This is a genomic window from Plantibacter sp. MDV22-iso1 (genome assembly GCF_058408345.1).
In genome coordinates, this window is sequence record NZ_JBZVDY010000001.1 from 677,092 (window position 1) to 1,572,546 (window position 895,455).

The window sequence follows — 895,455 nt, forward strand, 5'->3', positions numbered from 1 at the left end:
CGCCGGAGCGATGGCGACGGCGTCCACCAACACCCTCATCCTCGTCACGAACACGGTCTCGGCGCGGCAGTGGCGCGACGAGTTGTTGAAGCGCACCTCCCTCACCGCCGAGGAGATCGGCGAGTACTCAGGGCAGGTGAAGGAGGTCAAACCGGTCACGATCGCGACCTACCAGATCCTCACGGCCAAGCGGAAGGGTGAGTACGCGCACCTCGCGCTGCTCGACGCCATGGACTGGGGCCTCGTGGTGTACGACGAGGTGCACCTGCTCCCGGCCCCCGTCTTCAAGCTCACCGCCGAGCTGCAGGCGCGGCGTCGCCTCGGCCTGACGGCGACGCTCATCCGCGAGGACGGTCGCGAGGGCGACGTCTTCTCGCTCATCGGCCCGAAGCGGTTCGATGCCCCGTGGAAGGAGATCGAGGCGCAGGGCTTCATCTCCCCCGCCGCGTGCTTCGAGGTACGCGTCGACCTTCCCCAGGCCGACCGACTCACCTATGCCGCATCGGCCGACGACGAGCGGTACCGCCTCGCCGCGACCGCCCCGGCGAAGCTCGACGTCGTCCGACAGCTCGTCGAACGGCACCGCGGCGAGCAGATCCTCGTCATCGGACAGTACCTCGATCAGATCGAGGAGCTCGCCGAGACGCTGGGAGCCCCGCAGTTGACGGGGGCGACGCCGGTCGACGAGCGCGAACGGCTCTACCAGGCCTTCCGCGACGGCACCGAGCAGGTGCTCGTCGTCTCCAAGGTCGCGAACTTCTCGGTCGACCTGCCCGAAGCGACCGTCGCCATCCAGGTGTCGGGGTCGTTCGGTTCACGGCAGGAGGAGGCGCAGCGTCTCGGCCGCCTGCTGCGCCCGAAGTCCACGGGTCTCACCGCGAGCTTCTACACCCTGGTGTCGCGCGACACGGTCGATCAGGAGTTCGCGCAGAACCGGCAGCGGTTCCTCGCTGAGCAGGGCTACAGCTACACGATCCTCGACGCCCACGCCCTCCAGAACGCGTGAATCCGGCTCTCAGAAAAGTCTCAAGAAACGTGCAGATAATGGTGTCATGACCGGACCCCGCATCCTCATCGTCGACGACGAACCGAACATCCGCGACCTCCTCACCACGAGCCTGCGATTCGCCGGCTTCGCCGTCCGTGCCGTGGGCAACGGCGCAGCCGCCATCTCGGCGGTCCTCGAGGAGGAGCCAGACCTCATCATCCTCGACGTGATGCTGCCGGACATGAACGGCTTCGGCGTCACCAAGCGCCTCCGCAGCGCCGGTTACACGGCGCCCATCCTCTTCCTCACCGCGAAGGACGACACCGAGGACAAGATCACGGGCCTGACGGTCGGCGGCGACGACTACGTCACCAAGCCGTTCAGCCTCGACGAGATCGTGGCACGCATCAAGGCCATCCTCCGCCGGACGATGCAGGCCGACGAGGACGCGGTGATCCGCACCGGCGAGCTGACGATGGACCAGGACACCCACGAGGTCCTCGTCGGTGACACCCCCATCGACCTCAGCCCGACCGAGTTCAAGCTCCTCCGCTACCTCATGCTCAACCCGAACCGCGTCCTGTCGAAGGCCCAGATCCTCGACCACGTCTGGGAGTACGACTTCAACGGCGACGCCGGCATCGTCGAGAGCTACATCTCCTACCTGCGCCGGAAGCTCGACCAGTTCTCCAGCGAGCCGCTCATCCAGACCAAGCGCGGATTCGGCTACATGCTCAAGGCCGGAAAGGCGTAGCCCCCACCCGATGGCCGATTCCCTGTCCACCTGGTGGAGCAGCGTCTCACTCCGGACGAAGATCACCGGGGTGACGGTGCTCGTCCTCGCCTTCGGTCTGCTCGTCGCAGGCATGGGGACGACCCCGCTCCTCAAGGAGGTCCTCACCCAGCAGGCGAACGACAGTCTGGTCACTGCCGCCAAGGGCAAGATCGTCGGTGAGATCTCCGAGGACGGTCAGCTCCAGCTCGACGCCCCCTCGACGCTGTTCGTCGCCGTGTACGACACGAACGGCGAACTCCGGGCCTCCTCCGGCTGGGACGACAGCATCGCTCCCGAGCACCCGGCGCACCTCAGCGCGAACGACGTCGCCGCGAGCGGGACCCAGATCTACACGACCACCAACGCGAGCGGCACGATCGTGTACCACGCGGTGTCCGTCCCGGTCACCCTCGACGGCTTCCGCACGGGAGCGGCATGGGTCGCCATCTCGATGCAGGGCACCGACAACACCATCGCGACCTACCTCACGATCTTCTTCGTCCTCGGCGTGCTCATCATCGTGGTCGGGGCACTCCTCACCCGGTGGCTGGTGACCGGGACCTTCGAACCGCTTCGCCAGGTGGAACGGACGGCCGCCGCGTTCGCCGACGGCGACTTCAGCCAGCGACTCGCGGGCTCGACGCCGAACACCGAGGTGGGGCGACTCAGCCGATCGCTCAACACGATGCTCGCTCGCATCGACCGCGCCTACTCGGATCGTGGAAAGACCATCGAGCAGATGCGGAATTTCGTCGGCGACGCGAGCCACGAGCTGCGCACCCCGCTCGTCTCCGTCCGCGGCTACGCCGAGCTCTACCGGATGGGCGCCCTCCAGACGCCGCAGGACGTGGCGCAAGCCATGGAGCGCATCGAGAAGGAGGCCATCCGCATGGGTGCGCTCGTCGAGGACCTCCTCCAGCTCGCCCGCCTCGATGAGACGCGACCACTGAACGTCGCCCCCGTCGACCTGCTCCCGATCGCACGCGACGCCGCGCTCGACACCACCGCCCAGGCCCCCGGGCGCACGGTCCAGGTCGTCCGCGACGAACGCATGGTGCGAGCGGCCGACGACGACGCCGCCCAGGCGACGAGCGAGTCCCCGGCCGCTGCCGAGGCACCAGCCCAGACGGGCTCGACCGGGCCGATCTTCGGCGCGACGTTCAACCGCTTCCGGCGTCGGCCGAAGCCCTCCGGCGACGCCACCACGCCCGACACGAAGCCCATCGCCGAACCACTGACCCTGGCCGTGCCACCGATCGTCCTCGGCGAGGAGAACAAGATCCGGCAGGTCGTCACGAACCTCATCGGAAACGCCCTGCGCTTCACGCCCGCCGACAGTCCGATCGAGCTCGCGGTCGGCACGGACGCCCGCGCCGGGACCGCCAGCATCGCCATCGTCGACCACGGCGAGGGTATCCCGCCACAGATCCGCGAGAAGATCTTCCAGCGCTTCTGGCGTGCCGACAGTTCGCGGACCCGCGAGACGGGCGGCAGCGGCCTCGGACTGGCCATCGTCGCCTCCATCGTCGCGGCGCACGGTGGCACGGTCGACGTGACCGAGACCCCCGGCGGCGGCGCGACGTTCCGCGTCATCCTGCCGCTCGCACCGTCAGCGGCCACGAGCCCCATCGTCATCGCGGGCCCTCCGGCCTGACCCGCCGGCGGGCTGGCTCGACCCTCCTCCACAGGCTGCGGCCCGCTCCGGACTGCGCGCCCGAGGCCATTCTCGCCGGTTCCGGCCGGTGGCGAGCACCTACCGTCTCGGTAGCGGCGATGACAGGCATCGCCCGGACGAACGGAGTTCCCGATGGCCACTTTCCAGGTCGACAGCGACGCGGTCGAACGCGCTTCCACGGCGGCACGCGTCACGATCGAGCAGATCCAGAACGAAGTAGCCCGCCTGCACACGCAGCTGGCGGCACTCGACGGCCAATGGACCGGCGCGGCGGCGGCCGCATTCCACGGTGTCGTCGAGCGCTGGAGAGGCACCCAGCGTCAGGTCGAAGAGAACCTCGGCGAGATCAGTCGAGCACTCGCTGTCGCGGGTACACAGTACGCCGAGATCGAGCGGGCGAACGCCAGCATGTTCAGCGGGTGAGCGGCTGACCGCCGACGCGGTTCACGGACCTGCGTCGGCGGGCTCCCGCGACCTCCGGCGACGGTGCGGCTCAACGGCCGCTCAGGACCCCGGCCGCGGCAGCCTGAGCATAAGCCGTCGCTTGTGCGCCGAGCTCGGAGACCCCGTAAACCGGATCGGCCGAGCTCTCGTTACTGACATCGATGCGCAGCCAATGACCGTCGACCGTGAGGTGGACGCTGCACGACGAGAAGATCTCCGTCCGGCACTGCAGGAAGGCGTCGCGCGATCCCAAGCCGTCGAGCGCCAGGAAGCTGATGTCCGCACCGTCCTTCATCCGCGTCTCGACCAACTGCTCATAGGCCCACTGTCCACGGGGCAGGGCGGTGAGCAATCCGCGAGCCGAATCGCTGTCAGGGAGCCCGAAGATACAGTCCGGGACGCCCAAATCGTCGGCGGCCCCTCGACTGGCCGAACCGCCCTTCTTCGGCGCCGACGTGTACACCAGTTGCTGGCCGAGGAGGTCACTCATCGTCGCCTCGGGCACGAAGCCCTCGCACTCGGTCGGCAGGACAGCTGGCCCGGCCGTCGTGTCGCCCCAGTCGAAACGTGGCGCACTCGCCGTCGGCTCCAATGCGGTCCTGATCGATTCGACGAACGGCATGACCGCGTTCAGCGCCGCTTTGTCGGACTCGGCGACATTGTCGGCCGGGCCGTCGATGAGGACCTCCACCCAGCTGTCGCCGACGAGGAACTGCATACTGCACACATCGAGCACACGTCCGTCACCGGTGAAGCAGGAGAGCGGCGTGGAGTTCTCCCAGGGGCCGGGCTCGCCCGACGTCCAACCTTCGAAGAACGGCTGCCAGCGGGCCGACGCCTGAGGGAGCACCAGCACCTGCGCCCAGCGCTCGGTCCCGAGCGGAGAGCCTCCCTGCAGCCGACTGCGGGGCTCCCCGTTCCCCCAGCTGCACTGCAGTCCTCCGAGCGCCACGGGCGCCGTATTGATCGGTGTCGCGTTGACGTCATCCGTGAACGGGGCCTCGAGCACGACGGAGGGCGCGAGTGCCGAGCTGACGATGTCGGCTGGGACGAGGTCCTTGCATCCGAGTCCGTACGAGCTGACCGGGGTGGTGGGCCCAGGGGCGGTGGTCGGTGTCGCGGACGGCACCGGTGTGGACGTCTCCGTCGGCTTCGGTTCGGCCGGCGTGCACGCGCTCAGCCCCAGAATCACTACGGCGGCGATCGCCGCTCCCCCGATGCGTCTCATAGCTCGATCATAGGAAATGCCACACGCGTCGATATGCCGTTCCGATCACGTCTCTACAACGACTGACGGGCCCATGCGGGAACGGGCATACAGGTCGAGGGTCCTCCCCGATGCGGCATGGCGAAACGACGCAGGGCGCCTCCCGAAGGAGACGCCCTGCGCAGGTGTTGCTGTCGGACTTAGAAGTCCATGCCACCGGTCGGGTCGCCGGCCGGAGCCGGGTTCTTCTCCGGCTTGTCGGCGACGACGGCCTCGGTGGTGAGGAACAGGCCGGCGATCGACGCTGCGTTGAGCAGCGCGGAGCGCGTGACCTTCACCGGGTCGTTGATGCCGGCAGCGAGCATGTCGACGTACTCACCGGTCGCGGCGTTGAGGCCGTGTCCGACGGGCAGGTTGCGGACCTTGTCGGCGACGACGCCCGGCTCGAGGCCTGCGTTGAGCGCGATCTGCTTGAGCGGAGCGTCGATGGCGACCTTGACGATGTTCGCACCGGTCGCCTCGTCACCGACGAGCTCGAGCTTCTCGAACGCGGTCTTGCCGGCCTGGATCAGGGCGACGCCACCACCGGCGACGATGCCCTCTTCGACGGCGGCCTTCGCGTTGCGAACGGCGTCCTCGATGCGGTGCTTGCGCTCCTTGAGCTCGACCTCGGTCGCTGCACCGGCCTTGATGACCGCCACACCGCCCGCGAGCTTGGCGAGACGCTCCTGGAGCTTCTCGCGGTCGTAGTCGCTGTCGGTGTTGTCGATCTCCTTGCGGATCTGCGAGACACGACCGGCGATGGCGTCGGCGTCGCCGGCACCCTCGACGATGGTGGTCTCATCCTTGGTGATGACGACCTTGCGGGCACGGCCGAGCAGGTCGAGGGTGACGGTCTCGAGCTTGAGGCCGACCTCCTCGGAGATGACCTGGCCACCGGTGAGGATGGCGATGTCCTGCAGCTGAGCCTTGCGGCGGTCGCCGAAGCCCGGAGCCTTGACGGCGACGGACTTGAAGATGCCACGGATCTTGTTGACGACGAGCGTCGCGAGAGCTTCGCCGTCGACGTCCTCAGCGATGATGAGGAGCTGCTTGCCCGACTGGATGACCTGGTCGACGATCGGCAGGAGGTCCTTGATCGCGGAGATCTTCTGGTTGGCGATGAGGATGTAGGGGTCCTCGAACACCGCTTCCTGGCGGTCGGGGTCGGTCACGAAGTACTGCGACAGGTAGCCCTTGTCGAAGCGCATGCCCTCGGTGAGCTCGAGCTCGGTGCCGAAGGTGTTCGACTCCTCGACGGTGACGACGCCCTCCTTGCCGACCTTGTCGATCGCCTCGGCGATGATCTCGCCGATGGTGGTGTCGCCAGCGGAGATGGAAGCGGTCGCAGCGATCTCCTCCTTGGTCTCCACCTCCTTGGCGTTGGCGATGAGCTCGACCGTGACGGCCTCGACGGCCTTCTCGATGCCGCGCTTGAGGCTGATGGGGTCGGCGCCTGCGGCGACGTTGCGGAGGCCCTCGCGAACGAGCGCCTGTGCCAGCACGGTCGCCGTGGTGGTGCCGTCGCCGGCGACGTCGTCGGTCTTCTTGGCGACCTCCTTGACGAGCTCCGCGCCGATCTTCTCGTACGGGTCGTCGAGTTCGATCTCCTTGGCGATGGACACGCCGTCGTTGGTGATCGTGGGGGCGCCCCACTTCTTCTCGAGGACAACGTTGCGACCGCGCGGCCCAAGGGTGACCTTGACCGTGTCAGCAAGAATGTTCAGTCCACGCTCGAGGCCGCGACGGGCCTCCTCGTCGAAAGCAATGATCTTAGCCATGTGTGTTTTTCGTCCCTCCCGGACGTCATGAACGTTGTTAGCACTCAATGAGTACGAGTGCTAAGTCGATTCTGGCACTCAGGGGGTGGGAGTGCAAGTGAGCACCGGAGCCCTGAGCGAACTCCCGGGATCCGCCCCGGAACGACGAACGACGCCGCCCACCGGAGTGGACGGCGTCGCAGGAATCGCGTGCCTGATCAGCGGCTACGCCAGGCGCACACCTTCGGCCTGGGGCCCCTTTGCTCCCGTGCCGACCTCGAAGACGACCGCCTGGCCCTCTTCCAGGGACTTGTAGCCGCTCATGTCGATCGCCGAGTAGTGGACGAAGACATCCTGTCCGCCGCCGTCGACCGTGATGAAGCCGAAGCCCTTCTCAGCGTTGAACCACTTGACGGTTCCGTTCGCCATTTCATACTCCCATTGCTGCGTGCTCTCGGCGCCCGACTGTTGCCGGACCCGGACCTGCCATCCGGGATCGGGATCCCGGCGGCCACCCTGCGCCGAAGCGGACCCGGGGGCGAGTCGAGACGGGACGGGATGAGCGGCCAATTCCAGATACTAATCCGGGGCGCCGCGCGGATTCACCCCGAAATCGGCAAACGGGGCGGAGTGATACGACAACTCAACATGGAGGAAACACTCCGGAAACACGGCGAGCCGGCGACCTGACCGATCGACCTGCTCCAGCCGCGCTCAGGCTGCCGGCTGGTAGTCCGCGCCGACCACGACGACGATGCGGAGGACCGGCGCCTCGCCCTCCTCGACGGGGATCGCGTACGTGTCCGTGATCTGGATCGGAATACCGCCGAGTGCGTTCGCGATGGCGCGGGCGACGCCCTCCTGCGACGGATCCTGGTAGTAGACGCCGCTCGCCGTGACGTCCTCGGTGCTGGCGTCGCTCGTCGGGATCTGCTGCGTGAAGCCGGCGGCCGTGATCGCCGCCGCCGCCGATGCGGCGAGGCCGGCAGTGGGTGTGCCGTTCAGGACGAGGATGCTGGCCGCGGGGTCGACGACGGGGGCCGCCTCGGTCGGGGTGGGGGTCGGCGTGGGCGTGGCGCTCGGGCTCTGCGAGCCGCCGAAGAAGTCGATCCGGTCGTTCAGTCCGAACAGGGCGAAGGTGCCGATCCCCACAAGGACGAGCGTTGCGACGACGGCGACGAGGAAGGCGATCCAGCCGCGTCCCTTGGGCGCAGGGGCACGGTGTGCGCCGACGCGCTTGAGGTCGGGGACCTCGTCGAAGCGGTCGGGCGGGAAGGATTCAGCCATGGTGTGGTCTCCGGGAGCTGCTCAGCCGTCGGTGCGGGGAGCCGAGGCTCCTCGCGCCGAGAGTCGGGCGTCGCGGGTGCGCTGCAGCCGCTTGATCAGCATGGGGTCGTGGGCGAGGGCGGACGGCGAGTCGATGAGCGCGCCGAGCAGTTGATAGTACCGGGCCGGGGACAGGGCGAAGCGGTCGCGGATGGCGGCCTCCTTGGCCCCGACGTGCTGCACCCAGTGGGACTCGAACTCGAGGATCTCGAGCTCGCGCGGCTCGAGGCCGCCCGTCGGCGTCGACGCCTCGTCATCGGCAGGCGTGCGCGACGCTGACTGCATGCTCGTCTCCTGCCGATCGGTGCCGATGCGGCGACCTGGAGTCGTGCTCCGGTCCGCCGTGCTCCAAGTCTATTCAGCCGATGGCCGCCGGGCCGCATCCACCCCGGCGAGGGCCGACGTTCACCGGGAAGGATCAGGCTCGGTGCAGTGTTATGGAATACGTCGGGAGCCGCATGCACGAGGCGGCCCCGCACGTAGGATGACCGAGACGAATGGAGCAGCATGACGTACGACGTGTCGAAGACCGATGAGCAGTGGCGCGAGGAACTCACGCCGGAGCAGTATCAGGTCCTCCGCGGAGCGGCGACCGAACGGGCCTGGACCGGTGAGCTCCTCGACGAGTCACGCGCGGGCCTCTACACCTGTGCCGCCTGCAACGCCGAGCTCTTCAAGAGCGGTACCAAGTTCGATTCCGGCTGCGGATGGCCGAGCTTCTACGAGTCCGTGAACCCCGAGGCGGTGCAACTCATCGAGGACCGTTCCCTCGGGATGGTGCGCACCGAGGTCCGCTGCGCCAACTGCGGCTCGCACCTCGGTCACGTGTTCGACGACGGCTTCGGGACGCCCACCGGTGACCGCTACTGCATGAACTCGATCGCGCTCAACTTCGCCGCGGCCGACACCGCCGAGCCGACGGAGTGACCGAACCGATCGAGCGCCCGGTGCTGGCCGCCGTCGCCGGGCGCCGTTCGTGGTCGAAGGTCACCGACGTCGCTCCGAGTGACGCGGAACTCCTCGAGGTCCTCGGGGCGGCCGGTCGAGTGGCCGACCACAGCGCCCTGCGTCCGTGGCGGGTCATCACCCTCCGGGGCGACGACCGGGTGAAGCTCGGTCGGGCGCTCGCGAAGGCGGAGGGCGACTCGAAGCCCTCGACGAAGCCGCTCCGCGCGCCCCTGCTGCTCGCGGTCGTCGTGAGTGTGAAGAAGTCGAAGGTGCCCGCCTGGGAGCAGGAGGCGGTCGCGGCAGGAGTGGCCCACATGGTCAGCCTCCTGCTCGACGACGCCGGTTGGGGCGTGTTCTGGCGCACCGGCGGCGCGACCCGGGCCAAGGCGGTCCGGAAGGCGCACGGTCTGAAGAAGGGCGAGGAGCTCCTGGGTTGGCTGTACGTCGGAGGGAAGCCCGGCAATGCCCGCACGGGGCGTCGCAAGACGATCAACGCGAAGGCGCACCTCAGCTCCATGCCCTGAGGACGGAGTCGCTCACGACATCCGACCGATGACGGCTCGACTCAGTCGGCGGACGACGATGCCGCGGGACGACGCCTGAACCGCGCCGATGCGATCGCCACGGCGGCGAACGCGAGGAGCGTCCCGATGACGGTCGCGACATGCACGCCGCCGTCGTCGGTGGGCAGGAGTACGTCCAAAGCGAGCGCGCTCAGGGTCTGACCCGCCACCGTGCCGAGCCCGAGGATGAGCACGCCCGTGTGCTGGACGAGGAACGCGGCCACGGCGATGAACACGCATCCGATCGGGCCGCCGAGGTAGAGCCACCACTCCCCCGGGAGCGGACCGGGCGGCGCGACGATGATCGCGTGCAGCACTGCGGCGACGACCAGCACGACCGTCCCGACGATGAAGTTGATGAACGTCGCGGCGAGCGTGCTCTGCGCCCGCATCTTGACTCGACCGTTGACCGCCTGCTGCCAGCCGATCCCGATCCCGGCGAGCAGCGGCAGGATGAGGAGTCCGAGCGGGATGCTCCCCCCGAGCTCGCCCGAGACGGCGACGCCGACCGCGACGAGGGCGACGACCGCCCCGAGGACGCGCTGGACGCTCAACCCGACGACGCCTCCCGGGCCGAACCCGATCCGGTCGAGTACCAGCCCGCTCGCGGTCTGGCCGGCGACGACCGCGACCGTGAACAGGGCGACGCCGAGCGCGGCGGCGGTGAGCCCCTGCGACAGCACGAGGAAGGCGCCGGCGCAGCCGCCGAGCACCGTCCACCAGGGCATCTCCCGGCGTCGGACGGCACCGATCACCGTGGCGAGCCCGCGACGGCCGGTGCGGGAGACGGCGAGTCCGACCGTGAGGATGATCAAGCCGCCCCCGAAGGAGATCGCGGCGGCGGTGAACCCGTCACCGAGACGCGCACCGAGCTCGCCGTTCAACCGGGCCTGCACCGCGATGAAGGCGCCACTGACGACGGCGATGAGGAGCGCGAGCGGTGCTGGGAAACGGGTCACGGGAGGGTTCCTTCCAATGAGGAACCGCCCACTCAGCAGGCTGAGCGGGCGGTTCTCGGCTGGAGCCGACGACGGGACTTGAACCCGTAACCTACGCTTAGCAGGCGGGCTCTACGTCTAGCTCGTTGTAGTTCGTTCTTTCTCTACCTGACCAGCCAATTTCGCTTGCCTGATCGGTCTCCGATTTACGACAGTCTACGCGGGTTTCGGTGCCCTTCTGCGCCGAAAACCACGAGTAAGTCATGAGCTACGCGGCTGGTCGGCCCCTCATCCGGCCTGCCGCGATAGAGCCATGGTCACTCGAACGCGAGGCACTCGTGGGAGGGCCGTGCCCGCCGGGCGAGCCGCATCAAGGTGAAACCTGTCCATATCTACACGAAACCTGTCCATATGCGAACTTGACTTTGACCAGGAGTTTCAGTCCGCATAGTGTCTTTTCAAGTACGGGAGGCACGCATGCGAGCTAAGGGTGAAGGGTCCATTTTCCAGGACTCGCGCGGTTACTGGTGCGCGATGTTGGAACTCCCACCTCTCGACGGGAAGCGTCGTCGGAAGAAGATCAGGTCGAGAGATCGTGCTACCGCTGAACGGAAGATGGTGGAGTTCAAGACGGCGTTGCAGGCCCGTGGTGAGGTGGCGATGCCCGACCCGACTGTCGAGGAGTGGTTCCGCTACTGGATGACGACGACGGTGGTCCCGAACGTGCGACCGACCACGCGGCTCGGGTACGCGAACATCATCGAGAAGTTCATCGTGCCCGTACTTGGGAGGACGAAGCTCGACAGTGTCACAGCGGCACAGGTTCGCCGTGTGGGTGCTCGTATGGTCGACGAGCTCGGCCTGGCGCAGAGCTACAACCTCTACGCGTACCGGGTGATGTCAGCAGCGTTCGAAGACGCCGTTCGCGAGCGCTACATAACCTTCAATCCTGCGAAGATGATCCGTCCACCGCGGAAGCCGCATGTGGAGCTCGAAGCACTGGACGCCAACGAAGCTCGCGCCGTGTTGCAACGGCTGAAGCACGACGAGACGTGGGGTGCGCGCTGGGCGACGTCGATCTTGACGGGAGCGCGACGCGGCGAGGTCATCGGTCTCGAGTGGGATCGAGTCACGGACGTGCTCGACCTTTCCTGGCAGTTGCAGCGCTTCCCGCTCGACCACTCGACCACTCCCCCGAAGCTGATCGCGCCGGCCGACTTCGAGTACCGACAGCTGCGCGGCGGACTCTTCCTCACGAGGCCGAAGTCGCGAGCAGGATGGCGAATCATCCCTCTGGTCGAGCCACTGAGGTCGATCATCGAAGCACACCGAGAGGCCTCGCCACCGAACAAGTACGGACTCGTCTTCTCCGACGAAGGCCGTCCGATCGACCCCGATCGTGACTCGAAGCGCTGGCGAGAATCCCGAGCCGGCTACGGCATCACGAAGAACGTTCGCCTCCACGACCTTCGCCACACCGCAGTTGACCTGATGTACGAAGCTGGCGTCCCAGAGGACGTGATCGTTGAGATCATCGGGCACTCCGCGCGGTCGATGAGCCGCGCCTACAAGTCACTCGGGAACAGGCCGCGGCTCACTGACGCGATGGAACGATACTCCGAGCAGCTGCGAGACGAGGCGAGAGATGCGGCTCCGCGGTGCGACTCCTGCGGCGGACCGGTCATTGAAGCCGGAAGGGCTTGGCGATGCACTAGCTGTTCCTTGAGATATCTCCACGCGCCCACAGCATAGACAGCCGACTCCGAACATCTGAAACCGGCAGCTGCCAGATTGAACGTGGCTCAGTTCAGCGCGCGAATTCTCACGTGCGTGGAGTAGAGCGCCGCACCAACGGTAACTGCGGCTAGCGGTGGTATCACCCATCGGAGAACGTCCGCGGCGGGGCCGATACCAGCGCCCAACTGCACCCCCGCAACGAAAGCCGCACCGAAGGCCAGAATGCACAGGATCAGCACCGTTCCGATCGCGACCTTGGTGAATGTGTCGGTCCTCGAGCCTGTCGCACGCAGACGGTTGAAGATCATGCGGTCCTGGCCTGTCAACAACTTCGCAACTTCATTGTCTGCGATATCTCGCTTCCGAGCGAGGACTTTCATCTCAGCCCAGTTGAGCGACGCGATCAGGGCGAGAAGCCACACGACGAGAGCGACAATTACGGCGAGAACCGGCGCCTGAAGTGCCTCTAAGCCGGCGGCCAGAAGGCCTCCCGCGACTGCGGTGACGCCCAATGTCGCTGCATTCTGGACAAGATGCCCGGCCGCGCGGGCGCGGCCCTCCATCTCAGCACTCTGAGCCTGCCAGAACGCTACCCTCGCCTCATCGTCCATCAGGGCCTCCGGTCCTCGCGGTCGCTGGAGGCACAACGCCCACTCAGTCCAACGCTGACGAAACCATACAGCGGCACGACAATGCTCAGCTCATGCACCCTTCGCAGCGCTGAATCTGCCGTCTACCCGCGTCGCTGACGAGAACGGGTCCGTGCGATCCGTCTACCGGCCTCCGTGTACGGCTGCAGCGCCTCGCGGAGAGCAGCAGCGTTGTCGTCGCTGAGGTCGATCTCGTATTCGCGCCCATCAATGCTGAAGCGGACCGTCTCGCCGAGCCCGCGGGGAAGGTCGGTTCCGTCGAGATCGTCGACCAGGGTTGTGATCTTGCGCTGAGCCATGCAGTCATCTTGCCAGCAAGGCTCCTCTTCTACAGTGGGGTAGCGGCAGCCACCGCCGCGCCAGCCGAAGGAGGACCAATGATAGCCGGACACGATTTCCCCCAAACCGCGAAGGAATTTGCCGAGAACGCCGCGGGCCACGCCGACTCAGCCGTTCGAGTCATGAACGACGCCGAACTCCCCGAGTTCCGGGACCGCGCTTTCGAAGAAATGTGCTTCGCTATCAACCAGCTTGCGCTCGCCGTCGCCAGCCTCTCGGAGAGCAAGAAGTTCTGATTCGCGGATCGCTTTTCGTGATGACATGGGCGCTCGATTGAAAGACGAACATGCCCGGCGAGAGCTTCTCCGATGGGCCATTTCTTGCGAAGTTGCTGTGACGGAGATCGAGCCAGATTTGATGTAGTGGGGGCCATCCCTTGGGTGTCCGACCGAGTTGCCTCGGTAGAATGATGCGGTGCCCACAATCCCATCCAACGACGGATCCGACTCCGTGTGCACCCGACCGGCGTTTGCGCCCGTCTATTACCACTGGTACCGCATGGACCCCGCTCGTCCACTGCTCGCAGAGGTTCGGTTTCAGGCACTGGCGGCCGGAGTGCCGCCAGACGACGTCGACCGCTTGGTCGGAGAGTTCCGCGCCAGAGGTCGAGCGCTCGTCCAGGGAAAGCTCACGCCCATCAAGCACATCAAGGGACCGATGTCGACCGTGAAGGACATCGACATCTACGAGATCCGAGCAGGTGTTGAGTACGGGGAGGGGCTCGAGATTCACGCACGGGCCTATCACGTTGAGCCGAGGAGGTTGCGGCGCAAGCCTGGGAGTACAGTCGTCGGCCTGCATGTGCATGTCAAGGACCTCTCCGGCACATCTAGAACGATCACCCGCCGTCAGAACGCCGAACTCCAAGAGGCGCGGAAGCGGTTTCACGACGGACGATCCGACAAGTGGGGTGGGGCAGCCTTGGTGCCCCCTTCGCAGTGAGGTGGTATAGAGTGCCATCTATGTCCGACTTTTTCGAGCGGTCAGCTCACGAAGACACCCCTCCCACAGACTTTTACGACGAGTTTGGCCTAGACGACGAGACTCCCGCAGAGAAGCTCGCGCGCGAACTTGCTGAGGCTGATCTGGAGTTGATCGACACACTGCGACGAGTGCGCGAACACCGCAACCTGAGCCAGACCCAGCTCGGTGCGATGATGGGCGTCAGCCAGGCGACCGTCTCCAGTTTCGAGAGCTGCAGCGCGGAGCCCAAGCTTTCTACTGTGCGACGCTACGCGCACGCCTTGAACGTGCGGATAGTTCACCACGTTCTGCCTATCGACACGTCCTTGAACGAACTGTTCACATTCAGCGTCGAAGCGACATTCGTGCCGCGAACGCGATCCGCAGCTCAGCCCAAGAACTACGCGATCACAAACTCCAAGAGGACGGACTTTGCTCTTGGCGCATGACGACAGCGCTCGTGCGGTCACCGACGTCGTAGAACTCGTGAACCTTGTCAGCCTCGATGACGTTTACGTCCATGAAGAGCGTGGACGACGCATCGATGTCACCGCACCGGCAGATGAGGATCTGGGACCCGAGGATGATGGAAGTCCTCGGATTACCAACCTGCTGGGCGTCAGCGAGTTGAATGGCGACGACCGGTTTGGCATCGGGTTCCGATTTCGGATCGTTTTCGACGATCGGGCCGGGAACGAGTTCGTGTCAGACATCGAGGCCAGGTATGGACTCGAGGAGCGCTGCGCGATAAGCGAAGCCATCAAGGCCGAATTCGCGGAGCAGGTAGGTTTTTTCGCTGTGTACCCATACCTGCGGGCGTCTATCCAAATGACGGCCTCACGTATGGCCGCGCCCGCACCAGTGCTCGGAATTGTTCGACGCGGCGAGTTCGAACTCGGTGTTCGCATGACCGACGATCAGACTCGATCCCAGTTCAAGGACACCACGCCTGAAGTGTAGCGACGTCCACACTCGGGCCCCGGTCTTATGCTGAACTGCGTCGGACGTCGTAGCTAATCTGATCTGCATGCCCGCGTGGTCCCGCCCTAAACCGATCCGGTTCGATCAAGACACTTGGCTCGTGATGCGCAACGACCCCGAAACGCCGAAAGCGGTGCTCGAGCGTCGGCGTGACGGCCGCGGCGAGGACGTGTTCTTCGTCTCTAAGTGGGCGCTCGACCCGTCAGACCGCGTCCTAATGGGGACGACGCCGACGCTTGAGCGCGCGGACCTGATGGTGCGGTGGGACCTCCCGGTGAAGCGGGACGGTCGGGACGGACCACCGAACGGGATCGACGGCGACGGGGTGCAGCGGCGACGCCTGTAACGACGAGAAGCCCCGCCAGAGGCCACCGAAGTGATCCCTGACGGGGCTTGTGTCACAGTCGGGTGCTGAATGACCAGTCGTCGAGGCGAGCACTTGCAGCACCCGTTCCGGTGACGAACCAGCCGAAGCTCGTCGCGTCGGTGAACTCGGTCACGGTGCCGTTGTAGCGTTCGGTCCCGTTGATGCGCACGATGATGCTCGAGCCATCGAGGACGATCTCGAACACGTCGCCGGTAGCCGAGTCGACCGCGAACTCCGCGATCTGCGTCTGCGCGCCGGCGATGCGCTTCAGCAGTCGGTAATGGAAGTTCGTTCCCGATGTCCTGGACGCGATCGTGAGCTCGTTCGACGCATCCTTGTACCGGAGGACGATGCCGCCCTCATGGGTACCGCTGTACGCTGCGAGCTTTAGGCGGAACGTACCGTTCGCCACCCCGGGATTCACCAGCAGGCGCGTCAGCGACGTCGCGCCGGTGAGTGCCCCCTGGTTCGACACGATGACGCCGCTTGCAGCGCCCTGCACGGTGTACGGCAGGCCGCCGACCGCGGTTGACGTCAGTGGCCCGTCCGCGCGGTTGAAGTCGTCGGAGAACACCGTGTACTCCGTGGGCGTGGTCACGGCGTAGTTGTCGCCGATGTGTGCCTGGTCGTACGCTGCAAGGCTCGAGGATCCGGTGGGCTGATCGAGGAAGGTGTTGCGCTGGATCCGAGGTCCCACGAGCAGCGCCGAGAGAATTGACATGCCGATGGTCTGCAGGCCCGTCTTGAACTGGTCCGAGAACGTGTTTCCGCAAATGCTCGCAGCGATCGCCGACGCAGCGAGGTAGAGGCCGGCGCCGGTGTTGCCGTCGAACTCGTTGTCGTTGATCATGGGCGCTGTAAGCGGCAGGCCGGTTCCCTCGATGCGGACGCCGCCTCCCAGGTTCCGCAGGAACGCATTCCCACGGATGGTGAGCGCGCCCTTCGAGAACGTCGCTGAGAGCGCTCGGATGCCTGCGCCGCCGTTCTCGATGAACTGGTTCTCGAGCATGCGGTACCCGCCGCCCTGCGCGTTGCCGTAGAACTCGATCGCATCGCCGCTGTTCTGCCAGAACCGGCAGGCGACGACCTGTCCGTCGCGTCCGCCGACGACGGACGAGTTGCCGGCGCGGACGAGCCAGCCGGTGCCGTTGCGGCGGAAGTCGACACCGTTCGCGTTAATGCCGCCGGTGCCGCAATCGTTCAGGCCGATCGCGTTGTCCTGCGAGACGCCACCGATGATGGAGACATTCGGGGACGAGTAATGCGCGTCGCGGGTGTCGAGTCGCTCGAAGAAGTAACCGGATCCGAGAGAGCCCTCCACGACGCAATTGACGTACCGGTAGGACTCGTTCGCGAACCGGCCGGTACCGACCGCGAAGCCGGATCCAGTGCCGTGCGCGTTCGGTGGGATCCCGCGGCCGGAGTCGCGGGAGTAGCAGTCGATGTGCTCGGCCTCGACCATGAAGTCGTTGCCGAACTGCGACGCCCACGAGCCGACGCAGTTCACGCGGCGGAACTTCGGCCGGAGCAGGTTCTGCATGTAGAACGCCTTGATGGCGGCGTTGTAGGCGACGTCGGTCTGGTCGTAGCAGTTGACGGTGAAGTCCTCGAACACCTGGTCGACGAGCAGCGGCGCGGTCGGCACCGGTGTGCCCCCGAACCCGCCACGGAGGAAGCAGGCCTTGCCCTGCGGGTAGAACACCGTCTGCGCGACACCGACGCCCTTGAACCCCACGCCGGTGCGCGGGACGATGTCGGTGTCGAGGCGGTAGCGGCCGGTGGGGACGTAGATCTGCTGCGGCACACCGGTCGCGTCGAAGATGTTGCCGGCGTTCGTCATGGCGCGCTGCACGATCGTGGACATGTCTGCGCTCTTGTCCTTCACCAGGCGCTCGCCCGGGAGAAGCGCGGATTCGATGTTGTAGCCGCCGATCTGCGCGACGACACCGGCACCGATAGCTGCCGTCAACGCTGTCGCGGTCTGAGACGACGGGTTGGTGATCGCGTCCCGAATCGCCGTGTCCGTCGGCAGAACGTTCGACCCGTTCTGTCCTGGAGGGCCAGGCACCGTGGAAGCGGCGCCGGGAGCGCCATCCACTCCGTCCCTGCCTGGTTCGCCCTTGATGTTGCCGAGAGGAATGCGTCCCATGGTCAGGCTCCGATTCTGTAGAGGTTGCCCGTCGAGAGGACGAGGATCAGATCACCGGGCAGAGCTCCGGCAGGGTCGGGGTCGGTTTCGAGTTCGATGGTCCACACCTCGCCGAGATCCAGCCGCGTCGGCAAGAGGTCCATGTAGGCGATGGAAGCCTGATCCGGGACCATGACCTGCCGGACAGCAGCACGCCCCCGCAACGCTTCGACGATCACAACTGACGTGCCGGTCGGGTTCGGCGGCAGACTGAACGTGCCACCATCGGTGGCGAAAATCTCACCACCGCGAACCTCAGCGATCGCCAACGCCTGAGTCGCTGAACCAGACGTCGTGTTGAACGCGGTCACCTGCCGGAACTCGAGGCGCCCGTCTGCTGGTTGGCCGGCGGAATCCGGGACAGGCCCAGTGATGATCGTTGCCACAGTGGGCCTCCTAAGCGGTACCAGCAGCTGAAATGGACGGGGAACGGAACTGGGCGTTTGCGTTGTACGCGTAGCACTCGAACCGTGCGATGAGTGGCGTGTTGACCGGCAGCCCACCGATCACGTCGAAGCCCGAACCTCCGACAGCGCCGAGGACACCGTTCGTGAAGCCCTTCCACGCATCCCGGCGGCTCTCACGCGAAACGACGGGAGCGCCAAGGTTCGTGTAGATGCCGAACGTTGCGATTGCTGCGTCACCGGCGGAGAAGAGCATCGCTTGGACGTCGATGCGTGCGACACCGGTTGCGGTGACGAAGGTGACAGAGGGCTGGTCGGTAGTCGCCCAGCTATTCGCACCGACGGGTTGCAGGCCGTTGCCTCCGGAAGCGGACGTTGGACGCGTTGAGTTGAGGATCGCGAGCTGAGCCGCCTGCTGTGCCTGTACGCCCTCAACCTCAGCCAGGGCCTCCTGAGCGGCAGCTAGAGCCGCCTGCACCTCCTGCAGGGTCAGGTTCCGCTCCGTGCCCGTGGACCTCTGAGCGTCACGCAACTGCCGCTGCTGATCCTTATGCAGACCAGCCTGATACTGCTCCGGCGGAACATACCGAGGACCATCCATCAGAACTCCTCCGCCGTCACAACCTGCAACCACTCCGGATCAGACGTGCCACCAGACATCGACACCACCCGCAACCGCTTCTGACCGTTCTCAAGGAACACAGACCCCTTGATGTCGAGGGTCAACCAGTCGCCCTTACGCATGCCCACCGCGGCGGACTTGCGAACGTCGAACGAGTAGAACTTCCCGATCGTGCGCCCCTGAGCGACCCGTGCGCGGGCGTACGAGTCCAACGTGGACTGTTCCTTCACTGACGAATGCGACGAGTCCAGAACCTCCGAGAACGGGAAGCCGCGGTCGGTGAGGTACGAGTCATCAGCGCGGGCGACCAACATGCGGTCGTCCGTTTTCCCGCCCGTGAACCACGCCCGCGACGTCATGTACGTCGGCAACAGCTTGAACTTCAACTTCCGTGCCGTCGGGTTCTTCCCCCGAATGGAGAAGTCGAACTCCGACTGCGAGGTGATCAACCGGTCAGCGTCCGTCGCCGTCCGCAACAGGGTCTGCATCCTTCCCACCACGTCGGTCCGCCAACGCGACACGTAGTCGACCTCGACACCACCCTCGAGCTTCGTGATGTCGTCGATCAGCTCGAGCAGGTTCTTCATGTCGGCCGCTTCAGTGTTCTTCTCCCGCGACCCGACACGGTCAGGTTCGAACACCCACGGCAGACCGAACCCGGGCATCCCCATCGCCTGCTGCACCAACTTCTTGATGATGGTGCCGTACTCCCAACCCTTCAGGTTGGTGTCGTACGTGGTCACCGGTTTGCCGTCCGAGCCGATGATGTTGCCGACGTTGAACGGCAGCACCAGCCGATCTCCAAGAACCGACTCCACACCGTTGCCGGGGATCGACAGGATCTTCGTGTCCTCATCCCATTCAGGGATGCCCACCCGGCCGGCAGCAACGAAGTCAGCCCAACCGTCTTCCTGCACAGCCACCACGGTTTTCTTCGGGGTGACCAGGTTCGACAGCACCTGACCGCGCATCGCCTTCGTGTAGGCGGGCACGTCGAACTTCACACTGTCGGGCGACCCGATTGTCTGCGTCCACGTCGCATCGACGACATCGAGGTCAGCGAGGTCTTCGCCCGTGAGCAGATCGAACAGCAAACACTTCACGGGTCACCAACTCTCAGAGCTCAGAGGTGCGGGACTGTTCGCGGGCTGCAGCAGCCTCACGGTCAGCGTTCGCCTGACGGGCCAAGGAATCGACTTCGGACGCGGGCACGGAACCCGCGCCAATGTTCGTCAGCCAGTCGTTGACGCCCGGGAGCGCCATGATCTTCGCCAGCGCACCCTGGATCGCGACACCCAGTGCAAGGGATGCTGCCAGCCACTCGGTAGGCCACGTGTCGTTCAGGATTCCGACGATCGCGACGACCGTCGGGAGGGCGCCGATCACACCCTGAATCACAGTACGGATCACGCGCTGATTCGGGTACCAGACGGGCGGGGTAGCGGCGTGCTTGCTCATGGGATTGCCTCCTCAGGCGTAGGGATCTCAGGAAGAGTTGTGGTGTTCTGGCACATGTTCGGGACGACGATGATCGACATGTCCGAGAACGTGAACTGTCCGTTGCCGTCGTCGAGGCACTGGATGCTGATGACAGTTGGCGCATTCACGCCCGCGGGACCGGATGGCCCCTGAGGGCCGGCTGGGCCGGGGGCGCCGTCTGCCCCCGGCGCACCATCCGCACCGTCTGAACCTGACGCGCCCGCCTCGCCCGCGGGACCGACAGGCCCGGCAGGCCCGGTCTGGCCTGGGACGCCCATGTCGCCCTGCTCCCCCCGTTCACCCCGCGAACCTGCCTCACCAGCAGGCCCACGCTCGCCAGCGATGTCGCTCGCGTCGGGGATTAGCGCCGGCGGGACGGTGTCAGTGGTGCAGTCGGCGGCGTCGTAGCAGTCACGGGTCACCTGTGTGTACTCGGACAGCAGGTTGTCGTATGCGGCCTGCTGGTCCTGGATGACCGACTGCCGGTACTTCGCCAGCGCCGTCGCCTCGTCGCCGCGGATCTGCGCCTGAACGAACACGACACCCACGAGCGTCAGTGCCAGCGCGAGCAGACCCAGGAACAGCACTAACCACAGACGTGGGCGGGCAGGCTTCACGTGCGTCACAGGAACACCCCCACGATCGCGCCAATGACGGCGAGCAGAATCGATGCGCCGAACTGGTACTTCCGGGCCTCGAGGCGGTCCTCGACGAGCTGCAGCCGGTTCGCGACCGCCTGCACCGCCGCGGTACGCGCGGTGACCTCCTGGGCGAGCGCAACCTCGATGCGCCCGAGCAACGCATGCGTGTTCGAGTGGTCGTCCTTGGTCGCCATGGTCGACTTGATCTCGCTGACCGTCGACTGGACGTTGCTGATCCGCTCGACGATGACAGCGATGGAAGGCTCTTCGGCCATAGAATCCCCCTCCCGGGATGGAAGGTGGGCTACTTCTTCACGCTGACGAGCGCCTGCACGCCATTCACCGACACCGAACGGGCAAGGTCGAACTCACGCTCCGACGCGAACACGACCGGTGCACCCCACACGGCGAGAGCGAGCGGCAGCTCCTCGGGGGTGAGTGACTTGTAATAGCCGGCACCGACGACAGCGATGCCACGATTGGTCTGCTGGATGAGTCGCATTTCCTGTACTCCTTGGGTTGTCGGTGTGACGGTGCCCGCTTGGGCGCTGCCCGAGACGTACAGCCACGGGTTCTGTCGGTTCCCCTGCGGGTCGACGAGGTTGTAGTGCACGTGCGGTTGACCGGGGGCGCCGGACTCGCCGGAGTAGCCGATGAGCTGCCCCTTGCGCGCGAACCCGTTGACGAGGTCCACGTAGCCCGAGAGGTGCTTGTAGTCGAGGATCCAGCCGGGATCGCGCTCGAGGTGCAGCCGGGCGACGTTCCCGGCGGTGCCGTTGTTCGGCTGCCGGGTGACCGTGCCGTCCGCCCACGCGTACACGGGCGTCCCGACAGGGGCGACAACATCGACGCCGCCGCGGCCGGGACCAGCGTCACGGAGATGCCGAGCCCACGACTGACCGGCGTCACGGTTGTCCGCGAGGATCACCGTCGACGGTGAATGGATACTGAAATCGTGAAGCGCCATGCTCACCACCCCCAAGCTGACCAGTTGAGGCGGAATGCCCCAGCGAATGCAGCACCGGAAGGGGTACGCACACGAACACCGAACTGGGTCGCTGACACAGAACCCTGAATCACACCCACCGTGTACCCCTGTGTTGCGTCAGGATCACCGTTGTTCACACTGATCGACAGCACACCATTCGGCCAGGCGGCGGGGAATGCGAGGGTGAACCCACCCGATGCGGACGTTGTGAACGTCTGATTACCTGACTGCATGTACGGGGCATCAGTTGGCGCCGAGCCGAACAGAGTCCCGTTCGTACCGAGTAGTCGCACGCCAACGGGCTTCCACTCCGACCCGGACCGCACGTAGGGTCCGTTGTTCGCCGTCGACTGGTCACCGAAAACCGACGCCGGCTGTCCCGGTGTTGCTGTGGTCCACGCGTCAAGAGCTGCGCGAGTCCGGAACAGCACCGTGGAGTTGGCCGCAGCAGTGAACGGGTGCAACGGTGTGATGACCACACCAGACGAGTTCGTCGCCGTCGCCGTCGAAGGAACCGCCACCCGGGCGATCGGGATAGCCGCATCAGGCAGCGCCGGATCGGACGGTGTCGCAGACGGTGTGCCCGGGATCACCACGAACTCCGACGTTGATGCGACACCAGTGATCTGCTGATCGGTGCCCACGTACGCGACGATGTTGTATTGCGTGTTCGCAGACGGCGGGTTTGGGATCGCCACGTCGATCGTCTCCGTCAATGCCGCGAACCGTGCCCCCTCCTTCACATGCACAAGCTCCATCGGGAGGACGTTCACGCGCATGTCAGGGCGCGCCGTCACCAACGCGTTCGTGTGACGAGGCAACACCCCAGCGCGAGGAACACCCGAAGTGTTCTTCGCCACCAGGCCCGCGAGGATCGCCGCGTGCTCATCCGAAGCGAACTGCACCCCAGTCGTCGGCCAAAGATCGGTCTGCATCGGTACTCCTACCAGGAAGCCGCACGCATGCGGGTAATGAACTTCGGATCACCAGTGACCGTCCCCAACGGACGCACCGTGACAGTGGTTGAACCCTCAGGAGGCACCGAGAACCAATCCCGGGCCGTCACCAGACGAGAAGGGATCGGGGACGTGCCGTCGAGGAACACGCGCTGCTCGGCGGTGTCGAACACCAGAGACTGTGTGTCACCGATCGGACGCTCCACCCGCAACCGGCCACGACCGTTCACGATCAGTTCCACACCCTGCGACATGCCACCCGTCACCTCGAGCAACGGGTACCCGTCAGCTGACCCCGTGTTCGGGATCACCAACCGCCCAGAATCGGACGACATCGCATACGTGTACGGGTACGAGTACGGGTACGAATACCCGCCCGAGTTGTCCGGCATGCCCGTTGTGATCAGGAATTCAGGGCCGTACCGGATCGGATCATGCGCGAGGACGTCAATGGAGAACTCGACATCGTTGCCGCCGTAGTTGTCCTTCGGGGTAGCAGCGCGGATCGACACCATGCGCGTCCAGGACCCGTCCTGCGCGTGCACTGTCATCGGCTGTGGGGTGCGGAAAGCACCCCACGCCGTGATGCGCGCCTGAGCAGCCAGAGCATCGGCTGCATCCTCCCCCAGGAAGAACGCATCGAACGCGACCGCCAACGAGCTCCGCAGAATCTCGCCCGGGGTGAAATCGCCATCACCGAGCGGGTTCGAGTCGGAAGGGTTCTTGCTGTCAGGCAGGCGGCGCCAGTCCTTCAGCCCGCTGAAGCCCCAACCAGTGGGGACGTCAGTGGTGCCGTCGAACCAGATGCCGCCGAGCTCGATTCCGTACGCAACGTAGTCGTCCATCAGGCCCCCTGCATCGCGTCTTCAAGCAAACGGCCGGCCTGACGGAACAGGATCTGCGGATCCTCGGTGCGCTGCTCGAACACGTTGTTCTGAGTGACAGAACCCGAGCCGCCGCCGATCTGGCCGAGGATCTGCGGGCTCAACGGGATGACCGCTTCGTCGTAGCGACCCTCACCGATGACCGCCGGCATGCCGCCAGGACGGGCGGCGATGATGCCACCCTTCGCGAGCTTCGGAAGCTCACTGACCGTCAAGTCGATGGTTCCGCCGGACGCGTCCTTGATGCCCTGGGCGACGTTGTTGATTCCGCCGATGACCCCGTTGATGAGGTCGATGACCCCGTTCACGACGCCTTTGACGATGCCGACCATGCCGTTCCAGATGCCTGCGAAGATCGACACGATCCCGTCCCACGCCATCTTCCAGTTGCCCGTGAAGACACCAGTGATGAACGTGATCAGACCGCCGAGGGTGTCGGAGATCATCTGGATGACCGGCACGAGGATTCCGGAGATCGCGCTGACCACGGAGGTGATCATCGGGATCAGGAACCCAAGGGCGATTTGCAGACCCATGACTCCGGCGTTGATGAGGAACGACAGCAGCTCGATCAGCGGCGGAAGGATCACCCCGATCAGGTCGAGCAGCGGGGTGAGGAGCGCCAGGATCGGTGTCAGCAGGGGCGTGATTGCCCCAACCAGCTGCATGAACACTGGCGCCAGTGCTGCGACCAGGGTTGAGAGAAGCGGGAAGATCATCTCCACGATCGGCATCAGAGCCGAGATGAGGGTGGAGAAGATCGGGACCAGCATGCCGATCAGCGGTCCGATCAGGTTGAACGCCGGCAGAAGTGCGGTGATCAGCTGACCTACCAGCGGCAGGACCGCGGCAAGCAGCTGGCCGAACACCCCTGCAAGGGTGACGATCAGCGGCAGAATCTGCGGGAGCACCGCGGCGAGGACGCCAGCGAAGATGTTCGCGAGCAGGACGATCTGCGGCAGTAGGACGGTTACTGCGGAGCTGAATGCCCCTGCCAGGACGGAGCCGATCTGCGAGAACGCGTCGAGAAGAACCGGGAGCACCGGCGCGAGAAGCTTGAGTGCCAGTCCGAGCGGCGACACCAGCGACAGCAGTTCTGCGAATCCGCCGATGTCGAACCCGCCGTTGAGCATGTCCGTGATGCCCTGCAGCGCAGGCCCGACGACGGAACCGATCTTGTCGCCAACACCTGCCGCGAGATCCTCGATCGGACCAAGCGCGGACGTAACAGCGGAAATCAGCGGAGCGATGTACGGGTAGATGCCGCCCAGCAGGCCGGCACCGATACGCCCAAGCGAGGCGAGGAAGTTCGAGGTGGCGCCGGGGATGGTCTTACCCATCTCCTCAGCGACCGTGCCCGACGCGGACGTCATGGCCGCTTCGAACTCCGCGAACCCGATCTTCCCGGCCGAAGCCATGTTGAAGACTTCCTCAGTCGTCACACCAAGGTTCTGCGCGAGCGCCTGGTAGATCGGGATACCCCGGTCGGCGACCTGCTGCAGGACGTCGTTCTGAGCCTTCCCCAGCGAAGCAACCTTCGCGTAGATCGAACCCATGTCGCCGATGCCCACACCGGCAGCCGAAGCGCTGTTCGCAACAGACTTCAGGACACCCTGCAGCTGCTCACCAGGCTTGATGTTCGCAGCCACCAGCGACGCAGCAGCAGTAGCAGCGTCACCGAGGCCGAACGCGGTGCCCTTCACGGACGCTTTCGCGTTATCCATGATCTGGGTGATGTTCTCGGTCGTCTGACCCAGACCGGTGAGCTTCTTCTCAGCGGTGTCGATGGCCTCGAGGCGACTGAAACCCTTCGCGAGGGCGACGCCGAGACCTGCGGCCGCAGCAACACCGAGAGCGATCGCACCGCCCTTGACGATCTTCCCCAGACCAGCGGTGAACGAGCCACCTGACCGCTCGCCAGCCTCGCTGACAGCGCCCTGCACGTCCGACGCGCCAAGCGACCGTCCGATGTCACGGCTGACACCGGGCATGCGCGTGTACAGGGCGATATACGCGTCCGCGATCTCGGTTGCCAAGCAGACCACCTCCGGGGATGACGAACACCCCCGGAGGGGCTACTGGGTGGGCTGTTGACGACGCTGGCGAGCAGCGCGTTGACGTTGCGCGTGAGCGTCCTGAACCGCGACCTCGCCCGCGTACGGCGGAGTCTCAGGTGGCTTGGGAGCGTTCCGAGGCGGCTTCTTCTGCGCATCCTCGCTCTGCATCCACGCGAGACGCCGCATCTGGTACTCGACGAGACTGAGCATGTGCGTTTCCGCAGACCATGCGAGCGGCCCACCGATGGCACGCCACAGCGAACAACCGGGTGGGAGCTCAGCGACGAGGTCGCTCATTTCCATCAACGAGCGGTCTCGCAGGCGGAGTCCGTATGCGGATTGGATTGATGCCAGCAGAGGCCCACGATGTGAGATGTAGGCCTCTGCCAGCAGCATCAGTTTGGGTTGATGGCTCCGAACAGATCCTTGATGAACGTGCTGCCGTCAGCGATCGACACGCGCTTGGTCTTCGGGTCGCGCAGCACGTCCATGACGATGGCGTACTGGGTGTCCGAGATCAGCCGTCGCAGGATCGCGGGAAGCCTCGCCGCGTTCGAGTCGACGTCCAGCGAGCGGAGGTCGTCGAGGAGCTCGAAGTCGTTGATCGCGTCGTCGGAGACGAACACGGACAGCGGAATCTTCTTGCCGTTCTCGGTCAGCGTCAGCTTCGGGAAGGTGACCGATCGGCCACCTTCCACGTCTGTGGCCTTCGGCTTCTCCGACTCGGGTTCCTTGTGGTCCTGGGGCTTCTTTGGTGCAGCCATGGTGATGACTCCTTCGTAGTGTGGTGACAGCTCATGAGAGTGACCGGGTGGGGCGAGCCATCACCAAGGGATTCCCCACCCGGCCACATCGTTACGGCGTCGTCGAAGCCACAGCGTCCGGGTCGGTACCGCCGGTGAGGGCGGAACCATTCGCTGCGAGCGTCACCGCGGACGGGAACGTGATCACAGTCGGCGAAGTACCCGTCGCGGTGATCCCCGACAGCCCAGTCACACCCGCGAGAGCGTTCAGAGCCGCAGCGACCGCCGAAGCGGCAGCGTTGTAGACAAGAGGTGCCGTCGAGAAGTCATTCACCGACAGCGCGTACGTGCCACCAGTCGGCGTACCCGTGACGCTCACGTTCCACACCGTGTCCGTTGCCAGACCGGACGACTCGAACGTGATGTAGTCGCCGATGATCTCACCGAGGAACGGGAACCCCGCGATGTCCGAGTTCGTGAACACCCGGTCACCGTCAGGGACGATCTCGAACCGTTCGATGACGTAGCGCTCCTTCACCGTGATGTCATCAGCGTCGAACACGTCCACGACAGCAGCGCGCGCGGAGACCTTCTGACCGGCGCCACGGCGAGCCTTGCGGACACCGTTTGCGACAGTGACTTCCTTCTCGTCATATCGGAGGCTCTTCGTCTGAGCCTTCGACTCGAGCGCGTGGAACCCGATGGTGGTACCAGGCGTTTCGATGCGTGTACGCACCACACGTGCCCCCTGGTGGCCGCGGATCTCAGTCTTCGAGCCGGTGAAAGCTTCAGAGATACCATCCGAGTGCAGCCATCCGATGTCCTCGAACGCAGGGTCGAGCACGGAGTCGATACCTGTCGGAAGCGGAGTTCCGAACGGGGCCAGATGGATCGCGTCGGCATCAGAACCGAAGATCCGGGCAAGGGATGAGTTGACGGTCATATCGGTGTTGTCCTTTCAGAACGCCGGACATGACCGGCATGAGAAGACCCCCACCAGGACGGTGAGGGTCGAATGAGTGGTGATGGTCAGCGGGCGGCGCGAATGGTCAGCGACATTGTGAAGCGGTAGCGATCAGCGCCAGTGGCGGGATCAGGTGCGTAATACAACCCACCGGTCTCCGCAACGTTTCGAACGAGCGGCATGCGCATGTACCTGTTGAGGAACTCTCCACGACACCGGGACGCGAGGTCGAAGGCAGCTGTGGAGCTTTCCGCCTCGACCTCGACGGTGATCTGAGCTCGCTCGAGCACCCTGTTGATGGCGGACCCGCCGGTGCGATAGGCGCGCACGAATCGCTTTGGCCGAGGGTTGGGAACCTTCGTACCGACCCGTTCAGGCGCGGCAACAGGTTTCAGGAACGCGACTGCCATCGCTTCCGCGTCCTCGAACCTCATCGCACCGACCCCATGGCACGCTCGAGCACTGCGCTCTCAGCCTGACGTTTGGCGCCATCCCGGTTCGCGGTCTGTACGTACACGCGGCCGGTGAACTCTTGTGGTCGTTCGACCATCTCGAAACCGGCGCCGGCAGCGTCAGCGATCTGCTTCCCGATCTCAGCAACCGTAGGCTGCGCATCGCGAAGAACCTTCTGGATGCCGCGCATCTTGAGTCGCACTTGAACCTTGGCCATGTCAGCCCTCCACTCGTCGGATCGTGACGACGTTGCCGTAGTGCTCAGCGCCTTCTGGGTGCTCCCAGATGCGCGTTTCGCCCTCGACCTCGTACTGCCGGCCGTTCACGGTCACACGATCGCGTGCGCCGAAGATCGTCCCGGGATACAGGTACAAGGTGGGTTCGACGATGACTCGGTCATGGCCGGCCTCGCGCGGCTCCGAAGTGGAACCGGGATCGAACGCCATGATCTCGACGTCGGCTGGGTTCCCCCAGGACTCGCCCTCGTTGCCGTGTGAGTCTTCACCAGTGCCGGCGAACGTTTCGCGTTGCACGATCATGCGCGCATCACGATCGTGCCGGACGTGCGCGGTGCCCTGAAGCTGTTCGCGATCGCCACATCATCCGGCGACAGCAGCAGCTGCCCACCCACCGAGTAGGTGGAGAACGTCTCAGCCTCGGTGAATGGCCCGGTGGTCTTCGACCGCTGCGTGACGCCTGCAGCAGCTCGAGGGTCGATGCGGAGGACACGAGCAGCGATCTCCGCCACCGTCACTTTCACCAAGTCAGCGACTTCGTCAGAGCCGTGCGAGTACGAGACGCGCACGAACTGGTGAGACAGGCGGTGCAACGTCAGCACTTGGTCGAACCGAGTGAACGGTATCACCGCACCACAGTCGTCGACCACGCTCTCCACGCTGGTGACCGGTGACTGCGGGAGCCGCACGGTCCCGGCGTTCACCTTCAGCCGCACCGTCGAAGTGCCTGGGGTGAACAGCTGCCCCGACCGGAGCCGGAACAGTTCCGACGCTTTCGTCAGCATCGCATCGACCCGCGTGACCTCCTCGGAGGTGAGAGCACGCCCGAGCGCCTCGACGACGTCCTCTTGGGACGCCAGAGTTGGGTTGGACATGATCTCACCTCCTGGGTGGTTACGCGACCGCGATGGCCGGGCTGGTGCCGCCGGTGAACGCGCCGGTGGCGGTGACGGTGGCGCGCTCCTTGAGCGTGACCGTCTTCGCGTTCGCGGGGAACGCGCCACCGGTGACGGTGGCACCCGAGACGCCGGTCAGCTCGTTGATCTCCGAAGCGATCGTCGCGCTTGTGGCGTTGTAGGCGATCGGGTCGGTGGTCTGACCGTCGACCGTCAGGGTGAACGTTCCACCGGTGGGGGCACCGGTGATGGACACCGTGTAGGACGCCTTCTCGGCCCCGCCCGCACCGAACGTGACCTTGATGGCACGCTGGAACTTGAGGACGACAGCGTCGTTCTCGTCGCGGACGATGGAACCGTCCGCAGCCTGCTCCGGGTCGGTGACTGCGGTGGCTCCGGCGAACGCGTGCACGATGGAGCGATCCTTCATGTACGTGCTGTCGTAGTCCCACAGCTGCGTGACGGCGAGACCGTTGCCGGCCGCGACGCCGCCACCCTTCGCGACACCGTTCGGCACTGCCGGGGCGACGTTCGCGATGGCGACTGCGGTCTCGTGGACGAAGTACGACTCGTCCTCACCGAGCGCGTCGAGCTCGACGATGGTCCAGCCGGCGAGACGTCCGACGACACCTTCGCGGAGAGCCTCGGGGAGGCCAGCAGTGTCGACGTCGAGGAGCTTCTCGTAGGAGGCGACAGCCTCGGACACGTTCGCGCCGACGAGCCAGTACCGACCGGTGAGGGGCCAGTGCGCCTGCTGGGCGAGCTTCCGGGCGCGGATCGCGACCTTCCGGGGGTCCGACTCGACCGCGCTGCCCGATGCGGGGTTGAACGTGACGCCGAAGACGAACGACGCGGCACGGAGGGCACCGACGACGATGTTCTCGAAGAAGTCGAGGATCGCGTTGACCTGCGGGACCTGCACGTCGCGGACGTAGTCGATCTCGTCGAGGGTCTCTTCCTCGGGCGACAGGGCGACCGCGGAGTAGATGTGACGGTTCAGCGCCACCTGGATCTTCGAGTTCGCGAGACGGTCGACGACGATCGCGTCGTCACCACGCCACGGCTTCTCGCGTGCGACGAGGACGGCGGGGCGCTTGATGTTGACGACGTCGCCCTCAGCGCCTCGGAAGTCGGCGATGCCGAACTTGAAGGTGAACAGCGAGGGCGCCTTCACCTGACGACGGAGCAGGCCCAGCGCGGTCTGCGCGAGCTTCTGCCCCTTGACGAAAATGTTTGCCACGATGGCTTCCTTCCAGAGTTGATCGGCCATCACGGACGTGATGAACCGGGGTGCTACCTGGCGGTAGCGGCGGCGACGATGTCATCTGGTGACAGCTCGCCATCACCGATGGGCTTTCCGGTGTCGCCCTGACCCTCGGAACCAGGTGCTTCGGGTGGGGCGGGGAGAAGAGCGAGGATCTCGTCGGCGTGCGCCTCGAGTTCCTCACGAGTGGCACCACGGAGCGCGGTCGCGGGAATCTTCCGATCCTCGAAACCTTTCTCCTTCGCGATCTCCTCACGGAGCGTCGCAGCAGTGGTCTTCGCGTCGATCTCGGCGAGCTTCGCTTCCGCAGCCTCAGCGCGAGCGAGGAGTTTCTCCTGCTCGGTCTGGTTCGCGGCTTCGAGCTCGTCCAGCTGCCGTGCCTTGTCGGCGTTGGCCGTGGCACGCTCTTCGTTCTTGCGTGAGAGCGACTTCCACTTCTCGGCTTCCGCCTGAGCGGCAGCGAGCTGTTCCTCGATCGTCTTCGACGCGTTCGCGGCCGTTTCGGCGGCTTCAGCGGCGATCTCTTCTTCGGTTTTCGGCATCAGTGCATTCCCCGTTTCGGGTGTTTGGATAGCCACCGTTTCGGTGACTCAATCCCGCGGTTGCGGGAAATCAGTTGAGGGCGTCAGGCCCGGTGAAGTGCTGCTCACGCCATGTCAGCGTCGGCCCGTATTCGCCGTGCTCGTGGACGGTCACAAGGTCCAGGAGGTCGGAGCGGCTGTTGCCGCCGTCGAGGTAACGTGCGCCACGGTCGGTCCCGCCGAACTCGTTCTCGATCGCCGCGTGGATGGTCTCCAACCGTTCCGGCTCGAGCACCTGCCCCGGATCCGAACCGGCCTCGACCGTGTCGACACCACAGTCACAGCCCGGGTGGATCGGCATCAGGTTCTGCACCCGGTACCGCTGGGTGGAAGCAATCGCACACAGGGCGCAGTTCTCGCGACCCGTCAACGTGCGACGCATGTACGTGAACCCGCGACCCGTGAGCGACGACCGGGCCTGCGACGTCTTCGCAAGCTGATGGTCGGTGCCCACGAGCGACACGAGCCGGTTGACTCCCTGCTCGATCGCATCCTTGACCTGTGCGCCGTTCGACAGCGCCGTGTACATCGTCACCGCTGGCCGGCGGTACACGTCCTCAGCAGGCACACCACGCGCCGTCGTGACAACGTCACGCGACACCAGCGCAGGTGCGACCCGTTCGCCCGTCCTGACGGTCTCCAAAGACGCCAGATACGCGGCCGTGAGCTGCGCGGTGAGCACCTGCCCGGCCTGCACGCGCGGGACGATCAACCGCACCAGACGGTCAATGTCGTCGTCACGCCACGACCCGGCGCCGAGCCACGCCAGCCGGGCGAATGTCTCCACCCGCTGCCTGACGGCGTGAACGGCGTCGTTGTAGCCGACGATGACCTGCTCAGGCGTTGCCACTGCCAGCACCGATCAGAACAGCCGCCGACAGCTGCTCAGCAGCCCTCGCGGTCTCCTCCTCAGCGATCTCGTCCGGTGACATGCCCCAGATGTGCTGATCGATCCACCGCTGCGACTTGCCGGCGGTCTTCGCCTGCGCTGCAGCTGCGGACTTCTCCGACAACGACACATGCTCCGGCGGCTCCCACAGCACCTGAACCGTGGAACCGTCATCGAGACCGAGGATCCGCAGCGCCGAGAGGAGAGCACCCTCCATGGGCGCCGTCATCCGTGCGATACGGTCCTTGGCCTTCATGATCTCGCCCTTGTGGACGTTCGCCGCACCCGTCGCTGACTGATTCTGCCCGTCAGGGATGAACACGTCGATCGGTGACTGCGTGACAGCGGCGAAGTCCCGGAGGTCGGTCTTCTCGCCGTCCAGCAGCGGCCGGATGTCAGTGGACTGCGACTCCCACACGTCAATGCCCTCAGGAAGATCCCACAGGGCGCCAGGGGCCGGCTCGAAGAGCTTCGCCCAGTCGATGTCGTTGCCCTCTTCGTCCTTGTCGGGCAGGCCGCCCTTCATCGCGCGCTGCTTGTACGCCTGCATCGCGGTGACGACGAGACGCTGCAGCTTGCCGAGGTTGATGCGGTCGATGACGTCGATGTGCGGTTCGAACTCGGACATGCCGCCCTTGTTCGCAAGCTCGAACACAGGGATCGGGCCGGCGTACTCCTCGAGCTCGCCCAGCGGCTCCCAGTCGGGTCCTGTCGCAGACTCACGGATGGAACCGTTCGACGTCTTCGACGACCGCGTGTACAGCTGACGAGTGCCCGGCAACCACAGCAAGGCGTAGTCCCGACCAGCCTCGTCGTCACGCCAAGCCTTCAGTGCCGCCTGTGCCCGCCACGGCTGCACCGGGTCAGGAGCGATGATCATCTGTTCCGGCTGCTCCGACGTGATCACCGGGTCGCCAGTGCGAACACCAGTCACCAAGTAGCCGTACGACGTCGACAGGGCGTTCCAGATCGCATCCGCGAACACCACCGGTAGGCGGTTGTCGCGCCACACGCGCCGCAGGGCGTCAGCTGCCGGGTTGTTAGCCGTCTCGCCTACACGGACACCGTTCGGCACCATGCGACCGCTCAGAGACGAGCACAGCAGCCCGCCCATGTCGGTGCGGGCACGCTTCTGGAACGCCACCCACGACGCACGCGTGTTCTTGCCCATCTCGGGCATCGGCGCGTCACCGGTTGAATACTTCCGCATCAGAGCGATCCGCGGCTGACGGGTATCAAGCTTCAACGTGAGGCGCTTCAGCCATTCGTCGGGGGTGGTAGCCATCCGTTCCCCTCCCAGGTCAGTAGATGCGTCGGGCAGGGCCCTTGCGGTTGTTGGTGACGCCCTTACCGAGCGCCTCGAGTCCAGCTGCGAACGCGAACATGGCGCCCCAAGTGGCGTCGATCTTCGCGTAGTCCTGATCGTCGTCCGGCTTCTTCAACACGTACCCGGCGCGACGAGCGTCACGGCGTGCGTTGAGAAAGTGAGCTGTAAGCTCCTTGGAACCGTCGAACGTGATGTCACCGGACACGATCGCCGAGTGCATCTGCTCGAACGCCTCGCACGTGCGCGAGACATCCTTCTGACGCCACCGGATGGGTTCGTTCGCGGTCAGTTTCACCTTCAGGCGACGGTTGTAGTCCGCCTCCCACGTCTTCACCTGACCAGCCCAACCAGCAGACGGGTCAGCGAAGAAACCCACGACGTTGTACTTCCGGAACGCATCCTTGACCGCCTGCTCGATCTCGAGCTGCGGTGGACGCCATCCCTCGCCGGCAGGACCGTCCGGTTGCTCCCACACACCCACCTTGAAAAGGTGTTTCTGCGTGACCGAGTAGCCGATGAGGACCGTGGAGTCCGCGATGTGCGAATCCTTGCGCCCCTCAGAGCCATCGAACCCGAGCGTGATCGGCTCGGTCTTGCTGATGGTCTTCAGCGGATGATCGTCATCCCGCCCGTCAGCGATGATCGCGCGAAGTTCAGGCTGCGACACATACGAGTCGGACGCGTGGGTGATCTGGTTCAGGAAGTCGGCCCGCATCTTCTGCGGATCGTTCGACGTGTCGAAGAAGTCCAGCGCGGTGCGCTCGATCGGAGCCCAACCAGGCTCACACGGCGGATCGTGGAGGACACAACCGTCCGCGTGATCCGAACTGTCCCCGTACGACACCCGAAGACCAGCCACCAGCGACTCATACGACGACGTGTCAGTCTCAGCCGGCGCCTCACGGTGGTCATAGACCAGAGAACGCACCCGCTCGAGGTTCTTGTACTTCCCCGACCGGATCTGATCCCAGAACTTCGCCGAAGCCTCAGCCACAGACCGTTCACCCGGAGTGAAAGCGTTCGGAGACTCGATAGTCAACCCGCCGACCTTCGTCGCGTTGTTCCGCAACGTCTGAGCCAACGAAACGCCACCGTTGCCGGGAACCCACTCCTCCGTCTGGTCCATGATCGCTGCGACCTGACCCGGGATGCCCTTCGCAGACCGCGCTGACGACGTCCGACGCTCGATCTTGCCCTTCGGCAGGTTCACGAACGTGTCCAACACCTCAATGTCGAACTCATCCGCTGCTGGCCCCTCACGGAGCATCTCAAGCAACGGCTTCCAAGTGTTCCCGACCTGATCGTCAGAAACCGCGGTCACAACCACAGTCGGAGTGAGGATCTCACGCCACGGCTTCGCAACGGGCTGCCCTGAAGCATCCCAGCCATCGAAGACGACCTCGAACAGGCCCTCAGCGATACCGATCGCAGCGAGGAACGGAGACTTACCCCAACCTCGAGGACGCTGAATCACCGCACGGTGCTTCACGCGCCGGCCAGTCGAAGGATCGAGCTCGTACAAACGCACCAGGAACTCGAGCTGCTCCCTCGTCACCTCGAACGGCGAGTAGTCCATCTTCGCGGGCGCCGCGAGGTACTCGGACATCTGGTCAGCGACATGCCAGCCCAACGACGGGAACATTTCCCCGTCCAACGGACGCCACGGCATTACGCTTCCAGCTCGTCACGGACTCTCATGCCAGCGAAGCGTTCCCGCGAGCTCCGAACCTTCGAAGCCACCGAAACCTCAGCCTCAGTAGCCTGAGCGAACTGGATCCGAAGACGCGCCCGATCCTCAGGAGTGAACCCGTACTTTGCCTCACGCAGACGAAGCTCCGCAGCGAGGGACAGCTTGCCCATCCAGAACTCAGCGTGCAGACGAGCGGTCTCCATCAGGTACGACCAGTCGGTCTCGATGAACTCAGCCGCCAACGGGTGATGAGCGAGCATCGCCCACCAGTCCTGCGTCATCGCCGGCCACTCGAACTCCTGCGTCACCAACTGGTCATCGACCGTGACCATGATCGAGAACGACGGCAACTCGGGCTGCTCCACCGGCTGAACCTCAACCACCCGAAGCGGAATCACATCCTTGTTCGTGCGAGCACGCTTCGAAGGATCCTTCGGCGCTGGACCTCTACCTGCCATGGGGTGCCTCCCGTTTCGGGAAATCGGCCGATACCCCGTTTCGGGGAGATCAGCGGGACTGCGTGGTCAACGTCAAACGCTCACCAATGACCTCAGCGAGGTCGGGATATAGGAGGTGGAAGTAGGTCGGGTCGAGGTCTGACTTCAGGCCATTACAGAAGGCGTGAGCCGTTTGCCAGTTCCCCAAGGAATGCTCGCCGCCAAGCGACAGCGGAAGCGCATGGTCGATGACCGCGAAGTCCCAGTCGGGATACACCGCTTCTCGTCGCGTCGGATGTCCGCACAGCTGGCACACCCAGGCATCCCTTTCGAGAACCTCAAGCCGCCGTCCACGAGAGACCTTCGCGCCCTTCTCCAGCGCCCTCCGACGAGCGGTGTAGTCAGCAGCACGTCCATCAGCTTGACGGCGCGCGCCATAGGCCTTGTTCGAGCAGCTGCGCGAGCAGTAGAGCTTGTTCATCCGACCCTTGAACGGCGATGCGCAGACCACGCAGGCCAGATCATGCTCGACTGGGACGTAGACGGCACGGCTGCGTTCGGCGCTCTTGCGCTTTTGCTCCGCCGCAAGTTCCGGTTTCGAGCTGTAGTAGCTTCTAACGCGGCAGCTTTCAGAGCACCACTTCTTCGGATTCCTCTGTCGCGGGTGATGACTCAGCTTCGAGCCGCACCCGACGCACTTCGTGTAGGAAACAGCGGGAAGCATGATTTCTCCTGGTACGGGTCAAAAGTGCCCAGTCCCGTCGCCAGCCTTGATTACAGCAACTCTCCGCGCTCCTGTGCCCCGGGGGGAGGGGGTGGTCGGGGTGGTCGCCTGCCCTTTTGGGTCAGGTCAGGCCGGGATGTTGCTCTTTGGGGTGTCGTGAGCTGCCGCGTTTGCGTCGTGCTGCTGCTGCTTGGGCTTGTGTCTCTCTGTTGTGGTGCCAGTGGCAGAGTGTGCGGACGTCGTCGACGGTGATGCGTTCGCTTGGTTGCCATTGGTTGATGTGTGCTGCTTCGAGCTTCGTTGTCTCGGTGCACCTGGTGTTGTCTCGCATGATCGCGGTGCATCTGTGGTTGTCGCGGTTGAGGCAGGCGTCACGGATGCGTGGTGGTACGTGGGTGGGGCGGCTGTTCTCCCATGGCATGCGGTACCCCCGGGGTGTCTATGTGTGGAGGGGGTGGTCCTTGCTGGCCGGCGCCCATCCTTCGGTCATCCCAACCAGGTTGGTGACTGCAGTGTCCTGCGCGACCCCGGTGATCCCTGCGCTTTCGAGTCCTGCTCGTGCGTGTGCTTCTTGTTCAGCGTTCATCGCTGGTGTCCTCGGGTGGGAGTTGGTGGGCGTACAGGGGTTCACCGTTGATGGTCCAGGTGCTCGGCTCAACGTCAGCGAATGCGGCGCCTTGGATGGGCGCGTCTGCTGGTAGCTCGCTCATTGGTCATACCCGAGCTCGTGGATTCGAACCATGAGGCGCTCCAATAGGTCGCTGTGCAGATGCGCGAAGGTTTCGTTCCAGTGGGTGAGATGCTCGCTGGCTAGGTCGCCGTGTTTGACCATGTCCATCCGGTAGATCGCGGTCGCCGCGTGAAGAATTTCGTGAGCGATCATCGCGGTGCCGAGGTATTCGGCGCTGATCCGGATGAGTACCGCGAATGGGTTTCCGTGCTGGTCTTGTCGGGCTTGGCAGAGTCCGAGCGCATGCGGCACCGGTTCGCCGTTGTATGCCTCTCCTGCTGCGCGCATCTCTTCAAGCGTGTTGTACAGATGCACGCGGAGGATGCGACGCTTTCCTGTTGCCCTACTGGAGATACGAATGATCCGGGCAGCCATTCGCACCTGCTCTCGCAAACGCCGAAACCCTCTCCATTTGCAGGGAGAGGGTTTCGGTGGAAGTTCAACTGTGTTGCCTAGGCCGTTGAACTTCCGAAGAGAGGTCGCTCTTTGTTCGGGTTCTACGTTACCTGATAGGCCGCCATTTTGGGTGACGGTTCCACGTGTGTCGCGTTCCTGTCTTCGAGCGTGTTGGCTGTCACTTGCTGGCCTGTACCCTCGTCCGGGCTTGCCGAGACACTGTCTTCGGGCTGCCGGGGGTGTCACTGGCCGCTTCTCGCATGGTGGTGACGCTGAGACTGGAACGCGAGTCCGTTACACGCACGGGTGTCAGTTGCCGACAGGCCGGCCCGGTGGGATGCGTGGAGAGGTCGACCTAACCGATAGTCTCTGGCGGCGTGCGGCGAGCCATCATGTCAGCACGTCGCGCATCCGCGACGTAAACGTCGTCGAGCACGAAGCGCGCGATGATGAGGGCGTCATCCGCGTCTTCTTGCGTTGGAACCTCGCCAATGTCTCCGTGGGCCATGTCGTTGCCGAGAATCCGGAGAGCGTGGGCCATGTCCTTGGTCCCACGCCTGATGTGGCCTTCCTCATCGAGCTTGTTGATCTTCTGGACGAGCGACCCGGTCGTCACACCTTTATCTTTGGCTGTCGCCTCAATGACGCTGCGTACGAGTAGTAAGACAGCACGCCAGGCGCTGATGCTGAATGCATCGTGTGCTTCCTTGAAATAGCCTGCAACGCCGTCAGGAATGAATGCTGTATCGACAGGGCGCATAGGGGGCGGCGACCACGAGTCGATTGTCATCGCTTCACCTTCCGAAACTGCCTCGCTCGCAGAGAGAATCCGCCCTGCATCGAACGTGCGATTGGCGAAGCGCGTGCGGCCCTGCGCTGAGTTGAACCGTTGACATGCGTCACACGTCGCGGCGACTTCAACACCGTAGGCGTACTGGCGAAGATCGTCTCGCTGGGGGCCTGCCCCGTCCACTCTCCCGGTTCGGCCGGTGAAGTGCGTTTGGTTGCCGCAGAAAGCGCAGGTGCCTGAGAGCATGCGCTAATCGTACCGAGGAAACGAGCGGCGGAGCTCGAAGTGGTGCAACAACCGGGAAACGCGAATGGCCCCTCGCACCGGCGGGTGGGAAGGACCAAGTACGTCTAGTATACAGATTCGAGAACCGGGCGCACTGTCAAGTCATTCCGGCGTGTCTACGACACCGAGGCAGCTTGCATTCCTTTCGTAGAGAGGCGCAGTTATCCCGTTCACGCAGAATCCACTGCTCGCTCCAAGATTGCCGAGAATCCCATCGTGTCAGCAAAGTAGTTCGGGTACGCGGCACGGAGGTTTGCGACTGATCCAACGGAAACAAGGACGTAGTCAACACGCTTGTCTGCAATGGCTTCGACCTCGCCGTAGGCCGCTGTCGCCTCGTTGAGGTCCGCGAAGGACTGGACAGTCAGCTTGGCATTCTCGATCTCAAGCTTCATCAGGATGTACTTACCCGCGCCAAAATCGCCCAGCTCGACGAGTGTCAAGGCACCCGCGTAGGCGCGCAAGCGTGCAAGAACGCCCAGCTTGCCCTCGAGCTCGCGGATGCGTGCGCGGCGCCGTTCCCCCGACGGCGTCCCCGGGACGGTCGGCTGATCCTCCCGTTCTGCGATCTCGGCGCTCATTAGTGCGAAGAGTTCGAGCCACTCCTCACCCCCTTGGCTGGACTTAAGGGCCTGCTTGGTGAACAGCCCGACCGTCTCGACTGCCGTTGCCCACGCATGCTGGAGCAGGGTCCTGATCTGGACCTCAATGAGGTGCCCGTTCCACTCAGAGTTAGCCGAAGATGCGTACCGATAGATGAGATGGATCCCGCGGTAGCCCGATGCCTTAGGCGACTCGATGTAGTTGTTTTCACGCACCAGGACGTGTTTGTGCTTCGAATCGATGAACCGGCGCCTCACTTCCAGCACTCCGGCGACGTCGCTCATTACCGCCCGACACCCGCCGAGGTCCTGCATTGTCGAAAGCTGGACGGAATCGAAGCGCTCAAGTTTGTTCTCGATCGACGGCAATCGTTTGATTCGCTGAGCGACCAGCGCTTGAGCGTCCACGGCCTGAGCCTTGTTTCGAAGACTGACCTGCAGAGTGTTCAGAGGGAAAGCATGGGAGGAGCGCCAGTTGTTGACAACCTTGAGTGCCGCCTGTCGCTCTGTCTCACTGGCATGCGGGTTGACAATCACTTTGCCCGCAGCTTTGACCGCGCTCTTCGAGTACTGCAGTCTTGTCCAATTGCCCACGGCGCCACAGTATCCCAAGCCGGATGCGTCATAGCCATCACATTGCAGCATCAGTGACCCGCCGTTCGAGCAATCCCCATGACAGCGCTGACGCCTCCAAGCTCCTCGACCGTCTGCGCTGCGAGCAGCAGGTGCAGTGCGCACAGGCTCATCGGAATGTCCGGGACGACGGGGCGTAGGCACTCGTGGTTGCCTTTCCCTCCCCCGGTGTTGACGACGCTGCGATCGCGGGAACCGTTGTTCGTGGTCAGTGCACTGCACATCATGATGCGTGCCCCACGATCTGTCCGTACTTCGCGAGAAGACGCTTCCGCACGTTCGCTGCACTGTTCTGCTCCCGAGTGGCCCGGGCCGCCGCAGCTTGGCGTGCTCGCTTCCCCTCCTGCTGGTCCACCAGGTAGGCGTGGATGGCCTCTTCGTACTCGTCGAGTTCGAACTGGTAGCCGCACTTCTCGCACGCCGCGTAGACCTCTGTGCCCGGGAGCCCGGCCGGCCATACCTTGATCTGTCCGTTGCAGATCGACAGCTGCACGTGCGGCATCGGAGACGTTCGCGGACGCTCGACCATCGGCCACCGAGCAGCGATCGAACCGATCGGCGCCAGGGCTTCGATGAACTCGTTCACGGACGCCTGGTCGAAGGCGAAGATCTGCGGCAGGTGAATGAGCAACCAGTCCGACATGACACCGGCGGTCTGCCGAGCATCCGCGGGCGAGATGCTCGCTGGCAGGCCAAGGACGTATCCGTGCTCATCACGCCACGAGCGACGGGCCGGTGCTGGCGGGCTGACGGCCATCGCCTTCGCCCAGTGGGCCGAGTACACGGCGAGCGCCGAGTAGATCGCGTCAGCATCCACCCAAGCCTGCTCCGAGAAGGCGCCGAGCGAGCGTTCCGACGTGCCGCTCACTCGGACGTCGTCGGACACCTTCGTGATCGTCCCCGGGAAGTTGGAGACCACGTGTTCGACCAGGTCTGGGACTGCTCGGAGGGCTCGTTCGGCTTTCCCGAAGCACCGGAGGCAGAACATGCCCCGCTTGGCGACGAGCGGCTCCGGGTGGTCGGTGTCCTCGGTGCCCTTGCGGAGGCAGCCGTTGATGCAGGGCAGGGCGGGGGCGATGGTGGTGTCGGTCATGTGCTGTCCGTTCTGTGAAGTGTTCATGAGTTGGCGTATCCCGCCGGGCTGTAGTCGTCGATGCGGGCACGGTCTCCACGCCACCCGAGGGTGACGACCGCTTGCGCGCCCTGCCGGTACTTGGCGATGTCGAGGATGATCTCCTCGCCGAACTGCTGCTCCTCACGCGACAGGAGCACGACCATGTCCGCGTCCTGCTCGATCGACCCGGACTCGCGGAGCTCGGAGATCAGCGGGCGCTTGTCCATGCGCTTCTCGGAGTCGCGGTTCAGCTGCGACAGGGCGATCACGGGGACGTTGAGATCCTTCGCGAGTACCTTGAGCTGCCGGGAGAAGTCCGTCACCTTCGCCCGCCGGTCCGCGTTGCCGCGTACGTCCATGAGCTGCAGGTAGTCGACGATGATCGCGGACAGCTCGCCGCGCCTGGACACGGTGCGGGCGAACTGGCGGACGTGCGCCGGTCCGACCATGTGCGCCCGGTCGTCGATCGCGACGCGACTCTGGAACGTGCGCCGGCTGGCCGCGACCATCGCGACCTGATCCGGGTTCAGCGTGCGGCGTTCGATGGCTTCGATGTCGACGTCGGCGTGAGAGGCGATCGCCCTGCGGGTCAGCTCGTCGCGACCCATCTCGAGCGACGAGTAAGCGACGGTGCCGAAGTTGCCGAGCTTCATCGCGATGTTCAGCGCGACAACCGTCTTGCCGACACCAGGGCGGGCGCCGAAGATGTACAAGCCACCGCGGCGGAACCCTCCCGTCGCAGCATCGAACGCTGGCCACGGCGACGGCAGGAACGAACCCACCGTGCCCTCCACGTCCGGCTGTAGCGCCTCATCCCACAGCTCAGGCATGAACTCCACCGGGCGGGTCGCCTGAGCGCCCACAGCGGCGTCTACCTTGCCGCGTGCGTACTCGACGAGCTCGTCCGGCGTCATGGTCGTGTCGAGACCAGACAGCCCCGCCCCGACAGCCCGCAGACGACGCACGAGCGACTTGTGCGACAGGATCTCGGCGTAGTGATCCACCGACACCGACGCGGCGTAGGCCGAGTCGAGCGACCAGATGGTGTCAGTGTGCTTCGGGAGTCGCAGGCTCAGCGCCTCTTGTGACACCGTCCGCCCAGCTGCGCGCATCTCGAGCATCGCCGAGTAGATCGCCTCGTGCTCGACCAGGTCGAAGTCGTCGGCCGTCAGCGTCAGGTCGTCGAGCGCTCGTCCGCCAGAGCTGAGGACGGCGTGGAGGATGCGGGTAGCTGCGGTGCTCTGCGCGTCATCCATTGCGACCACCGAACCGTCGCTTGTTCGCCCATGGATCGGGCTCAGTCGTCTCCGGCTGCGGTTCGTCGTACTCGTCTGTCCACCGGCTCTTGTTGAGCCACGACGGCGGCAGGGCAATGAACTTCTTGTCCTCGCCTGCGACGGCCTTCGCGTACGCAATGCAGCCCGCCAGGATCGTGTCAGCGTCCGCACGCTCGAGCGCCTTCCGGTACGACTCCTCAGCGTCGATCTTCTTCTCGCGGCGCGGGTACACCTTCCAGAACTCGTCGAACGAGTTGGACACTGGGACGTCCAGTTGGACCTCTTTGGACACTGACGGTTCTTGATGAGTAGGTATAAGGAGCAGATTCCCCTCCTGACCCCGGTCATGCCCACTGGTGTCCCCGGGGTCAATTTGACCCCGGTCATTCTGACCCCGGTTCAGCATGGTCACCACATAGCGGTTACCGTGTCCTGCGCGACGCTCGACGGTGAGTTCACCGAGCTTCTCGAGCTCGACAATCTGCCGCCGAGTCGTCTTGGGGCTGAGCTTCGACTTGCCGGCGAGGTGATTGATGCCGGGGAACGCGAACCCCTCGTCGTCAGCGATGTCAGCGATGGCGAGCAAGACGAGCCTGCTGCTGCCCGTGGCCGCTGAGTGGCGCCACACCCAGCTCGTAACGTAGACACTCATCGGGACTCCTTCCAGTGGCCGTACAGCGCTTGCGCGACCGTGTGGGCGGCTTCGATGACGAACACAGACGCTTCGTCCTGGTGGTCCTGCTCGAGTGCGGTGGTGAGGGTGCCGTGCAACGCCTGGGCCATGTCGAAGGTGCCGATCCCCAGCCGGTCGATCATGGAGCGGTCATGCTCGGGTTCGAAGAGCGGCTCGATCGCGATGGTCAGGAGGGCGACACCCAACTCGATCTCCTTGATCTGTCGCGGGGTGATGCCGACTTCCTCGCTCATCGGGTCACCCCCGCGATGCGATGAGCGATGCGTCCGCCGATGATGCCGACGGACTGCACGATGATGCTCGGGTCGACGTCGCCGCGAACGGCGTGGGTCGCAGCGTGGAGCAGGTTGACCAGATCCCGGGCGACACGTTCGTCTGAGACGCCGACTGCGGCGAGCGCCTCAGCGTCGAACTCCCACTCTGCGAGGCCGGCCATGACCTCGACGTGCTGGCTGGCGTTCGTCGGTTCTGCGGCGGCGTTGAGCCGCTGCACGGCGGTGTCGATGTTGTCGATCGTTTCCGCCCCGGTCCAGTTTCCAGACGGCTCGGAACTGGGGTCGGGTCCGGGCGCGTCTCCAGGCAGTGATGTGACCGCGTGCAAGTGGCGCCCCTTCCCATCGTTGGAGAGCGCGAGCATGCGCTGGGCGTGCTCCTCCGGGGTGCCGTCCCGGCGCGGGTAGTAGTAGCTGACGAACCCGCCGTGATCCATGAGCTGCCAGATAGGCGTCCCGTCGTCGAACGTCTGCGCGGCCTGCCGTGCTGCATCGTTGTCGTACGAGCGCATCGCGACGTCCTGGTTCCAGCTGATGCCGGGGATGTGTTCGGCGAGCGCCTTCGTGAGCTCCATCGAGATGGAGCCGGCGATCGTGTACGCCTCGTCGTCATCGTCGACTCCGTACTTCCCGCCGAAGTCGTCGATGATGATGTCGAGCAGTTCCTCGACGAGCTTGGCGGTCTGCTTCAACGTGTCGAGCGGGGTCGACTGGACCGGTGCGGTCATGCTGCATCTCCTGAGGGTGTGGTGTTGGGCTGTTCAGGTGTCTCATTTGGTTCACCTGAACAGGTGGGGCATTGCCAGTTGGTGAGGTCGGCGTTCACGGAGCCGACCGAGCGGCGGATGTTGTGGCGGTCAGCGAGCGCGGCGACGACCTGCCGGTGGGTGAGTCCGGAGTGGGCGAGGACGTGCACGAGCTGGATGACGTACAGGCGCTCCGACCGTTTGTTGCGGGACGGGTAGACCTTGCCGTCGAGGCCCATCACGTAGCCCGCCTGCAGTGGCTCAGACGTCCTCGGCGGTGCGGAGGAGGCGACATCCTCGGGCGACTGGGGAAGTTCCCCATTCGGTTCCTCGCCGAGTGCGCGAGCGAACACGGAACGGATCTGGGCGATGAGAGCTTCACCCTCGTCGTCGCGCTCCCCCGGCTCGTGATCGAACCGGCGCTGCAGCTCGGCGCTGAGCTCGGTGAGGATCACGTCCACCTCGACGGCGAGTGCCTTCAAGACTTCCCGGCCGGCGCTCACGCGGCGACGACCTTCGCCTCGAGGAGCTTGCGGCGAGCGGCCTGGATCCAGGCGATGTCGTTCGCGAGCGCGGCCACTTCGGTCGCGGTGTCGAGTCGGTAGGTCGACAGCGACACCTCGGGCACCCAGCCGCCGTAGCGGAGCACCAGGCGAACCCGGTATCCCTCGGCGCGGATGTCCTCTGCTACGTGGTCGGCGCTGTGGTTCGGTCCGACGTGCCAGCTGCCGAAGGACAGGCAGCCGACAACCGTGCAGCGGGTTCCGTGCACGCGGTAGCCGACGGTGGTCTCGTGCACCGTCCCTTGTCCGGGAAGATCCCGCGGAGAGCAAGCGTCGAAGGACTGCGCGCTGTCGCGCATCGCGATCGCATGCGCCCACGCCTTCCGGCGGTCGTCCTCGTCGGTGCCGGGTGCGAAGTGGACCCAGACCTCTGACTGGATCGGTACGAACACGACGACGGCGATGTACTCCCACACGTCACCCTCGTCACCAGAGCTGAGCGGCACGACGTGCTTGCTCTTCACCCGCTCCGGCGGGTCGACCTCGCGCACTTTCCACTGCGCGTACGGACTGCCGTCGACTGGCGTCTTGCTACCGGCCTTCCACTGCCTACCCACGGGGCGCCTCCTTGAGGAGCACGCGCCGGCGTCCGTCGACCAGTTCCTCGCCGAACCACGTGAACATGCCGTAGTACACGAACCCGTACCCGTCCCGGCGCCAGGCGTAGCCCGGCGAGCGTTCCGACAGTGGCGTTGAGGATGTGTCGTCGTAGGTGACACGGAAGTGGTCGTCGTAGCCGGCCTCGACCATGCGGACGATCGGAGCGGGCTCCGTCCAGTCGTCCTCAGCCGAGAACCGGCCGTCGTCGGGAACTGACACGACTCGGCCGTCGGCGTTGAGGATGCAAGCTTGACGGGCTGCTGCAGCGATCGCGACGGCGTACGCCGTCGCTCTACCTGCGTCCGCGTGTTCGATGCCATTGTTGCACTCCACGATCCAAGGGCCGACGCAGCCGCTGTACGGGACGTCGTCGCTGACATGAACCATCTCGAAATCGGGATCAGGTGCTGGCAGTTCATGCCCGATGACCCGATCACTCGGGCCATCCATCTCGTCGAATACGTCGATTACCTGAGACCGCAGCTGTGCTGTGAGGTCGATCAGTTGGCTCGCGGAGGACTCCTCGATCAGCCTCTGGTTCGCAGCCTGTGCTTGTGACATAGTGGTGGTCATAGATCTGCTTCTTTCTTGCGAGGGTTGCGGTTTCTGCCTCGGGGCTGTTGGCGCAGCTTCCGAGGCATTTTCTTTGCGGGTCATTGCTGGTCGGAGCTCGCGGCTCCGACGCCTAGCCACTCATCGAGGTCGGCGACCAGGTATCGAACGAGCGATCCGACCTTGATTCCGGGTGGTCCCTTCTTCTTCCACCGCCAGTCGTAGAGAGTGCGTTCGCTCACCCTCAGGTAGGCGGCTGCTTCCGGCAGGGTCAACATGGGGCTCGGGCGTGCCATGGGGTTCCGTTCGGTCTGGCCCGATTGAATGTGGACGCTCAGGCAAGCAACGTCCTTGTGTCAAAACTGCACATTCAACTGGGCGTTAGTGCGGTTACTGCGCTTGTGCAGTCACCATACGTCCGGTCACGAGAAAGTGCAACACCGACGCACCGTATCGATGTAGAGTGCAGTTATGACACAAGATGAGGCTCCAAAGAAATCGGTTAGTCTCGTTGGCCGGCGCCTCGCCGCGGTTCGACGGTGGCGCGGCATGACGGCAGAGCAGCTGGCGGAAGCGATCCCTAGCTCGGACATCACGCGTGGTGTGATCGCCAACGTCGAGAGCGGTCGGAAACGAGACCTCACTGCCACCGAACTTGCCCTCGTTGCGAGCGGGCTTGACGTCTCCCCCATCGCCCTTCTCGTGGATATGTCCAGCCCCTTCGAGCCGGTCGCTCTGGAAGGTCTTGCTGACGGATACGCCGGCCTGACGAACGTCGAGTACCTGTTCGCGACTTCGATTTACGCGCCCGAGAACGCATGGCACGGGCTTCAGATCCCCAACGACGCGCGCGCGTTGATGACGTCTCTGCTCAGAGCCGAAGGCTCACTCAAGCAGGTGCAAGCGATCGAGGATGCCAGATCAGATAGAGGCGCATTTGCTGCCAAGGCGGCGGAAGATGCTCGGGGGTCCGTTCGGCACTCCGACGGCCCGCTTCACAGCTTTGGCGTCACTGCGGAGATGCTAAGCGACGACTTCTACCGCGCGTACGTGCAAGACCTCATCGACGACTACCGGGACCTCTTGCAGCGCGTGCCCGGCGGCATGTGGGATTGGAACGGCCTGAGAGTCCCCCCGAACGTCGAGGCACGGATCGAGGAAATACGCCGCCGCGTGGTCCTTGCGCTGGAAGACGACCCCACGCTCGACCGGTCATCCAGCCGTCGACCTGCCAGCGAAGACCCCAGGCGAGTCGCACACACAGTTGTGGGTCCGATTATCGATGAGTCAGGGGCTCCAGTCGGTTCGAACCATCGCTCAAAACTCGAGACTGGCGAAGACGGCAAGACGTACCGCCTGATCTATATGGAGGGCGACCCAGACGCGGGTGACGACGGCAGCGACGTCGAAGAGTACCGGGGCGAGTGATGGCTCGACCCCCATTAGTGCTCGAAACGTGGGGCCGGATCCGCCGCACAACTGTGGGAGGTAAGCCCACTGCCGTCGCTTACTACCGAGACAGCGACGGCGTAACTCGTCCGATGCAGCGCCAGGGCTCCACACCAGCCGCCGCGGAACGCGCTCTCGTGCAGGCACTCAAGGATCGACTAGCTCCGGCCGGCGATGACCTTACGGGCGAATCCCGCGTCGCACTCCTCGCGAAGCTTTGGCTCGCGGAGACCGCGGAGCGCGACCTCTCCCCCGGAACCATCGTCAAGTACCGCGAGATTGTCGCAAAGCACATCGTGCGCGGGCTCGGCGACGTGCGCCTGAACGAGGCAACAGTGCCGCGACTCGACCGGTTCCTGAAGGCGCTCGCAAAGTCCAGCGGGCCGAGCACGGCCAAGCTCACGCGCGTCGTTCTGTCCCAGATGTTCGCGCTTGCGACCCGTCATGGTGCAGTCAGATCAAACCCCGTCCGCGACGTGGGGACCATCGAGATGACCCGGAACCGCGTGGCAGCACCCACCAGCAGCGATGCTCAAGCCGTGCTCGCCCATCTCCAGGCGTGGGACGCCGGCGTCGATGGCCGCGGCGCGCGACGGACAACCGACCTGTTCGACGTCGCGCGCATGCTCGCTGCCACGGGCGCTCGAACTGGTGAGCTCTTCGCGCTCGAGTGGAGGCATCTGGACCTCGCCGCCGATCCCCCTACAGTCTCGATCGAACGAACGGTCGCGCTCGGGCTCGATGGTCGACTCGCGGTTCAGGAGTGGCCGAAGTCGGAAACCTCTCGCCGGGCGCTCAAGCTGCCGCCCTTCGCTGCGGAGATGCTGCTAGAGCGGCGCCTGAACTCGCACTCTGAGTTCGTCTTCCCGTCATCGACGGGCACCTTTCGGTCTCCGAACAACTTCCGCACCCAGTGGCGAGGATCCCTTCAGGCGACCGAGTGGGCGGATGTCACGCCTCGCGCGTTCCGCAAAGCCGTGGCTACCGTCCTCAGGGATCAGCTCGGCGTGGGTGCCGCCAAGGATCAGCTCGGTCACTCCTCGGAACAGGTGACCAACAGTCACTACGTCCAGCAACGCCACGAGGGGCCTGATGCCACTGAAATCCTGCAGTCCTTCGTGATGAAAACCACGAGTAAATAGCGAATGACCCCGCGATTCCCGAAGCTGATTGCTCAACTTCCGCGGAATCACGGGGCCAAATGGAGCCGACGACGGGACTTGAACCCGTAACCTACGCTTTACAAGAGCGTTGCGCTACCAATTGCGCCACGTCGGCCGACAGGGGCTGGCCCCGGTCTCGTCCATCCTACGATGGCGGCGGATCAGCCGTTGGTCACAGGCGACTCGCTGGCACCCGGGGTCGGCGTGCCGGTGGAGTAGCTCTCGCTCGAGACGGCGAGGACGAACGCCGCGAACTGCTCGGCGTCGGTGAGTGAACCCGTGTACTGCTTGCCGTTCACCAGGATGGTCGGCGTGCCCTCCACCTTCTTGACGTCCGTCCCGGGCAGCGGGCCGCTGCGCGCACGGTCGGTCGAGTCCTTCACCCAGGACTTGTAGGTGCCGTCGTCGATGCAGGCGTTGATCTTCTTCTCGCCGCCGGAGATGACGCCCTTGGCGATCGACTTCAGCTCGGCGTCGGTCAGGCCCTCGGTGTTCTCCTTGGGCTGGTTCTCGAACAGTGCGGTGTTGAAGGAGAAGAAGTCGTTCGGCGAGTACTCCGCGACGCAGGCCGCCGCGTTCGAGGCGCGCAGCGAGTACTGCGTCCCGAGCGAGAGGTTGCTCAGCGTTGCGAGGGGGTGCACCGTGTAGGTCGCGGCACCGGCCTCGAGCCAACCCTTGACCTGCTCGGCGTTCGTGGTCTCGAACTGACCGCAGTAGGGGCAGAGGAAGTCCTGGTAGACGGAGATCTCGACGCCGTCGGCGGCGGGGGTCTCGGTGGCTGCCGGCGTCTCGGCGGGGGCGGGCTCCGCGGGGGCGGCCGGATCGGTCGCGCTCGGCGTGGGCGTCGACGCACTGGCCGGGGCTCCGACCAGCTGCAAGCCGGCGGAGACGGTGAAGCCGTCGTTCTTCGCCGCGGTCGGGACCGGTCCGGCGGGCTTGATCGACGTCACGATGATGACCGCCACCACCGCCACGATCGCGAGCGCGCCGAGCACGATGCCGCCCTGGAGCAGCACCCGGTTGCGGCGGTCGCGGCGCTTCTGCTGCTCGCGCAGCACCCGCGCCTTCTCGCGTGCCGCGTCGCGTCGTTCGTTCTTGGTCGGTCGGTTCTGCGATCCAGCGCCAGACATTGATCCTCGTTTCGGGGGGCTCGCGCTGCGGAGACGAGGCAGCGCCAAACAGAGTAATCGTAGACCTGCCGCCTGGGAGAGGCCCAAACCAGGCCGGGAGCCGGCTGTGCGTCCACCGGGAGATCCGCTGGCTGCTGGACCTTCCATTCACAGGAGGTCGTGGCATACTGGGACGGCGAACCGGCCATCGATGACGGGTTCGCGTCCATTCACAACGGATCGTCCGGCACGTACCTGCCGGTGAAGGAGAACAACCATGGCGTCTGTGACGTTCGACAACGCAACCCGTTTCTACCCGGGTGGCACCCGCCCCGCGGTCGACAAGCTGAACCTCGAGGTCGCCGACGGCGAATTCCTCGTCCTCGTCGGCCCGTCCGGCTGCGGCAAGTCCACCTCCCTCCGCATGCTCGCCGGCCTCGAAGAGGTCAACGACGGCCACATCTTCATCGGCGACCGCGACGTCACCGACGTGCCGCCGAAGGACCGCGACATCGCGATGGTGTTCCAGAACTACGCGCTCTACCCGCACATGACCGTCGCCGAGAACATGGGCTTCGCGCTCAAGATCGCCGGTGTCGGCAAGGAAGAGCGTGCCACCCGCGTGCTCGAGGCCGCCAAGCTCCTCGACCTCGAGGACTACCTGACCCGCAAGCCGAAGGCGCTCTCCGGTGGTCAGCGTCAGCGCGTCGCGATGGGTCGAGCCATCGTCCGTCAGCCCCAGGTCTTCCTCATGGACGAGCCGCTGTCGAACCTCGACGCCAAGCTCCGCGTCCAGACCCGCACCCAGATCGCGTCGCTGCAGCGTCGTCTCGGCGTCACCACCGTCTACGTCACCCACGACCAGACCGAGGCGCTCACCATGGGCGACCGTATCGCGGTCCTCAAGGACGGCATCCTGCAGCAGGTCGGCACCCCGCGCGACCTGTACGAGAAGCCGAACAACGTCTTCGTCGCCGGCTTCATCGGCAGCCCGGCCATGAACCTGTTCGAGGGTGAGATCGCCGATGGCGGTATCAAGCTCGGCGGCTTCATCATCCCGGTCGAGCGCGAGATCACCGACGCCGCTCCGTCGAAGAACGTCACGGTCGGCGTGCGCCCCGAGGACATCACCGTGTCCAGCAACTCGGGCTCCGGCATCGAGGTGACCGTCGACCTCGTCGAGGAGCTCGGCGCGGACGGCTACCTCTACGGCCACACCGAGGTCTCCGGCAAGCGCACCGACATCGTCGCCCGCGTCGACGGTCGCAACCACGCACACATCGGCGACACGGTGTTCCTCGCGCCGACGCCGCACCACGTGCACGCGTTCGACTCGGCATCGGGTGAGCGTCTGGGCAACAAGCCGGTCGTGTCCTCCTCGATCTAGTTTCCCGCCGACGATGGTCGAGCGGTCGGTCTCCGATCGCTCGGCCATCGTCGTTTTCGCTTGTCCAGTCTCAGCACGACGATCCCCGAGGAGCGCTCCGCACCATGTCCGGCGCATTGAACATCACCGCTGCCACCGTCGACCCGGCGCTGCTCGACCTCCCCTGGGAGCTCCCCCTCGAGAACTGGCCGAATGAGGCCATCGCCTCGCTCCCGAAGGGCATCTCGCGCCACCTGGTCCGGTTCGCGAACCTGTCCGGCTACGTCATCGCCGTCAAGGAGACGACCGCGGAGATGGCGAAGGGTGAGTACGACATGCTGCGCACGCTGCAGCGCCTCGACATCCCCTGCGTCGACCCGCTCGCGGTCATCACGAACCGGAGCGACCGCAAGGGCCGTGAGCTGCCGAGTGTGCTCGTGACACGGCACCTGAAGTTCTCACTCCCCTACCGTGCGCTCTTCCAGGGCACCCTCCGGCCCGACACCGCGACCCGCCTCGTCGACGCGCTCGCCGTCCTCCTCGTCCGCCTGCACATCGTCGGCTTCTTCTGGGGCGACGTGTCGCTGTCGAACACGCTCTTCCGGCGCGACGCCGGCGCCTTCGCGGCCTACCTCGTCGACGCCGAGACGGGCAAGCTCTACGAGGGCGGCCTGTCGAACGGGCAGCGTGAGAACGACCTCGAGATCGCCCGGGTGAACATCGCCGGCGAGCTCCTCGATCTCGAGGCCGGCGGACGCGCCGACGCCGAGCTCGACCCCGTCACCGTGAGCAACGGCATCGTCGCCGCCTACCGGTCCCTCTGGAAGGAGCTCACGGGCTCCGAGTCCTTCGACGCGTCTGAGCGCTGGCGCATCACCGAGCGCGTCCACCGTCTGAACGAACTCGGCTTCGACATCGAGGAACTCGCGATCAAGACGACCGACGAGGGCTCGACCGTGCGGATCCAGCCGAAGGTCGTCGACGCCGGGCATCACCAGCGCCGCCTCCTGCGGCTCACCGGCCTCGACGCCGGTGAGAACCAGGCGAGGCGCCTGCTCAACGACCTCGACGCCTACTCGGCCTCGTTCGGGAAGGACGGGTTCGACGAGGAGATGGCGGCGCACGAGTGGCTCATCCGCGTGTTCGAACCGGTGGTGAAGGCGATCCCCCGCGAACTCCGCGGCAAGCTCGAGCCCGCCGAGATCTTCCACCAGCTCCTGGAGCACCGCTGGTTCCTCGCGCAGAACGAGGGTCGCGACATCCCTCTGGCGGAAGCCGTCGGTTCCTACGTGAACACCGTCCTGCGCCACCGCCGCGACGAGGCGACCATGATCGTGCCACCGACCGAGGCGATCAGCATCCCCGCCGCCATGACCGGACCGGTCGACTGGCGAGACCTCGTCTGATCGGGTCCGACACCTCGGCTGACGACAGACAGGCCCTCGGAACGGAGATCCGTTCCGAGGGCCTGTCCTCGTTCGCGCGGCGCGAGCGCCGGTCGCCTACTCGGCGTTCCGGCGACGCGCGATCTCGTACAGCGTCACGCTGGCCGCGATCCCGGCGTTGAGCGATTCGGTCGAGGCCGAGATCGGGATCGACACGACCGCGTCGCAGGTCTCGGTGACGAGGCGGGACAGACCCTTGCCCTCGCTGCCGACGACCACGAGGATCGGCTGGTCGGCGAGTTCGAGCCCGGGAAGGGAGACGTCGCCGTCGCCGTCGAGACCGATCACGAAGACGCCGCGCTCCTTGAACGCCTTGAGCGTCTGAGTGAGGTTGGCAGCCATCGCGACCGGCGTCCGAGCCGCCGCGCCGGCCGAGGTCTTCCACGCGGAGGCGGTGAGGCCCACGCTCCGGCGCTGCGGCAGGATCACGCCGTGACCACCGAAGGCTGCGGTCGATCGGATGATCGCACCCAGGTTCCGGGGGTCGGTGATGCCGTCGAGGGCGATGAACAGCGGGTTCTCGCCACGGGCGATGACCTGGTCGAGCAACTCCATGGGGTGCGCGTACTCGTAGGGCGGCACCTTGATGGCGAGGCCCTGGTGCACGCCGTCGAACCCGGCCATGCGGTCGAGCTCCGGACGCATGACCTCGAGCACCGGGATCCCGCGCCGGGTGGCGATGCTGAGCGCCTCCTTCACCCGGTCGTCCATCTCGATGCGGGTCGCGACGTACAGCGTGGTGGCGGGGATCTTCGCGCGGAGCGCTTCGAGGACGGAGTTGCGGCCGGTGACGACCTCGGACTCGTCGCTCGACTTCTGCTTGGTCCGGCCGTTCGTGGACGGGCGTCCGTTCTGGCCGGCCGCCTGCCTTGGCTTGCCGGTGCCGCCGGAAGCCGCGTAGCGCTCCTGCGCGGCCTTCCGCTTGCCGGCTGGGTGCCAGGCGCGGTCCTCGGCCTTGGGGGTCGGTCCACGACCCTCGAGCGCCTTGCGGCCGAGGCCACCGGTGCCCTTGGTGGGACCCTTCTTCGCTTTCTTCGGCCCGGTCGGGCGGGAAGGCTTACTTGCCACTGATACTCCAATGTGCTCCGGACGGGGTGTCTTCGATGGTGATCCCAGCCGCTGTGAGTTCGTCGCGGATCCGGTCGGCCGCTGCGAAGTCCTTGGCGACCCTGGCGTCCGCGCGATCGACGAGCAGACGCTCGACGAGTGCGGACAGGGATCGGTGAGTGACGGGGTCGGTGCCCGACGACCACGAGGGGTCGGTCGGGTCGATGCCGAGCACCCGGGTCATGTCGAGGACGGCGACCGCACGCTCGCGGGCTGTCGCCAGGTCGTCGCCGCCATCGAGGGCGGCGTTGCCGACGCGCACGGCGTCATGCAACACGGCGAGCGCGCGGGGGATGTTCAGGTCGTCGTCCATCGCCTCGACGAAGGCGGCCGGGAGCGTCGCTCGACTGGCGGCCGTGGTCGTCTCGGTGAGCAGGTCGGCGCGGGCGGCACGATCGAGGAAGCCCTCGACACGTCCGAGTGCGGCTTCGGCCTCGGCGAGTGCGCCCGGATGGAACTCGAGCGTCGATCGGTACTGCGCTGCACCGAGGTAGTAGCGGACGACGAGCGGCCGGGCTGCTGCCAGGAGGTCGGCGGCGTAGACGGAGTTGCCGAGGGACTTCGACATCTTCTGCCCGCCCGTGACGGCGACCAGCCCGTTGTGCAACCAGTACCGGGCGAAGGGGTCGCCGGCTGCGCTCGATTGGGCGAGCTCGTTCTCGTGGTGCGGGAAGCGGAGGTCGAGTCCGCCGCCGTGGATGTCGAACTCCTCGCCGAGGTACTTGGTCGACATCGCGGAGCACTCGATGTGCCAGCCGGGACGTCCCTCGCCCCAGGGCGACATCCAGCTCGCCGAGCGAGGCTCCCCAGGCTTGGTGCCCTTCCACAGCGCGAAGTCGCGAGGATCGCGTTTGCCGCGCGGGTCGGCGTCGGTCGCGGCCTCCATGTGCTCGGCGCTCTGCCGCGTGAGTTCGCCGTAGCGGCTCCATGAGGCGGTGTCGAAGTAGACGTCGCCGGAGTCGTCGGGAGCAGGGTACGCGTGCCCGGCGTCGATGAGCCGCTCGATGAGCTCTTGCATCTCCGGGATGCTCGCCGTCGCGCGTGGTTCGTAGCTCGGGGGCAGGATGCCCAGGGCACGGTAGGCGGCCGTGAACTCGAGTTCGTACCGGTAGGCGAGCGCCCACCACTCCTCACCGGGCTGGGCGAACCCGCCCTCGACGCCGGCGGCGGCGTTCGCGAGGATCTTGTCATCGATGTCGGTGACGTTGCGGACAAGTGTGACGCGGACTCCGGAGGCCGTCAGCCAGCGCCGCAGCTGGTCGTAGACGAGCGCGCTGCGCAGATGTCCGATGTGCGGAGAGGACTGCACGGTCGGTCCGCAGACGTACAACCCCGCCTCGGCTTCGCGGAGCGGCACGAAGTCCCGGAGGGACTGCGTTTTCGAATCGTAGAGTCGGAGGGCCACGAGACCAGACTAGCCGCCGTCGTCCGGGCATGATGGTCCCATGACCACGGGACACGGCGACCAGCAGGTTCTCCGCGCGCGACTCGCGGCCCAGCTCCTCGACGGAGCCGATCACCGCTCCCCCACGGCGGTCGTCTCGCGGCTGCTCGCGGTCCAGGCGCAGGACCTCGCTTCGTCGCTGTGGGCGGTCGGCGTCAGGTCGAGCGGCACCACGAAGGCCGAGGTGCTCACGGCGCTCGAGGACGGTTCGATCGTCCGGTCCTGGCCGATGCGCGGCACCCTGCATCTCGTCGCCGCCGAGGACCTCGGGTGGCTGCTCGGACTCGGTGTCCCGCGGGTCCGCTCGACGATCGCGGCCAGACACCGTCAGCTCGGGCTGGACGCCGAGACCTTCTCGCGCTCCCGTGCACTCACCGAGCGACTGCTCAGCGGGCATCGGCGCGTGACGAGGGATGCGCTGCTGACGGCCCACACCGACGCCGGGATCCCGATCGACGGACAACGCGGCTCACACCTCATCATGGAACTCGCGATGTCGGGCGTGGTCTGCTGGGGACCGCCCGCTGGAAGACAACAGGCACTCGTCCTGAGCGAGGAGTGGATCCGTGCCCCGCGGGTACTCGAGGCCGACGAGGCGCTCGGCGAGTTCGTCGTCCGGTATCTCACCGGCCACGGCCCGTCGACGATCGCCGACCTCACCTGGTGGTCGAAGCTCACCGTCGCCCAAGCGAAACGCGGCGTCGAGGTGGCCGCCGGACGGCTGGTCTCAGAGTCGCGCGACGGGGTCACCCGCTGGTCGACCGCCGAGGGCATCGGACCCTCAGCTGCTCCACGACCACCGCGGGTGCTCGCGCTGCCCGGATTCGACGAGCTGCTCCTCGGCTACCGCGACCGCGAGTTGACGCTCCCGGCGGCGTTCGCAGACCGCATCGTGCCCGGCGCGAACGGCATCTTCCTCCCGATGATCACCGTCGACGGGCGCGTCGTCGGCACCTGGCGCCGACGGACGAGTACGACCGGCGTCGTCGTCACCCCGACGCCGTTCCAACCGCTGTCACAGCGGGTGCAGGCGGGGTTCCGACGAGCCGCCGGCGAATACGGGCGGTTCCTCGGGCTCGGTGCGTCGGTCGACGAGGGCACGTCCGCCGACTGAGGACCGACCTGTCAGCGGCGCTCGATGAGGGCGGTGGCGATGGCCGTGACGCCCTCGCCGCGGCCGGTGAACCCGAGCGCATCCGTGGTCGTCGCCGCGACGCTGACCGGTCCGTGGACCAGCGCGCTCAGCACGCCCTCCGCCTCCGCCCGACGCGGCGCGAACCGCGGGCGGTTGCCGACGAGCTGCACCGCGACGTTGACGACGACGAAGCCCGCAGCGTGCAGCCGTTCGACAGCCGCCCGCAGGAAGACCTCGCCGCTCGCCCCGGCGAAGCGGGGGTCGTCGGTGCCGAACATGGAGCCGATGTCGCCGAGGCCGGCAGCGGACAGCAGGGCGTCGACGATGGCGTGGGCGACCGCATCCCCGTCGCTGTGTCCGGCCAGCGGCCGTTCCCCCGGCCAGCTGAGGCCGGCGAGGCTCAGCTCGCCGTCGTCGGCGAAGGCGTGGACGTCGATGCCGATGCCGGTCCTGATCGAGGTGGTCGTCCGTGCGCCCACCTCGTGCTCCCGGTCCCGCTCCCGGTCCGCCAGAAGTCGCTCCGCACGCTGGGCGTCCCACGGGGTCGTGATCTTGAACGCCGCCTCCGAGCCGCCCACGGTGAGCACGGGGTGTCCGGCGTCCGCGTAGAGCGCCGCATCGTCGGTGGCCGCTGCCAGGCGGTCTTCGGCGACGCGGAAGGCCGCGACGAGGGCATCACGCGGGAACGCCTGCGGTGTCTGGACGGCTCGGAGGGCGGTCCGATCCACGGTCTGCTCGACGAGGTCGCTCGCGTCGACCCGCTTGATCGTGTCGGTCACCGCGAGCCCCGGCACGATGCCCCACCCCGTCCGCTCCGCGGCCTCGATCACCCGTTCGAACTGGCCGGTCGGGGTGAGTGCCCGTGCGGCGTCGTGGACGAGCACCGTGCGGACTCCCGGCCACAGGGCGGCGAGTCCGGCGAGGACGGAGGACTGTCTCGTGTCGCCTCCGGCGACGACACGGAGGTGGTCGGCCGCCTTCCCCGCCGCGCGACGACCGATCGTCTCAGCCTGACCGACGCGATCCGCGGGGACCACGACGACGACCTGGACCGCGTCGCGCAGGCGGAAGACCGGGGCGAGCGCGTGTTCGAGCACGGTGCTGCCGGCGAGCGACACGAACGCCTTGGGGATCCCGGCACCGAGGCGCGTCCCACTGCCCGCCGCCACGACGATCACGCCGACGGCCGGGCCGTCCAGGGAGGGGTCGGCAACGGCACCCGGTTCGTCGATCGCAGTCATGCCACGAGCCTACTTCTCGGGCGCCCAGCCCGAACGGACGGTCGGCTCAGGAGGCGAGGACCTCGTCGAGGACGGACGACGCCTGCTCCTCGTCGGTCTGCTCCGCCAATGCCAGTTCAGAGACCAGGATCTGGCGGGCCTTCGCGAGCATCCGCTTCTCTCCTGCTGAGAGCCCTCGGTCCTGGTCGCGACGCCACAGGTCGCGGACCACCTCGGAGACTTTGATGACGTCGCCCGAGGCCAGCTTCTCGAGGTTCGCCTTGTAGCGGCGGGACCAGTTCGTCGGCTCCTCGGTGAACGGCGCACGGAGTACGTCGAACACGCGGTCGACCCCCTCGCGTCCGATGACGTCGCGCACCCCGACCAGGTCGACGTTCTCGGCCGGGACCTCGATCATGAGGTCGCCCTGGGTGACGCGGAGCTTCAGGTAGAGCTTCTCCTCGCCCTTGATGATCCGGGTCTTCACCTCGGTGATGGTCGCGGCGCCATGGTGCGGGTAGACGACGGTCTCGCCAACTTCGAAGATCATGGGTCTCGGTCCCTTCAGCGTCTCCCAGAATACCACGGGACCCCTGATCAGAGCCGGGTACCGGGCGCCCAGCGGACCGGGTGGTGAACCGATCGATCACGGGTCGGCGACCCGGCCACGCCCCTCCGCAGCCGTGGGCTAGACTCGAATCCGGATCCCGGGACACCTGTCACTCGTCTGCGCCCGGGGCCACCACATCTTGGAGGGTTCTGTGAAGGCGCGTCTCATCGCTTCCATCGTCGTCGCGGGTGCTGTCGCACTCGGCATGAGCGGTTGCAACCTCATCGCGCCGCAGGCGACCCTGAAGCAGTACGACGCCTCGGACGGCGTCGGTGTCACCGTCGGCTCGGTGGCCGTCCGCAACGCCATCGTCGTCTCCGACGACGGCGAGACCGGCAACCTCGTCTTCAGCGTCGCGAACCGCGACGACCGCGCCCACACGGTGCTCATCGAGATCGAGGGCAAGGACGAGCAGTTCCAGGTCCTCGCGGAGCCCGGCCTGACGACGTTCGACGGCTCGGGAGCCAACGACCCCCTGCGCATCGAGTCCCTCGGCGTCCAGCCCGGAGCGATCGTGGACGTCTTCTTCCAGTACGGCGACGAGACGGGCGCCACGGCGAGTGTGCCGGTCCTCACCGGTGAGCTGCTCGAGTACTCCACGCTCGTCCCGACGCCACTGCCGACGGATGAGCCCACCGAGACGCCGACGCCGCTCGCGACGCCCACCACGGAGCCGACCGAATAACGCTCCGTCGCCCCACACGACCGAACGCCCCGCACCTCTTCAGAGTTGCGGGGCGTTCGTCCGTCCTGGACCTGCGTCAGGCCTCGAAGCGGTAGCCGAGCCCACGCACGGTCACGAGCATCACCGGTTCCGAGGGGTTCGCCTCGATCCGGGAACGGATGCGCTTGATGTGGACGTCGAGCGTCTTGGTGTCGCCGTAGTAGTCGCTCCCCCACACCCGGTCGATCAGCTGACCACGGGTGAGAACCCGTCCGGCGTTCCGTAGGAGCAGCTCGAGCAGCTCGTACTCCTTGAGCGGCATCGGGATCGGCGCCCCGTTGACCTCGACGACATGACGCTCGGTGTCCATCCGGACCGTGCCGGCCTCGAGCAGCACCTCCTCCTGCGCCTGGTCCGCCTCGACACGGCGTCGCAGCACCGCCCTGATCCGCGCGAGCAGCTCGCGGGTCGAATAGGGCTTCGTGACGTAGTCGTCGGCGCCCAGCTCGAGCCCGACGACGATGTCGACCTCGGAGTCCTTCGCGGTCAGCATGATGATCGGCGTGCTCGAGACCGCGCGGATCTGACGGCAGACCTCCGTCCCGGGGATGCCGGGGAGCATGAGGTCGAGCAAGACGAGGTCCGCGCCGCGAGCCGTGAAGGCCTGGACCGCCGAGGGACCGTCCTCCGCCACCTCGACCTCGTACCCCTCCCGTTCGAGCAGGTAGCTCAGTGGTTCACTCAGAGACGCTTCGTCTTCGACGAGCAGGATGCGGGTCACGGGGTACTCCTTGCCGTGCCGGTGGACAGGTCCTCCGGCGGGGTCGTTGCTCTGGGAAGGCGGATGGTGAACGTCGAGCCACGGCCCAGCTGCGACCAGACCTTCACCTCGCCGCCGTGGTTCTGGACGGTGTGCTTGACGATGCTGAGGCCGAGGCCGGTGCCGCCCGTGTGGCGGGACCGCGCCTGGTCGACGCGGAAGAACCGTTCGAAGACCCGGTCGCGGTCCTCTTCGGCGATCCCGACGCCCTGATCGGTGACGGCGATCTCGACGACGTCGTCGACCGCGCGGACGCCGACACCCACGTGTGCGCCGGTGGGCGAGTAGTGGATGGCGTTCGAGATGAGGTTGTGCACGGCGACGACGAGCATGGCCTCGTCACCGTACACCTCGAGGTTCTTACCGCCTTTGAGGGAGAGCGCCACCCCGGTCGCCTCGGCCGGCACACGGTTCTGGTCCACGGCCGCGGCGATGACCCGATCGAGGCGGACGAGTTCCGGCTGATGGAGGGCGTCGGCCGCCTGCAACCGCGAGAGGTCGATGATCTCGGCCGTCATCCGGGTGAGTCGCTGTGATTCGGTCGAGAGCCGGCTGGCGAACCGCTTCACCCGTTCCGGGTCGTCGGCCGCCGTGTCGAGCGCTTCCGAGAGGAGCCCGATGGCGCCGATCGGCGTCTTCAACTCGTGGCTGATGTTCGCGATGAAGTCCCGGCGGACCTCGTCGAGTCGACGCGCCTCCGTGTGGTCCTCGGCCAGGAGGAGGATGAAGCGAGACCCGAGCGGCGCCGCCCGCACGCGCAGGTGGCGGGTGGCCTCACCGAAGCGCCCGAGCGCGAGTTCCAGATCGCTCGTGACGGCTTCGCCGGTGCGTCGGACCTCGAGCGCGAGGTCGATGAGCTCCTGGTTGTCGAGCACGCGGTCGCGCACCAGCCCGAGCGCGAACGCCCCCGGGGAGGCCTTCAGCACGTTGTTGGACGGGTCGACGACGATGCCCGCGCTGTCGAGGGCTTCGAGCACCTGGTCGACCCCGTCTGGGACGACCGGGTTGACGACCGTCGCGGCGCGCTCTCCGCGGTGGAAGGCGACGGTGATGAGGGCGACGAAACCGCCTCCGACGATGAGGCCGAGTGCCAGGGCGATCAGCACCAACCACATGGTGTCCATGGGTACTACGTTACTCAGTCCGTCGAACGGCGAACTCGCGAATACCCCGCCACTTCGACGACTGTTCACGCTTGGGCCCCCAACTGTTAACCTTGGTTCGGCATCATCGGCGGAGCGGGCGTCTGCCTGCCCACCGCCAGGTCACGGAAGGACGGCACCCAGAGCCATGCGCGAGGTATTCCAGCAGTCACTGCGAGAGGTCCAGGATCGCCTGGTCGAGATCGCCGAACTCGTCACGATCTCCATCGAGAAGGCGACGCAGTCCTTCGGCAACTCGGACGTCGCGGTCGCCGAAGAGGTCATCGCCAACGACAACCGCATCGACCAGCTCGCGATCGAACTCGACGAGCTCGCCATCGACATCCTCGCCCGTCAGCAGCCGGTCGCGCGCGACCTGCGCATCGTCGTGAGCGCGCTGCGGATCAGCGCGTCGCTCGAGCGCATGGGCGACATGGCCGAGCACATCGCCCAGCTGTCGCGGTACCGCTTCCCCGACAAGGCGGTGCCGAAGGGTCTGCGGACCACCTTCGCCGAGATGGGTCGACTCGACGTCTCGATCGCCCGCAAACTGACCGAACTGCTGCGCACCCAGGACCCGCGCATCGCCGACGAGATCCGCAACGACGACGACGACGTCGACGAGCTGCACGCCAGCGTCTTCGAGAAGGTCCTCGGCGACACCTGGAAGGGTGAGCCCGTCGCGACCGTCGACGCCACCCTGGCCTCGCGGTACCACGAGCGCTTCGCCGACCACGCCGTCTCGATCGCCAAGAAGGTCCAGTACCTCGCGACCGGCGACTGGATCCCCGAGGCGACCACGCCGGTGCACCACTGACCAGCTGATCCCGGACACCCCGACGAGCGGTGTCGACCCGAGACCGGGTCGGCACCGCTCGTCCGTTCGTGCGGGACTAGCTCATCCGACGACGGGTGATCGCGCCGCCTGCCAGGAGCAGGAGGCCGAGGACCGTGGCGAGGCCGGCGAGCGGCAGGAGCTGGCCTGCAGCGCTGCCGGTGTCGGCGAGCGTCGGCTCAGCTGAACGTGCGGCCGAGGCCGTGATGACCGAGCCGGTCGAGGACGCCGCCGTCGCGGTGGTGATCACCGTGGCGGGGACCGTAGGCACGACGGGGGTCACCGGGGTGGTGGGGTCCGTCGGGTCGGTCGGGTCCGTGGGGTCCGTGGGGTCGGTCGGGTCCACCGGAGTGGTGGGATCGGTCGTCCCGGGACCTGCGGTCTCGCTGTCCCCGATCACGGAGATCGCGTTGCCGCCGATCGTGATCGGCAGCTCCAGGCCGAGGTCGATCTGGTTCCCACCGCCGAGGCTGTCGTCACCATCCGTGGTCGACGAGCCTCCGCCGGACGATGCCGGAGCGGAAGCCGAGGTGCCGGTCGACTCGGAGTCGCCGATCACGCTGACGGCGTTGCCGACCACGGAGATCGGGAGACCGACGTCGCCGAGGACCTGGTTGCCACCGGCGACACTGTCGTCACCGGTGGTGGTCGACGGCGATGCCGGAACAGCCGCGCCACCCGACGTGGCAGGCTCACCCGCCTGCTCACTGCTCGAATCACCGAACAGCGAGATGGCGTTCCCACCGACCGTGACCGGAACGGTCACCACCGGAGACACCTGGTTCCCACCGGCGACACTGTCGTCACCGGTGGTGGTCGACGGCGATGCCGGAACAGCCGCGCCACCCGACGTGGCAGGCTCACCCGCCTGCTCACTGCTCGAATCACCGAACAGCGAGATGGCGTTCCCACCGACCGTGACCGGAACGGTCACCACCGGAGACACCTGGTTCCCACCGGCGACACTGTCGTCACCGGTGGTGGTCGACGGCGATGCCGGAACAGCCGCGCCACCCGACGTGGCAGGCTCACCCGCCTGCTCACTGCTCGAATCACCGAACAGCGAGATGGCGTTCCCACCGACCGTGACCGGAACGGTCACCACCGGAGACACCTGGTTCCCACCGGCGACACTGTCGTCACCGGACGTGGTGGCCTCGTCGGTGACCGGCGAGGCGGACTCCCCCGCCGCCGGTCCGGACGTCGAACCCGACTGCTCGGCATCGCCGATGATCGAGATCGCGTTGTCCTCGACCGTCACCGGGATGGAGACGGGCAGCTGGACCTGGTTCCCGCCCGCGACACTGTCGTCACCACTGGTGGTGGCGGCCGGGGCCGGCTCCGGTGCGGGCTCCGGTGCTGGTGCGGGCTCCGGTGCTGGTGCGGGCTCCGGTGCGGGTGCCGGCTCAGGCGCGGGTGCCGCCTCCGGTGCGGACGTCGCCGACGAATCGCCGACGACGCTCACCGCGGTGTCGACGATCTCGACGGGGGCCTCGAGGACCACGTCGACGAGGGTTCCGCCGAGGATGCTGTCGTCCCCGGACGTGTCGGCGTTGGCCGCCGTAGCGCCGAGGAACGTGAGTCCCGCGACGAACAGGCCACAGTAGAGGCCTTTCTTGACATACGAATTCATGATTCCTGCTCCTTGCAGAGTGACTGATGTGCTCCCGTGGTCGGGAGGCTTCGGACCGTTGAACCGCCCAGTGGGCGGGCCTGCGCCGCGAACGGCAGAGTGATCCGGGGTCAGTCAGGAGAGGTATCGGAGGGGAACGTGGGTGAAGCCGGGAGGTCTTCGTCTCGCGCGGGTCCGCGACGGTCGTCGCCGGGCGCAGGGAGGATGACGGAGATCGACTGTTCGGCCGCTGCGGGACCGCCGACGGCACCACCGGAGCCGGAGGATCCGGAGCCACTCGGCGTGAAGGCCCAGCGGCCGTCGGCGTCCGGCAGCAGCGGAAGGTTCGCAGGAGTGGCGGGGAGACTGGACGATCCGACGGCGGCGGCGGGCACGGCCGTGGTGAACGACGTGTCTTCGTGATCCTGGCCGCCCGACACGAGCGTCGAGTCGCGCTCCTGGACGGACGGCGGTCCGAGGACCGTCGTCGGGAGGACCGCGCCGACGGCGGTCGAGTCCGTGGCCGACACGTCCTCTGCCGGGCCCTGCGGAAGCGCTGGGACAACCGGATCGACGATCGGCGTACTGGGGACCGGGACCGCGGCGACGACGTCGGCGACGCCGGTCAACGTCTGGTCGACTGTTTGCACGACCGGATCGACGATCGCGGCGACGGGTGCTGTGCCGACGGTCTCCTCGACGACGTCGTTCACGACCGGTACCGCTGCGACGGTCTCGTCGACGACGTCGACCACCGGTTCGAGCACGGTGGTGTCGACGACGTCGACGACCTCGACGACAGCACTGACGGGGTGTTCGAGCGAGCCGACGACCTCGGTCACCGCGCCCAAGAGCGACGGATCGGTGGCACCGTCGTCGGCATGCGCGGAGGACGGCGACCCGAAGAGGGCTATCGCCGTGAACGCCGCGGCGGCGAAGCCACCGAGCGCCAGGGCGCGCCACAGGGGGAAACGGGTGCCGTCGGTCGACTGCTCCATGCGTATCCCCCCAATCGGGTTACAGTGCAGTCACTGTACGCCCAACCCCGAGGCGGTTCAACCCCTTTTTTGCGACATGGAAAACCCCGGTCAGGAGGACGTTCGGCGACGATGTCGCCAAGCCGTGCTCCCGACCGGGGTGGTGGTTTGGTGGGGTTTCCGCTACTTCTTCCCCTGCGCCGCGACGGCGGCGGCGCCTGCTGCCGCGGCCTCGGGATCGAGGTAGCGAGCCGGGGCGACCGGACGGAAGTCCGCGTCGAGCTCGTAGACGAGCGGGATACCGGTGGGGATGTTCAGCTCGGCGATCTCGTCGTCCGAGATGTCGTCGAGGTGCTTCACGAGGGCGCGGAGCGAGTTGCCGTGCGCCGTCACGAGGACGGTCCTGCCGGCAGCCAGGTCGACCGTGATGTCGGACTCCCAGTAGGGCAGCATCCGGTCGATGACGTCCTTCAGGCACTCGGTGCGGGGCAGTTCGCCGTCGATCCCGACATACCGGGGGTCGTCGGCCTGCGACCACTCGTCGTCATCGGCGATCGGCGGCGGCGGCACGTCGAAGGAACGACGCCAGGTCTGGAACTGCTCCGGACCGTACTCGGCGAGCGTCTGCGCCTTGTCCTTGCCCTGCAGCGCTCCGTAGTGACGCTCGTTGAGGCGCCAGCTGCGCTTGACCGGGATCCACATGCGGTCGGCGGTCTCGAGGGCGAGGTTCGCCGTCTGGATCGCGCGGGAGAGGACCGAGGTGTACAGCACGTCCGGGGTGATGCCGGAGTCGGCGAGCAGCTCGCCCGCACGCTTGGCCTCGGTGACGCCGAGTTCGCTGAGTCGGACGTCGACCCAACCGGTGAACAGGTTCTTCTGATTCCAGTCGCTGTTGCCGTGGCGCAGCAGGACGAGGGTGTAAGTCTCAGGCATGCCCCCAGCATACCGACGGCGCATGACCGCGAGGTGGACGATGACCCCGCTCCGTGAGGGAGAATGGGTCCATGCCCGTCGGATCGATCACCCGCGGGACGACGGGTACGAACCGGCTCCGGCGGGTGGACCGCTGGATCGCGATCCACCCCTCGCTCAGACGGACGACGAACCCGCTGGTGGTGGACCTCGGCTACGGCGCGAGCGGCGTCACGGCGTTCGAACTGCACGACCGACTGCTCGCCGTACGACCCGACGTACGGGTCATCGGATTCGAGATCGAGCCGGGGCGCGTCCGCACCGCCGACGCGCAGCTGCGGCAGGTGCGAGCGGGCACGACCCGGTTCATGCCGACGGCTGCGGTCTCCTTCGCGCGCGGCGGGTTCGAGGTGCCGACCGGCGACGACCGCCCCACGGTGATCCGGGCGTTCAACGTGCTCCGGCAGTACGACGAAGTCGAGGTCGCGGGGGCCTGGCGCCTCATGGCGTCGCGGCTGCAGCCCGGCGGTGTGCTCGTCGAAGGGACGTGCGACGAGATCGGACGGGTGTCCAGCTGGATCGCGCTCGACGACCAGGGGCGTGCTGAGTCGTTCTCCATCAGTCTGCGACTCGCCGAGCTCGAGCTGCCGTCCATCGTGGCCGAACGACTGCCGAAGGCGCTGATCCACCACAACGTGCCGGGCGAACGGGTCCATGCGCTCATGACGGACCTCGACCGCGCCTGGCGGATGCACGCACCCCTGGCGGTCTACAGCCCGGTCCAGCGCTGGTTGGCGACCGTCGGGACGCTCCGGGACAGCGGGTGGCCGGTGCTGGCCGGCCGCAGCCGCTGGCGCCTCGGCGAGCTGACACTGCCGTGGTCGGCTGTCGCCTCGAATCCCTCCCCGACGGACTGAGTGTCGGGGAACGCAGCCGTCAGAGCGAGGGCAGCGCCGCCTGCGCCTCCGGCGTCGGCAGCCCCGTCGCCGTGAGCAGGTCGACGAGGTACGGCCGGAGCACGAGCACGAGCGCCTGCTCGGAGACCGAGGCGTCGGGGAGGACGGCGACCGGCTCGAGGTGCTTCGCGATCTCCAGCAGGGACTGCCTCGCGACCGGCTGCTGGGCGATGTCACCGATCGACTGCGACAGGATGCCGAGCGCGACGGAGGTGCGCGCGAGCAGGTCCGCGAGCTCGGGACGGCTCGTGGCGTCGCGCGACACGTAGTCGATGCGCCGGGCGATCACCCGGAGGTTGCGGGTCGCGAGGTCCATGCCGTCGAGCATGGTCCGCTGCCGTTCCAGGTCGAACACCGCCTTGCGGAGGAACGGCGAGATGCGCGCGATGGCGAGTCCTGAGTCGAGGGTTCCGCGCCACGCGTCCAGGGCCGGCTGGGTGGCCCTCGCCCGTGCGAGCGCGCGGTCCGCCTCCTCGAGGTCGCCGAGACGGAGGGCGGCGACGAGCGAGGCGAGGGTCCGGACGTGTTCGTCGATGAGCCGCTGGCCGTCACGGCGAGCACTCCGGCGCGGGTCGCGCGGGATGAGCGCGGTCGCGAGCAGGGCGAAGACCCCGCCGATCAGACCGTCGAGGGTGCGCACGAACGGGCCCCCGTCGGGCACGGGCAGGAGCATGACGAGGACGGACTGCACCGCCGCCGCGATCGCGAACGACGCCGCCGGCGACAGGAACCGGGCGACGAGCAGCGTGAGCACGAGCGCGACCGCGAGTTGCCACGTCCCCTGACCGAAGCCGAGGAGCAGGATCTCGGCAAGCGCGATCCCGACGCTCATCCCCACGGCCGTCTCGAGCACCCGGATCGGGCGGGCGTCGCGAACGAAGCCGAGACTCGAGATCGTCACGGTCAAGGCGAGGAGTGGCACGGCGTGCCCGAGTACGTAGTGGGAGAACGCGTACGCGCCGATCGCCGTGGCGCTGACCTGCAGCACGGCCGGCACGGATCCGACCAGACGATGCCAGGCGTCGCCGAGCGCGATGCGGCGACGAACCGCGGCGGTCCATCGGTCGACCCGTACGCCCGGGTCCGAGGCGCCGTCGCTCCCCACCGGGGTCAGCGCCGGACGGCGCCGAGTCGCGGCAGCCGCGGCACGTTCGCCGTGGCCCCGGCATCCGCCGGCACGACGATCTCCTGCGACGCCGCGACGTCGATGCCGTCGGCCTCCACCGTCAGCACGGCCGCCGGATCCGCGGAGCGCTTGACGATCGCCAACGCCACCGGGCCCAACTCGTGGTGGATCGCGCTCGAGGTGATGCGTCCGACGGGTTTCCGGATCGCGTCGTCGCCGTCGCCGACGAGCACCACGTTCGAACCGGCCGGCGGCAGGACCGCGTCGGAGCCGTCGAGGAGGAGCATGACGAGACGCCGCGGCGGATGCCCGAGGTTGTGCACCTTGGCGACCGTCTCCTGACCGCGATAGCAGCCCTTGTTCAAGTGGACGGCAGAGCGCAGCCAGTCGAGCTCGTGCGGGATGCTCCGTTCGTCGACCTCGGACTGCAACCGCGGGCGCCACGCGGCGATGCGCAGGGCTTCTGCGGCCAACGAACCCGCGGCGGAGAACGCCCCCACGCGGATCTGCTGCACGAGCGACTCGAGCTGCTCGCGCGCGACGATCGTCTCGGTCCACGTCCACGCTGCACCCGGGTGCTCACCCGTCGCGTACTGATGCCCGCCGACCGCGACCTCGGACCACGGATCGTGCCAGACGAGCGGCATGCCGTTCGGCTCCGCGGCCTCGACCGTGAGACCCGCCGCCGCACCGATCACGGCGTACCGCTCGGTCACGATGGCCACCTCGACGCGCAGCATGAACCGCATCCGATCGAGCCAGGCGTGGAGGGGCGCAGCATCGTCGGCCTCGGTGACGAGCCACGTGGTCGTCCCGTCGTCGAGCAGCTTGACCGCGTGCTCGATCCGGCCGCTCTGGTCGAGGAAGAGGGTCTCCGTGGAGATGCCGGCGGACAGCGACCGCAGCTCCTGGCTCGTGATGGAGTTGAGCCAGCTCAGCCGATCAGGGCCGGTGACCGTCACGATGCCACGGTTCGACAGGTCGACGATCGCCTTCCCGCTGGCGATGAGGCGCTGCTCGATGTTCGGGCTGCCGTAATGGGAGGGGACGCCGTGGTCGACGGCGTCCGCCTGTTCGACGGCACCCGGCAGCGTGAGGAAGGGCGAGCCCGGAATCGCTTCCGGCGTGACCGCTCCGGTGGGATCGGTCACGTCAGTCGGCTTTGGCCAGGCGCGCCGAGGCGTGCGTCCGGAGATCCTGCCCCAGGGCGGCGATGTCCCAGGCCCAGAGCAGGTGGTTCTCCACGAGGCCGTACAGGCGGGTCGCGGCGGCGTACTCCTTGGCTCCAGCGGTCCGGACGACGGCGTCGGTCGCGAGGTCGATCCGCGGGCCGTCGATCTGACCGAGGTAGAGCTCGCTCACACCGTTCGGGTGGACGATCGAGACCTGTAGGGGGAAGGCGCCGGTCGACGTACGCAGCGTCTCGACCGATTGCGCCGTGCCGAACGGGCGGGGGCCCTGCCCTGGGAGCATCCCCGGCCCGGGATCGCCTTCGATCAACGGGCGCTCGAGGCGCCAGTAACCCGTCTCGGTGACGAGCGGCTCGGGCACACCGGACTCGTCGACCGGGTGCGCCTCGGGCGCGACGTCCGCAGCGGTGTCGTCCGACAGGGCGTCCTCGTCCGTGGACGAGGCCCCCTCGGCGTCACGAGGGGGCTGCTCGGGCAGGAGCCAGGTGTAGGAGTTGTAGTTCAGGTACGGCAGGCCGTCGTGGCTGAAGCTCACGCGCTGACCGAACTCGCGGGTCACGGTCTCGTCGCCGACCCGGTAGTCGATGACGCCGGTGCCCTCCCAGACGCCGATGAGCCATGACAGCGGGACCAGTTCGCTCGGCAGGCCGCTCGGGATCTCGATCATCGAGGGACCCGGACTAGCGCTGACCGCGGTACAGGTTCTTCAGCACGACCACCGCGGTGAACGCGATGGCGAGACTGGCGAGGACGAGCAAGCCGATGAAGAAGATTTCGAGAGCGAGCAGCATGGGGAAAGTCTACCCCGAGGCCAGGGCGATGAGGCCATACACGGCACCGCCGATGGCGAGGATGAGGACGGCGCCGGTGACGCTCGTCGACATCCGATCGACGAATCCCACCTTCTGACGCGTCAACAGCTGTGCCGAGAACGCGGCCAGCGTGCAGAGGCCGAGCGTGGCCGACAGCCCGAAGAAGGTCTCCCCCGGACTCCAGAGCAGGCCGGACACGACGACACCGACGAGCGCGAGCGCCCAGATGGAGACGACGCTGATCCAGCGCAGCCGGGGGGAGAGAGTGGTTTCGCTCACGGACCCATTGTCACAGAGCGGACGCCATCGGACCACCAGCGGGCGCCCGGTGCGACGTGGGGTGCGGTCGTTCGCCTAATATGGTTCCAAACTCAGTCGGGAGGATGCGCGTGGCGCAAATTTTGGTCTTGACCTCCATGGTCGGCACCGAGGTCCTCCCATCCCTCGGGCTCCTGAGCCACCGCACCCGGCAGATCCCCGCCGACCCCGCACAACTCGTGAACGCTCCGAGTTCGGATCTCGTCCTCGTCGACGCCCGCCAGGATCTCGCGAGCGCCAAGTCGCTCTGCAAGATCCTCGGTGCGTCCGGGCTGTCGGTCCCACTCCTCCTCATCCTGACCGAGGGCGGCCTCACGGCGGTCAGCGCCGACTGGGGTGTGAACGACGTCATCCTCGAATCCGCCGGGCCGGCCGAGGTCGACGCGCGGATCCGGCTCGCGATCGGCCGCGCCTCGCAGGAGCACTCGGCGAGCAAGATCCAGGCGTCCGGCGTCGTCATCGACGAGGCCAGCTACTCCGCGAAGGTCCACGGCAAGCCGCTCGACCTCACCTTCAAGGAATTCGAACTGCTCCGCTTCTTCGCGACCCACCCCTCCCGGGTGTTCACGCGCGAGCAGTTGCTGAGCGAGGTCTGGGGCTACGACTACTTCGGCGGTACGCGAACCGTCGACGTCCACGTCCGCCGGTTGCGCGCCAAGCTCGGCGACCTCGAGCAGCTCATCGGCACCGTGCGCAACGTCGGCTACCGCTTCAACGTCTACGAGGACGATCATGCCCCGGCTGACGCTGTCGGTTCGTAACGTCGACGACGCCCGCACCCGGGATGCGCTCGAGCGCGTCGTGCGCACGGCGTCGCTCGTCGACGGCCAGCCGCCGTTCAGCGATCAGTCGCTCATCGACGCCGCGTCCGGCGCCCGGACGCTGATCCTCGCCGTCGAACCACAGGACCCGCCGGTCGACCCCGACGACTTCGCCGTCGTGGGTGCGGCCATCCTCGGACATGGCGAGCTGGAGTTCGTCGTCGAGCCCGAGTGGCGGGGCCACGGCTACGGTCGCGCCGCACTGCGCGGCGTCCTCGCCAACTGTCCCCCGCAGGTGCGCATCTGGGCACATGGCGACCACCCCGCCTCCCGGGTGCTCGCGCAGGAGTTCGGCTTCTCGCCGATCAGGACGCTGCTGCAGCTCCGCCTGATCAAGACGCCCACGAGCCGTGCGCGACCGGCCACCGCCGGGCACGCTGATGTCACGGTCGGCACGTTCCGGCCGGGAGCCGACGAGGAGGAGTGGCTCGAGGTCAACGCGCTCGCCTTCGCCGACCACCCCGAGCAGGGACGCATGACCCTCGACGATCTCCGCGCCCGGGAGGCCGAGTCCTGGTTCGACGCCGACGACTTCCTGCTCGCACGAGGCTCCGACGGCGACCTCCTCGGGTTCATCTGGTTGAAGGTCGAGGACACGGTCGGCGAGGTCTACGCGGTCGGCGTGCACCCGGCGGCCAGTGGCCGAGGGCTCGGGCGGCTCCTGATGGAGGCCGGCCTGGCCCGCCTTCGGGATCGACGGGTGGAGGCGGTCACGCTGTACGTCGAAGCCGACAACCTCCCTGCGGTGTCGCTGTACCGATCGCTCGGATTCACCGACCACACCATCGACGTGCAGTACGCGAGAACCGACGCCTGATCCCCTCCACAGCGGTGTGGCGCTGCGGCATTTACACAGTGTTCACCGCAGTCGTCGCGACCACCCCCGCCACGGTGTCATGATGAAGGCATGCCAGCAGACCCAACCGTGCTCGATGTCGGCCTCGATGGAGACGAAGAGGACTTCGACCCCGCCTTCGAGCGGAACGATCCCGCGCTGCCCGAACACCGCTACCTCGACCGCGAACTCAGCTGGCTCGCCTTCAACCAGCGTGTGCTCGAGCTCGCCGAAGACCCCGCGCTGCCCGTCCTCGAACGCGCCAACTTCCTCGCGATCTTCGCCTCGAACCTCGACGAGTTCTTCATGGTGCGGGTCGCCGGCCTGAAGCGCCGCATCCTCACGGGCCTGGCGGTCCCGACGAACGTCGGCAACGCGCCGGCCGACGTCCTGTCCGAGATCTCGCAGCAGGCGCACGTCCTGCAGGAACGGCACGCCCGCGCCTGGCACGACCTCGTCCGCCCCGACCTCGCCGAACGCGGGGTCACGGTCGTCACCTGGGACTCACTCGACGCAGCCGACCGCGAATACCTCAGCGAATACTTCAGCAACCAGGTCTTCCCGGTGCTCATGCCGCTCGCGGTGGACCCGGCCCACCCGTTCCCCTACATCTCCGGCCTCTCGTTGAACCTCGCGGTCCGAGTGCGGAACACCCGGACCGGGCGCGAGGAGTTCGCCCGGCTCAAGGTCCCGCAGATGATGCCGCGCTTCGTCCGCGTCGGTCCGGCGGAGCGCCGTTCCGCGTCGCTGGACACCGCCCCCAGCGTGCGCTACATCGCCCTCGAGGAGGTCATCGCCAACCACCTCGGCCACCTCTTCCCCGGCATGGAGATCGTCGACCACCACGTCTTCCGCGTCACGCGCAACGAGGACATGGTGATCGAGGAGGACGAGACCGAGAACCTCATCCAGGCACTCGAGAAGGAGCTGCTGCGCCGCCGGTTCGGGCCGCCCATCCGGCTCGAGATCACCGACGACATGGACGACGTCACCCTCGGACTCCTCGTCCGCGAACTCGACATCACCGAGCAGGAGGTCTACCGCCTGCCATCGCCGCTCGACCTCGGCGGCCTCTTCAGCCTCGCCGGCATCGACCGTCCGGACCTCCAGTACCCGAAGCGGGTACCGACCACGGCGCTGCAGTTCCAGCCCGACGAACCGAACGGCAAGCCCGACCTCTTCCGGTCGATCGCCCGTGAGGACGTCCTGGTCCACCACCCGTACGAGTCCTTCGCCACGAGCGTGCAGGCGTTCATCGAGCAGGCCGCCGCCGACCCGCACGTGCTCGCGATCAAGCAGACCCTGTACCGGACCTCGGGCGACAGCCCCATCGTGGAAGCACTCATCGACGCGGCGGAGGCCGGCAAGCAGGTCCTCGCGCTGGTCGAGATCAAGGCCCGGTTCGACGAGCAGAACAACATCTCCTGGGCCAGGAAGCTCGAGAAGGCCGGCGTCCACGTCGTCTACGGCCTCGTCGGACTGAAGACGCACTGCAAGCTCGCGCTCGTCGTCCGACAGGAGCGCGGGGTCCTTCGCCACTACAGCCACATCGGTACGGGCAACTACAACCCGAAGACGAGCCGCATCTACGAGGACCTCGGTCTCTTCACGGCCGACGACCAGGTCGGCAAAGACCTCACCCGCCTCTTCAACGAGCTGTCCGGCTACGCGATCGAGAAGAAGTTCAAGCGCCTCCTCGTCGCGCCGCGCCACCTGCGCAAGGGCCTCCTCAAGCACATCGAGCAGGAGCGCACGAACGCCGAGGAGGGCAAGCCGTCCGGGATCCGCATCAAGGTCAACTCGATGGTGGACGAGGCGATCATCGACGCGCTCTACCGAGCCAGCCAAGCGGGGGTCCCGGTCGACCTGTGGGTCCGCGGGATCTGCGCGCTGAAGCCCGGCCAGCCGGGGATGAGCGAGACGATCCGCGTGCGCTCCATCCTGGGGCGCTACCTCGAACACTCTCGCATCTTCTCGTTCCACAACGACGGCGACCCGCACGTGTTCATCGGCAGTGCCGACATGATGCACCGCAATCTCGACCGCCGCGTCGAGGCGCTCGTCAGGCTCACCGACCCGAAGCACCTCGAAGCGACCGCCGCGATGTTCGAGCAGGCACTCGATGAGCAGACGTCGTCGTGGTGGCTCGACGCCGACGGCGTCTGGACGCGCCACGCGGTCGACGCTGACGGACGACCGCTCACGGATCTGCAAGACTCCCTCATGCTCGAGACCGCGGCCCGCCGCCGGCCGAGGAACCGTCGCTGACGACTCCGCAGCGCGACCCACCCGAGCACCACGACACGACGAGGCAGTGACTATGACGACGACGGCAATCTACGCAGCCGGTGCCGTGTGCTGGCGCCTCATCGACGGCAAGGTCCACCTCCTCGTCATCCACCGGACGGTGTACGGCGACGTCACGATCCCCAAGGGCAAGGTCGATCCCGGGGAGACGCTCGCGCAGACGGCCGTGCGGGAGATCAAAGAGGAGACCGGCCTGAGCGTCCACCTCGGTGTGCCGCTCGGCGTCTCCACGTACCCCCTGTCGAGCGGTCGCGAGAAGATCGTCCACTACTGGTCCGCGGAGGTCACCGACCAGGCCGTCCGCGAGAGCACGTTCATCCCGAACGGCGAGGTCGCAGCTCTGGAGTGGGTCACCGTCAAACGGGCACGGAGCTACCTCAGCTACGAGCGCGACGTGGAGATCCTCGACGCCTTCGCCGCGTTGGTCGACGAAGGCGTCACCGCGACCTTCGCCCTCATCGCGATGCGCCACGGGAAGGCCACGTCACCCTCGGAATGGTCCGGCGAGGACGCGACCAGGCCACTGGCGCCGCGCGGGGTCAAGCAGGCCGCGGGGAACGTCCCGACCCTGCTGGCCTTCGGCCCCCGCAAGATCGTGACGAGCACGGCCGTGCGCTGCGTCAGCACCGTCAGCCCGATCGCCGCGGCCGCGGGCATCGAGCCCAAACGCTCCGACCTCATCAGCCAGGACGCCTACGAGCGGGGCGAATCCGACGTCCGCCGGGTCGTCGGTCGCCGTGTCCGGGCGCTCAAGACGGCCATCCTCTGCAGCCACGGGCCGGTCCTCCCCGAGATCCTGCACGAGATCGCGCTCGCCACCGGGTCCACCCGAGGCTCCTACCTCGGGAGCGCCGCCGCACTCGAGACCGGGGCGTTCTCCATCGTGCACCTCTCCCGAACGAATCCGAGCTCCGGCATCATCGCGATCGAGACGCACGAACCCCGCGTCTGACCCATCCGATCGCCCCCCTGAACAGGGGCCGTTCGTGGTGCACTCGCGGCGTCGCCACGTCGGACGCCATGAATCCGTCGATATCCGTTCACCCGTTGTTTACCATCACGGGGGATGCTCGTCATGCCGCATGGTTAGCGTCACTGACGAGCCAGCACCGGCTCGCACCCACACCAATGAATGGACATCCCTGTGAAGTTCTCACGTTTCGGCCGCGTCGCGGTCGTAGCAGCAGTCGCAGCCGTCGCACTGACCTCCTGTGCGGCCAACGAAGGCGGCGCCACAGCCACGAGCGCAGCCGCCAGCGACCTCAAGGGCAGCCTGGCCGGTAGCGGCGCATCGTCGCAGGGCAGCGCCCAGGAAGCCTGGGTCGCCGCCTTCCAGACGGCCAACCCGGACGTCACCATCAACTACTCCCCCGACGGCTCCGGCGCCGGCCGCAAGGCGTTCATCGCCGGCGGTGTGCAGTTCGCCGGTTCCGACTCGGCGCTGTCCGACGAGGAGCTCACGAGCACCTTCGCCGCATGCGCAGCGGACACCAAGGCGATCGACCTCCCGGTCTACATCTCCCCCATCGCGGTCATCTTCAACATCGAGGGTGTCGACGAGCTCAACCTCGACGCCTCGACCATCGCGAAGATCTTCGCGGGTCAGATCACCAGCTGGGACGACCCGGCGATCGTCGCTCTGAACCCCGACGCGAAGCTCCCCTCCACGGCCATCACCGCCGTCCACCGTTCGGACGACTCGGGTACGACGAAGAACTTCGCCGACTACCTGGGCAAGAACGCGCCCGACGTCTGGACCGCTGAGCCGGCCGACACCTTCCCGTTCCAGTCGGGTGAGGGCGCCAAGGGCACCTCCGGTGTCGTCGACACCGTCAAGGGCGGCACCGGCACCATCGGCTACGCCGACGCGTCGAAGGCCGGCGACCTCGGTGTCGCGAAGATCAAGGTCGGCGAGGAGTTCGTCGAGTACAGCGCCGAGGGTGCTGCCGCCGTCGTCGAGGGCTCGCCGCTCGTCGAAGGCCGCGAGGCGAACGACATCGCCATCAAGCTCGACCGCGAGACCACGGACGCGACCCACTACCCGATCGTGCTCGTGAGCTACCTCATCGCCTGCCAGGAGTACGCCGACCCGAAGGTCGCCGACCTCGTCAAGGCGTACGCCGGCTACATCGCCAGCGACGCCGGCCAGGAAGAGGCTGCGAAGTCGGCCGGTGCTGCGCCGCTCTCCGCCGACCTCGCCAAGAAGGTCCAGGACGCGATCGCGTCCATCAAGTAGTCCAACGGTCGAGCGTGCCGGGCCCTGCCCGGCACGCTCGACCTGCGTCACCAGTACTCGCAACACCCGCAGTAGCCGCTCCCCGAGTCCGTCGAGGGGCACCACCATCGCATCGAGAGAACGGGAACCCATGGCTGTCGAGGCCCTAGCTGCGAGACCCAAAGCCAAGCAACGAGTCGGCGACCGCGTCTTCTCGACGCTCTCCCTCGTCTCCGGATCGCTCATCCTCGTCATCCTGGCGGCGGTCGCGATCTTCCTCATCGTCCAGGCGTTCCCGGCCCTCACGGCCGACTCCTCGTCGTTCACCGGTGCTCCGACGAGCTTCTGGGCCTACGTCGGCCCCTTCGTCTTCGGAACCATCTGGGCGGCCATCCTCGCCCTCGCGATCGCCGTGCCGCTCTCGCTCGGGATCGCGCTCTTCATCACCCACTACGCGCCGCGACGACTCGCGGTCGCCCTCGGCTACGTCATCGACCTCCTGGCCGCCGTGCCGTCGGTCGTCTACGGCCTCTGGGGCGCGCTCGTGCTCGCGCCGTTCGTCCAGCCCTTCTTCGCCTGGCTGTCCGAGAACCTCGGATGGATCCCGCTCTTCGGTGGCACGGTGTCCGGCACCGGTCGTACGATCCTCACCGTCGCCCTCGTGCTCGCGGTCATGATCATCCCGATCATCACGGCCATCTCCCGGGAGATCTTCCTCCAGACCCCGAAGCTCCACGAGGAGGCCGCACTCGCGCTCGGCGCGACGCGCTGGGAGATGATCCAGATGGCGGTCCTGCCGTTCGGCCGTCCCGGCATCGTGTCCGCCTCGATGCTGGGCCTCGGACGAGCGCTCGGCGAGACGATGGCTGTGGCCCTCGTGCTCTCCCCCGCCGCCGTCTACTCGTTCTTCCTGCTCACCTCGAGCAACCCGAACACCATCGCGGCGAACATCGCCCTGAACTTCCCCGAGTCCTTCGGCATCGACGTGAACAAGCTCATCGCCACCGGCCTGATCCTGTTCATCATCACCTTCGTGGTGAACTTCATCGCCAGACTCATCGTCAACCGTCGTAAAGAATTCTCGGGAGCGAACTGATGACCGCCACGACCGACCGCCGTCAGGCGTCCATCGCCACGCCGTTCTCCAACTCGCTCACCGCGGGCAAGCTGCCGAAGTTCGCTCCGCTCACCATCCTCGCGGGCAGCCTCATCGTCAGCGGAGTCATCTTCCTGCTGCTGCAGCAGTCGACCGCCGACAAGAGCTACAACGTCCCCGGGGCCGTCGTGCTCGGCGCCGCGCTCTACGCGGTCACCGTCTACGTCGCGTCACTCATGGTCGAAGGTCGCCGGAAAGCCAAGGACCGCCTGCTCACCACCCTGGTGACCGCGGCCTTCGTCGTCGCCCTCCTGCCGCTCGTCTCGGTCGCCATCACGGTGATCTCGGCCGGCGCCGCCCGGTTCGACCTCAACTACTTCTCGCTGTCGATGCGGAACGTCGTCGGTGAGGGCGGTGGCGCGCTGCACGCCATCACCGGCACGCTGCTCATCACGCTGGCCACGTCGATCATCTCCATCCCGATCGGCATCCTGACCGCCATCTACCTCGTCGAGTACGGCCGTGGACGGCTGGCACAGGGCATCACCTTCCTGGTCGACGTCATGACCGGCATCCCGTCGATCGTCGCCGGCCTGTTCGCGTTCGCCCTCCTCGCGATCTTCTTCGGCCCGGGCGTCCGGCTCGGCATCGGCGGCGCCATCGCGCTGTCGCTGCTCATGATCCCCGTCGTCGTGCGGTCGAGCGAGGAGATGCTCAAGCTCGTTCCGAACGAACTGCGCGAGGCCTCCTACGCGCTCGGTGTGCCGAAGTGGCTGACCATCCTCAAGATCGTCCTCCCGACCTCGATCGCCGGCATCATCACCGGCGTGACGCTCGCCGTCGCCCGCGTCATCGGTGAGACCGCGCCCCTCCTGATCATCGCCGGCTTCACCCAGAGCATGAACTACAACCTCTTCGACGGCCCGATGATGACCCTCCCGGTCTTCGTGTACACCCAGTACGCGAACCAGGGCACAGACGGGGCCTCCTACGTGGACCGCGCCTGGACCGGCGCGCTCGTCCTCATCCTCATCGTCATGGCGCTGAACCTCATCGCCCGACTCATCGCCAAGATCTTCGCCCCCAAGTTCGGCCGCTAGGCCGCGAGCAAAGGAACCCCGTGTCCAAGAGCATCGAAGTCAACGACCTCAACGTCTTCTACGGCAGCTTCATGGCCGTCGAGGGCGTCTCCCTCCAGATCCAGCCCCGCACGGTCACCGCGTTCATCGGCCCCTCCGGCTGTGGGAAGTCGACCTTCCTCCGCACCCTGAACCGCATGCACGAGGTGATCCCCGGCGCACGCGTCGAGGGTGAGGTCCTCATCGACGGCAACAACCTCTACGGCCCGGGCGTCGACCCGGTCCTCGTCCGTCGCCAGGTCGGCATGGTCTTCCAGCGCCCGAACCCGTTCCCGACGATGAGCATCAAGGAGAACGTGCTCGCGGGCGTCAAGCTCAACAACCGGAAGATGTCGAAGTCCGACCAGGACGCGCTCGTCGAGCGTTCGCTCCAGGGCGCCAACCTCTGGAACGAGGTGAAGGACCGCCTCGACAAGCCGGGCTCCGGCCTCTCCGGTGGTCAGCAGCAGCGTCTCTGCATCGCCCGCGCCATCGCCGTCTCCCCCGACGTCGTCCTGATGGACGAGCCCTGCTCGGCCCTCGACCCGATCTCCACGCTCGCCATCGAAGACCTCATCGAGGAGCTCAAGCAGGAGTACACGATCGTGATCGTGACGCACAACATGCAGCAGGCGAGCCGCGTCAGCGACAAGACCGCGTTCTTCAACATCGCGGGCACCGGCAAACCGGGCAAGCTCATCGAGTACGACGACACCACGACGATGTTCTCGAAGCCGTCCGTCCAGGCGACCGAGGACTACGTCTCGGGTCGCTTCGGTTGATCTGACGCCGGCATCACGACAGCCCCGCCCGGGATTCCCGGGCGGGGCTGTCGTCGTCTGCAGCACGTCCGCGAGTCTGTCGAGGTGAAGCCTGCCGACAGGCTCTCGCGGACCGGAGGGAACGGACTACGCCGTCTCGATGACCATGATCGGATCGGTGGTGGGCTGCTTGGAGCCACCCTGCGGCTCGACCGTCACGCCGACCTTGTCCCCCGCACTCATGGCGCCGTCGAGGACACGCCAGGTGGTGCCGTTCGCTGCCGAGAAGGTGCCGGCCGAGACCGGGCCTCCCTCGCCGATGTACCAGAGTTCGTAGACCTTGTCCGACGGCAGGGACCCGAGTCCGTCGACGAGCAGGGCGGACTTGCCGAGCTCACCCGACCAGACGAGGGTCGCCGTCGCATCGTCCATCGACACCTTCGCGCGCTGGACGTCGGACGCCGCGTTGATCTCCGCGAGCGCGACCGTCTGCGTGAGGGATCCACCACCGAAGGTGTTCGCGAGTCCGACACCGCCGAAGATGAGGCCGACCGCTGCTGCGGCGCCGACCACCATGCCGACGACGCTGCGACGCCACCGTGAGGCGGCCTTGCGTTCCGCCGCACCGACCACCGGGGTGGTCGCTGCTGCAGCGGGCGGCGTGGTCGTCGGTGTCGAGACCGGCGTCTCGTCGACCTCCGGGACCGCGGTCGGAAGCGCCTGCACCTCGGCGACAGGAGCATCGACGGGGGCGTCAGCGGACAGCTGCGGCAGGTTCTGGATCGCGGCCATGAGCGAGTTCTTGAGCGCTGCCGACGGCTGCACGGGAGGTGCTGCGAGGTCGAGCATGGCGACGGTCTCCTCGAATTCCGCCGCTTCCTCGCGGACGGACTCGTGTTCGGCTCGCAGGCGGTCGAACCGCTCCTGCTCGCGCGGGGTCAGGGTGTGCAGCGCGTTTCCGGCTGCCAGGTCTGTTGCATCGTCTCGCTCGGTCATGTACGCACCCCCAACTCGTCTCGAAGTCTGATCATTCCGTCTCGCAACCTGGTCTTCACCGTGCCGATCGGCACGCCGAGCAGGTTCGAGATCTCGCTGTGACTGTAGCCGCCGTAGTAGGCGAGCGAAACAGCCTCGCGTTGCAGCTCGCTCAACCGGACGAAGGCCCGCTTGACGCGTTCGTGCTCGATCCGGATCTCGACCGTCTCCTGCACGTTGTCGACACGCTCGTCGAAGTCGCGGATGCCGATCTTGAGATCGCGGTCGCGTCCGGCCTGTGAGGCGCGCACGCGGTCGATCGCACGACGGTGGGCCATGGTGAGCACCCAGGTCGTCGCCGTGCCCTTGCCCGCCTCGAACTTCTGGGCGTTCTGCCAGACCTCCAGGAACACCTCCTGGGTGACCTCTTCGGACTGCGCGTGGTCGACGAGCACCCGCTTGACGAGTCCGAGGACCCGCGGGGCGATGTGGTCGTACAGCTCGCTGAACGCGACCTGGTCGCCGCCGGCCACTCGGACGAGGAGCGCGTCGAGCACGTTCGCCAATGACACCTGCGGTGCAGCGTCGGCTTCCGGTCCCGTGGTCACAAGTCTTAGCTTCTCACGGACACCGGCCATTTGCGCGACGCCCACCCGAGGTCGGGTCTGCGTGTACAGTGCGGCGGTCATACACGGAGTTCGGTGCCGACCCGGGATCCGATTGGAGGAATCGACGCGATTCGACACCCCAGTTCCGGTGTCATCACGGAATGGGCGGCAGGAGGGCGAAGACCTCCGGAGAAAGCAAGTGCCAGGCCGCAGAAACGCCTCTCGGCGCAAGGCCGCTCGAAGCGGCGATTTTTGGAGCCCGGGGTTACTGCGGCCCGGCTGAATCAGTGTAGCAAGTGATCGGCGATGGATATTCCCAGGTACCGGGCCTTGACCGGACGGGTCGCGTCAGTCCAGGGAGTCGGTGCGCCACAGCCGCGCGCAGCCGGCGAGTTCCTCGGCGATGGTGCCGAACCGCGCGGCTTTCGTGGTGAGTCTAGCGGCGTCTGCGGGGTCGACGGCGTCCCGGTCGTCCGCGAGGGAGGTGCAGCCGACCGCGTTGATCCGGCAGAAGGAGGCCGCCCGCTCGAGGGCGATCGCGAAGTCACCGGTGTAGAGGCCACGGAGGATCTGGTCGGCGAGGACGATGATCTCCTCAGGCCCGGTCGGTTCGGCCGCGCCGGCGATCACGGGGTCGACGGTGGTGATGAGCTCGGTGCCCCGCTGGAAGCTGAAGCTCGTCCCCACCGGGTCCTGCCGGATGAGCAGGCGCAGTAGGTAGATCCGCCAGAGGGCTCCTGGGAGACTCCGCGGACTGGCGTGCGACCAGAGTTCCGCGATGGCGTCGATCCCGTGCTCGTCCGTGTACGTCACGAGGCGATCCACCACGGCAGGGTCCGGGTCCGCCCGCACCCGGGTGAGGAGTGCGACGGCCGTCTCGTGCGTGATCCTCGACACGGCCTCCGGGTCGAGACCACCCTGGATCGCTTCGAGCATCGACGGCGGCAGCTTCGTCGGACGATGGAATCCCTCGGTCATGCCTGCTCCTCCCTGCGACGCGCTTCGCGCACCCGACAACGGTACTCGTCCCGGCGGGCGATCCTCCCCCCGTCGCCCGGACCCGCGCGTCAACGGGTGCCGTCGAAATCTCGTAGAGTAGAGCGCGTATGGGCCTGTAGCTCAGTTGGCAGAGCATCGGACTTTTAATCCGCGGGTCGTGGGTTCGAGCCCCACCGGGCCCACCACGGACGCGGTTGTCGACCGTGTCACGTCGGGATGTCCGGTCGTCGCCCGTCCAGCGTGGATCGCTACATCGACGCGGCAGGTCGTGCCGGGTGCTCATCGCCCGCAGCGCCGAACGAGTCCTCCCGGATCTGCGTCGCCGCTGCCCGCCTCGTCTCGGGGACGATGGCGTCGATCGCGAGCCGCCACATGCGGTCGACCGACGCTGCGATGTCCGAGCGACCGACCGTCGCCTGAGCGGTGAGCTGGACACCGGTGAAGAATCCGATCAGCGTGCGGGCCAGGTCCGGTGCCGACATCGAGCTCACAAGGTCGCCGGCCTGCAGCGCCAGGTCGAGCTGAGCGGCCGTCCCCGAGATCCAGTCCTCGTAGAACGCGCCGGCCGGTTGGCTCAGCGAACCCTCATCGAGCGTGAGTCTGATCCCGGCGCGGACGACCGGGTCGTTCTCGAGTTGGTCGACCATGGCGCGAGAAATGCGGATGAGCCGCTCGAGGACTCCGTCGTACTGTTCCGACACCCGTGCCATGAGCGGCATCGACCGGTCGTGCTGCTCGTGGATGACCGCGAGGGCGATCTGCTCCTTCGACTTGAAGTGGAAGTACATGGACCCCTGCGAGATCCCGGACGCCTCCGCGATCATCGACAGACTCGCGTTCCCGTAACCGATGCGGTCGAAGACGGTCGCGGCACCCTCGACGATCGCGTCCTGCGTCACCTGCCCGCGCTCCTGCGTCGGCGTTCGTCGCGTCCCCGGCATCCTGACCTCCTCGGACAGCCTGTGTTCCGACTCCGATCCATCGGCGCCGTATCCGTCGACCGTGGCCGGTCGGGGCCTCAGCCTAGAGGCTCGGAGCTCACACAGCCGACGTCTTTCTCTAACTGGTACGAACGACTTATTCGTGTCACACTGATGGAGGTGATGCCGACGCAGTCCACGCGTCAGTGGGCTGTGTGCTCGCGACAGGGGTGCGCGACGCTCATCGCCTCGACCGGTGGGTCGCGCAGGGATCGGGGGATCCAGCGCTGCGTGATCCACCCGGTCTCACACTCGATGTGATCAGCGCGCGAGCAGCTCCGGGAGGCCGATCGCCGTCGCCTCGTCAGCGAGGCTCGCGTCGATCGACACGAACGACAAGACGGTGATCGCGACCCCGACACGTGCAGCTGCTTCCAACTTGTGGTGGCCGTCGAGGACGAAATGCACAAGACCGGTGTGGGCGTCGAAGCTGTCGAACGGCTGCGTCCGGTCCAGCACGGAGACCGCGAGCACGGTCGCCGCTCCCCCGGCTCGAAGCCGCTCCTCGTACGAGGCCACGCGCTCGCGGTCGTTCCGACCGGGCTGCACCATCGGCACCAGGAACTCGAAGAGGGTCTCGTGCTCGCCGGTCGTACGGGTCGAGCCGCGGTAATACGCGGTCGCCGGGTCCTCCGGCGCACCGAGCGTGGGGTCGATACCGCGATGCACGACCTGTTCCCGCGAGAAATAGTCGTGATCGTCACCCGGAGCGACCAGGACGGGCTCGATGGACAGCAGGAGCGGCAGGTAGGTCCCCTCGGGCAGGATCGTCGACACGAGGTCGCGTAACGAAGGATTGTCGATCGCGGGCACGCCCTCGTCCAGGTGATCGTGCAGTGCGTCTGCGGCGAGCGCCCGAGCAGCCTCGTCCAGACGACGGAACAGCAGCGCGCAGCTTCCGCACGGGAAGCTCAACTCGAACGCCTGCGCGCCATCGACGATGAGGTGGCGTCCACCGGGCTCGCGGAAACCAGTGAAGCGCAGTGGGGCGTCCGGTGTCCCGAGGTGGACCGGTGCCGCTCGATCGAGCAGCCCGGTTCGAGATCGGGCGGGTCCGTCGGTCATCGAGCTACTTCCGGACGGCCGGGATGATGACGCCGTCGATCACCGAGATGAGGAAGTCACGTGTCACCGGCTCCCGCAGCATGAGGACGCGATAGCTCACCATCGCCTGGCTGATCAGCGCAAGGGTCTCCACATCGGCGTCCGCGCGGATCTCACCGCGGTCGATCGCGCGCTGCAACAGGAAGCGGTTGACCGCCATGCGCGGCTCCACGATCGCCGCATGGATGGACTCGGTGAGCTCCGGGGCATCCGAGATCATCGACATCACGCCGGCGAACACACGCATCTTGCGCTCGCCCTCGGCGATGGACGGCGCCTTGATCATCGCGACGAGGTCGCCGCGGAGTGAGCCGGTGTCGGGCAGCTTCGAGAAGTCGGGATCGATCTGCTTCATGCAGGCGACCGCGTCGATCACGAGTTCGGACTTCGACGCCCATCGGCGGTAGAGCGTCGCCTTGCCGGCCTTCGCCCGCGCGGCGACCATATCGACCGTCATCCCGGCGTAGCCCGTGTCGGCGAGGACGTCGAGCGCCGCCTCCAGAATCTCCGCGTCGCGGGAGTGGTCACGCTTGCGTCCGAGCTTCGGGGCGTCGATCGGAGTCTCGAGCTGCGTCATCGCGGCCCACCTCCCTTTCGTCTCCCGGAACAGCATAGTTCAGGAACTTCATAGTTCTGGAACTGTTTGGTTTCGAAACTCCTCGGTTCCGTATATGCTCCTGGTCATGACTTCGAACAGTACTGCCGGAACCCCGGCCGTCTCCTCACGCCGCTGGTGGACGCTCGTCACCGTCGGCCTCGCCCAGCTCATGGTCGTGCTCGACGCCACCGTCGTGAACATTGCGATGCCCGCCGCCCAGGCAGACCTCGGATTCTCCGACGGCGACCGCCAGTGGATCGTCACTGCCTACTCGCTCGCCTTCGGCAGCCTGCTGCTCCTCGGCGGACGCCTGTCCGACCTCATGGGCCGGAAGCGGGCGTTCATCATCGGGCTCGTCGGGTTCGCGATCGCCTCGGCCCTCGGAGGCGCCGCCGATTCGTTCGGCACCCTCGTCGCCGCACGGGCGCTGCAGGGCGTCTTCGCCGCCCTCCTCGCACCGACCGCGCTCGCGATGCTCACGACCACCTTCACGATCCCGAAGGAGCGCGCCCGCGCGTTCGGCGTCTTCGGTGCGATCGCCGGCGCGGGTGGCGCGGTCGGACTCCTCCTCGGCGGATTCCTCACCGAGCAGTTCGACTGGCGTTGGAACCTGTACATCAACGTCGTGATCGCCGTGGTCGCCATCGTCGGGGCGGTCCTCTTCATCACCACCCCGAAGACGACCGGCCCCCGCCCCAAGCTCGACGTTCCGGGCACCGTCCTCGTCTCAGGTGCGTTGTTCAGCCTCGTCTACGGCTTCGCCAATGCCGAGACCGACGGCTGGGACTCGCCGCTCAGCTGGGCCTTCCTCGCTGCCGCAGCCGTCCTCCTCGTCGCGTTCGTCCTCTGGCAGCGCCGGGCCGCGCACCCGCTCCTCCCGTTGTCGATCGTCCTCGACCGCAACCGCGGCGCCGCGTTCATCTCGGTCATGATCGCCGGGGCCGGGATGTTCGGCATCTTCCTCTTCGTCACCTACTACCTACAGGCCTCGCTCGGGTACTCACCGCAGCAGACGGGCTTCGCCTTCCTCCCGATGATCGCGATGCTCGTGCTCGCCGCACAGCTGGGGACCAACCTCCTCGTCCCGCGGTTCGGGCCGAAGGTCATGGTGCCGTTCGGCATGACGCTCGGGGCGATCGGCATGCTCCTCCTCACCCGACTCGACCTCGACAGCTCCTATGTCGGCAACGTCATGCCCGCGCTCATGGTGCTCGGCTTCGCGATGGGATCGATCATGCCCGCCTCGATGCAGACCGCGACGCTCGGTGTCGACCGGGCGTTCGCCGGGGTCGCCTCGGCGACGGTGAACACGAGCCAGCAGGTCGGAGGGTCGATCGGTGTGGCGCTGCTCAACACCCTCGCGGCGAGCGCCGCCACGGCGTACGTGACCGACAACGCGCCGCCCACCCCCGAGGTGCTGGCGCAGGCCGCGATCCAGAGCTACCAGACCGCGTACTTCTGGGGTGCCGGGTTCTTCGCGGTCGGTGCGGTGACGGCGGCGCTGCTGTTCCGCCGACGCAACCAGGGACTCGCCCTGCACCACGCCCCGGAGGCGTCCGCGGAGCCGGTGCTCGCGCACTGATCCGACCGGGTTCCGAGCACCGGGCCGTCGCGCACTCGCGCGGCGGCCCGGTGCGTCATCGGAGGGTCTCGCGTTCGGCCGTCAGGCGGAGGTGCGGAGGATCGAGGTCATCTTCTTCCCCTTCGCGACCTCGTCCACGAGCTTGTCCAGCTGACGGACGCGCTGCATGAGGGGGTCCTCGATCTCCTCGACGCGGATGCCGCAGATGAGGCCCGTGATGAGCGACGCATCGGGGTGCATCGCCGGCGCGTCGGCGAAGAAGGTCTCGAAGTCCGTACCGTCGGCGAGCACCCGTTCGATCGCGGCGTCGTCATAGCCGGTGAGCCAGGTGATGACCTGATCCACCTCGGCCTTCGTACGGCCCTTCCGCTCCACCTTCGCGACGTAGAGCGGGTACACGCTGGCGAAGCTCGTCGTGAAGATGCGATGTCCGGCCATACCGGTCAGTCTCCCACCGTCGAGCGTTCGAGACCAGGTCTATCACTGGGTATCCGTCGCTCGTCGTCCATCGCTCGGGGGACGCGTGCTGCCGCGACGGCTGCCTACCCTGGCAGCATGACGAACCCTGGACAGGACCCGCAGACGCCTTCGCCATCACCCTCGACGACACCGGCCTCGACGTCGGCCTCGACGCCCGTCGATCCAGCAGTGCCTCAGCGGCAGCTCGCGACGTACGACCACGCCCTCCGCGCCGCACCAGCCTGGTGGCGTGGCGCACTCGCGCTCCTCCTGCTCGTCGTCGGGTTCCTGATCCTCTCGATCGCGCTCGGCGGCATCGCGCTCATCGTGGACGTGGCCACCGGGGCGTACACGCTCGACGACGTCGCGAATGGCCTCATGACGCTGACGCCGGTGACGATGCTCGCGAACAACCTGTCGCTCGCCGCGCTCATCCCGGTGTCGATGCTCATCCAGTGGGCGATCTTCGGTGTCCGTCCACGGTGGCTCTCCTCGGCGGAGGGGCGCTTCCGCTGGCACTGGCTCGGGCGTCTCGCGCTCATCATCGTCCCGGTGTGGATCGTGTACGTCGGCGCGTCCGTCCTGCTCTCCCCGCTCGAGCCCATCGTGGTCGACGGCACCATGATCGCGATGCTCGCCGTCGTGATCCTCACGACGCCGCTGCAGTCTGCCGGCGAGGAGTACGGGGCCCGCGGCCTCATCCAGCGCTCCGTCGGATCCTGGTTCAGTCGACCGATCACCGCGTTCCTCGTCGGCACCGTCGTCTCCGGCGCGGTCTTCGCCTCGGTGCACTTCGCGGGCGACCCCTGGCTCATCGCCTACTACTTCGTGTTCGGCGCCTCGATGTCCTTCGCCGCCCGAGGGACCGGCGGCCTCGAGGCTCCGGTGCTCATCCACGCGACGAACAACGTCCTCCTCCTCGTCCCCACAGCCCTCATGTCGCAGACCGACCAGGTCTTCGAACGGGGCGAGGGCGCCGGCGGACCGTTCATGCTCATCCCGATGGCGCTCTGTGTCGCGGCAGCCGTCGTGAGCACCTGGTGGGGGCGCAGGAACGGCGTGACCGCGACGGCTCCGCTGCCGCCGAGCCGGGTGACGAAGCAGCAGGGGACGCCGCCGAACGCCATGGCCGCTCCGGTGGCTACATCGACGCAGCTGCCGACGACCCCGCAGGATCCTTCGGCGGCTCCACCGCGATGATCTGCCCGCCGGTCACTCGCACGAGCTCCTCGAAGGTCGTCGGGAACACCGTGTGCGCATGGCCGGCTGCGGCCCAGACCTCCGGGTAGGCGGCGAGCGCCTCGTCCACGTAGGTGCGGATCGGTTCCGGGTGACCGACGGGCGCGACGCCGCCGATGACCTGTCCCGTCGCCGCCCTGACGACCTCGGCGTCAGCACGCTTCAGCCGTCCACCGAGCCGCTCGCCCACCCAGACGGTGTCGACACGATGGGCACCGCTCGTGAGGATCAGGGTCGGCTCGCCGTCGAGCGTGAACACGAGGGAGTTCGCGATCGCCCCGACCTCGATCCCCAGGGCCTCCGCTGCTTGCGCCGCGGTTCGAGCAGCATCGTCGAGCCAGGTGATCTCGCCCTGGGCCCCGCGATCACGCAGCGTCTGCTCGACGATGGACACGGCAGGATGCGCTCGATCACTCATGCGACCATGCTGCCGCACCGGGCCGTCGGCGCGCGAGTGCCGGGGCGCAGCGGCACGCGGCGCGAGGTCAGTCGCCGAGTGGGACCAGCGTCACCGCGAGTCCCGCTTCCCGGAGGAGTGCGATGGTTTCGGGCGCGGCCCCGTCGTCGGTGAGGAGGGCGTCAAAAGCCTCGAGGCCGGCGATCCGGCCGAGCTGCCGCACACCGAGCTTCGAGGCGTCGGCGACCACGACCACCCGCTCGGCGGCGCGAACCATCCTGGCCTTCACCTCGGCCTCGGGCAGGTTGACGTTGGTCACGCCATGGCCTGCGTCGACACCGTTGCACCCGATGAAGGCGAGATCGGCGTGGACCTGGCCGAGCAGCGAACCGGCGAGCGGATCGACGAGCGAATGCTGGAGCGGCCGAAGCGATCCACCAGTGACGATCACCGAGAACCTCGGGATCTCCGACTCGAGTTCGAGCGCGATGGTCAGGCCGTTCGTGATGACCACGACGTCGGCGAGGTCGCGGCGAGCCTTGAGCGCGCGGGCGAGGGCGAGGCCGGTGCTGCCGACGTCGACGATCACGCTCTGACCGGAGCGCACCATCGCGGCCGCCGCCTCTCCGATCCGCTGCTTCGCGTGGGCCGAGGTCGCGGTCGCGAGTTCGATCGGCGACTCGACGGCGCCGCGTCCCTGCACGGGCATCGCACCTCCGTGCACGCGGACGGCCTCGCCCTGGTCGACGAGGGTGTCGAGGTCCGTCCGGGCGGTCACCCGGGAGACGCCGAAGTCGTCGGAGATGTCGGCGACGCGCACGAAACCGCGCTCATCGAGGAGCTCGCGGATGCGGTCGCGTCGCAGTGGGGCGGGCAACTGCGTCGGCTCGTCGTCGGACATGCTTGAATCTTCGCTGACTTGCCTATACTTTTCAAGGCGAAACGTTGTACGTTTCCTTTCGACAACCCGTTCTGAGGATCCCCATGCCCCCACTCGACGACACCTTCGTCATCGACCCGGCGATCGCGAGCTCGACCCAGCGCCTCGCCGACGGTCGCGAACTCATCTACTTCGACGACGTCGACACGACGCTGCCCGCGGAGCGCCTGCCCGACGCTCGCGAACTCGCCCCACGTCCGCCGACCGCGTCCATGCGCCAGGACCCGCTGACGGGTGAGTGGATCTCGATCGCCGCCGCCCGCCAGAACCGGGTGATGCTGCCACCCGCGAACCTCGACCCGCTCGCGCCCGCGAGCCCCTCGAACCCCTCCGAGATCCCGGACCAGTACGACGTCGCGGTCTTCGAGAACAAGTCGCCGTCCTTCGGACCGCTGCTCGAAGACGAGAACGCACCGGTCGACCTCGCCGACCTCGAGACGATCGGGATCGGCCGGACCCGCACCTCGGTCGGGCGATGCGAGGTCGTGAGCTTCAGCCCGTCCAGCACCGGTTCCTTCGGCTCGCTGTCCCGCACCCGGGCGCGCACGGTGATCGAAGCGTGGGCCCGCCGGACGCACGCGCTGTCGCAGATCGACTCGATCCAGCAGGTGTTCCCCTTCGAGAACCGTGGCGAGCAGATCGGTGTCACCCTCCACCACCCGCACGGGCAGATCTACTCCTACCCCTACGTGACCCCGCGCACGCAGCGACTCATCGCCGCGAGCGAGGCCTACGGTCCCGGACTCTTCGCCGACGTCCTCGCCGCGGAGCAGGCCGACGAGCGCGTCGTCCTCGCCGGCGAGCACTGGACGGCGTTCGTCCCGTTCGCTGCGCGCTGGCCCGTCGAGGTGCACCTGCTCCCCCACCGGCACGTGCCCGACTTCGCCGCGACCTCGCTCGAAGAACGGGACGAGCTCGCCGGTCTCTACCTGCGGCTGCTGCGGGGAGTCGACGCCCTGTACGACACCCCGACCCCGTACATCGCCGCCTGGCATCAGGCCCCGACCCGTGTCCACCGCGACGAGCTCCGACTCCACCTGCAGCTCACCTCCCCACGTCGTGGAGCCGACCGCCTGAAGTACCTGGCCGGCTCCGAGGCCGCCATGGGCGCCTGGATCGGCGACGTCCCGCCCGAGACCACCGCCACCGCCCTGCGCGCCGCGATCGCCGCAGCCGATGAGGAGAACCCCGTATGACCGACCTGCAGCGCACCGCCACGAGCGGATTCGAGAACGCCTTCGGCAGCGAGCCGCATGGCCTCTGGACCGCGCCCGGCCGCGTGAACATCATCGGCGAGCACACCGACTACAACGACGGCTTCGTGTTCCCGATGGCGATCGACCGCCGCACCGTCGCAGCCGTCCGTCGTCGCGACGACGACCGCATCCGGGTCTCGAGCAGCTTCTCACCCGAGATCGTCGAGGTCTCGATGCGCGCGCTCGATCCCGACGCACTGCACGGCTGGTCCGCCTACCCGCTCGGCGTCGCGTGGGCGCTCGGCCAGTTCGGGGCACCCTTGCAGGAGCTGCCCGGTGTCGATGTCTACATCGACTCCGACGTCCCGGTCGGGGCCGGCCTCTCCTCCTCCGCGGCCATCGAGGCCTCGGTCGGCGTCGCACTGAACGAGATCTGGCACCTCGACCACGACCGCCGGACGCTCGCGAAGATCTGCCAGCTCGCCGAGAACCGAGCTGTCGGCGCACCGACCGGCATCATGGACCAGTCGGCGTCGCTCCTCGGCCGGCGTGACTGCGGCGTCTTCCTCGACTGCCGTTCGCTCGAGACCGACGTCATCCCCCTCGGCTTCGAGGAGCACGACCTCGAGCTGCTCGTCATCGACACGCGCGTCGAGCACGCCCATGTGTCGGGCGGGTACGCCGCACGTCGGGCGTCCTGCGAGGCGGGGGCCGCAACGCTCGGCGCCGACTCGCTCCGCGACGTCACGGTCGGCGACCTCGAGCGCGCTCGTGAGCTGCTCGACGACGAGACCTTCCGCCGCGTCCGTCACGTCGTGACGGAGAACCAGCGTGTCCTCGACACCGTCCGGACCCTGCGCGAGCACGGGCCGACGTCGATCGGCGAGCTGCTCGTGGCCTCTCACGCGTCGATGCGCGACGATTTCGAGATCTCCGTGCCGGAACTCGACCTGGCCGTCGAGACATCGATGGCGGCGGGTGCGATCGGGTCGCGCATGACCGGTGGTGGCTTCGGGGGTGCGGCGATCGCACTGGTCCCCGTCGCCCTGGCATCGGCCGTGGCCGAGGCGGTCACGGCGGCCTTCGCCGAGGCGTCCTTCGCCGCCCCGACCATCTTCCCCGTCCGCCCCGCCGCCGGAGCCACCCGAGAGTCCTGACCTTCCCCACCCCTGCCCGCGAACTGTCAATTCCGGCTAGTCCCGGCCGCTCGGACTAGCGTCGAGTGACAGTTCGCGGGCTGGGTGTGGAGAACTTCCGACGCTGAAACACCGCAGTCGGCACCGTGGTGGGATGGTCCGCCGACGTCCCCTCCCCCTCGAACTCAGCAAGCAGCCGTTCTCCATGGCCGAAGCCGACGAACTCGGCGTGCCTCGATCGCGGCTACGAGCGCGCGACCTCGCCACGCCGCACCGAGGCGTCCGGGCACCGCTCGACCAGCCCACGGACATCCCCGGACGCTGTCACGCCTATGCCCCGCTCCTCCACGATGGGCAGTTCTTCAGCCACGTGAGCGCGGCGGCCTTGCACGGCCTCCCCGTGCCCACCTGGGAACACGAGGCACCACTCGACGTCGCGTCCATCGCGCCGGCACGCGCGCCTCGAGGATCGGGCGTGCGTGGGCATCAACTCGACGGGGACCACTGGGAGGTCGTCGCCGTCGAAGGGCTGCCGGTACTGACCGCCGTCGACGCCTGGTGTCAGCTCGGAACCCGACTCCCCTTGGACGACCTGGTGATCGCCGGCGACGTGTTGCTCCGCCGCAAGCGACCACTGGCATCGGAGCAGCAGATCGTCCGCGGGCTGGCACGGATGAACGGCCGTCGCGGCGCGAAGCGGCTGCGGCTCGCGTTCTCGATGATGCGGCCTCGGACGGATTCGCCGATGGAGACCGCATTGCGCCTGCTGATCGTCCGCGCGGGCCTTCCGGAACCACTCGTCAACGAGGTCATCTCAGACGCCCCCGGACGGTTTCTGGCCTTGGGCGACCTGGTGTATCCCGAACAGCGGGTCCTCGTCGAATACGACGGCGGCACCCACTTCTCGGATGAACGGCAGATCTTCCACGACATCGATCGCCTCGACCGAGTCATGGCAGCGGGCTGGCGGGTCATCCGGGTGAATCGCTCGCACCTGACGGACCCGTCGCCCATCCTCACCGCCCTGGCTCGCGAACTGTCACTTCCGGCTAATCGCGGGGCGCCGGACTAGCGTCGAGTGACAGTTCGCGGGCTGGGTTAGGGGGTGGCCATGCGGACGACGTTGGCGAGGAGTCCGACTCTCGTCATGGGACCGACACCACCGGGGTTTGGGCTGATCCACGAGGCGACCTCGGCCACGTCAGGGGCGACGTCGCCGACGACCCGGGACTTGCCGGTCTCGGGGTCGGTCTCGCGGCTCACACCGACGTCGAGGACGATGACGCCGGGCTTCACGGCATCGCGCGTGACGATCCCGGGGACGCCCGCCGCGGCGACGATCACGTCGGCGGTGCGGAGGATGTCGTCGAGTCCGACCGTTCCGGTGTGCGTCAGCGTGACCGTCGCGTTGTATTCGCGACGGGTGAGCAGCGGGCCGATCGCGCGACCGACGGTGACCCCGCGGCCCACGACGACGACGTGCTTGCCCGCCCAGCTGATCCCGTGACGTTCCACCAGCTCGATGACGCCCTTCGGCGTGCACGGCAACGGCGTGTGGATCGGGCGGTTCACGTTGAGCACGAGACGACCGAGGTTGGTCGGGTGGAGCCCATCGGCGTCCTTCTCGGGATCGATGCGCTCGAGGATCGCGTCGGTGTCGATGTGCTTCGGCAACGGCAGCTGCACGATGTAGCCGGTGCAGCTCTCGTCGGCGTTGAGCTCGTCGAGGACGGCCTCGAGCTCCTCCTGCGAGACCGTCTCGGGCAGGTCGCGTCGGATCGACTCCATGCCGACCTCGGCACAGTCGCGGTGCTTGCCGGCGACGTACCACTGCGAACCGGGGTCGGAACCGACGAGGACGGTGCCCAGCCCGACCGAGATGCCGCGCTCCTTGAGCGCGGCCACCTCGATCGCGAGTTCGGACTTGATGGCGGCGGCAGTGGCCTTACCGTCGAGGATCTGTGCGGTCATGTGCCCGCCCCTACTGCTGGAGGCCGGGGTAGAGCGGGAAGCGCTCGGCGAGCGCCGTGACGCGCTCCCGGAGGGCTCCGGCCTCGGCACCGTTGCGCAGCGCGAGAGCGATGATGTCGGCGACCTCGGCGAACTCGGTGTCGCCGAAGCCACGCGTCGCGAGTGCCGGGGTCCCGATCCGCAGACCGGAGGTGACCATCGGCGGGCGCGGGTCGAACGGCACCGAGTTGCGGTTGACCGTGATGCCGACCTCGTGGAGGAGGTCTTCGGCCTGCTGGCCGTCGAGCTCGGAGGTGCGGAGGTCGGCGAGCACGAGGTGCACGTCGGTGCCGCCGGTGAGGACGTCGATACCGGCGGCCTTCGACGCCTCGGAGGTGAGCGCCTCGGCGAGGAGCTTGGCACCGCGGAGCGTCCGCTCCTGGCGGTCCTTGAACTCCGCCGTGGCGGCGAGCTTGAACGCGGTCGCCTTGGCGGCGATGACGTGCATGAGCGGCCCGCCCTGCTGGCCGGGGAACACGTTCGAGTTGAGCTTCTTGGCGAGCTCCATGTCGCGGCTCACGATGAAGCCGGAGCGCGGGCCGCCGATGGTCTTGTGCACGGTGGAGGAGACGACGTCGGCGAACGGCACGGGCGACGGGTGGACGCCTGCGGCGACGAGGCCGGCGAAGTGCGCCATGTCGACCCAGAGCTTCGCACCGACCTCGTCGGCGATCGCGCGGAACGCGGCGAAGTCGAGCTGGCGCGGGTAGGCGGACCAGCCGGCGATGATGACCTGGGGCTTGTGCTCGAGTGCTTTGTCGCGGACGACGTCCATGTCGACGAGGAAGGTCTCGGGGTCGACGCCGTAGGAGACGGCGTTGTAGAGCTTGCCGGAGAAGTTGAGCTTCATGCCGTGCGTGAGGTGGCCACCGTGGGCGAGCTCGAGACCGAGGATGGTGTCGCCGGGGGTGGCGATCGCCGAGAGGACCGCGGCGTTGGCCGTGGCGCCCGAGTGCGGCTGGACGTTCGCGTACGCGGCTCCGAAGAGGCTCTTCGCCCGCTCGATCGCGAGGGACTCGGCGATGTCGACGAACTCGCAGCCGCCGTAGTAGCGACGACCCGGGTAGCCCTCGGCGTACTTGTTGGTGAGGACGCTGCCCTGCGACTGCAGGACGGAGACGGGCACGAAGTTCTCACTCGCGATCATCTCGAGGGTGTTGCGCTGGCGACCGAGCTCCTGCTCGAGGACCGCAGCGATCTCGGGATCGACCTCGGAGAGTGGCGCGTTGAAGGTGTCGGACAAGACTGGCTCCCTTTTGTGACAGAACGGATGTCGGTGATGTGCCGTTTCGGCCCAGGCGTGCGGCCGAATCCGCCCTTGTCTTCAAGGTGCAGGGTCGCTCCCCGATGGTGAACCATCTGAGGCGGAGCGGAACTCCGTCTATACGCCAGTTGCGACTGCTAGCAGCATAGCAACGGGACGCCCGACGCGCACCGTCCTGTGGAGGGGGCGGGCAGCGGTGGGGGCCGGTGTGTCAGGATGGCCCGACGCTTGTTCACCCTCCGAACAAACCCCGTTCCGACCCCCACGATCCCGGGTCGCCGACGCTGAAGGAACCACGCATGAGCCTGCTGCCCCGCCCCATGTCGCAGACCACGGACGCCTCCGCTCCCCCGTTCCGGTTGTCGGCGGATTCGGTGATCCGTACCGACCCGTCGGCGGCGACCACGGCTCGGATCCTCGCCGAGGCCCTGCGCGCCTCGACGGGCTTCGACCTCCCGGTCGAGACCACCGGCACGGAGGAGGTGGCGGATTCGGCGGGTGCGGACATCGCATTCTCGGTCGACCCCCGCCTGTCGACGACGAGCGGGGCCTACCGATTGACCGCCGCGGCCTCCGGTGTCGAGATCGTCGGCGCGGACGCCGACGGGGTCCACCATGGCACGCAGACACTCAGGCAGCTCCTCCCGCCGAGCAACTGGGCGTCGACGGCCGGCGCACAGGACTGGATCATCGCAGCGACCGTCATCGACGACGCGCCGCGCTTCGCGTACCGCGGCGCGATGCTCGACGTCGCGAGGCACTTCTTCACGGTCGCGCAGGTGCAGCGGTTCATCGACCAGATCGCCGCACTCAAGCTCAACCACCTGCACCTGCACCTCACCGACGACCAGGGGTGGCGCCTCGAGATCGCCGGGTGGCCGGAGCTCACCGGGATCGGTGCGGCGACCGCGGTCGGTGGTGGTGCGGGCGGCTCGTACAGTGCCGACGACTACCGGGCGATCATCGAGTACGCCGCCGACCGCCGCGTCACGATCGTCCCCGAGATCGACGTCCCCGGACACACGAACGCGGTCCTCGCGGCGTATCCCGAACTCAACCCGGACGGCGTCGCCCGCGAGCCCTACACCGGCACGGAGGTCGGCTTCTCGAGCCTCGACATCCATGCCGAGTCCACCTACATGTTCCTCGACGACGTCTTCACCCAGCTCGCCGCGATGACTCCGGGTCCGTACCTCCACCTGGGTGGCGATGAAGCGCTCGCCACCACTGACGCGGACTTCCTCCACTTCGCCCGTCGGGTGTCCGAAGTGGTCGCCACGACCGGGAAGACCGCGATCGCCTGGCACGAGTTCGGCGCGTCTCGGGACCTCGCCCCCGGCACCATCGGCCAGTACTGGAACTACGTCTCCCCCGAGGACGGCCACGCCGACAAGCTGCGCTCGTTCGTGGATCAGGGCGGGCAGGTCCTCATGTCTCCGGCCGACGTCGCCTACCTCGACATGCAGTATCCCGGCGTCGCGACGGCCGGCCTCACCTGGGCGGACGGCCCCACGAGTGTCGAACGCTCCGCCGTCTGGGAGCCGACCGAGATCGTCGAAGGTGTCGGAGAGCAGGACATCCTCGGCGTCGAGGCCCCGCTCTGGACGGAGACCGTGGCCGATGTGCAGACGCTCGAGTTCCTCGTCTTCCCTCGGATCGCGTCCATCGCGGAGATCGGCTGGTCGGAGCGACGCACGCCGGACTGGAGCGACTTCCGAGACCGGCTGGCCGGCCTCGCTCAGGGCTGGTCGGCCGCGGGCATCGCCTTCCACCGCTCCCCCGAGGTCGGCTGGCTCGACTGATCCGGGCGACGGACGGGAAGGCGGCCGGGAGTGGCGCTCGCCCCCGAGCACCACTCCCGGCCTGTCGACGGGTACGCACGAAGGCGCCCCCTCCCGTCGAGATCTGCAACGTTTCGGGTCCGTTGCCCGATGCACGCCGGCCGTGGCGCGCATCGTGGCCGTCCGAGGACGACCCAGCCGGGTCCCCGTCGCCGGGAATCCTGCTGTTCATCCTGAGAGAGTGCATCCCGAACAGGTCATGACGCGGTTTCCCAGAACAATCGGAACGGATCTTCCTCGGCGCCAGCGGCTGTCCGCGAGACACCTCGTGCCAAGATGAGGGATCGGCGTCATGATCCCGCTCCACCCGACTCTCTTGGGCGGGCACGGTGCCCGGTAGTGCGCAGCTCGCAGACGGAGGCATCATGAGCCTGGACACATCCCCGGCTTCATCGCTCACCGAGCGATCGGATGCCGAGCTCATCGAGCACACCCGCACGGGCTCGCAGGACGCCTACGCGGAGCTGTGGCGACGACACTCGAACGCCGGACGGACCGTCGCCCGGTCCGTCACCTCGAGCCTCGATCCCGACGACCTCGTCTCGGAGTCCTTCGCCCGCATCTATCAGGCGGTCCGTCGCGGGAAGGGACCCACCGGCGCCTTCCGCCCCTACCTGTTCACCACCATCCGGAACACGGCGGCCGCGTGGGGCCGATCGCGTCGGGAGACCTCGCTCGACACCCTGGACTCCTTCGAGGACCCGGACACGAACGAGGCCTCCTCGATCGAGGCCCTCGATCGCAGCCTGAGTGCCCGAGCGTTCCGGAGCCTGCCGACCCGATGGCAGGAGGTGCTGTGGTACACGGAGATCGAGGCGATGACGCCTGCGGAGGTCGCGCCGCTCCTCGGGATGAAGGCCAACTCGGTGTCCGCGCTCGCCTACCGAGCACGCGAGGGGCTGCGCGAAGCGTGGATCCAGGCGCACCTGCAGGCCGTCGACGACGACTCGGAGCACGCCTTCACGATCAGCAGGCTCGGATCGTACGCGCGCGGGAACCTCTCCGCCCGGGACACGGCCAAGGTCGAGTCGCACCTGGACGCCTGCCAGCGGTGCACCATCGTGGCCGCTGAGGCGAAGGAGGTCGGCTCGCGCATGGCGCTCGTCCTCCTCCCCCTCGTCGCAGGCGCCGCCGGTGCGGCCGGCTACACCGCGTGGTTGCAGGCGAACGGCCCGTCGGCGACCGCGGTCGCCGCGATGCCTGCCGGTGTCACCGGTGGGGTCGCAGTGACGGCGCATCTGGGCACCTCGGTGGCGGCCTCCGGTGGGGTGGCGGCCTCCGGTGCAGCCGGTTCCGGTGGCGCCGCGTCGGGTGCCGGCGCCGCGTCGGGTGCCGGCGCCGCGGGTGCTGCGGCGGCGGGTCTCTCCGGCGGGATCATCGCCGCGATCGGTGTCGGCGTCGTCGCAGCGGTGACCGCCGCCGCGCTCGTCCTGGGTCCGGTGGTGTTCCCGCCGACCGCCGACACGCCGACCTCCGGCACGGCTGCTGGGCCCACCGATGCGCCCGCCGCCCCGTCCCCGGATGCGGCCCCGATCGCCGGCCCGACGCCGACACCCTCCTCCCCGGCGCCGGCGCCGGCACCGAGTCCGAGTCCGACTCCGACTCCGAGTCCGAGTCCGAGTCCGAGTCCGAGTCCGAACGAGGACGGGACGCCGGATCCCGTCGTGGTCTCCCCGCAGGTTCCGACGCCCGCTGCCCCACCGGTCGCTCCGCCCGTCACCCCGGTCGATCCCGTCGACCCGACCGAACCCACAGCGCTCCCGGTGCCGACCATGGTCGCCGACTCCGGCGGTGGCTACCTGTGGCCGACGTTCAGCGGCACGGGAGCGGCCGGAGCCACCATCGACGTCCTCGACGGCGACCTCGTCGTGGCTTCGACGGTCGTGCCGGGGTCCGCGCAGCGGTCATCGGTCGCAGCCGCCCCGGTGACCGGGACCTGGTCGACAGGACCGGTCGTCCTCAACCGGTCTGGGACGTTCACCCTCACGGTGCGCCAGACCCTCGGTGACCAGGTCACCGTGTCCGCGGAACCTGCCGGCATGACGATCTCCGGGCCCTCGATCTCCGGATTCGAGACGATCCTGTCGTTCCGGATCCTCGAGCCGGACGCACCGATCGTCATCAGCGGCGCTCCGAACGGCGCGATCGGGTACACCCTCGACGGTGGTGACGAGCAGCGCGTCGCGCTCGATGCCGACGGTCGGGCGACGCTCACCGGCGCCGCCGTGGCCGGCGGGTTCCACGAGCTCAGCGTCTGGAGCGTCGACCCCGCGGACCCATCGCGCGTGGGACCTGCGACCTCCGTCGAGTACCTCTCGCTGACCGGACTCCTGAGTACCGAGTCCGCCGTCGATCCGGCGACGGCCCCGCTCCCGGAAGCGGTTCTGGACACCGCACCGGAGGCGGTTCCCGCTCCGCTCCCTGTTCAGGCCGTCGTCGAACCGATCGCGGACCAGATCCCGGTGGAACCGGCTCCCGCGACGGAGCCGGACATGCCGAGTACGACCGAGCCTGATCCGGCGACGGAGACGGAGACGCCGGTGGAGACCGCGCCCGACATCACCGCGCCGCCCGATGGCGCAGACGCCTCACCGGCGCCGACGACGGACGAACCGGCGGTACCGTAAACGGTCACGCTGAGCGCGTCCGCAACGGCTCGTGCTCGATCAGACGGATTCGCGCCTGCGGGTGCGCAGCACGTCCGCGGCGAGGAGCGAGGTCGCGACCACGGCCAGGCACACGTACACCCACGGCAGCACGCCGAGACCGATCTCGGCGAGGAGCAACGCGCCGAGCGCCGAACCGCCACCGATACCCGTGTTGAACGCGGTCGTGTAGAACGCGTTCGCGGTGTCGCGGATGCGCGGGCTCGCCGCGTGCAGGAGGCGCGTCTGCATGAGCGGCGGCAGCATGCCGAAGGCCGTCCCCCAGAGGAAGAACGCGACGAGTGCGCCCGGAAGCCACCCTGCTGAGAGGGCGAGGACGCTCACCATGGCGGCAGACACGGTCAGGGCGACGAACAGGCCGGTGGTCGCACGCCTCGCGAAGACGCTGCCGGTGAGGATGAGGCCGATCGCGCCCGCGACGCCGTAGACGAGGAGGAGGATGCTGAGCTGGCCGGCCGGGACACCGACCTCGCCGATGAGGAACGGTGCGATGTAGGTGTAGAACGCGTAATGACCCGCCATGATGACGCCGACCGCGATGCAGACGATCGCGACCGGGATGACGCTCGGATCACGGCCCGTCGCACCCGAGGCTGCCGCGTGCGACTCCTCCCGACCGACGGGCGGCAGCTTCCACCACACGACGACGGCGCCGAGGAGCATGGCTGCGGCGAGCACGCCGAACGCGAGGCGCCAGCCGAGCGCGTGCCCGAGCGCGGTGCTGAGCGGGACGCCGAGGACGAAGGCGAGCGTGCCTCCGGCGATCGTCACGGACACGGCACGGGCGAGCTGTTCCTTCGGGACCAGGTGACCGGCGTACGCGCCGACGACCGCCCAGAAGACACCATGGGCGAGCCCGCCGAGCACCCGGGTGGCGACGAGGAGTTCGTAGTTCGGGGCGAGCGCGCCGAGACCGGTGCTCACGCCGAGGACGACGATGACGGCCACGAGCAACGCGTGTCGCGGCACACGCCTGGTGAGGTGGATGAGCGCGGTGCTGGACAGCACCACCGTGAACGCGAACACGCTGACGAGGAGCCCGATCTGCGACTCGGTGACGCCGAGCGAGGCGCTCATCTCCGGGAGGAGGCCGGTCGGGATCATCTCGCCGGTGACGGAGAGGAAGGTGCCCGCCGCGAGCGCGATCAGGCCGACCCAGGGGAACGGCGGTGACGACGGCTTGGTGGGCTCGGCGGCGCGCGCCGAGGAGGGCGAAGAGGAGGTCATCGGATTGCTCCAACGATGGCGTTCACTCGTCGGCGGACGTGGCGGACGAGTTCGTCTACGCGCTGATGTGCGCGCCCAGGGTCAACCGACATCCGGCGACCGCGGACGAGTCTACCCGAGGCCGGGAATGCGGAGGGCTCGATCCGACGTTGCAGCTGACGTGAAGGTGACAGAGAGGCCGCTCATGCGCATTGCAGAACTCGCTGAACGAACGGGTGTCCCGGCCACCCGGCTCCGCTCCTACGAGGAGGAGGGACTCCTGGCGCCCGTGCGCGCGTCGCACGCGCCCGACGAGTACGAACCGTCCGCGATCGACCACGTCGTCACGGTCGACAACCTGTTCGACGCGGGGCTCACGACCCGTCTCGTGCGCGTGGTCCTCGATCTCGACGACGCGCGCACCTCGCGTGCCGTGCCCGACTGCTCCCGCGCGACGGCCGAGTCGCTCCATGCGCAGATCGCCTCGATCGACGCCCGCATCGACTGCCTGCGGCAGAGCCGTGAGACGGTTCGGTCGTACCTGCGGCAGTCCTCCCACGCCGACCTCGTCGACGAGCGGTCCGTCCCTGCGGCGTGAGCGGTCGGGTCCCGGTAACCTGAGTCGGTGACGAACTCGACCGATCCCTCCGCTGTGCCATCGACCACGCACGAGCGCTCCGTCCACTGGGTGCTCTCGATCATCTGCGAGGACCGGCCCGGTATCGTGCATGCGATCAGCGGTGCGATCGTCGAGGCCGACGGCAACATCACCGAGAGCCAGCAGTTCTCGAGCGATGACACCGGGCGGTTCTTCATGCGGCTCCAGGTCGAGGCTGCGGTCTCGCGCGAGCGCTTCGAGGCGGCCATCGCACCGGTCGTCGAGCGGTACGGCCTCCAGTGGCGGCTCGACGTCGTCGGTCGCCCGCTCCGGACGCTCGTCCTGGCCTCGACGGCGGCACACTGCGTCAACGACCTGCTCTTCCGCCAGCGGGCCGGCCAGCTCCCGGTCGAGATCCCCCTCGTGCTCAGCAACCACGGTTCGCTCCGCGATCTCGCCTCCTTCTACGGCGTGCCCTTCGAGGCGCTGCCCGTGACGGACGCAGCCTCGAAGGCGGCGTTCGAGGCCAGGGTCGTCGAGGCCGTCGAGGAGCACGACATCGAGCTCGTCGTCCTCGCGAGGTACATGCAGATCCTGTCCCCCGAGCTCTGCGAGCGCCTCGCCGGTCGCGCCATCAACATCCACCACTCCTTCCTGCCCGGTTTCAAGGGCGCGAACCCGTACAAGCAGGCGCACGCGCGCGGCGTCAAGCTCATCGGTGCGACCGCGCACTTCGTGACGAGCGACCTCGACGAGGGACCGATCATCGAGCAGAACGTCGTCCGCGTGGACCACTCCCGCTCCCCCGCGGAGCTCGTCGCCATCGGTCAGGACGAGGAGAGCCGCACCCTCACCCAGGCGGTGAAGTGGTTCGCCGAGGACCGCGTCCTCCTCGACGGGGCGCGCACGATCATCTTCCGCTGACCCGGAGCGGGCTCTCGGCCACGCGCCGTAGAATCGTGTGGTGTCTGAACGAACTCCCGCCGACGTGAAGATCGGCCCCAACGAGATCCTGCGGTTCTTCCTCGAACTCTTCGCCTTCTTCTCGCTCGGCTTCTGGGGCGTCGCGATGTGGCCGTTCCCCCTGAACGTGGTCGTCGGGATCGCCGCGCCGGTCGTGGCGATCATCCTTTGGGCGCTGTTCCTCTCGCCGCGCGCCGTGATCCGCATCGACCTCTACGGCCAGGCGGTCGTCGAGCTCCTCATCTTCGCGGCGGCGGCGCTCGCCTGGTTGCACCTCGGGCAGCCGATCATCGCGACCGTCTTCGCCGTCGTCGCCGTCGCCAGTGGTGTCATCCGCGGCCGGAAGCAGCTCGCATGACCGAGCTCCTGATCCACTCCGCCACCAAGGTCGACGTCGACGGCCACCAGGACGCCTTCTGGCTGCACGCGGTCGACGGTGTCATCCGCTCCACCGGTACCGGCGACGACTGGCGGTCCCTCACCGTCGGCGACGACGCATCCGTCCTCGACGCACACGGCGGCCACCTCACGCCGGGGTTCATCGACCTCCACGTCCACGGCGGCGGCGGTTCGTCCTTCGACGACGGACGCGACGCCATCGGACGCGCGCTCGCGGTGCACCGGGCGCACGGGACCACGAGGACGCTCATCAGTCTCGTCTCGAACCCGGTCGACGCCCTCGTCGCGAGTCTCGAGGGGATCGCCGACCTCGTCGCCGAAGATCCGCTGGTCCTCGGAGCCCACCTCGAAGGTCCGTTCCTCTCACCGGCCAAGAAGGGCGCACACGACCCCGGGGCGCTCATCGACCCGAGCCCGGCCGTCGTCGAACGCCTCATCGACGCGAGCCGAGGCACGCTCCGGCAGATCACGATCGCCCCTGAGCTGCCGAACGCCCTCGAGGCGATCCAGGTCCTCGTCGAGGCCGGCGTCATCGTCGCCGTGGGTCACACCGACGCCGACGAGGCACTGACGAAGACGGCGTTCGATCTCGGTGCCCGACTCGTCACCCACGTGTTCAACGCGATGAACGGGATCCACCACCGTGCGCCCGGACCGATCATCGCCTCCTTCGCCGACGAGCGGGTCACGGTCGAGCTCATCCTCGACGGCGAACACGTGCACCCCGACGTCGCGAAGCTCGCCTTCGAGCAGGCCCCGGGCCGCGTCGCACTCATCACCGACGCGATGGCCGCAGCCGGTTCCTCCGACGGCCGTTACCTGCTGGGAGCGCTCGAGGTCCAGGTGACCGACGGTCTGGCGCGGCTCGTGGAAGGCGACTCGATCGCCGGCTCGACGCTGACGCTCGACCGGGCGCTCCGACTCGCCATCACCAGCGGTGTCGCGGCGGACGCGGCGGTCGGTGCGCTCACGAGCACCCCGGCCCGTGTCCTCGGCCTCGCCGACCGCTTCGGACGACTGGCCCCGGGATACGCCGCGGACGCCGTCCTCCTCGACCACCAGTGGAACGTCCAGGCGGTCTGGGCCGACGGATCAGCCCTGCCGCGATGACGACGCCGACCGTCCTCGACGCGCTCCGTGACGCCCTCGGCGACGCGGTCTCGACGACGGACGCCGTCCTCGCGGACGCACGGTCCGACAAGTCGGGTCACGTGTCCGACGCCCCACCCATCGCCGTGGTCTCCGCACGCTCCATCGAGGACGTCCAGACGGTCATGCGGATCGCCACCGCGACGGGGACGCCGGTCGTGACGCGCGGCGCCGGTACCGGACTGGCCGGCGGCGCACTCGGCGGCGCGGGCGAGATCGTCCTGTCGACGCTCGAGATGCAGCGCGTCCTGGAGATCAACGAACCCGACCTCCTCGCGGTGGTCGAACCGGGCATCATCAACGGCGCCTTCAACGACCTCCTGCTCGCCAGGGGGCTCTGGTTCGCGCCCGACCCGGCGAGCCGCGCGATCTCGACCGTCGGTGGGAACATCGCGACCGGTGCCGGTGGCCTGCTCTGTGCCAAGTACGGCGTGACGCGCGACGCTGTGCTCGCCCTCAAGGTCGTCCTGGCCGACGGACGGCTCATCAGCGTCGGGCACCGGAGCGTGAAGGGGGTCACCGGCCTCGACCTCACGAGTCTCATGGTCGGATCCGAGGGCGTCCTCGGCGTCATCGTCGAGGCGACCGTCCGCATCCGTCGCGTGACGCCGGGCACCGTCGCGACCATCGCCGGGTACTTCCCCAGTGTCGTCTCGGCCGCGGAGGCCACCGCCGCCGTCACCGCGTCCGGTATCCAACCGTCGATCATGGAACTCCTCGACCCCGTCGCGCTCGTCGCCGTGCACCGCTACCTGCAGTTGCCGATCCCGAACAGCGGAGAGGCGCACGTCGTGATCCAGACCGACGGCCCGAACGCCGAGGCGGAGGCCGCCGCGATCCTCGAGGTGCTCCACGCCGGCGGCGGGCGTGCTGAGATGTCCACCGACCACGCGACGGGTGAGCACCTGTTGGCCGTCCGCCGTGCCCTGCACCCCTCGCTCGAGCAGTTCGGCACCCCGCTCATCGAGGACGTGTCGGTCCCCCGCAGCCAGTTGGCGGCGATGTTCACGGCGATCGGCGAGATCGAGCGCCGCTACGGCATCTCCATCCCGACGGTCGCGCACGCGGGCGACGGCAACCTCCACCCGAACTTCGTCTTCGAGGGTGTCGAGGTACCCGACCTCATCTGGCAGGCCGCCGACGACCTCTTCACCACGGCGCTGCGGCTCGGCGGCACCCTCACCGGCGAGCACGGCATCGGCCTGCTCAAGAAGCGCTGGCTCGGCGACGAGCTCGGCGAGGATCAGCTCGCGCTCCAGCACGGGATCAAGCGGCTTTTCGACCCCGAGAACCTCCTCAACCCGGGCAAGATGTTCTGAGGCCCTTCGACAGGCTCAGGGACCGGAGGAGGTCGCGCTCAGGGACCAGGGCGAGGCGTGCTCAGGGGCAGGGAGACGGCGACAGGCCCAGGGCCCGGACGGATCCGGCCCCTGAGCCTGTCGAAGGGCACTACGCGAGCGAGGCCTGTCGGGCGACGACCTGCGCGAGCACCGCGGGAGCCAGCGGGTGCTCGGGAGCGAGGCCGGTGACCTCCTCGACGAAGGTGCCCGGCGCGAGCTCGTGGAGCTTCGCCTGCAGGTGGACACTCTGCTCGTCGTCGGCGACGTCGAACTCGAGCGCGGCACCGATGGCCGAGACGAGTGCGTCGTGGGCCATGCCGCGCTCCGCCAGTTCTGCGGCGGGCCCGATGAACCGCTCGGTCCGGCTCAGCTTGCGCAACGGCTGCCGACCGACGCGCTCCACGGTGTCGGGCAGGTGCACGTTCGCGAAGCGACGGAGGATCGTCTCGCGGTACTCGCGTTGCGCGTCGACGTCGAGCCCGTGCTTGGCGACGAGCAGCGCGGAGGTCTCCTCCAGCACCGCACCGACGGCCGCGGCGATCGACGGCTCGGCGAGCGCTTCGGCGATGGTCCCGATACCGGCGCGCGCACCGAAGTAGGCGACGGAGGCGTGGCCGGTGTTCACGGTGAAGAGCTTCCGCTCGATGTACGGCGCGAGCTCCTCGACGAAGTGGGCACCGGGGATCGACGGCAGGGAGCCGTTGAACGCCGGGGTCTCGATGGCCCACTCGTAGAAGGTCTCGACGGTCACGTCGATGCCCTGCCCGGCGGGCTGGCCCGGGACGATGCGGTCCACGGCCGTGTTCGCGAACACGGCTCGGGCCGACAGCGACGCCCAGGCCTCGTCGCCGACCGCCTGGCGCACCTCGGTGGCGAGGAGGTCGGTGGCGTTGATCGCGTTCTCGCAGGCCATGACGGCGAGCGGAGCGGCGTCGGCCGGACGCGCGGCGATCCCACGCGCGATGACCGGAGCGACGAAGCGCAGGATGGTCGGCCCGACGGCGGTGGTCACCACCTCGGCGGCGGCGATCTCCTGGACGAGGGCCTCCTCGTCGGTGGCGCTGTTGATCGCGCGGAACCCGGTGACGACCGTGTCCTTCGCGCCGTCGCCCACCTCGTGCACCGTGTAGCTGTCGGCCGCGGCGATCGCATCGATGAGCTCGGCGTTGACGTCCGCGAAGACGACCTCGTAGCCGCCCTCGTGGAGGAGCAGACCGACGAAGCCGCGCCCGATGTTGCCGGCGCCGAAGTGGACGGCTCGCATCACTCGTTGACCTCGCTCAGGAGCGCGTAGAGCTCCTCGGGCGTCTCGGCTGCGAGCAGCTTGGCGACCTCGTCGTCCTCGGAGAAGATGATGGCGATCTTGGAGAGGATCTCCATGTGCCCGCCGTCCTTGCCGGCGATGCCCACGACGAAGCGGACCTCGTCGCCGTCCCAGTCGATGGGCGTCTCGTAGCGGGTGAACGACAGGGCGGAATCACGGACCGCCTCCTTCGCGTCGTTCGTCCCGTGCGGGATCGCGAGGAGGTTGCCCATGTAGGTCGACACGGACTGCTCGCGGGCGAGCATGGCCTCGAAGTACTCGTCGGTCACGGCTCCGGCCGCTTCGAGGGCGTCGGCAGCGCGGCGGATGGCCTCCTCCTGCGTCACCGTCCCGGTGACGATGGTGATCCGGTCCTGGGTCAGTACCTGCGACATGTCTTCCTCTGCATTCGTCGTGCGGGGCTCCGCCGGTGCGGTCCGGAGCCGGGTGAAGGGCGGTGGATGGAGCCCCGGGGCGCACGCCCTTCGCGTGCGCCCCGGGATCGTTCCGTTGCTAGTGTGCTCCCTCTCCGCGGAGCAACTCCACCACTTCGTCGTACTTCGGAGAGTTCATGAAGTTGTCGACCGACATGTGCACGGCACTCGGGGTCTTCTCCTTCGCGCGCTCCGTCAGCTCGCGCTGGGTGATGACGAGGTCGACGTCGTCGGCGAGGTTCGCGATCGCCTTGTTGGTGACGGTGATCTCGTCGATGCCGGCCTTCTTGATCTTGTTGCGGAGCACCGAGGCACCCATCGCACTCGAACCCATACCGGCGTCGCAGGCGAAGACGATGTTGCGGATCGGGCCGCGCTCGAGCGTCGTGACGACGCCCTCGTCGACGACGTCCGCACCGGCTGCGGCGCTTCCGGCGGAGAGGTTGCCGAGCACGCTCGACTTCTTGCCCTTGGCGGCTTCGGTCGCGGCGACGGCGGCCGAGAGGTCGCCGGCGTTCTCGTTCTCGAGGTCGCGCTTCCGGCTGGCCCGCAGGATGATCGCGGAGATCGCGAACGAGACGGCGGCTGCGACGATGACCGACAGGATCACGCCGACGTAGCTGTCGGGAGCCGTCTGGATGAGCACGGCGATGATGCTGCCGGGCGAGGCCGGGGCGCGGAGACCCGTATTGAACGCGACGTTCGTCGCCACACCGGCCATACCGCCACCGATCGCGGCCAGGACCAGCATCGGCTTCATGAGCACGTACGGGAAGTAGATCTCGTGGATGCCACCGAAGAACTGGATGATGACCGCGCCGGGGGCCGACGCCTTCGCGAGACCGATGCCGAAGAAGCAGAACGCGAGCAGGATGCCGAGGCCCGGGCCGGGGTTCGCCTCGAGGAGGAACAGGATCGACTTGCCGGTCTCCTCGGACTGCTGGACACCGAGCGGGGTCAGCACACCGTGGTTGATGGCGTTGTTGAGGAAGAGGATCTTGCCGGGCTCGATGAAGATGCTCGCGATCGGCAGGAGCGAGTTGGCGACGAGCCAGTCGACGATGCCCTCGAGGAAGCTGCTGAGCGCGGTGACGATCGGTGCGATACCGAAGAAGCCGCCGATGGCAAGGAGGGCCCCGAGGATACCCGCGGAGAAGTTGTTGACCAGCATCTCGAAGCCGGCCTTGATCTTGCCGTCCCAGATCCGGTCCACCTGCTTCATGAGCCACGCGGCGAGCGGGCCCATGATCATCGCACCGATGAACATCGGGATCGCGCTGCCGACGATGACACCCATGGTCGCGATGGACGCGACGACGCCGCCGCGCTCACCGTAGATCATGCGGCCACCGGTGTTCGCGATGAGCAGCGGGAGCAGGTACGTGATCATCGGGCCGACGAGGCCGACGTACTGCGGGAAGGTCGTCCCGTCGTCGGCCTGCGCGAGCGCCGTCGCGGCACCCTGCCAGCCGATGAGGTCGGCGTTGCCGAAGCCGCCGAGGATCCCGTTCGGGAACCAGCCGGTCGCGATGAAGAACGCGGTGATGAGGCCCCAGGCGATGAAGGCCGCGATGTTCGGCATGACCATGCCGGAGAGGAAGGTGCCGAATCGCTGTACGCCGACTCGTGCACCTCCCGGCTTCTTGGGAGTAGACGTCGTTGTCATGATGATGTTGCCTCTTTCATTTCGGGAGTCGTTGCAGCGGTGGCCGCTGCCCTGGCTTCGGCCGCACCGTCGGCGGCCAGTGCTGCTGCCGCGATGCGCCGGGCATCGTCGAGCGTGTACTGCTGGAGGGAGTGACGGACGTCGGCGAGCGCCGACGGTGACATGGACAGGGTGGTGGCGCCGAGTCCGACGAGGACGACGGCGAGGAGCGGGTCGGCGGCTGCTTCGCCGCAGATGCCGACCGGCTTGCCGTGGTGCTGGCCGGCTTCGCCGACGAGCTGCACGAGGCGGAGGACCGCCGGGTGCCACGGGTCCTGGAACGCGCCGACGGAACCGAGCAGGCGGTCCGCGGCGAGCGTGTACTGCGTGAGGTCGTTGGTCCCGATCGACGCGAATCCGGCGTGGGCGAGGACGCGGTCGGCGAGGAGGGCGCTCGACGGCACCTCCACCATGACGCCGGGCGTCTTCAGACCGTACTCGGCGGCGATCGCCATGAAGTACTTCGTCTCCTCGACGGTCGACACCATCGGGGCCATGACCCAGAGGTCGGCGTCCGTCGCGGCGTCGGCCTGGGCGAGCGCCGTGAGCTGCTCGCGCAGGATGTCCTCGCTCGCCCGCAGCGCACGGAGGCCACGGAGTCCGAGCGCCGGGTTGTCCTCGTGCGCGTCGTTGAGGAATGCCAACGGCTTGTCGGCTCCGGCATCGAGGACGCGCACGACGACCTTCTGGCCGGGGAAGGCGTTCAGGAGCTTCTCGTAGTGTGCGCGCTGCTGCTCGACCGTGGGCGCGAGCGCCTGGTCGAGGAAGAGGAACTCGGTGCGGAAGAGGCCGACGCCCTCGGCGCCGAGCTCTGCGGCGGCGTCGGCGTGCTCGGCCGAGCCCAGGTTGGCGAGCAGCGGCACCGGTGTGCCGTCCGCCAGTGCACCGGGGACGACCGGTGCGTTGACGAGCGCGAGGCGGTCGGCGATGCGCTGCTCCGTGGCGGCGACGAGCTCGGGCGTCGGATCGACCGTGACCTCACCGGCTGCCGCGTCGACGACGAGCGTCGTGCCGTCGGTCAGCTCGGCTGCTCCGACGACGCCGACGATCGCGACGATCGACTTCTCGCGGGCGAGGATCGCCGTGTGCGAGGTCGGGCCGCCGTCGCTCGTGACGAGGCCGAGGACCAGGTCGAGGTCGAGTAGGGCGGTGTCGGCCGGCGCGAGGTCGCGGGCGACGAGGATGAACGGGTGGCCGGGTGAGGGGACGCCGGGTGCCGGCACGCCCATGAGGTCGGCGATGACCCGCTGTGACACGTCGTCGAGGTCCGCGGCGCGCTCCCCGAGGTAGCCGCCCATAGCGGCGAGCTGGTCGCGGAACGAGGCGAAGGCCGCGTGGACGGCCCACTCGGCGGTCTTGCCGTCCGCGAGCCGTGTGGCGATCTCCTCGGCGAGGGTCGGGTCCTCCGCCATCATCGCCTGGGCCTCGAGGACGTCACGGGCAGCACCACCGGCGGCGGCGCCCCGGGCTTCGAGCTCGCGGGCGACCGCGGCGAGGGAGGTGTTCGCGCGCTCGGTCTCGGTCGCGAGGTCGAGGGTGCTGGCGACGTCGGCGGGCGCGGGGAGCGGGTCGGCCATGCGGGCCACCGGGCCGACGGCGACGCCCTGACCGATACCGATGCCCTGGAACGCGGTCATCGGACTACTGCTCGTCATGGTCGGTCACCAGGAGCTCGGAGAGCGTGTCGAGGGTGCCCTCGGCTGCGGCGCCCTCGCCGTCGACGGACAGGGTCACGTAGTCGCCGTGCTCGACGGCGAGCGCGATCACGCCGAGGATGCTCGCCGCGTTGACGGGCTTGCCGCTGCCCTTCGCGATCGTCACCGGGACCCCGGCGTCCTTCGCAGCCTGCGTGAACAGCTTCGCGGGCCTGGCATGCAGGCCGTGCGACGAGCCGATGCGGACGGTTCGAGTTGCCATGGGGGTTACCTCCTGGTTGGTGATTGGATCGAGAGGACGAGTTCGAGGGCTCGCGCGCCACCCTCGACGCCGAAGACGTCGCCGGGCAGGACCGCGACCGCGGTGCCGGTGGGCTCGGCTGCAGCGCGCAGCGCGGCCTCGTGGTCGGCGAGGTGGGCGCCGACGAGCAGGACGTCGACACCGTCGAGGGCGATCGTGCCGCCGAGGACCTGCGATTCGGCACCGGCCGCGACGGAGACGTCGATCGATCGGTCGGCTGCCGCGCGACGCAGGCGTTGGGCCATGAACGTGCTCGACGCACCCGCGCCGCAAATCACCAGGATCTTCATCGAACCTTCTCCAGAACCGCCGATTGCCTACCAACCCATCATTCCGTCGCGCCCCTCGCGGCTCCACCAGAAGCTCTTCCGCCGGGGCGGAAAGGTCGTCGAACGCGCGGAAGCAGTCGGGAAGGTGGTTGACTCGGTGGAGCGGTTCGCCCGGACCGCGCGACGGCCGACCGACGGAGAGGGCATCGTGGCACGCGAGAAACACGACCGCATGCTCGGCTACCTCGCGGGACGGGACGGCTGGACGACGGCCACGGAGGTCGCGGAGGTGCTCGGCGTCACACCGCGGAGCGTGCGCAGCTACGTCACGGCGGTCAACACCCGCACGGCACCGCACGACGTCGTCGAGTCCGGGCCGAACGGGTATCGACTGAACGCCGACGGCTACGCGGTCTACCGGCGACGAGCCGCATCGGCGTTCGAATCAGAGACGCCCCGGGATCGGCTCTACGGGCTCGTCCGGTTGCTCATCAGCGCGCCCTCGGGAATCGACGTGCACGAGACCGCACAGCGGCTCCACGTCAGCGAGTCGACCGTCGAGGGCGACCTGGGCCGGGTCCGCGCCATGCTCGCCGACACCGCCCTCACGCTCGACCGTTCCGGATCGACGGTGACGATGGCGGGCGGTGAGACGGAGCGGAGACGGCTCCTCAGCCGCATGTTCCGCGACGAGACCGACCGCGGCATCGTCGAGCTCGAGGCGCTCCAGCGGGCGTTCGCGCCGAACGAGTTCAGCCCGTTCAAGGGCGAGCTGCTCGAGGCCTTGACCGCGCGCGGGTACTACGTGAACGAGTACGGCATCGCGAACGTGCTGCTCCACATCGCGATCGCCATCGACCGGGTCACGAAGGATCGTCTGGCGGAGCCCACAGACCATGCTCCGCGCACCCCGGAGGTCGAGGCGGTCGCGGAGGATCTGGCGCGGCTCGTCGACGCCCACTTCCACGTCGCGCTCGGCGAGGGCGACCTCGTGTACCTCAGCTACCTGCTCGTGACGCGGGTGGTGACGCCGGGCAGTGGGGCTCCCGCCGAAGTCCTCGTCGACGACTACGTCAACCAGGACGACCTCGCCGCCGTCCGTCAGGCCGTGGACCGCGCCGGCCGCGAGTACCTCGTCGACCTCTCCGACGAGGACTTCATCATCCGGCTCACCCTCCACGTCCAGAACCTCATCCGTCGTGCACAGGACCAGTCCTACTCACGCAATCCGCTGACCCGCTCGATCAAGACCTCGTACCCGATGATCTACGAGCTCGCGGTCTTCATCGCCAGCCAACTGCAGCGGCACGGCTCGATCATCATCAACGACGACGAGATCGCCTACATCGCGATGCACGTCGGCGCCCAGCTCGAGCAGAAGGCCCGCAAGGAGGCCCTCCTCGGCTCCACGATCGTCTCCGCCGGCTACTACGACATGCACGAGGTGCTGCGTCGACGCGTCGAATCGCAGCTGGGCGACGTCCTCGACGTCCGATCCGTCATCACCCGCACCGATGTCGACTGGGCCGCCATCGACACCGACCTCGTGCTCACGACGATCGAGCCACCGGCCCCTGCCGACGGCATCGTCGTCATCCAACCCTTCCTCACCGCGGCCGACGTGGAGCGCGTCCGGAGCGCGGTCAGCCGCGTGCGGAGGTCGTCCCGCTTGTCGGAGATCACCGACGAACTGCTGCAGTACTTCCACCCGGACCTCTTCCTCCGGAACGCGCACGCCGAGGACGAGGAGGGCATGATCCGCCTGCTCGGCGAGCGCATGATCGCCCAGGGGATCATCGACGAGAGCTACCTCACCGCCGCGATCGAGCGGGAGCGCATGTCGTCGACGGCGTTCACCGACACCTTGGCCGTGCCGCACGCCATGGCGATGACCGCGCACTCGACCGCCATCGCGATCGCGGTGAACGAGACGCCGATGGAGTGGGGCGGAGCGCGCGTGAGCGTCGTCGCACTCGTGGCGTTCAGCGAATCGGGTCGCGCCGCGTTCCAGACGGTCTTCGACCAGTTCGTCGAGGTGTTCTCGGAGCGCTCGAGCGTCGCCCGGATCATCCGCCGTTCCGAGGACTTCGCCGGCTTCATCGACGAGCTCGTGCACGTCATCGACGGCTGATCAGCCGTCGAGCCGCCCCGGTCGCCGAGTCGCCCTGGTCACCGAGCTGCCCTGGTCACCGAGCCTGTCGAGGTGCTCAGACGTGTTCGGTGACCACGACGGCGGTCGTGCCCGGCTCTAGTGCCTCGAAGACGTGCGGCACGTCCCCGGCGTGGGCGAGGTAGTCCCCCGGACCGAGTTCGACCTCCTCGCCGACGGGTCCGATGGACGCGCGACCGGTGCTGAGGATCCAGTGCTCGACGACGCCCGGCATGTGCGGCTCCGAGCGCCTCGGCTCCCCGGGTTCGACGACGATACGGTAGATGTCGCGTCGGGCGTTCGGCGGGCAGGCGGACAACACCGTCGCGACGTAGTCCGCCCCGGACGCGGCGAGGGTCGGCCCCTCACCGGCACGGATGACCTGGACCGGCCGTCGCGCCGGCTCGACCAGGCGGGCGAAGGGGACGTCGAGGGTGACGCTGAGCGCCCAGAGGGTCTCGAGACTCGGGTTCCCGAGCCCCGCCTCCAGCTGCGAGAGGGTCGACTTCGCGATCCCGGCTCGACGGGCCACCTCCGCGAGTGAGAGGCCGGTTCGCTGCCGCTCGCGGGTCAGCGCCGCCGCGACCGCGGCGTGCGGTGCTCCGTCGTCGGATGGTTCGACCTGCGTCATGCGTTCGCTCCAAGGTATTACGCGTTCGATTTGACGAACGCTTCGTACGCGTTCAATATAGTGTACGTGCGTTCGATATGGAGTCACCTCGGTCGGCCGACCACACGGGCCATCGCGCTGGTCTGCGTCGCCGACGGACTGGTCGGCATCTCCTACGGAGCCGTCGCCGTGCACTCGGGCATCCAGCCCTGGGTCATCCTGGCGCTCGCCCTGCTCGTCCTCGCCGGCGCATCGGAGATCCTGTTCGTCGGGATCGTCGCGGCCGGCGGGAGTCCGCTCACCGCAGCGCTGGCAGGGCTGCTGGTGAACGCCCGTCACCTGCCGTTCGGCCTCGCGATCCACGAGGTCGTCGGCACGGGCTGGCGCCGCGTGCTCGGTACACACCTCCTCAACGACGAGTCCGTCGTCTTCGCGCTCGATCAGGACACCCTGGAGCGGAAGCGCGCCGCGTTCTGGGCGTGCGGCCTCGGCATCCTCCTCTGCTGGCCGGCGGGCGCGGCACTCGGAGCCTTCGCCGGCACCGTGATCGAGGACACGGACGCCTTCGGACTCGACGTGATGTTCCCCGCCGTGCTGCTCGCCCTCATCTTCCCCGCCCTCCGCGAGCGCCGCACACGCCGAGCCGCACTCGTCGGCGCGGTCGTCGCCGTCGCCGCGACGCCGTTCCTCCCCTCGGGGATCCCCGTCCTGTTGTCGCTCGTCGGCCTCCTGTTCGGCTTCGGCCGGAAGCAGCCGAAGCCGGAGGTCACCGCGTGAACCAGTCGATGCTCGTGCTGGTCGGGGTCCTCATCCTCGCCGTGGGCACCTACACGTTCCGCCTGGCCGGGCCACTCCTGCGCACCCGCGCCGAGGTCTCGGACCGGGTCGAGACCCTGCTCGCGGACGCCGCCATCGTCCTGCTCATGGCGGTGCTCACGACCACGGCCCTGACCCAGGACCAGCACTTCGCGGGATTCGCACGACTCTCGGGCGTCCTGGTGGCCGGCGTCCTCGCCTGGAGGAAGTCGCCGTTCGTCGTCATCGTCCTCGCGGCGGCCCTCACCACGGCACTCCTCCGACTGGCGGGCGTCGCCTGAGCCGTCAGATACCTTGCCAGGCGGGCTTGTTGGCGTACGCGTAACGGTAGTAGTCGGCGTGCTGCAGCTCGGACGCCGCCGCTTCATCGAGAACCACCGTGGCGCGCGGGTGCAGCTGCACCGCCGAACCGGGGAGGTTCGCGGAGAGCGGTCCCTCGAGCGCAGCGGCGATCGCAGCGGCCTTGCCCGCACCGAAGGCGAGGAGGACGAGGTGCCTCGCACGGAGGATGGTGCCGAGCCCCTGGGTGATGCAGTGCATGGGGACGTCGTCGATCGAGTCGAAGAACCGTGCGTTGTCCCGGCGAGTCTGCTCCGTCAGGGTCTTCACGCGGGTGAGCGAGGCGAACGACGAGCCCGGCTCGTTGAACCCGATGTGGCCGTCTGTCCCGATGCCGAGGATCTGCAGGTCGACGCCACCGGCGGCCTGGATCGCCGCTTCGTAGTCGGCGCCCGCGTGCTGGATGGTCTCGGCCGCACCGTTCGGCACCTGGATGCGCTCGGGCACGAGGCCGAGCGGCTCGACGACCTCACGCGTGATGACGGAACGGTACGACTCGGGGTGCCCGGCCGGCAGGCCGACGTACTCGTCGAGGGCGAACCCTCGCACCTGCGAGAGGTCGAGGCCGCGGGACCGGGTCGCAAGGGCCTCGTAGACGGGGAGCGGGGTCGAACCCGTCGCCAGCCCGAGGACGGCGTCCGGACGTTCCTCGATCAGGGAGACGATCGCCTCCGCGACGAGGGCGCCTGCGGCACCACTGTCCCCCACGATCACGACTTCAGCCATGCGACGGTTCTCCTCTTCCCACGAGTGCTGCGCCGATCGCCGCGACGGGGGATCCCGTCGGCACGAGGCGCACGCGCTGTTCCAACTGCAATGATGCGACGAATCGAGACCCGGCCGCGGATTCGGCCAGAGCCTCGCGGATGACGGCGAGCAGGCGCTCGCCGAGAGCGGTGAGTCCTCCTCCGAGGACGATGTCGTCAGCGTCGACGGTGAGGGTCAGGATGCGGACGGCCGCGGCCGCACCGTGACCGAGGCGTGCGCGGAGGGCGACGGCCCGCGGGTCCCCGGCGTCGGCGTGGTCGAAGAGGTCGAGCACCGGCAGGGCCACGTCGGCTCCCCAGGCGGCGGAGACCGCACCGCCGGCGGCCATGGTCTCGACGCACCCCCGCTGTCCGCACCCGCAGCGATCACCGAGCGGATCGACGGACAGATGCCCGACCTCGCCGGCGACCCCGCTCGAGCCCTGCCAGAGCCGGCCGTCCGTGACGATGCCGGCGGCGACGCCCGTGCCCAGATTGAGGTAGGCCATCGTGCCGGAACCGTCGAGCAGCTGCCAGGCGCCGAGGGCGGCCGCCTTCACATCGTTCTCCACGGCGACCGGGACCCTGAGTCGCTGGGTGAGGATCGCACCGAGCTCGAGTTCCTCCACGTCGAGGTTGACGGCGTGGGTCACGCGGCCGGTGCCCGGGACGATGAGGCCGGGGATACCGACGCCGACCGACGTGAACGCGTCGATCGGACGCGCGACGGCGTCGGAGAGCCGACTGACTGCCTCGACGGCGGTTTCGACGACCGCGTCCGGGCCGCGTCCGGTGACCAGTCTGAGCCGATGCAGGAGCGCACCGTCATCCGTCACGACGACGGCATCGGTCTTCGTGCCGCCGATGTCGAGTCCCACCCTCACGCGGTTCGTCTCCGGAGGGCGTCGTGGCGCGTCTGCATGCTGTGGTTCCTTCGATCCGTGGAGCGACCCGCTCGCACCACCGGTTTGTTCGCCAAGCTTACAAATAAACGGGGCTCACGTCCATGTCGGCGACGACCACGCACCAGCGTCGGACGGCGTCCGCCTGCGGACTGCTGGCTCCACCGGGTAGCCTGGAGGCCGACCCGCAGCGCGCGGGCGGGCCCGCCACGGGCACCGAACACGGGGGAATCACACCACCATGAAGAAGAACGCAGCAGCATTCCTCGGCGCGATCGCCGTCTCGGGCCTGCTCCTCACCGGTTGTGCCGGCGGCGCCCAGAGCAAGGAGGATGCGTGCAAGCTCATCCAGTCCGAGGTGACGGGGTCGGCTTCGCAGCTGCAGTCGGGCCTGAGCTCGCTGTCCTCCGACCCCGAGGCGGCCGTCACCCAGCTCGACGACTTCTCCGGAACGTTCAAGGCGGCGGCCGACAAGGTCACGAACGATGAGGTGAAGACCGCGGCGAACGACTCGGTGAAGGCACTCAACGACTTCATCGACGTCGCGAAGACGGCTGTCGACGACCCGCAGAACGTCGACCAGACCGGGCTCACCGATTCGCTCACGAAGCTCCAGGACGAGTTCACCACGCTCGGCAACACCTGCAGCCTCTAGCTCGACACGACTGACGACGGGCCCCGGATCGACTGATCCCGGGGCCCGTCGCCGTCTCCGGACCGACGCCTACTTCACGGATCCCTCGGTGAGCCCGCCACGCCAGAAGCGTTGCAGCACGATCATCGCGATCGCCAAGGGGATGATCGACAACAGCGCGCCGCCGGTCGTCAGCTCGTAGAACTCCGGCAGGCGGTCGACCTGGCTCCGCCAGTTGTTCAGGCCCAGGGTGATCGGGTACAGCGTGCTGTCGGACAGCATGACGAGTGGCAGGAAGTAGTTGTTCCAGATCCCGACGAGCTGGAAGAGGAAGACGGTCACGAGCGCGGGCGTGAGGATCTTCAGCCCCACGGTGTGGAAGATCCGCAGCTCGCTCGCGCCGTCGATCCGTGCGGCCTCGATGAGCGAGTCGTCGATCGTCGCGTCGGCGTAGATCCGGCAGAGGAACAACCCGAACGGTGATACGAGCGACGGCAGGAGCACCGACCAGTACGTGTTCGCGAGTCCCAGCTGACTGAAGAGCAGGAACAGCGGGAGTGCTGTGGCCGTCCCCGGCACGAGGACCCCGCCGAGGATGGTGCCGAAGACGAGGTTACGCCCCCGGAACCGGTACTTCGCGAGCGCGTACCCGCCTGCCGCGGCGAGGTACGTCGCGATGAGGGCTCCCACGCCCGCATAGAGCACCGAGTTGCCGAACCAGCGGACGAAGATGCCGCCGTCGTAGGTGAGCACCTCGTGGAGGTTCGACCACAACGAGAACTCCGAGCCGAGGAGGAAGCCGTTGCTGCCGAACAGATCCTCGGTGCTCTTGGTCGCAGCGATCACCACCCAGTACACGGGCACCAGGAAGTAGACCGCGACGACGACGAGGATGCCCGTCACGAGCACCCGCATCCCCCTGGACCCACCCGGGCGCCCCTGCTGGTCGCTCAGCCGCTGGGCTCGCTTCGACGAGGTCGCGGTCGTGATGCTCCGGGTCTCGCTCATGATGCCCTCCTCGACGTCAGGCGCAGGAAGATGAACGACAGCGCGAACGCGACCAGGGCGATGAGCACCGCCTGCGCTGCGGCGACGTTGTAGTCGTTGTAGGCGAACGCGGTCGTGTAGGCGCTGAGGTTCGGCGTGTACTCGTTGTCGATCGCGGGCGACACGGTCTGCAGCACCTGGGGCTCGGCGAAGAGCTGAAGCGTGCCGATGATGGAGAACACGGTCGTGAGGATGAGCGCCGGCCGGATGAGCGGGAGCTGGATGCTCACCGCGACGCGGAACGGCCCGGCGCCGTCGACCTTCGCGGCTTCGTACACCTCGCCGGGGATGGCCTTCAACTGGGCGACGACGATCATCATGTTGTACCCGGTGTAGGTCCAGGTCACGATGTTGGCGATGGACCAGAGCACCGTGCCGGCGCCGAGGAAGTCGAGCTCGATCCCCATCGCCCCGGCGATGTCGATGATCGGGCTGAGTCCCGGGACGTAGAGGAACGACCAGAGGATCGTCGCGATCACGCCGGGGATGCCGTAGGGCAGGAAGTACACGGCCCGGAAGAACCCCGGCCACTTCGCGGAGGCGGACTCGAGGAGGAGCGCCAGCAGGGTGCACAGCGCGATCATGACCGTGACCTGCACGACGCCGAAGAGGAGCATCCGGCCGATCGAGGCGATGAAGTTGCCGTTCTCCAGGGCCTGGGCGTAGTTGGAGAACCACGCGAACTCGGTCGTGACGCCCTCCTCCCCGAAGACACCCTTCCGTGAGACACGGACGAAGCTGCTGCCGACCGCGACGATGATCGGCAGGATGAAGGTGAGGACGAAGAGCGCCAGGAACGGTCCGAGGAGCATCCATGGAGCCGCGACCGAGGTCCGGCGTCGGCGCTGCGATCCCGACCGGGACGGGTCGTCCGCCACACCCCGCGCCGGGCGTTCCGTGATGGCGCTCACGACGCCGCCTCGATCCGGAGGCCCTTGTTGCGGAACGCGGTGATGACGTCGCGCTGCCCCTGGACCACGGCGTCCACGAGGGTGCCGCCTGAGGCTTTGGCCCGGAACCCGTCGGCGAGGATGTTGAAGGTCTGCTGGGTGAGTGGCCACCACTGCCACTCGTTGTTCTGTTCCTTGGCCGCCGGCACGAAGACCTCCTCGTTGTAGTTCTGGCCACCGAAGAACTCGCTCGGCTGTTGTCGGCGGGCACCGATGTAGGCGTCGTTCGGCGACCACCCGATGCCGGAGTGCTCGATCATGGCGTCGATGCCGGCGTCGCTCGTGGTCATCCACACGGCGAACTCGAGCGCCTCCCTCGGGTGGGCGCTGTTCGCGAGGACGGCAGCCGTGGACCCGCCCTGGAAGGTCGAGCCGTACCCCTCGCTCCCCCACCGGGGCAACGGCGCGACCCGCCACTTGCCCTCGGCCCCCGAGACGCCCTGCAGGAGGGCGTCTCCCCAGCTGGCTCCGGCGAGCGACGCGATCGAGTCCTTCGCCGCAGCGGCGAACCAGGCCGGTGAGAACTGGCTGTAGGAGGTGGTCATGACGCCCTCGTCGATGGCCCGGTCGAAGAACCTGGCCGTCTCCAGGGTCGCGTCGTCCGTCATGTCCACGATCCACCGGTCGCCGTCGACACGGAACCAGGACGCGCCGGCCTGGGTCGCCATGGCCGCGAACCACGACGCGTCGTCGAGGGCGAAGCAATCCAGATACATGTCGGCGTCGCGCACCGCCCCCGCCACCTGGAACCACTCGTCCCAGGTGGCCGGGGCCTTCGCGCCCACCCGGTCGAGCAGGTCCGGGCGGTAGTAGAGCGCCATCGGACCGGAGTCCTGTGGGATCCCGTAGACCCCGTCGACGTAGGAGACCTGGTTCCAGAGGGTCTCGTTGTACCGCGACGCGACCTCGTCCGCGCCGTAGCGCCGGAGGTCGACCAACCCGTTCACGAGCAGGAACTCGGGGAGCGTCCGCATCTCGACCTGCGCGAGGTCCGGACCACCACCCGCGGCGAGCGCCGAGTAGAGCTTCTGATACCCGCCGTCGTTGCCTCCGGGGATCCACACGGCCTCGACCTGCACGTTCGGGTGGTCGGCGTTCCAGACGTCGGCGACCTTCTGGAGGTCCTTCAACCAGGCCCAGTACGTGAGCGTGATCCGTTCACCGGCGGCGGCCGGGGCGATCGTCGGACCGGTGTTCGGCGACACCGTCCCCGGGGTGGAACAGCCCGCCAGGAGTGCGGTCGCACCACCGGCTGCAGCCCAGGCCAGCAACTGTCTTCTCGTCATCGGTGACATCGATGGTCCTCACGTCGTCGTCGAGGTGGTCCATCGACGCTAACACGACCGTCCGGGCCGGCGTCGTGACCCGAACGACGGACGGGGCCCGGGAGCGTGTGCTCCCGGACCCCGTCCGTGTGGTGCCGGTGCCGGTCAGGCCGACGTCGTCAGGCCAGGCGCGCCTTGAGGTTCGCCGAGATGGTCTCGAGGAACTCCTCGGTCGTCTGGTAGGCCTGGTCGGGGCCGACGAGGAGCGCGAGGTCCTTCGTCATGGCACCGGACTCGACCGTCTTGATGACGACGTCCTCGAGGGTCGCCGCGAACTCGATGAGCTCCTGGTTGCCGTCGAGCACGCCTCGGTGCTGCAGGCCACGGGTCCACGCGAAGATCGAGGCGATCGGGTTCGTCGACGTGGGCTTGCCCTGCTGGTGCTGGCGGTAGTGGCGCGTGACGGTGCCGTGTGCGGCCTCGGCCTCCACGATCTTGCCGTCGGGCGTGGCCAGCACGCTCGTCATGAGGCCGAGCGAGCCGAAGCCCTGAGCCACGGTGTCGGACTGGACGTCGCCGTCGTAGTTCTTGCAGGCCCAGACGTAACCGCCCTCCCACTTCATGGCCGAGGCGACCATGTCGTCGATGAGTCGGTGCTCGTAGGTGATGCCGGCAGCCTCGAACCGCTCCTTGAACTCCGCGTCGAAGATCTCCTGGAAGATGTCCTTGAACCGGCCGTCGTAGGCCTTGAGGATGGTGTTCTTCGTGGAGAGGTACACCGGGTAGTTGCGGTTCAGGCCATAGTTGAGGCTGGCACGCGCGAAGTCGCGGATCGAGGCGTCGAGGTTGTACTGCACCTGTGCGATGCCGTCGCCGGGCGACTGGAAGACCTCGAACTTCTGCGGCTCCGAGCCGTCGTCGGGCGTGAACTCGACCGTGAGCTTGCCCTCGCCCTTGAATAGGAAGTCGGTCGCGCGGTACTGGTCGCCGAACGCGTGGCGGCCGATGATGATCGGCTTGTTCCACCCGGGCACGAGACGCGGGATGTTCGAGATGATGATGGGCTCGCGGAAGATGACGCCGCCGAGGATGTTGCGGATGGTGCCGTTCGGGCTCCGCCACATCTTCTTGAGACCGAACTCCTCGACACGTGCCTCGTCGGGGGTGATGGTCGCGCACTTGACGCCGACGCCGTGCTTCTGGATGGCGTGCGCGGCGTCGATCGTGATCTGGTCGTCCGTCTCATCACGCTTCTCGATGCCGAGGTCGTAGTACTCGAGGTTCACATCGAGGTAGGGGTGGATGAGCGAGTCCTTGATGAACTGCCAGATGATGCGAGTCATCTCATCGCCGTCGAGTTCGACGACGGTGCCTTCGACCTTGATCTTCGACACTGGTTGTCCTTTCTGATGCCGCCCTGAGCCGAGCGGCCTACGGAGGTGCGCACGCGGTGGAGTGCTCCGCATGGCATGGAGGAGACCGCATCCGAAAGGTGGACGGCACGGCCACGCCCTAGCTTACAAGACCTGCCAGGTCTCTTGACATCGAGACAGTTGGATCCGACGGCACCCGGACGCCCCGCTCCCCGCCTGTGGGTCGGCCGTGGATGTCGCCGCGAGGAGCGTGTCGGCGGTCCGACGGACTATCCGCGGTCCGCCGGACAGGTTAGCCTGGGCTCATGGCTGAGCTGCGTCTGGAAGAACTGTCCGCATCGACGATCGTGGCGGTCAACGCGCTCACCATGAAACCCGGGCAGGAGCAGTTCATCGCCCCGGTGTCCTACGCGGTCGCGGCCGCGGTCGTGAACCCCGCCACCTCCTGGCAGCGCGTCATCCTCGACGGCGACGAGGTCGTCGGATTCATCTCCGCCAACTTCGACCACGAGTCGGCGCAGGAGGAGTTCCGCTCCGCCCTGTGGCGCATCAACGTCGACGCCGACGACCAGGGCCGCGGCGTCGGCCGGTTCGCGGTGGCCTCGCTCATCGAGGAGGCCAAGCAGCGCGGCTTCGACCACGTCAACGTCATCTACGAGCCCGGCGACCTCGGTCCCGAGGCGTTCTTCCTCCGCGTCGGGTTCTCCCCTGTCGGCGAGACCCAGTACGGCGAGACCATCGGCAGCATCAGCCTCTGAGACGGTGAGCGGGTCGTCACCGACGGACTCGGCTGAGGCGTTCGCTGAGGCCGTGCTGGCCGTCGTCGCCGACATCCCCGAGGGCTGCGCCCTGAGTTACGGCCAGGTCGCGTCCATCATCGGGTCGAAGTCGGCGCGCGGCGTCGGTCGCGTGATGGCGCAGTACGGGCACGCCGTGCCCTGGTGGCGGGTCGTCCGGTCGGGCGGTCTCCCTCCGACGGGGCACGAGGATCGCGCCCTCGAACACTACGAGGCCGAGGGCACACCGATCGTCCCGATGAGCGGCGGGCGGTACCGCCTGGGTCGCGAGGCACTGCTGTACTGACCGGCTTCGCACCCGATCAGCCGGGCAGGTGGATCGAGACGACCGTCCCGGCACCGATCGGACTCTCGACGCGCATCGTCCCGCCGACGGCGTCGACCCGGTCCGCCAGACCGCGCAACCCGCTTCCCCGCGCGGGGTCGGCACCGCCCACCCCGTCGTCCGCGACCACGACCCGGAGCCCGCCGTCCGGATCGTCGGAGACGACCACCTCGCAGCTCGACGCCCCGGAGTACTTCGTGACGTTGGCCAGGCACTCCGAGACGACGTAGTAGACCGTCGACTCGATGAGCTGCCCGGGCCGCTCGCGGAGCTCGACGGCGACCTTGGTGACGACGGTGCACCGGCGCCCGAGTTCGGCGATCGCCGGCGCCAGTCCGCCCTCGGCCAGGAGCGCCGGGTGCAGACCTCGGGCGAGTTCGCGGAGCTCCTTGATGGCGCTCGCGAGCTGATCGATGGTGGTCTCGAGGCCGTCGGCCAGGGCGAGTTGGCCGTCGGCGCGTGCAGCGTCGCTCGCCATCCGGAGTCGCAGCGCGACGGAGAACAGCTGCTGCTGGGAGCCGTCGTGCAGGTCGCGCTCCGCCCGCCGTCGCGCTTCGTCGGCCGCCTGCACGATGCGCAACCGCGACCGGCTCACCTCGCGCAACGAGTGGCGGAGTTCAGCGGTGAGTCGTTCGTTGTCGATCATAATGCGCAGCGACGCCGACACCGACCGGAGCAACTGCGGATTGTCGAGCAGAGCCGCGTCGTGCTCGATGTACACGAGCGGCGCGTCCGCGTCGCCGACGCTCGACATCGCCCGACCGCGTGGGTCCCGGTCGGTGGTCCGCTGCGATCCCGGCCAGACGAGCCGGGCGGTGCGGTCCCCGAGGACGGTCTTCACCGCACCGTCCCAGCGGTCGTGACCGGTCTCGCTCAGCTGTCCGGTCTGCACGAGGTCGACGGCCCTGGCGCGGATCGTCCGCATCCGGATGAGACCCGTCGCGTACGCGGCAGGGACGAGCACCACCGAGAACGCGTTGAGGTCCTCGACGACGAGCCGGAGGTGCTCCGGCCATCCCCCGAGGCGGACGAGGGACCACGCGACCCCGATGACGAGCCACAACACGAACGCCACCGGCATGATGAAGGCGACCTGTCTGGCCGCTCCGCTGCTCCGCGCCCACCGCAGGAGCACGACACCCGCGACCACGACCGCGAAGGCCCCCATGACACCCGCGTGGACCCGACCGAGCGCGTCGGCCACGTCTCCGGTCGCGAGGACGGCGTACCGACTCCGCTCATGGCTCGCGTCGAGCACGTGGTTCGGGGTCACCAGGAGCGTCACGATCGCATAGGTGACGAGGTAGACCGAGGCGGTGATGACGAGCCGCCGATCGAAGCCGCGCCGCAGCCGGCCCGCCGGGAAGGCCAGGGCCAGCCACACCAGCGCGACCCCCGGGAGCACGGAGATCGACATGAGGAGCGGCCAGAGCCAGCCCGCGTCGACGCCGTACGCCCACATGTAGGCCGTCTCGGCCAGCGCGTACCCGACGATCACCCAGCCCGGAGCGGCCGTCGGAGCCAGCCACCAGATCAGCCCTGCCGCCACCAGTGCCGCGAGGTGGCCCACCAACCAGGGCAGACCGTTGCCGTCGGCGATACCCGGCTGGACGACGCCGAACACGACCGACAGGACGCACACGAGTGCGGCGGCGAGCAGGATGCCGAGTCGCAGCGGCCACGGCAGGCGCCCGCGGCCGGCCGGTGCCGGGATGGGCAGCGAGGTCGCCCGTCCGTGTGGGCGACCGTCAGCCATCCGTGTGTTCCAGCCATCGCACGACCGCGAGGACGCGGCGGTGGTCCGCCGGTGAGTCCTCGAGTCCGAGCTTGGCCAGGATGCGGCTGATGTGTGCTTCGACGGTCTTCAGACTGACGACCAGCGCCTTCGCGATGCCGGAGTTCGATCGCCCCTCGGCCATGAGGGTGAGGACTTCGCGTTCCCGCTCCGTGAGGTGGTCCAGGCCGTCGGACCGGGTCCGCTCCGCGACGAGGAGGGAGACGACCTCGGGATCCACGACGGACTCACCCGCCGCCACGCGCTCCACGGCGTCGACGAGCGTCCCGGAGTCGGCGACGCGGTCCTTCAGCAGGTAACCGGTGCCACCTCCGGAGCCGAGCGCGCGGACCGCGTAGGAGGGCACCGCGTACGTGCTCAGCAGGAGCACCCCGGCTGCGAAGCCCGACGCCCGCAACTGCTCGAGGGCGACGATGCCCTCGTCGGTGTGGGTGGGCGGCATCCGGATGTCGAGCACCACGGCGTCGAGCTGCAGCCCCGCGTCGATGCGGTCGACCAGGTCGACCGCCGACCCGAACGATCCGACCACGTCGTGACCACCCGCCTTGAGGATCTGCGCGACACCCTCACGGAGGAGCACCGCGTCGTCCGCGACGGCGACACGCAGCGAACGCGGTTCCTGACTGGTCATCCGCTCATTGTGGCAGGTCGACGAGACGAGGTGTAGTGCCCACGGGGTCACTCCGTCACCTGAGGACCCCGTGGACACGCCTGCGCGGCCCGGGTCAGCCGACCGAGGACCGCCAGGCGGCGTGCATCGCGGCGAACCGACCCGTGCCGCCGATGAGCTCCGCTGGCGCGCCGTCCTCGACCACCCGGCCGTGCTCCATCACGAGCACCCGGTCGGCGATCGCGACGGTCGACAACCGGTGCGCGATGATGATCGCGGTGCGGTCCGCGAGCAGGGTCTGCAGCGCGTCCTGGACGAGTCGCTCGCTCGGGATGTCGAGCGATGCGGTCGCCTCGTCGAGGATCAGCACGGCCGGATCCGCGAGGAACGCCCGCGCGAACGACAGGAGCTGCCGCTGTCCGGCCGAGACCCGACCACCGCGCTTGTTCACGTCGGTGTCGTAGCCGTTCGGCAACGCCTCGATGAAGGTGTGCGCGCCGACGGCCTTCGCGGCGGCGGTGATCTCCTCGATCGTCGCGTCGGGCTTGCCCAACGCGATGTTGTCGGCGACCGAGCCGGAGAACAGGTAGGCCTCCTGCGTCACCATGACGATCGCCCGACGGAGGTCCTTCGGGTGGAGGTCGCGCAGGTCGATGCCGTCGAGGCGCACCGCACCGTCGGTCGGGTCGTAGAACCGACTGATGAGCTTCGCGAGCGTCGACTTGCCCGCACCGGTCGTGCCGACGAGTGCGATGGTCTGCCCTGCCGGGATCTCGAGGTCGAATTCCGGGAGCACCACCCGGTCGGCGGCGTACGCGAACGTCACGTCGTCGAAGGTGATGCGTCCCTGCGACGTCCACAGGTCGACCGGCGCGACCGGGTCGGGCACCCCGGGACGCTCCTCGAGCACGCCGGAGATCTTCTCGAGCGCCGCAGCGGCCGACTGGTAGGAGTTGTAGAACATCGCCATCTCCTCCATCGGGTCGAAGAACCGCCGCGTGTAGAGGAGCGCCGCGAGCAGCGCTCCGATCGCGAGCTGTCCGTCCGCGACCCGGAACCCGCCGACCAGGAGCACCACGGCGACGGAGACGTTGCCGATGAACACCAGTCCGGGATCGAACACCCCGAACAGCTGGATGACCCGGGCGTTGGTGTCGCGGTACTGCTCCACGAGCTCGCCGAACGCGCGCTCGTTCCGCCGCTCCTTCCGGAACGCCTTCACAGCACGGATACCGGTCATCGCCTCCACGAAGAACACGATGAGCTTCGCCGACCGGACCCGCGACTCGCGGAACATCCGCTGCGAGCGGAGCTGGAACCAGCGCGTGAGCACGAACAGCGGGATGAGTGATCCGAGGAGGACCAGCCCGCTCACCCAGTCGACGAGGACGAGGGCCGCCGCGGTGAACCCCATGTACAGCACGCCGGACACGAGCTGATTGATCCCGGAGTCGAGCAGCTCGCGGATGGAGTCGAGGTCGCTCGTCTGCCGGGAGATGATGCGACCCGAGGTGTAGCTCTCATGGAAGTCGAGGCTGAGCCGCTGCGTCTGCAGGAACACGCGCTTCCGCAGGTCGATCAGGATCGCCTGGCTGATCCGAGCGGCGAGCACGGTGTACCAGGAGATCAGCGTCGCACCGGCGGCGCCGGTCAGCAGGTACGCGCCGACCACGAGGAAGGCCGGCATCCAGTCGGCGCGTTCCAGGACGGCCGGGAGGGCGCGGTCGATGCCGAGGGCGATCAACGCGGGCCCGGCGACCTGGGCGGCCGTCGACACCACGACGATGGTCATGGCGGCGATCACGCGCAGGCGCAGGGGCGCGAGCAGCGATCCGAGCAGGCGCAGCGAACGGCGCCGGATGTGCGCGGACTCGTCACGGGTGAGGTCGTCGCGCTCCTCACCCTCCACTCCGTGGACGGTCGTCGGCGGGGTCACAGGTTCACCTCCTGGCGGTTTGACTCTCGTTCGTCGTCTTCCAGACTCGAGATCACGTAGCGGTAATGGGCGTTGTGCTGCAACAGCTCACTGTGGCGACCCACGGCGGTGATGCGACCGTCCTCCAGGAGGGCGACGCGGTCCGCCAGGGTGACGGTGCTCGGCCGGTGGGCGACGATCAGGGCCGTGGTGGAGGCGAGCACGCGGCGGAGTGCCGCTTCGACGAGCGCCTCGGTGTCGACGTCGAGCGCCGACAACGGATCGTCCAGCACGAGCACCTCCGGCCGCGCGGCCACCGCACGCGCGAGTGCGAGCCGCTGACGCTGCCCACCGGACAGGCTGAGCCCCTCTTCACCGACCAGCGTCTCGACGCCGTTCGGCAATTCGTCGACGAACCCGGCCTGGGCGATGTCGAGCGCCTCGCGCAGGATCCGATCGGCCTCCGCGGAGTCGAGGTCGATGTCGTCCCGCCCGAGGAGGACGTTCTCCTTGACGCTCGCCGAGAAGAGGGTCGCATCCTCGAACGCCATCGCGATGTGCCGGCGCAGGTCTTCTCGGGTGAGCGCACGGATGTCGACCCCGTCGAGCAGGATCCGCCCACCCGTGACGTCGTACAGGCGGGTGGTCAGTGCCGTGATGGTCGACTTCCCGGAACCCGTCAGACCGACGAGTGCCATGGTCTCCCCAGGCTCGAGCCGGAGGTCGACGCCGTCCACCACGTCCGCATAGCGGTCGGGTGCGTCCTGGTAGCGGAAATGCACGTCCTCGAACACGAGCTCGCCGCGCGGTTCACGGATGCGTACGGGGTGCTCGGGGTCGGTGATCGTGTTGACCGAGTCGATGACCTCGAAATACCGGTCGGTCGCCGTCCGGGTGTCGAAGGTCATCGCGAGCAGGAAGCCGATCGACTCGATCGGGAACCGCAGGATCGTGGCCGTCGCGAAGAAGGCGAACAGCTGACCGACGGTGAGTTCACCGATCGACGCGAGCCAGACCCCCGCCAACAGGCAGAGCGCGAAGGCGACGTCCGGCAACAGGACGAGCCAGAACCAGATCCCCGCGATGGCCTTGGCCTTCTCGATCTCGGTCCCCCGCAGGTCCTCGGCGCGCGACGTGAAGCTCCGCAGGGCGTGCTTGCCGCGACCGAACGCCTTGAGCACCCGGATGCCGTGGACGGACTCCTCGACGGCGGTCGCCAGGTCACCCGCCTGGTCCTGGCTGCGCCGGGCGATGACCGAGTAGCGCCCCTCGAAGGTGAACCCGAACACCCACACGGGGATGGCGAGCGCGATGAAGATGAGTCCGAGCAGCCAGTTCCAGGTGAACAGGATGACGGCACCGATGACGATCGTGACGCCGTTGACGATCAGGAGCACGAAGCCGAACGAGATCCACCGGCGGATGAGTCCGAGGTCGCTGACGGCGCGGGAGAGCAGCTGTCCGCTCTGCCACCGGTCGTGGAAGGTCACGGGGAGGTCCTGCAACTTGGCGAACAGCGCATTGCGCATCCGCGCCTCGACGTGGGTCCCGGGGGTCAGTACGAACCAGCGGCGCAGCGCGATCATGACCGCCTCGAGGACACCGAGGGCGAGGACCACGAGCACAGCCGGCCAGATCTGCGCGGAGTCGCCGGTCGAGAGCGGACCGTCGACGAGCGCCTGCAGCACGAGCGGGATCGCGAGAGCCACCAGGCCGGCGACGAGCGCGGCGACCATGCCGAGCACGATCCGCGGCATGGCGGTCTTCGCGAAGGGGTAGATCCGCATCAGGGCACGGAACGTGCTCTGGCGCGGTTGGACAGGACGGCGTTCATCGCCGAGCGGAGTCATGACGGGGATTCCTTGCGAGAGCGTCGGTGACGTCGATCACCGACGGGATGATGGTCGTGGAACGGCCGGACGGCGAGGTCGCTGTGCGAGGTCGCAGCATCCGGTGACGGGCCCGGACGAGGCCGGACGGATGGTGAGGTGGACTGCCTGGCGCTCGTGCTAAGCGTCGGCGTCCGCTGCGGCGGCGCGTCCGGCTGGCGCCGGGACGGCCACGGGGCGGCGGCTCGAGGCGGAGCGGGCACGATCGACCGTCGGCGCGAGCGCGGTGTGGTTCGAGAGCGTCATGGCATCCTCCTCATCCTGTTTGGCGAGAGCCGCGGGCCGGGTGTACAGGTCGCACTCGAACGCGGGCGGCGACCGATCACGGTGAACGAGGTTCGGCGCAGCAGACCAGACTATGGGAATCGGCCATCAGCCTGCAAGGGATCCATGCGGTTGCACGCACCGGTCCGGGTGGTCCCGTCGTCAGGAGATCGGTTCGTCGACGATGCCGACGAAGGCTCCGATGCCGTCGACCTCCCGCCGACGGGCACCCTCGGGCACCGGCGGCAGCTCGTCGGCGCCGTGCCAGGAACAGGTCACCATCGAGAACTCCGGCCACCACTTCTTCGGGCGGAGCGTCTCGCTGGTGCCGCAGATCGAGCACCGCAACTCCACCCAGACCGGCCGTTTCCCGGTCCGGTTCGCGCGGGACTGCACGTACCAGGCGGGCGGGTCGGCCTGGAACGCCGCCAACTGGTCCGCCGACCAGAACGGCGGAATCCCGTGGTGTCTGGCCATCTCGAGCGGGATGTCCAATCGCTGCGCGACGGTCCTCCGGCTCAGATCCCGACCGCCGCGCGCTCCAGCCTGCTGCTCCACGATCGGCTCAGCTGACCCGCACGGACAGGCAGGTCACGCAGCCCTCGAGCTTCTCGAACTCGCTGATGTCCACCTGGACCACGGTGTAGCCGCGGTCCTCGAGCAGCGCAGCCGTCTTGGGAGCGGCTGCGGAGATGAGCACGGTGTCCTCCGCGAGTTCGACGACCGCGACGCCCTCGCGCTCGGGCACGACGAGGTGGCGACCGAAGAAGGACGGGTCCTCGACGAGGTCGGGGTGGACGAGCACGGTCCCGTCGGGAAGCGCGGTGACCGTCGACTTCAGGTGGAGGGCGGTCGTGACGGGGACCGCCACGACATCGAACCCGAGCGGCGCGAGGATGGCTCGGAGCTGCCGGACGCCTTCGGCGTTGGTGCGGCCGCTGCGACCGACGTAGACGGTCGTGCCGACCCGGAGGACGTCGCCGCCCTCGAGGGTGCCTTCGCCCTCGATCCGGTGGATCCGGAGGCCGAGCTCACGGGCGGTGGTCTCGGCTGCGACGACCTCGGGGCGACGGCTCTCTGCGCCAGGTCGGGTCACGACGGCGACGTCGCCGATCACGATGACGGCGTCCTCGATGAAGACGGAGTCCGCGAGCTGCTCGGCCCAGGAGACCTCGGTGGTGTCCCAGCCGGCGGCGTCGAACGCGGCGACGTAGGCGTCCCACTGCTTGTCGGCGAGCTCGGCATCGATCGGCGTGCGCTCCAGGTGCGTCACGAGGCCTTCGGCGAGGTTTGAGGCGGGCATGCGCACGAGCGCGATCCGGCGTCCGTCGTCGAGCACGGCGTCCTGCGTGCGGACGACCATCCAGTACACGGGGTATCCGATGAATGCCGCGGAGAGCGCGACGACGACCACGAAGACGAGGTTGAGGCTGATGAGCGTCGCGACGATGCTGCCGAGCACGGTGCTGTCGATGGGCTGCCCCGTCGTCGCCACCTGGACGATGAGGCCGAGGAGCGCTCCGATGACGGCGAGGGCGGCGCCGCCCAGCAGGGCGAGGAGTCGGTACCGGTAGAGGCCGACGACGCCCACGATCAGCAGCAGCACGAAGGTGATGATCGTGCTCTCGAAGAAGTACGGGCTCGCCTGGGCGAAGATCGTCCCGGCGAACTGGTAGCCGACGAACGTGACGAACATGACCCCCAGGAAGCCCACGACGATGGTCGCGACGGCGGCGGCGGCGGATGCGATGAGCTTGCGGCTCCAGGTGGCAGTCATCCGACAACCGTAGCCCAACGACACAGCGGCGTCGGGCCATGTGGGCCCGACGCCGCTGGGAGATCACCAAGAGCCAGCCCAGAACCCCCACAGGGGCGGGCGGCACGGCCTAGTGGAAGAAGTGACGCTCCCCCGTGAAGTACATGGTCACGCCGGCGGCTTCGGCCGCAGCGATGACCTCTTCGTCGCGGACGGAACCACCGGGCTGCACGACCGCGCGCACGCCGGCGTCGAGCAGGACCTGCAGGCCGTCCGCGAACGGGAAGAAGGCGTCCGAGGCCGCGACGGAGCCCGCCGCGCGGTCACCGGCTCGGCTCACGGCGAGGTGGCAGGAGTCGACGCGGTTGACCTGGCCCATCCCGACGCCCACGCTCGCGCTGCCCTTGGCGAGCAGGATGCCGTTGGACTTGACCGAGCGGCACGCCTTCCACGCGAAGATGAGGTCGAGCAGGGTGTCGTCGTCGGCCGGTTCGCCAGTGACGAGCGTCCAGCCCTTGGCGGTGTCCTGCGGGTCGTCGGCGAAGCGGTCCGCGTCCTGGTAGAGCAGGCCACCGGAGATCTGCCGGACCTCGCGGTCCTCACGCACGAAGTCCTCCGGCAGCTGCAGGAGCCGCAGGTTCTTCTTCGTCTTGAGCACCTCGAGCGCGGCGTCCTCGAAGCCCGGGGCGACGAGCACCTCGGTGAAGATCTCCTTGACCGTCTCGGCCATGCCGAGGGTCACGACGCGGTTGGCTGCGATGACGCCGCCGAAGGCGGAGACCGGGTCGCACTCGTGCGCCCGACGGTGGGCCGAGGCGATCGGGTCGGGTGCCTTCGGGTTCGCGAAGGCGATACCGCACGGGTTCGCGTGCTTGATGATCGCGACGGCGGGGTTGGCGAAGTCGTAGGCCGCGCGGACCGCCGCGTCGGCGTCGACGTAGTTGTTGTACGACATCTCCTTGCCGTGCAATTGCGTCGCCTGGGCGATCCCTGCACCACCCGGACGGACGTACAGCGCCGCGGCCTGGTGCGAGTTCTCGCCGTAGCGCAGCACCGCCTCGCGACGACCGGTGACGGTCAGCGTGCTGGGGAAGGCGTCCACCTCGGTCGTCTCCGTGCTCGCGAACCAAGCGGACACCGCCGCGTCGTACGAGGCGGTGTGGTCGAAGGCCTGCGCGGCGAGCGAGCGACGCTGAGCGAGCGTGGTGCCGCCGGCCGCGACGGCCTCGGTGATCAGCCCGTAGCGTTCGGGAGAGACGACGATCGCGACGTTGGCGTGGTTCTTCGCCGAGGCGCGCACCATCGCCGGCCCACCGATGTCGATCTGTTCGACGACGTCGTCACCGGCGGCGCCGCTCGCGACCGTCTCGACGAAGGGGTACAGGTTCACGACGACGAGCTGGAACGGCTCGATACCGAGCTCGGCGAGCTGGGCCTCGTGGGATTCGAGGCGCAGATCGGCGAGGAGTCCGGCGTGCACCGAGGGGTGCAGGGTCTTGACGCGACCGTCGAGCGACTCGGGGAATCCGGTGACCTCGGACACGTCGGTCACCGTGTGGCCCGCACCGCGGATGGTCGCCGCAGTGGAGCCGGTGGAGACGATCTCGACGCCCGCTGCCGCGAGTGCGCCGGCGAGCTCGAGCAGCCCGGTCTTGTCGCTGACCGAGATCAGCGCCCGGCGGACGGGGACGAGGTCGCGTTCGCGGTAGAGGCTGTGGTCGTGGCTGGGACCGCTCATGACTGGGGTGCTCCTTCTGCTGGCGGGCGGGACGCCGTGGAGAGCGCCTCGAGGTCGATGGTTCCGGTGGCGAGGTCGCGGACGGCCTGGACGAGCAGTCGACGCTCCACCGGCTTGATCCGCTCGTGGAGGCTGTGCTCCGTGTCGTCGGGCAGGACCGGGACACGCTCCTGCGAGATGATCGGACCCGCGTCGACACCGTTGTCGACGACGATGATCGATGCCCCGGTCTGCGAGGCGCCTGCCGCCAGTGCGTCCCGGACGCCGTGCGCGCCCGGGAACTCGGGGAGGTACGCGGGGTGCGTGTTGATGATGCGCGGCGAGAGGGCGTCGACGACGACGGGCGGCAGGAGGCGCATGAGGCCGCTGAGGACGAGGACGTCCGGGTTCCAGACCCGGATCTGTTCGAGGAGCGCCGCGCCCCACTCCGCCCGCGAGTCGAAGGACGAGTACGGGACGGTGAACGACGGGATGCCGAACTCCTCGGCGTGAGCAAGGCCGTCAGCCTCCCGATCGGCACCGACGGCGATGACGCGAGCGGGGAAATCCGCGTCGCGTGAGGCTTCGAGGAGGGCGCGGAGATTGGATCCGCCACCGGAGATCAGCACGACGAGTGACAGCACCAGAGCATCCTATCGGTCGCGGGCACCCCGGCCGCTCGGCTGGGCGTACAGCTCCGGGAGGCGGTCCTCATCGGCCAGATGCGTCGGACCGGCCGCCATGCCGACCACGGCCGCGATCCCGACCGTCAGCGTGGTCCACAGGCCCGTCGCCCAACCGTTCGGGCCGACCTCGATGAGGCGACCTGGGCCTGCCGCGCCCGCCGAGAGGGCGGCGAGGACACCGACGATGATGCCCGCGGTGACCCCGACGCCGAGACCGACGACCGCCAGCCGTGCGAGCCCGCCACGCCCGTCGAGGTCGGCGAGCAGACGACGGCGCAGCACCACGGCGGCGGCGAATCCGATGACGACCGGGACCACGAGGACCGCGAAACCGAGTGGGCTCTCCCCCGTCGGGATGGCGCCGAGGACCGGCACGGCCGGCATGGGCCCGACGAGCGTGCCGATCGGTGAGATCGCCGTGCCGCTCCCGATGGCGAAGCCCGCGCCGGTGATCCAGCTCATGGCCCAGATCACGAGGTTCGGGAGGTACAGGAGTTCGGCGCCGGTGACGATCGCACCACCCAGGACGCCGAACTGCGCGCTCTCGTGCAGGGAGATGATGGCACCGTAGCCGACGGCGATGAGGATGGCGGTCAGGACCGCGGAGACCGCCACCAGTCCCGTGGCTGCGAGCGCTCCACCACGCAGCGCCGCGACGATCATCGACCAGGTCCCGTCCGGCATCCGGTCCCGCATCGCGCGGAGTCCGTCGAGGATCGGATCGGCCGCGTCCTGCTCACGGAATCGGACCCACAGAGCGGCGACCACGACCCCGCCTGCGAAGCGCACGGTCGGCGCGAGGGTCCCCTGGACGATCGAGGGACGCACCGCCGGGTGGAGGGCGGTGAGGGCCACGAAGAACGAGAGCAGGGCGAACACGAACACCGACAGCACGACGGCACCCTGCCACCAGGTGCTGCGCGCCGCGCGGGCCCCGGTGCGCAGACCGAACAGGACCGTGCCGATCGTGAAGGCGAGGGGCGCCAGGGAGACGAGGAACGGCTCCATCCCAGCGGGCAGTCCGAGTTGGGTGATGAGGGCCGTGTCGAGGGTGATGCGCATGCTCGAGCCGTTGCCGAGCGCCCAGATGTCGACGGCCCCCCGCCAGAGCGCGGCCGGGTCGACGTCCAACTGGAAGTGCAGGGCCCACAGGGCGAGGAGTGGGACGAGTGCGACACCGATGCCGATGGCCACGGCGAGGGTGGCATCGAGGGCGGCGAGGAGGGCGACGGTCAGACGGTTCATGCGCCTTCGACCCTACCTGGAGCCGCGCCCGCGGATGGTCAGGCACACGGCGTGCGTGGGCCGAAACGCCACGACGCGACGCCCGAACCGGGCGCCGCGTCGTGGTCGCAGTCGAGCTGCGGGTGTTACAGCGAGGCGATGATCTCACGCATGAGGTCGGCGGTCTCGCTCGGCGTCTTGCCGACCTTGACGCCAGCGGCCTCGAGGGCCTCCTTCTTCGCCTGCGCGGTGCCTGCGGAACCCGAGACGATCGCGCCGGCGTGGCCCATCGTCTTGCCCTCGGGCGCGGTGAAGCCCGCGACGTAGCCGACGACCGGCTTGGTGACGTTCGCCTTGATGAAATCGGCCGCGCGCTCCTCGGCGTCGCCACCGATCTCACCGATCATGACGATGGCCTTGGTCTCGGGGTCGGCCTCGAACGCGGCGAGCGCGTCGATGTGCGTCGTGCCGATGATCGGGTCGCCGCCGATGCCGATCGCCGTCGAGAACCCGATCTCGCGCAGCTCGTACATCATCTGGTACGTGAGGGTGCCCGACTTCGACACGAGGCCGATCGGTCCCTTGCCGGCGATGTTCGCGGGCGTGATGCCGACGAGGGACTCACCAGGCGTGATGATGCCGGGGCAGTTGGGGCCGATGATGCGGGTCTTGGAGCCCTTCGACTGGGCGTAGGCCCAGAACTCGGCGGAGTCGCCGACCGGCACACCCTCGGTGATGATGACGAGCAGCGGGATCTCGGCGTCGATGGCCTCGATGACCGCGTCCTTGGTGAAGGCCGGGGGCACGAAGGCGATCGACACGTCTGCGCCGGTCTCCTTGATGGCCTCGGCGACCGTGCCGAACACTGGCAGCTCGACGCCACCGTCGTGGGTGACGGTCGTGCCGGCCTTGCGGGCGTTGACGCCGCCGACGACCTGGGTGCCGGCCTTCAGCATGAGCGCCGTGTGCTTGGTGCCCTCGCCTCCGGTGATGCCCTGGACGATGACCTTGGAGTCCTTGTTGAGGAAGATTGACATGCTTGTGCGATCCCTTACTTCGAAGCCAGCTCGGCGGCCTTGTCGGCGCCTTCGTCCATGGTTGCGGCGAGCGTGATGAGCGGGTGCGCGGCGGCGGCGAGGATCTCGCGGCCTTCCGCGACCTTGTTGCCGTCGAGACGGACCACGAGCGGCTTGGTCGCTGCGTCCCCGAGGATCTCGAGCGCCTTCACGATGCCGTTCGCGACCGCGTCGCAGGCGGTGATGCCACCGAAGACGTTGACGAACACGCTCTTCACCTGGGCGTCGCCGAGGATGACGTCGAGGCCGGCTGCCATGACCTCGGCCGAGGCGCCGCCGCCGATGTCGAGGAAGTTGGCCGGCTTCACGCCGCCGTGCTGCTCGCCCGCGTAGGCGACGACGTCGAGCGTGGACATGACGAGCCCAGCGCCGTTGCCGATGATGCCGACCTCGCCGTCGAGCTTGACGTAGTTGAGGTCGTTCTCCTTGGCCTTGAGCTCCAGGGGGTCCTCGGCTGCGGTGTCTTCGAGTTCGGCGTGGTTCGGGTGACGGAAGGCGGCGTTCTCGTCGAGCGAGACCTTGCCGTCGAGGGCGACGATGCGCCCCTCCTCCGTGAGGACGAGCGGGTTGACCTCGACGAGCGTCGCGTCCTCACCCTTGTAGACGTCGTAGAGCTTCACGAAGACGTCGGAGACCTGGTCGACGAGCTCCTCGGGGAAGTTCGCAGCCTTCGCGATCTCGACCGCGGCCGCCTTGTCGACACCGGTGAGCGGGTTCACCTCGATGCGCGCGAGTGCCTCGGGCTTCTCGACCGCGAGCTGCTCGATCTCCATGCCGCCCTCGACGCTCGTGAGCGACAGGTAGGACCGGTTGGCGCGGTCGAGCAGCACCGAGAAGTAGAACTCCTGGGCGATGCGTGCGCCGGCCGCGACCATCACGCGCTTGACGACGTGACCCTTGATGTCGAGTCCGAGGATGGACTTCGCCGCCTCGTAGGCCTCGTCGGGGGTCTTGGCGACCTTGACGCCGCCGGCCTTGCCGCGGCCTCCGACCTTCACCTGGGCCTTGACGACGACCACGCCGCCGAGACGCTCGGCCGCGGCCCGCACCTCGTCCGGGGTGTCGGCGATGATGCCGGCGAGGACCGGCACCTCGTACTGCTCGAACAGGTCTCGTGCCTGATACTCGTAAAGATCCACGTGTCATTCCCATCCGCGCTTCGCGCGTTCTGCTGTGATTGTCGTGGCGATTTTCGGCCGCGCGTTATCTCGGCGGCGAGAGAAAAAGGGCCAGTGACGACTCTACCCCCAGCGCTGCGCCGCAACCGGACGTTCGCAGTGAACGACTAAGGTCGGGTCCATGACCGGCATGGCGGACCTCGCTCGCGAGGGCATCCTCGTCGCCGGCGCCGGACGGGCCATCCTGCTCCAGATCGCAGACCCCTCGGTCGCAGCCGGGGTGGCGCGGCACAGCGACTTCGGCTCCCGCCCGCTCGACCGGCTGCACGCCACCCTCACCTTCGTCTACGCGCTCGCCCTCGGTACGCCGGACGAGCAGCGGAGCGCGGCCCGGCGGGTGAACCACGCCCACGCGCCCGTCCGCGCTCAGCCGGGCGAGGCCGCCCCGGGGTACTCGGCCTTCGACCACGACGCGCAACTCTGGGTCGCGGCCACGCTGTACGACACCGCCGTCCAGGTCTACGAGCTCGTGTTCGGCCCGCTCGACGAGGAGTCGCGGGAGCGCCTGCACCGTGAGTACGCGATCGTGGGGACGAGCCTGCAGCTCCCGCCCGACCGCTGGCCTCCGACCCGGGCCGCGTTCGACGAGTACTTCGCAGCCCGGGTCGCGGGACTCCACGTCACCGCGGAGGCACGCCGCGTCTCGGTCGAGCTCATGACCGCGCGTGCGGCGCCCCTCCCCGTCCGGTGTCTGCTCCCCCTCGTCCGGCTCGTGACGGCGGGACTGCTTCCCGACGGATTGCGGAGCGCCTACGGGTTCCGTTTCACACCCCGGCAGCAGCGTCGCTTCGCGCGGCGGGTCGCCGCAGCGCGGGCCGTCTGGCCGCGTCTTCCGCAGCGATTGCGCGCGGCACCCTCCGCCTGGTACCTCCGGGCGATGCGAGAGCGGGATCGCACGGACGCGGCCCGCCACCTCGGCTGACGACGTTCCAGGACCGCCCTCCACAGCCCACTGGCGGAGCAGTCCCGTCCACATTCGGATCCTCGCCCGGCTGACCGAGGTACCGCGGTTCGCACGATGGGGGCATGACAACACACCACCTCCCCCAGACCGGCCGCCTCCTCGGCGGCAGACCGCGGATCCTCCGGCTCCTGGCGGCCGTCCCGATCCTGTTGACGCTCGTCCTCGGCATCGTCCTCGGCGGCGCCACCGCGTCCTCCGCCCTGACCGCGACCGGCGCCGCCTACGGCCACCGCGACGCCTCGAACGGCCGCTGGCTCGGCTCGTGGGCCTTCGACGACGGGACGGTCGGGTTCTGCATCAACCTCGACCTCCCGATCCCGCCGGGTCACGCCTACGAGCACGTCGACGGATCATCGCTCGGCTGGTTCACCCCTGAGGACGCCGCCCGCCTGGCCTACCTCTCGCGACACTGGGGTGCCAGCCAGGACGCCGACGAGGCGGCCGCTGGACAGCTCGCCACCTGGATCATCACCGGCCTGAACGGGTGGACACCGGCGCAGATCGCCGCTCGGGCAGGAGCGAGCGCCGACCGCGTGCTGGCACGGGCCCATCAGATGCTCGCCGAGGCCGACGGGCCCGGCGGCGCGAGTCGGGGAGCGAGCGCCACCATGTCCATCGAACGCGGCGAGGACGGATTCGACCTCGTCCGAACGGAACTCGCCGTCGACTTCGTCTCCTCCGGCGTCACCACCCTGCCACCGGGTACCCACACCGGGACGGTCACCCTCGACGGCGCGACCTTCGAGGACGGCACCTCCGAGCGGGCCGTCGGGAACGGTGAGAGCCTGCGGATCCTGCCGAGCACCGATGCCGCCGTCGTGGCGTTCTCAGCGAACGCCACCTTCGATGAGCTGCCCTACGGTGCCGGGCTCACGATCGCTCGAAGCGCCGCCAACGTGCAGAGCGTCCTCATCGCCCGCCCGATCACGGTCGCCGCAGGGGCGAGCGCAGACCGCGAGCGCCCGACACCACTCCCCTTCCAGCCGGTCGTCGTCACCACCACCTCGCATGCGACGGCGACACCGGGAACCGAGATCACCGACCGGCTGTCGGTCGGGATCGCGACCGACTCGGGCCTCGCCGCGGAGTGGGGCCTCATCGGACCGGAGGGTGGACCGTACACGCCGATCCCGGTGACCGTCCGCAGCCAGCTGCTCGGTCCGTTCGCGGAGCGCCCGGTCGAGGCACCAGAGGTCCCGCTCGGAGCACCGGTGGTCTGCGAGGTCGAGACGCTCGTGGATGCAGGCCCCGGCGAGTACACGACACCGTCCTGCGTCCTTCCCGAGGACGGCTACTACGTCTGGGTCGAACGCATCGAGCCGAGCGACACCCTGCCGGAGAACGGCGGCGCGATGATCCGCCCCTGGCGATCCGCCTTCGGGGTCGCGTCGGAGATCACACTCGCCTCGACACCGACCGTGCCCGAAGCGCGCCTCGCCGAGACCGGCGCCGACGACCACTCCCTGCTCACGGCCGGCTCTGCGGCGATCGGGGCGCTTGCGCTCGGCGGTATCCTGCTCGCTCTCCGTCGGCGGATCACTCCGAGTGGAGCGGGTGCGACGCTCAGCGCACGTCGAGGAGGGGTGCGAGCTGGGCGCGGTCGACGTCCAGCCACGGCGCCGCAGGGTTCACGATGATCCCGGTGATGCCCTCGTCGCTCCGGAGCGCAGCCGCCAGTTCCGCGGCGGTCACGGGATACGCGTCGTCGCCGCGGCCGAGCGCCGCGATCTCGATGGGCGAGGTGAAGACCTCGAGCAGGCGGCGGTCCCCGAGCCGGGTCTCCGCGATGCCGACGGTCTTGCGGTTACCCTCCTCGTCCATCTCTGCTCGTCCCGCCACGAATCCGCCGTGTGCGGCGAGTGCCGCCACCAGCTGCTGGAGGGCATCGGCGTCGCGAGGCTGGGCGAGCGCCTGCTTGGCGAGGTCGTTGTTCCGGCCGTCGCCGAAGAGGCGGGCGATGAGTGTCTTCGGGACGACGGCACTCGCCTTCCCGTCGGCGGGGTTGAGCACGATGCCGGCGTAGCCTTCGCCGGCCGCCTGACGCAGCGCCCACACCGCGTCCACCGCGACCCCGGAGACGGGGCCCTCGGCCGTCCGCGTCTTCTCGAGCTCGCGAGGCGAGGTGAAGGCGAGGAGGTAGACGGCCCCCTCCGGGTCGCGGTGGACGCCGAGCGGGACGCGTCCCGCGGCCTTGTCCTCCTCCGAGACACCGTCGAGGCTCGTGGACAGCAGGAGCTTGCCCTGGATGCTCTGGCGCAGGACATGCATCATCGCACGCTCGTCACCGCCTTCGGCCAGGGCCGTGAGCGCCTGGGCGAGGTCGACGTTCGTGTCGGGCTCCCCGGCCGCGGGCGCCGGAGCGGCCGCCGGGGCAGCCGGCACCGATACGGGGGACTCAGGTGTCCGTGCGGCGGAACTGACCGTCGTGACCGAGATGGGAACGTGCGGAACCGGTTCGGTGACCGCGGGGGTCGTGTCCTCCTCGGTTTCCCGGGCGGAGGTCGCTGCCTCCGCCGCTGCGGATCGGGCATCGGACGCGTTGCGCTTGGAGAACAGAGCCATGATGCCTCAGCCTAGAGGCTTCGCCAGGACTGGGGAACCTGATGCCGCCGGGGACTGCCGACGGAACAGGGGGTCACTCCACCTTCTCGATCGGGGCGATCTTGATCAGCAGCTTCTTGGCTCCCGCCGACTCGAACTGCACGTGGGCGATGCGTTTCGCGCCCTCGCCGGTGACGGCGTTCACCCGCCCCACACCGAAGTCCGCGTGGGAGATGCGGTCGCCGGGGACGAGCTCGAGATCGCCGTTGTCGCGGACCTTCGCCGTGATGCGGTTGGCCCAGGCCGTCTCCGGCTTGCTCGAACCGCCGGAAAACCGGGTGTCGCCCGCGGAGGCTCCTTCCGGGAGCGAGCGGACCGACCAGCGGTCGCTCGAAGGGGCGCGGCGGGCGTTCAGGGCGCGAGACTGGGTTCCACCACGACCGTTGACGTTGCCGGGCGACTGACGCCACTCGATCAGTTCGGCCGGGATCTCCTGCAGATAGCGGCTGGGCATGGCGACGGCCGTCTCGCCGTACTGGGCACGAGTCATCGCCAGCGAGAGGTAGAGGCGCTTACGGGCGCGGGTGATGCCGACGTAGAACAGGCGCCGCTCCTCCGCCGGGCCGCCAGGCTCGTTCGCCGACATCCGGTGCGGGAGGAGGTCCTCCTCGATGCCCGTCAGGAAGACCGCATCGTACTCGAGGCCCTTCGCCGTGTGCAGGGTCATGAGCGACACGCTGCCCGTCGCGTCGTCGAGGTCGTCGGCCGCGGCGACGAGCGAGACCTCCGTCAGGAAGTCGACGATGCCGCCGTCGGGGTTGTTCTTGGCGAACTCCTTGGTGACGGCGATGAGCTCGTCGACGTTCTCGGCGCGTGCCTCATCCTGCGGGTCGCGACTGTTGCGCAGCGAGTCGAGGTAGCCGCTCTTCGTCATGAGGAGCGACAGGACGTCGCCGACCGCGGTCGCGGACGCCGTCGGGCGGTCGGCCGCAGCGGCGTCGTCGAGCGCGGCCTGCGCTTCGTCGAGGAGCGCCGACAGCTGCAGGATCGCGCTCGTGACCTTCGGCCCGAGCCCGAGGGCGTCGGCACGCCGCATGGCCTCGCGGAAGGTGACGCCGTTGTTCTCGGCGAAGCTCGCGAGTGCCGTCTCCGTCGCCGGTCCGATGCCACGCTTGGGCGTGTTCAGGATGCGCCGCAGCGCCATGATGTCGGCGGGGTTCGCGACCGACACGAGGTAGGCGAGGGCGTCCTTGATCTCGGCGCGTTCGTAGAACTTGGTGCCGCCCATGATCCGGTACGGGAGGGCCGCGCGGATGAAGATCTCCTCGAGCGCACGGGTCTGGGCGTTCGTGCGGTAGAACACCGCGATGTCGCTGTAGGCCGTGCCGGCGTTCCGGAGCTTCTCGATCTCGTCGGCGATGAACTGCGCCTCGTCGTGGCCGGAGTACCCCGTGAAGCCGACGATCTTCTCTCCGTCGCCGACTGCCGTCCAGAGCTTCTTGTCCTTGCGGTCGAAGTTGTTGGAGATGACCGCGTTCGCGGCCGAGAGGATGTTCTGCGTGGAGCGGTAGTTCTGCTCGAGCAGCACCACCTTGGCACCCGGGAAGTCGCGCTCGAACTCGGTGATGTTCCGGATGTCGGCCCCGCGGAACGCGTAGATCGACTGGTCCGAGTCGCCGACGACGGTGAGCGAGGCACCCTCGGTGCGGGTGATGGCGAGCTGATCCGTGCCGGCCTCGGGCGCACGCGTGAGCTCCCGGATGAGCGAGTACTGGGCGTGGTTGGTGTCCTGGTACTCGTCGACGAGGATGTGGCGGAACCGCTGCTGGTACTGCGCGGCGACGTGCGGGAACGCGCGGAAGAGGAACACCGTCTGGCTGATGAGGTCGTCGAAGTCGAAGGCGTTCGCGTCGGCCAGCGCGCGCGTGTACTTCCGGAAGACCTGCAGGAAGACGAGTTCCTGCGGGTCGTTCGTGTTGATCGTGCGGGAGTACGACTCGACGTCCGACAGCTCGTTCTTGAGCTTCGAGATCTTCGCGGAGGTGTTGGACGGCGTGAAGCCGTACGCATCGGCCTCGAGCTCCTTGATGATCCGCTTCAACAGGGCGCGTTGGTCGCCGCTGTCGTAGATCGTGAAGTTCTTGGTGAAGCCGAAGTGCTCGGCCTCGCGCCGGAGGATGCGGACGCAGGCGGAGTGGAAGGTGGAGATCCACATGCCCTGCGCGGTCTGGCCGACGAGCGCCTGCACCCGCTCACGCATCTCGGCGGCGGCCTTGTTGGTGAACGTGATCGCCAGGATCTGGCTCGGCCAGGCCTCCCGCTGCTCGAGCAGCAGCGCCACGCGGCGGGTGAGCACACTCGTCTTGCCCGATCCGGCACCGGCGACGATGAGCAGGGCCTGGCCCCGGTACTCCACCGCGATCCGTTGCTGTGGGTTGAGCCCCTCCAGCAGCCGACTCCCGCCGGCACGCTCGTCGGAGGACGACTCGGGGACGGTTGCCGTGGGCCAGCCGACGATCACCGGTTGCACGGCGTCGGCGTTCGAAGAAGGAGAGCTCGCCATATCGCCTGCAAGTCTAGGCGCTGCCTCCGACATCGCTCGGCCGAGCACCGCCGTCGCGGTGTTCCACCCGCTCGCCGGCCGCGGACCGGGCGGCGACACCGAGGTCGGCCTGGTCGACGAAGCAGCCGTCGACCCCCGAGGAGAGCACCAGGACGAACTCCTCGAGCCAGCGGCCGACCGCCGCCGGATCGGCCCCGTCCCGGAAGGGTGGCGCGAGGAACCGGTTCTCGGGGCGGAGGGTCCAGGTGTAGACGCGCAGGCCCACCGCGTGGGCGCGCTCCACGAGGTCCGTCGGGTGGGCGCCGTCGTCGTCGAGGTCGATGAGCATCGCCTTGTCCACACTGATGGCGTCGACCTCGAGGGCGAGCGCCGCGAGTCCGGCGTCGGTCATCGCGTCGGCGTAGGACGGGGCCGAATCCCCCAGCCGGGCGACGAGGTCGCTCGGCCTGCCGGACCGCTCGATGAGGTACACGAACTCCGCCTGCACCCGACGGGCCTGCAACGCCGTGAGGACCGACTGCTCGAACGACTCGATGATGAGCGGTTCGGCATCGGGATCGGTGCCGAACCCCAGAGCGGCGAGCTCCTCGGCCAGGAGTCGATCGAGTGGGAGTCCGATCGAAGCGAAGTAGTCGGCGTGCTTCACCTCGGCCACGACACCGACGGGTCGTCGGTGCGCTTCGGCCGCACTGCGTACGACCTCGACGAGGTCGGCGAACCGCAGGATGCCCTCGGTGCCGTCGAATCCCGCACTCACCGTCCGCACCTCGGGGATCCGCTCACGCGCGGTCAAGGTCGACAGCTCGGCCCAGGTGAAGTCCTCGGTGAACCATCCGGTCAGCTCGTGGCCGTCGACGCGCTTCGTCGTCCGCCGGTCGGCGAACTCCGCCCGGGCGGCGACGTCGGTCGTCCCGGAGATCTCGTTCTCGTGTCGGACCACGAGGACGCCGTCCTTCGACGCGACGAGATCGGGCTCGACGGCGTCCGCACCCAGCGCGACGGCCAAGCGGTAGGAGGACTCGGTGTGCTCGGGGCGGTAACCGGGAGCCCCGCGGTGTCCGATGACGAGCGGGTTGGGCAGGGAGTCGATGCGCACGCCATCAGCCTAGGACGACGCTCCGGCATGCGCGCAGGGTGCCGGCTGTCAGCCCGCCGCGAACATCGGCGCCCGTTCGGGGTTTTCCACGCGCGACCCGGCTGATTCAAAGGGAACTCGGATACTCTGGGTGTCAGCAGCGCCGCTTGGCGCGACACAGCCTCCACGACTGAGAGTAGGAATCAGCCATGGCCCTCGACAATCCCGCGTTCTCGAAGAACCCGGCATTCGCGAAGCAGGGAGGCGGGACGCTGCAGGCAGCTCAAGCAGCGAACCCCTCGCTGACCGCCGAACAGCTCCGCAAGATGTACGAGCAGCCCACCGCACCGGCGGGTGTCGGCACCGCCGACCGCATGACGATCGAGAACACGCTCGTCAAGACGCTCGGCTCGTTCGCCGTCCTCGTCGTGTTCGCCGTCATCTCCTGGATGTGGACGACCTCCCTCCTGCAGGCAGGCAGCGGCTACGCCCTCCCCATGATCATCGGCATGATCGGTGGTCTCGGTCTCGGGCTCGTCAACTCCTTCAAGAAGGAGCCGGTCCCGGCGCTCATCCTCGGATACGCCGTCTTCCAGGGACTCTTCGTCGGCGGCATCTCGCGCGTCTTCGAGGCGAACCCGGCCTGGTCGGGCGTCGTCGTCCAGGCGGTCCTCGCGACCCTCGCCGTCGTCGGCGTGACCCTCGCGCTCTTCGCGAGCGGCAAGGTCCGCGCCTCCAAGAAGCTGACGAAGGTCTTCCTCGTCGCCATCATCGGCTACGGCGTCTTCCAGCTCCTCAACCTCGTGCTCATGTTCACGGGCGTCCTGAACAACCCGTTCGGCCTCTACGGCGCGACGATCTTCGGCATCCCACTCGGGATCGTCATCGGCATCTTCGCGGTGCTGATGGGCGCGTACTCGCTGGTGCTCGACTTCGACTTCATCCAGCGCGGCGTGCAGAACCGCGCACCCGCCAAGTACGGCTGGACCGGCGCCTTCGGCATCATGGTCACGGTCATCTGGATCTACGTCGAGATCCTGCGTCTGCTGGCCATCTCCCGCAACTAGCACCGAACGCACTGCAAGGCCCGTCCCGTTCGCGGGGCGGGCCTTCGTCGTTCGAGGAACCGGCCGGTCGCGCTACTGCCCTTCGACAGGCTCAGGGACCGAACCCCTCGCACCGGGCACCATCCCCGGTCCCTGAGCCACCCACCCCGGTCCCTGAGCCTGTCGAAGGGCGCGGACGACGGAAGGCCGCCCCGCGAACGGGACGGCCTTCCGATGCTTCAGGGAGCGATCACTCCCACTCGATGGTCCCCGGCGGCTTCGACGTGACGTCGAGCACGACGCGGTTGACGTCCTTCACCTCGTTGGTGATGCGGTTACTGATGCGCGCGAGGACGTCGTACGGCAGGCGGGTCCAGTCGGCGGTCATGGCGTCTTCAGACGAGACCGGTCGCAGCACGATCGGGTGACCGTAGGTGCGGCCGTCGCCCTGCACGCCCACCGAACGGACGTCCGCCAGCAGGACCACGGGGCACTGCCAGATCTCCTGGTCGAGCCCGGCCGCGGTCAACTCCTCGCGGACGATCGCGTCGGCGTCGCGAAGGAGGTCGAGACGCTCGGCCGTGACCTCACCGACGATGCGGATACCGAGTCCGGGACCGGGGAACGGCTGACGGCCGACGATCTCCTCCGGGAGGCCCAGCTCGCGGCCGATCGCCCGGACCTCGTCCTTGAACAGGGTGCGCAGGGGCTCGACGAGTTCGAACTGGAGGTCTTCCGGCAGGCCGCCGACGTTGTGGTGGCTCTTGATGTTGGCCGTGCCGGATCCGCCTCCGGACTCGACGACGTCGGGGTACAGCGTGCCCTGGACGAGGAAGCGGATGGGCTCGCCTTCGCTCTGGGCCTCCTTGACGAGGTCGATCTCGGCCTGTTCGAAGGACCGGATGAACTCGCGGCCGATGATCTTGCGCTTCTGCTCCGGGTCGCTGACGCCGGCGAGCGCCGTCAGGAACTGCTCGCGCGCGTCGACCGTGACCAGCCGGACGCCGGTCGAGGCGACGAAGTCCTCCTCGACCTGGCGCCGCTCGTCCTTCCGGAGCAGGCCGTGGTCGACGAAGATGCAGACGAGCTGGTCGCCGACGGCCTTGTGCACGAGCGCCGCGGCGACGGCCGAGTCGACACCGCCGGAGAGCCCGCAGATGACCTTGGCGTCGCCCACCTGGGAGCGGATGCGGTCGACCTGTTCGGCGATGACGTTGCCGCTGTTCCAGTCGGCCGGGATGCCCGCCGCCCGGTGGAGGAAGTTCTCGAGCACCTGCTGGCCGTAAGCGGAGTGCTTGACCTCGGGGTGCCACTGGACGCCGTAGAGGCCGCGTTCCGCGTTCGCGAAGGCGGCGACCGGAGTCGAGGCGGTCGAGGCGAGGACCTCGAAGCCCTCGGGGGCCTTGGAGACGGAGTCGCCGTGGCTCATCCAGACGTTCTGCTCGGTCGGGACGCCGTGCAGGAGGGTGCCCGGGACGTCGACGACGCTGGTCGCGTCGGTGGCGCCGTACTCCCGGAGACCGGTGTGTGCGACCTCTCCGCCGAGCTGTTTGGCCATGACCTGGAAGCCGTAGCAGATGCCGAAGGTCGGGACGCCGAGCTCGAGGATGCCCTCGTCGAGCGACGGAGCGCCCGGCTCGTACACGCTGGACGGGCCGCCGGACAAGACGATCCCGACGGGGTTCTTGGCGGCGACCTCGGCGGCGGACACGGTGTGCGGCACGATCTCGGAGTACACGCCGGCTTCGCGGACGCGACGCGCGATCAGCTGCGCGTACTGCGCACCGAAGTCGACGACGAGGACCGGTCGGGCGGCGGTCTGCTCCGCTGCGGCGGCGGGGGCGGTTTCACTCACTGCATGGACTCCACGGGTTCGGCGGCCGCTGCTGCTTCGCGGCCGGAGAGGTAGCCCTTCACTTCCCGCGGGATGCGGCTCTCGAAGAAGAAGGACAGGAACGGGATGATGCCGCCGAGCGCGAGCCAGAGCAGACGCAGGACGTTCCACCGCATGAGGCTCCAGAGCCGGAACGCGGCGAACAGGTACACGACGTAGAACCAGCCGTGGATGATGAGGATGCCCGTGCTCAGGTTGACCGCGGTGGCGGTGCCGGAGGGCACGAAGGCGAGGAAGCCGTAAGCACCGCCGAGTTCGAGCTCGAGGCCGAACGCGTACTTCATGAGCATCTCGGCGCAGAGCGACAGGAGCAGCACACCGGTGATGGGGGCGGCCACCTGGTAGAACTTCAGCGCGCCTCGGATCGCGGGAAACGTCGACGGTTTCGGCTGGAGGGGCATGCCCCCATCCTACCCGCGGCCGCCAAGCGACCGGACATCACGGACGGAGCGCTGCGGCCTCCTCCTCGGCGTCCTCGAGCTCCTCGATCTCGCGCTCCCAGGCGTCCTTGGCGAGCTGGAACCACAGGAACACGGCGAAGCACGCGAAGACGACCCACTCGGCCGCGTAGAAGATGTTCAACCAGTTGAGCTGGATCTCCTGGCTGGGCGCGGGTGACGAGATGGGCTCGAGTCCGTCGACGGCCACGTCGTCCACGACGAACGCACTGAACACCCGCAGGCCGTCGGCGTCGTTCCAGCGGTTCAGCAGCGCGGCGACCGACATGTTGTCGAGGTCGGTCGGTGCGGCGTCCGCTGCCGGTTCCTCCGGGCCCTCCGGCGGGTTCAGACGCCCTTCGAGCTCCACGGCACCGGTGGGGGCGTCCGCGTTCAATGCCTCCGCGACACGGTCGGCGGTCTCGCGATCCTTCGTCCACCCGAGCGCGACGGCGAGACCGGCCTGATCCGGGCGGTCGGTCGCGAGGTGGCCCGTCACCCAGTACCCGAGCGTGCCGTCGTTCACCCGGTTGCCCACCACGAGGTAGTCCTCCGGCACCCAGGTGCCCGAGACGCTCACCCGTTGTCCGGCGTCCGCCTCTCGGATGCCGACGCCCGGTTCGAGGACGTCCGCGAGTGGCCGGACCGATTCGGTCTCGGTCGGCACCACCTGCCCGGATTCGATGGCGCGTGCGAGCTGCCACTGCCCGAGCGCGGCGAACGCGCCCGCGACGGCGAGGCAGAGGACGAGGACGCCGATCCACCGGGGACGCAGCATGACGGAGCGGAGCGTCGGACGGACCTGTCCGTGGTTGTCGGGGCCTGGTGCCGACGGGGCGGTGCTAGTAATCGGGCTCTCGCTTTCGTGCTGGTGGTTCCTGGTCGTTCATCGCCTGTTCGACGAGTCGGTCGATGGCCGCCTGATCGGTGTCGACGTCCGTCGTGCCCTGGTCGTCGCCCACACCCTCGACGAGCGCGATGGCCTCCTCCGCCGACGTGTCCACCTGCTCCACTCGGCGCGCCTTCCGGCGACGCGGACGCAGGATGACGGCGCCGATCTGCTCGGACCGGCCGGCGACGATCGGGCCCATCACAGCCATGATGAGCACGTAGAGCCCGGCGAACGGTTGGATGAGCGGGTTGAGCCCTGCGCTCAGCGAGAGCGTCGCGAGGATGAGGGCGAATTCGCCGCGATTCTGCAGGATGACCGCGGCGTTGATCCCCGCTTGCGGCCCGAGTCCGTTGAGCCAGGCGACGAACTGACCGGCCAGGACGTTGAGGACCACCGTCATGAGGACAGCGAGGAGGACCGGGACGAGGACGCTGCCGAACTTCGTCGCGTCGAGCGCGAGGCCGAAGTTCAAGAAGAAGAACGCACCGAACACGTCGCGGAGCGGGATCGCGATCTGCTCGATCTTGTTGCGGAACCGGGTGGCCCCGAGGACCAGCCCGATGAGGAAGGCGCCGATCGCGTCGGTGACCCCGAGGAGCTCGCCGATACCGCCGAACGCGACCGCGAGGCCGAAGAACAGGATCGTGAAGAGCTCGTCGTCCTTCGTGCGGAACAAGCGCGACACGAATCGGCCGCCGAAGCGCGCGATCGCGAACATCACGAGGATGAACGTGAAGGCGATCGCGAGCTTGCCGATGACCGGCCACACCTCGCTCTCGCCGCTCAGGACGACACCGACGATGGCCAGGTAGATGGCGATGAAGATGTCCTCCACCACGGTGACGCCCAGGATCATCGGCGTCTCGTCGTTCGTCAGCCGTTTGAGCTCGATGAGGAGCTTCGTGACGATCGCGCTCGAGCTCGTCGCCGTGATGCCGGCGATGATGAGCGCCTCTCGCGTGCCCCACCCGACCAGGAACCCGAACACCAGCCCAGCGGCCATGTTGACGAGGATGTAGGAGCCACCGGACACGATGAGCTTCCCGGCGTTGCCGAAGAACTCGTCCTGATCGAACTCCAGACCGAGGTTGAACAGCAGGAGCACGAGGCCGAAGACGGCGATGAGTTCGATCTGCGCGCTGGCGAAGTCGAGCGGGAACCAGCCCGTGTACGGACTCGCGAGCAGGCCGACGAGCATGTAGACGGGGATCGACGGGAGGCCGATCAGCTTGCCGAGACGGCCGAGGATGTAGGCGATGACGAACAGGACGCCGAGGATGAGCAGATCCTGGCCGAGGTGGGGGTTTTCGGTCGCGGCGTGCAGCATGCCTACCCTCCGGGCGGAGCGTCGACGGCGACCTTCTTGACGGCGCCCGAACGGAAGTAGGCGAAGGCCTTGGCGACCTTCTCGGGACTGCCCGCGACGACGAGGGTGTCTCCCGGGAAGACCCGGAAGTCCGCTGCCGGGGCCGGGTTGGCGGAGTCGCCACGCACGACGGCGACGACGGTCAGCCCGACCATGCCTTTCTCGGCGGGGTTCCCGAGCGGCTGCCCGGCGATGTGGTCTTCGTAGTCGACGGTGAACCAGTCGATGCTGAGGCCGGGGATCTGGTCGAGCGCGCTGAGCGACTCGGTGATCCGTGTGCCACCGAGGAGTTCGGCCAGCGTGTGCGCCTCGTCCTCGTTGAGCCGGAGCGACACCTTGCCGGCATCGGCACCGTCTTCGTGGTCGGCGAAGGTGATGAGGTCGCTGTGGCCGGACCGGTGGGCGATGACGCCGACCTTGCCGCCGTCGTCCGTGACGAAGGTGTGGAGCACACCGACCCCGGGAAGTTTGACCCGCCGAACATCCACCATGGCTGTACTCCTCAGGCTTGTTGTGGCAGTCCTCCTAGTCTATCCGCCACACCTGGCCCGCCCGCCCGAGGCGCCCGCAGCCGTTCCGCTGCGGGCGATCACCGCAGGTTCAGGCCCCCGGGACGATGTCCGGTGCCTCCAGGCGCACGCGGTCCGCCGCTTCGTCGTTCGGCTGCTCCTGCGACGCCCGCTCCGCGGCGACGCGCTTCAGGTAGTAGGAGACCTCCTTTTCGATGCGCTCCTCGTCCCACCCGAGGACCCCACCCATGAGCTTCGCCGCGACCGGGGCCGCCGAGACACCGCGGTCCCAGGCCTCGATGGAGATCCGCGTCCGACGGGCGAGGACGTCGTCGAGATGGAGGGCGCCCTCGTGGGAGGCCGCGTAGACGATCTCCGCCCCGATGTAGTCGTCCGCTCCCGGCAGTGCTTCGGCGAGCGTCGGGTCGTCCTTGATGAGGTCGAGCAGCTCATCCGTCAGGACGCCGTAGCGGTTCAGCAGGTGCTCGATACGCGCCGTGTGCACCCCGAAGGCCCGCGCGATCTTGCCCCGCTTGTTCCAGGCCGCCTGATACCCCTCGGCTCCGAGGAGGGCGATGTTCTCCGTCGCGCTCGCCGGGATCTTGCCGTCGAGGGCGTCCACCGCGGCGTCGATCGCGTCCTTCGCCATGACCCGGTACGTGGTCCACTTGCCACCGGCGATGACCACCAGTCCGGGGACGGAGTGCGCGACCAGGTGCTCGCGTGACAACTTCGACGTCTGCTCCGACTCGCCGGCCAGCAGCGGACGGAGGCCGGCGTAGACGCCCTCGACGTCCTCACGGGTGAGCGGGACGGCGAGGATCTTGTTGACGTGCTCGAGCAGGTAGTCGATGTCCGCCGCCGTCGCCGCCGGATGCGCCTTGTCGAGGTGCCAGTCCGTGTCGGTCGTGCCGATGAGCCAGTGTCGGCCCCACGGGATGACGAAGAGGACGCTCTTCTCCGTGCGCAGCAGGAGCCCCATGTTCGATTGGAATCGGTCGCGCGGCACGACGAGGTGGATACCCTTCGACGCGCGGACTTTGAACTGGCCCCGCTCCCCCACCATCGACTGCGTGTCGTCGGTCCACACGCCGGTCGCGTTGACGACCTGCTTGGCGCGGATCTCGAAGCGCTCGTCGGTCTGCAGGTCGTGCGCCTTGACGCCCACGACGCGCTGACCGACTTTGATGAAGCCCTCGACCCGCACGCGGCTCGCGACGTGCGCGCCGTAGGCCGACGCCGTCCGCGCGAGGGATGAGACGTACCGGGCGTCGTCGACCTGGGCGTCGTAGTAGGTGAGTCCGCCCACGAACGCGTCCGACTTGAGACTCGGGATCGAGGTCAGGACCTGACGCTTGGACAGGTGCCGGTGGTGCGGGACGCCGGGCGGACGGCCGCCGGTCCAGCTGAAGAGGTCGTAGAGCAGCATGCCGGCACCGATGTAGAGGCGCTCGAAGACCGGCTTGTTGAGCGGGTACAGGAACCGGACCGGCTTCACGAGGTGCGGCGCGATGCGCTGCAGCAGCAACCCGCGCTCGATGAGCGCTTCTCGGACGAGTCGGAAGTCGAGTTGTTCGAGATACCGGATACCGCCGTGCACGAGCTTCGAGGACCGGCTCGAGGTGCCGCTCGCCCAGTCGCGCGCCTCGAGCAGACCGGTGCTGAGACCGCGCGTGACGGCGTCGAGCGCTGCACCGGTGCCCACGATGCCACCACCGACGACGAGGATGTCGAGCTCTTTCGACCTCAACGCTTCGATCGCGGCGTCGCGCTCCTCCATCCCCAGCTTGGTGGAACGTGACACGTTGTTGTGGGTGGTGGCCATCGTCGAACTCCGCTCGCTGGAACCGCCCTCGCGATGATCCTGCCGGAGGCAGGTGCTCGTCCACGAGGCTCTGCCTCAGAGGCTAGTCGGCGCGATGCGACCCGACAACCGCTTGCGGAAGCGGCTCGCTTCCGGCAGGGCTAGGCGCCCTGGTACGGCGCGACGACGACCTCGACCCGCTGGAACTCCTTGAGGTCGGAGTAGCCGGTGGTGGCCATCGAGCGACGGAGCGCGCCGATGAGGTTGGCCGTGCCGTCAGACTTCGGCGACGGGCCGTAGAGGATCTCCTCGAGCGTCGCGACGGTCCCCACCTCGACACGGCGTCCGCGCGGCAGGTGCAGGTGGTGCGCCTCGGCACCCCAGTGCCAGCCACCGCCGGGTGCGTCCGTTGCGCGGGCGAGTGCGGTGCCGAGCATGACGGCGTCGGCCCCCATCGCGACGGCCTTGACGATGTCGCCCGAGGTCCCGAGACCGCCGTCGGCGATGACGTGCACGTAGCGGCCGCCGGACTCGTCGAGGTAGTCGCGACGCGCACCGGCGACGTCGGCCACGGCCGTCGCCATCGGGGCGTGGATGCCGAGCGAGGCCCGCGTGGTGGAGGCGGCGCCGCCACCGAAGCCGACGAGGACGCCGGCCGCACCGGTCCGCATGAGGTGCAGGGCTGCGGTGTAGGTGGCCGCGCCTCCGACGATCACGGGGACGTCGAGTTCGTAGATGAACTTCTTGAGGTTGAGCGGCTCCTGGTTCTTGGAGACGTGCTCCGCCGACACGGTGGTGCCGCGGATGACGAAGAGGTCGACACCTGCGGCGACGACGGTCTCGTAGAGCTCCTGCGTGCGCTGCGGCGAGAGGGCTGCGGCGACGGTGACTCCGGCCGCGCGGATCTCGGCGAGCCGAGCTGTGACGAGTTCGGGCTTGATGGGCTCCGAGTAGATCTCCTGCATGCGCGCGGTCGCGCGGCCGACCGGCAACGACCGGATTTCGGCGAGCAGCGGCTCGGGGTCTTCGTACCGCGTCCAGAGGCCCTCGAGGTCGAGGACGCCGACGCCGCCGAGCTGGCCCATCATGATCGCGGTCGTCGGCGAGACGACGGAGTCCATCGGTGCTGCGAGCACCGGGATCTCGAACTGGTAGGCGTCGATCGACCAGGACACCGAGACGTCCTGTGGGTCGCGGGTCCGCCGCGACGGGACGACGGCGATGTCGTCGAACGCGTAGGCGCGCCGTGCGCGCTTTGACCGGCCGATCTCAATATCCATGCTCACCGCACCAGCCTACCGGTCGCCTGGTGGACGAACACCGGATCCCGTTAAAACTCTGTACGTTTAATTCAGAAATATCTATATTAACGACCAGGTTCGCACCACGGCGCACCAATCAGAGAAGGGATACCAAGTCATGCTCACCACTTCACGGGCCTTCAGTCTCGGAACAATCCTGGCTGTCGTCATCGCTCTCGCTGCGCCGGTAACAGCCAACGCTGCTCCTCCACCTGTTACCGCGACGCCCCTGAGCACAGCAGCTCAGCCCGAGATCACTCCCGAACAGCTTCGACTGGCCGTCGAGGAGTTGAAGGCAGCACAAGTCCCGTTCACCACACAGCAGGTAGGTGAGGACACGATCGAGACATTCGTATTCGAGAACGGGTTCAGCTTCTCGGTGGGACAAGGCCCTTCCGACACGCGTCTCGGCGGAGGGCAGGACTCCGGCGGAATCTATGTCCTGTTCAATGCCTTCGACCAAGGCCTCATCATCGGTGGAGGCGCGATGGCCCTTCAAGGAGCGTTGTGCCTCCTCCCAGGGGTCGGTGCCGCGCTGTGCGTCGTCTTCGGAGCCATCCTCTTAGTCGCATCCACCGCTCTCGCGACGAACGGCATCTGCCAAGGAGGACGAGAGATGAAGATCTACATCGGCGGCAACCAAGGCCGCTGCGTCTACGTATGAGCCCTGAGACCCACAACGTTCCTCCTAAGCGACCTCTACGCGTCCGCCAATCAGTCCTCGCCAGCACCATTGTCGGGATCGTCATCTGTGGCACGACGGCGGTCCGTTTGGGATTCGGCCTCGATGGCTACCTGCTATACGCCCTGTGGATCGGAGGCTTCGCCCTGGTCATGTGGGCGACGCTAACCGCTCTGAACAAACGTCGGATGCGCTGACCACACCTACGCCGACGGTCCGGCAGGCGGAAGCCTGCCGGACCGTCGGCGTTCGTGCGGGTGCCTACTTGCGGTAGTTCGGCGCCTCGACGACGATCTGCACGTCGTGGGGGTGCGACTCCTTGAGGCCCGCGGAGGTGATGCGGACGAACTTGCCCTTGGCCTTCAGCTCGCCGATGTTGCGCGCGCCCACGTAGAACATGGACTGACGCAGCCCGCCGATGAGCTGGTACGCGACGGCCGACACCGGGCCACGGTAGGGCACCTGGCCCTCGATGCCCTCGGGGATCAGCTTGTCGTCGCTCGGGACGTCGGCCTGGAAGTAGCGGTCCTTCGAGTACGAGGTCTTCTCGCCACGCGTCTGCATGGCTCCGAGCGACCCCATGCCGCGGTAGTTCTTGAACTGCTTGCCACCCACGAACACGAGGTCGCCGGGGCTCTCGTCGGTGCCGGCGAGGAGCGAGCCGAGCATCACGGTGTCCGCACCAGCGACGAGTGCCTTCGCGATGTCGCCCGAGTACTGCAGACCGCCATCGGCGATGACCGGGACGTTCGCCTCGCGCGCCGCGAGCGACGCCTCGTAGACCGCGGTGACCTGCGGGACACCGACACCCGCGACGACGCGCGTGGTGCAGATGGAACCAGGACCGACGCCGACCTTGATCGCGTCCGCGCCGGCCTCGATGAGAGCCTGCGCGCCGGAGCGGGTCGCGACGTTGCCGCCGATGACGTCGACACCGGCGAACGCCGGGTCGGCCTTGAGCTTGCGGATGATGTCGAGCACACCGGCGCTCTCACCGTTGGCCGTGTCGACCACGATGACGTCGACACCGGCGTCGAGCAGCTGGCCCGCACGGGACCAGGCGTCGCCGAAGAAGCCGATGGCCGCACCGACCCGCAGACGACCGGTGTCGTCCTTCGTGGCCAGCGGGTACTTCTCGCTCTTGTCGAAGTCCTTGACGGTGATGAGGCCCTTGAGCTTGCCCGCCTCGTCGATGAGGGGCAGCTTCTCGATGCGGTGCTGTGCGAGGAGCGCCATCACCGCGTTGCGGTCGGTGCCGACGGGAGCGGTCACGAGACCGGTGCTCGTCATGACCTCGCTGACGCGGGTCGTGGCCTTCTCGAACGGCGACACGAAGCGCATGTCGCGGTTCGTGATGATGCCGACGAGCACACCCTTGTCGTCGACGACCGGGAGGCCCGAGATGCGGAACTGGCCGCACAGCTCGTCGACCTCGGCGACGGTGGCGTCGGCCGTGGTGGTGATCGGGTTCGTGATCATGCCCGACTCGCTCCGCTTCACGCGGTCGACCTGTTCGGCCTGGTCGGAGATCGACAGGTTGCGGTGGAGGATGCCGATGCCGCCCTCGCGAGCCATCGCGATCGCCATGCGGGCCTCGGTCACGGTGTCCATCGCGCTCGACAGCAGCGGCGTGTTCACGGTGATCCGCTTCGTCAGGCGGGACGAGGTCTCCGCCTCGCTCGGGATGACGTCGGTGTGCCCGGGAAGCAGCAGCACATCGTCATACGTGAGTCCTACGAATCCGAACGGATCAGGCTGGTCCATTTATCCCTCTCATAGCCACGAACACACCGGAGAAACGCAGACCTGCCGGTATCACCATCGTAACCGAGCAGGGCGTACCCCTATTCCACGATCCCGACAAATCGATGCGGAGAAATACGCATGGGCGAAACATGTAGGCAATAATCAGGTTCTATCGTCGAACAGCGTTGTCCGACGCAGGAGAACGGTCCACGGAAGTGGCCCGGCACTGGAGGTGCAGTGAAGTTCGCTGGAACGACCCGAAACCCGAGACTGGCACGGAGATTCGTGCTCCTCATCGCCCTGTTGTTCGGGGCCATCACCCTCACGTCCGTCATGAGCGCCGTCCCGGCTCATGCTGACGAGGTGGGCGAGGAGTACGACTTCTACTTCGCTGGGAACGTCAAGTACGACGACAAACCACTCGAAGGCGTGAACATCACGGTCGACGGCAACGGCTACAAGGCCGATGTCGACACCGACGCCGACGGCAAGTGGAAGATCGGCGTCCCCGAGAAAGGTACGTACAAGGTAACGCTCGACGAGGAGACCCTCCCGAAGGGCGTCATCGTCGCCGAGGGCGGCTCGACCATCGAGGCCGAGTTCGGTCTCACCCAATCGAAGTCCGTGAACTTCTTCCTCGGCGAGGGCGTCCGCGTCACCGTCAGCTTCTGGGACCAACTCGCCGAACGACTCGTCAACGGCCTGAACTTCGGCCTCATGCTGGCCCTCGCCGCCATCGGAGCCTCCCTCGTGTTCGGCACCACCGGACTCAGCAACTTCGCCCACGCGGAGATGGTGACCTTCGGCGCGATCATGGCGCTCGTGTTCGGGGTGTTCCTGCAATGGCCGATCTGGCTGGCCATCATCATCGCCCTCGCCCTGAGCGCCGCGTTCGGCTTCGCGCTCGACGCGGGCATCTGGAGACCCTTGAGACGCAAGGGCGTCGGCATCGTGCAGGTCATGATCGTCTCGATCGGCCTGTCGCTGGCGCTCCGCTACGTGTTCCTCTACTTCATCGGCGGCGGGACGTTCCAGCTGCCCGGTTCCGGAGAGGAGAACATCAAGCTGTTCGGCACGGTCTCACTCAGCGTCACCGACATGATCAGCATGGCGGTCAGCGTCGTGGTGCTCCTCGGCGTGGCCTGGTGGCTCATCAAGACGAAGACCGGCAAGGCGACACGAGCCATCTCGGACAACCCGAGCCTCGCCGCGGCCAGCGGCATCGACGTCGACCGAGTGGTCCGCATCGTCTGGATCCTCGCAGCGACCCTCGCCGGTCTCTCCGGCATCCTGTGGGCGTACTTCCGACCGGGCATCAAGTGGGACATGGGAGCGCAGCTGCTCCTGCTCATCTTCGCGGCCATCACCCTCGGCGGGCTCGGAACCGCCTTCGGCGCCATGGTCGGCGCCCTCATCATCGGCATCCTCGTCGAGGTCTCGACGCTCTGGATCCCGTCTGACATCAAGTACGTCGGCGCCCTCGTGGTGCTCATCGCGGTGCTCCTCGTGAGACCGCAGGGCATCCTCGGACGTCGCGAGAGAATCGGTTAGGGGCACGCGCATGGACTGGGGAAGCATTCTCTCGAACACGCTCGCTTGGGTCATCAGCCCGGAGACGATCGCGTACGCGCTCGCAGCACTCGGCTTGGCCGTGCACTTCGGCTACGGCGGTCTGTTGAACTTCGGTATGGCGGGGTTCATGGCGCTCGGCGCCTACGGCTACGCCATCTCGATCCTGAGCTTCAACCTCCCGTGGTGGGCGGGCATCATCGTCGGCTGTCTGGCCTCGGTGGTCTTCGCCTTCATCCTCGGCATCCCGACCCTGCGACTGCGGGCCGACTATCTGGCCATCGTCACCATCGCGGCGGCCGAGATCGTCCGACTCCTCTTCACCACGCAGGTCTTCGACGAGTTCACGAACTCGGCCGACGGACTCGGCAACTACCACGAGGGCTTCCGGGCCGCGAACCCGATCCCGCCGGGCACGTACGGCTTCGGGCCCTGGGAACTCAACGCGAACCAGTGGTGGGTCCGGATCTTCGGCATCCTGCTGCTCGCCGTCGCCGCACTCCTCGTGTTCCTCCTCATGCGCAGCCCCTGGGGCCGCGTGCTGAAGGGCATCCGCGAGGACGAGGACGCGGTGCGCGCCCTCGGCAAGAACGTGTTCGCCTACAAGATGCAGGCGCTCGTCGTCGGTGGCGTGTTCGGTGCGCTCGGCGGGGTGGTGCTGGCGCTCCCCTCCGCGGTCGTGCCCAGCGTGTACGTCACGAGTCTCACCTTCTTCATCTGGACGATCCTCCTGCTCGGTGGAGCCGCGACGGTCTTCGGGCCGTTGCTCGGCTCGGTGATCTTCTGGGTGATCATGGCGTTCCTCTCGAACGTCCTCCCGGCGCTCGTGAAGGCGGACGTCCTGCCGTTCATGAGCTCGACGCAGGCGTCGACGCTCCGCTACGTGCTGGTCGGTGTCGCGCTCATGCTGATCGTCATCTTCAGGCCGCAAGGCATCCTCGGAAACAAGAAGGAGCTGACCTTTGTCAAGTAACAGCTCACCCACCTCGCGACCGGTCAAGACCACCGGCCTCCACGTCGGCGAGATCGTCCCGGGCGTCAAGAAGGTCGACCCGATCCTCGTCGCCGACCAGGTCACCCGGACCTTCGGTGGTCTGCAAGCGGTGAACGTGGAGCACCTGGAGGTGCCCCGCAACGCGATCACCGCCCTCATCGGCCCGAACGGTGCCGGTAAGACCACGCTGTTCAACCTGCTGACCGGCTTCGACAAGCCGAACACCGGGACGTGGAACTTCGACGGCAAGAGCCTCGGCGGCGTCCCGGCGTTCAAGGTCGCCCGCATGGGTCAGGTCCGGACCTTCCAGTTGACGAAGGCGCTCGGCCTGCTCACGGTGCTCGAGAACATGAAGCTCGGCGCGACCGGCCAGACCGGCGAGGGCATCTTCTCGAGCCTCGTGAAGCCGCTCTGGCGGAAGCAGGAGGAGGACCTCGAGGTCAAGGCGATGGACCTCCTGCGTCGCTTCAAGCTCGACACGAAGCGCGACGACTACGCGGCCAGCCTGTCCGGTGGGCAGCGGAAGCTCCTCGAGATGGCGCGGGCGCTCATGAGCGATCCGAAGCTCGTCATGCTCGACGAGCCGATGGCCGGCGTCAACCCGGCGCTCACGCAGTCCCTGCTCGACCACATCCTGGCGTTGAAGGACGAGGGCATGACCGTGCTGTTCGTCGAGCACGACATGCAGATGGTCCGGCACATCGCCGACTGGGTGGTCGTCATGGCCGAAGGGCGTGTCGTCGCCGAGGGCCCGCCCGACACCGTCATGGAGGACCCCGCCGTCATCGACGCCTACCTCGGGAGCCACCAGGACGTCGACCTCGGGGTCGTGACCGGCAGGATCGCCGGAGAGGACAGCGCTGCGGCCGAGGAGCTGCTCGCCGAGATCGAGGACGAACGGCTCGCGGCTGGTGCCGAGCCCGAGGAGGAGCGGAAATGAGCGACGTGAAGGGTGCGCCGGTCGGCGGCACCGCGGTCAAGACCGCCGAGATGGTCGTGGAGGTCACGGATCTGACCGCCGGGTACCTCCCCGGCGTGAACATCCTGAACAGCGCCAACCTGACCGCCCGGAAGGGCGAGCTCATCGGCATCATCGGACCGAACGGTGCGGGGAAGTCGACGCTGTTGAAGGCGATCTTCGGACAGGTGAAGGTGCGCAGCGGGCAGGTGCTGCTGAACGGCGAAGATATCACGGGGCTCCGGGCGAACAAGCTCGTGGCGCGCGGCGTCGGGTTCGTCCCGCAGACGAACAACGTGTTCCCGAGCCTCACCATCGAGGACAACCTCAAGATGGGGCTGTTCCAGAAGCCGAAGCAGTACAACGAACGCCTCGAGTTCGTCACCGGGATCTTCAGCGAACTCGGGAAGCGGCTCAAGCAGCGTGCCGGTTCGCTGTCGGGTGGTGAGCGCCAGATGGTCGCGATGTCGCGGGCCCTCATGATGGATCCGCACGTGCTGCTCCTGGACGAGCCGTCCGCGGGGCTGTCGCCGGTCCGACAGGACGACGCGTTCATCCGCGTCTCGGACATCAACAAGGCCGGCGTGACGACGATCATGGTGGAGCAGAACGCACGTCGGTGTCTGCAGATCTGCGACCGCGGGTACGTGCTCGACCAGGGTCGTGACGCCTACACCGGGACGGGCCGCGAGCTCCTCTCGGATGACAAGGTGATCGGCCTCTACCTGGGCACCCTCGGCCAGGACGAGGACTGATCAGGGCGATCCCCACTCGCGGGTCGGCGGGTACTTCGGTACCCTCGAACATGCTTGTCCCGGCCGCGTGCCGAGCGACGAGCCAGAAGCCACCGGATCCCGACCGGTGAACGAACCACAACTCCTCCCTCCCCCGAGGGGCACCGTCGTACCAAGACGGCCTCCTGAGACGGGGACGGAGGAGTTGTGCATTCTCCCTCCCCCCTTTCGCCAGCGCGGTGCGCTGACGCGAGCGCGGTCCTGGCGCGTGAGCGCGGGTCTCCGGAGGCACGCGCTCACGCGCTGGACCCGCGCTCACGCCGAGTCCCAGCCCCCGCAGCACAGCGACCCGCGCTGAGGCCGACCACCCGCGCTGGCGTCAGCGCACCGCGCTGGGTGCCACTCCACCCTCGCTCCACCGGAGGCTGGATGGGAGCAGTTCTCCACATCGCTTCCACGACACGAGCTACCGGCGGCGTCGAACGGGCACGGTGAGGCGATGGAATCCTTCGATCTCAACCTGCTCCTCCGCCCGAACGGACTCCTGCTCGTTCGCGACGCGCGCCGGGTCGGTGCCGAGCGCCTGGTGAGCGCCGCCCACCGCGACGGCGACCTGGTGCGTCTGCGGAAGGGCATCTACGTCCCTGAACCGATATGGAGTTCCCTGTCCCCCGATGACCGCTACCGGGTCCGGATCGATGCGGCGGCCGTTGCGCTCCGCAAGGACGCATTGTTCAGCCACTACTCGGCGGCGCGGTTGTGGGGACTCCCGATCGTGGGTCCGTGGCCTCCCGAGGTGCACACGCTGACGAGCGGTGATCGCGGAGGGCGTTCGGCCCCCGGCATCATCCGTCACACCACGCAGGGCTCCGTCACCCGACGGATGCGGTACGGGCTCGCGGTCACGGACCCGGCTCGGACCGTCGTCGATCTCGCCCGGATCGCCCGCCTCGAGGACGCCGTCGCCGTCGCCGACGCTGCCCTCCGGCTCAAGCTCACCGACGAGACGGCGCTCCGCTCGCTCGCACGAGACCTGCCGGGCCGACGGGGAGGACGCCAGGTGCGCTTTGCGATCGAGTTCGCGGACCCGCTCGCCGCGAACGGTGGTGAATCGAAGATGCGGGTCGTGATCGCGCGGCTTGGTTTCGCCCTGCCGGTGCTGCAGCAGGCCTTCTCCGACGCAGACGGACCGGTCGGCGTGGTCGATGCGGTCTGGCCGGACGAGCGCATCATCCTCGAACTCGACGGCCGACAGAAGTATGTGCGGGAGGAGTTCACGCAGGGACGGGACGTGGCCGACATCGTCCTGGCGGAGAAGCATCGGGAGGACCGTCTGCGCGCGCTCGGCTACACCGTCGTCCGCGCCACCTGGGAGGACCTGGTCCATCCGAGTCGGCTCGCCGCGAAGCTCGAGCGCGCGGGGCTGCAACGCCCGTTCCGTTGACCCGGGCGTCCGACTGGTCGCTGTCAGCGCGGTGCGCCGGCGTGAGCGCGCCCCGCTGCGCCGCATGGGCTCGGAATCGGCGTGAGCGCGTCGCAGACGCGTGAGCGCGGGTCTCCGGAGACCCGCGCTCACGCGCTGGACACGCGCTCGCGTCAGCGCACCGCGCTGGCGCCACCACACACGGCACAGCACACGCGGGGGGGGGCATCTACAGCTGCCGGACACGACGGAGGCCCCGGATCGCTCCGGGGCCTCGTCAGTCGCGTGGGCGACTAGTTGGTGCGGGTGTACTTGTTGTCGTCACCGTACTGGTAGATACCGATGGTCGCCTCGGTCGGGTCGCCGTTCTCGTCGAACGTGATCGGACCGGAGTTGCCGTCGTAGTCGATCTTCTTGCCGTCGGCGATGGCCTTCGCACCCTCTTCGAAGGTGGTCACCTTCTCGCCCTTGTCCTTGCCACCGGACACGGACTGGAGCTCGGCCGCCATGTCGGCGCCCTCGGTCGAGCCGGCCTGCAGCGCCGCGAGGGCGAGCAGGATGACGGCGTCGTAGGATTCAGCCGCGTAGCTGTAGTCCTTCAGCGGCTCGCCACCCTCGTCCTTCACGAACGACTGGAGGCGGTCGGTGAAGTCACCGAGCTTCGCGGTGTCGAGACCGGGCAGCGTGCCCTTGGCGCCCGTCAGCGTGCCCGGAGCGAAGTCCGCGCTGTAGTCGGCGAGGTTGCCGTCGACGAAGTAGAGCTTGTCCGACGGGAAGCCGGCGAGACCGGGGACGATCGTCTTGGTCTCCTCGAACGCGATGATCGCGATCGCGTCGGGGTTCTCCGCCTTGACCGCGCTGATCTGCGCGTCGAACGAGGTGTCACCCGTGTTGTAGGACTGCTCGGCGACCACTTCACCGCCGGCGCTCTCGAACGCCTCCTTGGTGAACTTCGCGAGGCCGGTGCCGTACGAGTCGTTCAGGTAGATGATGCCGAGGGTGGCGTTGCCGTCCTCCGCGATCAGGTTCCCGAGGACCTCGCCCTGCAGCACGTCGGACGGCGCCGTCCGCCAGTAGAGACCGTTGTCGTCCCACGTGGTGAAGTCCGCGGAGGTGTTCGCCGGGGAGAACTGGATGACGCCTGCGCCGGTGACTTCGTCGATGAAGAGCTTCGACACACCCGAGGACGCTGCACCGATGATGGCGGTGACGCCCTCTGAGAGCAGACGGGGGACCTCGGTCGCGTACGCCTTGTTGTCGGAGTCACCCGAGTCGCCGAGCGTCAGGTCGATCTTGATGCCGAGGTCGGCGTCGTTGACCTCCTTGACCGCGAGACCGACACCGGCCTCCTCGGGCGGGCCGAGGAACGCGAGGTTACCGGTCTGCGGCAACGCCGTGCCGAGCTTCAGGGTCAGGTCGCCAGCAGGCTTGCTGCTGCTGCCGCTGTCGCCGCTACCACTCGAGGCGCAACCGCTCAGGACCAGCGCGCTGGCTCCGATCAGTGCGATACCACCGAGAACGATGGAACGTGGGCGGGAGCGAGCGGCCGTGGCCTTCGAAAAGACGCTCATGGTACTCCTTGCTTGTCAGAAGAGTGGCAGCTCCAGGGGCTGCCGTTGAGTCAAGTTATCCGCTGCACGTGCGCTGGACAATGTCGTTGACGTTACAAGCGTGTAACACGACCAAATCGTTACCTCAGGAGGGGCTGTTTCGCGCTTTTCCTGCAGTGGTCGCGCGATCAGCGCTGGAATCCGCTGTTCAGACCCTCGTCGAGCGGCGTCGTTCGGCCCCGACGACCCGACGACCCCGGGTGGAGGCGACGAGCATGTCGACGGTGAGGATCGCGAGCGCCAGCCACACGAGACCGAAGCCCAACCAGCGCTCCGGCGGCATCGCCTCGTGCAGGACCGCGACACCGACGACGAATTGGATGATCGGTGCGAAGTACTGGATGAAACCCATCCAGGTGAGCGGGAGGCGGCGGGCCGCCGCCGCGAACAGCAGGAGCGGGACGGCGGTGATGACGCCGGCGCCGACGAGGAGCAGGGCGTGCCCGACGCCCGCGGTGCCGATGGTCAGCCCACCGGTCACGCCGACCGCGATGAGCTGGGCGATCGCGACCGGCATCAGCCACACGGTCTCGAGCGTCAACCCGGACACCGCGTCGACCGAGCCGCCCACGAGCTTCTTGATGTAGCCGTAGAGGCCGAATGAGAAGGCCAGGATCAGGGCGATCCAGGGGACGCTGCCGTGTCCGATCGCGAGGACCAGGACCGCGATCACACTCACGACCACCGCGACCCACTGGGCTGGACGCAACCGCTCGCGGAGGAAGAAGACGCCGAGGAAGACGGTCACGATCGGGTTGATGAAGTAGCCGAGCGACGCCTCGACCACTTGGCCGTTGAGCGCGCCGTAGACGTAGGTCTGCCAGTTGACGTAGATGAGCGCTCCGGCGAGGCCCATCGTCAGGACGATGCGGCGCTGGCGGAGGATGCCGAACAGCCGGCGCCAGGAACGGGTCGCCAGGATGAGGACGGCGCAGAAGACGAGGGAGAAGAGGATCCGCCACGCCACGACCTCGAAGGCGCCGGCCGGTGCGAGGGCGATGAAGTAGAGCGGGAGCGCTCCCCAGAGGCAGTAGGCGGCGACCGCCGAGAGCAGTCCGGACCGGCTCCCCTGCTGGGGCACGGCCACACTCGCACGTCGATCCCCTCCCCCGTCAACGGTGACGGAGTGGATGTCGACGTCGGCTGGATCGCTGGGGTTCTGCACTGGTCCAGGCTAGACCCGCGACTCCCCGCGACACCCTCCGGAAACGGACACAGCCCGAATGGCGAATGCCATTCGGGCTGTTGAGCGGCCTGAGCCGCCGGATCCGTGCGCTGGTGACTAGCGGACGACGACTGCGAGGACGTCGCGCGCGGACAGGACCAGGTAGTCCTCACCGGCGTACTTGACCTCGGTGCCACCGTACTTGGAGTAGATCACCTTGTCGCCGACGGCGACGTCGAGCGGGACGCGGTTGCCGTTGTCGTCGATGCGACCGGGTCCGACCGCCACGACCTCGCCCTCCTGGGGCTTCTCCTTGGCGGTGTCGGGGATGACCAGACCGGAAGCGGTGGTCTGCTCTGCCTCGACCTGCTTGATGACGATGCGATCCTCGAGCGGCTTGATGGAGACCGACACGGTTGACCTCTTTCTTGAAACGAAGACGTGGTTAGCACTCACACTGCGAGAGTGCTGATTCCAGTGTAGGCATCTTCTGGCACTCATGCAATGCGAGTGCCAATCAGCGGCTGCTACCGTTGCCGGATGCATCCAGCTCCGCCCGAGGCCCACTGACCATGGACCGTTCGGAACTCGTCGAGCTCCTCACGGCCGACGGCCTCAGGCTCCTCGACTCCCTGCCGCCCTACCCGACGAAGGACGAGGCCGTCCGCCTGGTCGGGCGCCTGCGCAAGGAGGGCCACTCCCCCGAGCTGGTCGCGGCGGTCCTCACGCAGTCGCGGCTCAGGCAGAAGGCCGTCGGCAAGTTCGGTCCGTTCGCCGGCCGCATGCTGTTCACCGAGGCAGGCCTCGAACAGGCCACGCGCCTTCCCGTCGCCGCGCTGCACGCCGGACGTTTCGCCCGGGCCGGCCTCACGCGGGTCGCCGACCTCGGCAGCGGCATCGGCGCCGACTCGATGGCCATGGCCTCGCTCGACCTGGAGGTCACGGCGGTCGACATCGACGAGGTCACCGCGGCCATCGCCAGCTACAACCTCGCCCCGTTCCCCACGGCGACCGTGCGGAACGCCGCCGCCGAGGACGTCTCGCTCGACGACTTCGACGCGGTCTGGTTCGATCCCGCGCGGCGCACCGCAGGACACGCCGACACCGCGCGACTGTCGAGTGCCGCCGACTACACCCCGTCCCTCGACCTGGTCTTCGGTGCGGCGACCAGCCTCCCCACAGGCGTCAAGCTCGGGCCCGGATTCGACCGCTCACTCATCCCCGACGACGCCGAGGCGCAGTGGGTGTCGGTCGACGGACAGCTCGTCGAGATGGCGCTCTGGTTCGGCCCGCTGGCCCGTCCGGACGTCCGACGGTCCGCGCTACTCCTCGCGGACGGCGTCCACCACGAGTTGCACGCCGAGGCCGACGCCGACGACGTCCCCGTGCGGGAACTCGGCGACTACGTGCACGAACCCGACGGGTCGGTGATCCGGGCCCGACTCATCGGCGACCTCGCCGTCCGCTTGGAGGCCGGCATGCTCGGCCAGGGCATCGCCTACCTGACCTCCGACACGGCGACGACCTCGCCGTTCGCCACGACCTTCCGGGTGCTCGAGCGGCTACCGATGGACGAGAAGGTCCTCAAGCGCACGATGCGGGATCGCGGGATCGGCGTCCTCGAGATCAAGAAGCGCGGCGTCGACGTCGACCCTGCGGCGTTCCGGAAGCGCATGGCGCTCAAGGGAGACGGCTCGGCCACGATCATCCTCACGAGGATCGCGGGCAAACACAGTGCGCTGCTCGTCGAACGGGTGACACCGGCCGCTGACGCCTGACCCGACGGTGTCCGCCGGACCGCAGCGTCCCGAGGAGGATCAGGTCGAGACGTACCCGATGATCACGACGACGCTGTAGGCGAGCCAGCCGACGGAGCAGGCGAGACCGACGAACCCGGTCACGAGGCCGGTGAGGGCGCGGCCTCGGCCCTGCGGCTCGCGACGCCTGGCCCCGAATCCGAGGACGATGGCCGCGATCGACAGGGGGAAGCCCCAACCGACGAAGACCGACACGACGAGCCCGACGAGACCGGTGATGAGCGACCAGGTGCTCCGTGAGGTCCCGGTCGACGCGGCAGTGGTCTGCGTCTGCGACTGCTGGTACGCGGCGTAGCCGCCCTGGCTCGGTGCCTGGTAGACCGCCGTCGGCACCGTCTGGAGATAGGTCGCGTGATCGCCCTGCCAACCCGCCGGTGGAGGGGAGGCCTGGCCCTGGGGCTGGTACGGCTGCTGAGGTTGGTAGGGCTGCTGCTGGCCCTGGGGCTGGTACGGCTGCTGGGGCGCGTACGGCTGCTGCTGGCCCTGCGGCGCGACAGCCTGCTGGGAGGGCTGCGGCGGCTGGTACGGCGACCAGGGCTGCTGGGCCTGCGGCTGGTGAGGAGGCTGCTGCCCCCACTGCTGCTGCGGCTGCCCGATGGGCTGCTCGGCCTGCGGCGGGCGCGACTGCCCGTCCACTGCACCGTCCTGGTGCTGAGGTCGTCCGTCGGGGTGCTCGTGCTGATCCATCGCCGCTCCTTCGATCCGTGACCGGGTACCGGCCAATCCTATGCGCCGACGTCCGCGCACCCGGTCGACGGCCGGGAGACGGCTGGTCGAGCGGTCAGTACACGTGGATCTCGGTGACCGGCAGGGTCGAGTCGGCGCCGAAGTCGAGCGAGGACGGCTCGTGCCCGGCGGAGATGAGCTGCGCGGCGAGTGCGGCGATCATCGCACCGTTGTCGGTGCAGAGTTGCAACGGCGGGATGCGGAGTTCGATCCCGGCCGAGGTGGTGCGTTCGGCGGCCACCTCGCGGAGCCGCGCGTTCGCGATGACGCCGCCCCCCAGCAGCAGGCGGGGCACGCCGAGCTCGGTGCACGCTCTGACCGCCTTCGAGACGAGCACGTCGACGACGGCCTCGCGGAAACTGGCGGCGACGTCCGCGACGGGGACCGGCTCCCCCGCGTCCTGCTTCGCCTCGACCCAGCGTGCCACGGCCGTCTTCAGGCCGGAGAAGGAGAAGTCGTAGCGATGCCGCTCCATGTCCTTCGGCAGGCTGAGTCCGCGGGGGAAGCGGATCGCCTTCGGGTCGCCGCCGACGGCCGCACGGTCGATCTGCGGCCCGCCCGGGTAGGGCAGGCCCAGAATGCGCGCGACCTTGTCGAAGGCCTCGCCCGCCGCGTCGTCGATGGTCTCGCCGAGCAGTTCGACGTCCGACACGAGGTCCCGCACGAGGAGCAGCGAGGTGTGCCCGCCGGACACGAGCAGGGCGATCGTCGGGTACTCGATCGCCCCGTCTTCGGAGTCGAGGACGTCCGCGCCGACGTGACCGACGAGGTGGTTCACGGCGTACAGCGGTTTGCCGAGGGACACGGCGAGCGCCTTCGCTGCGCCGACGCCGACCATGAGTGCGCCGGACAGGCCGGGGCCACTCGTCACCGCGACCGCGTCGAGGTCGGCCAGGGCGATGCCGGCCTCGGCGAGCGCCGCCGTGAGCGTGGGCTCGAGGGCCTCGAGGTGGGCGCGAGCGGCGACCTCCGGGACGACGCCGCCGTACCGCGCGTGCTCGTCCATGCTCGAGGCGATGGTGTTCGCCAGCAGGTGGTGTCCGCGGACGATGCCGATCCCGGTCTCGTCGCAGCTCGTCTCGATGCCGAGGACGAGCGGTTCTGCTCGGTTCACGCGATGCTCCCGGGGTGCTGGTCGGTCTGGTCGAGCGGGGACTGGCCGTGGGCGGGCATGGGCGGCCTCGGCTGGACCGTGAGTCGCATGACGATGGCGTCGACGTCGTCCGGCTGGTAGTAGCCGGGGCGGATGCCGAGTTCCTCGAAGCCGAGACTCCGGTACAGCGTGATCGCAACGGGGTTGTCGGCCCTGACCTCGAGGAAGACCTGGGTGACGTCCTGCTGCCTGGCCTGCTCGATGAGCGCCTGCATGAGGAGTCGTCCGAGTCCGCGTCCTCTGGCGTGCCCGGCGACGGCGATGGTCTGGATGTCGGCGTCGTCGGACCGGGACGGTGCGAAGAGTCCGCCGTAGCCGGCGAGTGTCGCGCCGTCGGCGTCGACCTCCGTCGCGACGAGGTAGTACCCGTGCGGCGACGACAGTTCGGCGCGCATCATGTCCGCCGACCAGGCGTCGTTCACGAAGACGGTGTGCTCGAGCTCCATGATCGCGTCGAGGTCGGTGACACCCGCGCGGCGCAGCGACCAGCTCACGCCGTCACCCGCTTGGCGCCCGCGGACATCGTGACGTCGGGCGAGCGGAGGTACAACGGCTCCTCCCCCGCGAATCCGCCATCGGTGGCGAGGAGTGCGGCGGCGACCTGCCCCAACGCCCCGGCCGGGACGACGAGCGCGTCGAGGCGCACGGATTCGGTGGTCGGGAGGTCGTCGGGTTTCGCGAGGGCCGGCCCCTGGACGCGGACCGGGAGGGCGGCTGCGTCGAGTCCGGCGTAGCTCGTCCAGTAGCGTTCGCGACGGCGGGCGTCGGTGACCACGAGGAGCGTCGCATCGGGTGCGGCGTAACCGGAACGGTAGGCGTCGAGCGCGATCGCATCGTGGCTCACCACGGGGTGCACCGGGAGGCCTGCGCCGATCCCGAAGCTGCGGGCCGCGGCGATCCCGATCCGGAGTCCGGTGAACGGCCCAGGGCCCATGCCCGCGACCAGCCCGGTGAGCGCGGCGACCTCGATCCCGGCGTCGTCGAGGCATCCGGCGATGAGCGTCCCGATGACTTCGGCATGCCGCATCGGGTCGTCGGAGGACCGTTCGGCCAACACCTCGCCACCCAGGGTGACGACGGCGACGCTCGAACCCGCGGATGTATCGATCGCCAACAGCACGTCGTCCAGCCTACCCGGCGTCGATGGCGGGGTGCCGCGAGAGCGTGAGGGTCCGGCGCTCGATCGGCTCCTCGCCGGCATCGTCCGTCGCGGGTTCGTCGCCGGCTCCGGTCGGACGCTCGATGACGAGCTCGAACCAGGTGGGGACCACGCCGTCGAGCAATCCGGCCCCCCACTCGACGACGACGACGGATCGGGCGAAGTCGATGTCGAGGTCGTCGAGTTCGAGAGCCGAGCCGAGCCGGTAGGCGTCCACGTGGACGAGCGGCGGACCACCGACGAGGCTCGGGTGCGTCCTGGCGAGCACGAAGGTGGGGCTGGTGACGGGGCCGCGGACCCCGAGGCCCTCGCCGATGCCTCGCGTGAGCGTCGTCTTGCCCGCTCCGAGCGGCCCGGTCAGGACCAGGAGCTGCCCTGCACGCAGTTCCATGCCGAGGCGGACGCCGTACGCGTGCATCTCCTCGGGCGTCGCCACCTCGACGGCGCCCGGTGCGAGGACGTGATCGGTCATGACCGCTCCCTGGTCGTCCGGACCACGCGCGGTCCGATCCGGGTGACGAGTTCGTAGTTGATGGTGCCGGCGGCCTCCGCCCACTCCTCGACGCGGGGTGCGCCGGACGCCGGGTCGCCGAAGAGCACGGCGTCGTCGCCCACGGCGACCGCGTCGTCGCCGACGTCGACGACGAACTGGTCCATCGCGATCCGCCCGCACACCCGGTAGCGGCGTCCGTTGATGACGACCGGACCGGCGTTCGAGGCGCTCCGCGGCACACCGTCGGCGTATCCGAGCGGGATGAGGGCGAGCGTCGTCGCCGTGCTGGTCCGGTAGCTGTAGTCGTAGGACACCCCGGCGCCCGGTTCGACCCGACGCACGGCGGCGACCGTCGCCCGGAGGGTCATGACGGGCCTGAGGCCGAAGGCGTCGGCCGAGCGGTCGGCGTCCTCGGTGGGTTCGAAGGGCGAGAGGCCGTACACCGCGAGTCCGAGGCGGACGGCGTCGAAGCGGAGGGAGGGCTCGCCGAGCGCTGCCGCCGATGCGGCGAGGTGCAGACTCCGTGGCGCGAGACCGGCCTCCGTGGCGAGGGCGACACCGCGTTCGAACCGGACAGCGGCGGCCCGGTCGTCGGCGGTGGAGGTGTTGGAGACGTGCGAGAACAGCCCGTCGACCCGGACGAGCCCCGCAGCCTCAGCGGCTGAGGCGGCTCGGAAGAGCTCCGGCCAGTCGGCTTCGGCCGCACCGTTCCGGCTGAGTCCGGTCTCCAGTTTGAACTGGACGACCGGCACGACGGACGGCCGATCCCGAGCGGCCTCGATCACGCGCTCGAGCTGCGCCACCGACGACAGACCGAGGTCGATCCCGGCATCGAGTGCGGCGCCGAACGCAACCTGCGGGCCGTGCAGCCAGGCGAGGATCGGTGCCGTGATCCCGGCGGCACGCAGCGCGACGCCCTCCATGATGTCGGCGACTCCCAGGCGATCGGCCCCGGCCTCGATCGCCGCGCGGGCGATCGCCTCGGCACCGTGCCCGTAGGCGTCGGCCTTGACGACGACGATGAGTTCACCGACGCCCGTCAGCTCGCGCAGGCGACGGACGTTGTGGCGCAGGGCGTCGAGGTCGATGATCGCCTCGCGGGTCGGGCGCTCGTCGACCTCGGACACGGGCGTCATCCTTCCCGCTCCGCGACGACGAACGCGACGGCGACCCCGGCGTCGTGCGTCATGGTCAGGTGCATGCTCGTGATCCCCCGCTCGGCCACCACACCCGCCGTGACGCCGGACAGCGCGAAATCGGGCTTCCCCTCCGGGCCGTTCACGATCGCCATCTCCTGCCACCGGATACCGTCCGAGGAACCCAGTGCCTTGATGAGCGCCTCCTTGGCGGCGAACCGTCCGGCGAGGGACCGCAGCGGGAGGTCGCGTTCCGACGGGACGAAGAGCCTGGCCAGCAGGTTCGGGGTGCGCGTGATCGCCCGTTCGAACCGTGCGAGGTCGACCAGGTCCACCCCGATGCCGATGATCATCCCTCTACTCTACGGCCGTCGTGTGCGGCCTGGAGGCTCGCTCGACGGGCCACCTCGGACCCCGCGGACCGTCCCTACTCGACCGTGACGGACTTCGCGAGGTTGCGCGGCTGGTCGACGTCGAGGCCCTTCGCCGTCGCGAGCTCCATCGCGAAGATGTGCAGCGGGATGACGGCGAGCAGGGGCTCGAACAGCGGACCGGCGAGCGGGATCGGGATGACCTCGTCGGCCGAGGGCAGGACGGCGGCGTCGCCCTGCTCCGCGATCGCGATGACCCGGGCACCGCGTGCACGGATCTCCTCGATGGTCGAGATGACCTTCGGGTGCAGGATCGCCGAGCCACGTGGGCTCGGGACGACGACGAAGACGGGCTGGCCCGGCTCGATGAGGGCGATCGGGCCGTGCTTGAGCTCGCCACCGGCGAAGCCTTCAGCGTGGATGTACGCGAGCTCCTTGAGCTTCAGCGCGCCCTCGAGCGCGATCGGGTACCCCACATGGCGTCCGAGGAAGAGCACGGCCCGGGAGTCGGCCATCCAGTGCGCGAGCTGCGCGATCTTCTCGGAGGCCCCGAGGATGCTGGCGATCTTGTCGGGCACGCCCTGCAGCTCCTCGACCTGCGACGCCAGGAACGCCGGCGTCTGCGTGCCGCGCACCCGCGCGAGGTGCAGCCCGAACAGGTACAGCGCCGTGATCTGGGCGGTGAACGCCTTCGTGGACGCGACCGCGACCTCGGGCCCCGCGTGGGTGTACACCACGGCGTCCGACTCACGCGCGATCGTGGCGCCCTGCGTGTTGCAGATCGACAGCGTCTTCGCGCCGGACTCGCTCGCGAAACGCACCGCCATGAGCGTGTCCATGGTCTCGCCCGACTGGCTCACCGAGATGACGAGCGTGCGCGCGTCGATGACCGGGTCGCGGTAGCGGAACTCGTGGCTGAGCTCCACGGTGACCGGGATCCCGGCCCAGCGCTCGATCGCGTAGGTGCCGACCGTGCCGGCGTAGGCGGCGGTGCCACACGCGATGATCACGATGCGGTCGATGTCGAGGAAGAGCTCGTCGAGTCCGGCGAGTTCGGGGATGACGACCTGGCCGCCCTCGACCCGCCCGCGGATCGTGTTCGCGACCGCGTCGGGCTCCTCGCTGATCTCCTTCGCCATGAAGCTCGACCAGCCGCCCTTGTCGGCCGCCGAAGCGTCCCACTGGATCTCGAACGGCTCGGTCACCACGTGGTTGCCGGAGAAGTCGGTGACCGTCACGTCGTCGGGCGTGATGACGACCATCTGGTCCTGGCCGATCGCGACCGCGCGCTGGGTGTACTGCACGAACGCGGCGACGTCCGACCCGAGGAAGTTCTCGCCGTCGCCGAGCCCGATGACGAGCGGCGAGTTCCGACGCGCGCCGATGACGACGCCGGGCAGGTCCTGGTGCATGGCGAGCAGCGTGAAGGCGCCGTCCAGGCGAGCGACGACGCGGCGGAAGGCCTCGGTGAGGTCGCCGGTGGAACGGTACTCGCGGCCGATGAGCACGGCGGCGATCTCGGTGTCGGTGTCGCTCTCGAAGGTGAAGCCGTCCGCGAGGAGTTCCGCTCGCAGCTCGGCGAAGTTCTCGATGATGCCGTTGTGGATGAGCGCGAGGCGCCCTTCGTCGCCGAGGTGCGGGTGCGCGTTGCGGTCCGTCGGTCCACCGTGGGTCGCCCAACGGGTGTGACCGATACCGGTCGAGCCCGGCGCGATGGGGTTCGCGGCGAGGTCCTCGGTGAGGACGGCCAGCTTCCCGGCGCGCTTCCGGGTGTTCAGTGAGCCCGTCGCGTCGAGCACGGCGATCCCGGCGGAGTCGTACCCCCGGTACTCGAGCCGCTTGAGTCCGCCCATGAGGACGTCCACCGTCTTGTCGTTCCCGACGTACCCTACGATTCCACACATGTAGAGCAGCATAATCGCGCGATTTTGCGAGGATCCTGCACCAACCTCGAGGCGCCGACGCTCAGCGTGGGAGCAGGACGATGCTGCCGGGATCCAGCGGTTGCCGGGCCTTTCCCCTGCCGCTGCTCAGAGCTTGCGGAGCAGCACCGAGGACACCGTGTGATCGGAGTCCTTCCGCAGCACGAGCTTCGCGCGTGACCGGGTCGGGCGGATGTTGTCGATGAGGTTCGGTTCGTTGATGGAGCGCCAGAACCCGCGTGCCTGATCGGCCGCCTCCTCGTCGGAGAGCTCGGCGAACACGTTGAAGAAGGAGTTCGGGTTCGAGAACGCGCCCCGCTTGAGCGCCATGAAGCGGTCGACGTACCAGGACTCGATGTCGCGCGTCCGTGCGTCGACGTAGATGCTGAAGTCGAACAAGTCGCTGATCGCGAGTCCGCTGGCCGTCGCGGCCGGTTGCAGCACGTTCAAGCCCTCGACGATCAGGACGTCGGGGCGCCGGACGACGACCTGCGCCGTCGGGATGATGTCGTAGCGCAGATGCGAGTAGAACGGTGCCCGCACCTCGGCGGCGCCGCTCTTCACGGCGGTGATGAACCGCAGGAGCGCCCGGCGGTCGTACGACTCGGGGAAGCCCTTGCGATCCATGATGCCGCGCCGCTGGAGTTCCTCGTTCGGATAGAGGAAGCCGTCGGTCGTCACGAGCTCGACGTGCGGGGTGTCCGGCCAGCGCGACAGCAGTTCGCGCAGCAGCCGCGCGATCGTCGACTTGCCGACGGCGACGGAACCCGCCACGCCGATCACGAACGGCGTCCGGAGCGCCTGGTCGCCGAGGAACCGGCTCGTCGCGCGGCCGAGGTCCTGGGTGCCCTTCGCGTAGAGGCTCAACAGTCGGCTGAGCGGCACATAGACCTCTTCGACCTCACGCATGTCGAGACGGTCGCCGAGGCCACGGATCTGCACGACCTCGGTCTCGCTGAGCGGTGTGGCCGTCTCCGGAGCGAGTCGCGCCCATTCGGCACGGTCGATCTCCACGTAGGGCGTCGGCTGCCCGGAGGCACCACCCGTCGTCGTCGAAGTCATGCGATCACTCTTCCACAGCTGAGGTGCCGACCCGCCGCCGGACGACTCAGATGGCGAGTCGTTCGCGGACGACGTCGGCGAGGCGGTGCGCCAGGCGGTCAGCGGTCGGCTGGTCGGCCGCCTCGACCATGACGCGGACGAGCTGCTCGGTGCCGGACGGCCGCAACAGCACGCGTCCGTCGTCTCCGAGCTCTGCTTCGGCAGCCTGTACGGCAGCATCGACGACCTCGTCGCCGACGAGGCGCGTGCGGTCGACACCCGTGACGTTGACGAGGATCTGCGGATACACCTGCATCACCGCGGCGAGCTCCGCGAGCGTCTTCCCGGTGCGCGCCATCTCGGCCACGATGTGCAGGCCGGTGAGGATGCCGTCGCCGGTGGTCGCGTAGTCGGCCATGATGACGTGACCCGACTGCTCGCCGCCGAGCGAATAGGCGTTCGCGTTCATCGCCTCGAGGACGTAGCGGTCGCCGACCCCGGTCTGGACGACGTTGATGCCGTGCTCGCGCATCGCGACGTGCAGGCCGAGGTTGCTCATCACCGTGGCGACGAGCGTGTCGTCCTTGAGCCTGCCTCGCTCCTGCATCGAGACCGCGAGGATGGCCATGATCTGGTCGCCGTCGACGACCTTGCCCGCAGCGTCGACCGCGAGGCAGCGGTCGGCGTCGCCGTCGTGTGCGATGCCGAGGTCAGCACCGTGCTCGAGGACCGCCTTGGACAGGAGGTCGAGGTGCGTGGAGCCGACGCCGTCGTTGATGTTCATGCCGTCGGGGTCGTTGCCGATGATCGTGACCTTGGCCCCGGCGTCGCGGAAGGTCTCCGGCGACACTCCCGCCGCCGCGCCGTGCGCGCAGTCGAGGACGACATGGATGCCGTCCAGGCGGTTCGGGAGACTGCCGAGCAGGTGGAGGACGTAGCGGTCCTCGGCGTCGGCGAAGCGGATGATCCGGCCGACATCGGCGCCGGTCGGGCTGAGCTTGGGGCGGTCGAGGTACTCCTCGATCCGGCGTTCCACCGCGTCGGGCAGCTTCGTGCCGCCGCGGGCGAAGATCTTGATCCCGTTGTCGGGCGCAGGGTTGTGCGAGGCGGAGATCATCACGCCGAAGTCGGCGTCGATGTCGGCGATGAGGAACGCCGTCGCGGGCGTGGGCAGCACGCCGGCCTCGAGCACGTCGACGCCCGAGGACGCCAGGCCCGCCGCGACGGCGGCGGACAGGAACTCGCCGGAGATGCGCGGGTCGCGTGCGAGCACGGCGACCGGGCGCTTCCCGGCGGCACGGCGGGCCTCAGCACTACGGCCTTGCCCAAGCACCACTGCGGTGGCTTGGGCAAGGCCGAGAGCGAGGTCTGCCGTCAGGTCGGCGTTCGCGAGTCCGCGTACGCCGTCGGTACCAAACAGCTGAGGCATCGAGCTTCGCTTGTCCTGAGAGCGCTTAGCGCTTCGAGAACTGCGGAGCCTTACGGGCCTTCTTGAGTCCGGCCTTCTTGCGCTCCTTGACGCGAGCGTCACGGGAGAGGAAGCCGGCCTTCTTCAGGGTGGCGCGGTTGTTCTCCTCGTCGATCTGGTTCAGCGAGCGAGCGATGCCGAGGCGCAGCGCGCCGGCCTGGCCCGAGGGGCCACCACCGGAGATGCGTGCGATGACGTCGTAGCCGCCGGCCAGGTCGAGGACGGTGAACGGGTCGTTGATGAGCTGCTGGTGCAGCTTGTTCGGGAAGTAGTCCTCGAGCGTGCGGCCGTTGACCGTGATGGTGCCGCTGCCGGGGACGAGACGCACGCGGGCGATGGCCTGCTTGCGACGGCCGACGGCTGCGCCGGGGACGCTCAGCACGGCGCGAGGCGCGGTGACTGCTGCTTCAGGAGCCGACTCGGTGGAGTAGCTCTGCGGGGTCTCTTCGATGGAATCTGCGATGTTCGCCACTGTGTAATCCTTTTTTCTTGTCCGGTGCTTACTGGGCGACCTGGTCGAGCGTGAACGGCTTGGGCTGCTGAGCGGCGTGCGGGTGCTCGCTGCCCGTGTAGACCTTGAGCTTCTTCAGCTGGTCGCGGCCAAGCGTGTTCTTCGGCAGCATGCCGCGGATCGCCTTCTCGACGGCGCGGATCGGGTTCTTCTCGAGGAGCTCGGCGTAGGTGACGGCCGAGAGCCCGCCCGGGTAACCGGAGTGGCGGTAGGCCTTCTTCTGCAGGAGCTTGGCGCCGGTGAGGGCCACCTTGTCGGCGTTGATGATGATGACGAAGTCGCCACCGTCCATGTGGGGGGAGAAGGTCGCCTTGTGCTTGCCGCGCAGGAGCGCTGCAGCGTGGCTGGCCAGGCGGCCGAGGACCACGTCGGTGGCGTCGATGACGACCCAGTCGTGCGTGATCTCACTGGCCTTCGGGGAATACGTGCGCGTCACAATAGTGCTGCTTTCTGGTCGGAGTTGGTCGTTCGTGAATCCCGCTCCTGTTGGGTGTTCCGAACGGAACGCCCGAGGTGGAGGGCTCAACTTCGGGTACCGCACCGCAGAAGGCGCAGGCACCAACGGGAGAGTCTACGCGACGACGTCCCGGCGGTCAATTCCCGCCGGGAACCTCACTCGGCGCTCGTTTCCACGTGCTCGTGGCTCCGCCGCTGGCGGGTCTCGGCGGCCCGCGCGTGCAGCAGCCCGGGCTCGGGATACCCGACCTCGACGAGGGTGAGCCCGCGCGCCGGCATCACCCGGAAGTCGATCTCGCGCCGCCCACCGTCGCGGAGCCGGACGACCTCGTCGAGCGACATGCGCCCCTCACCCACGGCGACGCAGGCACCGACGAGCGCCCGCACCATGCTGTGGCAGAACGCGTCGGCGGTGAGGCTCGCTACGAGCACGCCGGCTTCGTCCCGCTCCCAGCTGAAGGACTGCAGGGTCCGGATGGTCGTCGCGCGCGGCCTCGGTTTGCAGTACGCCTGGAAGTCGTGGAGCCCCACGAGCGAGGTGGCTGCCCGGTGGAGCAGCTCGACGTCGAGCGACGTCGTCGTCCAGCTCGTCGTCCGCCGGAGGATCGGGTCCTTCCGGACGGCGGCGTCCGCGAGGCGGTAGCGGTAGTGACGCCAGACCGCAGAGAATCGCGCGTCGAAGCCCTCCGGCGCCGGTTCCGCCGTGTGGATCACGACGTCGCGGTCCATCCCGAGCACGCCGTTCAATCGACGTGCCAGGAGGGAGCTCGCGGTCTCGTTCCGCGGCGTACCGTCGTGGTACTCGGCGTGGCGCCCCTGCAATCGGGTGATCTTCGCGAGCTGTGGCTCGGTGAGGTCGAGGTGCGCCACCTGACCGGCCGCGTGCACTCCGGCGTCCGTCCGTCCGGCCACCACGAACCGTGGCATCGGCGGGACGGCCTTGCCGAGCACGCGGTAGAGCGCCTCCTCCAGGACCCCCTCGACCGTCCGGAGCCCCGGTTGCTTCGCCCATCCGGCGAAGTCCGTGCCGTCGTACGCGATGGCGAGCCGGAACCGCTGGGTCGGGAGGACGTCCGCTGGCGCGACCTGCTCAGCGCTCACGGACGTACGCCAGATCACGCGTCGTCGCGACGAAGCCCTGTCGTTCGTACAGCCCGAGTGCACCCGTGGGGCTGGCCGTGTCGACCTCCAGCGTCGCCCGCTCGAGGCCGGCTGCCTGGATCCGACGAAGCGCCGTGGCGAGCAGTGCCGGTGCGAGTCGTCGGCCACGCCAGTCGCGCACGGTCCCGACGAGGGCGATGTACGCGCTGGTGAACCCTTGCGCGGACCAGCTGTCCTCGTCCACCTCGACCAGCGTGAAGCCGACGACCCGTCCGACGTCGTCGATCGCCACCACCGAGAGGTCGGCTCGGAAGTGGGACCCGCCGACGAACTGCTCCCACATCGCCGGGACCGTCTCCAGGCTGCCCCAGTGATCCCGGAACGAGTCGTTCCGAGCCTCTCTCGTGCGTTCGGCCACGTCCGGGTGGTAGGCCTCGAGCCGGACACCGTCGGGCACGTCGATCTCGTCGACGGGCGCGGAGAGATCGCGTTCCATGATCGTGAAGTACCGCGCCACGGCGAAGCCGAACCGCTCCAACAGCCGAGCCGCCCCCGGGTTCCGTTCGTCGACGTAGGCACGGGACGAAGCCGGGGCGTCAGTCTCCACGGAAGCCAGCTGCTGCTCGGACCGTTCCATCGACCACGCGAGCACCGCTCGGCCGATCCCCCGCTCACGCCATGCGGGATGCACGCCGCCGAAGACGTACGAATACACGGACACGTCTCGTGACGGCGACAGGATCACCATCGCGTAGGCGACCAGCGTGCCGTCGGCTGCGATCGCCAGCAGGCTGTCCGCAGCCATGTCGATCCACGCGTGGTCGAACTGGTCCGCGATCTCGTCGCGGCTCGTCACCCGGTGGGGGTTGTCGAACGGATCCATGGCGCGGCACAGCGCCACGATGTCGTCGATGTCCGCGCGGACCGCCGGACGCCACTGGTCGACGTCGGGGTGCTGTGGCAGGGCCGGCTGGCCGGCCGGAACGGCGGGAGTGGTACTCATGTCTCCAGCCTAGGACACCGTCGCAGCGCCGCCAGGAACGACGGAACCCCGCTCTCCAGGTGGAGAGCGGGGTTCCGTTCGTGTGTCGCTGAACCTACTTGGCGTCCTTCGCGGGAGCCTCGTCGGTGGTCTCGCCGGCGTCGACGGACTCGCCGTCGGTCTCGGTCGCCTCGACGGCTTCCGTCGCCTCTGCGTCGGCCTCGACCTCGGCGGGGGTCTCCTCGGCCGGAGCCTCGTCGACCGGCGCTGCGGCGTGCTTCGCGGACTGCTTGGCCGGCTTCGCCTTCGGCGTGACGGGCTCGAGGACGAGCTCGATCACGGCCATCGGAGCGTTGTCGCCCTTGCGGTAACCGGTCTTGATGATGCGCGTGTAGCCACCCTGACGGTCGGCGACGAGGGGCGCGATCTCCGTGAAGAGCTCGTGGACGACGCTCTTGTCGGTGATGGTCGCGAGCACCCGACGGCGGGCGTGCAGGTCGCCGCGCTTCGCGAAGGTGATCAGGCGCTCAGCGAGCGGACGCAGGCGCTTCGCCTTGGTCTCGGTGGTCTGGATGCGCTTGTGGGTGAACAGCGCAGCAGCGAGGTTGGCGAGCAGGAGACGCTCGTGGGCAGGTCCGCCTCCGAGGCGGGGTCCCTTGGTGGGAGTAGGCATTCTTGTCTCTCTTCAGGTTGGAAAGTCGTCAGGTGGATCGCGTGCTAGGAGACGGTCTCGTCGTCGTAGCCGCTGTAGAAGTGGGCGCCGTCGAACCCGGGAACCGAGTCCTTCAGGGAGAGGCCCATTTCGGTGAGCTTGTCGCGAACTTCATCCACCGACTTCTGTCCGAAGTTGCGGATGTTCATGAGCTGCGTCTCCGACAGCGCGACGAGCTCGCTGACGTTGTTGATGCCCTCGCGCTTGAGGCAGTTGTACGAGCGCACGGAGAGGTCGAGGTCCTCGATCGGGATCGAGAGCTCGCCCGGCAGCACGGCGTCGACCGGCGCGGGGCCGATCTCGATGCCCTCTGCGGCGGTGTTGAGCTCGCGAGCCAGGCCGAACAGCTCGGTCAGCGTGCGACCGGCCGACGCGATGGCGTCGCGCGGCGTGATGGCCGGCTTCGACTCGACGTCGACGACCAGGCGGTCGAAGTCGGTGCGCTCACCGGCACGAGTCGCCTCGACGCGGTAGGTCACCTTGAGGACGGGCGAGTAGATCGAGTCGACGGGGATCTGACCGGCCTCGCTGAACTCGTTGCGGTTCTGCGTGGCCGACACGTAGCCACGGCCACGCTCGATCGTGAGTTCGAGCTCGAACTTCGCCTTGTCGTTGAGGGTCGCGATGACGAGGTCCGGGTTGTGGACCTCGACGCCGGCCGGAGCCGAGATGTCGGCTGCGGTGACCTGGCCTGCGCCGGTCTTGCGGAGGTACGCCGTGATCGGCTCGTCGTGCTCGCTGGAGACGACGAGGCCCTTGATGTTCAGGATGATCTCGGTGACGTCTTCCTTGACACCGGGGATCGTGCTGAACTCGTGCAGCACGCCGTCGATGCGGATGCTGGTGACGGCTGCACCCGGGATGGACGACAGCAGGGTGCGACGGAGCGAGTTCCCGAGGGTGTACCCGAAGCCTGGCTCGAGCGGCTCGATGATGAACCGGCTGCGGAACTCCGAGATGGATTCTTCGGTGAGCGTAGGGCGCTGTGCGATGAGCACTATGGATTCCTTTCGGCTAAGTGTCCGCTATATGACACTTGCGTTGGCGAGGTAGTGAATGGTGTTCGCTGGCCCTGGTCACCAGGACCATGCCGTGATCCGTCCGCGGCGATCGGACGATCGCTACGGACGGATCACGGCCGGTGAACCGAAGGAATTAGACGCGGCGACGCTTCGGGGGGCGGCAGCCGTTGTGTGCCTGAGGCGTGACGTCGTTGATCGAGCCGACCTCGAGGCCCGCGGCCTGGAGGGAACGGATCGCGGTCTCGCGGCCGGAGCCGGGTCCCTTGACGAAGACGTCGACCTTCTTCATGCCGTGCTCCTGCGCCTGACGCGCAGCCGACTCGGCGGCGAGCTGTGCGGCGAACGGGGTCGACTTACGCGAACCCTTGAAGCCGACGCCACCGGACGAAGCCCAGCTGATGACCGCGCCCGAGGGGTCGGTGATCGAGACGATCGTGTTGTTGAACGTCGACTTGATGTGGGCCTGGCCCACGGCGATGTTCTTCTTTTCCTTCTTACGCGGCTTCCGAACGGCCGACTTTGGTGCTGCCATGAATATCTCCTGAGTCCTATGACGAGGCGACTAGGCGGGGCCTAGCGAGCCTTCTTCTTGCCGGCGACGGTGCGCTTCGGGCCCTTGCGGGTGCGCGCGTTGGTCTTGGTGCGCTGGCCGCGGACCGGAAGTCCACGACGGTGACGGATGCCCTGGTAGGACCCGATCTCCACCTTGCGGCGGATGTCGGCGGCGACCTCACGGCGGAGGTCACCCTCGACCTTGAAGGTGCCCTCGATGTAATCGCGCAGGGCGATCAGCTGGTCATCGGTGAGATCCTTCACGCGGATGTCTCCGCTGATGCCGGTGTCGGCGAGGGTCTTGAGTGACCGCGTGCGGCCAACACCGTAGATGTACGTCAGTGCAACTTCCACGCGCTTGTCGCGTGGGATGTCTACGCCGGCGAGACGTGCCATGGTGGCTTCTCCTAGGAGTTGTGGAGGTGTGGAGCAGTTCCGGTGCTCGGGCCTCCGACCCGAGGTGTCACCCGCGGCGCACGATGTGCTGCGGGATCTGGAACTGCCGTTAGAGGGGTGGTGCTGTGTTGCTCAGGGCTGCGTGCTGCAGGTCCTCTGAGATCAACCCTGGCGCTGCTTGTGGCGCGGGTTCTCGCAGATGACCATGACGCGGCCGTTGCGACGGATGACCTTGCACTTGTCGCAGATTTTCTTGACGCTGGGCTTGACCTTCATAGTTCTCTCTTTTCGCTGTCATCGTGCCGGGCCCACCACCGGGTGGTGGAGGCGCGTCCGGCCGTTACTTACAGCGCGACCTACTTGTAGCGGTAGACGATCCGACCACGGGTCAGGTCGTAGGGGGTCAGTTCCACGATCACGCGGTCCTCTGGGAGGATGCGGATGTAGTGCTGACGCATTTTGCCCGAAATGTGGGCAAGTACCTTGTGTCCGTTGGTCAGCTCAACGCGGAACATCGCGTTGGGCAGAGCCTCGACCACTTGGCCCTCGATCTCGATGACGCCGTCTTTTTTGGCCATAGCCTCACTGTCGCTCAGGTTGAGTCGCACTGGTCGTGCGGATGGATTGCGGTGCGGATGTCGGCTCGCCGAAGGCATGCAGAAAGCACCAAAGATCGATTCTATGCTATGTTTCCGGGTTTCGCCAACTCAACGTCGGCCACGACCTCTCAGTCGGTGCGGGAGAGCAGCGCGTCGTTGATCTGCGTCGTGAGACCGGCGTCCACCGCCAGCGCACGTCCGTCCACCGCATGCACCGGTGCCGCCAATCGGACGCTGGAGAGCAGCCACGCCGCTTCCGCGTCGAGCACGTCCTCCGGCGTCAGCATCCGGTACTCGTGCGCGAGCCCCTGCTCCTCGAGATGGGCCCAGAGAGCGAGCTGCGTGGTGCCGGGGAGGATGCCGCTCGACGGCGGCGGCGTCACGAAGGTCCCGTCGATCCGCACGACCACGGTGGAGGTCGGACCCTCGAGGACGAAGCCGTCGCTGCTGACGAAGAGCACGTCGTCCGCTCCGCGACGGTGCGCCTCACGGAGCGCGGCCATGTTGACCGCGTACGACAGCGTCTTGGCACCGGCGAGCAGCCACGGCGAACGCTGCTGCACGTCGCTCGGGAGGCCTCGGTCGAGCAGGACGACCTCGATGCCGTTCTCGCGCTCCGGAAACCCGTCAGCCGGCGTCGCCGAGACCCACGCGGTCGGGCGTCCGCCACTCCCCCGCGTCACGACGAGTCGGACGGCGCTCTGATCGACGTCGGGGAGTTCCGCGACCGCACGGGCGATGGCGAGCCGCCACTGTGCGTGGTTCGGCGCCGGCAGATCGAGGATCGCCGCCGACTCGGTCAGTCGATCGAGGTGCGCCTCGACCGACTGCGGGTGCCGGCCGACGACACCGATCGTCTCGAAGATCCCGTCCCCCCGCGCGGGGCCCAGGTCGAAGACGCTCAAGACGCCGGACCCGTCGCCGGCCGGCGTGATCGTGGCCGCGAGGTCGGCGTCGTCGACGACGGTGTCTGCGGGGAGGACGTCGAGAAGGAACACGATCGGCACGCTCATGCCGAGCAACTCTACCGGGACGTGCGAGGTCCGGACGGCGATCGGGCGGGCGGTCAGGCTGGACGGACCGGGGTGACGCCGAATGCGGCGAGGGCCGCGGCCCCGCCATCGTGAGCGGTCAGGACCCAGATGCCGTCGCGGTGCACGGCGACGCTGTGCTCCCAGTGCGCCGCCGAGCCACCGTCGAGCGTGGCGACCGTCCATTCGTCGTCGCGGACGAAGGTGTCGGGGCTCCCGGCGACCACCATGGGTTCGACGGCGACCACGAGTCCGGGTTTCACTTCGGGGCCGCGCTGGCGGACGCGGTAGTTGAACACCGGCGGAGCCTCGTGCATCGTGCGTCCGATGCCGTGCCCGACGTAGTCCGTGAGGATCCCGTAGGGCTTCCCCACGGGTGAGTGGTCCTCGACGTACTCCTCGATCGCGGCACCGACCTGGTTGAGGTGTCGGGCGGTCACGAGTTCGGCGATCCCGGCCCACAGCGAGCCCTCCGTCACCGCCGAGAGACGCTCGCGCTCGGTGACGAGCTCCGGGCGCGTGGGATCGGGTAGCACGATGGTCATCGCGGAGTCGCCGTTCCAGCCGTCGATCTCGGCGCCGCTGTCGATCGACACGATGTCGCCCGCCTGCAGCACGCGGGGTCCGGGGATGCCGTGGACCACGTCCTCGTTGACCGAGGTGCAGACCGTGTGGCGATAGCCGGGGACGAGCTTGAAGTTGGAGTGCCCGCCGGCCGCGACGATGGCCGCCTCGGCAGCCGCGTCGAGTTGCAGCGTCGTCACCCCGGGGGCGACGAGCGCACGTACCGCATCGAGCGAGGCCGCAGTGGCCAGCCCCGGCGCGATCATGGCGCGGATCTGGTCAGGGGTCTTGTAGATCGACTTCCGGAACACCGTGGTGGATGCGTCGGTGCGTCAGACGGCCGGAACGATGATGCCGCGAGCGGCGAGGGCCGCGTCGATCCGCGCAGTGACGTCGTCGACCTCGCCGAGACCGTCGACTGCCACGACGAGCCCCCGGGCCGTGAAGACCTCGATCAGCGGCGCGGTCTCGTGTGCGTAGAGGTCGAGCCGGTGGCGGATGACCTCCTCCGTATCGTCGGTGCGACCCTGCTCGGCGGCACGCTTGAGGAGTCGTGAGACGACCTCTTCCGTGTCGGCCTGCAGCTGCACGACGGCGTCGAGGCTCGCGTCGTTCTCAGCGAGCAGAGCGTCGAGCGCGACGACCTGGTCGGTGGTCCGCGGGTACCCGTCGAGCAGGAAGCCCTCGACGGCGTCGGGCTGGTGGAGCCGGTCGCGGACGATCTCGTTCGTCAAGGAGTCGGGGACGTACCCGCCCTCGCTCACGATCGCCTGGACCTGCTTCCCGAGCGCCGTACCCTCCTTGATGTTCGCGCGGAAGATGTCGCCCGTCGAGATCGCGGGGATGTCGAAGCGCTCCGCGAGGAAGGCCGCCTGGGTGCCCTTGCCGGATCCCGGAGGACCGACGATGAGCAGACGGGGCTTGCCGGCCGCCGCGCTCAACGCAGGAGCCCTTCGTAGTGGCGCTGCTGGAGTTGCGAGTCGATCTGCTTGACCGTCTCGAGTCCGACACCCACGATGATGAGGATCGAGGCCCCACCGAACGGGAAGTTCGCGTTCGCACCGACCAGGGCCAGCGCGATGAGCGGCAGGAGGGCGATCAACCCCAGGTAGATCGATCCGGGCAGGGTCACGCGGGTCAGCACGTAGTCGAGGTACTCGGCCGTCGGGCGTCCGGCACGGATGCCGGGGATGAACCCGCCGTACTTCTTCATGTTGTCGGCGACCTCTTCAGGGTTGAAGGTGATCGCGACGTAGAAGTAGGTGAAGCCGACGATGAGCAGGAAGTACATGAGCATGTACAGCGGGTGGTCACCCTTGGTGAGGTACTGCTGGATCCACAGGACCCAGGGCGCCGGAGTGCCGGTCGTCGGCTGGTTGAACTGCGCGATGAGGGCCGGCAGGTACAGGATCGACGACGCGAAGATGACGGGCACCACACCGGCCATGTTGACCTTGATGGGGATGTAGGTGTTGTTGCCGCCGTACGTCCGGCGTCCGACCATGCGCTTCGCGTACTGCACGGGGATGCGACGTTGCGACTGCTCGACGAAGACGACGAGTCCGACGATCACGAGGCCGACGGCGAGCACGAGGAGGAAGACCTCCGGGCCCTTCGCGGTCCAGATGGCGGCCAGCGAGCCCGGGAACGTGGCTGCGATCGAGGTGAAGATGAGGAGCGACATGCCGTTGCCGACGCCGCGCTCGGTGACGAGCTCGGCCATCCACATGACGAGGCCGGTGCCCGCGGTCATGGTGACGACCATGAGGAGCATGCCATACCAGGTGCCGCCCTGGGCGGTGATGAGGTCGGCGCAGACGCCGCCCTGGTTGCCGAACAGTGCACCGCTCTTGGCGACCGTGATGAGCGTCGTCGACTGGAGGATGCCGAGGAAGATCGTGAGGTACCGCGTGTACTGCGTCAGCTTGCCCTGGCCGGCCTGGCCTTCTTTGTGCAGCGTCTCGAAGTGCGGGATGACCACGCGGAGGAGCTGGACGATGATCGACGCGGTGATGTAGGGCATGATGCCCAGCGCGAAGATGGAGAGTTGGAGGAGCGCGCCACCACTGAAGAGGTTGACGAGCTCGTAGAGGCCTGATGCGCCGGCGGCCTGCTGGTTCGCGAGGCACTGCTGCACGTTCGGGAAGTTCACGAACGGAGCGGGGATGAAGGACCCCAGCCGGTAGATGGCGATGATCCCGAGTGTGAACCCGATCTTGCGACGAAGATCCGGGGTCCGGAAGATCCGGCCGATGGCGCTGAACAAAAGGGGCCTCCTGTGAGATGTTGCGGGGTCGGCCCGGGTGACCGGCATGATGCCGGCCACCCGAGTGAGCTCCTGTGCGGAGCCGGCCGAGGGCTACTTGACGCTGCCCCCGGCTGCCACGATCTTCTGCTCAGCTGAGCCGGAGACCTTGTCAACCGCGACATTCAGCTTAACCGAGATGTCACCGTTTCCGAGAACCTTGACCTTCTCGTTCTTCCGGACGGCACCCTTGGCGACGAGGTCCACCGTGGTGACGTCGCCACCCTTCGGGTACAGCTCGGCGAGCTTCTCCAGGTTCACGACCTGGTACTCGACGCGGAAGGGGTTCTTGAAGCCACGGAGCTTCGGGGTGCGCATGTGCAGCGGCATCTGCCCACCCTCGAAGCCGACCTTGACGTTGTAACGCGCCTTCGTACCCTTGGTGCCGCGACCGGCGGTCTTACCCTTGGACGCCTCACCACGGCCGACGCGCATCCGGGACTTCTTGGCACCGGCGGCGGGACGGAGGTGGTGCACCTTCAGGACCTGCTCGCGCTTCTCAGAGGGCTCGTCCTTCGCGGGCTTCTTGGCTGCGGTGGCCTTGGGGGCCGCCTTCGCCTTGGGCTCGGCCTTCGCGGCAGCCGTCTTCGGAGCTGCCTTGGCAGCGGCCTTGGGGGCCTTCTCCTCAGTGGTTTCGTTCTTCTCAGCCATTAGTCGATCTCCTCAACCTGTACGAGGTGAGCAACAGTGTTCACGTAGCCGCGGTTCTGCGCGTTGTCCGGACGGACGACGACAGCACCGATGCGACGGAGACCCAGGCTGCGAAGCGTGTCGCGCTGGTTCTGCTTCTCACTAATTCTGCCCTTGATCTGGGTGATCCTCAGCTGGGCCATCAGGCACCTACCTTCGCAGCAGCGGCCGCCTGAACGGCCTCTGCCTCTGCACGGAGCAGGCGGGCCGGAGCGACCTGGTCGAACTCGAGACCACGACGGGCTGCGACGGCACGAGGTTCCTCGAGCTGCTTCAGCGCCGTGACGGTCGCGTGGACGATGTTGATCGTGTTGGACGAACCGAGCGACTTGCTCAGCACGTCGTGGATGCCGGCGCACTCGAGGACGGCGCGGACGGGACCACCGGCGATGACACCGGTACCAGCGGCGGCGGGGCGCAGGAGCACCACACCGGCTGCTGCCTCACCCTGGGTGGGGTGCGGGATGGTCGAGCCGACGCGCGGGACGCGGAAGAAGTTCTTCTTCGCCTCTTCGACGCCCTTCGCGATCGCGAGCGGGACTTCGCGGGCCTTGCCGTAGCCGACGCCGACCATGCCGTTGCCGTCACCGACGACCACGAGGGCGGTGAAGCTGAAGCGACGACCACCCTTCACGACCTTCGAGACACGGTTGATGGTCACGACGCGCTCCAGGAACTGGCTCTTGTCGCTGTCGCGGCTACCGCGGTCGCGGTTGGGGTTGCGCTCACGGCCTCCGCGGCGCGCCTCGCGCGGCTCGCGGTCGCCGGTGGGCGCCGTCGATGCCGCGGTCTCGACCGGGGCCTCGGCCACGGTCGCCACAGGCTCTTGCTGCTGCTTGTTGTCTTCGCTCACAGGTTCAATCCGCCCTCTCGAGCACCATCGGCAATTGCTGCCACGCGACCTGCGTAGCGGTTGCCTCCACGGTCAAATACGACATCGTCGATGCCGGCTGCCTTGGCACGCTCGGCGATGAGTTCGCCGACCTTGCGCGACTTGGCGGTCTTGTCGCCGTCGAACGTCCGGAGGGTGTCCTCCATGGTCGAGGCGGAGACGAGGGTGTGACCCTTCGTGTCATCGACAACCTGCACGAACACGTGACGGGCTGAACGGTTGACGACGAGGCGCGGACGGACCGCGGTGCCCTCGACCTTCTTGCGCAGACGCGTGTGGCGACGGCCACGTGCGGCAGTCTTCGTTGGACGAGCCATGGTTACTTACCAGCCTTTCCGGCCTTGCGACGCACGATCTCGCCGGCGTAGCGCACACCCTTGCCCTTGTACGGCTCGGGCTTGCGGATCTTACGGATGTTGGCGGCGACCTCGCCGACGGCCTGCTTGTCGATACCGGCGACCGTGAGCTTGTTGTTGCCCTCGACGGTCAGCGTGATGCCGACCGGCGGCTCGACGGTGACGGGGTGCGAGAAGCCGAGCGCGAACTCGACGGCGCTGCCCTTCTGAGCGACGCGGTAACCGGTACCGACGACCTCGAGGCCCTTGGTGTAGCCCTGGGTGACGCCGATGATCTGGTTCGCGATGAGCGTGCGGGTCAGGCCGTGGAGCGAGCGCGAGTTGCGCTCGTCGTCGGGACGCGTGACGAGCAGCTGTGCGTCTTCGAGCTTGACCTCGATGGGGCTCGCGACGGTGAGCTGGAGCTCACCCTTCGGGCCCTTGACGGTGACGTTCTGACCGGCGACGTCGATGGTGACGCCTGCCGGGATGTCGATGGGGAGTCTTCCAATACGAGACATGACTGGCTACCACACGTAGGCGAGGACTTCCCCACCCACGCCCTTCTTCTCGGCCTGGCGGTCCGTGAGGAGGCCGCTGGAGGTGGACAGGATGACGACGCCGAGGCCGCCGAGGACCTTGGGGATCTCGTTCGACTTCGCGTAGACGCGGAGGCCGGGCTTCGAGACGCGCTTGATGCCGGCGATGGAGCGCTCGCGGTTCGGGCCGAACTTGAGGCTCAGTGAGAGCGTCTGTCCGACGGCCGCGTCAGCGACCTCCCAGCCGGAGATGTAGCCCTCGGACTTGAGGATCTCGGCGATGTTCACCTTGAGCTTGGAGTGCGGCATCGACACGGTGTCGTGGTGCGCCGAGTTCGCATTGCGCAGTCTGGTCAGCATGTCTGCGACCGGATCTGTCATGGTCATATCGAGTGTTTCCTTTGTTCACCAGGTTTCGACATCCTGTGCAAGGGTGCCGACCTGTGGTGGTTGAACCGTTCTGGGCAGGAGTGCCCCGAACGGGCGGAAGCCCGGTCCTCGACATACACCGAGGACCGGGCAGAAGCTCAGCCTACTTGGACTCAGCCGCCTTGAACGGGAAGCCGAGCGCCTTGAGCAGCGCGCGACCCTCGTCGTCGTTCTTGGCCGTGGTCACGACGGTGATGTCGAAGCCGCGGACACGATCGATCTTGTCCTGGTCGATCTCGTGGAACATGGACTGCTCCTGGAGACCGAAGGTGTAGTTGCCGTTGCCGTCGAACTGCTTGTCCGAGAGACCGCGGAAGTCGCGGATACGCGGAAGAGCGAGGCTCAGCAGGCGGTCGAGGAACTCCCACGCGCGGTCGCCACGAAGCGTGACGTGAGCGCCGATGGGCTGACCCTCGCGCAGCTTGAACTGCGCGATGGACTTGCGTGCCTTGGTGACCTGCGGCTTCTGGCCGGTGATCTTGGTGAGGTCCGAAACAGCGCCGTCGATGACCTTGCTGTCGCGAGCGGCCTCGCCCACACCGGTGTTGACGACGACCTTCACGAGTCCGGGCACCTGGTGCACGTTCGTGAAGCCGAAGTCCTTCTGCAGCTGCGGAAGGATCTCAGCGCGGTACTTCTGCTTGAGACGGGGCTGGATTTTGCCAGTCGCCACTTCTGTGTCGGTCATTACAGGTCCTTACCTGACTTCTTGGCGTAACGAACGCGGACCGTCTTGGTGACGCCGTCTTTCGTGACTTCCTCGTTGCGGTGGCCGACCTTGGTCGGTCCCTTGGTCTCCGGGTCGACGAGCGCGACGTTGGAGATGTGGATCGAAGCCTCGACGGTCTCGATGCCGCCGGTCTTCGTTCCACGCTGGGTCTGGCCGACACGGGAGTGCTTCGTGACGTAGTTGACGCCCTCCACGATCACCCGGTTCTTGTCCGCCAGGACCTCGATGACGCGACCCTGCTTGCCGCGGTAACCACCGCGGTCCTGCTTCGGGCCGGAGACGACCTGAACCAGGTCGCCCTTCTTGATCTTTGCCATGACTTAGATAACCTCCGGCGCCAACGAGACGATCTTCATGAACTTCTTGTCACGAAGCTCGCGACCGACCGGTCCGAAGATGCGGGTACCACGGGGGTCCCCGTCAGCCTTCAGGATGACAGCGGCGTTCTCGTCGAACTTGATGTACGAACCGTCGGAACGACGGGTCTGCTTGCGGGTGCGGACGATGACCGCCTTGACGACGTCGCCCTTCTTGACGTTGCCACCGGGGATCGCGTCCTTGACGGTCGCGACGATGGTGTCACCGAGGCCCGCGTAGCGGCGGCCGGAGCCACCGAGCACGCGAATGGTCAGGAGCTCCTTGGCGCCGGTGTTGTCGGCGACCTTGACTCGTGATTCTTGCTGAAGCATTGTTCGCTTTCCTCTCAGTAAGCCGCGAGGCCTACTTGGCCTTCTCGAGAATCTCGACCAGACGCCAGCGCTTGGTGGCGCTGGTGGGGCGGGTCTCGCTGATCAGGACGAGGTCGCCGATGCCGGCGGAGTTCGCCTCGTCGTGAGCCTTGACCTTGGAGGTGCGGCGGATGACCTTGCCGTAGAGCGGGTGCTTCACGCGGTCCTCGACCTCGACGACGATGGTCTTCTCCATCTTGTCGCTGGTCACCAGACCACGGCGGGTCTTGCGGTAGCCACGAGCAGCGGCGTCCTTGACGTCGTGCTCGGCCGACTCGTGACCCTCGGGGGCCTTGTCAGTAGCGGTAGCCATGTCTAGGCCTCCTTCGTGGTCTCGGCGTCGGCTGCAGCGGTGTCCTCGGACTTCGGTGCGGCCTTGGCCTTCTTGGTCTTCTTCTCGGCCTTGGCCTCGACGACCTCGACGGTCGGCGTGGCCCGGATGCCGAGCTCGCGCTCACGGATGACCGTGTAGATGCGAGCGATGTCGCGCTTCACGGCGCGCAGGCGGCCGTGGTTCTCGAGCTGCCCCGTGGCCGACTGGAAGCGCAGGTTGAACAGCTCTTCCTTGGCCTTGCGGAGCTCCTCGATGAGGCGCTGGTCTTCAAAGGTGTCGAGCTCGACGGGGGTGAGCTCCTTGGATCCGATCGCCATTATGCGTCGCCCTCCTCGCGCTTGATGATGCGTGCCTTGAGGGGCAGCTTGTGGATTGCACGGGTCAGCGCCTCGCGGGCCAGGGTCTCATCGACTCCGGCGACCTCGAACAGCACACGACCCGGCTTGACGTTCGCGACCCACCACTCGGGCGAACCCTTACCGGAACCCATGCGGGTTTCGGCGGGCTTCTTGGTCAGCGGACGGTCGGGGTAGATGTTGATCCACACCTTTCCGCCACGCTTGATGTGACGCGTCATGGCGATACGAGCGGACTCGATCTGACGGTTGGTCACGTAAGCGGGCGTCAGGGCCTGGATACCGAACTCACCGAACGACACCTTGGTGCCACCGGTCGCCTGGCCGGAACGGCCGGGGTGGTGCTGCTTCCGGTGCTTGACTTTGCGTGGGATCAACATGGTTATGCCTCAACTCCTGCGGCGGCGGGCGCCTCGGCAGCTGCCTTGGGGGCGCTGCTCGGACCGGCGTTCCGACGGGGGCGGTCGCCACCGTCGCGACGTTCCGGACGCGTCGACTTCTGGTTGGCCTGCTCGCGAGCAAGCTCCTTGTTGGTGATGTCGCCCTTGTAGATCCAGACCTTCACGCCGATACGGCCGAACGTGGTCTTCGCCTCGTAGAAGCCGTAGTCGATGTTCGCGCGGAGGGTGTGCAGCGGCACACGGCCTTCGCGGTAGAACTCGGAACGGCTCATCTCGGCGCCGCCGAGGCGGCCGGACACCTGGATGCGGACACCCTTGACGGTGGACGTGCGCTGAGCGCCCTGCAGGCCCTTACGCATCGCGCGGCGGAATGCCACACGTGCGGAGAGCTGCTCGGCGATGCCCTGCGCGACGAGCTGAGCGTCGGCCTCGGGGTTCTTGACCTCGAGGATGTTCAGCTGGATCTGCTTCTTCGTGAGCTTCTCGAGGTCGGCGCGGATGCGCTCGGCCTCGGCGCCACGGCGACCGATCACGATGCCCGGACGGGCGGTGTGGATGTCGACGCGGACGCGGTCACGGGTGCGCTCGATCTCGATGCGGCTGACACCAGCGCGGTCGAGCGAGGTCGCCAGCAGACGGCGGATCTTGACGTCTTCCGCGACGAAGTCGCTGTAACGCTGACCCTTCTTCGTGCTGTCGGAGAACCAACGCGACACGTGGTCGGTCGTGATTCCCAGACGGAAGCCGTATGGATTGACTTTCTGACCCATTACTTGCTCACCTTCTTGGCCTTGGCAGCGCCGGCAGTCTCATCAGGCGTCGAGAGCTCGACGGTGATGTGGCTGGTGCGCTTGAGGATGCGGAACGCGCGGCCCTGTGCGCGGGGACGGAAACGCTTGAGGGTTGCACCCTCGTCGACGTACGCCTTCGCGATGTACAGGTCCTGCTCGTCAAGGAACACGTTGTCCTTGTCGGCCGTGACGCGAGCGTTCGCGATGGCCGAGGCAACGAGCTTGTAGATGGGCTCGCTGGCGCTCTGTGGTGCGAACTTCAGGATGGCCAAGGCCTCCTGAGCCTGCTTGCCACGGATGAGCGCGACGACACGACGGGCCTTCTGGGGGGTGACGCGGATGTGTCGCACGCGGGCGATCGACTCCACCATTTCTCTTCCTCCTTCACGTCACCGCGTTAGCGGCGACGGCCCTTCTTGTCGTCCTTCACGTGTCCACGGAAGGTGCGGGTGGGCGCGAACTCGCCGAGCTTGTGCCCGACCATCGTCTCGGTGACGAACACCGGGATGTGCTTGCGACCGTCGTGGACGGCGATGGTGTGACCCAGCATCGCCGGGATGATCATCGATCGACGCGACCAGGTCTTGATCACGTTCTTGTTGTTGGCCTCGTTCGCCGTGACGACCTTGCGGAGCAGGTGGTCGTCGACGAAGGGGCCCTTCTTGAGACTGCGTGGCATCTTCTCTTACTCCTACTTACGCTTCTTGCCGGCGGTACGACGACGAACGATGAGCTTGTCGCTTTCCTTGTTGGGGTGGCGCGTGCGGCCTTCCTTCTGGCCCCACGGGCTGACCGGGTGACGTCCACCGGAGGTCTTGCCCTCACCACCACCGTGCGGGTGGTCGATCGGGTTCATCGCGACACCACGGACGGTCGGGCGGACGCCCAGCCAGCGCTTACGGCCGGCCTTACCCCAGTTGATGTTCGACTGCTCGGCGTTGCCGACCTCACCGATGGTGGCGCGGCAGCGCAGGTCGACGTTGCGGATCTCACCGGACGGCAGACGGAGCTGCGCGTACGGGCCGTCCTTCGCGACGAGACGCACCGACGCACCCGCGGAGCGGGCCATCTTCGCGCCGCCGCCGGGACGGAGCTCGATCGCGTGGATGACCGTACCGGTGGGGATGTTCTTCAGCGGCAGGTTGTTGCCGGGCTTGATGTCCGCGCCGGCACCCGACTCGACCACGTCGCCCTGGCTGAGCTTGTTCGGAGCCAGGATGTAGCGCTTGGTGCCGTCCACGAAGTGGAGCAGCGCGATACGCGCGGTGCGGTTGGGGTCGTACTCGATGTGAGCGACCTTGGCGTTGACGCCGTCCTTGTCGTTGCGACGGAAGTCGATCAGACGGTACTGGCGCTTGTGGCCACCGCCGATGTGACGCGTCGTGATGCGGCCCTGGTTGTTGCGACCACCGGACTTCGACAACGGACGAAGCAGCGACTTCTCCGGCGTGGTGCGGGTGATCTCCGCGAAGTCCGCGACAGACGAACCGCGACGACCAGGAGTCGTGGGCTTGTACTTACGAATAGCCATTTCTTATTCCTCTTCGTTCCCGGCCGTCTTAGCCAACAGCCGTGAAGATGTCGATGGAACCCGACTTGAGCGACACGATGGCGCGCTTGGTGTCCTTGCGCTTGCCGGTGCCGAACTTGGTGCGACGGGTCTTGCCCTGACGGGTGAGGGTGTTGATCGAAGCGACCTCGACACCGAAGATCTTCTCGATGGCGAGCTTGATCTCGGTTTTGTTCGAGCGCGGGTCGACGAGGAAGGTGTACTTACCTTCGTCGATCAGGCTGTAGCTCTTCTCGGAGACGACCGGCGCGAAGATGACGTCGCGGGGGTCCTTGTTGATCGCGGTCATGCCGAGACCTCCTCGGTTGCGGCCGTGTTGCCGGTCTTGCTGGCGACGAATGCCTCGAAGGCGGCCTTGGTGAAGACGATGTCGTCGGAGACGAGCACGTCGTATGCGTTCAGCTGGTCGTACGACAGCACGTGCACGTTCTGCAGGTTGCGGACGCTGCGGAGGCTGAGCTCGTCGTCGCGCTGGAGGACGATCAGGACGTGCTTCGAGGAAGCGACGTTCGTCAGGTACTCGGACACGGCCTTCGTCGACGGCTTCTCACCGATCGAGAGGGAGTCGACGACGTGCAGGCGGCTGCCGCGTGCGCGGTCGGAGAGGGCGCCGAGGAGAGCCGCGGCGATCATCTTCTTGGGGGTGCGCTGTGCGTAGTTGCGGGGCACTGGACCGTGGACGATGCCACCGCCGGTCATCTGAGGTGCACGGATGGAGCCCTGACGAGCGTTACCCGTACCCTTCTGCTTGAACGGCTTGCGGCCGGCACCGGATACTTCGCCGCGGCGCTTGGTCTTGTGCGTCCCCTGGCGGGCGGCAGCGAGCTGCGCGACGACCACCTGGTGGATGAGCGGGATGTTGGTCTGAACGTCGAACACCTCGGCAGGAAGGTCGACGGTGCCGGCCTTCTTGAGCTTGGTGTCGAGCACGTCGAGAGTAGCGATAGCCATGGAACTACGCTCCCTTCACTGCGGTGCGGACGAATACGATACGGCCACGAGCGCCGGGAACGGCACCCTTGACGAGCAGCAGGCCCTTCTCGGCGTCGATGGCGTGAACCCGGAGGTTCAGCACGGTGACGCGCTCGCCACCCATACGACCGGCCATGCGCATGCCCTTGAAGACACGGCTCGGGGTCGAGGAGGCGCCGATGGAGCCCGGCTTGCGGTGGTTGCGGTGAGCACCGTGAGATGCGCCCATGCCCTTGAAGTTGTGACGCTTCATGACACCGGCGAAACCCTTACCCTTCGAAGTGCCGACGACGTCGACCTTCTGGCCGGCCTCGAAGACACCGTCGACGGTGAGCTCCTGGCCGAGCGAGTACTCGGATGCGTCGGCGGTGCGGACCTCGGTGAGGTGGCGACGCGGCGTCACGCCGGCCTTGTCGAAGTGACCCGCGTCAGGCTTGCTGACCTTGCGGGGATCGATCTGGCCGTACGCGATCTGCACGGCGTCGTAGCCGTCGACCTCGGGGGTGCGAACCTGCGTGACCACGTTGGGCGTGATCTCGATGACGGTGACGGGGACGAGCTTGTTGTTCTCGTCCCACACCTGGGTCATGCCGAGCTTGGTGCCGAGCAGACCCTTGCTGGTCTTCGTGTTAGACATGTCTTCCTTCCGTCTCTACCGAGCTCAGAGCTTGATCTCGATGTTGACGTCCGCCGGCAGGTCGAGACGCATGAGCGAGTCGACGGCCTTCGGGGTCGGGTCGATGATGTCGATCAGACGCTTGTGGGTGCGCATTTCGAAGTGCTCCCGGCTGTCCTTGTACTTGTGCGGCGAACGGATCACGCAGACCACGTTCTTCTCCGTCGGAAGCGGCACCGGGCCGACGACGGTTGCGCCTGCACGGGTGACCGTGTCGACGATCTTGCGCGCCGAAGTATCGATGACCTCATGGTCATACGACTTCAGTCGGATGCGGATCTTCTGTCCCGCCATGTGTGACTCACTCTCTGTCTCGCGTCATGCGGATCGCTCCGTATTGGACGCATATCGTGCGCTTTGCAACGTTCGGTTGCTCCACGCCATTGGCACTACTGGTGTCGCACCACTGTTCTGCTGTCAACGACCACTCGTGTCTTGCAACCCTCGTGGTCATCCACCGGGTTCCACCCCGACTCGTGGTCGGCGCTGGGCGTAGCACTGCTACGACCTGGATTGCGATGAAGTGATTGGTGTTCTGCTACCCGCGGCCTAGGCTCGATCCCTGTCGCGTTGCCGCGTCTGGGAGCTCCTATGCACTACCTGGCAGTGATCCGCCGGAGCGCGCACAGGCACGCTCGTCCGAAGTACTGAACTGGACTAGTTTGCCACGGATCCACCATGCGTGCAACCCGGGCGTGTCGCGGGCGGCGGATGGTCAGGATCCGCCCAGTCTCGGGCGTCGTGAGCACGAGGCGCCGCTGCTCAGCAGGGCTCGACGACGTTGTCGACCTCGACCGGACGCACCCCCGGAGTGCCCAGGAACCGCACGGCGTCGACCGTCGCGCCGGACACGTCCGCATCGACGTCGAGCGTCACCGTCGCGCCCGGCGCGATCGTCACCACCATGTAGGCCACCGGGCGTCCGTCGTCCGATCCGGCCGTGTACGGGGCCTCGGTGCCGTCCACGCGAACCGAGCGGATGTCGGCACCGTCGGGCGCGTAGGCCATGACCCGCAGGCGCATCCAACCACGAGGGAGCCCCTCACGCTCGTGGAACCCCGCGATGTAGTCGAACGCCTCCGTGTCGAGCTCCGACTCCGTGTCGATCGTGTTCGAGAGTTCCGACGCGACCATCACCGTGCGCGTCCCGTCGACGTCGCACGAGCCCGCACGGACACGGACCTGCTGTCGGAGGTAGTACTCGAGCTTGGAGCCGACCGCGTCCGAGAGGTACAGACCGAACGGCACCGAACGGGACGAACGCTCGGGCAGGCCGCCGCCGACCCCGGCGAGCACCAACGCCCGTTCCTCGACACGGTCGGGACTCCAGGCGAGCAGACGCCGCTCGTCGACCGCCTGCACCCAGCCGCCGATCGCCCGGGGGACCGACATGGACCCCGCCTGCAGCTGCGAGGTGAGCGCCTGGACGACGGCCGTGAAGGTGGCGTCCTGCGCCCGGTTCGCCTCGTCGCTGAGACCGGGATGATCCCGGTACACGCCGTTCAGGAGTCCGTCGGCCACCGTGTCGCTCGACAGCTCCGTACCGTCGGCGAGGACCACGGGGCCGGTCGCTCGCAACAGGTGGGACAACGCGACCGGGTCGACGGCGAGCACCAGATCGGGCGTGACGCCCTGACTCTCCTGCCACAGCCGCGAGGCCGCCTGCGCACCGTAGGGGAAGTCCGGCCTCGCCGTCACCTCATGGATGGAGGTGCCCGCGGTAGCGTATCCCTCGGTCCGGTAGAGCGCGTCGGCATCGGCCGGGAGGGGCACCACCGGATCGGCGTGCGACACGAAGTCCGCGCCGCCGAGGGTCCTCGTCACGCTGAGCACCCCATCCTCGATGTGCACGAGCACCGAAGCTCCCGCGATGCCCCCGAGGGCTCGGCTCTCCGCCGAGTTCTGGAACAGGACGACCACGTCTCGCGGCCCGTCCTCCCCCAGGAACACGGGCAGCGCGCGAAGCACCGGTGCGAGCCGAGCAGCGAGCGGTGACGCCTCGCGCAGCGGACCGTTGAGCCCGACCAGCGCCGACGCCACCTGCGGGAGGAGCACCGAGTGGTCGAGGCGGTCGAGGCGCGCCACCTGCTCCTCGAGCCGCTCCAGCGCACGCGCCGAGGTGCGGGCAATGCTCCCCACCCGCGCCGTGTCCAGTCGACCGTCGACCGCCAGTCCGTCGAGGGACAGGCCGAGGACCGGCTCGACGACCTGGTCGACGACGACGTGCGCCGCCTCGACGGCCGTGCGCACCGCCTCGAAGTTGGCCCCGGAGACGGGCACGCGTTCCGCGAGCCACCAGTCAGGCCGCTGCGTCGACGCCAGTGCCCGCTCGACCGCATCGCCGGCACGCTGCACGCCGTCGGGATCGATCGCGTCGGTGCCGACGCCATCGACGCCCGCTCGGATCGCCTCGATCTCAGGCAGGACCGAAGCGAGCTCGTCCCGGACGGACATGGCCTCCACCGCCGCCGACACGGTGGCTCCGGCGATGCCGAGCAGCATGGACAGGACGAAGACGCCCGGGATCAGGACACGTGGGCGCGACAGACGACGCGGACGGATGGACGAACGGGACACGGTCACCTCGGGCGGCTCGATACAGAATGGGTCGCCCGATATCTTACATATGAGTCGCGGGGCGCTGATCGGCCGACAGCACGCACGACGAAGGGCCCGGAGCGGAATGCTCCGGGCCCTTCGTGTGGAACCGTGTCGACCCTGAGGTCGATCAGGGGTTCGCGTCAGCGGATGCTTACGCGAGCACCTTGGTGACGGTGCCGGCGCCGACGGTGCGGCCACCCTCACGGATGGCGTAACCGAGGCCGACCTCCATGGCGATGGGCTGGATCAGCTCAACGGTCATGTCGGTGGTGTCGCCGGGCATGACCATCTCGGTGCCCTCGGGCAGGGTGATGACGCCGGTGACGTCGGTGGTGCGGAAGTAGAACTGCGGACGGTAGTTCGCGTAGAACGGGTTGTGACGCCCACCCTCATCCTTGGACAGGATGTACGCGGTGCCCTCGAAGTTCGTGTGCGGCGTGACCGAACCCGGCTTCACGACGACCTGGCCGCGCTCGACGTCTTCACGCTTCGTGCCACGGAGCAGGAGACCACAGTTCTCGCCGGCCCATGCCTCGTCGAGCTGCTTGTGGAACATCTCGATACCCGTGACGATCGTCTTCTGCGTCGGGCGGATGCCGACGATCTCGACCTCGGAGTTGATCGCGAGCGTGCCACGCTCGGCGCGGCCCGTGACGACGGTTCCACGACCGGTGATCGTGAAGACGTCCTCGATCGGCATGAGGAAGGGCTTGTCCTTGTCGCGCACGGGGTCGGGGACGTTGGCGTCCACGGCGTCCATGAGGTCGAGGATGCTCTGCACCCACTTCTCGTCGCCCTCGAGCGCCTTGAGGCCCGAGACGCGGACGACCGGTGCGTCCTCAGCGAAGCCCTGCGAGGCGAGGAGCTCGGAGACCTCGAGCTCGACGAGCTCCAGGATCTCCTCGTCGTCGACCATGTCGGACTTGTTCAGCGCGACGAGCAGGTAGGGCACGCCGACCTGCTTGGCGAGCAGCACGTGCTCACGCGTCTGAGCCATCGGGCCGTCAGTGGCGGCGACGACCAGGATCGCGCCGTCCATCTGCGCAGCACCGGTGATCATGTTCTTGATGTAGTCGGCGTGACCGGGGGCGTCGACGTGCGCGTAGTGGCGCTTCGGGGTCTCGTACTCGACGTGCGAGATGTTGATCGTGATACCACGCTGACGCTCTTCCGGCGCGGAGTCGATCGACGCGAAGTCGCGCTGCACGTTGGTCGCGGACGGGAACTTGTCCGCCAGGACCTTCGAGATCGCCGCGGTGAGCGTGGTCTTGCCGTGGTCGACGTGACCGATCGTACCGATGTTGACGTGCGGCTTGGTCCGCTCGAACTTGGCCTTTGCCACTGTGAGTCCTCCTCAGGACGTTGTGCGGGACGCCGGGCACCATTCGATGCCCGACGCACTGCAGGGATGTGTATTCATGTTACGCGATCCGCCCGGGTGTTCGCACACCCGGCCGGACCGCGGTGAAGAGAGAGTGAGTGACTACTCGCCCTTGTTCTTCTGGATGATCTCGTCGGCGACAGCCTTCGGGACCTCCGCGTAGCTCTCGAACGTCATCGAGTACACGGCACGACCGGAGGTCTTCGACCGGAGGTCGCCGATGTAGCCGAACATCTCGGAGAGCGGCACGTTGGCACGGATGACCTTGACGCCGGTGGCGTCGTCCATGGACTGGATCTGTCCACGGCGCGAGTTGAGGTCTCCGATGACGTCGCCCATGTACTCCTCGGGAGTACGCACCTCGACCGCCATGAGCGGCTCGAGGAGGACGGGGTTGGCACGCGAGTAGGCCTCCTTGAGACCCATCGAGCCGGCGATCTTGAACGCCATCTCCGAGGAGTCGACGTCGTGCGCCGCACCATCGGTGATGATCGCCTTGACACCCACGACCGGGTAGCCGGCGAGGCCACCGACCTGCAGGGCGTCCTGGAAACCGGCGTCGATCGACGGGATGTACTCGCGCGGGATGCGACCACCGGTCACGGCGTTCACGAACTCGTAGGTCGTCTCCGGAGTGACGTCCATCGGCTCCAGATCGAACTGGATCTTCGCGAACTGACCCGAACCACCGGTCTGCTTCTTGTGCGTGTAGCCGTACTTCTCGACCTTGCGCTTGATGGTCTCGCGGTACGCGACCTGCGGCTTGCCGACGTTGGCCTCGACGTTGAACTCGCGCTTCATGCGGTCGACGAGGATGTCGAGGTGGAGCTCGCCCATTCCCTTGATGACCGTCTGGCCGGTCTCGGTGTTCTGCTCGGTGCGGAACGTCGGGTCCTCTTCGGCCAGCTTCTGGATCGCGGTGCCCAGCTTCTCCTGGTCGGCCTTGGTCTTCGGCTCGATCGCGACCTCGATGACGGGCTCCGGGAAGCTCATCGACTCGAGGACGACCTGGTGCTGCGGGTCGGACAGGGTGTCACCGGTGGTGGTGTCCTTCAGGCCGATGACCGCGTAGATGTGACCGGCGGTGACGAAGTCGACCGGGTTCTCCTTGTTGGCGTGCATCTGGAAGATCTTCCCGATGCGCTCCTTCTTGCCCTTGGTCGAGTTGATGATCTGCGCACCGGAGTCGAGACGACCCGAGTAGACGCGGACGTACGTCAGGCGACCGAAGAACGGGTGCACCGCGACCTTGAACGCGAGCGCGGTGAAGGGCTCGGTCGAGTCGGGGTGACGCTCCACGACCTTCTCCTCGTCGCGCGCGTCGTGGGCCTCGATGGCCGGGACGTCGAGCGGGGAGGGGAGGTAGTCGATGACCGCGTCGAGCATCGGCTGGACGCCGCGGTTCTTGAACGCGGAGCCGCAGAGGACCGGGTACATGGTGCTCGTGATGGTGAGGTGACGGATCGCGGCCTTGATCTCCGCGACGGTCAGCTCTTCGCCACCGAAGTACTTCTCCATGAGTGCGTCGTCGGTCTCGGCGACGGCCTCGAGGAGCGCGGTGCGGTACTCGGCCGCCTTCTCCTTGAGGTCTTCCGGGATCTCCTCGATGGCGTACTTGGCGCCCATCTCGACGTCACCCTTGGCGTCTCCGCGCCAGGTCAGCGCACGCATCTCGACGAGGTCGACGACGCCCTCGAAGTTGGACTCGGCACCGATCGGCAGCTGGATGACCAGCGGCTTCGCGCCGAGACGGCTGATGATCGTGTCGACGGTGAAGTAGAAGTCGGCGCCGAGCTTGTCCATCTTGTTGACGAAGCAGATGCGCGGGACGTCGTACTTGTCGGCCTGACGCCAGACGGTCTCGGACTGGGGCTCGACGCCCTCCTTGCCGTCGAACACCGCGACCGCGCCGTCGAGGACGCGGAGCGAACGCTCGACCTCGACCGTGAAGTCGACGTGGCCGGGGGTGTCGATGATGTTGATCTGGTTCTTGTTCCAGAAGCAGGTCGTCGCGGCGGACGTGATGGTGATGCCGCGCTCCTGCTCCTGCGCCATCCAGTCCATCGTCGACGCACCGTCGTGGGTCTCGCCGATCTTGTGGTTGACGCCCGTGTAGAACAGGATGCGCTCGGTGGTGGTGGTCTTGCCGGCATCGATGTGGGCCATGATGCCGATGTTGCGGACCTTGTTCAGGTCGGTGAGCACGTCTTGTGCCACGGGGTCCTCCGGGGATAGGTAGGGGTGAGCTGATTCACTCAGGTGTGCGAGGGCGGACGGATCGTCCGCCCTCGCATCGGGCGGCGACTACCAGCGGTAGTGCGCGAACGCCTTGTTCGACTCGGCCATCTTGTGCGTGTCTTCACGACGCTTGACGGCTGCACCGAGACCGTTCGATGCGTCGAGGATCTCGTTCTGGAGACGCTCGGTCATCGTCTTCTCACGGCGGCCCTTCGCGTAGCTCACGAGCCAGCGCAGGGCGAGGGTGTTGGCGCGGTGAGGCTTGACCTCGACCGGCACCTGGTAGGTGGAACCACCGACGCGGCGCGAACGCACCTCGAGGGTCGGGCGGACGTTGTCGAGCGCCTTCTTGAGCGTGACGACGGCGTCGCCCTGGTTCTTGGCGGTGACGCCTTCGAGTGCGTCGTAGACGATGCGCTCAGCGAGGCCCTTCTTGCCGTCCAGCAGGATCTTGTTGACGAGCTGGCTGACGATGGGGGCGCCGTAGACGGGATCGGCGACGACGGGACGCTTCGGAGCTGGACCCTTGCGAGGCATTACTTCTTCTCCATCTTCGCGCCGTAGCGGCTGCGAGCCTGCTTGCGGTTCTTGACGGCCTGCGTGTCGAGGGCGCCACGGACGATCTTGTAACGGACACCCGGGAGGTCCTTCACACGACCACCACGGACCAGGACCAGCGAGTGCTCCTGGAGGTTGTGGCCCTCACCGGGGATGTACGCGGTGACCTCGGTGCCGTTGCGCAGCTTCACGCGGGCGACCTTGCGCATCGCCGAGTTCGGCTTCTTCGGGGTGGTGGTGTACACGCGGGTGCACACGCCGGCCTGCTGGGGGTTGCTCTTCAGGGCGGGCGCCTTGGTCTTGACGACCTTGGGGCTGCGGCCCTTCCGAACCAACTGCTGAATGGTTGGCACTACTTGCTCCTTGATGATGACTGCACGGTGACAGTGGTACTGCAGCATTCGTGGACCGGTCTCCCGGACCACGAGGTCGTATGGACCCACCGGTGACGCGCGAGTGCACGTCACTGAGGTGGTGGGTATGCCGTGGGGGCGATCTGCAACCGGGACCAGCCCGGCGGGGATCAACCCGATGGTGCAAGACTGCTGTCCGCTCCCCCGAGCCAGGCTCCGGAGAACGTGGACAGCACGAGAGCGCACGACAGCGCGCACACCCAACCAAGACTAGCCCGCGGAGGGCCTGTGGTCAAACGACGACGACCCCCGGGAGCAGTGCTCCCAGGGGTCGTACAGCTGTCGGTCTAGGGGAAGGGGACGAACGTCGCGCCCTCGTCGGTGAAGCCCTCGACCGTGCCGCCGACGATGAAGTCGACCGGGTTGATGCTGTAGCCCGGGCCGGTCTGGCCGGTGGCCGGGTCGGTCAGCGTGCACGTCATCGACATGCGCCCGACGGTCTCGGAGTCGACGGCCCAGCCGCCGCCCGAGAACTCGCCGACCGTGAAGGTCGGGCGCGTGTCGAACTTCCAGGTCACGCCGGACGGCGTGAAGCCGGTGTCGTTGCGGATCTCGAAGGGGCACCCCTCGGGGGCGAGCTCCGTCGCGGCGCCGCAGCCGTCGATGTACGCGTTGACGGCCTCCTCGACGGCGGTCGTCCCGGCGTCGGTGAGGGCGACGGCGAGCGTCGCGGGTTCCGCGGCCTGACCGAAGCCCACGGCCGTCGTGGTGGTCGCCTCGGCGGTGTACCAGTCGCTCTCGCTGAGGGCGACGTCGTAGGTGCCGGGGAGTGCACGCAGCTGGTACGACCCCTCGGCGATCGGCTCGACGTCGGTGAGGTCGACACCGCCGACCGTCGCCACCGCGTCCTCAGGGGCGACCACGTCGACCTGGACCGTGCTGAGTTCCGGAGCCTCGAGCTTCCACTTGTCGAAGAGCACGGCGTCCTTGCCGACCTTGGTGAGCGTGAACTCCTGGTCGACGCTCTCGCCACCCTGGGTGAGGCGGGCTTGGACGGTCGCGGTGTTCCCGTTGGTCGTGGTCTTCCCGATCGTGTAGCCGGAGACCTTGCCGGACGCGGCCTTGTACGCGTCGTCCGTCAGGAGCACGTCGGCCGCCGACACCTCGGTGCCGGAGAGCTTGAGCGCCTGTTCGGCGTCACCCGACTTGAGGGCGTCGAGGTAGCTCTCGACCGTCACCTGCGGGGCGTGGAGCGCGTTGCCGACGGTGACACCGACGACGCCACCCACGATGATGAGGAGGAGGGCGCTGCCGCCGGCGATGATGCCGGTGAGCCCCTTCTTCGAGAGCTTCTTCTTCGGCGGCTGCTGGCCGCCGCCATACCCGCCGGCGCCCTGCGCGTAGGGCGCCTGGCCGTACTGCTCGGTGGGCTGCTGACCGTACTGTCCCGTGGGCTGCTGGCCGTACTGACCGGTGCCCTGCTGACCGAACTGCTCGGTCGGCTGCTGGCCGTACTGCGCCGTCTGACCGTACTGACCGGTCTGCTGGCTGTACTGGTCGGACTGCTGGCCGTACTGGCCCGTCTGCTGGCTGTGCTGGCCGGACGACTGCTCACCGTACTGGCCGGACTGCTGCCCGTACTGCCCGGACGGCTGGGTCGGCGACTGTCCGTACGGCGACTGCTGTCCGTACTGGCCCGCCTGCTGCTGGCCCGAACCCGACTGCTGCGGGCCGTTGCCCTGCCATCCCTGCTGCGGGTCGGGCTGGGCGGGCGGTCGCTGCCACTGGGGCTGCTGCGGGTTCTGATCTCCGGGATCGGTCATGGTGTTGCGCCCCCAATGAGCATGGATCGTGCTGATGACAAGTGCTCGAAAGTATAGTGACGGGTGTCGGACAGCACGATGGGGAGATCTCCCCTCCTGCGTCCGGGTGAGCCCCGACGACTACCAGGGCGAGGTGGGGGAATCGAGCTCGAGCGCGAGGTCGTCGAGGAGTGCGGCGACCTGCGGTTCGACGTACCGTTCGACGGCGTCGTGGATGGCGAGCCGGTGCCCGACGAGGAGTTCGCAGATGCGGCGCCCGGTCTCGTTCGCGCACTGGTCGGCGAGGGCGATCTCGGTGCGCAGCGCCTCCTTCGCGTCGTCGGACAACGGCGGGGGTGGTGGAACGGTCCTCGCCTGGGACTCGCCGAGCTCCGCGAGGGTGAAGAGGTAGGGCTGCTCCGGATCCGGATCGGGGTCGAGCTGCAGGCCGTCGAACTCCGGGTCGAGCCCCTCCCCCGGACGGTAGGAGCGCTGCGCCTCGCGCAGGTCGGCAGCGCGGAGTTCGGCACGAAGGACGGGGAGGTTCCGCTCGGTGTACTCCGCCACCGCGTGGTCGACGAGGGCCTTCATCCGGGTGGCGAGGCCGTGCTGCACCTGGTGCGGCACGTCGTCGACGAGGCCTGCTGCGCGGAGGATCGGGGATCCGATGCACCGGCGGCAGATCCGGGTGCGTCCACGGTGTGCGGCGGGGTGCCAGCGCGGCAACCACCGGAGCCAGGCGTCGACGGCCTGGCTCACACTGGTCTCGAGCGAGCGCTCCATACTCACCGAGGGTAGTGCCTCGGTGGCCGCAACGACCTCAGCGACTTCCGGTGGCGCGCTGGTCGCGTGCCGCTCGACGGGCGAGCGAACCGGACGGCTGCAGCCGACTCACGAGACCGCGTTTCGCGCGGTAGCGGAACCGGCTCCGCTGGCGGGCGAACCAGCCGAGCGCTCCCTGCGCCCGTGACGCCTCGGCCTCCGACCGCTGCCACAGCTCGTCGGCCGTCGTGTCGTCCACGTCACGACCGGAGAAGACGACGTCGTCGGTCGTCCCCGCGAGCGCGGTGAGCGTGGTCGCGCCCTCCGGTTCCTGGGCTCCGAGCACGGACGCCGTGGTCGACCGCGTCGCGGCCGCAGGCACCGAGTACCCGAGCTCGGCGTAGCGGTCGATCAGCTCGTCCCACGCACCGGCCGCACTGCGGTCACCACCGCCCGCGCGGCGACGCTTCGTCCGCCGACGCTTCGCACCCGAGATGGCGAGGAGCGGGATGACGTACAGCGACACCGGGACACCCACGATCAGTGCGAGCCACCACACCCATTCCGGGATCACGAGTCCGTCGTTCTTGTCCTTGTCGTCGCCGTCGTCGATCGAGGCCTCGGTGAGGAGGCTGTCGTCGAGGTTGTCGCTGCGCGGCGGCTGACGCACCTGCGGCTGCGGCTCGGTCTTCGGCTTCGGGTCCTGGTCCTGCGGGATCTCGGTCTCATCGGGGGTCGGCGAGAACGCGACCCAGCCGTAGCCCTCGAAAGGCACCTCGACCCACGCCGTCACGTCGTCCCCGACGACCTGCACAGAACCCTGGCCCTCCGTCACCTCCGGCGCGAAGCCCATGACGACCCGCGCGGGGTAGCCGAGCGATCGGGCCATGAGGGCGAACGCTGAGGCGTACTGCTCCTCGTCACCGACCATCGGTGTGCGGGTGAACAGCTCCGACATCCGGTCGGCACCGTGACCGGCGCGCGACGGAGAGCTGTCCGAGGCGAGCCCGTGGCTGAGGAACCCGGTGGTGCGGAGCGTCTGCTCGATCCGCCGCAGCTGGGCCATGGGGGTCGTCTCGGCACCGACGAACTCCGAGGCCTTCGCGACCACGATGTCCGGGATGTTCGTGACGGGCGGCAGCTCGACCGCTGCGGTCGGCGTCGTCGCGAGGGCCGTGTCGCTCGGGACCGCCTGCGTGGTGGTCCGCTCCTCGTAGTCGTCACCCGTGCCGATGCCCGAGGTGATGACGGCCGTGCCACTCTCGGCGTTGTAGCGGATGTCCTCGGATCGCTCCGCCGCCTTGCCGTCGAGGGTGAGCGCGCTCGGGTACCCGACGCTGGGCACCCAGATGTCGTCGTAACCGGTGATGTCGATTGACACCCGTCGGTTGCTCCCCGGTGTCATGAGCTGGGGTGCGGGGAGGTGGTCGCCGACGAGCTCGAAGGCACCGGAACCGTCGGTCGCCGTGGAGGGCCCGGAGACGGTCCACAGACGGCCGTCGTAGCTGTCCATGGCCGCCAGACGGATCCGATCCCCCGGCTCGAGGCCGGTCGCGGTGAAGAGCTTCGTCTCGGCGAGGTCCTTCGTGTACTCGCGGAACCCGGCGAGCGGGCTCGGGTACTCCAAGGGGTCGAACGGCGGGGTGACGACCTCGCGGAGGACGAACCGTGAGTCCGTGGGAGGCGAGGCGACGACGGCCGCACCGCCGCCGACGACGACCGCGACCGCGGCGAGGACCGCCGTGCCGATGATCTTCTTGCGACGGAGGACGGCGGTGGTCGACGCTGCCGCGTTCTCGCCACGACCGGCACTCGGCCGCCAGCCGAGCCAGAGGAGGGCGATGAGCGCGAACGCGATCCCGCGGACGGCCGCCAGGAAGGGCGTCTGCGTGCCGAGGAGGACGCCGAGGGCGTAGAGCACGGTCGGGCCGACGAGCACGATCGCGCAGCGCACGGCGACCTGCGGACGGCGCGGCAGCCAGCGGACGGCGAGCACGGCGGAGACGACGCCGACGAGCAGCCCTGCGACGTAGGGCAGGGTCATGATGTACGCGGGCGCGCTCAGCGGGGTCTGCAGAGTGACGAAGTCCTTCCACCCGAACACCGCGCCGATGCTGATCCCGCCCAGGGTCCGCAGGTTCGGGAGGGCCGCGAACGTCGCCACGGACGGCATCGCCAGGGCACTGCCGAAGACGTAGAAGACGAGGACGGTCGAGAGGCCGGTCAGGAGGGCGTTCAGCCGGAGGGCGTGGGAGGCGACGCCCACCGCCATGCCGAGCGCGAGGCCTCCGAGGCCCGCGAGGAGGAACCCGGTGCCACTGAGCGCCGCTCCGAAGCCGAGCAGGCCGAGGGCCGCGAGGACGAAGACGACCGCGAGGTCGATCCAGGAACGGCCGGGCAACGGCCAGGGCGCGGTGAAGGTCGGAACGATGCCCTGGACGTCGACGTCCGCCGCCGAGCCGGGAACGCGCCCGGGGCGCACCGTCGTGCGCTCGTCGACCCCGCTCACAGGGCCCTCGACATGACCTTGGCGAGGTCGCTCAGCGCCCCGACGGTCATGACGTTCATCCCGGCGACGTCCTTGATGCTGGCTCGAGCGCCGCGCTCGACGCGGATGCCGAACACGTTGACGTCGGGACCGAAGAGACGCTGGATCCCCCGGTACTCCTGTGCCTCGAGTCGCGAACCGGCGACGATGATGACGACGCTCGGTGCCGGCAGGCGCTTCGTGTTCTCCCGGGCGAAGGTGCGCGGGGTGTCGAAGGTGCCCTCGGCGAGCTGCAGCCGGCAGCTGTCGTCGAGGAAGGACGTGACCGTGTGGGTCCGGAGCGCGAGTCGATCGGTCACGACGCTGATCGGCACCTGGTCGAGGATCACCTGGGTGGCGATGGACGCGGTGAGCGACACCGCCAACTCGAACTCGTCCTCGTCCTCGGCGTAGTAGCGGGAGTCGGTCGTCATCACCATGGTGAGCTGCGACCGCCGCGTCTCCTCGAACTGCCGGACCATGAGCTGGCCGGTCTTCGCGGACGACTTCCAGTGGATGTAACGGCGGTCGTCGCCGGCGACGTATCCGCGGAGGGCGTGGAAGGAGATGTCGTTGTTGGTGATGGTCTTCGTGACGAGGCCCTCGAGGTCGCGGATGAGACCGGCGGCCGTCGGGTGGAGGCGCGTGGTCTCGGGATGCACGAAGAGCTCGACCGGCTCCGTCCAACGCACCTCGCGACGCAACAGACCGAGCTGGTCGCCGCGGACCGAGACAGCGGGCCCGGCGGGGATCACGGCTCGCCGGTTCGTCGGTACGGCGAACAACTCCTCGTGCTCGCCGTCCTTCGGGATGGCCGGGATCGCGAACTCCGCCAGGCCGTAGCCCACGGGGACCTCGAGGCGCGTGGGCGTCGTGGCACGGTTGCCGGGGTTGGCGATGAGGACCTGCCCGATCGCGCGCTCCCCGACGGTGACCCGGCTGGGGTTCAAGTGGATGGAGATGCGGAAGGTCGACCGTCCGAAGAGGTAGGCGACGGAGGCGAGCAACGCGGCCAGCGGCACGAAGCCGAGGAAGACGAGTTCCGCCCACCCCAGGATGAAGCCTGCGACGGTCGCGATGACGCCGATCGCCAGGACGACCCAGCCGAGGCCGCTGACCACGGCGAGCACAGGCTGCGCCGCCGTCCAGGCGACCCTGACCCAGGGCACGACGACGGCGCCCACGCCGTCGACGAGGCCGCGGACCGGGTTCGGCCGTCGGGCCGGGACCGGCCCACCGTCGTCGTGCGCGTCGGGGCCGTCCGGGCTCGTCTCGGCAGGCGCGCCGACCGTCGCCGTGCGGACCGGGTCGGATCCGTCCGGCGCGGCGGCGGCGCGCTGCTCGAGGGTCTCGCTCATGCTGCGCGGTACGCCGGCGGAGCGATGCTGACGAGGACCCGGGCCACGACGTCCTGCGCGGTCACGCCGGCGAAGTCGGACTCGGGGTCGATGATGATGCGGTGCGCGAGGACGGCCTGCGCGAGGTCGTTGACGTCGTCGGGGGTGACGTAGGTGCGCCCCTGCGAGATGGCCCACGTCTTGACGGCGCGCACGAGCGCGAGGGCACCGCGCATGCTGACGCCGAGGGCGACGTCCTGGTCGTCCCGCGTGGCCGCCACGACGTCCGCGACGTACTCGAGGATGCTGCCGTCGACGTGCACCTCGGTCGCGAGCTGCGCCATCGTGATGACGGCGTCGGAGCCGATGATCGGCTGCACCTTCGTCGCGCGGGCCCGGTTGGAGGCGTCGAGCAGCAGGTTCACCGAGGTCTGGCGGTCGGGGTAGCCGAGCGTCGTCTTGATGAGGAACCGGTCGAGCTGCGCCTCGGGCAGCTTGTACGTCCCGGCCTGCTCGATCGGGTTCTGCGTCGCGATGACCATGAACGGTTTGCCGGCCTCGTAGCTCGTGCCGTCGATCGTGACGATGCCCTCTTCCATGACCTCGAGGAGCGCCGACTGCGTCTTCGGCGAGGCGCGGTTGATCTCGTCCGCGAGCACGATCGAGGCGAAGATCGGTCCCTTGTGGAACTCGAAGACGCCCTTGCCCTGGTCGTAGATGGTCACACCCGTGACGTCGGACGGCAGGAGGTCCGGCGTGAACTGGATGCGCGAGCTCGTGCCGTCGAGCGTGTTCGCGAGGGCCTTCGCGAGCACGGTCTTGCCGGTGCCCGGGTAGTCCTCGAGGAGCACGTGGCCCTCCGAGAGCATGGCCGTGACGACGAGCTTGATGACGTGCTCCTTGCCGAGGATGGCCTGCTCGACGTTGCCGACGAGCTTGCCGAAGGCATCGGCGAACCAGGTGGCCTGTTCCTGCGTGACAGTCATGGGTGTGCTCTCCGTGAAGTGAAGGTCGTTGTGGTTCTAGAGGTTGTTCCAGGCCGAGCCGGACATCGAGCCGATGGTGAACGTCTCACCGGTGGCGTTGTTCCGGAACGTCGCGGCGATGGTCTCGCCGCCGGTCATGACGCCGAGATGGTTGTGGTGCGTGAAGCTCCCGTTACCACCGACGGTCACGTTCATGGACGTGCCGATCGCGCGTCCATCGCGGGTGATGTCCACGGTGTAATTGCCCTGGGGCACGTTCTGGTAGTTCACACCGACGTCGTAGCAGCCGGTGCCGCCACTCTGACAGGCATGCGCGCCCCCGGACTTGAACAGGGAGCCGCTGGGCTTCGGCGGCGGCGGATCCTTGACCGTGGCCTCCGCCGGTCCGCCCTCCGGGCCGGTTCCGCCGGGCCCGGTCGCGGACACGTACACCTGATAGGTGCCCGCGCCGATGCCGCCGACGGAATCGCTGGTGCTCCCCGTCGTCCCCGTCTTCACGGTGCTCGAACCGCTCATGATCCGCCAGCTGTAGCTCGTGACCTGTCCACCGTCATCCGCTGGCCTCGCCCACTGCATGGTGAGGGTCGCCGGGGCATCTCCGGATGCCCGCAGCGACACGTTCTGCGGCGCGGTCGGGACGCCGTAGGCGGTGGCCGTGACCGTCTCGGAGTCCGCGCTGTTGCCGACGGCATTGTGCGCGTAGGCGGAGAAGGTGTAGCTCTGCCCGTTCGTGACGTCGAAGGTGCAGTCGTTCCCCGGGGCGCACTGCTTCTCCCCGCCGCCGCTCCACTTCACCGCGTGGTACTCGATGGGCGCGCCGTTGCTCGCGGGCGAACCGCCGACGACGACGGTGATCTTGCCGCTCTTCGCGCTCTTCAGACTGAGCGACGGCGGATCGGGGACGTCCTTCACGATGACGGTGATGCGGCCCTGCACTCGTCGGTTGGGGTCGTTCGTCGCGTCCTGGACCGTGTAGATGACGCTGACGGTCCCGCTCTTGGACGAACCGGGCGTGACGGTGACCGAGCTCCCGGACACCGTGGCCGTCGCTCCACCCGCCGGGGCGCTCTCGACCGTGGCGTCGAGGATCTTGAGCGGCGTGTCGGGGAACGGGTTGTAGTCGTTGGCGAGCACGTTGATCGACTCGGCCTTGTTCTTCCGGCCCTCTTCCACGCGGTCGTCGATGGCACGCGGGAGCGGCCTCGTCGACGACACGACGCGGACGTTCACGGACCCCGGGACGGAGTACTCCTTGTAGTTCACGGTGAAGGTGAGCGTCGCCGAGGTGCCGGGCTGGGTGCCCTGCGGGGCGGAGATCGTCACCTGCGAGCCCGACAGGTTCCCCTGGACGCCCGCTGTGGTCCCGCCGAAGCCCTGGTAGGTGAGGGCTGCGAGGATCTTCGGGTTCGGGTGGTCGCTCGACGCCCGCAGGTCGACCGTGATGGGTGCCTCTCCGGCCTCGATCGTCACCGTCGGCGGCGTGAACGTCGGCGGGACGTCCTCGAGGTCGGGGTCACCCACCGTGATCGGCAGGGTGAGCAGTTTGCTGTCCCGGCCGTCGGTCGCCTCGAAACTCACCGACGCCGGTCCGCGATAGTCCTTGGCCGGGGTGAAGGTGATCGTGGCGTCGTCGACGTAGCTCGACGTGCCGTTGCTCCGGAAGTTCACGACACTGCCCTCGGAGGCGATGGTGACGGGCTTCCCGGACGGCGCCTCGGTGATCTCCGAGAGCTTCCAGGTCCGCGTCTCGTTGACCTTGACGATCTGCTCGGGCAGAGGGCTCTTGATCCGCGGCGGCTCACCGTCGGTCGCCGCCGGCACGATGATGAACGCCGCGCCGCTCAGCTGGGTGACGGGATCCGTCAACCGATAGGCGATCGCCTGGCGTCGGTCGGTGAGGGTGACCCGGATGGTGCCACCGTCGCGCACCTCGCCGGACGGGGCGTTCGCACCCTCGAGGCTCGGCTGCAGGTCGTCCACGAGCCCCCCGGGGTTCTGCGCACCGTCGAGCACGTCGATGTCGACGGTCTTCTTCCCGACGATGTCGGCGTCCTCGAGGACGTGGTCGTCGGCCTCGGGGAACTGGGGCTTCGCGTCCTTCGTGACCTTGACCTGGATGTAGGCGCTGTCGATCCCGCCCTTGCCGTTGGTGATCTGGTATCGGACGGTGAAGAAGGCCTCCTCGTCCGGCACCTCGATCACGACGCGACTCTTGCTGACCTCGGCGGTGAGGCCGTCGTCCACCGAGAGCAGCTTCGGTTCGAGCTTGAGCTTGTAGCCGTTCGGATCGGAGTCGTTGGAGAGCACCGGCACGGAGGCGACCTTGCCCGGGAGGACCTCGATGTAGTCGTCGACCGCGTTCGGTTGCCCGTCGACCTCGGGACGCCCGATGACGCCGATCTTGATCGTGCCCACTGCGACCGCGCCGTAGGTGTCCTTGACCCGGTACTGGAAGGTGTCGGTGCCGGAGGAGTCCGGGGCCGCCTCGTAGACGAACCAGGTGCTCCCCTGCTCGATGACGCGACCGAGGAGGGGCGCGGAGGCGATGTCGTCGAGGACCACCGAGTCGCCGTTCGGATCCAGACCGTCGAGCGGGACGTCCACGCGGACCGTCGCACCGGCGAACACCCGGGAGGTGAGCAGCTGCGGGACGGGCGGTTGGTTGTTCTTCTTGTCCTCGCCGACCACGTTGAAGGTCACCGTGGCCGTGTCGGCCTCGCCGAAGGTGTCGTACACGCGATACGTGGCGGTGTAGGTGCCGGGCTCGGTCGGCGCCTGGAACCGCACCTCGTCGTCGTCGACGAAGGCCAGGCCGGCGGTCGGCACGTCGACCAGCTCGCGGTCGACCAACATCACGGCCGCGTCGGGGTGGTAGTCGTTGTCGAGCACGGCGACGTTCGCGATGTCGCCGGCGCGCACCACGACGGCGTCGTCGCTCGCGACCGGCGCCTGGTGCTTCGGGAGCGGCGGCACCGGGACGATGGTGACCGCCGCCGTCGCCGAGGAGGTCCCGTCGGAGACCGTGTAGGTGAACTGCAGTTGTCCCTCGAGCGGTGCCGAGGAGGAGACGCGCACCACGGCACTGTCGAGGACCTCGACGGAGAGGGAGGCGGACTCGTCCGGCACGTCGACGGACTGGAGCGCCAACACCTGACCGCCCGGCGACTCGTCGTTCGCGAGGACCGGGATCGTGATCGTCTCGTTCGGTCGCAGGTAGCCCTCGTCCTTCACGGCGACCGGTGGCTGCACGTCGGTGGGCTTCTCCAGCACGTCGACGCGGATGAGCCCGATGCTCGAGGCGATGCCGGCACCGAGCGTGTACTTCAGGTAGTAGGTGCCCGGCTCGTTCGACGAGACGGTGACCGACTGCTTCTCGAGACTCGGCGACGACACGAGTCCGCCCTGCAGGGCTTCGACACCGATGAGACCGAGGGGCGCACCGCTCGGTGACTGGTCGTTCGCGAGTGGCAGGACCTGTGCGGACTCGCCGACGAAGGTCGAGACGAAGTCCGGTGTACCGATGGGGCTGAGGGCGCCGGCGGGTTGCACGTCGACCTTGAGCGTCCCCTCCGCCGAGGTGACGCCGTCGGACACGACGAATTTGACGTCGCGCGGGCCCATCTCGGGCGAGGCGTGCGTGAACGTCACGAAGCCGTCCGGGGTGAAGCGGACGAGGTCGCCGGACGCCGGCGAGGCCGACTGGAGGAAGATGTCGTCACCGTCGGGATCGCGCCAGTCGGCGAGCACGTTGTAGGTGACCGTCTGCCCGGCCTCGACCGACACGGCGGCCTCGCGATGGGACGTGGGCGGCTCGTTGACCTCGGGCGGTTTGATGGCGATGCTGACGTTCGCCTCGGCCACGCCACCCGGCCGTCCATCGTTGACCGAGTACCGGAACGACGTCGTCCCGGCCACGAAGCCCTCTGCGGGCGTGAACTGCAATGCCCGCTTGCCGTCGATGTACTCCAGCTTGCCGGTCTCGGGACCGATGTCGCCGAAGTTCTGAATGGTCAGGACGTCGCCGTCCGCGTCGGAGTCGTTGTCGAGCAGCGGCAGGACCGTCGCGCGGCCCGGGCGGACGCCGAACGCGTCGTCGCGGGCGATCGGCGGCCGGTTCTCCTCGGTCCGTTCGGCGAGGGTGTCCTCGAAGGACTGCTCTGACGCCTTCTCGTCGCCGTCCTCGCCGTCCTCCTCCTGCGGAGGCGTCACCTCGTCCCAGTTGTCGACGAGGCGCATGTTCGCCTGCACGAGCCAGGAGTTGCCGGTCTGGACGTTGTTGAGCGCGATCACCGAGCGGTTCACCCGGAAGACGAGCTGCTGCCCGACCGTCTCCGGGTTGATGTCGGCGATGACCGGCTTCTTGTCGGCGCACTCTGCGGCATACCGGCTGGAGGAGGCCCACGCACCGTGCATGCAGCCGTCGAGGTTGACCGGGGCCGTGACCTCGGCCGCACTCGTCGCCTCGGTGACGACGTCCGCGTCGAGCACCTCCGGGTCGCCGCCACCGAGCGGGATGCGCACGAGGGAGTCGCCGGTCGCGATGACGGCAGCGTCGTCGGAGGCCGACGGCTCCTGGATCTTCAAGGGCTTGCCGGGCAGCTCGACGATGGAGCCGTCCTGCTTCACGAGGTCGCCGGACTTCAGGTCGAGGATGACCGCCTGCTCACCGGCCGCACTGAGCTGGTACTCGTCGAGCTTCGGGAGCTTCGACTCGGTCTTCGTGCCGTCGGGCAGGATGCGGTAGAGGATCCCCTTCGCCGGTGCCACCGCGAGGATGGTGCCCGTCGAGGTGACGACCGCCTGACCGGCCTTGCCGATGGAGACGATCGGTTTCGTTTCCGTGGGGTCGAACCGGAGTTCCCCAGCGGCGTCGACGGACCAGAGCTTGCCGGTCTCCCCCGCCACGACCGAGAGTCGGTCGCCGCCGTAGTGCACCGTCGCGCCGGTCGGCAGCGAGACGCGCTGGATGAGACTCGTGAACGCCGGGTCGATGCGCTCGAGCGAGGAGAGCGCCTTGTCCTGGAGGAAGACGTCGTCGCCGTCCTGCAGCACGTCGGCGTTGTTGGAGGCCGTCGAGACCGCTCCGTCGAGTTCGGAGATCTGGTCGTTGAGGCGCCCGGCGAGCAGGGACTCACCATTGGTGACCCAGACGTCGCGGGACTCGAGGTCGACCTCGGTGACGGGGAAGCCCTGGTGGATGAGTGCAGCGGTCACCGGTACGGCGACGAGGACCGACAGTGCCGTGATGGAGGCCGCGGTCTTGCGCTTGCGCAGCCAGGCGCTCCAGTTGCTCACGATCCCCCAGGTGATGTTCGGTCAAGGCACGGTCCACGCACCGCGCTGCAAACGCGGAGTCACTCTAACAAACAAGTGCCGTCTGGAAAACGGTTGCGGGGGTCAACCTCAGGCTGGTCGTCCCCCGTCGACGCCCGCCTGGTCGGCATGGTCGAGGAGCGGCAGGTCGCTGGCGTCGACGAGCCTGGTCGAGACGGCGTACTCGACCAGTCGTGCGCGACGTCCGGTCGCGAGCTTGCCTGGTCCGCCGCGCAGCCCCTGCACCCCGAACTTGTCGAGCTTGTCGCAGACGTTGTCGAGCTTGCGGTTGAAGGTGGTCTGGCTCCAGCCGAGGCGGGCGGCGGCGGCCGCAGACGCCGGGATCTCACCGCGGCCGGGCGACGCCTGACGCAGGACGTCCTCGGCCAGGGCGACGATGAGGAGGCGCTGGCTGCTCGTCAGGTGGATCGGACCGACGGTCGTGGTCCCGGCGGTGGTCGTCGAGAGCTGCGACGGACTGAAGTACTCGAGATCCGAGGTGATCGTGAAGTCGTAGGTCGTCGTCCCCGCACTGAACAGCACCTGCAGCTCGGGGAACACGATCGGGAGCCGCGCGCCGGGCGCGAGCCACGCCTGCACGTTGCCGGTCGTGTCCGTCACCGTCGCGGAGAGGGTGTTCCCGATGTTCGTGAGCCACCAGAGCCCGGCGTCGAAGGTGACACTGAGGAAGGTGCGGTGCAGGAAGGGGTTCTCGTCGACGACGAGGTCGCCCTCGCGCCCGATCAGGAACGGCTTGCGTGCGTCCACGGCGTACTCCTCGCCGCAGAACTCGACGCGCACCGCCGTCTTCGTCGTCGTCGTGTCCGTCGCCTCGTCCATGCTCATCGCCCAGTCCCCCTGATATCTGTCATCGTGTCGCTCCCCGTGCGTCCGTCCCGCTACTGCTGCGAGCACATCTCGAGTGGATCGGGCGAGGTGACGCCGCCCCGGACGATCACCACCTCGATGCACAACTGCGCGCCCGGAGCACTCGGCTTCAGATCGACCGCGTACGTCGAGGTCGGTACCTTCGGCGAGTTCTTGCCGCTGCTCGTCACCTGGTAGATGTACGAGTCGCCGTCCTGCGGATCCGGGTTGTCCCAGATGAACGTGACGACGCTGCCGTCCTCGCTGATGTTCACCCCGAACGGCTTCGGCGAGGGGACGTCGCTCAGTTGGATCGGCGCCCCGGTCGCGGCGGCGGTCGGCTTCGGGTCGGCGGCCGCGCCCTGCCAGATGATCCCGGCCGCGATCCCACCGACCGCGAGCACCGCGACGCCGCCCACCACGAGGAGGCGGGTCAGTCGGCGACGTCCGCCTCGTCCGTCCGTATCAGCATCGGGGTCCTCCGCCGGACCTGCGGCGGCGGTCTCGAGGCGGTCGCGGCGGATCGTCTCGGAAGGCGCCGAGGCCGCTCCGACGGTGATCGGCGCCGACGGTTGGATCGGCTGCACGAGCGGTCCCGCCGAGCGGACCACCGTCTCGTCGCCGACCGGAGGCTGCACACTCGGCACGCCGGGACGTGGCTGGGCCTCGACCGTCGGGACCTGTCGGACCCGCGTCTCGTCCGACGCACTGCTGGACGTGTCCGGTCGGGGGGTCTGCGACTGCGGCTGCACGAGGTTCGGGATGTCGATGGGTGTCGGCGCGTACGCCAGCTCCATCTCGACGCGCTGCAACGCCCGCGCGAAGTCGACGGCGCTCTCGAAACGGTTGGCGCGGTCCTTCGCGAGGCCCTTCTGCAGCGTCGCGACGAGGGAAGCCGGTGCGTCGTCGCGCCCGAGCGGCGTGATGGTCCCGCGCTCGATCCGGCTGATGAGGTCGGCCGCACCGTTCGACTGCCCGGGGATCTCGAACGGCGTCCGCCCGGCGAGGAGCGTGTAGACCGTCGCCGCCAGGGAGAACACGTCGGACCGCACGTCCGGATGCGGCTCGTCCTCGAACATCTCGGGCGGCGACCAGGGGATGGAGAGACCGACCGTCTGCGTGCCCGAGGCACCGGTGGAACCGACGTCGCCAGGGCGCCCGGGGCCGGCGTTCGTCGGAACCTCGAGTTCGACGGCCTGTGAGATGCCGAAGTCGGTCAGCGCCGGCCAGCCGTACGCGTTGGTGAGCACGTTGGCCGGTTTGATGTCGCGGTGGAGGATGCCGGCCGCGTGGGCGGTCGCCACCGCACTGGCCAGGCGGACGCCGGTGCGCAGCGCATCGGCGACGGCGAACCGCCGCAGCTTCGCCTGCTCGGCGAGGCTCGGCCCCGCGCAGTACTCCATCGCGAGGTATGGTCGTCCGTCCGGGGCGACGTCCGCCGTGTAGATCGTGACGATGTAGGGGTGCGCGGAGAGCTGCGCCATGAGGTTCGCCTCGGCGACGAAGGCCTCACGGGTCTGCTCGCTGAGGTGCTCGGCGAGGAGCACCTTGACGGCGACCTGACGCCTCGGCAACTGCTGCTCGTACAGGAAGACGTCGGAGAAGCCACCCGCTCCGAGCTGTCGTTCGAACCGCAGCCCGGGGATGGCCGGCGGTTGCGAGGGTGAACGGCGCACGTCAGCCCTCTCGGACGCGCAGCGCGACGCCGCCGCCGAGGTCGATGACGGTCCCGACGATCACCGGTGTCGGCTCCCCTGGTCGGAGGGACTGCGGTGCCTGACCGGGCAGGACGACCTGCGTGCCGTTCCGCGAGTGGAGGTCGGTGACGACGACCGTGCCGCCCTCGACCGCGACGCGCACGTGGCTCCGCGAGATGTCGTCGCCAGTGAGCGTGACGAGTGTCGGGACGACGGACGCCGGGACCTGCGAGACGCTCGGCGCCCGGCCGAGGACGACGGGTGAGGCGAGCGATTGGCGAGTGCCGCCGGGGAGTTCGAGATACGTGAGTGGGGTCGCCGACGGCGTGGACGACCGGGCAGGCGGGGTCTCGGCCGCTCGACGCGCACGCAGCGCGGCGAGGTCCTCGGCGAGGATCGTGTGGCCGTCGTGGTCGCCGAGGTCCGATGGTCCGGCTGCCGCGGGTTCCGGCGCGGCGACCGCGGTGGCTGCCGCCTGCTGGTGCGCCGACTCCTCGGCCGCCGCGCGTTCCGCGTCGCCGGCCTCGTCGACCGCCGCCGCACCGACCGGTCGGAGCACGGTCTGGCCGAACAGGAAGTCATAGCCCTCGTCGACGGGCTCCTCCGGGGTGGAGGAGGTCTCGTCCGGGTCGTCCTCGTCGTGGAAGAACTGGGTGTCGGAGACGGACGGCACGACGTGGAGCGACTGCGCCGGCTCGATGTGCGCCACCGGGGTCGCCTCGTCGCCGTCCGTCCCGTCGTCCGCGTCGTCCGAGGTCGCCGCGGACGCAGCGGGCTCGGCGGGAGCCGGGACGGGCGGGGCCGCGAGCTGCTCCGCCGCCGTCGGCGCATCGGTGGACGATTCGGTCGACCGGCGCTCGTCGCTGGTCGGAGCGGCGACGGAAGCCGTGGACTCCTCGTCGAGGGTCGCCGTGATGGAGGTCGTCCAAACGGCTCCCGACCCGAGCGGGAGTCGCACGCCGGACGGGTTCGGCTGGTCGCTCCGGAGCGTGACGCTCACCGCGTCCGCGTGGTGTTCCTCGACCCAGGTGGTCGCGCGGGCGCCCAGGACCGTCTCGGTCCCGGCGGCGCTCGTCACGACGGCCGCGGCGAGCCCGCGCACGATGACCGTCGCTCCCGATCCGTCCCAGACGGCCGCGGCGAACGCGGGCGTGTTCGAGAGACCGCCGGCGGCGAGGCGGTCGACGATCAACGACAGCGACGCGTCGCCCGGGAGGTCTGCGGCGAATGCTGCAGCGGCGGTGTCGTCGCCCTGGGCGTCGACCAGCACCAGTCTGCCGGGCCCCGCCACAGCGAGCCAACGGCGGACCTCGGCCGGTTCCATTTCGTACGAGTACACGGCCACTCCTCTAGCCTCGCGGCATCGTCTCTTCAAGATACCCGAGACCACCCGCGTCATCGTAGCCGGGGCCGCTGGACATCAGCGAGGTCGACACGACGTCGACGACCAGTGCGGTCACGTTGTCCCGCCCACCGGCGGCCAGCGCGAGCTCCACGAGGCGGTCTGCCGCTCCCTCGAAGCCCTGCGACAGGACCTCGGCGATCCGCTCGTCGGACAGCTCGCCGGTGAGCCCGTCGGAGCAGAGCAGGAACCGCTGCCGCCCGACGACGGGAAGGAGCCAGACGTCCGGGTCGATGCCGGCCTCGACGCCGATCGCCTTCGTCACGATGTTGCGATCGGGGTGTTCGCGCGCCTCCGCCTCCGTGATGGAGCCGGCGTCGACGAGTTCCTGCACGGCCGAGTGGTCGACGGTGATCCGACGGAGTGCGCCGTCGGCCCAGGTGTACACCCGGGAGTCCCCCACGTTGAACACCATCCAATGGAGGTCGGTCTGCGGCGACAGCGCCACGAGCGCGAGGCCCGCGACGGTCGTGCCGATGACCCCGTTCGGCGTGGGGATGCCGCGGATGACCGCGTTGGCGGCGACGATCGTGGTCACGACCGCCTCGGTCGTCGTCGGGACACCGATGGGGATGCCACGTTCGAGCGCCGCCGCGACCTCACGGCTCGCGACCTCGCCGCGTTCGTGCCCGCCCATGCCGTCCGCGACGACGAAGGCGGGCGCGCCGGCGTAGAACGCGTCCTCGTTCAGGCGTCGGACCAGGCCGGTGTCGGTCCGCCCCTCACTGCGCAGGGTGTGCGTGGACCGCGCGGTCTCGATCGTCGTCATCCCTCTCCTGCCAGGTCGTCCGGAAGCGCTGGGACTTCGCCGGGCCAGGTGCCGTATCGGTCGTCGAGATCGACACCACGCAAGGAGACGACGTCGCCGCCGTAGGGGATCGTCGCGACACCGAGCGTCGTCAGGGTGTCCGTCACCCACGCCGTGTCGCGACCGGCACCGGTGACCCTGAGCGTCACGAAGCGCTCCGGGGCGTCCTCGGTCTGCGACCAGACCTGGGCGAGGACGAAGTCGAGCAGCGCCGCGTCGCGGTTCGCACGCCGCTCGGGGACGACACCGGCATCGTAGGTCTCATCCAACTCGAGGTTGACCGCGAGATAGCGCGTGGAACCGTCGTTGGCCGGCGAGATCCGCGCCGCCACACCGGTCACCTCCTCGATGGCCGCGATCGCCTCATCGGTCGATCGCGCCTGTTCGGACGAAGGCCCGGGCGCCCCGGTCGACGCGGGCCGCCGGGCGCCGGGCAGCAGCGCACAACCGGCGAGCAGGCCGGTCAGCACGACGGAGACGACCACGACACTGAGGATCCGATGCATCAGTTCCGCCTTCCGTGATAGTCCACAACGGTCTGTTCGCCGCTGAAGAATCCTCCCGCAGAATCGAGGAACGCGTCGACACTCGGATCACCGGCGCGGCTGACCTCGTCGGCGAACTGCTCGTACCGGCGCGAGCTGTGCGACGACGCGATGCCCGGCTCGTGCGGTTCCAGTTCGCCGCTCTCCGGATCGACGAGCCGGGGGGCGTCACCCTGGACAGACGTCCAGTTGGCGCTGTCCGGGTTCTCACGGCCGTCCAGGCGCGCGACCGGGTCCTCCTCGAACTCGAGCGACAGCACCTCGACGTCGTCGGGGATGTCGTAGCGCGCGATGGGCGAACCCGCTGTGACGACATGGGTGATGTTGAACGGCACAGACGGGTCGGAAGCGATCAGACCGGCCGTGATGCCCCCGAGACTGAAGCCCTCGAGCATGACCGGATCGGTCGGCGAGATGCCCTGGGCCCGCATCGCATCGAGGACCGCCGCCGCCAGCGCGGTCTGCTCACCTTGCATCGCGACGACGTCGGATGTCGAGTCGTTCGCAGCCGACCCGGCATCGGGGTTCCAGACCATCGTGCTCGGGATCTGGACGATGAACGACTTGGGTGGGCCGGCCGTCTCGACGATCCTGATGTCGCTGAACTCCTCGCCGCCGATGCTGTCGATGGCGCTGGACCCTCCCATGAGGTCACCGATGCCGCGGACGTCTCCGTGCAGGACCGGGATCCCCCGGGGGCTTCCATCGTGTCCGACCGACAGGCTGGCGGAGCCGTCCTCGAAGAGCCCGAACCGGTTCCCGCCGCCCGCGATCGCCGCCACCGCCTGCTCGTTGGTGAGCGGTGGCCAGACCTGCCCGGTGAACGCGGTCATCAGCCCGTTGAACCCGGGGATCACGTTGCCGACGAACGCGAGACCGGTCAGCAGGCCGGGTGCCCCGTCCGTGAGGACGTCGACGAGCCAGGCGTTCTCGCCGAGCACGGTGTTCCCGAGCGCCGCCAGTTCCTGGAGATTCTCGAGCGCCTCCGAGTAGGTCTTGGCCGTACGGTCGACCACGTCCTGCGGTGAGTACGCCGAGATCGAGTTGGTCGCGAAGAGTCCGGCTACACCGGCCGGCGAGAGCAGCAGCCAGGGGTTGTCGCCGATCTGGTCCATGGTCTGCTGCGCGCCGTCGACCAGCGACTCCACGCCCTCCAGGACCACGTTGCCACCGGCGACGCCGAGCATCCACGCCCCGCCGACCACTGCGGCGCCCGCCGCGACGACGACGCCGACCGGCACCGCCAGGACGCCGACGACGAAGGCGACACCGTTGTGGAGGGCGACCGTCGCTGCGGCGATCAGCTGGTCCGCGGTCTCGTAGGCGACGACGGCACCCTCGAGGAAGACGGCGGAGACGCCGGTCTCGGTCGCCACGAGGAGGAGGGAACCGGAAGCGAGGACGATGGCGCCTTCCGCGGCCGCCCCGGTGACCGGTGACAGGATGATCGACTCGAGGAGGTCGCCGTCGACCGCCTTCGCGGCCGCGGTTCCCGAGCGCCCGATCAGCTCGGTCGACAGCGTGGACAGCTGTTGTGCCTGCAGCCGCATGTCGTCGAGCTTCGCGCCGACGCCTCCAGTACCGCCGGAGACCGTGATCCCGCTCATGCGCGTGCTCCCTGGATGGCCGCGGCGATAGCCAACACCTCGGCGACGATGTCCGCGCGACGGACGGCCCGGATCGACACCCGGGTCCCCTCGGCGACGGTGGTCGGGTCCATACCCGCCGCTTCGACGTCCGGCGTGTCGACCGACACGGCGACCCAGCCGTCGGCACCGCGGAGCCACGTGTCCGTCCACCGTCTCATGGGCTCCCCGCTCCGGGAGAGCGCATCGAGCCGGAAGCCGCCGTCGATCCGCCGGGTGACGCCGCCGAGGAGCACTGCGGCCTCCGGGCTGTGGAGCTGTTCGACGACCGCGCCGACGACGTCCGGTCGGTCCTGGCGGAGCGCGAGGACGAGCGCCTCGGCGTCCGAGAGCGGGAGGACGACCACGTCGGTCGAACGACCCCGCACGTCCGGGACGTCGTGGAGCGCGGAGAGGGGCCGCAGGAGTTGCTGGGCCAGCCCGGCAGTGTCGAAGGCGCGGATCTCGACGGCGTCCTCGTCGCGCGCGGCCGTGCCGTGCTCGGCGACGGACGCGTCCGAGTGGTCGACCCGCTGCGTCCGCAACAGCGCCAGGGCGTGCGCGCCGATCACGGAGACGGACTGGATCGCCGTCCGGTCGAGGGTCCAGCAGGAGGCGTCGACGGCCGCCGTCGCGAACTGCGGCATCGACAGGAAGGCGGCGAAATCGGGATCGACGTCAGCGGTGAGGTCGTCCGGGAGGCTGTCGTCGCCGCGGGCGAGGAGTCGCCGCTCCCGGAGCCCCGCGACGGCTCGCTGCTCGCGCTCACGGACGTCGGCGGGCGACACCTCCGAACCCCATTCGCTGTGGAAGGCGGGTGGCAGCACGATGTGCGGGGTGCGGTGCTCCAGGACGTGGAGTTCGTCCGCGGTCAGCAGGAAGGCTGCCGCGGCCGGAGCCGGGCGGGTACGGGTCATGGGCATCAGGGGGTCCATCCTCGGCTGCGGTAGAGGTCTGCAAGGTCCAACCAGCTGCGGTCACCGGGGGTCGGCAGCGATGGCGTGGAGGCGACGATGTCCTTGGCCTGGTGCACGAGGAAGTCCGGAACCTCCTGGCCGAAGAACTCGAACACCTTCGCGGCACCGTCCTTCACGGTCTCGACCGCACCGGAGACGAGGTTCACCGCGTCGTTCCAGCGGTCGCCCACCCAGCGCGCGGCGTCCTCGATGAGCTGCTTCACGTGTTCGACGGCGGTCGCGTGCGCGTCGAGTTTGTCAGCGGCGTCGTCGAGCTGCGTCGCCGAGTTCTCGAGCGAGACCGCCCGGGTGCCGAGCTGCTCGATGAAGGTCTCCGCCGCGGTGGAGGTCCACGCGAGCTCGGCCGCCGAGCGGAGGTCTCCGGCACGGCCACCGACCTCGGTCGCGAGGGTTCGGAGCTCCGTCGCGCGGAGGCGGATCTGTTGGGTGTCGCCGTACACTGCTCGCTCCTCGTCGGGTGATGCTGCCTCGCTGTCGCCGTGGGTCGCCTTCGCCGGAAAAACCGCGCGCCCTCACCGACACGTGGTCGGGAGGGCGCGCAGAGCGAAGCCGACGGTGGTGACTACTGGCCGGCGCCGGCAGCGAGCGCTGCGTCGGTCTGCTCGAGCGTGGTCACAGCGTTGTTGAGGTAGCCCGACAGCTTGTCGAGGTGCTGGATCGTGACCGTCGCGCTCTGCGTGAAGGCCGTGTAGGTCTCGTTGAAGGTGCCGGACGCGGTGTCGGTCTGGAACCCGGAGGACACGAGGTTGTTGATGAGGGTCTGGAGGCGGTTGAGCGTGGTCTCGACCTCGCCCTTACCCGTCGTCAGGTTGACGGCGGCCTGCTTGATCTCGCTGTAGTTGACGTTGATGTTGGCCATGAGTCTTGCTCCTTCGTTGTGGTCACCGGCACCGTCGGTGCCTTCATCATGTAACCACAACGCCTCGCGGGAGCACATGGGGAGCACTCCCCATGCAGTCCCCATCCGGGGACGACGCCGCTCAGGCGACGGGGAACTCGGGCGCGATCGGCAGCTGCACGCGCGACAGCGCACCGCGGTTCGCGTACATTCCGCGCCCCTGCGGGAAGTCCTTGCGCGCGAGCCGGGGGAAGGTCGTCCGGAGGACGAGATCGCCCTCCATCTGCTCCGGCTGCAGCAGGATGCCCCGCCTGGCGCTCTTGATCTCACCCATGAGCGGCCAGGACGACGACCATCCCGACACCTCGTTCTCGGCGATCACGAGATGGTCGCTGCGCTTGATGGCCTTGATGAGCTCCACCAGCGGTGGGTCGGCGATGCCGTTGAGGTAGTCCGACAGCGTCTCGATGACGACGACCGTCCGGCCGGTCACCGTCTCGGCCGCGATCGCCGCGGACAGCGCCTTCGCCTGCTCGGCGATCGTCTCCGGGGTGACGGCCGACTCGTCGAAGCGAAGCTCCCGCAGCAGTTCCGAGCGCTTGGAGCCGAAATAGACGAAGCGCGTCGCCGGATCGAAGCGTCGCATGGCGCCGACCAGGGATGCGACGGCGTTCGTCCGACCGCTGCCGGGAGGGCCGCCGACGAGGAACGCGCCGGTCGGGTCGAAGCCGATCGGTGCGAGGTCGGCGTCGCCGATGCCGAGTACGGGGCGGTCGCCGACGCGCTCAGGCAGCTCGCGCGCCTCGATCTCCTTCGGCAGTGCGCCGATCGGCGGGGCCGTGATCGTGGCTCCCGCGCGGGACATGGCCTCCGCGAGCCGGACCGTCGCGACCGACTGGTCCGACAGCACCGGCGAACCGCCGAGGATCGCGACCTGGACCTCGAGGCCGTCGACGATCGCCCGGCCGGCGGGCGACTCGGGGCCGAGGATGTCCTTCGGCACCCCGAGGAGCTGGTAGCCGGTCTCGTCGGCGAGGCGCAGCACCACGCGTCGCTGCACACCGGAGCTGATGTTCGTCGGCACGGAGCCCGGGCGGTCGGCCGAGAACGCGATGTTCACGCCGAGCTGGCGGCCGTCGGTGATGAGCTGCTGGAACAGCGTGTACCAGGAGGACAGGCCGAGCGTCGTCTCGTACTCCTGCCGGAAGGACTGGAAGCCGTCGACGAGCAACAGGATGCGGCGCTCGTCGTTGCGACCCGAGACGCGGCGGTAGTCGGTGATGGAGGACGCGTTCGCCTCGGCGTACCGGACGCTGCGCTCGTCGACGATCTCCTTGATCCGGCGGAGCAGTCGGATGACGCGCTCCTGGTCGTCGCCGGGGATGATCGAGCCGACGTGCGGCAACGCCTCCAGCATGCGGAGGCTGCCCGCGCCGAAGTCGAGGCCGTACACCTCGATCGGACCACCACGCGGCGTGATGCCGGCCGCCGTCGCGAGGGTCCGCAGGACGGTGCTCTTGCCCGAGCCACCGGTGCCGAACACGGCGATGTGGCCGTCGACGTCCGGCCGGAAGTAGACCGGACGCTGCTCCTGCGAGTCCGGGAGGTCGGCGACACCGATGAGGAGTTCGGCATCGGACCGCTGACGGAGCTTGCTGAGGTCGTAGACGGGCGCGAGCTCGTCGAGCCAGGGTCGTCGCGGCGCCGGGATGGACGCACGGTCGGCTGCGGCGATGATGCTCGCGACGAGCCGCTGCTGGTCGGTGGGGCCGAGGTCGCGCTCCTCCTCGGCGTCGGCCGCGCGGGGCTCCTCCCAACGCGTCTCGCCGCCGAACCGGAGCTCACGGACCTCGATGTCGGAGCGCTTGGGCTCGTCGCTCGTCCAACCGCCCGCGTAGCCCGACTGGAAGATGCTCAGGCGGCCGGGGCCGGTCTTCGCGATGCCACGCCCAGGCACGCCCGGGTCGAAGTGCGCCGCGTCCTTGACGCCGACCACGTCCTGGCTGTCGGACTCGTCGGCCATGCGCAGTGCGACACGGAGGTTGGTGTTGGCGCGCAGGTTGTCCTTGATGACACCGGCGGGCCGCTGGGTCGCCATGATGAGGTGGATCCCGAGGGAGCGACCGCGCTGGGCGATGTCGACGACACCGTCGACGAACTCCGGGACCTCGCCGACGAGCGCCGCGAACTCGTCGATGACGAGGACGAGGGCGGGCGGCGAGTCCGGGTCGCCGCGCTTCTCGAGCTCGAGGAGGTCCTTGGCCTTCTTCCGGTTGAGCAGGTGCTCACGGAAGTGCAGCTCGGCCCGGAGGCTCGTGAGCGCCCGGCGGACGAGGTGCGGGCTGAGGTCGGTGACGAGTCCGACGCAGTGCGGGAGCGTCACGCAATCCGCGAAGGCCGAACCGCCCTTGTAGTCGACGAAGAGGAACGAGACGCGGTCGGGGCTGTACTCGGCCGCCATCCCGAGCACCCAGGCCTGTAGGAACTCGCTCTTACCGGCACCCGTCGTCCCGCCGACGAGGGCGTGCGGGCCCTGGGATCGGAGGTCGAGGTGCATGGCGTCGACACCGCCCGATCCGACGGTCGCGCGCAGCTGGCCCGCCCGGCGGGGCTTCGGCGGGAGCCCGGGCGTGCGGTCGTGGATCGAGGAGTTCTGCCGCCAGCGGTCGACCACGGCGTCGCTCGAGGTCGTGAGCTCCGGCCCGAGCAGCGTCACCATCGACACCGACCGCGGGAGGTCGCTCGAGTCCTCGACGAGGGCACCGGCGTCGATCACGGACGCCATGCGCCTGGCGTAGTCGAGGGCCGTCACGGGGTCGACGAACTCCGGGCGGGCGTCGTCGACGGAGTAGCCGAGGCGGACCATGCCGACCGTCGCGGGTGCGTCGACGCCGGCGCCGGCCTCCGGGACCTGCAGGAAGGTGCGGCAGGCGGCCGGCAGCGAGACGACGTCGTCGGCGATCCAGATCGGGAAGACACCCGCGTCCGCCGCGATCTCGGCGAGCTGGACGAGGCGTGCGCGGTCGACGCCGACGTCGTCGGAGATGAGCAGGACGATCGCGGGGATCGGGGACTTCGTGCCGGTGTCATTGGAGCTCTTGGTCCCGATCTCCGCGCCGCGCTCCTGGGCGGCCTGCTTCTCGGAGATGGCTCCACGTCGGGCGTCGCCGGCCCTGGCCGCCTGCAGGCGGGTCTGGACGAGTTCCTCGATCGCTGCCAGGAGCAGGTTGCCGCTCGACACGCTGTCGGCGAGGTGGCCGACGTCGAGCGGGCTGTTCGGCGACGACGCGTGCGGGAGCCACTTGACCCAGGAGAGGGCGTTCGACCACGCGGGCGAGACGATCGCCGAGACGACGACCTCGGCCGGCGAGTGGAGGGCGGTGAGCTGCACGAGGATGCCGTTCACCGCTCCCCCGGCGGTCTGCGGTGAACCGGCGATGCCGAGCGCGCCCGCGTCGTAGAGGTTGTCGATGATGGGGACGTCGGCGACGGTCGCGTACTGATCTTTGAGCTTCTCGAGCCGTTCCTGGAACTCCGGCAGGAAGCTGTCACGAGCCTTCGCCGAGACCTCGTTCCTCGACGGCATCGTGCCGACGCCGAGCCGGAGGTTCAGGAAGGACCAGTGCTCGGGGCGCCTGGTCCACAGCAGTGGCCCACGCGTGAGCGCGTGCTTGAGCGCCTCCGAGGTGGACGGTGCCTCGCGCATGCGGACGTCGTGCTCGATCTCCCGCTCGGCCGCGAGCTGCTTGCCGAGGGACTCGAGCCGCTCGTCGAAGATCTTGATCTGCTGCTTGAGCTTGCGCTTGTTGCGCCCGCGACCGGTGAAGTAGTTGCCGATGAGCATGAGCGGCGTCATGGCGATGAAGATGAGCGACAGCGGGTTCTTCGTGAAGAAGTACATCGCGCCACCGAGGAGCATCGGCGTCAGCATGCCGAGGAGCGGGAACGGCTGGTTCTCGCGCTCGGTCGGCGGCTCGGGGGCGGGGAAGGTCTCCCCCGCGTAGCGCTGTTCGACGCGCGGCGAGCGGTTGAAGTACACGGGCCCGGCCTTCGGGACGACGCCCGCACGGCCGACGGTCCCGGCGAACCCGATCTCGACCTCGGTGTCGCCGATGAGCACGCGCTCGGGTTCGATGACCTTGAGTCGGGGCACGATGCCGCCGTCGACGACGATGCCGTTGGCCGCGCCGAGGTCGACGAGTTCGATCTCGCCGCCGACCTCGAGGCGTGCGTGCCGCTTCGAGACGAGCGGATCGTCGAGGACGATGTCGCAGCTCGCCTCGCGACCGATGGTCCAGCTGCCGGCCGGCAGGGTGAACTCACGGCCGGCGTCATCGCCGGAGAGGACCCGCACCACCGCGACGGCCGGCGCCTGACCGGTGCGCGCCGCGGAGTAGTAGACGCCCGCGTCGGCGAGCTCGATGACGGCACCCGAACCGACCCACGCCTCACCGATCGGGGCCTCCGGCGGGAGCGGCAGGGTCTCGGTCGAGCCGGGAAGGCGGGCGTGCAGCGTGAAGTCGGCGTTCGCGGAGTCGGGCCCCTGCGGGTCGACGCGCGCGATGGTCGACGCGACCTCCGCGATGCTCGCCGCCGCGTCCGTCGTCACGACGATGTCGGCGGACGAGCCCGACGGCCTGGTCAACGTCAGCTTGATGCGCATGCAGGATCCCCTTGGAAGTGCGGGTCGCTGGGCGCGACCCCGATCAGCCTAGCGAGCGTCCGGTTCTGCCCTGACGATGTCGTCGATCGAGGTGACGCCGCTCGGCGTCGGCGCCGGATCGAACACCCCGACCGGCAACTCGGTCTGCGAGCAGTCCAGATCGGCGCCGGCGGTCGACATGACACGGATCGATCCACTTGCTTGTTCGAGGCGGTAGGTGATCCCGACCGCTCCGAACGACGGTGGCGGTGTTCCAGCGTCGTTCGCCCACTTTGTCGCCAGGCAGCCCGTGACCTCCGCCTTCCCGGATCCGTCCGCATCGACGACCACCGGGGTGAATGGCCAGGGACCTGGCAGGAGACGAGTCACCTCGCCGGCGCTCACGGTACGGACCGCTGATGCTGACAGTCGATCACGAAGATCCGGCCCGGTCGTGTCCACGAGCTGCTTGATCGTGAAGTCGTTGCGATTCCGGGCGACCGCCTGTGCCTCGAGCGAAGCACGGACGGCCATCACCCATTCCGAGTCTGCGAATTCGGTCGGGGCTCCACCGTCCCACCGCACGTCGGGATACGGCTGTGGCTGCTGTGGCGGAGGCGTACAGGCGGTCAAGGACATGAGGAGCGCCGCGAGCAGGGCGACACCGCCAAGACGACTACCGCTGGCCATGTGCGTTGAACGCTGCATAAGCATTCGAGTAGTCGCCCTGCAGTTCTTCGATGTCCCGATGAGACAGCAGCTCGTCGAACGCGTCCATGGTGTCGGGATCCGAGGCCCAAGCGAACTGCTCCTCAGGATCCATGGTGGAGGGATCCGGCATGCCGGCCGGTTGCAACGTGTCGTAGAGGAACAGACCGAGCGTGACCGCCGCCGCGCGCTCTCGCGGGATCTCGAGCTCGCCCTGCTGGTTGAGGAGTTGTTGTTCGGCCGCGCCCCACGTCGACAGCCCGACGTCCTTGGCCGCCCCGACGAGCTGACCGGTCACGTACCCTGATCCGCTGCTGACCAGGTGATCGATGACGGCATCGCCGGTCACGCCGACGAGCTTGTCCAGTCCGGGGATGGGGAGGAAGCCGACGCCCGTCTCGACCAGCCCGAGCGCACTCTCGACTGCGGCATCGCGATCCGCCGCTGCATCCAGGGCCACACCGTCCGTCGACCCGTCGAGGAGGCCCTGCAGCGCCATGATGCGCTTCGACGCCTCACCCGGGTCGGACAGCCCCGTCTGCACGGTCGCGCTCAACGTTTCCTGATAGTGGGCGACGACGGTGTCGAGGGCTGCGGCTCCGGCGTCGTTCTGGCCTGCGACACCGAACACCTTCGCCAGCGCCTCCTTGGACAGGTTCGCGTAGTCGAACTCGTCGAGTCCGTCGATGCCGAACATCGAGGAGGGGTTCGTGCTCGGCATGTCCTCGCCCTCGATCCCGATGGGCTCGCCCGCGATGGGACGCTCGATCAGACCGGGGAACTGATAGGACAACGCTTCGACGAGCTTGACCGCACCGAGGTCGGAGATGGAATTGCCGTCGAACGCGTCGTTCCCGGGCACGTACTCACCGACCTCCGCGTCACGGGGGTTGCCGACGAGGCGCTCGATGACATCGTGTGAGAGCGTGGCGACACGCGTGTACGCATCCGGGTCCGCACCAGCAGGGTCGGCGGGGCCTCCGGGGATCGACTCGGCTCCAGCCCACAGGGCGAGGACGCCTTCGAATCCGTCGAGTCCAGAGTCCCGGCGACCGAACCAGTACTCGAGACGGTTCGCGCCGAGCTCATTGCTCTCATAGGGCTCGTCCGGATACAGCGGCGCGTCGCGGTACGGGTCCTGCTCCGTCGAGGTCAGCCAGTCCATGGCGGCCTCGGGGTACTCACCCAGCGTGCTGAAGACCCGCGAGGTCCAGTCGCCCAGGCGGTTGACGTCGTAGCCGGCCTGCTCCGCCTCGGCGAGGCTGAGGAAGCCGCCGGGGCCCATGACGCCCTGGGCGGGTCCGTACATGCCCTCGTGCGCGCCGGGCAGACCGCGCTCCATCTCGTCGGCGATGTTCGCGAGACCGACCGTCGTCGTCTCTCCGATCGGGTTGTCCTGTTCATCGCCGAACAGGAACGCGAGGCTCGTCCAGCTCTCCGTGCCATGAACGGACGCGGAACCGTCGTAGAGCTCCTGCGCGAAGTTCTGGCCGACCGCGTCGGTCCAACGCTGGGATCCGACGGACAGACCACCGCGGACGGACTGTGCAAGGAGCAGCGCCGCTGCCGGGGTCATCCACCCGTTCGCACCGGCGTCGTCGATCCGGCTGATGAGCGAGATGAGGTCCTCGCCGCCGAGCGCCAGATTCATCTGCGCCATGACGGACGGGTCGTTGCCGTAGAGCGCGTACAGCGACTGCAGCTGTGCCGCGAGATCGGTCTCGAACGTGCCGTTCCCGAGTTCGGCCGCCATCTCCGCCATGCCGCGGGCGACGGCGGACGGGGTGAGGTCGGATGCGGAGGTGATGCCGATGGCCGCGAGGGCGGCCTGCTGCCGGTCCCAGTTGTCACCACCCGGTGAAGACAGCGCCGACGCGAGCGCATCGTCGGCGGCCTGGCGCTCTTCCGACAGGGCGTCGAGGAGGCGCTGCGCGCTCTGCCGATCGGCGACGGCCGCCTGGTGGACCTGGTCGCGCTGCATCTGCTGCTCGGGCGTCGGCCCACCCATCGGGTCGAGATAGGTCTGGTTGGCGGAGATGTTGGCCTGGAAGATCATCTCGGTGTAGCTCGTCGCACGGGTCTTGATGTCGTCGACCGTGGTCGTGTACGTGGCGATCGCGTCGCGCACCGCAGCCATCGCCGGGGTGATCGCGTCGATCTTGCCGATGGGGGTCGAGAGGGAGGACACCCAGGCGGTCGCGGCGTCGCCGCTCCAGATGGCGTCTGAGATGCCACCCTGAGCGGTGACCGCGACCGTGCGTGCCTCGGTCAGACTCGTCTCGGTCGTCTGGATGGTCGTCGCAGTGGTGCCGAGCGCGCCAGAGTCGATCCGCCCCGGATCGTCAGCAGTCCAGTTGGCCATCAGCCCTCTCCTCCGGGGTTCAGTTGTGCGTCGGTCTGCTCCCAGGCGGTCACGATGTCGCTCGCCGCGCGACCGGCTTCGACCATCGCTCCGCCGGCGAGGGCCACGTGCACGGAGATGTACATCGCGAAGCTCTCCGCCGCGGCGGTCACCGTGCTGCTGCAGCTGCCGGAGAAGTCGAGCGGGACGTTCTGCGGCAGGCCGGACCCGCTGGGTGTCAGTGGTGCGGCGACGGCCAGGATCTGGTCCCCGTCGACGACGAGTGGTTGCTCGCTCATCATTCCCCTTCGTGACACCGGCGCAGTGGACCTGCGCCGCCCGCCGATGGCTCCTCAGCGGGTACGTCGTTCAGCGTAACCGAGAGCGCGGGTGACGACGATGGGGAGCACTCCCCATGCCCCGGAGGCCCGTCAGCCGACCACGACGCGGATCGGGAACTCTCCGATCCCGATCGTCGAACCGGCTTCCACGACGTAGGCCTCGCCCGGCTGGCAGACGGTGACCGCGCCGGACGCATCGGTGATGGTCGTGCCGTTCGTGGAGTGCAGGTCCGTCACGCGGAGCGACCGCCGACCGGGGACGACGACCGTGTGCGTCTTCGAGACGGACATCCGCGGGTCGACGAGTGAGCGCAGCTCGGCGTCGGGCTGTTCGGGCCGCGCCGCAGGGTTGCGTCCGAGCAGGATCGGCCCGCGGAGCGGGATGCGCTCGCCGTCGGGGAGCTCCAGCGCGAAGTCCCCCGCTCGCAGCGATGCGGAGACGACCGTCGCGCCGAGGTCGGCATGGACCGGCTCCCGCTCGATGGCTCGCGCCGAGGCACCGGCGGGCACGTCGGGCGCTTCCGGGGCGATCGGAGCGCCGGCGATCAGACCCGGGGGCACGGTGATCTGCAGCTCGGGCGGGACGGAGGACGTCGACGCGGCCGGAGCGCGCGTCTGGGCGGGCGCTGCCTGCGGCTCACGGAGCGGTGCTGCAGGAGTCGGTGGCTCGACGACGACCGGCGACGGCACGGGCGCGGAACTCGACGGGGTTGACTGTGGTTCGGGAGCCCCTGTGGTGCGAGTCGGGACCCCGATCACCGGTGCCTCGGGAACGGCGGGTTCGGGGGCCGGAGGCTCGGCTGCCGGTGTGTCGGAGGCCGGCGCCGGATCGGCATCCCTCGGGATCGCGACGTCGGGAGCCGTGGCAGGGGACGGGGTCGACGCGTCGGTCACCGTCTGAGACCAGCCCGCGGAGACCGCTCCGCCCATGACGGGCATGTTCGCGAGTGTCGCCGCAGGCCCAGCGTCTGCGCTGGTCGGTGCTTCCGCCGGACGCGGAGCGAGCTCGGTGCGCGTGCCGTGCACGCGCAGGGTGGCGGACGCGCCGGGATCGGACTCTGAGACCAGCTCGGCGAGCGCGCGCAGGAAGCTCAGGAACGGCTCCTGTCCGAGCAACGAGCGCTGACGCCGGCGCTTCTGGACGCCGTGCTGCATGATGAAGGTCGCCGCCGCCGTACCGCGCGCGGACGGGGCGGTCGTGATCGCGAACGCGAGCAGTGGCGCGGGGTCGTCGACCGAGACGACCCGCAACCGGATGTCCGCGCTCGTCCCACCGTCGATCGCGACGTAGTGCCTGGTCTGCTGAGCATCCTCACCGGAGGCGGCGACCGCACGTTGGACGAGGGCGACGACGTCGTCGGCGGTCCCCGCGAGGTCGAGATCCAGACCGGTGTCGGTCAGGTCGGGTGATCTCATCGGTGGTTCCTCCCCAAGCGCCGTCGGCCGACGACGGCAACGGATCGATTATCGCCTACGCCGTCGCCCTCGTGGGGAGGGACGGGCGGTGCACCTCGCGAGCGGCCCCGGGTGGACGTCGCATCGGCTCACCGCGCGTCGTGCTCCCAGGGCCAGCGCGGGGTCGGGCGCCGCCCGGTCGACGACGTCGCGACAGCGGCGGCCGCGAGGACGATGACGAGCGCGAGCACACCCACGGTGACCGAGAACGGTCCGGTCAGCGTCGTCACCGCGAAGGCGGCGGCGTCCGCTCCGTCCCGGCTGGCGATCGCGTCGAACACGCCGCCGCTCACCCCGTAGGCGAGCCAGGCGAGTAGCCCGGCGAGGACCGCCGACCCGACCGAGACGCGCAGCGGTGTGCGGCGCGTCTCACGGATGATCGCCCAGAGGACCACGATCGTGGCGACCACGACCATGAGCGGACCGGTCAGCGGGCCGGCGTCCCGGTCGGTCACGACGTCGAGGTCCGCCAGCAGGCTGATGAACCCGAAGGCGCAGACGACGAGCGCCACGTAGGTGACCGCTGCGAACGGGGCGACCCACCAGGGGCCACGTGCTCCGTCCGCGTCACCGGTCATGCTCAGCGGGCGGTCGTCGGTCCGGCTTCGAGGACGCGCTCGTACTCGGCGCGGGCCTCGATGTTCGCCTCGCGCACCTTGCGTCCGCGTGCGGCGATCCAACCACCGAGCCAGACGGGGATCTCACGGGCGACGACGAAGGCGAGGACCGGCCCGAAGGTGAAGGCGACACCGGTGACCTCGGCGAGGATCTCGTCGATGCTGAGCGTCCACGCGCGCTCCTGGATCAGGAACCCGCCGACCCACGCGAGGAAGACGACCAGGCCGATGATGAAGCCGCCGAGCACCCAGTGCACCCAGCCGGAACGGTTCACGATGGTCGCGGTGACGACCCAGGCCAGGAAGAAGCCTGCGGCGGCCATGAGGAACGGCCAGCTGGTGGCGATCTGGATGAGGTTCTCGACGAACGTGCCGTCGCCTTCCAGCACCAGCTGGAGGCCCGCGACGGCTGCTGCGTAGAGGCCGGCGAAGATGATGGTGCCGAGGAGACCGATGAGGATGCCGAAGCCGCGGTTGCCGCGGACCTCCGGCTCGGACGGTGCCTGGACGTACAGCGGGAAGGCCTGCTGCTGCTCGGTCTCCGCGGCGGTGGCAGTCGCGGTCGCGCCGGAGCGGGCGACCGGCTCGTAGGCTGCCGCGGGGTACGGGTGGGCACCGGTGTCGGCCTGCCGGGTGGTCGAGGTCGGGGTACCGGCGGTGTCGTCGTCGTCGAAGTCGATGTTCGAGTACGCACGCTGCGGCGTGTGCGGCTGGTAGGGACGCGTCTCGCGCACCCCGGCGTCCGAGGCCGTGTCGGCGCGGTCTGCGACCCGGCGGTCGTCGACGACCGGGTCCGCCCCGACGCCGTCCGCCGTGGTGATGGTGTCCTGCTGCACGGTGTCCTCGGAGAGGATGTCCCGCTCGGCCACGGGCCGCTCGGCCGCGGGCTGTTCGGCCGCGGTCGTGGGACGCGCGGAGCCAGACGCGGTCTGGGCAGCCGCCGGAGTGCTCGGGTCGGTGGGCGATCCGGGCTCGGGGTTCTGGGTGCTCATCGCGTACTCCTTCGGCGGAAGCCAGTTCAGGAGCGCCCTCACGGCGCTCCGCTCGCCACGGTAGCAAGCCGGGACGCGGATGCCCGGCAACCTCGCCGGGACTCGCTCACTCCCGTCGACCCGATTCAGGTCCGATTCATATCCGGAGGAAACGGTCCCCTCAGCTCCGTGCGGTTGGGTGGAAGCTCGAACAGCCATCTGTCGGATCACTGCCGATCCCGCGACGCCGATCCCCCACGGCGTATCCCCCGGAAAGGCCCCATGCCCGAGCAACTCCCCCATGACCGTCACGTGGATTCCCGCTCCCCCTTCAGGCGGCTCTCCTCCCGCTACCGCGCCCTCCCCCTGCGCGCGCGACGCGTGGTCGCCGGCACCGCTGCCGGAGCCGTCCTCCTCCTCGCCACCGCGGTGATCACCCCGATCGCGCTGCAGCACTCCGACGCGACCGGATCCGAGCCGGCCGCGCAGGCTCTGGGCGGGACGACGTCCACGGTCCCGGCCTCCACGGTCAACGCCACGGCGGTCACCGCGATCTCCGCCACGACCGGATCCGTCGCAGGCGGGAGCACCCTGACCGTGAGCGGTGTCGACGTGGACGGCGTGACCCGCGTCGTGTTCGGCGAGGAGGAAGCCCGGATCCTGTCGGCGACGAGCACCGAGGTGACCGTCGCCGTGCCGGCAGCCACCGGCTTCTCCCCCGCCGACGTCGGCATCGCCGTCTACGCGGACGATCTCCGGGTCGACGGTGATGCGCTGAACTACAGCTACGACATCACGAGCCCCGTCGACGCGCAGATGGCCTACGTGTTCACGCACTGGAACGACTACAACCTGGCTGAATACGGCTCCCTGGTCGACACCGACTGCGCGAACTTCGCCAGCCAGAGTCTGCTGGAACGCGGGTGGACGATGGACGAGGACTGGTGGGCCGAGGGGACCGGAGACGACTTCGACTTCTCGAAGGCCTGGGTCAGCTCGACGTTCTTCATGAACTACGTCGAGGAGCACCCCGACCTCGCCACCGCTCTCGACGACACGCAGCGCGACCAGGTCAAGGTCGGTGACATCGTGCAGTTCGACTGGGACAACAGCGGGGACCGCGACCACACGGGCATCGTGTCGAAGGTCGAGACCACCGACGCCGGCACCCAGGTGTACTACGCGGGACACACCGACGACACCGACTACCGCACCGTGGACGAGGCGATCACCGTCATCCACCCCGGCGCCTCCGTGTACTACTGGAGCATCGCCTAGCTGGTCCCGCCCGGTTCACAACTCAGGGCAGCGCCAGCGCGCCGACCCGACTCACCGCCTCGTGGGCGGGACACACCGCGCGCGTCCTGAGTTGCGAACGGGAGGACCTGTCAGGCGGGGAACAGCGTCGAGACGATGGTCTGCGTCCACCCCGTGATGGCGACATTCGCCCAGCGGGTGGCCACCCAGGTGCCGTCACGCAGGAAATGGCGCTCACCGACGGTGTTCCCTGAGGGGTCCGCGCGTTCCGTGAAGCACATCGTCCCGCCGGTCTCCTCGGAACAGGTGAACCCGGCTTCGGACATCCTGGCCTCCGCCGCCGCTTGGACGTCCCCCTCCACCTGGGCCACGTTCGTGAGAATGAAGACCTCACCGGCACCGCTCGCCTTCGTGAGGTCACACGTGAGTCGGTCCGTCGGGGTGAGCAAGGCCACCAAGGCCTCGTCGTTCGACCCGAAACTCTCGGACAACAGCGGCTGCGACCAGGCGGGATTCAACTCGAGGAAGCCGTCCGCCGTCAGCGACTCGATGTAGCCGGCGGGGAAGAGCTGGGTGCATTCGGTCGGACGCACCGGCGCAGCGGGCGTCTCCGCGGCGTCGGTCGCGGTCGGAGCAGGAGAGGAGCCGGCGGTCGCCGTCGCACTCGGTGTACGGGTCGAGTCGGCGGCAGGGGTACCGCCCGGGCCGACGACCAGGAGGCCGATGACCACGACGAGCGCGATCGCCAGCACACCGGCGAGCACGCTCAGACCGATGACGACGGGATTGCGCTTCCGCTTGGGTGCCGGAGCACCGTAGCGGACGTCTGGCTGCGCCGGAGTCGCGTCCGGCTCCAGCGGCTGGAACTGGCCGGTGGGCTGCTCGGGCTGATCACTCATCGGACCAGCATGTCGTGCGGAGTCCCGCCACACAACTCACCGGTACTCGATTCGTTCGCCCATTCCTGGGCGAACGAGCGCTTGTTCGCCCAGGAATGGGCGAACGAACGACGGAGGGCCCGTCCCGATCGAGAAGCGATCGGGACGGGCCCTCCGGGTGAGTCGTTCAGCCCTAGTTGTAGTTACCGGGGGTGAAGTCGTCGGAGCTGAAGCTGTCGAAGTCGACGAAGCTCAGGTCGGACTCGTTGAACGCGCCGTCCTCACCGAAGATGCGGTTCGGGTAACGCTCCGCCTTCGCCTCCTCGGTGGCCTCGACCGTCACGTTGCGGTAGCGCGCCAGGCCGGTACCGGCCGGGATGAGCTTACCGATGATGACGTTCTCCTTGAGGCCGACCAGCGGGTCGCTCTTGCCTTCCATGGCGGCCTGCGTGAGGACACGCGTGGTCTCCTGGAAGGAAGCGGCCGACAGCCACGACTCGGTCGCGAGGGACGCCTTGGTGATACCCATGACCTCCTGGCGGGCCGATGCGGTGCGACGACCCTCCGACACGGCCGAGCGGTTGAGCTCGGCGTAGCGCAGGCGGTCGACGAGCTCGCCGGGCAGCAGGTCGGTGTCGCCGTGGTCGACGACGGTCACCTTCCGCAGCATCTGGCGCACGATGACCTCGATGTGCTTGTCGTGGATCGGGACACCCTGCGAGCGGTACACGCCCTGGACGCCACCGACGAGGTGCTTCTGGACCTCGCGGACGCCCTGCACGCGCAGAACCTCCTTGGGGTCGACCGCACCGACGTGGATCTTCTGACCGAGCTCGACGTGCTGTCCGTCCTCGACGAGGAGGACCGCGCGCTTCAGCACCGGGTAGACGACCGGCTCGTCGCCGTTGTCGGGCGTCAGGATGACCTTACGAGCCTTGTCGTTCTCGTCGATCGTGATGCGACCGGCGGCCTCGGCGATCGGGGTCGCACCCTTGGGGGTACGAGCCTCGAACAGCTCCTGCACGCGGGGCAGACCCTGCGTGATGTCGTCCGCCGATGCCGAACCACCCGTGTGGAAGGTACGCATCGTCAGCTGGGTACCGGGCTCACCGATCGACTGGGCCGCGATGATGCCGACGGCCTCGCCGATGTCGACGAGCTTGCCCGTGGCGAGCGAGCGGCCGTAGCAGGCTGCACACACACCGACGGTCGACTCGCAGGTCAGGACCGAGCGCACCTTGATGTTCTCGACACCCGCGGAGACGAGCTTGTCGATGAGCACGTCACCGACGTCCTCGCCGGCCTCGGCGACGACCTCACCCTTCGGGCCCACCGCAGCAGCGGCCAGCGAACGGGCGAACACGGAGTTCTCCACGTTCGGGTCGCGCACGAGCTCACCGGAGCTGTCGACGTTCGCGATCGCGAGCTCGAGACCCTTGGTCGTGCCGCAGTCGTCTTCGCGGATGATGACATCCTGCGAGACGTCGACGAGACGACGCGTGAGGTATCCCGAGTCGGCGGTACGGAGCGCCGTGTCGGCCAGACCCTTACGAGCACCGTGGGTCGCGATGAAGTACTCCGCGACCGACAGGCCCTCACGGTAGGAGGAGATGATCGGGCGAGGGATGATCTCACCCTTCGGGTTGTTCACCAGGCCTCGCATACCCGCGATGTTGCGGATCTGCAGCCAGTTACCACGAGCACCCGACGACACCATGCGGTTGATGGTGTTGTCCGCCGGGAAGTTCGCGCGCATGGCCTCGGCGACCTTCTCGGTGGCCTCCGTCCAGATCTTGATGAGCTCCTGACGACGCTCGGCATCCGTGGTCAGACCCTTGTCGAACTGGCTCTGGACCTTGGCGGCCTGCTTCTCGTAGCCCTGCACGATCTCGCGCTTGTTCGGCGGGGTCAGGACGTCGCTGAGCGCAACGGTCACACCGGAACGCGTCGCCCAGTGGAAACCGGCGTCCTTGATGTTGTCGAGCGTGGCGGCGACGACCGTCTTCGGGTACCGCTCCGCGAGGTCGTTGACGATCGAGGACAGCTTGCCCTTGTCCGCCACGTCTTCCACGTAGGGGTAGTCCGCCGGCAGCGCCTCGTTGAAGAGTGCGCGACCGAGGGTCGTCTCGACGAGTGCGACACCCGAGCCCTCGTAGCCCTCAGGACCCGTGCCCTCGGCGAACGTCACGTCGGTCAGACGGATGCGCACCTTGGCGTTGAGGTCGAGCGAGCCCTGGTCCTTCGCGAGGATGGCCTCGGCGACGGACGAGAAGGCACGGCCCTCACCCTCGACACCCTCCTTGAGGGTGGTCAGGTGGTGGAGACCGATGATCATGTCCTGCGTGGGCAGGGTGACCGGACGGCCGTCGGACGGCTTCAGGATGTTGTTCGACGCGAGCATCAGGATGCGCGCCTCGGCCTGGGCCTCGACGGAGAGCGGGAGGTGGACAGCCATCTGGTCGCCGTCGAAGTCCGCGTTGAACGCGGCGCAGACGAGCGGGTGCAGCTGGATGGCCTTGCCCTCGACGAGCTGAGGCTCGAACGCCTGGATGCCGAGACGGTGCAGCGTTGGCGCACGGTTCAGCAGCACGGGACGCTCGCGGATGATCTCCTCCAGCACGTCCCAGACCTCGGGACGGCTGCGCTCGACCATGCGCTTCGCGGCCTTGATGTTCTGAGCGTGGCTCAGGTCGATCAGGCGCTTGATGACGAACGGCTTGAAGAGCTCCAGCGCCATCTGCTTGGGCAGACCACACTGGTGCAGCTTCAGCTGCGGGCCGACGATGATGACCGAACGGCCCGAGTAGTCGACGCGCTTGCCGAGCAGGTTCTGGCGGAATCGACCCTGCTTGCCCTTCAGCATGTCGCTGAGGGACTTCAGGGCACGGTTGCCGGTACCGGTGACGGGGCGACCACGACGACCGTTGTCGAACAGTGCGTCGACGGCCTCCTGCAGCATCCGCTTCTCGTTGTTGACGATGATCTCGGGAGCCCCGAGGTCGAGCAGACGACGCAGACGGTTGTTGCGGTTGATCACACGACGGTAGAGGTCGTTGAGGTCGGAGGTCGCGAAGCGGCCACCGTCGAGCTGCACCATCGGGCGGAGCTCCGGCGGGATGACCGGGACCACGTCGAGGACCATCGCCGCCGGCGAGTTGCCGGTGATGAGGAACGAGTTGACCACGCGCAGACGCTTGATGGCGCGGATCTTCTTCTGACCCTTGCCCTCCGCGATCTGGTGGTGGAGCAGCTCGGACTCGGCCGCGAGGTCGAAGGACAGCAGGCGCTTCTTGACCGCCTCGGCACCCATGTAGGCCTCGAAGTACAGGCCGAAGCGGTCCTGAAGCTCGTGGAACACGGAGTCCTCGGGCTTGAGGTCGCCGACCTTGAGGTTGCGGAAGTCCTCCCAGACGCGCTCGAGGTGAGCGATCTGCTCGTCGTAGGACTTGCGGGTCTGGCTCATCTCCTTCTCGGCGGCGTCCTTGGTGCGGCGCTTCTGCTCGCTCTTGGCGCCTTCCTCCTCGAGGGCGACGAGGTCGTCCTCGAGCTTCTTCAGGCGGTCTGCGATGCGCGAGTCGCGCTGGTCGCCGAGGGTCTTGATCTCGAGACGGAGCTCGTTCTCAAGGCCGGGCATGTCCTGGTGACGTGCGTCCTCGTCCACATCGATGACCATGTAGGCCGCGAAGTAGATGACCTTCTCGAGGTCCTTGGGCGCCATGTCCAGCAGGTAGCCGAGGCGCGAGGGGACACCCTTGAAGTACCAGATGTGCGTGACCGGGGCGGCGAGTTCGATGTGGCCCATGCGCTCACGGCGCACCGACGACTTCGTGACCTCGACACCGCAGCGCTCGCACACGATGCCCTTGAAGCGGACCCGCTTGTACTTGCCGCAGGCGCACTCCCAGTCGCGGGAAGGACCGAAGATCTGCTCACCGAACAGACCGTCCTTCTCGGGCTTGAGGGTGCGGTAGTTGATGGTCTCGGGCTTCTTGACCTCTCCGTGCGACCAGGCACGGATGTCGTCTGCGGTGGCCAGACCAATGCGAAGCTCGTCAAAAGTTGTGACGTCGAGCAATGTATCTCCTATGAAAGGTTTCGTCAGTCTCTACAGTGGTCAGGCTTAGATCTCGTCGATGGACGACGACTCGAACCTGGAGGAAATGTTGATCCCGAGCTCCTCGGCGGCGCGGAACGCGTCGTCGTCGGTGTCGCGCAGGCTCACCGCGGTGCCGTCGGCCGAGAGGACCTCGACGTTCAAGCACAGCGACTGCATCTCCTTGATGAGCACCTTGAAGCTCTCGGGGATACCCGGCTCCTGGATGTTCTCGCCCTTGACGATGGCCTCGTACACCTTGACGCGGCCGAGGATGTCGTCGGACTTGATGGTCAGGAGCTCCTGGAGCGCGTACGCGGCTCCATAGGCCTCGAGGGCCCAGACCTCCATCTCACCGAAGCGCTGTCCACCGAACTGAGCCTTACCACCGAGCGGCTGCTGCGTGATCATCGAGTACGGACCCGTCGAACGCGCGTGGATCTTGTCGTCCACGAGGTGGTGCAGCTTGAGGATGTACATGTAGCCGACCGAGACCGGTGCCGGGAACGGTTCGCCGGAGCGGCCGTCGAACAGACGGGCCTTTCCGGAGGAACCGATGAGGCGGTCGCCGTCGCGGGTGACGTTGGTCGAGTCGAGCAGACCGGCGATCTCCTCCTCGGAGGCGCCGTCGAACACCGGGGTCGCGACCTTGGTGTTCGGCTCGGCCGAGTGCGCGGCAGCCGGGAGCTTCTTGGCCCAGCTGGGCTTGCCCTCGACGTTCCAGCCCTGCTTCGCGATCCACCCCAGGTGGATCTCGAGGACCTGACCGAAGTTCATTCGACCGGGGATGCCGAGCGGGTTGAGGATGACGTCGACCGGCGTGCCGTCCTCGAGGAACGGCATGTCCTCGACGGGCAGGATCTTCGCGATGACACCCTTGTTGCCGTGACGGCCGGCGAGCTTGTCGCCCTCGGTGATCTTGCGCTTCTGGGCGATGTAGACGACCACACGCTGGTTGACGCCCGAGCCGAGCTCGTCGTCGCCGTCCTGTGCGTCGAACACCTTGACGGCGATGATCGTGCCGGCTTCACCGTGGGGGACCTTCAGCGAGGTGTCGCGGACTTCGCGGCTCTTCTCGTTGAAGATGGCGCGGAGCAGGCGCTCCTCGGCGGAGAGCTCGGTCTCACCCTTCGGCGTGACCTTGCCGACGAGGATGTCGCCGGGGCGGACCTCGGCACCGATGCGGATGATGCCGCGCTCGTCGAGGTCCTTGAGCAGCTCCGGGCTGACGTTCGGGAGATCACGGGTGATCTCCTCCTTGCCGAGCTTGGTGTCGCGGGCGTCGACCTCGTACTCCTCGATGTGGATCGAGGAGAGGACGTCGTCCTTCACCAGGTTCTGGCTGAGGATGATCGCGTCCTCGAAGTTGTGACCCTCCCACGTCATGAAGGCGACGAGGAGGTTCTTGCCGAGCGCGAGCTCGCCGTTCTCCGTGGCGGGGCCGTCGGCGATGACCTCGCCGGCCTCGATGCGTGCACCCTCGGAGACGATGACGCGGTTGTTGTAGCTCGTGCCCTGGTTGGAGCGGTCGAACTTGCGCAGGTAGTAGGTCTGCGTGCCACCCTCGTCGAGCTGGATGGTGACGGACTCGGCCGACACCTCCTGGACGACGCCGGCCTTGTCGGCGGTGACGACGTCACCCGCGTCGATGGCTGCGTAGCCCTCCATACCGGTACCGACGAGCGGCGAGTCCGACATGAGGAGCGGGACGGCCTGACGCTGCATGTTGGCACCCATGAGTGCGCGGTTCGCGTCGTCGTGCTCGAGGAACGGGATGAGGGAGGTCGCGACCGACACCATCTGGCGCGGGGAGACGTCCATGTAGCCGATCTCCTCGGACGGGATGAGGTCGACCTCGCCGCCCTTCTTCCGGGCGAGGACGCGGTCCTCCTGGAAGTGGCCGTCGCTCTTCAGCGGAGCGTTGGCCTGCGCGACGATGTAGTTGTCCTCTTCCATCGCGGTCAGGTAGTCGATGTCCTCGGTGACCCGGCCGTCGACGACGCGACGGTACGGGGTCTCGATGAAACCGAACGAGTTGATCCGCGCGAACGATGCGAGCGAACCGATGAGGCCGATGTTCGGGCCTTCCGGGGTCTCGATCGGGCACATGCGGCCGTAGTGCGACGGGTGGACGTCTCGCACCTCGACGCCTGCACGCTCACGCGACAGACCACCGGGGCCGAGCGCCGAGAGGCGACGCTTGTGGGTCAGACCCGCGAGCGGGTTGTTCTGGTCCATGAACTGCGACAGCTGCGAGGTCCCGAAGAACTCCTTGATCGCGGCGACGACGGGGCGCACGTTGATCAGGGTCTGCGGCGTGATGGCCTCGATGTCCTGCGTGGTCATGCGCTCGCGGACGACGCGCTCCATGCGGGACAGACCGGTGCGGACCTGGTTCTGGATGAGCTCGCCGACGGCGCGGATGCGACGGTTGCCGAAGTTGTCGATGTCGTCCGTGTCGAGACGGAGGTCGACGGGCTTGCCGTTGCGGACACCCGGGAGGGTGGCCGTTCCGCGGTGCAGGGCGACGAGGTACTTGATCGTGGCGACGATGTCGTCGGTCGTCAGGACGGAGTCGCTGAGCGGCTTGTCGAGACCGAGCTTGTTGTTGATCTTGTACCGGCCGACCTTCGCGAGGTCGTAGCGCTTCGAGTTGAAGTAGAAGTTGTCGAGGAGCGCACGCGCGGCCTCGGCAGCGACCTGCTCGCCCGGACGGAGCTTGCGGTAGATGTCGCGGAGCGCGTCCTCCTTGGTGAGGATCGTGTCCTTCTCGAGGGTGAGCTCGATCGACTCGTAGCCCTTGAACTCCTCGAGGATCTCCTCGCTCGTCATGCCGAGCGCCTTGAGGAACACGGTGACGGACTGCTTGCGCTTGCGGTCGATGCGGACGCCGACCTGGTCGCGCTTGTCGATCTCGAACTCGAGCCAGGCACCGCGGCTCGGGATGACGCGAGCGGAGAAGATGTCCTTGTCGGAGGTCTTCTCCTGAGCCGACTCGAAGTACACGCCCGGGCTGCGGACGAGCTGCGAGACGACGACACGCTCGGTGCCGTTGATGATGAAGGTACCGCGCTCGGTCATGAGCGGGAAGTCGCCCATGAAGACCGTCTGCGTCTTGATCTCACCGGTGAGGTGGTTCATGAACTCGGCCTCGACGTAGAGCGGGGCCGCGTACGTCTTGCCGCGCTCCTTGCACTCGTCGATGGAGTACTTCTCGGGCTCGAGGTACGGGTTGGCGAAGGAGAGCTGCATCGTCTCGCCGAGGTCCTCGATGGGCGAGATCTCCTCGAAGATCTCGTCGAGGCCGCTCTTCGTGGGCAGGTCCTGTCGGCCGGCCTGGGTGGCTTCTGCGACGCGTGCCTTCCACACGTCGTTGCCGACCAGCCAGTCGAAGCTCTCGGTCTGCAGAGCCAGGAGGTCTGGAACCGTGAGCGTGTCGGTGATCTTCGCGAACGAGAGGCGGGATGCTCCGCGGCCGTTCTTGGGTGAGTTGGTGGTTGCGTTGCGCGCAGCAGCCAAGGGGATAACCTCCGGAGGCCTGTTGGGGGCCGAGTTACTGGTCGTCAGTGGAGTTACTCACCAGAAAGAGAACATGTGGCGGGTTGGACCCGCACACCAGCCGACCGCAATATGAAGGCATAGAGATTCTGGGAGCGCAAAGAACAACTATATGCCGGAATCTTCGGCGTGTCTACTGTTTCCTTGACGAGTTTTCGACTTTCCGGTATAACCGCCGCGTCGCCCCCGGTGTTCCCGTCAACCCGTGCTGAACCGCAGACGCTGACCGGGCCGGAGTTGCGCCAGGAGGTCTCGGTCCGCGGCACGCACGACCGCGACGACCGGATACCCGCCGGTGACCGGGTGGTCGGCCGACAGGATCGTCGGCAGACCGCTCGGCGGCACCTGGACCGCCCCGGCGACCATGCCCTCGCTCGGCAGTTCCCGACCGGGATCGAGTCGCTCGAGCGGCGGCCCGTCGAGGCGCATCCCGATGCGATCGGCGTCGGCCGTCATGGTCCACGGCTGCTCGACCAGGCGCCGCAGGGAGGCGTCGTCGAACCAGTCCTGGCGGGGCCCCGGCGAGATCCGCACGAGACGCTCCCCGGCGTCGGGCCGCGTCCACGGGGCGATGTCGAGCGGAGGGACGCGGCGGCGCGGGGTGGGGAGGACGGGGAGTCGATCGCCGGCGACGACCGGTGCCGGGCCGAGGCCGGCCAGGGTGTCCGTCGACCGCGAGCCGAGGAGCTGCGGGCCGTCCAAGCCGCCGCGGACGGCGAGGAAGTACCGGAGCCCGTGGGTCGCCGCGCCGAGTTCGAGCCGGGAGCCGGCCTGGACGCGGACGGCGCGGTGCCCGTCGGACGGCCTGCCGTCGACGGTGATCGGACCCCACGCACCGGTCACGGCGATCCAGAGGTCGACCTCGGCGACGGCCACGAACGGGCCCAGGACGACCTCGAGCGCCGCACGGCCCTCCGGGTTGCCGACGAGACGGTTGGCGAGGCGCAGGGCGCCGCGGTCGAGCGCGCCGGACGGGCTGACCCCGAGGGCCGCAGCCCCAGGTCGACCCAGGTCCTGCACGGTGGTCGCCGGTCCCGCCGCCTCTACGAGCAGCGTCCCGCCCATCATGCGACGACCTGCACGAAGCGCACCCGGCCGCCGGGGACGAGGAGGGCGGGCGGGTCCGCTGCATCGTCCCACAGGACGGCGTCGGTCGTCCCGATGATGCGCCACCCGCCCGGGGAGGCTCGCGGATAGACGCCGCTGAACGTTCCGGCGAGCGCCACCGAACCCGCGGGGACGGTCGTCCGCGGCACGCTCAATCGCGGGATCTCGAGTGGCCGGCCGATCGTCTCGTCCTCCCGTTCCGGGACGAGGTAGGCGAATCCCGGCGCGAAGCCGCTGAAGGCGACGGTCCATGCGCGAGCGGTGTGCCAGGCGATGAGATCCGCTGCCTCCATGCCGAGCAGCTCCGCGGTCTCGCGGAGGTCCGGTCCGTCGTAGCGGACGTGGATGACGACGTCCGGCCGCGCCAGCTCCTCCTCGACAGCGACCGTCGAGCCTCCCGCGCCGGGTGCGAGCGCCCGTTCAGCGGTCGCGAGCAACCAGGTACCCACCGCGGCGAGCGCCGGACCCCGCGCGTCCGTCACGGCGAGCACGGTCCGGGCGGCCGGGACGAGGTCGACCAGCCCCGCCGGGCGCGACGCGGCGAGCGCCCGGTGCACGAGCAGCACGTCCTCGAGCGATCCGAGTTCGAGGAGTACGGCCTCCTCCCCCATCGCTCGGAGCACGGGTCCCGATGAGGTGTCCGTGTTCACCACGGCGCGACCAGTGCGACGCCGGCGTCCAGCAGGGCGGTTCTGACCGCCGTGGCGAGCGACACGGCTCCCGGGGTGTCGCCGTGCACGCAGAGCGAGACCGCGTCGAGTTCGACGTCGGCACCGTCGACACTGGTGATGCGTCGGTCGAGGACGAGGGAGACGGCGCGGCGGGCGGCGGCGGTCTCATCGGTGACCAGTGCCCCGGGGGTATCACGCGGGACGAGCGAACCGTCGGAGCGGTAGCCGCGGTCGACGAAGGCTTCAGCGACGAAGCGGAGCCCGGCGGCGAGGGTCTCGCGTCCGATCACGGAGCCGGGCATCCCGAGCACGGGAAGTGGTCGCCCGAGCTCCTCGGAGGCCGTGACCACCGCCCGGACGACCGCCCGCGCCTGGACCCGGTCGTGCGCGATCCGGTTGTAGAGGGCGCCGTGCGGCTTCACGTAGGCGAGCCCCACGGCGGTCCCGTCGGCTTCGCCGACCTCGTCGACCGCTCGCTGCAGGGCGCGGAGCTGCTCCAGGACCTCCGCTTCGAGCACCTCGGCGGGTAGGTCCTGGTCGCGGCGCCCGAAGCCCGCCTCGTCCCGGTAGGAGGGGTGGGCTCCCAACGACACCCCGTGGGCCGTCGAGCGGCGGACGGCGTCGTGCATGGACGCGTCGTCCCCGGCGTGGAAGCCGCAGGCGACGTTCGCGCTCGTGATGAGGGCGAACATGGCGTCGTCGTCGGCGGTCGGCACGCCGCGCCAGACCTCGCCGAGGTCGCTGTTGAGGTCCACCTGCGCCACGGCCGCACCCCTTCCGCTCCGCCTCCCACTCCTGCGGGAAAGTCTAGGGTGGGGGTATGGACGAGGCACAGGTACGACTCGGCGTCAGCGGATACCTGGCCAGGATCGAGGCCGACCGCTTCGTGCCGGGCACCTATCAGCTGGTGGTCGACGGCACGCCGCAGTCGCACGTCAACCTCGATGAGCCCGAGGAGCTCTTCTTCGAGTACATCCAGCGCATCGGTCACATCATCGACGAGATCGCCGATCCCGGTCAGCCGATCACGGCGGTGCACCTCGGCGCCGGCGCGCTCACCCTCCCCCGCTACGTCGAGGCGACGAGGCCGGGCTCGCGGCAGCAGGTCGTCGAGCTCGAGCGCGAACTCATCGATCTCGTGCGCGAGCACCTCCCCTGGTCGAAGCGCGCCCAGATCCGCGTCCGCTACGGCGACGCCCGCGAGATCGTCGCGAAGCTGCCGCCGGGGCTCCGGGGCACCGTCGACCTCGTCGTCGTCGACATCTTCAGCGGCGCCAACACGCCGGCCCACGTCACGAGCACGGAGTTCTACGCCTCGGCGGTCGAGCTGCTGTCGCCGACCGGCGTCATCGTCGTGAACGTCGCCGACGGCCGCGGACTCGCCTTCGCCCGCGGACAGGCCGCGACGCTCGCCGACTCCGTGTCACACGTCGCCGCCCTCGCGGAGACGCAGATCCTCAAAGGCCGCCGCTTCGGGAACGTCGTCCTCGTCGGATCGAACACCGCGCTCCCACTCGACTTCCTGCCGAGGCTCCTCGCGGCCGGACCCCACCCCGCCAAGGCGGTGGCTGGCGCCGAGCTGCGCGCCTTCATCGCGGGGGCACAGGTCGTCACGGACACGACCGCCGTCCCCTCCCCGAACCCCGCCCAGGGCATCTTCCAGACGAAGGGCTGACCATGGCCACCACGCAGACGCCGCGACGACGGGGCCTGCGTGCGCCCGCCTCGCTCACCGCCCTGCTCGCCGCCACCGCCCTGGCGCTCGTGGCCTGCACCGACGGGGAGCCACGATCACCGGGTACGGCCTCCCTTTCACCCTCCCCCGCGCCGAGTGCGTCCGCATCGACGCCCACATCCGCGGTTCCCACCGGGCCGGTCGCCCCGACCGGTGAGGCCACCACGGTCGTCGGCGGCCTCGACGCGCCCTGGTCGATGGTCCGACTCGCCTCGGGCAGCACGCTGGTGAGCCAGCGCGACGCGGGCGACGTCCTCGAGGTCGTCAGCGGCGGCGCGGTGCGGCAGGTCGGCGTGGTCCCCGGGGTGGCCGCGGGCGGCGAGGGCGGGCTGCTCGGACTCGCCGTCCTCACGCCGACGGGAGAGGAGACCGCGGGAACCTGGCTCTACGCCTACCTGACGACGTCGTCCGACAACCGGATCGTGCGGTTCCCGCTCACGGGAGCGGCAGGGTCGTACGCGCTCGGCGGCGTCGAGGAGGTCCTCGTCGGCATCCCCCGGGCCGGGAACCACAACGGCGGACGCATCGCGTTCGGACCGGACGGCATGCTCTACGCCACCACGGGTGACGCCGGTGACCGGAGCCTGGCCCAGGACATGAGCAGCCTCGGCGGGAAGATCCTGCGGCTCACTCCCGACGGCGCGGTACCGGGCGACAACCCGTTCCCGGGGTCGCCCGTCTACTCCCTCGGCCATCGCAACCCGCAGGGCATCGCGTGGGATCGCGACGGCGGCCTGTGGGCGAGCGAATTCGGCCAGAACACCTGGGACGAGCTCAACCGGATCACCCCCGGCGGGAACTACGGCTGGCCGGTCGCCGAGGGCATCGCCGGAGCCCAGGGCATGATCGACCCGGTCGCGCAGTGGGCCACGGAGGACGCGAGCCCGAGCGGTCTCGCGATCATCGACGACACGATCTTCATGGCCTCGCTCCGCGGCGAGCGCCTGTACGGCATCACCGACGGCGTGCACGTCCCGGCGGGGAGCAGCGCGCTCGTGGGCGTGATCGACGCGGTGCCCTACCTCGTCGGTGAGTTCGGACGGATCCGCGACGTCGTGGCCGGCCCGCCGGGGACCGCCTGGATCCTCACGAACAACACCGACGGCCGCGGTTCGCCCGGGTCCCAGGACGACCGGATCGTCGAACTCCCCCTCGCCCCGCTCGCGGCCCGCTGAGGGCGACCGCCACACCGGTGGGTCATCCCGCTCCTGCGGTCCGGTGTCGGTCGCCGGGAGTACCATCCAGGCATGGCAGAACTCAGTCGGGTCACGGCGTGGGCACAGGCGCTCATCGTGCTGCACCTCGACCCGACGGTCTGGACCTTCGGCTTCGACAACGCCAAGCGACGCGCCGGCCTGTGCAACTTCACGACGAAGCGCATCACCGTCTCGCGCTATCTCGCGGCACGCTACGACGACGACGAGATCCACCAGATCCTCCTCCACGAGGTCGCGCACGCCCTCGCCGGGGCGCGCGCCGGGCACGGACCCAAGTGGCGCAAGGTCGCCGAGGAGATCGGCTACGAGGGCTCGCGTCTCCACGAGGGCCAGACGGCCGACGAACTCGCCCCGTGGGTCGGCACCTGCCCCTCGGGCCACGTCCTCTACCGGCATCGGCGCCCGAGCCGGGCCACCTCGTGTGGCAAGTGCTCGCGTTCCTGGGACGAACGTTTCCTCCTCAGCTGGGTGCACCGGGAGGTCACGCCGGCCATGCGGCGTCGGGCGGCGGCGTTCGACAGCTCCACCCAGCCCGAGCCGGGCATCGGGTCATGACCGGCGGCGCGGTTCCCGCCGACAGCTGGATCGCACTCCTGCGCGGGGTCAACGTCGGCGGCGTCACGATCCGCTCCGCGGACCTCGCCGAGGTGTTCCGATCGGCCGGGTTCACGGGAGTCCGTACCGTGCTGGCGAGCGGCAATGTCGTCTTCGACGACCCGGAGCACGAGCCCGGCGAGACGGCGCACGATGCACGCGGCGCGCTGAAACGGCGAATCGAGCGGGCGCTCGCGGAGGCCTTCGGCTACGAGGCGTGGATCGTGCTCACACATCAGCACGCACTCGCCGACGTCGTCGACGCCTACCCCTGGACGGAGGCCGACGAGGTCCAGCCGTACGTCATGTTCTCCTCCGAACAGAGCTCGCTCGACGCACTGCTCGCGTTCTCGGCGGCAGCCGGGGAGCAGCCCGACCGCGTCGCACCCGGCGACGGCGTCCTCTACTGGGAGGTCCCGAAGGGGTCGAGCACCGACACCGCCTTCGCAAAGGAGTCCTCGAAGGCCCGGTTCAAACCGCACGTCACCACGCGCAACCTGCGGACGCTGCGGAAGCTCCTCTGAACAGGCGGATCCGCGGCGTCGGCGCAAGCCCCCGCGAGGTGCCCGACGGTGGCGTACGCTGAATTGATCAGCTAGCTGCACAATTCTGGAGGCACGCGTCATGACCGGCATCGATTCACCCACCACCGCGGACCGCGTCCGGCAGATCGCCGTCGCCGTCAGCGCGGTCCTCGCGATCATCGGCTCCTACATCGGGTCGGGAGCCGCCGGGGGCACGCAGGTCCAGAACGCGGCGAACGGCGCGTTGAGCGCCTCCTCGACGCCGATCGCACCGGACGGACCCGCGTTCTCCATCTGGAGCGTCATCTACCTCGGGCTCGTCGCCTATGCGGTCTGGCAGTTCCTGCCCTCGCAGACGACCCGCGAGCGCCACCGTCGTCTCGGCTACTGGGTCGTGGCGAGCCTGTTGCTGAACGCGGCGTGGATCCTCGTGGTGCAAGCGGGCTTCCTGATCCTCAGCGTGTTCGTGATCGTCGCCCTCCTGGGTGTCCTGGCCCGCATCTTCGTGATCGTGCTCCGCACCAGGCCCGCCGGGATGGTCGACGCCATCATCACGGACGGCACGATGGGCCTCTACCTCGGGTGGGTGTGCGTCGCGACGGCGGCGAACATCACCGCGGCGCTCGTCGGATCCGGGATCGGGAGCGCGGACGGCCCGGCCGCCGGTGTCTGGGCGATCATCGTCCTCGCGGTCGCCGGGGCGGTCGGGATCCTGCTCGCGGTCGTCGGACGTGGGCGCATCGCCCCCATGCTGTCGCTCTGCTGGGGGCTGGCGTGGGTGGCCGTGGGCCGCTTCACCGGCGAACTGCTGTCGACCGAAGCGGGGGTCACGGCGCTGATCGTCGCGGTCGTGGTGGCCGTCGTCACCGTGGTCGTCCGCGTCTCACGGGGACGCGACCGCGCAGCACTCGTGGGCGCCTGACGCTCGGCTCGCTCGACGGCCGCGGCGCTACTCGCCCGTGCGGCCGTCGAGCTGTTCGCGGAGGACGTCGACGTGCCCGAGATGCCGGGCCGTCTCCTCGATCATGTGGAGCTCGATCCACCGCAGTGTGAACCGCTGGTCGTTGCCGAGGCAGACGTCGTCGAGCTGATACCGCGACGCCACCTCGCGGGACTCCGCACAGGCCGCCTCGTAGTCGGCGATGATCTCGGCCAGACTGTCGTCGGCCGTGATGCGCCATTCGCCGTCGGGGTCATCGTCGGTCCACCGTGCCGGGACGTCCGACTGCCCGTCCATGTCCTCGCGGAACCAGCTGCGCTCGACATCGGCGAGGTGTCGGATGACGCCCGAGACCGTCGTGATGCTCGGCAGCAGCCGCTTGGCCGCGAGCTCGTCGGTGAGGCCGCGTGCCTTCCAGACGATGCTCGCGCGCTGCAGATCGAGGAAACCCTCGATCGTCTCGCGCTCGCCACCGCGCTCAGGCGGCTGCGGGCGGTCGCCCCAGTCGGCCATCAGTCGACGACCTGGACCTCGTTCCCGAAGGCGACGTAGCCGGAGAAGTCCTTGCCGACGCGGTCGAACGCGGTCGGATACGGGGTCGGGTACGACCAGGCCACATCGGGCTTGACCTCGCCACCGTCGGTGACGCCCCAGTACTGGGCGTCGCCCTTCCACGGGCAGTGGTACTGGGTGTCGGTCTCGACGAAGCGCTCGCGATTGAGGCTCGACGGCGGGAAGTACCAGTTGCCCTCGATCTTGATGAGCTCCGACTCGGGGGCTTCGGCGAGGACGGTGGTTCCGAGGAGTGCGCGCATGCGCCGAGACTACGCCCGGAACAGGGCTCCGTCCAGGACCGGGACGACGCTTGACACGTCGACCTCGCGTGCCGCCTGGACGTGCTGCGTGGCACCCGCCTGCGCGAGCTGCTGGGCGGTGGCGGACGCGGACAGCAGGTGCCCGACGCCGTTGCGCAGGCCCTCGTACGCGGCGGCGGCGGCAGCGGCCTCCGGTGAGGTGAAGTCGATGCCGCGGAGCCCCAGCGCCTCGATCACGGCACCGGCCCCGAAGAGGTCCTCGACAGCGAACCGGGTCTCGGCCGTGTCGTCGAGTTCGCCGACCGCGATGACGACGATGCTCGTACGCCGACCGAGCTCGGCCTGCTTCGCGATGATCCAGTCCGCGACCGCCGACCGGTTGCGCAGGCACCCGGCGACGACCGTCGCACCCGCGTCGGCGAGCAGGGTCGCGATCTGAGCCGTCTCCCCGCGGTCGTCCAGTTCGGCGACGGCGACGGTCTCCCCACCGCTCACGCGCCGCTCGACGGAGGTCGTCGCGTGGAGCACGTCCACGACGACCGCGACGTCCGCCGCCTCGACCCGGCCGGCTCCTGCCACGCCCCAGTCGAACCTGACCTGGTACTTGGTCTGGGCGAGCGGCGGGTGGACGGGCGGCGGGGTGGCGGCTGCGGTACTCACCCGTTCATCGTATCCAGGCGCACCCACCCACCCCACGAGTGTTGCGTCCGAAGACCTCCGTGGGGGTGGTGGCCAGCGCGGTGCGCTGACGCGAGCGCGGGCCATCGGACGTGAGCGCGGGCCTCCGGAAGGGCGCGCTCACGCGCCGGACCCGCGGTGACGTCAGCGCACCGCGCTGGCGCAAGGACAGGAGGGGGTCAGCGGGAGGCGGTGGGGAAGCGACGGTCGTCGGGGTGGGGCGGACGCATCTCGTTGCGGATGAGCTCGAAGTCGTGACGACTCAGCTCGAGGAACCCACGACGGAGCTGGACACCCCAGTTCCGGGTGAAGCTCGTGAAGTCGAGGAGCGCGAGCATCGGACGGATGGGCGCCTCGACCGCGTCCGGGTACCAGTCGACACTCCGCCGCCAGGGCCGCCAATCGGCTCCGTCCGGTCGAGGCACGGCCGCCTGGTAGACGGTGTCGTCGGAGACCCGCCCGATCGCGGTGAACGCCTTGAGCGGCGCGCCGTCCGGGGTGCTGACCCTCGGCGAGTAGTACACGAAGCCGTCGGACTCGCGCATCTGGTCGAGACCGCCGCGCTGCCCGTGGTTGATCTGCACGAAGCCCTGCCGGACGCCGAGGACGACGTGATCCCGCTGGATCACGCCCAGCCAGTACCGGATCGCCATAGGCACAGTCTTCCCTACCGGCGCACCCCCTGCAGCCGCCGAGCCGCACATGCGACACTGAGGCATGCGCGTGATGCTGAAACTCGTCCTGGACTGTGATGTCGACGTCGCCTGGCGGGCACTCCGCTCCCCGGCGGTCCTGCGGGAGCTCTACAGCCCCGTCATGGGCCTCGAGGCGCTCGACGCCGACGGGTTCCCCACCATCTGGGAGCCGGGAGCGCACCGCGTGCGCGTGAAGGCCGCCGGCGCGATCCCGGTCGGCGACCAGATCATCGACCTCGAGTTCATCGAGCGCCGCGACGGCACCCGCATCCTCCACGACCAGGGCGACCCGGTCAGCGGGCCGCTCAGCAAGCTCGCCGGGTGGGACCACCAGATGGCGGTGGCCCGCGACAAGCAGGACCCGACGAAGACCCTGTACCGCGACCGACTCGTGATCACCGGCGCGATCGCCCCGCTCTACTGGTACCCGCTGTGGGCGACATGGCAGTGGCGCGGTGCGCGGATCAAGGCGCTCGCGCCGAGCTGGGCCTACGACCCGCCGCTCCCCGGCGACGAGGAGGACGACGAGGTCGGCGCCACGGTCGAGGGCGCCATCTGACGCCTCGCCGTCCGGGGGACCGGCCGGCCGCGCATCAGCGCTGAGCCGCCTCGCCCCAGTGCGTCGACTCGCCCGCGGGTGCGATCGTCCGCGGGACGCCGGTGGCCGACGACCGCAGCACCTCGGGCAGGAACCGGTCCGGCATGTTCTGGAACGCGACCGGTCGCAGGAAACGGGTGATCGCGGCCGTCCCCACCGAGGTGCTCGAGTCGTTCGTCGTCGCCGGCCACGGTCCGCCGTGCTGCATGGCGGGCGTGACCGCGACGCCGGTGGGCCAACCGCCGAACAGCACCCGTCCGGCGTGCGCCGACAGCTGCTGGACGAGTTCCACGAGGTCGTCGCTCGTCTCGTCGGCACCGGCGTGCAGGGTGGCCGTCAGGTTGCCCTCGCAGAACTCCGACACGAGCGGTGCGAGCGCCGTACCGGCCGGGACCTCGACGATGATCGACAACGGACCGAAGGCCTCGTCGAGCAGGGCGTCCCGACCGGCCCGCAGCGCGTCGAGTGGGACCGCGACGATCGTGGGGGTCGCCCAGCCCTCGCCGTCCTCGTCGACCCGGAGCGAACCCTCGGCGATGACCCGCACGCCGTCGGTTCCGAGGATCGTGTCGCGCCTCGCCTGGTACCCGGCCGTGATGCGGTCGTTCAGGAGTCGGTGCTCGGGGACCGCGGCAGCAGCCTCACGGATCGACTCGTCGAGCCCCGCGCCGTCCGGCAGGTAGACGAAACCAGGTTTCGTACAGAGCTGACCGGCCGACCCCGCGACGCTCGTGACGAACCCCGTCGCGATGGTCGCCGCGGACTCGTCGAGGGCCGTCTGCGTCACGAACACGGGGTTGACGCTGCCGAGCTCGCCGAAGAACGGGATCGGGACGGGGCGTGCCGCCGCGAGGTCGGCGAGGATCCGACCCGCCCGGAGGGAGCCCGTGAAGGAGCCGGCCCGGACGCGCTCGTCCTGCAGCGCGACGACGCCGGCCTCCTGGCCGATGATCGTCTGGAAGACGCCGTCAGGAGCCCCGGACGCCCGGAGCGCGGCCTCGAGGACGGCCGCCGTCGCGAGCGAGAGCCGCGGGTGCCCGTCGTGCACCTTGAGGATCACCGGGCATCCGGCCGCGAGGATCGACGCGGTGTCACCACCGGCGACGGAGAAGGCGAAGGGGAAGTTGCTCGCAGCGAAGTTCACGACCGGGCCGAGCGGCACGAGGACGCGGCGGAGTTCCGGGCGCGCGCCGAGCGCGAAGTCCGGGTCGGCCTCGTCGATCCGGACGTCGAGGTAGGAGCCGTCGACGATCGTCTCCACGAAGAGCCGCAGCTGCACGGCGGTGCGGAGGAGCTCGCCGCGGAGCCGGGCCTCGGCGAGCCCCGTCTCGACCATGCCGACCGGGACGAGCTCGTCCGCGTGGGCCTGCAGGGCGTCGGCGACGGCGACGAGCGCACGCGCACGGGCGTCCGCCGGCGTCGCGGCCCACGCGGGTGCAGCCGCGGCGGCTCCCCGGAGGACCTCCTCGAGCTGCTCGGGGGTGGTCTCCGCGATGGGGGCGTCGGGGGCTGGCGTGGTCGTCATGTGATCCTCCGGGATCGTGGTGTGGTTCAGAACTGGAAGCCGGTCGGGAACGGATCGGCGGGGTCGAGGAGGTAGGAGCCGATACCGGTGACCCAGGCCCGACCGGAGATGGTCGGGATGACGGCCGGCCGGCCGGCCACCGACGTCTCGGCGATCAGCCGGCCGGTGAACCGGCTGCCGATGAAGGACTCGTTGACGAAGTCCTGATCGAGTGGCAGCTCACCGCGGGCCCAGAGCTCGGCCATGCGGGCCGAGGTTCCGGTGCCGCAGGGCGAGCGGTCGAACCACCCCGGGAAGATGGCCATCGCATGCCGGGACAGCACGGCGTCGGATCCCGGCGCGATGAACTCGACGTGGTGGCAGTGGTCGAGGCCGGCGATCTCGGGGTGCACGGGCGGCGCCTGCTCGTTGATCGCCGCCATGATCCGCAGGCCCGTGTCGAGGATGTCCTGCTGACGGTCGCGGTCGAAGGGCAGGCCCACGTCGTCGAGGTCGACCATCGCGTAGAAGTTGCCGCCGAACGCGAGGCTGTACGGCACGGTGCCGAGGCCCGGCACCTCGATCGTGGCGTCGAGGCGGTCGACATAGCTCGGGACGTTCTCGATCGTCACGCGGTCGGCGTGCCCGTCGCTGACGTCGACCCGCGCGATCACGAGTCCGGCGGGGGTGTCGAGCCGGATCGTCGTGACCGGCTCGACCACCTCCACCATGCCGGTCTCCACGAGGACCGACGCGACCCCGATGGTGCCGTGCCCGCACATCGGCAGGCAGCCGGACACCTCGATGTACACGACGCCCCAGTCGCAGTCCGCACGCGTGGACGGCTGCAGGATCGCCCCGCTCATCGCCGCGTGACCGCGTGGCTCGTTCATGAGGAAGAGCCGCAGGTCGTCGAGATGCTCCATGAAGTGGAGGCGCTTCTCGTTCATGGTCGCGCCGGGGATCACGCCGACCCCGCCGGTGACGACGCGGGTCGACATGCCCTCGGTGTGCGAATCGACCGCACTGATCATGCGGGAGGACTTCATGGTGTGCCTCTCAGGACTGGTGGTCGTGGTCGGGGTGTCGCGTCGGCCACCAGGCTCAGCGTGCCGCGAGGTAGTCGAGCGCGCGACGCGTCTGCGTCGTGACCTGCTCCGTCTGGAGCGCGTTCAGCGGACCGCGCGGCGGACGCGTCGGACCACCGTAGCTCTCGCCGGCGATGTCGATCGAGAGCTTGATGGCCTGGACGAACTCCGTCTTCGAGTCCCACCCGAAGACGGGCACGAGCTCGCGGTAGAGGGTGCGGGCCTCGTCGACGCGACCGGAGGTGACGAGCGTGTACAGCTCGACGGCCTCGCGGGGGAAGGCGTTCGGGTAGCCGGCGAACCAGCCGACCGCACCGGCGACGAGGGACTCGAAGAGGAGGTCGTCCGCTCCCGCGATGACGTCGAGGTCGGTCTTGTCCTGGATCTCGAGCACCCGACGGATGTCGGCCGAGAACTCCTTCACGGCGACGACGTGCTCGAGCTTGGCGAGTTCGACGAGCAGGTCGGGCGTGAGGTCGACCTTGGTGTCGATGGGGTTGTTGTAGGCCATGATCGGCAGGCCGACCTCGTCCACGCGGCTGTAGTGCTCGATGACCTCGTCGTCGTTCGCCCGGTAGATGGTGGGCGGCAGGAGCAGGACGCCGTCCGCGCCGTCCTCCTTCGCGTACTCGGCCCACTGCTGGGCCTGGTGCCAGCCGACGCCGTGCACCCCGGCGACGACGAGGCCGCGGTCGCCGACGGTGTCGACCGCGACCTGGATGACCTTGCGCCGCTCGGCGTCCGTCAGTGACGAGTACTCACCGAGCGAGCCGTTCGGGCCGACGCCGCGGCAACCGTTCTCGATGAGCCAGTTGCAGTGCTCGGCGAAGCGGTCGTAGTCGACGGCGAGGCCTGCGGGCGCCGAGGCGTCCTCCTTGAACGCGAGGGTGGTCGCGACGATGACGCCGCCGAGGTCGAACTGCTTGGCCATGGGTGGTTCCTTTCCGAGGGAGTGGTGCGGAGACCGGTCGGTCATCCTGGGTGTTCGGCCGTCGGGGTCGACGGCGGTTCGTGAGGAGGGTGTCCCGGTGCCTGCGCGGCGAGTTCGCCGATGCGCAGCGGGGAGGCGATGGGCCGGCGGTCGCTCGAGACGCCGTCGATGAGGCCGCTGCCGCCGGTTTCGGCTCCGACGCGGTGGAGGAGCTCCTCGACGGTGCGACCGCATATGCGTCCCTGGCAGATCCCGAGTCCGGCGCGCGTGCTGAGTTTGAGGGAGCGCAGGCCGGTCGCGCAGGTGGCGGTCGCCGTCGTGCGCAACGAGCCGTAGTCGACCTCCTCGCAGCGGCAGATGGTGGTGTCGTCGTCGAGCCAGTCGCTCCAGCCGGCGCGGATGCCGTGGGCGCGTTCGAGCCGGTCGGCGAAGGCGAGGAACGTGTCGCGTCGGCTCACGGCGGCACGGATGCCGGAGGCGCCGGGGAGTCCGCCTGCGGCAGCGTGTCCCGCGATCGCGCCCTCGGCGAGCGCGGCGTCGACACCACCGATACCGGTGATCTCCCCCGCCGCGAAGACGGCCGGGACGCTCGTGCGCTGCTCGTCGTCGACCTGGACGAACCGGGCTTCGGTGAGCGCGCAGCCGACCGCGACGGGCAGCTCGAGCCGTGGGGTGAACCCGTGGCTGACGCAGACGGCGTCCGCTTCGACCGTGCGCTCGGTCCCGGGGATCGGCGACCAGTCGGCGTCGACGGCGGCGATGGTCACGCGCTCGACCCGGTCCGTGCCGTGCGCGGCGACCACCGCGTGGCCGACGCGGTACGGGATCCGGTGACGGAGGTGGCCGCCGACGTAGCCGAGCAGCTCACCGGCCTTCCCGGTCACGCCGAGCAGCTGCCAGGGCTTGGGGAGCCAGCCCCTGGCGAGTCCGCCGACGGTCGTGGCCTCGTAGACCCCGAGGACGCGTGATCCGGTCGCGGTCAAGGACGCGGCCACCGGCAACAGGAACGGTCCGGCACCGGCCACGACCACCCGCTGACCGACGGCGACCCGCTCGCCCTTCGCGAGGGCCTGGGCGGCACCGGCCGAGAACACGCCGGGGAGGTCCCAGCCGGGGAAGGGCAGCGTGCGGTCGTGCGCGCCGGTCGCGAGGACGAGCGCGTCCGGCCGGAGGGTGAGCGCCGTGCGGTCGGTGCCGTCCGGCGGTCCGACCAGGACGTGCAGACGCAGGCCGGTCGCCCCGGAGATGTCGTCGGAGCCGTGGTCGGCGGCGGCGCGGTCGACGTCGATCGCCCACACCTGCGCCTCGGTGATCACCGTGCAGCCGTCGTCGGCGTCGAGCGCCGCGCGCATCGCGACGAAGCGCTCGAACCCGTGATGCAGCGAGGCCTCGGCCGCGGACGGCCGGCTGGCCGGCAGGTGCCGCCAGTACTGACCGCCGAGCTCGTCCGAGGCGTCGAGCAGGGTGACGGACGCACCGAGGGCCCGGGCGGCGAGCGCGGCCTGGAGGCCGGCGGGACCTGCACCGACGACGACGACCTCCCGCTGCCGGGCGCTCATGTCCGGTCCCCGAACGGGTCGTTCACCGTCGTGGGTTCCGGGAGGGCGTCGTGCTGCGACTCGATGCGGTCGCCGTCCGCGGCGCGACGCTGGCAGGCACGGACGTCCCGCTGGCCGTTCACCGTGACGATGCAGTCGAAGCAGACCCCGATGCCGCAGAAGACGCCGCGCGGCTTCCCGGCCCCGCTGGTGCGGCGCCAGGCGAGGACGCCGGAACCCAACAGGACACCGGCGATCGTCTGGCCGCGGAGTCCGTCGACGGGCGTCCCGTCGAGGTCGATGCGCAGCGCGTCCTCCGTGCCGGGCAGGATCCGATCGCTCGTCGCGGGCAGTCGTCTCGAGACCATCAGGCCACCTCGGCCGGGCGGTCGACGTGCAGGTGCGGGGCGAGCCCCGGGCGGTCGAGTCGGAACGGGGCGTCGTCGAGGTCGGCCGATCCGCCGAGCAGGCGGGCGGCGATGAGCTCGGCCGTCGCGAGGGCCAGTCCGATGCCGGCGCCCTCGTGGCCCGTCGCGTGCCACAGGCCGTCCAGGCGGTGGTCGGGGCCGATGACCGGGAGGTGGTCGGGCATGTACGGCCGGAAGCCACCGTAGCTGCGCATGACCGAGGCGTCGCGGAGGAACGGGAAGAGGCGCAGCGACTTCGCCGCGACCTCGCGGAGCACGTCGACGTCGAGGCGCGCGTCGAACCCGATCTGCTGCCGGCTCGATCCGATGAGGACGGTGCCCGCAGCCGTCGACTCGACGACGCTCGAGGTCTGGAGCGAGGCGTCGCTCGACTGCGTGGCCCCGAAGTAGTCGCCGTCGTAGACCTTGTGGTGCACGCGGTGCGGCATGCGGGTGGTGACGAGCACCATGCCGCGACGGGGACGGACCGGGACGGGTGCCCCGAGCACCTCGCCGAGCTCGGCCGACCACGGTCCGGCGCAGACGAGGACCGCATCGCCCGAGACGTCGCCCACGGAGGTCCGGACACCCGTGAGGCGACCGGTCGCGCTCCGGACGCCGCCCGTCACGGTGACGCCGGTGCGCACGATCGCGCCCGCCCGCCGGGCCGAGGCGAGCAGGGCCTCCGTGGCGATGACGGGCTGGACCTGTGCGTCCTCGGGATAGTGGACGGCCGCCGTGGAGGAGCGGGTGATCGACGGCTCCGCCGCGAGCAGCTCGTCCTCGGTGAGGGGCCGGGCGTCGACACCGGCCGCGCGCTGGGCGGCGGCGAAGTCGAGCAGCGGCTGCGCGCCGGCCTCGGTGGTGGCGACCACGATGCCGCCCTTGCGCTCGAACTCGATGCTCGGGAAGGTCGGTCCGAGTTCGGCACTGAGTTCGGCGGTGACCACGGGCCAGAGGCGTGAAGCGTACCGGGCGAGGTCGAGTTCGGGGCCGGGCCCCTTGTCGGAGACGAGCAGGTTCCCCTCCCCCGAGCCGCTCGTACCGCCGGCGGCCGCCGAACGGTCCAATACGACGACCTCGGCGCCGCGGCGGGCGAGGATCCGCGCGCAGGCCGCACCGACGATGCCGGCGCCGACGATGACGATGCGGGTCATGGCGGTCCTTTCGGTCGGTGCAAGGAAGGGCTTTCAGTAATGTGTCACACATTCACTGAACAGGCAAGCGTGCGCGATCGCGGATCCTGGTCGAGGTCCGCGCACGCACGCCAGGGGCTACTCGGCGTCGGATTCCGGCTTGCCGGCCCACCAGCCGGTGGTGTGCCCGATGTGTCGGTGCATGAGCTCGCGAGCGGCGGCCCCGTCACCCCGCTCGAGGGCGTCGAGGAGCTCGTGGTGCTCCACGGCCGAGCGGTCGAGCTGCTGCGAATCGAGCATGGCGGCCAACCCCACGAGGCGGGTACGTCCGCGGAGGTCCGCGACGAGCTCGACGAGCAGCGGGTTGCCGAGTTTCGCGGTGAGCGCGAGGTGGAACGCCTGGTCGGCTTCGAGGTACCGGGTCAGGTCGCCGTCGCGGGCACCGGCCACGATGTCGTCAGCCTGCTGCCGGAGCTCGGGCAGCGACCCGTGGTCGAAGACCTCCGCCAGGTCCGCCATCGCGGGCGGCTCGAGGAGCTGGCGGATCTGCGCCGTGTTGCGGAGCGAGGCCTCGCTGACGACCGTGACACGGAACCCCTTGTTCCGGACCGCCTCCACGAAGTCGCGCTTCTCGAGATCGAGCATCGCTTCACGGACGGGCGTCGCCGAGACGTTGAACTGCACCGCCAGCGTCGGTACCGAGATCATCGTCCCCGGCGCGAGCTCGCCCGAGATGATCGCCGCGGACACCGCCCGCTCCACCTGCGCCCGCAGGCTCAGCCGTTCCTCGGCCGGTCGGATCGCCGACATGCTCATCGCGACTCCCATCCTTCGTCTCCCACCACGGTCCGCTCAGGTTACTGGGCGCGCATCCACGCTTCGATGCCCGACGCGTCGATGGGCAGCGCATCTGACAACACCTCGGCGCCGTCGGCCGTCACGAGGAGGTCGTCCTCAAGCCGGACGCCGATGCCGCGCAGTTCCGGTGGAACCGTCTCGTCGAAGGCGTGGAAGTACAGCCCCGGCTCGACCGTGAGGACCATGCCTTGGGCCATCGAGCCACCCTGGTAGGCCTCGTAGGAGGACTTCGCGCAGTCGTGCACGTCGAGGCCGAGGTGGTGACCGATGCCGCACACGAGGTACCGCCGGTGCTGTTGCCCGACCGGGCTCAGAGCCTCGTCGACGGACACCGGCAGGAGGTCCCAGTCGTGGAGTCCCTGCGCGATGACCTCCATGGCCGCGTGGTGGAAGTCGGTGAAGTCGCGGCCCGGGCGGACGGCGGCCATCCCGGCGCGGTGGGACGCCTCGACGAGGTCGTGGACGCGACGCTGCTCCGGACTGAAGGTGCCCGAGACGGGGAAGGTGCGGGTGACGTCCGCCGTGTAGAACGCACGCGTCTCCACGCCCATGTCGAGCAGGATCGCGTCCTCGGGGCGGACCGGGCCGTCGCAGCGCACCCAGTGGAGCGTGGGTGCGTGCGCACCGCTGCCGACGATGGTCGAGTAGCCGGGGCCGTTCCCCGTGGTGCGGGCGTGCCGGTCGAAAGTCCCCTGGAGCCAACGCTCACCGCTGCCGGCGAGGGCCGTCGGCAGCTCCCGGATCACGGCGGAGAACCCGCCGACGGTCGCATCGACCGCCCGCCGCAGCTCCGCGATCTCCCAGTCGTCCTTGATCATGCGCAGTTCCGAGAGCACGCGGCCGAGTTCCGGCGCGACCGTCAGGGGCTCGAGCGCACGATGCCGCGAGGTCAGGGTCCCCGCGAGGAGTGGTCGTTCGACGCCTCGGAGCGCGTCGGGCAGCGCGGCGAGCACCTCGACCCGGAGGTCGAGGACCGCGGACCAGTCGGCCGGCCCCGGCGCCGAACCGACCCAGAGTTCGCCGTGGTTGGCGTCGGCGAAGAATCCGGTCTCGCCCGGGTGTGCCGGTGCCGGGATGTACAACGTCGCGTCGTGACCGGTGCCGCTCGGACGCAGCACGATGACCGCGTCCTCGGCGGAGCAGCCGGTGAGCCAGAAGAAGTCGCTGTCGGGGCGGAAGTCGTAGTTCGAGTCGTTGGCCCGGACGGGCGCGCGACCGGCGGCGACGACGAGCGTCCGCCCGACGAACGCCTCGCTCAACCGACGACGGTGCTCGGCTGCGGCTGCGGCGATCCCGGGCTCGACCGGCGGCGTGCGGTCGGGGGTGCCCCAGCCGGTGCTGAGGAACTCGCGGAACGCCGGCACCTCGGCCAGACGGGGCAGCTTCGGGTCCGGGTTCGCCGGGCGCGGCATGGACGTGGCGGGTGCCTCCGTGGTCGCCGGCGCGAGGCCCGCCGTCTGCTCGGGTGTCTGCTGCTGTGTGTCGGTCATGCCTGCTCCTCATCCGCGCGACGGCCGCCGCGCTCGTCCACCATCGAGAACAGGCGGCGCACCACGGCGGCGTCCTGGATCCCGTCGTGCTCGTACTCGTTCGTGACCCAGGCGGTCGCCCCGCCGACCGCGTCGACCGTCTCCAACTGCAGCTGCGCGTCCACGTACATGTCGTCGTGGTACACGGCCGCGGCGAGCGGCACCGTGCTCGCTTCCAGGACAGCGGGGTCGTACAGCGGGTCCCAGTCGGTCTTGGCCGCCAGTCGCTCCACCGCGCCCTGGAAGGGCCGGAGCGAGCGGATCTCCTCGAACATCCAGGGGTAGACCATCTCCCCCGTGAACAGCAGCGGCCTGGCCGTCTCGGCGAACGCCGGCCGTGCATCGCGCTCGGCCTGCGCCGCCCACGCGGTCGCCCCCGAGCCGGCGGCACCGTAGATGCTCTCCTGCAGGGCGATGAAGAGGGGGTTGTCGACGTAGGACGTCCTCCCCCAGACCTGCGCCAGGAAGGTGTCGCTCAAGCGGTCGCCGCTGTCGAACGCCTCGTCGAGCAGCCAGTGGAGACGCTCGTAACCGGGCTTCATCCCGAAGTCGATCCCAAGGTTCTGGAAGCGCCGCACGGTGAGTCGGTCGCCGTCCGGCAGGAGCACCTCATCGGCGGCGAGTCGGTCGGCGATCCGCGCGACGGTGTCGACGTCCTGGGGGTACCGCTCGGCGAAGGCCCGGTTCTTGCGCTCCGTGCGCGGATAGGTGCGGCGGTAGACCTCAGCCGCCGACGGGTGGATGCCTGCCAGACCGCCCGTGACGTAACAGGCGGCCAGTCCCTCCGGGGCTCGCGAGAGGTAGGTGAGGGTGAGGAACCCGCCGTAGCTCTGACCGAGCGTCGACCAGCGACGGCCACCGAAGACGGTGCGGCGCAGGTACTCGGCGTCGTCGACGATCGAGTCGGCCCGGAAGCGTTCCAGGTACTCGGCCTGTGCGGCAGCGTCACCGACGGCCGCGATGGACCGGCCGTCGATCCTGGTGCTCCGGCCGGTGCCGCGCTGGTCGAGCAGCACGAGCCGGAAGGTGCGGAGGGCCTCGGCGACCCAGCCGTCCCTGGACACCGGACGCGGGCCTTTGCCGCCCGGTCCGCCCTGGAGGAACACGAGGACCGGGAGCTGCTCGTCGCGACGCAGAGGGTCGACGAGTTCGCGGGCGAACAGGCTGATCGTGCGGCCGTCGTCGGGGCGCCGCCAGTCGAGCGGGACGTCGACCGTGTGGTCGGTCACATGGATCCCCGGCAGTAGGTAGGTGGTGGTGCGGTGGGTCATGCCTCTGTCCTTCCGGCGGTCGATCCGTGCGTCCGCTCCTGTTCGAGCATGGTGGCACGCGCGGCCTCCCAGCTCGGGTCGATCGTGGGCACGGCGGCGAGCAGGGTCTTCGTGTACTCGTCCTGCGGGTGGTCGAAGATCGCCTCGCGGTCACCCTGCTCGACCACCTTGCCCCGGTGCATGACGGCGACGTCGTGGGCGATCTGCCGCACGACGGCGAGGTCGTGCGCGATGAACAGGTAGCTCAGGCCGCGCTCGGCCTGCAGGTCGCGCAACAGGTCGATGATGCGTGCCTGCACCGACACGTCGAGCGCCGACACCGCCTCGTCGCAGATGACGAGCTTCGGGGAGACGGCGAGCGCCCGGGCGATCCCGATGCGCTGGGCCTGGCCGCCGGAGAACTGCCGCGGGTAGCGCTGGAGGTGGTCGGGGTTCAGGCCGACGCGGTCGAGGAGGTCGCGCACGAGGGCGCGCTTGCCCTGCTTCGGGGTGATGCCCTGGTAGTCGAGCGGCGCCGACACGATGCGCTCGACGGTGTGCCGGGGGTTCAGGGAGGAGAACGGGTCCTGGAAGACGACCTGCACCTTCGTCCGGAACGCGGCGAGCGCCGGGCCACGCGCGGTGGTGACGTCCTCGCCGTCGAAGGTGATCGTGCCGGCGGTCGGTTCGATGAGCTTCGCGATCATCCGCGCGGTCGTCGACTTGCCGCTGCCCGACTCCCCGACGATGCCGAGCGTCTCCCCGGCGCGGACGGCGAACCCGACGTCGTCGACGGCGCGGAACCGGGTGGTGCGTGCGCGGAACGCCCCGTCACCCTTGGTCGTGAAGTCCTTCGTGAGCCCGGTGGCCTGCAGGAGCACTGGTGCGTCGTTCATGCCCGTCCCTCTCCGGTGGTGGCGGGTGCCGTCGGCCGCTCGGAGAACGGGTCGTCGATCCGCGGCAGGGCGTCGAGCAGTGAACGGGTGTACGGCGCCTGCGGGCGGGAGAAGATCTGCTCGGCGGTGCCCATCTCGACGGGGTCGCCGCCACGCATGACGAGCACGTCGTCGGCGACCTGACTGACCACGGCGAGGTCGTGGGTGATGAAGATCATGCCGGTGCCGGTCTCGCGTTGCAGTTCGGAGAGGAGGTCGAGGATCTGCGCCTGGACGGTGACGTCGAGTGCTGTCGTCGGTTCGTCCGCGATGAGCAGGTCGGGTTCCAGGCAGAGCGCCATGGCGATCATGATGCGCTGCCGCATGCCGCCCGAGAACTGGTGCGGGTAGTGGTCGACGCGCCGGGAGGCGTCCGCGATGCGGACCCGTTCGAGGGCTTCGATCGTGACGGCCCTGGCGGCCTTCCGGGAACCGCCGCGATGGGCGCGGTACGCCTCCTCGATCTGCAGTCCGACGGTGTAGTACGGGTTGAGCGAGGAGAGCGGATCCTGGAAGACCATCGCGATCCGGTCGCCGCGCACGCGGCGCATCTCACGGTCGCTGCGCCCGACGAGCTCGTGTCCGCTCAGTCGGACGCTGCCGGTCGTGCGCCCGCCGTTCGGGAGCAGTCCCATGATCGCGAGCGAGGTCATGGACTTGCCGGAGCCGGACTCGCCCACGATGCCGAGGGTCTGGCCGTGCTGGACCGTGAACGACGCCTTCCGCACCACGTCGACGTCACCGGAGGTGGTCGGGAAGGTGACCGTGAGGTCGTCGACCTCGAGCAGCGCCGCCCCGGGGACGGGCAGGGAGATGGTCCTGGTGACGGTGGGGCTCATGCGCTCTTCACTCTCACTCTCGGGTCGAGGAACGTGTACGCGACGTCGACCACGACGTTGCCGATGACCACGAAGAACGCGGCCAGGAGGGTGACGCCCATGATGACCGGCTGGTCGTTCTTCGCGATCGAGTCGGCGGCGAGCTTGCCGACGCCGTTCAGTCCGAACACCGTCTCGGTGATGAGGGCGCCACCGAGGAGGCCCGCGAAGTCCATGCCGAAGAGCGTGACGACGGGGGTGAGCGCCGGGCGCAGCGCGTGGCGGCGCAGGATGAGCGGCGCGGGCAGGCCCTTCGCCCGGGCGGTCCGCATGAAGTTCTCACCGAGGGTGTCGATGACGTTCGACCGGACGAGCCTCGCGTACATCGACGCGTAGCCGAGGGCGAGCACGATCCACGGCATGAGGTAGTTCTGGAACCAGCGCACCGGGTCCTCGGCGAACGGTACGGCCTGCGGGAACGGCAGGATCTGCAGTTGCACCACGAGGACGTACTGCAGGAGGAGCGCGAGGAAGTAATTCGGCAGGCTGATGCCGGCGAGCGCGACCATCATCGCCCCACGGTCCCAGCCGGTCCCCTGCTTGACGGCGCTGAGCAGGCCACCGCTGACGCCGACGAGCAGCCAGAGGACCGCCGCACCGATCGCGACCGTCGCGGTCACGGGGAAGCGCGCGGTGATCATGTCCATGACGGATTCGTTCGTCTGGAAGCTGAAGCCGAGGCACGGCGCCGCGCAGGAGACCGCCGAGGCACCCTCCCCGTAGCTCCGGCCCATGACGATCCCCCGGATGAACTCGAGGTACTGCTGCCAGAACGGCTGGTCGAGCCCGAGCTGCGCCCGGATCTGGTCGATGCGGTCGGGGGTGCAGGTCTTGCCGCAGATCTGCACCGCCGGGTCGGGCGACAGCAGGAAGAAGATGGCGTAGGTGAAGAGGCTGATGAGCAGCAGGATGCCGATCGCCGACGCGATGCGGCGCAGGAGGTAGAGGGTCATGAGGCGGCGTCTCCCGAGTCGAGGGCCTTGCGCAGGCGGTCGCCGAGCACGGTGAAGGACAGCACCGTGAGGAACAGGAAGGTGCCGGGGATCAGGAAGTACATCGGGTCGACCGCGTACCAGCCGACCGCGGTCGCGATCATCTGGCCCCAGCTCGGCGTGGGCGGGGTGACGCCGACGCCGAGGAAGGAGAGGCCAGCCTCCGTGCCGATGTAACCGGGAACGGCGAGGGTGGCCAGGACGATGATGGTGCCGCGCAGGTTCGGCAGGATCTCGCGGAAGACGATGCGGATGCCCCCGGCGCCCGACGCACGCGCCGATTCGACGAACTCGCTCGTCCGCAGCGACATCGCCTGACCGCGCACCACCCGGGCGGTGTACGGCCAGCCGAAGAGGCTCAGCACCACGACGAGCAGGACCGGTCGGTTGCCGGCGGGCAGGGCCGACAGGAGCGCGATCATGAAGATGAGCGACGGGAACGCCATGAGGAAGTCCATGACGCGGGAGACGACCTGGTCGACCCACCCGCCGTAGAAGCCGGCGAGCATGCCGAGCACCACGCCGAGCACGGTGGTGACGATGGTCGCCGAGACGGCGATCGACAGCGACACCTGCGCACCGAAGGCGATGCGCGCGAAGATGTCGCGTCCGTTCCCGGGTTCGACCCCGAACCAGTGCTCGGCGGAGATCCCGCCGAGGTTGCCGATCGGCACGCCGCCGAGGTCGGAGTCCACCGCCGACTTGTCGAAGGTGTACGGACCCCAGCCGCTGATCGCGGTGATCAGTGGGGCGAGGATCGCGAGCAGCACGACGAGCACGATGAACGCGACGCTGAGCAGCACCGGTGGGCTGGAACGGAGGGTGGCGATCACCCGCCGCGCGGGGGTGGGCGCACCGACCGGCGCACCCACCTCCTCGGCGACGGTGGTCAGCTCACTGGGAACGGACGACGACATCTGCGGCTACCGGCTTTCCGACTACTCGCCGGCCGAGGACAGGCCGACGGACACGTAGTCGATGCCACCGGAGTACCCGGCGTGCGAGTACGCACCCGCGACGTTGGCTCCGACGACCATGACCGTCTTCTCGAACAGCAGCGGCACCGTCGGTACGAGCTTCTGGATCTGCTCGTCGAGCGCACCCCAGGCGGCGTTGGCCTCGTCGGTGTCGGTCATCGCGCGGATCTCGGCGATGCGCTCGTTGACGGCGGGGTCGTTCAGCTGCGCGAGGTTCGAGTTGCCCTTCGGGAAGATCTGCGAACCGTCGAAGAGCGGCGGCAGGAAGGTCGAGCCTGAGGCCCAGTCCGGGCACCAGCCGGTGATGGCGGCGTCGTTCTGCTGCGACGTCGTGCCGATGACCTCGTAGTAGGTCGAGGTGTCGATGAGGTTGAAGTTTACCGTGATGCCGGCCTTCGCGAGCGCCTGCTGCACCGCCTCGGCCTGCGCCTGCATCTTGGGCTGGCTGCGGATGTCGAGCGTGAAGGAGAAGCCGTCGGGCAGGCCCGCCTCGGCGAGGAGTTCCTTGGCCTTCTCCGGGTCGCCGGCGTTGTCCTTGCTTGGGTAGAGGTCGAACTCGGTGTGACCGGCGACGGTGGGCGGCAGCATGGTGGTCGCGATGTCCGCGAGCTGCGACCCGCCCGAGGCGTCCTTCACCGACTCGCGGTCGATGGCGTACGCGATGGCCTGGCGGACCAGCGGGTTGTCCATGTTCGGCTTGGTCGTGTTCAGACCCATGTACGTGGTGCAGCCCTGGAGACCGGCGATGGTGCGTGCCTTGAGGGCCGGCGTCTGGATGCGGGAGATGGAGGCCGCCTGGACGGACCCGGCGATCGCGTTCGCGTCGTCACCCTGGCCGGCGATCATGCGCTCGTCGATGGTCGAGGCGTCGAGACCGAAGGTGAAGTCGAAGCCGTCCGGGTAGGCCTTGCGGACGTCGTCCGTCTTCGGGTCCCACGAGTCGTTGCGGACGAGCTTCAGCTGCGAACCGCGCTCGTAGCTGTCGACCTTGTAGGGGCCGGAGGCGATCGGCATCTTGTCGAGGCTCGTCGTCGTCACCCGCTCGGTGTCGGCGGGGAAGGGTGTGAAGCTGTTCTGCCCGACGACGCTCGCGAAGTCGGCGAACGGCTCCTTGAGCGTGAAGACGATGGTCTGGTCGTCCGGCGTCTGGATGGACGGCAGGTCACCCGTGATGTACGGGCCCTCATACGAGTCCGTGCCGGCGATCGTGAGGCGGGCGTAGGGCGATCCGACGGCGATGGCCGGGTCGAAGGAGCGCTCGACGCCGAACTTCACGTCCTTGCTCGTGATCGGCGTGCCGTCCTCGAACTTCAGGTCGTCCTTGAGCGTGAACGTCCACTGGAGGCCGTCGTCGCTCACCGTGCCGAGGTCGGTCGCGAGGTCGGGGACCATCTCGGTGCCCTTGGCGCCCTCGCCCGTGGACTGCGTCGTCAACGTGCGGTAGATCAGACGGTAGAAGTTGTTCACGCCGCCGTCGAAGCCCTGGACCGGGTCGAGGTGCGAGAAGTCCGCGTTCAAGAGGACGTCGACGGTGCCGCCCTTCACCGGGGTGCTGGACGGTCCGTCACCTCCCGAGCCCGAACCCGCGGAGGTACACCCCGCGAGGAGGAGGACGGCCGCCGCCGCGAGGGCGGGGATGGAGAATCGTTGCTTCATGACGCTCTGCTTTCGTGTCGATCGGGCGGGTCGCCCGCGGGTGGAGAGGGTGGAGCGGGGTCGGGGACGGGAGGAGGTCAGCGGGCGCGGAACCAGACGCGCATGGCGCCCGGTTCGCGGTTGCCCCAGAGGGCGTAGGGGATGAGGGTCGCGGTGGTCTGCGTCGCCGCGGCTGTCGTCGCGACACCGACGAGCGGTGCCGCGGCGGGCTCGGCCTCGGGCGCACCGGAGAGGACCGGGTAGAGCACGGCCGGAGCGGGAGCGTCGACGGCCGCCGGGACGAGCAGTGCGACGGCGTCGATCCCCTCCCGGGCCAGGATCCGACGGTGCTCGACGACCGCGAGATCCGCGTCGGCTCCGGAGAACCGCAGGAGGTCGAGGTCCGCCGTCGTGTCCTGCTGCTCGGCGCAGGAGACGATCGGTCCGCGGGCGAAGGCGATCGAGCCGCGGAGGGCGTCGACGGAGGGGTGCGCGCCGTGCGCCCGGACGGGCATCGGGAGGTCGAGCTCCAGGGTGTCGCCCGCACGCCACCAGCGCCGGACCCGGATCCATCCGTCGACGGGTTCGAGCGGCGCGGCCGATCCACCCACGCGGATGGAGCCGCCCACGACCCACGCGGGGATGCGGATCGCGAGCTCGACCTCGTCGTCGGCGGCGGTGTCCACCGTCACGGTGACCACTCCGTCCCACGGATACGCGGTGTCGACGGTGACGGAGAGCCGCTCGGTCGTGATCGACGCCGCGGTGAGGTGCGCGACTTCGACACCGGCGGGAGTCGACGTCGCGAGGTGGTCCTGCAGCTCCGCGGTCCAGCGCACGATGTTCGGCGGGCAGCACGGGCACCCGAACCAGCTCCGCCTGAGGAGTTCGCCGTCCGCTTCCGCCCCCGACCGCTGCAGGTGGTCGGGGCGACGCTGCAGCGGGTTGTCGTAGAAGAAGGCCGTGCCGTCCGCGGAGAGGCCGGCGGCGTAGGCGTTGTAGAGGACGGTCTCGACGGTGTCGAGGACGGCCGCCGACCCGGTCGCGAGGTACAGGCGCCAGCCCCACTGCATCACGGCGATCGCGGCGCACGTCTCGCTGTAGGAGCGTTCGGACGGCAGCTCGTAGCGGTCGCCGATCGCCTCGTCGGAGTGTCGGCTCCCGAGGCCGCCCGTGAGGTAGAGCTTCGTCTCCACCATGTCGTCCCAGAGCCGCTGCAGCGACGCGAGCAGATCCTGGTCGCCGCGTTCGAGGGCGACGTCGGTCGCCCCGGCGGCCAGGTACGCCATGCGGACGGCGTGTCCGGTCACGGAGTCGAGGTCGCGCAGCGGGGCCGAGTCCTGGAAGTACTCGGCGGGGAAGACCCGGAGCTCGACCGTGCCGTGGCCGCGGCGGTCGACGAACGCGGTCGCGAGCTCGAGGTAGGACCGCACGCCGGTCTCACGGAAGAGCTCCACCAGGGCCATCTCGACCTCGGGGTGCCCGCACACCTGCGGGTCGCCGTCCGGTCCGAACCGATCGACGGCGAGGTCGGCGAAGGCCCGGGCGACGTTCAGCAGACGGTCGTCGCCGAGACGGCGCTTCGCGGCGATCGCCGCCTGGATGAGGTGCCCGAGGTTGTACAACTCGTGGCCCCAGGCGAGGTCCTCCCAGGGTTCCTTCTCGATCTCCGGAGCCTGGAAATAGGAGTTGAGGTACCCGTCCTCCCGCTGCGCGGCTTCGATGACACCGACGGCCTCCTCGTAGAAGTCGCGGACATCGCCGGGTGCCGCGCCGACGACCTCGTCCTCGGCGAGCAGGTAGGCGAGGCCTTCCAGGGTCTTGAAGACGTCCGTGTCGAGGAACGGGTAGCGCCCGCGGAAGCGTGACGTGCCGTCGCCGGGGTCGGCGATCCGGGCCAGGTTGTCGAGGTTGCCGGCGAGGCGGAGCTGCTCGATCGAGTGCGGGACGGTGGCGCCCCGGTTCCGACGCTGCCACGCACCGAGTTCGCCGTCGCCCAGCGCGACCTGTCCGGCACCCAGCGGGATGCGGACTCCGGCGATCGGTGCGACGGCGGCGTAACGGCCTCCCGCGTGCACCGCGGTGCTCGCTGCTCGGGCGTCTTCGTCGAAGCTCATGGGCGACAGGCCTTTCTGTACCGTGTGACACAGTACACGGATCCGGGTTTGTGGTGGGTGACACATTACTCACCCGCTCCAGCGGACTGTCAAGCGCCGACGACCGATTCCAGGAGATGGAAACACAGCCGTAACGCGCCACTCCCAGCAGACTCCTCGCCGGATGCGCTACGCTGGAGGAACTTGCGTGCGATCGCGCCATCCGGTGCGGTACTCGCTTGCGTCGTAGAACGCTCCCTCTCTCCCCTGCACGGCACCCAGCGGTGCATGCCAGGGTCGATGACACTTCATACGGCGAACGGATGCGCGACCTGCGCCTTCGCCACCTCCCACCAGCGACGACGCCGACGGAAGCACGCCGTACCATCCACGTGAGTCATCACGTGCGTGGTCGTCCCGGCAGTGCCCGCTACCGCACACGAGTGCGCCGGCAGCCGTCATCGAAGCTCGTGGCCGTGCCTGAAAGAGACACACACCCATGACCGAAGCAACCATCACCTTCGACGCCCTCGGCGTCCCGGCACCACTCGTCGCCTCCCTCGCGAAGGACGGCAAGACGAGCGCGTTCCCCATCCAGATCGACACGCTCCCCGACACCCTCGGCGGACGCGACGTCCTCGGCCGCGGCAAGACCGGCTCCGGCAAGACCCTCGCCTTCAGCATCCCGATGGTCGCCCGTCTCGGCGGCGCCCTCGCCGGCGGCAAGCGCCGTCCGGGTCGCCCGCTCGGACTCGTCCTCGCCCCGACCCGCGAGCTCGCCACCCAGATCGCCGCGGTCATGCAGCCGCTGGCCGACGCCTACTCGCTGAAGACCACCACGATCTTCGGCGGCGTCTCGCAGAAGCGTCAGGAAGAGGCGCTCCGCGCCGGCGTCGACATCGTCATCGCCTGCCCCGGCCGCCTCGAGGACCTCATGAAGCAGGGCTTCGTGAACCTCGACGCCGTGGAGATCACCGTCCTCGACGAGGCCGACCACATGGCCGACCTCGGCTTCCTGCCGGTCGTCACGCGCATCCTCGACAAGACGCCTCGCGGCGGGCAGCGTCTGCTGTTCTCCGCGACGCTCGACAACGGCGTGGACAAGCTCGTCCGCAAGTTCCTGCAGAACGAGGTGCTCCACTCCGTCGACGAGGCGAACTCGCCCGTCGCCGCGATGACCCACCACGTCTTCACGACCCCCTCGGTCGAGTCGAAGAAGGACCTCATCCAGGCCCTCGCCTCGGGTAGCGGCCGTCGCATCCTCTTCATGCGCACGAAGCACCACGCCAAGAAGCTCGCGAAGCAGCTCACCGACTCCGGCATCCCCGCGGTCGACCTGCACGGCAACCTCTCGCAGGTGGCCCGCGATCGCAACCTCGCGGCCTTCAGCGCCGGCACCGCCAAGGTCCTCGTCGCCACCGACGTCGCCGCACGCGGTGTGCACGTCGACGACGTCGAGCTCGTCATCCACGTCGACCCGCCGACCGAGCACAAGGCGTACCTGCACCGCTCGGGCCGAACGGCTCGCGCGGGCAGCGCCGGTGACGTCGTGACCCTCGCGATCCCCGGCCAGATGGACGACCTCAAGAAGCTCCTCCGCAAGGCCGAGATCACCGTCACCCCGCAGGCGGTCACCGCGACCTCCCCGGCGGTCCTCGAGCTCATCGGCGACGTCGCCCCCTACGTGAAGCCGGCGCCGCGCGCGGCCGTGCAGCAGCAGGGTGGCGGCGGCGGTCGCTCGCAGGGTGCCAACGCGCAGCGCAAGCGTGCAGCCCGCGACGGCAACGGCCTCGGCAACGGTCACCGCGACCGCGACGGCGCCCGTGCCGGTGCGAGCCGCGACAGCGCTCCTCGCGAGGGAGGCCAGGGCGGCGGCGGTCGTCGTGGCGGTCGTCCCGCCGGCGGCAACGGTGGTCAGGGAGGACAGCGCTCCGGCGCCGGTCGCTCGGGCGGTGCCCGTGCGGGTGCCGCCACCGGTGGCAGCCGCACGCACTACAGCACCGGCTACGCCGCGAACTCAGGCGCTCCCGCCGAGTCCTCGCGTCCCCGGACCAACCGTCGCGCGTCCAGCGGCAACTAGTAGCGAACCGCTCGAACGAAGCGCCGTCCACCGCAGGGTGGGCGGCGCTTCGCCGTTCGCGGACCCGCTCGATTTCGCGAGACGGGGGCGCTCGGGATACGGTTCCACCATGAACGTCAACGCAGTCGTCCGCCCCGTCCGCGACGTCGATGCCGAGTCCCTGGGACGCGTCCACGCCACCTCCTGGCACGAGACCTACGACCACCTCATCAGCGCTGCGACGCTCGCGAAGCTGTCGCCGCGTCGCATGGCCGAGCTCTGGACCCACTGGGCGGCACAGGGCCCCGAGTACACGCACTTCGCGGCCCTCGTCGACGGTGAGATCGTCGGGTTCTCCGGTTCGGGTCCGGCCCGCGAGGAGGACGCACCCCGCGAGCGCGAGCTCTACTTCATCTACCTGCTGGACGCGTGGCACGGCACCGGGATCGGTCAGCAGCTGTTCGACGCCGCCATCCCCGACGGCCAGCCCTCGTTCCTGTGGGTCGCCGCGGACAACCCGCGTGCGCACCGCTTCTACCAGCGCAACGGGTTCGTCCTCGACGGTGGGGCGAAGACCGAGCCGTTCCTCGGCGAGATGATCGACGAGGTCCGCTACACCCGCTGACGCACCCCGGTCCCTGAGCCTGTCGAAGGGCTAGCGGAGCCGGCCGACGGAGGCGAGGGCCGCGCGGAGGAGCGTGCCGCGGCCGCCCTCCATCTCGGCGGCGATCGCGTCGGAGGACGCCGCCTCGGGCGTCATCCACGTGAGTTCGAGCGCGTCCTGGCGGGGTTCGCAGGTACCGGTCACCGGGACGACGTACGCCAACGCGACGGCGTGCTGCCGGTCGTCGGAGTACGGCGACAAGCCCGGCAACGGGAAGTACTCGGCCACCTGGAACGGCACGGGCGAGGCGGGGAGCAACGGGAACGCCATCGGACCGAGGTCCTTCTCCAGGTGACGGAAGAGCGCGTCGCGGATCGTCTCGCCGTACATGACGCGACCGGAGACGAGCGTGCGCGTCATCTCGCCGAGCGCGGTGGCCCGGAGCAGGACGCCCACCTCGGTGACGACGCCGAAGCCGTCGACGCGGACCGGCACGGCCTCCACGTACAGCAGCGGGAGCCGGCGGCGGATCTCCTCGAGTTCGACGTCCGACAGCCAGCCCGGATTGGAATTGCCGGGGAGATCGGGTTCCGGGTTGGGGTCAGGGGTGCGAACGCTCATAGCTCCTTCATACCGTATGGAGCCGAGCGGCGATCCAGCCGGGCGGCGGTTCGACCGGACACCGCGCCCGACGCCTGGCGGGATCATACGGGGCCACGCGACTGCGCGCGACGCCGGTCGCGGTGTCGGTGGGGTGCAGGATGATGGAACCCATGACCGAGGTGCTCGAGCGCTTCTCCCCCGCGACGCGCGACTGGTTCGAGGGGGCGTTCGTCGCGCCCACGCCGGCGCAGGCGGGTGCTTGGGACGCGATCTCCCGCGGCGCCAACGCCCTCGTCGTCGCTCCGACCGGTTCGGGTAAGACCCTGTCCGCGTTCCTCTGGTCGATCGACCGTCTGCTCTCCGAGGCCATCGCCGAACACGCCGTGCGGCCACGGTCCGGCGTCCCGCTCACCGGGCTCGAGGCCGACGAGGCGGAGGCCGCCGCCGCCCAGCGCGAGCGCTCCCGGGGCACCCGCGTCCTCTACATCTCGCCACTGAAGGCCCTCGGCGTCGACGTCGAACGCAATCTCCGCACGCCGCTCGTCGGCATCGCCCAGGCGGCGCGCCGCCTCGGCACCGAACCACCCACCATCAGTGTCGGCGTCCGCTCCGGCGACACCCCGTCCGCCGACCGCCGGGCGATGGCCAAGGAGCCACCGGACATCCTGATCACCACCCCCGAGTCGCTCTTCCTCATGCTCACGAGTGCGGCGCGGGAAACCCTCCGCACGGTCGACACCGTCATCATCGACGAGATCCACGCCGTCGCCTCGACCAAGCGAGGCGCGCACCTCGCGGTGTCGCTCGAGCGGCTCGACGCCATGCTCGAGAAGCCGGTGCAGCGCATCGGGCTCTCCGCCACGGTGCGCCCCGCCGAGGAGGTCGCACGGTTCCTCGGGGGCCGCGCACCGGTCGAGATCGTGGCCCCGCCGGCCGCGAAGACCTTCGACCTGCACGTGGTCGTCCCGGTCGACGACATGACCGACCCCGACGCCGGCATGCGGACGCCCGGCGAGGCCGACGACGACGGCAGCGGTGGCGGGTTCACCGGCTACACCCCGAACAGCGACGGCGGCGGAGAAGACCGCGTCGGCAGCATCTGGCCGCACGTCGAGGAGGCGATCGTCGACCGCGTGCTCGCGCACCGCTCCACCATCGTGTTCGCCAACTCCCGTCGTCTGGCGGAGCGGCTCACGGCCCGGCTCAACGAGATCAACGAGGCCCGACTCAGCGACGCCACCCTCACGACCCCCGGTGCAGGGCGTCCACCGGCGCAGCTGATGGCCCAGAGCGGACAGACCCGCGGATCGACGAGCGTCGCGGCCGCAGCGGCCCGGCCTGCCACCGAGGAGAGCGACGACGACATCCCCCTCCTCGCACGCGCCCACCACGGTTCCGTCTCCAAGGAGCAGCGCGCGGGCATCGAGGAGGACCTCAAGTCCGGACGCCTGCGCTGCGTGGTCGCGACCTCGAGCCTCGAGCTCGGCATCGACATGGGCGAGGTCGACCTCGTCATCCAGGTCGAGTCACCGCCGAGCGTCGCGAGCGGCCTGCAGCGGGTCGGACGCGCCGGCCACCAGGTGGGCGAGGTCTCCCGAGGCGTCCTGTTCCCGAAGCACCGCGCCGACCTCATCAGCACCACGGTCGCGACCGAGCGGATGGAGGCCGGGCTCATCGAGGCGATCGAGGTCCCCTCGAACCCGCTCGACATCCTCGCGCAGCAGACGGTCGCTGCGGTCGCGCTCGACGAACTCGGCGTGGAGGACTGGTTCGAGACGGTCAAGCGCAGTGCCCCGTTCGCCTCCCTGCCCCGCTCGGCCTTCGAGGCCACACTCGACCTCCTGGCCGGACGCTACCCCTCCGACGCCTTCGCGGAACTGCGCCCGCGGATCGTCTGGGATCGCGACGCCGGGGTGCTGACCGGTCGGCCGGGAGCCCAGCGCCTGGCCGTCACGAGCGGCGGCACCATCCCCGACCGCGGGCTCTTCGGCGTGTTCATGGTCGGCGAGTCCGGCGCCGGCGCGCGCGTCGGCGAGCTCGACGAGGAGATGGTCTACGAGTCCCGCGTCGGCGACGTCTTCGCCCTCGGCGCCACGAGCTGGCGCATCCAGGAGATCACCCACGACCGCGTGCTCGTGACCCCGGCGTTCGGTCAGCCGGGGCGACTGCCGTTCTGGAAGGGCGACGGCATCGGACGCCCGGCCGAGCTCGGTCGCGCCATCGGCGCCTTCGTGCGCGAGCTCGACACCACCGGCACGGGGTCCACCCCACGTCTCGAGGCAGCCGGCCTCGACGAGCGGGCCATCAGCAACCTCGTCGCCTACGTCCGCGAGCAACGCGAGGCGACGGGCGTCGTCCCCAACGACACGACCCTCGTCGTCGAACGCTCGCGCGACGAACTCGGCGACTGGCGGGTCATCCTCCACTCCCCCTACGGACTCCGTGTGCACGCGCCCTGGGCGCTCGCGGTCGGTGCCCGGGTGCAGGAGCGTCTGGGGGTCGACGGCTCGGCGGTGGCGAGCGACGACGGCATCATCGTCCGCCTGCCCGACACCGAGAGCGAGCCGCCGGGAGCCGAGCTCTTCGTCTTCGAACCGGAGGAGCTCGACGCCCTCGTCACGCAGGAGGTCGGTGGCTCGGCGCTGTTCGCCTCACGGTTCCGCGAGTGCGCCGCCCGTGCGCTGCTGCTCCCGAACTACTCGCCGCAGAAACGCTCGCCGCTCTGGCAGCAGCGCCAGCGCTCGGCCCAGCTCCTCGAGGTCGCAAAGCAGTACCCGACGTTCCCGATCATCCTCGAGACGCTCCGCGAGTGTCTGCAGGACGTCTACGACCTCCCGGCCCTCGACCACCTCGCGCGCGAGCTGCAGTCGCGCGCGATCCGCATCGTCGAGACCACGACGGATCAGCCCTCGCCCTACGCCCGTTCACTCCTGTTCGGCTACGTCGGCGCGTTCATGTACGAGGGCGACAGCCCGTTGGCCGAGCGCCGGGCCGCCGCGCTCGCGGTCGACAGCACCATGCTGGGCGAGCTCCTCGGCCGTGTCGAACTCCGCGAGCTCCTCGACCCGGGCGTCATCGAGCAGACCGCGCTCGAGCTGCAGCGTCTCGACCCCGAGCGGCGACTCAAGGGGGTCGAGGGCGTCGCCGACGCGCTGCGGATGCTCGGCCCGCTGACCATCGACGAGATCGCGGCCCGGACGACCTTCGATGGCGTCGCCGTCTCCGCCGACGGCGAGGCGAGTCGCGGCGACGACCCGCAAGCCTGGTCCCCGGATCCGGCTCGCTCGGCGGCCGCCGTCGCCGAACTCGAACGTTCGAAGCGCGTCATCCGCGTCCCGATCGCCGGCGAGGAGCGCTTCGCCGCGATCGAGGACGCCGGACGACTCCGCGACGCCCTCGGCACCCCGCTGCCCATCGGCGTACCGGTCGCGTTCACCGAGCCGGTCGCCGACCCGCTGGGCGACCTCCTCGCGCGCCACGCGCGCACGCACGGGCCGTTCACGACCGGACAGACGGCCAGGCGCTTCGGTCTCGGGACGGCGGTGGTCCAGCACACGCTCGCCCGGTTGGCCGACGCCGGACGCGTGGTCAAGGGCGAGTTCCTCCCCGCCGGCCGGCAGCAGGTGGGCGAAGGCGACGACGCCGACCGCGGCCCCACCGACGCGACGGAGTGGTGCGACGCCGGCGTGCTGCGCAAGCTCCGCATCCGATCGCTGGCCGCTCTGCGGCACGAGGTCGAGCCGGTCGAGCAGCAGGCGTTCGCCCGGTTCCTGCCGGTGTGGCAGCACCTCGGCGGGACGCTGCGCGGTGTCGACGGCGTCGCGACGGTCATCGACCAGCTCGCCGGTGCGCCCATCCCGGCGTCGGCCTGGGAGTCGCTGATCCTGCCCTCGCGCGTCGCCGACTACAGTCCCGCGATGCTCGACGAGCTCACCGCGACGGGCGAGGTCGTGTGGTCGGGCAGCGGGTCGATCCCCGGCAACGACGGTTGGGTCGCGCTCCACCTCGCCGACACGGCACCACTCACGCTGCCGCTCGCTCCGACGCCGCACACCCCCGACGCCCTGCAGACCGAGTTGCTCGCGACGCTCGGTGGGGGCGGTGCGTACTTCTTCCGGCAGCTCGCGGAGTCGGTCGGCTCGACGGACGACAAACTTCTCGTCGACGCCCTCTGGGAGCTCGTGTGGGCCGGGCTCGTCACCAACGACACCTTCTCCCCACTCCGCACGCTCGTCGGCTCCGGTTCGGGGAACTCGGCGCACCGGGTGCAACGGCAGACCCCGCGATCGAAGCTGTACCGCGGGCGCAACCTGCAACGTCCCTCGATGTCGACGCGGGCGAGTCAGACGCTCGGCGGACGGTGGTCGATCCTGCCGTTGGCCGAGCAGGACGCCACCATCCGTGCTGTCGCCACGGGCGAGACCCTGCTCGAGCGCTACGGCGTCGTGACGCGCGGCTCCGTCGTCGCGGAGGGGGTGACGGGCGGCTTCGCCCTCGCCTACCGCGTGCTCAAGCAGTTCGAGGAGAACGGCCGCTGCCGACGCGGGTACTTCGTGGAGCGCCTCGGTGGGGCCCAGTTCGCCTCCTCGGGCACCGTCGACCGCCTGCGCGGATTCATCCGGACCGATGACGAACCACCGCTCGACGCCGTCACCCTCGCCGCGACCGACCCGGCGAACCCGTACGGCGCCGCCCTCGGGTGGCCGGGGCAGGAGGTCACCGGGGTGAAACACCGTCCGGGTCGGAAGGCGGGTGCGCTCGTCGTCCTCGTCGACGGAGCACCGGTCTACTACCTGGAACGCGGCGGCAAGACGGCGCTCGTGTTCTCGGAGGACGACGACCAGCTCCGTGCCGGGGCGCGTTCCCTGGCGGCGACGGTGCGAGCGGGTCGCATCGAGAAGCTCGGCATCGAGCAGGTCAACGGCGCCTTCGTGCTCGGCACCCCGACGGGCCACGCCCTCCGCGACGCCGGGTTCGTCGAGACGCCACGTGGATTGCGGCTCCGGCGTGGGTGAACTTGCGCGCTACCGTTCCGCCACGGGTTGCGCCGGACACCCTGCCGGTGGCACCGTAGCCGGAACGGACGGAGCGGTTCATGCCAGAGGGTGACACGGTCTTCCAAGCCGCGCACCGGTTGCGGCAGGCGCTCGCCGGCGAGGTCGTCACCGGCTTCGACCTGCGGGTGCCCGCCTTCGCGACCGTCGACCTCCGGGGCGACGTCGTCCACGACGTCATCCCGCGCGGCAAGCACCTCCTGCACCACATCGGCGACCACACCCTCCACACGCACCTCAAGATGGAGGGGCTGTGGCACGTCTATCAGCCGGGCGAGCACTGGCGGCGGCCGGCCTGGAAGGCGCGCGCGATCGTGTCGACGCAGCACTGGGTGACGGTCGGGTTCGAACTCGGCCTCGTCGAGGTGTTCCCCTCCCGCGAGGACGAGGAGCGCTTCGGCTGGCTCGGTCCCGACCTCCTCGGTCCGGACTGGGACGAGGAGCGTGCCATCCACAACCTCGAGGCCGACGGCCGCGAGATCCACGTCGCGCTGCTCGACCAGCGCAACCTCGCCGGACTCGGCAACGAGTACGTCAACGAGCTGTGCTTCATCCGCGGCGTCCTGCCGACGCGACCCACCGCCGAGGTCGACCTGCCGGGTGCCGTCCGACTCGGTTACCGGCTCATCAACGCCAACCGCGACCGCCGCAACCGGGTCACGACGGGCGACACGAGGCCCGGCCGGAAGACCTGGGTATACGGGCGCGACGGCCAGCGCTGCCTGCGGTGCGGCACCCGGATCCAGCGGGGCAAGCTCGGCGCCGACCCGACCGCCCTCCGCGACACCTACTGGTGTCCCCACTGCCAGACCTGACCCGACGGCGTAGCGCCGGCCACCGAGCCGCCCCGCCGGTCACCGAGCGAGCCCACCACCACCGGTCACTGAGCCTGTCGAAGTGCAGCCCCGACGGACCCACTCCGCCCTTCGACAGGCTCAGGGACCGGAACGGACTCAGGGACCGGAACGGGCTCAGGAACCGGGGTCGGCCCGGTGCCGCCGACTGCCGATCCACCCGATCGGGATCGACAGCAGTAGGAGGTACAGCGCCTGGGCGCCGAGCCCCGGCACCGTCGCGGCCAGGACGCCGGCGAGCAGCATCAGGCCGGTCGGGAACCACACGAGCACCCATGGTTGGCGCGGCGCAGCTGCCGCTTCCTCGCTGAGCAGCCCGTCCCGCTCGACGACCACCTGCTGGAGTCGTACCGCGACCATCGAGACGAGCATCGTCGCGATGTAGAGCGTGGGGGCTCCGCGGTCGTCGCCCGTCCCGTCGAAGAGGAGCACCGTCGGCAGCGGCAGGAACACGATCCCGGCGAGCCAGACGAAGTTCAGGGTCACGAGCCGCGTCGAGTATCCGGCGGTGCGCTCGAACAGGCGGTGGTGGTCGCGCCAGAAGTTGGCGATGACGACGAAGCTCAGCGCGGCCGCGGCGAGGCCGGTCCAATTGTGGCCGAAGAACGCGACCACGGAGCCGTCGTCGTGTTCCTGGGCGAGGTCGACGAGCGGGAGGATGATCAGCGTGATCGCGATCGCGACGACGGCGTCGCTGAAGTTGACGACGCGGTCGAGCCCGCGCTCCGTCGTCGGACCGGGTCGACGGCGGCCCGTCGGACGTCCCTCGTCGCCGGCCATGGTCAGCTCACGTCGGCGTCGTCGGTCGCGGTCCCCTGCACCATGGCGACCCAGCGGGCCAGGAAGGCCGCGCCGGCCTCGTCGTGGATGAGCGTCGGGTGGGTCAGCACCGGGTAGGGCTTCTCGGGGACGCCGTCGGCGGGACGGACGTCCACGTGCGCGACCTCGTACCCGTGCTCGAACAACCAGTCGGCCATCGCGTAGTCGCTCCGGGAGTCGCCGACCGTGCGCCAGGCGAGTGGGAGCGCACCACCGTCGGCTTCGAGGAGTTCGAGCGCGCGCTCGGCGCCGAGGTCCTTGCCGAGCCGGACCGACTCGATGTCGGTGGAGATGATCGTGGGATCGATGCGGTACTGCACGAGGCCGGCGTCGTCCGGGTAGCGGCCGGGGGCGTGATCGACGCCGAACCCGCGTCGGACGAGCTCGGCTCGGGCGTCGTCGTCGAAGTGCTTCCGCACGAGGGCGTAGTCCGCTGCCGGCACCTCGACGTGCTGCTCGACCGAGACCATTGCGCGCTTGGTGTGGTCGAAGAACACCGTCTCGGCGTACCGTTCGTCGACGAGGCGTTCGATGGCGTCGCCGTAGCCCTCCGGCATCGCGACGTCCTGATCGAGGCTCAGCTCGTCGACCCCGGCCGCCGAGAAGCCGAACCACACGGCACCCTTCTCGCAGATGCCGTAGAGCCGGACGTCGTCCGCGAGCCCGGCGGCCAGGAGCGGTGGGACGACCACCTCGCGGAGGAACGCGTCGCTCCGCCCGGTGTTGAAGGCGATCGGGACCCCGGCGTTCGCGAGCGTCGCGAGGTCCTGCGCGATGCTCGGGAGGTTGATCGTCCGAGTGATCGGACTGGCGATGGGGCCGTCGACGTCGAGCAGGAGACCGAGGATGGGGCGGGACGCGTTCACGGGTTCAGCCTAACGAGCACCCGGCGTGGATAGACTCACTCCACCATCACCGGTGTTCGAAGGAGATCACTCGTGTTCACCAGCCCGCATCCCGACGTCGAGATCCCCGACGTGAGTGTCTACGACGCCCTGTTCGGCGGCATCGCCCCGAGCGACCTCGACCGCATCGCCCTCCGCGACGGCACGACCGGCGCCGAGACGAGCTATCGACAGCTCATCGGCCAGATCAACGCCCTGGCCGGCGCCCTCGCGGCGGCCGGCATCGGGGTCGGCGACGTCGTCGCCCTCCACGCGCCGAACGTCCCCGCCTTCGCGACCGTGTTCCACGGCATCCTGCGCGCGGGCGCGACGGCGACGACGGTGAACGGCCTCTACAACGCCGAGGAGATCGAGGCGCAGCTGCGCGACGCCGGCGCGACGATGCTGTTCACCGTCTCGCCGCTGCTCCCCCAGGCCTGGGCTGCGGCGAGCGCCTGCGGCATCCCCTCCGACCGCGTCGTCGTCCTCGACGGCGCCGAGGGGCACGCGTCGCTGAGCGACCTCCTCATGCGCCGCCTCCCCGCGCCGGACGTCTCGTTCGACCCGGCCACGCACGTGGCGGTGCTGCCCTACTCCTCCGGCACGACGGGTCGGCCGAAGGGCGTGATGCTCTCGCATCGGAACCTCGTCGCGAACGTGCAGCAGTCGATCCCGCAGCTCGGCATGGTCGCCGACGACCGGATCCTCGCGGTCCTGCCGTTCTTCCACATCTACGGCATGACGGTGCTGCTCAACCTCGCGCTGTCGCGGCGGGCCTCCCTCGTGACCATGCCGCGGTTCGACCTGGCTGAGTTCCTCCGGATCATCCAGGACTTCCGGTGCAGCTACGTGTTCATCGCCCCGCCGATCGCGGTGGCACTCGCGAAGCACCCGCTCGTCGACGAGTTCGACCTCTCGAGCGTCCACACGATCTTCTCGGGTGCGGCACCGCTGGACGCGACGCTCGGGCGGGCGGTCGAGGAGCGCCTCGGCTGTCGGATGCGGCAGGGCTACGGCATGACGGAACTCAGCCCGGTCAGCCACGCGATCGCGTTCCAGGCCGAGGGGGCGTCGCTCGACAGCGTCGGCACGACGCTGCCGAACATGCAGTGCCGGATCGTCGATCCCGAGACCGGCGCCGAGGTGGACTACCCGGCCGAGGGCTCGGACGAGGAGAGCGCGGCGGGCGAGCTGCTCTGCGCGGGGCCGAACGTCATGCTCGGGTACCTCGGCAACGAGGAGGCCACTCGCGAGACCCTCGAGACCGACGGCTTCCTCCACACCGGCGACATCGCGACGGTCCGCGGTGACGGCACCGTGCGCATCATCGAGCGGTTGAAGGAGCTCATCAAGTACCACGGCTACCAGGTGGCCCCGGCGGAGCTCGAGGCGCTGCTGCTCGGCCACCCGGCGATCGCCGACGCGGCCGTCATCGGGGTGCTCGACGATGAGGGCCAGGAGGTGCCGAAGGCCTTCGTGGTCCTGCAAGCGGGCCAGGACGTCACGGCCGAGGCGCTCATGGCGTGGGTCACGGAGCGGGTCGCCCCGCACAAGAAGATCCGGCGCGTGGCCTTCGTCGACGCCATCCCGAAGTCGGCGTCGGGCAAGATCCTCCGGAAGGACCTCCGGGCCGCGGAGGCCACCCCCGCCGGTCCCTGAGCCGCACCCGCCGGTCCCTGAGCTTGTCGACGGGCTCAGCGCCCGACGGCGGCGACCATCCGGTCGAAGGCCGCGTCGAGCTCCGGTTCGGCCGGCTGCCAGTGCGGGTTCGCGTCGTGGAACGCGACCATCTCCGCCGCGCCGTCCCAGAACGGGATGGTGGGCCGGAACTCCGGGACGAGACTGCGGATGCGCGTGTTGTCGAAGACCATCGGGAACGCCTTGTCGCCGAGGAGCGTCGGCCCGAGCGGTGGGTGGACCTCCGCGATGACGTCGGACGGCACGTGCACGATGTCGGCCTCCACGCCCGCCGCCTCCGCGATCCACCGGGTGATGTCGTTCCAGCTCGGTGCGTGGTCGCCCGTGATGTGGAAGGCCTCCCCGAGCACGTCGCGGCGACCCAGCAGGCCGACGAACCCGACCGCGAAGTCCGCGGTGTGGGTGATGGTCCAGAGGGTCGTCCCGTCGCCGTGCACGACCACCGGCTTGCCCGCGCGCATGCGGTCGAGGTCGGTGCGTCGGCCCATCGTCGGGATGAGCGTGCGGTCGTAGGTGTGCGACGGGCGCACGATCGTCGCCGGGAACCCCTCTTCGCGGTAAGCGTGGACGAGGACGTCCTCGCAGGAGATCTTGTCGCGCGCGTACTGGGAGAACGGGTTCCTGAGCGGCGTCGACTCGACCACGGGCAGGCGCTGTGGCGGCTTCTGGTATGCGGATGCGGAGCTGATGAACACGTACTGGCCGATCCGACCGGCGAACCGGTCGATGTCCGCCTGCACCTGCGGTGGCGTGAACGCGGTGAACTGCGCCACGACGTCGAACTCGCGCGAGCCGAGCGTCTCGGTCACCGCGTCGGTGTCGCGCACGTCCGCGCGGAGGAGCTCGACCTCCTCGGGGAGGGGGCGGACGTGGGACAGGCCGCGGTTCAGGACGGTGACGTCATGGCCGAGCGACACCGCTCTGGCGACCGATGCCGAGGAGATGATGCCACTGCCGCCGATGAACAGGATGCGCTTCGTCGTCATTGGTCCATCCTCGCGCACCGTCGCCCGACTCGCCCAGGCCTTCTCAGGATCGCCCCAGTCAGCGCTCGCGCTTGACGAACGCCATGGCACCGACGACGAGGGCGAGCAGCACCCCGGAGACGAGTCCCCACACGACAGGCGCCTCGGGTCCGAGGATCAGGAGCATCAGCACCGCGGCGAGGGCGAGGACCCCGGCGACGACGAGCGCCGTCGTCCATTCGTTCCATCGCATCCCACCAGCCTAGGCTCCCGTCACCAAGACCCGGGGACGCGGGAGCCGCTGCGGTGAACCGGCGGGACCGCTCAGCGGTGCTCGGCGAGCATCTCCTCGGTCCGTTCCCAGAGCCCGCGGGCGAGGGCGACGTCGGCGGCGAGCTTGTTCGTGCGTGCGGGCTTCCGCTTCGCGAAGTAGCCGCCCGAGGTCCAGTCGAGTCCCGGCTGACTCTCGGCCAGCCAGAAGAGCGTGTCGGCGCCCTCCTCGGGGGTGTTCAGCAGGCGACGCCCGAGCGGGTTCGCATAGAGGAACCGCATCGCGCCGTCGGGCGAGCTGGAGAAGTTCGTCGAGATGACCCCCGGGTGGAACGCCGCCGCGGACAGGCCGCGCGGGCCGTACCGGCGGTCGAGCTCCTTCGTGAAGAGGATCTGCGCGAGCTTCGCGTTGCCGTAGGCGCGCGTGGGCGAATAGGAGCGTTCGGCATCGAGGTCGTCGAGGTCGAGCTTCCCGAACAGGCGGTTGGCGACGCTCGAGGTGTTGATGACCGTCGCCTCGGACTCGACGAGGCGGTCCAGCAGGAGATGGGTGAGGAGCGCGGGTGCCAGGTAGTTGATCTGGAACGTCTGCTCATGGCCGTCCGTCGTGACCCGGCGGTCGGCACCGAAGATGCCGCCGGCGTTGTTGGCGAGGACGTCGATCCGCGGGTACTGCTCGAGGAGATGCTCGGCGAGGAGGCGAACCTGTGCCAGCTCGGCGAAGTCGCAGATGAACGATGCAGCCCCGATCCGTCGCGCGACGGCTGCCGTCTTCTCCGGTGACCGCCCGACCACCACGACCTGCTCGCCCGCGTCCGTCAACGCCTTCGCAGCCGCAGCGCCGATGCCGTCGCTCGCACCGGTGAGGACGATCACCCGATCGCTCACGCGGACGACTTCCGGGGGCGGGGCTCGCTGACGTTGGTCGGGCGCGCCCGCTCGTCGATGTCGGGGACCTCACGGCCGATCGCGAGGTCGCCGGTCTTGTTGGCGTCCTGCATCATCGACTCGAGCCAGCTGCGGTTGAGCTCGGGACGCTGCTCCTGGTCGAACTCGAACTGCAGCGAGATCGACGGGTGCACCCAGATCGTCACGCGTCCGCCACCGGTCTCGAGCGAGCGCGGCCAGGAGATCGTGAAGGACTCGTTGCGCCGCAGTTTCATGACCGCGATCGACTTCACATGCGCGAGCATCCGGTCGTCGAGTTCGAGCTCACGCGATGAACTCCCGTAGATCAGCTTTCCCACCAGATGTCTCCCTCTGTGCCGGTCGTCCTCGCGCACCCGGGAATCAGGGCGACGCGACGCCCGAGCACACCGGGCGTTGCCCCCATCGTAGGCGACCGAGGGATCGCCGTCGTGCCGGTTGACGGGCGGGCGGCAGCCCAGTTCAGGGGTCCGCGGTGTTGTCCCCCACGGCCTCGCGAGTACGTCAACTTCCGCAGAAAATCAAGGTATTTCGGCCCTGTTTCATGAACCTGGCAAAGCCCTGAGCTGCGGCCGCCTCGACCAAACCGCGCTTCCCACTGCCCCCGAACGGCGTGCATGACCGTGAAGCCCGAATCTTCCGTCGTGCACCCGAGCCAGCCGTCCTTTCCCGAACGATCCGTCGCTCCGGGAACACGTCCACGCCGTGCACGCCAGCCGTTGCGACTGCCCAAGCTCGTCTCCCAGCTGGTCACCTTCGGCCTCGTCGGCGGCACCGCGTTCGTCGTGGACGTCGGTGTGTACAACCTCCTGAGGTTCACCGTGCTCGACGACAAGCCGATCGGAGCGAAGGTGATCTCCGTCGCCGTCGCCACGGTCGTCGCTTGGCTCGGCAACCGGGCGCTGACCTTCCGGACCGAGCACCGCCGCGCGGTGTGGAAGGAGGGCGCCCTCTTCGCGCTCATGAACGTCCTTGGCCTCGGGATCGCCGCGGGCTGTCTGTTCGTCTCGCACTACGTCCTCGGCTACACCACCCCGCTCGCCGACAACATCGCGGGCAACGGCGTCGGACTCGTCCTCGGCATGGTGTTCCGCTTCCTCGCCTATCGGTTCGTCGTCTTCCGACCCGCCGATTCGGCGACCAGTCGCCGTCGAAGCACGACGTCGCAGGAAACCTCCGTTTCGAGCCCGGCCGCGCCGGCACCCGCCGCCGCACCGCGCACCACGACCACTCGTCGATCCGCACCGACCCACGCACTGCCGACCTCTGGAGGCCTGTCCTGATGGCACCTGCACTCGCACCGCTGCTCGAAGCGCTCGCGCTCATCCCCTCCCGACCGTTCGCATCCGCGGACGAGCCCGCTCCCCTGCTGACCCCCCAACCCGCGGCACCCACGGAACCGCTGCCGAACCGCGGCACCCTGGTGGACCCGGCGTCGGCGGCCGACCCCGGCTCCTGGAGCATCGGCGAATGGCTCGGCTACGGCACCATGCTGCTGTTCGCCGCCGCGCTGACGATCATCGCCGTGACCACGCTCTACTGGATGCTCCACGCCTGGCGGTCGACCGGCCACCTGAAGAACACCGGGTTCGCCGCGGTCCCGCTGCCCGCCAAGCACTCCTTCACCCTGCTCGTCCCCGGTCGGCATGAGGAGGAGGTCATGGGTCAGACCCTCGACCGCCTCGCCGAACAGGACCACCCCGACTTCGAGATCATCGCGATCGTGGGCCACGATGACCCGGGGACCGAGCGCGTCGTCCGCGAGGCCGCTGCACGGCACCCCGACCTCATCACAGTGGTCGTCGACGACAGCGTGCCGAAGAACAAGCCCAAGGCCCTCAACCGGGCGCTGCAGATCGCCCGTGGCGACGTCGTGGGCGTGTTCGACGCCGAGGACGAGGTGCATCCGCGCCTGCTCACCCTCGTGGACTCGCGCTTCACGGAGAGCGGCGCCGACGTCGTCCAGGGCGGCGTGCAGCTCATGAACTTCCAGTCCAGCTGGTGGTCGCTGCGGAACGTGCTCGAGTACTACTTCTGGTTCCGGTCGCGCCTGCACTTCCACGCGAACTCCCGCTTCATCCCGCTCGGCGGCAATACCGTGTTCGTGAAGAAGACCTGGCTCGACTGGTCGGAGGGCTGGGACGACGGCTGCCTCGCCGAGGACTGCGAGCTCGGCGTCCGACTCTCGAGCGCCGGCGCGACGGTCGTCGTGGCCTACAGCCCCGAGGTCGTCACCCGCGAGGAGACGCCCGGCACCCTGCAGTCGCTCTACAAGCAGCGCACACGCTGGAACCAGGGGTTCCTGCAGGTCCTGAAGAAGGGCGAGTGGCGCAAGCTGCCGACGTTCCGTCAGCGCATGTTCGCCCGCTACCTGCTGTCGATGCCGTTCCTCCAGGCAGCGACCGGCCTCCTCATCCCCGTCTCCGTCCTGCTGGTGTTGTTCGCGAAGGTGCCCGCGCCGATCGCCCTCCTCACCTTCATCCCGCTCGCGCCGACGATCGTCACCCTTGCGGTGGAAGCCTCCGGGCTCGGTGAGTTCGGTCGCCTCTACGGCCAGAAGGTCCGCCTCCGTGACTACGCCCGGCTGATCCTCGGCACCTTCCCGTACCAGATCTTCCTCGGCCTGGCCGCCGTCCGCTCCGTCTTCCGCGAGTGGAAGGGCGACCACTCCTGGGAGAAGACGGAACACACCGGCGCCCATCGCAGCGAGGAGGTCGCCGATGCCACCGAGGCCGCTCCCGTCTCCGTCGACCTGCCCGACCGCGCACCCGAGCTCGTCCTCCAGAACGGAGCAACCCGATGACCGGCATCCTCGAACGCCCGGCCGCCCCCGGCCGACCAGAGCTCCACCTGGAGAGCGACCGCCTCGGCTGGCTCGCCTCAGGGCCACCGACGAAGCGAGGCCCCGGCGTCGTGCGCCGCTGGCTCTCACGCCACGGTCGCACCCTGGCCTTCCTCCTGCCCGTGCTCGCCATCGCCGCCGTCGTGCAGGCGATGAACCTGGGCGGTTCCCCGCAGCGCATCGACGACGAGGGCACCTACACCGCCCAGGCGTGGAGTGTCCTGAAGCTCGGCGAACTCGCCCACTACACCTACTGGTACGACCACCCGCCGCTCGGCTGGCTGCAGATCGCGGCCTACACGGGGTTGACCGGTGCGTTCGACCGCTACGACATCGCCGTGATCGCGGCACGTGAGGCCATGGTCGTCGCAACGCTCATCGCCGTCGTGCTCGTGTGGGTCCTCGCCCGCCGACTGCACCTCAGCCGGGCCATGGCCGCCGTCGCCGCACTCGTGTTCGCCATCTCACCGCTCGCCGTGCAGTTCCACCGCACCGTCTACCTCGACAACGTCGCGGTGCCCTGGCTCCTCGGCGCCTTCATCCTCGCGACGAGCCGCAAGCACCAGCTCGTCGGCTTCGCGGGTGCCGCCGCCGCGTTCGGCATCGCCGTGCTGAGCAAGGAGACCTTCCTGCTCGCCCTGCCCTTCCTCGCCTGGACCATGTGGCGCGCGGCTCGGAAGGAGACCCGCCGGTACACGCTGCCGGTCGCCGCGACCATCGTCGTCGTCATCGGCTTCACCTACGTGCTCTTCGCCGCCATCAAGGGCGAACTCATCCCCGGCCCTGACCGGGTGAGCCTCCTCGGTGGCGTCTTCTTCCAGCTCGGATCCCGCGTCACGAGCGGGTCGCTGTTCGACCCGGAGAGCCTGTCGGCGAGGACCCTCGGCATGTGGTGGCAGTTGGACGCGGCACTCCTCGTCGCCGGAGCGGTGGCCGCCGTCGCCGGGCTCTTCATCTCGCGACTGCGTGTCATCGCCGCGATGACCGTCTTCCTCGGCCTGTTCATGCTGCGCCCGGGCGGCTACCTGCCGGTGCCGTACGTCATCATGCTGCTGCCGTTCATGGCGATCCTCATCATGGGCGTGACCGGCGCCGCCATCCGCCGGTTCCGTCGCCGCTCGACCGTCGAGGCCGGAGCGCAGCGCCGTCGTCTCCTCGGCGGACGTGCTGCCGGAGCCGTCTGGGTCGCCGCGGTGCTCGCTGCAGCCGTCGTCGCCGTCCCCAACACGACGACCCAGCTCCGCGGCTTCCTCCTCGCCGACCTCGACAAGCCGGTCCGGCAGGCCCAGCAGTGGGTCCAGACCAATGTGCCGAAGGAGTCCCGCGTGATCGTCGACGACGCGATGTGGGTCGACCTCGTCGAGAGCGGTTTCGATCGTGACAACGTCATCTGGTACTACAAGATGGACACCGACTCCGCCGTCCAGGCCCAGTCGCCCAACGGCTGGCGCGATGCCGACTACATCGTCACGACCGATTCGATGCGGACCTTCCCGACCACCTTCCCCGAGGTGAAGGGTGCGATCGACAACTCCGAGCTCGTCGCGACCTTCGGCTCCGGGACGCAGGCCGTCGAGGTCCGCCGCATCGACGCCGACGGTCTCGACGCGGCGGCCGAACAGGCTGCCGGGCGCACGGCGGCTCGGGCGGCCCTCGGTGCGCAGCTCCTGCTGAACCCCTCGCTCAGCGTCTCGGCGGAGGCCGCGCAGACCCTCAGCGACGGCCAGCTCGACTCCCGCGCCCTCCTGGCGCTCGGCCAGGTACTCGCCACGACGCCGGTCCGGCTCGAGAGCATCCCGGTGCTCGACGGCGAGACGGGCGACGTGCGTCGGACGATGGTGCTCCGCACCGGCACCGAGGTGGGCGACGGCCGTCTGGCCGACTCCATCCGCTCGATCCAGGGCGACTACGCGGCCGACCGCGTCGAGCAGACGGCGGCCGGCGTGCGGGTCACCTACTCGATCGTCGAACCCGACATCGTGCGCTGACCACCTTCCCGAGCACCGGCTCGAGCCGGACGCCCGGGCCACCCGAAACCCCGACCCACCCGAAGAACAGGAGTTCCACCATGCGAACCACCACCACCAGGCGACTCGCCCTCAGCGGCCTCGCCGCCGTCGCGACGGCAGCGCTCATCGGCTTCGGCACCACCGCCGCGAGCGCCGCCACCACCGAGGCCTCAGGCTCCGGCTGGATCCGCGTCGGCCACCTCTCGGCCGACACCAAGACCGTCGACGTCAAGCTGTCGGCACTCTCCGGCGGCGCGACCGTGTTCGAACTCGACGACGTCGCCTACGGCCAGGTCTCCCCCTACACCGATCTGGCCGCCGGCACCTACGTGGTGTCGATGGTGCCCGCCGGGTCGCCCGACAGCACGAAGCCGGTCATCAGCACCAACGTGACCATCACCGCCGGGGAGGCGGCCACCGTCGCCGCCTACGGTCCCAACAAGGACCTGCAGACGAAGGTGTTCGAGGACGACCTCACCGGTCCGGCCGAGGGTGCGGCGCGCATCCGGCTGATCCAGGCGTCGACCGACGTCACGAGCGTCGACGTCAGCACCTCGACCGGCATGCCGATCGCGAAGGGCGCCACCACCGGGACGGCGACCGACTACGCGAGCGTCCCAGCAGGCCCGTGGGATCTCGAGCTGACCGGCGGCAAGCAGGCGGCGGAAGCCTCCGTGAACCTCGCCCCCGGCACCGTGAGCACGCTCTTCGTGCTCGACAACGCCGCGGGTGGCGTCACCCTCATGCCCGTCCTCGACAGCTCAGCCGCCGGCGACGCCCCCGAGGGCCCGGTGGAGACCGGTGGTGGTGGACTCGCCGAGCAGTCGTCGACGCTGCGGGGCGTCCTCGACGACCTCGACACGAAGCTCGCCCGGCTCGTGCGCGACCTCGGGACGGCGGTGAGCTGACCATGAGTGCCAAGAAGACGATCGGTATCGCCGCGACCGCGGTCGCCGCGGCCACCGCGACCGCCGTGATCGCCTCCCTGGCTACCGGGTTCCCGGCGAACCTCCTCCAGGGCCCGACCGCGGCGTCACCCGGCGCGACCGACGCCGACGGTCAGCCTGGTCCGACCTCGACGGTCACGGACCGGACCACCACCGAGGCCGCCGACGCCTTCCTTACCGACTGGGTCGACGACGGCCGCGTCGTGCGCCGGGACCAGGGTGACGACACGGTCAGCGAAGGGCAGGCCTACGGACTGCTCGTCGCGGCCGGGGTCGGGGACGAGCAGTCCTTCACCGAGATCTGGGATTGGACCGAGCAGCACCTGCAGCGGCCCGACGGGCTGCTCGCCTGGCAGTGGCGCGATGGCGAGGTCGTCGACGACGAACCCGCCAGCGATGCGGACCTCGACGCCGCCCGCGCGCTCGTCGTCGCCGGCACCCGGTTCGACGAGCCGCGGTTCACCGAGGCCGGCGTCACGCTCGCCGGTGTGATCGCGGACCGCATGACCGCCGAGACCGCCGCGGGCCGGATCCTGCTGCCCGGTGTCTGGGCCGCTGCGACCGAGCCCTACGCGTACAACCCGTCCTATGCCTCCCCCGTCGCCTTCTCGGTGCTGGGTGCGGCGACCGGTGACCCGCGGTGGGCCGAACTGCAGGCGGGTTCCGCGGCGGTCACGACCACCCTGCTCGACGAGAGCCCGCTCCCGCCCGACTGGGCCCAGGTGCACGCCGACGGCACCGTCGACGCCATGCCGGGTGCGGCAGGGACCGGGCAGAGCGTCCGCTACGGCTACGACGCGGCCCGGCTCCCGATCCGCTACGCCGAGTCGTGCGACACCGCCGACCGGGCGACGGCCGCCCGCCTCGCCTCGACCCTCGCGCGCTCGAAGGAGCTGCGTGCGGAGACCGATCTCGGCGGATCACCGCTGACCTCGGACGTGCACCCGCTCGCCCTCCAGGCCCGAGCGGCCGCGCGCGCCGCCGTGGGCAACCTGCCGGAGTCGGCGGACGACCTCCGGGCCGCCGACGAACTCGCGCAGGAGGTGCCGAGCTACTTCGGCGCCGCCTGGGCAGCCCTCGCACCGATGATGCTCACGACCGGTGAGCTGGACGGGTGTCCACCGCTCACCGAGGGAGCCACCTCATGATCCGCGCACAGCGCCGTCGGATCGGCACGCTCGCCGCCGCCGCAGCGCTCCTCACGGCGCTCGCCCTCTCGGGCTGCGCCACGACGCACGCCGGGCAGACGCCGACCTCGCCGAACGCCGCCGACGGCCCCATCACCTCCTCGGAGGCGGCCGACCGTGGCGCCGCCGGCGCGAAGCAGGACCCGGTCGCCCAGGCGCCGGCGGCCGATGTCAGCGCGCTGAGCGTGAGCCGGGTGCAGATCCCGTCCATCGGGGTCGACGCGGCGGTCGAACCGCTCGAACGCGATGCGTCGGGTGTCCTCCTGCCACCCGTCGAGTGGGAGGACGCCGGGTGGTACCGCGCCGGCGTCATGCCCGGCCAGGTGGGGCCGGCGGTCATCGCCGGCCACCTCGACACGACCCTCCGCGAGGCGGTGTTCGTCCACCTCAAGCAGCTCGTGGCGGGCGACCAGGTGACGGTCACGATGTCCGACGGCTCGACCGCCACGTACGCCGTGGACCGCGCCATCGACGTCGAGAAGAAGACCTTCCCCACCGAGGAGGTCTACGGGCCGACGCCCGACGCGCAGCTCCGGCTCATCACCTGCAACGGCCCCTTCGACGACGCCGCGAACACCTACGCGAACAACTACGTCGTCTTCGCGTCGCTCGTCGGCACGACCCCGTAGCGCCGCTCCCTGCTCCGCGCGCCCGTCGCGGCGCGGCCCCGCTCCGAACCATTCCCACCGACCCGAAAGGAACCGACGTGAACCGCTCACTCGTCGTCATCCCCACCTACAACGAACTCGACAACCTGCAGCCGATCGTGAACCGCACGCTCGCCGTCCCCGGGGTCGACATCCTCGTCGTGGATGACTCCTCCCCCGACGGCACCGGGTTCCTCGCCGAGCAGCTCGCCGCGCAGCACCCGCAGGTGCACGTGTTCCACCGGGCCGTGAAGGACGGACTCGGCGGGGCGTACCTCGCGGGCTTCGCCTGGGCGCTCGCGCGCGGCTACGAGGTCATCGTCGAGATGGACGCGGACGGCTCCCACCACCCCGAGGACCTGCCCCGCCTGATCGGACTCCTCGACGACCACGACCTCGCGCTCGGCTCGCGCTGGGTCCCGGGTGGCGTCGTCGAGAACTGGCCCGCCCACCGACTCGCGCTGAGTCGCGGCGGCAACCTCTACACGCGACTCGCCCTCGGGATCGGTGTCGCCGACGCGACCGGCGGGTTCCGCGCGTTCCGCAGCGAGGCATTGCGCCGGATCGACCTCGCCGACGTCGCGTCGCAGGGGTACTGCTTCCAGGTCGACCTCCTCTGGCGGGCGCTGCAGCGCGGGCTCCGGGTCGTGGAGACGCCCATCGTCTTCACCGAGCGAGTGTCTGGCGAGTCGAAGATGAGCGGCGGCATCGTCTCCGAGTCGCTCAAGAAGGTCACGATGTGGGGCGTGCGTCGCCGCCTGCAGGAGGTCCGTGCGCTGCTGCACGGCCACCCGCTCCCATCCGTGCGTGTGCTGTCCACCCGCTGAGACCAGGTGGCGCGGGCTGCGGCGACCACGGGCTGACGAGGGCTGCACATCTTCCCAGGTCCTTCCGGTTCCGCCGCCCTCCCCGGAGTCGTAGCGTGAGGGCATGACCAATCGCACGCGCACCCCGCAGCACCCCATCGGTTCCGGCTTCGGCCACTCGAGCACCGCGGCGGAGGTGCTCGAGGGCATCGACCTCACCGGCAAGCTCGCCATCGTCACCGGCGGCTACTCCGGTATCGGCCGCGAGGCCGTCCGTGCCCTGGTCGGCGCGGGTGCCCACGTCATCGTCCCGGCACGGCGCCCGGAGACCGCTCGCGAGGAACTCGCCGGCATCGACGGTGTGGAGGTCGACGAGCTCGACCTGGCCGACCTCGCGAGCGTCGAGGCGTTCGCCGACCGCTTCCTCGCCACGGGCCGGGGCATCGACCTCGTCATCACGAACGCGGGCGTCATGGCGGCTCCCGAGACGCGTGTCGGTCCCGGCTGGGAACTCCAGTTCGCGACGAACCACCTCGGCCACTTCGCCCTCGTCAACCGCCTCTGGCCCGCCATCGTCAAGGGCGGTTCATCGCGGGTCGTCGCGTTGTCCTCCAGCGGCCACAAGCGCTCGGGGATCCGCTGGGACGACGTCCAGTTCGAGCACGGCTACGACAAGTGGGAGGCCTACGGGCAGGCGAAGACCGCCAACGCGCTCTTCGCCCTCCAGCTCGACACGCTCGGTGCCGAGGAGGGCGTCCGCGCGTTCTCCGTCCACCCCGGTGGCATCCTCACGCCGCTGCAGCGGCACCTGCCCCGCGAGGAGATGATGGCGCTCGGCTGGGTCGACGCCGACGGCAACCTCCTCGTCTCGGGGTTCAAGTCGCCCGAGCAGGGTGCCGCGACGGAGGTCTGGGCCGCGACCTCGCCGTCGCTCGACGGCCTCGGCGGGGTGTTCTGCGAGGACTGCGACATCGCCGGCCCGGCCGAGACCGCGGTCTCCCCGGCCTCCGGTGTCGCCGACCACGCGACCGATCCGGAGGAGGCGGCCCGCCTCTGGGCGCTCTCCGCCGAACTCACCGGGGTCGACGCCTTCGCCGCTCGCGACTGATAGGCCGACGCCACCCCTTGCAGCCACCCGCCCACGGACCTACCGTGAGAGCGGATCAGCGCGACGATGCGCGAGACGGAGACCGCCCAGGCGGATCTCGGAAGGAGCACCCCATGAGTGACCAGAACGCCGACATCAACAACCCGGGCCCGCACGACGAGGCCGTCGACGACGCGGCGGCCGAGCGCGTGGCGTCCACGACGAACCCCGGCCCGCACGTCACCGAGGACGACCCGGCGGCGAGCGGCGAGGCCGACATCACGAACCCCGGTTCGGAGACCGAACGCGACGCTGCGGCCGAGCGCGAGGCGGAGCGCGTCGCGAACATCACCAACCCCGGCCCGCACAGCTGACCGCACCCGGTCCACAACTCAGGACGCCCCCGGCGCGTCGCGTCGTCCCACCCATGCGGATGGCCGACGCGCCGGACCACTCCTGAGTTGTGGACATCAGCCAACCGCGCGCCCACAACCGAGTCCACCGTTCACAACTCAGGACGCCCCGGGTGTGTCCGCCCTCCCGTCCGGTCCGGACGGACGACACGCGGGGGCGCTCCTGAGTTGTGAACCGACGGGTCCCACTCGGTCAGTGGTCAGCGCGAGGCGGACGCAGGCGCGTCTCCTCGATGTCGAGCATCGTCTGCGCCTCGGCGAGGATGCGCGACGGGTACGCGCCGCGCGCCCGTGCGTCGAGGAGCCGCTCGCGTTCGGCCTGCACGACGGCGAGGCGGAGCTGGCGGTAGAGCCGGTGCGGTGTCTCTGCGTGCGTCTCACTCGGCGAGACCGACTCGCGCGAGCGTTCCCAGGCGGCTTCCGCCCGCAGGAACGTGGACTGTCTGACGCGTTCGAGCAGATCGGGGTCGATCTCCTCCTCGATGCCGACCGCCGAGGCCGGATCCTCCAGCACGCTGATGCCCGCGTAGCTGATCTCGTCGAGGAGGGTCGCGAGCTGGCGACGGTCCTCGGACTCGTCGATCCCCTGCACCTTGAGCAGCCGGATGAGCCACGGCAACGTACCGCCCTGGACGACGAGCGTCACGACGGCCACCGTGAAGGCGATGAGGACGAGCTGCTCGCGGTACGGGGTGCTCTGCGGCAGTGACTGTGCGGCGGCGAGCGTCACGACGCCGCGCATGCCCGACCAACTGAGGATCACGCCGTCTCGCCAGTCGATCTGCTCCAGCCGCAACTGCTCGAGATCGGCGCGCTGCCGCTCGTAGGCGCGCTCCCGACGCCGCCGTCGGTGCCATCGGCGGTTCTGTCTCGGGAACCGTTCCGAGTACCCCATCGACAGCCACCGTTGCAGGGTCTGGCGTTCCGCCCAGCGTTCTCGTGCACGGAGCCCGAGCACCAGCGGGCCCACCCACAGGAACCGCAGCGCGATGAGCGCGGCCGTCGCGACGAGACCGATCCCGATGGACTCCTCGACCGACAGGATCTCGGCGTCGACGGCGCCGATGAGGGTGCGGATCTCGAGGCCGATGAGGAGGAACACGGCGTTCTCGAGCAGGAACTGGATGGTCCGCCAGTTGATGCGGTCGCTGATCCGCGCCTGGGCCGAGAACGCGGCCGAACTCGCGTGTCCCGTGTACAGGCCGGCGATGACGACGGCCAGCACGCCGGACCCGCCGAGCGCCTCGGTGGGCATGAACGCCACGAACGGGACGGCGATGGAGATCGCGGTGTCGAGGACGGAGTCGTTGAGCTTCGACCGCAACCAGACGGTGACGTACCCGGCGATGAAGCCGACGACGATCGCCAGGACGACCGCGTAGACGAAGTCGCCGACCGTCGCCCACGGCGTGAGCATGCCGCCGGCCGCCGCAGCGCTCGCCGATCGGAGGAGCACGAGTGCGGTCGCGTCGTTCACGAGCCCCTCACCCTCGAGCACCGTCAGGAGGCGGGGTGGGAGGCCGAGACGGCGTCCGATGGACGTCGCCGCGACCGCGTCGGGCGGGCTGATGATCGCGCCGAGGGCGATGGCGGCGGCCAGGTTGAGGTCCGGCAGGAGGCTGAAGAGGAGGAAGCCGGCACCGAAGGCGGTGACGATGACGAGCACGACGGACAGGCTCGTGATGGTGGCGAGGTTGCGGCGGAAGTCCATGATCGGGACGCTGATCGCCGCGGCGTAGAGGATCGGCGGCAGGACGACGTCGAGCACGAGTTCCGGTTCGACCTCGATCTCCGGCACGCCCGGGAGGTACGAGAGCCCGACGCCGACGATCACGAGGATGATCGGCGCGGCGACACCGAGCTTGCGGGAGAAGGCCGCGACGGCCACGATCACCGCGATGCCGACGACCGCATACACCCCGAGTTCCATAGCGATCAGGCTATCGGTCGCTCGGCCGGCCACACCCCGACGGCTGTCGTGGGTGCCGGGAGACTATTCGAGCAGGCCCCGGATGTCCTCCGCGGTGAGGGCCTGACTGAACACCGCGTCGTCGTCGAGGACCGCGGCGAACAGCTCGGACTTCTTCGCCTGCAGCGCCATCACCTTCTCCTCGATCGTGTCGGCGGCGACCAGCCGGTAGACCATGACGTTCTCGGTCTGGCCGATGCGGTGCGTGCGGTCGATGGCCTGCGCCTCTGCGGCCGGGTTCCACCACGGGTCGAGCAGGAAGACGTAGTCCGCTTCGGTCAGGTTGAGGCCGAACCCGCCGGCCTTCAAGCTGATGAGGAACACGGGGGCGTCACCGGTGCGGAACCGGTCGATGACCTCACCCCGACGACGGGTCGACCCGTCGAGGTACTCGTACGCGATGCCCTGCTCCTCGAGCCGACGAGCAGCGGTACCGAGGAAGCTCGTGAACTGGCTGAAGATGAGCGCCCGGTGGCCCTCGGCGACGACGTCGTCGAGCTGCTCGAGGAGTGCGTCGAGCTTGCTCGAGGGGATGCCCGCGTGCTCCTCGGCGTCGATGAGACTCGCGTCGAGGCTGAGCATGCGGAGGAGGGTGAGCGAGCGGAACACGATGAACCGGTTGCGGTCGAGGTCGTCGACGAGTCCGAGGAGCTTCTGTCGTTCGCGCTGGAGGACGAGGTCGTAGAGCTTGCGGTGGGCCGGCGCGAGTTCGATCCGCAGCACCTGCTCCTGCTTCGGCGGCAGTTCGGGCGCGACCATCTCCTTGGTGCGTCGCATGAGCAGCGGACGGATGCGTCGGCGCAGGGTCTGCAGCCGACTCGAGTCGAGACCCTTGCCGATCGGCTTGACGTAGTGCTCGGTGAAGCGCGGCGCCGACGCGAACAGGCCCGGCGCGACGATCGACAGCAGCGACCACAGCTCCATGAGCGTGTTCTCGATGGGTGTGCCGGTGATCGCGAGCTTGAACGGTGCTCTGAGGTCGACCGCGCACTCGTGCAGCTTGGCGCGGTGGTTCTTCACGAACTGCGCCTCGTCGAGGATGAGCCCCGACCAGTCGACCGCCTGGTACGCCGCTGCGTCGAGCCGGAACAGCGCATAGCTCGTGACCACGATGTCGGCGCCCGCCGCGAGGTCCGCGATCGACGCGCTCCCCTTCGCCTGCGTGGCTGTGATGCTGCGGACGACGAGGTCGGGCACGAAGCGGGTGGCCTCGGCGACCCAGTTGGAGACGACCGACGTCGGGGCGACCACGAGGAACGGTGGTGCCGTGGTCCCGGTGGTCTCGCGCGCGTGGGCGACGAGGGCGAGGGTCTGCAGCGTTTTCCCGAGGCCCATGTCGTCGGCCAGGATGCCGCCGAGTCCGTGCTGCCAGAGGAACGCGAGCCAGCGGAAGCCCTCGACCTGGTAAGGCCGGAGGTCTGCGTGGAGTCCCGACGGCAAGGCGGTGTCGGGGACCGCTTCGATCGCGTTGAGTCCGGCTGCAGCCTCGCGCCACGAGACGGCCTGCTGGGTCTCGTCGGCGAGGTCCTCGAAGTCGGCCCAGAGGCTCGCCTGATAGCGACTGATGCTCGGCTTCGTCTCCCACTCCTTGAGCGCGGCCGCCTCGGTGAGCAGCTCGCGCAGGCGGTCGAAGGCGGGGTGCTCGAGCGAGAGGTAGGTGTGGTCGACCATGAGCAGCTTGGTGCGCCCCTTCGAGAGGGCCTTGAAGAGGGGCTCGAAGGGGACGCTGTAGTCGCCGATGTGGATGACGATCCCGAGGTCGAACCAGTCGCGTTGCTCCGTCTCCACCGTGGTGACCGAGATGTGGGGCGTGCCCGTGAGCTCCCGGTACTCGGGGCGGTCGCCGGACACCTCGACGAGGACGTCGTCGAGCGACTCGAGGACGGGGAGGGTGCGCTCGGTGACGAGTGCCGCGTCGAACTCCGTCAGGACCTGCGGCCGGGGCGGCCAGACGCCCGGGGTCGTGAGCTCGTCGAACGAGCCCGCGGCGAGCGCCCGGCGTTCCGGTTCCGCCGCGGCGGCGATGGCGGCGCCGACCCGGTCGAGGATGGCCCGCTCCGCGCGTTCGTCGCGGAGGACCTCCGCTGCGGCGGCGTCGGTGGGACCGCCGTGCGGCACCGTCGACACGAGTGGTCGTCCTGCGGCGAGCGCCGGGGTGCCGCCACCGATCGGGACGCGCTGCGCCGGGGCGTACTGCCAGAACCAGGCGAGGCGCAGGGTCTGCTTCGGTTCGAAGGAAGCCGTGAGGACGAGGACCGGCGGCACGATCTCGGGCAGGGCCACGGTGCCGTCCGTCGAACTCAGCGAGATGCTGCGGCGGAGTCGTGGGACGTAGTGCTCGAGGAACTCCGGCACCTCGGCCTCGGGGACGACGACCGGCTCGCCAGGCCCGAGCAGTCCGCGGGCCTCGTCCGTCAGCGGTTCGGCGAGCGGGGCGAGCACGATCGCCTGCTGGGGTTCGAGCGTGTAGTGGTAGAGCCCGTGGTCGCCGAGGGCTCCGCTCGTGGCCGCGTCGACGTCGGTGCCGTCGATCGTCACGACGGATCGGAGGACCACGCCCTCGTCGTCGTGCGCGGCGTCCAACCGGATGGCGGCGGTGGTGCCGAGGACGACCGTGCCTTTGCGCGTACCGACGAGTTCGATCCCGAGTTGGGCCGCCTCCTCGAACAGATGCCAGAGGACGGGACTGCCGAAGTCGTCGAGGACGAGCCAGTCCGAATCGCCGGCGCCGGCGTAGGCACCGGCCGGTGGACGGGTGGCACGCAGGAGCGCCTGGAACTGCGTGAACCACTGCTGGTGCGCCGGATCGAGCGACAGCCGGTGGCCCTGGTGCGTGAACGAGGTCCACGAGATCGTCGACTTCACGAAGCCGCCGCCGGCCTTCTTGACGACGGGTCGGACGGCGATCCGGCGGGGGTGCCGGGGCTCGGGCGGGCCTTCGGCCGTGCGGGAGGTCGGTCCGCGCCAGCGTTCGGCGGTGCGCGGGATGCTCTCGCGGACCTCGAACTGCAGCCCCATAGCCGTCGGCGCCGTGGCACGACCGGCATCGCCGGCGAGGGAGTCGAGTCGGTTCCGCCAACTGGGCGGTGCCGGCGGCGTCTGCGGACTCGGGGTCCATCGCGCTGCTCGTCGTTCCGCCTCCGGACGCCAGGCGTCAGGGAGGTCGTCGAGCTCGTCCAGGGCGTACATCGGCCGGTGCTCGGCCGGTTCGTCGAGCACGGGGTCGTTGATGGGCGCGGTCCAACGTCGGTCGGAGCGCCAGGACGCCTCCTTCCCGGAAGGCGGCCGTTGTGGTGCCACCCACCGGTCGGAGCGACCCTCGGCCCGGAGATGGGCCGCGTTGCTGTGCAGCAGGGTGGCGACGATGTGCTTGCAGTCACCGCGCAGGGGGCAGGAGCACGCGCTGCCTTCGATGCGAGCGAACCCACCGGTGTCGTCGCCGAGGTCGATGATGCAGGCGTACGGGACGTCGGTGGAGCCTTCGACGATCCCGTGGAGCCGACGCTTGTCGGGGTCCCAGTCGGCAGCGGTGACCCGGCCGTCTCTCGCGTAGACCCGGCCGCGGTCGAACGCCACCCGCCCGACGAGCCGGACGAGGTCGGCCACGTCGACCAGTGGTGCGGGCTCGGGAGTCATCGCCCCATGGTCTCACGCACGACGGACACCCCTCCCTCGAGCCAGCGCGGTGCGCTGACGCGAGCGCGGGTCTGCGACGTGAGCGCGCCCCTCCGGAGGGGCGCGCTCACGTCTGTGGGTCGCGGTCGGTCCAGCGCCCCGCGCTGACCACAGCTCCGACCGAGGCACGTCCGGCGGCTCGTAGAATGAGGTAATGACCTCTCTCCCCCACGACGAGCCTGCGAACCACGCTCCCGGCGACGACGCGGGCATCGATCCCACCGATCTCGAGGTCACGCTGCGCGTCCTCCAGACCATGGCGACGATGGACGAGGAGCACCCCGACTACCTCCAGGTGCGCCGCGCCACCGCCAAGATGTTCAAGGCGGTCAAGAAGGAACGCCGGCTCGACCGTCGTGCCCGGATCGCCGACGCCGACCGCGCCGTGATCGCCGCCACCGCGACGGGCGCCCCCGACCGCATCGACGACGAGACCCGGGGCATCCCGCTCGCCACCACCACGACGGCTCCGACCGCCGGCGAGCTACTGGTGCCGCGCAACTGCTACATCTGCAAGCAGCCCTACACGACGGTCGACGCCTTCTACCACCAGCTCTGCCCGCAGTGCGCGGCGATGAGCCACGCGAAGCGAGACGCCCGCACCGACCTCACCGGCAAGCGCGCCCTCCTCACCGGTGGCCGCGCGAAGATCGGCATGTACATCGCGCTGCGACTCCTGCGCGACGGAGCACACACCACCATCACGACGCGGTTCCCGCGCGACGCCGTCCGCCGCTTCAGCGCGCTCCCCGACAGCGCCGACTGGCTGCACCGGCTTCGCGTCGTCGGCATCGACCTCCGCGACCCGGCCCAGGTCATCGCCCTCGCGGATTCCGTGGCCGAGCAGGGTCCGCTCGACATCCTCATCAACAACGCCGCGCAGACGGTCCGCCGCACGAAGGGCGCCTACCAGCCGCTCGTCGACGCGGAGCTCGCCCCACTGCCCGACGGCCCGCTGCCCGAGCTCGTCACCTTCGGCCACACGAACGACGCACACCCGCTGTCGCTCGCGGCGTCGGTGTCCGCCCACCCGATCCTCGCCGCAGCGGCGGCCAAAGCCGATGCGCTCACCGAAGCGGCCATGACGGCCGGGTCATCCTCGCTCGAACGGCTCGCCGCCGGCACCGCGATCGACGCCGGCGGACTCGTCCCCGACGTCGACCACAGCAACAGCTGGGTGCAGAACGTCGACCAGGTCGAGCCCATCGAGATGCTCGAGGTCCAGCTGGCGAACGCGACCGCCCCGTTCATCCTCATCAGCCGCCTGCGTGCCTCGATGGCGGCGTCCGACTTCCCGCGCACCTACGTGGTCAACGTCTCCGCGATGGAGGGCGTCTTCGGTCGCGGCTACAAGGGCCCAGGCCACCCGCACACCAACATGGCGAAGGCCGCGCTGAACATGCTCACCCGGACGAGCGCGCGGGAGATGTTCGAGACCGACGGCATCCTCATGACGAGCGTCGACACCGGCTGGATCACCGACGAGCGCCCGCACCCGACCAAGGTGCGGCTGGCGGAGGAGGGCTTCCACGCCCCGCTCGACCTCGTCGACGGCGCGGCGCGGGTGTACGACCCGATCGTCCGCGGCGAGGCCGGCGAGAACCTGTTCGGCGTCTTCCTCAAGGACTACCGCCCGAGCTCCTGGTGAGCTTCGACTCGCGGTCGTGGTCGAGGACCCGGAGATGATCGGTCCGGCGGCCGTCCGCTTCCTCCGGGAGGCACCGCTCGGTTCGCGGGTCGTCGTGCGCTTCGCACTGCCCGAGGGCGCCGAGGCGGGTGCGACCGACGCCCTCGGCGAGCTCGTCGAGCGGTCGGACACGGGCTGCACGGTCGAGACCAAGCGCGGACCGGTCGTGATCGCCGACGCCGACGTCATCGCGGCGAAGCCCGTCCCGCCTGCGCCGGCACCACGGGAACGCCGCCGCTCGGCCTAGGCTGGGCCGATGAGCAGCGAAGTCACCCAGGACCCGTCGCCGACGCAGCATCGCGTCGAAGTGACGCTCCGACGTCCCTGGTACGGCGCGTTCCAGCGTCCGACGGTGGTGTTCGACGGGCGAGGCCAGCCGGCGCAGTGGGGTACGGGCAGCTGGCGGCTCGGCGGGACGGAGGTCTCCTTCGAGGTCTTCCTCTTCAATCGGGTCTGGCGGTACGGCGCGGCCCGGACCACCTTGACCGCCGGCGTCGACACGTCGCTCGTCTATCGCGCGCCGCTCCTGCCGTTCCTCCCAGGTCGGTTCACAGCGAGCTGAGCGGTGGCTCGGAAGCCCGTCGGCGGCCGCCCCTAGGCTGGCCGGATCACCCCTTCACGCACGGGCATCGGGAGAACACGGCATGGCGAAACGCACCGGAACGACGGCACCACGGCTCGACCCCGTCCGTCTCATCGGATTGACCGACGGCGACGAGGGCGCCCTCGACGCGCACGACAGTGTCGAAGGCCTGCGGTTCGCCGACCTCGACCTGTCGCACCGTGACCTCTCGGGCATCACGATCTCCGAGTCCCTGCTTGCCGGCATTCGAGCCGACCAGACCGACTTCAGGGCCGCGTCGTTCCTCGACTCCCGGCTCGAGCGGTGGGACGCGCCCATCCTCCTCGCCCCTCGAAGTCGCCTGCGCGACGTCGAACTGGAGGGGTCCCGGGTCGGTTCCGCCGACTGCTACGACGCGAACTGGCAGTCGGTGCGGGTCACCGGATGCAAGCTCGGGTTCGTGAACCTGCGCGGGGCTGTGCTGCAGGACGTCCTGTTCGAGGACTGCACGATCGACGAACTCGACCTCGCCGATGCGACGGCCACCCGGGTCCGGTTCGTCGACTGCACGCTCAACAGTCTCGACGTCACGCGGGCGAGGCTCACCGACGTCGACCTCCGGACGCTCGAGCTCCGTCGCATCGCCGGCATCGAGCACCTGCGGGGCGCGACGATGACGCCGTTCCAGGTCGGAGAGCTCGCAGCGATGTTCGCCGAGCAGTTCGGCATCCGAGTCGAGGACTGACCTCCCGGGTTGCGCCAGCGCGGTGCGCTGACGTGACCGCGGGTCTGGCGCGTGGGCGCGGGTCTCCGGAGACCCGCGCTCACGCGTGTACCCCGCGCCCACGCCGGTTCCCACGCACTCGCGCCAGCGCACCGCGCTGACGCCCGATGACCCGCGCTCGCGCCGGCGCACCGCGCTGGCACCCGCTCCACCGACGCCCGCTACCGGGGCAGACGGACCCCGATGCGCTCCAAGTGCGCGTTCGAGAAGGTTCCGGCGGGATCGAGCTCCTCGAAGAGGTCCCGCGCGTCGGCGAGTCGCGGCACGACCTCGGCGATGCGCTCGGCGGTCAGGAGGTTGAGCTTGCCCCAGTGCGGGCGGGCGTCGAAGGGTGCGAGCGCCTCCTCGATCGCGGGCAGCACCGCTCGGACCTCCTCGGGCAGGTTGCGCCAGGTGAAGTGCACGGCGAGCATCTCCCGGTGGTACGCGCCGCTCAGCCAGAGCTTGTCCGGCGCGGCCGTGCGCAGTTCGGTCACGAGCAGCAGCGGGGCGATGCGGTCGCCGAGCGCACGCAGGGCCGTGATCGCGGCGGGTCCGTCAGCGCGGTCGATGAAGTACTCGGTCTGGATCTCGTCACCGTTGCTCGGCGTCGACTCGAGCCGGAAGTGCGGCAGCCGCTCCCACCAGTCGCCGGGGACACCGCCCTGCAGGGTGAGGTTGTCGGGGTCCGTCTCGACGAGGTTGCCGGCGGTCAGGGAGTCCCGCTGCACACCGAGCCACGACTCAGGGACCACGGGCAGTTCGTCGTCACCGGCGACAAGGCGGGTCTTCCACCAGATCTGCTCGACGGTGTCGCCGAGCCAGTTGGTGAAGATGCTGACGCTGTAGGCACCGCCGGTGACGCCCTCGATGTCGGCGAGCACGGCATCCCACGGGACGTCGCGGTAGACGTCCTGACGCACGCGGTAGGCGGGCTGCACGTCGACCGTCACGCGCACCACGATGCCGTACGCGCCGAGCCCGACGACGAGGCCGTCGAAGCCGGGGTCCCCGCGACGCACGTGGACGAGTTCGCCCGTGGCGTCGACGTACTCGAGGCCGCTCACCGCTGAGGACAGGATGCCGTTGTCGTTGCCGGATCCGTGGGTGCCGGTCGCGATCGCGCCGCCGATGGAGATGTGCGGGAGCGAGCCCATGTTGTGGAAGGCGAGGCCCTGTTCGGCGAGCCAGGCGGCGGCGATCCCGTAGCGCGTCCCGGCTCCGATCGTCACCGAGCCGGCAGCCTCGTCGAACACCGGGTCGGCGGGGATGTCGAGCACCGTGATGAGCGTGCCGTCGGAGTCGGCGAGGTCGGTGAACGAGTGTCGGGTGCCGAGGGCGCGGACACGCGTGCCCGTCCTGGCGGCCTCGGCGACGAGTGCACGGACCTCATCGATCGAGGTGGCGTTCACGATCCGCGGCGCGGCGAAGGTGTGCGTGCCGGCCCAGTTGCGTTCAAGCGTCATGAGCGCAAGCTTGCCAGAGCCGGGACGACCCGCAGGCGTTCCCGAAACATTTCCAGTCAGGCGGGCGGAGCGGCGTGCTTGTTCTCGAGCAGGACACCGACGGCGACGAGCACGACCGCGCCGAGGAACTGCGCGATGATCCAGGGGATGCCGCCGAACGGGAGCGGGAGGACCGGGTTCCACACGATCGCGACGAGCAGCGTCGGGATCATCCAGAGCGGCTGCTTGGCCTGCCAGGCGAACACGGCCATGATGAGCGCGAGGATGCTCACCACGAACAGCACGATCGTGAAGGCGTCGAGCTCGAGCAGCGCGAGGCCCAACATGAGCGCGACCGCACCCATGATGCCCGGGATGAGCGCCGGGCGAAGGGCGAAGGGTGCGGGAGCGGGGGTCGGACTCGGCATCCCACGAGTTTACGTGGAGCGGCGGGGCGTCGCCGAGCGGTGCGGCGGGGACGATGCGGCACAATCACTGCATGGGCGTTCTCATCTACGGTGCCGGAAGTCACTACGACTTCGACGACCGCGTGCTCGCCCATCTCAGGGCGGCGATCGGGAACAAGCTGCGTCGTCGGGAGTCCTTCTTCGTCGAATGGACGAAGGGCGCTGTGGACGGCGGTGGGCGCGTGAGTCTCTGGATCACGAGCGACGTCCCGCTGCAGTTCCGGTTCGCGCAGGCGGAGCCGCCGGTCAACCAGGCGTGGGTGCGCGCCCTGCTCGACTCCTCCTATACGCCGGGCGGCATGATGCTCACGACCGAACCCGACGCATCGTCGGATGAGCGGGAGGGCTGACATCCGACGATGACGGGGTCAGTCGGCTGCGTCCTCGACGCGGGCGAAGCGCGGTCCCTCGTAGCCGTCGCGTGAGACGGGCTCGACGAACATCGCGAGCGGTCGCACCCACGATGTCGGCGGCGTCGTGGTCGTCCGATAGAAGACGTACGGCTCCTCGGTCTCGCTGTGGCGTCCGACGCCGATGACCTCGTACCGCGCACCTTTGAAGTGCCGGTAGGTGCCGGGCTCGACGCCGAAAGACTCGCCGTCGTCGGTGCTGGCCATACTGTCGTCGCTCATGTCGCGATTCTAGCCAGCGAGTTTCCGGACATATTGGCGGCACACGTACACGCGAGCGAAGCGTTCCCTGAGCTCCTGCTCGCGCTCGATGCTCGCATGGACGAACGCGCGAACCGGGCTGCTGAACCCGGGCGGCGTCGTGAACCCTTCGGCATCGTCCCCGTCTTCCAGGTGCACATGCAGGTACTGGAACGCCTCGGAGAAGCCATTGCGCCGGTACCAGCCGTTCGCGGCCGGGTCCTCCCGGGTCCACGCGTCGAGACTCGAGACACCCTCATCGGCCAGCCGCTCCACAGCTGCTTCGAGGAGTGCTGTGCCGATCCCCGCGCCCTGGTGACTGGGATGTGTCGCGATCGAATCGATCGTCGCGGCGTCAGCGTCGACGCTGACGTCCAGCAAGCCGATCACGCGCCCCTCCCCATCCACCGCGACCAGTCCGAACGACGGTGCAGACACGTCCGGGCGGCGAGGCCACACGTCGTCGTAGTACTGGGTCGTCAGAAAAGCGAGCACCCGGCATCGCACCCACGAGGATTCGTCAGACGCCTCGTAGGGGCGGATTGCGACTGCGGGCGAAGCGGGCATCGCGACGGGAGAGGGGTGTGGCCGCTGCTCAGGCCGAGCGGAAGTAGTCGGACGCGGCCTTCGTGTACAGGAGGATGAGGCCGATGACCGCGAGCAGCAGGCTGATGATCTGCGTCGCGACGTTGCCGGTGGTGACCATCGCGTAGACGGCGCTGGCGATCGACAGCACGAGGACGATCGTGGTGAGCACCCTCGCCACACCGCTCCCCCGCAGGAGGCCGACGCCGACGATGATGGTGATGATCCCGAGGATCAGCGAGACGAGACCGGCGACTTGCATCCCCTGGAGGTTGCCGTTCGGCGTGTTCGCGCCGATCATCAGGAGCGCGCCGCCGAGGGCGCTCAAGAACCCCTGGATCCAGACGATCACCGCGACGATGGTCACTCCCCCTGGTCGTTTCGCCATCCTGCACACCTCTCGTTCGTCGTTCGACGATCCCGGATCGGGACCGCCCCCGACCCTAGCGGTGTGCTACCGGAGACCGCCAGGGGTGGAGCGGAAGGCCCAGCGCGCGGTATTCGGCGGAGACGTCGAGAGGGCGACCGCATCGGGAGGCCGCGTTGCGACCCGAGGACCGCATCCTGGGAGCACCGCCGCAGTGACTCACCCGGCGGTCGGCACGACGTCCCAATGCTCGCGGATGAGCTTGTCGTCGACCCGGAAGATGTCCGCCGCCAGAACGGGGTCGTCGGCCTTCGCGCCGACGCTCTGCGAGAAGGTCCAGACGAGGTCGCCGTCGCTCAGCGAGATGACTGACTCCTGCGGCGGGAAGGTGGCAGACCCGGAGAAGAACGACTTGAGCGCCGCCGTGCCGTTCGGTGCGACCGGGTTGTGCTGGAGGTAGGCGGGGTCGAAGGCCTTGTCGAGGATCGAGACGTCCTGGTCGCGGAACAGCGTGTCGTACGCGCTCACCGCGAACGTCCGGTTCTGCTCCTCCTGCTTCTCCGACGGCGCGACCGCGGGCTTCGCCGGGTTGTAGAGGTCGCTGAACATCGTGTTGGTGTTCCCGCTCGCCGGCGTCCCGGTCGCGATGGGCTGGTCGAACGCCCAGCGCTCCACGACGGCGCCGTCCCGCACCCGGAACAGGTCGACGGCCGCCTCGCCCGTCCGCTCGTCGGACGGGTCGGAGGCGACCTGATAGTGCACGGCCACGAGGTCGCCGTCGGCCGCGGTGTGCTTCACGACCGCCTGCGCGCCCGGGACCCGCGTCCGGTCGGCGGTGAACTCGGCGAGGACACCGCTCGGACCGGACTTCTGACCCGAACCGTGCGCGACGGCGTCGGCCGCGACAAGCTTGTCGGTCGTGGCCACCGCCTTCGGCGAGGCGGGGTCGGGGAAGGCGGCGGTGTAGAGCTTGAGCACGGCGGCGAGGTTCTTCTGTTCGGTCTTCGAGTCGCTGCGGTCGCCCGTCGAGCCGCCGTCGGCGCTTCCCTTGCGCGCCGACGAGACCGAGGACGACGGATCGGGCGCGGCTGCCGAGGTGGCCTGGCACCCCGCGAGCAGCGAGACGCCGGCGAGGACGGCGGCAGTACGGACGAGGGGGACGACGAAGGCACGCGATCTGGTCATGACATCAGGGTGCGACGGCGTTCTGAACCTCAGGTGAGGTGTTTCTGGGCTTCGCTGGGAATCCGTGTCTTTCAGTTCTGCGGTGCCTCGTCGAGACTCTTCGTCTTCGAGGTTTCGATTCCGGCCTTCTATGCGTCAGGTGGCATACCGTCCACGCGACGATAGTCGGATGAAGATCTTGATCGTGGGAGCCGGCGCAACAGGAATAGCTGTCGGGGTTCGATTGGCGGAAGCAGGTCGGGATGTCACCTACCTGGTTCGACCAGTGCGTCAACGACGACTCGAGCGGCACGGGGTGACGCTGACCGAACCCGCCGGAAAGCACGTGCTCGATGCTTTCGCGGTCACTGCCGACGCGCTGACCGGTCCCTTCGACCTAATCATCGTCGCTGTGAAAGCAAGCGCACTCGCCGCGGTGGTCGAAGACCTCGCTCCCGCCGTCGGCCCAACGACGGTCATCGTTCCGCTCCTCAACGGGTTGCGACACCTCGACATCCTCTCCGATCACTATCCGGGACGGGTCGCCGGCGGCCTCATGAAGATCGTCGCCACCGTGGATGAGGAAGGCGGCGCCGTGCAGATGACCCCGCTGGCTGAGATCACGATCGGGTCGCTCTCCTCGGACTCACCGCTGGGACCGATCGCCACCCTGCTCGACGTGCCGGGCCTGACCGTCATCGACGCGGAGGACATCCGACTGCGTCTCTGGGAGAAGTGGGCGTTCATCGCAGCGGCCGGCATCATCACCTGCCTGTTCGACAACACCGTGGGTCGGATCCAGGAAGCCGGTGGACGCAGGTATATCGATGCGGCGATCGCGGAGACAGCGGCTGTCGCCATCGCGGCCGGCTATCCGCCGCGCGCGGCTGCTCATGCACAATCCCTCCAGATTCTGGCCGAACCCGGCTCGGCCTTCACCTCATCGCTGTTCCGCGACCTCAAGGCGGGGAAGTCGACGGAGGCCGAACACATCCTCGGCGACCTGGCCGACCGTGCACGCGATCTCGAGGTCCCGACGCCGCTGCTCGATCTCACCCTCGTGCGCCTCCGTGCGGCGGAAATCGACCGGCGGCACCCGGAGATCTGACCCGACACCGCGAGGCGTCGCGCCCGGTCGATCATCCGGGCCGTCGACTCCCGTGCCGCGGGTCAGCAACGAAAAACCCCCTCCGTCCCGGTGTTGCTCGGGGATGTAGGGGGCTTCTTCGTGGCGGTACCGGTGGGATTTGAACCCACGGTGCTCTTTCAAGCACACAACTTTTCGAGAGTTGCACCTTCGGCCGCTCGGACACGGTACCGGGGTCGAGTGTAATAGAAGAAGAGCGCCGACGCGAATTGAGCGATGCCGGTCATCCACCGGCGGCGCGGAGCGCTGGCGGTGTCGGCGGGCGCGCTTAGGCTGGCCGCATGGCCAAGGCACCCTCCCCCGCATTCCGCTGCACCGAATGCGGCTGGACCACCGCCAAATGGGCCGGTCGATGCGGCGAATGCCAGCAGTGGGGAACGGTCGTCGAAGCCTCGGCTCCCACCGGTGTCCTCGGCAAGCTGACGCCCATCCGCGCCACCGACGAGCGCGCCGCACGCCCCATCACCCAGGCCAGCGCCGACGAGGCACCACGCTGGTCGAGCGGCATCGCCGAGTTCGACCGGGTGCTCGGCGGAGGCATCGTCCCCGGCGCCGCGATCCTCCTCTCCGGTGAGCCGGGCGTCGGCAAGTCGACCCTGCTGCTCGAGGTCGCATCCCGAGCCGCGAAGACCGGAGCCCGCGTCCTCTACGTCAGCGCCGAGGAGTCGGTCAGCCAGGTCCGCCTCCGTGCCGAACGGACCGGGGCCCTCCACGACGACCTCTACCTCGCCTCCGAGACCGACCTCGCCACCATCCTCGGCCACATCGACCAGGTGCAGCCCAAGCTCCTCATCGTCGACTCCGTCCAGACCGTCTCCTCCTCGCAGTCCGACGGCCTCGCCGGACAACCCGGCCAGGTCCGCGAGGTCTCGGCCGTCCTCACCCGCATCGCCAAGGAACGCGACCTCCCGATCCTGCTCGTCGGCCACGTCACGAAAGACGGGTCCATCGCCGGCCCCCGGCTCCTCGAACACCTCGTCGACGTCGTCTGCCAGTTCGAAGGCGACCGCCACACCGCGCTCCGCTTCCTCCGCGCACAGAAGAACCGCTTCGGCGCCACCGACGAGGTCGGCTGCTTCGAGATGGCCGGCGACGGCATCGCCGAGGTCCCCGACCCCAGCGCCCTGTTCCTCAGCCAGAACGAACCCGTGGCCGGCACCTGCGTCACCATCGTCATGGAGGGACGCCGCGCACTCCCCGTCGAGGTCCAGGCCCTCATCAACAAGACGCAAGCGCCGAACCCCCGCCGGGTCACCAACGGCGTCGACCCGTCACGTGTCGCGATGATCCTCGCCGTCCTGCACGGCCGTTACTCCTACGACCTCACCGACCACGACGTCTACATCTCGACCGTCGGCGGCGTGAAGATCAGCGAACCGGCGGCCGACCTCGCGATCGCCCTCGCCCTCGTCTCCGTCATCCGCGACCTCGCCCTCCCCCGCGACCTCGCGGCCTACGGCGAGATCAGCCTCAGCGGCGAAGTGCGCCCGGTAAGCGTCGCGAAGCAACGCGGCTCGGAGGGCAACCGACTCGGCTACAAGCTGCTGCTCAACTCCGACGTCAGCAACGACCTCAAGTCGGTGCTGGGCATCGCGAAGACCGCAGCCGAGGCCGCACGGCCCGCCCGACGCGAACGCGAGCTCGACGCGGCCTTCTGAGCGCTACTCGGCCACCTGCTCCACGAACCAGGGTCGGGGGCGCTGTCCACAACTCCTGCGAACTGGTCCCGCAGGGCCCCAGAACGGGACTTGCCCGTGTTCGGACGACGACCTGCAGGAGTTGTGAACCGAGGACGCCGCCGAGCGCACGACCCGCAGACAGGGTCGAGCTATTCGGCGGCCGGCGCCTCGAGCTCGAGCACCCGCAGCAGTTCCTCCGGCGACGCCTGCAGCGAGTGCGGGCCGGCGACGTCGAAGAGCACCGTCTCGATGTCGTCACCGTAGGTGCGGAGGAAGCTCGCGAGCCAGACGCCGTCGTGCAGACCGACGTAAGGAGGCAGGGCGGCCGGTTTGTTCTTCGCATCGGAGAAGAGGAGCAGCGCGAGCCTCGCGGTCTCAGGCTGACGGAACATCCAGACCTCGCCGGTCTCCGTCGGCTTGTCGGGGTTGCCCGGCTTCATGAGCGGGACGACGAACCGGCCGTTCCGCAACGCGAGTGCCACGGCCACCATGTCGCCGGCGGCGAGGGCCGCGGCCAGGGGCTCGGAACGGAACTCGGGTCGCTTCTGCTTCGCCATACGTCCATTGTCGCAGGCCGGTGCGGGGCCACGGGTCGAGCACTTCGACAGGCTCAGTGACCGAGGGCGACTCAGCGACCGGGGGGGCGACTCAAAGACCGGGACGGCTCGGCGAGCAGGTTCGGTCAGTTGAGCAGGAACTGCGCGCTGTCAGCGGAGGCGAAGCCGCCGATCGAGGTGTTCAGGTGGTACGAGGCGCCGCCCGCGGGCACCGGGTCCCGCGGCTGGTCACAGGTGTCGGGCGCCGACCGCGTGCGGTCCCAGGTGATCGGCGGGTTCGACGAGACCGTCTTCCCCGGCTCGAGGAGCACCTGCTGGTCACTCGGTGCCGTCTGGCAGTCGGTCGACGTCCAGTAGGGCTCCTCGCCGCTCGAGACCGTGAACACCTGCTGGCTCGTACCGGCGTTCATCGTGCACGCGGCCGAGCCGGTGTTCGTCACGCTGAGCGAGAGCTGCGGGAGTTCGTCCGCCGCGAAGCTCGTGCCGTTCACGACCGCCTCGACGCGGATCTGGTCGGCGGTGCATGCGGCCGCCGAACCGGGGTCGGTGGTCGCGGCCTCATCGATCGGCGCGGCCGTCGACGCCTCAGGAGCCGGCGTCGGCGCGGGGGTCGCGGTGGGCGTCGGGGTCGACGTCGCGGCCGTGTTCTCGGTGCCCGGACCCGACGCGAGACGGACGATGAGCACGATGACCAGGACGATGACGGCGAGCAGGACACCGAACACGATCAGCCTGCGTCGCCAGTAGACGGCGGGCCGCTCCGGTCCGCGGGGATTCGTGAGGCTCGACATGCTCACAGATTAAGTGCAGTGGCGCGGAAACGCCCGATGCCCCGCCGTCGGTGCGGACCGTGGTCCGACCGATGACGGGGCATCGGGATGGTGCTGAGTGGTGCGAGCGCCTAGAGCTGCTGCGCCGAGCGACGACGGGCGATCACGAGCGCGAGACCACCGACGAGGAGCAGCGCGGCGAGCGCCGCGTTCCCCCACGGCTCGGCACCGGTCTTGCTCAGGCTGCCGTCCTGGCTTCCGCCGGCCGTTCCCGAACCGGTCCCACCGCCTGCACCGGGCTGGGTGCCCGGGTCGGTGCCGGGGTCGACCGCCGCGGCCTGCACGACGATGTCCTGCCAACCGATGACGTTGCCGTCGGCATCCTGGACGACCAGGCGGTGGGCACCGACCGGCGCGTCCTCAGGAACCGTGACCTGCACGTTGCCGTCCGCGTCGACCTGCACGAGGCCGTCGCTGACGAGGATCGGGTCGGAGTGCAGCCAGACGCTGACCCAGGTGCCGGCGTACTCCTTGCCGACGTGGATCGTGGCGAGCTTGCCGATGATGAAGTCGGTGATCGCCTTGATCAGGTCCTTGAGCGCCTGGATGAGCGCGGATTCCGGAGCGGGCGTCGGCGGCGTGACCACCGGCGGCGTCGCGACCGTGAGCGGCACCGTCAGCGTCGTCCCCGACTCGAGTGCCGTGAGGCGCACCGTCGCCGCGCCGTCAGCGGTACCCGCCGGGACGGTGAAGGACACCGTCGCGGCCCCCGCGGTGACCGGGGCCGTCCCGATCGGCGAGCCGTTCAGCTCGATCGTCAGCGAGGTGTTCACCGGGCTGCCGGTCGAGGTGAGGTCGAGCTTCGCGACGTCGAACGAGACCGTCTTCCCTGCGGCGACCGCGGCGGTCGGCGCGTTCGTGACCTGCACGCTCTGGCGGGCGAAGTCCGGGGACACCGGGCTGTTCGCCGTCAGGTAGGCGATCCACGCGTCGCGGTCGACGAGACCGGAGTCACGTGTGTCCGTGCCGTTCGCGAACTCTCGGAAGTTGTCGCCACCCTGCAGCAGGAAGCTGAAGGAGCCGATCCGGTAGCTCTTGCTCGGGTCGATCGGAGCGCCGTTCACCGTGATGCTCGTGATGCGCTGTCCCTGGGCCTTCGTGGGGTCGAACGTGTACTGCACGTTCGACGACAGTCCGAGCTGCAGGTACGGACGGGACGGCACGTTCCCGGCCGCGTCGAGCTGCCACTGCTGCTCGAGCACGGTCTTGAACTGCGCACCCGTGAGCGAGGTCGTCCACAGGTTGTTGAGGAACGGCAGCACCGCGTTCGCCTCGGCGTACGTGATGTCGCCCGCGAGGATCTCCTCACGCATGCCGCCCGGGTTGACGATGCCGATGTCGGCTCCGCCACGGTCGGCACTCGAGAGCGAAGCGCGGAGGGAGTCGGCGACGAGCGCACCGAGCGTCGACTCGGCGCCGCGGTCGTCCTTCACCCCGTTGTTGAACGCGCGGGTGATGTCGGCCGTCGCCTCACCGATCTTCTGGTTGCCGATCTCCGCCGCGACCGCGAGGGCCTTGTCGGTGATCGTCTTGACCGTCGCGACCGCGGGGAACTGCTTGACCAGGTCGGCCTCGGCCACCGTGGTGCGTGCGACGTTCTTCGCCGTGTAGGCGGTCACGTCACCCGACGCGCGGTCGACGGTCAGCGTGATCTGACCGATGAACTCGCCGTAGCTGCCGGTCTGGAGCACCGGGCGGGTCTTGCCGGTCACGCCGGGGATCGGAGCGTCCCATGCGTACTGCTTGTGCGTGTGGCCGGTGAAGATGGCGTCGACGTCCGCGCTCGTCGTGGTGACGATCTCGGTGAAGGCGCTCTCCTGGGCGAGCTCCTGCTCGAGGGTCGCGCCGTCCGGCGTGCCGGCTCCAGCGCCCTCGTGGTATTCGGCGACGATGACGTCCGCCTCACCGTTGGACTCGTCGCCGTCGGTCAGCTGAGCCGCGACGCGGTTCACGGCCTCGACCGGGTCCCCGAAGTCGAGGTCGGCGATGCCGGCGGGCGACACGAGGGTCGGCGTCTCCTGCGTGATGGCGCCGACGACGGCGACCTTCACCCCGTCGATGTCGAGGATCGTGTATTCCTGGAGCGCGGGCTGCTTCGTGCCCTTCTCGTAGACGTTGGCACCGAGGTACGGCCAGGCCGCGTTCTTCCCGTCGGCCATGACGCGGTCGACGAGGTCGCCGTAGCCCTGGTCGAACTCGTGGTTGCCCACCGCGGAGGCCTTCAGACCGAGCGCGTTCAGCACGTCGATCGTCGGCTGGTCCTGCTGCGCCGACGAGGCGAAGAGCGAGGCGCCGATGTTGTCACCAGCGGAGATGAACGCCGTCTGGTCGGGCGCGAACATCGCCTTGAGCTGCTCGATCGTGCCCGCGAACTTCGTCGTGTTGGCGTCGATCCGACCGTGGAAGTCGTTGATGTTGAGCAGGTTGACGGTCGCGGACTCGCTCGCGTCGGCGCTGATGCCGACGATCACGGGGTCGTGGTCGCTTGAGCGGAACATGTCCGGCACGTTGAAGTCGGTCACGTTCGCGTTGTAGCGGGAGTACTCGAGGGCGATCGACTCGACGGAGTTGATGTTCCACACGTCGGCACCGGTGACGCTCTGGTCGGCTTCCGGCGACGCGAAGATGTGGTCGAGGGATCCGACCGCGCCTTCGTACGCGTAGGTGTACTCGCCGGTCTTGGCCTCCTGGCTGATGTAGCCGGCGTCGCGGAGCACGTCCAGCGGGTCCTCGGCGTCGTAGGAGTTGAAGTCTCCGACGAGGAAGACCTTCTTCGTGCCGACGTCCTTCGAGACCGTGTCCGCGAAGGTCACGAGGGCCTTGGCCTGACGCGTGCGGTCGCCGGTGAAGGCGCCCTGCCCGGTGTTGGCGTTGTCACCGGTGGCCGCTGCCGAGGTGCTCTTCGACTTGAAGTGGTTGGCGATCACGAGGAAGGTCGCGGCGTCGTCCGCACCCTTGGGCTTGAACGCCTGCGCGTCGGGCTCACGGGCGTTGTCGAACGCGGGCGAGTCGAGCAGGATGCGCGATTCACCGACGGTCTCGACGGTGGCCGACTTGTAGATGAAGGCCGTGCGGATGACGTCCTCGTCCGCGGGGACCTTCGCGGGTGAGGGGACGAACGTCCAGGTGCCCTCGCCGGCATCGGCGTTGAGCGCCGCGGTCAGCGTCTTGAGGGCGTCGTCGCGGTCGAGCCCGATCGAGGCGGAGTTCTGGATCTCCTCGAGCGAGACGACGTCGGCGTCCAGGGCGTTGATCGCGGAGACGATCTTCGCCTGCTGACGGGCGAGGCTCTCGGCCGTCGCCGCTCCCCGGACGCCACAACCGGAGGCGTCGGAGTTGTTCACCGTGGTCTTGCCGCCCTGACGGTCGGTGTAGAAGGTGCACCCGGTGCGGGAGTCGCCGGTGGTGGCGAAGTAGTTGAGGACGTTGAAGGTCGCGAGGGACACGTCGCCACCGACACCGCGAGGTGAGGTGGAGCGGGTGTTCTCGAACGTGGCCGGCTGCACGGTCGCCGTGTTGGCACCGGTCAGCTGCTGCGTGGGCTGGAACTTCCAGTTGCTGTTGCGGAAGTCGAAGACGACCGGAGCGGTGAAGTCGACGGCGGCACCGACCCGGACGGGCGCGGTGGTCGAGAGGTACGGCAGCGGGGTGCCGGTGTTCTCCGCCTTCGAGAAGTCGACGGTCGCGCCGTCGTCGAGGACGACCTTCTCCGCCGGGACCCGTGCCGCGGCGGCGAGCGCTTCAGCGGAACCGGGCTTACCGAGGACCGTCGGCGTGACGAACGGCGTCGTCGATGCCGCGAGTGCGATCTCGCCGTAGCGGTTCGTACTGTAGTTGTCGGTGACCGTGTAGTCGCCGGCGGGGGCGAGCAGCATGCCCTCGAGGCGCTCGCGCTCCTCGTCGGTCGCCGGGAAGGCGACACTGGCGGCGGTCGGCGCGGCGACGCCGGTGGCGTCGAGTGCCGTGACGGCGGCCGCGTCCGTGACCTTCAGCTGCGTCAGTCCGTAGTACTCGTCCACGACGCCGGTGACCTGCAGGTACTGGCCGACGGCGACGGAGCCGACGGTGGCCGGCGAGTAGACGAAGACGCCGTCGGACGCGAGGTGCGTCGCGGGGTCGATCGCCCCGCCGGTGCCCGCGGTCTGCAGGTAGTAGCCGTTGAAGCCGCCGGTCGGGAAGCTCGCGGTGACGAAGCCCATGGTGGTGACCGTCTGGCCGACCATCGTGCTCGCGGCGCCGGTGCCCTGGATCTGGGCGATCGTCGCCGTACCGGGCTCGACCGGCGTGGTCGGGTCGGTGGGTTCAGGGGTCGGCTCCGGGGTGGGCTCGGGGTCGACCGGGGTGTCGCCGGCGCTGTTCTGCGGGGTGACGGTGTCGCTGAGCGTGAAGTCGGCGGCGTTGCTGTCGGTGTCGGCGAACGCGGTGCGCGCGATCGACTTCGGGACGCTGTTGCCCGACGGCGACGGTGAAGCGGCCGTCTCGAAGGTGTTCGACGTGCCGTAGCCGAGGAGGTCGACGATGGCGGGGTCACCCGTGACCGACCCGGTCGGGAGCGTGACCGCTGTGGTCGAGGCGACGAGCGCGAGCGTTCCGTTCTGGCCCTGGGGGCTCAGGGTGCTCGTGACGTCGGGGGTCGGCAGCGCGACGCCGTTGGCACCGTTGGAGGAGCCCGACACGAGGTAGTAGCCGCCGGCCGCGATGGAGCCGGTGAGGGGCACCACGGTGGAGGAGGCGCCGACGCCGTCGAGCTTGCGGTACTGGATCGACCAGCCGCTGACGTCGACTGCCGCGTCGCTCGGGTTGTAGAGCTCGACGAACTTGTTCAGGTAGGGCGCGTTCGCGCTCCCGCCCGAGAGGTAGGCCTCGTTGATGACGACGCCGAGGCCGTCGGTCGAGGCGACGGCTGGTGTCGCCACGAGGGGTGCGGCGACGAGCCCGGCAAGGGCGGCGAAGGCGGACAGCCTCCACGGGTGTTTGAACGACATGTGGCTCCGAATCGAGGGCCGTCCTCGTTCGGAGCGCGCGACAACGCACCCCCCATTCGAGGCACAGACGATGGGTAGTGCCTCACAAGCTAACCGACATGCGTGACGGAAGACCACCGCGAATGTGAACGGCACGTAAATCCGGGCCTGCTCATGTGAGCAGCGGGTTCGCGCCGGGAATCGGAGAAAGTGCTGATCAGCTCGGCGATGTGAACGGTCTCACCGGTCGCTCCGACGAGCGCCAACCTTCAAGCTGTGGTTCAGAGCAGCTTGAGCATCCGGGTGTTACCGAGCGTATTCGGCTTGACCCGCGCGAGGTCGAGGAACTCCGCAACACCTTCGTCCGACGAGCGCACGAGCTGTGCGTAGACCTCGGGTGGGACGATCTCCTCGCCGATCTCCTGATAGCCGTGTCTCGTGAAGAAGCCGGTTTCGAAGGTCAGGCAGAACAGGCGACGCAGGCCGAGCTCGATCGCGTCGTGTTCGAGGCGCTCGACGAGCGCGTGGCCGACCCCGGTACCGAGGTGGTCGGCGGAGACGGCGAGGGTGCGGACCTCACCGAGGTCCTCCCAGATGACGTGCAGAGCGCCGCAGCCGATGAGTTCGCCGTCGGGCGTCTCGGCGACGCGGAACTCCTGGACGGCTTCGTAGAACACGACGTCGTCCTTGCCGAGGAGGATGCGCTGCTGCACGAGTGGTTCGACGAGCGCCTGGATGCGGCGGACGTCGCTCGTGCGGGCCCGACGGACGACATACCCCTGCTGAGCCTGCTCGACCATCCCGCCTCCTCCTGTCAGAACCTCCGAGCAGTCTACTGACGCCAGCGCGGCGCTCCCGACCGAGCGCGGGTTGGTGGGCGCCAGCGCGGTGCGCTCGCGCGAGCGCTGCCGAAGCGGCGTGAGCGCTACCCAGCCGCGCGAGCGCGGGCCTCCAGAGGGGCGCGCTCGGTCCAGTGGGGCGCGCTCACGTCAGCGTACCGCGCTGGCGCCGGACGCCGGACACCGGAGTGACGACATCGGATCACGAGGTCGGGATCAGCGCCAGGACCTCGGACCCGCGGTGCCGGCCGGGTAGGTGTCGATCGACACCTCGTCCTTGCGCCACGCCTTGAGGACCGGCGCGACGATCCGCCAGCACTGCTCGGCGACGTCACCGCGCACCGACAGGGTGGGATCACCCTCGAGGATGCTCGACAGGACCTCGCCATAGGCACTGAGCTGCCCGGCCTGGAGTTCGGCGTGGAGGGCGACCGGGTCCAGCTCGAAGGGGTCGTCCTCACCGTTGATCATCAGGTCGAGGTCGAGCGACGCCGGCTTCAGGCCGATGCGGAGCCGCGCCGGGGTCTTCATCCCGTGCAGGCCGGACGGGAGGTGCGGCACCGGCTTGAAGGTGAAGACGATCTCCTGACGGGTGTCCGCCAGCGCCTTCCCGGACCGCAGCACGAACGGGACACCGGCCCAACGCCAGTTGTCGATCGCGAGGGTCATCTCGGCGAGCGTCTCCGTGTGGTGCGACGGGTCCACGCCCTGCTCGTCGACGTAGGCGGGCAGCTCGCGATCGCCGATCGTCCCGGCGCCGTAGCGTGCACGTCGGCTCTCCGTGCCATTCGTCTTCCACGGTCGGGTCGCCCGCAGCACCTGGGCCATGCCGCCACGCAGATCCTCGGCATCGACGCTCGCCGGTGGCTCCATGGCCGCGAACGCGAGGACGAGGAGCAGGTGACTCTGGATCATGTCGATCAGGGCGCCCGCGCGGTCGTAGTACCCGGCGCGCCCCTCGAGCGCCAGCTGCTCGTCGAAGACGATGTCGACACGTTCGACGTTGTCGGCGGAGAGGAGCGGTTCGAAGATGCGGTTCGCGAAGCGGAGGCCCAGCAGGTTGAGGACCGTCGACTTACCGAGGAAGTGGTCGACGCGGAACACCTGCTCCTCCGGCACCAGGTGCTGGAGCAGGCGGTTGAGCGAGCGGGCGGAGGCGTAGTCGGTCCCGAACGGCTTTTCGAGGGCGAGCATGATGCCCTTGGGGAGCTCCAGCTTCCGCAGCGCCTTGCACGCGAGCAGGGTGATCGCGGGCGGCAGGGCGAAGTAGAGGGCGACGTTCGGTCCGGCGGCCGCGAGGACGTGTTCCAGTGACGCCGGGTCGGAGACGTCGGCCTGCACGTAGGTGGTCTCGGCGACGATCGTCTCGGCGAGCTTCGACGGGGCGTCCGAGAAGGCGGTCTCGACGCGCTTCCTCCAGGCTTCGTCGCTCGACTCGGACCGGTCGACTCCGATGAGGCGCACCGCCTCGCCACGCGGGGAGGCGAGGAGTGACGCGAGTCCAGGCAGCAGGAGTCGGGCCGTGAGATCGCCCCCGGCACCGAGGATCACGAGGGTTCGAGGGGCGGAGGATTCCGAGGTGGCGGCGGTCATGCGGCGATCCTACGCGGTGCGCCGACGAGGTCGCGCGGCCTTGCGTCCTCCCGAGGTCCACCCCACCCCGGCCCAGCGCGGTGCGCCGACGCGAGCGCAGGGTTCTGGGCGTCAGCGCGGTGCGCCGACGCGAGTGGCGCGGGATCGGCCTCACCGCGGGTCCAGCGCGTGAGCGCACCCCTCCGGAGACCCGCGCTCACGCACTGGACCCGCGCTCACGTCAGCGCACCGCGCTGGCGACCGACCACAGCGGACGCGGGCGGGCAGGCAGTACTGTGAGCGCATGCGACTCGGAGTCCTCGACGTGGGATCGAACACCGTCCACCTGCTCATCGTCGATGCACACCCAGGAGCGCGGCCGATCCCCCAGTCGTCGCACAAGTCGGTGCTGCGGCTCATGCGATACCTCACCCCGGACGGATCGATCAGCGACGAGGGCGTCGCGGTCATCCTCGAGTCGATCGGTGCGGCGGCAGCGATCGCCCGCGAGAGCGGCCTCGACGAACTGCTCTCGATGGCGACCTCGGCCATCCGTGAGGCGACGAACGGGCCGGAGGTCCTCGCCCTCGTCGAGGAACGGACCGGCGTCGCCCTGCAGGTCCTCTCCGGTGACGACGAGGCGAAGCTCACCTTCCTCGCCGTCCGCCGCTGGTACGGCTGGTCGGCCGGCGAGATGCTCCTCCTCGACATCGGCGGCGGCTCACTCGAGATCGCAGCCGGCGGCGACGAGTACCCCGATGTCGCGATCTCCCTCCCGCTCGGCGCCGGCCGCTCCACCGTGGGCTTCCTCCACGACGACCCGCCGACCGCCGCACAGCAGGAGGCACTCCGCGTACACGCCCGCGAGGTGCTCACCGCAGCACTCCCCGCGTTCGCCGAGGAGCCCGACGCCCATCACGTCGTCGGGTCGTCCAAGACCATCCGCTCCCTCGCACGCCTCGCAGGATCGGTGGCCGACGGCATCGGTGGCACCGAACGGTCGCTGCTCCGACGCAGCCAGCTCGACGACTGGATCCCCCGGCTCGCCCGCATTCCGGCCGAGGCCCGCCCCGCGCTCCCCGGGATCACCGCCGACCGCACCTTCCAGATCGTCGCCGGCGGGATCGTCCTGTCCGAGGCGATGGCCGCCTTCCGCGTCCGCGAGCTCGACGTCTCCCCCTGGGCGCTCCGCGAGGGCATCATCCTCCGGTACCTCGACCGCCTCGGCTGACCGCCACCGTTCGCTTGCCCAGGTTCGGGCGCGCGAGACCCGGATCGCCCGAGGACGGGCGAACGAACACGTCCCGGCACGACGAAGGCCCCCACTCCGCGGAGTGGGGGCCTTCGGTGAATCAGGGCTATTCGCCCGTGATCGCGAGGTCCGGCGTGGCCGAACCCGTACCGAGCGACGCCTGCGCGTTGACGCCGGCACCGACCGACTCACCACGAGCCGAGGTCGTGAAGGCGAACGCGCCGTTCACGAAGTCGACGTGCACGTGGTCGCCGGCGTTGAGCTCGCCGTGGAGGATCTGCTCGCTGAGCTGGTCTTCCACCTCGCGCTGCATCGCACGACGCAGCGGACGAGCACCGAGGGTCGGGTCGAAACCGACCTCGATGAGGCGCTCCTTCGCCGGCAGCGTGAGCTCGATCGTCATGTCGCGGTCGAGCAGACGCTCCGAGAGACGCTTCGTGAACAGGTCCACGATCTGCAGAAGCTCCGGCTTCGACAGCTGCGGGAACACGATGATGTCGTCGACACGGTTCAGGAACTCGGGCTTGAAGTGCTTCTTCAGCTCCTCGTTCACCTTGCCGCGCATGATGTCGTACCCGGTCGAGGCGTTGCCCTCGATCTGGAAGCCGACCGGACCACCGGCGATGTCACGAGCACCGAGGTTGGTGGTCATGATGATGACGGTGTTCTTGAAGTCGACGACGCGACCCTGACCATCCGTCAACCGGCCCTCTTCCAGGATCTGGAGGAGCGAGTTGAAGATGTCGGGGTGTGCCTTCTCGATCTCGTCGAAGAGCACGACGCTGAACGGCTTGCGGCGCACCTTCTCGGTGAGCTGGCCGCCCTCTTCGAAGCCGACGAACCCGGGAGGAGCACCGAACAGTCGCGAGACCGTGTGCTTCTCGCCGTACTCCGACATGTCGAGGGAGATCAGCGCGCCTTCGTCGTCGAACAGGAACTCGGCGAGCGCCTTTGCAAGCTCAGTCTTACCGACACCCGTGGGGCCGGCGAAGATGAACGAGCCCGAGGGACGCTTCGGGTCCTTGAGGCCGGCACGCGTGCGGCGGATGGTCTTGGAGAGCGCCGAGATGGCCTCCTCCTGACCGATGACCCGCTGGTGCAGCGCCTTCTCCATGAAGACGAGTCGCGAGGACTCTTCTTCCGTGAGCTTGAAGACGGGGATGCCGGTCGCCTGGGCGAGCACCTCGGCGATCAGGCCTTCGTCGACCTCGGCGGTCGTCTTGACGTCGCCCGATCGCCACTGCTTCTCGAGGCGCAGACGCTCGCCGAGGAGGTTCTTCTCCTCGTCACGGAGCGAAGCGGCCTTCTCGAAGTCCTGCTCCTCGATGGCCGTCTCCTTGGCCTCGCGGACGCCGGCGATCTTGTCGTCGAACTCGCGCAGCTCCGGGGGGCTCGAGAGGATCGACAGACGCAGGCGTGCACCGGCCTCGTCGATCAGGTCGATGGCCTTGTCGGGCAGGAAGCGGTCGGAGATGTACCGGTCGGCGAGGTTCGCCGCCGAGACGAGCGCGCCGTCGGTGATGGACACCTTGTGGTGTGCCTCGTACCGGTCGCGCAGCCCCTTGAGGATGTTGATCGTGTGGGGCAGCGACGGCTCCATGACCTGGATCGGCTGGAAGCGACGCTCGAGTGCGGCGTCCTTCTCGAAGTGCTTGCGGTACTCGTCGAGCGTGGTGGCACCGATGGTCTGGAGCTCACCGCGGGCGAGCAGCGGCTTGAGGATGGAGGCCGCGTCGATCGCGCCTTCGGCGGCACCGGCACCCACGAGGGTGTGGATCTCGTCGATGAAGACGATGATGTCGCCGCGGGTGCGGATCTCCTTGGTGACCTTCTTCAGGCGCTCCTCGAAGTCACCGCGGTAGCGGCTACCGGCGATGAGCGAGCCGAGGTCGAGCGAGTACAGCTGCTTGTCCTTCAACGTCTCCGGGACATCGCCCTTGACGATCGCCTGGGCGAGACCCTCGACGACGGCGGTCTTGCCGACGCCGGGCTCACCGATGAGGACCGGGTTGTTCTTCGAACGACGGGAGAGGATCTGCATGACCCGCTCCATCTCCTTGTCACGACCGATGACCGGGTCGAGCTTGTTGTCGCGCGCGGCCTGCGTAAGGTTGCGGCCGAACTGGTCGAGGATCTGCGACCCGCCCTGCGCCTGCTGCTCACTCTGGTTGCCGCCGACCGGGGCTGCTTCCTTGCCCTGGTAGCCGGAAAGCAGCTGGATGACCTGCTGGCGCACACGGTTGAGGTCGGCGCCCAGCTTCACGAGGACCTGGGCTGCGACGCCCTCGCCCTCGCGGATGAGGCCGAGCAGGATGTGCTCCGTGCCGATGTAGTTGTGGCCGAGCTGCAGCGCTTCGCGCAGGCTCAGCTCCAGCACCTTCTTGGCGCGCGGCGTGAACGGGATGTGTCCCGTCGGCTGCTGCTGGCCGGTGCCGATGATGTCGGTGACCTGCTCGCGCACGGCATCGAGGGAGATCCCGAGGGACTCGAGCGCCTTGGCGGCGACTCCTTCTCCCTCGTGGATGAGGCCGAGCAGGATGTGCTCGGTCCCGATGTAGTTGTGGTTGAGCATCTTGGCCTCTTCCTGGGCCAGGACGACGACACGACGCGCACGGTCGGTGAATCTCTCGAACATGATCACTCTCCTCCGGCACCGGGCAGGGTGGTGATGCCGTTAGTAGGAGCGTAACGACCGCCGCAGCTCTCTTCGCCCCTGTTCGCCGTGGGCGTGATGCGCGGCCACCGGGAACGCCGCAGCGCACGTGCACCGGGCACGTGCGCTGCGGGTGTCGACTGATCGCGGCTCGGTCAGACCGGGAACCGGACGGTCGCCGCGAGGGCGCCCCCACCGGGGACGTCGTCGGCACGGACGGCGAGGATCCGGGCGTCGGAGAGCAGCGCCCGGCGGAGGATCTCGTCGATCACGCCGTAGTTCGTCGCGTCGGCGTCATCGGCGAGCGTGACGACACCGGTGGTCTCGTCGACCGTGCCCGGCAGGTTGCTGTCGATGTCGACGAACAGGGTGTCGACCGCGTTCGCCGTCGCGGCACGTGCGACGTCGCCGAGGTCGGTCACGGCACGACCGTTCGACGCGCGGGTGCCGAACTCCTCGCACAGCGCGTGCAGTTCGGCGGCGTACAGCTCGTCGAGGATCGGGCGGGCTGCTGCGGCGAGCTGCTCGTCGGAGCGCTCCTGCTGATTGCCCTCGATCTCGGGCTTCACGAGGTGCTTGTAACTCGAGACGGACCGGAAGATCCCCGTCATCGGTTCGGCGCCCGCGAGGATGAGCGGCTCCTTCGAACCGGCGAGCACGGGCGACAACGCCTTGTTGATCGCCTGCGCGTACTCCTGCATCCGGACCTTCTGTCCCTCGGAACCCTGGATGCGTCCCTGAGGGCTGCGTCCGTCGGAACCGCGACCCCTGATCGAGTCGACACCCGCGGCTGCGGCCACGTCGGCGGGGACACCCTCGAGTTCGATGCTCGTGGCCGGGAGATCACGCGAGACCGCGACGAGTCGCACACCGCTCTGCGCGAGCGCCAGGACGTAGGCCGACTGCGGGAAGGTGAGCGCACGCATCAACGGCTTGATGAAGAAGCGGTCCGAGACCTCCGTGCAGGACTGGAGGATGTTCGGGACGCGGAAGTAGCGCGTGAGACTCGGGCTGATGTAGAGCCCGAGGCTCGACGACAGGTAGCGGAGGAAGTCCGGATCCTCCTGGAGGTCGTCGACCGTCTGCGTGAACGCCGCGATCGCCGCCCGGTCTGCTCCCGCGGCCGTCAGCTGCTCGACCGCCACCTTCACCTGGTTCTTGAGGTCCAGGCGGATATGGCTCGTATCCGAGGGGTTGGTGCTCGTCGCGAGGATGATCGACACGCTGCCGGGCTCTCGAGCGGTGGCGAGCTCGACGATGTCGGAGCGGGTCGGAATATCGGTGTGGTGCACTGATGCCTCCTTCGATCGCGTCAGGCGAAGGGTCGACCGGGAGCAGGCGACGCCGTCGTGGGCCTGACTTGACCCCAGTATAGGGAGCGCCCACCCCTCGGTCCGGGGTCGATTCTGCGGACATTCGGAGCCGGGTCGGGCCGCGGGACATCGATCCCGCGGCCCGACTCACGGCCTCGTCACTCGGTCGTGACCGGGCCGTCCGTCGGCTGCTCCGATGCGACGAGCCGTTGCGTCCGCCGCAGGGCCAGGACGAGCAGACCGGCGACGACGAGCAGGCCGGCCGCGAGCAGTGCCCCGGTCGTGAGCCCGGCGCCGGTGACGGCGAGCGGACTCGCGGTGTCCCGACCGGTCGAGCCCTCCGATCCACCCGGCGTCACGCCCGGCCCCTCAGGATCCGGGCCGGTCCCGGGCTCGGTCGCGATGAGCCCACCGTTCCAACGGAGATCCTCGCCGTCGGCTCCGCTCGGCGACGGGTCCGCGATCACGATGTCCGGCATGACCCACTCCGCCGGGTCGATCGCGGAGTTCCGGAGATCGTCGTCGCCGACCCGAGGCGACGTGGCATCGGCCACCAGGTCGTCCGGGAGTCGCACGTCGATCCGGTAGGCACCGGAGCGGAGCGCATCGAACCGGTACCGCCCGTCGGCGTCTGTCGTGACGGCCCGGGTGACGGGCTCACCGTGCTTGTCGGTGCCGATCAGTTCGAGCTCGACGTCTGCGACACCAGGCCCCGGCGTCCCGTCGAGCCCGTCGTCGTCGAGCCCGTTCGCATCGAGATCCCACCAGATGCGTTCCCCGAGCGCCGAGCTCACCAACCGGGCCGCGACCTGCGGCGATTGTGCGCCGAGCGATTGCGTCGCGGAGTGCACGACGGCGTCGTTCACGAACCGGGCGTCGACCGCGGCACCGGTGGTCGTCAGCTCGTAGTCGACGACCACCGGCGCGAATGGCGCGAGCTCGGCGACGGTGGCCTCGATCGCGGTCGCCGCTGCGATGGACGCCGGGCACCCGGTCGTGCCGAACTCGTCCGCCGCGCACCACCGTGCTCCGTCCGGCAGGGTGCCGAAGCCGTCGTCGACGACGGGGTCGACGTGGCTCGCGACCGCATCACCGGGGGCCGCCGTATAGCGGAGGTCTGCGCCGTCCGACGTGGCCGGACCCGCCAGGACGCCCTGCCCGGTCGAGCCGCGTTCGTCGCCCGGGTACGGGAGGACGTCGATCATCCGGACCTCGCGCTGCACGGCCCCGGCGCTCATGTTCCCGAAGACGACGTCGACCTCGACCGCGTCGCCGAACTCGACGACGGACCGGGCGACGTGCTTGTCGATCTGCAGCCCCGAGGGGGTGCTGACCACCATCGACTGCCAGGAGTAGTGGGCGTCGAGTCTGCCGGCGTCCGCCGGGAAGTCCGACAGCGATCCGGGGTCGTCGGGACTCGCGACGATCGCGCGATTGAGGAACTGGCCCACCACGAAGCGATCGGAGATCGCGGTGTAGGTGATCACCGGCTCCGCGCCCCGCCTGATCCGACCGAGGTCCCAGGTGAGGAGCGTGCTCCCATCGGGCTGCGCCACAGCGGTCGTCGCGGGCGGCGTCGCCGATTCGGCGTCGAAGACGAAGCCGGCCGGTAGGGAGTCTGAGACGGTGACACCCGCAGCCCGGTCGGCCACGCCGTCCGGCGTGACGATCTCCGGCCGGACCTCGAAGGTGATCGGGGAGCCGGCGGCGATGGGGGCCGGTGCGCCGGGAGTGACCTGGGGCGAGGTCGCGCGCTTGTTCAGAGCGACCGCCGCGTTCGCGGCGACCAGCTGATCGCCTCGCGGGTACTGGGCGTTGTCGTCGGTGGCGCGATACCGTCCGTGCCACCAGCCGTCCTCGACCCAGGAGCTCGCCGACTCACGGTCCTCCCCATTGCCGGAGGACTTCACACTGTAGGTCTCGGTGAGACGGGTGCCCACCTCGAGGCCCGGCACCGCCTGGAGCTGTACCCACAGGGTGACGCCCGTCCGGGGCGGGAGCACACCGTCGACCGGACGGAGACGGACCCTGGTGATGTCCTCGGTGTCGACGAGCGACGGGTCCGAGACCCAGGTGTCGTCGGCGTCCTCGCACGTGGTCGCGTCCATCTGCGTCTGGCGCGTCTCCGCGTCGGCCGTCGTGTCGACGCTCGGCGTCGTGCCGTACTCGACGATCACGGGCCCACCGGTGGTCCGGGATTCGGCCGGGGCACCGCCTCCGGGACGCTCACCGACGCGCTGCGTGGCCGGGTCGAAGACCGCGCAGAGCACCGCTCCCGTGAGGGGGCTCGTCGTGGTGTTGTTCCAGGCGACCGTCTGTTCGAAGCGTTGTCCGCCGGCGACGGGCCCGTCTCCGGAGCCGGCCGTGCTCTGCCCCGGTACCAGACGGTTCTCCGTCCGGCGGTCGACGTAGCGCGTCGTGTGCTCGCCGCCACCGGTGCGCTGGGCGATCGTCGCGTTGGCCGTGTTGTCGGTGAGCGGTTCGGGGGCGTTCGGGAGGGGTGTCCCGTCGGCGGTGACACCCCGGACGTCGAGGTCGGTGAGGTCGAGCCGCACCGGCAGGGAGCCGTTCGACGGCACCACGGACTCGGGCACGAACACGCCGAACCGGCCGATCGCGAGGAAACCCTGCGCGGTGATCGCGGCGCCCGAGGCGGACCGGGTCGGGATGTGGTCGCCGCTCAGATCGGCGCCGCTGATGGTGACGAGCGCGGAACGACCATCGGGTTCGAGTTCGCAGGACCAGGTCCCGGAGTCCGTGACCGCGTCGGTGCCCCCGCCGCCGGCCTTCGGGAAGACCGCGGTGTCGAAGGCGCCGACGAGGCAGCTGTTCGAGACCGGTCGCCCCTCGGGGTTCACCGTGGCCAGGCGGGTGCCGGCCGGGTACCCGCCGAGGTCGATCCGGAAGGTCACGTCTTCGACCACGTTGCCGGAACCTCGGGCGCCTCGGCCCTCGTCGGTGCCGAACCCGGTGACCGAGAGGGCGGTGTCGTGCGCGACGTACCAGCCTCGCGTGCCGTCGCGCTCCGTGACGTCGGCGACGATCGGACCGCGCTTCACACCCACGTTGACGCGGGGAGCGCTGCTGACGACGAGATCGGGTGCGGTCGTGCTGGCACGGATCTCCGAGCCGTCGGCCGCGTCGATCGCGATGGTCTCGATCCCGCTCTGCGGCGCGGTGATGACCGTGCCGTTCGGCGGGGAGGATGCGAGCACGGCCGTGAGGTCGATCGCGCTCACCGAGTTCGGCAGGACGTCGGTCCGCACGCAGTCGACGACCGAGCGATCGTCGCTGACGGTCGAGCCCGCGGCACAGTACCCCGGGAGCTGGGCGACGGGCGGCCATCGGAGTCCCTCGGGTAGGCGCTGACGGACGACCACCCGGTCGTCCTCGGCGGCACCGCGCAGCTGCACCTCGATCGTGTAGGTGACCGCGTCGTGGGAACGCAGCACGGGGTCGTCCGGAGAGACGTCGAGCCCGGGCCCCGGCTCGGCGTCGAACGGGACGCTGCCGGTGGCGGTCCGCTGGAGCACGGTGGTAAGCCCGAGCGCCCGGTCCGAGACGTCGGTGGCGGCCGAGACGATGTCGGGCGCCGGCGCGGCCGCGGGTTCAGGCGTCGCGGCCGGGAGCAGCGCGCCCCCGGTCACGGCGGCGACGGACAGGGCGCCGAGCGCCCTGCGGAAGAGGATGGTGTTCACGTGGGTCCGACCTTCTTGACGAGAGGGGGCGGTCACACGTTACACAATGTGGTCGACTGATATCTGGGATATCCACAGGTCCGAACGAAGACGGGCAGCTGTCGGATGGTCGGGGCGTCGGTGCGTCGACGGGTGACGCCTACTGGAGCGCGGAGGTGAGCCTCGCGAGGTTGTCGAGCACCGTCGACCGCAGCGGCTGCTTCAACCATTCCGCGAGCGTCAGCTCCTTGCTGATCTCCCGGTATCCGTCTTCGACGCCCCGCATCTCCTGGACGAACTCGCGACCGCGGACCATCAGCGAGACCTCCAGGTTGAGGCCGAAGGAACGCATGTCCATGTTGCTCGATCCGATCACGGCGACGTCGTCGTCGATCGTGAAGTGCTTCGCGTGGAGGATGTACGGCGCCGGGTACTGGAAGATCCGCACGCCGGCCCGCAGGAGCGCCTCGTAGTAGGAGCGCTGCGCGTGCCACACCATCGCCTGGTCGCCGATCTCCGAGACGAACAGGTCGACCGGCACACCGCGCTGGACGGCGGTCGTGACCGCTGCGAGCAACGACTCGTCGGGTACGAAGTACGGACTCGTGATGACGATGCGCCGCTGCGCCGCGTAGATGAGGGTGAGGAACAACTTGAGGTTGTTGTCGCCGTCGAACCCCGGCCCGCTCGGTACGACCTGCAGTTCGAGGTCCCCAACCGGTCGGGCCTCGAGCAGGCCGACCTCGTGCGACAGGACGTCGCCCGTCTCGCTGTACCAGTCGCTCAGGAAGATCGTGTTGATCCCCGCGACACCGGGGCCCTCCACCCGCGTCATGAGCTCCTGCCACTGGAGACCCCGCTTGATGTTGCCCGGCTTGTTGTAACTCCGGTCGATCATGTTCTGCGAGCCCATGAACGCGACCGCGCCGTCGACGATCACCATCTTGCGGTGGTTCCGGAGGTCGGGACGCTGGAACTTGCCCTTGAACGGTTGGAGCGGCAGCATGAGCGCCCACTGGGCACCCATCGTGGTGAGGCGCTTCAGCGTGTGCTTGTAGTCGGGGGTCCGCCAGCTCGCGAAGTGGTCGAGCAGCACCCGGACCGTGACGCCGCGGGCCACCGCACGCTCGAGGGCGTCGAAGAACGGCTTCGTGGTGCGGTCGCAGGTGAGGATGTAGAACTCGACGTGCACGAACTGCTCGGCGCGGTCGACCTCCTCGGCCATGGCGTGGAGTGATGCCTCGTAGTCACCGATGAGACTCGCGGTGTTCCCGCCCTGCAGCGGCATCGATCCGAGATTGCGGTTGAGCGTCACGACCGAGCGGAACCAGGCCGGCGCGTTCGACGTCAGGTTCGCCTTGACGAGGTCGCGCGTCGTCTGGCGGATGTAGACGTTGATGTCGTACTGCTTCCGCCGGCGCGCCCGCGGGAGTTTCGGGTTCCCGATGAGGAGGAAGGCGATGACACCGACGTACGGGATGAGGAAGATCGCGAGCAGCCAGGCCATCCCCGCGGTGGGGCGCCGGTTGCGCGGGACGACGATCACCGCGATGACACGGATGATGAAGTCCAGGACGAGGGCCGTGATGCCCAGCCAGTTCCAGGAGAACTCGATCGTCATGTCGCCCATCCGCTCAGCTGCCGAGGCTCCAGCCTACTGACCATGCCGGACAGCTGTGGAGCGACCTCGCCACGTGATACGTGCGGGTCAGACCTCGCGGGGGCCGGAGGGCTCGACCGGTGGGAGACCGAGCTTCGCGCGCTGCTCCGCCTCGACCTGCGCGTACGCCTTGCGCTCGTTGCGGTCGGACCGCAGGATGGCGCGCATGACGACCCAGAAGATGATGCCGACGACCACGGTGGGCAGCAGCGACCAGAGCGCGTTGAGCCAGTAGTCTTCGATCACCCGTCAATCGTACCGCCCTTCGACAGGCTCAGGGACCGGAGAGCCGGCTCAGGGACCGGAGAGCCGGCTCAGGGACCGGAACGACGTGGTGGCGCGATCCCGAACGGGCGCGCAGCCGGCTCAGGAGCCTCCGGCGAGAGCGCCCCACAGACCGCTGACGACGAGGTACAGGCCGATCCCGCCGACCACGATCCAGATCGTGATGCGCGCCGTCGTCGGCCCCTGCTTCTTCGGGTCCTGGTGGTCGCCGGGGTCCATCATGCTCATCGTCGCGCCTGACTGTCGGTGGTCGTGCTGCCGGGCGGCAGCTACTTGACCAGGGGGAAGAGGATCGTCTCGCGGATGCCGAGGCCGGTGAGCGCCATGAGGAGACGGTCGATGCCCATCCCCATGCCGCCGGACGGCGGCATCCCGAACTCGAGCGCCCGCAGGAACTCCTCGTCGAGACGCATGGCCTCGACGTCGCCCTGTGCGGCGAGCTTCGCCTGCTCGATGAACCGTTCGCGCTGCACGACCGGGTCGACGAGTTCGGAGTAGCCGGTGGCGAGCTCGAAGCCGCGGACGTAGAGGTCCCACTTCTCGACGGCGCCCTCGATCGAGCGGTGGGCGCGCACGAGCGGGCTCGTGTCGACGGGGAAGTCCATGACGAAGGTCGGGCGCTCGAGGCCACCCTTGACGAAGTGCTCCCACAGCTCCTCGACGTACTTGCCGTGGATGGGGTGCGGGACCTCAACGCCTTCACGCTCAGCGAGCGCCTTGAGTTCCTCGATCGGCGTCTGCGGAGTGATCTCGACACCCGCCGCGGCCGACAGGCTCTCGAACATCGAGATGCGGTCCCACTCGCCACCGAGGTCGAACTGCGTGCCGTCGGCCCAGGTCACGACGTGGCTCCCGCTCGTCGCGAGCGCGGCGTTCTGGACGAGGGTCTGCGTGAGGTCGGCCATGGTGCCGTAGTCGCCGTAGGCCTCGTACGCCTCGAGCATGGCGAACTCGGGGCTGTGCGTGGAGTCGGCGCCCTCGTTGCGGAAGTTGCGGTTGATCTCGTAGACGTGGTCGATGCCGCCGACGACGGCGCGCTTCAAGTACAGTTCGGGCGCGATGCGCAGGTAGAGCTCGGTGTCGAACGCGTTCGAGTGGGTGACGAACGGGCGGGCCGAGGCTCCACCGTGCATGACCTGGAGCATCGGCGTCTCGACCTCGACGAAGTCGCGCTCCGTGAAGGTCTGGCGGAGGCTCGCGACGGTCTTGGCCCGGTCGAGCACGTTCTTGCGCGCCTGGTCGCGGGCGATGAGGTCGAGGTACCGGCTCCGGACCCTCGTCTCCTCGTTGAGCTCGTTGTGGAGGTTCGGCAGGGGCAGGATTGCCTTCGCCGCGATGGTCCACTCGGCCACCATGATCGACAGCTCGCCACGACGACTGGAGATGACCTCGCCGGAGACGAAGACGTGGTCGCCGAGGTCGACGAGCTCCTTCCAGGCCGCGAGCTGCTCGTCGCCCACGCTGGCGAGGCTCACCATCGCCTGGATGCGGCTGCCGTCGCCCGACTGGAGGCTGGCGAAGCAGAGCTTGCCGGTGTTGCGCAGGTGCACGACGCGGCCCGCGACGCCGACCGTGACGCCGGTCGCCTCGTCGGGCTGGAGGTCGCCGAAGCGGGCACGCACCGCCGGGATCGTGTCGGTGATGGGGAGGGTGACGGGGTAGGCGCCACCGGCACCCGACGTCGCCTCGTCGATGAGGCGCTGGCGCTTCGCGAGCCGGACGGCCTTCTGCTCGGAGAGCTCTGCCTGCTCTGCTGCGTCGTCGATCGGCTCTGGCGTCGTGTCAGTCATGCGGTGGGATTCTCCTCGTGCGGTCACTGGAGTTTACCGGGGACCGTGCGCGCCGTGCGCACGGCCGGCTTCCTATGAACCGGCTATCGACGGCCTGACAAGGGTCTGCGAACAACCATTCGGAGGACATCGCCGGGTACCCGGGCCGTGCTTGGCTCGAAGGACAGGAGTCCCGATCGGGGGCACCGACGCCGGAAACGAACTCGAAAGGCTCGTCATGACGACGCTCTCCGACCACCAGCACACCGACCACCGCGATGCCACCACCGTCCCACCGGTCCCGGCCTCCCCCGCCGCGACGCGCGGACAGGCGGGGATCGACGCCGGTCTCCTCCTCTTGCGCCTGGCGCTCGGCGTGGTCTTCATCGCGCACGGGCTCCAGAAGTTCCTCGTCGACTCCATTCCGGGCGTCGCCTCCGGGTTCGGCGGCATGGGCATCCCGGCTCCCGAGGTCGCGGCGGTCGTCGTCGCCGGTCTCGAGGTGGTCGGTGGCCTGCTGCTCATCGTCGGCCTCGGCACGCGCATCGTGGGAGCCCTGCTCGCGGTGACGATGGCCGTGGCGATGGTGCTCGTGCACCTGCCGGCGGGGTTCTACGCCGCCGACGGCGGCTTCGAGTACGTCATGCTGCTCGCACTCGCGTCGCTCGCGCTCACCCTCGCGGGCCCGGGCCGACTCGCGATCGACGCGCTGATCCGACGCCGCCGCAGCCGCTGACACGGGTCGGCTGACTCGGATCCGCCCGCCTGCCCCGACTCGGGTGGGCAGGCGGTGGTCCGTGCACCCGGCTAGAGCAGCTCGTCGACGTCGGGCGTGGTCGCACCGCGCAGGGCCTCGTCGACAGACGAGCGCACGAGCGACGACAGGAAGCCGCCGGCGTTCTCCACGCCGATGTCCTGGAGCAGACCCGTCGCCTGCTGCACGACCGCGCGGGAGAAGCTCGCGGCCGTCTCCACCGCTTCGGCGTAGGCCGCTCGATCGGCCTCGGCGATGATCACGGGCTCCGCGCCCATCTCGACCACGAGCGCCTGCCCGATCGGTTGGACCGGGGCCGGTGCGGTCACGGCGAACGACGTCTCGTGGAGCCGGGCGAGGTCGAGGCTCGTCCCGGTGAACACCATCGCGGGGTGCAATGCCAACGGGATGGCGCCGGCCTTCGCGGCGGGAGCGAGGACTGCGGTCCCGAACCGAGCCGAGGTGTGGGCGACGAGCTGACCCGGCTGCCACGCACCGACCGCCGCGAGCCCTTCGACCAACGACGCGAGTTGCGCATCCGGTACGGCGATGACGACGAGTTCACTCCGCTCGACCACTTCGGTCGGATCGAGCACCGGCACGTCCGGCAACAGGGCGTTCGCCCGTTCGAGGCTCTCCTCCGACACCGCGGTGATACCGACGATCGCGTGACCCGCTCCCCCGAGCGCCGCGCCGATGACCGGGCCGACACGACCACTCCCGATGATCCCGATGCCGAGCCTGGCGCTCCGTCGTTCCGCGCTCATGAGGTCCTCCGGTCGTGATCGGTCGTCGAGAGCGGGACGGACGGAGTCGGGCGCTGCTCCTGCCACGGCTCGGCGTCCGGCCGTGTCATCGACGCGGACTGCGCCGTCGGCTCATCGAGGTAGGGCGCCGTCGCCTGCGCCTCGGACGGCTGGTGATCGGGGTCGAAGCTCGCCCACCGGTGACTGCGGTCGGTCGACTGCGCGACCACGATCGCCTCCGACGCCGCATCGAACATCCGCACCGCCTCGTCGCGGGCCATGGCCGGGAGCTTGGCGATCACCGGGCCGGGGACCGTGTGCGCGGTCGCGGAGGCGAGGTCGAGCGCGCGCAGGAGCGGTCCCTGGTCGATCCGGATGCTCTGCAAGCGTGCGAGCGGCAGGATGTGGAGTTTGCGCCAGACCACCCCCTGCCGGAACAGCAGCATCCCGTCCCGCAGGGCGTAGCCGGTACGACGCCAGGAGAACCAGTTGATCCATCGCGAGCGACGGGGCGAGCCCACGAAACCGACGCCGTCGCGTGTGGCGAGGGCCGATTGCAGGGGCGCCCAGGCGCTGCCGTCGATGCGGCCCGCGAGCATCAACTCCACGACCTGCGCGGCGTCCACGAGCGACCCGACCGGCAACACCGTATTGCTCGTCGCACCGCGAGCGGCCTGCTCCAGGGACAGGCCGGCCTTGTTGATCCGCACCCGCCACCAGCCGAACGGGCGCCAGATGATGGGCTGCGACACCTCGATCGCGTGGATCCGGCCGGGCGGGACGGTGTCGTTGGTCGTCGAGAAGAGCCCGAAGCCGATGCGGACGCCCGAGGGTGTCGCGGCGATGCTGTAGCGCAACGACTTCGTCACGCTCGACCAGACGAAGGCCCCGAGACTCAGCACCATGGGGACGAGCCAGAACCAGGCCCAGTCCAGGCCGTTGACGAGGAGCACGACACCGACCACGACCGAGATCAGGACGATCACGGTGAACGGGCTGAGCAGCGTGGACCCGACCAGGCGCCCGAGCGTCAGGCGCACGACGGAGTCCGGCACCGCCTCCTCCGGGTCGAGTTCGGGCGAGATGAAGTCGTCGACGCGCTCGGTGACGAACCGGGACACTCCGCCGGCGCCGTCGGGCACCGATTGCGGCGGCAGGGTCGGGTCGGCCGGGTCGACGGCTGCTGCGGACTGCCGGCGTTCGGCGAGCTTCACCCCGCTCGCGAGCGTGAGTACGTCCCGGCGGAGGCCGTCGGCGTCGACACCGTATAGGTACTCGAGTTTGACGTTCGCGTCCTGGCCCGCGACGCTCACGTTGATGCGCGAGGCCCCGATGAGCCTGGCGAGGAGCGGCTTCTCGATCGAGACGCCCTGGATGCGGTCGAGCTTGGCTTTGCGGTTCGTGCGGAACAGGATCCCGCTGCGCACCTCCACCGCCTCGTCGGTGACCCGGAAGGTGTGCATGCGCCAGGAGAACCAGAACACGGCGATCACCACGATGAGCCCGACGGCGATCGCGAGGAGCACCCACCCGACGAAGCCGTGGTTGAGGATGTAGTCGATCGGGTCGGTCGGCTGCTCCATCCCGGGAGCGGGGATGAAGAACTCGATGAGTCGCTCGCGGAGGTTCGCGATGACGATGCCGAGGATGGCGACGAACGCGATCCCACCTCGGAGCAACGGCGTCGCCGGATGCAGCCGGTGCCACTGTCCGTCGACGAGACTCTGTCCGGCCACCCGTGGGACGATCGCCTCGGCCGTCGGCTTCACCCGAGGACCCGCGGCCGGAGCCTCGAACCGCTCCGGCGGTCCTGCCGCCTGGTGCTCGCTCACAGTCCGGTCCGCCGACTCTCCGCCACGGCGACGAGGTGGTCGCGCAGCCCCTCGGCCTCGGCTTCCGGCAACCCGTTGATCACCACACCGGTCGAGGCGGAGGCGGTCACGAACTTGAGGTCGGCGAGGCCGAACGCCCGCGAGAGGGGCCCGCGGTTGATGTCGACGAGCTGCATGCGCCCGTAGGGCACGGCGACGAAGCGCTGCCACATGATCCCCCGGCGGAACAACAGGTCGTCCGCGCGCAGCTGGTACCCGATCGATCGGATCCGGCGCGGGATGAATGCCGCGGCGATCAGGGAGATCACGGCGAACGCGGCGAACGGCCACCAGATCCAGGTCCAGTCCCAGACGAGCGCGACGAAGACCACGGCCGCCGTGACGAGCACGAGGCCGGCGCCCTCGGAGATGAACTCGACGGCGATGAGCTTGCGACTCACGCGGCGCCACTCGGCATCGGGCAGTTCCAGCCGCTTGCCGCTCTGCTCCGCAGGGCCGACCTGGTCCGCCTCCGGCGACGACAGCTCCTCCAGCGGCGTCTCGATCAGCGGCCGTTCAGCGGGCTGATCAGGTGTGGGACGGGGCTCCCCCGGGTGCGGCGTCGTCATCATCATCCTTCGGAACGGTGCAGAACCACTCGGCCACCAAGGCGGCGACGACGAGTGCGACCGATCCCACGATGGACGCGATCACCAGCCACAACGAGCCTATCGCGGGCAGGATCGGGCGGGTCAGGACGAAGAGCAGGATCCCGACGGTCGCCCCGGCCACCAGGGAGCCGGCATGGCTCGAGGCCTTCGCGAGCGCGGCGACCCGCATGGCGCGGAACGGATCGATCCGGCGGGTGGCGCGACCGGTCGTGCTGCGGCGGATCGGCCAGGACAGGGCGATGAGGATGATCGCGACCGCCACGAGCGAGACCGCGAGGGTGACGGGTGGGATGATCGACGCGCGTCCGCCGGAGACCATCGCGACCTCGACGAGGAAGCCGACGACGACGCCCACCCCGGCGAGGACGATGAGCGGTGTCGCGGTGGTGCGGCTCACGGGTGCGTGCCGTCGTCGGGGACCACGGAGCCGTCCTTTGCGGCCGCAAGGGTGTCGAGGCGGCCGACGCCGGGCAGCGTCGCGTCGGGGTCGAGGAGCAGCCAGGGCACGACGACGAATCCGCGCTCGGCGGCTCGCGGGTGCGGGACCGTCAGGCGATCGTCGTCGATCGTCTCGTCGTCATAGGCGATGAGGTCGAGGTCGAGCGTCCGGTCGCCCCAGCGCTCCTCGCGGACGCGGCCGTGCGCGAGTTCGATCCGCTGGAGTTCGTCGAGGAGCGCGTGCGGCTGGAGGCGGGTGCGGACGGCCGCGACACCGTTGAGGTAGGCCGGAGCCGACTCGTCGACGCCGGTAGGCTTGACGGCCGCGCTCGAGACGAGCGGCGACGGGCGCACCTCGAGCACCCCGTCGACGGCGGCGAGGTCTTCCACCGACTGTGCGATCGTCGCGCGGCGGTCCCCCAGGTTGGCCCCGATGGCCACGACGGCCCAGACGGCACGAGGCTTCGGCGGTCCGGGCCGACGGGCGGGGTCGTGGATCGGTGTGCGCGAGACCATCAGACGGCCCGCCCGGTCGCAGTACGGTCGGCCTGGGTGCGCTCGATCGTCACCGCCACGTCCGCGAAGGGCACCGTGATCGGGGCGCTCGGTTTGTGCACGGTGACCCGGACCGCTTCCGCGCGCTCGTTCGCGAGCACCACGTCGGCGATGCGCTCGGCCACGGTCTCGATGAGATCGACCGGGTCGCGCTCGACGGCCGCCACGACCGCTTCGGCGAGCTCCCCGTAGTGCATGGTCGCGCCGAGCTCGTCGCCGCCGGCGGCCGGGCGGAGGTCCAGCGACACGGTGACGTCGATGACGAACTCCTGTCCGGCCTCGCGCTCGAAGTCGAAGACGCCGTGGTGCGCGAACGCCCGCAGGCCCGTGAGGGTGATCGAATCAGTCATCGGCTCCACCTTGCCATGCATCGAGGGTATCGAGAGCGAGTCTGGTGGCGGCGACGTCGTGGACGCGCACACCCCAGGCTCCGGCCTGCGCGGCCAGCACGCTCACCACGGCGCTCGGCAGATCGCGCGCCTGCATCGAGGCGTCCTCGGGGAGGAGCGCTCCGATGAACCGTTTGCGGGACGCGCCCACCAGCACCGGGTACCCGAGCTCGCGCAGCAGGTCGAGTCGGGCGAGGATGCGCCAGTTGTGCTCGGCGTGCTTGGAGAACCCGAGGCCCGGATCGACGACGATCCGGCCGGGGTCGACGCCCTGAGCACGGAGGGTCGTCACCCGGTCGTCGAGTTCCCGAGCGACATCGACCGCCGCATCGGTGTAGGTGGCGCGGCTCGCCATGTCGGCCGAGTGCCCGCGCCAGTGGCTGATGACGCAGTCGAGACCGGACGCCGCCATCACGCCCGGCATCCGGTCGTCGGCGAGGCCACCGGAGACGTCGTTGATGATCGAGGCACCGGCGTCGGCCGCGGCACTGGCGGTGTCCGCGTTCATCGTGTCGATACTCACTCGCGCACCAGCGGCGGCCAACGCCGCGATGACGGGTGCGACCCGGTGCTGCTCCTCGCGGGTGTCGACCCGGGCGGCACCAGGCCGCGTCGATTCGCCGCCGACGTCGATGATGGTGGCGCCGGCCGCGATGAGCTCGAGCCCGTGGGCGACGGCGTCGTCGACGTCGAGGTACCGGCCGCCGTCGCTGAACGAGTCGGGGGTGACGTTGACGACGCCCATGATCTGGAACATGTGATCACCCCGCCTGGTCGGCGGACGCGCCGATCAGGACCATCAGCTCGGCCCGCGCGGCCGGATCGGCCAGGGCTCCACGGCTGGCGATGGTGACGGTGGTGCTCGTCGACTGGCGCGATCCGCGCATCGAGACGCAGCCGTGCGCGGCTTGGAGCACGACGAGGACGCCGCGAGGCGCGAGCCGCTCGACGAGGGTGTCGGCGATCTGCTCGCTCAGGCGCTCCTGGACCTGCGGGCGCGAGGCGAGTGTGTCGACGAGCTTCGGCAGGGCACCGAGGCCGATGACGAGTTCGTCAGGCAGGTAGGCGATGTGCGCCGTGCCGAGGAACGGGAGCAGATGGTGCTCGCACACGGAACGGAAGGCGATGTCCCGGACGAGCACGACATCACTGGTCGCGCCCTCCTCGATCGGGATGGGGCGGGCCAGGTGCACGCCGGCGTCCTGGCCGACGCCGCCGAAGAACTCCGCGTACGCATCGGCGACGCGCGAGGGGGTGTCGGCGAGGCCGTCGCGGGAGGGGTCCTCGCCGATCGCCTCGAGGATCTCGAGGACCGCTGCGGCGATCCGTTCGCGGTCCACCGACGACCGCGAGACCGAGCCCTGATCGGGCTCGGCCTGCGCGGCTGCGACCGCGTCGTCCGCGGTGTGCTCGCCGTGGGTCATGCGGGCTAGGCGGTCGCCGGTCGCGGCTTCGTCGCGCGGGTGCGCTTGGGCTTCGCGGGAGCCTCGGGCTCGGGCTCCGAGCTCACGCCACCATCGGCCGCACCGGAGTCGATGGGTGCGGTGAACGATGCGGAACCGACGGCCGAACCCGACCCGACGGGACGCTTCTTGCTGGACAGCCAGACGGGGCGCGGCGGGAGCTTCTTGACGTCCTTGAAGATCTCGGCCAGCTGGACGTGGTCGAGGGTCTCCTTCTCCATGAGCTCGGCGGCGAGGCGGTCGAGCACGGCCCGGTTGGTCGTGATGACCTGCCAGGCTTCGTCGTGTGCGGCCTCGATGAGCTCGCGGACCTGGGCGTCGACGCGCTGCGCGATCTCCTCCGAGTAGTCGCGCTGGTGGCCCATGTCGCGGCCGAGGAACATCTCGCCCGAGGACTGCCCGAGCTTGACGGCACCGACGTCGGTGGTCATGCCGTACTCGGTGACCATCTTGCGGGCGATACCTGTGGCCTTCTCGATGTCGTTCGACGCGCCCGTGGTCGGGTCGTGGAACACGAGCTCCTCGGCGACACGGCCGCCCATCGCGTAGGCGAGCTGGTCGAGCAGCTCGTTGCGCGTGACGGAGTACTTGTCTTCGAGAGGGAGCACCATCGTGTAACCGAGGGCACGGCCGCGCGGAAGGATCGTGACCTTCGTGACGGGGTCGGTGTTGTTCATCGCCGCTGCAGCGAGCGCGTGCCCGCCCTCGTGGTACGCGGTGATGAGCTTCTCCTGCTCGCGCATGACGCGCGTGCGGCGCTGCGGACCGGCGATGACGCGGTCGATGGCCTCGTCGAGTGCGCGGTTGTCGATCAGCTGGGCGTTGGAGCGCGCCGTGAGCAGTGCGGCCTCGTTGAGGACGTTGGCGAGGTCGGCACCGGTGAAACCGGGCGACTTGCGGGCGACGACCTCGAGGTCGACGCTCGCGGCGAGCGGCTTGCCCTTGCCGTGCACCTCGAGGATCTTCTTGCGGCCGGCGAGGTCGGGGGCGTCGACGCCGATCTGGCGGTCGAAGCGGCCCGGGCGCAGCAGCGCGGGGTCGAGGATGTCGGGGCGGTTGGTCGCGGCGATCAGGATGACGTTCGTCTTGACGTCGAAGCCGTCCATCTCGACGAGCAGCTGGTTGAGGGTCTGCTCGCGCTCATCGTGACCGCCGCCCATGCCGGCGCCGCGGTGACGACCGACGGCGTCGATCTCGTCGACGAAGATGATCGCGGGCGAGTTCTCCTTGGCCTGCTGGAAGAGGTCGCGGACGCGGCTCGCACCGACACCGACGAACATCTCGACGAAGTCGGAACCGGAGATCGAGTAGAACGGCACACCGGCTTCTCCGGCGACCGCGCGGGCGAGGAGCGTCTTGCCCGTTCCGGGAGGGCCGTACAGCAGGACGCCCTTCGGGATGCGCGCACCGACGGCCTGGAACTTCGCGGGCTCCTTGAGGAAGTCCTTGATCTCCTCGAGCTCCTCGATCGCCTCGTCGGCACCGGCGACGTCGTCGAAGGTCACCTTCGGCGACTCCTTCGAGACGAGCTTCGCCTTGGACTTGCCGAACTGCATGACCTTGTTGCCGCCGCCCTGCATGCCGGAGAGCATCAGCCAGAAGAAGACACCGATGAGGAGCAGCGGGAGGAGGAGTCCGAGCATCGACAGGAGCCAGCTGGGCTGGGGCACCTTGTCGTTGTAGCCACCGGACGGGTCTGCGGCGTCGACGGCCTCGACCACGTCGGCCGCACGGGCGCCGACGTAGTAGAACTGCACCTGCTTGCCGAACTCGTCGTCGGCCTTCGTCAGCGTGAGGTCGACGCGCTGGTCGCCGTCGGTGATGACGGCCTCCTTGACCTGCCCCTTCTCGAGGAAGGCGAGACCCTCTTGCGTGGAGACCTCACGGAAGCCGTTCATGCTCATCAGGCTGATGCCGATCCAGAAGACCAGGGCGGCGATGATGAGGTACGGGATGGGACCCTTGAAGAGACGCTTGACGTTCATAAGTTGAGAGGCCGGGGCTGGCCCGTTCCCTTTCTGCAGGAGGGGTCGACGGGCGGAGCCGCGTCGCGAATCAGGCTACCCCCTCGCCGCTGGATGCCTCCCCTGTGTTTGCCGTGGGCTTAACGGGGGTGCGGTGTGAGGTCGGTGGAGTGGTTCAGGCGTAGACGTGCGGGGCGAGGACGCCGACGTCGCGGAGGTTGCGGTACTTCTCGTCGAAGTCGAGGCCGTACCCGACGACGAAGTCGTTCGGGATGTCGAAACCGACGTACTTGCACTCGACGTGCACCTTGGCGGCCTCGGGCTTGCGGAGGAGCGCGCAGACCTCGATGGACGCGGCTCCGCGCGAGGCGAAGTTCTCGAGCAGCCAGGAGAGGGTGAGGCCGGAGTCGATGATGTCCTCGACGATCAGGACGTGGCGGCCGGTGAGGTCCGCGTCGAGGTCCTTGCGGATCTGGACGACACCGCTCGACTTCGTGCCGGCGCCGTAGGAACTGACCGCCATCCAGTCCATCGAGAGCGGGATGCGGAGTTCGCGCGCGAGGTCGGCCATGACCATGACCGCGCCCTTCAGCACGCCGACGAGCAGGACGTCCTTCCCGGCGTAGTCGGTCTCGATCTGCCGGGCGAGTTCGGCGAGCTTGTCGCGGATCTCCTGCTCGGTGACGAGGATGGTCGTGAGGTCGTCGGAAATGTCGCTCTGCTCCATGCGTCGAGTGTATGCGAGATGACCCGGACGCCCGTGCGCCTCCTGCTCGGGAGCGCCGTGATCAGCGGGCCGCGAAGACGATGCGTCCCGCGTGCCGGGACGCCGTCAGGCCGGGCAGGTCGATCGGACCCTGACCGGTCCAGTCGGTGACGAGCCGCGCGACCTCGATCGTCTGCGACCTCGTGAGCGAGACGCCGAACTCGCTCTGCACGATGTACCGGATGATCCTCTGGCGGAGCGCCGCCGGATTGGCGGCGAGTGCCCCGGCGCTGACGGAGATCCCGGCCTCAGCGTGCTCGACGAGCTCCTCGATGGTCTCCTCGATCATCTCCTCGAAGGCGTCCGCATCCTCCCGGGCGGCGTCGGCGGTGCGGGCGAGGGCCTCGGCGATCCCCGGTCCGAGCTCCGCCTCGAGCACCGGCAGGACCCGTTCCCGGACCCGGACCCGCGCGTAGGCGTCGTCGGTGTTGTGCGGGTCGTGCCACGGTTCGAGTCCTTCGGACGCGCACGCCTCGCGGGTCTGGGAGCGTCGGATCCCGAGCAGTGGCCGGAGAAGTGGACCGGAGACGGGCGCCATGCCCTGCAGGCTACCCGTGCCCGACCCGCGAGCGAGGCCGAGGAGCACGGTCTCCGCCTGGTCGTCGAGGGTGTGCGCGAGCAGCACCAGGGACGCACCGACCTCGACCCGGGCGGCGTCGAGCGCGGTGTACCGGGCCGCCCGTGCCGCGGCCTCCGGTCCACCCTCGGAGCCCACCTCGACGACGCGGACGAGGACGGGGTCGAGCCCCAGGGCACGCGCCTGGTCCGCGGCACGCGCCGCGACGTCGGCCGAGCCCGCTTGCAATCCGTGGTCGACGATCACGGCGCCGGCCCGTAGACCGACCTTTCCGGCTTCGAACGCGGTCGCGGCGGCGAGCGCGAGCGAGTCGGCACCACCGCTCAGCGCGACGAGCAGGTCGGCACCGGCGACGTCACGTGACGCCGCTGGCGCCGTGCCCGCGATTGCATCGCGCACCGCCTTCCGCAGGGCGGCGACGGACGGGTGGAGCGGGGGTCGGACGTCGTTCACGCGGACCACGCTATTGCACCGCGCCGAGCGCCTCCCCACACCGTTCGCTCCGGGACGCATCGGTTATGGTTGGTCCTCGTCGGCGACCGCGCCGACTCCACGTCATCCAACCGCGCAAGGAGCAGGCTTATGGCCGAGTACGACGCCGTCATCGAGATCCCGCGGGGCAGCCGCAACAAGTACGAGATCGACCACGAGACCGGTCGGGTCTTCCTGGACCGCGTCCTGTTCACGAGCTTCGTCTACCCCGCCGACTACGGCTTCTTCGAGAACACCCTCGGCGAGGACGGCGACCCGGTCGACGTCCTGGTCCTGCTCGACTTCCCGACCTTCCCGGGCGTCGGCATCAAGGTCCGCCCCGTCGGTGTGCTGCACATGACGGACGACGGCGGCGGCGACGACAAGGTCATCGCCGTGCAGTACAAGGACCCGCGCTGGTCGCACATCCAGGACCTGAACGACATCCCGCAGGCGACGCGCGACGAGATCGAGCACTTCTTCGTCCACTACAAGGACACCGAGCCCGGCAAGTGGGCGCGGATCGACGGCTGGGGCGACGCCGCTGCGGCCGAGAAGATCATCCTCGCGGGCTTCGACAAGCTCAAGGCGGAGGGTCACTGACCCCCTGCGGACCTCCGCACCCCGCATGACGAAGCGGCCGGCACCCTCGGGTGTCGGCCGCTTCGTCGTGCGGGTCGAGGTGCTCGATCAGCCGAGCGGCGCACCGCGGTCGGCCATGAACGGCTGCGCGTCGATCGCGCTGCCGTTGATGCGGACCTCGAAGTGCAGGTGGCAGCCGGTCGAGGCACCGGTCGTGCCGACGTAGGCGATGACCTGTCCGGCGGAGACCTGACTGCCGACAGCGACCTGGATGCCACCGTTCACGATGTGCGCGTAGCCGGTCGAGACGCCGGCCCCGTGCTCGATGAGGATGAAGTTGCCGTAGGTGCCGTACCAGCCGGCGTAGCTGACGGTGCCCCCGGTCGCCGCGTAGATCGGGATCCCGCAGCCGCCCGCGATGTCGGTGCCGCGGTGGAAGCTGCCCGAGCTGCCGCCGCCGGTGGAGATCGGGTCGCGGTAGCCGTAGGTGCCCGAGATGCTGCCGGAGGCCGGGATAGCCCAGCCCTGGCTGCTGAGCTGACCGCCGTCGGCGCTCTGTCCCCGCGCGGCGGCTTCGGCCGCGGCCTTCGCCTTCGCGGCCGCGACGCCCGCCTCGTAGTCCTTGACGGTCTTCGCCGTGGAGTCCTGCAAAGCGCTGAGCTGGGCGTTGAGTGTGACGATCAGTTCCTGGTTCTGCTCCAGTTTGTCGGCTGCCGCGGACGCAGCCGCCTGTGCTGCCTCCATCGCCACCTGGGCGGCCTGACGCAGGGACTCGCGCTCGTCGCGGGCGACACCGGCCTGTTCACCGAGCGCAGCCGCGGTGTTGCGTGCGGCGACCGCCTGCTCGTAGACGCCGTTGCTGTGCTCGGCGACCTGGTTCATATTGCCGAGCTTGGACAGGAGGTCGGTCGCGCCCTTGCTCTCGCCGTCGAGGAAGAGGCTCAGGCTGAGGTCGGCGCCGCCGGACCGGTAGAGCTGCGAGGCGACCCGACCGGCCTGCTTCGTGGCGGTGTCGGCCTCGGTCGTCTTGGCGTCGGCCTGCGACTGGATCGCGGTGGCCCGGGCGTCGGCCTCGAAGAAGGCCTCCTCAGCGGCCTGGAACTCCGTACCGCGTTTCTCGGCCTCGTCCTGGGCGACCTGCAGTTCGTCCTGCAGCTGGACGATGAAGTTCTTGATGTTCGTGACTTCGGCGGCCTTGGCGGCCTCGTTGCCCTTCGCGGCCTGGACGTCATCCCACGAGGGGTAGTCGGCTGCTGACGCCGGACCGGCGACGCCGAACGAGCCGACGATCGCGAGCGACATGACGATGGCGGCGGTGAGGCGTCCTCGCCACCGCACGGAGGACGCCGATCCGGCGTTGGTCGTCCGGCTTCGGCGCCAAGCGCCGGCAAGCTTCTTGCTCATGAAGTAGGGGCCCATCTCGGTTCGCTGCAGTCACATCGGTCACATCGGTACCACTGTCCACGCTAGCCCGATGGGGGTCGGGACTGGCTGCAGACACCCCCGTCGGCCGCGGCATCCGGGAGTGGTCCACGCCAGAGGCTAACCCCGGCCGGGGGCCGTGCAGTGGTCATTCGACGCCTGTCGCCACATCCGGCATGGAGTACCGATCGCGGCTCCGCGAACCCGATTTTGGATTCGGCGGTTTCATCCGTATGCTTGTCGCTCGGTAGTCATGAAGCTTCAGGGCTTCGCGGCCCTATCGTTTAGCGGCCTAGGACACCGCCCTTTCACGGCGGCAGCACGGGTTCGAATCCCGTTGGGGTCACCACCGACTACTGGAAAAACAGCCGCTCGGATTCAGGTATAGTGAGTCTGCGCGACTGCGAGAAGCACCGAGGAACACCAGCATCACCGCAGTTCGTATCACCAGCAATTCAACATGTATGGCCCTGTAGCGCAGTTGGTTAGCGTGCCGCCCTGTCACGGCGGAGGTCGCGGGTTCAAGTCCCGTCAGGGTCGCAAAAGGTCGGAAGCCCTCTCGCAAGGGAGGGCTTCTGCTTTTGAGACATCGTCGCCGTTCGTGCAGCTGATGTACTCGGCTCTGTAGCTCAGTTGGTAGAGCGCACGACTGAAAATCGTGAGGTCACGGGATCGACGCCCGTCGGAGCCACGGAACCCCCACCTAGCTTCTACATGGTGGGGGTTCTTTTTTTGCCCGGGTACCCGACGCCGGACCGCATGCCCCGCCCGAGTTGCCACTCCCCTGCCAGGACGGCCAGACTCGCAGCGTGGAATCGAGACCGGCACACCGAGCGACCGACCAGGTACCGCGGGCGACGTCCCGAAGCGCGTTCTGGATAGCAGCCTCCGTGCTCGCAGTCATGCTCGGCACGTCACTCGTCGCCTGCTCGGACACGAGGTACGGATTGCCGCGCGATGCAGCCGTCGGCACCTGGCGCAGCGGGGACACCCGGCTCGAGCTCGCCGACGACGGAACGTTCGAGGCCACTGCCTGGCCCTCGCAGGTTCAGTGCAGCCGTGACGACGACCCCCGTGCGGACGAGCCGATCGACTTCTCCGGGACCTGGATGGTGGACAACGAGGGAACCAATCGCGACCTGATCCTGGAGCCCGGTGGCGGTGCATGCGATACGTCCCGGATCACCTCCGACGTCCGGAGCGACGATGATCTCGCACGTCTCTGCGTCCACGCCCGCGGGTCCTTGTCCGGTCCGGCCGAGAACTTCTTCACCCTGTATCAGGGCGATCCTCCGGAGACCGAGGATCCGGATCGCTGCCTGAACTACTAACGCACCCGGGATGGGCCAGCCTCCTCTGCTCCCTGAGCGCCCCCTCCCGGTCCCTGAGCAACGAGGAACCTCCGCACCTCGACGAGCTCAGTGACCGGAAAGCACGCTCGGCGAAGTTCGACCCCTGAGCCCGCCGAAGGGCACACGCGCGACCTCCCGAGTCCGGCACCCTTCCCCGGTCCCTGAGCCTGTCGAAAGACACACGACGAAGCTCACGAATCCGGCGCTGTTCCCCCGGTCCCTGAGCTTGTCGAAGGGCACACGAGCGACAGCCACAACCGGTGCGACTCGGCATCTGGAATGTCAGTGGTCCATGGTGGACTTGTCCCATGACCGAGACCACCCTCACCGCGACCCGCGTCGGCGACGACTACGCCGCGCAACTCGCGGAGTTCTCGGACGAATACGCAGAGATCCAACGGCTGCGGGCAGCCCTCGACGCGCGTGAGGCCCGGCTCCTCGCCCGCTCCGCCGCCTACGCCGACGCTTTCGCAGACGCCACGGTCCCGGCGATCTTCCCGCCGGCGGAACGCCAGGCACTCTCCCGTCGCTCGACGTGTGCGGCACTCGCGATGGCGACCCGCACCCCTGAGCGGACCGTTCAGCGGGCGACGAACGACGCGGAAAGGCTCGTCAACGACGCACCGGCCGTGCTCGCCTCCCTCGAGGCCGGCCGCATCTCGGCACGGCACGCGCAGACGATCATCGACCAACTCAGCGATGTGCCGACCGCGGGGCGGGCGGTGTTCCTCGCGGAAGTCTTACCGGTCGCGGAGGATTCGACCAACGCGAACCTCCGCAGGCGCGCCCGCGTGCTCCGCGAGCGCCTCCACCCAGAGTCCATCACCGCCCGAGCCCGGCGGTCCGAGGCCGACCGCCGGGTGGAGTTCGAGCCCGCCGCCGACGGGATGGCGTGGGTGCACCTCTTCACGACGGCGCCGATCGCGCAGGGCATCGTCGAGCGCGTCGAGGCGGCCGCGGCGGAGTCACGCTCAACGGGTGACACCCGGACGTGCGCCCAGCTGCAGGCGGACGCCCTCGCGGCTCTCGCGCTCACCGGCGTCACACCGGACGACGTCATGTCGAGCCCGGTGCTCCCGCACCCGATCGAGGTGCAGGAGCACATCACACCGACCGTGCAGATCACCGTCCCGGCCCTGACCGTGGCCGGAGTATCTGACGCACCCGGCATGCTCGATGGCTATGGGCCCATCGACCCCGCAACCGCCGCGCGTATCGCGGTGAACGCACCGAGCTTCACCCGGATCCTGGTCCAGCCGGAAACGGGATCCGTGCTGTCCGTCGGGCGGAACCAGTACCGGGTCCCGGCCGACCTGCAACGCGCGGTGCGCCTGCGAGACGGCACTTGTCGCGCACCGGGCTGCGGCAGGCGAGCCAGAGCGTGCGACCTCGACCATTCCGTCGCGTGGGAAGACGGCGGGACGACGGACGTCGGCAATCTCGCCTGCCTGTGTCGACATCACCACCGGATGAAGCACCTGCCGGGTTGGAACCTCGATCATGGTCCCGGCGGGGTGCTCGAGTGGACGACACCCGACGGGAAGCATCACCGGACCGAACCCGATCCCGCCCCGTTCTGACCGCTCCCGGTCAATGAGCTGCACCGCACTTCGACAGGCTCAGTGACCGGCAGAGGTGTGTCCGGAGCGGTGAGGCAAGCTCGTAGGCACTTCGACAAGCTCAGTGAGCGGGGAGGACTCGCTCAGTGAGCGGGAAAAGTCCACCGGAGACGACCCGGTCCCTGAGCCTGTCGAAGGGCAGTCCGGTCGAGCCAGATCGATGCACGTCAGGACGTCCGCCGGCTCACATCGTGCACCTCCGTCCGCAAGCCCCAGACATCCTGGGCCGATCGGGACAGACTGATGACATGAGTTCTGCAGACGACCGCACCACCGACGGCCCCGACGACGCCCACCGAGTCCCCGCGGGGGTCGACGACGCCACCGTGGAAGCGGTCGGCAAAGTGACCGAGGCGCTCGAAGTGGTCGAGCAGGCGCGCGGCATGCTCTACGGCTTCCACCGCCTGACGGGTAAAGCGGACCTCGCGCTCGGCGAAGCCGCGGACGCCCTCCGCGAAGCCGGACACGACGCCCTCGCCGACCGGATCGACACCGAGCTGGTCGGACGCAACGTCATCGACGGACGCTGGACGTTCCAGATCGTCGAAGACTACGACGGTAACTACTGGGAGCCGTTCCGCACGCTCGAGGCGGAGGTCCGCAACGAGCTGGCGGGCGGCCGACGCCACCTCGCGGAAGCCGCGATGAAGGAGGACCGCCGCACGCACGGCACGCCCCACCACGAAGCCACACCGCCGACGGTCTGAGGCCGCGCGGCAGCAGGGCCGCGTGCCGTTAGGCTCGATCCGATGACCGATGCACCCGTTTCCCGGACCAAGTTCTCCCGCCAACGGGTGATCGTCGGAGCCGCCGAGTTCGCCGACACGCACGGAGCCGACGCACTCACACTCGCCGCCCTTGCCCGCGAGCTCGACACCTCGGCACCGGCCCTCCTCAAGCACGTCCGCAGCACCGAGGACCTCCGCGCCGCCGTCGCCCAGCTCGCCCTCGCCCAACTGGCCAGCGGGCTCGACATCGCGACGACCAGCCTGCGCGGGACCCCCGCCCTCACCGCGCTGGCCGACGGGTACAGGCGCTTCGCCCTCGCCTATCCCGGTCGGTACGCCCTCGCGTTCTCGATCGCGGACGTCCGCGCCGACACCGGCGAGCCGGCCGACCGCGAGCTCGTGATGCTCGTCGAGCGCGCCCTCGCGGGGCGCGGTCTCGACAGCGTGGCGATGACGGATGCCGGACGCATCGTCCGGGCGGCCCTCCACGGCTTCGTGTCACTCGAGCTCGTCGGCGGCTTCACCCGCGGCGCAGACCCCGCCACCAGCTACGCTGCCCTCGTGGAGCTGCTCGACCATTCGTCCGCACTCGGCTCACGCCACCCCCAGGAGACGCCATGACCATCACGACCACCACCCCCACCGTCCTTTTCGTCTGCGTGCACAACGCCGGTCGCTCCCAGATCGCAGCCGGCTTCCTCGGTGCCCTCGCCGGTGACCGGGTCGAGGTGCTGTCGGCCGGGAGCGAGCCGAAGGACCGGATCAACACCGAGGCGGTGGAGGCGATGGCCGAACACGGCATCGACATCACCGCGGCCGTGCCCCGCATCCTCACGACCGACGCCGTCCGGGCGTCCGACGCGGTCATCACGATGGGCTGCGGCGACGCCTGCCCGATCTTCCCCGGCAAGCGCTACGAGGACTGGGAACTCGAGGATCCGGCCGGGCAAGGCATCGAGGCCGTCCGCCGCATCCGCGACGACATCGAGGAGCGGATCGCCGCACTGTTCGTCGAACTCGTGCCCGCCGAGGCGTCCGAGTTCCCGGCCACCATCGGCTCGGTCGCCCACGAAGCACTCAGGGCGCACGGCTTCACCCGGTTCGAGCAGCTCACGAGGGTCTCCCCCGCCGCCCTGCTCCGCATCCACGGCGTCGGCCCGAAGGCCGTCGACCTCCTGACCGCAGAACTCACGGCCCGCTCACTCGCCTTCGCCTCCTGAGGACGCCTGCGGCGCGCAACCCCATCGCCCAGCGCGACACCCGTCGTATCGTGGTCGTATGAGCAAGCACGCAGCGAACGATGACAACCTCCCCGAGGACCACGAGACCACCGAGGACTCCATCGAGCAGGAGGTCGACGGCGAGGACACGTTCCTCCCCGTCGCCGAGCCGACCACCGGTCCCGCTCCCGCGCCGTAACCCGAGGCGCCTCTGGACGCCGCGGCTCAGGGTCCGACGAGCGCTTGGAGGTCATCCCATGAACCGTCGAAGACGTTCACGTCGATGAACTCCTCCTTGCCGACGTACCCGGGCATCCGTTCCCGGCTGGTGTACTGCCAAAGGTCCCACGCCCGCCCGTCCGTCAGGACCGGCGGCGTGACGACGGAGCGGATCCACATCGGGTTCCGCTCGTACGCACCCGCGAGGAACGCGTCGTAATACCGCATGGTGGCGTAGATGATCGGCGGCCGACCGTAGTGCTCCTCGAGTGCGGCGAGGAGCGGATCGAGCACGGCGGCGACCCGCTCAGCACTCGGTGGCGTCCGACAGTAGTCGGCGTAGCACTCGAGATCGATGGTGATCGGGAGAGCCCCCGCGGTGACCGGCACGGTGTCGAAGATGTTCTGCGCCTGCGTCTCGGCCGGGCTGTCGAAACTCAGGAAGTGGTACGCCCCGATGAGCAAGCCGCTCTCGTCGGCCGCCCGCTGCGCGCCCGCCCAGTTCGCGGCGAACCGTTCGTCCTGATCACCTGATCCCTCGGTCGCCTTCATGATCGCGAAGTCGATGGGCTGAGCCGCGAGGACGTCCCAGTCGACCTCGCCCTGGTACGAGGAGACGTCGACACCGCGCACCGCGTACGAGGCGGCCACGATCGCGTTCGGCCGCACGAGCCCCATGGCGACGAGTGCCGCGCAGATCCCGCCGATGGCGAGCGTGCCGGCCGCCCCGACGACGATCGGCCACCAGCGCCTCCAGAATCGGTTCATCGACTCACTCTGTCACGTCTCGGACGTGTCCCGGAGCAGGACGCCTCAGCGCGGGTAGAGGACCGCGGCCCGCGGGTCGACCACGAAGTCGACGACGTCCCCCGTCGACCACCCCGCGGCCGCGAGCTGCTGCACGGCGACGTCGGCGGTGATGACCGCCGAGCGGACCCGGACGACGTCACCGCGGGGTTCGAGGTCGGTGATCATCGCGCGGAGGGCGCCTGACGCACTCGGGCTGCCAGACCCGTCAGCCTCTCGGACCTCGACGCGGAACGGTCGGAACGCGCAGGCGACGGCGACCCCGCCCGGGATCGGGTCTGCCTCCGCGGAGGTGTCGACCTCGACCTCCGCCCCGTCCTGCAGACGGATCCCGCGTGCTGTGCGAACGCCCGACAACAGTTCGAGTCCCGCGAGGTCCGCGGTGAACGCCGTCCGCGGCCGCTCGAGCACCTCCGCCGTCGGCCCCTGCTCGACGATGCGCCCGGCGTCCAGGACGATCACCCGGTCCGCAAGCGTGTACGCGTCGAGCACCTCGTGCGTCACGAGCACGGTCGTCCGCCCACGCAACTGCTCACGGAGCATGCGGCGCAGGTGGGGCGCGACCGTCGCATCGAGCGCGGCCATCGGTTCGTCGAGGAGCAGGAGGGCCGGGTCCGGGGCCAGCGCGCGGGCGAGCGCCACCCGCTGCGCCTGGCCGCCGGACAACTCGGCAGGACGGCGCCCTTCGAGCTCGGACGCCTCGACGTCCGCGAGTCGTCGTCGGGCGATGTGCCGAGCCTCGCCGCGCGACGCACCGGCGACCAGCGGGCCGTAGGCCACGTTGTCGAGCACGGAGCGGTGCGGGAAGAGCAGCGCCTCCTGCGCCAGGAGCGAGATCCCCCGCCGGTGCGGCGGCGACCAGCGGTCCCGACCCGATCCACCGACCGCGAACAGCTCGCGACCGACGAGGGTCGCGTGACCCGTGTCCGGACGCAGGAGCCCGGCGAGGACGGCGAGCAGCGTCGACTTGCCGGCGCCGTTCGGTCCGAGCACGGCGACGGTCTCCCCCGCGGCGAGGTCGACGGCGAGCTCCCAGTCGCGTTCACGCAGCGTCGCTCGGAACTCCAGGGCCGCCCCGGTCATCGCACCACTCCGGCGACGGTCCGTCCACGGCGGATCGACCCCTGTGCCCCCGCCACGCCGACGACGAGCACGGCCACGACGACGAGGACGAGCGACAGCGCGACCGCGGCGGCGGGATCGGTCTCGCGCTGCAGGTAGATCTCGAGCGGCAGCGTCCGCGTGACCCCCTGCAGGCTGCCCGCGAACGTGAGAGTAGCCCCGAACTCGCCGAGGGCCCGCGCGAACGACAGGATCGCGCCCGACACGACGGCGGGTGCGAGGAGCGGCAGCGTGACGGTGCGGAAGACGGTGGTGGGACGTGCGCCGAGCGTCGCGGCGACGGCCTCGTACCGCGAGCCGGTCGTGCGGATCGCCCCCTCCAGGCTCAGCACGAGGAACGGGAGGGCGACGAACGTCTGGGCGAGCACGACGGCGGTCGTGGAGAACGCGATGTCGATCCCGGCGTCAGCGAGCGCCGGTCCGAGCAGGCCGAGCCGACCGAAGGTGTACAGCAGCGCGATCCCGCCGACGACGGGCGGGAGCACGAGCGGGAGGAGGACGAGCGACCGCAGCAGCCGCTGCCCCGGGAACCGGGTGCGCGCGAGGACGAGGGCGAGCGGCACGCCGAACACGATGCAGAGTGCCGTCGCGAGCGACGACGTCCGCAGACTCAGCCCGAGCGCCGCGACCGACGACTCCGAGGTGATGAGTGTTCCGAAGTCCGCCCAGTCCACGCGCAGGACGATCGCCACGAGCGGCAGCAGGACGAACGCCGCGCCGACCGTGGCGACGACGACGATCCAGCGGGGCACCCCCGAGCCGAGATCCCTCACGGGGTCACGGTGCGCCGAAGCCGGCGTCGGCGAGCACCCGCTGTCCTTCGGCGCTCACGACGTAGGCCGCGAACGCCGCGGCGACGGCGAAGTTCGCGCTTCCTGCCAGCGGCGCGATCGGGTAGGTGTTGACGGCTTCCGACGACTCGGGGAAGGCGATGCCCTGCACGGTGTCGCCGGCCGCGATGACGTCGGTCACGTAGGCGAGCCCCGCATCGGCCTCGCCCGAGGTCACCTTGCCGAGGACGTCGGTGACCGATGACTCCTCACTGACCGGGCTCAGCGCGACACCCGTGGCGTCCTCGACGGAGACCGTGGCCGCTCCACAGGGGACCTGCGGCGCGCACACGACCGTCTTGACGCCTGGACGAGCGAGGTCGGCGAAGGTCTCCACGCCGGCGGGATTCGACGGGGGCACGGCGATCTGTAGGACGTTGGTCGCGAAGTCGACCGGGTCGCCCTCGACGAGATCGGCATCGGTCAGCTTCGCCATGTTCTTCTCGTCCGCCGAGGCGAACACGTCGCCGGGAGCACCGTTCGTGAGCTGCGTGACGAGGTCGGAGGAGCCGGCGAAGGTCAGCTCGACGGTCGTACCGGGGTGCGCCTCCTCGAAGTCCTCCGCGAGCTCGGTGAAGGTCGTCTTGAGCGAGGCGGCCGCGTACACCGTGATGGAGCCGCTGAGCTCGTCCGTCATGGCCGAGGCGGTGGGTGTCGGCGTCGCCGCGGGTGCGGCGCACGCGGACGCGGCGAGCAGGACCCCGGTGCCGAGGGCCAATGCGCTGAGCAATCGGAGGGATCGGCGCGGTGCGGTGCGGTTCATGAGCTCGCCTTCGGGGTCTCGATGAGGACCGTCGTGGCCTTCACGACGGCGATGGCCGTGGATCCGAGTTCGAGGCCGAGTTCACGCACGGCCTCACTGCTCATGAGGGACACCACCCGATGCGGGCCGCACTGCAGTTCGACCTGCGCCATGACCGTGTCCATCGTGATGTCGGTGACGATGCCGACGAAGCGGTTGCGTGCCGAGCGTCCGATCTCCGAGGGGTCGACGGGGAGGACGGCGTTCTCCCTGGCCAGCCGAGCGAGCGACAGGCCGTCGACGACCGCTCGGCCCGCCTCGTCCTTCGCGCTGACGAGTGCGCCCTGGTCGATCCAGCGACGGACGGTGTCGTCACTGACCCCGAGGAACAGGGCGGCGTCTCGGATACGGATCTGCGGCATAGAGACAGGTTAGTGCACGCATTCGCGTTGATACGATGTAACCGTAACCGCATCCGCGTTCCGGACCTTCGGCAGTCGACCGGCGCTTCGGCCCTCCGCGACGCCCACCGCTCCGAAGCATCCGTATGAGATCACGACTGCTCGCCGCCGTCACCCTGCTCGCCCTCGCCACCGGCCTCACCGCCTGCGCTTCCCCCGGCTCGGGGACCGGCGGCGCCACGGGCGACGGACCGCTCGTCGCGTTCTACGGCGACTCGTACACCCTCGGCACCGGAGCGAGCGACCCGGCCAACCGCTGGTCCACCGTCGTCAGCGAGGAACGCGGCTGGCGGGAGTTCAACCCCAGCGTCAACGGCCTCGGGTTCGTGAACCACCGCGACCGCTTCGGCGACGGCAGCGGCAGCGGCGACCTACCCTCCCTCATCATCGCCGAGCAGCCCGACATCGTCTTCGTCACGATGGGCCTCAACGACGCGTTCAGTTTCGACGATGCCGCCGACCGGATCCACGAACAGATCACGACCGACCTGGATCGCCTCCGCGACGCCCTCCCGGAGGCCCGCTTCATCGTCGTCGAACCGTTCTGGTACACCGACGAGCGACCGCAGTCGATCGAGACGATCATCGGCTGGGTGGCCGACGCCGCGCAGGAGATCGACGCCGACACCATCCCCGGGGCGTCGCACTGGATCGATGGACACCCGGAGTGGATGGCCGCAGACGGCCTCCACCCGAACGACGAGGGGTACGCGGAGATGGCTCGCCGCATGGACGCCGAGCTCGAGCGCCTCGGACTCTGACGCCTCGATCCGGGACGCGGCTCAGCCGAGCCGGATGCCCCGGTCCGCCATGAACGGGACGGCGTCGACGCGCGAACCGCCGATCCTGACCTCGAAGTGCACGTGGCATCCGGTCGAGGCACCCGTCGTCCCGACGAGCGAGATGTTCTGACCGGCGGACACCCACTGCCCCTCCCCGACGAGGATGCTGCTGTTGTGCGCGTATCCGGTCATGACGCCGCCGCCGTGGTCGACGAGGACCCAGTTGCCGTAGGTGCCGAGCCAGCCGGCGTAGACCACGGTGCCGGCGTTCGCGGCGTAGACCGCTCGCCCGCAACCCGCTCCGATGTCGGTGCCCGAGTGGAACGGGTTGACGCCGGGCACGGGGCGACCGGGTCGCGGTCCGTAGTTGTCGGTGATCCGGCCGGAGATCGGCAGGGCCCACCCCTGGCTCCCGACAGCGCCCGAGGCACCGCCACCACCTCCTCCGCCGCCGCCTCCGCCACCGCCGGCGTTCGCAGCGGCTTCGGCAGCCGCCCGTGCAGCCTCAGCCGCAGCCGCCGCGGCTGCAGCAGCGGCGGCCGCGGCCGCCTTGACTTCCTCGCCCTTGCGGTAGTCGGCCTCGGTGGCTGCGCGGTTCTCCTTGAGGACCACGAGCTGGGCCTCGAGCGTCGCGAGGTACTCCTGCTGCTCGGACACGGCGGTCTCGGCGTCGGCACGGGCTGCGACCGCGTCGCCGAGCGCGGTCTCGGCTGCCGCGGCGAGCTCGCCGAGGGCGGCCTCGGCGATGGTCGCCTGCTCGGTGAGGAGCGACGCCGTGTTCGCATCGGTCCTCGCCCGGTCGTAGGTGCCGTCCGTGGACTCGCTGAGCTTCGTGATCGTGCTCAAGCGTCCGAGGAGCGACTCCGGCTCCTGGCCGTCGAGGAACGCGGCGGTACTGAGGTCGACGTTCCCCGACCGCAACCACGCGGCGACGAGCGCGCCGGCCTGGCGTTTGGAGGCCTGCGCCGCGGTCGTCGCTGCAACGGCCTGCTCACGGAGCGAGAGGGCACGGTAGCTCGCCTCGTCGACGGCCAGCTGAGCGGCCTCGTACTCGTCGGCACGGAGGACGGCCTCGGCTTCGGCGAGCGCCGCAGCGGTCTTCAGCTGCTGGACGAGCCCCTCGATCTGACCGATGGTCGACTGCTTCGAGGACTCGCTCGAGCGGGCCGCCTCGACGTCCTCCCAGCTGGGGTACTCCGCAGCGGCGGCCGGCTGCGCGAGACCCATCGAGAGGACGATGACTCCGGCGAGGGCCGCGGCGATGGAGGCGCGACGGCGCGCGGGACGGAGGCGTGGCATGGTGCCATCGTGGCAGTGCTCAGCCCCGTTCGGGGGGAGGCTCGCCCGCCTGGGAACGAACCGGCTCCGCCCGGTGGGCGAGCACGAGGTCGAGCAGCCGGTCGGCGATGCCGCGTTTCGAGCCGGCCGCCGCGCCGACCACCTCGCCGGCGCCGTCGATCACGACGACCTCGTTGTCCGGCGTGCCGAAGCCGTCGGTCCACCCCACGCGGTTGAGCACGAGGAGGTCGGCGCCCTTGCGCGCGACCTTGGTCCGGCCGAGGGCCAGGAGCTCCTCGCGGTCGGCGGCGGTTTCCGCGGCGAACCCGACGACCAGGCGTCCCGGTATCCGAGCGGCGGCGAGTCCGGCGAGCACGTCGGGGTTGCGGACGAGTCGCAGGGTGAGCTCGTAGCCGGTGTCGTCCTTCTTGATCTTCCGTTCGGCGATCTCGGCGGCGCGGTAGTCGGCCACGGCGGCCGCCATGACCACGAGCGTCGCGTCGGCCGCCGCGTCCTCCACGGCGACCGCGAGTTCCGCTGCGGTGCCGACCGGAACGACCCGCAGACCGTCGACCGCAGCCGCTTCGGCCGCGACGTCGGCGTCCAGGTGCGCCGCGACGAGCACCACGTCCGCCCCGCGCTCGGCGGCGGCCTGCGCGATGGCGAGTCCCTGCCGACCGCTCGACCGGTTGCCGAGGAACCGCACCGGGTCGAGCGGCTCACGGGTGCCACCGGCCGAGACGACGACACGCTCGGCGCGCAGGTCGTCCGGGTGCGCGTCCGCTCCACCGGTGCGTCCGGCGAGCAGCGCCAAGCCGGCGGCCACGATGTCGTCGGGCTCGCTCATGCGTCCCGGCCCCGTGTCGCCGCCGGTCAGCGCGCCGTGCGCCGGACCGATGACCGCCACCCCGCGCGATCGCAGGAGGGCGACGTTCGCGGTCGTCGCCGGGTGCTGCCACATCTCGGTGTGCATCGCCGGCGCCAGCAGGACCGGCGCCCGGCTGGCCAGGATGGTGGTGCCGAGGAGGTCGTCGGAAAGTCCCGCCGCGAGTTTCGCGAGGGTGTTGGCCGTCGTCGGTGCGACGACGATGAGCTCCGCGCGCTGCCCGAGGGCGACGTGCCGGACTTCGGCGACGCCGTCGTACAGCGAGGTCGTGACGGGGTTCCGGCTGATCGCTTCGAGCGTCGGCAGGCCGACGAACCGGAGGGCGCTCTCGGTCGGCACGACGTGGACGTCGAAGCCCGCGAGGACGAACCCGCGGACGACACCGACCGCCTTGTACGCGGCGATCCCGCCCGTGATCCCGACGACGACCGTGCGCCCCGCCGCCTCCCGCGATGCATCCTGCACACCCATGCCGCCTCCTCGCTTCCGGCGCTTCCGCGCCGGGTCCTCGTCTAGTCTGTCCTAGTCCGGCCGGCCCGAGGAGGAACCAGCGTGTGCACCGTCATCATCGACTTCGAGCCGGGGCGCGCGTGGCCGATCGCCGTCCTCGGGCTGCGAGACGAGCAGCCGGGGCGTGCCTGGGATCCACCCGGCGCGTGGTGGCCCGGACTCGGTGACGGCGTCCGCGGCATCCACGACCGCGAAGCGGGCGGCGCGTGGCTGGCGACGAACGACGGCGCCTCAGGCGGCCCCCGGGCGGCGGTGGTCCTCAACCGACGCGAGGACCTCGACATTCCCGCCGCCGGGTGGACCTCGCGGGGCGTCCTCCCCCTGCAAGCCGTCACGACCGGCGTCGACGCGGACGACGCCCGCAGTGCCCGGTCCTGGAACCTCGTGGAGCTGCGTCCTGACCGCGTCACCGTGACGAGCTGGGACGGCGCCTCGCTCCGGTCGATCGACGTCGCACCCGGTCTCCACCTCGTGACGCACGAAGGCCCGGACCACCTCGACGTCCCCCGGGTCCACCGGTGGCGGCCGGCCTTCCTCGAGGCCCCGTCGCCCATCGGGCCGCTGGACGGTGCGACGGCCGCGTCCTGGGAGCCGTGGTTGCGCACGTTGCGCTCCACGACGAGCGTCCCCGCCGACGCCGACGAGGCGATCGTCCGCATCGACGACCACGACGGTCTGCGCCTCGCCTCGCTCTCGGTGACCGCGCTCTCGCTCGGCCCCGACGGCGCGGTGCTCCGGAACGCCCGACTCGCCGAGCCCGGCCATCTGCCGGAGGAGCTCGTCTGGGAGTGAACCGGACGGTGACGGTCAGCACCCTCCGGGAGCCACGGGACCCGGATCGGACTGGGGCCCGTGTGGAGGGCGCCCTGGCGCGCTCGATACTGTTGCAGCATGGCCCTGAACCCCGTGCGACTGCGACTGCTCGAGGCGTTCGACCGCCTCGGTACGATCCGCGCCGTCGGCCGTGAGCTCGACCTCAGCCCCTCGACCGTCTCGCAGCAGCTCTCCGTCCTCGAGGCCGAGACCGGCGCCGCGCTCCTGGAACGACGTGGCCGGACGCTCACCCTGACGCCGACCGGTGCGCTGCTCGTCGAGCGCGCTCGGGCCCTCCTCGCGCAGATGGACGCCATCGAGGTCGAGCTGGCCGAGGTCGAGTCCGAGCCGTCCGGTCGATTCCGCATCGCCGGGTTCGCGAGCGTCATCGCCCCCATCCTCATCCCCGCAGCCCGTTCCCTCGCGCGGCAGTACCCGCGCCTCGAGGTCGAACTCATCGAGGTCGAACCGCACGAGAGCACCACGGCGGTCCAGCGGGGAACCTGCGACGTCGTGATCACCGTCGATCAGGAGGACGGGTTCCTCCTCGACCCCTCGGTGCACAGCGTGCCGCTCACCACCGACCCCCTCCTGCTCATCGCGCCGCTCGACCACCGACTGGCCGCACAGGAGCAGGTCACGTTCAGCGAGCTGCAGAGGGAGTCGTGGGCCCTCGACGCCCCGGGCACCTACCTCGGCGAACTCGTCCCACTGATCTGTCGTCGCGCGGGGTTCGAGCCGAAGGTGGCGGGACGGTTCACGAGCTACGAGGTCGTCATCGACCACGTGGCGGCCGGGCTGTCGATCGCCGTCCTTCCGGACATCGCGATCGGCTCGCGGACGGACGTCGTGCGGAAACCCATCGCCGGGATGAGCGAACGGAAGATCGTCGCGACGGCGAGGAAGGGCTCACTGCAGCGTTCGGCCGTCGCGGCAGCGCTCGCGGCGGTACAGCGTGCCACGGACGAGGCCGTCGCCCGCTGAGCCACGGCGGAACCGGCCGAGCCTCCTCCGGGGAGGATCAGCCGTGGTAGCCGGACTTGGCCATGGCGACGAGCGCTCCGACCAGGCCGATGCCGCCGAAGACGGTGATGAAGGCGATCACGCCGATGAGGATGTCGTTGACGGTCATGCACCCATCGTACTGAACCCGACGGACCCCACGACTAGGGTTGGTCCGTCCCCCGACACCACCCGGAGCAGCACCATGATCACCTCATCGAGCGAATCCCAGGCTGCCGCCTTCCGCGACGGCCGGATCCCTGCGACGGAGCACCTCGACGCCGACACGGTCGTCATCGCCGTCCCGACCGGCGACCCCGGCAATCCGTTCACCCTCTGCTCGGTGCTCTTCGGCACCGACGGTCGTGCGATCGTCGTCGACCCCGGAACCGACACCCCCGAGGGCCGCGAACACCTGCTGCAGGAGCTCCGCGGCATCGGGGTGACGACGCTCACGGGCGTCGTCGTGACCCACCTGCACCCCGATCATCTGGGCCTCGCCGGCACCCTCCGCGACGAGCTCGCCGCTCCGGTCCTCATGCACCGCCTCGAGGACGAGGCGGCCGGCTCGACCCCGCCGGGCCCGGCCGATCTCGCCGCAGCATTGGACGAGTGGGGCGTCCCGGCGGATGACACGACCGTGCGCCCCTGGGCCACCGGTGCGACGGCACCCGCCGGGCACCTCGGCGACACCCGTGCGGACCGGACGCTCGAGGACGGCGAGCTGCTGACGCTCCCCGGTCGCTCGATCAGGGTCCTGCACACACCCGGCCACACGACGGGCCACCTCACCCTCCGCGATGAGGACCGCGGCTACCTCTTCACGGGCGACCACGTGCTGCCGACGATCTTCTCCGGCCTCGGCCTCGGGGCGCGCACCTCGGAGAACCCGGTGACGGCCTACCTGTCGTCGCTCGACCGCGTCCGCGGCTACGACGGCGATCAGGTGGTCCCCGGACACGGCTTCCGGTTCACGGGACTCGCGGACCGCTGCGACGAGCTGGCCGCGCACCATCTGCGGCGAGCCGACGAGGTGCGCGCCGTCCTGGCGGACGACCCCGACGCGAGCGTGTGGACCATCGCCTCCCGCATCGGCTGGTCGGCCGGATGGGACGCACTGACCGGTCTCCTGCGCGTCTCGGCCCTCACGCAGACCGACTGGCACCGGGCGCGTCTCCAGCAGCTCGCCGGCTGACCGTCCGCGCTACCGCCTGAGACCGGCCCACCCGGCTCGACGACGCGCCAGCGCCCGTTCGAAGGCGTAGAGCCCACCGCCGGCCGCCACTCCGGCGGCGAGCACCGCGAACACGACGACCCCGATCGTCGAGGCGAGTCCGATGGGTGCGGCGATGAGGCCGCCGACGATCAGGACGAGGAAGGCCGCACCACCACCGGCGATCCAGGCCCGGTGGACCGGGCCCCGCTCACCCCAGTGGTCGAGGATGCCGAGCGCCAGCAGCGCGCCGACCGCCCCGACGGCGGCGAGCATCCCTCCGACGAGTCCGCCGACGAGGACGGCGATCCCACCGAGATCGGCCGGATGCATCGAGACGGTCCCGACCGCCCCGAAGAGCTCCGCACCGGCCGCGAGGGCCGCACCGGCGACCGCACCGACGCTGACGGCGAGGCCGAACAGCGGGACGACACGGAGGAGGGACCAACCCGGGTCCGCTGCTTCATCGAACACGTCCATGGCTTCGACCGCCTCCTGCGCGCCTCGTCGTCGACAGCGCTTGGCGCTCAGCGTGGCATGCGGGTGCAGGGTGCTCCAGGGCGTTGCGCGCGACGGAGGAGCGGGTGTAGGGCGGCGGCGTCTTCTACCAGCCGCGCGTGCCCGGGGCGCCCTTGAACGGCCCGACGATCCCCGGCGTGATCCATCCGCCGTAGAAGTCGCCTTCCTGCGCCTGCACCGGCACCCCGTCGACCTCGCAGGCGTCCATGCGTCCCGGATAGACGGCGATCATGCCGAACAGCGGCGCGTATCCCGGGCGTGGATCGGGGTAGGTCCACGCCGCGGCACCGGCGACCTCGTCGCCCACCCGCACGTCGAGGTAGTGGGCCTCGCCCTTGAACTCGCACATGGTCGTCCCGTCGACCGGCACCAGGACCCCGGGCGAGAAGTCTGAGGCCGGCACGTAGTACACCGGCGGGTGGCTCGTCTCCAGGACCCGGACCGCGGCCGTCGACTCCGCGATGACCGTGCCGCCGAACCGGATCACGACGCGCTCATCGCGCGGCTCGACCCGCGGCGGACGCGGGTACTCCCAGACGGACTCCTCACCGGGTCCGGGCTGGACGGGCAGGGGGCGGCGGAATCGCGAGGAGTCGGGCATCTGCCCATGCTGCCCGGTCCACCTGAGCGACGACCGCGAATCAGTCGGGCCGGCCCGCTGGCCGGAGCGCCAGCCAGAGCAACCAGGTGCCGGCAGCGGCGTAGCCGACCAACAGCAGCACGACAGCCGTCGACCCGAGGTCGTAGACGACGGGGATCACCGGGGAGCCACCGACGCCGGCATCCGTCGACTTCCAGTTCGCACTCAGGAGGGCCAGGACGAGCAGTACCGCGGCGCTCGCGAGGACTGGTCCGCCGGTGGCCCAGACCTTCTGCCTGGTGGTCCAGGCGCGCGACCGCCACAGCATGACCATGCCGGCCACCCAACCGACGAACGGCACGACGAGCCCGCCGAGCATCACGAACAGGGCCGCCGTGACCGCGAACCCGCGGCGTTCGAGGACCTGCTCCGCGAACGGCCGGTCGTCCTCGGGTGGGCGGGCACCCTCCTCGTCATCACGTCCGATCATGCGCTCCTCCTCGTCGACGTCGCGCGGACGTGCATCCGTTCACCCTGCTTGCCGAACAGGCTGAGGAACTCCACCCCTGCGGCCTCGGCCCGGCCGAACCAGTGCGGGACGCGGGTGTCGAACTCGGCGACCTCACCCGCGGTGAGCACGATGTCCTGGTCGCCGAGGAGGAGCCGCAACCGGCCGTTGAGGACGTAGAGCCACTCGTAGCCCTCGTGGACCTTCTGCGTCTCAGGCGTCTGCGGGCCGTCGCCGCCGTGGATGATGCTCTTGAACGCGTGGAGACCGCCGGATCGACGCGTCAGCGGCACGATCGTCTGGCCGTGCCGCTGGACGGGCTTCAGATGGACGCGGGGATCACCCGTCTGCGGAGCACCGACGAGGTCGTCCAGAGGCACCTGGTGCGCCTTGGCGAGTGGCAGGAGCAGCTCGAGGTTCGGTCGGCGCTGGCCGGACTCGAGCCGGGAGAGGGTGGAGACCGAGATGCCCGTCTCCGCCGACAGTGCGGCGAGGGTGGTGCCGCGATGCTGCCGGATGGCTCGCAGCCTCGGCCCGACGGCATCCAGGACGCCGTCGATGGACCGTTGCTCGTCGTGTGCATGCGCCATGGGTCGATTCTCGCGCGCACGTTGCCGTTTCAGCAAGGGTCCTTGCCATTTCGGCACCGCTCGGCGCACCCTGGACACCTCCCAGCACGCCGAACGAACGGAACGATCCATGAGCACTCCCGTCACCGCAGCAACCACCACCGACCTCGTCGACGCCGTCATCGTCGGCGGGGGCGCAGCCGGGCTCAGTGCAGCCATCATGCTCGGACGATCACGACGGTCCGTGATCGTCGTCGACGGCGGCGAACCCCGGAACGCACCCGCCGACGGCGTCCACGGTTTCCTGACCCGAGAGGGCACCCCGCCTCGCGAGGTCCTCCGCCTCGGCCGCGCGGAGGTGGCGTCGTACGGCGTCCGCGTCGTCGACGGTCAGGTCGTCGATGCCGGGCGCGACGATGACGGGTTCACCCTGACGACGGCGGACGGCGCGATCGTCCGAGGCCGCCGCCTCCTCATCGCCACCGGCACCGCCGACGAGCTCCCGCCCATCCCCGGCCTCTGGGAGCGGTTCGGCCGCGACGCCCTCCACTGCCCCTACTGCCACGGCTGGGAGGTCCAGGACCGCGTGATCGGTGTCCTCGGCACGAACGCGGAGGCCGCAGCCCACCAGGCGCAGCTGTTCCGGCAGCTGAGCGACCGGGTCGTCGTGCTCCGCAACACCGCGGGCGCCTTCACGGCGGAGCAGGAGGCGGCGTTCGCGGCGCGCGGCATCGAGGTGGTCGACGGCGTCGTGGAGCGGCTCGAGATCGCCGACGACCGGCTCGTCGGCGTGCGCCTGGACGACGGCCGCACCGTCCCCGTCGAGGCGCTGGCCGTCGCCCCGGTCAACCGGGTGCGCGCCGAGGCGTTCACCGGTCTCGGGCTCCACACGCGACCGCACCCCCGCGGAGCCGAGTTCGGCGACGCGATCGGCGTCGACGAGCTGGGTGCCACCTCGGTGCCGGGCGTCTGGGCGGCCGGCGACGTCACGAACCTGCGTACGCAGGTCCTCCAGGCGGCGGCGGCCGGATCGATGGCCGGCGCGATCATGAACGCCGACCTCGTCCAGGAGGACGTGCGGCGCGCCCTCGCGAAGCGGTAGAACCACCACTGTCGCGCGAGACTCGGACGTGGGACGATGACGGCACGGGGGCCCGACGGCTCCCGTGCCGTGTCCGTTCCGACGAGGAGAGACATGCCGGGTGCACCCACCACGATCGACGACTACCTCGCCGCGCAACCCGCCGACGCCGCGGACGCCATCGAGGAGATCCGACTCCGCGTCCACCGCATCGTGCCTGAAGTCACCGAAGCCATCCGGTACGGCATGCCGACGTTCATGCTCGACGACCGCTACCTGCTGTACCTCGGCGCCTGGAAACACCACATCGCCCTCTACTCGATCCCCCCGTTCGACGGCCCCCTCCAGAACGCCGTCGCCGACTACCGGGCGGCGAAGGACACGCTGCAGTTCCCGTTCAGCCGGCCGATCCCCTTCGACCTCATCGACCTCATCGTCACGGAGCTGTTGGAGCGACGCCGGGCGGCCGACGCGCGCCACGAGCATTAGGGCGGCGCTGGGAAGTCACGGCAGTACGGCGCCGGCACCCTGGGCCAGCCAGAGCCCGACGGTGGCGAGGGCCACCGTCAGCGGAGCGACCACGAATCCGAGCGCGATGAACCGACCCCAACCGAACTCGACGTCCGCCGCGGTGAGCCGCGCATGCCAGAGCAGGGTCGCGAGGGCGGCCCACGGGGTGATGAGCGCGCCCGCGTTCACGCCGACGAGCAGGGCGGCGAACCGCACGGGATCGCCGGCCACCGGCTCCAGTGCGAGGTACGCCGGGAGGTTGTCGACGAGGTTGGCGCTCGCCATGCCGACCCCCGCCAGCTGCAGGAGCGCCGGGAGGGAGTCGCCGGTCCCCGCGATGGACGCGAGCGCCCGCGCGAGCCCGAGGGCGTGAGCCGCCTCGACCACGAGGAACAGTCCTGAGGCGAGCAGGACGAGCTGCCACGGGACGAGCGCCGGACGCAACGCCGCCGGACGCCGGATGAGGAACACGACGACGAGGAACACCGCCGCGCCGACCGCCGACATCCACACCGGGATACCCGACACCAGCAGTGGCAGGAGCACCAGCACCACGAGCCCGGACGTCCACAGCAGCACCCGGTCGTCGTCCTGCGCCTCCACGTCCACCGTGTAGGCACCGGCGAGCTGACGGCGGTACACGATCGCGAGGACCACGCACGGGACCACGACCGCGATGATCGCGGGGACGACCATGAGCGCTGCGAAACCACCGGGACCGAGCGGGCCGCCGCCCGACGCCGTGGCGGCCTCGTCGATCGCGTGCTCAGCGAGGAGGTTGGTGAGGTTCGACACCGGCAACAGCAACGACGCCGTGCACGCCAACCAGACGGTGGTCAGGGCGAACGGCACCGGCGACAGCCCCGCGTGCCGCGCGAGCGTGATGACGACCGGCGTCAGGAGGACGGCCGTGGTGTCGAGCGAGAGGAAGACGGTGCTGAGCGTGGCCAGCGCGACGACGAGCAACCAGAGCAACCAGGTGCTCCCCCGACCCCAGCGCACGAGCCGGGAGGCGACGAGCGTGAACAGGCCGGCGTCGGCAGCGAGTTCGGCGACGACGGTGATCGCGACGACGAACAGGAGGATCGGCCACACGCGGTCGGCGATGCCGAGGGCCTCCGGGGCGGGGAGGACGCCGGTGAGGACCGCGATCGTCCCGATGACGAGCAGCACGACGCCGAGCACGGCACTGCGCACGAGGCCTCCTTCACGACCGGTCCGTCGGAGCACTGTCGCCCGCTCGGCAGTCGATCATACGTCCGCCGGCTCCTCGGCCACGGTCGTTCCGAGCAGCCCGACCTGACCGCCTTGCCCCGAATTGGGGGCGCCACCCGTCTTGGAAGACTCGCAGTGGACTGACAGCATCGGAAGACGTGCCGAAGCAGATGCGTGGTGCTTTGGCCGCCTCGCTCGTCCGGTGCGCCACCACCACCGGAAGAGGGGAACACCGTGGGTCGACTGCGAACCGAACGAGCCGACGAGTCTCGAACGCGGATCCCGAGGAGATGGGAGCGCGTCCTCATCGGCGCTGCGACGACGGCGACCATCCTGCTCGGCACGCTCGTCCCGGTCTCCGCCGCCGTCGCCGACAGTGTGCCTGTGGATCCTACCGATCCGCTCACCCCGACGACCGTGACCGCGGATTCACTGCCCGCCCCGCAGATCGACGGCGTCGTCTGGGACCAGGTCGTCGCCGGCGGTACGGTCTACGTCGGTGGACAGTTCACGACCGCGCGACCAGCCGGAGCCGCAGCCGGGGTCGCCACCGTCACCCGGTCCAACTTCCTCGCGTACGATCTCGCGACCGGCGAGCTGCGCTCGGACGTCTCGACGTCCTTCGACGGGCAGATCCGGGCGATGGCCGTGTCCCCCGACCAGTCGCGGCTGTACGTCGCCGGTTCCTTCACGAAGGTCGACGGCACGACCCGGTATCGCGTCGCGGCGTTCGACCTTCCGTCGATGACCCTCGTGTCGAGCTTCGCTCCGACCGTCAACGCGACCGTCGAATCGATCGCCGTCTCCGCGACGAGCGTATACCTGGGCGGCATCTTCACCTCCGTGCAGAAGAACGAGCGTCTCCGTGGGGCCGCGCTCAGCACGACGAATGCCGCGTTGCAGCCGTGGAACCCCTCGGTGCTCGGCGGCTCGGTCAAGGCGATCGTCGTCTCGCCCGATGCGTCGAAGATCGTACTCGGCGGCGGATTCACCTCGATCGGCGGCTCCACCGAGCCGGGCCTCGGCATGGGTGCGGTCACCGGTGACTCGGGTGTGGTCCTACCGTGGGCTGCCAACTCCATCATCCGGAACGGCGGCACGAAGTCCTCCGTCTTCTCGCTGTCCTCGGACGCCGACAGTGTGTACGGCGTCGGCTACCAGCACAGTCAGGGCGGGAAGGCCACCGAGGGGACGTTCCGCATGAGCTGGGCCGACGGCAGCCTCCAATGGTTGGCGGACTGCCACGGGGACAGCTACTCGGTACAGGTCGTCGGCGACGTCGTCTACACGGCCGGACACGCACACGCCTGCGACAACACCGGCGGCTTCCCCAACGCCGAGGGATACCACCGCGCGGTCGCCTTCTCGAAGGAGAGCGTCGGGCGGGTCGCACACAACACCCCGCCCGGAGGCTGGACCTACGGCAATTTCGAGGGCAATCCCGCCACCGAACTCCTCCACTGGTTCCCCGACATGAACGCCGGCAGCTACACCGGCCTGAGCCAGGGCCCGTGGGACGTCGCCGCAAGTGGCGAGTACGTGCTGTACGCCGGAGAGTTCACGACCGTGAACGGTGCGCCGCAGCAGGGTCTCGCCCGGTTCGGTACACGCGCCGTCTCGACGAACGTGCAGGGCCCGCAGCTCGGGGGTTCCAAGATGGCCCCGACCGTGACCGCGATCGGTGACGGCGCGGCGAAGGTCACCTGGCCGTCGAACGAGGACCGCGACAGCGAGGTGCTGCGATACGACGTCATCCGCGACAACGACACGGCATCGCCCGTGTTCACCGTGAATGCAGCGGCGTCCTTCTGGGACAGGCCCGACCTCACGTTCATCGACCAGGGCCTCACGGTTGGTCGCGACTACCGGTACCGGGTGAAGACGACCGACGCCACCGGCAACGTCGCCTGGGGGGACAACGTGACGTTCACGGCCGCAGGCGGCGCACCGATCGCCTCCACCGACCTGGACCGTTCGGTCCTCGCCGACAGTCCCTCGCACTACTGGTCACTCAACGAGGCGACGGGGACGACCGGCGGTGACTGGGTGGGGGCGGCCGAGCTGCAGCTGTCCGGCACGACCCTGGGCCGTGCTCAGCCCGGCGCGGAGTCCGACGGCGGCGGCACGTCGACGTCGTTCGGTGGTGACGCGCGCGGGGTGACAACGACGACCGAACCGTTCACCAACCGCTTCTCGCTCGAGGCGTGGGTCCAGACGACGTCGACGAGCGGCGGCCCGATCATCGGCGCATCCAACGGGACGGCGCTCGGCTCCGGTAACCGCGACCGCCTCGTCTACCTCGGCGACGACGGCCGCGTCCGTTTCGGTCTCTATCCCGGGACCGTCCGGACCGTCACCTCGGCCAGCGCGGTGAACGACGGCGATTGGCACCACGTGGTAGCGGTCCTCGGCAACACGGGCCAGCAGCTCTACATCGACGGCGCCCTCGAGGCCGAGGACCAGCGAACCGTCCGGGCACAGGACTACAGCGGCTACTGGACCGTCGGCGGCACCTCGCTCTCCGGCTGGCCGGACCGCCCCTCGAGCGACCACCTGAACGGTCGTCTCGACGACGTGGCCGTCTATCCGCGAGCTCTCACCGGCGCGCAGATCGCAGCGCACCATTCGGTCGGGGTCGACGGTGTCGCCCCCGACCCGGAGAACCAGGCGCCCACCGCCGCCTTCACGACGACGGTCGACGGGCTGGGTGTGACCGTGGACGGTACCACCTCGACCGACGGCGACGGCACCGTCATCGGATACGCCTGGGACTTCGGCGACGGTACGACCGCGAGCGGGGCCACCGCGAGCCACAGCTTCGCCGCCGCCGGCGATCACCCCGTCACGCTCACCGTGACCGATGACGATCAGGCGACGGCGAGCGTGACGCAGGTGGTGACGGTGACCGCACCGGTCGTCGAGCCGGAGCCGGGCGCCCAGCCGTTCGCCTCGGACACCTTCGAGCGTTCGGTGGCGAACGCCTGGGGAGACGCCGAGACCGGCGGCTCCTGGACCGTGGCCGGAGGGAAGACCGCCTTCGCCGTGTCCGGCTCGACCGCGACGATCCAGGCTCCCGCGGGAGGCACCCGGGCCGCCCGCCTGATGGGCGTCACCGAGGCCTCCGCGGACGTGCTCACCGACGTCACCCCCTCGGTCGTCGCCAACGGTGGGGGCGGGTACTACTCGGTGATCACCCGCCAGGTCGGCACCGTCGCGTACAGCGCCAGACTCTGGTTCCGTGCCGCGAACGACGTCCGCCTGCAGCTGCTGTCCGGCACGACGGTGCTGGTCTCGCAGAAGATCGACGGGCTGTCGGCGTCCGCGGGTGGGACGCTGCGCCTCCGAGCCGCCGCCGGCGCCCCCGTGGACGGGGCGACGAGCCTCACCGCCAAGGTGTGGGCCGGGTCCTCTGCGGAGCCCGCCGACTGGCAGGTGTCGGCGACCGACGCCGCCGCCGCTCTCCAGGCGCCGGGTGCGGTCGGACTCTCCGGTTATCTGTCGGCTTCCGCGAGCAATGGGCCCGTGACCTTCACGGTCGACACGTTCGACGCGGTCACCGCCGGTGGTCGTGAAACCGCAGCGCCCGCCCCCGACCCGACGGATCCGACGCCGCCCGCCGAACCGACGGACCCGACGCCGCCCGCCGAACCGACGGACCCGACCACGCCCACGGACCCGACGACGCCTACGGACCCGACCGCACCCGCCGACCCGGCACCGCTCGTCTCCGACGACTTCGCCCGCGAAGTGACCGGTGGCTGGGGGGATGCGCTCCTCGGCGGCGCCTGGACGCTCGCCGGCGGCCGGACCGGCTTCGCCGTCACGTCGAACCGGGGTACCATCACCGCTGCTCCGGGCGCGACTCGCACCGCCGTCCTCGCGGCGACGCAGGTCGGAGCGGCCGAGACCTCGGTGACGTTCTCGCTCGACCAGGCGCCGAGCGGCGGCGGTCAGTTCGTCTCACTCATCGTGCGGCAGGTCGGTTCCGAGCGATACGTCACGCGCGCTTGGATCCAGGCGTCCGGTGTCGTCCAGCTGCAGGTGCAGCGCAACGGCAACACCATCAGCGCACTGAACCTCGCCGGGACGTCGGTCGGAGCCGGCAGCGAGGTCCACCTCGTGACGCGGACGACCGGCGTCAGCGGCACCACGATCGAGGCCAAGGCGTGGACCGGAGACGTCGAACCGACGACGTTCCAGCTGTCCGTCGTCGACGACACCCCAGGACTGCAGGGTGTCGGAGCAGTGGGTCTGGGCCTGTACCTCTCGGGGTCCGCCACGGCGACGACGACCGTGTCGTTCCGAGACTTCCGGGTGCTGCCCCTCGGATGACCAGGTCCGGCGCCTGGCATCCCGGAGCATCCCGACACCTCGGTCAGGCCCGCACCCAGCGCCCGATCAGTTCGAGCAGGGCTGGTTCGGCGGCGGCCGCCGCATCGATGGTCGAGAAGGTGACGACACCGCGGTCCGGCGCAGCCCACACCACGAGACCGGAGGGGTCGTCGAACCGGAAGGCGTCGGTGTCGTCCCGCTGATGCACGCCCCGGTGCAGGATGATCCGGATACGGTTCGCCGGGTGCAGCGCGAAGGTGACGCGGTCCTCACCGTCGTAGACGAAGCTCGGCGCCTTCCACTTCAGGTGCTCCGAGAACCCCGTGTCCGAGGCCATGATCGCCTCGCGCAGACGGACGACCGCCGGTTTCAGCTGGTGCGTGAGGGACGCGAGGTAGGCGTCGACCTCGGCGGAGCTCATGGGATCAACCCGTCGGGCGACCGACGTAGGGTGCGACGTCGCCGGAGCCCCAGATGCCGCCGACACGGGTACCGGCCCGCTCGTTGGCCGCCTCGACGATCTGGCCGTTCCCCAGGTAGATGGCGACGTGGTAGTAGTCGTAGCCGCTCGACCAGAAGATGAGGTCGCCACGCTGCTTCTGGCTGTAGGGCACGAGGCGTCCCTGCGACTGCATCGTGTAGTACTGGTTCGTCGCCGAATGCGTCCCGATGCCGCTGCCGTAGGCCGCGCGGGTGAGCCCCGAGCAGTCCCAGACGTTCGGGCCGGAACCGCCGAGCTGGTAGCCCTTGCCGACCTGGGCGAGCGCGAAGGCGATCGCGGACTCGACGCCGGCGGAGTTCGGAGGTGCGACCGAGCCGCCGCCACCGCCACCGCCGCTGGACGCACCGCCGCCGCCGCCGCTCGATCCGCCGCCGCCGGACGAACCGCCGCCCGAGGCGGGAGGGGTGTTGGCCGCGGCGGCAGCCGCAGCGGCTGCCGCCGCCTCCGCCGCCTGACGAGCGGACTCGCCGGCCGCGTACCCGCGCTCGGTCTCGGCGGTGGTGTTCTTCAGGGAGGCGAGCTGCGCGTAGAGCTGGTCGGCCTGCTGCTCCTGGGCCGCCACGGCTGCGGATGCCGCCGCCGAGGCGCTCTCCGCCTCGTCGTACTTCGTCTGCGCTTCGCCCTCGAGGCGTTCGCGTTCGGTCTTCGCGACCTCCGCCTGGTCGGTCAGCCCGCTCGCCGCGTTGCGGTCGGTCACCGCCTCGGCGTAGCTCGCGGCGTTCCGCTCGCCCAGCTTGTCCATGACGGACAGTCGGGACAACAGGTCGTCGGACTTCCCCGCGCCGAGGACGAGGTCGAGCGAGACGTCGCCGCCGCCGCCGCGCGACAGCTGTGCGATGAGCGCACCGGCGCGCTGCTTCGAGACCTTGGCAGCGACCGCAGCGGCTTCGGCCTGCTCGCGCAGGGCCGACTCGCGGGCGGTCGCCTCGGTCACGGCGTCCTGCGCCTGACGATAGGCCTCGGCGGCGATCTGCGCCGTGCGGAACGCGGCGTCGGACTGCTCCTGCAGCGAGGTGATGAGTGCGGTGATGTTCGTGATCTCGGCGGCCTTCGCTGACTCACTCGACTTGGCCGCTTCGACGTCGGCCCAGCTCGGGTAGTCGTCCGCATGGGCCGGTAGTGCACCGACGGTGAGTGACGCCGTGACGACGCCGACGGAGAGGGCCATCGCCAGCCAGGGACGGCGGCGGCCGTACTGCGCACCGGGCGTTCGTGCGGGGGTCATCATTCTCCAGTCCGACGACACGATCACGGCGACCTCGGCGGGTCGCGGCCGTCATCCTGTCACAACAGTCACAATAGAAACTTTGATCACACTAGCCACTCTCGTCCCGGAGCACCAGCTCGAATCCCCCCGGACGGGGTACGGCTGTGCCTGGGTGTGCCTCTGAGCGGACACCCGAAGGGCAGCCCCGACTGGACACGCGCATCATGCAGGTTCCCCGTGGGCACTTCGACAAGCTCAGTGACCGGGGTGGGCGCGTCGGGCCACAGGTCAGGCGGGTTCGACGTCCTCGGGCGACCAACGGGCGGACTCGCCCGAACGGATGATCGCGAGCAGCTGGGACCGCAACGCCGCCTCGTCGGGGAGTTCCGGGAAGACGTCGGCCTCCAGCCGGTGTGCGGCGAGCCAGGCCTCATCACCCGCAGTCGTCCGGCTCACCACGTGACGGCGACGGTCGTCGACCGCGGCGATGCGCTCGATGTGGCCCGCCCGCTCCAGTCGGTCGAGCGTGCGCGACATGGTCTGGTTCTGCACGCGGGCCCGACGGGCGAGCTCCTTCTGACTGGCGGGCCCGCTGTCGAGCAGGTGCAGCACGATGAGCCCGGCGTGGGTCACCCCGATGCCGTCGAGGGCCTGCTGCCAGGTGTGCTCGATCAGTCGCGACGCCGTGGAGAGGAGGCGCCCGGTCGGCCAATCGGCCATGGGATCGCGGGCGGCGTCGGCGATCGCGCCATCGGTCGCGCGCGCTCCATCCATGGCACCAATGTAGTCGCTGAGCGTGCGGCCGAGCCGCCACCCATCACCGGCGTGACGTGGGCGGACCGTGCTGTCCCCCACCCGGCAGCGGCGAGAGCGACCGACGAGGTCCGTCGTCATCTCGGCCGATGACGACGGAATCGCGCGTCGGAGACCCCTGACACCCCCAGCATTGGGGGCGGTGACCCCCCTGGAGTGGGGGATCCGCCGATGACCCCCGCTTTCTACAGTTGAGGGATATCCAAGGGGGACGCTCATCTCGACCGGGTTCACCGGTCGATCGTGGGTACACGAGTGACGTCGCGTTCTCCGCGGGCGGCCCGAACCGCCCATGTGCACCGCACACCAGAATCGCACCCGAACCCCACCATCGGACAACACCCCATGACGACGTACCCGAACCGCCGTCGGTCCTTCCGACAGGCCGCTCCGCACGCGCGGACCGAGGCCTTCACCGCACTCCTCCCCGAGGGGCCGGTGCACGCGTGAGCGCGGAGATCAACGACAACCCCTTCCCGTTGAGCGCTCCGATCGCGAGCCCGATCGGCCTCCGACGCCGTCGCGCCGCAGCGGCCGGCGCGGAGTCCTCCACCGCCGCGGTGAAGTCCCTGACCCAGCGCGAGTGGTCGCGGCGCTACCGTCGCTGGCTCATCCTCACCGACAGCGTCATCGCACTCTTCGCCGTCTCCGCCGCGTTCGTCGTGCGGTTCGGCGACGACCCGGTCGGCCCCGAGGCCCAGCAGCTCTATGTCCTGCTGTCGGGCGTCATCGTGTTCGTCTGGCTCGCCTTCCTCGGCTTCACCAGGACCCGGGACAGCCGCATCATCGGTTCCGGTGTCGCCGAGTACAAGCGCGTCGTCAACGCCAGCGCGTTCGCCTTCGGCATCCTCGCCATCGTCTTCCTGATCCTGAAGATCGACATCGCCCGGGGCTACTTCATCCTCGCGCTCCCCGCGGGGACACTCGCGCTCCTCGCTTCCCGCTGGATGTGGCGCAGATGGCTGCTCAGCCGTCGTCGCGTCGGCGAGTACACCGCACGGACGGTCGTCGTCGGCCGGCGTGACGACGTCGCGTACGTCCTCGAACAGGTCGCCAAGCAGCACAGCATGAGCTACACCGTCGTCGGTGCGGCCGTGGTCGACCAGGAGACGGCAGAGCCGTTCTCGAGCCGGGGAACCTCCGTCCCGGTCATCGCGCACATCGACGGCGTCGCCCAGGCCGCCGCGAACCTCACCGCCGACGCGGTCATCATCGCCGGCCCCGTCGACGGCGGCAGCGACTACGTCCGCCGACTCGGGTGGGACCTCGAGGGCACGGCGACCGAGCTCGTGCTCGCGGCCCGACTCACCGACGTGGCCGGGCCCCGCATCCACTTCCGCCCGGTGGAGGAGCTACCGCTCATCCACGTGGAGATCCCGCAGTTCGAGGGCGGTCACCACATCATGAAGCGCGCACTCGACATCGGGCTCACGAGCCTCGGGATCCTCCTCATCTCGCCAGTGCTGGCGCTCGTCGCCCTCGCCGTCAGGCTCGACAGCCCGGGCCCGGTCCTCTTCCGGCAGGAACGCGTCGGCAGGAACGGTGAGCGCTTCACGATGTTCAAATTCCGGTCCATGGTCACCGACGCCGAAGCCGTCCTCCCCGCCCTCATGGCGCAGAGTGAGGGCAACGGCGTGCTCTTCAAGATGAGGAACGACCCGCGCGTCACCCGCGTCGGTCGCATCCTGCGCAAGTACTCCCTCGACGAGTTGCCACAGCTGTGGAACATCCTCACCGGCGACATGAGTCTCGTCGGGCCCCGGCCGCCGCTCGCGAGCGAGGTCGCCGAGTACGAGAAGGACGTCCACCGGCGTCTGCACATCAAGCCGGGCCTCACGGGCATGTGGCAGGTCTCCGGACGTTCCGACCTGACGTGGGAGGAGAGCGTCCGCCTGGACCTCTACTACGTCGAGAACTGGTCCATCACGGGCGACCTGATGATCATGTGGCAGACCGTCAAGGTCGTGCTCAAACCGGTCGGCGCGTACTGATGTCAGGACTTCTGTCGGTGATGCCCCCAAAGCGAGGGGTGTCCTGCGAAAAGAGGACAAATCCCCTTCCAGAGGGGGCAACACTTCGATACAGTCGTCACCATCACCGCCCGCAGTCGCACGGCGAGTCACCCGAAAACGGCTCGATCGCACAGCTGCTCACTGGCAAGACCCGCACACCCGAACCCGCCCGCGACGCACTGCAGCGACGACTTACCCGAGCCGTCGGCGCATCACGTCCGGCACCGTGCGCGCCTCGCCACGATTCCCGCGACCCGGTACCCGACCGGTCGCGGAACACCCGAACCCGGGCGCGCCTTCGTCGCCCGACCGCTCACGACCGCTCACCCGAATCAGCGATCGCCTGCAGCGCCCACATGAGAACACAAGGACCGGCATGACCCGAACTGCCCCCATGACTCAGCCCACGGAAGACCCCGACGTCGCCGAGCGGTACTCCGACATCGTCGCCCGTCTCGCCGGTGCACAGAAGAAGCGGACGCGAGGCGCTCCGGCGTACTCGATCTACGTCAACCGCAAGGCGGGTCGCTACCTCGCCGCGGCGGCGTACCAGCTCGGTCTCACGCCGAACATGGTCACCGTGATCAGTGCGGTCTTCACGTTCAGCGGCATCATCATGCTCGCGACCCTGCCGCCGAGCATCGGTCTCGGTGTCGGCGTGTGGCTCTGTCTCGCGATCGGGTACGCCTTCGACTCGGCCGACGGCCAGGTCGCGCGACTGCGCGGCGGCGGATCACCGTCCGGTGAGTGGCTCGACCACGTCATCGATGCGACGAAGATCTCGTCCCTCCACCTCGCCGTCCTCATCAGTGCCTTCCGGTTCTTCGAGCTGCCGACCCCTGCGCTGTTGCTCATCCCCATCGGCTACTGCGTCGTGGCGGCCGTCGCGTTCTTCGCGATCATCCTCAACGAGCAGCTCAAGCGCGTCTACGGTGCCGACCCGGCTCCTGAGAACGGCCACAGCACCATCCTGCGCTCGCTGCTCGTCATCCCGACCGACTACGGCTTCCTCTGCCTGATCTTCGTGCTCCTGGGTGCCCCGCAGGTGTTCTTCGCCGCCTACACCCTCATGTTCCTCGCCAACGCCGGCCACCTGCTGCTCGCGTCGGTGAAGTGGTTCCGTGACATGGAGCGGCTCGGCTCGGTCGGGACCGCGTCCGGCGGCCAGCCCGTCGCGCTCGGCCGGTGACCGCCATCGACGCATCGGAGACCACCCTGGACGCTCACGAGCTCGCCGACACCTCGGCCACCGATGCCGGACAGACGGTCCTCATCGCGAATCCGTCGGGTGACGTCTACGGGTCCGACCTGCAGATGCTCGAAAGCATCACCGCCTTCGTCGAGCGCGGGTACCGGGTGATCGTCGCCCTCCCCGCCGACGGCAAGCTGGTCCCGAAGCTGCTCGGCCGCGGCGCGGAGGTCCGGTTCGTCCCCTTCCCCGTCCTGCGTCGGGCCAACGCCTCGCTGGGCGGCGTCGCCTCGCTCGCGATGGACGGTCTGCGATCCGTCCGCTTCCTGCGCAAGGTCATCGAGGAGATCGCCCCGACCGCGGTCTACGTCAACACCGTGACGCTTCCGTGGTGGATACTCGCCGCACGCCTGACGCGCACACCGGTCGTCTGCCACGTGCACGAGGCGGAGACCGCGGACGGCAGACTGGTCCGCTTCGCCCTGAACTCGCCCCTGATCCTCGCCGACGCGCTCATCGTCATCAGCCGTGCAGCGGTCGAGGCGACCACCACGGCCGCTCCAGGACTCGCCGGGAAGGTCCGGCTCGTCTTCAACGGCGTCGCAGGCCCGGATGTCGATCCCCTGCCGGCGCCGATCGGTTCCGAGCCGCATCGACTCGCGATCGTGGCCAGGCTCTCCCCGCGGAAGGGGCCCGACATCGCGCTCGACGCGGTCGGGATCCTGCGCCGCGCCGGACGCGACGTGCGGATCGAGATCGCGGGTACGCCGTTCGAGGGGTACGAGTGGTTCGAGCAGCAGCTCCGGGACCGTGCCGACCGACCGGACCTCCGGGGCGCGGTCACCTTCTCGGGCTACGTCTCGCCGATCTGGCCGGCGCTGGAGCGCGCGCACCTCGTCGTCGCCCCCTCGCTCCGGGAACCCTTCGGCAACGCCGTGGTCGAGGCCCAGCTGGCGCTGCGACCCGTCGTCGCATCAGCAGCGCTCGGTCACCTGGAGAGCATCGAGGACGGCGCGACCGGCCTGCTCGTGCCGGCGGGTGACGCCGAGGCCATGGCCGCAGCGGTCGCCGAGCTCCTCGACGATCCGGACCGGAGCGCACGGATCGCCGACCGGGCCCGCCGCTCGGCGCAGGAGCGCTTCTCCCCGGAGCGCTATCGATCAGAGATCATCCAGGTGATCGAGTCCGTCCGTCGCGTCCGCGTCTGACGGCGAGGTCCCCGACGGGCAACGCACCGACCACACGAGGAACGGCCCCTGGCATGCCAGGGGCCGTTCCTCGTGTCAGCCGGACTCGTGCCGGATCACACCCCGAAGAACTCGTCGACCAGGCGTCGCGTGCTCTGGATGTTCTGCCGGCTGGAGGCGCCGAACACCATCGACTCGATGTTCGGCTGCTCGGAGAGCCATTCGATCGCCTCGCGCGGCGGGATCGCACCGGACGCGTAGACGGACATCGCGACGGCACGGAATCGGCGGCCCTCGAGCACCCGCTGGTAGCCCTCGATCCCTCCCGACATGCGGAAGCCGATCTTGTTGATGTTCGAGCACACGATCGGGTTGTCGAGGCCGGCCTCGTCCAAGGCGTCGAGCAGCAGGGGCAGGTTCATCGTGATGAACCCGGGCTGCGCGTGGTACTTCGTGCGCACGTGGTGGTCGAAGATGGCGAACGCGTCCTTGAACCCGAGACCGAGCAGGAGGTCGACGACGACGTTCTGCAGCCAGATCACCGGCGTCTCGACGCCTCGGAACATCGCCATCTCGGCGTCGATGAGCAGCGTGATGATGCCCTCGACGTCCTTCGTGGCGAACGCCTTGCCGCCACGCAGGGCGGCGTTCATCAGGCCCTCCTCAGGCAGGAAGCGCTTGAGCGCACCGAGCATGCCGTTCTCCGTGACGGCGTCCGCGTACTTGTGCGCGTACGGCATGCACGGTTGGAACGTGAAGTCGGCGTACCGCGTCGGGTCGAGCCGTACCCGCTCCGCGACCTCGGCGATCCGGTCGTGTGTGGTGCACATGAACGAGGTGATGCCCTCGTCGTACGCGACGTCGAGCACGTCCATGATCGCGCCGGTGTCCTGGAAGCGCATGGCCTGGGTGCGCGCCTTCTCCTCCGACATGTGGTTGACGCCGAAGAACTGGTTGTCTCCGAACAGGAGCCGGGGAAGCTTCGGGGCAGCTGTCGCGGCCGCGCCGGTCTGGGTCTCTACGCTCGTCGCCATGGGAGGAGGCCTTTCTTCTTCGCGACGGGAGCGGGTGCGGCCGTCGCGGCTCGGGTGGACGGGCCTGCCGCCGCGTCGATGGTGAGGAGTTCGAGGACGTGGTCGGTGGCGGCCGCGCTGGTGAAGGAGTTCGTCCCCAGCACGGCGCCCTCGACGACCCGGGTGACGAAGTGGTCCAGCTGTGCGCTGTACTCCTCGCCCCGCAGGTAGTACCAGACCTCGTCGGTGAGCTCGGTGGTGTACTTGACGTTCCAGCCGGTCTCGTAGCCCTCGATCTCGGGCGCGGTGTCGCGCAGGTAGACCTGGCATTCCTGGCGGTCGGCGTGGATCCGACCGGCGGTCCCGGTGATGGTGATCTGCGTGGTCATCTTGCGGTAGGACTCGTCCGACCAGTTGACGGAGAGCTGCGCGCTGACGCCGGCGTCGAAGAAGAGGGTCGAGAAGACCTCGTCCTCGGTGTGCTCGGAGAACACGCTGCCGAGGACCGTGCCCCCGACGCCGATCGGCTCGCCGGCGTACCAGGTGAGGAGGTCGACGGGGTGGGCGGCGTAGTCGTAGAGGCAGCCACCGCCCTCGTTGCGGTTGCTCCGCCAGGTCGAGCCGCGCGACTTCAGCACGACGGGACCGTAGGCCTCCGCCTGGATGTGCGTGACGCGACCGATGGCACCGAGGTCGAGCAGACGCTTGACCTCGCGGAACGCACCCACGAAGCGGTTGTGGTACCCGACCTGGGTCACGACGCCGCGACGCTCGGCGAGCGCCGCGAGCTCGTCGGAGTCGGCCGCGCTCAGGCTGAGCGGCTTCTCGCAGAAGATGTGGAGACCGCGCTCGAGCACCGACTTCACCATGGGTGCGTGGAACTTCGTCGGGGTCGCGATGATGACCGCGTCGAGCTCGACCGCGGCCAGCATCTCGTCCACCGAGGTGAAGGTCTTGAGGCCGGTGTACTTGCCGAGGACGTCGAGGATGTAGCCGGTCGAGTCGACGACCGCGTCGACGCTCACCCACGGGTGGGCCTTGATCATGGCGAGGTGGGAGAGGCCCATCTTGCCGAGCCCGATCACACCGACCCGCACGCGGGCCGTCTCGATGGGCACTTCCGCGGCCGGGGCGTTCGTTTCAGACACGTGCGACACGTGCACCTCCAAGATAGGTCTGCAGGACGGTTTCGTATTGGCCGGCGACGTGCTCCCAGGTGAACTCCTCGGCGTGCCGCGCGGACGCGGCGGAGGACAGGGCGGCACGGCGGGCGGGGTTCTGGAGCAGCTCGCCGATCCGTGCGGCGGCGTCACGGGCGGTGGTGAAGTAGAGGGCGCCGTCGCCGGCGACCCATCGGTTGTACGGGTTGTCGTGGGCGATCACGGCGTTCCCGGCGGCCATCGCCTCGACGAGCGAGGGGTTCGTGCCGCCCACGGTGTGCCCGTGGAGGTAGCCGAGCGCGTGGAATCGGAGGGCGGCGAGCTCGTCGGGGTCGTAGACCGACCCGACGAACGCGACCTCGTCGCTCGCGGCGTCGACGACGGCGCGGTGGTACGGGTCCGTCTCCGGGGTGTAGGTGCCGAAGACGGCGAGGGTGACGCCACGCCGTTCGGCCGAGAACGCCTGCACGAGCTCCAGGATCGTGTTCTCCGGGATCGGGCGGCAGATCAGCGTCAGGTACTCCCCCGGCGTCAGCCCGTGGGCCGTCAGCGGTGCGACGGGTGCCGAGTCGACACGGTGTGCGCCGTAGGTGATCGTCGTGAGCTTCGACCGCTTCGCCTTCTTCGCAAGGTAGGTCTCGATCTCGGGGTGGTCGGCGATGAGCGTGTTCCCGACCCAGCACGCGATGCGTTCGTTCACGTAGAGGATCGCCTGCTTCATGAACCCCCAGCGCGCCCGTGACCATTCGATGCCGTCCATGTTGATGACGTTCGGGATGCCTTTGAGACGCTGCAGGACGTTGAAGACGGCGGTGTTGTAGCCGAACGTGAGGCAGACGTCGTCGAACCGCGAGGCGTGTCCGATCGACTTCAGGTCGAACAGCGAGGTGCCCTTCCACCCGTCCGGACCGACGGGGATCGTCACGCGTTCGATGCCGCGCCAGTCGTCCTCGACGATCGGCCCGTCGCCGTCGGACTGGCAGTACACGATGACGCGCCAGCCCTGATCCCGGAGGAAGACGGCGATGTTCTCGGCTGCCGTCTCGAACCCTCCGTAGGCCGCCGGGATCCCGTGCGTGCCGAGGATCCGAACCGTCGGCTGCCCCTGACGCCGTGCAGCGTTGTCCCCCATCGAGCTTCTCCTCATCGCTCCAGGCGCCGTTCGGGCGACGCGGACACGGAGCGTGTCTCGGCTGGAATGCTGAAGAGCCTACCGCCCAACATTCGTCGGAAAACGGGAAAATCGCGCCCTGCGTACCCCCAAAGACAGGGGTAGTGATGACCCTCGAACCGCTACCGCGCGAGGGCTTCCACAGCGGCGCCGAACCGCTCGACCGAGCGCTGGACGGACCGCAGGGTCGCCCGGTGCGCCCGCTTGCCGAGGTTGTGTCCGTCGGCGATGTCGAGCGGGTCGACGTCGCTCCCGAATCGCGCGAACAGCCCGGTGCGCTCCGGCTTCGGAGCAGGAGCGAGACCTCGACGGGCGTTGAGCAGGGCCGCCAGGTCGGACAGACGCTGATCGGCCGTCGTGCCGGCACCGGGTCGCCAGGTGGCGATCGCCTGGTCGGGCGCTTCGGCGAGCGCTGCCGCCTCGCGGAGGGTGAAGACCTTCGAACGGGCCTCGGGAGAGAGTTTGGCGAGGGCGGAGCGCTCGGCGCGGCTCGCGGTCAGCACGAGCCCCGCACCACCGATCATCGACTTGGTGACGCGGCGTGCACGATGAGCTGACGCCTTCGGCCCCTCCGCCGGCAGGCCGAGGATCGCGGCCGCGTCAGCGCACATCTCGTGCCCGCGACTGACCTCGATGCCGGCGCTCGAGCAGACGAGGCGGTCGAAGCCGGGAATGGTCGAGAACCGGGCTTGGAGGAGCTGTTCCGCGAGCGGGGAGCGACAGACGTTGGCACTGCACACTACGAGGATCCGCGCCATGACGTCCTTCGGTTTTCGCTCGGGGGAAGAATTCCGACAATCGTAGCGTGAGCGCCACACCCCCTTGACCGACACCGAAGGAGACCGCCCTGAACCCCGTCGAACGGGGGTCATCCGCGGGGGTGGACACCCTCGGACTGGGGGTCATCAAACGGCCCGTACCCCCCTGAGTGGGGGCGTCTTTCCCCTGATAAACCGGGAAATCGTCGGTACGCTGAGGTGTTGGGTGTCAACAAACCAGGGGGAGTCAGATGGATCTCGGCGACTACATCGCAACGCTGCGCAAGCAGTGGATCGTCATCGTGGTGCTCGCACTCGTCGGCGCGACCGGAGCCTACGTCTTCGCACAGACGATGGCACCGCAGTACCGTTCCACGACGAGCGTGTTCGTGACCACCGAGGCCGGCAACTCCACGACCGAACTGGTCCAGGGATCCACCTACGTGCAGAACCTCGTGCAGTCCTACGCCGTCCTCGCGTCCTCCCCGATCGTGCTCGAGCCGGTCATCAACGAGCTCGGTCTCGACATGAGCGTCCAGGACCTCGCGGAAGCGGTCACCGCCGACGCGCCCCTCAACACGGTGATCGTCGAGATCTCCGCAGTGTCGACGAGCGCCGAGCAGGCGCAGAGCATCGCCGCCGCCGTGGCGAACTCCCTGTCCTCCGCGGTGGACGGCATCTCCCCGAGGGACGATCAGGACCGCCCGGCCGTCCAGCTCACGATCATCGCGCCGGCCAAGCTCCCCATCTTCGCCTTCGCGCCCAACACCAAACTCCTCGTCGCCGGAGGCGGACTCGGCGGCCTGCTCATCGGCGTCCTGTACGCGTTCGGCCGGGAGCTCCTCGACACGAGGATCCGGTCGCTGCGCGAGCTGCAGCAGGTCTCCGACACCCCCGTCCTCACCACGGTCGCCCGCACACGGAAGGGCGAGCTGCCGACGCAGGCCATGATGCGAAACCCGAACGGCATGATCGCCGAGGGCTTCCGGAGCCTCGCGACGAACCTCAGTTTCGCCGACGTCGACGAACGGATCACCTCCGTCATCGTCACCTCAGCACTCCCCGGTGAGGGCAAGAGCACCGTCGCGCTCGGTCTCGCCCTCGCGATGACCGAACGCGCGCCGCGCGTCCTCCTCATCGACGCGGACCTCCGCCGCCCCTCGATCGCCGGCTACACCCAGATCGAAGGCGAGGTCGGCTTGACCAGTGTCCTCGTGGGCGACATCACCCTCGACGAGGCCGTGCAGTCCTGGGGTCGCGGCAACCTCGACGTCCTCGCCTCCGGCGGGGTGCCGCCGAACCCGAGCCAGCTCCTCGCCTCCGACGCGATGCGCCAGCTGGTGGACCGCGCCAAGGAGTCGTACGACTTCGTCATCATCGACACCGCGCCGATCATCCCGGTCACCGACCCGCTCTGGCTCACGCACATGACCGACGGTGCGATCGTCGTCTCCCGCTACAAGTCGACCCGCCGCCAGCAGCTCCACCGCGCGCTCGAGACCCTCGACGGCGCGAACGCCCGCACGATCGGGCTGGTCCTCAACGGCCTCAAGCAGGACGAGACGAGTTCCTACTACCGCTACAACTCGTACCGCTCGGCTCCGGACACCGTCCCACTCGGCCCACCCGCTGCGGGAGGGGCCACCCCCGCCGCGAACGACGCGGCGCGCACGCCGTCCATGGCCGGCCGCTGAGCCGCTGCCCGACGACGCGCCCGAAGGGACCGAGGAACGATGCCAACACCCGCTCGCCTGAGCCACCGCCGCGCCAGGCTGTACGAGGTCGTCCGCACCGCGCACCTCGAACGGGCCCGTGAACTGGCGCCTGCGAGCATCGTCTACCGTCGCCGCCGCTACGACTTCGACCCGAGCGTCGCCCCGGGCGTCGAGCTCGTCCAGGCCGAGCCGATGGCCGCAGCACGGCTGCTCGTCCGCTCCGGCGTGACCGCGCTCGAGGTCAACGAGCCGCTCCAACTGTCCACCGCCATCGCCACCCTGAGCACCCTGATCGCCCTCGACCTGCGCGCACGCCTCCGTGGAACACGGCCGCTCGTGGTGACGTACGCCATCGAGAACCTCGACCCGATGTCCGCCCGCCCCGCCCGCCTCCGGTCGCGCGTCAAACTCCGGGCGCAGCGTTGGGCCGCCGGTCGGGTGTGGCGTCGTCTCGACCGGATCGTCTACGGGACGACCGGTGCCCGCGATCTGCACGCCCGGGTCCTGCCGGCGCGACGCGACCTCGAGTCCACGGTCATCGAAGCCCTGCCCGCGCCCATGCCCGAGCGGAGCGACATCGTCCGGAACCCCCTGCAGGTCGTCTTCCTCGGAGCCCTCGTCGAGCGGAAGGGCTTCCCCCTGCTCGTCGAAGCCTGGTCAACCGTCCTCCAGCGCGAACCGCGCGCCTCCCTCGTCATCCTCGGCTCCGGCGAGCTCGAGCCCGCAGCGACCGCGCTCAGCGACCGCCACCCGTCCGTCACCTTCCACCGCGACCCGGCACGCTCCGTGATCTTCGACACCCTCGCCGCGAGCCGAACACTCGTCCTGCCCTCTCAGCCACGTCCGGACTGGCGCGAGCAGGTCGGCCTGCCGATCGTCGAGGGCCTCGCCGCCGGCTGCCTCGTGGTGACCACGACCGAGACCGGCGTCGCGGGCTGGCTGGACGAGCACGGCCACCGGGTCATCGAGCCGGGGGACGACGCGGTGGCGCTCGCCGAAGCCCTGCTCGCGACGCTCGCCAGCACCCGGACCCCGGAGAACGTGCTCGCGGACCTTCCCGCCCGTGACGGCCGTCTCGCCGCCGACACCTGGCTGTTCCGTGACGCCGGCGGTGATCGCTGATGGCGCGCGGCAGGGGCGGCATCTGGGCCTCCGTCAGCCAGACGGCCGTCGCGAAGATCTTCGTGATGGGGCTCTCCGGCGTCCTCGGCATCTTCACGAGCCGGATGATCATCGAACACTTCGGCTCCGGCGCCTACGCCCAGTACGGGCTGCTGACGAGCCTGCCGGCCCTGCTGCCGTTCGCCGACCTCGGCATCGCCGCCGTCGTCATCAACGCCATCGCCGGATCCGACGACCCGAAACGCGACCTGCAGGTGCGGCGTTCGATCGTGACGGCGTTCCGGATCCTCACCGTGTCGGGCGCCGTCATCATGCTCGTCGCCATCCTCATCACCGTCCTCGACCTGTGGACGGCGATCCTCGGCAACGGCCTCGCACCCGACGGCGGCAGCGTCGCGGCGTTCCTCTGCCTCGCGACGTTCGGACTCGTCCTGCCGATGACCGTCGGTCAACGCATCCTCATCGGAGTCGGTAAGACAAGCACCCAGGTCGCGACGCAGGCGATCGCCGCTCCGGCGATCTTCCTCGGCGTGTGGCTCTTCGTCGTCACCGGGTTCGACGGCGGCTCCTTCGTCGCCGTCCTCTCCTACGCGGCGAGCGGCGTCGTCGCCGCCGTCTGCCTGGTGCTCGCCGCGCGCTCGATCAGGCCGCAGGTCTGGCAGGCGATGAAGGAGGTGCCCAAGCTCCGCAGCGCTCCGGGCGTCCCCGCGTTCGCCCTCGCCTGGCCGATGGTCGTCCAGATGATCGCCTTGCCCATCGCCATGCAGACCGACCGCTTGCTGCTCAGCCACCTGACGACCGGACCGGAACTCGCCCAGTACAACCTCGCGACGCAGCTCTTCGGGCTCGTCATCCAGACGATCGGTGCGGCCGGGCTGGCCCTGTGGCCGATCTATGCCAAGGCGCGGTCCGCGAAGCGCGTCGAGTCGCCGCTCGTCCCGACGCTGTGGTTCCTCGGCGGCGGGCTCGCCCTCGCGGTCGTCCTCGCGGCGATCTCCCCGTGGATCGCCGGGTTCGTCTCCGACGGCGAGATCACCCTCGGTTGGCCGATCCTCGTCTCCTACGTCGTGTTCGTCGCCCTCCAGGCCGCGAAGTACCCGGTCGGGATGTACATGACGGACGCGAAGGGGCTCCAGTTCCAGGTCCTCCCCATCCTGTTCATGGTGCCGCTCAACCTCGGCCTCTCCTGGGTGCTCATCCCCGTCCTCGGTGCCGCAGGTCCCATCGTCGGATCCGCGGTCGCGGTCGCGATCTGCCAGGTCGTCCCGAACCTCTGGTACGTCCAGCGCGACCTCGCGAAGCGACGCCGGCTCGCGACGGAAGCGGAGCCCGTCGATGTCGCTCGCTGACCCGAAGACGACGGCGGGCCCGACGGGGACCGCAAGCCCGCGGTGGCGTGCGGCCCGCCCGCGGCGCGTATCGCAGGGCACCGTCGGAGCACCCGCGGACGAGAGGCTCGAACCGCTCCCGGTCCTGCGACCGCCGGCCGATCCGACCATGGCGACGGTCCACCGCATCATCGCGATCGTGTTCCTCGTGCTCCTCGGCGCTCGCCTCCAGGTCTTCCAGGGCTTCACCGTGGGCTTCGGCGTGGCCCTGATCCTGCTCCCCCTCTGGATGGGCGAGCTCCGGAGGTACCGTGGCGGAGTGCCCCTGCTCCTCGGCGGGGTCGCTGCAGCGGTGTCGGGGCTCTGGCTCACGGCTGCGATGGCCGACGACCACCAGACCGGCCAGGGCGTCGCCATCGGTGCGACCATCGTGCTCCTCGGCCCACTCGTGTCGGTCGCGTGCATCGTCTGGACCCGGACGGTCTTGACGCCGTCGCACATCATCGTGTTCTACGGCCTCGGACTGCTCGTTCGTGCCGTCATCGCCGGCCCGGGCGGTACCGCCTACATGACGAACGTGTGGAAGTTCCAGTACTCGGTCCCGCTGACCGTGATCCTGCTCGGACTGGCCCTGGCGACCCGCCGCCGCTGGATCGAGGTCGCCGTCGTCGCCGCCCTCGCAGCCGTGTCGATCCTCAACGACTCGCGGTCGCTGTTCGCGATCCTGCTCCTGACCCTCTGCCTCGTCGCCTGGCAGATGCGCTCCGCCGGCAGGAGCCGCAAGGCGTCGACCGCACGGGTCATCATCGGGATCGGCATCGCCGCGGCGTTCGTGTTCAACGTCGGCCAGGCCCTGCTCCTCGACGGGGTGTTCGGCGCGGAGACCCAGAGTCGCACCGTCGCGCAGCTCGATCAGTCGGGATCCATCCTGCTCGGCGGACGACCGGAGCTCGCCGCGACCGCCGCCCTCTTCCTCCATCAGCCGGCGGGGTACGGGAGCGGCACCTACGCCTCTCTGAGCGACGTGCTGGTCGCCAAGACCGGTATGGCCTCCATCGGGTACGACCCGAACAACGGTTACGTCGAACGCTTCATGTTCGGCACCGGGTTCGAGGTCCACTCCACCATCGGCGACCTCTGGGTCCGCTTCGGCCTCATCGGGCTCGCCCTGGCCGTGCTGATCGCCTGGCTCACCATCTACGGCCTCGGGCACGGCATCGCACGGCGCAACGCGAGCGCCGTCGTCATCTTCCTGGGGGTGCGGACCTGTTGGGACCTTTTCTTCAGTCCGCTCTACAGTTCCGTCCCGACGCTCACCCTGTTCCTGGGGCTCGCCCTCATCCTGAAGGTCGGCACCGACGGCCCTGGTGCGGGACGACACCAGGCGACCCTCGCGTCCGAGCACCGTCGGGGGGACGCAGCATGACCGGACCCGTGCGTTCACCCGAGCGGATCGGCATCGTCGTCGTGAACTACGGCGACCCCGCACTCCTCGAGCAGCACCTCGCGACCCTGACCCGCGCCGTACCCGGCCTCCGGACCGTCGTCGTCGACAACTACTCCTCCCCTGCAGCCCGCGACGCCGTCACTCGGCTCGCCGACGCGGAACGCTGGGACGTCATCCTGCCCGACGACAACCTCGGATTCGGCGCCGGCATGAACCTCGGTGTCGCCCGGGCGATCGAACTCGGCGTCGAGCAGGTGCTGCTCCTCAACCCGGACGCGTCGCTCACGCCCGAGGCGCTCGACGTGCTCTCGCATCGTTGCGCCGAGCAGCCGATGACGATGCTCGCTCCGCGGATCGAGCGACCGGACGGCAGCCTGTGGTTCGACGGGGTGGACCTGTATCTGCACGACGGGACGATCCGATCGCGGAGACGACGCGAGGACCACCCCGGGGCAGCCGTGGCGCCGTGGTTGAGCGGTGCCTGCCTCATGCTCAGCACGGAACTCTGGGAGCGCACCGGCGGCTTCCACGACGCCTACTTCCTCTACTGGGAGGATGTCGACCTGTCGCACCGCGTCGTCGCCGTCGGCGGCTCGCTGGCCGTCGTCGAGGAGGCCACCGCCGTCCACGACGAGGGCGGCACCCACGACCGCTCGGACGCCGCCTCGGCGCGTGCCAAGTCGACGACCTACTACTACTTCAACATCCGGAACCGTCTCGTCTACGCGGCCGAACATCTCTCGCCGGCCGAGGTGCGGGCCTGGAGACGCTCGACCATCCCCGTGGCCTGGTCCGTGCTCCTGCAGGGCGGTCGTCGGCAGTTCCTCAGCACCCGCAGCCCCCTCCGTGCGGGCGTCCGCGGGGTCGTCGACGGGCTCCGGCTCTCGAAGGCCGCCGCGCGCGGACGCTGACGCACGCGGTCACGCAGCCAGGCCATCGCCTCGGCGTCGCCGCTGCGCGTGGACGCCTCCCCGCACGTCGAACGGCCGGCCGTCCCGAAGGACGACCGGCCGTTCACCCGCGGTGGACTAGACCGTCGGCTTGACGAGGTACTCGTCGAACCGGGCGATGATCGGCCCGTTGGTCGCGGTGCCCGAGATGTACTGGCTCAGTCCGACGGTGCCTGGAGCCTGCAGCGCCGCCGTCGAGTCGACGCTCGTCAGCTGCCAGTTCGTCGGTTCGGTCGTCCCGGCCGCCCAGACCTTCGCACGCACCGTGGTGGGCGAGGTGCCGAACACCTGCAGACGGACCTGCATCTGCTGGCCGGGGACGTACACCAGGTCGGCGATGTTCACGGCGGACAGGGTGGTGCCGCCCTGCAGGAGCTGCAGCTGCACCCCGCTGTTCGAGCGGATCCACACCCGCGCCGCGTAGTTCGCCGAGCCGACCTGACGGCCGATCACCGAGACGTAGTTGCCGCCGCCGGTCGGTCCCTGATCGAACGAGACCTTCACGCTGCTGTCGGAGCTCGTCTGGCTCACGCCGTTGAGCGTGGTGGCCCGGGTCTGGCCGGCCGGGGTCGTGATCACGGCCTTGCCGTCGGCGAGGCTGAACGCGGACGGGTTGTTCGCCGGCGTCCAGGCGCCACCCGCCTCGGCCGTCCCCCACCCGGCACCGGCCGGACGCTCGAAGGCGTCCTGCGCGGTGGCCGGGGTGACCGGGGGCACGACGACCGTTCCTGCCACGGTGACCTGCTTCTGGGTCGCCGCAGTGGCGCCGGCGTTGTCGGTCACGGTCAGCGTCACCGTGAAGGTGCCGTCGGCCGCGTAGGTGTGGCTCGCGGTCGCTCCGGTGGCGGTGGCTCCGTCTCCGAAGTCCCAGGTGTACCCGGTGACGGTGCCGTCGGTGTCGGTTGATCCCGATCCGTCGGTCGTCAGGGCGAGGCCGGTCACGCTCGTCGTGAAGGCGGCGGTCGGTGCGACGTTCGGCGGTGGCGCTTGCACCGTGACCGTGCTGGTCTTGGTGGCGGAGGCTCCCGCGTTGTCGGTCACGGTGAGCTTCACCGGGTACGCCCCTGCAGCCGCGTAGGTGTGACTCGCGGTGACGCCCGTCCCCGAGGTGCCGTCCCCGAAGTCCCAGACGTAGGACGCGATGGAGCCGTCCGAGTCGGTCGACGTCGAAGCGTCGAAGGAGGCGGTCAGGAACGTCGCCGCCTGCGTGAACGCCGCGGTGGGCGGCACGTTCGCCGGCGGCGCCGTGACCGAGCCGGAGGGCTGCGCGATCAGGTTGCCGAAGCGCGTCACCACGGTGCCGCCGGTGGCGGTGCCCGAGATGTACGAGCGGAGGCTCACCGAGCCGGCCGCCTGCAGGGCCGCGGTGCTGTCCGTGGCCGTCAGCTGCCAGGCGGTGGGCTCGGTCGATCCGATCGCCCAGACCTTGGCCTTGAGCTCGGTCGGCGAGGTCCCGACGGCTTGGAACCGGACCTGCAGCTGGGTACCGGGCAAGTAGGTCAGACCGTCGATGTTCACCGCCTTGAGGATCGTGTTCCCGTTCATCAGTTGGAGCTGCACACCCTGGTTGTTCCGGATCCAGATCCGCGCGGCGTAGCTGTCGGCGCCGACGACGCGACCCATGACCGAGGCGTAGTTCCCGCCGCCGGTCGAGCTCTTGTCGAAGGACAGGCGGACCTGCGTCTCGGTGTCCGTGGCGCCGGCCGTGGTCAGCTTGGCTGTCCGCGTGAGGCCGACTGCGGTCGAGATGAGACCGCTGCCACCCGCCACGGAGTAGTTGGACGCCGCGTCGAGGGTCCAGGCGCCTCCCACGTCGGCGGAACCCCATCCGCCGGTGACCGAGCGGGCGAAGGTGTCCTTCGCCAAGACGGTCGCCGCGGGCGGAGCCACCACCGTGACGGCCTGCGAGGTCGTCGTACTGGCCCCGCCGTTGTCGGTAACCGTCAGCGCGAGCGTGTACGTCCCACCGGCGGCGTAGGCGTGTGCCGCCGTCGCACCCGTGCTGGTCGCGCCGTCACCGAAGTTCCACGCGTAGGAGGCGATCGTCCCGTCCGGGTCGCTCGACGCCGAGCCGTCGACCGTGACCGTGAGGCCCGATGCGGTCGGGGTGAAGGCGGCGACCGGGGGCTGGTTCACCGGGACGGTCGTCACGACCGCCTGGCTCGTCTCTCCGAGGAGCCCCTTGTCGTCGGTCACCGTCAGGTGGACGGTGAACGAGCCCGCCGAGGCGTACGTGTGACTCGGGTTGACGCCGGTCCCGGTCGTGCCGTCGCCGAAGTTCCAGGCGTACGAGGCGATCGTTCCGTCGGAGTCGCTCGATGCCGAGGCGTCGAACTGGACCCCCAGGTTCGCGATGGTCGCGGTGAACGACGCCGTGGGGGCGACGTTCGGTGCGACGACGGTCGCCGGGTGCTGCAGGGTCCCGGTTCCGCCGCGGTTGTCGGTCACCGTGAGCGTCACCGTGTAGGTGCCGGCCGCGGCGTAGGTGTGATCGGTCGTCACGCCGGTGCCGGTGGTGCCGTCGCCGAAGTCCCAGGCGTAGGACGCGATGGTCCCGTCGGAGTCGACCGAGCTCGACGCATCGAGGTGCGCGGTGAGGTCGGTGTTCGTGACGGCGAAGCCGGCGGTCGGAGCGACGTTCGGCAGGATGTCGAGCCCGAGGTCGTGGTGCTGGGTGACCTGCGCCGCGGTGAGCGGCTGCGCGTAGACGGCCACCTCGTCGATGCGTCCGGTGAAGGTGCCGGCCGTTCCACCCCAAGTCGTGTCGGAGCCCACGCGCCAGTACCCGGTGTAGTCCTGAGCACTCGTCTGCGGGTTGGTCCCCTGGAGGACACCGTCGACGTAGAGCTTCATGCCCGCCGACGACTGCTGTGCCACGACGTGGTGCCAGGCCCCGTCGTTGTAGGCGGACTGGGTCGTGATCGTGTTGGTCTGACCGGTCCAGGTGCCGAAGGTGAGCTGGCCGCCGTTCTCCATGTAGATGTGCCGGTCGTAGCCGCCGGAACCGCCCTGCTGGTTGGAACCGAAGCCGACGATCTTGCCACCGTTGGTGGTCGTGGTGTTGAACCAGGCCTCGAGCGCGTAGCTCGTCGGGTTTGAGTAAGCGGTGTCGCTGGCGACACCTGCCCCATCGGGACCGAACTGTGCGGAGCGGTTCCCGGCGACGCCGGCGAGCGCACCGTTCTGGTCCTTCCCGACGGCACCGTAGTAGGTGGCGGGGCTGTCGTTCCGGCCGGAGTCCTTCGCCGTGGTGCCGGTCGTCTCATCGAAGCGCCAGTAGGACGTCGGGTCGAGGTTGAACACCGCTGCACCGTAGGCGTCGGTGGGAGCAGCCGGGACCGGCGAGGTCCGGCCGGAGGCCACGTAGTGGTTCACGATCGTGTCGCGGTCGAGGACCGTCGGGTAGATCGCGGTGTCATCGATCGCGCCGGCGAAGTAGTCGCTCGAGCGCGAGCCCGGCCAACCGCCGAGGTTGTCGCCGCCGACCCGCCAGTAGCCGGTGAAGTCCTGGCCGCTCGTCGTGTCGGTGCGGCTGTCGAGCTTCTTGCCGTCCACGAAGAGCTGCATGCCGTTGGCGCCGAGCGTCGCGACCACGTGGTGCCACTCGCCGTCGTTGTACGCCTTCGCTGACTGGACGGTCCGGACGGTGCCCGGGTAGACACCGAACATCAGGCGCCCGTCGTTGTTCATGAAGATCATGCGGTCGTAGTTCCCGGAGGTCCCGGTGGAGTTCCCGCCGAAGCCGAGGATCTTGCCGCCATGGTCGGTGGTCGTCTTGATCCAGGTCTCAGCGGTGAAGGTGTTCGGCGCGTGCTGCGCCGTCGTGGTCGAGGCTGCGCTGTCGCTCGTGCCGGCGAACGTGGTCGCGGTCGTGTTCGAGCCGATGATCGCACCCGCCGTCCCGCGCGTCGTGTTGCTCGTCAGCGTCAGGTCGTCGCCGGTGGCCCAGTCGTAGCCGGTGGTGCCGCTGGCCTCGCCGAGCGGCCAGAACGACGTGGGACCGGACGCGAGGACGGCCTGCGCGTACGCCGAGGTGGAGCCGTCGGCGGACACGGTCACCGGGACGTTGTCACTCATCGTCGAGTTGCCGAGCGGATCGGTCACCTTGACGCGGTAGTTGACGGTCGTCCCCGGCGTCAGGCCGCTGTCGGTGTACATGAGGTTGCTGACCTTCCAGAAGGTCGAGCGCACGGACTTCGTCATGATCGGCGTCGCCGTCTGGTTGTTGCGGATCAGCTCGTACTTGAGGAGTTCGTTGTCGCGGTCGTTGTTCGTCTTCCAGGAGACGCGCACGGTGCCGCTGGCGAGCGAGACAGCGGTGACCGGGAACGCACTCCCCTTGAGCTTCGGACCCTCGAGGTTCGGTGCGACCGCCTTCGTCGCGAACCGGACCAGTCCCTGCTGCGACTTGTTGTTGACGGCGAGGAACTCCCCGCCGTAGACGACGTAGTTCGTGCTCGCCGCGACGCTCCACGGACCCTGGTTCTGGTTGGTCGCGGTACCGGGAGTGAAGTCCGGGAACCAGCTCAGGATGCTCGGCGTCGGTTGACCGGCGTAGTTGTAGTAGCCGTACGGGTCTGCCGTGGCCGTGCCGGTGGTGGTCTTCGAGAACGCCAGTGCGTTCTGGAAGGTCCACGGCTGGGTCTGCGGGAAGCCGCCGATGTTCCCGCAGTAGTGCGGGTGGCCGGCGATGTAGACGGCGTCGCCGTGCGAGGCGACCGAGTAGGAGTCGCCGTGGCAGTCCTCGACCCAGTTCATGTCGCCGTTCGCCCAGCCGGCGTTGAAGGCCCCCTCGAGGTTGCCCCCGGAGCCGAAGACGTAGCCGGTGCCGTAGACATTGTTCGCGTCGCTCGTGAGCGAGTAGATCGCGGCGTTGGCGCCGCCGTTGCGGATGAGGCCGTTGACGTTCCACGGGAGGAGCGCACCGGCGGTCGCGTCCACGGCGCCGAGGCCGTAGCCGGGGTTGCTGCTGCCGTTGAGCGTCGTGAACGCTCCGCCGAGGATCACCTTGGACTGGTCTGGCGCGATCGCGAGGGCGCGGACGACGCCGCCCTCGGTGACGGGCGCCCAGGGCAGGAGGGCACCGGCGTTCGTGAACGCCGCCGCTCCCTTCCTGGTCTGGCCGCCGGCGTTGGTGAATCCGCCACCGACGTACACCGTGCTGTTCGTCGCTGCGACGCTGTAGGCGATGTAGTTGAGTGCCGGGGCGAAGGACTTGAGGGCGCCGGTCGCCGTGTCGAACGCGGCGATCCGCGTCCGATCCTGCCCGTTGACCTTCGTGAAGCTACCGGCGACGTAGAGGGTCTTGCCGTCAGGCGAGGCTGTGACCGCCTTGACCTCGGCGTTGAGGACCGGAGCGAACGAGTTGATGAGCACGCCGGTGGTGAGGTCGTACGCGAGCAGGTAGGTGCGGTCGACCTCGCCGACGCCGGCTGCGTTGCCGGCCGGACGAGCCTTCGTGAAGGTGCCGCCCGCGTAGACGGTGTTCCCGACGACGACCTGCGACCACACGGTCTTGTTGATCTGCACCGTGGGCAGCGCGTCCGCCGAGACCGTCGATGCCTCGCCGGCGCCCTGGGGGACCGTGTCGGCCACCGCCGGAGCCGCCGTCGCGGTGAACGTGAGCAGCGCGGCGAACACCGCGCCGATCACGCCGAGCGCCACGGGCTTCTTCAACTTGGACGGGACGCCGCGGGCGTCGTTACGGCTCGGCGCGTGCGCGCTCGGTCGATCCTGGGATCGCAGAAATCTGGACACGGGTTCTCGGGTTTCGCTGGAGGCGGGCTCGGGGCGCGACAGAACTCCGCGGACGGGCCGAGGGGTGCGATCGTGTTTCGGATCCACGATCGCCGGCCAGGTGCAGGGGTGCCTCGCTCGTGAACCATAACGCGGGGGGCATCAGGGGCGTCACCCCCAAAACAGGTCCGATTTCACGGGGATCCTGCGGGGGTCAGCGCGGATCCGGATCGGGTCAGCGGGGAGCGGTGACCTGGAACACGGCCGCGGGGACGCCTGCCTGGTAATCGACCAGGATCGTGACGTCGTCCCGCTGCTCGACGGGCACCGTGAAGACGAACGTGGCCGTCGCGGCGTCCCCCGCCGCCACCTCCGGGTCGAAGGGCGCGGCGCCGGGTTCGGTGAGTGGCTCCGCCGGCACCCGGTCGGCTCCGGAGAACGCTGTGACGACCACCGAGCTGAGATCGATGCTGGCGTCGGTGGCGTTCTCGATCGTCGCCGTGAACCGGACCGCGGGTCCGGCTGTCTCGCCCGGGGCCTTCGCTTCGCCGTCGACCGCCTCGAAGTCGCCCAAGGAGACGGTCACGCCGGGCACGATCTCCACGGGTGCGTCACCGGCGACCGGGTCACGTTCGGGGAGGGCTTCGGCCGGGTCGGTGATGATGGGGCTCGGCGTGGGCGTGCCCGTGATGGCGGGCGGGTTCACGACGTCGCCGGTGCCGACGCGGTTGGCGTTCACCGCGAACACCACGACCACGGCCACCACCGCGACGACGACCGCCGCGAGCACCGAGATGACGACCATCCGGCGTCGGCGCCGCGGGTCGGGCGTGCTCGACGTGGGGGTCTGCTGCTCTGCTGCCGGCTCGCTCACGCCCGTACCTCTCCTCGACGACGGCCACCCGGCGCTCGATGCCCCGAGTGTACTGCCTCGGCTCCGTGCGCGGCCTCGTCCGGCTCGCGACCCCGGCCGCCGCTCATGTCACAATGGCTCACACCACCCGACGCCTCCCCGATCTCGCAGCGAACCCTCGGCTACCGAAAGGCACCGACGAACGCCGAGCGCGACCGATGCACCCGAGCACCGACCCCTGGAGGGTTCATGAGCGGACACCTGACCGTCCTGCAGCAGTACCCCGTGCCACGCCCGACGACGAACCCGTATCTGGTGATGCTCGCCGACCATCTCCGCGCGGTCCCCGGGGTCTCGGTGCAGAACTTCACCTGGAAGGGCGCGCTCCTCGGGCGGTACGACGCGTTCCACATCCACTGGCCCGAGATCCTCGTGTCGGGGCACACCCCGCTGAAGCAGTTCCTCCGCCAGTGCCTCACCGTGCTGCTCATCGTCCGGCTCGCGGTCACCCGGACCCCGATCGTCAGGACGGTGCACAACGTCGAACTCCCGCAGGACATCTCGCGGGTCGAGATCACGCTGCTCCGCCTCATCGACCGACGCACGGACTTCCGGATCACGCTCAACGAGACGACGACCCTGCCCGAGGACCAACCGTCCATCCTGATCCCGCACGGCCACTACCGTGAGTGGTTCGCCCGTCACCCGCGCGCTGCACAGCAGGACGGCCGGTTCGGGTACTTCGGGCTGATCCGCCGCTACAAGGGTGTCGAAACCCTCATCGAGGCGTTCCGTTCCGCGGTGTCGACGACCCGCGGACTCTCGCTCCGCGTCGGCGGCAAGCCGTCGACGGCGGAACTCGCCGACACCCTCACCTCGCTGGCCGGCCGGGAGGACGACGTCCTGCTCGACCTCCACTTCCTCGGTGACGACGAACTCGTGGACATCGCGACCTCGTCGGAGCTCGTGGTCCTCCCGTACCGGTTCATGCACAACTCCGGCAGCACGCTGGCCGCCCTGTCGCTGGACCGCCCGGTGCTCGTGCCGGACAACGCCGTGAACCGACTCCTCGAAGCCGAGGTCGGGCCCGGTTGGGTCCATCGGTTCTCCGGCGAGCTCGATGCCGAGGCACTGCTCTCCGCGATGGAACACGTCCGCGCCACAGCGCGCGGTCCGGTGACGTTCGTCGACCGTGATTGGGATCTCGGAGCCGCACGACACGTCGAGGCCTACCGACGGGCCATCGCCGCCAGACGCGGAGCTCCGGCGCCCACGGCCGGGGCCGCGCGATGACCGGGTCGTCCGCAGGCAGGCCCGACGCCCGTACTGCCGAGGTCCGCCTCGTCGTCGGCATCCTCACCTTCCGACGCCCGACAGCCCTTGCCGCGAGCCTGCCGAAGGTGCTGGAGCAGACCCGGTGGCTCCGCGATGCCGACGCGGCGGTCGTGAGCACCGAGGTGCTCGTGATCGACAACGACCCCGCGGCGAGCGCCAGGGAGGTCGCCGGGTCGACGGCGGGCGTCCGCTACGTGGTGGAATCGACACCGGGCATCGCGGCGGCGAGGAACCGGGCGCTCTCCGAGGCGGACCCGGCCGAGCTCCTCGTCTTCATCGACGACGACGAGGAACCGGGCGAGCACTGGCTGCTGCCCATCGTCGAGACGTGGCGGGCGACGGGCGCTGCGGCGGTCATGGGTCGCGTGCAGTCGCACCTGCCGGAGGGCACCGACCCGTGGGTCGTCGCGGGCGGGTTCTTCGACCGCGTGCAGCGCCCGACGGGCACCGTCATCGGCGAGGCCGCCGCCGGGAACCTGCTCCTGGACCTCGACCAGGTCCGCGCACTCGGCGTGCGGTTCGAGTCGAAACTCGAGCTCGGCGGTGGCGAGGACACGCTCTTCAGCAAGCACCTCGTCCGGCGGGGCGGGCGGATCGTCTGGTGCAACGAGTCCGTCACCCATGACTTCGTCGAACGGGACCGAGCGACGAAGCGCTGGGCGTTGCAGCGCGCGTGGAGCCATGGCAACACCAGGATCACGGTGGAGCGGTACTTCGCGTCGGGGCGCCGTGACCGAGCGCGGATCCGTGTGGTCGCGGCGGTGGGTGGTGCCGCTCGGGCCGCGGTCGGTGTCGCACGTTCCGTGTTCGGGACGCTCACCGGCTCGCTCCATCACCGGGCGCGCGGCGCGCGAGCCATCCGGAAGGGTGGCGGCATGTTCGTCGGCGCCTTCGGCGTGGTCTTCCGCGAGTACGCGCGGGACGAGGGATCATGAGCGGTCTCGGATCACGGCTCAAGGATCGCGTGAAGCGGTCGCTACCGGCCCTGGGCTCGATCATCGAGGTCGAGACCTCGACCCCGACCGTCGTGTTGACCTACGACGACGGGCCGCACCCGGTCGGTACGGACGGCGTCCTCCGATCCCTCGCCGACGCCGGGGCGACCGCCACGTTCTTCGTCCTGCTGAGCAGCGCTCGCCGTCACCCGGAGCTCATCCCGCGGATCACCGCGGAGGGGCACGAGATCGCCCTGCACGGTGTCGACCACCGGCGTCTCACGGCGTTCACAGCTGAGCAGGTCACCCGGCGCACCGTCGACGCGAAGCACGAGCTCGAGGACCTCGCCGGCACGCCCGTCCGATGGTTCCGGCCACCGTACGGGGCTCAGCATCTCGCGACCTGGCGTGCCATCCGCCGGGCCGACCTCGAGTCCGTCCTCTGGTCGGCGACCACCTGGGATGCGCGCGCCGTCGCCGCCGAGGAGCGCGTCGCCCACGCCCTGGCCGGCTGCCGCCCGGGGACGATCCTGCTGGCGCACGACGCCTTCGCCGGACCGGCCGACGGTGTCGACGACGGAGCCGAGCCCGAGGTCGACCGCGGGGCGCTCACCGCGACCCTGCTCGCCGAGTTCCGGGCGCGAGGCTGGGTCGGCCGGTCGCTCGCCGATGCGCTCGTGCACGGTCGACCGGTCAAGAGCGCCGTCTTCTCGTCCTGAGCCCTGTCCGGGTGCCACTCGAAAGTGGACTCGGCAAGCGCTGATGCCCCTCATAGGCTCGCAACTGGCCCGATGGACGCGCCGAGCACCGTCGTCGATCAGCCGACGTCGTGCGCACACCACCACGAATCCGCCAGGGGGCGACAGCATGACCGATCGAAGCACCGTCGGACGCGTCGGCTACGCCGCAGGGGCCTTCGACCTCTTCCACGTCGGTCACCTGAACATCCTTCGCCACGCCAAGAGCGCGTGCGACTACCTCATCGCCGGAGTCGTCTCGGATGAGCTGCTCCGCACCCGCAAGCGCATCGAGCCCGTCGTCCCGCTGACGGAGCGTCTCGAGATCGTCCGCCACATCGGCTTCGTCGACGAGGCCGTCGAGGAGACCTGGGACGACAAGCTCCAGGCCTGGGACGCGCTCCGGTTCGACATCTTCTTCAAGGGCGACGACTGGCGCGGGACCGCCGAGGGCCTCCGGCTCGAAGCGGAGTTCGCCAAGGTCGGCGTCGAGGTCGTCTACTTCCCGTACACGATGAGCACCTCGAGTACGGCGCTCCGCCGTGCCCTCGCCCAGCTCGAGGAGCAGCGCGAGCTCGACACGACGCTCGTCCAGGCCTGACACCCGCCCTCCCCGCGCCCGTTCCGCCGCCGCGGCCACGCTCCCGTTCGCCGCGACAGCGAGGTACTGTTGGACGGATCGACTCACAGGGCGGTGGACACATGACGAAGGCTCGGCAGGCGTTGCTCGCCCGGCTCACCGGCTCGCTGCCCGTCCACGGGTCGATCGTCGGCGTCGCGACCGACGAGCGCACGGTCGTCATCACGTACGGCGACGGCCCGAGTCCCGACGGGACGCCGGGGGTCCTCGACGCCCTCGCCGAGGCCGGAGCGACCGCGACGTTCTTCGTCCTCGTCGGCCGCGCGCGGAAGTACCCGGAGCTCCTCGAACGCATCGTCGCCGGTGGGCATGAACTCGCGCTGCACGGCGACGACCACGTTCGCCTCACCGACTTCTCCGAAGAGGTCGCCTACCGGCGCACCCTCGCCGCCAAACAGGAGCTCGAGCAGCTGAGCGGCCAGCCGATCGAGTGGTTCCGGCCGCCCTACGGCGCGCAGAGCATCGAGACGTGGCAGGCCGTCAAACGAGCCGGCCTGCAGACCGTGCTGTGGACCGCGACCGCCTGGGACGTCAAGGACGTCGGCGAGCACGAGCGCGTCGCCCACGCCGTCCGGCACTGCCACCAGGGCTCGATCCTGCTCGCCCACGACGGATTCGCCGGCCCGGCCGACGGCGTCGACGACGGCCCGGAACCCGAGGTCGACCGCGGTGCGCTCGCAGCCGAGCTGCTGAGCGGGTTCGCCCGCGAGGGCCTCGTCGGCCGCTCGCTCGGCGAAGCGCTGCGCGAGGGCAAGGCCGTCCGCCGGGCCCGCTTCACGGAGTGATCACCCCCGGCCCCCGAGCCGCCCCCCGGTCCCTGAGCCCCCCGGCCCCTGAGCCGCCCCCGGTCCCTGAGCCTGTCGAAGGGCGTCATCAGCGACCGGAACAGCCCCTCAGTCCTTCGCGAACCGGTCCGTCGCGTCGATGAGCGCCGACAGGATGCCCGGCTCGTCGAAGGCGTGCCCCGCGTCGGGGACGATCGTGAAGTCCGCCTCCGGCCACGCCCGGTGCAGGTCCCACGCGGTGAAGACCGGCGTGCACATGTCGTAGCGGCCCTGGACGATCACACCGGGGACTCCGGCGAGCTTGCCGGCGTCCCGGATGAGCTGCTCGGGTTCGAACCAGCCTTTGTTCGTGAAGAAGTGGTTCTCGATGCGCGCGAACGCCACCGCGAAGTGCGGGTCGGTGAAGCGCGCGACGGTCTCCGCCTGCGGGAGCAGCGTGATCGTCGACGACTCCCACCGCGACCAGGCGACGGCCGCCGGCCCGTGGACGGCCGGGTCCTCGTCGAACAGCCGCCGGTGGTAGGCCTCGATGAGGTGGCGGCGCTCGCCGACCGGGATCGGCTCGAGGTAGCCCTCCCACAGGTCGGGGAAGACCGCGGAGGCACCACCCTCGTAGAACCAGTCGAGCTCGGCGTCGCGCAGGGTGAAGATGCCGCGGAGCACGAGCTCGGTGACGCGCTTCGTGTGCTTCTGGGCGTAGGCGAGCGCGAGCGTCGACCCCCAGGACCCGCCGAACACCATCCAGCGCTTGATCTTCAGCGCCTTGCGGAGGACCTCGAGGTCGGCGACGAGGTGCCAGGTCGTGTTCGTCGACAGGTCGGCCGCCGGGTCGCTCGCGTGCGGCGTGCTCCTGCCGCAGCCGCGCTGGTCGACGAGGACGATGCGGTAGCGCTTCGGGTCGAAGAGCCGACGGTGGACGGGACTCGTCGCGCCGCCAGGGCCACCGTGGAGGAACACGACGGGCTTGCCGTCGGGGTTGCCGGAGGTCTCCCAGTACAGCGACTGCCCGTCGCCGACGTCGAGCATGCCGGTCTCGTACGGCTCGATCTCGGGATACAGCTCAGCCATGCGGTCCACTTCCTCCTGCGTTCACGACATGTGTCTCACCTAGCATGCCGCACCCATCGCCCCACAGCTCGCGAGGGGTCCCGAATGGTCCCCTCGGCACGCGCTGAACCGACCATTCGGGACCCCTCGCGGGCTAGAGCTGGTCGGCCGACACCGAGAAGGTGTCGCACGCGGACGGACCGGACCGGTAGCCGGTCATGAACCAGCGCTGGCGCTGCTCGGCCGAGCCGTGGGTCCAGGCCTCGGGGTTCACCTGGCCGGTCGCGGCTTCCTGGATGCGGTCGTCACCGACGGCCGCCGCGGCGCTCAGTGCGTCGTCAATCTCCTGCTGGGTCACGGGCTTCAGGAAGGCGACCCCCTTCGCGTCCTCGGTGTCCGACGCCGCGGCGACCCAGGCACCGGCGAAGCAGTCGGCCTGGACCTCGATCCGTACGGAGTCGGAGGCGGGGCCGGTACCGCTGCGATCGGCGCGGTCCATGATGCCGGTGAGCGCCTGGATGTGGTGCCCCCACTCGTGGGCGACGACGTACATCTCGGCGAGCGGTCCGCCCGACGCGCCGAAGCGGTCGCGCAGTTCGGCGTAGAAGCTGGTGTCGATGTAGATGGTCTGATCCGGAGGGCAGTAGAACGGGCCGGTGGCGCTCGTGGCGGCCCCGCAACCCGTGTTCGTCTGCTGGTCGAAGATGATGAAGTCGGCCGGCGAGGTGTAGTCGGCACCGAGCGCGGGCAGCTCCTCGGCCCAATAGGCGTCGAGCGACGAGTAAGCACCACCCATGCGGCAGTCGACGCTCGCGTTCGCGTCGGCGCCCGTCTGGCACTCGTCTGAGAGCTGGGTCTCCTCCTGCTGGCCCCCGCCGACACCCGCGCCACCGAGGATGCCCGACACGTCGACCCCGAGGAACTGGGAGATGAGGGCGATCACGATGACGCCGACCGCGCCACCACCGACGGCGATGCCGGTCGTGCGGCCTCGTCGCTTGACCTTGTTCCCGCTGATGTCGGCGTTGTCGTTGAACGTCATGTCGGCACCCTACCGCGCAGCGCGAGGTGAGGCATATCGTCGCCCGCCCCTTGCGCGGGCGACGATTCGCCTCCCGTCAACCGGCTGGGTTCAGCGGGACTTCTTCGTGAGCGTCTTCTCGTCGACGGGTGCGTCGCCCGAGGCGCGGAGGGCGGCGAAGTAGTCGGCGGCCTCCTGCTGACGCTGCGCCTCCTGGCCCGTCGCGATGGGTGCCCGCACGTGCTCGGGCGCGAAGCCGAACGCCTCGACCAGATCGAGGGCGTGCGGACGCAGCCGGGAGATGAGGCGGTCGACGTAGGCGCTGACGGCCTGACCGCGCTGCGGCGACAGGCGACCGTGGATGAGGTACCAGGCGAGGTGCTTCTCGATGAGCGACAGCCCGAAGAGGTCGTGTACCCACGTCATGACCTGCTTGGTGCCCGCGTCCTCGATCTGCTCGACACCCTCCGTGAACGCCTCCCACTGCAGGAGCTCGCCGTGGGCGCGCGCCGCCTCGATGAGCTCGTTCTGGTGTGCGTTGAACAAGTCGGACGCGGCCTGCTTCGAGAGCTTGTTCGCGCCGCGCAGCTTGGTCGCGACCTCGGCGATCATCGACTCGACGCGCTCGGTCAGCAGCTCCCGCTGGACGTTCGTGTCGCGCAGCTGGCTCACCGAGCGTGCGGTGGACCCGAAGTCCTTCACGGTCTGCGCGAGGCTCCGGAGTCCGCTGCTGTGGACGGCGCGGTCGGTCGCCTGCTCGACGACGTAGCGGGCGAGCGCACCGGCGTCGACCTTCGCGAACTTCCGGCTGTAGTCGGTGAGGAGTCGCTTGGCCACGAGCTGCAGCAGCACGTTGTTGTCGCCCTCGAACGTCGCGTAGACGTCGAGGTCGGCGCGCAGGCCGGTGAGGCGGTTCTCCGCGAGGAAGCCGTTGCCACCGCACGCCTCGCGCGCCTCCTGGAGCGTGTCGAGCGCGTGCCAGGTCGACAGCGGCTTGAGGGCCGCCGCGAGCGTCTCGAGGTCTTGACGGTCGTCGTCCGAGTCGGCCTTGCCGCTGAACACCTCGTCGAACTTCACGAGCAGTCGGTCGTGGGCGAAGATCTGCGCGTACGTCGTCGCAAGGCGCGGCAGGAGCCGGCGCTGGTGGCGCTGGTAGTCGAGGATGACCTCCTCCTGGGTGTCGCTGCCCGCGTTGAACTGCCGACGCTCACTGCCGTAGGTGATCGCGATCTGGAGGGCGAGCGCGGAGGCCGACGTCGCGGCCCCGTCGAGGGACACCCGGCCCTGGACGAGCGTTCCGAGCATGGTGAAGAAACGACGCCCGGGGCTCTTGATCGGCGAGGAGTAGGTGCCGTCCTCGGCGACGTCGCCGTAGCGGTTGAGGAGGTTGGTGCGCGGCACGCGCACGCCGGTGAAGTGGAGCCGGCCGTTGTCGATGCCGTTGAGCCCGCCCTTCAGGCCGTCGTCCTCGCCGCCGATCCCGGGGAGGAACGCGCCCTCGTCGTCGCGGATCGGCACGTAGAAGCAGTGCACACCGTGGTTCACGCCCTTCGTGATGAGCTGCGCGAACAGCGTTGCCGCCTTCCCGTGGACCGCCGCGTTGCCGAGGTAGTCCTTCCACGCCGCGCGGAACGGGGTGTCGATGACGAACTCCTGGGTCTCCGGGTCGTACGTCGCGGTCGTCGCGATCGAGGCGACGTCGGAGCCGTGACCGGACTCCGTCATCGCGAAAGCGCCGGGGACGTCGAGGTTCATCGCGCCGGGCAGGAACGCGTCGTGGTGCGGCTCGGTGCCCAGGTGCAGGATCGCCGCACCGAAGAGCCCCCACTGCACACCGGACTTGATCTGGAGGGACGGGTCGGCGAGGACGAGCTCCTCGAAGCCGGCGATGTTGCCGCCGTGGTCGTCGGCGCCGCCGAGGCGCTTCGGGAACGCCTTGTGCACCTGACCGTTCTCGACGAGGAGCTTGAGCTGGTGGAAGACGCGGTCGCGGTGGTCGTCCATCGACTGGCCCTCGATGCGCTGCATCTCCGGCTTGGCGGCGAGCGCCCGGGACGCGAGACGGGCCTCAGGCCAGGTGCCGAGCAGCTGGTGCGCCAGCGCCGGGACGTCGATCCGCGCGTCGGACGGCGCCACCTCGACCGTCGCTGCCGTGCTCCCGCTGACGCTCGTCCGGATCGCTGTGTCGACCATCGCTGTGCCCTGCCTTTCACCCATGAAAACCTCCCACAATGGTAGGTCTGTCATAACGATGGGCGAAAGCGCCTGTGGGATGTGGACAAGGGCCCGCCCGATCGTCGTCGATCGACTTGGTCCTCCCCCACAGCTGTCGCAGCTGGCTCTCAGGAGCGGCGTCAGGCGTTGGCGGCGACGACCTCGATGAGCGCTTGCCCGTAGGCGTCGAGCTTCTTCGCACCGATGCCGCTGATGCCGTCGAGCGCGCCGAGCGAGTCGGGCTTCGCCGTCGCGACCTCACGCAGGGTCGCGTCGCCGAAGACGATGTAGGCCGGGACACCCTGCTCCTTCGCGACCCCGGCCCGCCAGGCACGCAGGGCCTGGAACAGCTCGGCCGCGGCCGGCTCGAGCTCGGCGTTCGCGCTCGACGAGCGGGAGGACGACCTCGACGAGGAGCGGGCGGCGCGTTCCGGCTCGCGACGCATGGCCACCGGCCGGTTCCCCGCGAGCACCTCGGCGCTCCCCTCGGTGAGGCCGAGCGTGCCGTACTCGCCGACGGTGGCCAGGAGGTCGCGTGCGAGCAGCTGACGGACGACGCCGCGCCACTCCTGGTCGCTGAGGTCCTCGCCGATGCCGAAGGTCGCGAGTTCGTCGTGCCGCTGCTGGGCGACGCGGTCGGTGCGCTTGCCGCGGAGGATGTCGATGATCTGCCCCGCACCGAAGGACTGGTTGCGCTCGCGCTTCAGGCGCACGATCGTCGAGAGGAGCTTCTGCGCCGGCACGGTGCCGTCCCAGGTGACCGGGGGTTCGAGACAGGTGTCGCAGTTGCCGCACGGCGTGGAGGGCTGACCGAAGTAGCGCAGCAGGTTGACCCGGCGGCAGTCGACGGTCTCGCAGAGGGCCAGCATCGCGTCGAGGTGGGCGCTGAGATTGCGCTGGTGCGCGAGGTCGCCCGGCGACTCGGCGATCATGCGCCGCTGCTGGACGACGTCCTGCAGACCGTACGCGAGCCAGGCGATGGACGGCTCGCCGTCTCGCCCCGCGCGGCCGGTCTCCTGGTAGTAGCCTTCGACGCTCTTCGGGAGGTCGACGTGGGCGACGAAGCGGACGTCCGGCTTGTCGATCCCCATGCCGAAGGCGATGGTCGCGACCACCACGACGCCGTCCTCGCGGAGGAAGCGGGACTGCGCCGCGGCACGCACGGAGGCGTCGAGTCCGGCGTGGTACGCCACGGCGTCCACCCCGTTGTCGCGCAGCAGCTGTGCCGTCTGCTCCACCGTCTTCCGACTCAAGCAGTAGACGATCCCCGCGGTGCCGGCCGGCTGCTCCTTCACGAACGCGACGAGCTGCTTGCGGACCTCGTTCTTGCCGACGATCCGGTACTGGATGTTCGGGCGGTCGAAGCTCGAGACGAAGTGCTTCGCCTCGCCGAGGTGGAGCCGCTGCGTGATCTCCTGGTGCGTCGCCTCGGTGGCGGTCGCGGTGAGTGCGATGCGCGGGACGTCGGGCCAGCGTTCGGCGAGCTCGCCGAGCATGAGGTAGTCGGGACGGAAGTCGTGCCCCCACTGCGACACACAGTGCGCCTCGTCGATCGCGAGCAGGGCGATGGTGCCCTGGCCGAGGAAGCGCCGGGTCGCCTCGGAGCTCAAACGCTCGGGCGCGACGTAGAGGAGGTCGAGTTCGCCCGCGAGGTAGGCCTGTTCGACCCGGGAGCGCTCAGCGGGATCCTGGGTCGAGTTGAGGAACGCGGCGCGGACCCCGACGGCGAGGAGTGCGTCGACCTGGTCCTGCATGAGGGCGATCAGTGGGGAGACGACGATGCCGGTGCCCGGCCGGAGCAGGGCGGGGATCTGGTAGCAGAGGCTCTTGCCCCCACCCGTCGGCATGAGGACGACCGCGTCGCCGCCGCCGGCGACCTGCTCGATGATCTGCTGCTGCTCACCGCGGAACGCGTCGTACCCGAAGACCGTGTGGAGTGCCTCCTGCGCCGTGGCGAACTTCTGGCCTGCCGCACGCACCGCCACCGCAGGTGGAGCGGCGGGAGCCGAGGTGACAGCACCGCTCCCCCACGCGACGCCACCGCCGAGATACGCGTCGTCGGGCGGCGGGGCGTCGAAGTCGTCGGGAGCGTCCGCGTCGTCCGGGATCCAGTCGGGTTCGGTGCTCCAGCTCATCCGTCGATCGTAGCCGCAGCGGCTGACACCCCGGTGCCCCTCCACAGGAACGGATCCGAAGAATTTCGCTCCTCTTAATGCGCGACCCCGTCCGAGTCGCGATCGGATCTTTTTCCAAACCACCCCCGAGGGGGCTCCGAAGTGTCATCGAGGGCCGGTTCTGAGAGGCACTCGACAACCGGTCCAAACCTCATCAAAGGAGAATCACATGCGTACCATCAAGCGAAACCACATGGCAGTGCTCGCACTCGCCGCCGTCGCGACCTTCGGCCTCGCCGCCTGTTCCAGCGGCTCCAGCTCCGACAGCGGTTCGTCGATGGAGCCGAGCTCCGCTCCCTCCGAGTCGAGCATGACCTCCGACCCCGCAGCGGACCTCGTCGGCTCGGGCTGCGCCGCCTACGCCGAGGCTGTCCCGGACGGTGCAGGCTCCGTCGCCGGCATGTCGGCCGACCCCGTCGCCGTCGCCGCGTCGAACAACCCGCTCCTCACCACGCTGACCGCTGCGGTCTCCGGCCAGCTGAACCCCGACGTCAACCTCGTCGACACGCTGAACGGCTCCGAGTTCACCGTCTTCGCACCGGTCGACGACGCGTTCAAGAAGATCGACGCCGCCACGATCGACAGCCTCAAGACGCCTGAGGGTGCCGCGACGCTGACCTCGATCCTCACGTACCACGTGATCCCCGGCCAGATCGCTCCGTCCGACATCGACGGTGAGCAGACCACCGTCGAGGGTGGAACCGTCAAGGTCGAGGGCTCGGGTGACAACATCACCGTCAACGGTGCCAAGGTCATCTGCGGTGGCGTCAAGACCGCCAACGCGACCGTGTACCTCATCGACTCGGTGCTGATGCCGCCGGCAAAGTAGCCGACCGCGGGTTCACCCGCACGCTACACCGGTAACAGCGACAGCCCCGTCATCCTCTCGAGGATGGCGGGGCTGTTCCGTTGTGATCGGGACCCTTCGACAAGCTCAGAGTCCGGGGGGTACGGCTCAGGGCGCGGAGGTGTCCGTGCCCTGGTCGTCCGAGACGGGCTCCGGCTTCCGCCGGGTCACGAGGAGCACGCCGATGCCGGCGATCAGGACGACGCCGATCGCGCCGACGATCCACCACACATCGCCGCTCAAGCCGCCGTCGGATGACGACTGCGGCTCGACACCGCCCGCCTCCGACGAGGGCTCGACCGTGGAGGCACCGCTCGTCGCGCACGCGGGCTTCGCGTTCCCCGCCGCGAGTTCCTGGCCCTCGGCCGGCGCCCACTCGAAGGTGTAGCTGCCCGACAGCGGGTGGCCGTCGGTCGAGACCAGCTGCCAGACGACGGTGTACTCGCCGGCCTGCCCGAGCTGCAGCGGCATGACGAGCGCCGGGCCGTTCACGGCTGCGCAGGCGGTGCCGTAATACAGCCGCTCGTCACCGGGACCGGTCACCTGGATCTGGTTGGACTGGCCGGCTTCCCCGAGGTCGAGCAGGTTGTCGTTCGTCGTGATGACGAGCTGCTCCGGCTGCTCCGTGATCGTCGACCCCTCGGCCGGCGTCATCGAGATGATGCTGTTGTGCGCTGAGGCCGGCTGGGCCACGGCGAGCACCGCTGCGACCGCGAGGAACGCGGTCGCAGCGGTGCCGACGAGACGGCGACGACGGGAGACCGTCATCAGGCCTGGCGCTTCGCGTCGGACGCTGCGCGGCGTGCGGAGGCAGCGATGACGATGCCGGCGGCACCGACGACGAGACCGGCGATGCCGAGCACGCGGCCCAGCACGTCGGTGCTGCCGGCGTCGGTCGCGGCGGCGGCCTCGGTGTGGTCGCCGTCACCGTCGTCGTCCGTGGCGGCGCCACCGTGGTGGTCGCCGGCCTCGGCAGCGGTCACGACGACGACCGGCGCCGGCGACTCGAGGTCGTCCTCGGTCTGACCGTCCTTCGCGACGTCGGTCCAGTCGGTCTGGCCGACCTCGCAGGTCTGCGTCACCGGGAAGACGAGCGTCTTGCCCTCGGCGTCGGCCGGCAGCTGGACCTGGAAGGAGACGGTGTCGCGGTAGCCGTCGGCGAGCGGCGTCTTGGCCGTGTAGACGACCGTGCCGACACGCTCGGCGAGCTGCTCACCGTGGCTGTCGGTGATGGGCTTCGCGAGCGGAGCCATCTGCTTGTCGATGGTCCAGTTCGGGTTGACCGTCGGCGTCACGGCGTTGATCTCCTCGGGGATCTCGAAGGAGAGACTCGTCGTGGGCGAGCCGTCGCAGCCGTGACCGACGGCGAAGCTCAGCACCGTGTAGGAGCCGGCGGCCGTGGAGGTCGGCGTGACGCTGACGTGGGCGCTGGCGGCCAGCGGTGCGCCGACCGCGAGGAGCGCTCCGGCGCCGATGGCGACGGCACCGAGTACGGCGGGCTTGCGGAAGGTGGGGCGGGGGGTGGTTGCGTTCATGATCGTCCTGTCGACTGATCCGCACGGCGTCGAACGTGCGGAATGGGGATGGTCGCGCCGGATGGCGCGCCGAAGGGTGCTGCTGCGCTGGGCCGACCCGGCCACGCACGGCACCCGTCCCGGTCGGAGGGTGATGCGTCGGTCAGGCGGCGGCGAGCGCCGGCGGACCGCGGTGTCGCAGGTGGAGCAGGACCACCCCGAGGTTGCGGGGGCGACGGTTGACCCGGACCCAGCGCACCCGACGGGGCGCGGGGACGAGGTGGGTCGGTGCTGCACGGCGGGCGAGGATCCGGACGGTCAGCGCGGCGAGCGCGGCGAGCGTCGCGCGTTCGGCGAACAGGATGGCGGCGATGGTCGCGACGGCCGCGACGAGGTGCGCCGCCCACATCGTGGTGTCGCCGTGGGAGTGTGCCGTGGTGACGCCGCCGGTCGCGAGTTCGACGACCCCGTGCCGGTGCCAGTCGGCGGGGCCGGTCGCGCCGCCGGAGGCGACCGTGGCACTGACGGTGCTCGGGACGAGGGTGAAGAGCGCGTGGTAGCCGAGCTGGCTCACGAGCACGGAGGCGACGACCCCGAGTGCGGAGATGCGGCGGCCGGCGAGGAGGACACAGACCAGGACGGCGAAGGTCCCACCGACCAGGAGCACGAACGCGGACGGCGCGGCGGCCCCACCGATCGTGTGCGAGAGGGCGGCGGCGAAGGTGGCGAACGCGGCTGCGGCGGTGCCGCGGGCGACACGGGCCCACCGTTCCGTCATGCGCTGCCTCCGGGAGAACGAGCGGACCAGGTGTCGACGCTCGTGCTCACAGCCTACCCGAGCGCCGCCCTTCGACAGGCTCAGGGACCGGGGAGCAGGTACTCAGGGACCGGAGAGAGTGCTCAGGCCCCGGTGTCGGCGACGAACAGCAGCACGATCGAGGCGATGGAGCAGACGACGCCGATGCCGAAGGTCACGCCGAAGAGCAGTCGGAGCGCTCTCGTGTGATCGGCCGTCCGGCGGAAGCGTGCGCGCGACGGTTCCCGGCGGGCGTAGAAGACGTTCGGCTCCTCGGGGTCGCGGAGGGCGTCGATCTCCGCGTCCGTGACGGGTCGTGAGTACAGCTCGGCCGACTCGGTCATCCAGCGGACCTCGCGCCCCTGCCCGCCGTCCGCGTCGTCCGGCAGGTCCACGATGACCCCGTGCGTCTCCACCCAGCTGCCGTCCGCGGCCCGCGCGATGAGCATGACGATCAGCACGACGACGGCGCTGCCGAAGCCGATCCAGGTGAAGACCTCGAGGACGAGGCCGAGGAGATCGTGGGGGTCCACGATCACATGCTATCCGGCGGGCGGACCCACGACCCGGACGACCTCCCTCAGACGGACTCGGGTCGCTTCTGTCGCATGGGCTCGGCCGGCTGGTCGGGACCGTTCCAGACGCCGATGATGCCCCACGCGACCGCGGCGATCGGCACGGCGAGGACCGCGCCGACGATGCCGCCGAGGATGGTGCCGGCCGTCAGGGCGAGGAGGACGACGAGGGCGTGCAGTTTGAGCGAGCGGGCCATGACGACGGGCTGGAGGAAGTTGCCCTCGAGCTGGTTCACGAGCACGACGATGCCGACGACGATGAGGGCGGCGACCGGACCGTTGGCGACGAGCGCGACGAGGGCCGCGAGGATGCCCGCGGCGGTCGCACCGACGATCGGGATGAAGGCGGTCAGGAACACGATGACGCTGAGCGGGAGGGCGAGGGGGACCCCGATGATCGCGAGGCCGATACCGATACCGATCGCGTCGACGGCCGCGATGGTCGCCGTGCCGCGCACGTACCCGCCGAGGGTGTCCACCGTCTTACCGCCGATGCGCTTGGCACGGTCGTATGCGGTTCCGGTGAAGGGGCGGAGCAGGAACTCCCACAGCCGCGGCCCGTCCTTGAGGAAGAAGAACAGGACGACGACCATGAGCACCAGGCCGGTGAGGAAGCTCGCCGTCGCGGAGACACCGGCGAGCGCCCCGCTGCCGAACTGACTCGAGGTGAGGAAGTCGACCGCGGTCTGCTTGGCGTCCTCGATCTGCTTCTCGTCGATGTCGAACGGCAGGGTGCCGAGCCAGTCCTGCAGCTGACCGAAGCCCTTCGAGGCGGAGTCGACGAGGTCGTCCCACTGGCTGCGCACGGCCCAGACGATGAGCCACCCGATGCCGCCGAGGACGACGAGGATCGAGACGAGGGCGATCCAGGTGGCGAGGATCGACGGGAGCCCCTTCGACCGCATCCACCGCATGAGCGGGTAGATCGCCGAGGCGAGGATGAGTGCGATGACGACGGGGATCATCACGAGCGAGAGCTGGGTCAGCGCGAAGACGATCAGCGCGGCGACCGCGACGATGGCGAGCGTCTGGACACTCCGGGTCGCGAGCGTGCCGATGCGGTCGTGCCAGAGGCCGCGGGCGAGCGGCTCCGGTGCGTCCTCATGCTTGTCGAACAGGCCCATGGGATCCCCAATCTCGGCAGCGGCGGAGCCGGACGGGCCCCGCGCCCAGTCAACCACGTCGGTGCGGGCCGAAGTCAGGCCGAGCGGGAGTAGCGTTGTCCGTGATAAGGAGGCGCTCATGACGAGACTCGACGCCGACCCGGTCCCCAGCGTCTGCCACGCACCTGACGGATCCGGGACGAGGCTCCTCGAGGCCCGCGAGGTCCCCCTGGGCGGCGTCCGCGGCCTGAGCGTCCACCGCACCCTCCCGCAGCGCGAGCTGCCGATGATCGGCGCCTGGTGTTTCCTCGACCGCTTCGACGAGGACCGCTCGCTGATGCGCGTCCTGCCCCATCCGCACACCGGCCTGCAGACCGTGACGTGGCCACTGGTCGGCGACATCCGCCACCGCGACAGCGTGGGTAGCGACGTGGTCGTCCGCCCGGGCGAGCTGAACCTCATGACGAGCGGCCGCGGCGTGTCGCACTCCGAGTTCTCGGTGGGCGAGGAGGCGGCCGCCATGCACGGCCTCCAGCTGTGGGTGGCGCTCCCGGAGGCAGCCGCCTCGGTGCCGGCGGCGTTCGAGCAGCACACGGACCTGCCCGTCCACCGCGCTCCGGGACTGGAGGCGACCGTCCTCGTCGGCACGCTCGGCGGGGCGACGTCGACCGCGACCGTCCACTCGCCCCTGCTCGGTGCCGACGTGACGCTCGAGGCCGACACCGTCGTCGAGGTGCCGGTGGATCCGGCCTTCGAGCACGGCGTCCTCGTGCTCGACGGGGTGCTCGAGGTCGGCGGCGTCGAACTCGACTCGGGCCCGTTGCTCTACCTGGCGCCCGGGTGCGATCGCCTCGAGTTCCGGAGCGCGACCGGTGCCCGCTTCGTGCTCCTCGGAGGGACGCCGTTCCCGGAGGAACTGGTCATGTGGTGGAACTTCGTCGGTCGCACTCACGAGGACATCGCGTCCGCCCGGGAGGACTGGGAGGCGGGGTCGCCGCGCTTCGGGTCGGTCGCCGGCCACGGCACGGAACGCATCCCGGCGCCGCCCTTGCCGAACGTCCGACTGACCCCGCGCCGACGCTCGATCTGATCGCCCGGATCGGGTGCTCGGGCCCCGTTCCGAGCGGTTTCCGTCGGCGTCTCCATGGGCCGATAAAGGATAGGCTGTCCTCAGGAGATCGGCTGCTCGTGAAGGTGGGCTCATGCAACGTCTGAGTACGCGACTGCTGCTGACCTGCGCCGCCATCGGCGTCGGGGGCGGCCTCGTCTTCGTCGTCTCCGGGTACGTCGGCGGCACGATCTCCGCGACCGCACCCGTGCTCTACGGCCTCATCATCGGCGTGTACTTCCTGCCGGGCGTCGTCGCGCAGGCGCTCCTCCGACGTGGTGGCGTGGCCCTCATGACCGGGCTGACCGCAGGCCTCGTCTCGGCGGCGTTCAGCCCGCAGTGGTTCTTCCGCTACTTCGGCACCGGCCTCGCGATCGGGCTCCTGCAGGAGATCCCCTTCGCCGTGTCGCGCTACCGCGTCTGGAAGGCCTGGGTCTTCTACCTGGCTGCGGGCATCGCGGGACTCGTCTTCGGCGGCTCCGTGCTCGTCGTCCTCGGGATCGAGCACTTCGCGCCCCTCGCCCAGACGGTCTACATCGCGCTCTTCGTCCTGAGCCCGATCGCCTTCACCGCGCTCGGGCGGGCGGTCGCAGCGGCCCTCGCGAGAGCCGGTGTGGGGCGGTCCATCGCGAAACCCCTGCAGCGCGACCGCGGCTCGGCCGGCACGCGGGCCTGAGTGGACCCCGCACCGCCGACGCACCCCGCCACCGTCGTCCGGCGGGTGCGCATCCGTCACGACGAGCGCGAGGAGTGGACCCCGGACGACGTGTCGTTCCAGGTCGCACCCGGTGAGGTGGTCCTCCTGCTCGGGCCGAGCGGCTCGGGGAAGTCGACGCTCGCCCTGGCCCTCAACGGCCTCGTCCCCCACGCCGTACCGGCCGAGTTCGAGGGTGCTGTGATCACCGGCGGGCTCGACACGGCCACCTCGACGGTCGCGCAGCTGAGCGAGCACGTGGCGATGGTGTTCCAGGACCCCGATGCGCAGATCGTCACCGGAACGGTCCTCGACGAGGTGTGCTTCGGCCCGGAGAACCTCCTGCTCCCCGTCGAGGAGGTGCTGTCCCGCGCCGAACGTGCGCTCCGGCAAGTCGGGCTCTGGGAGCGTCGGACCGAGAACCCCGACCGCCTCTCCGGCGGAGGCCGACAGCGACTGGCGATCGCCTGCGCCCTGGCCATGGGCAGCGACCTCCTCGTCCTCGACGAGCCGACGGCGAACCTCGATCCGGCCGGGATCGAGGAGGTCTACGCCGCCCTCCGTTCACTCGTCTCCGGACCGGGCGGCGCCGGGAAGCGGCACGCGATCCTGCTCGTCGAGCACAACCTCGACGCCGCCATCGACCTCGTCGACCGGGTCGTCGTCCTCGATCGTGACGGTCGGCTCGCCTTCGACGGTCCGACCCGCGAGGTCCTGCTCGGACACCTCGACGAGCTCCTCGCCATGGGCGTCTGGCTCCCCGTCGCGACGCTCGCCGCGCTGCGTCTGCGGTCGGCCGGTGTCACGTTGCCGGACCTCCCCCTGACACCCGCCGAGCTGACGGCCGCACTCGATGCGACCGCACTGCCGGCGCCGCCGACGGCACCCGTCGCCTCGATCACCGCCGAGCGGTCGGTCGCGGTCCGCGTCGACCGCCTCAGCGTCGAACGCGGTCGGGGCCGCCGGCGCACCCCGATCCTCCACGAGGTGAGCCTCGAGGTCGCCGCGGGCGACTTCCTGGCCGTGATCGGGACGAACGGCGCCGGCAAGACGACGCTGCTCCAGGCGATCGCCGGCGTGGTCCGACCTCCCCGCGGGCGCATCGACGTGGGCGGGATCGACCCGGGGCGCAGCGAGGTCCGGACGATCGCGGCACACATCGGCTTCGTTTTCCAGAACCCCGAGCACCAGTTCATCGCCCACACCGTCCACGACGAACTCGCGCACGGCCTGCGGATCCGGGGCGTCGACGACACCGGGATCGAACGGCGCGTCGACGACCTGCTGCGGCGGTTCGGCCTGGAGTCCGCACGCGACGTGCACCCGTTCCTCCTCTCCGGTGGTCAGAAGCGTCGACTGTCCGTCGGGAGCGCCCTCATCGCCGGAGCTCCGGTGCTCGCGCTCGACGAACCGACCTTCGGTCAGGACCGGGCGCGGGCGAACGAGCTCCTGGACCTCCTCGCCGGCCTCAACGCGCAGGGCACCACGGTCCTCGTCGTGACCCACGACCTCCAGCTCGTCGCCGATCACGCGAGTCACGTCGCGGTCATGGCCGACGGCCGCCTGCTCGCCCACGACACGACCGCCGCGATCCTCGGCGACGACGAGCTCCTGCGCCGCGCGGGGCTCCGGCCACCACCGCTCGCCCAGGCGATGCGCTCGCTGGCGAACCACCCCGACTGGCGGCACCTGTCGAGACTCGACGACCTGCCCGGGGCGGCCGCCCGATGAGCGCCACGACGATCGACCCGTACGCCTCGGGCACGGCACCGGCCGGTCGATTCCTGTACCGGTTGAACCCGCTCGCGAAGCTCGGCGCTCCGCTCCCGGTGATGATCCTGTTGGCGTTCACGAGGGACCCGGTCACGCCGGCGCTGTTCATCGCCCTCGCGGTCGTCGTCATCCTCGTCGGAGCCAGCCTGACGCGGACGGTCGCCCTCCTGCTCTTCGTGGCGCTGCCGCTCATCGTCGCGATCATGTCGTTCAGCTTCGGCCTGTGGACCGACCCGAGCCGCGTCGACCAGTCCGTCCTGCTGTTCCAGGTCGGCGACTACCGGTTCTTCCTCGGGGCGCTGCTCGTCGGCCTCGCGACGGCCCTGCGGCTCGCGGCCCTCCTCGTCCTCGCCTGCATCGGCGGCCTCACCTCGACCGGCCCGGAGTTCGTCCGCGCGATGATCCAGCAGCTGCACGTGCCCTACCGGATCGGGTACACGGCGCTCGCTGCCTACCGGTTCGTGCCGCGGTTCGGGCACGAGCTGGAGGTTATCCGTTCCGCCCACCGAGTCCGCGGTATGGCCGAGGGTCGCGGACCGATCGCCGCCGTCCGCCGCGCCGCCGGCACCGTCGTGCCGCTGCTGGCCGGTGCCATCCGTCACGCGGAGCGGGTCGCGCTCGCCATGGACTCCCGCGCCTTCGGTGCTCATCCGCAGCGCACGGAGCGGACCCGCACCCCCTTCCGCACCCGCGACTGGTGCTTCATGGTCGCCTTCTGGCTCGTGAGCGCCGTGCTTGTGTGGTGGAGCCTCGCCGCCGGAGCCCATCGGACCGCTTGATGACGTCGCGCGACGGTGTGTGGCCCCAACGCTGGGACCACACACCGAGAACCTACTTGGCTGAGTCTCCCGGCTTGGAAGGCAGACTGGCCGCGATGATCATGACGGCCATACTGAACGCGATCGCTAATTGACCGGATTGCAGGCCGAGGGGGTCGAGCAGGCCACCCACCACGACGTACGCAGCAAACAGCGCAGACACGAATGCGAGGAAGAAGCGCAGCTGACCGTTGGTCAAGAGGCCAATCCATAGAAGGTCGCTTCGAACGACGCCATGAAGACCGGCCCCATAATCACGCCGAGGGCGGCAACCGCCGTGGCCCTCGTCTGCCACTTCACTTCCTGGTACTGCGTGAGGGATACGCCGGCGTAGTACACCCGTGCACCGGCGGTTCGACCTGCTTGATCGGCGGCCATTCCGGTCGCTAGGACGGCGCCCACGATCGCCAGTACGAGGGGCGCACCATCGGTTTCGATCGTGTCCGTGGAGAGATCGCTCGGCTCGGCTGCAGCGGCGGTCGAAACCGGACCTCCAGACGAAGACTCGCGTTCAGAGGCCGACGCTGGCCCCGTTTGCGCGAGAACGACGGACGCTGCTGTCAGCCCGACCAAGATGATCTTGACAGCAGCTCGAGAGCGCACGGGTCGAGGGTCGGCCTCGGACTGGATAGATAGATGAACAGCCATTGTTCACACCTTTCTCTATGTGTCTGGAACACTAAAACTTCAAACTCTGACGGTCAATGACAGATGCCAAATGGCCGCCTCAATCGAATGTATGTTCTAATGGAGGCATGCGGTGGAGCGGACAGGAACTCGGGGTTGAGGCGACGTCGGCGCTGCCGGGCCTCGCGAAGCTGAACAACCTCGTGCGCAGCGTCCAGACGCCGGAGTTCGCCGGGATCACCTTCCACGAGGTGCTCGCGAAGTCCGCGCTCAACCGCGTGCCCGGTCAGTCCGTGATGCCCTTCGGGTGGACCATCAACCCCTATCGGGGCTGCTCCCATGCCTGCGTGTACTGCTTCGCCCGACCGACGCATTCGTATCTGGACCTCGACGCCGGGAAGGATTTCGACTCGCAGCTCATCGTCAAGGTGAACGTCGCCGAGGTCCTCGAGAAGGAGCTCGCGAAGGCGAGCTGGGGCAGGCACCCGGTGGCGCTCGGCACGAACACCGACCCGTATCAGCGCGCCGAGGGCAAGTACCGGCTCATGCCGGGGATCATCAACGCCCTCGCCGACTCGGGGACCCCGTTCTCGGTCCTGACGAAGGGCACCCTGCTCCGGCGAGACCTGCCCCTTCTGGCCGAGGTCGCTCAGCGCGTACCCGTCGACCTCGCCATGTCGATCGCCATCTACGACGACGAGCTCCAGCAATCGATCGAACCCGGAACCCCGACCGCGGCGGCCAGACTCGCGACCGTCCGCGCTGCTGCCGACCTCGGCTTCGACGTCGGGGTCTTCATGATGCCGATCCTCCCCTACCTGACCGACACCGTCGACCACCTCGACCTCGCCCTGTCGCGCATCCGCGAGGCCGGCGCGAGCACCGTCCTCTTCTCGACCCTGTACCTGAAAGCCGGCGTCAAACCCTGGTTCATGCAGTGGCTGTCGCGGGAGCACCCCGAGCTCGTCGACCGCTACACCTCGATGTACGCCGACGGCACCTACGCCCCGAAGGAGTACCGGAAGTGGCTCGCCGCGCGCATCCGCCCGATGATCCGCGAGCACGGGCTCGAGCGCGGCACCGAAGACCCCGCTACCGGAGGTGTCCGCTCGTCGGCGCTCGGCATGTTGCGCGACGGGTACGGCGAGCGGGCCGAGCTGCGCAAGCGCGCCCCGGAGTTCGTCACGACCGGCCTGCAGGTCCAGCCGACCCTCTTCTGACCCCGCTCGTTCGCCCATTCTCGGGCGAACGAGGACTCCCTCGCCCAAGAATGGGCGAACGAACCGGCGTCAGGCGTCGGGGATGAGGCGCTTGCTGAGGAGCGCGACCTCGTCGGTGCCGTACCCGAGCGCCTCGTAGAAGCCGATCACCCGGTCGTTGCCCGTCCTGACCATGAGGTTGACCTTCGGGCACCCGAGTTCGGTGAGCAGGCGTTCGGCCTCGGTCATGAGCTGCCGTCCGAGCCCGCCGCCCTGCTGGGCCGGCGACACCGCCAGGTAGTGCACCCAACCGCGGTGGCCGTCGTACCCCACCATCGCGGTGCCGACGAGGGCGCCGTCGGCATCCGCCGCGACGAGGAACAGCTCGGGCTGCGTCGTCGACTTGCGCTCGATGTCCTTCGCCGGGTCGTTCCACGGTCGGGTGAGCCCGACGGTGTGCCAGAGGGCGATGACGGCCTCGGTGTCGGACGGCGTGAAGGGACGGATCTGCATCAGCCCAGTCTTCCGCACACGCGGCGTCGATACAGTTGGTCACCCGAGCATCGACGAACGGACCCGTATGAGCATCGACCCTGGCCTGGAACCGACCGGCGAACCGATCCCGGCGCCTGACGGATCGACACCGGTCACCATCGCCACCGGCAGCGGCCCGATCACCGGGCTCACCGAAGCCGGTGTCTCCCGATTCCTCGGTATCCCATACGCGGCAGCTCCGTTCGGTGACGACCGCTTCCGACTCCCCCAGCCGGTCGTCCCCTGGGAGGACCCCCGCGATGCGACCCGTCCCGGTGCGACCGCCCCGCAGCCGCCCTACGCCGGCGCGGTCGGCGAGCTGCTCGCCACCGTGACGGTGCCGGGCAATGAGATCCTGAACCTCAACATCTGGACCCCGGCCGAGCGGTCCGACACCCCGCTCCCGGTCATGGTGTGGATCCACGGCGGCTCGCTCGTACACGGCTCCAACGCACTCGACTCGTACGACGGCACCGCGTTCGCGCGCGACGGCGTCGTCCTCGTCTCCGTCAACTACCGCCTCGGGTCCGAGGGGTTCTCGGTGCTCGACGACGTCCCGCTGAACCTCGGTCTCGCCGACCAACTCGCCGCGTTGACGTGGGTGCAGGACGAGATCGCCCGCTTCGGCGGTGACCCCGACAACGTCACCGTCTTCGGAGAGTCCGCGGGCGGAGCCTCGGTAGCGGCACTCCTCGCGCACCCGGACGCCTCGTCCGTGATGCGACGGGCGATCATCCAGAGCGGCCCGCTGCGCTCGGAACCCCGAGAGCGCTCCGGCCGGATCTCGAAGCTCATGGCCAAGGACCTCGGCGTGCCGACCACCAGGGCAGGCTTCCGCCGTGTGCCGCCCGAGGGACTCGTCGGGGCCCAGGAACGGGTGATGGGCGGAGGCAACCCGCTGACCGGCGGTCCGGGGTTCTCGATCACGACGTCGTCACCACTCGCGCCGCTGAGTCCGCTGGACGCCCTGGTGTCGGGCGGCTCCGCCGACATCCCCGTGCTCATCGGGACGACGACGGAGGAGCACCGCCTGTTCCTCGTCCCGACCGGTATCTCCCGGCGGATCACCCGTCTCCAGCTGTTCGCGGCGCGACTGCGCTTCGGGGTCAGTGCCTCGGCCGTGCGCACCTTCCGCCGCAACCGTCCGAAAGCGAGGTCCGGGGAGATCCTCGGGGCGATCGCGACCGACATCCTGCTCCGCGTACCGCTCAATCAACTCGCGGACGCACGCGCCGACAACGGCTCGGACACCTGGGTGTACGAGTTCGCCTGGCGGAGCCCGGTCGGCGGGGACGGCGAAGGTGAGCTCGGTGCGGCCCACGCGATGGAGATCGGCTTCGTCTTCGACCACCTCGACTCCCCGGAGGCCGTCCGGATGGCTGGACGCTCGGCCCCGCAGTCGCTCGCGACCGCGATGCACGACGCCTGGGTCGCGTTCGCGAAGGCAGGCGACCCGGGCTGGCAGCGCTGGGACGCCACCCGCCCGGTCCGGACCTTCGACGGGGTCGACGACGCCGTCGTCCTCGCCCCGCGCGACGACGAGCGGGCGGCCCTCACCCGCTGACACGCGAGAACGCCCGCCGAGCGTGAGTTCGGCGGGCGTTCCTGATGCGGTGCGGACTACGCGGTGGCGATGTCCTCGACGAGCTGGTCGCCGGGGGCGGCGTCGTCGAACGCGGCCTCGATCTCAGCGCGGTCGAGCAGTTCGGTCATCCGGCGGCGACGGGCCTTGGGGATGATCGTGACGACGCGACCGATCTTGCCGGCACGACCGGTGCGGCCGGCACGGTGCAGGTACGTCTTGTACTCGTCCGGGGCGTCGGCCTGCACGACGAGCGTGATGTCGTCGACGTGGATGCCACGGGCGGCGACGTCGGTGGCGACGAGCACGTTGACCCGACCCGAGGTGAGCTTCTCCAGGTTGCGCGTGCGGCGAGCCTGGTTGAGGTCGCCGTGGAGCGAGACGGCGGGGATGCCCGCCATGCCGAGCTGCTCCGCGAGACGCTCGGCGTACGCCCGGGTGCGGGCGAACACGAGGGTCTTCTCGGTGCGGTTGACGAGCTCCTCGATGAGGCGGTCCTTGCCCTTGTGCTCGACCACCAGCACGCGGTGGTCGATGGTGGAGGACGCCTGGTCCTCACCGGCGACCTCGTGCACCGACGGGTTCGGGAGGAACTCGTTGACGAGGGCGGCGACACCCTTGTCGAGGGTGGCGGAGAAGAGGAGCTTCTGTCCGTCGGGCGCGGTGCGACGCAGGATGCGCTGCACGGGCTCGAGGAAGCCGAGGTCGCACATGTGGTCGGCCTCGTCGAGGACGGTCACGGTGACCTGCGAGAGGTCGAGGCGACCCTGCTCGATGAGGTCCTCGATGCGACCGGGCGTGCCGACGATGATGTCGACGCCGCGCTGCAGTGCGCCGACCTGGCGACCCTGCGGGACACCGCCGTAGATCTGCGTGGTGAAGAGGCCGACGGCGCGCGCGATGGGCTGCACGGTGCGGTCGATCTGCAGGGCGAGCTCACGCGTCGGGGCGAGGATGAGGGCACGGGGCTTGCGACCCGGCTTGCGGTTCTTGCCGCCGCCGTTCTCCATGAGTTTCTCGACGAGCGGGGCACCGAAGGCGATGGTCTTGCCGGAGCCGGTGCGGCCACGGCCGAGCACGTCGCGGCCCGCGATGACGTCCGGGATGGTCGCCGCCTGGATCGGGAACGGGCTGTCGGCGCCGAGCTCGGCGAGCGCACGGACGATGTTGCCGCCGAGGCCGAGGCTCTCGAAGGTCACACCCTCGACGTCGCCGGCCTGGATCGCGTCGGCCTCGAGGCGCTCGAGCACCACGTCGTCCTGGGGCGTGTAGGAGCCGGCGTCGCGCTTCGGGTAGTAGTCGCTGCCACGGCCGGCGTCGGACGCGCCGCGGTCGTCGAACGAGCGCTTCGGGCGGTCGTCGAAGGACCGCTTGGGGCGGTCGTCGTACGAACGCGCCGGACGCTCCTCGAAGGAACGCTTCGGGCGGTCGTCGTACGAACGCGCGGGGCGGTCGGTGCGGTTCGCCTGACGCGGGTCACCCTGTCGAGCCGGGCGGTCCCCGTAGGACGGACGCTCGGTGCGGTCGCCGTAGGAGGGACGCTCCGTGCGCTCACCCCGGTTGTAGGCCGGGCGCTCGGTGCGGTCGCCACCACGGTTGTACGCGGGACGGTCGTTCCGGTCGCCGTACGAGGGACGTTCGGACCGCTCACCACGGTTGTACGCAGGACGCTCGTTCCGGTCACCACCACGGTTGTACGCAGGACGCTCGTTCCGGTCACCACCACGGTTGTACGCCGGACGCTCGTTCCGGTCACCGTACGAGGGACGCTCGGACCGCTCACCACGGTTGTACGCCGGACGCTCGTTCCGGTCACCGTACGAGGGACGCTCAGTCCGCTCGCCACGGTTGAACGCGGGGCGCTCATTGCGGTCACCGTAGGATGGACGCTCGGTCCGCTCGCCGCGGTTGTACGACGGGCGCTCGTTGCGGTCGCCACCACGGTTGTACGCAGGACGCTCATTGCGGTCGCCGCCACGGTTGTACGCAGGACGCTCATTGCGGTCGCCACCACGGTTGTACGCAGGACGCTCGTTGCGGTCGCCACCACGGTTGTACGCGGGGCGCTCGTTGCGGTCACCGCGGGGTGCGCGGTCACCGCGCTCCTCCGACTCGAAGCGGGCGGCGCGCTCGGCGCGCTCGTCGGCGTTCCAGCGGGACTTCTGCGGCGCCCCACCGGTGTCGGGACGGTAGCCGCGGTGGCCTTCGCTCTTGCTGCCGGACTTCGCGCCGGGGCGCGAGCCGAAGGGCCGCTTGTTCTCGCCGTACTTGGACTTGGGGTCGAAGTTCTTGGCCGGGCGTTTGCCGGCGGGGGTGTTGTTCTTGGGCATGGAGAAATGCTTTCCGGGTTATAACTCGTTCGCATGAACAACCTGCATGACTCACACAGCGCCATCCGAAACCTCGGCTGCGCTGCGGCATGCTCATACCCGGGCGATCACTGGCCGGGGCCGTCCACATCATGTGTGTGTTCGCGGAGTTCTCTCCGACGAAACCGGCCCACCAGACTGACATAACCCTCCGCGGTACAAACGCGGTGTCTCGAGCCGACTCACCTACGTTACCCGATCCCTCCTGAGAAGTCACGGAGCATCGCTCCCAGGCACGCGCACGGCGGCGTGGCAGCATGGGTGCATGCCCAGCCCCATCGAGGATTACGCCCTCATCGGTGATTGCCACACCGCCGCGCTCGTCTCGTCGGAAGGCAGCATCGACTGGCTGTGCCTCCCCCGCTTCGACTCGCCGTCGATGTTCGGCGCGCTGCTCGGCACCGAGGACCACGGATGCTGGACGGTCCGGCCCGCCGACGCTCGGGCGACGGCGAGCCGCGCCTACCTCGACGACACCTTCGTCCTCGAAACCGTCTGGACGACCCCCGACGGCCAGGTGCGCGTGACCGACCTCATGCCCCACGGCGACCGCCGGGCGGATGTGGTCCGCCGGGTCGAAGGACTCAGCGGCACCGTCGCGGTCGACGTCGAGGTGCGCCTCCGCTTCGGGTACGCCGACGCGATCCCCTGGGTGCGGCAGCTCCCGGACGGATCCGGGATCGTCGCGGTCGCCGGCCCCGACGCCGTCGTGGTCCGCGGCGTGCACCTGACGGCCTCCGATCACGCCCACTCGGCGACCGTCGAGGTCTCCGCGGGCGACACCGTCGACCTCACCCTCACCTGGTACCCCTCGCACCGCGAGGTGCCGGACCCGGTCGACGTCGGCCCGCGCATCGACCACACGATCGCCTGGTGGCGCGACTGGGCGTCCCGCTGCGATCCCGCCGACGAGTACGAGGACGCGGTCGTGCGGTCGCTGCTCGTCCTCCGCGCCCTCACGCACGAGGACACCGGGGGCATCGTCGCCGCCGCGACCACGAGCCTGCCGGAGTCGTTCGGGGGCGTCCGCAACTGGGACTACCGCTACGTCTGGCTGCGCGACGCCTCGCTGACCCTCGAAGCCCTCATGCAGCACGGCTTCACCGAGGAGGCGCACGACTGGCGCAGGTGGCTCCTCCGGGCGATCGCCGGTGATCCGAACGACCTGCAGATCATGTACGGCCTCGCGGGCGAACGCCACCTCGTGGAGGAGGAGCTCGACAGCCTCCCCGGCTACTTCGGTGCCGCCCCGGTGCGCGTCGGCAACGGCGCCTACACGCAGTACCAGGGCGACGTCTTCGGGTCCGTGATGATCGCCCTCGACGAGGCACGCGCGGTCGGTCTCGCGGACGACGACTTCTCGTGGAGCCTCCAGCGCGCCCTGCTCGGCGTCCTCGAGGAGCACTGGAACCGCCCCGACCGCGGCATCTGGGAGGTACGGGGCGACGAGCAGCACTTCACCCACTCGCGCGCGATGATCTGGGCGGCGCTCGACCGCGGCGTCCGCGCGGTCCGCGAGCACGGCCTGGACGGGCCCGTCGAACGTTGGGAGGCCCTGCGCGAGACCCTTCGCGAGACGATCGAGCGCGAGAACGTCGACCACGCACGCGGGTGCTACGTCCAGCACGCCGGGACGACCGAGGTCGACGCGTCCCTGCTCGTCCTCGCGCAGATCGGCTACGTGGCGCCCGACGACCCGCGCATGCTCGCGACGGTGGCCGCGATCGAGGAGGACCTCCTCCAGGACGGTCTCCTCCTGCGCTACCGCACCACGAGCGGGGTCGACGGTCTGCCGGGCGACGAGCACCCGTTCCTCGCGTGCTCGTTCTGGCTCGTGCAGCAGTACGCGGCCTCGGGCCGACTCGACGACGCCCGCGAGCTGATGGACCGGCTGCTGTCCTTCCGCAACGACCTCGGACTGCTCTCCGAGGAGTACGACGTGCAGCAGGCGCGGCAGGTCGGCAACACCCCGCAGGCGCTCTCGCACCTCACCCTCGTCCGAGCCGCCGACGCCATCGCCGCAGCCACCGCCACCCCCGCCAGCCCGCGAACTGTCACCAACGGCTAGTCCGGGGCCACAGAACCGACCTCAAGTGACAGTTCGCGGGCAGGTGGGGCGACGTCAGCGGGTGAAGCGGGCCTCGCGCTCGTCGGAGGCGGCGAGCGCGATCCGGGTGCGGAAGTTCTGCGAGACCTGCTCGGGCAGGGCGTCGAGCGGGAACCACCGCGCCTCGGAGTTCTCGCCGTCGGCCGGATACGGCTCGCCCGACTCATAGCGGCATCGGAACACGAGGTCGATGTACTGCGTGATGTCGCCGTTGTCGTAGACGTTCTGCGGGAGCACCTGCACCTGGGCGAGACGCTCGGCGACGGCGACGACGGCCGCCTCCTCGAGGACCTCGCGTTCCGCCGCCACCGCGGGTTCCTCGCCCGGGTCGATGATCCCCGTGACCGGTGTCCACGCCCCGTTGTCCTGTCGCCGGACGAGCAGGACCTCGGCCTCGGGGGTCCCGAGACCGCGGAGGACGACCGCGGTCACCCCGGTCAACCAGAGGGGCGCGTGCCCGATCCGCTCGCGGAGGGCCAGTACGAAGTCAGGAGTCGCCATGCCTCGACTCTACGGGGGCTGCGGTGGGACACGAGATCGAAACACGAGTGCGGTCTACTGGGCGTATGGAACACGATCCCATCACCGTCTCGATCGAGCGACGCGTCAACCCGGCGTCGATCTCCGAGGCCACCATCTGGGTCCAGGCGGGCATCAACCTGGCGAACCGGTACCCCGGCTTCCTCGGCTCCGGCTGGGTGCGCGCGGGTGCCGAGAGCGACGTCTGGTACATGCTGTACCGCTTCGCGGACGAACAGACGCTCACCGACTGGGAGGAGTCGAAGGAACGCGCCTGGTGGCTCTCGAGCGGCCGCGAGTTCATGGAGCAGTCCCGCGTCGAACGGCGCAGCGGGATCGAGGGGTGGTTCGACGCGCCCGACGGGATCCTCCGCGTCGAGGAGGCCGAGCTCTCCGGCGACCCGGACCCGATCCCGCCGGCACCGCCGCGCTGGAAGCAGGCGGTGAGCATCTGGTTGGGCTTCTTCCCGCTCAACCTCGTCTTCACCCTCCTCGTCACGGCGCTCGTGCCGGGTTGGGAACCGCTCGGCGTGTTCCTCCACGTGCTCATCTCGACGCTCATCCTGACGCCGATCATGACCTACTGGCTCCTGCCGCTCGTCACGAGGCTGCTGCGTCCCTGGTTGACGGCCCCGCGTCGAAGCAGGCGTACCGCAGGCTGATCCGGCGGCCTGACGACGCTGCGACGTCAGGCGTCCTCCGCCTTCGTCTGCTCCCGGAACTGGCTCGGGCTGAGCCCGGTGTGCGCGACGACCGCTCGACGGAGGTGCGCCTGCGAGTGGTAGCCGCAGCGGGCCGCGACCTCGGCGATCGACAGGCCTCGGTGATCGGGGTCCGAGAGGAGGGCGAGCGCGAGCTGCACCCGCCGCTCGGCGATCTCGCCCGCGGCGCTCGTTCCCGAGCCCTCGAACACCCGTTGCAGGGACCTGGTCGACATGTTGAAGCGACGCGCCAGCGTCTCCGGTCGCAGCTCCCGCTCGGCGAAGGACGCGGCGATGTGCTCGATGATCCGGAGCCGGAGCGGAACCCGTCCGGCCTCACCTTCGGCCCGGAAGAGGTCGTTCTCCGCGTAGAGCGTCGCGAGCATCGTGTCGATCACCCGGCAGAGTCTGAGCTGCGCGGCGCCGCCGATCGGCTCGAACGCGGAGATGACCTCCACGAGGAACGCGGCGCTCCCCCGCAGCAGCGGCGACGGCGCCAACGGGCCGAGGGCGCTCGTCGGGGCGATGCCGAGGCGGCGGAGCGCACGCATCGGCACGAACACGTACAGATAGGTCGCGTGGTCGTGGATCGTCGTCCGATACGTCTCGGCGCCCTCCGTGAGCGTTCCGGTCCCGGGGAGCAGGTCGAGTTGCTGTCGGCCGTGGACCAGGCTGGCCGCACCCTCGATGAGCATCACGATCGTCGCGACCGGCTCATCGAGCCCGTAGGCGTCAGCGAGGACGTCGAACGTCCCGGGCCCGACCGTGTTGCGATGGAGGACGTACTCGCCGAGCACGACCGAGTCGACCGTCATCGAGAACCGATCGGGGTCCACGTCCACGAATCGCAGCGCGCCCGACGCCTCCTGCATCCCGGTCGTCCCCTCGAACCGTCGTGTGGTCACGCGGCCGCGCGCAGGGAACCGACCGGATAGGCCATCATCAGGTGCGGGCATCATCGGACCCTTCGAAGAGTCCATCCACCCTCGCACAGGGTTCCGTCCGAATCGAGGGGTTGCCAGCCGCATCGCACGGTGGTCGGCGATACTGGACTGATGATCTCCGCTGACCTCGCCCGAGCGCTCCGCACCGCCGGCCTGCGCTGGACCCCCGAACCCGGCGACCGCTTCACCATCGACGGCGGCGAGCTCGCCGGCGACGTGTTCACGGTCAGCGAGATGACCGTCGAGGTGCACGAGCACCCGGGTGGCCGCAGTTTCGGCTTCAACGGGACGACCGAGTGGGCGTTGGACTCCGTCGACCAGGAGGAGACGCTCTGGCTGCCGTCGGAGCACCAGCTGCGCGCTCTGCTGCGCGGCTCGTTCCGGTCGCTCGAACGCGCGGTGTCCCCGGCTGCGCCGACCGACGGCGAGTCGACGCTCGACGACGAACTCGACGTCCTCCTGTCGTTGGGCGACGCCGAGGCGTACACCGTCGTGGTCGAGCTCGGCGGCGAACTGCGACGGTTCAGCGCAGCGACGGCGCCCGACGCGTATGCGACCGCACTGCTCGAGCTCATCCTGCGCTCGGTCGCCTGACCACGGTTCCTGAGCCGCCGCACCGCCCGCACGCTCCGCCCGCTCCGCCGAGCGCTCAGCGACCTCGGATCCGCCGCGACAGCTCGGCGGCCGCCGGCTGGATCTCGCGGGCCAGCCACGCCGGATCGAGTCCCGCATCGGCGTCGTAGGTGACCGCGATCGCCGCCGCCGGCCACCCCGTGTGGTCGCGGACGACCACCCCGACACTCGCGAGACCGAGCGTCACCCCGCCCGCCTCGCGCGCATACCCGTCCTGGGTCGTCTGGGTCAGGACCTGTCGGAGCTCCCGGTACCGCTTCGGCCCGTGGCCGGTGCGGTCGACGAACGCCGCCTGGTCGGGGAACAGGGCGCGCAGCTGGCCGGCCGGGAGCGAGGCGAGGATCGCGCAGCCGCTGGCGGTCAGGTGAGCCGGGAGGCGCACACCGACATCGGTGACGAGGTGCGGCCGACGCGGGGCACGCTCGTCCACGATGTAGAGCACGTCCCGGCCGTGCAGCACGGCGAGGTGCGCGCTCTCACCCACCCGGTCGACCAGCTCGGCGAGCAACGGGCGCCCGAGCATGCTGAGCGGCTCCTGCCGGGCGTACCCACCGGAGAGCTCGAAGGCGGCGACCCCGAGCCCGTAGCGACGGGCTTCGGGCAGGTGGACCACGAAGCCGTGCTCCTGCAGCACGCTGAGGAGGTGGTAGACCGTCGATCGCGGGAGGTCGAGTGCCGAGGCGATGGCCGCGGCCGGAAGCGGACCGCGGGCTCCGGCGAGATGGCTCAGCACGCGCAGAGTGGCGTCGGCTGCCGGGACCTGACTCACCGTTGACCTCGTCTCCGCGGCTCGGACGCGGCCGCCTGGTCGTCCATGTCTGTCATCCCAGACACGGACGACTCTACGCGCACCGCCGCGGTGGGCGCCCGGGTGTTCCATCGGAACATGGACATCCAGCCCGGCGCGATCCCGACCACCAGCGACCCGACGATCTCCGGTCGCTCGCATCCCGAACCCGCCGGCCCGACTTCGGTCTCCCTCGGCGCCGGGCCGCTGTCGATCGACGAGGTCGTCGCCGTCGCCCGACACGGCGCGCGGATCGACCTCGACGGCACGGCCCTCGACGGTGTCGCGGCCTCCCGCCGGATCATCGAGGCGCTCGCCTCCGACCCCGAGCCCCACTACGGGATCTCGACCGGGTTCGGTGCGCTCGCGACCACGTTCATCGAGCCGACGCGCCGCGCGCAGTTGCAGGCGAGTCTCGTCCGCTCGCACGCCGCCGGCAGCGGCGAGGTCGTCGAGCGGGAGGTCGTGCGTTCCCTGATGGCGCTGCGCCTCTCGACGCTCATGACGGGCCGCACCGGGGTGCGGGTGGAGACGGTCCGCGCCTACGCGGCGATGCTGAATGCCGGTATCACCCCGGTCGTGCGCGAGTACGGCTCGCTCGGCTGCTCCGGCGACCTCGCGCCCCTCGCACACTGCGCGCTGGCGGTGATGGGCGAGGGCGAGGTGACCGACGCGTCCGGTCGCACGCGCTCCGCGGCGGAGGCCCTCGCGGACGCCGGCCTCCAGCCGGTACAGCTCGCCGAGAAGGAGGGGCTCGCGCTCATCAACGGCACCGACGGCATGCTGGGGATGCTCGCGCTCGCCGTGGACGACCTGCGCATGCTCCTGCGCACCGCCGACGTCGCCGCGGCGATGAGCGTCGAGGGCCTGCTCGGCACGGACGCCGTGTTCGCCGCGGACCTGCAGGCCCTGCGCCCGCAGTCGGGTCAGGCCGAGAGCGCCGCGAACCTGCGGTTGCTGCTCGACGGCTCCCCGATCGTCGCGAGCCACCGGGGTCCCGAGTGCACCCGGGTGCAGGACGCCTACTCACTGCGCTGTGCCCCGCAGGTGCACGGTGCCGCCAGGGACACGGTCGACCACGCCGCGATGGTCGCCGAGCGTGAGCTCGCGAGTGCCGTCGACAATCCGGTGCTCACGCCGGACGGACGCGTCGAGTCGAACGGGAACTTCCACGGTGCCCCGGTCGCCTACGTGCTCGACTTCCTCGCGATCGCCGTCGCGGATGTCGCGTCCATGTCGGAGCGCCGCACCGACCGTTTCCTGGACCGGAGCCGGAGCAACGGCCTCCCGCCGTTCCTCGCACACGAGGTCGGTGTCGACTCGGGCCTCATGATCGCCCAGTACACGGCGGCCGGCATCGTGAGCGAGCTCAAACGCCTGGCGCACCCGGCGTCCGTCGACTCGATCCCGTCCTCCGCGATGCAGGAGGACCACGTCTCGATGGGTTGGGCGGCGGCGCGGAAGCTCCGGAGGGCGATCGACGGTCTCAGCCGGGTGCTGGCGATCGAGGTCATGACGGCAGCCCGGGGCCTCGACCTGCGCGGCCCGCTCGAGCCGGCCGTCGGCACGGGAGCGGTGCTCCGCCGGGTGCGTGAGCAGGTCACGGGTCCCGGTCCCGACCGGTTCCTCTCCCCCGAGATCGAGGCGGTCACCGCACTGGTGCAGTCGGGTGGGGTCGTGCGGGCGGTCACCGGCGCGGTCGGCGATCTCCGCTGAGTCGGGCGTCACACGACGAAGCCCTCGGGCGCCGGTGACGGCGTTCCCGAGGGCTTCGTGTCGATCCGCGCGAGCCGCAGCTCAGCGACCCAGCGGCAGGTGGTCGATCACGGCCACTGCGCGCGGCGGCGCTTCGGCCGTTCGGTGCCCGATGACGCTTCGGTAGCGGGTGCCGTATCGGCATCGGACGCCGACTCAGCGGCTGGCGTCGACTCGGTGTCGGGCGTCGGCATGGACTCGGTAGCTCGCTCAGACTCAGCAGGGAGCTCGGACTCCGCCGCTGGCCCCGGCTCCAGGACCAGCTCAGGCTCAGCGACCGCATCAGCATCAGCCTGCGCGGCCGCATCAGCCTGCGCGTCCGGCTCAGGCTCCGCCGCTGGGGCGGCGTGCTCGCCGGAATGCGCGACCACATCCGCAGGGGCGTCGGAGACCGCGTCGGGGAGGGAGATCGCCTCGGTGCGCGGCAGCTCGTCACCCGTCGCCACATGCGCCCCGTGCACCTCGTGGGCTTCGTGGGCTTCGTGGGCTTCGTGCGCAGCCGGGCGCGTCATCGGTCGATCCACCGCCGGCTCACTCGGCGCAGCGACCTGCGTCTCGGGTGCCGCACCTGAGTCCGTGGGAACCGCATCGGCCGGTCCGGCGTCCGCAGGAACCGAATCGATCGGGGCCTCCTCCGTCGGTTCCGCGCCAGCGGGAGCGGCGGCATCTGGAACCGCGTCGACCGGAGTCACGTCCACAGCATCCGACGGAACGGACGCGTCAGGCGCGGTCGCCGCGGTCGCAGCGCTTCCACCATCGGCGCCGACGAGAGCCGGTTCCTCAGCAGGGACCGTCGCGGCCCGCGGCCCCTCGATCGCGGCGACCGTGCGCGGCGTCGGCTTCGGCTCGGCTGCAGCCCGCCGCTGCTCGCGACGTTCCCGGAACCCCTCGACGAGGTTGTAGAGGGTGGGGAGCACGACGAGCGTCAGGATGGTCGAGGAGACGAGCCCGCCGATGACGACGATCGCGAGCGGCTGCGAGATGAAGCCGCCGTGTCCGGTGATGCCGAGTGCCATCGGGGTGAGGGCGAAGATCGTCGCGAGCGCCGTCATGAGGATCGGGCGGAGCCTGCGTGCGGCACCGTGCTCGACGGCCTCGACGACCGTCATGCCGCGTCGCCGGTACTGGTTCACGAGGTCGACCAGGACGATCGCGTTCGTCACGACGATACCGATGAGCATCAGCACGCCGATGAGGGACGGGACGCCGAGCGGCACGCCGGTGATGATCTGGAGCCCGATCGCGCCGGTTGCGGCGAACGGTACCGACACCAGGAGTTCGAGCGGCTGCCGCAGCGAACGGAACGTCGCGACCATGATGACGTACACGATGAGGATCGCGGCGAGGAGCGCGAGGCCCAACTGTCCGAACGCGTCGCTCTGCGATGCCGTGACACCCCCGAGGGTCGCCGTGGTGCCGGCGGGCAGCTTGACGTCGTCGATCGCCGTCTGCACCTCGGCGCTGGCGGTGCCGAGGTTGTCGCTGCCCGGAGTCGCGCTGATCGTGGCCGAGCGAAGCCCCTTGACGGTCGAGATCGTCGCGGGTCCGTCGACCTGCGAGACCGTCGCGAGGGCGTCGAGGCGTTTCGGGCCGGTGGCGGTCGGGACCTCCGTCGCAGCGAGGGCGTCGACGGTGGTCGGTGGATCCTGGGCGTCGACGTAGATGGTGAGCGTGGTGTCGTCGATGACGATGGAGCCCACCGTCGTCGGCTGCATGAGCTGCGAGACGTACGCCCCGAGCGCGACCTCGCTGAACCCTGCAGCTGCAGCGGCGTCGCGGTCGACGGCCACCTGGACGTACGGTCGCGATTCGCTGAGGTTGCTCGTGACCTGGTCGATGCCGTCGAGGCCGGTGACGGCCTGCTGGATCGCGTCGGCGGCCTCCGCGAGGTCGCTCTGCCGTGCGGAGGTGATGTCGATCTCGATGTCGCTCGACCCACCGAAGCCCGCGGACGCGGCGACCTCGATCTCGCCGACGTCGTCGAGCCCGGACAGGTCCTTGCGGACCGTCTTCTGGAGTGCCGTCTGGTCGGCGTCCTCGCTCGTCGTGATCGAGTAGGTGATGGCTCCACCGCCGCCGCCCGAGAACGCGTCGCGCAGGGAGCTTCCGCTCGACCCGATCGAGAGCTGGACGGTGTCGATGCCGTCGATGTCGCGCAGCTTCGTCTCGACCTGCTTCGCCGCCGCGTCCTGGGCGTCGAGGCTCGTGCCGACCGGCAGGGTCTGCGTGACCGTCAGCGTGTTCTGGCCGGAGTCACCCAGGAAGTTGGTCTTCATGAACGGCGTGAGCGCGAAGGTGCCGACGAGCACGAGCACCGACAGCAGCAGCGTGGTGACCGAGTGCTTGAGGGTCCAGTGGATGATCGGGAGGTACGCCTTCTGGAGCCGTGACGGCTTCTCGAGGTCGTCTTCGTCCTGCACGCTGACGCGACGCTCGCGTCGGCTCCGGACCGGTCCGGTCGTCGCGTCGGACGGCGCTTCCTCCGCTGCGGCTGCGGCTGCGAGCCGCTGGGCCTTCGGGGCGCGGAGGAACCAGTAGGCGAGCACGGGCACGATGGTGAGCGCGACGAGGAGCGACGCGAGCAGGGCGATCGTGACGGTGAGGGCGAAGGGTCGGAAGAGTTCGCCGGTGACGTCGCCGACGAACGCGATGGGCAGGAACACGGCCACGGTGGTGATGGTCGAGGCGGTGATGGCGCCCGCGACCTCCTGGACGGCGCTCAGGATCGACCCGGCACGCTGCGCACCGGTGCGGTTGTCGCCGAACGAGAGGTGCCGCTTGATGTTCTCGATGACGACGATGGAGTCGTCCACCACCCGCCCGATGGCGATCGTCAGCGCACCCAGCGTGAGGATGTTGAGCGAGTACTCGGCGACCTGGAGACCGATGAAGGTGATGAGCACGGACGTCGGGATGGAGATCGCCGTCACGAGCGTGGCCCGGACATCGAGGAGGAAGACGAGGATGATGAGGACCGCGAAGACGAGGCCGAGCAGGCCCTCGGTCGTCAGGGCCTCGATGGACTGCTCGATGTAGGGCGCCTGATCGAAGACGACGGTGAGTTTGGCGTCGGACCCGATGGTGCGCTCGAGCTCGGGGAGGATGTCGCGCACGCCCTGGGAGACCTCGACGGTGTTCGCCGCGGGCAGCTTCGTGACGGCGATGGTGAGCGCCGGCTCGCCGTCGACGCGGGAGATCGAGGTGATCGGGTCGTCGCTCAGGGCGACCGTCGCGACGTCGCCGATGGTCAGGACGGAGCCGTCGGCGGCGAAGGCGCCCGTGATCGGCAGGGCGGCGATGTCGTCGACCGAGGTGAGCTTCGTGCCCGTCTGGACGGAGAACGTCTTGTCGCCCTCGGTGATGTCGCCCGCGGGCTGCAGGGAGCCGTTCTGCTGCAGCGTCGTACCGATAACCCGGCTGGTCTGCCCGGCGAGGGCCAGTTTGGCGTCGTCGGGGGTGATCGTGACCCGCTTGCCCACCTCGCCGACGATCGCCGCGTCGCGGACGCCGTCGACGTCCTTGATGTCGGGGACCACGGAGCTCGAGAGCACCTCGGCCAGGGAGTCCTGGTCGGCCGCGCCGGACACGGCGATCTGGATCACCGGGAGGTCGTCGATGCTGCCACTGACCACCTGCGGGTCGACGGTGTCGGGCAGGGTCGACTTGATGCGGTTGATCGCCTGGGTGATCTTCTGTTCGGCGGTGGCGAGGTCCGTGCCGTAGGTGAAGGTCGCGCTGATGAGGCTCGAGTTCGTGCTCGACGTCGCCGAGGTGGACTCGATACCGGGCACCCCCTGGATCGCGGTCTCGATCGGGGTCGAGACGTCGTCGTTGACGACCTCGGGCGCCGCCCCCGGGTAGCTCGTGATGATCGCGAGCTGCGGGAACTGGACCGACGGGATGAGCTCCTGCTTGAGGCCGCCCACCGCCAGGACGCCGAACACGGCGGCCACGATGGTGACGAGCGCGATCAACGCGCGGTTCTTCATGCTGAGGACGGAGAGCAGGTGCACGGAGCCGCTTTCGGTTGTTGCGAGAGGTGCGGACGCTGCAATTATGTCACCGCACACCCGTCCGACGGCGGTCTCGCGCGGAGGCTGGACACGGCACGCACGAGCACTGCGTGTGGAGCGGCGTCACGCTCGTCGGCGACGACCTCAGACGACGTCTTCGAGGTAGTCCAGGGCCGGCACGTGCCCGAACATCGCGGAGTGCCACGTCTGCGTCAGCAGCTCGACCGCCTGCTCCGTCTGGGCCCACGGATAGCTGATCGGGATGCGCAGGTAGCGCTCGAACGCACCGTCGATCCCGAACCGCGGCCCCGCGACGATCACGAGCCCGTGACTCCGCGCCGCGAGCGAGAGCTGCGATGACGCTGCCTCGCCGAGGTTCACCCAGGTGGCGATCCCGCCGTCGACCCGCGGCACGGTCCACTCCGGGAGGCGGTCGGCCAGGAGGTCGACGAGCCGGTCGCGGGTCTCACCGAGCGCGACACCGCGCCGGGCGACGATGCCGTCCATCGCCGGCATCAACTGCTGGACGGTCAGCTGGTCGAGGATCGGCGTGCCGAGATCGCCCAGCGAGCGCGCCGAGACGAGCTTCCTGATCGTGCCGCGCTCGGCCCGGATCCACCCGATGCGGAGGCCGCCCCAGATCGTCTTGCCCACCGAGCCGATCGTGATGATCGACGCCGGCGCGCCCTCGAGTGCGGCGAACGGGGTGCCGTCGAGCCCCTGGTCCGTCGGCCGGTCGATGTCGAGTTCGGCCGTGGTCTCGTCGATCACGAGCACCGTCCCGTGCCGCTCGGCGGCCGCGGCGACCCGCCGGCGGGTCTCGAGCGGCATCGACGCCCCGGTCGGGTTGTGGAAGTCCGGCATGAGGTAGGCCATCGCGGGGCTCGTGCGTTCGAACCACTGCTCGAGCTCGCGGACGTCCCAACCGGTCTCCGAGGACACGGTCGCCGCACCGAGTCTGGCCCCGGCCGCCCGGAGTGCCTCGTAGGCGTGGGGATAGCTCGGCATCTCGACGAGGACGCGGTCGCCTCGGCTGAGCAGGGTGCGGGCGATGAGGGCGATCGCGTGTTGTGCCCCGACGGTCACCATGATCTCGTCGGGGTCGGTGGGCAGACCGCGCGCGGTGTAGCGGTCGGCGATGGCCTGCCGGAGCTCGGGCATGCCGACGAGGTCGTAGTCGAAGTCGTGCATGTACCGCGGCAGCTCTGCGGCGGCGGTGGCCACGGCGTCGATGATCTCGGGGCACGGTGGTACGGCCGCTTTGCTGAAGTCGAGGAACCCGCCCTGTGGCACGGGCGCGAGCGCAGTGGGCGCCGACGGCAGGAGGGTGACGCTGCCCGAACCGCGGATGCTGCGGAGGTAGCCCGCCTCCCGTAGTTCGCGGTACGCCGCGGTGACCGTGGTGCGGCTCAGCGCGAGCCGATCGGCCAGTTCCCGCTCGGCCGGCAGACGGGTGCCGACCGGGATGCGTCCGTCGAGGACGAGGAGTCGGATGCGGTCGGCGAGACCGCGGTAGGCGGGCGCAGCGGTCTTCCACTGCCCGAGCAGGGCGGCGAGCGATCGGGCACTCAGGGTGATGGAAGCCATTGAACCACGATACCCGGATTGGCCTCTAGCGCCAAAGCCAATCCTGCAATTGGATTGTCCACCATGACCCGTCGTGTGCTCCAACTCCTCATCGGCCTCTTCCTGTACGGCATCGCCATCGCGATGATCGTGCGCGGTGCGGTCGGGGTCGCCCCGTGGGACGTCCTCACCCAGGGACTCAATCTGCGGACGGGCCTGAGCTTCGGACTCATCACGATCATCGTCGGCGGGCTCGTGCTCCTCGCCTGGATCCCGCTCAAGCAGCGGCCGGGTGTCGGCACCGTCCTGAACGTCCTCCTCGTGGGACCCTCGGCCGACATCGGGCTGGCGTTCATCCCCGCGGACCTCGACCTGTGGGCGCGCATCCTGCTGTTCGCCGGTGGACTGCTCCTCCTCGGCGTCGCCTCGGGCCTCTACATCGGCGGCAACTTCGGCCCCGGCCCGCGGGACGGCCTCATGACCGGCATCCACCGTGTCACCGGGTGGCCGATCTGGGTCGGGCGCACGGGCGTGGAGCTCGTCGTCCTCGGTGTCGGGTGGCTGCTCGGCGGGAACGTCGGCATCGGAACGGTGGTCTTCGCCGTGCTCATCGGCCCGATCTGCGGCTACACGATCCCGCTGTTCCGGATCGCTCCGCGGACGGAACGGTCGACCACCGCCGTGGACGAGGCGGTGCTCGAGGGCGACACCCCGCCGTCGAAGCCGATCGTCGACTCCCCGGCCAACTAAAGTACCGGGCCTCCGGCCCCTGAGCTTGTCGAAGGGCAGGGACCGGATGTCCGGTCCCTGAGCCTGTCGAAGGGCCTGCCGATCAGGGCTTCGCCACCGCCACCGCGCCCGTGTGGTCGTCGACGCTCATCGTCGCCTCGTCGAACCGCGAGCGACCGGAGAGGACCTCGCCGACCTGCACCCGGTCGACCTCCTTCACCCACGTGCCGATGATGATCGTGGCGACCGCGTTGCCGGTGAAGTTCGTGAGCGCACGCGCCTCCGACATGAAGCGGTCGATGCCGACGATGAGGCCGACCCCGTCGACGAGGTCGGGTCGGTTGGCCTGCAGCCCGCCGGCGAGGGTCGCGAGACCGGCGCCGGTGACGCCCGCGGCGCCCTTCGACGCGATGATCATGAACACGAGGAGCGAGATCTGCTCCCCGAGGTTCATCGGGACACCCATGACGTCGGCGATGAAGATCGACGCCATGGTGAGGTAGATCGCCGTGCCGTCGAGGTTGAAGGAGTAGCCCGTCGGGACGGTGATGCCGACGACCGGCTTGGAGACACCGAGGTGCTCCATCTTCGCGATGAGTCGCGGCAGCGCAGCCTCCGAGGAGGAGGTGCCGACGATCAGGAGGTACTCACGGCCGAGGTACTTCATGAGCTTGAAGATGTTGAAGCCCGTGGCGAGGCGCAGGACCCCGCCGAGCACGATGACGATGAACAACGCACAGGTGATGTAGAACGCGATCATGAGCGTGGCGAGCCCGACGAGCGCGCTCGCACCGGCGGACCCGGTCACCGCGGCGATCGCGCCGAAGGCGCCGACGGGCGCGATCCACATGATCATCGCGAGCACCCGGAACACCAGCGCCTGGATGAGCTTGACACCGCGCAGGATCGGTTCACCCGTCGCGCCCATCTTCTGCAGGCCAAAGCCGACGAGCAGGGCGACGAAGAGGACCTGCAGGATGTTGCCGCCGGTCAGCGAGGACACGAGCGTCGTGGGGATGATGCCGAGGATGAACTCGGTCGTGCTCTTGGCCTCCCCCTCCACCGGATAGCTCGTCTCGGCGAGGTTCAAGCCGGCGCCCGGCTGGATGAGGTTGCCGACGACGAGGCCGATTGCGAGCGCGAAGGTCGACATCACGATGAAGTACAGCAGCGCGAGCCCGCCGACCTTGCCGACGGTCGCGGCCTTCGCGATCGACCCGACGCCGATCACGATGGTGCAGAAGATGACCGGGGCGATCATCATCTTGATCAGCGCCACGAAGGCGTCGCCGATGGGTTTGAGTCCCTTCGCGAACTCCGGGGCGGCGAGGCCGACGACGATGCCGGCGAGCACCGCGACGATCACCGCGAGGTAGAGGTAGTGGGTCTTGTCCAGCCGTTTCAGGGAGGAGAGCGTCATTGCCATTCCGGATCCGTTTCGTCGGCCGCGTCAGTGCGGCAGCGGGTGGTCGATCGATCCATGCTGCGACCACGTCGGCGGATCGGCCGGGTTGTGGTCGTAGTGACCGCTTGTGGTCGTACTGGTCGCGGTCGGCGACGCCTGAGGCCCTCGTCACCCCCGATACTTGAGGGGTCGACGCGACGGAGCAGACGGAGGTGACGCGATGGCCGGTCGGTCCAGGAGCATCGCCTCGCGGCTCTTCCTCGTTCAGCTCGTCGCGGTCGTCGCGATGACACTCGTCGCCGGTGTCCTGCTCTGGTTCCAGGCCCGTACCGAGACCGAGGACCGCGCGGTCGCGAAGTGCCTCGACGTCGCGAACGGCGTCGCGGACAACCCCTACGTCGTCGCGCAGCTCGGCTCGGAACGCCCGTCGGACGCGCTCCAGCCGTACGCCGAGGCGCTCATGCGCGACACCGGCGTCGACTTCGTGACGATCATGGCTCCGGACCGCACCCGGTACACGCACCGCGAGCGCGACCAGATCGGCAAGCCGTTCATCGGCACGATCGGACCGGCGCTCGAGGGACGGACCTTCACCGAGACGTACACGGGCACGCTCGGCCCCTCCGTCCGCGCCGTCGCACCCATCCGTGACGACGCCGGCGAGGTCGTCGCCCTCGTCGCCGCGGGCGTCACGGTCAGCAACGTGTCGGAGACCTTCGAGACCCGGGTGCCGTGGTTGCTCGGGACGGCCCTGCTCGTGCTCGTCATCGGCGCGATCGGCTCCTGGACGCTCCGCCGCTACCTCGCGCGGGTCACCGGGTCGCGCGGACCTGAGGACCTCGCCCGGATGTTCGACTACTACGAATCGGTGCTCCACTCGGTGCGCGAGGGGCTCGTCCTCGTGGACCGACACCGCCGTCTCGTGCTCGTCAACGACCAGGCGGCCGAACTGCTCGGGCTGCCGCTCGGTGAGCGTTCCCCGGGCGCGGTGCCGGTCGACGAGCTGCCGATCGACGCCGGCCTGCGGGAGCTCCTCGCGAGCGGGCGTCAGGCCGTCGACGAGATCCACCTCACACGTGAGCACGTGCTCGTCGTGAACCAGGAGTCGGCGGTCGGTCCGGGCGAGACGGCGGGCCCGCACCCGCGTGGCTGGGTGATGACGCTGCGCGACCACACCGAGATCGAACACCTGAGCGGCGAACTGGCGTCCATGCGGACGATGAGCGACGCCCTGCGCTCGCAGACCCACGAGTTCGCGAACCGGCTGCACACGATCGTCTCGCTCATCGAGCTCGACCGGCGGGAGGAGGCGCTCGACCTCGCGGCGCAGGGTCTCGGAGCCAGTCAACGGTTGACCGACCGCGTGCTCGCGGCGGAGCACGAGCCGGTGATCTCGGCCCTGCTGCTCGGCAAGACGGCGCAGGCGGCCGAGCAGGGGGTCGAGTTGCACCTCGAGAGCGACCCGGCGCTCGGACGCGTGCGCGTCGACCCGGCCGTGATCGTCACCATCCTCGGCAACCTCATCGACAACGCGATCGACGCGGCGGCCGGCGATCGCCCCTGGGTGGAGGTCTACCTCGGGCAGGGGCTGCCGGACGAGCTCGGCGCCGGGCGGTCCGCCGACGCCGAGACGACGGAGCTCGTGATCCAGGTGACCGACAGCGGGCCGGGCCTGCCCCCGGAGGCGCTCGACGTCGCGTTCGTGCGCGGCTGGTCGACGAAGGAGCCCGGCCGATACGGTCGGGGGTTCGGTCTCGCGCTGGTCCAGCAGGCCGTGACACGGCTCGGTGGCACGATCGAGGTCGTCCGCGAGCCGTCCTCGGCGTTCGTCGTGACGCTGCCGGCCGCGGTCGGGGTCCGGGACGAGGCAGGCACATGAGCGGGCACATCCGGGTCCTGGTCGTCGAGGACGAACCGATCGCCCAGCAGGCCCACGCGTCCTACCTGCGCCGCGTGGAGGGCTTCGAGCTCGCCGGTGTGGCGGGCGATGCGGCCACCGCGATGCAGGCGCTTCGGGCCACTGCGGCCGGTCGCTCCCCCGACGACCGGATCGACCTCGTCCTGCTCGACCTCAACCTGCCGGACGCGCACGGTCTCGAGCTGTGCCGACGCATCCGGACGGCGGGTATCGACGTCGACGTCATTGCCATCACCGCGGCCCGTGATCTCCGGATCGTCCGGGCGGCGGTCTCGGCGGGCATCGTCCAATACCTCATCAAGCCGTTCGCGTTCCCCGCGTTCGCCGACAAGCTCGAGGCGTACCGCTCCTTCCGGCACACGATGTCGGCGGAGGGCTCGGTCGCGAGCCAACACGAGGTGGACCTCACCCTCGCCACGTTGCGAGCGCCGTCCTCCCGTCCGCAGTTGGCGAAGGGTCTCTCGGAGGACACCCTGCGTCTGGTCTCGGACCTCCTCCGGCAGGCGGCCGGACCGCTCTCGGCGAGCGAGGCGGCGGCCGCCGGGTCCCTGTCGCGGGTGACGGCGAGGCGCTACCTCGAGTACCTCGCCGAGACGGGCGCCGTCGAGCGCTCACCGCGCTACGGCATGCCCGGACGACCGGAGCTCGAGTACCGCTGGCGGTGAGCGGACGTCGGTCTCCACCCGGTCGCGCACCCCGGCCCCTGAGCCGCACCCGCTCCCCGAGCCACCCAACCCGCTCCCCGAGCCACCCCACCCGGTCCCTGAGCTTGTCGAAGGGTCAGCTCGGGTTCACGACGGCGTAGATCTGGTTCCAGTTCGCGAAGCCCGTGACCGGCTCATCCGAGCCGTTCAGCATGATGTCCTCGTCCACCGAGTTCGTCTCGCCGGTCGACGGGTCGTAGATCTCGTAGTCGCCGTCGTGGAAGCCGATGATGAGCACATAGTGCTGCGGGATGGTGTTGTCGCCGGGGCCGACGAGCAGCGGGACGGGGGTCCCGTCGTTCGCGGCGACCGCCGCCTCGGTGAGCGCCGCCCCTCTGCCGGAGTCGCCACCCAGGAGGTTGGTCCAGTCGATGTGGTAGTCGGTGCCGGTGCGGTCGGCTTCGTCGACCGCGCCGCCGGGTGCCGTACCCGCGACGTTCGGGTAATCGACCGGGCCGGGGAACAGGTCGTTCGCGCGGTCCTGGACGGCCTGCTGCAGGAACGTCATCCGATCCTCGGTGTCCAGACCGGCCGCGTCGGCCAGGTCGAGTCCCCGGAGGTAGTCGGGCACATGTCCGTCGAGGAGCTCGCCGGTCCGCAGCCAGTACGCGAGGAACGGATCGGACTGGGCGGCGAGGGTGATGAGCGTCGTCGATCCGCAGGTCTTGTTGTTGTACTGGTCGAAGGTCTCGCCGTTCACCGTGGCGTCGCCGTTGTCGCCGACGCCGAGGTTCGTGAGCTCGTCGATCATGCGCTGGCGTTCGCCGGGCGGAGCGTTCTTGATGGCGTCGGCGAGGGCGAGCACGGAGGAACTGCCGGCGCCGGTGGCGATCGCGCTCATGAGGAGGACGCTGACGGCGGGATCGCCGGACTCCTCCATCGCCGCGAGGATGCGTTCGCGTTCGTCGTCGCTCATCGCGTTCCAGTTCTGGACGTAGTTCGCCCATTCCGTCTCGGAGAGGACCGAACCGTCCGGGTCGCCGTTCGGGAACTGCGTCCGCGAGACGAGGACGTCCAGCCGCGTCTGGCCCACGGGCACCTCGACGCCGGCGAGCACGGCGTGGCCCTCGGAGTCCGACAGTGCCCGCTGCAGCGCCTCACCGGCCGCCCATGCGTCGTCGTAGGCCTCGTGGCAGACGGACACGCCGTCGAGGATCTGACCGGCTCCGCGGATGAGGTCCGAGATCACCCCGGCGACCTCTCCGGCTCCGGTGATCGGGTTGGTCATCGCCCATGGGTTCACGGAGATGTTCCCGATGGTCCGCTGGCCGTCTCGGATGCTGTCGGCACCCGGATGGTGGGCGGTGCGGGCCGCGGTGATGGCGTCCGCGTAGTCGCGCAGACCGGTGGCCCCGGTCCGGAGCCCCTCGATCTCGCTGCCGACGAGGGTCTCGACGGACGCCAGGACCTGCGTCGCGCTCGCGCCGGTCACCCCGACGAGGGCGTCCGGCAGGCTCGACGCGGTGACGGTGGAGAGCGTGGTCTGGATCGTCTCGGCGGCGAGCGCCGCGTTCTCGTACTGCTCCGCGAGCCCGTCGATGGTGGCCGGATCACCCGGCGGTGGGGTGTCCGCGAACGTGGAGGATCTGGGGATGAGCCCGACCGCGCGATCGACGAACGAACCGATCGAGGTGATGAAGCTCATCGGGTCGCCGCTCAGCGAGCCGATGAAGGTGGCGAGCACATCGATCTCGGCTGAGCTCTTGGTGCGGAGGTCGGAGAGGTTCACGATCGATCCCCGATCCCGGCGGTACGCGTGGTCGTGGCGAGTCCGGAGAGGAGCTGCCGGACGACGGTCTGCAATCGGGCGACCGCGCGCAGTTCGGCGGCGGTCTCAGCGCTGCCGGCACCTCGACGACGCGCGTCGAGGAGGGCGTCGAGCAGGACGACCCCCGCCTGCTCGTCCGTCAGCATGCCGGCACCGAGGTCGATCACGGCGTCGAGACCGGCCGTGCGGACCACGCTCGCGACCTGTTCGGTGACGCCGGCGGGGACACCGGCCCCGCGGAGTTCCGCGGCGAGCGACGCGACCCGTGCGCCGGTCGCGGCCCGCTCGGACGCGTCACGGCGATCGGACGGGACCACCGTGGGTGGCGGAGCCTGCGGCGTCGGCGCGGTCATGAGGCGTCCTCGGCGAGGGCCGCGTCCGTGCCGGCCATGGTGTCCGCGACGTGCTGCATCCACCGTGCGAAGTCGTCGAGCGTCTTGCCCGCCTCCGTCATCTCGGTCCGCCACGTCAGTTCGAAGGCGGCGGCGTTCGCGGCCACCTGCTCGTCGAGGAACGACGTGTCGAGGCACGTGGAGAACATCCCCGTCGCGCTCGTGGCCGCCCCACCCACCGTCTGGACGACCGCCGTCAGGCCCGCGTCGTCCACCTGCATCGTGCCACTCATGGGTCCCCGCTCTCCGGTGCTGTTCGCGCTTGCCGGTCGATCCCGGTGAGGCGCCTGATCCGATGGTTCCACCCTGTCCCCGCCGGCTCCGGAAGACGATGGGCAGCACTCCCCATCACCCGTCGGGCGTCGGACGTGGCGCACGCCGGGGTGTCAGTTACGGTGAGGGTGACGCGTCCGCTCGGGCGCCGCGGAGGGAACCGTCATGCAGCAGATCCATCGTCGCCTTGCGACCGTGTCGCTGACGATCCTCGTCGCCGCGCTCGCTTGTACGGGATGCGGCCTGTCGTCGACACCCGTCGTGGCGGACGAGACCGACGACGCCCGGCTCGCCGCGCTGGCCGATGATCCGCTCTTCACGGACGGCAGCGTCAGGGGGCCGCAGGTTCCGGACACCTCCGCCAATGTCAGCGTGCAACGCGGGGCGATCACGGTCGATGGCCTCTGGCCGTCGGACGTGACCGCGGAACCAGGACCGAGCGGGCCCGCTTGGCCTGCCGCCACCGCCATGTTGGTCCAGCTGCGCGAAGCCGGCTGGCGGCCGGTCGCCGTCTCCTGCGAGCTGGATCGGTCGTCGGGCTTGGCGGGAGCGACGGTGTTCGCCACGAAGGAGTTCGGCGACTTCACCGCTGCGCTCGAGGCCGTGGTGAGGCCCCCGTCCTCGAAGCTCGTCGGCTACGTGCCCTTCCATGCCGAGGCCGACGACCCGTGGTCGGCGCACTCGGAGGTCCCCGCCGGATCGAGTTGCCTCGACGGCAGTGGGCCGCCGGTCGACGAGGGGTCCGTCCCCGACGACCTGGCCATCGCTCCCTGGTACTGAGCGGCGGCCGGTCCGGCCGGACGTGTGGGGCCGCGACCGAGCGGCCGCCGATCCCAGGGTCGACTCAGGGTGATCCCGGAGGTTCCGGGGGTTGCCATGCGCCGAGACGCGATATATCGTGAACTTCAGTTCAACGCGATATATCGCGATCACTCGGAAGGAAGCGCACCATGGCACAGGAGAAGTGGATCATCGCTCCCGGCGAGAGCCGCATCATCGACCTCGAACTCGTGAGACGGCTCAAGGTCGGCCTCATCGGCGGCCAGGTCGACATCATCGGACACGACGAGCCCGGCGCACGCATCGAGGTGGGGGCCGTCACCGGCAAGGACCTCAAGATCACCATCGACGGCGACGTCGCCGAGATCGACCACCCGCAGTTGCGGTGGGACAACTTCCTCGAAGTGTTCTCGAACTTCGGCGCCAACCGCGCCACGGCCCAGGTGAGTGTCCTCGTCCCCCGCGACATCGCTCTGACGTTCGGCGTCGTGAGCGCCAGCGGACTGGTCGCAGGCCTCACCGCGGACGCCAAGCTCAACACGGTGTCCGGCGACCTCGTGGCCGACCGGATGACCGGACGACTCGACCTCAACTCCGTGAGCGGCGAGCTCACGGTCCAGAACCACACGGGTCGCATCCAGGCGCACACGGTCTCGGGCGACGTCACCGTCTCCGGCGACATCACGCGCGCCTCGATCGACGGCGTCTCCTCCGACCTACTCCTCGACATCCACGGTGCGTGCGAGCAGCTCGACCTGAACACCGTGAGCGGCGCGATCACGGTCCGTCTCGACGAGGAACTCGCCGCACGCTACACGGCGAACTCGGTCGGCGGCCGCCTGGCGATCGACGGCGTCGTCCTCAAGGGACTGCGCGGTGGCGGGTACAACTCGCACACGGGCGCCCTCTCCGGACAGTTCGCCGAGGTGCGCATGAACACCGTCGGCGGCGCGGTGACCGTCCTCCGCCGCCCGGCTGCCGAGCCGGCGGGCGCGGCCACCACCGCAGGGAGCGAGGCAGGCGCATGAGCCCCGTCTTCGCCCACGGCAGCCTGCGGCTGTACCTCCTGAGCCTGCTCGACGAGTCGCCGAAGCACGGCTACGAACTCATCCAGGCGCTCACCGACCGGAGCGGTGGCACCTACAGCCCGAGCGCCGGCACCATCTACCCGCGCCTCGCGAAGCTCGAGGAGGAGGGACTCGTCACGAAGACGAGTGACGGCCGGAAGACCGTCTACGAGATCACCGAGGCGGGCCGGGCCGAGCTCGCGGCACGGGCGGGTGAGCTCGACGGCATCGAGGACCAGCTCACCGATTCCGTCCGCCGTATCGCCGACGAGGTCCGCAGCGGGGTCACGGCGGCCATGAAGAGCCTCCGGGCCGATCTCGCCTCCGCCGCGCGCGAGGCGAAGCAGTCCGCGAAGCCCGGTCCGAGCTGGACGTCGACCGCCGAGGAGAGCGCCGATCAGAAGGTGCAGGGTCGCTTGGCGCTCCACGAGACCGACGTGTCGATCAACGAGTTCCGACAGGCGGTCCGAGCCGAACTCCGCGAGCACGTCGCCCGTGGGGGCGCGCTGGACGATGACACCGTGTCAGCCCTGCGTGCCGACCTCGTCGCCGTCCGCGACCGCCTGCGGGAGCGCTTGCAGGGCTGATCGCCCCGCCACGCGAGCCGAGACACGGAACCGCCCGACCCCTTGCTGGAGTCGGGCGGTTCCGTCGGCGCAGCGCGCGCGGTCGAGCTACCGTGCGGCCCCGGCCAGCGAGCCCGTGGTCGCCTCGGAGTCGTAGATCACGCAGGTGACGAGCCGGTCGTCCACCCCGTTCCAGCTGGCCTCGGTCGGCGTGTAGTAGTTGAACTCGAGGTTGGAGTCCTCGTAGACGATCCCGACGAACGCCTGGAACTGCGCGTAACAACCGTCGTCGGCCTGCTGCGTGACGGCCTCCTCGCCGGGCCACTCGTCGCCGACCAGCGTGACCTCGCCGTACACCTCGTACTGGTGGGGCTCGGAACAGGGCACGGTCGGCACCTCCGTGACCTCGTCGGACGACGACTCGTCGTTCAGGCAGTCGCCGACCGACAGGGTGAAGACGTCCGTCGTACCTCCACCGACGATCTCGCCGGACTGCGCGTCCCGGGTCTCGGCGGGTTTCGGGAGGATGCCCTCCACGACACTGCACCCGGAGAGCGTCAGGGTCGCGGCGAGGGCGGCGAGGGCGAGCGGGAGGAGACGACGGCGAGCGGTCACGATGAGGGTCCTTGAGGTGGGTGGTCGATCACGAGCGACTGTCCGGGCTCACAGCCAGGCAACAGCCGTCGATCAGGATATTGGTCGACCATTCCGGTCCGCCACTCCCCCGGTCGATGAACACTGCGTCACGGTCGGGTGACGATGCCTGTCCATCCAGCTCATCCCCGCTTGACTCCGGTTCCCGAAGGAGTAATATCGCCGCTCGTGACAACTGAGGGTCGAGAGCCCGGGACAGAACCACGATCGGCAAAACGCTGGTTGATCGGGGACCCGCTGCCGACCGAGAACCTGGAGGGCCAGCTCCTCCCCAAACGGCTCGCACTGCCGATCTTCGCGAGCGACGCGCTGTCGAGTGTGGCGTACGCACCGCAGGAACTCCTCATGATCCTGACGCTCGGCGGGCTCGCCTTCCTGAGCTTCGCGCCGTGGGTCGCCGCGTGCGTCGTGATCCTCCTCGTCGTGGTCGTCGCGAGCTACCGGCAGCTCATCAAGGCGTACCCGTCGGGCGGTGGCGACTACGAGGTCGCCCACCGGAACCTCGGCGAGAAGGCCGGCCTCGTGGTCGCCTCCGCCCTCCTCGTCGACTACGTCCTCACGGTCGCCGTCTCGGTGGCCTCGGGCGTCGACAACATCATCTCCGCGATCCCCGGGCTCAACCCGTGGCGCGTCGAGCTGGCCGTCGGATTCGTCCTCGTCCTCATGGCCGTCAACCTGCGCGGTGTCCGGGAGTCGAGCAAGGCCTTCGCGATCCCCACCTACTTCTTCATCGCGAGCGTGCTCGTCATGATCGTCGCAGGACTCGCCCGCACCTTCATGGGCGACGCCCCGGTCGCTTCGAGCGCCGAGTTCACCGTGCAGGGTGAGAGCCTCACCCAGGCGGCGTTCATCCTGCTCCTCCTGCGCGCCTTCTCCTCCGGTTGCTCGGCACTCACCGGTGTCGAAGCGGTCTCGAACGGTGTGCCCGCGTTCCGCCGCCCGCAGATCAAGAACGCCCAGAAGACGCTGGTCCTCATGGGCGGCACCGCGATCGTGCTGTTCGTCGGCCTCACCGCACTCGCCCTCATCTCCCGCGTGCACTACGCCGAGAACGCCTGTCACCTCGAGGGGTTCGCGGACTGCGCGACGACGCCGCAGCCGAGCCTCATGGCACAGGTCGCGACCGCGGTCTTCGGCGCGAACAGCATCCCGTTCTTCCTCATCCAGGCGGCGACCGCGTGCGTCCTGCTCCTCGCAGCCAACACGGCCTTCAACGGCTTCCCGCTGCTCGGTGCCGTCCTCGCGCGCGACTCCTACGCCCCCAAGTCGCTCAACACCCGCGGCGACCGCCTCGTGTTCTCGAACGGCATGATCATCCTGGGTCTCGCTGCATGCGCGATCCTCGTGGTCTACCAGGCGAACCTCACCCAGCTCATCCAGCTGTACATCATCGGGGTGTTCGTGTCGTTCACGCTCGGCCAGACGGGCATGGTGAAGCACTGGCTGCGGATGCTCCGGGAGGGCTGCGACAACCGCGGCTCCGTCTACCGCGGACTCGCGATCAACGCGTTCGGCGCCCTGCTCACCGCGAGCGTCCTCATCGTCGTCACGATCACGAAGTTCACCCACGGCGCCTGGCTCGTCTTCGTGCTCATGCCGATCCTCTTCGTCCTCATGCTCGGCGTGAACCGCTACTACCGCGACGTGGAGAAGGAGGTCGAGGTCGACCCGACCACGACCTTCGGCGCGACCGGCGACCACGCGATCGTCCTCGTCGGCAAGATGCAGAAGCCGATCCTCAAGGCGCTGGACTACGCGATCGCCGCCAAGCACGACAGCCTCGAAGCGGTCCACATGTCGATCGATCCGGAGGCCACGAAGCTGCTTGAGCAGCAGTGGATCGAACAGAACATCCACGTGCCGCTCGTCATCCTGGAGTCGCCGTATCGCGAGTTCGCGATGCCGCTCGCGAAGTACATCAAGGCGCACCGTGCTGAGCACGGCGCCGAGGTCGTGACCGTCTACATGCCGCAGTACATCGTCGGGCACTGGTGGGAGAGCCTCCTCCACAACCGGCGGGCGTCGCGGATCCGCAACCAGATCATGCTCGTCCACGGCGTGACCGTCGCCCTCGTGCCGTGGCTGCTCGACTCCTCGGAGCTCATCTACGGGCGTCGGTCACGGCCGCTGCCCGGCCAGGAGCGACGGGGCGAGATCGTCCGCGTCAAGAAGCCGATCGAGCGGAAGCCGCACATCGACCGCAACACGGGGCAGCCTCGCTCCTGATCGGCCACGCGCTCCGGCGACGGCGTGAGGGGTCGGCCGCGGACTGACAGACTGGGGACATGTTCACCTGGGGTCTCTCGCTGCTGTTCCTCGCGGCCGTCTTCGGGACGCTGTCGATGGTCCGCCTCATCGCCGCGAACCCCGACTCGCCGCTGCCGATGTGGCAGGGCCGCCCGCAGCGACTCCCGCAGTTCACCATCATCCTGCGCGGCCTGTCGGGCGGACTCGGCGTCTTCGGGGTCTTCCTGCTGTGGTCGGAGATCGGCTTCTGGAGCATCCTGCTGCTCATCGTCGCCCTCGGGATCCCGATCGTGCTGAACCTCCGGCACAACCGCCGCTTCGAGGCGTAGCCGCCGTGTTCGTTCGCCCAGGTCTGGGCGAACGAGCGGTCATGCGACGAGCGAGCCCAGCCAGTAGCCGGCCAGGGCCGCGATGACCGAGGCGACGAGCATGCCGAACGCGTTCACCAGTCCGGCCCGGGAACGTTCGTCGTGGAGCAGCCGGACGGTCTCGATGCTCGCGGTGCTGAACGTCGTGTACCCACCGAGCAGCCCACCTCCGAGGACGAGCCGCCACGCCTCGTCGACGACCCCGCCGAGGGCCAGCGCCGTGACGAGGCCGAGCAGGAGCGACCCGCTGACGTTGATGGCGGTCGTCCCCCAGGGGTACGCGCCGCCCACGCGGGAGCGGATGAGGCCGTCGACGACGAAGCGAGCAGCGGCGCCGACACCGCCGGCCGCCGCGATCGCGAGGAAGAGCCAGGGCGTCACGAGCGGCCACCGCCGATCCGTCGGGCGAGGACGATGCCGCCCCAGCCCGCGAGGACGCCCAGCACGACGCTCCCCACCGCGTACAGCACCCCCACCACAGCGTTCCCCTCGATGAGGAGGACGCTGCTGTCGGCCGCGAGCGCGCTGTACGTCGTGAAACCACCGAGGACGCCGGTACCGAGGAAGAGGCGGAGATCGCGTCGACGGCCGTCGTCGGGTCCGCGTCGGAGGAGCGACTCGAGGAGGAGGCCGAGCAGGAAGGCGCCGACGACGTTGATGCCGAGGATGGCCACGGGGACACCGCCGATGGGCGGGACCGCGAGGGAGATCGCCTCGCGGGCGCCCGTCCCGATCGCGCCACCGAGCGCGACCATCGCGATCGTGGCGGGTCGGAGGTGCGGAGCCCGTGTCCCCGTCGGAGCGGCCGTCACCGCAGGTCGCCGGCGGGGGCGTCCCACAGCGGTTCGTCGGTGGCGCTCGGCGCGAGCGGGACCACGACCACCGGACGCGCCTGCCGATGGGCCAGCGTCGCGGCGACGGAACCGTTGAAGAACTCGAGGATCCCCTTGCGGAGGCCGCGCTCCCGGGTCCCGACGATGATCGCCCGCGCGGACACCGAATCGGCGAGTCGACCGAGGGCGCGAGCCGGGTCGCCGGCGAGCTGGGTCAGTTCCCACGCGACACCGGTGTCGTCGAGGAGACGATGCGCGGTCGCCTCGAGGCCGGGATCGGCCGGCTCCGGGTCGAAGTCGTGCAGATCGGCGTCGAACGGCAACGACGTGACGGTGCCGTCGACGTTCTCGACCACGACGAACCGACTCGCGTCGACGTGGGCGAGGACGAGCCGGCAGGCGAAGGCCTGCGCGAACGACGCCGCCTCGACGAGCACGGTGTCGGGCTGCCCCGGCGTGACACCGACCACGATCGCGGTACCCCGCTGCGCTTCGCTCATGTCGTCACTCCCCCTTCGCGCGCTTCGCGGCGGCCTTGGCCGCCTGCTTCGCCGCCCGCACCTGCGCGAGCGACTCCGGGTCGACGATGTCGGCGACGGACCGGAGACTGCCGTCCTCGCCGTAGGGCGCCGAGGCCTTTCGCCAGTCGGCCGCGTCGAGTCCGTACTGCTTGCCGAGCAGCGCGAGGAAGATCTTCGCCTTCTGCTCGCCGAACCCCGGCAGGGCGAGCAGGCGCTTCAGGATCTCCGGGCCGTCGGGCGCGTCGCGCGTCCAGATCGCCTCCGCGTCGCCGTCCCAGTCGTCGACGATCGCGGCGCAGAGCCCCTGCACCCGGCCTGCCATGGAACCCGGGAACCGGTGCACGGCGGGACTCGTCTTGAAGAGCGAGGCGAACGCCTCGGGTTCCTCCCGAGCGATGGTGGCCGCGTCGAAGGAACCGAGGCGGTCGCTGATCTTCAGCGGGCCGGCGAACGCGGTCTCCATCGGCACCTGCTGATCGAGCAGCATGCCGACGAGCAGGGCGAGCGGGTCGGTCGACAACAGGCGGTCGGCGTCCGCATCTCCGGTGATGTGCAGGGTTCCGGTCATGGGTCCATCGTCCCACCACTCGGCGTGCTGGCCCAGCCCCGTTCCGTCGCGGTGTCGGCACCGGTGCGCGCCGGACCGTCCCCGTACGAGCGCCCCGTCCACGGGCGGCATGGTAAGCTCAACGCTAGTCTTTATCGTTCCCTGGTAGGCGAAAGCCCCGGACGCCCCGCAAGCGCGGCCGGTCAGAAAATCATGAGGGGGTCTCGCATGGGTCGTGGCCGTCAAAAGGCAAAGCACACGAAGATCGCTCGTGAGCTCAAGTCGTTCAGCCCGGACGTGAACTACAACGCGCTCGAGCGCGAGCTCACGGGGCACTCCGTCGACCACCCGGGCACGGGCGTCGACGAGAGCTACGACGACGAGATCGCCAAGTGGGCTGAGTACGCCGAGAAGTACGCCGACGGTGAGGCGAAGGGCGCGTAGGCGCGTCCTTCCCACCGTTCCGGCGCGTCTGCATCAGCGGTTCGCCATCGCTCCGGCACGTCTCGGCCGGGTGATCTCCCAGACGAATGTCGGCAAATGGAGTTCTCACTGGGCGGAGACTAGCCTGGACGGATGAACACCGACGAACTCCGCGTTGCCGCCAAGAAGCGCCTGAAGGCGCAGCACGATTTCAAGCAGTTTCTCGCCGTCTGGGGTGCGGTCTCCGTCCTCCTGATCGTCATCTGGCTCCTCACCGGCGCCTGGGGGTACTTCTGGCCGATCTGGCCGATCTTCGTGATGGGCATCGCCCTGGTCTTCGTCGGACTCGACGCCTACGGTCCGTCCAAGCACATCACCGAGGACGCCATCGACGCCGAGGTCGCGCGCCTCGTGAACCAGCAGCAGCAGCGCGCTGCCGCTCGCGAGGCCGCCTCGCAGCCGAACCCCACGCAGGCACCGTACGCCGGTCAGAGCGGTTACGAGCAGCACCCCTACCAGGCGGGCCAGACCGGCCAGGCGCCGGTGTACGACCCCGCACAGTACGGACAGACCACCGCTTACGACACCTCGCAGTATGCCGGTGGCCAGACGGGCGGATACGGCACGACGCAGACCCAGCAGGGCTCCCAGGCGACGCAGCAGTACGGCGCCCACCAGGCACCGTCGACCGAGGCTCCGACCGCTGAGGCTCCGGCCGCGGAGCCCACCTCGGACTGGGTGCGCGCCGCCGAGCCCACCCCGACCGAGCAGTTCGCCGCGGTCTTCTCCGGCACCGACCGCGCGCCCGAGGCCGCCGCCGCAGCGAACACCTCCGCCGAACCGGCCGAGTCGATCGTCCTGGAGTCGACGTCCACCGGCGACGCGGAGACCGTCGCAGCCGCCGCCGACGAGACCGAGGCGCGCCTCGCGAGCGACGAGACCGGAGCCGCAGACACGACCGGACGCGACGAGACCGTGTCGGCCACCGCACCGGCCGCGGCCGTGAGCGCGCCACGCACCTCGACCAGCCGGTCGACGACGACGCGTTCGACGACGGCTCGGAAGCCCGCCGCGAAGACGACCACGGCGACGGCCGCGGGGAGCACCGTCCGCAAGACGAGTTCGACGCGCGCCACCACCGGTTCGACGACGCCCAAGGCGGCAGCGGCCAAGACCACGACGCCGAAGACCGCAGCCGCGAAGGCACCGACGACGAAGACGACGGGCGCCGCAGCGAAGACGGCCACCGCGAAGGCACCGGCGAAGCCGCGCACGACGAAGCCGAAGGCGGCCCCCGCAGCCACGCCGGCGCCGCTCGAGCAGCCCGGTGCGCCGGAGTAGCAGTCGGTTCCTGAACGACGAAGCGCGCGATCCCCTCGGGGCTCGCGCGCTTCGTCATTCAGGCAGGGCTCAGGAGAGCTGCGAGCGCTCCACCCACTCGAGATACTCCTCGGAGACCGTACCGGTGACGTACTCGCCGGTGAAGCAGCTCATCTCGAGGTCGCTGATGCCGGAGCCCTCGAGGATGGCGGCCTTCATGTCGGCGACCTCCTGGTAGATGAGGTTGTCAGCGCCCAACTCACGCGCGATGTCGGGGATCTTCTTACCGTGTGCGACGAGCTCCTGGCGGGACGGCATGTTGATGCCGTACACGTGGGGGTAGCGGACCGGCGGTGCGGCGGAGGTGAAGGTCACCTTGTTGGCACCGGCGAGACGCGCCATGTCGACGATCTCCTTCGACGTCGTCCCGCGGACGATCGAGTCGTCGACGATGAGGATGTTTTTGCCCTTGAACTCGGAGCCCATCGCGTTGAGCTTCTGACGGACGCTCTTCTTGCGCTGCGCCTGGCCCGGCATGATGAAGGTGCGCCCCACGTACCGGTTCTTGTAGAAGCCCTCGCGGTATTCGATGCCGAGCTTCTGCGCGACCTGCATGGCCGCTGGACGGGAGGAGTCCGGAATCGGCATGACGACGTCGATGTCGCCCATCGGCGTGTACTCGGCGATGGTGTCGGCGAGCCGGTTGCCGAGACGCAGCCGGGCCTCGTAGACCGAGATGCCGTTCATGACGGAGTCGGGGCGCGCGAGGTAGACGTACTCGAAGGAGCACGGCACGAGCCGCGGGTTCTTCGCGCACTGCCGCGAGTACAGCTCACCCGACGCGGTGATGAAGACGGCCTCTCCCGGGGCGATCTCACGGACGATCTCGTAGCCGCCGGCTTCGAGGACGAGCGACTCCGAGGCGACCACCCAGTCGTTGCCGACCATGCCCGTCTGGCGCTTGCCGAGGATGAGCGGGCGGATACCGAACGGGTCGCGGAAGGCGAGCAGGCCGTGACCGGCGATGAGGGCGATCGTCGCGTAGGAGCCCTCGACCCGCTCGTGCACGTTCTCGACGGCGTTGAACACCTGGTCGGGATCGAGGTCGAGGCCGCTGATCTGACCCTGCAGCTCCGTCGCGAGGACGTTGAGCAGCAGCTCGGTGTCGCTCGTGGAGTTCACGTGACGACGGTCGACGTGGAACAGGTCCTTGCTGAGCTCGCGCGTGTTCGTGAGGTTGCCGTTGTGGATGAGCGTGATGCCGTAGGGCGCGTTCACGTAGAACGGCTGCGCCTCGCTCTCGTTGGCGGCGTCGCCCTTCGTCGCGTAGCGCACGTGGCCGAGGCCCATGTTGCCGAGGAGCGAGCGCATGTCGCGGGTGCGGAAGGCTTCACGCACCTGGCCCTTGGCCTTGACCATGTGGAAGGTGCTGCCGTCGGCGGTCGCGATGCCGGTGGAGTCCTGACCGCGGTGCTGGAGGAGCAGGAGGCTGTCGTAGACCTGCTGGTTGGCAGGCTCGGTTGAGACGATGCCGACGATGCCGCACATGCGTGGGGACTCCTTGGGGTTCGTGCTGGGCGAGTGGCGGAACGGAGGAAGGTGGGCCGGAGAGCGGTGGGACTAGTCGCGGTAGGCGCCGACGAGGCGGACGGCGCCGCCGTCGACCCCCTTGGCACCCTGTTCGAACGCGCTGAGGTCTGCGGCGTCGTCGCCGAGGTGCACGGTGCCGACCTGCCAGGTCGCGATCCCGTCGGCCTCGAGGGCGGCCGTGACGCCGTCGGCGACCGCCGGCGAGACGACGGCGAAGAACCCGACGCCCAGGTTCCAGGTGCCCTCGCTCGACTCGAGCGAGGATCCGGCCAGCTCGCTCAGGGTGCGGAACACCGGTGACGGGCTCCAGGTGGAGCGGTCGACCTCGGCCCAGGACCCCTTGGGCAGGACGCGCGCGAGGTTGGCGGCGATCCCGCCGCCGGTGACGTGGCTGAGCGAGTGGACGCCACCCGCGAAGGCCGGGGAGTCGAGCAGCCGCAGGAGGGGCAGGGTGTAGAGCCGCGTCGGCTCGAGGAGGGCCTCGCCGAACGTCGTGCCGAGCTCGTCGCTGTGGTCGGCGTACCCGACGCCCGCCTGGGCGAGGATGTGCCGCACGAGGGAGAAGCCGTTCGAGTGCAGGCCCGAGGAGGCGAGCGCCAGGACGACGTCGCCGTCCTCGACGCGGTGCTCACCGAGGATGGCGTCGGCCTCGACCGCACCGGTGCAGGCGCCGGCGACGTCGTAGTCGTCGACCCCGAGGAGTCCGGGGTGCTCCGCGGTCTCGCCGCCGATGAGCGCCGTCCCGGTGTCGGAGCAGGCCCGGGCGATGCCCGCGACGATGGAGGCGATGCGCTCCGGGTGGACCTTGCCGCAGGCGATGTAGTCGGTCATGAAGAGCGGCTTCGCACCGACCACGACGATGTCGTCGACGACCATGCCGACGAGGTCCTGGCCGATGGTGTCGTGCTTGTCGATGGCCTGGGCGATGGCGACCTTCGTGCCGACGCCGTCGGTCGACGTCGCGAGCAGGGGCCGACGGAAGGCCGTGAGGGCCGAGGCGTCGAACAGGCCGGCGAACCCGCCGAAGCCGCCGAAGACCTCCGGGCCGTGCGTCTTCGCGACGGCGGCCTTCATGAGCTCGACGGCGCGGTCACCGGCCGCCGTGTCGACACCGGCCTCCCGGTAGCTGGTGGATGAGGTCATGACCGTCCTGAACCTTCTGCGATGGGTGGATTCGGGGGGCCGGACTCACCTGGCTCGGCACTGACGGAACCGGTCGGTTCCGCGTCGGCCGCGGGGGTCCCGGCTGGATGCACGTCAACTCTATCCGCTGCGACGATCCGCGTCCGTCGCGCCATGGAGCGGTCGATAAGGAGACCGACGACGAGGGCGATCGCGCCGAAGACCACGACGCACACGAGCAGGAGGAAGCCGAACACCTGGGTGAGCGAGTAGTCGGCGCTCCCCGGGAATGCGAAGGTGAGGATGAGTGCGGCGATGACACCGACGAAGGCACCGATGACGAGGAACCGCCAGTAGCGGGGTGACCGGCGCACCGAGACCGAACCGGAGGAGTACACGGTCGCGACCTCGGTGTCGGGCTCGGTCGAGGGCGTCGGACCGGTCGGTTCGGATGGGTGCTGAGCTTCCGGTGCTGGCTGCCCGGTGGCGTCTGTCATGCCTCCATTCTCCCCCACGATCCTGGGCATCGTGAACCGATGGTGAACGGCCGCGGTCGACGAGCAGACGGGTACGATCGAGCGGTGGACACGACGGGGACCGAGACGACCGATCCCGCTCCGATCCCTCCCGGCGACGCCCTGCTCTCGGCGGTCGAGTCCGCCGCCGCCGACGCCGGGTTCACGCTCGAGCCGGAGCAGCTGGAGGTGGCGAGGCGCCTGGCATCGCTCCGGATCGCCGACGATCGACCCGCACACCTGTACCTGTGGGGTGCGGCCGGGCGGGGCAAGACCTGGCTCCTCGACGCGTTCTTCGCAGCGCTCCCGACGCAGCGGAGGCGTCGCGTCCACTTCCACTCCTTCTTCCGCGGGCTGCACGCCGCGATCCACCGGGTCCGCGCGGAGGCCGCCGACGCGGCCCGCGCGACGGGCGAGCCGGGCGCCGCGTCCCGGGCGGCGGCGGGAGCGGTGACGAACGCGGTCGAGCAAGCCGTCAACGAGCTGCTCGCCGACGTGGACGTCGTGCTCTTCGACGAGTTCCACGTGCACGATCCCGGCGACGGCACCCTCATGATCCGACTGCTCGACGCCCTCTTCGCCCGACGGGTGACCCTGTTGACGAGCTCGAACTTCCGGCCGCAGGACCTCCTGCCGGACCCGGCGTACCATCACGTCTTCGAGCCCGGCATCGCCCTGATCGAGGCGAACATGCAGGTGCTCGAACTCGCCGGCTCGACCGACCACCGTCGCAGTTCGCCGGTCAGTCACCGCGGCGGCTTCGCCCGTGGCAGCTGGTCCATCGCCGGCGAGGCCGCGGACGCCCGCCTCGCGACCCTCGGCCTCCATCGACCGGGGCCGGGCGAGGCGACGACGTTGACGATCAGTGGCCACACGTTCCACGCGGCCGCCGCGCGCGACGGCAGGGTATGGTTCGCCAGCGCCGAACTCATCGAACGTCCGACCTCCGTGGGCGACTACCTCGCCTGGGCGGCGGACTACGACCGGTGGGTGCTCGACGCCCTGCCCGAATCCCATGCCCTCACCAGGGAGGCGCGCGCCCGGTTCGTCCTGCTCATCGACGCCCTGTGCGATCTCGGCGTCGAACTCCACGTCGTGGCCGCCACCGACCGGGAGACCTTCGTGACCGACCCCGCCCTCGGGCCGGGCGGCTTCGCCCGCGACGCGGTCAGGACGCGCAGTCGGCTCGCCCTCCTCCGCGAGGTCCGCTGACAGGCGCTCAGCTCCCGGCGAGCACGGCCCGCTCGAGGGCACGGTCCAGTCCGACGACGGGGCGGTCCGGACGCTGCGGCGCCACACCGCCGAGGGCCTGCAGCCAACCCCAGGTGTCGGCGACGGTCTCGGCGAGCGGACGCCGACGGAGACCCGCCGCGAGCGCACGCGAGACGTCTCCGTGATGCATCGCGTCCGCGTGGGGTCCGGTCGGAAGCCAGACGGGGAGCTGGGTCCAGGGTTGGATCCCGGCCGCGAGCACCCGCTCCTGATCCACCCAGCGGAGGGTCGCGCCTGACCCGGTTGCGGCGATACAGGCGTCGAGCAGATCGCCCAGCGTGGCCGCCCGCGGCTCGCTCACGACGTTGAACGCACCACTCGCGCCCGTCGAACCGGCCGTGAGGAGGAAGGCCGCGAGATCCCGCGCATCGATGTACTGGATGGGGTCGGAGGCGGCGCCGGGGGCGAGCACCGCACCGCCCTCGGCGATCCGCGCCAGCCACCAGGGAAGCCGCCCGATGTTCTCGTGCGGGCCGAGGATGAGGCCCGCTCGCACCAAAACCGCTCGGTCACCGAACGCCTGCACGGCGGCCAGCTCACCGCCGCGCTTGGCACGGGCGTAGTCCGCGAAGCCCTCGTCGTGCGCCGATCCGTCGACGACCGGCGCGTCCTCCGAAGCTCCGGCGGGAAGCGGGTCGGCGTAGACGGAACGGCTCGAGACGTAGACGTAGCTCCCGACCCGGTCGGCCAGCAGCGCGGCCGCGTCGCGGACGGCGACCGGAGCCCATGACCAGGTGTCGACGGCGAGGTCCCACGACCCGACCCGGAGCGCGTCGAGTCCGCCGGGCAGCGTCCGGTCGCCGTGCAGCACGCTGACGAAGTCCGACGGGGAGGACCGGTTCGTGCCGCGATGGAAGACGGTGACCTCCCAGCCGGCGGCGACGGCCTCGTCGACGACCGCTCGCCCGACGAACTCCGTCCCGCCCAGGACCAACAGCCGTTTCGTGCTCATGCCTCCATCACAGCGCACGAGGCGGTGATGCACCACCCCGGTTCGCTCCCGGCAGCACGCGGAATCCCGCCGAACGTCAGCGCGGCAGCAGCAGTGGCACGAGGCCCGTGAGGTCCGCGCGTTGGCCGGACGCGTGCACCGTGCCGCCGGCCATCGCCGTGGTCCAGTCGATGCGGCCTGAGGCGAGGGCGAGCCAGGTCGGCGCATCCATCTCGATGACGTTCGGCGGCGTGCCTCGGGTGTGGCGGGGGCCCTCGATGCACTGCACCGCGCCGAACGGCGGCACCCGCACCTCGACGGTGTTGCCGGGTGCCCGCTCGACGAGGAGCTCCAACAGGTAGCGGACCGCGGTCGCCGTGTCCGTGCGCGATGCCGGTGCGTCCCCGAGTGCCTGCTCCAGGGCAGCGCGACCGACGGCGTCCGTGATCCTGGGTCTGGCCATGCATTCGAGGCTAGGCCATTGCGCCTTAAGCTAGACGGGTGAAGATCCTCGTCCTCGGTTCCGGTGCTCGCGAGCACGCCATCATCAAGGCTCTCCTCTCCGAAGAGGCCGGGCACCACATCATCGCCGCCCCCGGCAACGCGGGCATCGCGGGCGACGTGACCGTGGTCGGCATCGACCAGGAGAACCCCTCGATCGTGCGCGACTTCGCCCGCGACGAAGCAATCGACCTCGTCGTCATCGGGCCCGAGGCCCCGCTCGTCGCCGGCGTGGCCGACAAGCTGCGCGCCGCCGGCATCCCGGTCTTCGGCCCCAATCGCTCGGCGGCCGCGCTCGAGGGCTCGAAGTCCTTCGCGAAGCGGATCATGGACGAAGCCGGCGTGCCCACCGGTCGCGCGGTCCGCGCCGAGGACCTCGACGCAGCGATCGCCGCGCTCGACGACTTCGGTGCCCCGTACGTCGTCAAGGCCGACGGCCTCGCGGCGGGCAAGGGCGTCCTCGTCACCCACGACCGCGACGCGGCCATCCAGCACGCCACCAACTGGCTCGGCTACGGCGGCGTCCTCGTCGAGGAGTTCCTCGACGGCCAGGAGGTCTCCCTCTTCTTCATCACCGACGGCGAGACGGTGCTCCCGCTCTCCCCCGCGCAGGACTACAAGCGACTGCTCGACGGCGACGCCGGCCCGAACACCGGCGGGATGGGCGCCTACTCCCCGCTGCCCTGGCTCGACAACCGCTTCGGGAGCGAGACGGCCTTCGTCGACGAGGTCCTGGAGACCGTCGCCGTCCCCGTCGTACGGCAGCTGGCGTCGGAGGGCAACCTGTTCCAGGGGCTCCTCTACGCCGGGCTCATCCTCACGGAACGCGGAATCCGCGTGATCGAGTTCAACGCACGTTTCGGCGACCCGGAGACGCAGGTCGTCCTCCCCCGGCTCGTCACCCCGCTGTCGGCGCTCCTGCTCGGCTCGGCCACCGGCACGCTCGACCAGCAGCCACGGCCCGCGTTCGCCGAGGCGAGCGCGGTGACCGTGGTGCTCGCGAGCCAGAACTACCCCGAAACGCCTGTCACCGGCCGGAGCATCACCGGCCTCGACGCCGCCGTCGCCGTCGAGGGGGTCCACCTCGTCCACGCGGCCACGGCCGACGTCGACGGTGGCCTGGTCGCCACCGGCGGCCGCGTCCTCAACGTCGTGGCCCTCGGATCCACGTTCCCGGAGGCACGCGGACGTGCGTACGAGGCGCTGTCGCGCATCGAACTCGAGGGCGGTCAGTACCGCACCGACATCGCCGCACGCGTCTCCTGATCGCGGCCCGGATGAGCGCAGCAGCGGGAACCGGGTCGTCGGCCGTCGTCGAGAGTCACGACGGCACCAGGCTGCACGTGGACGTGATCGGCGACGACGCCTTGCCGCCCCTCGTCGTCCTCGCCGGCGGTCCGGCGCGTCACCCGGCCTACCTCGGTGATCTCGCGGGCCTGAGCACCAGGCGTCGCCTCATCCTGCTGCACCAGCGCGGGGTCGGACGGTCCGAGAGCGGGTCGTCGACCGCGGCGGCGAGCTGGCCGGAACTCGCCGCGGACGTCGAGGCCGTGCGTCGCTGGCTGGACGTCGACCGCCTCGAACTCCTCGGGCACTCCGCCGGTACCCGCGTCGCCGTGAGCTACGCAGCGCGCTACCCGCACCGGCTCGACCGCCTGTGCCTCATCACGCCACCCGCCACCTGGCTCGTCGACACGGACGACGACAGCGCGGAGATCATCGCCCGACACGCGGCGGAGGACTGGTATCCCGGCTTCCTCGAGGCGCTGCCCGAACTGCTCGCGGCCCCGGACTCCGCGTCGGGGAACCGCTTGTTCCCGGCGGTGGCGCCCATCGCCTGGGGCGAGTGGGACGACACCGCCCGCGAACACGAGCGCCTGGGCGCCTGGCACCCGGCCGCGCAGGACGCGTTCGTGCACACCCCCACGATCGACGAGGTCGAGGACATCCGCGACGCCCTCCGAACCGTCACGGCACCCGTGCTCGTGGTCGCGGGTTCCGAGGACGGCCTGACGGGACTCGCGCCCGTCGTCGCCCTCGCGCAGCGGTTCCCCCTTGGCCAGGCCATCGTGCTCGACGGGTGCGGACACTACCCCTGGGTGGAGCAGCCGCGATCCTTCGCCGCAGCCGTCTTCCCGTTTTTCCCCGTCGACTGAGGCGGTCCAGGACCGCAAGCCCTGTCGACGGGCGCTGCCGCCGTGTTGACTGGGAGGGTGCAGACGTTCCTCCCCTACCCCGACTTCCTGGCGAGTGCCGAGGTCCTCGACGACAAGCGGTTGGGCAAGCAGCGGGTGGAGACGCTGCAGGTGATGAAGGCGCTCATCGTCCCGGGGTACGGCTGGCAGCATCATCCGGTGACGGCGATGTGGCGAGGGTATCGGCCCGCGCTCATGGACTACCAGGTCGCCACCTGCGCGGTCTGGGTCGGCCGAGGTCACGCCGACACCTGCCTCGAGAAGACCCTGCTGGCACTCGCCGACGCCCCGGACGACTTCGGAGCCTACGAGGCGGACGACTTCGAGCTGCCGCCGTGGCTCGGGCGGGCCGACGTCCATCGCTCCCACCGGTCCAAGCTCCTCGCCAAAGCGCCGGAGCTCTACAGCGGCATCTTCCCCGACGACCCGGCGACGCTCGACTACGTCTGGCCGGTGCCGACCGACTGATGACGGACAGTATCGACGTGACCTTCGACGACGAGCTCGACGCGGCCGTCCGGGCTCGATGGCGTGCCCTGGCCGAGGCCGGCCTGCCGAGCTTGTCCACCCATCAGGGTGCCAGCAACCGTCCGCATGTCACCCTGGCCGCCGGGGCGACGCTGGAGCTGCAGGGACGACCCGACTTCCGACCGTTCCCCGTCCGCCTCGGCGCCCCGCTGTTCTTCCCTCGTCGGTCGGGCGCGGTCCTCGCGCTCGGTGTCGTCCCAGGGGTGGCTCTGCTCGAGCTGCACGACCGGATCGCCGCGCTGGTCCAGGGCGCCTTCGACCACACTCGGCCGGGGTTCTGGACGCCGCACGTCACGCTCTCCCGTCGGCTGACCCGGGAGCAGACGGCCACAGCGCTCGACACCTTGGCTGCGATCGGCCCGTACCCGGACGGACGGGTCCTCGGCCTCCGATTCTGGAACGGCGGCACCAGGACGGTCAGCGACCTCGTCGATCCCTGAGCCGACCCGGTGTCGTCGCTCCGAACGCGTCACTCGGCGGCTGCGCGACTCGCCGCCTCGGCCGCTGCGGTCGCTTGACCGTGCTGGGTCTCCGGGGTCGACCAGGACGCCGCCTTCGGCTTCTGGAAGAACAGCACCACGACGGCGCCCACGAGCGCCAACGCTGCGGGCAGGAGCAGCGACTGGGCCATCGCGGTGGTGAAGCCGGCGTGCAGGAACTCGGGCAGCTCGCCGCCCGTCACCTCGCTCACGCCTCCGGTCGCCCCACCGGGAGCGGCGGGCAGCTCGGCCGCGAGACGTCCCTGGATGAGCGCGGCGATCGCGGCGCTGCCGAGGACGGCTCCGATCTGACGGGTCGTGTTGAACACACCTGAGCCGGCGCCGGCCTGGTGCTGCGGGAGCCCTCGGGTAGTGAGATTGGAGACCGGGCCCCACATGAAGCCGTTGGCGAGACCGAGGACGGCGCTCGGGAGGAGCAGCAAGAGGATCGGCTGCTCCGGCGTGAGCAGGATCGAGTACCAGCCGAGCGCAAGGGCCAGCAGGAGGAGCCCCGCGAGCGCGAACCACTTCGGGTTCACGCGGTCGATCGCCCGCCCGACCACGGGCGCGAGGCCGGCGGAGAGCACGGCCATCGGGACGAGCATGAGCGCGGACTGCGTCGGGGTCAGGCCGCGGACGGTCTGGTAGAAGAAGACGAGCGGCAGCGACATGCTCGTGATCGTGAACCCGATCGTCGAGATCGCGAGGTTGCCGACCGAGAAGTTGCGATCGCGGAACAACGCCAGCGGGAGCAGCGGCTCACCCTTCATGACGGCCTGCCACACGACGAACAGGCCGAGGACGACGACGCCGGCGATGACGAGACTCCGCACGGTGATCGGACCGGTGATCGTGCCCCAGTCGTAGCTCTGGCCCTCCTGGATGCCGAACACGAGGAGGAACATCCCGAGTCCGCTGAGGACGACCCCGAGCACGTCGAACCTGTGCGGGTGCGTGGCGAGCGCGGGGACGTTGCGCCAGACCATGATGAAGCCGATGACACCGACGGGCACGTTGATGAAGAAGATCCACTCCCACCCGAAGCCGTCGACGAGCACGCCGCCGAGGATCGGGCCGACGAGCGTCGCGACACCGGCGGTCGCTCCCCAGAGACCCATGGCCGCGCCACGGCGATCCGGCGGGAAGATGCGCGTGATGACGGCCATCGTCTGCGGCGTCATGAGCGCCGCACCGAGACCCTGCACGACGCGGGCGACGATGAGCATCTCGATGGAGCCCGACAGGCCGCACCAGAGCGAGGCGAGGGTGAAGACGACGAGACCGGTGAGGTAGAGGTTCTTCGGGCCGAAGCGGTCGCCGAGACGACCGGTGATGAGCAGCGGCACGGCATAGGCGAGCAGGTAGGCGCTCGTGACCCAGATGACGTTGTTGATGTCGGTGTCGAGGCCGCGCATGATCGCGGGGTTCGCCACGGACACGATGGTCGTGTCGATGAGGATCATGAAGAAGCCGATGACCAAGGACCAGAGCGCCGGCCAAGGGCGCACGGCCCCCTTCGCAGGAGACGGGACGCCGGCGGGCGGCGGCGTGGGGGATGCGGACATGATGTCCCTTTCTGCATGGAGGACGGGTTCGCGTTCGGGACGCGAGGATGAGCGGGACCGCCGGCCGGACTGGTCGGTCGTCCCGGAGGTTCACGGGGAGGGTGTCGGCTGAGAGGACACGGGCGGGGTCGCCGCCTGCTCGTGGAGTGGCGCACGGGTCCCCGGCACGTGCCAGGCGAGTGCACCGTCGGCGATCTCGGCGAGGAGCGATTCGAGGTGGGCGATCTCGGCGCGCACCATGGCGGCCGAGTAGGGGACGTTGATCCAGTACACGCGCGGGATCCCGCGTTCGAGCGCCCACGTCATGCGGCGATCGAGGTCGGCGAGCTCGGCCTCCTGCCGGAGGATACGGGTCTCGAGCAGCATCCGCACCTCCTCGGCGCCCAGTTCGTGGGCCTCGGACAGCGCGAGCCCGAGCTCCGGGTACTCGTTCGTGGGGGTGCTGAGCAGCTCGCGCAGCCGCTCCCCCAGCAGGTGCCGACCGAGGTCGGTGATCTCGAACGTGGTGCGCTCGGGACGGGCTCCCTCGCGGTCGGTCCCGGAAGCGAGCACGAGGCCGTCGGCCTCGAGTCCGTAGACGGCGCGGTAGAGCGAGCCGGGACTCACCTTGACGACGCGGTCCTCCTGCCGGTGGAGCGCGAGTTGGTACATCTCGTAGGGGTGCATGGGTCGCTCGGCCAGATACCCGAGCGCGGCGACGGCGAGCGGACCGAGCGGCTTGACCTTGCCCATGACTCCCACCATCGTTCCGCTCGAACTATTCCACATGGAATATACGCTGCCGTCGACGCTGACGCAAGGCCGACGATCGGCCAGAGAGGAGGCCATGCGCGATAATGAACGAGTGAGCGCACCCTCGGAGACCAACGCCTGGAACCACGTCTACTCGGGCAAGGTCCGCGACCTGTACGAGCCGGCCGCCGGCCCCGACGACCTCCTGCTCGTCGTCGCGAGCGACCGGGTGAGCGCCTTCGACCATGTCCTCGAGCCGGGCATCCCCGGCAAGGGCGATCTGCTCACCAGCCTGAGCCTCTGGTGGTTCGACCAGCTCCGCGAGGTGCCGAACCACCTCGTGCCCGATCATGAGCTCGACGCCGCGGGCGTCGCGGTGTCCAGCATCCCGGTGGAGTTCGCCGGGCGCGCGATGCTCGTCAGGAAGCTCGACATGTTCCCCATCGAGTGCGTCGTCCGCGGCTACCTCACCGGCTCCGGCTGGAAGGAGTACGTCGCGAACCGCACCGTCTGCGGCATCCCGCTGCCCGAGGGTCTGCGCGACGGCGATCGCCTGCCCGAGCCGCTGTTCACCCCCGCGTACAAGGCGCCGCTCGGCGAGCACGACGAGAACATCTCGTTCAGCCGCATGGTCGAACTCATCGGCGAGGACGACGCGGTCGCACTGAAGGACCTGTCACTCGGCATCTACGAGACGGCATCGCTCACGGCGGAGCGTCACGGCGTCATCCTGGCCGACACGAAGTTCGAGTTCGGCCGCAACCCGGCGACCGGCGTCATCACGCTCGGCGACGAAGTGCTCACCTCCGACTCAAGCCGATACTGGGACCGCGACGTCTACCTGACGAGCGACGACCCCACCGCACGGATGGCGAGTTTCGACAAGCAGATCGTCCGCAACTGGTTGGCCCACAACTGGGACCAAAACGACGCCTCGACGCCCACACCACCCACCCTGCCTGCCGAGATCGTCACGCAGACGGCCGCCCGCTACCGCGAACTCCTCGAGCGCCTCACCGGCACCGGTCGCTGATCGAAGGTACCGGTCAGCTCGTCTTCCGACGGGCACGGAGCCGAGCGCTGTCGGCCAGGATGGCCTGCGCATCGGGCAGCGGCCCCTCCGGCACGATGACACCCATGAGCGTGGCCGTCTTCTCGAGCGCGTCGCGTGCATCGTCGGCCGCGAGCCGTGCCTCGACGAGATCGCATGAATCGTCACTGCCCACCTCGCTGCGTGTGCCGCTGCGCTCCACGAGCTCCCGCTGCAGCCGCTCCGCAGTGGCGTACATGCGCGTCAGCGTCCAGAGCGAGGTCCACGGAAGGTCGTCACTCAGCCCGATGAGGTGATCGTTGAGCGGATCGATCCACCGCGACGGCTGGTGTCCGCCGTCCAGTCGGCGGCGGCGGTTGCGTCGCTCGGCCGACGCGAGCAGGAGGACGGCGACGAGGATCGCACCGAGCAAGGCGCCGACGACGTCGAGTCCGGGCGCCCAATCCGGGTCGAAGCCGGGGAGTGACACGGACGAGCGTTCGTCGTGCACGAGCCACCACTCGACCAGCACGCCCGCCGTCGCACCGAGGACGAAGCCCGTGAGGAGGAGGAAGGCACCGAGCAGGAGGGTGATCCTCCGCCGCAGCTGGTGACCGCGCTGCTGACCCTCGGTGAGCTCGCCTCGTTCCGCGAAGGGATCCACGACCATGAGGCGACCACCGACACGGACCACCCCGGGGTGGCGAGTCGTGACCGTCATGGCCCGAGGATACCCCACAAGGTGGGTCATGCGGCGGGATTCACGAGCCGAGATCGGCGGAAATCCGCGGCGGATCGACCGCGGTGGCCCCCGGAATGGGGGCGCCCGAAGGGGTCACGCCGCCTTGGCGGGCCGTCGCCGAGCCGTCGTCGGGACCCCGCCTGGCTCATCGGACGATCCGCGCCAGGTCGAAGCGCACCCCGTGGTCCGTTCAGGGTCGTACCCCGACGCGCGGGAAGGTGCCCGACGCGGCTGCGGCGAGCGCGTCGTCGACGTCCTGCAAGGGGAACTCCGGGCCGACGAGTTCGGCGAACGGATACCGACGCCACGCACCGGTAAGGAAGTCGACCGCGCGGGCCAGATCCCGCGGTCGGTAGTTGTGTGCCCCGCGCACCGTGAGGAGGCGTCGGACGATGCGTTCGGCGTCGATGCCGAGCGGTGCACCGGGCGACACACTGCCGACGAGGACAGCTGTTCCACCGATCGACAGCGACGCGATGGCGGCGTCCACGGCACGGGCGTCGCCGGACATCTCGATGGCGACGGGGAAGCCCTCCACACCCGCCGCGAGGTGTGCGGCGTCGAGGTGCTCGGCGGCGCCGATCGTGGGGTCGACCGTCGCGATGGCGCCGAAGCGGCCGGCGAGCAGCCGGCGGGCGGGGTCCGGATCACTCACGACGACGCGCGCCCCGGCATCGGCCGCCATGGCCGCGACGGTCAACCCGAGCATCCCGGCGCCGGTCACGAGCACCGCCGTGCCGGGCAGGTCGTGCCCGGCCGCATCCAGTGCGGCGATCGCGGTGGCCGTCGCGCAGGACGCGGGCGCGAAGACGGCGGCGGGCGGCGTCTCCCCCACGATCACGATGGCCGTGCCCTCGAGGAGTTCGACGTGGGTCGCGAACCCGCCGCTCAACTCCCAGCCGCGGTGGACCCGGTCGTGCCCGTACTTCGCGAGCCTGCGGCACTTCTGCTCCAGGCCGGCGGAGCAGCGATCGCAGACGCCGCAGCTCACGACGACCGACCACACGACCCGCATCCCAGCGACGAGGACGGTGCCGTCCACCGCGGTGACGGGTCCCCCGACCGCCACGACGCGTCCCACCTGTTCGTGCCCGAGGACGAGCGGTGTGGCGGCGTCACGGTGCCCGAGGACGGTGTGCACGTCGGAGCCGCACACGGTCGCCAGTTCCACCTCGACGAGGACGTCCCCCGGCCCGAGCGTCACCCCGGGCACCGCCATCGCCTGGTGCGGGTGCCCAGGCCCCTGCCAGACCATCGCGATCGGCGACGGTCTGATGAAGACGTCGTTGCCCTCGTGCGCGGTGAGCGTCGTGTGCATGGTTCCCCCGGTCGGTCGTTCAGTCGAGACCGAGCAGCGCGGGCAACTCGGCGATGCTCGTGATGATCTCGTCGGCGCCCGCCTCGAGCAGCGTCTCCTCGTCGTGCGCTCCGGTGAGCACCCCGACGACGAGCCCGGCGCCGGCGTTCACCCCGGACAGCATGTCGCTGGCCGTGTCGCCGACGACGACCATGGTGTCGACGGCGCTCGCACCGAACCGGAGGAGCGCCGTCAGCGGCAGGTCGGGCGCTGGACGCCCTCGGCCGGCGTCGGCGGGCGACAGGGCGTCGTCGGCGAGTTCGGACCACCCGAGGCTCGCGAGGAGCGCGTCGCGCGTGGCGGGGGCGAACCCGGTGGTGAACACGACGCCCACGCCGAGCTCGCGGAGCCGCCGCACCGTGTCCTCGGCTCCGGGGATCGCCTCGACGCGCCCCTCGCCGACGAGGCGCTCGTAGGCCGCTTCGAAGGTGGCGTTGCCTGAAGCGGCTCGAGCCTCGTCGCCGTCGGTCAGCATGAGGAACACGTCGAGCTTCGACTGGCCCATCGTGTCGCGGACGAGCTCGATGGCCGCGTCGAGCGCGTCCTCGGTGTCGATGCCGATCGTCTCGGCGGCGACGCGGAAGGCGTCCTCGACGACGCCGTCGTCCGAGACCGTCGTCCCGGCGAGGTCGAGGACCACCAGTTCGAGCAGGAGGTCCTCCTCGTGCGCGTCGTCGAACCCGTCCTCCAGCTCGTCGAGGTCGTCGAGGTCGGTCTCCACGTCGTCGACGGGGTCGGGAGCGGTGGTGCTGTCCTGCTGGGATCGATCGATGCTGGTCACGAGAGGCCTTTCTGAAGGTGGGCTGATGCGGCGCGGACACTGGTCGGCTGCGCCGGCGAGAAGGTCGGGCCGAGGTGCTCGGCGACGGCCAGCTCGCCGAGTGCGGGTCCGGTCGTCATCCCGATGCCCGTCGTCGCGGCGACCACGCGGACGCCCGGGGTCGGTTCGTCGATGAGCAACTCCTCCGGGGCGGTGGCGTAGACGCCCTGCCAGCGTTCGAGGACGTCGAGCCTCGTCCCGAACAGCGCGCTCCCTGCCCGGAGGAGTTCGTCGAAGGCGTGCTCGGACTGGAACGGGGAGACCGCCTCGCCGCGGCTGTGGGTGTCGCCGAGGATGATCGAGCCGTCCGGCAGCTGGGTCGCCATGAGGTTGACGTCGAGCGAAGCGAGCCCGGGGTGGTCCTGCTGCAGTCGCTCCCGGAGTGCCGGGATGGCGGGCGAGTCGGCGAATCCCGCGTAGCGCAGGAGCGACCACCCGGTCAGGAGCGGCGCCGGCATCGGCATCGGGAGCTCGGCGCGCACCCGGACCATGTCGAGCGCGCATCGACGGACGACCGCCCGCTCGGCCAGCTCGGGCAGCAGCGTGTCGATGTCGTGGTTCACCGCGACCACGGTGAGGCCTGCGGCGATGACGCCGCGGCTGGTGTCGACGAAGCCGGAGCGCAGTCCGGTCACCGTCGTCCGGCGCCGGAACTCGACACCGCGGCGTTCCAGGTACGCCGTGACGGCGCCCAGGGCCTGACGCGGATTCACCTGGAGATCGCGTGGCAGCCAGGCGCCGCCCACCACGTCGTCGGCGCTGATCGGCACCTGCTGCAGGAACTCGGCCGCGTCGTACAGGCGGACGTCGGCCGCGGCACCCGCCTGAGGACGGGACGCCGCGAAGTCCTCGAGGACGCGCAGCTCGTCGAGGTGCCGGGCGACCACGTGCGTGCCCGAACGCCGGACCCACAGCCCCGCGTCCTGCTCGAGTCGCTGCCAGATCTCGGCCGAACGCGCGGCGAGGCGAGCGGCGAGCCCGGCCTGCGGCGTCGCCGCCAGATGGCCGAAGTTCCGGACCGATGCACCCTGGGCTTCGGCCGAGCGTTCGACGACCACGACCTCGGCACCGGCGTCAACGGCGGCGAGCGCCGCCGACAGCCCGACGATGCCGGCTCCGACGATCACGACGTCGGCGCGATCGGCCGAAGCACCCAGCGAGCCGACGCCGAGGCCGACCCGCGCCGCCGACACCCCGCCGCTCATCCGTCGTCCGTTCACGAGAACACCCTCCGCATCCACATGGCGATGCCCTCGACGACGAGGACCACCGCGAGGATCATCAGCACGATGGCGGTGACCTGGTCGTAGTTCCCGCCCTGGTCCGCCTGGATCAGGTAGTAGCCGATGCCGCCTCCGCCGACGATGCCGAGCATGGTCGCGGCGCGGATGTTCGTGTCGAGCGTGTAGAAGGTGTGCCCGACCAGTGCGCGGGCCCCCTGCGGGAGGGTCGCGGCGGCGTAGACCTGCGGCCGGGTCGCACCGACGGCGATCAGCGCCCGTTCCGGTCCGGGCGCGACCTCCTCGAAGGAGTCGGCGATGAGCTTGCCGAGGAGGCCGATCCCGCAGATGCCGAGCGCGAGCGTCCCCGCCTGGGCACCGAGCCCGGTGACGACGATGAGCAGGATCGCGAGGATGAGTTCCGGGATGCCGCGGATGCCGACGAGCGCGAACCGGGCGCCGGTGCGGACACCACGGCCCGGGGCGACGTTCCGTGCGGCGAGGGACCCGATGACGATCGAGCAGACGAGGGCGATGAGGGTCGCCGCGAAGGCGATCGCGACGGTCTCGAACATCGCCTCGACCATCTGCTCCGTCGTGCGCATGCCGAACGACGGCGGCCAGAGACGGGCGAGGACGTCGGGCGCCTTCGCCCAGAACGTCACGAGGTCGCCCCACTGGATGTCGGACACGACGACGCCCCAGGCCACGACCGCCACGGCGAGCCAGGCACCGACGGTGTCGCGGACGCGGGCCGGCGTCCAGGGTCGCTTCGCTGCAGCGGCGATCCGGGACTCGGCGCTCGGAGCAGCGGTCGTCCGACTGCTCCCATTCACCGCGCGACGCGCGTCCCGACCCGCGGCCACCCGACGCACGACGCGGTCACCGAGTCCGCGTCCGGTCGACTGCACCCCGAGCATCACGGTGCGCACGGTGCTCGACACGATCTCCATGACGACGCACAGCGCGAAGATGACGATCGCGAGTCCGATGCCGAGCGAGTAGTCGAGTGATTTGAACGCGAGCGACAGCTCACGGCCGAGGCCGAGGACGCCGACGTAGCCGAGCAGGACCGAACCGCGCAGGTTGATGTCGCCGCGGTGGAGGACCGTGGCCACCCAGGACGGCAGGACCTGCGGCAGCACACCCGAGGTGAACTCCTGCAGCTTCGAGCCGCCGGCCGCCCGGATCGCGAGTCGCGGCCCTTCGTCGACCTGCTCGATCGCGTCCGCGAAGAGCTTCGAGATCATGCCGACGGAGTGCAGCCCGATCGCGATGATGCCGGGCAGCGAGCCGAGCGAGAACATGAGCACGAGGATCATCGCGATGACGACGTCCGGCACAGCACGGCTGAGTACGCCGATGAACCGACCGACCGCGCGCCAGGCCGGTCCCGGGGTCGTGTTGGCGGCTGCGAGGTAGGCGACCGGAATCGAGAGCACCGCAGCGAGGACCGTGCCGGAGATCACGATCCCCAGGGTCAGGGCGGTGAGCGACAGCAGTTCCCCGGGCGGCGGGAACGTGATCGTCCCCACCCGGTTGAAGAAGTTGACCGCGTTGCCCCAGCTCGCCACCATGTTCGGGATCGAGATCCCGACCTCGAGGAGCGAGTAGACCGAGAACGCGAGCAGCGCGACGAGCGTGAGCACGGCGGCGATCGTCTGCGGGCGGAGCCGACCGACCGGGACGGGTCCGGAGAGTCCGGGCGGGCGGTCGGCGGGCGGTGCCGTCTTCGCGGGCGCGGTGACGACCATCAGCGGGTCCTGCCAGGTCGACGGAGCTCGTCGGGCTCGCGGCCGTCGACATCGGCGTCGAACTCCCACTCCGGGTCGTCGGGGAGTTCGTCCTCGCCCACGCGCTCCTCGACGCCGAGCAGGCCGCGGAGGTCGTCGTCGGGGTCGCCGAGCAGCTCGTCGGTCTCCAACTCCACGGCGATCGCCTGCAGCTCACGGGTGCTCGTCGCGACCCGGCCGTAGATCTCCATCACCTCGGTCTTCGAGAGGCCGTCGGTCGTGGTGTCGAGGACCACCTCGCCGTGACGGAGACCGACGATACGGTCGCCCCAGGAGAGCGCGAGGTCGACCTGGTGCAGGCTGCACACGACGGTGAGTCCGCGGTCGATCGCGATCTCGCGGATGAGGGCCATCACCTGCTCGCTCGACTCCGGGTCGAGGGAGGCGACGGGCTCGTCGGCGAGGAGGATCTCGGGGTCCTGCATCAGCGCTCTGGCGATGGCGACGCGCTGCTGCTGACCACCGGAGAGGGTGTCGGCGCGCTGGTAGGCGCGCTCGAGGAGCCCGACGCGGTCGAGGTGGCCGAGCGCCTTCATCTTCAGGTTGCGGCCGTAGCCGAGGATGCCGAGACGTGGTCCGCGGACGCCCGCCAGCGAACCGGTCAGGACGTTCTCGAGGACGGTGAGCGACGGGACCAACTCGAACTGCTGGAAGACGAACCCGACGCGGGCGCGGAGCCGGCGCAGGGCGCGCTGCCCGAGGGCCGGCACCTCGTCGCCGAGGACCGAGACGGACCCGGCGGTGGGCCGCTCGAGACCGTCCAGGTGACGGAGGAGCGTCGACTTGCCGGATCCCGACAGGCCGAGGAGGACGACGATCTCACCGCGACGGATGTCGAGGTCGACGCGCTGCAGGGCGACCGTCCGGTCGAAGCGCTTCGTGACCCCGCGGAGACGCACGAGCGGTTCCGCTCCGTCGGGTGCGGTGTGACGCGCCTGCTGCTCGGTGACGCTCATGGCTGCTGCCTCTCGTGAGGTTGGTGGTGATGCGGACGTCGCACCGCGACGGGCTCGGTGACCGGGAACCGGAGCACCGGTCACTGCCCTTCGACAAGCTCAGGAACCGCTTGTCGAAGGGCGGTGCCGGTGCTCAGATCAGGCCTGGCACTGCTTGGCGTTGGTCTTCTTGCAGATGTCGCGGATGGTGTCGTAGTACGCGTCGTCGACCGGCGAGGTGCCGTAGAAGGTCGCGCGGAAGGCGTCGCTGTCGGCGCTCTTCACGCCGGAGTCGATGATCTGGTCGATCGTGACCTCGGAGAGGGCCTTCTCGAGCTTCTCCTTCACGTCGGCGGGCAGGGAGTCGGACTCGACGATCGGCGCACCGGGGACCATCGTGCGGTCGATGACCTTCACGCCGTCGTTCTTCTCGACCTCGGAGTCCTCGGCGAAGCCCGCCTCGCACTCGACGCCCTCGGCGGTCTTCGTCACCGAGACGTCGTGCTTGCCGGCGAAGACCGGGGTGATGTCCTTCTCGGGGTCGATGCCGGCCTCGAGCAGGTTGTAGCTCGGGAAGAGGTACCCGGACGTCGAGGACGGGTCGACGAAGCAGACCTTCTTGCCCTTGAACTCCTCGATCTTGGTGATCGACGAGTCCTTCGGGACGATCGCCTCGGAGTAGTAGCCCGGCTCCTGCCCCTCGACGGTGATGATCGACGAGATCGGCGTGATCTTGGCCCCGTTGTTGAGCGCGGTCACGTAGGTGAACCCGGAGAAGGACGCGACGTCGATCTTGCCGGCGACGGCCGCCTCGATGAGGGCCGCGTAGTCGGTCGACTCGTGGTATTCGACCTTCTTGCCGGTCTCCTGGGCGATGTAGTCCATGAGCGGCTGGTAGTTGGTCTGCGTGTCGACCGAGTCGGGGACGACGCCGAAGACGAGGGTCTGGTCGTCGACCGCGAAGGTCCCGGCCGCGGCTGAACCGGTGTCGGTGGCGCTGGCGCTCGAGCAGGCGGCCAGGCCGATCGAGAGGAGGGCGGCGGCGCCGAGCGCAGCGACGCGGGTGAGGGAGAGCTTCATGTGCTGGGACGTACCTTTCAGAAGGACCGATGCACCCGCCCGCTCCGCGCGTGGCTCCGGTGGAGCGGAACCGCGAGTGACCGACGCGGGCACTGCTGTGTGCCGTACGTGTGATCACGCTACGAGCGGCACCCGAACAGGGCCGGGCCTCCCGGTGAACAGGAGGTGAAGCCGCGCGGAAGGATCGATCGGGCAAGCCACGGTCGTCGTCTGCCGAGCCCGCCTAGACTGCTGGGATCCGCCCATCCGAGCAGCAAGGCAGGTGAGTCGTTTGCCTCTCGACCCGATCTTCGCCGAACGAGCGCGGACGCACCGCGCCTACCTCATCTCGACCGCACTCGAGCAGGCGAAGGCCTTCTTCCTGCGGCCGAAGACGACCACCGTCGCGCGCCCGAAGCCCGCTCCCGCCGCGGACCCGAAGGCGACCTCCCCGAAGGCCACCGGACCGAAGGCGAAGCCCTCGAGCCCGACGGCGAAGGCCACCACCGCCGCACCCCGCCGCAAGAAGACACGCGCACAGCACCGCAAGGCCGCGCGGAACTGGGACAAGAAGGAGCTCGCGACCGTCGGCGTCCCGGGCCCGGAGCTGCGCATCGAGGAGCACACGATCCCGGTCGCCGGCTTCCCCGACGTCCGGATCCGGCTCTATCACCCGCCCACGGCCGACGGAGACCGGGCGGTGCCCGCGGTCCTGTCCTTCTTCGGTGGGGCGTTCCGCATCGGCGGGATCGACTACCCGACGACCGACGCGGGGTTCCGTCGTCGGGCGGCCGACGCCGGCGTGGTCATCGCCGCCGTCGACTACGCGCTCGCTCCCGAGCACCGGTACCCGACCCAGCTGGAGCAGGCCCACGCGGCGCTCGAGTGGCTGTTCGCCCAGGCCACGACGCTCGGGATCGACACGGGGCGGATCGCCGTCGCCGGGGTGTCCGCCGGCGGCAGCATCGCGGCGGCGCTCACGCTCGTGAACCGCGAACGCGGCCGGCTGCCCATCCGACTCCAGCTGCTCGAGGTGCCGGTCACGGACCTCACCGGCGGCCACATCGACCTCCGTCCCGTGCGGGAGATGGGCATCCCGAGGATCTTCGCGATCAAGGAGCTGCGCTCCGTGGCGAAGACCTACCTCCTGGACCGACGTCAGGCGAAGGAGCCGCACGCGTCGCCCCTCCTCGCCCGGTCGCACGCGGACCTCCCCCGCGCCGTGATCCTCACGGCCGAGTACGACCCCCTCCGCGGTGACGGCGCGGCCTACCTCGCCGCGCTCCGGGCCGACGGCGTCGACGCGAGCGGGACGATGTACCTGGGCGCGACGCACGACACCCCGATCTTCGGCGGCGTGCTCCCTGCGGCCCGCCGCTGGCACGACGACGTCGTGACCGCCCTGCGGTCACTCCACGACGCGGACTGAATCGGGTCGCCGCGCCCACCGGCTTCCCCTCGGACCGGAAAGCTGGGATCGTGTCGGCATGGACGCCCACGACATCCGGAACGCCTACCTCGACTTCCTCGAACGGAACGGCCACGCGTTGATCAAGCGGGCTCCGCTCGTCCCGCGCGGCGACACGAGCACCCTCTTCAACGGCAGCGGGATGCAGGCGCTCCTGCCGTACCTCCTCGGTGAGGATCACCCCGACGGACGGCGGTTGACCGACAGCCAGCCGTGCGTCCGGGCCCAGGACATCGAGGACGTCGGCGACAACCGGCACACCACCTTCTTCGAGATGCTCGGCAACTGGTCGCTCGGCGACTACTTCAAGGAGACGCAGATCCGGCAGTTCTTCACCTTCCTGGTCGACGTCGTCGGACTGGATCCGGAGCGGATCTCCGTCACCTGCTTCATCGGCGATCCCGCGAACGGCATCCCGCGCGACGACGAGGCCGCCTCGATCTGGGCGTCGGTGTTCGCCGAGCGCGGGGTCTCCAACGGGATCGCGGAGATCGGCTCCCAGGCCGACGGCGACGCCCGCGGGGTGCGGCCCGGTGAGCGGATCTTCTTCTACGACGGCGGCGAGAACTGGTGGTCCCGCGGCGGGTCACTCGAGGGCACCCCGATCGGCGACCCGTGCGGCCCCGACAGCGAGGTGTTCTACGACTTCGGCCCCGAGTACCAGGACCCGTCGTACGGCCTCGCGCATCCCGCGAGCGACGGCGGACGGTTCATGGAGATCGGCAACCAGGTGTTCATGCAGTACCGACGGCGCGAGGACGGCTCGTTCGAGGAACTCGCCAGACGCAACGTCGACTTCGGCGGCGGCCTCGAACGCATCGCCGCCGCGTCGATCGACTCCGACGACGTCTTCCGCATCTCGCTGCTCTGGCCCATCGTCGAGCGCCTCGAGGAGCTCACCGGGAGACGCTACGAGGATGAGACCGCCGCCATGCGCATCATCGCCGACCACCTCCGCGGGGCGACCTTCCTCGCGGTCGACGGTGTGCGTCCGTCGAACAAGGAGCAGGGCTACGTCATGCGACGACTGCTCCGACGGGCGATCAGGCTGGCGCTCTCGCTCGATCTGCACGAGAACTTCTTCGGCGAGATCGTGCCCGTCATCGCCGGGTTGTACGCCGACGACTACCCGGAGGTGGCCGCCGCCCGCGACGAGGTCGTCGCCGTCCTCGTCAAGGAGGAGCAGTCGTTCCGGCGCACGCTGGGCGCAGGGCTCCAGATGGTCCAGGGGTACGCCGGACGGGTCATGACGGGACACGACGTGTTCCGGCTGTCCGACACGAACGGCTTCCCGAAGGAGCTGACCATCGAGGAGGCCGGGCGCCTCGGCATCGAGGTCGCTTCCGACTGGGAGACGGAGTTCGCCGCCGCCCTCGCCGAGCAGCGAGCGCGGTCCCGCGGGGCGACGCACCTCGGCGCAGCGGGACTCCCGGGCGGCGACACCCCCTGAGGGTCGGCCTCGCTCAGTCGCGCTTGAGCATGTCGATGCCGGCGCCGGCGAACTGGCGGAGGGTCGCGTCCGGGAGGAACGCACGGGTGAGCGCCGCCGCGATCCGCGTGAGGTCGCCCTCGTCGCGGTACAGGAGGTAGATCGGCTCCGATCGCGGGTTGAACTTCTGCTTGAACCGGTGGAGGGACGAGAAGCCGTACACGGGCTCCAGGATGCCGCTGAGCTGACCCAGCAGGTGCGCGATGCGGCCCTCGTCGTCCTCCACCCGGTGCGCGAGCGGCGCACCCGAGAGCGAGAGGATCTGCGCGCCCTCCTCGGCGAAGACCTTGGCCGAGGAGGCGATGAGGAACTCCATGACCGAACCGAAGCCCTCCTCGCGGCGCCGCATGAGGTCGAGCGTCCAACCGCGGTGCTCGCCGTCGGGGCCGAAGACCGGGAGCCAGCTGAGGAAGCCGTCGACGTCGCCGTCCGGCGAGATCGCGAGTGCCAGACGGACCTCCGGGTCGTCGGCCTCCTGCAGGGTCCCGAGGGTGAACCGCATCTCGGGCAGGCCCTTGTCGCCGACCCAGCCCTCGGAGATGGCGCGGATCTGCTGCCGGACGCCCCAGGTCTCGGCGGCGTAGGTGCTCATCCGGAAGACCATCCCCTCGCGCTCGGCCTTGTTGAGCGCCGTGCGGATGTTCGACCAGGCCTTGCCGGTGAACGCGAGACCGGGAAGGTCGACGATCGTGTCGTCCGCGATGATGAGGTCGCGCCATCCCTCGGGCATCGCGTCCTTCGTCCCCTGGCTGGAACTGAAGAAGCACGGGATGAGGGAGTCGCGCTCGGCCGCCTGGACGAACTCCGCGACGCTCGCCCGCAGGTGATCCGGTGGGCCGAGCGGGTCGGCCAGCACGATCGCGACACCGGCGTGCTTCTGGTAGGGCACGAGGCCCACCGAGGTGCGGAAGTACTCCATGCCGTCCCACGTGGCCATCCAGGAGAGCGAGCCGCCGCCCTCGGTCCGGATGAGCGCGCGGGCGTCGTCCGCCGACGGCAGGTCCTGCTGCTGCTTGCGCCCGACGCCGAGCTGTCGGCGTCGGTGGGATGAGAACGCGCTGCGGGTCGCGACGAGGTAGACGAGGAAGGCGAGCCAGAGCACCGACGTCGCCAGGAACACGTCGGTGTCGCCCCAGTCGATCGGGAGGTCGGCGGGATCGAGCGGCGACAGCGCCAGGTACAGGACCGCGACCAGGACGTTGAGGATCGCCCAGACGACGCTCAGCACCCACGCCCAGCGACGACCGAGCCGCAGGCCGTTGGCGACGACGATGATCACGACCGTGTCGATCGCGACGTCGAGCCACGGGCCCTCCGCCGGAGCGGTCGGACCGAACGGGCCGTTGGTCGGCACGAGCAGGGCGACGATCTGGACGACGCCGAGGGCCACGCTCGTCGTGAACGCGAGCAGTCGGCGCTCGCGCACACTGGCCCGCTGGATGCGGAAGGAACGGTTCACCGCGAGGACGAAGAGCACCGCGAAGGCGTGCTCGAGGTCCGCGAGCGACCCGATGAAGAGGACCCCGATCGCGGCGTAGGACGCGACGATGATCCAGCCCCGCTGCCGCCACGGAGAGGCGAAGAGCGACACGCACGCGGCGAAGCAGGCCATCGTCCCGCCGGAGGGACCGACGTCGAGCATCCCGGCGAGGCTCGTCGCCCACGGCCAGGGCAGTTGACTCGCGGCCCAGAGGAACCCGGCGGTGGCGAGGACGGCGACGAGCTGACCGGCGGCGAAGGTGATGAGCGCGACCTTCGATCCCCGCCACCACTCCAGCAGGCCGACCCAGGCGAACCCGATCACCGCGAACACGTAGGCCCACGGCTCCACGACGAGGAACGTCCCGGTGACGGGAGTCCACCAGCGCCCGGCCTCGAAGGCGGGCAGGCCGTAGGCGACCGCGTCCCACCACGGTTGCGCCGTCGTCGACTCCCAGAGGCCACGCCCGACGACACCCACGACGAGGACGACCAGCACCAGGGCGATCGTGACCGGCACCCGGGCGACCACCGTTCGGATCCTCATGCGCGCCGCCCCCTTCGTGGTTCCACGGAGCACACGCGCGCCGTGCGGTCGAGGCTACAGAACGGCCTCGCGGGACCGCAACGCATCCCCGTCCGGCAGGCTGGCCAGCGCGAGCCAGAGTTCGGCCCGAGCGGCGAAGGTGTCGAGCGGTCGCCCGAGCACCTGTTCCACCCGGGTGATGCGGTTGCGGAGCGTGTGTCGATGGATCCCGAGTCGCCGTGCGGCGGGCTCCCACTGGCCGTTCGCCTCGAGCCAGCCGCGGAGGCTCGGCACGAGGTCGGAGCCCTCCTCGCGGTCGACGCGGAGCACGGGCTCGAGCAGTTCCTCGGCCACGGCGGCGGCGCGGACGGGGTCGAGCAACCCTGCCATCCCTGCCGCGGCGAGCGCCCCGAACCGCACGACGGCCTCGCCTGCGGAGACGGCGTGCTCGTGCGCGGAGACAGCCTGCTCGATCCCCGTCGGCAGATCAGCGAGCGCGAGGGATCGGGAGAGTCCGAGCCGGCGTGCGGGGGCCGCCGCGATCACCGTCTCGACCGCCCGATCGACGTCCGTCTCGGTGTCCCCCTCAGCCGCTGCGAGAAGCAGGACGGGCCGTCCGTCCTGCTCGGCGACGAAGAGCGAACCCGGACCGAGCGTCTCGGCCCGTTCCAGCTCGGTGAGGAGCGCCTCGCGCCCGTCGGTCGGCCCGGAGCAGACGCCGACACGAACAGCTCCGCTCGGCAACGGCGTGCCGAGCTGTTCGGCGACCTCGCGCGCCGCGGCGGCCTGTCCGGCGCGGAGCAGCTGCCAGACACCGGTGCGCAGCGAGCGCCCCGCCCGTCCGAGTGCGCCGCCCTGCTCGAGGGTGAGCCCGGCGATGGCGACGACCGAGGTCACGACGCTCTGGGCCGCGGCGTCCAACGGGCCGTCGGTCCCGGCGATGGCGAGCACGCCCCGGAGGTCGCCGCGTCGGCCGAGGGTCTGCAGCGACACCGTCCGCGTGCGGCTCGCGAGCGTCGCCCCCGAACGCTGTCCGCGGCTCAGGAGCATGGTGGCCTCGCCGGCCACCCGCTCCAGGAGGCGCTCGGCCTCGGGAGCGGCGGTGGGCCCGTCGCCCGCGATCGCCACCGGGGTCGCGTGCGCGTCGAAGAGCACGACCCAGGCGCCGAGGGACCGCGCGAGTTCGGTCACGACGGCGACCGTCGCGTCGGGGCGGAGCGCGGCGAACGCGATCGCGCGCTGGGCGCCCAGTGCCCAGGCGTCCCTCGCCCGAGCCGCCTCGGTGAGGAGGTCGGCCGCGTACCGGATGACGGCGATGAACGGCGTGCGGTACGGGACCTCGACGAGCGGCATCCCGTGCGCCGCGCAGGCCTCGGCGAGTTCCGGCGGTGTCCCGGCCGTGATCACCTCGGTACCGAACCCCAGTCCGGCGACACCGGCGTCGGCGAGGCGGGCGACGTACGCCTCGACCTGCGTCGTCGACACGGCGGTCCCGAACTGCGTGCCCGTCGTGAGCAGCACCTGGTCGGCGAGGAGGAAGGGCGTGGGGTCCGGCAGGTCCGACCCGGATACCCAGGCGACCTGCCGGTCGAGGGCGCCCTCGGTTCCTGCCACCACGAGCTTCAGGCCGAGCGCACGGTGGTCGAGGAGGTCCTGCAGCGTCGGTGCCATGGCGCGAGTCTACGCAGGGATGCCGGATCGTCCAACTGAAGCCGCTGGTATGGACAGACTGTCGACTGTACCGATGCGGACCGCTGCCTAGCCTGGTGGCACTGCTCGCGGACGACCTCGGCGCCCCCGCCGGACGCGGCAGCCGAAGGAGTACCGATGACGAGCAGCACCGCAGCCCCCGCGCCCTCCATCCTCGGCGGACCCTCGCTCCCCCAGGAACGTCGCCTCGTCACCGCCATCCCCGGACCGATCTCCGAGGAACTCATGGCCCGGAAACACGCTGCGGTCGCGTCCGGCGTCGGCACGACGATGCCGGTGTTCGCGGCCGGCGCGGGCGGTGGCGTCCTCGTCGACGTCGACGGCAACTCCCTGATCGACCTCGGGTCCGGCATCGCCGTGACCGGCGTGGGCAACAGCAACCCGCGCGTCGTCGAGGCCGTCACCCGACAGCTGCAGGAGTTCACCCACACCTGCTTCACCATCACCCCCTACGACTCCTACGTCGAGGTCGCCGAGGCGCTCAACCGCCTCACCCCCGGCGACCACGCGAAGCGGACGGCACTGTTCAACTCGGGCGCCGAAGCGGTCGAGAACGCAGTGAAGATCGCCCGCAGCCACACGAAGAAGCAGGCGGTCGTCGCCTTCGACCACGCGTACCACGGCCGCACGAACCTGACGATGGCCCTCACCGCCAAGTCCATGCCGTACAAGAGCGGCTTCGGCCCCTTCGCCTCCGAGGTGTACCGCGCGCCGCTGTCCTACCCCTTCCGCGACGGCGGGCTCACCGGCGCCGAGGCGGCACAGCGCGCGATCACCCAGATCGAGAAGCAGATCGGCGCCGACAACCTCGCGGCGATCATCATCGAACCCATCCAGGGCGAGGGCGGCTTCATCGTCCCGGCGGACGGCTTCCTGCCGGCCCTGCTCGACTGGGCCCGCGCGAACGACGTCGTCTTCATCGCCGACGAGGTGCAGACCGGCTTCGCCCGCACGGGTGCGATGTTCGCGTCCGAGCGCTTCGACATCGTGCCCGACCTCATCATCACCGCCAAGGGCATCGCGGGCGGCCTGCCGCTCTCCGCCGTCACCGGACGCGCGGAGATCATGGACGCCCCGCACGTCGGCGGGCTCGGCGGCACCTACGGCGGCAACCCACTCGCCTGTGTCGCCGCCCTGGCGGCCATCGAAGCGTACGAGGAGGAGGACCTCGCAGCCTCGGCCCGGGCGATCGAAACCCGCATCGTCGACCGCTTCACCGCGGCGCAGACCTCCGACCCCCGCATCGGCGACATCCGCGGGCGCGGCGCCATGATGGCGGTCGAGTTCGTCGACCCGGCCACCGGCGAGCCCGACGCCGCCCTCACGGCACGCATCGCGAAGGCCGCCCACCAGGCCGGCGTCATCGTCCTGACCTGCGGCACCTACGGCAACGTGGTCCGCTTCCTCCCACCGCTGACCATCCCCCTCGAACTGCTCGACGAAGGACTCGACGTCGTCCTCGAGGCGCTCGCCGCGAACTGACGCCACGCCCGCCGGTCCCTGAGCCTGTCGAAGGGCAGGGACCGAGGCGGCCCCCGCAGCACAACCCCGGACCCTGAGCTTGTCGAGGGGCATGCACGCTGAAACACTGTGACCGACGGCACCGACACCACCAAGGAGCTCCACCCATGACCGACGCACGTGAAACCGATCTGCTCGCCAAGGTCCCGAACGGCCTGTTCATCGGAGGCGTCTGGCGCGACGCGACGGAGGGCGCGACGCTCGACGTGAGCGACCCGTCCACCGGCGACGTCATCAAGACGATCGCGGACGCCTCGGTCGCCGACGGCACGGCGGCCCTCGACGCCGCGGTCGCAGCCCAGGACGAGTGGGCGGCGACCGCTCCCCGCACCCGCTCCAACATCCTCCGGAAGGCCTTCGACCTCCTCCAGGAGCGTCGCGAGGAGTTCGCCCTCCTCATGACGCTCGAGATGGGCAAGCCGCTCGCCGAGGCGAACGGCGAGGTCACCTACGGTGGTGAGTTCCTCCGCTGGTTCTCCGAGGAGGCCGTCCGCATCTCCGGACGCTACGGGTCGAACCCCGAGGGCACCGGCATGATGACCGTCTCGCAGCACCCCGTCGGCCCGTGCTTCCTCATCACCCCGTGGAACTTCCCCCTCGCGATGGCGACCCGCAAGATCGCCCCGGCGCTCGCAGCCGGCTGCACGGTCGTCGTCAAGCCCGCCGAGCTCACCCCGCTCACGACCCTGTACTTCGTGAAGCTGCTCGAGGACGCCGGGCTCCCCGCCGGCGTCGTGAACGTCATCACCACCTCCAGCTCCTCCGCGGTCTCCGGCCCGATCATCGCCGACCCGCGGCTCCGCAAGCTGAGCTTCACGGGCTCGACGGCCGTCGGTCAGAAGCTCATCGAGCAGTCCGCGAAGAACGTCCTCCGCACCTCGATGGAGCTCGGCGGCAACGCCCCGTTCGTCGTGTTCGAGGACGCCGACCTCGACAAGGCCGTGGAGGGCGCGATGGCCGCCAAGTTCCGCAACATCGGACAGGCGTGCACCGCGGCGAACCGCTTCATCGTCCACCGCGACGTCGCGGATGAATTCGCGAAGCGCGTCACCGACAAGGTGAACGCGTTCCGCATCGGTCGTGGCACCGAGGACGGCGTGACGATCGGCCCACTCATCGACGACCGCGCGGTCACGAAGGCGAAGACCCTCGTGGGCGACGCCGTCGAGCGCGGCGCCGAGGTCCTCACCGGCGGCGAGGCCGTCGACGGACCGGGCACCTTCTTTCAGCCGACGGTCGTCACCGGGGTCGTACCGGGGTCCGACATCCTCCGCGAGGAGATCTTCGGCCCGGTCCTCGCGATCGTGCCGTTCGACGACGAGGATGAGGCCGTGCGGCTCGCGAACGACACCGAGTACGGGCTCGTCTCCTACGTGTTCACCACCGACCTCGCCCGCGGACAGCGCATGATCGGCCGTCTGCAGACCGGCATGATGGGCCTCAACGTGGGCGTCATCTCGAACGCCGCAGCACCGTTCGGTGGGGTCAAGCAGTCGGGCATCGGACGCGAGGGCGGGCTCGAGGGCATCCACGAGTACCTGTACACGAAGTACACCATGACGCCCATCGGCTGATCTACCTCGGTCGGCACAACGGAAACCGTCGCCGATCACCGATCCGACCGGCGACCTCGCCATCCTCGGTTCCATCCGACCGCCGGATCCGCCATACTCGACTATCGGCGCCGGGCCCGAGCACCACCCGAGCACCACCCCGGTCCCGAGCACCACCCGGTCACCCGAGCACCACCCCGGTCCCTGAGCTCGTCGAAGGGCCACGAACAGGAAGACACCTCATGAGCGCTATCGAACGCGACGTCGTCATCATCGGCGCCGGGGCCTCCGGGCTCACGGCCGCCACCAAGCTCCGCGCGGCGGGCCTGTCCGTCGCCGTCCTCGAGGCGCGCGACCGCGTCGGTGGTCGCCTCTGGACGAACCACATCGACGGAGCCATGCTCGAGCTGGGCGGCCAGTGGGTCTCCCCCGACCAGACCGCGCTGCTCGCCACACTCGAGGAGCTCGGGCTCGACACCTACTCCCGCTACCGCGAGGGCGACAGCGTCTACGTCGATGCCGAGGGCGTGCGCACCCGCTTCACGGGCGACATCTTCCCCGTCGCCGAGTCGACCGCAGCGGAGATGGAGCGACTCATCACCCTGCTCGACGAGCTCGTGGAGGAGGTCGGCGTCACCGAGCCGTGGGCGCACGCCCGGGCGAAGGAGTACGACCGCATCTCGTGGAGCGCCTGGCTCGCCGAGCAGACGGACGACGTCGAGGCGCGCGACAACATCGCCCTCTTCATCGCCGCCGCGATGCTCACGAAGCCCTCCCACTCCTTCTCGCTCCTGCAGGCGCTCCTCATGGCGGCGTCCGCGGGCAGCTTCACCCACCTCGTCGAGGCCGACTTCATCCTCGACAAGCGCGTCGTCGGCGGCCTGCAGCAGGTCCCGATCAAGCTCGCCGAGGCCCTCGGCGACGACGTCCACCTGTCCTCGCCCGTGCGTCGCCTCGAGTGGTCCGACGCCGGCGTCTCGGCCGAGGCGGACAGCGTGACGGTCAACGCGCGGTACGCGATCGTCGCCGTCCCGCCGAACCTCTACTCCCGCATCGACTTCCAGCCGCCGCTGCCCCGCCTCAGCCACCAGATGCACCAGCACATGTCGCTCGGGCTCGTCATCAAGGTCCACGCCGTGTACGAGACGCCGTTCTGGCGCGAGGACGGCCTGTCGGCCACCGCGTTCAGCCCGTACGAGCTCGTCCACGAGGCCTACGACAACACGAACCACGAGGACCCGCGCGGCACGCTCGTCGGGTTCGTCTCGGACGAGCGCGCCGACGAGGTCTTCAAGCTGAGCGCCGAGGAGCGTCGCGAGCGGATCCTCACCTCGCTCTCCCACTACTACGGCGAGCAGGCCCTCTCCCCCGTCGTCTACTACGAGAGCGACTGGGGCAGCGAGGAGTGGACGCGAGGCGCGTACGCGGCGAGCTTCGACCTCGGTGGCCTCTCGCGCTACGGCGCCATGCAGTCGACGCCGGTCGGTCCGATCTTCTGGTCGACGAGCGACCTCGCCGCCGAGGGCTACCAGCACGTGGACGGCGCGATCCGCAAGGGCGCCGACACCGCTGAGGCGATCATCGCCCGCCACCAGGCGTAGCGATCCGGGGAGCGGGGCCCGCTCCGCTCCGCTCCCACCACCTCCGGTCCCTGAGCTTGTCGAAGGGCCACCCCCGTCGATACCCTGCACCAACGAAACACCCGCACACCGCCGTGCAGTCCGGCACCTTCGCACCCGATCGAAAGCGAACACCAGATGAGATACATCGTTGGCTACACCGATACGCCGGCGGGACGCGACGCGCTCGCGCTCGGCATCCGGATCGCTCGGACCACCGGAGCCCGGCTCGACATCGTCCTCGTGCTCGCGAACGAGGAACGCCCGACGATCACCCCGGCCGATCCCGGGTACGAACGGTTCCTCCGTGAGACGGCCGAACGCTGGCTCGCCGAGGCACTCGACGCGGTCCCCGCAGACATCACGGCCAAGACGCACCTCGTGTACGACGAGTCGTTCGCGGAGGGTCTCCTGGAGGCCTCCCGCATCCTCGAGGGCGGGCTCATCATCATCGGCGCGGCGCGCGGTGGACTCCTCGGGCGGTTCACGCTCGGCAGCGTCGCGAACACGCTCCTGCACTCGGCGGTCGTCCCGGTCGCCCTCGCTCCGGTCGGCAGCCGGGACCTCCTCGAGGCCCAGCCCACCGGAGGAACGGTCAGCCGGATCACCTGCGCGATCGGCACCCGTGCCGGCGCGCACCAGCTGCTCGACGCGGCCATCGTCGTCGCCAAGAACGCGGTCATCCCGCTCCGGCTGGTCTCGCTCGTCGCGCTCGACCAGCCGGAGGGCGCCGAGCACCCCGAGGCGACCGCCCGGGCCGAGTCGCACGCGGCGGAAGTCCTCGCCTACGCGACCGAGCATCTGCCGAAGGACATCGACGTGACCACCGAGATCGCCTCTGGCACCCGTATCGAGGACGCCGTCTCGCACCTCGAGTGGAAGCCCGCGGAGATCGTGCTCGTCGGTTCCAGCCGACTCGCCACCCCGAAGCACCTCTTCCTCGGCTCCACGGCAGCGAAGATGCTGCGTGAGCTCCCCGTACCCATGGTGGTCGTGCCCCGCGACTCCGTGCTGACCCTCGGAGACCCGACATGACTCCCCCCGAAACCACCCCGCCACGCGACGTCGCCCACCCCGAGACGACCGCGACGGGCGCCCTCTCCAAGAAAGGCCTCGGCGCCGGCACCGTCGGCCTCGTCGGCGCGATCGTCATCGGCATCTCGTGCATCGCCCCGGCGTACACCCTGACGGGTGCGCTCGGTCCGACGGTCGCGGAGGTCGGCACCCACGTGCCGGCCATCTTCCTCGTCGGATTCATCCCGATGCTGCTCGTCGCCTTCGGCTACCGGGAGCTCAACAGCCGCATGCCGGACTCCGGCACCTCGTTCACCTGGGCGACGCGCGCGTTCGGCCCGTGGGTCGGTTGGATGGCCGGTTGGGGCCTCATCGCCGCCACCATCGTCGTGCTCTCGAACCTCGCGGGCATCGCGGTCGACTTCTTCTACCTGATGCTGTCGCAGATCTTCCAGAACCCCGACATCGCCGGCCTCACGTCGAACCCCTTCATCAACGTCATCACCTGTCTGGCGTTCATGCTCGGGGCGACGCTCATCTCCTACCGCGACATGCAGACGACGCAGAAGCTGCAGTACGTGCTCGTGGGCTTCCAGTTGCTCGTGATGGTGCTGTTCGGCATCGTCGCCTTCGCGCACGTGGCGGGCGGTGACGCGTTCGACGCCCTCCCGATCTCGCTCGACTGGTTCAACCCGTTCGCCGTCGGGTCGTTCAGCGCCTTCGCCGCAGGCCTCTCGCTCTCCATCTTCATCTTCTGGGGTTGGGACGTCACGCTGACGATGAGCGAGGAGACGAAGGGGTCGAGCTCGACGCCGGGCAAGGCCGCCACCGCGACCGTCATCATCATCGTCGTCCTCTACCTGTTCCTGTCGGTCGCGCTCATCAACTACGCGGGCGTCGGCGACGGCGAGTTCGGGCTCGGCAACGAGGACATCCAGGGCAACGTGTTCTTCTCGCTCGCGGGGCCCATCCTCGGCCCGCTCGCGATCCTCGTGTCGATCGCGGTGCTGTCGTCCTCGGCCGCCTCGCTGCAGTCGACGTTCGTCTCGCCTGCGCGGACCCTGCTCGCGATGGGACACTACGGCGCGCTGTCGCCGAAGTTCTCGAAGGTGCACCCGAAGTTCTTCACGCCCGGTTACGCGACGATCGTCTCGAGTGTCGTCGCGTCGGTGTTCTACGCGGTCATGCGCTTCATCTCCGAGGACGTCCTCTGGGACACGATCACGACCCTCGGCATGATGATCTGCTTCTACTACGGCCTGACCGCGTTCGCGTGCGTCTGGTACTTCCGGAAGCAGTGGTTCTCGAGCGCACGGAACTTCTTCTTCCAGTTCTTCTCCCCGCTCGTCGGCGGTCTCATCCTGGGCGTGCTCTTCTTCACCACGATCATCGAGAGCGCGGACCCCGACTACGGCAGCGGGTCGAACATCGGCGGTGTCGGGCTCGTGTTCATCCTCGGCATGATCATCATCGTGGCGGGCATCGTCATCATGCTCATCCAGGCGAAGCTCCGACCGGACTTCTTCCGCAACAAGACGCTCGCCCGCGGCATCGCCGGCGACGCGAACGAAGCGGACGCCGCCCTCCCGGAATGACCCGCTGATCACGACGCGGCGCCGAGGCACCGCCGTCGGACGGGCGTCGTGCGCTCGGCGCTAGACTGTTCGCATCCCCGCCGCGTCGCAACGAAAGAGACCTCCGTGCCGACCATCGTCGTAGAAGTCATGCCGAAAGCCGAACTGCTGGACCCCCAGGGCAAGGCCGTCGCCGGCGCCCTCGCGCGTCTCGGCAAGAGCGAGTTCACCGATGTCCGCATCGGCAAGCGCTTCGAGCTCACGGTCGACGGCCCCATCACCGACGCCACGCGCGCCACGGTGCAGCAGATCGCCGACGACATCCTCTCGAACGCCGTGATCGAGGACGTCGTGGCCATCCACTACCCCGAGGGCTCCGAGGCATGACGACCCGTATCGGTGTCATCACCTTCCCCGGTTCACTCGACGACCGCGACGCCCAGCGCGCGGTCCGCATGGCGGGTGCCGAGCCCGTCGCGCTCTGGCACGGCGACCACGACCTCCAGGGCGTCGACGCCGTGATCCTGCCCGGTGGTTTCAGCTACGGCGACTACCTCCGCGCCGGCGCGATCGCCGCGGTCTCGCCGATCATGACCGAGCTGAAGGACGCCGCCGGCAAGGGCATGCCGATCCTCGGGATCTGCAACGGCTTCCAGATGCTCGTCGAGGCGCACCTGCTGCCCGGTGGCCTCATCCGGAACGCCCACCAGCAGTTCATCCGTCGCGACCAGCTGCTCACGGTCGAGAACGCCGACACCGCCTGGACCCACCAGTTCTCGAAGGGGCAGGAGATCACCATCCCGCTCAAGAACGCCGACGGCGGCTACATCGCCGACGCCGAGACCCTGGCACGCGTCGAGGGCGAGGGCCTCGTCACGTTCCGCTACGCGGGCGTGAACCCGAACGGTTCGCTCGACGACATCGCAGGCCTCACGAACCCGGCCGGCAACGTCGTGGGCCTCATGCCGCACCCCGAGCACGCGATCGAGCCCGGTTTCGGTCCCGACACCCCGCTCGCCATGCGCTCCGGTGTCGACGGTCTCGCGTTCTTCACGAGCGCGGTGCAGGCCCTCCAGGCGGTCTAGCCAAAACACGTCGTCTCCACGCCCGTCCCGATCCATCGGGGCGGGCGTGTCGCGTCGATGGACGCATCCCTGAGCCCCGCCCCGTCCCTGAGCCCCACACCGTGGTCCCTGAGCCTGTCGAAGGGCGGCCAGCAGCACCGGCTACCATCGACACTGGTCGGACCAATCGAGGGGGCAGCATGGCGGAGCCGCTCGAAGCGCTCGTGGCGAGGCTCGTTGAGCTGGCCACGCCGGAGCCCGGCACCTCCGCGCGGCGTCTGCCGCCCGAACGCGAACTCGGCGAGGCACTGCAGATGAGCCGCGGCGCCCTCCGCGAGCAGCTCGCCGTCCTCGAACGGCTCGGCTTCCTCCACCGCACCCAGGGTCGGGGCACCTCCATCGACGCCCCGGGCGACGACTTCGTCCGCAGTTGGTTCACCATCTCCCGTCAGCTGGGCTACCTGTCCGACGACCAGTTCGCCCGGTCGCGCATGATGCTGGAGGAGACCGTCGCCGAGGCGGCGGCCGGGCTCGTCACCGACGAAGCGGTCGCGGTGCTGCGCGGCGACGTCGACCGCATGATCGCCGCGACGCTCGCCGGGGATCACGATGCGGCGCTCGAGGCCGACGTCGACTTCCACAGCCGACTGAACGCCATCGTCGACGACCCGATCTTCCGACTCATGCACGAGGGCTTCAGTCACGTGCTCCGCGAGACGATCCGGCAGCGTCGACTCCGCGCGCTCGAGGTGGAGCAGCCGGACGAGCGCGGCGTCCGGCGGACCGACAGCGTGCATTACGCCGTCGTCGATGCCCTGGCCGCTCGAGACGCCGAGGCCGCAAGGCGCGCGATGCGCCAGCACTTCGAGGACTGGTTGCAGCTCGAAGCCGACGACGCCGCGAGCTGACGCGTCGCGACTCCGACCCCGTCCGGGCAACCTCAACCGGTCCCTGAGCTTGTCGAAGGGCACACGGAGAACCCCACGAATCCGGCATGCCTCCTCCGCTCCCTGAGCCTGTCGAAGGGCCCACGAGGACACCTCCACAACCGGGCCGACTCACCATCTGGAATGTCAGTGGTCCATGATGGACTGGTTCCATGACCGAGACCAGCACCACCGCGATCCGCGCGAGCGACGAATACGCCGCGCGCCTCGCGGAGTTCTCGGACCAGTACGCGGACATCCAGCGGCGTCGCGCCAAGCTGGACGCCGAGGAGGCCCGACTGCTGGCCCGTTCCGCTGCCTACGCGGACGCCTTCGCCGACGCCACGGTTCCGGCGATCTTCCCGCCGGCGGAACGGCAGGCCCTTTCCCGTCGGTCGACCTGCGCTGCCCTCGCGATGGCCACCCGCACGCCCGAGCGGACCGTGCAGCGTGCGACGAACGACGCGGAAAGCCTCGTCAACGACGCACCGGCGGTCCTGTTATCGCTCGAGGCCGGGCGCATCTCGGTCCGGCATGCGCAGACGATCATGGACCAGCTCGGCGACGTGCCGACCGCAGGGCGAACGGTGTTCCTCGCTGAGGTCCTGCCGGTTGCGGAAGAGTCGACCAACGCGAACCTCCGCAGACGCGCCCGCATCCTGCGCGAGCGACTGCACCCCGAGTCGATCACCGCCCGCGCCCGGCGGTCCGAGGCGGACCGTCGGGTGGAGTTCGAGCCCGCAGCGGACGGCATGGCCTGGGTGCATCTCTTCACCACGGCGCCCATCGCCCAGGGCATCATCGAGCGCGTCGAGGCCGCCGCAGCGGAGTCACGCGCAGCCGGCGACACCCGCACGTGCGCACAACTGCAGGCCGACGCCCTGGCGGCGCTTGCGCTCACCGGAGTCACGCCCGACGACGTCATGACGAGCCCGGTCCTGCCGCACCCGGTCGAAGTGCAGGAGCACATCAAGCCGACCGTGCAGATCACGGTCCCGGCGCTCACGATGGCCGGCGTGAGCGATGCCCCGGCGACGCTGGACGGCTACGGGCCCATCGACCCTGAGACCGCAGCACGTATCGCCGTGAACGCCCCCAGCTTCACCCGGATCCTCGTCCAACCGGAAACCGGCGCAGTCCTTTCCGTCGGGCGGGGCCAGTACCGCGTTCCCGCCGATCTCCAACGGGCGGTGCGCCTCCGGGACGGCACTTGTCGGGCACCGGGCTGCGGCAGACGGGCCAGAGCGTGCGATCTCGATCATTCGGTGGCGTGGGAGGACGGCGGCGCGACAGATGTCGGCAATCTCGCCTGCCTGTGTCGACATCACCATCGGATGAAGCATCTGCCCGGGTGGAACCTCGACCACAGGCCCGGTGGGGTGCTCGAGTGTACGACACCCGACGGGAAGCACCACCGGACAAAGCCCGACCCGGCGCCGTTCTGACCCCGCCGACGAAGGCTCCTTCGTGGGCACTTCGACAAGCTCAGTGACCGGGCTGGACTGTGCTCGCATGCTTCCGGTCCCTGAGCCTGTCGAAGGGCACTCGGGTCGCGCCACCTCGGTCATCGGGCTAGGGTCGCCCGAATCACCCTCGATCTCTGAGGTGCGCCGAAGGGGCCTCGTGGGCACTTCGACAAGCTCAGTGACCGAGAGAGGCCTGCCCCGAATCCTCCAGTCCGTGAGCCCCTCGACGCCCAGCCGGGCACCCACCACCGGCCGCTTGCCCGGGCCGACATCCGCGGTTACGATTGGTCCAACCAATCCACCGGAGGACGCCATGGCATCGACGCCACTGCCCGCACACACCATCACCTTCGTCGGTATCGGCGCGATCGGCCTGCCGATGGCCACCCAGCTCGCCGCGGCCGGCCACCGGGTCACGGGCGTCGATCCCTTCCCCGCCGCACGGGAACGCGCGGCCGCCGCCGGGATCAGCGCGGTCGAATCCATCACCGAGGCACCGCAGGCCGACACCGTCGTGGTCATGGTCTCGACGCCCGACCAGCTCGCCGAACTCGTCACCCTCGCCATCGCCGACACCCACCCCGCCGGCCAGACCTGGATCATCATGAGCACCGTCGGCCCCGCCTCCGTGGTCGAGCAGGCCGACCGTCTCGAAGCCGCGGGCGCAGCGGTCGTCGACGCCCCGGTCACCGGCGGCGTGGCACGTGCAAGCACCGGCGAGCTCACCATGTTCGTTTCCGGATCCCCGAGCGCGACCGCCGCCGCATCCGAACCACTCGCCGCCCTCGGCACCGCCAGGATCGTCGGCGAAGCCGTCGGGGACGGCCAGGCGATCAAGGTCGTCAACCAGCACCTCTGCGCCGTGCACATCGCCGCAGCCGCCGAAGCCCTCGCCCTCGCGTCCTCACTCGGACTCGACCCGGCGGCCGTCCTCCCCCTCGTCGAGTCCGGTGCAGCCGCGTCCTGGATGCTGTCGGACCGCGGACCCCGCATGCTGCAGGACACCGACGCCCCGGTGATGAGTCGCGTCGACATCTTCGTCAAGGACACCGGCCTCGTCGCCGATGCGGCGAGCGCCGCCGGAGCCGCGACCCCAGTCCTCGACGCAGCGCGCGAACGCTTCCTCGCCGCTGCAGCGTCGGGCCTCGGCGCACGCGACGACTCCCGCGTGATCGAGACCTACCAGGAGACCCACGCATGAAGACCCTCATCCTCGACGACGACACGTCGCATGGCCCAGGAACGCCGCGCAGGACGCCCGGGATCGTCCGAGCTGACCGCGAACCCCGCCAGGAGACCCCCGCATGAAGACGATCATCCTCGACGACGACCCCACCGGCACGCAGTCGGCGTCCGGCGTCGACGTCCTCCTCGAATGGGACGCCGATCTCATCGAGCAGACGCTCGGCGGAGCCGATGCGGTCTACCTGCTCACGAACACCCGCGCCGTCCCCGAGGGGGAGGCAGTGGCGCTCCTCGAACGCACTCGAGCCGAAGCGGAGGAGGCGGGACGCCGTCTCGGAGAACGGGTGCACGTCGTCCTCCGAGGCGACTCGACCCTGCGCGGGCACGTGTTCCCCGAGACCGCCGTCTTCACCGGAGACCGCAGCGTCATCGTCTTCGTCCCGGCCTTCCCGGAGGGCGGGCGCACGACGATCGACGGCACCCACTACGTCCGCATCGGCGACGAGACGCTGCCGGCCCACGAGACGGAGTACGCCCAGGACCCCGTTTTCCCGTTCCGCTCGGGACACCTGCCGGACTACGTGCGCGAGCAGTCCGGTCGGGAGGCCGCCCACTTCGGCCTGGCGGGTCTCCGCGACGGCGCCGCCGAGTTCCGTGCAGCTCTCCGTGATGCCGTTCCCGGAACGGTGCTCCTTCCGGACGCGGAGACCGGAGACGACGTGCGGATCATCGCGCAGGCCATCACGGCGGCGTGGGCCGACGGAGCCGACGTGGTCGTCCGGTCCGCGTCACCCCTCGCTGCAGCCATCGCGGGCGTCGAGAGCGACGGCCTCCTGCCCTCGCCGCTCGTCGCGGAGCCGGTCGCCGCGCTCCTCGTCTGCGGCTCCCACACCATCGGTGCGACGCGACAGCTCGCGCCCGTCGAGGCGGCGTTCGGTCCCGCCGAGATCGTCCCCACGAGCGACGCCCTCCAGGATGCCGTCGCCACCGGGCGGGCCGTGGCGGAGGCCGCTCGAGCGAGACTCACCGCGACGGGGTTCGCCGCGATCTCGTCCGAGCGGGAACGGGACGCCTCGCACAACACGCTCGACCACGGTGAGCGGGTGATGATCGCCCTGACGTCGGCGACCGCTGCGCTCCGACGATCGGTTGAGGTCGTCGTGTCGAAGGGCGGCATCACCTCCGCCGAGGTCGCCCGGGTCGGACTCGGTGCACGACGCGCTCGCGTCCTCGGACAGGTGCTGCCCGGGGTCTCGGTGTGGAGTGTGGTGACACCCGAGCACGAGGAGAAGCTCTACGTGGTCGTCCCGGGCAACGTCGGCGACCCGTCGACACTCGTCGACGTCCTCACCGCGCTCGGCCGGACCGCCTAGCGCCCGAGGATCTCCGACGCGTTGTGGTCGATCCACGCCATCAAGGGCATCAGGTGCTCGTTGAGGTCGCGACCCCGGTCGCTCAGGCTGTACTCGACACGGGGCGGGATCTCGGGGTGCGCGACGCGGACGACGAGGCCGTCCTCCTCGAGCGTCCGGAGCGTCTGGGCCAGCATCTTCTCGCTGATGCCCTGGACCACCCGTCGCAGCTCACCCCAGCGATGGGTGCCGTCGGACAGCGCCAGGAGGACGAGGACGCCCCACTTGCTGGTCACGTGGTCGAGCACCGTGCGCGAGGGGCATGCGGCAGGCAGGATGCCGTCGGTGAATCCAGGGCGTCTTCCCAGCTGCGTGTCCACGCTCGTCATGACTCATTCCTTACTCGTCGGACAGTAGCTTACCTCAAAGTGGGTACTGCAGATCGGGAAGTAATGTGATCGGAAGCGGGTTCCTCCTCAGCGAACCCCATCGAAAGGACCCTCACATGTCTCTCGTCGTCACCGGAGCCACCGGCCACCTCGGCCACCTCGTCGTCGAGCACCTGCTCGCCCGCGGCACCGACCCCGCCACCATCGTCGCCACCGGCCGCCGGACCGAGGCACTGGCCGATCTCGCCGCACAGGGCGTCCGCACCGCGAAGGTCGACTTCACCGACCCGGCCACCCTCGACGCCGCCCTCGAGGCCGGCGACACCCTGCTGCTCGTCTCCGGGAGCGAGGTCGGCCAGCGCGTCGCCCAGCACGCCGCCGTCATCGACGCCGCCAAGCGTGCCGGCGTCGCCCGCCTCGTCTACACGAGCGCGCTCCGGGCCGACACCTCCCCACTGATCCTCGCCCCCGAGCACAAGGCGACCGAGGAGCTCATCCACGCGTCCGGCCTCCCCTTCACCATCCTCCGCAACGGCTGGTACACCGAGAACTACGGCCAGTCCGTCGACCAGGCCAAGGCGACCGGATCGTTCGTCGGGAGCGTCGGCGACGGGCTCGTGTCGAGCGCGTCTCGCACCGACTACGCGGAGGCGGCCGCCGTCGTCCTCACCACCGACGGCCACGAGGGCAAGGCCTACGAGCTCGCCGGCGACGTCGCGTGGTCGCACCCCGAGCTGGCGCAGGCGATCGGCGAGGTCGTCGGCCGAGAGGTCGTCTACCAGGACCTCTCCCCCGAGGACCACCTGAAGGCCTTGCTGGCGGCCGGTCTCGACGAGGGCACCGCGGGCTTCGTCGTCGCGCTCGACGGCAACACCCGCGACGGCCTCCTCGCCGAGACGAGCGGCGACCTCGGCCGGTTGATCGGCCACCCCACGACGCCGCTGGTCGAGGGCTTGCGCACGCTCGTCGCCTGAGCCGCGTCGACATCTCCTGCAATCAGCCGGGCCCGGAGCGCACGCTCCGGGCCCGTTCGCGTGCACTGACACTCCGGCTGAAGGATTCCGTTGCAGAAACGCGATCCGACGCACGAATCCGTCACCACGATCCGGGTTATGCTCTCGATACCGCTAGTGCGCCGAGGATGACGCGCCGGCCAGACGGCACCACCGACGCTTCGAGCAGGTGATATGACGAGCAACGCGGACACGGTCTTCACCGGAGGCACCGTCTTCCGGAACGCCCTGCTCACGCCGCAGAACGGTGCCGTCGCCGTCTCCGACGGCCGGATCGTCGCCCTCGACGCCGACGCACACGCGGCGATCGGTCCCGACACCGAGATCGTCGACCTCCGAGGCGGTCTTCTGCTCCCCGGCTTCGTGGACGCGCACGTCCACCCGATCGAGGCCGGACTCGAACAGCTCGCGTGCGATCTGTCGAGCGAGCGCACCCCCGAGGGATACCTCGCCACGATCGCCGCCTACGCCGAGGCCCACCCCGAGCGCCCGTGGATCGTCGGCGGCGGCTGGCAACAGGCCGCCTTCCCCGGCGGCACCCCGCTCGCCGCGGAGCTCGACCGAGTGGTGCCGGACCGGCCCGTCTTCCTCCAGAACCGCGATCACCACGGAGCCTGGGTGAACACCGAGGCGCTCCGCCTCGCCGGCGTCGACCACACCACACCGGACCCCGCCGACGGCCGGATCGAACGGGACGCGGACGGCACCCCGAACGGCATGCTCCACGAGGGTGCCCGCTCGCTCGTGTCCCGGTTCGTCCCCGTCGACACCGACGAGGACGTCGCGGCCGCCCTCGTCGCAGCCCAGCAGACCCTCCACGGCTTCGGCGTCACCGGCTGGCAGGACGCGATCGTCGGCGACTACGGCAGCCACACCGATACGAGCGACGCCTACCTGCAGGCGATGGCGGCCGGGTTGCTCATGAGCGACGTCGTGGGGGCGCTCTGGTGGGACCGGGATCGTGGACTCGAGCAGATCGACGAACTCATCGCTCGCCGCGACGCGATCGCACGCCGCGCCGCGGCCCTCGGGACGACGACCGGGCGCTTCACCGCGGGCACCGTCAAGATCATGCAGGACGGCATCCCCGAGAACCGGACCGCCGCGATGATCGACCCCTACCTGCGCACCTGTCACTGCGGAGACACCGCGCCCGAACGCGGCATCTCCTTCCTGGAGCCCGCGATCCTCGTCGAGGCGGTCACGAGGCTGGACGCCGCGGGGTTCCAGGTCCACTTCCACGCGATCGGCGACCGGGCGGTCCGCGAGTGCCTCGACGCCCTCGAGGCCGCGCGGGAGCGCAACGGCGAGAGCGACAACCGGCACCACATCGCGCACGTGCAGATCGTCCATCCCGACGACCTGCCGCGGTTCGCCCGACTCGGCGTCACGATGAACATGCAGGCGCTCTGGGCCACGTGGGAGCCCCAGATGGTCGAGCTGAACCTGCCGCTGCTCGGCGACGAACGCGCCTCCTGGCAGTATCCGTTCGGCGATGCGGCACGACTCGGCACCCTGCTCTGTGCCGGATCGGACTGGCCCGTCACGACCCCCGACCCGTGGCAGGCCCTGCATGTGGGGGTCAACCGCACGCTGCCGGCCGACGATCCCGACCACCACCCCGAACCGCTCAACCCAGGACAGTCGCTGACGCTCGGAGCGGCGATCGCCGCGTACACGCACGGGTCCAACCGGATCGACCACCGCGACGACACCGGCGTGATCGAGGTCGGCGCCGTCGCAGACCTCGTCCTCGTCGACCGTGATCCGTTCGCCGGCCCCACCACCGAGATTGCGCACACCAGGACCGTCGGGACCTGGATCGCCGGACGCCGCGTCTTCACCTCCACCACCACATCAACCGAGCAAGGAACCTGACATGAAGAACCGATACCTGCTCCCGGCCGCACTCACGGCCGCCGCCGCGCTGCTGCTCACCGGCTGCGTCAACAACGAGGTCGCCACGCCCGACGCCACCGGCTCCACCGCCGCGGTGACCGTCGACAAGGCCGCCGAGGCGCTCCTCCCCGACGACATCCGTCAGGCCGGCAAGCTCATCCTCGGCACCGACGCGACCTACGCGCCCAATGAGTTCAAGGACGCGAACGGCGACCCGATCGGTTGGGAGATCGAGCTCGCCGACGCGATGGCCGGCAAGCTCGGCCTCACCACCGACTACCAGGTGGCGAAGTTCGACAACATCATCCCGAGCATCACCGGTGGCAAGTACGACGTCGGGCTGTCGTCGTTCTTCGACACCAAGGAGCGTCAGCAGCAGGTCGACATGATCGACTACTTCACGGCCGGGATCCAGTGGGCGACCCTGGCGGGCAAGTCCGTCGACCCCGACAACGCCTGCGGGCTGAAGGTCGCCGTCCAGAACGGCACGACGGAGGCCCTCGACGACGTCCCCGCCAAGTCGCAGGCCTGCACCGACGCCGGTAAGCCGGCGATCGAGGCCCTCGGCTACGACACGCAGGACGAGGCCACGGCTGCAGTCACACTCGGCCGCGCCGACGCGATGACCGCCGACTCCCCGGTCGTGCAGTACGCCGTCCAGCAGAGCGACGGCAAGCTCGAACTCTCCGGTGACGTCTACTCGACGTTCCTCTACGGCATGCCGATCGCGAAGGACCGTGGCGACCTCGGCAAGGCCCTCCAGGCCGCCCTGCAGTCCCTCATGGACGACGGCACCTACGGCTCGATCCTGAGCAAGTGGGGCGTCGAGTCCGGCGCCATCGACAAGATCGACATCAACGGCGCGACGAGCTGACCATGAGCGACTCCAGAACCACCGGGACGGCGTCCGCGCCCCCGGTGCCGTTGAAGGTCGTCAAGCTCCGCCATCCCTGGCGGAACGTGTTCGCCGTCATCATCGTGCTGTTGCTCGTCGCGTTCGTGGTCGACGCGGCGACGCGACCGGCGTACGACTGGCCGGCCGTCGGCAAGTACGTCTTCGACCGGCGCATCACCATGGCAGCGCTCATCACGCTGCAGCTGACGGTGTACTCGATGATCGGCGCCATCGTCCTCGGCGTCGTGCTCGCGATCATGCGGCTGTCGCCGAACCCGGTGCTCAAGGCCATCGCGTGGGGCTTCGTCTGGCTGTTCCGCGGGACGCCGGTCTACGTGCAGCTGGTCTTCTGGGGCCTGCTCGCGACGATCTATCCGACGCTCAACATCGGACTGCCCTTCCTCCCGCCGATCGCGCAGCTGCCGACCGATGCCGCGCTGAACACGTTCTGGATCGCCGTCATCGGGCTGGCACTCAACGAGGCCGCCTACATGTCGGAGATCGTGCGCGCCGGTCTGCTGTCGGTGGACCGCGGACAGGAGGAGGCGTCGACGGCGCTCGGGATGAGCTGGGCGCAGACGATGCGGCGGGTCATCCTGCCGCAGTCGATGCGGATCATCATCCCGCCGACCGGCAACGAGGTGATCTCGATGCTCAAGACCACGTCGCTCGTGACGGCCGTCCCGTTCACGCAGGAGCTCTACACGAGATCGCGGGACATCTCGTCCGAGACGTTCAACCCGATCCCGTTGCTCATCGTCGCGTCGCTCTGGTACCTGCTGTTCACCTCGATCCTGATGGTGGGGCAGTACTTCCTGGAGAAGCGGTTCGCGCGCGGCCTCACCCGGATCGACGCGGGGGCACCCGTCACGACCGAGGCCATCCAGGTCCAGGAGGCGGAGGCGCGCGCCAAGCAGAGCCCAACCGACGGCGAGAGCGGAGAACGACGATGACGATCACGGACACGATCGACATGGTCCGCGCGGAGGGCGTGGTGAAGTCCTTCGGCTCGAACACGGTCCTCAAGGACATCTCCCTGACGGTACGACGCGGCGAGGTCATGTGCCTGGTCGGGCCGTCGGGCTCCGGCAAGTCGACCTTCCTGCGCTGCATCAACCACCTGGAGCGGGTCGACGGCGGACGGTTGCTCGTCGAGGGGGACCTCATCGGCTACCGCGAGCGAGGCGACAAGCTCTACGAGTTGAAGCCCAAGGAGGCGGCGAAGCAGCGGCGCGACATCGGTATGGTGTTCCAGCGGTTCAACCTGTTCCCGCATATGACGGCGCTCGAGAACATCATCGAGGCGCCCATGCAGGTGAAGGGTCAACGGCGAGCGGTCGCCGAGCAGCGCGGCCGGGAACTCCTGGACCGGGTCGGTCTGAGCGACAAGGCGGCTGCATACCCCGGTCACCTGTCGGGCGGTCAGCAGCAGCGGGTCGCGATCGCGCGGGCCCTCGCGATGGATCCGAAGCTCATGCTGTTCGACGAGCCGACCTCGGCACTCGATCCGGAGCTGGTCGGCGAGGTCCTCGACGTCATGAAGGGGCTCGCGAAGGACGGCATGACGATGATCGTCGTGACGCACGAGATGGGGTTCGCCCGAGAGGTGGCCGACTCGCTCGTGTTCATGGACGGCGGCGTGGTCGTGGAGACGGGAGCGCCCCGCGAGGTGCTCGCCAATCCGCAGCACGCCAGGACACGCGCGTTCCTGTCGAAAGTGTTGTGAGCACGAACGCCGCCCGCTCTCCCAGACTGGGGCGAGCGGGCGGCGTTCTGCCCGAGGACGGACGGGCGAAGGGGCTCAGTGGAGCTTCTTCTGGACTTCCTTCTGAGCCTTCGCCGTGGCCTTCTTCGCGTTCTTCACGGCCTTCTTGCGCGCCTTCTCGACGCGAGGGTCGTTCCAGAACTCTTCTGCGGCGTGCTTGATCTCGCGGTACCGGGTGCGTCCGGCCTTCGCGCCGAGCGTGTAGGCACCGAAGGCGATGAGGCCGACGATGATGAGGAGGATCTTCTTACCCATGATGTTGCTCCCTCTCCCACGGATCGCCGTGGGGCGTTGATGTGTCCCGATGGTTCATCCCGCGACACTGGCATTCTGCGACGCGCGGCTGCGGATCAGCCGATTCGGACGGGGGCTTGCAATTGCACCGGCATGTCCGGATCAGTGACGGTCACTGGAGGACGCGCTTCGGCTTGGCGGCGCGGAAGCCGCCACCGACCTCGACGAGGACGGGGAGTTCGACGCCGAGCAGGCGGTCGAGCGACTCCACCGCCGTACTGACGGTCTCCACCGCCGTGCGGGGCGAGACGCCACGCCGGCAGGTGACGGCGACCTTGAGCGCCTGCGCCCGGTTCACGTCCCAGGCGGAGACGCGGACGGACGAGAACGCCTCGGTGTCGTCGAGGGCATCGCCGAGGGCATTGGCCGCGACGTCCGTCTCGAGCACGATGTCGCCGTGCTCGACGGTCGCGCGATGCACGACGCCGGAACGGCCGCGCCCCTGGCGAAGGACGAACAAGATGAGCAGGGCGGCGACGACCACGAGCAGCACGATCCCGGCGATCGGGACGAGGACCGGGGCCGTCTGACCGGCGTCCGCGCCGGACACCGCTGCGAATGGGTTCCAGGCGAACCAGCCGTCGATCGTGTCGAGCACGGCGGCCCGATTGTCGCGCCACCAGTCCGCGACGACGGGCACGGTGACGACGGCGAGCGCCGCCGCCCCGATCACGACGAACACGAGTCCGATGAGGAGGATGAGCAGACGGTTCAGTCCGCGGTTGGTGGAGTTCACTGTCCGACCTTCCCGTTCGACGAGATGGAGGTGGTCGCCCGGAGCGACGGCTGCAGGCCGAACGCGTCGAGGTCTGCGGCGACGGCGCGGTCGACTTCGGACCGGTCGACGCTCATGCCGCTGGCCGGGGTGATCCGGATCGCTGCGGTCCGCCGCCCGACGGCCACGGAGGTGCCATCAGGATGCGTGGCAGCCGTCGTCGAAGCGCGCTGCGCGAGGGCCGACGCGATGACCTCGTCGTCGACGACCGCGAGTACGCGCCCGGTCGACAACAGGTGGCGGTGACGACGTCCCGGGCCGAGCGCGATCCCGATGAGGACCACTCCGAGCAGGAGCACGAGTGCCCCCGCGACACCGAGGATGACCGGTTGCGTCGACGGCAGGCTCGCCGCGGCTCCCGGGATCTCACCCGGGGCGACGAGGAGCGGGCGGACGCCGATGAGGGCGAGCACCGTCTCCACGGCGATCCAGAGCGCGACGAGCACGAGCAGGACCGCGAGGAGGATCGCGGCGGTCGAGCGCGGCGAGTGCAGTTCGCGGCGAGCCAGGCGCCGGAGCACCCTCGTCGGGCCGGCGGCCGGAGTCGTGGCTGCGGTGGCGGTGGCGGTCATGAGACGCGTCCTTCCTGGTCGATCTCGAGTCCGCTCACGCGGATGGAGACGCGCGAGACGCTCGAACCGGACAGCTGCTCGACGCGAGCGGCGATGGCACCGGTGGCGGCCGAGACGCGCTCGACGATGGAGCCCCCTGAGCGCTGGAGCGCGTCGGGGGCGGCCGAGACGCGCGCCAGTGGGATCGCACGCATCGGCGAGGTGACGATGAGCGCGAGCGCGCCCTGGTCGTCGGCGAGCTCGACCTTCACACGTCCCGCCGGGACCCCGAGCGACTCGGCCGCGATGTTCACGGCGACGTGCTCGAGGGCCTTCGCGGTGATCCGCGTCCGGCCCGGCCCGCCGTGCTGATGCACGACGGGCGCTTCGGCGGCCGAGGGGACTCCCCGGTCGAGGACGGCGGTGGTCATGACGAGACGCGCTTCCCGCGGACGGCGTCGACGATCGCGTTCAGGTCGGTCTGGCCGGTGACGATGCGAGCCACGAGGGCGCCGATCCCCATCGCGACCGCGACGAACACGAACGCCCAGAACCCGAAGGCGACCCAGCTGAGTGCGAGGACGGCTCCGATCAGGATGCCGGTGTTGGTGGCGGTCACTGGACTCGCGCCTCGGCGTTCTGGTCCTCGTCGTCGGACGGGATGAAGACGTCGCTGACGGTCACGTTGACCTCGGTGACCTCCATGCCGACGAACTGCTCGATCGCGCGGATGACGGAGGCGCGGACCTCGCTCGCGACGGCCTGCAGGTCCACCGGGTAGTCGGCGACGATCACGACGTCGACGGCGACCTGGGTCTCGCCGACCTCGACACGGATGCCCTGGGACAGGTCGGAGGAGCCGATGGCGTCGCGGATGGCACCGAAGGCACGGGCTGCGCCACCACCGAGGGCGTGCACGCCGCGGACCTCGCGGGCTGCGATGCCGGCGATCTTCGCGACCACGCCGTTGTCGATGACCGTCTTGCCGTGGGTGTTCGTCTGCGTGGCGGCGTTGTTCTCGCCGACGACACCCTTCGTGACGGTGGGCTTCGGGGAGTTGGTGGTGTTCGACATGGTGTTGCCCTTCCTGGTTCGTCTCGAGCGAGCGGTTGATCGCTTCGTTGGTGATAGGACGCAACCATCGCACCGATCGTCACGGTCGATCTCGAAGCTCGTGAAGAGACCTCGAATCCTGCACCGCACCGTGACGAATCGGCGTCGACCTCCGACGCCCATCCGAGGATCTGTTCGTCGCTGCACGCCGCTAAGATTGGTGGGTCCGGCATCCCACCACTTCCTTTGGAGTCCTGCCCTCGTGACGACCACCACCCCCACCAGCTCCGCCGTCGCCGACACCGTCGAGAACGCCGTCGCGACACCGGACCGCGAGCAGCCCTACGGCGCCCTCGGGCTGAAGGCCGACGAGTACGCGAAGATCCGCGAGATCCTCGGCCGTCGTCCCACGAGCGGCGAGCTCGCCATGTACTCGGTCATGTGGAGCGAGCACTGCTCCTACAAGTCCAGCAAGATCTACCTGCGCCAGTTCGGCCAGAAGGTCACCGACGAGATGAAGAAGAACCTCATGGTCGGCATGGGCGAGAACGCCGGCGTCATCGACGTCGGCGAGGGCTGGGCCGTGACCTTCAAGGTCGAGAGCCACAACCACCCCTCCTACATCGAGCCCTTCCAGGGTGCGGCAACGGGCGTCGGCGGCATCGTCCGCGACATCATCTCGATGGGTGCCCGACCGGTCGCCGTCATGGACCAGCTCCGATTCGGCGACATCGACCACCCCGACACCGCGCGCGTCGTGCACGGCGTCACCGCCGGCATCTCCTCCTACGGCAACTGCCTGGGCCTGCCGAACATCGGTGGCGAGACCTACTTCGACAAGGTGTACCAGGGCAACCCGCTGGTCAACGCCCTGTCGGTCGGCGTCCTGCGTCACGAGGACCTCCGCCTCGCCAACGCCTCGGGCGTCGGCAACAAGATCGTCCTCTTCGGTGCCCGCACCGGTGGCGACGGCATCGGCGGCGCCTCCATCCTCGCGTCCGACTCCTTCGACGCGAACGGCCCGACGAAGCGTCCGGCCGTCCAGGTCGGCGACCCGTTCGCCGAGAAGGTGCTCATCGAGTGCTGCCTCGAGCTCTACCGCGACAGCCTCGTCGAGGGCATCCAGGACCTCGGTGCCGCCGGCATCTCCTGCGCCACGAGCGAGCTCGCGGCCAACGGCGACGGCGGCATGTTCGTCGAGCTGTCGCACGTGCTGCTGCGCGACCCCTCGCTGACGCCCGAGGAGATCCTCATGTCGGAGTCGCAGGAGCGCATGATGGCCGTCGTCGAGCCGGGCAAGCTCGACGCGTTCCTCGCCGTCACCGACAAGTGGGACGTCGAGACCTCGGTGCTCGGTGAGGTCACCGACACCGGCCGCCTCGTCATCAACTGGCACGGCGAGGAGATCGTCAACGTCGACCCCTCGACCGTCGCGGTCGACGGCCCGGTCTACGAGCGCCCGGTCGCCTACCCCACCTGGATCGACGCACTGCAGGCCGACTCCGCGTCGGCCCTCCCCCGCACCGACGCCCCTGCCGAGCTGGAGCAGCAGTTCCGCTCCCTCCTCGGATCGGCGAACCTCGCGGACAAGAGCTGGATCACCAACCAGTACGACTACTACGTCATGGGCAACACCGCGCTGTCCTTCCCCGACGACGGCGGCATGATCCGCGTCGACGAGGAGTCCGGCCTCGGCTTCGCCATCGCGACCGACGCGAACGGCCGCTACTGCCAGCTCGACCCGCGCCAGGGTGCACAGCTCGCGCTCGCGGAGGCCTACCGCAACGTCGCCGTCACCGGTGCCGTCCCGGCCGCCGTCACCGACTGCCTGAACTTCGGCTCGCCGGAGAACCCCGAGGTCATGTGGCAGTTCTCCGAGGCCGTCGCCGGCCTGTCGGACGCCTGCCTCGAGCTCGGCGTGCCCGTCACCGGCGGCAACGTGTCGTTCTACAACCAGACGGGCGACGTCCCGATCTTCCCGACGCCCGTCGTCGGCGTCCTCGGCGTGATCGACGACGTCGCGCGCCGCATCCCGAGCGGATGGCAGGACGAGGGCGACAACCTCTATCTCCTCGGCACCACGTCACTCGAGCTCGACGGCTCCGCCTGGGCCGGGACGATCCACGACCACCTGGGTGGTCTGCCGCCGAAGGTCGACCTCGCCGGCGAGAAGACGCTGGCCGAGCTGCTGCACGCCGCGGCCAAGGAGGGCCTCGTGTCCTCCGCCCACGACCTCTCCGACGGCGGTCTCGCTCAGGCGCTCGCGGAGAGCGTCATGCGCTTCGGTGTCGGCGCCCGGGTCTTCCTCGGTGAGCTGCTCGCGCGCGACGGCGTCGACCTCACGACGGCGCTCTTCTCCGAGTCCACCGGACGCGTCATCGTCTCGGTGCCGCGCGAGGACGACGTCAAGTTCCAGGGCCTGTGCGAGGGCCGCGGGTACCCGGTGCTCCGCATCGGCGTGACCGACGCCTCGGCCGTCGGCGACGCGACCGAGCCCGCCCTCGAGATCCAGGACGTCCTGACCATCCCGGTCTCCGAACTGCGTCGGGTGTCGAAGAGCGTGCTCCCCGAGCGGTTCGGCCCGGTCGTCGGCTGAGCGACCCGACTCCACACAGCCCCTGCGCCCGACGGCGCGGGGGCTGTGTCGTTCTCGGGGCTGCGTCGTTGTCGGGGCTGCGTCGTCGCTGGATGGACCTCGAGACGCCGGGTGGGCGGATACCCGAAACCCACCCACCCGACTCACCACCGGGCGCTCGAGCCAGGAACCCGAATGTCCTGACCGGCGTCTCCGGCAGTGGTGTCGCAAGCGACACCTTCAGCATATCAGCATTTGGAATGCTTCACGGAAGCGTCGCGGCCATCCCCCACAGTCGTTCCACGGCCAGTTCCGCGGCGATCGCGTCCCCCTCCGCGACCGCGTCCCGAAGGATCGGGAAGTCGACCGCGAGCGACGGCCAATCGAGCCAGTCGGTGTCGGCGGTGACCTCCAGCTGCGGCGACAGCAGCGCGAGTGCGTCGCGAGCGGTCGTGACCAGGATGCGATTTGGACAGAGGGCGACGAGATGGTCCATGAGCGGCCAGGAGAGCCCGGCGTAGGCGACCGGGTCCTGCAGGCCGATCACTCGCGACACCTCGTCCAACTCGGCGACGAGCACCGCTCGGTCGGCGTCCTCGAGGACGGGCACGGTCACGCGCGTCACACCGCCCAGCAGCGCCCCGAGCGTCTGGAAGAGATGGATCCGCCGATGGCGGGGTCTGCTGGCCGCCGAATCCGCCGACATGCGTCCCACCTTCCTGCCGTTCCAGGTCAACCCGTGCGCGTCAGGATAGCAAGGCCCAGCGCGCCCGACGACACCTGTGCATCCGGCATGTTCTACAACACATGAGGCACAAAACTATCCAACACACCTTGGATATCGGTATTCTGAACTGGTCATATCCCAGCTCGACGATCGGAGTCCCATGCCTGTCCCCAAAACCGTCGAGACGAGCCCTCGGAAGCTCCTGCGCGACATCGTCTTCGAGCAGCTCCTGACCGCCATCGAGGACGGCACCCTCGAGCCCGGGGAACGCCTCAACGACGAGGAGCTCGAGAAGTGGCTCGGTGTCTCGAGGACCCCGATCCGCGAAGCGATCAGCAAGCTCGCCGACATCGGACTGGTCGAGACCGCCCCGCAGCGGTACACCCGCGTCGCGAAGCCCACCGCCGAGCAGTACGCGGAAGCACTGCGCCTCCTGAACGGATTCCACGAGCTCAGCGCACGATGGAGCATCCCGCAGTTCACCGACGAGGACGTCGCGGCGTTCCGCGAACTCGGCGACGCCGTGCTCGCGGACATCGAGGCGCGTGACAAGCACGTCCTCCGGTCGTCGTCCGCCTTCGCCGACTTCATGGTCGAGCGTTCGGGCAACTCGCTGCTGCAGCAGGTCGCCCGTCAGATGAACACGCGGGTGACCTACACCTCGCTGCCGACGATCGACTTCTTCCAGTGGGACATCTTCGCCGCGTACGTCACCGGACTGGTCGCGGCCGCCGAGGCACGCAGCGCCGAGGACGCCGAGCGCGTCATGCGCAAGCAGGCCGAGGCCACCGACGCCTTCCTCGAGCAGGTCATCGCCGCCGGTGGAGCATTGCCCGCCGAGAGCTAGCCGGCGAACGCTGTCGAACAGCGGACCGTCACAGAGCCGCCTCCCGATCGGGAGGCGGCTCTGCACGTTGTACGGTGGACCGTCGGTCGCGTGACCGCGCATCATCTGGCCACGGACCGATCGGAGGACTGCAGTGGGGATCCTGCTCTGGCTCTTCGACGCGACGTTCCGAGTCGGCGACCAGGTGGTCCTCTGGCGGGAGGTCGTCGGCAACCTGTTCGGCCTGGCGAGCGCCCTCGGAGGCATGCGTCGCCGTGCCTGGGCCTGGCCCGTCGGCATCATCGGCAACGCGCTCCTCCTGACCGTCTTCCTCGGCGCGGTCTTCCACACGCCGAACCCGACCAACCTGCTGGGACAGGCGGGCCGCCAGCTCATGTTCATCGTCGTGTCGATCTACGGCTGGGTGCAGTGGCGACGGGTCGAACGGGTCGAGGCGACGACCGGTCCGGTCGCCGTGATCCGGCCCCGCTGGGCCGGCTGGCGGGTGCGGCTCGTCCTCGTCGGTCTCCTGCTCGGTGGGACGCTGCTCCTGATCCCCGTGTTCCGGGCACTCGGCTCCTACGAGCCGGTCTGGGCCGACGCCTGGATCTTCATGGGATCCCTCCTCGCCACCTGGGGGATGGCGAAACGCTGGGTGGAGTTCTGGCTCATCTGGGTCGCGGTCGACCTGGTCGGTGTGCCGCTCCTGTTCGGCGCCGGGTACTGGGTCTCGGCGTCGATGTACCTGTTCTACGGGGCGTTCACCCTCGCCGGCTTCTTCGTGTGGGCCCGCGGCGAGCGCGTCGTCACGGCGCGCTGAGTCGACGACGCTGCATCCGCGTCCGGGCGGCGCGGCGGGAAGGTGACCGTCACCACCAGCCCGCCCTCCGACCGCGCGGTGAGCTCGAGCGCAGCCCCGTGCACCTCGGCGATGCTCTCCACGATGGCGAGTCCGAGCCCGCGTGATCGCTCCGGACCGCGCGCGACCCGGCCGCCGGCGCGGTAGAACGGTTCGGTGAGCCTCGCGACCACGTCCGCCGGGATCGACTCGCCGGAGTTCTCGACCCGGAGGACGACCGTGCCGCCCGCCGGCCCGCCCGACCGGCGCACCGAGACCCGCACGAAACCACCGTCGACATTGTGTCGGACGGCGTTCTGCAGGAGGTTCCCGCACAGCTGATGCAGCATGGCCTCGTCGCCCCAGACCGCGAGGTCCTGTACCTCGGCCGTGCAGTCGATCCCGCGCGCTCGAGCTGCTGAGGCCGCGGTGACGCAGGCCTCGGAGGCCAGCTCTCCGAGTGCCACGTTCTCACCCCGCAGCTCCGAGTGCTCGAGGTCGGCGAGGTCGAGGACGGCCTCGACGGTCTGGATGCTGCGCGTGTTCGTCTCACGGAGTCGGGCGATGAGTCCCCTGACGGTCTGTTCGTCGAGGTCGTCGCTGGTCGCCGCGACGTCGAGCATCGCCTGGGTCGTCGCGAGCGGGGTCCGCAGCTCATGAGAGGCGTTCGCCGCGAACCGTTGGTGGGCGCGGAACGACCGGTCGAGCCGTTCGAGCATGTGGTCGAAGGTGTCGGAGAGGTCGGTGATCTCGTCCCGCGGGCCCGCGAGGGCGACCCGATGGTCGAAGGATCCGGTCGCCGCCCGCTGCGCGGCCACGTTGATCTCGTGCAACGGACGCAACAGCCTGCCCGACAGGATCCAACCGCCCCACGCACTCGCCGCCGCGAGGACGACGAGCACGATGAGCGACCAGACGAGGAGCGTGTTCAGGATGTCGCTCTGGTCCGAGACGACGAGTGCCGCTGCACCGTTCGCCGAGGTCAGCCCCTCCACCGGCTGATAGGTGGCCGCCCCGGCGGCCTCGGTCGGCACGGTCGCCTGCAGCCAGGTCGCGCCGTCCATGGCCGCATCGGCCCGCACCGCGGTGATCGCGTACGTCGGGACGTACCGCATGAAGGCGTAGATGAGGGCGAGCATGATCGAGCCGGCGACGGTGAACAGCAGCGCGTACGTCAGCGTCAAGCGCATGCGCACCGTCAAGCGGTTCGGGCGGCTGAGCAACCCCGCGGCGTCGGAACGGGGCATCAGTCGCCCTCGATCCGGTAGCCCGCGCCCGGGACGGTCGTGATCACCCACGGCGAGCCGAGGCGTCGGCGGAGGTTCGAGATGGTCACGCGGATGGTGTTCGTGAACGGGTCGACGTTCTCGTCCCAGGCCTTCTCGAGGAGGGTCTCGGCGCTCACGACCCCGCCGTCGGCGAGCAGCAGCTGCTCGAGGACCGCGAACTCCTTCCGCGACAGCTTCACGTACACGCCGTCGCGGAAGACCTCCCGCCGGAACGGGTCGAGTCGCACTCCCGCGCGCTCGAGGACCGGAGGGCGCGACTCCGCCGTGCGCCGGGCGAGCGCGCGGAGCCTGGCCACGAGCTCCGGGAACTCGAACGGCTTCACCAGGTAGTCGTCGGCGCCGAGACCGAGGCCGGACACGGTGTCGTCGAGTCGACGTGCCGCCGTCAGCATCATGACGCGCACACCGGGATGCTCGGCGACCACCGTTCGGCACACGTCATCGCCGTGGGTGCCCGGCAGGTCCCGATCGAGGAGCAGGACGTCGTAGTCGTTGATCGTGAGCGCCTCGAGCGCTGCGTCGCCGTCGTGGACGACGTCCGCGGCGATCGCCTCCTGCCGAAGGCCGGCTCGGACCGCCTCGGCCAGGTAGACCTCGTCCTCGGCAACCAGGACGCGCATGATGTTCCTCTCGATTGGGTGTGGTGACTCCGGGATCGTACGGACGCCGATCGAGCAACCCCCGAGTGTCGGTTATCTACCGTGCCGTTCGGGACGTTCAGAGAACGTCAACGTTTTCCTTGACGCCCGGACAACGCGCCGCCGAGTGGACTGGTCGTCACCAGTCAGCCCCACCCACTGAGGAGTGCAGATGTCCGACATCACCATCACCCGTTCCGTCCGCCGTCCGGCCGGCAGACTCGCCGCCCTCATCGCGATCCCGTTCCTCATCGGATCGTTGGCCGCGTGCGCATCGGGCTCACCCGGATCCGAGCCGGGCTCGAAGACGCCGTCCACGGTTCAGAGCTTCGAGGACTGGCAGCTCGCCTTCGCCTCCTGCATGCGCGACGAGGGCGTGGACATGCCCGACCCCGGCAAGGACGGCTCCGGCGCCGCGATCAGTCTCGGCGATGCGGACCCGGAAGCCTTCACCGCTGCTTCCAAGACGTGCACCGACAAGCTCGGAGCCCCGCCCGCACCGGCGGGCGGCGACGTGCCCGTCTCGGACCGGTTCGAAGAACAGCTCCAGATGGCCGAGTGCTTCCGCGAGAACGGCATCGACGTCCCCGACCCGGTGAAGGGTGAGGCGATGAACATTCCGAGCGACGTGCCTGAAGACGTGCTCGACGCCTGCGGCCTCGACATGAGCAACGGCAGCTCACTCGGCTCGACGAACCGATGACCGACCGCCGCCGGATCATCGCAGCCCTCTGCGTCGGCGCCGTCCTGATCTCGGGCGGCGCCGTCGCGAGCATCGCCGTGCTCTCCTCGGCCGAGGCGACCAGTCAGGAAGAGCCCTCGAACACCGTCCGAACGGGCACCGCGCCGATCACCGCCGGCGACCTCGCCGGAACAACCCAGGCGACGGGCACGCTCGACTACGCCGACCAGCGGACCATCGGCGGCGGGGCCGGCATCGTCACGGCGGTGCCGGCCCCCGGCAGCACGGTGTCGCTCGGCGGAACCTTGTACGCCGTCGACAACGTCCCGGTCTCGCTTCTGCACGGACCGTTGCCCGCCTGGCGGTCGTTCGAGTCCGGGATGAGCGACGGACCGGACGTGCGGCAACTCGAGACCAGCCTCGCCGCCCTCGGGTACTTCGACCGCGAGCCGGACGACGAGTTCGCGTCCTCGACCGCGCGCGCCATCGAACGGTGGCAGGAGGCGCTCGGGCTCGAGGAGACCGGACGCCTGGAACTCGGATCGGTGGTCTTCATGCCCGGCGACGTCCGGATCGCCTCGATCGACGCCGCGGTCGGCACCGCCGCGTCCGACAAGATCGTCACCGTATCGTCCCTGAACAAGCGCATCGACGTCCCGCTGAAGCTCGCGGATCAGCGTCTCGGTGTCGTCGGGACCAAGGTCGACGTCAACCTTCCCGGCGGGCAGACCACCACCGGCACGGTGACCGATGTCGGCGTCCCCACCGAGTCGGATGCCGACGGACAGAAGAAGGTCACGATCCCGGTCGGCATCACGCTCGACGATCCGGCGGCCGCGGCCGATCTGCAACGCGCGACCGTGACGGTCGGCTTCCCGACGGAACGACGCGAGAACGTCCTCTCCGTCCCGGTGGAGGCGCTCATCGCGATCGACGACAAGACGTTCGGCGTCGAGGTCGTCGAGGGGAAGGGGAAGCACCGTCAGGTCCCGGTCACGACCGGTCTGTTCGCCGATGGTCGGGTCGAGGTCTCGGGTGACGGGATCCGTGAGGGTCTCGACGTCGTGGTGCCGGTGTCATGACCGACACCATGACGGCCTCGTCCGCCGCAGCCGAGCGGCCGGCCGGCCCACCGATCATCCACCTCGAGGGCGTCACCCGCGAGTACGGTGAGCCGCCCACGCTCGCGCTCGCGGGTGTCGACCTGACGATCGAGGAGGGCGAGTTCGTCGCCATCGTCGGACCGAGCGGCTCCGGGAAGTCGACGATGCTCAACCTCATCGGGACGCTCGACCGACCCACCAGTGGGACCGCCCGCATCGCGGGTTCGGACGTCGGACGCCTCGCCGACGCGAAGCTGTCGGCCCTGCGCGCCTACCGCATCGGCTTCGTCTTCCAGCAGTTCCACCTCGCCGACGGCGTGACCACGGTGGACAACGTCGCCGACGGCCTCATCTACGCCGGGGTCCCCCGGGCCGAGCGCCGTCGTCGCGCGGTCGTCGCCCTGGAACGCGTCGGCCTCGGCCATCGTCTCGGCCACCGCCCGACGCAGCTCTCCGGCGGTGAGCGCCAGCGGGTCGCGATCGCACGCGCCGTGGTCGGCGACCCGCCGTTGCTCCTCGCCGACGAACCCACCGGCAACCTGGACTCCGTGTCCGGCGCGAGCATCGTCGAACTGCTGCACGAACTCCACGAGGCCGGCACGACCATCGTCGTGATCACGCACGACGCCGAACTCGCTGCGCGACTCCCCCGCCAGGTGGCGATCCGCGACGGCAGGATCGTGAGCGATTCGGGGCGGGCGGCATGAAGGAGCAGGGTATGTACCCCGACCACGACCGACGGTCACGGCTCCTCGGCCGCGACATCCTCCGGCTCGGGACGACCGGTCTCCGGGCTCGGCCGACGCGTGCGGTCCTCTCCGCGCTGGGGATCGCGATCGGCATCGCGGCGATGATCGCCGTCGTCGGTATCTCCTCGTCCAGTCAGGCGAAACTGCAGGCGCAGCTCTCGGCCCTCGGGACGAACCTCCTCACCGTCCAGCCGGGCCAGAACCTGTTCGGCGAGGCGGCCACTCTCCCCGAGAACACCGTCGGCAAGGTCGGGCTGATCGACGGCGTCGAACAGGCCGGCTCGGCAGCGTCGTTGCAGGACGTACTCGTCTACCGCAACAGCCTGATCGACCGCGCGTCGAGCGGCGGGCTCGGGGCGGTGGCGGTCACGGAGAGCCTGCTCGACGTCGTCGGTGGGAGGCTCGCCTCCGGCGAGTGGCTGAACCGGGCGACGGGAAGCTATCCAGCCGTCGTCCTGGGGTCGAAAGCCGCCGAACGTCTCGGCATCACGACGGTCGGCACGAAGATCCAGCTCGGCGAGCAGTACTTCACCGTGGTGGGCATCCTGGATCCCCTGGAACTCGCCCCGGAACTCGACACCACCGCGATGATCGGCGAGACGGCTGCCGCCGAGCTGTTCGGGTACGACGGCAAACCGACCACGGTGTACGAGCGGTCCGCCGATGATCGCGTCGAGGCGGTCCGCGAGCTCCTCCCCCGCACCGTGAACCCCGCGGCACCCGAGGAGGTGGAGGTGTCCAGGCCGTCCGACGCCCTTGCCGCGAAGCAGGCCGCAGATCAAGCCTTCACCGGGCTCCTCCTCGGACTCGGTTCCGTCGCCCTGCTCGTCGGGGGCATCGGTGTCGCGAACACGATGGTCATCTCGGTCCTGGAGCGCCGGCGCGAGATCGGCCTCCGTCGCGCCCTCGGGGCCACGCGGGGCCACATCCGGTCCCAGTTCCTCACCGAGGCCCTCCTGCTCTCCGCCCTCGGCGGGGTCGCCGGCGCCGCGCTCGGCACCGGCGTCACGAGCATCGTCGCCGCGGTGAACGACTGGCCGACGGCGGTGCCGCCGGAGGTGCTGCTCGCGGGCGTCGGCGCGACCCTGGCGATCGGTGCGATCGCCGGCCTCTACCCGGCGATTCGCGCGGCCAGGACACCACCGACGTCGGCCCTCAGTGGCTGAATCGGATCCGCTGCCGGGCTGCTCCGACGCGGGCCCGATCCAGGAGTTCCTGGATCGGGCCCGCCCTGCTTGTGAGGGGGTGACCGGGAACGCTCGCGACGAGCCGGGCCTGACGTCAGTCGGCGATCGACTCGGTGAGGGCGCGGACGATGGCCGGGAGCGTGCGCATCGCGAGCTCGCGCGGTGAGCCCTCATCGCCGTCCGGGTCCATGAGCACGGCCGTCTGGATGGCCGACTCGTAGAGGGCGACGACGATGTTCGCGATGTCGGGCGTCGGGATCGTGAACCGGACGTGCGCGAGTCCGGCCGCCTGGTCGAGCCACGCGGCGAGCTGCCGGCCCGCGCTCTCCTGGTGCTGGAGGTAGCGGGCGGCGACGTCGGCGTCGCGCATCGCCAGCATCCGGAACTCCGACTGGACGAGGCACCAGCGGCGGTCATCGGGCTGGAGCTCGAGGAAGGCACGGATCAGGGCCTCGAGCGAGCCCTCGGTATAGCGGCCCGCTGCGTCGAGGAGCGACGGGCTGACCGCCTGCAGTCCAGCCTCCAGGCGGTCGAGTCGGAGCTGGTTCTCGCGTGACTCGAGGGCGAAGAACAGCTCCTCCTTCGAGTCGAAGTTGGAGTAGAAGGCGCCGCGGGTGAAGCCTGCGCGCTCGCTGATCTGCTCGACGGAGGCGGCGTGCACGCCGAACTCGGCGAAGACCTCGTAGGCGGCGTCGACGAGCCGCTCGCGCGTCCGCTGCCGACGCGCGGACTCGACCGGCGCTTCGTCGCCCGGGGATTCGACCGCTTCGTGCACGCGCATCCTGACACCTTACTGACAGCTCGACCGACTTCTTGCCGATACACCACTGTATCCAATACAGTCGTGTATCGGATACACCGTTGTATCGATCCTGTCCGAACCTCTCCGTCGGCTCGCCTGCAAGCAGCGCCGACCTCCCTAGGAGCGACGCGTGTCCTCACTGCTCTACACCCTCGGCCGCTGGGCGTTCGGCGCCCGCAAGCTCGTGCTGATCCTCTGGATCGCCGTGCTCGCCCTCGCGGGTGGCGGCGCGCTGCTCTTCAACCAGGGCACCGACAATGCCTTCTCCATCCCCGGTACGGAGTCGCAGGAGGCGCTCGATTCGCTCGACCACACCTTCCCGCAGGTGGCCGGTGCCTCGGCGCAGATCATCGTCGTCGCACCGGAGGGCGACACCGTCGAGGACGCCGGGGTCCGATCGGCGATCGACGACGCCGTCACCGCCCTGGGCGACATCGGGCAGGTGGAGCAGGCGGTCTCCCCGTTCGACGAGAACGTGACGGGGGCGGTCTCGGAGGATCAGCGGGCGGCGCTCATCTCGATCCAGTTCGACGGGGCGCAGACCGACATCACCGCCGCCACCATCAGTGACGTCGAGGACGCGGAGGCGAGCCTCGCGAAGGCGCTCCCGGCCGGCGCCGAGGCCTCCCTCGGCGGGCAGCTCTTCAGCAACAGCCTCCCGACGCTGAGTGTCATCGAGCTCGTCGGCGTGGTCGTCGCGCTCGTCGTCCTCATCCTCACCTTCGGCTCCTTCCTTGCCGCGGGCATGCCGCTCATCACCGCACTGCTCGGGGTCGGCATCTCGATGGCGCTCATCTTCGTGGCGACGGTCTTCGGGCCGATCTCCTCCACGACGCCGATGCTCGCGCTCATGCTCGGACTCGCCGTCGGCATCGACTACGCGCTGTTCATCATCTCGAGACACCAGGACGGCCTGCGCAGCGGCCTCGACCCGACCGAATCAGCAGCCCGCGCGACCGCGACGGCCGGCTCGGCCGTCATCTTCGCGGGTCTCACGGTCATCATCGCCCTCCTCGGGCTCGCGGTCGCGAACATCCCGTTCCTCACGACGATGGGTGTCGCCGCGGCGGTCGGTGTCGCGATCGCGGTCGTCATCTCGCTCACCCTCATCCCGGCCATGCTCGGCTTCGCCGGCGAGCGCCTCCGGCCGAAGGCCAGGCGGGCCGGCAAGCGCGCGGCGGCCCGGGGCGCCGCCGAGCCGGTCGACGGCCCACAGGCCTCGGTCCCTGAGCACCACAACGCGGTCCCTGAGCCTGTCGAAGGGCACCCCAACCGCTTCTTCCTCGGCTGGGTGCGAGGCGTCACGCGACTCCCCATCGTCACGATCGTCGCCGTCGTCGCCGTCCTGGGCGCCCTCGCCATCCCCGCCCTGTCGCTCCGACTCGCGCTCCCCGACGCCGGTTCGCTGCCGGAGGGCGACGGAGCCCGCACGACGTACGACCTGGTCTCCGAGCACTTCGGCGAGGGCTTCAACGGGCCACTCATCGTCACCGGCGGCATCGTCGGCAGTACCGACCCGCTCGGACTCATGGCCGACCTCAAGCAGGAGATCGAGGGACTCGACGGCGTCGCCGCCGTCCCGCTCGCCACCCCGAACGCGACGGCCGACACCGGCATCATCCAGGTCATCCCGAGCGGCAGTCCCGACTCCCAGGCGACGAAGGACCTCGTCGCCGAGATCCGGGGACTGCACCAGTACTTCCAGGACGAGTACGGCGTCGACCTCCAGGTCACCGGGTTCACGGCCATCGGCATCGACATCTCCGACCGCCTCGGCGGAGCCCTCCTCCCCTTCGGCCTGATCGTCGTCGGCCTGTCGCTCGTGCTCCTGACGATGGTCTTCCGCTCCATCTGGGTCCCGATCAAGGCGACCCTCGGCTACCTGCTGTCGGTCGCCGCGTCGTTCGGCGTCGTGGCCCTCGTCTTCGAGCACGGCGTGTTCGCCGAGGCCCTCCACGTCGCGAGGACCGGTCCGGTGATCAGCTTCATGCCGATCATCCTCATGGGTGTCCTGTTCGGGCTCGCGATGGACTACGAGGTCTTCCTCGTCTCCCGGATGCGCGAGGACTTCGTCCATTCGGGACTCGCGAAGCGTTCCGTCGAGACCGGCTTCCTCGGCTCGGCGAAGGTCGTCACCGCCGCGGCCGTCATCATGTTCGCGGTCTTCGCCGCCTTCGTGCCCGAGGGCGACACGAACATCAAGCCCATCGCCCTCGGGCTCGCGGTCGGCGTCTTCGTCGACGCGTTCATCGTGCGCATGACCCTCGTGCCGGCGGTGCTCACGCTCCTCGGCGACCACGCCTGGTACCTGCCGAAGTGGCTCGACCGCATCCTGCCGTCCTTCGACGTCGAGGGCGAGGGGCTGCAGCGCGAACTCGAGCTGCGCGAGTGGCGCAACGGTGACGAGGTCGCCATCGCCGCCGCGGGAGTCACCCTGGCCGGTGCGGACGGACCGCTGTACGAGGACGTCGACACGACCGTCGCCGTCGGCGGCGTGCTCGCGGTACAGGGCGCGCGCCCGGTCTCGGTCACCGCCCTCCTGCTGACGCTGGCCGGCCGCCTCGAAGCCGACCACGGTCGGCTCAAGGTCGCCGGTCTGGTCCTGCCGGTCCGCGCCGGGGCGGTGCGGTCCCGCGTCGCGTACGTCCGTCTCGACCACGGTGAACCCGTCGGAACGCTCGCCTCGGCGCTGGCGGAACGCCCCGCCATCATCGTCCTCGACGGGGTCGACACCGTGCCGGACGACGACACGAGACGCGGACTGTACGAGCGCCTCCTGACGGCGACCAGGGCCGCGGAGCGCACGCGCCGACCGCTCACGATCGTCGTCGGCACCGCTGACGCGTCCTCGCTCACCGACGTCCTGCCGACCACGACGGCCGAGGTGCTCGACCTCGACCGCACCACCTCCACCACCACGTCCACTCCCACCGCCATCGCTGAATCGAAGGTCGACGCATGAGCACCATCCTGAACCGCCTCGAACGGGCCCGCTCCGGCAAGGGCGTCACGGTCCTCTCGATCATCGGCCTCATCCTCGTGCCGCTCGTCATCGCGGGCGGACTCGTCTGGGCGCTGTGGAACCCGGCGGAACGACTCGGCCAGGTGACCGCCGCCATCGTGAACGACGACAAGCCGGTCACCGTCGACGGCCAGACCGTGCCGCTCGGACGTCAGCTCTCCGCGGGCCTCGTCGACGGCGACCAGAAGACCAACTACACCTGGGTCATCACCGACGCGTCCGACGCGAAGGCCGGCCTCGCCGACGGTTCATACACGGCGGTCGTGACGATCCCGGAGAACTTCTCGAAGGCGGCGACCTCGTTCTCCGGCGACGCCGCCGACGCCGAGCGCGCCCGCCTCGACGTCACGACGAGCGACCGCAGCAAGCTCGTCGACGACGCCATCTCCCAGACGATCACGCAGACCGCGGCTTCGCTCCTCGGTCGGCAGCTCACCACCACCTACCTCGAGAACGTCTACGTCGGGTTCAACACCCTTCACGACCAGCTCGGTGAGGCCGCCGACGGTGCGAAGCAACTCTCGACGGGCGGACTCTCGCTCGCGCAGGGTGCGCAGCAACTCGCGAACGGCACCACGCAGCTGGCCACGGGCGCGACGCAGTTGTCGTCGGGTGCGACGCAGCTGAGCGACGGGGTGGATGCGCTGGCCGACGGCGCCACGCAGCTCTCGTCCGGTGCGTCGCAACTGAGCGGCGGCGCGAGCCAGCTCGCGAATGGAGCAGCGACGCTGTACGCCGGGACGCAGGGTGACGGGAGCGCGGACAACCCGGGGCTGGTCGGCGGGGCCAATGGGCTCGCCGAGGCGGCGACCGGAACCTCCCGCGTCGCCGACGCGACGAAGGCTGCGGCGACGTCCGTGGCGGCTCGCTGCCTGGACCCGGTGAAGGCGGCAGCGCTGACGGCGATCGACCCGACGCTGTGCAAGGACATCCTCACGACCGTCGGCACCGCCACCGCCCTCACCGACGGCGACGTCTCGACCGGGTATCCCGGCACCACATCGCTGGCGACGACGACCAAGCGGTTCTCCTCCAGCATGCCCGCACTCGTCGACGGCATCGCCAAGATCAACACCGCGGCGGCGCAGATCGCGGCCGGAGCGGCAGGCCTCGCCGACGGCGCGTCCAAAGCCGCCTCCGGGACGACGCAACTGCAGACGGGGGCGTCCGCACTCGCCGACGGCGCGGCGCAGTCGGCGACCGGTACGACCCAGCTCGCCGACGCGTCGAACCAGCTCGCTTCGGGCGCCGGCACCCTGTCCGGCGGAATCACCTCGCTCGCGTCCGGTCTGCAGAGCGCGGTCGACAGCCTGCCGACCTACACGAGCTCCGACCGACAGACGCTCGCGGGCGTCGTCGCCGACCCGGTCTCGGCCGGCGATTCGGCGACGGTGTCCTTCGGCACGAACAGCGCTCCCTTCTACGCCGTCCTCGCCCTCTGGCTGGGTGCGCTCGCGAGCTTCCTCGTCCTGCGGCCGGTGCCCGTGCGGGCGTTCGGATCCACCCGCTCATCGCTGCGGCTCGCGCTCGGGGCCTTCGTCCCGGCCGGAGCGATCGGGATGCTGCAGGGCCTGCTCGTCGCCGTCATCACCGCACCGCTGCTGGACCTCGACGCGGGCGGCTGGCTCGGCTTCGCCGGGGTCGCCGTCCTCGCAGGGCTCGTCTTCGCCGCCGCCAACCAGGCACTGAACGCCCTGTTCGGTGGTGCAGGTCGGTTCATCTCGATGATCGTCGCGCTCGTCGGTCTGGCGACCGGGATCATCGCGACCGCTCCGCAGGTGCTGGACCAGATCCTCGCGTTCCTGCCGATCGCACCGGCTCTCGGTGGTCTGCAGGCGATCGCGATCGGTGACGCGGGAGCAGCGGCCGGCGTCGTCGGCCTCGTCCTCTGGCTCCTCGGATCGCTCGCCGCCACGACGTTCGCGATCGCCCGGGCGAGGACCACGTCGGTGAAGGCCCTCCTCCCTGCCGTCGCCTGATGCCGGGCAAGCACCCCGCCGGTAGGCTGGGGTGATGAGCAGCAGCGAAGACCGGGAACTGGCCGAATGGGGCGAGCAGCGCAAGCGTCGTCAGCGGCTCATCGCCTGGGTCCTCGTCGTCGCGCTCGTCCTCGGTGGAGGCGGCGCGACCGTCCTCGGCTTCATCTTCAACTAGCCGACCGCCCTCCCCTTCCGGTTGCCATCGCGGTGCGCTGACGCGAGCGCGCCCCACACGCGCGAGCGCGGGTCTCCGGAGGGTCGCGCTCACGCGCGAGACCCGCCCCCAGGCCGGAACCGTGCATCTCGGTTCAGCGCACCGCGCTGGCGCCGGAACCCGACGTCTCGGGCCAGCGCACCGCGCTCACCGTCGTCAGGGCCTGGCGTCGTGCAGGTCTCGCTGCTTGACGATGCGCTCCGGGTTCGCCGGACGCATGCCGACGATGATCTTGCCCCGCGCGTGCAACCGCTCGAGATCCTCGAACGCGTCGATGATCAGGTCGAACGGGTAGAACGCCGAGACGACGACCTTCAACGCGTGGTCGGCGGCGTAGTCCGCGAGGCGTTGCAGCTGCTTCGTGGCGTGCGCCGAGAACTCCTCGTCCGGCTCGAGTGCGGCGAGCTCGATGGCCTTCCGATCCTCGCTCGAGCGGTACTTCTCAGGTGGTACGCCGAGCTCGAACGCGAGCTCCTGACCGTCCTGACCGAAGTTGTCGATGAACGCCGTCACGCCCTCTGGCGCGAGCGTGCGGATCCGATCCGCCATGCCCTCGCCGTAGACGACCGGTTTGACGCCCTGTTCACGGAGGAAGTCGTGATTGCGCTCACCGCAGGTGCCGATGACCCGCACGCCCGCGAACTTCGCCAACTGCGCCTCGATGTTCCCGACGCCGCCGGCCGCCGCCGAGATGACGAGGGTGTCGCCCTGCTTGAGGTGCAGCCCGTCGAGCGTGTCCAGCGCCGTCAGTCCGGCGAGGTAGAGCCCGCCGGCCTCCTCCCAGCTCACGCGCTTCGGCTTGCGGACCAGGGATGACGCCGGGACGACGACCTGGGTGGCGTGCGCGCCACGGACGGCGTGACCGATCACCTCGTCGCCCCGCTTCCAGCCCTCGACCCCGGTTCCGACCTCGCGGACCAACCCGGCGAAGTCGCTCCCCTGCCCCGTCGGCAGCTCGATCGGCACCGTCTCCGCGAGGTGCCCCTCGCGGACGAACGCCTCGATGTGGTTGATGCCGCTCGCGAGGACGTCGACCACGACCTCGCCCCATCTGGGATGCGGCATCTCGGACTCGATGAACTCGAGTACGTCGGGCCCGCCGTAGCGGGCGTAGCGGAGTGACCTCGTCGTCTGCTTCGAACCGAACATGGTTCATCTTCCACCTGCAGGTCGCTAGAGCGTCAAACTATCAGCGGGCTTCCAGATTCACCGAGGGCCGCCCGTGACGACGCCCGCTCGCCCAGGAATGGGCGAACGGGCGTCGGTTCGCCCATCTTCGGGCGAATGAGCGGGGTCAGCCCTTCACCGCTCCCGCGGTCAGGCCCTGCACGATGTACCGGCTCGCGAACGCGAACAGCACCATCGTCGGGATGATCGTCAGCACGGCGGCCGCCGACATGGAGCCCCAGTCGATGTTGTAGCTCGTGATGAAGCCGTTGAGCGCCGTCGGGATCGTCTTGTTCGCATCGCTGTTGATGAGCGTCACCGAGAGGAACAGCTCGTTCCAACAGTTCACGAAGTTGAAGATGAACGCCGCGACGATCCCGGGTTTCAGCACCGGGACGAGCACCCGGAAGAGCGCACCGAACCGCGAGCAGCCGTCGATCATGGCCGCCTCCTCGAGGGCGTCGGGGATGTTCTCGAAGAACCCTCGGAGCATGACGGTGCAGAACGGGATGCACACCGCGATGTAGATGAGGATGAGCCCGAACCGGTTGTCGACGAGCTTGAGCTGCGTCATCAGCAGGTAGAGCGGGCCGAGTGCGATGAACGACGGGATCATCTGCGTGGCGAGGAACGCCAGCAGGATCGCCCCCTTGCTCCGGAACTCGAACCGCGCCAACACGTACGCCGACAGCATCGAGATGAAGGTCGCCACGAGAGCTGCGATCGTCGCCACGATGAGGCTGTTGACGACGTAGGTGCCGAACTGCGCCTTGCTGAACAGACCGAGATAGTTCTCGATCGAGAACACCTCCGGCCAGTACGTCAGCGGGTAGGAGAAGATCGCGCCCGGCTTCTTGAACGAGGTGACGACGATCCAGTACAGCGGGAACACCGTGATGACGAGCCAGAGCCCGAGGAAGAGGAATTTGACGACCTTCGCCGTCCGGGTCTCCTGGTCGATCATGCCTTCACCTTCTTCTCACGCATGGACAGCAGGTAGAACGCGGTGAACACCAGCAGGATCGCGACGACGATGAGGCCGATCGCGGAGGCCCGCCCGTAGTCGCCGCGCTGGGTGGTCGCGATCATCCAGGTGGTGAGGATGTGGGTCTGATTCGCCGGACCACCGCCCGTCATGCCGTAGATGATGTCGGGGAAGTTGAAGATCCAGATGACCCGGAGCAGCACCGTGAGGGCGAGCGTCGTGCGGATGTACGGGATCGTGATCTGGAAGAGCATGCGCGCCTTGCCCGCGCCGTCGAGCGCTGCGGCCTCGAAGAGGTCCTCCGGCACCGACTGCAGCGCGGCGAGGATCATGATCGCGAAGAACGTGACGCCGTACCAGACGTTCGCGACGATGACGGCGAACATCGCGGTGTTCGGGTCGGCCAACCACGGGATCGGGGTGTCGATCAGCCCGACCTTCTGGAGCAGGTCGTTGATCACGCCGAACTCGCTGTTGAACATCCAGCGGAACAGGATGCCGATGAGGAAGCCCGAGATGGCCCACGGGAAGAAGATCATCGCCTGGTAGAGGCCGCGGAAGCGGAACTTCCGTCGCAGCCACAGGGCGATGCCGAAGCCGATGACGAACTGCGGGACGATCGAGGCCACCACCCAGAGCACGGTGTTCGCCACGACCTTGCCGAAGGCGGGATCGGCGAAGACGGCCAGGAAGTTGGCGAAGCCCACCCACGAGGTGTCGGTGAGGTTGGCGAGGTTCCAGTTCCGGAACGCCATCTGCGAGCCGGCGATCATCGGGTAGTAGATGAAGATCGCCACGAAGATGAACGCGGGGGCGAGGAAGGCGAGGAGGCCGAAGCCGCGGCGCACCGTGAAGGTGCGCCGCCGACGCCCACCGGCGGTCCGCGAGGGACCGGCCGGGGGTGTCGGGGTCGCACGCTGCTGCGTGCGACCCGCTTCGTCAGTGGTGGTCGTCATGGACGGTTACTCGCTCTTCCACTTCTCGGTCCAGTACTCGTCCCAGCCCGCGAGGAGCTTCTCCGGCGTCAGCTGGCCGATGAGGACCTGCTGGATCTCCGAGTCGGACTTCTGGATCCACTCGGTCCACCAGGAGGAGCCGCGCGGCTGCGTGACGCTCAGGTAGGTGTCCGGGTTCTCGTTCATCGTGACGTAGCTGGCCCACGGGCCGGTCTTGTAGAAGTCGCTGTCAGCCGCGCTCTTGACGATCGGGACGAGGCTGTTCTCCTGGGCGAAGGTGGTGGCCTGCTTGTCCTCGGAGAGGAACTCGATGAGCTTCGCGGCCTCGGCCTTGTGCTCGCTCGACGCAGCCGTGCCCCAACCCGCGGTCGCCATGGGCTGTGCGGCCTTGCCGGTCGGGCCGGTCAACAGCGGAGCGGTGCTCCACTGCTCGGCCGTGATCGCTTCGGACTGCTCGACGGTCGCGATGACCTCCGGGTCCTGCAGGAGGAACGCGGTCGAGCCGTTCGAGAAGCCTTCGACCATCTCGGGGTAGCCCCACGCGACGGACGACGGCGGCGAGGCCTCCTTGAAGAGGTCGAAGTAGGTGTTGACGGCGTCGAGCGCCTCCGGTGCGGAGAAGATCGTGTCGCCGTTGGTCAGCTTGAACGCGTTCTCGGTGTCGAGGTCGTCGGCGACGTAGGCCTCGATGGCCGCGACGACGTTGCTGTTCGCATTGGTGCCGCCACGGAAGGCGTAGCCGAACTGGTTCTTCGAGGGGTCCTGGATCGCCGAGGCCTGCTCGAGGAGGTCGTCCCAGCTCGTCGGGGGCCCGTCGAAGCCGGCCTCCTTGATGAGGTCGGTGCGGTAGAACAGGCTCAGACCGTAGAAGCCGTAGGGCACGTAGTAGACCTTGCCATCCTCGCCCTTCGCGTACTTCGTCGCGTTGTCGGTGAGGTCGTCCCAGCCCTTCCAGTCCTCGAGCTCGCCGCTCATGTCGTCGAGCCAGCCGTTGGTGGAGAACGGGCCGACGGTGATGTCGCGGACCTCGAGCACGTCGACGCCGGAGCCGGACTGCAGCATCTGGGTGATCTTCTGGTCGGCCTGATCGGTCGGCGGCGAGATGAGCTCGACCTTGATCTTCGGGTTGTCGGCCTCGAAGTCCGCGATGAGCGACTTCAGGACCTCGGTCCGGGCGGGGTTGGTCAGGCTCTCGACCATCTGCAGGGTGACGGTGCCGTCGCTCGCGCCGCCGGCACAGGCCGACAGGGCGAGGCCGGTGACGACGGACAGGCCGATGGCGGCCGTTGCGCGTGACTTCCTCATGCTCGCTTCTCCTTTGAGTGGTGCTGGTGGGGGTGCTGCGGGGGGGTGGATGCTGTGGTGCCGGTGCGGTGGTGCGGGTGTGGTGATGTCGGGTCGGGCGGGTCCGCGCTCAGCTCGTGGCAGCGCGTTCCTCCTCGGCCCATCGCGCGAGCACCGGGACGGCGTGCTCGGCGAAGTGTTCGAAGTCCTCGGGGGTGTTGTAGACGTGGGTGGAGAGTCGGACGTAGCCGATCCCGTCGAGGCTCGTGAACGCGCCCTCGACACCGAGCTCGGCGGAGACGCGGTCGCGGAGCCCGTCCGCGGTCGCGTGGGTCGTCGCGAGGCCGGTCGGGAGCTTGACGAGCCGGAGGGCGTTGACGGGCATGCCCACGTCGACGTGGCTGTCCTCGCCGGTGATGGCGGTCACGGCGTCGGCGACCACCTCGACGGCGTAGTCGGCGAGCTCGGTCATGTAGTCCCTGGCGGCCGACCAGCCCCAGACGTCCTCGATGAACCCGAGCGAGGTCGCCGCGGCGAGGTAGCTCGTGACGTCGACCGTGCCCTGGGTGTCGAAGCGCTGCGGGAACGGGTACGGGGAGCCCCAGGAGTCGATGAGCGGGTAGAGCTCCTGCGCGAGCGGGCTGCGGGCGACGAGGACGGCGGCACCGCGCGGGGCGCACCCGAACTTGTGCAGGTTGCCGACCCAGAAGTCGCAGTCGAGGTCGCGCATGGGATCGGCGTAGAGGCCGGGCACGTGGGCGGCGTCGACGAGCGTGGGGATGCCGGCGGCGCGGGCGGTGGCGGCGATCTGCTGGACCGGCAGGAGTCGGGCGGTCGGCGAGGTGATCTGGTCCATCACGATGAGGGCCGTGCGGTCGCTGAACTCGGCGACGACGGCGTCGTGGGCGGTCTGCGCGTCGGCGTCGAGCGGGATGCGGGCGGTCCGGACGGTGCCGCCCCAGCGACGCGCGAGGCGCTCCGCTCCCATCGTGACGGCGCCGTAGCCGTGGTCGGTGACGATGATCTCGAGGCCGCGCTGCACGGGGAGGCTGGAGAAGACGACGCTCGCCCCGGCGCTCGCGTTCGGAACCATGGCGAGCTGGTCGACCGACGCCCCGAGGAAGTCGGCGATCCCGACACGGGCGGCGCCGACCTTGGCGGGGAGGGCCGGGAACCAGGTGAGGGGCGCGGCCTCCATCTCGCGGCGGAGGGCCTGCTGGTGCTCCTGCGCGACGATCGGGACCGCCCCGAAGGATCCGTGGTTGATGTGGCGCTTGGTCGGATCCAGCGTCCACCCGGCCGTTGCCGGTCGGCCGTCGCCGAGCGTGAGCGGCGCTGGCCGTGCGATGGTGCGAGTGTCCACAGTGACGTTCCTCCGAGTCGATTATGCAGTGGATTGTCCGATAACCATAGGGGCAACGTTTGATGACTTGGGTTTCTGTCGTGTTACAAGTGATCGCTCAGGTCGTTTCCGTATCGACTCATCGGATGACTTGGTCTTCGAAGGTGGAGTCATCGGATGTCTCATGGTCCGCGGCGGCTCGCGGATCACCGGTGACGGGCCGCTACGATGGCGGGACGACCCCTGAGGAGGAGCCGCATGTCCGCAGTCGACACCGCGTTCCACGGCCTGCGACACATGATCGCGTCGGGACGACTCGTGGCGGGGCAGCGGTTCCCGGCCGAGAACGAGCTCTGCGACGAACTCGGCGTGTCACGCGGGTCCCTCCGTGAGGCCGTCCGCATGCTGGCCGCCCTCGGGATCATCGAGTCGCGGCACGGCTCGGGCACCTACGTGTCGATGCTCCGGCCCGAGGAGATCATCGGCAGCCTGTCGCTCACGGTCGATCTCCTCCCCCTCGACGGTCTCCTGCAGATGTACGAGCTGCGGCGGGTGCTCGAGACCCACGCCACCTCGCAGGCCGCTGCCCGCGCGAGTGACGAGGTACGCGCTGAACTCTCCGAACTGGTGGAGGCGATGGAACGCACGACCGACCCCGCCGAGTCGAGCGAGCTGGACCACCGGTTCCACGAACTCATCGCACGGACGGCCGGGAACGCCACGCTGACAGCTCTGCTCCAGGTCTTCCGGTCGCGATCACGTGCCTACGACGTCTTCAGCCTGCCCGCCGGCGATGAGCTGCGTCGGGTCAGCAACCGCGGTCACCGGGCGATGACCGAGGCGATCATCTCGCGCGACCCCGTCGGGGCCGCCGGGGCGGCATCAGCGCATGTCGCGCAGACCGAGGAGTGGTTGCGCGTCCTGCAGCCGCCGGCGACCCCCGCCGACTGAGCTCTGGTTGCGCCAGCGCGGTGCGCTGACGGCGGCGCGGGTCTGTGGCGCGAGCGCGGGTCTCCGGAGGGGTGCGCTCGGCGCCATGGCCCGCAGTCACGCCGGTTGAGCCGCCGTCACGCGAGCGCACCGCGCTGGGGCCGATTCCCCCGCGCTCGTGCCGGCGCGGTGCGCTGACGGCTGCGGTTACGAGGTCGGGAGGATGGGCGTACCGATGAGCCGCTCGAGGTCGGTCCAGAGCGCCGACGCGACGTCTCGATCGGTCGTGATCGCTGTCGGCGTCTGTCGGACGGCGTCGCCCTTCGTCAACCACCGGGGACCGTAGAACCAACCACCGTCGGCCGCCTCGTCGGTGACCGCTCGGAGCGTCGGCTCGGCACCCCGCTGCTTGCTCTGCGCGTAGACGGACTGCAGGGTGTCGGAGAAGCGGCGCCCACGGTTCGGCTCGTTGACGCCGGGGACGCGACGGTCGAGTCCGTTGACCGAGTAGCCGGGGTGTGCGACGAGGGCCCGGACGGTGCTGTGCGACGCCGCGAGCCGACGGTCGAGCTCGAAGCCGAGCGACGAGAGGGCGATCTTGGACTGGGCGTAGGCCTGCCAGCCGCTGTACCCGTCGCGGAGCTGCAGGTCGTCGCCGTGGAACCGGACGAGCAGGGTGGAGAGGCTTCCGAGGAGCACGACGCGCGGCGCGGAATCGTGGGCGTCCGCCGTGCGCTGCAACACCGGCATGGCCTCGGCGAGCAGGGCGGCGTGGCCGACGACGTTCGTCGCGAAGACCAGCTCGATGCCGTCGGCCGTCTCCTGCCGCTCCTTCGGCATGTGCACCATCCCGGCGTTCGCGACGAGGGCGTCGAGACGGTCGAGGTCCGCGAGTCGCTCGCCCGCCGCGCGCGCCGAGGCGAGCGAAGAGGTGTCGAAGGGGAGGTGGCTGAGTCGAGCGTCGGGCACCTTCACCCGGATCGCCCGCATCGCCGCCTGGGTCTTGGTCGCACTCCGCGAAGCGAGCACGACCTCCGCCCCCGCTCGTGCGAGTCCGAGACTCGTCCAGAAGCCGAGGCCGGCGTTCGCTCCGGTGACGAGGACGACGCGTCCGGTCTGATCGGGCAGGGAGTCGGCGTTCCAGGTCATGGACTCATGATGGCGCAGGACGCTGGACACCGCCCGAAGAAGCGTGACCCCTTGCCCTGGCTCACCCGAGGTGCCAGCGCGGTGCGCCGACGCGACCGCGAGCGAATCGGGCCGAGTGTGGGCGGACGGGCCTGATCGCACGCGAACGGGCCTCACCGCGGGCCACACGCGTGGGCGCGACCCTCCGGAGACCCGCGCTCACGCCACAGACCCGCGCTCGCGTCAGCGCACCGCGCTGGCCGAGGGGAACACGCGGGATCAGTGCTGGTTGGCGAGACGCTCGTGGTGGTGGATGACCTCGGCGACGACGAAGTTGAACCACTTCTCGGCGAAGGCCGGGTCGAGGTGCGACTCCTCGGCGAGCGCCCGGAGACGGGTGATCTGCCGCTGCTCGCGCGCCGGATCGCTCGCGGGCATGTCGTGCTCGGCCTTCAGACGACCGACCTCCTGGGTGCACTTGAACCGCTCGGCCAGCAGGTGGACGAGCGCCGCGTCGATGTTGTCGATGCTGCTCCGCAGGCGGCCCAATCGCTCGGTGGCCGCCTGGGCGTCCGCCGCAGCGGCGCCGGTCGTGGGTTCGGGTTGCTGCTCGGCCTGACTCATGCGAAAACTCTAGCAACGCGCCCGGGGCGGTAGACGGGTCGCCGGGCGATCCCCAGCCGGTTCACCGCGGAGCCTCGACGAGACAGCCCGTCTCGAGATGCAGCCGCGCGTCGGCCTCGGCGACCGCGACCGGATCGTGCGTCACCTCCACCACCGTCGCGCCGCGGTCGGCCTCCGCCCGGAGCACCTCGCGGATCGCCAGCCCAGCCGCACGATCGAGACCGACGGTCGGCTCGTCGAGCAGCAGGAGGTCGGCCTCACGCGCGAGCGCCTGCGCGACGAGGACCCGCTGGCGCTGTCCACCCGACAGCTCACCGAAGGAGCGTCCGGCGAGGTGCAGGACGTCGAGGCGGGCGAGGCTCTCGTCGACGATACGGCGGTCCCTCGCCCCGAGTCGACCCCACCGACGACGCAGCGTCGGCCAGCGTCCCATCGATGCGACATCGCGCACCGTGACCGGGAAGCGCTCGGGCACGGCACTGCGTTGCGGGACGTAGGCGGCGGACCGACCGTCGAGGCCGTCGACGCCGCCCGAGCTCGGTCGGTGTAGGCCCGCGATCACCGCGAGCAACGTCGACTTCCCCGCTCCGTTCGCCCCGGTGACGACGGTGATGGCGGCCGCCCCGACCTCGACCGAGATCCCGTGCAGGACGCGCGCGCCGTCGTACTCGGCCGACACGTCGTGGAGTCGGATGCCGGACACGACGGGCCGTCCCGCCATCGGAGGGCGAGGGGTGCTCGTCGCGGATCGCATGTCTTCACCCTATCAATACTGAGAATCATTTTCATGTAGAGTGCTCGACCATGACCTGGATCACCGAGCCGTTCACCGCGGCCTTCCTCCTGCGCGCCCTCGTCGGCGGTCTGCTGGTGGCGGCCGTCTGCGGTGTCGTGGGCACCTGGGTCGTCCTCCGCGGCCTCGCGTTCCTCGGGGAGGCGATGGCCCACGGCATGCTGCCCGGCGTCGCCACCGCCGCGCTCCTCGGCCTGCCGCCGGTCGCCGGCGCAGCCGTCAGCGCAGTCGTCATGACCGCCGGCGTCAGCCTCGTCTCGCGGCGCGGCAGGCTGTCCCACGACACCTCGATCGGTCTCCTCTTCGTCGGCATGCTGGCCCTCGGGGTCATCATCGTGTCGTCGAGCAGATCGTTCGCCACGGACCTCACGGCGATCCTCTTCGGCGACATCCTCGCCATCCGGCCCGCGGACCTGGCGGGCCTCGCCATCGCCCTTCTCGTCACCGTGGGCGTCGCGGTCGCCTTCCACCGCCCGTTCGTCGCGCTCGCCTTCGACCGCCGGGTCGCGCAGACCATGGGCCTCCGGCCGAGACTCGCCCACGCGATGCTCGTCGGCCTCGTGACCCTCGCGGTCGTCGCCTCCTACAGTGCCGTCGGCACGCTGCTCGTCGTGGCCCTCCTCCTCGGGCCGGCCGTCGCCGCGGCCCATTGGGCGCGTCGCATCCCGCTCATCATGCTGCTCGCCTCGGGCTTCGGCGGCCTCGCCGTGCTGCTCGGCCTGCTCCTCTCCTGGTACGGCGACACCGCGGCCGGAGCGTCCATCGCCGCCTGCTCGATCCTGCTCGCCACGGTGTCCTGGGGCGCGCGGGCGCTCGTCGGACGGCTCCGGCGGCCCACCGACCGACACCTCGACCACCCCGACGACCACCTCTCCGAACCGACCCACCTGGAAAGCGCACCGTGCACCGACTCCTCCGACCGACCATCCGACCAGGCGGCTCCCGCCCGACCGACGACCGGCTCCCCCGCGTCACACGCACCGCGCTCACTCTCGGCGCCCTCGCACTGACCCTCACCGCCTGCGCGCCGCAGGGGTCGGCATCACCCACCGCGTCGGCCTCGGACGAACCGCGCGGACACGGCTACGTCGAGGGCGCGAGTGAGCTCCCCGAGCCGCAACTGCACCTCGCGACCGCCGACGTCGACGGCTCCGTCGAGCTGACCGACCTGCTCAGCGAGGAGCGCACGACGCTCGCCGAGCTCGGCCCGATCTCGGCGCTCACGGGCGACGGTCGGTTCGTCGCCGCGCAGTCCGAGCCCGCCGGCACCGTGACGATCATCGACACCGGTGTGTGGACGGTCGATCATGAGGACCACCAGCACTACTACCGCGCCGAGGCGCGGGTCGTGGGCGAGATCGAGGGCGACGGACCAGCGACGATCACCGCGGGTTCGACGACCACCGCCGTGCGGTTCGCCGGTTCGGGCGAGACACTCCTGCTCGACACCGCCGCACTCGGCAGGGGCGACATCACGCAGTCCGGTCGGATCCGGACCTCGCCCGGTGCTCCCGGGCTCACCGTGCCGATCGGCGAGACGGTCGTCGCATCCGACGGGAGCGGGAGGCTGCATCTCCACGGCGTCGACGGCGACCTCCTCGACCCTTCGTCGGCGTCCGTGACCGCTGCCGACGCTGTGCTCGCCGGGTGCACCGATCCGGCCGGCAGCATCACGACGAACGTCGGCGTCGTCATCGGCTGCGCGGAGGGCGCGGTCCTCGCCGTCGTCGACCGCAGCTCGAGCGAGGCCGACCCGGTCCCCACGTTCGAGGCGATCCCCTATCCACAGGCTGTCGCCGCCGACGACCGCGCGATGTCCTTCCATTCGCGCCCCGGTCGTCCGACGGTCGCCGCCGTCGCCGGCACCTCCGGCGCCTGGCTGCTCGACACCCGCGAGCGCAGCTGGGCCCTGCTGCCGACCTCCACGCCGCTCCAGCTCGTCACCGCCGTCGACGACCGCGACCAGCACGTCGTGGGCCTCACGACGACCGGCGACCTCCTCGTCCTCGACGGCGCCACCGGCGCCGTGACGGGGACCGCAGCCGCACTCGTCGGTGGAGCCGACCTCGCCACGGGCGTCCAACTGGAGGTCGACCAGAACCGCGCCTACCTGAACACCCCGGGCACGCGCACCGTCTCCGAGATCGACTACGGCGACGCTGCGCGGATCGCCCGCACCTTCACCTTCGACACGGCACCGGCGTTCCTCGCCGAGACGGGACGCTGACCATGCGAGCGACCATCCCCCGGACGACCGCCCTCCTGCGCACGACCGCCGTCCTCGCGGCCGGCCTCGTGCTCGGAACCGGCCTGACGAGCTGTGCGGCGAGCGCCGACGACCGCCCGCTCGTCGTCGTGACCACGAACATCCTCGGCGACGTCGTCGGTGAACTCGTCGGTGACCAGGCCGAGGTCATGACCCTCATGCCGCCCGACGCCGATCCGCACTCCTTCGAGATCTCCGCGCGGCAGGCGGCACGCATCACCGGTGCGCAGCTGCTCGTGTCGAACGGCCTGGGACTCGAGGAGGGACTCACCCGGCACCTGGAGACCGCGGCCGACGAGGGGGTGCCGATCGTCGAGGCCGGCTCGCTCGTCGACGTCCTCGAGACCGAGTCGGGCGCGACCGATCCGCACTTCTGGACCGACCCGACGCAGATGACGTCGGTCGTGGACGGGGTCACCGAGGCGTTGCTCGAGGAGATCCCCACGCTCGACGCGGCCGAGCTGCAGGCGAACGCCGCCACGTACACGGCCGGGCTCGAGGCGCTCGACGCCGAGATGGCCGAGGCGTTCGCCGCCATCCCGGCCGAGCAGCGGAAGCTCGTCACCAACCATCACGTGTTCGGGTATCTCGCCGCCCGCTACGACTTCCAGGTCATCGGCGCCGTGATCCCGAGCGGCACCACGCTCGCGGCCCCCAGCGCCTCGGACCTCGACGAACTGTCGACCGCGATCGAGGAGGCCGGCGTCCGGACGGTCTTCGCCGACTCCTCCCAACCCGACCGGCTCGTGCAGGTGCTCGCCGACGAGGCGGACGTCGACGTCGCCGTCGTCCCGTTGTTCACCGAGTCGTTGACCGCCGAGTCGGGCGACGCCCCCACCTACCTCACCATGATGCGCGCGAACACCGAGCGCATCGCCACCGGACTCTCGCCCTGAGCGGGCGTCCATGAACCGATAGGAAACCATGCAGCAGCAGCACCGCAGTCCCCGGGCATCGCGCCTGAAGCGCGGCCGGGTCCCGTTCCTCGCCCTCGGCACCGCCGCGGCCCTCCTCCTCACCGGTTGCTCGACCGCGAGCGGCTCCGCGCCCGACGCGACCGCATCGACCTCCGCCGACCCGCAGCGTCGGATCACCCTCACCTACGACGGCGGCCTCCTCGTCCTCGACGCCGCCTCCCTCGAGGTGGTCGGCGACCTCCCCCTCGACGGGTTCAACCGGGTGAACGCCGCCGGCGACGGGCGGCACGTGCTCGTCACCACGACGAAGGGCTTCCAGGTCCTCGACACCGGGACGTGGACGGACGAGGACGGCACCTCGAAGCAGGCCGACCCGGTCCTGACCGACCTCGTCTTCCCCGCCGACACCGCAGGCCACGTCGTCCGTCACGCCGACAAGACCATCCTGTTCGCCGACGGCTCCGGCGACACGACGATCTTCGACAGCGCCGACCTCCTCGAGGCCACCGACGAGCTGCCTGAGACCGAGACCATCCCGTCGGAGGCCGCGCACCACGGTGTCGCCATCGAGCTCGAGGACGGCACCGTGCTGTCCACGATCGGCACCCCGGACGCCCGGACCGGTGTCCGCGTGCTCGACGACTCGCGCACCGAGATCGCCCGCAACGAGCAGTGCCCGTCGGTGCACGGTGAAGGCACCGTCAAGGACGAGGTCGTCGTGTTCGGCTGCAGCGACGGCGTGCTCGTCTACGACAGCGGCGTCTTCACGAAGATCCAGGCGCCGGACGCCTACGGGCGCACGGGCAACCAGTACGTCAGCGAGACGTCCTCCATCGCGGTCGGCGACTACAACAGCGACCCGGACGCCGAGGGCTACGACCTCCGCCAGCTCGCGTTCACCGACACGGTCGCGAAGACGACGAAGATCGTCGACCTGCCGGAGGGCGTCGGCTACACCTGGCGCGACGTCGCCCGAGGGCCGAACGACGAGGTCATCGTGCTCGGCAACGACGGTTCGCTGCACATCCTCGACGAGCAGACGGGTGCCGTCACCGACACCATCGAGGTCATCGACGCCTGGGAGCCGCCGGCCGAGTGGCAGGACGCCCACCCGGCGCTCGTCGTTCAGGACGGTGTCGCCTACGTGACCGACCCGGCGACGAAGTCGATCCACGCCGTGGATCTCGCGTCCGGCGACATCACGACGGGTGAGCTGCCCGGCGTCCCGAACGAGATCGCGGTCGTCACGGGCTGACCCGACCTCACCGAGAGCGCCCGTTCCGTCCTCCCCGCGTCATGCAGGGGACGGAACGGGCGCTCTCGTCGTGCGGGCCGGGCGATCAGACGCGCTCGGGCGCTCGGAGCACCCCGGAGACGACCGGACGGGTCGCGCGAAGGGCAGCCCACACGAGCCCGATGCCACCGGCGAAGCACCCGACGATGACGAGGACCGACAGCGGGGCGAGGATGACACTGATGCTGGCCATCGGCAGGACGAGCATGACGCCCAGTCCGGCCGAGCCCAGCGCGACCACCCGCAGGGGCAGCATGACCGCGCGACCGCGAGCCCGTTCCATCACGTCCCGCGGCACCCCCAGGCGGTCGAGGCTGACGTAGAGGTCGCGGCGGTCGAGGACCGCCGAGGCCTGGTTCACCCCGACGGAGCACGCGACCATGAGGAACGACGCGACGAGCGTGATGATCACGCCGGTGCGGATGTCGTCGATGAGGATGGCGCTCTCGCGGTCGAGGTCGGAACCGCCGGCGGCATCCATGAGCGCCACACCGGTCCCGGCGACGACGGCGACGAAACTCGTCATCGCCACGCCGCTGACCTGACGCCACGCCGCCTTCGGCGACTCCAGGATCGTGCGTGCACCGAGGAGCCGCTCAGGTGTCTTGGCACGCTTGGCCGACCCACGGCCGATCATCCCGACCACCCAGGGGCCGATCAATCCGAGCACGCCCACACCGGCGGCGAACCCGACGCCCAGCACGGCGATGATGGCGGCTACCTCCTGCAACCCCGTCACGACGGAGAGCATGCCGTAGGCGACGATCACGACGACGACCCCGACGACGATGCGCAGCCAGTGCACGGTCGGCGCCTGCTGCTTCGTGCGGACGCCGAGCGGACTCACGTTCACGGCGCGGAGACCGATGGCGGCGCTCGCTGCTGCGAGCAGCACGACCCCGAGGACCACCGCGGCGATGATCGGGACACCGACCCAGACGCCCTCGACCCCGATCGGGGAACCACCGAACGGAATGAGCCCGACGAGCGGCAGCATGCCGAGGTACAGCAGGATCCCGGCGAACGCACCGAGCAGGGCGACCCCGGCCGACTCGAGGACGGTCATCGCCGTGACCGTGCCGGGTGTCGCGCCGAGGAGTCGGAGGGTGGCGAGTCGGTCGTCGCGGCGCCGTGCGGAGAGCCGCGCGGCGGCCCCGCCGAGCGAGCCGAGCGGGACGAGCAGCAGGGCCAGCGCAAGCACACTGAGCACCTGGTAGACGAAGGCCGTCTCACCGGTCCACCGCCAGAACATCATCGCGCCGCCGAGCACCGTGAGGACGAGTGCGGTGGTAACGGCGAACGCGACCGCCGGGAGCACGATCGTCGCAGGGCTCTGCGCGCCGGGGCGGGCGAGCATCCAGGTGAGACGGACGACGGGACTGCGACCGCTGCCGGCGGGGACCGGGATCCGGGTCGGTGCGACCCCGAGTGCGGCGGTCACGGTCGGGCTCCGTTCGGGACGACACCGGTCGCCTGACCCGGGTAGGTCTGCGGCGGGTACGGCTGCGCAGCGGGCTGGGGGTATGGCTGCTGCGGGAACGGCTGCCCGGCGGGCTGCTGCTGGTACGGGGGCTGCTGCGGCGGGTACGGCTGCTGCGCCTGCTGCGGCACGGGTGCCTGCCCGCTCGCGAACTGCTGCGCCGGGGTCGGTGCGCCGACCCCGCCCGGCTGCCCGATGATCCGACCGTCGGCGAGGCGGATGATCCGAGAGCACCGCGCGGCGACCGTCTCGTCGTGCGTCACGAGGACGAGCGTGCGTCCCTGCCCGGTGGTCGCGTGGAGCAGCGCCCCCATGACGTCGGCGGAGGTCCGGGAGTCGAGCGCGCCGGTCGGCTCGTCGGCGAAGACGATCGGCGCACCGGTCACCTGAGCGCGGGCGATCGCGACGCGCTGCGCCTGACCACCGCTCAGTTCGCCGATCCGGCGGGTCTCCATGCCGGCCAGTCCCAAAGCGGCGAGCCACGCTGCCGCACTCGACTCGGCGGCGATCCGCGGTGTCCCGCCGAGCATCAGGGCGATCGCGACGTTCTCGACGGCGGTCAGCTCGGGGATGAGCAGGCCCTGCTGGAAGACGAAGCCGAAGGACTCGCGCCGCAGTTGCGAGCGGTGGCGTTCGTCGAGCTGATCGACGCGGACGACGCCCGTCGGGGTGCTGAAGGCGATCGAGCCGGTATCGGGGGTGACGATCCCGGCGAGCGCATGCATGAGCGTCGTCTTGCCGGAGCCGGAGGCACCCATGATGGCGACCGACTCACCGGGGAGGATGTCGAGATCGACGCCGGCGAGGGCGACGGTCGGCCCGTACTGTTTCGTGAGTCCGCGAGCGGAGAGGATCGAAGTGTTCATGCTCCCATCGTCGGCGGCGGGTGTCCCGCAGCGCGTCGGCCGGGCGATGCAAGCTCCCCCGCCCGGGTCATCCGCGAGGTGGACCCGGCGTGGACCTCGCGGTCAGTTGCCGCGGCGGCGGTACTGGGCGAAGACCGCCGCGTCGGCTGCCCAGCCCGCGCCGAGGAAGCGGAGACCTGTTCCGGCGTCGGTCCCGCCGGCTGCGGCCGCGGGCGTCTGGGTCGGCTCGACCGAGGCGGTGAGATCGACCCCGGCAGCGCCCGCGGCGACGTGCGCAGTAGCGCTGACGCGCTCGGCGACCACTCCCTGCTCCGCGGCCTCGTCGCGCCGGCCCGGCATCGGCTCCGTGAGCGGGACCGCCCGCAGCGGTGCGGTGACCCGGGTATGGACGGCGTGCGAGCGGGTGATCGATGACATGTTCCCATCGTCCTGAACGCGAACACCCGACACATCCCGCAGCCGGGTGATCCTGCGGGACCCGGTCTCATCCTCCGGTACCACGACAGCTGTCGGGCAAACGGGCGGTGGGCAATACGCTTGCGGCATGACGAGTACGCCCCATCGCCACCAGCAGCTGCGTCCGGCGGCACGTCAGCAGCGTGTCCGGTTCCGCGCCCACCGCGCGGCCGAGGTGACGACCACCGTCAGGACGACCCTCCAGCGCCCCTTCGCGATCGGCTTCGTCGGAGCACTCGGTGCCCTCGCGGCCATCCTGCTCGTCCTCACCCTCGGCTCGCTGTCGACCATCCTCGTCTCCATCGCGGTCGGACTCTTCATCGCCCTCGGCCTCGACCCGGTCGTCGTCCGACTCGAGGCACGAGGCATCAAGCGCCCGTTCGCCATCGCGATCGTCTTCGCCGCCTTCGCCGTCCTGCTCGCGATCCTCCTGGCCCTCGTCATCCCCGTCGTCACCCGGCAGGCCGTCGAGCTGGTGAGCAACGCCCCCGCCTTCCTCACCGGCATCCAGGACCAGGAGTGGTTCCGGTCCCTGAGCGACTACCTCGGTCCGGGCGTCGATCTCCAGGGCGCGCTCGATTGGCTCTACGGGGTGGCCGCCGACCCGAAGACGTGGGTCGTCCTGGCCGGCGGCGCCCTCAACCTCGGCGTCGGCATCGCGAACGGCTTCTTCGGCGGCTTCATCGCCCTCGTCCTCGCGCTCTACTTCCTCGCGTCCATGCAGGCGATGAAGAACGCGTTCACCTCCCTCGTGCCCCGTCGCTCCCGGCCGCGCGTCGTGTCGATCACCGACCAGATCACCGCCTCGATCGGCGGGTACGTGAGCGGCATGGTGGTGTTGGCCGGGATCAACGCCGTCCTCGGGCTCATCATGATGCTCATCGTCGGGGTGCCGTACGCCGGGATCCTCGCCGTCGTCATCTTCTTCGTGACGCTCATCCCGCTCGTCGGCTCGATCATCGCCACGGTCATCGTCGCGACCGTCGGGCTGTTCGACTCACCGACGACGGCACTCGTCGTCATCGTCTACTACCTGGTCTACATGCAGATCGAGTCGTACGTGCTGACCCCGCGGGTCATGAACAAGGCGGTCTCGGTGCCCGGCGCCCTCGTCGTCATCGGCGCGATGGTGGGTGGTTCGCTCATCGGGCTGCTCGGCGCCCTCGTCTCCATCCCGGTGACGGCGTCGATCCTGCTGATCTTCAAGCAGGTCGTCGTGCCACGACAGAACGCGAAGGCGTAGCCGCTCCCCGCCGGTGAGGGGCCTCAGGCCGTCTGCACCGGGACGGGACGGCCGGCGAAGCGGATGCGGACGGGCTCCCCCGCCTCAAGTCGTTCCGTCGCGCCGTGCTGCACCGCGACCAGCGTGCCGTCCGGCAGCTCGACGGTCGTGCGACGCACCGGGCCGAGGAAGCTCGAGGTGAGCACGACCGCAGCAGACCCGACCGTGGGCTCCGTCGCGTCGGTGAACACGACGTCCTCAGGCCGGACGAGCGCGACGACGGCACCATCCCCCGGCTGCTCGCCGATCACCGGGAGCACCTGCCCGAGCACCTCGACCCCACCGGGCACGAGCACACCCGGGATCCGGTTGCTCAGGCCGATGAACTCCGCGACGAACGGCGACGACGGCCGCGAGTAGAGCTCCTCCGGCGTCCCGATCTGCTCGATGACGCCGGCACGCATGACGGCGACCCGGTCGGCGACGGCGAGCGCCTCCTCCTGGTCGTGCGTGACGAAGAGGGTCGTGATCCGCAGCTCCGATTGGATCCGACGGATCTCGTCACGCAACTGGACGCGCACCTTGGCGTCGAGTGCGCTGAGCGGCTCGTCGAGGAGGAGGACCCGAGGACGCGTGACCAACGCCCGGGCGAGGGCGACGCGCTGCTGCTGCCCGCCCGAGAGCTGGTGGGCGTAGCGGGCGGCGAGGTGGCCGAGGCCGACGAGGTCGAGACTCTCGGCGGCACGCGTCCGTCGCTCGGCCGCCGGCACCTTCCGCATGCGCAGGCCGAACTCGACGTTCTCGAGCACCGTGAGGTGTGGGAACAGCGAGTACGACTGGAACACCATGCCGAGGTCGCGCTTGTTCGTCGGCACGGACACGACGTCGACCCCGTCGATGAGCACGCTCCCCGAGGTGATGTCTTCAAGCCCCGCCAGGCTGCGGAGCGCGGTCGTCTTCCCGCACCCCGACGGCCCCAGCAACGCGACGAACTCGCCGGGCGCGAGGTCGAGGCTCACGCCGTCGAGGGCACGGGCACCCGAGCCGTAGTCCTTCACGACGCGATCGAACCGTACCGCTGCGCCGGCCGGGCGTCCGTCTCCGGGCGTCGCTGCGGGTGCCGACTGGTCGATGGTGGTCATGGTGTCTCCCTGATGCGGCGGATCGATCCGACGCGGCCGATGATGAACAGCAGGACGAAGGCGAAGGCGAGCGCCAGCAGGGCGAAGGCGACCGCGACGAAGGGGTCGCTCTTCGACACCTGCACGAGCGAGGTCTGCAGCGTGTTGCGTCCGAGGAGCGAGGCGATCGTGTACTCACCGAGGACGACGGCGACCGAGATGACCGACGCCGTCAGCACGCCGCGACGCAGGTTGGGCAGCAGGACGCGGACGAGGACGGTCCCCCAGCCGGCGCCGAGCGTGCGCGCGGCCTCGGCGAGGGTGCCGACGTCGACCGACTGCAGGTTCGCGGCGATCGCCCGGTAGGCGTAGGGCAGCACCGTGATCCCGTACGCGAACGCGAGCGTCCACGGCGCACTGCCGAGGAGCCTGGCCACGACCGAGTAGACCGGCGCGAGTCCGACGACGAGCACGATGGCCGGCACGGTGATCGGGATGATGCAGACGAACTCGAGGACCCGCTGCAGCTTCGGGAAGCGGAGCTTGACGAGGATCATCGTCGGCAGCAGGAGCACCACGACGATCAGCACGGTCACCGCGGCGAGCACGACGGAGTTGCCGATGCCCTGGAAGAGCACCCGGTACTTCCGCGAGTTCTCCGGGTCGAGGATGGCGGCCCAGTGGCCGAGGTCGTGGCCGCCGTCGATCCCGGCACGCAGGGTGAACTCGACCATCGACAGGATCGGGACGGCGAACACCACCGCGACGACGACGAGGATGATCCGGCCGGTGAGCTTCGACGGCGTGGCCGAGTCGCGGACCGCGCTCATCGCTGCCACCGTTCCGTCCGCGCCTGCAGGGCGGAGTAGGCCGTCATCATGACGACCATCACGACGATCATCCCGATCGCGAGCGAACCGGCGAGGTTCTCCCGGCCGAGGACGGTCTCGCTGATGAGGGCACCGCGGATCTGGAGTGGCACGATCTGCGCCCCCTGGCTGATGAGCGCGGCGGCGGTCGCATAGCTCGAGAACGCGTTCGCGAACAACAGCAGGAGCGATCCGAGGAACGATGGGGCGAGGATCGGCATCGCGATCCGGGTCCAGTAGGTGAAGCGGGTGCCGCCGAGGGTCGCGTTCGCCTCGGACCAGGTCCGCTTCAACCCCTCCATCGCCGGCATGAAGGTGATGACCATGAGCGGCACCTGGAAGTACAGGTACGGCAGGAGGAGGCCTGGGACCTGGTAGAGCCACACGCCGTCGGCGAAGAGGTCGACCCCGAGGCGGTCCTTGAGGAACACGGTGACGAGGCCCTGGATGCCGATGGTCGCGATGAAGGCGAAGGCGAGCATGACGCCACCGAACTGGGCGAGGACGCTCGAAGCCGCATCGACGAAGGTGCGGATGAGTCCGTCGGGCCGGACCGCGAGGAGCGCGTAGCAGACGAGGGCTCCGACGACGGCTCCGGCGACCGCGGTGACGGCGGAGACCCAGAAGGAGCTGGCGAAGGCCCCGAGGACCGCCGGTTCGGCGAGCGCCGTGAGGTTGTCGAGCGTGAACGCGCCGTCGCCGTCGAAGAAACCGGTGGCGAGGGCGAGGAACGTCGGGACCGCGAGGAAGAGCAGGGCGTACAGCGCGAACGGCGTCAGGCCGAGGAGCGCCCAGCGCGGACGGCGGCGGGGGCGCGCCGCAGCGGGTTCGGCCGAGGCGTCCGATGCGTCGGTGGGCGGGAGCGAGACGGCGGGGCCGGCGTGTGCCGACCCCGCCTCACTCCGCCGGGTGGCGGAGGTGGTCATCAGGAGATCGCTGCCGCCCACTTCTCGGCGAGCAGCGAGGTGGCCTGCTCGGTCTGCTCGGGCGTGAACTGCACGAGGTCGGCGGGCATCTCGCCCACGGCGTCGAGCGCCTTCTGGTCGACGGTGTCGGCCTCGACCATCGCGGCGAGGGTCGAGGGGTACGCGCCGGCGGCGAGGTACAGGTTCTGCGCCTCGGGGCTGAAGATGAACTCCTGCCAGAGTCGCGCGGCCGCGGGGTGCGGCGCGTCCACGTTGATGGCCTGGTTGTAGTAGCTGCCGACGGCCGAACCCGGGAGGACGGTGGTCTTCCAGTTGCGCTGGCCCTCGTTCTCGGTCGCCGCGGCGAGGTTGTTGTAGCTCCAGTCGATCACGACGGGGGTCTCACCCGAGGCGATCGTCGCCGGGGTCGGGTCGAGGGGCAGGAAGTTGCCCGCCTGGTTGAGCTTCTGGAAGAAGTCGACACCGGGCTGGATGTCGTCGGCCGAACCACCGGACTGCAGGGCGGCGAGGTAGACGCCGGCTGCGGCGGCACCGGCCTGGGTCGGGTCGCCGTTCAGCGCGACCTTGCCCGCGAACTCGGAGCCGAGGAGGTCGTCGAGCGACTTCGGTGCCGGGACGGCGTCCGCGTCGTAGCCGATGGAGACGAGGCCGGTGTAGTCGTACACCCACAGGCCGGTCTTCTCCTTCGAGCCCTCCGGGATGTCGTCCCAGTTGGCGACCTGGTACGGCGCGAACTGCTTGAGGTTGTCGAGGGCGACGGCGGAGCCGAGGTCGAAGACGTCGGGAGCGGTGTCCTGGCCCTGCTGGTTCTTCGCGGCCGTGATCTCCTCGGCGCTCGAGACGTCGGGGTCGGCCGAGTTGACCGTGATGTCGTACTTGTCCTCGAACGCGGAGATGATCTTCCCGTAGTTCGCCCAGGTGTCGGGGAGGGCGATGACGTTCAGCTGGCCCTCGGCCTTCGCCGCTTCGACGAGCGCGTCCATCCCGCCGAAGTCCTCGGCGGAGGTCGCCGTCTTGGCGTCGACGTCGGAGCCGGCTCCGGTGTCCGCTCCGGCGGAGCATGCGGTGAGCGCGGTCGCGGCGAGTGCGACGATGGCGAGGGCGGTCATACGCCTGGTGTTCACGGTTCCTCCAGTGACGTCGGCGGCCGCCCGTGCTGTCGGGCCGTCGGATACCGCGTCCGTCGTCTGGAGGACAAGCTAGGGTCGCGACGTAGCGCGATCGGGGCCTGCCGGTGTCGCGCAGGTGAACAGTGCCCTTCGACAAGCTCAGGGACCGGGCGGGGGGGGCTCCGGGGCCGCGTCAGCCGCGGAGGGCGACTGGGCCGGGGCTCCGGGCGAGGCGTTCCTCGAGACCGGCCCGGACCTCCGGCCACTCCTCGGCGATCACGGAGAACAGCGCGGTGGTCCGCCACGTGCCGTCCGCCCGCTGCTTGTCGCGGCGGATGAGCCCCTCGAACGTGGCCCCGAGGCGCAGGATCGCGGTGCGTGAGCGCTCGTTGCGCTCATCGGCCTGGATCTTCACCCGGCCGAAGCCCGCGTCGAAGGCGAGCCCGAGGAGCAGCAGCTTCGTCTCGGCGTTGACGGCGGTGCCCCAGACGCGCGGGTCGTACGCCGTCCAACCGAGGTGGGCCGCCTCCCCCGGCTCGTCGAAGTCCCCGAGGGTGGACGTGCCGACGAGGAGCCCGTCGTGTTCGCCGCCGACGAGCCGGATGACGTAGGTGTTCCGCACCCCGGTCGTGAAGTAGCCGTCCGCGAAGGCGTCGAACTCGGCCTGCGTCGTCGGCAACCCCGCAGGCCCGCCGCCGTAGCCACCGGCGAACACCTCCGGGTGCGCGATCGCCGTGAACAGCTCCGGATAGTGCGCGCGGTCCAGCGGTTCGAGGCGGATGGTCCGGCCGTCGATGGGGCGGGGCTCAGGGCGTCGTGCGGTCACCGTTCCACCGTATCCGGTGACGGGCGTCGGGCGAGGACCGGTCTCGCGGTCAGGCGAGGATGAGGCAGGTGGGCGAACCGGCGTCGAGCGTCCCGAGGAGTGTCGTCGGGACGCCCGTGCGCTCGTCGAGCCGGAAGCTCGCGATGGAGTTCGACAGCTGGTTCGCGACGTGCAGGAAGCGGCCCGACTCCCGGTGGTGACGCGGCATCGTCCCGCCGCACTCGACGTCGGCCACGGCCTCGACCCGCGAACCGTCGCCGGTGACGCGCAACGTCGCGATGCGGTCGCTCCCGCGGACGCCGACGTGCAGCTGCTCGCGCGAGGCGGCGAGGCTGATCTCGGCACCCGTGTCGCCCTCGGACACGCCCTCCGAGGTCGCGACGGTCGCCGCGAGGATGTGCCAGTGCCCGTCGGTGCCGTCGACGCCGAGCGTGAAGACCTCGACCGAGTACTCGGTGATGACGTGGAGGTGGCCGCTCGGGTGGACGACGAGGTGTCGCGGACCCGTGCCGCGCGGGAACACGACGGTGTGGTCGAGCACCAACCGCGACCCACGGAGCTGCCAGATGCGGACCGTGTCGTGGCCGAGGTCGGTGGTCGCGATGCGGCCGTCCGGGAGGAGCGCCGAGGCGTGCGCGCGCGACGGTCGGGACGGCAGTGCCTCGCCGACAGCGGCCTCCAGCGCGAGGAGCGTGAGCGCGTCCTCGCCGGCGTCCGCGGATTCGGCGGCGAGTGCGGTGGGCGACGCCCAGGGGTCGACGGACGCCTCGCCGAGACGTGGGTCGCCGGCGAACGCCGCGTTCTCCGCGAGCGGGACGGTCACGACCCGACCGTCGCCGTAGCAACTCGCGATGAGGACGTCGGCACCGGGGACCGTCGCGACGTGGCACACGGAGTCGCCGGCTTCGATGGGCTTGCCGAACGGCGCGAGCCCGAACTCGCCGGAGCGCTTGAACGCTTCGACGGCCCCGGTCGACTCGCTCGCGGCGTAGACGATCGGCAGCGTCGGGTGCAGGGTCAGGAACGACGGCGACTGCGCCTCCGACGACTGCACGAGGCGGAGGGTGCCCGCCTCGTCCTGGCGCAGCAGGCTGATGCCGGCACCGGTGCCGTCGGCCTCCGAGGTGTAGGAACCGAGCAGGAGGTAGGGGTTGTCGTCGCTCACCCCCACAGTCTCCCACCTGCGCCGTCTGACATCGGCGCCCGCTCAGGAGGCGCGGCGGGCACGGACGCCTGCCGCGTACTCCTTCGGGGTCATGCCGATCGCCTCACGCACGATCCGGATGAGCGTCGCACGGGTGATCCCGAGCGCGTTCGCGAGGGTGACGAGCGAGAGGTCGGGATCGTCGTCGAGCGTCGCCAGGGCGCGCCGGACCCGTGGGTCGAGCGCTCCGGTGTCGCGCTGGGCACGCACCGCCGGGCGAGGCCTGACCTCACCGCTCGTGAGCTCCTCGACCGGTGGCAGCCCGGGCAGGGACGGCTGACTGGATTCGTCCACCATGGTGCGTTCGACGCTCGTCGTTCGCTGCTCGGATCAGTCGACGAGGTCGTGCCGCACGACGATCGCATCGCGGCCGGGACCCACGCCGATCGCGGAGATGCGCGAACCGCTCATCGCCTCGAGCGCCAGCACGTAGTCCTGGGCGTTCTTCGGGAGGTCCTCGAAGCGGCGGACACCGGTGATGTCCTCCTGCCAGCCGGGGAACTCCTCGTAGATCGGGACGGCGTGGTGGAAGTCGGTCTGCGAGACCGGCACCTCGTCGACCCGGACGCCGTCGACCTCGTAGGCGACACACACCGGGATGGTGGCGAGGTCGTCGAGGATGTCGAGCTTCGTCAGGACGAAGTCGGTGACGCCGTTGATGCGCGCCGCATACCGGGCGATCGGGGCGTCGTACCAGCCGACACGACGCGGGCGGCCGGTCGTCGTGCCGAACTCGAAGCCCTTCGAGCGGAGGTAGTCGCCGGACTCGTCGAACAGCTCGGTCGGGAACGGGCCGGCGCCGACGCGGGTCGTGTAGGCCTTGACGATGCCGATGACGCGGTCGAGGCGGTTCGGGGCGACACCGGAGCCGGTGGCCGCACCACCCGAGGTCGCGTTGGAGGAGGTGACGAAGGGGTAGGTGCCGTGGTCGACGTCGAGCATCGTGGCCTGCCCACCCTCGAAGAGGACGATCTTGCCGTCGTCGAGCGCCTCGTTCAGCACCAGCGCGGTGTCGGCCACCATCGGGCGGAGTCGCTCGGCGTAGGCGAGGAGGTCGGCCACGATCTCGTCGACCGTGATGGCGCGGCGGTTGAAGACCTTGACCAGCAGGTGGTTCTTCTGGTCGAGGGCGCCCTCGACCTTCTGGCGCAGGATGTTCTCGTCGAAGAGGTCCTGGATGCGGATGCCGACGCGGTTGATCTTGTCGGCGTAGGCCGGGCCGATGCCACGGCCGGTGGTGCCGATCTGGCGCTTGCCGAGGAAGCGCTCCGTCACCTTGTCGATGGTGCGGTGGTACTGGGTGATGACGTGCGCGTTGGCGCTCACGAGGAGGCGCGAGACGTCGATGCCGCGGGCCTGGAGCGCCTCGAGCTCGTGGAACAGCACCTCGATGTCGATGACGACACCGTTGGAGATGACGGGGACGACGCCGCTCGTCAGGATGCCGGACGGCAGGAGGTGGAGCGCGTACTTCTCGTCACCGATGACGACCGTGTGCCCCGCGTTGTTGCCGCCGTTGAACTTCACGACGTAGTCGATGCGGTCACCGAGCAGGTCGGTGGCCTTCCCCTTGCCTTCGTCGCCCCACTGGGCGCCGACGATCACGATTGCTGGCATCTGGATGCCGCCCCTTCCGGATTCTCGTGTGCCCGGCGGATCCGCTGGGGAACCACGCCCTGACAGGCCGGACGCCCACCCTCTGCGGGCGGGCGTCTCGTGCACGCACCCCTCCATCGTACCGGAGGAGGGTCACGGGCACCGAGTCCCGGGCTGCGCTCGATACCATGAGGGGATGTTCAGGCCTCGGGCGGCCGTCCTGCCTGCCGATGGCCCTCGACGACCGTCCTCTCGACCGACCGAACGGAACCCATGACCTCCCTGCCGCGCCTCGTCGCCTTCGACCTCGACGACACCCTCGCCCCGTCGAAGTCCGCGCTCGACCCTCGCATGGCCGAACTGTTCGTCGCGCTCCTCGAACGCACCTCGGTGTGCATCATCTCGGGCGGCCAGATCGTGCAGTTCCAGAACCAGGTGCTCGACCGGCTCGGAGCCGCGTCGCCCGAGGCCCTCGGCCGACTGCACCTCATGCCCACCTGCGGCACCCGGTACGACCGCTTCGACGGCACCGCGTGGGTCACCGTCTACAAGCACGACCTCACCGACGACCAGAAGGCCCGAGCCATGGGCGCGCTCGAGACCGAGGCCAAGCGACTCGGCCTCTGGGCCGACGAGACCTGGGGACCGATCCTCGAGGACCGCGGCTCGCAGATCACCTTCTCCGCCCTCGGGCAGGCAGCGCCGGTCGCCGAGAAGACCGCCTGGGACCCCGACGGCGCGAAGAAGGAGTCGCTGCGCGCCGCCGTGCAGGCCTTGCTCCCCGACCTCGAGGTCCGCTCCGGCGGCTCGACCTCCGTCGACATCACCATGGCGGGCGTCGACAAGGCGTTCGGAATGACGCGGCTCGCCGAGCACACGGGCATCCCGCTGGAGGAGATGGTCTTCGTCGGCGACCGTCTCGACGAGGGCGGCAACGACTACCCGGTCCTCGCGCTCGGGGTGCCGTCGGTGGCCGTGCACGGTTGGCAGGACACGGCGGCGTACCTGGAGTCGCTCGGCCTGTAGGCCCTTCGACAGGCTCAGGGACCGGGGAAGCCGCTAGTCGGAGCCGAGGATGACGATCGCGGAGGTCGGCGGTGCCGCCGCCGCGACGAGGTATTCGATCTCCTCCGACGCGGTGGGGTCGGCCTCACGCAGGAAGGTGTCGAGACGCTCGACCTCTTCGGTCTCGCCGATCGCCTTCGCGGAGCGGCGGAGCGCGTAGAGCGAGCGCAACACCCCGCGGTTCGGCGCGTGCGACCACGGGATCGGGCCCTGACCGCGCCAGCCGGCGGCACGGAGCGAGTCCAGGCCGCGGTGGTACCCGACCCGCGCGGCCGCGTAGCCGGGGATCGGCGACTGCGGGTCGTGGACGGCGTCGGCGAGGAGCGCCCAGCCGAGCGAGGAGCGGGGGTGGGCCGCGAGGAGGTCCGCCAGCGCCTCGATCGAACCGACGGCCGCGTGGAACTCGGCATCGGTGGCGCTGTCGTCCGGCAGCAGTGTCGGAGGGGTTGCCATCAGATTCTCACCGGTCATCGTTCAACCATAGCTCCGTTCCCGGAGCCCGGCGTGGGAGGAAGCTGGCAGCCCTCGCTGAGAGCTCGCCGCATCCATCGACATCAATATTGCACACCGCTGTGCAAGATAGTACGATCGCTGTCATGACCACCACCCAAGCGCCTGCGAGCGGGTCGCGCGCCCCTCGTCGCGACGCCGCGGAGAACCGCCTCGCGCTGCTCGAAGCCGCCCGCCTGGCGCTCCGCAGCGACCCCGACGCCAGCCTCGAGACCATCGCGGCCGCCGCCGGCCTCACCCGCCGTTCGGTGTACGGACACTTCGCCACGCGCGACGAGCTCGTGAACGCCGTCGTCGTGGCTGGGGCCGAGCGCGTCGCCGCGTCGATCACGGCCGTCCGAGGCGAGGACCCGCTCACCACCATCGCGCTCATCGGCGACGTGCTGTGGGCCCAGGTGGACCACGTCCGGATCATGGCGCCGCTCGCCGTCCGCGGGCCGCTCCGCGCGGTCACGGCAGCAGCCCTCGAACCCGTTCGGACCCTCCTCCTCCGCACCGTCGAGGCCGGTGTCGCGGACGGTTCCATCCGCCCCGACATCGACGCCGGCGTCCTCGCCCGACTCGTCGAGAGCACGGCCGTCGGGGTGCTCGAAGAGGCGACCCGGTCCGGCCTCTCGACGAGCGCCGGCCGCCGCCTCGTCATGCTCGCCACCCTCGGGGCTGTCGGTCTGTCGTGGCAGGACGCCACGGCGGTCGCCGACCGCGCCGACACCGGACACGCAGACACCCACCGGCACACCGCCGGCACCGGTACGAACGAGGAGTCCTCCCATGCGCGTTGAACTCGACGGCGTCTCCAAGGGCAAGGGCGGCATCGTCCTCGAGCCGACCTCCCTCTCCTTCCGGACGGGCGAGGCGACCTTCGCCCGCGCCGAGACCGAGCAGCGGCCGACCGTCCTCGGCCTCATCGCCTCCGGCCGGATGAAGCCCGACACCGGGACCGTCCTCGTCGACGGAGCGACCGACCGCAAGACGATGCGCCGCGTGATCGCCCTCATCGACGCGCCCGACGTCTCCGAACCGGCCAGCGGCGTCGCGGTCTCCGGCGTCGTCGCCGAGGAGCTCATGTTCGCCGGCCGGGCGAGCCACCCCTTCGCCGTCGCGCGGTTCCTCGAGTCGCTCGACCTCGCACACCTCGCGAAGCAGCCGATCTCGACCGTCGCGCCGACCGACCGCGTGCGGCTCCTCACCGAGCTCGCGGTCCTCCGGGAGGACGTCACCGCACTCGTCCTCGTCTCCCCCGACCGCCACGGCGGCGACCCGCTCGAGTGGTGGAACCTCGCCCGCAAGCTCGCCGCCCGCGGCTACGGCGTCCTCGTGATCGCCGGCGACGCTTCGGCGACGGCCATCAACGCCACCGCGGACGCCCCGGTGTCCGAGAACGCCACGGACGAACTCGTCCCCCTCTTCCAGCAGGACTGGTCGTGACGCACACCGTGCACCACCACCGTCCAGCCACCACCTCATCCCGCACCATCCGTCCCCAGAAGGACCTCCTGTGAAGATCTTCGCGATGATCCGCGCCGAACTGTCCCGCCTGTGGGCCACCCCCATGTCGCGACTCGCCCTCGTCGCCCTCATGTGCGTTCCGCTGCTCTACGGCGGCCTGTACCTCTGGGCGAACCAGGACCCGTACGCCAAGCTCGACCAGGTGCCCGTCGCCCTCGTCGTCGAGGACACCGGTGCGCCGGCGACCGACGACACCACCGGCGATGCGACCGGTGAGACGGAGAACTACGGCGACGACATCGCCGACCAGCTCATCGAGGACGGCTCGTTCGCCTGGCACGAGGTCAGCGCGGCCGACGCCGCACGGGGCGTGAACGACGGGACCTTCGACTTCAGCGTCACGATCCCCGCCGACTTCTCGACCTCACTCACCTCCGCGTCGGGCGACGCCCCGCAGCAGGCGACGGTGCAGCTCACGACCAACGACGCCAACAGCTACCTGGCGACGACGATCGGCGAGCAGGCCGTCAAGCAGATCAAGGCGACCATCGTGCAGACGGTCAACCGTCAGGCCGCCGGCCGGTTCCTCATCGCTCTCGACACGATCAAGACGAAGCTCGTCGACGCCACCTCGGGCGCCACGCAGCTGGCCGACGGCGCACAGCAGGCCTTCGACGGCGCCGGGACTGCCCAGGCCGGCGCTGCGACCCTCGCGTCCGGCACGGCTCAGATCGCCGCGGGGACGGCCAGTCTGCCCTCGCAGACCGATCAACTGGCCTCGGGTGCCGAGCAGGTGGCGTCCGGGACGTCGACGCTCGCCGGCAAGGGTGACGAGGTCGGAGCAGCCGCCCAGCGACTCGTCGACTCGATCCCCACGGCCCGCGCCCAGATCTCACAGACGCTCGCGGAGAACGGCTTCACCCCCGAGCAGATCGCCCAGGTGCTGGCACTGCTCGACCCGGTGGCAGCCGACGCCACGACGGCGAACGAGCGCGTCCAGACCGTCGTCTCGCAGGTCGACCAGCTCAACAGCGGTGCCCAGCAGGTCGCCGGAGGCGCCCGGACGCTGAGTGACGCGATGCCCGCGCTCGCCTCGGGGACACAGCAGGCCGCCGACGGCGCGGCGTCGCTGCAGACCGGCCTCACGACCCTGCAGACGGGCCTCGGCACCCTCCGCGACGGCATCGTCACCCTCCGCGACGGTCTGCAGTCCGGCGCGGACGCCATCCCAGCGACCACGGCGGACTCCCGCGAACTCCAGGCCAAGACGATCGCCGACCCGGTCAAGCTGACCAACTCCTCCGTGACGAGCGCGGGCACCTACGGAGCCGGACTCGCGCCGTTCTTCGTCAGCCTCGCCGCCTGGATCGGCATCTACGCGCTCTTCCTCATCGTCAAGCCGGTCTCGCGGCGCGCGATCACGGCGCTCCACAGCCCCATCAAGGTGACCGTCGCCGGCTGGCTCACGCCCGGCCTCCTCGGCACGATCCAGATGGTCGCGCTGTTCGGGATCCTCGCCGGCGCCCTGCACTTCGAGGTCCACAACCCGCTCGCGACCTACGGGATGATGGCGCTCGCGTCCCTCACCTTCGCGGCGATCATCCTGACGCTCAACGTGTGGTTCGGCAGCGTCGGACAGTTCCTCGGCCTCGTGCTCATGGTCGCCCAGCTCGTCACGGCCGGAGGCACGTTCCCGTGGCAGACACTCCCGGCGCCGCTGGCCGCACTGCACCATGTGCTCCCGATGTCCTACGCCGTCGACGGCATGCGCCAGTTGATGTACGGGGGACGGATGGACGCCGCTCTGCAGGACGCCGGAGTCCTGCTGGCCTGGCTGGCGATCGCACTGAGCCTCTCGGCGATCGGCGTGACGCGGATGACGCACGCCAGGACGCTGCGCGACCTCCGGCCGAGCCTCATCGGCTAGGCAGCCGTCGAGCGCGCAGGAGCCCGCGCAGGAGCGTCGTCCTCGGGTGGGACGACGCTCCGGCGCGTGTGGTCGGCCTGCTGCGTGCGACGCCCATTCGGGTCGGGCATCGTTCGACGTCGGCGTCTGAGCGCCGCGTCGATCCGGGTTCGGGTCCGCCCGACAGCGTTGCACTCCCTTGAGTGATCGACTGGAGGCGCGATCATGACGCGGAACGCGGCAGATTCTCGGAACGGTCGTCGAGCCACCGGAAGGACCGGCGTTCGTCCGGTGCGAAGACCCCGCCGACACACCCCGGAAACACCGGAGGCCGCCGGGAGTGGGGGGACTCCCGGCGGCCACCGGTGCGACGGAACGGGCGCGTTCCGTCTGGAGCAGCTGAGCGTCGTGGTTCGGGCCACGGCGATCAGCTGCGGGTGCAGCGCGCTGCTCAGCGGGAGAGCAGCGACGCCTCCTCGCGCTGTTCGGCGAGCATCCGACGACGCGTCGCGAAGGCGGCTCCGGCCCCCCAGATGAGGAGCGATGCGAACAACGCGCCGGCCGGAGCGATGAGCTCGCTCGAACCGGGCTGCGTCGCACTGATCGAGCTCGACGCCTCGTCGACCCGGGCCTCGGCCTGAGCCGGCGCGGCGACGCCGACGATGAGGGCGACCGCGAGGGCGGCGGGGACGGCGAGCGCGGCGACGCCGCGGACCTTGGACGGGTGGGTTCCTCGTTCGGGCGAGACTCCCAGGGCAGAGCGGTGCTTCATCTTCGATTCATCCTTCGGGTGACCGCCGATTCGCACCGCACGGATTCGGGCCCGTGCGGTGGCCCTCGGTGGCTTCGGGTGCCGGAGGGATTCGGGTTCAGCGGTGGAGTGTTGCTCCGCTAGACAGTATGCCGGGGTGTGTCGGCACTTTGGGGGACCTCGGGGGCAATTGAGGGAATCTTGAGGTGTTCCTGAGGTACGCACACGGGTGCCGTTCGAAACCACCCGCGGACGGGGGCCAACCCGATCAGGACGCGTCGAAGGAGACGTGCTGCATGACCCAGGCGTGCATCGCGACGGCTGCCGCCGCTGAGGCGTTGATCGATCTCGTCGACCCGAACTGGGTGATCTCGAGCACCGCGTCGGCCGCGGCGAGCGCCTCCGGCGAGAGCCCAGGCCCCTCCTGTCCGAAGAGCAGGAGGCACCGCTCGGGAAGCCGGAACGTCTCGATCGGGACCGACCCCGGCACGTTGTCGATCGCGATGATCGGCAGCTCGGCCGCCGACGCCCAGGCGACGAGCGCCGCGACGTCGACGTGGTGCTCGACGTGCTGGTAGCGATCGGTCACCATGGCTCCGCGCTTGTTCCACCGACGGCGGCCGACGATGTGGACGGTGTCGGCCGCGAACGCGTTGGCGGTGCGCACGATCGACCCGATGTTCATGTCGTGCTGCCAGTTCTCGATGGCGACGTGGAACGGATGGCGGTGGTCGTCGATGTCGGCGACGATGGCCTCCATCGACCAGTAGCGGTAGCGGTCGACGACGTTCCGGGTGTCGCCCTCGCGCAGCAGCTCGGGGTCGTACCAGGGGTCGTCCGGCCACTCCCCCTGCCATGGACCGACGCCGGCCGTCGGGCTCCCGGCCTGATCGGGGCCGGCGACCGGGTCGTCCGGGTGGAGCGGGGTCTCTGGCACCAGCCAACCCTACCCGCGCCGTGCCACACTGGAGGTCCGGGCCCGACGCCGCGCCACCCCCGCGGCGCAGCGCTCGCGCAGCCCACACGGAGCACCTGGAGGAACGCATGTCACGACGCGACGAGGTCGAATGCTGGCTCACCGACATGGACGGCGTGCTCGTCCATGAGAACCACGCCCTCCCGGGTGCCGCCGCGCTCCTGCAGCAGTGGCAGGACCAGCGGACGCCCTTCCTGGTGCTCACCAACAACTCGATCTTCACCCCGCGCGACCTGAGCGCCCGACTGCGCGCGTCCGGGCTCGACGTGCCCGAGGAGTTCATCTGGACCTCCGCGCTCGCGACGGCCGCCTTCCTGGCCGAGCAGGAGCCGGGCGGCTCGGCGTTCGTCATCGGGGAGGCCGGGATCACCACGGCCATCCACGAGGCCGGCTTCACCATGACGGAGACGAATCCCGACTACGTGGTCGTCGGCGAGACCCGCAACTACTCGTTCGAGGCCATCACCAAGGCGATCCGCCTCATCGCCGGCGGCGCGCGCTTCATCGTGACGAACCCGGACGCGACCGGACCGAGCAAGGACGGTCCGCTTCCGGCGACCGGTGCCATCGCGGCGCTCATCACGAAGGCCACCGGCATGGAGCCCTATGTCGTCGGCAAGCCGAACCCGATGATGTTCCGATCGGCGCTCAACAAGATCGGCGCGCACTCGGAGAACACCGGCATGATCGGCGACCGCATGGACACCGACATCGTCGCGGGCATCGAGGCCGGTCTCCACACCATCCTCGTGCTCACGGGCATCAGTGACGAGGCCGAGATCAACCGCTACCCGTTCCGTCCGAACGAGATCCTGAGCGGCGTCATCGACCTCGTGACGGAGCCCGTCGAGGTCGAGATCTAGGCCGTTCGGCCACCACCAGCCCACCGTTCCGTTCCCGCCCCGCCACGCACCGAGGACTTCCATGCGCGCCGTCGTCTACGACCAGTTCACCGCCGAGCCCGAGGTCCGCGACGTGCCGGATCCGGTGCCGTCCGACGCCGGCGTCGTCGTGCGCGTGGAGACCACGGGTCTCTGCCGGAGCGATGCGCACGGCTGGCTCGGGCACGACGACGGCATCGCCCTCCCCCACGTGCCCGGCCACGAACTCGTCGGGCGCATCCATGCGGTCGGCCCCGCCGTCGAGCGGTTCCGCGTGGGCGACCGCGTCACGGTGCCCTTCGTGTGCGCGTGCGGACGCTGCGCCCAGTGCCTCGCCGGGAACGGGCAGGTCTGCCCGAACCAGACGCAGCCGGGCTTCACCCACTGGGGTTCCTACGCCGAGCTCGTCGCCCTGCACGACGCGGACGTGAACCTCATCCCGGTGCCGGAGTCCCTCGACGCCGGTGCCGCCGCCCTCCTCGGGTGCCGGTTCGCGACGGCCTTCCGCGGGCTCGTCCACCGCGCCGGGCTCCGCAGCGGGGAGCGCCTGCTCGTCGTCGGCTGCGGCGGCGTGGGGCTGAGCGCCGCCATGATCGGCATCGCGCTCGGTGCCGAGGTCATCGCCGTCGACATCGACGCCTCGGCCCTGGCGCGCGCGGCGTCGATCGGCGTCACGCACACGATCGACTCGAGCGGACTCGACGAGGCCGCCGTCCTCGCGCGCATCGCCGCAGCCGCACCCATGGGCGTGCAGGTGTCGGTCGAAGCCCTCGGACGTGAGTCCACGATGCGCCTCAGCCTCCTCGCGCTGGCTCCGATGGGCCGTCAGGTGCAGATCGGCCTGTTCTCGAGCGAACCGACACTCCCGCTGCCGCGCATCATCTCGCAGGAGCTGTCACTGCACGGCAGTCACGGCATGCCGGCTTCCGACTACTCGGAACTGCTCGACCTCGTCTCGAGCGGTGCGCTGCGTCCGCAGGATCTCATCGAACACCGCATCGGCCTCGACGAGGCGCCGGCAGCACTCGTCGCCCTCGCCTCCGGCGACCGCTCGACGGGCGTGACCGTCATCGACGTCGCCTGACCCGCGACGACGTCGGGTGCGTCGTCAAAGGGTGTCCGGGGCTCCGGCCGTCGACCATCCTGCGGACACGCTCGGCATCGTGGCGTCCGCAGCCGCTCCGGCCGCGTTCGCGGCACCGACGAGCGTTCCGAAGTAGAACGCGAGCAGGAGCAGGACCGCGGCCCCCAAGCCGACGACCGCCCAGAGCAGCGCCTTCGGGACGCCCTGATCCGCGTGCTCTCCGCGGTATTCGGGGAGATCGCGGTCGGGCGCGGACTGCGTGGCCTGCGGTGGCAAGGTGGCGCCGACGATACCCGCAGCCGCGGCCGGGGTCGTGAGCGCGCTCGCGCCGTCGAGTTCCGGGAACGCGACCGTCTCGCCCGGGAGCGCGGCCGGCGCCGTCTGCGGCACGTTCGCGATCGGCCCCTGCGACGGGACTGCCGCGGCGTGTGCGCCGAAGACGGACACCGAGGCGGGGGTCACTGGTGTGGGCGCGGTGTCCGAGGCGACATCCGGCTCAGCCGTCGGGGAGGTGTGTGAAGCGCTGTCGTCGTCTCCGGCGGCGTGGGCCCCGTTCCGCCGGGACCCGCCGGTGTCGTCGTCGGGATCCGTGCCGTCGACATCGGTGCCGTCGGCGGCGACTAGGCCCGGGACGGGGGCGAGCGGGAGATCGGGGTCGGCGATCGCGTCGGCCTGGAGCGACCAGCCACCCTCGGCGGCGAAGGCGTCGGCGAGCGACCGTGCCGAGGCCGCCTCCGCAGTGGCGGTGGTGGTGGTGGCGGGCTGATCGGACGGATCGGCAGGGGCGACCGTGGCAGAGTCCTCGGCCTGCTCGGTGTCGGCGAGCGGCGTGGCAGCCGGCTCACCGTCGGTCGCGGCGCCTTCGACCGAGGCGACCTGGACCGCATCCGTCTCCGGTCCGAGGTCGAACAGCGACTCGAGCCGCAGCTCCTCGCTGACCGGCTCGGGCTCGCCGACCGGCTCAGGGTCGATCGAGTCCTGGTCAGCGATTGGGGCATCCGACGCGGCGGCATCCGTGGTGGGATCGGTCGCACCGCCGGCGACGGCCCCGTCCGGCACGAACGACGGAAGCGGCGTGACGCCCGCCGCAGGAAGTGGGACGGCGTCGAACTCGACGATCTCCTCGTCGAACTCGTCGTCGAGCTCCTCCGGGTCGACGGCGAACGCCGGGGTCTCGGAAGCTGGGGTCCCGGTGACCGGGGTCGGCGCCGTCTCGCGAGCGGAATCGGCGTCGGCCGAGGTCTCCGTGGCGTCGGTGTCGTCGCCCGAGCCGAGGCCGGAAGCGGCACCGGCAGCGGTTGCGGCCCCTGCGGCGGCGAGGCCACCGGCCGCCACGGCTGCGTCGAACCCACCGAGCGACAGCGTCGGGAAGAGGTCGACCGTGTCGTTCGCGGCGGGGACGATCGGTGCGGCATCCGGCGCGGAGCTGTCGGTCTCGGTCGCGTCGTCGGTCCAGCTGGCGAACTCGTCACCGGGTCCGTCGACGAGCGGGCGACCGAGCGTGACGGCGGCGAGGCCCGGAGCGAAGGGCTGGACGTCGCCGGCGATGAACGCGGCATCGGGCACCTCGCCCTCGAGCGCGAGCTCCGACGGGGACTCCGCGCTCACGGCTGACGACTCGGCGCCCTCCCACTCCACCGGCGGGACCGGGATGGGCTGGGTCGTGGGAGCCGCGTGCACGAGCGGGTCGAGGGCGTCGTTCGGAGCGAGGTCCCAAACGAACGGTGCGGTGCCGAAGGGGCTGACCGTGGGCTCGGGTTGCACGCCGTCGAGGGAGATGAGCTCCGTGATGGAACGCTCGGCCTTCGGGGTCGGCGGGCCGAAGGCCGGGGGGACGTCGGCGGTGTCCGTCGCGTCGTCGTCGACCGGCGCATCGTCACGGCCGGACTCGGCATCGGTGTCGGTATCGGGTGTCGGCACCGAGGCAGCGGCTGCTGCTGCGGCTGCTGCTGCGGCTGCCGCGCCCGCGAGGGCCGAGAAGCCCGGACCTCCGAGGCTGTCGAACGGCCGCGTCTCATCGAGCGGTTCGGCGTCGACGTCGGGGACCGTCTCGGGCCACGGAACTTCGGCGGGCGAGGTCGGCTCCGCAGCACTCGTCGGCGACGCCGCTGCGACCGTGTCCCAGCGGAACGGTGCCGCGGGGGTGATCGGCTCGGAGGCGACGATGCCGTCGGACGCGGGCTCGGGCTCGAGCTCAGAATGGGCGGTCGGCTGGACCGACTCGCTCGAGGACGGGGACGTCGCCTCCTCGGTGATGGTGCCGACGACGGACTCGTCTGCGGTGTCGAGTAGCTGGGGCGCTTCGTCGACCGGTTCCGCCTGTGCTTCCTCGGACGGCTGCTCCTCCGGTGCCGCGGGCGCGGCGCCGAACGTCTCACCGAACGGTTCCGTCAACCAGGCCAAAGGGTCCGTCCGCGGTGTGGAGGCCTCGGCAGGCGCCGGCTCGGCTGTCCAGACGTCGTCGGTAGCTGGCTCGTCGGCAGCCGGTTCATCGGCCGTGGCCTCGTCGGGGCGTGCGGCGAGGGGCGTCGAAGCGTCGATCGTCGTGTCACGGACCTCGACGGTCTCTCCGCCGAGGACGTCGTCGCCGAACGTCTCGGAGAGGCTCCAGGAGCCCTCCGGCAGATCGTCGTCCTGCACCTCGGCGTCGGGTGTCGACGCGGAGCCGGACGGCACATCGCGGTCCGCGGCGGTGGGCGACGGCGTCACCGGCGGGGCGGCGGGCGGCAGCGGTGCGGCGGGAGTGCCACCGTCGGGCGACGAGGTGGCGGTGGTCGCGCCGATCTCCTCCGCCTCGACCGCGGCCCAGGCCGCCGGGTCGTCGGCCGCGAGCGCTCGGGCCGTGGGCAGGACGGCCGTCGAGACGTCCTCGGGGGCTGCTGGGTCGGCGTCGATGTCGTCGCTGCCGCCGAGGCTCCAGGGCTCGTCGGCGACGGGTGGCAGGACGACCGGGTTCGTCGGTGCGGGCCGGAAGGTGCCGGCGGGCGCGTGCTGGAGGACGGAGTCGGTGTCGACCGTCAGCTCGTTGCGAGCGGGCGGCACCGGCGATGCCGGGGCAGGGGTCGGCGGGACGACCGGGAGCTCGAGGGCGTTCGGGTGACGCAGACCCTCCGACCGGACGGGAGCTTCCTCGGGCATCGGGTCGGCCGGGGCTGCAGGCGTGGCGGGTGCGGCGGGCTCCGCGCTGGGTGCATCCGGCGCCGGCGGTGCGGGGGCCGGTGTCGTGTCGTCGGCCGGGTTCGGCACCTGGTTCTGCCACCAGGCGAGGAGTTCGGCCTCGCTCGCGAACGCACCTGGAGCGGTGGCCGGGGCGGCGGAGGTCGGCTCGGCGGCAGCGGTCGTCTGCTCGACGGGAGCGGGCGACGGTTCGACCGGAGCAGGCGTCGGTTCAGCGTGCGTCTGAGCCGCTGCCGCATCCGGCACGGAGGGCGCGGACCACTGGGGCTCGGCCGGGACCGGCGCAGCCACCGACGAAGCAGCGGCCTGGGCATCGGTGTCGCCGACGACCGGCAGGACTCGCGTCCGGTCGTCGTCAGCGGGCGCCGGAGCGACGGCTGCCGAGGGGTGCTCGTCGACCGCGTCGGTGTCGGGCTGCGTCTCGATCGCCTCCGTGTCGTCGGCGTCGAGCTGCGAGAGCAGCCAGTCGGTTCCGTCCGCGGGTTCCTCCGGCAGCCCGGCCCCGCCGCGTCCGGTTCCGTCGCCGGACATCAGACGAGTCCCAGGTCTTCCAGGCCGATCGCGGCCAGGTACTGGTAGCCCGCGGCCTCGATGATCTCGCGGGCGCCGGTCGCGCGGTCGACGACGACGGCGACGGCGACCACCTCGGCTCCGACCTTCTCGAGCGCTTCGGCCGCCTTGAGCGGTGATCCACCGGTGGTCGAGGTGTCCTCGAGCACGATCACGCGCTTGCCCCGGAGGTCGGGGCCCTCGACCTGCTTGCCGCGGCCGTGGTCCTTCGGCTCCTTACGGACGACGAAGGCGTCGTAGGTGAGTCCGCGCGCGGCACCCTGGTGCAGGATCGCGGCTGCGACGGGGTCGGCACCCATGGTGAGGCCACCGACCGCGAAGACGTCGGGGACGTCGGCGATGAGGTCGATCATGACCTGCCCGATGAGGGGCGCGACGCGGTGATCGAGGCTCACCTTGCGGAGGTCGACGTAGTACGTCGCTTTCTTGCCGCTCGTCAGGGTGAAGTCACCGTGGAACACGGCTTCCGCCGAGATGTGGTCAATGAGCTGAGCTCGTGCGTCCGTCACGTCGGAGAGTCTACAAGCTGTGACCCCCATCGCCGCAGTCGCCCGGATGGGGGCGGTCCGCATCCCCGACGCGCGAGAGCCCCGGCGTGTCGGTACGACTCGCCGGGGCTCGAGGACGCCACGCCGCCACCGTCCTGCGTCGGGGCGGCTGCGTCCGGGGGTCAACGCGCCGTGCCGGAACCCGGGTCCTCGGGGCGGTCGACTGCGAGCAGTTCCGCCTCGGTCGCTCCGCCGTAGCCCTCGGTCTCCGGGTCGCCGTGCAGGCCGCCCGAGACCGCGTACTCCTCCTCCGGTGACATGACGAGCCGGTGGCGACCCCAGACCGCGAAGGCGACCAGCATGACGACATAGACGACGACGATCGCGATGATCGCCGGGAGGAACGTCGGGTTGAGCAGGAAGCCCACGAAGATGAGCGCGGCGATGACGGCCGCGATGACCGCCCCCGGGACACCCCACGGGCTCAGGTAGGGCCGCTTGGCGTTCGGGAACTTCCTCCGCAGCAGCAGGAACGCGATCATCTGCATGAGGTACGCGAGCACCGCGCCCCAGACCGCGATGTTGAGCACGATCGCACCGGCGACACCGCCCGATCCGCCGGCCGCGTCGACGATGAGCAACGCGACGAACCCGATGATCGCCCCGGCCACAAGGGCCACCCACGGCGTCTGCCGCTTGCCGGTGAGGGAGAGGAACCGCGGGTAGTACCCGGCGCGGGACAGCGAGTACATGTTGCGACCGTAGGCGAACATGATGCCCTGCAGCGAGGCGAGGAGCCCGATGAGGGCGAAGAGCGCGAGGACCGCCGCCGCACCGTCACCGACGATGGCTCGGAAGCCGTCGAGCAAGGGCTCCCCTGCCGTCCCGGTCGCCTCGGCACCGATGACGCCGGTGTTGAGGAAGAGGACGAGGAGGCCGGTCACGATGAGCGTGCCACGAGCCCAGAACCCGGCCTTCGGGATGTCGCGCACCGGGTTGTGGGACTCCTCCGCCGCGAGCGGCAGCTCCTCGATGCCGAGGAAGAACCACATCGCGAAGGGCAGGGCGAACAGGATCGGGAGGACGCCGTGCGGCAGGAACTCGGTCTGGCCCGCGTCGGGAGCGATGTCGAACAGGTTGGCCCAGGCGAACTGGCCGGAGAAGACCGCCATCGCGGAGAAGACGAGCAGGATGCCGATGGAGATGATCGAGACGACGATGGCGAAGCGGAAGGAGATGCTCGCACCGGCGGAGTTCAGTGCGATGAACGCGACGTACAGGATCGCCCACCACACGGGCGACGGCATGGAGAAGCCGAGCAGCTCGCTCGTGATGGCGTCGGCGTAGGAGGCCGAGAAGTACACGATCACGGCCGTGGTCGCGACGTACTCGATGGTCTCCGCGAGGCCGGTCACGAACCCGCCCAGCGGTCCCATCGCCGCTCTCGCGAAGGAGTAGGCCCCGCCGGTGTGCGGCATCGCTGCGGCCATCTCCCCGATCGAGAAGATCATGCCGTAGTACATCGCGACGAGGATGACGAAGGCGATGAGCATGCCGCCGAACCCGGCGAAGTCGATGCCGAAGTTCCAGCCGGAGAAGTCGCCGGAGATGACCGCCGCGACGGCGAGGCCCCAGAGTCCCCACACCCCGGCCGACCGCTTCAGGCTGCGTTTCTCGAAGTACCCCTCGCCGGCCGCGGTGTAGGTCACCCCGGAGATCTTGCGCGTGTCGTCAGCCATCGATGCGTCCTGTCGCTCGGGTTGCGCGCTCGTCGGGCTCGCACAACGTCCTCAGATTCGGTTGGCCTGACTCTAGGGCCCGCAATGGTCGCATGTACATACCTTTGTGAGGAAATCCCTCTCGCAAATGCATCGATCCGCTGGAGGCGTTGTGATGTAATGGTCGGGTTCGCGACCTTTCAGTTCTCCATCGAGGTAGAACGCCGACGACGGGTCCCCCGATCAACGAGGAGCTGCCATGCACCCACGCTCAGGAAACCTGACGCTCGAGGAGCTCACGACGGCCGTCGCCGCGCGCGAGATCGACACCGTGATCCTCGCGTTCACCGACATGCAGGGCCGACTCGTCGGCAAGCGCGTCTCGGCACGCCTCTTCGTCGAGGACGTCGCCGAGCACGGGGCGGAGTGTTGCAACTACCTGCTCGCGGTCGACGTCGAGATGAACACGGTCGACGGCTACGCGATGTCGAGTTGGGAACGCGGCTACGGCGACATGGCGATGATCCCCGACTTCTCGACCCTCCGCCGCGCGCCCTGGCTGCCGGGCACGGCCCTCGTCACCGCCGACCTCCAGTGGCTCGACGACGCCCCGGTGGTCGCTTCACCCCGTCAGATCCTCATCGCCCAGCTCGAACGGCTCGCGGAACGCGGCCTCGTCCCGTTCGTCGGCACGGAGCTCGAGTTCCTCGTCTTCGACGACACCTTCCGGGAGGCCTGGGCGAAGGACTACACGAAGCTGACCCCCGCCACCGACTACAACATCGACTACGCGATCCTCGCCTCGACCCGCATGGAGCCGTTGCTGCGCGACATCCGCAACGCCATGGACGGCGCCGGCATGTACTGCGAGGGCGTGAAGGGCGAATGCAACCTCGGGCAGCAGGAGATCGCGTTCCGCTACGACCACGCCCTCGTCACCTGCGACAACCACTCGATCTACAAGAACGGGGCGAAGGAGATCGCCGACGCCCACGGCAAGAGCCTCACGTTCATGGCGAAGTTCGACGAGCGCGAAGGCAACAGCTGCCACATCCACCTAAGCCTCCGCGGCGAAGACGGTTCGGCCGTGTTCGCGGACCCCGACGCGCCCGACGGCATGTCGAAGCTCTTCCGGCACTTCCTGGCCGGGCAGCTCGCCGCGATGCGCGAGCTGACGATGTTCTTCGCGCCGAACATCAACTCCTACAAGCGCTACGTCGACGGCAGCTTCGCCCCGACGGCCGTCGCCTGGGGACACGACAACCGCACCTGCTCGCTCCGGGTCGTCGGCCGGGGGCTCGGCATGCGCGTCGAGAACCGGGTGCCGGGTGGCGACGTGAACCAGTACCTCGCCGTCGCCGCCCTCATCGCCGCCGGACTGCACGGCATCGAGAACGAACTGGAACTGGAGGACCCGACCAGCGGCAACGCCTACACGGGCGGTGCGCCCCGCGTCCCGACCTCGCTCCGGGAGGCGGCCGAGCTCTTCTCGCAGTCGACGATCGCCCGCGAGGCCTTCGGCGACGAGGTCGTCGACCACTACCTGAACTTCGCGAAGGTGGAACTCGCCGCCTTCGACGCCGCGGTGACGGACTGGGAGCGGGTGCGCGGCTTTGAACGCCTCTGACCCGGACGTCCCAGCGACCGACCCGCCCGTCTCGAGCGCTCCGCTCATCGGTGTCACGACCTACCTCGAACAGGCCCAGACCGGTGTGTGGGACGTCCCGGCGTCCTTCCTGCCGAAGGTGTACCTCGACGCCGTGACGGATGCGGGAGGGATCGCGGTCCTCCTCCCACCCCAGCCGGTCACCCGTGCCGTGGCCGCGTCCGTGCTGGCGCGGCTCGACGGCCTCATCGTCTCGGGTGGCGCCGACGTCGACCCCGGCCTGTACGGGCAGGCCGCCCACCCGCGCACGGGTCGACCACGGACCGACCGGGACGCCTGGGAGGAGGCGCTGCTCACGGCGGCGATCGACGCCGAGCTGCCGTTCCTCGGCATCTGTCGTGGCGCACAACTGTTGAACGTCGCGCTCGGCGGGACGCTGATCCAACACCTCCCCGACCTCGTCGGCGACGACTCCTTCCAGCCCGGCGAGGGCGTCTTCGGGCCGAAGACCGTCGCGATCGAAGCCGACTCGCGGCTGGCCGCGCTGCTCCGGCAGGACGACGACGAGCTCGACGTGCACGTCTACCACCACCAGTCGATCGACCGCGTCGCCGACGGACTCGTCGTCACCGCCCGCACCGAGGAGGGCGTCATCGAAGCGGTCGAGCTGCCGACGGTCCCCTTCGGACTCGCCGTGCAGTGGCACCCCGAGGAGGAGACGGCCGACCGGCGTCTCTTCGCCGGGCTCGTGGACGCCGCGCGACGACACCGCGACGCCGGGACCACCGCAGGACTCAGCACCAGCACCACACCCGGCACCGAGAGCAGGAGCACCACACCGTGAGCTACACGATCCTCAATCCGGCGAACGAGCACGTCGTCACGACGGTCGAGCACCTCGACCTCGCCGAGACGGACGCCGCCATCGCCCGCGCCGCCGTCGCCCAGCGGTCCTGGGCGGCCGTCAGCCCCGCCGACCGCGCCCAGGCGCTCCGCCGGTTCGCCGCATCGGTCGACGCCGACCGCGAGCACCTCGCGAGCCTCGAGGTCGTCAACTCCGGCCACCCCATCACCCAGGCGCGGTGGGAGGCCGGTCACGTCCGCGACGTGCTCGAGTACTACTCGGCGTCACCCGAACGGCTCTTCGGTCAGCAGATCCCCGTCGCCGGCGGCATCGACCTCACCTTCCACGAACCGCTCGGCGTCGTCGGCATCATCACCCCGTGGAACTTCCCGATGACGATCGCTGCCTGGGGGTTCGCACCGGCGCTCGCGGCGGGGAACGCGGTGGTCCTGAAGCCCGCGGAATGGACGCCACTGACGAGCATCCGCCTCGGTGAACTCGCCCTCGAGTCCGGTCTGCCCGAGGGCCTGTTCCAGGTGTTGCCGGGCCGCGGGTCGGTCGTCGGCGAGCGCTTCGTCACGAACGAGACCGTCCGGAAGGTCGTCTTCACCGGGTCGACCGCCGTCGGCAAGCGCATCATGGCCGGCGCGGCGGAGCAGGTGAAGCGCGTCACCCTCGAACTCGGCGGCAAGAGCGCCAACATCGTGTTCGCGGACGCCGACCTCGAACGCGCGGCCGCGGCCGCCCCCTACGGCGTCTTCGAGAACGCGGGCCAGGACTGCTGCGCCCGGAGCCGGATCCTCGTCCAACGGAGCGTCTACGAGCGGTTCATGGAGCTGCTGGAGCCGGCCGTGCAGGGTGTGGTCGTCGGCGATCCGAACGACGAGGCCACCGAGATGGGACCGCTCGTCTCCGCTCCGCATCTGGCCGCCGTGCGCTCGTACGTGCCCGAGGGTGCGCCGATCGCCTTCACCGGGAGCGCCCCGGACGGCCCGGGGTACTGGTTCGCGCCGACCGTCCTGACGCCCGGCCGCGACGACCGCACCGTCCGGGAGGAGATCTTCGGTCCCGTCGTCGCCGTCCTGCCCTTCGAGGACGAGGCCGACGCTCTCACCCTCGCGAACGACACGGAGTACGGCCTCTCCGGCTCGATCTGGACCCGCGACGTCGGTCGCGCGATACGGGCCGCTCGAGCGGTGGAGTCGGGCAACCTGTCCGTCAACTCCCACTCCTCCGTCCGCTACTCCACCCCCTTCGGCGGGTTCAAGCAGTCGGGTCTCGGGCGCGAGCTCGGTCCCGACGCCCCGCTCGCCTTCACGGAGACGAAGAACGTCTTCCTCGCCGTCGACTGAACGACCCGCACCACCCGGCCCCTGAGCACCATCCCCGGTCCCTGAGCCTGTCGAAGGGCGGGGCAGAGAGAAAGAGCACCACATGACCATCACCCCCATCGACCTCACCCAGCGGCTCGCCGGAAAGGTCGCCGTGATCACCGGCGGCGCGAGCGGCATCGGCCTCGCCACGGCGAAGCGCTTCGCCGCGGAGGGCGCCACCGTCGTCATCGGCGACCTCGACCCGACGACCGGCCAGGCGGCGGCCGAGCTCGTCGGTGGGCTCTTCGTCCAGGTGGACGTGACCGACCAGGCGCAGGTCGACCACCTGTTCGACACGGCGGCCGAGACCTACGGCTCGGTCGACATCGCCTTCAACAACGCCGGCATCTCCCCGCCCGACGACGACTCGATCGAGACGACCGAACTCCCGGCCTGGGAGCGCGTGCAGGACGTGAACCTCAAGTCGGTCTACCTGTGCTCGCGCGCCGCCATCCGTCACATGGTGCGGCAGGGGAAGGGCTCGATCATCAACACGGCGTCGTTCGTCGCCGTCCTGGGTTCGGCCACCTCGCAGATCTCGTACACGGCGTCCAAGGGCGGAGTGCTCGCGATGAGCCGCGAGCTCGGCGTGCAGTTCGCCCGGCAGGGCATCCGCGTCAACGCCCTGTGTCCCGGTCCCGTCAACACCGCGCTGCTGCAGGAGCTCTTCGCGAAGGACCCGGTGCGCGCGCAGCGGCGACTCGTGCACATCCCGCTCGGACGATTCGCCGAGCCCGAGGAGTTGGCCGCGTCCGTCGCCTTCCTCGCGAGCGACGACTCCTCCTTCATCACCGGGTCGACGTTCCTCGTCGACGGCGGCATCTCCTCCGCCTACGTGACGCCGGAATGAGCTGACGACATGCCCGGGCGGGGGACGCGACCCCGGGGAAATAGACTGATCCGATGAGCGAGACGCGGAAGGGCGACGAGGCGACCGAGGTGCTCAGCGCCGAGCTCCTCCTGCGTCCGGGCCGCGCCGGGAACGCGTTCGAGGAGACCGTCCAGCGGCTCCTGCAGTCCATCCGTCTCGGGCTCATCGAGCCGGGCGGTCGTCTGCCGGCCGAGCGCGAACTCGCGACGATGCAGGGGGTCAGCCGAGACACCGTGCGGGATGCGATCGCCGCGCTCACCGAGGCCGGTTACCTGACCTCGCGGCGAGGACGCTACGGCGGGACGTTCGTCATGGACGAGCTGCCCGACGACGAGGCGATCACCGGGGCCCACTCCCCCGAGGCCGGCCGGGTCTCGATCTCGGCGGCGGAGATCGAGGACACGCTCACGCTCCGCAGCATCCTCGAGGTCGGTGCTGCGCGCGAGGCGGCGCAGTGCAAGCTGTCCGGTGCCGACCGCGAACGCCTGTGGCAGGCGCTCGGAGACTGCCGGGATGCGGCGCCCGCCGACTACCGCCGCCACGACTCCCGTCTCCACCTGCTCATCGCGGAGCTCGTGGGAGCGCCCAGCCTGCTGCCGCTCGTCGCCGAGTCGCGCATGCGGGTCAACGAACTCCTCAACGGCATCCCACTGCTGGCGGTGAACATCGCCCACTCCGACGAGCAGCACGAGCGCATCGTCAAGGCGATCCTGCGCGGTCACCCCGAGGAGGCGGCACAGGCGATGGCCGAGCACGTCGCCGGCTCCGAGGCGCTCCTGCGAGGCTTCCTCGCCTGAGCGCCTGTCGCGGCGCGGACATGGAACGACCTCCCGGCGACGAGTCGCGAGGAGGTCGGATGCGCCGGTCGTGCCGGCGGGTGCGAGGTCCTAGAAGGACTTCGGGTAGGTGCGGGCCGGGATGGCACGGTAGCCGTCGCGCTTGACGACGACGACCGATCCGACGGCCGCACTCGCAGCGAGGAGGGCGATGATGCCGAGATAGATGGTCATACTTCTATGAAACGCCCGATCGGCATGAAGGACAAGCGCACGATACTGACGCTATTCGGTAGCATCTCTACATGGACGTCCGCCGACTCGACCTGCTGCGGGAACTGGCCGAGCGCGGCACCGTGCACGCCGTCGCCGAGGCCACACACCGCACCCCGTCCGCGGTCTCCCAACAGCTCAAGGTCCTCGAGCGCGAGGCGGGCCTCCCGCTCACCGAACGGCGCGGTCGCGGCCTCGTCCTCACCGACGCCGGCCGGGCACTCGCGGCCAGCGCCACGGACGTCGCCGTCGCGATCGAGCGGGCGACGAGCGTATGGGACGAGTACCGCAACCGTCCGATCGGCACCGTCACGGTCGCGACCTTCCCCACCTTCGGGCAGATGGTCGTCCCTGCCGTGCTCCGCAGCCTCGAGGCGGTACCCGGCCTGCGGGTCGTCGTGAGCGACCGCGACCCCGACCTGGAGGACTTCCCCGATCTGGCGGCCGACTTCGACATCGTCATCGCGCAGGCGATCAGCGGCGAGCGCAACTGGGTCCGTCGCGGTCTCCGCATCACGCAGCTGCTCTCCGAGCCGCTCGACGTCGTGCTGCCGGTCGGGCATCGCCTCAGCGGCCAGACCGTCCTGACCCCGGCGGACCTCGCGGACGAGTCCTGGATCGGCGTGCCGGTCGGCTATCCGCTCGACCGCCTGCTCCGCAGCATCGAGGCCGAATCGGGTGGCGAGCTCCGAGTGGTGCAGCGGGTGAGCGACAACCGCATCGCGGAAGCGATGGTCGCGGCGGGCCTCGGGATCGGGCTCCTCCCGCGGTACACGGCCAGCGGTCCGGAGCGCGGCATCGTCCTCCGTCCGCTCGCGGGGCTCGACGCTACCCGTCGGATCGTCGCACTGTCGCGTCCCGACCGCGCCGAACGCCTGGCGGTGCGGACGGTCCTCGACGCGATCCGCGTGGAGGCGCAGTCGGTCGCCGCTTCGCACACGGCGCAGGAGCCCGAGGAACTCACCACGCCCCGCTGGGTGTGAGCTGGACCGTTCTCAGGAGTCCGTCGGCGCGCCGGTGGCGGCGACCGCGGACACACCGCTCGAGTCCTGAGAACGGTCCCGGCGGGATGGTCAGCCCTCGGCCCGACCGACGCCGCTGCGCTCCCGGCGGTACCGCTGCACTCCGCGCCAGACCGCGACGCCGACGGCGATCACGACGCCCGCGATGACCACCTTCTGAAGGATGCCCGCGTACTCCTCGACGAGGTGCCACTGCTCGCCGAGGAAGAAGCCGGCGAGGACGAAGATGGTGTTCCAGATGGCACTGCCCGCGAAGGTGAGCAGGGTGAACCGCAGGACCGGCATCCGTTCCACGCCGGCGGGGATGGAGATGAGGCTCCGGAAGATCGGGAGCATCCGACCGAAGAACACCGCCTTCGAACCGTGCTTCTGGAACCAGGCCTCCACGCGGTCGACGTCCTCGACGTGCACGAGCGGCACGCGCTCGGCGAGCCGTCGCATCCGGTCGCGTCCGAGCACCGCCCCGATCGCGTAGAGGGCGAGTGCACCGATCACGGAACCGGCCGTCGTCCAGATGAGGACCTCGACGAGACCGAGCTTGCCCTGACTGGCGGCGAATCCGGCGAGCGGCAGGATGATCTCGCTCGGCAACGGCGGGAAGAGGTTCTCGAGGGCGATGGCGAGGCCGGCTCCCGGACCACCCAACGTCTCCATGAGGTCGACCGCCCAGTCGGCGACCCCTCCGAGGGCGCTGTCCCCTCCGGTCGAGGCGGCGGACAGGCTGGACGTGGCGGCGGTGGACGTCGTCATACCCTCGACGCTACGCGACACCCGCTCGCCATCCCTGGGAACCTCCGCTCAATCCCCCACCCGTCGGTTCCACCGAACCGGCCCGTTCTCAGGACCGCTTCGGCGTGGCGAGCCTCACCCGGCGCGACACGCCGGAGGTCTCCTGAGAACGGAAACCGATAGCGTTGGGGCATGCGCATCGCCACCTGGAACGTCAACTCGATCCGTACCCGCGTCGGCCGCGTGGTCGACTGGCTCGTCCGTGAGGACGTCGACGTCCTCGCCATGCAGGAGCTCAAGTGCAAGCCCGAGCAGTTCCCGATGGAGGCCTTCACGAAGGCCGGCTACCAGGTGGAGCTCCACGGGCTCAGCCAGTGGAACGGCGTCGGCATCGCCAGCCGCCTCCCGATGGAGGACGTGCAGATCGGCTTCCCCGACATGCCGGGCTTCGGCAAGCCGCCGGCGAGCCTCGCGCTGGACGGTCCCGGATTCGACGCCGACGGCCTGCCGCTCGAAGCACGAGCCATCGGCGCGACGGTCGACGGCGTCCGCCTCTGGAGCCTGTACGTCCCGAACGGCCGCGCGGTCGGCGACCCGCACTACGACTACAAGCTCCGCTGGCTCGCCGCGCTCGAAGCCGACACCCGCTCCTGGCTCGCCGAGAACCCCGAGCTGCCGCTCGCGCTCATGGGCGACTGGAACGTCGCCCCGCTCGACTCCGACGTCGGCGACCCGAGCTTCGGCCCTGGCTCGACCCACATCTCCGCGCCGGAGCGCGCCGCCCTCGCCGCCTTCGTCGACGCGGGACTGCAGGACACCGTCCGCCCGTTCGTCCCCGAGGGCTACACCTTCTGGGACTACAAGCAGCTCCGGTTCCCACGGAACGAGGGCCTCCGGATCGACTTCATCTACGGCTCGCAGGCCTTCGCGGACCACGTCATCGAGGCGTCGATCCACCGCAACGAGCGCAAGGGCGACAGTCCGAGCGACCACGTTCCCGTGGTCGTCGACCTCGACTTCACCCTGTCGGACGAAGAGGACGACGACTCGCCGATGATCTTCGGCTGACACCGCTCCGCACCGCCCACAACTCCTGCTGTCGGAGCACGCCAGCGCTCAGCTGGGACCCCAGGCGCCAAGAACGAGCACTCAGCAGGAGTTGTGAACACGGCAGACGGCCTCGCCCGCGGACAGGCACCCGCTGGCCCCGCCTCACCCAACCGTCCGGCGCTCGACCGCCCGACCGTCCGAACCGTGTTCACAACTCCTGCAGGTCATGCCTCGGCGGCCCTGTCCGAGACCGGAGGCGGTAGCCGTCCCGATCGAGCAGGAGTTGTGAACGTCCCCCGATCAGGACGCGGGCGAGGAGACCCGGCGGCGGGAGAGGACCAGCGCGAGGGCACCGAGGGCGATCGCGCCACCACCCAGCCATGCGGGAGCGAGCGACGAGACGCCGGTGTCGGGCAGCCTGGCCGCAGCACCGGCCACCGGTTCGGCCATGACGACGCCGTCGGCACCGACGGTCACCTGACGCTGCAGGCTGTTCACACCGGTCTCCGCGTCCCAGGTGCCGACGTTCGCCGTCTGGACGGCGTAGAGCGGATTCGTCGCGACCGACTCGTGCGTGGCGGGCAGCGACAGCGCGGTGTCGTAACGACCGGCCGGGACGTCGGCGAGTGACGCCTGGAGCGTGACGGTCTCCCCCGCGCCCCAGGTGCGGGCGTCCGAGCCGAACGGGACGAGCACCGTGCGCTCGGCGTTCGACAGGACCAGGTAGGCGGGCCGGCTGTTGTACGGAGCCGCCCACCCGTCGTTCCGGACCGTCAGCGAGAGCGTGCCGTCCACGACCGAACTCTCGGTCATCACGAAGCGGTAGCCGAGTCGCTTCGCGGTGGTGTCGAGGTTCTCCTGGCCCCAGGACTGCAGGACGTCCTGCAGGTAGTCCCAGTTGAGGTAGCTGAAGTTGTAGCGTTCCATCTCGGCCGAGGCCGTCGCCCAGTCCGACCGCGGCGGGTTCACGTTGCAGGTCTCACCGCCCACCGGCACCCAGTCGCCCTCCTGTGCGAGGTAGTCCTGATCGAGCGAGATCGGGTCGGACAGGTACGTGCCCCAGTCGTCGGGCGCCGCGAGGAAGCAGTCGTTGTGGTGGCCGATGCGCGAGATGGCGCTGCCGTCGAACGCCTGCGCCTCGGTGATGGCTCCAGCGGTCCCGGACGGCACCCCGAGGATGTTCTGCTTCATGTTCATGGTCCGCACCTGGATGGAGCGGTCGTCGGGAACCGCCTCGAGGAGCGCCTCGACGACCGCGCCACGCTTCGCCCGGTCCTCGTCCGTGAGCACACCGGGGTTCGCCGGGTCGGCGGCGAAGTGGTCCGTGTAGTAGCCCTCACCCCAGAGGCCGACGAAGCCGGCCTGCACGACCGAGATGACGTCGGCGTTGTCCTGGAAGATCGGCGTGAGCTGCTCGATGTGGGTGAGCACGATGTCGAGCGGCGCGTCGCCGTACGGCGGCGTGTAGGGCCAGTCACCGCCCGCGAGGTACGCGAAACGCGGGATGACCGAGATGCCGGCGGCGCGAGCCGCGTCGAAGTCCGCCTGGACGAGCGCGAGCCAGGCGGGGTCGAGGGTCGGCTCGGCCACGAACCGTTCCATGTAGAAGACGCGGACGAGCTCGGTGATGCCCTCCTCGCGGTAGGCCGCCAGGGTGGCCACGTCGAGCGGCGTGTACCCCGGCCCGCCTTCGGTCCCCTCGGGGTAGTAGTGCGTGTTGTTCGTGTGGTCGAAGCCGCGCTCGGGATTCGCGATGATCGCATCGCTCGGCTCGTAGGCGACCGTGTCGGCCGGTGTCGGGGCAGGTGCTTGCGCCGCGGCGCTCAGCGGGGTGGCGACGACGATGCCGCACGCGGCGAGCACGGCGACGAGACGGAGACGACGGTTCACGGGAGCTCCAACGGGGTCCGGTGGTGCACGGAAGAGGTTGCCCACATCCTGCTGAACCGACACCCGAGGTGCAAGGGAATGCTCGAGACCGGGTCGAAGTGATCACTATCGCTTAGCGATTCACCTCGGAACGCCGATCAGGTCGCCGCCCCCGCTCCCGCCTAGGACTTCGGTGCGCCCCCGCGCTTCCGCTTGTTCGCATCGATGGCGGGACGCTCCGCGACCACCGGCCAGGTGCCCGTGTGCCCCTCCCGTGCGGCCGCGGCTGCCAGGATTCGAGGCTTCGCCGCGAACCATCCGACGATGAGCAGCGGGATGAGGACGATGAGCGAGGCGAGGACCCAGCGGCCCGTCTCGGAGAAGCCCATGGTCACGAGGACGAACAGGAGGAACGCGAGCGTCAGATACGACGTGAACGGTGCCCCGAACAGGCGGAACGACGGCCGCTCGACCTTGCCCTGCTTCGCCCAGCGCTGCAGCTGGATCTGGCAGAGGATGATCGTCGCCCACCCGCCGATGATGCCGATCGCCGAGATCTCGAGCACGATCTCGAATGCCTTCGACGGGACGAGCGCGTTGAGGCCGACACCCAGCAGGGTGAGTGCCGCCGTGAGCAGGATGCCGCCGAAGGGGACGCCGTTCTTGCTCATCTTGCCGGTGAAGGCGGGAGCCGAGCCGTTGACCGCCATGGAGCGCAGGATGCGGCCCGTCGAGTACAGACCGGCGTTGAGGCTCGACAGCGCTGCCGTCAGGACCACGAAGTTCATGACCGACGCCGAGATCGCCCCGGCCTGCTCCGACCCGATGTGCGAGAAGAAGGTGACGAACGGGCTCTCGCCGGCCTCGTAGGCCGTGTACGGCAGCAGGAGCGACAGCAGCAGCACCGAGCCGACGTAGAAGATCGCGATGCGGAAGATGACCGTGTTGACGGCCTTCGGCATGATCTTCTTCGGCTCCGCCGTCTCACCGGCAGCCGTACCTACGAGCTCGATGGCTGCGTAAGCGAAGACCACACCGGAGATCGCGATCATCGGGGCGAAGGCCCCGACCGGGAACAGCCCGCCGTTGTCGCCGATGACCGAGAATCCGACGGCGCCGATGTCGGTACGTCCGCCGAAGACGATGAAGCAGACGCCGACGATGAGGAAGATCACGAGCGCCGACACCTTGATGAGCGCGAACCAGAACTCCATCTCCCCGAACAGCTTGACGGAGACGAGGTTGAGCGCCAGCACGATGACGAGGGCACCGAGTGCGAAGACCCACTGCGGGAAGTCCTCGAGTTCCTTCCAACCGAACAGCTTGCCGAAGGTCTTGATGTAGAGCGCGGCCGCGGTGACGTCGACGATCGAGGTCATCGCCCAGTTGAGGAAGTACAACCACCCCGCGCCGAACGCCATCTTCTCGCCGTAGAACTCACGCGCGTAGGAGATGAACGAGCCCGAGGACGGGCGGTGGAGGACGAGTTCGCCCAGAGCGCGGAGGATGAGGAACGCGAAGAACCCGCAGAGCGCGTACACGAGGATGAGCGCCGGGCCGGAGCTGTTCAGACGCCCGCCCGCACCGAGGAAGAGCCCCGTGCCGATCGCGCCGCCGATCGCGATCATCTGGATCTGCCGCGGCTTGAGGGTCTTGTGGTATCCCTCCTCCTCACCGGAGAAGTCCTGCACGGCGAGCATCTCGTCGCCGACGGTCTCGCGGGATTCGGCCCAGTCTCCGGAGCGTACGTGTCGTGGGTTCGTGCCTTCGGTCATGTCGTCCCATCGGGTCGTGTCCGGTGGTGCTCCACCGGACTGGACGGTGGTATATCTCAGTCGCGCCCGCCCAAGAGTAGTCGCGAACGTTCGACTTTTCCGGCCATCGCTGTCCATTCTTCGGAGGACAGAGCTGTTCCGGATGGACCGGTTCCGGAGGTCAGGCGAGCAGGGCTGCGACGACGACGAGGACCGGTACGGAGAGGATCGTCGTCAGCAGGACGGTGTCGCGGGCGAGCGTGACGCCCTGCTCGTAGCGGCTGGCGAAGTTGTAGACGTTCTGGGCCGCCGGGAGGGCGGCGAGGACGACCGAGGCGAACAACGGCGTGCCACTCAGCCCGAACCCGAAGTGGGCGATGAGGTAGGCGAACCCGGGCATCACGACCGATTTGATCGCGGTCGCCACGAAGATCTCCCGACGTCCGCTGCCGGCCTGCAACGGCCGCATGCCGTGCAGCGACATCCCGAACGCCATCAGGATGAGCGGCACCGCCGCGCCCCCGAGGAGTTCGAACGGGGCCATGACCGGCTCGGGCAGTCGGACGCCGAACAGGTTGAGCACGACGCCGACGATCGACGCGACGATCATCGGATTGCGGAAGGGTTGCGTCACAACACCGAGGAAGGAGACGGAGCCGCGCTGTCTGACATCGAGGATGGTGAGGGCGATCGGAGCGAAGACGAGCAGCTGCAGCAGGATGACCGGGGCGACGTAGCCGGCCTCACCGAGGACGTAGACCGCCACCGGGATGCCGATGTTGTTGGCGTTGACGTAACCCGAGCCGAGTGCGCCGATCGTCGCGACGGAGAGGTCCTTGCGCAGCCACACGGCGTTCAGCAGCACGAAGAGTGCAGCGGCCGACAGGGCACTCGCGAGGGCGACCCAGATGAAACTGCTGAACACCTCGTGCAGGTCGGCCGTGGCGAGCACGGTGAACAGCAGCGCCGGGTTGGTGACGAAGAACGCCACCCGGTTGAGCACATGCCCGGTCGTCGGGCCCCCGACCTCGAGACGCCCGGCGAGGTAGCCGACGAGGATGACGGTGCCGATGATCGCGAACCCCGTCAGCACTCCACCCATGCCGTCCAGCCTAGGTGCAGCCCGTCCACCGGCCCGGTCGAGCCGACGGTTGTGGAGCGGGCGGCCGGCGTGGAGAATCTGGGGAGGAGAGCCGGGCACCACCATCGCCCCGCGATCCGCTCCCACCAGGAGCCCGCACCAATCACCCACGAGGAGATCCGACGATGACGTCATTCGACCCGGTCGCGTCCAGCGACGCGATGCACAGCACCACCCTCCCCCACGAACGCCTGTCCATCAGCCGCGGCCCGCGCTCCGGGCTGACCATCAGCGTCGCCCTGCACTCCACCGCCCTGGGACCGGCCCTCGGCGGCGCGCGACTCTGGCGGTACGGGTCCTGGCTCGAGGCCGTCGACGACTCCCTCCGCCTCGCCGCGGGGATGACGATGAAGAACGCGGCCGCCGGTCTCGCGCACGGCGGCGGCAAGTCCGTCATCCACCTGCCCGTCGGGACGACCCTCGACCCCGCGGAGCGCCGCGACGCGATGCTCGACCTCGGCGACGCGGTCGAAGCACTCGGCGGCGCGTACCGCACCGCGGAGGACGTCGGCACGACCGCCGACGACATGGCCGTCGTCGCCGAGCGGACCGAGCACGTCAGCGGGCTGCCGGCGGACCGCGGAGGTGTCGGCGAACCGAGCGAGGCGACGGCGGCCGGCGTGTACGCGGCCATCACCGCGACGCTCGAGACGGTCTTCGGCACACCGCTCGTCGCGGGCCACCGGGCGACGGTCTCCGGACTCGGCCAGGTCGGCGGCCGACTCGCCCGGCGCCTCGCGGCCGAGGGGGCACGCCTCATCGTCACCGACGTCGACCCACGCAAGCGCGCCCTCGCCGAGGAGATCGGCGCCAGCTGGATCGAAGCGGGCGACGAACACCTCGTCGAGACGGACCTCTTCGTGCCGTGCGGTGTCGGCGGTGCCCTGAACGCCCGGGTGATCGGCCAGCTGCGGTGTCGCGCCGTGGTCGGGGCGGCGAACAACCAGCTCGCCACCCGCGCCGACGCAGTGACCCTTGAGGAGCGCGGCATCCTGTGGGCGCCGGACTTCGTCGCGAACGCCGGCGGCGTGATCTACCTCGCCATGGCGTCCGAACCGGGCGCCGATGCCGCGGCCATCGAGCAGCGGGTGTCGGCGATCGGGCGGACCGTGCAGTCGATCTACCGGGACGCCGCTGCGGAGGGCGTCACGACGCTCGTCGCCGCCGAACGCCTCGCGATGGCCCGCATCGATGCGGCGGGCGGGGTCCTCACAGCGGTCTGAGGACGGCGAACGGCCCGTCCACCCGGAGCGGGTGGACGGGCCGTCGGTCGCCAGTGTCAGGCGACGTCGAGGGATCGCGTCAGAGCTTGACGACCATCTTCCCGGTGTTGGCACCGCGCATGAGGGCGAGGAACGCGTCGAGCGTGTGGTCGAGGCCCTCGTAGACGGTCTCGTCGAAGACGACGTCGCCGTTCTGCAACCACGCACCCATCTCACCGGAGAACGCCGGGAAGTGCTGCGTGTAGTTACCGACGGTGAAACCCGTGAGGGTGAGCCCCCGGGTCACGATGTTCGACAGGTTGCGCGGGCCCTCGGCACGCTCGGTGTCGTTGATCTGCGAGATGACGCCGCAAAGCGCTGCACGTCCGCCGTCGTTGAAGGCGTCGATCGCCGCTTCGAGGTGCTCGCCCCCGACGTTGTCGAAGTACACGTCGATGCCGTCGGGTGCCGCGGCCGCGAGCTGCTCGGTGACGGGGCCGTCCTTGTAGTTGAACGCGGCGTCGTAGCCGTACTTCTCCGTCAGCAGGGCGACCTTCTCGGCCGATCCGGCCGAACCGATGACGCGCTTCGCGCCCTTGAGACGGGCGATCTGGCCGACCATCGTGCCGACGGCACCTGCCGCACCGGAGACGAACACCGTGTCGCCCTCTCGGAACTTGGCGACCTCGAGCAGACCGACGTACGCGGTGAGGGCCGTCATGCCGAGGACGCCGAGGTAGGCGGACAGCGGGACGCCGGGGAGCTCGGGGACGACGCGGAACCCGCCGGCGTCCTCCTGGACGAGGTCGCGCCAGCCGAACTGGTGCAGGACGACGTCGCCGACGGAGAAGCCCTCGCCGGCCGACTCGACGACCCGGCCGATGGCTCCGCCGGTCATCGTCTCTCCGAGCTGGTACGGCGCGACGTAGGAGCGGGCGTCGTTCATACGACCGCGCATGTAGGGGTCGACCGAGAGGAAGAGGTTCTGGACCCGGAGCTGGCCGGGCGCGAGCTCCGGGAGCTCGACGGAGACGGTCCGGAAGTCGGACTCGGTCGGCCAACCGACCGGTCGCGAGACGAGCTGGATCTGGGTGCTGAGCGCGGGGGTGTTCATGTGGTGCCTTTCCTTGGTGCGGTGATTCGATGCATCGGTGGGTGGGCGCAGCACGTCGTCGGGTTGCGGACGGGGTGACGCCGGGGCGTCGGGATGGGAGGTGTCAGACGACCAGCGCGATGATGAGCGCGACGAGTCCGAGCAGCGGGGTGGTCCCCTGGACGATCGCGGCGCGTGCCTTCGTGCGGTCCGAGGTGATGAGGACGAGCGAGGCCAGGAGCATGGAGCCGGCCGAGGCGAAGACGAGGGCCGCGCCGATACCGGTCGAGCCGGTGATCAGGAAGACGATGCCGACGATCGCGCCGATCGCGAGGAACAGGTTGTAGAAGCCCTGGTTGTACGCCATCCCTCGGGTGGTCTCGGCCTCGAGCTCCGAGGTGCCGAAGGTCTTGCGGGTGGCCGGCTCGGTCCAGCGCAGCGACTCGAGCACGAAGATGTAGACGTGCAGGAGGGCGGCGATGCCGACGAGGACGAGACTGACGACGAGCATGGGACGGGCCTTCCGGGAGATCGGTGTCGAGTCGTCCGGGCGGAGCGACATTCTGTACCGATGGGTCTACTATAATAGTAGAACGCTCGGTACACAAGCCGCCGTCCGGAGGTCCGGCCGAGCCAGGAGGAGGCACCCATGGGACGCACGCAGGAGTTCGACACCGTCGCCGTCGTCCAGGCGGCGCGGGACGTCTTCTGGGACCGCGGGTACGAGGCGACCTCGCTCGCCGACCTCGAAGCGGCCACCGGTCTGCGGCGGTCGAGCCTGTACCACGCCTTCGACAGCAAGCGCGGACTGTTCGACGCCGCCGTGCAGGACTACCTCGACACCGTCATCCGACCGCGCCTCTCGGTGCTCGCGCGTGCGACGGACGGCAGAGCCGGGCTCACCACCTACTTCTCGGGCGTGCAGACCGTCATCGCGACGCTGCCCGACGACTCCCCCCGCCGCGGTTGCCTCCTCCTCAACAGCGCGGCCGGCCTCGCGGCCCACGACGATGCACTGCGCGAGGTCGTCGACGGCTACCGGGCCGAGCTCACCACCGCGGTCTCGGACGCCCTCGCCCTCGCCCGTCCCGAGGCGGACGCGGACGAACTCGCCGCGGCCGCCCGGCAGCTCACCTCGTTGTCGGTCAGCGCGCTGCTGCTCGCCCGGGTCAACCGGGAGGAGGCCGTCGCCATCCTCGACGTCGCCCTCGCGCAGGTCGGCAGCTGGTAGCGGACGCATAACACCGGAACCCTGCGGATGTCACCGGCGGACGCCAATGTGACGCTCTGTTTCGGCGGCCGAGAGCGGCCCGTCACCCTCGCGTAGCATGGCGGGCACCCCACCCCTGGAGCCCGAGACCCATGACGAACGCCGCCCCAAGCCCGCTCGCCGCGAGCTCGCCGGTCACCCGCGACGCCGTCCCCGTCGGCTCGGCGGATCGTGCCTCCACGGTCGCGTTCGCCGGGGTCGGCCGCACCTTCGCGAGCGGCGTCGGCAAACGCGCCGACGTCCCACGGCCCGTGCTGCGCGATGTCACGATCACCGCCGAGGCCGGGGAGGTCGTGGCGATCCTCGGCACGAGCGGCTGCGGCAAGTCCACCCTGCTGCGGATCGCGGCCGGTCTCGACCACCCGACCGCCGGCTCCGTACTCATCGACGGCACGCCCGTCGCCGGCATCGACCCGCGCACGGCCTTCGGCTTCCAGGAGCCTCGACTCCTCCCTTGGCGCACCATCGCAGCGAACGTCGCGCTCGGTCTTCCCAAGCGGACACCCGCAGCCGAAGGACGTGCCCGCGTCGCCGAGCTGCTCGAACTCGTCGGGCTCGCGGACTTCGCCGAGCACCGCCCACGGGAGGTCTCCGGCGGCATGGCGCAACGCGCCTCACTCGCCAGGGCCCTCGCTCGCCGGCCGGGCGTCCTGCTCCTGGACGAGCCGTTCGGCGCCCTCGACGCCCTCACCCGGCTGAAGATGCAGGACCTGCTGCTCGCCATCCACCTCGCCGCGCCCACGACCATCCTGCTCGTGACGCACGACGTCGACGAGGCCCTCCAGCTCGCCGACCGGGTCATCCTGCTGGGTCGCGAGGAGGGACAGCCCGGTTCGACCATCGCGCAGACCGTGACCGTCCCCGGCGACCGCCCGCGCGACCGCGGGTCGGCAGAGCTCGCCGAACTTCGCGGCCGTCTCCTCGACGGACTCGGCATCGACCGCCACGGTCTCGCCCGCGGCGACCAACGACTGCCGTCCATCCCGCACTTCCCGTACTGAGCCACCCACCACCTCCGCCGTCATCCCGCACCGATCCACAGCAAGGACCAACGCATGACCTCACGACGCCGCTTCACCATCTCCCGCGCCGGGCGCGCGGCCCTCGTCGCCGCGACCGCCGCCGCAGCACTCCTCCTCAGCGGCTGCGTGGCGGGCGAGAACGCTCCTGCAGCCGGCCGCGACAGCACCGCCGGCACCACCGAGGGCGGCACGCTCAACATCGACTTCGCGACCTACAACCCGCTCTCCCTCATCATCAAGGACCAGGGCTGGCTCGAGGACGCCCTCGACGACCAGGACATCACCGTCAACTGGGTCCAGTCGGCCGGCTCCAACAAGGCCAACGAGGCACTGCGGGCCGACGCGATCGACGTCGGGTCCACCGCCGGGTCCGCCGCGCTGCTGAACCGGGCGAACGGATCGGCCATCCAGGCGATCGACGTCTTCTCGCAGCCCGAGTGGTCGGCGATCGTCGTCGGCCAGGGCTCGACGATCACCGACGTCGCCGACCTCAAGGGCAAGAAGGTCGCCGCGACGAAGGGCACCGACCCCTACTTCTTCCTGCTGCAGGCACTGGAGGAGGCCGGCCTGTCCGCCTCCGACGTCACGATCGAGAACCTCCAGCACGCCGACGGCTGGGCAGCCCTGCAGAACGGTTCCGTCGACGCCTGGGCCGGTCTCGACCCGATCATGGCCGGCGCCGAGGAGGCGGGCGCGAAGCTCATCTACCGCAACGTCGACTTCAACAGCTACGGCATCCTCGCCGCGACCGAGTCCTTCGTCGACGAGCGCCCGGACGTCGCGCAGACCGTTGTGAACGCCTATGAGCACGCTCGTGAATGGGCCGCGTCGAACCCCGACGAGACGGCGCAGATCCTCGCGGACGCCGCGGGCCTCGACCTCGCCGTGGCGACGAAGGTGATCACGGAGCGCTCGAACCTCGACGTCGACCCGGCCCCGGGCGAGGCGCAGGAGCAGGTCCTGTCGATCATCGGCCCGATCTTCGTGGAGTCCGGCGACGTGGCCTCGCAGGACAAGGTCGACGACGCCCTGGCCGACCTCTTCAACCCGAGCTTCGTGGACGACGCGGACCCGTCCGCCATCGGCGCGAAGTAGTCCGTCGCCTGAACCGCCCCGAGAGGAAACCATGACCGAGTTCGCCGGTCTCGGCACCACCGCAGCCGCGGGTGCCCAGGCGACCCAGTCCGGCCGCGACGCGCGCGCCGTCCTCGGGTCCCGCGGGATCGTCGTCGTCCTCGGCGGCTTCATCGTCCCCGTCGTCATCCTCGGGGCCTGGCAGCTCGTCACCGCGCTCGGCCTCGTGCCGGCCTCGCAACTCCCGGCACCCGCCGAGGTCTGGGCGGCCGGCGTGGACCTCGCGCAGCGCGGCTGGCTGCAGCAGGACGTCGCCATCTCGGTGCAGCGGGTCCTCATCGGCTTCCTCATCGGTGCGGTCCTCGGCCTCGTCCTCGGCGCGGTCGTGGGGCTCTCGCGCCTCGGCGACATCCTGCTGTCGACGACCTTCGCGGCGATACGCGCCGTCCCGTCGCTCGCGTGGGTCCCGCTGCTCATCCTCTGGTTGAAGATCGGTGAGGAGTCGAAGATCACGCTCATCGCGATCGGCGCGTTCTTCCCGGTGTACACGACGGTCTCCGCCGCCCTCCGCCACGTGGACAAGCACCTGGTCGAGGCCGGCCGCGCCTTCGGCCTGAACGGTGTCGCGTTGTTCCGGACGGTGCAGCTGCCCGCCGTGACGCCCTCGGTCGTCTCCGGCCTCCGACTCGCGCTCGCGCAGTCGTGGCTGTTCCTCGTGGCGGCGGAGCTCATCGCCTCGTCCATGGGACTCGGATTCCGCCTGGTGGACTCGCAGAACAACGGCCGGGTCGACCGCATCTTCTTCGTCATCATCGTGCTCGCGCTGCTCGGCGCGATCACCGATGCGCTCGTCGGTGTCCTCGACCGCTGGATCAAGCGCCGCTGGGGATAGCGGTCCGCCGCGGTCGGCCGTGCAGTTCCCCGGCGTGAACGGCCGAATGTTGCAGCGAAGTCGCTCCTGACGCAAGAAATCCGCACCCCCTCCGCCCCTACGCTCGAAGGAATCGTCACCCACCCCGGGCGACGCCTGCGCACGCGGAAGGAGGTTCACCATGTCGAACGTCGCCACCACCCACACGAAGAGCATCGTCGGAGAGCCGGAGGTCGTCGAAGACGCCGCCGCACTCGTCGGGCACCCGGCCTGGACGGACCTCAAGGCCGCCGCGACCGCGCTGCAGGCCGTCCAGGTGAAGGACGGCTCGATCCCCGAGGCGGGCGACCACGAGTCGGCGGCAGGGCACGTCGCCACGATCGTCGCGAGTGTCCGCACCCTCGCTCCGAACTTCCCGCACGACGCCGAGTACCTCGACGCCCTCGTCGCCGACTTCGACCGCTGGGAGCGCGACGGCTTCGGCGTCCCCGACTTCCTCGACTCGCTCGTCGCCTTCCACCCCGAGCGGCACCGCGTGGACGGCCTGGCACACCTCGTCGTGTTCCCGATGGTCACGCAGAACGGTTCGACCGACCGCCACATCGAGGCCGTGCTCGTCGAGGTCATCTGGCCCGAGTTCATCGCCGCGCTCGAGGCCGGCGACTACACGAACGCGCTCTTCGTGCCGATCCGCTTCCTCGACTTCACGCCGGGGTACGACACGAACTCCGCGGTCCTCTTCCCCGAAACGGTCGCGATGCGTGCGATCCCGGCGTTCACCTGGGGCGCGATCTTCCAGGACCGCGAGGCGGCCCGGTACCGTCGGGTCGTCCGAGCCGCGGCCGAGATCACCAAGCTCGAGCTCCCGGCCGACGCCGCGTCCCTCCTTGACGACCAGCAGCTGGCCGAGGAGACCTTCGTCATGTGGGACCTCATCCACGACCGCACGCACATGCGCGGTGACCTCCCGTTCGACCCGTTCATGATCAAGCAGCGGATGCCGTTCTTCCTGTACTCCCTCGAGGAGCTGCGCTGCGACCTCACGGCGTTCCGCGAGTCGGTGCGGCTGGAGCGCACACTGACGACCCGCGCGGAGACCGAGACCCTCGACGCGGCGGACGTGGCGATCCTCGAGCACGCGAAGCTCGTCCAGTACGCGATCATCTTCGACCGCATCTTCCGGTTCGCCATCACCGGCTCGCGCGTCCGGAACTACGACGGCGTCGGCGGCCAGCTGCTGTTCGCGTGGATGCACCAGCACGGCGTGCTGCACTGGACCGACACGAGGCTCACGATCGACTGGGACGAGGTCCCCGACGTGGTCGTGCGGCTCGGCGAGAGCATCGACGAGCTGTACTGGCGATCGATCGACCGTCCGAAGACCGCGCACTGGCTCGCCGCGTACGAGCTCGTCCGGACGACGCTGACGCCGCACCCCGCGTCGCAGTGGGCGCGTGGGCTGTCCGACGAGATCCTCAGCGGACCGCCGCGCGGACTCACCGACGCGGTCCTCGACGACGAGTTCCCCCTGTCGATGTTCTACGAGGCGCTCGGCAAGAAGATGGCGGACGTCATCACGTCGACCGCCGGGATCACGGGGCGATCCGCGGCCTGACCCGACCGTGCCGCGGAGGAGCCCGGAGCAGCACTCTCCCGAGTGACGCTCCGGGCTCTTGTTCGAGCCCGGAGCGGCGCCCTCCGTCGCTCGACGGATGTCCCCGGCGGGGCGTCGCGCTAGCGTGGACGGCATGAGCGAGCCCGCCGTCGACCAGCAGGAGGACCGCCCGGTCGACCCCTACGACGCCGAGTGGCGACGTCCTGCCGCGACGCCGTCGGAACAGCGATCGGACGTCATCCTCGCCATCGCCCTCGGCGTCGGCACCCTCCTCAGCCTGACGCTGTACACGATCGCCGGGTTCTACCCCGAGCCCGCACCGATGTGGGCGTCCGTCCTCTGGGCGATCGGCATCACCGCGCCGCTCGCGTTCCGTCGCCGCTTCCCGTGCTCCGTCTCGATCGTCGTCGCCGTCATGTTCATCGTGGGCGGCACGGTGCTCGTACCCGAGGTCCTCTTCACGAACATCGCCCTGTTCCTCGCGATCTACACGGTCGGGGCATGGGTCCCGAACCGACGTCGCGCCGCACTCGTCCGCGTGCTCATCATCGTCGCCATGTTCGTCTGGCTGCTCGTCTCCATGTTCATCCAGGCGACCGACCCCGACGCGCTGCCCAGCCTCTCCCGGGTGGGGCTCTTCTCACCCCTCGTGGCGTTCATCCTCATCCAGATCCTGACGAACATCCTCTACTTCGGGGCCGCGTACTTCTTCGGCGAGCGCGTGTACCAGTCCTCCCGGGAGCGGGCGGCGCTCGAGCAGCGCACGGCCGAGCTCGAGGCGGAGCGCGCCCGTTCCGCCCGGCAGGCGGTCGCCCTCGAGCGGGTGCGGATCGCGCGCGAGCTGCACGACGTCGTCGCCCACCACGTCTCGGTGATGGGGGTCCAGGCCGGCGCCGCGCGCACCGTGCTCGATGCCGACCCGGCGGCCGCGCGGGATGCACTCACGAACGTCGAGCTCGGCGCACGGAGCGCGATCGACGAGCTGCGCAAGATGCTCGGCACCCTCCGCGCGCACAGCGAACCGACCGACGAGGAGAGCAGCCCGTCGACCGTCGGCGTCGGCCAGCTGGGCCGGCTCGCCGACGAGTCGACGGCGAACGGGCTGCCGACGAGGTTCGAACTCGTGGGCACACCGGTCGCGATCCCGGCCGTCGTCTCGTTCAACCTGTACCGGATCGCGCAGGAGGCGCTCACGAACGCCCGCAAGTACGGTGGCACCACGGCGACGGCCGAACTCAGGCTCCGCTATCTGGACGACGCGGTCGAGCTCGAGGTCACGAACACGGGGACCGTCCCGACGGTGGCCCGCCGCGGTGGGCTCGGGCTCATCGGGATGCGGGAGCGCGTGGCGTCGTCGGGCGGCGTCCTCGAGGTCGGGGCACGCGCCCGCGGCGGCTTCCTCGTGCGGGCCGCCATCCCGCTCGGCCGGCCGGGCGACCAGGCGATGGAGCCCGTCGCCGCGTCCATCGCCGACGCCCGCTTCGCCTCCACCGCCGCAGGACGACCCCAGACCGCCACCACGAAGGACCAGGCATGACCGAGCAGCCCACCCGTATCCTCCTCGTCGACGACCAGGAGCTGCTGCGTGCGGGCTTCCGCATCATCCTGGGCTCACAGCCCGGGATCGAGATCGTCGGCGAGGCGTCGGACGGCGCCGAGGCCGTCGCGCTCGCGACGACGCTCGCGCCGGACGTGATCTGCATGGACGTCCAGATGCCGGGCATGGATGGCCTCGAGGCCACCCGTCGGATCGTCGCGGATCCCGAGGTGCACGCCGCGGTCCTCATCCTCACCACCTTCGACCGCGACGACTACCTGGCCGAGGCGCTCCGGGCCGGTGCGAGCGGGTTCCTTCTGAAGAACTCCTCGCCGGAGGAACTCGTCGCAGCGGTTTCGGTGATCGCGGGTGGGGAAGCGCTCCTCTCGCCGGCGGTCACCCGCCGGGTCATCGAGGGGTTCACCCGGCAGGCCCCCGCCGTCGAGGACGCCGTGGAGGATCACACCGCCCCGGCCGGGCCGACGACCGGCGCCGACTACGACCAGCTGACGGAGCGCGAGCGCGAGGTCCTGCAGTTGGTCGCCCAGGGCCTGTCCAACCAGGAGATCGCGACCACGCTCTTCGTCGGCGAGGCGACCGTGAAGTCGCACGTCTCGAAGGTGCTGCAGAAGCTCGCCCTCCGCGATCGCATCCAGGCGGTCATCTACACCTACGAGCACGGGCTGGCGTCACCGCGCAGCTGAGGGTTCGCTCCGTCTCCGCGCAACCCCGTCGGTCGGTCGGATGCGAGGAGTAGCGTGACGAGCATGGAATTTCGATACCTCGGCAACAGCGGACTCAAGATCTCAGAGATCATCTTCGGCAACTGGCTGACCCACGCCTCGCAGGTGGAGAACGACGTCGCCACGGCGAGCGTTCGCGCCGCCCTCGACGCCGGCATCACCACCTTCGACACGGCCGACGCCTACGCCAACACGGCGGCGGAGCAGGTGCTCGGCGACGCCCTCAAGGACGAACGACGCGCGAGCCTGGAGATCTTCACGAAGGTCTACTGGCCCACCGGCCCGAAGGGGCACAACGACGTCGGGCTGTCGCGCAAGCACATCATGGAGTCGATCGACGGTTCGCTCACGCGTCTCGGCACCGACTACGTCGACCTCTACCAGGCCCACCGCTACGACAGCGAGACGCCGCTCGAGGAGACGATGCAGGCCTTCGCCGACGTCGTCCGGGCGGGCAAGGCGCTCTACATCGGTGTGAGCGAGTGGAACGCCGAGCAGCTGCGCGCCGGCCACGCCCTGTCCAAGGAGCTGGGCTTCCAGCTCATCTCGAACCAGCCGCAGTACTCGATGCTGTGGCGGGTCATCGAGGAGGAGGTCGTCCCCGCCTCGCGCGAACTCGGCATCTCCCAGATCGTCTGGTCGCCGGTGGCGCAGGGCGTCCTCAGCGGCAAGTACCTGCCGGGTGCAGAGCTCCCGCAGGGCAGCCGGGCCACCGACGAGAAGGGCGGCGCCGACACCATCAAGCGCTTCCTCGACGACGAGGTGCTCACGGCCGTCCAGCAGCTGAAGCCCATCGCCGACGAGCTCGACCTCACCATGGCGCAGCTGGCGCTCGCCTGGGTGCTGCACAACGACAACATCGCCGGTGCGATCGTCGGGGCCTCGCGTCCCGAGCAGGTCACCGCGAACGCCGCCGCGGCCGGTGTGAAGCTCGACGACGCGGTCATCGCCCGCATCGACGAGGCCATCGGCTCCGTCGCCGAGACCGACCCCTCGAAGACGGTCTCCCCGGAGTCCCGCCCCGCCTGATACAGCGCTCGGCTGGTCCACGACGCCCGGTATCCCCCACTCGACGGAGAAGGGGACCGGGCGTTGTCGCGTCAACCCGTCCTGCGGCGGATGCCGGTGGCACACTGCGCCGCGTAGCGTGATCGCCATACCGGGAGAACCCGACGCAGGACACTCGGTCCAGCACGCAGATCACAGGAGGCGGCCGATGCTCGAACTCAGCCACATCGACAAGTCGTACGGCGAGCGGAAGGTGCTCGACGACGTCAGCTTCCAGGTCGCCCCCGGCCGCATGACGGGGTTCGTCGGCGGGAACGGCGCCGGCAAGACGACGACGATGCGCATCCTGCTCGGTGTCCTCGCCGCGAACGCAGGAACCGTCACGCTCGACGGCACCCCGCTCACCCCGGAGGACCGCCGCCGGTTCGGCTACATGCCGGAGGAGCGCGGCCTGTACCCGAAGATGCGGGTCGAGGAACAGCTCGTCTACCTGGCCCGTCTCCACGGGTTCACGACCCACGCCGCCAAGCGCAACGCCGGCGAACTGCTCGAGCGCCTCGGCCTCGGCGAGCGCCGGAACGACGCCCTCGAGAGCCTGTCGCTCGGCAACCAGCAGCGGGCGCAGATCGCCGCGGCGCTCGTCCACCACCCCGACGTCCTCGTCCTCGACGAGCCGTTCTCCGGCCTCGACCCGATGGCGGTCGACGTGGTCGTCGGTGTGCTCAGCGAGTTCGCCGCAGACGGCTCCCCCGTCCTGTTCTCCAGTCACCAGCTCGACATCGTTGAGCGCCTCTGCGACGACCTCGTGATCATCGCCGGTGGCAGGATCCGCGCCTACGGCTCGCGCGAGTCACTCCGCGAAGCCCATGCCGGCAACCGCTACGAGCTGCTCACCGCGGCAGACACCGGGTGGCTGCGTGAGCGCCCGGGGATCTCCGTCGTCGACTTCGACGGCGGCTACGCCCTCTTCGACGCCGACGACGCCCAGGCGGCGCAGGCCGTGCTCCGTGAGGCGCTGACCCAGGGCGACGTCACGAGCTTCGCCCCCCTCCGACCCACCCTCGCCCAGATCTTCAAGGAGGTCATCCAGTGACCACGGCAACCGAGTCCCCGATCCAGCCCGCCGGTCGTCGTCGCTCCGGCCCGGCCTCCCCCAGCCTCGTGCAGAGCATCGGTCTCGTCGCCGAGCGCGAGGTCAGGATGCGCCTGCGCAGCAAGACGTTCCTCATCTCGACGGGCATCCTCCTCCTCGTGATCCTCGCCGGCATCGTCGTCGGCGGGTTCCTCGCGAAGAACACCGCCTCGGAGACCACGAAGGTCGCGGTCGTGGGGAACGCGGGTGCGGGACTGGTCGACGAAAAGACCTTCGACGTGACCGAGGCGGCCGACGTCGCCGCCGCTGAAGCCCTCGTGAAGTCGGGCGACGTCGAGGCGGCGATCGCACCGGCCACCGACGACAACCCCACCGGCGTCCAGGTCATCTTCGACTCCGAGGCCTCCAACACGCTCATCATGCAGCTGAGCGCGCAGCCGCAGGTCACCATCCTCGATCCCGACGCCGACGGCTCCGCTGGCTTCCTGCTGTACATCGTGTCGCTCGGGTTCGGTCTCGTGTTCTTCGTCTCCGCCACCACCTTCGGGGCGTCGATCGCGCAGAGCGTCGTCGAGGAGAAGCAGACCCGCGTCGTCGAGATCCTCATGTCCGCCATCCCCGTGAAGGCGCTCCTCGCCGGCAAGGTGCTCGGCAACAGCATCCTGGCGTTCGGGCAGATCCTGGCGATCGCTGCGCTGTCGGTGATCGGGCTGACGGTGACGGGCCAGACGGAGCTGCTCGGAGGCCTCGGGACCCCGGTCGTCTGGTTCGTGGTGTTCTTCGTGCTCGGCTTCATCCTGCTGGCCGCACTCTTCGCCGCCGCCGGCTCCCTGGTCTCACGTCAAGAGGACATCGGTTCGACGACGACCCCGATTACGATGCTGATCATGATCCCGTACTTCGCCGTCATCTTCTTCAACGACAACCCGGTGGTGATGACGATCATGTCCTACGTGCCGTTCTCGGCAGCCGTGGGCATGCCCGTCCGTCTCTTCGTCGGCTCGGCGCAGTGGTGGGAGCCGATCCTGTCCCTGCTGATCCTCGCGATCACGGCGGCGCTCGTCATCCTCGTCGGCTCGCGGATCTACGAGAACTCGCTGCTCAAGATGGGCGGCCGGGTCAAACTGTCGGAAGCGCTCAAGGCATGAGCGGGCTCGGCGGGATCGACGAGGTCTTCAACCCGGGTGCCTTCGAGGCCAAGCAGTTCCTCGACGCCGAGCAGCGCCTCCCCGCGCCGGCCCCGCTCGCGGGCGACCCGGCGGGCGACATCTACGGCGACGACCCCATCGTGCTCGACCTCGTCGATGAGGACGAGGAGGACCAGGACGCCCGGCTGACGCCCGAACAGGCCGCCGCGCTCGCGGCCGAGCAGCCGGCTCAGCCCTCCGCCGAGGACGAGCAGCAGGCCGCCGTCGCCTCCTCGATCGCCGTGCACGCGCTCGCCTACGAGCACGCGCTGGCGCAGGAGACCCCGGACGCGGAGCCGGAGCCCGGTGCGCACGCCGACATCGACGCCGCGATCGACGCCGTGCCCGAGGAGAGCGTCCCCTCCTCCGACGGCCCGCGTCACGCCGCCGACTGACCTCGTTTCCCAGTCCCCTAACTCAGGAGTGTCCCGGCGTGTCGGCCGCGCGCACCGGCCGCCACGCCGAGACACTCCTGAGGTGGGGAGACCGACGACACCGGGTCGGACGCGCAGGAAGTCGGCCCGCGATGCACGGAAGCTGCGTGTGGCATGCGCGAGGATGGATCAGTGACCGATTCTCTGCATGACACCAGCATCCGCGGCTTCGCCTCCGACAACTACTCCGGCGTCCACCCCGAGATCCTCGACGCCCTCGCGGCGGCCAACGGCGGCCACCAGATCGCCTACGGCGAGGACGACTACACCCGTCGGCTGCACGAGGTCTTCGCTGATCACTTCGGCCGCGACGTCGCCGTGTTCCCCGTCTTCAACGGCACCGGCGCGAACGTCGTCGGCCTGCAGTCCATGCTCCCGCGCTGGGGTGCCGTCATCTCGGCGTCGACCGCGCACATCAACTCCGACGAGGGCGGCGCGCCGGAGCGGGTCGGTGGCATCAAGCTCCTGACGGTCGACGCCCCCGACGGCAAGCTCACGCCCGACCTCATCGACCGCGAGGCGTGGGGCTGGGGCGACGAGCACCGTGCACAGCCGCTCGTCGTCTCGATCACGCAGACCACCGAGCTCGGCACCCTGTACACGCCCGAGGAGATCCGCGCGATCGCCGACCACGCGCACGGTCACGGCATGAAGCTGCACCTCGATGGAGCCCGCATCGCCAACGCCGCAGCAGCCCTCGGCGTCCCACTGCGCGCGTTCACCGCCGATGCCGGCGTCGACGTGCTGTCCTTCGGCGGGACGAAGAACGGACTCATGTTCGGCGAGGCCATCGTCGTCCTCGAACCGTCGGCATCGGAGGGCCTCGTCTACCTCCGGAAGCTCAACATGCAGCTGGCGTCGAAGATGCGCTTCGGTGCGGCGCAGCTCATCGCCCTGCTCGAGCCGGCGGCCGACGGTGGCGACGGGCTCTGGCTCCGCTCCGCGACCCACGCCAATGCGATGGCCGCGCGCCTCCGCGGCTCCCTCGAGGCCCTCATCGCCGCCGGCGAGGCACCGGGACTCGGCTTCAGCCAACCGACCCAGGCCAACGCGGTGTTCGCGACCCTGCCCGCGGGCGTCCCCGACCGCTTGCGGGAACGCTTCCGCTTCTACGACTGGGACGCGGCGAAGGGCGAGGTGCGCTGGATGTGCTCGTTCGACACCACGGAGGAAGACATCGACGCGTTCGTCGCCGCGATCCGCGAGGAACTCGCCCGCGCGTAGCGGCCGGTCACGATGCCGGCGGGCCTCTGCGCGTCGACCCCCGATATGGCAAGGTTGGAGATCGGGCTTCCAACCGGATGAGAGAGACGGTCATGCACTATCAGTCGACGCGGGGCCACGATCTGCCCCAGCACTTCTCGGACATCCTCCTCGGCGGGCTCGCCCCGGACGGCGGCCTGTACCTCCCGGCCGAGTACCCGCAGCTGACCGCTGAGGAGCTCGAGTCGTGGCGCGAGCTGTCCTATGCCGACCTCGCGTTCGCCGTGCTGTCGAAGTTCGCCGACGACATCCCCGCCGCCGACCTCCAGGACATCACCCGTCGCACCTACACCGCCGAGGTGTACTCGAACGGCCGCGCCGGCGACGACGCCTCGCTCATCACCCCGCTGCGCACCCTCGGTGAGGAGGGCGGCACCGAGCTACAGCTCCTCGGCCTCTCGAACGGCCCGACGCTCGCCTTCAAGGACATGGCGATGCAGCTGCTCGGCAACCTCTTCGAGTACACACTCGCGAAGAGCGGCGACGAGCTCAACATCCTCGGCGCGACCTCCGGCGACACCGGGAGCGCGGCCGAGCACGCCATGCGCGGCAAGACGGGGATCCGCGTCATCATGCTGAGCCCGCATGGCCGCATGAGCAGCTTCCAGCGCGCGCAGATGTTCAGCCTCCAGGACGACAACATCGTGAACCTCGCCGTCGAGGGCAACTTCGACGACTGCCAGGACATCGTGAAGGCCGTCTCGAAGGACGCTCCGTTCAAGGCGCTCCACGCCGTCGGTACGGTCAACTCGATCAACTGGGCCCGCGTCGTCGCGCAGGTCGTGTACTACGTGCACGGCTGGCTCCTCGCGACCGACGGTCCGGGCCAGAAGGTGTCGTTCTCGGTGCCGTCCGGTAACTTCGGCAACGTCTGCGCCGGGCACATCGCCCGCTCCATGGGGCTCCCGATCGCCCAGCTCGTCGTCGCGACGAACGAGAACGACGTCCTCGACGAGTTCTTCCGCACGGGCGTGTACCGCCCGCGCTCGGCGGCCGAGACGCACCACACGTCGAGCCCGAGCATGGACATCTCGAAGGCGTCCAACTTCGAGCGTTTCCTCTACGACCTCGTCGGTCAGGACGCGACCCGCCTCGGTGAGCTGTTCCGGTCCCTCGACGAGGAGGGCGGGTTCGACCTCTCCGGGACGCCCGAGTTCGAGCGGATCAGCGAGTTCGGCTTCGTCTCTGGCCGCAGCACCCACGCCGACCGCGTCGCCACCATCCGCGACGTGCACGAGCGCTACGGCGTCACGATCGACCCGCACACCGCCGACGGCGTCACGGTCGCCCGTCGCCACCTGCGCGAGGGCGTCCCGATGCTCGTGCTCGAGACCGCGCTGCCGGCGAAGTTCGCCGAGATCGTCCGCGAGGCGCTCGGCGAGGAGCCGGAGCGTCCCGAGGCGTTCGAGGGCATCGAGGGTCTCGAGCAGCGCTTCGAGATCGTCCCGGCTGACGTCGACCGCATCAAGGCGATCATCGCGCAGCACACCGGCCGCTGACCCACCCCGCTCCCTGAGCCTGTCCCGGCCCCGATCCCTGAGCCGACTCGGTCCGTGAGCTCGCGCAGGTCCCTGAGCCTGTCGAAGGGCACCCCACCGCGCCGTCGACACCGCGTCCGGTCCGGCGGGGAACGCGGAGGATAGGCGTCCGGCGTCCCGGAGCCAAGCCCCCGCGGCGACGCTGCGTCCGGCCTACGCTGCCGTCATGAGCAATCCCATGGATCCAGCAGCAGCAGACGCCCAGCGCGACGCCCTCGCCCACGGCGGTCCGGGCGCCCAGGCACACGTGCCCGGTGAGGACCAGACCGACAGCTCGGTCGGCGGTGTCGTTCCCGACGGCGGTGCGGTCGACCGCTCGGCCGACGACGCGGCCCCCGGCGACGGCGGTCTGAGCAACGCCGGTGACGGCGTCGGTGGTGACGACATCGTCGGCGACGCCGGACTCGACGACGCGGACACCGAGGATGCCGTCGAAGACCTCGACGACCAGGACGACCTCGCCGACCGCGCGCCCGTCGGCGACAGCTTCGGCGAGGGCCCGGAGTAGCTCCCCGGTCCCTGAGCCTGTCGAAGGGCACTCCCGCTCAAGTCACTCCGGTCCCTGAGCCTGTCGAAGGGTGCTCAGGGGACCAGGATGAGTTTCCCGCTCGGGTGACCCGACTCGCTCTCGCGGTGCGCCTCGGCGGCCTCGGCGAGGGGCCGGACGGTGCCGAGTTCGAAGCTGAACCGTCCCTGCTCGACGAGGGACGCGACCGCCGGGATCGCCTCCGCCCGCCAGGCCTGCTCCTGCTCCGTGAGCGGGAGCGGGTTTCCGCCGGACCACGCCTGGATCCCGAGGTCGGCCGCCTTCGCGCCGACGACGATCGTGCCGATGTGCTGCCGGTCCTCGACGAGCTCGAACGAGGCCTCGAGCGCCTCGTCGGTGCCGACGGCGTCGAGCACACGGTCGACACCCTGCGGAGCGGCCTCGCGCACGCGCTCCACGAGCCCGGGACCGTAGGTGACGGGGATCGCCCCCAGCTCCCGCAGACGTGCGTGGTTCCCTTCGCTCGCGGTGGCGACGACGGTCGCTCCCCAAGCCACGGCGAACTGCACGGCGGCGTGCCCCACCGAGCCCGACCCACCGTGGATCAGGAGGGTCGTCCCCTCGGTCACGCCGAGCGAGCGAAGTGCTTGATAGGCCGTGCTCACGGGGATGCCGATCGCCGCCGCCTCCTCGAAGGAGATGGCAGCCGGTTTGCGGATGATCTGGTCGGGTGTGACGACGACGTGGGTCGCATACGTCCCGGAGGCGTTGACGACGACGACCTCGTCGCCGATCGACCAGCCGTCGACCCCGTCGCCGACCTCGACGACGACGCCGGCGCCGTCGCTCCCGACGCGTCGGGTGCCCTGCAGCTCGCCGCCGCGGAGGCCGCTGCGGAGCTTCCAGTCGATCGGGTTCACGCCCGCGGCTCGCACCTCGACGACGAGTTCGCCGGGGCCCGCCTGAGGCGTCGGGACCTCGACGAGGTCGAGGACGTCGGCCGAGCCGAGCTCCTGGTACTGGATGACGGTCGCCATGTCGTTCCCTTCCCGAGATGCGCCTGCGCACCCCTGATCGACGTCCGCCACGCATCGTGGCGGCCCTCCGAGGCTACTCCCGACGCTCCTCCACAGCCCCTCGGAACCTCCGGACCGTGACGCCGCATGACCCGCGGATGGCACCGGCACCGGACTCCCGCGTAGCGTTGCAGCATGCCTCCCACTGATGGATCGACGTCCGCGGCGCCCGCCGCCACCATCGCGAACCTCCTCGCCGAGACCCGCAGCTACGCCCCGCCGGCCGACCTCGCCCGGACGGCGAACGTCGGCCCGGAGGAGTGGGTCCGCGCGGCCGCCGACCCCGTGGCGTTCTGGGAGGAGCAGGCCCGACGCCTCGACTGGGTCACCCCGTGGCACACGGCGCACACGTGGGACCCGGCCCGACCGGTCGACGGGTCCGACCCGACGGACCCCGAGCCCGAGCTCACCGTCCCCGCCGCCACCTGGTTCGCCGGGGGAACGCTCAACGTGGCGGTCAACTGCGTCGACCGCCACGTCGATGCCGGACGAGGCGACAAGGTCGCCCTCCACTTCGAGGGCGAGCCGGGCGACCGCCGCTCCATCACCTACGCCGAGTTGCAGCGCGAGGTCGCGAAGGCTGCCAACGCCCTGACGGCACTCGGCATCGGGCAGGGCGACCGCGTCGTCATCTACCTGCCGGTCATCCCCGAGACGGTCATCGCCACCCTCGCCGTCGCGCGCATCGGCGCCATCCACTCCCTCGTGTTCGGTGGGTTCTCCGCCGAGGCGCTGCGCTTCCGGGTGGAGGACACCGAGGCGAAGCTGCTCATCACCACCGACGGCCAGTACCGCCGGGGTACCGCTGTGCCCGTCAAGCAGAACGCCGACGCCGCCGTCGACGGTGTGCCGTCCATCGAGCACGTGCTCGTCGTCGCACGCACGGGCGACGAGACGCCGAACGTGCCTTGGACCCCCGGTCGCGACGTCTGGTGGCACGACACCGTGGGTGTCGCCGCCGACACCCACGAGGCGGAGGCGTTCGATGCGGAGAACCCGCTCTTCATCATCTACACGAGCGGCACCACCGGGAAGCCCAAGGGACTCGTCCACACCTCGGGTGGCTATCTCACACAGGCGTCCTGGACCCACTGGGCGATCTTCGACGCCAAGGACGACGACGTCCACTGGTGCACCGCCGATCTCGCCTGGGTCACCGCACACACCTATGAGATCTACGGTCCGCTCTCGAACGGGCTCACCCAGGTGATCTACGAGGGCACGCCGAACACCCCGCACCAGGCGCGGCACTTCGAGATCATCGAGCGTTATGGCGTGACGACGTACTACACGGCACCCACGCTCATCCGGACCCTCATGACGTGGTTCCCCGAGGGACCGCCCGCCGAGTACGACCTCTCGACCCTCCGGCTCCTCGGCACCGTCGGTGAGGCGATCAACCCCGAGGCCTGGATGTGGTTCCGCGAGCGCATCGGGCGCGGCGAGACCCCGGTCGTCGACACCTGGTGGCAGTCGGAGACGGGGTCGGCCGTCATCGCACCGCTCCCCGGCGCGACCACGATCAAGCCGGGTTCCGGCAGTCGCGCACTCCCCGGCCTGGAGGCGTTGGTCGTCGACGAGGACGGCGAGACGGTGCTGTACGGATCCGGCGGGTACCTGGTCGTCAGCCGCTTCGGGCCCTCGCTCGCACGCACGGTCTGGGGCAACCCGGAGCGCTACCGCGACTCGTACTGGGCGAAGTACTGGAGGCAGGGCTACTTCTTCTCCGGCGACGGCGCGAAGTGGGACGAGGACGGCGACATCTGGGTCCTCGGGCGCGTCGACGACGTCATCAACGTCTCGGGCCACCGCCTGTCGACCATCGAGATCGAATCGGCCCTCGTGTCGCATCCCCACGTGGGCGAGGCCGGCGTCGTCGGCGTGCACGACCCGATCACGGGGAGCGCGATCGCCGCGTTCGTCATCCCCTCCTCGCGGTCCCACGGGCCCGAGGCCGACGGCGAGGCGTACTGGTTGGATCGCTCTGCGGCACTCCGCGAGGCACTGCGCTCCCACGTGGCGAACGAGATCGGCCCGATCGCGAAGCCTCGCGACGTCTTCGTAGTCCCAGACCTGCCGAAGACCCGCTCGGGGAAGATCATGCGGCGTCTGCTCGGCGACATCGTCGACCAGCGGCCCCTCGGCGACACGACCTCGCTGCAGGATGAAGCGGCCCCGCACCGGATCGCCGAGATCGTCACTGCTGCACGGACCCCTCGAACCCGGGAATAGCGCCTCGATCGATGCAGTTGCATCCATCGTCAATGGCGACGCAGCCTCTGTCCACTTCCCTTGTTCCGCTTGGAGACCGCATGTCCATCGTCACCCGTACCGCCCAGACCGACGCCCCCATCCTCGACGTCCTCGCCGACCGGTGGAGCCCCCGCTCCTTCGTGAGCGAGCCCGTCGCCGCCGCGAAGATGGCCTCGGCCCTGGAAGCCGCGCGTTGGTCGCCGAGCGCCAACAACGTGCAGCCCTGGCGGTTCATCGTCGGCACCAAGGGGACCGCCACGTTCGACGCGATCGCTGAGCAGCTGGTGGCGTTCAACCGAGGGTGGGCCGCTCAGGCGGGCGCGCTCATCGTCGCCGTCGCCGAGACGGTCGACGACGAGGGGAACGAGCGTCCCTGGGCCATCTACGACCTCGGCCAGGCGATGGCGCACTTGAGCGTCCAGGCCCACAGCGACGGCCTCTTCGCACACCAGATGGCCGGTTTCTCCGCCGACGGCATTCGCGAGGCGTTCTCGCTGCCGGACGGCCTCCTGCCGTTCACCGTCACCGCGCTCGGCGAGCTCGGCGACCCGGAGCTCCTGCCCGAGGGCATGCTCCGCGACCGCGAGACCGCTCCGCGCGAGCGTCGTCCCATCGCCGACCTCGTGATCGTCCAGGAGTAGTCCGCTCGGTTCCTGCACCACCACGCTGCGCAGTCCGGTCCGCCGGACTGCGCAGTCGTCGTTCGCGGGGACCTAGGGCGCCGTTACAGCCCCGCGACGAGGTTGATGACGGTCGCCAGGATCACGGAGCCGAAAAGGTAGGACAGGAGCGTGTGCTTGAGGACGGTGCGGCGCAGCTCGCTGGACCGCAGCGTCGTGTCGGAGACCTGGTAGGTCATGCCGAGGTCGAACGAGAGGTAGGCGAAGTCGCTGTACTGCGGCGCCTCCTCCTGGTTGAAGTCGATGCCGCCCTCCGGCGCCGCGAAGTACATGCGCGCGTACCGCAGGGTGTAGATCGTGTGGATGAGCGCCCAGGAGAGCGCCACGCTCACGACCGCGAAACCGGCGAGCACGCCCTGCTCGACCCCGGAGGACGCCCTCGCCTGCAGGATGACGACACTCAGGGCCACGAGGCTCCCGACACTCGCGAGCACGATGAGCACCTCGCTGGTCGTCCGCCCGGGCTCCTCCGAGGTCGCGTGTTCGCGCGTCCGCTCCGGGCCCATCCGCCAGATGCGGATCCAGAGGGAACCGACGAAGACCACGCACGTGGTCCCCCAACCGGCGAGGATCGCACCCGCCCAGAACCAGTTCAGGCCGACGATCACGCCCACGGCGACACCGACGAGGGCGGAGACGGTCAACCGGAGCTTCGCGCCGTGCCGCACCATGATCGTTCCGGACGTCGATGAGCTCACGAGCTGATCGTGGCACCGTCCGTGGAGCGCGTGACGCAGACTCGCGGCCGACGCCGCACCTCACACCGCTTCGACGAACAACTCCTCCAGCTCGGCGAAGACCCCGACGGCGAGCCGTTCGAACTGCTCGGCGCTCAGCCGGATCGTCTCGCCCGGGACGAGGCCGGCGAACGACGTCCCCTCGGCGTACTGCAGGACGGTCCCCACCGTGAACACCCGGTCGTGGTCGAGGATCGACGTGACGATGAGTTCGAGCTCATTGAGGGCCCCGGGACCTTTCCCGAGCACCGAGCGCACCCGGTGGACGAACGGCCGGTCGAGCACGAGGGTGAGGCCGGTGAAGAACTCGGGGTCGACCACGGCCAGCGCTGCCGGGTCCGCCCCGGCCTCGGCCAGCGTCTCGCGTCCGGCGACCAGCGCGGCGATCATCGTCTTCGCCTGGTCGACCTCTCGCTGTTCGAAGGTCTTGCGTCCCAGCATGGGTGTCTCCTCGGCGTCGCGGATCGGGTGCGCTTCACGCTACTCCCCGGCATGCCCGGATCACAGCAGACCTCGCGCGTCCGGTGGTCAGGCCTGCTTCCGCTCGCGACGCGGGACGTGGAGCGACACGACGCCGGCGTCGCGGTTGATGCGACGGGCCTGTGCCCGCCAGATGAGCGCGAAGGCGACGACGAGCACGATCATGGCCGGGACGACGAGCACCTTGAGCACCGGCATGGCCGGGAACAGCAGCCCCCAGAGCACGGTGTTACCGTCCCACAGGCCGTGCATGACCGCGACGAGCACGTAGGTCAGGAGCACCCCCACGGTGATCCGGAACCGGCCGTTGCGCGCAGCCGCGAACACCGCCGCGGCGAACAGCGCCGTCCACAGTGGGTGGCCGACAGGGTCGAAGATCGTCCGGGCGAACGCGGCTCCGGCCGCCTGGAACGCCGGGTGCGTGAGGATGGTCTCGAGGGGTGGTGAGCCGGCGGCGAGCTTCTGCGATGCTTCGACGCCGGCCGCCCATCCCTGTCCGATGTACCAGAGGTTCTCGAGGACGGCGAAGCCGATGCCGACGGCACCGCCGACGAAGAGACCACCCCGGGCGGTCTTCACCGGCAACCGCCATGCCACGATCACGACGGCGATGATCTTCGCCAGTTCCTCGGCGACCCCGGCGAAGAAGAGCCCGATGTCGTGCGGGTTCTCACCGGCATCGGTCGCGGCGACGCCGATGAGGGAGTCGAAGGTGCTGCCGAGCGTGATGGCGATGAAGCCTCCGACCAGTACCGCCCAGAGGAGCGTCGCCGTCGTGACGCCGTCGCCCGACTGGAGACGGCGGGCCATGATGAGCAGCAGGGTGGACGCGGCCAGCCCTGAGCCGAGCAGGATCCACGCGGGGACCACTGCCGGGTTGCCGAGGAGCACGTGCGGCACCAACAGCAGGAACAGCCAGAGCGCGAGGCCGCCGAAGAAGAACCAGGCGGGGGCGTGTGCGTGACGCCAGAGGGGCGCGGCGGTGCCGCTGGTCTCGGGCGTCGTGATCGGGGCTGCGTGCGACATCGTGTCCTCTCAGGGCGCGCCGACCGGGCCCACCGCGAGGATCACGCTAGTGCGCGGCATCCGTCGGGCACCAGGGGTTTCCTCCCCCACTCGGGGGTCACTGCCAGCGCGGTGCTGTCGCGTGAGCGCGGGGCAGACGCGTGAGCGCACCCCTCCGGAGGGGCGCGCTCACGTCGATAGGCTGCGCTCGGGTCAGCGCACCGCGCTGGCCGCAAGCAGCCGGGCTAGGCCGGGACCACCGCTCGCTCGACCGTGAGGCCGTCGTCGTCGCTCGCGAGCCCGACGTGGACGGTGTCGCCGTCGCGGATCGAGCCGTCGAGGATCGCCCGCGCGAGGCGGTCGTCGATCTCCCGCTGCATGAGTCGACGCAGCGGACGCGCGCCGTACATGGGGTCGTAGCCGCGCTCCGCGAGCCACGCACGCGCATCGGGCGTGACCGCGAGGTGCAGCCGACGCTCGCCCAGTCGACGCTGCAGGCGATCGATGTAGAGCTCGACGATCTGGCCGAGCTCCGCTTCGCTGAGCGGTTGGAACACGACGATGTCGTCGAGACGGTTGATGAACTCCGGTTTGAAGGCCTGGCGCACGAGCTGCTGGACGGCCTCCTCCTTCTGCTCGAGGGAGAGCGAGGCGTCCATCAGGTACTGCGAGCCGAGGTTGGACGTCAGCACGAGGATGACGTTCCGGAAGTCGACGGTGCGCCCCTGTCCGTCCGTCAGCCGGCCGTCGTCGAGCACCTGCAGGAGGATGTCGAACACCTCGGGGTGCGCCTTCTCGACCTCGTCGAGCAGCACGACGGAGTACGGGCGTCGACGAACGGCCTCGGTGAGCTGCCCGCCCTGCTCGTAGCCGACGTACCCCGGAGGTGCACCGACGAGCCGGGAGACCGAGTGCTTCTCGCCGTATTCGGACATGTCGATGCGGACCATGGCCTTCTCGTCGTCGAAGAGGAACTCGGCGAGCGCCTTCGCCAGCTCGGTCTTACCGACGCCGGTGGGGCCGAGGAACATGAAGGAGCCGGTCGGACGGTCGGGATCGGAGATGCCGGCCCGGGTGCGCCGGACGGCGTCGGACACGGCGGCGACCGCACGGTGCTGCCCGATGAGTCGGCGGGACAGTTCCTGCTCGAGGTGCAGCAGTTTCTCCGTCTCGCCCTGCAACAGGCGACCGACGGGGATGCCGGTCCACGCGGCGATGACGGCGGCGATGTCCTCGGCGGTCACCTGGTCGTTGACCATCCGGGGTTCGCCGTCGGTGTCCTGCTCGGCCGACTCCGCGAGCGCGAGTTCGCGTTCGAGCTGCGGGATGTCGGCGTAGAGCAGCTTGGACGCCTGTTCGAGCTTGCCCTCGCGCTGGGCGCGTTCGGCCTTGCTCCGGACGGCGTCGAGCTGCTTCTTGAGGTCGCCGACCCGGTTGAGGCTCGCGCGCTCGCGCTCCCAGCGCGCCTGCAGTTCGCCGAGCGCGGCCTGGCGGGTCGCGAGGTCCTCCCGAAGGCGGGCGAGGCGCTCCTTCGAGGCGTCGTCCTTCTCCTTCTTGAGGGCGAGCTCCTCGAGCTTCAGGCGGTCGACGCTGCGTCGGAGCTCGTCGATCTCGACGGGAGCCGAGTCGATCTCCATGCGCAGTCGGCTGGCCGCCTCGTCGATGAGGTCGATCGCCTTGTCGGGCAGCTGCCGCGATGTGATGTAGCGGTTGGACAGGGCTGCCGCCGCGACGAGCGCGTTGTCGGCGATGGCCACCTTGTGGTGCGCCTCGTACCGCTCCTTGAGGCCGCGGAGGATGGCCACCGTGTCCTCGACGCTCGGCTCCCCCACGAACACCTGCTGGAAGCGACGCTCCATGGCGGCGTCCTTCTCGATGAACTCGCGGTACTCGTCGAGGGTGGTCGCCCCGATGAGCCGCAACTCGCCGCGGGCGAGCATGGGCTTCAGCATGTTGGCCGCCGCGACGGACCCCTCGCCGCCGCCGGCACCCATGAGGACGTGGAGCTCGTCGATGAAGGTGATGATCTGTCCGTCGGACTCGTCGATCTCCTTGAGCACGGCCTTGAGGCGTTCCTCGAACTGCCCGCGGTACATGGCGCCGGCCACGAGCGCGGAGAGGTCGAGGGAGATGAGCTGCTTGCCCTTGAGGCTCTCGGCGACGTCGCCCGCGACGATGCGCTGGGCGAGGCCTTCGACGACGGCGGTCTTACCGACGCCGGGCTCGCCGATGAGGACGGGGTTGTTCTTGGTGCGCCGCGTGAGCACCTGGCTCACGCGGCGGATCTCGGCGTCGCGGCCGATGACCGGATCGAGCTTGCCGGAGGCGGCGATCTCGGTCAGGTTGACGCCGTACTGCTCGAGCGCGCTGCGCTGGTCCTCTTGCTGAGGCGTCTGGCCTGCTGGCATGGGTACGGTCTCCTGTTCAAAACTTGAGTGAATCTGACTCAAGTTTACCACCGCCACTCCCTGCCGACAAGGTGCGATCGGCGGGTGACCTTCAGTGCATCGAAGGGTAGGCTTACCTATCGATGCCTCGCCTCAGTGAACAGACCCCCGACTCGATCTTCATCCTCCTCGCAGCCGTCGTCCGGCGCATCGAGCAGGTGAGCCCGAGCTATCGGCGCTTCACGTTCACGGGCCCCGAGGTCCAGCACATCGCGGACAACCGTCACGACCAGCGCATCAAGCTGCTCTTCCCGCTGCCCGAGACCGGTTTCGACGAGCTGCCGATGCACGACGACTGGTACCAGGCCTGGCGGCTGCTGCCCAACGACAAGCGTCACCCGATGCGCACGTACACGATCCGCGAGGTCCGGCCCGAGCTCGCCGAGTTCGACGTCGACATCGCCCTGCACGGCCGCGTCGGCCCCGCGTCCACCTGGGCGATGGACGCGAAGGTCGGCGACGAGCTCGTCGTCAACGTCCCGAACGCCCGGTCGGCGGTCCCGGCCGGCGGCATCGACTGGCACGCGCCGGCGACCGTCGACCAGGTGCTCCTCGCCGGCGACGAGACGGCCCTGCCCGGGATCGCCGGGATCCTCGAGCGCCTGCCGAGCACCGCGCGCGGGATCGCCGTCGTCGAGCTGCCGCACGAGGACGACATCGCCGCCCTGTCCACGAAGCCCGACGGGGTCGAAGTCGTCGTCCTCCCCCGCGGGGACCAGCCCGTAGGCACCCTGCTCATCCCCGAGGTCGAGCGCATCGCGAGCCGCCTCGCGCCGAGCGTCGACACCGCCACGATCGCCACGCAGCCGGCACTCGAGGACGTCGACGTCGACACCGAGCTGCTCTGGGAAGCGCCGGTCAACGCGACCGGAGGCCCCGTCCTCGAGAGCGCACCGCTCTACGCGTGGCTCGCCGGAGAGGCGTCGGCCATCAAGACGCTCCGCCGACACCTCGTCTCCGGGTGCGGCGTCGACCGCAAGTCGGTCGCGTTCATGGGCTACTGGCGACACGGCAAGGCCGAAGACAACCGATGAGCCGGTGAGCGCCGACCTCGACAGCCTGCGGCTCCCGACCGCGGCCGCCCGCGCACGAGAGGCGTCGACCGGTATCGCCCGATCGACCGCGTCGCGCTGGCTCCTCCTCGTCGCAGCGCTCGTCGTGCTCGCCACAATCGCCGTCGGCAGCCTCTTCATCGGCTCGGGGACCATCAGTGCCGCCGAGGTGTGGCGGGCACTCTCGCTGGGCGGCGACGACACCAATGCGATCCTCGTCACCGGGTTCCGGGTGCCGCGCATGCTCCTGGCCATCGGCGTCGGAGCGGCGCTCGGCCTCGCCGGAGCGATGATGCAGGCCGTCACGCGGAACCCGCTCGCCGACCCCGGCATCCTCGGCGTCAACGCCGGGGCGTACTTCGCGGTCGTGCTCGCCGTCGCCATCGCCGGCACCGCCGACCTGAGCTCGTACGTGTGGTGGTCCTTCGCCGGCGCCGGCCTCGCCTCCGTCATCGTGTACGTGATCGGCTCCCGGGGCCGCGCCGGGGCGACCCCGGTCCGCCTCGTGCTCGCCGGCGTCGCGCTCTCCGCAGCGCTGCAGGGGGTGACCTTCGCCATCACGATCCGCAACCCCGACATCTTCGACAAGATCCGCTTCTGGCAGGCTGGATCACTGCAGAACCGCCAGATGGACGTGTTCCTCGGGGTGTCGCCGTTCCTCATCGTCGGAGTCGTCCTCGCGCTCGTCGTCTCGCGGTCACTCAACGCCGTCGCCCTCGGAGACGACCTCGCGACCTCCCTCGGCACGAAGGTGCTCCGGACGCGGGTGCTCTCGGTGGTCGCGATCACCCTGTTGTGCGGTTCGGCCACCGCGGCGGCCGGGCCGATCGCCTTCCTCGGACTCATGTCGCCCTACCTCGCCCGCGCCATCGTCGGACCGGACCAGCGCTGGGTGCTCCCGTTCACGATGGTGTTCGCGCCGATCATCTTCCTGCTGTCCGACCTCGTCGGGCGGGTCGCCGTCCCCGGCGAGATGCCGGTGGGGATCGTCACGGCGTTCGTGGGTGCCCCGCTCCTCATCGTGCTCATCCGCCGTTCGAAGGCGCAGGGGCTGTGACCGCGGTCGCCGAACCGGGCCGGCGCACCGTGCGGGTCGGTCGGGTCAGCTGGGTGGTCCACCGGCGCGAGCTGGTCGTCGTCGGCGCCCTGGTCGCCGTCGTCGTCGGGGTCGGCGCCTTCGCGCTCACCCAGGGCGAGTACCGCATCCCGCTCGACAAGCTGCTCGCCGCGTTCACCGGCACGGGCTCGGAGAGCGTTCTCCGCATCGTCTTGGAGTGGCGCCTGCCGCGGGTCGTGATCGCCGTCGTCGGCGGGATCGCGCTCGGGCTCTCCGGCGCGATCTTCCAGTCGATCACCCGGAACCCGCTCGGCAGTCCCGACATCATCGGCTTCAACTCCGGCGCGTTCACCGGCGCGCTCATCGTCACGCTCGTCGTCGGCGGGAACTATGCGGCGACGGTGTCCGGTGCGTTGATCGGCGGGCTCGCGACGGCCCTCGTCGTCTATCTCCTCGCGTGGTCTCGGGGCGTCCAGGGCTTCCGGCTCATCGTGATCGGCATCGCGATCAGTGCCGTCCTCAACGCGTTCAACGACTACCTGCAGCTGCGGGCGGACCTCAACGCCGCCATCGCGGCCGCGAGCTGGGGCATGGGTTCGCTCGCCGACCTCGGGTGGCAGGACGTCGTGCCCATGACGATCGCGGTCGCGGTCCTCGTCCCCCTCCTCGCGCTCATGTCCCGCCGACTCGGCATGCTGGAGTTCGGCGACGACATCGCGAGCGCCCTGGGCATCCCGGTCGAGCGCACGCGGCTGCTGCTGCTCGTGATCGGCGTCGCGCTCACCGCGACCGTCACCGCGGTCGCCGGCCCGATCATCTTCGTCGCCCTCGCCGCACCCCAACTCGCCCGGCGACTGACGAAGTCCGCCGGCATCACCCTCGTCCCCTCGGCCGCCATGGGCGCGGCGTTGCTCCTCGTGAGTGACGTCGTGGCTCAGCGGATCATCGCCCCGGCCGCCCTGCCGGTCGGTGCGGTGACCGTGACCCTCGGTGGCATCTACCTCATCGCCCTGCTCATCACGCAGGCGGGAAAGCGCTGACATGAAGACCGACAGCCCCACCACCAGACTCGCCGGGACAGGCCTCCGCGTCGGCTACGACCAGCGGACCATCATCCACGAGCTGGACATCGCGATCCCCGACGACTCGTTCACGGTCATCGTCGGGCCGAACGCCTGTGGCAAATCGACGCTCCTGCGTGCCCTCGCCCGGCTGCTGAAGCCGACCCAGGGGCACGTCGTGCTCGACGGTCAGGAGATCACGCGCTACCCGTCGAAGGAGGTCGCGAAACGCATCGGGCTGCTGCCGCAGACGTCGATCGCGCCCGACGGCATCTCGGTGATCGATCTCGTGTCGCGCGGCAGGTACCCTCACCAGTCGATCCTCCGACGCTGGTCGGCGGCCGATGAAGCGGCGGTGCTCGCGGCGATGGAGGCGACGAACGTCACCGAGCTGTCCGGTCGCCTCGTCGACGAACTGTCCGGCGGCCAGCGCCAGCGGGTGTGGGTGGCGATGGCCCTTGCTCAGGAGACGCCGTTGCTGCTGCTCGACGAGCCGACGACCTTCCTCGACATCACGCATCAGGTGGAGCTGCTCGACCTCTTCACGCGGCTCAACCAGGAGGGTGGTCGCACCCTCGTCGCGGTCCTGCACGACCTCAACCAGGCGGCGCGGTACGCGACGCACCTGATCGCGATGCGCGACGGACACGTGGTCGCGCAGGGTGCGCCGGCGGACATCGTGACGGCCGAGCTCGTCGAGGAGGTCTTCGGGCTCCGCTGCCGGATCATCGACGACCCCGAGTCGCACACGCCGCTCGTCATCCCGTTGATGGGCGCGCACTGACCCGTGGTGCTGGCGTGTGTCAGCAGCCGATGGCGGGTTTGCCGGGTCGGCAGGGTTTGTCGACGCCGACGGTGGAGTTGCGGACGATCTGCACCGTGTGGGGTTCCTGGGTCGGGATCGACAGGGTTCCGACGACGGGAAGCCACCCGCTGTCACCGATGCGGTACTCGGCGGCGTACTCGACTTCCGCGGTGATGGTCTTCGTTCCGACGCTTGTGTAGCGGTGGCTGGTGGGGGTCTTGGAGAACTCCGCGAGCTCGAGGGCGGCCCAGCTGGATCCGCCGGTTCGGGTGGTGGTCGTGTCGCCGTCGCCGTAGTCGAAGGTGAATCCGACGGGGATGAAGTGCACCTCCGCGACCTGACCGAGGAGGGTGCCGGTTCGGGTGTGTCCGGAGGCACCTGCGATGACGTTGGCGTGGAGCCCGCGGACACCCCAGGCGGCGGGTTCGGTGGTGACGGTCGGTGCGGCGGGGGCGAAGCTGGCGACGTCGCGGATTGTCACGGGGTGCGCGGCGGGTGCTGCCCCGAGGTCGGTGCCGAGGTCCGCGGGCGTGAAGGTGTAGCACTCGTCGGGGCGCATGAGGCTGCAGACCGTCCGCTCACCGTTGGGTCCGTCGGTCACCCCGGGTGGCAACTCGGCCGAACCGCCGCCGCCACTGCTGTCTCCGCCCGTCCCGCCACCGGAACCACCGCCGGTGCCAGGGCGTTCGACGCTGCCACCGATGTCGACCGAACCGTTACCAGCGCATCCCCAGATCGCATCCGCGGACCCGCAACTCGCGGCCCTCGCAGGTCCAGGAGCGGCCAGTGTGATCGTCGCTCCCGCGACGAGAGCCATGGCGAGCGTTGCGATTGCCGTCTTCACGCGCATGATGAAGCACCTTCTTCCGCATCCTTCGACGTGATGAGGAAGCGGCCGGAGCTTGCCGGGTCAACGCCGAGGGATATCTCGAATCCGATGGCGGGCAGGCGGTAGGATTGCGGTTGGGGTTGACCGTTCGCATCCAAGATCTCGACGGATCCGATGATCTCGCATGCGAACGCTCGAGCGACGACTCCGACTGAGTCGGGCGAGTTGTAGAACTCGCGGACCTGGACACCGGACAGAGTTATATCTCCTCGAGTGCTGTAGCCGCCATCGCGCATTCGGGAGTAGGCCTCGTATTCGATCGCCGCAACGTCGGCGGACGCGATCACATCGATGCGCTCCGGATTGACGCCCCCCTCATGGAGGATGGTGTTCGAGATGTCGAGGAACTGCTGGTAGACCTCTGTCACCACCGCGAGAGCCTCCTCCTCGTTCTCGAAGACCGGAGGCGTGCTCGTCGGTGACAGGGCTGGCGCTGGTCCGGTGCAGGCCGCAAGGCCCAGGAGTCCTGACACGAAGGCCAGCGTGGAAACGGTTCGAGGTAGTGGGGTCGTTGGCATCCCTCGACGCTAAGCGCGCCCAGACTCCCGCCCAGGGTTATTCACAGAGCAGATATGCCTACACGGACATATGTCGCACAAACTGGTCCGCGTGCCAGCGCGGTGCGCTGATGTGAGCGCACCCCAAGGGACGTGACCGCGGGTCTCCGGAGGGGCGCGCTCGCGTCAGTGACCCGCGCTCACGTCAGCGCACCGCGCTGGCCGAAGCACAAGCGTTACCGGGACGTGACTTGGGAAGCTTAGGCTTACCTCATACCCCACGTCTTCAACGGAAAGCAGAACATGCGCCGCATGCCCCGCACCCTCACCGCCGTCGCCGCCCTCGCGGTCGCCGGCCTCGCCCTCGCCGGCTGCACCGCCGGGTCCTCCACCGACGACGCCTCCACCGGCACGCTCGGCACCGTCGACACGATGTTCGGCGAGGTGACCGTCCCGGAACCCGCCGGCGACCTCACCGTCGTCGCCCTCGGCTGGTCCGACGCGGAGATGGCGCTCTCCCTCGGCGTGGTGCCCGTCGGTGTGTACGACTGGCAGTCCTTCGGCGCCGACAACAAGGCCGTCGGCCCGTGGGCCACCGACCTCTTCGGCGACGTGACCCCCGAGATCATCGAGGACAGCGGTGACACCGTCAACTACGAGCAGATCCAGGCGCTCGAACCCGATCTCATCCTCAACACCCGTTCCGCCGGTGACGAGAAGCAGCACGAGCGGCTCTCGGAGATCGCACCGACCGTCTTCGCACCCAAGGGGACCGCCGCGTTCGCGACCCCGTGGGACGTCCAGCTCGAGCAGGTCGCCGCCGCGCTCGGGAAGACCCAGGAGGGTGACGCGCTCGTCTCCGCCACGAAGCAGTCGATCAACGAGGCCGCCGACCTGCACCAGGAGTTCGCGGGGCTCACCACCGTCGCCGCGACGAAGTTCGGCGACGCCTACGGCGCCTACCTCGAGGGTGACGGTCGCTTCGACATCCTCGCCGACCTCGGCTTCCAGCAGAACCCGGCCGTCCTCGATCTCGAGGCCTCCGGCTTCTACGCGGCGGTCTCCGCCGAGCAGGTGTCCGCGTTCGACGCCGACGTCGCCGTCCTCCTCCCGATCGGGTTCAGCGCAGCGGACACCACCGCCGACCCGCTCCTCGCGAGCCTCCCCGTCGTGCAGGACGGTCGCGCGATCGTCCTCGACCCCGCCGACGAGCTCACGCAGGCCTACAGCGCGGCGTCCGTGCTCAGCATCCCCGTCGTCCTCGAGCAGCTCGTCCCGAAGCTCGCCGAGGCCGCCGCCAAGGTCGCGAAGTAGGGTTCAGCCCACCAGCACCACAGCAGGAGATCCGCGCGAGAGCCGGACGGAATCGCGTCTTCCGTCCGGCTCTCGCGCTGTTGTCCTGTCCTCGCGCTGCACGCGCCGCCGCTCAGGCCGGCCGGGACAACTTCCGCAGCCGCGCGAACCCCAGCGCCGCGACGATCACGAGCACTCCCACCAGCAGGACGACGGCCGCGCCCGGCGCCACCGGCGCCATCGCCGTCAGCCCACCGCCGACGAGGAGCGACAGCAGGACGGCGTCCGACTGCCAGAGCAGGACGTTCAGCGAGGAGGCGTCGCCGAACGGCGTCGGGACGGGCATGAGCAGCAGGATCGGCAGCGGTCCCTTCGCGGCGTCGAACGTGCGGAGCACGACGATCCAGACCGCGAGCAGCAGCCACCACCCGAGCGGCTGGAGGAGGGTCATCCCGCCCGGTGCCGCGGAGGCGAGCACCCCGAGCAGGGCACCGACCCCACCGATCACGACCGCGGCCAGCAGCGGGGCGACGGCTCCGGCGAAGACGAGCGACCGCGGGCTCCGGCCGTAGAGCGTCGGCGTCCCGGCGCTCTCGACCCCGTGCCGCACGGCGTCGCACCAGACGCCCACGGCGAGGTAGGCGAGGAACGCCGCGGGGACGGCTAGCATCCACCGCACACCGTCCGGGAGCCCGAAGGACAGACCGACCGCCGCACCGGACACCGCCAGGACGAGGGAACCGGGGGCGACCCGCCCGGGTGTCCGCCGAGCTCCGACGATCGACCGCCGGAGGACGACGAGCCAGAACGGCCCGGTCATCCGCAGCGGGACACGGCGACCGCTCGTCGGGGAGACTCGCAGCCCGCCGACGGCACCCGAGGCGTCACCGCTCTGCAGCATCATCCCGACCCGCTGCCAGCGCAGCGCCTGGTCGAGGAGGGGTCCGCTCCGCAGTCCGTCCAGTGCCCTCGGGACGCGCAGGAGGGAGACCGCCCCGAGCACGACGAGCGCGACCGCCGGCCACCAGGACACCGGCACCCCCACCGACGCGAACCAGCCACCGCCGCCACCCCAGGTGAAGAGCCCCGCCCAGTCCCCCGTCGCGAGTGCGCCACCGAGCACCATGCTCTCGACGCCGCCCGCGACCGGCGACCAGAGGAGGCCCAGCCAACCCCACGGGGAGACGAGCAGCATGCCGGGGACGAGGAGACCGAGCACTCCGCCCGCACCGGCGACGATGACGACGGCGGCGACCGTCCGTCGCGAACCGTGCTGACCGAGCAGCCACGCCACCGCGAGGAGCAGCGAGAAGCCCACGGCACCGATCACGAACGCCACCACGGCGGCGGGCACGGTCGGTCCGGTCATACCGATCACCGAGGCCGTGTCGGCGGCCACTCCGGCCGAGACGGTCGCCCGCTCCCCGGGCACCAGGAGTCGCGACAAGCCGACCACCCCGGCCACGAGGAGCGAGAGCGCCCCGAGTACGAGCATGGATGCGACGAAGGGACGACGCAGCGTGAGCCGACGCGGCAGTGGCGAATCGGCGAGGAACTGCACCGCCGCAGGCCTCGGCACGACCGGTCCCCTCGTCCGACCCCCGAGCACGACGACGATCGTCGCGATCGCCGAGAGCAGCGCGACCGCCCCGGGCCGGACGGCAGCCACGACACCCGCGGCATCCGGCTCGATCAGTCCGAGGACTGCGAACCGCACGAGCGGAGCGCCCACGATGAGTGCGACGAGCAGCCCGGCGTAGACGACGAACGCGACATCGGTGAGCCGCGGACGCCCGTCGCGCGCGGCGAGCACCGCCCGGCCGGCGCGGAGGATCCGACGGTCGTCGCGCGTGATGCGCCCGGAGCCGGTGCTCACGGGGCTTCGACCGTGATCGCCTCGTCCGCGACCCGTTCGACGAGCCCGGCGTCGTGGCTCGCGAAGACGATCGCCGCCCCGCGCTCCTTCGCGAGCAGGATGCGGTCGGCGACGAGGCCACGCCGCTCGGCGTCGAGGCGCTGCTCAGGTTCGTCGAGCACGAGGACGTCGAAGGGCCGGACGAGCGCCGTCGCCAGGGCGAACAGCTGCGACTGACCCGAAGACAGCTCGGTGGCGAAGCGGCGCGCGAGCGTGTCGATGCGCAGGGCCGCGAGCAGCTCGTCGGCCGCGTCGTCCGCCGCCTGCCCGGTCACACCCCACGTCGTCGAGATGTAGCGCAGGTGTTCACGCAGCGTCAGGTCCGGCGCGTAGGCCGGGGTGCCGATGAGGGCTGAGACGGAGCGACGCACCGTGCGGTCGCGGTCGTCGATGGTCCGGCCGCCGATCGTCGCCGTCCCGCTCGACGGACGCAGCCGTCCGCTGAGGATCCGCAACAGGGTCGTCTTGCCCGATCCGTTCCGCCCCCGGACGGCGAGCGCCATCCCCGGCTCGACCCGGATGTCCGTGGGTGCCAGCAGGGTCTCCCCGTCGATCACCGCTCCGACGCCGTCCGCCTCGATCAGCGGCTGCAGCGCGGCAACCGACTCCCCCTCGTGTCCCGACATCGTCCCATCCTCGCAGGCGCCCGCCGAGGTGTCCTCCGCCGCGCGGCTGATCGTGCGGTCGGCTGTCGGGGCTCAGCATGCCGGTCGAGGGTGCAGAATGCAGAGCATGGGAATCGTCACCGGGCGCCGGAACGCGCGTCCGCCGAAGCAGCGCCGCGCAGGCGGACCACCCGAGGGCGACACCTACGACGAGGTCGTGCGGGAGATCCGCGCCGGACGCCTCGACGCCGACGCAGGCGCCGAACGACTGATCGAGCGGCTGACCGACGCGGAACTCCTGGGGCTGCTCGACGGCGACTCGCCGCGCCGACTCCTCCCGCTGATCCCCGTGCTGCTCCACCGGCGTCCGTTCGTGGCCGGAGCCGTCCCGCGGCTCGGAATCCCGGGGATCCGGTTCAGTGACGGCGCCCGCGGGGTCGTCATCGGCGAGTCCACCGCGTTCCCCGTGACGATGGCGCGGGCGGCGACCTGGGACCCGGTGCTCGAGGAGCAGGTGGGTGAGGCGATCGGTGCGGAGACGCGGATCCGCGGGGCGAACTACTCGGCGTCCGTATGCGTCAACCTCCTCCGCCATCCCGCGTGGGGCCGCGCCCAGGAGTGCTACGGCGAGGATCCGGTGCTGACAGGCCGGATGGGGTCGGCCATGACCCGCGGCGTCCGCGTCCACACGATGGCGTGCGTGAAGCACTTCGCGCTCAACTCCATGGAGGACGAGCGGTTCGAGGTCGACGTCTCCGTGGACGACCACGCGCTGCACGAGGTCTACCTGCCGCACTTCAAGGCCGTGATCGACGCCGGCGCGGACTCGGTCATGAGCGCCTACAACCGCGTGCGGGGCGAGTACATGGACGTCAACCGTCCGCTGCTCACGGACGTGCTGCGGGAGGAGTGGGGCTTCACCGGCTTCGTCACGAGCGACTGGGTCTTCGGCACGCACGACGCCGTCGGCAGCCTGGAGGCCGGGATGGACGTGGAGATGCCGCTCCGCCTGCGACGGGCGCACGAGTTGCCCGCCGCCCTGCGGGACGGCACCCTCGAGCACGCGACCGTCCTGCGCTCGGCTCGGCGCATCCTGCGGACGACCCTCCTGCACGCCGCGACCCGCGCCGAACCGCAGCCCTCGGCGGACGTCGTCGCCGGCTCGGCCCACCGCGCGCTCGCCCGGCACGTCGCCGAGGAGTCGATCGTGCTCCTCGCCAACCGCCCGGTCGACGACGGCGCACCGCTCCTCCCCCTGTCGGCGACGACCCGTCGGATCGCGGTGGTCGGCCGTCTCGCGGACCGGGCGAACCTCGGCGACCACGGCTCGTCGCGCGTCCGTCCGCCGACCACCGTCTCGCCGCTGCAGGGGCTCCGTGAGGCTCTCCCCGACACGCAGATCACGAGCACCCCGGCCGGGAACGTGCGGGCCGCGGTCGTAGCGGCGGCGGCCGCCGACACGGCCGTCGTCGTCGTCGGCTTCGACCAGCACGACGAGGGCGAGTCGGTCGTCACCGGCGGCGTCGACGTCGGCGTCCTCGGGGCGGCCCTGGACTCGGGTCGACTCCGCAGCGCGATCACCGGCGTCGCGCACCTGGCGTCGCGGTTCGTGCGCGGCGGCGATCGCACCTCGCTCCGCCTCCGACCCTCGGACGAACGCCTCATCCTGGCCGTCGCCGCAGCCAACCCGCGCACGGTCGTCGTGCTCACCGGCGGGAGCGCGATCCTCACCGAGGCCTGGCGCGACCGCGTCCCGGCCCTCGTCCTCGCCTGGTACGGCGGGATGGAGGGCGGTCGAGCGCTCGCCGACGTCCTGACCGGTGTGGTCGAGCCCGGCGGGCGACTGCCCTTCGTGATCCCGACCGATCCGGCACACCTGCCGCCGTTCGACCGCGAGGCGAAAGCTGTCGTGTACGACGACCGCTGGGGCCAGCGACGCTTGGACGAGGAGGGTCACACGCCGGCCTTCCCGTTCGGCTTCGGCCTCGGGTACACGACGATCGACCACCGCCTGCTCGGGCACCGGTTCGAGGACACCGGCGGGACCGCCGAGGTCCTCGTGACGAACACCGGTCCGCGCGAGGGGTCGACCGTCGTCCAGCTCTACGCCGCCGACACCGCACTCGATCGACCGGTCGCCCAGCTCCTCGGGTTCCGGAAGGTGACCCTGCAGGCGGGCGAGGAACGCGTCGTCCGGGTCGTCCTCGATCCGACACCGACGCTCGAACGCGACCCGGTCACCCGCCGCTGGTCGGCCCGCGCCGGCGACTGGGCCCTGCAGGCCGCCCAGCACAGCCCGTCGACCTGGGCGGCGGCGGTCCCGCTGCGGGCCGGCGACAGCGACCTCGACGACGACCCCGCCCGACTGCCGGACTCCGTCGGCTGATCCGATCCGATCAGCTCGGGCCGGCCGGTTCGAGGTCGGCGAGGCCCTCGACCCGCACGGCGAGCTCGTCGTCACGTCCGAGGACGGCGCGGAGCAGACGCTGCGTGTCACGCCGGACGGAGAGCACGGCGTCGTCGCGTCGCAGCACGAGGGTGCCGTCCGGCCCGGTGTAGCGCTGCTGCAGGTCGTCCAGCTCACCGGCCCGGAGCAGCGCCACCGTGCTGGACGCCGCCGGGTCGACGAGACGCACGAGGGCCGACTCTCCCTCGAGCTCGCTCGCGACCACCCGCCGCGCGCTCGCGTCGAAGATCGTCTTCTGCGCCGCCCGGGTCACGACGAACGGTCGCGCCGGTCCGTCGAGCAGCCGGTCGACGACGTCGCGAGCCGCGTCGGGGCGACCGACCCGTCGGGCTGCGGCCTGCATCCGCTCCAGTCGCCCCGGCTCGCCGAGGATCCCGTCGATCTTCCACCCGATCGTCGTCGCGGTGTTGCACCGGACGGCGGCGCCCTGCTCCATGAGGTAGTCGCCGTTGCGCACCTCCTGCCCGGGGATGGGGTTCACGAGCACCATCGGCAGACCGGCGGCCATGCACTCCGACGCCGACAGTCCTCCGGGCTTGCCGATGAACAGGTCGGCTCGGCGCAGGAGCTGCGGCATCTCGTCGGTGAAGCCGAGCACGGTGTAGCGGTCGCCGCCGGGCGCGATGAGGTCCTCGACGCTCCGCCGCAGCGCCTCGTTCCGCCCGCACACGATCGTGGCGGTGAACGGCGACCGGAGGTGCAGTGTCTGTCGGACGACCGCGAGCGCGTAGTCACCGCCGGACGCTCCGGCCGAGATGAGCAACATGGGCGGTGCCGCCGGGTCGCGCTCGGCCGGGCCGCTCGGCTGGGCGGCGATGGGGATCCCCGAAGCCACGACCCGGTCGGGCGGGAGCCCCAGGGCCGTCAGCTGGACCCGTCCCTCCTCCCGCGCGAGGAAGAGCGCGTGGAAGGCGCTCGTCAGCCACAGCCCCTGGAAGTCGTAGTCCGTGGTGACGACCGCGGTCCTGGCGTCGACGGCGCCTCGCAGGATGAGGGAGGCCAGCAACTGGGCCGGGAGGAAGTGGGTGCAGATGATCGCCGTGGGCCTGAAGCGTTTGATCGCGCTCACCACCGGCATCGCGTTCGCCCGCGTCCAGGGGTCGAGCGGACCGCGACGACGGAACGGTGCGTCGCTGAGGTCGTAGCCCCACTCCACGAGCCAGGGCGTCTCCTCGACGAGCACGAAGTACCCCTTGCCGAGGACGTCGCGGTACAGGGAGGTACTCGCCTGCAGGACGTCCAGAACCTCGACCTCGGTGACGTCGGGACGCCCGGCGCACGCTTGGTCCACGGCGGCGGCGGCGCTGTTGTGTCCGGACCCGACCCCGGCCGAGAGGATCAGGACGCGTTCGCCGCCGTCCGGCCCGGGCTGCTGCTTCGATGTCCTGCGCATGAGCCGATGCTAGCGCGCGGCCTCCGGCGCCAGGGCTGCCTCGTACAGGGCGATGAGGCGGGTGGTCTGCGTCGACTGGCGCAGGGTGCGGGCGAGGCCCGGTGCGACGACGGGCGCGGTACCCGCCTCGACGTCGGCGACGGCGCGGCGGATCGCTTCGGCGAGCGCCTCGACCCCACCGTCCGTCGGCTGCCACATCGAGTCGGCGGGGAGCTCCGCCGCGATGTTCGGGTCGCTGATGATCGACGGTGTGCCGAGTGCGGCCGCCTCGAACACGGTCATGCCCTGCGTCTCGAACCCGATCGACGTCTGCACCAGCGCATCGGCTTCGGCGATGGCGCGCAGCGAGTCGGGGTAGGAGACACGTCCGGCGAAGACGACGTGGTCGGCGAGGTCGTGTTCGGCGACGAACGCCTGGGCCTTCGCGAGCAGGAGTCCGGCCCCGTAGAGGCGGAACACCGCGTCGACGTCCGCGAGCCGGACCGCCTCGAGGAACTCCATGAGCCGCTTCTCCTGGCTGAAGCGGCCGATCCACACGAACGACGGCAGCCGGTGCGGCACGTGGAGCGTGGTCGCGCGTTCGTCGAGGATCTCGTCGAGCACCGCGTCGTCGACGCCCGTCGACAGGACCTCGGCGTGGGCGGTCACGCCCTGCTCGCGGAGGACGCGTGCGAAGTGGTGCGACGGCGCGATGACGACGGCAGCTCGCTTGGCGAACTCCTGCAGGTAGGACCAGACGCCCGTGGGCAGGGTCGAGAGCCGCGGCCGGAGGACTCTGCGCTGCCACCAGGACAGGGCTCCGACGACGAGGCCCGGCGCCGGCATGGTCTGCTCGATGCCGACGTCCATGCGGTTGTGCATGGTGTGGAGCGCCGGGATCCCGTGCCGTTCGGCGTAGCGGTAGGCCGTGAGCGCCTGCCAGAAGTCGGCCTGCACGTGCACGACGTCGACCGGGGGCAGCTCGGCCAGGCGTGCGTCGAGCCAGCGGTCGGTGAGCCGGCCGGGCACGGTCATCGAGTACTCGCGGTCGAGCGTGATGGGGATCGAGGGGGTGTCGAGGTAGTGCGGGTCGTCGTCGTGCGCCTGGTGCATCCGCGGTGAGCACACCGTGACGGTGTGCCCCGCGGCCTCCAGGAAGCGCCGCTGCAGTCGGATCGAGACCTGGGCCCCGCCGGACGACTCGGGGTGCTGGTCGCTGAAGACGAGGATGTGCATGGTCACCAAGGCTACCCGTGGCGCCAGGGTCCGAGGTGTCCGGCGATGCGACTCAGGCTTCGTCGAGGACGGCGACGATCGACTCCTGCAGGTACCCGAGCCAGGCGTAGATCGCCATCATGAGCTGCGGATCCTGCTCGTCGTCCGACGTCGTCGGAGCCGGGTCGAACGGCTCCGCGTCGTCCTCCTCGATGCCGAGTCGAGCCGCGATGGTGAGCCGGGTGTCGTTGAGGAACCGCAGCCAGGTCCAGGCCGTCTCACCCTCGAGGGTCACGGCTGCACCGTCCTCGTGCCCCGCCGGGACCTCGGTCGGCTGAGCCGCATCGGACGCGTCGGTGGTGAGCGCCGCCAGGACGGTCCGCGCCGCGGTCACCTTGCCGCCGACGAGGTCGTCGGCGGTGAAGCGTCGGAACTCCGCGGCGGCCTCGGGATCGTCGCGGTACCCCTCCGGCACCAGTCGCGCCATGGCGGGGTCGAGCTCCACGGCGGTCGCCAGCCCGGCGCGCGTCGCGTCTTCGAGCATGTCGATGAGCTGGCTCGCCAGTTGCTCGAGGATCGAGGTCTCCTGCTCGTCGAGGCGGAGCACGACGGGTCCGACGGGCGGACGGACGAAGGCGCTCATGCGTCGGCCTTCGCGAGCGAGGCCCAGAGCCCGTACCCGTGCATGGCCTCGACGTGGCGCTCCATCTCCTCGCGGTTGCCGGTCGCGACGACCGCGCGGCCCTCGTGGTGCACGGCGAGCATGAGTCGCTCCGCCTCCTCGTGCGTGTAACCGAAGTAGCTGCGGAAGACGAGCGAGACGTAGGACATGAGGTTCACCGGGTCGTTCCACACGATGGTGACCCACGGCTGCATGGTGAGGGTCGCCTCGTCGACGATCGGCTGGTCGAGGATCTGCGCCATCCTCCAAGCCTCCCACGATGTGTACCGAAGCGCCTCCCTGCCGGGGTCCGACTCAGGAAGCGGACGGTGCGCCGGCGCGCGGCTGGCGGAGCGGCAGGGTCACGGTGAAGGTGGAGCCGCGGCCCGGGCGGCTGGACACGGTGATCCAGCCATGATGCGCCTCGGTGATGGACTTCACGATCGACAGCCCGAGGCCGACGCCTGGCCGCGCGTCGTCGCGGACCTCCCTGGCCCGGAAGAAGCGATCGAAGAGCTGCCGCTGGTCGTCCGGCGAGATGCCGATGCCGGTGTCCGCGACGTTGACGGTGCAGGTCTCGCCGTCCACCGCGACGGTCACCGCGACCCGTCCACCCCGCGGGGTGTACTTCACCGCGTTCGACAGCAGGTTGTCGAGGACCTGGCGGAGCCGGCCGCCGTCGCCCTCCAGTTCCACGTGGGGAGGGATCTCGGCCCGAACGGCGACACCGGCCTCCGACGCCTGCGGCAGGATCGCGGCCGCGCTCGCCCGAGCGATGTCGGCGACGTCGGTGAGGGCGATGCGCACCCGCATCTCGGCGTCCCCCGCCGCGAGCAGGTCGCCGATGATTGCGTACAGCTGCTCCGCGTTGCGCTGGATCGTCGAGACCTCGCGCTCCAGTCCGAGCTGCCGGAGGTCATGTCCCTCGGTGAGGAGGTCGAGGTAGCCGATGATCGACGTCAACGGGGTGCGGAGCTCGTGCGAGACGTCGATGAGGAACGCTTCGCGCAGCGCCACCGCATTGGCGAGGTCGGTGACGTCGTGCCCGACCGTGATGGTGCCGACGAAGGTGCCGTCGTCGGTGTGCACCTGTCTCGCGTTGCCGATGATGGCGCGCTGGTCTCCCGGCTCGCCGATCCAATACAGTTCGCCGCGGAAGCTCTCCCCGCGCAGCGCCCGGTTGATGACCTGCTTCTCGGGCGACACCCGAGTCTTCCGGTCCGGTCCGTACACGTGGACACCGGCGCGGGTCTTCCGGTCGAAGCCGGCCAATTCGGCTTGCTCGTACGTCGCCTCGTTGCGGAGCGCCGCCGTGCCGTCGGGCCGGAAGAAGGCGACGGCGGCGTCGACGGATTCCGAGACCGTCGTCGCGATGGCCGCCGCCTCCGTCGCCGCGGCGAGGGCGATACGCGCCCGTCCCTCATGGGCGCGGAGCTGACGCGCGGCCAGATGCACGGTGACGGTCATGATGAGGACGAGGGCCGGCAGGATGCAGATCGCACCCCACCCGCCAGGCGTCGTCGGCCATGCACCGGCGCGCGCCACCGGGATGAGGGAGACGAAGATCGCACCGAACACCGGGACGGGCAGGGCCGAGACCCCGAACCCACCCGCGAGCCAGAGCACCGGGATCACGATGAGGAGACCCGACGTCGGCAGGTTCGGCAGGGTGTCGCGGAAGAAGCCGACGGCGAGGATGTCGATGGTCGGCACCAGCACGAGCAGGCCACGGAGCGCGCCGGACGGTGGCACGGCGAAGAGCAGGGACGTGGCTGCGGCCGTCAGGGAGAGCCCGATGAGGAAGTCGGGCTCCAGCAGGGTCCACGTCGAGGTCAGGCCGATGTACAGCCCGAGCATCAGGATCGAGGCGATGAACGCGAACTGCGCTCCGGCGAAGAGGTGGTTCGTCCGCGGGAGGGGCGCGGCGGCCGCCGCCGGGACGGAGATGCCGACGGCCGGCGACGCGGGTCGTGGAGCGGCGGCAGGTCGAGCCGGGGTGGGCCGGGCCGGGCCGGCTTGAACGTGACCCGCCTGCATGGGGGCTGGCCGGGCGCCGCCACGATCACGGAATCGCGGATCCTGGGGCTGACGCTGGGCCATGGCTGCTCTCCGGAAGGGGACAAGCGATCACCGGGCTCGGGCCGCTCACTCCCGAACCCTACCCGGTGTGCGGACCGCGCTCCGAAACCGTTGACAGCAGGCGGCTCAGGTCGGCACGTGATCGGGCCGCTTGGGCGGGTACACCCAGGTGACCATCACCACCGAGATCATCATGAGGAGGAACCACGACACCAGCTTGGTGAGCGGGACGAGCTGCCAGCCGTCCTCCTGATTCGGGTACAGCCAGGCGCCCGTGATCGTCCCGATGTTCTCCGCGATCCAGATGAAGCAGGCCACGAGCAGGAACGCCACCAGCACGGGCATGCGGTGCGTCCGACGGAACACGCGGAAGTGCATCATCGTCCGCGCGAACACGAGGAGGACGGCAGCGAGCAGCACCCATCGCAGATCCACGATGACGTGCTGGCTGAAGAAGTTCACGTAGATGCCGGCCGCGATGATCGTCGTGAGCCACACTCGTGGATAGCGGTCGAACCGCAAGTCGAAGAGCCGGTACACGCGAACCATGTACGATCCGACGGCCGCGTACATGAACCCGGTGTACAACGGCACGGAGCCGAGGTGCAGGACCCCGCCGCCGTCGTACTCCCACGACCCGATCCCGGTCTTGAACAGCTCCATACCCGTCCCGACGACGTGGAACAGGACGATCACCCAGAGTTCACGACCGGTCTCGAGCCTGGTGACGATCATGACCACCTGGATGACGATGGCAGCGACGACGAGCGCGTCGTTACGGGCGAGCCAGACCTCGTCGGGGTACCAGAGGCGGGCGGCGACGATCACGGCGAGCATCGCTGCGCCGAAGATGCACGCCCACGCCTGTTTCGCCCCGAAGACGAGGAACTCGACGGCTTTCGCCCGCGCACCACCGTCGGGGGCGTCGCGCAGGAGCCGGTTGGCCCGGTCGTCGATCCAGCGCTCGACCGCGGTCAGTTCGTGCTGGTCCGCCCGGCGTGCGTCGCGACCCGCTCCGTCTGCGGGGGTGGGCGGCTCGGACATCGGGCCAGCATACGGGCACACTCGGCGCCGCACCTGGGACGTCGGGACCACCCCGACGCGGGCTGCGACGTCGCGCATCGAGCGCCTCTGGAACGCCGCCTGACGCACATGACTCCTGCAACGCCCGTCCGGACTGTCGACGATGCCGGCGATTGAGCGGCCGGTGCTCGTCGAGCGGTCCAAGCAGCAGGAGTTACGGACGCGGCCCGCCGGCGGCCCGGGGGCGCGAGATCGTCACCGTGAACTTCTGGTTGCGCGCGAGCTGCGTCGTCGGGCCGACGAGCCGCTCGAGCGCCGCCCGGTAGCCGAGGTGCGAGTTCCACACGACGGCGAGCGTGCCGCCCGGCTGCAGGACACGCGCGGCCTCGGCGAACAGGTCGTGCGCGACGCCCGTGTGCACGGTGGTGCCGCTGTGGAAGGGCGGGTTCAGGACGATGAGGTCGGCTGACGCGTCCGGCTGCATCGACAGGCCGTCGTCGCGGAGCACCGCGATGCGCTCGGCCAGTCGGCGGTCGGCGTCGTCGTTGGCGGCGATGGTCGCGGTGGTCGAGGCGACCGCTGCGGCGGACTGGTCGGTCGCGATGACCATGAGCTCGGGCCGGGCGATGGCGAGCGACACCGCGAGGACGCCGGTGCCGCAGCCGAGGTCGATGGCCGTCCGGGCTGCGGGCGCGATCTCCGGCAGTGCCTCGAGCAGGAAGCGGGTGCCGATGTCGAGCTTCGTGCCGGCGAACGCCGCGCCGGCGGCGGCGATGGTCAGGCCGATGTCGGCATGGTGCTCGGTGCGCAGCGCGGTCGAGGCCGTGGTGTCGGCCTCGTCACGCTCTCCCTCGACGGCGGCGGTCACCGGGTCGCTCCCACGGAGCACTCGGGACTTCTGCCGGGCGAGGCTCGCGGTGACGGTCGAGAAGCTCCGACCGAGGACCTCGTTCATCGCGGGCGTCAGGTGCTTCACGCGGCCACCGGCCAGAAGACGGACGTCGGCGGCGCTCCAGCGGGCGACGGCGGCGGCGATCTCGTGCAGTGCTTCGAGGTGCTTCGGGAGTTGCACGAGGACGAGTGATGCGCCCGTGAACAGCTCCTCGCCGAGCGGCAGGTTACGGAAGCCGCCGTCGACGCCGAGCCGTTCGGCGTTGGCCGCGAGGGCACGCTCTCCGACGGCGGCGTCCTGGTGGACCCGGACGTCCGTCGCCCCCAGGAGCGCGATGGCGCCGAGGGTCAGGGCCCCGTAGGCGTCGCCGACGACGACGATCTCGCCGGGCGTCGGCACCCGCCCGGCCAGGGCCTCGGCCGCTTCGTCGAGCAGGAGCCGATCGGTCGCGTCGACGGCGAAGAGGTTGGGTGCCTCGTGATCGGGGAACCGGCGCAGCGCGTCGAATGAGAACTCGGGCATCCCCTCAGCGTAACCGGCCAGGCGATACGAGGAACGGCGTCACCGTCTGCGGACGCGTCGAGCCGGCTTCTCCGCCTTCACGGCCCGGAGGACGGCCGGGAAGACGAGGACACCGAGCCCGGCGGAGACGAGGAGGTTGACGACCGTGGCGATGGCGACGCCTTGTCCGAAGGCTCGCACGGTCTCGAGGCCACTGGCGTCCTCGGCGCGGACGGACGCGATCGCACCGAACACGATCACGAGGCTGATGACCGCGAAGATGAGCTGCAGCGGGACGGTGGCCCACATGCCCCAGTGCGTGACGGCTCCTGCGCGACGCACGCCGTGACGCCGCAGGATCCGCAGGCTGAGGGCGATGCCACCGAGGAAGGCGACGACCCCGAGCGCGACGTACCCCCACACCCAGGCACCGAACGGCGGTGTGAGGAAGAGCAGGATGAACCCGAACACGCGCGAGAAGCCGTCGACCCATTCGGCTTCGCCCGCACCGAGCAGGACGCCGACGAGGATCGGGGCGCCGATCACGACGAGCGTCAGCAGCGGAAGCACGCCGGCGACGACACCGAAGTACATGAGCGGGTAGGCGGTCAGTCCGGTCAGCCGGGCGCCGCGCCGCCTCCGGGCCGTCGCGGGTGCGGTCTGCGCCGGGTCCGGCTTCGTCACCACGGGCTGCGCGCTCATGCCCCAACCCTACGCGCACCCGAAAGCGCACTCGTGGTCGTCATCCATGTGGGATGACGACCACGAGTGCGCTTTCGTCGGTCACTCGGAGAGCGACGGCCGCCAGACGACGACCTCGGTCCGGCGGCGGGTGCGCGTACCGCTCCGCATCGGGACGACGCTCCCCTCCATGCCTGCGGCGAACACCCGGTTGCCCGGGGTCCGCAACAGGGCATTGGCGAGCGCGTGCTCGAGCTCCCGCACCCGACCCTGGAGCGAGCTGACCTCGTTCTCCAGGGTCAGGATGCGGGAGATGCCCTCCAGGCTGACGCCCTCGGCACTGAGCCTGGACACCTCACGCAGCTGGGCGATGTCGCGCATCGAGTACCTGCGCGACTTCCCGGCGGTCCGCGTCGGCGACACGAGACCGAGCCGGTCGTACTGCCGGAGGGTCTGCGGGTGCATGCCGGCGAGCTCGGCAGCCATCGCGATCGCGAAGACCGGCGAATGCTCGTCCATGCTCCCTGCCCTTCCGTGTGCTGCTGGTTACTAGCCCCGAGCCCGAGCGATGAGTTCGTCGCGGGGGTTGTCCTTCGGCTCCAGCTCGTGGAACCGTTCGAGTGCTTCCTTGGCCTCGCCGCCGAGGTGCGCCGGCACGACGATCTGCACGACGGCCAGGAGGTCGCCGGTGCCCTTCGTCGTCGCGACACCGCGGCCCTTGACGCGGAGGACGCGACCGCTCGGCGTACCGGGGGCGACCCGCAGCTTGACGGGGTCGCCGCCGAGCGTCGGAACCTCGATCGTGGCGCCGAGCGCGGCCTCCACGAAGGTGACCGGTACGGTGACGCGGAGGTTCAGGCCGTCGCGTTCGAACACGGGATGCTTGCGGACACTCACGGTGACCACGATATCGCCGGGTTCGCCGCCGTCCGGACTCGGCTGCCCCTTGCCGCGCAGGCGGATCTTCTGTCCATCCGACACGCCCGCCGGGATCTTCACCTTGATGGTGCGTCCCTCGGAGGTCTGCAGGGAGATAGTGTCGCCCTGCGTGGCCGTGATGAAGTCGATCGTCGTGTGCGCGGTGATGTCGCGGCCGGGCGTGGGTCCGCCGTAGCCGCGGAAGCCACCGGTGGTCTGGCCGAAGCCACCCTGGCCGAACATGCCGCCGAGGATGTCCTCGTACCCCTGCGGGGCCTGCTGGTAGCTGTAGCTCTGGCGACCACCGCCACCACCACCGAACATCGACCCGAAGACGTCCTCGAAGCCGCCCTGGCCGCCGCCGGCACCCGGAGCGGTGAAGCGTGCTCCACCGCCCATGGCGCGGACGGCGTCGTACTCCTTGCGCTGCTCGGGGTCGCCGAGGACCGAGTGGGCCTCGCTGATCTCCTTGAACTTCGCCTCGGCCTTCGCATCACCCGGGTTGGAGTCCGGGTGGTACTGCCGGGCCAGCTTCCGGTAGACCTTCTTCAGCTCCGCGGGCGTCACGTCCTTCTTGACGCCGAGGACCTTGTAGAAGTCCTTGTCGAACCAGTCCTGACTCGCCATGGCTAGCTCGCCGGGACCGCGACGACCACCTTCGCGGCGCGCAGCAGGGTGGAGCCCAGGTGGTACCCGGTCTCCACGACGTCGAGGACGGTCTCGCCCTCGGCGCCCGGCGTGGGCTGCTGGAAGATGGCCTCGTGCACGTTGGGGTCGAAGGTCTCGCCGACCGCTCCGAACGGCTTCAGCCCGAGCTTCTCGGCAGCGCCGCGGAGCTTGGCCGCGATCTGCGTGAAGGGGGCGTCACCCTCGAGGTCGCCGTGCTTCTCAGCGCGGTCGAGGTCGTCGAGCACCGGGAGCAGGACCTTGGCGACCTCGCCGGTGGTGCGCTCGCGCTCCACCTCACGGCCGGCCTCGGTGCGCTTCCGGTAGTTCGCGTACTCGGCCGTGACGCGCTGCAGGTCGCCGAGGCGTTCTGCAGCGAGCTGCTCGGCCGGGGAGAGGTCGCCGCCCTGAACGGGCTCCTCGGGAGCCGCGTTGAGGATGTCCTCGACGGTCAGCTCGTCGTCGGCGGCCGGTGCATCGGCGTCGGCGGATTCGGCAGGTGCGCCCGAGGGGGCCGACGCGTCGGCGTCAACCCCCTCGGTGCCAGGCTGACGAACCTCGCCGGTCTCCGGGTCGATCCGTCGCTTGTCACGAATGATGGGATCGTCCTGGTTCTGGTTCTGGTTCTCGTCAGTCATGGTTACTTCTTGTCCTTGTCGTCTTCGTCCTCGACGACCTCGGCGTCGACGACGTCCTCATCGGAGGTCGCCTCCTCAGCCGGGGCCTCGGTTCCTGCGGCGGACTCGGAGGCCTGCGCCTGGGCGTAGATCGCCTCGCCGAGCTTGACCTGGCTCTCGTTGAGCTTGTCGAACGCGGTCTTCACCGCGTCCTCGTCCTCACCGGCGAGCGCGCTCTTCAGGGCGTCGACATCGGCCTGGACGTCGGTCTTGACGTCCTCGGGCAGCTTGTCGTCGTTCTCCTTGATGAGCTTGTCGATCGAGTAGGCGAGCTGCTCGGCGCTGTTGCGGACCTCGGCCTGCTCGCGGCGGGCCTTGTCGTCCGCAGCGTGCTCCTCGGCCTCGCGGACCATCCGCTCGATGTCCTCCTTGCCGAGGGACGAGCCACCGGTGATGGTCATCGACTGCTCCTTGCCGGTGCCCTTGTCCTTCGCGGACACGTGCACGATGCCGTTGGCGTCGATGTCGAAGGTGACCTCGACCTGCGGCACACCGCGCGGAGCCGGCGCGATGCCGGTCAGCTCGAAGGTGCCGAGGTTCTTGTTGTCGCGGGTGAACTCGCGCTCGCCCTGGAAGACCTGGATCGCGACGGACGGCTGGTTGTCGTCGGCCGTGGTGAAGGTCTCGCTCCGCTTCGTGGGGATCGCGGTGTTGCGCTCGATGAGCTTCGTCATGATGCCACCCTTGGTCTCGATACCGAGCGACAGGGGGGTGACGTCGATGAGCAGCACGTCCTTGCGCTCACCCTTCAGCACGCCGGCCTGGAGGGCTGCGCCGACGGCGACGACCTCGTCAGGGTTGACGCCCTTGTTGGGCTCCTGACCACCGGTGAGCTTCTTGACGAGCTCCGCGACGGCGGGCATGCGGGTCGATCCACCGACGAGCACGACGTGTGCGATGTCGGAGACCTTCACGCCGGCCTCGGCGATGACGTCGTTGAACGGCTTGCGGGTGCGCTCGAGCAGGTCCTGCGTGAGCTCCTCGAACTTGGCGCGGGAGAGCGTCTCGTCGAGGTTGGCCGGGCCGTTCTCCGTGAGGGAGAGGTACGGGAGCTGGATCGAGGTCGACATCGAGGAGCTGAGCTCCTTCTTCGCCTGCTCGGCGGCTTCCTTGAGGCGCTGCTTCGCGATCTTGTCGCCCGAGACGTCGACACCGGTCGAGTCCTTGAAGCGCTTGATCAGGTAGTCGACGACGCGCTGGTCCCAGTCGTCTCCACCGAGGCGGTTGTCGCCGGAAGTGGAACGGACCTGGATGGTGGAGAAGTCGTCGTCCTTGCCCACTTCGAGCAGCGAGACGTCGAAGGTACCGCCACCGAGGTCGAAGACGAGGATGAGCTCGTCCTCCTTGCCGCGGTCGAGGCCGTAGGCGAGGGCTGCGGCGGTCGGCTCGTTGATGATGCGGAGCACGTTGAGGCCTGCGACCTCACCGGCCTCCTTCGTGGCCTGACGCTCGGCGTCGTTGAAGTAGGCGGGGACGGTGATGACCGCGTCGGTCACGGTGTCGCCCAGGTACTGCTCGGCGTCGCGCTTCAGCTTCGCGAGGATGCGGGCGGAGAGCTCCTGCGGCGTGTACTTCTTGCCGTCGACGTCGAACTTCCAGTCGGTGCCCATGTGGCGCTTGACGCTCGCGATGGTGCGGTCGACGTTGGTGACGGCCTGGCGCTTCGCGGTCTCGCCGACGAGCACCTCGCCGTCCTTGGTGAATGCGACGACGGAGGGGGTGGTGCGGAAGCCCTCGGCGTTGGCGATGACGGTGGGTTCTCCACCTTCGAGGACGGCGACCACCGAGTTGGTGGTACCGAGGTCGATGCCTACTGCACGTGCCATGTGTTGGTTCTCCTTGTGTTGACTGCCGGTTCGGAACTCGTCGACTCGGGCGGCATGCGGATGGCGTCCGGCCGACTCGACGAGCTCGGCACCGAGCTGATTGATGTGGTGATGCTGGTGTGACATCGAGACTTGAGCCCCGATGACTCAATGCTACCGAGGCCTGGTTTCGACGTCAAGAAAGTTGAGTCCGCCTGGCTCAACTCCCAGCGGATGGCCAGTTTGCCTGCCCCAACCCCCGTGCTGCCCCCGATCCGCCGGATGTGGTGCGGCTCCTAGGCTTGGGGGATGCCCCATCGCCACTCCCCTCGCCTCTTGGCCGCCCTCGTCGCAACGATCGGAGCCCTCGCCCTCGCCGCGTGCGGATCCGGGGCCCCGACGTCGAGCTCCACGACCATGAGCACTCCGAGCGCCACCCCCGCCTCGACGTCCTCCGCCGAGGCGACCGAGACGGCCGCAGCTACGACGTGCGACACGGTCCTCACCGAGCAGGGATACGCGGACCTCGAGCAGACCCAGATGGAACCGCGGGCGTATCAGGTCACACGGACCGATCTGACGTTCCTCGTCGACGCCGGTGGCGTCGCGTGCACCTGGACGAAGCCGCAGACCGACATCTCGGCGACGGTCGCGCAGGCACCGTTCGACGAGACGGCCTGGGCGGCCAAGCAGACCGAACTCGAGGCCGCCGGATTCGTCGAGAGCGATGAGTCCGGACTCCCGTTCCTCCTCGAGCCGACCGACCCGGGCGGCAACCTCTCCGGTGGCTTCGTGTGGCAGGACGGGCAACTCTTCTACGTGAGCGCGCCGAGCCTGCTGGATTCGGTGCGAGGACTTCAGGAGTAGGAACCCTCCGGGCCGCTCCGGTCACCGAGCCTGTCGAGGTTCCCACGCACAGACGACGACAGGCCCAGGATCCGGCGCACCGATCCCTGGGCCTGTCGATCCATCTCCCCGCCTAGGCGGCTTCCGCCACCACCACGGAGCGCTCGGTGACGACGATCTTCCCGCCGACCGCGTCGACGTGCACGGTCGAGCCGTCGCCGACCCCGCCGCCCACGACGAGCTCGGCGATGCGGTCATCGACCTCACGCTGGATGAGACGACGCAGGGGACGCGCCCCGTACTCCGGCTCGTAGCCGAGCTCCGCGAGGAGCGCGAGCGCCTCAGGCGTCGTCTCGAGTGACGCACCGCGTGCGGCCAACCGCTCGGTCGTACGGCCGAGCATCAGTCCGACGATCTCCTGCAGCTGCTGCTGGTCGAGCTTGCGGAAGAGGACGACCTCATCGATGCGGTTGAGGAACTCCGGACGCATCGCTTCGCGCAGTTTGCCCATGACCCGGGCACGCAGCGCCTCCTCGGAGCCGAAGCCCGTCGGGTCGTCGGCGCCACCGGCCACGAAGCCCATCGCTCCGGACCGCGAGGCCAGGAACTCGGAGCCGAGGTTCGACGTCATGACGACGACCGTGTTGCGGAAGTCGATCGTCCGCCCCTGACCGTCGGTCAGGCGACCGTCGTCGAGCACCTGCAGGAGCAGGTTGAAGACGTCCGGGTGCGCCTTCTCGATCTCGTCGAACAGCACGATCGAGTAGGGGTTCCGGCGCACGCGCTCGGTGAGCTGGCCCGCCTCGTCGAACCCGACGTACCCGGGAGGGGCACCGACGAGTCGCGACACCGTGTGACGTTCGCCGAACTCACTCATGTCGAAGCGGATCACCGAGTGCTCATCCGCGAAGAGGGATCCGGCGAGCGCCTTCGCGAGTTCCGTCTTGCCGACGCCGGTGGGCCCGAGGAACAGGAAGCTGCCGACGGGTCGGTTCGCGTCCCCCATGCCGGTGCGGTTGCGGCGGACGGCCTTCGACACCGCGGTCACGGCGTCGTGCTGGCCGACGACGCGAGCGTGCAGTTCGTCCTCAAGGCCGGCGAGACGTTCCCGCTCACCCTCCGTGAGCCGACTGACCGGGATGCCGGTGGCGCGGGACACGACGCCGGCGATCTGCGCCTCGTCGACGACCGCGTCGCGGTCGGTGCGCGCGCCGGGGCCGCTGGAAGCGGCGTCGAGCTTCGCCTGCACGGCGGTGATCTCGTCGCGGATGCGCGAGGCCTCCTCGTAGTGCTCGGCCGACACGGCGGCGTTCTTCGACGCCTCGAGTGTCGCGAGCTCCTCGACGAGGGCGCTCACGTCGACCGCCTTCCCGAGCCGCAACCGCAGCCGGGCTCCGGCCTGGTCGACGAGGTCGATGGCCTTGTCTGGCAGGACGCGGTCGGGCAGGTAGCGGGCCGAGAGCTCGACGGCTGCGCGGAGGGCGTCGTCGGTGAAGCGGACGTCGTGGTGCTCCTCGTACGCCGGACGGAGACCGTCGAGGATGAGGACGGCGTCCTCGATCGACGGCTCGCCGACGCGCACGGGCTGGAAGCGGCGTTCGAGCGCCGGGTCCTTCTCGATCCCGCGGTACTCACGGAGCGTGGTCGCACCGATGAGGTGCAGCTCACCGCGAGCGAGACGCGGCTTGAGCATGTTCCCGGCGTCCATGCCGCCCTCGCCGGAACCTCCGGCGCCGACGACGGTGTGGACCTCGTCGATGAAGACGATCAGCTCGGAGCGGTTGGCTGCGATCTCGTCGAGCAGACCGGTGAGGCGCTCCTCGAAGTCACCGCGGTAGCGGGTTCCGGCGACCATGGCCGGCAGGTCGAGTGAGACGACGCGCTTGCCGCGCAACTGCTCCGGGACGCCGCCGTCGATGATCGCCTGGGCGAGCCCCTCGACGACCGCCGTCTTGCCGACGCCGGCCTCGCCGACGAGGACGGGGTTGTTCTTCGTGCGGCGGGAGAGGATCTCGATGGTCTGCTCGATCTCCTCGGAACGTCCGATGACGGGGTCGAGCGATCCGCCGGCGGCGAGCGCCGTGAGGTCGGAGCCGAAGCGGTCGAGCATCGGGGTGTCCGAGTCGAGGTCGTCCGCATCGCGGTCGTCCTGGTCGTCGGTGGCGACGCCGGGGTCGCCGACGGTCTGGCGCACGCCCTGGGTCAGCGCCTCCGCCGTGACGCCGGCGCGGGCGAGGACCTCACCGGCGGGCGAGTCCTGGTTGATGACGAGCGCGAAGAAGAGGTGCTCGGGGTCGACGTAGGTCGACCCGGCGGCGCGGGCCACCTGGTAGGCGTGGAACAGCGCGCGCTGGGCCGACGGCGTGATGGCCGGGTCCTTGACGCTCGGCGAGGACGCCTGCGGCAGGCGCTGCTCGGCGGCCTTGGCGATGGCCTTCGGGTCGACGCCGAGGCGCGCGACGGCGTCCTTCGCGGGCTCCTCGCTCACGATGACGCGCAGGATGTGCAGCGCGTCGAGCTCGTTCTGGCCGCGCTCGAGCGCGAATCGGCCGGCGCGCTGCAGGATCTCCTGCGTCCGCGCGGTGAGGAAGCGGCTGAGGTCGATGGTCCGCGCCGAACGCGCCCGCTCGCCCTCGAGGTATCGGGCGAGGAAGTCGTCGAACGACGACGATCCGCCGTCTGCTGCTGCGCCGCCCTGGGTGAAGTCTTCGGGCACGTGAACCTCCTGGATTCAAACTTGAGTGTCGTACGCTCAAGTCCAACGCGGGGTGCCTCCGGCTATTCCCAGGCCCGTTCCGCGTCCCAGCGAACCCCCAGCCATCGCGCTGCGGGACGCACGCTACCGCCCGTTCACCACGCGGCACTAGCCTCAGTGCATGAGCACGACTCCCCCAGGTGGCACCGACGACACCGGCCGGACAGGCGGGCACGGCGACGAGGCCCCGCGTCTCGGATCCCGGCCCCGCAACTTCCCGCCACCACCGCTCGTCACCCCCGACGCCGCAGCGGCCACCGTCGACCTCGACACCTCGCAGGTCGCCGCCGTGAAGGCGCAGGCGGGTCGCAAGGGTCGCATCTTCGCGTGGAGCCTGTGGGACTGGGGTTCGGCGTCGTTCAACGCGGTCGTCACCACCTTCGTGTTCACCGTCTACCTGACGAGCGACTCCTTCGGCGAGGAGGCCGCGGTGTCGGCGTCCCTCGGGTGGGCGCTCGCGGCCGCCGGACTGCTGATCGCGATCCTCGCGCCGGTCGTCGGCCAACGGTCGGACTCCGCCGGGCGACGGAAGTTCTGGCTCGGCTTCAACACCTACGTCGTCGTCGCGGTCACCGCGCTCCTCTTCTTCGTCGCGCCCGATCCGAACTTCCTCTGGCTGGGCCTCGTCCTCCTCGCCGTCGGCAACATCGTGTTCGAGTTCGCCGGGGTCAACTACAACGCGATGCTCGCCCAGGTGTCGACGCCCACCTCCATCGGCAAGGTCTCCGGTCTCGGCTGGGGCATGGGGTACATCGGCGGCATCGTGCTGCTGCTCATCGTGTACTTCGGCTTCATCTCCCCCGAGGTCGGACTCTTCGGCGTCACCGGCGAGGACGGCATGGACGTCCGCGTCGCGATGCTCGTGTCCGCGGCGTGGTTCGGGGTCTTCGCCCTACCCGTACTGCTCGCCGTGCCCGAGTACCACGCACCCCAGGCCGTCGCCCGGCCGCACGTCGGGTTCTTCGCCTCCTACGGGGTGCTCGCCAAGAGCATCGCGGAACTCTGGCGCGACAGCCGACAGACGCTGTACTTCCTGCTCGCGAGCGCCGTGTTCCGCGACGGGCTCGCCGGTGTCTTCACCTTCGGTGGCGTCCTGGCCGCCGGGACCTTCGGCTTCTCACCCGGCGAGGTGATCATCTTCGCGATCGCCGCCAACGTCGTCGCCGGGATCGCGACGATCACGATCGGCCTGCTCGACGACAAGGTGGGCCCGAAACCCGTCATCGTCGCGTCGCTCATCGGCCTCGTCATCGCGGGAAGCGCCGTGTTCCTCCTCCACGAGGGCGGCGCGACGATCTTCTGGATCTTCGGCCTCATGCTGTGCCTGTTCGTCGGTCCCGCCCAGTCGGCGAGCCGCTCGTTCCTGGCGCGCATCATCCCCGAGGGCCGCGAGGGTGAGGTCTTCGGCCTCTACGCCACGACCGGCCGCGCCGTGTCCTTCCTCGCGCCGACCGCCTTCGCACTGTTCGTCACGCTCGGCGGGGCGCAGTTCTGGGGGATCCTCGGGATCGTGCTCGTGCTGCTCATCGGCCTCGGGCTCCTGATCCCGGTGCATGCGAAGCAGGGGCGGCTCAGCTCGCGGGCCTGATGCGCGGCTCCGGTGAGCCGACCGAAGGGTCCATCAGCTTGATTTCGTAATTACGATATTTGTACACTTGGGTCATGACGACCATCGACCCCGGTGATCTCGAGGCACGTCTCGCGCGTCTCGAAGCCGCCGTGTTCGCCCGACCGGTCGATGAGGGCACGACCACCGAGCGACCGGATGACGTTCCGTCCGCAGCCGCGACGGGCGATGCCGACGACACCTTCTGGGCGCTCCACGGGCTCGAACAGCGCACGGCCGAGCTCGAGCACGGGGCGGTCCTCTTCACCGGATCGGTCGTCGCCGGCGGCGGACCCGTGCAGTGGCAGTACGCCAGAGCGACCGACGACCTCCTCGCGCTCGGCGACGACCCCGACGCCGTGGAATCAGCAGGCTCCGGTCCACTCGCGACCGCGGCATCGCGGCTCGCGGCCATCGGCTCCCCCGTCCGGCTGCAGCTGCTCCTGGCCGTCGCCAACGGCACCTCCGCACTCGCGGACCTCGGCGAACTCGACGGCATCGGGACGACCGGCCAGGTCTACCACCACGTCCGCGTCCTGACGGCCGCCGGCTGGCTGCAACCCGCCGGCCGCGGACGGGTCGCGGTCCCACCCATGCGACTCGTCCCGCTGCTCGTCGCCGTCGCCGCCATGGAATGACCACCGACCCCAGGAAGGACCCCGCATGACCGCCACACCACGCAGCACGTCCCGACCCAGACGGGTCTGGGTCATCGCCGCCATCAGCACCGCTGTCGCCCTCGCGGCCGGACTCGCCCTCCGGCCAGGGCCCTCGACGCTTCCCGCGGAGGCCGCCGGCGACGCCGAACTCGCGGCGACCGTCCGCGAACTCGCCGGCCCCGACCGCAAGGCCGTGCTGGCCGTCGTCGTCACCCCGGACGGTACCCGCACCGCGACGATCGGCGCCCAGCCGGACACCCGGTTCGAGATCGGGTCGGTGAGCAAAGCCTTCACGGGGCTGTTGCTCGCCGACGCGATCGAGCGTGGCGAGGTCACCCCGGACACCAGGCTCGGTGACCTCCTCGAACTGGGCGACGCGCCCGCGGCGGACGTCACCCTCGAGCAGCTCGCCACCCACACCTCCGGTCTGCCACGCCTGCCGATGGACCTCTCGACGATCCTCTCCTCAGCGTGGTTCGCACTCACGACGGCGAACCCGTACGGAGAGGACCTCGAGAAGCTGCTCGAACAGGCGCGGTCCGCGTCCCTCGACACCCCGAAGGGCACCTACTCCAACCTCGCCTTCGAACTCCTCGGCGCCGCCCTCGGCTCGGCCGCCGGCACCAGCTACGCCGATCTCCTCGAGCAGCGGATCACCGGTCCGATGGGACTCGACTCGACCAGCCCCGTGAGCGATGCAGCAGACCTGGGCGACCGCGACCTCCTCGGTGAGACCGCCGGCGGACGGACCGCCGCCGCATGGACCGGCACGGCGATCGGGCCCGCTGGCGGCATCCGCTCGGACACGGCGGATCTCGCACGCTTCGCGGAACGACTGGCCGACGGCAGCGCACCGGGCATCGCGGCACTCGCCCCACAGGCGGCGTTCGGCGATCGCGAGATCGGCTGGGCCTGGATCACCGATCGGAAGGCGATCGACGGCGAGGACCTCGTCTGGCACAACGGTGCCACGGGCGGCTTCGCGTCCTTCGTCGGCGTCGTCCCGGCGACCGGCACCACGGTGGTCCTCGTCTCGGCGACCCAGGAGTCGGTCGATGCGGCCGGTGTCGCCCTCCTCGAGCAGATCGGAGCAGCACGATGATCGAGATCCTCATCCCCGCCGTCGTCGCCCTCGTCATCGCCTGGTTCCTCGCCCTCCAGGTCGCGCATGCGTGGAGTACGGGACGCTGGGCGGCGACCGAGCGCTACCGGCTGGTCGCCGACGCGGTCGACAGCATCGTGATCCTCGCCCTCGTGCGCGCCCTCGCCGCGCCGGTCGGCGTCTGGTCCTGGGCGTGGGTCATCGCCGTCGCGATCGTCGGCTTCGGACTCGCCGGAGCCGCCCTGCGCTGGCGGTCACTCCCGTGGCACGCACCCAAACCGAAGCGCTCACTCGACGAGCACGGGGCGACGGTCGAGACCGCGGTCGCGCCGAAGGACCGCCGGCGGCAGGTCCAGGCCGGTGTCTACGGTGTGGTCGGCGTCGCGATCGTCGCGCTCTGCTGGTGACCGCACCGAACCGCTTCACGCCGTGCGCGTCACGAGGCCCTTCCGCAGCGTGACGTTCCCGTAGGTCCTGGTCTCGCCCGTGCGGATGATGAGGAAGGCTGTGGCGGCCTCGTCGTAGTAGGCGAACCGGTCGACGAAACGCACGGCGTCCTCGGTCGTGCCGGCGGCGGCGATGAGTTCCCGCTGGACGTCGAGCACCGTGCCGTCGGCACTCGTCATGAGGTCGAGCACGGGTTCGTCGTCGAGCGGGATCACCGTGCGCACCGCCCGGAGGACCTCCGGCGTCGACAGCGTCGGGAGCACGACGACGCGTTCGCCGAGTCGAGCGGCCGGGAAGTGCGCGTCGGCGATCACCACCGTGTCCGAATGCCCCATCGCGTCCAGATGCAGCAGCAGTTCGCCGCTCAGCACCGGGTCGATCCCTGTCAGCATGGTGACCTCCTCGTCATGGTTCCGTGTCCATCCGTCTGCCCGATCATGTCAGTCCGTCGTCGCCGACGGCCCGCGGGGGTCGAGCCGGTAGACGCGCGTCGCCGTCCCGCCACAGAGTGCATCGCGTTCCGACGGCGACAATTCGTCGACGAGACCGGACAGCTCGTGCCAGACCGCACCGTACCCGCCGCTCGTGACGGTCATCGGCCAGTCACTGCCGAGCATCAACCGCTCGGGCCCGAAGCAGGCGAGCGCGGTGTCCCAGGCCCGACGCACGTCGGCCGCCACGAACGGCCGACCGGCACGGTTGAGGCCGGACACCTTCGCGACCACGTTCGGTGGCTCCGCCGCCGCGGCCAGCTCGGTCGCCCAGCGTTCGAAGGCCTCGTCGTCGCGCGGCGGCTTCGCGAGGTGGTCGACGACGAGCGTCAGCCCCTCCTCCAGCCGCGCGAGTCCGGTGGCGTCGCTGAGCAGGCGCGGGAAGGCGTTCGGGAGGTCGAGCGGAAGCCCACGGTCCGCGAGGACCGCCGCCAACCGGCGGGCGGGGGCGGCCAGGAGCAGGCCGTCCCGGGGATCGTCGTGCAGCAGCTGACGAACGCCGCGGAACCGTGGATGCGCGCCCCAACGGTCGAGCAGCACCTCGGCCCGCTTCGCGTCGTCGATCGGCACCCAGCCGACGACGCCGGCCACCCAATCGAAAGCGTCCGATGCACCGAGCATGGACATCGTGTCGAGTTCGGTGTCGTCGGCTTGGACGAGGATCGCCGCATCGACGCCGGCCGTCTGCAGCTCTGCGGCCGCACGCTCCGGCGTGAAGTCATCGCGAAGCGACTCGTCGGCCGAAGCGAGCCAGTGATACCCGTCGGCGCGATTCCACAGATGGAGGTGCGCGTCGATCGTCCGCATCAGCCGAGCAGCCCTCTGGTGCGCAGCTCCGTCCAGAAGGTCTCGGGGATCGGTGCCTCGAAGCGCTCCACGTTCTGGATGATCTGCTCCGGCCGCGAGGCGCCGACCGCGACCGTCCGCACGGCAGGGTGGCGGAGCGGGAACTGGAGGGCGGCTGCGGGCAGTTCGACGTCGAACCGACGGCAGATCTCGGCGATGTCGACGGCGCGGTCGAAGACCTCCGGCGGGACGGCACCGTACTCGTAGCGGCCATCCGGGTCCGGCACGGCGCGGGCCAGCAGGCCCGAGTTGAACACCGAGGCGGCGACCACCCCGACGCCGTGTTCCAGACAGGCGGGCAGCAGCTCGTCGGCCGCCGGTTGCTCGGCGAGCGTGTACCGTCCGGCGATCATGATGAGGTCGGTCAGGCCCGTGCGCACCGCGGCGAGCAGGGACGCGACGTCCATCGACCCGATCCCGACCGCCCCGACGAGTCCTTCGTCGCGGAGGGCGGCGAGCGCCGGTATCCCTTCGGAGATCCCGGACTCCGGATCGTTGCGTTCGGGGTCGTGGAGGTAGAGCACGTCGACGTGGTCGAGTCCGAGTCGTTCGAGGGACTCGTGGAGCGAGCGCCGCACGCCGGCCTCGCTCGCGTCCCACTCGCGCCGCACGGTCGCCGGGACGACGAAGTCGTTGTCGGTATCGAGCGCACCCTCCCCCGCGGGGTTCGGCACGAGGAGACGGCCGACCTTGGTGGACAGGACGTACTCGTCGCGCGGTTTCGTCCGCAGGAAGGCGCCGAGCCGACGCTCGGAGAGACCGAGGCCGTAGTGCGGAGCCGTGTCGTAGAAGCGGACGCCGTGTTCCCAGGCCGCATCGAGGATCGCCCAGGCCTCCTCATCGCTGAGCTCGCGGTAGAGGTTGCCGAGATTGGCGGCGCCGTACGCGAGCCGCGGGACGAGCAGGTCAGGCACCGGCGCCCCGGAAGGTGAATTCGGCGATCGACGTCGCGAGCATCTCCGAACCGCCGCCGGGGGCGAGCGGCGCGCGGTACCGCCCGGCGACGATCTCGACGGGCTCGACGAAGTGCTCGTGCAGGTGGTCGACGAATTCGATCATGCGTCCATCCTCGCTCCCGGACACGGCGATGAAGTCGAACATCGAGAGGTGCTGCACCGCTTCGCACAGCCCGACACCACCGGCGTGCGGGCAGACCGGGACACCGAACTTCGCGGCCAGGAGCAGGATCGTGATGTTCTCGTTCACGCCGGCGACCCGCGTGGAGTCGATCTGGAGCACCTGGAGGGCGTCGGCCTGCAGGAACTGCTTGAACATGATGCGGTTGGCCATGTGCTCGCCGGTCGCGACCGGGATCGGGGCGACGCCGCGCGCGATCGCCGCGTGGCCGAGGATGTCGTCGGGGCTCGTCGGCTCCTCGATCCAGGCGATGTCGTAGGGGGCGAGTCGGGACATCCAGTCGATCGCCTCCGCGACGTCCCAACGCTGATTGGCGTCGACCGCGATCCGGATGTCGGGTCCCACCGCGTTCCGGGCGATGGCGAGGCGACGGACGTCGTCCTCCACATTTCCGCCGACCTTGAGTTTGACCTGCGCGAACCCGTCCGCGACCGCTTCGCGACACAGACGGTCGAGCTTCTCGTCGGAGTAGCCGAGCCACCCGGGCGTGGTCGTGTAGGCGGGGTACCCGGCTGCGAGCAAGGCCTCGATCCGGTCCTCCCGTCCCGGTTCGGCGCGACGGAGGATCGCGAGGGCGTCGTCCGGGGTGAGGACGTCGCTCAGGTAGCGGAAGTCGACGAGCTCGACGAGCTCCTCCGGCGTCATCGTGGCGAGCAGCCGCCAGAGCGGCAGGCCGGCACGTTTGGCCTTGAGGTCCCAGAGCGCGTTGACGACGGCGCCGATCGCCATGTGCATGACGCCCTTCTCAGGACCGAGCCAACGGAGCTGGGAGTCGTAGACGAGTTCGCGCCAGAAGGTTCCGAGGGCGTCGAGCACGGGCTCGACCTCGCGACCGATGAGGTGCTCGCGGAGGGCGTGGATGGCAGCGACCTCGACGTCGTTGCCGCGTCCGATCGTGAAGACGAAGCCGTGGCCCTCGTGGCCGTCGTCCGCGTCCGTCACCAGCCGCAGGTAGGCGGCGGAGTAGTCGGGGTCGGGGTTCATGGCGTCCGAGCCGTCGAGGGTGGTGGAGGTCGGGAACCGGACGTCGTGCGTCTCGAATCCGATGATGGTACTCACGTCGGCATGCTCCTTCGGGCTGGTGCCACCGAGCTTAGACATCCGATGTCTGGGCTGTCAATGCGCTCAGCGTGGACGAAATCACCTCTTGCGACGGCCTGATCGGGCGGTAGAGTTCAGATGTTATCGGCTACGGAGCCGGGTCCGCACGCGGGCACCGGCGGAACCGGAAGGACCAGCATGCGCTTCGCCAGACTCGGCCCCGTGGACGGGGAGACCCCCGTCGTGTTCATGGGCGACACCGCCTACGACCTCCGATCGATCACCCCCGACATCGACGGAGCGTTCCTCGCCGGCGGCGGCGTCGCCCGTGTCCGCGCCGCCCTCGAGTCGGGTGCGCTCCCCGTCCTCGACGGCGCCGACGAGCTCCGGATCGGCGCGCCGATCGCCCGGCCGAGCGCCGTCGTCTGCATCGGGATGAACTACGCGGCGCATGCGGCGGAGTCCGGATCCGCTCCGCCCGAGATCCCGATCATGTTCCTGAAGACGCCCAACACGGTCGTCGGACCGAATGACGACGTCCGCATCCCGCGAGGCAGCACGAAGACCGACTGGGAGGTCGAGCTGGGCGTCGTCATCGGCGAGCGCACCTCCTACCTCGACAGCCCCGAGGACGCTCTCGGCCGCATCGCCGGCTTCGTCACCGCGAACGACGTGTCGGAGCGCGACTTCCAGATGGCGGCGAGTGGTGGTCAGTGGTCGAAGGGCAAGTGCGCTCCGGGCTTCAACCCGACCGGGCCGTGGCTCGTGACGCCGGACGAGGTCGACGCCGGTACCCTGCGACTCCGCAGCTGGGTCAACGGCGAACCGCGTCAGGACTCGAGCACGGCCGACCTCATCTTCGACGTCGCCACGGTCATCTGGCACCTGAGCCAGTACCTGCAGCTCGAACCCGGCGACCTCGTCCTGACCGGCACACCCGAGGGCGTCGCGCTCTCCGGCCGGTTCCCCTACCTCGCACCGGGCGACGTCTGCGAGGTCGAGATCGAGGGCCTCGGCCGCCAGCGACAGCGGTTCGTCGACCCGGTCCCTGGAATCGCGCCGTCGGCCAAGCCGGCCGAGGCACTCGGAGCCCGCGCATGAGCGCCGCAGACACCGGCGAGCTCGACGGACTCGTCGCGATCGTCACCGGCGGCGCTTCGGGGATCGGCGCCGCCATCGTCGAACGCCTCGCCGCCGATGGTGCGAGCGTCGCGATCCTCGATCTGAACCCCTCACCAGACGAGGACTCCGCCACCCGCCTGTCGGTGCGGGCGAACGTCGCCGACGACGCCTCCGTCCGTGCCGCGATCGACGCCGTCGTGGCACGGTTCGGCCGCCTCGACATCGTCGTGAACAACGCCGGTATCGGTGCGCAGGGCACCGTCGAGTCGAACGACGACGACGAGTGGCACCGCGTCTTCGACATCAACGTCGTCGGCATGGCTCGCGTGACGCGCGCGGCCCTCCCACACCTGCGCGAGTCGCCGTCGGCCGCGATCGTGAACACCTCGTCGATCGCCGCGACGGCGGGACTTCCCCAGCGCGCGCTCTACACGGCGACGAAGGGGGCCGTGCTGTCCTTGACGCGCGCGATGGCCGCCGACCACCTGCGCGAAGGCGTCCGGGTCAACTGTGTGAACCCGGGCACGGCCGACACCCCGTGGGTGGGCCGACTGCTCGACAGCGCGCCAGACCCGGCCGCGGAGCGCGCCGCGCTCGAGGCACGCCAGCCGCATGGCCGACTCGTCGCCGCGACCGAGGTCGCCGGTGCCGTCGCCTACCTGGCGAGCCCGCGATCAGGCTCAACGACCGGCACCTCGATCGCCGTCGACGGCGGGATGCAGGAGCTCCGCCTCCGCCCCGAGTAGCGAGGGCGGGGTCCCGATGCCGCCTCACGGTTCACAACTCAGGAGCGCCCCGGCGGTTCTGCCCCGCGACCGCCACCCCAAGGCCGACACGCCTGACTCCTCCTGAATTACGAACCGCATGGACCGGACGGGTCCGATTGTGCGGAACTCAGGCGCACGCCGGCGCGTCCGGCCACCGAGGGGATGATCCAGCTCGACTCACCGGGACGCTCCTGAATTGCGAACCCGGAGTCGAGGATCAGGCGGGCGAGCTACCGGTCGGTGTCGGGGCGCGGCCACGCGGCGACGAAGCGCTCGAGGAAGGCGGCGAACTGCGCCGCCTCCTCCGGCGTGAACCCCGAGAGCGCGGTCGTGACCGCGTCGCGTCGACCCCGGTGCGCCTCCTGCAGGACCGCGCGGCCGGCAGCGCTCAGCTGCACCACGCTGCGTCGACCGTCGTTCGGGTCGACCGCGCGAGCGACTTCGCCACGCTTCGTCGCTTCGGCCACGAGCCGGCTCGCGCGGGGCTGGTCGACGCCGATCGACTCCGCGAGCGCACTGATCCCCATGCCACCGGCCGTCTCGTCACGAGCGAGCGCGTCCAGCATCCGGAACCGAGCCGCCTGGGCGATCGCCTGCTCGCGCGGGTGAGGGGCGCCACCGCCGGGACCCCAGGGTCCACCGAAGCCGGGGCCGAAGCCCGGACCGCGCCCACGTCCGTGTCCGCCCTCAGCGCCGCCCTGGGCGTCGTGCTGATGACCACCCCCGTGCTCATCGTGGTGGTGATGACCGGGCCCTCCGCGCCCACCGCGTCCGCCGAAGCGACGGCCTGACTGGTCCCGTCGGATCTGGACGAGGGCCCGCTCGATCATCTCCACCGGGTCGGTTGCTGTGGGTTCGCTGGGCTGCGCTTGACGATCGTCGGACATACATGTCATTATACATTTACATGTAATAGAGCATGCAAATAAGGAGAACACCCATGAACACCCACACGACTTCCCCAGAGCAGTCCACCAGCCCGTCCGCCGAGCGCCCGCTCGGCTTCTGGCTCCGCACCGTCGACCACGCGGTCAAGCACTCGATGCACGAGGTGCTCGCCGACGACGGCCTCGGCCGCCGCAGCTGGCGCACCCTCGAGCTCATCGCCTCCGGCGCCTCGAGCGTCGAGGAGATCGACGCCGCGCTCCCGCCACACCGCCGCGGACCGCGCGGCCCCGAACGGTTCGGCCGCCGCGGCGGGTTCGGCCCCGGTCACGGCTTCGGTCACCCCGAGCGCACCGCCGAGACGACCGCGGACACCGTGTCCGCCGAGCGTCCGGGCGGCCACGAGCACGGCCACCCCGCTCACGATCGGGCCTTCGGGCGCGGCCACGAGTCCGGTCGCGGCTTCGGTCGTGATCACCGACCCGGCGGCGCACCGTTCGGTCCTGACCACGGCCACCACCGCGGTCCGCGTCGCTCGACCGCGGACATCGTCATGGACTTCGCCGCACGCGGCTGGGTCATCGTCGACGCCGACGGCATCACCCTGACCGACACCGGTCGCGAGGCACACGACGCGCTCCGCACCAAGGTCGACGCGGTCCGCCAGACCGTCGCCGACGCCGTCTCACCCGAGGACCTCGCGACGACGCTCGCCAGCCTCGAGAGCATCGCCCGAGCCTTCGGCCGGGACGGGCACACGGCGCACGAGCACGGCCCGCGTGGTCGCTTCGGTCGCGGCCCTCGCAGCGAGCGCTGACCGGCCGCCGGCATCTTCCGCCCGTGCGGACCCCAGCCGACCACCATGCACAGAGCCCCGGGCAGCAATCGCTGCCCGGGGCTCTCTCCGTTCACAACTCAGGACCAGTACCGCGCGTCGCGGCCAACCGGACCGCAATCGGGGGCGCCGCGCCGGAGGCGTCCTGAATTGCGAACACACACCATCTGCGGTCCCTTCGCTCACAACTCAGGAGACCCGTCGCGTGGCGCGACTCGTCAGCGGGTTCCGGGGACGGACACGCCGGAGACGTCCTGAATTGCGAACCGCAGCTACTCCGTGAGGCCGTTCGCCTTCGCGACGTTCCCGAGCCACGCGAGGCTCGGCTTCGGCGTACGCACGAAGGTCTCACGGTCGACGGCGATGAGACCGAAGGTCGGCCGGAAGCCGCTCGCCCACTCGTAGTTGTCGAGCGCGCTCCAGTGGAGGTACCCCTCGAGCTGGATCCCGTCCTGGATGCAGGCGTGCAGCTCGCGCAGGGCGCCGTCCGTGTAGTCGATCCGACGCGTGTCGTCCGAGGTCGCGATGCCGTTCTCGGTGATCATGATCGGCACCCCGCCCGACAGCTCCCAGGCGCTCCGCACACCCTCGGCTGCGGCCGGCGGGTAGAACTCCCAACCGGTGAGCGTCGTCTCGACGCCGTCCTCGACGGGCAGCGGACCCTTCGGCCCGATGAACGTGCGCGTGTACGCCTGGACACCGAGGAAGTCGTCGCCGGCGGACTGCTCGAGGTACCAGTCGTCACGCGGGTAGCCGTACTCGCGCAGCATCTCGTCGGAGCCGGGCTCACCGTTCGACCGGAACGCCTGCGTCGCGATCGTCCAGCCGGACTTCAGGCCGGACACCTGCGAGAGCACCTCGCGCGAACGCTTGTGGGACTCGAGGAGCGCGTCGGCCACGAAGAGGTCCGGGTTCGGCAGGCCGTACGCGACGAGGTTCGCCGCGTCCTCTCCACCGGCGAGCATCGCGGCGATGTTCGGCTCGTTGATGGTGCAGACGTGTTCGACGCCCTCGCCGACGATCGGCAGGGTGAGCTCGGTGTACCGCGCGAAGAGGTCGGCGGCGTCCTTCGCCCGCCAGAACCCGTCGCGCTCGAACCAGCGCGGCACCGTGAAGTGCATGAGCGTGACGACCGGGTTGAGTCCCAGTTCGTGCGCGGTGTCGACCATGCGACGGTAGTGGTCGATCTCGGCACGCGAGACGATGCCGCGCTCGGGCTCGATCCGCGCCCACTCGACGCTGAACCGGTAGGTGTTGAGCCCGGCGTCGGCGAGCAGCTGCATGTCCTCGCGGTAGCGGTGGTAGCTGTCCATCGCGTCGCCCGAGGGCTCGACGATGTTCGTCCCGGCTTCGTGCTCGTGCACCCACCAGTTGCTGTTGATGTTGTTGCCCTCGATCTGGTGGGCAGCGGTGGCGGCGCCCCAGAGGAAGCCGTCGGGGAAGGTCAGCACGGGTGTTGCTCCTGTTCGTCGTGCGATTCGTTCGCCCCTTTTTGGGCGAACGAGCGTTCGCTCGCCCAAAAAGGGGCGAACGGACGCGGGAGGGTCCGCGTCAGCGCTTGGCGCGGGCCGGGTTGGGGACGGCGTCGAGCAGCTGGATCGTGTACGGATCCTGCGGGTGCTGCAGGACGTGCGCGGTCTCGCCACGTTCGACGACACGACCCTGGTTGAGGACCATGATGTTGTCGGTCACGAGTCGCGCCGACAGCAGGTCATGCGTGATGTAGAGCATCGAGACGCCCCACTGCTCACGCAAGTCCTCGAGCAGCGCGAGCACACCGGCACGCAGCGACACGTCGAGCATCGACACGGGCTCGTCGGCGATGAGCACCTGCGGGTCGCTCGCGAGCGCCCGGGCGATCACGACGCGCTGCCGCTGTCCACCGGAGAGCTGGTGGGGCAGCTTCGCCGCGAACTGCTCGACGGGCGAGAGGCCCACCGTCTCGAGGAGTTCGAGCACGCGCTTGCGCACCGCGTCACCCTTCAGCCCGGTGAAGTTCACCACCGGACGGGTGAGGGTGTACTCGACCGTGTGCAGCGGGTTGAGCGCCGCATACGGGTCCTGGAAGATCATCTGCACGTTCTTGTGCAGGTTCCGGATGCCCTTGCGATTCAGCTGGGCGACGTCGAGGTCGCCGAAGCGGACCGCACCGGACGTCGGCTTCTCGATGCCCGTGATGAGCTTCGCGATGGTCGACTTGCCGGAGCCCGAGGCCCCGACGAGCGCGAGCGACTGACCGGGTTCGAGCGTGAACGACACGTCGTCGACGGCCGTCACCGCGGACTCACCGCGACGCGGCGGCGGGTAGACCTTCGAGACGGCGTCGACGATGACCGCCGACTCGGCCGAGCGACCGGCACGCGACGACGCCTTCCCCGACTCGGAGCTTGCGCTCGTCGCGGTCGGGACGCTCGTGGTCGTGCCGGAGACGGGAGCCGTCCCGCGGTTCGCCCGCGACGGGAAACCGGGCAGCTCGACGACCGCGGCGCGTGGGTCGGCGTAGTGGCTGAGCAGCATCCGCGTGTACGGGTCCTGCGGACGCTCGAGGATGTCGCGGCTCGGGGCGTCCTCGACGATGCGGCCCTCGTGCATGACGAGCACGCGCTGCGTCGCCTCGAGCACGACGCCGAGGTCGTGGCTGATGAGGATGGCGGTGAACCCCTCGGCCTGCTGCAGCTCGGTGATCGTGTCCATGATCGCGTGCTGCACGAGGACGTCGAGCGCGGTGGTCGGCTCGTCGAACACCATGAGGCGGGGCTCGAGCGACAGGGCCAGCGCGATGGACACGCGCTGACGCATGCCGCCGGACAGCTCTCCGGGGAAACGGGCGAGCACCTGCGGCGTCAGCCCGACCTTGCCGACCAGCTCGGCCATCCGGGCGTCCCAGCGGTCGCGGGAGACGTGACCGTGCGCTTTGAAGATGTCGACGAAGTGGTTGCGGATCGTGCGGACCGGGTTGAGTGCGTTCATGCCCGACTGCAGCACCATGGCGAACCCGCCCTGCCGCTGCTCACGGAGCGCCTCGTCGCCGAGCTCGCGGATGTCCTTGCCGCCGAAGAGGATCTGCCCGCCGTTGATACGGGCCGGCGGCTTCTGCAAGCGGGTGGCCGCGAAGCCGAGCGTCGACTTCCCGGAGCCGGACTCGCCGACGAGCCCGATGAACTCACCGGCACCGACGGAGAACGACACGTGGTCGACCGCCTGGACCGGCGCGGCGCCGACGGACTCGTAGACGACGGACAGGTCGCGGACCTCGAGGAGCGCTCCGGTCCCGGCTGCCGGCGCGGATGCGCTCTCGGCCTGGAGGTTGACGGCGTTCATCGTGACTTCCCTTCACGGAGGCGCGGGTTGCTGATCGCGTCGACACCGAAGTTGATGAGGGTGAGGCTCATCGCGAGGAGCGCGATGCAGAGACCGGGGGCGAAGAGGAGGATCCACTGACCGGTGAGCAGGGCGTTGGAGTTCTGCGCCCAGTAGAGGATGGTGCCCCAGCTGACGATCGACGAGTCGCCGAGGCCGAGGAACTCGAGGCCGGCCTCCGCGAGGATCGCGCTCGTCGCGGCACCGAAGAAGCCGCCGGCGATGAGGGACGTCATGTTCGGGAGGATCTCGTTGAACACGATGCGGAACGGTCGATCGCCGGAGAAGCGGGCCGCGGTCACGAAGTCACGCGAACGCAGCGACTGCGTCTGGCTGCGGAGCACGCGGGCACCCCACGCCCACCCGGTGATCACGATGACCGCGACGATCATCACGAGCCCACCGTTCTGGAGGTACGCGGCGATGACGATCATGAGCGGCAGGCCGGGCACCACGAGGAACAGGTTGACGATGAAGTTCACGACCTCGGCGCCGAAGCCCTTGATGTAGCCCCAGCTGAGGCCGATCAGCACGGCGACGATCGTCGACAGGATGCCGGCGATGAAACCGACCGTGACGCTGATCTGCGAACCGTAGATGAGCTGGCTGAGAACGTCCTCGCCCGCCGCCGTCGTCCCGAACCAGTGCTCGGGGCTCGAGTCGGCGTTCCGGGGGAACCCGTCCTGGCTCGCGCCGTAGGGTGCGAGCACCGGCGCGAAGATCGCGACGAGGATGAAGAACGCGAGGATGATCAGCCCGAGGCGGGACTTCCAGTTGGCCCAGAGCGTCGCCGCCGATCGACCGATGAAGGCGAACTTCCGCGGCGGACGCACGGCCTGGTCGGACTGCAGTGTCTTGACGTGCTGTGTGGTGGTCATCGGCGGGTCCTTGGGTCGAGTACGCCGTACAGGATGTCGACGAGGAAGTTGGCGACGAGCACGCTCACCGTGATGAGCAGGAAGAGCGCCTGCATGAGCGGGTAGTCCTGTCCGATCACCGCGTTGAACAGGAGGAAGCCGATGCCCGGGTAGCCGAAGACCTGCTCCACGAGGATCGAGCCGCCGACCACACCGCCGAGCGCGAGCCCGAAGCCGGTGAGGTTCGGGAGGATCGCGTTGCGGGCCGCGTACTTGATGGCGACCGTGCGACCACGGAGGCCGTTGGCCTCGGCGAAGGTCACGTAATCGTCACCGAGGGTGTTGATCATCGCGTTGCGCATGCCGATGATCCAGCCTCCGAGGCTCGTCACGAGGATCGTCAGCGCCGGCAGCACCGCGTGGTACGCGACGTCGACGATGAAGTCCCAGGTGAAGGCGGGTGTCGCCGTCGGCCCGAAGGCACCCGAGGTCGGGAACCAGTGGAGGACGTAGCCGGCGAAGAACAGCAGGAGCAGAGCGGTCCAGAAGTACGGGAACGTGCTGGCGAAGGTGCCGCTCAGCGTCGGCAGCGCGTCGAGCCAGGTGTTCCGCCGCCAGGCCGCGAGTACGCCGATGAGCGTGCCGAGGATGAAGGCGACGATCGTCACGATCCCGAGCAGGATGATCGTATACGGGAACGCCTGCCAGATGAGCTCGCCGACCGACTGCGGGAAGAAGGTGTACGACACCCCGAAGTCGAGCGTGACGACCTGGTGGAGGTACGTGACGTACTGCTCCCAGAGGTTGCCGCCGGGGACACCGAGTTGGGCCTCGATCGCCGCACGCGTGGCCGCGGAGACCGGACCGTTCTGGGCGAGCTTCGCGATCGCGGCATCCGTCGGTGAGCCGGGCATGAGCCGCGGCAGGAGGAAGTTCAGCGTGACCGCCGCCCACAGGGTGAGGACGAAGAGGCCGAGTTTGCGCACCATGTACACGGTCACTCACCGTCCTTCCGGAGCTTGAGGTGCGTGAACACGAGGAGCGGGGTCTGGTCGTAGGTCTGGAGCGGTGCGTACGGATTGTCCGCGTCCGGCCAGCCGGTGAACTTCTTGTCGTTGTAGAGACCCCAGAGTCCGCCGTAGTACATGCCGATGACCGGGAAGTCGCTGTAGACGATCTGCTGCATCTGGTGACTCAGCCCGAGACGGGTGGCCTCGTCGGTGGTCTCCTTGTACTGGGCGAGCAGCTGGTCCATCTGCGGGTTGCGGTAGCGACCGAAGTTGCTGGATGTCGTCTCGCCGATGGGCTTCGCGAACTCGCTGTTGAAGCTGTTGTTGAAACCCTGGAACATGATGCCGTTGCCCATTCCGCCCATCGCGACCTGGAAGTCACCGCTCTGGATGGCCTGCTGGTACCCCGGCGGCTGCGGCTGCTTGATCTGCACGTCGATGCCGAGGGCGCCGAGCTCCTTGCGGACCTCCTGGACCGCGCGGAGCCAGTCCGCGTAGCCGTTGGCGGTCGTGATCGAGAAGCTGAACTGCTTGCCCGCCGCGTCGACGAGCTTGCCACCCTGCTGGGTGTACCCGGCGGCCGCGAAGGCTTCGAGGGCGCCGGCGGTGTCCTGCGTGATCATGCCCTGGTTCGGCAGGGTCGGGTCGAGTTCGTCCTCCTGGTTGGGGAGCATGAGGCTCGACTGGCCGGCGGCACCGAGGTAGCCCTCGGTCGCCGCATCGGCGATCTTGTCGCGGTCGAGCGCCAGGGCGATGCCGCGACGGACGTCCACGTTGTCGAAGGGGGCGACGTCCATGTTGGGCACGAGCCCGATCACGCCTCCCGGCGGGAACCAGAACTTGTTGTGGTCGTTGGCCGCACCCCAGGTGCCTTCGACGTTCGACAGGAACGAGTACGCCCAGTCGAAGCCCTTCGTGACGATGTCGAGTTCACCGGTGGCCGCGGGGATCACGAGGTGGTTGACCTCGATCTTGTCGGCCTGCCAGTACGTCTCGTTCTTGTCCATCGTGTACTGCTGCGAGGTGTAGTTGCCGAGGACGTACGGACCGGTGCCGACCGGGTTCGGGTTCCGCCAGGTGTCGGGGCTCTTGACGTCCTTCCAGATGTGCTCCGGGACGATGAGCGTCTGCGAGACGATGTCGGCCGCGGGAGCGTCGTCGTCGAGCAGGTGCATGATGACGTGCTGGCCCTTCACCTCGATCGTGTCGATGTGCTGCCAGGCGCCCTTCTGATCGAGCGTCGGGTACTGCTTGATGAGGTCGAAGGTGAACTTGACGTCCTCAGGGGTGAAGGCCTCACCGTCGGACCAGGTGGCGCCGTCGCGGATCGTGTAGTCGATCGTGCGGGCGTCCGGGAGGTCGACCTTCTCGGCGAGCCACGGCGTCTCCTTGCCGTCGAGCACGTTGATGATCACGAGCGGCTCGTAGATGTAGCTCGAGGCCGAGCGCTTGTTCACGAGGTAGGGGTTGAAGTTCCGCTCGAGCATCGGGGTGCCCTTGTCGGAGGCCAGCAGCATCGTGTCGGCGGGGATCGAGGGATCCGGCTCGCTCTTGATCTGGATGCTGCAGCCGGAGACGAGCAGGGCCGCCGCGGCGATCATCGCCGCTGCTCCGAGTCGTCTGCGCCTGCGGACCTTGGTCCGCTCGTGCGTCGTGTGCGTCATCGCCACCGTCCTTGCTGAAGTCTGTACCGGTTGAGTGTAAGCGCATACATTGCCCGACGCAACCCGTGTCGGACATCCGCTCCTGTTCGCAATCCAGGAGACCCTCGGCGTGGCGGCCTCACGGCGGACGGACGCGTCCGCGGCACGCCGCGGGCTTCCTGAATGGTGAACGCGAGGGGAGGCGATGATCAGGACGTGATCGACTCGGAGCTCTCGCGGAGGACGACCTCCACGGGGAGTCGGACGGATATCGCGGGCAGCTTCGGCTCGGCGAGGCGACGGGCGAGCGCCTGCACGGAGACCCGGCCGAGCGTCTCCATCGGCTGCCGGACCGTCGTGAGCCGCGGAGCGGACAGGCGGCCGGCGTCGATGCCGTCGAAGCCGGTGACGATGAGCTCGTCCGGGACCGCGACCCCGGCGATCCTGGCGGCGTCGATCACGCCGAGCGCCATCTGGTCGTTGGCGCACACGACGGCCCGCGGCAGCCCGTCGCGCCGGAACAGCTCCCGACCGACCCGTCGCCCGCCCTCCCGGGTGAAGTCGCCGCGGAGGGTCGGCTCCTCCGGGGCCTCGAGCGACCGGTCCGCGAGGGCCGCACGGAACCCACTCCAGCGCTCGGCGTCATCGGGTGAGCCGAGGCTTCCCGCCACGTACTCGAGCTCTCGGGCGCCGAGGTCGTCGATGAGGTGCGCCGTGAGCGTGCGCATCCCCTCGGCGTTGCTCACGGAGACGTGGTCGAGGTCGTCGTCGCGCCGCGGCCCCGCCATCACGACGATCGGGACGTGCCGCGACAGGCGTGCGAGCTCCTCCTCGCTGGCGCTCCCGGCCAGCACCATGAGGCCGTCCACCCGACCCGCCATGTCGCGCACCGTCTGCGTCGCCGTGGACCCGCGCCCGACGCCGACGAGCAGCGCGAACCCGCTCCGCCAGGACTCCAGCTCGCAACCGCGCAGCACCTCGTCGAAGTAGAGGTTGAGCGTCCGCGTGTCGGTCCGCTCCGGGATGTCGCGGACGATGCGCGCTCCCCCGGCCGCCGCCTCGTCACCCTCGAGGGCGATGTCCCCGAGGTCGTCCATCGCGTCGAGCCCCTGGAAGAACAGGCCCATGACGCCGGTACGGCGCGCGGCGAGCCCTCGTGCGGCTCCACTCGGGACGTACCCGAGTTCACCGACCGAGGCGAGCACGCGGTCTCGGGTGGCCGGTTTCACGTCGTCAGGGCGGCTGAGCACCCGCGAGACCGTCGCGATGGAGACGCCGGCGTGGTGCGCGACGTCGTAGACCGTCGGCGGTTTCGTCATGGGAGCGCCTTCCTTCGGCCACCAATGATACGCACGGCATCCTGCCCGCCCGGTTCACCGGCGGCGTGGGATGACGCACGAAGCGCCCTCGTCTTGCGTCACGGGAGCGCCCCACAGGAGCCGGGAACCGCAGCCAACCCGAACGTTCCCTGAATTCTCGACGCTTGTCGGCTAGGCGGCCGACGTCCGCTGGCAGACTGCGGACATGACTGATCAGCATGCCAAAGCCGTCCTCCTCAACTCCCTCCACGAGCCGGGTTCCCCGCTCATCGTCACCAACGTCTGGGACGCCATCACCGCGAAGGTCGTCTCCGAGGCCCCCGGCGTCGTCGCCCTCGCCTCGGCGAGCCACTCGGTGTCGAACGTCCGTGGGCTCGAAGACGGCGGTGGCCTCGACGTCGACGAGGCGATCGCCGCCGCGAAGATCATCGTGGGCGCCGTCGACCTGCCGGTGACGATCGACTTCGAGAAGGGCTACGCGTCCGACGCGGCCGGCGTTCGTGAGAACGTCCGCCGCCTCATCGTCGAGTCGGGTGCCGTCGGGATCAACCTCGAGGACTCCGTCGGTGCCGCGAAGGCCCCGCAGTTCCCGATCGAGGAGGCCGCGGCACGCGTCGCCGCCGCTCGCGCCGGAGCCGAGGACGCCGGCATCCCGCTCGTCATCAACGCCCGGGTCGACACCCTCGCCGGTGACCCTGAGGCGTGGGACGAGGCCGTCGCTCGCGCCAACGCCTACCTCGAGGCCGGTGCGGACGTCGTCTTCTTCCTCGGACTCGGTACGGAGGAACTCGTCGCCAAGGCCATCGAGCAGGTGCACGGACGCATCTCCGTCATCGGCTACCCCGGCGCAGTGCCACTCAAGCGCCTCGCCGAACTCGGCGTCTCGCGCGTCAGCTTCGGCCCGGGCACCCTCGGCCTGACCCTCGCCGCCCTCCAGCGCGCTGCGACCGGCCTCACCGAGCTCGGCGAGTACCCCGAGGACCTCGGCTTCTCCTTCGAGCTCTGATCCTCGACTGACGACCCGTTCTCAGGAGAACCCGGGCGTGGCGCGGTGCAACGCCTGCGGCACGCCCGGGGACTCCTGAGACAGGGTCGCGGGTTCCGGTCAGGACGTCAGGAACCAGTACCAGATGATGAGCATCGTGACGAGGAAGCCCGTCAGGAAGTTGAGGCGGAGGAACCGCTTCCAGCCCGCGTTGGCCCGCTCGGCGTCCTCCTCGCGGAGGTTCCAGAACGGCAGCACACTCGCGGCGTAGGGCAGTGCGAGCAGGCCAGCCAACGGGATGGGCCACGGGGTCACGAGCATCAGCGCACCACCCGCGAGGTAGGCGACGAAGGCGAACCGGACGGTCGCCGCCGCACCGATGACCGTCGCGATCGAGCCGATCCCGCCTTCTCGGTCGGCGATGATGTCCTGCACCGCACCGAAGGCGTGGCTGGCGATCCCCCAGAGGAAGTAGCCGACGAGCAGCGCCCAGAGTGCGGGGGTGAACACCGCACCGGCGAGGACGAGGCCGTAGACCGCGGGGCTCACGAAGTGCGTGCTCGAGGTGAGCGAGTCGATGAACGGCCGCTCCTTGAACCGCAGGCCGGGTGCGCTGTACGCGATGAGCGCGAACACGCTGATCGCGAGGACGAGCCACGACAGCGGCGACCCGATGACGACGAGGTAGACGAGGAACGGGACGTTCGTCACGATCGCCGCGAAGATCGTCAACCGGTGCATCCGACGGTCCAGGACCGCGCCCTCGACGCCGCCCTTGCGCGGGTTCCGCAGGTCCGACTCGTAGTCGAAGACGTCGTTGATGCCGTACATCGCGAGGTTGTACGGGATGAGGAAGTAGAGCGTCCCGAGCCAGAAGGTGAGGTCGAGCTCGCGCGTGGTCAGCAGGTACGCCGCTGCGAACGGGTAGGCGGTGTTGATCCACGACAGCGGTCGGGAGGACAGCACGAGCTGGCCGAGTCGGTTCATGCCGGGTCCTCCTGGGACGGGGATGGGGAGACGGGAGCAGGGGTTCGGCGCTCGAGGAGCACCCAGAGGGACGGGAGCAGGACGGCCGCGGCGATGGCGTAGGCGAAGTCCTCGAGGGGCGCGATGCCGACGAAGGCGCCGGAGATGAGTGCCGGGTCGTAGCCGACGAGCCCGACGCCGATCATGATGTTGTCGAACAGCGCGGTCATGAGCAGGAGGACGACGAGCCCACCGCCCACCGCGAGCAGCCAAGTGCCCGCCGTCAGGCCGGCGGAGCGCGACCCCTTCGCACGGCGTCGATCGAGCCGCACGACCGCCAGCAGGGCGACGACCGCCACGACGGCGAGGAACCATGCGTTGAGGGCCCAGTAGGTCATCGTCCGCTCACCTCGGCGGCGCCGGTCGTCCGGCGGGCCACCCGGCCGAGCGTGTGTCGCGCCGCACCGAACAGGTTCATCGTGAGGTAGCAGAGCAGCGTCAGGAAGAAGACCTCCTCGATCGGCAGCTCGGGCGCGACCTGGAGCCCGGTCATGAACGCCGTCTCACCGCGGAAGAAGATGCCGGTGCCGATACCGAGCAGGTCCCACACGAGGAAGAACACGACGCCGATCGGCAGGATGATCGCGGCCCGCCGTCGGTCGGCCCAGAAGAACAGCCGGAACCGCCGGTCGAGCATGACCATCCCGGTGATCGAGACGAGCAGCGCCAGCAGGTACAGCAGACCCATCAGCCGGTCGCCTCGGCGCGCGCGAGCAACGGCTCCGCCATCGGCCCGGTGGTGAGGTCGCCGCGCATGCGCTTCACGACGAGCTCCGCGCTGATGAGGCACATCGGCAGGCCGATGCCCGGGATGGTGGAGCCACCGGTGTAGAACAGGCCGTCGACCTTCTTGCTGACGTTGCCGCTCCGGAACATCGCGCTCTGCGAGAGGATGTGCGCCGGCCCGAGGGCGGTGCCCTTCCAGACGTTGAGGTCGGTCGCGAAGTCGGCCGGTCCGACGTCGCGACGCACCACGATGCGCTCGGCGAGGTCGGGGACGCCGGCCCACTCGGCGATCTGCGCGATGGCGGCGTCGCCGATCTCCGCGACCCGGGCGTCTCCCCCGCCACCGATGGACGGGTCGGCCGGGACCGGGACCAGGATGAACAGGTTCTCGTGGCCGTCGGGTGCGACGCCCGCATCGGTCGCGCTCGGACGGCAGACGTAGAGCGACGCGGGGTCGGGCACGCTCGTCTCCTCGCCGAAGATGCGGCCGAAGTTGTCGCGCCAGTCGGCCGTGAAGAACAGGCTGTGGTGCAGGAGCTCCGGGAGCTCCCCGCGGACGCCGAGCATGACGAGCACGGCTCCGGGACCGGCGGTGCGCTTCTCCCAGTACTCGGCCGGGTAGGTCTGGAGCTCGCGGGGCAGCAGCGTCGTCTCGGTGTGGTGCAGGTCGGCGGCGGACACCACGCGGTCTGCACGGAGCAACTGCCGACGACCGTCGGCGTCGAGGTAGTTGACGCCGTCGACCCTGGCGCGGCGGCCGGCGGGCATCGTGGTGATGCCGGTGACCTCGGCGCCCGTGATGATCTCCACACCCTCGGCGCGGGCGAGCTCGGCGATCGTGTCGATGATCCGCGAGAAGCCGCCTTGCGGGTAGAGCACGCCGTCCTCGAGGTCGAGGTAGCTCATGAGGTGGTACATGCTCGGCGCCTCGAAGGGCGATGAGCCGAGGAACACGGCCGGGTAGCCGAGGATCTGCTGCAACCGGACGTCGGAGACGGTGCGCGCGGCCAGGGTGTCGAGGTCCTCCGTGAGGAGCTTCGCGAGCTTCGGCATCCGGGCGAGGACCTCACGGCTCGCGAGCGTCCGGTACGACTCGAACGTCGTGTACAGGAAACTCCGGATGGCGATCTCGTACGTCTCCTTCGCGCTGCGGAGGTAATCGTCCATCTTCGCGCCGGCACCGGGCTCGACCGACTCGAACAGGGCGAGGTTGCCGGCCCGGTCGGCGGCGAGGTCGAGGTGTCCGTCGCGGCCCTCCGAGTAGACGCGGTAGGCCGGGTCGAGTCGCCCGAGGTCGAGCTGCTCGGCCGCGGAGGTGCCGAGGAGCCGGTAGAAGTGGTCGAAGACCTCCGGCATGAGGTACCAGCTCGGGCCGGTGTCGAAGGTGAAGCCGTCCTGCTCCCAGGTGCCGGCGCGGCCGCCGAGCACCTCGCGTCGTTCGAGCAGGGTGACCCGCTGGCCGTCGCGGGCGAGGAGGGCTGCGGTGGCGAGACCGCTGATGCCGCCGCCGATGACGACGGTGCGGTTGTGGGAGGGGGTCATGACTGCGAGCTCTCGTCGATCGTCGGGATGGAGGCGGTGGTGCCGGTCGTGGCTGGTGTGCGACCGGCGAGCGCACCGGCGGCGATGCGGAGCTTGACCGGGTCGGGCACCCGGACACGCGTGCGGACGAGGGCCGAGGCCGGCGTCGTCCGGATGCGTCGGGCGAGTTCCGAGAAGAGTTCCTGGGCGAGGGCGACCGCGCGACGGCTCGACTTCGGCAGCCGTCCGAGGACCGCTGCCGAACGGTCGAGATCGGCTTCGATGTCGTCGAGCAGGCTGTGCTTCTGCGCCTCGCTGAGCTCGTCGACGGCGACACCCGGGAAGTAGCTGCGTCCGAGCTCGTCGTGGTCGGCCGAGAGGTCGCGCAGGAAGTTGACCTTCTGGAAGGCGGCACCGAGACTCCTGGCGCCGACGACGAACGCGGCGCGCTGGGCGTCGTCGACGTCGTGGCCGCGCAGGAAGATCCGCAGGCACATGAGCCCGACGACCTCGGCGGAGCCGTACACGTAGTCGCGGAACGTCTCCGGGGTGTGGACGGTGCGCGAGAGGTCCGCGCGCATGGACGCGAAGAACGGACGTGTGAGGTCGGTCTCGATGCCCGCGGACCGCGCCGAGATGGCGAAGGCGTGGACGACGAGGTTGCTGCTGTATCCCGTCTCCATCGCGTCCTCGGTGTCCCGCTCGAGCGCGTCGAGCATGCGGAGGACCCGCTCGGGGTCGAGCCCCGCGGCCGCGGCCACACCGTCGACGATCTCGTCGGCGATCCGCACGAGCGCGTACACGTTCTCGACGTCCTGGCGGATGTCGCCACCCAGCAGCCTGGCCGCCAGACCGAAGGACGTGGAGTACCGACGGATGACGATGCTGGCGGTCTCCTGCGCGACCCGGTCGTAGAGCTGTCGTGCGTCGCCGACCGCCGAGGCGTCGTCGGCGGGTCGCCCGGTCCCGTCCCCTGCTGCGGTCATCGCGACCGCTCGAGCACGGTGGCCACGATGGGGCGGAGCTCGTCGCGGAGCTGCGCCGGGATGCTCGGCGAGGCCAGCTGCTCCCAGGCGCGGTTGGCGTAGTCACCGGCCAGCAGGGTCGCGTGCTGGCGGGCGCCCGTCGTCGTGAGGACGTCGCGCAGGACGGCGGCACCCTCCTCGTCGAGGTCCGGGTCGCCGAAGAGGTGCTCGACGGCGTGCCACTCGGGCTGCTCCGCCGCGAACGCGACCATGACCGTCAGCTTGCCCTCGCGGAGGTCGCCGATCGTCGTCTTGCCGGTCGTCTTCGAGTCGCCGAAGACGCCGAGGACGTCGTCGATGATCTGGTAGGCGATGCCGATCTGCTGTCCGAAGGCCCCGAGCGCGTCGATCGTCGCCTCGGGAGCACCGGCCAGGACGCCGCCCGACTGCAGTGGCGCCTCGAACGAGTAGTAGGCGGTCTTCAGGCGCTCCATGCGGATGATGTCGTCGACCGTCGGGACGACGCCGCCGACCGTGAAGTCGACGTCGGCGAGCTCACCGGCTGCCGAAGCGGAGATGGCGTCGTCGAGGATCTCGCGCAGGCGGGTGCGGACCGAGTCGGCGCTCCCGGCACGGTCGATCAGGCGGTAGGACGCGGACAGCGCGAGGTCGCCCGCGATGACGGCGACGGACATGCCACGGTGCTCGGCGAGCGGCAGTGGGATGCCCGCGGTCTGCGCGATGTCGCGGTAGCTGCCGGAGACGTTGGGGCTGCCGCGCCGGACGAAGTCGCGGTCGATCACGTCGTCGTGGACGATCAGCGCAGTGTGCAGGAGCTCGTAGGCGGCCGCGACGTGGGCGGCCGCGACGATGTCCTCGCCCCCCAGCGCCTCGTAAGCCGTCATGACCATCCGGGGACGGAACCGCTTGCCGCCGGCCATGCTGCGCTCGATGGTCTCCCAGAGCCGCAGGTAGCCGGCGCCGCCGAACGACACCGCCTGCGTCTTCGCCAGTTCGAGGAAACGCTCGAGGGCATCCTCGACCTGATGCTGTTGTCGATAGGGCACGTCGACGACGTGGTGGGTCTCCATATCACGAGGCTACTTCACGGAGCGGCGAGATTAGTACGCTAGCTGTCCATTCGCGTTCGCCCCGTTCGTCGGGGAGAATGGACGCATGTCGGTACCCGAAGAACTCGTCGTCCTGCTCGCCGAGGACGGCACCCGCATCGGCACCACGCCGAAGGCGACCGTCCACACGCAGGAGACGCCACTCCACCTCGCGTTCTCCTGCCACGTCATCGGGCCCGACGGACGCATCCTCGTGACCCGGCGCGCGCTCTCGAAGCTCACGTGGCCGGGCGTCTGGACGAACTCGTTCTGCGGACACCCCGGCCCGGACGAGGACAGCGTGGACGCCGTGCTGCGTCGGGCGAGTGCCGAACTGGGCCTGCCGATCTCCGCGCCGGAACTGGTGCTGCCCGACTTCCGGTATCGCGCCGTCGACGCCTCGGGCGTGGTCGAGTACGAGATCTGCCCGGTCTACGTCGCCTACACGGACGCGACGCCCGAGCCGAACCCCGACGAGGTCATGGAGTGGGCCTGGGCCGAGCCCGAATCGCTCTTGGCGTCCGTCGAGCAGGCACCCTTCGCGTTCAGCCCGTGGCTGACGCTCCAGCTGCCGCTCGTCGTGCCGCTGCTCGCGGAGTCCACGGCCCGCTGAGCCGCCCGGATCTGCACGGATCGCCCCGGTTTTCGAGCAGATTCAGGCGACTGAGCGAGGTCAGGCGCCGCGGAGTGCGTCGACGGCCGCGGCGATCCGCTTGTCTCGCGTCGCATCCGTCTTCGCCAGCGCGACCGGCTCGGCCAGCGCGCGCTGACGGCTGAACGACAGGGCTCCGTAGGCGGCGAGCGCCTGCTCGTCTCCCGCGAGCGCCGTCTCGAGCTCGGGCGGCAACGGGAACACGCGCGGTGCCTCGTCGAGCTCGAGGTCCACCTCGACCTCGTCCCCTCCCGCGACCCCGGCGGCGGCGCGGTTGGCGGCGCTCAGCGCGATCAGGTACCGGCCGCCCATCGGCGTGATGGTGCTGCGGTAGGTGGTCGCACCGACGGTGACGACGACGGGCACGCGCTTGCCTCGATCCAGGCCCTCGACGACGGCGTCGGGGACGAGGATGCCGGTGTTGTTGCCCTGGAGTTCGATGACGGTGCGGAATCTCATGCGCTCAGTATGGCTCGGGGCCGTCTCGCGGTGAAGACCAGGATGAGGGAGCCGGCGACGACCCCGATCCCGAGCACTTGTCCGAGGCTCAGTGCCTCGCCGAGGACCACGAGGCCTGCCAGCACGGCGACGACGGGACTCAGGAGACCGAGGAACGACACGGACGACACGGGGAGCGCGGCGATGCCACGGAACCACAGGGTGTAGGCGAGGGCTGTGCCCACGAGGGAGAGGTAGGCGTACCCGCCGATCGCAGCTGCGTCCGGGGCGGCCGATGGGAGCCCCTCGACGATGAGCAGCACCGGCACGAGCACGATGCCGCCGGCGACGAGCTGCCAGGCGGTCGATGCGAGGCCGGAGACCGAGACGCCGCTGACCTCGGACGGGTCCGGGTTCGAGCTCGTGCATCGGCGCGCGCCGATCCGGCGGCCGACCTCGGGTCTCCCCCACCGCTTGCTCAGCACCGATCCGAGCGACATCGACGCAGCACCGGCGAGTGCGGCGACGACGCCGACCGCGTCGAGGCGGGCGTCGGCCTGCAGCACGATCAGCGCGACGCCGGCCACTCCGGCGAATCCCGCGACGACCCGGCGCACGGTCAACGTCTCCCCCACCAGCAGGCTCGCGAGCACGGCGACGAGCACCGGGCCGATCGCCCCCATGGTCGCGGCGACCCCGCCGGGCAGTCGGTAGGCGGCGAGGAAGAGGAACGCGAAGAAGGCACCGATGTTGAGCGTGCCGAGCACGAGCGATCGCCACCACCAGCCGCCGACCGGGAGGGTCCGCGTGATCGCGAGGAGCAGGAGGCCCGCAGGCAGCGCCCGGAGCACGGCTGCCAGCAGCGGTCGTCCTGGCGGGAGCAGTTCGCTCGTGACGAAGTAGGTCGTCCCCCAGCTGATCGGGGCGATGGCGGTGACGGCGGCGATGCGGAGTTGATTGCTAAGCACTGAGCAATAATAGCTCAGCACTAAGCAAATCACTATGCTGGCCGGATGAGCACACGCGTCGACGACATCCTGGGCCAGTGGCGGACCGAGCGACCCGATCTCGACGTCTCCCCCATGGCCGTCATCGGACGCCTGTCACGGGCCGCGACGGCGGTCGACGCACGCCTCTCCTCGACCTTCGCCGAGCACGGGCTCGACAGCGCGTCGTTCGACGTGCTCGCGACCCTCCTCCGCTCGGGCTCACCGCACGAACTCGCGCCGAAGGACCTCGCGCACTGGTCGATGGTGACGTCGAGTGCGATCGCCCAGCGCGTGAACAAGCTCGTCGAGCGCGGTCTCGTGACGCGCCGTCCGAGCGAGCAGGACGGGCGCGGCACGGTCGTCGCCCTCACCCCGGCCGGCAAGCGCCTCGTCGAAGCGGCCCTGCCCGATCACCTCGCCGCCGAGGAGCGCATCCTCGACGGCTTCTCCACGGCCGAGCGCGAGCGGCTGGCGTCGTTCCTGGAGCGCCTGGCGCGCACCGACACCTGAGTGTCGCGGTGGAGACGGAGCCACTCAGGCGATGCGGCGACCCTCGTTGTGCTCCTGCAGCCACCAGGTCACGCCCTCGTCGTCGGACACCCAGCTCTCCCAGGTGTACGAGTCCTCGGTGATGCCGCTGAAGTTCCACCGGATGAGCTTGTCGTCGTTCCGCGTGCCGTCCTGGCGGATGCCGTCGGAGCGGTGCGGCGTCGCGACGAGCTGGCAGAACTCGCCGCGCCGTGGCTCGACGTAGTTCACGCGCCAGGCGCCCATCAACCGGTCGTACACGCGGAGAGCCGTGCTGACCGTCTCCCAGCCCGACGGCTCCGCGTCGTTCGCGACGAGCTGGACGTCCTGCACGGCACGCCCTTCGAGGATGTACGACACGATCCAACGGAAGTCGGACTCGACCCACTCGCCGCTCTCGTCGTCGAGGCGCTTCGAGTGGACGTCCCAGGACCCGACGAACTGGCCGAACCGGACCATGCGGCGCGGGTAGAGCGGCGTCGGCCCGTCGGCGGTGATCGCGCGGGCGAAGTCGGGTCGCTCTGACGTGCTCATGGCGGGGCCTTTCTGCTGGTCCACCTGCTCGCCCGTCGTCGGGACGCCCGCCTCAATCCTGCGTCAGCGTTGCGTCTCGCCGACGTCGGTCCGGTGGAAGTTCTGGAAGGAACGGGAGGCGGTGGGTCCGCGCTGTCCCTGATACCTGGAACTGTACTCGCTCGACCCGTACGGGCGCTCGGCAGGTGACGTGAGCCGGAAGAAGCACATCTGACCGATCTTCATCCCCGGCCAGAGCTTGATCGGCAGCGTCGCGACGTTGCTGAGCTCGAGGGTGACGTGGCCCGTGAAGCCCGGGTCGATGAAGCCGGCGGTGGAGTGCGTGAGGAGACCGAGACGACCGAGCGAACTCTTGCCCTCGAGGCGTGCGGCGACGTCGTCCGGGAGGGACACCCGCTCGTACGTGGACCCCAGGACGAACTCGCCGGGGTGCAGGATGAACGGCTCGTTCGACAGCGTCTCGATGAGGCGCGTCAGCTCCGGCTGATCCTCCGCGGGATCGATGAAGGGGTACTTGTGGTTGTCGAAGAGGCGGAAGAAGCGATCGAGGCGCACGTCGATGGACGACGGCTGGATCATCTCCGGCGAGTAGGGGTCGAGCGCGATGCGGGAGGCGTCGAGTTCGGCTTTGATGTCACGGTCCGAGAGCAGCACGGTGACAGTGTATCGGCCGGGAGCCTGAAGCCTCGGGCCGGTGGCGGCGCCCGGATTCGCTACGATGCTCCCACGGTGACGACCTCCGCGACCCGGCGGAGACCGGTCGCGCCGCCCCAGCGACCTGGAGGCCTCCGATGACCAGACCGCACGTCCTCATCCTGCAGCACGTCCCCTGGGAGCGACCGGCGGTGCTCGGCGAGGTGCTGACGGCATCGGGGATCGATTGGACGCTGGACACGGTCGTCGAGCGCCGTGAGCTGCCGCCGGCGCGCGAGATCACCGGGTTCGACGGGCTCGTCCTCCTCGGTGGCCCGATGGGCGCGCTCGACGTGGAGGAGCACCCGGGTCTCGGGCTCGAAGCGCAGCTCGTGCGCGATGCGGCGGTACTCGGCATCCCGGTGTTCGGGATCTGCCTCGGGCACCAGCTCATCGCGACGGCCCTCGGCGCCACCCTCCACTCGGCGGCGGCGCATGAGGTGGGTGTCGGCGACGTCGAACTCCTGACCGAGAGCGAACTCGGTATGCGCGGAGAGCGGCTACCGGTGCTGCACTGGCATGGCGACGTCGTCGAGGCTCCGCATGGGGCGACGGTCCTCGCGTCGTCGCCGTCGACGCCGAACCAGGCGTTCCGGATCGAGGACCGGGTCTTCGCGACGCAGTTCCACCTCGAGGTCGACCCGCCGATGCTCGACCGATGGCTCGCGGAACCGCTCATGCTCCGCGACCTGCCGTTCATCGCCGGGACCGCGGAGGAGGCGGCCGACCGGCTGCGGTCCGAGGTCGCCGCCGTGGCGGGGCCGATGCGCGAAGCCGGCGAGCGGTTGTTCGGGGCCTTCGCCGATGCGGTGCTCCGACGGACGAGCGTCGATCCGTCATTGCGATAGGGCTCGGATCCCGCCCGGACGCACCACCCCGGACACAGCGAAGCGGCCGGCCCCCGGAGGGACCGACCGCTTCGTGGACTTGAATTCGAGTTAGAGCGCCTTGCGACCCGTGATCGTCCTGATCAGGAACGCGATGATCGCGATCGCGAGCAGCACGAGGCCGACCCACAGCAGGAAGTTGAGGGACTGGACGAACCCACCGGTGATGGCGAGAACGATGGCAACGACGATGACGATGATGAGCAGGATGTTCATGGTGAAGCTCCTTTCGCAGAACTCCGTCCACCGTATGGGGGCCCGACCATTCCGTCGCGGGGGTTGACATCGTCCGAAGTCGTTCCGCTACGCGCGCGGAGCGCCCCCGCGTTGCACACCTCCGCCCTCCACCGTGTCGGTGTGCGCCAGCGCGGTGCGCTGACGCGAGCGCGGGCCATACGCGTGAGCGCGGGTCTCCGGAGGGTCGCGCTCACGCGTATGGGCCGCGCTCAGGCCTGATCCCGCGTGTTCGGGCCAGCGCACCGCGCTGGCACCGAATCACCACAGCTCGGTCGACAGCACCGCGCTGACCAGGGATTCCCGAGCCGAAGACCGTCCCCGGCGAGCCGCGCTAGAGGAGGCCCGGCTGGTCGGCGGGGTCACCGTCGCCGGGCTCGGAGCCCGGCTCGTCGACCGTCGGTGCCGCCATCGGATCGTCGCTCTCGGGAGCGTTGTCGGGCAGCGATCGGGATATCGCCTCCTGCGCGTCGCCGATCGGGTCGTCCATCTCGTCTCGTGGGTCGCTCATGCTGATTCCTTTCCTCGTGTCCCGACGGTAACGCGGGACGCCTCACAGCCACACCCCCTGGCAGAACGGTCCGATTCGTCCTACGAGCCGGGTGCCCGGGTCCGTCAGGACGGTGTCGATGCCGCTTCCGCGAGTCGCTTCGCCGCTGCGAGGACGCGTGCACTCGCGAACGGTTCGACCGCCGGTGCTCCGGCTGCGTCGAACACCTCGATCCTGGAGGCGTCGCGGTCGGACCTCGCCCAGCCCGGTGACCCGTCTCGGACGAACGCCACGACCGCGCCGTGAACCCGATCAGCCAGCTCCTGCGGCGCATGCGAGCCCGCCACCCGGGTGACGTCCGGGTCGTCGAGCACGTCGAAGATGAACGGGACGTCGAGGCAGTGCTCCGCGATCCCGCTCACCGCCGAGCGCCACACGAAGTCGGAGACCCAGGTCTCGGCGTCGTCCCGCAGCGCCAGCCAGCGGATGACGCGCTCCCGGAACATGACGTCGCTCACGAAGCGACCCGCGACGACTCCCGTGCGTTCGCCGGGCTGGGTCGCGACGTACGCATCGGCGAGCGGCTCCGGCACACCCATGAGCTCGAGGGCACGCGTCGGCGCCACGGCGTCGAACTCGTCGAGCCGACCGGTGAAGAACCCGGCGAACTCCTCTCGGGTCGCGCTGACGAGCAACGGCTTGTCCGCACCTCGTCCCGCGATCATGCCGGCTTCGACGGTGTCGACGACCAGCTCGCCGTCGACCACCGGCCCGAGACCGAGGCGGCCGTTCATCGTCGTCATCCCTCGGAGCACGGACTCCGGATCGGTCGCCCCACCGGGGACGACCTCGAAGCCCTGGGCCTCGATCAGCGTCGCCTCCGGGACGCTCGCGAAGCCGGCCAGGGTCGCGGGCACCCCGAGGTGCTCGGCGAGTCGCGCGGTCAGGGCCTGCGCCTCGACGAGCGGGACGTCGCCGGGCACTCCGGACACCGAGATCGCCCGCTCGAACAGGTGCCTGGCTGACGGGACCGTGAGCAGGGTCATGACGGACCCGCCGCCGGCGGACTGGCCGGCGATCGTGACCCGCTGCGGGTCACCACCGAACGCCGCGATGTTGTCGTGCACCCACTCGAGCGCGAGGATCCAGTCGAGCACGCCGCGGTTGGCAGGGGCGTCGGGCAGCCAGCCGAAGCCGTCGAAGCCGAGGCGGTAGGACACCGAGACCGTGACGACGCCGTCGCGGTTGAAGGCCCGGCCGTCGTACCAGGGGCTCGCGGGCGACCCGGCGATGAAGCCGCCGCCGTGGATCCAGACGAGGACGGGCAGGCCGGCGCCCTCGTCGGTCGGAGTCGGGTCGGGTGTGAAGACGTTGACGTTGAGCGTCGAGTCGCCGGGGATCGAGGGTTCCGGGATCGTCGTGATCTCGGCCATGGCCTTCCGCTGCGGTGTCGCACCGTAGGCGGTCGCGTCGAGGACACCGTCCCAGGGCGCCCTGGGCTCGGGGGCCTGGAACCGTCTCGCTCCGATCGGCGGCTCGGCGAACGGGACGCCGAGGAAGGCGACCGACCCGTCGGCGCGGCGCGTGCCGCGGACCGCTCCCGAGGTCGTCTGTGCGATGGGCTGCTCGGGGCTGGAATCGGTCGTCATCGGCGGATCCTTCGGGTACTCGGCTGCGCGCTCATCCGACGAGCGTCGCGTGGTGATCCGCCCAGTATGCCGCGTCGCACCCGAATCCCGTCCGATGTTCGGACTTCACCCAGCCGACCCACCCGAGACGCCAGCGCGGTGCGCTGACCCGAGCGCGCCCCGGAGCCGTGAGCGCGGGTCTCTGGAGACCCGCGCTCACGTCCGATGCACCGCGCTCACGTCAGCGCACCGCGCTGGCCAACCCGACGGGTGCGGGGTTGGCGGAGGGGGTTAGGCGACGATTGCCGCGCGCAGTGCTGCTGCGGAGGCCGCCGGGTCGTCGGCCGAGTAGATCGCCCCACCGGCGACCGCGACCTGCGCGCCCGCCTGCTGCACCGACGCGATCGTCGACACGTTCACGCCACCGGCGACCGAGAACGGCACCGCGGCCGCTTCACCGTCGGACAGGAGCGTCTGGAAGGTGAAGCCCTCCTCCGCCTGCTCGTCGAGACCGGCGTGCATCTCGACGAACGCGGCGCCGAGAGCGGTGACCTCCTTGGCGCGCTGCACCTTGTCGGCGACCCCGATGAGGTCGACGACGACGGACTTGCCGTGCGCCTTCGCGGCCTTCACGGCGCCGACGATCGTGCTGTCACCTGCGGTCCCGAGGACGGTGACGATGTCCGCACCGGCGGAGAAAGCGATGTCGGCTTCGAGCTCACCGGCGTCCATGGTCTTGAGGTCGGCGAACACGATCTTGTCGGGGTGGGCGTCCTTGACCGCGGTGACGGCACGCAGGCCCTCGCTCTTGATGAGGGGCGTGCCGAGCTCGAGGATGTCGACGTAGGGCGCGACTTTCCCGGCGAGTTCGAGGGCTGCCTCGGTGGTGAGGACGTCCATGGCTACCTGGAGCTTCATGTGGTGCTGCTTTCTGTCGTGATGGGAGGCGTCCGACGTCTGCCGGGCGCGTTGGAAAAGATCGGAGCTACTACTCGAGGTTCGCGTGGCGCGGCCACAGCTCCTCGGCACTGACACCGTCCGACTGCCAGAGCGCATGGAAGAACGCGTCGCCGAGCAGCATGACCGCCTGCTCGAAGAGGCTGCCCGAGTACTGCACGGAACGCGTGCCGCCGTGGTCGGTCTTCTGCGCGGCGGGGACGACGATCGTCTCGGCGGCCAGCTCGGCAAGCGGGGATGCGGGGTCGGTCGTGATGGCGATCACCTGGGCCCCGACGGAGACGGCCGTTTCCGCGGCGCGGACCACACCCGTCGTCGTGCCGGAGCCGCTGGCGACGAGGATGACGTCACCCGCGACGATGGCGGGGGTCGTCGTCTCGCCGACGACGTGGACGGTGAGCCCGAGGTGCATGAGCCGCATCGCGGTCATGCGGAGCGCGAGACCAGAACGACCGGCACCGGACACGAACACGCGGTCCGCCGTTCGCAGGCGCTCGAGTGCTCCGGCGAACGGGACCGGATCGGCCTCGAGCAGGCTCGACACGGTCCGATGCAGCTCGGCGTCGATCGCGGCGAGCGCCCCCTGGACCGTCGAGGTCGCAGGCGTCACCGACGTGGATGGAGGGACGGTGGGGTTCGACATCCCTCCATCCTGGGCGTGATCGGGTAGGTGCACCGCTGCTCGGCCGAACGGTTTCACCTACCCGAACGGGTGGGAGGAGGCGGATGGGATAGGGTGCGGACATGATCGAACGCCCTGTCACCTACCCGGTCGAGCTGCTCGACGGCCTGGCCTCCGTCGCATCCAGCTCGCTGCTCCGCATCGCCGGTGCGTTCCGGGAGGTCCTCGAGCCGGTCGTCGCCCATTCCTCGCTCGTGATCTTCACCGAGGACTGCACCGGCCGCCCCCGGAAGAAGGCCGGCGACCCCGCGATCGTCGAGGGCGTCACGATCGCCGAGCTCGACGCCGTTCGACAGCGCACCCCGCGCGGCCCGGTCACCACAGCGACCGCTGACACCGGACCACACGCCGACCGGCCGACATCGGCGGTGATCGCAGGCGCGGAACGTCCGATCGCCGCGTGGCTGGCCGACACCGGCGCCCTCCTCGTCCTGACCGACCCACAGGGGTCGATCGACGACCGGCTCATCGGCGCCCTGTGGGGGGTCGTCGCGGCCGGTATCCGGCAGCAGGTCGCGACGGCGGCCCCCGACTACCTCCGTGACTCGCGGGCGGCGTCGAGCGAGCGGGCCGGCGCCATCGCGGAACTCACCGACGCCCATGCGACGACACTGGAGTCGATCCTCGCCGTCACCCGGTCACGGCAGACGTCGGCGGAGGACGCCCGAACGGCGGTGACCGAGATCGCCTCGGCCGCGATGGTCGAGCTGCGGGCGGTGTCCGACCGCGACCGCCAACTGGCCGAGGAACCGGTCGCGCGCGCCTTCGCCAGACTCCGCGAGGATCTCCGTCCGCTGGCCCGCTTCGGCGGTCCCGAGGTCCAGTTCATCGAGCCGCCCGTCGACGGTCGGGCACTCCCCGGTGAAGTGGCGCACGCCGGCCGGGCGATCGTCCGCGGCACGGTCCTCGCGCTCGTCGAGCAGTCCTCGGTCGGGCGGGTCCGGGTGCAGTGGGACTGCGACGGCAGCAATTTGCTGATCGGCATCCGCGATGACGGCCCCGGCGAGTTGACCGTCGACACCCCGAGTGTGCAGCAGCTCGGCGCTCGCGTCGCCGCACTCCGCGGCAGTCTCGATGTCCAGGCGACGCCCGGGTGGGGTTCGGAACTGCACGTGACGCTTCCGCTCGACCCACCGCCCGCAGCCCAGACACGTTCCGACTCGGCGGCCGCCGCGTTGACCGAGCGCGAATGGCGCGTCGCCGAGCTGGCCGCCGGCGGAGCACGGAACCGGGCGATCGCCGAGACCCTCACCATCAGCGAGAACACCGTGAAGTTCCACATCGCGAACGTCCTGCGGAAGCTCGGCGTTGCGAGCCGCGTCGAGCTGGCAGCCGCCTTGGCCGCCGGCCGCTGATTCCGTCCGGGCTTCGTCGCCGCCTACCGCTTCGTGCGCTTGCCACCTCGATCGCGATCCCGGTCGCCGAACCGGCGCGTGATGAGCGCCCAGCCGAGGATCCAGCTCCCGAGCGCCGTGACCAGCCACACCACCAGCGGGGCGAGCACCCAGGCGAGGACACCGCGGATGTGGAGGCCGCCGGGGAGGATCGACGCGACGAACAACGACACGAGCGTCGTCACGAGTCCGATGCCGCCGAGGATCGCTGAGGCGTAGCGCCGTGCGAGGCGCAGGATGAAGGGCCCGAGGACGCCCTGCGCGATCGTGAAGACGACGACGGCGATGACGAAGCCGCCGAGCGACAAGCGGACGCCGGGTACGACCCAGTCCGCGACGAGCAGCCCGATCGCCGAGGACAGCAGACTGACGGCGATGCTCAGCAGGAAGCGGGTCAGGTGCCGACCCTAGCGCTGGGTGTCGGCCGCGTCGAGAGCGCGACTGAGGGGAGGCGGATCGTCGCCTGACGGACGGCCGGACGACGACATGCCTCCCCTCGGGAGTGCCGGGACGGCTCAGTCCAGCGCGAGCACCCGACCGGTGCCGACACCCTCGATGGCGCGCACGAAGGCGAGGCCGACCACGTCGGAGGCGACGGGCGGGAAGCCCGGGAACGCGTCGTGGTACCCGGTTGCCTCGGCGAGCACCGTGGGGCTGACGGCGTTGATGCGGATGCCGCGCGGGAGTTCCGGGGCGACACCGATCACGAAGGACTCGACCGCCCCATTGGCCATCGAGGCCGCCGCACCGGTCGCGATCGGCTCGCGGGCGAGGATGCCCGTCGTGAGCGTGAAGGAGCCGCCGTCGCGGACGAACGGCGTCCCGATCCGCACGACGTCGAGCTGGCTGAGCACCTTGCCGAGGAAGGCCGCGCGGTAGTCGTCGCGCGTCAGCTCCCCCACAGGCTTGAACGGGACCGAGCCGACGGCGACGATCACCGCGTCGACCTCGCCCACCTCGGCGAACAGCGCCTCGATCGACGCCTCGTCGGTGGTGTCGACGGCAGGCGCCGTCGAGCGGGACACCGCGATCACCTCGTGACGTTCCGCAAGGGCGTCCTGCGCCGCTCGTCCGACATGTCCACTGGCTCCGATCAACAGGATTCTCATGCGGGCGACGCTAGCACCGGCGTCGGACGCCGGCGCTGCCGATCAACGGCGTCAGTGGGCGTCGTCCATCCCGGTGACGTGGACGGCGTAGCCGTGGCAGCCGGCGAGCTTCCAGTCGTACGGTTGATCGTCGGGGTTCGTCCCCCACCGGGCCAGGAACGCCGCATCGGACGACTCCGACATGACCATGCCGAAGAGTGGATCGAGGATCTTGGAGGGTTCGTTCGTCCAGGCGTACCAGAACCCCTGATCAGCCATGCACTTCGCGATGATCTGCTGTTGTGCCTCCCAGATCCCGTCACGGAATCCCGGCTCGGAGCTGGGTGGGATGTCCGCCGGGTCGGTCGTGGCGTCGAACCAGCCCTCCGGCGTCTGCGAGTAGTCGACTCCGGACGCCGGCGAGACGGGTTCGCCAGCGTCCGGCGTGGCAGCGGGATCCGCGGGCACCACGGGTTCGACGGGCGGGAGGTCGTCGAGCGACGCGGCGGCCTCGGCGACCGCTTCGAGGGATCGGGCGTCGTCGGCCGCCGCCTGGGCGTTCGACACCCCGATGAACACCCCGCCTGCCGCCACCGCGAGCACCCCGCTCATCGCGATGCCGAGCCCGATCCGTCGTCGGAGCATTCCAGGACTCCGGCGGACGGGTGCCGCCTCCTGCGCCGCGTCCGGCCCGTCGTGGCTCTCGCTGCCGCTCATACCGTCTCCCCCTGCATCGACGCCACTGCGTCCCGTTCGGTCGTTCGGCGACCCCCCGGCCACCACCACACCGCGGCTCCGATGAACCCGAGCGCCGCCCCGACCCCGATCGCCACGCTCATCACCCACCACGGTTCGAATCCGGCGCCGTGCGAGCTCAGGCGGGACACGATGAGCACGCCGGTCGCGCTGACGCGGTACATGATGTCGCCCGCGAGCACGCCGATGAGGACCGCTGCGGGCGCCAGGAGCCCCGCGCCGAGCCATCGACTGCGTCGCCGCAGCGACAGCGCGAGCCCCACGATGCCCAGGACTGCGGCGATCGCCACACCGAGCGCGCCCGTCGGCACCTCGACGACGTCGCCGATGACGAGAGCACGCAGGATCCGGACGAGGAGGAACAATGCCGCTCCCGTGACCAGGACGCCGCCGGTCACCACGAGCGCGGCGAGGACGTCACCGGCCCGCCGCATGCCGAGCGGCATCGGATCGACGCCGTGGCCCGCGCGCAACTGCCCGGAGCGCCACGAGAGGTCGTGCGGGATCCCGCGGATGGCCCGCAGCATGATGTCGCGCCGGAGCCGCTGTGGCGTGACGCCCGTTTCCTGGGCCCAGACGGCGTGCTCGTGCAGGTCGGAGGCGATCTCGTCGCGGCGTTCCCCGGCGACGTCGGGCGAGAGGTCTCGGGTGTACCACCCGCACCAGTTCAGGACGCGGTGGGCGGCCGTGCGGTATTCAGGCGTCCGGATGGCGGTCATACGATCGCCCCCTGCGTCCACGCCGCACCCGCCGGCCTCGCCGCGGAGGCCTCCTCGCCGGCGATCCTCGCGTGCTCACGATCCCGGGCCGTCGCGCCTTCGCCCGTGATCCGATACAGCCGTCGGCGGGGGCGGCCCTCCGCCTCGGCGACCTCCGGAGCCTCCCACGTCGCCTCGATCAGGCCGGCGTCCGCCATCCGCGACAGGGCCTTGTAGAGCGTGCCGTGCGCAGTGAGGGCGGCATCCCCGGCTTCGGCGAGCTGCTTGGCGAGGGCGAACCCGTAGAAGCTCCCATCGGTCGCCTGCAACACGGTGCCGACGTCGAGGATGTCGAGCTCGAGCGGGAAGAGCGTGCCGGGTCGTCTGCGTGCCATGGAGCCACTATAGGAAGATAGGTTCCGATCCGTCAAGCCGCCCTTGCATTGAGTCGCCCGGAACTGCGCACGCATCGCCGGTTTCCGTGCGTTTCCGGGCGACTCAGCGGCGGTCAGCTCCCGTCGCGGAGGTCCGTCGGGGGTGCTGCTCCGAAGGCGATCTCGTCGAACCGCGCCTCGCAGGGTGGACCGAGCGGCGCCTGCGAGAGGAAGCCGACGCGCACCGGGGCGTCGCTGTGCAGACGGAAGACCCGGACGAAGTCCCACGTGACGCCGTCGGTCGAGCTGTGGAACGCCCACGCCTCACCGAGACGACTGACGCGCATCCACACGTGGTCGGCCGCGACGTGCGTCGAGTTCACGTCGTCCGACCAGGTGTTCGTCACGACGCTCACCACCATCGCCTGCCCCTGCGGCGACTGCTCGAAGCAGAGCTTGGCCCAGTGCTCGTCGTCGATCCAGAGTGCGAGGGCGCCGGCGTCGAAGGTGCTGCGCTCGCTCACGACCGCGATCCGCGCCGAGAGCGTGAAGTGTTCGGGTGCGTCGAAGGCGAGCGCCGTGGCACGCAACTCACGCGGCCCACCGAGCGAGCTGTTGCTCCAGTCGACGCCGGCGGCGGAGGTGAGGGTGAGCGCTCCGGCATCGGCGTCGAACGCGGCGATTCCGCGGGTCGAGGTCCAGGCGAGGTCGGGAAGCCCGTCGATGCGGGTCACGTCGGTGTGCATGGTCCGACCCTATCGGGATCGCCCGTCCCCGTGAGTCGCCCGGATCTGTTCAGAATCCGGCGGATTTCGCGCAGATCCGGGCGACTCAGCGAGGTCTGCCGGCGGGGACGTCGACGACGCGCTCCTCCCCGACGGCCACGACGAGCGAACCGTTGGAGGCCGAAGCGACGTCCGCTTGGAGCCGCTCGAGCTCCGCCGGCGGCACCCACAGTTCCAGCTCAGCCTGCGCGCCGTAGACCGGCTCACCGAGCGTCGCACCGTGGGTAGCGGCCCAATCGCGCAGCAGGTTGTCGTACCGCCCGGCGTCGGCGTGGGGGACGACGAGGGTCGCGCGGGTCAGGGTCTCACGGCGCACGAGCGCGGCGAGGTCGAGCGTCTCGGAGGCCGCCGAGGAGTACGCGCGGACGAGCCCACCGGCCCCGAGCTTGACGCCGCCGAAGTACCGTGTGACGACGACGACCACGTCGGTCAGTTCGCGCCGCCGGATGACCTCGAGGATCGGCATCCCCGCCGTGCCGGACGGTTCACCGTCGTCGGACGAGCGGGCCTGGTCGCCGAGCAGCCCGGTGACCATCGCGACGCAGTGGTGTCGCGCATCCCACGCCTGCTTCTTCACCCGCGCGATGACCGCTTCCGCGTCCTCCGGCGACGCGACCGGGTGGGCGAGGCCGAGGAAGCGCGACTTCTTGATCACGAGTTCGTGCTCGACCGGCGCGGCGATCGTCGCCGGGTACTGCCGCGCGGTGGTCATCCGTCCGAGCGTACTCGCGGCCGGTCGACGAGACCCGTTCGGCCTACGGCCGCAGCACGTCGTCGGCCGGGTGGGCCTGCACGTGTCCACGGACGAAGATCAAGCCGATCACGGCCACGAGCATGATGAGCAGGTTGGCCGGACCAGCGATCGCCAGGAACACGCTCTGACCGGCGGCGGTTCCCGCGTGGTCGATCCCACCGGTCGAGAGGAAGAGCGTCGGGTCGTAGAGTCCGTGGATCAGGATCGGCCAGATGAGGTTGCCGGTCACCCGGAGCGTCAGGTACATGCACACGCCGAATCCGAAGGTGTAGACGACGGTCACGAGCACGGTCACGACGGGTTGGCCCGACAGGAGGTTGGAGGCGTGCAGCAGCGCGAAGACCAGCGAGGAGATCACCATCACGATCCACTCCGAACTCCCGGCGTCGCGCAGCATCTTCACGACCAGTCCGCGGGTCAGGATCTCCTCGGCGAACCCGATGAACACGCCGGACAGCATCGCGACCACGACCACAGAACCCTCGTAGCTCCCGTAGTCGATGCCGAGCAACCGCAGGACGACCGCGGCGAGGATCACGATCGGAGCGGCCCACATCCACCAGCGTCCGCGGATCGGCTGCTTCGCGAACAGCTCCCGGAACCAGCCGACCGAGAGCACGAACCCGGCCAGGATGAGGGAACCGACGATGAGCGGCAGCATGAGCCCGAAGAACACGCTCTGCGGGGTCGCGAAGAGGTCCTCGCCGATCTGCGAGCCGAAGAGCTGCCCGACGACCCAGCCCGCACCGAGGTACAGGGCGAGGTAGCCGATGGCCAACAGGAACGCCCGGCCGATCCCGCCCTTCGCCCAGAAGTCGTGCCATCCGCTGGTGGTGAGTGTCCGCTGACGTCGGTGCTCGTGACCCCTGTGCTCGCCCATGCATCGATCCAACCACGGAGCACCCGCCTGAGTCGCCCGAATCTGCGCGGAGCCGGCCGGAATTCGTGCAGATCCGGGCGACTCAGTGGGGCTGTGGAGAACGTGGGCAGAGAACCGGTCCGCGCAGGCACAGTGAGGGGATGTCACCTGACCTTCCGGACGGACCGTTCCTCGTCGGCGACGCGCTCCGCCGCGGGATGACACCGGGCGAACTCCGCAGTCGTCGGCTCGAGAAGCCGGGTCACGGGATCCGGTCCGCCCGTCCGGTGGAGACGGTCGAGGATCGCTGCCGCGCATTCCTCCACCGCCTGTCCGACCAGGTCTTCGTCTGCGGTCCGACCGCCGCGCTCCTGCTCGGCCTGCCGCTTCCGTACCGCCTCTCCACCCCCGAACGCCTCGACCTCGCCGTGGCCGCGCCGGCCCGCGCTCCGCACGCCGCCGGGATCGCCGGTCGGTCGATCACGATCGATCCTCAGGACGACGTGATCGTCCGCGGCGACATCCGACTGACGAGTCCGGTTCGAACCTGGCTCGACCTTGCCGCGACGCTCCCTCTCGCCGATCTCGTCGCAGCGGGCGACCACCTGCTTCGGACTCGAACCGCAGGCCTGGACGAGTTGGAGGAGACAGCAGCCCACTATCCGGGTCGGCGCGGCCGTCGCGCGATCGCCGCCGCACTCCCCCTCCTCGATCACCGCGCGGAATCGCCGCCCGAGTCCATCGTCCGCGTCGCGCTGGCGCGCGGCGGCGTCACCGGGTTCGAGCCGAATCAGGGGATCCGGGCGGCGAACGGCTCGTTCCTCGCGCGCGCCGACCTCTGCCACCGGGCAGCGCGGGTCGTCATCGAGTACCAGGGCGACTACCACCGGGTCGAGGTCGACCGGTGGCGCAAGGACCGCGCTCGCTCGAACCGCCTGCGGGCCGCGGGTTGGACGGTCATCGAGCTGACGGCCGACGATCTCCGTGACCTCCGCACCGTCGTCGCCTCGGTGCGCGCCGCCCTCACCCGCCATTGAGTCGCCCGAATCTGCACGAGAATCACTGGATCTTGTGCAGATCCGGGCGACTCAGTGGGTCAGCCGACGCCGTTCAGGACCGAGGAGGCGAAGGAGGCGGCACGGACGCCGAGCGTCGCGATGCGCTCCTGGCGGGCCGCCTCCGCGTCGAAACCGACGTAGGCGAGCGGTGGCAGCTTCCGCACGTTGGCCGAGCACTGGAAGTCGGCGCAGACGAGCGTGCCGACGGTGTCGCCGTTCTTGCCGGCCTGCCCGGCCCGCTTCGCGCTGTAGAACACGACGTCGTTGCTGAGCGTGATGTCCTGGCACCACGCGCACTGCGGCCGGGTGCGGGGTGTCGCGTCAGCCTGTCGGAGGAGGATGCCGACGGGTTCGCCGTCGACGATCGTGACCACGTACGCGCGTCGCGGCAGCTTCTTGTCGCGCCACCCGAGGAAGTCACGCACCTCGAAGTCGATCGCGTCGAGGTCGACGGGAAGGCTCACGTCACTGACCTCCTTGCGCGACGCGTTGACGAAGGAGGCTCGGATCTGGGATTCGTTCAGGGGGATCATGGGTTCACCGGTTTCGGCTGGGCCGTCGTGGCGACGGCGGAGAGACCCTCCGCGCGTCGATGCGCTGCGGCGGGTACGTCAGGGTGCGCGGCCCCGTCGTCGTCGCTCGGACGAGCGCGATTGACGAAGCCGACGTCCTCACCGGGTGGGCGAGGTGGTCGACCGGATGGACCGCTCTCTCGGGCCGGCGTTGCGGACGCCGACGACCTCCAGACGCCCGACACGGGGCGGAGCGATGAGCATGGACACACCGGCACTGTATCAAGCGATGGCGCACTCGCTCCCCCGATCCGCACGTTCTGGCTCCCGGCGCGGCAGGATGGACGTATGACCCTCGACGTCGCCCTCCTCCGCACCGCGTTCCCGTCCCTCGCCTCGGGCATCGCCCACTTCGACGGCCCCGGCGGCACCCAGACGCCGCTCGCCGTCGGCCAGGCCATCCTCGACACCCTCACCGGGCCACTGTCCAACCGGGGTTCGTCGGTCGCGTCCGAGCGCCGGGCGGACGACGCCGTGACCGCTTTCCGCGCCGCGTGCGCCGACCTGCTCGCCGCAGAGGAGCGGGGCATCGTCTACGGTCGCAGCGCGACCCAGCTCACGTACGACTTCTCCAGGCATCTGTCGCGCGGCTGGATCGCCGGCGACGAGATCGTCCTGTCCCGACTCGACCACGACGCGAACGTGCGCCCGTGGGTGCAGGCGGCGGACCGCACGGGCGCGACCGTGCGCTGGATCGACCTGGACCCGGCGACGGGCGAGCTCGACCTCGCCGACCTCGACGACCTCGTCACCGAACGCACGAGGCTCGTCGCCGTGACCGCTGCTTCGAACCTCCTCGGCACCATCCCGCCGGTGCGGACGATCGCCGATCGGGCGCACGCGGTCGGCGCACTCGTCTGGGTCGACGGCGTCCATTACACGGCCCACCACGTCGTCGACGTCGAGGCCCTCGGTGCCGACTTCTTCGTCTGCTCGCCGTACAAGTTCTTCGGGCCGCACTGCGGTGTCCTCGCCGCGTCGCCGGCGCTGCTCGAGTCGATCCACCCCGACAAGCTGCTGCCGTCGACGAACGTGGTGCCGGAGCGCTTCGAGTTCGGCACGCTGCCCTACGAGCTCATGGCCGGCGTGACGGCGGCCATCGGCGTGCTCGCGTCGATCGACCCCGGTGACGCCACGACGAGGCGGGACCGTCTCGTCGCCTCCGCCGCAGCCGTCCACGAGCGCGAACTCGCGCTGCGCACCCGCATCGAGGATGCCCTTGCGGAGCTCGGCCCGCTCGTCGAGCTGCACTCGCGGGCCGCCGAGCGCACGGCGACGCTGTTCATGACGTTCCCCGGCAGGCGTGCAGCCGACGCGGCCGCCTTCCTCGCCGCACGCGACGTCCTCGCACCGGCAGGCTCGTTCTACGCGGTCGAGCCGTTCGCGGCGCTGGGCCTCGACGACGTCGGAGGCCTCCGCGTCGGCGTCGCCCCGTACACCTCGGACGAGGACGTCGACCGTCTGCTCGACGGCATCAGGGCCTTCCTCGCCGATTGAACGGCTCGCCGATTGAACGGCCCGCCGATTGAACGGTTGGCGGATCGACCCGGCGTCAGCGCCCTCAGGACCGCTTGGTGCTCTCGCGTCGCAGGACGACGAACCCGGCGACCATGACGACCGCCCCGAGGACGAGGGTGATGATCCGGAAGAACCCGAAGTCGTCGACACCGAAGATCAGGGGTCCGGCGAAAAGGAACGTGGCGCCGACGAAGTACCAGACGGAGGTCGTCCCACCGTTGAGCGACGTGGGCGGTGGCGTCGATTCGGGCTCCGCCGAGGCGGGACCGTCCTGGGGCACCTCGTCCCCGTGTGGTGCAGGTTCGGGCTGCGTCGATCCGGTCATCATTCGCTCCGATCCGCGTCGCGCTCGGTGGTGTCCACGACGTCGAACCCCACGCTACGCAGCCCTCGAGCGCCGCGAATCCCCCAGGTGACGGAGATCAGGCCTCGCTGGCGAACATCCGTCCGTCGGGGTCGAGCTTCGTCAGGAGGGCGGCGGAGATCTCGCCGAGCTGCTCGATCTGCGCCGGCGTCAGTGCGTCGAGGACCAGGGATCGCACGTGCTCGACGTGGCCCGGCGCAGCCTGGACGACCTTGTCCCAGCCCGCATCGGTGAGCGTCACGTTCGTCGCCCGTCGATCCTCCGGGCACGGCGTCCGCGCCACGAAGCCGGCGTCCTCCAAGCGCGTCAGCACCCGCGACAAGCGGGGCAGCGTCGCGTTCGTCCGGGCCGCGAGCGCCGAGGTGCGCAGCGTGCGGTCCGGCGTCTCGGACAACATTGCGAGCGTGAAGTAGTCGAAGTGCGTCAGGTGCTCGTCCCGCGTGAGCTGGAGGTCGAGGGCGGCCGGCAGGAGTTCGAGCACCGCGGCGAAGCGCACCCAGGAGCGTTGCTCGTCGTCGCTCAGCCATCGCGTGTCGGTCATGCCTCCAGCTTAGCAATAGTTGCGCCTACAACTAACCGGTGTTACGTTAGTTGTACCAACAACCAATTGATCCGTGACCAGGCGGCCACGAGAAGGAGCATCGTCATGACGAACGTCACCATCTTCGGAACCGGCAACATGGGCACCGCCATCGCCGGTGTCCTCGCAGCGGGCGGCGCCTCCGTCGACCACCTCGGGTCGGCCGAGACCGGCACGATCACCGGCGACGTCGTCGTCCTCGCCGTCCCCTACCCGGCCCTCGCGTCGATCGTCGAGCAGTACGCCGACCAGCTCGCGGGCAAGGTCGTCGTCGACATCACCAACCCCCTGGACTTCTCGACCTTCGACGCCCTCACCGTCCCCGCGGGCAGCTCGGCTGCAGCGGAACTGCAGGCGAAGCTCCCGAGCTCCCACGTCCTCAAGGCCTTCAACACGAACTTCGCCGCGACCCTCGCATCGAAGCAGGTCGGCGACGTGGCCACCACGGTCCTCATCGCCGGGGACGACGCCGACGCCAAGGCCGCACTGCAGCAGCTCGTGACCGCCGGTGGCCTCGAGGCCGTCGACGCCGGGTCGCTGAAGCGCGCCCACGAACTCGAGGCGATCGGCTTCCTGCAGCTCACGCTGGCGGCCTCGGAGAAGATCTCCTGGACCGCGGGGTTCGCGCTCGTCAAGTAGCCGTCGGATCGTGATCCGGGAGGAACGATCCTCCCGGATCACGACGGACTGGAGGACGATGGGCGCATGACCTTCCGCGCCCTCGCCCCCGGCCAGCGTTCCAGCATCCTGCTCGGCGGGCCGCACGATGATGCGCCCGTGCTCCTCTTCGAGACCGACGAGCTCCTCGTCGAAGCACCGAACTGGTCGCTCGACGGCCGGACGCTGCTCCTCAACGGCAACGGGCGGCTCTGGGCGCTCCCGGTCGACGATCCGACCGCCGGGCTCGCGCCGATCGAGTTCCACGGCCTCCCCGAACTCAACAACGACCACGTCCTCGACCCCGACGGCGAGCACATCCTCCTCTCGGCGATGGACGGTCACATCTACCGCGGCGCGCTCACCGGCGGGCCGGTCACGAAGCTCACCGCCGACGACGACCGGTGGCACTTCCTCCACGGCGTTTCGCCCGACGGCACGCGGATCGCGTACGTCGAGCTCGAGGGCTTCGAGCATCCCGGTCGACTCGCGATCGCTCCGGCGGTCGAGGGCGGCGGCCCCGTCACCGTCCTCGACACCGGCGACGGCCACCTCGACGGTCCGGAATGGTCGCCCGACGGCCGATGGCTGTTCTGCAACACGGAGCACTTCGGCACCGGCCCCGGCCATGCGCAGCTCGCGCGGATCCCCGACGGCGGCGGCGAGCTCGAGCAGCTCGTCGTGAGCGACACCGTCGACTGGTTCCCGCACCTCTCCCCCGACGCCCGACTGGCCTCGTACATCGCCTTCCCCGCCGGCACGATCGGGCACCCGGCCGACCTCGACGTCGAGGTCCGGCTCATCTCGACCGACGACTGGGCGACCCCGCTCCGTCGCTACCCACTGTTCGGCGGGCAGGGCACCCTCAACGTGAACAGCTGGTCCCCCGACAGCTCACGGTTCGCCTTCGTCGCCTACCCGATCGACGACTGAGGCACCGGAACTCCGGGCGCGCGGGCCGTCAGTCGGTACTGTCGGAGCGTGACCGATGCCAGCAGCGCCCACTCCCAGACGCTCTCGCGCGGCATCCGGATCCTCGAGGTCCTGGCCGACGCGCGCACCCCGCTGACGATCGACACCCTGAGCGCGACGCTCGGCCTGCACCGGAGCGTCACCTACCGGCTCCTGCGCACGCTCGAAGACCACCGCCTGGTCGTCCGCGACGGTACGGGACGGATCGCACTCGGATCGCGCCTGGCAGCCCTCGCCGCCGGTGTCTCCCACGACCTGCAGGCCGCCGCCCTGCCCGAGCTGACGGCCATCGCGAACGAGCTCGGCATGACCTGCTTCCTCACCGTGCTGGACGGCGACGAGATCGTCACCCTCGTCAGCGTCGAGCCACGGCACACGATGGGGTCGATCGCGCAGCGACCCGGCACCCGGCACCCGGTCGGTGTCGGCGCGCCCGGCAAAGCCATCGCGTCCCGTCTGTCGGAGTCGCAGTGGCCGGACGCCCTCGACGACGACCACCGTGCCGAGCTGGCGGTGGTCCGCGAACAAGGCTGGGCGTCGAGCCACGACGAGGTCATCACCGGCCTCCGCGCCGTTGCCGCCCCGCTCTCGGCGCACGGCTCGCCGGCAGGCGCCCTCGCGGTCGTCTACGTCTCCAGCAGCCGCCCCGAGACCGAGATCGCGGCCCGCCTCATCGAGGGGGCCGCGACCATCGCGTCGTCGGTCTGACCGCGCCTACATCCGGGTGCCGTAGACCTGGCCGCGTCCCTGCTGCTCCTCCGCCTCGCCACCGAGCGGGATGCCGGTGCGGTCGCGCAGGAGGAGGGTCGCCGCGAAGGCGATCACGATCATGCCGGCGATGTAGAACGCGACGCTCGCCGACGACCCCGTGACCTGCACCAACCAGGTCGCGATCGTCGGAGCGAATGCGCCGCCGAGGATGGCGCCGATCGCGTAGGTGACCGAGACGCCCGTGTACCGGATCGACGCGGGGAACAGCTCGGCGAAGTACGCCGCCTGCGGCCCGTAGGTGAAGCCGTTGCCGATCGTGAACAGGGCGAGCCCGAGGAACAACAACCACGGGTCACCGGTGTTCACGAGCGGGAAGAGCACGAAGACGGTTGCCAGGAACGCGACCCAGCCGATGATGTAGGTGTTGCGTCGGCCGATCCGGTCGGAGAGCGAGCCCGCGAACCACGTGACGATCAGCCAGACGATGGCCGACCCGGTGACCGCGAGCAGGACCGGTGTCCGCTCCATGCCCACCAGGCCGCCGTCGGCGAGCGGCGTCGTCGCGTAGTTCTGGATGTAGCCGCCCGTCGTCATGTAGCCGGCGGCGTTGTTGCCGGCGAAGGTGAGCGCCGCGAGCAGCACGAGCAGCCAGTGGTGCCGGAAGAGCTCGACGATCGGGACCCGGCGACGCTCCTTGTTGCGGGCGAGGGCGACGAAGACGGGGCTCTCGTCTACCTTCCGGCGCACGACGTAGCCGACGATGATCAGGACGAAGCTCAGCAGGAACGGGATCCGCCAGCCCCACTCGAGGAACGCCGCGCCGGGCGAGATCACGCCCGTCATGAGGGCGAGCATGCCGGAGGCGAGGAGGAGTCCGATCGGGACGCCGATCTGCGGGAACGCCCCGAACCGGCCGCGGCGGCCGGTGGGAGCGTGCTCGACCGCCATGAGGACGGCGCCGCCCCACTCGCCGCCGGTGGACAGCCCCTGCAGGATGCGGAGGAGCACGAGCAGGGCGGGGGCGATGATCCCGATCTGGTCGTAGGTCGGCAGCAGACCGATGAGCGTCGTGGCAGCTCCCATGAGGAAGAGCGTGATGACGAGCATCTTCTTCCGGCCGATGCGATCGCCGAAGTGCCCGGCGACGAACGCGCCGAGCGGCCGGAACAGGAAGCTCACACCGACGGTCGCGAACGACAGCAACAGCGCGGCCTGCGGTCCCGCCGGCTGGAAGAAGAGCTGCGAGAAGACGAGTCCGGCGGCGCTCGCGTAGAGGAAGAAGTCGTACCACTCGACCGTGGTGCCGATGACGGTGGCGAAGGCCACGCGCCGGAGTTCCGCGGGCGTCGTCGCTCGCGCCAGTGATGCGGTTGTCATTGTCTCGAGACCCCTTTGTCCTTCGCGGCCCGCCATTGGACCGCCAGAATGTACACCACATCGTATACAATCATGCTCACCGCGCAAGAGGCAGTCGACGACGACGCACCGTATCGTGATCGCAGGCCGCAGTCGACGCAGATGAGGACGGGACGCGATGCAGGATCACGAACGACAGGCGATCGCCGACGAACTGGCGGTGGCGCACGAGGAGCGGAGCGTCATCCCCCTCCTCACCGCCCGGCACCCGGGCATGACCGTCGAGGACTCCTACGCCGTGCAGGCGCTGTGGGCCGAACGCCGCATCGCCGCCGGTCGGCGCGTCGTCGGCCACAAGATCGGCCTCACCTCGAAGGCGATGCAGCAGGCCACCGGGATCACCGAACCCGACTACGGCGTCATCCTCGACGACCAGGTCTTCGACTCGGGCGCGACGCTCGACTTCGACGCCTACTCCAACGTCCGCGTGGAGGTCGAGCTGGCGTTCGTCCTCGGACGCCCGCTGCAGGGCCCGCACTGCACGATCTTCGAGGTGCTCGACGCGACCGACCACATCGTCCCCGCGCTCGAGGTCCTCAACTCCCACATCGAACTCGACGGTCGCACGATCGTCGACACCATCGCCGACAACGCGGCTCTCGGCGCCATGGTGCTCGGCGGAACGCCCGTCCGTCCCGACGCGATCGACCCGCGATGGGTCTCGGCCCTGCTCTACCGCAACGAGACCATCGAGGAGTCGGGCGTCGCCGGCGCCGTCCTCGGGCACCCGGCACTCGGCGTCGCGTGGCTCGCGGGCAAGCTCGCCCAGCACGGCGGGAGTCTCGCCGCCGGGGAGATCATCCTGTCGGGGTCGTTCACGAGACCGATGTGGGTCGAACGGGGCGACACCGTCCACGCCGAATACCAGGGACTGGGAGCCGTGACATGCCGATTCGAATGACCCTGCCGCCGACCTTCGGCGAGCGCCTGCGCACCGCGGACCGACCCCTCGTCGGGATGTGGGTGGTGTCGGGGAGCCCGATTGCGGCGGAGATCGCTGCGGGCAGCGGCCTCGACCTGCTCCTCGTCGACGGCGAGCACTCGGCGAACACCCTGGAGAGCATCCAACTGCAGCTGCAGGTGGTCGCCGCCTTCCCGGTGTGTCCGCTGGTGCGGGTGCCGTTCGGCGACGCGGTCGTCATCAAGCAGGTGCTCGACCTCGGGGCGCAGAACCTCATCGTGCCCATGGTGTCGTCGGCCGAGCAGGCGGCGGCGCTCGTGCAGGCCGTGCGCTACCCGCCGCAGGGCGTCCGTGGGGTCGGCAGCGCGCTCGCGAGGTCCTCCCGCTGGAACCGGATCGACGACTACCTCGCGCAGGCGAACGATTCGGTGTCGCTCACGGTGCAGATCGAGTCGGCGGAGGCCGTCGAGCAGGTCGAGGACATCCTCGCGGTCGACGGCGTGGACGCGGTGTTCGTCGGTCCGGCCGACCTCTCGGCGTCGCTCGGACTGCTCGGTCAGCAGGGGCACCCCACCGTGGTCAGCGCTGTCGAGCGGGTGCTCGATGCCGCCGCCGCCGCGGGGAAGCCGGCCGGCGTGAACGCCTTCGACTCCGTCGTGGCCGAGCACTACCTCGACCGCGGGGCGTCCTTCGTCCTCGTCGGTGCGGACGTGTCGCTCCTCGCGCGCGCGTCCGAGCAGTTGGCGGAGCGCTTCATCGACGGTCGGAGCGACGCGGGCCGCGGCGACGGGTACTGACCCTTTCCCACTGCGTCCAGATCGTATACGATTCTGGATACCGACGACGAGGACGTGTGATGAGCAGCCACCAGGGCATCGAAGGCCTCCCGAATAGCGGGGGCGGCAAGATCATCGCCGTCCACCTCAACTACCCGTCACGGGCGGCCCAGCGCGGCCGCACGCCGGAGCACCCCTCGTACTTCCTCAAACCGTGGTCCTCCGTCTCAGGCACGGGCGGCACCATCGAGCGCCCGGCCGGCGCGGAACTGCTCGCCTTCGAGGGCGAGATCGCGATCATCATCGGGACCGCGGCCCGCCGCGTCAGGGTCGAAGACGCCTGGCAACACGTCTCGGGCGTCACCGCGGCGAACGACTTCGGGCTCTACGACCTCCGCAGTGCCGACAAGGGGTCGAACCTGCGCTCGAAGGGCGGCGACGGTTACACGCCCCTCGGCCCGTCCGTCATCCCCGCCGAGCAGATCGATCCGGCCGCCCTCCGCGTGCGCACCTGGGTCAACGGCGTCGTCGTCCAGGACGACTCGAGCGACACACTGCTCTTCCCCTTCGCGCAGCTCATCGCCGACCTCTCACAGCTCTCGACACTCGAGCCGGGCGACGTCATCCTCACCGGGACGCCCGCCGGCTCATCCGTCGTCGTGCCCGGCGACGTCGTCGAGGTCGAGGTCGACGCACCGACCGCACCAGGCGCCCCGACGAGCGGTCGACTCGTGACGACGGTCGTCGAGGGCACCGAGCCCTTCGGCGGGTTCGGCGCGAAACCGGCCGTCGACGACCATCAGCGCATCGAGGCCTGGGGGGACGCTGCGGCGGCGGGTCTGCCCGCACCGGCTGAGCCTCTCACCGCTGCATCGCCCGCCGAACCGCTCGACCCCACGGTCGCCGAACAGCTCGCCTCGGTCTCGACGGCGACGCTCAGCGCCAAGCTGCGGGCCCGCGGGTACACCGAGGTCTTCATCGAGGGCGTCCACGCCTCGCGACCGGGCACGCGCATGGTCGGCGTGGCCCGCACCCTCCGCTTCGTCGCCTACCGACCCGACCTCTTCGCCGAGCGCGGGAACGGGTTCAACGCGCAGAAGCGTGTCTTCGACACCGTCGAGGCCGGCGAGGTCATCGTGATCGAGGCACGCGGCGAGCGCGGCACGGGCACCGTCGGCGACGTCCTCGCGCTTCGGGCGCAGCAGCGCGGGGCCGCCGGGGTCGTCACCGACGGCGGCATCCGCGATGCCGAGCAGGTCGCGGCGTTCGACCTGCCGACCTTCTCGCAGGGTCCGCACCCGTCCGTCCTCGGGCGCCGCCATGTTCCGTGGGAGACCGACGTCGCGATCACCTGCGGTGGGGTGACCGTCCTACCGGGCGATGTGATCGTCGGAGACGGTGACGGCGTCATCGCGATCCCCCGGGCGCTCGCCGCCGAGGTCGCCGCGGAGGCGGTCGTGCAGGAGGCGGAGGACGCCTGGATCGCCGAGCAGGTCCGTGGCGGTGCAGCGGTCGACGGCCTCTTCCCGCTGAACGCCGAGTGGCGGGCGCGATACGAGAGCGAGCAGGGACGATGAGCGGACCACACCCGACGACCGGGCAGGAGGCGTCGCTCAGCAAGTCCGAGCGCGCCTACCGGTTCATCCGCGAGGCCATCGACGAGGGGCGCTTCGTCCCCGGGTACCGGCTGGTGCTCGGCCAGATCGCCGGTGAGCTCGACATCAGCGTGGTCCCGGTGCGCGAGGCGATCCGGCGGCTGGAGGCCGAGGGGCTCGTGACGTTCGAGCGCAACGTCGGCGCGCAGGTCGCGATGCTGCACGAGACCGAGTACCTCTTCACGATGCAGACGCTCGCCCTCGTCGAGGGCGCAGCGACCTCGATGAGCGCCACCTACCTCACCGACGACCACCTGGCCCGCGCCCGCGAGATCAACGAGCGGATGCGCCGCACGCTCGACGACTTCGACCCGCACGCGTTCACGGCGCTGAACCTGGAGTTCCACACCGTCCTCTTCGAGGAGTGCCCGAACCCGCACGTCCTCGACCTCGTCCACCGCGGCTGGCGGCGGCTGAACGCGCTCCGCGACTCCACGTTCAGCTTCGTGCCCGGCCGCGCGCGGGAGTCGGTCGCAGAGCACGACGGCATCCTCGAACTCATCGCCGCCGGCGCGCAGCCGCTCGAGATCGAGATCGCCGCCCGCGACCACCGCACCGCGACGCTCGACGCCATGCTCGCGTACCAGGCGGAGCACCAGCCGCCCACCACGGCCCGCCCGCCGTCGTCACCGCCGTCCACCACCGACCGGAGGAACCACCCATGACCCAGCACGTTCCGGCAGCGTTGCCCGACCGTATCCGGCACTACATCGACGGCGCGTTCGTCGACTCGGTCGACGGCGACACCTTCGACGTCCTCGACCCGGTGTCGAACGAGACCTACGTCCAGGCCGCCGCCGGCAAGCAGGCGGACATCGACCTCGCCGTCGCCGCCGCCAAGCGCGCCTTCGACGAGGGTCCGTGGCCGCGGCTCCTCCCCCGCGAGCGCAGCCGGATCCTGCACCGGGTCGCCGACGCCGTCGAAGCGCAGGACGCCCGCCTCGCGGAGCTGGAGAGCTTCGACACCGGGCTGCCGATCACGCAGGCGCTCGGTCAGGCGAAGCGCGCCGCCGAGAACTTCCGGTTCTTCGCCGATCTGATCGTCGCCCAGCACGACGACACCTATAAGGTCCCGGGGCGGCAGGTCAACTACGTCAACCGCAAGCCCATCGGTGTCGCGGGGCTCATCACGCCGTGGAACACGCCGTTCATGCTCGAGAGCTGGAAGCTCGCTCCGGCCCTCGCGACCGGCAACACGGTCGTCCTGAAGCCGGCGGAGTTCACCCCGCTCTCGGCGAGCCTGTGGGCGGACATCTTCCGCGGCGCCGGCGTGCCCGACGGCGTGTTCAACCTCGTGAACGGGCTCGGTGAAGACGCCGGCGACGCCCTCGTGAAGCACCCGGACGTGCCGCTCATCTCGTTCACCGGTGAGAGCAGCACCGGTCAGCTCATCTTCGCGAACGCCGCGCCGTTCCTGAAGGGGCTCTCGATGGAGCTCGGCGGCAAGTCTCCGGCCGTCGTGTTCGCCGACGCCGACCTCGACGACGCCCTCGACGCGACGGTGTTCGGGGTGTTCTCGTTGAACGGTGAGCGCTGCACCGCCGGCAGCCGCATCCTCGTCGAGCGGAGTGTCTACGACGACTTCGTCGAGCGCTACGCCGAACGTGCCCGCAACATCGTCGTCGGGCACCCGAACGACCCGGCCACCGAGGTCGGCGCGCTCGTGCACCCGGAGCACTACGAGAAGGTCATGGGCTACGTCGAGATCGGCAAGACCGAGGGCCGCCTCGTCGCCGGTGGTGGTCGCCCCGAGGGGTTGCCGACCGGCAACTACGTCGCGCCGACGGTCTTCGCCGACGTCCCGCCGACCGCCCGCATCTTCCAAGAGGAGATCTTCGGCCCGGTCGTCGCCATCACCCCGTTCGACTCCGACGAGGAGGCGCTCGCGCTCGCGAACGACACGAAGTACGGACTCGCCGCGTACATCTGGACGAACGACCTCAAGCGGGCTCACACCTTCTCGCAGAACGTGCAGGCCGGGATGGTGTGGCTGAACTCGAACAACGTGCGCGACCTCCGCACGCCGTTCGGCGGCGTGAAGGCCTCGGGTCTCGGGCACGAGGGCGGCTACCGCTCGATCGACTTCTACACCGACCAGCAGGCGGTGCACATCACGCTGAACCAGGCGCACTCCCCACGCTTCGGGACCGGCGGGCCGCTGCAGGCCGCGCACTGACCGCTCCCGGTCGACTTCCACCCAGCAACCGAGATCAGCAAGGACGCAGATCATGTCGAACCCCATCACCCCGTCGTCGGCCGAGCCCGTCATGACCGCCACCGACCCGATCCCCGTGCCGGTGAACCGCATCCCCACGCCGACCGCCACCCCGCCGGACATCCTCCGCTGTGCGTACATGGAGATCGTCGTCACGGATCTCGCCGCGAGCCGGAAGTTCTACGTCGACGTGCTCGACCTCGTGGTCACGGAAGAGGATGAGCACACCGTCTACCTGCGGAGCTTCGAGGAGTTCATCCACCACAACCTCGTGCTGCGGCAGGGGCCGGTGGCGGGGGTCGCGGCGTTCAGCTACCGGGTGCGGAGCCCTGAGGACCTCGACCGCGCGGTCGCCTTCTACACGGAGCTCGGGTGCCGGGTGGAGCGTCGCGCCGAGGGGTATGTGCAGGGCATCGGCGACTCGGTGCGCGTCGAGGATCCGCTCGGGTTCCCCGTCGAGTTCTTCTACGACGTGGAGCACGTCGAGCGGTTGGCCTGGCGCTACGACCTGTACACGCCGGGCGCGCTCGTGCGGCTCGACCACTTCAACCAGGTGACGCCCGATGTGCCGCGGGCGGTCGCGTACATGGAGGACCTCGGGTTCCGGGTCACGGAGGACATCCAGGACGAGGCCGGGACGACGTACGCGGCGTGGATGCGGCGGAAACCGACCGTCCACGACACCGCGATGACGGGCGGTGACGGACCGCGCATGCACCACGTGGCGTTCGCGACGCATGAGAAGCACAACATCATCGCGATCTGCGACAAGCTCGGCGCGCTGCGGATGTCGGACGTCATCGAGCGCGGCCCCGGCCGACACGGCGTCTCGAACGCGTTCTACCTGTACATCCGCGACCCCGACGGCCACCGGATCGAGATCTACACCCAGGACTACTACACGGGCGACCCCGACAACCCGGTGGTCACGTGGGACGTGCACGACAACCAGCGTCGCGACTGGTGGGGCAATGCCGTCGTGCCGAGTTGGTACACGGACGCGTCGCTCGTGCTCGACCTCGACGGCGAGCCGAAGCCCGTGGTCTCCAGGACCGACGACTCCGAACTCGAGGTCACGATCGGCGCCGACGGCTTCTCCTACACCCGCAAGGGCGACGAGGCGCAGGGCTTCAAGCTCGGCAACACCCTCTAGGCCTCGGTTCATTCGCCCATCTTTGGGCGACCCAGTACTCGCTCGCCCAAAGATGGGCGAATGAACCGGGCCAGGGGGAACCTCCCGAATCACCCCTGCACTGGGGGCAACACCACTCTCGGAAGTCGGTCGCTCGACTGCCATGCTCAGATCGTGACCACATCAGAACCGCTGGGGGGCGGCTCACAGCAGCCCGACCCCGCATACGCACAGCAGCCGACCGCGCCCCACACGAACCCGTACGCACCGACGGCCCAGTACACCGACACCACGGCACCGCCGCCCTACGGCCAGCAGCCGTACGGGCCACCACAGAACCCAGAACCGAAGCAGGGCCGGAACGTCCTCGCGCTCATCGCGTTCATCACATCCGTCGTCGGCTTCATCTTCGCCTGCATCCCCGGCGCCCTCATCGTCGGATGGGTCCTCTTGCCGATCGCCTTCATCCTCGCAATCGTGTCGCTGTTCCTCAAGGGATCAGGGAAGGCCTTCGGCATCACCGGCCTCATCCTGTCGGTCATCGGCACGATCGTCGGCGTCGTCGTGTTCTTCGCCGTCGTCGCCACCTCATTCGATGACGCGTTCGGCTCCGGCCCGACGAAGATCGACACTTCATCGGCACCCGAGGAGTCTGCGGACGCACCCGCCGCTGAGCCCGACGCCGCTGAAGGTACGCGCGAGAACCCCGTCGCGATCGGCGCGACGATCAGCAGCGATGACTGGACCGTCGTCGTGAACTCCTACTCAACCGACGCCAACGCAGCCGTTGCAGCTGCCAATAGCTTCAACGAGGCTGCCCCGGCTGGCTCGCACTACGAAATGATCAACTACAGCGTCACGTACAACGGAGCGGATTCCGCTATCGCGGCGCTCGTCGGGGTCGATGTCGTAACCAGCTCAGGCAACGTCATCAACAGCTTCGACAACTTCGTCGTCCTGGGAGACAGCATGGGCCTCGACGAACTATTCACAGGAGCGTCCGCCACCGGATCCGCGGCTTTCCTCGTCCCCGACGGCGAGACCGTACTCATCCGCGTTCGACCCGGGATGGTGGCTGACGAAGTCTTCGTCAAGCCATAACCTGCTTCACCACATGGCCCCCGACGCGACCGTCGGGGGCCATGTGTGTTGCCTCACCTCACGGGTCGATCATCCGCGCACTTCCCTATGCTGGCTGGATGATGAGCCCGGTCGGCTACACCACCTTCACCGGATCCGCACCCGACGGCGTGTGGGGCGAGGTGACGCAGTTGTTCGTCGCGGCGTTCACCGCCGAGCCGTACAACGAGGACGCGATCGACCTCGCGACCATCCGGCAGTGGGGCCCGGAGCATCTCGGGCACCGCGGCGGGCGCCTCGTGATCGCCACGGTCGACCGCCGGATCGTGGGCTTCGCGCTCGCCCACGGCCTCGACGCCGACCCCGCCTGGCTCGGCATCCTCGCGCAACTGGCCGACTCCAGCAGCACGGCTTCGACTGCGCTCGCGCGACCGGCGGACGCCCTCGTCGTCCACGAGCTCGCCGTCTCGGAGGAACAGCGCGGACGCGGGATCGCCCGCGGCTGCCTGGCTGAAGTCTTGCAGGAGCGCACCGAGTCGACGACCTTCATCGGCGTCTACGAGCGCGCGACCAACGCCGCGTCGATGTACCACCGCTGGGGGCTCAGCGAACTCGGTCGCGTACCGATGCCTGGCGACGCGATCGCCCTCCGCGTCCTGTCCGCACCCACGACCGAGCTGGTTTCGCGCCTGCGGTCCGCCGACCCGGCGTCGGCACGGATGACCCGGCGGACGCTCTGGCTCAGCTCCTGGGAGTGGGATTGTTGCGGCGGACCGTTGGAAACCGGCCAACGGGCGACCTTCTCCGTCTGGTCCGTCGACGACGGCCAGCGGACCTGGCTGACCGAGGAGATCGGGGCGGATCTGACGGCGCGGATCGACGGTGTCGAGATGCACCACGAAGAGGACGCCGCACCGGAGCGGCTGACGGGCAGGCTGGCGAAGCTGTCGAGGGTGTCGATACCCTCGCGCCGCGTCCACACCGAGCGACCACCGTTGCCGCTTGGAGCGCTGCCCGCGACGAGGCGCCTCATTGGGCCACCAGGCAGCGGCGTGTACATCGGCGTAGCGGTCTCCGACTACGTCACCCACCATGAGACCGTCCCCGGCCCGCCCGTCGTCGAGGAGACACCGCGGATCCCGCTCACGCGCGGGATCGATCACCCCGACGCCCAAGCAGCGGCAGAAGCAGCGGCGGCCGCGGCACGCGCAGCGGCGCAGACGGCGGAAGCTGCCGCTCGAGCGGCGCAGACGACCGGCCCGCCACCACCCGGCGAGGTCGAACCCCGACTGGTCGGCTACCTCGTCGAACTCGAACCCGAACCCGACGTCGACTGAACTGAAACCTCGCGACTCAGCCCGCTCGGCGCAGGCCCCGGAGCGTCGCGGCGATGAGCCGTTCCGCCCGCTCCGGGGTCATCCGGTCCGACTGCTCCGCCGCTCGCGCGACCGCGATGCCGTCGAGCACCGCGAGCAGGAGTGCCGCATCGTCCGCAGCCAAGCTGTCGTCAGGGAACGCTGCGACGAGCAGCCGCAGGAGGACCTCCTCGGTGCGGGCCCAGTCGACGGCGTGGATCGCTCGCACCTCGGTCTCCGTGCTCGCCCGCGCGGCGAAGGCGACCCAGACGATCCCATCGGTCAGGTCGTCGCCCTCGATGCAGGCGATCTCACGACAGAAGATCCGAAGTCGCTCCTCCTCGGACGCCACGGCCTCGAGCCGCGCCGCCACGCGCCGACGGAACCGCTCGTTGACCTCGGTCATCGCCGCGACGACCAGTCGGTCCTTCGTCGGGAAGTGATGCTGGACCGCGCCGACGGAGACCCCGGCTTCGCCAGCGACCGTGCGGATGGTCAGGGCGTCGGCTCCGCGCGACGCCATGATGCGCAGCAGTGCATCGAGGATCCGATCCCTGTTCGTGTCCTGCTCGGTCATCGCCTCCGCTTTCGCCATCGCCCACTCGACAGGGTACGGTCATCTCATGACCAATACGAGCGTATTGCCACCGTCGCGTCCAAGCAACCGACGGATCGCCGCACTCGACGTCGTCCGCGGACTCGCCATCCTCGGCACGCTCGGCACCAACATCTGGCTGTTCTCGCACCCTTGGGGCATGGTCGGCATGCTCTCGGCCCCGGTGACGCCGGAGACCGGCCCCGCGGCGGGCACGATCCAGCTCGCCCTCATGGCACTCACGCAGGGCAAGTTCCTCGCTCTGCTGACCCTGATGTTCGGCGCCGGACTCGCGATCCAACACGCCGCGGCACGCCGACGCGAGCAGCGCTGGCCGGGCCGGTACCTGTGGCGCGCCACCCTGCTCCTCATCGACGGTGCCGTGAACTACGTCCTCATCGCGGAGTTCGACGTCCTCATGGGCTACGCGGTCACGGGCGCCATCGTCGCCTGGCTCCTGCTCACGAGGCCCCGCGCGCAGCGCGCCATGATCGCCGTCTTCGGGGCGCTGCACGTGCTCCTCATCACCGCGATCGTCGCGTTCATCGCCACGACGCCGACGATGTCGGGCGACCTCCCGCTCCCCGCCGGACCGAGCCCGTACGCCACTGACTCGTTCCTCGGCCTGGCGGCCTTTCGACTCGAGAACGTGGGGGTCTTCCGCGCGGAGCCCGTGCTGATCGGGTTCCTCACGCTCGCGATGTTCCTCGCCGGCGCACACCTCTTCCAAGCCGGCGTCTTCGGGGAGACCGGCGGTCGACTCCGACGCCGCCTGATGATCGTCGGTGCCTGCGCGCTGCCGGTCGACCTCGCCCTCGGTGTCTGGGGCGGCACCGCAGGACTCCTCGCGGAACGCTACCTGGCCGCGCCCCTCGTGGCGCTCGGCATCCTCGGCGCCACCGTCGAGCTCTGTCGTCGCTTCGGTACCGAGGGCTGGATCGCCGTACGCCTGCGCGAACTCGGGAAGGTCGCGCTCAGCGCCTACCTCCTGCAGAACCTCCTCGGCGGCGCACTCTTCTACGGCTGGGGATTGGGCCTCGCCGAACACACGACCGCCTGGCGCGTCCCGGTCACCGTGGCTGCGTTCGTCGTCATCGCCGCGCTCGTGACCGGCTTCGCCCACCTCTGGCTTCGACGGTTCGCGCTCGGCCCCGTCGAATGGCTCTGGAAACGCGGCGCGGAGCTCGGGACGAAGCAGCCGGAGGGCCGACCCTCGCTACGGTGAGACCATGACCACCGTGCACCTGATCGGCCAGTTGATCTGCGCGACACCGACCGACGTGGCGATCGTCGAGACCCTTCTACCGGAGCATGTCGCGCTCACCCGCGCCGAACCGGGGTGTGTGTCGTTCGAGGTGACGCCGACGGACGACCCGCTCGTCTGGGATGTCGCCGAGGTCTTCGAAGATGACGAGTCGTTCGCAGCACACCAGGCCCGCGTCGCGTCCAGCGAGTGGGGGCGTGCGACCGCGGGCATCGAACGCCGCTACCAGGTGACCCGGTCGCCAGCAGGCCAGGCCGTCTTGGACGTCGGCGACGACGACCTCGCGGACCTCCGCCGCAGACTCCACGACATGCGCTGGCCTGACCGGTGGCCGACCGCCGGTTGGGAGGCCGGCACCGACCAGGACGAGCTGCGGCGGCTCGTCACCTACTGGGCGGACGACTTCGACTGGGCGGCACAGCAGTCGACGATCAACGCCCTGCCGTGGCATCGGGCCGAGATCGGCGGAACCGCCGTCAGCTATCTCCGGTTCGACGCCGAGACCCCGGGCGGCATCCCCGTCGTCCTCACGAACGGATGGCCGAGCACCGCCCTCGAACTGGTCGGACTCGCCAGGCGCCTCGCAACACCGTCCCGGTACGGCGGAGACCCGGCGAGCGCCGTCACCGTCATCGTGCCCGCACTGCCCGGACTGCCGTTCTCACCGCAGCGGCCGACCTTCGGCGACCAGACGCATGAACTGTGGCACACGCTCGTGCATGATCACCTCGGCTTCGCCCGGTACGCCGCGCACGGAGGCGATCTCGGGGCGGGGATCACCTCTCGGCTTGCGCAGGCGCATCCCGAGGCGGTCGCCGGCATCCACCTCCTCGCGGTCGCTGCACCGCGCGAGGTCGACGCTGAGACGCTCACCGAGGAGGAGCGGGCGCATCTCGCCCGGGTCGAGGCCTGGGACGCCGAGGAGGGTGCGTATGAGCATCAGCACCACACCCGTCCGCTCACGCTCGCTCCCGCGCTGTCCGACTCCCCCGTCGGCCTGCTCTCATGGATCCTCGAGAAGCATCGGGCCTGGAGCGATTGCGGCGGCGACGTCTCGTCCCGGTTCAGCGACGAGTACCTCGCGACGCTCGCCTCCGTCTACTGGTTCACGAACGCGATCGGCACGTCGCTCCGCCCGTACTACGAGTCCGCGACCGGGATCACGACGCGTGTCGACCGGGTCGAGGTGCCGACCGCGGTCGCGCTCTTCCCGCACGACCTGGCGAGCCCGCCGCGCAGCTGGGCCGAGCGGAGCTACGACGTGCGACGGTTCACGACGATGCCCCGAGGCGGCCATTTCGCGCCGCACGAGGAGCCCGAGCTCCTCGCGGACGACATCCGGGCGTTCCTGACGACGCTGTGACGCCGGGAACGCTCGGGACGGATGCTGCGACTGCTCAGAGTTCGCGCTTGCGGTACAGCGGCACGGCGACGAGGACGCCGACGACGATCCCGGTGGCGCCGAGCGCGAGTCCGAGGCCGACTGCGAGCGGGAGCGGAACACCGGTGGCGGCCTCTTGCGCGCCGTCCAGCACGCCGATCGCCTGCGCGAGCCAGGCGAGGCCTGCGATCGCCAGCGCAGGGGCGTAGCTGATCAGTCGGCCGCGCGTGTATCCGATCCGGAACAGGACGGGCAACTGGATGCTGGCCGACAGCCCGACGAAGGCGACCGCGACGGCCTGGATCACGAGCAGGAGGCCCCAGTCGAGTGAGGCGCCGCGCACGCCGGCCATGAGCAGGGTCACGGCGAAGGCGATCGCCGAGGCGAGCAGGGCGAAGACGACGATGGAGCCGGCCCGTCCCACCACGACGGTGGACCGCGAGACGGGGAGGATGCCGTAGAGCGTGTCGAGGCGTCCGCGCTCGTCGCCGAGGAACGGCGCGGCGATCATGAGCGAGGTGACGATCGCCGCGCCCATGATCGCCATGCCGGGCACGGGGAGCAGGATCCCGACGACGGCGACGAAGCCGAGCAGGAGGAGCGTCTGCCGCCGGGGCAGCCAGGAGGTCAGGTCGAAGCGGATGAATGAGCCGATCATGCGGAAGCCTTCCCGTGTGCTGCTGCCAGGTGGATGACGATGTCGTCGACGCTCGCCGCATCGATCACGGTCTCCGGTCCGAAGTCCGCCATCTGCGTCGTCCGGATGAGTGCGGACCACTGCTCCCCGCGCCGCTCGAGTCCGAGCACCTCCCCGGTCGGCGGGGCTCCCGCGCCACGCACCATCGCGAACTCGTCGACGGTGTCGGCGAACCGTCCGTCGTAGGCGACCCGGCCGTTCACGAGCACGAGCAGGTCGTCGGCGAGCTCGTCGAGATCCGTCGTGATGTGCGTCGAGAAGAGCACCGCGTGCTCGGGGTCGACCATGAACTCGCGGATCAGGTCCCCGATCTCGCGGCGGGAAGCCGGGTCGAGGCCGCTGGACGGCTCGTCGAGGATGAGGAGTTCCGGCTGCTGCGCGAGCGCGGTCGACAGCGACAGCTTGACGCCCTGCCCACGGGACAGCTCGCTGACCCGCTGCTCGCGGGGCACCCCGAGGCGGTCGAGCAGCCCCTCGAAGCGTTGCTGATCCCACGCCGGGTAGAACGGGCTGAGCCGTCGGCCGATCGATGCGACCCGCCACTCCGGAGCCGCGGTCGGCTGGTCGAGGACGACGCCGATGCGTGCGAGCGCACTCGGGGAACCGGCCGGCCGCCCCAGCACCTCGATGTCGCCGGCGTCGGGGGTCAGCAGGCCCAGTAGGGCACGGATGGTGGTCGTCTTGCCGGCCCCGTTGGGTCCGACGAGGCCGGTCACGGTGCCGCGTTCGACCGCGAAGGAGACGTCGTCGACGGCGAATGATCGCCGCTGGACGCGCAGTCCCTCGATGCGAAGGATGTTGTCAGTCATCGGTACTCCACCTCTGTTCGAGTCGTGTCTGGATGTCGGTCCTGCTGAGGCGCGCATGCCGAGCCGCGATGACGAGCTCGCTGATGACCTCGTCGACCCGCGACTGCAGGAGGGTGCTCGCCGTCTCGGGGTCGACGTCGAGGACGACGAACCCGCGTCCGTGCTCACTCCGCACCAAGCCCTCGGCGACGAGATCGTTGTAGGCCCGGGTGACGGTGATGACGCTCACCCGGAGATCCGCCGCGAACTGCCGCAGGGACGGGAGCGTCTGCCCGACGGGGATCTCCCCGGCGAGGATCGACGCACGCAACTGGGTCTCGATCTGTTCGTAGATCGGTGTTCCCGAACTGTTCGAGATCACGACGCCCATGGCACCTCCATCTGTTTATAAACACCATAACAGTTGAGGTGTGAAACCGCGAGGCCCGCCCCTCCATCCCGACGGCGAAGCGTGCCGCGTGCTCGCTACGGTGGAGCCATGAGCACCGTCCGAGACGCCTACGCCCGACGGTCCACCGAGTACGCGAAGCTGCTGGGCACGATGGCCTCGGTGCATCCGTCGGACCGGCAACTCGTGACCTCCTGGGCCGACCGGGTCGCCGGTCCCGCGCTGGACGCCGGCTGTGGCCCGGGACAGTGGACGGCTTACCTCGCCTCGCGCGGCCTCGACATCCGCGGCATCGACCTGGTCCCCGAGTTCATCGCGCATGCCCGCGTCGAGCACCCGGAGACCCGGTTCGACCTCGGCAGCCTCGACACCCTCGACGCTGAGACCGGCTCGGTGGGCGGCGTCCTCGCCTGGTACTCGCTGATCCACCACCGTCCCGACACGATTGAGACACCGCTCGCGGAATTCGCTCGCGTGCTCCGGCCGGGAGGTGGACTCCTCATCGGCTGCTTCGAGGGGCCATCGGTCGAAGCGTTCGACCATGCCGTGGCGACGGCCTATCGCTGGCCGATCGCGGAGCTGGCCGAGCGCGTGCGCCGAGCGGGCTTCGAGGTCATCGAGACGCACACCAGGACGAGCCTCGATCAACGACCGCACGGAGCGATCCTGGCCAGGCGAGCCGACCCGGTGAGGTGAGGCGGTTCGTCACCCGGCCCGCGGCTGAGCGACGAACCGCCGCATCTCAGCGAGCGCTCAGTCGTGGTCGATGGAGGCGACCGCGTCGGCCACCTGCGACTTCCCCTCGGCCACACGGTCGTCGTCGTCGGTGACGATTCCGATCGTCTCCTCGATGCGCCCCTGCACAGCCTGGATGACCGCCTTCGGCTGCGGTGCCTCCGGCTCGGAGTCGTCGCTCCCGTCCGAGTCCTCGGGGTAGACCCGGAGCCGGTCGTCGTCACCGTCCGCCACCGTGCGTCTGGCGTGGTCGACGCAGAGTTTGGCGACCTCCTCCGCGTGCGCGTACATGACGGAGTGCGCTGCGCCTGGGATCTCCCAGAGGCGCGAGGAGGGCAGGAGTTCTCCGACCCGCTCCACCCACTCGCGCGGTGCGACGGCATCGTACTCGCCGCGGAGCACGAGCGTGTGCGCCTGCACCTTCGGCAGGGCCTCCTCGATCGGATACCTGAGCATCTGGGGCAGAACCCGAGAGAACCACTTGAAGCCGCAGAAGACGTAGGCGCTGACGGCGAGCACCTTCACCGTGAGCGGTTCGTGCCAGCTCGACTGCAGGAAGCGGACGGCCTGGGTGAGCACCCGGCGCTGACCGGGCACGACGACCGGGCCGATGAGGACGAGGGTGGACAGCTCAGGACGACGGGAGACGAGGTCACTGACCACCTGGCTGCCCATCGAGTGGCCGACGATGATCGGGTCCTTGAGATCGAGCTCGTCGATCACCCGGCCGACGAGGTCCGCGTACTCGCGGATCGTGAGCGTCGACGAGGGGTGCGGCACGCCGCCGAAGCCGGGGAGGTCGAGCGCGTGCACGGGGCCGAACTCGTTGAGGTGCGGCGCCAGGCGTTCGAAGTAGGTGGAGGAGACACCGATGCCCGGGATGAGGATGAAGGAGCGGTCGCCGCTGGATCCCACGGAGTTGACCCGGACGTAGACGTCGCCGTCGTACACGCGATCGACCCGCACACTCCGCCTGCGACGCTTGCGTTCGATCCTCGACATGCCCCCAGCGTACAAGCGGGTGACGCCTGCACCGCCGGAGCTGTCAACCATGCGGGATTCGGATCGGCGATTGCGATGATGGAGGCAACCGGAGCGGCAGCCCCACGCTCCTCGAGAGGTGGCACCACCATGACCGTTCCCCGCGTCCTGATCTCCGGAGCCAGCATCGCCGGCCCCGGCCTGGCCTTCTGGCTGAACCGCTACGGCTGGGAGACGACGGTGATCGAGCGCGCGCCGGCGTTCCGCGACGGCGGCCAGAACATCGACGTGCGCGGCGCCGCTCGCGAGGTCCTGCGACGCACTGGCCTCGAGGACGCGGCACGCGAGGCGACCACCGGCGAACGCGGCACACGCTTCGTCGGCGACGCCGGTGAGACGATCGCCGAATTCCCGGTGTCGGACTCCGAGACCGACGGCGCGACCGCCGAGGTCGAGATCCTGCGCGGTGACCTGGCCCGCATCTTCATCGATGCGACGGACGGCACCACCACCTACCGCTACGGCGACCACATCACGGCCCTCGACGACGACGGCGAACGGGTCCTCGTGTCCTTCGCGCATGGAGCGGACGAGGCGTTCGACCTCGTGATCGCGGCGGACGGCATCCGATCGTCGACCCGCGAGCTGGCCTTCCCCGGCGAGGCGGTGACCCGGTCCCTCGGGCTCGAGATGACGTATCTCACGATTCCGCGCGACGACGCCGACGTGCCGTGGTGGCAGTGGTACTCGGGCGTCGGCGGCCGCAGCGTCACGCTCCGACCCGACCGGCACGGCACCACTCGCGCGGTGTTGACGGAGGTCACGTCCGACCGCGGTGACGGCGTCGTCCCCGCGCGCCGCGACCTCGACGCGCAGCGACGGCACCTCCGGAAGCGCTTCGTCGGACTCCCCTGGCAGGCGAACCGGATCCTCGGGCACCTCGACGACAGCGACGACGTCTACTACGAGTCCATCGGCCAGGTCAGGACGCCCCGCTGGGCATCCGGACGGGTCGCGCTGCTCGGCGACGCGGCCTGGTGCGCGTCGCCCGTCAGCGGCATGGGGACGAGCCTGTCGATCGTCGGCGCCTACGTGCTGGCCGGAGAGCTGGCCGCGCACGTGCACCACCGGGACGCCTTCCGCGGGTACGAACGCATCATGCGCCCCTACGTCGAGCAGGCCCAGTCGCTGCCGCCGGGCACGCCGCAGCTCGCCAATCCGACCTCGAAGGCCGGCGTCGCCGCCTTCCGCACCGCACTCCGCGTGGCCGGGTCGAAGCCGGCGAAGCTCGTCGGTGCGCAGTTGTTCTCCCCGCCGGCCGACAAGATCGACCTGCCCGAGTACGAACACCTGGCATGACCGGCGAGCTCAGGCCGATCACCTCGGACGCACCGGCACTGTCCGGCCCGGTCGTCGCGGCGCAGGAATGGAGGGATCTGGCGTTCGTCCACTGGCGCGTCCCGGCGAACGCCGTCGCACCACTGCTCCCGCCCGGGGTGGTCCCCGACGTCTTCGACGGTTCCACCTGGGTCGGACTCATCGCCTTCCAGTTGGGCGACGCCCGCATCGGTCCGCTACCGCCGTCACCGGTCGGCGGATCCTTCACCGAGGTGAACGTCCGGCTGTACGGGGTCGACCCCCAGGGGCGTCGCGGCGTCGTGTTCCGGTCACTCGAGGCGTCGAGCCTGCCGGCGGTCCTCGCGGCTCGCGCGATGTTCGGTCTGCCCTACCGGTGGGCGCGGACCGCGCAACGGCCGACGGACGACGGCTGGGAGTACGCGTCGCGGCGGATCAGCAGGTCGCCGACGACACGAGGTCCCGGCTTCCAGCTCGGCGTCGACATCGACCGGACGACGACCGTCGACGACGAGCTGTCCCAGTTCCTGACGGCGCGGTGGGGGCTCTTCCAGAGCCGCTTCGGTCGGACGCAGTGGTTGCCGAACGAGCATGAACCCTGGGTCCTGCACCCGGCTCGCGTCACCTCGTTGCGCGACGAGCTCTGCGCGGCGGCGGGTCTCCCGGGTGTCGTCGAGCACGAGCCCGACTCGGTCCTCTTCAGCCCCGGCGTGACCGCCCGGTTCGGGATCGGCTCGTTCGTCGCCCGCTAGTGCCGGATCAGTCCGCTGCAGCGACCGCGGCGAGCACCACGGGGTCCTCGCAGCCGCGCGCGAAGCCTCGGATCCGGCGGTCGATGTCGCGCTGCAGGACGATCGCACCGATGCGCTCGGCGATCGGTGCCAGCCACCGCGGCTTGCAGGTGAAGTTGTAGCGCCAGACGGCGAGGGTGCGCTGGTCGTCGCCGTCCACCGGGCTGAAGCGCCAGCCGCCGGCGAGCCGTTCGAAGAACCATGAGCCCTTCGTCATCTTCATGCCGACGTTGGTCGGCGGGTGGTACGAGACGTATTCGCTGACCATCCGGAACCCGAACCGCTGGACCGTGAAGGTGCGGACGCCTTTGGCGGCCTCCTTCGCGCCGTCGAGGAAGTGCTGCCGCCGGATGAACGGGTCCCAGCGCATCCGGGTGTCGCCCGTGGTCTGGGAGATCGCGAACGCGACGTCGGGCGGGACGGGCACGGTGCAGCGGGATTCGACGACGGGCATGCCCCATCCTGACACGGCCCCGAAGTGAGGCAGATGGTCACCCGGAACGCTGCCGGGCGACCAGTTCCCGCACCTCAGCGGCGGAGCGTGGCGGGCAGCACCCGGTCGACGAGCTTGAGCAGCACGGCGAACACGATCGCGACGACGAGCACCATGAGCGCGTTCCGGACGGCACCGTCGAAGCCGAGCTGTGTCGCATCGAGGAAGGGGTAGGGGTACCAGCCGGTGATGCCGCCACGGATGAAGGTGAAGACCACCCAGGCGAGCGGCCAGAGGAACGCCCAGGCGACGGTGCTCCAGGTGAAGCGCGGACGCGGGCCGAACACGAGCCACGCGCCGAGCGTGAGCCACGGGGACAGGTAGTGGAACCCGATCGTGATGACGAGCGCCCACCCCGTGAGGTTCACCTGCGGCGCGAGGACCACCGCGTAGACGATGCCGGTGATGACGATGCTGAGCAGAGCGTCGAGCCGCGCCACCCGCCACAGCCGGCCGTCACGCAGGGGGTCGATCACCAGCAGGACGGACACGGTGAGCACGATGAGGTTGCTGAGGATGGTGAACGCGCTGAAGATGCGTGCGAACCGGGTCGCGAGGTCGACGGACATGTCCACACCACCCGAGCGGGCGTCGGCGCCGCCGGTGATGACGAGGACGATCTGGATGACAAGGGAGATCGCGATGATCACGGCGATCAGGAGGTAGACCACACGGCTGGCGGTGACGACGGCCGCGGACGGCGCGACCTGCGTGGGATGGACGGTGGTGCTCACCCGCCAACCCTAGCCAGCCCGCCGCACCCCATCTCCCTCAAGCCCCGACACGTGCGCTTTCAGGCCAACAGCGGCAGTCGCCCGACGATCCGGTCCACCCGGTTGCGCGGCCCGACCAGGGCGACGGCCAGCGGGTTGAGTGCATCCGACACGGTGTCCCCAACCACCTCGAGGTACTCGTCGTAGACCCGGGTGAGCTGGGCCGCCTCCGGCATGTCGACGACGAGCACGCCGTCCGTCCCCGCCGCCTTGGCCCGGATCGCCGCCAGTTGCGCAGCCGGAGCGGACAACACACTGCACCCCGCCCACGGCAGTCCGGGATGAGCCGAGCCGTCGGCGTCGACGGCGTCCGGTCCGAGGAGTCCCTGCACCCCGGCTCCGATCGCCGCCGCGACGCAGGCCGCCGCGTTCACGGCACGACCGGCCGGAAGATCCTGTTGCACGACGACGACCCACTTCAGCCGGGCGGACCGCGTGGGCGCCGCCGTGTCGATCTCCTCCGGCGCGAAGCCGACGAATTGTTCTTCCGTCATGTCTCTCCCTGATGTCGTACGCGAATCGATCCTCAGGCTATGTCGATCAGAAGAGAGCGCGGATCGCAGCCGTACATCGTTCGGTGCATCTGACAGAATCACCGCCATGGACGAACTTGATACGGCGATCCTGCGCGAACTCCAGCGCGACGCTCGGCGCACCAACCGCGACATCGCGGCCGCGGTCGGCGTCTCCCCAACCACCGCACTCGACCGGACACGCGGCCTGTACCGCCGCGGCGTCATCCGCGGCGCACGACTCGACGTCGATCTGCCGTCGCTCGGTCGCTCTGTCCAAGCGCTCATCGCGATCCGGATCCGGCCGCCGTCGCGCGTCAACATCGACGCGTTCCGCAGCTGGGCGATCACCCTTCCCGAGACCATCGGCGTCTTCGTCGTCTCCGGGAACGAGGACTTTCTGCTCCAGGTCGCCGTCACCGACAACGACGCGCTCTACGCCTTCGTCATCGACAAGCTCACGGAGCGCGAGGAGGTCGCGGACGTCCGGACGAGCGTCGTCTACGAGCACGTGCGACCGCAGGTGGTGATGCCTGCGGAACCCGAGACCTGAACGATCAGCCGGTGTGCGCCTCGAGGAACCCGCGGACGTCGTCGATCTCGGCTTGGTGGATCCCGTGGGCGAGCCCCGGATAGGTGCGCTCGGTGAGCGTCGTGTGCAGCGGCAACCAGGCGGCGGTCCGCGCGACGGCCGGTGCGGCGATGACGCGGTCCTCGAGACCCCGTCCCCAGAACACCGCGGGCTTCGTCGCCGCCAGCACCTCGTCGCCGGCCTGTGGTGCACTCAGGACGAAGCCGGCGAGGATCACCGGCGCCACGACCCGCTCGGGTCGGGTGCGCAGCAGCTGCGAGGCCATGAAGCCGCCCTGTGAGAAACCGATGGGCACGATGCGCGCCTCGGCCGACACGTGTTCGTCGATCCAGCCCCAGACGGCGTCCGTTGCGCGGGCGATCGGCTCCGGGTCCGGATTGCCCGGCGTCGTGATCTCGAACCAGGCCGCCCCGCCGTGTCCCATCTCGAGCGGCGCGCGCAGCGACACCCAGGGCATGCCGAGCGCGAGGGGCCCGACGAGGCCGGTGAGGTCGTGCTCGTTCGAGCCATAGCCGTGGAGGAGCACCGCGACAACCGGAGCGGACGACGCGACGTCGGCCCAGTCGGCGGAACGGACGTCGCGCAGTGCGGTGGTCATCGGGACAGCAGCTCCTCGGTCGACAGGTCGGGCAGGGCCACGGACACGCGGGTCCCCCACGGGTCGGAGACGGTCACGGAACGACCGTCCGCGTCGAAGGGGATCGTGCGGGCGCGCAGCCTCGCGGCCAGCGTATCGAGGTTCGCGAGGTCCGGGACGGTGATCGACACGTCGCCGAGGCCGAGGGCGGCCGCGCGGGGACCGGCGCCCTGGCTGTTCCAGACGTTCATCGCGATGTGGTGGTGGTACCCGCCGGCGGAGGCGAAGATCGCGCCGGGGTACTCGGTCTGCGTCGTCTCGAATCCGAGGGCGTCGACATAGAAGGCTCGGGCGGTCTGGAGGTCGCCGACCTGCAGGTGCACGTGCCCGACCGCGCCGGCCAACGACGGCCCGGCGCCGAGGGCGTCCTCCGTGAGGTGCCGCTGCAGGTAGGCGTTCGGGTCGAGGTAGGTGGTGGTCATGGCGATCTGGTCGCCCGAGCGCACCCAGCTGCTGCGCGGGCGGTCCGTGTACAGCTCCACGCCGTTCCCCTCCGGGTCGGTGAAGTAGAACGCCTCGCTCACGAAGTGGTCGCTCGACCCGACGAACTGTCCGCGGGGATCCTGCGCGGCCCGATAGACCGTCGCCGAGAGACTCGACTCGTCCTCGAACAGGAACGCCGTGTGGAACAGGCCGGCCTGCCGCCGGTCGACGGCCGGCAGGTCCGGCGTGTGCACGAGTCGCACGAGCGGGGTGTCGCCACGACCGAGCACCCGGTGCACCTCGCGGGCACGGCTGCGCTCCTCGAGCGGCTCCATCGCGAAGGCGTTGGCGTAGTAGCCGGACATGAGGTCGAGGTCGCCGACGCGGAGCGTGACCGCGCCCATCGACGTCTCCGGGGCGAGCAGACGCTCGTCGAGCACAGCGGACATTCGGTCTCCGATCGGGTGATGGGGTCGGTACAGGCTACCCCGTTTACTTGTAGATGTAACCAATTGCGAGTCGTCGTATTCCGCGATCAGCCGACACGCCTGTCAAGCCCTTGTCTCGCGCGCGCGAGGGGTGTGGGCTGGAGGACCACAACGAGAAGAGTGCTCACATGACCGATGCCAGCAGCGCGGCCGACCGCAGACGGAGTCGCCGCGGACTTCCTCCCATGAAGACCCTCCTCACCGACCTCCGCGAGGACGTCGTCCGCCTGGTCACCGGCGAGATCGCCCTGTTCAAGGCGGAGATGACGAAGAAGGCCAAGGACCTCGGGATCGGGGCGGGGATGCTCGTCGTCGCCCTGGTGCTCGTGCTCTTCGGCTTCGGGACGCTCATCGCGGCCGCCGTCCTCGGACTCGCCACCGTACTCCCCGCCTGGCTCGCCGCCCTCATCGTCGGCGTCGTCCTCATCCTCGTCGCCGGGATCCTGGCGCTCGTCGGCGTCAAGAAGCTCAAGGCCGGCGCGAAGCCCGTTCCCGAGCGCAGTGTCGAAGCCCTCACCGGCGACCACCTCGCAGAGCACCAGCAGCACGACTCGAAGCACGACACCAAGGAGGCCGCAGCATGAGCGACCAGGATCTCGCCCGCCCCACTCCCCCCGAGGGCGCCGGGCTGAACACCCTGCAGCTCGACGTCGAGCAGACGCGTGAGCACCTCGCACAGACGCTCGACCTCCTCTTCCAGAAGTTCGACGTCCGCACCGCCGTGGCCTACCACCTGCGCACCACCGCCATCGTCGTCGCCTCGGTGGCGGTCGTCGGCGCCGGCGTCCTGCTCTGGCGTGCGAACCGAGGGCACCGTGTCTGAGCCCACCAAGCAGCGCCAGGACCGCGTCGAGGCGAGCCAGCCCGACGATCCGAAGGACCGTCACGCGGATGACGCCGAGGAGACGATGCAGCCGCAGCGCGTCCCCGTGCCCTGGGGCTACGTCCTGAAGCGGACGCTGCACTCCTTCACCTCGAACCAGTGCACCGACCTCGCGGCAGGGCTCACCTACTTCGCGATCCTGTCGCTCTTCCCGGCCGTCCTCGCGCTCGTCTCGATCCTCGGCCTCTTCGGACAGAGCCGCAACGGCACCGACGCCCTGCTCGAGATCGTCGGCAACCTCGCACCGGGCGACAGCCTCGGCTTCCTGACCGACGCGGTGAACCAGTTCGTCGAGTCACCGGCGATCGGCTTCGCCCTCATCGCCGGTATCGCCGGCGCCGTGTGGTCGGCATCCGGCTACGTGGGCGGCTTCGGTCGCGCGCTCAACCGCATGTACGGGGTCGAGGAGGGACGCAAGATCTGGTCCCTGCGTCCGACGCAGCTCGGCGTGACCCTCGTCGTCCTCCTCGTCATCTCGGTGATCGCCCTCGCACTCATCGTGTCCGGCCCGGTCGCGCAGGCCATCGGACAGGCGGTCGGTCTCGGTGAGACGGGCCTCACGGTCTGGTCGATCGCGAAGTGGCCGGTCATGGCCGCAGCGCTCGTCTTCGTCATCGCCGTGCTGTACTCCGCGACGCCGAACATCAAGCCGGAGAAGTTCCGTTGGATCAGCATCGGGGCGCTCACCGCTCTCCTGATCCTGCTCATCGCCTCGGTCGGGTTCGGCTTCTACATCGCCAACTTCAGCAATTACGACGCCACCTACGGCTCGCTCGCCGGCATCATCATCTTCCTGCTGTGGATCTGGATCGCGAACCTCGCACTGCTGTTCGGCGCCCAGCTCGACATCGAGATCCAGCGGGGGCGTCAGCTGGCCTCTGGTGTCGCCGCGGAGCAGGAACTGCAGCTGCCGCTGCGCTCGGACGCCGCGATCAAGGCGCTCGCCGACCGCGACGCGAAGGACGCGCTCGAGGGCCGTCGGGTTCGGCGAGCTGCAGACCGCAAGGACTGACCCAAACAGCCCGCGAACTGTCAGAACAAGCTAGTCGAACGGCGTCGGACTAGCCGGAACTGACAGTTCGCGGGCTGCTGTGGGGTGGGACGGGGTTACGGCGTGGGCATACCGCCGTTGACGTTCAGGGTCTCACCGAGGACGTAGGACGACTCAGCCGACGCGAGGAACACGTAGGCGGGCGCGAGCTCGGCAGGCTGGCCCATGCGGCCGAGCGGGGTGTCCTCGCCGAACTCGGCGATCTTGTCCTGCGGCTGACCGTCCGACACCTGGAGCGGCGTCCAGATCGGGCCGGGCGCGACCGCGTTGACGCGGATGCCCTTGGGCGCGAGCTGCTGCGCTAGCGCCTTCGTGAAGGCGTTGATGGTCGCCTTGGTCGACGCGTAGTCCACGAGGATGTCGGAAGGCGAGTACGCCTGGATCGAGGTCGTGTTGATGATCGACGAGCCGGCCGGCAGGTGCGGGAGGGCGGCCTTCGAGAGCCAGAACATCGCGTAGACGTTGGTCTTGAAGGTGTCGTCGAACTGCTCGTCCGTGAGGGTGGTGAGGTCCTCGTTGAACATCTGCTTGCCGCCGTTGTTCACGAGGATGTCGAGTCCTCCGAGGCCCTCGACCGTCTGCGCGACGAGGTCGCGGCAGTAGGACGGGTCGCGCAGGTCGCCCGGCAGGGTGAGGACGGTGACGCCGGCGTCGCGGACGATGCCGGCGATGCGCTGCGCGTCCTCTTCCTCCTCCGGGAGGTAGGACAGGGCCACGGAGGCACCTTCGCGGGCGAAGGCGATCGCGGTGGCGGCCCCGATGCCGGAATCGCCACCGGTGATGAGCGCCTTGCGGCCGGTGAGCCGGCCGGTGCCGCGGTAGCTCTCCTCGCCGAGGTCGGCCTTCGGGTCGAGCTTCGCGTCGAGGCCGGGCTCGGGCTGGTGCTGCTTCTCCGCGGAGATGTGGGCGTAGAGCTTCGCCGGGTCGGTGAAGGTGTACTGGTCGTCGGCCATGGTGATGGTCCTCTCGTTCAGTGGGTGTTCGGCGTGGATCGGATCGTGGCCGAGTGGTTGCAACGCTACGGACCGCGACCGGTGTGACCCCGGGGCTTGCGTTCTCGGAGGCTGCCGGGTATCCGCGCAGGGACCGCCCTTCGACAAGCTCAGGGACCGGGGTGCAGGCTCAGGGACCGGGGACTTCACTCCTCCTCGGTGAGCTCCTTGATCGTGAGAGCCGCGTTGATGAGCGCGAGGTGGCTCAGGGCCTGCGGCAGATTGCCCCAGTGCGCACCGTCGGCCGGGTCGATCATCTCGGCGAGGATCCCGACGTCGTTGGTCATGCCGACGAGCTCGTCCATGGCCGCGATCGCCTCGTCGTGACGGCCGACGCAGGCGAGCGCGGAGGCCCGCCAGAACGCACAGGCGACGAAGGTGTACTCCTCCTGCTGCACGCCCGAGTACCGGTACAGCAGCGGCCCCTCACCGAGTTCGGCCGTCAGCGCGTCGATGGTCGAGGACATCCGGTCACCGCGGTCGAACCCGCTCATCGCGTGCAGCAGCACGGAGGCGTCGAGGTCGTCGCTCCCGGGGAACATGACGTACGCCCCGCGCTCCTCGTTCCACCCGTGCTCGTCGATCCATTCCCGGATCCGGGTCTGCTCGGCGCGCCAGCGATCGGCACTGCCGGCGACCTGCCCGAGCTCCGCCAGGTGCACCGCATCGCCGAGGGCCTGCCAGCAGCCCATCTTGGACGAGACGTAGTGCTCCTCCTGGGGCAGCTCCCACATGCCTGCGTCGCGATTCCGCCACAGGTCGCAGGTGCGGTCGGCGACCTCGGCGAGGAGACGACCGGTCTCCACGTCGAGGACGTTGCCGGCGTCGACGTAGGTGCGGCAGATCGCGAAGAGGTCGCCGTAGACACCGAGCTGCAATTGCCCCTGGGCCGGGTTTCCACTCACCACCGGTCCGATGCCGCGCCAGCCGGCGACGTCGTGCTCGACGACCCCGTCGGGCACACCGCCCTCGAGTCCGTAGAAGATGTGCAGCTCCGGCCCGTTCTCGCGGATGGTGCGCAGCAGCCACGACACGGCGGCGTGCGTCTCCTCGCGGAGACCGAAGCGGACGAGCGCGTGCGCGGTGTACGCGAGGTCCCGCACCCAGGCGAAGCGGTAGTCCCAGTTCTTGGCCCCGCGCGGGTTCTCCGGGAGCGAGGTGGTCGCCGCGGCCGCGATGGCGCCGGTGGGGCTGAAGATGAGCAGTTTCAGGGCGAGCGCACTGCGCTGCACCTGATCCGCCCACGGGCCTTCGTAGGAGAAGGCCCGGGACCAGGCGCGCCAGTTGTCGATCGTTCGGTCGATGCCCACGTCGACGTTGGCAGGCACGGGCAGATGGATCGGCTCGCCGTGGGTGGCGACGACGATCAAGAGATGCCGGGAGTCCTCGCTGGTCGTGAACCGGCCCGAGAGCTCCGTCGGCATCGATCCATCGACCTCGACCTCGTTCGGCCCGTACTCGTCGCCGACCACCGCGATCGTCGTCGCGCCCGACCGGATGATGGGGCCCCGTGTGCTGTCCTCGATCCACGGCGAGGCCGTCCCGAGCGCCGTCCCGGGACGGACGCGCCAGGTGAACTCGACGCTGCCTGAGACGCCGTCGATCCGGCGTGCGAGTTCGGCCCAGGGCAGGCGCCCCGCGATACCCGTGACGAGTGCGTCCGTGATCGTCGCGCGCCCGTGCTCGGTCGTGAAGGTCGTGCGCAACACGTTGGTGCCGGAGACGTAGCGTCTCGTGACGGTGTACTCGCCGACCGGTTCGAGCTCGATGCACCCGCCGGAGTCGTCGTCGAGCAGCCGGGCGAACACCGGCATGGAGCCGAGGTCGGGGATCGGCAGCCAGTCGACCTGGCCTCGGAGTCCGATGAGGGCGACGGTACGGCCGTCCCCGATCGGTGCGTACGAACGGAGATCCTCGCCAGCTGCGGTCATGCGATTCACCCTACGAGCCGCGCCTCCGAATCGCCGGGGCTGGCGGCCCCGGCACGCGGCTGCTAGCACGGGACGCCCGGTGCCGGGCGGGCGTCAACCCCTGGAGGCGGATCACCCGGATCGGCTTGGGTGGACGGACCGCAACCACAGCAGCACAGGGAGGAACACCATGAACCAGCCCGCTCAGCAGCAGCAGCCGCCCGGCACCGAAGGTGAACTCACCCCGCAGGCCGATCACGGCGAGTCCAGCTACCGGGGTTCCGGCAAGCTCGAGGGCAAGGTCGCCATCATCACCGGCGGCGACAGCGGCATCGGGAAGGCCGTCGCGATCGCCTACGCCCGCGAAGGGGCGAACGTCGTCGTCAGCTACCTCGACGAGGACGAGGACGCCGCGGACACGGTGCGCTGGGTCGAGGAGGCCGGCCGGAGCGCGCTCAGCATCGGCGGCGACCTGACGAGCCCGGAGCACTGCCGCGAGATCGTCCGCGCGACGGTGGAGCGCTTCGGCAAAGTCGACATCCTCGTGAGCAACGCCGCGTACCAGATGACCCGGGAGAGCCTGGCCGAGATCCCGGACGAGGAGTGGGACCACACGCTCGCGACGAACCTCAGTGCGTTCTTCCACCTGAGCAAGGCGGCGGTCCCGCACATGGCTCCGGGATCCTCGATCATCGCGACGAGCTCGGTGCAGGCCGACTCGCCGTCGCCGCAGCTCATGCCCTACGCCATGACCAAGGCTGGGCTCGCGAGCATGACCGCTTCGCTCGCCCAGCTGCTCGGCGGCGACGGGATCCGCGTGAACGCGGTCGCCCCCGGCCCGATCTGGACACCCCTGATCCCGTCGACGATGCCGCCCGAGACGGTCGAGTCGTTCGGGACGGACACCCCGCTGGGGCGTCCGGGCCAGCCCGCAGAGGTCGCACCGCCCTACGTGCTGCTCGCCTCGGACGAGGGCAGCTACATCTCGGGCGCCGTCATCGCGGTGACGGGCGGCAAGCCGATCCTCTGAGCGCCGAGCGCATCGGTCAGGCTTCGGGCGACCGCTCCGAGCGCTCGATCTCGGCATGGATGCGGCGCAGCGCGAACAGCAGGTTCTCGCCGCCCGCATCCTCCGCCGGGTCGTCGTCGTCCGGCTCCCGGCCCGCCGCCCCCTTCGCGCCCGCGTGGGCCGATCGCACCGCCCGACGCAGCATCGTCAGCGCCCGGTCGGAGGCACGCAGCGCCTCGGAGAGACGGTCGTCGTCGATCGCGGCCTCGACGAGGTCGGCCGAGGCGTCGATCGCATCGGCGAGTGCACTCCGGACGCCCTCGTCGAGGTCGACCGGCACCGGGATCCCCCAGAGCGCCGCACGCAGGGCGTCACCGATCTCCACGACCACCGGCGCGATCCGTTCGAGGGCGGCGAGCGCCCCCTCATCCCCGCGGAAGTCGTGCCGATTCCACCGCGTGCGCGGATTGGCCCGGCGGCTCTCCGCGGCGTCCTTCATCAGCCCGCGCGCGGCGTCGACGTCGTGCCGGATGGCGAGCAGCGAGCTGTCCCAGGACGGCGGGTCGTCCGGGGTCGGTGCCGACTCGGATCGGAGGGTGTCCGACATGCTCCGGAGCGCACCGACCATCCGCGACCTCGCGGCCGAGATCCCGGCTGCCGACTCGCGGACGAACAGCGGCGGCATGATGAGCAGGTTCACGAGGAGCCCGACGAGCACGCCGAGGGCCATCTGCACGAGGTAGCCGACCGAGAAGTCGTTGGCGTTCGCTCCGCCGATGATGATGACGAAGAGCGCCGCAATGGGGACGTAGTCGCGGCCCTGCCCGAGCCCCGGCAAGCCGGCGAGGAGTGTTCCGAGCCCCACCGACAGCGAGACGGACACCCAGCCGGGCGCGGGCGAGATGATGAGCAGCCACGCGAGTCCGATGCCGAGGCCCAGACCGACGAGGGTCTGCAGGCTCGAGCGCACCGAGTCCATGAGCGTCGGTGTGAGGCTCACGAGGGCGCCGAGCGGGGCGTAGTAGGAGAAGTCGCCGAGCTCGCCCGGGAGCAGGCTGCCGAGGAACCAGGCGGCGGTGGCCGCGATGGCGACCTTGAGCGCGAGCATGAGGCGCCACGGACGCAGCGCGGGCATGATCCACGCGCCGACCCGTTGCTTCGGTGTGCGGATGCTCCCCGTCGGGGTCTCGCGTCCGGTCACCTCATCGCCGCTCATCACAGCCGCCATGGTGGTCTGGCCCTGTCGAAGCGTCAACCCCCACGCGCCGATCAGCTCGGCGGCCTAGCGTTGGTCTGGTCATCTCCGATGGCGACAACCAGGAAGGAAGCGAACATGACGAACGCATCTGCATCATCCTCACGTCCGGACGCGGAGGAGATCCCCGACGGTTCGGGCTCCGACGGTTCCGAGTCCACTGACGGTGAGGACACGGCGTCGGGTGGCGGCGCCGACGACGAGTAGTCGCCGAACCGACATCCGACCCCGATGGGCAGCGGCGCCGACGACGATTCGCCGTCGGACGCCGCCCCAGGTCAACGACTGCGGGTCGCCGTCCGGTTCTCCGCGCTGATCATCCAGGCGAACTGCTCCAGCTGCTGGATGATCGCGTGGAGGATGTCCGCGCTCGTCGGGTCCTCGTCATCGACCTCGTCGTGGACGCGGCGCATGGTGCCGACGACGGCCTCGAGTCGGACGGTGATCAGATCGATCGTCTCCGAGGTGTCGATCTCGCCCTGCGGGTACTCGGGCAACGTCGTGGTCTCGGCCACGATGTCGCTGCGTCCGTCCGGCACGGCGTGCAGGGCACGCATGCGCTCGGCGACGGTGTCGCTGAACTCACGGGCCGCGTCGATGATCTCGTCCAGCTGCAGGTGCGTGTCGCGGAAGTTGCGTCCGACGACGTTCCAGTGCGCCTGCTTGCCCTGGATCGACAGCTCGATGAGGTCGACGAGGACGGCCTGCATGTTGGCGTCCAGTTCCTTCGACGCGACGAAACCCTTCTCGGCGTTCTGCCGACGGGTGGGCTTCGGCCCGGATCCTCCGGGAGCCGATCGGGTCGTGCTGTCGGTCTTGCTGGTCTTCTCTGCTGTTGCCATTGGTGGCACCTCCTGCACCGCAGGTTACGCACCGAAGCTGTCGGTCCGCGGGCCCTTGACATCATCGACGACATCTCCCATTCGCGCCCGCGCGGGCGTCAGCTGGGAATTCCGAGCCGGGAGACTTATGGTGAAGCGACACAGCGTGACGCGACACCGCGTGAAGCACGACGAGGAGAGCACGGCCCGCCATGGGAAAACTGATCTACGGTTCTGAGGTCTCGATCACCTTCGAGGACCGGCTGCTCGCGCACCTGCAGTTCGTGATCGGCGCGAAGCTCCGCCGGAACGAGGCCTTCTACTTCGGGTGGAAGGACGACCCGCGGGCGGGCGACGGGCGCAGCGTCATCTGGATCCACCCCTCGGTGCCGTTGCGCTTCAAGTACTCGGGCAGCGTCCCGATCGACCTCAACCGCGCGTGGATCGACGCGCTGAACGTCACGGCGAACTCCGCCCACGGCCTCTCGGTCATCGCGGAGCCCGCTCCGAGCCGGACAGGACAAGTCGCATGAGCCGCATGGAGATCGTCTACCAGGGACTTCCGTACTCGATCGCCGTCTCCGACCCGGACGAGTTCCGCGCCGAGGTGCTCGAGAGCATCTCGTCCGGGCAGTTCCGATGGCTGCAGGTCGACCGCGGCGAAGGACAGCTGGAGCCCATCAACCTCCTGATCGGCCCCGGTATCGGTATCGCGATGGGCACGCCTGACGGCGATTCCCAGGACACCCCGTCCTCGGCCCTCCCTCAGGGACAGGACCCGGACCTGCTGTCCTGACCGTCTCGCCGAGCGGACACGCATAGCGCAGCAGGCACTCGGAAATCAACAGTTCAGCGTGACGATTTCTCGTTTTCTAGACTTGTTCGGCGGACGTTGAAGTGGGTCTCCAGGCTGGCCGCTCGACACCGGCGCATCTCGCCGTGTCGATCGTCGGAGGTCCGGAGAAGGGTACAGCACATGGGCGCGATCGTTTACGGGACGGGCGAGAACCGGTTCCACCTCGAGGACCGGATGCTGGCTCACGTCAAGACCATCACCCTCATGAAGCTCCGCCGGAACGAGTCGTTCTCGGTGACGCTCCGCGACACCTCGACGGAACGCGGCCGCGTCACGCTCTGGCTGCACCCCTCGATCCCGCTGCAGTTCAGCTTCGAGTCGGATGAGACGTTCGAGATGGACCGCCCGCTGCTGGAGGACCTCATGCACGGCGCCAACGGTGGCGAGGTCACCGTTCGAGCGGACGCCGAAGAACTGGCCTGATCGGCCCCGCGGGTGCCGCACGAAACAGGAGGGACTTCGTGCGGCCCCTGAGGGTCCCGGTGCTCGACGGCTCAGTCGGAGATCGTGAAGCGGACCGCGTGCAGCGCATCGGCCCGTGACGAACCGCCCACCCGCAGCTCGAACTCGCCCGCTTCGACGACCCGCCGTCCCCGCGCGTCGACGATGGAGCAGTCGGCGACGGGCAGTTCGATCGCGACCGTCGTCGTGTCGCCCGGTTCGATCGCGACCTGACGGAACGTCTTCAGCTCCTGGTCGGCCCAGCTCACTGACGTGACGAGGTCGCTGACGTACACCTGCACCGTCTCGAGGACGGAGCGCGAACCGCTGTTGTGGACCTCGACCTCGGCGCGCACGGTCTCGTCACGTCCGTAGACGGCCTGGTCGAGGCGCGGCTGCCCGTACTCGACGCTCGAGTAGGAGAGCCCGTCGCCGAACGCGAACGCAGGCTCCTGGGTGAGGTCGGCGTAGCGGTCGCCGTGCTGGCCGCGGATCTGGTTGTAGTACGTCGGCTGCTGGCCGGCGTGCCGCGCGAAGGAGATCGGCAGGCGACCGGTCGGCTCGATGAGACCGAGCAGGAGTTCCGCGATCGCCCGACCGCCCTGCATGCCGGGACTGGCCGCCCACACGATCGCATCGGCGTGCAGCGCGGACGGCGGCAGCACGAGCGGCTTCGAAGCGAGCAGGACCACGACGAGCGGCTTCCCGGTGGCGGCAAGGGCGTCGAGCAGGGCCACCTGTGCGCCGATGAGCTCGAGCGTCGCGGTGGAGCGACCCTCCCCCACGAGCTCGATGCGGTCACCCACCACGGCGACGACCACGTCGGCGTCCTCGGCCAGTGCGACGGCTTCCGCGATGAGCGCCTCGTCCGGTCGCGCGGGCGTGACGAGCGGTGGACGCGGCTGGCCGTCGGGGAAGGTCGCCCCCGCGGGATCGGGTGAGAGCGTGAGGATGTCAGCTCCGAACGCGGTCGTGACCGTGCTCCCGGCGGGTGCGACCGCACGCAGGCCGTCGACCACGGTGGTGATCATCTCGCGCGGCTGGCCGTCGGGCAGCCAACCGGCCTGGCCGGAGTTGCCCGCCCAGTCGCCGAGCTGCATCTGCGCGTCGTCCGCGAGCGGACCCACGACGGCGATGCGCTGCGGCCCGGCCTCGGACGTCGCGATCGCCCTGCCTGCCTCGTCCGCCCGGTAGCCGCCGGCGAGCGGCAGCACGCCCTCGTTGCGGAGCAGGACGAGCGAACGCCGCGCGGTCTCGAGGTTGAGCTCGGTGTGCTCCGGCGAGCCGATCACCGCGAGCTGCTCCGCGGCGTCCGGGTGCCGCGGGCGCTCGAACAAGCCGAGCGCGAACTTCAGGGTGAGGATGCGACGGACCGCCCGGTCGAGGTCGGCCTCCTCGAGCAGGCCGCGCTCGAGCGCTTCCAGGGCACCTTCGAAGAAGCCGGGCGTGGTCATCACCATGTCGTTGCCGGCGCGGATCGCGGCAGCCGAGGCGTGCACGTAGTCCGGGCTGACGTGCTGCTCCCACACCATGCGGCCCACGTTGTCCCAGTCGGTGATGAGCGTCCCCTCGTACCCCCACTCACCGCGCAGGACGTCGTCGAGTAGCCACTCGTTGACCGTGATCGGCACCCCGTCGATCGACTGGTAGCCGAGCATGAAGCTGGCGCAGCCCTCGCGGGCGACCCGCTCGAACGGCGGGAGGAACCATGACCGCAGTTTGCGCGGGGAGATGTCGGCCTCGCTCGCGTCGCGGCCACCCTGCGTCTCGGAGTAGCCGGCGAAGTGCTTGGCCGTCGCGAGGATGGCGGTCGGGTCGGACAGGCCGTCGCCCTGGTAGCCGCGCACCATCGCGGAGGCCAGCTCACCGATGAGGAACGGGTCCTCACCGAAGGTCTCGCCGACACGTCCCCAGCGGAGGTCGCGCGCGATGCAGAGCACCGGCGAGAACGTCCAGTGGACACCCGTCGCGGCGACCTCGACGGCCGTGGCCCTGGCGACCCGCTCGAGCAGCTCGGTGTCCCAGCTCGCGGCCATCGCCAGTTGCGTGGGGAAGATCGTCGCGCCGAGGTGGAAGGAGTGCCCATGGATGCAGTCCTCCCCCACGATCAGCGGGATCCGCAGTCGCGTCCGCCCGACGAGTTCATGGGCGACCGCGAGACGCTCCGGTGACGCGTGCAGGATCGAGCCGACGTGGGTCTCGAGCACGTGCGCCTCGATGTCGTCGCGGGCGTCGAGCTGCATCATCTGGCCGACCTTCTCCCGGACGGTCATCCGCTCGACGAGGTCGTCGACACGGGCCGCGATGGGCAGCGTGGCGTCGAGGTAGCGGGCCGCGTCGAGGTGACGGGTGGTGTCGGTCTTCATCGTTCGGTCGCTCCAGCGCGTTCGGTGTGGGTCGTGTCGGTGGTCGTGGACGGGCCGGCCGGCTCGGTGCGGACGGCGGTGACGCTCGCCCCGGGCTTGATGCCGCGCTTGCGGAGGGCCCTGGCGCGCTCGCCAGCCGAGCGGAGCCTCGGGTTCACGTACTCGTCGATCCCGAAGTTGATGAGCGACAATGCGACACCGAGCAGGGCGATGCACACACCGGCGGGCACGTACCACCACCAGAAGTCGGGGAACGCACCGTTCTGCTGCGCCCAGAACAGGATGGTGCCCCAGTTGAGGTTCGTGATGGGGATGACACCGATGAACGCGAGCGTGGTGAGCCCGAGCACTGCAGCGGTGACCGTGCCGACGAAGCTCGAGGCGATGATGGCGGTCAGGTTCGGCAGCATCTCGACGGTGATGATCCGGAAGAGGGACTCCCCGTTCGCCTTCGCCGCCTGGATGAAGTCCCGGTTGCGGAGCGACATCGTCTGCGCGCGCAGCACTCGCCCGCCCCACGCCCACCCGGTGAGCGCCAGGACACCGGCGATGAGGAACAGGCTCGGGTTGTCGTACTGGGACGCCACGATGATCATGAGCGGGAGACCCGGGATGACGAGGAAGACGTTCGTCAGCGCGGACAGCGACTCGCTCGTGAACCCCGAGACGTACCCGGCGGTGACGCCGATGGCGACGGCGATGATCGTCGCGAAGATGCCCGCGAGGAAGCCGACGAGGAGCACGCCGCGGGTGCCGTAGATCAGCTGGCTCAGGACGTCCTCGCCCATGTGCGTGGTGCCGAGCAGGTGCGCGGCGGACGGAGCCTGGCGCAGCGCGGTGAAGTCCTTCTCCAGTGGGCCGTACGGCGCGATGAGGTCGCCGAAGACCGCGACGAGGACGAAGAAGCCGAGGATGCAGAGGCCCGTGATCGACTTGCCGTTCCGGAACATCGCGAACGACGACGCGAACCGTGCGGCGACCGAGCGGCCGGCCGGCGTCGGTTTGGGCGCCTCAGCGGTGGCGAGGGCCTCGGTGGTGGGGATGGTCATGTCAGGACTCCATCTGGCGGGTGCGGGGGTCGAGCACCGCGTAGGCGACGTCGGCCAGGATGTTCGCGACGAGGACGGTGAGGGTGATGACGAGGAAGAGCCCCTGCATGAGCGGGTAGTCCTTCGCCGTCGTGGCGTCGAGCAGGAGCTTGCCGACGCCCGGGTAGGAGAAGACCATCTCCATGACGATCGTGCCGCCGACGATGAAGCCGAGCGACAGGGCGAAGCTCGACAGCTGCGGCAGCATGGCGTTGCGTGCGGCGTAGTCGACGAGCACCCGGCGGGTCGGCAGGCCCTTCGCCTGGGCGACGGTCACGTAGTCCTCGTCGAGGACGGTGACCATCATGTTGCGCATGCCGAGGATCCAGCCGCCGAGCGAGGCGAGCACGATCGTCGCCGCCGGGAGGAAGCCGTGCGCGATCACCTGCCCGATGAAGTCGAGCGAGAACTCGGGCCTCGATCCCTTGCCGTAGGCGTGGGAGGCGGGGAACCAGCCGAGGAGGGTGGAGAACACGGCGATCGCGATGAGGCCCATCCAGAAGTACGGCACCGTCGAGAAGAAGGTGGACAGCGGGACGATGAAGTCCGCCTTGCTGCCGCGTCGCCAGCCGATGAGGGCGCCGATGGAGGTGCCGAGGACGAACGACAGGATCGTCGCGATCCCGACGAGGCCCACGGTCCACGGCAGGGCGGCGGCGATCACGTCGGTGACGGGTGCGAGGCCCTTCGAGAAGGACCGTCCGAGGTCGCCCGAGAACAGCAACCGCCAGTAGTCCAGGTACTGCTCGAGCATCGACTTGTCGGCGTCGAGTCCGAACAGGGTGCGCAGCGAGTCCGCGGCCTCGGGGCTGATGCGGCCCTGGTTCTTCGCGATGTACGCCGAGACGGGGTCGCCCTTGAGCATGCGCGGCAGGAAGAAGTTGATCGTGATCGCAGCCCACGCGGTGAACGCGTAGAAGGCGGCGCGACGGAGGAAGAAGGTCATGGTCGGCTCCCTGCCGATTCGGAGAGCGCGTCGCCCGCGAAGTGGCGGTCGGGGTCGGGTGACGCGTTGCGGAGGGCGAGCGTGTAGGGGTGCTGCGGGCGGAGGATCACGTCGTCGGCCGGGCCTCGCTCGACCACCTCGCCGTGGTGCAGGACCATGATCTCGTCGCTGAAGTGCCGCGCGGTCGCGAGGTCGTGCGTGATGTAGAGCACGCCGAGTCGCGACTCGCGCTGCAGCTCGGCCAGGAGGTTGAGGACGCCCAGCCGGATGGAGACGTCGAGCATCGAGACGGGCTCGTCGGCGATGAGGAGGGACGGACGCGACGCGAGCGCACGGGCGATGGCGACCCGCTGGCGCTGACCGCCGGACAGTTCGTGAGGCCGACGGTCGATGGTGCCGGCGGGGTCGAGCTGCACGCGCTCGAGGAGGCGGTGCACCTCGTCCTCGACCTCGGCCTCGGGGACGACGTGGTCGAGGCGCAACGGCCGCTCCAGGTGGTGGCGGATCGTGTGCGACGGGTTCAGCGAGGCGAACGGATCCTGGAAGACCATGCGGACCTGCTGGCGGTAGCGGCGCAGTGCACGACCACGACGCGGGATCGCCTTGTCGTCGAGCAGGATGTCGCCGCTCGTCGCCCGTTCCAACTGGGTGAGGATCTTCGCGATGGTCGACTTGCCGCTGCCGGACTGTCCGACGAGGGCGAGTGTCTGGCCGGACCGCAGGGTGAAGCTGACGTCGTCGAGCGCGAGCATGTGACCGGAGCCACGGACCCGGTACCGCTTCGACACGTGGGAGAACTCGAGGGTGGTCATGCGGTCGCTCCTGCCTGGGTGGCCGACGTGGCGGCACCCGTCCCGCGGACGAAGTCGCCGCGCTCGCCGGTGAGGCTCGGGAAGGACGCGAGCAGCTTCCGCGTGTACGGGTCCTTCGCCTGTCGGTAGATGCGTTCCGCCGTGTCGATCTCGACGAGCCGACCGGCACGCATGACGGCGATGCGGTCGGAGATCTCGAGGAGCAGCGGGAGGTCGTGGGTGATGAAGATGACCGAGAACCCGAACTCGGTGCGGAGCTCGGAGATCTGCTGGAGGATCTCGCGCTGCACGAGCACGTCGAGCGCGGTGGTCGGTTCGTCCATGATCATCAGCTGCGGCTTCAGGGCGAGCGCCATCGCGATCATGACGCGCTGGCGCATGCCGCCGGAGAGCTCGTGCGGGTAGGACTTCAGTCGGTCGCGGCCGACCCCGACGATGTCGAGCAGCTTGCCCGCCTCCTCGCGGCGTTCGGCTCGCGACATCCCCCGGCGGTGCGTGGTGAAGACGTCGTCGAGCTGCCGCCCGATCGAGGTGACCGGGTTGAGGGCGTTCATCGCGCCCTGGAACACCATGGAGGCCTTGTCCCAGCGGAACGCACGCATCTCCTCCTCGCCCAGCCGGCCGAGGTCGACGTCCTCGCCGGACTCGTCGTGGAAGACGGCGGTGCCGCCGGTGATCACCGCCGGTGGTTTGAGGAGCCGTTGCAGGCCGTAGGCGAGGGTGGTCTTGCCGCAGCCGGACTCGCCGGCGAGGCCGAGGATCTCGCCGCGGCGGAGGGTGAGCGAGACGTCGCGCACGGCTTCGACGGGTGGTTCCACGTCGTAGGTGACGCTGAAGGAGGACACCGTCAGCAGGTCGTCGTTGGTCACTGCATGAGTCCGTTCTGTGCTGATGAAGAGGGTGCGGGGCGAGCCGAAGCCCGCCCCGCTGGGTGATGCCGTGCCTACTTCGCGGCCTTGAGCTGCGTGAGGATGTAGACCGCGGTCGGCTGCGTCGGGTCGGCGGGCGCGTAGGGGTCGTCCTCGCTCGGCCATCCGGTGTAGTTCCGCGTGTTGTACGAACCGATGAACGGACGCGTGCCGATGGGCATGGCCGGGACGTCGGAGACGAAGAGCTTCTGCACGGTCTCGAGGGCGGCTGCGCGCGTCGCGTCGTCCGTGGCGTTGGCGTAGGCCGCGAGCGCCGCGGTGGCCTCCGGGCTGTCGTACCGACCGAAGTTGAAGTCGGCAGCCTGGCCCTCGGCGACGAGCCAGCGGCCGTCCATGATGTCGGAGTACAGGTCGTACGGCGTCGCGCCGGTGTCGGTCCAGTGCAGGATGGCCTGGAAGTCGCCGTCGGACTTCGCCGCCCACCAGGTGTCCTGGTCGGGGGTGTCGACCGTGGCGGTGACGCCCAGCGTCTTGACCGAGTCGGCGATCAGGCTGATGCCGGTCACGTAGTCGTTCCAGCCCTGCGGCACCGACAGCGTGAAGGTGACCGCCTCGCCGGACGGGTCGGTGAGGACGTCGTCCTCCCAGGTGTAGCCGGCATCGGTCAGGACCTGCTTCGCGGCCTTCGCGTCGACGGTGTAGTCCTCGCCCTCGAACTCGGAGGCGATGAACGCGTCACCCGCCGGGGTCGGGAGGCCGGTCACCGAGCTGAGCTCGGGGACGCCGCCTTCACGGGCGATCTGCTGGTGCTGCTCGCGGTCGATGACGAGGTTCACCGCCTGGCGGAACGCGGGGTCGTTGAACGGCTTCGTCTGCGTGTTCACGAACATCGCGTCGACGGCGAGACCGGCGGCCGCCCAGTAGACGTTGTGCTCCTTGTCCTTGTCGAGGTATGCGGACTGCACGTTCGGGATGAAGGCCTGCGCCCAGTCGGCGTCGCCGTTCGCGAGGGCGGTGGTGAGGGCCGTGTTGTCGTTGTACGACACGTAGTAGAGCGTCGGCACGGCCGGCTGCTCACCCCAGTAGTCGTCGCGGGCGGAGAGCTCGACGCTCTCGGTGCTGAAGCTCGTGAGCGTGTACGGGCCGGTGCCGACGGGCTCCGGGTTCTCGAAGGTGGCGGGGTCGTCGACGGACTCCCACACGTGCTTCGGGACGATCTGCTTGAGGAGCACCTTGTCCTGCTTCACGAACATGGGGTTCGTGAACGAGAGCGTGACGGTGTCGCCCTCGGTCGCGACCGTGGTGAGGCCGAGGGCCGAGTTGTCGAGTTCGGGGTGGTCGATGAACTGCTGGAAGGTGAACGCGATGTCGTCGGCGCTGAACGCCTCGCCGTCGTTCCAGGTGACGCCCTCGCGGGCGGTCAGCGCGACGGAGGTGTAGTCGTCGGACCAGGCGATCTCGGATGCGAGCCAGGGCTTCACCTCGGCGCTCGGGTCGACGAGGTTGACGATCGCGAGCGGCTCCAGGATCGCGTTGATGTAGCCGAGCTTCATGGCGGACGAGTCGCCGACGTAGGGGTTGTTGGACTCGGTGGCGATCGAGCCGTCCGGCTTCGCGATCGTCAGGGCGGCGCCGCTCTCGGGGCCGTCGCTCGACCCGCCGCCACCGGTGCATCCGGTGAGCAGCAGGGCTGTGGCCGCGAACGCGGCCAGCAGTGGGGTTCTCAGCTTCATCGCTTTCTCCTCTTGGGTGTGCGCTGCGGCAGTGCGGCGCAAGTCGGGATTCGGTGATAACTTACTGACCATTCAGTAAGTTGGCAAGCGCGGTAGTGTCGGGCGCATCGAGGCCCCCGCGGAACGGACACCATGAGCACGGTGAAACGACAGAACACGGTGAAACGACCGGCCCAGCCACGCCCGGCGACCGTGGCGAGGCGAGCCGAGGTCGTCCGCTCCGCGTTGGACGTCTTCGGCGCCAAGGGGTACGCGAACGGCACGCTCATCGACATCGCCGAGCTCGTCGACATGACGCCGGCGGGCATCCTGCACCACTTCGGGTCGAAGGACCAGCTCCTCCTCGAGGTACTCAGCTACCGCGACGCGACGGACGTGCAGGACCTCGACGACCAGCACATCCCGGGCGGCATCGACCTGTTCAAGCACCTGATCCGCACTGCCGCCGCGAACGCGCAGCGCGCCGGGATCGTGCAGGCGTTCGTCGTCCTGTCGGCGGAGTCGGTGACCGAGGACCACCCGGCCAGGCACTACTTCGACGACCGCTACCGGACGCTGCGTCGGGAGATCGCGGAGGCGTTCGAGGTGGTGTGCGCCGAGCGGGGCGTCGATGCGCCCGAGACGATCCACCGTGCGGCGGCGTCCATCCTCGCGGTCATGGACGGCCTGCAGGTGCAGTGGCTCATCGACCCGGCGGACGTCGATCTCGCCGAGACGAGCGAGTACGCGATCCGGGTCATCGTCGAGTCCGTACTCGGTCCCGGCGCGCTGGACGACTGAGCCGAATCCGCACCCCACGTCCCCACCGCGAGGGCTACCGTGAGAGGCGGAGCCGGGCAGGACTCGGAGACGGTGATCGGAAGGACGTCGACATGGCCGAGAAACAATCGAGCACGAAGAGCGGATTCAGCGCCGAGGAACGCGCGGCGATGAAGGAGCGCGCCAAGGAGCTGAAGGCGGCTGCGAGTCGCGAGGAGGCCCTGCAGGCCGTCGTCGACGCGATCGCGGACATGGATGACGCCGATCGTGCGATCGCCGAGCCGTTGCACGAGCTGATCATGGGCGGCGACTCCGGCCTCGCGGCCAAGACCTGGTACGGCATGCCCGCCTACGTCGGTGCCGACGGCAAGGCGGTCGTGTTCTTCCAGGCGGCGGCGAAGTTCAAGGCGCGCTACGCGACCATCGGGTTCAACGACTCCGCGAAGCTCGACGACGGCGACCTGTGGCCGACCGCGTTCGGTGTCACCGCGTGGAACGACGCCGTCGCGGAGCGTGTCGCGGACCTGCTCGCCCGGGCCGTCTGACCTCTCCGGCCGCTCATCGAGTGCCCTCCTCCGGCCCCTGAGCCTGTCGAAGGGCACACGAGCAACGTCCACAACCGGTGCGACTCGGCATCTGGAATGTCAGTGGTCCATGATGCACTTGTTCCATGACCGAGACCTCCTCCGCCGCGATCCGCGTCGGCGACGAGTACGCCGCGCAGCTCGCGGAGTTCTCGGACGAGTGGGCGGAGCTCCACCGCCAGCAGGCCGTCCTGGACGCACGCAAAGCGCGCCTCCTCGCCCGCTCCGCCGCCTACGCGGACGCCTTCGCCGACGCCACGGTCCCGGCGATCTTCCCGCCCGCGGAACGCCAGGCGCTCTCGCGCCGCTCGACGTGTGCGGCCCTCGCCATCGCGACGCGCACGCCCGAGCAGACGGTCCAGCGGGCGACCAATGACGCCGAACGTCTCGTGAACGACGTCCCATCAGTCCTGGCGTCGCTCGAGGCCGGTCGCATCTCGGCACGGCACGCGCAGACGATCATCGACCAACTCACTGACGTCCCGGTAGCCGGGCGGGCGGTGTTCCTCGCGGAAGTCCTGCCGGTCGCCGAGGAGACGACCAACGCGAACCTTCGCAGGCGCGCCCGCGTCCTGCGCGAACGACTCCACCCCGAGTCCATCACCGCCCGAGCCGTCCGCTCCGAGGCCGACCGCCGGGTCGAGTTCGAACCCGCCGCCGACGGCATGGCGTGGGTGCACCTGTTCACGACGGCGCCCATTGCGCAGGGCATCGCCGAGCGCATCGAAGCCGCCGCGGCCGAATCGCGCCAGGCCGGCGACATCCGCAGCTGCGCACAACTGCAGGCCGATGCCCTCGCGGCCCTCGCGCTCACCGGCGTGACCCCGGGAGACGTTGCGTCCAGCCCGGTGCTCCCGCACCCGATCGAGGTCCAGGACCACATCGCACCGACCGTGCAGATCACGGCCCCTGCGCTGAGCATGGCCGGCGTGAGTGATGCCCCGGCCACGCTCGACGGGTATGGTCCCATCGACCCGGAGACCGCGGCACGCATCGCGGTGAACGCGCCCAGCTTCACCCGGATCCTCGTCCAACCGGAAACCGGTGCGGTCCTTTCCGTCGGCCGGCATCAGTACCGGGTTCCGGCCGATCTGCAACGGGCAGTGCGCCTGCGGGACGGCACCTGTAGGGCACCGGGCTGCGCGAGGCGAGCCAGAGCCTGCGACCTCGACCACTCGGTCGCGTGGGAAGACGGAGGCACGACAGATGTCGCGAATCTCGCCTGCCTGTGTCGACATCACCACCGCATGAAGCACCTGCCGGGGTGGAACCTCGACCATCAGCCGGGCGGGGTCCTCGAGTGGACGACACCCGACGGGAAGCAGTATCGGACCGAGCCAGATCCCGCACCATTCTGACCCCGCCGGTCCCTGAGCCTGTCGAAGGGTTCCACGTGAGCACTTCGACAAGCTCAGTGACCGGGAAACGTCCGTCCGCATCGGTTCGGTTCCCGAGCTGTGCTGCACTTCGACAAGCTCAGTTACCGGAAGAGGGGTGCCCGAACCGTTCCGGTCCCTGAGCCTGTCGAAGGGCAGCCGAGCCGAGTCACATCAGTGCCCGGGAGCAGCCTGCCCGTGCAACTCCGTGCCCCACGCCCTGCCCCGCGCTCACCTTCCGGGCAGAGCCGGCCCGGTCGCTCGCCCTGACACCGCGAGCAGCAGGTCGAGCGCCGATCCCCGGACCTCGTCGCCCTCACCCCAGCTCGTGCCGGCGTCCTCGGCGACGAGCCGGACGCCCTGGGCGCGTTCCTTGCCGCCGCCCATCGAGACACCGGTCCGGAGCTGGTACTCCAACGCCACCATGACCGCTGCTGTCGGGTACCCCGCGCGGATGCCGAGCGGCCGACGGACGTCCTCGCCGTGCACGATGGCCTCGACGAGCCTGGTCGCGAGGTTCGCCGGCGGGGTGCATGTCAGCTCGGTGGCGTCCGTCAGAGCCCGGAGCGTCTCCTGCGGGTCGTTCCTCCGCTCCCGCTCGACCCCGCGCGCGTTGTCGAGGTCGAAGTCGAACCGCGCGGCGACGAGTCGTCGGACGAATCCCAGCCGCGTCGTCTTCGCCGAGTCGACGAGATGGGCCACGACGTCGTGCACATCCCATCCCGTGCACAGCGACGGCGTCCCCCACTGCTCGTCGTCCAGCACCGACAGATCCGCGGCCAGCCGCCGACGCTCCTCGTGGACGACCGGCCAGACCGTTCCTGGTGAAACCCGCATCCCCGCCGATCCACTCACCATCAGCGGTAGTGCTGCTCGCCCCGGGCGGCCTTCTCGACCACGTCGGCGATGCGCGCGGCCCTGATCGCGGGCGTCTTGATGTTGCTCAGGCGGAAGAAGACGCGGAAGCGGTCGGTGCGGCCGAGCGTCGCGAAGTACGCCGCCGCCTCGGGGTTCGCATCGAGCGCCGCCTGGAGATCATCCGGTGCGACGGCGTCCTTCTGCCGGTACGCCACATCCCACCGCCCGTCGGCCTTGGCACGCTCGATCTCCGCGAGCCCGGCAGGACGCATCCGCCCCTCCTCGATGAGACGGGCGACGTGCTCCCGGTTGATCTGCGACCACGGGCTGTTCTTCCGCCGCGGAGTGAACGCCTGCAGCGTGTAGTCGTCGTCGAACCGTTTGCTCTGTCCGTCGATCCATCCGTAGCAGAGGGCGACGTCGAGCGCTTCCGACCAGGTGATCCCCGACGCCTTCGACGTCTTCTTCCGCAGCTTCAACCGAACGCCCGCGTCGCTCGGCGCACCGGCGAGGTAGGCCTCCCACTCATCGAGCGTGAGGTCCAGGATCGGTTTCTCCTCGAAGCTCGCCACGGGAGCGAGCGTAGCGCGCACGGGCGACGCAGCCCAGACCTCGGTGCCGTCCGAACCGTCACCCAGGACTGGATAGGGTCGAAGCATGCTGATGAACGACGAGACGCTGTCGCGCGCCGCCGACACCCTGCGGGCCTGGGCCCTCGACGAGGACCTCAAAGCGCGAGTCCTCGCCCACCCTGAGGCTGCCGCCGTCGCCAAGCGGGCGGCCCTGCGATACATCGCCGGCGAGGACGCGGCTTCCGCATTGCGGCTCCTCGAAGCGAACACCGACCGTGGGCACCGCTGGAGCATCGAGCTCGTCGGCGAGTCCGTCCGCGACGCACGTGTCGCAGACGAACAGACCGCCGAGTTCGTCGACCTCGCCCGCCGGATCAGGGAGTCCGACCAGACCGCGACGATCTCGCTCGACCTCTCCCACATCGGTTCAGTCGTCTCCCCCGAGCTCGGCCTGCGCAACGGCCTGGCGCTCGCACAGGCGGCACGGGATGCCGACACCTCGCTCATGATCTCCGCCGAGGGTTCCGACCGCACGGACCTGGTGCTGTCGATCTTCGAGCAGATCGCCGATGCCTTCCCGGAGACCGGCGTCACCCTGCAGGCGCGACTGCACCGCACCCCTGCGGACCTCGACCGCGTGCTGGATCGGCCAGGGCCGATCCGCATCGTCAAGGGTGCCTTCCTCGAATCGACCGAGGTCGCTCACCCCCGTGACTCCGCACCGATGACCGCCGCCTACATCGGCATGGTCACGCGACTCGTGGGGTCGGGTCACCGTGTCAACGTCGCCACCCATGACGCGAACCTCGTCGCCGCACTCGAGGGTGCGCTGGGCGACGATCTCCGTCAGCCGCACGTGGAGTTCGAGATGCTCCAGGGACTCGGCACCGAACTCCTCGACGACCTCCGCCGCCGCGGGTTCACGACGCGCGAGTACCTCGTCTACGGACCCGAGTGGTGGCTCTACGTCCTCAACCGGATCGCCGAGCACCCCGAGCGGGTCATCGAGGCGATCGCCGACATCGGCCCGATCGCGCTCCTCGCCTGATCAGCCGAGCGGGTCGGACTCCAGGCGGTGGAAGTTGCGGTTCTGGTAGACGAGCGCCGGCGCGTCCGTGCCGGGCGGGATGACCTCCAGCACCTCGGCGATGACGAGCATCGAGCTGCCGGCCGGGACCGTCTGTACAATCCGGCAGCGCAGTGCCGCCCGGGCGCTCGGCAGGTAGGGCTCGCCGGTCGCGAGTCGCTCCCAGTGCTGTTCCGGCGTGAAGCGCGGCTCCCCCGTCTTGGCGAACGCCTTCGCGACCTCCAGGTGGTGGTCCGCCAGGAGGTGGACGACGACCGTTCCCGCACTGAGCAGTCCGCCCGCGGACCCCGTCGCTCGCGTGACCGAGAAGGACAGCATCGGCGGGTCGACGGCCACCGATGCGACCGATGACGCCGTCAGCCCGACGTCTCCCTGATCGGTCGAGGCACTGATCAGTGCGACGCCGGCCGGGTGGTCACGGAACGCCGTCTTGAACCCGTCGACGGTCGCGGCGCGGGCGAGGGCATCGGGATCAGCGGACGGCGTGGTGGGAATGGTCATGCTTCAACCGTAGAACCTCAATCGGTCTTGAGGTCAACTCAAGGCGCGGCGATCTCCGGCTACTCGAACATCTCCGCCAGGAACGCATGTGGGTCGCCGTCGACCCGGTGCTCCGAGCGGCCCTCGGGCCAGAACGTGACCCCGTCGTCATCCCAGCACGGGACGACGTGGAGATGGAGGTGGGGGACGCTCTGCCCGGCGTCGGCACCGGACGCGCTCAGCACGACGACGCCGGTCGCCCCGAGCGCCGCCCGCATCGCGCGTCCCACCCGCTGAGCGAGGGCCGTCGTCGCCTGCAGGGCTCGCGGATCGGCGTCGAGCAGGCCGACGCTGTGCGCCCGAGGCACCACGAGGGTGTGGCCGGGCGCGAGTTCCGACTCGGGCAACGGCCGGAAGGCGACCGCCTCGTCCTCGCGCTCCACCCAGATGACGTCGTCGGGCTCGTCACGCAGGATGCGGCAGAAGGTGCAGGTGTCGGGCATCGTCCCATTCTCGGGGCTCACCACGGGGGCGTCGATCATCTCAGGACACGCGGTCGCGCGCACCCCGGATCAGGCGCGGGCCGACGATCCACACCAGCCCGATGACGACGACCACGGCGCCACCCGCCCACAGCCCGACCGCAGGTGATGCGACGAAGTCGAAGACGAACAGGACGATCCCCGCGAACAGCAGCGACGCCGCCCCGAGACACACCATGAGGATCCTGCTGGACAGCCGCACCAGCTGTGGTTTCTCCAGTCGCCCGAAGACGAGCCGGTGCATGATGACCGGTGCGAGCGCGAGGAGCGTCACCGTCACGGCCAGGACCACGAGGACGAGGTACAGCACGTGGTCGAATCCACTGAGCTCGGTGAACCGCGGCTGGAACGGCAGCGTCAGCAGGAATCCCGCGAGGATCTGTGTGCCCGTCTGCAGGACACGGAACTCCTGCAGCAGCTCCGACCAGTTGCGGTCCGATCGTTCGTTCAGCGTCTCGTCGCGACCGTCCCCGGGCGATGCGTCGGCTGAGCCCCTCCCGTCAGGCATCAGCTGACCCCGTCACCCGACACACCTCGTCCAGACCGCATGGAGGGATGGTACCGCCGTCAGCTGCTCCTCACACCGCTTCCGGCGCCTTCCGCCGTCGGACCACACGCGTGATCGCGTAGAGCACGACGCCGACCGCGACGATGATGCCGCCACGCAACCAGACCTCGGCGCTCTGCTGCGTGAGGAGGACGAGGCATGACAGGACCGCGAGGACCGGCAGGACCGTCCACGCACGGAAGTGGGCGTGCTCGACGCGCTCGCGCCGCAGGACGAGCACCGCGATGTTCGTGCTGAGGAAGACGATGAGCAGGAGCAGGACGACCGTCTCGGCGAGCGTCGCGATACTGCCGGTGGCTGTGAGGACCATCGCGACACCCGTGGTCACGATGATCGCGACCCACGGCGTACCGCGCTTCGGGAGCACCTTCGTGAAGACGCTCGGCAGCAGACCCTGCGAGCCCATGCCGTAGGCGAGCCGGCTCGACATGATCATCGTGAGCAGCGCACCGTTCGCGACCGCCACGAGCGCGATGATGCTGAACAACCACGCGGGGATGCCGACGCCGGTCGCCTGGATCACGGTCAGGAGCGGACCGGTCGATTCGCCGAGTTCGTCGGAGGGCACGGCGATCGAGGCCGCGGTGCCGACGAGGACGTACAGCACGCCGGCGGTCGCAAGGGCGCCGAACAGCGCCTTCGGATAGACCCGCGACGGGTCCTTGACCTCTTCGATGACGTTCGCACTCGTCTCGAACCCGACGAAGGAGTAGTAGGCGAGCAGTGCCGCACCGAAGACGGCGATGACGGGGCTGCCACCCTCAGCGAACTGCGTGGCACGACCGAGGTCGCCCCGGCCTCCGCCGAGCATCATCGCGACCGCCACCACGACGAGGACGAGGCCGGTGGTCTCGATCATCGTCATGACCAGGTTCGCCCGGACGGACTCCTTGATGCCGCGGGCGTTGATGAGCGCGATCACCAGGAGGAACAGCACGGCGCCGAGGACCGGCGGCAGGTCGACGAAGGTCGCGAGGTAGTCACCGGCGAAGGCCAGCGCCAACCCGGACGCACTCACGACACCCGCGGCGAGCATGCAGTATCCGACGAGGAAGGAGACGATCGGCCGCTTGTAGGCGCGCTCGGCGAACACGGCCGAACCACCCGCCTTCGGGTACTTCGTGACGAGCTCCGCGTAGGAGGCCGCGGTGAGCAACGCCAGCAGCAACGCGACGATCATCGGGACCCAGGTGACCCCGCCGACCTCCCCGGCGATCTGGCCGATGAGGGCGTAGATACCCGCACCCAGGACGTCTCCGAGGATGAACAGGTAGAGCATCTTGCCGGAGATGTCGCGTTTGAGCGTGGACGGAGGATCAGCCCTGGTGGTGTCGGTCGAGGTCATCCGCGCAACGGTACGGCAGCGGTGAAACCCCGCCCCGTGCTTGCTATCCCGGCGCGGTTGTGCGTCGGCGTCGGATCGACGTCAGTGACGGGCGAGCTTGCGCGCCACCGCGACCACCGGCACGGCGACGACGAGGACCGACGCCACCCGCGCGAACAACGACCGCTTCGGGAACTCGGCGTCCTCGCGGTCTTCTGCCGTCGGTTCGGCCGCCTCCACGAGGTGGGTGCCGCCGGCACCGCCCTCGGCGAGGTGGGCGAGTCGGCGCAGCGTCTCGATGTTGCGGATGTGCAGCCCGATGTCGAGGAGCCAGACCGGGATCAGCGCACCAGGGCCCGTCACGGCGTGCTCGTGCAGGTGGACGACGCACCCGCGCTCGTGCGGTTCCACCTCGATGGCGACACGGGCCTCACCGAGCGGCCACCCCTTCGGCTGGATGACGAACCGGTGCGGAGCATCCCACTGGAGCACGGTGGTCTCGTCGTCCAGCACCGCCGGCCAGACACCGAAGGAGTGGTGCAGCTTCCCGCCCACATGCGGCCACCGGTCACCGACGTCACGCATGCGGGACGCACCGACCACCCACGCCGGAAAGAGCCAACCGTCGGCGAGGACGGCGAAGACGCGGTCGGGCGGGCAGTCGAAGACCTTGGTGGTGTGGGACACGGTGGTGTTCCTTTCGCTGGAAGCGGGGACGGAGGTCAGGAGGGGCGCGCGGTTCGGTCTGGCGCGAGCGACGGCATGCGGTCGCGACCGAACACCGAGCGGAGGGCGCTGCGGGCGGCGTGCCAGCCGGCGAGACCGTGGACGCCCGGGCCGGGTGGGGTCGACGAGGAGCACAGGAAGATCCCCGGCGTCGGCGTCCGCCACGGGTCGTTCGAGAGCACGGGACGCGCGACGAGCTGGGCGAAGGTCGCAGCGCCGGCGGCGATGTCGCCGAGGACGTAGTTCGGGTTGTACCGCGCCATGTCGCGGGCGGTCATCGACGCCGACGTCAGGATCACGTCGCGGAACCCGGGGGCGAAGCGCTCGATCTGCCGGGTGATCGCCTCGGTCTGGTCGAGACCGGACCCGCTCGGCACATGCGTGTAGGCCCAGAGGACCTGGGCGCCACCGGGAGCGCGACCAGGATCGCCGACGTCGGGCTGCGAGACGAGGACGTAGGGCGACTCGCTGTGCCGCCCGCGGGCGACATCGCGCTCGGCGGCGGCGATCTCCGGGCGGGTGCCGCCGAGGTGGAGCGTGCCGGCCCGCGCCAGTTCCGGGTTCGTCCACGGGACGGGACCTGAGAGTGCGAAGTCGACCTTGGCCACGCCGTCGCCGTACCGGAATCGGGAGAGACGACGGAGGTACGCGTCGGGCAGACGACTGCCCGCGATCTCGGCGAGCGCCTTCGGGGTCGTGTCGAACAGGACGGCACGCGCGGACGGCAGTTCGTCGATGGAGCGCACCTCGGTTCCGGTGACGATCTCACCGCCGTGGGCCAGCAGGTCGTCCGCGAGCGCGTCGACGATCGCCTGGCTGCCGCCGACGGGGATGGGCCAACCGCGGGCGTGCGCATACGCGCCGAGCGACAGGGCGGCGGCCGAGGTGGACAGGCTCGGCATCGGCCGGATGGAGTGGGCGGCGACACCGCTGAGCATCGCCGGAGCGGTCTCCTCACGGAACCGGAGGTTCCAGGCCGGGCTGCCCTGCTCGAGCGCGCGGAGGCCGAAGCGCGCGACCGTGACCGGGTGGCGCGGCACCTGCAGGAGCTTGCCGCCGGTGAACTGCGAGACGCGGTCGGCGTCGGCGGCGAGCGGTCCCATGAGCGAGCGCCAGACCCCGCCGTCCCGTCCGAGGGCGTCGGCGGTGCGGTCGATGTCGCGGTAGGCGATCCCGGCCCGGCCACCGTCGAGTGGGTGGGCGTAGGAGATCTCCGGCACGACCAGGTCGATGCGGCGCTCGAGGCCGAAGGACCGGAAGAAGCCCGAGGCGAGCGCCATCGGGTGGACGGCGGAGCAGATGTCGTGGTGGAAGCCGGGCAGCGTCAGCTCGGCGGTCCTGGCACCACCGCCGATCGTGTCGCCTCGCTCCACCACCTGCACGTGCAGGCCGGCTCGTGCGAGGGTCACCGCGGCGGCGAGCCCATTGGGCCCCGCGCCGACGACCACCGCGTCGAACTGCTCGCGCCGCGCCATCGCGCTCAGCGCCGCTTCGCCGCGCCGGCCACGAGGGCGACGCCCGCTGCGAGGGTGCCGGCAGCCGCCGCGTACACCCCGCGACGGTGGCGGATGGCCCAGGTCTGCGGGCTCCACGAGTGGGCCTTGTCGCTGAACACGCCGCGGGCGCCGTGGTCACCGGAGGCCGGCGTGTAGACGTTGTCCGGCAGGCGCGGATCGTGCTTGTCCGGTGCGAGCTGCCCGGAGTATCCGGTCCTGGCGAGGAACCAGTCGAGGAAGCCACCGGCGAAGCGGTCGCCGAGGATCGTGCCGACGGTGGACTCGCCCACCCAGGTGCGTCGCCGCGGGCGGTCGGCGACGTCCGCGATGGCGGTCGCGCCCACCTCGGGCTGGTAGATCGGCGGCACCGGCTGCGGGTGCTCGGGCAGCTGCGACTTCACCCAGCTGAACTGGATGGTGTTGAGCGCCGGCATGTCGACGGTCGAGAGTTTGACGTTACTGCCGTCGTGGAGGAGCTCGGCGGTGACCGACTCCGTGAACCCGCGGGCACCGAACTTCGACCCGCAGTAGGCGGCCTGCAGCGGGATGCCGCGGTGGGCGAGGGCGGAACCGACCTGGATCACGTGCCCCCGGTCGCGCGGGACCATGCGCGAGAGGGCGGCCCTGGTGCCGTTGACGAAGCCGAAGAAGTTGACGGCGACGGCGCGCTCGAAGTCCGCCGGTTCGGTCGTGAGGAAGTCCCCGAACACACCGACCATGGCGCAGTTCACCCACAGCTCGATCGGTCCGAGTTCCGCCTCGACCCGGTCCGCCGCCTGCTCGACGGCCTCCCGGTCGGCCACGTCCGTCGGCACGGCCAGCCCGCGACGTCCGGCCCGCTCGACCTCGGCGACGGTGGCTGCGAGTCCGTCCTCGCCACGGGCCAGGATCGCGACGTCCCAGCCACGGGCGGCGAGTTCGCGGACGGTCGCACGACCGAGCCCTGCGGTTCCGCCGGTGACGACGGCGACCCCGCGGCTCATCGCGCCGACCGATCGGCTGCTGCGGACCGCTGGGCGGAGGGGCGCGGAGAGGGTGTCGTCGTCAGAGGCATGACGCCACGTTAGGCGAATCCACCCCGCCGGGGCGGCCCCTTGCTTTCCCAGGTAGGACGGATCACCACCCGGCGATCGCGGCGGGATGGCCGTACGATGAGCGGATACCTCCCTCGACCCCGGAAGGAATGCGGACATGAGCGACACCTTCGCCATCGTGTACAGCGCACTCGACCGGGTCGACGAGGACGACCAGCTGGTGGAGCCGATCCTCCGGCTCATACCGCTCAGCGGTGTCTCGATCGCGACGCTCGGCGACACCCTGAGCCCCGAGACGATCGCAGCGAGTGACGAGCAGATCGCGCTGCTCGACGAGCTCCAGTTCGACCTCTCGGAGGGCCCCTCCTGGGACGCGGTCGGCAGCGGCCGCCCGGTGCTGGAGGAGGCCGTCAAGCGGACCGGCTACGACTCCTGGCCGTCGTTCACCGAGGCTCTCCGCGACCACGCGGTCGGCTCCATCTTCGCCTTCCCCCTCCGCGTCGGGCCGCTCCAGGTGGGCGCGGTCGAGCTGTACGACACCGAGGAGCGCACGCTGGACACGCAGGCGGTAGGGGACATGATGTCCCTCACCCGCCCGCTCAGCCGGTACGTCCTCCGCCGCACCCTCGAACTCGCGAGTCTCCCCGACACGGCGCAGCTCAAACCCCACGCCCGACGCCGGATCCACCAGGCGACCGGATTCGTGATCGCGCAGCTCGGGCTCTCCCCCGACGACGCCCACCTGCTGATCCAGGCTCAGGCCTTCGCCCAGAATCGCTCGATGTCGGAGGTCGCGGAGGACATCCTCGAACGTCGCACCGGCTACGTGCTGCGCGACGAGACGATCGAAGACGAGCGATGAACGCGCGCGGCGACGACGGGACCGGTTCCGAGCTCCGTCACTCGACCGCCCTGCTCGACGTGTTCGCGACGCTCGCCGACACCCTGGTGGACGACTACGACGTGGTCGACCTGCTGCAGATCCTGGTCGATGCCAGCGTCGACCTCCTCGACGTCCAGGCCTCGGGCATCCTCTTGGCGGATCCGCACGGCGACCTCGAGCTGATCGCGTCGACCAGCGAGTCCGGGAGGCTCGTGGAACTCATCCAGCTGAGTGCCGACGAAGGCCCGTGCATCGACAGCTTCCGTGCGGCGACGCCGGTGTCGATCCCCGAGATCGCCGCGGTCGCGAGCGACTGGCCGAGGTTCGCCGAGGTCGCGGCGACCGCGGGGTTCCGGTCGGCTCATGCCTTCCCGCTGCGACTCCGCCGGACCACCATCGGCACCCTGAACCTGTTCCGCACGGCTTCGGAGGCCTTCGACCGGTTCGAGTCACGGGCCGCGCAGGCGATGGCCGACGTGGCGACCATCGGCATCCTGCACGAGCGCACCCTTCGTGAGAGCGACATGACCCGCGGTCAGTTGGAGTCCGCGCTGCAGTCGAGGGTCGTCATCGAGCAGGCGAAGGGCGTCGTCGCCTACACCGCTGCGATCTCGGTGGAAGCGGCCTTCGAGGTGATCCGCAAGTACGCGCGGAGTCGCCGTCGTCCGTTGGCGGACGTCGCCCGCGACATCGTGGAGCGTCGCCTCGAGCTCTGAGGATGCAGCGTACCCGAACGGGTAGCAGCTCGACGGCGGAAAGGCAAGAGCGCGCCGAACGGTCGAACGGCGACGACACTCGAAGGAGGGCACGGCGGTCCGACGACCGGTCGACGCAGCCGTCCCGCCTGACATCGGGTGCCACGACGCGCCCAGAGAGGAGATGCTCGTGTTCACCGAGCTCGACGAATTCCTACGCGGCATGGAGTACCCCTGCCGCCCCAGCGACCTGACGCGTGAGGCCCGCCGCGACCTGCTCCCGACCCACCTCGTGGAGGCGCTCCGCTCGCTCCCCGAGCGCAGCTACACCAGCCGCTGGGACGTCCTGCACCGCACCTCGATCGCGGAGGCGCTGCCGATCAGCGTCTGAGCGATCGCGCACCACGACTGAGCGGCACCGGCATCGCGCCGGTGCCGCTCCGTCGTGTCAGGTCCACCGACCGACTCCACCGGCCGGACAGGTCGGAGATCATGCGGCGGTTCGCAACCCCCTCGGGCATCGTGGCGGTTCGTCGGGGCCGGGCCTACCGTAGGAAGCCGAGAGCGGAGCAGGAGGACCCATGGGCAAGATGATCTACGACGCCGAGGTGTCGGTGACGTTCGACGACCGGGTGCTCGCACACCTGCAGCAGGTCATCGGCGCCAAACTGCGTCGCGGTGAGGGGTTCTACTTCGGGTGGAAGGACGACCCGCGGGCCGGCGACGGCCGGACGACGATCTGGCTGCACCCCGCGATGTCGCTGCGATTCAAGTACGCGGGCAGCGTCCCCGTCGAGCTCAACCGCGCATGGCTCGACGCGCTCGCCGTCAGCGCCGACTCGAACCACGGCCTGGTGCTCGTCCCGGAACCGGGTCCGCGCGTCTGAGGCTCCACAAGCCCTGAGGCCGTGCCCGGACGCCGGGTCCGTGCGCTATCGTCTCGGCATGACCGACAGCGACCAGACTCCGCACACGCACGACGAGAACCGACACGACCAGCTGACGACGGCCCCGAACGCCACCGAGGAGGACGCCGCGCCCCGCATCGACGTCACCGATCAGGGCGACGGCGTCACCCGCATCGACATCCGCGACGACGCTGCGGTGCGCCCGGGCGCAGACCCCGAGGACACCGAGCAGACGGACCGAGCCTGAACCCCGCCTGCTGCACGACGAAGCGCCGCCGACCCGAGGGTCGGCGGCGCTTCCGTGTCTGACGGGCTCAGCGGCCGTCGGCGTCGTGCAGGGGTGCCGCATCCGGCTGCTCGAGCACGTCCGGCTCGTCCGCCGTGTCCTCGTCCGTCGGCTCGTCCGGGATCTCGGTGGGCGGCGTGCCGACCACCATGTCCGGGTCGGTACCCAATGCGTCTGCTCCGGTGAAGTCGCTCATGTCGCTCCTGCTTCCTGTGGTGGTGGTCTGGGTGATGCTGGTATCGGGTGGTGGCGCTGGTCAGGCGATCACGACGTGCAGTCCGCCGGTGATCTCGATCTCCTCGAGCATCTCGGCGGCCATGCGTTCGTCGATCGGCGGCTCGAACTCGGCGTCGAACGCGAAGACGATCGGCTGCTCGGGCGAGACCGTGACCGGTTCCGATGATTGGAAGCGCCCGCGATGGAGTTGCAGCCGGAACGAGCGCTCGCCGAGCATCCGAGTGAGGATCACGCGTTCCAATTGGGCGAGCGTCTGATCGTCGACCTGTGATCGGAGCGCACCGAGGCGGAGGAATCCCATCGTCAGCCCCTTTCTCAGGTGTGCCACGCTAGCGCGCAGAGATGAGGGCGCCCGGGCCATTGCGCGGATGGCCCGGGCAGCGGACAATGCGCGTGCGCATCGTCGATCGAGCACCGCATCGTGGATAATCGGGCGCGCGCCAAGAATGTCTCGTATCCTGAGAGAGCGCTTCACCGACCCGGACCCCGTCGAGATGCGCGCCGTGTCGGCTGTCCACGTCGACGACCATCTCAGGGGTTGGAAGTCGAGGTTCCCAATGGGACAACTGGTCTACGGCACCGGGGATGCACGCGTGCGGCTCGACGACCGCACGCTCGCCCACGTCAAGACGATCGCACTCATGAAGCTGCGACGGAACGAGTCGTTCGCGCTCACGGTGCGACAGGACTCCACCACCGACGGACGCACGACGCTCTGGCTGCACCCGGCGATCGCCCTGCAGTTCTCCTTCGACTCCGACGAGGTCGGCGAGATGGACCGCGCATTGCTCGAAGGGTTCATGCACGAGGCGAACACCGGCGAGGTCGTCGTCCACGCGACGACCGGCGACGACGCGACCGCCGGGTCAGCGAAGTAGTGACTCCGGCGGCCGAGCCGCCTGTTCAGCTGTCGCGGAGCATCGCGATCAGTTCGCTCTTCCGCTTGTCCGAGTAGCCGGAGAGGCCGATCTCCTTCGCACGCTCGCGGAGCCGCGCGACGGTCCAGTCGTCGTACGACCCGGACTCGCCGCCCTTCTCGCCGATCGTCGAGCGTCCCTGCTTGGCCGCCGCGTTCGAGATGCGTGCGGCTTTCCCTTTCGAGGCGCCCTCGTCGCGGAGCTTCTCGTAGAGCTCGGGGTCCTTCAGTGACGGATTCTCCGTGTCAGGCATGTCGCCCTCCCTTGCGTGTGGCGGCCATTCTCCTCCGGCCGCGCCCACCCATCCAGCCCTAGCGCAGGAACCAGTCCCGTGGGTGCTGGTCCGCGGTCGGCGGCGTGCGCTCGATCGTCGGGCGGGCCCACTCGGCAGCGTTGGCCAGTACGCGGCGGATGTCGGGGTGGTGGTAGACCGGGTACTCCTGGTCACCGGGTGAGAAGTAGAACACCCGCCCGCGCCCGCGGTGGTAGGCGACACCGGACCGGAAGACCTCGCCGCCGGCGAAGGTGGAGAGGAACACCTCCTCGTCGGGACGCGGGATGTCGAAGTGCTCCCCGTACATCTCCTGGCGGTCGATGATGATCGGGTGCGGGACACCCTGTGCGATCGGGTGGTCCGGGAGCACCGTCCAGACGAGTTCGCGCTCGCCGTCGTTGCGCCACTTGAGCGCGCAGCTCGTCCCCATGAGGCGTTGGAAGACCCGCGAGTAGTGACCGGAGTGCAGCACGACGATGCCCATGCCGGCGTGGACGTGTCGGACGACCCGCTCGACGACCTCGTCGGAGACCTGGTCGTGGGCGATGTGCCCCCACCAGAAGAGGACGTCGGTGTTCGCGAGGATCTCCTCGGTGAGACCGTGCTCGGGATCCTGGAGGGTCGCGGTCGAGACGGACACGGCGTCCCCGAGCGACTCCTCGAGGCCCGCCGCGATCACGGCATGGATGCCGTCGGGGTAGTGCCCCAGCACCACGGCGTCACCGCGGGACTCGTGGACGAACTCGTTCCAGACCCGGATGCGGATCGGTGTCGTGGTGCTCATGCGGGGACCTCCAGTTCGTGCCCGGCGGCGGCCGAGGCGTAGGCGGCGTCGATGACGCGGCTGCGGTGCAGTGCGTACTCGCCGTGGTGACCGGCGAAGCGGAGTTCGCCGCCGGCGGTCTCGCCCGCGCGGATGGTGTCGAGGAACTCCGCGATGACCGACTGGTGGTGACCGGCCGGGACCTGCACGGCGGGTCGTTCGATCGTCGGCGCACCGGCGACGTCACGGTAGATCGTGACCGTTCCTTCGGTGTTGTAGTTGTCGACGTGGAGACGGACGCCACCCTCCGAGCCGAGCAGTTCGACCGAGATGTCCTCGTGCGCCTTCGAGTAGGAGGCCCACGACGCCTCGAGGTGCAGGCTGCCGCCGTCTTCGAACCGCAGGAGGGCGGACGCGAAGTCCTCGACGTCGAAGGCGTGGGAGGACCGGCTCGACACCGGACCACCGCCGGAGGAGCCACCGCGGCCGGCGCGGCCCAGCTCGTTGTACGCGACGGCCGACACGTGCGTCACGCGCGGCTCACCGAGGAGCGAGAGCGCGATGTCGAGGACGTGGGACCCGAGGTCGATGAGCGGCCCGCCGCCGGCCGCGGCCTTGTTCGTGAACCAGGAGTCGATACCGGGCACACCCTGGCGACGCAGCCAGGAGGCACGCGAGTGGTAGACGCGGCCGATCGGCTCCTCGGCGAGGTACCGCGCGAGGTAGGCGACGTCGGCACGGCGGCGGTGGTTGTAGGCGACCTCGAGGACGCGGTCGGCGGCGGTCGCGGCCTCCACCATCTCGGCGGCGAGGTCGGCGGTCGTGGCGAGCGGCTTCTCGCAGAAGACGTGCTTGCCGCTGCGGAGCGCGGCCACGGCGATCGGGTGGTGCAGGGCGTTCGGCACACCGATCGACACGATGTCGAGGTCGTCGCGGGCGACGAGGTCCTCCCAGTCGGCGTAGGTCTCGGGGACCCCACGGCTCTCGGCCAGCTCGGCGAGGCGCGCCGGTTCCTGGCCGGACAGCGCGATGACGGTGGCACCGGGGAGCGCGGTGAAGGCGTCCAGGTGCGTGGTCCCGGCGAAGCCGAGGCCGATGACGCCGACCCGGAGGTCCGAAGCGTCTGTTGTGGTCGGGGCGGTACTGGTGCTCATGCTCGGACGGTTCCTTTCGGGGTGCGGAGCCGAGCACTGTCGTGACCGGCGGTGGTCGACCTTCGCCACTAAATATAGCGGCCATATCTAGTAATGCAACCCTGCTACAGTCACCCCATGGCGGAACCGGGGATCGAGACGGGCAGGGCGAGCGTCGAACTCGTCGCCGCCTACGCCTTCGACCACGGTGCGTTCACGGCGAGTGACGTCATGGACGGGACCGGCCTGACCCGCGCCACCGTGCTGAACGCCTGCGACGCACTCGCCGACCGCGGCTGGATCCGTGAGCTCGACGACGCCCGGGCCGCCGGTGACTACCGGCGGGGACGACCCGCCAGGCGCTACGAACTCGCCGCGGACACCGCGTTCGTGGTCGGACTCGACGTGGGGCAGCACCGGGTCGCGGCACTCGTCGCGACGCTCCGTGGTGAGGTCGTCGGCCGGGCCGAACGCCCCATCGTGGGCGGGGACGAAGACCCGGACCTCCGCCTCGCGACCGCACGGACCGTCGTCGAGGAGGCGACCGCGCAGGCCGGCGCGACGCCGGGGCAGGTGCTCGTGACCGCCGTCGGCGTCCCGGCACCGGTGGACGCGCACGGCCGATCCCCGCGCGGCGACCACGACTACTGGGCCCGGATGAACCCCGACTTCGCGAGCCGCCTCGGCCCCTGGGGCGAGGTCGTGCTCGAGAACGACGCCAACCTCGCGGCCACGGCCGAGCGCGCCCTCGGGGAGGTGGCAAGCGAGTCCATCGCCGTCCTCCTGGCCGAGGCGAGTTTCGGGGCGGGACTCATCGTCGACGGTGTGCTGCTGCACGGCGGGGCGGGCGGCGCGGGCGAACTCCGCGTGCTCGGCATGGTCGAGGGCGTCGGTTCACCGGAGGGCCTGGACGGTGCGGCACGGTCGTGGCTGGAGGAGGATCAGCGATCCGGTGCGGTGCCGGCGTCGTCTCCCCTCGCACGGACACCGATCGACGCCCTCGACGTCGGCCGCGTCATCGACGCCGCCGCCTCGGGCGACGCCTACGCCGGCAGACTCGTCGAACGTCTCGGGGAACGCCTCGGGCGGGTGTGCGTCCTGTTCGGCAGCCTGCTCGACGTGGACGAGGTCGTCGTCGCCGGCGGCGTGGCCCGCGTCGCCTCCCCCGTCATCGCCGCGGCTCAGACCTGGCTCGACGAGGGGACCTACGCGCCGACGCCGATCGTGCGGGCCTCGCGACTCGGCGCGGACGTCGTCGCCCTGGGCGCGATCACCCGGGCGGTCGCGACGATCCGCTCCCAGCCGTGGCGCTTCGCCGCTCCGATCCCGCGCTGAGTCCGCGCGCCGCCCATCGCAGGCCGGACACGGCGCAGGGCCCCACCTTCCGCCAAGATCGGTGGGGCCCTGTGAGCGGTGTCACCGCAGTGCGAACGATCGTTCCGGCCGTACTCGTTCAGAGCGTTCGCAGGGGACGGGCGACGCAGAGCGGGCCCGTGTGATTCAAGATTCGCAGCAGAAATACGTTCATCCCGCCCTGAACGACCGTTAAGAATCGCGGTTCTTACCGATTGCTGAAGTTCTGTGCAACGGCTGCTACTGCACCGACCATCCACCGTCGGAGGGCAGGATGACGCCGTTGACGTTCACGCCGTCATCGCTCAGCAGGAAGGTGATGGACGCGGCGAGCTGCTCCGCGGTCGCGATCGTCGGGATCGCCGCCTGGAACGGTCCGAGCCGCGCCGAACCCGCTTCGGAGACGTTCGGCGGGAAGGGGATCCCTGTGGCGACACCGCCCGGAGCGACGGCGTTGACCCGGACGCCGTGCGGTCCGTACATGAAGGCGGCGCTCTTGGTCATGCCGACGACCGCGTGCTTCGAGGTCGTGTAGGCGTTCCCCGAGGCGTTGCCGCGCAGCCCGGCCTCGGACGCGATGTTGACGACCGAGCCGGATCCGGCCGCGACCATCGACGGCAGGACGGCGCGGGTCAGCTTGAACGCACCGGTGACGTTCACGCCCATCACCCGCTCCCAGGTCGCGTCGGAGGTCTCGTGGAGCGGGGAGAAGTCGTCGTTGATACCGGCGACGTTGGCGAGCGCGTCGATCCGCTCCCCCGCTGCAGCCACGATCGCGTCGATGTCGTCCTGTTTCGTGATGTCGCCGGCGACCGTGACGAGGTCGGCGTCCGGCAGGCTCGAGGCGAGGTCGGCGAGCTTGTCCTCGAAGAGGTCCACGGCCACGACCCGGCCGCCCTCACGCGCGACGCGGGATGCCGTGGCACGGCCGATGCCGGAAGCGGCCCCGGTGACGATCACGGTCTTCCCGGCGAACCGACCCACGGAGATGCGCTCCTGCCACCCCTGGGGCGCGTCGTCGACGGGTACGACGCCGTCGTTCGCGGCGAGCACGAGGTCGTCGATGAGCGATTGGGGCAGCTTGCCCTGACTCAGGGCGACGAGCTGCTGCAGTGGGAGGCCCGAGATCGGGGCGAGCTGCGATTCCTCGGTGCCCAGCTGGGTGAGGAGGCCGCGGATGAGCGGTCCACCGGTGGGGTCGGCGAGCCACGCGGCGATCGGGGTGTTGGCGGTGAGGGCGCTCATGGGGGTTCCTTCGTTCTCGGGAGGGCGATGAGCGGCGGGACCGTGTGGGCCTCGATCCATACCGGACATCATTGTCCGGTATACGTTACGCCGTCCGGGTCATGGCCACCAGCCCTCACGGCGGGCTCCCAGTCGGGTGCTCCGGAGCGGCCACGCGGCGTTACGCTACCGGGATGTCGTCCACGCCCCCGAAGCCGAACCGAGGCCCGAGCGCGGGACCCGAGAACCGCCGAGCGCTCGTCGCCGCAGCGCGTCAGGTGTTCGCCGCTGACGGCTTCAGCGCTCCCCTCAGCGCGGTCGCGAAGCGGGCCGGCGTCGGACAGGGCAGCCTGTACCGGCACTTCCCCGACCGACTCTCCCTCGCCCTCGCGGTGCTCGACGAGAACGTCGGCGAGCTGGAGGAGCACACCGGGCGAACGGATGCGACCCTCGACACCCTGCTCGACGTCGTGATCGACCAGGCCCTCGTCACCTCGCCCTTCGTCGAGGCGATCCTCGGCGAGGGCGACGACCCCCGCGTGATCGCGCTCGGCACGCGCCTCGATCGCCTCGCGCACGCCCTGCATGCGAAGGAATTGGCTGCGCACCGCATCGCCGACCACGTCGAGCCCGACGACATCCTCATGGCCATCTCGATGGTGGGCGCGACCCTCACCCGCATCCCCGATTCCCATCGATCCGACACCGCAGCGCGCGCGAAGGCGATGTTCCGCCGCTCCTTCGGCCGATGAACCAGGGCAGGACGATCGATGCGGCTGGGCCGGTGGCACAGGACACCCGTGAACCGTGTGCCGACAGCCCATTGAGGCGTGCGAGGGACGACCGTAGGGTCGGAGGGACAGAGAAGGGGTCCGCCATGCAGGCCAGCGCGTTCGCGTCGATCGACGTCGACACCATCCGTCGCTCCCTCGGCGAACCGGATCCCGCGGCGACGGCCAAGATCATGGACGAGCTCGACGAGAACTGCCTCGCCTTCCTCGCCCACTCGCCGTTCTGCACCATCGCGACGTCCGACGCCGACGGCCGGTGCGACAACTCCCCGCGCGGGGACTACCCGGGGTTCGTCCGGGCGCTCGACACCCGCACGCTCGTGATCCCGGAGCGCCTCGGCAACCGGCTGGCCGACTCCCTGCAGAACATCGTCCAGAACAGCCACATCGGCATGCTGTGCTTCGTCCCCGGCATGAGCGAGACCCTCCGGATCAACGGCACGGCCACCGTCACCGACGACCCGGCGCTCATGGCGATGCTCGAGCAAGACCACGTGACGCCACAGCTCGCGATCGTCGTACGTACCGAGGAGGTCTACCTGCACTGCGGGCGGGCGCTGCTCCGCGGCGGGCTGTGGGACGCCGAGATGCAGGAGCTCGCGGCCGAGGTGCCGAGTGCGGGCCGGATCTGGGCGAGCATGTCAGGCTTGAGCGCCGAAGTCGGCGACGCCATCGACGAGGCGGTCGCCGTCGGGAACCAGAGCCTGTACTGATGGCTGGAAGCAACGGGCCTGCACTGATGGCTGGAAGCAGCAGGGTTTCCTGATGCGCGACCGCGCGGGCATGACCGGTCCGAATCCTCAGACCGGCGATGCCATCGACACGAGGGATTTCTGATGCGCAATCGCGCGGGCATGACCCCGCTCATCGTCCAGGAGATCGTGCGCGAGACGCCGACGATCGTCAGCGTCGTGCTCGCCGATCCGGAGGGCCGCCGCCTCCCGCCCTGGGACCCCGGAGCGCATATCGACCTGCAGCTCATCACCCGCCACGAACGGCAGTACTCCCTCTGCGGTGATCCGGCGGACGAGTTCCGGTATCGGATAGCCGTCCTGCGAGAGGAGCACTCGCGGGGTGCGTCGCACTACATCCACAACTTCCTGAAGGTCGGTCGGAAGGTGTTCATCCGGCCACCAAGGAACCTGTTCCCGCTCTCGGACGCGAAGCGGCACCTGCTGCTCGCGGCCGGCATCGGGATCACGCCGCTGCTCTCGATGGCGCGTCGGTTGGCCGCGGGCGACGCCGACTGGACCCTCGTCTACGCGGTGCGCACCCGGGGGGACGTCGCGTTCGCGCCGGAGCTCGAGGCTCTGGGCGACCACGTGCGGATCCATGTCAGCGCAGAGAGCGGCCGTCTCGACCTGGCCGGCCTCCTCGCGGGCCTCGAGCCGGGCACCGACGTGTCGGCCTGCGGGCCACGCGGGTTCACCGACACCCTGACGAACCTGGCCGAGACGTTGCCCGCGGACTGTCGGTTGCACCTCGAGCGGTTCGAGCCGAAGCCCCGCGCCTACCTGCCGAACACGGCGTTCACCGTCGAGTGCGCGAGGTCGGAGCGGACCGTCGAGGTTCCCGCCGGGCAGACGATGCTGCAGGCGATGCAGGCCGCGCGGGTCGGTGTCGCCGGGTCGTGCATGCGCGGCGTCTGCGGCTCCTGCGCCGTGCAGGTGGTGGACGGGACGCCGGAGCATCGCGACTCCCTGACGACCGACGACGCGTCGATGATCATGTACCCGTGTGTGTCGAGGTCGCTGACGCCGACGCTCGTGATCGACGCGTAGCCGGGGCGACACTGCGACAGGCTCGGTGCCGGGCGACTCAGGGGCGCCAGGTGGCGTCGGCGGAGGCCAGGACCGTGCCGTCGGCGGCACGCACGACGACCGAGGTGCCCTCCGGGCCGTCCGTCCCCGCGATGCGGAACGCCGTGTCGACGAGCACCGGTGCCTTCGCGCGGAAGCGGACCGACGCGAGCCGACGACCACCGGCGTTCGCCGTGAGGGCGTCGAGCACCAGGATGCGGGTGAGCGGACCGTGCACGAGGAGGTCGTCGAGCCCCTCGACCTCACGCGCCCACTGTCGGTCGTAGTGGATGCGGTGCGTGTTGCCCGTCACGGCCGAGAAACGGAACAGCTGGCGGGAGTCGAGCGACCGGGTCACGGTCCAGTCGGCTCCGACATCGGGATCGACGTCCTCGGCGGCCACCTCGGGCGCCGCCGTCCGCGGGGAGGGCACCGCGGGCTGCGCCTCGAGGAACACGTCGTGCCAGGTGCTGCGGACGGCGACCTCGCCGTCGACGAGGTACTCCCGCACGAGGTCGGCGAAGACCAGGCGGCCGGCCCGCCCCTGCTTCTCGACGAGCGAACCGAGGCTCGTACGCTGCGTCACCACGTCCCCGTAGCGGAGGGGCGCCAAGAACTCGGTGTCCTCCCCCGCGTACATGCGGCGCGGCAGGTCGATGACCGGCAGCACGCCGTCCTCCGCGGGTGAGCCGTCCTCGCGGAGCTGTGCGAACGGCGTCTCGAACGGGAAGTGGACGCCCTCCCAGCCGACGGGGAGCTCCTCGCCGAGGACCGGTTCCGGTGCCGCGGTCGCGAAGGTGCTGCGGTACCAGGAGGCGGGACGGAGATCGAGGTGCTCCGTCCGCTCCACGGCTCCCACTCAGATCACCCCGCCGGACCGCAACGCGGCGAAGCGCTCGGCAGGCTGTTCCGTCCGCTCCACGACTCCCACTCAGATCACCCCGTCGAACCGCAACGCGGCGATGCGTTCGGCGTCGTACCCGGCGAGCGCCGTCAGCACGTCGTCCGCGTGCTCGCCCATGTGGTTCGCGGGGCGGTCGGTGGTCGCAGGCGTCGCGCTCAGTTTGATCGGCTGGCCGAAGGAGCGGAGGGTGCCGAAGGAGCCGTAGTCGGTCTCGACGACCATGTCGCGTTCGGCCGTCCCGGGGTCGTCGACGACCTCGCCGATGGTCTTCACGGCGGTGAGCGGGACGACGTCGCCGGCCAGCTCCTCGAGTTCGGCGCGGGTGCGGTCCGCGAACCAGGAGACGACGAGCGGCTTGACGCGACGGGCGTACACCTCCTCGTCGAAGCGTTTGCGCATGGTGTCGATCTCGGGGTCGGCGATCGCCTCGGGCGTGCCGAACAGCTCGCAGCTCGCCTTCCAGAGCTTGTCGGTGTACGCGCCGAAGAACACCTGGCCGTCGGCACAGGGGAACAGCTCGTAGGGCCGCACCCAGGCGTGTTCGTTGCCGGACGGCGACGCGACGGTCCCGTCGACGGTGTAGTCGACGACGGCGGTCTCGGTCATCGCGATGATGCTGTCGACCTGGGCGACGTCGACGAGCTGGCCCACGCCGGTGCGCTCGGCGTGCCGCAGGGCGGCGAGGGTGCCGATGACGCCGAACATCGTCGCGGAGAGGTCGCCGATGGTGACGCCGACGCGCACGGGCGGCTGGTCCGCGTAGCCGTTCATGGACCAGAGTCCGCCGGCGGCCTGCGCCGTGTTGTCGAACGCCGGGCGGCGGCTCCGGGAGCCCGTCTGCCCGTAGCCGGAGATCGCCGTGTACACGAGCTTCGGGTTGATGGCGGCGAGCGCCTCGTACGGCAGGCCGAGCTTGGCCATGGTCCCCGGGCGGAAGTTCTCGACGAGGATGTCGGCGCTCGCGACGAGGTCGCGCAGCACCTCCTTGCCGGCGTCGCTCGCGAGGTCGAGCGCCAGACCGAACTTGCCGCGGTTGTACTGGCCGTAGTAGCCGCTGAACTCCTCGTCGCCGTCGCGCAGGTAGGGCGGGAAGCCCCGGGAGACGTCGGGGTCGTTCGGGTTCTCGATCTTGATGACGGTCGCGCCGAGGTCGGCGAGCATCGATGCGGCGTAGGGGCCGGCGAGGACGCGGGAGAGGTCGAGGACCACGACGCCCTCGAGCGAGCCGGGCGGGACGGCGAGTCGTTCCGTGGCGGCGAGGACCGCTTCGGTGTCGGCTCCGGTCGACGGCTGCTCGGTCATTCGTGTCCTCCTGATCGCTGTACTCCGTACCGGTCAACGGTATCGGGCGGTGGAGGCCTCACCCATGGGTGAACTGCACACCTCCCGCGCCGTTCCATGGATCACCCCTCCGTCGCCCCGGATGACGGGCGTGCATCGCGACCGGGATAGGTGAGGCTAGGCTAACTCCATGCGCAGCGCGACCCTCCTCCGATCGAGACGCGCGCTCGCCGTCGGCACGCTGGCCGTGGCGCTCCTCGTCATCGCCCTCGCGAGCCTGATGCTCGGCAGCAACCTCATCAGTCCCGTGGCCGTCCTCACCGCCCTGTTCGACCCCGCCCAGGACACCGGCGCCGTCGTCTGGGGGTCGCGGGTGCCGCGCACGGTGCTCGGCGTCCTCGTCGGCGTCTGTCTCGGCATCGCCGGTGCCGTCATGCAGGGGCAGACCCGCAACCCGCTCGCCGACCCCGGCCTGTTCGGTGTCTCCGCCGGCGCGAGCCTCGCGGTCGTCGTCGGGGTCTACGTGCTCGGCACGAGCTCGGTGATCACGACCCTCTGGCTCGCCCTGCTCGGCGCCACCGTCGCCAGCGTCATCGTGTTCTCCGTCGCCGCGCTCGGCCGCGGACTGTCGAGTCCTGTCCCGCTCGCAATCGCCGGCACCGCCGTCTCGGCCCTGCTCGTCGCCCTGACCTCGTACCTCGTCCTGTCCGACGAGACGACGCTCGCCGCCTATCGCATCTGGGTGGTCGGTTCACTGTCCGGCCGATCGCTCACGGGCGTCGACGCGGCCCTGGTCTTCGCCGGGCTCGGCCTCGTGTTCGCGGTCGCCAACATCCGCTCGCTGAACGCCCTGGCGCTCGGGACCGAGCTGGCGAACGGCCTCGGCGAGAACCTCATCCGCGCACGACTCGTGGGGCTCGCCGCGATCACCCTGCTCACGGCCGCCGCCGTGGCCATGACTGGCCCGATCGCCTTCGTCGGACTCACCGCCCCGCACATCGCGCGCACCCTCGTGGGCGGGCATCACGGCTGGCTCCTCCCCGCCTCGGGACTCGTCGGTGGGAGCGTGCTGCTCGCGTGCGACGTGATCGGTCGACTCATCGGTGGCACCGCCGAGGTGCCCGTGGGCGTCGTCCTCACCGTCGTGGGTGGGGTTGCGTTCATCGCCATCGTGCGCCGCGGACGGATGGCGGAGCTGTGAGCGCCGTGCGGGAGGGCAGCCGCTTCTTCGGCCGCCTGTGGCGAGGGCGGGTCGTCGGCGTCACGATCGCCTGTCTCGTCGTCGCGTTGGCGTTCGCCCTGCTCGGGATCGTCGCCGGCTCGTCGTCCCTGACGATCCCCGACGTGATCACCACCCTGCTCGGCGGCGGGACCGGCGGCCAGGAACTCATCGTGTTCGAGCTCCGCCTCCCCCGGGTCGTCGGCGGCCTCCTCGTCGGTGCGTCCCTCGGACTCGCCGGGGCCCTGACCCAGACCTTCGCACGCAACCCGCTCGCCACGCCGGACATCCTCGGTGTCACCTCGGGTGCCGCGCTCGGGGCCGTGGCCGCGATCGTCCTGGTCGGCGGCAGCTACTCGGTCGGGGCCGGCGCCCTCAGCCTGGGCTTGCCCGCCATGGCCGCGATCGGCGCCCTCGTCACCTCCGCCGCCGTCTACGCACTGTCCTGGCGCGGCGGCGTCGACAGCTTCCGACTCATCCTCATCGGCATCGGTGCCACCGCGACCCTTGGCGGCATCACGAGCTACCTCATCGCCCGGGCGCAGATCACCGAGGCGGCAGCGGCGGCACAGTGGCTCGTCGGAAGCCTCTCGGGCATCTCCTGGTCCAGCGTGTGGCCGGTGCTCGTCGCGCTGGTGATCCTGACGCCGATCGCGGTCCTGCAGACGAGCAGCCTCGACATCAGCCAGCTCGGCGACGAATTGTCGACCGGCCTCGGCGTCGCGGTCCAGCGGCATCGGATCGTCGTCATCGCGTGCGCGGTCCTGCTCGTCGCCGCGGCCGTGTCCGCGGCGGGGCCGATCGAGTTCGTCGCCTTCGTCGCGCCGCAGATCGCCCGCCGCCTCGCCCGCACCGGTCGCCCGCCGCTGCTCGCCTCCGCGCTGCTCGGCGCCGTCATCGTCACGGGCGGCGACGCGCTCGTCCGTGGTGTCCTGCCGGGCGAGATCCCGGTGGGCATCATCACCGCGATCGTCGGCGCACCCTATCTCATCTGGTTGCTGACGCGCCGCAAGGAACGGGAGACCTCCGCATGACCGACCCCGCCACGACCGCATCGCCCGTGCAAGGGCGCCCGACGCCCGCCCTCGAGGCTCGGGGCGTCTCCCTGGCCTACGACCAGACGGTGGTGTTCGAGGGGCTCGACCTCCGCATCGAGACGGGCGAGGTCACGACCCTCATCGGCGCCAACGGCTGCGGCAAGTCGACGCTGCTCAAGGCGTTCGGTCGCCTGCTCACCCCGACCGCCGGCACGGTCGAGCTCGACGGCCGCGGCGTGCGGTCGATCCCGACCCGCGAGGTCGCGCGCCGGCTGGCGATCCTGCCGCAGAAGCCCCTGACGCCGTCGGCGACGACCGTCCGCGACCTCGTCTCGCGGGGCCGGCACCCGCACCAGAGCCTCCTCAAGCCGTGGACGCCCGCCGACACGATCGCCGTCGACGAGGCGCTCGCCGCCACCGGTCTCGAGACCCTCGCCGACCGCGACACGGCCTCCCTGTCGGGCGGGCAGTTGCAGCGCGCCTGGATCGCCCTGGTCCTCGCGCAGCGGGCCCCAACGATCCTGCTCGACGAGCCGACGACCTTCCTCGACCTCAGCCACCAGCTCGACGTCCTCCGACTCGTGCGGTCGATCAACCGCGAACGTGGCGCGACGGTCGTCATGGTCCTGCACGACCTCACGCTCGCCGGTCGCTACTCCGACCGCCTCGTCGTCGTTGGCGGCGGCCGGGTCATCGCCGACGGCACGCCCTGGGAGGTCCTCACCCCGGCCGTGCTCCGGGAGGCGTTCGACCTCGACGCGATCGTCATCCCCGACCCGAGCAGCGGTTCGCCACTCATCGTGCCGGTAGACCCTGACGACGCGATCGCCCTCGACGCCAAGTGATCCGGGCGATCGGGCATTCCGATATCGTTTCGTGACTTAGGTTCGGCTACCCTAAGTATCATGACGATCTCTTCACGCCTCCGCCGCGCCGCACTCGTGCTCGTGCCCGCGCTCGCCCTGGTCGGCCTCGCCGGCTGCTCCCCCACCGCCGCCTCCGACGCCGACAGCAGCGGCGCCTGGAGCTACACCGACGACACCGGCACCACGGTCAAGCTCGACGAGCAGCCCAAGCGCATCGCGAGCTTCGCCGACTACGCGCTCGGCCTGCACGGCAACGGCATCGACCCCGTCGCGGTCTTCGGTCGCGTCGACGTCGCCACCGACAAGCGCTTCACGGACTACGACCTCGGCGACACGGCCATCGTCGGCAACAGCTACGGCGAGATCGACCTCGAGGCACTCGCCGAGGCGGCACCCGACCTCATCGTGACCGGGATCTACCCGACCGATCGCGACGGCACGCTCGACCTCAAGGGCCCGTACTACGGTGTCGCCGACGTCGAGCAGCAGGAGCAGCTGGAGAAGATCGCCCCGGTCGTCGCCATCAAGGTCGGCGGCAAGGGTGCCGACGTCATCGCCTCGCTCAACAAGCTGTCCGAGGCGCTCGGAGCCGACGAGGACACCATCGCCGCGGCGAAGGAGAAGTACGACGCCGCAGCAGCGGACCTGACCGCCGCAGCGAAGGAGACCGACCTCGAGGTCACGCAGATGTACGCGGACGCGAGCGGCGTCTACGTCGTCAAGCCGCAGGACGAGCCGGAGACGGAGCTGTACAGCGAACTCGGCGTGAAGTACACGAACGCGAACCCGGACGGTTACTACTACTGGGACATCTACAGCTGGGAGAACGCCGGCCAGGCGATGACCGGTGACGTCCTGCTCGTCAACGTCGAGGGCTTCCAGCAGAGCGACCTCGAGGCGCAGGCGACCTTCGCCTCGCACCCGGCGCTCGTCGCCGGCCAGATCCACTCCTGGAACACCGCCGCCCTCGACTACACGTCTCAGGCGAAGCAGATGGAGACGCTCGCCGGGATCCTCCGCGAGTCGAAGGCGCTGTAGCGAGCACGGGGTGGGGCGGCCCTCGGGCGCCCCACCCGTGTGCTCCCGACGCACCGGATCGGCTCCGGAGTGTGCCGACCACACATGGGCCGGGCCTCCAGACGGCCGGTAGCCTCGTCAGGCGTCCCGGCCGTCCGGGTGCGCCCAACACGAAGGAGTGCCATGGCCATCCAGAGCGCGCGCGCGAGCGACCCACGCGGATCCGACACCACCACCGCAGGCCAGAGCGACATCGATCGCGACGGCCTCGACTCCCGGGTGCAGCGTCGCCGCGCCATCCTCGCCAGCTCGGTCGGCACCGTCATCGAGTGGTACGACTTCACCCTCTACGGGCTGGCCTCCGCACTCGTGTTCGCGCCGCTGTTCTTCCCCGGCGCCGGTGACCTCGCCGGCCTGCTCGGCGCGTTCGCCGGCTTCGCGGTCGGCTTCGGTGCCCGCCCGATCGGCGGCCTGATCTTCGCCCATTACGGCGACAAGCTCGGGCGCAAACCGACGCTGCTCATCACGCTCCTCTTCATGGGCGTCGCGACCACCATCATCGGGTTGCTCCCCACCGCCGAGACCATCGGCATCTGGGCACCGATCCTGCTCATCGTGCTGCGGATCTTCCAGGGCATGGGCTCGGGCGCCGAGTTCGCGGGCGCGATCACGATGGCGAGCGAGTCCGCCGACGTGAAGCACCGCGCGTTCGCCGCCTCGTTCCCCGGCGCCTCCGTGTACGTGGGCATGGCGCTCGCGACCACCGTCTTCGCCGTGGTGAGCACGCTGCCGATCGAGCAGTTCCAGAGCTGGGGCTGGCGGATCCCGTTCCTCGCGAGCGTCGTCATCGTCGCCTTCGCCCTGTACTTCCGCCTGCGCGTGAAGGAGACGAAGGCGTTCGAGAGCGCCGAGGAGCGCGGTGCCGTCACCTCCGCTCCGCTGGCCGGCGCGATCCGCTCGCACTGGCGCGTGATCATCTGCGGCATGGCGCTGTTCACGTTCGCCCTGCCATGGGTCTACGTCGTGCAGGTGTTCTCGCTGTCGTACGTCACGGGCACGCTGAGTGTGCACCCGACGGAGGCGCTCATCGGCCTCATCGTCGCCGAGGTCCTGACCATCCCGACGGCGCTGCTGTTCGGTCGCCTCGCCGACCGCATCGGTCGCAAGCCCGTCCTCATGGGCGCCGCGATCTTCGGGGTGGTCTACGCGTTCCCGATGTTCCTGCTCTACAACACGGAGCAGTCCACCCTCGTCGCGCTGGGCCTGATCCTCGGCCTCGCCGTCATCCAGGGTGCCACCATCGGCACCTCGGGGGCGCTGCTCGCAGAGATCTTCCCGACCTCGATGCGGTGGAGCGGCATCGCGCTCTCCCGCGAGATCCCGGCCGCCCTCGTCGGCGGGACGGTCCCGCTCGTCGCGACCGCGCTCGTCGCCGCGAGCGGTGGGGCACCATGGTTGGTGGCGGCGTACCTGCTGCTGCTCAGCGCGATCGGCATCGTCGGGATCGCGTTCCTCCCGGAGACCCTGCCGCGCAAGCAGCGCGGCTGACCTGCCCCCCCCGATCCCGCCCTTCGACAGGCTCAGTGACCGGGAGCGGGAATCCCTCCGCTACTCCTCGTCCCAGGTCATGCGACGGCCCATCACGGGCACGGAGGCCAGGAGTTCTCGGGTGTAGGCGTCCTCGGGAGCAGCGAGGACGGTGGCCGTCGGACCCGCCTCGACGACCCGGCCGGCCTGCATGACGCTCACCGTGTCGCACATGTAGTTCACGACGGCGAGGTTGTGGGAGATGAACAGCACCGTGAGTTCGAGCTCGCGCTGCAGCTCGCGCAGCAGGTTGAGGACGACGCCCTGCACCGACACGTCGAGCGCCGAGGTGATCTCGTCGGCGATGAGGACCTCCGGTTCGGCCGCGAGCGCCCGGGCGATCGTGATGCGCTGCCGCTGACCACCCGAGAACGCCGACGGCAGGTCATTCGCCCGGTCCGGGTCGATGTGCACGCGCTCGAGCAGCTCACCCACCCGGGACCGCTGCTCCGAGCGACTCCAGGAGCGCCCCGTCGCCCGGGACCCCTCGGCGATCGACAGTCCGATCGGCATGCGCGGGTCGAGCGCGGAGTACGGGTCCTGGAAGACGAGCTGCACGCGTCGACGCGCACGACGGGCAGCGGACGAGCGCCCCACGATGTCGGCGCCGTTCAGCCGGATGCCGCCGGCGCTCGGGATGACGAGGCCGACGGCGGCCGCGGCGACCGTCGACTTGCCCGAGCCCGACTCCCCCACGAGCCCGTGGGACGTGCCCGGTCGGACCGTGAGGTCGAAGCCGTCGACCGCGGTGTGCGCGGACGCGCCGTGGCCGTAGCGGACCGTGAGGCCGGAGAACTCGAGACCGGTCATGCGCGCTGTCCTTCGATGGTGATGGGCCCTTCGACAACCGGATCCTGAGCTTGTCGAAGGGCAGGGACCAGGGGGTCCTCCTCGTCGATCTCGTCGATCGCACCGATGACCGGGAGCGGCATGGTGCGGTCGGAGGTCATGTCGGGGACACAGGCGATGAGCCCGCGGGTGTACGGGTGCCGCGCCTCGTGGAGGCGGTCGGCGTCGAGCGATTCGACGATGCGGCCGTCCTTCATGACGAGGATGCGGTCGCAGAACCCGCTGACGAGGGCGATGTCGTGCGAGATGAGCAGGATCGCAGCGCCCGTCTGTTCCTGCGCCTCGTGGAGGACCCGGAGGACCTGACGCTGCACCGTCACGTCGAGCGCCGTCGTGGGCTCGTCGGCGATGAGCAGCTTCGGGCGGCCCATGAGCCCCATACCGATCATGGCCCGCTGGCGCATGCCGCCGGACAGCTCGTGCGGGAACTGCTTCAGGCGCTTGGCCGGAAGCGGGATCCGCACCGACTCGAGTGCGGCCTCGGCACGCTTCGTGGACTCGGCCGTCGAGAGCCCCTCGTGGACCTCGACGGTCTCGCGGAGCTGCTTGCCGATCGTGAGCGAGGGGTTGAGCGAGGTGAGCGGGTCCTGGAAGACCATGGCGAGCTCGAGGCCGAGGCGGCTGCGCTCGGCCTTCGTGAGCGGTGCGGTCATGTCGATCCCGCGGAAGCTCAGCTCCGAGGCCTGCACCGAGGAGTCGGGCCCGAGGAGGGCGGCGATCGCCATCGCGCTCACCGACTTGCCCGATCCGGACTCGCCGACGACCCCGACGACCTCGCCGGGCATGATCGTGAGGCTGATGCCGTGGACGCGCTCGACGAGTCGGCCGTCGCGGTCCGGGAAGGCGACGCGGAGGTCGCGCACCTGCACGACGGGCTCCTGGTCGGCCGGTGTCGCGGCCGCAGTCGAGGCGGTCGCGGGAGCCGCGGTGCGACGACGCGCCGGCGCGGGCAGTCCGAGCAGCCGCTTCGACGACTCGTTCCAGAGCTCGCCGAGCTGCGTGAAGATGACACCGCACACGACGAGCGCGATGCCGGGACCGATCGCCGCCATCGGATTGCCGTAGATGCGGGCGATCCCGAGGCCGAGGAGGCGACCCCAGTCGTACTCGGGCGCCTGCACCCCGAGACCGAGGAAGGACAGGCCGGCGAAGGCGAGGAGCGTGCCGGAGGCGGAGACCGCCGCGTTCACGAGCATCGGCGGGAGCATGTTCGGCATGACGTGCCGGACGAGCACCTCCGCCTGGCCGACGCCGGCGATCCGCGCGGCCTTCACGTAGTCGCGACCGATGAGCGACGACGCGAGCGTGTAGGTGAGGCGGGCGAAGGTCGGCACGCCGGCGAACCCGACGGCGAGCATCGCGCCGGTGGCGCTCGCGCCCCAGATCACCGAGAAGAACAGGGCCATCAGGAGCCACGGGAACGACAGGAGGATGTCGATGAGTGCGGTCACGAGTCGGCGGAGCGGTCGAGGCAGGACCGTCGCGACGGCCCCGAGCAGGACGCCGCCGACGACGGAGATCGCCGTCGCGCCGAGGGTCAGCAGCACGGACACCCGGGTGGCGACCATGACCCGGGCGAAGACGTCGCGGCCGAGCTCGTCGGTGCCGAAGGGGTGGGCGAGGCTCGCACCGGCGAGGCGGTCGGCCACGGATGTCGTGTCGGCGGCGGACCCCCAGACGGTCGGGCCGACGACCGCGACCACGATGATGAGGAGCGCTCCGATCGCGCCGGTCAGGCCGCGCGGGGTGCGGAGGCGGTCGAGCACCGGGGACCGGTTCGAGCGGGTGGATGCACGCATGAGCTCAGCCCTCCGTGATCGAGGAGCGCGGATCGATCGTCGCGAGCGCGATGTCGATGAGGAGGTTGAGGCCGAGGACGAGGATCGCGTACACGAGGACGATGCCCTGGATCATCGGGTAGTCCTTCGAGGTGATCGACGAGACGATGCTCGTCCCGAGGCCGGGGATGGCGAAGACCGTCTCGATGAGCACGGTGCCGGCGACCATGCCCGTGAGGATGATGCCGCCGATCGTGAGCGTCGAGGTCACCATGTTCGGCAGCGCGTGCCGCAGGTAGACGAGGTGTGTCGGGAGGCGCTTGCTCCGTGCCGTGGTCATGTACGGCATCTCGAGGACGGCCAGCATCTCCACGTGCACGATGCGGGCCAGGTAGGCCATCGGACCGACCGCGAGGGCCACCACCGGCAGGATCGCCTGGTCGAAGCCTCCCCAGCCGGCGGCCGGGAGCACCTTGAGCCCGATGCTGAACACCGCGATGAGACCGACGGCGAGCAGGAGGCTCGGGATGGCGATGAGCACGCCGAGCAGACCCGAGACGCCGAGGTCGGCGAGGCGACGGCGGCCGGTGCGCGAGGACACCGCGGTCGCGACGCCGATGGGGAAGGCGCCGATCGCCGCGAGGAGGAAGGACGCGACCGCGAGGGTGAGCGTCACCGGGAAGCGCTGCGCGATCGTGTCGGCGACCGGCCGCTGCGACCCGATCGCCGTGCCGAAGTCGCCGCGGAACAGCCCGCTGACGTAGTTGACGAACTGCTCCGGCACCGGCACATTCAGGCCGAGATCGGCGCGCGTCCGCTCGACGAGTTCCGGGGTCGCACTGTTCCCGAGCGCAGCCCGCACCGGGTCGCCCGGCACGAGCTGCACGATCAGGAACGTCGCGACGATGACGATGGCGAGGGAGACGAGCACCCGGCCGAGTCGTCGGAGGATGAACGAGGTCCGCGGGGAGAGTCCGCCGAGGACGCCGCGACCCCCTCGACGCGCGACCGCCGGGCCGCCGGGGCCCGTGGCCGGGTCGGTGGCCTGCTCGGTGGTCACGGTCGAGGGGATCGTCATGATCAGCCGACCATCCGGATGCTCGTCGGGCGGATGAAGTTCGGACGCTCGACCTCGGCGCCGTTCAGGTACAGGAAGTCCTGCGCGTCGGCGATCGGGAACACGTCCGTCCGCTCGATGAGCTTCGCCTCGGCCTGCTGCCAGAGGTCGCAGGTCTCCTCAGGGCTGGCCGTCTTGGCCTGCTCGGCGAGCGCGTCGTACTCCGGGTTGTCGACGAACATGAAGTTGTTGCCGCCCTTGTCGGGGGTCTCGCCACCGAAGAAGGTGTTCACGATGACCGGTCCGCCGGGAGCGATCTGCACGAAGCCGGTGTCCCAGTCGAAGGTCGAGAACAGCTGCTCGGACCAGGCGTTCGCGTCGTTGCCCGAGAGCTCCGTCGTGACGCCCAGCTCGTCCCAGGTCTGCTGCACGAGCTCGGCCGCTGCCGCGTGGCTCGGGGTGGCCGCGTCGTAGATGAACTTGATCGTCAGCGGTTCGCCGTCCTTCGACCGCTTGCCGTCGGAACCGAGCGTCCAGCCCGCCTCGTCGAGCAGCTCGCCGGACTTCTCGACGTCCGTCTCGGGGAGCGTCCACTGCGGACCGTCGGCGACGCAGAGGTAGGGGCTCTTCACGACGAGCGACTTCGACTCCTCGGCGGTGCCGTCGGTGACGACCTCACCGACCTGCTCGCGGTCGATCGCGGTGACGAGGGCCTCGCGGACGAGCGGGTCGGAGGTGGGGCGCTCCGGGCGCTCGTTGAAGAGCATCTCGCCGATCGGGTTGCGCACGCCCTCGCTGCCGAGACCGGCGGCTTCGACGCGGTCCTGGTCGGCGCCGCCGATGCTCGCGGCGTTCACGTCACCGGAGAGCAGCAGGTTCGCGGCGGTCCCGGGGTCGGTGACGACGCGGACCTCGAAGGTGTCCGGCAGGCCCTTGGTGTCGCTCGTGACGTCCTCGGGACCCCAGGTGTAGTCGTCGCGCTTCGTGAAGGTGTAGCTGGAGCCGGGGGTCGCCTTGTCGAGGGTGAAGAGGCCGGTGCCGTTCATCGTCTCGACGAGGGAGTCGGGGTCGTCGAGGCCGGCCTGGCAGACCATCTCGACGGTGCCCGTGTTGGCGAGGATGAACGGGTCGGGCGTCGCGCTCGTGACGGTGAGCTGGTTGCCGTCGGCGGTCGCGGTCATCCGCTCGGAGACCTGCGCGCCGTAGTAGAAGGTCGCGTTGGCCGGGTCGGCGTTGTAGGTGATGTTCGCCGCGGCGGTCTCCGCGGTGAAGGGGGTGCCGTCGGCGCAGGTGATGCCGTCCTTGAGCGTGTAGGTGATGGAGGTGGAGGTGGCGTCCTCCTCCCAGCTCTCGGCCAGCCAGGGCAGGAGCTCGCCGTCGGCGTTGACGTACACGAGCGACTCGTAGTGGAAGCTGATGATCTCTCGGGCCTCGAGGCTGATGCCCGTCATGGGGACGAGGCTGCCCGGGTCGCCGCTCATGGCGGTGACGAAGGTGCCGCCGGAGACGTACTCGCCGGAGGAATCGGAGGATTGCGAGGAGGTGCACGCGGTGAGGGCCACCGCGGTGAGGGCCGCGGTGGCGAGTGCCGCCGCGGCTTTCCGCTTGCTGTTCATGCTGGATCCTTCGTACTCGGGTGGCCGTGGTGCGCGGGTGGCCGGATCAGATGGGGTGAGGTGCCGTGCTGGTGCTGGTGGAGAGCGGTGCTGGTGCGGTGGTGCGTCAGATGCGCTGTCGGGTCGCCGTGCCGATGCGGGCGAGGGGCCCCGCCGCCTTCACGGAGACCTTCAGGGTGGGACGGGTGGCGTACGAGACGGGGGTCTCGAGCACGTCGACGATCTCGACCGAGCGCGGGTCTGCGCCGGCCTGGATCGCCTTCTCGATCGCGGAGCGTCCTGCCTCCTCGATGGCGGCTGCGCGGTCGGCGAAGTCGCAGAGCTGATCGGAGCGCCCACCGGCGAGCGCGATGGCCGCGCCCACGGCGTTGGCGACGTTGCCGCGCGCCGGGCGCAGGACCTCGCTCGCGCCGAGGACGGCGTCCGGGACGAGGAATCCTCCGCCGCCGACGACGACGAGCGGGAGGCCGGTACGGCCGAGCGACATGCGCTCGACGGCGGACTCGATGCGTTCGTGGGCGACGCCGAGCGCGTGCTCGAGTGCCTGGCGGGTCGCGCGGTCGAGGGGCGGCAGCTCGCGGTCGGCGATGCCGAACTGGAGCGAGGCCGCGTCGGTGAGGGTCGGGGTGGTGCCGCCGAACAGCAGCGCCTCCTCGGTGAGCCGGTAGCCGACCGAGTCGTGCCGCGGGACACCGGTCGCGGTGTCGACGATCGTGCCGCCGCCGAGGCCGACGCTCAGGATGTCGGGCATGCGGAAGTTCGTCCGGACGCCACCGACCTCGCGGGGCAGGGTCGACTCACGTGGGAACCGGTCGACGAGCACGCCGAGGTCGCTCGTCGTGCCGCCGACGTCGATGATGATCGCGTTGTCGGCACCGGAGAGGAACGCGGCACCGCGGATGGAGTTCGCCGGCCCGGAGCCGATCGTGAGCACCGGGTAGCGCGCCGCGTACTCGACGGCCATGAGCGTGCCGTCGTTCTGGGCGAAGTAGGTCGTCGCGTCGAGTCGCTCCTCGGCGACGACGGTCGTGAGCGCGTTCGTGACGTCGCGGGCGACGGCGTAGAGGGACGCGTTGAGGACGGTCGCGTTCTCGCGCTCCAGCAACCCGAGCGCGCCGATCTCGTGGCTCAGCGACACCGGGATGTCGACCCCGACGTGATCCTGGACGAGCGCCTCGACCTCGAGCTCCTGCTCGGGGAACGAGGGGCTGAAGATCCCGCAGACGGCGACGGCGTCGAAGGTGCCGGCCAGGGCGTCGAGCTCCCGGCGGATCAGGTCGCGGTCGAGCGGGGCGATCGGGTAGCCGTCGACGAGGTGGCCGCCGCCGGCGAGGATGCTCCCCGCGAGGACGACGTCGCGCAGTTCCCGCGGCCAGCCGGCGAGCGGTGGGAGCGAGGTGGCGGCGGGCGAGCCGAGCCGGATGACGACGACGCGTCCGAGGTCGCGGCGGTTGACGATCGCGTTCGTCGCGTGGGTGGTGCCGAGCATGACGCGGGTGACGAGGCCGCGGTCGTCACCGAGCTGGTCGAGGACCTCGGCGAGCGCCGCCCGGATGCCGCCGGTGACGTCGCGGGTGGTGGGCTGCTTCGTCCACGAGACGACCTCGCCCGTGCCCGAGAGCGCGACGGCGTCGGTGTTGGTCCCGCCGACGTCGATGCCGATCGCGAGTTCACCCGAGGTGTCGGTGACGGTGCTGGTGCCGGCGCTCATCGGGTCGCTCCAATGGTCTCGTCGGCGCTCACGCCGAACGGCTCGTAGTCGAGGTCGTAGCCGAACGCGCGCGGACCGGCGAGTTCGAGGCCGCGCTCGGTGCGCCACAGTGGATCGCACGCCCAGGCGAGGACGCTCACCCGTTGTCCGAAGCGCAGCATCTCGGTGGAGATCGCGTCGCCCGTCTCGGAGTCGACGATCGTGACGAGGTCGGGGACGCTGACGATGACCGCTCCGTCCTCCATCACGACGAGGTTCTCGTTCTGGATCTCCACGCGGGTGAGGCGACCGCGGTGCTCGCCGATCCCCTCGACCGTGACGGAGCCGCGGGTGAACCCGCCCTCGGTGCGGCGCTCGATGTCGACGACCTTGCCACCGGTGATGAGGGATGCGCCGAGTTCGTCCGTGAGTGCACCGACGGGGTCGGTGGCGGTGAGGAGCCGTCGCCCGACCTGCACGGCGCGACTGACGCTGCCCTCGATGACCGCGCCGCGGACGGTGTCGCGGTCCATGACGTAGTTGGCGCCGATCGAGATCGCTCCGCTGGCCACGGTGAGGGCGCGGGCGTGGCGCTCGAGCCAGGCGAGGCTGACCGGCCGCAGGATCGAGACGTTGCCGATCACGTCGCTGAGGACCGCGTACCCGGGCGGGAGGTTCGCGACGTTCATCGCGGTCATCGGCGCTTCCGGGAAGGCACGTCCCATGCCGTCGGCGTCGAGGATGCTGAGGCCGAGGCTCGCGGCCCAGCCGACGGGCCCGACGCCGTTGCTGCCGCCGATCTCCGTCGCCATGATCGTGGTGATGCGCTTGCCCGTGAGGCGCTCGATCTCCTCGACGATGATCTCGGCCTGGCCGCTCGCGCCGAGCATCTCGAAGCCCACCGAAGGGGCACCGATGCCGGACATGGCGACGACCACGTCGTCCGCGTCGAGGTCGGCGACCTGTTTGACGGGGACCGGACCGAACCGCTCCAGGGCGATCTCGACGCCGAGCTGCGGGGTCTGCACCGCGCCGCCGCCGCCGGTGCCGAAGATGGCGCATCCTGCGGCGAGCGCCGGCACGTCGGCCAGGGTGATGCTGGTGATCGGCGTGGCCGACGCTGCGGAGCGTGCAGCGGGGTGGTTCGTTGACATGTACCGAGCGTAGGCAGGGTGGGGAATCACGACAATGTTCCCGTAGCCCACACAATCGGGGCAGAATGTGCTCATGGCCCAAGTCACCGTTGCGGACGTCATCCTCCAAGCCGAGCATCTCGGCGCCCGTTGCGTAGCCGGTGCACCCGCGGGCGTGCCGGTCACCGGCGTCGAGATCCTCGCGCTCGATGAGTTGAACGACGCGACCGAGCACTCCATCGCCATCGTGACGACCCCCGACGGTGCCGTCCCGAGGCCGTACCAGGTCGACATCGCCATCCGCCGGGCCATCGCCGCGGGCTGTGCCGGCCTCGTGTTCGTCGGTGCGTTCCCGGTCGCTGAGACCTCACGGGCTCTCGCGGATCGCGGTGGTCTGCCGGTGATCATGAGCGAGGGCATCGCCTCCGACCTCGCCGTGCTCATGGACCGCACCATCCGCGGCGGGGCCGAGGAGGCGATGTCGCGCGCCGAGTTCGCGATCCAGCGGGTGATCAGCGCGTCCGCGGCCGAAGCGGAGCAGGCGTCGGGTGTCGGCGTACGGGAGGCGATCCTCGAGGTCGCCAGCACGACGCTCGGGGTGCCGGTCACGCTCGTCGAGGATGCGAGTGCCAGCTGGCTCGAACCCGACGCGGTGTGCATCGGTGAGATCCCGATCGGCCGGGTCCACGCCGAGCGTGACGACCCGGCGGCGGCGATCGCCCTCCCGGTCATCGCCTCCGTCCTCTCGCGCGCCCTGCAACGGGAGCTGCACGGACGGTTCGGTTCGGTGCGCTCGCGGGCGGAGCTCATCATCGAGCTGATCTTCGCCGAGTCGTCCCGCATCGACGGCTTCGCGATGGACGCGGTCCGCGCCGGGCTGCCGTTGCAGCTGTCGCACGCGGTGGCGTGGCTGACCCCGAAGCACGCGAGCGATCCCGACCGCAGGGCGCCCACCGTCCTCGCACCGTCCGTCGAGCTCTTCGCGCTGCAACTCGTCGACCAGCGCGAGGAGCAGTGGCACCTCGCGATGCGGCGTGACGAGATCGTCGTCATCGCATCGGAGGAGCTCGGCGCACCCGACCACCAGCGGCGCCTGCGCGATGTGATGGAGCGGATCGTCGCGCACGCCGCGACGATCGCGGGGCCGGAGTGGACGTTCACCGTCGGGCTCGGGACGCCGCAGAGCGGGGCGGCGGGGCTCCGGCAGTCGGCGACCGAGGCGCGGGTCGCTGCGGAGGCCGCCATCGCGGGTGGTCGCTTCGGCACCATGGAGGCGACGGACGTCACCGGGCTGCGGCGGGTGCTCCTCGACTTCTACGCCTCACCGCTCAGCCGGACGCTGCTCGACGACATCCTCTCACCGCTCGACGCCCTCGGGCCGGAGCGGGCCACGATCTCGGTGCGGACGCTGCTCGCGTACCTCAGCCATCGCAACTCGCTGGCGCGTGCCGGGGCGGAACTGAACCTGCATCCGAACGCGGTGAACTACCGGATCCGGCGCATCGAGCAGTCGCTCGAACTCGACCTCGCCGACCCCGACGTCCGCTTCGCCGCGGAACTCGCCTGCCGGGTGCGCCTCATCGGCATGCCGTGAGGTGAGGCGAATCGTCGTTCTCGGGCGTCCAGTGCGACGAATCGCCTCATCTCAGCCCTGCGACGACGCGCTCCTCGCGACCCGGACGATGCCGGCGGCGAGCGTCGGCCAGAGCTCGGCGGGGATGAGATGCCCCATGCCGGGGAGGACGTGGAGCTCGGCCGCCGGCATCGCCTGAGCGATGTCCACGGCGGAGGACCAGTGCAAGACGTCGTCCTCGCGACCGTGGAGCACGAGCGTCGGTACGGTCACGTCGCGCAGTCGCTCGAGTCGCTCCGGCGCACGCAGGAGCGCCGCCCACTGCCGGCTGAAGCCCTCTGGCGCGTAGCCACGATCGTAGGCCTCACCTGTCGCCCACACCTCCCAGGCGGTGTCCGGCTGGTAGCGCGCGCCGGGCACGGGTGCGGCGAGCTCCGCCATCGCGGCGACGGACTCCTCCCGGGTGTACCGCACCGGCTCGACGAGCAGCTCGGGCCGCTCGCCGTGCAGGATGTAGCGCGGGTCCTGGCCGGGGATCGTGGACAGCAGGCCGAGGCTCAGCACGCGCTCCGGGTGGTCGAGAGCGACCATCTGCGCCATCATGCCGCCCATCGAGTGCCCGACGAGGTGCGCCTGTTCGACCCCGAGGTGGTCGAGCACCCGCAGGACGTCGTCGCCCATGTCGCCGAGCGAGTACCCGCCGTCGAGGTCGGTCTCGCCGCCGAACCGCTGCGAGAAGCCGACGTCGCGGTTGTCGAACCGCACGACCCGGAAGCCCTCGTCCACGAGCATTCTCCGGAACGGATCGCGCCAGGTGAGCAGCTGCGCGCCGCCGCCGGCGATGAGCACGATCACCGGGTGGGCGGGGTCGCCCTCCACCTCGCAGTAGATCGAGACGTCGTCGGTGTCGGTGTACGGCATGCGGTGCTCACTCTCTCGGAGGTGCGCCCTGGCGGGCGGTTCGAGGCTAGCCCGCGGCCTGTCCGGGCACCATGTGCCCGGACACCACGGTTCCGGAGGAGACTGTGCCGACGCCCCAGTCGTCGGTACCGAGGGCAACGCGGGTAGGCTCGCGACATGAGCGCCGAACCCCTCTCCGGAGACGACACCCTGCAGCTGCCCGAGTTCGAGACCCCGCCCGCCGAGCCCATGCTGCTCGCTCAGCAGTGGCTCGCCGCAGCGATCGAGCGGGACGTCAGCGAACCCCGATCGATGACCCTCGCGACCGCCACCTCGGCGGGCGTCGTGAGCGCGCGCACCGTCGATGTGAAGACTCTCGACGATCGCGGCCTGATCTTCGGCTCCTCGACCGAGAGCCGGAAGGGCGGGCAGCTCGCCGAGAATCCGAGCGCCGCCCTTCAGGTGTACTGGCGCGAGACGATGCAGCAGCTCCGCTTCGAGGGCCGCGTCGAGCAGTTGAGCGACGAGGAGTCCGACGCCTTGTTCGCCGACCGCTCGCCCAAGTCACGAGCGGCGACGGCGGTCGCCCACCAGTCGACGCCGTTCCGCGACGGCCCGGAGGAGACCCTCGACGCCCTCATCGCGCGGGCCGACGAGCTGCTCGAGCGCGAGGGCGACGACGTCCCCCGCCCGGCCACCTGGGTCGGGTTCCGGCTCGTCCCCGACATGGTCGAGTTCTGGCACGCCAGCCGCGACCGCATGCACCGGCGCCTCCGCTACCTCGCGGCCGACGGCGGCTGGATCGTGGACCGCCTGCAGCCGTAGCGGAGAGGCGACCACCGGCCGCCCGCGCTACCTCGGCGCGCGGACGACCACGACGCCACCGACGGGCGGCTCGACGACCGCGGTGCCGTTGTCGGCGTCGACCGCGATGACGTAGGCACCGACGGCCACGCGCTGCACACCGGCGGTCGCCGGGTGCACGACGACGTCGAGCCCGGGCTCCACCCGGGAGACCTGCCGGTCGGCCGGGTCGGGGTCCGTCGTGAGCACGTGCGCCGGGTGCGTCCGCTCGGCCGCCGCCGCCTCCCGGCGGGTCAGCTCACTCGACGGCGCGGCCACGTGTGCGGCCGTCCCCGCGGTCACGCCGGCTCCGAGGGCCGCCGTCTCCGCGCCGTCGACCGCGTTCCGCGGCTCGCCGCTCGACGGGGCGGTCGCGACCGAACCCGTGTCATGCGGGTGGCTGCGCTCGAGCGCGGCACCCTCGACGTCGACGTTCGGGAGGATGCGGTCGAGCCACTTCGGGATCCACCAGGCGCTCTTCCCGAGCAGGTGCATGACCGCCGGGATGAGGAGCATGCGGACGACGAACGCGTCGACGAGCACACCGAACGCCAGACCGAACCCGATCGACCGGATCATCGCCGAGTGGGAGAAGATGAACCCGCCGAAGACGGAGATCATGATGATCGCCGCCGCCACGACGACCGTGCGGCCGGCGTGCAGCCCGCGCTGGACCGCCAGGCGCGCCGGGGCACCGTGGGCGAACGCCTCGCGCATGCCGGACACGAGGAACAGCTGGTAGTCCATCGCGAGCCCGAAGAGGATGCCGATCAGGATCGTCGGCAGGAAGCTCAGGATGGGTCCCGGGTCGTGCACGCCGAACACCGGTCCGAGCCAGCCCCACTGGAAGATCGCCGTGATGCCACCGAAGGTCGCCGCGAGCGACAGCATGAAGCCGAGCGTCGCCGTGAGCGGCACGAGGATCGAGCGGAACACGAGGATCATGATGATCAGCGACAGACCGACCACGAGCGCCAGGTAGAGCGGGAGGGCGTCGGACAGCTGCTTCGAGACGTCGATGTTGCCGCTCGCACTGCCGGCCACGCCGAGCTCGACGTCACCCGACAGCGGCGAGAGGTCGCGCAGGTCGCGGACGAGCTGCTCCGTGGAGACCGCGTTCGGGCCCTCCTTCGGGATCACCTGGAAGGCGAGCACGGAGTTGTCGTCCGATGCGCCCACCGGTGCGACGGCCTTCACGTCGTCCTGGTCGGCGATCTCCTGGCCGATCCGCACCTGCTCCTCGAGGACCTCCTCGTCGGTGGCGGCGTCGGGCAGCGTGGCGACGACGAGCAGCGGCCCGTTGACGCCGGCACCGAACTTGTCCTCGATGAGTGTGTAGGACTGGTACTGCGTCGAGTCGACGGCTTCCGAGCTGCCGTCCGGCAGGCCGAGGCGCATGTCGAGCGCGGGGATCGCGACGACGCCGAGCACGACGAGTCCGGCGACGAGCGTGCCGACGGCGCGCAGCGTGCCCATGGGCTTGGTCGGGACGGCGTCCGGACGCGGCGTGCCGATGGTGCCGCGTGCCTTCCGGCTGAGGATGCGGAGGCCGAGCAGCGACAGCAGGGCGGGCGTCAAGGTGACCGCGAGCAGGATCGCGACGGCGACGCAGATCGCGCCGACGGTGCCCATCAGGCCGAGGAAGGGGATCCCCGTGACGTTGAGCGCCAGCAGCGCGACGAGGACGGTCGATCCGGCGAAGACGACCGCGTTGCCCGAGGTGCCGTTCGCCAGGCCGATGGACTCGTGCAGCTCGACGCCCGCGAGCAGCTGCTTGCGGTGTCGGTTGAGGATGAACAGCGAGTAGTCGATGCCGACCGCGAGCCCGAGCATGACGCCGAGCACCGGCGTGATCGAGAGCATGTCGACGACACCCGAGAGCGAGAGCGACGCGGTGACGCCGACACCGACGCCGACGATCGCGGAGACGAGCGGGAGCGATGCGGCGATGACCGTGCCGAGCATGACGAGCAGCGTGATCGCCGCGATGATGAGGCCGATCGCCTCACCCACGCCGAACAGCTGCGGCAGGCTCTGCGCGAGCTCGTTCGAGAACTCGACCTCGACGCCCGACGGGACGTCCTCCTTCACCTGGTCGATGACCGACTGCTTCGTCTCCGGCGTGACCTCCTGCTGACGCTTGTCGAAGACGACGTTCGCGACCGCTGTGGTGTCGTCGGTCGAGACGGTGCGGATGCCCGAGGAGAGGTCGAGGAGCTGGGAGGAGAGCTCGAGCTTCGTGCTCTGCTCGTCGAGCTTCGCGAGGTTCTCGGTGATGGTGGCCTGCTGGGCGTCGAGCGCCGTCTGCTGCTGCGTGATGGCGGTCTGCTGGGCGTCGAACTGGGCCTGTGCGGCGGCCGGGAGCGTGCCGCCGGCGGCCTGCTGCGCCTGCGCGAGCGCGGCGCTCAGCTGGGTCTGCGCGTCGGTCAGCTGCTGCTGTCCGGCGTCGAGCTGCGTCTGGCCGTCGGTCAGCTGGGTGCGGCCGTCGTCGATCTGCGTCTTGCCGTCGGAGATCTGCTTCGCCTGGTCGGCGATCGTCTCCTGCGTCTCGAAGGGGTTGACCGTGGTGTCGACGCCCTTCAGGTCGGCCGTCTCGTCGAGCAGCTCGCCGATCGCGGTCTTCTGGCTGTCGGTGAAGGCGTCGCCATCCTTCGTGTGGAACACCATCGCCCCCGTGCCGCCGGACGCGCTCGGGAACGACTCCTCGAGCTGGTCGGTGACCTTCGCCGTCGGCGTGCCCGGGATGGTGACGGCGCTCGAGAGGGTGCCGCCGAAGGCGAGGAACGCGCCGACCGAGATGCCGAGGATCACGATCCAGGAGATGAGGACGGCCCACGCGCGACGCGCGGAGAAGCGTCCGAGGCGATACAGCAGTTCAGCCAAGGGAGTCTCGATTCTTCGGGAGGTGTTGCAGGTGTCGTGTGCGGGGACGGAACGGGAAGCGGGTCAGTGCGTGGACGCGTAGCCGGTGCGGACGCTCGCGATGAGCCGTTCCAGCAGGTCGGTCCAGAGGGCACGGGCTTCATCGTCCGTGGTGGCGCCGGTACTCGCGATCCAGTGATGGGCGAGCACTTCGACACCGTGCATGAGGGAGGACACCAGGAAGCCGGCCTCGAGTTCGTCGACGTCGGTGTTGCGCTCGGCCAGTTCGTGGGCGAGCTCCTGGGTGGTGCGGGAGAAGGTGGCCTGGAAGAGCTGCTGCGGGCGCGAGTCGTCGGGTGCGAAGCCGCCGAGCGCGTTCCAGAGGAAGGCGATGACGCGGGGGATGTCGGTCGTGCGGAGCGCTGCGGCGACGTCCTCGAACATCGACACGCGCGACCCGGGGCCTGCCGGTCGTGCGTTGACGGCGGACCGGAAGCTCTCGATCACGACGGCCAGCTCCTCCGTGCAGGAGGTGGTGACGAGGTCGTCGATCGAGGAGAAGTGGTTGAACACCGTGCGGCGCGAGACGTCGGCGCGCTCGGCGATGACGTCGACGTTGAACCCCGCGACGCCCTGCTCCGCGATCATGACGCGGGCCGCGTCGAGGATCGCGCGGTGGTGGCGCGCGCGGAGGGCGGCGCGTCGATCCTCGGCGGGGGCGGTGGTGGACACGTGAGTACACTACGTGCACCGATGCACTCAGTGCAACTTGTTGACACAGTGTTCACCGATCTGCCAGGAAGCGCTCGAATCACCGTCGATTCGTAGACGAATCGTGGCGACTGAGCCATGTGCACCGAGGGCGAGTTAGCCTGGACATCTGGAATTTCAGGAGAGCGGAGGATCGCCGTGAAAACCAACATGGATGCACGCCCCACGAGGTCGACGGGCTGGGTTCACCTGGCGTTCATGGTGGCGTGCGCGCTCGGCATCTCGATTGGAGTGACTGCCATCATCGGCATGTTGCTCGCGGCACTGGCCTTCAGTCAGACGACGACGATCGTCGTCCCGTTCATCGCAACCTTTCACGGGTTCCTGGACACCACCGGAACGCAAGCAGTGACCGTCAGCGGATCGTGGGCCGCCGCAGGGATCCTGGCCATGGTGGCCGCCGCCGCCCTGTCGGCTCTCGCGGCCCGGCGTTGGCGCTGATTTGCCCGAACCTGCACGAATATCCGCGACTTTCGTGCAGGAATGGGCGACTCAGCGACGCCGGGACGGGTGCAGGGATGGACAGATGGTCGGGTCGGGCGGACTGGGCGTCGGGTGGGGAGGTCACGGCTCCGGCAAGCTGAGAGCATGACGACAGACGAGAAGCTCGATGCTCCACGAACGGGCTCGGTCCCCACGACGAACACAGCCGCGTCCGCCGCCCCTCGCACGCGGACCGCCTGGGCGGCCGTCGCCGTCATGATGGCGACGAGCTTCGTGCTCGTGCTCGCCGAGTTCCTGCCGCCGAGCCTGTTGCCGTCGATGGCTGCTTCGCTCGGGATCACCGAGGGTCAGGCCGGTCAGGCCGTCACCGCGACGGCGTTCATCGGCTTCCTCACCGCACCGACGATCGGCATCCTCGTCCCGCGGCTCGACCGCCGCCTCCTGCTCGTCCTGCTCGCGGCGGCCGCCGCGGTGTCGAGCGCGCTCGTCGCGATCTCCGCCGACTTCGTGATGCTGCTCATCGCCCGACTCCTGCTCGGTGCGGCCCTCGGCGCCTTCTGGGCGATGTCGATCGCGATCGCCGCCCGGTTGTCCGCTCCGCACCACCTCGGTCGGGCGATCATGCTCGTGAACACCGGCACCACCGTCGCGACGGTCGCCGGTGTCCCGGTGGGCACCTACCTCGGTTCGGTCATGGACTGGCGCCTCATCTTCGCCGGTGTCGCGGTCATCACCGCGGTGGTGGCCGTCGCACTGCGGCTCGTGCTCCCGCCCGTCGCCCCGGCACCGTCCAGCGGCGGTCTGCGGTCGCTCGTCGACACGCTCCGGGTCCCCGGCATCCGCGTCGGCCTCACGGGGCACATCCTGACCGTCCTCGGCCACTTCATCGCCTTCACCTACATCCGGCTCGCGATCGAGCGGGTGCCGGACCTCGACGCGGCCGGTGTGGCCGTCCTCCTCGCGGCGTTCGGCCTCGGCGGCGTGGTCGGCAACTTCGTGATCGGACTCCTCGTCGACCGCCACCTCGCGGCTCTGCGCTTCGTCGTCCCGGCCTTCATCGGCGTCTCGATCGCGCTCGTGACCCTGTTCCCGGGGCAGCCTTGGATCGTGACCATCGCGATCACCACCTGGGGCATGGGCTTCGGCGCCTGGCTCACGACCCTGAGCACGTGGATGGGGCGCCTCGTGCCGGACCGCATGGAGTCCGGCGGCGGACTCGTCGTCGCGGGGTTCCAGCTCGCGATCACCGTCGGCGCCGGAGCGGGTGGGCTGCTCGTCGACGCGGTCGGCATCGTCCCGGCGCTCACGGTCGCGGCGATCTCCGCGATCGTCGGCGGTGTCGTCTTCGGCTCGGCGCGCACCGCGCGGTGAAGCCGAAGGCCGCCCGGCCGAGCGCCTACGCGGCGAGCGCCGCCTCGGCACGCCAACGGGCGGGCGTCAGGCCCGTGTACCGCTGGAAGGCGCGCGCGAAGCCGTCTTCCGACACGTAGCCGAGGGCACCGGCGAGCTCGGCCACGGACGCGTCGCCCGTGAGGATGAGCCCCTTCGCCGTCTCCATGCGAACGGTCGTGAGGTAGGCGCGCGGTGTGTGCCCGACGACCTCGCGGAACCGTTCGGCGAACGCCGACCGCGACATCATGGCGATGCGGGCGAGCGTCTCGAAGGTCCACGGTCGCCCCGGTTCGGCGTGCAGGGCGTCGAGGACCGCACCGATGTGCGGGTCGCCGATGCGCTGCAACCAGCGCTCCGGTGCGCAGCCGGCCTCGTTCCAGGTGCGCAGCGCGGCCGACACGATCGTGGTCGCGATGCGGCTGCAGATGACGCTGTCGCCCGGCCGCGGACGACCAGCCGCCTGCGGGCAGCCCATACCTTCCAGGAGCGCCACCATCGAGGGCTCCTGCCCGGCGAAATCTGCAACGTACAGGTGCTCGGGCAGCGTCTCCGCCACCTGCTGGCGTTGACCCGGCGGGGTGAACGCGACGTCGAGCAGCTCGGCGTCCTCGAGCGCGACCACCGTCGTGGCGTGGGCGCGAGGGAAGAAGACGAGGTCGCCGGCGTCGAGGTCGCGGGTGCCGTCGGTGGCCGTGAGGCGGACGCGGCCGCTGGAGAGGTAGACGAAGCCGGACGCCGCGTGCGGCCGCCGCAGCGGAACGTTCGCGGCGAGGCGGTCGCGGTCGGTGCCGTGGATCGTCCACTCCAAGCTCGCGAGCGCGCGATCGAAGGTGTCGGTCGCGGGCCCTGCGGGAGCGGTCAGGGTGGTGGTCACACCGTCGTGAACGCGAATGCGTCACCGGATGTTCCGCGACCCTGCACGCTGAGTCGCCCGGATCTGTCCGGTTTCGGAGTGGATCCGAGCAGATTCGGGCGACTCGGTTGCGGCTAGCGCCCGTCGATCACGGACATCAACCCCGCGAAGGCGAAGGCGCCCGGGATGAAGTACAGCAGCGTGCGGGTGACGAGCCAGGTGACCGCACCGACGGCCACCCAGATCGCATGGAAGCGCGCCCGCACCGTGAGGCGACGACCCTCCTCGCCGACGACCGTCTCCTTCCGGGTCCAGACCTGCTCAGCCTCCATGGCGTCCCGTGCCGCCTCGAGGACGCTCTCCGCGTCCTGTCCCGCCACCCGTTCGTCGCGGTACCGCTCGGCCCTCGTGATGAGACGCGGGACGAGGTCGCTGAGGATCGCGTCGACGGCGACCCAGGGGGCGGCGTGCGAGAAGTCGGCGGCCGGCTTACTGAAGAAGACGACCCGATCGTCGACCATCTCCACGTTGTAGTACGCCGCGGTGCTGACGAGCGACGACATCACGTCGGGGGTCAGCACGTATCGCGCGTCCGTTCCGTAGCCGGACGGTGCGTAGACGCGGAACCACCGGTCGAAGTCGCCCTCGAGGGAGATACGGAGGCCCCGGTCGAGGCCCGGCGGCAGGTCGCTGCGGACGGTGTCGTTCGTCGTCGCGTCGAGCAGGAGGTGCGGGAGCGGGGCCGGTAGCTTCACGGTCAGGTAGTGCCAGTCCCGCGACCGCTTCACGTCGTCGACGAGGTTGCCGAACTCGACCCGGTCGCCGACGAACCGCGGGTGGGACGACAGCTGCGGCCCCGGCGTGGTGATGAAGGCGTTGTTGTACTTCCCCGTCGTGGTGATGAGCGAGGAGAACATCGCCCGTCCTTTCGGCTCCTCCCCGAAGCCGTTCGTCACCGCCGTCAGGTGGGTCCGCCACTCGGCGAGGCGTGCCTTCGGGGATGGCGGACGTCGCGACCAGCGGTACAGGAACCAGGCCCCGACGAGGAGACCCGCGAGGACGAGCACGGCGACGACCAACCCGACGACGTCATCGATCTCGACGCGGCCGTCGTGGTACTCGTCGACGCTGACCCCGACCGAGACGAGGGCGATCGCGAGGTACCAGAGGACGAGACTGAAGTAGAGGTGGAAGAGCACTCTCCGCCCGGTGGGCGCCCATTTGGACCGGCCAGAGCGACGCTCGTCCGCCATCGCCGCGGCGACCTCGTGTTCGGGCGCCGTCAGCCACCGCAGTTCCACTGATCCAGATCCCCTCGACGCCCTCGACGTCCAAGCCTAGGACAGCGCGCGCGTGACTATACGCCTGTCGGCACCCGGATGACACACCCCACGGGAATCGGTCGGCAGGCGCAGGCTGGGCGCGAGTGCTGCCCCGCCGGGGCGGGCACCGAGCACTGCACCACCGCGCCGGTCAGGCGTCGAACCAGTCCTCGCGGGGACGGGCGGGAACACACAGCATGTCGAAGGCTCCGAACCGGAACAAGTCGCCCAAACGCATCCGGAAGGACCGCTACGAAGCGGAGCTGGAACGGCTGCAGATCGAACTGGTCGCGATGCAGCGCTGGGTGATCGAGACCGGCGCGCGAGTCGTCGTGGTCTTCGAGGGCCGCGACGCCGCGGGTAAGGGCGGCGCGATCAAGCGCATCGTCCAGTATCTGAACCCGCGTTCGGCGCGGGTCGCCGCGCTGCCGACCCCCGGTGAGCAGGAGCGCGGCCAATGGTACTTCCAGCGGTACATCCAGCACCTGCCGACCGCGGGTGAGATCGTGCTGTTCGACCGCTCCTGGTACAACCGTGCCGGCGTCGAGCGGGTGATGGACTACTGCACTCCGGAGCAGTACCGGCGGTTCCTCCGCCAGACTCCCGTGTTCGAGCGGATGCTCGTCGAGGACGGCATCATCCTCGTCAAGTACTGGTTCTCGGTCTCCGACGAGGTCCAGGAGCAACGGTTCCGCTCGCGCCTCGACGACCCGATGCGCCGCTGGAAGCTGTCCGACACGGACCTCCAGTCGATCACCCGCTGGGAGGACTACTCGCGCGCCAAGGACGAGATGTTCGAGGCCACGGACCACGCGGACGCACCCTGGTGGACGATCGAGAGCGACGACAAGCGGGCGTCCCGGTTGAACGCGATCTCGCACCTGCTCTCTCAGATCCCCTACGAGCAGCGCGCCCCCGAGCCGATCGACATCCCCGCGCGGCCGGGCGCCGACGGGTACGACCGACCCGCGCGCGAACGGTACCGGTACGTGCCGGATCACGCCCACACGCTCGGGAGCTGAGCAGGAGGGCAGGACGGCGGCCTGGAGGAGGAGCACCCCGTAGGGAGGTCGTGAGGATCCGCGCGGAAGGCGTATGGAAACCGTGAGGACCACCGTCGGAGGTCGCTGACGGGTGTTGGCTCTGAGCTGTCCCGAACGGGACACCGCACCACGCACCCGCACCACGCACCCACTGGAGTCCTCTTGCTCGACCTCGTCTACGTGCTCGGCATCATCGCCGTGTTCGCTCTGGTCGGCCTCGTCGCCCGGGGAGTGGAGAGACTGTGATCGTCTTCGAACTCCTCGCCGCCGTCCTGGCCGTCGCCGCCGTCGTGTACCTCGTGTACGCGCTCGCGAAACCCGAGAGGTTCTGATGCAGACCCTCTTCGCGATCCTGCAGGTCTCGACCCTCGTCCTGGTCCTCGTGCTCCTCTACCGTCCACTCGGTGAGTACCTCGCCCGGGTGTACACCTCCGGCAAGGACTCCGCCGTCGAGCGCGGCTTCTACCGCGTGATCGGTGTCGACGCCCGCTCCGAGCAGACCTGGCAGGCCTACCTCCGCGGGGTGCTCGCCTTCTCGCTCGTCGGCGTCCTCCTCGTCTACGCCCTCCAGCGTGCGCAGGCCGTCCTGCCCTTCGCGCTCGGCCTCCCGGCCGTCCCCGAGGGCCTGTCGTTCAACACGGCCGTGTCCTTCGTCACGAACACCAACTGGCAGTCGTACTCCCCCGAAGTCACGATGGGCTACACCGTGCAGCTCACGGGCCTCGCGGTGCAGAACTTCGTCTCCGCCGCCGTCGGCATCGCGGTCGCGATCGCCCTCGTCCGCGGGTTCGCGAGTCGCCGCAGCGGCACCATCGGCAACTTCTGGGTCGACCTCACCCGTGGCACCCTCCGCGTGCTGCTGCCGCTCTCCGTCGTCATGGCGGTCGTGCTGATCGCGGGCGGGACCATCCAGAACCTCAACGGCTTCACCGACGTCACGACCATCACGGGCGCGACGCAGACCATCCCCGGCGGACCGGTCGCCTCCCAGGAGGCCATCAAGCTCCTCGGCACGAACGGCGGCGGGTTCTTCAACGCGAACTCCGCGCACCCCTTCGAGAACCCGACCGCGTGGACGAGCCTCGTCCAGAACATCCTCATGCTCGCGATCCCGTTCTCCCTCCCGCGCACCTTCGGCCGCATGGTCGGCGACCACAAGCAGGGCTACACGATCCTCGCGGTCATGGGCGTCATCTTCCTCGCCTCGTTCTCGATCCTCACGGCGCTCGAAGCCCGCGGCCTCGGAGCGGCACCGATGGCCGCCGGCGGCGCGATGGAGGGCAAGGAGCAGCGTTTCGGCGTCTTCGCCTCGACGCTGTTCGGCTCGACCTCGACGCTCACCTCGACGGGTGCCGTCAACTCGATGCACGACTCCTACACGGCCCTCGGCGGCATGATGCCGATGATCAACATGATGCTCGGCGAGATCGCCCCCGGCGGCGTCGGCTCAGGCCTGTACGGCATGCTCGTGCTCGCCGTCATCGCCGTGTTCATCGGTGGGCTGCTCGTCGGCCGGACCCCGGAGTACCTCGGCAAGAAGATCGGCCCACGGGAGATCAAGCTCGCGAGCCTGTACATCCTCGTGACGCCGACCCTCGTGCTCGCCGGCACCGCACTGAGCTTCGCCATCCCCGGCGTCCGTTCGGATGTGGAGACGACGTCGATCTGGAACCCGGGCCTCCACGGCCTGTCCGAGGTCCTCTACGCCTTCACCTCCGCGTCGAACAACAACGGTTCCGCGTTCGCCGGTCTCACGGCGAACACCCCGTGGTTCAACACGGCGCTCGGCGTCGCGATGCTGCTCGGCCGCTTCGTCCCGATCGTGCTCGTCCTCGCGCTCGCCGGTTCGCTGGCTGCACAGGACCGGGTGCCGTCGACCGCCGGAACGCTCCCGACCAACCGGCCGCAGTTCGTCGGCCTCCTCACCGGTGTCGCCGTGATCATCACCGCACTCACGTACTTCCCCGTACTCGCGCTGGGTCCCCTGGCGGAAGGGCTGTCATGAGCCACGTCCACGACGCACACGCCGTGATCATCGCCGCACCCACCTCCTTCCCCGTACTCGCGCCAGGTCCCCTGGCGGAAGGGCTGTCATAACCATGTCCACCACGCACACGCTTCCCGCCCAGGCGGAACCCGAGCAGGAGCAGGACCACCACCACGAGCCCGCGAAGGCCGCCTTCGGTCCGGCACAGCTGCTCGCCGCGACCCCGGGCGCCTTCCGCAAACTCGACCCGCGGCTCATGGTCAAGAACCCGGTCATGTTCATCGTCGAGGTCGGCGCGGCACTGACGACCGTCCTCGCGATCGCCGAACCGTTCCTCGGTGGGGCGCAGGAATCCGGCGGCTCGGCCGTGCCGGCGTCGTTCACCTGGGGCATCGCGATCTGGCTGTGGCTCACGGTCGTCTTCGCGAACCTCGCGGAGTCCGTGGCCGAGGGCCGCGGCAAGGCGCAGGCCGACAGCCTCCGCAAGACGCGCACCTCGACCATGGCGAACCAGGTCACGGCCTACGACGCCTCGGCTGATCCGTCCGCGGAGCACGCCGCCATCGGCCAGGTCTCCTCGGCGGACCTCACCCTCGGCGACGTCGTCGTGGTGACCGCCGGCGAGCTCGTCCCGGGCGACGGCGACATCGTCTGGGGCATCGCCTCGGTCGACGAATCGGCGATCACGGGCGAGTCGGCCCCGGTCGTCCGCGAGTCCGGCGGCGACCGCAGTGCCGTCACGGGCGGAACCCGCGTGCTGTCCGACCGCATCGTCGTCCGCATCACCTCGAAGCCCGGCGAGACCTTCGTCGACCGCATGATCGGCCTCGTCGAGGGCGCGGCGCGGCAGAAGACGCCGAACGAGATCGCGCTCAACATCCTGCTCGCGAGCCTGTCGATCGTGTTCGTGGTCGTCGCGCTCACGCTCAACCCGATCGCCTCCTATGCGGCGGCTCCCGTCAGCGTCCCGGTCCTCATCGCCCTGCTCGTCTGCCTCATCCCGACGACCATCGGCGCCCTGCTCTCGGCCATCGGCATCGCCGGTATGGACCGACTCGTGCAGCGCAACGTGCTCGCGATGTCCGGCCGTGCGGTCGAGGCCGCCGGCGACGTCACGACCCTGCTGCTCGACAAGACCGGCACCATCACCTACGGCAACCGGCAGGCGGTCGAGTTCATCGCCCTCCGCGGCGTCACGCCGGAGGAGCTCGCGCAGGCCGCCGCCCGGTCCTCGCTCAGCGACCCGACGCCCGAGGGCAAGTCGATCGTCGACCTTGCGGCCGAGCGCGGCATCCACCTGGACGGGTCCGGGGCTGGCGAGATCGTCCCGTTCACCGCGCAGACCCGCATGAGCGGCCTCGACCAACCGGACGGCGTGCAGATCCGCAAGGGTGCCGGCTCAGCCGTACTGGCCTGGGTGGAGTCGTTCGGATCCCTCGCCGAGGCGACCCGCGCCGAGCTCCAGGAGCACGTCGAGGCGGTGTCCGCCGGCGGCGGCACCCCGCTCGTCGTCGCACAGACCGACACCACCGGCACCGCGCGGGTGCTCGGCGTCGTCCGCCTGAAGGACGTCGTGAAGGCCGGCATCGCGGAGCGGTTCGCCGAACTGCGCGCCATGGGCATCCGCACGGTCATGATCACGGGTGACAACCCCCTCACCGCCAAGGCGATCGCCGCCGAGGCCGGGGTCGACGACTTCCTGGCCGAGGCGACGCCCGAGCAGAAGCTCGAGCTGATCCGCAAGGAACAGGAGGGCGGCAACCTCGTCGCGATGACCGGTGACGGCACGAACGACGCTCCGGCGCTCGCGCAGGCCGACGTCGGTGTCGCGATGAACACGGGCACCTCCGCTGCGAAGGAGGCCGGCAACATGGTCGACCTCGACTCCGACCCGACGAAGCTCATCGACATCGTCCGGATCGGCAAGCAGCTGCTCATCACCCGAGGCGCTCTCACGACGTTCTCGATCGCGAACGACGTCGCCAAGTACTTCGCCATCATCCCCGCCATGTTTGCCGGAGTGTTCCCGGGGCTCGCACTGCTCAACATCATGCAGCTGCACTCCCCCGCGTCGGCGATCCTCTCGGCGATCATCTTCAACGCGATCATCATCGTGATCCTGATCCCGCTGGCCCTCCGCGGCGTGAAGTACCGACCGCTCAGCGCCTCGAAGGTCCTCAGCCGGAACCTCTTGATCTACGGGCTCGGTGGCGTGATCGCGCCGTTCATCGGCATCAAGCTCATCGACCTCGTCGTCACCCTGATCCCCGGCTTCTAGCCCCACCCAGCACACGAAAGCAGACAGATCATCATGAGTGCCTCCCGCAGCGGCATCGCCCAGTACTGGGTCGCCATCAGGGCCATGCTCGCCCTCACCGTCGTCCTCGGCGTCGGCTACCCCCTCATCGTCACCGGCATCGGGCAGGCGACGATGTCCTGGCAGGCGAACGGATCCGCCGTCACCGAGGGTGGCGAGACGGTCGGCTCGGCGCTCATCGGGCAGTCGTTCACCGACGCCGACGGCAAGCCGCTGCCGCAATGGTTCCAGTCGCGTCCGTCGGCGGCCGGCGACGGCTACGACGGTGGCGCGTCGAGCGGCAGCAACCTCGGGCCGGAGAACACCGACCTCGTCGCATCGATCGAGGAGCGCCGCGCGGCCATCGCCGCCTTCGAGGACGTCGATCCGTCGAGCATCCCCGCCGACGCGCTGACGGCCTCCGCGTCCGGCCTCGACCCGCACATCAGCCCGGCCTACGCACTGCTGCAGGTGCCCCGCGTCGCCGCCGAGCGCGGCCTCGACGAGGGTGAGGTCCGTGCCCTCGTCGAGCGCCTGACGCAGGGCCCCGACCTCGGCTACCTTGGGGAGTCCACGGTCAACGTCCTGCAGCTCAACCTCGCCGTGGCCCGACTGAACGGATAACCCATGCAGCGCGGACGACTCCGGGTGCTCCTCGGCGCGGCCCCCGGCGTCGGCAAGACGTACGCGATGCTCGAGGAGGGTCACCGTCTCGCCGCGGAGGGCGTCGACGTGGTCGTCGCGGTCGTCGAGACCCACGGCCGGGCCGCGACCGCCGCCCTGACGGAGGGGCTCGAGACCTTGCCGCGTCGGGGCGTCGAGCACCGGGGCGTGACGCTCGACGAGATGGACCTCGAGGCCGTCCTCGCGCGCCGCCCCGGACTCGCGCTCGTCGACGAACTGGCCCACACGAACGCCCCCGGCTCCACGAACGACAAGCGCTGGCAGGACGTCGAGGCCCTGCTCGCCGCCGGTGTCTCCGTGCTCTCGACGGTGAACATCCAGCACATCGAGTCGCTCAACGACGTCGTCCGGCAGATCACCGGGGTGCCGCAGCGGGAGACGATCCCCGACGCCGTGCTCCGGGCGGCCGACCAGATCGAACTCATCGACCTCGCTCCACAGGCCCTCCGCGACCGCCTCGCCGGCGGCCGGGTCTACCCGGCCGAGCGGATCGACGCCGCCCTGTCCAACTACTTCCGTCTCGGCAACCTCACGGCACTGCGCGAGCTGGCGCTGCTGTGGCTGGCCGACGAGGTCGATTCCGCCCTCCGCGACTACCGCGCCGAACACGGCATCGACAGCACCTGGGAGGCGCGTGAGCGGGTCGTCGTCGCCCTCACCGGCGGACCGGAGGGCGAGACCCTGCTCCGGCGCGGCGCCCGGATCGCAGCCCGCTCCTCCGGTGGTGAGCTCATCGCCGTGCATGTGACGACGCAGGACGGCCTCCGCACCGCGAACCCCGGCGCACTCGCGCAGCAGCGAGCGCTCGTCGACACCCTCGGCGGCACCTTCCACCAGGTCGTCGGCGACGACGTGCCTCGTGCGCTCGTGGACTTCGCGAAGGCGGCGAACGCGACGCAGCTCGTCATCGGCGTCAGCCGGCGCAGTCGCCTGTCCGCCGCGGTCACGGGGCCCGGCATCGGCAACACGGTCATCCGCGAGTCGGGCAACATCGACGTCCACATCGTCAACCACGAGGCGGCGGGCGGCCGGTTCCGACTGCCGAAGCTCGGCGGCGCCCTGAGCGCACGGCGCCACATCGCGGGCTTCGCGCTCGCGCTCATCGGCGGGCCGCTCGTCACCTGGCTCCTCCACCTCGCCCGCACCGAGGAGTCGATCACGAGCGAGGTGCTGTCGTACCAGCTGCTCGTCGTGCTCGTCGCGCTCGTCGGCGGGTTCTGGCCGGCGGTGTTCGCGGCCGTCCTGTCCGGGGTCACGCTCGACTTCGTCTTCGTCCAACCGCTCTACACCGTGACCATCGACGACCCGGCGCACCTCGTCGCGCTCGTGCTCTACGTCGTCATCGCGGTGATCGTGAGCGGGGTCGTCGACCTCTCGGCCCGGCGGGCTCGCACGGCCAGGCGCGCGGCCGCGGAGTCCGAGCTGCTCGCGACGGTCGCGGGCAGCGTGCTCCGCGGCGAAGGTGCCCTGCAGGCACTCGTCAGCCGGACCCGTGAGTCCTTCTCGCTCGCCGGGGTGCGCCTCGTCGCGGGTGAGCAGGTCCTCGCGGTCGACGGCGAACCGACCCGCGGAGGCGACTTCACGAGCATCCCGATCGGCACCCGTGCGGTGCTCGAACTGCACGGCGGGGTGCTCGCCGCCTCCGACCGCCGCCTGCTCGCCGTCATCGCGGCGCAGCTCGACGCCTCGCTCGAGCACACCGATCTGCGCGCCACCGCCCAGGAGGTCGGCCCGCTGGCCGCGACCGACCGGGTGCGGAGCGCGCTGCTCTCGGCGGTCAGTCACGACCTCCGGCGCCCCCTCGCCGCCGCGACCGCCGCCGTCACCGGACTGCGCGCGACCGACGTCGAACTCACCACGGCGGACCGCCGCGACCTCCTCGAAACCGCGGACGACAGCCTGCGCACGCTCGCGGCCCTCGTCACCAATCTGCTCGACGTCAGTCGCCTCCAGGCCGGTGTCCTCGCCGTGACCGTCGCACCGATCGACGTCGAGGACGCGATCCTGCCGGCCTTCGACGAACTCGGCATCGGCCCGCACGACGCCGAGCTCGATCTCGCACCCGAGCTGCCACCCGTCCTCGCGGACGCCGGCCTCCTCCAGCGCGTCATCGTGAACCTCCTGACGAACGCGCAGCGTTTCAGTCCCGACGACACCCCCGTCCGGATCGCGACGAGCGGGTTCCGCGACGCCGTCGAGATCCGCATCGTGGATCACGGCCCGGGTATCGCACCCGACCGGCGGGAGGACGTGTTCGTCCCCTTCCAGCGGCTCGGCGACACCGACAACCTCACCGGTCTCGGCCTGGGGCTCGCGCTGTCGAAGGGCTTCGTCGAGGGGATGGGTGGCACACTCGAACCGGAGGACACGCCGGGTGGGGGTCTCACCATGGTCGTTTCACTGCCGGCGGCACGTGATCAGGAGGGGAGCGCTCGATGAAGATCCTCATCGCCGACGACGACCCGCAGATCCTCCGGGCCCTGCGCATCACGCTCACCGCCCGCGGCTACGAGATCATCACGGCCGAGGACGGCACCGCCGCGCTCAACGCCGCGACGACGCACCGGCCCGACCTGTACCTGCTCGACCTCGGCATGCCCGGGCTCGACGGGCGGCAGGTGATCGAGGGCCTCCGCGGCTGGACCGACGCGCCGATCCTCGTGGTGTCCGGTCGTGCCGGCTCGACGGACAAGGTCGAGGCGCTCGACGCCGGAGCCGACGACTACGTGACGAAGCCGTTCGCGATCGACGAACTGCTCGCCAGGGTCCGAGCGCTCACCCGACGGGTCCCCGGTGCCGAGGCGGAACCCACCGTGCGGTTCGGCGACATCGTGGTCGACCTCGCCGCGAAGCAGGTCACCAGGCAGACTCCTGGCGCGTCCCCGGTCACCGTCCGCCTGACGCCGACGGAGTGGCAGGTGCTCGAGCTACTCATCCGGAACGCCGGCAAGCTCGTGACCCGACAGATGCTGCTCACGGAGATCTGGGGTCCGACACACGTGACCGACACCGGCTACCTGCGCCTCTACATCGCGCAGCTGCGGAAGAAGCTCGAGCCGGAGCCGGCCACGCCCCGCCATCTGCTCACCGAGGCCGGTATGGGGTACCGCTTCCAACTCTGAGCGAGGGCACGCGTCGCGACGGGCAGGGTAACAGGTTGCAGCGCCTGTGGCCATGCCCCCGGAATCGCAGCTTGCACGCGTACCGTCGCAGTCGCGTCCGGGTTTTCCGGACGAGACCCGTGCAGGTACCGCAGCACCAGAGAGGATGGCGCCCATGACGCAGATCATCGAAACCATCGACGTGGACGTTCCCGTCTCCGTCGCCTACAACCAGTGGACCCGCTTCGAGGACTTCCCGAAGTTCCTCGACGAGGTCGAGTCGATCACGCAGGTCACCGACACCCTCACCGAGTGGACGGTGAGCGTCGCCGGCCAGACCCGCACCTTCGAAGCGGAGATCACCGAGCAGCACCCGGACGAACGCGTCGCCTGGAACAGCACGGGCGGCGAGGCGGACCACGCCGGCGTCGTCACCTTCCACCGCCTGGAGGACGCCAAGACGCGCGTCACCGTGCAGCTGGACTGGGAGCCCAAGGGCCTCCTCGAGCACCTCGGTTCCGCCGTCGGTGTGGCCGGACATGCGGTGAAGAAGGACCTCGGCAACTTCAAGCAGCTCGTCGAGACCGAAGGTCAGACCGGTCAGGGATGGCGTGGCGATGTCGAATAACGGACCCGAGTCGGACGCGCAGCGCGCACACGACGACGACATCGAGCAGGCCGTGACGAAGCCCGAGGAGGTCGATCCCGAGACGGGGACCGACCCCGAAGGCGATCCCGTCGAGAACCCCTCGGGCTGATCCTCTGATTCCTGCCAGCCGGCAGTTCCACCGCCTCTAGGCTCGGAGCATGAGTGCTCGTGCCGGTCAGGCGAACCCCCGCCCCGCGCTGTCCGCCCCTCTTCGGCGGCGGCGCGGGGCGATCTTCGTCTTCATGCTCACCGTCGGGGTGGGCCTGTCGTCGTTCATCGTCCGCACGCCCGCGGTCCGCGACCTCGTGCACGCGAGCACCGCCGAGATGGGACTCATCCTCTTCGGGATCTCCGTCGGGTCGATGACGGGCATCCTGTCCTCTGCGGCCCTCGTCCGTCGGTTCGGTGCGCGTCGCCCGATCGTCATCGGCGGGGCCGCGTTCGTCATCGGGCTCGCCCTGCTCGCCCTCATGGCGGGTGCCGGGCAGGGCGTCGGCGTCTTCATCGGTCTGATCGGCATCGGCCTGGGCTTCGGCCTCGCCGAGATCGCGATCAACATCGAGGGGGCGATGATCGAGCAGCTGTCCGGACGGTCCATCCTGCCCGTGCTCCACGGCTGCTACAGCCTCGGCTCCGTCATCGGCTCGGTGGCCGGCATCGCGCTCACGGCGATCGCCTTCCCGGTGACGATCCATCTGCTGATCGTCGTGGCCGTGGCCCTCGCAGCGCTGCTGTGGGCGATCCCGAAGATTCCGTCCGAGACCGGGCGACAGGCGGACACGGGGGTCGGCTCCCCCGGCATCCGCGCGCAGCTCGCGGTGTGGCGACAGCAGCGCGTGATCTTCCTCGGACTCATCGTGCTCGCCCTCGCGCTGGCGGAGGGCGCCGCCGGCGACTGGTTGCCGCTGATCATGGTCGACGGACACGGAACCACGGCGGCCGTCGGATCGATCGTCTTCGCCGGCTTCGCTCTCGCCATGACGATCGGTCGTTTCGCCGGTGAACCGCTCCTCGCCCGCTTCGGCAAAGCCAACGTGCTGCGGGTGAGCGCTCTCGTATCGGCGGTCGGGATCGCGCTCGTCGTCTTCTCCGACAGTGTGCTCGTCGCGGGGCTCGCGGTCCTGCTGTGGGGGCTCGGTGCGGCGCTCGGCTTCCCGGTGACCCTCTCGGCGGCGGGTGAGAGCGACGATCCGACGACGACCGTCGGGGCGGTTGCCTCGGCCGGCTATGTCGCGTTCCTCGTCGGGCCGCCGCTGCTCGGGTTCCTCGGGGAGCACTTCGGTCTGCGCGGCGCGATGATCGTCGTGCTCGCCGTCGTCGTCCTGGCGTCGTTCCTGACGTCCGCGGCGAAGCCCCAGGCCCGGCAGCGGACGGCCTCGCCGACCGGTCCCTGAGCCGAACCCCGGCCCCTGAGCCGCGTCAACCGGTCCCTGAGCAACACCGCCCCGCTCAGCGCGGGTGGCGCTTGGAGCGCCGGATGTACCCGGGCAACAGCACGCGGCCGGAGACACCCGAGCGGCGCGCGAGGATCTCGCCGAAGGTGACGCCCGCGGCGAGCGCGAGGCCGGTGAGCCCCGCCTGCAGGAGCTGCTCGAAGCCCTCCGAACCCTGCTCACCGTTCACGAGGGCGAGCATGCCGCGGTAGATCGCGAGCCCGGGCAGCAGTGGGACGATCCCGCAGATCGTCAGGATGATCGCCGGGATCCGCAGCCGCGGGCCGAGCGCCTCCGCAGCGAACCCGATCACGAGTGCGGCGAGCGCACTGGCCGCCGCCGGGGCGACGCCGCTGCCGGAGACGAACACGAACACCGAGAACGCGATGGCGCCGGTCACGCCCGCGAAGAACGCCGCGCGGAGGGCCGCGTACGAGGCCATCGCCCAGGCTGCCGAGGCGACGGCCGCTCCGACGATCTGCACGGCGACCGGCCAGGGGCTCACGGGGAGGTCGAAGAGGACGAGCGAGATGCCGAGTCGTCGGGCGAGGTCGAGCACCCCACCGATACCGACGACGATCCCGATGGTGAGGAGCATCACCTCGACGAGGCGTCCGCTTGCGGTGACCGGGAACCCGTTGATCGCGTCGTCGGCCGCCCCGACGAGTGAAGCGCCGGCGAGGAGGACGACGATGCCGGACGCCACGATGAGGGCTGGGGGCAGCGCGGAGAGGTCCGCCGGGACGTAGGGGCTGAGGATGGAGATGAGGACGGCGACCGTCGTGGCGATGGCCGCTCCGGTGAGTTGGAGGAAGAAGACGGGCAGCTTCCAGACGTTCAGGGCCCGGAACGCGCTGTCGATGAGTGCCGTGGTGGCTGCGGCGAGCAGCATCGAGACCACGCCGCCGCCGAGGAGGACGGCGACGGCCGCGGCCATGGTCGACAGCAGCACGGTGATGAAGCCGCGACGGTAGGTGCGACGGGCGGTGAGGATGCGGTCGAGGTCGCGATGGGCGGTGCCGAGGCGGGCGTGCAGTTCGTCGAGCACCTCCGCCTCCTCGTCGCGGGCGACGTCGGTGACGGTCATGATCGGCTCGGAGCGACGGGTGATCCCTTCGGCGACCACGACGACCTTCGCGAGCCGGTCGAAGTCGGCTGCGGGCGAACGCACGACGCGCAGCACCGTGACCCCAGGTGACCGCTCGGACCCGTCGTGCGCGATGAGGATGGAGGTGAAGGTGAGGTCGACCTGGCATTCGAGGTCGAACGCGCGGCAGACCCGACGGATGGCGTCGGTGACCTCGGCCGCTGCGGCCCCGAGCGCGAGCATCGACTCACCGATCCGGCCGGCCAATTCGAGCACCTCGCGCACGGGCCGTTCGGCGTTGAGGCGGACGACCGCCTGCTCGTCGACACCCTCCGGCGCCGCTCCTCGGACTCCCCCGGCCAGCTGACTCAGCAGCGAACGCATACCCACCCGCTCATCGTACGAGCCACCGGTGACCGCGGTCTCGCCCTGGCGTTCCGCGGTCGCCTGTGCGAGGCCGCGGACTCGTCCTCACGGCCGGGATGCTCGTGATCATCTCGAATGTCAGTGGTCCATGGTGGACTGGGGTCATGACCGAGACCGCCATGATCCACGGCCCCGAGGCGCGTGAGCGCGAGGGGCACCCGGAGCATCCGAGCGATGCCTTCGCTGCTCGGATGGCGTCGTTCACCGACCGCTTCGTCGATCTCTCCAGGCGCCGCGCGGCACTCGACGCCGAGGAGGCGCAGCTGCTGGCCGAGGCCTTCTCCTCCGCCGACGCCACCGCGTCTGCGCTCGTCTCCACGAGCACCACCTCGACCGACGCCCGCGATCTCGCGAGGCGGTCGATGTGCGCGTCGCTCGCGATCGCCACGAGGATGTCCGAGCCGACGCTCCAGGCGCGGGTCGGCGACGCCGAGGCGCTCGTCCACCACGCACCCGCCGTGCTCGAGGCCCTCGCGCACGGTTCCATCAGCGGCGGTCACGCCCGCGCGATCACCGATGAGCTGCGCGACGTCCCGGTGGAGGGTCGCGCGGTGTTCCTGGAGCAGGTGCTGCCCGTCGCTCTCCGATCGACGACAGCACGCCTCCGGCAGCGCGCCAGGGTCGTTCGGGAACGGCTGCATCCCGAATCGATCACCGCCCGACGCACGCGCTCGATCACCGACCGCCGCGTCGAGCTCGAGGCTGCGGCCGACGGCATGGCCTGGCTGCACCTGTTCACCACGGCCCCGTTGGCGCACGCGATCAGGAACCGCCTCGACGCCGTCGCGGTCCCGGCGCGGATCGCCGGCGACTCCCGCACGCTCGCACAGCTGCGCGCCGACACCCTCGCGTCGCTCGCCGTCGCCGGCACGGTGAGCGACGACACAGGTCCCATCCCGGTCGACCCGGAGACGACCGGGACGTTCACGTGGCTCCCCGGTTCCGCACCGCTCGACGACGCCGCCAGGGTCGCGGAGGAGGCGGTCGCCGCCGGGGCCGACCCCCTGCTCGCCGAGCCCGTCGGCATCGAGGCCCGCATCCGGGCCACCGTCCAGATGACCGTCCCGGCGCTGTCCACCCTCGGCGTCACCGACGAACCCGGCGTGCTCGACGGCTACGGCCCGATCGACCCCGACACCGCCGCCCGACTCGCGGTCACCGCGCCCTCGATGACCCGCATCCTCACCCAACCGGAAACGGGAGCCGTCGTGTCCGTCGGACGCGAGCAATACCGGGTCCCGGCCGACCTGGCGCGTGCCGTCCGCCTGCGAGACACCACGTGTCGGGCTCCGGGCTGCGGACGAGCCGCCAGGAACTGCGACCTCGACCACTCGATCGCCTGGCAGGACGGCGGCACGACAGCGGTCGACAACCTGGCCTGTCTCTGCCGACATCATCACCGACTGAAACACCTGCCGGGCTGGAACCTCGAGCACCACCCCGGCGGCATCCTCACCTGGACCACACCCGACGGCCGACGACACGAGACGAGACCCGAGCTCGCCGAGACCGGGTGAGTGCGAGCGCGCCGGACGATCCTCGCGCCCACGGTTACCATGGATACCCGTGACCAACCGCCGACTCCCGCTCCTCGCGCAGCTGCGCCGGCGCATGCCACTCGTCCGACTCGGGACGGATCCCGCCGAGTCGGGGACGTCGCTCCGCCGATCGCTCGGCGTCTGGCAGCTCACGATGATCAGCGTCGGCGCGACGCTCGGCACCGGGATCTTCGTCGTCCTCGGCACCGCCGTCCCGCTCGCCGGACCCGCCGTCTGGATCGCGTTCGCGGTCGCCGGGCTCGCGGCACTCCTGTCGGCCCTGTCCTACGCCGAGATGGCCGGTTCGGTGCCGGTCTCCGGATCCAGCTACTCCTACGCCTACGCGACCATGGGTGAGGGCGTCGCCTGGGTGTGCGGTTGGTGCCTCGTGCTCGAGTACGGGGTCTCCGTCGCCGCGGTGGCCGTCGGTGCCGGGCAGTACGTGAACGAGGCGCTCGCGGTCTTCGGCCTGGGACTGCCGCCGGCACTCGCGAACCCGATCGGCGTCGCCGACGGACTGATCAACCTGCCGGCCGCGGCCCTCGTCCTGCTCGCGATGCTCCTGCTCGTCCGCGGCGCGAAGGACAGTGCCTGGGCGAACACGATCATGGTGTTCGTGAAGCTCGCCGTGCTGCTCGTCTTCGTCGTCATCGCGTTCTCGGCGTTCTCGCTCGGCAACTTCGAACCGCTCGCACCCATGGGGGTCGCCGGTGTCGCGGCAGCCTCCAGCCGGCTGTTCTTCTCCTACATCGGGTTCGATGCGGCATCGACCGCCGGCGATGAGGCGACGAACCCGCGTCGCGACCTGCCGCGCGCGATCATCCTGTCGATGGTGATCGTCACCGCCGTCTACATCCTCGTCGCCATCGCCGCGATCGGCGCCCGGCCGTGGACCGCCTTCGCGGACGACGAGTCGGCGTTCGTCGGCATCCTCACCGAGATCACCGGACAGCCGATCGTCGCGCTCTTCTTCTCCATCGGCGCGGTCATCGCGATCGCGAGCGTGGTGCTCACCGTCTACTACGGGCAGACGCGCATCCTGTACCGGATGGCGCAGGACGGCATGGTGCCACGGGTGTTCTCGCGCGTCGGTCGCCGCAGCGGGACGCCCGTCGCCGGGACCGTCATCGTCGGAGCGGTCGTCGCGGTGGTCGCCGCCCTCATCCCCCTCGGCGAGCTCGCCGACGCCACGAGCATCGGCACGCTGTTCGCGTTCGCCCTCGTGAACCTCTCCGTCATTCTGCTGCGTCGCCTGCGCCCCGACCTCGACCGCAGCTACTCCGTCCCGCTGTTCCCGGTGGTCCCCGCGCTCGGCATCGTCATGTGCCTCGGGCTGATGGTGTCGCTCGGCGGGACGACCTGGATCGTGTTCCTCATCTGGATGCTCGTCGGCGCGGCGCTCTACCTCGGGTACGGACGCCGGCACTCGACGGTCGGCGCCCTCAGCGACGAGGAGTACGCCGAGGCGATCGCGGCGGAGGACACGTCGCAGAGGTGATGTCCGGGGCCTAGATGACGCCCTGTTACGCGAGGGGCCGATTGCCAGGCGACGTCCGGGACTCGTGATGCAGGATCGTGCGTATGACCCGACAGATCCGATTCAACGCCTTCGACATGAACTGCGTCGCCCACCAGGCATCGGGGATGTGGCGTCATCCCGACGACCGCTCGAGCACCTACAAGGACCTCTCCTACTGGACGGACCTGGCGCAGCTGCTCGAGCGCGGCAACTTCGACGGCATCTTCATCGCCGACGTCCTCGGCACCTACGACGTCTACGGCGACAGCAACGAGGCCGCGATCCGCAACGGCGCGCAGGTGCCGGTGAACGACCCGATCCTGCTCGTGTCGGCGATGGCCGCGGTCACGAAGCACCTCGGCTTCGGCGTCACCGCCGGCACCGCGTACGAGCACCCGTACCCATTCGCGCGGCGCATGTCGACGCTCGACCACCTGACCAAGGGGCGGGTCGGCTGGAACGTCGTCACCGGATACCTGCCGAGTGCGGCGCGCAACATGGGGCACGACGACCAGCTCGAACACGACGAGCGGTACGACGTCGCCGACGAGTACCTCGAGGTCCTCTACAAGCTGTGGGAGGGCTCGTGGGAGGACGACGCCGTCGTGCGCGACCGCGAGACGGGCGTGTTCACCGACCCCACGAAGGTCCACGAGATCGGGCACTTCGGCAAGCACTACACGGTGCCCGGCATCCACCTGTCCGAGCCGTCCACGCAGCGGACGCCGGTCATCTACCAGGCCGGTGCGTCGCCGCGCGGCATCCAGTTCGCCGCGGGCAACGCGGAGGCGATCTTCGTCGGTGCGTCGACGAAGGCGGGCTTGAAGGCGACGGTCGGCCGCATCCGCGACGCCCTGGAGGCCGCCGGTCGCGACCGGTACTCGGCGAAGATCTACACGCTGCTCACGATCATCACCGACGAGACGAGCGAGAAGGCTCAGGCGAAGCACGAGGACTACCTGCAGTACGCGTCGCAGGAGGGTGCGCTCGTGTTCATGTCGGGCTGGATGGGCATCGACCTGTCGCAGTACGACCCGGAGGAGCCGATCGGCAACGTGAAGAGCAACGCCATCCAGTCGGCGGTCGCCAACTACCAGGCGGCCAACGAGGAGGGTGGCGAGTTCAAGGTGAAGGACATCGCGCGCATGGGGGCGATCGGAGGGCTCGGTCCGCGGATCGTCGGCAGTGCGTCGGAGATCGCCGACACCCTGCAGGAGTGGGTGGAGGAGACCGACGTCGACGGCTTCAACCTCGCCTACGCGATCACGCCCGGCACCTTCGAGGACATCGTCGAGTTCGTCATCCCCGAGCTGCGTCGTCGTGGCGCCTACCCCGAGGAGTACGTCGAGGGCAGCCTCCGCCACAAGCTCCACGGCCGTGGTGACCGTCTCCCCGAGGAGCACACCGGCGCCCGCTACCGCTACACGAGCTGACTCCCCCGGCCTCTGCGCCTCAACCACCCCGGCCCCTGAGCCCCACCTCGGTCCCTGAGCCTGTCGGAGGGCCCACGAGCACACCCCGCCCGTCGACGAGCTCGGGACCGAGCATCACCCGATCAGCGCGCGTCGAGCCACTCCCGCACTGCCGCTTCGAACGCCTCCGGCGCGACGTTCCACTCCAACCCGTGCGGTGCCGCGTCGACCTCGACGAGCTCGAACGAGGGTGAACGCCGAGCGACGGCCCGCGTGAGCTCCACGGGAATCGTCGTGTCGCCGGGCGAGTGGATCGCGAGCGTCGGCAGGCCGTCGACCGGCCCGGCGGAAAGCGCGCGGACCGGAACCGCACCGCGCACCCCGGCGGATCGCCCCAGCACCGGCGCCGAGAGCACGGCGAGCGCCGAGTGCACGAGTATCCGCGGCACGCCGGCGACCTCGGCCGCGTGAAGCACCGTCTCGCTGAGGCCGAGCATCGGCGAGATGAGGATCGCGCCCTGCACCACCTCTGGTCGCTCGCGTGCCGCCGCGAGGCTCAGGGCAGCACCGTAGGACCACCCGCAGACGATGACCCGACGGGCACCGAGCGCCACGGCGTCGTCGATGGCCGCGACGACGCGGTCGACGTCCGTGGCGTCAGCCCCGGAGCGACGCTCGGCGAACGCGGACCCGAGGCAGGTGACGAGCGACGGCAGACCCGCCCGGCGCACGGCCTGCACGGAGCGGAGCGTCGCGAGCGGCGAGGCCCCGAGCCCGTGGGTGTGCACGACCCAGGTGTCGTCATGTCGGGCGCTGTCGGCATCGCCGTCGAACCGCCATGCCCCCGACGGCGTTCTCGGCACGCGCGCCTCGTCCAGCCCGAAGTCCGCGGGTGTCACAGCCGCCCCGGTGAACCGCGCACGGGTCGCCCCGGCTGGAACCTGGCCGTTGACGACCGCTCGCATCACGGACCCGTCCGTCGTCTCGCGGCCGATCACCGGTCCGACGATGACCCGCGAGCCGTCGTCGAACTCGAGCCCGTACCGTCCCGGCAGCGCGGTGGCAGCGTTCCGTTCGAGCCGCACGGTCTTCGGAGACGAGGTCGGCAACACCTCGCTGAAGTGCACGCGTCCGGCTCCGATGACGCGTCGGGCGACCATGGCGCTGGCGATCCCGAACCCGGCGACGGCAGCGGCGGCGAGGCCGGCCACGACGACACCTGCACTGCGCTTCACGTCACACCCTCGATCCCGTCCCGCTCGGGGAACGGTGAACCAGCCTAGCTGCGGCCACCCCGGAGCCCCCTGGGCACCCGGACCCGACCCCGACGACCTCACCAGTCCTGGCCCCTGAGCCGGACCCCGGTCCCTGAGCCGAACTTCGGTCCCTGAGCTTGTCGAAGGGCACACAACCACACCCCACCCTTCGACAAACTCAGGGACCAGCAGAACCCAACCTGATCCGCTCCGCGACTCGGTCCCGACCCCCGACCACCCCCGGTCCCTGAGCCTGTCGAAGGCCACACGAGGACACCCCGCCCTTCGACAAGCTCAGGGACCGAACCGGGGGCCGCACACTCGAACCGAACGGCGGCCGCGTGGAGGGACCGAACGGCGGTCCGCCGCTTCATGTACGATTACTCAGGACGCTCCGGCGCCACGCGGATGTAGTTCAATGGTAGAACTTCAGCTTCCCAAGCTGATAGCGCGGGTTCGATTCCCGTCATCCGCTCCAAATGCCTGATCAGGCCAACGATCTAAGCGATCAGCCCTGAGGGCGTGCCTCGAGCGAGATCCGCCATCTCACCGTTTACTCACCGTTTTCAATTCGATTGTTCTACTGTCCTGCGTCACCATGCGAACGGCACGTCGAAGCTCCGGACCTCAACATGCGACCAGGCGCCTCGCCCTCCAGTTCGCATCAGAGACTGCAGCGCGTGTTCGGTTCGCTGCACGTTCGCCGCAGGGGCGATCGTGATGGAGCGTACGGCCTCGAACGGTATGGCGACCTTGCGATAGGCGACGAGGCTGCCATCTGCGGCAACTCGAACACTTGGGTCTGCTGCGAAGTCACCAACGGCCTGGACGATCAGGCGAGCCTCCTTCTCGTCGGCGAAAGCATGATGTTTGACGCCCGCGACCGCTCTCAGCGTCAACCGTAAGCGTGCCTCATCCGCGAACGGCTCGCCAACGACGAGGGGCGTCGTCATGATGATCTCAGCGACTTCCTGAATCCGGGCAGAGTCGTAAGAGACTTCCTCTACGCGCGTTTCGATGTGGAAATTCATGTTGTACGCCCGAAGACGTTCTTGGTCGGTGGCCTCGAACTCCTGAGGGAAGTCAGCGGGCGTCGGAGCGCCGATCCATGCTTGGAGCACATTCTCATCAAAACCGATACTGAAGCCATTCCGCCCGCTGTAGAGCCGCCACAAGGTAAGGCTCTGATCGGATCGAGAGAAGCTCGTGATGAAGGCACGGTCCTCTTGATACTGGGACGCAGAGTTGGGGTCCACATACGCGCGTTTCAGAAGCTCGATGGCATGCTCGGCGCGATCGGGATGTTCAGTTCCGGCTCGCTTCATCTCCTCGAGGATCCTGAGCAGCTCAACACTGGCAAAGCTGATCTCGGATGGATCGTTGAGGTAGTTCGACTCCGTCGCCCAGAGTTCGCGATTCCCGATGATGCCCTGCAGACCACCCGCGTTCGTGTAGTGATAGAGCAGCGGTGGCTCGTGTTGGTCTGGCGTCGTTAGTCCGGAAGGCACTCAGCCAGTATGGCGGTGGCTGCACTCGTTCAGAATGGCAATCCGTCGTCATCCTGAATCAGTCTTCGCGCGAGCCCATCCAATTGGGGCAGCGCCTAGTTCCGGTTCAACCCGTGTGCGCGCGTATCGAGAGCCACCTTGAAGTGACTCTCGGCTATGTCGATGACCTGGGTTGGCGTGGCCGGGTCGAACACTCGCAATAGCGAGAACCGGAAACTCGTGGGGTCGAGTCCGCGCAACCCGGTGTTCCCTCCATGCCCGTTGGTCGCATACGAACTCCAACGTTGGCGGATACTCTCCGCGCCGTCGGCCTTCCCGACGTAGTGGCGGCCGTCTCGGGTGTCGGTGATCAGGTAAATCCCGACGACTGACGCCAGAGCGGTCCGCCAGGACGCGTACCTCGGCTCGCGCGTCACCGCCTGCAGTTGGTCGTAACTCAAGATGATCCTGTCGAATCCTGGGAAGGGCAGAGGCTCAGCGTCAGCAATCTCGACCACGGGATAGCTGGCTGCGGTAGTGGCATTCATTCGCCAACTGCGCGGCGACCGCCAACCGATGACAAGTCGATCCCGGAGGTCGTGCATGCGCGGGGACTGGACAAGATCAAACGTCCGGAGGTGCTCCGTACGCCCGACTTCGCCGAGGTTCTCTACCACCGACCAGAGCCTCGCCCGGTCGCCTCCCTCGCGGATGAAAACTACCCAGAGCGGCGGCGGTGCGATCGGGAACCGTCTTGAATCCGGAGACTGGTTTCGCGTGTATTCGAGGATTTCGTCGTCCGTCGAGTCTCCGTGGATTCCACGCAGCCCGCTCTCCTCGTGCTCGCGCACGTAGGTGTGGCGGATCACGAGTGCGTCAGCGAGTCCGATATCGGCATCAAGCAAGATCGCACCGAGCGTCAATCCCACAAGAGTCCTCCCTGCTGGTCGGCGCTAGGTGCCACGCTCGACAGTCGCGTGGCGCCCAAGGCCGGACCCACGTCCTACTTCGCCGCAGCGCGGAACTTCTCGAGGAGCGCGCCGGGGATGCGGCCGCGGTCGGAGACATCGTGGCCGTTGGCACGGAGCCAGCTTCGTGCAGCCGCGAGCTCCTCCTTGTTGCTTCGGTTCGCGCTGGTGGAGCTGGCCGCCTTGGACCGCGACGAGCTTCGTGCAGCCTTCACGAACGGCTCGAGCGCCTCGCGCAGCGCCTTCTCGTTCTTCTCGGACAGATCGATCTCGTACGTCGACCCTTCGAGACCAAACGTGATCGTCTTTCCTTCGCCCTGCTTCAGTTCTGAGCCGTCAAGGTCATCGACCAGAGTGGTGACGATTTTTTGTGCCATGGGGTTTTATTCTCCTTCGTAGAACGAGCGCCATCAGGTCACCAGTTGCAAATGCAGCGAGACCAGGCGGGGGAAGTGACGCTCGGAATAGGTACAACGATAGCGACAGCGAACATGCACCGTGGTCGACACAAGAAGGTAGCAGGCCAAGGAAGGATGTTTGCCAGCTGGGTTAGCGGCAATCACTCACCGCGCCGCGCAGCCACGGCAACCTTCGGAATCAGTGATTGCTAGACAGCGGGCGCCACGCATCACGCAAGCCCATCGAGGGTGGGCGACACGTTCGGTCGTTCGAGTTGTCGCGGCACATAGTGCTTTTTCGTCACTGACGAGTTGTGATGGCCAAGCTGTTCTTTCGCTGCCTCGATACCGTGCTCATCCGCAAGGAGGGTAGCTACTGCCTTCCTACAGACTCGCGTTGTCATCCAACTCACTGGCGTGTCCGCAACAGCTTGGGCCCAGGCGGTGCGGATATTCTCCGGCCACCGAGGTGTGCCATTGAGCGAGGGGAAGACAAGCTCGCCTGAGCTCTCGGCGCTCAGCCGGTCGAGGACCTTCACTGTGAACTGAGGGAGGTGCAGCTTCCGCTCCGAGGATTGAGATTTCGGGTGCTCCTGTATCACCAGTCCCTCTCCGGGCATCCGCACGACTGTCGCCCGAACCGTCAGCGTGTTCGCCTCCAGGTCGACATCCGCCCAGCGGAGGGCCAGCACCTCGCCGATGCGCGCGCCGGTTCCCAGCATTACATCGGCAATATCTGACAGGTCACGCCGTGTATCGGTTCGAGACGTCTTGGTTTCGTCCCAGCGCCGCAAGGCCGCCCGGAGCTGCTGAATTTCGTCCACTGTAGGGGCCCGCACGGCCGGCGTCACGACCCTGGGTACCTTCACCGGGGTCGCGGGATTTGAGTCGGCACCGCCGAGCCGGACCGCGAGGTCGAACATGCCGGTGAGTACGACCTTCGTCATCCGCGCAGCGGCGGGACCGGAGCTGTCCGAGATGCTGTCGATGAGCCTTTGTAGCCGCGGTACTGACACCTCTCGGAGACGTATGTCTTCAAGGGGCCGAACATGACGGGCGACCGTGGCGTCGTACTTTGCGATGGTCGCAGCGGCGCGTCTTTCACGCCGCACGCTCTCGATCCATCGATCAGCCAACGACCCGAGCGTCGATTCTCGAGTCAGGTCTTGGCCTGAGGGGGCAAGGCGGTCTCGGAGTGCCTCGAGGAGGCGCCGTTCCGCGTCGGCATACGTCCGTCCGGTGCGCTGAACTCTTCGAGTGCGGCCATCCGAATCCCGATAGTTCGCAATCGCGGCCGGTCGCCCGTCGCGTTCAGCTCGATTGATCTTGCCCCAGGTTTCGAGAGGCAGTGGAGGCCTGGTCATGATGGGTTTCCACAGTCATCGCCGACCCGCACCGTCATCCTCGTTTGCGGCAAGCCTCCTGCTCGAATATCGAGAGTGCCCGAATGGCTCATCGGCCGAGTTCCAACTGGGCCAGTCGGGCGAGGCAGACCTGGGCCGAACGCATGAGACAAGACTCCCGTCGACTCAGCACATGCTCCCCTGGGGACGCCAAGAGCGCGTCTTCGATTTCGATGACCTGGCGATGCAGCCTCATCTCCGAGCTCCAGTAGTCGAACTCCTGTCGGCGTTGTACGTCCGAGGGAGTGACACGTTTCCACACACGCTCGACCCCTGCCATTAGCCGGTTCACACGTCTACTGCGACGCCATCCCTCAGATCGACGCGCAAGCGGCAACACAGAGAAACCTCCGCACAACAGCAGGACCGAAGCCGTCATCAACGATCCGTATAGCCGTCGTCCGAGATCCATCGTCCGCACGTCTCCCACGACATGAGCGATGTCCATGACGACGGCCGCAGACGTGAAGCCCACGGCGGAGACAGACCCCAGAATCAGCAACCAGATTCCGAGCGCGAACATCCGGTCCGAGACTGCGGGGATGAACCGAACCAGTACCCAGCCCGCGTGCCCAAGCACCCCTCCGATGAACGCCATCTCGACGCCGTTGAAGACGGCAGCTGCAGGCTGAGCACCGTACTCGCGCATGAACGAGCCAGTCGTCGTCGTCGTGCTGGTGCAGCCGAACGACCCGACCATCACGCAAGCCGTCAAGGCGAGGAGTCCGTACGTCCAGCGCCGATTCGCCGACGATGCCGCGCCGACCGATCCCTGGATCGCCGTAGAGAGCACGGCCACCCCACACACCTGGAGGAGGTTGGCCGGCAGCATCATCCAGTTCTGAGATCCCATCACGGCATCGGCTGCAAAGTAGACATCGTCCACGTTCAGCGTCTGAGCCGCGGCTATCAGGCTGGCGGCGACGAGAATGCGCTGGCTCCGCCTACGACGGGCCGTGATCAGGAGCACGATGGATAACGACCACATCGCACCGGCGATGATCGCAGCGCTCATCCGAGGAACTCCTCGAGACCGATCGGGTGTTGCGGTCGCTGACGGATTCCGGCCGCAAGAAGATCGGCCAGCCGTTCGGCTTCGATTTCGTCCCTGTCTGACAGATCGGCACGGCCGAACAAGCGGTCGCCCACCTCGAGCCGCACGTCCGGGAGAAACCGGGTCAGTGTCGGCGCGCTCTGCGCCAACAGGTCGTGCCTCAGGAGGAGATGCCCCAGCTCGTGCAGGAGACACTGCAGTCGATGAATAGCTGAGGACGCCGGCGCGTGGAAGATCGTGCACCGCTGCCCCTCCACAAGGAGGAGACCACACACCGAGGTGTCGCCTAACGCGCGCAGGGGCCTGGTGCGTATGGATAGGCCTCGGACACGTTCGACGTGGCGGATAGCTTCTTCGAGCGAAGTGACGGAAGCGCAGGCATCGCTGCGATACGCCTCCTCTGCCCGCAGCTGACGCGGCATGTCCCCTAGTGTGTGCTTCACGATTCCCCGTCGTGTTCCTTTGCTGCAGTTGCCGTCTACGTTCGAGCCGCGTCGAGTTCAGCGGTCACAGCCCTCAGTGTTTGAGCAGTGACGTCCGATATCGCGCGAGCGGCGATCGCATCAATGCCCGCATCGTGGGCGGCGCGGGCAAACTCGAGCTGCGCATCGATGGCTTCCACTCGGCTGTCCGCGCGACTCCCTCGGAGATAGACCGGGTCGACACCGAGCATTTCTGCGAGGTCCTGGAGAACCGTCGATGGAGCTTCCGTCTCTTTGCCCGCAAGGAGGCCCGCCCATGTTTCGCGTGTCAAGACGACGCCCCGATCAGCCAGCGCAGTCGAGACTTCTGTGTACCCGTCCGAAGATCCCCGTCCGCGAGCCTGAGCTGTGACCAGGAGTCGGAGACGCCGAGCGACCTCGATGGGCGGTGGAGGGATTCGATTCTCGCCCTCGGTGTCCATCACGCAAGCTGCTTCTGCGGCCGCGACCATTGCATGTGCTTCGACGCCAAGCGCGCCGGCCAGGGTGTAGAGCGCCGAGATCGGAATCTCCCGCTGGTTGTTGAGGTACCGCAGCACTGTCGCGCGCACCATCCCAGAGGTCCGAACGAGATCATCGATCGTCAGCCCTCGAGCGGTCCTCGCATCGCGAAGCGCGGCCGCGACCGCCGCATTGAATCGACCGGGAGTAGCCATACGGAGACCGTAGCAAACAGATATACACAGGCACAAATTTAATATTTGACAGGGTTGCCGTTCGGTTCCTATGGTGACCGAATGGCTACCAAGACCCTCACTCGGCGCACTGCCGAACATGTCCAACGCATGTTGTGGACTCACGATCTCTCTCAGCACGACGCCGCGAATGTCGCTGACATCCCGCCGGGTCATCTACAGCTGAAGCTCGCCGGCGAGCTGGATTTCACCGTGGATGAGCTCGACCGAATCGCCACGGCACTGGGGTGCCGCAGGTCAGAATTGCTTCCCGCAGATCGGAGTTCGGCTGGAGGCGACCGTGGTGTCTGACATTCGCGCGCTCGTAGAGCCCGAGAACCGATCGGGCATGGTTCTCGATACATCTCACGCCGCCGTCTACTGCGGGCTGTCCCGAGGCACGATGTACAACCTGCAGTCGAAGCGAGAAGGCCCGCCCGCTTTCAAACATGGACGAAAAACCGTCTACTACCCCGCAGATCTCGACGCCTGGCTCGCGACGAGAATCACTCCCTGCGCTGCGAAACGATTCGATGAGACGGAAGGTGCTAGCGAGTGAGCGCCGAGCAACAGTCCCTGTCTGCCAACGGTTTCCCAGTCACCGAAGCTGAGTTCATCCGTCCGCAGTTCGCGTTCGAGCGCGAGTACGGTCAGTACCGGAACTGGTGGGCGCGAGACCAGAGGATCGTCGGCAATCCGTTCTCGCTCCTGCTCTACCTCGTCACCCATCAGCGCACCTACAGGATCACCCAGTCACGCGCCCAATCTGACCTCGGGCTCGGCAAGGATGCATTCCGTGCGGCACGGAAGAAGCTGGAAGCCGCAGGGTACCTGCGGGTCGAGGAGCATCGGCACCCGGCCGGCACGGTCGACGCTCACGGCAACTCGATCGCGGGGCACCGAAGGGTCCTGCTGATCCTGATGGATCCCCCACAGCCGAACGCGGCGGTAGAGCGTGTGCCTCTGGCCTCGGCTGATAATCCGCCAAGGGTTCAGGGTGCCGGTGCGGTTGTCGCCCAGACGACACCGACTCGCACGCCGATGCTGCAACCGTCGCCCGCTGTACCTGCGGCGAACCACGTCGGGTCTTCCTCCGAGGCTCAACCAGCGACGGCTGCCCCGCCGCTTAATGAAGACCAATCACTAGAAGACCAGTCTTCTTCGGTCGCGAGTTTGGAGCTCGCCCTCCAAGCGTTGCACCCAGGGCTCAGCCTCGCCCGGTTGCGATCGTGGCTTGCTCGGAATGCGCCTTCGATCGAACCGGCACGGCTGGACCTCCTCGCTGCCAGTGTCGACGTTATCCACGCAGCCGCCCGACCGATCGGTGACCCCGTCGCGTACGTCGGCCGTTCGATCGAGCGTGAACCGATGCGGTGGCTCGAGCGCGTCTCTGAAGACGAAGTGTCGGTCGAGATGGAAACCCCGCCTGGCCCTCGCCGCCTAGGCAGTCGCCCACCAACGGCCGCCGAGTGCGGTGCTCGCGGGCATCGTTTCATCGGCACGTTCCTCGAGGTGTGCAGCACCTGTGGCGAGGAACGCCCGGGATGGCGAGAGGACCGTGACCGTGACTCAGCGTGAAGTGAAATCGATGCCATCGGAGGACTGCGATGTCGTCGATCGGGAGCTACTGCTCCAGTCGTCGGACGCGATCGATCGCATCGGTCTGGACGTATTTCTCGCAGCCGTCGAGTCGACACGCGGGTACGTCACTCGGGTCCTCAACCAGCATGGCCTGCCCGGCGAGATCGATACCGCGATGCAAGAGATCCGCGTCATCGCGTGGCGTCGAGCCGAGAGCTTCGAGCCGGCTCGCGGGTCATTCGGGCGGTACGCGCAGGGCATCGCGGCCAAGGTCGTTCTCGCGATCCGACGTGAGTCCGCCGTTCACTGCGGGCGGTTCACCATCGACGTCGACACCGACCGCCCAGCGGCCGGTAGCGATCCCCTGGACTTGCTCGTCCACCGTTTCGAGATGAGGCGTTGTATCGCCTGGGTCCGCGAGGCGGTGTCCGAGCGGGATTGGTTGATCGGACTGGAGTTGATGCTGACCGATGAGGCGCGCGACGATGTCGTGGAACGGCTCAACGTCTCGCCCAGAGCGATCCGAACGGCCCGGGAGAACATAGCCGCGGCGGCGTGGACAACTCGCGCGGCGCTTCGTCTGGCCGACCGTGGCTACCCGAACACAAGACAGACCGCGGTCGAGTGCATCCCCGAGGCGGATGGTCTGCGCTCGATCGCCGTCTTCGAACCCGCGATGCTGCGAGATGCCGCCGGCGTGGCATCCGTCACCGGGCTGAGCAAGCACCGCGTTCACAGCAGGATCGCGCATGTGAGGAAACTCCTTGTTCTCGCCTCTCGAATCCTCGACGGGGAGACCATCTGATGGCTGCTCCGCTGCTGGCCATCAAGGTGGTGGTTGCGATCGGACCGCGAAAGATCCTGGCGATCGTGCTCATCGCGCTGCTCGGGATCGTGATTGCGGCCGCTGCTCTGCCCGCCCTTGCGATCTCGATGTTCGTTCCCGCCGGCAGCGCATTGCGGCAGGCGTACTGCATGGCGCCCGGCAGCGCGCCTTCCAGCCGAGCGACCGGTCCGCTCCCGGTCGCCGAGGAAGTATTGGTCCGCGAAGTCATCAGCGCTGTCGCGACGGTGACCCCCGAGCCGAAGGCGAAGCTCGCCGCGCTGACGGCCGCCTACGCGGCGTCGAACATGACGCGCGCCGACCCCGCCACAATTACCGATGACACGCCGCTCGGTGTGTATCGCCGGACGATTCGGGGCGGGTGGGGTTCTGCGGAAGAGCTGCAGGATCCTGCGGCTGCAACCAAGTTGGTTCTCGGAGGCGCTGGACCGAATCGTCCCGGCATCATGACCGAGCCATCCTGGATCGACGAGCCGGCCGGATGGTGGCTGTCCACCATCGGCATCCACGTCGAGGGGCCCACCGTCTCCTCAGCCGAGGCCGCCGCGCGCAACGCGCTCACGACAGTTGAGCCCGGCCTCCCTCCGGAGGACCTCACCATCGGCAAGTCTTGCAACTACCTGCCCGTCGACGGCGACAACCGTGAGCTCGCGCTTCGCCTCGTCTCAGCCATGGACGAAGGGCGTCTCGTCGGTAGCGACTACCTGCAGCAACTGCGCGACATCGCGAACGGTACCGCCCACGCGCACTGCGGGGTCGATTCCCGCATCATGCAGATCCTGCTCGTCGCACTGAATACCTTCGAGCAGGTCGCAGTCTCGGACCTCAATCGCCGCTGCACCGGCTCGCTAGAGGGTGCTGGGGAGAACTCGTCCCACTACCGTGAAGGTGGCGGAATGGCTGTCGACATCTATGCGCTCGAAGGAGCCCCGATAACAGGCGGGGATAACCTCTCGATGCAGCTACTTACTACCATCGACCCGCTAGTTGCACCTGGGTCGCGCGCGGGCCAGTCCAACTGCAGGACGGAGACGAACTTCGAACACCTCTATAGCTTCGAGGACGTGTGCAACCACCTTCATCTCGACGTGGCATATGCGCGGTAGTGGGGTGGCCCCCTGCGGGGCACCTGAATCACCCTGACGTGTGCAGAGCGCTAGGTTTGGCACATGCGCATCGGACGAATCAACACGCACAACTTCCGCAATCTCGCAGATCTCGATACCGAGCTGGGCCGAACAGTGGTCATCGTCGGCGAGAATCGTGCGGGCAAAAGCAATCTCCTGCACGCTGTACGTCTTGTGCTCGACCCGAGCTTGCCATACGCCGACCGACGACTCTCGAACAGTGACTTCTGGGACGGACTCGATTCAGAAAGCGGTGATCCGATGCGAGACGGTCAGGAAATCCGAGTCTCCATCGACCTTGACGACTTGGGTAAAGACACGCGCATTCTGGCTGCTGTCGGGAGCGGCCTAGTTTCGACCAACCCACCCGTGGCGAGGCTTACATACAAGTGGGCGCCTGATCCTAAGAAGGACGGTGCCTACTCCGACGGAGTCTACTTTCGCGACGGCTCGGACAACGCACGCGTGCCCGCCGATTTACGAGACGAGATCTTCGTAGCCTTCACGTCTGCCCTCAGAGATGCAGAGAACGACCTGCGGGCCTGGCGGCGTTCGCCCCTTCGATCTTTGCTAGAGCGGGTGATGGGTGATGTGCCGGTCGACGATGCGACACGCATCAACACCCTCCTGGAAGAAGCCAATGACGCTGTCGCATCTATCCCCCGGGTACAGGGCCTCGAGAAGAACATTGCTGACCGACTAGAGTCGAGCGTCGGCGCACGACACGCCGTCAAAGCGACCCTACGTACAGTTCCGCGTCAGATCGACGAGGTAATTAAGGGCCTCCTGCTGTACCTGGACGGTGCAGCAGCTCGTCCACTCAGCACGGCCAGTTTAGGCTCCTTGAACATTCTCTACTTCGTCCTCCTCCAGCTCGGCTACGAAGCCCGACTGGAAGGGAAAGAGGTAAGCCACACTTTGGTTCTGTCCGAGGAACCAGAAGCCCACCTGCACCCACATCTACAACGCAGTGTCTTCGGCGCGCTCGGCATAGAATCACCCCTGACATCGGTCTTCATCACCACGCACTCACCACAACTCGTCAGTGACGTCGACGTACGCAGCCTGTTGCGCCTCTCACGTTCGGCAGACAGGACAATCGCACATCGCGCCGCTACCGCTGCCCTGTCCGATCGCGAATGGGATGACATGAACCGCTACCTGAACGCGACCAAGGCCGAGCTGGTCTTCGCTACGAAGGTCCTCCTTGTGGAGGGTTACGCCGAGGAAATTTTGATACCAGCGATCGCAAACAGCACAGGCTACGAACTCGATAAGGAAGGCGTCACGATTTGCGCTGTACACGGAACACATTTCCTTTCATATGCAAGGCTGTGCGCTGCGCTCGGGATACCATTCGCAGTGCTGACCGATGGAGATCCAGATGAGAACGGAGCTAGCGCCGGCAGTTCTCGACTCGATAATCTCGCCGCCGCACTGGGGACGAGCGGAGCAAACTCTGCTAATGGTCTATTTGTTGGCGAGGATACGCTCGAGCTGGACCTATACCGAACTACGGGAAACAGACAAGTCATCGAGGCAGTGCTCCTAGATCTCGGCACAACTAATTCGCCTGCCAGAATCAACTCTTGGAGCGGAAGCCCGACCAGAGCGCAACTGATGTCTGAGATCGGTCATTCAGGGGGCAAGGGCCGATTCGCTCAGCGCCTAGCGGCTGAGACTTTGACAGCCCCTTCGGCAGTTGCACAAGCGTTGTCCTACCTGCGAGGTGTGTAATGCCAGACCTACACCCACTTAATTCACGCCAGGAAGACGCTATGGCGGCCGGTGGCCACGTCGCGGTCATCGCGCCTCCCGGTAGCGGCAAGACCAAGCTACTAGTCACACGCCTAGCTCGCGATCTATCGACTCAAATCTCTGCTCCGCGCGGCGCCGCCTGTATCACTCTCACGAATGCAGCTGCCACTGAGATGGCGCAGCGTTTTAGAGAGATTAGTTCCGATAAACGAAGCAACCTGTTCATTGGAACCGTGCATGGATTCGCACTGAACCGCATAGTTCGTCCATTCTCGGAAGTCAGCGGAAACCCCCAACTCCGAGATGCGCGAGTACTGAAGCGCCACGAGGCCGATGAATTGTGGGCCCGAGCCCTGCAAGAGTCAGGGATTGAATCTGATCACCTCCTCCAAGCCACAGTTCGGAAACTTCGCACCGAGCTAGCCTCCCAAGACCGGTGGAACCTGACAGGCGTTGCTGTTCAAGCACATAATGCCTACCAGCAGTTGATGAGCGACGAGAACGTGGTCGACTTTTCCGCCATCATCGAACATGCTGTCCGCATAGTTGACGCTCACGCAGACGTGAGGGATGCGCTTCGAGCGGCGTTTCAGGGGATATATGTCGATGAGTACCAAGACCTCGCTCCGGGTTTACACCGCATCATCTATCAGCTTTGTTTCGAAGAAGGCTCAGATTGTAGCCAGCTTTTTGCAGTGGGCGATGCTGACCAAGCCATCTACGGGTGGACCGGTACGGACTCCAAATTACTGATCGATCTAGCCTCGCGACCCGATGTGCAAATGGTCGAGCTTCTGACCAACTATCGGTGCGGCGAGGTGATCGCCCAAGTCAGCCGTCGGCTCTTCGACGACAGTGAAGGAGTGACCACGACGCGAACGGGCGGCGATGTACAAGCCTTGTACATCCCCGGTTCCCTCGTAGATCAGTTTTCGGCGATCGTCGGTCGGATATCCGAGCTAACAGCAGGCGGAACGAATGCAGAGGATATTGGCGTCTTATGTCGAACTAACTCCATGGCAGAAGAAGTGGCTGAAGCCCTCGAGGGTCATCAAATCCCTGCGTGGGTTCGGCAAGACGTCGACTGGGAGTCCACCCTCACGGACTGGTTCGAGCGAGCTCTCGGTGCCATCCTCAACCCGGGTCCGGGGGCCGACATCGGCAGCGTTATTGATGAGTTGAACCACTTAGCCCCCGGCGTAGACCCTGATACCAAGGGTAAGGTGCTTGTAGAACTTATCGGAGCGAGGCCGGGAGACGCGTCCAGGGAGGTGCTCGGGAGAGTTTTGGACGCGTTCGACGAGGCACCTGAAGACGCCCGCACAGCGGCGGCGGACGGTCTGACCGCACTGTTAGCGAGCTTGCGCGACGAACAGCTTTCCCTTGGAACTGTGGAGGAGCTAGCAGGGCGCCGTCTCCGGGAGGGCCGCGTATACGTGACCACTCTCCCTGCCGGTAAAGGTCTGCAGTTCGACTACGTCTTCATACCAGACTGCAATGACGGGCGAATACCGTTCTATCGCTCGTTCGACGACGAACTTCAGATGGCCGAGGAACGGAACAAATTCTATGTCGGAATCACTCGGGCAAGAGAACAAGTGTATCTACTTTGGTCACCGACTACATTGAACTGGGACGGGCAACCCAGGCGCAGCACCGTAAGTCGATTTGTACGGCAGCTTGGTATCCCGACTCCGACAAGTTGATTTTGATGCACACGAGTACCGGGGGTACTCCTTTAGAGACTCTGCAGGATGTGCCCCTAGACGGCCATTAAATTCCTTGACTGCGGTAGTCTCCACAACATGCGCACAACTCGATCCGCTAGCCGTCCGACGATCCCGGTGCCCCCACTCTCGTCCGCTCCTGGAGCTCCCTTCAATGCATACCAGAGCGCGGTGAGGGCAGCATGAATTGGCGCGTTGAGACTGAGTCTGACCTCCGATCTCTAGTGACGAGCGGAGATGCACGAGAGTCTCACATCATCGATTTCAAGCGCCAGCTCGGAACCTCTGATCGGGAACGTGCAGAAATTGCTGCAGACCTTGCATCGTTTGCCATCGATGGAGGATGCCTGATCATCGGCGTAGAGGAGAGCCAGAAAGACGTCTTCGCGTTGTTCCCAGTACCTCTGGAGGGTGTTGTGGAACGGATCGAGCAGATCGCCGCCAATCGTCTGAGGCCGGCCCTAGACATCCGCCCACAAGCAGTCCGGTCCGACGCCGATGGATCGCACGGCTACGTGGTGATCGACATCCCAATGAGCGGATCAAGGCTCCATATGGTGAGCGGACGGTACTACGGACGTGGCGAGAAGACCCGCCGCAGACTCGATGACGCAGAGGTATATCGCCTGATGCGAGAGCGAACAGGCGCTGCTCGGCACACGCTCGATGCCCTCGGGGAAGAGCTGGCTCGCAACCCGGCGAACGGCTCTCGCGCGCGCTTGCTGGGAGCAGTGGAGCCCCTTTACGCCCCCGCCGGGTTTGCTCGTCAGCTCGTCCGCGAGGACCCCAAAACTATTCTGGCTATCACCCAGCGGGCCGAGTCATTCGTTCCTGCCGAGCTCTCGGCGTTCAGCCCACAGCTCGGCGAGCTACACCGGGTCGAGCGCCGCGCTCGCGGCATTGCACGAACCAATCTGGACGAGGGAAGGACTATCAGCGCTGAGGACCCTTGGAAGCAGGAGGTCGCCTCGGACATCGAGATTCAAGTTTCTGGCGCGGCGCGCTTTCTGGCTTCCCGGGTGGTCTACGAAGCAGACGTACACCGAATAGGACCCTCGCTCATAATCATGGATGAGAGCGTCGCGGCGTGGTCTTATCGCTTGGTTGGAGCAGCCTGCGCGTTAGCCGAACGCCTGGAATATCGAGGTCAGTGGGGCCTCGGTATTCACGTCTACGGGTTGGCTGGCTCACGTGCATACAGGGAGGATCGTTTCTACCGAGGTCAGAGCCCGGTCTACAACGAAGATACTTTCCAGCAGATCACCACCGCTTCGTTCGCAGAGCTCAGCGAGCAACCCCATGTCGTTGTTGAACGACTTGTCGGCGACCTCATACATGCACTTGGAACGCAGGGCAAATACCCAATGATCTATCCCGATTAGTTCTGTTCAACGGCATTCGACGCTCATGAGCGCCTTCCGCAACTATCCCGCCTCGCGAGGCTCTATTGGCGTAACTGCGTCGTGTCAGTGTGTACGTTGCTTTCGCGCATACTCAATCTATTCGCCTCGAGAGTGACCAAGACCGCGTCTGACGGGTGATTGACGTCACAAGGCTTCAAGATGCGAAGGCGTCCGATGACAATAATTCTTGCACCGCTGCGCAATTGCAGCGCGTCACCAACGAGATCCTGACCCCTGCAGACAACCTGGCACCAGGGAATGAGCGATTGCTGCATCCCGCCGCCCGAGTCCAGCGACAGTTGCTTGTCGGCGAGCAGGAAGGACGCGACGGGCCTGCCCACTGACCTTTCCTCAGGCAGCACGTCGCCATAGACGATGCCCGCCATTCGAAGTCTTGTCGACATCGCGTTCCTCCTCCGATGAAAACGGTTTAACCATCCTTAAATCATGGACCAGTCCGAGACCGTGCACAATGACCCCATGCCCCGCGTCGCTCGCCCCAACCTCTCCGACGATGCGCGGAGTGCACTCGCGACCCTCGGCGAACCGGTGAACTTCGCGATCCTCTCGAGACTGCTAGCGGAGGGCCCGCTCACGCGGGGACGTATAGCCGAGCTCGTCGAGGTGAACCGCGTCACGGTGCAGGACCATCTAGAAACGCTGCGTGAACTGGGAGTTATCGAGGCCCACCCAATCCAGGAGCCTGACGGCAAACGCCACCGGCACGAGTACGTCGTCCTCGAACAGGTCGTATCCGAGCGGTACCGGGATCTCGGCGTCGAGCTTGGCCTAGGCCGGACTGGACCAGCGTCCAAGTAGTCGGGAAGTTATCCACAGACGCCCGTCCTCGCCCGAGGCGGGGCCGCTACCGCGCCTAGCGTCGACTGCATGACCTGGGCGAACCGATGAAGCTGCGCGGCTGGATGTTCCTGCTCCCGCTCCCGTTCCTGGCAATCGTGCTCGTCGTGGTCATCCTCAGCCGTTGGGGCGGCTGGGTCATCAGCCAGATCGTCGTCTCCTTCTTCGGGACCGCTGTTCTGCTGCACGACGCACATCAGGATCCCGTAACACGCGCCTTGGTTTTCGCCATCATTTGGGCTGCTGCTGCTGGGAACGCATCGCTCTACATCAGACACGTTGCTCGCCGACGAAACACCGCCCAAGCGACATCGGGTGCATCCTTCGACCTCGCTCCCTACCGTCGCCGCAACTAGGTCCGCAGGTCTGCCCGCGGCACTCCAAGAGCGATCGAGGACGCGCACGTCCTCGCGAACTCTCGGGAGGATTGATGCGGCGACCGCTGCTTGTAGGACTGCTTGCCGTCGGGGCCATCGCTCTGACCGGGTGCATCGATGCCAACACCGCATCTCAGTCCACAGCCCCGTCCACGTCACCCACGCAACCGTCCGCGACAGCCCCGGATCGAGAGCCAGTGGCTCGCGCAGCCACCTCCGACCTCGGCGTCGCCGTCTACGAACTCGGCAGTTACGTCTCGACTCAGGACTCTGGCCTCCTGCGCCAGCCCGGCGGAACGGAGCGCTTTCCGACCGGCAGCTTCGTGACGGTCATCCAGGTTTCGCTCGACGGTTTCGTCCCCTTCGGTGAACTCGACCTCAGCGGCCTCACCGTCCGGGAGACGAGCTGGGTCGGGCTCGGCGACACCGCCGAACTGGACGCCAACGAGGGACCAGACTTCGCGGCCGATGCAGGAGTCCCGTGGGGTCCGGCCGGCGCGCAGGGGCGCGGTCGTAACTGGTCTCTGCCGAACCACCTGAGCACGAGCTTCGCACTCGCCTACTACGTGCCGTTCGGTGTGTCCACGCTGGATCTCGTCGTCGATGTTCCCTCGCAGCGTGACCCGCTGACCCTCTCCGTCCCGGTCCACGCGGAGTGAAGACCGTGGGTGAATTCATCATCACGTCCCTGTGGACCACGGACGCCGGCGGCCTTCTCCTGAAGACGATCCCCGACATCACGCCGAAGGCTGGTCCTGGATCGAAGGCGATCCAGGACCTTGCGGGCAACATCCTCTTCGTCGTACTCATCCTCTGCGGCATCGGGGTGCTCCTCGCTGCCGCCTGCATCGCGCTCGGTTGGCTCATCAAGAACGGAGCACTGAAGTCCGTCGGGATCGCGGGGGTTCTCTGCTCAGTCGCCGCTGCCGCAATCGCGGCTGGCACCACCGCACTCATAAACTTCGGCATCGGGCTGCAGATCGTATGAGCGGCTTCCGGACGGACGACTTCGGCGTGCCCCAGTTCGGCTGCGGGCCCGCCGACATCCCCTGTCTGGCGCAGGAGTCTGCGGCACGCTTCATCGGCGGCGGCATCATCGGCCTCGGCGACTTCATGACCGACATGCTCGCAAATGCCTTCATCGGCAGCCGTCCCGGCGAGTCCAGCTGGACCATCGCCGACGGCCAGTTCTGGTTCTGGGTCGCGACGATGGGACTCGTCATCTCGATCGTGGCCTGCTTCCAGCTCGCGCCGGCGGCGATCATGCGAGACGGCCGGCGGATCGCGCAGGTCGCAGTCGGCCTCGTTGTCGCAGTGCCGTCCAGCGTCGCCGCTGTGTACGTGATGAGGCAGTTCGTGACCTACGGCGGTGAGACGACCGATGCACTCGTCGCAACCGTCCAGGACCAGAGCCTCGGCAACGCGCTGCTCCGCATGTTCGGATACCGAGTGGTCGCTGATGTCTCCGTCCCGGCCGACGATGGCGCGATCGCCCAGGCCATGACCACCGCCAAGCTCGCCCCGAACGCAGTCATCGGCCAGTACACGGTGGTCCTGCTCATCCTCGCCATCATGGCGCTAGCCGCGCTCTTCCTCTACGTCTCGATGTCCATCCGCTCCTTCTCGCTCGTCGCGCTCGCTGCGACAGCGCCGATCGGCCTCATGATGATCGGTCAGCCGAAGTTCGCCGTCTGGGCGACGAGATGGGCGAACCTGACGATCGGCCTCGTCATCGCTGAACCGTTGGCAGCGGCGATCCTGGTCCTCTCGATCCAACTGGTCACGGATTCCACCGATCTCGGCGTCGTGATCGTCGCCGCTGGGGTTGTCTTCGCCGCATCCTTCGCTCCCCTGTGGGCGGTCCGCCTGGTGTCATTCGCCGGGGACGAAGTCCGCAACTCCCTCCAGCCGCGACCGCACGTCTCGAGTAAAGCCCAGAACGCCATGCGCGTCCTCGGACGGGTTCTCGCAAAATGACCAACTCGCCGGCCCTCCCCCGCGTCCGCTTTGCCCAGCGCGAGCGACGCGGCGCGTTCCTCGGTCTGAGCTGGCCCCAGCTCATCGTCATGTGCACGACGGCCGCGATCTCCGTCATCTGGCTCCTGATCGATTGGGACGGCTACTGGCGCATCGGCATCTGGCCTGCAGCGCTCTCGATCGCCGTCGGCAGCTGGACCTGGCATCGCGAGTCCGGTCTCGCGCTCATCTGGCGTGTGCTCACGTACGCCTCTCGGCGGCATCGCCTCCAGACGAGCTTCAGGCGCGACGTGTGGGACTCACGAAAGGACGAACCCTTGAACATCGGAACGACGCGGCGCGGGGCTGAAGGCCCACGCGAGATCCATCGCCATCGCCTTCCCGGTGCGCACGGATCGCTGCGCTTCGTCCAAGTGCCAGGTCGGGGCGGATTCATCCTCGACCCGAAACGATCGCTCGTCTCGTTCTCGGTCGACGTTCTGAGCTCCGCGTGGCCGCTGCTCGACGAAGGCGTCCAGCAAGCGGCCTACGACGGCTTCGTCGGATGGATGAGCGGGCTCGAGGCGTTCCCTGGGCTGGTCGATGCGACGGCACGCATCCGTGTCGATGCCAAACCCGCCGACGAGCTCGCGCGCTACGCATCGGAACGCGATCGAACCGATCCGTCGACCGTCAGCCCAGCGGTCCGAGCGGAGTACGACACGCTGATCACCGCGGGTGCTGATCGATCGATGCAGTTCACCAACACGGTGACCGCTACCTGCGACCTGCGCTCGCTCCGGTCGGCGATCAAGCACTCTGGCGGCGGCCTCGTCGGCATCGCTGCCATCGTGACCGACCTTGTCGAGCAGATGCGTGACTCGCTCGAAGCCATCGGCGTCGAGCTCCGGAACTGGCTCGACATCGAAGCGATCGACGAGATGCTCGCACTCGCCATGAACCCGACGAGCTTTGCAGCAGAGTCGCGGAGTGACGGCCCGAACCGACTCGCTCCGGTGATGGGCATCGAGGAGCGCTGGGATCACGTGCAGATCGATGGTTCGGTCCACCGCACGTACTGGATCGCCGAGTGGCCTCGCTCCGAAATCAGCGTGGGGTTCCTAAACAAGTTGCTCTATTCAGGCGACGCGACGCGGGTGCTCACCCTCAGCGTGCGGCCGGTACCGACCCACAAGGCTCTGAGTCAGGTGGGGCGAGCGAAGGTCGACCTCGAGGTCGCACGAGGCTTGCGTCAGCGACGCGGGATGATCACCACCCGTGAGCAGGATCGCGAATACGAGGATCTCGGCGAACGCGAGGATGACATCGTTGACGGGTTCACCGACATGGAGTTCCGCGGGTTCGTGACCGTCTCGGCCGCCGACGTCGACGGCCTCACCCGCGCATCGGCCTCGATCCTGCAATCAGCGCAGCCGGCCAGGGTCACGCTCGCTGCGATGTACTTCCAACAGGCCGCGGCGTTCATGTCGACCGCGCTCCCTACTCCGGTGGGCAAGCGATGAGTCGACGTCGTCCTGGAACCCTGGCCCGTTTGGATGTGTGGCGCGACAGCCTCGCTGAGGACGCGCTCCCGACAAGTTCGATGCCCGCCGGCGGATGGAAGACGCTGTACAACCTCCGCGCACGGGCGGGTGTCGTTGCGCCGGTCCACCGCGCCTCGTCACGCACCCTCGGCGCCGCGCTGCCCTTCCTTGCTGAGAGCGGCGAACCCATGGCCGGCGCCTACGTCGGCCCGAACCTGCTGTCTCGGTCCACGTTCTGCTTCGACCCGTGGGAGGCCTACGCCGCGGGTGTCGTTCGCTCGCACTCGATGGCGATCTTCGGGGTGAAGGGCAGCGGCAAGTCCGTGCTCGCGAAAGCCCTCAGCACGCGCCTGTGTCGACTGGGTCGGAAGGTTGCGGTGCCGCACGATGGCCGACTGGTCTGAGAGAAGGGGTTCGGTTCGGCGAGCTGGTCGCTCAACGATGCCACCTGGTCGGGTTGGTGCGGGGTTTGCGCGAAAATCAGCTCGGGAGCCGTGCCCGCCGTCAACTGAGCGGACGACGTCTGGGCCCAGGAAGACAACGGCAGCACGGTCGTCTTCACCTCGATGTCAGGGTTGTCAGCCTCGAATGCCGCGATGAGATCGTCCCAGGCGCTACCGAATGAGTCGGTGTCGCTCGTGAACTGGTTCGGGCCGGCGAGGGTGATGGTCGTCTTATCTGAGGCGGACCCGCCGGCGCAGCCGACGAGCGTCGAGATAGCTATTCCTGAGATTGCGGCACCCGCGACGATGCGGGAGCGGCTGCGTGACTGCATGAGTTGGCCTTTCGAATGTGGTGCGCCAGCGGAATGCGGGCGTCGATGGTAGAAGCTTGAACTCAGTGTGAGCCCGGCATACCTCCTTGTACCCCCGCCAGGAAGTACTTGGAGAGGAAGCCGAATAGGATAACGAGCGGAAGACTGGCGATGAAATACCCCGCCATGAGAGGACCGACATCAGTGGCGTTCTGTCCCTGAAAAAACTGCAATCCGACAGATACCGTCCGGAGGCTGTCATCGCTGAGCACCAGCAACGGCCAGAAGAAGTCGTTCCATACGGTTGTAACTGTCATCAACGCAATGGTTCCCAGCACTGGACGCGAGAGCGGCAACATAATTGAGATGTACATGCGGAAGTCCGTGGCTCCGTCGACTCGCGCCGCGTCAAAGATCGATTGTGGCACTCCTTCAACAAAGTTCCGGAACAGAACCGTGCCGAGCACGACTCCGCCCGTTACGTAGGGGATAACAAGAACCGTGTAGGTGTTCAGCAGCCCAAGATCGCGCATCATGACAAAGAGCGGAATGAGATTTGCGATGCCAGGAATCATCATCATCAACAGCACGAGACCGTAGATGAAGTTCCGGCCGCGGAACCGGTAGCGGGCAAGCACAAAACCCGCGATCGAAGAAACAATGAGAACAAGAACTATCGTGATGGCCGCAATAAAGATCGTGTTCCACAGATAGGGCGCAACCTGGTTCCAGGCGCGTCCGTAATTCTCGAAGTGCAACGGCAGCTCGATGCCCCAGAAGCTCGACGCAAACTGCTCGTTCGTCTTGAACGACGTCACCACCATGAGGACATACGGCAGCAAGCTGATAGTGATCAACAGAATTAGCGCCGCCTTGACCCCGATCTGCCGACCGGAACGGTCACGGACGCTCGGTCGCTTTTCAAGCATCGTAGTCACATTGACCCCCCGTCTGTGTGCGCGCTCTCGCGTCGACCGGAGAAGACGACCACTGAGCTGAGCACGAGCGTGATGAGAAACAGCGTGGTAGAAAGCGCTGCGGCGTAGCCCCAATCGGATCCCGCGAACGCGACGTTGATCATGCGCAGAACAGGAACCATCGTGGCGTTGTCCGGACCGCCTGACGTGAGCACATAGGCGACGAAGCCGTACTGGAGGGCAGCTACTACGGCGAGGAAGAGCAGCAGACGAACTTGACTTGCCATCAGGGGAAGGTCGATAGACCAGAATCTGCGCAGCCTCCCTGCCCCGTCGAGCTGCGCTGCTTCGAGAACCGCCGGAGGGATGTTCTGGAGACTTGCGTAGAAGATGAGGAACGGTAAGCCGGCAATGAACGGAAAACCGACGAAGAGGAGCGCCAGCAGGGCGGTGTCTGGCATGCCCGTCCAGTTGTGAGCGAGGTCGCCGAGCCCAATCGCTTCGAGGAAACGGTTGATGACCCCCTGGTTTGGTTCGTAGAGGAACCCCCAGATGAGCGCCGTCACGACGCCGGGAAACGCCATCGGCAGGATGAGAAGGGTCCGCGTCACGAACTGCCATCTGGGACTACGGAGTGTGATCAGCAGCTCGGCGGCGAGTAAAGGGAGGACCCAGGCCAGGATCCCAAAAAGGAAGATGACGCCGAGATTGCGGAATGAAGTCCACCAGATCTCGTCGTTGAACATCGCGAGATAGTGCTCAACGCCGGTGAAGAACGACTGCGACGCTGGATTCCAGTCGAAGAACGACCAGAACACACCGGACGCCGCAGGGTAGTACGCGAAGAGACCGATGATGACCAGTAGAGGTACGAGCGCGAGGTAGATCGCGGCCCGAGCACGCTTGGGGCGGGGCAGTGGCGGCGCGGTGGTCCGTTGCCGGCCGGCCGGGGGCTTGTCTGCGGCCGGTAGCGGTGTCGATGTGAGTGTTTCAGCCATGTGTTTCTCCCTGCTTGAGATCGGGGAGGCGCCCGGTATTAGCGGTGCTTGCTGCATCACCGACGCCGGCGGTGGACACCTCGAGCAAGGTCGGTGTGTCCAGTAATGCGGTGTAGTCCGCCGAGGCGAGACCGCGGAAGGTGATGACGTGCTCGGTAGCCGTGGCCGTGAAGATCGGGGTGCGGTACGAGGCCCAGGCGGAACTCTGCGGCACGATTACGCCGATGGGGACCCCATCGATCAACACCTCGATCTGCTGGCTCTCCGAGCCTCGTTGAGCAGCTTGAACTTCGATGGCGTACGAAGCCCCGACCTCGAAACCAGATGTTGTCTGCTGGAATGAGCCCCCCCTCTGCACGAAGGCGACCTGCGCGCCGTCGGGTGCATTCGGCTGACCGAACCCCGATCCGTTGGACGCCGTTCCGCTGCCGTTGCCGTTCTCCACCGGACTGTAACTCCAGGGCGAGCCCGTTACCGCGTAGTTGATCCCGCTGGCCGCCGGCGTTTCAAAGCTACTGTCCGCAAACTGCGCCGTCGCGGTCTCGGCCTGGTAAGTGATCCGGACATCGTCGACGAAGGCGGTCCTGTCCGCTGCGACTGTGCCGCGCAGTGTCAAAAGGTGACTGCCACTCGTGATTGCGGGCAGCGCAACGCTATGAGCGACAAATTGTGGATCCGATGCGGGGATAGTCGCAATGACCTCCTCATCCCACAGGACCTCCACGCTCTGACCGGCCTCCGCGCCTCGGCTAGCGACATCGAGTTCGACGGAGTAGTCCACACCTGGCCGGAGATCGGCAATCGATTGGGCCATTGATCCCTGACCCTGGATGAAGCCAGCCTGGCTGCCTTCGGGGGAAGAGAGATTTCCGAATGGGCCGTTGTTGCGTACGATGCCGGCACCAGCCCCATTGTCGAAGTCGGAGATGAATGACCACGCATCGTTTCGCGGTGAGTACTCGAATCCTCCCGTGACGGGTGCCTCAAAGGAACCGGCACGAACGACGCCGTCGGGGCTGTCGGTGGGCGTTGCGACATACATGATGGACGGCACCCAACTCGTCCATTCAGTCCCGTCGGAAGCGCCCGTTATGGCGAAGGCGAGAGTATCGCCTTCATTGACCGAGATATCGGCATCGACCGACAGTCCCTCTGTGTTGTTGCCGCTAATGGACTCGCTGCGGATAGGGGTTCCGTTGAGCAAGACTGTCGCCGTCGCACTGCCGCCACCCGCCTCAGTCTTGAATGCGAGACTGCGGAGCGAGATGTCACCAGAAGCGGGAGCCGTCCAGACGCGAGCGGTGCCGGGCGTCTGCTCGAAGGCTGAGATCTGACGTTGCGCGCCATCGCCCCAGACTCCCTCAATGTGGGCATTGGCGGTATATCCCGCGGCGTCCCACGTCAGGACGTCTTGGGCATCGATTCCCACTCGATAGGACCAGGGGTCGCCCGCGATGCCATCGCCGAAGTGATCTGCAGCGTAGAAGGGCACCGTCCCCGTCGCTGCGGTGGTGTTCTTCGTGTTGTTGCCAATGAGTGGAGCGAAATCCGCTTCCGGGTAGACGAATCGGCTGTCAGCGCTGAGGTTGTTCGCGATGGTGCCAGTGAAGGGGGCATTTCCAAGCCGATATAGGGAGCCGCCTCCATTGCCGTAGAAGCTGTTCCCCTCGATACGGTGGTTGGTGTTGTAGTCCGCGATCTGCGGTCGGAGGGAGAGAAACTCGACACCAGGTCCCGCATTGCGGGCGATGAGATTGTTGCGGAGCGTGACATCGTTCACGTACAACTCGTTGTCGATTGCTGTTTGGTCGTTCGATCCAGTGTTGGGCGTATCGGACAGGACATTGTTTTTGAAGGTCACGTCGTCTACAGAGACCAGAATGAATCCAGCTGTGCCAGTCGGCACATAGCACGCTCCAAGACTCTCGAAGCGAGAATTCATCACCGTCAGCCCGGTTACTGCGTCGAACCGCATGCCCTCGTTGCACTGCTGCGCGTATCCGGCGCCGTTGCCGTCGTAGGCGTGGACGTTGTTGACCGTAACATCGCGAACAAGGTGCGGCGCCGCGGGCCCAGGTGAGTTGGGTTCTCCGACTCGACCGTCACACATGTCGACGTTGATCACGTTGAGGTTGTCGTGGCCGACGATTCGCTCGAACGTCACTCCGGAGACGAAGTAGGAATCACTTGGCACGTCCTCGTAGTAGTCGCCGGTGACACCTGCTCCGGCAGACTGCCAAAGATCAAGATCGTTGGACTTGCAGAAAAAGTCGGCAGGACCGCCCGGGATGGTGGAGACGAAGAGTCCGGCGATGTGGTGGACGTATAGATCCTCGAAGACGATGGAGGAGTTTCCAGTTACCGGTCCGGGGAAGTCGCCACGGTACTGTGCGAGAGCCCCCGCTCCCGCGTGGCTGAGTTCAAGGTCGCGAACCGTCACATAACTGGGGTTCTGAAGGAGGACGAGGGCCCTTCCCTCCTCCTGTTCTCCGTCGAGATGGGGCGCAGCGCCTTCGCCGTAGGCGCCGATGAGGATGCGGGCGTTCGCGGTCCCCTGACCACTGACCGTGAGGAACTCTCCGGCGTAGGTCGATCCGCGCGCGATGAGAAGTTGATCACCGGGCGAGTAGGTGCGACTCGCTGCGTCGAGCGAGCACCACGGTGAGTCAGCGCTCACACCATCTCCAGCGTCGTCGCAAGTCGCCGAAGAGCTGTTGACGTAGTACACAACCGGTTCGGCAGCAGCCGGTGATGCCGGGGTAATCGCCAAGGCCAATAGAAAAGCTGTCCCGATACTCAGGGCTCGAGTCAGGTATCGGTGCATGGCGGCTCCTCAGTGAGTCATTACGTGAGGGCTCTGGCGGATGCGTAGCCCCGCAGTCTGTAACGTTACAGATTCTGCTGACAGCGACAATATAGTGAGTGTGGGTGGCAAAGCAAGCCCGAATCTGCAACCATTCAGGGAGGGAAACGGGAGGATCGCGTGAACCGTCAACCGCGTCTGCGAGACGTCGCTGAAGTAGCAGGCGTGTCCGTCTCGCTGGTGTCGAGCTACATCAATCGCCCCGACAGTGTCGGCAGCAAAAGCGCGACAAAGATCTCCTCCGCTATCGAACAGCTGGGCTTCATACCGAATCAGACCGCACGTCAGTTGCGGTCTGGCATGAGCAAGATGCTCGCTTTCATCGCATTCGACGTCAGCGATCCGTTCTTTGCCTCGGTGGCCCGCGGTGCCCAGAATCGTGCACGCGAAGCAGGGCTTAGTCTCGTGCTCGCCGACACCAACGGTGATGCGGACTCGGAGAACGACTACGTGTCCCTGTTCGAGGAACACCGGGTACGCGGCGTCATACTTGCGCCCGTGAACGCGATCAATAGTCAGGTAGGTCGCCTCACGGCTCGTGGGATCCCCACGGTGCTCATCGACCAGGATGAATCATCGGATCTGTGGTCGAGCGTGGGTGTAGACAACGCCGCAGGCGGACGCCTCGCGGTCGAACATCTGCTCAGTCAGGGGTGCAGGCGAATCGCAGTCGTCGGAGGTACGGTCGACATCCCGCAGGTGGCTCTGCGACGCAAGGGAGCCTCAACGGCCGCGGCCAATACACCGGACTGTGCCCTCGTCGTTGTCGATTCCGTCCGCCGCGACGCTTCAGCGGGCCGAGAAGCAGTCGCTCGTCTCCTCGCCTCAGGAATGCCCGTCGACGGTATCTTCGCCGTCAACGACTCCATCGCCGCCGGAGTATTGGAAGCCCTCGCGGAGACAGACCTACGAGTCCCCGAGGATGTCGCGGTGGTCGGTTACAACGACATGGCCGCCGACATTCTCGGGATCTCCAAGCTGTCGTCGGTGCATCACCCCCACGAAGAATTCGGCACAGCTGCAGTGGAACTCGTTCTCGAGCAATTCGAGGCGGCCGCGATACCACGCCAGATACGGTTCACACCCCAGCTCGTGGAACGTGAGAGCTCGCGTCGACTGGGAGCTACGAAAGACCACCGGACACCAGCAACCGCCGCGGCTCTACCCACGCTTGAGACCGCAAGAAACCCCGCGCCGCATCCACTACGAGATCGATAGAAGCCACCCTGTCGACCACCTGCAGCCCTCAGAGTGCCGATTTCCTATAGCGCTCTTGCATGCGGCCAACCGACCGGCCAGGCTTGCCGGAGTACAGCGGCGGAGTGGGGATCGTGACCTTCGGCAGTCATCGCCCGCTAGCTGCCCGCGGGGCTTTCCTGGGCCACCAGTGAGACTGTCCCCGATATGACACTGGGAAATATTGCCTTAAGAATCGCTTCCGCCGGCGTCCGTTCCTCGCTCAGCCTGCGTGGAAGGTGTACCCGACCCCGTAGACGGTGACGAGGCGGGTGGGCTGCTGCGGGTCGGACTCGATCTTGGCCCGGAGGTTCTTCACGTGGGTGTCGATGGTGCGGCCTCCGATCCAGCGGTCGGTCCCGTGGAGACGATCGAGCAGACGGGCGCGGCTGAGGACGATGCCGGGATGCAGGGCGAACTCCTCGAGGAGGTCGAACTCGGCACGCGTGAGGTCGAGCAGCCGATCCGCGAGGGTGGCTCGATGCCGGTCCGGGTCGATCTCGAGGTCTCCAGCGATGATGACCGTCGAGGCCGGCACCGTGCGGCGGGCTCGTCGTAACAGTGCTCGGACCCGGGCGACGAGTTCGCGGGGGCTGTAGGGCTTCGCGAGGTAGTCGTCGGCACCGAGTTCGAGCCCGAGTAGCAGGTCGTTCTCGGTGGAGCGTGCGGTGAGGAGCAGGATCGGGAAGTCGAACTGCTCCTCGCGAAGCGTGCGGCAGACCGTGAGGCCGTCGGCCCCGGGGAGCATGACGTCGAGGACGAGCAGGTCGGGCGCGGAGCGACGCACCTCGGAGAGCGCTTCGGCACCGTCGGCCAGGACGGTCACGTCGTGCCCCTCCCGTTCGAGGTAGCGGCGGACGAGCTCCGACTGCAGGGCATCGTCCTCGACGATCAAGACTCTGGTCACGATCCGATCCTAGGCACGGGCTCGGCGCGCGGTCGGGCTCCGGACCGATCGCTCACAAGTCCTTCACATCCTTCGGCGAGCGTGGGTCACAGCCGCTCACCACACGAGGAGGAACCGTGACACGCATCATGCACCGATCCCTGACCGCCGCCGCGGGCGCCCTGACGCTCCTGGCGGCACTCACCGCTTGCGCCGCACCCTCTGCCGATCGGGGAACCGACGGAGGCATCGCGACGTTGGAGACCGCTGCTCCGACGCCGACCGACGCCACCGACCCACTCGTCGCGAAGTACGGCGAGCCCGTGCGTCTGCGTCTCGACATGTCGGATAAGGAGGAGGCCGACGCGTGGAAGCCACGGGATCGCTGTCTCGCGGACCACACCTCCGCAGAGCAGGGCACTCCTGGGAACGACGGCGGAGACGACGTCAGTGCAAATGCCGGCGGGGACCCGGCGAAGGCTGCCGAGGCCGAGGCGCTCTGCCAGCGCGTGGCACCCTTGCCGCCGTGGGAGCTCGACGCTCAGAACCCGGATGCCCTGCGGTTCGCGCAGCGCGTGGTGGACTGCCTGCACGAACGCGGTGTCCGCGAGGTCGAGATCACCGAGCCGGATGCGTTCGGCCAGATCAACCTCGCCTTCGGTGGCGAGGCCAACGACGCCACCTCGATCTCACTGGGGATGCAGTACGTGGACGCCTGCATGGTGTCCGCATCGGATGGGAGCGCCGAATGACCCGGTCGCGTCGCCGCACCGCGCTCGTCGGATCGCTCGCGCTCTGTGCCGTCCTCGCGGCGGGGGCCGGAGGAGCCGCCCTGCTCCTCCGGCCCGTGGCCGACGCAGCCCCGGTCGAGCACACCGCCGCACCGGCCACCGCGGTCGTCGAGCGGGGTGAGCTCGTCCAGACCGCTCGCCTCGACGGCACCGTCGGCTTCGGTGCCGCGGTACCCGTGACGACGAAAGCCGACGGCATCATCACCGGGTTGCCCGACGTCGGCGCGACACTCGATCGGGGATCCGTGGCACTGCGCGCGAACGAGCGACCGGTGCCGGTGCTGATCGGAGCGCTTCCGCTCTATCGGGCGATCGACGGCTCGGGGATGGAGGGAGCGGATGTGAGCATGGTCGCGTCGAACCTGATGGACCTCGGACATCTCAGCCGGAGTGATCCGGAGACCTTCGAGACCGGGTGGGACTTCACGGAGGCCGTCAGGGACTGGCAGGAATCGCTCGGTCTGGAGTGCACCGGCACGCTGGCCCCCGCCGACGTGGTCGTCTTGAGCGCGCCGAGTCGCATCGCCGCAGTGACGGCACGCCTCGGCGACGCGGCGGGCGGTCAGCCGTTCTCGGTCACGCCCACGACACGCGTCGTCGATGCGTCGGTCCCGGCGCAGGACGCGGGGGTCATCGGGGCCGGCGCGAAAGCGACGATCGAACTGCCCGACGGGCGCGCCGTCGGCGGGTCCATCGTCACGGTGACCACGACCGGAGAAGGAGCCGACGCGAAGGTCCGCGCGCTCGTCGCGATCGACGATCAGGCTGCACTAGCGGGCGTCGACGCTGCCGCCGTGACCGTTCGGGTCGTCACGAGATCCGTGCCGGACGTGCTGATCGTGCCCATCGCCGCACTCGTGGCGCTCGCCGAAGGCGGCTACGCGCTGCAGGACGACCGCGGCCGTCTCCATGGTGTCGAGATCGGCCTCATCGCAGACGACCGGGTCGAGGTCAGCGGTGCAGGGATCGACGCCGGCATGACGGTGGTGTCGGCACGATGACGACGCCGGCACTCGAGCTCGAGCACGTCAGCCGCGTCCACCCCGGCGGAGTCGCTGCACTCGACGACGTCTCGTTGCAGGTCGACCCGGGTGAACTCACCGCGATCGTCGGACGCTCCGGCGCCGGCAAGTCGACGTTGCTCAACGTCCTCGGCACCCTCGACCGTCCCACGGCCGGCGTGGTCCGCATCGGCGGCACCGACACCCGTGACCTCTCGGATCGCGCGCTGTCCACCTTGCGCGGGAGCTCGATCGGGTTCGTCTTCCAGGGCTTCCATCTGACCGACGGCGTGACCGCAGAACAGAACGTCGCGATGGCGCTGCTCTACAGCGGCGTTCCCAGGCGGGAGCGCCGTGACCTCGCCCGCGCGGCACTCGAGCGCGTGGGACTCGAGCACCGCATCGGGCACGCGGCGCAGGACCTCTCCGGCGGTGAACGACAGCGGGTCGCCATCGCCCGGGCGATCGTGACCGACCCGCTCGTCGTCCTCGCCGACGAACCCACCGGCGCCCTCGACACGGCGAACGGCGAACGCGTGCTCAGCCTCCTCGAGCGACTGCACGACGAGGGCACCACCGTCGTCGTCATCACCCATGACGTCGAGCTCGCCGCACGACTGCCACGACGCATCGAGCTGCGGGACGGCCGCATCATCACCGACACCCGGACCGGCTCCAGGGCGGTGCCGCATGCGTGAGCGTCGCAGACGTCTCGACCCCCGGGATCTGCTCGCCGTCGGCACGGTCGGGCTTCGCACCCGACCGCTTCGCGCCGTGCTCTCGACCATCGGGATCGCCATCGGCATCGCGACACTGGTGACCGTCACCGCCGTGCCCGCGTCCTCCCAGGCCGCGCTCGATCAACAGCTCACGGCGCTCGGAGCGGACCTGCTGCGAGCCGACCCTCGCGCAGGCGCAGACGGAACCCCCGTGCCGCTTCCGGCCGAGGCACTCGGCATGCTGCAGCGCATCGGAACCGTGAAGGATGCCGCGACGGTCGGCAACGCCCACGCCCCCGTCCGCAGCAACCAGCTCCGCGGATACCCGGAGACCGGGCTGACCACACTCGCCGTCCGCGGTGATCTTCGCGAGGTGCTGCGAACGGACGTGACCTCCGGTCGCTGGCTCGACGGGAGCGACCTGCCGACGGCCGTGCTCGGCATCGACGCCGCTGATCGGCTCGGCCTGTCGCAGCTCCCCGATCGGCCGGTCACGATCGACGTCGACGGCGTCGCGTTCACCGTGATCGGCGTGCTCGCACCGACGCCGCTCTCCGCCGACGTGCAGTCGGCGGTCCTCGTCGACGATGCTGCCGCGCGGCGCTGGCTGAGCTTCGACGGCGCACCGACGGTCGCCTACGTCACGGGTGTCGAGGCGTCGATCGACGCCTTACGACCAGTCGTCGCCGCAACCCTCTCCCCGGGGGCGAGCGGACTCGTGCAGGTGAGCCAGCCCTCGGCCGTGCTCGCCGCGAAGGCTGCTGCCCGATCCAGCTTCGATGGACTCTTCCTCGCGCTCGCCGCAGTCGCACTCGTGATCGGAGGCATCGGCATCGCGAACACGATGTTCGTCTCCGTGCTCGAGCGTCGCCGGGAGATCGGATTGCGACGAGCGCTCGGCGCCCACCGCGGTCAGATCCAGGCGCAGTTCCTCGTGGAAGCGATCCTGATCTGCGCCCTGGGCGGCGCATCCGGAGTCGTGCTCGGTCTCCTCGGAACCGCGGCCTGGAGCGGTCTGCAGGGCTGGCCGCTGGTCGTTCCGGTGGAGACGATCCTGTCCGGCATGAGCGCCGCGCTGGTGACGGGCGCCGTCGCCGGACTCGCGCCGTCCATCCGCGCCGCCCGCCAATCACCGACCGCGGCGCTCGCCGCGACCTGAGCGGGTCCGACGGTGCGCGGATGCGGGCCGGGACGGAAAGTGATGAGAGCATGGCCGACGACATGAGCAACAGCAGAAGAGCGGGCACCGCTGGGCCCCGACGCGTGCCGCGGCTGCTCGCGCGCTATCTCGCGGCTGGACTGCTGCTCGTGCTGGCCTCCGCAGGCGGTACTGTCTGGCTGGCCCAGACCTCGGAGTACCGGTACGACGAGCAGGCGTCCGGCGTCGATCTCGTTCGAGACGAGCAGGTGCTGGATGCACTCAGGACGTGGGCCGGACACCACGACGACTGGAGCGACGTCGGGTCCACGCTGCTGCTGCTCAGCCAGGAGACCGGGCGTCGCATCGCCGTGGTCGACGGTGCCGGAACGGTGACCGCCGACACGGCGCCCGAGCTGCCCCGTCCGGCGGCCTCCACCCGATTGCTCGACCCGCTCGAACCCCTCGGTGACCCGGTGACATCCGAACTGCGTCTGCCCGACGGCATCAGCGGGCCGTTCTCGCTCGACGATGCGCAACGTGACCAGCTCACCGCGCAGGCCGCCGCGGTGGTGGAGTGCCTGGGCGATGCGGTCGTCGACACCGGCCTGTGGGGGAGCGGCCGCCCCGTGGTCAACGGATACGACGATGCCCCGGACTGTGGCCGTGCCGCCTTGAACACACCGCTGCCGAGCGAGCGGGTCGCCCTCGACGAACTCCGCGATCGCACGAACGCCTGCCTGCTCGCCGCGAACGCACCGCTGGTCACCGACGTCGAACTCGATCTGTCTCCGTCGAGCGCCCCTGCGCAGCTCGCGTTGCGCACCGTCCCGACCGGCGACGACGCGGCTGACGGGTGCCTGCTGCAGGCGCGCATCGACCAGGCCCGGGCGACGACGGCGCCTGCCGTGAACGTGGTGCTCACCGACCAGCGAGGTGACGCGCAGGGCCCGCTCGACGCGAGTCCTGGATCGATCGCCCGCGTGGGCGTGTTCGTCGTGGTGCTGCTCGCACTCCTCTCGGTGGCCGCGGCGCTCATCGTCGTGCCGACCCTCCGGAGCGCGCGCCGACTCGAGACCGCGGTCGATCGCTTCAGCGCGGGCGATCGCGAGGCCCGCGCGGCGTTGCCCGCTCGCGACGACCTCTCCGGCGTCGGCGCCGCGTTCGACCGCATGTCCGGTGAGATCGCTGGACACGAAGCGTCACGGCGACGGCTACTCGGCGACATCGCCCACGAACTGCGCAGCCCGCTCACGAACATCCGCGGATGGGTCGAGGCGGCTGACGACGGTCTCGGTCTCGACGATGCGGCACTCCGCCGGCTCGTGCTCGACGAGGCCGGGCGGATGGAGCGGATCACCGGGGACCTGCAGCTCCTCGCGCTCGCGGAGGCCGGCGACCTCGTGCTGGAGCGCAGGGCGTGCGACGCGGCGGTGATCGTGCGAGAGCTCGGCGAAGCGTACCGAGCGCAGGCGGCGAGCACGGACATCGCGCTGCACGTCGAGCTCTCGGGGCCGTTGCCGCTCGAGACCGATCCTGCCCGATTGCGGCAGATCCTCGACAATCTGCTCTCGAACGCTCTGCGCCACACGCCGCCGGGCGGTCGTGTCGACCTCGAAGCGGTGACCACTGACGACCTGGTGCGGATCGCGGTCGTCGACACCGGCGAGGGCATCGCCCCGGCAGACCTACCGCGGGTCTTCGACCGGCTCTGGCGCGGCGAGCCGTCTCGGGTCCGCGCCGGGCAGAGCACCGGCCTCGGTCTCTCGATCGCCCGCGGCCTCGCTGAGGCGTTGGGCGGCACGCTCAACGCACAGAGCACCCTCGGCAAGGGCAGTCGCTTCGAACTTGCTCTGCCTGCGCAGGACCGAGAGTAATGGGACCAATCAGTATTCAGTTCCACCGACCGCAATGCCGAACTGACAAAACCGCCGCTACCGCCTCGGGTGCGCCACAGGGAGACAGATTGTCGACATGACTGGGGTGAAGCGTCGGCTCAGCGTGATCGTTGGTTTGATGGGCCGCCGAATGGCAACGCCGGCGTGAGCCCAGTCTGACACCAGTAGGACACGGAGGAAATGGCATCCCTCCGTTCGAAGTGTCCGTGATCCCATGCGCCGATCTGTTGCAACGTGACGCGCAATCGTGAACCGACGATGACCGGATCTGGCAGATGCCAGCGGTACATTCCGTGAGACTGAGCCGTGGCGCGCAGAAACGGGAAATGTCCGCTGGTGTCCTGGGCTGAGTAGAACGGGTATCCCGAGTACAGCGCGGAGAAGAGGACAATGGCAAGCTGACGCGCGTCGCGATCTGCGGTCCGGTCTGCCCACGGACGCCGAGGTTGTAGGAGGTGAGTGGGAGCCCGTCAGCGGCCGCGGCCGCGGCTGCTGCGACGCGTCCGACCCAGCCGAGTATCGCACGGTCTCCCCCGCCGACGACATAAGAGTCGCCGATGAAGCAGATTCGCTAGTCGACCGAGATGCTGCGCTCAGCCACGAGCTGCCCCCACGTCGATCGTGTGTCCCGCGTCCAGGAGCGCTGCCACTGCCGCTGCATGCCAGTCGCTCGGGGTCATCACAACATCCCCATCGAAGGTGGAGACGACGAAGACCGGGCAACCAATCGCCGCGAGCGGGTCGACTAGCGACGCAACGACTCCGGTCAGCCCGAACGGGATCGGCCCTCCCGCGTATAACGCCCGCCACGGGCCGTCGAGTTCCGCTCCTTCCGGGGTGAAATTGGTGTCGCAGACGATTGAGATCTCTTGGTCGGTTCGTGTGACGGACACCAACGACGCCGACCCGAGGAGACCGGCCAGCGCCGGACCGAGGTCCGTCTCGACGGGGAACCGGGCAATCACGTACTCACCGGCGAGGGAACGAAGGGGAACAGCAGGCATGGAAGCACCCGTTCAGGACTCGCGGAAGGTAGCCGAACGGCACCACGTCAATCGCGTTATAAGAACAGTAGCGAACCGGTCGATCTAGGCATCATTCGGGCTGTGTGTTGATGCATCGTTTCTCGTTCCCCGCTGCCGAAAGCGGCAACGGCAAGGTTGTCGTCTCTATCCCCTGATTCCGTGATCCCGGGGGCACTCGACGGTACCTGGTACGCCATTGCTGATCCGTGCGGTCCTTCCGCGAGACTCTGCTCCGGACCGACCGTCCAGTAGCGGGGTTTCCCTGCAGGACCCGTCTCCGGCCCGTGCCCAGGTCACCGACTAGGCTCCATGACGCGTCGAGGAAACCACACATTCGCTTCGCCGCCCGGACAGCACCGCGCGGGGTCACTTGCGCTCAATGCACCACCCCGGCCCACATCTCGGGATTGCGGTTCCTGGTCAGTGCGACGCACACCGCAGCTATTCTCACCGCGAAGAAACGACCAGCCCTGTCCGCCGCGTCGTGGTGCCCTGTCGCGGTCCGTCCACCATGCGGGCGTGGGTGGGACGGCACGCCTCAACCATCGTCAGGAACTCGTGAACTGCGTCACGGTGTCCCAGGCGAGCTTCACGATGAGGATGGACAGGGTCACCAGGAACACGATGCGCACGAAGCCGCTTCCGCGTTTCGTCGCCATCCGGGCACCGATGAACCCGCCGGTGATGTTCATCACGGCCATGGCGAGACCGAGCGCGAGCAGGACCTCGCCGTGCACGCCGTACACGACGAGGGCGGCGAGGTTCGTGGTGAGATTGGCGATCTTCGCGTTCACGCTGGCCTGCAGGAAGCCGTACCCCAGCACGCCGACGATGAGGATGACGAAGAACGAACCCGTTCCCGGCCCGAGGATGCCGTCATAGAAGCCCACCAGCAGGCCGATCATCGCCGCCCGCCAGGCGACCGCGCTGGCACGGTCATGGCGGGGTTCGTGGTGCAGGCCCATGGTGGGCTTGAAGAGGGTGTACAGCGCCACGGCGATCACGGCGACGAGCACGACGGGCGTCAAGACGTCGCGAGGGACGTACCGCGACAACGCGGCACCGGCGGTCGATCCGGCGTAGGCCCCGGCGACGAGAGGCACCAGCAGCACGAGCTGCACCCTGATCTTGCGCAGGTACACCCAGCTCGCCGACAGGGTGCCGAAGAAGGACGACAGCTTGTTCGTGCCCAGGATGAACGGGGTCGCGACGTCGCTCGGAACGGCGATGACGAGCGCGGGCAGCTGGATCAGTCCACCGCCGCCGACGACCGCGTCGACCCAGCCGGCCACTCCCGCCGCGACGAGGAGGAGGACGAGCGCGGCCACCGAGACGGGGAGCCATTCGGCGATCAGCGGTCCATCGAGCACAGTCATCCTAATCGTCGGGGTGATGTGATTCACCGGGGGTGAGACCATTGTTTGCAAGAACTTCGTGACGCGCGTTTCGCGTATGCATCGCGGTGCGGGCGAGTCGCCTGATCAGGGCGGCTCGCCCGCCCATCGGGCGCGAACGGGTTGGCCCGAGAATCCGATTCATCGGCACAGCCCTGTGCCGGAACTGGTCCCGACCGGATGTTTAGCGGGGTCGTCGCTCAAACGGGTCGCGGAGAGATCGCGCGGGCGTCAGGCCGGTCTGGTACCAGTACGCGACGGACGAGATGTCGTCGCTTCGCTCGAAGTGACCGTGGTCCCATGCGCCGATCTGTTGCAGCGTGACACGCAACTGCTCCGAGAAAATGACCGGATCCGGAAGATGCCATCGATACATCCCGTGCGACTGCGGCGTCGCACGGAGGAATGGAGAATGGCCGCTCGTGTCCTCGGCAGAGTAGTAGGGATAGCCCGAGTAGGGCGCAGAGAAAAGGACGGGGGAGATCGGCCCATCGTTAGCGAGACGGTCCTGGAAGGCCCAGGCGCCGCCGGCGTAGTCCTCGAGCCCCGTGCTGGTCTGGCTGGGGAAGGTCGTGTCGTCGTCGATGAAGAATTTTGTCTCGCCCTCGCCCCACCAGTACCGCTCCAGGGCGGTGAGTCCGATGTAGGTGCCAACGTACTGGCCGGAGCCTTCCACACCGTCGAGGATCACATGATCCTCGCCAGGCCGGGTGGTGCCGTTCGATCGTCGCCATTGGGCATGGAATCGTGCCAGCTCAGCGGGGAGTTCGTCGCCAACCGTGTAGTCGATCTGGTAGTAGATCCCGGACACGTCACCTGGGTGCTGGTTGACGATCTCGACCTTCGCGTGCTCGGCGAATGGCATCGCGAAGTAGCAATTCATACCGCCCGTTGACGCGACGACGATCGCGGCCGAGTTCACCGGTGTCCGCGCTCCAAAGCCGTTGCAGAAGAAATCCCCGAGCGGCACTTCTACGGCCGGACTTCCGGCCCGCTCCCACGTGATGCGGAGCACAAGATCCCGCAGCACCCATGGTCCAGCGCTGGTCGCGTCCGGCACGGTCATCCAAATGTGCCGGATCACTCCGGGGCCATCAATCTCGGCGAGGGTCGCTGTGGCTCCTGCCACAAGCGAGATCGCCGGCCGCCCTTTCCGCCCAACACCCAGAGCGGATGCCGCTTGTGCGGCTTGGCCGGGCTCTCCGGTCGGGTTCTCGGCATTGATGGATCGACTCCGGACGCCCGTTGGAGCGCTGAAATACTGTTCCCAGACCACGTTCTTCTCCTCTGTCATGGGAAACCTAACACGTGCTAGGTCGCTCGGGGAAGTCGCGACTATGCTTGTTTTCACCGGCCGAACGAAAGCGTGCAGTGTGAACCGTCGTGTGACCTCGAAGGACGTGGCGCTGGCTGTCGGTGTCTCGCGTACAGCCGTCTCGCTGGTGCTCAACAATCGGGCGGACGGCGAAATCGACCCGGTCAAGCAGGAACTCATCCGCCAGACCGCGGCTGAGCTGGGTTACGTCCCGAATGCCGCGGCAGTCAATCTCCAGCGTCAGAGCACCGCGACCATCGGGCTGATCACCGATGAGATCGCCAGTGCCCCGTTCGCCGGCCAGCTCATCGACGGGGCGACGACAGCGGCCATGCAGGCGGGATTCATGATCCTGACCATCGACACCGCATTCCATGATGACTACATCGCCGGCGCAGTCGAGACGCTCCGTGCGCGAGATGTCGACGGGATCATCTTCGCCGCCGCGAGTGTCCGCGAGCTCGAACTCCCGCCGAGCGCATATGCGTTGCCGCTGGTCCTTGCCAACGCGATCGACTCCGGCGGGCGTGCGCAGTGCTTCGTACCCGATGATCGCGGTGGCGAGCGAGCCGCCGCGCGCCTCGCCCTTGAGGCGGGACACACACGCATCTGCTTCATCACGGGGGACGACGACGCTCGAGCCACGACCGAGCGTCGTCTCGGGTTCCAAGCAGAACTCGCGGCTGCGGGATTGCCCGAGGCGGCGATGTCCATCCGCGCCGGCGCCTACTCCATGCGGAGTCATCATGAGGTGGCGCTCGATCTGCTCGCTGGACCCGACCGACCGACCGCGATCTTGTGCGCGAACGATCGAGGTGCCTCGGGCGTGGTGCTCGCCGCTGCGCAGCTCGGATTGTCGGTGCCGGAAGACCTCTCCGTCATCGGGTTCGATGATGAGCAGTTCTTCGCCTCGGACTTCACTCCCGGGCTGACCACCATCGGCCTGCCGCACCGCGAAATGGGCGATGCAGCGGCGCGAAGTCTGCTGGAAACCATTGGCGCGAGCGCCAATCAGCAGTCCCCCGCTGTCATCACCATTCCGTGCAACGTCGTTGAGCGCCGCTCCCTGGCTGGCCCCCCGGCCCATCTGCGTCTCGCGCGAAAGTAGTACTTGACACCTGACACGCGTCAGGCGCACTATTGTCCCTGCCTGACACGAGTTAGGTTCTCATTCGCCCCGGGCACCCTTGCCCGGCGGCTCCACAGCCAAGGAATTCACCAATGAAGTTGAAGAGGTTAGGAATCATCGCGTTCGCGGCCAGCGCTCTGCTGGCCGCCCTGTCCGGCTGCGCCTCCGGGCCCACGGCGGAGGACGGCAAGTCGCTCGTCATCTGGAACTATGAGGACGAGAGTTCAGCGATGGGTCAAGCGTGGAAGCGCGCTGTCGAGGTCTTCAAGGAAGAGCACCCCGATGTGAAGGTGAAGTTCGCCCAGCAGGCGTTCACCTCCACGAAGACGAACGCCCAGGTGCTGCTGTCCGGCAACGACGTCCCCGACGTCATGGAGTTCAATAAGGGAGCTGCGGGCGCCGGCCAGCTCGCCTCGCAGGGGCTCATCTCACCACTGACCGACGCGGTGGAGAAGTACGGCTGGGACAAGACCCTCGCGAGCCCGAGCCTCCAGCAGCTCTCCCGCTACACGACCGACGGTGTTCCAGGAGACGGCGACTGGTACGGGATCCCCAACTACGGCGAGTACATCCTGTGGTACTACAACAAGGACTTCTTCGCCGAGCACGGACTGCAGGTGCCGACCACCCGCGCAGAACTCGACCAGCTGCTCGCCGACATCAAGGGCCTTGGCGTGACTCCCGTCGCGGCCTCCGCGAAGGAGTTCCCTTACATCCACACCTGGTTCCAGTACGTCCTCCGCGATGCTCCGGCCGACTGGGTGAACTGCTACCAGCTGTTGGAGTGCAAGGTGGACTTCGATGCACCGTACTGGAGCGAGGGCACGGCCGCAGCCGAGAACCTGGTGAAGGACGGCTACACGTCGCCGAACATCACGGGCATCACCCACGAACAGATGGGCGTCAACTTCCTCAGCGGCAAGAGCCCGTTGATGACCTCCGGGTCGTGGTGGTTCGGTCGGCTGAAGAGCGAGGCGAAGTTCGACTGGGATGCGTTCGCCTGGCCCGAGCAGAACCTCAATCAGGGGTCGGTCGGGAACCTCTGGGTGGTCCCGACGAAGGCGAAGAACAAGGACCTCGCATACGAGTTCATCGACATCACCCTGCGCCCCGAGATCCAGAACATCCTGGGTGAGAACGGCGGCCTCCCGATCGCAGGAGACCCGTCAGCAATCACCGACGAGCGCACCGCGAAATTCACGACCACCTTCCAGGAGCTCGCCAACAGCAACCGACTCGCGCTCTACCCCGACTTCCCGTTCCCAGGCTACTTCGAGGAGTTGCTGAAGGACTCCCAGTCGGTAGCAAACGGCTCGAAGACGCCGGAGGAGGTCGTCGACATCGTCCAGAAGTTCTACGAGGACGGCTTGAAGAACTCCTCGGCCAGCAAGTAGTCCCACTCCCTTGATCCGGTGGGGCGACCGCTGGTCGCCCCACCACTGGAGAATCGTGCTCCCATCAACCATCCCCGCCCAAGCCGAGCCGGCGCGCGTTGTCAAGCGCCGGTCCAGCCAACGTCGTGCCGGCCGAACCTTCTACCTCTACTTGATCCCGGCGCTCATTGCGTTCACCGTGATCGTGTTCATCCCGTTCGGCATGAACATCTACTACAGCCTCCTCAACTGGAAGGGCGGCCTGTCGATCCCGACGTTCGTCGGCCTCGACAATTACGTCGCGCTCCTCTCTGACGAGGTCTTCTGGCTGTCCTTCCGCAACGTCGGCGCGATGATCCTGGCGCTCGTCATCGTGCCCACGGTCATCGGCGTCCTCATCGCCGCCGTCCTGTTCGACTACGTCGGCCGTGAGTTCGGTTCACGCGCAGCAAGTTTCTTCCGAGCGACCTACTATCTGCCGCAGATCCTGCCCATCGCGGTCGCGGGGATCGTGTGGAACTGGATCCTCCAGGCGGATGATGGAGCAGTCAACGTCGTACTCCGCGGACTCGGGATGACCGACCCGCCCAACTGGCTCGGCACACCGGAGTGGGCTCTGCCCTCCATCATGCTCGTGCTCATCTGGGGCCAGATCGGTTTCCCCGTCGTCGTGTTCATGGGTGCCTTGCAACGGGTGGATCCCGAGTTGTACGAGGCCGCAGAACTGGACGGAGCGAACTGGATCGCGCGGTTCAAAGCCATCACCATTCCGCAGATCCGGCCCGAGATCTTCGTGGTCAGCCTCACTGCCACGATCGGCGCCCTCAAGGTGTTCGGTCCGATCTTCGTCCTCACCAGTGGCGGCCCTGAAGGCTCCACCTACGTCCCGTCGTACTACTCCTACGTCGCGTTCTTCACCCTCTCCCGTGTCGGCTACGGAGCGGCAATCGCCAACGTCCTGACGCTCCTGACCGTCGTGCTCGCGATCTTCATGATCGTCTGGCAGACCCGCACCGCCCGAAAGGACGACGAATGAGCACGCCGCTCTCCAACCGCATCCGCACCCGCATGGACCGCATCGAGGCGCCGAAGCCGAAGCGGAAGCGACCTTCGACCACCGCGTGGATCATCCTGGCGGGGCTGGCACTCCTCGCGATCCTGATCCTGGGCCCGTTCTTCCTGACGCTGCTGAACGCCTTCAAGTCCCAGAGCGACTACTCGTCCAACGGTCCGCTCTCGTGGCCCTCGTCGTTCGAGATCGACGGACTCATCCGCTATGTCACGACCGTTAACTTCGGGCAGAAGCTGGTGAACTCCCTCATCATCTCGAGCTGCGTCGCCCTCGGAACGGTTGCGCTCTCCTTGATCAGCGCCTACGCGATCGGTGTCGGCCGCGTCCGCGGTCGCGTCGCCATCCTCGCCATCCTCCTCATCGCCAACATCCTCCCGCAGGAGGCGCTGATCTATCCGCTGTTCGCCGGCGTCCAGGCCGTGAACGGATCCAACAGTCTCCTCCCGATCATTGTCATCTTGACGGTGCTGCACTCCTCGTTCGGGATCTACCTCCTCGCCTCGGTGCTCGGCACCTTCCCGCGCGCGCTGATCGAAGCGGCAGAGGTCGACGGGGCCAGCCGGTGGCGCGTGCTCTGGCAGGTGGTCGTGCCAGTGATCCGCCCGACCCTCGGGGTGCTGTTCATCTTCGTGTTCATCTGGTCCTGGAACGAGTTCTTCATTCCGATCCTGTTCCTCACCTCTGCAGACACGCAGACCATCCCCATCGCGCTCGCTTCACTCCAAGGAGAGCGCTTCCTGAATCCGACAATGACTGCGGCTGGATCACTGCTCTCGCTCATCCCCACCCTGATCCTCTTCCTCGTGTTCCAGCGGTCCCTCGTCAGAGGCGTCACGGTCGGATCAATCAAATGAGCGACAGAGTTCTGGACCGCGAACAGCACCGACCGGCGCTCCACTTCTCCCCTCGCCGGGGGTGGATGAACGACCCGAACGGGCTGATCCTGGTCGACGGCACGTACCATCTCTTCTTCCAGCACAACCCGGACGGACTCGAATGGGGCAACATCGGCTGGGGTCACGCGACGTCGACCGATCTCCTGCACTGGACTGAGCTCCCGATCGCCATCCCCGCGGAACCACACGAGATGATCTTCTCCGGTTCGGTCGTCCACGATGTCCACAACACCTCCGGGTTCGGCACCGATGCGGCACCGCTGGTCGCGATCTACACCAGCCACTACGTCGACCACCCCGTCCACGGCACCAAACAGGCTCAATCGGTCGCGTTCAGCACGGACGGTGGGGGCACCTGGTCGCCGTTCGATGACAACCCCGTGGACGACCGCGATCGTCCCGACTACCGCGACCCGAAGGTGTTCTGGCATGGTGACCGGGAAACCGGCGCGTGGGTCATGGTCGCCGTCGAGGCAGATCGGTCGAGACTCGTCATCAACACCTCACCCGACCTCAAACACTGGACCGAGAGCTCGACGTTCGAATCGGCGTCCGTGCCGAGCTTCTGGGAATGCCCCGACCTCTTCCCGCTCCTGCTCGACGGCACAGACGAGCGCTGGGTGCTCTCCCTCAGCACGAGTGGACCGAACCAGGTCTACCTCGTCGGCGACTTCGACGGGCGTCGCTTCGCCGAGGACGCGGGTGTCCCACAGGACCTTCGGTATCACCTCACCGACTTCGGTCGTGACAACTACGCCGCGGTCACATTCAACGACACCGGCGACCGTCGGATCATGATCGGCTGGATGGGCCACCGCTTCCCAGCTCCCACCAAACCCTGGCGCGGCATCATGACCATTCCCCGTGAACTCACACTCCGCACGGTCCAGGGCGTGCCGCGTCTGGTCAGCCGCATCGTGCGCGAGGCCGATGCAGTCGTCGACGAGCGTGTCGTCGACACCTCGAACGGCAACGGAGTGATCGATCTCCGGACGCCGTCCGGCGGCCCGTTGCGCATTCGCGCGGTCCTGCATGCCGGGGAGGCGCAGACGGCCGTCCGCGTCGTCTCGACCGCGCTCGAATCTGTCGTGATCGGTTACGACAATTCGCAGCGCTGCGTGTTCTTGGATCGAGCGAATTCGGGGTGGAACGACTCTTCTGGGTTCGATTCCCCGACGCGTGCTCCGATCGAACTGACCGGTGGCGCCCTCGACGTGGACATCTTCATCGATGCCATGAGCATCGAGGTCTTCGCGGGTTCCGGCGAAGCCGTGATCAGCGAATTGGTCTTCCCCAGTGCGCCTTGGTCCCATCTCGAGGTACTCCCATCGTCGACGCTGTCGGAGCACCTGCACATCGAACAGCCCACGGATACGGAGAAGGCCCTGTGACCGTCACAGCCACCCAGCAACAGATCAATGCCAGCGAACAAGACGGCACCTATCCTCGGCCACAGCTTCTGCGTTCGAACTGGGTCAGTCTCGATGGCACGTGGGAGTTCAGTCATGACGACGCCAACATCGGTCTCGATGCCGGATGGAGGAACGGGTTCGAGTCCCTTTGTCCGATCGAGGTTCCCTACCCCCCGGAATCGGCGGCCTCGGGTATCGGTGATACGCGTTTCCATCCCATTGTCTGGTACCAGCGCCACATCACCACGGAGCAGTTCCAAGACGCCGGATTCGGCACGCACAACTCCCGACTGCTGCTTCATTTCGGCGCCGTCGACTACCGCGCGAGCATCTGGGTGGACGGCAACCTCGTCGGCCAGCATGAAGGCGGGCACACGCCCTTCGCATTCGACATCACCAGTGCGCTCTCGGGTGACAGCCCGCACCTGCTCGTCGTTCGCGCGGAGGACGATCCTCACGACGTGACACAGCCCCGTGGGAAACAGGATTGGCACGAAGACTCGCACGTGATCTGGTACCGACGCACGACGGGCATCTGGCAACCGGTCTGGCTCGAGGCGGTACCGCCCACCCGCATCGCCAACCTCCATTGGGCACCTGGCGCGTTCGGGATGCAGCTGACGGTCCGTCTCGCCGGAACACCCGCCGACACCGCCACCGTTCGCGTCACGTCACGCTACTCACCGCGAGACGAGGTCCTGGGCACGGTCAAGTGCTCAGTGCCGCGCAATCAGACCGTGGTGGAGGCGTCCGTACCCATCGCCCGGCAACGGAACGGACAAGCCGCCGACGAGCTCATGTGGGCCCCAGACCACCCCCGACTCATCGATGCACGGATCGAACTGCTCGATGAACACGGCGCGGTCCTCGACACAGTCGAGAGCTACTACGGACTACGCACCGTCGGCGTGAGACACGGACGGTTCACGTTGAACGGCCGGCCCTACGACGTGCGAAGCGTCCTGAGCCAAGGGTTCTGGCCCGAGTCACACTTGGCCGCGCCCAACGCTCTCGCTCTCCGACGAGAAGCGGAACTCATCAAGGAGCTCGGCTTCAACGCATGCCGGGTTCATCAGAAGATCGAGGATCCGCGCTTCCTATTCTGGGCAGACAAACTCGGACTACTCGTCTGGGGCGAGATGCCCGGGGCATATGAGTTCTCAGCGAACGCGGTACAACGCCTCACCGCCGAATGGATGGCCGCAGTCGATCGCGACCTGTCGCATCCGTCGATCGTGACCTGGGTGCCGTTCAACGAATCCTGGGGGGTCCAGAACGTCGCAGATGACCCCAGCGAGCAGGCATTCGTCCGGGCACTCACCGACCTCACTCGGGCGCTCGACCCCTCACGGCCAGTGGTGGCGAACGACGGCTGGGAGCAACAGAACACGGACATTCTCACCGTCCACGACTACGAGGGCGACGGAAGAGTATTGCAGCAGACCTACGCCGATGAATCCGCACGGCGACGCCTCGTCGAAGGGTTCGCACCCAGCGGGCGCGCGCAGCTCGTCGGTGGAGCGAGCGACTCGGGTCAGCCGGTCATGCTGACCGAGTTCGGCGGGATCGACTACCAGCCTGACACCCGTCGAGCCGATGGCTGGGGATACACGAGCGCTTCGGACGCCGACGACTTCCTGGAGCGCCTCGGCGCTCTCTACGACGGGGTCCGATCCAGCTCGTTCCTGGCCGGCTCCTGCTATACCCAGCTCACCGACACAGACCAGGAGACGAACGGGCTCCTTCGCGCCGACCGTACTCCTAAAGTGCCGGTCGACCGAATCCGGTCGATGATCTGCGGTGGCCAATCGTCTGCACTGTCGACTCCAAGCCAATCGAGCGCACTTTCAACTGAGGATGTGGCCGACCACTAGCGGCTTGCGACGTGACCCGAGCCCTCAGCGGAGGGTGATGACGCCTCGACACGACAGAGCCCGACGGGTGCCACGAGGGCAAGGTGGACACGCCACCAGCTCAACCCGGAAAAACAGGATCGACCTGGAAGAGCCATTGTGGATCTGGACCAATGTGCCCGCGCAAGCGCCCGTGCAGTTGTAGGGAGCCTCGCCGCCAGCACCGTCGGCGCCAGTAGCTCCGTCAGGGGCTGCGGATACGGTAACGGAATGAGTGACTTCAGTTCAGGTGTCAATGCCGCGTTCGAAGCTCAAGCAGCTGCAGACCGATCTGCCGCAGCCGTAGCAGCTCAGCTCAGGCTCATTCATCAGCGTGCCGCAGATGAGGTCCGCCTCCTCGCGACAGCGGCGGCCGCAGAGCTCTCCGCACGAGGCGTGCCGACCATCCCAATTCTCGAGCACCATCAACGACGCCTGACCGGGCACCGCTGCCGTATCGTCGGGCAGGCATGGGCGTTTGGGAACGGAAGCCTGCGCACAGACGGCACGCTCCTCAGCGATCGCCCCAGCACTGCGCATGATGCGGCGGCAATCGGCGCGCCCTCAGAGGGATGGACCGATCTCGCCAAGAGTCGCGCCTTTACACGCGCGCTGGGACGGCACAAGATCATGATCCTCGCGCCCGTCACAGACGCCGTCGCCGACGGCCTAGCAACCGCAACCGCCTCCGAACGAGGCATGCTGACCATCCGACCCTTCACCACACAGCTCAACCACTTACCGATCGCCGACGGGAAACTCGCCTTCTACCCCACCGACGGCAGCAACCCCGTAACCGTCACCGAACTATTCACCTCATTGGTCGTGGATGCAGCAACTCAGCATGCAACTAGCCACGGCTCCGCCCCGCGTTAGATCAGGGTGAGGACATGTGCTTCGGAGTTCGAAACTTAGCCAAGCCGGTGGCAGATGGAGAGCAAGCTGGAGCGCCTTCGTTCTCGATACGCTCATGCGATGGGAGAGGCGCAAGACGACGAGGAGCTGAAACGTCTGGGGCGGGCAGGAAGGAATCGTGATGGCCAGCGGAGTCCCGGTTCGCAGGAGGAACGACTGAGACGTATCGCTGCGGAGGTAGCGAATCTCCTCGAAGTCCCCTCTTACACGATCCGCTTCGCGGATCTCGATGGCCCTCCAGGCACTGCATATACCGAACCCCTCACAGCCCAAATCGAGATCTCGACGCGAGGAATCGAGCACTTGAGCGACACCGAGATTCAAGCCCTGCTCGGGCACGAGCTCGGGCACCTCAAGCTCCCAGAACCTCGCTGGGCTCACCGTCGGCGTATCGGTCTGCTGGCAATCAGCGCCGGTGCCACCACGGCGGGTGCCGCATTCGGATGGTCGCTCACCGCCGACAGTCTCGTGACTCAGGCGTTCGTTGCTCTGGCCAGCGCCATCGTCGCGCTATTCATCGCCCGACTCAGCGAACAGCTCACCTACTCTCGGTCGTTACGCCGATACGAGCTTGCCTGCGACGCAGAGGCCGCACATCACCTCGGCACGATCGGTTTCAGCCTGCTCCGCTTCGATCCCATCGGTTCCCTTCCTCGAACCGAGCGACTTTTCGCATCACACCCAAGCACCCCGAGGCGTCGCAAGACGATCGCGCTCCACGCCTTCTACGCGCGATGCGAGTGCTCACCGCGCGCCCTCTAGGCCACGACCGCTTTCTCTGAGCAGGGCCGCGTCACCTGCTGGAGGCTCTCTCGCCTGGCCAACACGTGAGGCGATCGGCGGCAGTCGGCGGGGGTGGTTGGTACCCATGCCACCATAGGACCATGTCCAGTGATCCCCTCGTGCTTCCGACCCTCGCCGGTGAACGCATCACACTTCGAGCGTGGCGGACAACGGACGTTGCGATCGTTCAGGAGGCGTCCAATGACCAGTTGATCACCGCGCTGACAACCGTGCCTCCGACGCCAGGGGAACCGGAGGCGCTTGCCTTCATCGAGCGTCAACACGAGCGGCTGCGGTCACGAGAGGCCTACGTCTTTGCGATAGCGGATTCCGAGGACCGGGCAATCGGCCACATCGGGCTCTTTCACGATGGCGGCCGGTGGGCGCGAGCCAGCATTGGGTACTGGATTGCCCCGTCACAGCGGCGGCGCGGTTACGCAGTGGACGCCCTGACGACACTCACCGCCTGGGCCATCCAACTCGACAGCCTGGACCGGGTGGAGCTGTATGTGGAGCCATGCAACGAAGGGTCGTGGCGCGCCGCAGAACGAGCGGGATACCTCCGCGAAGGACTCCTCCGAGCTTGGGAACGCGTAGACGGTTCCCCGCGAGACATGTACATGTACGCACGTCTGACCGATCGCGTTCAACGCTCTTAGCAGGAAGCCGCACGGCAACCTTTAGAACGGGTCCTGGCCGCCGCGCGGGGGAAGCTAAGCAGCAGTGGCTCGTGGACCGCCGCCGTCCTTCGGGAGGAGAACAGGACTCTACAAACCTCTTCGTCATGCCTGGTCACGTCACCAATAGACAGGATCCTGACCATCCTTGCGAAGTGACAAGATGAAAGCGTGACACCCGTCGGCAGCGAATCCACTCGTCTCGTGATCCTTCGAGGAGACTCTGCCTCTGGAAAGACGACGACGGCGCTGACGCTACGCGAAAAGCTCGGGCCGAAGGTCGCCCTCATCCATCAGGACTACTTCCGCCGCGAGATCCTGAGCAACGACGACAGGCCTCAACGATCCCGCGACGCGGGCATCCTGATTGTCGGCGCTGCACGCGACGCTCTCAACCTCGGATACGACGTCATCTTGGACGGAATCTTCAACCTGCGCGACTACTCAGCGCTGTTCGAGCACCTGCACGACGGCCACCGCGGGCAGACCCGGATCTACCAGTTCGACATCGGACTCGACGAGACGTTCCGACGCCACGCAGGACGGCCGCTGTCGAAGGAGTTCGGCGAGGACAAGATTCGCGACTGGTACGACGGGTGGCAACCACTCCCCTGGCACGACGAGACACGCGTAGGCGGCGACGTGTCGACCGAAGATCTGGTGACGTCGATCCTGAAGGACCTCAGTATTCAACGCTCATCACGGCGGGCGGTAAAGGGTGAATAATCCTCGACACCATATGCCGGCCATCTGATCAAGACGACGCACGCCATCCACGCGCCGCGGTCGTTTACCACCGCGCGACTCACACTTTTCTCACCGTAAACTCGAGCACACAACGCCCAACCACGTCTCACACTTCCCCGAAATCGCGTGGAAGCGCGCCCCAGTGAGCCCCAGTTAGCCGACAGTTGGTAACTTCAGCTTCCCAAGCTGATAGCGCGGGTTCGATTCCCGTCATCCGCTCCAATTCCCGTGCGGGAGTTCGACGTAGACCCCTGCTCGGTGATGCGACTGACGGCGACGCCTCCCCCGACGCGCTCAGCTGTGTGTCGTGTTCGCCCGCATCTCTTCAACGGTCATCTCCGGCGCACCGCCGGCGGCCGCCTCCGGGTCCATCCAGACGAAGTCCCAGTGGTGGCCGTCGAGGTCGTCGAAGCTCTTCGAGTACATGAAGCCATGGTCTTGTTCGCCGGCAGGCGTCGCCCCGCTCGCGATGGCCCGCTCGAACATCGAATCGACGTCGGCTCTGCTCTCAGCGCTGAGCGCGAGCTGCACCTCGGTGGAGGTGGTGGCGTCGATGATCGACTTGCTCGTGAACTCCGCGAAGAACTCCCGCGTGAGCAACATCGCCGTGATCGTGTCGCTGATGACCACGCTGATGGCGTTCTCGTCGCTGAACCCCTCATTGATCGAGTAGCCGAGTGCCTCGAAGAACACCCGTGACCGTGGCAGGTCGCTGACGGGAAGATTGACGAAGATCATGGTGGACATCGGGGCCGTCTCTCTCGAGGGTGCCGGCGGTCCGTTGCCGTCGGTCGCCTTCGAATGATGACGACGATGGTCGACGACGTCAAGAGTCATCCGACGCGAAGCGGCTTGAGCAGCGCGCGCGTGTGGTCACGAAGAAACGTCCGCGCATGGATTCACGCCTACCTGTGGCGGACAGCAGCCACCGGACGTTCAAGCACACCACATCCACGAACGATCGCGGTCGACCTCTGGTCGTGAGTGAGCGGGAGACACCGTACCGATGCGCGCTCAGCGCGGCAGTGGTCGCAGCTGATCCTCGGTCACGGGGAAGGACACCTCGTAGTACAGCTGCGTGGCGGTCATGTCACCCCAATCGTCCTTCTTCACCCGGATCCCGGAGGTCGAGACCTCTGCGATCCGAACCCGCAACCAGGAGCCGTCCTCCAGACGAAGCTCGTGCGGGTCGGCGAGATAGCCCATGCCGATCTCGTCGAGCGCCTCCTCGGCATGGAACCAATCCAGCGCCTCGGTTCGCTGACGCCCCAGGAGATCGATGACGACGAACCCCTCACCGACAGGCTTCATCCACCCCAGCCGCTCTCGATCCTCCGAGCGCCGATGTTCGATCCAGTCCGGTTCCATGCAGCGAGCGTAACGGCCACCGAGGAACAACGCCTGACGGGTGACCGACCGAACGCCAGCCCGTCAACAGCACGAAGGGGCCGACTCGGAAGCCGGCCCCCTCGTGCGTCGTGTGACGAGGAGTGCTCAGTGCTCGTCGTAGTGCTCGCCGTGCGCGGCGTGCTGGTGGCCGTCGTGGAGGTAGTCGACGTGACCGTCGTGGTCGACGGCGTCGTGACCGCACGCCGCACCGTGCTCGTGGTCGGCGACGGTGTGCTCGGCGACACTCTCGTGCTCGTCGTAGTGACCGTCGTGCAGAGCGTGGTGGTGCGTGCCGTGCACGTAGTCGGTGTGGTCGTCGTGCTGGACGGCCTCGTGGCCGCAATCCGTTCCGTGCTCGTGCTCGGTGACGGAGTGCTCGGCGTGGATGTCAGTCGTGCTCATGGTTGCCTTTCGAAGGAGGAGATGAGGTGTCGCGATGGACGGCGACGCTTGACCAGTACATCTCACTCATAAGCGAATTGCAATACATGCACCTAATCGATAGTGGTTCTCGCTATCCCTCGAGCGCGTGCTGCACGGCATCGTCGACGATGTGCGAGACGTGCACGTCAGCGACGTCGTAGTGCGCCTCTCGACCGATCCGCTGCACCGAGACGAGGCCGGCCGAGCGCAGCGTCCGCAGGTGCTGCGAGACCAACGGCTGCGACAACTGGCTCTGTTCGGCGAGTTGACCGACCGTGGATGTGCCGCCGGCCAGGATGCGCAGCAACCGCAACCGCGAGGAAGAGGACAGCGCTTTGAACAACTCGGCAGCAGGTTCGAGATCCTCGTTCATCTGTACATATAAGCAGATGTGAATGCATCGGGATCGTCTGAACCCTCGAAGACCCCGTTCGACGTCCGCGCTCTGGATCGTCACCCTGACGATTAGGCTGGGCGACTGTGCTCGATGGACCGCTGATCGCCGAATGGCTCCCCGTCTCGGTGGCCGCGCTCGTCCTCCTCCTCGTCGCGGCGGGAGTGGCCGGCTGGGTCGACGCGGTCGTCGGCGGCGGTGGACTGATCCAGCTGCCCGCGCTCGTCATCGCCGTTCCGAGCGACGTCGCGACCCCGTTCATCCTGGGCACGAACAAGCTGTCGTCCTTCTTCGGCACCCTGTCGGCGAGCTGGGTGTACCTGCGCAAGATCAGGGTGCAGCTCGTGCTGCTGGTGCCTCTCGTCGCCGGGGCCTACGCCGGATCGACCGCCGGTGCCGCGTTGTCGCGGTACGTCCCTCGCGACGTCTTGACGCCCGTCGTGCTCGTCGCCGTGATCGCCGTGGCGCTGTACACCCTCTTCAAGCCCACCATGGGCCTGCACCACGAACCCCGCCATGACCGTGCCAGCGCGGTCGCCTGGCGGGCGGCGATGATCGGCCTGCTGGTGGGCTTCTACGACGGCATCCTCGGACCGGGAACGGGTTCGTTCTTCGTCATCCTCATCGTCGGCGTGCTCGGCTACGGCTTCCTGCAGGCCAGCGTGAACGCGAAGATCGCCAACCTCACCACGAACCTCGCCGCCCTCGTCGTGTACGGGGTGCACGGCGAGGTCCTGCTCGCGCTCGGTCTCGCCATGGCCGTCATGAACATCACCGGCGGGTTCATCGGCGCCCGCATGGCGACGAAGCGCGGAAGCGGCTTCGTGCGCATCGTGTTCCTGGTGACCCTCTCCATCCTCATCGTGAAGCTCGCCTGGGACACCGTGGCGCAGTTCACGGGTTCATGACGCACCCGGCAGAGCCGAACGCCCTGGGGTAGGTGTTCCGAGCAGCCGCCGGGTCCAGTCGGCCAGGGCTGCGGTGGCGGTCCGCGAGATGCCGGCGGCCGGCATCATGCTCGTGAAGCCGTGGAATGCCCCCGGCCACACGTGCAATTCGGCATCGCCACCCGCAGCCCACATCGCACTGGCGTAGGCGACCGTCTCGTCACGGAAGACCTCGGCGCTGCCGCAGTCGAGGTAGGTGCGCGGGAGGCCGCTGAGGTCGGTCGCCCGCGCCGGCGCGGCGTACATCGAGACGTCTTCACCGGCACGGCGGGGTCCGAGGTACGCGTCCCAGCCGAACCGGGTCAGCTGCCGATCCGCGACCCCGACCCCGTCGATCTGCATCGTCGACACGGTGGCATCGCGGTCGTCAAGCATCGGCGAGACGAGGATCTGCCCGAACAGGGCCGGCCCCTTGCGGTCTCGGGCCAGCAACGCGGTGCCTGCCGCGAGCCCGCCGCCCGCGCTCTGCCCGGCGATCACGATGCGGTCCGGGTCGATGCCGAGTTCATCCGCGTGCTCCGCGATCCAGACGAGTCCGGCGTAGCAGTCCTCCACCGGGTACGGGTCGGGGTACTCGGGGGCGAGGCGGTAGTCGACGCTGATGAGCACCACGTCGTGGTCGTTCAGGAGCCAGTCGTCGTAGGACTCGAGGTTGCCGAGGTGATGGCCGAACATCATCCCGCCGCCGTGGATCGTGTAGACCGCCGTCGTCGCGCCGGAGCGCCCGATCCGCTGGATGACCGCGAGCGTGATCGGATCCCCGAGATGGCCGGGCACCGTGACGGAGCGCCGCTCGAACCCCCGGGAGCGCAGCCGTTCGTCGAGGGCCTCCTCGGTCGTGTCGAGGCCGCGCATCCGCGGAAGCATCTCGGTCGTCAGGGTGAACGGCCCGCGCGCCTCGAGCGCGGCGAGGAACGGGGTGAGTTCGGGATCGAACGGGGGACGGGGCATGCGGTCAGACATGGGAAGGCTCCTGGGTTGCGGGCTGAGATGGGAGGTGATGTGAACGGAGGACACCGAGAGCCACCAGGGCTGCAGCGAGGGCGGTGATGGTCGATCCCGCGATGAGGACCGCTTGCTGGAACGACGCGACGAGGGCCGGGGTGAAGTGCTCGGTCGCGATGCCGCCGCCGACGAGCGCGGCGAGGATCGTCCCGGTCGCGGCGATCCCGACAGCGGTGGCGATCTCGCTCGCGGTGTCGACCAGGGCCGCACCGATGGACGTGCGGTCAGCCGGGAGCCCGCAGAGGACGTTGTTGCCGGCGACGACTCCGACCACCCGCATCCCGGCGGCGACGAGGACGAGTGCGACGAGCACCCACGGGTAGCCGAACCGGCTCAGCAGCGCGAACACGGCGAGCCCGGAGACGACCGCGGCAGCGCTCATCCAGGCGGCGCGGTCGAGCCCCACGCGCTGGACGAACGGCCCGACGAAGCGACCGCCCACCAACAACACGACGACCTGCGGGAGCATCGCGACAGCGGCCAAGGCCGGCGGCCACCCCCAGGCGAACTGCAGCTGCAGGGTCGCCAGGTACGACAAGCCGGCCATCGCCAGCCCGGCGGCGGCCTTGTACGCCAGGCCGGAGGCCACGAGCGGCTGAGCCACGAGACGAAGATCCAGCAACGGCTGGCGGGCGGTGCGCTCCCTGACCACGAAGCCGATCGCGGCGGTCACCGTTGCCGCTGCCGTTCCCCAGCCCGCAGCGACGTCGGTGCCGGTGACGAACAGGGTCGGGGTGACGAGGACGCCGACGACGGTCGCAGTCCCGAGCACAGCGCCGAGCACGTCGATCCGGTCACGGTGCAGGTGCGACCGCTCGTCGGCACCGATCCCGGCACGGATCCCGATCCAGGCGATCACCGCGATCGGCGCGTTGGCGACGATGAGCACCTGCCAGGGCGCCACGGCGAGCACGAAGCCGCCGATCGTCGGGCCGGCGGCCAGGCCCACCAGTCCGGCGGTCGAGATGACGGTCAGCGCACGCACACGCAGGTCGTCCCGGTCGAACAGACGGAACGCCAGCGCCATCGATCCCGGGGTCGTCATCGCCGCAGCGACACCCATGAGCGCGCGTACGGCGATCAGCTGCTCCACCGAGGCCACGAACACGGTCAGGACGCTGACGACCGCGAGCAGCGTCAGGCCGACGAGCATGACCCGGCGTCGGCCGAACCGGTCGGCGACCGCGCCGAACAGCAGCATCAGACCACCGAACGCGACCGAGTACGCGCCCGAGACCCATTGCAACGATGCGGTGGACGCCGTGAGGTCACGACCGATGGTCGGGAGGGCGACGTTCAGGACGGAGTTGTCGAGCATCTCGAACAGGAAGACGGCCGAGAGGCCGGCCAGCGCGACCCAGGCGTCGCGGAGACGTGGCGGCGAGGCTGTGACGATCAGGGAGGATGAGGGTTCGGGCATGGGCGCACTCCTTGGATGAAGAAGTGACGACTCCCACGAGCCGCGTGCGCGTTTCCGTCGGCCGGAGCACGACGGGATTTTTCCCTCTGCGACGAGAGTAACGCATCATCGGCCGGTCGTCGCACCTGCGGATCACCGCAGATACGCGTCGACCAGCAACGGACCTCGGACGGCCCTGAGCGTGTCGACCAGCCGGTCGAGTGCCCGGCGGTTCCAGGAGGAGAGCTGGAGATCGTGGGGACCGAGCGGTTCGAGCTTCCCGGTCCGGAGACGGATGACCTCCCAGCCTGCCGAGCGCAGCGCGCGGTCCTTCCGTCGGTCGACGGCTTCACGGCGGCCGACGTGCTCGAGACCGTGCCGGCCGATGCTGTCGTACTCGATGGCGATGCGCAGTTCCGGATAGACCAGGTCGGGCCACACCTCCAGGTGCTGGAAGAACGGGCGCTGCACCCGCACGGCGTTCAGTCCTTCGGTCAGCGCGAGTCGCTCGTGGACATCCGTGCGCAGCTGAGCCTCGACGGCGGACGCCGGTTTCGGCGCGCACACGGACGTGAAGGCCTCCCCCACCGGCAGGTCGGGGGTCTTCTCGCACAGCGACGCCTTCGGCCGCGCACGACGCTCCCGGATGATCCCGGCGACCGCGGGCACGGGATCGGTCACCGACTCCCGCATCGGCAACGCGACGATCTTCGACGGATCGGCCTCGTCGGAGCAGTCCGGACACCACGCGCTGCGGCGACGCTCGCGTCCGGGCCGCGAGCGCTGCTCCGCCGGTGTCGCGACGAAGCGGTGCCCGCGGTCGCACTGCCACTGCAGGAGGACGTCGGCAGCCGGCGGCACCTGGCTCAGGACGATTCCGGCGTTGAGATCCGCGTGGTACTGACGCCACAGCGCGGGGAACGACGCCCAGGCCTGCCGGTAGGCGCCCACCGGGTACGGCGTGTCGAGGCCCTTCGACCATTGACGGCGGGCCCACCACGCTTCCACACGTTCCGGCACGGTCCCGAACCTACGACGGGCCGCCGACACCGGGCCCCGCGAAGGGCGCCCACCTCGGCGACCCCGTCGTCAGCGCGTCGCGTGAACGGTCTCACCCCACCGGGACCTGGAAGTCCTCGCTGCAGGGGACGTTGTCCTGCCCGGTTTCGAAGTGACCCGTCGGCGCCTTGCGCTTGACGTCGTCGATGTAGTGGGTCTCGGTGCTCTGCGAGTAGCCGTCTCCACCCTGGAATTCGTAGACGGTGATGTCGACGCGGATCCGGCCGGTCTGCTCGACGTACTCGGTTCCCGCCGTCACCGCGTTCTTGTAGCCCGGAATCGCCGTCACCTCGGCCCGGCGTTCGTTGGTCGTGGTCCTGGTCTCCGTGTAACCGCCGCTGGCCTCGATGCTCACGACGTCCTTGATGTTGAGGGAGACGCCCCCGCCGGTGGTCCACGACTGGGCGAAGGACTTCACATCACCCAGCGTGAGCTTGAGGTCGCTGACCGCGCCGGCGTTGCAGTTGGACAGCGGCTCGCCGTAGCGCACCCATTCGAGCGGGAGCGGGGTCTCGCCCTGCACCTCGAAGGTGCACGAGCCCTCCATGGCACCCGTCGACGCCGGCTCCCCGTTGCAGGTCTTCATCAGCATGTCGTCGTTGTAGGGGTCTTCGTCGGCGGATGCGGGACCTCCGGCGATCAGCGCCCCGGTGAGCGCGAGCAGTGACCCGGCGGCCAGGAGGTGCCGCTTCCGACCTCCGCTGAATCGAGTGGCGTTCACGTGTGTGGTCGTGGTCTCGGTGTTCATGGTTCCGTCCTTTCGCCGTACGTTCCTGTCGCTGTTCCCCGCCGGTCGTTCCGACGTATCGTCAGCATGACGCGACCGACTCGGGCTCGACAACGGAAGCGGCGGATGCTGAGGCGATCGCCTAACGAGCCGGAGGGGTCGACGAATGCGTGATAGAGGCGCGGGCCGCCGTGGTCGTCACGCGAGCTGGTCGTCGTCCTCGCGCTCGCTGGGCTGCGCCAGGGCGACTTCGGGATGACGGCGCCCCGCTTCGAGCTGCGCCGGAGTCGACGGACGGCGGCGGAATCTGGCGGCGAGCACACCGCGGACGAACGCCACCGCCACGAGCGCGGTCCGGTTCTGCACGTTCCAGGCCTTCATGAGCTTGCCGAGGTGCCAGCTGACCGCCTGTCGGCTGTAGTTCGTCTGTTTGGCGATGTCATCGTTCGAGAGCCCGTACGCGGCGAGCGTCAGCATGTGCTGCTCGGTCTCGTCGAGCTCCGGACCGGTGGCGACCAGTTCGACCGGCGCTTCGTCCACGCCCTCGGCGACGACCGCTCCGACCGGCATCAGCGATCCCTGAGCCCGATCGAGCCGCGCCCGCTCCTGGTTCCAACTCTCGACCCAGCAGGATCCGAGCTCGTGAGCCACCCAGGTCGCGCGCGTCATGGCGAGCACGACCTGCGAGGGTCGGGCGGGCTGGAGTTCGAACATGACGGCTGAGAACACCGCCAGCGCCGGATACGACCCCCGTAGGGCCGTGGAGAAGGTCGCCCCCGGCTCGTTCGCCGAACGGATCGCCACACCTCTCAGCTCGGTGAGACACCTGGGCGAGATGGGTCCGCCGCGCTCCACGGCACGCAATGCGGCCGGGAGGACGACGGGAACGATCTCGGCGTACCGGGCCCGGAGCCACGCTCGCGTCTCGGGTTCGATGTCGTCGAACGGTGGGTCCTGGAGGAGGAGGCTGAATTCGTGGACGCGGTGGTCGAGGTGCAGTCCGAGATGTCGCCGTTCGCCCATGAGCCCCCGCCAGCCGCCAGTTCGCCCCCGGTCCGCAGTGCTCGGGGGCGCCGCCTCACACTGTATCGGCACGCGATGACCTCGACGGCGTTCGAGCGGGTCGGGCTCGCCAAGGTGGACTGACGGGCCGCGCTGGCCCCTCCCCACGTGAACAACGGGTGAATCCGCCCGCTCACCCGTTGTCGATCCCGCGATCGAGGAGCAAGCTCGTCGCCGTGGACCCCATCATCCTGCTCTCCCTCGTCGTGATCACGGCGCTCGCCTTCGACTTCACGAACGGCTTCCACGACACGGCGAACGCGATGGCCACCTCGATCGCCACCGGTGCGCTGCCGCCGAGGGTCGCGGTCACCCTCTCGGCGGTGCTGAACCTCGTGGGCGCGTTCCTCAGCATCGAAGTCGCGCTCACCGTCACGAACGCGGTCGTGAAGATCCAGGACTCGTCGGGAGCTCCCGATCCGGCGCTGCTGGAGGGCGGCGGCTCGGCACTCCTGCTGATCGTGCTCGCCGGGCTCATCGGTGGCATCATCTGGAACCTGCTCACCTGGCTGCTCGGTCTGCCGTCGAGCTCGTCGCACGCGCTCTTCGGCGGTCTCATCGGCTCGACGCTCGCGGGCCTCGGGTTGAACGGCGTGAACTGGGCCGGTGACGGCTCGAAGCTCGACGGCGTCGTCGGCAAGGTCATCCTCCCGGCCCTCATGTCGCCCGTGCTCGCCGGCGCGGTGGCAGCGATCGGCACCTGGCTCGTCTTCCGGGTCATCGGCAACCTCGCTCAGGGACGTCTCCACCGCGGCTTCCGGATCGGACAGATCGGCAGCGCGTCGCTCGTCTCCCTCGCCCACGGCACGAACGACGCACAGAAGACGATGGGCGTCATCACCCTCGCGCTCATCGCGGCCGGCGGCTGGGACGACACCGAGTCGGTCCCGCTCTGGGTGAAGCTCGCGTGCGCCCTCGCGATCTCGCTCGGCACGTACATCGGCGGGTGGCGGATCATCCGCACCGTCGGCAAAGGCATCGTGGAGTTGAACACGCCGCAGGGCATGGCCGCCGAGAGCTCCTCCGCTGCGGTCATCCTCGCCTCGAGTCACCTCGGCTTCGCGCTCAGCACCACACACGTCGCGACCGGATCGATCCTCGGCTCCGGCGTCGGACGGCCGGGGGCGCAGGTGCGCTGGCGGGTGGCGCTCCGAATGGTCGTCGCCTGGGTCATCACCCTCCCGGCTGCCGCGCTCGTGGGCGCCGTGATGTGGTGGCTCGGTCACCTCGCGGGCGGGGCGATCGGCGGGATCCTCATGGTCGCGATCCTCGCGGGTGTCGCACTCACCATCTACCTCCGCTCGCGCCGCGACAGCATCGGATCCCACAACGTGAACGACGACTGGCAGGACGCCCCCGCCCGTTCGTCGCAGAAGACCGCAGCGTAAGGACGTCGGACATGTTCATGCTCTTCCTCGAAGCCGCCGGTCAGGTGGCCGTCATCGCGCTCGTGCTCGGAGCGGGTCTTCCCACGCTCTTCGCGCTGGGTGTCCGCTCGTTCGCGGTCGCCGGAGGTGCCGCGGCCGAAGACCGGAGCGGGTCGGCCACGCCGACAATCCCGTCGGCGCTCCTCCGCGCCATCGGCGTGCTGTGCTTCGCCGTCGTCGTCGCTGCAGTGCTGGTCGGGCTCACGATCATCGTGGCCACTGGTCTCGGGCAGGAGGTCAGCTTCGACCACGTCTTCCCGACCTTCACCCCGAAGGACTGAGGATGTCGGACGAGAACGGCGCAGGCGGGGCCGGAGCCGACGCGATCCGCGAACCGGCCACCGGCAGCGGGTCAGGGGTGGTGGCCCGTGTCGTCGGTTGGCTCCGCGCCGGATACCCGACGGGTGTGCCCGAGCATGACTACGTGCCGCTGCTCGGCATCCTCCGACGGAGCCTCACCCCCGAGGAGCTGGACCAGGTCGTCGGCGGGCTGCTCATCGACGCGGAGCAGGCGGAGGCGTCCGGCGAGCCGATCGGCCAGGATCGCCTGCGGGCGCGCGTCGAACAGCTCCTCCTCGGTCCGGCGCTCCCGGAGGACCTCGTCCGCGTCTCCGCCCGGCTCGCGAGCGCGGGGTGGCCGCTCGGCAGCCCGGACGACGTCCGAGCGGCGGCGACCGACCAGGACGTCGGTCGGGCGGCACGCGCGACCCTCCTCGAGGAACGCGGAGGGCTGGTCGCCCGCATCGTGCGCTGGCTTCGAGCCGGGTACCCTGCAGGATTCCCCGAGCAGGACTTCGTCCCGCTCGTCGCGCTCCTCCGTCGTCGGCTGAGCGACGCCGAGGTGGCTGAGGTGGGCGCGCGCCTCGCGGCGGAGGGCGACGCGTCGCTGAGTCGGGTCGACGTCGCCACGGCGATCGCCCGGGTCACCGCAGAGTTGCCGAGTGACGAGGATGTGGAGCGTGTCCGCCGGTCGCTCGCCGAGCACGGGTGGCCGAGCGACTTCGCGGTCTGAAACCCGCCCACGGTCCACGTTGCGAGTCATCTGCAGGACGGTTCCCGGCTCAGCTCGGAAGGATCACCCGCACCTGTGCCTCGATCTCCGCGACGATCTCGTCGATGGTGTTGCCGACGTTGATCGTCGCCGCCATGCTGACGAACATGATCGCGGACACGATGTGCGCCGTCGTCGCAGCGCGCTCGGCGGTCATGAGGTCGTGTCGTCGCAGCACCGCGGCGATCGCCTCCTCGGTCTGCACGGTGAGGGCGAGCGCGGCGCGGTGATACGGCTCCTCGGGATCGCCGAAGACGATCTCCCGCAGGTAGGTGCGGCCGTTGTCGACCTGCTTCCGATTGCACTCCACGACCGGGCGAATGATCGCCATGACCGCATCGAGCGGGTCGGCGGCGGCTTCGGCGTCCGCAACCCCGCGGACGAGTGCATCCGCGTAGGTGGAGTTCTGCACGAGCAGCAGGAGCTCACCCTTCGTCTTCGCATAGAGGAAGAGCGTGCCGGTGCCGATGTCGGCACGGTCGGCGATCTGCTGCGTGGTCACGTCGTCGACCCCGTGTTCGGCGAACAGCTCGCCGGCTGCCGCGGTGATGCGTTCGAGTTTGTCGAGCTTGTTGCGCTCGCGGCGACCGAGCGGCCGGGGTTCGGCGGTCATGGGTGTCCTTCGGGAATACAAGATGATTGCGCTCAGTTGTGAGCATAGTCAGTGGATCGCGACATCGCTGGATGTCGCTCATTGTTCCACGGCCACATCGGAACCACTCATTCGAACAGAACGGTCAACCACATGCCCTCACTCAACGGAGCAGTCGTCCTCGTCACCGGCGCGAACGGCGGCATCGGGACCAACTTCGTCCGCGACGCCCTCGAGCGCGGCGCCGGCAAGGTCTACGCCACGGCTCGGAACCCGCGCACCTGGGACGACGAGCGTGTCGTCCCGCTCGCGCTCGACGTCACCGACCCCGCTTCGATCGCCGCCGTCGTCGCCGCGGCCCCCGACGTCACGATCCTCATCAACAACGCCGGCACGAACGCGTCGACGCCCGGCATCCTGTCGCACACCGACGAGGAGATCCGGACCAACGTGGAGACCAACTTCCTCGGCCCACTCTTCCTCGCTCGCGCGTTCGCACCGATCCTCGCCGCTAACACCGGATCCGCGATCATCGACATCCACTCCGCCCTCAGCTGGTACGCCGTCGCGGGAATCTACAGCGCGACGAAGGCCGCGCTCTGGTCGGCGACCAACTCGCTGCGCCTCGAACTCGCCCCCGCGGGCGTGCACGTCGTCGGCGTGCATGTCGGCTACGTGGACACGGCCATGGCCGCCGGCGCGACCGACCCGAAGCTCGAGCCCGCCGTCCTCGTGACGAAGGTGCTCGACGCGACGGAGGCCGGTGAGTACGAAGTCCTCGCGGACGACACCTCGGTGCAGCTCAAGGCCGCCCTCAGCGCCCCACTCGAGGCGGTCTACCCGCAGCTCGCCTGACCCTTCCCGAGAGTGCACAAAACGCTCCCAAACGTCGTGTTTGGGAGCGTTTTGTGCACTCTCGCTGTCATCACTGACTAGTCCGCGATGACCGCTTTGCCACGGATGCCGCCACCGGCGAGCGAGCCGAGGGCCTCCACCGTGTCGTCGAAGGGGAACACCCGTCCGACGACGGGACGGATCGCCCCGCTGTCGATGAGGGCGGTGATCTCGCGCAGCTGGTCACCACTCGCCTGCATGAGGAGGAACCGGTAGCTCACGCCGAGCCGCTTGGCCTGCCTGCGGATCTTGCCGCTCAGTGCGGAGATCGCGAGCCGGAGCACCGCGCTGAGACCGACGGACCGGGCGAAGTCCGGGGTGGGCGGTCCGGCGATGCCGACGGCCGTTCCACCGCGTTTGAGGATGCGGAGCGACTTCTCGAGGTTCTCGCCGCCGAGGCTGTCGAGCACGAAGTCGTATCCCCGGAGGAACTGCTCGAAATCCTCGGTGCGGTAGTCGATCACGGTGTCCGCGCCGAGTTCGCGCACGAAGTCCGCGTTGGAGGCGCTGGCCGTCGTCGCGACCTCCGCACCGAGCTGCTTGGCGAGTTGGATCGCGATCGATCCAACCCCGCCCGCACCGGCGTGGATGAGGACCTTCTGACCGGGCTGCACGTCGCCGAGCTCGACGAGGGCCTGCCAGGCGGTGAGTGCGACGAGCGGCAGCGATCCTGCCTCCACCATGCTGATCGACGCCGGCTTGAGCGCGACATCCGCCTCTGCGAGAGCGATGCGCTCGGCGAAGGTCCCGATCCGGTGATCACGAGGACGCGCGTAGACCTCGTCACCGGGCTTGAAGCTGCGGACATCCGCGCCGACGCGGATCACGGCGCCGGCGACGTCATGGCCGAGGATGATCGGCAACCGGTACGGCAGGATCTGCTTGAACTCGCCGAGACGGATCTTCTCGTCGAGTTGGTTGAGGCCGGCGGCCTGTACCTGCACGAGGACGTCGCCGGCACCGACGACGGGCTCGGGCACCTCGGTCTCGTGCAGTGGGGACGCGTAGCTCGAGATGGTGAACGCCCTCATGGGTGGGGCTCCTTCCGGGTCGATTTCCCGGATTGACCCGAGTTAGCTCAATTATGAGCAGACTCAGTTATTTTGTCAAGGAGCCCCCACAGCCGCCCCGACGCCCAACTCCCCCAACCACATCACGCCCCGACTGGGCACCACAAGACCATCGGGCCGCTGGTCGAGCGGCAGCCGTCAGACCCTCGACGACGAGGATGCTCGCCGATCAGGGCGTCGCGTACGCGGGGATCGACGAGTCGATCATCCAGTACGTGTCCTCGACCCGCTGCGCGGTGTCGGTGAAGCCCGAGTCGGGGATCATGAGGTACGCCGAGGGGTCGCCGCCATCGTTCCAGGTGGTGTCGACGGCGAGCCACTGCCCGTCCACGAACACCTTGTTCCACGCGTGCGGCCCACCGGAGAGGACGTCCCCGGTCACGACCACCGTCTGCACGCCCGCGGCGTTCGCGAGCGCATTGAAGGCGTAGGAGTAGCTCGCGCACACGCCGAGCCCCTGCAGCAGCGTCCCGGTGGCGTTCCAGGCGTACTCGTAGCCGACCGGGACCCCGTCGAACGCGTCGCCCTGCAGGGTCGCGAAGGCGGTGTCGTCGTACTCGGCGTTCGAGACGAGCCACTCGTTGAGCGCGGTGACCTTCTCCCGATCACTCAGCCCCTCGGGTGCCACTGCCGCCACGACCTCGTCGACGCGTTGCTTGAGTTGCGCCTGCAGCGCCGCCACCTCGTCGTTCGGCAGCGAATACGTCACGAGCAGGGTGTCTCCCCCGTCGCGGAGTCCGACGTAGCTGACGTTGAAGACGTAGGGGTTCTGGGCCCGCGCCTCGTACACGGCGTCGTACGGGTCGGGCGCTCCCGGAGTGTCGACGAACTCGGAGATGTCGATCGACTTCGTCTGGGCGATCAGGTGCCCGGCGAGGAACCGGGTGAACTCGGTGCTGCCGTAGACCGGGTAGTCGGTGGGTGGCACCTCGGACACCGGTTCGGCGTCGGTGTTCTCGGGCGCCACGAAGGCGTCGAACCGCGGCATGCCGGTCGGCGGGGCAGCCTCCTGCGCTGCGGCGTTGAACTGGGCGATGGCCGCGACCGGGTCGGGGGTCGACCGCTTCGTGATCGGGATCCACTCCCCCAGCTGCGTGTTGCGCCCACGGAGCGGGACGACCCATCGATCGCCGTAGTCGAGCACGGCGCTGTCATCGAGGTACGCGACGGTCGAGCGGGTGCGCCCGTCGACCGAGACGAACGGCAGCACCTTCTGCACGTTCTCGATGCCCTCGATGTAGCCGCTGGCACCCCAGTTCTTCAGCGCACGCGTGGAGTTCGACGCGACCTCGAGCGGGAGGAAGCCGGCGGAGCGGGTGAAGTCGTACGGCTTGTACGGGGAGAACGAGGTTCCGTCGGTGGCGATCACGCCGAGGTCGAACCCGATCGTCTCGGCGGCGATCTCCTCCTCACCGGCGTCCTGCTCCTCACCGCCGGCCACGTCGTCCTCGGTCTGCGAGCGGTAGTTGTAGGCCTGCAGCCCGATGTTCTGACGACTGACGAACGGGGCTTCCTTCACCTCGAGGTTCTCGGTGTCGCCAGCGGAGGACCACTCGGTCCCGTCGACCTCGGCCACCAGTTTGAAGACGCCGTCACCCCGCTTGGTGACCTCGTGGTGCACGATCAGGTAGGTGTCGGCGCCCTCCACCGACTCCCAGGACAGCGTGACACCGCCGCTGTCGTCGGCCGCCCCGAAGGTCACCTCGGGTGCCGAGTACTCCGACTCGACCGTGAACTTCGTCACGAGCGGCTTGTCCCGCTCGGTGCCGTCCTTCTCGAGCCGGCTCACGAGGAAGTACTCGTCGTGCAGGCCCCAGCGGCCGCGGGACGCCCCGGCTTCGTCGAGGATGTCCGCCTCGGTCTTCCCGAAGGTCTTCCCGAGTTCGGTTCCGGAGATCGTCACGCCGCCACCGGAGTCGGACTGGTACACCGAGTACTCGGCCTGCTTCGTCAGTGCCGCGTCGTAGAAGACCTGGAACGCCCATGGGGGCGCGTTACCGCCGCGGTCGAGGTCGTCGGTGTCCGCCCGCTTCTTGTTCTCTGCCTTGACGTTGTAATCGACGTCGATCTCGAACTCGTGGTCGCGTTCGAGGCCCGCCTGTGGGGCCGTGAAGTCGTAGAGTGCGGACTGGTCGGTGGTGATACGGCCCTCGTCGCCGCCGTTGATGGCAGGGACCACGACGAACGCCGCCACGACGGCGAGCGCGGCCGCGATCGCGACGCTCCCGGTGACGATGCCGATTGTGCGGCCCCGCCGTTTGCCGGGGCGCTTCGACCGGTGTGGCTGCTGTGGCTGACGCTGAGCCTGCTGCGGGGCTGGTGACTGCTGCACGGGTCGTGGCTGCGATGACGGCTGCGGCTGCTGCGGGGCGCCGCCGCGCACCTGCGGGGTCCACTCCGAGCCGTTCCAGTACCGCTGCCCGGTCGGGTTCCACGGGTCCGCATACCAACCGGCCGGCGTACCCCCATGCGATTCCGTCACCCGACATCCCCCTTCAATCCGAACGCATCACTGCGATGACCCCATCAAAGCAACGCAACATACGTTATTCGATTCACGGGAATCGGGAAGCGAATCGGCCCGCCGTCACCGCACGACCACGAGCGGTCAGATCGTCGCGCCGACGTCCCGGAACCCCTGCGGGGACGTGCCGGCGAGGCGCTGATCGACGGACGAGCCGGCGCTCACAGGGCGAAGATCACAGCGCCTGGATGATGAGGGCGACACCGAATGCGACGATCAGACCGTTGCCGACGATGGCCGTCCACCTCCGAAAGGACGCGCCCGTCCTCCGCCGCAGTCCGGCTCCGAGCGCGACCAGCAGCGCTTGCCAGCCGAAGGACGCGAGCCCGACACCCACGATGAAGGCGACCGCCGTCGACCCTGATGCCGTGAACTCGGTGAGCCCGGTCAGGATCGCCGCGAAGTACACCAGCGTGGCCGGGTTGATCGCCGTCAGGCCGAGGAAGAGCAGGTAGCGCTGACGCGAGGTGCCCGAGCGGCCTGCGGGCCGTTCCCCGGCTGACGGCTTCGCACGGAGGCCCTGCAGGAGACCGTGCACTCCGAGCGCGACGACAGCGACACCACCGAGGAGCTGCGGCCAGGGAGACCAGCCGTTCACGATGGGCGCGGCGAGCGCACCGGCAGCGACGGCGACCGTGCAGTACGCCACGTCCACCGTCGCTACGGCGGCGGCCGCAGGCAGTCCACGGCGCAGCCCGCGCATGATGCCTTCCTGGAGGAGCAGCATCCCGATCGCCCCGAGCGGTGCGGCCAGGGCGAGCCCGGCGACGGAACCGGCGAGGAGGGCGACGAGAAGGTCCATGCCGACGACTCTGGTGCAGCACACCGGTCGAGACAGTGTGTTCTGGCAGTGAGACGGCATACTGTGTCGCATGGACGACCTCGACAGTGCAATCATCGATGTTCTGCGGACCAATGGGCGCATTTCGTTCAGTGAGCTCGGTCGTCAGATCGGGTTGAGCACGAATGCGACTGCGGCTCGTGTCCACCGCCTGGAGCGCAGTGGTGTCATCACCGGGTACCGCGCGATCCTCGGCTCCGACGCCCCGGTAGCCGAGGACGGGCTGGAGGCGTTCATCGACGTCCGACTCGACCCCGCGCGTCAGTCGGAGGAGTTCCTGGAGTGGACCCGTCGGATCCCCGCGATCAGAGACGCGGTGCACGTCACCGGCGCTTACGACTACCTCGTCCACATCCGCGTCGCGGGCACCGCGGCTCTCGACCGCCTCCTCCGCAGCATGAAGAACGACGGCGGCGCGACCCACACGCAGACGCGATTGGCGCTCCGGTAGATCCGAGACCCGAATCCGTCCTGCCGGCGCAGCGACGCGGATAGCATCGCCTTGACCGTCCAGCGAAGAGGAGGAGCCGTCATGTCCACGGATGAGAAGCGGCCGCATGTGCCACTGCGGGACTTGGTCGGCGATCTGACTGCCGCTCCGCTCCCTGAAGGCACACAGGCCGAGGCGATCTTCATGATGGTGAAGCTCGACGACGGATCATGGTGCGTGCGGTCGGTCGGTGACACCTATAACGTCGCGGAGTTCGTCTTGGAACTGAACGGCTACACGCACGCCGTCACGATGACGACCGCGCGCGAGTGGGTCGATGACGAGGACGACGTCGTGTAGCTCAGGGGCGACCCATCGCCCCGTTACGGTTCAGCGAGCGCGCTGGGCGCGGGCCTCCCATTCAGCGCGCGACAGGAACGGCGCGCCTGCCAGCCGGACGACGATCCCGGTCCTCGAGTCGACCTGGTCGAACTCCTGATACTTGAGCCTGAGCGTCGTGTAACCCGCGCGGCGCTCCCGCTGATCGGCTCGCTTGAACGCCGCTTCGACGGCGTAGCTCACGACGATCAGGATGACCGTTGCGGCGAAGGGAACATCCCACGCAGCTCCGACCACCAACATGATGGAACTGGAAACACCCGCGATGACCAAGAGGACGCAGACGGCCAACAACGTCCTCGCCCAGACCCAGGCGGAAATCGGCACGACCGGTGCATACCGCTTCACAACCGCATCCCCCTGTCTCGACCGGAACCCTGATCGAGCACGGCCGGTGTGATCACGCTACCGCGGCCTGTCTCTAGACCGGCGCGAGGGGTTCCCGGGCTCCGTCCGGAAGTTCCACGGTGATCGGGTCACCGGGCTGCACGACGCCGCCGGCGAGCACGACACACATGACTCCCGCCTTGCGGACGGTGCGACCCTCGGCGTCCGTACCGACGACCTGCTTGAGCAGGCCTGGTTCGAAGCGGTCGATCTGGACGCAAGGATTCCGAAGCCCTGTCACCTCGACGACGGCGTCCGTCCCGAGTCGGAGCACGGCACCCGCGGGGAGGTCGAGGAGCTCCAGCCCCTCGGTGGTGATGTTCTCGCCCAGCTCACCCGGGGCGAGATCGGCGTCCACCTCCGCGAAGAGCTCCCGGTGGATGAGGTGGACCTGTCGGAGGTTGGGCTGCGTCGGATCCCGTCTCACGCGGGACCGATGCTGCACCGTCGCACCGAAATGCGCGTCGCCTTCGACACCGAGACCAGCGATGAGCGTGATCGCGTCCCGTCGCGGCTTGGAGAAGCGGTGCTCATCGTCGCTGCTGACCGAGACGACACGGGCGTTTGTCATCACCCCAGTGTGCACGGGGCCAGCGCGGATGACCACTCGACCCACACGACACGGTCAGTCGTGCAGGATCACCTGGTACAGGTTGTGGTCCTGCCAGGTCCCGGCGATCCGCAGGTACGACGGCGCCATGCCGATGTGCTCGAACCCGGCGTTGCGGAGCACCCGTTGCGAACCGCGGTTGTGCAGCAGGGTGCTCGCCTCCACCCGATGCAGGCGGAGGTCGTCGCGTGCCACCCGCAGGATCGCCCGGACGGCGGCCGTCGCGAGGCCCTTGCCCGCGTACTCCGCATCCACCCAGTAGCCCAACCCGGCGTTCTGGAACGGGCCACGGACGATCCCCGACAGATTGAACCGGCCGACGATGGTCGCGCCGTCGAACAGGCCGAGCGAGTGTGCGCTCCCGGCGGCGCTCGACGCGAGCTTGCTGGTGAGGTCCGCCGCTTGCGCCGCCTCGGTGAAGAACTCGTCGGATCGGGCCGGCTCCCACGGGGCCAGATGGTCGCGGTTTCGCACGTATGCGGCGGCGAGTTCCCGCGCGTCGCCGAGTTCCAAGGGCCGCATGTCGATGCCGTCGGTGAGGTTGGTCACGGTGAACACCCGTCAACGGTAGTCGCCGCCGGGTGCACTCGACCAGCCCGATGCGACATGCGGACCGCAGAGCGAGATTCAGCGACTGGCGATGGGGTGGGCCGGGTACTCGCGCAGCACCAGGGCCGTGCTCACAGGACCGAACCGACCGATGGCGTCGATGATCTGCTCGAGGCGTTCCGGCGAGGAGGCGTGCACGTCGAGGACGAAGCAGTCCTCGCCGGTCACGCGGTAGATCCGGTGGATCTCCGGAAGCTCGTCGAACTGGCTCAGCGACGCCTTGATCTGTGCGTGGGTCGTCCGGAGTCAGACGACGGCGTGCGTCGTGAGGCCGAGCTTCTGCGGCGAGACCCGAGCCCCGTAGCCGGTGATGTACCCGGCGAGCTCGAGCTTGCGGACCCGCGCCGACACCGCCGGCTGGGACAGGTGCACGAGCCGGGCGAGGTCGGTCATCGTGGTTCGCCCGTCAACCTGGAGCACGTCGAGGATCGTCTGATCCGTTCGATCGAAGGAAAGCGAAGCATCGTCCGTCATCTGCTTAGTAAACAACGGATGGTGACGCTCCAGCTGCTGAGACGGAGGGTTCGACTGGCACGCTGAGGGCAGATCGCCCGACCACGACGAAGGAATCCCATGTCGATCATCACCATGCCCGGGATCGGTGGATCCGACGACGCCCACTGGCAGTCCCTCTGGGAGCGCGAGACACCCGCGATCCGACGGTTCGCGCCGGCCTCCTGGGACGAGCCGGATCTCGACGACTGGTCCGCCGCGCTCGACCGGGCGGTGGCAGGTGAGCCGGCGATCCTGGTGACTCACAGCCTCTCGTGCCTGCTGGCCGTCCGCTGGGCGGCGGCGAACCCTGCACGAGTCGCCGGGCTGTTCCTCGTCGCCGCACCCGATCCCGAGGGGCCGCGATTCCCGAGGGTCGCCGCCGCGTTCGCCGAAGATCTCGATGTCCGGCCATCCGCACCCGCAGTGCTCGTGACCAGTGACGACGACCCGTACTGTTCAGAGGCACGCGCAGCCGAGTTCGCCGCAATGTGGGGCGTGCCTCGGATCAGCATCGGGCGGCAGGGCCACGTGAACGCCGCCAGTGGACTCGGCGCCTGGCCGGAGGGCGGGCGACTGCTGACCGCGTTCAGCGCGGGCACTGCGAACGCCTCCCCGCCTGGAGGGGGCTGAGCGCCGGGATCGGCGGCAGGAGTGAGCTGCGCGGTGCCGCTAACCGTTGTCGCTCACGCGGACTTCTTGACCGGACCGCCGCGCTCAGGCTGCTCGGGGCGTCACTCGCCGGCCGCCTGGACGTCGGGAAGTCCGGTCGCACCCGATGAACCCTGCGATGGACGGCGTTCGCGCCGTGCGGGCGTCGGGCAGACTGGAACCGTGACCCGAGCCGAAACGACCCGAGCAACCCTCCTCCGCGACCGCATCGTCCAGCAGGTCGCCGAGCTGGGCTTCGACGCGCACGGCCTGCACGTGCTCGCCGGTGACGACGAAGCCGGGCACCGCTGGACCGAGGACGTCCGTGAGGACATCCACTCCGCAGCGAAGGGCGTCTGTGTGCTCGCCGTCGGCATCGCCATCGACGACGGTCTCATCACGATGGACACCACGCTTGGCGCGGTGTTCCCGGAAGTCGACTTCGGCGAGGGTACTGCCGACGTCACCCTCCGCCACCTCCTGAACATGACGAGCGGCGTCGACCTCCCCTGGTCACCGACCCTGCTGTCCGACTGGCCGGACCTCGCCCTCGAGTTCCTGAGCAGGCCGTCCCGCGGTCGTGTGTTCCAATACTCGAACGCCAGCACCTACACGGCGATGCGCGCGCTCGAGACCCGGGTCGGCGACGTCGGCGACTACATCGAGCAACGACTCCTCGCACCGCTCGGCATCCACGACGCGCCCTGGGAGCGGTGTCCCCGCGGATTCATCGCGGCCGGCGGAGGGCTGCACCTCCGCACCACGGAACTCGCGCGCATCGGCCGCCTCATCCGCGACCGCGGCCGGTGGGGAGGCGAACGACTCCTGTCGGCGGAGTGGATCGACGCCATGCACACCGAGTGGGTGCCCTCCGGCACCGGCGATGGCTACGAGCGGTATGCGCTCGCCGGGTGGGATGGTCCTGGCGCGGCCTGGCGACTCCACGGGGCCTACGGGCAGCTCGTCATCTTCGCCGGCGACGCCGTGGTCACCATCACGGCCGAGGACCACGAGGGGGCCGACCACATCGCGGCCTCCGTGTCCTCGCTCCTCACCGACACCGCGGGATGAGCCCGGCTGCGGGCGCGGGTCAGCTTCCTGCGCGGAGCACTCCCGCCGCCGCTTCGACGGTCGAGACGAACGTGGCGCCGACGCTCCGGTGCCCGGACCGGATCTCCTGTTGAGGAGCATCGGAGACCACGACCACGTCGATGTCGAGGATGCGACAGACACGCGCTTTGTACGCGATGTCGACCCGGTCCCCGACTCGCGGGCACAACACGACCGCACTCGGAGGGAACCGGTCGTCCGTGAGCATCTCGCCCCAGGACGACGCCGCGATCGTCACCTGCAGATCAGGTGCGTGGGAGCCGAGCCACGACACGGCAGACGCACGGGCGCGGTCGTCACTGTCCAGTACGCCGACCGTTCGCATCGATACCTCGTCACTCCTCACCGCATCCGGATTCACACCCCGATGGTGTCGGCGTCATCCGTAAGATACCAGCGCTGGGACCGCCCGCGGAGCACGGAACCCGAACTCCACCGCACGACCCACCCACATCTCACGCGGACCGTCCACCGCGGGCGACTCGCGATGCTTGCACCCCGCAGGCCTGGCGGGCACGATGGACGGGTACCGCGGTGTCGTGGTGATCGTCGAAGCCCAGGCCGACTTGTCTGCCGATCGATCCCCCGCTCCGCCTCGGAGGCATCGTCCATGACGACTGCTCGCTCATTCCCGCCCTCCATCCTCGGCCACTTCCGCTCAGCCGCCCGCCGGTATCGCGGCGTCCTCGGCCACCCCGGCGCGCCCCGGTTCTTCCTCGCTGCAGCCCTCGCCCGGCTCGGCGTCGCCATGACCGGACTCGGGCTGCTGTTCTCGATCCAGCACGCCACGGGGTCGTTCGCGGCCGCAGGGGCGGCGACGGGGGCGTTCGCGCTCGCCGAGGCGGTGATCGGCCCGCAGATCGCCCGACTCACCGACCGGTGGGGACAGACGGCGACCGTGCCGGTGGCCGTGCTCGTGCACGTCAGTGCAGTCGTCGTCGCGATCGCCACTGCAGGACGTGCGCCGTTCGGCATCACCCTGGCGATCGTCGTCGTCGCGGGTGTCGCGATCCCGCAGCCCGGTGCCCTGTCGGCGGCGCGCTGGTCGCGGCTCCTCCCGGAGCCCGATGCGCTGCGGACCGCCTTCGCCCTCGAGGCGAACGTGAACGACGCGGTGTTCCTGTCGGGACCGATCCTCGTGACGCTCATAGGTACCTCGCTCGCGCCGTGGGCGGGATCCGCGGCTGCGGGGATCCTCGTGGCCACCGGCTGTGTCGCACTCTCACTGCAACGCTCCACCGCCCCGAAACCGCGACGTCGACCGGAGCGTGGGGCGGACATCCACCGCTCCACCCTCCTCGCCCCACCGTTCCTCGCGGCGCTCGGGGTGAACCTCGGGCTGGGGTGCTTCTTCGGTGCGGTACCACTCCTCGTCACGGCGGCGGCGACGGCGGAGGGACGACAACCGTTCATCGGACTCGTCCTCGCGCTCTCCAGTGCCGCGAGCATCGTCGCCGGCGCGATGTACGGTGCGCTGCGATCGACTCCGCAGCCCCGGACCGTGCAGCTGATCGCGTCCGTCGTCCTCACGCTCGCCGTCGTCGTCGGTGCCGTCTGGCCCGCCTTGCCTGGGCTGGCGATCATGCTCCTCGTCGGCGGGACCGCGATCGCACCGCTCCTCGCCTCGTCCTCACAGATCGTGCAGGCGACGGTCGTCCCCCAGGAACTGACGCAGGGGTTCACCTGGATCAACTCGGCTTCCGCCGCGGGTATCGCGGCGAGCGCCGCGCTCACCGGTCGGCTCGTCGCACAGGGAGGCGCCGAGGCCGCGATGCCGCCGCTCATGATGCTCGTGCTGATCGCGGTCATGGCTGCAGCGTCGGCGTTCCGGACACGCACGCCCGTCGACTGAACGGCACTCCGAGCGGCGGTCGATGTGACATCGGCGAGATCCACCCACTATGGTATTGATAACCATTATCAATATGGAGGGTGCGGTCATGAAGGTCAGGAACTCGTTGAAGTCGCTGAAGAAGATGCCAGGAGCGCAAGTGGTCCGCCGACGCGGTCGCGTCTTCGTCATCAACAAGCTCAACCCGCGCTTCAAGGCGCGTCAGGGTTGAACGAGGTCGTCGTCGCGTCGATCCGGCGTGGCCGCCGGCATGACGCGGCGATGACCGTCAGTCTTGCCATGCTCGCCGTGGCGACGATCCTCATCGCCGTGGCGATCGGCCCCGTCCCCATCGAACCGCCGACGGTGGTGGCTGTCCTCGCCCGGCACCTCTTCGGAAGCGCACCCGGCCCCTGGCCGGACTCGGTCGATCAGATCGTCTGGATCACGAGAGCGCCGCGGGTGGCGATGGGACTCGTCGCCGGCGCCGTGCTCGCCGTCGCGGGAGTCATGCTGCAGGCCCTCGTCCGCAATGCGCTCGCAGACCCCTACCTGCTCGGACTCAACTCGGGCGCTTCGACGGGTGTGGCCCTCGTCGTGCTCGTCATCGGCGGTGGCGGCGCGCTCCTCGTCGCCGGCGCCGCATTGGCCGGGGCCATCGGTGCGGTGCTGCTGGTCGTCCTGCTCGCCGGGATGGCGAATCGACGCGGGCCCCTGCGCTTGGTCCTCGCCGGGCTCGCCGTCGGGTACGCGCTGAACGCCACCACGAGCTTCCTCGTCTTCTCCAGCGACGCACCGGAAGCGGCACGCTCCGTGCTGTTCTGGCTCCTGGGGTCGCTGGCGTCGGTGCAACCGGCCGCCCTCCTCGCCGCAGCGATCTCCGCGGTGATCGGCCTGAGCGCCCTCATCGTCCTCGCGCCCTGGACCGACGCCCTGGCATCAGGCGACGACTCGGCCAGATCGGTCGGACTCGACCCCGAGCGAGCGCGGATCGGACTGATGGTAGGCGTCTCGGCGATGGTCGGCGTGACGGTGGCGGCCGTCGGGGGCGTCGGCTTCATCGGGCTCGTTATCCCCCACCTCGCGCGCCGGCTCGTCGGCGGACGCCACCGGGCCGTGCTCCCCGTCGCCGCCCTGCTCGGCGGCATCGTCCTCGTCACCGCCGACACCATCGCAAGGACGGCGTTCGCTCCGCAGGAGATCCCGGTCGGTGTGATCACCGGGATCCTCGGCGCGCCATTCCTCCTCGCGCTCCTCCGCCAGGGCCACGGCGCCCGGTCCGAGACATGAGCCCCTCCCCTCCCCCATCAGAACGGAAGACACCCGATGACCACACCCCGACTCCGACGAGCGCTCCTCGCTGCGACCGTCCCCGTGCTCGCGCTCGGCATCCTGAGCGCCTGCACGGCCACCACCGCAGCTGAGCCCTCTGGCGCTCCGAGCGACGCCGGCTTCCCGGTCACCATCGACAACTGCGGTTCGACGATCACCCTGGACGCGCCGGCCCGACGCATCGTGCTCGTGAACGACGACGAACTGCCCAACCTGGAGGCGCTCGGAGCCGTCGACCGGATCGTCGCCATCACCGCGACCCCACAACCGGGCCTGTACGCGGACGCCACGTACGACGCACTCGACGCCCTGTCGCCGCTCACCACCGAGCAGAACGCGACGGGTGGTTCGGTCGTCTCCCAGGAGAGCATCCTCGGTGCGTCGCCGGATCTGGTCATCGCCCCCGAGAACGCCGTCGACCGTGACGCGTTGGCGGCGAGCGGGATCCCCGTCTACTCCCCCACCGCCTACTGTTCGAACCCCGACCCGGCGCTCAGCAGGACGGCGACCTTCGACCGGGTCTGGGACGAGGTCCGGTCCCTGGGCGGCCTACTCGGAGCGGGCGAACAGGCCGAGCAGGCCATCGCCGCGGCGAAGGCGACCGTGCAGTCACCTGCTCCCGACGCCGGGACCGCCGCTGCCCTCTACGTCTCGTCCGGCGGCGCCGTGCTGTCGCCGTACGGCGGGCCGAGCATGGTCACCCCGGTCTTCGCGGCCGCGGGCCTCACCAACGTGTACGCGGACTCCGATCAGCGGGTCTTCGACGCCAGCGTGGAGGACATCATCTCCCGCGATCCCGGCACGATCGTGCTGCTGTACTCGAGCGGCGACCCGCAGAGTACGATCGACGCCTTCCTGAGCACGCCGGGTGTCTCCGGGCTGAGCGCCGTCCGTGACGACCGGGTCACAGCACTCCGCTTCCCGTACACGGATCCGCCGAGCCTGCTCTCGATCAAGGGCCCTCACGAACTCGCACGGCTCCTGGACGATCTCGGATGATCGAAGCCGCGGCGGTGACCGTCCGCTCCGGTGGCCGCACGCTGCTCGACGCCGTCTCCTTCACCGCACCGACCGGCAGCGTGACCGGGATCGTCGGGCCGAACGGCGGTGGGAAGACGACGCTGCTGCGCGCGATCGTGCGAGCCGTTCCGATCGAGCGTGGTCGGATCGCCGTCGACGGGCAGGACGTCGGCACGCGGCGCCGACGGTGGATCGCCCGCAGGGTCGCCGAGGTCGGCCAGCGAGTCGACCCGGACCCGGGGCTGCGCGTCGTCGACGAGGTGTCGTTGGGCGGTCTCGCCGAACACGGCGTACTCCGCGTCGGTGGCACCACCCACGATCAGGAGGTCGCCGCCGCGATCGACGCGGTCGGGCTGACCCACCGGGCGTTCGACCGCCTGGCCACCCTGTCCGGAGGAGAGCTCCAGCGGGTCGCCCTCGCCCGAGCCCTCGCGCAGCGTGCGCCGCACGTCCTGCTCGACGAACCCACGAACCATCTCGACCTCAGACATCGGCTCGAGGTCGTCGCACTCCTGCGCACGATCGCACCCACCGTCGTGGTCGTGTTGCACGATCTCGACCTCGCGGCTCAGGCCTGCGACCACCTCGTCCTCCTCCACCACGGCCGCGTCGCCGGTGCAGGCCCACCCCGGGACGTCCTGCATCCCGGCCTGATCGACCGGGTCTACGACGTGAGCACCCACCGGCACGAGGACGCGGCCGGCCGGGTGCGCTTCGAATTCTCACTACCACCGGAACGACACCTCCACCCCGACACCAAGGAGTCCCCATGACCGAATCCATCTCCACCGACGACGCGACGACGCTCGCGACCGCTCGGAGCCTCGCATCGCGCTGGGATGCGCAGCAGACCGGCTACATCAGGCATCGAGCAGAGCGGTTCGACACCATCGCGCGGGTCGTCGCGGCGATCTGCGCGGACTCGCCCGCGCCCCGCATCCTCGATCTCGCGGGCGGGACGGGCTCCCTCGCCGAGCACGTCCTCGCGGCCGTCCCGAATGGTCGGGCGGTCGTCGCGGACAAGGACCCCGCGCTCCTCGCCATCGCCGCCGACCTCTCGGCAGCAGACCCGCGGCTCTCGATCGCGGAGGTCGACCTCGCCGACGCCGACTGGGCCGCGCATCCGCTCATCGCGGACGGCCGGTTCGACGCCGTGGTCTCCTCGACGGCACTGCACTGGCTCCGACCCGCCGACCTCGTCGACGTCTACCGCGCACTGCCCGCCCTCATCCGGCCGGGCGGCATCGTCGTGAACGGCGATCACCTCTCGTACAGCGCACACCACGAGTCGACGCTGGCCGACATCGCCCGCACCGACGACGAGGCGATGCAGCAGGAGACCTTCTCTGGCGACACCGACACGTGGGACGGCTGGTGGGACGCGGTCGCGGCCACGCCGCGCTACGCCGACGCGCTCCGCCGTCGTGACGAGGTCTGGGGTGCATCGCTCCACGAAGCGCCGCCGAAGGTCACCCTCGGCTTCCACCTCGAGACACTCCGCAGCGCGGGATTCGCCGAGACCGGGACCGTCTGGCAATACCTCGACGACTACGTGCTCTACGGCGTCATGGCGAGCTGACCGCCTGAGGACCAGGAGACCGACTTCCGTCCTGCTCGACGGTGCGGCGTTGCAGAGCCGGCGGCACTCGTCAAGCGGGCTCGACAGGTCGGTGCGCGGAGGTACCGTCACAGGCATGGGTTCCTCTCGTACGTCCGCCGGTTCCGTCGATCGCATCGCTCGCGATGACTTCGGATGGGAGACGTTCCTGCCGGGACAGCGGGAGGCGATCCAGTCGGCCGTCGCGGGGCGCGACACGCTCCTCGTCCTCGCCACGGGCGGCGGGAAGTCGGCGGTCTACCAGGTCGCCGGCGCCCAGCGCGGTGGCGTGACCCTCGTCATCTCACCGCTGGTCGCGCTGCAGGCCGATCAACTCGCCTCGATCGAGGCGGCGCCTGCCGCCCCTCCGGCCGTCGCACTCAACGGCTCGCTCGGGCCGCATGCGATCGCGGAGGCCTGGGAGCGCATCGACGAGCGCGGGCCCGTCTACGTGCTGCTGGCTCCGGAACAGCTCGCGAACGAGGAGACCGTCGCCCGGCTCGGCGCGGCCGGTGTCTCACTCATGGTCGTCGACGAGGCGCACTGCGTCTCCTCATGGGGAACCGACTTCCGACCCGACTACCTGCGCCTCGCAGACGTCCGCCGCGAACTCGGCGATCCGCCGGTGCTCGCCATGACGGCCACCGCATCCGGCCCCGTCCGCGCCGAGATCATCGAACGCCTGCGCATGCACGATCCGGACGTCCAGGTGCACGGCGTCGACCGCCCGGAGATCCGCCTCGTCGTGCACCGGCACGAGAGCGAAGCGGAGAAACGAGCCGCGGTCGTCGACGAGGCCCGCGCCTGGACGGCGCCCGGACTGGTCTATGTGGCGACGCGCCGCGACACCGAGCGATACGCCGAGGAGATCGCGGCCGAAGGACGACGGGTGGCCGCATACCACGCCGGCCTGAAGACCTCGGAACGTCGCGCCGTCCACGATCGCTGGCGAGCCGGCGAACTCGACGTCGTCGTCGCGACCTCGGCGTTCGGGATGGGGATCGACCGCGCCGACGTGCGCTTCGTCCTCCACGCCACGACGACCGAGTCACTCGACGCCTACTACCAGGAGGTAGGACGGGCCGGACGGGATGGTGAACCTGCCACCACCGCGCTCCACTACCGCGCAGAGGATCTCGGTCTCCGTCGTTTCTTCACCAAGCGTTCGGTGTCGGAAAACGCACTGCGCGCCGTCTGGCGGGCCGTCCGCGCTGCTCCGGGTTCGAGCGTCGGCGATCTGGCCGAGCAGCTCGATCGGCCGCGCCGCACGGTCGCCCGCCTCGTCAACGACCTCGCGGACGCCGGCCTCGTCGACACCGCCGACGGCGTCCGGGCGATCGACGAGATCGGTCCGAAGCGCGCGATCGGCGCTGTGCGCCAGACGCTCGAGTCACGCGAGCGGATCGCTGAATCGCGGCTCGCCATGATGCGTGCCTACGCCGAGACGTCGCACTGCCGCCGGCGGGTGCTGCTCGAGTACTTCGGTGTCGAGGCAGCGGAATGGTGCGGAAACTGCGACGGCTGCGAACGGCATGAGGCACACCAGGAGGAGGAGCAGGCGCAGCAGCACGCCGGGACGGACAGCGCCGCCGACGCCTCGCCGTTGCACGTCGACCAGGCGGTGCACCACGAGGAGTTCGGTCCAGGCACCGTGATGGGCGTCGAGCCCGACCGCGTCACCATCTTCTTCGATTCCGAGGGCTACAAGGTCGTGGCGCTCTCAGCGCTCGAGACCGGCGTCCTCACCACCCGCGAGCTCGCCTCGGCCTGAGCGCTCGGGCGCCTGCGCACCGCGAACCGGTACGCCTGCGTCGCGCAGGCGACCCCGAAGGTCGTCGACCGTCGTGAACCGACGCGTGGACATCGACAGCCGCTCTGCTCCGACGAGTTTCGACGCAGAGTCGTCGGTGAAGAGCACCTCCGCGCCCCTCACTCCCAGCACGTCGAGCACGTGCTGGAACGCTCGGACGTCGGGTTTCGCGAAGCCGATGTCCGCCGAGTTGAAGATCGCGTCGAAGTGGTCGGCGATGCCCGACGCTGCGAGTTCAGCAGCGATCGTGTCCGTGCCGTTCGTGAGCACCGCCGTCGTCAAGCCCGCGGTTCGGATCTCGTCGGACAGCTCCAGGAGCGCGTGGTCGACCGACCACGTCTGAGCACCCCATTCCTCAGCTGCCGCCCGGTCACCGACGAGGTGTCCGATCCGGCTGACCCATTCGGCTCTCGTGATCCGGCCGGTGGTGACCTCGTCGATGAGCGGAGCCGCGAAGGCGATCCCGGCGAGCACCCCGGGCTTGAGCCCGTTCCTGACCTCGATGTCGACCACCAGGGCTGGATCGAAGTGTCGGATCACGCCGTCGAGGTCGAACAGGACGACGCGGATCACGACGTGGCTCGTATCTCGCCGCCCGCCGGCTCGCGCCCCGGGGCGTCGTCGATGACGCGATCGATCCAGTCGCGCCGCGGCAGCGTCGGGATCTCGTCACGGGCGAACCAACCGAGTTCGAGCAGCTCCTCGGGGTCCGCGGTCGCCTCACTGAGGAGCTCGCAGTCGTAGGCGGTGGTGACGTACCCGACGTGGTCGCCGTTCGGGTAGCGCACCATCATCGGTTCACCGCCGTACACCCCGACGATCCCGCGGATGCGGACCCGGGCGCCGGTCTCCTCGGCGACTTCGCGGAGCAGCGCGTCGGCGGGCTCCTCACCCGGCTCGACGCCGCCGCCGATCAGACTCCAGAGGCCGGAGTGGTGATGGCGGCCGAGGAGGAACCGGTCCCCGTCGCGGATCACCGCGGTGACCCCGGGGAGCATGAGGAACCCGGTCCCGATGTGGGAGCGGATCGAGGCGACGTAGTCGGACATCGGCATGCGGGGAGTCTACGGAACCGGCCTGACCGGTCGGCGAGACCTCAGTCCGCGTGCTCCGGCGGCCACACCACGGCGAAGTGTTCGAAGACGATCTCTTCGGACTCCGACCACACCGCACCCCGGGCCGCAGTGGTCCGCTCCCAGTAGCGTCGGTGTTCGCGCTGCCAGCTCTCGAGCGTGCGGTCGTCCTCGCCTTCGGCGAACGCGAAGGCGGCGTCGGCACTCCCGAACGGACCGATGCGCAGTGCGACGCTCCGGATGATGATCCGCGGAGCACCGGTGCTGTCGCACGCGATCCAGTGCGAACCGATCCGCGGAAGCGGGTCCCCACGATGCGCGAACTCGGAGACGAGTTCGGCGGTGGCCCGCTTCCGTCCGGTCAAGACGATGTCGAGCAGTTCGTCGGCCAGCTCGGCCGTGTCGCCGAAGTGCTCGACCGTGTAGTCGGCGTCGTCCAGTCCCGCGCCGCCGCGATGCTCGGCGTACGCCTGCCACATCGTCCTCGCGGCATCGACGTCGGGGGCGGCGACCGGGCTGGCGGCGTGTGCGGAGTCCATACATCCGATCGTGCCAGACCATCCGACAGACCCGTCGACCACGGCTCAGCGCAGACGGCCTCCGGTGAACGCGTTCGTCGCGGCGAGGACGGTGTCGACGGGTGTGTCGATCGCCACCTCGCCGACCTGGAACCCGAGCTTGCCGAGCGCGGCGAAGGACCGTGGCGAGAGGGTCGTCGAGACGCCCGGTGACTGCGCGGTGAGACCGGGCACGAGGTGGAAGGTCAGGATCCGCCACTTGCCGCGTGAGCGGACCGAGATGCGCTCGATCGCGCTCCACGGGAGGAAGACCTCGCCCTGCGGGATGCTGCCGCGGAGGCCGTTCGTGTCGAGCGTCAGCACGGTACGAGCCACCGACTGTGCTCCGCGGACCGTCGCGAACTGGACCACGGCGAACAGCATGAGCCAGGAGATGACACTGAAAGACAGCCCGGCCAGCATGCCGAGGGCGAACCCTCCGGTGGTCGTGGTCAGCACGGCGAGGAGCATCCCGAGCATCGGGACCAACGCCGCTCCGATCAGGGTGAGCACGAACGCCGGGCGGGTCGCCCGCTCCGTCCGGGCCGGGGCGGATCCGACGACCAGCGGGGGGAATGACGGTGACGCAGCGTTCATGACGACAGTATGCCGTTCGCTCGGAGTGTCCCGGGGCTTCACCGCGCGGTGAGGCCCGAACCGTCCGCGTCAGCGACGAACGAGGTCGTGCCGTAGTCGTCGCCGACACTGAACATGATCTCCGGCGGCCCGGCCGGGCGACCGAAGGCGGGACTGTGGACGTCGTCGTCGGTCGCGCGGACCACGTAGGCGAGGGTGTCGCCGACGGGCCGGTCGACCTGCTCGGCACCGTCATGCATCAGCGTCCAGACGCGGTCGAGCGCGACATCCGTCCAGGAGAACTGCTCGGCCGTCGACTCGGGCTGCGAGGTCGCCGCGCCGTCGTTGGTGACGGCTCCGTCCCGGTAGGTCCAGCGGTCGGTCTTCGTGTCACCAGCGGACAGTGGGGCCTCGACGATGATGAAGTCGGCCGCCACCGTGATGGAGGCCACGCGGTCGTGACCGATCGCCTCCTCGAGCGCCCGCTGAGCGTCGGCGAGCGCCTCCGGTCGGCGCAGATCCGGTCGGAGCCGGCCATCCTGCATGGCGGCGAACGACTGCCCGACCGCCTGGTGGAACGGCGCGACGACGACCGTCGCCGCAGCGATCGCCACGACGGCGAAGAGGGCGAACCGTGCGGGCCGGCCCGCGCGGCCGACGCCGAGCAACGGCCCCCGTCGGACGCCGTCGACGATGCGGCGGTGCGGCTCGACCGGGATGAACGGGACGGACCCACGCCCAGGCACACGCAGACGCGCCCGTTCCGCCGGTGAGAGCTCACCTTCGTCGATGAACGCGACCTCCGGTCCACCGTCGAGCAGGATGGCGACATCACGCTCCGTGCCGGGCTGGAACATCGGGATGGCGGTCAGCGGGACGACGGTGCGCATGGTGCTCGCGAAGGCCGATCCCTGCAGTGGTTGGACGGTCAGGTCGAGCTCGCACAGTGGCTGATCGTTGATCTGTGTGCCGGTCTGACGGAGCGCGTCGATGCGTGCGACCCCGAGCCGGCGGGCGTCTTTGGCCTGCTGCACGGCCTCCGGAGAAGCCCCGATGGCGTTCCCCACCGACCGGGCGATGAGCGTGAGCACGGTGGAGATGATGAAGACGGGGAGTGCGATGCCGGCCACCGTGTACCCGACGGTGGATGGACCGACGGCGATCACGATCACACCACCGACAAGAGCACCGAGAGCCGCGAAGGCGATCAGACGAAGCATGCCTTCGAGCCTATCGGCAGGCTCGATCCCGATGCTGTCGTGGCTCAGCCCGGCCCATCGCTCGCCGCGGCGAGCAACGGCACGACGATGTCGCTGATCGGCGTGGGGATGCCGTGCGCGCTCCCCCGCCGCTGGATCACCGCGTTGCGGACGTCCCATTCGAGCGGTCGCCCCTGTTCGCGGTCGGCGAGGATCGACGTCCCGCGGTCGACCGGAGCGGCACGGAACTGGTCGAGGAGCCGCCGAGGTTCGTCGTCGGTCAACCGCGCACCCTCCGCGCGCGCGACGGCGGTGCATTCCTCGAGGTAGCCGAGCATCAAGCGGCCGATGTCGTCGCGCCGGTACATGCCGGATCGGCGTCCGGTCAACGCCATGAGTCCGGCGGCGGCGTTCTGCAGCAGCTTCCGCCAGGCGAGGGTCGTGAAGTCGGTCGAGACCTCGACGGCGCAGCGGGAGCCTCGCAACGCGTCCTCGACCACGAGGGCACCGGGTGCCTCCGGTAGGGACAGGCGCGGCGGGCTCAACAGGGTGACCGGTCCGCCGGCCTCACGGGTGGCAGGGAACCACACGACCGCGGGGACGACCGCTCCCTCCCGGACGAGTGACTCCACCATCTCGCGTTGCTCGACGCCGTTCTGCAGGACGCACACGACCGTGTCCGGGCCGCACAACGCGGCGAGCCAGTCCGCAGCGGCAGCCGTCTGGGTCGCCTTGACCGCCAGGAAGACGAGGTCCGCGGTGCCCGGAGGCTCCGCCGGATCGGTGTGGACCGGGCCGGGGACCGTCACCGTCTCATCGTCGACCTGGAGCTGGAGTTCCGGCCGCTTCGACCGCCCCGCGATGAACGGCGTCCGTCCCTGTTCGTGGAGCGCTGCGGCGACCACGGTTCCGATCGCGCCCGGCCCGATCACCGCGATGCGGTCGGGCCCACCGGGCGTCACGCCTCGCTCGATCCGGACAGCGCGTCGCGGGTCGCGGCCATGACCGCTTCCGGGAACCGCCGGAGCTGGTCGAGGTCGACCCATTCCTCCGCGGCGTGCAGTCCGCCGCCCGCGGGGCCGCACACGACGGTCGGGATCCCCGCCGCCTGCCAGAGCGCCGATTCCATCCAATACGGCGCTCCGACCGCAGCCGGTGCGGCCTCGGCGTCCCGGAAGAGCTCGGCGGCGAGGACGTCGGCGTACCGCGCGGCCGCACCCTGATCGTCGGCATCCCAGGCCTCGCGCTGATGGGTCAGCCGGGCGCCCGTGCGGAGGCCGGGCATCCGGGCTGCGACCGCGTCGAGCATCGCCTGGACCTCGACCAGGGCTTCCTCAGCGCGTTCACCCGGCAGGGTGCGTCGTTCGATGACGAGGGTGGCGCCGGCTGCGATCGTGAACGGGGCGCTCCCTGCCCTGGCGACCGTCGTCGTGAACGAACCGTGGTCGAGCAACGGGTGCGCCGGTCGCCGATGAAGCTCGTCGTCGGCCCGCTCCACCTCCTGCAGCAGCGCGCTGACAGCGCGGATCGCATCGACGGCCAGACCAGGCTGTGACGAGTGCGCGGCCGTCCCCTGCAGCGTGACCTCGACGACCGCGTACCCCCGATGCGCCGACACCCGGTCCAACCAGGTGGGCTCGGCGATGAGGCACACGTCCGCCGTCACCCCACGATCGGCGAGGTGTCGGAGGACGGCAGCGGCCCCCACGCTCGCGTCCTCCTCGTCGGCGACGCCCGTGAAGACGACCGCGCCGGGGTGGTCGGTCGCGGCGAGTCGTTCTGCGGCGACGATCAGCCCGGCCAGGCCGGCCTTCATGTCGCTGGCACCGCGCCCGAAGAGCCGGCCGTCCGCGATCCGCGGGGTGAACGGGTCGACCATGCCCTCGACCCCGACGGTGTCGAGATGGCCGTTGAACACGACCGTCGGCCCCGGCTGCGATCCCGCGTGCACGGCCACGACGCTGACGCGCTGCGGGTCCTCCGGTGCGGGAACGAGGTCGACCACGAAGCCGGCGCCCTCGAGTCGCTGCGCGATCACCGCCGCGATCCGCCCTTCTCCGGGAGCCCCTGGGACGAGGCTCGGACTGACGGAATCGATCGAGATGAGCAGGCGGGCGAGCTCGAGCGCGTCGTCGCCGGGGCTGAGGTCGGACATGCCACGACGATAGCGGGATGCCCGGCCCGCGCGTGAGCGGTCAGGGCCTCGGCGTCACTCCGCCTTCGGTGCGCGCCACGTGCCCGCTCCACCGAAGGACACCGACTCGAGCGTCGCACCCTCCGGCACCATGATGAGCTGGCACCCTTCCGCCTTGCCGTCGGACACCTCACCGAGACCGGTGCAGTCGAAATCCCCGCCGAAGTTGAGGACGTTGATGGGCGATGCCTCACCGTCCGACGCCTTGGCCTTCCAGAAGTTCTCGTTGAGGTCGCCCTCCGAGCCGTCATTGAAGGCCACCTCGTACGTCACGAAGTAGGGCGTCTGGCCGGCGAGCTCGTCGAGTTCGAGCGCGGCGACGTCCTCCGCGGTCCGCTGCTCGATCCCCGTGACCGTCATCGTCCCTTCGGAGATCCGGACCTCATCGCCGATCTCGCCGCCCGAGCTCCCACATGCGCTCAGGAGCAGCAGTGCGGGAACGGCCAAGGCTGCTGCCGAGGTGCGGATGATGCGCTGCCGGTATGTGTACCCCATGGTGATGTCCCCCTGATCGACGGTTGTTGTTCTTAGGGTCCAGATTGGGGCACACCACGACGGCGGCTCAATGGGGACTGCTCCCCACCGCTTGCCGGTCGAGGTCGACACCCGGGCGGATCGCGGCGAGGGTGAAGACCAGAACAGGCGCCCGTCTCCGTGAGGGGACGGACGCCTGAGCGCATCACCGACCGCGCGGGGCCGAGGATCGGGACTAGCGGTTCTTGACCCGCGTGATCGCGTCGGTGTTCTCCGAACGCGCATTGCCGGCCTTCTTGTCGGCTTTCGCGGTGCGCTTCTCCTTCAGCGTCTTCGCGGGTGCGGTCTTGCCGCCTTCTTTCCGTGCGGACTTCTCGCCCATGGTGTTGCTCCTTTGCGAGCCACGATGGCCCGGTACCGCTGAGGGTACAACCACATGCTGTCCCCGAGTCCAGTGAACCCATCCTTGTTAGCATTCGGGGATGACGAACCCGACACAGATCACCGATGTCCCGATCGGCGGCGAGGGCATCCGACTCGGGCAGTTCCTGAAGTTCGCCGGTCTGCTCGACTCCGGCGGAGACGTGAAGGCGGCGATCGCCGACGGCGCGGTGCGGGTCAACGGCGAGATCGATCGCCGACGCGGCCGGCAGTTGCAGCTCGACGACGTCGTCTCCCTCGAGGGGCGCAGCGTCCGCGTCCGCCCCTGAACGTCCGGTACCTGGACACCGCCCCGAACGCTCAGCCCGAGGTGGTCGTCGAACCTGCGACCCGGCCCGACTGAAGGGTCGAGGGGAACGTCAGCGTGGCCGCCCACCATACGTCGGATTCGGGCAGGTGCACGACGACGATCCCATCCTCCGTCGCCCGCTGGCTCACCCGGTAGCCGGGGATCCGTGGCGGGAAGCCGGACACGGCGGCCGTGTGACTCGCCGGTACGGTGAGCGTCGCCGGTTCACCGACCCGGAGCCCGTCGGAGCTCGACTCGATCCGGCCCGTGAGCTCCAGGACCTGTCGTCGACCGTTGCGGCCCGTCGCGCGCGGCACCGCCCCACTCAATGCGAACACGACGTCCGGCTGCCGGGTTCCGGGGCGGAACGCGAGCAGTCGGATGCTGTTGCGCACCGCGACGACGGACCACCAGGCGAGCAGTGCGGTGAGGAGTGACATCGTCACCGCCCAGAACCACTGCCAGAAGTCCGGGCCGGCCGGCGCCTCGAGCGTGACCTCGCCGGTCTGGTCGCGGACCCGGATCTCGAGCGTCTCGCCCACCTGGATCGTGTCACTGCGGATCTCGTCCGATCCGGCCGTACCGGGCACGTCGTAGGTCACCGTGACGGTGCGGTACTCCTCCCAGTGCTTGCTGCGTCGGCTGCCTTCGAGCACCCGCTCCGTACCCTCGTCGACCACCTGTCCGGTGGTCGTCGTGTAGCTCGCCGTGAGGTCGGCGGCGAGGTCCCTGACGTTCCCGAACCCGATGAACCCCGCGACGGCCGTGAGGAAGATGAGGGTGATCACCAGGACGGTGCGCCCTCGTACCGCGCGATTCAGGTAGGTGCGGTCGATCGTGGTCGTGCTCACTGCAGCCCTCCGGTTCTGGCCGCTCCGGGCCGACACCGACTCTAGGAGGGACCGGCCGAGTCGGACGATGGGGAGGACTCCCCAGGTCGACGGCGGTTCCCACCGCGCCGGTCCCGGCCATCTAGGGCAGTTGCCCGAGGTAGGGCACGGGCCTCAGCGAGGAACGTGAGTGGTCGAGCACGGGGATCCGCCCCGTGTTCAGCGGAGGAGCCATGTTGATCACGAGCGCGAGTCACAGCCCGTTCACGTCCGTCGAGACGAGACGGTTCATCGAGCAGGAACTCCAGCGGGATCTCGAGCGGGAACGTCGCCGCCGGGAACGACGACTGGAGGAGCAGCGGCGACTCGCGGACGCCGCGGCCGATCGTGACGAGGGTGGGACCATGGAGTGGTGAGCCTGCCCACCACCAGCCCGACGATGATCGGGCGCGCCTCCGATCTTCGAGCGCTCCAGGCCGTGTTCGACGCCGTCGCCGCGGGTGAGTCACGCAGTGTGGTCCTGAGCGGCGAGGCCGGTATCGGCAAGACGCGCCTGCTCACCGAGTTCACGCGGTCGGTCCGGTCGTCGGCGCTCGTCATCACGGGCCAGTGCGTGGACCTCGGTGACGTCGCCGCGCCCTACGCACCGGTCCTCGGCCTCATGAAGGACCTCGTCGCGCAGCGCGGGCGCGACGCGGTGCTGGAGGCTGCGGGTCCGGGCAAAGCCTCCCTCGCGACGCTGCTGCCGACGCTCGGCCCCGACGCGCAGGACCACCGGGACGGCGGCGTCGGGCGGCTCCACGAGACCGTCGCGGTGCTCCTCGAGGCGCTGTCACGTCAGCAGCCCGTCGTCGTCGCGATCGAGGACGTCCACTGGGCTGACGGTGCGACCCTCAGCCTGCTGGCCTTCCTCGTGCGCGTGCTCTCCGATGCCCGCGTGATGGTCGTGCTCACCTTCCGAAGCGAGGACGTCTCCCGCGGGCACCCCCTGCGCGGGTTCCTCGCCGAGCTCGACCGCACGAGGCGCGTCGAGCGGCACACCCTCGAACGGTTGAGCCGCAGCGACGTGCTCCGCCAGGCGATCGCCATCCGCGGAAGTTCCCTCGACACGGTCTCGATCGACAGCGTGTACGCACGGAGCGAGGGCGTTCCGTTCTTCGTCGAGGAACTCCTCGGACTGGAGGTGGACCGGGACGGCGACGAACTCCCCGACACCCTGCGCGAGCTCCTGCTGGCGCGCTACGAGCGACTCGCGCCCGCGACCCAACAGCTGCTGCGCGTGATCTCGGCCGGTGGTGTCTGCGTCGAGCACACCCTCCTGGAGCGGGTGTTCACGGGCGGCCCCGACGCCCTCGACACCGGTGTGCGGGAGGCGATCGGGTCGAACGTCCTCGTCGCGGACGCGACCACGTACGAGTTCCGACACGCCCTGGTCCGGGAGGCGATCCACGACGACCTGCTGCCCGGCGAACGGAGCCGGTTCCATGCGGGGTTCGCCGAGGCGCTGGAGGCAGGCGTCGGTGGTGAGCCGGTCGCTGCCGCGGTGTCGCACCACTGGATGCTCGCCCGCGACTTCGGACGGGCCTTCCCCGCGACCGTCCGCGCCATGGAGCAGGCTCACGCTGCTTACGCGTACAGCACGGAGGCGCAGCTCGGCGAGCGTCTCCTGGAGATCTGGGACCAGGTGCCCGACGCCGCGGCACTCGTCGGGCGCTCGCGTTCGGAACTCATGCGACGGACGGCGAGCGCCTTAAGGAACGCCGGGTGGACGGACCGGGCGATCGCCATGGTCGACGAGGTGCTCGCGACGCCGGAGGAACGCGACGACCTCGACCAGGCCAAGCTCCTCCGTGACAAGGCGTTCTATCTCGCCAACCTCGGGCGACCGGGCTCGGTGGACCTCCTCGAAGAGGCGCTCGACCGGGTCCCACCGGGCACCCCCGGCGACCTGCGCGGTGTGCTGCTGACGAGCCTCGGCGCGCGGCACATGATCATCGGGCGGCTGGAACGGGCGATCGAGTACGCCGACGAGGCCGCCCGGGAGGCCGTCCGCACCGGTTCGGCACGGAACGCCTCGGTCGCGGCGAACATCGGTGGGATCGCACGCATCCACCACGGCGAACTGGAGAGCGGCAGCAGGATGCTGGCGACCGCTGAGACGCTGGCGGACGGCGACGGCAGCGCCCTGCTCCGGTACCGGGTGAACGCGTCCGACATGGCGAACCTGCTCGGTTCCTACGAGGAAGCGCTCGCGTCGGCATTGGAAGGCGTCGCGCGGGCGAAGGAGCTGGGCGTCGAGCGCAGTTCGGGGCTCATTTTGTCGTCGAACGCGGTCGACCCGTTGGTGGCGCTCGGTCGCTGGGACGAGGCGGAGGAACGGGTCCACCGGGCCCTGGCACTGCAGCCGCCCCTCGCCTTCTCGGTGTACCTCCGTCAGTCGCTCATCCTGCTCACGCTCTGGCGTGGCGACGCCGAGAGCGCTGCGACCCTGTACCGCCGGTGGCGGAAGGGGATGCTCTCCCTGTCCGGCCTGGAGGTGCAGACGCGGTTCGGCGTCGCCCGCGTCGTGATGCAGGTCGGGCTGGCTGCCGGCGACCTCGCCGGGGCCTGGTCGCCGGCGGGGGTCGGCGTGTTCGACGCCCCGGACCACCGCCCGATGCCGGCGTACGACCTCCCGGCACTGGCGGACGCGGCTCGCGTCCTGGCCCGGATCCGTGTCTCGCTCGCCACCGGCACGCTCGACGTGGCGTCCGGACCCTTTGCCGGCGTCGACGACGATCGGCTCCGGCAGCAGGAGGAACGCTGGCGGGCACTGCTCGCCGAGGAACGGTTCTGGCCGACCGCACCGCTGTGGGGCGCGCTGGTCGACGCCGAACTCGGCGGACCGGACGGCACCGGGAACGACGCCAGCGCGTGGGAGGCGGCTCGCGCGATGGCCGAGCATCCGTTCGCACCGGCCGCGCTCGCGCCATACACGGCACTCCGACTGGCTGAGGCGCGCGTGGCCGCCGGTGATCGCCCTGGCGCACAGGACACGCTCGTCGTCGCGGTCGCCGAGGCGACGACGCTCGGTGCCGGCCTCGTGCTCGACGGTGCGCGCGCGTTGGCGGAGCGGGCGTCGCTGAACCTCGACGGCCGCCCCCGAGCGCGTGGCACGAGCGGCTCCATCGAGCTGACCGCCCGAGAGCGCCAGGTGCTGCAGCTCATCGCGGAAGGCCTGAGCAACCGTCAGATCGGCGAGCGCCTGTTCATCAGCGCGAAGACGGCGAGCGTCCACGTCTCGGCCATCCTGCGGAAGCTCGGTGCGGCGACCCGGACCGAGGCCGCGATGATCGCCGGAGCGCGCGGATTGCTCGCGGCGAACGCCGGACGCACCGACCGCCCCTGACGTCCGCCCTGGCGGTGAAGCGGGCCCCGGCCGGAATCGAGGGGAAGCCGGCCGGGAACCCCGACAGGGCGAAAGGGTCCTGTCGGGCATCAGCGTAATCACGGGGCGAGACGGCACGGGGCCCGTTGCGTTCTTTGGACAGACGTGTCCGTGTAGACTGAAAAACCGACACAAATGTCGGATTATGCACACCAGTCAGCAACGGAGAGCACATGCGCATCGTCATCATGGGTCGCGGTGTCATCGGGGTGACCTACGGCTGCGTCCTGCGCGAAGCCGGCCACGAGGTCCAGCACCTCCTTCGTGACGCCGACCCGCAGGCCCGATCGGCGACCACCACGGTCGACCTCCTCGACGGACGCGAGCAGCCACCGGTCGACAGGTCGTTCCGGTATCCGCTCACCCCGGTGACGTTCGATCCGGAGACGGTCGACCTCGTCCTCGTCTCCGTTCCGGCCGAGGCGCTCGCCGGTGCGATCGAGTCGCTCCGTCGCCGCGGACTCGATCGACGTCTCCTGCTCATGGGCGGGTTCTGGGGGTCCCGCGAGGAGCTGCAGGCGCTCGTGGGCCACGACGACCACCTCCTCGGCTACCCGATCGCCGGCGGCCGACGTGACGCGGAACTCGTCGAGAGCGTCCTCTTCGACAGCGTCCGGTTGGCGCCGGCATCCGCTCACACCACCGCCCTTCACGCAGCGGCCTCGCAGGCGTTCCATGACGCCGGTCTGACGGTGGAGCGGTCGCCTCGCATGCTCGAGTGGCTCTGGGTGCACCAGGCGGTCAACGCGGGGATCATCTCCGCGATCGCCTCCGATTTCCGCCCGGGCGACGAGATCGGCGACGTCGTCTCACGAGCGTTGGCGAGCCCGCGGACCCTCGCTCGAGGCATCGGCAACATCCGTGAATGCCTCCGGGTCGTGCAGGCCCGCGGGGTCCGGCTCCGCCACCACCTGCGGGACATCGCGCCGTTCACGCTTCTGCCGAAGGCGCTCGCCGCACGCGTCATGGTCCTCATGTTCCGGAAGGACGTCCTCAGTCGGCGCATCATGGAGCTGCACCACAACACGGACGATATCCTGGCGCTCATGTCGGAAGTCCACGTGTCGGCCATCGAATCGGCTGTCCCCGTCCCCGGATTCACCCGCGACCTCGTTCGCGCGCGGGACGCCCTCGCCTCGTGAACGCGCTCAGCCCGACGTCGTCACGCGCCCGCGAACACCTGCGGCAGGCCGCTGTCGCCGAGTTCCGGGAACGCGGCTTCCGGCGGACGACGATGGATCACGTCCGACTGGCGGCGGACGTCTCACGCGGAGGCCTGTACTACCAGTACGCCAGCACCGAGGAGATCCTGCTCGACGCGCTTGCGCACGAGCGCTCAGGGGACGAGGCGAACGACCTCGAGGGTTTCCTCACCGAACAGGCGACCGCGCTCCACGACGTCGACGCGACCCTCCGCCCGATCGTCTACGAATACGTCCTCGGCCTGCCTGCCGACCATCGTCGCGCGCTCCTCACGGAGCAGTTCCGGCAGGCCGAAGGGGTGGTGGTCGGGATGCTCGGCGAGGTCTCCGGCGCCGACGATCGGGCGTTCCGCGCCCGTCAGATCGTCAGGCGCCTCGAAGGACTGTCGATCGCGGCCATGGCGGGAGCACTCGACGACGCGGACCTGGAACGCGAGCTGGCCGACCTCCGCACCCTGGCTGCGGGATGAGCCGGCGTGCCCTGCGATGATGCGCCGTGTTGCGATACTGAAGGTATGCCAGCGTTGACCCTCCGACCCGTCGAACGCCCACGGGACGACGACGCGTTCGTCGAGTTCCTGAGCGCACACGAGTTCCCGTTCCACATGCAGCCGCGACCGACCGCGGAGGAGGCGCACAAACGCCTGACCTCAGGCATCGTCGACGGGCCCGGTGCCTTCGGGTGTTGGGTACTCGCGGACGGCGAGATGGTGGGAATCGTCACCCTCGAGGACCTCGAGGACGACACGGCGTTGATCGACCTGCGGCTCGCCGAAGACGCACGAGGGCGCGGGATCGGAACGGCGATCCTGCCGGTCATCGTCAGGGAGGTGTTCGACCGCTTCCCGACCGTTCGCAAGCTCGAGGGGCAGACCCGCGAGGACAACGTCGCCATGCGTCGCGCCTTCCGTCGGGCCGGCTGGGTGAAGGAGGCCCACTACCGCGAGGGCTGGCCAGTGGCCGGCGGACAGCCACTCGCATCGGTCGCCTACGCGATCCTCCGGAGCGACGTGCAGTCGGGCACGACGACGCCGGTCCCCTGGGACGACGAGCCGTAAGGAGTCGTCTCCCAAAGGCCGATACCGGTTCTCCGGCACGGCGGCTCGGCCCTCACCGGCCGAGATTGACGATGGCCCGCTGATAGGCGTCGAGGTTCGCACGCCGCCCGACGGCGACAGCCTCGATGGCGACGGCGTGGATCTCGTCCGGCGTGTAGCGGTAGACGAGTCGGTACCTCGGCTTTCCGGATCCGTCCGGGTCGAAGTAGAGCTTGCGACAGTCATCCAGGTCCCCGGTGCCGACCCGCGAGTCGAGCTTCACGCCCGCGATCTTCCCGTCCCGGATGAGGACGAGCATGTCCAGCGCCATCTTCTTCGTGGCGAGGTCCGGGAGCGCGTCGATGTCTTGCTGAAAGCCCGGGAGAAGAGCGGTCAGCTTGAGGGACGCCGCCATCAGCGGTAGTCGTCAGGATTGAGGCCGAGACCGAGAGCGACATCAGCCAGGGACCCCGACCCACCGCCGGCAGCGCGCTCGCGCACCAAGTGTGCGATCTCGATGTCTTCGATCACAGGCAGCAACTCCGTGTAGAGCTCAAACGGGATGACGACGCCCTCGGCACGACGGTGACCGCCGAACACCATGGGCTGCGCCATCACACCCTCGGAGCGGAACCTGCGCAACGCGTTCGGCAACTCGGTACGCGCTTCAGACGTGGGCAGCACCGGCTGGATTGGCATCGCGGAAGAGATCGACATGGCGCAAGTGTACCAACTTCTCGTCCTGAAAGTCGTACGACTTTGAGGACATCTGTGGGCTAGCGCTTGCTCCCAGCACGCTGGACGGCTCCGAACGGGATTGTCCCGACGATGAGGACGAGGCCGATGATCCCGAGCCAGAACAGCCCCTTCAGCACGAACCCGACGATAGAGAGGACCGCCCAAAGGACGAGGAGGACGACGATGACGACGGCGAACTTCTGCACGGGTATGGGGTTCCTGTTCCGGTGGTGAGGTAGCTGGCGCGATCGGATGATAATCGGGCAGCACCATAGCAGGACCGCCTCTGTGCCCGTCGGCGGTCTGGGCAGGAGGAGCCGACGCAGGCGCAGTCGGGCACGACGACGCCGATCCCCTGGGACGACGAGCCGTAAGGCGGGCCAGCGCGCGTGCCTGGGCGCGGACCGGGAATCGCCCTCATGAGGACTGTCCGCTCACGCTCGTCCGGCCCGGTCACCCCTGCTCGGGAGGAGACCACCAGGACGAGCCGGCTTCGACGGGCGCGGGCCCAGCCACGGCGGCCAGCGCTCGCAAGTACTGGTCACCCATGCGGACGAGGGTGATGGTCCGGAGTCGATAGCCCAGTGGGCCGGCGTGCCACGTCGCATCAGGTCGAACCTCGAGCAGATACAACCAGCGACGTCTCAGTTCGTCGGGCACACCGACCCACAGAAGGTCGGGTTTGTTCCGGCGTTCGAGGGCGCAGAGAACTCCCTCCGTGAGGAACGACCGCAACATGCCGCGGGTCGAGTCCAGATCGGGCGTCGGCCGACCTGGCGGAGGGTTCACGGGCCACTCGGGTCGAGTTTCGGAGAAACGGCGTTGGAACGATCGATCGAACCGGACGCGGGCGATCTCACGGACGCGGATGACCGTGTAGCCGTCGAAGAAACCACCTGCGGCTATCGGTGCGACGAGCACCCACTTGTGACCGATGGCGACGACGAACCCATCGAGCGTCTCGTCCGGGGCGGACACCCGGTTCAGCTTCACGATCGTGGAGGTCTGCTGGGCGAGACCGAGCCGCTTCAGGATCTTTGAGCGCGTCTGCATGGCTCATTCTCCCGCGATGAGCCGGGCATCGGCCGTCACGGGAGCAACAGCAGACGCAATTCCCCTCGGGCCGTCTCGTCGACGCCGAGTGTTTCGAAGACCCCGTCCGCGTCGGCGACGAAGGCTCGCACGTGCGGCGTCACGTCGTCGAGGAAGGCGTCGGCCTGCTCCGACGTCCACGACGCCTGGCGGTCGTGGGTCGGGCCGCCGTGGGGCGCCGTTCCGGCCATGGCACGCACCGATGCCGCGTAGTCGTCGACGATGGCCTCATCGGGGACGCCGACGTTGGCGAGCAGCAGCGCGCTGATCATGCCGGTGCGGTCCCTGCCGGCTGCGCAGTGCACCAGGATCCCGGGTTCGGACGATGCGACCGCTTCGAGCGCACCGCGGACGAGCTCCGGCAGGATACGCACATTGTGCGGCCAGTACTCCGGGGAGTCGAGGATCGGCAGGCACACCGCGCGGAACTCCGGATCGGTCTGATCCTCGGTCGGCGCGAGCGTGATCACCAGCTCGGCTGGAGGACGGACACCCGGGTCGGTTTCGCGCGCTCCGGTCTCATCAGCGCTGCGGAGATCGACCACGGACCGCAGCCCCCATCGCATCGCTACGTCCCACCCTGCAGCGGTGAGCAGCTCGCGTCGGGGACCCCGCGCGATCCGCCCGCGCGCCGTCAGGCCGGTGGACGACAGCGGGGTCGGCAGACCGCCGAGATCCCTGAGGTTGCGCAGGCCGTCCCAGTCCAGATTCCGCATCCGGCAGAGCGTACCCGAACCGTCCGGGCGGCTTCCGACTGCGAGCTAGCGCTTGCTGGCGGCGCGTCGGATGGCACCGAAGACGATCGTGCCGAGGAAGAGGACGATGCCGATGATCCCGAGCCACAGCAGACCCTTCAGCGCGAAGCCGACGATGGAGAGGATCGCCCAGATGACGAGGAGCACGATGATGATCTGCATGGCTTGGGTTCCTGATTCCGTGGAGTGATGGTGGTCGGTGAGGTGGCTCAGTGTATGCGGAGCTCGGCGACGAGCGGGCACGCGAACGGATCGCGAGCTCCGAGACCGACGCGGTTGAGGTAGCGGATGACGATCCCGTACGAGCGCAGCAGCGTGGTCTCGGCGTACGGGACGTCGAGTGCGGCGCAGTGGTCGCGGACCAGCCGTCGAGCCTCTTTGAGCGCGGGGCGCGGCATCGAGGGGAACAGGTGGTGCTCGACCTGGTAGTTCAGGCCGCCCATGAGGAACGACACCCACCATCCGCCGGCCACGTTCCGCGACGTCAGGACCTGCCGGGAGAAGAAGTCGACGTTCGCGTCATTGGCGATCGTCGGCATCCCCTTGTGGTTCGGGGCGAAGGAGGCACCCATCATGACGCCGAACACCGCGAGCTGCACACCGAGGAACGCGCACGCCATGCCGAACGGCAGGAACCAGAACACGACCGTGAGGATGATCCCGAAGCGTGCGACGAGCATCACTCCCTCGACCACCCGGTCGCGCACGCCGGCCCGCGTCCCGACACCGCTGACGACGGAGCGGATCGCGAGCCAGTGCAGGTTGAGGCCTTCGAGGGTGAGGAGGGGGAAGAACAACCAACCCTGGTGACGGTAGAAGATCCTCGCCGCCCGGTTCCGCACCGTGTCGACGTCCTCCGGCAGGAAGCGGATCGTGTCGGGCTCGATGTCGGGGTCCTTCCCCACGGTGTTCGGATTGCCGTGATGGCGCGTGTGCTTGTTCATCCACCACGAGTAGCTCAACCCCACCAGGAAGGTGCCGAGGAATCGGCCCGCCCGGTCGTTCCAGGCACGGGACTCGAACACCTGCCGATGCGCGGCCTCGTGCGACAGGAAGGCGAACTGCGTGAACAGCACGCCCAGAGCGGCCGCGACCAACAGCTGCAGCCAGGAGTCACCGAGGAACGCGAAGGCGACCCAGCAGCCGGCGGTGGCGAGCACCAGGACGGCGAACAGCGTCCAGTAGAAGCCGTGGCGTCGTCGGAGCAGACCGGCCGACTTCACTTCGGCGAGGATCGCGGAGTAGCTCGAGGTGCCACCAGTCCGGGGTCTCCCGCTGGGGCCGGTCTTCCGGAACCCGCTGCTGCGTTCGACCGTCATCGGACGCCCTCCGCCGGCGGGACGGGCGTTCTGGTCGACCGATCGGGTCGCCGAGAACGCACGAGAGGAAGGCCGACGGGGTGCGTGCTCATGAGGCTCCTGGGCATCATCAGAAAGGACGAACAATCCGGCAACCAGGGTCTGGGGCAGCGCTCGTTCAGCGTAGAACGGTCTCGCGACCCGGCGCAAATCCTCGCGAGCGCGTCTCGACGGCGGCGGTCATGGACGGCCTCCGGCCTCGGTTACGGTTGATCCGCAGATCAACAGATGGGGACTGACACCGCCATGGACGACACGCGCGAAGCACGGCTCATCGAGACGTTCGTGACTCTCACCGACAGCCTCGTCGCCGACTACGACGTCGTCGACGTGCTGCAGACACTGGTCGACCGGGCGGTCGAGCTGTTCGACGCTGCCGCCGGGGCCATCCATCTGGCCGACCGCGACGACCTCCTGCAGGTCGTCGCGTCCACGAGCGAGCGGAGCGAGTTCATCGGCCTCATGCAGCTCAACGCAGGAGAGGGGCCCTGCATCGCTGCGGTGACGAGCGGTCTCCTGGTGACGGCGGAGAGCGCTGACGAGCTGCGCGAGCACTGGCCGAGGTTCGCGGAAGCGTCACAGGAACGCGGATACGCGGGCGTCCACGCGATCCCCATGCGGCTCCGCGACACGATCGTCGGGTCTCTGAATCTGTTCCGCGAGACCGAGGGCGCCCTCAACGGCGCCGACGCCCGCGCCGCCCAGGCGCTGGCCGATGTCGCGACGATCAGCCTCCTGCAGCAGCGGACGATCGAGAACGCGACGCTCGCCACCGAGCAACTCCAGCGCGCGCTCGACAGCCGGGTCGCCATCGAGCAGGCGAAGGGGTATCTGGCGCGGGCGGCGGGTGTCGACATGGACACGGCCTTCGGGATGATCCGGCAGTACGCACGCACCCGCCAGCGGCGGCTCGGTGACGTCGCCGCAGCGGTCGCCCGCGAGGAGCTGCCACTCGACGAAGTCACAGCGGCCGACTCCACCAAGGCGGACGGCGACTGATCACCGCTGCGGCCGTGGGGGCTGGCGGATCCTCCACAACCCACTCCAAACTCAGCCGGAACAGGGCAGGATGGAGGTTCGAACATCACCGAGCACTCTCGAAGGAACACACCCATGGCAGGCCTCAGCCTCTCCAAAGGCAACAACCTCTCGCTCACGAAGACCAGCCCAGGGCTGACCATCGCCACGGTCGGTCTCGGGTGGGACCCGCGCACCACCGTCGGCGTCGCGTTCGACCTCGACGCCTCCGCCATCCTCGTCGCCGAGAACGGCAAGATCCGAACCCCTGCGGACTTCATCTTCTACAACCAGATGTCGACGCCCGACGGCTCGGTCGTGCACCAGGGCGACAACCGCACCGGCGAGGGTGACGGCGACGACGAGCAGATCACGATCGACCTCCGCGCTGTGGAGCCCGACGTCTCGCGCATCGTCATCGCGGTCTCGATCCACGACGCCGACAACCGCCGCCAGAACTTCGGCCAGGTCCGCGACGCCTTCTGCCGGGTCATGGACCAGGATCAGCAGGAGATCGTCCGCTACGACCTCACCGAGGACGCCTCCCAGGAGACGGCGATGCTGTTCGCCGAGATCTACCGGTACAACTCGGAGTGGAAGTTCCGTGCCGTCGGCCAGGGCTACACCACCGGCCTGGCCGGCATCGCGGGCGACTTCGGCGTCCCGCTCGACTGACTCGGACGCAGGAGCCGGCGCGACCGGCGGTCAGTGACCGCCGGTCAGCTTGCCGGCCAGCCGGGCGTGTATCCGCGTGCTCGCGTCGTTCATCCCCTCGATGACGACCCGCTTCCCGCGACGCTCGTACTTCGTGGTGATCGCGTCGAGGGCGGCGACGGTCGACGCGTCCCAGACGTGCGACTGCGAGAGGTCGATGACGATCCGCTCCGGGTCGTCGGCGTAGGCGAACTGCGTCGTGAGGTCGTTGCTGGAGGCGAAGAACAGCTCCCCGGTCACGGTGTACCGGGCGGTGGGCGTCGCTGCGGACAGGTCGACCGTGCGTTCGACGGTGGCGAGGTGGGCGACCCGCCTTGCGAACACGACCATCGCGGCGATCACACCGATGACGACACCGATCGCGAGGTTGTGCGTCAGGACCACCACGACGACCGTGGCCACCATGACGACCGTCTCACCGAGGGGCATGGCGCGCAGGGTCCTCGGGTTGACACTGTGCCAGTCGAAGGTCGCGACGGACACCATGATCATCACCGCGACGAGCGCGGCCATGGGGATCACCGCGACCACGTCGCCCAGCGCGACGACCAGGACCAGCAGGAACACCCCGGCGAGGAAGGTCGAGATCCGCGTTCGCGCGCCCGAGGCCTTCACGTTGATCATGGTCTGGCCGATCATCGCGCAGCCACCCATGCCACCGAAGAACCCCGAGAGCACGTTCGCGATCCCCTGGCCCAGAGACTCGCGGGTCTTGCCCGACGGGGTGTCGGTGACATCGTCGACGAGCTTGGCCGTCATGAGCGACTCGAGGAGCCCGACCAACGCCATCGCGGCCGCGTACGGCGCGATGATCGCGAACGTCTCCAGCGTGAACGGCACGTTCGGGATGAACAGGGTCGGCAGGCTGCGCGGCAGTTCGCCCTGGTCGCCGACGGTGGGCACGTTCAGTCCGGTGGCCACCGTCGCCGCGGTGATGAGCACGATCGCGACGAGCGGCGCCGGCACGACACTCGTGAGGCGGGGCATGACGACCATGACCACGATGCCGACCGCGACGAGCGGGTACACGAGCCCCGGCACGCCGATGAGGTTCGGCAGCTGGGCGGTGAAGATCAGGATCGCCAGTGCGTTGACGAACCCGACCATGACGCTCCGCGGGATGAAGCGCATGAGCTTCGCGACGCCGAGGAGACCGAGGATCACCTGGAAGACACCGCCGAGGATGACCGTGGCGATGAAGTAGTCGAGGCCGTGTTCGCGGGCGACCGGGGCGATGACCAGGGCGATCGCTCCCGTGGCCGCCGTGATCATCGCCGGGCGGCCGCCGAGGAAGGCGATCGCCACGGCCATGACGAACGAGGAGAACAGTCCGACCTGCGGGTCGACGCCCGCGATGATCGAGAAGGAGATCGCCTCCGGGATGAGCGCCATGGCGACGACGAGGCCCGCCAGCACCTCCCTGGTGAGGATGCGGGGGCTGCGGAGTGCGGAGAGGACGGTGGCGTCCGGTGTGGCGGTTTCGGGGCCGTTGGCCATGAGTGCTCCTGTCGGAGTCGGGGTCCTCAGCGCGAGGACCGGATGGGAATGTCTGGGTCCGGCGCTGCGGTGCGCACGCCACCGACCGCGCGGGGACGTCACGCGCGGGAGAATGGTGGGGAGATGCGGCCCGATCGGCCGCCATCGATAACTCTACCCTAACGTAAGGGTTGATTTGAAGTGAGGCGACCGTGACGAGCGAACCGACCACCATGCACATCGGCGAACTGGCCGAGCGCACCGGACTCTCGCTCCGCACGCTGCGGCACTACGACGACGTCGGTCTGGTCTCGGCCTCAGCGCGCACCGAGGGCGGCTTCCGCTTGTACACGCAGGACGACTACGACCGCCTCATCCTCATCCGGCGCATGAAACCACTCGGCTTCTCCCTCGAGGAGATGGCAGAGCTCCTCCGGGTGATCGACGCCATGGACACCGCACCCGACGACGACACCCGCGCGATCCTCGACGGCTTCATCACCGACGCGGCCGAGCGTCGCACCAAGCTGCAGCAACAACTCGCGATGGCGGACGAGTTCGTGTCACTCCTCGAAGCCCGCCGCTGACGACAGCTGCGATCACGCCTTCCGACGGCGACCCGCCGAGCGTGGCGGAGCCGCCCGGAGGCGCTCGCTGACCCGCCCGAGGATGCGGGCGAGCTCGCTGACGTCGTCGTCGTCGAGCGGCGCGAAGAGCAGGTCCCTGACGGCCTGGATGTGGCCGGGGAACACCGTGGCGAGCACGTCCCGGCCGGCCGTCGTGATCGCCACGACCGTGCTGCGTTCGTCGTCCGGTGACGGCGAGCGGGTGATGAGTCCCCGCTGGTCGAGCAACTGCGCCTGGTAGGTGAGCCCACTACGGCTGTAGACCACGCCATCCGCGAGATCCGTCATGCGCAGGTGACCGTCCGGCGCATCACCGAGGCGCGCCAGCAACTGGAACTGGACGTAGCTCAACTCCCCCGCCTCGCGGAGCTGCTGCTCGACCGCCGGACGCAGGAGGCTGCTCACCTCGGTGAACGCGAAGTAGGCGCCGAGTTCGGTCGGAGTGAGGGATACAGGCGTTTCGGTCATGCGTCCATTCTAGGTGTTGCTTCGAGTTCGAAGCAGTGTTATCGTCATGCCAGTTGCTTCAAATTCGAAGCACTTAACGAAGGAGAGCATCATGCAGGCAGTCCAGTTCCACGAGGTCGGCGGACCCGAGGTCCTCCACTACGGCGACATCGAGCAGCCGACTCCGGCCCTCGGACAGGTACGCGTCCGCGTCGCAGCGTCGGCGTTCAACGCGGCCGACAACGGCATGCGGGCCGGGTTCCTGCCGATCCCGGTCCAGCTCCCCCACGTCCCCGGGTACGACGTGTCGGGCACGATCGACGCGCTCGGTGAGGGCGTCGAGGGACTCTCCGTCGGCGACGCGGTCATCGGCTTCCTCCCGATGGAGCTCGACGGCGGTGCGGCCGAGTACGTCGTCGCACCGGCGGAGGCCGTCGTCGCAGCACCGACGACCATCCCGCTCGCGGACGCCGCCGCCCTCCCCTCGGTCGCCCTGACCGCCTGGCAGGCGCTGTTCGACGACGGCGGTCTCGAGTCGGGTCAGCGCGTCCTGATCGTCGGCGCCGGCGGGGTCGTCGGCAAGTACGCGATCCGACTCGCCAAGCGCGCCGGGGTGCACGTCATCGCGACGGCCAGCCCGCGGAGTGAGGCGGCGGTGCGGGCCGCCGGAGCGGACGAGGTCGTGGACCACACGGCGTCCGACCTCCTCGGTGCGGTGTCGGCACCCGTCGACGTCCTCCTCAACCTCGCGCCGATCGACCACGAGCAGTTCGAGGCGCTCGTCGGGCTCGTCCACGACGGCGGTGCGGTAGTGAGCACCACCGCGTGGATGCCGACGCCCGGGGACGAGGCACGGCAGGTCCGCGCGGCGACGGTCTTCGTGCTGCCGAACCGCGACCGCCTGTCGACCCTCGTGTCGCTCGTCGACGAGGGATCGCTGACGGTCGAGGTGACGCGACGGATCCCGCTCGCCGAACTGCCCGCGCTCCACGCCGAAGCCGCTGCCGGCCGGATCGCCGGCAAGGTCATCGTCCTGCCGGCATGATCAGCCCGGTTCGTCGCGACCGGACAGGCGGCGATCCCGCCCGAGGTGACGATGGTCACCCCGGACGGGATCGGTGCTGGCGGGCGCGGGCTACGACGCGACGCGTCGGCGACGGACGACCAGCCACGCACCGGCGGCGAGGAGCAGCCCGGCCAGGCCGACGAATCCGACGACCGAGACACCGGTGGTCGAGAGCGCACCAGGACCGGAGCCCGCGGCGCCCGGAGCCGCGGCATCCGCTGCCAGGACGGTCAGCGCCGCCTCGGCCGTGATGCCCGAGTCCGCACCCAGCGCCTGCAGCGTGTGTGCACCCGGCACCACGGAAGCGGGCACCGTGAGCGTCGCCACGAACGCACCCGAAGCGTCCGCGACGACGGTCCCGAGGTCGGTCGGGGTGGAGAACAGGGTGAACCGCACCTGCTCCCCCGCGGCGAAGCCGGACCCGGACACCGAGAACGACTCGCCCACCCGCACTGACGGCTGGTCGATCGTCAGCGTGCCCTCGGCACCGGGGACCGCGATCCGCTGCGGGCCGACGCTCTCGAGGGTCGGGACGACCGGGTTCATGAGGCCCGTCTCCGGGTCGAACGTCAGTCGGTCGATCGTCGTCTCGCGGTGCTGGCCGTCACCACCCGGGATGGCGAACCGGTGGTAGACGATGTACCAGTCGTCGGTGCCCGGCACGTTGAGGATCGAGCTGTGACCGGTGGCGAGGATGCCGAGTTCGGGTTTCTTCTGCAGGATCACACCGCGGTACGTCCACGGGCCGTCCACACTCGTCGCCGTCGCGTACCCGACCCGATAGTTCTCCGAACCGGTGTCGTCGATCGAGTACGTCAGGTGGTAGATCCCGTCCCGGTAGTTGACGAAGGCACCTTCGCGGAAGTCGGTCAGGCCGTCGATGCGCTTGAGCGTGTCGGCCTTGATCGACAGCATGTCGTCGGACAGCTCCGCGTACACCGGCGAACCGTTGCCCCAGAACAGGTAGCTCTTCCCCGTCTCCGGGTCGGTGAACGTGGCCGGGTCGATCGCCTGTCCCGAGGTCACCGCTTCGTCGTTGAGGATCATCGCGTTCGGCTGAGCCGTGAACGGACCGGCCGGACTGTCCGCGACGGCGACGCCGATGGTCTTCCGGTCGACCGAGGGGTTGTGGCCACTGAAGTAGAAGAAGAACTTGCCGTCCTTCTCGCCGATCGTCGGCGCCCAGGCGTTGCCGGTCGCCCACGGCACGTTCCCGTTCGCGCCGTCGAGCGTGAGGATCGGCTCCGCCGAACGCTCCCAGTCGACGAGGTTTTTCGACGACCAGACGTAGAACTCCTTGCCACCCCAACCGGCGAAGCCGTCGGTGGTCGCGTAGATGTAATAGGTGTCGCCCCAGACGAAGACGTTCGGGTCGGCGTAGAGACCGGGGATGACCGGGCTCTTCATCTCGACCGCCCGCATCGTCCACGTCACGGCCTCACCCGAGGTCGGCGTCAACGTCACGGTCACGGGGCTGCTGAGGTCGACGGCGGTCCCCGAGGCGGGGCTAGCCGTGACACCGGCCGCGGTCGTGAAGGTCGGGCTCAAGGCGGTGCGGTCCGTTCCGGGCTGAACCGGGAAGACGACCTCGTGGCGGTCGTCGTCGACGATCGGGGCGGTCTTCAACACGTCCTCCTCGAGGCCGATGTCGGTCAGTGCCGCGGTGTTCCCGGAGCCGGCGAGCACCTCGTCCGCCGAGAGGGCGCGGTTGTAGATCGCGAACTCGCGGAACGCGCCCTTCAGCCGGTTGTCGGCGTCGTAGTTCGAACGGCCCAGGTAGTTGGCGCTCGTCCACCCGCCGCCGATGTCGCCCGGATCCGCCGTCACGGTCCCGGTGCCGACGGCGATGCCGTCGAGGTAGATCGTTGCCGTGGTGCCCTGCAACGTGTACGTCAGCTTCGCCCAGCGACCGCGCGTCAGGTCCTTGCCCTGCGACACCGTCTGCTCCGTGCTCCAGTTGCCGGTCGCGAGACTCGTCCGGTACGCGTTGCCGGTGCTGAACAGGTAGCCGTCGCCGGCGCCACCGGTGGTGTTGCCGAGCCCGTAGATGAAGTACGGGTTGGCCTGCGTCGGGTCGATCCAGACCTCCGCCTCCACCGTGACGTCGGTCACCCCGGCGAGCAGGTCGTCGGGCAGCTTGACGTAGTCGTCGCCACCGTCGAGCTGCAGCGCACCGTCGGAGAAGGTCGCACCGCCTTCGACCGTCGCGTCGAGGCCGTTGCCGGACACGTCGCTGAGCGTCGAGCCTGCGGAGCCGGCGAAGTCGTAGCGGACGATCTCACCGTCCTCGTTCGCGGGCACCGGCTCGGGTGCTCCGCCGAGGCTGTCCTCGAGCAGTTGCAGCTCTGCGGCCGTCACCGGGAGCACCGTGCCGTGGCGCGGGCTCGCGGGCAGGTCGTAGTCCTTCGCGACCTGCCAGTCCGGGTTCGCGATGTCCTCGGTCTCGAGCGGGATGTAGCCGCGTCCGCCGTACTCGTCGACGAAGAGGTAGAACTTGTCACCGTTGACGTCGCCCGGGTTGGCGGCGAACGCCGTCGGCCCTTCGACCGCGCTGGTGCCGGCGTCGCGACCGATGCAGGTGTCGAGCACCGTCCAGGACTCGAGCGTGGCCCGCAGGTCCGTCGAGGACTCCTGGATGATGTCGGCGCACCCGGTGCCACCGGCACCCTCGTCCTTGGTGAAGCGGTAGTAGGTGTCGCTCGACTTGATCACCGTGGAGTCGATCCGCGAGACGCCCTGGTCCTGCCAGACCTGCGGCTCGCTGAACGTCGTGAAGTCGCGGGTGGTCGCGTACATCATGCGGTGGTAGCTGTTCCCGGTGTGGTCCGGGTCGTCGGCGCCGTAGAGCGACGAAGCCCAGAAGACCACGTACGCGCCGATGGTGTCGTCGTAGTACGCCTCGGGTGCCCAGGTGTTGCCCGCGTTCTCCGGTGCGACCTCGATGTGCCGCTGATCGGACCAGGTCACGAGGTCGTGGGACTCCCACACCTCGAGGTAGTGGCTGCCCGTGCGGACGGAGTCTCCCCAGGACGTGCCGCTGCCGATCGAGAGGTCGGTGGCGATGAGGTAGAAGGTGTCGCCCTCGGGAGAGCGGATGAGGAACGGGTCGCGCAGCCCCTTCGTACCCTCGTCCGAGGTGAGGACCGGGCGTCCGGCGTTGAGTTCGTTCCAGTCGAGCGCGTTGTTGCCCTCGCTGGCGGCGAAGTAGATGTTCTCGCCGGCGAGCGAGTTGCCGGTGAAGTAGGCGAAGGCGTAGCCCTCGTAGTCGGGGGTCGCGATCGCGGCGCGGACGGTCGCGGTGAACTCGCGCGTCGCGGTCGCCTCGCCCTGACTGAGCGTGGCGGTCAGGGTGACGGTGGTGTCCGTGGCGGGCCGTGTCACGACACCGTCGGTGGCGATCACGGCGGGGTCCGATGACGCCCAGGCGATGTCGATCCCCTCGGGTGCTCCCGGCAGGGTCAGATTCCCGCGCACGTCGTCGACGTTCGCGATCGAGAGCGCCGCCGCGGCGGCGTCCAGGTCCTCCTGCGCCGTGGGGGCGGCTCGGAAGTTGGACTGGGAGGTCGCTGTCGGGGCGGTCCCCGGCGACACCGCTGCGGCGGCGCCGGAGGCACCGACGAGCGGCAGGATCAGGGCCGCGATGGAGGTCGCGACGACCGTTTTGAGGCGCAGTTGTCTCATGGGGGTTGGTTCTCCTGGTTCGGCGTCGTTGTCGAGCGGGATGGAACGGGTGGTGCGGTGGGGGTGTGCAGGCGTCAGGTCTTGCGTTTGCGCGAGACCACGAGTCGCTGGAGGAGGACGAAGACGAGCAGGATGCCGCCGGTGATGATGGTGGTCGCCTCCGGCGGGATGCTGCCGTCGCGGGTGATGAGCACGTTCATGAGGCCGAGGACGAGCGCGCCGACGACGGAGCCGAGGACGAAGCCTGCGCCTCCGGTCAGGAGCGTGCCGCCGATGATGACCGCTGCGATGGCGTCGAGCTCCCAGCCGACGCCCGTGATGTTCTGAGCGATGCCGAGCTTCGAGGTGTAGATGACGGCCGCGAGACCGGCCAACGTGCCACTGATCACGTAGACCATGAGCTTCGTGCGGACGACGGGCAGCCCCATGAGGAGCGCAGACTGCTCCGAGCCGCCGATCGCGTAGACGGTCCGGCCGAGGCGGGTCTTGTGGAGCACCACGAACGCCGCGGCGACGACGAGCAGGGCGATCAGGACGTTCGGGGTGGTGATGAGGTCGTTGATCTTCGGGCCGTCGATCACCTTCCACTCGGTGGAGAGCGAACGGATCGGCGAGTCGTCGGCGAGACGCTCCGGCGTGGTGCTGAGCATCGAGGCGAGACCGCGCCCGAGGAACATCATCGCGAGGGTGGCGATGAACGGTTGCACGTTGAAGTACTGCACGAGCACGCCCGAGAACACGCCGAACGCGGAGCCGATCAGGATCATGATCACCATGACCGCGATCGGGTTCCAGCCCGAGTTCGCGAGCATCACCCCGATCAGACTGCTGATGGCGATGATCGCACCGACGGAGAGGTCCACGCCGCCCGTGAGGATCACGAAGGTGAGTCCGACGGCGAGGATGATCAGGTACGCGTTGTTGATGAGCAGGTTCGAGATCGTGCTGGCCTGGACGATGCGTCCGTAGGCGATCTCGCCGTAGACGACCATGCCGATGAAGATGACGACGGCCGCCAGGGTGGGCAGGGTCTCGAGGTTGGGCGTCAGCCGGGACAGCAGCGAGCGCCGTGGGAGCACCGGAGCGTCGGGCGTCGGTCGGTCGGTGAGGGTGCTCATGCTGACACCGTTTCCTTTCGCGTGGGGACCGACGCCGTGGGCGTCGTCCGGGACTTCCGCCGGGCGAACAGGGCTCTCACGCGCTGTGACTGGAGGAGGCAGATGATCACGATCACGACGGCCTTGAACGCCGGCGTCGCCGAGGAGGGGATGGAGAGGAACACGATCGTCTTGTCGAGGGTCGCGATGAGGAGCGCGCCGATCACGCTGCCGGTGAGCGAGAACTTGCCGCCGGCGAGCGAAGTGCCGCCGATGACGACCGCGAGGATGGCGTCCATCTCCGCGTTCAACCCGGTCTTCGCCACCTCGACCGTCATGACGCTGGCGGTGCTGAAGATCCCGGCGACACCCGCGAGGACGGCGCTCACGATGTAGACGGCGATGAGGATGCCGATGGGGCGGATACCCGCCATCCGGGCGGCGCGCGGGTTGATGCCGATGGACTCGATCATCAGGCCGAGCGCGGTGCGCCGGACGAGGAACGCGACGATCGCGACGATGACACCGGCGATGATGAAGACGACGGGGAATCCGAACACGGTGCCGTTCGCGAGCCAGCGGAAGGGCTCGTTCGTGGCGGAGGTGTTCTGCCCCGAGGTGATGACCTTCGCGAGGCCTCGACCGGCGAGCATCGTGATCAGCGTGGTGATGAACGGCTGCAGGCCGACGATCGAGACGAGCACCCCGTTGACCGTGCCGAGGAAGGCGCTCACGGCGAGCGCGAGCAGCGCTGCGACGATGGCCGAACCCGCGTCGCCGCCGCTCTGGTTGCTCATGAACTCCATCGACACGGCGCCGGAGACGGCCATGACGGAACCGACCGAGAGGTCGATGCCGCGGGTGGCGATCACGAGCGTCATTCCGACCGCGATCATCATGATCGGGGCGCTCGCTCGCAGGATGTCGATCGGGTTGCCCGACAGGTTGCCGGTCGTGCCGTTGACGGAGACGCCGAGGTAGCCGGGGTCCTTGACGAGGTTGATGACGAGCAGGAGCAGCAGGGTCACGATCGCCCAGATGTAGGGCTGGTGGACGATGGTGCTGACGACGCCGCGGGCCGAGCCCTGGCCGCCGCGTGCGGAGGAACCGGAACGGGCCGGCCCCTGACTGGTGGCGCTCACGTGGCGCTCCCTTCGGTGGCGATCAGGTCGACGATGGTGTCTGCGGTGACCTCGGGTCCGTTGACGATCTCGCCGATCTTACGGTGGTCCTTCAGTACGACGATCCGCTCACTCAACCGCACGACCTCCTCGAGCTCGGAGGAGATGAACACGACGGACATCCCGTCCTCGGCGAGCGCGGCGATCGCCTCCTGGATCTCGGCCTTGGCGCCGACGTCGATGCCACGGGTCGGCTCGTCGAGCACGATGAGCTGGGGCTTCGTCGCCAACCATCGGCCGAGGAGCACCTTCTGCTGGTTGCCGCCGGAGAGGTTCTTGATGGGTCGTTCCGGGTCGGAGGGCCGGACGTTGAGTTCGAGCAGGTACTTGTCGCAGAGCTCGTTCTGCTCGCGGCGGGACAGCGGACGCGCCCAGCCCCTGCGGGCCTGGACGGCGAGGATGAGGTTCTCCCGTACGGTCAGGTCGCCGATGATGCCTTCGTCACGTCGGTTCTCCGTGGAGAAGGCGATCTGCTTCGACAGGCCGGCCATGGGCGTGTGGACCTCGGCGGTCGCGCCGTCGATCGTGACCGTGCCGGAGTCGGGACGGTCTGCACCGTAGATGAGCCGACCGAGCTCGGTACGGCCCGACCCGAGGAGCCCCGCGAGACCGACGACCTCGCCGGCGTGGACCTCGATGTCGACGGGGTCGATGGAGCCCTTCCGCCCGAGGTCCTTGGCGCTGTAGAACGCCGGGGTGTCGGCCGTGACGGTGCGGCCGCGGTTGGAGCCGAGGGCGGCGAGCGCGCCGTAGTCCTTACCGATCATCTTGGAGATGAGCTCGGTGCGGTTGAGGTCCGCGGTGCGGTACTCCCCGACGAACTCGCCGTTGCGGAGCACCGTGAGTCGGTCGCTGATCGCGTAGACCTGGTCGAGGAAGTGGGAGACGAAGAGGATCGCGACGCCCTGGTCGCGCAGTCGGCGCATGACCTGGAAGAGTCCTTCCACCTCGTTGGCGTCGAGGCTGGAGGTCGGCTCGTCGAGGATGAGCACTTTCGACTTGGTGACCATGGCCCGACTGATCGCGACGAGCTGTTGCAGCGCGAGCGAGATGCTCGAGAGCGGCTGCTTGGGGTCGATGTGCCCGAGGCCGAGCCCGACGAGCGCTTCATGTGCGGCTTCGTGGGTGCGGCGCCAGTTGATGCCGAAGGGACCGCGGACCTCGTGGCCGAGCATCACGTTCTCGCCGACGGTGAGGTTGTCGCAGAGGTTCACCTCCTGATAGACGGTCGAGATGCCGGCGCTCTGCGCGTCCGCCGTTCCGGAGAAGGAACGGGGGCCTCCGGCGACCCGGATCGTACCGGAGTCGATCTTGTACACCCCGGTGAGGGCCTTGATGAGCGTCGACTTGCCGGCGCCGTTCTCGCCCATGAGCGTGTGGACCTCGCCGGGGAAGAGGCGGAAGTCCACGTCTTGCAGGGCTTTGACGCCCGGGAACTCGATGGAGATGTGCTGCATCTCGACGATCGGCTCGGTGATTGCCATGTCTGCCTGGTCGTTCTGCCGGTCGATCCGGCGTCGTCGCCGGGGAGTCTGGTCCCCGGGAAGCGGGTGGGCGGTCGCCCGGCAGCGAGGGGGTGGCTGCCGGGCGACCGGGTCGGATCAGTAGGCGCGTTCGGGCAGTGCCGCCGTCGCGGCGTCCGGGGAGTCGAACGTGACGCTCGGCACCACGATGTCCGATTCGACCGTGTCGCCGGCGAGTGCCTTCTTGACGATGTCGATCGCGGTCTCACCGAACAGCGGGTTGTACTCGGCGACGAAGCTCAGGCGTCCGGCGGCGAGTGCTTCGAGCGCCGCCTTGGTGCCGTCGATCGTGATGATCTTGACGTCGGTTCCGGGCTTCAGGCCGGCCTCCTCGACGGCGAGTGCGGCGCCGAGGCCCATCTCGTCGTTCTGTGCGAAGACGAGCTGGACGTCGTTGTTGTTCGCCTTGAGGATGGTCTCGAAGACGCTCTTCGCCTCTTCGGTGGACCAGTTGGCCGACTGCGACTCGAGCTTGGTGAAGTTCGGGTCGATGGTGTCGTCCCAGCCCTTGTTGCGGTCGTTGACGACGGAGAGGCCGGGAGGGCCTTCGAGGACGACGTACTTGGCGCCGTCGGGGAACTGACCGTTCGCCCACTCGGCGGCCGAGGCGCTGATGCCGACGTTGTCGGGGGCGATGCGGCTCGTGTAGAGCTCGGTGTCGTTCGGCTCGATGCCGCGGTCGAGCAGGACCACGGGGATCTCGGCCTCCTTCGCGCGCTCCAGGACGCTCTCCCAGCCGGTCGCTTCCGTGGCGGAGAGCAGGATGGCGTCGACGCCCTCGTCGATGAACGAGGTGAAGGCGGTGATCTGCGAGTTCTGGTCGCCGTTGGTCGCCGGTGCGTACTTGAGGTCGAAGCCGTTCTCCTTCGAGAACGAGTCCTGGATGTTCTTCTCGTTCGCGGTGCGCCATCCGCCTTCGGGGCCGACGGCCACGAAGCCGATGGTGGTGAGTTCGCCGTCCGAACCGGCGTCGCCGTCGGAGCTTCCGGAACCGCTCGAGCAGGCGGTCGCGCTGAAGGCGAGAGCACCGACCAGGGCGAGGCCCGCGAGTGCGCGGACACGTGTTGTCTTGAACATTGTTCTCCTCTTTGAGACCCGCGGTCCCGACGATGGGTGCGGCGTGAATGTGACGTGCGTGGTGCTGCGGTGACGCAGGTGGTCGGCGATTGTTAGCGATCACATCTGCGTTGTGCTGAACATTAGCCACGGCTGGGAAGGGTTGTCAACAGGCAATGTGAGCCCTCACAATTCCTGCGGAGCGGCCTCCCGGCGGTGCCGTCGCGCGCGCTAGAGTCGGGTGATCAGCGGACACCCGGCCGCGACCACCTCGACGGAGAGCTGCAGATGACCTCGCCCACGCCACTCGTGCAGTTGCGCGGTGTGTCCGTGAGCTTCCCCGGCGTCAAAGCGCTCGACGACGTCGACCTCCGACTGTTCCCCGGCGAGGTCCACTCCCTCATGGGCGAGAACGGAGCGGGGAAGTCGACCCTGATCAAGTCGCTGACCGGGGTCCATCGGATCGACAGCGGAAGCATCCTCCTCGAAGGACGCGAGGTCTCGTTCTCGAGCGTCGCCGACGCCCAGGCGCACGGGATCAGCACCGTCTACCAGGAGGTCAACCTCCTCCCCAACCTGACCGTCGCCGAGAACATCCTCCTGGGCCGCGAACCACGTCATGCCTGGGGAGGGATCTCGGGGAGGCGCATGCGTGAGCGCGCACGAGAGCTGCTCGCCGTCGTCGGACTCGACATCGACCCGGCCTCGCAGCTCTCCGCCCATCCGCCGGCGATCCAGCAGCTCGTCGCGATCGTCCGGGCGATCGCCGTGCGCACCAAGGTGCTCGTCCTCGACGAACCGACCTCGAGCCTCGACAACGACGAGGTCACCGAACTCTTCCGGGTCATCTCGATCCTCAAAGCCGAGGGCGTCGCGATCCTGTTCATCTCGCACTTCCTCGACCAGGTCTACGAGATCTCCGACCGCCTCACGGTGTTGCGCGAAGGCCGACTCGTCGGCGAATACCTCCCGCACGAACTGCTCCGGATCGACCTCGTCCACAAGATGATCGGTAGAGAGCTCGCGACCTTCGACGAGATCCGACGCGGGCTCGACACCTCCGATGAGGGCGACGCCCTCGACGGTGAGGACCCGTTCGTCTCGGCCATCGGGCTCGGGCGCCAGGGTGCGATCGAACCGATCGACCTGAAGGTCTACGAGGGCGAGATCGTCGGCATCGCCGGACTGCTCGGCTCAGGACGGACGGAGCTCGCCAGACTCCTGACCGGCGTCGACCGGGCCGACACCGGCTCGGTGGAGGTGGCCGGGAGGGCCACCCGCCTCGGATCCCCGCGCCGCGCCCTCAAACAACGGATCGTCTACGCGTCGGAGAACCGTCGCACCGAGGGGATCATCGGCGACCTCAGCCTGCGCGACAACATCGCGCTGGCCCTCCAGGCGGACCTCGGGTGGTTCAGACGGATCCCGCTGCGTCGGCAGAACGAACTGGCCGAGAGCTACATCCAGGCGATGGGCATCAAGCCGGCGAATCCCGATGCGCTCATGAAGGAGCTCTCAGGAGGGAACCAGCAGAAGGTACTCTTGGCGAGGTGGCTCGCGCTCGCTCCTCGGTTGCTCGTGCTCGATGAACCGACCCGAGGCATCGACATCGGCGCCAAGGCCGAGATCCAGAAGCTCGTGACCCGGCTCGCCGAGAACGGTCTGTCGGTCGTGTTCATCTCAGCCGAACTCGAGGAGGTCCTGCGCATCAGCCACCGGATCGCCGTGCTGCGCGACCGACGGAAGGTCGCCGACCTCCCGAACTACGACCTCACCGTCTCGAAGCTGCTGGCCGCGATCTCGGAGGGGCCGGACGAGGCCCCGCCGGAACCGAGCACGACCGCCGACGACGAGAGGGGACCGCGTGGCTGAGCCGTCCCGTCATGCGACGATCTTCGACGTCGCGCGGCTCGCGGGGGTCTCGCACCAGACCGTGTCACGGGTGCTCAACGACCTCCCGAACGTGCGGCCGGCGACGAAGGCGCGGGTCGACGAAGCGATCAAGCAGCTGCGCTACGTCCCCTCCCCCGCCGCCCGGACGCTCGTCACGAAGCGATCCCGGACCATCGGCCTCATCGCCACCGGCGGCACCGAGTTCGGGCCCTCGTCCTCGGTCCTGCACTTCAACGCGGCGGCCCGCGACGCACGCTGGTCGGTCTTCACCGCGAACATGGTGGACAGCGACCCGGGTTCCGCGCGCGCAGCGGTCGAGGGGTTCCTGCGCCAGAACGTCGAGGGCATCGCCGTCATCAGCGCGCGCGAAGGGGTCACCGACATCGTGGCGGGGATGGAACTCAGCGTGCCGCTCGTCGCCCTGCACGCAACGCCACGCGCGGGCATGGTGACCGTCGGCGTCGACCAGTACGCCGGCGCGCGTGCGGCGACCGCCCACCTCATCGCGCTCGGCCACCGGCGCATCGGGCACCTCGGCGGACCACCGGACGCGATCGACGCCCGCGAGCGTGAGCGTGGTTGGCGGGACGAACTCGCTTCAGCGGGTCTCGTCGCGCAGGTCGTCGGGACCGGCGACTGGACGCCGACGTCCGGATACTCCCTCGGGCGTCAGCTGGACGACGAGGTCACCGCGGTGTTCGCCGCCAACGACCAAATGGCGCTCGGCCTCATGCACGCCCTCACGGAGCGCGGCCTCCGGGTCCCGCTCGACTTCAGCGTCGTGGGGTTCGACGACATCCCCGAGGCGGAGCACCTGTCGCCACCGCTCACCACCGTGCGGCAGGACTTCGAACAGGTCGGCCGAGCCCTGCTCGCGACCCTGCTCGACCACGTCAATGGAGAACCCCCGGGAGCGGTGCCGCCCTCGGTACCGGAGCTGATCCTGCGCGACTCCACGGCGACGGCGAACGCCGAGCGCTTGGCGAGGCGCAGCGTCGACGTCCCCTGAGCGTCTCCGGCCACTGAGCCCCACCCGGTCCCTGAGCCACCCACCCCGGTCCCTGAGCCTGTCGAAGGGCGAATTCCCAGGCACCCCTCCCACCCCTGACCTACACTTGTCGGAGCAGGGGGAGTACTCCTTCGCGACATGCTCGTCAGTACGGATCCGCCATCGGGTCCCGGGGTGTCGGCTCTCATCGGGAGTGGAGAAGACCGTGTTCCGACCATCGCGTCGGAGTCCCGTCCTCGAGCCCCTGGAGCCACCATGGCCGTCACCCCGCTGATCTGGATCATCACCATCGGTGTCACGATCCTCTTCTTCGTCTACGAGTTCTTCGCGCACGTGCGGAAGCCCCACGAACCGACCATCGCCGAGTCGGCACGCTGGTCGATCTTCTACGTCAGCCTCGCCCTGCTGTTCGGCGTCGGCATCGGCCTCGTCTCCGGCTGGACGTACGGCGGCGAGTACTTCGCCGGGTACCTGACCGAGAAGGCGCTGTCGATCGACAACCTGTTCGTCTTCCTCATCGTGATGGCCGGGTTCGCCGTGCCGAAGGCGTACCAGCAGAAGGTGCTGATGATCGGCATCATCATCGCCCTCATCATGCGCGGCGCGTTCATCGCCGTCGGCGCCGCACTCATCGACAACTACTCGTGGATCTTCTACCTGATGGGCGCGCTGCTGCTCTTCCTCGCGTACCGCCAGGCGTTCGGTAGCCACGAGAGCGACCCGGCCAACGGCAAGGTCGTCGGATTCGCCCGCCGCATCCTCCCGATCACCGACACCTACCACGGCGACCGACTCTCGGTGAAGATCGACGGCAAGCGCTTCTTCACGCCGATGCTGCTGACGATCGTCGCGATCGGGTTCGTCGACCTCGTGTTCGCGGTCGACTCGATCCCCGCGATCTACGGCCTCACCGAGCAGGCGTACATCGTGTTCACCGCCAACGCCTTCGCCCTGATGGGTCTCCGCCAGCTGTTCTTCCTCATCGGTGGTCTGCTGGAACGCCTCGTCTACCTCGCCCAGGGCCTCGCCGTCATCCTCGCCTTCATCGGCGTGAAGCTCGTGTTCCACGCCCTCCACGTCAATGAGCTGCCGTTCATCAACGGCGGTCAGCACATCGACTGGATCCCCGACATCCCGATCTGGTTCTCGCTGCTCTTCATCGCCGCGACCATCACCGTGGCGACGGTCGCCTCGCTCGCGAAGACCCGCCGTGACGCGCGGGCCGGCGTCGAGCGGTAGTCCACGACGGCCCTGCTCGCGGCACCGGTGATCCGTTTTCCGCAAGAACCGCCGGCCTGAGGAGATCCTCTGTCACGATCTCCTCAGGCCGGCCGCCGTGGGGGCGGCCGTCGCGATGAGGAGTGACGATGGGTGTGCTTCGCGGCAGCGTGTCCGGTGTGCTGGCGGTCGTCCTCGCCTGCGGTGCCGTCGGCGCCGGCACCCTCCCGGTATCGGCCGTCCCCGCCACGACCGCGGCTGCCTGCCGTTCGCTCCCGGCACCCGCCGTCGAACTCCTGCATGCCGGAGACGCACGGACGGCGTTCGGCGTGGACGGTTCGGGGGTCCGGGTCGGGATCATCTCCGGATCCTTCGGAAACGCCGGAGCGGAGGCCGTCGCAGCCGACGTCGCCGCAGGACTCCTCCCCGGGCCGGGGAATCCCTGCGGCTTCGGGACGCCGGTCTCCATCCTGAACGACCCGCCGGTCGGCCAGGACGACGAAGGACGGGCGATGGCTCAGCTCGTGCACGGGATAGCCCCCGGGGCAGAGATCCTCTTCGCGTCCGACAGCGCCGGGTACCCTGCCGCCGTGGACCTGCTCGTCGCCAATGGCGCCTCGGTCATCGTCGACGACGTGCAAGGCGGCGAGGACCGTCGCTACCGGACCGGTCCCGGCGAGGCGGCCATCCGTCGGGCGGTCGACGCCGGTGTGTTCGTCGTCACCGCGGCCGGGAACTTCGCCGTGCCGGGCGCACCCGGTTTCCCGAGCGCCGGGTCTCCGATCGGGTCCTGGGCGACCGACCGCTACCGCCCCACCGATTGCCCGGGGAACGTCTCCGAGCTGTTCGACGCCGGTTCCGTCGACTGCCTCGACTTCGACCCCGGTGACGCGGTCGACTCGGCCATGGGGGTCACGCTGCAGGCCGGTTCGATCATGGTCGGCTCGCTCGATTGGGGCGAGCCCGACGGCGGGGTGTCCACGGAATTCGAGTACGTCCTGTCGGTGGAGGACCGGACGATCCCGTTCCCGGCGGCGGACCCGCAGCTCGCCACGGGCACCGCACCGCTGCAGAACCTGTCGGACACCGAACAGTCCGAGGTGCAGGTCAGTGTCGTCCGGCACCTGACGGCCACCGCGGCGACCCCTCCCCTCGCCCTCACCTGGACCCCGTTCCCCGGCCGGCCGGAGCTGATCGCGCAGGAGTACTTCCGGTCGACGGCGACGGACATCGTCGGCGCAGCCCTCTTCGGCCACCAGGCGACTCCCGAGGTGTTCAGCGTCGCAGCCGTCGACGCGGCGGACTCCACCCTGGAGACCTACTCCTCCCTCGGGCCGTCGACCATCCTCTTCGGCGTCCCGACACCCGTCGTCGTCCCCGGTCCGACCGCAGCCGGTGTCGACGATCTCCCCGTCTCGACGACCGTCCTCACCGGCTCCGGCAACTTCCGGGGAACCTCGGCCGCGGCCCCCACCGTCGCTGCTGCGGCAGCGCTCGTCCGTCAGCTCAGGCCGGATCTGACGCCGGGCCAGGTGCGCGCAGCCCTCACCGACCATGCGCGTCTCGACACCATCACCATCCCCTGGGACCCCTCCATCCCGACCGAGCGTTCGGTCGGCGCGGGCCTGATCGACGTCGGCGCGAGCCTGCAGGCCGTCTCACTCCCGACCCCTCCGGGGCCCACCACCGTGTCCGGGGCGGCGATCGACGTCCTCCCACCGACCGGGCTCTCGGGGACGGCGCTGCTCGCGACCGTCGGTCTCGCAGGATCGCTCGCCGGGGCCGGGGCGTGGCTGCTCCTCGGACGACGGCCGAGGCGTCGGGCCTGACCCCGTCACGAGGCCCGGTTCAGGCCTCGACCTCACGGTTCCCCGCTCCTAAGCTGAGCCCATGTGCGGTCGCTTCGTCGTCACCGATTCCACGTCCACCCTGCTCGCGGACCTCGTGGCCGAGTTCGAAGCGCCCGCGCCCGACTACAACGTCGCGCCCACCACCGAGGTGACGGTGGTCCGCACCCGGCACGAGGAGCGGACCGCGACCAGCGCCCGTTGGGGTTTCGTCCCCGGCTGGGCCAAGGACTTCGCGAAGCAGCGCCCGCAACCCATCAACGCGCGGATGGAGACGGTCGCGACCGCCTCGATGTTCCGCAAGGCCTTCGCATCGGCACGGTGCATCGTCCCGGCGACCGGTTACTACGAGTGGGTGGTCACCGAGACGGGCAAGCAGCCCCACTTCATCCACGACCCCGACGCCGAGCTCGCGATGGCGGGCATCATCAGCGCTTGGCCCGACCCGGCCAAGGCGGAGGACGACCCCGACAAATGGCGGTTGTCGATGGCGATCATCACGCGGGACGCGCACGTCTCACCGGGCGAGGTCCACGACCGGATGCCGGCCTGCCTGACCCCCGACGGCTACGACGACTGGCTCGGCGACCACCTCGACACCGACCAGCTGTTGCAGCTACTCGACCGCGAGTCCTTCGCGGTCGCCCACGATCTCACCCACTACGAGGTCACACGCGACGTGAACAACGTCCGTAACACGGGCCCGCACCTCATCGAGCCGCTCCCGGGCTGAGTGGTCGGCGCGGGCGGTCGTCGAGTTCCTCAGCTTCCTCACAGACGATCGTCTAAGCTAGACGAGCGTCTGACTCAGACGATCGTCTAGCGGCCCGAGCCCGGGCCCTCCACCTCGAAGGAGCGCTCGTGAGCGGTCTGCGCCAGTACGCGATGAACCAGGTCCGCGACGAGATCATCGACGCCGCCGGACTCGAGTTCGGCCGGAACGGCTACGCCGGGACGTCGTTCTCCGGCATCGCGTCCGTCATGGGCAAGCCCAAGTCGGTCATCGGGTACCACCTCTTCCCTTCGAAGCGGAGCCTCGCGCACGCGGTGATCGCGGAGCAGGACGAGCGGTGGCAGGCGGCGGACGCACGGATCGGGGTGCCCTACGGCGCGCTCCGTTGGGTGACGATGATCCTCGCCTCAGCGCAGGAAGCGCAACGATCCCCCATCGCGATGGGCGCCATCCGGCTCCTGCACGAACTGCCGCGGATGGACGATCCGGTCTACACGGTGTTCGACTGGCGGGCCTACACGCGTACGAACCTCCGCATGGAGGCCGCAGCGCACGATCTCGACCTCCCCGACCTCGACGGCGTCGCAGACGTCCTGCTCGACGCCTGCTTCGGACTCGTCACCACGACGGTGGGCGACGACGACGCGGCCGATCTCAGTGAGCGACTGATCACCCTGATCCGGCCGATCCTCGCGACCGTCGATCCCGCCGGCGCCGCAGCCACGACGACCGCCGCGGCGGCCGCTCATGAGCTCGTCGCCGGGCCAGCTGAGCACTGACCTCCCCCGGGCATCGACCCCTCCCCCGAACCCCGTCTCCGCAATCGGAAGGACGCCCATGTCCCAGATCGACGCCGCGCACCTCGACGCCGTGCCGAACGGCACCACCCGCAGCACCACGGTCGCGGATCGCGTGCACCTCGTGCAGGGCCCGTCCGTCAACTGGATCATCGTCGAGGGCGACCTCGGGCCGGTCCTCATCGACACCGGCTACCCCGGCGACGGTGCAGCCGTCACCGCGACCCTCGGCGCACTCGGCTACGCGGTCGAGGACGTGCGGGCGATCCTGCTCACCCACGGACACAGCGACCACATCGGCAACGCGACGTTCATCGCCGGGTTGGCGGAGTGTGACATCCTCGCGTCCCGCGACGAGATCCCCAACGTCCGCCGGGAGGTGCTCGAGCAGGTCGGGCTCGCCGACGTCCAACCCCACCTCGAGCGTCCCGGGGTCGCCGACTGGGTCAGCCACGCCGTCGAGGCCGGCGGACTCGAGGTCGTGCCGCCGGCGTCGGTCACCGCGATCGAGGACGTGCCCGAGCTCCGGGCGATCCTCGGGGTCGCGGTCCGCCCGCTCCCCCTCCCCGGCCACACGCGCGGGCACCTCGGATTCCTCCTCGTCGAGCATGGTGTCCTCGTCGCGGGCGACGCGCTCGTCACCGCCCACCCCACCAGCCCTCACGACGGTCCGCAGTTGCTCCCCGAGATGTTCCACGGCGACCTGCAGCGCGCCCGCCAGTCGTTGACCACGCTGGCCGGACTTCCGGCCTCCGTCGTGTTGCCCGGACACGGACCGGCGTTCTTCGGCTCGCCGGCGCAGGCAGCGGCGGAAGCCCTCGCCTTCGGGAGTGCGTTCTGAACCTCCGGCTTCCCGTCGGACCACTGCGATAGCGTTGGTCGCGTCCCCGAACCCGGATCCCGAGCCACGAGGAAGTGACCATGAAGAACCCGTTCCGCCGCGACGGCAGCCCGAACGATGGCAGCCCGGTCGATGAGCAGACCGACGTCCCAGAGCAGCCGAACCAGGGCCGCACCCTCGAACCCGCTCCCGAGGTACTGGCCGAGCTCGACGCACTGAACGAGGCCTGCCGGGCGGCGCCGGATGACATCGACGCTCAGATCCGGCTCTGGCGGGCAGTGGCCACGCTCGACCGGTGGGTCTTCATCAACCGCGGTCCGGAGGACGACCCGCGGCCCTATGCGATCGCCGCGGAGCCCGGCAACCTGCTCTGCATCTACAGCAGCGGGACGCGGGCGCAGGAGGCCGCCTACGCGAACGGCCTGGTCCCGTCCGATGCCACGGTGTCGCTGCTGGCGATCCCGATGCCGGGCGCGATCGACTGGGTGCTCTCCTTCGGTGAGTTGGGCGTCGCCGGCGTGACGATCGACTACCCGCGCCTGGGCGCCTGGTCTCCGCTCCCGAACCTCGCCAGGCTCCGTCCGGCAACCGGCCAGGGCTGACGCCGACACCGACACCGACACCGACACCGACACCGAGGAGGATCACGATGCACGGCTCGGAG

The 895,455-nt window shown here is 69.2% G+C and carries 868 protein-coding genes, 7 tRNA genes, 5 pseudogenes and 1 riboswitch (2 of these 881 cut by a window edge); of the genes and pseudogenes, 357 read left to right on the forward strand and 523 right to left on the reverse strand.

Features of this window, described 5'->3' with window-relative positions; translation table 11 throughout:
* The 4 genes from AC4PMY_RS03230 to AC4PMY_RS03245 form a co-directional block, all read left to right on the forward strand.
* Window positions 1-1,006, forward strand: partial view of a DNA repair helicase XPB gene (locus tag AC4PMY_RS03230; protein ID WP_121289777.1) — the 3' portion only. The gene continues 638 nt to the left of window position 1, outside the view; only the last 1,006 of its 1,644 coding nucleotides appear in the window; its start codon lies off the left edge, out of view; it ends in the stop codon at window positions 1,004-1,006.
* Between the two features lie 46 nt (window positions 1,007-1,052).
* The gene (locus AC4PMY_RS03235; protein ID WP_056007716.1) at window positions 1,053-1,742 is read left to right on the forward strand and encodes a response regulator transcription factor; all 690 of its coding nucleotides are present in this window, start codon (window positions 1,053-1,055) and stop codon (window positions 1,740-1,742) included.
* A 10-nt stretch (window positions 1,743-1,752) separates the two neighbouring features.
* Window positions 1,753-3,417 carry a sensor histidine kinase gene (locus tag AC4PMY_RS03240; protein ID WP_071261178.1) on the forward strand — a complete coding sequence of 555 codons (1,665 nt, stop codon included), beginning with the start codon at window positions 1,753-1,755 and terminating at the stop codon, window positions 3,415-3,417.
* A gap of 153 nt (window positions 3,418-3,570) precedes the next feature.
* Window positions 3,571-3,861, forward strand: a complete 291-nt coding sequence (locus AC4PMY_RS03245) for a WXG100 family type VII secretion target (protein WP_064296564.1) — start codon at window positions 3,571-3,573, stop codon at window positions 3,859-3,861.
* Between the two features lie 70 nt (window positions 3,862-3,931).
* Here AC4PMY_RS03245 and AC4PMY_RS03250 read toward each other — a convergent pair whose 3' ends face one another.
* The 5 genes from AC4PMY_RS03250 to AC4PMY_RS03270 all read right to left on the reverse strand — a co-directional run bounded on the left by AC4PMY_RS03250 (window position 3,932) and on the right by AC4PMY_RS03270 (window position 8,499).
* Window positions 3,932-4,600: a hypothetical protein gene (locus tag AC4PMY_RS03250; RefSeq protein ID WP_139205402.1), complete on the reverse strand. Its 669-nt coding sequence runs from the start codon at window positions 4,598-4,600 to the stop codon at window positions 3,932-3,934.
* A 689-nt stretch (window positions 4,601-5,289) separates the two neighbouring features.
* Window positions 5,290-6,909 carry a chaperonin GroEL gene (gene groL / locus AC4PMY_RS03255; protein WP_064296567.1) on the reverse strand — a complete coding sequence of 540 codons (1,620 nt, stop codon included), beginning with the start codon at window positions 6,907-6,909 and terminating at the stop codon, window positions 5,290-5,292.
* A gap of 204 nt (window positions 6,910-7,113) precedes the next feature.
* Window positions 7,114-7,317 carry a cold-shock protein gene (locus AC4PMY_RS03260; protein ID WP_064296568.1) on the reverse strand — a complete coding sequence of 68 codons (204 nt, stop codon included), beginning with the start codon at window positions 7,315-7,317 and terminating at the stop codon, window positions 7,114-7,116.
* A 285-nt stretch (window positions 7,318-7,602) separates the two neighbouring features.
* Entirely contained in the window at window positions 7,603-8,175 is a 573-nt protein-coding gene (locus AC4PMY_RS03265; protein WP_071261182.1) for a LytR C-terminal domain-containing protein, read from the reverse strand.
* Between the two features lie 21 nt (window positions 8,176-8,196).
* Window positions 8,197-8,499 (reverse strand): DUF3263 domain-containing protein, encoded by a 303-nt coding sequence (locus AC4PMY_RS03270; RefSeq protein ID WP_064296396.1) that lies wholly within the window; start codon window positions 8,497-8,499, stop codon window positions 8,197-8,199.
* Window positions 8,500-8,721: 222 nt separating this feature from the next.
* Between AC4PMY_RS03270 and msrB the strand changes: the two genes are divergently transcribed.
* Both msrB and AC4PMY_RS03280 read left to right on the forward strand, forming a co-directional pair.
* Window positions 8,722-9,141, forward strand: coding sequence for a peptide-methionine (R)-S-oxide reductase MsrB (msrB, locus tag AC4PMY_RS03275; RefSeq protein ID WP_064296397.1), 420 nt, complete (start codon window positions 8,722-8,724; stop codon window positions 9,139-9,141).
* Window positions 9,138-9,686 carry a nitroreductase family protein gene (locus tag AC4PMY_RS03280; RefSeq protein ID WP_064296398.1) on the forward strand — a complete coding sequence of 183 codons (549 nt, stop codon included), beginning with the start codon at window positions 9,138-9,140 and terminating at the stop codon, window positions 9,684-9,686. Before msrB ends, AC4PMY_RS03280 begins: the two co-directional genes overlap by 4 nt.
* Window positions 9,687-9,727: 41 nt before the next feature.
* Here AC4PMY_RS03280 and AC4PMY_RS03285 read toward each other — a convergent pair whose 3' ends face one another.
* Window positions 9,728-10,684 carry a DMT family transporter gene (locus tag AC4PMY_RS03285; RefSeq protein ID WP_064296399.1) on the reverse strand — a complete coding sequence of 319 codons (957 nt, stop codon included), beginning with the start codon at window positions 10,682-10,684 and terminating at the stop codon, window positions 9,728-9,730.
* Between the two features lie 594 nt (window positions 10,685-11,278).
* Here AC4PMY_RS03285 and AC4PMY_RS03290 point away from each other — a divergent pair.
* The gene (locus AC4PMY_RS03290; RefSeq protein WP_491621993.1) at window positions 11,279-12,415 is read left to right on the forward strand and encodes a tyrosine-type recombinase/integrase; all 1,137 of its coding nucleotides are present in this window, start codon (window positions 11,279-11,281) and stop codon (window positions 12,413-12,415) included.
* 50 nt (window positions 12,416-12,465) lie between these two features.
* Here the strand turns inward: AC4PMY_RS03290 and AC4PMY_RS03295 are convergent, their stop codons facing one another.
* Both AC4PMY_RS03295 and AC4PMY_RS03300 read right to left on the reverse strand, forming a co-directional pair.
* Window positions 12,466-13,011, reverse strand: a complete 546-nt coding sequence (locus AC4PMY_RS03295) for a hypothetical protein (protein ID WP_491621994.1) — start codon at window positions 13,009-13,011, stop codon at window positions 12,466-12,468.
* A 122-nt stretch (window positions 13,012-13,133) separates the two neighbouring features.
* The gene (locus tag AC4PMY_RS03300) at window positions 13,134-13,349 is read right to left on the reverse strand and encodes a histone-like nucleoid-structuring protein Lsr2 (RefSeq protein ID WP_491621995.1); all 216 of its coding nucleotides are present in this window, start codon (window positions 13,347-13,349) and stop codon (window positions 13,134-13,136) included.
* A gap of 78 nt (window positions 13,350-13,427) precedes the next feature.
* Between AC4PMY_RS03300 and AC4PMY_RS03305 the strand changes: the two genes are divergently transcribed.
* From AC4PMY_RS03305 to AC4PMY_RS03325, 5 genes are all read left to right on the forward strand, one after another.
* Window positions 13,428-13,625, forward strand: a complete 198-nt coding sequence (locus tag AC4PMY_RS03305) for a hypothetical protein (protein ID WP_491621996.1) — start codon at window positions 13,428-13,430, stop codon at window positions 13,623-13,625.
* A 178-nt stretch (window positions 13,626-13,803) separates the two neighbouring features.
* Window positions 13,804-14,331, forward strand: coding sequence for a hypothetical protein (locus AC4PMY_RS03310; protein WP_491621997.1), 528 nt, complete (start codon window positions 13,804-13,806; stop codon window positions 14,329-14,331).
* A 20-nt stretch (window positions 14,332-14,351) separates the two neighbouring features.
* Window positions 14,352-14,801: a helix-turn-helix domain-containing protein gene (locus AC4PMY_RS03315; protein WP_491621998.1), complete on the forward strand. Its 450-nt coding sequence runs from the start codon at window positions 14,352-14,354 to the stop codon at window positions 14,799-14,801.
* Entirely contained in the window at window positions 14,791-15,312 is a 522-nt protein-coding gene (locus AC4PMY_RS03320) for a hypothetical protein (RefSeq protein ID WP_491621999.1), read from the forward strand. The genes AC4PMY_RS03315 and AC4PMY_RS03320 overlap by 11 nt, the downstream gene beginning before the upstream one ends.
* Before the next feature lie 121 nt (window positions 15,313-15,433).
* The gene (locus AC4PMY_RS03325; protein WP_491622000.1) at window positions 15,434-15,679 is read left to right on the forward strand and encodes a hypothetical protein; all 246 of its coding nucleotides are present in this window, start codon (window positions 15,434-15,436) and stop codon (window positions 15,677-15,679) included.
* A 52-nt stretch (window positions 15,680-15,731) separates the two neighbouring features.
* On the opposite strand, the gene AC4PMY_RS03330 is transcribed toward AC4PMY_RS03325, so the two are convergent.
* The 36 genes from AC4PMY_RS03330 to AC4PMY_RS03505 all read right to left on the reverse strand — a co-directional run bounded on the left by AC4PMY_RS03330 (window position 15,732) and on the right by AC4PMY_RS03505 (window position 45,673).
* On the reverse strand, window positions 15,732-17,669 hold the full coding sequence (locus AC4PMY_RS03330; protein ID WP_491622001.1) for a right-handed parallel beta-helix repeat-containing protein: 1,938 nt from the start codon (window positions 17,667-17,669) through the stop codon (window positions 15,732-15,734).
* A 182-nt stretch (window positions 17,670-17,851) separates the two neighbouring features.
* Window positions 17,852-18,274 carry a hypothetical protein gene (locus AC4PMY_RS03335; RefSeq protein ID WP_491622002.1) on the reverse strand — a complete coding sequence of 141 codons (423 nt, stop codon included), beginning with the start codon at window positions 18,272-18,274 and terminating at the stop codon, window positions 17,852-17,854.
* A gap of 10 nt (window positions 18,275-18,284) precedes the next feature.
* A complete protein-coding gene (locus AC4PMY_RS03340) occupies window positions 18,285-18,893 on the reverse strand; it encodes a hypothetical protein (RefSeq protein WP_491622003.1) in 609 nt (202 codons plus the stop codon).
* The gene (locus AC4PMY_RS03345) at window positions 18,893-20,008 is read right to left on the reverse strand and encodes a hypothetical protein (RefSeq protein WP_491622004.1); all 1,116 of its coding nucleotides are present in this window, start codon (window positions 20,006-20,008) and stop codon (window positions 18,893-18,895) included. The genes AC4PMY_RS03340 and AC4PMY_RS03345 overlap by 1 nt, the downstream gene beginning before the upstream one ends.
* A 22-nt stretch (window positions 20,009-20,030) precedes the next feature.
* Complete coding sequence (locus AC4PMY_RS03350; RefSeq protein ID WP_491622005.1) at window positions 20,031-20,372, reverse strand: hypothetical protein; 342 nt, start codon at window positions 20,370-20,372, stop codon at window positions 20,031-20,033.
* Window positions 20,369-21,019 carry a hypothetical protein gene (locus AC4PMY_RS03355; RefSeq protein ID WP_491622006.1) on the reverse strand — a complete coding sequence of 217 codons (651 nt, stop codon included), beginning with the start codon at window positions 21,017-21,019 and terminating at the stop codon, window positions 20,369-20,371. The genes AC4PMY_RS03350 and AC4PMY_RS03355 overlap by 4 nt, the downstream gene beginning before the upstream one ends.
* On the reverse strand, window positions 21,016-21,309 hold the full coding sequence (locus tag AC4PMY_RS03360; RefSeq protein ID WP_491622007.1) for a hypothetical protein: 294 nt from the start codon (window positions 21,307-21,309) through the stop codon (window positions 21,016-21,018). Before AC4PMY_RS03360 ends, AC4PMY_RS03355 begins: the two co-directional genes overlap by 4 nt.
* A gap of 29 nt (window positions 21,310-21,338) precedes the next feature.
* Window positions 21,339-22,001 (reverse strand): M23 family metallopeptidase, encoded by a 663-nt coding sequence (locus AC4PMY_RS03365; protein WP_491622008.1) that lies wholly within the window; start codon window positions 21,999-22,001, stop codon window positions 21,339-21,341.
* A 2-nt stretch (window positions 22,002-22,003) separates the two neighbouring features.
* Entirely contained in the window at window positions 22,004-22,957 is a 954-nt protein-coding gene (locus AC4PMY_RS03370; RefSeq protein ID WP_491622009.1) for a gp53-like domain-containing protein, read from the reverse strand.
* An 8-nt stretch (window positions 22,958-22,965) separates the two neighbouring features.
* A complete protein-coding gene (locus tag AC4PMY_RS03375; protein ID WP_491622010.1) occupies window positions 22,966-23,823 on the reverse strand; it encodes a hypothetical protein in 858 nt (285 codons plus the stop codon).
* Window positions 23,823-25,898 carry a tape measure protein gene (locus AC4PMY_RS03380; protein WP_491622011.1) on the reverse strand — a complete coding sequence of 692 codons (2,076 nt, stop codon included), beginning with the start codon at window positions 25,896-25,898 and terminating at the stop codon, window positions 23,823-23,825. The genes AC4PMY_RS03375 and AC4PMY_RS03380 overlap by 1 nt, the downstream gene beginning before the upstream one ends.
* A gap of 416 nt (window positions 25,899-26,314) precedes the next feature.
* Window positions 26,315-26,683 carry a hypothetical protein gene (locus tag AC4PMY_RS03385; RefSeq protein WP_491622012.1) on the reverse strand — a complete coding sequence of 123 codons (369 nt, stop codon included), beginning with the start codon at window positions 26,681-26,683 and terminating at the stop codon, window positions 26,315-26,317.
* Between the two features lie 91 nt (window positions 26,684-26,774).
* Window positions 26,775-27,605: a hypothetical protein gene (locus AC4PMY_RS03390; protein ID WP_491622013.1), complete on the reverse strand. Its 831-nt coding sequence runs from the start codon at window positions 27,603-27,605 to the stop codon at window positions 26,775-26,777.
* 86 nt (window positions 27,606-27,691) lie between these two features.
* Window positions 27,692-28,060, reverse strand: a complete 369-nt coding sequence (locus tag AC4PMY_RS03395) for a hypothetical protein (RefSeq protein ID WP_491622014.1) — start codon at window positions 28,058-28,060, stop codon at window positions 27,692-27,694.
* The gene (locus AC4PMY_RS03400) at window positions 28,057-28,296 is read right to left on the reverse strand and encodes a hypothetical protein (protein WP_491622015.1); all 240 of its coding nucleotides are present in this window, start codon (window positions 28,294-28,296) and stop codon (window positions 28,057-28,059) included. Before AC4PMY_RS03400 ends, AC4PMY_RS03395 begins: the two co-directional genes overlap by 4 nt.
* Before the next feature lies 1 nt (window position 28,297).
* Window positions 28,298-28,618, reverse strand: a complete 321-nt coding sequence (locus AC4PMY_RS03405; protein WP_491622016.1) for a hypothetical protein — start codon at window positions 28,616-28,618, stop codon at window positions 28,298-28,300.
* A complete protein-coding gene (locus AC4PMY_RS03410; RefSeq protein ID WP_491622017.1) occupies window positions 28,615-29,100 on the reverse strand; it encodes a hypothetical protein in 486 nt (161 codons plus the stop codon). The genes AC4PMY_RS03405 and AC4PMY_RS03410 overlap by 4 nt, the downstream gene beginning before the upstream one ends.
* Before the next feature lie 109 nt (window positions 29,101-29,209).
* Complete coding sequence (locus AC4PMY_RS03415; RefSeq protein ID WP_491622018.1) at window positions 29,210-30,451, reverse strand: hypothetical protein; 1,242 nt, start codon at window positions 30,449-30,451, stop codon at window positions 29,210-29,212.
* A 53-nt stretch (window positions 30,452-30,504) separates the two neighbouring features.
* Window positions 30,505-31,017, reverse strand: coding sequence for a hypothetical protein (locus tag AC4PMY_RS03420; protein WP_491622019.1), 513 nt, complete (start codon window positions 31,015-31,017; stop codon window positions 30,505-30,507).
* A 70-nt stretch (window positions 31,018-31,087) separates the two neighbouring features.
* Window positions 31,088-31,906, reverse strand: coding sequence for a hypothetical protein (locus AC4PMY_RS03425; protein WP_491622020.1), 819 nt, complete (start codon window positions 31,904-31,906; stop codon window positions 31,088-31,090).
* A complete protein-coding gene (locus tag AC4PMY_RS03430; protein WP_491622021.1) occupies window positions 31,893-33,230 on the reverse strand; it encodes a phage portal protein in 1,338 nt (445 codons plus the stop codon). Before AC4PMY_RS03430 ends, AC4PMY_RS03425 begins: the two co-directional genes overlap by 14 nt.
* A gap of 16 nt (window positions 33,231-33,246) precedes the next feature.
* Window positions 33,247-34,878: a hypothetical protein gene (locus AC4PMY_RS03435; RefSeq protein ID WP_491622022.1), complete on the reverse strand. Its 1,632-nt coding sequence runs from the start codon at window positions 34,876-34,878 to the stop codon at window positions 33,247-33,249.
* A 62-nt stretch (window positions 34,879-34,940) separates the two neighbouring features.
* Window positions 34,941-35,420, reverse strand: coding sequence for a phage terminase small subunit (locus AC4PMY_RS03440; RefSeq protein ID WP_491622023.1), 480 nt, complete (start codon window positions 35,418-35,420; stop codon window positions 34,941-34,943).
* Window positions 35,421-35,469: 49 nt separating this feature from the next.
* On the reverse strand, window positions 35,470-36,123 hold the full coding sequence (locus AC4PMY_RS03445; RefSeq protein ID WP_491622024.1) for an HNH endonuclease: 654 nt from the start codon (window positions 36,121-36,123) through the stop codon (window positions 35,470-35,472).
* 706 nt (window positions 36,124-36,829) lie between these two features.
* Window positions 36,830-37,168 carry a hypothetical protein gene (locus AC4PMY_RS03450; protein ID WP_491622025.1) on the reverse strand — a complete coding sequence of 113 codons (339 nt, stop codon included), beginning with the start codon at window positions 37,166-37,168 and terminating at the stop codon, window positions 36,830-36,832.
* Window positions 37,169-37,604: 436 nt separating this feature from the next.
* Window positions 37,605-38,285, reverse strand: a complete 681-nt coding sequence (locus AC4PMY_RS03455; protein ID WP_491622026.1) for a DUF4145 domain-containing protein — start codon at window positions 38,283-38,285, stop codon at window positions 37,605-37,607.
* Between the two features lie 209 nt (window positions 38,286-38,494).
* Window positions 38,495-39,520, reverse strand: coding sequence for a RelA/SpoT domain-containing protein (locus AC4PMY_RS03460; protein WP_491622027.1), 1,026 nt, complete (start codon window positions 39,518-39,520; stop codon window positions 38,495-38,497).
* Window positions 39,521-39,782: 262 nt separating this feature from the next.
* Window positions 39,783-40,652 (reverse strand): hypothetical protein, encoded by an 870-nt coding sequence (locus AC4PMY_RS03465; protein WP_491622028.1) that lies wholly within the window; start codon window positions 40,650-40,652, stop codon window positions 39,783-39,785.
* Between the two features lie 23 nt (window positions 40,653-40,675).
* Window positions 40,676-41,929 (reverse strand): replicative DNA helicase, encoded by a 1,254-nt coding sequence (locus AC4PMY_RS03470; RefSeq protein WP_491622029.1) that lies wholly within the window; start codon window positions 41,927-41,929, stop codon window positions 40,676-40,678.
* Window positions 41,922-42,602, reverse strand: a complete 681-nt coding sequence (locus AC4PMY_RS03475; RefSeq protein WP_491622030.1) for a helix-turn-helix domain-containing protein — start codon at window positions 42,600-42,602, stop codon at window positions 41,922-41,924. Before AC4PMY_RS03475 ends, AC4PMY_RS03470 begins: the two co-directional genes overlap by 8 nt.
* Window positions 42,599-42,877, reverse strand: a complete 279-nt coding sequence (locus AC4PMY_RS03480; RefSeq protein WP_491622031.1) for a hypothetical protein — start codon at window positions 42,875-42,877, stop codon at window positions 42,599-42,601. The genes AC4PMY_RS03475 and AC4PMY_RS03480 overlap by 4 nt, the downstream gene beginning before the upstream one ends.
* Window positions 42,874-43,644, reverse strand: a complete 771-nt coding sequence (locus AC4PMY_RS03485) for a hypothetical protein (RefSeq protein WP_491622032.1) — start codon at window positions 43,642-43,644, stop codon at window positions 42,874-42,876. Before AC4PMY_RS03485 ends, AC4PMY_RS03480 begins: the two co-directional genes overlap by 4 nt.
* Window positions 43,641-44,165 carry a hypothetical protein gene (locus AC4PMY_RS03490; RefSeq protein ID WP_491622033.1) on the reverse strand — a complete coding sequence of 175 codons (525 nt, stop codon included), beginning with the start codon at window positions 44,163-44,165 and terminating at the stop codon, window positions 43,641-43,643. Before AC4PMY_RS03490 ends, AC4PMY_RS03485 begins: the two co-directional genes overlap by 4 nt.
* Window positions 44,162-44,782 carry a hypothetical protein gene (locus tag AC4PMY_RS03495; RefSeq protein ID WP_491622034.1) on the reverse strand — a complete coding sequence of 207 codons (621 nt, stop codon included), beginning with the start codon at window positions 44,780-44,782 and terminating at the stop codon, window positions 44,162-44,164. Before AC4PMY_RS03495 ends, AC4PMY_RS03490 begins: the two co-directional genes overlap by 4 nt.
* The gene (locus AC4PMY_RS03500; RefSeq protein WP_491622035.1) at window positions 44,775-45,398 is read right to left on the reverse strand and encodes a hypothetical protein; all 624 of its coding nucleotides are present in this window, start codon (window positions 45,396-45,398) and stop codon (window positions 44,775-44,777) included. Before AC4PMY_RS03500 ends, AC4PMY_RS03495 begins: the two co-directional genes overlap by 8 nt.
* Before the next feature lie 80 nt (window positions 45,399-45,478).
* Window positions 45,479-45,673: a helix-turn-helix domain-containing protein gene (locus AC4PMY_RS03505; protein WP_491622036.1), complete on the reverse strand. Its 195-nt coding sequence runs from the start codon at window positions 45,671-45,673 to the stop codon at window positions 45,479-45,481.
* Window positions 45,674-45,848: 175 nt separating this feature from the next.
* On the opposite strand from AC4PMY_RS03505, the gene AC4PMY_RS03510 reads away from it, so the two are divergent.
* On the forward strand, window positions 45,849-46,805 hold the full coding sequence (locus AC4PMY_RS03510) for a helix-turn-helix domain-containing protein (protein WP_491622037.1): 957 nt from the start codon (window positions 45,849-45,851) through the stop codon (window positions 46,803-46,805).
* A gap of 158 nt (window positions 46,806-46,963) precedes the next feature.
* Complete coding sequence (locus AC4PMY_RS03515) at window positions 46,964-47,968, forward strand: site-specific integrase (RefSeq protein ID WP_491622038.1); 1,005 nt, start codon at window positions 46,964-46,966, stop codon at window positions 47,966-47,968.
* A gap of 60 nt (window positions 47,969-48,028) precedes the next feature.
* Here the strand turns inward: AC4PMY_RS03515 and AC4PMY_RS03520 are convergent.
* Both AC4PMY_RS03520 and AC4PMY_RS03525 read right to left on the reverse strand, forming a co-directional pair.
* Window positions 48,029-48,104: transfer RNA gene (locus AC4PMY_RS03520), tRNA-Thr, on the reverse strand.
* 46 nt (window positions 48,105-48,150) lie between these two features.
* On the reverse strand, window positions 48,151-49,119 hold the full coding sequence (locus AC4PMY_RS03525; RefSeq protein ID WP_491622039.1) for a DsbA family protein: 969 nt from the start codon (window positions 49,117-49,119) through the stop codon (window positions 48,151-48,153).
* 256 nt (window positions 49,120-49,375) lie between these two features.
* Here AC4PMY_RS03525 and AC4PMY_RS03530 point away from each other — a divergent pair, with 256 nt between their 5' ends.
* Together AC4PMY_RS03530 and AC4PMY_RS03535 are read left to right on the forward strand one after the other, a co-directional pair.
* A complete protein-coding gene (locus AC4PMY_RS03530; protein ID WP_056007742.1) occupies window positions 49,376-50,485 on the forward strand; it encodes an ABC transporter ATP-binding protein in 1,110 nt (369 codons plus the stop codon).
* 104 nt (window positions 50,486-50,589) lie between these two features.
* Window positions 50,590-51,870: a DUF4032 domain-containing protein gene (locus AC4PMY_RS03535; RefSeq protein WP_064296363.1), complete on the forward strand. Its 1,281-nt coding sequence runs from the start codon at window positions 50,590-50,592 to the stop codon at window positions 51,868-51,870.
* Between the two features lie 96 nt (window positions 51,871-51,966).
* Here AC4PMY_RS03535 and rlmB read toward each other — a convergent pair whose 3' ends face one another.
* Window positions 51,967-52,977: a 23S rRNA (guanosine(2251)-2'-O)-methyltransferase RlmB gene (gene rlmB, locus AC4PMY_RS03540; protein WP_064296364.1), complete on the reverse strand. Its 1,011-nt coding sequence runs from the start codon at window positions 52,975-52,977 to the stop codon at window positions 51,967-51,969.
* Window positions 52,967-54,421: a cysteine--tRNA ligase gene (cysS, locus tag AC4PMY_RS03545; RefSeq protein WP_064296365.1), complete on the reverse strand. Its 1,455-nt coding sequence runs from the start codon at window positions 54,419-54,421 to the stop codon at window positions 52,967-52,969. Before cysS ends, rlmB begins: the two co-directional genes overlap by 11 nt.
* Window positions 54,422-54,461: 40 nt before the next feature.
* Between cysS and AC4PMY_RS03550 the strand changes: the two genes are divergently transcribed.
* Window positions 54,462-55,574, forward strand: a complete 1,113-nt coding sequence (locus tag AC4PMY_RS03550) for a winged helix DNA-binding domain-containing protein (protein ID WP_064296366.1) — start codon at window positions 54,462-54,464, stop codon at window positions 55,572-55,574.
* An 11-nt stretch (window positions 55,575-55,585) separates the two neighbouring features.
* On the opposite strand, the gene AC4PMY_RS03555 is transcribed toward AC4PMY_RS03550, so the two are convergent.
* Together AC4PMY_RS03555 and AC4PMY_RS03560 are read right to left on the reverse strand one after the other, a co-directional pair.
* Window positions 55,586-56,836 carry a bifunctional 2-C-methyl-D-erythritol 4-phosphate cytidylyltransferase/2-C-methyl-D-erythritol 2,4-cyclodiphosphate synthase gene (locus tag AC4PMY_RS03555; RefSeq protein WP_064296367.1) on the reverse strand — a complete coding sequence of 417 codons (1,251 nt, stop codon included), beginning with the start codon at window positions 56,834-56,836 and terminating at the stop codon, window positions 55,586-55,588.
* 46 nt (window positions 56,837-56,882) lie between these two features.
* Window positions 56,883-57,365, reverse strand: a complete 483-nt coding sequence (locus tag AC4PMY_RS03560) for a CarD family transcriptional regulator (RefSeq protein ID WP_064296368.1) — start codon at window positions 57,363-57,365, stop codon at window positions 56,883-56,885.
* 211 nt (window positions 57,366-57,576) lie between these two features.
* Between AC4PMY_RS03560 and AC4PMY_RS03565 the strand changes: the two genes are divergently transcribed.
* Window positions 57,577-58,110: a hypothetical protein gene (locus AC4PMY_RS03565; protein WP_064296369.1), complete on the forward strand. Its 534-nt coding sequence runs from the start codon at window positions 57,577-57,579 to the stop codon at window positions 58,108-58,110.
* 76 nt (window positions 58,111-58,186) lie between these two features.
* Here the strand turns inward: AC4PMY_RS03565 and AC4PMY_RS03570 are convergent, their stop codons facing one another.
* Both AC4PMY_RS03570 and AC4PMY_RS03575 read right to left on the reverse strand, forming a co-directional pair.
* A complete protein-coding gene (locus tag AC4PMY_RS03570) occupies window positions 58,187-58,870 on the reverse strand; it encodes a response regulator transcription factor (RefSeq protein WP_064296370.1) in 684 nt (227 codons plus the stop codon).
* On the reverse strand, window positions 58,867-60,033 hold the full coding sequence (locus AC4PMY_RS03575; protein ID WP_064296371.1) for a sensor histidine kinase: 1,167 nt from the start codon (window positions 60,031-60,033) through the stop codon (window positions 58,867-58,869). The genes AC4PMY_RS03570 and AC4PMY_RS03575 overlap by 4 nt, the downstream gene beginning before the upstream one ends.
* A gap of 166 nt (window positions 60,034-60,199) precedes the next feature.
* Here AC4PMY_RS03575 and phoU point away from each other — a divergent pair, with 166 nt between their 5' ends.
* Entirely contained in the window at window positions 60,200-60,868 is a 669-nt protein-coding gene (gene phoU / locus AC4PMY_RS03580; protein ID WP_064296372.1) for a phosphate signaling complex protein PhoU, read from the forward strand.
* A 76-nt stretch (window positions 60,869-60,944) separates the two neighbouring features.
* Here phoU and AC4PMY_RS03585 read toward each other — a convergent pair whose 3' ends face one another.
* The 3 genes from AC4PMY_RS03585 to AC4PMY_RS03595 form a co-directional block, all read right to left on the reverse strand.
* On the reverse strand, window positions 60,945-62,519 hold the full coding sequence (locus tag AC4PMY_RS03585) for a chaplin family protein (protein ID WP_491622040.1): 1,575 nt from the start codon (window positions 62,517-62,519) through the stop codon (window positions 60,945-60,947).
* 110 nt (window positions 62,520-62,629) lie between these two features.
* Window positions 62,630-63,496: a hypothetical protein gene (locus AC4PMY_RS03590; protein ID WP_071259384.1), complete on the reverse strand. Its 867-nt coding sequence runs from the start codon at window positions 63,494-63,496 to the stop codon at window positions 62,630-62,632.
* 162 nt (window positions 63,497-63,658) lie between these two features.
* A complete protein-coding gene (locus AC4PMY_RS03595) occupies window positions 63,659-64,408 on the reverse strand; it encodes a phosphoglyceromutase (protein ID WP_071259385.1) in 750 nt (249 codons plus the stop codon).
* A gap of 71 nt (window positions 64,409-64,479) precedes the next feature.
* On the opposite strand from AC4PMY_RS03595, the gene AC4PMY_RS03600 reads away from it, so the two are divergent.
* Window positions 64,480-65,304: a class I SAM-dependent methyltransferase gene (locus tag AC4PMY_RS03600; protein ID WP_071259386.1), complete on the forward strand. Its 825-nt coding sequence runs from the start codon at window positions 64,480-64,482 to the stop codon at window positions 65,302-65,304.
* Between the two features lie 19 nt (window positions 65,305-65,323).
* Here the strand turns inward: AC4PMY_RS03600 and AC4PMY_RS03605 are convergent, their stop codons facing one another.
* The 4 genes from AC4PMY_RS03605 to AC4PMY_RS03620 all read right to left on the reverse strand — a co-directional run bounded on the left by AC4PMY_RS03605 (window position 65,324) and on the right by AC4PMY_RS03620 (window position 68,750).
* Window positions 65,324-66,448, reverse strand: coding sequence for an FUSC family protein (locus AC4PMY_RS03605; protein WP_064296599.1), 1,125 nt, complete (start codon window positions 66,446-66,448; stop codon window positions 65,324-65,326).
* A 5-nt stretch (window positions 66,449-66,453) separates the two neighbouring features.
* Window positions 66,454-67,620 (reverse strand): CAF17-like 4Fe-4S cluster assembly/insertion protein YgfZ, encoded by a 1,167-nt coding sequence (gene ygfZ, locus AC4PMY_RS03610; RefSeq protein WP_064296600.1) that lies wholly within the window; start codon window positions 67,618-67,620, stop codon window positions 66,454-66,456.
* Window position 67,621: 1 nt separating this feature from the next.
* A complete protein-coding gene (locus tag AC4PMY_RS03615; RefSeq protein ID WP_071259388.1) occupies window positions 67,622-68,326 on the reverse strand; it encodes a nitrobindin family protein in 705 nt (234 codons plus the stop codon).
* Window positions 68,327-68,459: 133 nt separating this feature from the next.
* Window positions 68,460-68,750, reverse strand: coding sequence for a hypothetical protein (locus tag AC4PMY_RS03620; RefSeq protein WP_064296602.1), 291 nt, complete (start codon window positions 68,748-68,750; stop codon window positions 68,460-68,462).
* A 110-nt stretch (window positions 68,751-68,860) separates the two neighbouring features.
* On the opposite strand from AC4PMY_RS03620, the gene AC4PMY_RS03625 reads away from it, so the two are divergent.
* From AC4PMY_RS03625 to pstB, 8 genes are all read left to right on the forward strand, one after another.
* Window positions 68,861-69,550: a response regulator transcription factor gene (locus tag AC4PMY_RS03625; RefSeq protein WP_175116223.1), complete on the forward strand. Its 690-nt coding sequence runs from the start codon at window positions 68,861-68,863 to the stop codon at window positions 69,548-69,550.
* Window positions 69,522-70,427, forward strand: coding sequence for a mycothiol synthase (mshD, locus tag AC4PMY_RS03630; RefSeq protein WP_491622041.1), 906 nt, complete (start codon window positions 69,522-69,524; stop codon window positions 70,425-70,427). The genes AC4PMY_RS03625 and mshD overlap by 29 nt, the downstream gene beginning before the upstream one ends.
* Before the next feature lie 90 nt (window positions 70,428-70,517).
* On the forward strand, window positions 70,518-72,713 hold the full coding sequence (locus tag AC4PMY_RS03635) for an RNA degradosome polyphosphate kinase (protein ID WP_064296605.1): 2,196 nt from the start codon (window positions 70,518-70,520) through the stop codon (window positions 72,711-72,713).
* Between the two features lie 52 nt (window positions 72,714-72,765).
* The gene (locus AC4PMY_RS03640; protein WP_064296606.1) at window positions 72,766-73,704 is read left to right on the forward strand and encodes an NUDIX hydrolase; all 939 of its coding nucleotides are present in this window, start codon (window positions 72,766-72,768) and stop codon (window positions 73,702-73,704) included.
* Between the two features lie 192 nt (window positions 73,705-73,896).
* Window positions 73,897-74,988 (forward strand): phosphate ABC transporter substrate-binding protein PstS, encoded by a 1,092-nt coding sequence (gene pstS / locus AC4PMY_RS03645; RefSeq protein WP_491622042.1) that lies wholly within the window; start codon window positions 73,897-73,899, stop codon window positions 74,986-74,988.
* A gap of 130 nt (window positions 74,989-75,118) precedes the next feature.
* Window positions 75,119-76,063 carry a phosphate ABC transporter permease subunit PstC gene (pstC, locus tag AC4PMY_RS03650; protein ID WP_064296608.1) on the forward strand — a complete coding sequence of 315 codons (945 nt, stop codon included), beginning with the start codon at window positions 75,119-75,121 and terminating at the stop codon, window positions 76,061-76,063.
* Entirely contained in the window at window positions 76,063-77,163 is a 1,101-nt protein-coding gene (gene pstA, locus AC4PMY_RS03655; RefSeq protein ID WP_314138986.1) for a phosphate ABC transporter permease PstA, read from the forward strand. Before pstC ends, pstA begins: the two co-directional genes overlap by 1 nt.
* Before the next feature lie 20 nt (window positions 77,164-77,183).
* The gene (gene pstB, locus AC4PMY_RS03660) at window positions 77,184-77,963 is read left to right on the forward strand and encodes a phosphate ABC transporter ATP-binding protein PstB (RefSeq protein ID WP_056007815.1); all 780 of its coding nucleotides are present in this window, start codon (window positions 77,184-77,186) and stop codon (window positions 77,961-77,963) included.
* A gap of 126 nt (window positions 77,964-78,089) precedes the next feature.
* Here the strand turns inward: pstB and AC4PMY_RS03665 are convergent, their stop codons facing one another.
* From AC4PMY_RS03665 to AC4PMY_RS03675, 3 genes are all read right to left on the reverse strand, one after another.
* Entirely contained in the window at window positions 78,090-78,938 is an 849-nt protein-coding gene (locus AC4PMY_RS03665) for an anti-sigma factor (protein WP_079001790.1), read from the reverse strand.
* A complete protein-coding gene (gene sigK, locus AC4PMY_RS03670) occupies window positions 78,935-79,555 on the reverse strand; it encodes an ECF RNA polymerase sigma factor SigK (RefSeq protein ID WP_082916233.1) in 621 nt (206 codons plus the stop codon). The genes AC4PMY_RS03665 and sigK overlap by 4 nt, the downstream gene beginning before the upstream one ends.
* A gap of 318 nt (window positions 79,556-79,873) precedes the next feature.
* Window positions 79,874-80,503 (reverse strand): hypothetical protein, encoded by a 630-nt coding sequence (locus tag AC4PMY_RS03675; RefSeq protein ID WP_064296611.1) that lies wholly within the window; start codon window positions 80,501-80,503, stop codon window positions 79,874-79,876.
* 130 nt (window positions 80,504-80,633) lie between these two features.
* Between AC4PMY_RS03675 and AC4PMY_RS03680 the strand changes: the two genes are divergently transcribed.
* Window positions 80,634-80,709, forward strand: a tRNA-Lys gene (locus AC4PMY_RS03680).
* Between the two features lie 63 nt (window positions 80,710-80,772).
* Here AC4PMY_RS03680 and AC4PMY_RS03685 read toward each other — a convergent pair.
* The 3 genes from AC4PMY_RS03685 to AC4PMY_RS03695 form a co-directional block, all read right to left on the reverse strand.
* Window positions 80,773-81,465 (reverse strand): ScbR family autoregulator-binding transcription factor, encoded by a 693-nt coding sequence (locus AC4PMY_RS03685; RefSeq protein WP_491622043.1) that lies wholly within the window; start codon window positions 81,463-81,465, stop codon window positions 80,773-80,775.
* Window positions 81,466-81,765: 300 nt separating this feature from the next.
* Window positions 81,766-82,569 (reverse strand): hypothetical protein, encoded by an 804-nt coding sequence (locus tag AC4PMY_RS03690; protein WP_491622044.1) that lies wholly within the window; start codon window positions 82,567-82,569, stop codon window positions 81,766-81,768.
* A gap of 4 nt (window positions 82,570-82,573) precedes the next feature.
* Window positions 82,574-83,185, reverse strand: coding sequence for a TetR/AcrR family transcriptional regulator (locus tag AC4PMY_RS03695; RefSeq protein WP_137242109.1), 612 nt, complete (start codon window positions 83,183-83,185; stop codon window positions 82,574-82,576).
* 106 nt (window positions 83,186-83,291) lie between these two features.
* Here AC4PMY_RS03695 and AC4PMY_RS03700 point away from each other — a divergent pair, with 106 nt between their 5' ends.
* A complete protein-coding gene (locus AC4PMY_RS03700; protein ID WP_491622045.1) occupies window positions 83,292-84,788 on the forward strand; it encodes an MFS transporter in 1,497 nt (498 codons plus the stop codon).
* Between the two features lie 81 nt (window positions 84,789-84,869).
* On the opposite strand, the gene AC4PMY_RS03705 is transcribed toward AC4PMY_RS03700, so the two are convergent.
* Window positions 84,870-85,226, reverse strand: a complete 357-nt coding sequence (locus AC4PMY_RS03705) for a DUF2200 domain-containing protein (RefSeq protein WP_064296615.1) — start codon at window positions 85,224-85,226, stop codon at window positions 84,870-84,872.
* Between the two features lie 117 nt (window positions 85,227-85,343).
* Between AC4PMY_RS03705 and AC4PMY_RS03710 the strand changes: the two genes are divergently transcribed.
* Window positions 85,344-86,447, forward strand: a complete 1,104-nt coding sequence (locus AC4PMY_RS03710) for a CPBP family intramembrane glutamic endopeptidase (protein WP_491622046.1) — start codon at window positions 85,344-85,346, stop codon at window positions 86,445-86,447.
* Here the strand turns inward: AC4PMY_RS03710 and AC4PMY_RS03715 are convergent.
* Complete coding sequence (locus AC4PMY_RS03715) at window positions 86,389-86,904, reverse strand: YbaK/EbsC family protein (RefSeq protein ID WP_491622047.1); 516 nt, start codon at window positions 86,902-86,904, stop codon at window positions 86,389-86,391. The two genes, AC4PMY_RS03710 and AC4PMY_RS03715, sit on opposite strands and share 59 nt — an antisense overlap.
* A 67-nt stretch (window positions 86,905-86,971) precedes the next feature.
* Window positions 86,972-87,784, reverse strand: a complete 813-nt coding sequence (locus tag AC4PMY_RS03720; protein ID WP_071259415.1) for a DeoR/GlpR family DNA-binding transcription regulator — start codon at window positions 87,782-87,784, stop codon at window positions 86,972-86,974.
* An 83-nt stretch (window positions 87,785-87,867) separates the two neighbouring features.
* Between AC4PMY_RS03720 and galT the strand changes: the two genes are divergently transcribed.
* The 3 genes from galT to AC4PMY_RS03735 all read left to right on the forward strand — a co-directional run bounded on the left by galT (window position 87,868) and on the right by AC4PMY_RS03735 (window position 91,227).
* Entirely contained in the window at window positions 87,868-89,019 is a 1,152-nt protein-coding gene (gene galT, locus AC4PMY_RS03725; RefSeq protein WP_491622048.1) for a galactose-1-phosphate uridylyltransferase, read from the forward strand.
* Window positions 89,016-90,176 carry a galactokinase gene (galK, locus tag AC4PMY_RS03730; RefSeq protein WP_491622049.1) on the forward strand — a complete coding sequence of 387 codons (1,161 nt, stop codon included), beginning with the start codon at window positions 89,016-89,018 and terminating at the stop codon, window positions 90,174-90,176. Before galT ends, galK begins: the two co-directional genes overlap by 4 nt.
* Before the next feature lie 133 nt (window positions 90,177-90,309).
* On the forward strand, window positions 90,310-91,227 hold the full coding sequence (locus AC4PMY_RS03735) for a hypothetical protein (protein WP_064296621.1): 918 nt from the start codon (window positions 90,310-90,312) through the stop codon (window positions 91,225-91,227).
* Between the two features lie 26 nt (window positions 91,228-91,253).
* On the opposite strand, the gene AC4PMY_RS03740 is transcribed toward AC4PMY_RS03735, so the two are convergent.
* Window positions 91,254-92,126, reverse strand: coding sequence for a bifunctional methylenetetrahydrofolate dehydrogenase/methenyltetrahydrofolate cyclohydrolase (locus AC4PMY_RS03740; protein WP_071259424.1), 873 nt, complete (start codon window positions 92,124-92,126; stop codon window positions 91,254-91,256).
* A gap of 10 nt (window positions 92,127-92,136) precedes the next feature.
* Complete coding sequence (glyA, locus tag AC4PMY_RS03745) at window positions 92,137-93,408, reverse strand: serine hydroxymethyltransferase (RefSeq protein WP_064296623.1); 1,272 nt, start codon at window positions 93,406-93,408, stop codon at window positions 92,137-92,139.
* 42 nt (window positions 93,409-93,450) lie between these two features.
* Window positions 93,451-93,569: riboswitch (ZMP/ZTP riboswitch) on the reverse strand.
* A 159-nt stretch (window positions 93,570-93,728) separates the two neighbouring features.
* Between glyA and AC4PMY_RS03750 the strand changes: the two genes are divergently transcribed.
* Both AC4PMY_RS03750 and AC4PMY_RS03755 read left to right on the forward strand, forming a co-directional pair.
* Window positions 93,729-95,231, forward strand: coding sequence for a beta-N-acetylhexosaminidase (locus AC4PMY_RS03750; RefSeq protein ID WP_491622050.1), 1,503 nt, complete (start codon window positions 93,729-93,731; stop codon window positions 95,229-95,231).
* Between the two features lie 404 nt (window positions 95,232-95,635).
* Entirely contained in the window at window positions 95,636-97,897 is a 2,262-nt protein-coding gene (locus AC4PMY_RS03755; RefSeq protein WP_491622051.1) for a sigma-70 family RNA polymerase sigma factor, read from the forward strand.
* A 39-nt stretch (window positions 97,898-97,936) separates the two neighbouring features.
* Here AC4PMY_RS03755 and AC4PMY_RS03760 read toward each other — a convergent pair whose 3' ends face one another.
* Window positions 97,937-99,163 carry an MFS transporter gene (locus tag AC4PMY_RS03760; RefSeq protein WP_071259432.1) on the reverse strand — a complete coding sequence of 409 codons (1,227 nt, stop codon included), beginning with the start codon at window positions 99,161-99,163 and terminating at the stop codon, window positions 97,937-97,939.
* 184 nt (window positions 99,164-99,347) lie between these two features.
* Between AC4PMY_RS03760 and AC4PMY_RS03765 the strand changes: the two genes are divergently transcribed.
* From AC4PMY_RS03765 to AC4PMY_RS03785, 5 genes are read left to right on the forward strand one after another with little or no spacing between them, the layout of a single operon-like run.
* Window positions 99,348-99,740 (forward strand): MerR family transcriptional regulator, encoded by a 393-nt coding sequence (locus tag AC4PMY_RS03765; protein ID WP_064296627.1) that lies wholly within the window; start codon window positions 99,348-99,350, stop codon window positions 99,738-99,740.
* Window positions 99,741-99,767: 27 nt separating this feature from the next.
* Complete coding sequence (gene purU / locus AC4PMY_RS03770; RefSeq protein WP_369808468.1) at window positions 99,768-100,664, forward strand: formyltetrahydrofolate deformylase; 897 nt, start codon at window positions 99,768-99,770, stop codon at window positions 100,662-100,664.
* Between the two features lie 40 nt (window positions 100,665-100,704).
* The gene (locus tag AC4PMY_RS03775) at window positions 100,705-101,061 is read left to right on the forward strand and encodes a YrdB family protein (RefSeq protein ID WP_491622052.1); all 357 of its coding nucleotides are present in this window, start codon (window positions 100,705-100,707) and stop codon (window positions 101,059-101,061) included.
* Window positions 101,058-102,212, forward strand: a complete 1,155-nt coding sequence (gene nagA / locus AC4PMY_RS03780) for an N-acetylglucosamine-6-phosphate deacetylase (RefSeq protein ID WP_071259438.1) — start codon at window positions 101,058-101,060, stop codon at window positions 102,210-102,212. The genes AC4PMY_RS03775 and nagA overlap by 4 nt, the downstream gene beginning before the upstream one ends.
* Window positions 102,209-103,570 carry an FAD-binding oxidoreductase gene (locus AC4PMY_RS03785; protein WP_064296630.1) on the forward strand — a complete coding sequence of 454 codons (1,362 nt, stop codon included), beginning with the start codon at window positions 102,209-102,211 and terminating at the stop codon, window positions 103,568-103,570. The genes nagA and AC4PMY_RS03785 overlap by 4 nt, the downstream gene beginning before the upstream one ends.
* Before the next feature lie 130 nt (window positions 103,571-103,700).
* Here AC4PMY_RS03785 and AC4PMY_RS03790 read toward each other — a convergent pair whose 3' ends face one another.
* The 6 genes from AC4PMY_RS03790 to AC4PMY_RS03815 form a co-directional block, all read right to left on the reverse strand.
* Window positions 103,701-104,855, reverse strand: coding sequence for a mannitol-1-phosphate 5-dehydrogenase (locus AC4PMY_RS03790; RefSeq protein WP_071259440.1), 1,155 nt, complete (start codon window positions 104,853-104,855; stop codon window positions 103,701-103,703).
* Window positions 104,855-105,289, reverse strand: a complete 435-nt coding sequence (locus AC4PMY_RS03795; RefSeq protein WP_064296632.1) for a PTS mannitol transporter subunit IIA — start codon at window positions 105,287-105,289, stop codon at window positions 104,855-104,857. Before AC4PMY_RS03795 ends, AC4PMY_RS03790 begins: the two co-directional genes overlap by 1 nt.
* A 118-nt stretch (window positions 105,290-105,407) precedes the next feature.
* Window positions 105,408-106,994, reverse strand: coding sequence for a PTS mannitol transporter subunit IIBC (locus AC4PMY_RS03800; RefSeq protein WP_064296633.1), 1,587 nt, complete (start codon window positions 106,992-106,994; stop codon window positions 105,408-105,410).
* Window positions 106,991-108,670 carry a phosphoenolpyruvate--protein phosphotransferase gene (ptsP, locus tag AC4PMY_RS03805; protein ID WP_082916226.1) on the reverse strand — a complete coding sequence of 560 codons (1,680 nt, stop codon included), beginning with the start codon at window positions 108,668-108,670 and terminating at the stop codon, window positions 106,991-106,993. Before ptsP ends, AC4PMY_RS03800 begins: the two co-directional genes overlap by 4 nt.
* 4 nt (window positions 108,671-108,674) lie before the next feature.
* Window positions 108,675-108,950 (reverse strand): HPr family phosphocarrier protein, encoded by a 276-nt coding sequence (locus AC4PMY_RS03810; RefSeq protein ID WP_064296634.1) that lies wholly within the window; start codon window positions 108,948-108,950, stop codon window positions 108,675-108,677.
* A gap of 5 nt (window positions 108,951-108,955) precedes the next feature.
* Window positions 108,956-109,279 (reverse strand): PTS sugar transporter subunit IIB, encoded by a 324-nt coding sequence (locus tag AC4PMY_RS03815; RefSeq protein ID WP_071259442.1) that lies wholly within the window; start codon window positions 109,277-109,279, stop codon window positions 108,956-108,958.
* 124 nt (window positions 109,280-109,403) lie between these two features.
* Between AC4PMY_RS03815 and AC4PMY_RS03820 the strand changes: the two genes are divergently transcribed.
* The gene (locus tag AC4PMY_RS03820) at window positions 109,404-111,389 is read left to right on the forward strand and encodes a BglG family transcription antiterminator (protein ID WP_491622053.1); all 1,986 of its coding nucleotides are present in this window, start codon (window positions 109,404-109,406) and stop codon (window positions 111,387-111,389) included.
* 76 nt (window positions 111,390-111,465) lie between these two features.
* Here the strand turns inward: AC4PMY_RS03820 and AC4PMY_RS03825 are convergent, their stop codons facing one another.
* Window positions 111,466-112,038, reverse strand: coding sequence for a helix-turn-helix domain-containing protein (locus AC4PMY_RS03825; protein ID WP_064296636.1), 573 nt, complete (start codon window positions 112,036-112,038; stop codon window positions 111,466-111,468).
* A gap of 30 nt (window positions 112,039-112,068) precedes the next feature.
* On the opposite strand from AC4PMY_RS03825, the gene AC4PMY_RS03830 reads away from it, so the two are divergent.
* Together AC4PMY_RS03830 and AC4PMY_RS03835 are read left to right on the forward strand one after the other, a co-directional pair.
* Window positions 112,069-112,794, forward strand: a complete 726-nt coding sequence (locus tag AC4PMY_RS03830) for an AzlC family ABC transporter permease (protein ID WP_491622054.1) — start codon at window positions 112,069-112,071, stop codon at window positions 112,792-112,794.
* Complete coding sequence (locus tag AC4PMY_RS03835; protein WP_217634970.1) at window positions 112,791-113,114, forward strand: AzlD domain-containing protein; 324 nt, start codon at window positions 112,791-112,793, stop codon at window positions 113,112-113,114. Before AC4PMY_RS03830 ends, AC4PMY_RS03835 begins: the two co-directional genes overlap by 4 nt.
* Window positions 113,115-113,118: 4 nt before the next feature.
* Here the strand turns inward: AC4PMY_RS03835 and AC4PMY_RS03840 are convergent, their stop codons facing one another.
* A complete protein-coding gene (locus AC4PMY_RS03840; RefSeq protein ID WP_064296637.1) occupies window positions 113,119-113,898 on the reverse strand; it encodes a glucosamine-6-phosphate deaminase in 780 nt (259 codons plus the stop codon).
* Complete coding sequence (locus AC4PMY_RS03845) at window positions 113,891-114,802, reverse strand: ROK family protein (protein WP_491622055.1); 912 nt, start codon at window positions 114,800-114,802, stop codon at window positions 113,891-113,893. Before AC4PMY_RS03845 ends, AC4PMY_RS03840 begins: the two co-directional genes overlap by 8 nt.
* 259 nt (window positions 114,803-115,061) lie before the next feature.
* Here AC4PMY_RS03845 and AC4PMY_RS03850 point away from each other — a divergent pair, with 259 nt between their 5' ends.
* A complete protein-coding gene (locus tag AC4PMY_RS03850) occupies window positions 115,062-115,475 on the forward strand; it encodes a hypothetical protein (protein WP_491622056.1) in 414 nt (137 codons plus the stop codon).
* Window positions 115,476-115,544: 69 nt separating this feature from the next.
* On the opposite strand, the gene AC4PMY_RS03855 is transcribed toward AC4PMY_RS03850, so the two are convergent.
* The 4 genes from AC4PMY_RS03855 to AC4PMY_RS03870 form a co-directional block, all read right to left on the reverse strand.
* Window positions 115,545-116,462, reverse strand: a complete 918-nt coding sequence (locus tag AC4PMY_RS03855) for a carbohydrate ABC transporter permease (protein ID WP_082916227.1) — start codon at window positions 116,460-116,462, stop codon at window positions 115,545-115,547.
* Window positions 116,459-117,313, reverse strand: coding sequence for a carbohydrate ABC transporter permease (locus AC4PMY_RS03860; RefSeq protein WP_079003857.1), 855 nt, complete (start codon window positions 117,311-117,313; stop codon window positions 116,459-116,461). The genes AC4PMY_RS03855 and AC4PMY_RS03860 overlap by 4 nt, the downstream gene beginning before the upstream one ends.
* 95 nt (window positions 117,314-117,408) lie before the next feature.
* The gene (locus AC4PMY_RS03865; protein ID WP_491622057.1) at window positions 117,409-118,746 is read right to left on the reverse strand and encodes an ABC transporter substrate-binding protein; all 1,338 of its coding nucleotides are present in this window, start codon (window positions 118,744-118,746) and stop codon (window positions 117,409-117,411) included.
* Window positions 118,747-118,895: 149 nt separating this feature from the next.
* Complete coding sequence (locus AC4PMY_RS03870; RefSeq protein ID WP_064296642.1) at window positions 118,896-120,110, reverse strand: NADP-dependent isocitrate dehydrogenase; 1,215 nt, start codon at window positions 120,108-120,110, stop codon at window positions 118,896-118,898.
* Between the two features lie 284 nt (window positions 120,111-120,394).
* Between AC4PMY_RS03870 and AC4PMY_RS03875 the strand changes: the two genes are divergently transcribed.
* Together AC4PMY_RS03875 and AC4PMY_RS03880 are read left to right on the forward strand one after the other, a co-directional pair.
* A complete protein-coding gene (locus AC4PMY_RS03875; protein WP_079001745.1) occupies window positions 120,395-120,847 on the forward strand; it encodes a GNAT family N-acetyltransferase in 453 nt (150 codons plus the stop codon).
* A 4-nt stretch (window positions 120,848-120,851) separates the two neighbouring features.
* Complete coding sequence (locus tag AC4PMY_RS03880) at window positions 120,852-121,172, forward strand: MGMT family protein (RefSeq protein WP_064296644.1); 321 nt, start codon at window positions 120,852-120,854, stop codon at window positions 121,170-121,172.
* Between the two features lie 16 nt (window positions 121,173-121,188).
* Here AC4PMY_RS03880 and AC4PMY_RS03885 read toward each other — a convergent pair whose 3' ends face one another.
* From AC4PMY_RS03885 to sucC, 12 genes are all read right to left on the reverse strand, one after another.
* Window positions 121,189-122,967 carry a sensor histidine kinase gene (locus AC4PMY_RS03885; RefSeq protein WP_071259452.1) on the reverse strand — a complete coding sequence of 593 codons (1,779 nt, stop codon included), beginning with the start codon at window positions 122,965-122,967 and terminating at the stop codon, window positions 121,189-121,191.
* Entirely contained in the window at window positions 122,960-123,637 is a 678-nt protein-coding gene (locus tag AC4PMY_RS03890; protein ID WP_064296646.1) for a LuxR C-terminal-related transcriptional regulator, read from the reverse strand. Before AC4PMY_RS03890 ends, AC4PMY_RS03885 begins: the two co-directional genes overlap by 8 nt.
* A gap of 94 nt (window positions 123,638-123,731) precedes the next feature.
* Window positions 123,732-125,552, reverse strand: a complete 1,821-nt coding sequence (locus tag AC4PMY_RS03895) for an ABC transporter ATP-binding protein (RefSeq protein WP_064296647.1) — start codon at window positions 125,550-125,552, stop codon at window positions 123,732-123,734.
* Window positions 125,549-127,318, reverse strand: coding sequence for an ABC transporter ATP-binding protein (locus AC4PMY_RS03900; RefSeq protein ID WP_254773559.1), 1,770 nt, complete (start codon window positions 127,316-127,318; stop codon window positions 125,549-125,551). Before AC4PMY_RS03900 ends, AC4PMY_RS03895 begins: the two co-directional genes overlap by 4 nt.
* A gap of 222 nt (window positions 127,319-127,540) precedes the next feature.
* On the reverse strand, window positions 127,541-127,666 hold the full coding sequence (locus tag AC4PMY_RS03905; protein WP_255376697.1) for a hypothetical protein: 126 nt from the start codon (window positions 127,664-127,666) through the stop codon (window positions 127,541-127,543).
* Between the two features lie 180 nt (window positions 127,667-127,846).
* Window positions 127,847-128,161, reverse strand: coding sequence for a hypothetical protein (locus AC4PMY_RS03910; protein ID WP_071259810.1), 315 nt, complete (start codon window positions 128,159-128,161; stop codon window positions 127,847-127,849).
* Window positions 128,162-128,249: 88 nt separating this feature from the next.
* Window positions 128,250-129,461, reverse strand: a complete 1,212-nt coding sequence (ddaH, locus tag AC4PMY_RS03915) for a dimethylargininase (RefSeq protein ID WP_071259456.1) — start codon at window positions 129,459-129,461, stop codon at window positions 128,250-128,252.
* Between the two features lie 109 nt (window positions 129,462-129,570).
* Entirely contained in the window at window positions 129,571-131,178 is a 1,608-nt protein-coding gene (gene purH / locus AC4PMY_RS03920; RefSeq protein WP_071259458.1) for a bifunctional phosphoribosylaminoimidazolecarboxamide formyltransferase/IMP cyclohydrolase, read from the reverse strand.
* Entirely contained in the window at window positions 131,175-131,801 is a 627-nt protein-coding gene (gene purN, locus AC4PMY_RS03925; protein WP_064296651.1) for a phosphoribosylglycinamide formyltransferase, read from the reverse strand. Before purN ends, purH begins: the two co-directional genes overlap by 4 nt.
* Before the next feature lie 9 nt (window positions 131,802-131,810).
* Window positions 131,811-133,088, reverse strand: coding sequence for a cell division protein PerM (locus AC4PMY_RS03930; RefSeq protein ID WP_071259460.1), 1,278 nt, complete (start codon window positions 133,086-133,088; stop codon window positions 131,811-131,813).
* A gap of 125 nt (window positions 133,089-133,213) precedes the next feature.
* Entirely contained in the window at window positions 133,214-134,104 is an 891-nt protein-coding gene (gene sucD, locus AC4PMY_RS03935) for a succinate--CoA ligase subunit alpha (RefSeq protein WP_064296653.1), read from the reverse strand.
* 14 nt (window positions 134,105-134,118) lie between these two features.
* A complete protein-coding gene (gene sucC, locus AC4PMY_RS03940; protein WP_064296654.1) occupies window positions 134,119-135,282 on the reverse strand; it encodes an ADP-forming succinate--CoA ligase subunit beta in 1,164 nt (387 codons plus the stop codon).
* 160 nt (window positions 135,283-135,442) lie between these two features.
* Here sucC and AC4PMY_RS03945 point away from each other — a divergent pair, with 160 nt between their 5' ends.
* Both AC4PMY_RS03945 and AC4PMY_RS03950 read left to right on the forward strand, forming a co-directional pair.
* On the forward strand, window positions 135,443-136,243 hold the full coding sequence (locus AC4PMY_RS03945; protein WP_071259462.1) for an oxygenase MpaB family protein: 801 nt from the start codon (window positions 135,443-135,445) through the stop codon (window positions 136,241-136,243).
* Window positions 136,244-136,347: 104 nt separating this feature from the next.
* Window positions 136,348-137,922: a thioester domain-containing protein gene (locus tag AC4PMY_RS03950; RefSeq protein ID WP_071259464.1), complete on the forward strand. Its 1,575-nt coding sequence runs from the start codon at window positions 136,348-136,350 to the stop codon at window positions 137,920-137,922.
* Here AC4PMY_RS03950 and AC4PMY_RS03955 read toward each other — a convergent pair.
* The 3 genes from AC4PMY_RS03955 to AC4PMY_RS03965 all read right to left on the reverse strand — a co-directional run bounded on the left by AC4PMY_RS03955 (window position 137,849) and on the right by AC4PMY_RS03965 (window position 142,479).
* Entirely contained in the window at window positions 137,849-138,847 is a 999-nt protein-coding gene (locus AC4PMY_RS03955; RefSeq protein WP_071259466.1) for an SseB family protein, read from the reverse strand. The genes AC4PMY_RS03950 and AC4PMY_RS03955 overlap by 74 nt on opposite strands.
* A gap of 73 nt (window positions 138,848-138,920) precedes the next feature.
* Entirely contained in the window at window positions 138,921-141,389 is a 2,469-nt protein-coding gene (locus AC4PMY_RS03960; protein ID WP_491622058.1) for an ATP-dependent helicase, read from the reverse strand.
* Window positions 141,390-141,402: 13 nt separating this feature from the next.
* Complete coding sequence (locus tag AC4PMY_RS03965; RefSeq protein ID WP_491622678.1) at window positions 141,403-142,479, reverse strand: glycerophosphodiester phosphodiesterase family protein; 1,077 nt, start codon at window positions 142,477-142,479, stop codon at window positions 141,403-141,405.
* A gap of 194 nt (window positions 142,480-142,673) precedes the next feature.
* Here AC4PMY_RS03965 and AC4PMY_RS03970 point away from each other — a divergent pair, with 194 nt between their 5' ends.
* Window positions 142,674-143,531: a Bax inhibitor-1/YccA family protein gene (locus AC4PMY_RS03970; RefSeq protein WP_064296659.1), complete on the forward strand. Its 858-nt coding sequence runs from the start codon at window positions 142,674-142,676 to the stop codon at window positions 143,529-143,531.
* Window positions 143,532-143,760: 229 nt separating this feature from the next.
* Here AC4PMY_RS03970 and guaA read toward each other — a convergent pair whose 3' ends face one another.
* The 7 genes from guaA to AC4PMY_RS04005 form a co-directional block, all read right to left on the reverse strand.
* Window positions 143,761-145,365, reverse strand: a complete 1,605-nt coding sequence (guaA, locus tag AC4PMY_RS03975) for a glutamine-hydrolyzing GMP synthase (RefSeq protein WP_064296660.1) — start codon at window positions 145,363-145,365, stop codon at window positions 143,761-143,763.
* Complete coding sequence (locus AC4PMY_RS03980) at window positions 145,362-145,805, reverse strand: DUF3817 domain-containing protein (RefSeq protein WP_056778703.1); 444 nt, start codon at window positions 145,803-145,805, stop codon at window positions 145,362-145,364. The genes guaA and AC4PMY_RS03980 overlap by 4 nt, the downstream gene beginning before the upstream one ends.
* A 37-nt stretch (window positions 145,806-145,842) precedes the next feature.
* Window positions 145,843-146,619 (reverse strand): SURF1 family protein, encoded by a 777-nt coding sequence (locus AC4PMY_RS03985; protein ID WP_491622059.1) that lies wholly within the window; start codon window positions 146,617-146,619, stop codon window positions 145,843-145,845.
* A 64-nt stretch (window positions 146,620-146,683) separates the two neighbouring features.
* Entirely contained in the window at window positions 146,684-148,060 is a 1,377-nt protein-coding gene (locus AC4PMY_RS03990) for a cation:proton antiporter (protein WP_491622060.1), read from the reverse strand.
* A gap of 2 nt (window positions 148,061-148,062) precedes the next feature.
* The gene (locus AC4PMY_RS03995; RefSeq protein WP_491622061.1) at window positions 148,063-148,590 is read right to left on the reverse strand and encodes a cation:proton antiporter regulatory subunit; all 528 of its coding nucleotides are present in this window, start codon (window positions 148,588-148,590) and stop codon (window positions 148,063-148,065) included.
* Between the two features lie 109 nt (window positions 148,591-148,699).
* Complete coding sequence (locus AC4PMY_RS04000; RefSeq protein ID WP_071259476.1) at window positions 148,700-150,433, reverse strand: glycerol-3-phosphate dehydrogenase/oxidase; 1,734 nt, start codon at window positions 150,431-150,433, stop codon at window positions 148,700-148,702.
* Between the two features lie 140 nt (window positions 150,434-150,573).
* On the reverse strand, window positions 150,574-151,692 hold the full coding sequence (locus AC4PMY_RS04005) for a GuaB3 family IMP dehydrogenase-related protein (protein ID WP_064296664.1): 1,119 nt from the start codon (window positions 151,690-151,692) through the stop codon (window positions 150,574-150,576).
* Between the two features lie 139 nt (window positions 151,693-151,831).
* Here AC4PMY_RS04005 and AC4PMY_RS04010 point away from each other — a divergent pair, with 139 nt between their 5' ends.
* On the forward strand, window positions 151,832-152,377 hold the full coding sequence (locus tag AC4PMY_RS04010; protein ID WP_491622062.1) for a hypothetical protein: 546 nt from the start codon (window positions 151,832-151,834) through the stop codon (window positions 152,375-152,377).
* A gap of 279 nt (window positions 152,378-152,656) precedes the next feature.
* On the opposite strand, the gene guaB is transcribed toward AC4PMY_RS04010, so the two are convergent.
* Window positions 152,657-154,159 carry an IMP dehydrogenase gene (gene guaB / locus AC4PMY_RS04015; RefSeq protein WP_064296666.1) on the reverse strand — a complete coding sequence of 501 codons (1,503 nt, stop codon included), beginning with the start codon at window positions 154,157-154,159 and terminating at the stop codon, window positions 152,657-152,659.
* Between the two features lie 315 nt (window positions 154,160-154,474).
* Here guaB and AC4PMY_RS04020 point away from each other — a divergent pair, with 315 nt between their 5' ends.
* The 5 genes from AC4PMY_RS04020 to AC4PMY_RS04040 all read left to right on the forward strand — a co-directional run bounded on the left by AC4PMY_RS04020 (window position 154,475) and on the right by AC4PMY_RS04040 (window position 159,840).
* Window positions 154,475-155,692, forward strand: a complete 1,218-nt coding sequence (locus AC4PMY_RS04020; RefSeq protein WP_064296746.1) for a branched-chain amino acid ABC transporter permease — start codon at window positions 154,475-154,477, stop codon at window positions 155,690-155,692.
* Window positions 155,693-155,702: 10 nt separating this feature from the next.
* Window positions 155,703-156,683, forward strand: a complete 981-nt coding sequence (locus tag AC4PMY_RS04025) for a branched-chain amino acid ABC transporter permease (RefSeq protein WP_064296667.1) — start codon at window positions 155,703-155,705, stop codon at window positions 156,681-156,683.
* A complete protein-coding gene (locus AC4PMY_RS04030) occupies window positions 156,673-157,644 on the forward strand; it encodes an ABC transporter ATP-binding protein (RefSeq protein WP_491622063.1) in 972 nt (323 codons plus the stop codon). The genes AC4PMY_RS04025 and AC4PMY_RS04030 overlap by 11 nt, the downstream gene beginning before the upstream one ends.
* Complete coding sequence (locus tag AC4PMY_RS04035; RefSeq protein ID WP_064296669.1) at window positions 157,641-158,417, forward strand: ABC transporter ATP-binding protein; 777 nt, start codon at window positions 157,641-157,643, stop codon at window positions 158,415-158,417. The genes AC4PMY_RS04030 and AC4PMY_RS04035 overlap by 4 nt, the downstream gene beginning before the upstream one ends.
* A 478-nt stretch (window positions 158,418-158,895) precedes the next feature.
* Window positions 158,896-159,840, forward strand: a complete 945-nt coding sequence (locus AC4PMY_RS04040) for a hypothetical protein (RefSeq protein WP_064296670.1) — start codon at window positions 158,896-158,898, stop codon at window positions 159,838-159,840.
* A 272-nt stretch (window positions 159,841-160,112) separates the two neighbouring features.
* Here AC4PMY_RS04040 and AC4PMY_RS04045 read toward each other — a convergent pair whose 3' ends face one another.
* The 3 genes from AC4PMY_RS04045 to groES form a co-directional block, all read right to left on the reverse strand.
* A complete protein-coding gene (locus tag AC4PMY_RS04045) occupies window positions 160,113-161,390 on the reverse strand; it encodes an ABC transporter substrate-binding protein (protein ID WP_064296671.1) in 1,278 nt (425 codons plus the stop codon).
* A gap of 187 nt (window positions 161,391-161,577) precedes the next feature.
* Window positions 161,578-162,516 (reverse strand): EamA family transporter RarD, encoded by a 939-nt coding sequence (rarD, locus tag AC4PMY_RS04050; RefSeq protein WP_082916238.1) that lies wholly within the window; start codon window positions 162,514-162,516, stop codon window positions 161,578-161,580.
* A 195-nt stretch (window positions 162,517-162,711) separates the two neighbouring features.
* Window positions 162,712-163,008, reverse strand: coding sequence for a co-chaperone GroES (gene groES, locus AC4PMY_RS04055; protein ID WP_056008047.1), 297 nt, complete (start codon window positions 163,006-163,008; stop codon window positions 162,712-162,714).
* Between the two features lie 158 nt (window positions 163,009-163,166).
* Here groES and AC4PMY_RS04060 point away from each other — a divergent pair, with 158 nt between their 5' ends.
* Window positions 163,167-164,372: a class I SAM-dependent methyltransferase gene (locus tag AC4PMY_RS04060; protein ID WP_491622064.1), complete on the forward strand. Its 1,206-nt coding sequence runs from the start codon at window positions 163,167-163,169 to the stop codon at window positions 164,370-164,372.
* A 39-nt stretch (window positions 164,373-164,411) separates the two neighbouring features.
* Here the strand turns inward: AC4PMY_RS04060 and AC4PMY_RS04065 are convergent, their stop codons facing one another.
* From AC4PMY_RS04065 to AC4PMY_RS04415, 71 genes and pseudogenes are all read right to left on the reverse strand, one after another.
* The gene (locus AC4PMY_RS04065) at window positions 164,412-165,098 is read right to left on the reverse strand and encodes a DUF4190 domain-containing protein (protein ID WP_491622065.1); all 687 of its coding nucleotides are present in this window, start codon (window positions 165,096-165,098) and stop codon (window positions 164,412-164,414) included.
* A gap of 94 nt (window positions 165,099-165,192) precedes the next feature.
* On the reverse strand, window positions 165,193-166,251 hold the full coding sequence (tsaD, locus tag AC4PMY_RS04070; protein WP_491622066.1) for a tRNA (adenosine(37)-N6)-threonylcarbamoyltransferase complex transferase subunit TsaD: 1,059 nt from the start codon (window positions 166,249-166,251) through the stop codon (window positions 165,193-165,195).
* The gene (gene rimI, locus AC4PMY_RS04075) at window positions 166,248-166,784 is read right to left on the reverse strand and encodes a ribosomal protein S18-alanine N-acetyltransferase (protein ID WP_491622067.1); all 537 of its coding nucleotides are present in this window, start codon (window positions 166,782-166,784) and stop codon (window positions 166,248-166,250) included. Before rimI ends, tsaD begins: the two co-directional genes overlap by 4 nt.
* The gene (gene tsaB, locus AC4PMY_RS04080) at window positions 166,781-167,410 is read right to left on the reverse strand and encodes a tRNA (adenosine(37)-N6)-threonylcarbamoyltransferase complex dimerization subunit type 1 TsaB (RefSeq protein WP_491622068.1); all 630 of its coding nucleotides are present in this window, start codon (window positions 167,408-167,410) and stop codon (window positions 166,781-166,783) included. The genes rimI and tsaB overlap by 4 nt, the downstream gene beginning before the upstream one ends.
* Before the next feature lie 10 nt (window positions 167,411-167,420).
* Entirely contained in the window at window positions 167,421-167,921 is a 501-nt protein-coding gene (tsaE, locus tag AC4PMY_RS04085) for a tRNA (adenosine(37)-N6)-threonylcarbamoyltransferase complex ATPase subunit type 1 TsaE (RefSeq protein WP_491622069.1), read from the reverse strand.
* Complete coding sequence (gene alr, locus AC4PMY_RS04090; RefSeq protein ID WP_491622070.1) at window positions 167,918-169,078, reverse strand: alanine racemase; 1,161 nt, start codon at window positions 169,076-169,078, stop codon at window positions 167,918-167,920. The genes tsaE and alr overlap by 4 nt, the downstream gene beginning before the upstream one ends.
* Window positions 169,075-169,431 carry a holo-ACP synthase gene (locus tag AC4PMY_RS04095; protein WP_064296680.1) on the reverse strand — a complete coding sequence of 119 codons (357 nt, stop codon included), beginning with the start codon at window positions 169,429-169,431 and terminating at the stop codon, window positions 169,075-169,077. The genes alr and AC4PMY_RS04095 overlap by 4 nt, the downstream gene beginning before the upstream one ends.
* A gap of 74 nt (window positions 169,432-169,505) precedes the next feature.
* A complete protein-coding gene (gene glmS, locus AC4PMY_RS04100; protein ID WP_064296748.1) occupies window positions 169,506-171,353 on the reverse strand; it encodes a glutamine--fructose-6-phosphate transaminase (isomerizing) in 1,848 nt (615 codons plus the stop codon).
* A 126-nt stretch (window positions 171,354-171,479) separates the two neighbouring features.
* Entirely contained in the window at window positions 171,480-172,433 is a 954-nt protein-coding gene (coaA, locus tag AC4PMY_RS04105; protein WP_064296681.1) for a type I pantothenate kinase, read from the reverse strand.
* A gap of 46 nt (window positions 172,434-172,479) precedes the next feature.
* A complete protein-coding gene (gene glmM / locus AC4PMY_RS04110; RefSeq protein WP_064296682.1) occupies window positions 172,480-173,841 on the reverse strand; it encodes a phosphoglucosamine mutase in 1,362 nt (453 codons plus the stop codon).
* Between the two features lie 25 nt (window positions 173,842-173,866).
* A complete protein-coding gene (gene rpsI, locus AC4PMY_RS04115; protein WP_064296683.1) occupies window positions 173,867-174,352 on the reverse strand; it encodes a 30S ribosomal protein S9 in 486 nt (161 codons plus the stop codon).
* A gap of 28 nt (window positions 174,353-174,380) precedes the next feature.
* Window positions 174,381-174,827, reverse strand: a complete 447-nt coding sequence (gene rplM, locus AC4PMY_RS04120; protein WP_071259493.1) for a 50S ribosomal protein L13 — start codon at window positions 174,825-174,827, stop codon at window positions 174,381-174,383.
* 176 nt (window positions 174,828-175,003) lie between these two features.
* Window positions 175,004-175,948, reverse strand: a complete 945-nt coding sequence (gene truA, locus AC4PMY_RS04125) for a tRNA pseudouridine(38-40) synthase TruA (RefSeq protein ID WP_491622071.1) — start codon at window positions 175,946-175,948, stop codon at window positions 175,004-175,006.
* On the reverse strand, window positions 175,938-176,951 hold the full coding sequence (locus AC4PMY_RS04130; protein WP_491622072.1) for a GNAT family N-acetyltransferase: 1,014 nt from the start codon (window positions 176,949-176,951) through the stop codon (window positions 175,938-175,940). The genes truA and AC4PMY_RS04130 overlap by 11 nt, the downstream gene beginning before the upstream one ends.
* A 94-nt stretch (window positions 176,952-177,045) precedes the next feature.
* A complete protein-coding gene (gene rplQ / locus AC4PMY_RS04135; RefSeq protein WP_064296687.1) occupies window positions 177,046-177,603 on the reverse strand; it encodes a 50S ribosomal protein L17 in 558 nt (185 codons plus the stop codon).
* 44 nt (window positions 177,604-177,647) lie between these two features.
* Window positions 177,648-178,640, reverse strand: a complete 993-nt coding sequence (locus AC4PMY_RS04140) for a DNA-directed RNA polymerase subunit alpha (protein ID WP_056008091.1) — start codon at window positions 178,638-178,640, stop codon at window positions 177,648-177,650.
* A gap of 157 nt (window positions 178,641-178,797) precedes the next feature.
* Entirely contained in the window at window positions 178,798-179,196 is a 399-nt protein-coding gene (gene rpsK, locus AC4PMY_RS04145; RefSeq protein WP_056008094.1) for a 30S ribosomal protein S11, read from the reverse strand.
* Between the two features lie 41 nt (window positions 179,197-179,237).
* On the reverse strand, window positions 179,238-179,612 hold the full coding sequence (gene rpsM / locus AC4PMY_RS04150; RefSeq protein ID WP_064296688.1) for a 30S ribosomal protein S13: 375 nt from the start codon (window positions 179,610-179,612) through the stop codon (window positions 179,238-179,240).
* Between the two features lie 162 nt (window positions 179,613-179,774).
* Complete coding sequence (gene rpmJ, locus AC4PMY_RS04155; protein ID WP_021759549.1) at window positions 179,775-179,888, reverse strand: 50S ribosomal protein L36; 114 nt, start codon at window positions 179,886-179,888, stop codon at window positions 179,775-179,777.
* Window positions 179,889-179,968: 80 nt separating this feature from the next.
* Window positions 179,969-180,190, reverse strand: a complete 222-nt coding sequence (gene infA / locus AC4PMY_RS04160) for a translation initiation factor IF-1 (protein WP_017885304.1) — start codon at window positions 180,188-180,190, stop codon at window positions 179,969-179,971.
* A 149-nt stretch (window positions 180,191-180,339) separates the two neighbouring features.
* Window positions 180,340-181,224 (reverse strand): aminodeoxychorismate lyase, encoded by an 885-nt coding sequence (locus tag AC4PMY_RS04165; RefSeq protein WP_064296689.1) that lies wholly within the window; start codon window positions 181,222-181,224, stop codon window positions 180,340-180,342.
* Window positions 181,225-181,277: 53 nt separating this feature from the next.
* Window positions 181,278-182,072, reverse strand: coding sequence for a type I methionyl aminopeptidase (gene map, locus AC4PMY_RS04170; protein ID WP_064296749.1), 795 nt, complete (start codon window positions 182,070-182,072; stop codon window positions 181,278-181,280).
* 66 nt (window positions 182,073-182,138) lie between these two features.
* Window positions 182,139-182,747, reverse strand: a complete 609-nt coding sequence (locus tag AC4PMY_RS04175) for an adenylate kinase (RefSeq protein WP_064296690.1) — start codon at window positions 182,745-182,747, stop codon at window positions 182,139-182,141.
* Complete coding sequence (gene secY, locus AC4PMY_RS04180) at window positions 182,744-184,072, reverse strand: preprotein translocase subunit SecY (protein ID WP_064296691.1); 1,329 nt, start codon at window positions 184,070-184,072, stop codon at window positions 182,744-182,746. Before secY ends, AC4PMY_RS04175 begins: the two co-directional genes overlap by 4 nt.
* 93 nt (window positions 184,073-184,165) lie before the next feature.
* On the reverse strand, window positions 184,166-184,762 hold the full coding sequence (rplO, locus tag AC4PMY_RS04185) for a 50S ribosomal protein L15 (RefSeq protein WP_491622073.1): 597 nt from the start codon (window positions 184,760-184,762) through the stop codon (window positions 184,166-184,168).
* On the reverse strand, window positions 184,762-184,944 hold the full coding sequence (gene rpmD, locus AC4PMY_RS04190) for a 50S ribosomal protein L30 (protein ID WP_079001710.1): 183 nt from the start codon (window positions 184,942-184,944) through the stop codon (window positions 184,762-184,764). The genes rplO and rpmD overlap by 1 nt, the downstream gene beginning before the upstream one ends.
* Window positions 184,944-185,612, reverse strand: a complete 669-nt coding sequence (gene rpsE / locus AC4PMY_RS04195; RefSeq protein WP_229939737.1) for a 30S ribosomal protein S5 — start codon at window positions 185,610-185,612, stop codon at window positions 184,944-184,946. The genes rpmD and rpsE overlap by 1 nt, the downstream gene beginning before the upstream one ends.
* 38 nt (window positions 185,613-185,650) lie before the next feature.
* Window positions 185,651-186,010, reverse strand: coding sequence for a 50S ribosomal protein L18 (rplR, locus tag AC4PMY_RS04200; protein WP_064296693.1), 360 nt, complete (start codon window positions 186,008-186,010; stop codon window positions 185,651-185,653).
* 2 nt (window positions 186,011-186,012) lie between these two features.
* On the reverse strand, window positions 186,013-186,549 hold the full coding sequence (rplF, locus tag AC4PMY_RS04205; protein WP_064296694.1) for a 50S ribosomal protein L6: 537 nt from the start codon (window positions 186,547-186,549) through the stop codon (window positions 186,013-186,015).
* Window positions 186,550-186,555: 6 nt separating this feature from the next.
* Window positions 186,556-186,954, reverse strand: coding sequence for a 30S ribosomal protein S8 (rpsH, locus tag AC4PMY_RS04210; protein WP_064296695.1), 399 nt, complete (start codon window positions 186,952-186,954; stop codon window positions 186,556-186,558).
* Between the two features lie 145 nt (window positions 186,955-187,099).
* Window positions 187,100-187,684, reverse strand: a complete 585-nt coding sequence (rplE, locus tag AC4PMY_RS04215; protein WP_056008119.1) for a 50S ribosomal protein L5 — start codon at window positions 187,682-187,684, stop codon at window positions 187,100-187,102.
* Window positions 187,684-188,043 carry a 50S ribosomal protein L24 gene (rplX, locus tag AC4PMY_RS04220; protein WP_056008121.1) on the reverse strand — a complete coding sequence of 120 codons (360 nt, stop codon included), beginning with the start codon at window positions 188,041-188,043 and terminating at the stop codon, window positions 187,684-187,686. Before rplX ends, rplE begins: the two co-directional genes overlap by 1 nt.
* Before the next feature lie 3 nt (window positions 188,044-188,046).
* The gene (gene rplN, locus AC4PMY_RS04225; protein ID WP_064296696.1) at window positions 188,047-188,415 is read right to left on the reverse strand and encodes a 50S ribosomal protein L14; all 369 of its coding nucleotides are present in this window, start codon (window positions 188,413-188,415) and stop codon (window positions 188,047-188,049) included.
* A 31-nt stretch (window positions 188,416-188,446) separates the two neighbouring features.
* Entirely contained in the window at window positions 188,447-188,767 is a 321-nt protein-coding gene (gene rpsQ, locus AC4PMY_RS04230) for a 30S ribosomal protein S17 (protein ID WP_056008125.1), read from the reverse strand.
* 2 nt (window positions 188,768-188,769) lie between these two features.
* Window positions 188,770-189,105, reverse strand: coding sequence for a 50S ribosomal protein L29 (gene rpmC, locus AC4PMY_RS04235; protein ID WP_064296697.1), 336 nt, complete (start codon window positions 189,103-189,105; stop codon window positions 188,770-188,772).
* On the reverse strand, window positions 189,105-189,524 hold the full coding sequence (gene rplP, locus AC4PMY_RS04240; protein ID WP_064296698.1) for a 50S ribosomal protein L16: 420 nt from the start codon (window positions 189,522-189,524) through the stop codon (window positions 189,105-189,107). Before rplP ends, rpmC begins: the two co-directional genes overlap by 1 nt.
* Before the next feature lie 2 nt (window positions 189,525-189,526).
* Entirely contained in the window at window positions 189,527-190,315 is a 789-nt protein-coding gene (rpsC, locus tag AC4PMY_RS04245; RefSeq protein ID WP_064296699.1) for a 30S ribosomal protein S3, read from the reverse strand.
* Window positions 190,315-190,707, reverse strand: a complete 393-nt coding sequence (rplV, locus tag AC4PMY_RS04250; RefSeq protein ID WP_056008137.1) for a 50S ribosomal protein L22 — start codon at window positions 190,705-190,707, stop codon at window positions 190,315-190,317. The genes rpsC and rplV overlap by 1 nt, the downstream gene beginning before the upstream one ends.
* A 26-nt stretch (window positions 190,708-190,733) precedes the next feature.
* Window positions 190,734-191,015 (reverse strand): 30S ribosomal protein S19, encoded by a 282-nt coding sequence (rpsS, locus tag AC4PMY_RS04255; protein ID WP_064296700.1) that lies wholly within the window; start codon window positions 191,013-191,015, stop codon window positions 190,734-190,736.
* A 12-nt stretch (window positions 191,016-191,027) separates the two neighbouring features.
* Window positions 191,028-191,867 (reverse strand): 50S ribosomal protein L2, encoded by an 840-nt coding sequence (gene rplB, locus AC4PMY_RS04260; protein ID WP_071259508.1) that lies wholly within the window; start codon window positions 191,865-191,867, stop codon window positions 191,028-191,030.
* Between the two features lie 28 nt (window positions 191,868-191,895).
* Window positions 191,896-192,195: a 50S ribosomal protein L23 gene (gene rplW, locus AC4PMY_RS04265; RefSeq protein WP_056008147.1), complete on the reverse strand. Its 300-nt coding sequence runs from the start codon at window positions 192,193-192,195 to the stop codon at window positions 191,896-191,898.
* Entirely contained in the window at window positions 192,192-192,857 is a 666-nt protein-coding gene (rplD, locus tag AC4PMY_RS04270) for a 50S ribosomal protein L4 (protein WP_064296702.1), read from the reverse strand. Before rplD ends, rplW begins: the two co-directional genes overlap by 4 nt.
* 4 nt (window positions 192,858-192,861) lie before the next feature.
* Complete coding sequence (gene rplC / locus AC4PMY_RS04275) at window positions 192,862-193,515, reverse strand: 50S ribosomal protein L3 (RefSeq protein ID WP_071259511.1); 654 nt, start codon at window positions 193,513-193,515, stop codon at window positions 192,862-192,864.
* A gap of 24 nt (window positions 193,516-193,539) precedes the next feature.
* Window positions 193,540-193,848, reverse strand: a complete 309-nt coding sequence (gene rpsJ / locus AC4PMY_RS04280; RefSeq protein ID WP_005050520.1) for a 30S ribosomal protein S10 — start codon at window positions 193,846-193,848, stop codon at window positions 193,540-193,542.
* A 468-nt stretch (window positions 193,849-194,316) separates the two neighbouring features.
* Window positions 194,317-196,131 carry a DUF4012 domain-containing protein gene (locus tag AC4PMY_RS04285; protein WP_491622074.1) on the reverse strand — a complete coding sequence of 605 codons (1,815 nt, stop codon included), beginning with the start codon at window positions 196,129-196,131 and terminating at the stop codon, window positions 194,317-194,319.
* A gap of 175 nt (window positions 196,132-196,306) precedes the next feature.
* Window positions 196,307-197,497, reverse strand: a complete 1,191-nt coding sequence (tuf, locus tag AC4PMY_RS04290) for an elongation factor Tu (RefSeq protein ID WP_064296705.1) — start codon at window positions 197,495-197,497, stop codon at window positions 196,307-196,309.
* A 141-nt stretch (window positions 197,498-197,638) separates the two neighbouring features.
* A complete protein-coding gene (gene fusA / locus AC4PMY_RS04295; RefSeq protein WP_064296706.1) occupies window positions 197,639-199,753 on the reverse strand; it encodes an elongation factor G in 2,115 nt (704 codons plus the stop codon).
* A gap of 87 nt (window positions 199,754-199,840) precedes the next feature.
* Window positions 199,841-200,311, reverse strand: a complete 471-nt coding sequence (rpsG, locus tag AC4PMY_RS04300) for a 30S ribosomal protein S7 (RefSeq protein WP_064296707.1) — start codon at window positions 200,309-200,311, stop codon at window positions 199,841-199,843.
* Window positions 200,311-200,685: a 30S ribosomal protein S12 gene (gene rpsL / locus AC4PMY_RS04305; RefSeq protein ID WP_056008169.1), complete on the reverse strand. Its 375-nt coding sequence runs from the start codon at window positions 200,683-200,685 to the stop codon at window positions 200,311-200,313. Before rpsL ends, rpsG begins: the two co-directional genes overlap by 1 nt.
* A gap of 347 nt (window positions 200,686-201,032) precedes the next feature.
* Entirely contained in the window at window positions 201,033-202,508 is a 1,476-nt protein-coding gene (locus AC4PMY_RS04310) for a zinc ribbon domain-containing protein (protein ID WP_064296708.1), read from the reverse strand.
* Between the two features lie 120 nt (window positions 202,509-202,628).
* Window positions 202,629-203,270 (reverse strand): hypothetical protein, encoded by a 642-nt coding sequence (locus AC4PMY_RS04315; RefSeq protein ID WP_064296709.1) that lies wholly within the window; start codon window positions 203,268-203,270, stop codon window positions 202,629-202,631.
* Between the two features lie 37 nt (window positions 203,271-203,307).
* Window positions 203,308-205,758: a transglutaminase-like domain-containing protein gene (locus AC4PMY_RS04320; RefSeq protein ID WP_491622075.1), complete on the reverse strand. Its 2,451-nt coding sequence runs from the start codon at window positions 205,756-205,758 to the stop codon at window positions 203,308-203,310.
* Window positions 205,755-207,134 carry a DUF58 domain-containing protein gene (locus AC4PMY_RS04325; RefSeq protein WP_491622076.1) on the reverse strand — a complete coding sequence of 460 codons (1,380 nt, stop codon included), beginning with the start codon at window positions 207,132-207,134 and terminating at the stop codon, window positions 205,755-205,757. The genes AC4PMY_RS04320 and AC4PMY_RS04325 overlap by 4 nt, the downstream gene beginning before the upstream one ends.
* Window positions 207,131-208,099: an AAA family ATPase gene (locus tag AC4PMY_RS04330; protein ID WP_064296711.1), complete on the reverse strand. Its 969-nt coding sequence runs from the start codon at window positions 208,097-208,099 to the stop codon at window positions 207,131-207,133. Before AC4PMY_RS04330 ends, AC4PMY_RS04325 begins: the two co-directional genes overlap by 4 nt.
* A gap of 36 nt (window positions 208,100-208,135) precedes the next feature.
* Window positions 208,136-213,394, reverse strand: a complete 5,259-nt coding sequence (locus tag AC4PMY_RS04335) for an Ig-like domain-containing protein (protein ID WP_491622077.1) — start codon at window positions 213,392-213,394, stop codon at window positions 208,136-208,138.
* 108 nt (window positions 213,395-213,502) lie between these two features.
* Window positions 213,503-214,258 carry a hypothetical protein gene (locus AC4PMY_RS04340; protein WP_231884419.1) on the reverse strand — a complete coding sequence of 252 codons (756 nt, stop codon included), beginning with the start codon at window positions 214,256-214,258 and terminating at the stop codon, window positions 213,503-213,505.
* A gap of 53 nt (window positions 214,259-214,311) precedes the next feature.
* Window positions 214,312-215,955 carry a serine/threonine-protein kinase gene (locus AC4PMY_RS04345; protein ID WP_064296714.1) on the reverse strand — a complete coding sequence of 548 codons (1,644 nt, stop codon included), beginning with the start codon at window positions 215,953-215,955 and terminating at the stop codon, window positions 214,312-214,314.
* A 1-nt stretch (window position 215,956) separates the two neighbouring features.
* Window positions 215,957-217,315, reverse strand: coding sequence for an FHA domain-containing protein (locus tag AC4PMY_RS04350; RefSeq protein ID WP_491622078.1), 1,359 nt, complete (start codon window positions 217,313-217,315; stop codon window positions 215,957-215,959).
* Window positions 217,316-217,325: 10 nt separating this feature from the next.
* Window positions 217,326-218,147, reverse strand: coding sequence for a PP2C family protein-serine/threonine phosphatase (locus AC4PMY_RS04355; RefSeq protein ID WP_491622079.1), 822 nt, complete (start codon window positions 218,145-218,147; stop codon window positions 217,326-217,328).
* Complete coding sequence (locus tag AC4PMY_RS04360) at window positions 218,144-218,692, reverse strand: hypothetical protein (protein ID WP_064296717.1); 549 nt, start codon at window positions 218,690-218,692, stop codon at window positions 218,144-218,146. Before AC4PMY_RS04360 ends, AC4PMY_RS04355 begins: the two co-directional genes overlap by 4 nt.
* Window positions 218,692-220,338: a hypothetical protein gene (locus AC4PMY_RS04365; RefSeq protein WP_491622080.1), complete on the reverse strand. Its 1,647-nt coding sequence runs from the start codon at window positions 220,336-220,338 to the stop codon at window positions 218,692-218,694. Before AC4PMY_RS04365 ends, AC4PMY_RS04360 begins: the two co-directional genes overlap by 1 nt.
* Complete coding sequence (locus AC4PMY_RS04370) at window positions 220,335-221,279, reverse strand: hypothetical protein (protein ID WP_491622081.1); 945 nt, start codon at window positions 221,277-221,279, stop codon at window positions 220,335-220,337. Before AC4PMY_RS04370 ends, AC4PMY_RS04365 begins: the two co-directional genes overlap by 4 nt.
* Window positions 221,279-221,779: pseudogene (locus AC4PMY_RS04375) on the reverse strand (hypothetical protein); the annotation flags it as partial. The gene AC4PMY_RS04370 and the pseudogene AC4PMY_RS04375, both read right to left, overlap by 1 nt.
* A 116-nt stretch (window positions 221,780-221,895) precedes the next feature.
* The gene (locus AC4PMY_RS04380) at window positions 221,896-222,192 is read right to left on the reverse strand and encodes a WXG100 family type VII secretion target (protein WP_056008215.1); all 297 of its coding nucleotides are present in this window, start codon (window positions 222,190-222,192) and stop codon (window positions 221,896-221,898) included.
* Window positions 222,193-222,313: 121 nt separating this feature from the next.
* Entirely contained in the window at window positions 222,314-226,834 is a 4,521-nt protein-coding gene (locus AC4PMY_RS04385) for a type VII secretion EssC family protein (protein WP_491622082.1), read from the reverse strand.
* A gap of 48 nt (window positions 226,835-226,882) precedes the next feature.
* A complete protein-coding gene (locus tag AC4PMY_RS04390) occupies window positions 226,883-227,503 on the reverse strand; it encodes a hypothetical protein (protein ID WP_175484348.1) in 621 nt (206 codons plus the stop codon).
* The gene (locus tag AC4PMY_RS04395) at window positions 227,490-229,883 is read right to left on the reverse strand and encodes a hypothetical protein (RefSeq protein WP_064296723.1); all 2,394 of its coding nucleotides are present in this window, start codon (window positions 229,881-229,883) and stop codon (window positions 227,490-227,492) included. Before AC4PMY_RS04395 ends, AC4PMY_RS04390 begins: the two co-directional genes overlap by 14 nt.
* A complete protein-coding gene (locus AC4PMY_RS04400) occupies window positions 229,883-230,161 on the reverse strand; it encodes a hypothetical protein (protein WP_139205334.1) in 279 nt (92 codons plus the stop codon). Before AC4PMY_RS04400 ends, AC4PMY_RS04395 begins: the two co-directional genes overlap by 1 nt.
* Window positions 230,162-230,293: 132 nt before the next feature.
* Complete coding sequence (locus tag AC4PMY_RS04405; protein WP_491622083.1) at window positions 230,294-231,619, reverse strand: FHA domain-containing protein; 1,326 nt, start codon at window positions 231,617-231,619, stop codon at window positions 230,294-230,296.
* A gap of 128 nt (window positions 231,620-231,747) precedes the next feature.
* Complete coding sequence (locus tag AC4PMY_RS04410; protein WP_079001681.1) at window positions 231,748-232,236, reverse strand: DUF6121 family protein; 489 nt, start codon at window positions 232,234-232,236, stop codon at window positions 231,748-231,750.
* Between the two features lie 2 nt (window positions 232,237-232,238).
* Window positions 232,239-233,267, reverse strand: a complete 1,029-nt coding sequence (locus AC4PMY_RS04415; RefSeq protein ID WP_064296727.1) for a hypothetical protein — start codon at window positions 233,265-233,267, stop codon at window positions 232,239-232,241.
* 261 nt (window positions 233,268-233,528) lie between these two features.
* Between AC4PMY_RS04415 and AC4PMY_RS04420 the strand changes: the two genes are divergently transcribed.
* On the forward strand, window positions 233,529-234,524 hold the full coding sequence (locus tag AC4PMY_RS04420; RefSeq protein WP_064296728.1) for an amidase domain-containing protein: 996 nt from the start codon (window positions 233,529-233,531) through the stop codon (window positions 234,522-234,524).
* A gap of 110 nt (window positions 234,525-234,634) precedes the next feature.
* Here the strand turns inward: AC4PMY_RS04420 and AC4PMY_RS04425 are convergent, their stop codons facing one another.
* The 6 genes from AC4PMY_RS04425 to AC4PMY_RS04450 form a co-directional block, all read right to left on the reverse strand.
* Window positions 234,635-235,402: a hypothetical protein gene (locus AC4PMY_RS04425; protein WP_064296729.1), complete on the reverse strand. Its 768-nt coding sequence runs from the start codon at window positions 235,400-235,402 to the stop codon at window positions 234,635-234,637.
* Window positions 235,403-235,574: 172 nt separating this feature from the next.
* On the reverse strand, window positions 235,575-239,456 hold the full coding sequence (locus AC4PMY_RS04430; protein WP_064296730.1) for a DNA-directed RNA polymerase subunit beta': 3,882 nt from the start codon (window positions 239,454-239,456) through the stop codon (window positions 235,575-235,577).
* A 45-nt stretch (window positions 239,457-239,501) separates the two neighbouring features.
* The gene (rpoB, locus tag AC4PMY_RS04435; RefSeq protein ID WP_064296731.1) at window positions 239,502-242,993 is read right to left on the reverse strand and encodes a DNA-directed RNA polymerase subunit beta; all 3,492 of its coding nucleotides are present in this window, start codon (window positions 242,991-242,993) and stop codon (window positions 239,502-239,504) included.
* Window positions 242,994-243,230: 237 nt separating this feature from the next.
* Window positions 243,231-244,097 carry a 5-oxoprolinase subunit C family protein gene (locus AC4PMY_RS04440; RefSeq protein WP_491622084.1) on the reverse strand — a complete coding sequence of 289 codons (867 nt, stop codon included), beginning with the start codon at window positions 244,095-244,097 and terminating at the stop codon, window positions 243,231-243,233.
* Window positions 244,097-244,789, reverse strand: coding sequence for a 5-oxoprolinase subunit B family protein (locus tag AC4PMY_RS04445; RefSeq protein ID WP_491622085.1), 693 nt, complete (start codon window positions 244,787-244,789; stop codon window positions 244,097-244,099). The genes AC4PMY_RS04440 and AC4PMY_RS04445 overlap by 1 nt, the downstream gene beginning before the upstream one ends.
* Window positions 244,786-245,574 carry a LamB/YcsF family protein gene (locus tag AC4PMY_RS04450; protein WP_491622086.1) on the reverse strand — a complete coding sequence of 263 codons (789 nt, stop codon included), beginning with the start codon at window positions 245,572-245,574 and terminating at the stop codon, window positions 244,786-244,788. Before AC4PMY_RS04450 ends, AC4PMY_RS04445 begins: the two co-directional genes overlap by 4 nt.
* Window positions 245,575-245,630: 56 nt before the next feature.
* On the opposite strand from AC4PMY_RS04450, the gene AC4PMY_RS04455 reads away from it, so the two are divergent.
* From AC4PMY_RS04455 to AC4PMY_RS04475, 5 genes are all read left to right on the forward strand, one after another.
* Window positions 245,631-246,485, forward strand: coding sequence for a spermidine synthase (locus AC4PMY_RS04455; RefSeq protein WP_491622087.1), 855 nt, complete (start codon window positions 245,631-245,633; stop codon window positions 246,483-246,485).
* A 2-nt stretch (window positions 246,486-246,487) separates the two neighbouring features.
* Window positions 246,488-247,720, forward strand: coding sequence for a PQQ-dependent sugar dehydrogenase (locus AC4PMY_RS04460; protein WP_491622088.1), 1,233 nt, complete (start codon window positions 246,488-246,490; stop codon window positions 247,718-247,720).
* A 72-nt stretch (window positions 247,721-247,792) separates the two neighbouring features.
* The gene (locus AC4PMY_RS04465) at window positions 247,793-248,317 is read left to right on the forward strand and encodes a SprT-like domain-containing protein (RefSeq protein WP_491622089.1); all 525 of its coding nucleotides are present in this window, start codon (window positions 247,793-247,795) and stop codon (window positions 248,315-248,317) included.
* Window positions 248,314-248,880 (forward strand): DUF1697 domain-containing protein, encoded by a 567-nt coding sequence (locus AC4PMY_RS04470; protein ID WP_491622090.1) that lies wholly within the window; start codon window positions 248,314-248,316, stop codon window positions 248,878-248,880. The genes AC4PMY_RS04465 and AC4PMY_RS04470 overlap by 4 nt, the downstream gene beginning before the upstream one ends.
* 100 nt (window positions 248,881-248,980) lie before the next feature.
* Window positions 248,981-249,802 carry a TspO/MBR family protein gene (locus tag AC4PMY_RS04475; protein WP_491622091.1) on the forward strand — a complete coding sequence of 274 codons (822 nt, stop codon included), beginning with the start codon at window positions 248,981-248,983 and terminating at the stop codon, window positions 249,800-249,802.
* A 27-nt stretch (window positions 249,803-249,829) separates the two neighbouring features.
* Here the strand turns inward: AC4PMY_RS04475 and AC4PMY_RS04480 are convergent, their stop codons facing one another.
* The 4 genes from AC4PMY_RS04480 to AC4PMY_RS04495 all read right to left on the reverse strand — a co-directional run bounded on the left by AC4PMY_RS04480 (window position 249,830) and on the right by AC4PMY_RS04495 (window position 251,966).
* Window positions 249,830-250,333 (reverse strand): DinB family protein, encoded by a 504-nt coding sequence (locus AC4PMY_RS04480; RefSeq protein WP_071259581.1) that lies wholly within the window; start codon window positions 250,331-250,333, stop codon window positions 249,830-249,832.
* The gene (locus AC4PMY_RS04485) at window positions 250,333-250,635 is read right to left on the reverse strand and encodes a DUF427 domain-containing protein (protein ID WP_064296381.1); all 303 of its coding nucleotides are present in this window, start codon (window positions 250,633-250,635) and stop codon (window positions 250,333-250,335) included. Before AC4PMY_RS04485 ends, AC4PMY_RS04480 begins: the two co-directional genes overlap by 1 nt.
* Before the next feature lie 9 nt (window positions 250,636-250,644).
* On the reverse strand, window positions 250,645-251,295 hold the full coding sequence (locus tag AC4PMY_RS04490; protein WP_064296380.1) for a 2-phosphosulfolactate phosphatase: 651 nt from the start codon (window positions 251,293-251,295) through the stop codon (window positions 250,645-250,647).
* A 197-nt stretch (window positions 251,296-251,492) separates the two neighbouring features.
* The gene (locus tag AC4PMY_RS04495; RefSeq protein WP_121289600.1) at window positions 251,493-251,966 is read right to left on the reverse strand and encodes an EVE domain-containing protein; all 474 of its coding nucleotides are present in this window, start codon (window positions 251,964-251,966) and stop codon (window positions 251,493-251,495) included.
* 73 nt (window positions 251,967-252,039) lie between these two features.
* Between AC4PMY_RS04495 and AC4PMY_RS04500 the strand changes: the two genes are divergently transcribed.
* A complete protein-coding gene (locus AC4PMY_RS04500; protein ID WP_231884282.1) occupies window positions 252,040-252,567 on the forward strand; it encodes a hypothetical protein in 528 nt (175 codons plus the stop codon).
* Between the two features lie 34 nt (window positions 252,568-252,601).
* Here the strand turns inward: AC4PMY_RS04500 and AC4PMY_RS04505 are convergent, their stop codons facing one another.
* The 15 genes from AC4PMY_RS04505 to AC4PMY_RS04575 all read right to left on the reverse strand — a co-directional run bounded on the left by AC4PMY_RS04505 (window position 252,602) and on the right by AC4PMY_RS04575 (window position 270,381).
* A complete protein-coding gene (locus AC4PMY_RS04505; RefSeq protein WP_491622092.1) occupies window positions 252,602-254,131 on the reverse strand; it encodes an aldehyde dehydrogenase (NADP(+)) in 1,530 nt (509 codons plus the stop codon).
* Between the two features lie 26 nt (window positions 254,132-254,157).
* Entirely contained in the window at window positions 254,158-255,159 is a 1,002-nt protein-coding gene (locus AC4PMY_RS04510) for a proline racemase family protein (RefSeq protein WP_491622093.1), read from the reverse strand.
* Between the two features lie 55 nt (window positions 255,160-255,214).
* Window positions 255,215-256,129, reverse strand: a complete 915-nt coding sequence (locus AC4PMY_RS04515) for a dihydrodipicolinate synthase family protein (protein ID WP_064294275.1) — start codon at window positions 256,127-256,129, stop codon at window positions 255,215-255,217.
* Window positions 256,130-256,170: 41 nt separating this feature from the next.
* Complete coding sequence (locus AC4PMY_RS04520) at window positions 256,171-257,688, reverse strand: FAD-dependent oxidoreductase (protein ID WP_491622094.1); 1,518 nt, start codon at window positions 257,686-257,688, stop codon at window positions 256,171-256,173.
* Window positions 257,685-258,035, reverse strand: a complete 351-nt coding sequence (locus AC4PMY_RS04525) for a (2Fe-2S)-binding protein (RefSeq protein ID WP_491622095.1) — start codon at window positions 258,033-258,035, stop codon at window positions 257,685-257,687. The genes AC4PMY_RS04520 and AC4PMY_RS04525 overlap by 4 nt, the downstream gene beginning before the upstream one ends.
* Complete coding sequence (locus tag AC4PMY_RS04530; protein WP_491622096.1) at window positions 258,035-259,231, reverse strand: NAD(P)/FAD-dependent oxidoreductase; 1,197 nt, start codon at window positions 259,229-259,231, stop codon at window positions 258,035-258,037. The genes AC4PMY_RS04525 and AC4PMY_RS04530 overlap by 1 nt, the downstream gene beginning before the upstream one ends.
* Window positions 259,232-259,348: 117 nt before the next feature.
* A complete protein-coding gene (locus AC4PMY_RS04535; RefSeq protein ID WP_071259600.1) occupies window positions 259,349-260,026 on the reverse strand; it encodes a GntR family transcriptional regulator in 678 nt (225 codons plus the stop codon).
* Between the two features lie 41 nt (window positions 260,027-260,067).
* Window positions 260,068-261,558, reverse strand: coding sequence for an aminopeptidase P family protein (locus AC4PMY_RS04540; RefSeq protein ID WP_491622097.1), 1,491 nt, complete (start codon window positions 261,556-261,558; stop codon window positions 260,068-260,070).
* Window positions 261,555-262,868 (reverse strand): alpha/beta fold hydrolase, encoded by a 1,314-nt coding sequence (locus AC4PMY_RS04545; protein WP_064294280.1) that lies wholly within the window; start codon window positions 262,866-262,868, stop codon window positions 261,555-261,557. The genes AC4PMY_RS04540 and AC4PMY_RS04545 overlap by 4 nt, the downstream gene beginning before the upstream one ends.
* A complete protein-coding gene (locus AC4PMY_RS04550) occupies window positions 262,865-263,743 on the reverse strand; it encodes an ABC transporter ATP-binding protein (protein ID WP_491622098.1) in 879 nt (292 codons plus the stop codon). The genes AC4PMY_RS04545 and AC4PMY_RS04550 overlap by 4 nt, the downstream gene beginning before the upstream one ends.
* Complete coding sequence (locus AC4PMY_RS04555; protein WP_064294282.1) at window positions 263,740-264,621, reverse strand: ABC transporter ATP-binding protein; 882 nt, start codon at window positions 264,619-264,621, stop codon at window positions 263,740-263,742. The genes AC4PMY_RS04550 and AC4PMY_RS04555 overlap by 4 nt, the downstream gene beginning before the upstream one ends.
* On the reverse strand, window positions 264,618-265,613 hold the full coding sequence (locus tag AC4PMY_RS04560) for an ABC transporter permease (RefSeq protein WP_064294283.1): 996 nt from the start codon (window positions 265,611-265,613) through the stop codon (window positions 264,618-264,620). Before AC4PMY_RS04560 ends, AC4PMY_RS04555 begins: the two co-directional genes overlap by 4 nt.
* Window positions 265,610-266,545, reverse strand: a complete 936-nt coding sequence (locus AC4PMY_RS04565; protein WP_064294392.1) for an ABC transporter permease — start codon at window positions 266,543-266,545, stop codon at window positions 265,610-265,612. Before AC4PMY_RS04565 ends, AC4PMY_RS04560 begins: the two co-directional genes overlap by 4 nt.
* Window positions 266,546-266,590: 45 nt before the next feature.
* Entirely contained in the window at window positions 266,591-268,285 is a 1,695-nt protein-coding gene (locus AC4PMY_RS04570) for an ABC transporter substrate-binding protein (RefSeq protein ID WP_491622099.1), read from the reverse strand.
* Window positions 268,286-268,362: 77 nt separating this feature from the next.
* Window positions 268,363-270,381, reverse strand: a complete 2,019-nt coding sequence (locus tag AC4PMY_RS04575; RefSeq protein ID WP_491622100.1) for a glycoside hydrolase family 127 protein — start codon at window positions 270,379-270,381, stop codon at window positions 268,363-268,365.
* Window positions 270,382-270,859: 478 nt separating this feature from the next.
* Between AC4PMY_RS04575 and AC4PMY_RS04580 the strand changes: the two genes are divergently transcribed.
* Window positions 270,860-272,440 (forward strand): DEAD/DEAH box helicase, encoded by a 1,581-nt coding sequence (locus AC4PMY_RS04580; protein ID WP_491622101.1) that lies wholly within the window; start codon window positions 270,860-270,862, stop codon window positions 272,438-272,440.
* A 109-nt stretch (window positions 272,441-272,549) separates the two neighbouring features.
* A complete protein-coding gene (locus AC4PMY_RS04585) occupies window positions 272,550-273,044 on the forward strand; it encodes a GNAT family N-acetyltransferase (RefSeq protein WP_085511004.1) in 495 nt (164 codons plus the stop codon).
* Between the two features lie 30 nt (window positions 273,045-273,074).
* On the opposite strand, the gene AC4PMY_RS04590 is transcribed toward AC4PMY_RS04585, so the two are convergent.
* Window positions 273,075-273,644 (reverse strand): NUDIX hydrolase family protein, encoded by a 570-nt coding sequence (locus AC4PMY_RS04590; RefSeq protein ID WP_064294286.1) that lies wholly within the window; start codon window positions 273,642-273,644, stop codon window positions 273,075-273,077.
* 152 nt (window positions 273,645-273,796) lie between these two features.
* Here AC4PMY_RS04590 and AC4PMY_RS04595 point away from each other — a divergent pair, with 152 nt between their 5' ends.
* The gene (locus AC4PMY_RS04595) at window positions 273,797-278,641 is read left to right on the forward strand and encodes an ATP-dependent helicase (protein WP_491622102.1); all 4,845 of its coding nucleotides are present in this window, start codon (window positions 273,797-273,799) and stop codon (window positions 278,639-278,641) included.
* A gap of 80 nt (window positions 278,642-278,721) precedes the next feature.
* A complete protein-coding gene (locus tag AC4PMY_RS04600) occupies window positions 278,722-279,495 on the forward strand; it encodes a DNA-formamidopyrimidine glycosylase family protein (protein WP_064294288.1) in 774 nt (257 codons plus the stop codon).
* Window positions 279,496-279,651: 156 nt separating this feature from the next.
* Here the strand turns inward: AC4PMY_RS04600 and AC4PMY_RS04605 are convergent, their stop codons facing one another.
* Together AC4PMY_RS04605 and AC4PMY_RS04610 are read right to left on the reverse strand one after the other, a co-directional pair.
* Window positions 279,652-280,314, reverse strand: a complete 663-nt coding sequence (locus tag AC4PMY_RS04605) for a TMEM175 family protein (RefSeq protein WP_064294289.1) — start codon at window positions 280,312-280,314, stop codon at window positions 279,652-279,654.
* A gap of 2 nt (window positions 280,315-280,316) precedes the next feature.
* Window positions 280,317-281,219 carry a hypothetical protein gene (locus AC4PMY_RS04610; protein ID WP_071259617.1) on the reverse strand — a complete coding sequence of 301 codons (903 nt, stop codon included), beginning with the start codon at window positions 281,217-281,219 and terminating at the stop codon, window positions 280,317-280,319.
* Between the two features lie 72 nt (window positions 281,220-281,291).
* Here AC4PMY_RS04610 and AC4PMY_RS04615 point away from each other — a divergent pair, with 72 nt between their 5' ends.
* Entirely contained in the window at window positions 281,292-282,896 is a 1,605-nt protein-coding gene (locus AC4PMY_RS04615; RefSeq protein ID WP_491622103.1) for an AMP-binding protein, read from the forward strand.
* Between the two features lie 35 nt (window positions 282,897-282,931).
* Here the strand turns inward: AC4PMY_RS04615 and AC4PMY_RS04620 are convergent, their stop codons facing one another.
* From AC4PMY_RS04620 to AC4PMY_RS04635, 4 genes are all read right to left on the reverse strand, one after another.
* Window positions 282,932-283,921: an SDR family oxidoreductase gene (locus AC4PMY_RS04620; protein WP_064294292.1), complete on the reverse strand. Its 990-nt coding sequence runs from the start codon at window positions 283,919-283,921 to the stop codon at window positions 282,932-282,934.
* Window positions 283,922-283,979: 58 nt separating this feature from the next.
* Window positions 283,980-284,153 carry a hypothetical protein gene (locus AC4PMY_RS04625; RefSeq protein ID WP_153303389.1) on the reverse strand — a complete coding sequence of 58 codons (174 nt, stop codon included), beginning with the start codon at window positions 284,151-284,153 and terminating at the stop codon, window positions 283,980-283,982.
* A gap of 71 nt (window positions 284,154-284,224) precedes the next feature.
* The gene (locus AC4PMY_RS04630; protein WP_071259620.1) at window positions 284,225-285,058 is read right to left on the reverse strand and encodes an SDR family NAD(P)-dependent oxidoreductase; all 834 of its coding nucleotides are present in this window, start codon (window positions 285,056-285,058) and stop codon (window positions 284,225-284,227) included.
* Entirely contained in the window at window positions 285,055-285,417 is a 363-nt protein-coding gene (locus AC4PMY_RS04635) for a DUF7882 family protein (RefSeq protein WP_064294294.1), read from the reverse strand. Before AC4PMY_RS04635 ends, AC4PMY_RS04630 begins: the two co-directional genes overlap by 4 nt.
* Before the next feature lie 399 nt (window positions 285,418-285,816).
* On the opposite strand from AC4PMY_RS04635, the gene AC4PMY_RS04640 reads away from it, so the two are divergent.
* The 9 genes from AC4PMY_RS04640 (at window position 285,817) to AC4PMY_RS04680 (ending at window position 294,996) form a co-directional block, all read left to right on the forward strand.
* Window positions 285,817-286,380 carry a GtrA family protein gene (locus tag AC4PMY_RS04640; protein WP_254628164.1) on the forward strand — a complete coding sequence of 188 codons (564 nt, stop codon included), beginning with the start codon at window positions 285,817-285,819 and terminating at the stop codon, window positions 286,378-286,380.
* Window positions 286,380-287,900 (forward strand): glycosyltransferase family 2 protein, encoded by a 1,521-nt coding sequence (locus AC4PMY_RS04645; RefSeq protein WP_491622104.1) that lies wholly within the window; start codon window positions 286,380-286,382, stop codon window positions 287,898-287,900. The genes AC4PMY_RS04640 and AC4PMY_RS04645 overlap by 1 nt, the downstream gene beginning before the upstream one ends.
* Complete coding sequence (locus AC4PMY_RS04650) at window positions 287,897-289,927, forward strand: ArnT family glycosyltransferase (protein WP_491622105.1); 2,031 nt, start codon at window positions 287,897-287,899, stop codon at window positions 289,925-289,927. Before AC4PMY_RS04645 ends, AC4PMY_RS04650 begins: the two co-directional genes overlap by 4 nt.
* A gap of 80 nt (window positions 289,928-290,007) precedes the next feature.
* Window positions 290,008-290,856: a DUF4397 domain-containing protein gene (locus AC4PMY_RS04655; protein WP_491622106.1), complete on the forward strand. Its 849-nt coding sequence runs from the start codon at window positions 290,008-290,010 to the stop codon at window positions 290,854-290,856.
* A 2-nt stretch (window positions 290,857-290,858) separates the two neighbouring features.
* On the forward strand, window positions 290,859-292,043 hold the full coding sequence (locus AC4PMY_RS04660; protein ID WP_071259629.1) for a glycosyl hydrolase family 8: 1,185 nt from the start codon (window positions 290,859-290,861) through the stop codon (window positions 292,041-292,043).
* The gene (locus AC4PMY_RS04665; RefSeq protein ID WP_064294300.1) at window positions 292,040-292,711 is read left to right on the forward strand and encodes a class F sortase; all 672 of its coding nucleotides are present in this window, start codon (window positions 292,040-292,042) and stop codon (window positions 292,709-292,711) included. Before AC4PMY_RS04660 ends, AC4PMY_RS04665 begins: the two co-directional genes overlap by 4 nt.
* Window positions 292,712-292,788: 77 nt before the next feature.
* The gene (locus tag AC4PMY_RS04670) at window positions 292,789-293,556 is read left to right on the forward strand and encodes a polyprenol monophosphomannose synthase (protein WP_491622107.1); all 768 of its coding nucleotides are present in this window, start codon (window positions 292,789-292,791) and stop codon (window positions 293,554-293,556) included.
* Window positions 293,557-293,659: 103 nt separating this feature from the next.
* Window positions 293,660-294,643 (forward strand): SDR family NAD(P)-dependent oxidoreductase, encoded by a 984-nt coding sequence (locus AC4PMY_RS04675; protein WP_192004623.1) that lies wholly within the window; start codon window positions 293,660-293,662, stop codon window positions 294,641-294,643.
* A 113-nt stretch (window positions 294,644-294,756) separates the two neighbouring features.
* Window positions 294,757-294,996, forward strand: a complete 240-nt coding sequence (locus tag AC4PMY_RS04680; RefSeq protein WP_121289549.1) for a hypothetical protein — start codon at window positions 294,757-294,759, stop codon at window positions 294,994-294,996.
* A gap of 232 nt (window positions 294,997-295,228) precedes the next feature.
* On the opposite strand, the gene AC4PMY_RS04685 is transcribed toward AC4PMY_RS04680, so the two are convergent.
* A complete protein-coding gene (locus tag AC4PMY_RS04685) occupies window positions 295,229-296,965 on the reverse strand; it encodes a cation:proton antiporter (RefSeq protein ID WP_491622108.1) in 1,737 nt (578 codons plus the stop codon).
* A 63-nt stretch (window positions 296,966-297,028) separates the two neighbouring features.
* Window positions 297,029-300,640 (reverse strand): DEAD/DEAH box helicase, encoded by a 3,612-nt coding sequence (locus AC4PMY_RS04690; RefSeq protein WP_491622109.1) that lies wholly within the window; start codon window positions 300,638-300,640, stop codon window positions 297,029-297,031.
* A 193-nt stretch (window positions 300,641-300,833) separates the two neighbouring features.
* Between AC4PMY_RS04690 and AC4PMY_RS04695 the strand changes: the two genes are divergently transcribed.
* The 4 genes from AC4PMY_RS04695 (at window position 300,834) to AC4PMY_RS04710 (ending at window position 303,673) form a co-directional block, all read left to right on the forward strand.
* Window positions 300,834-302,327, forward strand: coding sequence for an SDR family NAD(P)-dependent oxidoreductase (locus AC4PMY_RS04695; RefSeq protein WP_064294305.1), 1,494 nt, complete (start codon window positions 300,834-300,836; stop codon window positions 302,325-302,327).
* Between the two features lie 16 nt (window positions 302,328-302,343).
* The gene (locus AC4PMY_RS04700; protein WP_491622110.1) at window positions 302,344-302,613 is read left to right on the forward strand and encodes a putative acetyltransferase; all 270 of its coding nucleotides are present in this window, start codon (window positions 302,344-302,346) and stop codon (window positions 302,611-302,613) included.
* A 9-nt stretch (window positions 302,614-302,622) separates the two neighbouring features.
* Complete coding sequence (locus tag AC4PMY_RS04705; RefSeq protein WP_064294306.1) at window positions 302,623-302,928, forward strand: hypothetical protein; 306 nt, start codon at window positions 302,623-302,625, stop codon at window positions 302,926-302,928.
* Window positions 302,929-303,010: 82 nt separating this feature from the next.
* Complete coding sequence (locus AC4PMY_RS04710) at window positions 303,011-303,673, forward strand: pentapeptide repeat-containing protein (RefSeq protein WP_064294307.1); 663 nt, start codon at window positions 303,011-303,013, stop codon at window positions 303,671-303,673.
* A gap of 200 nt (window positions 303,674-303,873) precedes the next feature.
* Here AC4PMY_RS04710 and AC4PMY_RS04715 read toward each other — a convergent pair whose 3' ends face one another.
* Complete coding sequence (locus AC4PMY_RS04715; protein WP_071259639.1) at window positions 303,874-305,157, reverse strand: FAD-binding protein; 1,284 nt, start codon at window positions 305,155-305,157, stop codon at window positions 303,874-303,876.
* Window positions 305,158-305,213: 56 nt separating this feature from the next.
* A complete protein-coding gene (locus tag AC4PMY_RS04720) occupies window positions 305,214-305,564 on the reverse strand; it encodes a DUF6804 family protein (protein WP_064294309.1) in 351 nt (116 codons plus the stop codon).
* 71 nt (window positions 305,565-305,635) lie between these two features.
* Here AC4PMY_RS04720 and AC4PMY_RS04725 point away from each other — a divergent pair, with 71 nt between their 5' ends.
* Entirely contained in the window at window positions 305,636-305,953 is a 318-nt protein-coding gene (locus tag AC4PMY_RS04725) for a DUF7882 family protein (RefSeq protein ID WP_491622111.1), read from the forward strand.
* Window positions 305,954-305,971: 18 nt separating this feature from the next.
* Here the strand turns inward: AC4PMY_RS04725 and AC4PMY_RS04730 are convergent, their stop codons facing one another.
* The 4 genes from AC4PMY_RS04730 to AC4PMY_RS04745 all read right to left on the reverse strand — a co-directional run bounded on the left by AC4PMY_RS04730 (window position 305,972) and on the right by AC4PMY_RS04745 (window position 308,390).
* The gene (locus AC4PMY_RS04730; protein WP_491622112.1) at window positions 305,972-306,235 is read right to left on the reverse strand and encodes a DUF1653 domain-containing protein; all 264 of its coding nucleotides are present in this window, start codon (window positions 306,233-306,235) and stop codon (window positions 305,972-305,974) included.
* A 9-nt stretch (window positions 306,236-306,244) separates the two neighbouring features.
* The gene (locus AC4PMY_RS04735) at window positions 306,245-306,748 is read right to left on the reverse strand and encodes a GNAT family N-acetyltransferase (protein WP_491622113.1); all 504 of its coding nucleotides are present in this window, start codon (window positions 306,746-306,748) and stop codon (window positions 306,245-306,247) included.
* A 100-nt stretch (window positions 306,749-306,848) separates the two neighbouring features.
* The gene (locus AC4PMY_RS04740) at window positions 306,849-307,226 is read right to left on the reverse strand and encodes a hypothetical protein (RefSeq protein ID WP_147427080.1); all 378 of its coding nucleotides are present in this window, start codon (window positions 307,224-307,226) and stop codon (window positions 306,849-306,851) included.
* 198 nt (window positions 307,227-307,424) lie between these two features.
* Window positions 307,425-308,390: a nuclear transport factor 2 family protein gene (locus AC4PMY_RS04745; RefSeq protein ID WP_491622114.1), complete on the reverse strand. Its 966-nt coding sequence runs from the start codon at window positions 308,388-308,390 to the stop codon at window positions 307,425-307,427.
* 130 nt (window positions 308,391-308,520) lie between these two features.
* Between AC4PMY_RS04745 and AC4PMY_RS04750 the strand changes: the two genes are divergently transcribed.
* Window positions 308,521-309,477: a ketopantoate reductase family protein gene (locus AC4PMY_RS04750; RefSeq protein WP_491622115.1), complete on the forward strand. Its 957-nt coding sequence runs from the start codon at window positions 308,521-308,523 to the stop codon at window positions 309,475-309,477.
* A gap of 121 nt (window positions 309,478-309,598) precedes the next feature.
* Here the strand turns inward: AC4PMY_RS04750 and AC4PMY_RS04755 are convergent.
* Window positions 309,599-309,688 (reverse strand) — tRNA-Ser (locus AC4PMY_RS04755).
* Between the two features lie 109 nt (window positions 309,689-309,797).
* Between AC4PMY_RS04755 and radA the strand changes: the two genes are divergently transcribed.
* Entirely contained in the window at window positions 309,798-311,174 is a 1,377-nt protein-coding gene (gene radA / locus AC4PMY_RS04760) for a DNA repair protein RadA (RefSeq protein ID WP_064294317.1), read from the forward strand.
* A gap of 170 nt (window positions 311,175-311,344) precedes the next feature.
* Here radA and AC4PMY_RS04765 read toward each other — a convergent pair whose 3' ends face one another.
* The 5 genes from AC4PMY_RS04765 to AC4PMY_RS04785 form a co-directional block, all read right to left on the reverse strand.
* Window positions 311,345-311,752, reverse strand: coding sequence for an SseB family protein (locus AC4PMY_RS04765; protein ID WP_079001600.1), 408 nt, complete (start codon window positions 311,750-311,752; stop codon window positions 311,345-311,347).
* A 125-nt stretch (window positions 311,753-311,877) separates the two neighbouring features.
* Window positions 311,878-312,543, reverse strand: coding sequence for a hypothetical protein (locus tag AC4PMY_RS04770; RefSeq protein WP_064294319.1), 666 nt, complete (start codon window positions 312,541-312,543; stop codon window positions 311,878-311,880).
* A 110-nt stretch (window positions 312,544-312,653) separates the two neighbouring features.
* Window positions 312,654-317,567 (reverse strand): ExeM/NucH family extracellular endonuclease, encoded by a 4,914-nt coding sequence (locus AC4PMY_RS04775; protein ID WP_491622116.1) that lies wholly within the window; start codon window positions 317,565-317,567, stop codon window positions 312,654-312,656.
* A 260-nt stretch (window positions 317,568-317,827) separates the two neighbouring features.
* Window positions 317,828-318,346 carry an amino-acid N-acetyltransferase gene (locus AC4PMY_RS04780; RefSeq protein ID WP_064294321.1) on the reverse strand — a complete coding sequence of 173 codons (519 nt, stop codon included), beginning with the start codon at window positions 318,344-318,346 and terminating at the stop codon, window positions 317,828-317,830.
* Window positions 318,347-318,601: 255 nt separating this feature from the next.
* Entirely contained in the window at window positions 318,602-319,978 is a 1,377-nt protein-coding gene (locus tag AC4PMY_RS04785; protein ID WP_491622117.1) for a glucose-6-phosphate dehydrogenase, read from the reverse strand.
* Between the two features lie 283 nt (window positions 319,979-320,261).
* Between AC4PMY_RS04785 and AC4PMY_RS04790 the strand changes: the two genes are divergently transcribed.
* Complete coding sequence (locus AC4PMY_RS04790; RefSeq protein ID WP_491622118.1) at window positions 320,262-321,188, forward strand: Ppx/GppA family phosphatase; 927 nt, start codon at window positions 320,262-320,264, stop codon at window positions 321,186-321,188.
* Window positions 321,189-321,315: 127 nt separating this feature from the next.
* Here the strand turns inward: AC4PMY_RS04790 and AC4PMY_RS04795 are convergent, their stop codons facing one another.
* From AC4PMY_RS04795 to lysS, 7 genes are all read right to left on the reverse strand, one after another.
* Window positions 321,316-323,844 carry an ATP-dependent Clp protease ATP-binding subunit gene (locus tag AC4PMY_RS04795; protein ID WP_064294324.1) on the reverse strand — a complete coding sequence of 843 codons (2,529 nt, stop codon included), beginning with the start codon at window positions 323,842-323,844 and terminating at the stop codon, window positions 321,316-321,318.
* Between the two features lie 173 nt (window positions 323,845-324,017).
* On the reverse strand, window positions 324,018-325,154 hold the full coding sequence (locus AC4PMY_RS04800) for a baeRF11 domain-containing protein (RefSeq protein WP_491622119.1): 1,137 nt from the start codon (window positions 325,152-325,154) through the stop codon (window positions 324,018-324,020).
* Window positions 325,155-325,333: 179 nt separating this feature from the next.
* Complete coding sequence (locus tag AC4PMY_RS04805) at window positions 325,334-328,873, reverse strand: SdrD B-like domain-containing protein (RefSeq protein ID WP_491622120.1); 3,540 nt, start codon at window positions 328,871-328,873, stop codon at window positions 325,334-325,336.
* Window positions 328,874-329,012: 139 nt separating this feature from the next.
* Complete coding sequence (gene cls, locus AC4PMY_RS04810; RefSeq protein ID WP_139205336.1) at window positions 329,013-330,482, reverse strand: cardiolipin synthase; 1,470 nt, start codon at window positions 330,480-330,482, stop codon at window positions 329,013-329,015.
* Window positions 330,483-330,560: 78 nt separating this feature from the next.
* Window positions 330,561-330,758, reverse strand: a complete 198-nt coding sequence (locus tag AC4PMY_RS04815; protein WP_213014309.1) for a hypothetical protein — start codon at window positions 330,756-330,758, stop codon at window positions 330,561-330,563.
* A gap of 120 nt (window positions 330,759-330,878) precedes the next feature.
* Window positions 330,879-331,025, reverse strand: coding sequence for a hypothetical protein (locus AC4PMY_RS04820; RefSeq protein WP_153303387.1), 147 nt, complete (start codon window positions 331,023-331,025; stop codon window positions 330,879-330,881).
* A 41-nt stretch (window positions 331,026-331,066) separates the two neighbouring features.
* Window positions 331,067-332,587, reverse strand: a complete 1,521-nt coding sequence (gene lysS / locus AC4PMY_RS04825) for a lysine--tRNA ligase (protein ID WP_491622121.1) — start codon at window positions 332,585-332,587, stop codon at window positions 331,067-331,069.
* Window positions 332,588-332,804: 217 nt separating this feature from the next.
* Here lysS and AC4PMY_RS04830 point away from each other — a divergent pair, with 217 nt between their 5' ends.
* Entirely contained in the window at window positions 332,805-333,302 is a 498-nt protein-coding gene (locus tag AC4PMY_RS04830) for a DoxX family protein (RefSeq protein ID WP_082915894.1), read from the forward strand.
* 71 nt (window positions 333,303-333,373) lie between these two features.
* Here AC4PMY_RS04830 and AC4PMY_RS04835 read toward each other — a convergent pair whose 3' ends face one another.
* The 11 genes from AC4PMY_RS04835 to tilS all read right to left on the reverse strand — a co-directional run bounded on the left by AC4PMY_RS04835 (window position 333,374) and on the right by tilS (window position 343,153).
* Window positions 333,374-334,087, reverse strand: coding sequence for a Rossmann-like and DUF2520 domain-containing protein (locus AC4PMY_RS04835; RefSeq protein WP_064294399.1), 714 nt, complete (start codon window positions 334,085-334,087; stop codon window positions 333,374-333,376).
* Entirely contained in the window at window positions 334,084-335,898 is a 1,815-nt protein-coding gene (locus AC4PMY_RS04840) for a PH domain-containing protein (RefSeq protein ID WP_491622122.1), read from the reverse strand. The genes AC4PMY_RS04835 and AC4PMY_RS04840 overlap by 4 nt, the downstream gene beginning before the upstream one ends.
* The gene (locus AC4PMY_RS04845; RefSeq protein ID WP_369808444.1) at window positions 335,895-336,509 is read right to left on the reverse strand and encodes a PH domain-containing protein; all 615 of its coding nucleotides are present in this window, start codon (window positions 336,507-336,509) and stop codon (window positions 335,895-335,897) included. The genes AC4PMY_RS04840 and AC4PMY_RS04845 overlap by 4 nt, the downstream gene beginning before the upstream one ends.
* Complete coding sequence (locus AC4PMY_RS04850) at window positions 336,466-336,945, reverse strand: DUF3180 domain-containing protein (RefSeq protein ID WP_064294329.1); 480 nt, start codon at window positions 336,943-336,945, stop codon at window positions 336,466-336,468. The genes AC4PMY_RS04845 and AC4PMY_RS04850 overlap by 44 nt, the downstream gene beginning before the upstream one ends.
* Complete coding sequence (gene folK, locus AC4PMY_RS04855) at window positions 336,942-337,502, reverse strand: 2-amino-4-hydroxy-6-hydroxymethyldihydropteridine diphosphokinase (RefSeq protein ID WP_071259676.1); 561 nt, start codon at window positions 337,500-337,502, stop codon at window positions 336,942-336,944. Before folK ends, AC4PMY_RS04850 begins: the two co-directional genes overlap by 4 nt.
* Window positions 337,502-337,891, reverse strand: coding sequence for a dihydroneopterin aldolase (folB, locus tag AC4PMY_RS04860; RefSeq protein WP_079003845.1), 390 nt, complete (start codon window positions 337,889-337,891; stop codon window positions 337,502-337,504). Before folB ends, folK begins: the two co-directional genes overlap by 1 nt.
* Complete coding sequence (gene folP, locus AC4PMY_RS04865; protein WP_071259679.1) at window positions 337,884-338,687, reverse strand: dihydropteroate synthase; 804 nt, start codon at window positions 338,685-338,687, stop codon at window positions 337,884-337,886. Before folP ends, folB begins: the two co-directional genes overlap by 8 nt.
* 4 nt (window positions 338,688-338,691) lie before the next feature.
* Entirely contained in the window at window positions 338,692-339,354 is a 663-nt protein-coding gene (gene folE, locus AC4PMY_RS04870; protein WP_083397181.1) for a GTP cyclohydrolase I FolE, read from the reverse strand.
* A 5-nt stretch (window positions 339,355-339,359) separates the two neighbouring features.
* The gene (ftsH, locus tag AC4PMY_RS04875) at window positions 339,360-341,378 is read right to left on the reverse strand and encodes an ATP-dependent zinc metalloprotease FtsH (protein ID WP_064294333.1); all 2,019 of its coding nucleotides are present in this window, start codon (window positions 341,376-341,378) and stop codon (window positions 339,360-339,362) included.
* Window positions 341,379-341,532: 154 nt separating this feature from the next.
* Window positions 341,533-342,084 (reverse strand): hypoxanthine phosphoribosyltransferase, encoded by a 552-nt coding sequence (gene hpt / locus AC4PMY_RS04880; protein ID WP_064294334.1) that lies wholly within the window; start codon window positions 342,082-342,084, stop codon window positions 341,533-341,535.
* 61 nt (window positions 342,085-342,145) lie between these two features.
* Window positions 342,146-343,153 carry a tRNA lysidine(34) synthetase TilS gene (gene tilS / locus AC4PMY_RS04885; protein ID WP_064294402.1) on the reverse strand — a complete coding sequence of 336 codons (1,008 nt, stop codon included), beginning with the start codon at window positions 343,151-343,153 and terminating at the stop codon, window positions 342,146-342,148.
* Between the two features lie 129 nt (window positions 343,154-343,282).
* On the opposite strand from tilS, the gene AC4PMY_RS04890 reads away from it, so the two are divergent.
* Entirely contained in the window at window positions 343,283-343,774 is a 492-nt protein-coding gene (locus AC4PMY_RS04890) for an inorganic diphosphatase (protein ID WP_064294335.1), read from the forward strand.
* Between the two features lie 87 nt (window positions 343,775-343,861).
* Here AC4PMY_RS04890 and AC4PMY_RS04895 read toward each other — a convergent pair whose 3' ends face one another.
* The gene (locus AC4PMY_RS04895) at window positions 343,862-345,157 is read right to left on the reverse strand and encodes a M23 family metallopeptidase (protein WP_082915904.1); all 1,296 of its coding nucleotides are present in this window, start codon (window positions 345,155-345,157) and stop codon (window positions 343,862-343,864) included.
* Between the two features lie 291 nt (window positions 345,158-345,448).
* On the opposite strand from AC4PMY_RS04895, the gene AC4PMY_RS04900 reads away from it, so the two are divergent.
* The 9 genes and pseudogenes from AC4PMY_RS04900 (at window position 345,449) to AC4PMY_RS04940 (ending at window position 350,293) form a co-directional block, all read left to right on the forward strand.
* Window positions 345,449-345,524, forward strand: a tRNA-Glu gene (locus tag AC4PMY_RS04900).
* A 117-nt stretch (window positions 345,525-345,641) separates the two neighbouring features.
* Window positions 345,642-345,715: transfer RNA gene (locus AC4PMY_RS04905), tRNA-Asp, on the forward strand.
* Window positions 345,716-345,793: 78 nt separating this feature from the next.
* Window positions 345,794-345,866: transfer RNA gene (locus AC4PMY_RS04910), tRNA-Phe, on the forward strand.
* A gap of 256 nt (window positions 345,867-346,122) precedes the next feature.
* Window positions 346,123-346,506 (forward strand): hypothetical protein, encoded by a 384-nt coding sequence (locus tag AC4PMY_RS04915; protein WP_157583331.1) that lies wholly within the window; start codon window positions 346,123-346,125, stop codon window positions 346,504-346,506.
* Between the two features lie 329 nt (window positions 346,507-346,835).
* A complete protein-coding gene (locus tag AC4PMY_RS04920; RefSeq protein WP_491622123.1) occupies window positions 346,836-348,107 on the forward strand; it encodes an HNH endonuclease signature motif containing protein in 1,272 nt (423 codons plus the stop codon).
* Between the two features lie 287 nt (window positions 348,108-348,394).
* Window positions 348,395-348,853, forward strand: a complete 459-nt coding sequence (locus tag AC4PMY_RS04925; RefSeq protein WP_491622124.1) for a hypothetical protein — start codon at window positions 348,395-348,397, stop codon at window positions 348,851-348,853.
* 42 nt (window positions 348,854-348,895) lie between these two features.
* A complete protein-coding gene (locus AC4PMY_RS04930) occupies window positions 348,896-349,495 on the forward strand; it encodes a TetR-like C-terminal domain-containing protein (protein WP_491622125.1) in 600 nt (199 codons plus the stop codon).
* A pseudogene (locus AC4PMY_RS04935) lies at window positions 349,492-349,899 on the forward strand (arsenate reductase ArsC); the annotation flags it as partial. The gene AC4PMY_RS04930 and the pseudogene AC4PMY_RS04935, both read left to right, overlap by 4 nt.
* A 253-nt stretch (window positions 349,900-350,152) precedes the next feature.
* Window positions 350,153-350,293 (forward strand): hypothetical protein, encoded by a 141-nt coding sequence (locus AC4PMY_RS04940; RefSeq protein ID WP_153303386.1) that lies wholly within the window; start codon window positions 350,153-350,155, stop codon window positions 350,291-350,293.
* A gap of 26 nt (window positions 350,294-350,319) precedes the next feature.
* Here the strand turns inward: AC4PMY_RS04940 and AC4PMY_RS04945 are convergent, their stop codons facing one another.
* The 5 genes from AC4PMY_RS04945 to AC4PMY_RS04965 are packed head-to-tail and all read right to left on the reverse strand — an operon-like array spanning window position 350,320 to window position 354,236.
* Window positions 350,320-351,081 (reverse strand): GH25 family lysozyme, encoded by a 762-nt coding sequence (locus AC4PMY_RS04945; protein WP_083397184.1) that lies wholly within the window; start codon window positions 351,079-351,081, stop codon window positions 350,320-350,322.
* A gap of 45 nt (window positions 351,082-351,126) precedes the next feature.
* Window positions 351,127-352,203, reverse strand: a complete 1,077-nt coding sequence (locus AC4PMY_RS04950; protein ID WP_491622126.1) for a sulfate/molybdate ABC transporter ATP-binding protein — start codon at window positions 352,201-352,203, stop codon at window positions 351,127-351,129.
* Complete coding sequence (locus AC4PMY_RS04955) at window positions 352,200-353,015, reverse strand: ABC transporter permease (RefSeq protein ID WP_491622127.1); 816 nt, start codon at window positions 353,013-353,015, stop codon at window positions 352,200-352,202. The genes AC4PMY_RS04950 and AC4PMY_RS04955 overlap by 4 nt, the downstream gene beginning before the upstream one ends.
* Before the next feature lie 4 nt (window positions 353,016-353,019).
* The gene (gene modA / locus AC4PMY_RS04960) at window positions 353,020-353,835 is read right to left on the reverse strand and encodes a molybdate ABC transporter substrate-binding protein (protein WP_491622128.1); all 816 of its coding nucleotides are present in this window, start codon (window positions 353,833-353,835) and stop codon (window positions 353,020-353,022) included.
* On the reverse strand, window positions 353,832-354,236 hold the full coding sequence (locus tag AC4PMY_RS04965) for a TOBE domain-containing protein (protein ID WP_064296069.1): 405 nt from the start codon (window positions 354,234-354,236) through the stop codon (window positions 353,832-353,834). Before AC4PMY_RS04965 ends, modA begins: the two co-directional genes overlap by 4 nt.
* Before the next feature lie 125 nt (window positions 354,237-354,361).
* Between AC4PMY_RS04965 and AC4PMY_RS04970 the strand changes: the two genes are divergently transcribed.
* On the forward strand, window positions 354,362-355,036 hold the full coding sequence (locus AC4PMY_RS04970) for an SGNH/GDSL hydrolase family protein (protein WP_491622129.1): 675 nt from the start codon (window positions 354,362-354,364) through the stop codon (window positions 355,034-355,036).
* A gap of 21 nt (window positions 355,037-355,057) precedes the next feature.
* On the opposite strand, the gene AC4PMY_RS04975 is transcribed toward AC4PMY_RS04970, so the two are convergent.
* Both AC4PMY_RS04975 and coaBC read right to left on the reverse strand, forming a co-directional pair.
* Complete coding sequence (locus tag AC4PMY_RS04975; protein ID WP_071259698.1) at window positions 355,058-356,356, reverse strand: M23 family metallopeptidase; 1,299 nt, start codon at window positions 356,354-356,356, stop codon at window positions 355,058-355,060.
* Window positions 356,357-356,375: 19 nt separating this feature from the next.
* Window positions 356,376-357,692, reverse strand: a complete 1,317-nt coding sequence (gene coaBC, locus AC4PMY_RS04980) for a bifunctional phosphopantothenoylcysteine decarboxylase/phosphopantothenate--cysteine ligase CoaBC (RefSeq protein WP_071259701.1) — start codon at window positions 357,690-357,692, stop codon at window positions 356,376-356,378.
* Window positions 357,693-357,773: 81 nt separating this feature from the next.
* On the opposite strand from coaBC, the gene AC4PMY_RS04985 reads away from it, so the two are divergent.
* From AC4PMY_RS04985 to AC4PMY_RS04995, 3 genes are all read left to right on the forward strand, one after another.
* Entirely contained in the window at window positions 357,774-358,523 is a 750-nt protein-coding gene (locus AC4PMY_RS04985) for an NRDE family protein (RefSeq protein WP_071259704.1), read from the forward strand.
* Window positions 358,524-358,622: 99 nt separating this feature from the next.
* Window positions 358,623-359,528 (forward strand): LysR family transcriptional regulator, encoded by a 906-nt coding sequence (locus AC4PMY_RS04990; protein ID WP_071259707.1) that lies wholly within the window; start codon window positions 358,623-358,625, stop codon window positions 359,526-359,528.
* A 223-nt stretch (window positions 359,529-359,751) separates the two neighbouring features.
* Window positions 359,752-360,741: an MBL fold metallo-hydrolase gene (locus AC4PMY_RS04995; protein WP_079001551.1), complete on the forward strand. Its 990-nt coding sequence runs from the start codon at window positions 359,752-359,754 to the stop codon at window positions 360,739-360,741.
* 9 nt (window positions 360,742-360,750) lie between these two features.
* On the opposite strand, the gene AC4PMY_RS05000 is transcribed toward AC4PMY_RS04995, so the two are convergent.
* From AC4PMY_RS05000 to AC4PMY_RS05015, 4 genes are all read right to left on the reverse strand, one after another.
* Window positions 360,751-361,239 (reverse strand): hypothetical protein, encoded by a 489-nt coding sequence (locus tag AC4PMY_RS05000; protein WP_071259713.1) that lies wholly within the window; start codon window positions 361,237-361,239, stop codon window positions 360,751-360,753.
* Window positions 361,240-361,363: 124 nt separating this feature from the next.
* Complete coding sequence (locus AC4PMY_RS05005) at window positions 361,364-361,879, reverse strand: DUF427 domain-containing protein (protein WP_071259716.1); 516 nt, start codon at window positions 361,877-361,879, stop codon at window positions 361,364-361,366.
* 40 nt (window positions 361,880-361,919) lie between these two features.
* Window positions 361,920-362,348 (reverse strand): hypothetical protein, encoded by a 429-nt coding sequence (locus tag AC4PMY_RS05010; protein WP_071259718.1) that lies wholly within the window; start codon window positions 362,346-362,348, stop codon window positions 361,920-361,922.
* Window positions 362,345-362,956: a helix-turn-helix domain-containing protein gene (locus tag AC4PMY_RS05015; protein ID WP_064296059.1), complete on the reverse strand. Its 612-nt coding sequence runs from the start codon at window positions 362,954-362,956 to the stop codon at window positions 362,345-362,347. Before AC4PMY_RS05015 ends, AC4PMY_RS05010 begins: the two co-directional genes overlap by 4 nt.
* A gap of 109 nt (window positions 362,957-363,065) precedes the next feature.
* On the opposite strand from AC4PMY_RS05015, the gene AC4PMY_RS05020 reads away from it, so the two are divergent.
* Both AC4PMY_RS05020 and AC4PMY_RS05025 read left to right on the forward strand, forming a co-directional pair.
* Window positions 363,066-364,037 carry an NAD(P)/FAD-dependent oxidoreductase gene (locus AC4PMY_RS05020; protein ID WP_071259721.1) on the forward strand — a complete coding sequence of 324 codons (972 nt, stop codon included), beginning with the start codon at window positions 363,066-363,068 and terminating at the stop codon, window positions 364,035-364,037.
* 93 nt (window positions 364,038-364,130) lie between these two features.
* The gene (locus AC4PMY_RS05025) at window positions 364,131-364,505 is read left to right on the forward strand and encodes an iron chaperone (protein ID WP_064296057.1); all 375 of its coding nucleotides are present in this window, start codon (window positions 364,131-364,133) and stop codon (window positions 364,503-364,505) included.
* A 15-nt stretch (window positions 364,506-364,520) separates the two neighbouring features.
* Here AC4PMY_RS05025 and AC4PMY_RS05030 read toward each other — a convergent pair whose 3' ends face one another.
* On the reverse strand, window positions 364,521-365,723 hold the full coding sequence (locus AC4PMY_RS05030) for an SLC13 family permease (protein ID WP_071259724.1): 1,203 nt from the start codon (window positions 365,721-365,723) through the stop codon (window positions 364,521-364,523).
* Between the two features lie 252 nt (window positions 365,724-365,975).
* Here AC4PMY_RS05030 and AC4PMY_RS05035 point away from each other — a divergent pair, with 252 nt between their 5' ends.
* Window positions 365,976-370,073: a LamG-like jellyroll fold domain-containing protein gene (locus AC4PMY_RS05035; protein ID WP_491622130.1), complete on the forward strand. Its 4,098-nt coding sequence runs from the start codon at window positions 365,976-365,978 to the stop codon at window positions 370,071-370,073.
* Between the two features lie 43 nt (window positions 370,074-370,116).
* Here the strand turns inward: AC4PMY_RS05035 and AC4PMY_RS05040 are convergent, their stop codons facing one another.
* From AC4PMY_RS05040 to AC4PMY_RS05050, 3 genes are all read right to left on the reverse strand, one after another.
* Window positions 370,117-370,494, reverse strand: a complete 378-nt coding sequence (locus AC4PMY_RS05040; RefSeq protein ID WP_175116345.1) for a DUF1801 domain-containing protein — start codon at window positions 370,492-370,494, stop codon at window positions 370,117-370,119.
* 4 nt (window positions 370,495-370,498) lie between these two features.
* A complete protein-coding gene (locus tag AC4PMY_RS05045) occupies window positions 370,499-371,800 on the reverse strand; it encodes a C40 family peptidase (RefSeq protein ID WP_491622131.1) in 1,302 nt (433 codons plus the stop codon).
* Window positions 371,801-372,070: 270 nt separating this feature from the next.
* Complete coding sequence (locus tag AC4PMY_RS05050) at window positions 372,071-372,556, reverse strand: MarR family winged helix-turn-helix transcriptional regulator (RefSeq protein ID WP_254773562.1); 486 nt, start codon at window positions 372,554-372,556, stop codon at window positions 372,071-372,073.
* 485 nt (window positions 372,557-373,041) lie between these two features.
* Between AC4PMY_RS05050 and AC4PMY_RS05055 the strand changes: the two genes are divergently transcribed.
* The 3 genes from AC4PMY_RS05055 (at window position 373,042) to AC4PMY_RS05065 (ending at window position 377,004) form a co-directional block, all read left to right on the forward strand.
* On the forward strand, window positions 373,042-374,586 hold the full coding sequence (locus AC4PMY_RS05055) for a sugar transferase (protein ID WP_254773563.1): 1,545 nt from the start codon (window positions 373,042-373,044) through the stop codon (window positions 374,584-374,586).
* A 415-nt stretch (window positions 374,587-375,001) separates the two neighbouring features.
* Window positions 375,002-375,796, forward strand: a complete 795-nt coding sequence (locus AC4PMY_RS05060) for a CDP-alcohol phosphatidyltransferase family protein (RefSeq protein WP_071259728.1) — start codon at window positions 375,002-375,004, stop codon at window positions 375,794-375,796.
* Window positions 375,793-377,004, forward strand: a complete 1,212-nt coding sequence (locus AC4PMY_RS05065; protein WP_491622132.1) for a glycosyltransferase family 4 protein — start codon at window positions 375,793-375,795, stop codon at window positions 377,002-377,004. The genes AC4PMY_RS05060 and AC4PMY_RS05065 overlap by 4 nt, the downstream gene beginning before the upstream one ends.
* Before the next feature lie 95 nt (window positions 377,005-377,099).
* On the opposite strand, the gene AC4PMY_RS05070 is transcribed toward AC4PMY_RS05065, so the two are convergent.
* The 4 genes from AC4PMY_RS05070 to AC4PMY_RS05085 all read right to left on the reverse strand — a co-directional run bounded on the left by AC4PMY_RS05070 (window position 377,100) and on the right by AC4PMY_RS05085 (window position 381,085).
* Window positions 377,100-378,017, reverse strand: coding sequence for a hypothetical protein (locus tag AC4PMY_RS05070; RefSeq protein ID WP_071259731.1), 918 nt, complete (start codon window positions 378,015-378,017; stop codon window positions 377,100-377,102).
* Window positions 378,002-379,144, reverse strand: coding sequence for a Gfo/Idh/MocA family protein (locus AC4PMY_RS05075; RefSeq protein WP_197977383.1), 1,143 nt, complete (start codon window positions 379,142-379,144; stop codon window positions 378,002-378,004). The genes AC4PMY_RS05070 and AC4PMY_RS05075 overlap by 16 nt, the downstream gene beginning before the upstream one ends.
* Window positions 379,137-380,288 carry a DUF1972 domain-containing protein gene (locus AC4PMY_RS05080; protein ID WP_079001533.1) on the reverse strand — a complete coding sequence of 384 codons (1,152 nt, stop codon included), beginning with the start codon at window positions 380,286-380,288 and terminating at the stop codon, window positions 379,137-379,139. Before AC4PMY_RS05080 ends, AC4PMY_RS05075 begins: the two co-directional genes overlap by 8 nt.
* 161 nt (window positions 380,289-380,449) lie before the next feature.
* Window positions 380,450-381,085 carry an arsenate reductase/protein-tyrosine-phosphatase family protein gene (locus tag AC4PMY_RS05085; RefSeq protein WP_071259737.1) on the reverse strand — a complete coding sequence of 212 codons (636 nt, stop codon included), beginning with the start codon at window positions 381,083-381,085 and terminating at the stop codon, window positions 380,450-380,452.
* Between the two features lie 251 nt (window positions 381,086-381,336).
* Between AC4PMY_RS05085 and AC4PMY_RS05090 the strand changes: the two genes are divergently transcribed.
* The 5 genes from AC4PMY_RS05090 (at window position 381,337) to AC4PMY_RS05110 (ending at window position 387,608) form a co-directional block, all read left to right on the forward strand.
* On the forward strand, window positions 381,337-382,779 hold the full coding sequence (locus tag AC4PMY_RS05090; protein WP_071259739.1) for a tyrosine-protein kinase domain-containing protein: 1,443 nt from the start codon (window positions 381,337-381,339) through the stop codon (window positions 382,777-382,779).
* A 39-nt stretch (window positions 382,780-382,818) separates the two neighbouring features.
* The gene (locus AC4PMY_RS05095) at window positions 382,819-383,922 is read left to right on the forward strand and encodes a glycosyltransferase family 4 protein (RefSeq protein ID WP_491622133.1); all 1,104 of its coding nucleotides are present in this window, start codon (window positions 382,819-382,821) and stop codon (window positions 383,920-383,922) included.
* Window positions 383,922-385,271 (forward strand): MATE family efflux transporter, encoded by a 1,350-nt coding sequence (locus AC4PMY_RS05100; protein WP_491622134.1) that lies wholly within the window; start codon window positions 383,922-383,924, stop codon window positions 385,269-385,271. Before AC4PMY_RS05095 ends, AC4PMY_RS05100 begins: the two co-directional genes overlap by 1 nt.
* A gap of 148 nt (window positions 385,272-385,419) precedes the next feature.
* Window positions 385,420-386,676: a hypothetical protein gene (locus AC4PMY_RS05105; protein ID WP_314139869.1), complete on the forward strand. Its 1,257-nt coding sequence runs from the start codon at window positions 385,420-385,422 to the stop codon at window positions 386,674-386,676.
* The gene (locus tag AC4PMY_RS05110) at window positions 386,673-387,608 is read left to right on the forward strand and encodes a glycosyltransferase (RefSeq protein ID WP_491622135.1); all 936 of its coding nucleotides are present in this window, start codon (window positions 386,673-386,675) and stop codon (window positions 387,606-387,608) included. The genes AC4PMY_RS05105 and AC4PMY_RS05110 overlap by 4 nt, the downstream gene beginning before the upstream one ends.
* Before the next feature lie 117 nt (window positions 387,609-387,725).
* Here the strand turns inward: AC4PMY_RS05110 and AC4PMY_RS05115 are convergent, their stop codons facing one another.
* Both AC4PMY_RS05115 and AC4PMY_RS05120 read right to left on the reverse strand, forming a co-directional pair.
* Window positions 387,726-393,404 carry a PKD domain-containing protein gene (locus AC4PMY_RS05115; protein WP_491622136.1) on the reverse strand — a complete coding sequence of 1,893 codons (5,679 nt, stop codon included), beginning with the start codon at window positions 393,402-393,404 and terminating at the stop codon, window positions 387,726-387,728.
* Between the two features lie 214 nt (window positions 393,405-393,618).
* Window positions 393,619-394,257, reverse strand: a complete 639-nt coding sequence (locus tag AC4PMY_RS05120) for a hypothetical protein (RefSeq protein ID WP_491622137.1) — start codon at window positions 394,255-394,257, stop codon at window positions 393,619-393,621.
* A gap of 228 nt (window positions 394,258-394,485) precedes the next feature.
* Here AC4PMY_RS05120 and AC4PMY_RS05125 point away from each other — a divergent pair, with 228 nt between their 5' ends.
* From AC4PMY_RS05125 to AC4PMY_RS05145, 5 genes are all read left to right on the forward strand, one after another.
* Complete coding sequence (locus AC4PMY_RS05125) at window positions 394,486-395,529, forward strand: glycosyltransferase (protein WP_491622138.1); 1,044 nt, start codon at window positions 394,486-394,488, stop codon at window positions 395,527-395,529.
* Window positions 395,526-396,506, forward strand: a complete 981-nt coding sequence (locus tag AC4PMY_RS05130; protein ID WP_491622139.1) for a glycosyltransferase family 2 protein — start codon at window positions 395,526-395,528, stop codon at window positions 396,504-396,506. Before AC4PMY_RS05125 ends, AC4PMY_RS05130 begins: the two co-directional genes overlap by 4 nt.
* Complete coding sequence (locus tag AC4PMY_RS05135) at window positions 396,503-397,225, forward strand: polysaccharide deacetylase family protein (RefSeq protein ID WP_491622140.1); 723 nt, start codon at window positions 396,503-396,505, stop codon at window positions 397,223-397,225. The genes AC4PMY_RS05130 and AC4PMY_RS05135 overlap by 4 nt, the downstream gene beginning before the upstream one ends.
* 148 nt (window positions 397,226-397,373) lie before the next feature.
* The gene (locus AC4PMY_RS05140) at window positions 397,374-397,844 is read left to right on the forward strand and encodes an FAD synthase family protein (protein WP_064294253.1); all 471 of its coding nucleotides are present in this window, start codon (window positions 397,374-397,376) and stop codon (window positions 397,842-397,844) included.
* 101 nt (window positions 397,845-397,945) lie between these two features.
* Window positions 397,946-398,668 carry a polysaccharide deacetylase family protein gene (locus AC4PMY_RS05145; RefSeq protein WP_071259758.1) on the forward strand — a complete coding sequence of 241 codons (723 nt, stop codon included), beginning with the start codon at window positions 397,946-397,948 and terminating at the stop codon, window positions 398,666-398,668.
* Between the two features lie 108 nt (window positions 398,669-398,776).
* Here AC4PMY_RS05145 and pip read toward each other — a convergent pair whose 3' ends face one another.
* The 4 genes from pip to recQ form a co-directional block, all read right to left on the reverse strand.
* Window positions 398,777-399,736 carry a prolyl aminopeptidase gene (pip, locus tag AC4PMY_RS05150; protein ID WP_064294251.1) on the reverse strand — a complete coding sequence of 320 codons (960 nt, stop codon included), beginning with the start codon at window positions 399,734-399,736 and terminating at the stop codon, window positions 398,777-398,779.
* A 133-nt stretch (window positions 399,737-399,869) separates the two neighbouring features.
* On the reverse strand, window positions 399,870-400,757 hold the full coding sequence (gene ypfJ, locus AC4PMY_RS05155; RefSeq protein ID WP_491622141.1) for a KPN_02809 family neutral zinc metallopeptidase: 888 nt from the start codon (window positions 400,755-400,757) through the stop codon (window positions 399,870-399,872).
* A 90-nt stretch (window positions 400,758-400,847) separates the two neighbouring features.
* Entirely contained in the window at window positions 400,848-402,929 is a 2,082-nt protein-coding gene (locus AC4PMY_RS05160; protein WP_064294249.1) for an acyl-CoA dehydrogenase family protein, read from the reverse strand.
* Between the two features lie 161 nt (window positions 402,930-403,090).
* Window positions 403,091-405,085 (reverse strand): DNA helicase RecQ, encoded by a 1,995-nt coding sequence (gene recQ / locus AC4PMY_RS05165; protein ID WP_491622142.1) that lies wholly within the window; start codon window positions 405,083-405,085, stop codon window positions 403,091-403,093.
* Window positions 405,086-405,293: 208 nt separating this feature from the next.
* Here recQ and AC4PMY_RS05170 point away from each other — a divergent pair, with 208 nt between their 5' ends.
* Entirely contained in the window at window positions 405,294-405,953 is a 660-nt protein-coding gene (locus tag AC4PMY_RS05170) for a fasciclin domain-containing protein (protein ID WP_064294247.1), read from the forward strand.
* Window positions 405,954-406,079: 126 nt separating this feature from the next.
* Here the strand turns inward: AC4PMY_RS05170 and AC4PMY_RS05175 are convergent, their stop codons facing one another.
* The 5 genes from AC4PMY_RS05175 to AC4PMY_RS05195 all read right to left on the reverse strand — a co-directional run bounded on the left by AC4PMY_RS05175 (window position 406,080) and on the right by AC4PMY_RS05195 (window position 409,980).
* Entirely contained in the window at window positions 406,080-406,739 is a 660-nt protein-coding gene (locus tag AC4PMY_RS05175) for a copper resistance CopC family protein (protein ID WP_491622143.1), read from the reverse strand.
* Window positions 406,739-407,506, reverse strand: coding sequence for a YcnI family copper-binding membrane protein (locus tag AC4PMY_RS05180; protein ID WP_064294245.1), 768 nt, complete (start codon window positions 407,504-407,506; stop codon window positions 406,739-406,741). The genes AC4PMY_RS05175 and AC4PMY_RS05180 overlap by 1 nt, the downstream gene beginning before the upstream one ends.
* Window positions 407,507-407,648: 142 nt before the next feature.
* On the reverse strand, window positions 407,649-408,263 hold the full coding sequence (locus AC4PMY_RS05185) for a hypothetical protein (RefSeq protein ID WP_491622144.1): 615 nt from the start codon (window positions 408,261-408,263) through the stop codon (window positions 407,649-407,651).
* Window positions 408,264-408,385: 122 nt separating this feature from the next.
* Entirely contained in the window at window positions 408,386-408,814 is a 429-nt protein-coding gene (locus AC4PMY_RS05190) for a DUF3592 domain-containing protein (RefSeq protein WP_139205341.1), read from the reverse strand.
* 47 nt (window positions 408,815-408,861) lie between these two features.
* Window positions 408,862-409,980 (reverse strand): AI-2E family transporter, encoded by a 1,119-nt coding sequence (locus tag AC4PMY_RS05195; RefSeq protein ID WP_071259781.1) that lies wholly within the window; start codon window positions 409,978-409,980, stop codon window positions 408,862-408,864.
* A gap of 118 nt (window positions 409,981-410,098) precedes the next feature.
* Between AC4PMY_RS05195 and AC4PMY_RS05200 the strand changes: the two genes are divergently transcribed.
* From AC4PMY_RS05200 to AC4PMY_RS05215, 4 genes are all read left to right on the forward strand, one after another.
* On the forward strand, window positions 410,099-411,049 hold the full coding sequence (locus tag AC4PMY_RS05200; RefSeq protein ID WP_064294241.1) for a pirin family protein: 951 nt from the start codon (window positions 410,099-410,101) through the stop codon (window positions 411,047-411,049).
* A gap of 112 nt (window positions 411,050-411,161) precedes the next feature.
* Window positions 411,162-411,743, forward strand: coding sequence for an ECF transporter S component (locus AC4PMY_RS05205; protein WP_064294240.1), 582 nt, complete (start codon window positions 411,162-411,164; stop codon window positions 411,741-411,743).
* Entirely contained in the window at window positions 411,744-413,492 is a 1,749-nt protein-coding gene (locus AC4PMY_RS05210) for an ABC transporter ATP-binding protein (protein ID WP_491622145.1), read from the forward strand.
* On the forward strand, window positions 413,489-414,313 hold the full coding sequence (locus AC4PMY_RS05215) for an energy-coupling factor transporter transmembrane component T (RefSeq protein ID WP_064294238.1): 825 nt from the start codon (window positions 413,489-413,491) through the stop codon (window positions 414,311-414,313). Before AC4PMY_RS05210 ends, AC4PMY_RS05215 begins: the two co-directional genes overlap by 4 nt.
* Before the next feature lie 52 nt (window positions 414,314-414,365).
* On the opposite strand, the gene AC4PMY_RS05220 is transcribed toward AC4PMY_RS05215, so the two are convergent.
* Both AC4PMY_RS05220 and AC4PMY_RS05225 read right to left on the reverse strand, forming a co-directional pair.
* The gene (locus tag AC4PMY_RS05220) at window positions 414,366-414,551 is read right to left on the reverse strand and encodes a hypothetical protein (RefSeq protein ID WP_064294237.1); all 186 of its coding nucleotides are present in this window, start codon (window positions 414,549-414,551) and stop codon (window positions 414,366-414,368) included.
* Window positions 414,548-414,955, reverse strand: coding sequence for a hypothetical protein (locus AC4PMY_RS05225; protein WP_139205342.1), 408 nt, complete (start codon window positions 414,953-414,955; stop codon window positions 414,548-414,550). The genes AC4PMY_RS05220 and AC4PMY_RS05225 overlap by 4 nt, the downstream gene beginning before the upstream one ends.
* A 152-nt stretch (window positions 414,956-415,107) precedes the next feature.
* Between AC4PMY_RS05225 and AC4PMY_RS05230 the strand changes: the two genes are divergently transcribed.
* On the forward strand, window positions 415,108-416,199 hold the full coding sequence (locus tag AC4PMY_RS05230) for an Rv2578c family radical SAM protein (RefSeq protein WP_082915890.1): 1,092 nt from the start codon (window positions 415,108-415,110) through the stop codon (window positions 416,197-416,199).
* A gap of 69 nt (window positions 416,200-416,268) precedes the next feature.
* Here AC4PMY_RS05230 and AC4PMY_RS05235 read toward each other — a convergent pair whose 3' ends face one another.
* The gene (locus tag AC4PMY_RS05235) at window positions 416,269-416,691 is read right to left on the reverse strand and encodes a GNAT family acetyltransferase (RefSeq protein ID WP_064294236.1); all 423 of its coding nucleotides are present in this window, start codon (window positions 416,689-416,691) and stop codon (window positions 416,269-416,271) included.
* Window positions 416,692-416,758: 67 nt separating this feature from the next.
* Between AC4PMY_RS05235 and AC4PMY_RS05240 the strand changes: the two genes are divergently transcribed.
* Window positions 416,759-418,276 carry a carboxylesterase/lipase family protein gene (locus tag AC4PMY_RS05240; RefSeq protein WP_491622146.1) on the forward strand — a complete coding sequence of 506 codons (1,518 nt, stop codon included), beginning with the start codon at window positions 416,759-416,761 and terminating at the stop codon, window positions 418,274-418,276.
* A 56-nt stretch (window positions 418,277-418,332) separates the two neighbouring features.
* On the opposite strand, the gene AC4PMY_RS05245 is transcribed toward AC4PMY_RS05240, so the two are convergent.
* Window positions 418,333-420,624, reverse strand: a complete 2,292-nt coding sequence (locus AC4PMY_RS05245) for a DEAD/DEAH box helicase (protein WP_491622147.1) — start codon at window positions 420,622-420,624, stop codon at window positions 418,333-418,335.
* Between the two features lie 244 nt (window positions 420,625-420,868).
* Here AC4PMY_RS05245 and AC4PMY_RS05250 point away from each other — a divergent pair, with 244 nt between their 5' ends.
* Complete coding sequence (locus tag AC4PMY_RS05250) at window positions 420,869-422,731, forward strand: glycoside hydrolase family 15 protein (protein WP_491622679.1); 1,863 nt, start codon at window positions 420,869-420,871, stop codon at window positions 422,729-422,731.
* Window positions 422,732-422,785: 54 nt separating this feature from the next.
* Here AC4PMY_RS05250 and AC4PMY_RS05255 read toward each other — a convergent pair whose 3' ends face one another.
* Window positions 422,786-423,271, reverse strand: coding sequence for an NUDIX hydrolase (locus AC4PMY_RS05255; protein WP_071262396.1), 486 nt, complete (start codon window positions 423,269-423,271; stop codon window positions 422,786-422,788).
* A gap of 65 nt (window positions 423,272-423,336) precedes the next feature.
* On the opposite strand from AC4PMY_RS05255, the gene AC4PMY_RS05260 reads away from it, so the two are divergent.
* Window positions 423,337-423,951 (forward strand): putative antibiotic biosynthesis monooxygenase, encoded by a 615-nt coding sequence (locus tag AC4PMY_RS05260; protein WP_064294232.1) that lies wholly within the window; start codon window positions 423,337-423,339, stop codon window positions 423,949-423,951.
* Window positions 423,952-423,977: 26 nt separating this feature from the next.
* Here AC4PMY_RS05260 and AC4PMY_RS05265 read toward each other — a convergent pair whose 3' ends face one another.
* Window positions 423,978-424,895 carry an AraC family transcriptional regulator gene (locus AC4PMY_RS05265; RefSeq protein WP_167620435.1) on the reverse strand — a complete coding sequence of 306 codons (918 nt, stop codon included), beginning with the start codon at window positions 424,893-424,895 and terminating at the stop codon, window positions 423,978-423,980.
* 150 nt (window positions 424,896-425,045) lie between these two features.
* On the opposite strand from AC4PMY_RS05265, the gene AC4PMY_RS05270 reads away from it, so the two are divergent.
* The gene (locus AC4PMY_RS05270; RefSeq protein ID WP_491622148.1) at window positions 425,046-425,528 is read left to right on the forward strand and encodes a pilus assembly protein CpaE; all 483 of its coding nucleotides are present in this window, start codon (window positions 425,046-425,048) and stop codon (window positions 425,526-425,528) included.
* A gap of 55 nt (window positions 425,529-425,583) precedes the next feature.
* Here the strand turns inward: AC4PMY_RS05270 and AC4PMY_RS05275 are convergent, their stop codons facing one another.
* Entirely contained in the window at window positions 425,584-426,336 is a 753-nt protein-coding gene (locus AC4PMY_RS05275) for an IclR family transcriptional regulator (protein WP_371743591.1), read from the reverse strand.
* A gap of 117 nt (window positions 426,337-426,453) precedes the next feature.
* On the opposite strand from AC4PMY_RS05275, the gene hutH reads away from it, so the two are divergent.
* Window positions 426,454-428,070 carry a histidine ammonia-lyase gene (hutH, locus tag AC4PMY_RS05280; protein WP_491622149.1) on the forward strand — a complete coding sequence of 539 codons (1,617 nt, stop codon included), beginning with the start codon at window positions 426,454-426,456 and terminating at the stop codon, window positions 428,068-428,070.
* Between the two features lie 887 nt (window positions 428,071-428,957).
* Here the strand turns inward: hutH and AC4PMY_RS05285 are convergent.
* Window positions 428,958-432,122 (reverse strand): annotated as a pseudogene (locus AC4PMY_RS05285) (efflux RND transporter permease subunit); the annotation flags it as partial.
* Window positions 432,123-432,266: 144 nt separating this feature from the next.
* Window positions 432,267-433,709, reverse strand: coding sequence for a MocR-like transcription factor YczR (yczR, locus tag AC4PMY_RS05290; RefSeq protein ID WP_121291631.1), 1,443 nt, complete (start codon window positions 433,707-433,709; stop codon window positions 432,267-432,269).
* Window positions 433,710-433,772: 63 nt separating this feature from the next.
* On the opposite strand from yczR, the gene yczE reads away from it, so the two are divergent.
* Window positions 433,773-434,438 (forward strand): membrane protein YczE, encoded by a 666-nt coding sequence (gene yczE / locus AC4PMY_RS05295; RefSeq protein WP_491622150.1) that lies wholly within the window; start codon window positions 433,773-433,775, stop codon window positions 434,436-434,438.
* 82 nt (window positions 434,439-434,520) lie between these two features.
* On the opposite strand, the gene AC4PMY_RS05300 is transcribed toward yczE, so the two are convergent.
* The gene (locus AC4PMY_RS05300) at window positions 434,521-435,843 is read right to left on the reverse strand and encodes a cation:dicarboxylate symporter family transporter (protein WP_079001479.1); all 1,323 of its coding nucleotides are present in this window, start codon (window positions 435,841-435,843) and stop codon (window positions 434,521-434,523) included.
* A gap of 199 nt (window positions 435,844-436,042) precedes the next feature.
* On the opposite strand from AC4PMY_RS05300, the gene AC4PMY_RS05305 reads away from it, so the two are divergent.
* Together AC4PMY_RS05305 and AC4PMY_RS05310 are read left to right on the forward strand one after the other, a co-directional pair.
* Entirely contained in the window at window positions 436,043-437,701 is a 1,659-nt protein-coding gene (locus AC4PMY_RS05305; RefSeq protein WP_491622151.1) for an ATP-binding protein, read from the forward strand.
* The gene (locus AC4PMY_RS05310; protein WP_491622152.1) at window positions 437,698-438,405 is read left to right on the forward strand and encodes a response regulator; all 708 of its coding nucleotides are present in this window, start codon (window positions 437,698-437,700) and stop codon (window positions 438,403-438,405) included. The genes AC4PMY_RS05305 and AC4PMY_RS05310 overlap by 4 nt, the downstream gene beginning before the upstream one ends.
* A gap of 115 nt (window positions 438,406-438,520) precedes the next feature.
* On the opposite strand, the gene AC4PMY_RS05315 is transcribed toward AC4PMY_RS05310, so the two are convergent.
* Genes AC4PMY_RS05315 through AC4PMY_RS05325 form a run of 3 tightly spaced genes read right to left on the reverse strand, consistent with a single transcriptional unit; the run spans window position 438,521 to window position 440,837 of the window.
* A complete protein-coding gene (locus AC4PMY_RS05315; protein WP_491622153.1) occupies window positions 438,521-440,173 on the reverse strand; it encodes a hypothetical protein in 1,653 nt (550 codons plus the stop codon).
* Entirely contained in the window at window positions 440,170-440,565 is a 396-nt protein-coding gene (locus AC4PMY_RS05320; protein ID WP_071262406.1) for a hypothetical protein, read from the reverse strand. Before AC4PMY_RS05320 ends, AC4PMY_RS05315 begins: the two co-directional genes overlap by 4 nt.
* Window positions 440,562-440,837, reverse strand: coding sequence for a hypothetical protein (locus tag AC4PMY_RS05325; protein ID WP_064294220.1), 276 nt, complete (start codon window positions 440,835-440,837; stop codon window positions 440,562-440,564). The genes AC4PMY_RS05320 and AC4PMY_RS05325 overlap by 4 nt, the downstream gene beginning before the upstream one ends.
* Before the next feature lie 205 nt (window positions 440,838-441,042).
* Between AC4PMY_RS05325 and AC4PMY_RS05330 the strand changes: the two genes are divergently transcribed.
* From AC4PMY_RS05330 to AC4PMY_RS05340, 3 genes are all read left to right on the forward strand, one after another.
* Window positions 441,043-441,657: a hypothetical protein gene (locus AC4PMY_RS05330; protein ID WP_491622154.1), complete on the forward strand. Its 615-nt coding sequence runs from the start codon at window positions 441,043-441,045 to the stop codon at window positions 441,655-441,657.
* A 170-nt stretch (window positions 441,658-441,827) separates the two neighbouring features.
* Complete coding sequence (locus tag AC4PMY_RS05335) at window positions 441,828-442,685, forward strand: DUF4097 family beta strand repeat-containing protein (RefSeq protein ID WP_137242313.1); 858 nt, start codon at window positions 441,828-441,830, stop codon at window positions 442,683-442,685.
* Window positions 442,682-443,311: a PadR family transcriptional regulator gene (locus AC4PMY_RS05340; protein ID WP_064294217.1), complete on the forward strand. Its 630-nt coding sequence runs from the start codon at window positions 442,682-442,684 to the stop codon at window positions 443,309-443,311. The genes AC4PMY_RS05335 and AC4PMY_RS05340 overlap by 4 nt, the downstream gene beginning before the upstream one ends.
* A gap of 87 nt (window positions 443,312-443,398) precedes the next feature.
* Here the strand turns inward: AC4PMY_RS05340 and AC4PMY_RS05345 are convergent, their stop codons facing one another.
* Complete coding sequence (locus tag AC4PMY_RS05345) at window positions 443,399-443,905, reverse strand: septum formation family protein (protein WP_231884279.1); 507 nt, start codon at window positions 443,903-443,905, stop codon at window positions 443,399-443,401.
* Between the two features lie 261 nt (window positions 443,906-444,166).
* Here AC4PMY_RS05345 and AC4PMY_RS05350 point away from each other — a divergent pair, with 261 nt between their 5' ends.
* The gene (locus AC4PMY_RS05350; RefSeq protein WP_085511822.1) at window positions 444,167-446,170 is read left to right on the forward strand and encodes an APC family permease; all 2,004 of its coding nucleotides are present in this window, start codon (window positions 444,167-444,169) and stop codon (window positions 446,168-446,170) included.
* Window positions 446,171-446,229: 59 nt separating this feature from the next.
* On the forward strand, window positions 446,230-446,520 hold the full coding sequence (locus AC4PMY_RS05355) for a hypothetical protein (protein WP_064294214.1): 291 nt from the start codon (window positions 446,230-446,232) through the stop codon (window positions 446,518-446,520).
* Window positions 446,521-446,559: 39 nt separating this feature from the next.
* Here AC4PMY_RS05355 and crcB read toward each other — a convergent pair whose 3' ends face one another.
* From crcB to AC4PMY_RS05375, 4 genes are read right to left on the reverse strand one after another with little or no spacing between them, the layout of a single operon-like run.
* Window positions 446,560-446,940, reverse strand: a complete 381-nt coding sequence (crcB, locus tag AC4PMY_RS05360; protein WP_071262408.1) for a fluoride efflux transporter CrcB — start codon at window positions 446,938-446,940, stop codon at window positions 446,560-446,562.
* Window positions 446,937-447,371 carry a fluoride efflux transporter FluC gene (locus AC4PMY_RS05365; protein ID WP_369808442.1) on the reverse strand — a complete coding sequence of 145 codons (435 nt, stop codon included), beginning with the start codon at window positions 447,369-447,371 and terminating at the stop codon, window positions 446,937-446,939. Before AC4PMY_RS05365 ends, crcB begins: the two co-directional genes overlap by 4 nt.
* The gene (locus AC4PMY_RS05370) at window positions 447,368-447,892 is read right to left on the reverse strand and encodes a universal stress protein (RefSeq protein ID WP_071262409.1); all 525 of its coding nucleotides are present in this window, start codon (window positions 447,890-447,892) and stop codon (window positions 447,368-447,370) included. Before AC4PMY_RS05370 ends, AC4PMY_RS05365 begins: the two co-directional genes overlap by 4 nt.
* Window positions 447,893-447,896: 4 nt before the next feature.
* A complete protein-coding gene (locus AC4PMY_RS05375; RefSeq protein ID WP_071262410.1) occupies window positions 447,897-448,481 on the reverse strand; it encodes an HhH-GPD-type base excision DNA repair protein in 585 nt (194 codons plus the stop codon).
* Window positions 448,482-448,688: 207 nt separating this feature from the next.
* On the opposite strand from AC4PMY_RS05375, the gene AC4PMY_RS05380 reads away from it, so the two are divergent.
* Both AC4PMY_RS05380 and AC4PMY_RS05385 read left to right on the forward strand, forming a co-directional pair.
* Complete coding sequence (locus tag AC4PMY_RS05380) at window positions 448,689-448,904, forward strand: DUF3073 domain-containing protein (RefSeq protein WP_064294210.1); 216 nt, start codon at window positions 448,689-448,691, stop codon at window positions 448,902-448,904.
* Between the two features lie 132 nt (window positions 448,905-449,036).
* Window positions 449,037-450,224: a 2TM domain-containing protein gene (locus tag AC4PMY_RS05385; RefSeq protein WP_071262411.1), complete on the forward strand. Its 1,188-nt coding sequence runs from the start codon at window positions 449,037-449,039 to the stop codon at window positions 450,222-450,224.
* 69 nt (window positions 450,225-450,293) lie between these two features.
* On the opposite strand, the gene purF is transcribed toward AC4PMY_RS05385, so the two are convergent.
* The 3 genes from purF to AC4PMY_RS05400 all read right to left on the reverse strand — a co-directional run bounded on the left by purF (window position 450,294) and on the right by AC4PMY_RS05400 (window position 453,412).
* On the reverse strand, window positions 450,294-451,751 hold the full coding sequence (purF, locus tag AC4PMY_RS05390; RefSeq protein ID WP_064294208.1) for an amidophosphoribosyltransferase: 1,458 nt from the start codon (window positions 451,749-451,751) through the stop codon (window positions 450,294-450,296).
* Between the two features lie 72 nt (window positions 451,752-451,823).
* Complete coding sequence (gene purM, locus AC4PMY_RS05395) at window positions 451,824-452,936, reverse strand: phosphoribosylformylglycinamidine cyclo-ligase (RefSeq protein ID WP_071262413.1); 1,113 nt, start codon at window positions 452,934-452,936, stop codon at window positions 451,824-451,826.
* Window positions 452,933-453,412, reverse strand: coding sequence for a DUF2273 domain-containing protein (locus AC4PMY_RS05400; RefSeq protein WP_071262414.1), 480 nt, complete (start codon window positions 453,410-453,412; stop codon window positions 452,933-452,935). The genes purM and AC4PMY_RS05400 overlap by 4 nt, the downstream gene beginning before the upstream one ends.
* Window positions 453,413-453,496: 84 nt before the next feature.
* Here AC4PMY_RS05400 and zapE point away from each other — a divergent pair, with 84 nt between their 5' ends.
* Window positions 453,497-454,642, forward strand: coding sequence for an AFG1/ZapE family ATPase (gene zapE / locus AC4PMY_RS05405; RefSeq protein WP_175484433.1), 1,146 nt, complete (start codon window positions 453,497-453,499; stop codon window positions 454,640-454,642).
* A gap of 7 nt (window positions 454,643-454,649) precedes the next feature.
* Here the strand turns inward: zapE and AC4PMY_RS05410 are convergent, their stop codons facing one another.
* On the reverse strand, window positions 454,650-455,654 hold the full coding sequence (locus AC4PMY_RS05410) for an NAD-dependent epimerase/dehydratase family protein (RefSeq protein ID WP_491622155.1): 1,005 nt from the start codon (window positions 455,652-455,654) through the stop codon (window positions 454,650-454,652).
* Window positions 455,655-455,730: 76 nt separating this feature from the next.
* Window positions 455,731-456,096 carry a sterol carrier family protein gene (locus AC4PMY_RS05415; protein WP_064294203.1) on the reverse strand — a complete coding sequence of 122 codons (366 nt, stop codon included), beginning with the start codon at window positions 456,094-456,096 and terminating at the stop codon, window positions 455,731-455,733.
* Window positions 456,097-456,134: 38 nt separating this feature from the next.
* Here AC4PMY_RS05415 and purD point away from each other — a divergent pair, with 38 nt between their 5' ends.
* Genes purD through AC4PMY_RS05435 form a run of 4 tightly spaced genes read left to right on the forward strand, consistent with a single transcriptional unit; the run spans window position 456,135 to window position 459,297 of the window.
* Entirely contained in the window at window positions 456,135-457,400 is a 1,266-nt protein-coding gene (gene purD, locus AC4PMY_RS05420) for a phosphoribosylamine--glycine ligase (protein WP_491622156.1), read from the forward strand.
* 11 nt (window positions 457,401-457,411) lie between these two features.
* A complete protein-coding gene (locus AC4PMY_RS05425; RefSeq protein WP_491622157.1) occupies window positions 457,412-458,290 on the forward strand; it encodes an alpha/beta fold hydrolase in 879 nt (292 codons plus the stop codon).
* Window positions 458,291-458,347: 57 nt separating this feature from the next.
* Entirely contained in the window at window positions 458,348-458,797 is a 450-nt protein-coding gene (locus AC4PMY_RS05430; protein WP_064294200.1) for an MSMEG_6728 family protein, read from the forward strand.
* The gene (locus AC4PMY_RS05435; protein WP_064294199.1) at window positions 458,797-459,297 is read left to right on the forward strand and encodes a 2'-5' RNA ligase family protein; all 501 of its coding nucleotides are present in this window, start codon (window positions 458,797-458,799) and stop codon (window positions 459,295-459,297) included. Before AC4PMY_RS05430 ends, AC4PMY_RS05435 begins: the two co-directional genes overlap by 1 nt.
* Before the next feature lie 29 nt (window positions 459,298-459,326).
* Here the strand turns inward: AC4PMY_RS05435 and AC4PMY_RS05440 are convergent, their stop codons facing one another.
* Window positions 459,327-460,901 (reverse strand): DHA2 family efflux MFS transporter permease subunit, encoded by a 1,575-nt coding sequence (locus AC4PMY_RS05440; protein ID WP_491622158.1) that lies wholly within the window; start codon window positions 460,899-460,901, stop codon window positions 459,327-459,329.
* A 90-nt stretch (window positions 460,902-460,991) separates the two neighbouring features.
* Window positions 460,992-461,633, reverse strand: a complete 642-nt coding sequence (locus tag AC4PMY_RS05445; protein WP_064294197.1) for a PadR family transcriptional regulator — start codon at window positions 461,631-461,633, stop codon at window positions 460,992-460,994.
* 94 nt (window positions 461,634-461,727) lie between these two features.
* Here AC4PMY_RS05445 and AC4PMY_RS05450 point away from each other — a divergent pair, with 94 nt between their 5' ends.
* Window positions 461,728-462,666 carry a phosphoribosylaminoimidazolesuccinocarboxamide synthase gene (locus AC4PMY_RS05450; RefSeq protein ID WP_064294196.1) on the forward strand — a complete coding sequence of 313 codons (939 nt, stop codon included), beginning with the start codon at window positions 461,728-461,730 and terminating at the stop codon, window positions 462,664-462,666.
* A 13-nt stretch (window positions 462,667-462,679) separates the two neighbouring features.
* Here the strand turns inward: AC4PMY_RS05450 and AC4PMY_RS05455 are convergent, their stop codons facing one another.
* From AC4PMY_RS05455 to AC4PMY_RS05485, 7 genes are all read right to left on the reverse strand, one after another.
* Window positions 462,680-463,384, reverse strand: coding sequence for a hypothetical protein (locus tag AC4PMY_RS05455; RefSeq protein ID WP_139205499.1), 705 nt, complete (start codon window positions 463,382-463,384; stop codon window positions 462,680-462,682).
* 211 nt (window positions 463,385-463,595) lie between these two features.
* Window positions 463,596-464,723: a zinc-binding dehydrogenase gene (locus AC4PMY_RS05460; protein WP_064294194.1), complete on the reverse strand. Its 1,128-nt coding sequence runs from the start codon at window positions 464,721-464,723 to the stop codon at window positions 463,596-463,598.
* Between the two features lie 19 nt (window positions 464,724-464,742).
* Entirely contained in the window at window positions 464,743-465,543 is an 801-nt protein-coding gene (locus tag AC4PMY_RS05465; protein WP_231884278.1) for an HAD family hydrolase, read from the reverse strand.
* Window positions 465,540-466,802 carry a TIGR03364 family FAD-dependent oxidoreductase gene (locus tag AC4PMY_RS05470; protein WP_491622159.1) on the reverse strand — a complete coding sequence of 421 codons (1,263 nt, stop codon included), beginning with the start codon at window positions 466,800-466,802 and terminating at the stop codon, window positions 465,540-465,542. The genes AC4PMY_RS05465 and AC4PMY_RS05470 overlap by 4 nt, the downstream gene beginning before the upstream one ends.
* Window positions 466,799-468,556, reverse strand: a complete 1,758-nt coding sequence (gene phnE / locus AC4PMY_RS05475; RefSeq protein WP_491622160.1) for a phosphonate ABC transporter, permease protein PhnE — start codon at window positions 468,554-468,556, stop codon at window positions 466,799-466,801. Before phnE ends, AC4PMY_RS05470 begins: the two co-directional genes overlap by 4 nt.
* On the reverse strand, window positions 468,556-469,551 hold the full coding sequence (gene phnC / locus AC4PMY_RS05480; RefSeq protein WP_491622161.1) for a phosphonate ABC transporter ATP-binding protein: 996 nt from the start codon (window positions 469,549-469,551) through the stop codon (window positions 468,556-468,558). Before phnC ends, phnE begins: the two co-directional genes overlap by 1 nt.
* A 138-nt stretch (window positions 469,552-469,689) precedes the next feature.
* Window positions 469,690-470,610, reverse strand: a complete 921-nt coding sequence (locus tag AC4PMY_RS05485) for a phosphate/phosphite/phosphonate ABC transporter substrate-binding protein (protein ID WP_491622162.1) — start codon at window positions 470,608-470,610, stop codon at window positions 469,690-469,692.
* A 262-nt stretch (window positions 470,611-470,872) separates the two neighbouring features.
* Here AC4PMY_RS05485 and AC4PMY_RS05490 point away from each other — a divergent pair, with 262 nt between their 5' ends.
* Both AC4PMY_RS05490 and AC4PMY_RS05495 read left to right on the forward strand, forming a co-directional pair.
* Complete coding sequence (locus AC4PMY_RS05490) at window positions 470,873-472,018, forward strand: alpha/beta hydrolase (RefSeq protein ID WP_491622163.1); 1,146 nt, start codon at window positions 470,873-470,875, stop codon at window positions 472,016-472,018.
* Window positions 472,019-472,076: 58 nt separating this feature from the next.
* Window positions 472,077-473,507, forward strand: coding sequence for an alanine--tRNA ligase-related protein (locus AC4PMY_RS05495; RefSeq protein ID WP_491622164.1), 1,431 nt, complete (start codon window positions 472,077-472,079; stop codon window positions 473,505-473,507).
* Between the two features lie 13 nt (window positions 473,508-473,520).
* Here the strand turns inward: AC4PMY_RS05495 and AC4PMY_RS05500 are convergent, their stop codons facing one another.
* Together AC4PMY_RS05500 and AC4PMY_RS05505 are read right to left on the reverse strand one after the other, a co-directional pair.
* On the reverse strand, window positions 473,521-475,572 hold the full coding sequence (locus AC4PMY_RS05500; RefSeq protein WP_083397454.1) for a bifunctional lysylphosphatidylglycerol flippase/synthetase MprF: 2,052 nt from the start codon (window positions 475,570-475,572) through the stop codon (window positions 473,521-473,523).
* A 54-nt stretch (window positions 475,573-475,626) separates the two neighbouring features.
* Window positions 475,627-477,222, reverse strand: a complete 1,596-nt coding sequence (locus tag AC4PMY_RS05505) for a PucR family transcriptional regulator ligand-binding domain-containing protein (protein ID WP_491622165.1) — start codon at window positions 477,220-477,222, stop codon at window positions 475,627-475,629.
* A gap of 156 nt (window positions 477,223-477,378) precedes the next feature.
* On the opposite strand from AC4PMY_RS05505, the gene gabT reads away from it, so the two are divergent.
* The 11 genes from gabT to AC4PMY_RS05560 all read left to right on the forward strand — a co-directional run bounded on the left by gabT (window position 477,379) and on the right by AC4PMY_RS05560 (window position 490,556).
* On the forward strand, window positions 477,379-478,743 hold the full coding sequence (gene gabT, locus AC4PMY_RS05510) for a 4-aminobutyrate--2-oxoglutarate transaminase (RefSeq protein ID WP_491622166.1): 1,365 nt from the start codon (window positions 477,379-477,381) through the stop codon (window positions 478,741-478,743).
* A 146-nt stretch (window positions 478,744-478,889) separates the two neighbouring features.
* The gene (locus AC4PMY_RS05515; RefSeq protein WP_079001414.1) at window positions 478,890-480,356 is read left to right on the forward strand and encodes an NAD-dependent succinate-semialdehyde dehydrogenase; all 1,467 of its coding nucleotides are present in this window, start codon (window positions 478,890-478,892) and stop codon (window positions 480,354-480,356) included.
* A 221-nt stretch (window positions 480,357-480,577) separates the two neighbouring features.
* On the forward strand, window positions 480,578-481,936 hold the full coding sequence (locus AC4PMY_RS05520; protein ID WP_314139949.1) for a flavin monoamine oxidase family protein: 1,359 nt from the start codon (window positions 480,578-480,580) through the stop codon (window positions 481,934-481,936).
* Window positions 481,937-482,092: 156 nt separating this feature from the next.
* The gene (locus AC4PMY_RS05525; protein ID WP_192018782.1) at window positions 482,093-482,989 is read left to right on the forward strand and encodes a universal stress protein; all 897 of its coding nucleotides are present in this window, start codon (window positions 482,093-482,095) and stop codon (window positions 482,987-482,989) included.
* The gene (locus AC4PMY_RS05530) at window positions 482,986-484,563 is read left to right on the forward strand and encodes an APC family permease (protein WP_491622167.1); all 1,578 of its coding nucleotides are present in this window, start codon (window positions 482,986-482,988) and stop codon (window positions 484,561-484,563) included. Before AC4PMY_RS05525 ends, AC4PMY_RS05530 begins: the two co-directional genes overlap by 4 nt.
* Window positions 484,564-484,668: 105 nt before the next feature.
* Window positions 484,669-484,929, forward strand: coding sequence for a phosphoribosylformylglycinamidine synthase subunit PurS (gene purS / locus AC4PMY_RS05535; RefSeq protein ID WP_064294182.1), 261 nt, complete (start codon window positions 484,669-484,671; stop codon window positions 484,927-484,929).
* Complete coding sequence (gene purQ, locus AC4PMY_RS05540) at window positions 484,926-485,627, forward strand: phosphoribosylformylglycinamidine synthase subunit PurQ (RefSeq protein ID WP_491622168.1); 702 nt, start codon at window positions 484,926-484,928, stop codon at window positions 485,625-485,627. The genes purS and purQ overlap by 4 nt, the downstream gene beginning before the upstream one ends.
* A gap of 179 nt (window positions 485,628-485,806) precedes the next feature.
* Window positions 485,807-486,514, forward strand: coding sequence for a FadR/GntR family transcriptional regulator (locus AC4PMY_RS05545; RefSeq protein ID WP_064294180.1), 708 nt, complete (start codon window positions 485,807-485,809; stop codon window positions 486,512-486,514).
* Between the two features lie 191 nt (window positions 486,515-486,705).
* Window positions 486,706-487,977: an HNH endonuclease signature motif containing protein gene (locus AC4PMY_RS05550; RefSeq protein ID WP_491622169.1), complete on the forward strand. Its 1,272-nt coding sequence runs from the start codon at window positions 486,706-486,708 to the stop codon at window positions 487,975-487,977.
* Window positions 487,978-488,311: 334 nt separating this feature from the next.
* Window positions 488,312-489,199, forward strand: a complete 888-nt coding sequence (locus AC4PMY_RS05555) for an NAD(P)-dependent oxidoreductase (protein ID WP_491622170.1) — start codon at window positions 488,312-488,314, stop codon at window positions 489,197-489,199.
* A 103-nt stretch (window positions 489,200-489,302) separates the two neighbouring features.
* Window positions 489,303-490,556, forward strand: a complete 1,254-nt coding sequence (locus AC4PMY_RS05560) for a four-carbon acid sugar kinase family protein (protein ID WP_121291591.1) — start codon at window positions 489,303-489,305, stop codon at window positions 490,554-490,556.
* Here AC4PMY_RS05560 and AC4PMY_RS05565 read toward each other — a convergent pair.
* Window positions 490,553-490,924, reverse strand: coding sequence for a winged helix-turn-helix transcriptional regulator (locus AC4PMY_RS05565; RefSeq protein ID WP_064294176.1), 372 nt, complete (start codon window positions 490,922-490,924; stop codon window positions 490,553-490,555). The two genes, AC4PMY_RS05560 and AC4PMY_RS05565, sit on opposite strands and share 4 nt — an antisense overlap.
* Window positions 490,925-491,040: 116 nt before the next feature.
* On the opposite strand from AC4PMY_RS05565, the gene AC4PMY_RS05570 reads away from it, so the two are divergent.
* From AC4PMY_RS05570 to AC4PMY_RS05590, 5 genes are all read left to right on the forward strand, one after another.
* The gene (locus AC4PMY_RS05570) at window positions 491,041-491,898 is read left to right on the forward strand and encodes an SDR family oxidoreductase (protein WP_491622171.1); all 858 of its coding nucleotides are present in this window, start codon (window positions 491,041-491,043) and stop codon (window positions 491,896-491,898) included.
* 213 nt (window positions 491,899-492,111) lie between these two features.
* Window positions 492,112-493,815 carry an amidohydrolase gene (locus AC4PMY_RS05575; protein ID WP_491622172.1) on the forward strand — a complete coding sequence of 568 codons (1,704 nt, stop codon included), beginning with the start codon at window positions 492,112-492,114 and terminating at the stop codon, window positions 493,813-493,815.
* Window position 493,816: 1 nt separating this feature from the next.
* On the forward strand, window positions 493,817-494,710 hold the full coding sequence (locus tag AC4PMY_RS05580) for an ABC transporter substrate-binding protein (RefSeq protein ID WP_491622173.1): 894 nt from the start codon (window positions 493,817-493,819) through the stop codon (window positions 494,708-494,710).
* A gap of 2 nt (window positions 494,711-494,712) precedes the next feature.
* A complete protein-coding gene (locus AC4PMY_RS05585) occupies window positions 494,713-495,684 on the forward strand; it encodes an amino acid ABC transporter permease (RefSeq protein ID WP_199687141.1) in 972 nt (323 codons plus the stop codon).
* On the forward strand, window positions 495,681-496,457 hold the full coding sequence (locus AC4PMY_RS05590) for an amino acid ABC transporter ATP-binding protein (RefSeq protein ID WP_064294173.1): 777 nt from the start codon (window positions 495,681-495,683) through the stop codon (window positions 496,455-496,457). Before AC4PMY_RS05585 ends, AC4PMY_RS05590 begins: the two co-directional genes overlap by 4 nt.
* 75 nt (window positions 496,458-496,532) lie before the next feature.
* Here AC4PMY_RS05590 and AC4PMY_RS05595 read toward each other — a convergent pair whose 3' ends face one another.
* The 6 genes from AC4PMY_RS05595 to AC4PMY_RS05620 form a co-directional block, all read right to left on the reverse strand.
* Window positions 496,533-496,751 carry a hypothetical protein gene (locus AC4PMY_RS05595; protein WP_064294172.1) on the reverse strand — a complete coding sequence of 73 codons (219 nt, stop codon included), beginning with the start codon at window positions 496,749-496,751 and terminating at the stop codon, window positions 496,533-496,535.
* A 151-nt stretch (window positions 496,752-496,902) separates the two neighbouring features.
* Window positions 496,903-497,526: a hypothetical protein gene (locus AC4PMY_RS05600; protein ID WP_064294171.1), complete on the reverse strand. Its 624-nt coding sequence runs from the start codon at window positions 497,524-497,526 to the stop codon at window positions 496,903-496,905.
* Complete coding sequence (locus AC4PMY_RS05605; RefSeq protein WP_079001394.1) at window positions 497,523-498,137, reverse strand: DUF6286 domain-containing protein; 615 nt, start codon at window positions 498,135-498,137, stop codon at window positions 497,523-497,525. The genes AC4PMY_RS05600 and AC4PMY_RS05605 overlap by 4 nt, the downstream gene beginning before the upstream one ends.
* Window positions 498,134-498,547 (reverse strand): hypothetical protein, encoded by a 414-nt coding sequence (locus AC4PMY_RS05610; RefSeq protein WP_064294169.1) that lies wholly within the window; start codon window positions 498,545-498,547, stop codon window positions 498,134-498,136. The genes AC4PMY_RS05605 and AC4PMY_RS05610 overlap by 4 nt, the downstream gene beginning before the upstream one ends.
* On the reverse strand, window positions 498,544-498,735 hold the full coding sequence (locus AC4PMY_RS05615) for a DUF2273 domain-containing protein (RefSeq protein WP_056008790.1): 192 nt from the start codon (window positions 498,733-498,735) through the stop codon (window positions 498,544-498,546). Before AC4PMY_RS05615 ends, AC4PMY_RS05610 begins: the two co-directional genes overlap by 4 nt.
* Window positions 498,732-499,190 carry an Asp23/Gls24 family envelope stress response protein gene (locus tag AC4PMY_RS05620; RefSeq protein WP_064294168.1) on the reverse strand — a complete coding sequence of 153 codons (459 nt, stop codon included), beginning with the start codon at window positions 499,188-499,190 and terminating at the stop codon, window positions 498,732-498,734. The genes AC4PMY_RS05615 and AC4PMY_RS05620 overlap by 4 nt, the downstream gene beginning before the upstream one ends.
* 241 nt (window positions 499,191-499,431) lie before the next feature.
* On the opposite strand from AC4PMY_RS05620, the gene purL reads away from it, so the two are divergent.
* Entirely contained in the window at window positions 499,432-501,765 is a 2,334-nt protein-coding gene (purL, locus tag AC4PMY_RS05625) for a phosphoribosylformylglycinamidine synthase subunit PurL (RefSeq protein ID WP_491622174.1), read from the forward strand.
* Window positions 501,766-502,009: 244 nt separating this feature from the next.
* On the opposite strand, the gene AC4PMY_RS05630 is transcribed toward purL, so the two are convergent.
* A complete protein-coding gene (locus AC4PMY_RS05630; RefSeq protein WP_064294166.1) occupies window positions 502,010-502,450 on the reverse strand; it encodes a hypothetical protein in 441 nt (146 codons plus the stop codon).
* Window positions 502,451-502,631: 181 nt separating this feature from the next.
* Here AC4PMY_RS05630 and AC4PMY_RS05635 point away from each other — a divergent pair, with 181 nt between their 5' ends.
* Both AC4PMY_RS05635 and pnuC read left to right on the forward strand, forming a co-directional pair.
* Complete coding sequence (locus AC4PMY_RS05635; protein WP_079001387.1) at window positions 502,632-503,318, forward strand: GntR family transcriptional regulator; 687 nt, start codon at window positions 502,632-502,634, stop codon at window positions 503,316-503,318.
* Between the two features lie 133 nt (window positions 503,319-503,451).
* The gene (pnuC, locus tag AC4PMY_RS05640; RefSeq protein WP_064294164.1) at window positions 503,452-504,117 is read left to right on the forward strand and encodes a nicotinamide riboside transporter PnuC; all 666 of its coding nucleotides are present in this window, start codon (window positions 503,452-503,454) and stop codon (window positions 504,115-504,117) included.
* Here the strand turns inward: pnuC and AC4PMY_RS05645 are convergent.
* Both AC4PMY_RS05645 and AC4PMY_RS05650 read right to left on the reverse strand, forming a co-directional pair.
* The gene (locus AC4PMY_RS05645; RefSeq protein WP_491622175.1) at window positions 504,048-505,382 is read right to left on the reverse strand and encodes a sensor histidine kinase; all 1,335 of its coding nucleotides are present in this window, start codon (window positions 505,380-505,382) and stop codon (window positions 504,048-504,050) included. The genes pnuC and AC4PMY_RS05645 overlap by 70 nt on opposite strands.
* The gene (locus tag AC4PMY_RS05650; protein WP_064294162.1) at window positions 505,382-506,044 is read right to left on the reverse strand and encodes a response regulator transcription factor; all 663 of its coding nucleotides are present in this window, start codon (window positions 506,042-506,044) and stop codon (window positions 505,382-505,384) included. Before AC4PMY_RS05650 ends, AC4PMY_RS05645 begins: the two co-directional genes overlap by 1 nt.
* Window positions 506,045-506,234: 190 nt before the next feature.
* Here AC4PMY_RS05650 and AC4PMY_RS05655 point away from each other — a divergent pair, with 190 nt between their 5' ends.
* Genes AC4PMY_RS05655 through AC4PMY_RS05670 form a run of 4 tightly spaced genes read left to right on the forward strand, consistent with a single transcriptional unit; the run spans window position 506,235 to window position 509,762 of the window.
* The gene (locus AC4PMY_RS05655) at window positions 506,235-506,765 is read left to right on the forward strand and encodes a hypothetical protein (RefSeq protein ID WP_083397435.1); all 531 of its coding nucleotides are present in this window, start codon (window positions 506,235-506,237) and stop codon (window positions 506,763-506,765) included.
* The gene (locus AC4PMY_RS05660; protein WP_083397434.1) at window positions 506,762-507,826 is read left to right on the forward strand and encodes a peptidoglycan-binding protein; all 1,065 of its coding nucleotides are present in this window, start codon (window positions 506,762-506,764) and stop codon (window positions 507,824-507,826) included. The genes AC4PMY_RS05655 and AC4PMY_RS05660 overlap by 4 nt, the downstream gene beginning before the upstream one ends.
* Window positions 507,823-508,554: an ABC transporter ATP-binding protein gene (locus tag AC4PMY_RS05665; RefSeq protein ID WP_491622176.1), complete on the forward strand. Its 732-nt coding sequence runs from the start codon at window positions 507,823-507,825 to the stop codon at window positions 508,552-508,554. Before AC4PMY_RS05660 ends, AC4PMY_RS05665 begins: the two co-directional genes overlap by 4 nt.
* 11 nt (window positions 508,555-508,565) lie before the next feature.
* Entirely contained in the window at window positions 508,566-509,762 is a 1,197-nt protein-coding gene (locus AC4PMY_RS05670; protein WP_491622177.1) for an ABC transporter permease, read from the forward strand.
* A gap of 115 nt (window positions 509,763-509,877) precedes the next feature.
* Here AC4PMY_RS05670 and AC4PMY_RS05675 read toward each other — a convergent pair whose 3' ends face one another.
* Window positions 509,878-510,564, reverse strand: coding sequence for a TetR/AcrR family transcriptional regulator (locus tag AC4PMY_RS05675; protein WP_064294157.1), 687 nt, complete (start codon window positions 510,562-510,564; stop codon window positions 509,878-509,880).
* Between the two features lie 151 nt (window positions 510,565-510,715).
* Between AC4PMY_RS05675 and AC4PMY_RS05680 the strand changes: the two genes are divergently transcribed.
* The 3 genes from AC4PMY_RS05680 to AC4PMY_RS05690 are packed head-to-tail and all read left to right on the forward strand — an operon-like array spanning window position 510,716 to window position 515,761.
* Complete coding sequence (locus tag AC4PMY_RS05680) at window positions 510,716-513,547, forward strand: MMPL family transporter (RefSeq protein ID WP_491622178.1); 2,832 nt, start codon at window positions 510,716-510,718, stop codon at window positions 513,545-513,547.
* On the forward strand, window positions 513,544-515,586 hold the full coding sequence (locus AC4PMY_RS05685) for a YhgE/Pip family protein (RefSeq protein WP_491622179.1): 2,043 nt from the start codon (window positions 513,544-513,546) through the stop codon (window positions 515,584-515,586). Before AC4PMY_RS05680 ends, AC4PMY_RS05685 begins: the two co-directional genes overlap by 4 nt.
* A gap of 34 nt (window positions 515,587-515,620) precedes the next feature.
* A complete protein-coding gene (locus AC4PMY_RS05690; protein ID WP_162852291.1) occupies window positions 515,621-515,761 on the forward strand; it encodes a hypothetical protein in 141 nt (46 codons plus the stop codon).
* A 195-nt stretch (window positions 515,762-515,956) separates the two neighbouring features.
* On the opposite strand, the gene AC4PMY_RS05695 is transcribed toward AC4PMY_RS05690, so the two are convergent.
* From AC4PMY_RS05695 to AC4PMY_RS05715, 5 genes are all read right to left on the reverse strand, one after another.
* Entirely contained in the window at window positions 515,957-516,949 is a 993-nt protein-coding gene (locus tag AC4PMY_RS05695; protein ID WP_079001370.1) for an NADP-dependent oxidoreductase, read from the reverse strand.
* A 145-nt stretch (window positions 516,950-517,094) separates the two neighbouring features.
* Window positions 517,095-517,931: a carbohydrate ABC transporter permease gene (locus AC4PMY_RS05700; protein WP_064294153.1), complete on the reverse strand. Its 837-nt coding sequence runs from the start codon at window positions 517,929-517,931 to the stop codon at window positions 517,095-517,097.
* Entirely contained in the window at window positions 517,928-518,908 is a 981-nt protein-coding gene (locus AC4PMY_RS05705) for a carbohydrate ABC transporter permease (protein WP_079705023.1), read from the reverse strand. The genes AC4PMY_RS05700 and AC4PMY_RS05705 overlap by 4 nt, the downstream gene beginning before the upstream one ends.
* Before the next feature lie 6 nt (window positions 518,909-518,914).
* On the reverse strand, window positions 518,915-520,213 hold the full coding sequence (locus AC4PMY_RS05710; RefSeq protein WP_064294151.1) for an ABC transporter substrate-binding protein: 1,299 nt from the start codon (window positions 520,211-520,213) through the stop codon (window positions 518,915-518,917).
* Between the two features lie 109 nt (window positions 520,214-520,322).
* Entirely contained in the window at window positions 520,323-521,555 is a 1,233-nt protein-coding gene (locus AC4PMY_RS05715) for an aminotransferase class V-fold PLP-dependent enzyme (RefSeq protein ID WP_064296105.1), read from the reverse strand.
* A gap of 237 nt (window positions 521,556-521,792) precedes the next feature.
* On the opposite strand from AC4PMY_RS05715, the gene AC4PMY_RS05720 reads away from it, so the two are divergent.
* A complete protein-coding gene (locus AC4PMY_RS05720) occupies window positions 521,793-522,485 on the forward strand; it encodes a FadR/GntR family transcriptional regulator (RefSeq protein ID WP_064296106.1) in 693 nt (230 codons plus the stop codon).
* 186 nt (window positions 522,486-522,671) lie between these two features.
* Here AC4PMY_RS05720 and AC4PMY_RS05725 read toward each other — a convergent pair whose 3' ends face one another.
* The 3 genes from AC4PMY_RS05725 to aztA all read right to left on the reverse strand — a co-directional run bounded on the left by AC4PMY_RS05725 (window position 522,672) and on the right by aztA (window position 524,970).
* Complete coding sequence (locus AC4PMY_RS05725; RefSeq protein ID WP_491622180.1) at window positions 522,672-523,613, reverse strand: SDR family NAD(P)-dependent oxidoreductase; 942 nt, start codon at window positions 523,611-523,613, stop codon at window positions 522,672-522,674.
* Window positions 523,614-523,871: 258 nt separating this feature from the next.
* Window positions 523,872-524,216: a chorismate mutase gene (locus tag AC4PMY_RS05730; protein ID WP_064296108.1), complete on the reverse strand. Its 345-nt coding sequence runs from the start codon at window positions 524,214-524,216 to the stop codon at window positions 523,872-523,874.
* 61 nt (window positions 524,217-524,277) lie between these two features.
* The gene (gene aztA / locus AC4PMY_RS05735; RefSeq protein WP_197479080.1) at window positions 524,278-524,970 is read right to left on the reverse strand and encodes a zinc ABC transporter ATP-binding protein AztA; all 693 of its coding nucleotides are present in this window, start codon (window positions 524,968-524,970) and stop codon (window positions 524,278-524,280) included.
* 50 nt (window positions 524,971-525,020) lie between these two features.
* On the opposite strand from aztA, the gene aztB reads away from it, so the two are divergent.
* Genes aztB through aztD form a run of 4 tightly spaced genes read left to right on the forward strand, consistent with a single transcriptional unit; the run spans window position 525,021 to window position 529,447 of the window.
* A complete protein-coding gene (gene aztB / locus AC4PMY_RS05740; RefSeq protein WP_064296110.1) occupies window positions 525,021-526,019 on the forward strand; it encodes a zinc ABC transporter permease AztB in 999 nt (332 codons plus the stop codon).
* Complete coding sequence (locus AC4PMY_RS05745) at window positions 525,911-527,236, forward strand: hypothetical protein (RefSeq protein ID WP_491622181.1); 1,326 nt, start codon at window positions 525,911-525,913, stop codon at window positions 527,234-527,236. The genes aztB and AC4PMY_RS05745 overlap by 109 nt, the downstream gene beginning before the upstream one ends.
* A gap of 2 nt (window positions 527,237-527,238) precedes the next feature.
* Window positions 527,239-528,171, forward strand: coding sequence for a zinc ABC transporter substrate-binding protein AztC (gene aztC, locus AC4PMY_RS05750; protein ID WP_491622182.1), 933 nt, complete (start codon window positions 527,239-527,241; stop codon window positions 528,169-528,171).
* Between the two features lie 28 nt (window positions 528,172-528,199).
* On the forward strand, window positions 528,200-529,447 hold the full coding sequence (gene aztD, locus AC4PMY_RS05755) for a zinc metallochaperone AztD (RefSeq protein WP_491622183.1): 1,248 nt from the start codon (window positions 528,200-528,202) through the stop codon (window positions 529,445-529,447).
* Window positions 529,448-529,532: 85 nt separating this feature from the next.
* Here the strand turns inward: aztD and AC4PMY_RS05760 are convergent, their stop codons facing one another.
* From AC4PMY_RS05760 to AC4PMY_RS05770, 3 genes and pseudogenes are all read right to left on the reverse strand, one after another.
* Complete coding sequence (locus AC4PMY_RS05760; protein WP_491622184.1) at window positions 529,533-530,927, reverse strand: FtsX-like permease family protein; 1,395 nt, start codon at window positions 530,925-530,927, stop codon at window positions 529,533-529,535.
* Between the two features lie 227 nt (window positions 530,928-531,154).
* A pseudogene (locus AC4PMY_RS05765) lies at window positions 531,155-531,832 on the reverse strand (ABC transporter ATP-binding protein); the annotation flags it as partial.
* Window positions 531,833-531,934: 102 nt separating this feature from the next.
* Complete coding sequence (locus AC4PMY_RS05770) at window positions 531,935-532,249, reverse strand: hypothetical protein (RefSeq protein WP_064296112.1); 315 nt, start codon at window positions 532,247-532,249, stop codon at window positions 531,935-531,937.
* A 127-nt stretch (window positions 532,250-532,376) separates the two neighbouring features.
* On the opposite strand from AC4PMY_RS05770, the gene AC4PMY_RS05775 reads away from it, so the two are divergent.
* Window positions 532,377-533,531 (forward strand): AI-2E family transporter, encoded by a 1,155-nt coding sequence (locus tag AC4PMY_RS05775; protein ID WP_491622185.1) that lies wholly within the window; start codon window positions 532,377-532,379, stop codon window positions 533,529-533,531.
* Between the two features lie 23 nt (window positions 533,532-533,554).
* Here AC4PMY_RS05775 and AC4PMY_RS05780 read toward each other — a convergent pair whose 3' ends face one another.
* From AC4PMY_RS05780 to AC4PMY_RS05815, 8 genes are all read right to left on the reverse strand, one after another.
* Window positions 533,555-534,652: an ABC transporter ATP-binding protein gene (locus AC4PMY_RS05780; protein ID WP_491622186.1), complete on the reverse strand. Its 1,098-nt coding sequence runs from the start codon at window positions 534,650-534,652 to the stop codon at window positions 533,555-533,557.
* The gene (locus AC4PMY_RS05785; RefSeq protein WP_491622187.1) at window positions 534,649-535,461 is read right to left on the reverse strand and encodes an ABC transporter permease; all 813 of its coding nucleotides are present in this window, start codon (window positions 535,459-535,461) and stop codon (window positions 534,649-534,651) included. The genes AC4PMY_RS05780 and AC4PMY_RS05785 overlap by 4 nt, the downstream gene beginning before the upstream one ends.
* Window positions 535,458-536,426, reverse strand: coding sequence for an ABC transporter permease (locus AC4PMY_RS05790; RefSeq protein WP_071262276.1), 969 nt, complete (start codon window positions 536,424-536,426; stop codon window positions 535,458-535,460). The genes AC4PMY_RS05785 and AC4PMY_RS05790 overlap by 4 nt, the downstream gene beginning before the upstream one ends.
* The gene (locus AC4PMY_RS05795) at window positions 536,426-537,535 is read right to left on the reverse strand and encodes an ABC transporter substrate-binding protein (protein ID WP_064296115.1); all 1,110 of its coding nucleotides are present in this window, start codon (window positions 537,533-537,535) and stop codon (window positions 536,426-536,428) included. Before AC4PMY_RS05795 ends, AC4PMY_RS05790 begins: the two co-directional genes overlap by 1 nt.
* 193 nt (window positions 537,536-537,728) lie before the next feature.
* The gene (locus tag AC4PMY_RS05800) at window positions 537,729-538,361 is read right to left on the reverse strand and encodes a GNAT family N-acetyltransferase (protein ID WP_064295557.1); all 633 of its coding nucleotides are present in this window, start codon (window positions 538,359-538,361) and stop codon (window positions 537,729-537,731) included.
* A gap of 49 nt (window positions 538,362-538,410) precedes the next feature.
* Complete coding sequence (locus AC4PMY_RS05805) at window positions 538,411-539,526, reverse strand: lactonase family protein (protein ID WP_274499344.1); 1,116 nt, start codon at window positions 539,524-539,526, stop codon at window positions 538,411-538,413.
* 42 nt (window positions 539,527-539,568) lie between these two features.
* Window positions 539,569-539,862 (reverse strand): winged helix-turn-helix transcriptional regulator, encoded by a 294-nt coding sequence (locus AC4PMY_RS05810; protein ID WP_064295555.1) that lies wholly within the window; start codon window positions 539,860-539,862, stop codon window positions 539,569-539,571.
* Window positions 539,863-539,895: 33 nt separating this feature from the next.
* A complete protein-coding gene (locus AC4PMY_RS05815; RefSeq protein ID WP_064295554.1) occupies window positions 539,896-541,182 on the reverse strand; it encodes an adenylosuccinate synthase in 1,287 nt (428 codons plus the stop codon).
* Window positions 541,183-541,434: 252 nt separating this feature from the next.
* Between AC4PMY_RS05815 and AC4PMY_RS05820 the strand changes: the two genes are divergently transcribed.
* Window positions 541,435-542,187, forward strand: coding sequence for an HAD-IIB family hydrolase (locus AC4PMY_RS05820; protein ID WP_064295553.1), 753 nt, complete (start codon window positions 541,435-541,437; stop codon window positions 542,185-542,187).
* A 33-nt stretch (window positions 542,188-542,220) separates the two neighbouring features.
* On the opposite strand, the gene AC4PMY_RS05825 is transcribed toward AC4PMY_RS05820, so the two are convergent.
* A complete protein-coding gene (locus AC4PMY_RS05825) occupies window positions 542,221-542,679 on the reverse strand; it encodes a DUF3151 domain-containing protein (RefSeq protein WP_338000141.1) in 459 nt (152 codons plus the stop codon).
* Window positions 542,680-542,822: 143 nt separating this feature from the next.
* Here AC4PMY_RS05825 and AC4PMY_RS05830 point away from each other — a divergent pair, with 143 nt between their 5' ends.
* From AC4PMY_RS05830 to AC4PMY_RS05840, 3 genes are all read left to right on the forward strand, one after another.
* Window positions 542,823-543,518 (forward strand): TetR/AcrR family transcriptional regulator, encoded by a 696-nt coding sequence (locus tag AC4PMY_RS05830; protein WP_064295551.1) that lies wholly within the window; start codon window positions 542,823-542,825, stop codon window positions 543,516-543,518.
* Entirely contained in the window at window positions 543,508-544,164 is a 657-nt protein-coding gene (locus tag AC4PMY_RS05835) for an ATP-binding cassette domain-containing protein (RefSeq protein ID WP_064295550.1), read from the forward strand. Before AC4PMY_RS05830 ends, AC4PMY_RS05835 begins: the two co-directional genes overlap by 11 nt.
* Before the next feature lie 70 nt (window positions 544,165-544,234).
* Window positions 544,235-546,112 (forward strand): YhgE/Pip family protein, encoded by a 1,878-nt coding sequence (locus AC4PMY_RS05840; protein ID WP_079001342.1) that lies wholly within the window; start codon window positions 544,235-544,237, stop codon window positions 546,110-546,112.
* Between the two features lie 430 nt (window positions 546,113-546,542).
* Here AC4PMY_RS05840 and AC4PMY_RS05845 read toward each other — a convergent pair whose 3' ends face one another.
* Both AC4PMY_RS05845 and AC4PMY_RS05850 read right to left on the reverse strand, forming a co-directional pair.
* Window positions 546,543-546,863: a hypothetical protein gene (locus tag AC4PMY_RS05845; RefSeq protein WP_064295548.1), complete on the reverse strand. Its 321-nt coding sequence runs from the start codon at window positions 546,861-546,863 to the stop codon at window positions 546,543-546,545.
* 247 nt (window positions 546,864-547,110) lie between these two features.
* Window positions 547,111-547,779: a TrmH family RNA methyltransferase gene (locus tag AC4PMY_RS05850; protein WP_071262241.1), complete on the reverse strand. Its 669-nt coding sequence runs from the start codon at window positions 547,777-547,779 to the stop codon at window positions 547,111-547,113.
* A 107-nt stretch (window positions 547,780-547,886) separates the two neighbouring features.
* Here AC4PMY_RS05850 and AC4PMY_RS05855 point away from each other — a divergent pair, with 107 nt between their 5' ends.
* Window positions 547,887-548,681 (forward strand): HAD-IIA family hydrolase, encoded by a 795-nt coding sequence (locus AC4PMY_RS05855; RefSeq protein WP_071262240.1) that lies wholly within the window; start codon window positions 547,887-547,889, stop codon window positions 548,679-548,681.
* Between the two features lie 61 nt (window positions 548,682-548,742).
* Window positions 548,743-549,783, forward strand: a complete 1,041-nt coding sequence (locus tag AC4PMY_RS05860) for an alcohol dehydrogenase catalytic domain-containing protein (protein WP_491622188.1) — start codon at window positions 548,743-548,745, stop codon at window positions 549,781-549,783.
* A 24-nt stretch (window positions 549,784-549,807) separates the two neighbouring features.
* On the opposite strand, the gene AC4PMY_RS05865 is transcribed toward AC4PMY_RS05860, so the two are convergent.
* The 3 genes from AC4PMY_RS05865 to AC4PMY_RS05875 form a co-directional block, all read right to left on the reverse strand.
* Window positions 549,808-553,491 carry a hypothetical protein gene (locus tag AC4PMY_RS05865; protein WP_491622189.1) on the reverse strand — a complete coding sequence of 1,228 codons (3,684 nt, stop codon included), beginning with the start codon at window positions 553,489-553,491 and terminating at the stop codon, window positions 549,808-549,810.
* Complete coding sequence (gene pyrE, locus AC4PMY_RS05870) at window positions 553,491-554,039, reverse strand: orotate phosphoribosyltransferase (protein WP_491622190.1); 549 nt, start codon at window positions 554,037-554,039, stop codon at window positions 553,491-553,493. Before pyrE ends, AC4PMY_RS05865 begins: the two co-directional genes overlap by 1 nt.
* A 161-nt stretch (window positions 554,040-554,200) precedes the next feature.
* Window positions 554,201-555,757, reverse strand: coding sequence for an amino acid permease (locus tag AC4PMY_RS05875; RefSeq protein ID WP_079003831.1), 1,557 nt, complete (start codon window positions 555,755-555,757; stop codon window positions 554,201-554,203).
* 238 nt (window positions 555,758-555,995) lie between these two features.
* On the opposite strand from AC4PMY_RS05875, the gene AC4PMY_RS05880 reads away from it, so the two are divergent.
* The 5 genes from AC4PMY_RS05880 (at window position 555,996) to AC4PMY_RS05900 (ending at window position 561,227) form a co-directional block, all read left to right on the forward strand.
* Window positions 555,996-557,363: a glutamine synthetase family protein gene (locus AC4PMY_RS05880; protein WP_491622191.1), complete on the forward strand. Its 1,368-nt coding sequence runs from the start codon at window positions 555,996-555,998 to the stop codon at window positions 557,361-557,363.
* Window positions 557,350-558,186 carry a gamma-glutamyl-gamma-aminobutyrate hydrolase family protein gene (locus AC4PMY_RS05885; protein WP_064295537.1) on the forward strand — a complete coding sequence of 279 codons (837 nt, stop codon included), beginning with the start codon at window positions 557,350-557,352 and terminating at the stop codon, window positions 558,184-558,186. Before AC4PMY_RS05880 ends, AC4PMY_RS05885 begins: the two co-directional genes overlap by 14 nt.
* On the forward strand, window positions 558,183-559,538 hold the full coding sequence (locus AC4PMY_RS05890) for an aldehyde dehydrogenase family protein (RefSeq protein WP_064295536.1): 1,356 nt from the start codon (window positions 558,183-558,185) through the stop codon (window positions 559,536-559,538). The genes AC4PMY_RS05885 and AC4PMY_RS05890 overlap by 4 nt, the downstream gene beginning before the upstream one ends.
* 82 nt (window positions 559,539-559,620) lie before the next feature.
* Entirely contained in the window at window positions 559,621-560,409 is a 789-nt protein-coding gene (locus AC4PMY_RS05895) for a 3-oxoacyl-ACP reductase (RefSeq protein ID WP_194718745.1), read from the forward strand.
* Between the two features lie 53 nt (window positions 560,410-560,462).
* Complete coding sequence (locus AC4PMY_RS05900; RefSeq protein ID WP_064295535.1) at window positions 560,463-561,227, forward strand: FadR/GntR family transcriptional regulator; 765 nt, start codon at window positions 560,463-560,465, stop codon at window positions 561,225-561,227.
* A gap of 90 nt (window positions 561,228-561,317) precedes the next feature.
* Here the strand turns inward: AC4PMY_RS05900 and AC4PMY_RS05905 are convergent, their stop codons facing one another.
* The gene (locus AC4PMY_RS05905) at window positions 561,318-561,440 is read right to left on the reverse strand and encodes a hypothetical protein (protein WP_255376692.1); all 123 of its coding nucleotides are present in this window, start codon (window positions 561,438-561,440) and stop codon (window positions 561,318-561,320) included.
* A 71-nt stretch (window positions 561,441-561,511) separates the two neighbouring features.
* On the opposite strand from AC4PMY_RS05905, the gene AC4PMY_RS05910 reads away from it, so the two are divergent.
* Window positions 561,512-562,462: a LysR family transcriptional regulator gene (locus tag AC4PMY_RS05910; RefSeq protein ID WP_491622192.1), complete on the forward strand. Its 951-nt coding sequence runs from the start codon at window positions 561,512-561,514 to the stop codon at window positions 562,460-562,462.
* Window positions 562,463-562,552: 90 nt separating this feature from the next.
* On the opposite strand, the gene AC4PMY_RS05915 is transcribed toward AC4PMY_RS05910, so the two are convergent.
* On the reverse strand, window positions 562,553-563,251 hold the full coding sequence (locus AC4PMY_RS05915; RefSeq protein WP_491622193.1) for a DedA family protein: 699 nt from the start codon (window positions 563,249-563,251) through the stop codon (window positions 562,553-562,555).
* 171 nt (window positions 563,252-563,422) lie between these two features.
* On the opposite strand from AC4PMY_RS05915, the gene AC4PMY_RS05920 reads away from it, so the two are divergent.
* The gene (locus tag AC4PMY_RS05920) at window positions 563,423-564,298 is read left to right on the forward strand and encodes an exodeoxyribonuclease III (protein WP_491622194.1); all 876 of its coding nucleotides are present in this window, start codon (window positions 563,423-563,425) and stop codon (window positions 564,296-564,298) included.
* 282 nt (window positions 564,299-564,580) lie between these two features.
* Here AC4PMY_RS05920 and AC4PMY_RS05925 read toward each other — a convergent pair whose 3' ends face one another.
* From AC4PMY_RS05925 to AC4PMY_RS05935, 3 genes are all read right to left on the reverse strand, one after another.
* Window positions 564,581-566,170, reverse strand: a complete 1,590-nt coding sequence (locus AC4PMY_RS05925) for a DUF4832 domain-containing protein (RefSeq protein ID WP_491622195.1) — start codon at window positions 566,168-566,170, stop codon at window positions 564,581-564,583.
* A 161-nt stretch (window positions 566,171-566,331) separates the two neighbouring features.
* Window positions 566,332-567,924 carry an amino acid permease gene (locus AC4PMY_RS05930; RefSeq protein ID WP_491622196.1) on the reverse strand — a complete coding sequence of 531 codons (1,593 nt, stop codon included), beginning with the start codon at window positions 567,922-567,924 and terminating at the stop codon, window positions 566,332-566,334.
* A 160-nt stretch (window positions 567,925-568,084) separates the two neighbouring features.
* Window positions 568,085-569,005, reverse strand: a complete 921-nt coding sequence (locus AC4PMY_RS05935) for an AEC family transporter (protein ID WP_071262228.1) — start codon at window positions 569,003-569,005, stop codon at window positions 568,085-568,087.
* Window positions 569,006-569,169: 164 nt separating this feature from the next.
* Here AC4PMY_RS05935 and AC4PMY_RS05940 point away from each other — a divergent pair, with 164 nt between their 5' ends.
* Window positions 569,170-570,267 carry a Glu/Leu/Phe/Val dehydrogenase family protein gene (locus tag AC4PMY_RS05940; RefSeq protein ID WP_491622197.1) on the forward strand — a complete coding sequence of 366 codons (1,098 nt, stop codon included), beginning with the start codon at window positions 569,170-569,172 and terminating at the stop codon, window positions 570,265-570,267.
* A 79-nt stretch (window positions 570,268-570,346) separates the two neighbouring features.
* Here the strand turns inward: AC4PMY_RS05940 and AC4PMY_RS05945 are convergent, their stop codons facing one another.
* Together AC4PMY_RS05945 and AC4PMY_RS05950 are read right to left on the reverse strand one after the other, a co-directional pair.
* Window positions 570,347-571,360, reverse strand: coding sequence for an NADP-dependent oxidoreductase (locus tag AC4PMY_RS05945; RefSeq protein WP_491622198.1), 1,014 nt, complete (start codon window positions 571,358-571,360; stop codon window positions 570,347-570,349).
* A gap of 103 nt (window positions 571,361-571,463) precedes the next feature.
* Window positions 571,464-571,850 (reverse strand): DUF1304 domain-containing protein, encoded by a 387-nt coding sequence (locus tag AC4PMY_RS05950; protein WP_491622199.1) that lies wholly within the window; start codon window positions 571,848-571,850, stop codon window positions 571,464-571,466.
* Window positions 571,851-571,988: 138 nt separating this feature from the next.
* On the opposite strand from AC4PMY_RS05950, the gene AC4PMY_RS05955 reads away from it, so the two are divergent.
* The 14 genes from AC4PMY_RS05955 to AC4PMY_RS06020 all read left to right on the forward strand — a co-directional run bounded on the left by AC4PMY_RS05955 (window position 571,989) and on the right by AC4PMY_RS06020 (window position 586,502).
* On the forward strand, window positions 571,989-572,570 hold the full coding sequence (locus AC4PMY_RS05955; protein ID WP_064295527.1) for a TetR/AcrR family transcriptional regulator: 582 nt from the start codon (window positions 571,989-571,991) through the stop codon (window positions 572,568-572,570).
* Window positions 572,571-572,701: 131 nt separating this feature from the next.
* Window positions 572,702-573,610 carry an ABC transporter ATP-binding protein gene (locus tag AC4PMY_RS05960; protein WP_491622200.1) on the forward strand — a complete coding sequence of 303 codons (909 nt, stop codon included), beginning with the start codon at window positions 572,702-572,704 and terminating at the stop codon, window positions 573,608-573,610.
* A 54-nt stretch (window positions 573,611-573,664) separates the two neighbouring features.
* A complete protein-coding gene (locus AC4PMY_RS05965) occupies window positions 573,665-574,726 on the forward strand; it encodes an aliphatic sulfonate ABC transporter substrate-binding protein (RefSeq protein WP_491622201.1) in 1,062 nt (353 codons plus the stop codon).
* 31 nt (window positions 574,727-574,757) lie between these two features.
* Complete coding sequence (locus AC4PMY_RS05970) at window positions 574,758-575,597, forward strand: ABC transporter permease (RefSeq protein ID WP_491622202.1); 840 nt, start codon at window positions 574,758-574,760, stop codon at window positions 575,595-575,597.
* A 160-nt stretch (window positions 575,598-575,757) separates the two neighbouring features.
* Window positions 575,758-577,191, forward strand: a complete 1,434-nt coding sequence (locus AC4PMY_RS05975; RefSeq protein WP_491622203.1) for a DUF6421 family protein — start codon at window positions 575,758-575,760, stop codon at window positions 577,189-577,191.
* Between the two features lie 133 nt (window positions 577,192-577,324).
* The gene (locus AC4PMY_RS05980) at window positions 577,325-578,728 is read left to right on the forward strand and encodes a sensor histidine kinase (protein ID WP_491622204.1); all 1,404 of its coding nucleotides are present in this window, start codon (window positions 577,325-577,327) and stop codon (window positions 578,726-578,728) included.
* On the forward strand, window positions 578,725-579,432 hold the full coding sequence (locus AC4PMY_RS05985; RefSeq protein WP_079001312.1) for a response regulator: 708 nt from the start codon (window positions 578,725-578,727) through the stop codon (window positions 579,430-579,432). The genes AC4PMY_RS05980 and AC4PMY_RS05985 overlap by 4 nt, the downstream gene beginning before the upstream one ends.
* Before the next feature lie 63 nt (window positions 579,433-579,495).
* Window positions 579,496-580,500: an aldo/keto reductase family protein gene (locus AC4PMY_RS05990; protein ID WP_138946296.1), complete on the forward strand. Its 1,005-nt coding sequence runs from the start codon at window positions 579,496-579,498 to the stop codon at window positions 580,498-580,500.
* A gap of 187 nt (window positions 580,501-580,687) precedes the next feature.
* Window positions 580,688-581,572 carry an ABC transporter ATP-binding protein gene (locus AC4PMY_RS05995; protein ID WP_491622205.1) on the forward strand — a complete coding sequence of 295 codons (885 nt, stop codon included), beginning with the start codon at window positions 580,688-580,690 and terminating at the stop codon, window positions 581,570-581,572.
* The gene (locus AC4PMY_RS06000; protein WP_231884351.1) at window positions 581,569-582,720 is read left to right on the forward strand and encodes an ABC transporter permease; all 1,152 of its coding nucleotides are present in this window, start codon (window positions 581,569-581,571) and stop codon (window positions 582,718-582,720) included. Before AC4PMY_RS05995 ends, AC4PMY_RS06000 begins: the two co-directional genes overlap by 4 nt.
* A complete protein-coding gene (locus AC4PMY_RS06005) occupies window positions 582,717-583,154 on the forward strand; it encodes a hypothetical protein (RefSeq protein ID WP_064295521.1) in 438 nt (145 codons plus the stop codon). The genes AC4PMY_RS06000 and AC4PMY_RS06005 overlap by 4 nt, the downstream gene beginning before the upstream one ends.
* A 153-nt stretch (window positions 583,155-583,307) precedes the next feature.
* Window positions 583,308-584,417: a threonine aldolase family protein gene (locus AC4PMY_RS06010; protein ID WP_491622206.1), complete on the forward strand. Its 1,110-nt coding sequence runs from the start codon at window positions 583,308-583,310 to the stop codon at window positions 584,415-584,417.
* Between the two features lie 92 nt (window positions 584,418-584,509).
* Window positions 584,510-585,955 carry a threonine synthase gene (thrC, locus tag AC4PMY_RS06015; protein ID WP_491622207.1) on the forward strand — a complete coding sequence of 482 codons (1,446 nt, stop codon included), beginning with the start codon at window positions 584,510-584,512 and terminating at the stop codon, window positions 585,953-585,955.
* Between the two features lie 205 nt (window positions 585,956-586,160).
* Entirely contained in the window at window positions 586,161-586,502 is a 342-nt protein-coding gene (locus AC4PMY_RS06020) for a hypothetical protein (protein WP_491622208.1), read from the forward strand.
* Window positions 586,503-586,576: 74 nt separating this feature from the next.
* Here AC4PMY_RS06020 and AC4PMY_RS06025 read toward each other — a convergent pair whose 3' ends face one another.
* Window positions 586,577-587,518, reverse strand: a complete 942-nt coding sequence (locus AC4PMY_RS06025; RefSeq protein ID WP_491622209.1) for an NADP-dependent oxidoreductase — start codon at window positions 587,516-587,518, stop codon at window positions 586,577-586,579.
* Window positions 587,519-587,692: 174 nt separating this feature from the next.
* Between AC4PMY_RS06025 and acs the strand changes: the two genes are divergently transcribed.
* On the forward strand, window positions 587,693-589,789 hold the full coding sequence (gene acs, locus AC4PMY_RS06030) for an acetate--CoA ligase (RefSeq protein ID WP_491622210.1): 2,097 nt from the start codon (window positions 587,693-587,695) through the stop codon (window positions 589,787-589,789).
* 80 nt (window positions 589,790-589,869) lie between these two features.
* A complete protein-coding gene (locus tag AC4PMY_RS06035) occupies window positions 589,870-590,451 on the forward strand; it encodes a nitroreductase family protein (RefSeq protein WP_491622211.1) in 582 nt (193 codons plus the stop codon).
* Window positions 590,452-590,534: 83 nt separating this feature from the next.
* Here the strand turns inward: AC4PMY_RS06035 and AC4PMY_RS06040 are convergent, their stop codons facing one another.
* The 4 genes from AC4PMY_RS06040 to AC4PMY_RS06055 form a co-directional block, all read right to left on the reverse strand.
* Window positions 590,535-591,188, reverse strand: a complete 654-nt coding sequence (locus AC4PMY_RS06040; RefSeq protein ID WP_229940487.1) for a DUF1345 domain-containing protein — start codon at window positions 591,186-591,188, stop codon at window positions 590,535-590,537.
* Between the two features lie 60 nt (window positions 591,189-591,248).
* On the reverse strand, window positions 591,249-591,668 hold the full coding sequence (locus tag AC4PMY_RS06045; protein ID WP_491622212.1) for a hypothetical protein: 420 nt from the start codon (window positions 591,666-591,668) through the stop codon (window positions 591,249-591,251).
* Window positions 591,669-591,755: 87 nt separating this feature from the next.
* Complete coding sequence (locus tag AC4PMY_RS06050) at window positions 591,756-592,733, reverse strand: PrsW family glutamic-type intramembrane protease (protein ID WP_491622213.1); 978 nt, start codon at window positions 592,731-592,733, stop codon at window positions 591,756-591,758.
* 224 nt (window positions 592,734-592,957) lie between these two features.
* Window positions 592,958-595,120, reverse strand: a complete 2,163-nt coding sequence (locus AC4PMY_RS06055) for an ATP-dependent Clp protease ATP-binding subunit (RefSeq protein WP_491622214.1) — start codon at window positions 595,118-595,120, stop codon at window positions 592,958-592,960.
* 122 nt (window positions 595,121-595,242) lie between these two features.
* Here AC4PMY_RS06055 and AC4PMY_RS06060 point away from each other — a divergent pair, with 122 nt between their 5' ends.
* The 4 genes from AC4PMY_RS06060 to AC4PMY_RS06075 are packed head-to-tail and all read left to right on the forward strand — an operon-like array spanning window position 595,243 to window position 599,113.
* A complete protein-coding gene (locus tag AC4PMY_RS06060; RefSeq protein ID WP_411557810.1) occupies window positions 595,243-596,193 on the forward strand; it encodes a siderophore-interacting protein in 951 nt (316 codons plus the stop codon).
* A 4-nt stretch (window positions 596,194-596,197) separates the two neighbouring features.
* Complete coding sequence (locus AC4PMY_RS06065; protein ID WP_082916075.1) at window positions 596,198-597,268, forward strand: iron chelate uptake ABC transporter family permease subunit; 1,071 nt, start codon at window positions 596,198-596,200, stop codon at window positions 597,266-597,268.
* On the forward strand, window positions 597,265-598,308 hold the full coding sequence (locus AC4PMY_RS06070; protein WP_491622215.1) for a FecCD family ABC transporter permease: 1,044 nt from the start codon (window positions 597,265-597,267) through the stop codon (window positions 598,306-598,308). Before AC4PMY_RS06065 ends, AC4PMY_RS06070 begins: the two co-directional genes overlap by 4 nt.
* 1 nt (window position 598,309) lies before the next feature.
* Window positions 598,310-599,113, forward strand: coding sequence for an ABC transporter ATP-binding protein (locus AC4PMY_RS06075; RefSeq protein WP_121291525.1), 804 nt, complete (start codon window positions 598,310-598,312; stop codon window positions 599,111-599,113).
* A gap of 19 nt (window positions 599,114-599,132) precedes the next feature.
* Here AC4PMY_RS06075 and AC4PMY_RS06080 read toward each other — a convergent pair whose 3' ends face one another.
* Together AC4PMY_RS06080 and AC4PMY_RS06085 are read right to left on the reverse strand one after the other, a co-directional pair.
* A complete protein-coding gene (locus AC4PMY_RS06080; RefSeq protein ID WP_491622216.1) occupies window positions 599,133-599,735 on the reverse strand; it encodes a PKD domain-containing protein in 603 nt (200 codons plus the stop codon).
* Window positions 599,736-599,974: 239 nt separating this feature from the next.
* Window positions 599,975-600,541, reverse strand: coding sequence for a hypothetical protein (locus tag AC4PMY_RS06085; RefSeq protein ID WP_491622217.1), 567 nt, complete (start codon window positions 600,539-600,541; stop codon window positions 599,975-599,977).
* Window positions 600,542-600,832: 291 nt separating this feature from the next.
* On the opposite strand from AC4PMY_RS06085, the gene AC4PMY_RS06090 reads away from it, so the two are divergent.
* Window positions 600,833-601,834 carry an ABC transporter substrate-binding protein gene (locus AC4PMY_RS06090; protein WP_197479120.1) on the forward strand — a complete coding sequence of 334 codons (1,002 nt, stop codon included), beginning with the start codon at window positions 600,833-600,835 and terminating at the stop codon, window positions 601,832-601,834.
* Between the two features lie 112 nt (window positions 601,835-601,946).
* Here the strand turns inward: AC4PMY_RS06090 and AC4PMY_RS06095 are convergent, their stop codons facing one another.
* Window positions 601,947-603,689, reverse strand: a complete 1,743-nt coding sequence (locus tag AC4PMY_RS06095; RefSeq protein ID WP_064297165.1) for a hypothetical protein — start codon at window positions 603,687-603,689, stop codon at window positions 601,947-601,949.
* Window positions 603,686-604,354, reverse strand: coding sequence for an ABC transporter ATP-binding protein (locus AC4PMY_RS06100; RefSeq protein ID WP_064297164.1), 669 nt, complete (start codon window positions 604,352-604,354; stop codon window positions 603,686-603,688). Before AC4PMY_RS06100 ends, AC4PMY_RS06095 begins: the two co-directional genes overlap by 4 nt.
* Before the next feature lie 106 nt (window positions 604,355-604,460).
* Between AC4PMY_RS06100 and AC4PMY_RS06105 the strand changes: the two genes are divergently transcribed.
* Window positions 604,461-606,719: a beta-glucosidase family protein gene (locus AC4PMY_RS06105; protein ID WP_491622218.1), complete on the forward strand. Its 2,259-nt coding sequence runs from the start codon at window positions 604,461-604,463 to the stop codon at window positions 606,717-606,719.
* A 10-nt stretch (window positions 606,720-606,729) separates the two neighbouring features.
* Here the strand turns inward: AC4PMY_RS06105 and AC4PMY_RS06110 are convergent, their stop codons facing one another.
* The 12 genes from AC4PMY_RS06110 to dnaK all read right to left on the reverse strand — a co-directional run bounded on the left by AC4PMY_RS06110 (window position 606,730) and on the right by dnaK (window position 619,311).
* Window positions 606,730-608,193, reverse strand: a complete 1,464-nt coding sequence (locus AC4PMY_RS06110; protein WP_064297163.1) for an MGDG synthase family glycosyltransferase — start codon at window positions 608,191-608,193, stop codon at window positions 606,730-606,732.
* Window positions 608,194-608,202: 9 nt separating this feature from the next.
* Window positions 608,203-609,408: a glycosyltransferase gene (locus AC4PMY_RS06115; protein WP_491622219.1), complete on the reverse strand. Its 1,206-nt coding sequence runs from the start codon at window positions 609,406-609,408 to the stop codon at window positions 608,203-608,205.
* A 52-nt stretch (window positions 609,409-609,460) separates the two neighbouring features.
* Window positions 609,461-610,030 (reverse strand): DUF2017 family protein, encoded by a 570-nt coding sequence (locus AC4PMY_RS06120; RefSeq protein ID WP_491622220.1) that lies wholly within the window; start codon window positions 610,028-610,030, stop codon window positions 609,461-609,463.
* A complete protein-coding gene (gene clpS / locus AC4PMY_RS06125) occupies window positions 610,027-610,311 on the reverse strand; it encodes an ATP-dependent Clp protease adapter ClpS (RefSeq protein WP_056009029.1) in 285 nt (94 codons plus the stop codon). Before clpS ends, AC4PMY_RS06120 begins: the two co-directional genes overlap by 4 nt.
* A gap of 52 nt (window positions 610,312-610,363) precedes the next feature.
* Complete coding sequence (locus AC4PMY_RS06130) at window positions 610,364-612,085, reverse strand: sensor histidine kinase (RefSeq protein WP_491622221.1); 1,722 nt, start codon at window positions 612,083-612,085, stop codon at window positions 610,364-610,366.
* Window positions 612,086-612,253: 168 nt separating this feature from the next.
* Complete coding sequence (locus tag AC4PMY_RS06135; protein WP_491622222.1) at window positions 612,254-613,171, reverse strand: DUF817 domain-containing protein; 918 nt, start codon at window positions 613,169-613,171, stop codon at window positions 612,254-612,256.
* Window positions 613,172-613,364: 193 nt separating this feature from the next.
* Window positions 613,365-614,564 carry a class I SAM-dependent methyltransferase gene (locus AC4PMY_RS06140; protein ID WP_491622223.1) on the reverse strand — a complete coding sequence of 400 codons (1,200 nt, stop codon included), beginning with the start codon at window positions 614,562-614,564 and terminating at the stop codon, window positions 613,365-613,367.
* Window positions 614,565-614,603: 39 nt separating this feature from the next.
* Window positions 614,604-615,245: a hypothetical protein gene (locus AC4PMY_RS06145; protein ID WP_064297157.1), complete on the reverse strand. Its 642-nt coding sequence runs from the start codon at window positions 615,243-615,245 to the stop codon at window positions 614,604-614,606.
* An 81-nt stretch (window positions 615,246-615,326) separates the two neighbouring features.
* A complete protein-coding gene (locus AC4PMY_RS06150; protein WP_064297156.1) occupies window positions 615,327-615,743 on the reverse strand; it encodes a heat shock protein transcriptional repressor HspR in 417 nt (138 codons plus the stop codon).
* Window positions 615,744-615,773: 30 nt separating this feature from the next.
* Complete coding sequence (locus AC4PMY_RS06155; RefSeq protein ID WP_071262201.1) at window positions 615,774-616,769, reverse strand: DnaJ C-terminal domain-containing protein; 996 nt, start codon at window positions 616,767-616,769, stop codon at window positions 615,774-615,776.
* 2 nt (window positions 616,770-616,771) lie between these two features.
* Window positions 616,772-617,446: a nucleotide exchange factor GrpE gene (locus tag AC4PMY_RS06160; RefSeq protein ID WP_064297154.1), complete on the reverse strand. Its 675-nt coding sequence runs from the start codon at window positions 617,444-617,446 to the stop codon at window positions 616,772-616,774.
* A gap of 2 nt (window positions 617,447-617,448) precedes the next feature.
* On the reverse strand, window positions 617,449-619,311 hold the full coding sequence (dnaK, locus tag AC4PMY_RS06165; RefSeq protein WP_064297153.1) for a molecular chaperone DnaK: 1,863 nt from the start codon (window positions 619,309-619,311) through the stop codon (window positions 617,449-617,451).
* A 288-nt stretch (window positions 619,312-619,599) separates the two neighbouring features.
* On the opposite strand from dnaK, the gene AC4PMY_RS06170 reads away from it, so the two are divergent.
* The gene (locus AC4PMY_RS06170; RefSeq protein ID WP_139205481.1) at window positions 619,600-620,157 is read left to right on the forward strand and encodes a hypothetical protein; all 558 of its coding nucleotides are present in this window, start codon (window positions 619,600-619,602) and stop codon (window positions 620,155-620,157) included.
* Window positions 620,158-620,269: 112 nt separating this feature from the next.
* Here the strand turns inward: AC4PMY_RS06170 and AC4PMY_RS06175 are convergent, their stop codons facing one another.
* A complete protein-coding gene (locus tag AC4PMY_RS06175; protein WP_491622224.1) occupies window positions 620,270-622,852 on the reverse strand; it encodes an ATP-dependent Clp protease ATP-binding subunit in 2,583 nt (860 codons plus the stop codon).
* Window positions 622,853-623,012: 160 nt separating this feature from the next.
* Here AC4PMY_RS06175 and AC4PMY_RS06180 point away from each other — a divergent pair, with 160 nt between their 5' ends.
* The 4 genes from AC4PMY_RS06180 (at window position 623,013) to AC4PMY_RS06195 (ending at window position 626,665) form a co-directional block, all read left to right on the forward strand.
* A complete protein-coding gene (locus AC4PMY_RS06180; RefSeq protein WP_491622225.1) occupies window positions 623,013-624,479 on the forward strand; it encodes an MFS transporter in 1,467 nt (488 codons plus the stop codon).
* A 74-nt stretch (window positions 624,480-624,553) separates the two neighbouring features.
* The gene (locus AC4PMY_RS06185) at window positions 624,554-625,135 is read left to right on the forward strand and encodes a hypothetical protein (protein ID WP_491622226.1); all 582 of its coding nucleotides are present in this window, start codon (window positions 624,554-624,556) and stop codon (window positions 625,133-625,135) included.
* A gap of 25 nt (window positions 625,136-625,160) precedes the next feature.
* The gene (locus AC4PMY_RS06190; protein WP_491622227.1) at window positions 625,161-626,258 is read left to right on the forward strand and encodes a serine hydrolase domain-containing protein; all 1,098 of its coding nucleotides are present in this window, start codon (window positions 625,161-625,163) and stop codon (window positions 626,256-626,258) included.
* On the forward strand, window positions 626,255-626,665 hold the full coding sequence (locus tag AC4PMY_RS06195; protein WP_064297149.1) for a hypothetical protein: 411 nt from the start codon (window positions 626,255-626,257) through the stop codon (window positions 626,663-626,665). The genes AC4PMY_RS06190 and AC4PMY_RS06195 overlap by 4 nt, the downstream gene beginning before the upstream one ends.
* Before the next feature lie 15 nt (window positions 626,666-626,680).
* On the opposite strand, the gene AC4PMY_RS06200 is transcribed toward AC4PMY_RS06195, so the two are convergent.
* Genes AC4PMY_RS06200 through AC4PMY_RS06215 form a run of 4 tightly spaced genes read right to left on the reverse strand, consistent with a single transcriptional unit; the run spans window position 626,681 to window position 630,238 of the window.
* Complete coding sequence (locus tag AC4PMY_RS06200; RefSeq protein WP_064297148.1) at window positions 626,681-627,097, reverse strand: RbsD/FucU family protein; 417 nt, start codon at window positions 627,095-627,097, stop codon at window positions 626,681-626,683.
* Between the two features lie 48 nt (window positions 627,098-627,145).
* Window positions 627,146-628,003, reverse strand: a complete 858-nt coding sequence (locus AC4PMY_RS06205) for an amidohydrolase family protein (RefSeq protein ID WP_491622228.1) — start codon at window positions 628,001-628,003, stop codon at window positions 627,146-627,148.
* Window positions 628,003-628,956 (reverse strand): aldo/keto reductase, encoded by a 954-nt coding sequence (locus tag AC4PMY_RS06210; RefSeq protein ID WP_064297146.1) that lies wholly within the window; start codon window positions 628,954-628,956, stop codon window positions 628,003-628,005. Before AC4PMY_RS06210 ends, AC4PMY_RS06205 begins: the two co-directional genes overlap by 1 nt.
* Window positions 628,949-630,238, reverse strand: coding sequence for an L-fuconate dehydratase (locus tag AC4PMY_RS06215; protein WP_491622229.1), 1,290 nt, complete (start codon window positions 630,236-630,238; stop codon window positions 628,949-628,951). The genes AC4PMY_RS06210 and AC4PMY_RS06215 overlap by 8 nt, the downstream gene beginning before the upstream one ends.
* A gap of 180 nt (window positions 630,239-630,418) precedes the next feature.
* Here AC4PMY_RS06215 and AC4PMY_RS06220 point away from each other — a divergent pair, with 180 nt between their 5' ends.
* Together AC4PMY_RS06220 and AC4PMY_RS06225 are read left to right on the forward strand one after the other, a co-directional pair.
* The gene (locus tag AC4PMY_RS06220; protein ID WP_082916291.1) at window positions 630,419-631,321 is read left to right on the forward strand and encodes a fumarylacetoacetate hydrolase family protein; all 903 of its coding nucleotides are present in this window, start codon (window positions 630,419-630,421) and stop codon (window positions 631,319-631,321) included.
* A complete protein-coding gene (locus AC4PMY_RS06225; RefSeq protein WP_491622230.1) occupies window positions 631,318-632,088 on the forward strand; it encodes an SDR family NAD(P)-dependent oxidoreductase in 771 nt (256 codons plus the stop codon). The genes AC4PMY_RS06220 and AC4PMY_RS06225 overlap by 4 nt, the downstream gene beginning before the upstream one ends.
* Window positions 632,089-632,339: 251 nt before the next feature.
* Here AC4PMY_RS06225 and AC4PMY_RS06230 read toward each other — a convergent pair whose 3' ends face one another.
* The gene (locus AC4PMY_RS06230) at window positions 632,340-632,996 is read right to left on the reverse strand and encodes a MarR family winged helix-turn-helix transcriptional regulator (protein ID WP_491622231.1); all 657 of its coding nucleotides are present in this window, start codon (window positions 632,994-632,996) and stop codon (window positions 632,340-632,342) included.
* A gap of 53 nt (window positions 632,997-633,049) precedes the next feature.
* Between AC4PMY_RS06230 and AC4PMY_RS06235 the strand changes: the two genes are divergently transcribed.
* The gene (locus AC4PMY_RS06235; RefSeq protein ID WP_491622232.1) at window positions 633,050-633,811 is read left to right on the forward strand and encodes a hypothetical protein; all 762 of its coding nucleotides are present in this window, start codon (window positions 633,050-633,052) and stop codon (window positions 633,809-633,811) included.
* A gap of 290 nt (window positions 633,812-634,101) precedes the next feature.
* Here the strand turns inward: AC4PMY_RS06235 and AC4PMY_RS06240 are convergent, their stop codons facing one another.
* From AC4PMY_RS06240 to AC4PMY_RS06265, 6 genes are all read right to left on the reverse strand, one after another.
* The gene (locus AC4PMY_RS06240; RefSeq protein ID WP_071261830.1) at window positions 634,102-635,280 is read right to left on the reverse strand and encodes a glycoside hydrolase family 1 protein; all 1,179 of its coding nucleotides are present in this window, start codon (window positions 635,278-635,280) and stop codon (window positions 634,102-634,104) included.
* Between the two features lie 100 nt (window positions 635,281-635,380).
* On the reverse strand, window positions 635,381-637,150 hold the full coding sequence (locus AC4PMY_RS06245; RefSeq protein ID WP_071261828.1) for an ABC transporter ATP-binding protein: 1,770 nt from the start codon (window positions 637,148-637,150) through the stop codon (window positions 635,381-635,383).
* Window positions 637,147-638,067, reverse strand: a complete 921-nt coding sequence (locus tag AC4PMY_RS06250; RefSeq protein ID WP_064297140.1) for an ABC transporter permease — start codon at window positions 638,065-638,067, stop codon at window positions 637,147-637,149. Before AC4PMY_RS06250 ends, AC4PMY_RS06245 begins: the two co-directional genes overlap by 4 nt.
* Window positions 638,064-639,035, reverse strand: coding sequence for an ABC transporter permease (locus tag AC4PMY_RS06255; protein WP_079003821.1), 972 nt, complete (start codon window positions 639,033-639,035; stop codon window positions 638,064-638,066). Before AC4PMY_RS06255 ends, AC4PMY_RS06250 begins: the two co-directional genes overlap by 4 nt.
* Window positions 639,036-639,043: 8 nt before the next feature.
* The gene (locus tag AC4PMY_RS06260; protein WP_175117085.1) at window positions 639,044-640,720 is read right to left on the reverse strand and encodes an ABC transporter substrate-binding protein; all 1,677 of its coding nucleotides are present in this window, start codon (window positions 640,718-640,720) and stop codon (window positions 639,044-639,046) included.
* 188 nt (window positions 640,721-640,908) lie between these two features.
* On the reverse strand, window positions 640,909-642,018 hold the full coding sequence (locus tag AC4PMY_RS06265; RefSeq protein ID WP_491622233.1) for a LacI family DNA-binding transcriptional regulator: 1,110 nt from the start codon (window positions 642,016-642,018) through the stop codon (window positions 640,909-640,911).
* Between the two features lie 205 nt (window positions 642,019-642,223).
* Between AC4PMY_RS06265 and AC4PMY_RS06270 the strand changes: the two genes are divergently transcribed.
* Window positions 642,224-643,024 (forward strand): isocitrate lyase/PEP mutase family protein, encoded by an 801-nt coding sequence (locus AC4PMY_RS06270; RefSeq protein ID WP_064297138.1) that lies wholly within the window; start codon window positions 642,224-642,226, stop codon window positions 643,022-643,024.
* 99 nt (window positions 643,025-643,123) lie between these two features.
* On the opposite strand, the gene AC4PMY_RS06275 is transcribed toward AC4PMY_RS06270, so the two are convergent.
* The 6 genes from AC4PMY_RS06275 to AC4PMY_RS06300 are packed head-to-tail and all read right to left on the reverse strand — an operon-like array spanning window position 643,124 to window position 648,332.
* Window positions 643,124-643,990 (reverse strand): prenyltransferase, encoded by an 867-nt coding sequence (locus AC4PMY_RS06275; protein WP_137242420.1) that lies wholly within the window; start codon window positions 643,988-643,990, stop codon window positions 643,124-643,126.
* Window positions 643,987-644,367 (reverse strand): lycopene cyclase, encoded by a 381-nt coding sequence (locus AC4PMY_RS06280; RefSeq protein WP_491622234.1) that lies wholly within the window; start codon window positions 644,365-644,367, stop codon window positions 643,987-643,989. Before AC4PMY_RS06280 ends, AC4PMY_RS06275 begins: the two co-directional genes overlap by 4 nt.
* Window positions 644,364-644,717: a lycopene cyclase domain-containing protein gene (locus AC4PMY_RS06285; protein ID WP_079001235.1), complete on the reverse strand. Its 354-nt coding sequence runs from the start codon at window positions 644,715-644,717 to the stop codon at window positions 644,364-644,366. Before AC4PMY_RS06285 ends, AC4PMY_RS06280 begins: the two co-directional genes overlap by 4 nt.
* Window positions 644,717-646,297, reverse strand: a complete 1,581-nt coding sequence (gene crtI, locus AC4PMY_RS06290; RefSeq protein ID WP_491622235.1) for a phytoene desaturase family protein — start codon at window positions 646,295-646,297, stop codon at window positions 644,717-644,719. Before crtI ends, AC4PMY_RS06285 begins: the two co-directional genes overlap by 1 nt.
* Window positions 646,294-647,262 carry a phytoene/squalene synthase family protein gene (locus tag AC4PMY_RS06295; protein WP_491622236.1) on the reverse strand — a complete coding sequence of 323 codons (969 nt, stop codon included), beginning with the start codon at window positions 647,260-647,262 and terminating at the stop codon, window positions 646,294-646,296. Before AC4PMY_RS06295 ends, crtI begins: the two co-directional genes overlap by 4 nt.
* Window positions 647,259-648,332, reverse strand: a complete 1,074-nt coding sequence (locus AC4PMY_RS06300) for a polyprenyl synthetase family protein (protein ID WP_079001229.1) — start codon at window positions 648,330-648,332, stop codon at window positions 647,259-647,261. The genes AC4PMY_RS06295 and AC4PMY_RS06300 overlap by 4 nt, the downstream gene beginning before the upstream one ends.
* 85 nt (window positions 648,333-648,417) lie before the next feature.
* On the opposite strand from AC4PMY_RS06300, the gene idi reads away from it, so the two are divergent.
* A complete protein-coding gene (idi, locus tag AC4PMY_RS06305; protein ID WP_491622237.1) occupies window positions 648,418-648,963 on the forward strand; it encodes an isopentenyl-diphosphate Delta-isomerase in 546 nt (181 codons plus the stop codon).
* A 60-nt stretch (window positions 648,964-649,023) separates the two neighbouring features.
* Here idi and AC4PMY_RS06310 read toward each other — a convergent pair whose 3' ends face one another.
* Both AC4PMY_RS06310 and AC4PMY_RS06315 read right to left on the reverse strand, forming a co-directional pair.
* On the reverse strand, window positions 649,024-649,461 hold the full coding sequence (locus AC4PMY_RS06310; protein ID WP_071261816.1) for a YdeI/OmpD-associated family protein: 438 nt from the start codon (window positions 649,459-649,461) through the stop codon (window positions 649,024-649,026).
* Complete coding sequence (locus tag AC4PMY_RS06315) at window positions 649,458-650,408, reverse strand: EamA family transporter (protein WP_491622238.1); 951 nt, start codon at window positions 650,406-650,408, stop codon at window positions 649,458-649,460. Before AC4PMY_RS06315 ends, AC4PMY_RS06310 begins: the two co-directional genes overlap by 4 nt.
* A gap of 45 nt (window positions 650,409-650,453) precedes the next feature.
* On the opposite strand from AC4PMY_RS06315, the gene AC4PMY_RS06320 reads away from it, so the two are divergent.
* The gene (locus AC4PMY_RS06320; RefSeq protein WP_079001226.1) at window positions 650,454-650,939 is read left to right on the forward strand and encodes a MarR family winged helix-turn-helix transcriptional regulator; all 486 of its coding nucleotides are present in this window, start codon (window positions 650,454-650,456) and stop codon (window positions 650,937-650,939) included.
* Window positions 650,940-650,963: 24 nt separating this feature from the next.
* Here AC4PMY_RS06320 and AC4PMY_RS06325 read toward each other — a convergent pair whose 3' ends face one another.
* Window positions 650,964-651,491, reverse strand: coding sequence for a hypothetical protein (locus AC4PMY_RS06325; RefSeq protein ID WP_071261813.1), 528 nt, complete (start codon window positions 651,489-651,491; stop codon window positions 650,964-650,966).
* A gap of 63 nt (window positions 651,492-651,554) precedes the next feature.
* The gene (gene dcd, locus AC4PMY_RS06330) at window positions 651,555-652,145 is read right to left on the reverse strand and encodes a dCTP deaminase (protein WP_491622239.1); all 591 of its coding nucleotides are present in this window, start codon (window positions 652,143-652,145) and stop codon (window positions 651,555-651,557) included.
* 137 nt (window positions 652,146-652,282) lie between these two features.
* On the opposite strand from dcd, the gene AC4PMY_RS06335 reads away from it, so the two are divergent.
* Window positions 652,283-653,032 (forward strand): type 1 glutamine amidotransferase, encoded by a 750-nt coding sequence (locus tag AC4PMY_RS06335; protein ID WP_071261812.1) that lies wholly within the window; start codon window positions 652,283-652,285, stop codon window positions 653,030-653,032.
* Window positions 653,033-653,122: 90 nt separating this feature from the next.
* Here the strand turns inward: AC4PMY_RS06335 and AC4PMY_RS06340 are convergent, their stop codons facing one another.
* From AC4PMY_RS06340 to hxlB, 5 genes are all read right to left on the reverse strand, one after another.
* A complete protein-coding gene (locus tag AC4PMY_RS06340; protein ID WP_162852292.1) occupies window positions 653,123-653,287 on the reverse strand; it encodes a hypothetical protein in 165 nt (54 codons plus the stop codon).
* Between the two features lie 352 nt (window positions 653,288-653,639).
* Window positions 653,640-653,816: a hypothetical protein gene (locus AC4PMY_RS06345; protein ID WP_157583609.1), complete on the reverse strand. Its 177-nt coding sequence runs from the start codon at window positions 653,814-653,816 to the stop codon at window positions 653,640-653,642.
* Window positions 653,817-653,920: 104 nt separating this feature from the next.
* Window positions 653,921-655,444 (reverse strand): carboxylesterase/lipase family protein, encoded by a 1,524-nt coding sequence (locus tag AC4PMY_RS06350; protein ID WP_491622240.1) that lies wholly within the window; start codon window positions 655,442-655,444, stop codon window positions 653,921-653,923.
* Window positions 655,445-655,714: 270 nt separating this feature from the next.
* Window positions 655,715-656,341, reverse strand: coding sequence for a 3-hexulose-6-phosphate synthase (gene hxlA, locus AC4PMY_RS06355; protein WP_064297125.1), 627 nt, complete (start codon window positions 656,339-656,341; stop codon window positions 655,715-655,717).
* Window positions 656,342-656,411: 70 nt separating this feature from the next.
* Complete coding sequence (gene hxlB, locus AC4PMY_RS06360; RefSeq protein WP_491622241.1) at window positions 656,412-657,023, reverse strand: 6-phospho-3-hexuloisomerase; 612 nt, start codon at window positions 657,021-657,023, stop codon at window positions 656,412-656,414.
* A 101-nt stretch (window positions 657,024-657,124) separates the two neighbouring features.
* Here hxlB and AC4PMY_RS06365 point away from each other — a divergent pair, with 101 nt between their 5' ends.
* A complete protein-coding gene (locus AC4PMY_RS06365; protein ID WP_491622242.1) occupies window positions 657,125-658,417 on the forward strand; it encodes a helix-turn-helix transcriptional regulator in 1,293 nt (430 codons plus the stop codon).
* Between the two features lie 23 nt (window positions 658,418-658,440).
* On the opposite strand, the gene AC4PMY_RS06370 is transcribed toward AC4PMY_RS06365, so the two are convergent.
* The 8 genes from AC4PMY_RS06370 to AC4PMY_RS06405 form a co-directional block, all read right to left on the reverse strand.
* A complete protein-coding gene (locus AC4PMY_RS06370) occupies window positions 658,441-658,854 on the reverse strand; it encodes a phage holin family protein (protein WP_064297122.1) in 414 nt (137 codons plus the stop codon).
* A 117-nt stretch (window positions 658,855-658,971) separates the two neighbouring features.
* Window positions 658,972-659,565 carry a short chain dehydrogenase gene (locus AC4PMY_RS06375; protein ID WP_064297121.1) on the reverse strand — a complete coding sequence of 198 codons (594 nt, stop codon included), beginning with the start codon at window positions 659,563-659,565 and terminating at the stop codon, window positions 658,972-658,974.
* Window positions 659,566-659,616: 51 nt separating this feature from the next.
* Window positions 659,617-660,261, reverse strand: coding sequence for a hypothetical protein (locus AC4PMY_RS06380; protein ID WP_491622243.1), 645 nt, complete (start codon window positions 660,259-660,261; stop codon window positions 659,617-659,619).
* Complete coding sequence (locus AC4PMY_RS06385) at window positions 660,258-661,019, reverse strand: hypothetical protein (protein ID WP_491622244.1); 762 nt, start codon at window positions 661,017-661,019, stop codon at window positions 660,258-660,260. Before AC4PMY_RS06385 ends, AC4PMY_RS06380 begins: the two co-directional genes overlap by 4 nt.
* Window positions 661,016-661,393 carry a PadR family transcriptional regulator gene (locus tag AC4PMY_RS06390; RefSeq protein WP_491622245.1) on the reverse strand — a complete coding sequence of 126 codons (378 nt, stop codon included), beginning with the start codon at window positions 661,391-661,393 and terminating at the stop codon, window positions 661,016-661,018. The genes AC4PMY_RS06385 and AC4PMY_RS06390 overlap by 4 nt, the downstream gene beginning before the upstream one ends.
* Window positions 661,394-661,506: 113 nt before the next feature.
* Window positions 661,507-662,118, reverse strand: a complete 612-nt coding sequence (locus AC4PMY_RS06395) for a DUF1349 domain-containing protein (RefSeq protein ID WP_064297117.1) — start codon at window positions 662,116-662,118, stop codon at window positions 661,507-661,509.
* An 85-nt stretch (window positions 662,119-662,203) separates the two neighbouring features.
* Window positions 662,204-662,869: an IMPACT family protein gene (locus AC4PMY_RS06400; RefSeq protein ID WP_071261802.1), complete on the reverse strand. Its 666-nt coding sequence runs from the start codon at window positions 662,867-662,869 to the stop codon at window positions 662,204-662,206.
* Window positions 662,870-662,912: 43 nt separating this feature from the next.
* On the reverse strand, window positions 662,913-663,791 hold the full coding sequence (locus AC4PMY_RS06405) for a CPBP family intramembrane glutamic endopeptidase (protein WP_071261800.1): 879 nt from the start codon (window positions 663,789-663,791) through the stop codon (window positions 662,913-662,915).
* A 140-nt stretch (window positions 663,792-663,931) separates the two neighbouring features.
* Here AC4PMY_RS06405 and AC4PMY_RS06410 point away from each other — a divergent pair, with 140 nt between their 5' ends.
* Window positions 663,932-664,807: an endonuclease domain-containing protein gene (locus AC4PMY_RS06410; protein WP_491622246.1), complete on the forward strand. Its 876-nt coding sequence runs from the start codon at window positions 663,932-663,934 to the stop codon at window positions 664,805-664,807.
* 59 nt (window positions 664,808-664,866) lie between these two features.
* Here the strand turns inward: AC4PMY_RS06410 and AC4PMY_RS06415 are convergent, their stop codons facing one another.
* Complete coding sequence (locus AC4PMY_RS06415) at window positions 664,867-665,361, reverse strand: FBP domain-containing protein (protein ID WP_079003820.1); 495 nt, start codon at window positions 665,359-665,361, stop codon at window positions 664,867-664,869.
* Window positions 665,362-665,688: 327 nt separating this feature from the next.
* Between AC4PMY_RS06415 and AC4PMY_RS06420 the strand changes: the two genes are divergently transcribed.
* Window positions 665,689-666,897: a cysteine desulfurase-like protein gene (locus tag AC4PMY_RS06420; protein ID WP_175117057.1), complete on the forward strand. Its 1,209-nt coding sequence runs from the start codon at window positions 665,689-665,691 to the stop codon at window positions 666,895-666,897.
* A gap of 64 nt (window positions 666,898-666,961) precedes the next feature.
* Here AC4PMY_RS06420 and AC4PMY_RS06425 read toward each other — a convergent pair whose 3' ends face one another.
* On the reverse strand, window positions 666,962-667,243 hold the full coding sequence (locus AC4PMY_RS06425) for a hypothetical protein (protein WP_139205460.1): 282 nt from the start codon (window positions 667,241-667,243) through the stop codon (window positions 666,962-666,964).
* A 97-nt stretch (window positions 667,244-667,340) separates the two neighbouring features.
* On the reverse strand, window positions 667,341-667,823 hold the full coding sequence (locus AC4PMY_RS06430) for a MarR family winged helix-turn-helix transcriptional regulator (RefSeq protein ID WP_071261795.1): 483 nt from the start codon (window positions 667,821-667,823) through the stop codon (window positions 667,341-667,343).
* Between the two features lie 105 nt (window positions 667,824-667,928).
* On the opposite strand from AC4PMY_RS06430, the gene AC4PMY_RS06435 reads away from it, so the two are divergent.
* The 3 genes from AC4PMY_RS06435 (at window position 667,929) to AC4PMY_RS06445 (ending at window position 670,199) form a co-directional block, all read left to right on the forward strand.
* Entirely contained in the window at window positions 667,929-668,501 is a 573-nt protein-coding gene (locus AC4PMY_RS06435; RefSeq protein WP_491622247.1) for an NADPH-dependent F420 reductase, read from the forward strand.
* 66 nt (window positions 668,502-668,567) lie between these two features.
* On the forward strand, window positions 668,568-669,452 hold the full coding sequence (locus tag AC4PMY_RS06440) for a TolB family protein (RefSeq protein ID WP_491622248.1): 885 nt from the start codon (window positions 668,568-668,570) through the stop codon (window positions 669,450-669,452).
* 48 nt (window positions 669,453-669,500) lie between these two features.
* Window positions 669,501-670,199: an IclR family transcriptional regulator gene (locus AC4PMY_RS06445; RefSeq protein ID WP_491622249.1), complete on the forward strand. Its 699-nt coding sequence runs from the start codon at window positions 669,501-669,503 to the stop codon at window positions 670,197-670,199.
* A gap of 6 nt (window positions 670,200-670,205) precedes the next feature.
* On the opposite strand, the gene AC4PMY_RS06450 is transcribed toward AC4PMY_RS06445, so the two are convergent.
* Window positions 670,206-671,579, reverse strand: coding sequence for an MFS transporter (locus AC4PMY_RS06450; RefSeq protein ID WP_491622250.1), 1,374 nt, complete (start codon window positions 671,577-671,579; stop codon window positions 670,206-670,208).
* A 157-nt stretch (window positions 671,580-671,736) separates the two neighbouring features.
* Here AC4PMY_RS06450 and AC4PMY_RS06455 point away from each other — a divergent pair, with 157 nt between their 5' ends.
* The 8 genes from AC4PMY_RS06455 to AC4PMY_RS06490 all read left to right on the forward strand — a co-directional run bounded on the left by AC4PMY_RS06455 (window position 671,737) and on the right by AC4PMY_RS06490 (window position 680,714).
* Window positions 671,737-672,519 (forward strand): 2-keto-4-pentenoate hydratase, encoded by a 783-nt coding sequence (locus tag AC4PMY_RS06455; RefSeq protein WP_491622251.1) that lies wholly within the window; start codon window positions 671,737-671,739, stop codon window positions 672,517-672,519.
* A complete protein-coding gene (locus tag AC4PMY_RS06460) occupies window positions 672,504-673,316 on the forward strand; it encodes an HpcH/HpaI aldolase family protein (protein ID WP_491622252.1) in 813 nt (270 codons plus the stop codon). Before AC4PMY_RS06455 ends, AC4PMY_RS06460 begins: the two co-directional genes overlap by 16 nt.
* Before the next feature lie 59 nt (window positions 673,317-673,375).
* Window positions 673,376-674,872 (forward strand): fumarylacetoacetate hydrolase family protein, encoded by a 1,497-nt coding sequence (locus AC4PMY_RS06465; protein ID WP_491622253.1) that lies wholly within the window; start codon window positions 673,376-673,378, stop codon window positions 674,870-674,872.
* The gene (locus AC4PMY_RS06470; protein ID WP_491622254.1) at window positions 674,869-675,615 is read left to right on the forward strand and encodes a GntR family transcriptional regulator; all 747 of its coding nucleotides are present in this window, start codon (window positions 674,869-674,871) and stop codon (window positions 675,613-675,615) included. The genes AC4PMY_RS06465 and AC4PMY_RS06470 overlap by 4 nt, the downstream gene beginning before the upstream one ends.
* Window positions 675,612-677,126, forward strand: a complete 1,515-nt coding sequence (hpaE, locus tag AC4PMY_RS06475; RefSeq protein WP_491622255.1) for a 5-carboxymethyl-2-hydroxymuconate semialdehyde dehydrogenase — start codon at window positions 675,612-675,614, stop codon at window positions 677,124-677,126. Before AC4PMY_RS06470 ends, hpaE begins: the two co-directional genes overlap by 4 nt.
* A 91-nt stretch (window positions 677,127-677,217) precedes the next feature.
* Complete coding sequence (gene hpaD / locus AC4PMY_RS06480; RefSeq protein WP_491622680.1) at window positions 677,218-678,318, forward strand: 3,4-dihydroxyphenylacetate 2,3-dioxygenase; 1,101 nt, start codon at window positions 677,218-677,220, stop codon at window positions 678,316-678,318.
* 153 nt (window positions 678,319-678,471) lie between these two features.
* Window positions 678,472-679,398, forward strand: a complete 927-nt coding sequence (locus AC4PMY_RS06485) for a hypothetical protein (protein ID WP_491622256.1) — start codon at window positions 678,472-678,474, stop codon at window positions 679,396-679,398.
* Window positions 679,399-679,496: 98 nt separating this feature from the next.
* A complete protein-coding gene (locus AC4PMY_RS06490; RefSeq protein WP_491622257.1) occupies window positions 679,497-680,714 on the forward strand; it encodes a GNAT family N-acetyltransferase in 1,218 nt (405 codons plus the stop codon).
* Between the two features lie 16 nt (window positions 680,715-680,730).
* Here the strand turns inward: AC4PMY_RS06490 and AC4PMY_RS06495 are convergent, their stop codons facing one another.
* Window positions 680,731-681,309, reverse strand: a complete 579-nt coding sequence (locus tag AC4PMY_RS06495; RefSeq protein WP_175484409.1) for a TetR/AcrR family transcriptional regulator — start codon at window positions 681,307-681,309, stop codon at window positions 680,731-680,733.
* Window positions 681,310-681,355: 46 nt separating this feature from the next.
* On the opposite strand from AC4PMY_RS06495, the gene AC4PMY_RS06500 reads away from it, so the two are divergent.
* Together AC4PMY_RS06500 and AC4PMY_RS06505 are read left to right on the forward strand one after the other, a co-directional pair.
* Window positions 681,356-682,552 (forward strand): DUF418 domain-containing protein, encoded by a 1,197-nt coding sequence (locus AC4PMY_RS06500; protein ID WP_491622258.1) that lies wholly within the window; start codon window positions 681,356-681,358, stop codon window positions 682,550-682,552.
* 4 nt (window positions 682,553-682,556) lie between these two features.
* A complete protein-coding gene (locus tag AC4PMY_RS06505) occupies window positions 682,557-683,954 on the forward strand; it encodes an alpha/beta fold hydrolase (RefSeq protein ID WP_491622259.1) in 1,398 nt (465 codons plus the stop codon).
* A gap of 34 nt (window positions 683,955-683,988) precedes the next feature.
* On the opposite strand, the gene AC4PMY_RS06510 is transcribed toward AC4PMY_RS06505, so the two are convergent.
* From AC4PMY_RS06510 to AC4PMY_RS06520, 3 genes are read right to left on the reverse strand one after another with little or no spacing between them, the layout of a single operon-like run.
* Complete coding sequence (locus AC4PMY_RS06510; RefSeq protein ID WP_491622260.1) at window positions 683,989-684,630, reverse strand: ABC-2 transporter permease; 642 nt, start codon at window positions 684,628-684,630, stop codon at window positions 683,989-683,991.
* Window positions 684,627-685,478: an ABC transporter ATP-binding protein gene (locus AC4PMY_RS06515; protein WP_071261779.1), complete on the reverse strand. Its 852-nt coding sequence runs from the start codon at window positions 685,476-685,478 to the stop codon at window positions 684,627-684,629. Before AC4PMY_RS06515 ends, AC4PMY_RS06510 begins: the two co-directional genes overlap by 4 nt.
* A complete protein-coding gene (locus AC4PMY_RS06520; protein ID WP_064297095.1) occupies window positions 685,471-685,848 on the reverse strand; it encodes a GntR family transcriptional regulator in 378 nt (125 codons plus the stop codon). The genes AC4PMY_RS06515 and AC4PMY_RS06520 overlap by 8 nt, the downstream gene beginning before the upstream one ends.
* Before the next feature lie 108 nt (window positions 685,849-685,956).
* Here AC4PMY_RS06520 and AC4PMY_RS06525 point away from each other — a divergent pair, with 108 nt between their 5' ends.
* Entirely contained in the window at window positions 685,957-686,562 is a 606-nt protein-coding gene (locus AC4PMY_RS06525) for a class I SAM-dependent methyltransferase (RefSeq protein WP_491622261.1), read from the forward strand.
* A 57-nt stretch (window positions 686,563-686,619) separates the two neighbouring features.
* Here the strand turns inward: AC4PMY_RS06525 and AC4PMY_RS06530 are convergent, their stop codons facing one another.
* On the reverse strand, window positions 686,620-687,603 hold the full coding sequence (locus AC4PMY_RS06530) for an alpha/beta fold hydrolase (protein ID WP_491622262.1): 984 nt from the start codon (window positions 687,601-687,603) through the stop codon (window positions 686,620-686,622).
* 129 nt (window positions 687,604-687,732) lie between these two features.
* Here AC4PMY_RS06530 and AC4PMY_RS06535 point away from each other — a divergent pair, with 129 nt between their 5' ends.
* Both AC4PMY_RS06535 and AC4PMY_RS06540 read left to right on the forward strand, forming a co-directional pair.
* Window positions 687,733-688,941, forward strand: a complete 1,209-nt coding sequence (locus tag AC4PMY_RS06535) for an FAD-dependent monooxygenase (RefSeq protein ID WP_491622263.1) — start codon at window positions 687,733-687,735, stop codon at window positions 688,939-688,941.
* A complete protein-coding gene (locus AC4PMY_RS06540) occupies window positions 688,938-689,690 on the forward strand; it encodes a YqjF family protein (RefSeq protein ID WP_491622264.1) in 753 nt (250 codons plus the stop codon). The genes AC4PMY_RS06535 and AC4PMY_RS06540 overlap by 4 nt, the downstream gene beginning before the upstream one ends.
* Window positions 689,691-689,697: 7 nt before the next feature.
* Here AC4PMY_RS06540 and AC4PMY_RS06545 read toward each other — a convergent pair whose 3' ends face one another.
* From AC4PMY_RS06545 to AC4PMY_RS06555, 3 genes are all read right to left on the reverse strand, one after another.
* Complete coding sequence (locus AC4PMY_RS06545; RefSeq protein WP_491622265.1) at window positions 689,698-690,183, reverse strand: SRPBCC family protein; 486 nt, start codon at window positions 690,181-690,183, stop codon at window positions 689,698-689,700.
* A 74-nt stretch (window positions 690,184-690,257) separates the two neighbouring features.
* On the reverse strand, window positions 690,258-690,956 hold the full coding sequence (locus tag AC4PMY_RS06550; RefSeq protein WP_071261773.1) for a Pr6Pr family membrane protein: 699 nt from the start codon (window positions 690,954-690,956) through the stop codon (window positions 690,258-690,260).
* Between the two features lie 59 nt (window positions 690,957-691,015).
* A complete protein-coding gene (locus AC4PMY_RS06555) occupies window positions 691,016-691,489 on the reverse strand; it encodes a DUF2000 domain-containing protein (protein ID WP_491622266.1) in 474 nt (157 codons plus the stop codon).
* 106 nt (window positions 691,490-691,595) lie between these two features.
* Here AC4PMY_RS06555 and AC4PMY_RS06560 point away from each other — a divergent pair, with 106 nt between their 5' ends.
* Window positions 691,596-692,060: an Lrp/AsnC family transcriptional regulator gene (locus AC4PMY_RS06560; protein WP_121291375.1), complete on the forward strand. Its 465-nt coding sequence runs from the start codon at window positions 691,596-691,598 to the stop codon at window positions 692,058-692,060.
* Between the two features lie 4 nt (window positions 692,061-692,064).
* On the opposite strand, the gene AC4PMY_RS06565 is transcribed toward AC4PMY_RS06560, so the two are convergent.
* Window positions 692,065-692,697, reverse strand: a complete 633-nt coding sequence (locus tag AC4PMY_RS06565) for an alpha/beta hydrolase (RefSeq protein WP_491622267.1) — start codon at window positions 692,695-692,697, stop codon at window positions 692,065-692,067.
* Window positions 692,694-693,608: a VOC family protein gene (locus AC4PMY_RS06570; RefSeq protein ID WP_491622268.1), complete on the reverse strand. Its 915-nt coding sequence runs from the start codon at window positions 693,606-693,608 to the stop codon at window positions 692,694-692,696. The genes AC4PMY_RS06565 and AC4PMY_RS06570 overlap by 4 nt, the downstream gene beginning before the upstream one ends.
* 167 nt (window positions 693,609-693,775) lie before the next feature.
* Between AC4PMY_RS06570 and AC4PMY_RS06575 the strand changes: the two genes are divergently transcribed.
* From AC4PMY_RS06575 to AC4PMY_RS06585, 3 genes are read left to right on the forward strand one after another with little or no spacing between them, the layout of a single operon-like run.
* A complete protein-coding gene (locus tag AC4PMY_RS06575; RefSeq protein WP_071261765.1) occupies window positions 693,776-694,231 on the forward strand; it encodes a phage holin family protein in 456 nt (151 codons plus the stop codon).
* On the forward strand, window positions 694,228-694,470 hold the full coding sequence (locus tag AC4PMY_RS06580; protein WP_064297084.1) for a DUF3618 domain-containing protein: 243 nt from the start codon (window positions 694,228-694,230) through the stop codon (window positions 694,468-694,470). Before AC4PMY_RS06575 ends, AC4PMY_RS06580 begins: the two co-directional genes overlap by 4 nt.
* Complete coding sequence (locus AC4PMY_RS06585; protein WP_491622269.1) at window positions 694,463-695,542, forward strand: YihY/virulence factor BrkB family protein; 1,080 nt, start codon at window positions 694,463-694,465, stop codon at window positions 695,540-695,542. The genes AC4PMY_RS06580 and AC4PMY_RS06585 overlap by 8 nt, the downstream gene beginning before the upstream one ends.
* Before the next feature lie 95 nt (window positions 695,543-695,637).
* Here AC4PMY_RS06585 and AC4PMY_RS06590 read toward each other — a convergent pair whose 3' ends face one another.
* On the reverse strand, window positions 695,638-696,534 hold the full coding sequence (locus AC4PMY_RS06590; protein WP_064297082.1) for an SDR family oxidoreductase: 897 nt from the start codon (window positions 696,532-696,534) through the stop codon (window positions 695,638-695,640).
* A gap of 185 nt (window positions 696,535-696,719) precedes the next feature.
* The gene (locus AC4PMY_RS06595) at window positions 696,720-698,504 is read right to left on the reverse strand and encodes a glycoside hydrolase family 15 protein (protein ID WP_491622270.1); all 1,785 of its coding nucleotides are present in this window, start codon (window positions 698,502-698,504) and stop codon (window positions 696,720-696,722) included.
* 169 nt (window positions 698,505-698,673) lie between these two features.
* On the opposite strand from AC4PMY_RS06595, the gene AC4PMY_RS06600 reads away from it, so the two are divergent.
* Window positions 698,674-699,513 carry an SDR family oxidoreductase gene (locus tag AC4PMY_RS06600; protein WP_491622271.1) on the forward strand — a complete coding sequence of 280 codons (840 nt, stop codon included), beginning with the start codon at window positions 698,674-698,676 and terminating at the stop codon, window positions 699,511-699,513.
* A 16-nt stretch (window positions 699,514-699,529) separates the two neighbouring features.
* Here AC4PMY_RS06600 and AC4PMY_RS06605 read toward each other — a convergent pair whose 3' ends face one another.
* Window positions 699,530-700,708: an aromatic acid exporter family protein gene (locus AC4PMY_RS06605; RefSeq protein ID WP_064297079.1), complete on the reverse strand. Its 1,179-nt coding sequence runs from the start codon at window positions 700,706-700,708 to the stop codon at window positions 699,530-699,532.
* Window positions 700,709-700,825: 117 nt separating this feature from the next.
* Here AC4PMY_RS06605 and AC4PMY_RS06610 point away from each other — a divergent pair, with 117 nt between their 5' ends.
* A complete protein-coding gene (locus AC4PMY_RS06610; RefSeq protein WP_255376699.1) occupies window positions 700,826-700,954 on the forward strand; it encodes a hypothetical protein in 129 nt (42 codons plus the stop codon).
* Between the two features lie 71 nt (window positions 700,955-701,025).
* On the opposite strand, the gene AC4PMY_RS06615 is transcribed toward AC4PMY_RS06610, so the two are convergent.
* Window positions 701,026-701,589: a Dps family protein gene (locus AC4PMY_RS06615; RefSeq protein ID WP_064297078.1), complete on the reverse strand. Its 564-nt coding sequence runs from the start codon at window positions 701,587-701,589 to the stop codon at window positions 701,026-701,028.
* A 191-nt stretch (window positions 701,590-701,780) separates the two neighbouring features.
* Here AC4PMY_RS06615 and AC4PMY_RS06620 point away from each other — a divergent pair, with 191 nt between their 5' ends.
* The 3 genes from AC4PMY_RS06620 to AC4PMY_RS06630 all read left to right on the forward strand — a co-directional run bounded on the left by AC4PMY_RS06620 (window position 701,781) and on the right by AC4PMY_RS06630 (window position 702,847).
* The gene (locus AC4PMY_RS06620) at window positions 701,781-702,101 is read left to right on the forward strand and encodes a DUF7882 family protein (RefSeq protein WP_064297077.1); all 321 of its coding nucleotides are present in this window, start codon (window positions 701,781-701,783) and stop codon (window positions 702,099-702,101) included.
* Entirely contained in the window at window positions 702,098-702,364 is a 267-nt protein-coding gene (locus AC4PMY_RS06625; RefSeq protein ID WP_071261757.1) for a hypothetical protein, read from the forward strand. The genes AC4PMY_RS06620 and AC4PMY_RS06625 overlap by 4 nt, the downstream gene beginning before the upstream one ends.
* Window positions 702,365-702,544: 180 nt before the next feature.
* A complete protein-coding gene (locus AC4PMY_RS06630; RefSeq protein WP_064297075.1) occupies window positions 702,545-702,847 on the forward strand; it encodes a DUF7882 family protein in 303 nt (100 codons plus the stop codon).
* 71 nt (window positions 702,848-702,918) lie between these two features.
* Here AC4PMY_RS06630 and AC4PMY_RS06635 read toward each other — a convergent pair whose 3' ends face one another.
* The 6 genes from AC4PMY_RS06635 to AC4PMY_RS06660 form a co-directional block, all read right to left on the reverse strand.
* Window positions 702,919-705,231: an exo-beta-d-1,3/1,6-glucosidase gene (locus AC4PMY_RS06635; protein ID WP_491622272.1), complete on the reverse strand. Its 2,313-nt coding sequence runs from the start codon at window positions 705,229-705,231 to the stop codon at window positions 702,919-702,921.
* Window positions 705,228-706,280 carry an ABC transporter permease gene (locus tag AC4PMY_RS06640; protein ID WP_064297073.1) on the reverse strand — a complete coding sequence of 351 codons (1,053 nt, stop codon included), beginning with the start codon at window positions 706,278-706,280 and terminating at the stop codon, window positions 705,228-705,230. The genes AC4PMY_RS06635 and AC4PMY_RS06640 overlap by 4 nt, the downstream gene beginning before the upstream one ends.
* A gap of 1 nt (window position 706,281) precedes the next feature.
* Window positions 706,282-707,265, reverse strand: coding sequence for an ABC transporter permease (locus tag AC4PMY_RS06645; protein ID WP_064297072.1), 984 nt, complete (start codon window positions 707,263-707,265; stop codon window positions 706,282-706,284).
* Window positions 707,262-708,077, reverse strand: a complete 816-nt coding sequence (locus AC4PMY_RS06650; RefSeq protein WP_491622273.1) for an ABC transporter ATP-binding protein — start codon at window positions 708,075-708,077, stop codon at window positions 707,262-707,264. The genes AC4PMY_RS06645 and AC4PMY_RS06650 overlap by 4 nt, the downstream gene beginning before the upstream one ends.
* Window positions 708,074-708,946, reverse strand: coding sequence for an ABC transporter ATP-binding protein (locus AC4PMY_RS06655; protein WP_491622274.1), 873 nt, complete (start codon window positions 708,944-708,946; stop codon window positions 708,074-708,076). The genes AC4PMY_RS06650 and AC4PMY_RS06655 overlap by 4 nt, the downstream gene beginning before the upstream one ends.
* Before the next feature lie 74 nt (window positions 708,947-709,020).
* Entirely contained in the window at window positions 709,021-710,679 is a 1,659-nt protein-coding gene (locus AC4PMY_RS06660) for an ABC transporter substrate-binding protein (RefSeq protein ID WP_491622275.1), read from the reverse strand.
* A gap of 132 nt (window positions 710,680-710,811) precedes the next feature.
* Here AC4PMY_RS06660 and AC4PMY_RS06665 point away from each other — a divergent pair, with 132 nt between their 5' ends.
* From AC4PMY_RS06665 to AC4PMY_RS06675, 3 genes are all read left to right on the forward strand, one after another.
* The gene (locus tag AC4PMY_RS06665; RefSeq protein WP_064297068.1) at window positions 710,812-711,459 is read left to right on the forward strand and encodes a TetR/AcrR family transcriptional regulator; all 648 of its coding nucleotides are present in this window, start codon (window positions 710,812-710,814) and stop codon (window positions 711,457-711,459) included.
* A gap of 92 nt (window positions 711,460-711,551) precedes the next feature.
* Complete coding sequence (locus AC4PMY_RS06670) at window positions 711,552-711,983, forward strand: hypothetical protein (RefSeq protein WP_491622276.1); 432 nt, start codon at window positions 711,552-711,554, stop codon at window positions 711,981-711,983.
* Window positions 711,984-712,108: 125 nt separating this feature from the next.
* Window positions 712,109-713,380: an HNH endonuclease signature motif containing protein gene (locus tag AC4PMY_RS06675; RefSeq protein WP_491622277.1), complete on the forward strand. Its 1,272-nt coding sequence runs from the start codon at window positions 712,109-712,111 to the stop codon at window positions 713,378-713,380.
* Window positions 713,381-713,629: 249 nt separating this feature from the next.
* Here the strand turns inward: AC4PMY_RS06675 and AC4PMY_RS06680 are convergent, their stop codons facing one another.
* A complete protein-coding gene (locus tag AC4PMY_RS06680) occupies window positions 713,630-714,235 on the reverse strand; it encodes a maleylpyruvate isomerase family mycothiol-dependent enzyme (protein ID WP_491622278.1) in 606 nt (201 codons plus the stop codon).
* Between the two features lie 20 nt (window positions 714,236-714,255).
* Window positions 714,256-714,828 (reverse strand): YdeI/OmpD-associated family protein, encoded by a 573-nt coding sequence (locus AC4PMY_RS06685; protein ID WP_082916297.1) that lies wholly within the window; start codon window positions 714,826-714,828, stop codon window positions 714,256-714,258.
* 85 nt (window positions 714,829-714,913) lie between these two features.
* On the opposite strand from AC4PMY_RS06685, the gene AC4PMY_RS06690 reads away from it, so the two are divergent.
* Complete coding sequence (locus tag AC4PMY_RS06690) at window positions 714,914-715,876, forward strand: proline dehydrogenase family protein (RefSeq protein ID WP_491622279.1); 963 nt, start codon at window positions 714,914-714,916, stop codon at window positions 715,874-715,876.
* Here AC4PMY_RS06690 and AC4PMY_RS06695 read toward each other — a convergent pair whose 3' ends face one another.
* From AC4PMY_RS06695 to AC4PMY_RS06725, 7 genes are all read right to left on the reverse strand, one after another.
* The gene (locus AC4PMY_RS06695) at window positions 715,877-716,416 is read right to left on the reverse strand and encodes a flavin reductase family protein (protein ID WP_079001123.1); all 540 of its coding nucleotides are present in this window, start codon (window positions 716,414-716,416) and stop codon (window positions 715,877-715,879) included.
* 59 nt (window positions 716,417-716,475) lie between these two features.
* A complete protein-coding gene (locus AC4PMY_RS06700; RefSeq protein WP_491622280.1) occupies window positions 716,476-716,898 on the reverse strand; it encodes an HIT family protein in 423 nt (140 codons plus the stop codon).
* Window positions 716,899-716,938: 40 nt separating this feature from the next.
* On the reverse strand, window positions 716,939-717,445 hold the full coding sequence (locus AC4PMY_RS06705) for a DUF6328 family protein (RefSeq protein ID WP_071261746.1): 507 nt from the start codon (window positions 717,443-717,445) through the stop codon (window positions 716,939-716,941).
* Between the two features lie 70 nt (window positions 717,446-717,515).
* Complete coding sequence (locus tag AC4PMY_RS06710; RefSeq protein ID WP_491622281.1) at window positions 717,516-718,850, reverse strand: APC family permease; 1,335 nt, start codon at window positions 718,848-718,850, stop codon at window positions 717,516-717,518.
* 81 nt (window positions 718,851-718,931) lie between these two features.
* On the reverse strand, window positions 718,932-719,516 hold the full coding sequence (locus tag AC4PMY_RS06715; protein ID WP_064297061.1) for an SRPBCC family protein: 585 nt from the start codon (window positions 719,514-719,516) through the stop codon (window positions 718,932-718,934).
* Between the two features lie 35 nt (window positions 719,517-719,551).
* Complete coding sequence (locus tag AC4PMY_RS06720) at window positions 719,552-721,030, reverse strand: phytoene desaturase family protein (RefSeq protein ID WP_491622282.1); 1,479 nt, start codon at window positions 721,028-721,030, stop codon at window positions 719,552-719,554.
* Window positions 721,031-721,035: 5 nt separating this feature from the next.
* Entirely contained in the window at window positions 721,036-722,034 is a 999-nt protein-coding gene (locus AC4PMY_RS06725; RefSeq protein ID WP_491622283.1) for an SDR family oxidoreductase, read from the reverse strand.
* A gap of 208 nt (window positions 722,035-722,242) precedes the next feature.
* Between AC4PMY_RS06725 and AC4PMY_RS06730 the strand changes: the two genes are divergently transcribed.
* The 5 genes from AC4PMY_RS06730 to AC4PMY_RS06750 all read left to right on the forward strand — a co-directional run bounded on the left by AC4PMY_RS06730 (window position 722,243) and on the right by AC4PMY_RS06750 (window position 724,818).
* The gene (locus tag AC4PMY_RS06730; protein WP_491622284.1) at window positions 722,243-722,947 is read left to right on the forward strand and encodes a GAF and ANTAR domain-containing protein; all 705 of its coding nucleotides are present in this window, start codon (window positions 722,243-722,245) and stop codon (window positions 722,945-722,947) included.
* Window positions 722,944-723,684, forward strand: coding sequence for an ANTAR domain-containing protein (locus AC4PMY_RS06735; protein ID WP_491622285.1), 741 nt, complete (start codon window positions 722,944-722,946; stop codon window positions 723,682-723,684). The genes AC4PMY_RS06730 and AC4PMY_RS06735 overlap by 4 nt, the downstream gene beginning before the upstream one ends.
* A gap of 169 nt (window positions 723,685-723,853) precedes the next feature.
* Window positions 723,854-724,054, forward strand: a complete 201-nt coding sequence (locus tag AC4PMY_RS06740) for a DUF2795 domain-containing protein (RefSeq protein ID WP_158596586.1) — start codon at window positions 723,854-723,856, stop codon at window positions 724,052-724,054.
* A gap of 190 nt (window positions 724,055-724,244) precedes the next feature.
* Window positions 724,245-724,550: a DUF7882 family protein gene (locus tag AC4PMY_RS06745; RefSeq protein WP_064297056.1), complete on the forward strand. Its 306-nt coding sequence runs from the start codon at window positions 724,245-724,247 to the stop codon at window positions 724,548-724,550.
* Window positions 724,551-724,608: 58 nt separating this feature from the next.
* Window positions 724,609-724,818: a hypothetical protein gene (locus AC4PMY_RS06750; RefSeq protein ID WP_121291689.1), complete on the forward strand. Its 210-nt coding sequence runs from the start codon at window positions 724,609-724,611 to the stop codon at window positions 724,816-724,818.
* A gap of 67 nt (window positions 724,819-724,885) precedes the next feature.
* Here AC4PMY_RS06750 and AC4PMY_RS06755 read toward each other — a convergent pair whose 3' ends face one another.
* Window positions 724,886-725,053, reverse strand: coding sequence for a hypothetical protein (locus AC4PMY_RS06755; RefSeq protein WP_153303366.1), 168 nt, complete (start codon window positions 725,051-725,053; stop codon window positions 724,886-724,888).
* Window positions 725,054-725,113: 60 nt separating this feature from the next.
* Entirely contained in the window at window positions 725,114-725,395 is a 282-nt protein-coding gene (locus tag AC4PMY_RS06760; RefSeq protein WP_491622286.1) for a DUF7882 family protein, read from the reverse strand.
* A gap of 256 nt (window positions 725,396-725,651) precedes the next feature.
* Between AC4PMY_RS06760 and AC4PMY_RS06765 the strand changes: the two genes are divergently transcribed.
* On the forward strand, window positions 725,652-725,972 hold the full coding sequence (locus AC4PMY_RS06765; protein WP_064297171.1) for a DUF7882 family protein: 321 nt from the start codon (window positions 725,652-725,654) through the stop codon (window positions 725,970-725,972).
* Window positions 725,973-725,997: 25 nt separating this feature from the next.
* Here the strand turns inward: AC4PMY_RS06765 and AC4PMY_RS06770 are convergent, their stop codons facing one another.
* Genes AC4PMY_RS06770 through AC4PMY_RS06780 form a run of 3 tightly spaced genes read right to left on the reverse strand, consistent with a single transcriptional unit; the run spans window position 725,998 to window position 728,202 of the window.
* The gene (locus tag AC4PMY_RS06770; RefSeq protein WP_071261739.1) at window positions 725,998-726,264 is read right to left on the reverse strand and encodes a DUF7218 family protein; all 267 of its coding nucleotides are present in this window, start codon (window positions 726,262-726,264) and stop codon (window positions 725,998-726,000) included.
* 58 nt (window positions 726,265-726,322) lie between these two features.
* On the reverse strand, window positions 726,323-727,069 hold the full coding sequence (locus tag AC4PMY_RS06775; protein ID WP_175484407.1) for a ThuA domain-containing protein: 747 nt from the start codon (window positions 727,067-727,069) through the stop codon (window positions 726,323-726,325).
* The gene (locus AC4PMY_RS06780; protein ID WP_491622287.1) at window positions 727,066-728,202 is read right to left on the reverse strand and encodes a Gfo/Idh/MocA family protein; all 1,137 of its coding nucleotides are present in this window, start codon (window positions 728,200-728,202) and stop codon (window positions 727,066-727,068) included. The genes AC4PMY_RS06775 and AC4PMY_RS06780 overlap by 4 nt, the downstream gene beginning before the upstream one ends.
* Before the next feature lie 117 nt (window positions 728,203-728,319).
* Here AC4PMY_RS06780 and AC4PMY_RS06785 point away from each other — a divergent pair, with 117 nt between their 5' ends.
* Window positions 728,320-729,516: an ROK family protein gene (locus AC4PMY_RS06785; protein ID WP_491622288.1), complete on the forward strand. Its 1,197-nt coding sequence runs from the start codon at window positions 728,320-728,322 to the stop codon at window positions 729,514-729,516.
* Between the two features lie 258 nt (window positions 729,517-729,774).
* Here AC4PMY_RS06785 and AC4PMY_RS06790 read toward each other — a convergent pair whose 3' ends face one another.
* Window positions 729,775-730,779 carry an SDR family NAD(P)-dependent oxidoreductase gene (locus AC4PMY_RS06790; RefSeq protein ID WP_491622289.1) on the reverse strand — a complete coding sequence of 335 codons (1,005 nt, stop codon included), beginning with the start codon at window positions 730,777-730,779 and terminating at the stop codon, window positions 729,775-729,777.
* Window positions 730,780-730,952: 173 nt separating this feature from the next.
* Here AC4PMY_RS06790 and AC4PMY_RS06795 point away from each other — a divergent pair, with 173 nt between their 5' ends.
* From AC4PMY_RS06795 to AC4PMY_RS06805, 3 genes are all read left to right on the forward strand, one after another.
* On the forward strand, window positions 730,953-731,510 hold the full coding sequence (locus tag AC4PMY_RS06795) for a TetR family transcriptional regulator (protein WP_491622290.1): 558 nt from the start codon (window positions 730,953-730,955) through the stop codon (window positions 731,508-731,510).
* A gap of 125 nt (window positions 731,511-731,635) precedes the next feature.
* Window positions 731,636-732,262, forward strand: a complete 627-nt coding sequence (locus AC4PMY_RS06800) for an MSMEG_1061 family FMN-dependent PPOX-type flavoprotein (protein WP_491622291.1) — start codon at window positions 731,636-731,638, stop codon at window positions 732,260-732,262.
* Between the two features lie 123 nt (window positions 732,263-732,385).
* Window positions 732,386-733,330: a PDR/VanB family oxidoreductase gene (locus AC4PMY_RS06805; protein WP_491622292.1), complete on the forward strand. Its 945-nt coding sequence runs from the start codon at window positions 732,386-732,388 to the stop codon at window positions 733,328-733,330.
* Window positions 733,331-733,367: 37 nt separating this feature from the next.
* Here the strand turns inward: AC4PMY_RS06805 and AC4PMY_RS06810 are convergent, their stop codons facing one another.
* Both AC4PMY_RS06810 and AC4PMY_RS06815 read right to left on the reverse strand, forming a co-directional pair.
* Complete coding sequence (locus AC4PMY_RS06810; protein WP_491622293.1) at window positions 733,368-734,198, reverse strand: FAS1-like dehydratase domain-containing protein; 831 nt, start codon at window positions 734,196-734,198, stop codon at window positions 733,368-733,370.
* A gap of 81 nt (window positions 734,199-734,279) precedes the next feature.
* Window positions 734,280-735,554 (reverse strand): CaiB/BaiF CoA transferase family protein, encoded by a 1,275-nt coding sequence (locus AC4PMY_RS06815; protein ID WP_491622294.1) that lies wholly within the window; start codon window positions 735,552-735,554, stop codon window positions 734,280-734,282.
* A 169-nt stretch (window positions 735,555-735,723) separates the two neighbouring features.
* Here AC4PMY_RS06815 and AC4PMY_RS06820 point away from each other — a divergent pair, with 169 nt between their 5' ends.
* The 5 genes from AC4PMY_RS06820 to AC4PMY_RS06840 all read left to right on the forward strand — a co-directional run bounded on the left by AC4PMY_RS06820 (window position 735,724) and on the right by AC4PMY_RS06840 (window position 741,220).
* Window positions 735,724-736,734: a FecCD family ABC transporter permease gene (locus tag AC4PMY_RS06820; RefSeq protein WP_491622295.1), complete on the forward strand. Its 1,011-nt coding sequence runs from the start codon at window positions 735,724-735,726 to the stop codon at window positions 736,732-736,734.
* Entirely contained in the window at window positions 736,731-737,786 is a 1,056-nt protein-coding gene (locus tag AC4PMY_RS06825; protein WP_064297044.1) for a FecCD family ABC transporter permease, read from the forward strand. Before AC4PMY_RS06820 ends, AC4PMY_RS06825 begins: the two co-directional genes overlap by 4 nt.
* Window positions 737,783-738,634 carry an ABC transporter ATP-binding protein gene (locus tag AC4PMY_RS06830; RefSeq protein WP_491622296.1) on the forward strand — a complete coding sequence of 284 codons (852 nt, stop codon included), beginning with the start codon at window positions 737,783-737,785 and terminating at the stop codon, window positions 738,632-738,634. The genes AC4PMY_RS06825 and AC4PMY_RS06830 overlap by 4 nt, the downstream gene beginning before the upstream one ends.
* A gap of 60 nt (window positions 738,635-738,694) precedes the next feature.
* Window positions 738,695-739,693, forward strand: coding sequence for an ABC transporter substrate-binding protein (locus AC4PMY_RS06835; RefSeq protein WP_491622297.1), 999 nt, complete (start codon window positions 738,695-738,697; stop codon window positions 739,691-739,693).
* Between the two features lie 162 nt (window positions 739,694-739,855).
* The gene (locus AC4PMY_RS06840) at window positions 739,856-741,220 is read left to right on the forward strand and encodes an MFS transporter (RefSeq protein WP_491622298.1); all 1,365 of its coding nucleotides are present in this window, start codon (window positions 739,856-739,858) and stop codon (window positions 741,218-741,220) included.
* Window positions 741,221-741,280: 60 nt separating this feature from the next.
* Here AC4PMY_RS06840 and AC4PMY_RS06845 read toward each other — a convergent pair whose 3' ends face one another.
* From AC4PMY_RS06845 to AC4PMY_RS06870, 6 genes are all read right to left on the reverse strand, one after another.
* Complete coding sequence (locus AC4PMY_RS06845) at window positions 741,281-742,069, reverse strand: ABC transporter ATP-binding protein (RefSeq protein WP_085512081.1); 789 nt, start codon at window positions 742,067-742,069, stop codon at window positions 741,281-741,283.
* Complete coding sequence (locus AC4PMY_RS06850; RefSeq protein WP_491622299.1) at window positions 742,066-743,907, reverse strand: dipeptide/oligopeptide/nickel ABC transporter permease/ATP-binding protein; 1,842 nt, start codon at window positions 743,905-743,907, stop codon at window positions 742,066-742,068. Before AC4PMY_RS06850 ends, AC4PMY_RS06845 begins: the two co-directional genes overlap by 4 nt.
* A gap of 4 nt (window positions 743,908-743,911) precedes the next feature.
* Window positions 743,912-744,964, reverse strand: a complete 1,053-nt coding sequence (locus AC4PMY_RS06855) for an ABC transporter permease (RefSeq protein ID WP_137242513.1) — start codon at window positions 744,962-744,964, stop codon at window positions 743,912-743,914.
* A 2-nt stretch (window positions 744,965-744,966) separates the two neighbouring features.
* A complete protein-coding gene (locus AC4PMY_RS06860; protein ID WP_491622300.1) occupies window positions 744,967-746,559 on the reverse strand; it encodes an ABC transporter substrate-binding protein in 1,593 nt (530 codons plus the stop codon).
* A gap of 106 nt (window positions 746,560-746,665) precedes the next feature.
* Window positions 746,666-748,270, reverse strand: coding sequence for a hydantoinase/oxoprolinase N-terminal domain-containing protein (locus AC4PMY_RS06865; RefSeq protein WP_064296013.1), 1,605 nt, complete (start codon window positions 748,268-748,270; stop codon window positions 746,666-746,668).
* Window positions 748,267-749,403, reverse strand: coding sequence for an S-methyl thiohydantoin desulfurase family protein (locus AC4PMY_RS06870; protein WP_064296014.1), 1,137 nt, complete (start codon window positions 749,401-749,403; stop codon window positions 748,267-748,269). Before AC4PMY_RS06870 ends, AC4PMY_RS06865 begins: the two co-directional genes overlap by 4 nt.
* A 73-nt stretch (window positions 749,404-749,476) precedes the next feature.
* Here AC4PMY_RS06870 and AC4PMY_RS06875 point away from each other — a divergent pair, with 73 nt between their 5' ends.
* Window positions 749,477-750,976: a PucR family transcriptional regulator gene (locus AC4PMY_RS06875; protein WP_064296015.1), complete on the forward strand. Its 1,500-nt coding sequence runs from the start codon at window positions 749,477-749,479 to the stop codon at window positions 750,974-750,976.
* A 51-nt stretch (window positions 750,977-751,027) separates the two neighbouring features.
* On the opposite strand, the gene AC4PMY_RS06880 is transcribed toward AC4PMY_RS06875, so the two are convergent.
* Entirely contained in the window at window positions 751,028-751,876 is an 849-nt protein-coding gene (locus AC4PMY_RS06880) for an alpha/beta fold hydrolase (protein ID WP_491622301.1), read from the reverse strand.
* Window positions 751,877-752,032: 156 nt separating this feature from the next.
* On the opposite strand from AC4PMY_RS06880, the gene AC4PMY_RS06885 reads away from it, so the two are divergent.
* Window positions 752,033-752,680, forward strand: coding sequence for a pyridoxal 5'-phosphate synthase (locus AC4PMY_RS06885; RefSeq protein WP_491622302.1), 648 nt, complete (start codon window positions 752,033-752,035; stop codon window positions 752,678-752,680).
* Between the two features lie 27 nt (window positions 752,681-752,707).
* On the opposite strand, the gene AC4PMY_RS06890 is transcribed toward AC4PMY_RS06885, so the two are convergent.
* Together AC4PMY_RS06890 and AC4PMY_RS06895 are read right to left on the reverse strand one after the other, a co-directional pair.
* Window positions 752,708-755,581: an MMPL family transporter gene (locus tag AC4PMY_RS06890; protein WP_491622303.1), complete on the reverse strand. Its 2,874-nt coding sequence runs from the start codon at window positions 755,579-755,581 to the stop codon at window positions 752,708-752,710.
* A 63-nt stretch (window positions 755,582-755,644) separates the two neighbouring features.
* A complete protein-coding gene (locus tag AC4PMY_RS06895) occupies window positions 755,645-756,292 on the reverse strand; it encodes a TetR/AcrR family transcriptional regulator (protein WP_491622304.1) in 648 nt (215 codons plus the stop codon).
* 177 nt (window positions 756,293-756,469) lie between these two features.
* On the opposite strand from AC4PMY_RS06895, the gene AC4PMY_RS06900 reads away from it, so the two are divergent.
* Entirely contained in the window at window positions 756,470-756,772 is a 303-nt protein-coding gene (locus AC4PMY_RS06900; RefSeq protein WP_491622305.1) for a hypothetical protein, read from the forward strand.
* 147 nt (window positions 756,773-756,919) lie between these two features.
* Window positions 756,920-758,146: an MFS transporter gene (locus AC4PMY_RS06905; protein WP_491622306.1), complete on the forward strand. Its 1,227-nt coding sequence runs from the start codon at window positions 756,920-756,922 to the stop codon at window positions 758,144-758,146.
* A gap of 25 nt (window positions 758,147-758,171) precedes the next feature.
* Here the strand turns inward: AC4PMY_RS06905 and AC4PMY_RS06910 are convergent, their stop codons facing one another.
* Together AC4PMY_RS06910 and AC4PMY_RS06915 are read right to left on the reverse strand one after the other, a co-directional pair.
* The gene (locus tag AC4PMY_RS06910) at window positions 758,172-759,041 is read right to left on the reverse strand and encodes a helix-turn-helix transcriptional regulator (protein WP_197479076.1); all 870 of its coding nucleotides are present in this window, start codon (window positions 759,039-759,041) and stop codon (window positions 758,172-758,174) included.
* Between the two features lie 113 nt (window positions 759,042-759,154).
* Window positions 759,155-760,321, reverse strand: coding sequence for a hypothetical protein (locus tag AC4PMY_RS06915; protein ID WP_491622307.1), 1,167 nt, complete (start codon window positions 760,319-760,321; stop codon window positions 759,155-759,157).
* A 218-nt stretch (window positions 760,322-760,539) separates the two neighbouring features.
* On the opposite strand from AC4PMY_RS06915, the gene ppk2 reads away from it, so the two are divergent.
* From ppk2 to AC4PMY_RS06965, 10 genes are all read left to right on the forward strand, one after another.
* The gene (ppk2, locus tag AC4PMY_RS06920) at window positions 760,540-761,364 is read left to right on the forward strand and encodes a polyphosphate kinase 2 (RefSeq protein WP_071261709.1); all 825 of its coding nucleotides are present in this window, start codon (window positions 760,540-760,542) and stop codon (window positions 761,362-761,364) included.
* A gap of 263 nt (window positions 761,365-761,627) precedes the next feature.
* Window positions 761,628-761,717: a potassium-transporting ATPase subunit F gene (locus AC4PMY_RS06925; RefSeq protein WP_491622308.1), complete on the forward strand. Its 90-nt coding sequence runs from the start codon at window positions 761,628-761,630 to the stop codon at window positions 761,715-761,717.
* Window positions 761,717-763,390, forward strand: coding sequence for a potassium-transporting ATPase subunit KdpA (gene kdpA, locus AC4PMY_RS06930; protein ID WP_491622309.1), 1,674 nt, complete (start codon window positions 761,717-761,719; stop codon window positions 763,388-763,390). Before AC4PMY_RS06925 ends, kdpA begins: the two co-directional genes overlap by 1 nt.
* A 94-nt stretch (window positions 763,391-763,484) precedes the next feature.
* Entirely contained in the window at window positions 763,485-765,650 is a 2,166-nt protein-coding gene (gene kdpB / locus AC4PMY_RS06935; protein ID WP_491622310.1) for a potassium-transporting ATPase subunit KdpB, read from the forward strand.
* A 33-nt stretch (window positions 765,651-765,683) separates the two neighbouring features.
* Window positions 765,684-766,292, forward strand: coding sequence for a potassium-transporting ATPase subunit KdpC (kdpC, locus tag AC4PMY_RS06940; RefSeq protein ID WP_175116948.1), 609 nt, complete (start codon window positions 765,684-765,686; stop codon window positions 766,290-766,292).
* A 3-nt stretch (window positions 766,293-766,295) separates the two neighbouring features.
* Window positions 766,296-768,791, forward strand: coding sequence for a sensor histidine kinase (locus AC4PMY_RS06945; RefSeq protein ID WP_079001070.1), 2,496 nt, complete (start codon window positions 766,296-766,298; stop codon window positions 768,789-768,791).
* On the forward strand, window positions 768,788-769,474 hold the full coding sequence (locus tag AC4PMY_RS06950; RefSeq protein WP_064295031.1) for a response regulator: 687 nt from the start codon (window positions 768,788-768,790) through the stop codon (window positions 769,472-769,474). The genes AC4PMY_RS06945 and AC4PMY_RS06950 overlap by 4 nt, the downstream gene beginning before the upstream one ends.
* A 154-nt stretch (window positions 769,475-769,628) precedes the next feature.
* The gene (locus tag AC4PMY_RS06955) at window positions 769,629-770,081 is read left to right on the forward strand and encodes an SRPBCC family protein (RefSeq protein WP_071261699.1); all 453 of its coding nucleotides are present in this window, start codon (window positions 769,629-769,631) and stop codon (window positions 770,079-770,081) included.
* Window positions 770,071-770,211 (forward strand): hypothetical protein, encoded by a 141-nt coding sequence (locus AC4PMY_RS06960; protein WP_491622311.1) that lies wholly within the window; start codon window positions 770,071-770,073, stop codon window positions 770,209-770,211. The genes AC4PMY_RS06955 and AC4PMY_RS06960 overlap by 11 nt, the downstream gene beginning before the upstream one ends.
* Window positions 770,212-770,260: 49 nt before the next feature.
* On the forward strand, window positions 770,261-771,496 hold the full coding sequence (locus tag AC4PMY_RS06965) for an MFS transporter (protein WP_491622312.1): 1,236 nt from the start codon (window positions 770,261-770,263) through the stop codon (window positions 771,494-771,496).
* 55 nt (window positions 771,497-771,551) lie between these two features.
* Here AC4PMY_RS06965 and AC4PMY_RS06970 read toward each other — a convergent pair whose 3' ends face one another.
* Window positions 771,552-773,006 (reverse strand): threonine/serine exporter family protein, encoded by a 1,455-nt coding sequence (locus tag AC4PMY_RS06970; RefSeq protein ID WP_082915996.1) that lies wholly within the window; start codon window positions 773,004-773,006, stop codon window positions 771,552-771,554.
* Between the two features lie 146 nt (window positions 773,007-773,152).
* Between AC4PMY_RS06970 and AC4PMY_RS06975 the strand changes: the two genes are divergently transcribed.
* The 3 genes from AC4PMY_RS06975 to AC4PMY_RS06985 all read left to right on the forward strand — a co-directional run bounded on the left by AC4PMY_RS06975 (window position 773,153) and on the right by AC4PMY_RS06985 (window position 777,538).
* On the forward strand, window positions 773,153-774,565 hold the full coding sequence (locus AC4PMY_RS06975; protein WP_491622313.1) for an HNH endonuclease signature motif containing protein: 1,413 nt from the start codon (window positions 773,153-773,155) through the stop codon (window positions 774,563-774,565).
* A 94-nt stretch (window positions 774,566-774,659) separates the two neighbouring features.
* Complete coding sequence (locus tag AC4PMY_RS06980; protein WP_079003811.1) at window positions 774,660-776,084, forward strand: APC family permease; 1,425 nt, start codon at window positions 774,660-774,662, stop codon at window positions 776,082-776,084.
* Window positions 776,085-776,167: 83 nt separating this feature from the next.
* A complete protein-coding gene (locus tag AC4PMY_RS06985; protein WP_064295036.1) occupies window positions 776,168-777,538 on the forward strand; it encodes an LLM class flavin-dependent oxidoreductase in 1,371 nt (456 codons plus the stop codon).
* Window positions 777,539-777,660: 122 nt separating this feature from the next.
* On the opposite strand, the gene AC4PMY_RS06990 is transcribed toward AC4PMY_RS06985, so the two are convergent.
* Window positions 777,661-778,752 (reverse strand): alpha/beta fold hydrolase, encoded by a 1,092-nt coding sequence (locus AC4PMY_RS06990; protein WP_491622314.1) that lies wholly within the window; start codon window positions 778,750-778,752, stop codon window positions 777,661-777,663.
* Window positions 778,753-779,177: 425 nt separating this feature from the next.
* Here AC4PMY_RS06990 and AC4PMY_RS06995 point away from each other — a divergent pair.
* Window positions 779,178-779,251: transfer RNA gene (locus tag AC4PMY_RS06995), tRNA-Gly, on the forward strand.
* A 115-nt stretch (window positions 779,252-779,366) separates the two neighbouring features.
* On the opposite strand, the gene AC4PMY_RS07000 is transcribed toward AC4PMY_RS06995, so the two are convergent.
* The 7 genes from AC4PMY_RS07000 to AC4PMY_RS07030 all read right to left on the reverse strand — a co-directional run bounded on the left by AC4PMY_RS07000 (window position 779,367) and on the right by AC4PMY_RS07030 (window position 785,221).
* Window positions 779,367-780,281, reverse strand: a complete 915-nt coding sequence (locus tag AC4PMY_RS07000) for a DUF2971 domain-containing protein (RefSeq protein ID WP_071261686.1) — start codon at window positions 780,279-780,281, stop codon at window positions 779,367-779,369.
* A gap of 95 nt (window positions 780,282-780,376) precedes the next feature.
* Window positions 780,377-781,189 carry a GIY-YIG nuclease family protein gene (locus AC4PMY_RS07005; protein ID WP_071261684.1) on the reverse strand — a complete coding sequence of 271 codons (813 nt, stop codon included), beginning with the start codon at window positions 781,187-781,189 and terminating at the stop codon, window positions 780,377-780,379.
* Window positions 781,190-781,263: 74 nt separating this feature from the next.
* On the reverse strand, window positions 781,264-781,605 hold the full coding sequence (locus tag AC4PMY_RS07010; RefSeq protein WP_071261683.1) for a histone-like nucleoid-structuring protein Lsr2: 342 nt from the start codon (window positions 781,603-781,605) through the stop codon (window positions 781,264-781,266).
* Window positions 781,606-781,856: 251 nt separating this feature from the next.
* Window positions 781,857-782,990 carry a tyrosine-type recombinase/integrase gene (locus tag AC4PMY_RS07015; protein ID WP_083397362.1) on the reverse strand — a complete coding sequence of 378 codons (1,134 nt, stop codon included), beginning with the start codon at window positions 782,988-782,990 and terminating at the stop codon, window positions 781,857-781,859.
* A gap of 88 nt (window positions 782,991-783,078) precedes the next feature.
* On the reverse strand, window positions 783,079-784,044 hold the full coding sequence (locus tag AC4PMY_RS07020; protein ID WP_071261682.1) for a hypothetical protein: 966 nt from the start codon (window positions 784,042-784,044) through the stop codon (window positions 783,079-783,081).
* Window positions 784,041-784,505, reverse strand: a complete 465-nt coding sequence (locus AC4PMY_RS07025; RefSeq protein WP_139205456.1) for a hypothetical protein — start codon at window positions 784,503-784,505, stop codon at window positions 784,041-784,043. Before AC4PMY_RS07025 ends, AC4PMY_RS07020 begins: the two co-directional genes overlap by 4 nt.
* A gap of 56 nt (window positions 784,506-784,561) precedes the next feature.
* A complete protein-coding gene (locus AC4PMY_RS07030; protein WP_175484404.1) occupies window positions 784,562-785,221 on the reverse strand; it encodes a helix-turn-helix domain-containing protein in 660 nt (219 codons plus the stop codon).
* 81 nt (window positions 785,222-785,302) lie between these two features.
* On the opposite strand from AC4PMY_RS07030, the gene AC4PMY_RS07035 reads away from it, so the two are divergent.
* From AC4PMY_RS07035 to AC4PMY_RS07070, 8 genes are all read left to right on the forward strand, one after another.
* Window positions 785,303-785,551, forward strand: a complete 249-nt coding sequence (locus AC4PMY_RS07035; RefSeq protein WP_175484403.1) for a helix-turn-helix domain-containing protein — start codon at window positions 785,303-785,305, stop codon at window positions 785,549-785,551.
* A gap of 37 nt (window positions 785,552-785,588) precedes the next feature.
* Window positions 785,589-785,798 (forward strand): helix-turn-helix transcriptional regulator, encoded by a 210-nt coding sequence (locus AC4PMY_RS07040; protein WP_491622681.1) that lies wholly within the window; start codon window positions 785,589-785,591, stop codon window positions 785,796-785,798.
* Window positions 785,795-786,817, forward strand: a complete 1,023-nt coding sequence (locus AC4PMY_RS07045) for a hypothetical protein (protein WP_083397360.1) — start codon at window positions 785,795-785,797, stop codon at window positions 786,815-786,817. The genes AC4PMY_RS07040 and AC4PMY_RS07045 overlap by 4 nt, the downstream gene beginning before the upstream one ends.
* Window positions 786,804-787,625: an RNA polymerase sigma factor gene (locus AC4PMY_RS07050; RefSeq protein WP_139205454.1), complete on the forward strand. Its 822-nt coding sequence runs from the start codon at window positions 786,804-786,806 to the stop codon at window positions 787,623-787,625. The genes AC4PMY_RS07045 and AC4PMY_RS07050 overlap by 14 nt, the downstream gene beginning before the upstream one ends.
* Window positions 787,625-788,770: a hypothetical protein gene (locus AC4PMY_RS07055; protein WP_071261677.1), complete on the forward strand. Its 1,146-nt coding sequence runs from the start codon at window positions 787,625-787,627 to the stop codon at window positions 788,768-788,770. The genes AC4PMY_RS07050 and AC4PMY_RS07055 overlap by 1 nt, the downstream gene beginning before the upstream one ends.
* Before the next feature lie 63 nt (window positions 788,771-788,833).
* Window positions 788,834-790,528, forward strand: coding sequence for an ATP-dependent nuclease (locus AC4PMY_RS07060; protein ID WP_083397358.1), 1,695 nt, complete (start codon window positions 788,834-788,836; stop codon window positions 790,526-790,528).
* A complete protein-coding gene (locus AC4PMY_RS07065) occupies window positions 790,528-792,255 on the forward strand; it encodes an ATP-dependent helicase (RefSeq protein WP_083397357.1) in 1,728 nt (575 codons plus the stop codon). Before AC4PMY_RS07060 ends, AC4PMY_RS07065 begins: the two co-directional genes overlap by 1 nt.
* 245 nt (window positions 792,256-792,500) lie before the next feature.
* A complete protein-coding gene (locus AC4PMY_RS07070) occupies window positions 792,501-793,658 on the forward strand; it encodes an AlbA family DNA-binding domain-containing protein (protein ID WP_139205453.1) in 1,158 nt (385 codons plus the stop codon).
* 62 nt (window positions 793,659-793,720) lie between these two features.
* Here AC4PMY_RS07070 and AC4PMY_RS07075 read toward each other — a convergent pair whose 3' ends face one another.
* Window positions 793,721-794,083: a single stranded DNA-binding domain-containing protein gene (locus AC4PMY_RS07075; RefSeq protein WP_139205452.1), complete on the reverse strand. Its 363-nt coding sequence runs from the start codon at window positions 794,081-794,083 to the stop codon at window positions 793,721-793,723.
* Between the two features lie 43 nt (window positions 794,084-794,126).
* Here AC4PMY_RS07075 and AC4PMY_RS07080 point away from each other — a divergent pair, with 43 nt between their 5' ends.
* The 7 genes from AC4PMY_RS07080 (at window position 794,127) to AC4PMY_RS07110 (ending at window position 798,818) form a co-directional block, all read left to right on the forward strand.
* Window positions 794,127-794,498, forward strand: coding sequence for a helix-turn-helix domain-containing protein (locus AC4PMY_RS07080; protein ID WP_071261673.1), 372 nt, complete (start codon window positions 794,127-794,129; stop codon window positions 794,496-794,498).
* A gap of 86 nt (window positions 794,499-794,584) precedes the next feature.
* Window positions 794,585-794,893: a hypothetical protein gene (locus AC4PMY_RS07085; protein WP_071261671.1), complete on the forward strand. Its 309-nt coding sequence runs from the start codon at window positions 794,585-794,587 to the stop codon at window positions 794,891-794,893.
* Window positions 794,894-795,111: 218 nt separating this feature from the next.
* A complete protein-coding gene (locus AC4PMY_RS07090; RefSeq protein ID WP_071261670.1) occupies window positions 795,112-795,573 on the forward strand; it encodes a hypothetical protein in 462 nt (153 codons plus the stop codon).
* A 5-nt stretch (window positions 795,574-795,578) separates the two neighbouring features.
* Window positions 795,579-795,902 (forward strand): hypothetical protein, encoded by a 324-nt coding sequence (locus AC4PMY_RS07095; protein WP_139205451.1) that lies wholly within the window; start codon window positions 795,579-795,581, stop codon window positions 795,900-795,902.
* The gene (locus AC4PMY_RS07100) at window positions 795,899-796,891 is read left to right on the forward strand and encodes a hypothetical protein (protein ID WP_071261668.1); all 993 of its coding nucleotides are present in this window, start codon (window positions 795,899-795,901) and stop codon (window positions 796,889-796,891) included. Before AC4PMY_RS07095 ends, AC4PMY_RS07100 begins: the two co-directional genes overlap by 4 nt.
* Window positions 796,888-798,393, forward strand: a complete 1,506-nt coding sequence (locus AC4PMY_RS07105; protein ID WP_071261667.1) for an SCO6880 family protein — start codon at window positions 796,888-796,890, stop codon at window positions 798,391-798,393. The genes AC4PMY_RS07100 and AC4PMY_RS07105 overlap by 4 nt, the downstream gene beginning before the upstream one ends.
* An 80-nt stretch (window positions 798,394-798,473) precedes the next feature.
* A complete protein-coding gene (locus tag AC4PMY_RS07110) occupies window positions 798,474-798,818 on the forward strand; it encodes a hypothetical protein (protein WP_491622690.1) in 345 nt (114 codons plus the stop codon).
* A 35-nt stretch (window positions 798,819-798,853) separates the two neighbouring features.
* Here the strand turns inward: AC4PMY_RS07110 and AC4PMY_RS07115 are convergent.
* The 4 genes and pseudogenes from AC4PMY_RS07115 to AC4PMY_RS07130 all read right to left on the reverse strand — a co-directional run.
* A pseudogene (locus tag AC4PMY_RS07115) lies at window positions 798,854-799,189 on the reverse strand (extracellular solute-binding protein); the annotation flags it as partial.
* A gap of 62 nt (window positions 799,190-799,251) precedes the next feature.
* A complete protein-coding gene (locus AC4PMY_RS07120; protein WP_071261856.1) occupies window positions 799,252-800,097 on the reverse strand; it encodes a carbohydrate ABC transporter permease in 846 nt (281 codons plus the stop codon).
* 5 nt (window positions 800,098-800,102) lie between these two features.
* A complete protein-coding gene (locus tag AC4PMY_RS07125) occupies window positions 800,103-801,083 on the reverse strand; it encodes a carbohydrate ABC transporter permease (RefSeq protein WP_083397356.1) in 981 nt (326 codons plus the stop codon).
* Window positions 801,076-803,907 (reverse strand): right-handed parallel beta-helix repeat-containing protein, encoded by a 2,832-nt coding sequence (locus tag AC4PMY_RS07130; RefSeq protein WP_083397355.1) that lies wholly within the window; start codon window positions 803,905-803,907, stop codon window positions 801,076-801,078. Before AC4PMY_RS07130 ends, AC4PMY_RS07125 begins: the two co-directional genes overlap by 8 nt.
* A gap of 159 nt (window positions 803,908-804,066) precedes the next feature.
* Here AC4PMY_RS07130 and AC4PMY_RS07135 point away from each other — a divergent pair, with 159 nt between their 5' ends.
* Window positions 804,067-805,164 (forward strand): LacI family DNA-binding transcriptional regulator, encoded by a 1,098-nt coding sequence (locus AC4PMY_RS07135; RefSeq protein ID WP_083397354.1) that lies wholly within the window; start codon window positions 804,067-804,069, stop codon window positions 805,162-805,164.
* A 241-nt stretch (window positions 805,165-805,405) separates the two neighbouring features.
* Here AC4PMY_RS07135 and AC4PMY_RS07140 read toward each other — a convergent pair whose 3' ends face one another.
* Window positions 805,406-806,089, reverse strand: coding sequence for a response regulator transcription factor (locus AC4PMY_RS07140; RefSeq protein ID WP_217635001.1), 684 nt, complete (start codon window positions 806,087-806,089; stop codon window positions 805,406-805,408).
* A 116-nt stretch (window positions 806,090-806,205) separates the two neighbouring features.
* Here AC4PMY_RS07140 and AC4PMY_RS07145 point away from each other — a divergent pair, with 116 nt between their 5' ends.
* From AC4PMY_RS07145 to AC4PMY_RS07165, 5 genes are all read left to right on the forward strand, one after another.
* A complete protein-coding gene (locus tag AC4PMY_RS07145) occupies window positions 806,206-806,820 on the forward strand; it encodes a hypothetical protein (protein WP_071261639.1) in 615 nt (204 codons plus the stop codon).
* Window positions 806,817-807,860 carry an efflux RND transporter periplasmic adaptor subunit gene (locus AC4PMY_RS07150; protein WP_071261638.1) on the forward strand — a complete coding sequence of 348 codons (1,044 nt, stop codon included), beginning with the start codon at window positions 806,817-806,819 and terminating at the stop codon, window positions 807,858-807,860. The genes AC4PMY_RS07145 and AC4PMY_RS07150 overlap by 4 nt, the downstream gene beginning before the upstream one ends.
* Window positions 807,857-808,558 carry an ABC transporter ATP-binding protein gene (locus AC4PMY_RS07155; protein ID WP_071261637.1) on the forward strand — a complete coding sequence of 234 codons (702 nt, stop codon included), beginning with the start codon at window positions 807,857-807,859 and terminating at the stop codon, window positions 808,556-808,558. The genes AC4PMY_RS07150 and AC4PMY_RS07155 overlap by 4 nt, the downstream gene beginning before the upstream one ends.
* The gene (locus tag AC4PMY_RS07160; RefSeq protein WP_071261636.1) at window positions 808,551-809,738 is read left to right on the forward strand and encodes an ABC transporter permease; all 1,188 of its coding nucleotides are present in this window, start codon (window positions 808,551-808,553) and stop codon (window positions 809,736-809,738) included. Before AC4PMY_RS07155 ends, AC4PMY_RS07160 begins: the two co-directional genes overlap by 8 nt.
* Window positions 809,739-809,800: 62 nt before the next feature.
* The gene (locus tag AC4PMY_RS07165; RefSeq protein ID WP_139205439.1) at window positions 809,801-811,594 is read left to right on the forward strand and encodes a sensor histidine kinase; all 1,794 of its coding nucleotides are present in this window, start codon (window positions 809,801-809,803) and stop codon (window positions 811,592-811,594) included.
* 119 nt (window positions 811,595-811,713) lie between these two features.
* Here the strand turns inward: AC4PMY_RS07165 and AC4PMY_RS07170 are convergent, their stop codons facing one another.
* From AC4PMY_RS07170 to AC4PMY_RS07185, 4 genes are all read right to left on the reverse strand, one after another.
* Entirely contained in the window at window positions 811,714-812,007 is a 294-nt protein-coding gene (locus tag AC4PMY_RS07170) for a DUF2961 domain-containing protein (RefSeq protein WP_083397353.1), read from the reverse strand.
* 201 nt (window positions 812,008-812,208) lie between these two features.
* Entirely contained in the window at window positions 812,209-812,619 is a 411-nt protein-coding gene (locus AC4PMY_RS07175) for an ACT domain-containing protein (RefSeq protein ID WP_071261633.1), read from the reverse strand.
* A gap of 569 nt (window positions 812,620-813,188) precedes the next feature.
* On the reverse strand, window positions 813,189-814,010 hold the full coding sequence (locus AC4PMY_RS07180; RefSeq protein WP_491622682.1) for a sulfite exporter TauE/SafE family protein: 822 nt from the start codon (window positions 814,008-814,010) through the stop codon (window positions 813,189-813,191).
* 208 nt (window positions 814,011-814,218) lie between these two features.
* Window positions 814,219-815,328 (reverse strand): glycoside hydrolase family 172 protein, encoded by a 1,110-nt coding sequence (locus AC4PMY_RS07185; RefSeq protein WP_071261632.1) that lies wholly within the window; start codon window positions 815,326-815,328, stop codon window positions 814,219-814,221.
* A gap of 91 nt (window positions 815,329-815,419) precedes the next feature.
* Between AC4PMY_RS07185 and AC4PMY_RS07190 the strand changes: the two genes are divergently transcribed.
* From AC4PMY_RS07190 to AC4PMY_RS07235, 10 genes are all read left to right on the forward strand, one after another.
* Window positions 815,420-816,457: a LacI family DNA-binding transcriptional regulator gene (locus AC4PMY_RS07190; protein ID WP_175484398.1), complete on the forward strand. Its 1,038-nt coding sequence runs from the start codon at window positions 815,420-815,422 to the stop codon at window positions 816,455-816,457.
* Window positions 816,458-816,570: 113 nt separating this feature from the next.
* Complete coding sequence (locus AC4PMY_RS07195) at window positions 816,571-817,872, forward strand: ABC transporter substrate-binding protein (RefSeq protein ID WP_071261628.1); 1,302 nt, start codon at window positions 816,571-816,573, stop codon at window positions 817,870-817,872.
* A gap of 55 nt (window positions 817,873-817,927) precedes the next feature.
* Complete coding sequence (locus AC4PMY_RS07200; protein WP_254773623.1) at window positions 817,928-818,887, forward strand: carbohydrate ABC transporter permease; 960 nt, start codon at window positions 817,928-817,930, stop codon at window positions 818,885-818,887.
* The gene (locus AC4PMY_RS07205; protein WP_071261626.1) at window positions 818,884-819,777 is read left to right on the forward strand and encodes a carbohydrate ABC transporter permease; all 894 of its coding nucleotides are present in this window, start codon (window positions 818,884-818,886) and stop codon (window positions 819,775-819,777) included. Before AC4PMY_RS07200 ends, AC4PMY_RS07205 begins: the two co-directional genes overlap by 4 nt.
* Window positions 819,774-821,210, forward strand: a complete 1,437-nt coding sequence (locus tag AC4PMY_RS07210; protein WP_071261624.1) for a glycoside hydrolase family 32 protein — start codon at window positions 819,774-819,776, stop codon at window positions 821,208-821,210. The genes AC4PMY_RS07205 and AC4PMY_RS07210 overlap by 4 nt, the downstream gene beginning before the upstream one ends.
* The gene (locus AC4PMY_RS07215) at window positions 821,207-823,105 is read left to right on the forward strand and encodes a glycoside hydrolase family 2 protein (RefSeq protein ID WP_071261622.1); all 1,899 of its coding nucleotides are present in this window, start codon (window positions 821,207-821,209) and stop codon (window positions 823,103-823,105) included. The genes AC4PMY_RS07210 and AC4PMY_RS07215 overlap by 4 nt, the downstream gene beginning before the upstream one ends.
* A 249-nt stretch (window positions 823,106-823,354) precedes the next feature.
* Window positions 823,355-823,999: a hypothetical protein gene (locus AC4PMY_RS07220; protein ID WP_139205438.1), complete on the forward strand. Its 645-nt coding sequence runs from the start codon at window positions 823,355-823,357 to the stop codon at window positions 823,997-823,999.
* 99 nt (window positions 824,000-824,098) lie between these two features.
* Window positions 824,099-824,800 (forward strand): M48 family metalloprotease, encoded by a 702-nt coding sequence (locus tag AC4PMY_RS07225; RefSeq protein ID WP_175484397.1) that lies wholly within the window; start codon window positions 824,099-824,101, stop codon window positions 824,798-824,800.
* Between the two features lie 122 nt (window positions 824,801-824,922).
* The gene (locus AC4PMY_RS07230) at window positions 824,923-825,480 is read left to right on the forward strand and encodes a GNAT family N-acetyltransferase (protein ID WP_071261618.1); all 558 of its coding nucleotides are present in this window, start codon (window positions 824,923-824,925) and stop codon (window positions 825,478-825,480) included.
* 189 nt (window positions 825,481-825,669) lie between these two features.
* Window positions 825,670-826,224 carry an AAA family ATPase gene (locus tag AC4PMY_RS07235; RefSeq protein WP_071261616.1) on the forward strand — a complete coding sequence of 185 codons (555 nt, stop codon included), beginning with the start codon at window positions 825,670-825,672 and terminating at the stop codon, window positions 826,222-826,224.
* A 315-nt stretch (window positions 826,225-826,539) separates the two neighbouring features.
* Here AC4PMY_RS07235 and AC4PMY_RS07240 read toward each other — a convergent pair whose 3' ends face one another.
* From AC4PMY_RS07240 to AC4PMY_RS07255, 4 genes are all read right to left on the reverse strand, one after another.
* Window positions 826,540-826,992, reverse strand: coding sequence for a VOC family protein (locus AC4PMY_RS07240; RefSeq protein WP_064295038.1), 453 nt, complete (start codon window positions 826,990-826,992; stop codon window positions 826,540-826,542).
* 267 nt (window positions 826,993-827,259) lie between these two features.
* The gene (locus tag AC4PMY_RS07245; RefSeq protein ID WP_491622315.1) at window positions 827,260-827,613 is read right to left on the reverse strand and encodes a hypothetical protein; all 354 of its coding nucleotides are present in this window, start codon (window positions 827,611-827,613) and stop codon (window positions 827,260-827,262) included.
* Between the two features lie 126 nt (window positions 827,614-827,739).
* Window positions 827,740-828,036: a hypothetical protein gene (locus tag AC4PMY_RS07250; protein WP_064295040.1), complete on the reverse strand. Its 297-nt coding sequence runs from the start codon at window positions 828,034-828,036 to the stop codon at window positions 827,740-827,742.
* A gap of 112 nt (window positions 828,037-828,148) precedes the next feature.
* Window positions 828,149-828,430, reverse strand: a complete 282-nt coding sequence (locus tag AC4PMY_RS07255) for an ArsR/SmtB family transcription factor (protein ID WP_064295041.1) — start codon at window positions 828,428-828,430, stop codon at window positions 828,149-828,151.
* A gap of 107 nt (window positions 828,431-828,537) precedes the next feature.
* Here AC4PMY_RS07255 and AC4PMY_RS07260 point away from each other — a divergent pair, with 107 nt between their 5' ends.
* Entirely contained in the window at window positions 828,538-829,359 is an 822-nt protein-coding gene (locus AC4PMY_RS07260; protein ID WP_064295042.1) for a sulfite exporter TauE/SafE family protein, read from the forward strand.
* On the opposite strand, the gene AC4PMY_RS07265 is transcribed toward AC4PMY_RS07260, so the two are convergent.
* From AC4PMY_RS07265 to AC4PMY_RS07285, 5 genes are all read right to left on the reverse strand, one after another.
* Window positions 829,354-830,361: an alpha/beta hydrolase gene (locus AC4PMY_RS07265; RefSeq protein WP_491622316.1), complete on the reverse strand. Its 1,008-nt coding sequence runs from the start codon at window positions 830,359-830,361 to the stop codon at window positions 829,354-829,356. The genes AC4PMY_RS07260 and AC4PMY_RS07265 overlap by 6 nt on opposite strands.
* Entirely contained in the window at window positions 830,354-831,823 is a 1,470-nt protein-coding gene (locus tag AC4PMY_RS07270) for an MFS transporter (protein WP_491622317.1), read from the reverse strand. Before AC4PMY_RS07270 ends, AC4PMY_RS07265 begins: the two co-directional genes overlap by 8 nt.
* A gap of 132 nt (window positions 831,824-831,955) precedes the next feature.
* The gene (locus tag AC4PMY_RS07275) at window positions 831,956-832,822 is read right to left on the reverse strand and encodes a hypothetical protein (protein WP_491622318.1); all 867 of its coding nucleotides are present in this window, start codon (window positions 832,820-832,822) and stop codon (window positions 831,956-831,958) included.
* 91 nt (window positions 832,823-832,913) lie between these two features.
* Entirely contained in the window at window positions 832,914-833,609 is a 696-nt protein-coding gene (locus AC4PMY_RS07280) for a hypothetical protein (RefSeq protein ID WP_491622319.1), read from the reverse strand.
* Between the two features lie 177 nt (window positions 833,610-833,786).
* Window positions 833,787-834,611 (reverse strand): helix-turn-helix transcriptional regulator, encoded by an 825-nt coding sequence (locus AC4PMY_RS07285; RefSeq protein WP_491622320.1) that lies wholly within the window; start codon window positions 834,609-834,611, stop codon window positions 833,787-833,789.
* Window positions 834,612-834,826: 215 nt separating this feature from the next.
* Between AC4PMY_RS07285 and AC4PMY_RS07290 the strand changes: the two genes are divergently transcribed.
* The 3 genes from AC4PMY_RS07290 to AC4PMY_RS07300 are packed head-to-tail and all read left to right on the forward strand — an operon-like array spanning window position 834,827 to window position 837,089.
* Window positions 834,827-836,038 carry an inorganic phosphate transporter gene (locus AC4PMY_RS07290; RefSeq protein ID WP_491622321.1) on the forward strand — a complete coding sequence of 404 codons (1,212 nt, stop codon included), beginning with the start codon at window positions 834,827-834,829 and terminating at the stop codon, window positions 836,036-836,038.
* Window positions 836,039-836,049: 11 nt separating this feature from the next.
* Window positions 836,050-836,358 (forward strand): hypothetical protein, encoded by a 309-nt coding sequence (locus tag AC4PMY_RS07295; protein WP_491622322.1) that lies wholly within the window; start codon window positions 836,050-836,052, stop codon window positions 836,356-836,358.
* A gap of 2 nt (window positions 836,359-836,360) precedes the next feature.
* Window positions 836,361-837,089, forward strand: coding sequence for a DUF3349 domain-containing protein (locus tag AC4PMY_RS07300; protein ID WP_491622323.1), 729 nt, complete (start codon window positions 836,361-836,363; stop codon window positions 837,087-837,089).
* Between the two features lie 49 nt (window positions 837,090-837,138).
* Here AC4PMY_RS07300 and AC4PMY_RS07305 read toward each other — a convergent pair whose 3' ends face one another.
* Window positions 837,139-837,741: a TetR/AcrR family transcriptional regulator gene (locus AC4PMY_RS07305; protein WP_491622324.1), complete on the reverse strand. Its 603-nt coding sequence runs from the start codon at window positions 837,739-837,741 to the stop codon at window positions 837,139-837,141.
* A gap of 132 nt (window positions 837,742-837,873) precedes the next feature.
* Between AC4PMY_RS07305 and AC4PMY_RS07310 the strand changes: the two genes are divergently transcribed.
* Complete coding sequence (locus tag AC4PMY_RS07310; RefSeq protein WP_491622325.1) at window positions 837,874-838,575, forward strand: SDR family oxidoreductase; 702 nt, start codon at window positions 837,874-837,876, stop codon at window positions 838,573-838,575.
* Window positions 838,576-838,652: 77 nt separating this feature from the next.
* On the opposite strand, the gene AC4PMY_RS07315 is transcribed toward AC4PMY_RS07310, so the two are convergent.
* The 3 genes from AC4PMY_RS07315 to AC4PMY_RS07325 all read right to left on the reverse strand — a co-directional run bounded on the left by AC4PMY_RS07315 (window position 838,653) and on the right by AC4PMY_RS07325 (window position 843,010).
* The gene (locus AC4PMY_RS07315; protein ID WP_491622326.1) at window positions 838,653-839,645 is read right to left on the reverse strand and encodes an NADP-dependent oxidoreductase; all 993 of its coding nucleotides are present in this window, start codon (window positions 839,643-839,645) and stop codon (window positions 838,653-838,655) included.
* A 208-nt stretch (window positions 839,646-839,853) separates the two neighbouring features.
* Window positions 839,854-842,166: a transglutaminase domain-containing protein gene (locus AC4PMY_RS07320; protein ID WP_491622327.1), complete on the reverse strand. Its 2,313-nt coding sequence runs from the start codon at window positions 842,164-842,166 to the stop codon at window positions 839,854-839,856.
* Between the two features lie 217 nt (window positions 842,167-842,383).
* Entirely contained in the window at window positions 842,384-843,010 is a 627-nt protein-coding gene (locus AC4PMY_RS07325; protein ID WP_491622328.1) for a LysE family transporter, read from the reverse strand.
* 70 nt (window positions 843,011-843,080) lie between these two features.
* On the opposite strand from AC4PMY_RS07325, the gene AC4PMY_RS07330 reads away from it, so the two are divergent.
* Together AC4PMY_RS07330 and AC4PMY_RS07335 are read left to right on the forward strand one after the other, a co-directional pair.
* Window positions 843,081-843,500, forward strand: a complete 420-nt coding sequence (locus AC4PMY_RS07330) for an Lrp/AsnC family transcriptional regulator (protein ID WP_064295056.1) — start codon at window positions 843,081-843,083, stop codon at window positions 843,498-843,500.
* A gap of 81 nt (window positions 843,501-843,581) precedes the next feature.
* The gene (locus tag AC4PMY_RS07335; protein WP_071261596.1) at window positions 843,582-843,839 is read left to right on the forward strand and encodes a hypothetical protein; all 258 of its coding nucleotides are present in this window, start codon (window positions 843,582-843,584) and stop codon (window positions 843,837-843,839) included.
* 30 nt (window positions 843,840-843,869) lie between these two features.
* Here the strand turns inward: AC4PMY_RS07335 and AC4PMY_RS07340 are convergent, their stop codons facing one another.
* The 5 genes from AC4PMY_RS07340 to AC4PMY_RS07360 all read right to left on the reverse strand — a co-directional run bounded on the left by AC4PMY_RS07340 (window position 843,870) and on the right by AC4PMY_RS07360 (window position 845,958).
* Window positions 843,870-844,205: a hypothetical protein gene (locus AC4PMY_RS07340; protein WP_491622329.1), complete on the reverse strand. Its 336-nt coding sequence runs from the start codon at window positions 844,203-844,205 to the stop codon at window positions 843,870-843,872.
* Window positions 844,206-844,299: 94 nt separating this feature from the next.
* The gene (locus AC4PMY_RS07345) at window positions 844,300-844,836 is read right to left on the reverse strand and encodes an MOSC domain-containing protein (protein ID WP_064295093.1); all 537 of its coding nucleotides are present in this window, start codon (window positions 844,834-844,836) and stop codon (window positions 844,300-844,302) included.
* 54 nt (window positions 844,837-844,890) lie between these two features.
* Window positions 844,891-845,397, reverse strand: coding sequence for a GNAT family N-acetyltransferase (locus AC4PMY_RS07350; protein WP_491622683.1), 507 nt, complete (start codon window positions 845,395-845,397; stop codon window positions 844,891-844,893).
* 105 nt (window positions 845,398-845,502) lie between these two features.
* Complete coding sequence (locus AC4PMY_RS07355) at window positions 845,503-845,709, reverse strand: Lrp/AsnC ligand binding domain-containing protein (RefSeq protein ID WP_491622684.1); 207 nt, start codon at window positions 845,707-845,709, stop codon at window positions 845,503-845,505.
* Window positions 845,710-845,730: 21 nt separating this feature from the next.
* On the reverse strand, window positions 845,731-845,958 hold the full coding sequence (locus tag AC4PMY_RS07360) for an Lrp/AsnC family transcriptional regulator (RefSeq protein WP_491622330.1): 228 nt from the start codon (window positions 845,956-845,958) through the stop codon (window positions 845,731-845,733).
* A 99-nt stretch (window positions 845,959-846,057) separates the two neighbouring features.
* Between AC4PMY_RS07360 and AC4PMY_RS07365 the strand changes: the two genes are divergently transcribed.
* Complete coding sequence (locus AC4PMY_RS07365) at window positions 846,058-846,609, forward strand: RBBP9/YdeN family alpha/beta hydrolase (RefSeq protein WP_491622331.1); 552 nt, start codon at window positions 846,058-846,060, stop codon at window positions 846,607-846,609.
* A gap of 201 nt (window positions 846,610-846,810) precedes the next feature.
* Window positions 846,811-847,698 carry a serine hydrolase domain-containing protein gene (locus tag AC4PMY_RS07370; RefSeq protein WP_491622332.1) on the forward strand — a complete coding sequence of 296 codons (888 nt, stop codon included), beginning with the start codon at window positions 846,811-846,813 and terminating at the stop codon, window positions 847,696-847,698.
* A 19-nt stretch (window positions 847,699-847,717) separates the two neighbouring features.
* On the opposite strand, the gene AC4PMY_RS07375 is transcribed toward AC4PMY_RS07370, so the two are convergent.
* Window positions 847,718-848,062, reverse strand: a complete 345-nt coding sequence (locus tag AC4PMY_RS07375) for a hypothetical protein (RefSeq protein ID WP_064295059.1) — start codon at window positions 848,060-848,062, stop codon at window positions 847,718-847,720.
* Between the two features lie 285 nt (window positions 848,063-848,347).
* Here AC4PMY_RS07375 and AC4PMY_RS07380 point away from each other — a divergent pair, with 285 nt between their 5' ends.
* From AC4PMY_RS07380 to AC4PMY_RS07410, 7 genes are all read left to right on the forward strand, one after another.
* On the forward strand, window positions 848,348-849,589 hold the full coding sequence (locus AC4PMY_RS07380) for an MFS transporter (RefSeq protein WP_082916002.1): 1,242 nt from the start codon (window positions 848,348-848,350) through the stop codon (window positions 849,587-849,589).
* A gap of 88 nt (window positions 849,590-849,677) precedes the next feature.
* Window positions 849,678-849,800, forward strand: a complete 123-nt coding sequence (gene ykgO, locus AC4PMY_RS07385) for a type B 50S ribosomal protein L36 (RefSeq protein ID WP_064295097.1) — start codon at window positions 849,678-849,680, stop codon at window positions 849,798-849,800.
* Between the two features lie 50 nt (window positions 849,801-849,850).
* On the forward strand, window positions 849,851-850,858 hold the full coding sequence (locus AC4PMY_RS07390) for a FecCD family ABC transporter permease (protein WP_082916003.1): 1,008 nt from the start codon (window positions 849,851-849,853) through the stop codon (window positions 850,856-850,858).
* A gap of 36 nt (window positions 850,859-850,894) precedes the next feature.
* A complete protein-coding gene (locus tag AC4PMY_RS07395; RefSeq protein WP_064295061.1) occupies window positions 850,895-851,899 on the forward strand; it encodes an ABC transporter substrate-binding protein in 1,005 nt (334 codons plus the stop codon).
* Window positions 851,896-852,693, forward strand: coding sequence for an ABC transporter ATP-binding protein (locus tag AC4PMY_RS07400; protein ID WP_064295062.1), 798 nt, complete (start codon window positions 851,896-851,898; stop codon window positions 852,691-852,693). The genes AC4PMY_RS07395 and AC4PMY_RS07400 overlap by 4 nt, the downstream gene beginning before the upstream one ends.
* Window positions 852,690-853,499 carry a class I SAM-dependent methyltransferase gene (locus AC4PMY_RS07405; protein ID WP_082916004.1) on the forward strand — a complete coding sequence of 270 codons (810 nt, stop codon included), beginning with the start codon at window positions 852,690-852,692 and terminating at the stop codon, window positions 853,497-853,499. Before AC4PMY_RS07400 ends, AC4PMY_RS07405 begins: the two co-directional genes overlap by 4 nt.
* Before the next feature lie 115 nt (window positions 853,500-853,614).
* Window positions 853,615-855,288, forward strand: coding sequence for a RecQ family ATP-dependent DNA helicase (locus AC4PMY_RS07410; RefSeq protein WP_491622333.1), 1,674 nt, complete (start codon window positions 853,615-853,617; stop codon window positions 855,286-855,288).
* Here AC4PMY_RS07410 and AC4PMY_RS07415 read toward each other — a convergent pair.
* The 9 genes from AC4PMY_RS07415 to AC4PMY_RS07455 form a co-directional block, all read right to left on the reverse strand.
* Entirely contained in the window at window positions 855,238-855,900 is a 663-nt protein-coding gene (locus AC4PMY_RS07415; protein WP_491622334.1) for an HAD-IA family hydrolase, read from the reverse strand. The genes AC4PMY_RS07410 and AC4PMY_RS07415 overlap by 51 nt on opposite strands.
* Window positions 855,897-856,382, reverse strand: a complete 486-nt coding sequence (locus AC4PMY_RS07420) for an NUDIX domain-containing protein (RefSeq protein WP_491622335.1) — start codon at window positions 856,380-856,382, stop codon at window positions 855,897-855,899. The genes AC4PMY_RS07415 and AC4PMY_RS07420 overlap by 4 nt, the downstream gene beginning before the upstream one ends.
* Before the next feature lie 41 nt (window positions 856,383-856,423).
* Entirely contained in the window at window positions 856,424-856,939 is a 516-nt protein-coding gene (locus AC4PMY_RS07425) for an ASCH domain-containing protein (RefSeq protein ID WP_491622336.1), read from the reverse strand.
* A 45-nt stretch (window positions 856,940-856,984) separates the two neighbouring features.
* Entirely contained in the window at window positions 856,985-857,554 is a 570-nt protein-coding gene (locus AC4PMY_RS07430; protein ID WP_071261585.1) for a hypothetical protein, read from the reverse strand.
* 38 nt (window positions 857,555-857,592) lie between these two features.
* Window positions 857,593-858,753, reverse strand: coding sequence for a hypothetical protein (locus AC4PMY_RS07435; RefSeq protein ID WP_314137823.1), 1,161 nt, complete (start codon window positions 858,751-858,753; stop codon window positions 857,593-857,595).
* A 44-nt stretch (window positions 858,754-858,797) separates the two neighbouring features.
* Complete coding sequence (locus AC4PMY_RS07440) at window positions 858,798-859,694, reverse strand: oxidoreductase (protein ID WP_491622337.1); 897 nt, start codon at window positions 859,692-859,694, stop codon at window positions 858,798-858,800.
* Entirely contained in the window at window positions 859,691-860,887 is a 1,197-nt protein-coding gene (locus AC4PMY_RS07445; RefSeq protein ID WP_491622338.1) for a M20/M25/M40 family metallo-hydrolase, read from the reverse strand. Before AC4PMY_RS07445 ends, AC4PMY_RS07440 begins: the two co-directional genes overlap by 4 nt.
* A gap of 54 nt (window positions 860,888-860,941) precedes the next feature.
* The gene (locus AC4PMY_RS07450; protein ID WP_491622339.1) at window positions 860,942-861,421 is read right to left on the reverse strand and encodes a hypothetical protein; all 480 of its coding nucleotides are present in this window, start codon (window positions 861,419-861,421) and stop codon (window positions 860,942-860,944) included.
* Between the two features lie 214 nt (window positions 861,422-861,635).
* Window positions 861,636-861,782 carry a hypothetical protein gene (locus tag AC4PMY_RS07455; RefSeq protein WP_157583389.1) on the reverse strand — a complete coding sequence of 49 codons (147 nt, stop codon included), beginning with the start codon at window positions 861,780-861,782 and terminating at the stop codon, window positions 861,636-861,638.
* A gap of 100 nt (window positions 861,783-861,882) precedes the next feature.
* Here AC4PMY_RS07455 and AC4PMY_RS07460 point away from each other — a divergent pair, with 100 nt between their 5' ends.
* The gene (locus AC4PMY_RS07460) at window positions 861,883-862,110 is read left to right on the forward strand and encodes an RNA-binding S4 domain-containing protein (protein WP_064295072.1); all 228 of its coding nucleotides are present in this window, start codon (window positions 861,883-861,885) and stop codon (window positions 862,108-862,110) included.
* Between the two features lie 31 nt (window positions 862,111-862,141).
* Here the strand turns inward: AC4PMY_RS07460 and AC4PMY_RS07465 are convergent, their stop codons facing one another.
* Window positions 862,142-862,981 (reverse strand): hypothetical protein, encoded by an 840-nt coding sequence (locus AC4PMY_RS07465; protein WP_071261578.1) that lies wholly within the window; start codon window positions 862,979-862,981, stop codon window positions 862,142-862,144.
* A gap of 212 nt (window positions 862,982-863,193) precedes the next feature.
* On the opposite strand from AC4PMY_RS07465, the gene AC4PMY_RS07470 reads away from it, so the two are divergent.
* From AC4PMY_RS07470 to AC4PMY_RS07490, 5 genes are all read left to right on the forward strand, one after another.
* Window positions 863,194-863,376, forward strand: coding sequence for a hypothetical protein (locus AC4PMY_RS07470; RefSeq protein WP_064295074.1), 183 nt, complete (start codon window positions 863,194-863,196; stop codon window positions 863,374-863,376).
* Complete coding sequence (locus AC4PMY_RS07475; protein ID WP_491622340.1) at window positions 863,373-866,348, forward strand: helix-turn-helix transcriptional regulator; 2,976 nt, start codon at window positions 863,373-863,375, stop codon at window positions 866,346-866,348. The genes AC4PMY_RS07470 and AC4PMY_RS07475 overlap by 4 nt, the downstream gene beginning before the upstream one ends.
* 212 nt (window positions 866,349-866,560) lie before the next feature.
* Window positions 866,561-867,529: a ketopantoate reductase family protein gene (locus tag AC4PMY_RS07480; RefSeq protein WP_064295075.1), complete on the forward strand. Its 969-nt coding sequence runs from the start codon at window positions 866,561-866,563 to the stop codon at window positions 867,527-867,529.
* On the forward strand, window positions 867,526-868,059 hold the full coding sequence (locus AC4PMY_RS07485; RefSeq protein WP_064295076.1) for a TetR/AcrR family transcriptional regulator: 534 nt from the start codon (window positions 867,526-867,528) through the stop codon (window positions 868,057-868,059). The genes AC4PMY_RS07480 and AC4PMY_RS07485 overlap by 4 nt, the downstream gene beginning before the upstream one ends.
* Before the next feature lie 45 nt (window positions 868,060-868,104).
* A complete protein-coding gene (locus tag AC4PMY_RS07490; RefSeq protein ID WP_064295077.1) occupies window positions 868,105-868,647 on the forward strand; it encodes a GNAT family N-acetyltransferase in 543 nt (180 codons plus the stop codon).
* Between the two features lie 52 nt (window positions 868,648-868,699).
* On the opposite strand, the gene AC4PMY_RS07495 is transcribed toward AC4PMY_RS07490, so the two are convergent.
* From AC4PMY_RS07495 to AC4PMY_RS07525, 7 genes are all read right to left on the reverse strand, one after another.
* Entirely contained in the window at window positions 868,700-869,041 is a 342-nt protein-coding gene (locus AC4PMY_RS07495) for a hypothetical protein (protein ID WP_231884324.1), read from the reverse strand.
* A complete protein-coding gene (locus AC4PMY_RS07500) occupies window positions 869,041-869,343 on the reverse strand; it encodes a hypothetical protein (protein ID WP_064295078.1) in 303 nt (100 codons plus the stop codon). Before AC4PMY_RS07500 ends, AC4PMY_RS07495 begins: the two co-directional genes overlap by 1 nt.
* 59 nt (window positions 869,344-869,402) lie before the next feature.
* Window positions 869,403-869,570 carry a hypothetical protein gene (locus AC4PMY_RS07505; RefSeq protein WP_197479036.1) on the reverse strand — a complete coding sequence of 56 codons (168 nt, stop codon included), beginning with the start codon at window positions 869,568-869,570 and terminating at the stop codon, window positions 869,403-869,405.
* A 247-nt stretch (window positions 869,571-869,817) separates the two neighbouring features.
* On the reverse strand, window positions 869,818-870,417 hold the full coding sequence (locus AC4PMY_RS07510) for a hypothetical protein (protein ID WP_064295079.1): 600 nt from the start codon (window positions 870,415-870,417) through the stop codon (window positions 869,818-869,820).
* A 35-nt stretch (window positions 870,418-870,452) separates the two neighbouring features.
* A complete protein-coding gene (locus AC4PMY_RS07515; RefSeq protein ID WP_064295080.1) occupies window positions 870,453-871,172 on the reverse strand; it encodes a tyrosine-protein phosphatase in 720 nt (239 codons plus the stop codon).
* Window positions 871,173-871,217: 45 nt separating this feature from the next.
* Window positions 871,218-871,373: a hypothetical protein gene (locus tag AC4PMY_RS07520; protein ID WP_175484395.1), complete on the reverse strand. Its 156-nt coding sequence runs from the start codon at window positions 871,371-871,373 to the stop codon at window positions 871,218-871,220.
* A gap of 47 nt (window positions 871,374-871,420) precedes the next feature.
* The gene (locus AC4PMY_RS07525; protein WP_491622341.1) at window positions 871,421-872,530 is read right to left on the reverse strand and encodes a fatty acid desaturase family protein; all 1,110 of its coding nucleotides are present in this window, start codon (window positions 872,528-872,530) and stop codon (window positions 871,421-871,423) included.
* Window positions 872,531-872,797: 267 nt separating this feature from the next.
* Here AC4PMY_RS07525 and AC4PMY_RS07530 point away from each other — a divergent pair, with 267 nt between their 5' ends.
* On the forward strand, window positions 872,798-873,568 hold the full coding sequence (locus AC4PMY_RS07530) for a GAF and ANTAR domain-containing protein (RefSeq protein WP_254773620.1): 771 nt from the start codon (window positions 872,798-872,800) through the stop codon (window positions 873,566-873,568).
* Between the two features lie 114 nt (window positions 873,569-873,682).
* Window positions 873,683-874,261: a TerD family protein gene (locus tag AC4PMY_RS07535; RefSeq protein ID WP_064295082.1), complete on the forward strand. Its 579-nt coding sequence runs from the start codon at window positions 873,683-873,685 to the stop codon at window positions 874,259-874,261.
* Window positions 874,262-874,291: 30 nt separating this feature from the next.
* Here AC4PMY_RS07535 and AC4PMY_RS07540 read toward each other — a convergent pair whose 3' ends face one another.
* On the reverse strand, window positions 874,292-875,797 hold the full coding sequence (locus AC4PMY_RS07540) for a SulP family inorganic anion transporter (protein ID WP_491622342.1): 1,506 nt from the start codon (window positions 875,795-875,797) through the stop codon (window positions 874,292-874,294).
* Between the two features lie 212 nt (window positions 875,798-876,009).
* Here AC4PMY_RS07540 and AC4PMY_RS07545 point away from each other — a divergent pair, with 212 nt between their 5' ends.
* Entirely contained in the window at window positions 876,010-876,363 is a 354-nt protein-coding gene (locus AC4PMY_RS07545) for a MerR family transcriptional regulator (RefSeq protein ID WP_064295101.1), read from the forward strand.
* Between the two features lie 12 nt (window positions 876,364-876,375).
* On the opposite strand, the gene AC4PMY_RS07550 is transcribed toward AC4PMY_RS07545, so the two are convergent.
* Window positions 876,376-876,870: a MarR family winged helix-turn-helix transcriptional regulator gene (locus tag AC4PMY_RS07550; protein WP_064295084.1), complete on the reverse strand. Its 495-nt coding sequence runs from the start codon at window positions 876,868-876,870 to the stop codon at window positions 876,376-876,378.
* Between the two features lie 91 nt (window positions 876,871-876,961).
* Between AC4PMY_RS07550 and AC4PMY_RS07555 the strand changes: the two genes are divergently transcribed.
* A complete protein-coding gene (locus AC4PMY_RS07555) occupies window positions 876,962-877,894 on the forward strand; it encodes an NADP-dependent oxidoreductase (protein ID WP_491622343.1) in 933 nt (310 codons plus the stop codon).
* A 90-nt stretch (window positions 877,895-877,984) separates the two neighbouring features.
* Here AC4PMY_RS07555 and AC4PMY_RS07560 read toward each other — a convergent pair whose 3' ends face one another.
* The 5 genes from AC4PMY_RS07560 to AC4PMY_RS07580 all read right to left on the reverse strand — a co-directional run bounded on the left by AC4PMY_RS07560 (window position 877,985) and on the right by AC4PMY_RS07580 (window position 886,474).
* Window positions 877,985-881,596 carry a family 43 glycosylhydrolase gene (locus tag AC4PMY_RS07560; protein WP_491622344.1) on the reverse strand — a complete coding sequence of 1,204 codons (3,612 nt, stop codon included), beginning with the start codon at window positions 881,594-881,596 and terminating at the stop codon, window positions 877,985-877,987.
* 74 nt (window positions 881,597-881,670) lie between these two features.
* Window positions 881,671-882,714 carry an ABC transporter permease gene (locus tag AC4PMY_RS07565; protein WP_082916009.1) on the reverse strand — a complete coding sequence of 348 codons (1,044 nt, stop codon included), beginning with the start codon at window positions 882,712-882,714 and terminating at the stop codon, window positions 881,671-881,673.
* Entirely contained in the window at window positions 882,711-883,835 is a 1,125-nt protein-coding gene (locus AC4PMY_RS07570) for an ABC transporter permease (RefSeq protein WP_139205435.1), read from the reverse strand. The genes AC4PMY_RS07565 and AC4PMY_RS07570 overlap by 4 nt, the downstream gene beginning before the upstream one ends.
* Window positions 883,832-885,358, reverse strand: a complete 1,527-nt coding sequence (locus AC4PMY_RS07575; protein WP_491622345.1) for a sugar ABC transporter ATP-binding protein — start codon at window positions 885,356-885,358, stop codon at window positions 883,832-883,834. Before AC4PMY_RS07575 ends, AC4PMY_RS07570 begins: the two co-directional genes overlap by 4 nt.
* 117 nt (window positions 885,359-885,475) lie before the next feature.
* Window positions 885,476-886,474, reverse strand: a complete 999-nt coding sequence (locus AC4PMY_RS07580; protein WP_079000993.1) for an ABC transporter substrate-binding protein — start codon at window positions 886,472-886,474, stop codon at window positions 885,476-885,478.
* A 267-nt stretch (window positions 886,475-886,741) separates the two neighbouring features.
* Between AC4PMY_RS07580 and AC4PMY_RS07585 the strand changes: the two genes are divergently transcribed.
* From AC4PMY_RS07585 to AC4PMY_RS07625, 9 genes are all read left to right on the forward strand, one after another.
* Complete coding sequence (locus AC4PMY_RS07585) at window positions 886,742-888,325, forward strand: sugar ABC transporter ATP-binding protein (protein ID WP_064295088.1); 1,584 nt, start codon at window positions 886,742-886,744, stop codon at window positions 888,323-888,325.
* A complete protein-coding gene (locus AC4PMY_RS07590; protein WP_491622346.1) occupies window positions 888,318-889,355 on the forward strand; it encodes a LacI family DNA-binding transcriptional regulator in 1,038 nt (345 codons plus the stop codon). The genes AC4PMY_RS07585 and AC4PMY_RS07590 overlap by 8 nt, the downstream gene beginning before the upstream one ends.
* A 255-nt stretch (window positions 889,356-889,610) precedes the next feature.
* The gene (locus AC4PMY_RS07595) at window positions 889,611-890,594 is read left to right on the forward strand and encodes a TerC family protein (RefSeq protein WP_491622347.1); all 984 of its coding nucleotides are present in this window, start codon (window positions 889,611-889,613) and stop codon (window positions 890,592-890,594) included.
* A gap of 128 nt (window positions 890,595-890,722) precedes the next feature.
* Window positions 890,723-892,402 (forward strand): S8 family serine peptidase, encoded by a 1,680-nt coding sequence (locus tag AC4PMY_RS07600; RefSeq protein ID WP_491622348.1) that lies wholly within the window; start codon window positions 890,723-890,725, stop codon window positions 892,400-892,402.
* 61 nt (window positions 892,403-892,463) lie between these two features.
* Window positions 892,464-893,153 carry an SOS response-associated peptidase gene (locus AC4PMY_RS07605; RefSeq protein ID WP_064295975.1) on the forward strand — a complete coding sequence of 230 codons (690 nt, stop codon included), beginning with the start codon at window positions 892,464-892,466 and terminating at the stop codon, window positions 893,151-893,153.
* Window positions 893,154-893,281: 128 nt separating this feature from the next.
* Complete coding sequence (locus tag AC4PMY_RS07610) at window positions 893,282-893,932, forward strand: TetR/AcrR family transcriptional regulator (RefSeq protein ID WP_071261569.1); 651 nt, start codon at window positions 893,282-893,284, stop codon at window positions 893,930-893,932.
* A gap of 58 nt (window positions 893,933-893,990) precedes the next feature.
* On the forward strand, window positions 893,991-894,791 hold the full coding sequence (locus AC4PMY_RS07615; RefSeq protein ID WP_491622349.1) for an MBL fold metallo-hydrolase: 801 nt from the start codon (window positions 893,991-893,993) through the stop codon (window positions 894,789-894,791).
* 80 nt (window positions 894,792-894,871) lie between these two features.
* Window positions 894,872-895,393: a hypothetical protein gene (locus AC4PMY_RS07620; protein ID WP_491622350.1), complete on the forward strand. Its 522-nt coding sequence runs from the start codon at window positions 894,872-894,874 to the stop codon at window positions 895,391-895,393.
* Between the two features lie 47 nt (window positions 895,394-895,440).
* Window positions 895,441-895,455, forward strand: partial view of an MmcQ/YjbR family DNA-binding protein gene (locus AC4PMY_RS07625; RefSeq protein ID WP_491622351.1) — the start only. It continues 375 nt past the right edge of the window; 15 of the gene's 390 nt are visible here — the first part of the coding sequence; the start codon lies at window positions 895,441-895,443; the stop codon falls past the right edge of the window.

Excerpts from the sequence above, each read along its gene's own strand:
- AC4PMY_RS04415 (WP_064296727.1), bottom strand. The coding sequence starts at position 233,267 with ATGAGCACCCAGAACCCCGAGCCCGGATCGCCCACCGACCCGAGCACT.
- AC4PMY_RS05050 (WP_254773562.1), bottom strand. The coding sequence starts at position 372,556 with ATGGATGGAGCGCGCGCGACCGATGGCGCGATCGCCGACGCCGCCCGC.
- AC4PMY_RS06945 (WP_079001070.1), top strand. The coding sequence starts at position 766,296 with ATGCAGCGCGGACGACTCCGGGTGCTCCTCGGCGCGGCCCCCGGCGTC.
- AC4PMY_RS04680 (WP_121289549.1), top strand. The coding sequence starts at position 294,757 with ATGAGTGACCAGAACGCCGACATCAACAACCCGGGCCCGCACGACGAG.
- AC4PMY_RS04410 (WP_079001681.1), bottom strand. The coding sequence starts at position 232,236 with ATGACCGGTGACGCGGACGGAGCACGTGGCCCCTGGTGGGTCGCCCCG.
- AC4PMY_RS06270 (WP_064297138.1), top strand. The coding sequence starts at position 642,224 with ATGACTGATCAGCATGCCAAAGCCGTCCTCCTCAACTCCCTCCACGAG.
- rpmD (WP_079001710.1), bottom strand. The coding sequence starts at position 184,944 with ATGGCCCAGCTGAGGATCACCCAGATCAAGGGCAGAATTAGTGAGAAG.
- AC4PMY_RS06180 (WP_491622225.1), top strand. The coding sequence starts at position 623,013 with ATGAGCACGACTCCCCCAGGTGGCACCGACGACACCGGCCGGACAGGC.
- AC4PMY_RS06805 (WP_491622292.1), top strand. The coding sequence starts at position 732,386 with ATGCGCAATCGCGCGGGCATGACCCCGCTCATCGTCCAGGAGATCGTG.
- AC4PMY_RS07545 (WP_064295101.1), top strand. The coding sequence starts at position 876,010 with ATGCACATCGGCGAACTGGCCGAGCGCACCGGACTCTCGCTCCGCACG.
- AC4PMY_RS06090 (WP_197479120.1), top strand. The coding sequence starts at position 600,833 with ATGCCCCGCACCCTCACCGCCGTCGCCGCCCTCGCGGTCGCCGGCCTC.
- AC4PMY_RS03695 (WP_137242109.1), bottom strand. The coding sequence starts at position 83,185 with ATGACGCAGCTCGAGACTCCGATCGACGCCCCGAAGCTCGGACGCAAG.
- AC4PMY_RS07280 (WP_491622319.1), bottom strand. The coding sequence starts at position 833,609 with ATGAACACCGAGACCACGACCACACACGTGAACGCCACTCGATTCAGC.
- AC4PMY_RS03480 (WP_491622031.1), bottom strand. The coding sequence starts at position 42,877 with ATGAGCGAGGAAGTCGGCATCACCCCGCGACAGATCAAGGAGATCGAG.
- AC4PMY_RS04495 (WP_121289600.1), bottom strand. The coding sequence starts at position 251,966 with ATGGCGATCCGGTACTGGCTGGGCGTGATCCAGCGGGATCACGTCGTC.
- rpsK (WP_056008094.1), bottom strand. The coding sequence starts at position 179,196 with ATGGCAGCACCAAAGTCGGCCGTTCGGAAGCCGCGTAAGAAGGAAAAG.
- ftsH (WP_064294333.1), bottom strand. The coding sequence starts at position 341,378 with ATGAACGTCAAGCGTCTCTTCAAGGGTCCCATCCCGTACCTCATCATC.
- hpaE (WP_491622255.1), top strand. The coding sequence starts at position 675,612 with ATGACCCAGCACGTTCCGGCAGCGTTGCCCGACCGTATCCGGCACTAC.
- AC4PMY_RS03430 (WP_491622021.1), bottom strand. The coding sequence starts at position 33,230 with ATGGCTACCACCCCCGACGAATGGCTGAAGCGCCTCACGTTGAAGCTT.
- AC4PMY_RS06235 (WP_491622232.1), top strand. The coding sequence starts at position 633,050 with ATGAACACCCACACGACTTCCCCAGAGCAGTCCACCAGCCCGTCCGCC.
- AC4PMY_RS06870 (WP_064296014.1), bottom strand. The coding sequence starts at position 749,403 with ATGTCAACGAACCACCCCGCTGCACGCTCCGCAGCGTCGGCCACGCCG.
- rplB (WP_071259508.1), bottom strand. The coding sequence starts at position 191,867 with ATGGCTATTCGTAAGTACAAGCCCACGACTCCTGGTCGTCGCGGTTCG.
- AC4PMY_RS07205 (WP_071261626.1), top strand. The coding sequence starts at position 818,884 with ATGAGCACGCCGCTCTCCAACCGCATCCGCACCCGCATGGACCGCATC.
- ddaH (WP_071259456.1), bottom strand. The coding sequence starts at position 129,461 with ATGACTGCCACCTGGAGCCGCAAGCTCATCGCATCCGCCGCCGCCGCC.
- AC4PMY_RS05980 (WP_491622204.1), top strand. The coding sequence starts at position 577,325 with ATGAGCGAGCCCGCCGTCGACCAGCAGGAGGACCGCCCGGTCGACCCC.
- AC4PMY_RS05780 (WP_491622186.1), bottom strand. The coding sequence starts at position 534,652 with ATGACCACCATCGACCAGTCGGCACCCGCAGCGACGCCCGGAGACGGA.
- AC4PMY_RS06050 (WP_491622213.1), bottom strand. The coding sequence starts at position 592,733 with ATGTCGCACGCAGCCCCGATCACGACGCCCGAGACCAGCGGCACCGCC.
- AC4PMY_RS05125 (WP_491622138.1), top strand. The coding sequence starts at position 394,486 with ATGAGCGGACACCTGACCGTCCTGCAGCAGTACCCCGTGCCACGCCCG.
- AC4PMY_RS06420 (WP_175117057.1), top strand. The coding sequence starts at position 665,689 with ATGACCCTCGACGTCGCCCTCCTCCGCACCGCGTTCCCGTCCCTCGCC.
- AC4PMY_RS07120 (WP_071261856.1), bottom strand. The coding sequence starts at position 800,097 with ATGCTTGAAAAGCGACCGAGCGTCCGTGACCGTTCCGGTCGGCAGATC.
- AC4PMY_RS03530 (WP_056007742.1), top strand. The coding sequence starts at position 49,376 with ATGGCGTCTGTGACGTTCGACAACGCAACCCGTTTCTACCCGGGTGGC.
- pstC (WP_064296608.1), top strand. The coding sequence starts at position 75,119 with ATGGCTGTCGAGGCCCTAGCTGCGAGACCCAAAGCCAAGCAACGAGTC.
- AC4PMY_RS06140 (WP_491622223.1), bottom strand. The coding sequence starts at position 614,564 with ATGCCCGAGTTCTCATTCGACGCGCTGCGCCGGTTCCCCGATCACGAG.
- AC4PMY_RS04620 (WP_064294292.1), bottom strand. The coding sequence starts at position 283,921 with ATGACGACGAAGCGCATCCTGTTCATCGGCGGCAGTGGCATCATCTCC.
- AC4PMY_RS07360 (WP_491622330.1), bottom strand. The coding sequence starts at position 845,958 with ATGACGGACGATGCTTCGCTTTCCTTCGATCGAACGGATCAGACGATC.
- AC4PMY_RS07380 (WP_082916002.1), top strand. The coding sequence starts at position 848,348 with ATGACGACTGCTCGCTCATTCCCGCCCTCCATCCTCGGCCACTTCCGC.
- AC4PMY_RS05185 (WP_491622144.1), bottom strand. The coding sequence starts at position 408,263 with ATGACGGAACGGTGGGCCCGTGTCGCCCGCGGCACCGCCGCAGCCGCG.
- AC4PMY_RS06745 (WP_064297056.1), top strand. The coding sequence starts at position 724,245 with ATGGGCAAGATGATCTACGACGCCGAGGTGTCGGTGACGTTCGACGAC.
- AC4PMY_RS04060 (WP_491622064.1), top strand. The coding sequence starts at position 163,167 with ATGGACCGTTCGGAACTCGTCGAGCTCCTCACGGCCGACGGCCTCAGG.
- AC4PMY_RS06515 (WP_071261779.1), bottom strand. The coding sequence starts at position 685,478 with ATGACTGACAACATCCTTCGCATCGAGGGACTGCGCGTCCAGCGGCGA.
- AC4PMY_RS06875 (WP_064296015.1), top strand. The coding sequence starts at position 749,477 with ATGGCCCAAGTCACCGTTGCGGACGTCATCCTCCAAGCCGAGCATCTC.
- AC4PMY_RS03875 (WP_079001745.1), top strand. The coding sequence starts at position 120,395 with ATGGCTGAGCTGCGTCTGGAAGAACTGTCCGCATCGACGATCGTGGCG.
- rplE (WP_056008119.1), bottom strand. The coding sequence starts at position 187,684 with ATGACCGACACAGAAGTGGCGACTGGCAAAATCCAGCCCCGTCTCAAG.
- AC4PMY_RS03900 (WP_254773559.1), bottom strand. The coding sequence starts at position 127,318 with ATGCGGATCTACCCCTTCGCGAAGACCGCCATGCCGCGGATCGTGCTC.
- AC4PMY_RS04725 (WP_491622111.1), top strand. The coding sequence starts at position 305,636 with ATGGGCGTTCTCATCTACGGTGCCGGAAGTCACTACGACTTCGACGAC.
- AC4PMY_RS06490 (WP_491622257.1), top strand. The coding sequence starts at position 679,497 with ATGATGAGCCCGGTCGGCTACACCACCTTCACCGGATCCGCACCCGAC.
- AC4PMY_RS06500 (WP_491622258.1), top strand. The coding sequence starts at position 681,356 with ATGACCAATACGAGCGTATTGCCACCGTCGCGTCCAAGCAACCGACGG.
- AC4PMY_RS06555 (WP_491622266.1), bottom strand. The coding sequence starts at position 691,489 with ATGACGGAAGAACAATTCGTCGGCTTCGCGCCGGAGGAGATCGACACG.
- AC4PMY_RS04585 (WP_085511004.1), top strand. The coding sequence starts at position 272,550 with ATGAACGTCAACGCAGTCGTCCGCCCCGTCCGCGACGTCGATGCCGAG.
- AC4PMY_RS04765 (WP_079001600.1), bottom strand. The coding sequence starts at position 311,752 with ATGGCGAAGCAGAAGCGACCCGAGTTCCGTTCCGAGCCCCTGGCCGCG.
- AC4PMY_RS05460 (WP_064294194.1), bottom strand. The coding sequence starts at position 464,723 with ATGCACACGACGCTCACCGCGCACGAGGGCAACGACGTCTTCATCAGA.
- AC4PMY_RS07400 (WP_064295062.1), top strand. The coding sequence starts at position 851,896 with ATGATCGAAGCCGCGGCGGTGACCGTCCGCTCCGGTGGCCGCACGCTG.
- AC4PMY_RS05305 (WP_491622151.1), top strand. The coding sequence starts at position 436,043 with ATGGCCGGTCGGTCCAGGAGCATCGCCTCGCGGCTCTTCCTCGTTCAG.
- AC4PMY_RS03635 (WP_064296605.1), top strand. The coding sequence starts at position 70,518 with ATGCCAGCAGACCCAACCGTGCTCGATGTCGGCCTCGATGGAGACGAA.
- AC4PMY_RS06060 (WP_411557810.1), top strand. The coding sequence starts at position 595,243 with ATGCCTCGCCTCAGTGAACAGACCCCCGACTCGATCTTCATCCTCCTC.
- AC4PMY_RS06630 (WP_064297075.1), top strand. The coding sequence starts at position 702,545 with ATGGGCGCGATCGTTTACGGGACGGGCGAGAACCGGTTCCACCTCGAG.
- AC4PMY_RS03260 (WP_064296568.1), bottom strand. The coding sequence starts at position 7,317 with ATGGCGAACGGAACCGTCAAGTGGTTCAACGCTGAGAAGGGCTTCGGC.
- AC4PMY_RS07270 (WP_491622317.1), bottom strand. The coding sequence starts at position 831,823 with ATGCCCGAACCCTCATCCTCCCTGATCGTCACAGCCTCGCCGCCACGT.
- AC4PMY_RS07550 (WP_064295084.1), bottom strand. The coding sequence starts at position 876,870 with ATGACCGAAACGCCTGTATCCCTCACTCCGACCGAACTCGGCGCCTAC.
- AC4PMY_RS05415 (WP_064294203.1), bottom strand. The coding sequence starts at position 456,096 with ATGGCCAGACCCAGGATCACGGACGCCGTCGGTCGCGCTGCCCTGGAG.
- yczR (WP_121291631.1), bottom strand. The coding sequence starts at position 433,709 with ATGGCTTCCATCACCCTGAGTGCCCGATCGCTCGCCGCCCTGCTCGGG.
- AC4PMY_RS03235 (WP_056007716.1), top strand. The coding sequence starts at position 1,053 with ATGACCGGACCCCGCATCCTCATCGTCGACGACGAACCGAACATCCGC.
- AC4PMY_RS07210 (WP_071261624.1), top strand. The coding sequence starts at position 819,774 with ATGAGCGACAGAGTTCTGGACCGCGAACAGCACCGACCGGCGCTCCAC.
- AC4PMY_RS04835 (WP_064294399.1), bottom strand. The coding sequence starts at position 334,087 with ATGAGCGCGGAACGACGGAGCGCCAGGCTCGGCATCGGGATCATCGGG.
- AC4PMY_RS04920 (WP_491622123.1), top strand. The coding sequence starts at position 346,836 with ATGACCGAGACCACCCTCACCGCGACCCGCGTCGGCGACGACTACGCC.
- lysS (WP_491622121.1), bottom strand. The coding sequence starts at position 332,587 with ATGACTGACACGACGCCAGAGCCGATCGACGACGCAGCAGAGCAGGCA.
- AC4PMY_RS06600 (WP_491622271.1), top strand. The coding sequence starts at position 698,674 with ATGAACCAGCCCGCTCAGCAGCAGCAGCCGCCCGGCACCGAAGGTGAA.
- AC4PMY_RS04780 (WP_064294321.1), bottom strand. The coding sequence starts at position 318,346 with ATGGTCGAGCAGGCTCAGCAGGGGTATGTCGTCCGTCGGGCCCGCACG.
- AC4PMY_RS06570 (WP_491622268.1), bottom strand. The coding sequence starts at position 693,608 with ATGTCCGCTGTGCTCGACGAGCGTCTGCTCGCCCCGGAGACGTCGATG.
- AC4PMY_RS03950 (WP_071259464.1), top strand. The coding sequence starts at position 136,348 with ATGACAACACACCACCTCCCCCAGACCGGCCGCCTCCTCGGCGGCAGA.
- AC4PMY_RS06170 (WP_139205481.1), top strand. The coding sequence starts at position 619,600 with ATGCCCCATCGCCACTCCCCTCGCCTCTTGGCCGCCCTCGTCGCAACG.
- AC4PMY_RS05960 (WP_491622200.1), top strand. The coding sequence starts at position 572,702 with ATGACGAACGCCGCCCCAAGCCCGCTCGCCGCGAGCTCGCCGGTCACC.
- AC4PMY_RS06085 (WP_491622217.1), bottom strand. The coding sequence starts at position 600,541 with ATGCCAACGACCCCACTACCTCGAACCGTTTCCACGCTGGCCTTCGTG.
- AC4PMY_RS05565 (WP_064294176.1), bottom strand. The coding sequence starts at position 490,924 with ATGACGAGCGTGGACACGCAGCTGGGAAGACGCCCTGGATTCACCGAC.
- AC4PMY_RS04485 (WP_064296381.1), bottom strand. The coding sequence starts at position 250,635 with ATGCGCGCACTCCTCGGAACCACCGTCCTCGCCGAAGCCCCCGAGTCG.
- AC4PMY_RS05820 (WP_064295553.1), top strand. The coding sequence starts at position 541,435 with ATGACCTCCCTGCCGCGCCTCGTCGCCTTCGACCTCGACGACACCCTC.
- AC4PMY_RS06865 (WP_064296013.1), bottom strand. The coding sequence starts at position 748,270 with ATGAGCGCCGGCACCAGCACCGTCACCGACACCTCGGGTGAACTCGCG.
- AC4PMY_RS06530 (WP_491622262.1), bottom strand. The coding sequence starts at position 687,603 with ATGTCGAGGATCGAACGCAAGCGTCGCAGGCGGAGTGTGCGGGTCGAT.
- AC4PMY_RS04660 (WP_071259629.1), top strand. The coding sequence starts at position 290,859 with ATGAGTGCCAAGAAGACGATCGGTATCGCCGCGACCGCGGTCGCCGCG.
- AC4PMY_RS03785 (WP_064296630.1), top strand. The coding sequence starts at position 102,209 with ATGACGACGCCGACCGTCCTCGACGCGCTCCGTGACGCCCTCGGCGAC.
- AC4PMY_RS06575 (WP_071261765.1), top strand. The coding sequence starts at position 693,776 with ATGACCGATGCCAGCAGCGCGGCCGACCGCAGACGGAGTCGCCGCGGA.
- AC4PMY_RS07130 (WP_083397355.1), bottom strand. The coding sequence starts at position 803,907 with ATGCACCGATACCTGACTCGAGCCCTGAGTATCGGGACAGCTTTTCTA.
- AC4PMY_RS04525 (WP_491622095.1), bottom strand. The coding sequence starts at position 258,035 with ATGGTCTCGAGACGACTGCCCGCGACGAGCGATCGGATCCTGCCCGGC.
- AC4PMY_RS07450 (WP_491622339.1), bottom strand. The coding sequence starts at position 861,421 with ATGGGGTACACATACCGGCAGCGCATCATCCGCACCTCGGCAGCAGCC.
- AC4PMY_RS06695 (WP_079001123.1), bottom strand. The coding sequence starts at position 716,416 with ATGACCATTCCCACCACGCCGTCCGCTGATCCCGATGCCCTCGCCCGC.
- AC4PMY_RS06260 (WP_175117085.1), bottom strand. The coding sequence starts at position 640,720 with ATGACGCACACGACGCACGAGCGGACCAAGGTCCGCAGGCGCAGACGA.
- AC4PMY_RS03445 (WP_491622024.1), bottom strand. The coding sequence starts at position 36,123 with ATGCTTCCCGCTGTTTCCTACACGAAGTGCGTCGGGTGCGGCTCGAAG.
- AC4PMY_RS06005 (WP_064295521.1), top strand. The coding sequence starts at position 582,717 with ATGAGCGGGCTCGGCGGGATCGACGAGGTCTTCAACCCGGGTGCCTTC.
- AC4PMY_RS07040 (WP_491622681.1), top strand. The coding sequence starts at position 785,589 with ATGGTTCTCGATACATCTCACGCCGCCGTCTACTGCGGGCTGTCCCGA.
- AC4PMY_RS06155 (WP_071262201.1), bottom strand. The coding sequence starts at position 616,769 with ATGGCGAGTCAGGACTGGTTCGACAAGGACTTCTACAAGGTCCTCGGC.
- AC4PMY_RS04420 (WP_064296728.1), top strand. The coding sequence starts at position 233,529 with ATGCCCGAGCAACTCCCCCATGACCGTCACGTGGATTCCCGCTCCCCC.
- AC4PMY_RS05580 (WP_491622173.1), top strand. The coding sequence starts at position 493,817 with ATGAAGAACCGATACCTGCTCCCGGCCGCACTCACGGCCGCCGCCGCG.
- AC4PMY_RS06470 (WP_491622254.1), top strand. The coding sequence starts at position 674,869 with ATGAGCGGACCACACCCGACGACCGGGCAGGAGGCGTCGCTCAGCAAG.
- AC4PMY_RS06495 (WP_175484409.1), bottom strand. The coding sequence starts at position 681,309 with ATGACCGAGCAGGACACGAACAGGGATCGGATCCTCGATGCACTGCTG.
- AC4PMY_RS06595 (WP_491622270.1), bottom strand. The coding sequence starts at position 698,504 with ATGACCGCAGCTGGCGAGGATCTCCGTTCGTACGCACCGATCGGGGAC.
- sucD (WP_064296653.1), bottom strand. The coding sequence starts at position 134,104 with ATGTCAATCTTCCTCAACAAGGACTCCAAGGTCATCGTCCAGGGCATC.
- AC4PMY_RS05725 (WP_491622180.1), bottom strand. The coding sequence starts at position 523,613 with ATGACCTGGAACGCCGACTCCCTGCCCGATCAGACCGGACGCGTCGTC.
- rplF (WP_064296694.1), bottom strand. The coding sequence starts at position 186,549 with ATGTCTCGTATTGGAAGACTCCCCATCGACATCCCGGCAGGCGTCACC.
- AC4PMY_RS04365 (WP_491622080.1), bottom strand. The coding sequence starts at position 220,338 with ATGAGCGGGATCACGGTCTCCGGCGGTACTGGAGGCGTCGGCGCGAAG.
- rplO (WP_491622073.1), bottom strand. The coding sequence starts at position 184,762 with ATGGCTGAGAAGAACGAAACCACTGAGGAGAAGGCCCCCAAGGCCGCT.
- AC4PMY_RS04555 (WP_064294282.1), bottom strand. The coding sequence starts at position 264,621 with ATGAGCCCCACCGTCACCAGGACCATCTCCCTGCCCGTCCCCGGGGCG.
- AC4PMY_RS07250 (WP_064295040.1), bottom strand. The coding sequence starts at position 828,036 with ATGAGCACGACTGACATCCACGCCGAGCACTCCGTCACCGAGCACGAG.
- AC4PMY_RS07420 (WP_491622335.1), bottom strand. The coding sequence starts at position 856,382 with ATGCCGATGTCCGACTACGTCGCCTCGATCCGCTCCCACATCGGGACC.
- AC4PMY_RS05845 (WP_064295548.1), bottom strand. The coding sequence starts at position 546,863 with ATGAAGCACCGCTCTGCCCTGGGAGTCTCGCCCGAACGAGGAACCCAC.
- AC4PMY_RS07445 (WP_491622338.1), bottom strand. The coding sequence starts at position 860,887 with ATGTCCGACCTCAGCCCCGGCGACGACGCGCTCGAGCTCGCCCGCCTG.
- AC4PMY_RS07020 (WP_071261682.1), bottom strand. The coding sequence starts at position 784,044 with ATGAGCGCTGCGATCATCGCCGGTGCGATGTGGTCGTTATCCATCGTG.
- AC4PMY_RS04730 (WP_491622112.1), bottom strand. The coding sequence starts at position 306,235 with ATGAGCGACGACAGTATGGCCAGCACCGACGACGGCGAGTCTTTCGGC.
- AC4PMY_RS04510 (WP_491622093.1), bottom strand. The coding sequence starts at position 255,159 with ATGAAGTCCTCCCGCATGATCAGTGCGGTCGATTCGCACACCGAGGGC.
- AC4PMY_RS04950 (WP_491622126.1), bottom strand. The coding sequence starts at position 352,203 with ATGACCGGGGCGGCCCTGGAGTTCCGAGCGACGCTGCGTGAACGCGAC.
- clpS (WP_056009029.1), bottom strand. The coding sequence starts at position 610,311 with ATGGCGCAGATCCTCGACCAGCCGATCGTCGACGAGGCGACCCTCACC.
- AC4PMY_RS06800 (WP_491622291.1), top strand. The coding sequence starts at position 731,636 with ATGCAGGCCAGCGCGTTCGCGTCGATCGACGTCGACACCATCCGTCGC.
- AC4PMY_RS06405 (WP_071261800.1), bottom strand. The coding sequence starts at position 663,791 with ATGGGCGAGCACAGGGGTCACGAGCACCGACGTCAGCGGACACTCACC.
- AC4PMY_RS03885 (WP_071259452.1), bottom strand. The coding sequence starts at position 122,967 with ATGGCTGACGGTCGCCCACACGGACGGGCGACCTCGCTGCCCATCCCG.
- ppk2 (WP_071261709.1), top strand. The coding sequence starts at position 760,540 with ATGTCGAAGGCTCCGAACCGGAACAAGTCGCCCAAACGCATCCGGAAG.
- AC4PMY_RS05135 (WP_491622140.1), top strand. The coding sequence starts at position 396,503 with ATGAGCGGTCTCGGATCACGGCTCAAGGATCGCGTGAAGCGGTCGCTA.
- AC4PMY_RS03300 (WP_491621995.1), bottom strand. The coding sequence starts at position 13,349 with ATGGCTCAGCGCAAGATCACAACCCTGGTCGACGATCTCGACGGAACC.
- AC4PMY_RS06190 (WP_491622227.1), top strand. The coding sequence starts at position 625,161 with ATGACCGCCACACCACGCAGCACGTCCCGACCCAGACGGGTCTGGGTC.
- AC4PMY_RS05320 (WP_071262406.1), bottom strand. The coding sequence starts at position 440,565 with ATGACCGCGCCGACGCCGCAGGCTCCGCCACCCACGGTGGTCCCGTCC.
- AC4PMY_RS03510 (WP_491622037.1), top strand. The coding sequence starts at position 45,849 with ATGACACAAGATGAGGCTCCAAAGAAATCGGTTAGTCTCGTTGGCCGG.
- AC4PMY_RS05975 (WP_491622203.1), top strand. The coding sequence starts at position 575,758 with ATGTCGAACGTCGCCACCACCCACACGAAGAGCATCGTCGGAGAGCCG.
- AC4PMY_RS04520 (WP_491622094.1), bottom strand. The coding sequence starts at position 257,688 with ATGAGCGCCCGGCAGCGGGAGGTCGTCGTCGTCGGTGCAGGTCCCGCC.
- AC4PMY_RS06250 (WP_064297140.1), bottom strand. The coding sequence starts at position 638,067 with ATGACCACCACACAGCACGTCAAGACACTGCAGTCCGACCAGGCCGTG.
- AC4PMY_RS06465 (WP_491622253.1), top strand. The coding sequence starts at position 673,376 with ATGAGCAGCCACCAGGGCATCGAAGGCCTCCCGAATAGCGGGGGCGGC.
- hxlA (WP_064297125.1), bottom strand. The coding sequence starts at position 656,341 with ATGAAGCTCCAGGTAGCCATGGACGTCCTCACCACCGAGGCAGCCCTC.
- AC4PMY_RS06620 (WP_064297077.1), top strand. The coding sequence starts at position 701,781 with ATGGGAAAACTGATCTACGGTTCTGAGGTCTCGATCACCTTCGAGGAC.
- AC4PMY_RS06110 (WP_064297163.1), bottom strand. The coding sequence starts at position 608,193 with ATGCGCAGGACATCGAAGCAGCAGCCCGGGCCGGACGGCGGCGAACGC.
- AC4PMY_RS05495 (WP_491622164.1), top strand. The coding sequence starts at position 472,077 with ATGGACGCCCACGACATCCGGAACGCCTACCTCGACTTCCTCGAACGG.
- AC4PMY_RS07515 (WP_064295080.1), bottom strand. The coding sequence starts at position 871,172 with ATGCGGAATCTGGACTGGGACGGCCTGCGCAACCTCAGGGATCTCGGC.
- AC4PMY_RS07530 (WP_254773620.1), top strand. The coding sequence starts at position 872,798 with ATGGGGACTGACACCGCCATGGACGACACGCGCGAAGCACGGCTCATC.
- AC4PMY_RS05830 (WP_064295551.1), top strand. The coding sequence starts at position 542,823 with ATGACCACCACCCAAGCGCCTGCGAGCGGGTCGCGCGCCCCTCGTCGC.
- AC4PMY_RS06775 (WP_175484407.1), bottom strand. The coding sequence starts at position 727,069 with ATGAGCACCACGACACCGATCCGCATCCGGGTCTGGAACGAGTTCGTC.
- AC4PMY_RS06375 (WP_064297121.1), bottom strand. The coding sequence starts at position 659,565 with ATGAGAATCCTGTTGATCGGAGCCAGTGGACATGTCGGACGAGCGGCG.
- AC4PMY_RS07085 (WP_071261671.1), top strand. The coding sequence starts at position 794,585 with ATGAAGCTGCGCGGCTGGATGTTCCTGCTCCCGCTCCCGTTCCTGGCA.
- AC4PMY_RS04465 (WP_491622089.1), top strand. The coding sequence starts at position 247,793 with ATGGCAGAACTCAGTCGGGTCACGGCGTGGGCACAGGCGCTCATCGTG.
- AC4PMY_RS04460 (WP_491622088.1), top strand. The coding sequence starts at position 246,488 with ATGGCCACCACGCAGACGCCGCGACGACGGGGCCTGCGTGCGCCCGCC.
- AC4PMY_RS04575 (WP_491622100.1), bottom strand. The coding sequence starts at position 270,381 with ATGAGCTTCGACGAAGACGCCCGAGCAGCGAGCACCGCGGTGCACGCG.
- AC4PMY_RS06975 (WP_491622313.1), top strand. The coding sequence starts at position 773,153 with ATGACCGAGACCGCCATGATCCACGGCCCCGAGGCGCGTGAGCGCGAG.
- AC4PMY_RS07300 (WP_491622323.1), top strand. The coding sequence starts at position 836,361 with ATGTCGGACGAGAACGGCGCAGGCGGGGCCGGAGCCGACGCGATCCGC.
- purQ (WP_491622168.1), top strand. The coding sequence starts at position 484,926 with ATGACGACCCGTATCGGTGTCATCACCTTCCCCGGTTCACTCGACGAC.
- AC4PMY_RS07455 (WP_157583389.1), bottom strand. The coding sequence starts at position 861,782 with ATGGGCGAGAAGTCCGCACGGAAAGAAGGCGGCAAGACCGCACCCGCG.
- AC4PMY_RS06660 (WP_491622275.1), bottom strand. The coding sequence starts at position 710,679 with ATGAAGCTGAGAACCCCACTGCTGGCCGCGTTCGCGGCCACAGCCCTG.
- AC4PMY_RS06730 (WP_491622284.1), top strand. The coding sequence starts at position 722,243 with ATGAGCGACACCTTCGCCATCGTGTACAGCGCACTCGACCGGGTCGAC.
- AC4PMY_RS07365 (WP_491622331.1), top strand. The coding sequence starts at position 846,058 with ATGTCGATCATCACCATGCCCGGGATCGGTGGATCCGACGACGCCCAC.
- AC4PMY_RS05900 (WP_064295535.1), top strand. The coding sequence starts at position 560,463 with ATGAGCGAGACGCGGAAGGGCGACGAGGCGACCGAGGTGCTCAGCGCC.
- AC4PMY_RS07220 (WP_139205438.1), top strand. The coding sequence starts at position 823,355 with ATGAGTGACTTCAGTTCAGGTGTCAATGCCGCGTTCGAAGCTCAAGCA.
- dnaK (WP_064297153.1), bottom strand. The coding sequence starts at position 619,311 with ATGGCACGTGCAGTAGGCATCGACCTCGGTACCACCAACTCGGTGGTC.
- AC4PMY_RS07255 (WP_064295041.1), bottom strand. The coding sequence starts at position 828,430 with ATGAACGAGGATCTCGAACCTGCTGCCGAGTTGTTCAAAGCGCTGTCC.
- AC4PMY_RS06150 (WP_064297156.1), bottom strand. The coding sequence starts at position 615,743 with ATGGACGAGCATTCGCCGGTCTTCGCGATCGCGATGGCTGCCGAGCTC.
- rpsG (WP_064296707.1), bottom strand. The coding sequence starts at position 200,311 with ATGCCTCGCAAGGGTCCAGCTCCGAAGCGTCCCGTCGTCGCCGATCCC.
- AC4PMY_RS07305 (WP_491622324.1), bottom strand. The coding sequence starts at position 837,741 with ATGACCGCCGAACCCCGGCCGCTCGGTCGCCGCGAGCGCAACAAGCTC.
- AC4PMY_RS06815 (WP_491622294.1), bottom strand. The coding sequence starts at position 735,554 with ATGACCGAGCAGCCGTCGACCGGAGCCGACACCGAAGCGGTCCTCGCC.
- AC4PMY_RS05590 (WP_064294173.1), top strand. The coding sequence starts at position 495,681 with ATGACGATCACGGACACGATCGACATGGTCCGCGCGGAGGGCGTGGTG.
- AC4PMY_RS05025 (WP_064296057.1), top strand. The coding sequence starts at position 364,131 with ATGCCGGGTGCACCCACCACGATCGACGACTACCTCGCCGCGCAACCC.
- AC4PMY_RS03735 (WP_064296621.1), top strand. The coding sequence starts at position 90,310 with ATGGTCCGCCGACGTCCCCTCCCCCTCGAACTCAGCAAGCAGCCGTTC.
- mshD (WP_491622041.1), top strand. The coding sequence starts at position 69,522 with ATGCCCCGGCTGACGCTGTCGGTTCGTAACGTCGACGACGCCCGCACC.
- AC4PMY_RS05630 (WP_064294166.1), bottom strand. The coding sequence starts at position 502,450 with ATGTCGGCGGATTCGGCGGCCAGCAGACCCCGCCATCGGCGGATCCAT.
- AC4PMY_RS05195 (WP_071259781.1), bottom strand. The coding sequence starts at position 409,980 with ATGGGCCTGTTCGACAAGCATGAGGACGCACCGGAGCCGCTCGCCCGC.
- alr (WP_491622070.1), bottom strand. The coding sequence starts at position 169,078 with ATGACGCCCGTGTCCGAGGTCGACGAGCGCCCGACCCGCGAGGCGATC.
- AC4PMY_RS03385 (WP_491622012.1), bottom strand. The coding sequence starts at position 26,683 with ATGGCTGCACCAAAGAAGCCCCAGGACCACAAGGAACCCGAGTCGGAG.
- AC4PMY_RS05665 (WP_491622176.1), top strand. The coding sequence starts at position 507,823 with ATGACCGACACCATGACGGCCTCGTCCGCCGCAGCCGAGCGGCCGGCC.
- AC4PMY_RS03500 (WP_491622035.1), bottom strand. The coding sequence starts at position 45,398 with ATGACCACCACTATGTCACAAGCACAGGCTGCGAACCAGAGGCTGATC.
- AC4PMY_RS03740 (WP_071259424.1), bottom strand. The coding sequence starts at position 92,126 with ATGACCGCACAGATCCTCGACGGTAAGGCCACTGCCGCCGCCATCAAG.
- AC4PMY_RS03410 (WP_491622017.1), bottom strand. The coding sequence starts at position 29,100 with ATGCTGACGAAAGCGTCGGAACTGTTCCGGCTCCGGTCGGGGCAGCTG.
- AC4PMY_RS06145 (WP_064297157.1), bottom strand. The coding sequence starts at position 615,245 with ATGAGCGCGCAGCCCGTGGTGACGAAGCCGGACCCGGCGCAGACCGCA.
- rplP (WP_064296698.1), bottom strand. The coding sequence starts at position 189,524 with ATGTTGATCCCACGCAAAGTCAAGCACCGGAAGCAGCACCACCCCGGC.
- AC4PMY_RS04535 (WP_071259600.1), bottom strand. The coding sequence starts at position 260,026 with ATGAGCATGTCGGCGATCCGACCGGCCGAGGAACGGCTGAGCCTGCGG.
- AC4PMY_RS06970 (WP_082915996.1), bottom strand. The coding sequence starts at position 773,006 with ATGCGTTCGCTGCTGAGTCAGCTGGCCGGGGGAGTCCGAGGAGCGGCG.
- AC4PMY_RS07425 (WP_491622336.1), bottom strand. The coding sequence starts at position 856,939 with ATGGACTCCGCACACGCCGCCAGCCCGGTCGCCGCCCCCGACGTCGAT.
- AC4PMY_RS05105 (WP_314139869.1), top strand. The coding sequence starts at position 385,420 with ATGGCGACGGTCCACCGCATCATCGCGATCGTGTTCCTCGTGCTCCTC.
- AC4PMY_RS06505 (WP_491622259.1), top strand. The coding sequence starts at position 682,557 with ATGACCACCGTGCACCTGATCGGCCAGTTGATCTGCGCGACACCGACC.
- AC4PMY_RS06100 (WP_064297164.1), bottom strand. The coding sequence starts at position 604,354 with ATGTCGGGACACGAGGGGGAGTCGGTTGCCGCGCTGCAGCCGCTGATC.
- AC4PMY_RS03395 (WP_491622014.1), bottom strand. The coding sequence starts at position 28,060 with ATGAGGTTCGAGGACGCGGAAGCGATGGCAGTCGCGTTCCTGAAACCT.
- rpsC (WP_064296699.1), bottom strand. The coding sequence starts at position 190,315 with ATGGGTCAGAAAGTCAATCCATACGGCTTCCGTCTGGGAATCACGACC.
- hxlB (WP_491622241.1), bottom strand. The coding sequence starts at position 657,023 with ATGTCGAACCCCACCGTCCCTCCATCCACGTCGGTGACGCCTGCGACC.
- AC4PMY_RS05525 (WP_192018782.1), top strand. The coding sequence starts at position 482,093 with ATGAGATACATCGTTGGCTACACCGATACGCCGGCGGGACGCGACGCG.
- AC4PMY_RS04790 (WP_491622118.1), top strand. The coding sequence starts at position 320,262 with ATGCGACTCGGAGTCCTCGACGTGGGATCGAACACCGTCCACCTGCTC.
- AC4PMY_RS03985 (WP_491622059.1), bottom strand. The coding sequence starts at position 146,619 with ATGCTGCGTCCCCGGTGGATCGGCGTCCTCGTCCTCTGCCTCGCCGTC.
- AC4PMY_RS06520 (WP_064297095.1), bottom strand. The coding sequence starts at position 685,848 with ATGGGCGTCGTGATCTCGAACAGTTCGGGAACACCGATCTACGAACAG.
- AC4PMY_RS03435 (WP_491622022.1), bottom strand. The coding sequence starts at position 34,878 with ATGTCCGAGTACCTCGCGGCGCCCGCGAAGATGGACTACTCGCCGTTC.
- AC4PMY_RS05965 (WP_491622201.1), top strand. The coding sequence starts at position 573,665 with ATGACCTCACGACGCCGCTTCACCATCTCCCGCGCCGGGCGCGCGGCC.
- folK (WP_071259676.1), bottom strand. The coding sequence starts at position 337,502 with ATGGTCTCGCGCACACCGATCCACGACCCCGCCCGTCGGCCCGGACCG.
- AC4PMY_RS03340 (WP_491622003.1), bottom strand. The coding sequence starts at position 18,893 with ATGGATGGTCCTCGGTATGTTCCGCCGGAGCAGTATCAGGCTGGTCTG.
- AC4PMY_RS06765 (WP_064297171.1), top strand. The coding sequence starts at position 725,652 with ATGGGACAACTGGTCTACGGCACCGGGGATGCACGCGTGCGGCTCGAC.
- AC4PMY_RS06795 (WP_491622290.1), top strand. The coding sequence starts at position 730,953 with ATGTCGTCCACGCCCCCGAAGCCGAACCGAGGCCCGAGCGCGGGACCC.
- AC4PMY_RS06415 (WP_079003820.1), bottom strand. The coding sequence starts at position 665,361 with ATGATCCCCCTGAACGAATCCCAGATCCGAGCCTCCTTCGTCAACGCG.
- AC4PMY_RS04515 (WP_064294275.1), bottom strand. The coding sequence starts at position 256,129 with ATGGCCAAGCAGTTCGACCTCGGCGGCGTCATCGTCGCGACCACCCTC.
- AC4PMY_RS04645 (WP_491622104.1), top strand. The coding sequence starts at position 286,380 with ATGGCACCTGCACTCGCACCGCTGCTCGAAGCGCTCGCGCTCATCCCC.
- AC4PMY_RS05090 (WP_071259739.1), top strand. The coding sequence starts at position 381,337 with ATGGATCTCGGCGACTACATCGCAACGCTGCGCAAGCAGTGGATCGTC.
- AC4PMY_RS06955 (WP_071261699.1), top strand. The coding sequence starts at position 769,629 with ATGACGCAGATCATCGAAACCATCGACGTGGACGTTCCCGTCTCCGTC.
- pip (WP_064294251.1), bottom strand. The coding sequence starts at position 399,736 with ATGGCTGAGCTGTATCCCGAGATCGAGCCGTACGAGACCGGCATGCTC.
- AC4PMY_RS04945 (WP_083397184.1), bottom strand. The coding sequence starts at position 351,081 with ATGAACCGATTCTGGAGGCGCTGGTGGCCGATCGTCGTCGGGGCGGCC.
- AC4PMY_RS05970 (WP_491622202.1), top strand. The coding sequence starts at position 574,758 with ATGACCGAGTTCGCCGGTCTCGGCACCACCGCAGCCGCGGGTGCCCAG.
- AC4PMY_RS04040 (WP_064296670.1), top strand. The coding sequence starts at position 158,896 with ATGGAATCCTTCGATCTCAACCTGCTCCTCCGCCCGAACGGACTCCTG.
- AC4PMY_RS05790 (WP_071262276.1), bottom strand. The coding sequence starts at position 536,426 with ATGACCACCTCCGCCACCCGGCGGAGTGAGGCGGGGTCGGCACACGCC.
- AC4PMY_RS04845 (WP_369808444.1), bottom strand. The coding sequence starts at position 336,509 with ATGATGACGACGCCGCACCCGGGGGAGCCCCGTCCCACACCTGATCAG.
- AC4PMY_RS03910 (WP_071259810.1), bottom strand. The coding sequence starts at position 128,161 with ATGGCCAGACACCACGGGATTCCGCCGTTCTGGTCGGCGGACCAGTTG.
- AC4PMY_RS07285 (WP_491622320.1), bottom strand. The coding sequence starts at position 834,611 with ATGGGCGAACGGCGACATCTCGGACTGCACCTCGACCACCGCGTCCAC.
- AC4PMY_RS06400 (WP_071261802.1), bottom strand. The coding sequence starts at position 662,869 with ATGACCACCGCGCGGCAGTACCCGGCGACGATCGCCGCGCCGGTCGAG.
- AC4PMY_RS04360 (WP_064296717.1), bottom strand. The coding sequence starts at position 218,692 with ATGCATCGGATCCTCAGTGTCGTGGTCGTCTCCGTCGTGCTGACCGGC.
- AC4PMY_RS05385 (WP_071262411.1), top strand. The coding sequence starts at position 449,037 with ATGAACACCGACGAACTCCGCGTTGCCGCCAAGAAGCGCCTGAAGGCG.
- glmM (WP_064296682.1), bottom strand. The coding sequence starts at position 173,841 with ATGCCTCAGCTGTTTGGTACCGACGGCGTACGCGGACTCGCGAACGCC.
- AC4PMY_RS05215 (WP_064294238.1), top strand. The coding sequence starts at position 413,489 with ATGAGCGCCACGACGATCGACCCGTACGCCTCGGGCACGGCACCGGCC.
- AC4PMY_RS05775 (WP_491622185.1), top strand. The coding sequence starts at position 532,377 with ATGACGAGTACGCCCCATCGCCACCAGCAGCTGCGTCCGGCGGCACGT.
- AC4PMY_RS04580 (WP_491622101.1), top strand. The coding sequence starts at position 270,860 with ATGACCGAAGCAACCATCACCTTCGACGCCCTCGGCGTCCCGGCACCA.
- infA (WP_017885304.1), bottom strand. The coding sequence starts at position 180,190 with ATGGCCAAAAAAGACGGCGTCATCGAGATCGAGGGCCAAGTGGTCGAG.
- AC4PMY_RS03825 (WP_064296636.1), bottom strand. The coding sequence starts at position 112,038 with ATGACGCAGGTCGAACCATCCGACGACGGAGCACCGCACGCCGCGGTC.
- AC4PMY_RS05860 (WP_491622188.1), top strand. The coding sequence starts at position 548,743 with ATGCGCGCCGTCGTCTACGACCAGTTCACCGCCGAGCCCGAGGTCCGC.
- AC4PMY_RS04605 (WP_064294289.1), bottom strand. The coding sequence starts at position 280,314 with ATGGCCGGCGACGAGGGACGTCCGACGGGCCGCCGTCGACCCGGTCCG.
- AC4PMY_RS05325 (WP_064294220.1), bottom strand. The coding sequence starts at position 440,837 with ATGAGTGGCACGATGCAGGTGGACGACGCGGGCCTGACGGCGGTCGTC.
- AC4PMY_RS05270 (WP_491622148.1), top strand. The coding sequence starts at position 425,046 with ATGATCTCCGCTGACCTCGCCCGAGCGCTCCGCACCGCCGGCCTGCGC.
- AC4PMY_RS03945 (WP_071259462.1), top strand. The coding sequence starts at position 135,443 with ATGACCGGCATGGCGGACCTCGCTCGCGAGGGCATCCTCGTCGCCGGC.
- AC4PMY_RS06615 (WP_064297078.1), bottom strand. The coding sequence starts at position 701,589 with ATGGCAACAGCAGAGAAGACCAGCAAGACCGACAGCACGACCCGATCG.
- AC4PMY_RS03640 (WP_064296606.1), top strand. The coding sequence starts at position 72,766 with ATGACGACGACGGCAATCTACGCAGCCGGTGCCGTGTGCTGGCGCCTC.
- AC4PMY_RS05560 (WP_121291591.1), top strand. The coding sequence starts at position 489,303 with ATGAAGACGATCATCCTCGACGACGACCCCACCGGCACGCAGTCGGCG.
- aztB (WP_064296110.1), top strand. The coding sequence starts at position 525,021 with ATGACCTGGATCACCGAGCCGTTCACCGCGGCCTTCCTCCTGCGCGCC.
- AC4PMY_RS07595 (WP_491622347.1), top strand. The coding sequence starts at position 889,611 with ATGGCCGTCACCCCGCTGATCTGGATCATCACCATCGGTGTCACGATC.
- AC4PMY_RS04650 (WP_491622105.1), top strand. The coding sequence starts at position 287,897 with ATGACCGGCATCCTCGAACGCCCGGCCGCCCCCGGCCGACCAGAGCTC.
- AC4PMY_RS04990 (WP_071259707.1), top strand. The coding sequence starts at position 358,623 with ATGGCCCTGAACCCCGTGCGACTGCGACTGCTCGAGGCGTTCGACCGC.
- AC4PMY_RS06115 (WP_491622219.1), bottom strand. The coding sequence starts at position 609,408 with ATGCACATCCTCGTCTTCAGCGACCAGCACCCCGAGTCGTCCGGCGGG.
- rpsJ (WP_005050520.1), bottom strand. The coding sequence starts at position 193,848 with ATGGCGGGACAGAAGATCCGCATCCGACTGAAGTCGTATGACCATGAG.
- AC4PMY_RS07580 (WP_079000993.1), bottom strand. The coding sequence starts at position 886,474 with ATGTTCAAGACAACACGTGTCCGCGCACTCGCGGGCCTCGCCCTGGTC.
- AC4PMY_RS07195 (WP_071261628.1), top strand. The coding sequence starts at position 816,571 with ATGAAGTTGAAGAGGTTAGGAATCATCGCGTTCGCGGCCAGCGCTCTG.
- rpmC (WP_064296697.1), bottom strand. The coding sequence starts at position 189,105 with ATGGCGATCGGATCCAAGGAGCTCACCCCCGTCGAGCTCGACACCTTT.
- AC4PMY_RS03305 (WP_491621996.1), top strand. The coding sequence starts at position 13,428 with ATGATAGCCGGACACGATTTCCCCCAAACCGCGAAGGAATTTGCCGAG.
- AC4PMY_RS06195 (WP_064297149.1), top strand. The coding sequence starts at position 626,255 with ATGATCGAGATCCTCATCCCCGCCGTCGTCGCCCTCGTCATCGCCTGG.
- msrB (WP_064296397.1), top strand. The coding sequence starts at position 8,722 with ATGACGTACGACGTGTCGAAGACCGATGAGCAGTGGCGCGAGGAACTC.
- AC4PMY_RS03265 (WP_071261182.1), bottom strand. The coding sequence starts at position 8,175 with ATGGCTGAATCCTTCCCGCCCGACCGCTTCGACGAGGTCCCCGACCTC.
- AC4PMY_RS07525 (WP_491622341.1), bottom strand. The coding sequence starts at position 872,530 with ATGACGGTCGAACGCAGCAGCGGGTTCCGGAAGACCGGCCCCAGCGGG.
- AC4PMY_RS06690 (WP_491622279.1), top strand. The coding sequence starts at position 714,914 with ATGCTGATGAACGACGAGACGCTGTCGCGCGCCGCCGACACCCTGCGG.
- AC4PMY_RS06845 (WP_085512081.1), bottom strand. The coding sequence starts at position 742,069 with ATGACCGGTCTCGAGTTCTCCGGCCTCACGGTCCGCTACGGCCACGGC.
- AC4PMY_RS05950 (WP_491622199.1), bottom strand. The coding sequence starts at position 571,850 with ATGCTCGTCGTCAGTCTCGTCCTCGTCGGCATCGCCGCCCTCCTGCAC.
- AC4PMY_RS04695 (WP_064294305.1), top strand. The coding sequence starts at position 300,834 with ATGACCTCTCTCCCCCACGACGAGCCTGCGAACCACGCTCCCGGCGAC.
- AC4PMY_RS04025 (WP_064296667.1), top strand. The coding sequence starts at position 155,703 with ATGGACTGGGGAAGCATTCTCTCGAACACGCTCGCTTGGGTCATCAGC.
- rplR (WP_064296693.1), bottom strand. The coding sequence starts at position 186,010 with ATGGCTCGTCCAACGAAGACTGCCGCACGTGGCCGTCGCCACACGCGT.
- AC4PMY_RS03665 (WP_079001790.1), bottom strand. The coding sequence starts at position 78,938 with ATGACCGAGCGAGACGATGCAACAGACCTGGCAGCCGGAAACGCGCTG.
- AC4PMY_RS04690 (WP_491622109.1), bottom strand. The coding sequence starts at position 300,640 with ATGACTCCCGAGCCCGCACCACTGGTCGACGTGGCCGACCTCGTCCGG.
- AC4PMY_RS04095 (WP_064296680.1), bottom strand. The coding sequence starts at position 169,431 with ATGATCATCGGCATCGGGGTGGACCTGGTCGACCTCGCACGGTTCGAA.
- AC4PMY_RS06960 (WP_491622311.1), top strand. The coding sequence starts at position 770,071 with ATGTCGAATAACGGACCCGAGTCGGACGCGCAGCGCGCACACGACGAC.
- AC4PMY_RS07295 (WP_491622322.1), top strand. The coding sequence starts at position 836,050 with ATGTTCATGCTCTTCCTCGAAGCCGCCGGTCAGGTGGCCGTCATCGCG.
- AC4PMY_RS06385 (WP_491622244.1), bottom strand. The coding sequence starts at position 661,019 with ATGACCGCCATCCGGACGCCTGAATACCGCACGGCCGCCCACCGCGTC.
- AC4PMY_RS06980 (WP_079003811.1), top strand. The coding sequence starts at position 774,660 with ATGCCACTCGTCCGACTCGGGACGGATCCCGCCGAGTCGGGGACGTCG.
- AC4PMY_RS03960 (WP_491622058.1), bottom strand. The coding sequence starts at position 141,389 with ATGGCGAGCTCTCCTTCTTCGAACGCCGACGCCGTGCAACCGGTGATC.
- AC4PMY_RS05145 (WP_071259758.1), top strand. The coding sequence starts at position 397,946 with ATGACGAAGGCTCGGCAGGCGTTGCTCGCCCGGCTCACCGGCTCGCTG.
- AC4PMY_RS06245 (WP_071261828.1), bottom strand. The coding sequence starts at position 637,150 with ATGAACGCCGTCAACCTCCAGGCCGAGAGCGCATCCGCGCCGGCAGCC.
- AC4PMY_RS07100 (WP_071261668.1), top strand. The coding sequence starts at position 795,899 with ATGAGCGGCTTCCGGACGGACGACTTCGGCGTGCCCCAGTTCGGCTGC.
- AC4PMY_RS04720 (WP_064294309.1), bottom strand. The coding sequence starts at position 305,564 with ATGCCGAGTCCGACCCCCGCTCCCGCACCCTTCGCCCTTCGCCCGGCG.
- AC4PMY_RS03535 (WP_064296363.1), top strand. The coding sequence starts at position 50,590 with ATGTCCGGCGCATTGAACATCACCGCTGCCACCGTCGACCCGGCGCTG.
- AC4PMY_RS03765 (WP_064296627.1), top strand. The coding sequence starts at position 99,348 with ATGCGCATTGCAGAACTCGCTGAACGAACGGGTGTCCCGGCCACCCGG.
- AC4PMY_RS06705 (WP_071261746.1), bottom strand. The coding sequence starts at position 717,445 with ATGCCTGACGGGAGGGGCTCAGCCGACGCATCGCCCGGGGACGGTCGC.
- AC4PMY_RS05570 (WP_491622171.1), top strand. The coding sequence starts at position 491,041 with ATGTCTCTCGTCGTCACCGGAGCCACCGGCCACCTCGGCCACCTCGTC.
- AC4PMY_RS04330 (WP_064296711.1), bottom strand. The coding sequence starts at position 208,099 with ATGACTGTCACGCAGGAACAGGCCACCTGGTTCGCCGATGCCTTCGGC.
- AC4PMY_RS05955 (WP_064295527.1), top strand. The coding sequence starts at position 571,989 with ATGGGACGCACGCAGGAGTTCGACACCGTCGCCGTCGTCCAGGCGGCG.
- AC4PMY_RS05855 (WP_071262240.1), top strand. The coding sequence starts at position 547,887 with ATGTCACGACGCGACGAGGTCGAATGCTGGCTCACCGACATGGACGGC.
- AC4PMY_RS07125 (WP_083397356.1), bottom strand. The coding sequence starts at position 801,083 with ATGGCTGAAACACTCACATCGACACCGCTACCGGCCGCAGACAAGCCC.
- AC4PMY_RS05505 (WP_491622165.1), bottom strand. The coding sequence starts at position 477,222 with ATGGCACCGACGCTGCAGGACCTCCTCGACCACCGTGCGCTCGGCCTG.
- AC4PMY_RS07315 (WP_491622326.1), bottom strand. The coding sequence starts at position 839,645 with ATGAGGGCGTTCACCATCTCGAGCTACGCGTCCCCACTGCACGAGACC.
- AC4PMY_RS04740 (WP_147427080.1), bottom strand. The coding sequence starts at position 307,226 with ATGGCGAAACGACCAGGGGGAGTGACCATCGTCGCGGTGATCGTCTGG.
- AC4PMY_RS05375 (WP_071262410.1), bottom strand. The coding sequence starts at position 448,481 with ATGACCGGAACCCTGCACATCACCGGAGATGCGGACGCCGACCGCCTG.
- map (WP_064296749.1), bottom strand. The coding sequence starts at position 182,072 with ATGATCGCGCCGGGGCTGGCCACTGCGGCCTCGCTCGATGCGGTACGT.
- AC4PMY_RS06410 (WP_491622246.1), top strand. The coding sequence starts at position 663,932 with ATGTCACCTGACCTTCCGGACGGACCGTTCCTCGTCGGCGACGCGCTC.
- AC4PMY_RS04895 (WP_082915904.1), bottom strand. The coding sequence starts at position 345,157 with ATGAGCAAGAAGCTTGCCGGCGCTTGGCGCCGAAGCCGGACGACCAAC.
- AC4PMY_RS04795 (WP_064294324.1), bottom strand. The coding sequence starts at position 323,844 with ATGTTCGAGAGATTCACCGACCGTGCGCGTCGTGTCGTCGTCCTGGCC.
- AC4PMY_RS03890 (WP_064296646.1), bottom strand. The coding sequence starts at position 123,637 with ATGACCAGTCAGGAACCGCGTTCGCTGCGTGTCGCCGTCGCGGACGAC.
- AC4PMY_RS04540 (WP_491622097.1), bottom strand. The coding sequence starts at position 261,558 with ATGACCGACACACAGCAGCAGACACCCGAGCAGACGGCGGGCCTCGCG.
- AC4PMY_RS06605 (WP_064297079.1), bottom strand. The coding sequence starts at position 700,708 with ATGAGCGGCGATGAGGTGACCGGACGCGAGACCCCGACGGGGAGCATC.
- AC4PMY_RS06545 (WP_491622265.1), bottom strand. The coding sequence starts at position 690,183 with ATGCCCGTCGTCGAATCCCGCTGCACCGTGCCCGTCCCGCCCGACGTC.
- AC4PMY_RS05005 (WP_071259716.1), bottom strand. The coding sequence starts at position 361,879 with ATGCCCGACTCCTCGCGATTCCGCCGCCCCCTGCCCGTCCAGCCCGGA.
- AC4PMY_RS04600 (WP_064294288.1), top strand. The coding sequence starts at position 278,722 with ATGCCAGAGGGTGACACGGTCTTCCAAGCCGCGCACCGGTTGCGGCAG.
- AC4PMY_RS04480 (WP_071259581.1), bottom strand. The coding sequence starts at position 250,333 with ATGGCCGACTGGGGCGACCGCCCGCAGCCGCCTGAGCGCGGTGGCGAG.
- crtI (WP_491622235.1), bottom strand. The coding sequence starts at position 646,297 with ATGACCCCCTCCCACAACCGCACCGTCGTCATCGGCGGCGGCATCAGC.
- AC4PMY_RS05610 (WP_064294169.1), bottom strand. The coding sequence starts at position 498,547 with ATGACCACCGCCGTCCTCGACCGGGGAGTCCCCTCGGCCGCCGAAGCG.
- AC4PMY_RS05020 (WP_071259721.1), top strand. The coding sequence starts at position 363,066 with ATGAGCACTCCCGTCACCGCAGCAACCACCACCGACCTCGTCGACGCC.
- AC4PMY_RS04405 (WP_491622083.1), bottom strand. The coding sequence starts at position 231,619 with ATGAGATCACCCGACCTGACCGACACCGGTCTGGATCTCGACCTCGCG.
- rpsH (WP_064296695.1), bottom strand. The coding sequence starts at position 186,954 with ATGACCATGACAGATCCGGTCGCAGACATGCTGACCAGACTGCGCAAT.
- AC4PMY_RS05450 (WP_064294196.1), top strand. The coding sequence starts at position 461,728 with ATGCGCGATAATGAACGAGTGAGCGCACCCTCGGAGACCAACGCCTGG.
- rpsQ (WP_056008125.1), bottom strand. The coding sequence starts at position 188,767 with ATGGCTACCGCTACTGACAAGGCCCCCGAGGGTCACGAGTCGGCCGAG.
- AC4PMY_RS05810 (WP_064295555.1), bottom strand. The coding sequence starts at position 539,862 with ATGGTGGACGAATCCAGTCAGCCGTCCCTGCCCGGGCTGCCACCGGTC.
- modA (WP_491622128.1), bottom strand. The coding sequence starts at position 353,835 with ATGAACCGCACCGCACCGCGCCGATCCCTCCGATTGCTCAGCGCATTG.
- AC4PMY_RS03485 (WP_491622032.1), bottom strand. The coding sequence starts at position 43,644 with ATGACCGCACCGGTCCAGTCGACCCCGCTCGACACGTTGAAGCAGACC.
- AC4PMY_RS05595 (WP_064294172.1), bottom strand. The coding sequence starts at position 496,751 with ATGGGTAAGAAGATCCTCCTCATCATCGTCGGCCTCATCGCCTTCGGT.
- AC4PMY_RS05555 (WP_491622170.1), top strand. The coding sequence starts at position 488,312 with ATGGCATCGACGCCACTGCCCGCACACACCATCACCTTCGTCGGTATC.
- AC4PMY_RS06535 (WP_491622263.1), top strand. The coding sequence starts at position 687,733 with ATGACCGTTCCCCGCGTCCTGATCTCCGGAGCCAGCATCGCCGGCCCC.
- AC4PMY_RS03365 (WP_491622008.1), bottom strand. The coding sequence starts at position 22,001 with ATGGCGCTTCACGATTTCAGTATCCATTCACCGTCGACGGTGATCCTC.
- aztD (WP_491622183.1), top strand. The coding sequence starts at position 528,200 with ATGCAGCAGCAGCACCGCAGTCCCCGGGCATCGCGCCTGAAGCGCGGC.
- AC4PMY_RS07065 (WP_083397357.1), top strand. The coding sequence starts at position 790,528 with ATGCCAGACCTACACCCACTTAATTCACGCCAGGAAGACGCTATGGCG.
- AC4PMY_RS06785 (WP_491622288.1), top strand. The coding sequence starts at position 728,320 with ATGGCGGAACCGGGGATCGAGACGGGCAGGGCGAGCGTCGAACTCGTC.
- AC4PMY_RS03475 (WP_491622030.1), bottom strand. The coding sequence starts at position 42,602 with ATGAGTGTCTACGTTACGAGCTGGGTGTGGCGCCACTCAGCGGCCACG.
- aztA (WP_197479080.1), bottom strand. The coding sequence starts at position 524,970 with ATGCGATCCGCGACGAGCACCCCTCGCCCTCCGATGGCGGGACGGCCC.
- AC4PMY_RS05340 (WP_064294217.1), top strand. The coding sequence starts at position 442,682 with ATGAGCCCCGTCTTCGCCCACGGCAGCCTGCGGCTGTACCTCCTGAGC.
- AC4PMY_RS04425 (WP_064296729.1), bottom strand. The coding sequence starts at position 235,402 with ATGAGTGATCAGCCCGAGCAGCCCACCGGCCAGTTCCAGCCGCTGGAG.
- AC4PMY_RS05825 (WP_338000141.1), bottom strand. The coding sequence starts at position 542,679 with ATGGCAACCCCTCCGACACTGCTGCCGGACGACAGCGCCACCGATGCC.
- AC4PMY_RS03700 (WP_491622045.1), top strand. The coding sequence starts at position 83,292 with ATGACTTCGAACAGTACTGCCGGAACCCCGGCCGTCTCCTCACGCCGC.
- AC4PMY_RS06280 (WP_491622234.1), bottom strand. The coding sequence starts at position 644,367 with ATGACCTACTGGGCCCTCAACGCATGGTTCCTCGCCGTCGTGGCGGTC.
- AC4PMY_RS06560 (WP_121291375.1), top strand. The coding sequence starts at position 691,596 with ATGGACGAACTTGATACGGCGATCCTGCGCGAACTCCAGCGCGACGCT.
- AC4PMY_RS05720 (WP_064296106.1), top strand. The coding sequence starts at position 521,793 with ATGTCCGCAGTCGACACCGCGTTCCACGGCCTGCGACACATGATCGCG.
- AC4PMY_RS07500 (WP_064295078.1), bottom strand. The coding sequence starts at position 869,343 with ATGTCGATCTCTTCCGCGATGCCAATCCAGCCGGTGCTGCCCACGTCT.
- AC4PMY_RS07375 (WP_064295059.1), bottom strand. The coding sequence starts at position 848,062 with ATGCGAACGGTCGGCGTACTGGACAGTGACGACCGCGCCCGTGCGTCT.
- purH (WP_071259458.1), bottom strand. The coding sequence starts at position 131,178 with ATGAGCGGTCCCAGCCACGACCACAGCCTCTACCGCGAACGCGACCTC.
- AC4PMY_RS07600 (WP_491622348.1), top strand. The coding sequence starts at position 890,723 with ATGGGTGTGCTTCGCGGCAGCGTGTCCGGTGTGCTGGCGGTCGTCCTC.
- AC4PMY_RS06220 (WP_082916291.1), top strand. The coding sequence starts at position 630,419 with ATGCGCTTCGCCAGACTCGGCCCCGTGGACGGGGAGACCCCCGTCGTG.
- AC4PMY_RS06645 (WP_064297072.1), bottom strand. The coding sequence starts at position 707,265 with ATGACCTTCTTCCTCCGTCGCGCCGCCTTCTACGCGTTCACCGCGTGG.
- AC4PMY_RS05140 (WP_064294253.1), top strand. The coding sequence starts at position 397,374 with ATGACCGATCGAAGCACCGTCGGACGCGTCGGCTACGCCGCAGGGGCC.
- hutH (WP_491622149.1), top strand. The coding sequence starts at position 426,454 with ATGGACATCCAGCCCGGCGCGATCCCGACCACCAGCGACCCGACGATC.
- AC4PMY_RS04970 (WP_491622129.1), top strand. The coding sequence starts at position 354,362 with ATGAGATCACGACTGCTCGCCGCCGTCACCCTGCTCGCCCTCGCCACC.
- rpmJ (WP_021759549.1), bottom strand. The coding sequence starts at position 179,888 with ATGAAGGTCAAGCCCAGCGTCAAGAAAATCTGCGACAAGTGCAAGGTC.
- AC4PMY_RS06850 (WP_491622299.1), bottom strand. The coding sequence starts at position 743,907 with ATGCGTGCATCCACCCGCTCGAACCGGTCCCCGGTGCTCGACCGCCTC.
- AC4PMY_RS07335 (WP_071261596.1), top strand. The coding sequence starts at position 843,582 with ATGTCCACGGATGAGAAGCGGCCGCATGTGCCACTGCGGGACTTGGTC.
- AC4PMY_RS05110 (WP_491622135.1), top strand. The coding sequence starts at position 386,673 with ATGACCGGACCCGTGCGTTCACCCGAGCGGATCGGCATCGTCGTCGTG.
- AC4PMY_RS05045 (WP_491622131.1), bottom strand. The coding sequence starts at position 371,800 with ATGACCCCCGCACGAACGCCCGGTGCGCAGTACGGCCGCCGCCGTCCC.
- AC4PMY_RS04010 (WP_491622062.1), top strand. The coding sequence starts at position 151,832 with ATGCTCACCACTTCACGGGCCTTCAGTCTCGGAACAATCCTGGCTGTC.
- phoU (WP_064296372.1), top strand. The coding sequence starts at position 60,200 with ATGCGCGAGGTATTCCAGCAGTCACTGCGAGAGGTCCAGGATCGCCTG.
- AC4PMY_RS04925 (WP_491622124.1), top strand. The coding sequence starts at position 348,395 with ATGAGTTCTGCAGACGACCGCACCACCGACGGCCCCGACGACGCCCAC.
- AC4PMY_RS06430 (WP_071261795.1), bottom strand. The coding sequence starts at position 667,823 with ATGACCGACACGCGATGGCTGAGCGACGACGAGCAACGCTCCTGGGTG.
- AC4PMY_RS06320 (WP_079001226.1), top strand. The coding sequence starts at position 650,454 with ATGAGCACACGCGTCGACGACATCCTGGGCCAGTGGCGGACCGAGCGA.
- AC4PMY_RS07060 (WP_083397358.1), top strand. The coding sequence starts at position 788,834 with ATGCGCATCGGACGAATCAACACGCACAACTTCCGCAATCTCGCAGAT.
- AC4PMY_RS04020 (WP_064296746.1), top strand. The coding sequence starts at position 154,475 with ATGAGCGCCGTCCCGGCTCATGCTGACGAGGTGGGCGAGGAGTACGAC.
- AC4PMY_RS05705 (WP_079705023.1), bottom strand. The coding sequence starts at position 518,908 with ATGACGACCACCACTGACGAAGCGGGTCGCACGCAGCAGCGTGCGACC.
- AC4PMY_RS05710 (WP_064294151.1), bottom strand. The coding sequence starts at position 520,213 with ATGAGGAAGTCACGCGCAACGGCCGCCATCGGCCTGTCCGTCGTCACC.
- AC4PMY_RS06820 (WP_491622295.1), top strand. The coding sequence starts at position 735,724 with ATGCGCAGCGCGACCCTCCTCCGATCGAGACGCGCGCTCGCCGTCGGC.
- AC4PMY_RS06650 (WP_491622273.1), bottom strand. The coding sequence starts at position 708,077 with ATGACCACCCTCGAGTTCTCCCACGTGTCGAAGCGGTACCGGGTCCGT.
- AC4PMY_RS04550 (WP_491622098.1), bottom strand. The coding sequence starts at position 263,743 with ATGAACGACGCACCAGTGCTCCTGCAGGCCACCGGGCTCACGAAGGAC.
- AC4PMY_RS05310 (WP_491622152.1), top strand. The coding sequence starts at position 437,698 with ATGAGCGGGCACATCCGGGTCCTGGTCGTCGAGGACGAACCGATCGCC.
- AC4PMY_RS03590 (WP_071259384.1), bottom strand. The coding sequence starts at position 63,496 with ATGGAGCAGTCGACCGACGGCACCCGTTTCCCCCTGTGGCGCGCCCTG.
- AC4PMY_RS05945 (WP_491622198.1), bottom strand. The coding sequence starts at position 571,360 with ATGAACACCCCCGCGCTCAGCACCCAGATCCAGCTCGTCTCGCGACCG.
- AC4PMY_RS03295 (WP_491621994.1), bottom strand. The coding sequence starts at position 13,011 with ATGGACGATGAGGCGAGGGTAGCGTTCTGGCAGGCTCAGAGTGCTGAG.
- phnE (WP_491622160.1), bottom strand. The coding sequence starts at position 468,556 with ATGGTCGTCACCGCGCCCGCGAAGACGGCACCGCCCGCCGACCGCCCG.
- AC4PMY_RS05130 (WP_491622139.1), top strand. The coding sequence starts at position 395,526 with ATGACCGGGTCGTCCGCAGGCAGGCCCGACGCCCGTACTGCCGAGGTC.
- AC4PMY_RS06160 (WP_064297154.1), bottom strand. The coding sequence starts at position 617,446 with ATGACTGACGAGAACCAGAACCAGAACCAGGACGATCCCATCATTCGT.
- AC4PMY_RS06725 (WP_491622283.1), bottom strand. The coding sequence starts at position 722,034 with ATGAGCCGCGGGGTCGCCGTCGTCACCGGCGGAACCGCAGGGCTCGGT.
- AC4PMY_RS05200 (WP_064294241.1), top strand. The coding sequence starts at position 410,099 with ATGACGAGACTCGACGCCGACCCGGTCCCCAGCGTCTGCCACGCACCT.
- AC4PMY_RS04035 (WP_064296669.1), top strand. The coding sequence starts at position 157,641 with ATGAGCGACGTGAAGGGTGCGCCGGTCGGCGGCACCGCGGTCAAGACC.
- AC4PMY_RS06580 (WP_064297084.1), top strand. The coding sequence starts at position 694,228 with ATGAGCGACCAGGATCTCGCCCGCCCCACTCCCCCCGAGGGCGCCGGG.
- AC4PMY_RS05335 (WP_137242313.1), top strand. The coding sequence starts at position 441,828 with ATGGCACAGGAGAAGTGGATCATCGCTCCCGGCGAGAGCCGCATCATC.
- AC4PMY_RS06105 (WP_491622218.1), top strand. The coding sequence starts at position 604,461 with ATGGGAATCGTCACCGGGCGCCGGAACGCGCGTCCGCCGAAGCAGCGC.
- AC4PMY_RS06440 (WP_491622248.1), top strand. The coding sequence starts at position 668,568 with ATGACCTTCCGCGCCCTCGCCCCCGGCCAGCGTTCCAGCATCCTGCTC.
- AC4PMY_RS07015 (WP_083397362.1), bottom strand. The coding sequence starts at position 782,990 with ATGACCAGGCCTCCACTGCCTCTCGAAACCTGGGGCAAGATCAATCGA.
- AC4PMY_RS04940 (WP_153303386.1), top strand. The coding sequence starts at position 350,153 with ATGAGCAAGCACGCAGCGAACGATGACAACCTCCCCGAGGACCACGAG.
- AC4PMY_RS06255 (WP_079003821.1), bottom strand. The coding sequence starts at position 639,035 with ATGGTGCGCAAACTCGGCCTCTTCGTCCTCACCCTGTGGGCGGCGGTC.
- AC4PMY_RS07555 (WP_491622343.1), top strand. The coding sequence starts at position 876,962 with ATGCAGGCAGTCCAGTTCCACGAGGTCGGCGGACCCGAGGTCCTCCAC.
- AC4PMY_RS03420 (WP_491622019.1), bottom strand. The coding sequence starts at position 31,017 with ATGCCGAAAACCGAAGAAGAGATCGCCGCTGAAGCCGCCGAAACGGCC.
- rplD (WP_064296702.1), bottom strand. The coding sequence starts at position 192,857 with ATGGCTATCGCTACTCTCGACGTGCTCGACACCAAGCTCAAGAAGGCC.
- rplW (WP_056008147.1), bottom strand. The coding sequence starts at position 192,195 with ATGACCGCGATCAACAAGGACCCCCGCGACGTCATCTTCGCGCCGGTC.
- rplV (WP_056008137.1), bottom strand. The coding sequence starts at position 190,707 with ATGGTGGAGTCGATCGCCCGCGTGCGACACATCCGCGTCACCCCCCAG.
- AC4PMY_RS05205 (WP_064294240.1), top strand. The coding sequence starts at position 411,162 with ATGCAACGTCTGAGTACGCGACTGCTGCTGACCTGCGCCGCCATCGGC.
- AC4PMY_RS07560 (WP_491622344.1), bottom strand. The coding sequence starts at position 881,596 with ATGAGACAACTGCGCCTCAAAACGGTCGTCGCGACCTCCATCGCGGCC.
- AC4PMY_RS03750 (WP_491622050.1), top strand. The coding sequence starts at position 93,729 with ATGAGCCTGCTGCCCCGCCCCATGTCGCAGACCACGGACGCCTCCGCT.
- kdpA (WP_491622309.1), top strand. The coding sequence starts at position 761,717 with ATGCAGACCCTCTTCGCGATCCTGCAGGTCTCGACCCTCGTCCTGGTC.
- gabT (WP_491622166.1), top strand. The coding sequence starts at position 477,379 with ATGACGAGCAGCACCGCAGCCCCCGCGCCCTCCATCCTCGGCGGACCC.
- AC4PMY_RS03690 (WP_491622044.1), bottom strand. The coding sequence starts at position 82,569 with ATGACCGACGGACCCGCCCGATCTCGAACCGGGCTGCTCGATCGAGCG.
- AC4PMY_RS05370 (WP_071262409.1), bottom strand. The coding sequence starts at position 447,892 with ATGAGCGAAGCGCAGCGGGGTACCGCGATCGTGGTCGGTGTCACGCCG.
- AC4PMY_RS05695 (WP_079001370.1), bottom strand. The coding sequence starts at position 516,949 with ATGTTCGGTTCGAAGCAGACGACGAGGTCACTCCGCTACGCCCGCTAC.
- AC4PMY_RS06285 (WP_079001235.1), bottom strand. The coding sequence starts at position 644,717 with ATGGGTCTGCTGTACCTGCTGGCGCTGCTCGTCTCGATCACCGGGATG.
- AC4PMY_RS07245 (WP_491622315.1), bottom strand. The coding sequence starts at position 827,613 with ATGGAACCGGACTGGATCGAACATCGGCGCTCGGAGGATCGAGAGCGG.
- AC4PMY_RS04165 (WP_064296689.1), bottom strand. The coding sequence starts at position 181,224 with ATGAGCGTGCCGATCGTGTTCCTTCTCGACGTCCTCCCCGCAGACACC.
- AC4PMY_RS07330 (WP_064295056.1), top strand. The coding sequence starts at position 843,081 with ATGGACGACCTCGACAGTGCAATCATCGATGTTCTGCGGACCAATGGG.
- AC4PMY_RS07225 (WP_175484397.1), top strand. The coding sequence starts at position 824,099 with ATGGGAGAGGCGCAAGACGACGAGGAGCTGAAACGTCTGGGGCGGGCA.
- AC4PMY_RS03400 (WP_491622015.1), bottom strand. The coding sequence starts at position 28,296 with ATGGCCAAGGTTCAAGTGCGACTCAAGATGCGCGGCATCCAGAAGGTT.
- AC4PMY_RS05930 (WP_491622196.1), bottom strand. The coding sequence starts at position 567,924 with ATGACCGAAGGCACGAACCCACGACACGTACGCTCCGGAGACTGGGCC.
- purF (WP_064294208.1), bottom strand. The coding sequence starts at position 451,751 with ATGTGCGGCATCGTCGGCATCGTCTCAACCGAGCCTGCCAACCAGCAG.
- AC4PMY_RS07310 (WP_491622325.1), top strand. The coding sequence starts at position 837,874 with ATGCCCTCACTCAACGGAGCAGTCGTCCTCGTCACCGGCGCGAACGGC.
- AC4PMY_RS03990 (WP_491622060.1), bottom strand. The coding sequence starts at position 148,060 with ATGCTGCACGCCGCGACCGAAAACCCCCACCTCGGCCAGGATCTGCTC.
- glmS (WP_064296748.1), bottom strand. The coding sequence starts at position 171,353 with ATGTGTGGAATCGTAGGGTACGTCGGGAACGACAAGACGGTGGACGTC.
- AC4PMY_RS04065 (WP_491622065.1), bottom strand. The coding sequence starts at position 165,098 with ATGGATCAGCACGAGCACCCCGACGGACGACCTCAGCACCAGGACGGT.
- AC4PMY_RS03550 (WP_064296366.1), top strand. The coding sequence starts at position 54,462 with ATGACCACGGGACACGGCGACCAGCAGGTTCTCCGCGCGCGACTCGCG.
- AC4PMY_RS03705 (WP_064296615.1), bottom strand. The coding sequence starts at position 85,226 with ATGGCCGGACATCGCATCTTCACGACGAGCTTCGCCAGCGTGTACCCG.
- AC4PMY_RS06335 (WP_071261812.1), top strand. The coding sequence starts at position 652,283 with ATGACCAGACCGCACGTCCTCATCCTGCAGCACGTCCCCTGGGAGCGA.
- AC4PMY_RS03560 (WP_064296368.1), bottom strand. The coding sequence starts at position 57,365 with ATGATCTTCGAAGTTGGCGAGACCGTCGTCTACCCGCACCATGGCGCC.
- AC4PMY_RS03710 (WP_491622046.1), top strand. The coding sequence starts at position 85,344 with ATGACGAACCCTGGACAGGACCCGCAGACGCCTTCGCCATCACCCTCG.
- AC4PMY_RS03995 (WP_491622061.1), bottom strand. The coding sequence starts at position 148,590 with ATGGTGGATGTTCGGCGGGTCAAACTTCCCGGGGTCGGTGTGCTCCAC.
- AC4PMY_RS03360 (WP_491622007.1), bottom strand. The coding sequence starts at position 21,309 with ATGGCCGAAGAGCCTTCCATCGCTGTCATCGTCGAGCGGATCAGCAAC.
- AC4PMY_RS05635 (WP_079001387.1), top strand. The coding sequence starts at position 502,632 with ATGCCTGTCCCCAAAACCGTCGAGACGAGCCCTCGGAAGCTCCTGCGC.
- AC4PMY_RS03575 (WP_064296371.1), bottom strand. The coding sequence starts at position 60,033 with ATGGACACCATGTGGTTGGTGCTGATCGCCCTGGCACTCGGCCTCATC.
- AC4PMY_RS06565 (WP_491622267.1), bottom strand. The coding sequence starts at position 692,697 with ATGACCACCGCACTGCGCGACGTCCGTTCCGCCGACTGGGCCGACGTC.
- AC4PMY_RS07080 (WP_071261673.1), top strand. The coding sequence starts at position 794,127 with ATGGACCAGTCCGAGACCGTGCACAATGACCCCATGCCCCGCGTCGCT.
- AC4PMY_RS07160 (WP_071261636.1), top strand. The coding sequence starts at position 808,551 with ATGCGTGAGCGTCGCAGACGTCTCGACCCCCGGGATCTGCTCGCCGTC.
- AC4PMY_RS06340 (WP_162852292.1), bottom strand. The coding sequence starts at position 653,287 with ATGAACATCCTGCTCATCATCGTCATCGTCGTTGCCATCGTTCTCGCC.
- AC4PMY_RS05515 (WP_079001414.1), top strand. The coding sequence starts at position 478,890 with ATGACCGACGCACGTGAAACCGATCTGCTCGCCAAGGTCCCGAACGGC.
- AC4PMY_RS07350 (WP_491622683.1), bottom strand. The coding sequence starts at position 845,397 with ATGCGGCCCTTGGAACTCGGCGACGCGCGGGAACTCGCCGCCGCATAC.
- AC4PMY_RS03615 (WP_071259388.1), bottom strand. The coding sequence starts at position 68,326 with ATGATCGAGATCCCGAGCGGCCTGCCGAGCGAACTGGTCCCGCTGTCA.
- AC4PMY_RS04500 (WP_231884282.1), top strand. The coding sequence starts at position 252,040 with ATGCTGAAACTCGTCCTGGACTGTGATGTCGACGTCGCCTGGCGGGCA.
- AC4PMY_RS05880 (WP_491622191.1), top strand. The coding sequence starts at position 555,996 with ATGCACCCACGCTCAGGAAACCTGACGCTCGAGGAGCTCACGACGGCC.
- AC4PMY_RS06665 (WP_064297068.1), top strand. The coding sequence starts at position 710,812 with ATGAGCACGGTGAAACGACAGAACACGGTGAAACGACCGGCCCAGCCA.
- AC4PMY_RS05670 (WP_491622177.1), top strand. The coding sequence starts at position 508,566 with ATGTACCCCGACCACGACCGACGGTCACGGCTCCTCGGCCGCGACATC.
- AC4PMY_RS04505 (WP_491622092.1), bottom strand. The coding sequence starts at position 254,131 with ATGACGACCACGCCAGCCCCCGACGCCCCCATCGCGGAGACCACCCCC.
- AC4PMY_RS06635 (WP_491622272.1), bottom strand. The coding sequence starts at position 705,231 with ATGAAGACCGACACCACCCGTCACCTCGACGCGGCCCGCTACCTCGAC.
- thrC (WP_491622207.1), top strand. The coding sequence starts at position 584,510 with ATGCACTATCAGTCGACGCGGGGCCACGATCTGCCCCAGCACTTCTCG.
- AC4PMY_RS05380 (WP_064294210.1), top strand. The coding sequence starts at position 448,689 with ATGGGTCGTGGCCGTCAAAAGGCAAAGCACACGAAGATCGCTCGTGAG.
- AC4PMY_RS07565 (WP_082916009.1), bottom strand. The coding sequence starts at position 882,714 with ATGAGCACCCTCACCGACCGACCGACGCCCGACGCTCCGGTGCTCCCA.
- AC4PMY_RS05685 (WP_491622179.1), top strand. The coding sequence starts at position 513,544 with ATGAGCACCATCCTGAACCGCCTCGAACGGGCCCGCTCCGGCAAGGGC.
- AC4PMY_RS07495 (WP_231884324.1), bottom strand. The coding sequence starts at position 869,041 with ATGGCGGCGTCCCTCAAGCTGACCGCTCTTCTCCCGGGCTTTCAGCAA.
- AC4PMY_RS04590 (WP_064294286.1), bottom strand. The coding sequence starts at position 273,644 with ATGAGCGTTCGCACCCCTGACCCCAACCCGGAACCCGATCTCCCCGGC.
- AC4PMY_RS03370 (WP_491622009.1), bottom strand. The coding sequence starts at position 22,957 with ATGCAGACCGATCTTTGGCCGACGACTGGGGTGCAGTTCGCTTCGGAT.
- AC4PMY_RS06295 (WP_491622236.1), bottom strand. The coding sequence starts at position 647,262 with ATGACCGCAGCAGGGGACGGGACCGGGCGACCCGCCGACGACGCCTCG.
- AC4PMY_RS06135 (WP_491622222.1), bottom strand. The coding sequence starts at position 613,171 with ATGTCCGAGCCGCCCACCCCCGCAGACGGAGCGGGTCGCGACGCACGC.
- AC4PMY_RS06345 (WP_157583609.1), bottom strand. The coding sequence starts at position 653,816 with ATGAGCGACCCACGAGACGAGATGGACGACCCGATCGGCGACGCGCAG.
- AC4PMY_RS05645 (WP_491622175.1), bottom strand. The coding sequence starts at position 505,382 with ATGCCCCGTTCCGACGCCGCGGGGTTGCTCAGCCGCCCGAACCGCTTG.
- AC4PMY_RS06390 (WP_491622245.1), bottom strand. The coding sequence starts at position 661,393 with ATGGCACGCAGACGACCCGGCACGCTCTTCCCGCTCGAGCTCGACATC.
- AC4PMY_RS03720 (WP_071259415.1), bottom strand. The coding sequence starts at position 87,784 with ATGTCCGACGACGAGCCGACGCAGTTGCCCGCCCCACTGCGACGCGAC.
- AC4PMY_RS06020 (WP_491622208.1), top strand. The coding sequence starts at position 586,161 with ATGAGCAATCCCATGGATCCAGCAGCAGCAGACGCCCAGCGCGACGCC.
- AC4PMY_RS06840 (WP_491622298.1), top strand. The coding sequence starts at position 739,856 with ATGGCCATCCAGAGCGCGCGCGCGAGCGACCCACGCGGATCCGACACC.
- AC4PMY_RS06455 (WP_491622251.1), top strand. The coding sequence starts at position 671,737 with ATGCAGGATCACGAACGACAGGCGATCGCCGACGAACTGGCGGTGGCG.
- AC4PMY_RS06700 (WP_491622280.1), bottom strand. The coding sequence starts at position 716,898 with ATGCCCGACACCTGCACCTTCTGCCGCATCCTGCGTGACGAGCCCGAC.
- AC4PMY_RS07175 (WP_071261633.1), bottom strand. The coding sequence starts at position 812,619 with ATGCCTGCTGTTCCCCTTCGTTCCCTCGCCGGTGAGTACGTGATTGCC.
- AC4PMY_RS06770 (WP_071261739.1), bottom strand. The coding sequence starts at position 726,264 with ATGCCTGACACGGAGAATCCGTCACTGAAGGACCCCGAGCTCTACGAG.
- AC4PMY_RS05530 (WP_491622167.1), top strand. The coding sequence starts at position 482,986 with ATGACTCCCCCCGAAACCACCCCGCCACGCGACGTCGCCCACCCCGAG.
- AC4PMY_RS03795 (WP_064296632.1), bottom strand. The coding sequence starts at position 105,289 with ATGTCGCAGGTACTGACCCAGGACCGGATCACCATCGTCACCGGGACG.
- AC4PMY_RS06610 (WP_255376699.1), top strand. The coding sequence starts at position 700,826 with ATGACGAACGCATCTGCATCATCCTCACGTCCGGACGCGGAGGAGATC.
- AC4PMY_RS03815 (WP_071259442.1), bottom strand. The coding sequence starts at position 109,279 with ATGAAGATCCTGGTGATTTGCGGCGCGGGTGCGTCGAGCACGTTCATG.
- yczE (WP_491622150.1), top strand. The coding sequence starts at position 433,773 with ATGACCCGTCGTGTGCTCCAACTCCTCATCGGCCTCTTCCTGTACGGC.
- AC4PMY_RS05605 (WP_079001394.1), bottom strand. The coding sequence starts at position 498,137 with ATGACCGCCACCGCCACCGCAGCCACGACTCCGGCCGCCGGCCCGACG.
- hpaD (WP_491622680.1), top strand. The coding sequence starts at position 677,218 with ATGACCGCCACCGACCCGATCCCCGTGCCGGTGAACCGCATCCCCACG.
- AC4PMY_RS05895 (WP_194718745.1), top strand. The coding sequence starts at position 559,621 with ATGACCATCACCCCCATCGACCTCACCCAGCGGCTCGCCGGAAAGGTC.
- AC4PMY_RS05660 (WP_083397434.1), top strand. The coding sequence starts at position 506,762 with ATGACCGACCGCCGCCGGATCATCGCAGCCCTCTGCGTCGGCGCCGTC.
- AC4PMY_RS03505 (WP_491622036.1), bottom strand. The coding sequence starts at position 45,673 with ATGGCACGCCCGAGCCCCATGTTGACCCTGCCGGAAGCAGCCGCCTAC.
- AC4PMY_RS05355 (WP_064294214.1), top strand. The coding sequence starts at position 446,230 with ATGTTCACCTGGGGTCTCTCGCTGCTGTTCCTCGCGGCCGTCTTCGGG.
- AC4PMY_RS03270 (WP_064296396.1), bottom strand. The coding sequence starts at position 8,499 with ATGCAGTCAGCGTCGCGCACGCCTGCCGATGACGAGGCGTCGACGCCG.
- AC4PMY_RS03850 (WP_491622056.1), top strand. The coding sequence starts at position 115,062 with ATGAAGAAGAACGCAGCAGCATTCCTCGGCGCGATCGCCGTCTCGGGC.
- AC4PMY_RS06275 (WP_137242420.1), bottom strand. The coding sequence starts at position 643,990 with ATGAACCGACTCGGCCAGCTCGTGCTGTCCTCCCGACCGCTGTCGTGG.
- AC4PMY_RS03240 (WP_071261178.1), top strand. The coding sequence starts at position 1,753 with ATGGCCGATTCCCTGTCCACCTGGTGGAGCAGCGTCTCACTCCGGACG.
- AC4PMY_RS07480 (WP_064295075.1), top strand. The coding sequence starts at position 866,561 with ATGCGCATCGTCATCATGGGTCGCGGTGTCATCGGGGTGACCTACGGC.
- AC4PMY_RS07390 (WP_082916003.1), top strand. The coding sequence starts at position 849,851 with ATGACCGTCAGTCTTGCCATGCTCGCCGTGGCGACGATCCTCATCGCC.
- AC4PMY_RS06755 (WP_153303366.1), bottom strand. The coding sequence starts at position 725,053 with ATGAGCGACTTCACCGGAGCAGACGCATTGGGTACCGACCCGGACATG.
- rpsM (WP_064296688.1), bottom strand. The coding sequence starts at position 179,612 with ATGGCACGTCTCGCCGGCGTAGACATCCCACGCGACAAGCGCGTGGAA.
- AC4PMY_RS05935 (WP_071262228.1), bottom strand. The coding sequence starts at position 569,005 with ATGGGTGGAGTGCTGACGGGGTTCGCGATCATCGGCACCGTCATCCTC.
- AC4PMY_RS05940 (WP_491622197.1), top strand. The coding sequence starts at position 569,170 with ATGACGTCATTCGACCCGGTCGCGTCCAGCGACGCGATGCACAGCACC.
- AC4PMY_RS07615 (WP_491622349.1), top strand. The coding sequence starts at position 893,991 with ATGTCCCAGATCGACGCCGCGCACCTCGACGCCGTGCCGAACGGCACC.
- AC4PMY_RS05485 (WP_491622162.1), bottom strand. The coding sequence starts at position 470,610 with ATGAAGCTCTCCCTCACCCGCGTCGCTGCGCTCGGCGCCGCCGCCCTC.
- AC4PMY_RS06075 (WP_121291525.1), top strand. The coding sequence starts at position 598,310 with ATGAAGACCGACAGCCCCACCACCAGACTCGCCGGGACAGGCCTCCGC.
- AC4PMY_RS04995 (WP_079001551.1), top strand. The coding sequence starts at position 359,752 with ATGATCACCTCATCGAGCGAATCCCAGGCTGCCGCCTTCCGCGACGGC.
- AC4PMY_RS04045 (WP_064296671.1), bottom strand. The coding sequence starts at position 161,390 with ATGAGCGTCTTTTCGAAGGCCACGGCCGCTCGCTCCCGCCCACGTTCC.
- rplC (WP_071259511.1), bottom strand. The coding sequence starts at position 193,515 with ATGTCTAACACGAAGACCAGCAAGGGTCTGCTCGGCACCAAGCTCGGC.
- AC4PMY_RS07150 (WP_071261638.1), top strand. The coding sequence starts at position 806,817 with ATGACCCGGTCGCGTCGCCGCACCGCGCTCGTCGGATCGCTCGCGCTC.
- AC4PMY_RS07540 (WP_491622342.1), bottom strand. The coding sequence starts at position 875,797 with ATGGCCAACGGCCCCGAAACCGCCACACCGGACGCCACCGTCCTCTCC.
- AC4PMY_RS06625 (WP_071261757.1), top strand. The coding sequence starts at position 702,098 with ATGAGCCGCATGGAGATCGTCTACCAGGGACTTCCGTACTCGATCGCC.
- phnC (WP_491622161.1), bottom strand. The coding sequence starts at position 469,551 with ATGAGCGTCACCGAGCAGCAGGCGCGTCACACCGCACCCGACGGAGCG.
- AC4PMY_RS07025 (WP_139205456.1), bottom strand. The coding sequence starts at position 784,505 with ATGCCGCGTCAGCTGCGGGCAGAGGAGGCGTATCGCAGCGATGCCTGC.
- AC4PMY_RS05000 (WP_071259713.1), bottom strand. The coding sequence starts at position 361,239 with ATGGACGTGTTCGATGAAGCAGCGGACCCGGGTTGGTCCCTCCTCCGT.
- AC4PMY_RS04930 (WP_491622125.1), top strand. The coding sequence starts at position 348,896 with ATGACCGATGCACCCGTTTCCCGGACCAAGTTCTCCCGCCAACGGGTG.
- AC4PMY_RS06880 (WP_491622301.1), bottom strand. The coding sequence starts at position 751,876 with ATGCCGTACACCGACACCGACGACGTCTCGATCTACTGCGAGGTGGAG.
- AC4PMY_RS07185 (WP_071261632.1), bottom strand. The coding sequence starts at position 815,328 with ATGACAGAGGAGAAGAACGTGGTCTGGGAACAGTATTTCAGCGCTCCA.
- guaB (WP_064296666.1), bottom strand. The coding sequence starts at position 154,159 with ATGGACCAGCCTGATCCGTTCGGATTCGTAGGACTCACGTATGACGAT.
- AC4PMY_RS06425 (WP_139205460.1), bottom strand. The coding sequence starts at position 667,243 with ATGACCGGATCGACGCAGCCCGAACCTGCACCACACGGGGACGAGGTG.
- AC4PMY_RS06760 (WP_491622286.1), bottom strand. The coding sequence starts at position 725,395 with ATGGGATTCCTCCGCCTCGGTGCGCTCCGATCACAGGTCGACGATCAG.
- AC4PMY_RS04595 (WP_491622102.1), top strand. The coding sequence starts at position 273,797 with ATGACCGAGGTGCTCGAGCGCTTCTCCCCCGCGACGCGCGACTGGTTC.
- AC4PMY_RS04675 (WP_192004623.1), top strand. The coding sequence starts at position 293,660 with ATGACCAATCGCACGCGCACCCCGCAGCACCCCATCGGTTCCGGCTTC.
- AC4PMY_RS06510 (WP_491622260.1), bottom strand. The coding sequence starts at position 684,630 with ATGATCGGCTCATTCATCCGCTTCGACCTGACCTCCTGGCTGCCCCGG.
- AC4PMY_RS06395 (WP_064297117.1), bottom strand. The coding sequence starts at position 662,118 with ATGCACACCGACGTGACCCGCATCGACGGGCTTCCCGACCTCGCCTGG.
- AC4PMY_RS05010 (WP_071259718.1), bottom strand. The coding sequence starts at position 362,348 with ATGATCGGACGTGATGACGAGGAGGGTGCCCGCCCACCCGAGGACGAC.
- AC4PMY_RS04625 (WP_153303389.1), bottom strand. The coding sequence starts at position 284,153 with ATGCGATGGAACGAATGGACGACGGCGCTCGTCGTCGCCGGGGTCCTC.
- AC4PMY_RS06120 (WP_491622220.1), bottom strand. The coding sequence starts at position 610,030 with ATGAGCGCCTTCGTCCGTCCGCCCGTCGGACCCGTCGTGCTCCGCCTC.
- AC4PMY_RS07010 (WP_071261683.1), bottom strand. The coding sequence starts at position 781,605 with ATGGCACAAAAAATCGTCACCACTCTGGTCGATGACCTTGACGGCTCA.
- AC4PMY_RS05985 (WP_079001312.1), top strand. The coding sequence starts at position 578,725 with ATGACCGAGCAGCCCACCCGTATCCTCCTCGTCGACGACCAGGAGCTG.
- AC4PMY_RS03470 (WP_491622029.1), bottom strand. The coding sequence starts at position 41,929 with ATGGATGACGCGCAGAGCACCGCAGCTACCCGCATCCTCCACGCCGTC.
- AC4PMY_RS07620 (WP_491622350.1), top strand. The coding sequence starts at position 894,872 with ATGAAGAACCCGTTCCGCCGCGACGGCAGCCCGAACGATGGCAGCCCG.
- AC4PMY_RS05920 (WP_491622194.1), top strand. The coding sequence starts at position 563,423 with ATGCGCATCGCCACCTGGAACGTCAACTCGATCCGTACCCGCGTCGGC.
- AC4PMY_RS05435 (WP_064294199.1), top strand. The coding sequence starts at position 458,797 with ATGACGGACAGTATCGACGTGACCTTCGACGACGAGCTCGACGCGGCC.
- AC4PMY_RS07405 (WP_082916004.1), top strand. The coding sequence starts at position 852,690 with ATGACCGAATCCATCTCCACCGACGACGCGACGACGCTCGCGACCGCT.
- AC4PMY_RS04355 (WP_491622079.1), bottom strand. The coding sequence starts at position 218,147 with ATGACGACGATCGAGACCGCGCGGTCCACGCACACCCTGCGCAGTGAG.
- AC4PMY_RS03525 (WP_491622039.1), bottom strand. The coding sequence starts at position 49,119 with ATGTCTGGCGCTGGATCGCAGAACCGACCGACCAAGAACGAACGACGC.
- galT (WP_491622048.1), top strand. The coding sequence starts at position 87,868 with ATGCCCCCACTCGACGACACCTTCGTCATCGACCCGGCGATCGCGAGC.
- AC4PMY_RS05095 (WP_491622133.1), top strand. The coding sequence starts at position 382,819 with ATGCCAACACCCGCTCGCCTGAGCCACCGCCGCGCCAGGCTGTACGAG.
- AC4PMY_RS04130 (WP_491622072.1), bottom strand. The coding sequence starts at position 176,951 with ATGAGTACCACTCCCGCCGTTCCGGCCGGCCAGCCGGCCCTGCCACAG.
- AC4PMY_RS05995 (WP_491622205.1), top strand. The coding sequence starts at position 580,688 with ATGCTCGAACTCAGCCACATCGACAAGTCGTACGGCGAGCGGAAGGTG.
- AC4PMY_RS03790 (WP_071259440.1), bottom strand. The coding sequence starts at position 104,855 with ATGCGAGCCGTCCACTTCGGCGCCGGCAACATCGGGCGCGGCTTCGTC.
- AC4PMY_RS05260 (WP_064294232.1), top strand. The coding sequence starts at position 423,337 with ATGGAACACGATCCCATCACCGTCTCGATCGAGCGACGCGTCAACCCG.
- AC4PMY_RS03455 (WP_491622026.1), bottom strand. The coding sequence starts at position 38,285 with ATGCTCTCAGGCACCTGCGCTTTCTGCGGCAACCAAACGCACTTCACC.
- AC4PMY_RS04530 (WP_491622096.1), bottom strand. The coding sequence starts at position 259,231 with ATGACCCGCATCGTCATCGTCGGCGCCGGCATCGTCGGTGCGGCCTGC.
- AC4PMY_RS03970 (WP_064296659.1), top strand. The coding sequence starts at position 142,674 with ATGGCCCTCGACAATCCCGCGTTCTCGAAGAACCCGGCATTCGCGAAG.
- AC4PMY_RS05015 (WP_064296059.1), bottom strand. The coding sequence starts at position 362,956 with ATGGCGCATGCACACGACGAGCAACGGTCCATCGACGGCGTCCTGGAT.
- AC4PMY_RS06540 (WP_491622264.1), top strand. The coding sequence starts at position 688,938 with ATGACCGGCGAGCTCAGGCCGATCACCTCGGACGCACCGGCACTGTCC.
- AC4PMY_RS03405 (WP_491622016.1), bottom strand. The coding sequence starts at position 28,618 with ATGATCGTGCAACGCGAAACGTTCGCCGGCACTGGTGAAGACTCACAC.
- AC4PMY_RS06300 (WP_079001229.1), bottom strand. The coding sequence starts at position 648,332 with ATGGAGACCCACCACGTCGTCGACGTGCCCTATCGACAACAGCATCAG.
- AC4PMY_RS03755 (WP_491622051.1), top strand. The coding sequence starts at position 95,636 with ATGAGCCTGGACACATCCCCGGCTTCATCGCTCACCGAGCGATCGGAT.
- AC4PMY_RS07575 (WP_491622345.1), bottom strand. The coding sequence starts at position 885,358 with ATGGCAATCACCGAGCCGATCGTCGAGATGCAGCACATCTCCATCGAG.
- AC4PMY_RS04325 (WP_491622076.1), bottom strand. The coding sequence starts at position 207,134 with ATGAGCGAGACCCTCGAGCAGCGCGCCGCCGCCGCGCCGGACGGATCC.
- AC4PMY_RS07035 (WP_175484403.1), top strand. The coding sequence starts at position 785,303 with ATGGCTACCAAGACCCTCACTCGGCGCACTGCCGAACATGTCCAACGC.
- AC4PMY_RS03315 (WP_491621998.1), top strand. The coding sequence starts at position 14,352 with ATGTCCGACTTTTTCGAGCGGTCAGCTCACGAAGACACCCCTCCCACA.
- AC4PMY_RS04710 (WP_064294307.1), top strand. The coding sequence starts at position 303,011 with ATGGCGAAACGCACCGGAACGACGGCACCACGGCTCGACCCCGTCCGT.
- purM (WP_071262413.1), bottom strand. The coding sequence starts at position 452,936 with ATGACCTCATCCACCAGCTACCGGGAGGCCGGTGTCGACACGGCGGCC.
- AC4PMY_RS04560 (WP_064294283.1), bottom strand. The coding sequence starts at position 265,613 with ATGACCCTCTACCTCCTGCGCCGCATCGCGTCGGCGATCGGCATCCTG.
- AC4PMY_RS05675 (WP_064294157.1), bottom strand. The coding sequence starts at position 510,564 with ATGCGCGTGCACGAAGCGGTCGAATCCCCGGGCGACGAAGCGCCGGTC.
- ptsP (WP_082916226.1), bottom strand. The coding sequence starts at position 108,670 with ATGACCGCGTTCCAGGGCATCGGTATCGGTCAGGGCGTCGCCGTCGGC.
- sigK (WP_082916233.1), bottom strand. The coding sequence starts at position 79,555 with ATGGCCGGTGTCCGTGAGAAGCTAAGACTTGTGACCACGGGACCGGAA.
- AC4PMY_RS06830 (WP_491622296.1), top strand. The coding sequence starts at position 737,783 with ATGACCGACCCCGCCACGACCGCATCGCCCGTGCAAGGGCGCCCGACG.
- AC4PMY_RS05585 (WP_199687141.1), top strand. The coding sequence starts at position 494,713 with ATGAGCGACTCCAGAACCACCGGGACGGCGTCCGCGCCCCCGGTGCCG.
- AC4PMY_RS04820 (WP_153303387.1), bottom strand. The coding sequence starts at position 331,025 with ATGAGCATGATGGACCCCGGCGACCACCAGGACCCGAAGAAGCAGGGG.
- AC4PMY_RS07395 (WP_064295061.1), top strand. The coding sequence starts at position 850,895 with ATGACCACACCCCGACTCCGACGAGCGCTCCTCGCTGCGACCGTCCCC.
- AC4PMY_RS04975 (WP_071259698.1), bottom strand. The coding sequence starts at position 356,356 with ATGCCACGCCTCCGTCCCGCGCGCCGTCGCGCCTCCATCGCCGCGGCC.
- AC4PMY_RS05700 (WP_064294153.1), bottom strand. The coding sequence starts at position 517,931 with ATGATCGACCAGGAGACCCGGACGGCGAAGGTCGTCAAATTCCTCTTC.
- AC4PMY_RS05655 (WP_083397435.1), top strand. The coding sequence starts at position 506,235 with ATGTCCGACATCACCATCACCCGTTCCGTCCGCCGTCCGGCCGGCAGA.
- AC4PMY_RS05575 (WP_491622172.1), top strand. The coding sequence starts at position 492,112 with ATGACGAGCAACGCGGACACGGTCTTCACCGGAGGCACCGTCTTCCGG.
- AC4PMY_RS06325 (WP_071261813.1), bottom strand. The coding sequence starts at position 651,491 with ATGAGCACGTCAGAGCGACCCGACTTCGCCCGCGCGATCACCGCCGAC.
- AC4PMY_RS05300 (WP_079001479.1), bottom strand. The coding sequence starts at position 435,843 with ATGGCAATGACGCTCTCCTCCCTGAAACGGCTGGACAAGACCCACTAC.
- AC4PMY_RS04395 (WP_064296723.1), bottom strand. The coding sequence starts at position 229,883 with ATGGCCAACTGGACTGCTGACGATCCGGGGCGGATCGACTCTGGCGCG.
- AC4PMY_RS05040 (WP_175116345.1), bottom strand. The coding sequence starts at position 370,494 with ATGAGCTCCGCCGAGGTCGACGCCTACCTCGCGTCCCTCACGCACCAG.
- AC4PMY_RS05330 (WP_491622154.1), top strand. The coding sequence starts at position 441,043 with ATGCAGCAGATCCATCGTCGCCTTGCGACCGTGTCGCTGACGATCCTC.
- AC4PMY_RS07155 (WP_071261637.1), top strand. The coding sequence starts at position 807,857 with ATGACGACGCCGGCACTCGAGCTCGAGCACGTCAGCCGCGTCCACCCC.
- AC4PMY_RS05255 (WP_071262396.1), bottom strand. The coding sequence starts at position 423,271 with ATGGCGACTCCTGACTTCGTACTGGCCCTCCGCGAGCGGATCGGGCAC.
- AC4PMY_RS07470 (WP_064295074.1), top strand. The coding sequence starts at position 863,194 with ATGTTGATCACGAGCGCGAGTCACAGCCCGTTCACGTCCGTCGAGACG.
- AC4PMY_RS07430 (WP_071261585.1), bottom strand. The coding sequence starts at position 857,554 with ATGAACGCTGCGTCACCGTCATTCCCCCCGCTGGTCGTCGGATCCGCC.
- AC4PMY_RS04770 (WP_064294319.1), bottom strand. The coding sequence starts at position 312,543 with ATGTCGAGCCTCACGAATCCCCGCGGACCGGAGCGGCCCGCCGTCTAC.
- AC4PMY_RS04965 (WP_064296069.1), bottom strand. The coding sequence starts at position 354,236 with ATGCCGCAGATCCGTATCCGAGACGCCGCCCTGTTCCTCGGGGTCAGT.
- AC4PMY_RS06350 (WP_491622240.1), bottom strand. The coding sequence starts at position 655,444 with ATGACGACCGATTCCAGCCCCGAGCAGCCCATCGCACAGACGACCTCG.
- AC4PMY_RS07435 (WP_314137823.1), bottom strand. The coding sequence starts at position 858,753 with ATGCTTCGTCTGATCGCCTTCGCGGCTCTCGGTGCTCTTGTCGGTGGT.
- AC4PMY_RS05915 (WP_491622193.1), bottom strand. The coding sequence starts at position 563,251 with ATGACGACGTCCACCGCCGCCACGTCCAGCCTGTCCGCCGCCTCGACC.
- AC4PMY_RS06985 (WP_064295036.1), top strand. The coding sequence starts at position 776,168 with ATGACCCGACAGATCCGATTCAACGCCTTCGACATGAACTGCGTCGCC.
- hpt (WP_064294334.1), bottom strand. The coding sequence starts at position 342,084 with ATGGAGCAGAGCGACATTTCCGACGACCTCACGACCATCCTCGTCACC.
- AC4PMY_RS06640 (WP_064297073.1), bottom strand. The coding sequence starts at position 706,280 with ATGACCATCCCCACCACCGAGGCCCTCGCCACCGCTGAGGCGCCCAAA.
- rpsS (WP_064296700.1), bottom strand. The coding sequence starts at position 191,015 with ATGCCACGCAGTCTCAAGAAGGGCCCCTTCGTCGACGACCACCTGCTC.
- AC4PMY_RS03595 (WP_071259385.1), bottom strand. The coding sequence starts at position 64,408 with ATGCCTGAGACTTACACCCTCGTCCTGCTGCGCCACGGCAACAGCGAC.
- AC4PMY_RS05795 (WP_064296115.1), bottom strand. The coding sequence starts at position 537,535 with ATGACCGCCCTCGCCATCGTCGCACTCGCCGCGACCGCGCTCACCGCA.
- AC4PMY_RS06835 (WP_491622297.1), top strand. The coding sequence starts at position 738,695 with ATGACGATCTCTTCACGCCTCCGCCGCGCCGCACTCGTGCTCGTGCCC.
- AC4PMY_RS05815 (WP_064295554.1), bottom strand. The coding sequence starts at position 541,182 with ATGCCAGCAATCGTGATCGTCGGCGCCCAGTGGGGCGACGAAGGCAAG.
- AC4PMY_RS07605 (WP_064295975.1), top strand. The coding sequence starts at position 892,464 with ATGTGCGGTCGCTTCGTCGTCACCGATTCCACGTCCACCCTGCTCGCG.
- AC4PMY_RS07265 (WP_491622316.1), bottom strand. The coding sequence starts at position 830,361 with ATGTCTGACCGCATGCCCCGTCCCCCGTTCGATCCCGAACTCACCCCG.
- AC4PMY_RS06855 (WP_137242513.1), bottom strand. The coding sequence starts at position 744,964 with ATGACGATCCCCTCGACCGTGACCACCGAGCAGGCCACCGACCCGGCC.
- AC4PMY_RS05410 (WP_491622155.1), bottom strand. The coding sequence starts at position 455,654 with ATGAGCACGAAACGGCTGTTGGTCCTGGGCGGGACGGAGTTCGTCGGG.
- AC4PMY_RS04665 (WP_064294300.1), top strand. The coding sequence starts at position 292,040 with ATGATCCGCGCACAGCGCCGTCGGATCGGCACGCTCGCCGCCGCCGCA.
- AC4PMY_RS06365 (WP_491622242.1), top strand. The coding sequence starts at position 657,125 with ATGATCGAACGCCCTGTCACCTACCCGGTCGAGCTGCTCGACGGCCTG.
- AC4PMY_RS04745 (WP_491622114.1), bottom strand. The coding sequence starts at position 308,390 with ATGACCAGATCGCGTGCCTTCGTCGTCCCCCTCGTCCGTACTGCCGCC.
- AC4PMY_RS04715 (WP_071259639.1), bottom strand. The coding sequence starts at position 305,157 with ATGACGCTTGAACGCAACTGGGCCGGCACGCACACCTTCGCCGCGCCG.
- AC4PMY_RS07075 (WP_139205452.1), bottom strand. The coding sequence starts at position 794,083 with ATGTCGACAAGACTTCGAATGGCGGGCATCGTCTATGGCGACGTGCTG.
- AC4PMY_RS06675 (WP_491622277.1), top strand. The coding sequence starts at position 712,109 with ATGACCGAGACCTCCTCCGCCGCGATCCGCGTCGGCGACGAGTACGCC.
- AC4PMY_RS03810 (WP_064296634.1), bottom strand. The coding sequence starts at position 108,950 with ATGGCAACTCGAACCGTCCGCATCGGCTCGTCGCACGGCCTGCATGCC.
- AC4PMY_RS04380 (WP_056008215.1), bottom strand. The coding sequence starts at position 222,192 with ATGGCCAACATCAACGTCAACTACAGCGAGATCAAGCAGGCCGCCGTC.
- AC4PMY_RS06225 (WP_491622230.1), top strand. The coding sequence starts at position 631,318 with ATGAGCGCCGCAGACACCGGCGAGCTCGACGGACTCGTCGCGATCGTC.
- AC4PMY_RS06130 (WP_491622221.1), bottom strand. The coding sequence starts at position 612,085 with ATGCAGGCGGGTCACGTTCAAGCCGGCCCGGCCCGGCCCACCCCGGCT.
- AC4PMY_RS04005 (WP_064296664.1), bottom strand. The coding sequence starts at position 151,692 with ATGGATATTGAGATCGGCCGGTCAAAGCGCGCACGGCGCGCCTACGCG.
- AC4PMY_RS05060 (WP_071259728.1), top strand. The coding sequence starts at position 375,002 with ATGACTCAGCCCACGGAAGACCCCGACGTCGCCGAGCGGTACTCCGAC.
- idi (WP_491622237.1), top strand. The coding sequence starts at position 648,418 with ATGTCGGTACCCGAAGAACTCGTCGTCCTGCTCGCCGAGGACGGCACC.
- pstA (WP_314138986.1), top strand. The coding sequence starts at position 76,063 with ATGACCGCCACGACCGACCGCCGTCAGGCGTCCATCGCCACGCCGTTC.
- AC4PMY_RS05500 (WP_083397454.1), bottom strand. The coding sequence starts at position 475,572 with ATGAGGATCCGAACGGTGGTCGCCCGGGTGCCGGTCACGATCGCCCTG.
- AC4PMY_RS06790 (WP_491622289.1), bottom strand. The coding sequence starts at position 730,779 with ATGAGCGCCCTCACCGCCAACACCCCGATCGCCGCGTGGCTCGCCGAC.
- AC4PMY_RS03930 (WP_071259460.1), bottom strand. The coding sequence starts at position 133,088 with ATGAACCGTCTGACCGTCGCCCTCCTCGCCGCCCTCGATGCCACCCTC.
- AC4PMY_RS04830 (WP_082915894.1), top strand. The coding sequence starts at position 332,805 with ATGACGACGCTCTCCGACCACCAGCACACCGACCACCGCGATGCCACC.
- AC4PMY_RS05910 (WP_491622192.1), top strand. The coding sequence starts at position 561,512 with ATGGACGTCCGCCGACTCGACCTGCTGCGGGAACTGGCCGAGCGCGGC.
- AC4PMY_RS04390 (WP_175484348.1), bottom strand. The coding sequence starts at position 227,503 with ATGGCCAGCGGTAGTCGTCTTGGCGGTGTCGCCCTGCTCGCGGCGCTC.
- AC4PMY_RS06965 (WP_491622312.1), top strand. The coding sequence starts at position 770,261 with ATGAGTGCTCGTGCCGGTCAGGCGAACCCCCGCCCCGCGCTGTCCGCC.
- rplQ (WP_064296687.1), bottom strand. The coding sequence starts at position 177,603 with ATGCCTACTCCCACCAAGGGACCCCGCCTCGGAGGCGGACCTGCCCAC.
- AC4PMY_RS04655 (WP_491622106.1), top strand. The coding sequence starts at position 290,008 with ATGCGAACCACCACCACCAGGCGACTCGCCCTCAGCGGCCTCGCCGCC.
- AC4PMY_RS06885 (WP_491622302.1), top strand. The coding sequence starts at position 752,033 with ATGAGCGCCGAACCCCTCTCCGGAGACGACACCCTGCAGCTGCCCGAG.
- AC4PMY_RS05905 (WP_255376692.1), bottom strand. The coding sequence starts at position 561,440 with ATGACCATCTATCTCGGCATCATCGCCCTCCTCGCTGCGAGTGCGGCC.
- AC4PMY_RS04685 (WP_491622108.1), bottom strand. The coding sequence starts at position 296,965 with ATGGAACTCGGGGTGTATGCGGTCGTCGGCATCGCGGTGATCGTGGCC.
- AC4PMY_RS03840 (WP_064296637.1), bottom strand. The coding sequence starts at position 113,898 with ATGGCTGAAGTCGTGATCGTGGGGGACAGTGGTGCCGCAGGCGCCCTC.
- AC4PMY_RS03980 (WP_056778703.1), bottom strand. The coding sequence starts at position 145,805 with ATGCCCCTCCAGCCGAAACCGTCGACGTTTCCCGCGATCCGAGGCGCG.
- AC4PMY_RS05070 (WP_071259731.1), bottom strand. The coding sequence starts at position 378,017 with ATGGCGACGAGCGTAGAGACCCAGACCGGCGCGGCCGCGACAGCTGCC.
- AC4PMY_RS05160 (WP_064294249.1), bottom strand. The coding sequence starts at position 402,929 with ATGGTCGACACAGCGATCCGGACGAGCGTCAGCGGGAGCACGGCAGCG.
- AC4PMY_RS07105 (WP_071261667.1), top strand. The coding sequence starts at position 796,888 with ATGACCAACTCGCCGGCCCTCCCCCGCGTCCGCTTTGCCCAGCGCGAG.
- AC4PMY_RS04475 (WP_491622091.1), top strand. The coding sequence starts at position 248,981 with ATGACCGGCATCGATTCACCCACCACCGCGGACCGCGTCCGGCAGATC.
- AC4PMY_RS05650 (WP_064294162.1), bottom strand. The coding sequence starts at position 506,044 with ATGCGCGTCCTGGTTGCCGAGGACGAGGTCTACCTGGCCGAGGCGGTC.
- AC4PMY_RS05730 (WP_064296108.1), bottom strand. The coding sequence starts at position 524,216 with ATGAGTCAGGCCGAGCAGCAACCCGAACCCACGACCGGCGCCGCTGCG.
- AC4PMY_RS05550 (WP_491622169.1), top strand. The coding sequence starts at position 486,706 with ATGACCGAGACCAGCACCACCGCGATCCGCGCGAGCGACGAATACGCC.
- AC4PMY_RS07460 (WP_064295072.1), top strand. The coding sequence starts at position 861,883 with ATGACGAACCCGACACAGATCACCGATGTCCCGATCGGCGGCGAGGGC.
- AC4PMY_RS03865 (WP_491622057.1), bottom strand. The coding sequence starts at position 118,746 with ATGTCACCGATGACGAGAAGACAGTTGCTGGCCTGGGCTGCAGCCGGT.
- AC4PMY_RS03245 (WP_064296564.1), top strand. The coding sequence starts at position 3,571 with ATGGCCACTTTCCAGGTCGACAGCGACGCGGTCGAACGCGCTTCCACG.
- coaA (WP_064296681.1), bottom strand. The coding sequence starts at position 172,433 with ATGACTTCGACGACGACGGGTGGTGCCTCCGGGCAGCCGACGCCCTAC.
- AC4PMY_RS04470 (WP_491622090.1), top strand. The coding sequence starts at position 248,314 with ATGACCGGCGGCGCGGTTCCCGCCGACAGCTGGATCGCACTCCTGCGC.
- AC4PMY_RS06905 (WP_491622306.1), top strand. The coding sequence starts at position 756,920 with ATGACGACAGACGAGAAGCTCGATGCTCCACGAACGGGCTCGGTCCCC.
- AC4PMY_RS05445 (WP_064294197.1), bottom strand. The coding sequence starts at position 461,633 with ATGGGCAAGGTCAAGCCGCTCGGTCCGCTCGCCGTCGCCGCGCTCGGG.
- aztC (WP_491622182.1), top strand. The coding sequence starts at position 527,239 with ATGCGAGCGACCATCCCCCGGACGACCGCCCTCCTGCGCACGACCGCC.
- AC4PMY_RS03955 (WP_071259466.1), bottom strand. The coding sequence starts at position 138,847 with ATGGCTCTGTTCTCCAAGCGCAACGCGTCCGATGCCCGATCCGCAGCG.
- AC4PMY_RS07520 (WP_175484395.1), bottom strand. The coding sequence starts at position 871,373 with ATGCAGATCATCATCGTGCTCCTCGTCATCTGGGCGATCCTCTCCATC.
- cls (WP_139205336.1), bottom strand. The coding sequence starts at position 330,482 with ATGGGCGACATGACGATCGAGTTCTCCTGGAACTGGCTGGGCATCACG.
- ykgO (WP_064295097.1), top strand. The coding sequence starts at position 849,678 with ATGAAGGTCAGGAACTCGTTGAAGTCGCTGAAGAAGATGCCAGGAGCG.
- AC4PMY_RS07165 (WP_139205439.1), top strand. The coding sequence starts at position 809,801 with ATGAGCAACAGCAGAAGAGCGGGCACCGCTGGGCCCCGACGCGTGCCG.
- rplX (WP_056008121.1), bottom strand. The coding sequence starts at position 188,043 with ATGGCAAAGATCAAGAAGGGCGACCTGGTTCAGGTCGTCTCCGGCCCG.
- coaBC (WP_071259701.1), bottom strand. The coding sequence starts at position 357,692 with ATGGGTGTGCAGGATGCATCGCGGGAGGCGGCGGGGCGCACGGTCGTC.
- AC4PMY_RS05100 (WP_491622134.1), top strand. The coding sequence starts at position 383,922 with ATGGCGCGCGGCAGGGGCGGCATCTGGGCCTCCGTCAGCCAGACGGCC.
- AC4PMY_RS04775 (WP_491622116.1), bottom strand. The coding sequence starts at position 317,567 with ATGTCGTTCAAACACCCGTGGAGGCTGTCCGCCTTCGCCGCCCTTGCC.
- AC4PMY_RS03350 (WP_491622005.1), bottom strand. The coding sequence starts at position 20,372 with ATGAGCAAGCACGCCGCTACCCCGCCCGTCTGGTACCCGAATCAGCGC.
- AC4PMY_RS05240 (WP_491622146.1), top strand. The coding sequence starts at position 416,759 with ATGAGCATCGACCCTGGCCTGGAACCGACCGGCGAACCGATCCCGGCG.
- AC4PMY_RS06310 (WP_071261816.1), bottom strand. The coding sequence starts at position 649,461 with ATGAGATTCCGCACCGTCATCGAACTCCAGGGCAACAACACCGGCATC.
- AC4PMY_RS07240 (WP_064295038.1), bottom strand. The coding sequence starts at position 826,992 with ATGTCCACCATGATCTTCGTCAATCTTCCCGTCAGCGACCTGCCACGG.
- AC4PMY_RS06205 (WP_491622228.1), bottom strand. The coding sequence starts at position 628,003 with ATGCGGACGATCGACGCGCACCTCCATCTGTGGAATCGCGCCGACGGG.
- AC4PMY_RS06460 (WP_491622252.1), top strand. The coding sequence starts at position 672,504 with ATGCCGATTCGAATGACCCTGCCGCCGACCTTCGGCGAGCGCCTGCGC.
- AC4PMY_RS07535 (WP_064295082.1), top strand. The coding sequence starts at position 873,683 with ATGGCAGGCCTCAGCCTCTCCAAAGGCAACAACCTCTCGCTCACGAAG.
- nagA (WP_071259438.1), top strand. The coding sequence starts at position 101,058 with ATGACCGAGCTCCTGATCCACTCCGCCACCAAGGTCGACGTCGACGGC.
- AC4PMY_RS05175 (WP_491622143.1), bottom strand. The coding sequence starts at position 406,739 with ATGACGGTCTCCCGTCGTCGCCGTCTCGTCGGCACCGCTGCGACCGCG.
- AC4PMY_RS06200 (WP_064297148.1), bottom strand. The coding sequence starts at position 627,097 with ATGCTGACAGGGATCGACCCGGTGCTGAGCGGCGAACTGCTGCTGCAT.
- ypfJ (WP_491622141.1), bottom strand. The coding sequence starts at position 400,757 with ATGACGTTCAACGACAACGCCGACATCAGCGGGAACAAGGTCAAGCGA.
- AC4PMY_RS04400 (WP_139205334.1), bottom strand. The coding sequence starts at position 230,161 with ATGAGCGAGCAACCACTCGTCGTCGACGGGGACCAGATCCTGGCCGTC.
- AC4PMY_RS05170 (WP_064294247.1), top strand. The coding sequence starts at position 405,294 with ATGCGTACCATCAAGCGAAACCACATGGCAGTGCTCGCACTCGCCGCC.
- groL (WP_064296567.1), bottom strand. The coding sequence starts at position 6,909 with ATGGCTAAGATCATTGCTTTCGACGAGGAGGCCCGTCGCGGCCTCGAG.
- AC4PMY_RS04545 (WP_064294280.1), bottom strand. The coding sequence starts at position 262,868 with ATGACCCACCGCACCACCACCTACCTACTGCCGGGGATCCATGTGACC.
- AC4PMY_RS04340 (WP_231884419.1), bottom strand. The coding sequence starts at position 214,258 with ATGAGCATGGACGAGGCGACGGACACGACGACGACGAAGACGGCGGTG.
- AC4PMY_RS03250 (WP_139205402.1), bottom strand. The coding sequence starts at position 4,600 with ATGCAGTTCCTCGTCGGCGACAGCTGGGTGGAGGTCCTCATCGACGGC.
- AC4PMY_RS05455 (WP_139205499.1), bottom strand. The coding sequence starts at position 463,384 with ATGACGGTCACGACTCGCCACCCCGGGGTGGTCCGTGTCGGTGGTCGC.
- radA (WP_064294317.1), top strand. The coding sequence starts at position 309,798 with ATGGCCAAGGCACCCTCCCCCGCATTCCGCTGCACCGAATGCGGCTGG.
- AC4PMY_RS06055 (WP_491622214.1), bottom strand. The coding sequence starts at position 595,120 with ATGCCAGCAGGCCAGACGCCTCAGCAAGAGGACCAGCGCAGCGCGCTC.
- AC4PMY_RS04750 (WP_491622115.1), top strand. The coding sequence starts at position 308,521 with ATGCGTCAGGTGGCATACCGTCCACGCGACGATAGTCGGATGAAGATC.
- AC4PMY_RS07230 (WP_071261618.1), top strand. The coding sequence starts at position 824,923 with ATGTCCAGTGATCCCCTCGTGCTTCCGACCCTCGCCGGTGAACGCATC.
- AC4PMY_RS05520 (WP_314139949.1), top strand. The coding sequence starts at position 480,578 with ATGAGCGCTATCGAACGCGACGTCGTCATCATCGGCGCCGGGGCCTCC.
- AC4PMY_RS06750 (WP_121291689.1), top strand. The coding sequence starts at position 724,609 with ATGACCGACAGCGACCAGACTCCGCACACGCACGACGAGAACCGACAC.
- AC4PMY_RS04705 (WP_064294306.1), top strand. The coding sequence starts at position 302,623 with ATGAGCAGCGAAGTCACCCAGGACCCGTCGCCGACGCAGCATCGCGTC.
- AC4PMY_RS06035 (WP_491622211.1), top strand. The coding sequence starts at position 589,870 with ATGTCCATCGTCACCCGTACCGCCCAGACCGACGCCCCCATCCTCGAC.
- AC4PMY_RS03585 (WP_491622040.1), bottom strand. The coding sequence starts at position 62,519 with ATGAATTCGTATGTCAAGAAAGGCCTCTACTGTGGCCTGTTCGTCGCG.
- recQ (WP_491622142.1), bottom strand. The coding sequence starts at position 405,085 with ATGAGCTGGAGCACCGAACCCGACTGGATCCCGGACGACGCGGACGCT.
- AC4PMY_RS05785 (WP_491622187.1), bottom strand. The coding sequence starts at position 535,461 with ATGAGCGCGGTCCGCGACTCGGCCACGCCGTCGAAGCTCACCGGCCGG.
- AC4PMY_RS07585 (WP_064295088.1), top strand. The coding sequence starts at position 886,742 with ATGACCTCGCCCACGCCACTCGTGCAGTTGCGCGGTGTGTCCGTGAGC.
- AC4PMY_RS03465 (WP_491622028.1), bottom strand. The coding sequence starts at position 40,652 with ATGACCGACACCACCATCGCCCCCGCCCTGCCCTGCATCAACGGCTGC.
- AC4PMY_RS05770 (WP_064296112.1), bottom strand. The coding sequence starts at position 532,249 with ATGTCATCGATCACCCGCTCGCACGCCGTCCATACCCGGGTCACCGCA.
- AC4PMY_RS06435 (WP_491622247.1), top strand. The coding sequence starts at position 667,929 with ATGACGAACGTCACCATCTTCGGAACCGGCAACATGGGCACCGCCATC.
- AC4PMY_RS06265 (WP_491622233.1), bottom strand. The coding sequence starts at position 642,018 with ATGACGAAACCGCCGACGGTCTACGACGTCGCGCACCACGCCGGCGTC.
- folB (WP_079003845.1), bottom strand. The coding sequence starts at position 337,891 with ATGACTGATTCGATCACCCTCACGGGCCTGCGGGCGTTCGCGCACCAC.
- AC4PMY_RS06710 (WP_491622281.1), bottom strand. The coding sequence starts at position 718,850 with ATGACCTCGACCGACACCACCAGGGCTGATCCTCCGTCCACGCTCAAA.
- AC4PMY_RS07410 (WP_491622333.1), top strand. The coding sequence starts at position 853,615 with ATGGGTTCCTCTCGTACGTCCGCCGGTTCCGTCGATCGCATCGCTCGC.
- AC4PMY_RS06045 (WP_491622212.1), bottom strand. The coding sequence starts at position 591,668 with ATGCTGGGACGCAAGACCTTCGAACAGCGAGAGGTCGACCAGGCGAAG.
- AC4PMY_RS03715 (WP_491622047.1), bottom strand. The coding sequence starts at position 86,904 with ATGAGTGATCGAGCGCATCCTGCCGTGTCCATCGTCGAGCAGACGCTG.
- AC4PMY_RS06025 (WP_491622209.1), bottom strand. The coding sequence starts at position 587,518 with ATGGCGACCGTCATCCAGTACCAGGAGCTCGGCTCGGCCGACGTCCTC.
- AC4PMY_RS07490 (WP_064295077.1), top strand. The coding sequence starts at position 868,105 with ATGCCAGCGTTGACCCTCCGACCCGTCGAACGCCCACGGGACGACGAC.
- AC4PMY_RS06860 (WP_491622300.1), bottom strand. The coding sequence starts at position 746,559 with ATGAACAGCAAGCGGAAAGCCGCGGCGGCACTCGCCACCGCGGCCCTC.
- AC4PMY_RS05425 (WP_491622157.1), top strand. The coding sequence starts at position 457,412 with ATGAGCGCAGCAGCGGGAACCGGGTCGTCGGCCGTCGTCGAGAGTCAC.
- AC4PMY_RS04000 (WP_071259476.1), bottom strand. The coding sequence starts at position 150,433 with ATGGCCACCACCCACAACAACGTGTCACGTTCCACCAAGCTGGGGATG.
- AC4PMY_RS05440 (WP_491622158.1), bottom strand. The coding sequence starts at position 460,901 with ATGTCCGCATCCCCCACGCCGCCGCCCGCCGGCGTCCCGTCTCCTGCG.
- AC4PMY_RS06450 (WP_491622250.1), bottom strand. The coding sequence starts at position 671,579 with ATGACAACCGCATCACTGGCGCGAGCGACGACGCCCGCGGAACTCCGG.
- AC4PMY_RS03855 (WP_082916227.1), bottom strand. The coding sequence starts at position 116,462 with ATGAGCGAGACCCGGAGCATCACGACCGCGACCTCGTCGAAGCGAGCC.
- AC4PMY_RS05080 (WP_079001533.1), bottom strand. The coding sequence starts at position 380,288 with ATGGGGGACAACGCTGCACGGCGTCAGGGGCAGCCGACGGTTCGGATC.
- AC4PMY_RS03600 (WP_071259386.1), top strand. The coding sequence starts at position 64,480 with ATGCCCGTCGGATCGATCACCCGCGGGACGACGGGTACGAACCGGCTC.
- folP (WP_071259679.1), bottom strand. The coding sequence starts at position 338,687 with ATGTTCCAGATCATGGGCGTCGTCAACGTCACCCCCGACTCGTTCAGC.
- tsaE (WP_491622069.1), bottom strand. The coding sequence starts at position 167,921 with ATGACCGATCACGTCCTCGCACCGGGCGCCGTCGAGGTGGCGACGCCC.
- AC4PMY_RS04370 (WP_491622081.1), bottom strand. The coding sequence starts at position 221,279 with ATGCCCATGACCCGTACCCGCCCGGCTCCGGCCGCGGCAGCCTTCCTG.
- AC4PMY_RS03440 (WP_491622023.1), bottom strand. The coding sequence starts at position 35,420 with ATGGCAGGTAGAGGTCCAGCGCCGAAGGATCCTTCGAAGCGTGCTCGC.
- AC4PMY_RS05180 (WP_064294245.1), bottom strand. The coding sequence starts at position 407,506 with ATGAACGCAACCACCCCCCGCCCCACCTTCCGCAAGCCCGCCGTACTC.
- AC4PMY_RS04570 (WP_491622099.1), bottom strand. The coding sequence starts at position 268,285 with ATGAAGCAACGATTCTCCATCCCCGCCCTCGCGGCGGCGGCCGTCCTC.
- AC4PMY_RS05400 (WP_071262414.1), bottom strand. The coding sequence starts at position 453,412 with ATGACAGACGCCACCGGGCAGCCAGCACCGGAAGCTCAGCACCCATCC.
- kdpC (WP_175116948.1), top strand. The coding sequence starts at position 765,684 with ATGAGTGCCTCCCGCAGCGGCATCGCCCAGTACTGGGTCGCCATCAGG.
- AC4PMY_RS06230 (WP_491622231.1), bottom strand. The coding sequence starts at position 632,996 with ATGTCCGACGATCGTCAAGCGCAGCCCAGCGAACCCACAGCAACCGAC.
- AC4PMY_RS07510 (WP_064295079.1), bottom strand. The coding sequence starts at position 870,417 with ATGCAGACGCGCTCAAAGATCCTGAAGCGGCTCGGTCTCGCCCAGCAG.
- AC4PMY_RS04440 (WP_491622084.1), bottom strand. The coding sequence starts at position 244,097 with ATGGGCGGGACGCTGCTCGTAGAGGCGGCGGGACCGGCGACCACCGTG.
- AC4PMY_RS03555 (WP_064296367.1), bottom strand. The coding sequence starts at position 56,836 with ATGACTGCGATCGACGAACCGGGTGCCGTTGCCGACCCCTCCCTGGAC.
- AC4PMY_RS06010 (WP_491622206.1), top strand. The coding sequence starts at position 583,308 with ATGCGCGAGGATGGATCAGTGACCGATTCTCTGCATGACACCAGCATC.
- AC4PMY_RS05230 (WP_082915890.1), top strand. The coding sequence starts at position 415,108 with ATGCGGTGGAGCGGACAGGAACTCGGGGTTGAGGCGACGTCGGCGCTG.
- AC4PMY_RS03760 (WP_071259432.1), bottom strand. The coding sequence starts at position 99,163 with ATGACCTCCTCTTCGCCCTCCTCGGCGCGCGCCGCCGAGCCCACCAAG.
- AC4PMY_RS03390 (WP_491622013.1), bottom strand. The coding sequence starts at position 27,605 with ATGACCGTCAACTCATCCCTTGCCCGGATCTTCGGTTCTGATGCCGAC.
- AC4PMY_RS06735 (WP_491622285.1), top strand. The coding sequence starts at position 722,944 with ATGAACGCGCGCGGCGACGACGGGACCGGTTCCGAGCTCCGTCACTCG.
- AC4PMY_RS05835 (WP_064295550.1), top strand. The coding sequence starts at position 543,508 with ATGCGCGTTGAACTCGACGGCGTCTCCAAGGGCAAGGGCGGCATCGTC.
- AC4PMY_RS05245 (WP_491622147.1), bottom strand. The coding sequence starts at position 420,624 with ATGCCCAAGAACAACACCCCCGCCGGCAAACGCCCGGCCAAGAACTTC.
- AC4PMY_RS07110 (WP_491622690.1), top strand. The coding sequence starts at position 798,474 with ATGCCCGCCGGCGGATGGAAGACGCTGTACAACCTCCGCGCACGGGCG.
- kdpB (WP_491622310.1), top strand. The coding sequence starts at position 763,485 with ATGTCCACCACGCACACGCTTCCCGCCCAGGCGGAACCCGAGCAGGAG.
- AC4PMY_RS03685 (WP_491622043.1), bottom strand. The coding sequence starts at position 81,465 with ATGCCGGGGACGCGACGAACGCCGACGCAGGAGCGCGGGCAGGTGACG.
- AC4PMY_RS04310 (WP_064296708.1), bottom strand. The coding sequence starts at position 202,508 with ATGACCGATCCCGGAGATCAGAACCCGCAGCAGCCCCAGTGGCAGCGA.
- AC4PMY_RS06680 (WP_491622278.1), bottom strand. The coding sequence starts at position 714,235 with ATGCGGGTTTCACCAGGAACGGTCTGGCCGGTCGTCCACGAGGAGCGT.
- AC4PMY_RS06185 (WP_491622226.1), top strand. The coding sequence starts at position 624,554 with ATGACGACCATCGACCCCGGTGATCTCGAGGCACGTCTCGCGCGTCTC.
- AC4PMY_RS06590 (WP_064297082.1), bottom strand. The coding sequence starts at position 696,534 with ATGGCCGACGACCAGTACACCTTCACCGACCCGGCGAAGCTCTACGCC.
- AC4PMY_RS03905 (WP_255376697.1), bottom strand. The coding sequence starts at position 127,666 with ATGACGCTCTCGAACCACACCGCGCTCGCGCCGACGGTCGATCGTGCC.
- AC4PMY_RS06525 (WP_491622261.1), top strand. The coding sequence starts at position 685,957 with ATGAGCACCGTCCGAGACGCCTACGCCCGACGGTCCACCGAGTACGCG.
- AC4PMY_RS05085 (WP_071259737.1), bottom strand. The coding sequence starts at position 381,085 with ATGGCGCGGATCCTCGTAGTGTGCAGTGCCAACGTCTGTCGCTCCCCG.
- AC4PMY_RS06780 (WP_491622287.1), bottom strand. The coding sequence starts at position 728,202 with ATGAGCACCAGTACCGCCCCGACCACAACAGACGCTTCGGACCTCCGG.
- AC4PMY_RS05235 (WP_064294236.1), bottom strand. The coding sequence starts at position 416,691 with ATGCAGATCCGTCCCTTCACGCCGTCCGACACCGAGGCCGTCATCGCC.
- AC4PMY_RS04890 (WP_064294335.1), top strand. The coding sequence starts at position 343,283 with ATGGCCGAGTACGACGCCGTCATCGAGATCCCGCGGGGCAGCCGCAAC.
- AC4PMY_RS03675 (WP_064296611.1), bottom strand. The coding sequence starts at position 80,503 with ATGACCGAGGGATTCCATCGTCCGACGAAGCTGCCGCCGTCGATGCTC.
- AC4PMY_RS03290 (WP_491621993.1), top strand. The coding sequence starts at position 11,279 with ATGGTGGAGTTCAAGACGGCGTTGCAGGCCCGTGGTGAGGTGGCGATG.
- AC4PMY_RS03375 (WP_491622010.1), bottom strand. The coding sequence starts at position 23,823 with ATGGACGACTACGTTGCGTACGGAATCGAGCTCGGCGGCATCTGGTTC.
- AC4PMY_RS07325 (WP_491622328.1), bottom strand. The coding sequence starts at position 843,010 with ATGGACCTTCTCGTCGCCCTCCTCGCCGGTTCCGTCGCCGGGCTCGCC.
- AC4PMY_RS05690 (WP_162852291.1), top strand. The coding sequence starts at position 515,621 with ATGAGCAGCAGCGAAGACCGGGAACTGGCCGAATGGGGCGAGCAGCGC.
- AC4PMY_RS06950 (WP_064295031.1), top strand. The coding sequence starts at position 768,788 with ATGAAGATCCTCATCGCCGACGACGACCCGCAGATCCTCCGGGCCCTG.
- AC4PMY_RS03860 (WP_079003857.1), bottom strand. The coding sequence starts at position 117,313 with ATGCTCCTCGGACCGTTCCTGGCGCTCTTCGTCCTCACCTTCATCCTG.
- galK (WP_491622049.1), top strand. The coding sequence starts at position 89,016 with ATGACCGACCTGCAGCGCACCGCCACGAGCGGATTCGAGAACGCCTTC.
- acs (WP_491622210.1), top strand. The coding sequence starts at position 587,693 with ATGCCTCCCACTGATGGATCGACGTCCGCGGCGCCCGCCGCCACCATC.
- AC4PMY_RS06380 (WP_491622243.1), bottom strand. The coding sequence starts at position 660,261 with ATGAGCGGCAGCGAGAGCCACGACGGGCCGGACGCGGCGCAGGAGGCG.
- AC4PMY_RS04785 (WP_491622117.1), bottom strand. The coding sequence starts at position 319,978 with ATGACCGCCGCCACCTCGGAATCCTCCGCCCCTCGAACCCTCGTGATC.
- AC4PMY_RS05990 (WP_138946296.1), top strand. The coding sequence starts at position 579,496 with ATGGAATTTCGATACCTCGGCAACAGCGGACTCAAGATCTCAGAGATC.
- AC4PMY_RS04455 (WP_491622087.1), top strand. The coding sequence starts at position 245,631 with ATGGACGAGGCACAGGTACGACTCGGCGTCAGCGGATACCTGGCCAGG.
- AC4PMY_RS07345 (WP_064295093.1), bottom strand. The coding sequence starts at position 844,836 with ATGACAAACGCCCGTGTCGTCTCGGTCAGCAGCGACGATGAGCACCGC.
- AC4PMY_RS05545 (WP_064294180.1), top strand. The coding sequence starts at position 485,807 with ATGGCGGAGCCGCTCGAAGCGCTCGTGGCGAGGCTCGTTGAGCTGGCC.
- AC4PMY_RS07055 (WP_071261677.1), top strand. The coding sequence starts at position 787,625 with ATGGCTGCTCCGCTGCTGGCCATCAAGGTGGTGGTTGCGATCGGACCG.
- AC4PMY_RS04385 (WP_491622082.1), bottom strand. The coding sequence starts at position 226,834 with ATGCGCATCAAGCTGACGTTGACCAGGCCGTCGGGCTCGTCCGCCGAC.
- AC4PMY_RS05875 (WP_079003831.1), bottom strand. The coding sequence starts at position 555,757 with ATGGCTGACGACACGCGCAAGATCTCCGGGGTGACCTACACCGCGGCC.
- AC4PMY_RS06720 (WP_491622282.1), bottom strand. The coding sequence starts at position 721,030 with ATGGCGCGGCGCGAGCAGTTCGACGCGGTGGTCGTCGGCGCGGGGCCC.
- AC4PMY_RS04315 (WP_064296709.1), bottom strand. The coding sequence starts at position 203,270 with ATGGAGCGCTCGCTCGAGACCAGTGTGAGCCAGGCCGTCGACGCCTGG.
- AC4PMY_RS05620 (WP_064294168.1), bottom strand. The coding sequence starts at position 499,190 with ATGTCGAACACCACCAACTCCCCGAAGCCCACCGTCACGAAGGGTGTC.
- AC4PMY_RS05865 (WP_491622189.1), bottom strand. The coding sequence starts at position 553,491 with ATGTCCGGCGACGGAACCGGACGCGGCGGGGCCGGGCTGCCGGAGGAA.
- folE (WP_083397181.1), bottom strand. The coding sequence starts at position 339,354 with ATGACCCACGGCGAGCACACCGCGGACGACGCGGTCGCAGCCGCGCAG.
- AC4PMY_RS07030 (WP_175484404.1), bottom strand. The coding sequence starts at position 785,221 with ATGGCTACTCCCGGTCGATTCAATGCGGCGGTCGCGGCCGCGCTTCGC.
- rplN (WP_064296696.1), bottom strand. The coding sequence starts at position 188,415 with ATGCTTCAGCAAGAATCACGAGTCAAGGTCGCCGACAACACCGGCGCC.
- AC4PMY_RS03800 (WP_064296633.1), bottom strand. The coding sequence starts at position 106,994 with ATGACAACGACGTCTACTCCCAAGAAGCCGGGAGGTGCACGAGTCGGC.
- AC4PMY_RS06670 (WP_491622276.1), top strand. The coding sequence starts at position 711,552 with ATGGCCGAGAAACAATCGAGCACGAAGAGCGGATTCAGCGCCGAGGAA.